General features: G+C 67.6%; 838 protein-coding genes, 5 tRNA genes and 6 pseudogenes (1 of these 849 only partly in view). 468 read left to right on the top strand and 381 right to left on the bottom strand.

The genetic code is table 11. The features are described from left to right. The first annotated feature begins 330 nt into the window (after positions 1-330). The 3 genes from AB0P21_RS19645 (at position 331) to AB0P21_RS19655 (ending at position 18909) form a co-directional block, all read left to right on the top strand. Positions 331-17940, top strand: a complete 17610-nt coding sequence (locus AB0P21_RS19645) for a hypothetical protein (protein WP_363698478.1) — start codon at positions 331-333, stop codon at positions 17938-17940. Between the two features lie 145 nt (positions 17941-18085). After that, positions 18086-18475, top strand: coding sequence for a hypothetical protein (locus tag AB0P21_RS19650; RefSeq protein ID WP_363698480.1), 390 nt, complete (start codon positions 18086-18088; stop codon positions 18473-18475). A gap of 65 nt (positions 18476-18540) precedes the next feature. After that, the gene (locus AB0P21_RS19655; RefSeq protein ID WP_363698482.1) at positions 18541-18909 is read left to right on the top strand and encodes a hypothetical protein; all 369 of its coding nucleotides are present in this window, start codon (positions 18541-18543) and stop codon (positions 18907-18909) included. Between the two features lie 27 nt (positions 18910-18936). Here the strand turns inward: AB0P21_RS19655 and AB0P21_RS19660 are convergent, their stop codons facing one another. The 4 genes from AB0P21_RS19660 to AB0P21_RS19675 form a co-directional block, all read right to left on the bottom strand. Further along, a complete protein-coding gene (locus AB0P21_RS19660; protein ID WP_363698484.1) occupies positions 18937-19641 on the bottom strand; it encodes a chitinase in 705 nt (234 codons plus the stop codon). A 122-nt stretch (positions 19642-19763) separates the two neighbouring features. After that, entirely contained in the window at positions 19764-21365 is a 1602-nt protein-coding gene (locus tag AB0P21_RS19665; protein WP_363698486.1) for an AMP-binding protein, read from the bottom strand. Continuing rightward, positions 21362-22621 carry an MFS transporter gene (locus AB0P21_RS19670; RefSeq protein ID WP_363698487.1) on the bottom strand — a complete coding sequence of 420 codons (1260 nt, stop codon included), beginning with the start codon at positions 22619-22621 and terminating at the stop codon, positions 21362-21364. The genes AB0P21_RS19665 and AB0P21_RS19670 overlap by 4 nt, the downstream gene beginning before the upstream one ends. A gap of 96 nt (positions 22622-22717) precedes the next feature. Further along, positions 22718-23437 (bottom strand): TetR/AcrR family transcriptional regulator, encoded by a 720-nt coding sequence (locus tag AB0P21_RS19675; protein ID WP_363698489.1) that lies wholly within the window; start codon positions 23435-23437, stop codon positions 22718-22720. A gap of 265 nt (positions 23438-23702) precedes the next feature. On the opposite strand from AB0P21_RS19675, the gene AB0P21_RS19680 reads away from it, so the two are divergent. Further along, a complete protein-coding gene (locus tag AB0P21_RS19680; protein WP_363698490.1) occupies positions 23703-24089 on the top strand; it encodes a hypothetical protein in 387 nt (128 codons plus the stop codon). Here the strand turns inward: AB0P21_RS19680 and AB0P21_RS19685 are convergent. Beyond that, positions 24086-25705, bottom strand: coding sequence for an ABC transporter ATP-binding protein (locus AB0P21_RS19685; RefSeq protein WP_363698492.1), 1620 nt, complete (start codon positions 25703-25705; stop codon positions 24086-24088). The two genes, AB0P21_RS19680 and AB0P21_RS19685, sit on opposite strands and share 4 nt — an antisense overlap. Before the next feature lie 164 nt (positions 25706-25869). Here AB0P21_RS19685 and AB0P21_RS19690 point away from each other — a divergent pair, with 164 nt between their 5' ends. Next, the gene (locus AB0P21_RS19690) at positions 25870-27249 is read left to right on the top strand and encodes an aminotransferase class V-fold PLP-dependent enzyme (RefSeq protein WP_363698493.1); all 1380 of its coding nucleotides are present in this window, start codon (positions 25870-25872) and stop codon (positions 27247-27249) included. A gap of 4 nt (positions 27250-27253) precedes the next feature. Here AB0P21_RS19690 and AB0P21_RS19695 read toward each other — a convergent pair whose 3' ends face one another. From AB0P21_RS19695 to AB0P21_RS19705, 3 genes are all read right to left on the bottom strand, one after another. Beyond that, entirely contained in the window at positions 27254-28033 is a 780-nt protein-coding gene (locus AB0P21_RS19695) for an alpha/beta fold hydrolase (protein WP_363698495.1), read from the bottom strand. Beyond that, positions 28030-35139 (bottom strand): SDR family NAD(P)-dependent oxidoreductase, encoded by a 7110-nt coding sequence (locus tag AB0P21_RS19700; protein WP_363698496.1) that lies wholly within the window; start codon positions 35137-35139, stop codon positions 28030-28032. The genes AB0P21_RS19695 and AB0P21_RS19700 overlap by 4 nt, the downstream gene beginning before the upstream one ends. Before the next feature lie 127 nt (positions 35140-35266). Beyond that, positions 35267-36622 carry an FAD-binding oxidoreductase gene (locus AB0P21_RS19705; protein WP_363698498.1) on the bottom strand — a complete coding sequence of 452 codons (1356 nt, stop codon included), beginning with the start codon at positions 36620-36622 and terminating at the stop codon, positions 35267-35269. Positions 36623-36801: 179 nt separating this feature from the next. Between AB0P21_RS19705 and AB0P21_RS19710 the strand changes: the two genes are divergently transcribed. From AB0P21_RS19710 to AB0P21_RS19725, 4 genes are all read left to right on the top strand, one after another. Continuing rightward, entirely contained in the window at positions 36802-37944 is a 1143-nt protein-coding gene (locus tag AB0P21_RS19710; RefSeq protein ID WP_363698500.1) for a S1 family peptidase, read from the top strand. Between the two features lie 67 nt (positions 37945-38011). Then, complete coding sequence (locus AB0P21_RS19715; RefSeq protein WP_363698501.1) at positions 38012-40342, top strand: hypothetical protein; 2331 nt, start codon at positions 38012-38014, stop codon at positions 40340-40342. Between the two features lie 37 nt (positions 40343-40379). Beyond that, positions 40380-43775: a helicase-related protein gene (locus tag AB0P21_RS19720; RefSeq protein WP_363698503.1), complete on the top strand. Its 3396-nt coding sequence runs from the start codon at positions 40380-40382 to the stop codon at positions 43773-43775. Positions 43776-43790: 15 nt separating this feature from the next. After that, positions 43791-45629: a hypothetical protein gene (locus AB0P21_RS19725; RefSeq protein ID WP_363698505.1), complete on the top strand. Its 1839-nt coding sequence runs from the start codon at positions 43791-43793 to the stop codon at positions 45627-45629. On the opposite strand, the gene AB0P21_RS19730 is transcribed toward AB0P21_RS19725, so the two are convergent. The 6 genes and pseudogenes from AB0P21_RS19730 to AB0P21_RS19755 form a co-directional block, all read right to left on the bottom strand. Continuing rightward, positions 45601-47802, bottom strand: coding sequence for an MBL fold metallo-hydrolase (locus AB0P21_RS19730; RefSeq protein WP_363698506.1), 2202 nt, complete (start codon positions 47800-47802; stop codon positions 45601-45603). The genes AB0P21_RS19725 and AB0P21_RS19730 overlap by 29 nt on opposite strands. Next, the gene (locus tag AB0P21_RS19735) at positions 47799-53870 is read right to left on the bottom strand and encodes an ATP-binding protein (RefSeq protein ID WP_363698507.1); all 6072 of its coding nucleotides are present in this window, start codon (positions 53868-53870) and stop codon (positions 47799-47801) included. The genes AB0P21_RS19730 and AB0P21_RS19735 overlap by 4 nt, the downstream gene beginning before the upstream one ends. A gap of 301 nt (positions 53871-54171) precedes the next feature. Next, positions 54172-55938 (bottom strand): ABC transporter substrate-binding protein, encoded by a 1767-nt coding sequence (locus AB0P21_RS19740; protein ID WP_363698509.1) that lies wholly within the window; start codon positions 55936-55938, stop codon positions 54172-54174. Positions 55939-56060: 122 nt separating this feature from the next. Beyond that, a complete protein-coding gene (locus tag AB0P21_RS19745; protein ID WP_363698511.1) occupies positions 56061-56366 on the bottom strand; it encodes a hypothetical protein in 306 nt (101 codons plus the stop codon). 190 nt (positions 56367-56556) lie between these two features. Then, a pseudogene (locus AB0P21_RS19750) lies at positions 56557-56688 on the bottom strand (non-oxidative hydroxyarylic acid decarboxylases subunit D); the annotation flags it as partial. A 753-nt stretch (positions 56689-57441) separates the two neighbouring features. Continuing rightward, entirely contained in the window at positions 57442-57774 is a 333-nt protein-coding gene (locus tag AB0P21_RS19755; protein ID WP_363698512.1) for a hypothetical protein, read from the bottom strand. Positions 57775-58036: 262 nt separating this feature from the next. Between AB0P21_RS19755 and AB0P21_RS19760 the strand changes: the two genes are divergently transcribed. The 4 genes from AB0P21_RS19760 to AB0P21_RS19775 all read left to right on the top strand — a co-directional run bounded on the left by AB0P21_RS19760 (position 58037) and on the right by AB0P21_RS19775 (position 60092). Further along, on the top strand, positions 58037-58894 hold the full coding sequence (locus AB0P21_RS19760; protein WP_363698514.1) for a helix-turn-helix transcriptional regulator: 858 nt from the start codon (positions 58037-58039) through the stop codon (positions 58892-58894). A gap of 123 nt (positions 58895-59017) precedes the next feature. Then, a complete protein-coding gene (locus AB0P21_RS19765) occupies positions 59018-59338 on the top strand; it encodes a hypothetical protein (protein WP_363698516.1) in 321 nt (106 codons plus the stop codon). Between the two features lie 95 nt (positions 59339-59433). Next, on the top strand, positions 59434-59781 hold the full coding sequence (locus tag AB0P21_RS19770) for a hypothetical protein (protein WP_363698518.1): 348 nt from the start codon (positions 59434-59436) through the stop codon (positions 59779-59781). Positions 59782-59951: 170 nt separating this feature from the next. Beyond that, positions 59952-60092: a hypothetical protein gene (locus AB0P21_RS19775; protein ID WP_363698519.1), complete on the top strand. Its 141-nt coding sequence runs from the start codon at positions 59952-59954 to the stop codon at positions 60090-60092. A gap of 407 nt (positions 60093-60499) precedes the next feature. On the opposite strand, the gene AB0P21_RS19780 is transcribed toward AB0P21_RS19775, so the two are convergent. After that, positions 60500-60874 carry a DoxX family protein gene (locus tag AB0P21_RS19780; RefSeq protein WP_363698520.1) on the bottom strand — a complete coding sequence of 125 codons (375 nt, stop codon included), beginning with the start codon at positions 60872-60874 and terminating at the stop codon, positions 60500-60502. Between the two features lie 165 nt (positions 60875-61039). Further along, complete coding sequence (locus AB0P21_RS19785; protein WP_363699474.1) at positions 61040-61564, bottom strand: response regulator transcription factor; 525 nt, start codon at positions 61562-61564, stop codon at positions 61040-61042. Positions 61565-62054: 490 nt separating this feature from the next. On the opposite strand from AB0P21_RS19785, the gene AB0P21_RS19790 reads away from it, so the two are divergent. Together AB0P21_RS19790 and AB0P21_RS19795 are read left to right on the top strand one after the other, a co-directional pair. Beyond that, positions 62055-65714: a hypothetical protein gene (locus AB0P21_RS19790; protein WP_363698521.1), complete on the top strand. Its 3660-nt coding sequence runs from the start codon at positions 62055-62057 to the stop codon at positions 65712-65714. Between the two features lie 261 nt (positions 65715-65975). Continuing rightward, positions 65976-66338 (top strand): hypothetical protein, encoded by a 363-nt coding sequence (locus AB0P21_RS19795; protein WP_363698523.1) that lies wholly within the window; start codon positions 65976-65978, stop codon positions 66336-66338. Positions 66339-66439: 101 nt separating this feature from the next. Here AB0P21_RS19795 and AB0P21_RS19800 read toward each other — a convergent pair whose 3' ends face one another. From AB0P21_RS19800 to AB0P21_RS19830, 7 genes and pseudogenes are all read right to left on the bottom strand, one after another. Continuing rightward, positions 66440-68542, bottom strand: coding sequence for an RNaseH domain-containing protein (locus AB0P21_RS19800; protein ID WP_363698525.1), 2103 nt, complete (start codon positions 68540-68542; stop codon positions 66440-66442). After that, positions 68523-69032: pseudogene (locus AB0P21_RS19805) on the bottom strand (DUF3962 domain-containing protein); the annotation flags it as partial. The pseudogene AB0P21_RS19805 and the gene AB0P21_RS19800, both read right to left, overlap by 20 nt. Position 69033: 1 nt before the next feature. Then, a complete protein-coding gene (locus tag AB0P21_RS19810; RefSeq protein WP_363698526.1) occupies positions 69034-72369 on the bottom strand; it encodes a hypothetical protein in 3336 nt (1111 codons plus the stop codon). Beyond that, on the bottom strand, positions 72366-73439 hold the full coding sequence (locus AB0P21_RS19815) for a hypothetical protein (protein WP_363698528.1): 1074 nt from the start codon (positions 73437-73439) through the stop codon (positions 72366-72368). The genes AB0P21_RS19810 and AB0P21_RS19815 overlap by 4 nt, the downstream gene beginning before the upstream one ends. Positions 73440-74334: 895 nt before the next feature. Further along, the gene (locus tag AB0P21_RS19820; RefSeq protein ID WP_363698530.1) at positions 74335-75684 is read right to left on the bottom strand and encodes a cytochrome P450; all 1350 of its coding nucleotides are present in this window, start codon (positions 75682-75684) and stop codon (positions 74335-74337) included. Between the two features lie 16 nt (positions 75685-75700). Beyond that, complete coding sequence (locus AB0P21_RS19825; RefSeq protein WP_363698532.1) at positions 75701-76738, bottom strand: hypothetical protein; 1038 nt, start codon at positions 76736-76738, stop codon at positions 75701-75703. A gap of 37 nt (positions 76739-76775) precedes the next feature. After that, complete coding sequence (locus tag AB0P21_RS19830) at positions 76776-78317, bottom strand: prenyltransferase/squalene oxidase repeat-containing protein (RefSeq protein ID WP_363698533.1); 1542 nt, start codon at positions 78315-78317, stop codon at positions 76776-76778. Positions 78318-78639: 322 nt separating this feature from the next. On the opposite strand from AB0P21_RS19830, the gene thpR reads away from it, so the two are divergent. The 5 genes from thpR (at position 78640) to AB0P21_RS19855 (ending at position 83399) form a co-directional block, all read left to right on the top strand. Next, entirely contained in the window at positions 78640-79203 is a 564-nt protein-coding gene (thpR, locus tag AB0P21_RS19835) for an RNA 2',3'-cyclic phosphodiesterase (RefSeq protein ID WP_363698534.1), read from the top strand. Between the two features lie 42 nt (positions 79204-79245). Then, on the top strand, positions 79246-80106 hold the full coding sequence (gene efeU / locus AB0P21_RS19840) for an iron uptake transporter permease EfeU (protein ID WP_363698535.1): 861 nt from the start codon (positions 79246-79248) through the stop codon (positions 80104-80106). Further along, positions 80103-81242 (top strand): iron uptake system protein EfeO, encoded by a 1140-nt coding sequence (efeO, locus tag AB0P21_RS19845; protein WP_363698536.1) that lies wholly within the window; start codon positions 80103-80105, stop codon positions 81240-81242. Before efeU ends, efeO begins: the two co-directional genes overlap by 4 nt. Continuing rightward, the gene (gene efeB / locus AB0P21_RS19850) at positions 81239-82507 is read left to right on the top strand and encodes an iron uptake transporter deferrochelatase/peroxidase subunit (RefSeq protein ID WP_363698538.1); all 1269 of its coding nucleotides are present in this window, start codon (positions 81239-81241) and stop codon (positions 82505-82507) included. Before efeO ends, efeB begins: the two co-directional genes overlap by 4 nt. A 67-nt stretch (positions 82508-82574) precedes the next feature. Continuing rightward, the gene (locus AB0P21_RS19855; protein ID WP_363698540.1) at positions 82575-83399 is read left to right on the top strand and encodes a hypothetical protein; all 825 of its coding nucleotides are present in this window, start codon (positions 82575-82577) and stop codon (positions 83397-83399) included. 53 nt (positions 83400-83452) lie between these two features. Here AB0P21_RS19855 and AB0P21_RS19860 read toward each other — a convergent pair whose 3' ends face one another. The 4 genes from AB0P21_RS19860 to AB0P21_RS19875 all read right to left on the bottom strand — a co-directional run bounded on the left by AB0P21_RS19860 (position 83453) and on the right by AB0P21_RS19875 (position 87882). Further along, positions 83453-84292: a carbohydrate ABC transporter permease gene (locus AB0P21_RS19860; protein ID WP_363698541.1), complete on the bottom strand. Its 840-nt coding sequence runs from the start codon at positions 84290-84292 to the stop codon at positions 83453-83455. Then, positions 84285-85265, bottom strand: a complete 981-nt coding sequence (locus AB0P21_RS19865; protein WP_363698543.1) for a sugar ABC transporter permease — start codon at positions 85263-85265, stop codon at positions 84285-84287. The genes AB0P21_RS19860 and AB0P21_RS19865 overlap by 8 nt, the downstream gene beginning before the upstream one ends. After that, on the bottom strand, positions 85265-86584 hold the full coding sequence (locus AB0P21_RS19870) for a sugar ABC transporter substrate-binding protein (RefSeq protein WP_363698545.1): 1320 nt from the start codon (positions 86582-86584) through the stop codon (positions 85265-85267). Before AB0P21_RS19870 ends, AB0P21_RS19865 begins: the two co-directional genes overlap by 1 nt. 215 nt (positions 86585-86799) lie before the next feature. Further along, a complete protein-coding gene (locus tag AB0P21_RS19875) occupies positions 86800-87882 on the bottom strand; it encodes a LacI family DNA-binding transcriptional regulator (protein ID WP_363698547.1) in 1083 nt (360 codons plus the stop codon). 44 nt (positions 87883-87926) lie between these two features. Here AB0P21_RS19875 and AB0P21_RS19880 point away from each other — a divergent pair, with 44 nt between their 5' ends. Together AB0P21_RS19880 and AB0P21_RS19885 are read left to right on the top strand one after the other, a co-directional pair. Next, the gene (locus AB0P21_RS19880; protein ID WP_363698549.1) at positions 87927-89504 is read left to right on the top strand and encodes an acyltransferase; all 1578 of its coding nucleotides are present in this window, start codon (positions 87927-87929) and stop codon (positions 89502-89504) included. Between the two features lie 87 nt (positions 89505-89591). Further along, the gene (locus AB0P21_RS19885; protein WP_363698550.1) at positions 89592-90725 is read left to right on the top strand and encodes a hypothetical protein; all 1134 of its coding nucleotides are present in this window, start codon (positions 89592-89594) and stop codon (positions 90723-90725) included. On the opposite strand, the gene AB0P21_RS19890 is transcribed toward AB0P21_RS19885, so the two are convergent. Continuing rightward, positions 90691-92001, bottom strand: a complete 1311-nt coding sequence (locus AB0P21_RS19890; protein ID WP_363698552.1) for an MFS transporter — start codon at positions 91999-92001, stop codon at positions 90691-90693. The genes AB0P21_RS19885 and AB0P21_RS19890 overlap by 35 nt on opposite strands. Next, on the bottom strand, positions 91998-92576 hold the full coding sequence (locus AB0P21_RS19895) for a helix-turn-helix domain-containing protein (protein ID WP_363698554.1): 579 nt from the start codon (positions 92574-92576) through the stop codon (positions 91998-92000). Before AB0P21_RS19895 ends, AB0P21_RS19890 begins: the two co-directional genes overlap by 4 nt. A 196-nt stretch (positions 92577-92772) precedes the next feature. Here AB0P21_RS19895 and AB0P21_RS19900 point away from each other — a divergent pair, with 196 nt between their 5' ends. Further along, on the top strand, positions 92773-93138 hold the full coding sequence (locus AB0P21_RS19900; protein WP_363698555.1) for a hypothetical protein: 366 nt from the start codon (positions 92773-92775) through the stop codon (positions 93136-93138). Here AB0P21_RS19900 and AB0P21_RS19905 read toward each other — a convergent pair. Next, positions 93131-94000, bottom strand: coding sequence for a LysR family transcriptional regulator (locus AB0P21_RS19905; RefSeq protein ID WP_363698557.1), 870 nt, complete (start codon positions 93998-94000; stop codon positions 93131-93133). The genes AB0P21_RS19900 and AB0P21_RS19905 overlap by 8 nt on opposite strands. 83 nt (positions 94001-94083) lie before the next feature. Here AB0P21_RS19905 and AB0P21_RS19910 point away from each other — a divergent pair, with 83 nt between their 5' ends. The 3 genes from AB0P21_RS19910 to AB0P21_RS19920 all read left to right on the top strand — a co-directional run bounded on the left by AB0P21_RS19910 (position 94084) and on the right by AB0P21_RS19920 (position 97804). Further along, entirely contained in the window at positions 94084-94971 is an 888-nt protein-coding gene (locus tag AB0P21_RS19910; RefSeq protein ID WP_363698559.1) for an EamA family transporter, read from the top strand. A gap of 314 nt (positions 94972-95285) precedes the next feature. Continuing rightward, the gene (locus tag AB0P21_RS19915; RefSeq protein WP_363698561.1) at positions 95286-96533 is read left to right on the top strand and encodes an SAM-dependent methyltransferase; all 1248 of its coding nucleotides are present in this window, start codon (positions 95286-95288) and stop codon (positions 96531-96533) included. Next, positions 96530-97804: a hypothetical protein gene (locus AB0P21_RS19920; RefSeq protein ID WP_363698562.1), complete on the top strand. Its 1275-nt coding sequence runs from the start codon at positions 96530-96532 to the stop codon at positions 97802-97804. Before AB0P21_RS19915 ends, AB0P21_RS19920 begins: the two co-directional genes overlap by 4 nt. 109 nt (positions 97805-97913) lie before the next feature. Here the strand turns inward: AB0P21_RS19920 and serC are convergent, their stop codons facing one another. Continuing rightward, the gene (gene serC / locus AB0P21_RS19925; RefSeq protein ID WP_363699475.1) at positions 97914-99041 is read right to left on the bottom strand and encodes a phosphoserine transaminase; all 1128 of its coding nucleotides are present in this window, start codon (positions 99039-99041) and stop codon (positions 97914-97916) included. Positions 99042-99208: 167 nt separating this feature from the next. Next, positions 99209-100321: a citrate synthase 2 gene (locus tag AB0P21_RS19930; RefSeq protein ID WP_363698564.1), complete on the bottom strand. Its 1113-nt coding sequence runs from the start codon at positions 100319-100321 to the stop codon at positions 99209-99211. A 103-nt stretch (positions 100322-100424) separates the two neighbouring features. Between AB0P21_RS19930 and AB0P21_RS19935 the strand changes: the two genes are divergently transcribed. From AB0P21_RS19935 to pdxH, 3 genes are read left to right on the top strand one after another with little or no spacing between them, the layout of a single operon-like run. After that, positions 100425-101009: a hypothetical protein gene (locus AB0P21_RS19935; RefSeq protein ID WP_363698565.1), complete on the top strand. Its 585-nt coding sequence runs from the start codon at positions 100425-100427 to the stop codon at positions 101007-101009. Positions 101010-101040: 31 nt separating this feature from the next. Next, a complete protein-coding gene (locus AB0P21_RS19940; RefSeq protein ID WP_363698566.1) occupies positions 101041-102930 on the top strand; it encodes a hypothetical protein in 1890 nt (629 codons plus the stop codon). 10 nt (positions 102931-102940) lie between these two features. Continuing rightward, on the top strand, positions 102941-103579 hold the full coding sequence (gene pdxH / locus AB0P21_RS19945; RefSeq protein ID WP_363698567.1) for a pyridoxamine 5'-phosphate oxidase: 639 nt from the start codon (positions 102941-102943) through the stop codon (positions 103577-103579). Between the two features lie 10 nt (positions 103580-103589). Here pdxH and AB0P21_RS19950 read toward each other — a convergent pair whose 3' ends face one another. Further along, positions 103590-105758, bottom strand: coding sequence for an MMPL family transporter (locus AB0P21_RS19950; protein ID WP_363698568.1), 2169 nt, complete (start codon positions 105756-105758; stop codon positions 103590-103592). Between the two features lie 115 nt (positions 105759-105873). Between AB0P21_RS19950 and AB0P21_RS19955 the strand changes: the two genes are divergently transcribed. The 4 genes from AB0P21_RS19955 (at position 105874) to AB0P21_RS19970 (ending at position 108772) form a co-directional block, all read left to right on the top strand. Continuing rightward, entirely contained in the window at positions 105874-106602 is a 729-nt protein-coding gene (locus AB0P21_RS19955; RefSeq protein WP_363698570.1) for a TetR/AcrR family transcriptional regulator, read from the top strand. A gap of 290 nt (positions 106603-106892) precedes the next feature. Next, positions 106893-107186 (top strand): hypothetical protein, encoded by a 294-nt coding sequence (locus AB0P21_RS19960; RefSeq protein ID WP_363698571.1) that lies wholly within the window; start codon positions 106893-106895, stop codon positions 107184-107186. Beyond that, positions 107186-108142, top strand: a complete 957-nt coding sequence (locus tag AB0P21_RS19965; protein ID WP_363698572.1) for an SPFH domain-containing protein — start codon at positions 107186-107188, stop codon at positions 108140-108142. Before AB0P21_RS19960 ends, AB0P21_RS19965 begins: the two co-directional genes overlap by 1 nt. 30 nt (positions 108143-108172) lie before the next feature. Then, entirely contained in the window at positions 108173-108772 is a 600-nt protein-coding gene (locus tag AB0P21_RS19970; RefSeq protein ID WP_363698574.1) for a CGNR zinc finger domain-containing protein, read from the top strand. Here AB0P21_RS19970 and AB0P21_RS19975 read toward each other — a convergent pair. Next, positions 108769-109494: a hypothetical protein gene (locus AB0P21_RS19975; protein WP_363698576.1), complete on the bottom strand. Its 726-nt coding sequence runs from the start codon at positions 109492-109494 to the stop codon at positions 108769-108771. The genes AB0P21_RS19970 and AB0P21_RS19975 overlap by 4 nt on opposite strands. 192 nt (positions 109495-109686) lie before the next feature. Between AB0P21_RS19975 and AB0P21_RS19980 the strand changes: the two genes are divergently transcribed. The 5 genes from AB0P21_RS19980 to AB0P21_RS20000 are packed head-to-tail and all read left to right on the top strand — an operon-like array spanning position 109687 to position 114231. Continuing rightward, entirely contained in the window at positions 109687-110328 is a 642-nt protein-coding gene (locus AB0P21_RS19980; protein WP_363698577.1) for a TetR family transcriptional regulator, read from the top strand. Between the two features lie 60 nt (positions 110329-110388). Then, positions 110389-111342, top strand: a complete 954-nt coding sequence (locus AB0P21_RS19985) for an ROK family protein (protein ID WP_363698579.1) — start codon at positions 110389-110391, stop codon at positions 111340-111342. After that, positions 111339-112469: an N-acetylglucosamine-6-phosphate deacetylase gene (gene nagA / locus AB0P21_RS19990; RefSeq protein ID WP_363698581.1), complete on the top strand. Its 1131-nt coding sequence runs from the start codon at positions 111339-111341 to the stop codon at positions 112467-112469. The genes AB0P21_RS19985 and nagA overlap by 4 nt, the downstream gene beginning before the upstream one ends. Beyond that, positions 112457-113377: a hexose kinase gene (locus AB0P21_RS19995; RefSeq protein WP_363698583.1), complete on the top strand. Its 921-nt coding sequence runs from the start codon at positions 112457-112459 to the stop codon at positions 113375-113377. The genes nagA and AB0P21_RS19995 overlap by 13 nt, the downstream gene beginning before the upstream one ends. 17 nt (positions 113378-113394) lie before the next feature. Beyond that, a complete protein-coding gene (locus AB0P21_RS20000; RefSeq protein WP_363698585.1) occupies positions 113395-114231 on the top strand; it encodes a class II fructose-bisphosphate aldolase in 837 nt (278 codons plus the stop codon). Between the two features lies 1 nt (position 114232). Here the strand turns inward: AB0P21_RS20000 and AB0P21_RS20005 are convergent, their stop codons facing one another. From AB0P21_RS20005 to AB0P21_RS20020, 4 genes are all read right to left on the bottom strand, one after another. After that, on the bottom strand, positions 114233-115279 hold the full coding sequence (locus tag AB0P21_RS20005) for an ABC transporter permease subunit (RefSeq protein WP_363698586.1): 1047 nt from the start codon (positions 115277-115279) through the stop codon (positions 114233-114235). Next, positions 115276-116169: an ABC transporter ATP-binding protein gene (locus AB0P21_RS20010; RefSeq protein WP_363698588.1), complete on the bottom strand. Its 894-nt coding sequence runs from the start codon at positions 116167-116169 to the stop codon at positions 115276-115278. Before AB0P21_RS20010 ends, AB0P21_RS20005 begins: the two co-directional genes overlap by 4 nt. After that, a complete protein-coding gene (locus AB0P21_RS20015; protein ID WP_363698590.1) occupies positions 116166-116558 on the bottom strand; it encodes a GntR family transcriptional regulator in 393 nt (130 codons plus the stop codon). The genes AB0P21_RS20010 and AB0P21_RS20015 overlap by 4 nt, the downstream gene beginning before the upstream one ends. Before the next feature lie 68 nt (positions 116559-116626). Then, entirely contained in the window at positions 116627-117889 is a 1263-nt protein-coding gene (locus tag AB0P21_RS20020) for a deoxyribodipyrimidine photo-lyase (RefSeq protein ID WP_363698592.1), read from the bottom strand. Between the two features lie 110 nt (positions 117890-117999). On the opposite strand from AB0P21_RS20020, the gene AB0P21_RS20025 reads away from it, so the two are divergent. From AB0P21_RS20025 to AB0P21_RS20040, 4 genes are all read left to right on the top strand, one after another. Then, positions 118000-118704 carry a metal-dependent transcriptional regulator gene (locus AB0P21_RS20025; protein ID WP_363698594.1) on the top strand — a complete coding sequence of 235 codons (705 nt, stop codon included), beginning with the start codon at positions 118000-118002 and terminating at the stop codon, positions 118702-118704. A gap of 74 nt (positions 118705-118778) precedes the next feature. Then, the gene (locus tag AB0P21_RS20030) at positions 118779-119552 is read left to right on the top strand and encodes a methyltransferase domain-containing protein (RefSeq protein WP_363698596.1); all 774 of its coding nucleotides are present in this window, start codon (positions 118779-118781) and stop codon (positions 119550-119552) included. A gap of 14 nt (positions 119553-119566) precedes the next feature. After that, complete coding sequence (pabB, locus tag AB0P21_RS20035; RefSeq protein ID WP_363698598.1) at positions 119567-120973, top strand: aminodeoxychorismate synthase component I; 1407 nt, start codon at positions 119567-119569, stop codon at positions 120971-120973. A gap of 13 nt (positions 120974-120986) precedes the next feature. Continuing rightward, positions 120987-121685 (top strand): aminotransferase class IV, encoded by a 699-nt coding sequence (locus tag AB0P21_RS20040; protein ID WP_363698600.1) that lies wholly within the window; start codon positions 120987-120989, stop codon positions 121683-121685. A gap of 6 nt (positions 121686-121691) precedes the next feature. Here AB0P21_RS20040 and AB0P21_RS20045 read toward each other — a convergent pair whose 3' ends face one another. Further along, positions 121692-122096, bottom strand: a complete 405-nt coding sequence (locus tag AB0P21_RS20045) for a VOC family protein (RefSeq protein ID WP_363698601.1) — start codon at positions 122094-122096, stop codon at positions 121692-121694. Positions 122097-122206: 110 nt separating this feature from the next. Here AB0P21_RS20045 and AB0P21_RS20050 point away from each other — a divergent pair, with 110 nt between their 5' ends. Genes AB0P21_RS20050 through AB0P21_RS20070 form a run of 5 tightly spaced genes read left to right on the top strand, consistent with a single transcriptional unit; the run spans position 122207 to position 125949 of the window. Further along, on the top strand, positions 122207-122569 hold the full coding sequence (locus AB0P21_RS20050; RefSeq protein WP_363698603.1) for a GntR family transcriptional regulator: 363 nt from the start codon (positions 122207-122209) through the stop codon (positions 122567-122569). Beyond that, a complete protein-coding gene (locus tag AB0P21_RS20055) occupies positions 122566-123480 on the top strand; it encodes an ABC transporter ATP-binding protein (protein ID WP_363698604.1) in 915 nt (304 codons plus the stop codon). Before AB0P21_RS20050 ends, AB0P21_RS20055 begins: the two co-directional genes overlap by 4 nt. Continuing rightward, positions 123477-124247, top strand: coding sequence for a hypothetical protein (locus AB0P21_RS20060; protein WP_363698605.1), 771 nt, complete (start codon positions 123477-123479; stop codon positions 124245-124247). Before AB0P21_RS20055 ends, AB0P21_RS20060 begins: the two co-directional genes overlap by 4 nt. A 41-nt stretch (positions 124248-124288) precedes the next feature. Continuing rightward, positions 124289-125224 carry an ABC transporter ATP-binding protein gene (locus AB0P21_RS20065; RefSeq protein WP_363698607.1) on the top strand — a complete coding sequence of 312 codons (936 nt, stop codon included), beginning with the start codon at positions 124289-124291 and terminating at the stop codon, positions 125222-125224. Beyond that, on the top strand, positions 125221-125949 hold the full coding sequence (locus AB0P21_RS20070) for an ABC transporter permease (RefSeq protein WP_363698609.1): 729 nt from the start codon (positions 125221-125223) through the stop codon (positions 125947-125949). The genes AB0P21_RS20065 and AB0P21_RS20070 overlap by 4 nt, the downstream gene beginning before the upstream one ends. Before the next feature lie 356 nt (positions 125950-126305). Here the strand turns inward: AB0P21_RS20070 and AB0P21_RS20075 are convergent, their stop codons facing one another. The 4 genes from AB0P21_RS20075 to AB0P21_RS20090 all read right to left on the bottom strand — a co-directional run bounded on the left by AB0P21_RS20075 (position 126306) and on the right by AB0P21_RS20090 (position 131701). Then, complete coding sequence (locus AB0P21_RS20075) at positions 126306-128933, bottom strand: glycogen debranching protein (RefSeq protein ID WP_363698611.1); 2628 nt, start codon at positions 128931-128933, stop codon at positions 126306-126308. A 40-nt stretch (positions 128934-128973) separates the two neighbouring features. After that, the gene (locus AB0P21_RS20080; RefSeq protein WP_363698612.1) at positions 128974-129987 is read right to left on the bottom strand and encodes a LacI family DNA-binding transcriptional regulator; all 1014 of its coding nucleotides are present in this window, start codon (positions 129985-129987) and stop codon (positions 128974-128976) included. A 154-nt stretch (positions 129988-130141) separates the two neighbouring features. Then, entirely contained in the window at positions 130142-130927 is a 786-nt protein-coding gene (locus tag AB0P21_RS20085) for an LLM class flavin-dependent oxidoreductase (RefSeq protein WP_363698614.1), read from the bottom strand. Between the two features lie 33 nt (positions 130928-130960). Then, the gene (locus tag AB0P21_RS20090; RefSeq protein ID WP_363698616.1) at positions 130961-131701 is read right to left on the bottom strand and encodes an SDR family oxidoreductase; all 741 of its coding nucleotides are present in this window, start codon (positions 131699-131701) and stop codon (positions 130961-130963) included. A 163-nt stretch (positions 131702-131864) separates the two neighbouring features. Here AB0P21_RS20090 and AB0P21_RS20095 point away from each other — a divergent pair, with 163 nt between their 5' ends. From AB0P21_RS20095 to AB0P21_RS20110, 4 genes are read left to right on the top strand one after another with little or no spacing between them, the layout of a single operon-like run. Further along, complete coding sequence (locus AB0P21_RS20095) at positions 131865-133325, top strand: AlkA N-terminal domain-containing protein (RefSeq protein ID WP_363698618.1); 1461 nt, start codon at positions 131865-131867, stop codon at positions 133323-133325. 1 nt (position 133326) lies between these two features. Then, complete coding sequence (locus tag AB0P21_RS20100) at positions 133327-133875, top strand: GNAT family N-acetyltransferase (RefSeq protein ID WP_363698619.1); 549 nt, start codon at positions 133327-133329, stop codon at positions 133873-133875. Beyond that, positions 133863-134363 (top strand): methylated-DNA--[protein]-cysteine S-methyltransferase, encoded by a 501-nt coding sequence (locus AB0P21_RS20105; protein ID WP_363698621.1) that lies wholly within the window; start codon positions 133863-133865, stop codon positions 134361-134363. Before AB0P21_RS20100 ends, AB0P21_RS20105 begins: the two co-directional genes overlap by 13 nt. 54 nt (positions 134364-134417) lie before the next feature. Continuing rightward, positions 134418-135023: a YdeI/OmpD-associated family protein gene (locus AB0P21_RS20110; protein WP_363698623.1), complete on the top strand. Its 606-nt coding sequence runs from the start codon at positions 134418-134420 to the stop codon at positions 135021-135023. 8 nt (positions 135024-135031) lie between these two features. Here AB0P21_RS20110 and AB0P21_RS20115 read toward each other — a convergent pair whose 3' ends face one another. Both AB0P21_RS20115 and AB0P21_RS20120 read right to left on the bottom strand, forming a co-directional pair. Beyond that, positions 135032-136258, bottom strand: a complete 1227-nt coding sequence (locus AB0P21_RS20115; RefSeq protein WP_363698625.1) for a cation:proton antiporter — start codon at positions 136256-136258, stop codon at positions 135032-135034. Between the two features lies 1 nt (position 136259). Beyond that, positions 136260-136736: a TrkA C-terminal domain-containing protein gene (locus tag AB0P21_RS20120; protein WP_363698626.1), complete on the bottom strand. Its 477-nt coding sequence runs from the start codon at positions 136734-136736 to the stop codon at positions 136260-136262. A 149-nt stretch (positions 136737-136885) separates the two neighbouring features. Between AB0P21_RS20120 and AB0P21_RS20125 the strand changes: the two genes are divergently transcribed. After that, positions 136886-137431, top strand: a complete 546-nt coding sequence (locus AB0P21_RS20125) for a PadR family transcriptional regulator (RefSeq protein WP_363698627.1) — start codon at positions 136886-136888, stop codon at positions 137429-137431. After that, entirely contained in the window at positions 137428-139461 is a 2034-nt protein-coding gene (locus AB0P21_RS20130) for an NADPH-dependent 2,4-dienoyl-CoA reductase (RefSeq protein ID WP_363698628.1), read from the top strand. Before AB0P21_RS20125 ends, AB0P21_RS20130 begins: the two co-directional genes overlap by 4 nt. A 1093-nt stretch (positions 139462-140554) precedes the next feature. Here the strand turns inward: AB0P21_RS20130 and AB0P21_RS20135 are convergent. Then, a complete protein-coding gene (locus AB0P21_RS20135) occupies positions 140555-142402 on the bottom strand; it encodes a DUF222 domain-containing protein (RefSeq protein WP_363698629.1) in 1848 nt (615 codons plus the stop codon). A 138-nt stretch (positions 142403-142540) separates the two neighbouring features. Here AB0P21_RS20135 and AB0P21_RS20140 point away from each other — a divergent pair, with 138 nt between their 5' ends. The 8 genes from AB0P21_RS20140 (at position 142541) to AB0P21_RS20175 (ending at position 152038) form a co-directional block, all read left to right on the top strand. Then, positions 142541-143173, top strand: a complete 633-nt coding sequence (locus tag AB0P21_RS20140) for an SAM-dependent methyltransferase (protein WP_363698630.1) — start codon at positions 142541-142543, stop codon at positions 143171-143173. Positions 143174-143233: 60 nt separating this feature from the next. Continuing rightward, a complete protein-coding gene (locus AB0P21_RS20145) occupies positions 143234-144058 on the top strand; it encodes an ABC transporter ATP-binding protein (RefSeq protein WP_363698631.1) in 825 nt (274 codons plus the stop codon). Between the two features lie 4 nt (positions 144059-144062). Then, complete coding sequence (locus tag AB0P21_RS20150; protein ID WP_363698632.1) at positions 144063-145043, top strand: iron-siderophore ABC transporter substrate-binding protein; 981 nt, start codon at positions 144063-144065, stop codon at positions 145041-145043. Next, the gene (locus AB0P21_RS20155; RefSeq protein ID WP_363698633.1) at positions 145040-147139 is read left to right on the top strand and encodes an iron ABC transporter permease; all 2100 of its coding nucleotides are present in this window, start codon (positions 145040-145042) and stop codon (positions 147137-147139) included. Before AB0P21_RS20150 ends, AB0P21_RS20155 begins: the two co-directional genes overlap by 4 nt. 172 nt (positions 147140-147311) lie before the next feature. Continuing rightward, on the top strand, positions 147312-148601 hold the full coding sequence (locus tag AB0P21_RS20160) for a metallophosphoesterase (protein ID WP_363698634.1): 1290 nt from the start codon (positions 147312-147314) through the stop codon (positions 148599-148601). Between the two features lie 74 nt (positions 148602-148675). Next, positions 148676-149845 (top strand): MFS transporter, encoded by a 1170-nt coding sequence (locus AB0P21_RS20165; protein WP_363698635.1) that lies wholly within the window; start codon positions 148676-148678, stop codon positions 149843-149845. Beyond that, complete coding sequence (locus tag AB0P21_RS20170) at positions 149842-150771, top strand: hypothetical protein (RefSeq protein ID WP_363698636.1); 930 nt, start codon at positions 149842-149844, stop codon at positions 150769-150771. The genes AB0P21_RS20165 and AB0P21_RS20170 overlap by 4 nt, the downstream gene beginning before the upstream one ends. A gap of 34 nt (positions 150772-150805) precedes the next feature. Next, positions 150806-152038, top strand: a complete 1233-nt coding sequence (locus AB0P21_RS20175) for a YibE/F family protein (RefSeq protein ID WP_363698637.1) — start codon at positions 150806-150808, stop codon at positions 152036-152038. Between the two features lie 811 nt (positions 152039-152849). Here the strand turns inward: AB0P21_RS20175 and AB0P21_RS20180 are convergent. Further along, the gene (locus AB0P21_RS20180; RefSeq protein ID WP_363698638.1) at positions 152850-153437 is read right to left on the bottom strand and encodes an HhH-GPD-type base excision DNA repair protein; all 588 of its coding nucleotides are present in this window, start codon (positions 153435-153437) and stop codon (positions 152850-152852) included. 82 nt (positions 153438-153519) lie between these two features. On the opposite strand from AB0P21_RS20180, the gene AB0P21_RS20185 reads away from it, so the two are divergent. Continuing rightward, positions 153520-153672 carry a hypothetical protein gene (locus AB0P21_RS20185; protein WP_363698639.1) on the top strand — a complete coding sequence of 51 codons (153 nt, stop codon included), beginning with the start codon at positions 153520-153522 and terminating at the stop codon, positions 153670-153672. A 157-nt stretch (positions 153673-153829) separates the two neighbouring features. Then, on the top strand, positions 153830-154420 hold the full coding sequence (locus tag AB0P21_RS20190) for a TIGR03086 family metal-binding protein (protein ID WP_363698640.1): 591 nt from the start codon (positions 153830-153832) through the stop codon (positions 154418-154420). Here the strand turns inward: AB0P21_RS20190 and AB0P21_RS20195 are convergent. Continuing rightward, positions 154417-155382, bottom strand: coding sequence for a DJ-1/PfpI family protein (locus AB0P21_RS20195; RefSeq protein ID WP_363698641.1), 966 nt, complete (start codon positions 155380-155382; stop codon positions 154417-154419). The genes AB0P21_RS20190 and AB0P21_RS20195 overlap by 4 nt on opposite strands. 117 nt (positions 155383-155499) lie before the next feature. Here AB0P21_RS20195 and AB0P21_RS20200 point away from each other — a divergent pair, with 117 nt between their 5' ends. Beyond that, entirely contained in the window at positions 155500-156129 is a 630-nt protein-coding gene (locus AB0P21_RS20200) for an HD domain-containing protein (RefSeq protein ID WP_363698642.1), read from the top strand. Here AB0P21_RS20200 and AB0P21_RS20205 read toward each other — a convergent pair. Continuing rightward, positions 156101-157306: an FAD-dependent monooxygenase gene (locus AB0P21_RS20205; protein WP_363698643.1), complete on the bottom strand. Its 1206-nt coding sequence runs from the start codon at positions 157304-157306 to the stop codon at positions 156101-156103. The two genes, AB0P21_RS20200 and AB0P21_RS20205, sit on opposite strands and share 29 nt — an antisense overlap. Positions 157307-157405: 99 nt before the next feature. Between AB0P21_RS20205 and AB0P21_RS20210 the strand changes: the two genes are divergently transcribed. From AB0P21_RS20210 to AB0P21_RS20250, 9 genes are all read left to right on the top strand, one after another. After that, on the top strand, positions 157406-158323 hold the full coding sequence (locus AB0P21_RS20210; RefSeq protein ID WP_363698644.1) for a GntR family transcriptional regulator: 918 nt from the start codon (positions 157406-157408) through the stop codon (positions 158321-158323). A 31-nt stretch (positions 158324-158354) separates the two neighbouring features. Beyond that, positions 158355-159236 (top strand): hypothetical protein, encoded by an 882-nt coding sequence (locus tag AB0P21_RS20215; RefSeq protein ID WP_363698645.1) that lies wholly within the window; start codon positions 158355-158357, stop codon positions 159234-159236. A 9-nt stretch (positions 159237-159245) separates the two neighbouring features. Then, positions 159246-159920 carry an SDR family NAD(P)-dependent oxidoreductase gene (locus AB0P21_RS20220; RefSeq protein ID WP_363698646.1) on the top strand — a complete coding sequence of 225 codons (675 nt, stop codon included), beginning with the start codon at positions 159246-159248 and terminating at the stop codon, positions 159918-159920. A 150-nt stretch (positions 159921-160070) separates the two neighbouring features. Beyond that, entirely contained in the window at positions 160071-161615 is a 1545-nt protein-coding gene (locus AB0P21_RS20225) for an LCP family protein (RefSeq protein ID WP_363698647.1), read from the top strand. A 94-nt stretch (positions 161616-161709) separates the two neighbouring features. After that, complete coding sequence (locus tag AB0P21_RS20230; RefSeq protein ID WP_363698648.1) at positions 161710-162087, top strand: YciI family protein; 378 nt, start codon at positions 161710-161712, stop codon at positions 162085-162087. Between the two features lie 57 nt (positions 162088-162144). Next, complete coding sequence (locus tag AB0P21_RS20235) at positions 162145-163413, top strand: RNA polymerase sigma factor (protein ID WP_363698649.1); 1269 nt, start codon at positions 162145-162147, stop codon at positions 163411-163413. Positions 163414-163509: 96 nt separating this feature from the next. Further along, complete coding sequence (locus AB0P21_RS20240) at positions 163510-164286, top strand: alpha/beta hydrolase (protein WP_363698650.1); 777 nt, start codon at positions 163510-163512, stop codon at positions 164284-164286. Then, positions 164283-165074 carry an alpha/beta hydrolase gene (locus AB0P21_RS20245; RefSeq protein WP_363698651.1) on the top strand — a complete coding sequence of 264 codons (792 nt, stop codon included), beginning with the start codon at positions 164283-164285 and terminating at the stop codon, positions 165072-165074. The genes AB0P21_RS20240 and AB0P21_RS20245 overlap by 4 nt, the downstream gene beginning before the upstream one ends. A 1-nt stretch (position 165075) precedes the next feature. Further along, complete coding sequence (locus AB0P21_RS20250; protein WP_363698652.1) at positions 165076-165522, top strand: YdeI/OmpD-associated family protein; 447 nt, start codon at positions 165076-165078, stop codon at positions 165520-165522. Positions 165523-165643: 121 nt separating this feature from the next. Here AB0P21_RS20250 and AB0P21_RS20255 read toward each other — a convergent pair whose 3' ends face one another. From AB0P21_RS20255 to AB0P21_RS20265, 3 genes are all read right to left on the bottom strand, one after another. Next, positions 165644-166273 carry a superoxide dismutase gene (locus AB0P21_RS20255; protein WP_363698653.1) on the bottom strand — a complete coding sequence of 210 codons (630 nt, stop codon included), beginning with the start codon at positions 166271-166273 and terminating at the stop codon, positions 165644-165646. Between the two features lie 236 nt (positions 166274-166509). Beyond that, positions 166510-167319 (bottom strand): alpha/beta hydrolase, encoded by an 810-nt coding sequence (locus tag AB0P21_RS20260; RefSeq protein WP_363698654.1) that lies wholly within the window; start codon positions 167317-167319, stop codon positions 166510-166512. Beyond that, entirely contained in the window at positions 167319-167897 is a 579-nt protein-coding gene (locus AB0P21_RS20265) for a dihydrofolate reductase family protein (protein ID WP_363698655.1), read from the bottom strand. Before AB0P21_RS20265 ends, AB0P21_RS20260 begins: the two co-directional genes overlap by 1 nt. A gap of 108 nt (positions 167898-168005) precedes the next feature. On the opposite strand from AB0P21_RS20265, the gene AB0P21_RS20270 reads away from it, so the two are divergent. Further along, positions 168006-168950, top strand: a complete 945-nt coding sequence (locus AB0P21_RS20270; RefSeq protein ID WP_363698656.1) for a LysR family transcriptional regulator — start codon at positions 168006-168008, stop codon at positions 168948-168950. On the opposite strand, the gene AB0P21_RS20275 is transcribed toward AB0P21_RS20270, so the two are convergent. After that, positions 168940-169905 (bottom strand): NADP-dependent oxidoreductase, encoded by a 966-nt coding sequence (locus AB0P21_RS20275; protein WP_363698657.1) that lies wholly within the window; start codon positions 169903-169905, stop codon positions 168940-168942. The two genes, AB0P21_RS20270 and AB0P21_RS20275, sit on opposite strands and share 11 nt — an antisense overlap. Before the next feature lie 84 nt (positions 169906-169989). On the opposite strand from AB0P21_RS20275, the gene AB0P21_RS20280 reads away from it, so the two are divergent. Both AB0P21_RS20280 and AB0P21_RS20285 read left to right on the top strand, forming a co-directional pair. Further along, complete coding sequence (locus tag AB0P21_RS20280) at positions 169990-170346, top strand: helix-turn-helix domain-containing protein (protein ID WP_363698658.1); 357 nt, start codon at positions 169990-169992, stop codon at positions 170344-170346. Positions 170347-170405: 59 nt separating this feature from the next. Further along, on the top strand, positions 170406-173393 hold the full coding sequence (locus AB0P21_RS20285; protein WP_363699476.1) for a glycine--tRNA ligase: 2988 nt from the start codon (positions 170406-170408) through the stop codon (positions 173391-173393). A gap of 51 nt (positions 173394-173444) precedes the next feature. On the opposite strand, the gene AB0P21_RS20290 is transcribed toward AB0P21_RS20285, so the two are convergent. Then, positions 173445-174800 carry a DUF2079 domain-containing protein gene (locus AB0P21_RS20290; protein ID WP_363698659.1) on the bottom strand — a complete coding sequence of 452 codons (1356 nt, stop codon included), beginning with the start codon at positions 174798-174800 and terminating at the stop codon, positions 173445-173447. A gap of 187 nt (positions 174801-174987) precedes the next feature. Between AB0P21_RS20290 and AB0P21_RS20295 the strand changes: the two genes are divergently transcribed. Beyond that, positions 174988-175662, top strand: coding sequence for a response regulator transcription factor (locus tag AB0P21_RS20295; RefSeq protein WP_363698660.1), 675 nt, complete (start codon positions 174988-174990; stop codon positions 175660-175662). Continuing rightward, positions 175655-177310, top strand: a complete 1656-nt coding sequence (locus AB0P21_RS20300) for a HAMP domain-containing sensor histidine kinase (protein ID WP_363698661.1) — start codon at positions 175655-175657, stop codon at positions 177308-177310. Before AB0P21_RS20295 ends, AB0P21_RS20300 begins: the two co-directional genes overlap by 8 nt. On the opposite strand, the gene AB0P21_RS20305 is transcribed toward AB0P21_RS20300, so the two are convergent. Both AB0P21_RS20305 and AB0P21_RS20310 read right to left on the bottom strand, forming a co-directional pair. Further along, on the bottom strand, positions 177259-178260 hold the full coding sequence (locus AB0P21_RS20305; protein ID WP_363698662.1) for a GDSL-type esterase/lipase family protein: 1002 nt from the start codon (positions 178258-178260) through the stop codon (positions 177259-177261). The genes AB0P21_RS20300 and AB0P21_RS20305 overlap by 52 nt on opposite strands. A gap of 31 nt (positions 178261-178291) precedes the next feature. Beyond that, a complete protein-coding gene (locus tag AB0P21_RS20310; RefSeq protein ID WP_363698663.1) occupies positions 178292-179167 on the bottom strand; it encodes an LLM class flavin-dependent oxidoreductase in 876 nt (291 codons plus the stop codon). A gap of 251 nt (positions 179168-179418) precedes the next feature. Here AB0P21_RS20310 and AB0P21_RS20315 point away from each other — a divergent pair, with 251 nt between their 5' ends. From AB0P21_RS20315 to AB0P21_RS20330, 4 genes are all read left to right on the top strand, one after another. Further along, a complete protein-coding gene (locus AB0P21_RS20315; RefSeq protein WP_363698664.1) occupies positions 179419-180417 on the top strand; it encodes a threonine/serine dehydratase in 999 nt (332 codons plus the stop codon). Positions 180418-180449: 32 nt separating this feature from the next. Next, positions 180450-182678 (top strand): aminotransferase class III-fold pyridoxal phosphate-dependent enzyme, encoded by a 2229-nt coding sequence (locus AB0P21_RS20320; RefSeq protein ID WP_363698665.1) that lies wholly within the window; start codon positions 180450-180452, stop codon positions 182676-182678. 4 nt (positions 182679-182682) lie between these two features. Continuing rightward, positions 182683-183591, top strand: a complete 909-nt coding sequence (locus AB0P21_RS20325; RefSeq protein WP_363698666.1) for a ribonuclease Z — start codon at positions 182683-182685, stop codon at positions 183589-183591. Between the two features lie 88 nt (positions 183592-183679). Beyond that, complete coding sequence (locus AB0P21_RS20330; protein ID WP_363698667.1) at positions 183680-184087, top strand: nitroreductase family deazaflavin-dependent oxidoreductase; 408 nt, start codon at positions 183680-183682, stop codon at positions 184085-184087. Positions 184088-184159: 72 nt separating this feature from the next. Here the strand turns inward: AB0P21_RS20330 and AB0P21_RS20335 are convergent, their stop codons facing one another. Continuing rightward, entirely contained in the window at positions 184160-185296 is a 1137-nt protein-coding gene (locus AB0P21_RS20335; protein ID WP_363698668.1) for an epoxide hydrolase family protein, read from the bottom strand. Positions 185297-185359: 63 nt separating this feature from the next. Here AB0P21_RS20335 and AB0P21_RS20340 point away from each other — a divergent pair, with 63 nt between their 5' ends. Further along, the gene (locus AB0P21_RS20340; RefSeq protein ID WP_363698669.1) at positions 185360-186301 is read left to right on the top strand and encodes a YafY family protein; all 942 of its coding nucleotides are present in this window, start codon (positions 185360-185362) and stop codon (positions 186299-186301) included. Here AB0P21_RS20340 and AB0P21_RS20345 read toward each other — a convergent pair. After that, on the bottom strand, positions 186279-187571 hold the full coding sequence (locus tag AB0P21_RS20345; RefSeq protein WP_363698670.1) for an FAD-binding oxidoreductase: 1293 nt from the start codon (positions 187569-187571) through the stop codon (positions 186279-186281). The genes AB0P21_RS20340 and AB0P21_RS20345 overlap by 23 nt on opposite strands. Before the next feature lie 46 nt (positions 187572-187617). Here AB0P21_RS20345 and AB0P21_RS20350 point away from each other — a divergent pair, with 46 nt between their 5' ends. The 9 genes from AB0P21_RS20350 (at position 187618) to AB0P21_RS20390 (ending at position 200713) form a co-directional block, all read left to right on the top strand. Further along, entirely contained in the window at positions 187618-189030 is a 1413-nt protein-coding gene (locus tag AB0P21_RS20350) for a PLP-dependent aminotransferase family protein (protein WP_363698671.1), read from the top strand. Between the two features lie 107 nt (positions 189031-189137). Beyond that, positions 189138-190532 carry a trypsin-like peptidase domain-containing protein gene (locus AB0P21_RS20355; RefSeq protein ID WP_363698672.1) on the top strand — a complete coding sequence of 465 codons (1395 nt, stop codon included), beginning with the start codon at positions 189138-189140 and terminating at the stop codon, positions 190530-190532. Between the two features lie 142 nt (positions 190533-190674). Then, positions 190675-192108: an MFS transporter gene (locus tag AB0P21_RS20360; protein ID WP_363698673.1), complete on the top strand. Its 1434-nt coding sequence runs from the start codon at positions 190675-190677 to the stop codon at positions 192106-192108. Continuing rightward, the gene (locus AB0P21_RS20365; RefSeq protein WP_363698674.1) at positions 192105-192653 is read left to right on the top strand and encodes a TetR family transcriptional regulator; all 549 of its coding nucleotides are present in this window, start codon (positions 192105-192107) and stop codon (positions 192651-192653) included. Before AB0P21_RS20360 ends, AB0P21_RS20365 begins: the two co-directional genes overlap by 4 nt. A 160-nt stretch (positions 192654-192813) precedes the next feature. Further along, positions 192814-196425: a methionine synthase gene (gene metH / locus AB0P21_RS20370; protein ID WP_363698675.1), complete on the top strand. Its 3612-nt coding sequence runs from the start codon at positions 192814-192816 to the stop codon at positions 196423-196425. A gap of 54 nt (positions 196426-196479) precedes the next feature. Further along, positions 196480-196956: a GNAT family N-acetyltransferase gene (locus AB0P21_RS20375; protein WP_363698676.1), complete on the top strand. Its 477-nt coding sequence runs from the start codon at positions 196480-196482 to the stop codon at positions 196954-196956. After that, positions 196957-199470 carry a LuxR C-terminal-related transcriptional regulator gene (locus tag AB0P21_RS20380; protein WP_363698677.1) on the top strand — a complete coding sequence of 838 codons (2514 nt, stop codon included), beginning with the start codon at positions 196957-196959 and terminating at the stop codon, positions 199468-199470. A gap of 113 nt (positions 199471-199583) precedes the next feature. Continuing rightward, positions 199584-199856 carry a DUF4242 domain-containing protein gene (locus AB0P21_RS20385; protein ID WP_363698678.1) on the top strand — a complete coding sequence of 91 codons (273 nt, stop codon included), beginning with the start codon at positions 199584-199586 and terminating at the stop codon, positions 199854-199856. Between the two features lie 89 nt (positions 199857-199945). Then, the gene (locus tag AB0P21_RS20390; RefSeq protein WP_363698679.1) at positions 199946-200713 is read left to right on the top strand and encodes a class I SAM-dependent methyltransferase; all 768 of its coding nucleotides are present in this window, start codon (positions 199946-199948) and stop codon (positions 200711-200713) included. On the opposite strand, the gene AB0P21_RS20395 is transcribed toward AB0P21_RS20390, so the two are convergent. Then, positions 200693-201232, bottom strand: coding sequence for a GNAT family N-acetyltransferase (locus AB0P21_RS20395; protein ID WP_363698680.1), 540 nt, complete (start codon positions 201230-201232; stop codon positions 200693-200695). The genes AB0P21_RS20390 and AB0P21_RS20395 overlap by 21 nt on opposite strands. Positions 201233-201320: 88 nt before the next feature. On the opposite strand from AB0P21_RS20395, the gene AB0P21_RS20400 reads away from it, so the two are divergent. After that, the gene (locus AB0P21_RS20400; protein WP_363698681.1) at positions 201321-201686 is read left to right on the top strand and encodes a YciI family protein; all 366 of its coding nucleotides are present in this window, start codon (positions 201321-201323) and stop codon (positions 201684-201686) included. On the opposite strand, the gene AB0P21_RS20405 is transcribed toward AB0P21_RS20400, so the two are convergent. Then, the gene (locus AB0P21_RS20405; RefSeq protein WP_363698682.1) at positions 201669-204008 is read right to left on the bottom strand and encodes a polysaccharide lyase 8 family protein; all 2340 of its coding nucleotides are present in this window, start codon (positions 204006-204008) and stop codon (positions 201669-201671) included. The genes AB0P21_RS20400 and AB0P21_RS20405 overlap by 18 nt on opposite strands. Before the next feature lie 113 nt (positions 204009-204121). Between AB0P21_RS20405 and AB0P21_RS20410 the strand changes: the two genes are divergently transcribed. Then, positions 204122-205189, top strand: coding sequence for a substrate-binding domain-containing protein (locus AB0P21_RS20410; RefSeq protein WP_363698683.1), 1068 nt, complete (start codon positions 204122-204124; stop codon positions 205187-205189). On the opposite strand, the gene AB0P21_RS20415 is transcribed toward AB0P21_RS20410, so the two are convergent. The 4 genes from AB0P21_RS20415 to AB0P21_RS20430 form a co-directional block, all read right to left on the bottom strand. After that, positions 205137-205676 (bottom strand): dihydrofolate reductase family protein, encoded by a 540-nt coding sequence (locus tag AB0P21_RS20415; protein ID WP_363698684.1) that lies wholly within the window; start codon positions 205674-205676, stop codon positions 205137-205139. The two genes, AB0P21_RS20410 and AB0P21_RS20415, sit on opposite strands and share 53 nt — an antisense overlap. Positions 205677-205731: 55 nt before the next feature. Next, positions 205732-206607 (bottom strand): hypothetical protein, encoded by an 876-nt coding sequence (locus AB0P21_RS20420; RefSeq protein ID WP_363698685.1) that lies wholly within the window; start codon positions 206605-206607, stop codon positions 205732-205734. Next, a complete protein-coding gene (locus tag AB0P21_RS20425; protein WP_363698686.1) occupies positions 206604-207176 on the bottom strand; it encodes a sigma-70 family RNA polymerase sigma factor in 573 nt (190 codons plus the stop codon). The genes AB0P21_RS20420 and AB0P21_RS20425 overlap by 4 nt, the downstream gene beginning before the upstream one ends. A gap of 108 nt (positions 207177-207284) precedes the next feature. Continuing rightward, a complete protein-coding gene (locus AB0P21_RS20430; protein WP_363698687.1) occupies positions 207285-208742 on the bottom strand; it encodes a chondroitinase-B domain-containing protein in 1458 nt (485 codons plus the stop codon). A 283-nt stretch (positions 208743-209025) separates the two neighbouring features. Here AB0P21_RS20430 and AB0P21_RS20435 point away from each other — a divergent pair, with 283 nt between their 5' ends. From AB0P21_RS20435 to AB0P21_RS20455, 5 genes are all read left to right on the top strand, one after another. Then, a complete protein-coding gene (locus AB0P21_RS20435) occupies positions 209026-209853 on the top strand; it encodes an SAM-dependent methyltransferase (protein ID WP_363698688.1) in 828 nt (275 codons plus the stop codon). A 160-nt stretch (positions 209854-210013) separates the two neighbouring features. After that, positions 210014-211012, top strand: coding sequence for a hypothetical protein (locus tag AB0P21_RS20440; RefSeq protein WP_363698689.1), 999 nt, complete (start codon positions 210014-210016; stop codon positions 211010-211012). 134 nt (positions 211013-211146) lie between these two features. Beyond that, positions 211147-214797 (top strand): CARDB domain-containing protein, encoded by a 3651-nt coding sequence (locus AB0P21_RS20445; RefSeq protein ID WP_363698690.1) that lies wholly within the window; start codon positions 211147-211149, stop codon positions 214795-214797. Positions 214798-214904: 107 nt separating this feature from the next. Further along, the gene (locus tag AB0P21_RS20450) at positions 214905-216071 is read left to right on the top strand and encodes an HIRAN domain-containing protein (protein ID WP_363698691.1); all 1167 of its coding nucleotides are present in this window, start codon (positions 214905-214907) and stop codon (positions 216069-216071) included. Between the two features lie 56 nt (positions 216072-216127). Next, positions 216128-216877 (top strand): SDR family oxidoreductase, encoded by a 750-nt coding sequence (locus AB0P21_RS20455; RefSeq protein ID WP_363698692.1) that lies wholly within the window; start codon positions 216128-216130, stop codon positions 216875-216877. A 1-nt stretch (position 216878) separates the two neighbouring features. On the opposite strand, the gene AB0P21_RS20460 is transcribed toward AB0P21_RS20455, so the two are convergent. Both AB0P21_RS20460 and AB0P21_RS20465 read right to left on the bottom strand, forming a co-directional pair. Continuing rightward, complete coding sequence (locus AB0P21_RS20460) at positions 216879-217157, bottom strand: hypothetical protein (protein ID WP_363698693.1); 279 nt, start codon at positions 217155-217157, stop codon at positions 216879-216881. 48 nt (positions 217158-217205) lie between these two features. Then, complete coding sequence (locus AB0P21_RS20465) at positions 217206-219875, bottom strand: AAA family ATPase (RefSeq protein ID WP_363698694.1); 2670 nt, start codon at positions 219873-219875, stop codon at positions 217206-217208. A 113-nt stretch (positions 219876-219988) separates the two neighbouring features. Here AB0P21_RS20465 and AB0P21_RS20470 point away from each other — a divergent pair, with 113 nt between their 5' ends. Next, entirely contained in the window at positions 219989-220927 is a 939-nt protein-coding gene (locus AB0P21_RS20470) for an alpha/beta hydrolase (RefSeq protein ID WP_363698695.1), read from the top strand. On the opposite strand, the gene AB0P21_RS20475 is transcribed toward AB0P21_RS20470, so the two are convergent. The 3 genes from AB0P21_RS20475 to AB0P21_RS20485 are packed head-to-tail and all read right to left on the bottom strand — an operon-like array spanning position 220917 to position 222868. Further along, the gene (locus tag AB0P21_RS20475; RefSeq protein WP_363698696.1) at positions 220917-221636 is read right to left on the bottom strand and encodes a DUF2993 domain-containing protein; all 720 of its coding nucleotides are present in this window, start codon (positions 221634-221636) and stop codon (positions 220917-220919) included. The genes AB0P21_RS20470 and AB0P21_RS20475 overlap by 11 nt on opposite strands. A gap of 24 nt (positions 221637-221660) precedes the next feature. Next, positions 221661-222149 carry a DUF1707 domain-containing protein gene (locus tag AB0P21_RS20480; RefSeq protein WP_363698697.1) on the bottom strand — a complete coding sequence of 163 codons (489 nt, stop codon included), beginning with the start codon at positions 222147-222149 and terminating at the stop codon, positions 221661-221663. After that, positions 222146-222868, bottom strand: coding sequence for a PadR family transcriptional regulator (locus AB0P21_RS20485; RefSeq protein WP_363698698.1), 723 nt, complete (start codon positions 222866-222868; stop codon positions 222146-222148). Before AB0P21_RS20485 ends, AB0P21_RS20480 begins: the two co-directional genes overlap by 4 nt. Positions 222869-223010: 142 nt before the next feature. On the opposite strand from AB0P21_RS20485, the gene AB0P21_RS20490 reads away from it, so the two are divergent. Beyond that, positions 223011-223337: a hypothetical protein gene (locus tag AB0P21_RS20490; protein WP_363698699.1), complete on the top strand. Its 327-nt coding sequence runs from the start codon at positions 223011-223013 to the stop codon at positions 223335-223337. 74 nt (positions 223338-223411) lie between these two features. Here AB0P21_RS20490 and AB0P21_RS20495 read toward each other — a convergent pair whose 3' ends face one another. Further along, complete coding sequence (locus AB0P21_RS20495) at positions 223412-223894, bottom strand: hypothetical protein (protein ID WP_363698700.1); 483 nt, start codon at positions 223892-223894, stop codon at positions 223412-223414. Between the two features lie 128 nt (positions 223895-224022). After that, positions 224023-224805 carry a hypothetical protein gene (locus AB0P21_RS20500; RefSeq protein WP_363698701.1) on the bottom strand — a complete coding sequence of 261 codons (783 nt, stop codon included), beginning with the start codon at positions 224803-224805 and terminating at the stop codon, positions 224023-224025. Between the two features lie 129 nt (positions 224806-224934). Here AB0P21_RS20500 and AB0P21_RS20505 point away from each other — a divergent pair, with 129 nt between their 5' ends. Then, on the top strand, positions 224935-225099 hold the full coding sequence (locus AB0P21_RS20505) for a hypothetical protein (RefSeq protein ID WP_363698702.1): 165 nt from the start codon (positions 224935-224937) through the stop codon (positions 225097-225099). 9 nt (positions 225100-225108) lie between these two features. Here AB0P21_RS20505 and smpB read toward each other — a convergent pair whose 3' ends face one another. Then, entirely contained in the window at positions 225109-225588 is a 480-nt protein-coding gene (smpB, locus tag AB0P21_RS20510; RefSeq protein WP_363698703.1) for an SsrA-binding protein SmpB, read from the bottom strand. Positions 225589-225845: 257 nt separating this feature from the next. Here smpB and AB0P21_RS20515 point away from each other — a divergent pair, with 257 nt between their 5' ends. The 4 genes from AB0P21_RS20515 (at position 225846) to AB0P21_RS20530 (ending at position 227994) form a co-directional block, all read left to right on the top strand. After that, entirely contained in the window at positions 225846-226016 is a 171-nt protein-coding gene (locus AB0P21_RS20515) for a hypothetical protein (protein WP_363698704.1), read from the top strand. A gap of 444 nt (positions 226017-226460) precedes the next feature. After that, complete coding sequence (locus AB0P21_RS20520; RefSeq protein WP_363698705.1) at positions 226461-226856, top strand: hypothetical protein; 396 nt, start codon at positions 226461-226463, stop codon at positions 226854-226856. Next, a complete protein-coding gene (locus tag AB0P21_RS20525) occupies positions 226853-227080 on the top strand; it encodes a hypothetical protein (RefSeq protein ID WP_363698706.1) in 228 nt (75 codons plus the stop codon). The genes AB0P21_RS20520 and AB0P21_RS20525 overlap by 4 nt, the downstream gene beginning before the upstream one ends. Beyond that, a complete protein-coding gene (locus tag AB0P21_RS20530) occupies positions 227077-227994 on the top strand; it encodes a bifunctional DNA primase/polymerase (protein WP_363698707.1) in 918 nt (305 codons plus the stop codon). The genes AB0P21_RS20525 and AB0P21_RS20530 overlap by 4 nt, the downstream gene beginning before the upstream one ends. 77 nt (positions 227995-228071) lie before the next feature. Here AB0P21_RS20530 and AB0P21_RS20535 read toward each other — a convergent pair whose 3' ends face one another. Further along, on the bottom strand, positions 228072-228362 hold the full coding sequence (locus AB0P21_RS20535) for a hypothetical protein (RefSeq protein ID WP_363698708.1): 291 nt from the start codon (positions 228360-228362) through the stop codon (positions 228072-228074). A 447-nt stretch (positions 228363-228809) separates the two neighbouring features. Next, a complete protein-coding gene (locus AB0P21_RS20540) occupies positions 228810-232004 on the bottom strand; it encodes an RHS repeat-associated core domain-containing protein (protein ID WP_363698709.1) in 3195 nt (1064 codons plus the stop codon). A 758-nt stretch (positions 232005-232762) separates the two neighbouring features. Between AB0P21_RS20540 and AB0P21_RS20545 the strand changes: the two genes are divergently transcribed. Further along, positions 232763-233131 (top strand): hypothetical protein, encoded by a 369-nt coding sequence (locus AB0P21_RS20545; RefSeq protein WP_363698710.1) that lies wholly within the window; start codon positions 232763-232765, stop codon positions 233129-233131. Positions 233132-233193: 62 nt separating this feature from the next. Here the strand turns inward: AB0P21_RS20545 and AB0P21_RS20550 are convergent, their stop codons facing one another. The 8 genes from AB0P21_RS20550 to AB0P21_RS20585 form a co-directional block, all read right to left on the bottom strand. Next, positions 233194-233562, bottom strand: coding sequence for a hypothetical protein (locus AB0P21_RS20550; protein ID WP_363698711.1), 369 nt, complete (start codon positions 233560-233562; stop codon positions 233194-233196). A 160-nt stretch (positions 233563-233722) separates the two neighbouring features. Then, positions 233723-233878 carry a hypothetical protein gene (locus tag AB0P21_RS20555; RefSeq protein ID WP_363698712.1) on the bottom strand — a complete coding sequence of 52 codons (156 nt, stop codon included), beginning with the start codon at positions 233876-233878 and terminating at the stop codon, positions 233723-233725. 693 nt (positions 233879-234571) lie between these two features. Then, positions 234572-234644 (bottom strand) — tRNA-Arg (locus AB0P21_RS20560). A 33-nt stretch (positions 234645-234677) separates the two neighbouring features. Further along, positions 234678-235877, bottom strand: a complete 1200-nt coding sequence (locus tag AB0P21_RS20565) for a hypothetical protein (RefSeq protein WP_363698713.1) — start codon at positions 235875-235877, stop codon at positions 234678-234680. Positions 235878-236077: 200 nt separating this feature from the next. Next, complete coding sequence (locus AB0P21_RS20570) at positions 236078-236683, bottom strand: META domain-containing protein (protein WP_363698714.1); 606 nt, start codon at positions 236681-236683, stop codon at positions 236078-236080. After that, on the bottom strand, positions 236680-237174 hold the full coding sequence (locus AB0P21_RS20575; RefSeq protein WP_363698715.1) for a SigE family RNA polymerase sigma factor: 495 nt from the start codon (positions 237172-237174) through the stop codon (positions 236680-236682). The genes AB0P21_RS20570 and AB0P21_RS20575 overlap by 4 nt, the downstream gene beginning before the upstream one ends. Positions 237175-237266: 92 nt before the next feature. Beyond that, entirely contained in the window at positions 237267-238631 is a 1365-nt protein-coding gene (locus AB0P21_RS20580) for an alpha/beta fold hydrolase (protein ID WP_363698716.1), read from the bottom strand. A gap of 161 nt (positions 238632-238792) precedes the next feature. Further along, the gene (locus AB0P21_RS20585) at positions 238793-239401 is read right to left on the bottom strand and encodes a hypothetical protein (protein ID WP_363698717.1); all 609 of its coding nucleotides are present in this window, start codon (positions 239399-239401) and stop codon (positions 238793-238795) included. A 274-nt stretch (positions 239402-239675) separates the two neighbouring features. Here AB0P21_RS20585 and AB0P21_RS20590 point away from each other — a divergent pair, with 274 nt between their 5' ends. The 4 genes and pseudogenes from AB0P21_RS20590 (at position 239676) to AB0P21_RS20605 (ending at position 242149) form a co-directional block, all read left to right on the top strand. After that, positions 239676-240356, top strand: coding sequence for a hypothetical protein (locus AB0P21_RS20590; protein WP_363698718.1), 681 nt, complete (start codon positions 239676-239678; stop codon positions 240354-240356). A 137-nt stretch (positions 240357-240493) separates the two neighbouring features. Beyond that, positions 240494-240631 (top strand): hypothetical protein, encoded by a 138-nt coding sequence (locus AB0P21_RS20595; protein ID WP_363698719.1) that lies wholly within the window; start codon positions 240494-240496, stop codon positions 240629-240631. Between the two features lie 590 nt (positions 240632-241221). Then, entirely contained in the window at positions 241222-241608 is a 387-nt protein-coding gene (locus AB0P21_RS20600) for a hypothetical protein (RefSeq protein ID WP_363698720.1), read from the top strand. A 61-nt stretch (positions 241609-241669) separates the two neighbouring features. Beyond that, positions 241670-242149, top strand: a pseudogene (locus tag AB0P21_RS20605) (GNAT family N-acetyltransferase). Between the two features lie 239 nt (positions 242150-242388). Here the strand turns inward: AB0P21_RS20605 and mscL are convergent. Beyond that, a complete protein-coding gene (mscL, locus tag AB0P21_RS20610) occupies positions 242389-242790 on the bottom strand; it encodes a large conductance mechanosensitive channel protein MscL (protein ID WP_363698721.1) in 402 nt (133 codons plus the stop codon). 196 nt (positions 242791-242986) lie between these two features. After that, the gene (locus AB0P21_RS20615) at positions 242987-243673 is read right to left on the bottom strand and encodes an SAF domain-containing protein (RefSeq protein WP_363698722.1); all 687 of its coding nucleotides are present in this window, start codon (positions 243671-243673) and stop codon (positions 242987-242989) included. Positions 243674-243711: 38 nt separating this feature from the next. Here AB0P21_RS20615 and AB0P21_RS20620 point away from each other — a divergent pair, with 38 nt between their 5' ends. Continuing rightward, the gene (locus AB0P21_RS20620; protein ID WP_363699488.1) at positions 243712-243993 is read left to right on the top strand and encodes a hypothetical protein; all 282 of its coding nucleotides are present in this window, start codon (positions 243712-243714) and stop codon (positions 243991-243993) included. 14 nt (positions 243994-244007) lie between these two features. On the opposite strand, the pseudogene AB0P21_RS20625 reads toward AB0P21_RS20620, so the two are convergent. After that, positions 244008-244148: pseudogene (locus tag AB0P21_RS20625) on the bottom strand (FmdB family zinc ribbon protein); the annotation flags it as partial. 274 nt (positions 244149-244422) lie between these two features. Here AB0P21_RS20625 and AB0P21_RS20630 point away from each other — a divergent pair. Next, complete coding sequence (locus AB0P21_RS20630) at positions 244423-246963, top strand: penicillin acylase family protein (RefSeq protein WP_363698723.1); 2541 nt, start codon at positions 244423-244425, stop codon at positions 246961-246963. Here the strand turns inward: AB0P21_RS20630 and AB0P21_RS20635 are convergent, their stop codons facing one another. From AB0P21_RS20635 to AB0P21_RS20645, 3 genes are all read right to left on the bottom strand, one after another. Further along, positions 246964-248040: a serine hydrolase domain-containing protein gene (locus tag AB0P21_RS20635; protein WP_363698724.1), complete on the bottom strand. Its 1077-nt coding sequence runs from the start codon at positions 248038-248040 to the stop codon at positions 246964-246966. After that, a complete protein-coding gene (locus AB0P21_RS20640; protein ID WP_363698725.1) occupies positions 248040-248984 on the bottom strand; it encodes a phosphotransferase in 945 nt (314 codons plus the stop codon). The genes AB0P21_RS20635 and AB0P21_RS20640 overlap by 1 nt, the downstream gene beginning before the upstream one ends. Before the next feature lie 74 nt (positions 248985-249058). After that, positions 249059-249622 (bottom strand): 5-formyltetrahydrofolate cyclo-ligase, encoded by a 564-nt coding sequence (locus AB0P21_RS20645; RefSeq protein WP_363698726.1) that lies wholly within the window; start codon positions 249620-249622, stop codon positions 249059-249061. A 235-nt stretch (positions 249623-249857) separates the two neighbouring features. On the opposite strand from AB0P21_RS20645, the gene AB0P21_RS20650 reads away from it, so the two are divergent. Next, complete coding sequence (locus tag AB0P21_RS20650) at positions 249858-251246, top strand: UTP--glucose-1-phosphate uridylyltransferase (RefSeq protein WP_363698727.1); 1389 nt, start codon at positions 249858-249860, stop codon at positions 251244-251246. Next, on the top strand, positions 251239-251709 hold the full coding sequence (locus tag AB0P21_RS20655) for a GNAT family N-acetyltransferase (protein WP_363698728.1): 471 nt from the start codon (positions 251239-251241) through the stop codon (positions 251707-251709). The genes AB0P21_RS20650 and AB0P21_RS20655 overlap by 8 nt, the downstream gene beginning before the upstream one ends. On the opposite strand, the gene AB0P21_RS20660 is transcribed toward AB0P21_RS20655, so the two are convergent. Next, complete coding sequence (locus tag AB0P21_RS20660) at positions 251669-252727, bottom strand: winged helix-turn-helix domain-containing protein (protein ID WP_363698729.1); 1059 nt, start codon at positions 252725-252727, stop codon at positions 251669-251671. The two genes, AB0P21_RS20655 and AB0P21_RS20660, sit on opposite strands and share 41 nt — an antisense overlap. A 128-nt stretch (positions 252728-252855) precedes the next feature. Here AB0P21_RS20660 and AB0P21_RS20665 point away from each other — a divergent pair, with 128 nt between their 5' ends. The 7 genes from AB0P21_RS20665 (at position 252856) to AB0P21_RS20695 (ending at position 258176) form a co-directional block, all read left to right on the top strand. Then, positions 252856-254256, top strand: a complete 1401-nt coding sequence (locus AB0P21_RS20665) for an alpha/beta fold hydrolase (protein WP_363698730.1) — start codon at positions 252856-252858, stop codon at positions 254254-254256. Between the two features lie 31 nt (positions 254257-254287). After that, positions 254288-255514, top strand: coding sequence for a gephyrin-like molybdotransferase Glp (glp, locus tag AB0P21_RS20670; RefSeq protein ID WP_363698731.1), 1227 nt, complete (start codon positions 254288-254290; stop codon positions 255512-255514). Beyond that, on the top strand, positions 255511-255993 hold the full coding sequence (gene moaC / locus AB0P21_RS20675) for a cyclic pyranopterin monophosphate synthase MoaC (RefSeq protein WP_363698732.1): 483 nt from the start codon (positions 255511-255513) through the stop codon (positions 255991-255993). The genes glp and moaC overlap by 4 nt, the downstream gene beginning before the upstream one ends. Then, positions 255990-256478, top strand: a complete 489-nt coding sequence (locus AB0P21_RS20680; RefSeq protein ID WP_363698733.1) for a MogA/MoaB family molybdenum cofactor biosynthesis protein — start codon at positions 255990-255992, stop codon at positions 256476-256478. The genes moaC and AB0P21_RS20680 overlap by 4 nt, the downstream gene beginning before the upstream one ends. Beyond that, positions 256478-257089 (top strand): GNAT family protein, encoded by a 612-nt coding sequence (locus AB0P21_RS20685; protein ID WP_363698734.1) that lies wholly within the window; start codon positions 256478-256480, stop codon positions 257087-257089. The genes AB0P21_RS20680 and AB0P21_RS20685 overlap by 1 nt, the downstream gene beginning before the upstream one ends. Before the next feature lie 98 nt (positions 257090-257187). Next, on the top strand, positions 257188-258033 hold the full coding sequence (locus AB0P21_RS20690; protein WP_363698735.1) for a hypothetical protein: 846 nt from the start codon (positions 257188-257190) through the stop codon (positions 258031-258033). Between the two features lie 67 nt (positions 258034-258100). After that, a tRNA-Ala gene (locus tag AB0P21_RS20695) sits at positions 258101-258176 on the top strand. Between the two features lie 913 nt (positions 258177-259089). On the opposite strand, the pseudogene AB0P21_RS20700 reads toward AB0P21_RS20695, so the two are convergent. The 17 genes and pseudogenes from AB0P21_RS20700 to AB0P21_RS20780 all read right to left on the bottom strand — a co-directional run. Continuing rightward, positions 259090-259986, bottom strand: a pseudogene (locus tag AB0P21_RS20700) (recombinase family protein); the annotation flags it as partial. A 34-nt stretch (positions 259987-260020) separates the two neighbouring features. Beyond that, complete coding sequence (locus AB0P21_RS20705) at positions 260021-261553, bottom strand: site-specific integrase (RefSeq protein ID WP_363698736.1); 1533 nt, start codon at positions 261551-261553, stop codon at positions 260021-260023. Beyond that, positions 261543-261797, bottom strand: a complete 255-nt coding sequence (locus AB0P21_RS20710) for a helix-turn-helix domain-containing protein (RefSeq protein WP_363698737.1) — start codon at positions 261795-261797, stop codon at positions 261543-261545. The genes AB0P21_RS20705 and AB0P21_RS20710 overlap by 11 nt, the downstream gene beginning before the upstream one ends. Then, positions 261787-262431 carry an ImmA/IrrE family metallo-endopeptidase gene (locus AB0P21_RS20715; protein ID WP_363698738.1) on the bottom strand — a complete coding sequence of 215 codons (645 nt, stop codon included), beginning with the start codon at positions 262429-262431 and terminating at the stop codon, positions 261787-261789. Before AB0P21_RS20715 ends, AB0P21_RS20710 begins: the two co-directional genes overlap by 11 nt. Positions 262432-262471: 40 nt before the next feature. Beyond that, complete coding sequence (locus AB0P21_RS20720; RefSeq protein ID WP_363698739.1) at positions 262472-262819, bottom strand: helix-turn-helix transcriptional regulator; 348 nt, start codon at positions 262817-262819, stop codon at positions 262472-262474. A gap of 267 nt (positions 262820-263086) precedes the next feature. Next, positions 263087-263425, bottom strand: a complete 339-nt coding sequence (locus AB0P21_RS20725) for a hypothetical protein (RefSeq protein WP_363698740.1) — start codon at positions 263423-263425, stop codon at positions 263087-263089. Positions 263426-263545: 120 nt separating this feature from the next. Further along, on the bottom strand, positions 263546-264364 hold the full coding sequence (locus AB0P21_RS20730; RefSeq protein ID WP_363698741.1) for an antirestriction protein ArdA: 819 nt from the start codon (positions 264362-264364) through the stop codon (positions 263546-263548). Positions 264365-264412: 48 nt separating this feature from the next. After that, positions 264413-265420 carry a site-specific DNA-methyltransferase gene (locus tag AB0P21_RS20735; RefSeq protein ID WP_363698742.1) on the bottom strand — a complete coding sequence of 336 codons (1008 nt, stop codon included), beginning with the start codon at positions 265418-265420 and terminating at the stop codon, positions 264413-264415. Beyond that, positions 265417-266373: a replication-relaxation family protein gene (locus AB0P21_RS20740; protein ID WP_363698743.1), complete on the bottom strand. Its 957-nt coding sequence runs from the start codon at positions 266371-266373 to the stop codon at positions 265417-265419. The genes AB0P21_RS20735 and AB0P21_RS20740 overlap by 4 nt, the downstream gene beginning before the upstream one ends. Further along, positions 266370-268517 carry a type IV secretory system conjugative DNA transfer family protein gene (locus tag AB0P21_RS20745; RefSeq protein ID WP_363698744.1) on the bottom strand — a complete coding sequence of 716 codons (2148 nt, stop codon included), beginning with the start codon at positions 268515-268517 and terminating at the stop codon, positions 266370-266372. The genes AB0P21_RS20740 and AB0P21_RS20745 overlap by 4 nt, the downstream gene beginning before the upstream one ends. Further along, positions 268510-268725, bottom strand: a complete 216-nt coding sequence (locus tag AB0P21_RS20750; RefSeq protein ID WP_363698745.1) for a hypothetical protein — start codon at positions 268723-268725, stop codon at positions 268510-268512. Before AB0P21_RS20750 ends, AB0P21_RS20745 begins: the two co-directional genes overlap by 8 nt. A 159-nt stretch (positions 268726-268884) precedes the next feature. After that, entirely contained in the window at positions 268885-269115 is a 231-nt protein-coding gene (locus tag AB0P21_RS20755; protein ID WP_363698746.1) for a hypothetical protein, read from the bottom strand. A gap of 76 nt (positions 269116-269191) precedes the next feature. After that, the gene (locus tag AB0P21_RS20760; protein WP_363698747.1) at positions 269192-269713 is read right to left on the bottom strand and encodes a hypothetical protein; all 522 of its coding nucleotides are present in this window, start codon (positions 269711-269713) and stop codon (positions 269192-269194) included. A gap of 170 nt (positions 269714-269883) precedes the next feature. Then, the gene (locus tag AB0P21_RS20765; RefSeq protein WP_363698748.1) at positions 269884-270948 is read right to left on the bottom strand and encodes a hypothetical protein; all 1065 of its coding nucleotides are present in this window, start codon (positions 270946-270948) and stop codon (positions 269884-269886) included. A 5-nt stretch (positions 270949-270953) separates the two neighbouring features. Further along, entirely contained in the window at positions 270954-271688 is a 735-nt protein-coding gene (locus AB0P21_RS20770) for a hypothetical protein (protein WP_363698749.1), read from the bottom strand. A 190-nt stretch (positions 271689-271878) separates the two neighbouring features. Next, entirely contained in the window at positions 271879-272031 is a 153-nt protein-coding gene (locus tag AB0P21_RS20775; RefSeq protein ID WP_363698750.1) for a hypothetical protein, read from the bottom strand. A gap of 419 nt (positions 272032-272450) precedes the next feature. Continuing rightward, on the bottom strand, positions 272451-272834 hold the full coding sequence (locus AB0P21_RS20780) for a hypothetical protein (RefSeq protein WP_363698751.1): 384 nt from the start codon (positions 272832-272834) through the stop codon (positions 272451-272453). Positions 272835-273229: 395 nt separating this feature from the next. Between AB0P21_RS20780 and AB0P21_RS20785 the strand changes: the two genes are divergently transcribed. From AB0P21_RS20785 to AB0P21_RS20820, 8 genes are all read left to right on the top strand, one after another. Further along, complete coding sequence (locus tag AB0P21_RS20785; protein ID WP_363698752.1) at positions 273230-274453, top strand: hypothetical protein; 1224 nt, start codon at positions 273230-273232, stop codon at positions 274451-274453. Then, on the top strand, positions 274441-276063 hold the full coding sequence (locus tag AB0P21_RS20790) for a hypothetical protein (protein WP_363698753.1): 1623 nt from the start codon (positions 274441-274443) through the stop codon (positions 276061-276063). Before AB0P21_RS20785 ends, AB0P21_RS20790 begins: the two co-directional genes overlap by 13 nt. A gap of 648 nt (positions 276064-276711) precedes the next feature. Then, positions 276712-277950 carry a hypothetical protein gene (locus AB0P21_RS20795; RefSeq protein WP_363698754.1) on the top strand — a complete coding sequence of 413 codons (1239 nt, stop codon included), beginning with the start codon at positions 276712-276714 and terminating at the stop codon, positions 277948-277950. A gap of 226 nt (positions 277951-278176) precedes the next feature. Further along, a complete protein-coding gene (locus AB0P21_RS20800) occupies positions 278177-278575 on the top strand; it encodes a hypothetical protein (protein ID WP_363698755.1) in 399 nt (132 codons plus the stop codon). A 72-nt stretch (positions 278576-278647) separates the two neighbouring features. Next, positions 278648-279148: a hypothetical protein gene (locus AB0P21_RS20805; RefSeq protein WP_363698756.1), complete on the top strand. Its 501-nt coding sequence runs from the start codon at positions 278648-278650 to the stop codon at positions 279146-279148. 64 nt (positions 279149-279212) lie between these two features. Beyond that, positions 279213-280526: a hypothetical protein gene (locus AB0P21_RS20810; RefSeq protein WP_363698757.1), complete on the top strand. Its 1314-nt coding sequence runs from the start codon at positions 279213-279215 to the stop codon at positions 280524-280526. Positions 280527-280649: 123 nt separating this feature from the next. Next, a complete protein-coding gene (locus AB0P21_RS20815; RefSeq protein WP_363699477.1) occupies positions 280650-280970 on the top strand; it encodes an Lsr2 family protein in 321 nt (106 codons plus the stop codon). Between the two features lie 17 nt (positions 280971-280987). Then, complete coding sequence (locus tag AB0P21_RS20820) at positions 280988-281638, top strand: DUF6615 family protein (protein WP_363698758.1); 651 nt, start codon at positions 280988-280990, stop codon at positions 281636-281638. Positions 281639-281909: 271 nt separating this feature from the next. On the opposite strand, the gene AB0P21_RS20825 is transcribed toward AB0P21_RS20820, so the two are convergent. The 3 genes from AB0P21_RS20825 to AB0P21_RS20835 form a co-directional block, all read right to left on the bottom strand. Continuing rightward, positions 281910-282839, bottom strand: a complete 930-nt coding sequence (locus AB0P21_RS20825; protein WP_363698759.1) for an EcsC family protein — start codon at positions 282837-282839, stop codon at positions 281910-281912. 344 nt (positions 282840-283183) lie between these two features. Then, positions 283184-284365: a Shedu immune nuclease family protein gene (locus AB0P21_RS20830; protein ID WP_363698760.1), complete on the bottom strand. Its 1182-nt coding sequence runs from the start codon at positions 284363-284365 to the stop codon at positions 283184-283186. 196 nt (positions 284366-284561) lie between these two features. Further along, positions 284562-285263 (bottom strand): PIN domain-containing protein, encoded by a 702-nt coding sequence (locus AB0P21_RS20835; protein ID WP_363698761.1) that lies wholly within the window; start codon positions 285261-285263, stop codon positions 284562-284564. 889 nt (positions 285264-286152) lie between these two features. On the opposite strand from AB0P21_RS20835, the gene AB0P21_RS20840 reads away from it, so the two are divergent. The 3 genes from AB0P21_RS20840 (at position 286153) to AB0P21_RS20850 (ending at position 288978) form a co-directional block, all read left to right on the top strand. After that, positions 286153-286479, top strand: a complete 327-nt coding sequence (locus AB0P21_RS20840; protein ID WP_363698762.1) for a Dabb family protein — start codon at positions 286153-286155, stop codon at positions 286477-286479. 35 nt (positions 286480-286514) lie between these two features. Continuing rightward, positions 286515-287630, top strand: coding sequence for an OB-fold nucleic acid binding domain-containing protein (locus AB0P21_RS20845; protein WP_363698763.1), 1116 nt, complete (start codon positions 286515-286517; stop codon positions 287628-287630). Between the two features lie 172 nt (positions 287631-287802). Then, positions 287803-288978 (top strand): L-tyrosine/L-tryptophan isonitrile synthase family protein, encoded by a 1176-nt coding sequence (locus tag AB0P21_RS20850; RefSeq protein ID WP_363698764.1) that lies wholly within the window; start codon positions 287803-287805, stop codon positions 288976-288978. 7 nt (positions 288979-288985) lie between these two features. On the opposite strand, the gene AB0P21_RS20855 is transcribed toward AB0P21_RS20850, so the two are convergent. The 7 genes from AB0P21_RS20855 to AB0P21_RS20885 form a co-directional block, all read right to left on the bottom strand. Then, positions 288986-289510 carry a hypothetical protein gene (locus tag AB0P21_RS20855; RefSeq protein WP_363698765.1) on the bottom strand — a complete coding sequence of 175 codons (525 nt, stop codon included), beginning with the start codon at positions 289508-289510 and terminating at the stop codon, positions 288986-288988. A 143-nt stretch (positions 289511-289653) separates the two neighbouring features. Continuing rightward, positions 289654-290112 (bottom strand): Imm1 family immunity protein, encoded by a 459-nt coding sequence (locus AB0P21_RS20860; RefSeq protein ID WP_363699478.1) that lies wholly within the window; start codon positions 290110-290112, stop codon positions 289654-289656. Beyond that, entirely contained in the window at positions 290112-291308 is a 1197-nt protein-coding gene (tgmC, locus tag AB0P21_RS20865; RefSeq protein ID WP_363698766.1) for an ATP-grasp peptide maturase system methyltransferase, read from the bottom strand. The genes AB0P21_RS20860 and tgmC overlap by 1 nt, the downstream gene beginning before the upstream one ends. Beyond that, entirely contained in the window at positions 291305-292282 is a 978-nt protein-coding gene (gene tgmB, locus AB0P21_RS20870) for an ATP-grasp ribosomal peptide maturase (RefSeq protein WP_363698767.1), read from the bottom strand. Before tgmB ends, tgmC begins: the two co-directional genes overlap by 4 nt. Then, complete coding sequence (tgmA, locus tag AB0P21_RS20875; RefSeq protein WP_363698768.1) at positions 292282-292554, bottom strand: putative ATP-grasp-modified RiPP; 273 nt, start codon at positions 292552-292554, stop codon at positions 292282-292284. Before tgmA ends, tgmB begins: the two co-directional genes overlap by 1 nt. Before the next feature lie 397 nt (positions 292555-292951). Beyond that, positions 292952-293287, bottom strand: coding sequence for a hypothetical protein (locus AB0P21_RS20880; RefSeq protein WP_363698769.1), 336 nt, complete (start codon positions 293285-293287; stop codon positions 292952-292954). 82 nt (positions 293288-293369) lie between these two features. Continuing rightward, a complete protein-coding gene (locus tag AB0P21_RS20885) occupies positions 293370-293558 on the bottom strand; it encodes a hypothetical protein (RefSeq protein WP_363698770.1) in 189 nt (62 codons plus the stop codon). A gap of 229 nt (positions 293559-293787) precedes the next feature. Here AB0P21_RS20885 and AB0P21_RS20890 point away from each other — a divergent pair, with 229 nt between their 5' ends. The 7 genes from AB0P21_RS20890 (at position 293788) to AB0P21_RS20920 (ending at position 303118) form a co-directional block, all read left to right on the top strand. Further along, positions 293788-295110 (top strand): helix-turn-helix transcriptional regulator, encoded by a 1323-nt coding sequence (locus AB0P21_RS20890; protein WP_363698771.1) that lies wholly within the window; start codon positions 293788-293790, stop codon positions 295108-295110. Positions 295111-295140: 30 nt separating this feature from the next. Then, positions 295141-295698, top strand: a complete 558-nt coding sequence (locus AB0P21_RS20895) for a GNAT family N-acetyltransferase (protein ID WP_363698772.1) — start codon at positions 295141-295143, stop codon at positions 295696-295698. A gap of 281 nt (positions 295699-295979) precedes the next feature. Then, complete coding sequence (locus AB0P21_RS20900) at positions 295980-297680, top strand: N-6 DNA methylase (RefSeq protein WP_363698773.1); 1701 nt, start codon at positions 295980-295982, stop codon at positions 297678-297680. After that, positions 297655-298536, top strand: a complete 882-nt coding sequence (locus AB0P21_RS20905; RefSeq protein ID WP_363698774.1) for a hypothetical protein — start codon at positions 297655-297657, stop codon at positions 298534-298536. The genes AB0P21_RS20900 and AB0P21_RS20905 overlap by 26 nt, the downstream gene beginning before the upstream one ends. A 153-nt stretch (positions 298537-298689) precedes the next feature. After that, positions 298690-301206, top strand: a complete 2517-nt coding sequence (locus AB0P21_RS20910) for an ATP-binding protein (RefSeq protein ID WP_363698775.1) — start codon at positions 298690-298692, stop codon at positions 301204-301206. Next, positions 301203-302375 carry a hypothetical protein gene (locus tag AB0P21_RS20915; RefSeq protein ID WP_363698776.1) on the top strand — a complete coding sequence of 391 codons (1173 nt, stop codon included), beginning with the start codon at positions 301203-301205 and terminating at the stop codon, positions 302373-302375. Before AB0P21_RS20910 ends, AB0P21_RS20915 begins: the two co-directional genes overlap by 4 nt. Continuing rightward, positions 302372-303118, top strand: a complete 747-nt coding sequence (locus AB0P21_RS20920) for a hypothetical protein (protein WP_363698777.1) — start codon at positions 302372-302374, stop codon at positions 303116-303118. Before AB0P21_RS20915 ends, AB0P21_RS20920 begins: the two co-directional genes overlap by 4 nt. 97 nt (positions 303119-303215) lie before the next feature. Here the strand turns inward: AB0P21_RS20920 and AB0P21_RS20925 are convergent, their stop codons facing one another. Then, entirely contained in the window at positions 303216-303548 is a 333-nt protein-coding gene (locus AB0P21_RS20925; protein WP_363698778.1) for a hypothetical protein, read from the bottom strand. 895 nt (positions 303549-304443) lie between these two features. Between AB0P21_RS20925 and AB0P21_RS20930 the strand changes: the two genes are divergently transcribed. The 12 genes from AB0P21_RS20930 (at position 304444) to AB0P21_RS20985 (ending at position 318325) form a co-directional block, all read left to right on the top strand. After that, a complete protein-coding gene (locus AB0P21_RS20930) occupies positions 304444-305196 on the top strand; it encodes a hypothetical protein (RefSeq protein ID WP_363698779.1) in 753 nt (250 codons plus the stop codon). A 725-nt stretch (positions 305197-305921) separates the two neighbouring features. Continuing rightward, positions 305922-306878 carry an alpha/beta hydrolase gene (locus AB0P21_RS20935; protein ID WP_363698780.1) on the top strand — a complete coding sequence of 319 codons (957 nt, stop codon included), beginning with the start codon at positions 305922-305924 and terminating at the stop codon, positions 306876-306878. A 259-nt stretch (positions 306879-307137) separates the two neighbouring features. Further along, positions 307138-307335: a hypothetical protein gene (locus AB0P21_RS20940; RefSeq protein WP_363698781.1), complete on the top strand. Its 198-nt coding sequence runs from the start codon at positions 307138-307140 to the stop codon at positions 307333-307335. A gap of 107 nt (positions 307336-307442) precedes the next feature. Next, a complete protein-coding gene (locus AB0P21_RS20945; protein ID WP_363698782.1) occupies positions 307443-307973 on the top strand; it encodes a hypothetical protein in 531 nt (176 codons plus the stop codon). Between the two features lie 81 nt (positions 307974-308054). Then, positions 308055-308324: a hypothetical protein gene (locus tag AB0P21_RS20950; RefSeq protein ID WP_363698783.1), complete on the top strand. Its 270-nt coding sequence runs from the start codon at positions 308055-308057 to the stop codon at positions 308322-308324. Positions 308325-308665: 341 nt separating this feature from the next. Continuing rightward, positions 308666-309694: a LuxR C-terminal-related transcriptional regulator gene (locus tag AB0P21_RS20955; RefSeq protein WP_363698784.1), complete on the top strand. Its 1029-nt coding sequence runs from the start codon at positions 308666-308668 to the stop codon at positions 309692-309694. A 170-nt stretch (positions 309695-309864) separates the two neighbouring features. After that, positions 309865-310995: a tetratricopeptide repeat protein gene (locus tag AB0P21_RS20960; RefSeq protein ID WP_363698785.1), complete on the top strand. Its 1131-nt coding sequence runs from the start codon at positions 309865-309867 to the stop codon at positions 310993-310995. A gap of 278 nt (positions 310996-311273) precedes the next feature. Beyond that, positions 311274-312680: a hypothetical protein gene (locus AB0P21_RS20965; protein ID WP_363698786.1), complete on the top strand. Its 1407-nt coding sequence runs from the start codon at positions 311274-311276 to the stop codon at positions 312678-312680. Next, on the top strand, positions 312677-314170 hold the full coding sequence (locus tag AB0P21_RS20970; RefSeq protein WP_363698787.1) for a hypothetical protein: 1494 nt from the start codon (positions 312677-312679) through the stop codon (positions 314168-314170). Before AB0P21_RS20965 ends, AB0P21_RS20970 begins: the two co-directional genes overlap by 4 nt. Further along, entirely contained in the window at positions 314167-315306 is a 1140-nt protein-coding gene (locus tag AB0P21_RS20975) for a CHAT domain-containing protein (RefSeq protein ID WP_363698788.1), read from the top strand. Before AB0P21_RS20970 ends, AB0P21_RS20975 begins: the two co-directional genes overlap by 4 nt. Beyond that, a complete protein-coding gene (locus AB0P21_RS20980; RefSeq protein ID WP_363698789.1) occupies positions 315299-317281 on the top strand; it encodes a hypothetical protein in 1983 nt (660 codons plus the stop codon). Before AB0P21_RS20975 ends, AB0P21_RS20980 begins: the two co-directional genes overlap by 8 nt. A 141-nt stretch (positions 317282-317422) precedes the next feature. Further along, positions 317423-318325, top strand: coding sequence for a hypothetical protein (locus tag AB0P21_RS20985; protein ID WP_363698790.1), 903 nt, complete (start codon positions 317423-317425; stop codon positions 318323-318325). Here the strand turns inward: AB0P21_RS20985 and AB0P21_RS20990 are convergent. After that, positions 318304-319251 (bottom strand): hypothetical protein, encoded by a 948-nt coding sequence (locus tag AB0P21_RS20990; protein WP_363698791.1) that lies wholly within the window; start codon positions 319249-319251, stop codon positions 318304-318306. The genes AB0P21_RS20985 and AB0P21_RS20990 overlap by 22 nt on opposite strands. Before the next feature lie 760 nt (positions 319252-320011). On the opposite strand from AB0P21_RS20990, the gene AB0P21_RS20995 reads away from it, so the two are divergent. From AB0P21_RS20995 to AB0P21_RS21005, 3 genes are all read left to right on the top strand, one after another. Then, on the top strand, positions 320012-320401 hold the full coding sequence (locus AB0P21_RS20995) for a hypothetical protein (RefSeq protein WP_363698792.1): 390 nt from the start codon (positions 320012-320014) through the stop codon (positions 320399-320401). Positions 320402-320485: 84 nt separating this feature from the next. Beyond that, on the top strand, positions 320486-321364 hold the full coding sequence (locus tag AB0P21_RS21000) for a hypothetical protein (protein ID WP_363698793.1): 879 nt from the start codon (positions 320486-320488) through the stop codon (positions 321362-321364). Between the two features lie 319 nt (positions 321365-321683). Then, positions 321684-322670 carry a LuxR C-terminal-related transcriptional regulator gene (locus AB0P21_RS21005; RefSeq protein WP_363698794.1) on the top strand — a complete coding sequence of 329 codons (987 nt, stop codon included), beginning with the start codon at positions 321684-321686 and terminating at the stop codon, positions 322668-322670. 1385 nt (positions 322671-324055) lie between these two features. Here the strand turns inward: AB0P21_RS21005 and AB0P21_RS21010 are convergent. Beyond that, positions 324056-324889: an alpha/beta hydrolase gene (locus AB0P21_RS21010; protein ID WP_363698795.1), complete on the bottom strand. Its 834-nt coding sequence runs from the start codon at positions 324887-324889 to the stop codon at positions 324056-324058. Positions 324890-324960: 71 nt separating this feature from the next. On the opposite strand from AB0P21_RS21010, the gene AB0P21_RS21015 reads away from it, so the two are divergent. Continuing rightward, positions 324961-325719: a TetR/AcrR family transcriptional regulator C-terminal domain-containing protein gene (locus AB0P21_RS21015; RefSeq protein ID WP_363698796.1), complete on the top strand. Its 759-nt coding sequence runs from the start codon at positions 324961-324963 to the stop codon at positions 325717-325719. Positions 325720-325878: 159 nt separating this feature from the next. On the opposite strand, the gene AB0P21_RS21020 is transcribed toward AB0P21_RS21015, so the two are convergent. Genes AB0P21_RS21020 through AB0P21_RS21035 form a run of 4 tightly spaced genes read right to left on the bottom strand, consistent with a single transcriptional unit; the run spans position 325879 to position 329259 of the window. Further along, positions 325879-326574, bottom strand: a complete 696-nt coding sequence (locus AB0P21_RS21020) for a pentapeptide repeat-containing protein (RefSeq protein WP_363698797.1) — start codon at positions 326572-326574, stop codon at positions 325879-325881. Between the two features lie 26 nt (positions 326575-326600). Next, positions 326601-328001, bottom strand: coding sequence for an ROK family protein (locus tag AB0P21_RS21025; RefSeq protein WP_363698798.1), 1401 nt, complete (start codon positions 327999-328001; stop codon positions 326601-326603). Positions 328002-328034: 33 nt separating this feature from the next. Continuing rightward, positions 328035-328730 carry a hypothetical protein gene (locus AB0P21_RS21030; protein ID WP_363698799.1) on the bottom strand — a complete coding sequence of 232 codons (696 nt, stop codon included), beginning with the start codon at positions 328728-328730 and terminating at the stop codon, positions 328035-328037. 1 nt (position 328731) lies between these two features. Continuing rightward, positions 328732-329259, bottom strand: a complete 528-nt coding sequence (locus AB0P21_RS21035; protein WP_363698800.1) for a SigE family RNA polymerase sigma factor — start codon at positions 329257-329259, stop codon at positions 328732-328734. A 77-nt stretch (positions 329260-329336) separates the two neighbouring features. Between AB0P21_RS21035 and AB0P21_RS21040 the strand changes: the two genes are divergently transcribed. The 17 genes from AB0P21_RS21040 to AB0P21_RS21120 all read left to right on the top strand — a co-directional run bounded on the left by AB0P21_RS21040 (position 329337) and on the right by AB0P21_RS21120 (position 348634). Then, positions 329337-330173, top strand: coding sequence for an alpha/beta hydrolase (locus AB0P21_RS21040; protein ID WP_363698801.1), 837 nt, complete (start codon positions 329337-329339; stop codon positions 330171-330173). Positions 330174-330277: 104 nt separating this feature from the next. Continuing rightward, positions 330278-331036, top strand: a complete 759-nt coding sequence (locus AB0P21_RS21045; protein WP_363698802.1) for a hypothetical protein — start codon at positions 330278-330280, stop codon at positions 331034-331036. Positions 331037-331079: 43 nt separating this feature from the next. Beyond that, on the top strand, positions 331080-331769 hold the full coding sequence (locus AB0P21_RS21050; RefSeq protein WP_363698803.1) for a YcnI family protein: 690 nt from the start codon (positions 331080-331082) through the stop codon (positions 331767-331769). A 2-nt stretch (positions 331770-331771) separates the two neighbouring features. Then, positions 331772-332281, top strand: coding sequence for a copper resistance CopC family protein (locus tag AB0P21_RS21055; protein WP_363698804.1), 510 nt, complete (start codon positions 331772-331774; stop codon positions 332279-332281). Then, positions 332278-333291, top strand: coding sequence for a CopD family protein (locus AB0P21_RS21060; protein WP_363698805.1), 1014 nt, complete (start codon positions 332278-332280; stop codon positions 333289-333291). Before AB0P21_RS21055 ends, AB0P21_RS21060 begins: the two co-directional genes overlap by 4 nt. A gap of 29 nt (positions 333292-333320) precedes the next feature. Next, entirely contained in the window at positions 333321-333815 is a 495-nt protein-coding gene (locus AB0P21_RS21065; protein ID WP_363698806.1) for a MarR family winged helix-turn-helix transcriptional regulator, read from the top strand. 109 nt (positions 333816-333924) lie between these two features. Then, the gene (locus AB0P21_RS21070; protein ID WP_363698807.1) at positions 333925-334488 is read left to right on the top strand and encodes an NAD(P)H-dependent oxidoreductase; all 564 of its coding nucleotides are present in this window, start codon (positions 333925-333927) and stop codon (positions 334486-334488) included. 91 nt (positions 334489-334579) lie between these two features. Then, complete coding sequence (locus tag AB0P21_RS21075) at positions 334580-336823, top strand: discoidin domain-containing protein (protein WP_363698808.1); 2244 nt, start codon at positions 334580-334582, stop codon at positions 336821-336823. Positions 336824-337016: 193 nt separating this feature from the next. Then, complete coding sequence (locus AB0P21_RS21080) at positions 337017-338555, top strand: ABC transporter substrate-binding protein (protein WP_363698809.1); 1539 nt, start codon at positions 337017-337019, stop codon at positions 338553-338555. Next, positions 338556-339494 carry an ABC transporter permease gene (locus tag AB0P21_RS21085; protein WP_363698810.1) on the top strand — a complete coding sequence of 313 codons (939 nt, stop codon included), beginning with the start codon at positions 338556-338558 and terminating at the stop codon, positions 339492-339494. Continuing rightward, positions 339491-340288 (top strand): ABC transporter permease subunit, encoded by a 798-nt coding sequence (locus AB0P21_RS21090; RefSeq protein WP_363698811.1) that lies wholly within the window; start codon positions 339491-339493, stop codon positions 340286-340288. Before AB0P21_RS21085 ends, AB0P21_RS21090 begins: the two co-directional genes overlap by 4 nt. Next, positions 340285-341835 (top strand): ATP-binding cassette domain-containing protein, encoded by a 1551-nt coding sequence (locus tag AB0P21_RS21095; RefSeq protein WP_363698812.1) that lies wholly within the window; start codon positions 340285-340287, stop codon positions 341833-341835. Before AB0P21_RS21090 ends, AB0P21_RS21095 begins: the two co-directional genes overlap by 4 nt. Further along, positions 341832-342878, top strand: coding sequence for a pyridoxal-phosphate dependent enzyme (locus tag AB0P21_RS21100; protein ID WP_363698813.1), 1047 nt, complete (start codon positions 341832-341834; stop codon positions 342876-342878). Before AB0P21_RS21095 ends, AB0P21_RS21100 begins: the two co-directional genes overlap by 4 nt. Positions 342879-342888: 10 nt before the next feature. Next, entirely contained in the window at positions 342889-343647 is a 759-nt protein-coding gene (locus tag AB0P21_RS21105; protein ID WP_363698814.1) for a phytanoyl-CoA dioxygenase family protein, read from the top strand. Continuing rightward, positions 343644-344462, top strand: coding sequence for a DUF364 domain-containing protein (locus tag AB0P21_RS21110; protein ID WP_363698815.1), 819 nt, complete (start codon positions 343644-343646; stop codon positions 344460-344462). The genes AB0P21_RS21105 and AB0P21_RS21110 overlap by 4 nt, the downstream gene beginning before the upstream one ends. After that, positions 344459-345673, top strand: coding sequence for an MFS transporter (locus AB0P21_RS21115; RefSeq protein ID WP_363698816.1), 1215 nt, complete (start codon positions 344459-344461; stop codon positions 345671-345673). The genes AB0P21_RS21110 and AB0P21_RS21115 overlap by 4 nt, the downstream gene beginning before the upstream one ends. 99 nt (positions 345674-345772) lie before the next feature. Beyond that, positions 345773-348634 carry a S8 family serine peptidase gene (locus tag AB0P21_RS21120; protein ID WP_363698817.1) on the top strand — a complete coding sequence of 954 codons (2862 nt, stop codon included), beginning with the start codon at positions 345773-345775 and terminating at the stop codon, positions 348632-348634. Positions 348635-348691: 57 nt separating this feature from the next. Here the strand turns inward: AB0P21_RS21120 and AB0P21_RS21125 are convergent, their stop codons facing one another. Further along, on the bottom strand, positions 348692-349174 hold the full coding sequence (locus AB0P21_RS21125) for a hypothetical protein (protein WP_363698818.1): 483 nt from the start codon (positions 349172-349174) through the stop codon (positions 348692-348694). A 161-nt stretch (positions 349175-349335) separates the two neighbouring features. On the opposite strand from AB0P21_RS21125, the gene AB0P21_RS21130 reads away from it, so the two are divergent. After that, the gene (locus tag AB0P21_RS21130) at positions 349336-350016 is read left to right on the top strand and encodes a DUF1707 domain-containing protein (RefSeq protein ID WP_363698819.1); all 681 of its coding nucleotides are present in this window, start codon (positions 349336-349338) and stop codon (positions 350014-350016) included. Between the two features lie 9 nt (positions 350017-350025). On the opposite strand, the gene AB0P21_RS21135 is transcribed toward AB0P21_RS21130, so the two are convergent. Together AB0P21_RS21135 and AB0P21_RS21140 are read right to left on the bottom strand one after the other, a co-directional pair. Next, the gene (locus AB0P21_RS21135; protein WP_363698820.1) at positions 350026-351465 is read right to left on the bottom strand and encodes an alpha-amylase family protein; all 1440 of its coding nucleotides are present in this window, start codon (positions 351463-351465) and stop codon (positions 350026-350028) included. A 95-nt stretch (positions 351466-351560) separates the two neighbouring features. Then, a complete protein-coding gene (locus AB0P21_RS21140) occupies positions 351561-353102 on the bottom strand; it encodes a phospholipid carrier-dependent glycosyltransferase (RefSeq protein WP_363699479.1) in 1542 nt (513 codons plus the stop codon). A 185-nt stretch (positions 353103-353287) separates the two neighbouring features. Here AB0P21_RS21140 and rsmI point away from each other — a divergent pair, with 185 nt between their 5' ends. Both rsmI and metG read left to right on the top strand, forming a co-directional pair. Beyond that, the gene (gene rsmI, locus AB0P21_RS21145) at positions 353288-354148 is read left to right on the top strand and encodes a 16S rRNA (cytidine(1402)-2'-O)-methyltransferase (RefSeq protein WP_363699480.1); all 861 of its coding nucleotides are present in this window, start codon (positions 353288-353290) and stop codon (positions 354146-354148) included. Between the two features lie 22 nt (positions 354149-354170). Beyond that, entirely contained in the window at positions 354171-355742 is a 1572-nt protein-coding gene (gene metG, locus AB0P21_RS21150; RefSeq protein ID WP_363698821.1) for a methionine--tRNA ligase, read from the top strand. On the opposite strand, the gene AB0P21_RS21155 is transcribed toward metG, so the two are convergent. After that, the gene (locus AB0P21_RS21155; protein ID WP_363698822.1) at positions 355739-357022 is read right to left on the bottom strand and encodes a LuxR C-terminal-related transcriptional regulator; all 1284 of its coding nucleotides are present in this window, start codon (positions 357020-357022) and stop codon (positions 355739-355741) included. The genes metG and AB0P21_RS21155 overlap by 4 nt on opposite strands. Before the next feature lie 152 nt (positions 357023-357174). Between AB0P21_RS21155 and AB0P21_RS21160 the strand changes: the two genes are divergently transcribed. The 10 genes from AB0P21_RS21160 (at position 357175) to AB0P21_RS21205 (ending at position 368017) form a co-directional block, all read left to right on the top strand. After that, complete coding sequence (locus AB0P21_RS21160; RefSeq protein ID WP_363698823.1) at positions 357175-358086, top strand: NADP-dependent oxidoreductase; 912 nt, start codon at positions 357175-357177, stop codon at positions 358084-358086. Positions 358087-358171: 85 nt separating this feature from the next. After that, complete coding sequence (locus AB0P21_RS21165) at positions 358172-358600, top strand: SRPBCC family protein (RefSeq protein ID WP_363698824.1); 429 nt, start codon at positions 358172-358174, stop codon at positions 358598-358600. A 27-nt stretch (positions 358601-358627) separates the two neighbouring features. Further along, a complete protein-coding gene (locus AB0P21_RS21170; protein ID WP_363698825.1) occupies positions 358628-360898 on the top strand; it encodes a hypothetical protein in 2271 nt (756 codons plus the stop codon). Between the two features lie 10 nt (positions 360899-360908). Continuing rightward, entirely contained in the window at positions 360909-361823 is a 915-nt protein-coding gene (locus tag AB0P21_RS21175) for a TatD family hydrolase (protein WP_363698826.1), read from the top strand. Next, positions 361817-362719 carry a hypothetical protein gene (locus AB0P21_RS21180; RefSeq protein WP_363698827.1) on the top strand — a complete coding sequence of 301 codons (903 nt, stop codon included), beginning with the start codon at positions 361817-361819 and terminating at the stop codon, positions 362717-362719. Before AB0P21_RS21175 ends, AB0P21_RS21180 begins: the two co-directional genes overlap by 7 nt. A gap of 12 nt (positions 362720-362731) precedes the next feature. Beyond that, positions 362732-363346, top strand: a complete 615-nt coding sequence (locus AB0P21_RS21185; RefSeq protein ID WP_363698828.1) for a nitroreductase family protein — start codon at positions 362732-362734, stop codon at positions 363344-363346. 220 nt (positions 363347-363566) lie between these two features. Beyond that, positions 363567-364691 carry a ubiquitin-like domain-containing protein gene (locus AB0P21_RS21190; protein WP_363698829.1) on the top strand — a complete coding sequence of 375 codons (1125 nt, stop codon included), beginning with the start codon at positions 363567-363569 and terminating at the stop codon, positions 364689-364691. Positions 364692-364778: 87 nt separating this feature from the next. Next, positions 364779-365597 (top strand): 16S rRNA (adenine(1518)-N(6)/adenine(1519)-N(6))-dimethyltransferase RsmA, encoded by an 819-nt coding sequence (rsmA, locus tag AB0P21_RS21195; protein ID WP_363698830.1) that lies wholly within the window; start codon positions 364779-364781, stop codon positions 365595-365597. Between the two features lie 9 nt (positions 365598-365606). Then, positions 365607-366533: a 4-(cytidine 5'-diphospho)-2-C-methyl-D-erythritol kinase gene (locus AB0P21_RS21200; protein ID WP_363698831.1), complete on the top strand. Its 927-nt coding sequence runs from the start codon at positions 365607-365609 to the stop codon at positions 366531-366533. Between the two features lie 116 nt (positions 366534-366649). Next, on the top strand, positions 366650-368017 hold the full coding sequence (locus AB0P21_RS21205; protein WP_363698832.1) for a DUF222 domain-containing protein: 1368 nt from the start codon (positions 366650-366652) through the stop codon (positions 368015-368017). Between the two features lie 169 nt (positions 368018-368186). Here the strand turns inward: AB0P21_RS21205 and AB0P21_RS21210 are convergent, their stop codons facing one another. Further along, positions 368187-371426: an NB-ARC domain-containing protein gene (locus AB0P21_RS21210; protein WP_363698833.1), complete on the bottom strand. Its 3240-nt coding sequence runs from the start codon at positions 371424-371426 to the stop codon at positions 368187-368189. 188 nt (positions 371427-371614) lie between these two features. On the opposite strand from AB0P21_RS21210, the gene AB0P21_RS21215 reads away from it, so the two are divergent. Both AB0P21_RS21215 and AB0P21_RS21220 read left to right on the top strand, forming a co-directional pair. After that, entirely contained in the window at positions 371615-373534 is a 1920-nt protein-coding gene (locus AB0P21_RS21215) for a translation factor GTPase family protein (RefSeq protein ID WP_363698834.1), read from the top strand. 50 nt (positions 373535-373584) lie between these two features. Then, complete coding sequence (locus AB0P21_RS21220; protein ID WP_363698835.1) at positions 373585-375405, top strand: ABC-F family ATP-binding cassette domain-containing protein; 1821 nt, start codon at positions 373585-373587, stop codon at positions 375403-375405. Between the two features lie 422 nt (positions 375406-375827). Here the strand turns inward: AB0P21_RS21220 and AB0P21_RS21225 are convergent, their stop codons facing one another. Then, the gene (locus tag AB0P21_RS21225) at positions 375828-376325 is read right to left on the bottom strand and encodes a MarR family transcriptional regulator (protein WP_363698836.1); all 498 of its coding nucleotides are present in this window, start codon (positions 376323-376325) and stop codon (positions 375828-375830) included. 96 nt (positions 376326-376421) lie between these two features. Between AB0P21_RS21225 and AB0P21_RS21230 the strand changes: the two genes are divergently transcribed. Beyond that, positions 376422-377207: a trans-aconitate 2-methyltransferase gene (locus tag AB0P21_RS21230; RefSeq protein ID WP_363698837.1), complete on the top strand. Its 786-nt coding sequence runs from the start codon at positions 376422-376424 to the stop codon at positions 377205-377207. Continuing rightward, positions 377207-377554, top strand: a complete 348-nt coding sequence (locus AB0P21_RS21235) for a VOC family protein (RefSeq protein WP_363698838.1) — start codon at positions 377207-377209, stop codon at positions 377552-377554. The genes AB0P21_RS21230 and AB0P21_RS21235 overlap by 1 nt, the downstream gene beginning before the upstream one ends. 13 nt (positions 377555-377567) lie before the next feature. Here the strand turns inward: AB0P21_RS21235 and AB0P21_RS21240 are convergent, their stop codons facing one another. The 6 genes from AB0P21_RS21240 to AB0P21_RS21265 all read right to left on the bottom strand — a co-directional run bounded on the left by AB0P21_RS21240 (position 377568) and on the right by AB0P21_RS21265 (position 384608). Further along, positions 377568-380027 (bottom strand): FtsX-like permease family protein, encoded by a 2460-nt coding sequence (locus AB0P21_RS21240; protein ID WP_363698839.1) that lies wholly within the window; start codon positions 380025-380027, stop codon positions 377568-377570. A gap of 2 nt (positions 380028-380029) precedes the next feature. Further along, on the bottom strand, positions 380030-380809 hold the full coding sequence (locus AB0P21_RS21245; protein ID WP_363698840.1) for an ABC transporter ATP-binding protein: 780 nt from the start codon (positions 380807-380809) through the stop codon (positions 380030-380032). Between the two features lie 140 nt (positions 380810-380949). Further along, positions 380950-381627, bottom strand: a complete 678-nt coding sequence (locus tag AB0P21_RS21250) for a response regulator transcription factor (RefSeq protein WP_363698841.1) — start codon at positions 381625-381627, stop codon at positions 380950-380952. Further along, complete coding sequence (locus AB0P21_RS21255) at positions 381624-382826, bottom strand: sensor histidine kinase (RefSeq protein ID WP_363698842.1); 1203 nt, start codon at positions 382824-382826, stop codon at positions 381624-381626. Before AB0P21_RS21255 ends, AB0P21_RS21250 begins: the two co-directional genes overlap by 4 nt. 75 nt (positions 382827-382901) lie before the next feature. Then, entirely contained in the window at positions 382902-383543 is a 642-nt protein-coding gene (locus AB0P21_RS21260) for a TetR/AcrR family transcriptional regulator (protein WP_363698843.1), read from the bottom strand. A gap of 75 nt (positions 383544-383618) precedes the next feature. Continuing rightward, entirely contained in the window at positions 383619-384608 is a 990-nt protein-coding gene (locus tag AB0P21_RS21265) for an acyl-CoA desaturase (RefSeq protein ID WP_363698844.1), read from the bottom strand. Between the two features lie 1021 nt (positions 384609-385629). Here AB0P21_RS21265 and AB0P21_RS21270 point away from each other — a divergent pair. Continuing rightward, entirely contained in the window at positions 385630-386271 is a 642-nt protein-coding gene (locus AB0P21_RS21270) for an HAD-IA family hydrolase (RefSeq protein ID WP_363698845.1), read from the top strand. Positions 386272-386286: 15 nt separating this feature from the next. On the opposite strand, the gene AB0P21_RS21275 is transcribed toward AB0P21_RS21270, so the two are convergent. Next, the gene (locus AB0P21_RS21275) at positions 386287-386472 is read right to left on the bottom strand and encodes a hypothetical protein (RefSeq protein ID WP_363698846.1); all 186 of its coding nucleotides are present in this window, start codon (positions 386470-386472) and stop codon (positions 386287-386289) included. A gap of 107 nt (positions 386473-386579) precedes the next feature. On the opposite strand from AB0P21_RS21275, the gene AB0P21_RS21280 reads away from it, so the two are divergent. Next, positions 386580-387083 (top strand): DinB family protein, encoded by a 504-nt coding sequence (locus AB0P21_RS21280; protein WP_363698847.1) that lies wholly within the window; start codon positions 386580-386582, stop codon positions 387081-387083. Between the two features lie 47 nt (positions 387084-387130). On the opposite strand, the gene AB0P21_RS21285 is transcribed toward AB0P21_RS21280, so the two are convergent. Together AB0P21_RS21285 and AB0P21_RS21290 are read right to left on the bottom strand one after the other, a co-directional pair. Next, a complete protein-coding gene (locus AB0P21_RS21285) occupies positions 387131-387451 on the bottom strand; it encodes a hypothetical protein (RefSeq protein WP_363698848.1) in 321 nt (106 codons plus the stop codon). A 10-nt stretch (positions 387452-387461) separates the two neighbouring features. Then, positions 387462-387713 carry a hypothetical protein gene (locus AB0P21_RS21290; RefSeq protein ID WP_363698849.1) on the bottom strand — a complete coding sequence of 84 codons (252 nt, stop codon included), beginning with the start codon at positions 387711-387713 and terminating at the stop codon, positions 387462-387464. A gap of 65 nt (positions 387714-387778) precedes the next feature. On the opposite strand from AB0P21_RS21290, the gene AB0P21_RS21295 reads away from it, so the two are divergent. The 4 genes from AB0P21_RS21295 (at position 387779) to AB0P21_RS21310 (ending at position 391879) form a co-directional block, all read left to right on the top strand. Beyond that, positions 387779-388009, top strand: coding sequence for a hypothetical protein (locus AB0P21_RS21295; protein ID WP_363698850.1), 231 nt, complete (start codon positions 387779-387781; stop codon positions 388007-388009). Between the two features lie 54 nt (positions 388010-388063). After that, complete coding sequence (locus AB0P21_RS21300; RefSeq protein ID WP_363698851.1) at positions 388064-389323, top strand: hypothetical protein; 1260 nt, start codon at positions 388064-388066, stop codon at positions 389321-389323. Positions 389324-389408: 85 nt separating this feature from the next. Continuing rightward, positions 389409-390884, top strand: coding sequence for a bifunctional UDP-N-acetylglucosamine diphosphorylase/glucosamine-1-phosphate N-acetyltransferase GlmU (gene glmU / locus AB0P21_RS21305; protein WP_363698852.1), 1476 nt, complete (start codon positions 389409-389411; stop codon positions 390882-390884). A 14-nt stretch (positions 390885-390898) separates the two neighbouring features. Further along, positions 390899-391879, top strand: a complete 981-nt coding sequence (locus tag AB0P21_RS21310; RefSeq protein WP_363698853.1) for a ribose-phosphate diphosphokinase — start codon at positions 390899-390901, stop codon at positions 391877-391879. On the opposite strand, the gene AB0P21_RS21315 is transcribed toward AB0P21_RS21310, so the two are convergent. Next, entirely contained in the window at positions 391876-392532 is a 657-nt protein-coding gene (locus AB0P21_RS21315; protein ID WP_363698854.1) for a hypothetical protein, read from the bottom strand. The two genes, AB0P21_RS21310 and AB0P21_RS21315, sit on opposite strands and share 4 nt — an antisense overlap. Before the next feature lie 158 nt (positions 392533-392690). On the opposite strand from AB0P21_RS21315, the gene AB0P21_RS21320 reads away from it, so the two are divergent. Genes AB0P21_RS21320 through AB0P21_RS21330 form a run of 3 tightly spaced genes read left to right on the top strand, consistent with a single transcriptional unit; the run spans position 392691 to position 396066 of the window. Continuing rightward, positions 392691-394658: a histidine kinase gene (locus AB0P21_RS21320; RefSeq protein WP_363698855.1), complete on the top strand. Its 1968-nt coding sequence runs from the start codon at positions 392691-392693 to the stop codon at positions 394656-394658. Further along, positions 394646-395287: a response regulator transcription factor gene (locus tag AB0P21_RS21325; protein ID WP_363698856.1), complete on the top strand. Its 642-nt coding sequence runs from the start codon at positions 394646-394648 to the stop codon at positions 395285-395287. The genes AB0P21_RS21320 and AB0P21_RS21325 overlap by 13 nt, the downstream gene beginning before the upstream one ends. Before the next feature lie 14 nt (positions 395288-395301). Next, positions 395302-396066, top strand: a complete 765-nt coding sequence (locus AB0P21_RS21330) for an NAD(P)-binding domain-containing protein (RefSeq protein WP_363698857.1) — start codon at positions 395302-395304, stop codon at positions 396064-396066. Between the two features lie 5 nt (positions 396067-396071). On the opposite strand, the gene AB0P21_RS21335 is transcribed toward AB0P21_RS21330, so the two are convergent. The 10 genes from AB0P21_RS21335 to AB0P21_RS21380 form a co-directional block, all read right to left on the bottom strand. Continuing rightward, entirely contained in the window at positions 396072-396737 is a 666-nt protein-coding gene (locus AB0P21_RS21335) for a PhzF family phenazine biosynthesis protein (protein WP_363698858.1), read from the bottom strand. Positions 396738-396742: 5 nt separating this feature from the next. Beyond that, a complete protein-coding gene (locus tag AB0P21_RS21340; RefSeq protein ID WP_363698859.1) occupies positions 396743-397408 on the bottom strand; it encodes a hypothetical protein in 666 nt (221 codons plus the stop codon). Between the two features lie 10 nt (positions 397409-397418). After that, positions 397419-398282 (bottom strand): cobalamin-binding protein, encoded by an 864-nt coding sequence (locus AB0P21_RS21345; RefSeq protein ID WP_363698860.1) that lies wholly within the window; start codon positions 398280-398282, stop codon positions 397419-397421. Between the two features lie 71 nt (positions 398283-398353). After that, on the bottom strand, positions 398354-398992 hold the full coding sequence (locus AB0P21_RS21350; RefSeq protein ID WP_363698861.1) for a choice-of-anchor M domain-containing protein: 639 nt from the start codon (positions 398990-398992) through the stop codon (positions 398354-398356). Beyond that, entirely contained in the window at positions 398989-399630 is a 642-nt protein-coding gene (locus AB0P21_RS21355; RefSeq protein WP_363698862.1) for a choice-of-anchor M domain-containing protein, read from the bottom strand. Before AB0P21_RS21355 ends, AB0P21_RS21350 begins: the two co-directional genes overlap by 4 nt. Positions 399631-399640: 10 nt before the next feature. Next, positions 399641-400510, bottom strand: coding sequence for an anchored repeat-type ABC transporter permease subunit (locus tag AB0P21_RS21360; protein ID WP_363698863.1), 870 nt, complete (start codon positions 400508-400510; stop codon positions 399641-399643). Continuing rightward, on the bottom strand, positions 400507-401253 hold the full coding sequence (locus AB0P21_RS21365) for an anchored repeat-type ABC transporter ATP-binding subunit (RefSeq protein WP_363698864.1): 747 nt from the start codon (positions 401251-401253) through the stop codon (positions 400507-400509). Before AB0P21_RS21365 ends, AB0P21_RS21360 begins: the two co-directional genes overlap by 4 nt. After that, positions 401250-402035 (bottom strand): choice-of-anchor M domain-containing protein, encoded by a 786-nt coding sequence (locus AB0P21_RS21370; RefSeq protein ID WP_363698865.1) that lies wholly within the window; start codon positions 402033-402035, stop codon positions 401250-401252. The genes AB0P21_RS21365 and AB0P21_RS21370 overlap by 4 nt, the downstream gene beginning before the upstream one ends. Beyond that, positions 402032-403648 (bottom strand): anchored repeat ABC transporter, substrate-binding protein, encoded by a 1617-nt coding sequence (locus AB0P21_RS21375; protein WP_363698866.1) that lies wholly within the window; start codon positions 403646-403648, stop codon positions 402032-402034. Before AB0P21_RS21375 ends, AB0P21_RS21370 begins: the two co-directional genes overlap by 4 nt. Beyond that, positions 403645-405939 (bottom strand): choice-of-anchor M domain-containing protein, encoded by a 2295-nt coding sequence (locus AB0P21_RS21380; RefSeq protein ID WP_363698867.1) that lies wholly within the window; start codon positions 405937-405939, stop codon positions 403645-403647. The genes AB0P21_RS21375 and AB0P21_RS21380 overlap by 4 nt, the downstream gene beginning before the upstream one ends. Before the next feature lie 340 nt (positions 405940-406279). On the opposite strand from AB0P21_RS21380, the gene AB0P21_RS21385 reads away from it, so the two are divergent. The 11 genes from AB0P21_RS21385 to AB0P21_RS21435 all read left to right on the top strand — a co-directional run bounded on the left by AB0P21_RS21385 (position 406280) and on the right by AB0P21_RS21435 (position 417685). Beyond that, positions 406280-406918, top strand: coding sequence for a 50S ribosomal protein L25/general stress protein Ctc (locus AB0P21_RS21385; RefSeq protein ID WP_363698868.1), 639 nt, complete (start codon positions 406280-406282; stop codon positions 406916-406918). Positions 406919-406961: 43 nt separating this feature from the next. Next, on the top strand, positions 406962-407537 hold the full coding sequence (gene pth, locus AB0P21_RS21390) for an aminoacyl-tRNA hydrolase (protein WP_363698869.1): 576 nt from the start codon (positions 406962-406964) through the stop codon (positions 407535-407537). Beyond that, a complete protein-coding gene (gene mfd / locus AB0P21_RS21395; RefSeq protein ID WP_363698870.1) occupies positions 407534-411166 on the top strand; it encodes a transcription-repair coupling factor in 3633 nt (1210 codons plus the stop codon). Before pth ends, mfd begins: the two co-directional genes overlap by 4 nt. Positions 411167-411189: 23 nt before the next feature. Further along, complete coding sequence (locus AB0P21_RS21400; RefSeq protein ID WP_363698871.1) at positions 411190-411885, top strand: hypothetical protein; 696 nt, start codon at positions 411190-411192, stop codon at positions 411883-411885. 4 nt (positions 411886-411889) lie between these two features. Next, the gene (locus AB0P21_RS21405) at positions 411890-412885 is read left to right on the top strand and encodes a MazG family protein (protein ID WP_363698872.1); all 996 of its coding nucleotides are present in this window, start codon (positions 411890-411892) and stop codon (positions 412883-412885) included. 42 nt (positions 412886-412927) lie between these two features. Further along, entirely contained in the window at positions 412928-413767 is an 840-nt protein-coding gene (locus AB0P21_RS21410; protein ID WP_363698873.1) for a phosphotransferase, read from the top strand. A 235-nt stretch (positions 413768-414002) separates the two neighbouring features. Then, the gene (locus AB0P21_RS21415) at positions 414003-414179 is read left to right on the top strand and encodes a hypothetical protein (RefSeq protein WP_363698874.1); all 177 of its coding nucleotides are present in this window, start codon (positions 414003-414005) and stop codon (positions 414177-414179) included. A 59-nt stretch (positions 414180-414238) separates the two neighbouring features. Further along, positions 414239-415519: a phosphopyruvate hydratase gene (eno, locus tag AB0P21_RS21420; RefSeq protein ID WP_270136634.1), complete on the top strand. Its 1281-nt coding sequence runs from the start codon at positions 414239-414241 to the stop codon at positions 415517-415519. Positions 415520-415714: 195 nt separating this feature from the next. Then, positions 415715-416152 carry a septum formation initiator family protein gene (locus AB0P21_RS21425; protein ID WP_363698875.1) on the top strand — a complete coding sequence of 146 codons (438 nt, stop codon included), beginning with the start codon at positions 415715-415717 and terminating at the stop codon, positions 416150-416152. After that, positions 416149-416646: a DUF501 domain-containing protein gene (locus tag AB0P21_RS21430; protein WP_363698876.1), complete on the top strand. Its 498-nt coding sequence runs from the start codon at positions 416149-416151 to the stop codon at positions 416644-416646. Before AB0P21_RS21425 ends, AB0P21_RS21430 begins: the two co-directional genes overlap by 4 nt. A 121-nt stretch (positions 416647-416767) precedes the next feature. Next, positions 416768-417685: a Ppx/GppA phosphatase family protein gene (locus AB0P21_RS21435; RefSeq protein WP_363699481.1), complete on the top strand. Its 918-nt coding sequence runs from the start codon at positions 416768-416770 to the stop codon at positions 417683-417685. On the opposite strand, the gene AB0P21_RS21440 is transcribed toward AB0P21_RS21435, so the two are convergent. Continuing rightward, entirely contained in the window at positions 417635-418414 is a 780-nt protein-coding gene (locus AB0P21_RS21440; protein ID WP_363698877.1) for a class I SAM-dependent methyltransferase, read from the bottom strand. The genes AB0P21_RS21435 and AB0P21_RS21440 overlap by 51 nt on opposite strands. Before the next feature lie 82 nt (positions 418415-418496). Here AB0P21_RS21440 and AB0P21_RS21445 point away from each other — a divergent pair, with 82 nt between their 5' ends. Beyond that, positions 418497-419327: a uracil-DNA glycosylase gene (locus AB0P21_RS21445; protein WP_363698878.1), complete on the top strand. Its 831-nt coding sequence runs from the start codon at positions 418497-418499 to the stop codon at positions 419325-419327. A 176-nt stretch (positions 419328-419503) separates the two neighbouring features. Next, a complete protein-coding gene (locus AB0P21_RS21450) occupies positions 419504-420811 on the top strand; it encodes an NAD(P)/FAD-dependent oxidoreductase (RefSeq protein ID WP_363698879.1) in 1308 nt (435 codons plus the stop codon). 4 nt (positions 420812-420815) lie between these two features. On the opposite strand, the gene AB0P21_RS21455 is transcribed toward AB0P21_RS21450, so the two are convergent. From AB0P21_RS21455 to AB0P21_RS21465, 3 genes are all read right to left on the bottom strand, one after another. Next, positions 420816-423164 carry a GH92 family glycosyl hydrolase gene (locus tag AB0P21_RS21455; protein ID WP_363698880.1) on the bottom strand — a complete coding sequence of 783 codons (2349 nt, stop codon included), beginning with the start codon at positions 423162-423164 and terminating at the stop codon, positions 420816-420818. A gap of 88 nt (positions 423165-423252) precedes the next feature. Beyond that, the gene (locus AB0P21_RS21460) at positions 423253-423918 is read right to left on the bottom strand and encodes a response regulator transcription factor (protein WP_363698881.1); all 666 of its coding nucleotides are present in this window, start codon (positions 423916-423918) and stop codon (positions 423253-423255) included. Next, the gene (locus AB0P21_RS21465) at positions 423915-425039 is read right to left on the bottom strand and encodes a histidine kinase (protein WP_363698882.1); all 1125 of its coding nucleotides are present in this window, start codon (positions 425037-425039) and stop codon (positions 423915-423917) included. Before AB0P21_RS21465 ends, AB0P21_RS21460 begins: the two co-directional genes overlap by 4 nt. A gap of 102 nt (positions 425040-425141) precedes the next feature. Between AB0P21_RS21465 and AB0P21_RS21470 the strand changes: the two genes are divergently transcribed. From AB0P21_RS21470 to AB0P21_RS21495, 6 genes are all read left to right on the top strand, one after another. Further along, positions 425142-425648, top strand: a complete 507-nt coding sequence (locus AB0P21_RS21470; protein ID WP_363698883.1) for an ACT domain-containing protein — start codon at positions 425142-425144, stop codon at positions 425646-425648. 8 nt (positions 425649-425656) lie between these two features. Continuing rightward, the gene (locus AB0P21_RS21475) at positions 425657-426220 is read left to right on the top strand and encodes a peptide deformylase (protein ID WP_363698884.1); all 564 of its coding nucleotides are present in this window, start codon (positions 425657-425659) and stop codon (positions 426218-426220) included. Between the two features lie 85 nt (positions 426221-426305). Then, a tRNA-Leu gene (locus tag AB0P21_RS21480) sits at positions 426306-426389 on the top strand. A gap of 200 nt (positions 426390-426589) precedes the next feature. Continuing rightward, on the top strand, positions 426590-427051 hold the full coding sequence (locus AB0P21_RS21485; protein ID WP_363698885.1) for a DUF402 domain-containing protein: 462 nt from the start codon (positions 426590-426592) through the stop codon (positions 427049-427051). Next, positions 427048-427587, top strand: coding sequence for a hypothetical protein (locus AB0P21_RS21490; RefSeq protein WP_363698886.1), 540 nt, complete (start codon positions 427048-427050; stop codon positions 427585-427587). Before AB0P21_RS21485 ends, AB0P21_RS21490 begins: the two co-directional genes overlap by 4 nt. 120 nt (positions 427588-427707) lie before the next feature. Then, the gene (locus AB0P21_RS21495; RefSeq protein WP_363698887.1) at positions 427708-429909 is read left to right on the top strand and encodes an MMPL family transporter; all 2202 of its coding nucleotides are present in this window, start codon (positions 427708-427710) and stop codon (positions 429907-429909) included. Positions 429910-429951: 42 nt separating this feature from the next. Here the strand turns inward: AB0P21_RS21495 and AB0P21_RS21500 are convergent, their stop codons facing one another. Then, positions 429952-430515 (bottom strand): TetR/AcrR family transcriptional regulator, encoded by a 564-nt coding sequence (locus AB0P21_RS21500; RefSeq protein ID WP_363698888.1) that lies wholly within the window; start codon positions 430513-430515, stop codon positions 429952-429954. 54 nt (positions 430516-430569) lie between these two features. Here AB0P21_RS21500 and AB0P21_RS21505 point away from each other — a divergent pair, with 54 nt between their 5' ends. Then, on the top strand, positions 430570-431541 hold the full coding sequence (locus AB0P21_RS21505) for an SDR family NAD(P)-dependent oxidoreductase (RefSeq protein WP_363698889.1): 972 nt from the start codon (positions 430570-430572) through the stop codon (positions 431539-431541). Between the two features lie 25 nt (positions 431542-431566). Then, complete coding sequence (locus tag AB0P21_RS21510; RefSeq protein ID WP_363698890.1) at positions 431567-431869, top strand: hypothetical protein; 303 nt, start codon at positions 431567-431569, stop codon at positions 431867-431869. A 7-nt stretch (positions 431870-431876) separates the two neighbouring features. Here AB0P21_RS21510 and AB0P21_RS21515 read toward each other — a convergent pair whose 3' ends face one another. Genes AB0P21_RS21515 through AB0P21_RS21525 form a run of 3 tightly spaced genes read right to left on the bottom strand, consistent with a single transcriptional unit; the run spans position 431877 to position 433315 of the window. After that, positions 431877-432320, bottom strand: coding sequence for a GNAT family N-acetyltransferase (locus AB0P21_RS21515; RefSeq protein WP_363698891.1), 444 nt, complete (start codon positions 432318-432320; stop codon positions 431877-431879). Between the two features lie 22 nt (positions 432321-432342). Beyond that, a complete protein-coding gene (locus AB0P21_RS21520; RefSeq protein WP_363698892.1) occupies positions 432343-432777 on the bottom strand; it encodes a DUF4440 domain-containing protein in 435 nt (144 codons plus the stop codon). Positions 432778-432796: 19 nt separating this feature from the next. Then, a complete protein-coding gene (locus AB0P21_RS21525; RefSeq protein WP_363698893.1) occupies positions 432797-433315 on the bottom strand; it encodes a DinB family protein in 519 nt (172 codons plus the stop codon). A 99-nt stretch (positions 433316-433414) separates the two neighbouring features. Here AB0P21_RS21525 and AB0P21_RS21530 point away from each other — a divergent pair, with 99 nt between their 5' ends. The 4 genes from AB0P21_RS21530 (at position 433415) to AB0P21_RS21545 (ending at position 436442) form a co-directional block, all read left to right on the top strand. Continuing rightward, positions 433415-434161, top strand: a complete 747-nt coding sequence (locus AB0P21_RS21530; protein WP_363698894.1) for a DUF4118 domain-containing protein — start codon at positions 433415-433417, stop codon at positions 434159-434161. A gap of 151 nt (positions 434162-434312) precedes the next feature. After that, on the top strand, positions 434313-434906 hold the full coding sequence (locus AB0P21_RS21535; protein WP_363698895.1) for a hypothetical protein: 594 nt from the start codon (positions 434313-434315) through the stop codon (positions 434904-434906). A 143-nt stretch (positions 434907-435049) separates the two neighbouring features. Next, positions 435050-435892, top strand: a complete 843-nt coding sequence (locus tag AB0P21_RS21540) for a Bax inhibitor-1/YccA family protein (RefSeq protein WP_363698896.1) — start codon at positions 435050-435052, stop codon at positions 435890-435892. 112 nt (positions 435893-436004) lie between these two features. After that, positions 436005-436442: a VOC family protein gene (locus tag AB0P21_RS21545; RefSeq protein ID WP_363698897.1), complete on the top strand. Its 438-nt coding sequence runs from the start codon at positions 436005-436007 to the stop codon at positions 436440-436442. 73 nt (positions 436443-436515) lie between these two features. On the opposite strand, the gene AB0P21_RS21550 is transcribed toward AB0P21_RS21545, so the two are convergent. Together AB0P21_RS21550 and AB0P21_RS21555 are read right to left on the bottom strand one after the other, a co-directional pair. Then, positions 436516-436746: a DUF4287 domain-containing protein gene (locus AB0P21_RS21550; protein ID WP_363698898.1), complete on the bottom strand. Its 231-nt coding sequence runs from the start codon at positions 436744-436746 to the stop codon at positions 436516-436518. 106 nt (positions 436747-436852) lie between these two features. After that, on the bottom strand, positions 436853-437896 hold the full coding sequence (locus AB0P21_RS21555; RefSeq protein ID WP_363698899.1) for an SGNH/GDSL hydrolase family protein: 1044 nt from the start codon (positions 437894-437896) through the stop codon (positions 436853-436855). A gap of 101 nt (positions 437897-437997) precedes the next feature. Between AB0P21_RS21555 and AB0P21_RS21560 the strand changes: the two genes are divergently transcribed. After that, positions 437998-439392: a cystathionine beta-synthase gene (locus AB0P21_RS21560; RefSeq protein ID WP_363698900.1), complete on the top strand. Its 1395-nt coding sequence runs from the start codon at positions 437998-438000 to the stop codon at positions 439390-439392. 498 nt (positions 439393-439890) lie between these two features. Here AB0P21_RS21560 and AB0P21_RS21565 read toward each other — a convergent pair whose 3' ends face one another. Beyond that, positions 439891-441348, bottom strand: coding sequence for an NAD(P)/FAD-dependent oxidoreductase (locus AB0P21_RS21565; RefSeq protein WP_363698901.1), 1458 nt, complete (start codon positions 441346-441348; stop codon positions 439891-439893). Between the two features lie 33 nt (positions 441349-441381). Further along, positions 441382-442629: a lactate racemase domain-containing protein gene (locus AB0P21_RS21570; protein ID WP_363698902.1), complete on the bottom strand. Its 1248-nt coding sequence runs from the start codon at positions 442627-442629 to the stop codon at positions 441382-441384. A 172-nt stretch (positions 442630-442801) separates the two neighbouring features. On the opposite strand from AB0P21_RS21570, the gene AB0P21_RS21575 reads away from it, so the two are divergent. The 3 genes from AB0P21_RS21575 to AB0P21_RS21585 all read left to right on the top strand — a co-directional run bounded on the left by AB0P21_RS21575 (position 442802) and on the right by AB0P21_RS21585 (position 446012). Next, a complete protein-coding gene (locus tag AB0P21_RS21575) occupies positions 442802-444190 on the top strand; it encodes an FAD-binding oxidoreductase (RefSeq protein WP_363698903.1) in 1389 nt (462 codons plus the stop codon). Between the two features lie 66 nt (positions 444191-444256). Next, entirely contained in the window at positions 444257-445276 is a 1020-nt protein-coding gene (locus AB0P21_RS21580; protein ID WP_363698904.1) for a LacI family DNA-binding transcriptional regulator, read from the top strand. Between the two features lie 88 nt (positions 445277-445364). Then, positions 445365-446012: a hypothetical protein gene (locus AB0P21_RS21585; RefSeq protein ID WP_363698905.1), complete on the top strand. Its 648-nt coding sequence runs from the start codon at positions 445365-445367 to the stop codon at positions 446010-446012. On the opposite strand, the gene AB0P21_RS21590 is transcribed toward AB0P21_RS21585, so the two are convergent. Beyond that, positions 446005-446757: a hypothetical protein gene (locus AB0P21_RS21590; RefSeq protein WP_363698906.1), complete on the bottom strand. Its 753-nt coding sequence runs from the start codon at positions 446755-446757 to the stop codon at positions 446005-446007. The two genes, AB0P21_RS21585 and AB0P21_RS21590, sit on opposite strands and share 8 nt — an antisense overlap. Before the next feature lie 55 nt (positions 446758-446812). Here AB0P21_RS21590 and AB0P21_RS21595 point away from each other — a divergent pair, with 55 nt between their 5' ends. Together AB0P21_RS21595 and AB0P21_RS21600 are read left to right on the top strand one after the other, a co-directional pair. Beyond that, positions 446813-448324, top strand: coding sequence for a phospholipase D-like domain-containing protein (locus AB0P21_RS21595; RefSeq protein ID WP_363698907.1), 1512 nt, complete (start codon positions 446813-446815; stop codon positions 448322-448324). Further along, positions 448324-449208 carry an aminoglycoside phosphotransferase family protein gene (locus AB0P21_RS21600; protein ID WP_363698908.1) on the top strand — a complete coding sequence of 295 codons (885 nt, stop codon included), beginning with the start codon at positions 448324-448326 and terminating at the stop codon, positions 449206-449208. Before AB0P21_RS21595 ends, AB0P21_RS21600 begins: the two co-directional genes overlap by 1 nt. A 1-nt stretch (position 449209) precedes the next feature. Here AB0P21_RS21600 and AB0P21_RS21605 read toward each other — a convergent pair whose 3' ends face one another. Continuing rightward, the gene (locus AB0P21_RS21605) at positions 449210-449923 is read right to left on the bottom strand and encodes a nucleotidyltransferase domain-containing protein (RefSeq protein ID WP_363698909.1); all 714 of its coding nucleotides are present in this window, start codon (positions 449921-449923) and stop codon (positions 449210-449212) included. 91 nt (positions 449924-450014) lie between these two features. Between AB0P21_RS21605 and AB0P21_RS21610 the strand changes: the two genes are divergently transcribed. Beyond that, the gene (locus AB0P21_RS21610; RefSeq protein ID WP_363698910.1) at positions 450015-452042 is read left to right on the top strand and encodes a copper-translocating P-type ATPase; all 2028 of its coding nucleotides are present in this window, start codon (positions 450015-450017) and stop codon (positions 452040-452042) included. A gap of 75 nt (positions 452043-452117) precedes the next feature. Here AB0P21_RS21610 and AB0P21_RS21615 read toward each other — a convergent pair whose 3' ends face one another. Both AB0P21_RS21615 and AB0P21_RS21620 read right to left on the bottom strand, forming a co-directional pair. Continuing rightward, on the bottom strand, positions 452118-452834 hold the full coding sequence (locus tag AB0P21_RS21615) for a DinB family protein (protein WP_363698911.1): 717 nt from the start codon (positions 452832-452834) through the stop codon (positions 452118-452120). Positions 452835-452878: 44 nt separating this feature from the next. Further along, positions 452879-453877, bottom strand: coding sequence for a zinc-dependent alcohol dehydrogenase family protein (locus AB0P21_RS21620; protein WP_363698912.1), 999 nt, complete (start codon positions 453875-453877; stop codon positions 452879-452881). A gap of 66 nt (positions 453878-453943) precedes the next feature. Here AB0P21_RS21620 and AB0P21_RS21625 point away from each other — a divergent pair, with 66 nt between their 5' ends. Next, on the top strand, positions 453944-454261 hold the full coding sequence (locus AB0P21_RS21625) for a helix-turn-helix transcriptional regulator (protein WP_363698913.1): 318 nt from the start codon (positions 453944-453946) through the stop codon (positions 454259-454261). Between the two features lie 111 nt (positions 454262-454372). Here AB0P21_RS21625 and AB0P21_RS21630 read toward each other — a convergent pair whose 3' ends face one another. Continuing rightward, the gene (locus AB0P21_RS21630) at positions 454373-457201 is read right to left on the bottom strand and encodes an ABC transporter substrate-binding protein (protein ID WP_363698914.1); all 2829 of its coding nucleotides are present in this window, start codon (positions 457199-457201) and stop codon (positions 454373-454375) included. A 177-nt stretch (positions 457202-457378) separates the two neighbouring features. After that, on the bottom strand, positions 457379-458239 hold the full coding sequence (locus tag AB0P21_RS21635; RefSeq protein WP_363698915.1) for an NAD(P)H-binding protein: 861 nt from the start codon (positions 458237-458239) through the stop codon (positions 457379-457381). 145 nt (positions 458240-458384) lie between these two features. On the opposite strand from AB0P21_RS21635, the gene AB0P21_RS21640 reads away from it, so the two are divergent. The 3 genes from AB0P21_RS21640 to AB0P21_RS21650 are packed head-to-tail and all read left to right on the top strand — an operon-like array spanning position 458385 to position 459883. Continuing rightward, positions 458385-458993 carry a histidine phosphatase family protein gene (locus AB0P21_RS21640; RefSeq protein WP_363698916.1) on the top strand — a complete coding sequence of 203 codons (609 nt, stop codon included), beginning with the start codon at positions 458385-458387 and terminating at the stop codon, positions 458991-458993. Beyond that, positions 458986-459318, top strand: coding sequence for a nucleoside triphosphate pyrophosphohydrolase (locus AB0P21_RS21645; RefSeq protein WP_363698917.1), 333 nt, complete (start codon positions 458986-458988; stop codon positions 459316-459318). Before AB0P21_RS21640 ends, AB0P21_RS21645 begins: the two co-directional genes overlap by 8 nt. Positions 459319-459370: 52 nt before the next feature. Further along, positions 459371-459883: a DinB family protein gene (locus AB0P21_RS21650; protein ID WP_363698918.1), complete on the top strand. Its 513-nt coding sequence runs from the start codon at positions 459371-459373 to the stop codon at positions 459881-459883. A gap of 169 nt (positions 459884-460052) precedes the next feature. Here the strand turns inward: AB0P21_RS21650 and AB0P21_RS21655 are convergent, their stop codons facing one another. After that, a complete protein-coding gene (locus tag AB0P21_RS21655; protein WP_363698919.1) occupies positions 460053-460964 on the bottom strand; it encodes a hypothetical protein in 912 nt (303 codons plus the stop codon). 225 nt (positions 460965-461189) lie between these two features. On the opposite strand from AB0P21_RS21655, the gene AB0P21_RS21660 reads away from it, so the two are divergent. After that, complete coding sequence (locus AB0P21_RS21660) at positions 461190-461366, top strand: hypothetical protein (protein WP_363698920.1); 177 nt, start codon at positions 461190-461192, stop codon at positions 461364-461366. Here AB0P21_RS21660 and AB0P21_RS21665 read toward each other — a convergent pair whose 3' ends face one another. Beyond that, complete coding sequence (locus AB0P21_RS21665) at positions 461367-462101, bottom strand: Type 1 glutamine amidotransferase-like domain-containing protein (RefSeq protein WP_363698921.1); 735 nt, start codon at positions 462099-462101, stop codon at positions 461367-461369. A gap of 105 nt (positions 462102-462206) precedes the next feature. Between AB0P21_RS21665 and AB0P21_RS21670 the strand changes: the two genes are divergently transcribed. Further along, complete coding sequence (locus tag AB0P21_RS21670) at positions 462207-462875, top strand: alpha/beta hydrolase (RefSeq protein WP_363698922.1); 669 nt, start codon at positions 462207-462209, stop codon at positions 462873-462875. A 47-nt stretch (positions 462876-462922) separates the two neighbouring features. On the opposite strand, the gene AB0P21_RS21675 is transcribed toward AB0P21_RS21670, so the two are convergent. Next, a complete protein-coding gene (locus tag AB0P21_RS21675; RefSeq protein WP_363698923.1) occupies positions 462923-463417 on the bottom strand; it encodes a hypothetical protein in 495 nt (164 codons plus the stop codon). 310 nt (positions 463418-463727) lie between these two features. On the opposite strand from AB0P21_RS21675, the gene AB0P21_RS21680 reads away from it, so the two are divergent. Both AB0P21_RS21680 and AB0P21_RS21685 read left to right on the top strand, forming a co-directional pair. Further along, the gene (locus AB0P21_RS21680; protein ID WP_363698924.1) at positions 463728-464489 is read left to right on the top strand and encodes a class I SAM-dependent methyltransferase; all 762 of its coding nucleotides are present in this window, start codon (positions 463728-463730) and stop codon (positions 464487-464489) included. Between the two features lie 34 nt (positions 464490-464523). Beyond that, the gene (locus tag AB0P21_RS21685) at positions 464524-465021 is read left to right on the top strand and encodes a hypothetical protein (protein WP_363698925.1); all 498 of its coding nucleotides are present in this window, start codon (positions 464524-464526) and stop codon (positions 465019-465021) included. Between the two features lie 392 nt (positions 465022-465413). Here the strand turns inward: AB0P21_RS21685 and msrA are convergent, their stop codons facing one another. After that, a complete protein-coding gene (gene msrA, locus AB0P21_RS21690) occupies positions 465414-466052 on the bottom strand; it encodes a peptide-methionine (S)-S-oxide reductase MsrA (RefSeq protein ID WP_363698926.1) in 639 nt (212 codons plus the stop codon). Positions 466053-466143: 91 nt separating this feature from the next. Next, the gene (locus AB0P21_RS21695) at positions 466144-467583 is read right to left on the bottom strand and encodes a PLP-dependent aminotransferase family protein (protein WP_363698927.1); all 1440 of its coding nucleotides are present in this window, start codon (positions 467581-467583) and stop codon (positions 466144-466146) included. A gap of 62 nt (positions 467584-467645) precedes the next feature. On the opposite strand from AB0P21_RS21695, the gene AB0P21_RS21700 reads away from it, so the two are divergent. Beyond that, positions 467646-468332 (top strand): hypothetical protein, encoded by a 687-nt coding sequence (locus AB0P21_RS21700; protein WP_363698928.1) that lies wholly within the window; start codon positions 467646-467648, stop codon positions 468330-468332. Between the two features lie 51 nt (positions 468333-468383). Here the strand turns inward: AB0P21_RS21700 and AB0P21_RS21705 are convergent, their stop codons facing one another. Both AB0P21_RS21705 and AB0P21_RS21710 read right to left on the bottom strand, forming a co-directional pair. Beyond that, complete coding sequence (locus AB0P21_RS21705; RefSeq protein WP_363698929.1) at positions 468384-469787, bottom strand: hypothetical protein; 1404 nt, start codon at positions 469785-469787, stop codon at positions 468384-468386. Next, positions 469787-470368: a hypothetical protein gene (locus tag AB0P21_RS21710; RefSeq protein ID WP_363698930.1), complete on the bottom strand. Its 582-nt coding sequence runs from the start codon at positions 470366-470368 to the stop codon at positions 469787-469789. Before AB0P21_RS21710 ends, AB0P21_RS21705 begins: the two co-directional genes overlap by 1 nt. Before the next feature lie 185 nt (positions 470369-470553). Between AB0P21_RS21710 and AB0P21_RS21715 the strand changes: the two genes are divergently transcribed. The 3 genes from AB0P21_RS21715 to AB0P21_RS21725 are packed head-to-tail and all read left to right on the top strand — an operon-like array spanning position 470554 to position 474365. After that, entirely contained in the window at positions 470554-471708 is a 1155-nt protein-coding gene (locus tag AB0P21_RS21715; RefSeq protein ID WP_363698931.1) for a cystathionine gamma-synthase, read from the top strand. After that, entirely contained in the window at positions 471705-473075 is a 1371-nt protein-coding gene (locus tag AB0P21_RS21720; RefSeq protein WP_363698932.1) for a glutamate mutase L, read from the top strand. Before AB0P21_RS21715 ends, AB0P21_RS21720 begins: the two co-directional genes overlap by 4 nt. A 33-nt stretch (positions 473076-473108) precedes the next feature. Further along, complete coding sequence (locus AB0P21_RS21725; RefSeq protein ID WP_363698933.1) at positions 473109-474365, top strand: AI-2E family transporter; 1257 nt, start codon at positions 473109-473111, stop codon at positions 474363-474365. 52 nt (positions 474366-474417) lie between these two features. Here the strand turns inward: AB0P21_RS21725 and AB0P21_RS21730 are convergent, their stop codons facing one another. Both AB0P21_RS21730 and AB0P21_RS21735 read right to left on the bottom strand, forming a co-directional pair. Then, positions 474418-476022, bottom strand: a complete 1605-nt coding sequence (locus AB0P21_RS21730; protein WP_363698934.1) for an MDR family MFS transporter — start codon at positions 476020-476022, stop codon at positions 474418-474420. Beyond that, a complete protein-coding gene (locus AB0P21_RS21735) occupies positions 476019-476561 on the bottom strand; it encodes a MarR family transcriptional regulator (protein ID WP_363698935.1) in 543 nt (180 codons plus the stop codon). The genes AB0P21_RS21730 and AB0P21_RS21735 overlap by 4 nt, the downstream gene beginning before the upstream one ends. A 162-nt stretch (positions 476562-476723) precedes the next feature. Between AB0P21_RS21735 and AB0P21_RS21740 the strand changes: the two genes are divergently transcribed. From AB0P21_RS21740 to AB0P21_RS21755, 4 genes are read left to right on the top strand one after another with little or no spacing between them, the layout of a single operon-like run. After that, positions 476724-477482: an SDR family oxidoreductase gene (locus AB0P21_RS21740; RefSeq protein ID WP_363698936.1), complete on the top strand. Its 759-nt coding sequence runs from the start codon at positions 476724-476726 to the stop codon at positions 477480-477482. A 56-nt stretch (positions 477483-477538) separates the two neighbouring features. Beyond that, positions 477539-478486 carry an ABC transporter ATP-binding protein gene (locus tag AB0P21_RS21745; RefSeq protein ID WP_363698937.1) on the top strand — a complete coding sequence of 316 codons (948 nt, stop codon included), beginning with the start codon at positions 477539-477541 and terminating at the stop codon, positions 478484-478486. Next, positions 478486-479268 (top strand): ABC transporter permease, encoded by a 783-nt coding sequence (locus AB0P21_RS21750; protein WP_363698938.1) that lies wholly within the window; start codon positions 478486-478488, stop codon positions 479266-479268. The genes AB0P21_RS21745 and AB0P21_RS21750 overlap by 1 nt, the downstream gene beginning before the upstream one ends. Next, the gene (locus tag AB0P21_RS21755; RefSeq protein WP_363698939.1) at positions 479268-480071 is read left to right on the top strand and encodes an ABC transporter permease; all 804 of its coding nucleotides are present in this window, start codon (positions 479268-479270) and stop codon (positions 480069-480071) included. The genes AB0P21_RS21750 and AB0P21_RS21755 overlap by 1 nt, the downstream gene beginning before the upstream one ends. A gap of 4 nt (positions 480072-480075) precedes the next feature. Here the strand turns inward: AB0P21_RS21755 and AB0P21_RS21760 are convergent, their stop codons facing one another. After that, a complete protein-coding gene (locus AB0P21_RS21760; RefSeq protein WP_363698940.1) occupies positions 480076-481284 on the bottom strand; it encodes an aminoglycoside phosphotransferase family protein in 1209 nt (402 codons plus the stop codon). Between the two features lie 171 nt (positions 481285-481455). Here AB0P21_RS21760 and AB0P21_RS21765 point away from each other — a divergent pair, with 171 nt between their 5' ends. The 6 genes from AB0P21_RS21765 to AB0P21_RS21790 all read left to right on the top strand — a co-directional run bounded on the left by AB0P21_RS21765 (position 481456) and on the right by AB0P21_RS21790 (position 487336). Further along, on the top strand, positions 481456-482268 hold the full coding sequence (locus AB0P21_RS21765; RefSeq protein ID WP_363698941.1) for a hypothetical protein: 813 nt from the start codon (positions 481456-481458) through the stop codon (positions 482266-482268). Positions 482269-482360: 92 nt separating this feature from the next. Beyond that, positions 482361-483074, top strand: coding sequence for a hypothetical protein (locus AB0P21_RS21770; RefSeq protein WP_363698942.1), 714 nt, complete (start codon positions 482361-482363; stop codon positions 483072-483074). Positions 483075-483101: 27 nt separating this feature from the next. Continuing rightward, positions 483102-484307, top strand: a complete 1206-nt coding sequence (ilvA, locus tag AB0P21_RS21775; RefSeq protein ID WP_363698943.1) for a threonine ammonia-lyase — start codon at positions 483102-483104, stop codon at positions 484305-484307. 10 nt (positions 484308-484317) lie between these two features. Further along, complete coding sequence (locus AB0P21_RS21780) at positions 484318-485658, top strand: extracellular solute-binding protein (RefSeq protein ID WP_363698944.1); 1341 nt, start codon at positions 484318-484320, stop codon at positions 485656-485658. Beyond that, positions 485655-486533, top strand: a complete 879-nt coding sequence (locus AB0P21_RS21785) for a sugar ABC transporter permease (RefSeq protein WP_363698945.1) — start codon at positions 485655-485657, stop codon at positions 486531-486533. Before AB0P21_RS21780 ends, AB0P21_RS21785 begins: the two co-directional genes overlap by 4 nt. Then, positions 486530-487336, top strand: a complete 807-nt coding sequence (locus tag AB0P21_RS21790) for a carbohydrate ABC transporter permease (protein WP_363698946.1) — start codon at positions 486530-486532, stop codon at positions 487334-487336. The genes AB0P21_RS21785 and AB0P21_RS21790 overlap by 4 nt, the downstream gene beginning before the upstream one ends. A gap of 9 nt (positions 487337-487345) precedes the next feature. Here AB0P21_RS21790 and AB0P21_RS21795 read toward each other — a convergent pair whose 3' ends face one another. Further along, a complete protein-coding gene (locus AB0P21_RS21795; protein WP_363698947.1) occupies positions 487346-487786 on the bottom strand; it encodes a MarR family transcriptional regulator in 441 nt (146 codons plus the stop codon). Positions 487787-487874: 88 nt separating this feature from the next. On the opposite strand from AB0P21_RS21795, the gene AB0P21_RS21800 reads away from it, so the two are divergent. Together AB0P21_RS21800 and AB0P21_RS21805 are read left to right on the top strand one after the other, a co-directional pair. Next, entirely contained in the window at positions 487875-489380 is a 1506-nt protein-coding gene (locus tag AB0P21_RS21800; RefSeq protein ID WP_363698948.1) for an MFS transporter, read from the top strand. Positions 489381-489528: 148 nt separating this feature from the next. Then, positions 489529-490620 (top strand): hypothetical protein, encoded by a 1092-nt coding sequence (locus AB0P21_RS21805; protein ID WP_363698949.1) that lies wholly within the window; start codon positions 489529-489531, stop codon positions 490618-490620. Here the strand turns inward: AB0P21_RS21805 and AB0P21_RS21810 are convergent. Next, complete coding sequence (locus AB0P21_RS21810) at positions 490607-491848, bottom strand: MFS transporter (protein ID WP_363698950.1); 1242 nt, start codon at positions 491846-491848, stop codon at positions 490607-490609. The two genes, AB0P21_RS21805 and AB0P21_RS21810, sit on opposite strands and share 14 nt — an antisense overlap. A gap of 160 nt (positions 491849-492008) precedes the next feature. Between AB0P21_RS21810 and AB0P21_RS21815 the strand changes: the two genes are divergently transcribed. Together AB0P21_RS21815 and AB0P21_RS21820 are read left to right on the top strand one after the other, a co-directional pair. Then, a complete protein-coding gene (locus tag AB0P21_RS21815) occupies positions 492009-493043 on the top strand; it encodes an ATP-binding cassette domain-containing protein (protein ID WP_363698951.1) in 1035 nt (344 codons plus the stop codon). Further along, positions 493040-493879, top strand: a complete 840-nt coding sequence (locus tag AB0P21_RS21820; RefSeq protein ID WP_363698952.1) for an ABC transporter permease — start codon at positions 493040-493042, stop codon at positions 493877-493879. The genes AB0P21_RS21815 and AB0P21_RS21820 overlap by 4 nt, the downstream gene beginning before the upstream one ends. A gap of 124 nt (positions 493880-494003) precedes the next feature. On the opposite strand, the gene greA is transcribed toward AB0P21_RS21820, so the two are convergent. Both greA and AB0P21_RS21830 read right to left on the bottom strand, forming a co-directional pair. Then, positions 494004-494516 (bottom strand): transcription elongation factor GreA, encoded by a 513-nt coding sequence (greA, locus tag AB0P21_RS21825; protein WP_363698953.1) that lies wholly within the window; start codon positions 494514-494516, stop codon positions 494004-494006. 186 nt (positions 494517-494702) lie between these two features. Next, positions 494703-495143 carry a DUF4307 domain-containing protein gene (locus AB0P21_RS21830; RefSeq protein ID WP_363698954.1) on the bottom strand — a complete coding sequence of 147 codons (441 nt, stop codon included), beginning with the start codon at positions 495141-495143 and terminating at the stop codon, positions 494703-494705. Between the two features lie 35 nt (positions 495144-495178). Between AB0P21_RS21830 and mca the strand changes: the two genes are divergently transcribed. The 6 genes from mca (at position 495179) to AB0P21_RS21860 (ending at position 503455) form a co-directional block, all read left to right on the top strand. Continuing rightward, positions 495179-496042 (top strand): mycothiol conjugate amidase Mca, encoded by an 864-nt coding sequence (mca, locus tag AB0P21_RS21835; RefSeq protein ID WP_363698955.1) that lies wholly within the window; start codon positions 495179-495181, stop codon positions 496040-496042. A gap of 40 nt (positions 496043-496082) precedes the next feature. Next, positions 496083-496427 (top strand): hypothetical protein, encoded by a 345-nt coding sequence (locus AB0P21_RS21840; protein WP_363698956.1) that lies wholly within the window; start codon positions 496083-496085, stop codon positions 496425-496427. Positions 496428-496604: 177 nt separating this feature from the next. Next, positions 496605-497633: a CopD family protein gene (locus AB0P21_RS21845; RefSeq protein ID WP_363698957.1), complete on the top strand. Its 1029-nt coding sequence runs from the start codon at positions 496605-496607 to the stop codon at positions 497631-497633. A gap of 9 nt (positions 497634-497642) precedes the next feature. Next, entirely contained in the window at positions 497643-499625 is a 1983-nt protein-coding gene (locus AB0P21_RS21850) for a thioredoxin domain-containing protein (protein ID WP_363698958.1), read from the top strand. Between the two features lie 224 nt (positions 499626-499849). After that, complete coding sequence (locus AB0P21_RS21855) at positions 499850-501916, top strand: M4 family metallopeptidase (protein ID WP_363698959.1); 2067 nt, start codon at positions 499850-499852, stop codon at positions 501914-501916. Between the two features lie 111 nt (positions 501917-502027). Further along, complete coding sequence (locus AB0P21_RS21860; RefSeq protein WP_363698960.1) at positions 502028-503455, top strand: M28 family metallopeptidase; 1428 nt, start codon at positions 502028-502030, stop codon at positions 503453-503455. Here the strand turns inward: AB0P21_RS21860 and AB0P21_RS21865 are convergent, their stop codons facing one another. Then, a complete protein-coding gene (locus AB0P21_RS21865; RefSeq protein WP_363698961.1) occupies positions 503456-503977 on the bottom strand; it encodes a hypothetical protein in 522 nt (173 codons plus the stop codon). A 44-nt stretch (positions 503978-504021) separates the two neighbouring features. On the opposite strand from AB0P21_RS21865, the gene AB0P21_RS21870 reads away from it, so the two are divergent. Further along, complete coding sequence (locus AB0P21_RS21870) at positions 504022-504495, top strand: nitroreductase/quinone reductase family protein (RefSeq protein WP_363698962.1); 474 nt, start codon at positions 504022-504024, stop codon at positions 504493-504495. On the opposite strand, the gene AB0P21_RS21875 is transcribed toward AB0P21_RS21870, so the two are convergent. Together AB0P21_RS21875 and AB0P21_RS21880 are read right to left on the bottom strand one after the other, a co-directional pair. Further along, positions 504488-505672 carry a phosphotransferase gene (locus AB0P21_RS21875; protein WP_363698963.1) on the bottom strand — a complete coding sequence of 395 codons (1185 nt, stop codon included), beginning with the start codon at positions 505670-505672 and terminating at the stop codon, positions 504488-504490. The genes AB0P21_RS21870 and AB0P21_RS21875 overlap by 8 nt on opposite strands. Before the next feature lie 65 nt (positions 505673-505737). Further along, entirely contained in the window at positions 505738-506445 is a 708-nt protein-coding gene (locus AB0P21_RS21880; protein ID WP_363698964.1) for a hemolysin III family protein, read from the bottom strand. Positions 506446-506666: 221 nt separating this feature from the next. Between AB0P21_RS21880 and AB0P21_RS21885 the strand changes: the two genes are divergently transcribed. The 4 genes from AB0P21_RS21885 (at position 506667) to AB0P21_RS21900 (ending at position 511755) form a co-directional block, all read left to right on the top strand. Further along, a complete protein-coding gene (locus AB0P21_RS21885) occupies positions 506667-507446 on the top strand; it encodes an isoprenyl transferase (RefSeq protein ID WP_363698965.1) in 780 nt (259 codons plus the stop codon). 1447 nt (positions 507447-508893) lie between these two features. Then, positions 508894-510231 carry a PhoH family protein gene (locus AB0P21_RS21890; protein WP_363698966.1) on the top strand — a complete coding sequence of 446 codons (1338 nt, stop codon included), beginning with the start codon at positions 508894-508896 and terminating at the stop codon, positions 510229-510231. Positions 510232-510390: 159 nt separating this feature from the next. Then, positions 510391-511089: a hypothetical protein gene (locus AB0P21_RS21895; RefSeq protein ID WP_363698967.1), complete on the top strand. Its 699-nt coding sequence runs from the start codon at positions 510391-510393 to the stop codon at positions 511087-511089. A gap of 6 nt (positions 511090-511095) precedes the next feature. Next, positions 511096-511755, top strand: coding sequence for a hypothetical protein (locus tag AB0P21_RS21900; protein WP_363698968.1), 660 nt, complete (start codon positions 511096-511098; stop codon positions 511753-511755). Here the strand turns inward: AB0P21_RS21900 and AB0P21_RS21905 are convergent. Further along, the gene (locus AB0P21_RS21905) at positions 511740-512153 is read right to left on the bottom strand and encodes a DUF3224 domain-containing protein (protein ID WP_363698969.1); all 414 of its coding nucleotides are present in this window, start codon (positions 512151-512153) and stop codon (positions 511740-511742) included. The genes AB0P21_RS21900 and AB0P21_RS21905 overlap by 16 nt on opposite strands. A gap of 79 nt (positions 512154-512232) precedes the next feature. Between AB0P21_RS21905 and AB0P21_RS21910 the strand changes: the two genes are divergently transcribed. The 3 genes from AB0P21_RS21910 to AB0P21_RS21920 all read left to right on the top strand — a co-directional run bounded on the left by AB0P21_RS21910 (position 512233) and on the right by AB0P21_RS21920 (position 515023). Continuing rightward, positions 512233-513663: a class II fumarate hydratase gene (locus tag AB0P21_RS21910; RefSeq protein WP_363698970.1), complete on the top strand. Its 1431-nt coding sequence runs from the start codon at positions 512233-512235 to the stop codon at positions 513661-513663. Continuing rightward, positions 513660-514349 carry a DUF402 domain-containing protein gene (locus AB0P21_RS21915; RefSeq protein ID WP_363698971.1) on the top strand — a complete coding sequence of 230 codons (690 nt, stop codon included), beginning with the start codon at positions 513660-513662 and terminating at the stop codon, positions 514347-514349. The genes AB0P21_RS21910 and AB0P21_RS21915 overlap by 4 nt, the downstream gene beginning before the upstream one ends. Positions 514350-514492: 143 nt before the next feature. Next, positions 514493-515023, top strand: coding sequence for a hypothetical protein (locus AB0P21_RS21920; RefSeq protein WP_363698972.1), 531 nt, complete (start codon positions 514493-514495; stop codon positions 515021-515023). Positions 515024-515035: 12 nt separating this feature from the next. Here AB0P21_RS21920 and AB0P21_RS21925 read toward each other — a convergent pair whose 3' ends face one another. Continuing rightward, the gene (locus tag AB0P21_RS21925) at positions 515036-515248 is read right to left on the bottom strand and encodes a hypothetical protein (RefSeq protein WP_363698973.1); all 213 of its coding nucleotides are present in this window, start codon (positions 515246-515248) and stop codon (positions 515036-515038) included. A gap of 18 nt (positions 515249-515266) precedes the next feature. After that, the gene (locus AB0P21_RS21930) at positions 515267-516937 is read right to left on the bottom strand and encodes a fumarate hydratase (RefSeq protein WP_363698974.1); all 1671 of its coding nucleotides are present in this window, start codon (positions 516935-516937) and stop codon (positions 515267-515269) included. 150 nt (positions 516938-517087) lie between these two features. Here AB0P21_RS21930 and AB0P21_RS21935 point away from each other — a divergent pair, with 150 nt between their 5' ends. After that, positions 517088-517810 (top strand): DUF1707 domain-containing protein, encoded by a 723-nt coding sequence (locus AB0P21_RS21935; RefSeq protein ID WP_363698975.1) that lies wholly within the window; start codon positions 517088-517090, stop codon positions 517808-517810. A 4-nt stretch (positions 517811-517814) separates the two neighbouring features. Here AB0P21_RS21935 and AB0P21_RS21940 read toward each other — a convergent pair whose 3' ends face one another. The 4 genes from AB0P21_RS21940 to glpX form a co-directional block, all read right to left on the bottom strand. Next, entirely contained in the window at positions 517815-518318 is a 504-nt protein-coding gene (locus AB0P21_RS21940) for a hypothetical protein (protein WP_363698976.1), read from the bottom strand. Between the two features lie 71 nt (positions 518319-518389). Then, complete coding sequence (locus AB0P21_RS21945) at positions 518390-518890, bottom strand: hypothetical protein (RefSeq protein WP_363698977.1); 501 nt, start codon at positions 518888-518890, stop codon at positions 518390-518392. Positions 518891-518893: 3 nt separating this feature from the next. Further along, positions 518894-519877, bottom strand: a complete 984-nt coding sequence (locus tag AB0P21_RS21950) for a carbohydrate kinase (RefSeq protein ID WP_363698978.1) — start codon at positions 519875-519877, stop codon at positions 518894-518896. Continuing rightward, positions 519874-520908 (bottom strand): class II fructose-bisphosphatase, encoded by a 1035-nt coding sequence (gene glpX / locus AB0P21_RS21955; RefSeq protein WP_363698979.1) that lies wholly within the window; start codon positions 520906-520908, stop codon positions 519874-519876. The genes AB0P21_RS21950 and glpX overlap by 4 nt, the downstream gene beginning before the upstream one ends. 62 nt (positions 520909-520970) lie before the next feature. On the opposite strand from glpX, the gene AB0P21_RS21960 reads away from it, so the two are divergent. Together AB0P21_RS21960 and AB0P21_RS21965 are read left to right on the top strand one after the other, a co-directional pair. Then, positions 520971-521600 (top strand): DUF4245 domain-containing protein, encoded by a 630-nt coding sequence (locus AB0P21_RS21960; protein WP_363698980.1) that lies wholly within the window; start codon positions 520971-520973, stop codon positions 521598-521600. Positions 521601-521722: 122 nt separating this feature from the next. Next, complete coding sequence (locus AB0P21_RS21965) at positions 521723-522397, top strand: nucleotidyltransferase family protein (protein WP_363698981.1); 675 nt, start codon at positions 521723-521725, stop codon at positions 522395-522397. Here the strand turns inward: AB0P21_RS21965 and AB0P21_RS21970 are convergent. Genes AB0P21_RS21970 through AB0P21_RS21980 form a run of 3 tightly spaced genes read right to left on the bottom strand, consistent with a single transcriptional unit; the run spans position 522394 to position 523897 of the window. Then, on the bottom strand, positions 522394-522951 hold the full coding sequence (locus AB0P21_RS21970) for a hypothetical protein (RefSeq protein WP_363698982.1): 558 nt from the start codon (positions 522949-522951) through the stop codon (positions 522394-522396). The genes AB0P21_RS21965 and AB0P21_RS21970 overlap by 4 nt on opposite strands. Before the next feature lie 26 nt (positions 522952-522977). Then, positions 522978-523298, bottom strand: coding sequence for a multidrug efflux SMR transporter (locus AB0P21_RS21975; protein WP_363698983.1), 321 nt, complete (start codon positions 523296-523298; stop codon positions 522978-522980). Then, on the bottom strand, positions 523298-523897 hold the full coding sequence (locus AB0P21_RS21980) for a flavodoxin family protein (RefSeq protein WP_363698984.1): 600 nt from the start codon (positions 523895-523897) through the stop codon (positions 523298-523300). Before AB0P21_RS21980 ends, AB0P21_RS21975 begins: the two co-directional genes overlap by 1 nt. A 41-nt stretch (positions 523898-523938) precedes the next feature. Here AB0P21_RS21980 and AB0P21_RS21985 point away from each other — a divergent pair, with 41 nt between their 5' ends. Beyond that, the gene (locus AB0P21_RS21985; RefSeq protein ID WP_363698985.1) at positions 523939-524565 is read left to right on the top strand and encodes a helix-turn-helix domain-containing protein; all 627 of its coding nucleotides are present in this window, start codon (positions 523939-523941) and stop codon (positions 524563-524565) included. Here AB0P21_RS21985 and AB0P21_RS21990 read toward each other — a convergent pair. Genes AB0P21_RS21990 through AB0P21_RS22000 form a run of 3 tightly spaced genes read right to left on the bottom strand, consistent with a single transcriptional unit; the run spans position 524562 to position 526566 of the window. Beyond that, the gene (locus AB0P21_RS21990; protein WP_363698986.1) at positions 524562-524789 is read right to left on the bottom strand and encodes an exodeoxyribonuclease VII small subunit; all 228 of its coding nucleotides are present in this window, start codon (positions 524787-524789) and stop codon (positions 524562-524564) included. The two genes, AB0P21_RS21985 and AB0P21_RS21990, sit on opposite strands and share 4 nt — an antisense overlap. A gap of 1 nt (position 524790) precedes the next feature. Then, complete coding sequence (gene xseA / locus AB0P21_RS21995) at positions 524791-526005, bottom strand: exodeoxyribonuclease VII large subunit (protein WP_363698987.1); 1215 nt, start codon at positions 526003-526005, stop codon at positions 524791-524793. Between the two features lie 9 nt (positions 526006-526014). Continuing rightward, the gene (locus tag AB0P21_RS22000; RefSeq protein ID WP_363698988.1) at positions 526015-526566 is read right to left on the bottom strand and encodes a TetR family transcriptional regulator; all 552 of its coding nucleotides are present in this window, start codon (positions 526564-526566) and stop codon (positions 526015-526017) included. A gap of 83 nt (positions 526567-526649) precedes the next feature. On the opposite strand from AB0P21_RS22000, the gene AB0P21_RS22005 reads away from it, so the two are divergent. Both AB0P21_RS22005 and AB0P21_RS22010 read left to right on the top strand, forming a co-directional pair. After that, entirely contained in the window at positions 526650-527270 is a 621-nt protein-coding gene (locus AB0P21_RS22005; protein ID WP_363698989.1) for a dihydrofolate reductase family protein, read from the top strand. Positions 527271-527473: 203 nt separating this feature from the next. Beyond that, positions 527474-528505, top strand: a complete 1032-nt coding sequence (locus AB0P21_RS22010; RefSeq protein WP_363698990.1) for a 4-hydroxy-3-methylbut-2-enyl diphosphate reductase — start codon at positions 527474-527476, stop codon at positions 528503-528505. Between the two features lie 26 nt (positions 528506-528531). On the opposite strand, the gene AB0P21_RS22015 is transcribed toward AB0P21_RS22010, so the two are convergent. From AB0P21_RS22015 to AB0P21_RS22025, 3 genes are all read right to left on the bottom strand, one after another. Then, complete coding sequence (locus AB0P21_RS22015) at positions 528532-529170, bottom strand: hypothetical protein (protein WP_363698991.1); 639 nt, start codon at positions 529168-529170, stop codon at positions 528532-528534. 3 nt (positions 529171-529173) lie between these two features. Then, positions 529174-529710, bottom strand: coding sequence for a SigE family RNA polymerase sigma factor (locus AB0P21_RS22020; RefSeq protein ID WP_363698992.1), 537 nt, complete (start codon positions 529708-529710; stop codon positions 529174-529176). Between the two features lie 76 nt (positions 529711-529786). After that, positions 529787-530164: a helix-turn-helix domain-containing protein gene (locus AB0P21_RS22025; protein ID WP_363698993.1), complete on the bottom strand. Its 378-nt coding sequence runs from the start codon at positions 530162-530164 to the stop codon at positions 529787-529789. A gap of 84 nt (positions 530165-530248) precedes the next feature. Between AB0P21_RS22025 and AB0P21_RS22030 the strand changes: the two genes are divergently transcribed. Continuing rightward, complete coding sequence (locus AB0P21_RS22030; RefSeq protein ID WP_363698994.1) at positions 530249-530857, top strand: NAD(P)H-binding protein; 609 nt, start codon at positions 530249-530251, stop codon at positions 530855-530857. Here the strand turns inward: AB0P21_RS22030 and AB0P21_RS22035 are convergent. Continuing rightward, a complete protein-coding gene (locus AB0P21_RS22035) occupies positions 530851-531966 on the bottom strand; it encodes an aromatic ring-hydroxylating dioxygenase subunit alpha (protein WP_363698995.1) in 1116 nt (371 codons plus the stop codon). The genes AB0P21_RS22030 and AB0P21_RS22035 overlap by 7 nt on opposite strands. A gap of 109 nt (positions 531967-532075) precedes the next feature. Further along, positions 532076-533266 carry a glycoside hydrolase family 64 protein gene (locus tag AB0P21_RS22040; RefSeq protein ID WP_363698996.1) on the bottom strand — a complete coding sequence of 397 codons (1191 nt, stop codon included), beginning with the start codon at positions 533264-533266 and terminating at the stop codon, positions 532076-532078. Positions 533267-533571: 305 nt separating this feature from the next. On the opposite strand from AB0P21_RS22040, the gene AB0P21_RS22045 reads away from it, so the two are divergent. Next, positions 533572-534660: an enolase C-terminal domain-like protein gene (locus AB0P21_RS22045; protein ID WP_363698997.1), complete on the top strand. Its 1089-nt coding sequence runs from the start codon at positions 533572-533574 to the stop codon at positions 534658-534660. A 12-nt stretch (positions 534661-534672) separates the two neighbouring features. Here AB0P21_RS22045 and AB0P21_RS22050 read toward each other — a convergent pair whose 3' ends face one another. The 4 genes from AB0P21_RS22050 to AB0P21_RS22065 form a co-directional block, all read right to left on the bottom strand. Continuing rightward, the gene (locus AB0P21_RS22050; RefSeq protein ID WP_363698998.1) at positions 534673-535899 is read right to left on the bottom strand and encodes a DNA recombination protein RmuC; all 1227 of its coding nucleotides are present in this window, start codon (positions 535897-535899) and stop codon (positions 534673-534675) included. Between the two features lie 62 nt (positions 535900-535961). After that, a complete protein-coding gene (locus AB0P21_RS22055) occupies positions 535962-537377 on the bottom strand; it encodes an MFS transporter (protein ID WP_363698999.1) in 1416 nt (471 codons plus the stop codon). A gap of 42 nt (positions 537378-537419) precedes the next feature. Further along, positions 537420-538211, bottom strand: coding sequence for a polysaccharide deacetylase family protein (locus AB0P21_RS22060; RefSeq protein WP_363699000.1), 792 nt, complete (start codon positions 538209-538211; stop codon positions 537420-537422). Next, entirely contained in the window at positions 538145-539179 is a 1035-nt protein-coding gene (locus AB0P21_RS22065; RefSeq protein WP_363699001.1) for a DUF817 domain-containing protein, read from the bottom strand. The genes AB0P21_RS22060 and AB0P21_RS22065 overlap by 67 nt, the downstream gene beginning before the upstream one ends. Positions 539180-539249: 70 nt before the next feature. Here AB0P21_RS22065 and AB0P21_RS22070 point away from each other — a divergent pair, with 70 nt between their 5' ends. Both AB0P21_RS22070 and ychF read left to right on the top strand, forming a co-directional pair. Beyond that, positions 539250-539771, top strand: coding sequence for a GNAT family N-acetyltransferase (locus AB0P21_RS22070; RefSeq protein ID WP_363699002.1), 522 nt, complete (start codon positions 539250-539252; stop codon positions 539769-539771). Positions 539772-539837: 66 nt separating this feature from the next. Next, on the top strand, positions 539838-540914 hold the full coding sequence (gene ychF / locus AB0P21_RS22075; RefSeq protein ID WP_363699003.1) for a redox-regulated ATPase YchF: 1077 nt from the start codon (positions 539838-539840) through the stop codon (positions 540912-540914). A gap of 57 nt (positions 540915-540971) precedes the next feature. Here ychF and AB0P21_RS22080 read toward each other — a convergent pair whose 3' ends face one another. Next, a complete protein-coding gene (locus AB0P21_RS22080; RefSeq protein ID WP_363699004.1) occupies positions 540972-541163 on the bottom strand; it encodes a hypothetical protein in 192 nt (63 codons plus the stop codon). Between the two features lie 169 nt (positions 541164-541332). Between AB0P21_RS22080 and AB0P21_RS22085 the strand changes: the two genes are divergently transcribed. The 4 genes from AB0P21_RS22085 to AB0P21_RS22100 all read left to right on the top strand — a co-directional run bounded on the left by AB0P21_RS22085 (position 541333) and on the right by AB0P21_RS22100 (position 544460). Beyond that, positions 541333-541980, top strand: a complete 648-nt coding sequence (locus AB0P21_RS22085; protein ID WP_363699005.1) for a hypothetical protein — start codon at positions 541333-541335, stop codon at positions 541978-541980. Further along, on the top strand, positions 541977-543221 hold the full coding sequence (locus tag AB0P21_RS22090) for a DUF6357 family protein (protein WP_363699006.1): 1245 nt from the start codon (positions 541977-541979) through the stop codon (positions 543219-543221). The genes AB0P21_RS22085 and AB0P21_RS22090 overlap by 4 nt, the downstream gene beginning before the upstream one ends. A gap of 12 nt (positions 543222-543233) precedes the next feature. Continuing rightward, a complete protein-coding gene (locus AB0P21_RS22095; protein WP_363699007.1) occupies positions 543234-543971 on the top strand; it encodes a class I SAM-dependent methyltransferase in 738 nt (245 codons plus the stop codon). Between the two features lie 129 nt (positions 543972-544100). Then, positions 544101-544460, top strand: coding sequence for a hypothetical protein (locus tag AB0P21_RS22100; protein ID WP_363699008.1), 360 nt, complete (start codon positions 544101-544103; stop codon positions 544458-544460). A 313-nt stretch (positions 544461-544773) separates the two neighbouring features. Here AB0P21_RS22100 and AB0P21_RS22105 read toward each other — a convergent pair whose 3' ends face one another. After that, positions 544774-545424 (bottom strand): LysE family translocator, encoded by a 651-nt coding sequence (locus tag AB0P21_RS22105; RefSeq protein WP_363699009.1) that lies wholly within the window; start codon positions 545422-545424, stop codon positions 544774-544776. 171 nt (positions 545425-545595) lie between these two features. Between AB0P21_RS22105 and AB0P21_RS22110 the strand changes: the two genes are divergently transcribed. Next, positions 545596-545775: a DUF5302 domain-containing protein gene (locus tag AB0P21_RS22110; protein WP_363699010.1), complete on the top strand. Its 180-nt coding sequence runs from the start codon at positions 545596-545598 to the stop codon at positions 545773-545775. A 187-nt stretch (positions 545776-545962) separates the two neighbouring features. Beyond that, positions 545963-546664, top strand: coding sequence for a GntR family transcriptional regulator (locus tag AB0P21_RS22115; protein ID WP_363699011.1), 702 nt, complete (start codon positions 545963-545965; stop codon positions 546662-546664). A gap of 241 nt (positions 546665-546905) precedes the next feature. Here AB0P21_RS22115 and AB0P21_RS22120 read toward each other — a convergent pair whose 3' ends face one another. Next, positions 546906-547076, bottom strand: coding sequence for a hypothetical protein (locus AB0P21_RS22120; RefSeq protein ID WP_363699012.1), 171 nt, complete (start codon positions 547074-547076; stop codon positions 546906-546908). A gap of 56 nt (positions 547077-547132) precedes the next feature. Here AB0P21_RS22120 and AB0P21_RS22125 point away from each other — a divergent pair, with 56 nt between their 5' ends. Genes AB0P21_RS22125 through AB0P21_RS22150 form a run of 6 tightly spaced genes read left to right on the top strand, consistent with a single transcriptional unit; the run spans position 547133 to position 552621 of the window. After that, positions 547133-548233, top strand: a complete 1101-nt coding sequence (locus AB0P21_RS22125; protein WP_363699013.1) for a TIGR03364 family FAD-dependent oxidoreductase — start codon at positions 547133-547135, stop codon at positions 548231-548233. Beyond that, positions 548230-548901 carry a phosphonatase-like hydrolase gene (locus AB0P21_RS22130; protein WP_363699014.1) on the top strand — a complete coding sequence of 224 codons (672 nt, stop codon included), beginning with the start codon at positions 548230-548232 and terminating at the stop codon, positions 548899-548901. Before AB0P21_RS22125 ends, AB0P21_RS22130 begins: the two co-directional genes overlap by 4 nt. A gap of 16 nt (positions 548902-548917) precedes the next feature. After that, a complete protein-coding gene (locus tag AB0P21_RS22135) occupies positions 548918-549949 on the top strand; it encodes a 2-aminoethylphosphonate ABC transporter substrate-binding protein (RefSeq protein WP_363699015.1) in 1032 nt (343 codons plus the stop codon). Then, the gene (locus AB0P21_RS22140; RefSeq protein WP_363699016.1) at positions 549946-550986 is read left to right on the top strand and encodes an ABC transporter ATP-binding protein; all 1041 of its coding nucleotides are present in this window, start codon (positions 549946-549948) and stop codon (positions 550984-550986) included. Before AB0P21_RS22135 ends, AB0P21_RS22140 begins: the two co-directional genes overlap by 4 nt. After that, complete coding sequence (locus AB0P21_RS22145) at positions 550986-551840, top strand: 2-aminoethylphosphonate ABC transporter permease subunit (protein ID WP_363699017.1); 855 nt, start codon at positions 550986-550988, stop codon at positions 551838-551840. The genes AB0P21_RS22140 and AB0P21_RS22145 overlap by 1 nt, the downstream gene beginning before the upstream one ends. Then, positions 551824-552621 carry an ABC transporter permease subunit gene (locus AB0P21_RS22150; RefSeq protein ID WP_363699018.1) on the top strand — a complete coding sequence of 266 codons (798 nt, stop codon included), beginning with the start codon at positions 551824-551826 and terminating at the stop codon, positions 552619-552621. The genes AB0P21_RS22145 and AB0P21_RS22150 overlap by 17 nt, the downstream gene beginning before the upstream one ends. Here AB0P21_RS22150 and AB0P21_RS22155 read toward each other — a convergent pair. Genes AB0P21_RS22155 through AB0P21_RS22170 form a run of 4 tightly spaced genes read right to left on the bottom strand, consistent with a single transcriptional unit; the run spans position 552581 to position 556550 of the window. Continuing rightward, entirely contained in the window at positions 552581-553018 is a 438-nt protein-coding gene (locus AB0P21_RS22155) for an SRPBCC domain-containing protein (protein WP_363699019.1), read from the bottom strand. The genes AB0P21_RS22150 and AB0P21_RS22155 overlap by 41 nt on opposite strands. After that, positions 553008-553328, bottom strand: coding sequence for a metalloregulator ArsR/SmtB family transcription factor (locus AB0P21_RS22160; RefSeq protein WP_363699020.1), 321 nt, complete (start codon positions 553326-553328; stop codon positions 553008-553010). Before AB0P21_RS22160 ends, AB0P21_RS22155 begins: the two co-directional genes overlap by 11 nt. Positions 553329-553369: 41 nt before the next feature. Then, complete coding sequence (locus AB0P21_RS22165) at positions 553370-555454, bottom strand: alpha/beta fold hydrolase (protein WP_363699021.1); 2085 nt, start codon at positions 555452-555454, stop codon at positions 553370-553372. A 28-nt stretch (positions 555455-555482) separates the two neighbouring features. After that, positions 555483-556550 carry a class I SAM-dependent methyltransferase gene (locus tag AB0P21_RS22170; RefSeq protein ID WP_363699022.1) on the bottom strand — a complete coding sequence of 356 codons (1068 nt, stop codon included), beginning with the start codon at positions 556548-556550 and terminating at the stop codon, positions 555483-555485. A 90-nt stretch (positions 556551-556640) separates the two neighbouring features. On the opposite strand from AB0P21_RS22170, the gene AB0P21_RS22175 reads away from it, so the two are divergent. From AB0P21_RS22175 to AB0P21_RS22190, 4 genes are all read left to right on the top strand, one after another. Next, positions 556641-559391 (top strand): AAA family ATPase, encoded by a 2751-nt coding sequence (locus tag AB0P21_RS22175; RefSeq protein WP_363699023.1) that lies wholly within the window; start codon positions 556641-556643, stop codon positions 559389-559391. 40 nt (positions 559392-559431) lie between these two features. After that, positions 559432-560382 (top strand): hypothetical protein, encoded by a 951-nt coding sequence (locus AB0P21_RS22180; protein ID WP_363699024.1) that lies wholly within the window; start codon positions 559432-559434, stop codon positions 560380-560382. 54 nt (positions 560383-560436) lie between these two features. Then, positions 560437-561066, top strand: a complete 630-nt coding sequence (locus tag AB0P21_RS22185) for a DedA family protein (RefSeq protein WP_363699025.1) — start codon at positions 560437-560439, stop codon at positions 561064-561066. Positions 561067-561156: 90 nt separating this feature from the next. Continuing rightward, positions 561157-562320 carry a hypothetical protein gene (locus AB0P21_RS22190; RefSeq protein ID WP_363699026.1) on the top strand — a complete coding sequence of 388 codons (1164 nt, stop codon included), beginning with the start codon at positions 561157-561159 and terminating at the stop codon, positions 562318-562320. On the opposite strand, the gene AB0P21_RS22195 is transcribed toward AB0P21_RS22190, so the two are convergent. The 8 genes from AB0P21_RS22195 to AB0P21_RS22230 all read right to left on the bottom strand — a co-directional run bounded on the left by AB0P21_RS22195 (position 562317) and on the right by AB0P21_RS22230 (position 570198). Further along, on the bottom strand, positions 562317-563144 hold the full coding sequence (locus AB0P21_RS22195; RefSeq protein ID WP_363699027.1) for an acyltransferase domain-containing protein: 828 nt from the start codon (positions 563142-563144) through the stop codon (positions 562317-562319). The genes AB0P21_RS22190 and AB0P21_RS22195 overlap by 4 nt on opposite strands. Before the next feature lie 63 nt (positions 563145-563207). Beyond that, on the bottom strand, positions 563208-563495 hold the full coding sequence (locus tag AB0P21_RS22200; RefSeq protein WP_363699028.1) for a 4a-hydroxytetrahydrobiopterin dehydratase: 288 nt from the start codon (positions 563493-563495) through the stop codon (positions 563208-563210). Positions 563496-563595: 100 nt separating this feature from the next. Beyond that, positions 563596-565572 (bottom strand): AarF/UbiB family protein, encoded by a 1977-nt coding sequence (locus tag AB0P21_RS22205; RefSeq protein ID WP_363699029.1) that lies wholly within the window; start codon positions 565570-565572, stop codon positions 563596-563598. Between the two features lie 147 nt (positions 565573-565719). Next, entirely contained in the window at positions 565720-566472 is a 753-nt protein-coding gene (locus AB0P21_RS22210; RefSeq protein ID WP_363699030.1) for a succinate dehydrogenase/fumarate reductase iron-sulfur subunit, read from the bottom strand. Then, positions 566469-568352: a fumarate reductase/succinate dehydrogenase flavoprotein subunit gene (locus tag AB0P21_RS22215; RefSeq protein ID WP_363699031.1), complete on the bottom strand. Its 1884-nt coding sequence runs from the start codon at positions 568350-568352 to the stop codon at positions 566469-566471. Before AB0P21_RS22215 ends, AB0P21_RS22210 begins: the two co-directional genes overlap by 4 nt. An 18-nt stretch (positions 568353-568370) precedes the next feature. After that, positions 568371-569171 carry a hypothetical protein gene (locus AB0P21_RS22220; RefSeq protein WP_363699032.1) on the bottom strand — a complete coding sequence of 267 codons (801 nt, stop codon included), beginning with the start codon at positions 569169-569171 and terminating at the stop codon, positions 568371-568373. Further along, positions 569171-569464: a hypothetical protein gene (locus tag AB0P21_RS22225; protein ID WP_363699033.1), complete on the bottom strand. Its 294-nt coding sequence runs from the start codon at positions 569462-569464 to the stop codon at positions 569171-569173. Before AB0P21_RS22225 ends, AB0P21_RS22220 begins: the two co-directional genes overlap by 1 nt. A gap of 107 nt (positions 569465-569571) precedes the next feature. After that, the gene (locus AB0P21_RS22230; RefSeq protein ID WP_363699034.1) at positions 569572-570198 is read right to left on the bottom strand and encodes a hypothetical protein; all 627 of its coding nucleotides are present in this window, start codon (positions 570196-570198) and stop codon (positions 569572-569574) included. A gap of 49 nt (positions 570199-570247) precedes the next feature. Between AB0P21_RS22230 and AB0P21_RS22235 the strand changes: the two genes are divergently transcribed. The 6 genes from AB0P21_RS22235 (at position 570248) to AB0P21_RS22260 (ending at position 576858) form a co-directional block, all read left to right on the top strand. After that, complete coding sequence (locus tag AB0P21_RS22235) at positions 570248-570631, top strand: (deoxy)nucleoside triphosphate pyrophosphohydrolase (RefSeq protein WP_363699035.1); 384 nt, start codon at positions 570248-570250, stop codon at positions 570629-570631. Positions 570632-570760: 129 nt separating this feature from the next. Beyond that, complete coding sequence (locus AB0P21_RS22240; protein WP_363699036.1) at positions 570761-571807, top strand: ABC transporter permease; 1047 nt, start codon at positions 570761-570763, stop codon at positions 571805-571807. A gap of 3 nt (positions 571808-571810) precedes the next feature. Beyond that, entirely contained in the window at positions 571811-572815 is a 1005-nt protein-coding gene (locus tag AB0P21_RS22245) for an ABC transporter permease (protein ID WP_363699037.1), read from the top strand. 17 nt (positions 572816-572832) lie between these two features. Next, a complete protein-coding gene (locus AB0P21_RS22250) occupies positions 572833-573903 on the top strand; it encodes an ABC transporter ATP-binding protein (protein WP_363699038.1) in 1071 nt (356 codons plus the stop codon). 28 nt (positions 573904-573931) lie between these two features. Next, positions 573932-574969 (top strand): dipeptide ABC transporter ATP-binding protein, encoded by a 1038-nt coding sequence (locus AB0P21_RS22255; protein WP_363699039.1) that lies wholly within the window; start codon positions 573932-573934, stop codon positions 574967-574969. 233 nt (positions 574970-575202) lie between these two features. Then, the gene (locus AB0P21_RS22260) at positions 575203-576858 is read left to right on the top strand and encodes an ABC transporter substrate-binding protein (protein ID WP_363699040.1); all 1656 of its coding nucleotides are present in this window, start codon (positions 575203-575205) and stop codon (positions 576856-576858) included. 72 nt (positions 576859-576930) lie between these two features. On the opposite strand, the gene AB0P21_RS22265 is transcribed toward AB0P21_RS22260, so the two are convergent. Beyond that, positions 576931-579291 carry a tetratricopeptide repeat protein gene (locus AB0P21_RS22265; protein ID WP_363699041.1) on the bottom strand — a complete coding sequence of 787 codons (2361 nt, stop codon included), beginning with the start codon at positions 579289-579291 and terminating at the stop codon, positions 576931-576933. A 118-nt stretch (positions 579292-579409) separates the two neighbouring features. Here AB0P21_RS22265 and AB0P21_RS22270 point away from each other — a divergent pair, with 118 nt between their 5' ends. The 5 genes from AB0P21_RS22270 (at position 579410) to AB0P21_RS22290 (ending at position 585762) form a co-directional block, all read left to right on the top strand. Continuing rightward, a complete protein-coding gene (locus tag AB0P21_RS22270) occupies positions 579410-579706 on the top strand; it encodes a LuxR C-terminal-related transcriptional regulator (protein ID WP_363699042.1) in 297 nt (98 codons plus the stop codon). A 71-nt stretch (positions 579707-579777) separates the two neighbouring features. Continuing rightward, positions 579778-580689 carry an N-acetyl-1-D-myo-inositol-2-amino-2-deoxy-alpha-D-glucopyranoside deacetylase gene (gene mshB / locus AB0P21_RS22275; RefSeq protein WP_363699043.1) on the top strand — a complete coding sequence of 304 codons (912 nt, stop codon included), beginning with the start codon at positions 579778-579780 and terminating at the stop codon, positions 580687-580689. Between the two features lie 45 nt (positions 580690-580734). Continuing rightward, the gene (locus AB0P21_RS22280) at positions 580735-583068 is read left to right on the top strand and encodes an NB-ARC domain-containing protein (RefSeq protein ID WP_363699044.1); all 2334 of its coding nucleotides are present in this window, start codon (positions 580735-580737) and stop codon (positions 583066-583068) included. A gap of 334 nt (positions 583069-583402) precedes the next feature. Continuing rightward, a complete protein-coding gene (locus tag AB0P21_RS22285) occupies positions 583403-583915 on the top strand; it encodes a flavin reductase family protein (RefSeq protein WP_363699045.1) in 513 nt (170 codons plus the stop codon). A gap of 65 nt (positions 583916-583980) precedes the next feature. Then, a complete protein-coding gene (locus tag AB0P21_RS22290) occupies positions 583981-585762 on the top strand; it encodes a VanW family protein (RefSeq protein ID WP_363699046.1) in 1782 nt (593 codons plus the stop codon). Positions 585763-585830: 68 nt separating this feature from the next. On the opposite strand, the gene AB0P21_RS22295 is transcribed toward AB0P21_RS22290, so the two are convergent. Beyond that, the gene (locus AB0P21_RS22295; RefSeq protein ID WP_363699047.1) at positions 585831-586262 is read right to left on the bottom strand and encodes a type II toxin-antitoxin system PemK/MazF family toxin; all 432 of its coding nucleotides are present in this window, start codon (positions 586260-586262) and stop codon (positions 585831-585833) included. Positions 586263-586271: 9 nt separating this feature from the next. Further along, positions 586272-587207 (bottom strand): GNAT family N-acetyltransferase, encoded by a 936-nt coding sequence (locus tag AB0P21_RS22300; protein WP_363699048.1) that lies wholly within the window; start codon positions 587205-587207, stop codon positions 586272-586274. A 130-nt stretch (positions 587208-587337) separates the two neighbouring features. Between AB0P21_RS22300 and fdxA the strand changes: the two genes are divergently transcribed. Further along, entirely contained in the window at positions 587338-587664 is a 327-nt protein-coding gene (gene fdxA / locus AB0P21_RS22305) for a ferredoxin (protein WP_020385626.1), read from the top strand. A 60-nt stretch (positions 587665-587724) separates the two neighbouring features. Here fdxA and AB0P21_RS22310 read toward each other — a convergent pair whose 3' ends face one another. Then, complete coding sequence (locus tag AB0P21_RS22310) at positions 587725-588702, bottom strand: hypothetical protein (RefSeq protein WP_363699049.1); 978 nt, start codon at positions 588700-588702, stop codon at positions 587725-587727. Between the two features lie 94 nt (positions 588703-588796). Then, complete coding sequence (dapD, locus tag AB0P21_RS22315) at positions 588797-589735, bottom strand: 2,3,4,5-tetrahydropyridine-2,6-dicarboxylate N-succinyltransferase (RefSeq protein ID WP_363699050.1); 939 nt, start codon at positions 589733-589735, stop codon at positions 588797-588799. 94 nt (positions 589736-589829) lie between these two features. On the opposite strand from dapD, the gene AB0P21_RS22320 reads away from it, so the two are divergent. Then, the gene (locus tag AB0P21_RS22320) at positions 589830-590687 is read left to right on the top strand and encodes a phosphotransferase (RefSeq protein WP_363699051.1); all 858 of its coding nucleotides are present in this window, start codon (positions 589830-589832) and stop codon (positions 590685-590687) included. Further along, positions 590684-591568 (top strand): NAD-dependent dehydratase, encoded by an 885-nt coding sequence (locus AB0P21_RS22325; protein WP_363699052.1) that lies wholly within the window; start codon positions 590684-590686, stop codon positions 591566-591568. The genes AB0P21_RS22320 and AB0P21_RS22325 overlap by 4 nt, the downstream gene beginning before the upstream one ends. Positions 591569-591573: 5 nt before the next feature. Here the strand turns inward: AB0P21_RS22325 and AB0P21_RS22330 are convergent, their stop codons facing one another. From AB0P21_RS22330 to AB0P21_RS22340, 3 genes are read right to left on the bottom strand one after another with little or no spacing between them, the layout of a single operon-like run. Continuing rightward, positions 591574-592572, bottom strand: coding sequence for a LacI family DNA-binding transcriptional regulator (locus AB0P21_RS22330; RefSeq protein WP_363699053.1), 999 nt, complete (start codon positions 592570-592572; stop codon positions 591574-591576). Positions 592573-592625: 53 nt separating this feature from the next. Continuing rightward, positions 592626-593585 (bottom strand): ribokinase, encoded by a 960-nt coding sequence (locus AB0P21_RS22335; RefSeq protein WP_363699054.1) that lies wholly within the window; start codon positions 593583-593585, stop codon positions 592626-592628. Continuing rightward, the gene (locus tag AB0P21_RS22340) at positions 593582-594226 is read right to left on the bottom strand and encodes an SIS domain-containing protein (RefSeq protein ID WP_363699055.1); all 645 of its coding nucleotides are present in this window, start codon (positions 594224-594226) and stop codon (positions 593582-593584) included. The genes AB0P21_RS22335 and AB0P21_RS22340 overlap by 4 nt, the downstream gene beginning before the upstream one ends. 196 nt (positions 594227-594422) lie before the next feature. Between AB0P21_RS22340 and AB0P21_RS22345 the strand changes: the two genes are divergently transcribed. Genes AB0P21_RS22345 through AB0P21_RS22360 form a run of 4 tightly spaced genes read left to right on the top strand, consistent with a single transcriptional unit; the run spans position 594423 to position 599598 of the window. After that, positions 594423-595769, top strand: coding sequence for a sugar ABC transporter substrate-binding protein (locus AB0P21_RS22345; protein WP_363699056.1), 1347 nt, complete (start codon positions 594423-594425; stop codon positions 595767-595769). After that, positions 595766-596725: a sugar ABC transporter permease gene (locus tag AB0P21_RS22350; RefSeq protein WP_363699057.1), complete on the top strand. Its 960-nt coding sequence runs from the start codon at positions 595766-595768 to the stop codon at positions 596723-596725. The genes AB0P21_RS22345 and AB0P21_RS22350 overlap by 4 nt, the downstream gene beginning before the upstream one ends. Continuing rightward, on the top strand, positions 596715-597512 hold the full coding sequence (locus AB0P21_RS22355; RefSeq protein ID WP_363699058.1) for a carbohydrate ABC transporter permease: 798 nt from the start codon (positions 596715-596717) through the stop codon (positions 597510-597512). Before AB0P21_RS22350 ends, AB0P21_RS22355 begins: the two co-directional genes overlap by 11 nt. Before the next feature lie 10 nt (positions 597513-597522). After that, on the top strand, positions 597523-599598 hold the full coding sequence (locus AB0P21_RS22360) for a DUF4185 domain-containing protein (protein ID WP_363699059.1): 2076 nt from the start codon (positions 597523-597525) through the stop codon (positions 599596-599598). Here AB0P21_RS22360 and AB0P21_RS22365 read toward each other — a convergent pair whose 3' ends face one another. After that, complete coding sequence (locus tag AB0P21_RS22365; protein WP_363699060.1) at positions 599599-599943, bottom strand: TraR/DksA family transcriptional regulator; 345 nt, start codon at positions 599941-599943, stop codon at positions 599599-599601. It lies immediately after the preceding gene. A 68-nt stretch (positions 599944-600011) separates the two neighbouring features. Here AB0P21_RS22365 and AB0P21_RS22370 point away from each other — a divergent pair, with 68 nt between their 5' ends. From AB0P21_RS22370 to AB0P21_RS22390, 5 genes are all read left to right on the top strand, one after another. Then, entirely contained in the window at positions 600012-600713 is a 702-nt protein-coding gene (locus AB0P21_RS22370) for a VOC family protein (protein WP_363699061.1), read from the top strand. Next, positions 600700-601761 carry a succinyl-diaminopimelate desuccinylase gene (gene dapE, locus AB0P21_RS22375; protein ID WP_363699062.1) on the top strand — a complete coding sequence of 354 codons (1062 nt, stop codon included), beginning with the start codon at positions 600700-600702 and terminating at the stop codon, positions 601759-601761. The genes AB0P21_RS22370 and dapE overlap by 14 nt, the downstream gene beginning before the upstream one ends. A gap of 53 nt (positions 601762-601814) precedes the next feature. Beyond that, a complete protein-coding gene (locus AB0P21_RS22380; protein ID WP_363699063.1) occupies positions 601815-602684 on the top strand; it encodes a TIGR00730 family Rossman fold protein in 870 nt (289 codons plus the stop codon). Positions 602685-602760: 76 nt separating this feature from the next. Beyond that, positions 602761-603789 carry a DivIVA domain-containing protein gene (locus tag AB0P21_RS22385; protein ID WP_363699482.1) on the top strand — a complete coding sequence of 343 codons (1029 nt, stop codon included), beginning with the start codon at positions 602761-602763 and terminating at the stop codon, positions 603787-603789. A gap of 45 nt (positions 603790-603834) precedes the next feature. Then, the gene (locus tag AB0P21_RS22390) at positions 603835-604395 is read left to right on the top strand and encodes a DNA-3-methyladenine glycosylase I (RefSeq protein WP_363699064.1); all 561 of its coding nucleotides are present in this window, start codon (positions 603835-603837) and stop codon (positions 604393-604395) included. Here AB0P21_RS22390 and AB0P21_RS22395 read toward each other — a convergent pair. Further along, positions 604392-605273, bottom strand: coding sequence for an MBL fold metallo-hydrolase (locus tag AB0P21_RS22395; protein WP_363699065.1), 882 nt, complete (start codon positions 605271-605273; stop codon positions 604392-604394). The two genes, AB0P21_RS22390 and AB0P21_RS22395, sit on opposite strands and share 4 nt — an antisense overlap. Positions 605274-605377: 104 nt before the next feature. Here AB0P21_RS22395 and AB0P21_RS22400 point away from each other — a divergent pair, with 104 nt between their 5' ends. Together AB0P21_RS22400 and snpA are read left to right on the top strand one after the other, a co-directional pair. Further along, complete coding sequence (locus AB0P21_RS22400; RefSeq protein ID WP_363699066.1) at positions 605378-606229, top strand: LysR substrate-binding domain-containing protein; 852 nt, start codon at positions 605378-605380, stop codon at positions 606227-606229. Positions 606230-606443: 214 nt separating this feature from the next. After that, entirely contained in the window at positions 606444-607109 is a 666-nt protein-coding gene (gene snpA, locus AB0P21_RS22405) for a snapalysin (RefSeq protein ID WP_363699067.1), read from the top strand. A 60-nt stretch (positions 607110-607169) separates the two neighbouring features. Here snpA and AB0P21_RS22410 read toward each other — a convergent pair whose 3' ends face one another. After that, positions 607170-607961: an enoyl-CoA hydratase-related protein gene (locus AB0P21_RS22410; protein WP_363699068.1), complete on the bottom strand. Its 792-nt coding sequence runs from the start codon at positions 607959-607961 to the stop codon at positions 607170-607172. 32 nt (positions 607962-607993) lie between these two features. After that, a complete protein-coding gene (locus AB0P21_RS22415) occupies positions 607994-608830 on the bottom strand; it encodes a PaaX family transcriptional regulator C-terminal domain-containing protein (RefSeq protein ID WP_363699069.1) in 837 nt (278 codons plus the stop codon). A gap of 184 nt (positions 608831-609014) precedes the next feature. Here AB0P21_RS22415 and AB0P21_RS22420 point away from each other — a divergent pair, with 184 nt between their 5' ends. Together AB0P21_RS22420 and AB0P21_RS22425 are read left to right on the top strand one after the other, a co-directional pair. Further along, a complete protein-coding gene (locus AB0P21_RS22420) occupies positions 609015-609182 on the top strand; it encodes a DUF3117 domain-containing protein (protein WP_012923066.1) in 168 nt (55 codons plus the stop codon). Between the two features lie 130 nt (positions 609183-609312). Continuing rightward, positions 609313-610833 (top strand): leucyl aminopeptidase family protein, encoded by a 1521-nt coding sequence (locus tag AB0P21_RS22425; RefSeq protein ID WP_363699070.1) that lies wholly within the window; start codon positions 609313-609315, stop codon positions 610831-610833. Positions 610834-610836: 3 nt separating this feature from the next. On the opposite strand, the gene AB0P21_RS22430 is transcribed toward AB0P21_RS22425, so the two are convergent. From AB0P21_RS22430 to AB0P21_RS22440, 3 genes are all read right to left on the bottom strand, one after another. Continuing rightward, positions 610837-612090: a hypothetical protein gene (locus AB0P21_RS22430; RefSeq protein WP_363699071.1), complete on the bottom strand. Its 1254-nt coding sequence runs from the start codon at positions 612088-612090 to the stop codon at positions 610837-610839. A 73-nt stretch (positions 612091-612163) separates the two neighbouring features. Next, positions 612164-613333: a glycogen synthase gene (gene glgA / locus AB0P21_RS22435; protein WP_363699072.1), complete on the bottom strand. Its 1170-nt coding sequence runs from the start codon at positions 613331-613333 to the stop codon at positions 612164-612166. 18 nt (positions 613334-613351) lie between these two features. Beyond that, positions 613352-613891: a GNAT family N-acetyltransferase gene (locus AB0P21_RS22440; RefSeq protein ID WP_363699073.1), complete on the bottom strand. Its 540-nt coding sequence runs from the start codon at positions 613889-613891 to the stop codon at positions 613352-613354. 65 nt (positions 613892-613956) lie between these two features. Here AB0P21_RS22440 and glgC point away from each other — a divergent pair, with 65 nt between their 5' ends. Genes glgC through AB0P21_RS22485 form a run of 9 tightly spaced genes read left to right on the top strand, consistent with a single transcriptional unit; the run spans position 613957 to position 623086 of the window. Then, positions 613957-615183, top strand: a complete 1227-nt coding sequence (glgC, locus tag AB0P21_RS22445) for a glucose-1-phosphate adenylyltransferase (protein ID WP_363699074.1) — start codon at positions 613957-613959, stop codon at positions 615181-615183. A gap of 29 nt (positions 615184-615212) precedes the next feature. Then, entirely contained in the window at positions 615213-616484 is a 1272-nt protein-coding gene (gene kynU, locus AB0P21_RS22450; RefSeq protein WP_363699075.1) for a kynureninase, read from the top strand. Beyond that, positions 616481-617800, top strand: coding sequence for an NAD(P)/FAD-dependent oxidoreductase (locus tag AB0P21_RS22455; RefSeq protein WP_363699076.1), 1320 nt, complete (start codon positions 616481-616483; stop codon positions 617798-617800). The genes kynU and AB0P21_RS22455 overlap by 4 nt, the downstream gene beginning before the upstream one ends. Positions 617801-617816: 16 nt before the next feature. Further along, on the top strand, positions 617817-619325 hold the full coding sequence (locus AB0P21_RS22460; RefSeq protein ID WP_363699077.1) for a 2-hydroxymuconic semialdehyde dehydrogenase: 1509 nt from the start codon (positions 617817-617819) through the stop codon (positions 619323-619325). Then, the gene (locus AB0P21_RS22465; RefSeq protein ID WP_363699078.1) at positions 619322-619738 is read left to right on the top strand and encodes a RidA family protein; all 417 of its coding nucleotides are present in this window, start codon (positions 619322-619324) and stop codon (positions 619736-619738) included. Before AB0P21_RS22460 ends, AB0P21_RS22465 begins: the two co-directional genes overlap by 4 nt. Before the next feature lie 7 nt (positions 619739-619745). Next, positions 619746-620264 carry a 3-hydroxyanthranilate 3,4-dioxygenase gene (locus tag AB0P21_RS22470; RefSeq protein WP_363699079.1) on the top strand — a complete coding sequence of 173 codons (519 nt, stop codon included), beginning with the start codon at positions 619746-619748 and terminating at the stop codon, positions 620262-620264. Beyond that, positions 620264-621271 carry an amidohydrolase family protein gene (locus AB0P21_RS22475; protein ID WP_363699080.1) on the top strand — a complete coding sequence of 336 codons (1008 nt, stop codon included), beginning with the start codon at positions 620264-620266 and terminating at the stop codon, positions 621269-621271. The genes AB0P21_RS22470 and AB0P21_RS22475 overlap by 1 nt, the downstream gene beginning before the upstream one ends. A 1-nt stretch (position 621272) precedes the next feature. After that, complete coding sequence (locus tag AB0P21_RS22480; protein ID WP_363699081.1) at positions 621273-622007, top strand: alpha/beta hydrolase; 735 nt, start codon at positions 621273-621275, stop codon at positions 622005-622007. Further along, positions 622004-623086: an aminotransferase class I/II-fold pyridoxal phosphate-dependent enzyme gene (locus AB0P21_RS22485; protein ID WP_363699082.1), complete on the top strand. Its 1083-nt coding sequence runs from the start codon at positions 622004-622006 to the stop codon at positions 623084-623086. The genes AB0P21_RS22480 and AB0P21_RS22485 overlap by 4 nt, the downstream gene beginning before the upstream one ends. On the opposite strand, the gene AB0P21_RS22490 is transcribed toward AB0P21_RS22485, so the two are convergent. Both AB0P21_RS22490 and AB0P21_RS22495 read right to left on the bottom strand, forming a co-directional pair. Next, positions 623073-623747 carry an O-methyltransferase gene (locus AB0P21_RS22490; protein WP_363699083.1) on the bottom strand — a complete coding sequence of 225 codons (675 nt, stop codon included), beginning with the start codon at positions 623745-623747 and terminating at the stop codon, positions 623073-623075. The two genes, AB0P21_RS22485 and AB0P21_RS22490, sit on opposite strands and share 14 nt — an antisense overlap. Before the next feature lie 194 nt (positions 623748-623941). Beyond that, positions 623942-624724, bottom strand: coding sequence for a DeoR/GlpR family DNA-binding transcription regulator (locus AB0P21_RS22495; RefSeq protein ID WP_363699084.1), 783 nt, complete (start codon positions 624722-624724; stop codon positions 623942-623944). A 101-nt stretch (positions 624725-624825) separates the two neighbouring features. On the opposite strand from AB0P21_RS22495, the gene AB0P21_RS22500 reads away from it, so the two are divergent. Together AB0P21_RS22500 and AB0P21_RS22505 are read left to right on the top strand one after the other, a co-directional pair. Beyond that, the gene (locus AB0P21_RS22500) at positions 624826-625725 is read left to right on the top strand and encodes an SIS domain-containing protein (protein WP_363699085.1); all 900 of its coding nucleotides are present in this window, start codon (positions 624826-624828) and stop codon (positions 625723-625725) included. 70 nt (positions 625726-625795) lie between these two features. Beyond that, on the top strand, positions 625796-626266 hold the full coding sequence (locus AB0P21_RS22505; RefSeq protein WP_363699086.1) for a polyketide cyclase: 471 nt from the start codon (positions 625796-625798) through the stop codon (positions 626264-626266). Here AB0P21_RS22505 and AB0P21_RS22510 read toward each other — a convergent pair. Both AB0P21_RS22510 and AB0P21_RS22515 read right to left on the bottom strand, forming a co-directional pair. Further along, positions 626202-626828: a GNAT family N-acetyltransferase gene (locus tag AB0P21_RS22510; RefSeq protein WP_363699087.1), complete on the bottom strand. Its 627-nt coding sequence runs from the start codon at positions 626826-626828 to the stop codon at positions 626202-626204. The genes AB0P21_RS22505 and AB0P21_RS22510 overlap by 65 nt on opposite strands. Continuing rightward, a complete protein-coding gene (locus tag AB0P21_RS22515) occupies positions 626806-627981 on the bottom strand; it encodes an MFS transporter (RefSeq protein ID WP_363699088.1) in 1176 nt (391 codons plus the stop codon). Before AB0P21_RS22515 ends, AB0P21_RS22510 begins: the two co-directional genes overlap by 23 nt. A gap of 71 nt (positions 627982-628052) precedes the next feature. Here AB0P21_RS22515 and AB0P21_RS22520 point away from each other — a divergent pair, with 71 nt between their 5' ends. From AB0P21_RS22520 to AB0P21_RS22550, 7 genes are all read left to right on the top strand, one after another. Beyond that, positions 628053-628592 (top strand): CGNR zinc finger domain-containing protein, encoded by a 540-nt coding sequence (locus AB0P21_RS22520; RefSeq protein ID WP_363699089.1) that lies wholly within the window; start codon positions 628053-628055, stop codon positions 628590-628592. A 36-nt stretch (positions 628593-628628) separates the two neighbouring features. Further along, a complete protein-coding gene (locus tag AB0P21_RS22525) occupies positions 628629-628850 on the top strand; it encodes a biotin/lipoyl-binding carrier protein (RefSeq protein ID WP_363699090.1) in 222 nt (73 codons plus the stop codon). A gap of 155 nt (positions 628851-629005) precedes the next feature. After that, positions 629006-629689, top strand: a complete 684-nt coding sequence (gene sigE, locus AB0P21_RS22530; protein ID WP_363699091.1) for an RNA polymerase sigma factor SigE — start codon at positions 629006-629008, stop codon at positions 629687-629689. Further along, positions 629686-630294, top strand: a complete 609-nt coding sequence (locus AB0P21_RS22535) for a zf-HC2 domain-containing protein (RefSeq protein WP_363699092.1) — start codon at positions 629686-629688, stop codon at positions 630292-630294. The genes sigE and AB0P21_RS22535 overlap by 4 nt, the downstream gene beginning before the upstream one ends. Before the next feature lie 3 nt (positions 630295-630297). Further along, entirely contained in the window at positions 630298-631371 is a 1074-nt protein-coding gene (locus AB0P21_RS22540; RefSeq protein ID WP_363699093.1) for a transcriptional regulator, read from the top strand. Between the two features lie 78 nt (positions 631372-631449). After that, positions 631450-633168: a trypsin-like peptidase domain-containing protein gene (locus AB0P21_RS22545; protein WP_363699094.1), complete on the top strand. Its 1719-nt coding sequence runs from the start codon at positions 631450-631452 to the stop codon at positions 633166-633168. 150 nt (positions 633169-633318) lie between these two features. Beyond that, positions 633319-633663: a sec-independent translocase gene (locus AB0P21_RS22550; protein ID WP_363699095.1), complete on the top strand. Its 345-nt coding sequence runs from the start codon at positions 633319-633321 to the stop codon at positions 633661-633663. A gap of 16 nt (positions 633664-633679) precedes the next feature. Here the strand turns inward: AB0P21_RS22550 and AB0P21_RS22555 are convergent, their stop codons facing one another. From AB0P21_RS22555 to AB0P21_RS22590, 8 genes are all read right to left on the bottom strand, one after another. Further along, the gene (locus AB0P21_RS22555) at positions 633680-634393 is read right to left on the bottom strand and encodes a MerR family transcriptional regulator (protein ID WP_363699096.1); all 714 of its coding nucleotides are present in this window, start codon (positions 634391-634393) and stop codon (positions 633680-633682) included. A 20-nt stretch (positions 634394-634413) separates the two neighbouring features. After that, positions 634414-635910, bottom strand: coding sequence for an alpha/beta hydrolase (locus tag AB0P21_RS22560; RefSeq protein ID WP_363699097.1), 1497 nt, complete (start codon positions 635908-635910; stop codon positions 634414-634416). Between the two features lie 97 nt (positions 635911-636007). Further along, positions 636008-637153: a P-loop NTPase gene (locus AB0P21_RS22565; protein ID WP_363699098.1), complete on the bottom strand. Its 1146-nt coding sequence runs from the start codon at positions 637151-637153 to the stop codon at positions 636008-636010. A 78-nt stretch (positions 637154-637231) separates the two neighbouring features. Then, the gene (locus AB0P21_RS22570; RefSeq protein ID WP_363699099.1) at positions 637232-637768 is read right to left on the bottom strand and encodes a DUF1003 domain-containing protein; all 537 of its coding nucleotides are present in this window, start codon (positions 637766-637768) and stop codon (positions 637232-637234) included. After that, a complete protein-coding gene (locus AB0P21_RS22575) occupies positions 637755-639023 on the bottom strand; it encodes a CBS domain-containing protein (protein ID WP_363699100.1) in 1269 nt (422 codons plus the stop codon). The genes AB0P21_RS22570 and AB0P21_RS22575 overlap by 14 nt, the downstream gene beginning before the upstream one ends. A 61-nt stretch (positions 639024-639084) precedes the next feature. Further along, complete coding sequence (locus tag AB0P21_RS22580; RefSeq protein ID WP_363699101.1) at positions 639085-639612, bottom strand: hypothetical protein; 528 nt, start codon at positions 639610-639612, stop codon at positions 639085-639087. A 12-nt stretch (positions 639613-639624) separates the two neighbouring features. Further along, on the bottom strand, positions 639625-640434 hold the full coding sequence (locus AB0P21_RS22585; protein WP_363699102.1) for a hypothetical protein: 810 nt from the start codon (positions 640432-640434) through the stop codon (positions 639625-639627). Next, entirely contained in the window at positions 640424-641380 is a 957-nt protein-coding gene (locus AB0P21_RS22590; protein ID WP_363699103.1) for a LuxR C-terminal-related transcriptional regulator, read from the bottom strand. Before AB0P21_RS22590 ends, AB0P21_RS22585 begins: the two co-directional genes overlap by 11 nt. A 150-nt stretch (positions 641381-641530) precedes the next feature. Between AB0P21_RS22590 and AB0P21_RS22595 the strand changes: the two genes are divergently transcribed. Then, positions 641531-642505 (top strand): CoA ester lyase, encoded by a 975-nt coding sequence (locus AB0P21_RS22595; protein WP_363699104.1) that lies wholly within the window; start codon positions 641531-641533, stop codon positions 642503-642505. A gap of 60 nt (positions 642506-642565) precedes the next feature. Here the strand turns inward: AB0P21_RS22595 and AB0P21_RS22600 are convergent, their stop codons facing one another. After that, on the bottom strand, positions 642566-643234 hold the full coding sequence (locus AB0P21_RS22600) for a peptidylprolyl isomerase (protein ID WP_363699105.1): 669 nt from the start codon (positions 643232-643234) through the stop codon (positions 642566-642568). 170 nt (positions 643235-643404) lie between these two features. On the opposite strand from AB0P21_RS22600, the gene AB0P21_RS22605 reads away from it, so the two are divergent. Together AB0P21_RS22605 and AB0P21_RS22610 are read left to right on the top strand one after the other, a co-directional pair. Further along, positions 643405-644973: a serine/threonine-protein kinase gene (locus AB0P21_RS22605; RefSeq protein WP_363699106.1), complete on the top strand. Its 1569-nt coding sequence runs from the start codon at positions 643405-643407 to the stop codon at positions 644971-644973. 162 nt (positions 644974-645135) lie between these two features. Further along, positions 645136-646326 (top strand): acyl-CoA dehydrogenase family protein, encoded by a 1191-nt coding sequence (locus tag AB0P21_RS22610; protein WP_363699107.1) that lies wholly within the window; start codon positions 645136-645138, stop codon positions 646324-646326. Here AB0P21_RS22610 and AB0P21_RS22615 read toward each other — a convergent pair. Next, positions 646323-647348: a winged helix-turn-helix domain-containing protein gene (locus tag AB0P21_RS22615; protein ID WP_363699108.1), complete on the bottom strand. Its 1026-nt coding sequence runs from the start codon at positions 647346-647348 to the stop codon at positions 646323-646325. The two genes, AB0P21_RS22610 and AB0P21_RS22615, sit on opposite strands and share 4 nt — an antisense overlap. A gap of 230 nt (positions 647349-647578) precedes the next feature. Continuing rightward, the gene (locus tag AB0P21_RS22620) at positions 647579-648685 is read right to left on the bottom strand and encodes a magnesium and cobalt transport protein CorA (RefSeq protein WP_363699109.1); all 1107 of its coding nucleotides are present in this window, start codon (positions 648683-648685) and stop codon (positions 647579-647581) included. A gap of 75 nt (positions 648686-648760) precedes the next feature. Between AB0P21_RS22620 and AB0P21_RS22625 the strand changes: the two genes are divergently transcribed. Next, positions 648761-649279, top strand: coding sequence for a general stress protein (locus AB0P21_RS22625; RefSeq protein WP_363699110.1), 519 nt, complete (start codon positions 648761-648763; stop codon positions 649277-649279). Here AB0P21_RS22625 and AB0P21_RS22630 read toward each other — a convergent pair. Continuing rightward, the gene (locus AB0P21_RS22630; RefSeq protein ID WP_363699111.1) at positions 649276-650286 is read right to left on the bottom strand and encodes a transcriptional regulator; all 1011 of its coding nucleotides are present in this window, start codon (positions 650284-650286) and stop codon (positions 649276-649278) included. The two genes, AB0P21_RS22625 and AB0P21_RS22630, sit on opposite strands and share 4 nt — an antisense overlap. 177 nt (positions 650287-650463) lie before the next feature. Here AB0P21_RS22630 and AB0P21_RS22635 point away from each other — a divergent pair, with 177 nt between their 5' ends. Further along, positions 650464-650967, top strand: a complete 504-nt coding sequence (locus tag AB0P21_RS22635) for a MaoC family dehydratase (protein ID WP_363699112.1) — start codon at positions 650464-650466, stop codon at positions 650965-650967. Positions 650968-650995: 28 nt separating this feature from the next. Here the strand turns inward: AB0P21_RS22635 and AB0P21_RS22640 are convergent, their stop codons facing one another. The 7 genes from AB0P21_RS22640 to AB0P21_RS22670 all read right to left on the bottom strand — a co-directional run bounded on the left by AB0P21_RS22640 (position 650996) and on the right by AB0P21_RS22670 (position 660998). Continuing rightward, positions 650996-653275, bottom strand: a complete 2280-nt coding sequence (locus AB0P21_RS22640) for a hypothetical protein (protein ID WP_363699113.1) — start codon at positions 653273-653275, stop codon at positions 650996-650998. A gap of 63 nt (positions 653276-653338) precedes the next feature. Beyond that, a complete protein-coding gene (locus AB0P21_RS22645; RefSeq protein ID WP_363699114.1) occupies positions 653339-655153 on the bottom strand; it encodes a xylan 1,4-beta-xylosidase in 1815 nt (604 codons plus the stop codon). Positions 655154-655168: 15 nt separating this feature from the next. Beyond that, entirely contained in the window at positions 655169-656785 is a 1617-nt protein-coding gene (locus tag AB0P21_RS22650; protein ID WP_363699115.1) for a glucoamylase family protein, read from the bottom strand. A 16-nt stretch (positions 656786-656801) separates the two neighbouring features. Next, positions 656802-657614: a carbohydrate ABC transporter permease gene (locus tag AB0P21_RS22655; RefSeq protein WP_363699116.1), complete on the bottom strand. Its 813-nt coding sequence runs from the start codon at positions 657612-657614 to the stop codon at positions 656802-656804. Further along, complete coding sequence (locus AB0P21_RS22660; protein WP_363699117.1) at positions 657614-658510, bottom strand: sugar ABC transporter permease; 897 nt, start codon at positions 658508-658510, stop codon at positions 657614-657616. Before AB0P21_RS22660 ends, AB0P21_RS22655 begins: the two co-directional genes overlap by 1 nt. A 6-nt stretch (positions 658511-658516) precedes the next feature. Beyond that, positions 658517-659809, bottom strand: coding sequence for a sugar ABC transporter substrate-binding protein (locus AB0P21_RS22665; protein ID WP_363699118.1), 1293 nt, complete (start codon positions 659807-659809; stop codon positions 658517-658519). Between the two features lie 13 nt (positions 659810-659822). Beyond that, a complete protein-coding gene (locus AB0P21_RS22670) occupies positions 659823-660998 on the bottom strand; it encodes a LacI family DNA-binding transcriptional regulator (RefSeq protein ID WP_363699119.1) in 1176 nt (391 codons plus the stop codon). A gap of 117 nt (positions 660999-661115) precedes the next feature. Between AB0P21_RS22670 and AB0P21_RS22675 the strand changes: the two genes are divergently transcribed. Both AB0P21_RS22675 and AB0P21_RS22680 read left to right on the top strand, forming a co-directional pair. Next, positions 661116-661703, top strand: coding sequence for a histidine phosphatase family protein (locus AB0P21_RS22675; RefSeq protein ID WP_363699120.1), 588 nt, complete (start codon positions 661116-661118; stop codon positions 661701-661703). A 16-nt stretch (positions 661704-661719) separates the two neighbouring features. Further along, complete coding sequence (locus AB0P21_RS22680; RefSeq protein ID WP_363699121.1) at positions 661720-662115, top strand: hypothetical protein; 396 nt, start codon at positions 661720-661722, stop codon at positions 662113-662115. Here AB0P21_RS22680 and AB0P21_RS22685 read toward each other — a convergent pair whose 3' ends face one another. Next, a complete protein-coding gene (locus AB0P21_RS22685; protein ID WP_363699122.1) occupies positions 662116-662520 on the bottom strand; it encodes an NUDIX hydrolase in 405 nt (134 codons plus the stop codon). 78 nt (positions 662521-662598) lie between these two features. On the opposite strand from AB0P21_RS22685, the gene AB0P21_RS22690 reads away from it, so the two are divergent. From AB0P21_RS22690 to AB0P21_RS22735, 10 genes are all read left to right on the top strand, one after another. After that, complete coding sequence (locus AB0P21_RS22690) at positions 662599-663483, top strand: PHP domain-containing protein (protein ID WP_363699123.1); 885 nt, start codon at positions 662599-662601, stop codon at positions 663481-663483. Continuing rightward, positions 663480-664097: a MarC family protein gene (locus AB0P21_RS22695; protein WP_363699124.1), complete on the top strand. Its 618-nt coding sequence runs from the start codon at positions 663480-663482 to the stop codon at positions 664095-664097. Before AB0P21_RS22690 ends, AB0P21_RS22695 begins: the two co-directional genes overlap by 4 nt. A 100-nt stretch (positions 664098-664197) precedes the next feature. Further along, positions 664198-664920 carry an alpha/beta hydrolase gene (locus AB0P21_RS22700; RefSeq protein ID WP_363699125.1) on the top strand — a complete coding sequence of 241 codons (723 nt, stop codon included), beginning with the start codon at positions 664198-664200 and terminating at the stop codon, positions 664918-664920. Then, entirely contained in the window at positions 664917-665795 is an 879-nt protein-coding gene (locus AB0P21_RS22705) for an alpha/beta hydrolase (protein WP_363699126.1), read from the top strand. The genes AB0P21_RS22700 and AB0P21_RS22705 overlap by 4 nt, the downstream gene beginning before the upstream one ends. Before the next feature lie 452 nt (positions 665796-666247). Continuing rightward, positions 666248-668035: a DUF222 domain-containing protein gene (locus AB0P21_RS22710; RefSeq protein WP_363699127.1), complete on the top strand. Its 1788-nt coding sequence runs from the start codon at positions 666248-666250 to the stop codon at positions 668033-668035. Between the two features lie 486 nt (positions 668036-668521). Beyond that, positions 668522-669361 (top strand): hypothetical protein, encoded by an 840-nt coding sequence (locus AB0P21_RS22715; protein WP_363699128.1) that lies wholly within the window; start codon positions 668522-668524, stop codon positions 669359-669361. After that, positions 669358-669669 (top strand): hypothetical protein, encoded by a 312-nt coding sequence (locus tag AB0P21_RS22720; protein WP_363699129.1) that lies wholly within the window; start codon positions 669358-669360, stop codon positions 669667-669669. Before AB0P21_RS22715 ends, AB0P21_RS22720 begins: the two co-directional genes overlap by 4 nt. A gap of 82 nt (positions 669670-669751) precedes the next feature. Beyond that, positions 669752-670063, top strand: coding sequence for a hypothetical protein (locus AB0P21_RS22725; RefSeq protein ID WP_363699130.1), 312 nt, complete (start codon positions 669752-669754; stop codon positions 670061-670063). 86 nt (positions 670064-670149) lie between these two features. Further along, positions 670150-670989: a hypothetical protein gene (locus AB0P21_RS22730; RefSeq protein ID WP_363699131.1), complete on the top strand. Its 840-nt coding sequence runs from the start codon at positions 670150-670152 to the stop codon at positions 670987-670989. Further along, positions 670986-671300 carry a hypothetical protein gene (locus tag AB0P21_RS22735; RefSeq protein ID WP_363699132.1) on the top strand — a complete coding sequence of 105 codons (315 nt, stop codon included), beginning with the start codon at positions 670986-670988 and terminating at the stop codon, positions 671298-671300. Before AB0P21_RS22730 ends, AB0P21_RS22735 begins: the two co-directional genes overlap by 4 nt. Here AB0P21_RS22735 and AB0P21_RS22740 read toward each other — a convergent pair. From AB0P21_RS22740 to AB0P21_RS22750, 3 genes are read right to left on the bottom strand one after another with little or no spacing between them, the layout of a single operon-like run. Continuing rightward, positions 671277-672242 carry an ATP-binding cassette domain-containing protein gene (locus AB0P21_RS22740; protein ID WP_363699133.1) on the bottom strand — a complete coding sequence of 322 codons (966 nt, stop codon included), beginning with the start codon at positions 672240-672242 and terminating at the stop codon, positions 671277-671279. The genes AB0P21_RS22735 and AB0P21_RS22740 overlap by 24 nt on opposite strands. A gap of 2 nt (positions 672243-672244) precedes the next feature. After that, the gene (locus AB0P21_RS22745) at positions 672245-673108 is read right to left on the bottom strand and encodes an ABC-2 family transporter protein (protein ID WP_363699134.1); all 864 of its coding nucleotides are present in this window, start codon (positions 673106-673108) and stop codon (positions 672245-672247) included. Beyond that, positions 673101-673898 (bottom strand): ABC-2 family transporter protein, encoded by a 798-nt coding sequence (locus AB0P21_RS22750; RefSeq protein WP_363699135.1) that lies wholly within the window; start codon positions 673896-673898, stop codon positions 673101-673103. The genes AB0P21_RS22745 and AB0P21_RS22750 overlap by 8 nt, the downstream gene beginning before the upstream one ends. Positions 673899-674250: 352 nt before the next feature. On the opposite strand from AB0P21_RS22750, the gene AB0P21_RS22755 reads away from it, so the two are divergent. Both AB0P21_RS22755 and AB0P21_RS22760 read left to right on the top strand, forming a co-directional pair. Beyond that, positions 674251-674769 carry a sigma-70 family RNA polymerase sigma factor gene (locus tag AB0P21_RS22755; protein ID WP_363699136.1) on the top strand — a complete coding sequence of 173 codons (519 nt, stop codon included), beginning with the start codon at positions 674251-674253 and terminating at the stop codon, positions 674767-674769. Then, complete coding sequence (locus AB0P21_RS22760; protein WP_363699137.1) at positions 674766-675851, top strand: hypothetical protein; 1086 nt, start codon at positions 674766-674768, stop codon at positions 675849-675851. Before AB0P21_RS22755 ends, AB0P21_RS22760 begins: the two co-directional genes overlap by 4 nt. 183 nt (positions 675852-676034) lie before the next feature. Here AB0P21_RS22760 and AB0P21_RS22765 read toward each other — a convergent pair whose 3' ends face one another. Then, positions 676035-677039, bottom strand: coding sequence for a winged helix-turn-helix domain-containing protein (locus AB0P21_RS22765; RefSeq protein ID WP_363699138.1), 1005 nt, complete (start codon positions 677037-677039; stop codon positions 676035-676037). Between the two features lie 138 nt (positions 677040-677177). Beyond that, positions 677178-678035, bottom strand: coding sequence for an alpha/beta hydrolase (locus AB0P21_RS22770; RefSeq protein ID WP_363699139.1), 858 nt, complete (start codon positions 678033-678035; stop codon positions 677178-677180). 67 nt (positions 678036-678102) lie between these two features. Between AB0P21_RS22770 and AB0P21_RS22775 the strand changes: the two genes are divergently transcribed. After that, positions 678103-678852 carry an AAA family ATPase gene (locus AB0P21_RS22775; RefSeq protein WP_363699140.1) on the top strand — a complete coding sequence of 250 codons (750 nt, stop codon included), beginning with the start codon at positions 678103-678105 and terminating at the stop codon, positions 678850-678852. Between the two features lie 3 nt (positions 678853-678855). On the opposite strand, the gene AB0P21_RS22780 is transcribed toward AB0P21_RS22775, so the two are convergent. Together AB0P21_RS22780 and AB0P21_RS22785 are read right to left on the bottom strand one after the other, a co-directional pair. Next, a complete protein-coding gene (locus AB0P21_RS22780; protein ID WP_363699141.1) occupies positions 678856-679866 on the bottom strand; it encodes a DUF4349 domain-containing protein in 1011 nt (336 codons plus the stop codon). A gap of 147 nt (positions 679867-680013) precedes the next feature. Continuing rightward, positions 680014-682326, bottom strand: a complete 2313-nt coding sequence (locus AB0P21_RS22785) for a DEAD/DEAH box helicase (RefSeq protein WP_363699142.1) — start codon at positions 682324-682326, stop codon at positions 680014-680016. A gap of 322 nt (positions 682327-682648) precedes the next feature. Between AB0P21_RS22785 and AB0P21_RS22790 the strand changes: the two genes are divergently transcribed. Next, positions 682649-683323, top strand: coding sequence for a ferritin-like fold-containing protein (locus AB0P21_RS22790; protein ID WP_270139021.1), 675 nt, complete (start codon positions 682649-682651; stop codon positions 683321-683323). 57 nt (positions 683324-683380) lie between these two features. Here the strand turns inward: AB0P21_RS22790 and AB0P21_RS22795 are convergent, their stop codons facing one another. The 6 genes from AB0P21_RS22795 to ligD (AB0P21_RS22820) all read right to left on the bottom strand — a co-directional run bounded on the left by AB0P21_RS22795 (position 683381) and on the right by ligD (AB0P21_RS22820) (position 686479). Beyond that, complete coding sequence (locus tag AB0P21_RS22795; protein WP_363699143.1) at positions 683381-683659, bottom strand: GlsB/YeaQ/YmgE family stress response membrane protein; 279 nt, start codon at positions 683657-683659, stop codon at positions 683381-683383. Between the two features lie 166 nt (positions 683660-683825). Continuing rightward, positions 683826-684092: a GlsB/YeaQ/YmgE family stress response membrane protein gene (locus tag AB0P21_RS22800; protein ID WP_363699144.1), complete on the bottom strand. Its 267-nt coding sequence runs from the start codon at positions 684090-684092 to the stop codon at positions 683826-683828. Positions 684093-684147: 55 nt separating this feature from the next. Further along, positions 684148-684375, bottom strand: coding sequence for a DUF3107 domain-containing protein (locus AB0P21_RS22805; RefSeq protein WP_363699145.1), 228 nt, complete (start codon positions 684373-684375; stop codon positions 684148-684150). Positions 684376-684487: 112 nt separating this feature from the next. Continuing rightward, a complete protein-coding gene (locus AB0P21_RS22810; protein ID WP_363699146.1) occupies positions 684488-684787 on the bottom strand; it encodes a hypothetical protein in 300 nt (99 codons plus the stop codon). A gap of 28 nt (positions 684788-684815) precedes the next feature. After that, on the bottom strand, positions 684816-685445 hold the full coding sequence (locus AB0P21_RS22815; RefSeq protein ID WP_363699147.1) for a TetR/AcrR family transcriptional regulator: 630 nt from the start codon (positions 685443-685445) through the stop codon (positions 684816-684818). Positions 685446-685552: 107 nt separating this feature from the next. Beyond that, positions 685553-686479, bottom strand: a complete 927-nt coding sequence (ligD, locus tag AB0P21_RS22820) for a non-homologous end-joining DNA ligase (protein ID WP_363699148.1) — start codon at positions 686477-686479, stop codon at positions 685553-685555. A gap of 18 nt (positions 686480-686497) precedes the next feature. On the opposite strand from ligD (AB0P21_RS22820), the gene AB0P21_RS22825 reads away from it, so the two are divergent. From AB0P21_RS22825 to moeZ, 3 genes are all read left to right on the top strand, one after another. After that, positions 686498-687415 carry an alpha/beta hydrolase gene (locus AB0P21_RS22825; protein ID WP_363699149.1) on the top strand — a complete coding sequence of 306 codons (918 nt, stop codon included), beginning with the start codon at positions 686498-686500 and terminating at the stop codon, positions 687413-687415. 156 nt (positions 687416-687571) lie between these two features. Then, on the top strand, positions 687572-690328 hold the full coding sequence (locus AB0P21_RS22830; RefSeq protein WP_363699150.1) for a Calx-beta domain-containing protein: 2757 nt from the start codon (positions 687572-687574) through the stop codon (positions 690326-690328). A 202-nt stretch (positions 690329-690530) separates the two neighbouring features. Continuing rightward, a complete protein-coding gene (gene moeZ, locus AB0P21_RS22835) occupies positions 690531-691706 on the top strand; it encodes an adenylyltransferase/sulfurtransferase MoeZ (protein ID WP_363699483.1) in 1176 nt (391 codons plus the stop codon). A gap of 60 nt (positions 691707-691766) precedes the next feature. On the opposite strand, the gene AB0P21_RS22840 is transcribed toward moeZ, so the two are convergent. The 3 genes from AB0P21_RS22840 to AB0P21_RS22850 are packed head-to-tail and all read right to left on the bottom strand — an operon-like array spanning position 691767 to position 694164. Continuing rightward, a complete protein-coding gene (locus tag AB0P21_RS22840) occupies positions 691767-692720 on the bottom strand; it encodes a GNAT family N-acetyltransferase (protein ID WP_363699151.1) in 954 nt (317 codons plus the stop codon). A 17-nt stretch (positions 692721-692737) separates the two neighbouring features. Beyond that, positions 692738-693541, bottom strand: coding sequence for a maleylpyruvate isomerase family mycothiol-dependent enzyme (locus tag AB0P21_RS22845; protein WP_363699152.1), 804 nt, complete (start codon positions 693539-693541; stop codon positions 692738-692740). Continuing rightward, positions 693538-694164: a TetR/AcrR family transcriptional regulator gene (locus AB0P21_RS22850; RefSeq protein ID WP_363699153.1), complete on the bottom strand. Its 627-nt coding sequence runs from the start codon at positions 694162-694164 to the stop codon at positions 693538-693540. The genes AB0P21_RS22845 and AB0P21_RS22850 overlap by 4 nt, the downstream gene beginning before the upstream one ends. Positions 694165-694250: 86 nt before the next feature. Between AB0P21_RS22850 and AB0P21_RS22855 the strand changes: the two genes are divergently transcribed. After that, positions 694251-694517, top strand: a complete 267-nt coding sequence (locus AB0P21_RS22855; protein WP_344115569.1) for a DUF2277 domain-containing protein — start codon at positions 694251-694253, stop codon at positions 694515-694517. 7 nt (positions 694518-694524) lie between these two features. Then, on the top strand, positions 694525-694872 hold the full coding sequence (locus tag AB0P21_RS22860) for a hypothetical protein (protein ID WP_363699154.1): 348 nt from the start codon (positions 694525-694527) through the stop codon (positions 694870-694872). Position 694873: 1 nt separating this feature from the next. Here AB0P21_RS22860 and AB0P21_RS22865 read toward each other — a convergent pair whose 3' ends face one another. Next, positions 694874-695890, bottom strand: coding sequence for a hypothetical protein (locus AB0P21_RS22865; protein WP_363699155.1), 1017 nt, complete (start codon positions 695888-695890; stop codon positions 694874-694876). Positions 695891-696012: 122 nt separating this feature from the next. On the opposite strand from AB0P21_RS22865, the gene AB0P21_RS22870 reads away from it, so the two are divergent. Next, positions 696013-696855: a TIGR03560 family F420-dependent LLM class oxidoreductase gene (locus tag AB0P21_RS22870; protein ID WP_363699156.1), complete on the top strand. Its 843-nt coding sequence runs from the start codon at positions 696013-696015 to the stop codon at positions 696853-696855. 227 nt (positions 696856-697082) lie between these two features. Beyond that, complete coding sequence (locus AB0P21_RS22875; RefSeq protein ID WP_363699157.1) at positions 697083-697379, top strand: MGMT family protein; 297 nt, start codon at positions 697083-697085, stop codon at positions 697377-697379. 24 nt (positions 697380-697403) lie between these two features. Here the strand turns inward: AB0P21_RS22875 and AB0P21_RS22880 are convergent, their stop codons facing one another. Beyond that, entirely contained in the window at positions 697404-698018 is a 615-nt protein-coding gene (locus AB0P21_RS22880) for a PIN domain-containing protein (protein ID WP_363699158.1), read from the bottom strand. 3 nt (positions 698019-698021) lie between these two features. Then, entirely contained in the window at positions 698022-698651 is a 630-nt protein-coding gene (locus tag AB0P21_RS22885; protein ID WP_363699159.1) for a helix-turn-helix domain-containing protein, read from the bottom strand. A gap of 120 nt (positions 698652-698771) precedes the next feature. Here AB0P21_RS22885 and AB0P21_RS22890 point away from each other — a divergent pair, with 120 nt between their 5' ends. The 4 genes from AB0P21_RS22890 to AB0P21_RS22905 all read left to right on the top strand — a co-directional run bounded on the left by AB0P21_RS22890 (position 698772) and on the right by AB0P21_RS22905 (position 706061). Continuing rightward, entirely contained in the window at positions 698772-699272 is a 501-nt protein-coding gene (locus tag AB0P21_RS22890) for a GNAT family N-acetyltransferase (protein ID WP_363699160.1), read from the top strand. Between the two features lie 98 nt (positions 699273-699370). Next, the gene (locus tag AB0P21_RS22895) at positions 699371-702595 is read left to right on the top strand and encodes an ATP-dependent DNA helicase (RefSeq protein WP_363699161.1); all 3225 of its coding nucleotides are present in this window, start codon (positions 699371-699373) and stop codon (positions 702593-702595) included. Further along, entirely contained in the window at positions 702595-702840 is a 246-nt protein-coding gene (locus AB0P21_RS22900) for a hypothetical protein (RefSeq protein ID WP_363699162.1), read from the top strand. Before AB0P21_RS22895 ends, AB0P21_RS22900 begins: the two co-directional genes overlap by 1 nt. After that, on the top strand, positions 702840-706061 hold the full coding sequence (locus AB0P21_RS22905) for an ATP-dependent DNA helicase (protein WP_363699163.1): 3222 nt from the start codon (positions 702840-702842) through the stop codon (positions 706059-706061). The genes AB0P21_RS22900 and AB0P21_RS22905 overlap by 1 nt, the downstream gene beginning before the upstream one ends. Positions 706062-706065: 4 nt before the next feature. On the opposite strand, the gene AB0P21_RS22910 is transcribed toward AB0P21_RS22905, so the two are convergent. Then, positions 706066-706611 (bottom strand): Uma2 family endonuclease, encoded by a 546-nt coding sequence (locus tag AB0P21_RS22910; protein ID WP_363699164.1) that lies wholly within the window; start codon positions 706609-706611, stop codon positions 706066-706068. Positions 706612-706711: 100 nt separating this feature from the next. Beyond that, positions 706712-707257, bottom strand: a complete 546-nt coding sequence (locus AB0P21_RS22915) for a Uma2 family endonuclease (protein WP_363699165.1) — start codon at positions 707255-707257, stop codon at positions 706712-706714. 161 nt (positions 707258-707418) lie between these two features. On the opposite strand from AB0P21_RS22915, the gene AB0P21_RS22920 reads away from it, so the two are divergent. Further along, positions 707419-708099: a GPP34 family phosphoprotein gene (locus tag AB0P21_RS22920; RefSeq protein ID WP_363699166.1), complete on the top strand. Its 681-nt coding sequence runs from the start codon at positions 707419-707421 to the stop codon at positions 708097-708099. 204 nt (positions 708100-708303) lie between these two features. Here the strand turns inward: AB0P21_RS22920 and AB0P21_RS22925 are convergent, their stop codons facing one another. After that, the gene (locus AB0P21_RS22925) at positions 708304-708849 is read right to left on the bottom strand and encodes a hypothetical protein (RefSeq protein WP_363699167.1); all 546 of its coding nucleotides are present in this window, start codon (positions 708847-708849) and stop codon (positions 708304-708306) included. Between the two features lie 20 nt (positions 708850-708869). After that, on the bottom strand, positions 708870-709583 hold the full coding sequence (gene deoD, locus AB0P21_RS22930) for a purine-nucleoside phosphorylase (RefSeq protein ID WP_343982980.1): 714 nt from the start codon (positions 709581-709583) through the stop codon (positions 708870-708872). Positions 709584-709626: 43 nt separating this feature from the next. On the opposite strand from deoD, the gene nudC reads away from it, so the two are divergent. After that, entirely contained in the window at positions 709627-710550 is a 924-nt protein-coding gene (gene nudC, locus AB0P21_RS22935; RefSeq protein ID WP_363699168.1) for an NAD(+) diphosphatase, read from the top strand. A gap of 122 nt (positions 710551-710672) precedes the next feature. Here the strand turns inward: nudC and AB0P21_RS22940 are convergent, their stop codons facing one another. After that, complete coding sequence (locus AB0P21_RS22940) at positions 710673-710912, bottom strand: mycoredoxin (protein WP_363699169.1); 240 nt, start codon at positions 710910-710912, stop codon at positions 710673-710675. Positions 710913-711024: 112 nt separating this feature from the next. Between AB0P21_RS22940 and AB0P21_RS22945 the strand changes: the two genes are divergently transcribed. From AB0P21_RS22945 to AB0P21_RS22960, 4 genes are all read left to right on the top strand, one after another. Then, entirely contained in the window at positions 711025-713145 is a 2121-nt protein-coding gene (locus AB0P21_RS22945; RefSeq protein WP_363699170.1) for an ATP-dependent DNA helicase UvrD2, read from the top strand. 386 nt (positions 713146-713531) lie between these two features. Further along, positions 713532-713726: a hypothetical protein gene (locus AB0P21_RS22950; protein WP_363699171.1), complete on the top strand. Its 195-nt coding sequence runs from the start codon at positions 713532-713534 to the stop codon at positions 713724-713726. 151 nt (positions 713727-713877) lie between these two features. Beyond that, positions 713878-714165, top strand: coding sequence for a WhiB family transcriptional regulator (locus AB0P21_RS22955; RefSeq protein ID WP_363699172.1), 288 nt, complete (start codon positions 713878-713880; stop codon positions 714163-714165). Positions 714166-714276: 111 nt separating this feature from the next. Continuing rightward, positions 714277-714417, top strand: a complete 141-nt coding sequence (locus AB0P21_RS22960) for a hypothetical protein (protein WP_363699173.1) — start codon at positions 714277-714279, stop codon at positions 714415-714417. A 210-nt stretch (positions 714418-714627) separates the two neighbouring features. Here the strand turns inward: AB0P21_RS22960 and AB0P21_RS22965 are convergent, their stop codons facing one another. Then, on the bottom strand, positions 714628-715167 hold the full coding sequence (locus AB0P21_RS22965; protein WP_363699174.1) for an NUDIX hydrolase: 540 nt from the start codon (positions 715165-715167) through the stop codon (positions 714628-714630). Positions 715168-715210: 43 nt separating this feature from the next. On the opposite strand from AB0P21_RS22965, the gene AB0P21_RS22970 reads away from it, so the two are divergent. Then, entirely contained in the window at positions 715211-715378 is a 168-nt protein-coding gene (locus AB0P21_RS22970) for a hypothetical protein (protein ID WP_363699175.1), read from the top strand. A gap of 3 nt (positions 715379-715381) precedes the next feature. Here AB0P21_RS22970 and AB0P21_RS22975 read toward each other — a convergent pair whose 3' ends face one another. Continuing rightward, positions 715382-716701 (bottom strand): AarF/ABC1/UbiB kinase family protein, encoded by a 1320-nt coding sequence (locus AB0P21_RS22975; RefSeq protein WP_363699176.1) that lies wholly within the window; start codon positions 716699-716701, stop codon positions 715382-715384. Between the two features lie 149 nt (positions 716702-716850). Beyond that, positions 716851-717009: a DUF5679 domain-containing protein gene (locus AB0P21_RS22980; RefSeq protein ID WP_012922897.1), complete on the bottom strand. Its 159-nt coding sequence runs from the start codon at positions 717007-717009 to the stop codon at positions 716851-716853. 506 nt (positions 717010-717515) lie between these two features. Between AB0P21_RS22980 and AB0P21_RS22985 the strand changes: the two genes are divergently transcribed. Next, the gene (locus AB0P21_RS22985) at positions 717516-718052 is read left to right on the top strand and encodes a M48 family metallopeptidase (RefSeq protein WP_363699177.1); all 537 of its coding nucleotides are present in this window, start codon (positions 717516-717518) and stop codon (positions 718050-718052) included. A 305-nt stretch (positions 718053-718357) separates the two neighbouring features. Further along, positions 718358-720553, top strand: a complete 2196-nt coding sequence (locus AB0P21_RS22990) for an MMPL family transporter (RefSeq protein WP_363699178.1) — start codon at positions 718358-718360, stop codon at positions 720551-720553. A 249-nt stretch (positions 720554-720802) separates the two neighbouring features. On the opposite strand, the gene AB0P21_RS22995 is transcribed toward AB0P21_RS22990, so the two are convergent. Next, positions 720803-723058 (bottom strand): FdhF/YdeP family oxidoreductase, encoded by a 2256-nt coding sequence (locus AB0P21_RS22995; RefSeq protein ID WP_363699179.1) that lies wholly within the window; start codon positions 723056-723058, stop codon positions 720803-720805. Positions 723059-723193: 135 nt separating this feature from the next. Here AB0P21_RS22995 and AB0P21_RS23000 point away from each other — a divergent pair, with 135 nt between their 5' ends. From AB0P21_RS23000 to AB0P21_RS23055, 12 genes are all read left to right on the top strand, one after another. After that, positions 723194-723928, top strand: a complete 735-nt coding sequence (locus tag AB0P21_RS23000; protein ID WP_363699180.1) for a 3-hydroxybutyrate dehydrogenase — start codon at positions 723194-723196, stop codon at positions 723926-723928. 61 nt (positions 723929-723989) lie between these two features. Continuing rightward, the gene (locus AB0P21_RS23005) at positions 723990-725318 is read left to right on the top strand and encodes an MFS transporter (protein WP_363699181.1); all 1329 of its coding nucleotides are present in this window, start codon (positions 723990-723992) and stop codon (positions 725316-725318) included. Between the two features lie 23 nt (positions 725319-725341). Continuing rightward, entirely contained in the window at positions 725342-727120 is a 1779-nt protein-coding gene (locus AB0P21_RS23010) for a helix-turn-helix domain-containing protein (RefSeq protein ID WP_363699182.1), read from the top strand. A gap of 254 nt (positions 727121-727374) precedes the next feature. Continuing rightward, positions 727375-727812 carry a prepilin-type N-terminal cleavage/methylation domain-containing protein gene (locus AB0P21_RS23015; protein WP_363699183.1) on the top strand — a complete coding sequence of 146 codons (438 nt, stop codon included), beginning with the start codon at positions 727375-727377 and terminating at the stop codon, positions 727810-727812. A gap of 245 nt (positions 727813-728057) precedes the next feature. Next, positions 728058-729152, top strand: a complete 1095-nt coding sequence (locus AB0P21_RS23020) for a PilT/PilU family type 4a pilus ATPase (RefSeq protein WP_363699184.1) — start codon at positions 728058-728060, stop codon at positions 729150-729152. Further along, positions 729149-730474, top strand: coding sequence for a GspE/PulE family protein (locus AB0P21_RS23025; RefSeq protein WP_363699185.1), 1326 nt, complete (start codon positions 729149-729151; stop codon positions 730472-730474). Before AB0P21_RS23020 ends, AB0P21_RS23025 begins: the two co-directional genes overlap by 4 nt. Further along, positions 730471-731676, top strand: coding sequence for a type II secretion system F family protein (locus tag AB0P21_RS23030; protein ID WP_363699186.1), 1206 nt, complete (start codon positions 730471-730473; stop codon positions 731674-731676). The genes AB0P21_RS23025 and AB0P21_RS23030 overlap by 4 nt, the downstream gene beginning before the upstream one ends. After that, positions 731676-732116, top strand: coding sequence for a type II secretion system protein (locus AB0P21_RS23035; protein WP_363699187.1), 441 nt, complete (start codon positions 731676-731678; stop codon positions 732114-732116). Before AB0P21_RS23030 ends, AB0P21_RS23035 begins: the two co-directional genes overlap by 1 nt. Further along, positions 732107-732739, top strand: coding sequence for a prepilin-type N-terminal cleavage/methylation domain-containing protein (locus tag AB0P21_RS23040; protein ID WP_363699188.1), 633 nt, complete (start codon positions 732107-732109; stop codon positions 732737-732739). The genes AB0P21_RS23035 and AB0P21_RS23040 overlap by 10 nt, the downstream gene beginning before the upstream one ends. Further along, positions 732736-734715 (top strand): hypothetical protein, encoded by a 1980-nt coding sequence (locus AB0P21_RS23045; protein ID WP_363699189.1) that lies wholly within the window; start codon positions 732736-732738, stop codon positions 734713-734715. Before AB0P21_RS23040 ends, AB0P21_RS23045 begins: the two co-directional genes overlap by 4 nt. A 53-nt stretch (positions 734716-734768) precedes the next feature. Beyond that, positions 734769-735407, top strand: a complete 639-nt coding sequence (locus AB0P21_RS23050) for a response regulator transcription factor (protein WP_363699190.1) — start codon at positions 734769-734771, stop codon at positions 735405-735407. A 70-nt stretch (positions 735408-735477) separates the two neighbouring features. Beyond that, positions 735478-736089 carry a DUF2064 domain-containing protein gene (locus AB0P21_RS23055; RefSeq protein WP_363699191.1) on the top strand — a complete coding sequence of 204 codons (612 nt, stop codon included), beginning with the start codon at positions 735478-735480 and terminating at the stop codon, positions 736087-736089. A 1369-nt stretch (positions 736090-737458) separates the two neighbouring features. On the opposite strand, the gene AB0P21_RS23060 is transcribed toward AB0P21_RS23055, so the two are convergent. Together AB0P21_RS23060 and AB0P21_RS23065 are read right to left on the bottom strand one after the other, a co-directional pair. Next, entirely contained in the window at positions 737459-737998 is a 540-nt protein-coding gene (locus AB0P21_RS23060; RefSeq protein WP_363699192.1) for an NUDIX domain-containing protein, read from the bottom strand. Continuing rightward, positions 737995-739305: a zinc-dependent metalloprotease gene (locus tag AB0P21_RS23065; RefSeq protein WP_363699193.1), complete on the bottom strand. Its 1311-nt coding sequence runs from the start codon at positions 739303-739305 to the stop codon at positions 737995-737997. Before AB0P21_RS23065 ends, AB0P21_RS23060 begins: the two co-directional genes overlap by 4 nt. Before the next feature lie 165 nt (positions 739306-739470). On the opposite strand from AB0P21_RS23065, the gene AB0P21_RS23070 reads away from it, so the two are divergent. From AB0P21_RS23070 to AB0P21_RS23095, 6 genes are all read left to right on the top strand, one after another. Further along, the gene (locus tag AB0P21_RS23070; protein WP_363699194.1) at positions 739471-739899 is read left to right on the top strand and encodes a molybdenum cofactor biosynthesis protein MoaE; all 429 of its coding nucleotides are present in this window, start codon (positions 739471-739473) and stop codon (positions 739897-739899) included. Positions 739900-739929: 30 nt separating this feature from the next. After that, a complete protein-coding gene (locus tag AB0P21_RS23075; protein WP_363699195.1) occupies positions 739930-740169 on the top strand; it encodes a hypothetical protein in 240 nt (79 codons plus the stop codon). Continuing rightward, positions 740166-741203: a PDZ domain-containing protein gene (locus AB0P21_RS23080; protein ID WP_363699196.1), complete on the top strand. Its 1038-nt coding sequence runs from the start codon at positions 740166-740168 to the stop codon at positions 741201-741203. The genes AB0P21_RS23075 and AB0P21_RS23080 overlap by 4 nt, the downstream gene beginning before the upstream one ends. Next, entirely contained in the window at positions 741191-741799 is a 609-nt protein-coding gene (locus AB0P21_RS23085) for a PPA1309 family protein (protein ID WP_363699197.1), read from the top strand. The genes AB0P21_RS23080 and AB0P21_RS23085 overlap by 13 nt, the downstream gene beginning before the upstream one ends. Next, positions 741796-744756 (top strand): UPF0182 family protein, encoded by a 2961-nt coding sequence (locus AB0P21_RS23090; RefSeq protein WP_363699198.1) that lies wholly within the window; start codon positions 741796-741798, stop codon positions 744754-744756. The genes AB0P21_RS23085 and AB0P21_RS23090 overlap by 4 nt, the downstream gene beginning before the upstream one ends. A 158-nt stretch (positions 744757-744914) precedes the next feature. Beyond that, positions 744915-745511 carry a hypothetical protein gene (locus tag AB0P21_RS23095; RefSeq protein WP_363699199.1) on the top strand — a complete coding sequence of 199 codons (597 nt, stop codon included), beginning with the start codon at positions 744915-744917 and terminating at the stop codon, positions 745509-745511. Positions 745512-745582: 71 nt separating this feature from the next. Here AB0P21_RS23095 and AB0P21_RS23100 read toward each other — a convergent pair whose 3' ends face one another. After that, complete coding sequence (locus AB0P21_RS23100; protein ID WP_363699200.1) at positions 745583-746602, bottom strand: hypothetical protein; 1020 nt, start codon at positions 746600-746602, stop codon at positions 745583-745585. Positions 746603-746765: 163 nt separating this feature from the next. Then, positions 746766-747719 carry a GNAT family N-acetyltransferase gene (locus AB0P21_RS23105; RefSeq protein ID WP_363699201.1) on the bottom strand — a complete coding sequence of 318 codons (954 nt, stop codon included), beginning with the start codon at positions 747717-747719 and terminating at the stop codon, positions 746766-746768. A gap of 117 nt (positions 747720-747836) precedes the next feature. Between AB0P21_RS23105 and AB0P21_RS23110 the strand changes: the two genes are divergently transcribed. The 7 genes from AB0P21_RS23110 to dapB all read left to right on the top strand — a co-directional run bounded on the left by AB0P21_RS23110 (position 747837) and on the right by dapB (position 752936). Next, positions 747837-747913 (top strand) — tRNA-Met (locus AB0P21_RS23110). Positions 747914-748089: 176 nt separating this feature from the next. Beyond that, positions 748090-748166: transfer RNA gene (locus tag AB0P21_RS23115), tRNA-Met, on the top strand. A 247-nt stretch (positions 748167-748413) separates the two neighbouring features. Further along, on the top strand, positions 748414-749862 hold the full coding sequence (gene tcuA, locus AB0P21_RS23120; RefSeq protein WP_363699202.1) for an FAD-dependent tricarballylate dehydrogenase TcuA: 1449 nt from the start codon (positions 748414-748416) through the stop codon (positions 749860-749862). 127 nt (positions 749863-749989) lie between these two features. After that, complete coding sequence (locus AB0P21_RS23125) at positions 749990-751390, top strand: SidA/IucD/PvdA family monooxygenase (protein ID WP_363699203.1); 1401 nt, start codon at positions 749990-749992, stop codon at positions 751388-751390. After that, the gene (locus tag AB0P21_RS23130) at positions 751390-751656 is read left to right on the top strand and encodes an MbtH family protein (RefSeq protein ID WP_363699204.1); all 267 of its coding nucleotides are present in this window, start codon (positions 751390-751392) and stop codon (positions 751654-751656) included. Before AB0P21_RS23125 ends, AB0P21_RS23130 begins: the two co-directional genes overlap by 1 nt. 71 nt (positions 751657-751727) lie before the next feature. Next, positions 751728-752141, top strand: a complete 414-nt coding sequence (gene panD / locus AB0P21_RS23135) for an aspartate 1-decarboxylase (protein WP_363699205.1) — start codon at positions 751728-751730, stop codon at positions 752139-752141. A 48-nt stretch (positions 752142-752189) separates the two neighbouring features. Then, a complete protein-coding gene (dapB, locus tag AB0P21_RS23140) occupies positions 752190-752936 on the top strand; it encodes a 4-hydroxy-tetrahydrodipicolinate reductase (protein WP_363699206.1) in 747 nt (248 codons plus the stop codon). Here the strand turns inward: dapB and AB0P21_RS23145 are convergent. Then, complete coding sequence (locus AB0P21_RS23145; protein WP_363699207.1) at positions 752822-753604, bottom strand: 4'-phosphopantetheinyl transferase superfamily protein; 783 nt, start codon at positions 753602-753604, stop codon at positions 752822-752824. The genes dapB and AB0P21_RS23145 overlap by 115 nt on opposite strands. A gap of 75 nt (positions 753605-753679) precedes the next feature. Between AB0P21_RS23145 and AB0P21_RS23150 the strand changes: the two genes are divergently transcribed. Then, on the top strand, positions 753680-755305 hold the full coding sequence (locus AB0P21_RS23150) for an AMP-binding protein (protein WP_363699208.1): 1626 nt from the start codon (positions 753680-753682) through the stop codon (positions 755303-755305). A 3-nt stretch (positions 755306-755308) separates the two neighbouring features. Further along, positions 755309-756529 carry an FAD-dependent monooxygenase gene (locus AB0P21_RS23155; RefSeq protein ID WP_363699209.1) on the top strand — a complete coding sequence of 407 codons (1221 nt, stop codon included), beginning with the start codon at positions 755309-755311 and terminating at the stop codon, positions 756527-756529. Here the strand turns inward: AB0P21_RS23155 and AB0P21_RS23160 are convergent, their stop codons facing one another. After that, positions 756530-765988 (bottom strand): amino acid adenylation domain-containing protein, encoded by a 9459-nt coding sequence (locus AB0P21_RS23160; RefSeq protein WP_363699210.1) that lies wholly within the window; start codon positions 765986-765988, stop codon positions 756530-756532. A gap of 342 nt (positions 765989-766330) precedes the next feature. On the opposite strand from AB0P21_RS23160, the gene AB0P21_RS23165 reads away from it, so the two are divergent. From AB0P21_RS23165 to AB0P21_RS23180, 4 genes are read left to right on the top strand one after another with little or no spacing between them, the layout of a single operon-like run. After that, positions 766331-767917: an ABC transporter ATP-binding protein gene (locus AB0P21_RS23165; protein ID WP_363699211.1), complete on the top strand. Its 1587-nt coding sequence runs from the start codon at positions 766331-766333 to the stop codon at positions 767915-767917. Continuing rightward, positions 767914-769677, top strand: coding sequence for an ABC transporter ATP-binding protein (locus AB0P21_RS23170; protein WP_363699212.1), 1764 nt, complete (start codon positions 767914-767916; stop codon positions 769675-769677). The genes AB0P21_RS23165 and AB0P21_RS23170 overlap by 4 nt, the downstream gene beginning before the upstream one ends. Continuing rightward, positions 769674-770528: a class I SAM-dependent methyltransferase gene (locus tag AB0P21_RS23175; protein ID WP_363699213.1), complete on the top strand. Its 855-nt coding sequence runs from the start codon at positions 769674-769676 to the stop codon at positions 770526-770528. Before AB0P21_RS23170 ends, AB0P21_RS23175 begins: the two co-directional genes overlap by 4 nt. Positions 770529-770583: 55 nt before the next feature. Next, positions 770584-770835: a phosphopantetheine-binding protein gene (locus AB0P21_RS23180; protein ID WP_363699214.1), complete on the top strand. Its 252-nt coding sequence runs from the start codon at positions 770584-770586 to the stop codon at positions 770833-770835. A gap of 47 nt (positions 770836-770882) precedes the next feature. Here AB0P21_RS23180 and AB0P21_RS23185 read toward each other — a convergent pair whose 3' ends face one another. The 6 genes from AB0P21_RS23185 to AB0P21_RS23210 all read right to left on the bottom strand — a co-directional run bounded on the left by AB0P21_RS23185 (position 770883) and on the right by AB0P21_RS23210 (position 784172). Continuing rightward, complete coding sequence (locus tag AB0P21_RS23185) at positions 770883-772733, bottom strand: siderophore-interacting protein (protein WP_363699215.1); 1851 nt, start codon at positions 772731-772733, stop codon at positions 770883-770885. A 53-nt stretch (positions 772734-772786) separates the two neighbouring features. Next, positions 772787-780184, bottom strand: coding sequence for an amino acid adenylation domain-containing protein (locus tag AB0P21_RS23190; RefSeq protein ID WP_363699216.1), 7398 nt, complete (start codon positions 780182-780184; stop codon positions 772787-772789). Positions 780185-780194: 10 nt separating this feature from the next. Then, positions 780195-780992: an ABC transporter ATP-binding protein gene (locus AB0P21_RS23195; protein WP_363699484.1), complete on the bottom strand. Its 798-nt coding sequence runs from the start codon at positions 780990-780992 to the stop codon at positions 780195-780197. 83 nt (positions 780993-781075) lie between these two features. Beyond that, complete coding sequence (locus tag AB0P21_RS23200; RefSeq protein WP_363699217.1) at positions 781076-782143, bottom strand: iron chelate uptake ABC transporter family permease subunit; 1068 nt, start codon at positions 782141-782143, stop codon at positions 781076-781078. Then, positions 782140-783186, bottom strand: coding sequence for an iron chelate uptake ABC transporter family permease subunit (locus tag AB0P21_RS23205; RefSeq protein ID WP_363699218.1), 1047 nt, complete (start codon positions 783184-783186; stop codon positions 782140-782142). Before AB0P21_RS23205 ends, AB0P21_RS23200 begins: the two co-directional genes overlap by 4 nt. Then, a complete protein-coding gene (locus AB0P21_RS23210) occupies positions 783183-784172 on the bottom strand; it encodes an ABC transporter substrate-binding protein (RefSeq protein ID WP_363699219.1) in 990 nt (329 codons plus the stop codon). The genes AB0P21_RS23205 and AB0P21_RS23210 overlap by 4 nt, the downstream gene beginning before the upstream one ends. Positions 784173-784439: 267 nt before the next feature. On the opposite strand from AB0P21_RS23210, the gene AB0P21_RS23215 reads away from it, so the two are divergent. Then, on the top strand, positions 784440-784736 hold the full coding sequence (locus tag AB0P21_RS23215) for a hypothetical protein (protein WP_363699220.1): 297 nt from the start codon (positions 784440-784442) through the stop codon (positions 784734-784736). A gap of 32 nt (positions 784737-784768) precedes the next feature. Here AB0P21_RS23215 and AB0P21_RS23220 read toward each other — a convergent pair whose 3' ends face one another. Continuing rightward, complete coding sequence (locus AB0P21_RS23220) at positions 784769-785299, bottom strand: hypothetical protein (RefSeq protein WP_363699221.1); 531 nt, start codon at positions 785297-785299, stop codon at positions 784769-784771. Positions 785300-785359: 60 nt separating this feature from the next. Further along, the gene (locus AB0P21_RS23225; protein WP_363699222.1) at positions 785360-785758 is read right to left on the bottom strand and encodes a PPOX class F420-dependent oxidoreductase; all 399 of its coding nucleotides are present in this window, start codon (positions 785756-785758) and stop codon (positions 785360-785362) included. Between the two features lie 121 nt (positions 785759-785879). On the opposite strand from AB0P21_RS23225, the gene AB0P21_RS23230 reads away from it, so the two are divergent. The 3 genes from AB0P21_RS23230 to AB0P21_RS23240 are packed head-to-tail and all read left to right on the top strand — an operon-like array spanning position 785880 to position 787480. Continuing rightward, positions 785880-786167, top strand: a complete 288-nt coding sequence (locus AB0P21_RS23230) for a YggT family protein (RefSeq protein WP_363699223.1) — start codon at positions 785880-785882, stop codon at positions 786165-786167. Between the two features lie 33 nt (positions 786168-786200). Further along, entirely contained in the window at positions 786201-786686 is a 486-nt protein-coding gene (locus AB0P21_RS23235; RefSeq protein ID WP_363699224.1) for a VOC family protein, read from the top strand. 5 nt (positions 786687-786691) lie between these two features. Further along, positions 786692-787480: a MerR family transcriptional regulator gene (locus AB0P21_RS23240; protein WP_363699225.1), complete on the top strand. Its 789-nt coding sequence runs from the start codon at positions 786692-786694 to the stop codon at positions 787478-787480. On the opposite strand, the gene AB0P21_RS23245 is transcribed toward AB0P21_RS23240, so the two are convergent. After that, positions 787463-788257, bottom strand: a complete 795-nt coding sequence (locus tag AB0P21_RS23245; protein ID WP_363699226.1) for an endonuclease/exonuclease/phosphatase family protein — start codon at positions 788255-788257, stop codon at positions 787463-787465. The genes AB0P21_RS23240 and AB0P21_RS23245 overlap by 18 nt on opposite strands. A gap of 131 nt (positions 788258-788388) precedes the next feature. Between AB0P21_RS23245 and AB0P21_RS23250 the strand changes: the two genes are divergently transcribed. From AB0P21_RS23250 to AB0P21_RS23265, 4 genes are all read left to right on the top strand, one after another. After that, positions 788389-788562 (top strand): hypothetical protein, encoded by a 174-nt coding sequence (locus AB0P21_RS23250; RefSeq protein ID WP_363699227.1) that lies wholly within the window; start codon positions 788389-788391, stop codon positions 788560-788562. A gap of 690 nt (positions 788563-789252) precedes the next feature. Then, the gene (locus AB0P21_RS23255) at positions 789253-789678 is read left to right on the top strand and encodes an SgcJ/EcaC family oxidoreductase (protein ID WP_363699228.1); all 426 of its coding nucleotides are present in this window, start codon (positions 789253-789255) and stop codon (positions 789676-789678) included. Between the two features lie 160 nt (positions 789679-789838). Next, entirely contained in the window at positions 789839-790354 is a 516-nt protein-coding gene (locus AB0P21_RS23260; RefSeq protein ID WP_363699229.1) for an excalibur calcium-binding domain-containing protein, read from the top strand. Positions 790355-790359: 5 nt separating this feature from the next. Then, complete coding sequence (locus AB0P21_RS23265; RefSeq protein WP_363699230.1) at positions 790360-791025, top strand: hypothetical protein; 666 nt, start codon at positions 790360-790362, stop codon at positions 791023-791025. Between the two features lie 60 nt (positions 791026-791085). Here AB0P21_RS23265 and AB0P21_RS23270 read toward each other — a convergent pair whose 3' ends face one another. From AB0P21_RS23270 to AB0P21_RS23295, 6 genes are all read right to left on the bottom strand, one after another. Next, a complete protein-coding gene (locus AB0P21_RS23270) occupies positions 791086-791412 on the bottom strand; it encodes a putative quinol monooxygenase (RefSeq protein WP_363699231.1) in 327 nt (108 codons plus the stop codon). A gap of 94 nt (positions 791413-791506) precedes the next feature. Continuing rightward, positions 791507-792394 (bottom strand): MurR/RpiR family transcriptional regulator, encoded by an 888-nt coding sequence (locus AB0P21_RS23275; protein ID WP_363699232.1) that lies wholly within the window; start codon positions 792392-792394, stop codon positions 791507-791509. Positions 792395-792418: 24 nt separating this feature from the next. Further along, entirely contained in the window at positions 792419-792820 is a 402-nt protein-coding gene (locus tag AB0P21_RS23280; RefSeq protein ID WP_363699233.1) for a hypothetical protein, read from the bottom strand. 24 nt (positions 792821-792844) lie between these two features. Continuing rightward, on the bottom strand, positions 792845-793039 hold the full coding sequence (locus AB0P21_RS23285) for a hypothetical protein (RefSeq protein ID WP_363699234.1): 195 nt from the start codon (positions 793037-793039) through the stop codon (positions 792845-792847). Between the two features lie 324 nt (positions 793040-793363). Continuing rightward, entirely contained in the window at positions 793364-794140 is a 777-nt protein-coding gene (locus tag AB0P21_RS23290; RefSeq protein ID WP_363699235.1) for an ABC transporter permease, read from the bottom strand. Between the two features lie 11 nt (positions 794141-794151). After that, positions 794152-795066 (bottom strand): ATP-binding cassette domain-containing protein, encoded by a 915-nt coding sequence (locus AB0P21_RS23295; protein WP_363699236.1) that lies wholly within the window; start codon positions 795064-795066, stop codon positions 794152-794154. Positions 795067-795148: 82 nt separating this feature from the next. Between AB0P21_RS23295 and AB0P21_RS23300 the strand changes: the two genes are divergently transcribed. Continuing rightward, positions 795149-795889 (top strand): TetR/AcrR family transcriptional regulator, encoded by a 741-nt coding sequence (locus AB0P21_RS23300; protein ID WP_363699485.1) that lies wholly within the window; start codon positions 795149-795151, stop codon positions 795887-795889. Positions 795890-795899: 10 nt separating this feature from the next. Here the strand turns inward: AB0P21_RS23300 and AB0P21_RS23305 are convergent, their stop codons facing one another. The 9 genes from AB0P21_RS23305 to AB0P21_RS23345 form a co-directional block, all read right to left on the bottom strand. Beyond that, positions 795900-796529: a nucleoside/nucleotide kinase family protein gene (locus tag AB0P21_RS23305; protein WP_363699237.1), complete on the bottom strand. Its 630-nt coding sequence runs from the start codon at positions 796527-796529 to the stop codon at positions 795900-795902. Further along, positions 796520-797146 (bottom strand): urease accessory protein UreD, encoded by a 627-nt coding sequence (locus AB0P21_RS23310; protein ID WP_363699238.1) that lies wholly within the window; start codon positions 797144-797146, stop codon positions 796520-796522. Before AB0P21_RS23310 ends, AB0P21_RS23305 begins: the two co-directional genes overlap by 10 nt. Before the next feature lie 190 nt (positions 797147-797336). Continuing rightward, complete coding sequence (gene ureG / locus AB0P21_RS23315) at positions 797337-798053, bottom strand: urease accessory protein UreG (protein WP_363699239.1); 717 nt, start codon at positions 798051-798053, stop codon at positions 797337-797339. Beyond that, positions 798046-798720, bottom strand: a complete 675-nt coding sequence (locus AB0P21_RS23320; RefSeq protein WP_363699240.1) for an urease accessory UreF family protein — start codon at positions 798718-798720, stop codon at positions 798046-798048. The genes ureG and AB0P21_RS23320 overlap by 8 nt, the downstream gene beginning before the upstream one ends. 23 nt (positions 798721-798743) lie before the next feature. Continuing rightward, a complete protein-coding gene (locus AB0P21_RS23325) occupies positions 798744-800447 on the bottom strand; it encodes an urease subunit alpha (RefSeq protein WP_363699241.1) in 1704 nt (567 codons plus the stop codon). Continuing rightward, entirely contained in the window at positions 800440-800748 is a 309-nt protein-coding gene (gene ureB, locus AB0P21_RS23330; RefSeq protein WP_363699242.1) for an urease subunit beta, read from the bottom strand. Before ureB ends, AB0P21_RS23325 begins: the two co-directional genes overlap by 8 nt. Positions 800749-800757: 9 nt before the next feature. Then, positions 800758-801060, bottom strand: coding sequence for an urease subunit gamma (locus AB0P21_RS23335; RefSeq protein ID WP_363699243.1), 303 nt, complete (start codon positions 801058-801060; stop codon positions 800758-800760). Beyond that, positions 801057-802709, bottom strand: coding sequence for a hypothetical protein (locus AB0P21_RS23340; protein WP_363699244.1), 1653 nt, complete (start codon positions 802707-802709; stop codon positions 801057-801059). Before AB0P21_RS23340 ends, AB0P21_RS23335 begins: the two co-directional genes overlap by 4 nt. A gap of 150 nt (positions 802710-802859) precedes the next feature. Then, on the bottom strand, positions 802860-803270 hold the full coding sequence (locus AB0P21_RS23345; RefSeq protein WP_363699245.1) for a MarR family transcriptional regulator: 411 nt from the start codon (positions 803268-803270) through the stop codon (positions 802860-802862). 99 nt (positions 803271-803369) lie between these two features. Between AB0P21_RS23345 and AB0P21_RS23350 the strand changes: the two genes are divergently transcribed. After that, positions 803370-804431, top strand: coding sequence for a substrate-binding domain-containing protein (locus AB0P21_RS23350; protein ID WP_363699246.1), 1062 nt, complete (start codon positions 803370-803372; stop codon positions 804429-804431). A 41-nt stretch (positions 804432-804472) separates the two neighbouring features. Next, complete coding sequence (locus AB0P21_RS23355) at positions 804473-804847, top strand: hypothetical protein (protein WP_363699247.1); 375 nt, start codon at positions 804473-804475, stop codon at positions 804845-804847. Positions 804848-804866: 19 nt separating this feature from the next. Here the strand turns inward: AB0P21_RS23355 and AB0P21_RS23360 are convergent, their stop codons facing one another. Next, a complete protein-coding gene (locus AB0P21_RS23360) occupies positions 804867-806240 on the bottom strand; it encodes an FAD-dependent monooxygenase (protein WP_363699248.1) in 1374 nt (457 codons plus the stop codon). 91 nt (positions 806241-806331) lie between these two features. Here AB0P21_RS23360 and AB0P21_RS23365 point away from each other — a divergent pair, with 91 nt between their 5' ends. Further along, the gene (locus AB0P21_RS23365) at positions 806332-806931 is read left to right on the top strand and encodes a TetR/AcrR family transcriptional regulator (protein ID WP_363699249.1); all 600 of its coding nucleotides are present in this window, start codon (positions 806332-806334) and stop codon (positions 806929-806931) included. Then, on the top strand, positions 806931-807539 hold the full coding sequence (locus tag AB0P21_RS23370; RefSeq protein ID WP_363699250.1) for a hypothetical protein: 609 nt from the start codon (positions 806931-806933) through the stop codon (positions 807537-807539). Before AB0P21_RS23365 ends, AB0P21_RS23370 begins: the two co-directional genes overlap by 1 nt. Here AB0P21_RS23370 and ligD (AB0P21_RS23375) read toward each other — a convergent pair. Then, positions 807536-808516, bottom strand: a complete 981-nt coding sequence (gene ligD / locus AB0P21_RS23375) for a non-homologous end-joining DNA ligase (protein ID WP_363699251.1) — start codon at positions 808514-808516, stop codon at positions 807536-807538. The genes AB0P21_RS23370 and ligD (AB0P21_RS23375) overlap by 4 nt on opposite strands. Before the next feature lie 176 nt (positions 808517-808692). Here ligD (AB0P21_RS23375) and AB0P21_RS23380 point away from each other — a divergent pair, with 176 nt between their 5' ends. Next, complete coding sequence (locus tag AB0P21_RS23380; protein ID WP_363699252.1) at positions 808693-809022, top strand: hypothetical protein; 330 nt, start codon at positions 808693-808695, stop codon at positions 809020-809022. 50 nt (positions 809023-809072) lie between these two features. Here the strand turns inward: AB0P21_RS23380 and AB0P21_RS23385 are convergent, their stop codons facing one another. After that, positions 809073-810182 (bottom strand): branched-chain amino acid aminotransferase, encoded by a 1110-nt coding sequence (locus AB0P21_RS23385; protein ID WP_363699253.1) that lies wholly within the window; start codon positions 810180-810182, stop codon positions 809073-809075. A gap of 37 nt (positions 810183-810219) precedes the next feature. Beyond that, positions 810220-811479 (bottom strand): helix-turn-helix transcriptional regulator, encoded by a 1260-nt coding sequence (locus AB0P21_RS23390; RefSeq protein WP_363699254.1) that lies wholly within the window; start codon positions 811477-811479, stop codon positions 810220-810222. Positions 811480-811713: 234 nt separating this feature from the next. On the opposite strand from AB0P21_RS23390, the gene AB0P21_RS23395 reads away from it, so the two are divergent. The 4 genes from AB0P21_RS23395 to AB0P21_RS23410 all read left to right on the top strand — a co-directional run bounded on the left by AB0P21_RS23395 (position 811714) and on the right by AB0P21_RS23410 (position 817231). Then, entirely contained in the window at positions 811714-812154 is a 441-nt protein-coding gene (locus tag AB0P21_RS23395) for a hypothetical protein (RefSeq protein ID WP_363699255.1), read from the top strand. A gap of 112 nt (positions 812155-812266) precedes the next feature. Then, the gene (locus AB0P21_RS23400; RefSeq protein WP_363699256.1) at positions 812267-814048 is read left to right on the top strand and encodes a glycoside hydrolase family 18 protein; all 1782 of its coding nucleotides are present in this window, start codon (positions 812267-812269) and stop codon (positions 814046-814048) included. A 55-nt stretch (positions 814049-814103) separates the two neighbouring features. Then, positions 814104-815765 carry an FAD-dependent oxidoreductase gene (locus AB0P21_RS23405; RefSeq protein ID WP_363699257.1) on the top strand — a complete coding sequence of 554 codons (1662 nt, stop codon included), beginning with the start codon at positions 814104-814106 and terminating at the stop codon, positions 815763-815765. Continuing rightward, positions 815765-817231, top strand: a complete 1467-nt coding sequence (locus AB0P21_RS23410) for an ATP-binding protein (protein WP_363699258.1) — start codon at positions 815765-815767, stop codon at positions 817229-817231. The genes AB0P21_RS23405 and AB0P21_RS23410 overlap by 1 nt, the downstream gene beginning before the upstream one ends. 6 nt (positions 817232-817237) lie before the next feature. On the opposite strand, the gene AB0P21_RS23415 is transcribed toward AB0P21_RS23410, so the two are convergent. The 10 genes from AB0P21_RS23415 to AB0P21_RS23460 form a co-directional block, all read right to left on the bottom strand. Beyond that, positions 817238-817660 carry a VOC family protein gene (locus AB0P21_RS23415; protein WP_363699259.1) on the bottom strand — a complete coding sequence of 141 codons (423 nt, stop codon included), beginning with the start codon at positions 817658-817660 and terminating at the stop codon, positions 817238-817240. Positions 817661-817720: 60 nt separating this feature from the next. Further along, positions 817721-818032 carry a hypothetical protein gene (locus tag AB0P21_RS23420; protein WP_363699260.1) on the bottom strand — a complete coding sequence of 104 codons (312 nt, stop codon included), beginning with the start codon at positions 818030-818032 and terminating at the stop codon, positions 817721-817723. A 12-nt stretch (positions 818033-818044) separates the two neighbouring features. Further along, the gene (locus AB0P21_RS23425) at positions 818045-818356 is read right to left on the bottom strand and encodes a hypothetical protein (protein ID WP_363699261.1); all 312 of its coding nucleotides are present in this window, start codon (positions 818354-818356) and stop codon (positions 818045-818047) included. Beyond that, entirely contained in the window at positions 818353-819198 is an 846-nt protein-coding gene (locus tag AB0P21_RS23430; protein ID WP_363699262.1) for a hypothetical protein, read from the bottom strand. The genes AB0P21_RS23425 and AB0P21_RS23430 overlap by 4 nt, the downstream gene beginning before the upstream one ends. A gap of 60 nt (positions 819199-819258) precedes the next feature. Further along, on the bottom strand, positions 819259-820206 hold the full coding sequence (locus tag AB0P21_RS23435) for a sugar kinase (protein ID WP_363699263.1): 948 nt from the start codon (positions 820204-820206) through the stop codon (positions 819259-819261). A gap of 56 nt (positions 820207-820262) precedes the next feature. Further along, complete coding sequence (locus tag AB0P21_RS23440) at positions 820263-820886, bottom strand: bifunctional 4-hydroxy-2-oxoglutarate aldolase/2-dehydro-3-deoxy-phosphogluconate aldolase (protein ID WP_363699264.1); 624 nt, start codon at positions 820884-820886, stop codon at positions 820263-820265. Positions 820887-820891: 5 nt separating this feature from the next. Next, on the bottom strand, positions 820892-821779 hold the full coding sequence (locus AB0P21_RS23445) for a hypothetical protein (RefSeq protein ID WP_363699265.1): 888 nt from the start codon (positions 821777-821779) through the stop codon (positions 820892-820894). Continuing rightward, complete coding sequence (gene dgoD, locus AB0P21_RS23450) at positions 821773-822918, bottom strand: galactonate dehydratase (protein ID WP_363699266.1); 1146 nt, start codon at positions 822916-822918, stop codon at positions 821773-821775. Before dgoD ends, AB0P21_RS23445 begins: the two co-directional genes overlap by 7 nt. After that, positions 822915-823658: a FadR/GntR family transcriptional regulator gene (locus tag AB0P21_RS23455; RefSeq protein ID WP_363699267.1), complete on the bottom strand. Its 744-nt coding sequence runs from the start codon at positions 823656-823658 to the stop codon at positions 822915-822917. Before AB0P21_RS23455 ends, dgoD begins: the two co-directional genes overlap by 4 nt. A 106-nt stretch (positions 823659-823764) precedes the next feature. Then, the gene (locus tag AB0P21_RS23460) at positions 823765-824487 is read right to left on the bottom strand and encodes an SDR family oxidoreductase (RefSeq protein WP_363699268.1); all 723 of its coding nucleotides are present in this window, start codon (positions 824485-824487) and stop codon (positions 823765-823767) included. A 175-nt stretch (positions 824488-824662) separates the two neighbouring features. On the opposite strand from AB0P21_RS23460, the gene AB0P21_RS23465 reads away from it, so the two are divergent. Beyond that, positions 824663-825952 (top strand): extracellular solute-binding protein, encoded by a 1290-nt coding sequence (locus AB0P21_RS23465; RefSeq protein WP_363699269.1) that lies wholly within the window; start codon positions 824663-824665, stop codon positions 825950-825952. A 36-nt stretch (positions 825953-825988) separates the two neighbouring features. Here the strand turns inward: AB0P21_RS23465 and AB0P21_RS23470 are convergent, their stop codons facing one another. Next, positions 825989-827185 carry a transposase gene (locus tag AB0P21_RS23470; RefSeq protein ID WP_363699270.1) on the bottom strand — a complete coding sequence of 399 codons (1197 nt, stop codon included), beginning with the start codon at positions 827183-827185 and terminating at the stop codon, positions 825989-825991. A gap of 182 nt (positions 827186-827367) precedes the next feature. Between AB0P21_RS23470 and AB0P21_RS23475 the strand changes: the two genes are divergently transcribed. From AB0P21_RS23475 to AB0P21_RS23490, 4 genes are read left to right on the top strand one after another with little or no spacing between them, the layout of a single operon-like run. After that, the gene (locus AB0P21_RS23475; RefSeq protein WP_363699271.1) at positions 827368-828198 is read left to right on the top strand and encodes a sugar ABC transporter permease; all 831 of its coding nucleotides are present in this window, start codon (positions 827368-827370) and stop codon (positions 828196-828198) included. Beyond that, positions 828195-829016, top strand: coding sequence for a carbohydrate ABC transporter permease (locus AB0P21_RS23480; RefSeq protein WP_363699272.1), 822 nt, complete (start codon positions 828195-828197; stop codon positions 829014-829016). The genes AB0P21_RS23475 and AB0P21_RS23480 overlap by 4 nt, the downstream gene beginning before the upstream one ends. Then, complete coding sequence (locus tag AB0P21_RS23485; protein WP_363699273.1) at positions 829013-831085, top strand: alpha-galactosidase; 2073 nt, start codon at positions 829013-829015, stop codon at positions 831083-831085. The genes AB0P21_RS23480 and AB0P21_RS23485 overlap by 4 nt, the downstream gene beginning before the upstream one ends. A 10-nt stretch (positions 831086-831095) precedes the next feature. After that, entirely contained in the window at positions 831096-833180 is a 2085-nt protein-coding gene (locus AB0P21_RS23490) for an NPCBM/NEW2 domain-containing protein (protein ID WP_363699274.1), read from the top strand. A gap of 50 nt (positions 833181-833230) precedes the next feature. Here the strand turns inward: AB0P21_RS23490 and AB0P21_RS23495 are convergent, their stop codons facing one another. Continuing rightward, the gene (locus tag AB0P21_RS23495) at positions 833231-833602 is read right to left on the bottom strand and encodes a VOC family protein (protein WP_363699275.1); all 372 of its coding nucleotides are present in this window, start codon (positions 833600-833602) and stop codon (positions 833231-833233) included. 63 nt (positions 833603-833665) lie between these two features. On the opposite strand from AB0P21_RS23495, the gene AB0P21_RS23500 reads away from it, so the two are divergent. Next, positions 833666-834649, top strand: coding sequence for a WYL domain-containing protein (locus AB0P21_RS23500; RefSeq protein WP_363699276.1), 984 nt, complete (start codon positions 833666-833668; stop codon positions 834647-834649). Here AB0P21_RS23500 and AB0P21_RS23505 read toward each other — a convergent pair. After that, positions 834628-836607 carry a cellulase family glycosylhydrolase gene (locus AB0P21_RS23505; RefSeq protein ID WP_363699277.1) on the bottom strand — a complete coding sequence of 660 codons (1980 nt, stop codon included), beginning with the start codon at positions 836605-836607 and terminating at the stop codon, positions 834628-834630. The two genes, AB0P21_RS23500 and AB0P21_RS23505, sit on opposite strands and share 22 nt — an antisense overlap. 254 nt (positions 836608-836861) lie before the next feature. Here AB0P21_RS23505 and AB0P21_RS23510 point away from each other — a divergent pair, with 254 nt between their 5' ends. Genes AB0P21_RS23510 through AB0P21_RS23520 form a run of 3 tightly spaced genes read left to right on the top strand, consistent with a single transcriptional unit; the run spans position 836862 to position 839384 of the window. After that, positions 836862-838061 carry a hypothetical protein gene (locus tag AB0P21_RS23510; protein WP_363699278.1) on the top strand — a complete coding sequence of 400 codons (1200 nt, stop codon included), beginning with the start codon at positions 836862-836864 and terminating at the stop codon, positions 838059-838061. Positions 838062-838075: 14 nt separating this feature from the next. Continuing rightward, positions 838076-838933, top strand: a complete 858-nt coding sequence (locus tag AB0P21_RS23515; protein WP_363699279.1) for a hypothetical protein — start codon at positions 838076-838078, stop codon at positions 838931-838933. After that, complete coding sequence (locus AB0P21_RS23520; RefSeq protein ID WP_363699280.1) at positions 838911-839384, top strand: hypothetical protein; 474 nt, start codon at positions 838911-838913, stop codon at positions 839382-839384. Before AB0P21_RS23515 ends, AB0P21_RS23520 begins: the two co-directional genes overlap by 23 nt. A gap of 2 nt (positions 839385-839386) precedes the next feature. Here AB0P21_RS23520 and AB0P21_RS23525 read toward each other — a convergent pair whose 3' ends face one another. The 7 genes from AB0P21_RS23525 to AB0P21_RS23555 form a co-directional block, all read right to left on the bottom strand. After that, entirely contained in the window at positions 839387-840811 is a 1425-nt protein-coding gene (locus AB0P21_RS23525) for a GH1 family beta-glucosidase (RefSeq protein WP_363699281.1), read from the bottom strand. Positions 840812-840881: 70 nt separating this feature from the next. Next, positions 840882-841886 (bottom strand): ABC transporter ATP-binding protein, encoded by a 1005-nt coding sequence (locus AB0P21_RS23530; protein WP_363699282.1) that lies wholly within the window; start codon positions 841884-841886, stop codon positions 840882-840884. Beyond that, positions 841883-842926 (bottom strand): ABC transporter permease, encoded by a 1044-nt coding sequence (locus tag AB0P21_RS23535; protein WP_363699283.1) that lies wholly within the window; start codon positions 842924-842926, stop codon positions 841883-841885. Before AB0P21_RS23535 ends, AB0P21_RS23530 begins: the two co-directional genes overlap by 4 nt. Before the next feature lie 3 nt (positions 842927-842929). Then, positions 842930-843910, bottom strand: coding sequence for an ABC transporter permease (locus AB0P21_RS23540; protein ID WP_363699284.1), 981 nt, complete (start codon positions 843908-843910; stop codon positions 842930-842932). Further along, entirely contained in the window at positions 843907-844974 is a 1068-nt protein-coding gene (locus AB0P21_RS23545; protein ID WP_363699285.1) for an ABC transporter ATP-binding protein, read from the bottom strand. The genes AB0P21_RS23540 and AB0P21_RS23545 overlap by 4 nt, the downstream gene beginning before the upstream one ends. A gap of 80 nt (positions 844975-845054) precedes the next feature. Beyond that, entirely contained in the window at positions 845055-846734 is a 1680-nt protein-coding gene (locus AB0P21_RS23550) for an ABC transporter substrate-binding protein (protein WP_363699286.1), read from the bottom strand. Positions 846735-846975: 241 nt separating this feature from the next. Next, positions 846976-848001, bottom strand: a complete 1026-nt coding sequence (locus tag AB0P21_RS23555) for a LacI family DNA-binding transcriptional regulator (RefSeq protein ID WP_363699287.1) — start codon at positions 847999-848001, stop codon at positions 846976-846978. Between the two features lie 298 nt (positions 848002-848299). Between AB0P21_RS23555 and AB0P21_RS23560 the strand changes: the two genes are divergently transcribed. Further along, on the top strand, positions 848300-849535 hold the full coding sequence (locus AB0P21_RS23560; RefSeq protein WP_363699288.1) for an ROK family protein: 1236 nt from the start codon (positions 848300-848302) through the stop codon (positions 849533-849535). Positions 849536-849661: 126 nt separating this feature from the next. Continuing rightward, positions 849662-851005, top strand: coding sequence for a GH1 family beta-glucosidase (locus AB0P21_RS23565; RefSeq protein WP_363699289.1), 1344 nt, complete (start codon positions 849662-849664; stop codon positions 851003-851005). Positions 851006-851070: 65 nt separating this feature from the next. Here AB0P21_RS23565 and AB0P21_RS23570 read toward each other — a convergent pair whose 3' ends face one another. Next, positions 851071-852342: a family 16 glycosylhydrolase gene (locus tag AB0P21_RS23570; RefSeq protein ID WP_363699290.1), complete on the bottom strand. Its 1272-nt coding sequence runs from the start codon at positions 852340-852342 to the stop codon at positions 851071-851073. Between the two features lie 289 nt (positions 852343-852631). On the opposite strand from AB0P21_RS23570, the gene AB0P21_RS23575 reads away from it, so the two are divergent. The 3 genes from AB0P21_RS23575 to AB0P21_RS23585 all read left to right on the top strand — a co-directional run bounded on the left by AB0P21_RS23575 (position 852632) and on the right by AB0P21_RS23585 (position 855838). Further along, the gene (locus AB0P21_RS23575; RefSeq protein ID WP_363699291.1) at positions 852632-854539 is read left to right on the top strand and encodes a ricin-type beta-trefoil lectin domain protein; all 1908 of its coding nucleotides are present in this window, start codon (positions 852632-852634) and stop codon (positions 854537-854539) included. Between the two features lie 123 nt (positions 854540-854662). Continuing rightward, complete coding sequence (locus AB0P21_RS23580; RefSeq protein WP_363699292.1) at positions 854663-855484, top strand: MerR family transcriptional regulator; 822 nt, start codon at positions 854663-854665, stop codon at positions 855482-855484. A gap of 3 nt (positions 855485-855487) precedes the next feature. Beyond that, positions 855488-855838, top strand: coding sequence for a VOC family protein (locus AB0P21_RS23585; RefSeq protein ID WP_363699293.1), 351 nt, complete (start codon positions 855488-855490; stop codon positions 855836-855838). 18 nt (positions 855839-855856) lie between these two features. Here the strand turns inward: AB0P21_RS23585 and AB0P21_RS23590 are convergent, their stop codons facing one another. From AB0P21_RS23590 to AB0P21_RS23605, 4 genes are all read right to left on the bottom strand, one after another. Then, entirely contained in the window at positions 855857-856618 is a 762-nt protein-coding gene (locus tag AB0P21_RS23590; RefSeq protein WP_363699294.1) for a hypothetical protein, read from the bottom strand. Further along, the gene (locus AB0P21_RS23595; RefSeq protein WP_363699295.1) at positions 856618-856923 is read right to left on the bottom strand and encodes a metalloregulator ArsR/SmtB family transcription factor; all 306 of its coding nucleotides are present in this window, start codon (positions 856921-856923) and stop codon (positions 856618-856620) included. The genes AB0P21_RS23590 and AB0P21_RS23595 overlap by 1 nt, the downstream gene beginning before the upstream one ends. A gap of 223 nt (positions 856924-857146) precedes the next feature. Then, a complete protein-coding gene (locus tag AB0P21_RS23600) occupies positions 857147-857866 on the bottom strand; it encodes a response regulator transcription factor (protein WP_363699296.1) in 720 nt (239 codons plus the stop codon). Further along, positions 857857-859194 carry a histidine kinase gene (locus AB0P21_RS23605; protein WP_363699297.1) on the bottom strand — a complete coding sequence of 446 codons (1338 nt, stop codon included), beginning with the start codon at positions 859192-859194 and terminating at the stop codon, positions 857857-857859. Before AB0P21_RS23605 ends, AB0P21_RS23600 begins: the two co-directional genes overlap by 10 nt. Before the next feature lie 132 nt (positions 859195-859326). Here AB0P21_RS23605 and AB0P21_RS23610 point away from each other — a divergent pair, with 132 nt between their 5' ends. Both AB0P21_RS23610 and AB0P21_RS23615 read left to right on the top strand, forming a co-directional pair. Continuing rightward, positions 859327-860007, top strand: a complete 681-nt coding sequence (locus AB0P21_RS23610; RefSeq protein WP_363699298.1) for a DedA family protein — start codon at positions 859327-859329, stop codon at positions 860005-860007. Between the two features lie 59 nt (positions 860008-860066). After that, entirely contained in the window at positions 860067-860681 is a 615-nt protein-coding gene (locus AB0P21_RS23615) for an NAD(P)H-dependent oxidoreductase (protein WP_363699299.1), read from the top strand. Between the two features lie 258 nt (positions 860682-860939). On the opposite strand, the gene AB0P21_RS23620 is transcribed toward AB0P21_RS23615, so the two are convergent. From AB0P21_RS23620 to AB0P21_RS23675, 12 genes and pseudogenes are all read right to left on the bottom strand, one after another. Next, a complete protein-coding gene (locus tag AB0P21_RS23620) occupies positions 860940-863444 on the bottom strand; it encodes an FtsX-like permease family protein (protein ID WP_363699300.1) in 2505 nt (834 codons plus the stop codon). 194 nt (positions 863445-863638) lie between these two features. Next, positions 863639-864409 (bottom strand): annotated as a pseudogene (locus AB0P21_RS23625) (ABC transporter ATP-binding protein); the annotation flags it as partial. A gap of 95 nt (positions 864410-864504) precedes the next feature. Beyond that, positions 864505-865683 (bottom strand): hypothetical protein, encoded by a 1179-nt coding sequence (locus tag AB0P21_RS23630; RefSeq protein WP_363699301.1) that lies wholly within the window; start codon positions 865681-865683, stop codon positions 864505-864507. Next, a complete protein-coding gene (locus AB0P21_RS23635; RefSeq protein ID WP_363699302.1) occupies positions 865680-866717 on the bottom strand; it encodes a hypothetical protein in 1038 nt (345 codons plus the stop codon). The genes AB0P21_RS23630 and AB0P21_RS23635 overlap by 4 nt, the downstream gene beginning before the upstream one ends. Then, complete coding sequence (locus AB0P21_RS23640; RefSeq protein WP_363699303.1) at positions 866714-867610, bottom strand: aminoglycoside phosphotransferase family protein; 897 nt, start codon at positions 867608-867610, stop codon at positions 866714-866716. The genes AB0P21_RS23635 and AB0P21_RS23640 overlap by 4 nt, the downstream gene beginning before the upstream one ends. After that, a complete protein-coding gene (locus AB0P21_RS23645) occupies positions 867607-868557 on the bottom strand; it encodes a Gfo/Idh/MocA family oxidoreductase (protein ID WP_363699304.1) in 951 nt (316 codons plus the stop codon). Before AB0P21_RS23645 ends, AB0P21_RS23640 begins: the two co-directional genes overlap by 4 nt. Then, a complete protein-coding gene (locus AB0P21_RS23650) occupies positions 868547-869785 on the bottom strand; it encodes a hypothetical protein (RefSeq protein WP_363699305.1) in 1239 nt (412 codons plus the stop codon). The genes AB0P21_RS23645 and AB0P21_RS23650 overlap by 11 nt, the downstream gene beginning before the upstream one ends. A gap of 26 nt (positions 869786-869811) precedes the next feature. Further along, positions 869812-870066 carry a phosphopantetheine-binding protein gene (locus AB0P21_RS23655; protein WP_363699306.1) on the bottom strand — a complete coding sequence of 85 codons (255 nt, stop codon included), beginning with the start codon at positions 870064-870066 and terminating at the stop codon, positions 869812-869814. Position 870067: 1 nt separating this feature from the next. Then, complete coding sequence (locus AB0P21_RS23660) at positions 870068-871219, bottom strand: radical SAM protein (RefSeq protein ID WP_363699307.1); 1152 nt, start codon at positions 871217-871219, stop codon at positions 870068-870070. A 34-nt stretch (positions 871220-871253) separates the two neighbouring features. Further along, positions 871254-872537 (bottom strand): MFS transporter, encoded by a 1284-nt coding sequence (locus tag AB0P21_RS23665; RefSeq protein ID WP_363699308.1) that lies wholly within the window; start codon positions 872535-872537, stop codon positions 871254-871256. A 193-nt stretch (positions 872538-872730) separates the two neighbouring features. Then, on the bottom strand, positions 872731-872958 hold the full coding sequence (locus AB0P21_RS23670; RefSeq protein WP_363699309.1) for a hypothetical protein: 228 nt from the start codon (positions 872956-872958) through the stop codon (positions 872731-872733). 42 nt (positions 872959-873000) lie between these two features. Then, positions 873001-873612, bottom strand: coding sequence for a TetR/AcrR family transcriptional regulator (locus AB0P21_RS23675; RefSeq protein ID WP_363699310.1), 612 nt, complete (start codon positions 873610-873612; stop codon positions 873001-873003). A 108-nt stretch (positions 873613-873720) separates the two neighbouring features. Here AB0P21_RS23675 and AB0P21_RS23680 point away from each other — a divergent pair, with 108 nt between their 5' ends. The 4 genes from AB0P21_RS23680 to AB0P21_RS23695 all read left to right on the top strand — a co-directional run bounded on the left by AB0P21_RS23680 (position 873721) and on the right by AB0P21_RS23695 (position 878097). Then, positions 873721-874737, top strand: coding sequence for a hypothetical protein (locus tag AB0P21_RS23680; RefSeq protein WP_363699311.1), 1017 nt, complete (start codon positions 873721-873723; stop codon positions 874735-874737). A gap of 180 nt (positions 874738-874917) precedes the next feature. Continuing rightward, positions 874918-876312, top strand: a complete 1395-nt coding sequence (locus AB0P21_RS23685; protein WP_363699312.1) for an extracellular solute-binding protein — start codon at positions 874918-874920, stop codon at positions 876310-876312. Positions 876313-876337: 25 nt separating this feature from the next. Further along, complete coding sequence (locus AB0P21_RS23690) at positions 876338-877273, top strand: sugar ABC transporter permease (protein WP_363699313.1); 936 nt, start codon at positions 876338-876340, stop codon at positions 877271-877273. Continuing rightward, positions 877270-878097: a carbohydrate ABC transporter permease gene (locus AB0P21_RS23695; RefSeq protein WP_363699314.1), complete on the top strand. Its 828-nt coding sequence runs from the start codon at positions 877270-877272 to the stop codon at positions 878095-878097. Before AB0P21_RS23690 ends, AB0P21_RS23695 begins: the two co-directional genes overlap by 4 nt. Here AB0P21_RS23695 and AB0P21_RS23700 read toward each other — a convergent pair. Continuing rightward, positions 878094-878723 carry a hypothetical protein gene (locus AB0P21_RS23700; protein ID WP_363699315.1) on the bottom strand — a complete coding sequence of 210 codons (630 nt, stop codon included), beginning with the start codon at positions 878721-878723 and terminating at the stop codon, positions 878094-878096. The two genes, AB0P21_RS23695 and AB0P21_RS23700, sit on opposite strands and share 4 nt — an antisense overlap. A gap of 29 nt (positions 878724-878752) precedes the next feature. Between AB0P21_RS23700 and AB0P21_RS23705 the strand changes: the two genes are divergently transcribed. From AB0P21_RS23705 to AB0P21_RS23720, 4 genes are all read left to right on the top strand, one after another. Then, positions 878753-880042: a pitrilysin family protein gene (locus AB0P21_RS23705; RefSeq protein ID WP_363699316.1), complete on the top strand. Its 1290-nt coding sequence runs from the start codon at positions 878753-878755 to the stop codon at positions 880040-880042. Continuing rightward, positions 880039-881391, top strand: coding sequence for a pitrilysin family protein (locus tag AB0P21_RS23710; protein ID WP_363699317.1), 1353 nt, complete (start codon positions 880039-880041; stop codon positions 881389-881391). The genes AB0P21_RS23705 and AB0P21_RS23710 overlap by 4 nt, the downstream gene beginning before the upstream one ends. 19 nt (positions 881392-881410) lie before the next feature. Then, positions 881411-881821 carry a DUF4190 domain-containing protein gene (locus AB0P21_RS23715; protein ID WP_363699318.1) on the top strand — a complete coding sequence of 137 codons (411 nt, stop codon included), beginning with the start codon at positions 881411-881413 and terminating at the stop codon, positions 881819-881821. Positions 881822-881950: 129 nt separating this feature from the next. Next, positions 881951-883660 (top strand): S8 family serine peptidase, encoded by a 1710-nt coding sequence (locus tag AB0P21_RS23720; protein WP_363699319.1) that lies wholly within the window; start codon positions 881951-881953, stop codon positions 883658-883660. A 49-nt stretch (positions 883661-883709) separates the two neighbouring features. Here AB0P21_RS23720 and AB0P21_RS23725 read toward each other — a convergent pair whose 3' ends face one another. Continuing rightward, positions 883710-884402: a hypothetical protein gene (locus tag AB0P21_RS23725; protein ID WP_363699320.1), complete on the bottom strand. Its 693-nt coding sequence runs from the start codon at positions 884400-884402 to the stop codon at positions 883710-883712. A 38-nt stretch (positions 884403-884440) separates the two neighbouring features. After that, the gene (locus AB0P21_RS23730) at positions 884441-884866 is read right to left on the bottom strand and encodes a CBS domain-containing protein (protein ID WP_363699321.1); all 426 of its coding nucleotides are present in this window, start codon (positions 884864-884866) and stop codon (positions 884441-884443) included. Positions 884867-884951: 85 nt separating this feature from the next. On the opposite strand from AB0P21_RS23730, the gene AB0P21_RS23735 reads away from it, so the two are divergent. Next, a complete protein-coding gene (locus AB0P21_RS23735; protein ID WP_363699322.1) occupies positions 884952-886175 on the top strand; it encodes an MFS transporter in 1224 nt (407 codons plus the stop codon). On the opposite strand, the gene AB0P21_RS23740 is transcribed toward AB0P21_RS23735, so the two are convergent. Together AB0P21_RS23740 and hisN are read right to left on the bottom strand one after the other, a co-directional pair. Continuing rightward, the gene (locus AB0P21_RS23740; RefSeq protein ID WP_363699323.1) at positions 886172-886975 is read right to left on the bottom strand and encodes an SAM-dependent methyltransferase; all 804 of its coding nucleotides are present in this window, start codon (positions 886973-886975) and stop codon (positions 886172-886174) included. The genes AB0P21_RS23735 and AB0P21_RS23740 overlap by 4 nt on opposite strands. Positions 886976-887026: 51 nt before the next feature. Then, positions 887027-887809 (bottom strand): histidinol-phosphatase, encoded by a 783-nt coding sequence (hisN, locus tag AB0P21_RS23745; RefSeq protein ID WP_363699324.1) that lies wholly within the window; start codon positions 887807-887809, stop codon positions 887027-887029. A gap of 120 nt (positions 887810-887929) precedes the next feature. On the opposite strand from hisN, the gene AB0P21_RS23750 reads away from it, so the two are divergent. Beyond that, positions 887930-888424, top strand: a complete 495-nt coding sequence (locus AB0P21_RS23750) for a DUF2231 domain-containing protein (RefSeq protein ID WP_363699325.1) — start codon at positions 887930-887932, stop codon at positions 888422-888424. Between the two features lie 3 nt (positions 888425-888427). Here AB0P21_RS23750 and rsgA read toward each other — a convergent pair whose 3' ends face one another. The 10 genes from rsgA to AB0P21_RS23800 form a co-directional block, all read right to left on the bottom strand. Then, positions 888428-889420: a ribosome small subunit-dependent GTPase A gene (rsgA, locus tag AB0P21_RS23755; RefSeq protein ID WP_363699326.1), complete on the bottom strand. Its 993-nt coding sequence runs from the start codon at positions 889418-889420 to the stop codon at positions 888428-888430. Further along, complete coding sequence (gene aroA, locus AB0P21_RS23760) at positions 889420-890691, bottom strand: 3-phosphoshikimate 1-carboxyvinyltransferase (protein ID WP_363699327.1); 1272 nt, start codon at positions 890689-890691, stop codon at positions 889420-889422. The genes rsgA and aroA overlap by 1 nt, the downstream gene beginning before the upstream one ends. 121 nt (positions 890692-890812) lie before the next feature. Then, positions 890813-891403, bottom strand: coding sequence for a DoxX family protein (locus AB0P21_RS23765; RefSeq protein WP_363699328.1), 591 nt, complete (start codon positions 891401-891403; stop codon positions 890813-890815). A 68-nt stretch (positions 891404-891471) separates the two neighbouring features. Then, the gene (locus tag AB0P21_RS23770) at positions 891472-892197 is read right to left on the bottom strand and encodes a DsbA family oxidoreductase (protein WP_363699329.1); all 726 of its coding nucleotides are present in this window, start codon (positions 892195-892197) and stop codon (positions 891472-891474) included. 85 nt (positions 892198-892282) lie between these two features. Next, positions 892283-893077: an alpha/beta hydrolase gene (locus AB0P21_RS23775; RefSeq protein WP_363699330.1), complete on the bottom strand. Its 795-nt coding sequence runs from the start codon at positions 893075-893077 to the stop codon at positions 892283-892285. A gap of 48 nt (positions 893078-893125) precedes the next feature. Next, positions 893126-893833, bottom strand: a complete 708-nt coding sequence (locus AB0P21_RS23780; protein WP_363699331.1) for an alpha/beta hydrolase — start codon at positions 893831-893833, stop codon at positions 893126-893128. Positions 893834-893970: 137 nt separating this feature from the next. Further along, complete coding sequence (locus tag AB0P21_RS23785) at positions 893971-896625, bottom strand: AAA family ATPase (protein WP_363699332.1); 2655 nt, start codon at positions 896623-896625, stop codon at positions 893971-893973. Between the two features lie 23 nt (positions 896626-896648). Further along, on the bottom strand, positions 896649-897923 hold the full coding sequence (locus AB0P21_RS23790; RefSeq protein WP_363699333.1) for an ArgE/DapE family deacylase: 1275 nt from the start codon (positions 897921-897923) through the stop codon (positions 896649-896651). 39 nt (positions 897924-897962) lie between these two features. Next, complete coding sequence (gene aspS, locus AB0P21_RS23795) at positions 897963-899252, bottom strand: aspartate--tRNA(Asn) ligase (RefSeq protein ID WP_363699334.1); 1290 nt, start codon at positions 899250-899252, stop codon at positions 897963-897965. 271 nt (positions 899253-899523) lie between these two features. Continuing rightward, positions 899524-901779 carry a sigma-70 family RNA polymerase sigma factor gene (locus tag AB0P21_RS23800; RefSeq protein WP_363699335.1) on the bottom strand — a complete coding sequence of 752 codons (2256 nt, stop codon included), beginning with the start codon at positions 901777-901779 and terminating at the stop codon, positions 899524-899526. 238 nt (positions 901780-902017) lie between these two features. On the opposite strand from AB0P21_RS23800, the gene AB0P21_RS23805 reads away from it, so the two are divergent. From AB0P21_RS23805 to rsrA, 5 genes are all read left to right on the top strand, one after another. Next, positions 902018-902833: a hypothetical protein gene (locus tag AB0P21_RS23805; protein ID WP_363699336.1), complete on the top strand. Its 816-nt coding sequence runs from the start codon at positions 902018-902020 to the stop codon at positions 902831-902833. Positions 902834-902962: 129 nt separating this feature from the next. After that, the gene (locus tag AB0P21_RS23810) at positions 902963-903763 is read left to right on the top strand and encodes an SOS response-associated peptidase (protein ID WP_363699337.1); all 801 of its coding nucleotides are present in this window, start codon (positions 902963-902965) and stop codon (positions 903761-903763) included. 51 nt (positions 903764-903814) lie between these two features. After that, positions 903815-904447 (top strand): alpha/beta family hydrolase, encoded by a 633-nt coding sequence (locus AB0P21_RS23815; protein ID WP_363699338.1) that lies wholly within the window; start codon positions 903815-903817, stop codon positions 904445-904447. A 118-nt stretch (positions 904448-904565) separates the two neighbouring features. Then, complete coding sequence (locus AB0P21_RS23820) at positions 904566-905207, top strand: sigma-70 family RNA polymerase sigma factor (protein ID WP_363699339.1); 642 nt, start codon at positions 904566-904568, stop codon at positions 905205-905207. Continuing rightward, a complete protein-coding gene (gene rsrA / locus AB0P21_RS23825; protein WP_363699340.1) occupies positions 905204-905491 on the top strand; it encodes a mycothiol system anti-sigma-R factor in 288 nt (95 codons plus the stop codon). The genes AB0P21_RS23820 and rsrA overlap by 4 nt, the downstream gene beginning before the upstream one ends. Positions 905492-905548: 57 nt before the next feature. On the opposite strand, the gene AB0P21_RS23830 is transcribed toward rsrA, so the two are convergent. Continuing rightward, on the bottom strand, positions 905549-907963 hold the full coding sequence (locus AB0P21_RS23830) for a helix-turn-helix domain-containing protein (protein WP_363699341.1): 2415 nt from the start codon (positions 907961-907963) through the stop codon (positions 905549-905551). Between the two features lie 2 nt (positions 907964-907965). Further along, the gene (locus AB0P21_RS23835) at positions 907966-910374 is read right to left on the bottom strand and encodes an NB-ARC domain-containing protein (protein WP_363699342.1); all 2409 of its coding nucleotides are present in this window, start codon (positions 910372-910374) and stop codon (positions 907966-907968) included. 685 nt (positions 910375-911059) lie between these two features. Between AB0P21_RS23835 and AB0P21_RS23840 the strand changes: the two genes are divergently transcribed. Continuing rightward, entirely contained in the window at positions 911060-912406 is a 1347-nt protein-coding gene (locus AB0P21_RS23840) for an HD-GYP domain-containing protein (protein WP_363699343.1), read from the top strand. A 53-nt stretch (positions 912407-912459) separates the two neighbouring features. Next, on the top strand, positions 912460-913686 hold the full coding sequence (locus tag AB0P21_RS23845) for an HD domain-containing phosphohydrolase (protein WP_363699344.1): 1227 nt from the start codon (positions 912460-912462) through the stop codon (positions 913684-913686). On the opposite strand, the gene AB0P21_RS23850 is transcribed toward AB0P21_RS23845, so the two are convergent. From AB0P21_RS23850 to AB0P21_RS23860, 3 genes are all read right to left on the bottom strand, one after another. Continuing rightward, a complete protein-coding gene (locus AB0P21_RS23850) occupies positions 913648-914229 on the bottom strand; it encodes a DUF5317 domain-containing protein (RefSeq protein WP_363699345.1) in 582 nt (193 codons plus the stop codon). The genes AB0P21_RS23845 and AB0P21_RS23850 overlap by 39 nt on opposite strands. Before the next feature lie 78 nt (positions 914230-914307). Further along, positions 914308-915963, bottom strand: coding sequence for a monocarboxylate uptake permease MctP (gene mctP, locus AB0P21_RS23855; protein ID WP_363699346.1), 1656 nt, complete (start codon positions 915961-915963; stop codon positions 914308-914310). Continuing rightward, positions 915960-916232, bottom strand: a complete 273-nt coding sequence (locus AB0P21_RS23860; RefSeq protein WP_363699347.1) for a DUF3311 domain-containing protein — start codon at positions 916230-916232, stop codon at positions 915960-915962. Before AB0P21_RS23860 ends, mctP begins: the two co-directional genes overlap by 4 nt. An 80-nt stretch (positions 916233-916312) precedes the next feature. On the opposite strand from AB0P21_RS23860, the gene AB0P21_RS23865 reads away from it, so the two are divergent. Further along, complete coding sequence (locus AB0P21_RS23865) at positions 916313-917380, top strand: endonuclease/exonuclease/phosphatase family protein (RefSeq protein WP_363699348.1); 1068 nt, start codon at positions 916313-916315, stop codon at positions 917378-917380. Positions 917381-917410: 30 nt separating this feature from the next. After that, positions 917411-920218 (top strand): AAA family ATPase, encoded by a 2808-nt coding sequence (locus AB0P21_RS23870; RefSeq protein WP_363699349.1) that lies wholly within the window; start codon positions 917411-917413, stop codon positions 920216-920218. 4 nt (positions 920219-920222) lie between these two features. Here AB0P21_RS23870 and AB0P21_RS23875 read toward each other — a convergent pair whose 3' ends face one another. Continuing rightward, entirely contained in the window at positions 920223-921383 is a 1161-nt protein-coding gene (locus AB0P21_RS23875) for an Ig-like domain-containing protein (RefSeq protein ID WP_363699350.1), read from the bottom strand. 140 nt (positions 921384-921523) lie between these two features. Further along, a complete protein-coding gene (locus AB0P21_RS23880; RefSeq protein ID WP_363699351.1) occupies positions 921524-922420 on the bottom strand; it encodes a DUF2785 domain-containing protein in 897 nt (298 codons plus the stop codon). Between the two features lie 139 nt (positions 922421-922559). On the opposite strand from AB0P21_RS23880, the gene AB0P21_RS23885 reads away from it, so the two are divergent. Further along, positions 922560-922746 carry the beginning of a histidine kinase N-terminal domain-containing protein gene (locus tag AB0P21_RS23885; RefSeq protein ID WP_363699352.1) on the top strand. It continues 1289 nt past the right edge of the window, so the window shows 187 of its 1476 coding nt (coding positions 1-187); its start codon is at positions 922560-922562; the stop codon falls past the right edge of the window.

The raw sequence follows: 922746 nt of genomic DNA on the forward strand, positions 1-922746 counted from the left end.
GCGCGGTCGTACGGGGGTGTGTTGTGGACGCGGTTGGTGTTGCCGGTGAGTTCGGATGAGTTGCGGGTGTTGGGGTTTGTGGGGGCGTTGCGGGTGGGGGTGTGGGAGCGGGGGGTGTGGGGGCTGCACCGGTTCGGTGTGGTGGGTTTGGCGGGGTTTGTGGGGCGGGGTGGGTCGGCGGCGGCGTATACGCCGGATCGTTCGGGGGTGGGTGGCCGGGCGGGGGTGTTCCGGTGGACCGGGTCGAGGGATTTTTCGGATTTGGTGTTGCCGGGTGTGGGGGTGCGGGGTGGTGGGTCGTTGGGGGTGGGGTTCGGTTTGGCGCGGGGGATGGAGGATGTGCTGGAGTTCGGGCCGGCTGGTGGGGTCCAGGTCCGCGCAGACCTGCTGACCGATCAGCTCACCAGCGGTTTCCAGGCAGCACGCGCAGTGGAGAACTTGCTCGAGGTGACGCCGGTCGGGGTGCAGGTCCGGGAGTCGATGATCAGCCTCGGCCACGGCTTCCAGGCAGCCCGCGGGATGGAGGACCTGCTCGAGTTCGGCGCCACCGGGAAGCTTCAGTTGCGTGCGTCCGCGCTGACCGGGACGCCGGGCCCGGCCACGGTGGTGCCTTCTGCGCCTGCTATGCCTGTGGTTGTTCCAGGTCTGACCGATCAGCTCACCAGCGGGTTCCAGGCAGCACGCGGCATGGAGGACCTGCTCGAGTTCGGCACTATCGGGCAGCTCCAACTCCGCGCCAACGCACTCACCACAGCGCCCGAGATCGGCACCACAGGACTCGTCCGGGGTACCCCGATCCCCGACAGCCGGATCAGCGCGGCTCCGACCGAGTACGTCAGTGCCGGAGGTGTTCACCTCCCCTCGGTATCTACACCTCTGCGGCAAGACGCACCGAACGTCGTGAGCTCACCGGCGCCGAGCGTCGTGAGCTCACCGGCGCCGAACGTCGTCAGCACGCCTGCGCCGAGCGCGGTGGGCGCGCCGCATACGCCGATGCCGGCTGCTCCGTCGCAGCAGGTTTCGGCATCGTCTCTGGTGCTGCCCGCCGAGGCACACAGCCCTGCGACTTCGCAGGTCAAGATCACTCCGCTGCAGAGCGAGCCGGCACCAGTTGTCGATCACCTGGTCGCCCGGACACAGGACACGCCCGGCCCGATCGCATCCCAGGACTTGCCCCAACTTCCTGCTCTGGCAGGGGTTCCAGCCGCTCCGGCGATTCAGCTGACGGCCACGCCGGTTGCGGTCCGCGGGTCAGCCATCTCACCACCGACCACTGTGGCGCAGTTCATGGATCACTCGGCGGCAGTCGTCCTGGGTCTCGTCGGCGCGCAGATATCGCGCTGGAACAAGTCGGTCCTCCCGTCGGAGGGCGGGTCGTACGCCGGCTACAACAACACTCTGGAGCTGGGCCGTACGACAGTACTCACGCCGCTCGACCAGTTCTTCGCCGGCAAACCGGTCAGCCGGGCAGCTCTGCGCCTGGCGCTGGAGACGAAGCTTCACGAGGACCTGCATCTGCTGGCGAAGCGGGACGCCGACCCTGCCGTCGACGAGGCGGCGTACCGGGCCGACCGTGCGGTCGAGAACATCGAGGAGGCTTTCACCGCGACCGGCGCGGTCGAGTTGCACAACGACGTGGTGGCCGGCATCGGCCTGGCCGGGCGTCTGCCGGATGTCGAGCCGGGGACGGCGGGAGACCTCTATCCCGCGCTGGTCCGGGCGACCCGAAGCTTCGTCACCGAGGTCGAGACAGCGACCGGCATCCCGGGCCGTACGGTGCTGAACCGGCTGAACGGCGTCGGCGCCGCCGGCAAGTTTCCCGAACTCGCCGAAGCCGTCTTCGAGGCGAGGAGTCTGGGCGCGGCCGTGCCGGCCAGCCTGCACCAGATCGCCAAAGCCGATCTCGACAACGCGGCCCGGATCGAAGTCGCCAACTGGCACCTGCTCACCGACTCGACTGCCGAAGCCGCCGGTACGTCCCTGGCTCACAAGCTTCTGACCACTGCCGATTCCCTGGCCGTCAGAGGTCCCGCCCGGGTGATCGAGCTACCCGAACCAGTCCCGGGGACGGCCGGAGTGAGGGGGTACCGGGCACCGGGGCCGGCCGGACTGGACGACGGGATCATCGAGAGAGCCGCACAGGTGAACCTGGTTGCCAGTGGTTCACAGCCGCTACCGGCGGCGGCACTCGCCCATCCACGCTTCACCCCTGCGGTCGGAGCAATCGTCCGGCGGATCAGCAGATTGTCCGGGCGACCTCAGGCGGAGCTCATGACGGAGATCGCGGCCGGGGCGGGCGGAAAGCTCACCGTCATGGTGGAGCAGTTCGTCCAGGCGAGCGGACTGTCCCGGTCGCTGCCGCCGGGGCGACGAGCGCAGGTCACGGCAGAACTCGAGAACGACTTACGGTGCTTCTTCGACGATCTGTCGACGCTGACGGGACCCGGAATCGCCGAGAGGTCGAGGCGGCACGGGATCGAGGCCGCGAACCGGCTGGAGGGCACGGCCGAGGCCCTGGCGATCTCGCCGGAGAGCACGACCTTCACAGTGCAGGATTTCGGGGATCACGCGACGCGCCAAGCGAGTCTGCCGTCTCTCGATCCCCTCGGGCAGTTGCTGGTCAGAGCACCGCAGATCGCGGTCAGCTTGTCTCAGGCAACCGCCTCGCGCTGGACCGGTGTGCTGCACGAACGTGCGGCGGGAAAGTCGGCAGGACTCGACAACGGGGTGCTCGAACTCTCGCTGGAGGTGACGAGCGTACTGCGCCGCTTGCTGACGTCGGCGCAGCCCAACGCCGGACAGCACTTCCGGAACGCCGTGCTGGAGTTCCTGCACGCGCTTGGCCACCTACTGATGAACTCGTCGTTCGACCGTGCGGCAGCCGAACTCGCGCTGCGGGTCTCCGACCGTGTCCTACACGACGGGATCCACCAATCCTGGGCGCTCGCCTACCTTGACGACTTCTTGCGGGAGCTGTTCGGGGCAGCGCTGCCCCGAAGGGTCCTCACGACCCAGTCGGTCGACAGATTCCCGAAGCACACCGCCGCCTTGCGTCCGTTGGTGGCCCGGCTGGCGGAGCTGACAGACCAGACTCCACGAGAGGTCCTCGCGCGGCTGGTCGGTGTCGACCGGAGCGGCAAGTGGGGAGCGATCGGTCAGCTGGTCCTGTCCAGAACCAACCTGGCGCCCGGGTTCCAGTTCGGTCTCCGCACCAGGGCCAGGCAATGGATCGCCGACCAGGTCCGGGCGCCCTTCGACGAATTCGGCGAGCGGCCGACCTACGCTCAGGCCGCCGACATCGGCCGGCGCGCTGTCATCGCGGTCGACTCCTCGATGAGAGCTCTGAGCCAGGACTGGCAGTTCCTCCGCGAGGATCTCGCGATGCCTGATGCCGGTCCGGCGGCGCCCGCGCCGCGGACCGTCGAGGAAAGTGAGGTGCTGCCGTTCGCGCCTCGTGACTTCAGGGCCGTGCCGGCGGACGGGCCTCTGGACGAGTTCCTGGAGCGGTCCGCGCGGGTCGCGCAGGATCTGGTCGGTGCTGAGGTCTCGCGCTGGAACCGGAGGATCCTGCCGTCCAGTGGACGATCGACCGCGGCCTACAGCCGCACTCTGTACCTTGATCGCGCGACGGTGCTGACGCCGTTGCAGCGGTACTTCGCGGGCGAACCGGTCAGCCGTGCCGCTCTCCGGCTGGCGCTGGAGACGAAGCTTCACGAGGACCTGCACTTCCTGGCGAAACGCGACTCCGATCCCGCCGCGGACGCAACGGCCTACCGGGCCGATCGTGCGGTACAGACCATCGAGGAGGCGTTCACCGCAACTGGCGCGATCATGATGCACGACGAGTTGATTGCCGGAGTCGGGTTGGCCGGCCGGTTGCCGCACGCCGAGCCGGGCACGGCGGGCCGGCTGTATCCGGCCTTGGCCCGTGTGACACAGACGTTCGCGGCCGAGTTCGAGAAGGCCACCGGGGTGCCGGGCCGCACCCTGGTGAATCGTCTGAACGGCGTCGGTGCCGCCGGCAAGTTTCCGGAGCTCGCCGCGGCCGTGTTCGACGCAACGAAGCTGTCGCAACGAGTTCCTGTTCAGCTCCATCAGATCGCCAGGGCAGAACTGGACAACGTGGCCCGGACGGAGCTGAGTAGTTGGCACCTCCACGAGCCCGGCGACGCGATGGCGGCCGGACGATCATCCGCGAACAAACTGTTGTCCACGGCCGAGGACATTGCCTCCAGGGGCGTGGCCCGAATCGTCGAGCTCCACCAGCCGATACCAGGAGTGACGAACACCACCGGGTACGAGGCGCCATTGTCCAGCAGTGCCTCGTCGTTGTCGGTAGGTATTCCTGAAGACGCCAAGGTGACGACGTATCCACGGGAGTTGGTGGAGAGTCCCGGGAACGACGGGCCGCTCACGTTCGACCGGATAGTGCTGCGCGGCATGCAGGCACTGCGGCAGTCGACCGGCTCGCCCGAGAGCCTCTGGAACAACGAACTGATCGAGTGGCCGGGCATCGGTTCGCAGGACTGGCTGCAGCACGGACCACTGAGGGTCGACCGGGATCGCGTGTCCGGCCCGCTGCGCAAGCTCTTCCCCGACGACGGCTCGGGTCCGCGGATCGGTGAAGTGACCCAGCTGGAGTACCGCTACGCGCTGCAGGAACTGATCCAGCGGATGCTGCCGCTGATGGGCCGGCCGTCGGCTGGACAGCTCGGATCCGACTTGTCGAGGCCTGGCCTGGAGAAGCTGAGCACGGGGGTGATCGACGCTTTCACCAGGTACTTCGCCGCGGACTTCGTGCGGTCCGTCGGCCTGCCGCCATTGGACCCGCAACTCGATGCGGCGCTGGCCGACCGGCTCGACCGATCCGCGGTCGACGCGGTGGTCGGCTTGGTCAACGGTCTGGTCGCGGCGTCCGATCGGTCGGCGGCCGACGTACTGATGAAACTGGGCAGTGCGCACGGCCCCGCAGCGAAGTTGTCGGAACTGGCGCAGTTGCACCTGGATCTGTACGGCATCGGCGCCTTGGTGCCGGCTGCCGACCTGCGACGGATCAAGCTGCAGGCCGAGTCCTGGCTGCTGATCATGTTCCACGATCTGACGGAGATGGCTCCGGAACGCTCCATCAGCGCGGCCAACGGCCTGGGCTGGTTGACGGGCGAGTTCCTGCTCGGCATGGTGCAGCGGTTGGCCCAGCGGACAGTCGACGCCCGGACCCGGACGGACTGGCAGTCACTGGATCTCTACCAGGAGACCGATCTTCGAGAGCTCGCGGCGAGCGGCACCCAGCTCACGAGGTTCCAGCAGTTGATGGACGACGCACCGAGGATCGCCGCGGAGCTGATCGGTTACGGCGCCCGGTCGACGGCGTCCGGGACGTTCCGGGAGATCCACGGGACAGGATTGTCGGCCTCGAACTCGAACGGTTCGCTGGACTTCGACGCGGAGGCGGTGACGCTCCCGTTGAGGCGGCTGGTCGAAGCCGTCCCCTCGGGGCAGCACTCGGAGCAGTTGATCGTCCAGGGGGCCGGGGCGATCAAGATCCTGCTGCACGAACACATCCATCGGCTGACGAGGAGTCCTGGGGACACCAGTGCGGAGGCGGAACTCGCCATGCGCACCGCCGGGACCAGCAAGCTCGTCGAAGGGCTCACAGAACTCGCGGCCGGTCGGCACCGCACGGAGTTCGCCCGCCGGCTCGGTCTACTGGATCGGGTCCCGGAACTCGCCCACGTCGAGGTCCCCCTCAGCTACCAGGAACACCTACCGGCGGTGCAGGCTGTTGTCGGTTATCTGGCCTCCTTGCGAGGCACGCCCTACGAGCAGTTGCTCGACTACCTGAACGCCCCGTCGATCGGCTACAAGTGGCAGGCGTTGGGACACCTGGCCTTCGATCAGGCCGGACTGGCAGCCCGCATCCCAGGAGCGCTCCACCCGATGGCTCATGAGGCGATCGGTGAGCAGGTCCGCGCGGTCTTCGCCGGCCAGGCAGGTCGCGAAGTCGACGAGCAGCGACGCTCTGCAGCGGCTGTTGGACAGGCAGCCGCTCGCGCCCTGGACCAGACGCTCTACCGGATCGCGGCGAACCCGGCCGATCCGGCTGCCTGGACGCCCGATGTCGGTATGGCGGCGCCTGCGCCGCGGACTGTCGGGGACGGTGAGGTGCTGTCGTTCGCGCCTCGTGACTTCGGGGCCTTGCCGGCGCAGGGGCCTCTGGACGAGTTTCTGGAGCGGTCCGCGCAGGTGGCGCAGGATCTGGTGGGTGCTGAGGTCTCGCGCTGGAACCGGAAGATCCTGCCGTCCAGCGGACGATCGACCGCGGCTTACAGCCGCACTCTGTACCTTGATCGCGCGTCGGTGCTGACGCCGTTCGCGCGGTACTTCGCGGGCGAGCCGGTCAGCGGTGCCGAGCTCCGGCTGGCACTGGAGACAAAGCTTCACGAGGACCTGCATTTCCTGGCCAGGCGCGACGCGGATCCGGCCGCCGACCGAGCGGCGTACGAAGGCGACACAGCGGCCAGAAACCTCGAGGAGGCCTTCACCGCGACGGGTGCGGTGAGGTTGCAGGACGAACTGGTGGCCGGACTGCGGATGACGGATCAGCTCCCGTCGGCCGAGCCGGGGACGGCGGGCAGGCTCTATCCGGCACTGGTACGGGCGACACAGGCGTTCCTGGGCGAGTTCGAGAGGATGACCGGTGTACCGGCAAGGGTGCTGGTCAGCCGGCTGAACAGTGTCAGCGCGGCCGGAAAGTTCGACGAGCTCGCCGAGGTCGTGTTCGAGCACCGTCCACTGCTCGGGCAGATCGCCACCGGGCTCCGGCAGAGCGCGAAGAGTGCTCTGGCCGGCACCACGCGGGCCGAGCTGAGCAGCTGGCAGCAGGTCGGAGTGGCTGACTCCGTCGCGGCGGGCCTTTCGCTGGCGCGGGCGCTGAACGAGACTCTGCGCGGCGTCGAGGGACTGCCGGGTCAGGGTTTGCCGATCCCTCGGTTGTCGCTGCCCGGCATCGACGACGTGCTGTCCGTCGGACGTGGGCCCGGCGATGGTTTCGGCGCACCTGCCGGTCGTCCGGCCTCCTTCGACGATCTGCTGGTGCGGTCGAAGGGCGCGCTGGAGGAGATGCTGCCGGGAGCCCAGCGGTTCTGGGACGGACAGCAACCTCTGAACCTCGACGGGGAGAAGGTCGCCGGGCCGCTGCGTGCGGTGATCGCCGCAGGCGGGGATCCGGGGCTCGGAGGGGTCGCGGCGCCGGCGTACCGGCATGCTGTGCTGGAGTTCATGCGTGAGGTACTGCGGTACGTCGGTGCCCCGGGCACGAATCGGGTCGCGGATGTCGCGGCGTACCAGCAGGCCGAGCTCGCTGTGCTGGACGACGGGATCCGTGATGCCCTGACCTGGCAGGGGCTTGACGAGTTCCTGCGGCTGACGGGTTTGCCACCGGTCGTGCCGAGCATTCTGGACCGAGCTGTCACCGCGGCGGATCTGTTCCCACCTGTTCCGTACGAAGGCGTGGGCCGGGTCCTGAAGACTCTGGCGCGTGCTCTGAACCGACCGTACGCGGAGTTGGTGACGGGGTTGGCAGCACTGGGCACGGCAGAGAAGTTGCCTGCCCTGGTGAGGTTGTTCGTCGATCTGCCAGGACTACGGGCGGCGGTGGGCCCGATGGGGATCTACCGGCTCAAGCCGCAGGTCGAGGCGTGGCTGCGAAACCTGCTGCGAGACCTGGCGGCACTGACCGGCCCGGAGACGGCGGTACGGGCCGAGCGGCGAGCGATTACCTCGGCGTTTTACCTGCTGCAGACGATCGAGTCGGCGAAGAACGGCCGGGGCGAGCCGATCTTCCGGCAGACCGACCTGAACCAGTCGATGACGCAGGGGACGGTCACCCCCTTCGAGCAGTTGCTGCTCGATGCGCGGAGCGTCGCGATGGACCTCTTCACGGCGTCCGGGTCCTCGTGGTCGTTGGTACTGCGCGAGGCCAACCTCAAGACCTTGGTGGGGAAGTTCGAATACGACAGTGCACTGTTGATGACCTTCCAGCACTCCAGGCCACTGCGCCGTTTGGCTGAACTCGGCCCTGGTCAGGTCATGGGTAGCAACAAAGAGCTGACTGCCGTCCTGGACGGTGCTGACACGCTCCTGCACGAGCTCAGTCATTCGTTCGTCAAGCACCCCGTCGATCGGGTCGCCGACGAGTTGGCAGATGGGGACAAAGCAACGCTGGCCTGGGGGGAAGGACTCGTCACGGCCGCGACCAAGGCGTTCCGGCTGGAGTTCCTGCGCCGGTTGCCCGGTGTGTGGGAGCGGGTGCCGGGGATCGATCGGCTCGAGTTGAACGACAGCTACCCGAACTACGTGCCCGCGGTGGAAGTGGTGGTCGACTGGATCGCCGGGTTGCACCGGGTGCCGCGGGAGACGGTGCTGGGCCGGTTGAACGGACACTCGACCTCCCGGATGTGGTGGGCGCTGGGGAACGAGGTGCTCGAGGCGAGCGATCTGTCCAAGGTCGTGCCGGCGATCTCGCACGAGGCTGCCCGAACGGCGATCGCCGAACGGGTACGGCTGGTCTTCGCCAAGGTGTCCACGATCAAGGAGGGCGGTAGCGCCGAGGAGTTGGCGGTCACCGAGAAATTGTCGGCCGCCGAGGGAGCGGCAGCCGTCCGCGAACTCAAGTCGGTCGTCGAACTGATCGGATCGACCCCTTACCAACCGCAGCTCTGGGCGGCGAGTACGCCCTCCGAAGATCTGGAGATGGTGGACGCTGGTCTGGCCGCCCCGGCACCGGCAGGAGATCGCGAGGTACTGCCCTTCGAACCGCGTGACTTCTCGCTGGTGCCGGCGAGCAGCCCGTTGGACGAGTTCCTGCAGCGGTCGTCGGACGTTGCCCGGGATCTCGTCAAGGCACAGGGTTCGCGCTGGAACCGCCGGATCCGTCCGGCGGACGGAGGTTCGCTGGCCGGGTACGACGCAACGTTGGTCCTGGACCGGGCGTCGGTGCTGACGCCGTTGGAGCGGTACTTCGACGGCAAGGCGGTGAGCGGTGCCGAGCTGCGGCTGGCGCTGGAGACGAAGCTTCACGAGGACCTGCACTTCCTGGCGAAGCTGGACTCCGACGCCACCGCGGACGCGGCGGCGTACCGGGGTGATTGGGCGGTGCGGAACTTCGAAGAGGCCTGGACCGCCGCCGGTGCGGTGATGCTGCACGACGAGCTGGTGGCCGGTACCGGCCTGGCTGGGAGGTTGCCAGGATCTGAGCCGGGTGGTGCGGGAGAGCTCTATCCGTCGCTGGTGCGCGCGACGCAGGCTTTCGTTGCCGAGTTCGGGAAGGCCACCGGCCTGCAGGGTCGTGCGCTGGTGAACCGGCTCAACGGAGTCGGCGCGGCTGCCAAGTTCACCGAGTTCGTCGACGCGGTGTTCGAAGCGAGGGGGCTGGCCAAGCAGTCACCGCTAGGACTGCAGCAGGTCGAGAAGGCCGGGCTCCAGAACTCCGCGCGGATCCAGGTGAGCAACTGGCATCTTCTGAACGAGGGCACCGCTGGAGCGGCGGGCGCCTCGCTGGCCAGGGCGATGCTGTCGTCCGCTGTCGATCGGGTTCATCAGCCGGTGCCGGTAAACCAGAACGCCGGTGGCTACCAGGCACCTGGCAGCGATGGTGGTTCACCGTTGTCGCTGGGTGTTCCCGATGATGCGCGGGTGACGTGGTACCCCGAAAGGATGGTGCGTGACCCAGGAGCGGGGACGCCGTCGACGTTCGACGATCTTGTACTGCGGGGAATGCGGACCCTGCAGGGGCAGACTCGGGCGGCCGGCACCAACTGGAGCCGGGAACTCGTCGAGTGGCCCGGGATCGGGTCGCAGGACTGGGTCCGGTCGGGACGGGAGTTGGCGCTGGACCCGGAGGCATCTAGTGTGCTTCGGCAGATCTTCCCTGCCGACGGCTCAGGTCCACTGGTCGGCGCGGTGAGTCGCAGCGATTATCGAATGGCCGTTCACCAGCTGATTTTCAGCATGCTCCCGTTGATGGGCCGGGCCGCCGCGGTGGAGCCGGTGACACAGGCCGGTGCGAAAACGCTGGAATCGGGAGTGCTGGACGGCTGGCTTGCTGCGCGGGCCGATGAGTTCCTGCAGTCGCTGGGCCTGCCCGGCCTCAGTCCGGCCTACAACCGCTTGCAGCGGCCTGGTTTCGCCAAGGCAGCGGTCGCGGCTGTCGACGTCCTGCTCGCCAGGTTGAGTTCGATCAATCGCAGGACCGTGCCGGATCTGCGGTCCGAGCTGACCGGCGCTTTCGGGCCGGCGGGGAAGTCGGCCGCACTGGCTCAGTTGTATCTGGACGCCACGAGCCTCTCGGCCGCGATACCTGCCGTGGCCCGGGACCGCCTGAAGGCACAGTTCGAGTCGTGGATCCTGACGCTCTTCCGGGGCCTGGAAACCATGCCGGGGTCGGCGGACGTCAGACCACGCGCCATGGCGCGGGCCAACGGTACGTCGGACCGTCTGATCAAGATGGCGGCGGAGCTGGACGCCCGGTTACGGGTGGACCCGTCGCCTGACTGGAACACGCTCGCCCTGTATCGGGAGATGGATCTGTACGCGTTGCGAACACAGGGCCAGCTGGACGAGCTCGGCCGGCTCTTGCTGGATCTTTCGGACCGCACACTCCGGATCTGTCGCGCTGTCCGATCGCGCTGGAACGGGCGGGTGCGGGAAACCACCCACGGTGCGACGCTCGTGGACTGGGACGGCGCGATCGACATCGACCAGCTCTCCGTGCTGAAGTCCCTCCGTGAGTTGCTCCACGGCGGTGACGCCCCGTCGGCCTACCAGGGAGAGGTCAGGCTGAACGGGGTGAAGGCCGCGGTGCACGAGTTCCTGCATCACACGACGAACGACGCCGAGGACCTCGGGACGGAGCAAATCGCCTACCAGAACGCGGCGACGGCAAACTTCGAGGAAGGGATCACGGAAGCGGCAGCCATCTACTGCACGCCCGCGATCGTGCAGACGCTCCCTCAGATTCGGGACCGGTTGCCTCGGCGCTTCGACCCCACGACGGTCAGTGGTTACCACCATCTCGTCCTGGCAGTGGTTCCGGTCATCAAGTACGTCGCCGACCTGAGCGCGACCTCGTTGCAACGGGCGATGACCGAGTTCGCCGGCCACTCCTTCGGCAGCAAGTGGACAGCTCTGGGCGATTCGGTGTTCTCCGGGGAGGGTCTGCAGAGCGTCGTACCGGCAGAGTTCCACGACCTGGCCAAGCAGAGGATCATCGAACAGGTGCGGGTCGAGTTCGCTCAGTTGAAGACCGGGAAGTTGACCTGGGACGAGATGGGTGTGGCTGTCCCGGCCGGCCAAGCCGCAGGTGCTCGAGCGGTGCGCAACCTCGAGCAGGTCGTGATGGACATCAAGGCGACTCCGGGTGACCCGACCGGTTGGCACTCGCCACAGGTCCCGGCCGCGCCGAACGACCTCGTGCCGACCGCAACAGGGAGACAGAACTACCCGGCATCGTCACCAGCGTCCATGACCGATTCGGACTCCGTACCGCCCGACTACGCACGGGACTTCGGGCCGCGGATCAATCGCGCGGCAGACGCCGCGCCACCGGCGAGTCTGGACGAGCTGCTGGAGGCCTCGGACGAGATCGTCCGTCAGCTCACCAAGGCGGGAGACTCGCGCTGGAACCGGAAGGTCCGGGCCACGGACGGGCCGTCGAGCGCCGACTGGGACGGGACGATGTTCCTGAACCGCACGCGAGTTCTGGTCCCGCTGCACGGGCTGTACCAGAGGGGTGGAATCGACCCACTGACGGCTGCCGAGCTGGGTGCGCTGGAGGAGTTGCGGCACGAGTTGACGCACTTCCTGCGCCGGTACGGCGACGAATCGGCCGGTGACCAGAAGGCTTTCAAGGATCGCGTGATCGAGGATCTCGAAGAAGGTTTCACCCAGGCCGGAACCGTTGCTCATGGCACCGGGTTCCTGGATCGGACCGGACTGCTCGGCCGCTACCAGGGGGGACCTCTGGCCCGGATCGCCTACGAGACCGTGGCCCGGATCGCACTGTCGTTCAGCGAGGAGTTCGGGCTGCTCACCGGCCGGTCGGGCAGCTGGCTGCTCGATCACGTGAACGGGCGCGGCGCGGCCGAGAAGTTGCCGGCTCTGGTCGACGCGGTCTTCGATGCCGCCGGGCTGGGCACCGCGCTGCCGGCCGCGATGCATCGGCAAGCAAGGGTCAGGATCGAGGCCGACCTTCGGGGTTCGATGTTCGCCTGGGGTGAGATCGCCCCGGACCTCGCGCCCCGGGCGGGTCGGAGCATGGTCCGCGACGCGTTCGCGGTGGCTGCCCGGCAGCTCCCGCCGGCGCCACCCCAGCGGCTGATCGGTGCTGCCCGTCCACCGACGACGTCGGTTGAGCAGTCTGTTGTGGTCCGGATCACCAGATTCGGCGCCCAGCGAACCGTTGAGGATCCGCCGCTGACGGATTTCGACCGGTTCGTCGAGAACTCGGAGGGCCTCGTCCTGGCGCTGACCGATGCCGACCGGTCGACCTGGAACCAGGTACTGCACGACACGATCGGCGTTGGGAAAATTACTGGCGTCTCACACTGGAACGGGACGCTGGAACTCGATCTGCACGCCGCCACGGCTCCGTTGCGGACACTCCTGGATGCGCCGGAAGCGCTGGCCACGGCGATCGCGACGCGCGGCCTCGACTCGTACGTCGTCACTGTGCGCAACGCTTTGACGATCGTGCTGCACGAGCGGGTGCACTCCTCGAATCCGGCTGCTACCGACGCACGCGCCGAGCAGCGCGCGATGGCGAAGCCGGCCGGCCGCTCACTCGTGGAAGGACTGACCGAGGCGTTCGCCAAGCAGCAACTCGATGCCTTCATTGCTGCTTCCGGTCTGGCCGACCGGTTGCCGGCGATCGCGCACGGGGAGAGCGGCAGTACGGCGTACCCGACGGCGACCCTCGCGGCCCGCAGTTTGGCGAACCGACTGGGTCAACTGACCGGCCAGACCGAGATCGAGGTCCTGACAGACCTGGCCAGACAGGACTTCGCCACCACCTGGCCGACGGCCGTCCGCAAGTTGTTCGACGCGACCGGCGCGACCCACGCAGTGTCTCCCAGCCTGCTCCGGCCGGCCCTGGCCGGAGTCGAACGCAAGATGCGCTCGACCTTCCGCCAGGTCGAGGACCTGGAGTCGGTGTCCGCCCTCGCGAAGGCCTCGGCGATCGGGATCCGCACGATCGACGCGGGTCTGGAGGCCATCGCTCGCTTCGTTCGGCATCCCCACCTGCGCGCGACCCTGCACTGGCTCAGCCTGCCGACCGACCGATTGTGGAGTCGTCACCTCAGCCCGCTGCCGCCCCAGACCCACGGCACCGCCGGCCCGAGCTCACCGGTGGTGATCCACCAGGCGCCGCACGGCATCCGGCCGCCGGCGACGTTGGACGAGCTCTTCGACCGCTCCGCACAGCTTGCCCGCGGGCTGGCCGGTGGAGAGCGAACTCTCTGGTCCCGTAAGCCCGTGACCTTGCTCGACGATCTCGCTCACGCCGATGCCGAGGCGCTCGCCGACGGATCGATCGCCATGAAGGCGCACAAGATCGAGGTACTACGGGAGCTGCTCCGACCGAGTCCGGCCGGCGTTCGCCACGACTCCGCCGCCGTCCTGCAGATGCGTTCCACCGTCCGGGACCTTCTCCATGAGCAGTTCCACCTGATCAGAGCCGCTGACGATGTGACCGTCACCGACCTGGATCGCGACCTGTCCGATCTGTCCCTGGAGGAAGGAATCACCGAGCGCGCCGCGCTCGCCTCGCTGGACGAGTGCATCAGTGGGCTCGCTCTGAACCGGCTCGTCCCCGACCTCGCGGGGGGCGCGGTACCGGCTAGGTACGAGCGCTATCAGGCCGCTCTCACGGTCTTCACCGATCGTCTCGGAGCGTACGCCGGGATGAGCGGTCCAGAGGTTGTCGCCCGTCTGAACCGGGAGAGTGTGGCCCGTAAATGGCAGGTGATCGCAGATCTGGTGTTCGCGGCGTCCGGACTCGACGGCGTCGTCGGACCCGGATTGCACGCCGCGGTGAAGAGCCTGATCGTGCAGAAGGCCCGGGTACCGCTCCGAACTCTTGGTGGTTTGCCGGGTACCGCCTCGTCGCTCCCGCTGGCAGGACCCTTGGGGGAGCAGGCCTGGCGTGAGATCAGTCAGACCGTCGACCGGGTTCGAGCACATCCGCACCGGGTGCCGATCGGGCACGCCGCGATGAACAGGGTCCGCAGGCTGTCCGACGTGTTCGCCGGGCGATCGGAGCACAGCGGGCTGGATCAGCCTTCCGGGCACGTGACGGACGGTGACATCGAGGTGCTCCACTGGTCGCGGCTGGAGCTCGGCGATCTGAACCCCGCGGAACTGCCTCGGCCGCAGAATCTCGCCCAGTTGCTGGTGCGGACCGCGGTGGTGGTTCGACGGCGGATCGGCGCAGGGCACAGCGAGTGGAACGGAACCGTCTTCGAAACCCGGAACGGCCCCCGTGGGCGGTTCGGGTGTGGTGGCGACCATCCCCCGGAGACCCCCTGCGACTCCCAGACGTTGCTGCTCGACCGAGCAGATGTGATCAGTCATCTGAGCACCTTGCTGGCTCGCGCGCCTGGCGCGGCGGTGACGCTGGAGCAGGCTCAGGCGATGATCACGCTGATTCACGAACTCCTGCATTCGATGAGTCTGCGTGGTCAGGACTGGGCGACCGAACACGGATCCGCACGGGCCGTGGAGGTCAAGGCGCTGGAGGAGGGTGCCGCCGAGTTGGGTGCGGCGGACATGTGGCGGTCCGTCCTGGCAGATCTCGGGCTCGGTGCCGATGATGTTCCCGGCCTGGCAGGGGCTCGGTACCATTTGAAGTACGTCGGCGCCGTCAGGGAGGTCGTGAACGCGCTGTCGACTCCGCGAGCCGGCCTGAGCCCTTCCTCGATCCTGGCTGAGCTGAATGCGGTCGTACCGTCGCAGAAATGGCCGAAGGTGGCGGAGCTGTGGCTCCGCTCCAAGGACCTCCCGCAGAGCACGTCTGTGGCCGAGGCGGCGGCCGCCGAGCGCGAGCTCCGGACGACGTTCAGAGAGTTGGCGCCTCTCGGGGTCAACGATGTGTCCGGCGGGGCGACCGTGGGCCTGCGCGCGCTGGCGCGGGTCTCCGAGCGGATGCGATTGATGTACCTGGGGACGAGCGGTGGTCAACCAGCTGCACCTCCGCTGCTGCCGGTAGGGCCTGCACTGCCTGAGGCGGGCGGGAGTAGCGCAGTAGCCGCTTCGTCGCAGTTCGTGTTCCCGCCGTACTCGACTCAGCAGTTGTCGCATCGTTGGCCTCTTGTCGATTTTCTGACGTTGGGGGCGCAGGCCATCCGGCGGGTCGTCGATACGGCGTTGCTCGAGCAGGCCAACGGCCGGGCCACGGAACATTCGGTGCTGGAGCCGCCCGCGTCCCTTCCCCTGCTGAATGCTTTCGTCAGTGAGATCCAGCATCTGATGGCCTTGCGCGCTCCGGCCTGGTCGCAGGAGACCGACGTCGCGGTGATCGCGCTCCAGGACGGCGCGGAGGAGTTGCAAGCGGTGTTCTCGTGGCGCCGGGCGTTGGCCGGGATCGAAGAGGACAGCGAGGTTCTGAGGGCGATGACGCCGACCAGGTCGGCTCAGCCGAAGTACGCGGCCGCGGTGGCAGCCCTGGTCAGGACTCTGGCCGGCCTGGGCAGAACCTCTGACGGCGAGGTCCTGGCTGAACTCACCCGGCTGCCGGCATCGCAGAAGTGGGCGCGGGCCGTCGAGCTGTGGTTCGGCTACAGCGGTCTGTCCGAGCGGCTCCCGGCTGACGACGCACAGGTCGCCAGGGCGCTCGTGGAGCAGGAAATACGTGAGGTGTTCCGCGGTCTGGAAGCCCTGCCCATGGACGATGTTCGCGGCGCTGTAGAGGTCACCAGGCAGGCTTTCCGGGCAGGCTCGGGCCGGATGCGCCAGATCAGCGATTCCAGTGGGGAAGGGTGGCAGATCCATCCACCAGCCGTGTCGGACCTGGAGGTGGCCGGATGGCCGGCCGGGGCGAATCAACCGGATCCGGACTGGTTCACCTCAGGCATGCCCCGGCTCCTCACGGATACGGGCGGCAGTAGCGAAACAGTGCTCGGTCGAAGGATTCTGCGGTTTCCGGACGAGTACCCGGCACAACTACCTCGCCCGCGTACGCTCGATGAGCTTCTCGGTCTGCTCGCGGAGGCAACGCGGCGTGAGGTCGACGCGGAGCACTCTCGCTGGAACAAGACCCTGGTCACGATCAGGGGTGGGGCGCTGGGCCGGGCCAACTGGGATCACAGCGTGAGTTTTGATCTCGACCGGACGCTCACTCCCTTGGGCACACTGCTGGCGGTGCCACCTGGCGGTGGTCTGAGTCAGCAGGCCGTCCAAGCCGTGATCACTGCTGTCCACGAGTTCCTGCACCTGATGGGACAACGTGGTCACAACTGGGAGATCGAGCGGATCGCCGTGCAGGACCAGGCGGTGAACGCTCTCGCAGAGGGCGCGGCGGAACTCGGTGCGGTGGGAGTGTGGAAGCAGGTGCTGCGACAGATCCAGCTCGGGACGCCAGAGCTGGACGCGATCGCACCGGTCGTGACGGCCCAGCCGAAGTACGTCGGTGCCGTCGCCAAGCTGGCGAGAACCCTGGCCGGGCTGGGCAGGATCTCGGAAGCAGAGGTCATCGCGGAGCTCAACCGGGTCGCACCGTCGGCGAAGTGGCGGCGGGTCGTGGACTTGCTGTTCCACCACAGTGGACTTTACGGCCGGCTTCCGGCTGCCGAAGTACCGGCGGCCAAGGCTTTGGTCGAGGGAGATCTGCGCCTGGTCCTCCGGGATCTCAACGCTGTGCATGCTGGTGACGGTCCGGGCGGGGCTGCCGTCGCCCGGCGCGCGATCCCGGCGGCTTCAGCCCGCATGTACTGGCTCGACGCTGCCGCGGCTGGTGGTCAGCGAATCGATTCACCGCTGGCGTTGCGGAGTACCGGAGGAACGGCCGCACAAGTCGAAGTTGCTGTGCCTGGGGCGTTCAGGTGGACGTTCTTCGACCTTCCACGGCAGTACCCGGAGCACCTGCCCGCGCCGTCGACCTTCAAGGGCCTGATGCTGCAGTCGATCGAGGTGGCGAGGCGCTTGGCGGGTGCTGACACCTGGCACTGGGACGGATGGTTGGTGGAGACCACCGCGGTCAGGGCGTTCGCAGCCTGGGGCGGCACGTTGGTTCTCGGAGAGAGCATCACCGGCCCGTTGCGCTCGTTCTTCGAGCCGGCGCCGACGTTCTGCTCGGCCGCCCTGCAGATGGCCGCTCTCGAGCATCTGCTGCACGAATTGACGCACCTGTTGGCGACGAAAGGAGGTAATCGGCAGATTGACCGGATCCATTGGAACAGTGTCCATCGACTGCTCGAGGAAGGACTGACCCAGTGGTGGGCACAGGAGATGGTCGAGTCGTTCGCTGCCGCGCTGCAGCTGCAGCTGCGGGTACCTGGTCTCCTTCAAATGACTCCGGTCTCCAACGCGTACCCGGAGTTCGTCGACGCGGCCAGAGTGCTGGTGAGGGTGCTCGCCGCGCTGAACAAAGTTCAACCAAGCGAGGTGGGTGCTTTCCTCAACCAGTTCGGCTCGACGGCCAAGTGGCGGGCACTTGTCGAGCTGCTGTTCGCGGGGACCGGGATCCCGGCCATGGGCCGGATTCCACGGCTCGAAGAGGCCAAAGCCGAAGTCGTCGAACACCTGCAACAGGTCTACGGCGCAGCGCTGGTCAACGGGGAACTACCGAGAGGCACAGGTCGGCAGACCAGCGTGACAGCTCTGAGCTCGGCGGTGGAATTGATGCGATCGATCGAGTGGCAGGCCGCGGGCGCACCTTCGACGAGTTGATCCATCCCGTGTCACCGGAGATTCGGGTACCAGCTACCTGCTGTTCGCACGTTGCTCGCAGGTGAGCCACCCGGCGCGGTGAATCTCTCCAATGGTCAGTAGATCTTCTGACCATTGGAGAGATTTCGTGGAAGGACATCCCGAGATGGGCACGAAGAAGACCAGAATCACCGCCGCCGTGTTGGCCGCCGGAACGGTCGTCAGTCTGACGGTCACCTCCGAAGCGTCCGCGGCGCCCCGGCAGGTCAACTGCAAGGACTCCAGCTCCGTCCGGATCTACACCGAGGACTTCGGCTCGTTCTGTTTCCAGGGCGAGGAGAACGTCATCAACACGATCAAGCTGCCGGACGGCTCGATCCGCGGTGTCACCGGCGTCTTCGGCGGGAAGTGGGAGGGAGGGCTGTCAGTGGATCCCCACGACGGCACGGGCCGTTGGCAACTGGTGGCTTATTCGGCCGGCCGGATGATCACGGTACTCGAGCCGGCCCGCGGCGGTGACGTCCGGACCATCACCTTCCGGATGCCGCGGCGATAACCGAAAGTTTTACCAGTTGGGCGTGAAGTCTTCCCAAAGGTAAGAATCTGAGTAGAGTCGCGGCCATGGGGAGAACCAGAGTGGGGATCGGTTCGGCGGACGCTCTGAGCAGGTACGGGCTGGCCAATCTGCTGCGGGCCCGGGGCGACTTGGTGCTCCTGCTCGATGTCGACCTGCCGCAGGCGCAGGTGCTGGTCGTCGCGCAACTCCGCTTCGATCGGGCCGAGCTCGCGCGGTACCGCGCTCTTCTTGAGAATCCGGCCGCGCCGGTGGTTCTGGTCGCGGGTCCGATCCAACCTCAGGAACAGGTGGCTGCCGTCCAGGACGGTGTGGTCGCCTTCTTGGCTCGCGCCGATCTCACCGCCCGGCAGATCCATGAGGCCGTCCAGGCCGCGAGTGCCACCCAGCCCACCCTCATCCAAGCAGCCGGCTGACACTCCGGCTGCTTGGGTGGCGGGAACTCAACAGGTCAGGTTGCGGCCCGGGGACACGTGCAGGATGTGGGCGAAGCGTTTGAAGGCTTCGACGCGGTGTTGCATCGCCGCCGGGTTGCCACCGTCGCATTCCGGGTAGTTGATCGCTCGGATGGTGCCACCGAACCCTGCCCGGGAAAGCATTGCCTGGTGTGAGGTCAGCTTGGCGCCTCCCTTCTGCGTCATCCAGTACCAGACAGCGGTGGTCCAGGCGACGGCCGGATCGGTCTCGACCAGTTCAGGGTGGTTGAGCAGGTCCTTGCCGATGGCGTCGCCGGCGTTCTTGTAGTTGAAGTTCCAGCTCAGCATGATCGGGCCGCGACCGTGGTACGCCGTCGGCCCGGCCGGACAGCCGTAGCTCTGGGTCCGGTCGCAGAAGACCGGCCAGCTGGCCGGGTTCTGGTTGATCAGGTACCGCAGTTGGCCCGACTCGTGGTCGACCTGTGCCAGGAAGGCCGCGATCTCCCGCTTCTGGGTGCTCCTGGAACCGGTGTTGGCGAACCGGGGATAGGTTCGCAGGACGTCGACCAGTCCCTGGTAGGTGTAGAAAGGCAGGCGGTTCGGGAACATCTGCTCGAACTGCGCCTCGGTCAACGGCAGGTCCGGCCGATGGTGAGCCTCGGCGACCGGCGACGGCAAGAAGATCAGGGCGGCCAACGCAGCCGACGTGATCGCGGTGATGAGTCTGCGCACGAGGTGACTCCTCTGCTGGGTGGGGGCGGGTACCGGTGGAGTATTACCGCGACGAGCCCGGTCCAGGCAAAGAAACTGTGGTGCATCCGCAGGGGTGGTCCGCAATCTCCGCCGGTCCCGGCCTAGCTCCGATCGTGTAGGGCCTGCCGGTCGATCTTGCCGACGGCGGTGAGCGGCAGCCGGCCTATCCAGATCACCTGGGCAGGCCATCGGTCATCTGCGACTCCCAGCCGGTCGAGATGTTCGCACACCGCGCCGAAAGACAGCTGAGCGTGGACGGCGACCAGATATGCTCTCGTGCCGACCACCGCAGCCTGCTCGATGGCCGAGTGTGACCCGAGCAAGGACTCCAGTTCGAGGGCACTGTCGTGTCGACTGCCGTCCTGGATCCTGCCCTCGATGCTGAGCCAGTTGCCATCAGCATCGACGTCGAGGCGCGCGAGGTCACCGGTCCGGTAGAAGCCGCTGCTGGTGAAGGCCCGCTGGTTGTGGTCAGGCGCATCGAAGTAACCGCGCAACGTATAGGGCCCACGGCAACAAAGTTCACCGGCGACACCAGGTTCGACCTCGTCTTCGGTGTCAGGCACCAGAACACGGATCTCGTCGAGCGGCGAGAGTGCCGTTCCGACGGTCCGGGCACGTCGTTCGGCCGGTGCGTCGACCGGAGTCACGGTGCACAGGCCTTCACCCATCCCGAACAGCTGTCCCGCCCAGATTCCCAGGTCGGTCAGCCGGTCGAAGACGGGGCGCGGCACCTTACCGCCGGACAGCACCACCTGACGCAGCGTCCCAGCCACCTTGAGGAACTCGTCACGGGTCACCCATCCGAAAGCCGGCGGGCCGATCACGGTCGAGGTGACCCGCAACTCGACCACCAGCTCGGTCGTACGCTCCGGGTCGTCGACCGGGTTCACCTCCGCGAGCACCAGGCAACCGCCGACGCTGTGCACCGCGTGCAGTCCGCACACGATGCCGGCGTTGTGAACGAGCGGCAGCAGATGGGCCGCTCGTTCGAGTTCACTCCAGCCGAGCCGTTCGGCATAGGCGGCCGAGTTGTACCAGTACTCCGCCTGCAGCCGGGGGATGATCTTGGGAAGCCCCGTGGTCCCGCCGGACAGCTGGAACACGGCGATGTCGGTCGGTCCAAGCCTCGCCTGTACGTCGGCCACCGCCGCTCGAGCCTCTCGCGCTCCGAGCGGCGGGCCGAGGCCGGCGAGGCACACCCCCTCACCGTCGGTCGGCTGCTCCAGCATCCAGGTGTACACCAGGGTGGGAACTGCCGCCTGCACCTGCGCGGCGAACTCGACATAGTCGAACTCGTCATGGCGGCCAGGGATCACATGACCGATCGCGCCGGTCCGGGCCGCGATGCTCTGGATGACCTCGTGACGGTGCTGAAGCAGAGTGCACACCGGGCGCAGACCCGCCTTGAGCAGGCCGTACCAGGTGACCACGGTCGCGATGGAGTTGCCTGCCTGCAGGATGACCGCACCACCGGCCGGTACGCCGGTGGCCAGCAGTCCTGCCGCGAGTTGGTCCGATCGCAGCTCCAGTTCGGCGTAGCTGATCGATCCCTGCGGGGTATCGACCGCCGGCCGGTGCGGAAACCTGCCCGCGACCCGGCTGAACTGTTCGGCGATGGTGTGCCGCTCCCACAGCCCACTCGCCAGATAGCTTGCCGCCAGCTCGTCCGGATAGGGGACCGACCGGTCGTCGTTCGTCAAGGCTGCAACGCTTCTCGGTGTTCGATCAGTTGTTGCGGTGAACGCTCCGATCGCGGCACGAGTCCGGTGACGGCCGCACCGAGAACCGCAGGGAGGGCGAACGCGATGAACTGCCAGGAGACGTCGAAGTCGGTGGCCAGCATGGCGCCGTACGTCGGGCCGAGGATGCCGCCGACCCGGCCGACGCTCAACGCGACTCCCAGCGCAGCTGTCCGCAGTTCCTGCGGATAGTGATCACCGATGTAGATGTTGATCAGGATCTGGGTTCCGGTGGTTCCCAGCCCGGCGATCGCCACCAGCACAACGACGACGGCCGTCGGTGGCTGGAGGGCCAGTAAGGAGAAGGACCCGGCCGCTGCCAGGAAAGCCGTCACAGTGACCGGTTTGAAGCCGATTTGGTCGGCGATCGGGCAGGCGATCAGCGCGCCCACACCGGCGCCGATGTTGAGGACGAGTAGGAAGGCCAGCGACGACGACAGGCCGTAGCCGGCTTTGATCATCAAGATCGGCAGGAATGCGGCGGCGCCGACGATGATCAGCAGGCAGAAGAAGACCGAAGCGCAGAAGAGCAGCGTCGCGGCCAGGTATCGCCGGCCGAAGAGCGACCGTGCGAGTGAGGCGAGGGTCGCCGTCGGTGGACTGTCGGCTTCGGCGAGATCCAGGCGCGGCGCCGACCTGGGCAGATACCACCACAGGACGGGCAGGACAACCAGTCCCGCGACCGCACCGATGACGAACATCGGCCGGAATCCGTGGCTGGGAACGATCCAGGAACCGAGCAGACCCGCGAGACATCCGCCGACCGCGACTCCCGCAAGGCCGATCGCCCCGTTCAGCCCACGCCGGTGAGCAGGGGAGTGGTCGATGACCATCGCGGCTGCTGTCGGCATCAGGCAGCCGGCTCCGACACCGACCAGGAACCGGTACAGGCCCAGTTGGTCCTGGGTGGCGGCGGTGGCGCAAAGCCCCATGCTCACAGAAAACAGCGCCACACTGCTGGTGACGAGCGTACGGCGTCCGACCCGATGGCTCAGCAGTGCGGCAGCCAGCGCACCGAACAGCATGCCGAGCACGGCCAGTGATCCGATATGGCCGGCTTGTGCGGCGGTCAGTCGCCACTCGGGGTCCCGGATCAGCGACGGTACGACAGTGCCGTACATGACCAGGTCGTAGCCCTCGAGTACCACCGGTACGAAGGTCAGGGCGATGACCACCTGGGACGTCGGACCGGCGACGGTGCGGGAGGAGACAGACATGGCGGCGTACCTCCACTGAACCCGAACAGTGTGATGTACGTCATGCTAGAACTCACCCGACAGAAATGTCCATGTTTCAACGGTGTCGTCGATCGCTTACCGAAAGTCGTGATTTCCAGCATTTCTCACGAAAATTTCGAGGTGATCGATCTCTGCTCGCAGCCGGTCGATCGCGCCCACCGGACCGTTCTCCGGCCGAACCCGATCGGGGGTGGCCAGCAGTGCGGCGGCTGCCATTTCCGTCAGTGTCGTCGTCATGATGTCGACGTTCGTCCCCGGCTGGAACCACCACGCGACCGAGGTGCACAATCCGAACAAGCTCAATGCCGCGGTCGTCGGGTCCAGTGGCCGGAACTCCCCGGCTGTGACTCCGTCTCTGATCACCAGTTCGAAGGCGGCCAGAACCGCCTGCCGCCAGGCGATGCGTTGCCGGGCCACCTGCTCCGGAAGTTCGGCTCCCGGTCCGACCAGCAGCCGGAACCGGTCGGGATCGGCCGCGACCGTGCCGGCCGAATGAGTCACCAGCCGGCGAAGTCGTGAAACAGCCGACCCGTCGTCTCCGGCGATCGCCGCGAGCTCGGCGCCCGCTGTTGCCGTGACCTCGAGGATCAGCGTCACCAGCAACTCGTTCTTGCTTTTCACGTAGTGGTAGAGCGCCGGCCGACTGATTCCGACAGCTGTCGCGATGTCCTGCAGTGAAGTGCCGCCGATCCCCTGCGCGGCGAACAACCGCGCGGCACAGTCACGGATCTCCCGCTCGACCAGACCCCGGCGACGGCCGCCCAGTACGCGTCTGCGCTCGACGTCTCCGTCCATTTCCGCAGTATCGAACGAGCGCGGTGCCCGGACAATTCCCGGGCACGGACTCTGTGGTGCTTCCACAGGTGCGGCGGCATCGATCCCTCTGGGTGCGCCGTAGGGTTTCGCCGCAGCTCGCCGAACCGTCCAATGACATTGTCCGCACCGAGGATGCTGCGGAGGCAGACTCGATATGCTGCGGCGGCGCCGCAGCGTTTCTGTCTCCCGCCACTCGCCAACCGCTTCGATGGTGACGGTCAGGCCGTCAACCTTTGGAGTACCCATGCGTGCACGTCTCACCGCCGTCCTGCTTGCGATGGTTGCCATCGTCGGACTCGGTCTACCCGCGACGGCTGCGACGACCGCGACCGAGATGGTCCGGGTCGACGGCTGGTTCTGTGACAACCAGACCAGTAGCTACCTCCAGGTCTGGAGCAAGCAGTACCAGGAAGGCCGCAAGCCGATCTGCTACGGGTTGGTCGGCGGCGGCGCGCCCGCCCAACTCGACGTGAGGATCTGGGAGGTCACCAGGATCAACTCAGGAATCTTCAAGGCCCGCGCCTGGACCAGTGGCGGATCGATCGCCTGCGATCTGCCTCAGCGTGCGGACAGCCCACGCTGGTGGAACGACAACCCCCGGACCATCTGGAAGCTGGAGATTCGGCGCTAGTTCCCGGTCCGCCGATCGAGTACTGCCCAGGCGAGCGCCAGGCAGGCCACAGCGAAGGCGGCGAGGACACCGCAGCCGATCCAGACCGGATGCGAGAAGCTGCCCCCGTACGACGCCAGCAGGGGTGGGCCGAGTGAAGAAGCTCCGGTCGCCCAGAGCTTCTCCAGGCCGATCCCGCTGCCCAGTGCTTCGAACGCCCACCTGTTCGTCATCGCGAAACTGACCAGCTGACCAGGTAAAGCCATTTCCGGGACGGGGACGAAGGCGCCGGAGAACAGCACCTGGGGAAAGCAGATCAGCGGCAGCAACAACGTGGCCTGCCCGGGTTCCGAGACCAGCGCGGAAGCGAGCAGACCGACCGCCAGCGCGGCGGCCGAGGAGAGCAGCGAGGTCGCGAAGAGTTCGCCGTAGACGCTGAAACTTGCCGACGGCAACCGATCGAGAGCACGGAGTACGCCGAGCAGCGCGGCGTCGGCGAGAGCGAGCACAGGCAGCAGCAGGGTGAGTTTGGACAGTAGATACGAACCGAGTCGCAGGACGGACAGCCGCTCGCGGCGTACGATCGCCAGCTCGGTCACGATCTGGAGCAGGCCGTAGGTCAGGCCGAAGAAGAAGCTGCCGAAGGCGATCCAGAACAGGATCATCGCGCTGGTACCGGGACTCGGCGCGGCCGGATCGAACGCCCCGGCCCGGAACAGGACGGCGAACATCGCCACGATCATCAGCGGAGACCCGGCCATCACCGCCACCGCCAGCCGGTCGTGGCGCAGGATCTCCGCGCTGCGGTGAGTCAGCAGCAGCCATTGCCGCAGCACTCCAAGTCGTTGGCCACCCTCTGGCCAGGGTGGCCCGACAGGAATCTCGTCCGGCACCGATGGCGAAGCAGGGGTGCGGACGCCGTCGGCAATCGCGGCATAGACCTCGTCGACGGTCGCGGCTCCGAAAGCATCGGTCAGCCCTGCCGCGGATCCGTCGTAAGCAAGCCGGCCGTCCGGAGACAGGAACAGGACCCTGTCGCTTCTGACCAGATCCGCTGGGCTGTGGGTGGTGAGGACGACGGTGGTCCCCCGAGTGGTGAGCGCACGGAGCGTACGCATCAGACCGGCTGCGGTGGAGGGATCCAGACCTGAGGTCGGTTCGTCGAGCAGCAGCACGGTTGGTGCGGTCAGCAACTCGACGGCGATGCTGGCCCGTTTGCGTTCCCCGCCGCTGAGTGCACCCACTCGTACTGCGGCTCGCTCGCTCAGGCCGAGGACGTCGAGGACATCGGCGACCAGTTGATCGATCACCACCCGCGGCGTCACGGCCGGCAGCCGCAACCTGGCCGCGTAGGTGAGGGTCCGGGCGAGCGGCAGTGCGTGGTGAATGATGTCGTCCTGCGGCACGAATCCGAAGTCCGGGCCGAGCCGGCCGGGTCGACGGCCGTCGTGACGGACACTGCCGCTGGTCGGTTGCCGGACACCGGCGAGAGTCTGGAGCAAGAGCGTCTTACCGGCCCCACTGCAGCCGGCGATCACCGTCACGTCCGCCGGATGGATGCGCAAGGTCAGATCGGTCAGAACCTGCCGGCCACCACGGAGCCGCAGGCCCAGGGCCGTCATCGTGAGAACAGTCATCGAGAGCTCCTTCGCAGCTCGCCCGAGCTGATTGTCGATCCGAAAGTTCACTGGTTCTTACCAGTATTTCCTCACCGATTGCACTCTGTCGGTCGACGGCGATATCTTCCCTGTGAGTGCTGCCGAAACCAGGAATCACTGTCATTGACAAGGAAGTTCACTCCATGCCCGAGACAACGATTCTGGCCGATTTACGTCACGGCGAGTTCGGATTTCTCGACGGCACCGGACAGGTCTATCTGGACTACACCGGGGCAGCACTCGCACCGCGGTCACTGGTGCAGGCCGCTGCCGACCGGATCATCGACGGATACTTCGGCAATCCTCATTCGGAGAGCCCGGCGGCGGCCGCCTCCGATCGACTGGTCGCGAGCGCGCGGACAGCCGTTCTGCATCACTTTCACGCGGACCCGGCCGAGTACGCGGTGATCTTCACTCCCAATGCCACCGGGGCGATGCGCGTCGTCGGCGAAGCCTATCCTTTCGGCCACGGCGCGGGGCTGGTGCTGACGGCCGACAACCACAACTCCGTCAACGGTCTGCGGGAGTTCGCCCGTGGTCGCGGCGCGCAGACGACGTACATCACCTTCTCCGACAGTGATCTGAGGTTCTCCGACGACGCCGTCGGTGAGACGCTGCGCAGGGGTGGCGGTGGATTGTTCGCCTACCCGGCCCAGAGCAACTTCACCGGAGTGCAGCATTCGCTCGGCTGGATCGAGATGGCTCACCAGCACGGGTACGACGTGCTCCTGGACGCGGCGGCTTTCGTTCCCACGAACGAGCTCGACCTCAGCGTCGTGCACCCCGAATTCGTCGCGGTCAGCTGGTACAAGGTTTTCGGCTACCCCACCGGCCTCGGTTGCCTGATCGCCCGGCGGGACGCCCTCGACCGTCTGGACCGTCCATGGTTCGCGGGCGGCACCATCCATGTGGTCAGCGCCCAGGCGCAGTGGCACCAGATGGCCGACGACGAGACCGCCTTCGAGGACGGGACCCTCAACTTCCTCGGCATCCCCAGTGTCGAGGACGGTCTGGACTGGATCACCAAGATCGGCTTGGAGGCCGTCCATGATCATGTCGCAGGTCTGACCGGCCTGCTGCTCGACGGTCTGCTGGCCTCGGCGCATTCCAACGGACAGCCGATGGTGCGGATCTACGGACCGCGGGACGCCCACCGCCGTGGCGGCACCATCGCACTGAATCTGCTCGATCCGGCCGGCCGGATCGTGGACGAGCGGATCGTGAGCCGGGACAGCGCGGCCCACTCGATCTCCCTGCGGACCGGATGTTTCTGCAATCCGGGAGCAGGCGAGCAGGCGTTCGCGATCGCCACGCCCGACCTGATCGGCGCGGCGGGGAGCGGCCGAGGGACCATTGACGACTACCTGGAACGGCTGCGGCTGCCATCCGGTGGCGCTGTCCGGGTCTCGGTGGGGATCGCGACCAATGCCGCCGATGTACGGGCGCTCCTCGATTTCCTGTGCCGGACCTATCGCGACCAGGAGCCATCGATCGAGGGACTGCCGCCACGCCTGCGCTGCTGAGCTCTCAACCCTTCCAGTTGCGCCACGCCGCCAGCAGATCAGCGGTGAGCGCGCGGAGTACTTCGGGCAAGTTGGCCGTGAGGTATTGGTGGTCGCCGGCGAACACGCGCACTGCCGGGGCCAGCGTGGTGTGCTTGCCCCAGGCATCCAGTGAGTCGAGTGGGACCAGCGGGTCGTCACTGCCACCGAAGACACTGATCGGGAGGGCGAGGGGAGGCTCGTCGCGATAGACGTGCTGCAGGCTGGCGATGGTGTCCGCCAGCAGTGGGAGGTAGAGTCCCTGCACCAACTGTGGGTCCGGGGCGCCTGATATCGGTGGCAGGTCAAGGATGGTCAGTAGCGGTGCGATCCCTGAGGTCAGACTGCCCACTGCGTGATGCCGGGGCAGCTCCAGCCAAGGGGCAGGCGTGGCGGACACCATCAGTAGGGCCGGGCCCGCGCCCAGTTCGCGCAGCGCCCTCGCGGTCTCGAAAGCCAGCAGACCGCCGAAGCTGTGACCGGCCAGTGCATAGAGTTCGTCGCCTCGGTCGCGCGCGTCCGCAGTGATCAACGAAGCGATCCACCCGGCCATCTGTCGAATTCCGAGCAGGGCGGGTTCGTCGGTCCGCCGGCCTCGTCCTGGCAGATCGACCGCGACGACGTCGATCATCGCCGGCAGACCGGTCGACCAGCTCGCGAAGTACTCCGGTCCGCTGGCGGCCGGGGGAAAGCAGTACAGCCGCCCTCTGGCTTCGGGATGGCTTGTCAGTGCAGTCAGCTGGATCGCACCGACAGCCGGTTTCATTTTCCTCCCCGCAACCGGGTCAACAGCCTCGGCACCAACTGGTCCACGCCGGCGCTGTTCACCAGTTCCACCGACGGGATGACACAGTCCAACTGTCGCTGCAGAACAACGCTCAGCTCGGTGGCCATCAGCGAGTCGAGTCCCAGCTGGTCGAACCGCTGATCCGGCGCGATCCGCTCGGCTGTGGTCTGGAGTACGCCGGCCAACGCTTGGCGCAGTACGTCGGCAACGAGTCCCTGGGCCTCGGCATCCGTAGCACACCGCAGTCGTCCGGTCAGGTCGTCGTCCACAGCGGCACTTGCCGATCCGGCGCCGACAACGCGGCTGAACCGTGGCGCTGTCACCGTCGTCACCGATCGGGAGACAACCGTCCAGTCCATCGAGCCCACGGCCACCACCTCGACATCAGCCCGATCGAGCAGCTCACCCAGCGCGCGCAGGCCGTCGGCGGCCGTGAGCGCCCCGTAACCGCCACGCCGTAGCACCTCCGTGCCGCCGGTGCGATGGACATAGCCGGTGTCGCTGATCGCCCCCCACTGAACCGCGAGCCCTGGAAGGCCCACGGCTCGTCGTTGCCGCACGATCGCCTCGGCGGCCAGGTTCGCGGCGGCGTACGAACTCTGCGTGAGATAACCCACCAGGGCCGAGATCGAGCTGTAGACGACGAAGAAGTCGAGGGCGCGATCTCTGCTGGCGAGGTCGAGTTCGGCGGCGCCGGTCAGTTTGGGAGCGACCACGGACCGGACCCGCGGATCGGTCAGCTTCGGGATCGCCTCGTCGTCCACCAGCATCGGCGCATGGATGATGCCACGGAGCGGATGTCCGGTCCTGTCGATGGCCGCGACCAGGCGGCGGACCTGAGCGGGCTCACCGATGTCCACCTGGTACGCCGTCGCGGTCGCGCCGCGGCCGGTGAGATCCGCCAGTACTCCGGAGGCCTCCGGATGATCCTCGCCGCGGCGTGACGCCAGCGCTAGATGACGGGCTCCGGCCGCGGCCAGCCATGATGCCGTCGCGGCACCGAAACCGCCGAGACCGCCGACGACCAGGTAGGTGCCGTCGGCATCCAGTCGGGGTGGTTGCGCAGGGAATTCGATGGGTAGCGGCTCGCCTGGATCACAGCTGATCACGACCTTGCCGATGTGACGGGAGGTGCGTAGTACTGTCATCGCCTCGGACAGCTGGGCTGCCGGATAGACCGAATAGGGGAGCGGCCGGTAGGAGCCGTCCTCGATCCGCTGGGTCAGCTCGGTGGCGAGGCGGGCGCCGCGAGCCGATTCGAGCAGGCGAGTGATGTCGACACCGAAGTACGAGAGGTCGCCGTTGAACGGACGCAGCGGCAGGGAATGACCGGCCAGCATGTCCCGTTTGCCCAGCTCGACGAATCGGCCCTGAGGAGCAAGCAGTTCGAGGGCGCGGGTCGCGGATTCTCCGGCCACCGAGTTCAGCACGATATCGACACCGCGGTCACCGGTGATCTCGCGGACCTGATCGGCGAACAGAAGGCCACGAGAGTCGAGGACGTGCTGGTAGCCGAGTTGCCGGAGCAGGTCCCGCTTGGCGGGCGTACCCGCGGTGGCAATCACCGTTGCTCCGACCAGGTCGGCGTAGCGCAGCGCGGCGAAGCCGATCCCGCCGGTCGCACCTTGGATCAGCACAGTCTCACCAGCTCGGAGACCAGCCAGCCAGTCGAGTCCGTAGTGCACGGTGGCGAAATTGATCAACAGCGTCGTTGCGGCTTCGAACGAGAGGTCCGGTGGGATGGGGAGCACGTGCCGCGCGTGGACAGACAGGTGGGAGGCCAGGCTGCCGGGCCGGCCGGTCATCACCCGGTCGCCGACCGCCACTGAGGTGACATCTGAGCCGACCGCGGTCACGACTCCGGCGCATTCCGGGCCGAGCAGCGGCATCCGCGTCCCGGGTGTCTCGGCCATCGGCGGCACCAGCCCTTGAGCTACGGCGACATCGCGATAGGCGAGTCCGCAGGCGCGGACCTCGATCACCACCTCGTCAGCAGCAGGCGCCGGCAACTCCATCGCTGTCCAGGCGAGGCGGTAGTTGACTCCGGACTCCGCGACTTCGAGCCGGTAAGGCTGGTCGCCGGCCGTCAGCAGTCTGGTCTCGGTGGCCGGCAGATCGACGACCCGGGGAACGAACCTGCCCTGCGGGGTGAGCACCACCTCGTCCTCGTCGGTCTCGCTGAGGAGTTCAGTCACCAATTGCTCGACCGACGTGGTGCTGATCCGGCGTACCGGATAGACTGGGTTCTCGGTCGTGAGGGTACGCGCCAAGGCCCAAGCGGCTGCGCTGAACGGATCGTCGGGTACGGGGGTGAGGCCCTCGCCGCTCGTGACCAGCCAGGTCCGGATCCGGGTGCCGGCCGGGAGGCCGTAGCACGACTTCGCGAAACCGCGGAGTTCGGCCGCCAGATCGACCACCGACTCGGTGTCGCCTCGCCCGAAGGGCATCAGTACGACGTTCAGGCCGTCGGTGAACTCTCCCGACTCGGTGCGGACATTCATCCCGGCCGCTCGCAGGGCAGCTACCGTGGACTCGGCCAACGGATGCCCGCCAAGCACGGCGAAGTCTCGGCGGCTCGCGCCCTCGGTGGTGGCGGCGGTGTCACCGGTCGTTGCCAACAGCAATGAGCAGAGGTCGGCGGTAGGCAGTTGGACGATGTCGGTGAAGCCGCTGGATGCCAGGAGGTCCGGCCAGCTCTCCCGGGGCAGCACCGGCGTACTGCGGCCGGTGAACGTCCATGCCGAATCCAGCAACCCGTAGCCGGCCAGGAACATGTCGAGGTCGTGCTGCTCGATCGCCAGCAGCCGTCCGCCGGGCGCGAGCAGCTGGGATACTGCGCCGAGGCTTGCAGTCAGGTCTGCGGTGGCATGCAGAACGTTGGCCGCGACAACCAGATCGAAGCACCCGGTTTCCTCGATCGGCGCGTTCAGGTCGAGGGTCCGGTACTCCACGAAGTCGTAACGAGCGAATCGCTGGGCAGCGGTCGGCAGGAACGCCGCCGACACGTCGGTGAAGGCGTAAGTCGTTCTTTCAGGAGGAAGCACCGGCAGCAGCCAGGCTGTCGTCGAGCCGGTTCCCGCACCGACTTCGAGCACTCGAAGGGGCCGGTCGGCGGGCCACTGCTCGACCACTGCGGCCAGCACATCCCGCGCAGACCGGTTGACCGACTGCCACAACGCCGACGTGAGGTAATTCTGCTCGGCCAGCCGGTCCGAGTCGGCGAACAACAGATCCATCGCGTCGACCTCACCGGTGAGGATCTCAGCCAACTGTGTACCGCAGCGCATCACCATCCGCAGCTCCGCGGCCTGCCCGGGCCACCGATCCAGCAACTCCGCCTGCGACGGGGGATCGTCGACCGACAGACGATCGGCGAGGCCGGTCAGCATCGCCAGCAGCGGGTGGCGTTCAGCCGGTACGCCGGTGAGCGGTCCGATCTTGTCCAGGGCCTGGGTCACGTACCGCGCCACGAGTTGTTTCGCCTCGGTGAGAAAGGTTCCGTACCTCGCCTCGTCGAAGTCATGTTTGACCCGGGCAACCAAGTCGTGGCTGGAGACCGGCACGGGAGGATAACTTGCCCCCGGCAACGGTGCGGCGCGCAGAACGGTGTGCTGACGCAGGACCTTCGTCGATGCGGCTGCCTCGAACCGCTGGAACCGTACGCCGGTCAGCTCCAGCCGGACCGTGCCGTCGGGATCGGTCAGGACGAGATCGAACACGGCGTACCGGGCGGAGCTCACCTTCGGCCGGATGAAGACGAGACCTCGGGTGGCCGGCGAACCCCACCAGCGAACCGATTCGATCGATTCCGGCAGGAAGCTCTGAGCGCCCCACAGGTCAGCGACCAGGGGAAGATTGGCCTGAAGCCCGAGATCCACCAGGGCCGGATGCGCCAGGTAGCCGTCGAGCACGGCACTGGTCTCGTACTCCGCGAGCGCCCCATCGTCGGTCAGGCTGAGTCGTCGCAGGCCGCGGAAAGTGTCGCCGTACCTGAATCCGGCGCGTTCGAAGGTCTGGTAGATCTGCTCTCGATCACGGAACGGCGTGACCGGTACGTCGGCCGATGCGGAGGGTGGCCCGGACGACAGGGATCGCACGCGGCAGGTCGCGTGCTCCTGCCAGACCTGCTGGCCGCCGGATCTGGACGCGATCCGGAGCCGGCCGTTCGCGCCCACACTGGTCTGCAGGGTCACCTCCATCGCCGGGTCGTCCCACGGCAGGACCAGAGCTCCCGGCAACGTCAGGTCGGTGATCTCGATCGGCCCCTCGAACTGCTCCCGTCCGGCCGCCAGGGCCAGTTCCAGATACGCGGTCGCCGGTACGACGATCGCGCCGCCGACCTCGTGGTCGCCCAGCCAGCCGTGTCGCGCCGGCTCGATCGAGGTGGACCAGGTCGGCTCCACGCAGGGCAGCCGGCTGCCCAGCAGAGGGTGGACCGGCCTTGAGTTCCCACGATCACGGGTCCACCAGTCCGGTGTGCCGTTGAAGTGCCGTTCGTGCTGCCAGGGATAGGCGGGCAAGGAGACGACGCGGCCTGGTTCGGGGAACCACTGGGTCCAGTTCGCGACCTCGGAAGCGGCCAGGACAGCCGCGCAGGTGTTGCTCAGGGCATCGGCTCCCGTCTCGCCCAAGGTGAGGGTCGGGACGATCTGGGCGCCGCTCTGGCGGCGGATGTAGCCGGTCAACACCGGCCGTGGCCCGATCTCGACGACCAGGTCGCAGCCCAGTTCGGCGACCGCTGGGCCGAACAAGACGGGTTCCCTGACATTGCGCCACCAGTACGACGACCCTAGTTCCTCGCCGTCGATCGACCGGCCGGTGACTGTCGAGATCATCGGGATTGTCGTCGGGCGGGCGGCCAGGCCGGCCAGGCCTGTAGCCAACGAAACCTCCAGGCCATCCATCGCTTTGGTGTGGAAGGCGTAATCGAGATCTAGCTGCCGGAAGAAGACACTCTGCTCGAGCAACTCGTCGCCCAGCGCGCAGAGAGCGGTCTCGTCGCCTGCGACGGTCACGTCGGCCGGACCATTGATCGCGGCAATCTCCAGCTGGTCGCCGTACTTCGCGATTGCTTCCTCGGCCTCCGCGGAACTCAGGCCGACAGCCGCCATCCGGCCGCGACCGGCCGTGGTTGCCTGGGCCTTGCTGCGTTCGACGATCACCCGGCAAGCTGCCGGCAGATCGAGCGCACCGGCAGCGTACGCCGCCGCGACCTCGCCCACCGAGTGACCGACCACCATCGACGGCTGAATCCCGCGAGACGCCAGGATGGCGGTGATCCCCACCTGCACTGCGAACAGCAGTGGCTGTGCTACCTCTGTGAGGTGGAGTGGCCTGGTCGGTTGCTCGAGTTCGGCCAGTACCGACCAGCCCAGCGGGTCACGCAGCTCTGCATCGACCTTGCCCACCACCTCGGCAAACGACCGATCGCTGACCAGCAGGTCGGAGCCCATGCCCAGCCACTGCGAGCCGTTGCCGGAGTACGCGAAGGCGATCGGTCCCTCGGCCATCGATCGCCGGGCGGTTCCGACGGTCGCACCTCCGACCACGATCTCGTCCAGCTTCGTCGCGGCCTCCGCCGCGTCGTTGGCCAGGACAACGATCCGCTCCCGATGATGCCCCCGCCGTACGCACGCCGTGTGGGCCAGGTCGTAATAGGAATGAGTACTGTCGCCGAGCATTCGCGCCGCGTGACCGGCCGTTGCCGTCAGCGCTTCTTCGGTGGTGGCGGACACCAGGAACGGCAGGAGTCGTCGTGGGGTGACGGTTGGCTGCCGCGATGGTGCCGCGCGAAGAGCGGCATGGGCGATCGCACCGCCGAAGCCGAACGAGTTGATGCCGACGATCGGCCGGTCGGCGGCCAGCTCGACGGACTCCAGCGCGGGGGCCAGGCCAAGGGCGTCGAAGTCGATCGCGGGGTTCAGCGGGCTGGCGTGCACGGTCGGCGGGATCGAGCCGTGTTCGAGGATCAGGACACACTTCACCAGGCCGGCCATCCCGGCGCCGGCTTCCAGATGTCCGAGATTCGACTTGATCGAGCCGATCGGCAGCGGCGTACCGGCGTACTGGCCGATGGCCCGTCCGAGAGCGAGGCACTCGGCGGGATCGCCGGCCGGCGTGCCGGTCCCGTGCGCCTCGACGTAGCCGACCTTGGCCGGATCGATGCCGGCCCGCGCGTGCACGCGGCGGACGAGTTCCTCCTGCGCGTCGGCGTTCGGCATCGACAGTCCGGCGGTCCGGCCGTCGGAGCCGGCGCCAGTGGCAAGGATGACGGCACGGACCCGGTCGCCGTCGGCGAGCGCGTCAGCGAGTCGTTTGAGGACGACCACGCCACCGCCCTCGGAGCGCACGTAGCCGTCGGCGGCGGCCGAGAAAGTGTGGCAGTGACCGGTCGGCGACAGCATGGACGCCTTGGCGAAGCCGACGAAGTCCGCTGGGTTGAGCAGTACGTTGACGCCGGCCGCGAGGGTGATCCGGCTGCCGCCCGTGCGCAGTTGCTCACAGGCCTGGTGCAGGGCGGTGAGCGACGAGGCACACGCGGTGTCGATCGCCATCGACGGGCCGTGCAGATCGAAAAGATGGGAGATCCTGTTCGCGGTGTTGGAGGCGACCACGCCGATCATCGTGTGGCTGGTGATCGACTCGGGGTGGCCGAGCTGCAGCGTCGAGTAGTCCTGGCTGCTCACGCCCGCGTAGACGCCGGTGTCGGAGCCGGCCAGCAGGGCTGGATCCAGGCCCGCGTCATCGAGCGCCTCCTGGGTCAGCTCCAGCAGCAGTCGCTGTTGTGGATCCATTCTGCTGGCCTCGCGAGGAGAAATACCGAAGAATCCGGCGTCGAATCCCTCCACGTCATCGAGAAAGCCACCTGCCACGGTGTAGGTCTTTCCTGGCCGGCGCGGGTCAGGATCAAGGTACTGAGCTGCGTCGAAGCGGCTCTCGGGCGCATCGGTCACCAGATCCCGGCCGGCGGTCAGTGCCGTCCACAACTGTTCGGGGGAGGTCAGGCCACCCGGCAGTCTGCATCCGTACCCGATGATCGCGATGCCGTCCTCGTCGCTGCTCCGGGGGTGCTGGGAGTCAGCCATGACATTACCCTCCATCAATTGTTGCCTTTATCAAGCCCGATCAGTGCCGGACGTGTCAAGGAAACCCGAAGAATCATGGCTACCCGACCCCGGAATTAGAGTGAGAATCGCCTGACGGCGACAGTCGTCAGGCCGGGAGAATGTTGTGGTTCAGGTGGAAGACATTGGCCGGGTCGTACTTGCCCTTGACCTCGGCCAGGCGGAGGTAGTTGCCCTCGCCGTAGGCGGTGCGAATGCGGTCCGGCCCTTCGTCGCCGATCAGGTTCAGATAGACGGAGCCGGTGGCCCAGGGAGCCAGATCGGTACAGACGCCGCGAGCCCAGGACTTCACCTGCTCGTCGTCGCGCGGGTCGGTCCACTGTCCGAACGGGTGGACCACCCAAGCCGCGTGGCGATGCGGAAGTGGCCACTCGTCCGCACTCCGAGCGACAGCTCCGCCCCAGGGAATGGTGAGTTGCTGCGACGTCGACGGAGAAGGCATCTCGTCCGCGCGGGCGCAGTACCGGCTGATCGCATCGTCGGGGAAGGCGCTGAGATGCTCCGCGGACCAGTAGTTGCGGAAGCCGGCCGGGGTGTCCAGGGCGGACTGGATCGCGGCGTACGGAAGTTCGGCCACCATCGTCGCCTCCGGTGCGAGCTCGAACATCGGGGCGAAGAGGTCGCGGGTCTCGGCCTCCGATCCGGCATGGACGGCCGAGGCGACGACAAGTCGTTTTCCCTGCAGGTGCGGGGGAACGAAGGGCTCGGGCGGTCCGGTCAGGAACAGGACTCCACCACCGAGCTCCTCGGGGACGCCGTCGTCGAACAGGTCGCGATAGGTCCGGAGGACCTCGTCTCCCGCGACAGCCGGCCAGAACAGCATGGCCAGGGTCATCGTCGCGACCGGGCGTAGCCTGAAGGTGAGCGCGGTGGCGACACCGAAGTTGCCGCCACCACCGTGCAAGGCCCAGAACAGCTCGCTGTGGCTGGTCTCGTCGGCGGTCACCGATCGGCCGTCCGCGGTGATCAGGTCGACCGACACCAGAGCGTCGCAGGCGAACCCGTGTTTGCGTTCCAGCCAGCCCGAGCCGCCCCCCAGCGTCAGGCCGGCTACTCCAGTGGTCGAAACCCTGCCGCCAGTGGTTGCGAGCCCGTAGCGCTGTCCGGCTGTGTCCAGGTCGGCCCAGGTGGCACCTCCCGAGACGCGGGCGAGCCGGTTCTCCTGATCGATCTCGACTCCCCGCATCATCCGCAGATCGATCACCAGGCCGCCGTCGCTGACCGCTGCCCCGGAGACTCCGTGCCCGCCACCGCGCACGGCAACCTCCAGTCCCTCGGCCACTCCGTACCTCAGAGCGGCAGCGACGTCGTCCGGTGACGAGCACTGCGCTATCAGGCCGGGCCTCTTGTCGACCATCGAGTTGTAGACCACCCGTGCCTGGTCGTACGACGCAGTACCCGGTCGAAGAATCGACCCACCGAAATCACTCAGATCATCGGACATGACCGGCCGCCCTTCTCGGAGATCTCAACGATACGTCGAGATTCCTGCGGCTCGCGAGCGGTCGCCAGGCAACGCGACGGGCTGTTGCGGCCCGACCTCAGGATCGGAGTCATTTCATGTTTCGGGCGGGCCCAAAACCTTAGGTTTTCCTCGAGTTGTCCAGTGAGGAGAAGTGGAAGATGACGTCAAGAGCAATGATAGGGCTGGCCTCGGTATTGTTGCTGGGGTTTTTCGTCAGTAGCTCGGAGCGACCCGCGACGGCGGTGCCGACGGTCGAGACCAGCCGGGATGCTGCCTTCTCGGCAAGATCGGGGGCGCTGGCGGCGGCTCTCGGGCTGACGCCCGAGCAGGCGCGGACGCGGTTGAGAGCCGAGTCCGCAGCGACCGGCCTGAATGGGATGGCGGTCAAGGCAGCCGGGGAATCACTGGCCGAATCCTGGTTCGATGCCGGACGCGAAAAGCTCGTCGTGGGGGTGACGACCGAGAAGGCGGCCAGGGCAGTCCGGGCGATCGGTGCGGATGCCGTCATCGTCCCTGCAACCAGGCAAGAGCTCGACTCCCGCATGGCAACGATCGACGCCTTGGCCGCCAAGTCCGTACCGGCTGCTGTACGAAGCTGGTACGCCGATGCGAAAACCGGCCGGGTGGTGATCGAGGTCGTTCGCGGGCAGCGCACTGGGGTTGACGCGTTTGTCGCCGGCGCGGCGAGAGGCGGCCCGGTCGACGTACGGGAGGTGGCGGAGTCGCCTGCCGGGCCTGCCGCGGCAGGCGTCGTCGGTGGAGATCAGATCCGGATCGGAAACGCGGGCTGCAGCATCGGCTTCTCGGTCCAGGGCGGCTTCGTCACCGCGGGTCACTGCACTCGTCCAGGCGGCCAGGTCGTCGGCTGGGACGGATCGGCGATGGGTGTGGTCCGCGGTTCGTCGTACCCGGGCAACGACTACGGCTGGGTGCAGACCGGCTACGGCTGGTGGACGACGCCGGTCGTGGGCGGCTGGGGGCAGGTCCCCGACACTTTGGTCCGGGGTTCCGCCGATGCTCCGGTGGGCGTATCGACCTGCAAGAGCGGCTACCGGACTCACTGGACCTGCGGAGTGATCCAGCAGAAGAACGTCTCGGTCAGCGTGGCCGGCGGCAGGGTCGACGGGCTCACCCGAACGAACGTCTGCATCCAGCCAGGGGATTCCGGCGGATCAGTGATCTCCGGGGACCAGGCTCAAGGAGTCGTCAGCCTCTACGCCACCAACGGACCCTGCGTGTCCTGGTTCCAGCCGGTGAACGAGATCCTCTCGGCGTACGGCCTCCGCCTGCAGCTCACCTGACGCGACTGCACGTGAACGCTGGCCGGTCGTAGCCGGCATTCCCTTCAGAATGACGTAACGTGACGCCATGGTGGGGATGGCCGACGCTGTACTGCGGGAGGACCTTCGGACGCGCTCGCCGGATGGAGCCGTGGTCTCCTATCTGCCCACGCTGCTCGACCTCGAACTTCTCCGGATGGCTGATGCCGCCATCGCGACCGGAGTTCCGCTGGGCATCGTCTTTCCACTGCACGCCCCGGACGCCGCCCTGATGCTGGCCACGACGTCGGTGGTCGGCGCGGTGCTGCAGCACCGCGGTCTCGACGTACAGGTGGCGGTCGCGGCCAAGCACGTCGCGAACCCCAGCTACGACCGTCTTCACCTCCGTGATCTGCGGATAGCTGATTTCGTCTCCCGGGCCAGAGTGCTCGCCGACGGGACCGTCAAGGTCGTCCGCGAGTCGGCCGCCGGAAAGGGCCGCCTGTATCTGACCGGAGAGCTTGACCGCTTGGCCGCACTGCTGCCTTCCCTGGATGCCGTCGTGGCCGACCAGTCGGGAACGACGCCGGATGGCCTGGCGGCTTTGCTGGGGCAGAAGCCGGCGGCTCTGTATCTCACGAGAAGCCCCCTCGATCCCAACCTGGACCTTCTTCGCAGGCAAGGAGGGGCGGTCTGGGGAATGGACTCCAGCCTCCCCAACGGCTCCGATCGTCCGTCGCCGATGGCCTCCGCGCAGTTGCTGGCGGCCTCGGCCTCTGCGCCGATCACGATCACCGCACCCGAACAGTCCGGCCCGTACGACCACAGTTTGACGTCACTGTGGCGCGCCCTCGGCGCTTTGCTCGGTGCCTCGTCGGAGACTTCGCAACTTTCCTCGCTGGGTCGCCGGGCCGACGCCGGTGCGATCCGGTGGGCCTGGAGCATGTTCCATGTCGCCGCTGCCCTGCCGATCGATTCCAGCCGGTACGACGAGGTGGCGCGGGCCAATCCCTACCTGCCGACCTCACGGCTGGGCGAGGCCGCGGCCGTCGCTCTGGAGTTCGCCCGCGCGGCGACCGCCGGCCGGCGAGAAGCCTGGTACGAGGTCGCGAGAGCCTTCGACGATCTTGTCCGGCAGCCTTCGGTGAAACAATCCGCGCTGATCGGCTGGGTCGCCGAGCGGGTGAGCGCTGGACAACAGGGCGCTGTCGTAGCCCGTGGCGAGACAATGGCGGGCGCGATCCGGACCGCACTCGCGGAGTCGCCCGAAGTGCCTGATGGCTGCGGCCAGTTCGTGCGGGTGATCACCTTTGCCCAACTCCCGGCGGTGGCCGCACAAACGCCGTTGGAACTATGCCTCACCGGCGCAGTTCCCCGGTGGGCAGCTGGTCTGCTCGCCGCTCCTCCGGGTGCGGGGCTGACGGTGATTGCCGGTGGTCCGGAGGAAGCAGCGAGGGTACGGCGTGCCGTGATCAGCGCGCGTGAGGCGTTGCAGGAGATCCGTCGAGAGACCGTGACCGTCACGGCCACCCGGCTCGGGGTGGAGCCACTCATCGAGTTTCGGCCCACCGAGCCGGAGGTCGGGTTGACCCGGTACGACGTACCGCTCGATGCCATGGACAACAATCCCTGGGAACCGTTCAGTGGAGACGTCGATCAACTGGTGATCGGGCTGCTCGGTGAGGTGACCGAACGCCCGCACCTGGCCGGTGGTGAGAGCGCGCAAGGTGTTGCCGACGCGATCGCTGTCCACCTGGAGAACGACACGGTCATCTTGCTGGCACCCAACAGCCTGGTGACCCGACGCCGGCGTGAGCGGCTGGCCAACGTCGCCGCGAAGTCGATCGCAGCCGGCGACATCCTGCTGCTGGTCGATCGCGAGGCCCGCGCCGATCTGCTCGGATCGGTGCTGGCCCGCCTTGCGGAAACCACCGCCTATTCGACGCTGCTGTTGCTGATCACCTTCTGGCACGAACGGATCGGGCTGGCTCGCGGTGGTGACCGGACCTACGCCGACATTCTCGACCGGATGGCCGGTACGGCGATCACCTCGGACTCGACGATCGGGACCTGGATCCGGGGCGAGGTCGGCGGACCGGCGGACAAGGCGGATATCGAGCGGGTCGCCACCGCGATCGGTGACGACGTCCTGGCGGCTCAGGCGACGCAGGTCGGATGGGCTCTGACGACGCTGCATCGTGTCCATCGCAAGCTGGGCAGGTGGCTCGCGGCCCAGCTCGACGGCGCCAAGACCACGCCGGGCGACGCGACGGTCGACGCCGCGCTGGGCGTTCACGTGGCCGACCTCCTGGATGCGGTCACCTCGTGGCGAGTGGTCGAGGTGGAGGCGGACCGGTACGAGGTCGGCCCTGCCCTGCTTGGTTCGATCCTGTCCAGAACGGATCTGGACGATCCCCTGGTCCGGAGAAGGAGTGGCTGACTTGTCCCTGCCAGATTCATTGCCAACAGCACCTTCCGTGCAACATCTGCACGCCCTGCTCGGCGTACTGGCCGACCATGTCGTCGATCGAGCCACCGGCGCGACCCTCGAGCCGGGCCGCCGTCTGTCCAACGACTTGCAGAGCCGGCTATGGCTGGGGATGCTCGCACCCGAGGCCCAGTTGACGGCCGACGCCCTGCGAGGGAACACTTTGTCCGGCAAGCTTGTGCCCGCAGCCCAGGGCTTCACCTTTCGCGTGGCCGCCTTGCCGGCGTCGCTGCGGCTCACGGTCGATGCTGCCGTCTACGTTCCCTTGCACCCCACGGTGACCGAACAACGTGAGGCCGCCACTGGAGTACCGGACGAAGATCCCGACGCACCGGTGCCCCAACACACCCAGCAGGGGTACCCACTCACCGTGGTGTGGGCCAAGACCGCCATCGAACCGGTGACCATCGAGTTCACCGTCGACGCGACCACACCGCGACGGGTGCGGATCGCCGAGACCGAACTGGCGGCCGCGCTCCGGCGCGCGTTGATCCCGCCGCCGGGATCGCAACGGCTCCGCCCCCGGCGGGTGATCAGGCCGGCCGGGATGCTGCCCCGGGACTCCGATCTTATCGACGAGGTCACCTGGGACCTGTACGCCGCGATGAACCTGGTCAGCCCCGCCGACCTCCAGCCGCCGGAGCTTCGGGCCGCGCTGGATATCGAGGTGGTCCCGAGCATCGATGCGGGCACCGAGATCCTGATCAGCGTCGTCAACACCACCGCGGTGAGCACCGCGCAACTCTTCGACGGCCACAACGCTTACGACCCGGCGAGCATCGACCTGCGTCTGTACGAAGTGAAGCTGTCCGCCGAGACGACCGCGGAACTCGCGCCGTACGAGCTGGAACAGGTCGCGAAGTCCTACCGGTACGACCGGATGGTCCCGGCCTTCGGGATCGCCTGCCCGGTCAAGGTCACGCGGTCAGGTGACGATTCGGCCACGCTTCGGATCGAGACCGCGAACGCCGCCGGGCAGGAGACCGGGCGTGTCCATCCCCGGGCCTGGCTCGAGTTGCCGGGCGCTGTGCCGCGCGTCATCGACACGTCGTTCGAGTCGTTGGTCAGCGATCCGGTGATAGCTGTCGACGGGCTGGTCAGGGCTCACCAGGCCTGGGTGGACCACCATTGGAGTCCGGTCCAGCTGGACCGGTTGCAAGCAGAGTTCGGGTGGGACGCGGCAGCCCGCGCGGAGGCCGATGCCGGTGCCGAGGCGGCTCGGCGCGAGGTCGAGTGGGTCGCTGCCGGACTTGAGTTGCTGCGCACGGACCAGGATGTACGCGATGCTTTCGTGTTGGCCAATCGGGCGATGGCCGCCGTTGCGGGCTCGGCGTACACCGCCTGGCGGCCGTTCCAGATCGCGTGGATCGTCGGCTGCCTGCCGGGAATGGTCGACCCCGCCACTCATCGCGACGTCGACATCGTCTGGTTCGCGACCGGTGGTGGCAAATCCGAGGCCTACCTGGGATTGATGGCGACGACGCTGTTCTACGGCAGACTGACCGGCGTCACCGCTGGAACGCAGGTCTGGGCTCGATTCCCGTTGCGCCTGCTGGCGCTGCAGCAGACCGAGCGCTTCGCCGCCGTGGTCTGCCAAGCTGAGCTGGTACGACGTGGTGACCAGCGAATCCGGTTCGGCGAATCCTTCGGTCTGGGGTATTACGTCGGTGGCGGCAACACCCCCAACCAGCTGTACGAACCAGGCGACAGGTACTACCGAGGCCTGGATCCCTACGCTCCCGAGACAGCCGAACGGTGCCGGATCCTCGAATCCTGCCCGGTCTGCGATCGGCCCCTGTCAGTTGCTTTCGACAAGGAATCCTGGACGATGCAGCACAGCTGTATCGGGATCGATTGCCCGCTGCGCGGTGTTCTTCCCTTCTGGGGCATCGATGACGAGATCTACCGCCACGCGCCGTCGGTGCTGGTGGGAACGGTCGACAAACTCGCCCTGATCAGCCAGAACAAGAAGTTCCGGATCCTGCTCGGACGGCCCGAAGGCCAGTGCCCGCAGCACGGCTACACCGTCGACCGGGAGAACAGTGTCCGGCGAGCACGGTGTTTCGTCGGCGGCTGCTCCGCCACCCCCGGTCAGGTACCGGCGGGGTTCGGCCACATCCGGCTCGAGATCGCCGATGAGCTGCACTTGCTCGAGGAGAGTCTGGGCGCCCTGGACGGGATGTACGAAACCCTTCTGCAGGGAATCTCCGAGGCTCTGGGCAATGCCCCGCTTCAGGTGGTCGGAGCGACGGCCACCATCGAGGGTTACCAGAACCAGGTGCGCCAGCTCTATCAGCGGCCCGGCCGGCGGTTCCCCGTCAACGGTCCGACCGTCAACGAGAGTTTCTGGGCGGTGACCCGGCCGGACGACCCACTCCGGAGCTATCTCGGCGTCCGCCCCCGCGGCGTCACCATGGTCAACGCGACCTGCGACATCGCGGTCGCGCACGCGTCCTGGCTCCAGCAGTTGCGCGATGATCCGGCCAGGGTGCTGACCAGAGCCGGTCTCGACCCTGAGGATCCCGACGTCCTCACCTCTGCCGCTGCAGCATGGCAGGACCTGTACGAAGTGATGGTTGCCTACTGTCTGCGCAACGAGGACCTGACGTCGTTCACCCGCGACAGCGATGTCCAGGATCTGCTCGCCAAAGACGTGAATCTGGCCACTATCAACGGTGACGCCTCACCAGCACATGTCCGGGACGCGGTCCGCCGGCTGACGAACCCGCCGGCCGATGCCGAGGACCGGGTCCGGATCATCGCTGCCACCCGGGCGATCGGCCACGGGTTCGACGTGGCCAGGCTCGGCCTGATGGTCGTGATGGGAACGCCCACCCAGGCAGCCGAGCTGATCCAGGCGTCCGCACGGGTCGGCAGACGGTGGCCGGGTCTTGTCGTCAACGTGATCAACCCGACCAGGGACCGCGACGCGAGTGTTCACCGGTACTACGCCGACTGGATCCGCTTCCTGGACCGGCTGGTGCACAAGGTTCCGGTGAACAGGGAGTCGCTTCCGGTACTGCGGCGGGTGCTGTCCGGCGGCCTGATGGCCTGGGTCCTGCAGGTTCACGACGCGTCCTGGCGGTCCGCCGCGACCGGGCGGAAGTCGTTGGCCGGGTCGGTGGAGTTCGCCGCTGCCGTCAACTCCGGTTTCTTCGATCGGCAGGTACTGATCGACGATCTGCGCGCCGGGTTCGGCATCTCACCCGATGAGCCCCGACACCAACTGCACCGTGCGGCGATCGACGAGTGGGTCGACCGGGAACTGCTGACACTGCCGATGGAAGCGAGAGCCGGCCAAAAGCTGGCTGCCCTGCTGCATCCCTCGGTTCCCCGGTCGTTGCGGGATCTCGAGGAATCCGTCCAGGTCTTCGGCACCGTCTAGGAGAGGGCGTCCACGATGACGACAGTGGAGATGGACCGTACCAACATCCAGGTGCTGTGGCGGCATCTGCCAGAGCAGCCGTTCAACTGGCAGGGGATCGCCTCGGTGATCGGCCGGCCGCCGCGGCAGGTGTCGGTCCTCGATGTCCACGAGGACTGGGTGGCGCCGATGCTGCACCGGCTGATCGAGCCGTTCGCTCTGGCTGCCGTACCCGGCTCAGGCGCAGGACTGGGGCTCGACATCATCGAGCACCGCGCCTTCGAGCTGGTGAAGGCCGAGAGCGGCCAGGCCGAGCGGTTCCCGAACACCTATCTGTGCCGTACCTGCGACAGTTTCCGCCGGGTTCAGCTGACGGACCCACCGCCGGGTTGTGCAGGGCACGGACCGATGAAGCAGCTGTCGTACGTCGAGGTCCACAACTGCGGTCACCTGGCGGAGTTGCAGGCTCCCCGCTGCGTCAGGAACTGTGGTGCGGCGATGAGGCTGTGCAACACCGACCGGTTCCGGACCGGCAAGTGGTTCTGGCTGTGTTCGGGGTGCCGGCAACGTTCGCGGATGCCGGTCGCGCGTCGGTGCCAAAGCTGTAGTGCGGGGAACGTCCAGGTCATTCGGGTGCCGAAGAGCTCGGCGTACTATCCGCAGCAGATCACGGTCCTGAATCCGCCGACTCGCACACAGTACGACGCCGTGTCGCACGACAGTGTGTACGCGGCAGCGATCGCACAGGCGCTCGAGGTGTTGCCTCCCGGCCTGGACGAGTTGTCGGCGGCGGGACAGGCGCCGCAGGATCCCGACGACACCGTCCGTCAGATGGCCGCCAAGCTCCAGATCACTGCGGACAACCCACTCTTCGAGGCGATGCTGACCCAGGCACGGGTGACCACCGGCCGAAGCCAGGCGTGGCGAGAGGAGGTCGACGCGCTGGAGTTGGACGGGGAGCGACTGGCCGCGCTGGGTGAGGAATGCAGGCAGCTGTCTCTCGCCCTGGACGCGGGCCGACTCACCGCCGGCGAGCTCCTGACGGGTGCTGCCGGCGACTCCGAACTGGTTGCGCGGTACCGGGGTTACCAGGAGTTGTTCGACCGGCACGGGATCTCCGACATCACCCTGCTGCGAGAGCTTCCGGTCGCGTTCGTGGTGGCGGGCTACACCCGGGGTTCCGATCGCGCGGTCTCCTCGACGCCGCGCGGTGACGCGATCGCGACCACTTTCAAGTTCTTCGAGCAAGGACGATCGAGCCGGTTTCCGATGTACGGGATCCGGACCGAGACCGAGGGACTGCTGGTCCGCCTCGACCCGCTGCGGGTGGTCGAGTGGCTTGTTGCCTCCGGCATCGTTGCCGATCCTGGGCCGAGCAGCGCGGCGGCGGCCCGGCGGTGGCTGTTCAGAGCCATCGATCCGGTGACGAGCATCTTCGATCCGCCGGACAACCAGATCAGCAAGGCGGTGCTGGCTCTGACCCACTCGGTGTCGCACCGGTTCATGAAGGCGCTGGCGGCCCGTTGCGGCCTCAACGTCGACTCGCTGGCGGAGTACCTGTTCCCGTCGAACACCGCTTTCCTGATCTACGCCAACACCCGCAGCGAGTTCATCCTCGGTGGGCTCGAGCACGTCTTCCGGTTCGACCTGGCCGACGCCATGGACGAGTTGGCGGCCGAGACCCGGTGTGTCTTCGACCCGCCCTGCCGTGAGGCCGGTGGCGGTGCCTGTGCAGCCTGCCTGTACGTGTTCGAGGCCACCTGCTGCCGCTTCAACACTGTGCTCGACCGCAATACGCTGTTCGGCTCGATCCCGCCGCCGCCCGGCGCCGAGAACCCCGCTGTGATCAGTTGGCAGGCATTCTGGCCTCGGTGACCTCACCTGCCTGCCAGACCTCCGTGGCCGGGACCGGTCGATGACCACGCTGCAGCAGTTTGCCGGCCAGCCCTTGCTGCTTGGCGGCCTCGCCGTGGACCAGCATCAGCCGTCCGGGACGCAGCCGGTCGGCGATGCTCACCAGTTCGGGTTCGTTGGCGTGGGCGCCCAGATGGAAGCTGTCGACCCTCGCCAGCACCTCGACGTCGTCCGGAGCTCCGTACCGGTTCGGAAGGGAGAACCTGCCGCCTCGTCCGCTGGGTCCGGCCAGCTCGAGCAACCGGCCACCTGGCGACTGAGGGTCCTGGTAGCCGACCAGCAGCAGCGCTGATCGGGAATCCGGCAGCACCCGTTGCGCCCAGGTGACCGCTGGGCCGGAGCTCAGCATGCCGGAGGTGGCGATCACGACACCCGTCTTCAGGCGGATCTTCTCGTCGATCGTCTTGCCGCGCTCGACCGCACGGACATTGCCGCCGAAGATCCGCAGCGGACCGCCCTTGGGACCGTCGTACCGTTCGTAGGTCTCGGTGATGTCGCGAGCAAGACCGTCGACCAGCACCTCGACATCCGGCAGGTACTCCGCGCAGATCAGGGCGACCTCCTGCGCCCGGCCCAGGGCGAAGGACGGTACCAGCGCGATCCCGCCCGCATCGAGAGTCGCGGTGACGGACCGGACGAAGTCCTTGACGACCTGCTGTCGCGGGTCGGCGCCTCGCTGCCCGGCGTACGTCGATTCCAGCAGAACAAGGTCGGCTGCGTGGGCGGAGGCGATCGGCTTGAAACCACCAACCGTCGCCTGGCCCGTGGTCGACACGTCACCAGTGACGACTACTCGTCGCTCGCCCGCGGTCACGACCACGCCCGCTGCCCCGACGATATGACCGGCGTCGAACAGCTCAATGGTCAAGGCGCCGACCTGCCGGGCGCGGTCGCAGGCGACCGGGTCGAGGCGATCTAGCGCGGCGTAGACGTCAGCCTGCGAGTACGGCGGCAGCGCGCCGCCCTGCCAGCGGCCGGTACCGACCTGGTCTTTCATCACCTTCGCGGAATCGTTCCACATGGTGGCGAGCAGATCGCAGGTCGCGGTGGTGGCAAGCACCGGGACCCGTGGCTGTTTGGCGAGGACGGCCGGCACCCAGCCGCCATGGTCGTTGTGCGCGTGGGTGACGACGATCGCGTCGATGGGACCGGCCAAGGCACGCTCGATTCCCGGTGGAGCCATCGACTGCTCGTCGACACCGGACGGCCTGGTGCCGCAGTCGATCAAGATCCTGGTGCCGCCGGCCGTGACCAGCACACAGGAACCGCCCACCTCGGCTCCGCCGCCGAGGACGTCGACCGTCAGCTGGAGCTCGGTGAACGCCTCCAGCCGGGGCGGCTGCGCGACTGCGCTCAGCAGCCGTGGCAGCCACTCAGCGACGCCTGCCAGGGCTGCTGGATCAAGGGCGCCGGTCAGGGATCGCAGGGCGGCTTCGCGAACCGCGATGGAGATCGGTGACTCGGGTTCCTGTTCATCCCGGGGGGTCTGCACGACATCGTGATCATCCACGCGCGGAGTCAGCACATCAGCCAGTAGTTGGGCGGCGACTGGGAGCTCAGTCAGCGACGATCGCAACGACGCCAGTTGCTGCTCGGTCGCCACCAACCTGGCCCTGGCCGTCTCGAGCTCCGACTGAAGGTCGGCGTTGAGATCGAACTGCCGTTCACGATCCAGCTCTGCCGCGTCCGCGCGGGACAGGGCCTTGTCGCGCTGGCCTTTGATCCGGCTGATCCGCTCTTGTTCCCGGTTGACTGTTCGCTCTTCAGCAGTAGGCCGCGCGGCCCTGCGATCTGTCCGGCGGGCATTGCGGGCCTGTGTCTTCGCCTGGTCGAGGAGCTTGCGGATCTTCCGGGCAGCGGCGCCCGCGGTCTGCGGATCGGCGTCGATCAGCTGTGCCGCCAGCTCGCCGTCCGGGTGCGACTCGTCGATCCGCAGATCCGTGCGCAGGTGTTTGCGGAGCGGCGCATACCCCTCGATGATCTCGAGCACCCGGTGCGCGCTGTGGGTGGTCAGCCGGTCGTCCAGCCCCGGTGCGCCGCGCTCGTCGGCCAACTCGAAAGCACTGAGCAGTACTGCGGTCACCGGCGTCGGAAGCAGGCCGACCGCAAGGGTGCTCTCGAATCCGGTCGTCATGCCCCGACCCCGATCCCGTCGACGACCCGGTGGGCCACGGTCAGCACCGGCTCGGTGGTCACCAGGTCGGCGTCACCGTCCACCGGCAGGATCGCCCCGACGATCTCCAGTGCGCGGAGCACGTCGGCGACCGAGTCGAGTCCGGCCTGCGTCACCAACGCCGTCACTTCCGGGTCTTCGCTGATCAGATCGGCGAGGTCGTCCCGTCGGGTCGGGTCGTTGTCGGCGAGAATCGCGGCGGCGGCGAACACCGCGGCCAGAGCGGTCGACACCTGGGTGTCAGCGCCGAGTCCGCACTTGACGACCAGATCCTTGGCGCCGGCTGGATCACCGAGGTGCTCTCGCAGTCGGGTCAGACCTTGCACCGGGGACAACGGGCGCCCGTCCGTGAGGCCGTTGAGGACGAACTCGACCAGCGTCGGCCACCCGCCGGTCGCCGCCAGCAGGTCATCGCGCTCGTCGCTGGTGCTGAAGGTGGCGTTGCTCTCGTCGCACCACAGCGCGATCCCTGGTTTGTCGACTCTCCCCAGAGCGACCAGCTGATCGTCTTCGTGCAGCCAGGAAGGCAGGGCGTTGGGGGTGAGCACGACGACCAGAATCAAGCCCTTCCTCGTCGCCGCGTGCGCATCCCGGGTCGCCTTCAGGACGGTGGCAGCCTGGGCCGCTGTGGCTTCGTGCAGGTTGACCAGCAGCATGGTCGGCCGGCTGATTCGTCCTGCGGCCGACAGCATGCTCTCCGCCGTACCGGCCGCGACCGACTGCACGTCGTAAGCACCTGCCCGGCCACGGTCGTGGTACTTCTGCAGGAAGACCGAGGTGCGGTCCGCGCCCAGGGCCGCTGTGCCCACGATCAGGTGGGTGGCTCCGGCCTTCTTGAACAGCTGCCCGACCTGGCGAGTGGTCAAAGGGGAGTGCAGACTGGTGTCGGGGATCGGCTCGCGGTACGAACCCGCGTCCAGCGAGGACGGCAGGGTCAGCCTGTTCTCGGCGTCGTAGAGAACCTCCGCAATGTCGTCGGCGGTTCCCAGCAGACGCAGTACGTACGGCGTACGCATCCGGTAGCGGCCGTTGTCCAAGGTCAGCAGCCCGAGATCGCGGCACTCGGTGACCAGGCCGTGCAGATAGTCGATCGGCAGATCGGCGAAACCTGTCGGCCAGTACTGCCGGCACTCGTCGGCCAGATCGGCCAGCCGGAGACCCTCGTCGATGCCGTGCTCGTGCGCGGCCAGAGCGATCGCGTGCACGATGACCTGGTAGCGGTGATCCAGGTTGAGCGTCAACGCGTACTTGGTCCGGAAGAGGTCGGCCAGTTCCTGGTTGTCGAGCACTCTGCTGATGTCCTCGTCGGAGACCGGTTGGGGTGGTCCCGATCCGACCTCGCGCTGGATGAGATCCTCGATCAACGCGCGCCCGAACAGTTGCAGCAGCGACGGAACGCTGTTGGTGGCCGCCAGAATCCGGGCGGTCTGGGCCGGCGCCTCCTCGAAGGTGAATCCCATCGCCGCCATCGGCCGGGTGATCAGGTCCTGCGCCGCCTGGGCGCGGAGCGGACCGACGACGATCGGCTCACCCAGGTGGGCCAACGGCTGATTGGACAGCGAGCTGAACCGGGAGGTCCGGTGCAGGCCGGCGAAGACGAACTTGACCCGGTGATCCTTCTGCTCCATCAGGCGCTTACAGGCCCCGACGTTGTCGAAGGCGTTGTCCACCGCGTCGGCCTGCAGGAAGTTGTCGGCTTCGTCGAGCAGGATCAGCAGGCTGCGATCGGAATCCTCTTCCAGCCAGTCGCTGATGGTCCGGATCACCGACTCGGCGGTGGCCGAGCCGGGATCGACGGGGCTGTGCCCGATCTCCGCGCTCCGCATCTCGGCCGCGACCTGGGGCCAGATGTCCTCCGGGTTGCGGTCGGCTCCCTCTCTGCGGATGTCGACCAGGAACGCTCTGCGGTTGCTGCCGTTGTCGAAGGTCCTCCGGGCGGCGCGCAGGAGGGCCGACTTGCCGAGCTGGCGGCCGCCCGAGACGAACGAGGATCCCTGCAGGTTGCGAACCTCCCGCAGTTCGTCGACCCGGCCGTAGAACATCTCCGGCGGAGTGTCTCCGGGGGATTCCCAGTAAGGACTCGCGGCCGTGAAGGGCAGCGTCACGAACGCCAGGGTCGACCGTGACGGATCGGGCTGACAGACCAGGTACGCCAGTACGGCCGCGTCGACCACGACCGCGATCGGATTGGGGCGGCCCCGCGCGGCGGTCGCCAGCATCCGTCGCTGCTGGCTACTCAGCGTTCCGGCCAGATAGAGCACCAGGACGGTGTTCTCCCGCCCGTCCAGCCAGTCGAGGATGGTGGCCGGCGAGACGGCCTTCCAGACCAGCAGGATCTGCAACGAGTCGTTGCCCGGTCCGCCGACGTGCGAGCCGAGAGCGGGAGTCATCGCCTTGCGGGCACCGTCGAGGGAACGGACACGGCCGAAGCGCCGATCGTCCAACGGCTTGTCCAACTCGCAGTCGCCCTGGAACTCCAACCCCAAGGCGCCGAGAATCGAGCGGATCGCCGACGTGGTGTGAGCTGCCTTGCTCTTTCCACCACGCCCTGTCTCGGCCACCGCCTTCCAGGCGCCCAGCGCGATCTCCGCGGTCGACCGGCCGGTGGCGGTGTCCTGGGCGGGGTCGCGTTCGGCGATCGAGAACAGTTGCTGGACCGCCTCGCTGGCCGGCGCGCGGCCGGCAAAGGTGGTGCGCAGATCCTCCAGGATGCGTGGGTTCGCGCAGACCAGGTCAGGAACGGCAGGGAAGAAACGCTGGAGATGGTAGTCGTCAGCCCGCTCGGTCGGCATGTCCTGCTCGCTGGCCAGCCGCTCCAGATACTCCTCGGCGCCGGTGACGTCGCCGCGCTCGATGATGGCCAGGAGCTTGTCGCGGTGCAGTGCGACCCTTGGATCCTCCTTGGCCTTGACCTCGATTCGTTCCCTCTCCTGGTCGACCAGGTTGCTGCGGTGCTTGTCCACCAACGCGGCGGTCGCGGCGATGGTGGCCCGGATGGTGGCGAAGTCCCGCCTCCCCGGCTGGCGGAGTGACTCGAGGTCGGCCAGCAGGGTGGACCAGACGGACTCGGGAAGAGTCTCGTCACGCCTACGGGAGTTGACGTTGTCGAACGCGGCCTTGAGCTCGGCTTCGACCGTCGTCTGAGTCGTGCTGACGTCCGCTTCCCGCTGGACCAGCAACAGGCTTCCGATCTCGGGATGACTGCGTTGCGCCTCGGCGACGACCACCTCGGTGAGATCGTGCTCGTTGCGACCGGACCGGATCTGGTACAGCTCGTCCAACTCGGCCCGGCGGCGGCCGGCCAACAGAACTGCGGAGTTTTGCTCCAGGCTGCCTCGATCGGTAGGTCCGCCGACCGATTCCATCAACTGCAGCGTGCGCGGCTCCAATGCCAGGTCCAGGGTCAGCAGCTCGCTGCGGACGGCCCAGGCCCTCGACGGCTCCTTCCCGGTCGGTGGCCGTCCCTCGATCGCGGCAAAGGTGTCCGAGAGCATCCGCCCGGCCGCGACGACCGAGGCCGCGGCGTACCGGCCCTCCGACGTGGTCTCGTCGCACTCGGCCTCGAGCCGGCTGATGTCGTCGTCCACCCTGCCACGCAGGTTTGCCAGGGTCGATCTGAGTTTTTCCAGCGGCCGCTGGCTCCAGCCGTCCGTTCTGGACTGCTCGTGCAGATCGGCGGCCGCGGTGGCCGAGGCGGCCCAGCTGCCCGCGATGGTCAGCACCTCGTCCATGCGCTTGATCAGCGTCTGCCGTGCACCCGCCTCGATCCGGCGGGCTCTGAACCTGTCCGACGACACCATGGTGTAGGTGTCGTCGATCAGCCGGTCCGCGGTCCGGCGCAGTTCGACGATCGTGGTCTGTACCTGGCGGGCGGTCAACGCGTCGTTCGCGATCACGGCGGTCAGCAGCGTGCCGAGCACGCCCTCGGCCGACATCCAGCGCTTGTAGACGTTGTTGGCCGGGGCGTATTTGACCGACCGCTGCGGTGCGACCGCGAACAGGTCCTCGGCCGCACGGACGGCGTCCTGGACGTTGGCCAATGCCTGCTGCTCTGCCTCCAGCCGTTCACCGCGATCCGTCACGGCGATGGCGCCGTTCAGCGAAGCGGTCGCCAGCTCGGAACCGAACTCCTTGAGACCCGGGTAGTCGTCGACCCGGCGCGCGAGTTCGAGCAGCACCTGAGCAGCAGCGGAGGCGGGTGCCAGGATCGAGACCCGAGCGGCTGCGGCCCAGGCGAGCAGTTGTCCCGACTGATCACTGCTCAGTGCATCGCGGGTGATCAGCGGCTGGTCTTCGGCGAACGCAGAGGCGAGGTCACCGGTCGGCGAGGTGAGGTAGGCCTGATAGGCAGCCAGACGCCGGGCCGCGGCGTGCGCCGGCGTGCGGTGCAGCAGACTCGCCAACCCGAACCGTCGCGCGCTCAGCAACTGAGTCTCAGCTCGGTGGAGTACCTCGTGGTCGTCCGCCGAATCCTCGGGTGGATCGGCGACATCACTTGAATCCTCGTGACGGCCGGCGCCGATGTCGTCCTTGCTTCGCTCTGCCTCGGGCCGCGAACCCCGCACGAACCGGTCGAAATCCTCCAGGTCGAAGTCGTCGGCCGTGCTCGCCCCCAGGCCTTCGTCGACACTGGTCGCGGTGTCGGTTTCCGGGTGGTCGTCGCGCCCGCCACTGAGCTCGCCGCCGGCAAGCTCGCTGCCGGAATCCGGTCCGTCGGCCGCGGCTGGAGCTACGTCCGTGGCATCGTTGTCACCCGACGAGCCGGAGGCGATCTCCGCTGCCTGCGGGGCCAGCTGCAGATGCCCGTAGTGCGCGGCGTCGATGAGCCGGTGGGTCTCCGGCGGCAGTCCCTCCCGGATGACTTCCAGCAAGGTGGTGATCGTTGCGAAGTCCGTACCTCCGGCAGGATTTCGGCCGATCTCCGCAAGTTCGGCCAGAGCGGCCAGCCCCGCAACGATCTCGGCCGGACCGTCGCCGGCGAGTGCCGTCTGCGCGAGCGCGCGGACCTGTTCCATTTGTCCACCGAGCTGATCCGGCGCGGTCGCTGTGACCAGGGCCTCGATTCGCCAGAGCTCCGCCGCTTCGGTTTCCAGAGCGTCGAGTGCGGAGGCGATGCCGTCGGCACTCGACTCGACCGATGACTGTGTCACCACGGAGAGCCGATCGCACAGATCGTGAACACGCCGGACGAAGTCCGTGAGCAGCTCCGTCTCCGTGAGCTCCGGCGCCTCTCCGGCCTCCAGCAGTTCGGTCACCCGCGCCGCCGCAGCCGCCGTCTCTTCCCAGTCCAACGTGTCGGCATCCAGGCGCAGAACCTGCAGATCGTCCTCGGAATCCACGGCTTCCGGCTCCTTCGATTCCGTCGTGACAACCTGGACCAGGTCGTCGAACGAACGCACGGCGATCGGCAGGTCTTCCTGCTCCTCCCGCAGTGACCGGTACGCCGCCTCAACCTCGCCGTCCTCGAAGGCGAGCAGGGAGACTGCGGGCAGCCAGTCCGGTGAGCTCAACGCGACGACGAACAGTGCATGAGCGTGGCTGACTGCCGGAAACCGGGCGAGCTTGCCCATCGCCTGACAGAGCACCGGATTGGACGCCGCGAACGCTGCGACCTCGTCGAGACCACCCGTGAGGAGCCGGGTCCACTGCGCACGGTCCAGCCCGGGGCCTTCGAAGGACCGAACGAAGCCTGAGACCAGGTGAATGGCAATGGTGGGTGTGCCTTGGTTCTGCAGCATGCTCAGAAGGGCCGAAGCCATCCCGCGATTCAGCTTCCGGGTCGATCGCGGGAGGCGAAGCACGAACTTCAGCTCGTTCTGAGAATCACGCGGTGCCCTGAGCAACAGCGTGAACACCTCTTCAGGGGTGGTCTTCGCGAACACCTCCGCGATCCGCTCCTTCAGGACCGCGTCGAGTTCGGCCGACCTGGCCGGCCACGTCGTGATCGGCGAAGAGGCTGCGGCCTCGGCCAGTCGTTGATCGGCCGGCCGGCCGGACCGGGAACGATGTCGGCCGCCTCGTGAACTCATGCCACCCCCGCCACTGCAGATACCGATCGCGTCCCGAATTGCTGATTCACAGAAGATTCCCCCACCATGCCGATGTCATCGTTCACTCGTCGCATAGTGTTACAGGGGATTTGCCCGAAGGGAACGTGTCGCGCCGTGTCGTCGGTCCGACAGGCGTAGTTTTCCCTTCTGTGGAAGAGTTTTCGCGCTTCAAGAATCCAAGAAGGCGAGTGGCGGGATTACCAGGTCCACCGGAAGATGGTTACCAACAGCTACAACAAACGGGGTGGGGTGGCAGTTGGCTGCCACCCCACCCCACGGTTTACGGCTGCTTCAGGTACAGCGAGGTGAACTCGGGTAGTCCCTGGGTCACGTCGTTGACGGCGTGGCCGATGTTCTTGCCGACCGGATAGGCGGCGGCGAAGTAGTAGAGCGGGACCGACGGCAGGTAGTCCTGCATGATCAACTTGTCGACCTTGCCCCACTCCTTGACCTGCTGGTCCGGGCTGAGGGCCGCGACGCGGTCGATCTCGGCGTCCAGCTTGGCGTCCTGCAGTTGGCCCTGGCTGTTGTCCAGTGCGATCGCGCCGGACTTGTAGAGCACCGGGAACCAGCTACTGCCGGCCGGCCAGTCGGAGCACCAGTTGGCCGGAGTCTTGCCGATGTTGACCGGCGCGTTCTGTTCGCCGTTCAACTTGCGGATCTTGGCCTTCGGTACGCCGACGGACCTGACCCTGAAGCCTGCCTTGGTGAAGGCAGCCGAGCGCAGCTGGTTCAGCTGGGTCGAGATCGGGTCGTCGTTGGAGAAGTACCAGCTGAGCTGGAAGTTCTCCTTCCCGAGATCCTTCAGCTTGCTCTTGACCTGTTCTGCGATCGAAGGGTCCTGAGCGCCCCTGCCGGTGCCGTTCAGACCGGGAAGCTCGTACTTCTCGTACCCGGGAACAGCCGGCGGCAGGTAGGTCGAGGCCGGGATCGCCGTGTCGGGTGTCAGGCCGGCGATCTTCCGGGCGTCGTCGTGCGGATAGGCCTGGGCGATCAGCCTGCGTACCTCGAGATCGATCTTGCGGCTGTCCATCGGCCAGGTGGCGAGGCAGGGTGAGTAACCCTTGACGATCTGGCTCGGGTCCTTGACCTCCGGCAACAGGCTGGCGTCGAGATTGGTGTAGTTCAGCGCGTTGGCGTCGACACCGGCGCTGGCCAGTACCTGGCGCTGCGCCTTGATCGTGTCCAGGGCGAACCTGAAGTTGAAGCCGTCGACGTACTGGTGCCGCACCGGGTCGGTGTTCGGGTCCCAGTGCTGGTTCCTGGCCAGCGTCAGCTCCGAACCCGGAGTCAGCGACACCACCTTGTACGGACCGGTGGACTTCGGGCGGAGCTCGTACTCCTTCTTGGTGTCCGCCGCTTTCGGGATCGGTGTGAACATCGGGAACGAGGCGTAGAACGGCAGGTCGTCGAACCTCTTCGCCAGGTGGATGATCAACGTCTTCTCGTCCGGAGTCTCGACGCCGGCGTAGTTGTCCCCGCCTGCGGCGTACGGGCCTCGGTAGGTGTCGCCGTCCTTGAAGTACTCCAGCTGGTAGACCGGGCCGTCGTCGTAGAGTTCGTGCGCGAAGGAGCGCTTGATGGCGTAGGCGTAGTCGGCGGCCTTGACCGGTGTGCCGTCGTCGTACTTGATGCCCTGCTTGAGTTTGAAGGTCCAGGTGAGACCGTCGACGGACTTGGTGCCCAGGTCGTCGGCCAGGTCCGGTACCAGGATCGGGTTGCCGGTCTTCTCGTCCAGCTTGAACTGGGTCAGGGCCCGGAAGTACAGGCGCTCGATCTGGGTACCGTCGACGTAGTACGTCTCGGTCGGGTCGAAGGTGTCGACAGCCACATCGGACAGCACGGTGATGATGCCGCCCTTCTTCGCGCCGGCGACCTCGGGCGCTGGTCCTCGGGCAGTCGCGTCGAGTGCCTTCACCTGCGCTGTGCCCGCGTCGCCGCCGCTACCGTTCCCGGGCCGGCGCAGACTGTTCCCCGAAGGGCTCCCGCAGGCGACGCCGGCCAGCATGACCGTCACCGCGACCGCGGTGATCCGTTTCCACTGCATTGTCCTGACTCTCCCTCTGTGGTGATCCCGCGCCAGCCTGCCGGACCGGTCGGCGCTCGGCCAGTACCGCATCCAGCAATGCCGCACAATCGTTACCGGAATCACAACAATCAATGGTGGAATCAGAACGCCATCATCTGTGAGTATTTTTCGACAATAGTGTCGAGAGCTCCGGCGGATTCGGGATACAGCCGGAGAAAGCGGAGGAGCTCACCGCGCAGTTCGGCCTCGATCGTCGACGCCCAGCCCGGATCGGCGACGACCAGGGCCCTGGCGCCGTTGAGATCCGAGTGCAGTTCCAGCTGGAGCTTGACACTGGCCGGCCGTAGCAACGGGACGAGATCTCGCCGGAGCGGTTCCCAGGCTCCGGTCGGCATCGAGGCGACCAGGACCTCGGCGCCGCGGACGGCCAGTACGTCCATAGTCATCACATCTCCTCGTCAGCAGCGTCCTGACGCGATTCTGCGGGAATGCTGGGACAATCGGCTGTGAACCTGTGGTGCACCACCACACAGTTCGCTCCCCGGACACGGAAAGGAATCGCTGGATGGACCCGCAGACGATGGTAATGGCGTTCCGGCTGTTGACACCGGTACGTCACTGGCGATTCTCGAGCGGTCAGGTCAGATCGGCCGCTGAGCTGATCTCCACAGCGGTCACCCGGATGGGTTGCGGGTCTTCGGTCGACCGCCACACGTACAAGCAGCTGGGACAGCGACGGATCGTCCGGGCATCGTCCACCGGCGCCTGCCCTGCAACGTCCGTTGAAGTGGGCGACCGTGTCGTCGATCAGAATGACGATCTTGCAGTAGCCCACTCCGTGCGGCAACGTCAGCGTGTGCAGGCTGACCACCTGCGCGAGGCGGCCGCGCGGGGCTTGACCGAGACGACGTGGCCACCAGCCCGTCGGTGTACATCGCATTCACTGCTTGAACTTCCGGGAAGCTCTCGACCAGTTGCTCGTTGATCGGCAGACAGGTTTTGAGGGCGACCAGATAGTCCATCTCGGTCCAGGGACGCCCAGCTTGATCGCCTCGTCCACCGTGCGGACCGGGTACTTGTCGTCAGGATCGGCAGCCAGTCCCGTTCCGGCCGACAGGTGAACGATCAGCGCCAGTGATCGGAACCGCTCCGGGGCGTCGGCTCCGTTGTCGCCGATCGCACCGACCACCGTGTTCAGGCCCTCGACCGTCGCGATCTGACCGTCCGAGACGGAGTGGTCGAGTGGAACGATCGGATAGCGATCACGCCCGAAGGGTCGCGGCCAGTCCCGGTTTGCGGGTCAGGTCGGCGGCAACTACGTCAGGCCGGTTGTTCGTGGTTGCATCATCACTGCGCACGTGGTTCCCGGAATCGGGGCGTGATCGGCGGACGAAAATTCCGGACAATTAGCGAGGTATCAGAAAGAATCATCGATCTTCAGCCGAAATACGGAGAGTAATTTCTGGGCGGGCGACCGGATCTGCCGCGCGCCGGCGCGCGGCAGATCCCTGGGGCCGGCTGTCAGCAGTGGTCGACGACAGGCTGCGGGTAGATCAGGCTCGCGGACATGTAGCCGGCCTTGAGGGTGTCGTAGTTGACGGTCCAGAACCAGCGGTTGGTCCCGTTGGCCCAGCCGCCGTCCTTCCAGCAGGTCAGCCAGATCGTCGTACCGCCGCTGACGGTTCCGGTGACTCCGCAGGAGACGTCGGCGCAGGAACGCTGGTTGCCGCCGTACGGGACTCGTCCCCAGCCACCGGCGTCGACCTTGGCGTCGGCCTGGGTCGCGGGGGTGACAAGAAGCGCGGTGGCAGCCACCAGCGACAGTGCGGCAAGACGCCTGGTGATGATGTTCATGATTCCTCGATTCGACGGGAGGGCGGTCACCCTCGGTTGATCTCCTGCTGCTGAGCGTCGCAATTCGTGGAACGATGAGACAGGCGACCAGGTCTCGATCCGTGCCCGCGACTTGGTCCTAGACCTGCTGACCGGGGAGGCAGATGTGCAGGCTGCACCGTTGTCGGAAAGCACACTTCGGGTGCTGAGGGAGGCCGATCGGCGGTTACGGGGAATCCGTCGTGGCGACAGGCCGAGCGTCTACCGGATCTGCCGGATCTCGATGACGGCCCTGGCGCCCATTGACGCCTTCTACATCGCGCTGATCCGGCACGACACGACCACGGTGTTTCCGTACACCTTCGACCGTGGCGAGTACGTCGATCCCGATATTGTGCCGTACCGCCCCGGAGGACTGACGCACTGGATCAAAGCGAGCAAGAAGACCTACCGATGGTCGGACGACAGCGGTGCGCTGCTGAACCGGGGAGTGCCCTTCGGAGCGGATGCGGACGTCTCCCGAGATGCCCTCGTCACGCCGTTGGTCGACCCGGACACCGGTGACGTGATCGGCTTGATGTCCGTGCAGAGCTACACGCAGGAGCTCTTCACCGCAGAGCACGAGTTCGCGCTCGAATGGCTCGCGCTGGCGGCGATGCTGACCATCGCCCGGGACGAGCAGGACCGTGACCGGACCGGGCTGTACTCGGTGTTCCCGGATGTGGACACCGCGGCCATCGCTGATCTGGCTGACCTGGTGAGCCACGTCTGGGTGCACCTGGGCGACATCCGAGCCGCGATCGTCGACCTGGCCGGGCGACCCGAGATCACCGGTACGCCGTCGCTGAGTTGCGAGGTGACCCGGCTCGCCGTGCTGTGCGAGAACCTGCTGATCGAGACCGCCGACGCGAGGCGGTCTGCCGACCAGCCGGACGGTTCAGGCCGGCCGACCCTGACGCCGCGGGAGGAGGAGATCGTCCAGTTGATCGCCCAGGACCGGTCGAACCGGGAGATCGCCGGGTCGCTGCATCTTTCGGAGAAGACGGTCAAGGCTCACGTCACCAGCATTCTGCGCAAGTTCAATGCCACTCAACGATCCGCGGTGGCCTGGCAGGTCCGCACCTGGGGTGCCGGCTCGTGAATCGCGCGCATGATCAGTCGATCGGGACGACTGTGGCCGGCCACAGTATTGCCGGGTATCCATCCGCCGCACGGCTAGCCTGAAACGGCAGCATTCTCACCTCCGACGGACGGGATTGTGGACATGGGAAACTGGAAGAAGGTCCTGGTCGGGCTGGCGGCCGGCGTCGCCATCGCCGCAAGTGGATCGACCCTGCCCACGACGGCGGCCGCGCAGCCCGCCGAAGAGACAACGACAGCCGATGGTGATGGCGGTGGTGGTGGCTCGACCGGTTTGTTCAAAGTCGGCACCTTTCGCGCTCGCTCCACCGCCCAGGCGAACATGGCCGATTGCATGGTCGTGAACGCCGCCGGCGTCAGGTTCGGCTGGTGGCAGAAGGCCTACTGTTTCGACCATCCTGGAAGCGCCGACCCCGAAGTGGAGCTGTGGCGAGAAGGGCAGTAGACGCCACCAGATCCTGTGGTGCCTCCGCAGTGCGCGGGCAGATACTCGTTCGGATAATTACCGACAGGAATCGCCTCGAACATCTGGAGTGATCGATGATCGTCAAAGTGTTCCGGACTGCCGCTATCGGCGTGGCAACCCTCGTGCTGGCCGTCGCCGGTACCGGGATCGCGGCCGCCACCCAACGTCACTACGACGACGAGAGCTGCGCCGCCAACAGCCACTACTTCAAGGTGTGGTCGAAGGACAAGCCTTTCTATCCGCTGTGCTTCAAGTACAAGGGCTGGCTGAAGGTCAACATCTACAAAGTTACGAAAATCGAGCCGCAAGATTACAGCGGACACTTGTACACCTCGACCGGACGAAGGATCGACTTCATCCCTCATGTGCCGATGCCAATGAGTACGACCGACAACTGGGTTACGGAGGTCGCGCTGAACTGACCTCGTCGTACGACGGGAGCCGAAGCTTTATTCTCTCTACGGCCTGGAAATTCTGAACCAGCGATGTTCGGGATTCACTATAATTCATTGGCGAATACAGAGCGTGATTTCCTCACGTTGGTTTCGAAGGTTCCGTAAACCCGATTGCGGTGCCTGACGAGGTGCACTTCATGACGCCATCGAAGCTACCCCGGGTGCTGATCACCGACATCGCCGATGTTGATCCTCCGCCGTACTTCTTCCGGATCGGCAGGCAGGACGGCTACGACCTGATCCGGTTTGCCCAGCGGCCTTCACCGACCCCACTCTGAGCCGGCGTCTGTCCAATCTGCCTGGTGAACCGAGCTTCTCCCCGATCGTCAGACTGCCAGCAACGTTGCTTTTCACTCTCGCTCCTCCTGACCACGGGCCGATCCGGAGGCTCGCATCACCGGACTTCGTGTGAAAGCGAGGGCGGCCCGACGCGGATTCGTGGTCAGGACGGTCGAGGACGGACGCCTACATTCCGGCACTCCCTCGCGTTACCACTTCGGATTCGGCGTCCATCACTGCCTCGGTGCCGCGCAGGCTAGGCTGGAGATGGTCGAGGCTCTCAACGGCCTCGCGAACAGGATGCCGGGCCTGCGACTGGCCGCTGCGGATGCGCTGACCTGGTATGAAGGTGTTCTGGTTCGCCGCCCCACCAGGCTGCCGGTCAGTTGGTGAGCGCCGGCGGCTCCTAGTCCTGGTCGATCGACCAGGTGCCGTTGCCGAGGAAACAGATCAAGAGGAATGCCAGGCAGAACAGTGCTTCGCTTTCACCGCCGTTCTGAATCGGTAGCAGGGCGTTCACATGTTGGCCCGCGACGTAGGTGTAGGCGGCCCAGCCCGCACACAGCAGAGCGGCGTACCGGGTGCCGAGGCCGATCATCACCAGAGATCCACCGAAGAACTGGATTCCTACGATCCACCCGGTCGGCCAGTCGAAGAGACCGACTCCAGTGCTCTCGAGAACGCCGCGTAGCGAAACGGCGCCGTGGCTGGCGAGCAGGAAGCCCACCATGATTCGGTAGATGGCAATCATCTCCCGCTGCCAGCACTCCAGCACCCTCATGCCACCCCCTGACTGTCGATCCATTCTCTGGCCACTGACCGATGTGGGAGACGCACTGAGTGAGGTGGGCCGAAATCCTGTGGACGACCCACAGGATCACGAGTCGAGGCTTCGGCCATCGACCGAACAACCAGCCGGTAGCCGGCGATCAGATCCAGCCGGCGATCAGATCCAGCCGGAGACCTGAGCCTTACGGATGGCTTCGATCCGGCTTCTCGCGCCGGTCTTCGTGAGAACACGTGACAGGTAGTTGCGAATGGTCCCGGCGCTCAGGCACATGATGCGGGCTACCTCCTGCACGGTCGCACCAGTGTCGATCAGTTTCAGCACCTGACGCTCGCGGTCGGTCAATGGGCTGTCACTGGCCCGGAGCGCCACCAGGGCGAGGCTCCCGTCGAAGACCGGTTGTCCGTCGGCGACCTTGCGGACGGCGTCAGCAAGGTCGTCGGACGAAACATCGGTGGCGATCACTCCGACGGTCTGTGACTGCTTCGCCAGTGACAACGACAGAGAGAGGGCCCCCGCGTCTTCTCGGTGGACCAGCAAGAGCACCGGCTGGCCGGTGAGCTGATCGCACAGCTGCGACACTTCGATGTCGTCGGCCAGCAGAGGGTCCAGAAGCACCACGACGCCTGGATTCCCGGCAGTGACAGCCAGTACCTGGTCAGTGCATTCGTACCCCGCGAGCACGGTCAAATCTGGTTCTTTGTCGAGCACTGCGGCCAGCCCCTCGCGAAGCAGCTTGCCACGATGCCCGATAACAACTCGGATCACCATTAGGCCCCCCTGGCGGATCGAACGTCGACTACGGCGCGGTCTCCTGTCCTGAACCGCTTCGATCTCGATGGTTCGGTGACGGTCAGTCTTCCCGGCGATTCTCGCTGTGTCATCAGTAGGGAGTTGGCCTCGCTCCACAGGTTTCCGGCCTCCTCCACAGATTTCCGCTCGTCATCGCGTGAGGTGTTGACAGGCAGCAGTTCACTGACCGTTCAAAGGTGCTGTGGTCGGCCGCAGCATCTCTGAACTGTTACCTGCGGTGTGTCCAGGCTGCGATGGCAGGTGTTCTGACCCCTGACGGACAGGATTGTGAAATGGAACTGGCAGAAGGTCGCCTTTCACACCAGCGGGCCGCCCGATGTGGCGGTCCGCACCTGTCGGTCGGTCTCAGTAGGATCCACGCATGTTCAGACGCGATAAGCAGGGTGCGGAAACAGGGAGGCAGGAGCGGTCGGAGCCGACGCTCCTTCCGCTGACGTCGTCGTTCGATCAAGAGCAGCACGGTTCGTACGTGACCCACCTGGAGGCCGCTCTCGAGGATTCGAGTCTTCGGAACATCGCGCTGACGGGTAACTACGGAATCGGCAAGTCGAGCATTCTCGATGAGGTTCGCAGGAAGCGCCGGGACAAGACCCTGAACCTGTCCCTGTCCACGTTGGGAGATGTGCCGCCGGAGCCGGAGCCTGCCGCGCCGGCAGCGGAGCCGATGCCGTTGACCAACCGAATCCAGAAGGAAATCGTCAAGCAGTTGCTCTATCGGGAACTCCCGACCCGGGTCCCGCACTCCCGGTACCGCCGGCTGGGAAAGTTCCGCTTCGGCCACGAGTGGGTTGTCACCACGGTGTTCGTCGCCACCGTCGGCATCCTGCTGATCTTGCTGGGTCTGATGCCGCCTGTGCTCGGCTCCAAGTCCGTCCACTGGCTGATCAGTGGAATCGGGTACGCGGCAGTGGTGCTGCTGGCCAGCACCCTGCTGACCTGGGGCCGGATGGCGCTCAGCTCGCGCTGGTCGATCGACAAGTTCTCGGCCGCCGGTACGTCGGTGTCGCTGGCCAGGTCCGAGACCTACTTCGACAAGTACCTGGACGAGATCGTCTACTTCTTCGAGGTGACCACGACCGATGTGGTGATCTTCGAGGACATCGACCGGTTCGACGACCCGCGGATCTTCGAAACCCTGCGTGAGCTGAACACCTTGCTCAACGGCACCAAACAACTCGAGGACCAGCCGATCAGGTTCGTCTACGCCATTAAGGACAGCATCTTCGAACAAATCGGACGCGCAGTATCGATCGAGCAGGGCGCGGACGCCGCTGACGCCGAGCTCGCCCGTGCGAACCGCACCAAGTTCTTCGACCTGGTCATTCCGGTGATCCCGTTCATCACCCACCGCAGCGCCCGGGATCTGATGGCAAGGACCTTCGAACCGACCGGAGTCAGCACAAAGCTGATCGATCTGGTCGGCAAGCACCTGACGGACATGCGGTTGATCAAGAACATCTACAACGAGTTCATGGTCTTCTCCGGCCGCCTGCTGGGGACGACGGACGGGATGCCCGGGCTCACCGCGGACGCCCTGCTGGCGATGGTCGTCTACAAGAACATCCACCTGTCCGACTTCGAACAGATCAGCCGGGGCAAGAGCAAGCTCGACGAGCTGTACCGGCTGAGTCGGCAAGCGGTGCGTGAGACGATCGACCGCCTCGAGCTGAGGGTCCTGGAGATCGACAAGGCGCTGAGGCTCGGCGAGAGCGAGGACAAGCGCGCCCAACAGCTTGGCATCGCGTTGCAGGCTTACCTCGACCGGGTGGCTCGCCACTGGAATCCCAGGTACGTTCTGGTGGATGTTCGGCTGGACGGGCGGGCATTTGCAGTAGGTGAGTGGGGGAGTCCGGAGTTCTGGCAGCTCCTGACCTCACCCGGCACTCCTGTGGGCGCGACGATCGGCTATCAGGGACAGCCTCAGAACAACATCAAGTGCAGTGTGGAAGACCTGCGGGAAGCGCTCGGCGACGATCTGGATGCAGAAGCCTGGGCCGTACACGATCGGGAAAAGCTCAGCAGTGAACAGGACGAGGCTAGGCAGTTGATCGAGTTCGTTCGGTACGCCGACCTGGCGGGTCTCTGCACCCGGCCGCAAGTGACGGTGGAGATGGAGGGCGAGAACCATCCGTTCGAGCATGCCGTCGAGGTGACCTGCGCCTCACGGCTCGCGGCCGAACTCGTCCGGGCCGGCTACCTCGACCGCAACTTCACTTTGTACGTGTCGCAGTACTACGGCGTTCGGGTGAGCGCGGCCGTGACGAACTACATCGTCCACAACGTGCAGCCGGGCATCATCGACATGCACTACGTGTTCGGAGGCGCCGGCGACATCGAGGCTCTTCTCGAGGAGCGTGGCAAGGGATTTCTCGACGAGCCCAGCGCCTACAACATCGCTGTGGTCGACCATCTTGCCGCCCGCGCGGACCAGCGGCTACAGCCGATCCTGACCAGGCTGGCCCGGTTCGGAGATCAGGAGCGAGGTTTCCTCGACGCCTACCTGCAGGGCGGTGAGCACACCGAAGCGTTCGTGGAGCAGCTCGCCGGCTCGTGGCCTGGTGCCTACGTCTATCTGGCCAGAGATGCCGAGGTGACGGACGAGCGCCGCATAGCTCTGTTGTCGGCGGCTTTGCTGGGCGGTAGCGAACACGTCGACTACGAGTTCGCCGACGAGTTTGCGCAGGTGGTCGGGGAGAGCGCCGGGCAGATGCAGACCTTGACCGGACTGCTGGACGCCGGCACGGCAGCGCGAGTCGTGTCCGTACTGCGACGTGCAGCGCTGCGGTTCGATGATCTGTCGCTCCTCGCGCCGGTTCTGCGGCAGTTGGCTGTAGAACACAACTTGTACGTCTTCTCTGTCGAGAACCTGCGGGCGGCCATGGGCGGCACCGGGAGTCTTGCACTCGATCGAGTCCGCGCGACCAGCCTTCCTGCTTACCAAAGATGCCTCGATTGCCTCGACCGCTACGTCAGCCTGATCAAGACCGACTCCGGCACGCCCAACTCGGTCGAGGACCCGGCCGAGTTCACCTCGATCCTGAAAGAGCTCGACGGGTACGGCAGCGCCGGTTCGAGAGAGCTGGTCGTCCAGTGGGCATCGCCCGCCTGCCTGGTCATGTCGGTCTCAGTCGTTCCAGCCGACGCCTGGCGGCCGTTGGCCAGACACCATCGGCTGCTTGCCAGCTTCGAGAACGTCAAGGCCTACTTGGAGCATTTCGACGAGGTGGACCCAGATCTCGCCGTCCTGATCACCATGGCGGGGACTATCGTCGACAGTGAGGCGGCTTCGGACACAGACAAGAACATGGTTGCTCTGTTCCTTCTCAATGCTCACGAAACCTTGCCCTATGCCAGTATTCGGGTGGCTGCGGTGTACAGCCTCAACCTGGAGTCCTGCCTCGACCCGATACTCATCACGCCGGAACCAGGCCCGCTACTCGGCCTCCTCCTCAAGTTTCGCCTGGTCTCCGACGAAGTCGAGACCTTCTCTCGCTTCGCCGACGCCGGCTGGCCGGCGATCGAGGCGGGGATCGACTGTTCCAGTAAGTTCGCCTCGTTCGTCTCACCCGAGCTGATCGGCGAGAGCCTACTGGCAGAGCTGTTCGGCAGTCTCCTGATAGATGAACAGCTCAAGCATCAGATCCTCTCTGAACTTGAGGACTACGCCCCGTCCGGCCAAGCGGAAGGGCTCCTCGCCGCAGCACGCTTTGCCCGCAACACCTCTGCCGTGCTGACCGCCGGCCAGTTGCGACTGATGGCGGGCGCCGGCGCTCCTGCTGATCTTCTGATCCCGCTGCTGGTGGCGGCTGAGCAGTCCCTGACTGACGCTGACCTCAGCGTCGTTCTGGGCGCCTTCCCGGAGCCGTACCGACGACTGGCCGGGTCGGGCGGCGAGAACTTCAGTGTCCCCAACAACGAGGAGCACAGCCAGTTGCTCCGCCGCCTCAGGCAGCAAGGTGTGGTCAAGGACTATCGGAAGAAGCGCCTCGATCCAGGCCAACTGAACGTCACCATGCCGTGATCGGCCGGTACGGCCTGCCGTACGCCGTGCGCTTGTGCAGGCCTCTTGTTTGTTGCTCCACCACAGGGACGCGACGAATCGCCTCCTCTGCCTCGACTGTGCTTCGAGTACGAAGGATGGCGGTTCTGGACCGAGTACGAAGCGGCTGGGGCGATGGTAACTGTGGATCGACCACAGGTCTCTTCCGCCTGCCGCAGCAGGCGTGATTCATTTGTCTCAGGCAACGATAATCAATCGGGTCCCGAGTCAAGGAGTCAACAGATGTTTCGCCTCCGCCAGTTGTTCGTTCCGCTTCTTGCCGTCGCCGCCACGGCCGCCGTGGCACCAGTGGCTACGGCGGCCACTCCGCTGCACCAAGTCAAGGACGATTCCTACTGTCAGCGCTCGACGTCCGTGATCAAGGTGTGGACCACGGACTACCGTGAGGGCAGGGTTCCTGTGTGCTTCGCCGGCGACACCAAGAGTGCTCTTCGGCTCAAGATCGACGAGGTCTACAAGGTGTACGCGGGGCGGGACGTGACCGTCCTCGACAACTACGGCACAGTCTTCGACGTTCGAGCCAAGGAGACCCGTGACTTCGGCAGTTATCCGGTCACGCTGGTCAAGATCACCCTCAACGGATGATCGTCGGCCGGATCGTCGTTGGCCGTTGACGACGATCCGACCGCTCAATGCGACGGGAGTGCACAGCCCCCGACGAGCACTCGGTCTGGTCGCGGCCGGCCTTAGGTCTCCGGATTCTCTCCGCTGGCCTCCGAGTCGCCGGTGGCGCTGACCCTCGTCGGTATCAGGTACTCCTCGATCTGGCCGGCCAGATGCAGCGGCCACGGCAGGATGGTGGTGTCGCGCGCATACGGTGCGGCGTCGCGAAGCTCGTGGGTAAGGGCCGCCCAGTGCTCCGGCCGATCACCGTCCTGCAAGCCGGCGACGAACAGTTCGATCAGCTGAGGGTTCCATACCCGGGCTTTCGGCTTCGGGACGGTCGGCTTTCCTTTGTGCTCTGACGGGACGAGCTTCGACACGCCCATCAGCGCGCCGGACTGCGTGCTGGGCTTGCCGCTGGTGCTACCGAAGACTCGATGTCTCAGCAGTTGCCAGAGTCCCTTCGGCTGTCCGCTGCCGTCCTCGTTGACGCCGAAACACTGGGGTGTCTCACCGCCGCTCGAGCCGCGGACGCGCACGTGCCGGAGTCCGGGGATCACGCTGATCGGCTCGGCTTCCTCGGTGCCGTACGAGATGGTGTCGAGACCGATACGGGTGTTGGCCAGCATTCCCCAGACACTCCGCAGATTCTGGGCATGCGTCAGGAGCAGCAAATCCGGGTACGCCGCGGTGGCCTCGGCGATGGTCTCCTTGATGAATCGCAGCACGTCTTCCGTACCGCATTTGAGTTCAGCGTTGACATGGAGCCTGCCGATGTCGACAAGCCCCTGGTGCAAGGGCTCCCAGTCGATCTGCGGCGCTCGAACCTGAACGTGCCGACCGGTCGGGTCGATCAGGACGGCGACGGGAACCTGTCGCCTGAGCCCGTAGAGCTGGGTCTTGTTCTTCCTGATCATCCACAAGGCGAGTAGCGCCGGCTGTCGAGTCAGCGTTCCGGCCTCCGGGGCAGGAAGCGGTGCCGGCCGGACACCGAGGTGGCGGAAGAGTTCGTCGACCGCCGCGGCGAAGCGTTCCCGGTTCGCGTCCGAGATGCTGCCGTCGGCGCGGATGCGGCCCGGCTTCGTCGGTGGCTTCACCGGGTTGACGAACTGGCTCAGCCTGCCGGTCCGGACCAGGCCGTGCCGGATGGCGAACTTCGGATCGCCGCCTCGCTTGGAGGTCTGGTACGCCTCGGCCGGGGCGATCTCGACGAGTGTGGCCGTCGGGTGCCCGGCGGCGCCGAGACTGTCAACGATGTGGTCGACGCGTTGGTCGACCGCTGCCTGTTTCGTTCGGCTCTTCACCCGGTCGAGATCGGCGGCGATGTCCGGACGGGTCAGCTTGCGAAGTCCGACGGTGATAGGCCCGAGATCGATCAGCGTCTCGGTGTCATCGAGATCGCCGGCCTCCGGAAGGTCCACTCCGAGTCGAGCAGACAGTCTTTCCAGTGCGTAGCCGGTGGCTTCGCTGGTGTCCGTCAGCAGTTCGAAGGTCACCCGAGGCCCCAGCACCTCGCTGAGGTGCTGCGCTGGAATGGCCTCGTTGTTGATCCCGCCAAGCCCCTTGTAGACGACCGTCTTCTCACGGGGAAGCGGCGCTGCCAGCTCCAGGTGTGGATCGAGTTCGGCGGCGACCCACCTGACCAGCGGTTCGCGATCCGCGAGCGAGAGGCCGGCGCTCACTTTCTCCTTGTGCAACATCCCGGTCTGGTAGACAAGTGCCGCCGCGTCGCCGACTCCCTGTAGATAGTCGAGAGGTTTGTCGGCCAGTTGTTGTGGATCAGGCAGCCGGTTCAGGCAGCCCAGTTCGCGGAGGACTTCGGCGAGGTCGTCGTCCCATTGTGCCGGGTAGGTCATCGTGCCGTCTTCGCCCCTGACTCTGGTCGCCTTGATCTTGGCGATGCCGAAGTGCCGCGACTCCCCGGCCTCGGTCAGATAGGGAAGGGTCGGCGCGATATACACGGAGTGGGCGTGCGCCAGGGACAGCTTGGGACGCACAGGAACCCAGCGGCGGACACCGAAGGAGAGGTAGACCAGAACCTCGTTGCTGGTGGGCAGGGTCTGGCTGGTGACTCCGATCCTGACAGAGAAGGGGGGTTTGATCCTCGATCCGCTCGGGTGGCCAGGAGATGAGCTCGGCGCCGGTTTCCGTCGGGCAGCGAAGAAAGCGCAGGTTGTTATGGGCACAGTGTGCGTCCGGTCGGGAGAGCGTGGTCGCGATATCCATCGGCAGCAGCCGCATGGACCTTTTGATCTGCTCCGGATTCGTGAGGTCGATGATGGACGGCGACCAGCTGATGTCGGCGGCGCGCAGTTGTGACAGCGTTTGTGCGATCTGCTCCGGCGTTGCCTTCTGCGCCCGCACCCACGCGGCGACGATGTTGAAGATCGCGGCCGGATTGACGTCGCGGTGGGCGAGCAGCCAGTCCTGATCATCGTCTCCGTTCCCGGCGTACTCCAGCGTCACGACGCAGTCCGGGACGAGGGCGGTGATCGCGGCGTTCAGCGGTCTGATCGGGATGCTGACGACCTCACCTCCCCGTTTGGCCGCCGCGAGTCGCCGCAGCGGCGCCTTCCAGCGGCCGGGGAATCGCATCAGGTGGTAACCGCGCTCGATCGGCGCGGCGGGGTTGAGGCGCATCACGGTGACTGCGAGTTCGTCGTACCGAGGTGCCATGTCAGCGGTCTCCCATGGTGGTCAGTGCCTGGTACAGCGGCGCGTAGAGCGCTTGGACCAGATAGCGGTCGGTGTCGGTGCTGGAACTGTGGAAATAGGGAGCGAGGACGCTCTGCATGCCGTGCAGCAGGCTGGTGCTCGCGTCGTCGAGATCGCCGGTGCGCAGGGCCGTGTTCGGTGCGAACGCCGCGTCGCAGAAGTAGATCTTCGCGGCTTGACCACCCCGGAGAAGCCGACCGACGACCTGCCAGATGGTGACGAGCTGGGTCCAGGCGACCCGGCCCCGTTCGTCGTCGCCGAGCTGGCTGTACGCGACCAGGGCGTGCAGAAGCCGCCGCCATTGGCGTTGAGCGGCGCGCCGGCGTCTTCTGCCCGAGCGGACCAGTCGTTCGTGCTCCGGCCAGCTGTCGTCGACGTGCTGGGGGCGCAACTGTTCGAGGGCGTACTGGTTGACGCGTTGGGTGACGTAGGACAGATCCTTCGGGCGCGGATGGGGGCGGACGAGGAAGAACGCGGCGCCGATGGCCGCGACACCGTCGGTATTGAGGATGTTGTGCCCGCGCTCCACCGCCAGGATCGGTGCCACCAGCAACCATGCCGAGTCCGTGCCGAAGTCGGAAACATCGGTTCGGCGGAGCAACGGGCCGTCATCCCAGCCGGTCTCCAGCTCGTCGTCGGGGATGAGGCAGCGCACTTGCCCCTGCCATGAGGACTTTTGACGCAGCAGCTCGTCGAACACCGCGCGAGCCTCTCGATAGCTGCCGACGAGGAGCAGGATTTTGCGACGCCCGTCCGGCAGACTGTCGCGTTCCCGCTCGAGCCGGTTGGGTCGGCCGGGTCCTGGTCCCGGTCGGGTCAGGGCCGCGACCATCTGCTGCAGTGCCGTGATACGGGCCGCGCCGTAACGGCCGGAGACCCAGATGGGCGTGCTTCGCTCACCGGTGTGCTGGATGTCCAGGGTGAAGGTCGTCTCGGAGATCGCGGCGAGCTTGTCGGGCGGTGGGCTGAGGATCGCCCCCACCGGAACGTCGATGTGGTAGCGCGGCGAGGTACCGGCCCAGCTCGTCCCGGACAGCAGCAACACCTGTGGTCCCGGCCCGTCCGCGGCGAACAGATCGGGCAGTCCGACCAGCAGGGCGCGGCCAACTCCGGCGTACCGGAAGAAGCGCAACTCGCCCAGCTCCCCTTCGCGTGACCTGGTCTCGTCCTCGACGTACTGGAAGCCGAGCACGTTGCCCATCGGCGACTCGGGGACCGTAACTGCGAGGTCGCTCGGCGGCCGCCGGGCCTCGGTCGGCAGTGCGTCGTGCATGTCGAGCTCGCTCGCGACCTGCGGCCAGATGGCAAGCATCAGGTTGAGCCGGTCCGCGACCACGGCGACCGCGATCGCCAGCTCGAGCCGCCAGACGGTCCAGTCGACCGTGGACGGCGAGATCCTCCGGCCCTCCACAAGTTCCTGCGCGCCCAGGTCGGTCAGCCATTGCCGGACTGCCTGCTCTCGCACGTCTTCCTCGGTGATGGACAGTGCAGATTCGGCCAGTTGGGTAAGACCGCTCGCGACCTCACCGGACGAGTTGGAGGGGTCGTCGATGAACAGGTCGAACTGCTCGCGCAGCCGGAGATACAGCGGGTCGCTGTCCCAACCGGGCTTGGGCTTGCCGCCGGTTGGCCGACCGTAGCCGGCCCAGTCCTGGGCAAGGTCGTCGAACAGCCCCCAGGCCGTGAAGTAGTCAGGATCCATCCAGCGCAGTACCGGCTTGCCGGCCCGCGATCGGTCGCGCTGAAGTAGCTGGTAGATGACGTCGGCCGCGGTCCGGGCGTGATTGAGTGCGAGCGTGAAGCGACGCACCTGGTGCGAACGGACCTGGGCGCGACCTGCTGACCGCAGCTTCTCGCTGACGCGCTCATTGAGCTCGTCGATCCAGGCCTCTTCGCTGGGACCGAGCAGGACCTGGGCGCCGGCGAACATCTCGTCGAGATTCGCCTGCACCTGATCCGCCTCGTCGACCACCACGAGATCACTTCTTCGCCAGGCGGCCTCGAGGTAGCGCATGCTGTCGCTGGACAGCGGTCCCGGAACCTGGGTGTGGACGAGGCTCCATGGAGTGGCGATCCAGACGTTCGCGGTCACGAGCTGCCGTGATGCTTCGTGCCGTTGACACCCGAACCACAGGGGGCAGGTTCGTCGTGGCTTGTCGCGCCAGCCGTCCACCGGGGCGGCCGGATCTGTGGCGATGAGATGCTGGCACGGGGCTTCTCTGATCTCAAGCGGCTGTGGGCCGCCAAGGACGGCGTCCAGGGCACAGGCCGTGCTGACGAGCTCGAAGCCGAAGGGGCGAGTCGGAACCACGCGCCCCGGTGGGGGCGGCTGCAGACGATGTAGACGCTCGGCGTGGCGTTTCCGGTTCTGTCCCATCACCGGGGCCGCGCTCACCTCGTCGTACCCGGACAGCTCGTGTGCCATTCGCATCGCGGCGGAGTTGTCGCCCACCACGATGGTCACGCGGCGGCTGTGCTGCGCGGCCCAGACAGCCAGCACCATCACCAGCGTGCTCTTGCCCACGCTCACCAGTCCGACGAGATGGAGGACCCGGTTGACGCGCAGAACGTCGGACTCGCTGAAGGTGTCGTCGGATCCGCGCACCTGCAGGGTGACGTCGCGCATTCGCTCGGCCCAGTGATTGTTCGGTCGGCCGGCTCGCTGGTCGGCGTCGTCCATCCGGGCCGCCGTCGCCACCAGTTCCGGCCACGGGACCTCCACAGGCCCTCTACTGCGTACCGGCAACTGATGCCGTGCCGGGATCGGAGTCTGGGGCAGATCGTCAGGAATGGTGATCCCACTGCCTCTGGCCGTGGAGCTCATCCGGTACGAGCCCTGCTCTGCGAACCTCACCTCGGTCTCCGAGAAGGGCAACGGCTCGGTGAGCAACTGCTCGTACCGCTGCCACCGATCGGTGGCCACCCTGCAGGGTCGGTCGACGGGTCTTGCGAGGTCGTCGAGCGAGTAACCACGGATCTCCGCGGGCACAGAGAGGTACGAGCGAAGCGTCGCCTCCCAGGCGTACGGTCGCTGTGTCCGCCACAAGATCGCGCGGGCGTTCGCCAACCGTACGTGAGCGTCCGAGGGCACCTCCTCCACCGCGTCCCATGCCGCCCGGTAACCGTCGAGAAGTGCAGGCACACCTTCGGCTGATTGCCCTTTGGCAACTGAGCTCAGTAGGTACAGGCAGAGCTCGGTGTCCATCAGTTGGGTCGCGCTCGGCTGGTCCGAGGCCGGACGGTAGTGGCCGTGGAGCTCCTGGCGAAACCACGCACGGGCGGCGCGGATCTGCCTCATCGCTCGGTCTCCGTGCGACGACGCACCGCATCGAGGAACTGGTCCTCGGACACGGCGACGAGCCGTTGACCGCTGCGCAGCGGCGGGCAGGCCTTTCGCAGCCGGTCGAGGTAGCGGCGTTGAGCTCTGATCTGCTCTCGCGCTATCACGATGAAGGCTCGCTCGGCTTCCGCTGGTGGGACAAAAGGACGATCCCGTAGCCGGCGGGCAAGCCGGATCGGGTTCCGCCAGGCCTTGACGTCGACGACCCAGGGGCGTTCGGAGAAGGCCGCGAGATCGTAGGTGTCGAAATCGGGCCACAGCGCCGTCTCGACGCCGAGCTCGGTGAGTGCTTGAGCGATCCGGAGCTCGGCCCGGCCCGGTCCCGCGATGAACGTTCTCAGCTCGCGTCGCAGCCACAACACCCCCTCAGCGGCGCGATGGTCAGGGCCTTCGGCGCTCGGGTCCGGGCAGGAATCGTCGACACAGGTCCACGTTCGGTCGTCGTCGAGTGGTAGCCGAAGTCCCAGGCAGCCACCGCAGGTACGCACGATGCCGTCGGCGATCGCTTCCGGCGGCGCATCGGCGTAGGCGCGCCGGACCTCGCCGGCGAGCAGCGCCAGGTGTGGCTCGGCCAGCATGGCATCGATTTCAATAGACGTTATCGACGGGCGGCTGATCAGCAGTCGACGGAACGCCACGTAGGACTCCGGAGCGTCGTGGGCCCGAGATTTGTCCAGTACCGCGTGCATCAACTCTGTCTCGCGCAGCTCTGCTTCGACGTCACCACGGAGTCTGCCCAGCTCTTCGCAGGCGATGGAGGGGCGCCCGGAGGTCAGCAGTGACTCGTCGGGATCGAGCTCGGCATCCTCAAGATCCAGGGGCCACTCCTCGAACGGCGTGTGCGCCAACTGGAGCAGGTCGACGACGCTCGGCGGCGGGGCCACGCGCTGGTGCCAGGACAGCAATGTCAGGCGATCCAGGGCCAGCTGAAGATTCGCGGGATAGGGGAGCCGGAAGGGGGAGCCGCTGGTGAGGCGCTCGGCGTACTCGATGATTCCGGATGCGAGCTGTGCCATGGTGATGCGCACATCAGGCAGCCAGTCAGGCGACTGCGAAGTAGTGGTCATGCTGTTGCTCTCTGTGAGGCCTCGATCGTACGGCCACCATTGTTGAGCAGGCCACCGACAGTTTCCGTCCACCGCATTTCTGGAGGCTTCCCGCCGCCTGCCGGGCATTGTTGGGATGCGATGTCGATCGCATCGAAGATCTGCGCAGCGGGGTGTGACGGTGGAAACGTCCTGGTCGCCGTGCTGATTCCCAGACCCGAGACGTGCGAGGGACTCTGGTGGACAGCCCGCTCGCGCGCACGTCGTCGTGGGCTTCGAGCTCAACGGGATCCACGTCCGAGAATGATCTCACGCCGTGGACCGGTCATTCCTTGCGTATTCGTGCCGGAGGCGGCTGGCAGGCAATGACCGTTGAATGACAGTCGCTGACAGGCGGCCGTCAATACACAGGCGTATCGCGCACGTTTGTTACGTATCAGTCGTTGTTCCAGACACTCGACATGGTGCCGCTGATCCAGCAATCATGGGCAGCAGGAGCCGGACTTCGCGGCCGGCTCCCGCCCGGTCCTCTTAGGCTGGAAACATCAGGCCGGTCGTGGTGATGCCTTCAACTCGAAGGCCGCGCTTCGCGGGTCCGGCGGCAAGTCGATCAGCATTGATGCGACCACTGACCACCTTCATGGACCCGCATCTCGAGCCCGCAACGCGGTGACCGTCAATGAGTTGCTCACGTGGTCGACAGTGTGATCGGCAGGGACGCGGTAGCCCGGCTCAGTTATAGCGTGAGATCCTGGAGCGCTTGGTTGGCCTAGTCGTCGTGCCGGTTGTGCACGACTACTTCGCCTTCGGAGACCATCGCTTCCTGGTGCAGGAACTCGTCGACTCCAACCCGCTGCAGAGATTGATTGGTATGCACTCAACCAGTAGTTGATGCTCTTTGATCCGGTTGCCGTGCGGTGAGCCGGAGTTTCAGGTTTCGTGGTCGCAGGACGAAGGCGGCCGTGACGCTTGCGTCGGAGACGAGCGTGAAGTCCCAGCGTGCGGCGATCGTGGCCAACGCGAGGGTGGCTTCGGTCACCCCGAAGGTGTCTCCGATGCATTTGCGGGCGCCTGCTCCGAAGGGGATGAAGGCATTGCGCGGCGGCCGCCGGTCGGAAGACCACCGATCGGGGTCGAACACCTCCGGATCGGGATACAGGTCGGGGTGGTGGTGGATCAGATAGGGGCTGTAGAGGACAGTCGTCCCGGCCTGGGTCGGTTGGCCGCCCACGACGCAATCGGTCGTCGCGGTGCGGGTGAGCAGCCAGACCGGCGGATAGAGACGCAGCGTCTCCGTGATGATGTTGCGGGTCAGCAAGAGGGCGGGGAGATCGGCGAGGGTCACCTGCTCGCCATTGAGGGTGGTGTGGAGTTCTTGCCGCAACCTTTCGGCGATCTGCGGATGTTTCACCAGCAGGCTCATGGCCCAGGCCAGGAGTGACGCCGTCGTGTCGGTCCCGGCCACCAGGAAAGTGATCACCTGATTCTCGATCTCCTCGTCGGTCAGCAACTGGTCGTCGTTGCCTTCGGGTCGTTCGAGCAGGATCGACAGCAGATCAGAGTGTGTTCCCGATGCGGAGCGCCGGGCGGCGATGATGCCGGCGACGGTGGTTCTGAGGCGTAGCCGGGCGAGGTGGTACTGGCGGTTGCCGAAGAACGGGAGCCGAGCGAGCGGAACTGGCATCAGCGCGCGTTTGAAGGTGCCGGTCAGAACGGTGTCGGAATCCCGCATGGTTGGTTCCAGTGCGGCGGCCGGCAGGGCATCGGTGAACATCGTCGTGATCAGGACGCGAGAGGTGATCTCCAGCATCTCCTGCATGACGTCGATGGTCTGTCCGGTCCGCCACGCGGAGATCGCGGCATTGATCTGGCCGGTCATCACCCGGGCTTGAGTATCGAGGAGTCGGGAATGGAACGCCGGTTGGGTCAGCCGCCGGATTCGGCGGTGCTCCGCGTGCGGGCAGGTTCCCAGCCCGTTGCCGGTGACCTCCCGCACCCGGTCGAAGATCGCCCCACCTTTGTCGAAGGTCCGGTCGTCGACCAGTAGTTCGTGGGTAGTTTCGGCGCTGCAGGCGATCAGCACCCTGATGGGACCGAACTTCACCCACGCGAGATCGCCCTGGCTGGGCAAGGACCGGAGGAAGTCGAGCGGATCACGCCCGAGAGACAGAAGATGGCCGAGCAGCGGCCGCGCCTTCGGGGCAATGGGAACAGGATGAGCAGGCATTGGTACTCCAAGAGCATCAAGGGCGGGGATCGTACTGCCACCACCATGCGATCGACGGGATGGTCAGCGGCTTCCCGCCGAAACCCAGCGCATCTGTTGTGGGTCTGGGGAGGACGTGGCGGCCGGACGAGTCGAGGTAGAGGTATCTGGGGCAATCTCGTTGCCACAGCACCGAGCCGTTCCAGTAGTTGTCGAGCGCGGAGACGAACAGTGCCAGGTCGGCGGGCGCGTCGCGCAGGATGTCGGCGCGCAGGCGTAGATAGAGACCGGCGGTGCTGTTCAGGATGCCGGCGGCCTCGGTCAGGGCCTGGCCGACCGTCAGGTCATGTTCGGTCGCCAGGACGTGGACCAGGTTCTCGGTCTTCCCGGGGAGCGTCAGTTCCTTCTCCTTGGGGAAGGAGAAGATGTCGTTCTCGCCGGCGGTCAGGAACGCCGCCATCTCGAAGAGAGCCCGGACCCGACGGTCGCTGGAGAGGGCGGGATGGTTTCGTGAGCAGGCCACGGTGACCGCGAGCATGGGGAAGACCAAGGCGCCGCCGGACACTATCCGGGTGGACACGTAGGCGCTGAGGTCCTCGGACAGACCGACGTCGGCGAGCACCACCCGGCGTAGTTCGGTGCGGAGGTAGCCGAGGACGAGTTCGGTGAACGCCTCACCGGTGTTCGGGCTCGTGGCAGCTTCCAGCCGGAGGCGTATGTCGCGCAGAGCCTTCCCGTAGCGGTCGGTGGAGTCGAGCTGGTACTCGGTGATCTCCACGGCCCGCTGCAGCATGGCGTTAGCTGTGGCGTGCTCACCGGGCCTGCCCGCGATCGGCCGGTCGTCGCAGTACTCGTCGTCCCAGGCGAACACCCAGGTCAAGAAGTCGGCCAGACACTGAAGCCGGTCCGTCGGGCCGGTGGGTACTTGCATCGCCGCCAGCAGACCGGTGTTGATTCCCTCGATCCGCTTGCGCTGCTTGTCATCCCAGAAAAGCTGGAATCTGTTGAGAAAGCTGACCGTCTCCCTCTGGATCTTCTGCGCGTCCGGGTGCGCGGCGAAGAGAGGAAAAGGCACGAAAAGCGGTGGGAGAACAGCGACGGGGTCCAGCATGTCAGTGAGTTCTTTCCATGCGGTGTGCGAGATGGCCGTGCGCCAGCAGGGCGAAGACATCGGCCAAGACCGGGATGGTGAAGATGAACGGGCGGGGGCCGATGGAGTCTGGGATAGTTTCGATCCTTCCGTTCGGGCGTTGTTTGTCCAGCAGGAACTCGAGGCCGCGCAGGGCCGGCCGGTGATCTGTCTGGCGGGTCAACGCGATCAAGGCGTAGGAAGTGCTCAGCGCATCACTGGGTTCGCCGGGTTGCTGGCCCCACCCGCCGTCGGCATTCTGCGAATCCAGGACGGCTCGCAGGGCGTGCCGGAGCATGCGACGTGCGGGCTGCGTGCCGGTGTCGCGAAGTGCCTGACCGGCGAGGACAACCCGAAAGAGGGTGTGCAGCCGGCTGGCGCTCCAATCCGGATCGAATCCGCCGCCGGCGTGCTGGCGAATGGCCAGAAACTCCAGGCTCTCGATGATGAGGTCGTGGTGCTGGGGTGCCTGGATGGTCAGCGCGTTGATTGCCGCCGCGGTCATGCAGGCTTCGGAGGGAGAGCCGGCGACATAGGTAGGAAAACCGCCGTCAGGTCCGCGCACGCCGCGCAGTGCGGTGAGTCCTTGATCCAGGACAGGTTGCTGGACGCCAACGGCGTACAGGAACTCCAGCGCCACGGAGGTGTCATCGACGTCGGTCAGTGAGGCGCGGTCGTTGACCGACCAGCCTCCGTTGGGTTGTTGCCGGGACAGGAGATAGGAGGTGAGTGGTCGGAGTTGATCACGTGAGGCGCCCGATGCATGCAGGGCGACGCCGGCGGTCGCGGTGGACCAGGTGTCGGTGTCGGTGACGAACGGCATACCGCCGTCTGCTCGCTGGTGCGGGAGAAGCTTCTTGACGCCCTCCGCCACCACCAGCCCCATTCCGGCCGATGGAGCGAGCGCATGCAGCACAGACAGGTGGATCAGGATGTTCCCCTCCCAGATCCACGGCTCGTTCTGAGTGGACAGGAGCAGCGCGCTGTCGGTGTCGCGAATCAGGTGTCTGCGGCCGAGGGCATCGAGAATGATGAGTTTCAACGCGGTGACCTGGACGGCCGCCCAGGGATGCAGTCCGGTCGTGTTGAACGCGGCGAGGTCGAGATTCGCACCCGGCGTGGTACCGAACAACGCCAGAATCGCGTCGATCATGACGCGCTTGCGCGTCGAGGTGAAGTCAGGCACCTGTTCCAGGAAGCTCGTGGTGAGTTTCTCTGTGGTTCGACTCTGATGTCGGCCGAGCGCTGCGGACGCGAGCAAGCTGTCCATGGGGTCAGGCCGTGAAACGCTCAAGTAGCGTTCCAGTCCGCTTTTGAAGAGTGGCTCGATTCCGAGGCGCGCCACCAGCCTGCACGCCAGAGCCGACTCCAGGACCCGGCTGTGACAGGGATCGCGGATCGCCCCCGAAGCATCGAGGCGGTCCAGAACTCTGGAACGTAGTCTCGTCGTCATCTCGGGCAGTTCGGCTGGAAACGCTGTGCGCGGCCACGGAGCGATTCCCTGAGGGAGATCGATGACCCTCATCGCCGGGCTCCGTGAACACGGGCCGCAACGCGCTCGCCCGGACTGCGATGATCCATGTCTTGCTCCTTCACGAAGCCGTGGCGATTCTCCAGAATGTAAGAGGAGTCCGATGGTGAAAAGCACACCCGGCCATGAACGGAGAAAATCTGTGGTACCTCCGCAGTACAGCGGCCATAGCGTCACGTCGATCGGACGGTGGCTCCGTCACCGCTCCGTCGAGTGGTGGCAAAGGACGAGAACCGGTGGGAAACGACCCCGGTCCTGGCAGGTGCCGTCGGGCCGGTCGTCCAATCGAGTGGACACCGGGTCATAAGCTCGAAGGATGCGACTTTTTGTGGCGATCACGCCGCCGGTGGAGGTTGTCGAGCATCTGAGCGAGTTCGTGGAGCCCCGCCGGGCCCACCAGGACGAGGACATCCGGTGGTCGGCGGACGAGAACTGGCACATCACCCTGGCGTTCCTGGGCGACGTGCCGGAGTACAAGACCGATGAGCTGGCGGAGCGGCTGGAGGCGGCGGCCGCGCGGCAGAAACCGTTCGATCTGCGGCTCGGAGGATCCGGAGCCTTCCCGAGCGTGGCGGACGCGCGGGTTCTCTACACCGGCGTCCGGGACGAGTCGGACGCGTTGCCGCACCTGGCGATGACGACCCGGTCGGCGGCGAACAAGTCGGGCGTGACCGTGGACGGACGGAAGTTCACCCCGCACCTGACCCTGGCGCGGACCCGGCAGCCGATGGACGTGGTGCGCTGGGTCCGGGTTTTCGACACCTACGAAGGGCCGTCCTGGACAGCGGAAAGTATCGAGTTGGTCTCATCGCGTCTCGGTGAAGGCCCGAGCCATGGTGCGGCGTACGACACAGTGGGCGAATGGGATTTCTTAGGTTAACCTTCGGAAGGTTAGCCGTACCTAATACCTGGAGTCCCCGCCATGCTCGCCAACTACCTGATCGGTCTTCGCGAAGGCCTCGAGGCGTCGTTGGTGGTCAGCATCCTCGCCACCTTCCTGGTGAAGTCGGGACACCGTGACCGGCTGAAACTGGTCTGGATCGGAGTCGGCGCCGCGATCGCCACCGCGGTGGCCGGCTGGGCGCTGCTCCAGTTCATCACCTCGCTGACGGCCAGGTCGTTCACCACCCAGGAGACGATCGGCGGGGTGATGTCGATCATCGCGGTCGGCTTCGTCACCTGGATGATCTTCTGGATGCGCAAGGCGTCCCGCAGTATCGCCAAGGAGCTGCGCGAGCGGATGGGGCAGGCGCTCGAGATGGGCAGCCGGGCCGTCGTCCTGCTGGCCTTCCTGGCGGTCTTCCGGGAGGGCATCGAGACCGCCTTCATCGTCTACGCCTCGGCGGCGACCGCGACCACCGCGACCCCCTTCATCGGGGTGCTGCTCGGGCTCGCGACCGCTGTCGTGCTCGGCTTCGCGATCTACCGCGGCGCGGTGAAGATCAACCTCGCGGTGTTCTTCAAGTGGACCGGCGCGCTGCTGATCCTGGTCGCGGCCGGCATCTTCGCCTACGGCTTCCACGACCTGCAGGAGGCGAACATCCTGCCCGGCCTGCAGACGCTGGCCTTCGACATCTCGCACGTGATCCCGCCCGACAGCTGGTACGGCGTACTGCTCAAGGGCATCTTCAACTTCAACCCGGCCCCGACGGTGATCGAGTCGATCGCCTGGCTGGCGTATCTCGTCCCGGTGCTGGTGCTCTACTTCCAGCCGATCAGGTCGACACCCGTGGTGGCCGGCCAAGCAGGACCCATCTCAACCCGTCCAGGAGACAGCTCATGACCACCACCACGGCCCGCCGGGCCACCGCCCTCGGCGCAGTACTGCTGCTGGCCGGCCTGACCGGCTGTGCGGACGACAAGCCGGCCGCCTCCGACGACGGCACCGGTCCGGTCGCGGTCAAGGCGACCGACACCGAGTGCGGGCTGAGCCGCAAGGACGTCAAGTCCGGCACCAGCACCTTCTCGGTCTCCAACGGCGGCAGCAAGGTGACCGAGTTCTACGTGTACGCCGAGGGCGACCGGGTGATGGGCGAGGTCGAGAACATCGGCCCCGGGCTCAAGCGCGACCTGATCGTGGAGCTGCCGACCGGCAAGTACCAGGCGGTCTGCAAGCCCGGCATGATCGGCGACGGCATCCGCGGCGACCTCAACGTCACCGGTGAGGCGGCCGCCCAGATCGACGAGGACGCCGCGCTCAAGCAGGCCACCGAGAGCTACCAGCGCTACGTGAACTCGCAGTCGGTCGCGCTGGAGCAGAAGACCACCGAGTTCGTCACCGCGGTCAAGGCCGGCGACGTGGCCAAGGCCAAGGAGCTGTTCCCGATCTCGCGGACCTACTGGGAGCGGATCGAGCCGGTCGCGGAGTCGTTCGGCGACCTGGACCCGAAGATCGACGCCCGCGTCAACGACGTCGAGCCCGGCACGGAGTGGACCGGCTACCACCGGATCGAGCAGGCCCTGTGGGAGAAGAACTCCACCGCCGGGATGGCGAAGTACGCCGACCTGCTGCTGGCCGACGTGAAGACCGTGGTCGCCAAGGCCAAGGTCGTCAAGCTCAACCCGCTGCAGTTGGCCAACGGCGCCAAGGAACTGCTCGACGAGGTCGCCACCGGCAAGATCACCGGTGAGGAGGACCGCTACTCGCACACCGACCTGTGGGACTTCCAGGCCAACGTGCAGGGCTCGCAGGCCGCGATCCAGGCGCTCCGCCCGGCGCTGCAGCAGCGCGACCCCGCCCTGGTCACCACGCTGGACACGAACTTCAAGGCAGTCCTCACCGCGCTGGACAAGTACCGCGACGGCGACGGCTTCAAGCCCTACACCGCCACCGACGCCGAGAAGAAGGAACTCGGCGCGGTCGTGGACGCGCTGGCCGAGCCGGTCAGCAAGGTCGCCGGAGTGATCGCGAAGAAATGACCGACCGTCCGAAAGGCGTCTCCCGTCGCGGCCTGTTCGGCGCGGCGGGCGCTGCCGTGGTCACCGGCGTCGCCGGGTACGCCGCCCACTCCGCGCTGGCCGGCGAGGAGTCGGTGGCCGCCGACAACTCCGGCCCGGTCGAGTTCCACGGCGACCACCAGGCCGGCATCGTCACCCCCGCGCAGGACCGGCTGCACTTCGCCACCTTCGACGTCACCACCACCAAGCGCGACGCCGTCATCTCCTTGCTGAAGGAGTGGACCGCCGCGGCCGCCCTGATGACGGCCGGCCGCGACATCGGCCAGTACGGCGCCGTGAACGGGCCGGGCGAGGCGCCGCCCGAGGACACCGGCGAGGCGGTCGGCCTGCCGCCGGCCAAGCTCACCCTCACCATCGGCTTCGGCCCGAGCTTCTTTGTCGATGCCAAGGGCAACGATCGGTTCGGGTTGAAGGGCAGGCGCCCGGCCGCCCTGGTCGACCTGCCGCACTTCATCGGCGACACCCTGGACCCGAACCGCTGTGGCGGCGACATCGCCATCCAGGCCTGCTCGGACGACCCGCAGGTCGCCGTCCACGCGATCCGCAACCTGGCCCGGATCGGCTTCGGCACCACGGTGGTGCGCTACTCGCAGCTCGGCTTCGGCCGGACCTCGTCCACCAGCAGGGCGCAGACCACCCCGCGCAACCTGTTCGGCTTCAAGGACGGCACGAACAACCTCAAGCTGGAGGACACCGCGAAGCTCGAGGAGCAGCTCTGGGTGCAGCCCGAGGACGGCCCGGACTGGATGGTCGGCGGCTCGTACCTGGTGTCGCGCCGGATCCGGATGACGATCGAGATCTGGGACCGGACCTCGCTCGGCGAGCAGGAGCAGATCATCGGCCGCGGCAAGGGCACCGGCGCCCCGCTGGGCAAGGCCGACGAGTTCGACCCGATCGACTTCGAGGCCAAGGGCGCCGACGGCGAGCCGAAGCTGAAGCTCGACGCGCACGTCCGGCTCGCGCACCCGCAGTTCAACAAGGGCGCCGAACTGCTGCGCCGCGGCTACAACTTCGTCGACGGCTCGGACGGCCTCGGCCGGCTCGACGCCGGGCTGTTCTTCCTGGCCTACCAGCGCGATCCGCGCAAGCAGTTCATCCCGATCCAGCAGCAGCTGTCCCGCTCGGACACGATGAACGAGTACATCCGGCACGTCGGCTCCGGCGTCTTCGCCTGCCCGGCCGGCGTCAAGGCAGGCTCCTACTGGGGCGAGAAACTTTTCAGTTAGCCACCAATCGGTTCGAGCACCGTCGAACTGACCGCTGATGAGCCGGGGCGATCGATACGGTCGCCCCGTGGCCAACTACCAACCATCTCCCCAGTACCCGCAGTACCAGCAGTACCCGCCGCCTCCGCCGCAGCGCGGCAACAAGACCTTCACGATCGTGTTCTGCGTCGTGGTGGCGCTGATCGTGGTGGGCGGCGGGGCGTTCATCGTCAGCCGTTTCACCGGCGGCTCCGGCGACGCCGCCGGAACGACCGCGCCGTCGGCGAGCCAGGCCACCGATGACGCCTCGGACCGGCCGAGCGAGGCACCCAGCACCGGCGGCAGCCCGAGCTCCCAGCCTCAGGCGAGTTCCCAGCCGAGTACGCAGCCCAGCCGGCCGGCCTCGAACCCGTCAGCCACCGCGCCGGCCTGTCGCGGGTGCATGCCCGGTCTCAGCACGAACCGGCTCACCAAGCGGCTCCAGGCGAAGGGCTTCGTCTGCAAGTACGACCGCATCCTCGGGATGAGCTGTGAGAAGGGCAAGCTGGAGGTCAGGCTCCGGACCGTCTACAAGCAGACCGACCTGATCGAGAGCATCGACGTCGGCGGCCGCGCGACCGGCAGCGGGAACTACCCGCAGGGCCCGAGTGAGGCGCACGCGTCTCTGCAGGCAGGCCTGGCGGGAGTGCTGCCGCTGTTCATCAGCGACGCGGCGGTGCGGCAGCAGATCGTCACGTTCGCTGCCAAGAACACCGCTCACGCGGCGACCGGACCCAGCGCGGTCCGCGAGGCCAAGGTCGGTGGCTACCGCCTGTCCTGTCACGGAATCAGCGGCGCCACTGTCGGCAAGAACGGCCGGAGCTCCTCCAGCTACTCCACCTCGATCGACATCTCCAGCTCGGCGGACTACTGAGCAGCTGAGGTCCTGCCCGCGACAACAGGCTCGGGCAGGACCTCAAGCCAGTGTTACTTCACCGCTCCCGCAGTCACCCCGGCCACGAAGTGACGCTGGGCGAGCAGGAAGCCGATGACCACCGGGATGCTGACCACCAACGCGGCGGCCATGATCTGGTTCCAGTAGACGTTGGTCTGCGTGGAGTACTGCCGCAGACCGACCGACAAGGTGCGGTTGGCCTCGGTGGTCATCACCGAGGCGAACAACACTTCTCCCCAGGCCGTCATGAACGAGTAGATCGCCACCGCGATCACCCCCGGCCGGGCGGCCGGCAGGACGACCCGGAACAGCGCGCCCATCGGGCCGCACCCGTCGACCAGCGCGGCCTCGTCGAGCTCGCGCGGGATGCTGTCGAAGTACCCGGCGAGCATCCAGATCGAGAACGGCAGGCTGAAGGTCAGGTAGGTGATGATCAGCCCGAGCCGGGTGCCGACCAGCTGCAGCCCGGTGGAGTTGTTGATGTTCACGAAGATCAGGAACAGCGGCAGCAGGAACAGCACGCCCGGGAACATCTGCGTCGACAGCACCGTGGTGGTGAAGACGGTCCGGCCGCGGAACCTGAACCGCGACACCGCGAACGCCGCCAGGATCGCGATCGCGACCGAGCAGAGCGTCGCGACCACCGAGACGATGGTGGAGTTGACGAAGTACCGGGCCAGCGGCACCGTCTTCCACATGTCGAAGAACGGGTCGAGGGTGATGGTCGACGGCCACCAGGTGAAGGCGCCCTGGACATCGCTCAGCGGTTTCAGCGACGAGGTCACCATCACGTAGAGCGGGACCAGCACGAACAGTCCCAGGACGATCAGGACGACGGCCCGGTAGGCCTTGAATCCCTTGGTGTCACGCACGACGCGACCTCCTCCCGGTGATGATCAGATAGGCGCCGGTGACGATCATCAGGAAGATCAGCAGCAGCACGGACATCGCCGCACCGGAGCCGAAGTTCCAGGTCAGGAACGACGCGTTGTAGATGTGGAAGGTGATCAGGTCACCGGCGGGTGGTTGCGCGTTGCCGAACAGCACGTACGGCGTGTTGAAGTCGCTGAACGTCCAGAGGAACAACACCAGCACGAGCACCAGGTTGACCGGCCGCAACGACGGCAGCGTGATGTTGCGCCACTGCCGGATCGCCCCGGCGCCGTCCACCGCGGCCGCCTCGTAGACGTCGCGCGGGATGCTCTGCAGCCCGGCCATCAGGGTCAGGAACGCGAACGGCCAGAGCTTCCAGACCGCGACCGTGATCAGCGAGACGAGCGCGTTGCTGCCGATCAGCCAGAACGGCCGGTCGGAGGTGAGGCCGAGGTTGTCGACGATCACGTGGTTCACCGCGCCGGTGTCGCGCTGCAGCATGAAGTTCCAGGTCAGGATGCCGGCGTACGCGGGGAGTGCGTACGGCACCAGGAACAGGGTCCGGACCACGCTGCGGCCGCGGAACGGCGGCTGCAGGGCGACCGCGGCGGCCATCCCGAGCACCCAGGCGAGCGCCAGCGTGATCAGCGAGAAGGCGACCGTCACGCCGAAGGACTTCAGCAGGCCCTCGCCGACCGCGTTGTGGAAGTCGACGGCGACCCGGTAGTTGTTGAACCCGGCCCACGGCGCGGCCGACCAGTTCGCGATGAAGAACTTGGTCAGCTTGACGAAGCTCATCCAGATGCCGACCAGCATCGGGATGATGTGGATCAGCAGCTCCAGCAGTACTGCGGGCGCGAGCAGCAGGTAGGGGAGTTTCCGGCTCAGCCCCGGCCGGCGGTCGAGCCCCCGCTTCCCCGGCCGCTTGGCAGCGACCGGGGAGGCAGGGGCCGTTTCGGTGGCGACTGACATCAGCTACTGGCCGCCACTTGGTCCTGAGCCGTCTGGAGGGCCGTCTTGATCTCGTCGGCGCTGACCGTGCCGCCGGTGGCGATCTTGGCGAACAGGCTGTTCATCGCCTTGCCGACGGTGCTCTCGAACTGGTCCTCGGCCGGCACCAGCGGCAGCGGCTTGGACTTGGTGTTGTAGACGTCGGAGAAGGTCGCTGCCTCGGCGGCGTCGGTGGTGAACACCGGCTTGGCGTCCTTGAGCACCGGGAGCGAGGAGAACGGCTTGCCCAGCGTGGTCTGGGTCTCGGCGCTCGTCATGTAGTTGACGAACTTCAGCGCCGCGTCCTTGTTCTTGGTGTTCTTGAAGATCGACAGGTTGATCCCGGCCACGTGGCTGGCCACCGGTGCGGCGGCGTTGGACGGCGCGGGGAACGGCACCACGCCGTACTCGCCGGCCTTCATGCCGTTGGCAACGATCGAGGAGTCGGCGTTGTTCTGGTTGATCACCATCGCCACCTTCTTGGTGGCGAAGTCGTTCACCGACTTGGTGCCGTTGTCGTACTGCGCGTTCGACGGGTTGGCGACCTTGTCCTTCTGCATCAGGTCGAGGTACCGCAGCACACCCTGCACGTTGCCGTCACTGGTGAAGGTCGGCTTGCCGTCCTTGTCGAACCAGTCCGCGCCGTTCTGGGCGCCGTTGATGAAGGCGAAGTGCACGTTCTCGGTGTAGCTGCCGGCGGCCAGCGCCATCCCCCAGGTCTTCTTGGCGGGGTCGGTCAGCTTCTGCGCGGCGCTGACCATCTCCTCCCAGGTCTTCGGCGGCTGCAGGCCGGCCGCGGCGAACATCGCCTTGTTGTAGTACAGGCCGTAGGCCAGACCGTACAGCGGCACCGAGGTCGGGTCGGTGCCTTCCTTGCCGCCGGTCGCCAGAGCCGTCGGCACGAACTTGTCCTTGCCCCCGATCGCGTCCATCGCGGCGCCGTCGAACGGCAGGAACGCCTCGGTCGCCTGCAGCGAGGCCGCCCAGGTGTTGCCGATGTTGACCACGTCCGGGCCCTGGCCCGAGGTGGTGGCGGTCTGGATCCGGGTCTGCAGGTCGTTCCAGCCGATCACCTCCAGCTTGACCTTGATCCCGGTGTCCGCGGTGAACTTCTCCAGGACCGGGGTCAGCACCTGCTTGTCGTTGTCCAGGCTGGTGCCCTGGTTGCTGGCCCAGTAGGTCAGCGTCTGGTCTCCACCGCTACCGCCGGCCGAATCACCAGAGTCGCTGCCACCACACGCGACCAGGCTGATTCCCAAGGCGGACACCGCTGCTGCGGCTACAAGCGAACGCAGTCTCACGTCGGACTCCCTCGTCCATCGAGCCTCCGGCAGGAGAGCGGAGGCAGGTGCGGCCCATAGTGGCCTAACCGGTTAAGTATCGGAACCCTAACCGGTTCAGTTTCGACCTCTTCGTTACTTCACCGTGACCGGGAGCCGAGTGTGATGCAGATTACTTGCGCAATATGTCGCTGCTTGCACACAACTGCGCAAGATCTCGTTACGGCTGTTGAGCCTCAGCGAGTACTGCGAGGTGCCGCGGCGGACGAATCCCGCACGTGCAGCACGCCGGCCGGGGTCTCCCAGTGCAGTCCGGACTCGCCGGCCGCGATCCGGAAGAGCAGGTCGGCAGCCATCCGGCCGCGTTCCATGTTCTGCTGGTCGACCGCCGTGATCCCGGGCAGCGCCAGCTCGCACAGCGGCGAGTCGTCCCAGGCAATGATCGACAACTCGTCCGGTACTGCGGTGCCGACCTCCACCGCCACCCGCAAGGCGGCGACGGCCATCAGGTCGTTGCCCAGCACCAACGCGGTCGGCCGGTTCTCGCTCGCCAGCACTCGTCGGGTCAGCGCAGCGCCGTCCTCGTACCGGTAGCTGCCCTCGTAGTGGGTGACCCGGATGCCGCGCTTCTCGGCGTGCTCCTTGAGCAGCTTCACCCGCAACTGCTCGTGCACGAAGGTGAACGAGCCGCTGACGTGGGCGATCTCGGTGTGTCCCAGCTCCACCAGGTGGTCGACCATCAGGTGCACGGTCTGTTCCGGTGAGCTGATCAGCCGGCCGACTCCGTCATCCGGGGCGTTCGAGCTGACCACGACGCACGGGACGCCGAGCTCCTTGAGCACCGGGATCCGGGGGTCGTCGTCGTGCTCGTCGAACAGGATGAACCCGTCGACGCGGCCCTGCCGGCTCCAGCGGCGCAGTACGTCGAGATCCTGGCCCTGTTCGCCGGTGAGGCGGAGCAGCAGCGACGAGTCGACCTCGTTCAGGTACTGCTCGATGCCGACCAGGGTGCGCATGTAGAACGCCTCGGTCGAGATCAGCGCCGGGTCGCGGGCGATCACGATGCCGATCGTCCGGGTCCGGCTCGCGGACAGCGCGACGGCGGCCGAGTTCGGGTGGAAGCCCAGCTCGGCGGCCAGGCTGAGTACCCGCTGCCGGGTCTCGGCGCTGACGCCGGAGCGGCCGTTCAGGGCGTAGGAGACCGAGGCCTTGGAGATGTCGAGGCGGCGCGCCAGGTCACTGATCGTGACGCGCTGACTCCGGCGTCCGCCGCTACTGGTGACTTCTCCGTCCGCGATCTCGTCGCTCCCTCCCCGCATGGGCCGAACGTTAGCAGCGTGCCGATTGTGGATAGCGTTATCCCATGACGTCGCCTGAGTCACGTCCTGTCACCCGCCGCCTCGACTTCCTGCCCTGGGAGTACGCCGGGGGCGCCTCGGAGCCCGAGCGCCAACGCCAAGCCGAGCGGCAATCGGAGCTGGCCGGCTCGGCGCAGCTCGCCGCCGACGCCTTCATCGCGGAGAGCGCCGCGGTCTTCTGCGACGTGCTGCGACTGGGGGAACGCTCGTACATCGGAGCGCACGCCTACGTCACCGGCGAGGTACTGGTCGGCGCGCACTCGACGATCAACCCGTTCGCGGTCGTCCGTGGCCGGATCACCCTCGGTGACGGCGTCCGGATCGGCGCCCACACCTCGCTGCTCGCCTTCAATCACGGCACTGCCTCGGATCAGCCGATCTACCAGCAGCCGCACACGTCGCTGGGTATCACCGTCGGCGACGACGTCTGGATCGGCTCCAACGCGCTGATCCTGGACGGCGTCACGGTCGGCTCGCACAGCATCATCGGGGCCGGCGCGGTGGTGACGAAGGACGTCGAGGAGTGGGCGGTGGTCGCCGGTAATCCCGCCCGCAAGCTCCGCGACCGGCGCGAAAAACAACCACTTAAAGTTCTTTCCGAGAGGGCAGCTGTGTTTGCTCGTGTGGCCCGTGAGCAAGCTGATGACGTACTCGCCAGATGCTTCGACGGCGAGCGCTTCAGGGATCGCCCCGGCCTCGGAAGCGAACCGATCCGCCCTTGGTGCGACGCCATCGAGATCGCCGACCTGCTCCTTCGCCGTACCCCGTCCGGTCACTCGGCCGACGACCTGATCAACCGGCTGCGCGCGGCCGAACTCTCCGTCCTCGACGGCCCTGGCAGCTACCACATCCTCTGTGCCGGTTACGCCCTCCAACTCCTCGACAGTGGCTTCGAGCAACCAATCCCGCTCCCGGTGTCCACCGACCGCTACGACATGTTGCCCTGGGCAAGGAATGCCTGGAGTGCGGGCTCGGCGATCGACTCGGTCGGCACGGCGATCGCCTGGAACCTCAAGCACCACAGCGATTCCAGTCACCTGTTCGAACTCTTCGGCTGGCTGACCGCCCGTGCCGACCCGAAGACAGGGATGTGGGGCCGGCCGCACCCCGACGACGGCTGGCTGCAGGTCGTCAACGGTTTCTACCGCCTGACCCGCGGCACTTACGCGCAGTACGGACTGCCGTTGCCGTACCCCGAAGCAGCGATCCGCACCGTCCTCGCCCACGCGCAGGACCGGCGCGTCTTCACCGGCGACGGCTTCAACGCCTGCAACGTGCTCGACGTCATCCACCCGCTCTGGCTGGCCGGCCAGCAGACCGACTTCGGTCGCGCGGAAGGCCGCCGCTGGGCCGAGCGGACACTCGACGCGATCCTCGGCCGCTGGGTCGACGGCGCCGGTTTCGCGTTCGCCCCCGACGGCACCGACGACCGGGCGATTCCCGGGTTGCAGGGCACCGAGATGTGGCTGGCCATCATCTGGCTGCTGACCGACTACCTGGGCTTCTCCGACGTACTCGGCTACCGCCCCCGCGGAGTACACCGGCCCGAGCCGCTGATCGCAGTACCGAATGCCCTAACCTGACCCCGTGGACCCCCGGACCCGACGACTCGTCACCTCTGTCGTACTAGCGGCGCTGGTCGCGATCGTGGTGATCGCGGCCCTGGCGAAATGATCGGCGACGGCAGCGAGCGGTCGTCGTACCTGCTGCGCGCCGGGCTGGTCCGCAACGTGCGCACCGGCGAGCACCTGACCACCTTCGTGGTGTCGGGCGTCTCGACCGTGTTGATCACCCGGCTGATCCTGGGGCTGAGCGGCTACCCGCAGATCGGCGGCAAGGGGCTGCACATCGCGCACGTCCTGCCGGGCGGGCTGCTGATGCTGCTGGCGATCTACCTGCTGCTCTCGTACGTCGGCCCGGTGGTGCGGCCGGCGGCGGCGCTGGTCGGCGGCGTCGGCTTCGGGCTGTTCATCGACGAGGTCGGCAAGTTCGTCACCTCGGACAACAACTACTTCTACCAACCCGCCGCGGCGATCGTGTACGTCGTGTTCGTGCTGATCGTGCTCGGCTCCCGGTTCGTCAGCAATCGGCGGCCGCTCGACGAGCGGGAGCAGTTGGCGAACGTGGTCGACGATGCCGTCGAGGGTGTCGCCGGTGGGTTGTCACGGCGGCGACGGGCCCAGGCCTCCGCACAGCTGCGGGGAGTCGGCCCTGACGTCGTCGGGCGCTCGGAGGCGCGGGCACTGCTGGCCGCCTGTCCTGCGGACGAGGTCGAGCTGGCCGCGCCCATCGATGTCGCCTGGCAGAAGCTGCACCGGGGCTTCGACCGGCTGGCGACGAACCCGCACGCGCCGACGGTGGCGGTCGTCGTACTGGCGGTGCAGGCGGTCGGCTCGCCGGCGATCGCGGCTGGGATCCGGCTGTACGAGGGGCGGCTGCTGACGGAACTGCCGGTCTTGGCGGTGGCTGCCGGGAGCTTGCTGTCGGCAACGTTCACGGTCCGGGGCTGGTTGCGGTTGCGGGCTGGTGACCGGGCCCGGGCGGTGCGGTTGTTCGAGCTCGCGGTGCTGGTGTCGCTGCTGGTGAACCAGGTGTTCCAGTTCGCCGAGACGCAGTTCGCCGCTGTGGGCGGGCTGACGCTCGACCTGGTGCTGCTGGGCCTGCTCCGTGCTGAGAGCGACCGGCTGCAGCGGGAGGCAGCCCGGACTACTCCTCCTGTTCAGGTGAAGCTGCCGAAACTACCGCCAGACCCCGACAGTCCGCCGTTCCCTACGGATCCAGGAGATCCTGTTCAGCCTTCTTAGCCGTTGGGTGGCCGCCCCAGTCCTCGTGGCGCCCGAACAGGATCGGGGCGAGAGTAGCCGCCAGGTAGAGACCCGCGGCGATCAGGAAGGTCGAGGCGAGGCCGAAGCCGGCAATGGTCGCGCCCGCCAGTACGCCGCCCAGCGGGATGCCGGCCCAGCCGATCGACTCGGCCAGTGAGCCGACCCGGCCGAGCATGGGCCGCGGTACTCGCTCGATGAACAGGGCGCCGAGCACCGGGTTGATGAAGCCGCCACCGATGCCGCCGACGGCGAACGTCACCAGCACTACCCAGAACGGGACGTCAAGCGCGAGTACCAGGAAGCGTGGCGCCCCGGCGATCAGGAAGCTCAGGATGAAGGCGACCCGGCGCGGGATGCGTTCGCCGATCGCCGCGGCGACCAGGGCGAAGGCAGTGGCGGTGATGAAGAAGGCGGTCAGTACCAGACCGGTCTCGCCGGGGCCGTAGCCGTGGGTGCGCATCCAGACCGGGATGAGGACCGCGGTGGCGGCCGCGTCGATCAGGTTGGTCACCGAGATCATCAGGACCAGCGGCATCATCAGCTTGTCCTTGCGGAGGAACTGCCAGCCCTCTCGGAGCCGCTGGACGTAGCTGCCCTCCTCCTTGATCTCTGCCGCTGATTTCGTACCGGCCCGGCGATGTGGGGCCCAGGTGACGAACAGCGCGGCGCAGACCGCGAACGAAGCCGCGTCGATCCAGAGCGCGTTGACCTCACCCAGCAAGGCGATCAGGCCGCCGGCGAGACCGAAGGCGAGGAACCCGGCCAGCCGCTCGGTAGTGCTCTCCAAGCCGGTCACTCGCTCCAGCGGGACCCGGGCCGCTTCCGCGATGTCGGGGACGAGAGTGCCCTTCGCCGCGTCGCCGGGGCCACGCAGTGCGCCGGCTACTCCGACCAGTCCCAGGAGCAGTGGGAAGGAGAGGAGGTGCAACGTGTGGAGGAGGGGGATGAGCGCAACTACTAGGGCGCTCGCCGTGTCGGCGACGATGCTGATCCGGCGCGGGCCGATCCGGTCGATCAGGGGACCGCCGAAGGCCTTGCTGAGGACCAGGGGCAGCATCTCCGCGAGTGAGACCAGACCGGTCTTGGTGGGGGAGCCGGTGCTGACCAGGACGAACCAGGGGATGGCGATCGCGCTGACCCGGGTGCCGCAGACCGAGACGACGTTGGCGACCAGGAACGCGATCAGCGGCGCGCGGTTCGGAGTACTGGGTGGTGGTGTGTCCACTGCGGGCTGCGGCGCGAGGGTGGCGGTCACCGGGTCTCCCTGGGAAAGGCCTGGATCTGGACGGACACCTGCTCGGCGCCGTCGGGAAGCGGCTGGGTGAGGTCGCTGCTGTACTTGTCGAAGACGGCCTGGATCTCGGTCAGCATCGACTTGAGCTCGGCCGGCCTGAGGTGGAACAGGTAGTCGGACAGCAGGCTGGCGTCGACCCACTCCGGTGACTGGGTCTGCAGTTCGTCGATCGCCCGGAACATGCTCTCCGCGTAGACCTGGCCAACGCCGTGCAGGAAGCCCATCGTCAGCTCGGGCTCGCTCTCGAGCAGCTCGGCGGTGTCGAACGACGTGCCCAGGTGGGCGGCCTTCCACCAGCGGTCCCGGGCGTTGCCGCGCTCGTCGTCCTCCTCGACCAGACCGGCGTCGGCGAGCTGCCGCAGGTGGTAGCTGGTGGCGCCGGTGTTGACGCCCAGCCGGGCGGCGAGGGTGGTCGCCGTGGCAGGCCCGTACAAGCGCAGCAGCCCGAGCATCCGGTTGCGCATCGGGTGGGACAGCGCCCGCAGCGCCGCGCCACGGAGCTGCACGGTCGGGTGCTGGTTCGGCTGGTCGGTCATGCCGCTCAGGTTACGACCGCAAAGCTCGTTTGCAAAGAGTCTTTGCAAACGAGCTTTGCGATCGGGTTGTCCACAGGCGGGAAATCTCTGCTCGATCGGCCTGCGGATCGCGGCATCTTCTCTGGTGAGAACCACCGAAGGGCACGGACGCGGCCACCCCGGCCGGGCGGCCCGTCAACACCGAAGGAGAGTGACCATGGTCCGGGTGATGCTCGAGGACGCCGACTACTGCGACGTCCCGTCCGACCTGATGACGTTCGACGACGGCGTGATCGTCTTCTGGCGCGACGGCGAGGAGGTCGGCCGGCACCGCCAGATCCGCATCCGCGCCCTCGAACTGCCCGCGGCGCGCTCCTATGGGCGCAAGGTCGAGGAGGCCCGCAAGACCTATCCCAATGCCTTCCGGCTCTGGACCAAGGAGCAGGAGGAGCAACTCACCGACCTGTTCAACAACGGTGCAGGCAAGGACGAGCTGGTCGCCGCACTGGGCCGCCAACCCGGTGGCATCGAGACCCGCCTCCGTGCCCTCAACCTGCTCAGTGAGGACGAAAAGCTCACCTGACCGACGCGGCCAGCCGCTCGAGTACGGCGCGCAGGGGTGGCCAGCGGTCACGGCCACGGCGGGTCAGTGCGTACGCGCGCAGGCTGACCCGAGGTTCGCGTAGCGGGAGCACGGTGACGCCCGGGTGGGTTGGCCGGTTGAGCGGCAGCAGGGCCACCCCGTGCTGGGCGACGATGAGGTCGTCGACGAGCTCGAGGGAGTCGATGCGATGGGCGATGGTCGGCGTGAAGCCGGACATCGACGACAGGATGCGCAGGACCTCCTCGTCGGCGGTGTGGCGGGAGTTCACGATCCACGGGTGGGCGGCGTACGCGCTGAGTTCCCGGCCGGTCCCGCCTGCGGGCACGCCGAGACCCCAGGGGGACTCCCACAGCTCGACGACCTGATGCTCGCTGCGCCAGGAAGCGGGAGCCAGGTTGTAGTCATAGGTGAGAACCAGGTCCACGTCGTCGCGCGACAGCAGATCCACGGCCTCGGGCGGCTCGTACTCGGAGATCCGGACTTCGACGCCGGGACAAGTGGCGGAGAGGTCGTCGATCGCAGGCAGCAGGGATCGCCGGATGGCGCTGGCGAAGCCGGCCACCCGCACTACGCCGTGGGGCTCGGCTGCTGGGTCGAGGTCGACCCGGGCGGCTTCGATGGCGGCGAGGATGGTGACGGCATGCTCGGCCAGCCGGGCACCGGCCGGTGTGAGGCGCACCCGGCGGCCGTGCGGTTCGACGAGGGCCGTGCCGGCATCGCGGGCGAGGGCGGCGATGCCCTGGGAAACAGTGGAGGTGGTGGTGCCCAGTTCGGCTGCCACCTCGTGCATGGAGCCGAGCCTGGACAGTTCGAGAAGCAGCCGGAGCCGACGGACGTCCACCCCGCCATTGTGTTGGTTTTATGAATGGTATGTCCATCAATCTCACGTGGACGCGAACGGTCCGGATTTCGTTCACTGGAGGTATGACGAGTTCTCCCGCCCGTACCGGCGCCTCGATGGCAATGGCGTCGATGATCTGCGTCCAGTTCGGCCTGGCCGCCTCGATCGGTCTGATCGACCAGGTCGGAGCCGGTGGCGCGGCCTGGTTGCGGTTGTTCTGGGCGGGTGTCCTGTTCCTGGTCATCGTCCGGCCGCGGCGGTCGACTTTCAGCCGGCAGACGCTGCGGGTGGGGGCCGCCCTCGGGGTGGTCACCGCCGGGGTCACGATGCTGTTCATGGCGGCGGTGGACCGACTACCGCTGGGGACGGCCAGCGCCTTGGAGTTCCTCGGCCCGCTGGGCGTGGCTGTCGCGCGCGGCCGCGGTTGGGCCCGGGTCTGGGCGCTGGTGGCAGCCGGAGGTGTCGTATGCCTGACTCAACCGTGGGCGGGACGAGCCGATCCGATCGGGGTCGCGTTCGCGCTGGCGGCGGCCGCGTGCTGGGCGGCCTACATCTTGCTCACTCAGAAGGTCGGCGACTCGGTGAGCGGCATCGCCGGTCTGGCGATCTCGATGCCCGTTGCTGCCGTCGTCGCCACCATCGTCGCTGGGCCAGGCGTGTTCGGACGCCTGACCCCGGAACTGCTGCTCGTGGGACTCGGCCTTGCCGTTCTGCTGCCGGTGGTCCCCTTTGTCCTGGAGTTGCTGGCTCTGCGTCGCTTGACCGCCGGAGCGTTCGGCACGCTGATGGCCCTGGAGCCGGCCTTCGCCCTCGCCATCGGCTTCCTGGTACTGCACCAGGCACCCAACCTGCTCGCCATGGCGGGGATCGGCCTGGTCGTCGCCGCCGGAATCGGCGCCGAACGCGGCGACTCCCGCCGCCGTTCAGCCCCGGCCGCCCAACACCACAGCCAGGTCTCGGCCACGGCCTGACTCTGTTCAGCGGGGCACGACTCTTCCCGGCCGGGCACCGCTGGCCGACTTAAGCGCGGGTCAGCGTGCTTTCGACTTTCCCCGGCCGGGCACCGCTGGCCGACCTGGGCGCGGGTCGGCGTGACCCTTCGACTCTCTCCGGCCAGGCACGTTCGACGTCTCCCTGGCGGCATGCTCGACGTCCTCTCGGTGAGACGGGGGTGACGTCCTCGGCTGGGCTGCTCGACGCTGTGGTGACCGTCCGTCCGGCCAGTGGGGCTCTCGGTCGCGAGACCGCTTTGTGATCTGGTGGAGGGGTCGGCGACAATGGCGCGATGCGGGCTGAGCAGGAAGCAGATGAGCGGGCGGATGTCGCGGGCGAGGAGTCTGTCGCGCGGGCCGCGGTTCGGGCTGCGTTGCTGGAGCCCAGTGGGCTGGTCAGGGCCGTCGGATCAGGGCGGCGGCGCGGCGCGGACGCACCGCAGTACCAGCGGGTCGAGTTGCGGTACGTCGACCTGAAGGGGCTGCGGCATCTCCAGGTCACCGAGTACGACGAGCGTCAGGCGCACACCCGCAACGCGGGGGTCGCGACCGCCGACACGGTGGTCGACGAGCTGCTCGGTACGCCGTACGGGAACTGGCATGTCGAGACGACCACCGAGACCCTGCGCCTGCGGTACACCAAAAAGGGCAAGTCGCTGCTGCATCGCCAGGCCGAGCAGCACGAGCAGCAGACCTCGCACGACCGGACCAAGCAGCGGGCGCTCGATCCCGCCGCGCCGTTCCTGATCGAGCTGGGGATCAGCGACCACGCCGGCCGGGTGAAGCCGTCGCGGCAGTCGAAGTACAAGCAGATCGACGAGTTCTGCAAGCTGTTGCTGCCGGCCCTGGACGACGCGTTGTCGGCGGGCCGGATCGCGACCGGGCGCCCGCTGCAGGTGGTCGACCTCGGTTGCGGCAACGCCTACCTCACCCTCGCGGCGTACCACCTGCTGACCGCGGCCGGGCACGACGTGCGGATGACGGGGATCGATCGCACCCCGGCGGCGCGCGAGCGGAACACGAAGCGGGTCGCGGCGCTCGGCTGGCAGGACGGGTTCCGGTTCGTCGACGCGAACATCGCCGACGCGGAGCTCGAGGTCCAACCGGATGTCGTGCTCGCGCTGCATGCCTGCGACACCGCCACCGACGATGCGCTGGCCCGCGCGGTCGGCTGGGACGCTCCGCTGATCCTGGCAGCTCCGTGTTGTCACCATGACATCCAAAAACAGCTCAAGAACGTCGAACCACCGGCGCCTTACGCGCTTCTCACCAGATATGGCATCGTTCGTGAGCGGTTCGCCGACGTTCTGACGGACTCGCTCAGAGCAGCGGTGCTCCGACAGGTCGGCTACCGGGTAGAGGTGGTGCAGTTCGTGGACAGTGAGCACACGCCGCGCAACCTGCTGCTCCGCGCTGCCCGGACAGGCGCCGCAGCCGGCCCAGAGGTGCGGGCCGAGTACGAGGCGTTGACCGGGGAGTGGCACGTCACGCCGCATCTCGCGACGCTGGTCCTGGCCCCCGACCGCGAGGCGGTGCTTTGAGCTTGCTGCGCAACGCCCTGACCCTGACCGCCGTGACCCTGCTCAGCTTGGCAGGCGCCGCCGCACCAGCCGGTGCCGCCGACACCACCAGTACTACGCCGCGCTCAGCTGACACAGCAGTCGCCGGCACCGCCGCCACCACGCCGCGCACGAGCGGCTCGGCAGTCGCCGGCGCCCTCGGCGCCGCGCCGCGTACAGGCGGCTCAGCAGTCGCCGGCGCCTTGGCCGCCGCGCCCCGAGCGGGCAACTCGGCAGCGGCCGATCCGACCCCCGGGGCGCCCAAGAAGCTGTTCTCGATCGACGACCCGCGGGTGGACGAGTCCTCCGGGCTGGCCAAGAGCGCGAAGTACGACAGCATCTGGTGGACGGTGAACGACTCCGGTGACACCGCCCGGGTGTTCGGCGTCGACAAGACCGGCAAGGTCCGGATCCAGCTGAAGTTCAAGGCGCCGGTCAAGGACGTCGAGGCGATCGGGGTCGACCGCGACGGCACCATCTATATCGCCGACATCGGCGACAACAACCGCAGCCGGGACACCATCGAGGTCTACACGATCCCCGAGCCGAGCGCGCTCGAGGACGACGACGACGTCAAGTTCCACCGCTACGACTTCGAGTACCCCGACGGTCCGCACGACGCCGAGACGCTGCTGATCGAGCCGGAGACCAAGCGGCTGTACTTCGTCACCAAGGTCAAGACCAAGCCCGGAGCGTTCTACGCGGCGCCCGCGACGGCGTCCCGCGAGGGCACCAACAAGCTGACCAAGCTGGCCGACGTACCGGCCGGGCCGTACGGGTTCACCGACGGCACCTTCATGCCGGACGGCAAGACCGTCGTACTGCGCACCTACATCGACGTCGCCACCATGACGTGGGGAGATACTCCCGCCCTGGTCGCACGAGCCGGTACTCCGGTGGCGCAAGGCGAGTCGGTCGCGGTCGGGCCGCTGGGCACCGACATCCTGGTCGGCAGCGAAGGCAAGAGCTCGCCCGTCTACCAGATGGCCGCGCCCGCCAAACCGACCGCCGCGAAGCCACCTGCCGCTTCCAATCCGGTGACCCCGAAACCAGCGGCCAACGCCAGCACCGACCCGAAGAAGAGCCACAGCCTGCGCTGGATCGTCATCGGCGCTGCCCTGCTCGCGCTGATCATCACCTTCGTCACCTTCCCGGCCGGCCGCCGCGAACGCCTCGACCGGATGGCCGAGAACGCCCGCCTCACCGGCCAACCCCCACCCAATCCCCACGGCCGCCGCCGCTCCAACGCCTGACGGCTGCCAGCACTCGCCTGCGCCCCGTGCGGCGGTGAAGGGCGACCTACCAACACAGAACAGCCGCCGATTCCAGCGGAATCGGCGGCTGTTTGCTGTCTACCTCAGATCAGCGGAGCTTCTCGACCGTGTAGTCGATCGCCTGGGTGAGCTTCTCGACGTCGTCCGGGTCGACCGCCGGGAACATCGCCACCCGCAGCTGGTTGCGACCGAGCTTGCGATACGGCTCCGTGTCCACGATCCCGTTCGCGCGCAGCACCTTGGCGACCGCGGCAGCGTCGATCGAGTCGTCCAGGTCGATGGTGCCGATCACCAGCGAGCGCGCGTCGGGGTCCTCGACGTACGGGGTGGCGTAGTCGGACTTCTCGGCCCAGGTGTAGAGCCGGTTGCTGGAGTCGGTGGTGCGGCCGACGCTCCACTCCAGCCCGCCCTGGTTGTTGATCCAATCGGTCTGCTCGGCCATCAGGAACAGCGTGGACAGCGACGGCGTGTTGTAGGTCTGGTTCTTGCTGGAGTTGTCGACCGCGGTCGCGAGGTCCAGGAAGGCAGGGATCCAGCGGCCGGAAGCCGTGATCTCCTCGACCCGGGCCAGCGCGGCCGGCGACAGCAGCGCGATCCACAGACCGCCGTCGGCGGCGAAGCACTTCTGCGGCGCGAAGTAGTAGACGTCGACCTCGTTGATGTCGACCGGCAGGCCGCCGGCGCCCGAGGTGGCGTCGATCGCGATCAGCGAGCCCTCGTCGGCGCCTTCGACCCGCTTGATCGGGGCCATCACGCCGGTGGAGGTCTCGTTGTGCGGCCAGGCGTAGACGTCGACGCCGGCCTCGGCGACCGCGGCCGGACGGGTGCCCGGGTCGGACTTGATCACGGTCGGCTCACCCAGGTGCGGGGCGAGCTTCGCGGCCTGGGCGAACTTGGACGAGAACTCGCCGAAGCTCAGGTGCTGGCTCTTCTCCCGGATCAGGCCGAAGGTCGCGATGTCCCAGAACGCGGTCGAGCCGCCGTTGCCGAGCACCACCTGATAGCCGTCGGGCAGCTGGAACAGGTCGGAGACACCCTGCTGGACGCGGGCGACCAGGTTCTTGACCGGGGCCTGCCGGTGCGAGGTACCGAGCAGCTTGGCGCCTTCAGTGGCCAGGGCCGCGAGGGCCTCCGGGCGCACCTTGGACGGACCGGCACCGAAGCGGCCGTCGACGGGCTTGAGCTCTGCGGGGATTGTGATGTCGCTGGTCACCAGCGTGTTCCCTTCGTCGTCTGCTGAAGATCTCGCCGACGACGCTGTCAGCACTCAACAGTGTTCCACATCGCCGGCCACCGCCCGCCGCGGGTCTCAACAGACGCAAACGAGCCGCCGGCACAAGCTTCGTACCAGCGGCTCGCTTGCAATGCATTACTTGAGGTTGCTCAGGCCCACTTCTCGTTCCAGCCCTCGATCTCGGTCGCCGGGCGGGACGCCGGCCCGGAGTAGATCGCGGATGGCCGGATCAGCCGCCCGGTGCGCTTCTGCTCCAGCACGTGCGCGCTCCAGCCCGCGGTCCGGGCGCAGGTGAACATCGAGGTGAACATCGGCGGCGGGACCTCGGCGAAGTCCAGCACGATCGCGGCCCAGAACTCGACGTTGGTCTCCAGCACCCGGTCCGGCCGGCGCTCGCGCAGCTCGGTCAGCGCGGCCTGCTCCAGCGCCTGGGCGACCTCGTACCGCGGGGCGTCCAGCTCCTGCGCCGTACGCCGAAGCACCCGCGCCCGGGGGTCCTCGGCCCGGTACACGCGGTGCCCGAAGCCCATCAGGCGCTCGCCGGCGTCCAGCAGCCCCTTCACGTACGAGCGCGCGTCGCCGCTCTTCTCGACGCCCTCGATCATCGTCAGCACCCGGGCCGGCGCGCCACCGTGCAGCGGACCGGACATCGCGCCGACGGCACCCGACAGGGCCGCCGCGACATCGGCGCCGGTGGAGGCGATCACCCGGGCGGTGAAGGTGGACGCGTTCATGCCGTGCTCGGCGGCGGAGGTCCAGTAGGCGTCGACCGCCTTGACGTGCTTGGGGTCGGGCTCGCCGCGCCAGCGGATCATGAACCGTTCGGTGATCGTGCTGGCCTTGTCCACCTCACGCTGCGGCACCATCGGCTGCCCGGTACCGCGAGCTGCCTGGGCGACGTACGACAGCGCCATCACGGCCGCGCGGGACAGGTCGTCGCGCGCCTGGACGTCGTCGATGTCGTAGAGCTGGCGCAGACCCCAGGCCGGGGCGAGCATGGCCAGCGCGGACTGGACGTCGACCCGGACATCACCAGTGTGCACGGGGAGCGGGAACGGCTCAGCAGGCGGCAGGCCCGGGGTGAAGGCGCCGTCGACGAGCAGACCCCAGACGTTCTCGAACGGCACCCGGCCGACCAGATCCTCGATGTCCACGCCGCGGTAGCGAAGCGCCGAACCTTCCTTGTCCGGTTCGGCGATCTGGGTGTCGAAGGCGACGACGCCCTCGAGGCCGTGCTGAACTTCGGTCTTGGGATCTGACATACCCTGCTGACTCCTTTGTCCGACGTAGGCGCTCAGGCAGCATAGTTCTCCGCCTCGCCACACGGACAGATCTGTGACCGGTTCGGCGATTACGCTCGATCGCATGGCTGGTAAAACGAATGTCCCGCTCGGCGTCGTGATCGGTCTGGTCTCCGGCTGGCTCGCGACCATGGTGGTGTCGCACGCCGGGAGCAGGTTGCTGCGCCGGACCATGGTCTTCGACGACGACCTGACCGGAAGCCTGCCCTGGGTGGTGCTGATCCTGGCGGTGGCGGCCGGGCTCGGCCTGTTGCTGTCGATCCGGACGATCGCCGGTGGGGCTCTGGTCGGCGCAGGGCTGCTGCTGACGGCCGTCTCGCTCGCGATCCAGTTGCTGCCGATCCGGCAGGCGGTCGATCTCACCAAGATCTTCGAGGTCCCGGGCACGCGGTACCGGGGCTATATCGCTTGGGACGGCTCGATCCTGTTCATCGGCACGCTCCTGCTGGTGCTCGGCATCTCCCGGGTGCTCTCCGACGGCAAGGCCGGCCGGTCCCGCGCCCAGGACTCGTTGCCCTACGGGCAGTACTCCACCCAGCACCCCGCTCAGCACCCAGCCCAGCAGTCGCCGCAGTACCCGACCCAGTACCCCGCGCAGCAGCCGCCGCAGTACCCCGGGCAGACCTTCCCGAGCCGCCCGCCGGAATAACTTTCCCGGCCCTGGCCGCATCTGGCAGGGCATGGAAACAGTTGTCGCCTACGCCTTCGACCGCTTCGCCGGTCCGGAGCGGGCAGCGGCCGGGGTACGGCGCGTCGAGGCGTACTACGGCGAGCTCTGGGAAGGACAAGCCAGACGCGACGGCTGCGACGCCGGAACCGTCGGCCTGCACAACTGGAGCCGCCGAGAGCCCAGCAACCGCTGGCCTGCCTGGCGTGACGACGACCAGCTCTGTGTCGCCAGCCTGTACGTTCCGCTCGGCTACCAGTCGATCGTCGGCGACCTGGCGCCGCAGCGGGCCGCCACGCCACTAGCGCGAGCAGTGCTCACATCCCCGGCTCGCATGCTGGAGCTGGCTCCTCCCTTCATGCTCTCGGTGCTCAACCCAGCCGACGAACGACTGGACCTCTTCACCGACTCGATAGGCCTCGGTAGACTCTTCCAACTCCGTACTGCGGACGGCTGGGTGTGGAGCAATCGCCCAGTCGCCGCCTGCCTCTTCGCTGATGTCCCCGTCGCCGCCGCGAGCAGGGGTTGGCAGTACGCCGCCGGCTGCGGCTGGTTCATGGGCGACACCACCCCGTACGACCGGGTGCTGACAGTGCCCGGCGCCACTCGCATCGTGATCGAGGGCCGTCGCAACCGGCGTACCGTCTCCAAGATCGATGCCACCAGCATCTGGTCGGGTCCCAGTGCCGGGGAGTTGTCGCCACGGCTGGTCGAGGAGACCGCGGAGGACCTGCGAGGGATAGCCCGCTCGGTGAGCAAGCTGTGGCCCGGTACTCCGACCGTGGATCTCAGCGGGGGCAGGGATTCGCGGGTAGTTGCCGCTGCGTTCCTGTCAGCCGGAGTAGACCTTAAGCTCAACAGCTACGACGCAGTACCGGGGGAGCTGGCGGTAGCAGAGCAGTTGGTGGAAGCCCTTCCCTACAAGGTGGATCACGCCATCACCCGCCGCGCGGCAGCCAAGCCGGTGCCTACGCCTGAGGTGGTCGCCCGGATCAGACGCTGGCACCGGTACGGCGAAGGCCTGCGTCCGGCCAGCTACCTGTTCCACAACCCGCCGGACGGCCTGGCCGGTGTCTCGCACCTGGTGATCGGCGGCGCCGGCAGCGAGGTCGCCCACGGCCACTTCTACCCACGGGACGTGCTGGCGCTCGACCAGCACTCACTGGAGACGAAGCTCGCGGCCTTCACCGAACGGCTGCAGGCGAGGCTCGTCCCCGCCAGCGGCCCATCGTCGGTAGCCAAGGACGCAGTGACGGAACAGATCCAGCGAGTGTTCCGCGAGGCGATCCAAGGCGGCCTCGAGAACGCCAAAATGCTCGACTACTTCTACGTGGTTGAGCGGCTCCGGCGCTGGGGGACCGCAGGCGAGCGGACCGGGGTGGTCTCGCCGCTGCTCATCCCCGCCTTCATCCGAGGCGCGTTCTCGCTGACCGCGCCGCAGCGGTTGGGCAACGAGCTGCACCGGGCCCTCATCAAGGAGCTGGTACCGCAGTGGGCCGACCTCCCGTTCTTCACACCGCAGCCAGCCGGACCCCGCAAAGCACCACAGGTCAAACGACTCGGCGAGGCCCCAGACCGCGACCTGATCGCCCAACTACTCAAAGCGGACACCTCCGGAGACTTCGACCCCGCAGCGATCCAGCACCTCTGGAAGTCATCCCTGGCAGGCCACACGACCGCAGCCGATGAACTGCCCCTGCACCAGCTCCTCTGGCGAGCAGTCTTCGACGACCACCTCGCCGAGGTCAACCAGCACATCACCCAGCCGGCACCCACCCCTGCCCCGAGACCGATACCCCGCCAGAGCCCCCTGCCGACCCGCCTCCGCCGCAACCCGACCGTACGACGCCTGGCCCGCACCACCGCCTGGCGCGCTGTCCGGAGGAGGTTGCGGTCCTACTAGGCTCAGTCCCGTGGACCTTGGAGAGATGCGGGAGACGTACGGCCTGGGCGAGTTGCTCGAGGATCAGGTGAACGCCGATCCGGTGCAGCAGTTCGGGGTCTGGCTGGCCCAGGCGACCGAGGCCGGTCTGCACGAGCCCAACGCGATGGTGCTCGCCACGGTCGACGCCGACGGCAAGCCCTCGGCGCGGACCGTGCTGCTGAAGGGCCTCGACGAGCGCGGCCTCGTCTTCTACACCAACCAGCAGTCCCGCAAGGCCGACGACCTGGCCGCCAACCCGGCCTGCGCGCTCGTCTTCCCGTGGCACGCGATGGAGCGCCAGGTCCGGGTCGAGGGCGTCGCGAGCAAGCTGCCGACCGACGAGGTCGACGCGTACTTCGCCTCCCGCCCGCGTGGTTCCCAGCTCGGCGCTTGGGCCTCCCAGCAGAGCCAGCCGGTGGACTCCCGCGAGGAGCTCGACCTGCAGTACTCGTCGTACGAGCGGCAGTGGCCGGAGGGCACCGAGATCTCCACCCCCTACTTCTGGGGCGGCTACCGGATCGAGCCGGTGGCGTTCGAGTTCTGGCAGGGCCGCACCGGGCGTCTCCACGACCGCCTGCAGTACAAGCGGTCGGGAGACATCTGGCAACTGCAGCGCCTGCAGCCCTAGCGCTGCAGCGCTAGGCCCGGGTCAGCTCACGGTCCTCGACCGGCTCCTCCACGGCAGGCCCGGTCTCCCGGAAGCCGTGCCGCTCCCACCACTTGGCCAGCGGCGCGGGAGCCCACCAGTTGGCGCGACCGAGCAACCGCATCGTGGCCGGCACCAGCAGCGCGCGGACCACGGTCGCGTCGATGGCGATCGCGATCACCAGGCCGATCCCGATCATCTTCACGAACACGATCCCCGAGGTGGCGAACGCGCCCACCACGATGATCAGCAGCAGCGCGGCGCTGGTGATGATCCCGCCGGTGCGCTGCAGGCCGAGCGCGACCGCCTGGCTGTTGTCGCCGGTGCGGTCGTACTCCTCCCGGATCCGGCTGAGCAGGAACACCTCGTAGTCCATCGACAGCCCGAACAGCACCGCGAACAGCAGCACCGGGTTGGTCGCGTCGAGGAATCCGGCCGGTGTGAAGTCGAGCAGCCCCGACAGGTGGCCGTCCTGGAAGATCCACACCATCGCGCCGAACGAGGCCGACAGCGACAGCACGTTCATCAGCAACGCCTTGGCCGGCAACACCACGGAGCCGAAGGCAACGAACAGCAGGATGAACGTCACCAGGATGATGAACCCGGCCATCCACGGCACCCGCTCCCGCAGTACCTGCAGCAGATCGACCAGCGCAGCGGTGTCACCACCGGCCTCGACGGTCACCCCGGCCGGCGGCTGGATCGCGCGTACGCCGGTAACCACATCCCTGGCCGGCAGCTCCTGCGACGTGTAGTTCGTGTGGACCACGACCGACGCGACACCATCCTTGAAGCCACCGACATGCACCTCGGCAACATCCTTCACCTGCCGAAGCTCAGCAAGATAAGGCGTCAGTGCCTCGGGCGACGAGGTCCGAGCCGAGATCAGTACGTCGGAACCGCCCGCCCCCGCGAAGTCGCTCTGCAGCACCTCGGTGACCGTGCGGCTGTCGGCGCCGGAGGGGAGGGCCCGATGGTCCACACCACCCAACTGCGCCTGCAGGAAGGGGATGCCGAGGACGAGCAGCAGCGGGACCAGGACGACGACGTACCGGATCGGGCGGCGCATCACGCTGTGCGCGAGCTTGTACCAAGCGCCGTGCTCACTGGACCCGAGACCGCCGCCGCGCTTCAGGAACGGAAGCCGCAAGCTGTTGACCCGATGGCCCAGCACGGCCAGCAGAGCAGGCAGCGCGGTCAGCGCGGCGATCATCGCGACCAGCACCGCGGCCGCGCCGCCGTACGCCATCGAGCGCAGGAACATCACCGGGAACAGCACCAGGCTGGAGATCGCGACCCCGACGGTGACCCCGGAGAACGCCACGGTCCGGCCGGCCGTGCTCATCGTCACCGACAGGGCGGTCTCGACATCGTTGCCTAGTGCAAGTTGTTCGCGGAACCGGGTGACGATGAACAGCGCGTAGTCGATCGCCAGCCCGAGGCCGATCATCGTGACGATGTTGATCGAGAAGACCGAGACGTCGGTGAAGGTGGTCAGCGCGCGCAGTACGACGAAGGCCCCGAGGATCGCCAGCGCGCCGACGAACAACGGCAGGCTGGCCGCGACCAGACCACCGAAGACCACCACCAGCAGGACCAGCACGATCGGCAGTGAGATCGACTCGGCCTGGACGATGTCGTGCTCGGTCTGGGTGTTCACCTCGTCGAAGACGGCCACCTCGCCGCCGACCTTCACGTCCAGCCCGGCCGGTGCGGTCCTGACCTGCGAGGCGATCTGGTGGAAGGTTGCCAGCCGCTCCTCGGGATCGGCCCCCGCCAGCGTCAGTACGGCGTACGTCGAGTGCTGGTCCTTGGAGACGAAAGCGGGCGACTTGGTGCTCCAGAACGTCGCCGTGCGAAGCACCTCGCCGGCCGGCAGCCCGCTCAGGTGTCCCTCGACGCTCTGCCGGAAGTCCGGATCGGCGGTGGTCTGCGAATCGCTGCGGTAGAGCACGATCACGTCGGTGCCGGTCCGCCCGACGGTCTGCTCGATCGTCCGGACCGCGCGGTACGCCTCGGTGTCCGGCGCCTCGAAGCCGCCGTTCGCGAGCGAGCCGAAGACGCCGGTGCCCCAGGCGAGGGCGGCGGCCACGAAGACGCCGGTCAGCGCCAGCACCAGGCGGCGCCGCCGGTAGGTGAATCTGCCGAGTGTCTCGAACACGTGGGCCCTCCCGCGGGCGGTACATTGAACAGTGGTCGCTGAAGTGAACACCGTTAACAGTTAACGGTGTAAACTTTAAGCTGCTCTAGGGTCTGCCTGTCAAGGAGAGGAACCTGTGGATCTGACAACGGGGGAGACCAGGCGGGACCGGCAACGGGCCGCCACGGTCGCCGAGATCAAGGCCGCGGCGCGCAAGCTGCTGGTCGAGGGCGGCGTGTCCGCCGTCGGCCTGCGCGCGGTCGCCCGCGAACTCGGCCTCAGCGCCCCCGCGCTCTACCGGTACTTCGGCAGCCACGAGGACCTGATCTCCACCCTGGTCGCCGACCTGTACGACGAACTCACCGACTTCCTGATCGCATTGCGCGACGGCGACCCGGCCGCCGAGCTCGGCGACAAGCTGTTCCTGGTGGCCGGCGGACTGCGCGACTGGGCCCTCGGTCATCCGGCCGAGTTCGGACTGCTCTTCGGCGCACCCGTGCCCAACCCGGACGCCGACGACCACGACCTGACGCCTGGTCACCAGGCGGCGATGCGGTTCGGGGCGGTCTTCAAGGACCTGGTCGCGGAGGTCTACCGGCAGCGGCCGTTCCCGCATCCGTCCGACGAGCAGCTCGGACCGGAGCTGATCGCGCAGCTGTGCCAGAAGTCGGACTTCTTCGACGGGATGCCGCCCGGCGCCGTCTACCTGTCGCTGACCTACTGGACGCGGCTCTACGGGCTGATCTGCATGGAGGTCTTCGGGCAGTTGCACTGGGCGCTCACCGACGCCGGCGCCTATTTCCAGGCGCAGCTGTTCGAGATCGGCGAGGCGCTCGGGCTCGACTGCCCACTGCCTGGGCAATAAAAAAGACCCGCAGGCACTTCCTGGGACACGACCGGGTGGTCGAACCAAGGGTCAGGCAGACTTTCCTGACTACCTGCGGGCCCGGTGACTGGCGTCGTACTGGCTAGCCACATGCCCACCACTGAAAAAGTGGCCGACGGGACTCAGCCCGCCATCACCTCACGAGTCCGATTGCAATTCATGCGTTGGACCACCTCCCTTCGCGTGTACTCAGAACCTACGTCGCGACAACCACCCGTTCAACCGGTTTTCGCCGACAGATGAACGCGGCCGTGTGGTCCAATCCGGTCATGGTCTTCAGGCTCGGATTACCCGTCCTCATCATGCTGGCCGGAACCGTCTGGTTCGCCTGGTCGTCGTATCGCCGGGCTGCCCTCGCCGAGCAGACCGTGGCCGAGCTGAACAGCGAAACCAAAGCGCTGCTGCAGGAGGTCCGGTCGCTCGAGAAGGCGGTCGCGGCTGCGGAGCAGGGGCTGCGTACGCTCAGCTCGCATCCGTCGGTACCGCGCGACGTCGCGCTCACCGCCGATCTGACACTCGCCGACATCCGGCGACTCACCGAACGCAAGGAGCTCGAGGGCTGATGGCCAAGCTGGGGAACGCGACCGCGATCAAGACCGCCGGGGGCGGCGCCAAGGGCAAAGTGATCGGCATCGCGATCGCGATCGTCGTGCTGGTGATCATCTTGTTCAACATCTTCAACTTCGCCAGCACCGACGCGAACAAGATCGGCCTGCACTACGGCGGCGGTGTGATCGAGGACAAGAAGTTCAAGTCGATCATCACGCCCGGCTCGACGAACAAGATGATCGGCCCCGGCGACACCGTCTACGCCTACCCGATCGACCAGCGGTCGTACATCATCGGCGGCGCCGGCGCGGACACCGAGAACGCCGACGAGGTCACCGTGGTCAGCAAGGACAACGTCCGGCTCGGCGTCCGGGTCCAGGTGTACTTCACGCTGAACCGGGACAAGGCCGTGATCCAGTCCTTCCACGAGCGGATCGGGCTGAAGACCGAGGCCTACGAGGACCGCGGCTGGAACGCCATGCTGCAGTCCTACTTCCGGCCGCAGATCGACCGCGCGCTGGCCGCCGTCGGCACCAACTACAACTGGGCCGAGCTCTACAACAACGAGGCCAAGAAGGCGGCCTTCCAGACCGCCGCGGCCAAGGAGTTCACCCGGCTGCTGCCGGCCGCCGTCGGCGGCGACTACTTCTGCGGCCCGTCCTACAACGGCTCCAACGGCTGCGGCGAGCTGTCCTTCACGATCCAGAAGCCGACCCCGCTGGACAAGGGCATCATCGACGGGCTGGAGGCCAAGCAGCGCGCCGACCTGGCCCGGCAGGCCCAGGTGCAGAAGAACGAGCAGGTCAACGTCGAACTGCAGTCGGTCAAGCAGCAGGTCGCGATGCTCGGGGCGAACGGCTACCTGCTGAAATCCGCGATCGAATCGGGCAAGATCCAGTTCATGGTGATCCCGCAGAACGGCAACGTGAGCATCCCGGTCCCGACCCCGGCCACGACCACCCCGCGCTGACCGTTGTCCGCGCTCTCGTCCCATCTCGAGTTGGTCCAGGGCGTCGTGCTGCCCAAACCGGTCGGCGCCGATCCGGTCCTGGACTTCCTCAACACCCGGTCCGAGTTCGACGGCCGCGGCCCGGCGGCCAGCGAGTGGCTCACGTCGTACGAGGCGTTCGTGATCTGGAACGGGTACGTCGGGCTGCTCTCCGACGCGAGCGTCTTCCGGCTGATCGAGCAGGCCTCGGGCCGGCCGACGGACGCCACCCGTCGGCTGGACGCGGCCAAGGAGTTCCGAGCCGACCTGTACGACGTACTGACAGATGAGGCGGCCACCGGTTCGTTCGACGCAGTCGCGCGTGCGGTGGCCCGTGCCACCGCACGCCGGCAGCTCAGCGCAGTACCGGCTGAGGGGATCGGGGTCCGGGCCTCCTGGGAGCTCCCGGAAGACCTGGGCCTGCCGCTGGACCAGCTGGCGCTACTGGCCTCGGAGCTGCTCACCGGCACTGCCAGAGACCACATCCGGCTCTGCCCCGGTGACAACTGCGGCTGGTTGTTCCTGGATCCCAGGGGGCGCCGCCGCTGGTGCTCGATGGCCACCTGCGGCAACCGGGCCAAGGTGCGCGCCCATGCGGCCCGTGCTCGCTAGTTGAAGTCAGCTGGGTCGACCAGGATCCAGGTGTGCTTGGCGCGGGCCAGCACTCGGCCGTCGGAGTCGTAGAGGGTGCTGGCGGTGTGGGTCTTGCGGCCGTCCTCGGACAGCACCCGGCCCATCACCACGCAGGGCTCGCCGGGTTGCGGGCGGGCATCGATGGAGGCCGACATCTGGCCGAGCACCGATGGGCGGCCTTCCAGGTCGATCGCCCAGCCACCCGGGCAGTCGAGGGCAGACCAGAGGAAGACCGGGTCGATCAGTCCGTCAGCGGCAGCCAGGTTCGCGGCCGGCAGCCAGATACACGCCGTCCGGCCATCACCTAGCGGGCCCGGCTTCAGCTGCAGTCCCTCGGCGTTCTCGGGACCGCAGACGAAGCAGCCGGGGAAGGGGTGATCGGCCAGCCCCCTGTACTGCGCCTCCGCTGCCAGCGCCTCCTCTGGAGCAACCCCGTCGACAGTGCAATCAGCCAAGGCGTCCGCGTCCACCGGAACCGCTTCGGCGACGACACCGGCCGCGCTGGTCAGCTTGGCGCCGGTCGACTCGACCAGCAGTTCCAGGTCGGTCTCCATCGGCGGCGGCACCAGCAGACGCACCCGCGGGACTGTGTCCGCGGTGGTCACCGCTGCCAGCGCAGTACCGACGAGACCTGCGACATAACCACCATTGCCTGACTGAGCCGGGCCCCGGAAGCGCGGCGAAATCCGCGTGGATGTCATGACGAAGGACCCTAGTCCCCGCTGTTTGCGCGCCGGATAGCGGGGATTCCCGTGATTTCTGAGGTTCTTTTCAGATTTACTGCTCCGAGCACTCTCATTCAAACGTCCGTTTGAACTATGCTGACTCCAGGCTACGGCGCGTGAGCAGGTGGGGTGCCTGAGCGAGCAGTGGCCGGGGGGAAGGAGAACTCTGTGGAAACACCCGTGGAATCAACCCGGGAAAGGCTGCTCAACATCGCCGAGCAGAGGTTCGGCGAGGGTGGTTACGAAGGAACCTCGCTGCGCGCGATCACTGTCGCCGCGGCCGCAAATATCGCCGCGGTGAACTATCACTTCGGCTCGAAGGAAGCGCTGCTGCGCGCGGCGGTGGCGCGCGCGATGGCGCCGGTCAACACCGAGCGCCGGCGTCGGCTGGACCAGCTGGAGGCCAAGGGGGATCCGTCCGCGGAGCAACTCATCCGGGCCTTCATCGAGCCCGGCCTCGACCTGGTGCTGCGCCGCGGCGAGCGCGGTCCGGTGGTGGCCCGGTTCATCGGCCGGGTCGCGTTCGACCCGAGCCAGCGGATCCGCGAGCTGTACGCGGCCGAGTCCGATCCGGTCGAGGCGCGGTACCTGGCCGCGCTGCAGATCGCGTTGCCCCGGGCGGCGCCGGAGTCGGTGGCGTTCGGCTATGTGAACATGCTCGGACTGCTGGCGCTGCACCAGTCGCAAGCACTGACCAGGGCGCCGGGTCTTGAGCCCGCCGACATCGACGGCGGTGAGGATCCGGGCAAGCTGGCGGAGAATCTGATCGCTTTCCTGGTCGCCGCTTTCGACCGGGGGCTGCGCGCCTGACTGTCCAAAAACTGCTCACGGATGTTCGAACTGGCAGGTAACGCTGCATAATGGCGCTCCGTGGACCCCTGTGAAGTCGTGGTTGCCGTCGATCTCGGTGGAACCCGGATGAAATGCGGCCTGGTCGCCGCCGACGGTGCCGTGCTGCACCGGGAGACCAGGCCGACTCCTCGTGCCGCTGGGGCCCGCGCAGTGCTCGACGCCCTGCTCGAAACCGTGGTGGAGCTGGCTCAGAAGGCCGCTGCCGACGGTCACCGCGTGCGCGCGGTGGGCGTCGTCGTACCGGGCATCATCAACGCCGAGACCGGCACGGTCGTCGCGGAGAACCTGGCCTGGTCCGGTACGCCGGTCCTGGCCGAGTTGCAGGCCGCGATCGGACCCGGCCAGCAGGTCCTGCTGGCCCACGACGTGCGCGCGGGTGGTTACGCGGAGCTCCGGCAAGGAGCACTGACCGGTACGACGAACTCGCTCTTCCTCCCGCTCGGCACCGGCATCGCCGCCGCGATGGTCGTCGACGGCTCGCTGGTCAGCGGCGACGGCTACGCAGGCGAACTCGGCCACACCAGGTTCATCCACGGCAGCGCCGCCGAGCAGTGCGCCTGCGGCCAGTGGGGCTGCCTGGAAACAGTCGCCTCGGCCGCCGCCCTCGCCCGCCGGTACGCCGTACGCACGGGTCGCGTGGTCGACGGAGCGCGCGAGGTGCTCGAGTTGCTGGCACAAGGCGATGCCGACGCCGCGGTGGTCTGGCGCGAGGCACTGGCCGCGCTCGTCGATGCGCTGGTCCTCTACACCACCCTGGTCGCGCCCACCCGGATCGCGATCGGCGGCGGCCTGGTCGGGGCCGGCGAGACCCTGCTGGCGCCGCTGCGCGAAGGTGTTCACGCCCGACTGACCTTCCAGCGCGAGCCGGAGATCGTGGCCGCTGTCCTGGGCGAGGAGGCCGGCATGCTCGGCGCCGCCCTGATGGCCTGGGATCGCGTGACTGCTGACGAGAGCGGAGACGAAACGCAATGACGACGTATCGGGTGGCCCGGCTGGTCACCCCGGACGATGTCCTCGAGAACGCCTGGCTGCAGGTGGTCGACGGTGACATCCACTCGTTCGGCCGGCGCTCCGAGGGGATGCCCGCGGACGGCAAGCGCCCGGAGGACCTCGGCGCGGTGACCGTGGTGCCCGGGTTCGTCGACATCCACACGCACGGCGGTGGCGGTTCGACGTACTCGACGACCGATCCCGAGGAGGCGCGCAAGGTCGCGGCCTTCCACGCCAAACACGGCACCACCACGACGATGGCCAGCCTGGTCACTGGACCGCTGGACGAGCTGGTCTCGCAGACGGCCTGTCTGGCCGACCTGGTCACCGACGGCGTGATCGCCGGTGTGCACCTGGAAGGGCCGTTCCTGTCCGCCGCCCGGTGTGGGGCGCACGAGCCGACGCTGCTGCGCGACCCGGTCGAGGGCGACGTGGCCAAGGTGCTCAGCGAAGCGGTGAAGATGGTGACGATCGCGCCGGAGCTGCCGAGCGGCCTGAACGCGATTCGCCAGGTCGTCGACGCCGGGGCGGTCGCGGCGCTCGGGCACACCGACGCGACGTACGAGCAGATGATCGAGGGCGCCGACGCCGGCGCGACGGTGGCGACCCACTTGTTCAACGGGATGCGGCCGTTCCACCACCGCGATCCCGGTCCGGTCGGCGCCGCGCTGAACGACCCGCGGCTGCTGCTCGAAGTGATCAACGACGGCATGCACCTGGATCCGCAGGTGGTCCGGGTCGCGCTCGCCGCGGCCGGGGTGAACCGGATCGCGCTGATCACCGACGCGATGGTCGCCACCGGGATGCCCAACGGGCGCTACCAGCTGGGCAGTCTCGAGGTGGACGTGAAGGACGGTCTGGCGACGCTGGCCGAGCCGCCCCACTCGATTGCTGGCAGCACCTTGACGATGGATGTTGCCTACCGCAACGCGGTGAAGGCCGGGGTCTCCCTGGTCGACGCTTCGCGGATGGCCTCCACCACCCCCGCCGAGGCGTTCGGCTGGTACACCGTCGGCGGGATCGAGACCGGCAAGCGGGCCGACCTGGTCCTGCTGGACGAGGATTACCAGGTCCAGAAGGTGATGCGGGCCGGCTCATGGCTGGACTGATCGGGACCGTCACCCTCAATCTGGCGCTCGACGTCACGTACGGCGTCGACGAGCTGGTGGTCGGTGGCAGTCACCGCGTCGGCGAGGTGCGCCAGCGCGCGGGCGGCAAGGGCATCAACGTGGCCCGGGTCGCCGCGACCCTCGGGCACCAGGTGCTCGCGCTCGGCTTCGTCGGGGGCCTGACCGGCGAGCTCGTGGCCGAGGAGCTCTTCGACGCTGGACTGACCGCGTTGCTCACGCCGATCAACGGCGAGACCCGGCGAACCGTTGCCATCGTCAACGGTATCGACGGCGACGCGACGATCTTCAACGAGGCCGGGCCCGAGGTGTCGGCCGACGAGTGGCGAGCCTTCCACGACCGGCTGCCGTGGTCGAAGCTGGGTGTGCTGGCTTGTTCGGGCAGCCTGCCGCCCGGTCTGCCCGCTGATGCCTATGCAGAGTTGGCCATCCAGGCCCGGCAGCACGACGTACTGTCGGTGATCGATGTCGGTGGCGACGCGTTGGTGGCAGCCGCGAAAGCCGGCGCCATCGTCCGCTCCAACTCTGCCGAGCTTCGCGAAGCGCTGGGGGATCTCAGTGTCGAAGAGGGCGCCCGGCAACTGGTGAGCGCCGGCGCGACCGCTGCCGTGATTACCGACGGCGCTCGCGGAATGGTTGCTGCCAGCAACAATGGAATCTGGCGCGCGCTGCCGGTCGAGCGGGTCGCGGGCAACCCGACCGGCGCCGGAGATGCCTGTACTGCGGTCGTCGCGGCCGCTGTCGCCGGCTCGGCCGAGCCCGACTGGCCCGAGGTGCTCAAGTCTGCCGTGGCGGCCTCGGCTGCCGCCGTCCTCACCCCGGTTGCCGGGGACATCGATCTCGAGGCCTATCGACGCTGGCAGCCGCTGGTCGTCGTCCAGAGCCTCTAACCACAAGGGAGTTCGCTATGCCGCTGGTTTCCGGAGCCGAGGTCGTGCTGGGTGCCGCCAAGGACGGCCGTGGGGTCGGCGCGTTCAACGTGATCCAGCTGGAGCACGCGACCGCGCTGATCGCCGGGGCCGAGCAGCTCGGTGCGCCGGTGATCCTGCAGATCAGCGAGAACGCGGTGAAGTACCACGGCGCGCTGAAGCCGATCGCCGTCGCCACCCTGGCCGCCGCGGCCGCCTCCTCGGTGCCGGTGGTCGTGCACCTCGACCACGCGATGGACCGCGACCTGGTCACCGAGGCGGTCCAGCTCGGCTTCACCTCGGTGATGTACGACGCGTCGAAGCTCGACTACGCCGACAACGTGGCGGCCACCACCGAGGTGACCAACTTCTGCCACGACCACGGTGTCTTCGTCGAGGCGGAGATCGGCGAGGTCGGCGGCAAGGACGGCGTGCATGCTCCCGGCGCCCGGACCCGCCCGGACGAGGCACTCGCCTTCGCCGAGGCGACCGGCGTGGACGCGCTCGCCGTCGCGGTCGGCTCGTCGCACGCGATGACCGAGCGGACCGCCGAGCTCGACTTCGCGCTGATCAGCGCGCTGCGCGACGCAGTACCGGTGCCGCTGGTGCTGCACGGCTCGTCCGGTGTCGCGGATGCCGACCTGACCCGGGCGGTCGAGGCCGGCATGACGAAGGTCAACATCGCCACCCACCTCAACAACGTCTTCACCGCCACGGTCCGCCAGGTGCTGACCGACCAGCCGAACCTGGTCGACACCCGCAAGTACCTCGGCCCCGCCCGAACTGCGGTCGCGACCGAGGTAGCTCGCCTGCTGAGCTTGCTGAAGGCGGTCTGAACTAACTCAGGTCACGCCTGATCCGCCAGAAGCAGAAGCCGGTCAGTCCTGCCGCCAGCAGCAGGAACAGGCCGAACTCGCGCCACTGCAGATCCCAGAACCTGTTGGCGGGCTGGTACTTGATCAGTTGCCGGTAGCCATCATCCGCGAGCCGCTGGAAGCAGCTGCTCATCGGTGGCCGGGGTGTGGTCTCCTGCGCGTTCGGCGGTGGTGGGCCGCACTCCGCGATATAGCTCGGCAGCGTCTTCTGTACTACGCCGGCGGAGTTCACCGTGTGCTCGGACAGCTTCCAGTTGCCCTCGCCCTCGAGTTTCGCCTCGAGCTGCAGCACGACCGGGTCCTCCTCCGGCCCGGACAGCTGCAGTCCTCGCATGTTCTCGGCCGTCACGATCACGTTGGCCTCGGCCGGCGTCATCAGGTGTGGCCGGAGCAGCATCGGTGACAGCACCTCGACGGCGATCACGGCGGCCAGGGTGATGGCGATCGCCACCACGCTGCGGCGGACGACGAGGCCGACGGCGACGCCCAAGGCGAACGCGAAAGCCGCATAGCCGATCGGCACGATGCCACGGGCGCCGAAGACCGGGGGCAGAAGCCTTGGGATGTTGAAGATGCCGGCGGCCTGACCGGTGCCGATCGCGTCGTCGATCGGGTCGGACCACCAGGTCACCGCGAGGCTGAGCAGACCGGTGACCACGATCGCGCCGAGGCCGGTGACGGCGAGCTTGGTGACCAGCCAGCGGGTCCGGGTGATGCTCTGGTTCCAGACCAGCCGGTGGGTGCCGGCCTCCAGTTCCCGCGCGATCAGGGGTGCGCCCCAGAAGGCGCCGATCACCGGCGGAGCGGCGTACAGGAGGACCTGGCCGACGGTGTAGAGGTAGGTGTTGATCCGGTCGAACTGGATCTGCTTGAGGAAGCCGCCGGCGTACTGCTGGTAGTCGTCGGCCAGACCGGGGCCGGTGACGGTCAGGAAGACCGTCAGGATCGCGACGGCGACGATGAGCACCAACGCCTGCAGGCGGAACTGCCGCCAGGTGAGCCAGATCATCGCTGGACCTCCAGCAGGTGCCGGTTGCTGTTCTGGGGTGCTGAGGAAGAACGGCCCATGTAGGCGAGCACGACGTCCTCGAGGGTGAGCTGCGAGACCGTCCAGGCCGGATCGAGGATCGGCTCGTCGGTGCGGACCAGGAAGGTGGACTGGCGATCGGTGTGGCTGGCGGAGATCACGTGCTGGTTCTGCGGCATCGACTTCTCCTCCCGGCGCGGGCCGACCAGGCGGTAGTGGGTGGCGAGCAGGGTGTCGATGTCACCGCTGATCTGCACCCGCGAGTCGACCAGCACGATCAGGTAGTCACAGGACCGCTCGACGTCCGAGACCAGGTGCGAGGAGAGGATGACGCTCAACTCCTGCTCGGTGACGGCGGCCATCAGGTCCTGCAGGAACTCACGCCGGGCCAGCGGATCCAGCGCCGCGACGGGTTCGTCGAGGATCAGCAGCTCGGGCCGTTTGGCGATGCCGAGGGTCAGGGCGAGCTGCGCGCGCTGACCGCCGGACAGCTTGCCGGCCCGCTGCTTCGGATCGAGCCCGAGGCTCTGGATCCGTGCCTGGGCCAGCGTTTCGTCCCAGCCTGGGTTGAGCCGCGCGCCCAGCTTGAGGTGGTCGGCAATGCTCAGTCGCGGGTACGTCGGGGTGTCCTGGGCAACGAACCCGACCTTGGCCAGCTGCTGTCCGCCAACCGGCGCATCGAGTACTTCGATACTCCCGGCGGTCGGTGTCAGCAGCCCGACGGCCAGGTTCAGCAAGGTGCTCTTACCGGCGCCGTTCGGGCCGACCAGCCCGACCACGCGACCGGCCGGGACGTCCAGTGTGCAGTCGGTCAGCGCCCAGCGGCGGCCGTACTTCTTGCCCAATCCCTGGGCTCGGAGGGCGGTGCTCACGCTATGTTCTCCTGAGCACCGGCCCGAAACGTGGCCTGGAACAACGCCTCGATGCTCTCGTCGTCCAAGCCGGCTTTCCTTGCCTTGGACAACCACAGCTGCAGGTCCCGGCGGAGCGGGGCGTGAGCGGCCAGGCTGTGGTCGGCCAGCGTCCGGGTGACGAACGTGCCGCGGCCCGGCCGGGCGGCGACCAGGTCCTCGTGCTCCAGCTCGCGATACGCCTTCAGCACGGTGTTCGGGTTGATCGCCAGCTGCCCGACCACGTCCTTCACGGTCGGCAGCTGATCACCCTCCCGCAACAACCCCAGCCGCAGCGCGTTCTTCACCTGCTGAACGATCTGCTGGTACGGCGACACCCCCGAGCGCCCGTCCAGATGGAACTCGATCATCCTCAACCCCATTCATCTAGTTAACTAGTACAATACCCAGATGGGGGTTGAGGTCAAGAGATCAGGACTCAGCGGATCGCGTCGTACCTCCGCAGCGCCTCGAGCCGGGCCTCGGCATGGTCCACGATCGGCTCGGGGTACTCCGGCGTGCCGAACTCCGGCACCCAGCGCCGCACGTACTCACCGGCCGGGTCGAACTTCTTCTCCTGGGTGGCCGGATTGAAGACCCGGAAGTACGGCGAGGCGTCGGCGCCGCAGCCCGCGACCCATTGCCAGTTCAGCGAGTTCGACGCCAGATCGCCGTCCTCCAGCTGCTGCATGAACCAGCGCGCGCCGTACTTCCAGTGCACATGAAGGTCCTTGACCAGGAAGGAAGCCACGATCATCCGCACCCGGTTGTGCATGAACCCGGTCGCGGCCAGCTCCCGCATGCCCGCGTCGACGATCGGATAGCCGGTCTTTCCTGCACACCAAGCCTCGAAGGCGTCACCCGGCTCGTCGTACTCCATCTTCGCGAACTCCGGCCGCAGCGGCTTCCAGGCGGCCTCCGGGTTGCGCGCCAGCAGATCCGCGCAGAACTCCCGCCAGGCCAGCTCGCGCCGGTACCCCTCGGCGCCCTTGCTCCGCTTGTGGGCAAGGTCGGAAAGCATCGTCCGCGGATGGATCTCGCCGTACTTCAACGGCACCGACATCCGCGAGGTCGCGTCCAGATCCGGCCGGTCCCGCACTTCGCCGTACTCCGAGACGTCCTCGAGGTACCGCTCCCACTGCTTGCGCGCCGCGTCCTCGCCGGCAACCGCATCACTGGCAGGAAGCTTCTCGCTCTTGGCCTTCACCCACTCGACCTTGCTCGGGGCATCTACCGGCCCCCGCCAGCCGTGCTCCAGCCAGGTCCGGAAGTACGGCGTGAACACCGAGTACGGCCGGTCCTGCTGGGTCAGCACCCGCCCGGGCGCGATGGCGTACGGCGAGCCGGTGGTGACCAGTGGACACTCGAGCGCCTCCTCGACCGCGGCGTCCCGGCGCTGCCCGTAAGGCCCGTAATCCTTGGAAATATGGACACTCACGGCCTCCACCTCGGCCGCCACCGCTGGTACGACGTCCGCCGGATCGCCATGCCGGACGACGAGCCGGCCGCCGATCGCGTCGGACAGACTCCGCAACGACGCGACCAGATGATCCCGCCGCGGTGTCCCCGCTTTGTCCCACAACCTGGGGTCGAGCACGAACAGCGCGAGCACGTTGCCGTCGCCCGCCGTGACCGCGTCCAGCAGCGCTGGATTGTCACTCAACCGAAGATCCCGCCGGAACCACATCACCGCAGTAGCCATTCGCCAATCCTGGCTCACGAACAAGTTTTCCCGGCACTCAACGACACGCTGAGACAGGATTCGAACACACGATTGGGTAAGGCTTGCCTCAGTAGGTGAGAATGGATGTCGTGAGCGAGCTGATCGATACCACTGAGATGTACCTGCGGACCGTCTACGAGCTGGAAGAAGAAGGCATCCTGCCGCTGCGCGCGCGGATCGCCGAGCGGCTCCACCAATCAGGACCGACGGTCAGTCAGACGGTGGCCCGGATGGAACGTGACGGTCTCGTCACGGTCGAGGGGGACCGGCATCTCGAACTCACCGAGGTCGGCCGGATGCAGGCCACCCGGGTGATGCGCAAGCACCGGCTGGCCGAGCGGCTGCTGGTCGACGTGATCGGGCTGGAGTGGGAGGACGTGCACGCCGAGGCCTGCCGCTGGGAGCACGTGATGAGCGACGCGGTCGAGCTGCGGCTGCTGAAGATCCTCGACAACCCGACCGAGTCGCCGTACGGCAACCCGATCCCGGGCCTGGAGGAGCTGCTCAAGGACGGTCACGCGACCGCGATCGGCGACTTCCGCAGCGGCGTCGAGCCGCTCGACAAGGTGCTCGACCACGCCACCGGCGACTCCGTCCGGGTGCTGGTCCGGCGGATCGCCGAGCCGATGCAGACCGACGACGACGCGATGTCGGTCCTGCGCCGCGCGGGCGCGCTGCCCGGCCGCGAGGTCGACGCGATGCTGGACGCGGAAGGTGTCCTGGTGGGCAGCCGCGAGGCCGGCGGCGTGATCAGCGACGAGATCGCCGGGCACATCTTCGTCAGCCTGGTTTAAGTCTCAGCCAAGAATCCGCACGCACAGCGCCGGATGATGTACTGAGGGTGTTCAGGCAGTAACGTCTGTCCGCGATGCCTGAGAACGATATCGACTGGCCGGGTTACCTGCGGGAGTTCCACACCGCGGCCCCGGGCAGCACTGAAGCCCTGCTGTCACGTGCGGTGGCCGGGGACCACACGCCCTACCGCTGGCTGGTCCGCGCGGTCTCCGGCGAGGCGCGACGCGTCCTCGACCTGGCCTGTGGCAACGGCCCGGTCGCCCGCGAGCTGTACGGGCGGTGGGTGGTCGGCGTCGACAACAACGCCGCCCAACTGGCCGGCGCGCCCGGCCCGAAGGTCCAGGCGGACGCGCTGCACCTGCCGTTCGCCAACGAGGCCTTCGACGTCGTCACCTGCTCGATCGGCCTGGCGGTGCTCCAGCCGCTGCCCGCCGTACTGGCCGAAGCAGCCCGCGTACTGCGTCGCGGCGGCGTCCTGGCCGCCATCGTGCCCGCGGTGCGGCCACTGCGCCGCAGCGATCTGCGCACGATCACCAGCCTGACCACCCGGCTGCGCTCGACCCCGCAGTTCCCGGCCGGCGGCGAGATCAAGGACCTGAAGGACCAGCTGCGGTTGGCCGGGTTCGACGTGATGGAGAGCCAGCGCGAGCGCTACGCGTACACCGTGCGCACCCTGGACGACGCCCGGATCCTGGTCGGCGCGCTCTACCTGCCCGGTACGTCGGACGCCCGGCGCGAGTCCGCCGCGGTCTGGCTGTCCGAACGCGCCGAAACCAAGGACGGTCTCCAGGTGGCGATCCCGGTCCGCCGCATTACGGCCATGCGCACCAAGGTGGCGCTGCACTAGGTACCGTTCATGCTGTGTCTGCTCTGACGTGGTCCGTGCGCGCGCTCGATCATGCGCTCGGCGGCGAGCAGATCTACCGCGAACTGCTCGCGGACGAGCCGGCCGCCTTCTGGCTCGACGGCAGCCTGACCGACCAGCACTCGCGCCGCGTCTCGGTCCTCGGGACGTCGACCGGCCCTGACGCTGAGGTGATTGTCCGGGACGTCGCCGACGGGGATGTCTTCGCGGAGTTGCAGCAGCGGTTGAGCGCGCGGTCGGCGCAGCTGGACGGAGTACCGGCTGAGCTGGGGGAGGTCTTCAGTGGCGGTTATGTCGGGTACTTCGGTTATGAATTGAAGGCCCTCACGGGTGGTGTCGCGGCCCATGCCGCGCCGACTCCGGACGCGTTGTGGATGTGGGCCAACCGGTTCGTCGTGATCGACCACGACGAGCACCGCACGCTGCTCGTCGCCGTCCATGCTCCGGGTGATCCGGCAGCGAGTGCCTGGCTGGATCGTGCCGAGTCTGCCGCCGCCAGCTGGTACATGGGCTGGCGCGAGGCACCGCCGATCGCCATGCTCGACCTCGAGGCGCACCTGGAGCAGGACCGCGCCACCTACTTGGCCGGGATCGACGCCTGCATGGCGGCACTCGAGGCCGGCGAGACGTACGAGGTCTGCCTGACCAACCGGGTTCGGCTGCCGGCCGTCGAGGACCCGTTCGAGTTCTACCTGTGGCAACGCCAGAGCAACCCCGCGCCGTACTCGGCCTACCTAGCGGTCAAGCACAGTCTCGCGGTCAAGCACAGCGTCCGGTACGGCGACCTGGCGGTTGCAAGCTCCTCGCCCGAGCGGTTCCTGACCGTGGACGGCGACGGCTGGGCCGAATGCCGGCCGATCAAGGGCACCGCGCCGCGCTCCGCCGATCCGGCGCAGGACCAGCTCGTCGCGAAGGCGCTCGCCGAGGACGAGAAGACCCGCGCCGAGAACCTGATGATCGTCGACCTGATCCGCAACGACCTCGGCCGGGTCAGCCGGCCGGGCAGCGTGCAGGTCCCGCAACTGATGGCGGTCGAGAGCTATGAGACCGTGCACCAACTCGTCACCACGGTCCGCGGGCAGCTGCGCGCCGGGGTGGACGCGCTCGACGCGGTCCGTGCCTGCTTCCCGCCGGGGTCGATGACGGGGGCGCCGAAGATCCGCACGATGGAGCTGCTCGACCAGCTCGAGCAATCCGCGCGCGGGGTCTACTCGGGGGCGCTCGGTTACCTGACGGTGGACGGCCGGGCCGACCTGAGCGTGGTGATCAGGACCGCGGTGATGACGGGGGAGCAGACCGTGGTCGGGGCCGGTGGGGCGATCGTGCTCGACTCGGACCCGGTCGCGGAGTACGACGAGATGGTGCTCAAGGCAACAGCAACGATCCAGGGGCGGACGGCATGACAGGGGTGGCGGCATGACTTCACTGCAGGTGGCGGATTCCTTCTTGGTGGCCAACGGCCAAGTGCGCGGTCTCGACCTGCACCGGCTGCGGTTCACCTCGTCGTGTTCGGCGCTGGGGGTCGAGGCGGGGGCGTACTTCGACGACCAGGTCCGGCGGCTGCCCGGCTTCGGCCGCTGGTTCCCCCGCTTCGAACTCGATGCCGAAGGCAAGCTCTCCGTGCAGCTCCGGCCCGCCCCGCCGCAGGGCGGCCGGATCCGGGTCGTCCTGCACGACGGCCCCGACCCGCGCACCCAGCCGCTGGTCAAGGGCCCTGACCTGGACGCCCTGGGGGAGCTGAAAGCCCAAGCAAACAAGGACTTCGGTGCCCATGAGGTCCTTCTCGCCGATCCCGACGGCGTGATCGTCGAAGCGGCGTACTCCGCTGTCCTCTGGTGGGAGGACGACACTCTCTGTGTCCCGCCCGCGGACCGTGCCTATCTGTCCTCGGTCACCGCCGAGCTGGTCCGCGGAATCGCTGCCACCGAGGAGGTCGAAGTCGCCGAACGCGCCCGGACCGCCGCCGACCTGGCGGACACCGAGGTCTGGCTGGTCAACGCGCTGCACGGCATCCGCCCGGTCGAGGCGTGGAACCACGACCCGATCGACCCGCTGCCGTTCACCCGCTCCAAGGCCTGGCAGCAAACCCTGCTGGAGTCCGCCACCACCCTCTGAGGCGCGCTACTCGCCCAGTTCGGTGAAGAGGGTCAGCTGGACCCCGCCGGGACCTTCGAGCCGGGCGTTCAGCGAGTCCCACGGCGTACGGGTCGGCTCGGCGATCACTTCGGCTCCCGCGGCCGCCAATCGGGTGGTCGCCTCGGCCGAGTCGTCGACCTCGAAGGCGACCCGGAACTTGCCGGCCACCCGGCGCCCGACCTCGACCCGGTCGATGTACTCGGCCTGGTTCCGGTCCGCGATCTCCAGCGTCGCCCGGCCGGCGTCGAGGATCATCACCCGGCCGTCGTCGGACTCGTAGTTCTCGCTCTGGCTCAGCCCGAGGACATCGCGGTAGAAGGCGACCGCCTCGTCGTAGTTGTCGACCGTCACCACCAGCCGCAGTTGCCGTACGCCGTCCGCCACAGTCACTCCCTCGATCCGGTCCCGCTGGAACTTTGCGATTGCACGGTACCCAACGCCGGTGCTACGGTTCATTAGTCAAGTAATGAACCTACGAACCTCAGGGCGGAGGGAGCACGGTGTTCGACGATCGCAGTCCGATCTACCTCCAGATCGCGGAGCAGATCAAGAACGACATCGTCACGGGCGCCCTCGCCGAGGACGAGCAGGTCATGTCGACCAACCAGTACGCCGCGTTCTACCGGATCAACCCGGCCACCGCTGCCAAGGGCTTCGCCCAGCTGGTCGACGAGGGCGTGCTCTACAAGAAGCGCGGGATCGGCATGTTCGTCAGCCCGAACGCCCGCGACCTGCTGCGCAGCGGCCGCCGCGACTCGTTCTTCGCCGAGGTGGTGGATCCGATGATCCGCGAGGCCCGCGCAATCGGCGTACCGCTGACCGAGATCGTCCAGCACATCCAGAAGGAGGGTGACCAGCAATGACCGGCGGCCTGGGAGTGAGCACCGAGAACCTGAGCGTCAGGTTCGGCGGCGTACCGGCGCTGGACCGTCTGGACCTGCGGCTCGCGCCGGACAAGATCCACGGCCTGCTGGGCCGCAACGGCTCCGGCAAGAGCACACTGGCCGCTGTCCTGGCCGGCTTCCGGCAGCCCGACGAAGGGCGCGTGCTGATCGACGGCGGCGACCTCGGGACCGGGCTCTCGCCGTACGAGGATGCCGTCGTGACCAGCCGGATCTGCCTGATCCGCGAGTCGGGCGACCTGGTCGACTCCGCGCCGGTCAAGCAGGCGCTCGCGCTGGCCCGCAGTCTGCGGCCGTACTGGGACGACGACCTGGCCGGCGAACTGCTGGACAAGTTCGAGGTGCCGACCCGCAAGAAGGTGCAGAAGCTGTCCCGCGGCAAGAAGTCGGCGCTCGGCGTCGTGCTGGGACTGGCCAGCCGCGCGCCGCTGACCATCTTCGACGAGAGCTACCTCGGGATGGACGTCCCGTCCCGCACTCTGTTCTACGACGCGCTGCTGGCCGACTACACCGAAGTACCGCGGACGATCGTGCTGTCCACTCACCTGGTCAGCGAGGTCAGCGCGCTGCTCGAAGAGGTGGTCATCCTCGACAACGGCAAGCTGGTCACCCAGTCGCCGGTCGACTCGCTGCGCGGTCGCGGCGCCTCGATCGTCGGCCCGGCCGCGGCGGTCGACGAACTGACCACCGGCCTGACCGTGCTCGCCGAGCAACGCCTCGGCGGCACCAAGTCGGTCACCGTGCTGGGCGATCTGGACGACGCGCTGCTGGCGAAGGCGCACTCGGCCGGCCTGGAGATCGGCCCGGTCGGCCTGCAGGACCTCTTCGTCCATCTGACCGGTACGACGCGCCCGAAGGAGAGCACCCGATGAGCACCCAGACCGCACCGCGGACCGCGACCCTGCCGGGCTCGGTCACCGCGGCCGGCCGGCTGAAGCAGGTGGTGATCGCGATGGCCATCGGGCTGCGGCCGATGATCGTCGGCTACTGGCTGGTGATGACGGTGTCGTTCCTGATCGGTGGGCTGATCTCGCAGCTGATCGGCGGCGGTCTCGACCACAGTATCTGGGACTACGGCACCCAGTCGCCGAAGTACTTCTCGTCCGCCATCGGCATCACCCTGACGCCGGCGATCTTCTCGCTGATGATCGCGCACGGCGTCACCCGGCGGATGTTCGCGGTGGCCGGCAGCATCATCCTGGTCGGCGCCGCGACCGCGACCGCGACGATCTGGGTGCTGGCCTACCAGATCGAGCACGTCGCCTACGACTGGGCCGGACTGACCCAGGCGCTGAACAATCCGCACCTGTTCACCAAGACCTCGCAGGTCGGGCTCATCTTCACCGAGTTCTTCCTGCTGATCCTCGCGCACGAGGCCGCCGGCTGGCTGATCGGTATCGGCTTCTACCGGTTCGGTTTCTGGAAAGGACTGCTGCTGCTGCCGCTCGGTCTCGTACCGGCCGCCGCCGCGGAGTTCCTGCTGGTCGCCCAGTGGCTCGCCGAGGCACTGCGCAGTACCGGCTATCACCGTCCACCACTGGCGATCGGCGTACCGGGAGTGCTCGCGGTCAGCGCGCTCGGCCTGTACTTCGGTTACCGGCTGCTCCGCCCGATGGCGCTCAAACCCGCCAAGGGCTGACCCCACAATCCAACCCCTGCAGTAGTTAGGGAGGCTCCGCCATGCCCGAAAACCTGGACGACGATCTGGTCGTCGTCAACCATCTCCGCAAGACCTACGGCGCGACTGTTGCCGTTGACAACGTTTCGCTGACCGTCCGCGAGGGCGAGATCTTCGGCATCCTCGGTCCCAACGGGGCCGGCAAGACCACCACGGTCGAGTCGATCGCCGGACTCCGTACGCCGGACGGCGGGACCGTCCGGGTCGCCGGGCTCAACCCGCACAAACGGCGGACCGAGATCACCTCGCTGATCGGCGTCCAGCTGCAGGCGAGCGAGTTGCCGGAGCGGATCAAGGCCCGCGAGGCGCTCGAGCTGTACGCGTCGTTCTACCCGAACCCGGCCGACCCGGCGGAGCTGCTCGAGCGGCTCGGGCTGACCAAGGTGCGGGACACCGCGTTCGCCAAGCTGTCCGGCGGGCAGAAGCAGCGGTTGTCGATCGCGCTCGCGCTGATCGGCAACCCGAAGATCGCCATCCTCGACGAGCTGACCACCGGGCTCGACCCGCAGGCGCGGCGGGACACCTGGGAGCTGGTCAAGCAGATCCGCGACTCGGGCGTCACCATCATCCTGGTCACGCACTTCATGGAGGAGGCGGAGTACCTCTGCGACCGGATCGCCATCATCGACGGCGGCCGGGTGGTCGCGCTGGACACCCCCGCCGGGCTGGTCGCCGCCGCCCGCGCGGAGCAGCAGATCAGCTTCCGGGTGCCCGGCACGCTGGACGAGGCGGTCCTGAAAGCCTTGCCAGCAGTCACTTCCGTACTCCGCGACGGTGAACGTTTCGTTGTCACTGGCAACGACGACCTGCTGGTCGAGGTGGTCACCGAACTGGCCGGCCGCGGCCAGGCGCCCCGCGACCTGCACACCGAACAGACGACCTTGGACGACGCATTCCTCGCTTTGGCGGGCCGGAACTTCGAAGGAGCGGACCGATGAGCCAGACACTGACCCTGACCAGGATCGAGAGCAAGCTGTTCGTGCGGGAGTGGGCGAGTCTGTTCTTCGTCTTCGTGCTGCCGGTCGGCCTGCTGACGATCTTCTCGCTGATGGACGACGGCAGCGGCTCGAGCGACGGCGTACCGGCCAGCTTCCTGCCCACGATGGCGATCGGGATCGGGATCGGCATCCTCGGGATGGCGACGCTGCCGATGATCCTGGCGGGCTACCGGGAGAAGGGAATCCTGCGCCGGATGTCGACCACCCCGGTCCGCCCGGTCAAGCTGCTGGTCGCGCAACTGCTGCTGCACCTCGCCGCGGGCATCGTGGTGATCGCCCTGATCCTCGGACTGGGCACCCTCGTCTTCGACGCGGCCCTGCCCAGCGCGCCGCTGCCGTTCGTGATTTCCGCCCTGCTCTACACCGTCGCCGAGCTCTCGATCGGTGTCCTGATCGCGGGCCTGGTCTCGACCGCGAAGGGTGCCAGCATCGTCGGCAACATCCTGTTCTTCCCGAGCATGTTCTTCGCCGGCGTCTGGACCCCGGGCGACCTGATGCCGCACGCGCTGCGCTGGGTCCGCGACATCACGCCGATGGGCGCCGGCATGACCAGCATGCAAGACGCCTGGTCGGGCCACTGGCCGGGAGTCGAACACGTCGCCGCGCTGCTCGCCGTCACCGTCGCCTGCGTCGCACTGGCGGCCCGGTTCTTTCGCTGGGAATGAAGGTTATGCACAGGGGGTGTGTATAACATCGAACCTTTCTGTGGATGGTCGGGTACTCACTGTGGACGACACGCGGCAGGTGGCAGATTCGCCGAATCTCTTTGTCAGAAAGGGTTGTGTGCGCACCGACCGGGGAGGTAGAAATGTCGACACGCTGCTTCTTCGGGAGCGGCGGGTCGGGCGGGAAACCGAGTGCCCTCGCAGTGGGGATCCCCACTGAGGTATGACCGGTGACGGGGTCTGCCGGCTCCTTTGGTCCCGTTCGGGAGGCTGGAGACGTCACTATCCTTCAGCTATACGTAGGCCCCTCCGACTCATACTCGGAGGGGCCCGCGTTCTGTCAGGCCCGCGTTCTGTCAGGAGAGGGTGACCCGCAGCGTCGAGTGCGAGCCGCGAGCCGCCACCCGCACCTCGATACCCCGCGCTGTCGTCACCAGCTCGTACTGCGCCGCGCGACCGTCGAGCGTGACCGCCCGAACCTTCGAGCCGGTCGGCAGGACTGCACCCACAGTGACGGCTGCGTGCAGGCCTTTACTGCTCACGTCAGTCCGATATTCCTTGCCTGCAACGGATGCGGACACGTTCACCGCGCCGCGACCGAGGCGAATGTTGCTACCAGCCACCTTCTGCTGGCCGCCCGGGACCTGCGGAACGACGGAGACCTTCCCGTGCCCCAGGTCCGGGTCGACGCCCAGCTGCTGATGCACGACCGGCCACAGCACGCCGTACGTGCCCCAGACCTGCATCGCCATCGAGCGGTCGGTGAACGGCCGGTCGATGTTCGCGGGGGAGTCCGGCGACGGCGCGATCTCCGGCATCCCGCCCGGCGTCTCCCAGACCCTCGGGTCGAGCTGGATCCGGGCGTTGCCGGTGGTGTACACCTGCTGCTGGTTCCTGCCCAGCCGTCCGAAGTTGCCCTCAGCAACTGCCATGATCGAGGTGTTCAGTGAGAAGATGCTGCGCTCGCTCTTCACCGCCGAGACCACTGAGTCGCAACTGGCGCCGGGGTTGCCCGCGGCATCGGAGGTGGGGCCGGTACCGGTGTGGAAGAGCCCGAACTCTCCTGTGTAACAAGCCTTCTCACGCTGGTCGAGTGCGATCTTGGCGTGCTCGGCCGAGGCCAGGGGAGCGGTCGGCTGACCCGGACGGACCAGCTCGGCCTCCATCGGGGTGACGCCGGTCCAGTGCCGCTGGAAGATCGGCGTGTTGTCGTTCGCCGGATCGGCCACGTCGTCGACCGAGTCGGCGTACCCGAAGGCCTGGCTGACCCACCACTGGGTCTCGAAGCGCCGCTCGAGGTCGGTCGCCTTCGCCGTGGCCCACCGCTGGGTCGCCCGGTCATGACGCGAGCCGGCCAGATCGGCGAGATCGCGCAGCCCGCGGGCGAGGTACACGGTGCTGTCGAGCTTCTCCGAGCCCATCCCGCTGCGCTCGACGTTCGCGAGTCCTTCGAGCCAGCCGTCGCCGTCCTGGTCCAGCTCGCGGTAGACGTACTTGAGGTTGCGCACGCTGAAGTCGTACATCTCGTCGCGGAACCGGTCGTCGCCGGTCCAGCGCCACAGCAGCGCGACGATACTGGGGAACTTGACCGTCTCGTCGGTGTTGCCTGCGCTGGTGTTCGAACCGAAGTACACGTCGCCGGTCGGCGTCACTTCGTGCGCGACCTTGCCGCTGCGGTCGTTGAGGAGGTCGCTCACGTCACGTAAGGCGCGTAGGTGCGCCTTCACTGTGTCGAACTGACCGGCCGCGACAGCGGCGTACGAGGTGTACTCGCCGTCGGTGGCGAACAGCCACGGGTAGTCGGGGAAGCCGGCGCCGAACCAGCGCGCGACCTCGACGGTGCCACTCGGCGCGGGGTACGACTTGCCTTCGTTGACGTCGCGGATCTGCAGGTTGCGCGCCTCCTGGACGGAGTCGGCGAGATTCTGCTTGCTCCACTCGACGCTCTGCTGCAGCAGCCGGTCACCAGGCAGGTCCACTGCGGACAGGTCGTTGATCGCGGCCCGGATCTTCTTCTTTGCCTGCAGCAACTTCGCGGGGTTGCCGATGGCCCGCTGGTACTCGCGCTGTGCGGCGGCCTGGCCCTGGTCCGAACCGGCGACGGCGAACCACACGGTCGTCGTGCGGCCCGGCTTGAGGTCGACGTTGTAGGTGAGGCGTCCGCCGGTGCCCTTGCCGAAGGCGGAGTCGTCGCAGTGCGCGGGCGCAGTACCGTCGGCCGGGCAGATGACGGCTGGGTCCTGTGGGCCGCGGTGGTTGGCGCCGAGCGCGTGACCGGTCGGCTTGAGGTTCGAGCCGACGATCGCGTTGTAGTCGTGCGCCGCGGCGTTGGGCACTGGCGGGGTGCCCTGATCGCGGAACCGCAGGGTGCCGCCGGCGTACGAACCGCTGTCAGGCAGGTTGGTCTGACCGGCGTTCGGTGTGGTGCCGCCCCACGGATACGACGGCATCAGCTCCGAGTGCGCGTCGACATCGAGCTTCACGGTCTTCGCCTTGCTGGACTTCAAGGTCAGCCCGACCACGGTCGCCCGGACGCCGTCCGGCACGAAGTCGGTCCGCTCCACGCTCACGTCACTCGGATAGCTGATCCGCTGGTACCCGTGCCCACTCGTGTACTTCGCCGCGGCCACGTCCTTCCCGAGCCACGCGCCGTCCACCCCGAACCAGATCCCGTCCAACAGCTTCAACGGCGGCGTCCAGATGCCGCCCATCTCGCCGCGGGTATGCCACCCGGTCGCCGGATACAACCCGGTCTCGTCACCCATCGCATAAGCCCGATCGCCGACCACCAAGGATCGCCGATCAGCTAACCGCTGCGACTCGGACAGTTCGTGTTCGCTGGGGGTGTGACCAGCGGTGGCGAGGGAGGGGATCCCGCTGATCGCGAGGACCGTGGCTGCTGCGAGGAGACCACCAGCACCGGCGTACCGGCGCCTGGTTCGTCTCCTCGGCCTGCTGTTTCGTCCGACCGGGCGGGGTGTCATGACGCTTCCTCCTTCTGGCGGTGTCAACGCACCGCCGGCATCAGCCGGGGGCCGAGCTGCCCCTGACGATCAGTTCGGGTTGCAGAAGTCGTTCCGTCGGCCCGGCCGGGGCCGTCGCGGTGAGGATGTCGATCAACTCGGTGGCGATCTGGTCCATCGGCTGCCGGATGCTGGTCAGCGCCGGCGAGACCACCGAGGCCAGCGGCGAGTCGTCGAACCCGGTGACGGCGACGTCGACTCCCGCCGTGAGCCGGCGCCGGCTGAGCTCCCGCAACGCGCCGAGCGCGAGAATGTCGCTGATGGCAACAATCGCGTCGATCCCGGGATCCGCGTCGAGCAGCTCCGCGGTAGCGCGAGCGCCGGCGTCGATGGTGTCTTCCTGGCAGTGAAACGCCAGCTCCCGGCCACTGGGCAGTCCAAGCTCCTGGCAACCGCGCTGCCACCCGGTCAACCGATCCTCGGCCAGCCCGGATGCCTCCGGCCAACTCAGGAAGGCAATCCGCCGCCGCCCGGTCTCCTGCAGATGCCGTACGGCGGCAGCGCACCCAGCAGCACCGTCGACATCAACCCAGGGCCCCGGCTGCGTGGACTCCTTCCAGACCCGCCCGAACGACACGAACGGCACCTGCTGCTCCTTCAGCCACCCGTGCCGCGGGTCATGGGTCTCGGTCTGCGAAAGCACGAACCCGTCGACCAGTCGCCGCGCGTGCAGGTCTTCGTAGACCGGCATGCCCTCGACCCCGACCGGTGCCGTGAACAACAAGATGTGCCGGCCGCTGCTCTCCGCCGAGGCGCACAACGAGTGCAGGAACTGGTCCATCACCAGATGCGCCTGACCGTTCGGCCAGCTCGGCACGCAGTACCCGATCAGTTCGACCGCGCTCGTCCGCAGGCTGCGGGCGTTACGATTGGGGCGGTAGTTGAGCAGCTGGATCGACCGCGTCACCCGCTGCAGTGTGTCGGGCCGTAGTCGGTGAGGCGCATTCAGCGCGTTGGAGACGGTCTGCACCGAAACCTCCGCATGAGCGGCAACCTGCTTGAGGGTAGCCACCATCCACCTCCCAGTTTCCCCAGAGACTGGCATTTTAACGTTCAAACGCTCTCGCAGTCTCACCCTGAACCCCTGCCATGTCAACGGGTGGCGGCCCGGCCGAGGCAGATCGTCAGGCGATCCCGATCCGGATCGCCGGTTGCTCCGGGGCGGCCGTTCAGCTGATTCGCGGCGGCCCGGCGCGCAATATCTCCTGCGCCTCAGCCACCGGCCCAGGCGCGATCCACCGCCCCCACCAGGTGGCGCCCGCCTCGGCGAACGCAGCCGGATCACCACCCTTCGCCTTGAACTCCAACGCCCCGCCCTGCCGCTCGGCAAGAAGCTCCCGAACATCGTCCGGCGTCATCTCCTGCGGGGCGATAGTCGGACCCTTGTAGGCACAACTGCCATCCCACCGAAGGATCCGCCGTCGCACCGACGGCACGAGAAAGTTGCCACCCACCCAGATCGGGATACGCGGCCGCTGCACCGGCCGAGCCGTCAGTTGAGCCCCGTCCAGTCGATAGTGCTGACCGGCGTAGTGAACCGGCTCCCCGCTCCACAGCGCATCGATGATCTCCAGCGACTCGTCAAGCTTCTCGGCCAGCACCCGTGGAGCACCGGCGACAAACGGATCCCCGGGATCGCCGATCCCCACCCCGAGAATCAGCCGGCCACCGGACAGGTGATCCAGCGCAACAGCCTCGGCCGCGAGCTGCCACGGATGCCGGCGGGGGACCGGCGTGACCGTCGTACCAAGCCTGATGGTCGACGTCGCACACGCCATCGCCGCCAAACAGACCCACGGCTCGTACGTCGGCTCCGCAGCGTCCCCCTGGTAGACGAGGTAGTCCTCCAGGAACACCCCGTCCCACCCGCAGTCCTCCGCCATCCGCGCCAGCTCAGCCAGCCCGCGCGGATCCCGCCCCGCCCCCACCGCCCCGAACGTCACCGAGAATCGCATCCCACCAAGCTAGGCGCCCCCGCCGACAAACTGTCAGGCCGCGTGACCTCCGTCGACGGTCAACTCACTGCCGGTGATATAAGCCCCACCCGGCCCCGCCAGATAGACCACCGCCGCCGCAACCTCCTCAACCGTCCCGAACCGCCCCAGCGCCAGAAACTCCCGCTGCGCCTCGGCAAACGGCCCGTCCGCCGGATTCATCGCCGTGTCAACCGGCCCCGGCTGCACCACATTCGACGTGATCCCACGCCCACCGAGATCCCGCGCCAACCCCTTGCTCATCCCCACCACAGCCGACTTGCTCATCGCATACAAGCTCATCCCCGCTCCCGCGTTCCGCTCGGCGATCGTGCTGCCGAGGTGAATCATCCGTCCACCGTCAGCCAGTACGCCGGCCGCGGCCCGCGCCGCGACGTACGGACCACGCACGTTGATCGCCAGCACCCGCTCGATCTCCTCGAGCGTGACCTCGCCGATCATCCCCATCGTCCCGACCCCCGCGTTGTTGACGAAGATGTCGAGCCCACCAAGTACTTCGTACGCCCGACTCACCGCCGCGTTGACCGCGACCGCATCAGCCGCATCCGCCTCGATCGCAAACCCCCGCCGCCCAGCAGTCTCGATCTGCTTGACCACCGCTGCCGCATCCTCCGGCGAGCTGTTGTAGGTCACGGCAACATCGGCCCCCTGTGCGGCCAACGCAACCGCCACCGCCGCACCGATCCCGCGGCTGCCGCCGGTCACCAGTGCCTTCTTTCCTGCCAACTCACTCATCGCGTCCTCTTCACAGGTTGTCCTTCAGTGCTTCAAGTTCAGCCGCCGGGCGCGGCAAAGGCTGGCGAGAATCGGCCGCCGGATCCTCAGGTCGCAATTCCGCTAGCGCGCCTTGACCCGACCAGGGATGCTGGAGCACGTGTACGAATGTGTCGAGCGGTGCGTGCGAGCGGTCCAGTCGAAGGACGCGCGGTTCGACGGGTGGTTCTTCACCGCCGTGCTGACCACCAAGATCTACTGCCGCCCGAGCTGCCCGGTGGTGCCGCCCAAGGTCAAGAACATGCGGTTCTACCCGAGTGCTGCCGCGGCGCAGCAGGCCGGCTTCCGCGCCTGCAAGCGCTGCCGGCCGGATGCCAGCCCCGGGTCGCCGGAGTGGAACGACCGCGCTGACCTGGTCGCCCGCGCGATGCGGCTGATCGGCGACGGCGTGGTGGATCGCGACGGCGTACCGGGCCTCGCGACTCAGCTCGGGTACAGCGTTCGCCAGGTGCAGCGGCAACTGCAGGCCGAGCTCGGAGCCGGCCCGCTTGCTCTCGCTCGCGCGCAGCGAGCCCAGACCGCGCGGCTGCTGATCGAGACCAGCTCGCTGCAGATGGCCGATATCGCTTTCGCGGCTGGGTTCTCCAGCGTGCGGACCTTCAACGAGACGGTCCAGGAGGTCTTCGCGCTCTCACCAAGCGAACTGCGGACGAAGGCCAAGCTGGGCGACACACCCAGTGCGCCGGGCACCATCTCGCTGCGCCTCCCGTTTCGCCAGCCGTTGATGCCGGACAACCTGTTCGGGCACCTGATCGCGACCGGCGTACCGGGAGTGGAGGAGTGGCGTGGTGGCGACTATCGCCGCACACTCCGGCTGCCGCACGGCCACGGCGTCGTCGCCCTCCGGCCGATGCCCGACCACATCGCTTGCCAACTCTCGCTCACCGACCAGCGCGACCTGGCGATCGCGATCAGCCGCTGCCGCCGGATGCTCGACCTCGACGCCGATCCGGTCGCGGTTGACGATCAGCTCCGCACCGATCCGATCCTCGCGCCGCTGGTCGACAAGGCGCCGGGGCGGCGGGTGCCGCACACGGTGGACGGCGAGGAGTTCGCAGTACGGGCGGTGCTCGGGCAGCAGGTGTCGACGGCTGCCGCGCGGACTCACGCGAGCCGGCTCGTGCAGGCTTATGGCGATCCGATCGACGATCCGGGTGGCGGGCTGACGCACTTGTTCCCGCGGATGGAGGCGTTGGCCGAGCTCGATCCCGAGACGCTCGCGTTCCCGAAGTCCCGGCGTACGACGCTGATGACGTTGGTCGCCACGCTTGCGGCCGGGGAGATCGACCTCGGCGCCGGCGCCGACTGGGATCGCGCCCGCGAGCAGTTGGCGGCCTTGCCGGGTATCGGCCCGTGGACCGTCGAGTCGATCGCGATGCGCGCGTTGGGTGACCCGGATGCCTTTGTGGCCAGCGATCTGGGCATCCGGTACGCCGCCCGGGATCTCGGGTTGCCCGAGGCCCCCAAAGCATTGATCGAGCACGCGCGAGCGTGGCGGCCGTGGCGCGCGTACGCCGTGCAGTACCTCTGGGCGACCGGAAACCATGCCGTCAACACGATTCCTCCTGTCGAGAATGCGGAGTGAGATGTCCCAGCTGACCACCGAACGCCTGCTGTTGCGTCCGCCGACCGATGATGACCGAGCGCCGATCGCCGCGATGAACGCCGATCCAGCGGTGATGGAACACTTCCCGGCGCCGTTCACCCGGGCCGAGAGCGACGCGATGATCGACCGGATCACCGCGATGATCGAGCTGCGCGGCTTCGGGTTCTGGGTGGCCGAGGTCCGTGAGACCGGGCAGGTGATCGGCTTCGTCGGACTGTCGGTGCCGACCTTCGAGGCGCCGTTCCTGCCTGGCGTCGAGATCGGCTGGCGGCTGACGAAAGATGCCTGGGGCAACGGCTATGCGACCGAAGGCGCCCGGGCCGCGCTGGCGCACGCGTTCGGTCCGCTCGAGCTGGACGAGGTGCTGTCGTTCACCGCGACGACCAACAAGCCGTCCCAGCGGGTGATGGAGCGGATCGGGATGACGCACGACGAGGCCGGCGACTTCGACCACCCGCGACTGCCCGACGGGCACCGGTTGCAGCGGCACGTGCTGTACCGGATCAGTCGCGCGCAATGGGAGGCCTGATCGTGGCGCATGCGGTGATCGAGAGCCCGATCGGTGTGCTGACGCTCGTGGCGGCGGACACGGGGGAGTTGGCCGGGCTCTACATGGAGCAGCAGCGGCATCGCCCGGCGCAGGAGATCTTCGGGCTGCGCGACGACTCGATCCTGCCGGAGGTCGGGCAGCAGTTGAAGGAGTACTTCGCCGGCGAGCGCACCGTCTTCGACGTACCGCTGAAGCTGAGCGGGACGCCGTTCCAGCAGCGCGTCTGGGCGGCCCTGCAGGACATCCCGTACGGCGAAGTGACGACGTACGGCGGCCTCGCGGCCACCCTCGGGCTGGTGCCGGGCGCCTCCCGGGCGGTCGGACTGGCGAACGGGAAGAACCCGGTCAGCATCATCGTGCCGTGTCACCGGGTGATCGGCTCGACGGGCAGCCTCACCGGGTACGGCGGCGGCCTCGATCGCAAGCAGCGACTGCTCGACCACGAGCGGGCCGACGTACTGTTCTGACTTCTTGAGGAAAGTGCTCAGAGGATGAGCACTTATCGGGCGCATGCTGTCGGTATGAGCACAGAGACGAAGGTCAAGCAGGTGGTCACCGACGACGAGGCGTTCGCGCCGGCGAGTGTCGAGGAGTGGCGCGCGTGGTTGGCGCAGTACGGGCGGACCGAGCGGTCGGTGTGGGTCGTCGTCCAGCGCAACGGCGGCGGGATCGGCCTGGCGGAGGCGGTTGAGCATGCGCTGTGCTTCGGCTGGATCGACAGCAAGACGCTGCGCCGCGACGACTCCAGCACCTATCAGACCTTCACGCCGCGCAACCCGCGCAGTACCTGGAGCCAGGTCAACCGCGATCGCGTCGAGCGCCTCCTCGCCGCCGGGCTGATGGAGGCTCCCGGCCAAGAGCTGATCGACCTGGCGAAGCGCACCGGGACCTGGGACTGCCTGGCCGAGGCCCAGAACGGCGTGATCCCTGCCGATCTCCAGTCGGAGCTCGACCGCGACGAGAAGGCGGCTGGGTACTTCGCCGCCTTCCCGCCGTCCTCCAAGCGCCGGATCCTCGAGTGGATCGCTCTGGCCAAACGCCCCGAGACTCGCGCCGGCCGGATCGCCCAGACCGTCACCCTCGCCGCGATCAACCAGCGAGCCAACCACCCCGAGCTGCCGCGCTGACGAGGCTATTACTTGGTGCTGTTGGCAGGGTCGTCCAGCCGCTCCTGCAGCGGCGGAACCTGCACGGTCGCCTCCGGCTTCTTGCGCAGGTTGATGAGCTTGCGAGCAACCGGCTCGGTGAAGCGAGCAGTCATCGGCCCGAGGATCACCAGGATCAGCACGTACGCCGTCGCCAACGGCCCAAGCCGCGGCTCGACCCCAACGGCCAGCCCCGCGATCACGATCGAGAACTCACCACGCGCCACCAACGTGCCGCCGGCCCGCCAGCGACCAGCCGACTTCACGCCCGCCTTGCGCGCGGCGTACCAACCGGTGGCGATCTTCGTCAGCGCCGTCACGACCGCCAGCGCCAACGCGATCCCCAGCACCGGCGGGATCTCGGCCGGGTCGGTGCTCAGCCCGAAGAACACGAAAAACACCGCGGCGAACAGATCCCGCAGCGGGCTCAGCAGACTGCGAGCACCCTTCGCGACCTCGCCCGACAGCGCGATGCCGACCAGGAACGCGCCGACCGCGGCCGACACCTGCAGCTGCTGCGCGATTCCCGCGACGAGCAGGGTCAGCCCGAGTACTACGAGCAGCAGCATCTCCGGGTTGTCCGAGGAGACGGCCCGGCTGATCACCCGTCCGTAGCGCAGTGCGATGAACAGCACGATGCTCACCGTGCCCAGTGAGATCAGCAGCGTCACACTGCCGCCGGCCAGCCCGACGCCGGCCAGCAGCGCGGTCAGGATCGGCAGATAGACCGCCATCGAGAGGTCCTCGAGCACCAGGATCCCGAGCACGATCGGCGTCTCGCGATTACCCAGCCGGCCGAGGTCGCCGACCACTTTCGCGATCACGCCCGATGACGAGATCCAGGTGACACCGGCCAGCGCGACCGCCGCGACCGGTCCCCAGCCGAGCAGCAGCGCGCAGGCCGCACCGGGCAACGCGTTGAGCAGGAAGTCGACCACGCCGGACAGGTACTGCGTCTTCAGCGTGCCGACCAGATCGGCCGCCGTGTACTCGAGGCCGAGCAGCAACAGCAGCAGGATGACGCCGATCTCGGCGCCGGTGGCAACAAACTCTTCAGACGCGTCCAAGGGCAACAGTCCGCCGTGCCCGAAGGCGAGACCGGCCAGCAGGTACAGGGGAATCGGCGAGAAGCCGACCCGTCCGGCGATCCGGCCGAGGATGCCGAGGGCAAGCAGCACGCCGCCGAGCTCGATCAGCAGAGCGGTCAGGTCGTGCATCTCAGCCTCCCGTGATCAGTTCGGCGACGGCGTCGACGCCCTCGCGGGTGCCGACCACAACGATCGTGTCGCCGATCGCGAACCGGAAGTCCGGTGCCGGCGACGGCACCGCCCCGGTCCGGCGCAGCACCGCGACGATCGACGCGCCGGTCCGGCTGCGGGCCTGGGTGTCGCCGAGCGTGCGGCCGGAGTACGGGGAACGGCTGGTGATCGGGATCTGCTCGGTGACCAGGTCGATCTCGATGTCGCTGTGCAGCGGCTCGATCGGCGCCGGGATCAGCAGCTGCCCGAGCGCGCTGGCCTCGGCCGGGTCGAGCGGCACACTGCCCAGGCAACTGTCGTCGTCCTCGGGATCGTGGAACCCCAGGAAGCGCCGGCCGTCCGTGTGCACCACCAGCGAGACGTGCTTGCCGCCGTCGGTGGTGAGATCGTACCGGGTGCCGATCCCTGGCAACGTCGTCCTGGTCGGGTGGTCCATGAAAATCTTCGCTCCCCGCAATAGATGGCGTCTGCAACCATTATCGCTCATCCGGCCAACTGGTTGGACCGGCCAATCGTCGGTGGACCGAGTGTGAGGTGGCTTGCAATCGGGTGCAGTGCAACTAGTTGCATAGGTATGGTCTGCATATGGCCCTCGAACACGCGATCCTGGTCTCGCTGACCGAGCGCGCCGGATCCGGCTACGAGCTGGCCCGGCGGTTCGATCGCTCGATCGGCTACTTCTGGCCCGCGACCCACCAGCAGATCTACCGCGTACTGCGCCGGATGGGCGAGGCCGGCTGGCTCACTCACACCGACATCGCGCAGGACGGCCGTCCCGACAAGAAGGTCTACGAGGTGTCGACTGCCGGGCGCGACGAGCTCACCCGCTGGCTCGCCGAACCCGTCGACCCGGCGATCCTCCGCGACGGGCTGGGTGTGAAGCTGCGCGGCGCCTCCCTGGGTGACGAGGCCGCAGTACTGCGAGAAGTCGAGCGTCATCGGGCCGAGCACGCGACCCGGCTGGAGGTCTATCGCGGCATCCAGAGCCGCGACTTCCCCAAGCCGGATTCGCTGAACGGCCGCGAACTCCACCAGTACCTAGTACTCCGCGGCGGCGTCCGCGCGGAGGAGTCCTTCGTGGCCTGGTGCGACGAAGTCATTCAGGCGATGCGATCGGAGCGCACCTCATGAGCGAGATTGGCGAACGAACAAGCGGCACCGTCGAGTACCCGAACCTGCTGACCCCGCTCGACCTCGGCCACGTCACCCTGAAGAACCGGGTGATCATGGGCTCGATGCACACCGGTCTCGAGGACCGCGCCAAGGACCTGCCCAAGCTCGCCGCGTACTTCGCCGAGCGGGCCCGCGGTGGCGTCGGCCTGATCGTCACCGGCGGCTACGCCCCGAACCGGACCGGCTGGCTGACCCCCTTCGGCTCGAAGCTGACCACGCGCCGCGAGGCCCGCGGACACCGTGTCGTCACCGATGCGGTGCATGCCGAAGGCGGACTGATCGCGCTGCAGATCCTGCACGCGGGCCGGTACGCGTACCACCCGTTCAGCGTCTCGGCGTCGGCGCTGAAGGCTCCGATCAACCCGTTCAAGCCGCGGGCGCTGTCGGATCGCGGGGTGCGGCGGCAGATCGCAGCGTACGTCGACTGTGCCGCGCTGGCGCAAGAAGGCGGGTACGACGGGGTCGAGGTGATGGGCTCCGAGGGCTATTTCATCAACCAGTTCCTTGCCGAGCGCACCAACAAGCGCCGCGACCGCTGGGGCGGCAGCGCCTCGAACCGGCGGCGCCTCGCTGTCGAGATCGTCCGCGGCATCCGGGACCGCGTCGGCCCCGACTTCCTGATCATCTACCGCCTCTCGATGGCGGACCTGGTCGAGGGCGGCCAGGACTGGGACGAGGTCATTGCGCTGGGCAAGGAGATCGAGGCGGCCGGCGCATCGATCATCAACACCGGAATCGGCTGGCACGAAGCGCGGGTGCCGACCATCGTGACCTCGGTACCGCGGGCGGCGTTCACGTCGATCACGGCGTCGTTCCGCCCGCACGTCTCGATCCCGGTCGTCACCTCCAACCGGATCAACCTGCCGCAGGTCGGCGAAGAGGTCCTGGCCCGCGGCGACGCCGACCTGATCAGCATGGCGCGCCCCTTCCTGGCCGACCCCGAGTGGGTGCTCAAGGCAACCACTTCCCGGTCTGACGAGATCAACGTCTGCATCGCCTGCAACCAGGCCTGCTTGGATCACGTCTTCGCGAAACGCAAGGCCAGCTGCATGGTCAACCCCCGCGCCGCCCGCGAAACCGAACTCGTGCTGCTGCCAACCCGCCGTACCCGCCGAATCGCCGTCGTCGGCGCCGGCCCCGCCGGCCTCTCCGCCGCAGTCACAGCAGCCGAACGCGGCCACGACGTCGAACTCTTCGAAGCGGACAACGAGATCGGCGGCCAGTTCGGCATCGCCCGCCGGATCCCCGGCAAGGAAGAGTTCGCCGAAACCATCCGCTACTACGAACGCCGCCTCGAACTCACCGGAGTCAAACTCCACCTGGGCCACCGCGCCGTCGCCACCGACCTGGAAGACTTCGACGAGGTCATCGTCGCGACAGGTGTCGTCCCCCGCATCCCGTCCATCCCCGGCATCGACCACGAAAAGGTCCTGTCCTACGTCGACGTAGTCCGCCACGGCCGCCCGGTCGGCAAGTCGGTAGCAGTCATCGGCGCCGGCGGCATTGGCGTCGACGTCAGCGAATTCATCACCACGATCGACTCTCCCACCCTCGACCTCGCTGCCTGGAAAGCCGAATGGGGCGTCACCGATCCGATGCTGTCTCCTGGTGCCCTCACCAAGCCCCAACCGGAACCGTCGCCTCGCAAGGTGTTCCTGCTCCAACGCAAGCCTGGCAAAATCGGCGCCGGCCTCGGAAAGACCACCGGCTGGGTGCATCGCGCCGCGTTGAAAAACAAGCAGGTCGAGTTGCTGACGTCGGTCAACTACGAACGCATCGACGACGAGGGCCTGCACATCAGTTTCGGCCCGAAGCATGAAAAGCCGCGGCTGCTGGCCGTCGACACGATCATCGTCTGCGCCGGCCAGGAGTCGGTCCGAACCTTGGCGACCCCTGCTGCGCATTTGATCGGCGGCGCCCACCTCGCCACCGAACTGGACGCCAAACGAGCTATCTCCCAAGGCACCGAACTAGCCGCCAGGCTTTAGGGAGCGCCAAGAACTTCATGAGATTGAGTGCCGGGTGCCGGGTGCCAGGTGCCGGGTGCGGGGTGCCGGGGGTTGGGTTGGGGTTGGCGCGTAAGGGGTCGCGGGTGTGAGGTGAAGCAGCTTCGCTCGGGCGGCGATTCGGTGGCGTCGGGCGGGGCAGTTGAGGACAGTCAGGCTGGTCGCCGGCGCATCGCCAGCATGTGCAGCCGAAGCCGGTCGACACTGACCGATGCCTAGGCCGATAAGCTGCGCGATCGGGCGTCGCGCGCCTGTGAGGTAGACGCTTGAGGGCGGCCTATTCGAGGGGGCCGCGTGGTGGATCCGAACGTTGGTGGCCTGGCGGTGATGACGGCAGCTCACCTGGCGGATCTCGGTGTGGAATCGAAAGACGGTAGGAATCTGTCGCCCGCAGTCCTGCAGGGGGCGTGACCGCTGGGGGACCGGCAGCCTCTCGGTGCAGACATGACCGCCGTCACCACCTGCGCCACGCCCAACGCATCACCCGAGCTTGTCGAGCCGGCTGCCCGACCGACCGCCACCGTGGTGATCGCCGCCGCGCTGCAGACGATGGACCGTTCTGCGGCTGCGGGAGCGGCAGCGGCAGTGGTAGCGCCTGCGGCAGCGGTACCGGCAGCGCCTGCGACAGCGGCAGTGCCTGCAGTACCGGCAATGCCTTCAGTACCGGCAGCGCCTGCGACAGCGGCAGTGCCTGCGGCTCGGAGACGGTGGACAGGTTACGAGCCTGGCGATCACGGACGCAATGGATTTGGACCCGGCGCTGCGTCATCCGGGGCTGAGTCGGCGTACCGGACATTTACTGAGCAGGTGCATGGTGCAGGTCTAGCTAACTGCTCGCGATCAAACAGTGCCGATGGGTTCAGCGCTTTGCCACGCCCCTCACGCACCACCTTGAGCGAAGCGACGGCAGGGCGGCGATTCAGATCAGTCGTCAGCAGCAGGTAGTACTCGTTAACCCTCGGGTGACAGCTAGATCGCGGGCTCATCCAACTAGCTAGGTTCGGGCCGGACGAGCCCGGTGGCCGCGTTGGCCTCAGGCTACGCGTGAAGATTCAGCTCTGATGGCGGGGAGAGATCAGGCAGTGTCGGGCCATGGGTCGTAGGTGGCTGCTTCTTCGGGGGTGATCCAGGTGACGTCGTTGGTGTGCGGCCAGCGGCGGGTAGGCGTTGGTGTGGGTGGTGCAGGGTCAGTGCCGGTGATGTCGCATGGGTCTGAGGCAACGTCGGCGGTGGTGCAAGGTGTCGGATCGGTACCGGCGGTGGTGGACAGCACTGGTTCGGTACCGGCGGTGGTGGATGGGGTTGGTTCGGTACCGGCGGTGGTGGATGGGGTTGGTTCGGTACCGGCGGTGGTGGATGGGGTTGGTTCGGTACCGGCGGTGGTGGATGGGGCTGGTTCGGTACCGGCGGTGGTGCACGGTGCCGGATTGGTACCAGCGGTGGTGCACGGTGCCGGATTGGTACCAGCGGTGGTGCACGGTGCCGGATCGGCGCCAGTTGTGGTGGGTGAAGGGCTGGTGGCATTGGCCGCCGCGTCCTCAGGTGAGTGGCAGATAGCTGCGGCTGTGGTTGTGGTGGTCGGCTTTGGGGGTGGTGGGCAGGTGTCAGCGTCTGTCGCCGCGAGAGGTGCGGGGGCGGCAGGGCTGGGCGTGGCTGGTTTTCGGTGTCTGCCCGGCGGACGGTTCGCCCAGGCGGGTGGGGTGACCTGGACCTGGTCGTCTTCGATGGTGACTGTCCAGTGGCCCTGGTGCAGGGAGGTGTGGTCGACGCGGCAGAGCAGGACCATGTTCGCGAGGCTGGTGTCGCCGCCTTCGGCCCAGCTGGTGACGTGGTGGGCGTCGCAGTAGATCGGTGGGGCGTGGCAGACCACGCAGCCTCGGTCGCGGACGTTGAGTGCGTTGCGGATGGCCGGGGTGACGAGGCGGTTTTCGCGGCCGACGTCGAGGAGCTGCCCGGCGGAGCCCAGCACGATGGGGATGATGCCTGCGTCGCAGGCCAGGCGGCGGACCGCAGCGGCGGAGAGGCCGTCGCCGAACGCGAGGGCGCCGGTGGCGTGCTGGCCGGCTTCGAGCAGGTCGTTGAGGTCGATCGTGACGGTGATGTGGGGTTTGATGCCGCCGCGGGCTGGGAGGTCGCCGGTGTTGAGGGCGATGGTCAGGGCGTCCATCAACGCGTCGGCTTGGCGTTTTCCGCGGGACCTCGGGTCGGGGTCGCCGTCGTCGGTGTTGTGGGGTTTCGCGCCGGTCTGGAGGACTGTTTCCAGGGCTTCGGCGTTCTCGGCGGCGTAGAAGCCGCCGAAGCGGAGGCCGCCGTCGTCGGTCTTCTTGGTCCAGAGTTCTTCGCGGCGCCGGGCGGCGTCTTCTCGGGGTTCGGGGCCGTCGGTGTCGAGGAGGTTGCGAACCTGGACGCCGAGTGTGCGCAGACCCGAGGGTGAGAGGTGCTCGCTGGCTTCGACCATGCGGAGTTCGGCTTCGGCGAGGTCTTCGACCGCGACGTTGGCTCGGGCCGGGATCTTGTCCAGAGCGGAAACGATCGCTTCGGCTTGCCCCATGTGCAGAACCACCGCGCTCTCGCCGCTGTCGCTGTCTCCGCAGTCGCCATCGATGGGGGCGTCGCCGCCGTCATCGTCGCCGGTGGTGCGGTCGAGGCACGAGGTGGCGAGCGCGGCCGCGACGGCCGGGTATTTGTGGAGGCGGGTTGCGAAGTGGACGCGGCGGTGGGCTTCGGTGGGGTCGAGCCTGTACCGGTGGGTGATGAGCCGGGCGGTGTCGTGGGCGCCAACTTCGGCGGCGTAGCCGATCTGGTCGAGGCGGTTGAGGATATGGGCCTGGCGGGCTTTGAGTTCCTCGAGTTCTTCGTGCAGGGCGTCGTAGGCGGTCAGCAGTTCGCTGCCGCTCATCAACACCACCGCTCGGTCGTTCATACCTCAAAGGCTAGATGATTCCACCGACAAACACCGAGCCAGTTTTCCCTTATCCACAAGAGGAAACGTCACATCGGAAGATCCAGAAAAAGCTGTAGGCGATGGTAACGAAGCAAGCGAGCGCCTAGGGTCGGAGAGGTGACGGAGACAAACTGGGTCGAGTGGCATGACGCCTACGAGCGGCCGGGGTCGGGGCTGGCGGATCGACTTGCTGCGGTCCGCGCGCAGATCAACCGTTGGCTGGATGAGACCGAATCAAAACCAGTGAAGGTGATCAGCGCATGTGCTGGTGACGGGCGGGATCTGCTTGGAGTATTGGCCAGGCGCGATGATGCAGAGCGGGTCACAGCACTCCTGGTCGAGTACGACGCAGGACTGGCTGCTCGTGCGTGGGAGGCTGCCGAAGCGCTGCCGGCGCATATCGAGGTCAGGCAGGCTGATGCGGCGCAGAGTGAGGTCTATACCGACGCGGTTCCGGCTGATCTGGTGTTGCTGTGTGGGATTTTCGGCAATGTGAGTGATGCCGATGTTCGCAAGACCATCGAGGCGGCGCCTCAGCTCTGCGCGGCAGGGGCCGAGGTGGTCTGGACTCGGCATCGTGACGAGCCTGACCTGACGCCGGCGATTCGTGCGTGGTTCGCGGAAGCGGGGTTCGAAGAGGTGGCGTTTGTCGCGCCGGAGGCAGAACTGTGGTCGGTGGGGGTGCATCGCTTGGTGGCAGAACCCCAACCACATGAGACCGGCGGGCACTGGTTCACCTTTACCAGGTAGTCGTTCAGCTACTGGTCGTGAGGCTGACATGATCGGTTAGGTGAGGCTATCCTTCGTGCCATGCAGGAGTCTGTGGGGCTGACCGGGGTCGAGCTGTGTCTCGGATATCACGGCAAGCAGGTGGTGGACGGTGCGTCGCTGGAGATCGCGGCGGCCGGCGTCACTGCGTTGGTGGGGCCCAACGGCAGTGGGAAGTCGACGCTGCTGCGGGCGCTGGCTCGGCTGCACAGGCCGGATGCGGGGGAGATCAGCTTTCCCGATGGGGAGTCCGCGCTCAGCCTGTCCTCGAAGGACTTCGCGCGTAGGGTGACGCTGCTCTCGCAGTCCCGGCCTACTCCGAACGGTGTGAGTGTGCGGGATGTCGTCGGCTACGGCCGGCACCCGTACCGCGGGCGCTGGCGGCACGACGATTCTGATGGCAATCGTGCGATCAACCACGCGATGGATGTCACCGGGGTTACCTCGATGGCCGAGCGGGCTGTCGACGAGTTGTCCGGTGGGGAGCTTCAGCGGGTCTGGCTGGCTACCTGTCTGGCGCAGGACACCGGGGTTCTGCTGCTCGACGAGCCGACCACGTTCCTGGATCTGCGGTATCAGATCGAGATCCTCGATCTGATGCGCGATCTCGCCGACGACCACGGGGTTGCCGTCGGCGTCGTGCTGCACGACCTGAACCAGGCCGCTGCCGTCGCGGACCGGATCGCGTTGCTCGACCGGGGCCGGATCCGCGCGACCGGTACGCCGGCCGAAGTACTGCGGGCCGACGCGTTGTCCGAGACCTACGGGATCCGGATCGAGGTCAGTACCGATCCGTCGACCGGGCTGGTCAGCACCCAACCCGTGGGCAAGCACCTGCAACGACCCACCTTTCGAAACACCAACTGAGGTCATGATGAAGAGAGTCACCGCACTTGCCGCCGCCGCACTGGCCCTGGTGCTGACCGCCTGCGGCAGCAGCGAGAACGTCACCCCGGAGGCGAACAGCAGCTCGGCCGCCGCGCAGCCCGTCTCCGTCACCGACGCGCGGAACAAGAAGATCGACCTGAAGGCACCTGCCACCAAGGTCGTCGGCCTCGAGTGGGGTGTGATCGAGAACGTGATCACCCTCGGCGTGATGCCGGTCGGGGTCGCCGATGTCAAGGGCTACACCGCCTGGGTCTCGGCCGAGAAGCTCGACTCGTCGGTCAAGGACGTCGGTACCCGCGGTGAGTCCAGCGTGGACGCGATCGTTGCCCTCAACCCCGATCTGATCATCACCACCACCGACGAGTCGGCCGCCACCATCGCGCAACTGGAGAAGGCCGCGCCGGTACTGGTGGTCCGCGGCGCGGATGCGAAGAACGCGATCCCGCAGATGCGGAAGAACTTCGAGCTGATCGGCCAGGCGCTCGGTAAGTCCGACCAGGCCACGACGGTGCTCGCCGACTTCGACAAGAAGATTGCCGACGGCAAGCAGAAGATCGCCGACGCCGGCAAGGCCGGTACGGCGTACACGATGGCCGACGGGTACAAGGAGGGCAGCACGATCTCGATCCGGATGTTCACCTCCGGCTCGCTGCTCGGCGCGGTCGCCGACGAGCTCGGCATGAAGAACGCCTGGACCGCGGCCGGCGACCCGGACTACGGCCTGGCGCAGACCGACATCGAGGGCCTGACCAAGCTGAAGGACGGCGAGTTCCTCTACATCGCCAACAAGGACGACGGCGGTGACGTGTTCGGCGGCGACCTGGCCAAGAACGCGATCTGGAAGAACCTGCCGTTCGTGAAGAGCGGCAACGTGCACCGGCTGGCCGACGGGATCTGGATGTTCGGCGGACCGAAGTCGACCGAGCAGTTCATCGACGCGACGGTGCAGGCAGTCACCTCTTGACCCAGCTGACCGCCCAGCGGCCCGACGACCTCGCCACCGCGCCCCTGGAGCCCGTACGCCGGGTGCGCGTGGCGGGGGTGTTCGTCATCGCGGGAATCGCGGTGGTGCTGCTGGCGGCGGTCCACCTGACCCAGGGCACGTCCTCGGTACACGCCCTGGACCTGCTCAAGCTGGTGATCGGCCAGGGCACGGACAACTCCGCGAACGTGTTGATCGCGTCGCGGCTGCCCAGGCTGCTGGCCGGAGTACTGGTCGGGGTCGCGTTGGGCTTTGCCGGTGCCGGCCTGCAGTCGCTCGCCCGGAACCCGCTGGCCTCGCCGGACACGCTCGGTGTCAACGCCGGCGCCTATCTCGCGGTGGTGACGTTCGCGGCCTTTGGGATCACCCTCCCGACCCTGCCGGCGGGCGGCGTCGCGTTTATCGGCGGACTGGCGGCCGCAGTACTGGTCCTGGGGTTGTCGGCCGGTGGTACGGCCGGGCCGACCAGGTTGATCCTTGCCGGCTCGGCGGTCGCGATGGCGTTGGCCGGGTTGACCACGCTGCTGATGTTGCTCTACCAGCAGGAGACGGTCCGCACGTTCGCCTGGGGAGCGGGCACGTTGGTCCAGACCGACCTGGTCGCGGTCAAGCAGATGGCACCGATCGTTGCCCTCGGCATTCTCGCCGCGATGCTGCTGGCACCCAAGCTGGACATCCTTGCCCTCGGCGACGACACGGCCTCCGTGCTGGGTGTCCGAGTACGCCGTACGCGCGTGTGGATCACGCTGGTCACAGTCATGTTGTCGGCCGCGGCAGTCACGGTCGCCGGCCCAGTGGGCTTCGTCGGGCTCGTCGCGCCGGTGCTCGTCCGGCTGATCGCTCCGCTCGTCCCCGGGTTGATGCGGCATCGGGTACTGCTGCCGCTCTCGGGTGTCTCGGGCATCCTCGTCGTCCTGGCCTCGGATGTCGTCCTCCGGGCCATCCTCGGTGCTCAAGCCGGCGTCGAGATCCCGACCGGCATCATGACCATGCTGGTCGGCGCGATCGTGCTCGTCTGGCTGGCCCGCCGGTTCCGCGACTCCGGTCCGAGCCGGCAGCAGGCCGGGGGGACGGGCGCCGGGCTGCGGAGCCTGCGCACGTTCTGGATCGTCACCATCTCGCTGGTGGTTCTGCTGGCCGGCGCGCTCGTGTTCGCGATGCTCGCGGGGGACGCCTTCCTGCGAACCGGGGACATCGCCAACTGGGTGAATGGCCGGTCCGGCCGCGCGATCACCTTTGTCCTGGACACGCGCTTCCCGCGGGTGTTGTCGGCCGTCCTCTGTGGAGCGGCGCTCGCGATCGCCGGCGCCACCGTGCAGGCCGTCTGCCGCAACCCGCTGGCGGAGCCGGGCATCCTCGGCATCGAAGGCGGTGCCGGGGTCGGCGCCATCGTTGTCCTGATGGTGGTGCCGACGGCTGGGATCTGGCTGCTGTCCGGCGTCGCCGCCGCGGCCGCACTGGCCACCTTCGCGCTGGTCTATCTGGTCTCCTGGAGGGGTGGGCTCAGTTCGGACCGGCTGGTGCTGATCGGGGTCGGCGTCTCGTCGGCGACGACCGCGGTCATCACCTTCGTGATCGTCTACACCAACCCGTGGAACGTCAGCCTGGCGATGACGTGGCTGTCCGGCAGCACGTACGGCCGCACCTTGCCGCAGTTGATCCCGGTTGCCATCGCGCTGGTGGTCCTGACCCCGGTGATCGTGCTGGCGCGCCGTGAGCTGGACCTGCTCGCGCTGGACGACGACGTTCCGCGGATCCTCGGCGTACGGCTGGAGCGCACCCGGCTGATCGCCCTGGCCGGAGCAGCGCTGATGACGGCCGCCGCGGTCTCGGCGATCGGGGTGGTGGGCTTCGTCGGCCTGGTCGCTCCGCACGCTGCCCGCGCGCTCGTGGGTGGACGGCATGCGCGTTTGCTGCCCGTCGCGGCGCTGCTGGGCGCAGTACTGGTGAGTGTGGCGGACAGTCTCGGCCGGACGCTGCTGGCTCCCGCGCAGATCCCCGCCGGTCTGCTGACCGCGATGATCGGCGCCCCGTACTTCGTCTACCTGCTCTGGCGGACCCGGGCCGTAAGACTCTGAGCCGTAAAACGCTGAGCCCGTAAAACTCTGAACGGTCCGCCAGAAGGCGTTTTCCGTTGCCTGCTTCACGCGGTGTTCATTCACTGAACATCGCCTGGTGTTTTCCGGGGTGGTTGCTGATTGTGCTCAGGCCGCTACTTTGCTGTCACCCCTAACGCCCGAGGTGGACATCATGCGCGTGCTGAAAACTCCGTCCCGTCGTACCGCGATCGCGGCCCTGGTCACCGGCACCCTGCTGGCCGGAGCGCTGGCGGTCGTCGCCACCAACTCGTCAGACGATGCGCGGCCGGTTGCTGCTGCCGTCCCAGCGACGCAGGACACCATCGTTCCTGGCGAGCAGCTCCAACTTGCCGAGACCGGCGCCAAGACAGTGGCGATCGACACCGTCGCCGCCGCGAAGGGTGGCGCGACGCAGCAGGTCTGCGCCGCACCCGGTGACGAGTGGATCCGAATCCGCTTCAAGGAACTGACCCTGGTCGGCAAGGACACCGTCACGCTCACCGGCTCGCGCGGCGGCAGTTACACGCTCAAGGCAACCAACTGGCAAGGAAAGTCCTTCTACACCAGGTCTTTCCAGGGCAACTGTGTGAGCGTGCAGCCCAACTTCGCGGCCGCCAGCAGTTATCGCGTCGATGCCTACCAGGCCGGGATCCTGGCGACCGTCACCGTGGCTGCCGCCGGCGACATCTGCGGCTCGGCATGCAACCAGACCCGGCCGCTGGTGGAGAGCATGAACCCGGCCGCGGTGATCACCGCCGGCGACAACGCCTACGAGAGCGGGACGTTGACGGAGTACAACAACAGCTACAACCCGCAGTGGGGTGTCTTCAAGAGCAAGACCTTCCCGACACCGGGCAACCACGAGTACAACACCTCGAACGCCAAAGGGTACTTCGACTACTTCAACGGCGTCGGCCAGAACACCGGCCGGGCCGGCGAACGCGGCAAGGGCTACTACAGCTTCGACGTCGGCGACTGGCACTTCGTCGCGCTGAACTCGAACATCTCCAAGTCGGCGAGCAGCACTCAGGTCCAGTGGCTGCGTGCCGATCTCGCGGCGAGCACCAAGCCCTGTACCGCGGCGTACTGGCACCACTCGCGCTTCGCGGCCGGCAACTACGGTGACAACACGTCGATGCAGCCGTTCTTCCAGGCGCTCTACGACTACCACGCCGACCTGGTGGTCAGCGGGCACGACCACAACTACATCCGGTTCGCGCCGTCGAAGCCCGACGGCACCAAGGACGCGGCGAACGGCGTACGGCAGCTGCTGATCGGCACCGGCGGACGCGCGCTGTACGGCGCCGGCGGTACGACGAGGGCGACGATCGAGAAGAAGGAGTACAGCACCTTCGGGGTCGGCAAGCTCACCCTGACGGCCACCGGCTACACGGCCGCCTTCGTCCCAGTCGCCGGCCGGACCTTCACCGACTCGGTCCAGGGCACCTGCCACGCCAAGTGATGTACCTCTCGAGCACGCGAGCAGCAGACACCGCTCGCACGACGACTTCACTGGCCGGTGTTCAGCCGCGGAGGGTGTCCGGAACTGTCATCGCGCTCGGGTTGGTGAGCCTGGTGACGGATGCCTCCGCGGAGATGGTGACGGCGATCCTGCCGCTCTACCTGATGTACGGCCTCGGTCTCGGCTTCCTCCAGCTCGGCGCACTCGACGCGCTCTACACCGGCGCGACCGCGGTGCTCCGGCTGGCAGGCGGCCACCTGGCCGATCGCCTCGGACGGCCGAAGGCGGTAGCAATAGCCGGTTACGGACTCTCTGCCCTGACGAAGCTCGGACTACCAGCAGTCGGCGGATCACTGGCCGGCCTGAGCTCGGTGATCGCCGTCGACCGAGCAGGCAAAGGCATCCGTACCGCGCCGCGCGACGCGCTCATCTCGCTGTCCACCCCGGTGGAGGACCTCGGTCGCGCGTTCGGCGTGCACCGGGCCCTCGACACGGCAGGCGCGCTGCTCGGCCCGTTGCTCGGGTTCGCGATCATCGCGGCGATCCCGGGCAGCTACGACGTCGTGTTCAGTACCAGCTTCTGCCTGGCGGCGATCGGTGTGCTGATCCTCGTCTTCTTCGTCACCCAACCGCGCACGCTGGTCAGCAAGGCCGCTGTCAGCGTGCGCGCCGGGCTGGCCGCGGCGACGGCGCCGGAGCTGCGGCGGTTGATCATCGCCGCGGGGCTGCTCGGTCTCGTCACGGTCGGCGATATGTTCCTGTACTTCTCGGTGCAGCGCACGGCCGGTCTCCCACCTGCCGTGCTTCCGCTGCTGCCACTCGGTACTGCGTTGACGTTCATGCTGGCCGCGATCCCGTTCGGACGGCTGGCTGACCGGATCGGCCGGTGGAAGCTGTTCCTCGTCGGCCACGGGCTGCTGCTGGGCGCGTATCTGCTGATCGCCGCCGATGCCGAAGGCCGAGTTGTGGCGGCCGCGGTGTTGTTGCTGCACGGGCTGTTCTATGCGGCGAGTGATGGCGTGCTGATGGCGTACGCCGGTCCGCTGATCCCGGCGTCGTTGCGGGCGACCGGGATGGCGGTGGTCCAGACTGCGCAGGCTGTCGCGAGGGCGGCAGGTGCGTTGGCGTTCGGCGCGATGGCCGCGTGGGTGCAGCCGGGGGCGACGTTCGGCTTGTTCGCCATCGCGCTCGCAGCGGCGATCGGCGTGGGTGCTTGGCTGGGTCGACCGGAGGCGGCGCGATGAATCGGGGAAGAATCGTTGCCGGGGTCACCTTGATCGCCGTAGTTGTTGCTGCGGGCATCGGCTATCTGGGATGGCGGGTCGCGACGACCCAGGAAGCATCCGCGCAGAGTGGAGTGCAGCTCGATCGCGCGGGTTCGATGCTGTACGTCGAGCCGGCGACCAACAGAGTCCGGCAGACTGTGAACGGTGCCGTGATCGGCTCGGGTCCGGTGTGTCAGCGGGTCTACGCTGCCGGCGGCACGATGGCCTGCCTGCGCGCGACCGCCGTACCGATGGCCTCCGAGGTCGACCTCATCGACACCACCGGCAAGGTCCGCAAAACCCTGCAACTGTGGGGGAATCCGAGTCGGGTCCGAGTCTCACCGTCGGGAGATCTCGCGGCCTGGACCGTCTTCCGGCAGGGCGACAGCTACCTGATGGCCGGCGCGTTCTCCACCACGGCCGGCATCTACGACCTCCGGAGCGGTACGCACTACGGCTCACTCGAGGACTTCACCGCGTACGTCGATGGCGCGCCGTACAAGTCGGCGGATGTGAACTACTGGGGCGTCACCTTCGCCGCCGGCGACACGACCTTCTACGCGACGATGGCGTCGAAGGGCAAGACCTGGCTGATGCGCGGCGACCTGCGCACCAAACGCCTGACGGCGCTCCGGACCAACGTCGAGTGCCCGTCGCTCTCGCCGGACGGTACCCGGATCGCCTACAAGTTCCGCGACGGCAAGAAGTGGCGTCTCCACGTGCTCACGCTGGCCGGCAACCAGGACGTCGCGTTGGCCGAGACCAGTCACATCGACGACCAAGCTGCCTGGCTCGACGACAAGACGGTTGCTTACGGCAAGCAGGCGGAGGTGTTCGCAGTACCGGCTGATGGGAGCGGGCAACCCCGCAAACTGGTCGCTGGTTCGTCACCGGCGGCCTGGTAGCCCGGTGGGACATCACCACGGTCCCGTCGGGCGAGTGGCGCGGCGGACCCGGTTGCTGGTGCTCGGTTGTCTGCTGCCGTTGCTGGGGCTGACGATCGTGCTGTTGGTTGCCTTGCGCCCCGACGGTGAGATCAAGGTCGACGCCTTGCAGAGCGCGAAGGCCAGGGGAGTGGTGACGGCGGTTGTGCCGTGCCCGCTGGCGCCGGACGAGTGCGACCGGGCGACGGTGAAGCTGACCGATGGGGTCGGCGCCGGTTCGGTGGTGACTGCCCGTGCGGTCAAGCATCCGCTGGTGCCGCGGGTGGAGAGTGGGCAGCGGATCCTGCTCGGAGTCGTGGAGGGTGCCGACCCGGAGGACCGTTACCTGTATGTCGATCAGGATCGGAGTCGCCCGCTGTTGCTGCTCGCGGGGCTGTTCGCGCTCGCGGTGATCGCGCTGTCGCGCTGGCGTGGAGTCGCGGCGCTCGGGGCGTTGGCGGTGACGGCTGTGGTGCTGACGCAGTTCGTGCTGCCGGCCATCTTGTCGGGCTCGGATCCCTTGCTGGTGGCGGTTGTCGGCGGTACGGCGATCATGGTGCTCGCGTTGTATCTCACGCACGGGATCAGCGTGCACACCTCGGTGGCGCTGCTCGGCACGATCGGCGCGTTGATGCTGACGGCTGTGCTGGGGGAGGTGTTCCTGCGGCTGACCCGGATCAGCGGGCTCAGCTCGGAAGGCGCGTCCGAGGTCGCGTCGTACGTGCCTGGGGTGGATCTGAAGGGGCTGCTGATCGCGGGGCTGGTGATCGGGGCGCTCGGCGTACTGGACGATGTCGCGATCACGCAGACGGCGGTGGTGTGGGAGTTGTCCGCTGCCAAGCCGTCGGCGACGCGGCGGGAGTTGTTCGGGGCGGGGCTGCGGGTGGGGCGTGCGCATGTGGCGGCGGTAGTGAACACGTTGGTGCTGGCGTACGCCGGGGCTGCGTTGCCGATGCTGATGTTGTTCAGCATCAGCGGGGTGCCGGAGAGCTACGTGCTGTCGACCGAGCGGGTGGCGATCGAGGTGGTGCGGGCGCTGGTCGGCGGGCTGGGGATTGTGGCCGCAGTACCGATCACTACGGCGTTGGCGGCCGCAGTACTAGAACCAGTCCCAGGCGAGGGCATGGATGCCGGGGGCGGGGTCGAGGACGGCGTAGGCGGCAGTGTGGCTGGCACCGACGGTGAGGTCGGTGACGGTGGCGGTGTCGGTGATCGAGGGGCGGTAGCTGCGGCAGACCCGGGCCGGTAGGACCGACGGGGCGAACGAGACCTGCATGGAGAAGTCGCGCATCGACTGCTGCACGCGCTGGCTGTGCATGGAGTCGGGGAGGCTGGTGCGGACCTTGTAGTGCAGTACTGCGAGCTCGTCCTTGCGTAGTGGGCGGTCGAGGAGCAGTTCGAAGGTGGTGAAGCCGGTCGGCTCGTCCTGGCGTTGGCGGCCGACACGGCAGCCGCGGGTGCTGGTGATGTCCAGCGGGTCCGCAGTACCGGCGTCGCTGCGGACGGCCACGATCAGGCGGTCCACGTCGTCGATGGCGGCGCGGGCGACCAGGTGGTAGCTGATCGACTCGAGTTGCTGGTGGGCGTCAACACTCAGGTGCAGATGCAGGCCTAGACGCACAACCTGGTGGAACGCGTCGAGGCTGCTGCCCATCCGCTCCAGTGCTCGCGCCAGGCCGTCGGGGCGTGCCCACTCTTGGTCCGGCCGGAGTGCGCCCGGCTTCTGGACCAGCCAGCGGCCGCGTGGTCGCGGCGGACCGAGCAGCGCGGCGAGGGCGTTGGGGGCGAGGCCGAGGATCTCCTCGATAGCGGTGAGCGCCCTGAGCGACTCAGGTCGCGCGGGCTGGTTGTGGCCGTGCTGCCAGTAGCTGAGCGCGGTCTTGCTGACCGGCGTACCGCGTTCCTTGAGCTTGAACTGCAACCGCTCGAGGCTCAGCCCGCTCTCCCGCACCGCGAGCCGGAGCGCCAGGCTGAACGGCCCGCAGTGCAGCGCCTCCGCCAATCGCACGCCGTCGACCTGGGCGGACTCGCGGGCGGCGGGCATGCACCGAGTGTGCTGGTCAGCCGACCAGGTTGTCCTGTTTGTCGCGTTTCGCCGCCTTCTGCGCCTTCTTCCACTCGCGCACCTTGGCCAGCGACTCCGGACCGTCGATGTCGGCCACCGAGCGCGGTACGTCGTCGCCGAACTTGCCGGCCGCCTCCCGCCAGCCCTCCGGCGCGACCCCCTGGGTCTTGGCCAGGATGGCGACGAAGATCTTCGCCTTCTCCTCGCCGTACCCCGGGAGCGCGTGCAGCCGGCGGTACAGCTCGGCGCCGGTGTCGACGCCCTTCCAGAGGTTGGCCGCCTTGCCGCGGTACTCGTCGGTCAGCACCACGCAGACCTGGTGGATCCGCTTGCCCATCGAGCCGGGGAAGCGGTGGATCGACGGCTTCTCGGAGCAGACGGCGACGAACTCCTCGACGTCCATCGCGGCGATCTTCTTCGCGTCCAGGTGGCCGAGCCGCTCCTTGAGCTTGGCCGGGCCGCCGAACGCCCACTCCATCGGTACCTGCTGATCCAGCAGCATGCCGAGCAGCAGGGCGGTACCGTCCTTGTTGAGCAGACCGTCAGCGGCCTTGTCACCTGTGATGTAGAGCGTCCCGGGCATGCGCTCAGGCTACTGGTTCCGCCGGATCAGGCACACTGGGAGTCCGGCGCCGGACGAACCGGCGCGACCGGAGGGGAACACCATGTCGCCTGAGCCCGAGGACTTCCGCAAGCTGCCTGACCCGGTCCGCCTCGAGGACACCGTGGTGCTGGTTCCGGGGAGCGCGCCGAGCGACCCCGAGGGCGGCCGCAACGTCGCGCAGGACCACGCCGTGGGAGTCCGCGAGACGCAGTAAGTGCTTTCCGTACTCCGTCCGCGCCGGCTGACCCCGGCGGACGTCGTACCGGCTGCGGGTTAACCCCTGCGACTGGGCTGATCCGCGCCGAAACGCGGGCGTGCGCCGGGGTACCGGCCTATGCTCAGCGAGGGCAGGGCGACGTGGAGGAGAGCGGATGGACATCCGGGATCTGGACCGGCGAGCCGGAGCGTTACTCGGCGAGGTGGTCATGCAGGTGCGCACCGAGCAGCTGTGGTTCCCCACCCCTTGCCCGGACTGGACGGTCCGCGGGCTGCTGCGGCATCTGGTGAGCGAGAACGAGGGGTTCGCCGCGGCGGCGATCAACGGCTCGGCGCCGGTGCAGACGTGGACCGGCGGGCGGCTCGGTGACAACCCGGCTGGTGCCTATCGCCGCTCCAACGTGCGGGTGGCCGAAGCATTCGCCGACGGTGGGCTGCTGGACCAGCCGATGGAGGTGCGGGAGTTCGGTACCTTCCCGCGGCGGGTCGCGCTGACCTTCCGGCAACTGGACTGCGTGGTGCATGCGTGGGATCTGGCGCGGGCGATCGACGCGCCGTACGACCCACCGCGCGACATGGTCGAGATGGCACTGACGCTGGCCCGGCGGATCCCTGACACCGACGGGACGCGGGGGCCGGGTGCTGCGTTCGAGCGCAGTGTGAAGGTGCCTGGCGAGGCTTCCGATCTGGCCACGCTGTTGAGTCTCCTGGGTCGTAACCCTGACTGGATTTCTCCGCTCGACTAGGTGGGGCCGACCCCCGTCGTACGGAACCGCGCCCGGTAGCTCCCCGGCGTCGTGTTCAGCACCCGGCCAAAAGCCCGCCGCAACGTCTCGGCCGTTCCCAGCCCCACCCGCCGGGCAACAACATCCAGCGGATCATCAGTTGCCTCCAGCAACACCTGGGCAGCTTCCACCCGGACCTTCTCCACGAACCGCGCGGGCGTCGTGCCGACCTCGTCGTGGAACAACCGAGTCAGATGCCGGCCGCTCACCCCGGCCAGCGACGCCAACGACTCAAGGCTGTGGTCGCCCGCAGGATCAGAGGTGATCGCGTCCAGCACCTTCCGGATCAGCTCGTGCTTGGCCTGCCCGGCGCTCAACCGCACGCTGAACTGCGACTGACCACCTGGCCGCTGCAAGAAGACCACCAACTGCTTGGCCACCATCCGCGCGGTCTCCGCGCCGAGATCCTTCTCGACCAGTGCGAGTGCGAGGTCGATGCCTGAGCTCACGCCGGCGGAGGTGATGACCGGGCCGTCCTGGACGAAGATCGCGTCTCGATCGACCGTCACCGAGGGGAAGCGCGCGGCGAGTTGGTCAGCGAGTTCCCAGTGGGTGGTGGCTCGGCGGCCGTCCAGTAGGCCGGCCGCAGCCAGGGCGAAGGCGCCGGCGCACACTGACGCAGTACGGGTGGATTGGGTGGACAAGCGGCGGATCTGGTCGAGTAGGGCGGCGTCGCTGATGGTGTGTAGCCAGTTAGGACCGCCCGGTACTACGAGAGTCGCGCCGCGGGCGTCTGCTGTTGCCAGGCTCAGGTCGACGCCGAGGCGGGTGCCCGTGTTCGCCACTACGTCGCGGCCGTCGGGTGAGGCCAGGCGGGAGCGGTAGTCGCCGCCCTGTTCGTTGGCGACGGCGAAGACCTCCAGCGGGCCGGTCACGTCGAGGAGGCGTACTCCGTCGTAGACGACCACCAGGATCTCGGGCACCTCTCGAGTATGCGGGGTGGTGTCCGGATCGGAGGGAGACCGGTCCGGAACGCGAGCACCGCCGACGCGTCCTGCGCGCGAGGCTTGCCTCACAAGCAACTGGGAGGAACACAGAAAATGGCCGGCATCGCAGGCATCGAGATCCCGGACAGCAAACTCGCTCAGGAAGCGACCGAGCTGGTCCGTGACGTCACCGACGACTTGGTCTACGACCACTCGCGCCGGGTCTTCCTGTTCGGCTCGCTGAACGGGCGGGAGCTGAAGTACGACCCGGAGCTGCTCTACGTGGGCGCCATGTTCCACGATCTCGGGCTGACCGCCGGGTACCGCGAATCGCAGCAGCGGTTCGAGATCGACGGGGCCGATGCGGCTGCCGACTTCCTGCGTAGCCAGGGGATCGGCGACGACGAGGCGCAGCTGGTCTGGACCGCGATCGCGTTGCACACCACGCCGGAGATTCCGCAGCACCTCGCGCCGGAGATCGCGTTGGTGACCGCGGGAGTGGAGGCCGACGTACTCGGGCTCGGGCTCGATCGGATCTCCGCTGATGAGCGGGCGGCGATCGTCGCGGCGCATCCCCGGCCCGACTTCAAGAACCGGATCCTGCACGCGTTCACCGAGGGCATCAAGCATCGGCCGGCGACCACCTTCGGCACTGTGAAGGCTGATGTGCTCGATCGGTTCGTGCCCGGGTTCGAGCGCACCAACTTCGTCGATGTCATCCTCGATTCGTCGTGGCCCGAGTGAGGTAGGGCTTGAGAGTGATGGCATCGGGCCGGGTGGCAGCGAGTTTGGCCAGTACGCCGCTCAGCAGGCGCGACGTCATCAGCCGGGTCGACGCGTCGCGCAGCCGGATGCCGGTGGCGGTCATCGGCATCGCGGCTTTGACTCCGCCCGGTGGGAGCTCCATCCGCTGGTCGACGTACGCCTGCAGCTCCCCCTGGTACGCCGGGAACGCGCGGGTGTAGTCGCCGTTGTGCGCCGCGAGTTCGCCGGCCAGGACGTAGGCGCCGACGAGGGCCAGCGCAGTACCGTGGCCGGCCAGTGGTGAGCCGCAGTACCCGGCGTCGCCCAGCAGGACGATCCGGCCGCGGGACCACTCCGGTACGACGACGCGGCTGGTGGTGTCGAAGTAGAAGTCGTCCGCATCACGCATCGCCGCCAGCAGGTACTGCGTATGCCAGCCGACGCCCGCGAACACCTTGGCCAGCAAGTCTTTCTGGTCGGCCTGGCTGAGTCGGGGGAGCAGGGGAGACCTGAAGCTGAGCAAGGCTTTCGCGTACTGCGGATCGTGGTCGGGGCGGAGTCCGACCCAGCGGCCGCCGGGAGCGGAGTGGATCTTCATCCAGCCGTCGAGCGCCTCGGGGGCCTTGACGGTGAAGAACGAGCCGTAGCCGCCGAGGTGTTCGACGTACTGCGCCTCCGGGCCGAACGCGAGCCTGCGGACCCGCGAGTGCACGCCGTCGGCGCCGACGACCAGGTCGAAGCGGCGCTCGGTGCCGCTGGCGAAGACCGCGGTGACGCCGGTTTCGTCCTGCGTTAGTTGGGTGATCGAGTCGCCGTAGACGTACTCGATGCCGGTCGAGGTGGCGTCGAGCAGGATCTGCGACAGGTCGCCGCGGAGGATCTCGATCTCGGCGACCGGGCCGCCGCCGTCCAGGAACTCGGCGGGGAAGGCCGCAGTACGACGTCCGTCGGCGCGCACGTAGGCCATCCCGCGTTCGTGCATCCGGCAGTCGAGGATCTGCGGCAGCAGGCCCATCCGCTCGACCACCTCGCGGGCGATGCCGCGGATGTCGACGGTCTGGCCGCCGGGGCGCGGGCTGTCGGCCAGCTCGACGACGGTGGGCTGGAAGCCGGCCTGGTGCAGCCAGTAGGCGAGGGCGGGACCGGCGATCCCGGCGCCGGAGATGAGGACCTTCATGGTGGTTCCTTCCGTCGAGGTAGTGCACGTACGGTGTATACGTGACAGCGTCACAGCTGTCCGGGTGTCTCGCCCGAGTGCACTAGGTCGGAGGATCGGATGGCAGCGCCGTACCAGGAGATCGCAGCGGAGATTCGCCGCCTGATCGCTGCTGGTGAGCTCAAGCCGGGGGATCGGGTCCCGTCGACACGTGCACTAGTACGCGAGTACGGCGTTGCGATGGCGACCGCCACCAAGGTGCTCGCCACGCTCCAGCAGGAGGGTGTGGTTCACGCTCGTCCGGGCGTCGGCACAGTTGTGGGGCGGAAGCCTGGTTCTGCTGTCTCCTCGGCTGCGAGCGTGCTCAGTCGGGAGCAGGTGGTGCGGACTGCGATGGCGGTGGCTGACGGCGAGGGGCTCGCGGCGTTGTCCATGCGGCGGGTGGCGACCGAGCTCGGGGTCTCGACGATGGCGCTCTATCGCTATGTCGGCGGCAAAGAGGCGTTGGTGCTGCAGATGGTGGATGCGGCGATCGGGGACTTCCCGTTACCGGCGCAGCGGCCGGGGAGTTGGCGGGCCGGGATCGAGGCGGCGGCGCGGCAGCAGTGGGCGGCGTACCGGGCTCATCTGTGGCTGGCGAGCGCGGTCAGCATCGGGCGGCCACAGGTGTTGCCGAATCTGCTGCCCCACACCGACGCCGTACTGCGTGCTGTGGCGGGCTTCGGCGTCGACGCCAGTACGTCGATGTATGCCGCGATCACCGTCTTCGGATACGTGCGTGGGGTCGCGCTCAACCTGGAGACCGAGGCGCAGGCCGAGCAGGACACTGGACTGACAGCGGACGAGTGGGCCGAGCACCAGGCCGGGCGGCTGGCGACGCTGATCGCGGAGCAGGATCTGGCCGGGTTCCGCGCGCTGGCGGAGCCGGACGGGTTCGAGTTCGACTTCGACCTGGACCAGTTGTTCGAGTTCGGGCTCGGAATCGTGCTCGACGGGCTGGCCGTGAAACTCCAACGGCAGCGTGCGCCGCTACGCTGAGTATCGGCAGTTCATCTGACAGGGAGGTGCGATGGGCCCGGAACCGGTGTTCGCGCCGAACGTGCCGGCCGAGGTTCGCCGGCTGTTCGAGCGGAAACCCGAGCTGTTCGTGCCCGCGAGCCACCCGAAACCGAAGCGGCAGACCTCCTGGTCGACCGAACCGGCCGCGACCTTCGGCTCGTTGCTGGTCTGGCTCGCGGTCTGTGTCGGCGGCTGGATCCTCGCGCTGATCGTCTTCGCCGTCACGATGCCGACGGCCGTCGCCGCGTGGGCGGCGCTCGTCCTCGCGGTGGTCGCGGTCGTCACCACCGGCGCGGTCGGCGTCAGCTCCGCGGTCGAGAACCGCAGCCAGAAAGCGGTCCGGCTGCACCACGGGCAGTACCTGCTGGCCGAGGACTTCGACGAGGAGTCCGGCCGGCTGCTGGCCCGGGCCCAGCGCGCCGTCAAATCGGTGCTTGAGGCAACAGTTACGCGGCGCGGGCTGCTCGACGACGTACAGAACGAGCTGGTCCTGCCCGAGCAGCTCTGGGACATCGGCCAGGTGCTGCGCGAGCAGTCCGTACTCCGCGCGCGGCAGCGCGACGTCGCTCGCGGCATGGCCACGGCCGAGCTGGATGCCGTCCTCGGTCCGCAGCGGCGCGCGCTGACCCGGTCGGTGGACGCGATCAAACGCAAGGTCGAGCTGCTGGAGCGGTACGCCGATCGGGTCCGCTCGGCCGATGCCGCGTTGCGTGCCGAGGCGGCGCTGGAAGACGGCGACCGCTACATCGAGTTGCTCGCCCGCACGGAGCCGGTGGGGGACACCTCGGTGGTCCAAGGCTTCGCCGACGAGGCGGCGCTGCTGAAGGACACGTTCTCCCGCAGTATCACCGCGGCGCGGGACGCCGGCCGTACGCTCGCTCTCCCGGACTAGGGTTCGGGTATGACTGGAACAGTGGTTGTTGCCGGAGGCACCGGTGGACTCGGCGGAGCGGTGACGGCGGAGTTCCTCGCGGCCGGCTGGCGTGTCGTCGTACCGGGGCGGTCGGAGAAGTCGCTGGCCGAGCTCGGCACCGCCTCGGGGCTGCACACGCTCGTCGTCGATCTCGCTGATCCGGCCGGCGCTGCCGACGTTGCCCGGGTGGCAGCTGCGGACGAGAGCGCGCCGGTGCGGGCGCTGGTGAACCTGGTCGGCGGGTTCGCCTCCGGCAAGCGGGTGCACGAGACGCCGATCGAGGAGTTCGAGTCCCAGCTCGCGCTCAACCTGCGGCCGACGTACCTGGTCACCCAGGCGATCCTGCCGCTGCTGATCGCCGCCGGTGGTGGCTCGATCACCTGTACGTCGAGCGGCTCGGCGGTCAAGCCGTTCTCGGGGGCAGCCGGCTACATCACCGCCAAGGCCGGGGTGCTGGCGTTCGTCGACGCGCTCGCGGTCGAGTACGCGAAGGACCAGATCCGGGTGAACGCCATCCTGCCCGGCACCATCGACACCCCCGCGAACCGGCGCGCGATGCCGGACGCGGACACCGCCAAGTGGACCTCGCCCGCCCAGATCGCGACCGTACTCCGTCTGCTCACCGAGACCCCAGGCGTGACCGGAGCGCACCTGCCAGTTTGACCGCTGAGGTAAACCAACCGGTCCTCCGCGGCGTCTGATAGGTGTGCGGCCTGGGTACCTGCCTGGGAAACCATCCTTGTGTCCCCTGCGTCCGACCCGGATGCTGGAGGAGCAAGTACTGGGGAGACTGCGAGCCGGGGGGCGGTGCGGGTGGCGGACGACGACGCGAGTCGGCGGGATCGACAGGCGGCTGAGCGGATCGCTCGGCGGGCCAGGACGGTACCGCGTTCGCTGGGCCTGACCTTGCTGAGCGCGCTGCTGCCCGGGCTCGGGCTGATCATCGGCGGGCGCAAGCGGCTGGGCACGTTCGTGCTGACGCTGACGGTCGGCTTGATCGCGCTCGGTGTCTACGTCGGGCTGACCCGCCGCGACGAGGTGCTGGCCGCTGCCGTCGTACCGAGCCGGCTGCTGGTCACCAGTGTGGTGATCGGCGCCATCGCGCTGGCCTGGATCGTGGTGATCGTCGGCTCGCACAGGTTGTTGCGTCCGGCAACGGCCGCGCCGGGTGGCCGGGCCGTCGGCGCGCTGCTGGTCGGGATGCTCTGCTTCGCGATCGCCGCACCCACCGCGATCGCCGTCCAGAGCGTGCTCGCGCAGCGTGACCTGGTCGAGAACGTGTTCGTCGCGCAGAGCGAGAGCAAGAGCGCGACCCGGCCGAAGATCGTCAACGTGAAGGACCCGTGGGAGAACCGGCCGCGGCTCAACCTGCTGCTGCTCGGCGGTGACGACGCCAAGGACCGGATCGGCGTCCGGACCGACACCGTGATCGTGGCCAGTATCGACACGAAGACCGGTGACACCTCGCTGATCTCGATGCCGCGCCAGCTCACCTTCATGCCGTTCCCGAAGGACTCGCCGCTGCACCGGTTCTACCCGAACGGCTTCGGCAAGGAAGGCCTCAGCCTCGAAGGCCGGCTGGAGTGGATGCTGACCGCGATGTACCAGAACATCCCGGAGGCGCACCCCGGCATCCTCGGCCCGTCCGACAACGAGGGCGCCGACGTGGTCAAGCAGTCGGTCGGCGAGGCGGTCGGCCTGAAGATCGACTACTACCTGCAGGTCAACCTGCAGGGCTTCTCCCAGCTGGTCCAGGCACTCGGTGGCATTACCGTGAACGTGAACGAGCGGGTCGCGATGGGCGGTGTCAGCAGCTCGAACCGCCCGCCGGACGAGTGGATCGAGCCCGGCCCGAACCAGCACCTCGATGGCCGGCACGCGCTCTGGTTCGCCCGCGGCCGGTACGGCGCCGACGACGACCAGCGCCAGATCCGGCAGCGCTGCGCGATCAAGGGCCTGGTCGACTCGGCCGACCCGCGCACCCTGGTGACGAAGTACCAGGCGATCGCGAAGGCAGGCAAGAACCTGCTCCGCACCGACATCCCGCAAGAGTTGCTGCCCGCGCTGATCCAGCTGGCGATGAAGGTCAAGTCGGGCACCGTCGCGAACATCTCGCTCGACGTCTCGAAGCTGAAGCTCAAGTACCTGCACCCCGACTACGAGGGCCTGCGGGAGACGGTCGCCGCCGCGCTGGAGCCGAAGCCGGAGCAGCCGGTCATCTCGACCCCGCCGAGCACGCCGTCCACCAAGAGCCCGAAGACGCTGCTACGACCCGGCACCGGCAAGACCGCGCCGCCCCCCACCGAAGACCTCGAAGACGCCTGCGCCTACCACCCGGAAACCGACCAACCCGGCTGACCGCTGAAACTCGTCGTGAGGTGGGTGTCGATCTTGGGGTGACCCGGTCGACGTGAGATCAAAGGGTCGACACCACGACGAGGGAGTTATCGCGATGCGTTACATGATCATCAACAAGGCCGATGCCGACACCGAGGCCGGGCGGATGGTGAGCCAGCAGGTCGGCGAGGCGGTCGGCAAGGTCGTCGATGACCTGTCGAAGGCGGGGGTGCTGCTGTTCGCCGAGGGCGTGCACCGGAGTTCGCTGGGGGCCCGGGTGAAGGTGGCCCAGGGCAAGCGGACCGTCACTGATGGTCCGTTCGCGGAGACCAAGGAGCTGATCGGGGGGATCATCGTGGTCGATGTCCGCTCCCGGGACGAGGCGGTCGAGTGGGCGGGGCGGCTGGCGGAGGCGCTGGATGCCGAGGTCGAGGTGCGGCGGGTGGTCGAGGAAGCCGACTTCGCTCCTGATGCAGGAGTGTTCCAGAGCTGATTCGTTCCTGGACCGCGTCGCTTGCCGTTGAGGACGGCGTGCTGTTCTATCGGTCGGGTGACTGTTACGGACACGCACGGGGCGATCGACGCGGTCTGGCGGATCGAGTCCGCCCGGATCATTGCCGGGGTCGCGCGGATCGTGCGGGATGTCGGGTTGGCCGAGGAGCTGGCTCAGGACGCGTTGGTGGCTGCGTTGGAGCAGTGGCCGGAGTCGGGGGTGCCGAACAATCCCGGCGCCTGGCTGATGGCGATCGCCAAGCGGCGGGCCATCGATCTGATCCGGCGCAAGGAGACCTACCAGCGCAAGCTCGCCGAGATGGGGCATGAGCTGGAGATCGGAAGCAACGGAGTCGAGGACAGCGTCGAAGACAGCGTCGAGGCGATTCTCGAGGACACCATCGAGGACGATCTGCTCCGGCTCGTGTTCACCGCCTGCCACCCGGTGCTGACCACCGACGCACGGGTGTCGCTGACACTGCGGTTGCTCGGCGGGTTGAAGACCGACGAGATCGCCCGCGCGTTCCTGGCGCCCGAGGCGACCATCGCACAGCGGATCGTGCGGGCCAAGCGCAACCTGGCCAAGGCCGAAGTCGAGTTCGAAGTACCGACCGGGGACGATCTGATCGCGCGGCTCTCCTCGGTGCTGGAGGTCATCTACCTGATCTACAACGAGGGGTACTCCGCGACCGCCGGCGATGACTGGATGCGTCCGGCGCTGTGCAACGAGGCGCTCCGGCTCGGCCGGTTGCTCGCCGAGCTGATGCCGGCCGAGCCTGAGGTGCACGGCCTGCTGGCGCTGATGGAGATCCAGGCCTCCCGCGCCAACGCCCGGGTTGGCCCGAACGGCGAGCCCGTGCTGCTGCTCGACCAGGACCGTCGCCGCTGGGATCGCCTGCTCATTCGCCGCGGTCTCGAGGGCCTGGACCGCGCCTGGGCGATCGAAGCCAGCCCAGGCCCGTACCTGCTCCAGGCTGCCATCGCTGCCTGTCACGCTCGGGCCGCCGAGGCCGATGACACCGACTGGGCGCGCATCGCCGGCCTGTACGCCGTACTGGCGCAGGTGGTCCCGTCGCCCGTGGTCGAGCTCAACCGCGCGGTCGCGATCTCGATGGCGTTCGGCCCCGACCGTGGGCTGGTCGCCGTGGACGCGCTGGCCGAGGAGCCGACGCTGAAGGACTACCACCTGCTGCCGAGCGTGCGGGGCGACCTGCTGTTCAAGCTCGGCCGGCTCGACGAGGCCCGCGCGGAGTTCGAGAAGGCGGCCGGATTGACCCGCAACGAGCGTGAGCGAGCCTTCCTGCTGGACCGGGCCGCAGCCTGCTAGAAAGTATTTTCGCGGCGCCTGTCGATCCGGGCCGAGGTGGTTCGACGCAGCGGTGAGGCCAGATGAAAGGCATCGGCCGTTGTGAAGGAGCTCATCATGGACCACGTCATCTCAGCCGACGGTACGTCGATCGCCTACGACCGGCTCGGTGACGGCCCGGCCGTCATCCTGGTCTGCGGCGGCTCGGTCGACCGGATGTCCAACGCGCCGCTGGCCGCGCTGCTGGCGGAGTACTACACCGTCTACAACTACGACCGGCGCGGTCGTGGTGACAGCGGCGACGCCGAGGTTTATGCGATCGAGCGCGAGTTCGAGGACCTGGACGCGATGTTCGCCGTCGCGGGTGGGTCGGCCCACCTCTACGGCACGTCGTCGGGCGCCGCGCTGGCTCTGCTCGCGACCGCGGCCGGCCGGCCCGTGAACCGGCTGGCGCTTTGGGAGCCGCCGTACTTTCTCGACGGCGCCGAGGGACGCCCGGTGCCCGACACCGCGTCGATCTACCGCGCCTTCGTCGCCGAGGGGCGGCGGGACAAGGCCGCGGAGTACTTCATGGCCGAGGTGGTCCGGCTGCCCGCGGAGTTCGTCGCGCAGGCGAAGGCCTCGCCGTGGTGGCCGGTGCAGGAGGCGATCGCACACACGCTCGCGTACGACGCGACGGTGATGGGCAGCTACGACGTACCGGTCGAGGAGATCAAGGCGATCCACCAGCCGACCCGGGTGCTGACCGGTAGCGTCGCCTGGCCGTGGATGGCCGACAGCAACAAGGTGGTGGCCGAGCTGCTGGAGGACGGCAGCCACGTCGTACTGGCCGAGCAGCAGCACAATGTCGACCCCGCAGTACTGGCTCCCGCGCTGAAGGAGTTCTGGGCATGAACACCGTGGTGTCGAAGGATGGAACGACCATCACGTACGACCGGTCCGGCGAGGGCCCGGCGGTGGTTCTGGTCGACGGGGCGCTCTGCAGCCGCGCGCAGGGACCGCTGCCCGAGCTGGCCACGCTGCTGGCCGCTGGGTTCACGGTCTACCACTACGACCGGCGCGGGCGGGGTGACAGCGGCGACGCACCGGAGTACGAGGTGGAGCGGGAGATCGAGGACCTGGCCGCGGTGATCGAGGCGGCCGGCGGCTCGGCGTACGTGTACGGCACGTCGTCGGGGGCGGCACTCGCGTTGCGGGCCGCCGCGGCGGGGCTGCCGATCACCAAGCTGGCCGTGTTCGAGGCGCCGTTCGTGGTCGACGACAGCCGCAAGCCGATCCCGCGCACCTGGGTCGCCGACCTGCAGGCGTTGGCGGACCGGCCGGGCGACCAGATCAAGTACTTCATGACCAAGGGGATCGGGCTGCCCGGGTTCGTCGTCATGATGATGCGGCTGATGCCGGCCTGGAAGGGGATGAAGGCGGTCGCCCACACCCTCCCGTACGACGCCGCGACGCTCGGCGGCAACGCCTTCGGTCAGCCGCTCGACGCCTCACAGTGGGCCGGGCTGGAGCAGCCGGTGCTCGTCGTCGGCGGCGGGAAGAGCCCGGCCTGGATGCGGACCTCGGTGCGGGCGGTCGCGGGCGCGGTACCGGGGGCTGTGCACCGGGAGATTCCGGGCCAGAATCACATGATCAAGGCAGCGGCGATCGCGCCGGTGCTGACCGAGTTCTTCGGGGGTTGAGATGCGGTTCACGACGAAGCTGGAAGGCACGACCAAGACCGGGATCGAGATTCCGGTGGAGGTGATCGAGGCACTCGGCAAGGGCAAGAAGCCGGCCGTGGTGCTGACCGTGAACGGCTACACCTATCGCACCACGGTGGCCGTGATGGGCGGGCGCTACCTGGTGCCGCTGAGCGCGGCGCATCGGGAGGCGTCGGGGATGGCCGCAGGTGATGAGCTCGAGGTCGAGATCGCCCTCGACGAGCAGCCGCGGGAGGTCACCGTACCGGCGGACTTCGCGGCGGCGCTGGATGCGGAGCCGAAGGCGCGGGCGTTCTTCGACGGTCTGTCGTACACCCAGCGCAGGTGGTTCGTGCTCGGGATCGAGGAGGCGAAGAAGCCGGAGACCCGGGCGAACCGGATCGTCAAGGCGGTGGAGCGGCTGGCCTCCGGCCGCGGCCAGCGCTGACCCGCAGCCGACCGACGCTCGGTGCCGGCGCCGCTCAGTGCCGGTCCGCGTCGGTGCCGGACCGTGGTCCGAAGAACCTCTGGCCTGGGAGCCGCGGGTTCTTCGGACGGTACGGCGTGGATCAGGCGACGGTGATCAGGCCACCGGCGTTCGAGCGGGCCGCGTCGAAGCGCGCCTGGGCGTCGGCCCAGTTGACGACGTTCCACCAGGCCTTGACGTAGTCCGGCTTCACGTTCTTGTACTGCAGGTAGAAGGCGTGCTCCCACATGTCCAGCATCACGATCGGGATCTGCCCGGCGGGCAGGTTGCCCTGCTGGTCGTAGAGCTGGTGGATGAGCAGCTGGCCCTGCAGCGCGTCCCAGCCCAGAATGGCCCAGCCGGACCCCTGGATGGTGGTCGCGGCGGCGGTGAAGTGGGCCTGGAAGGCGTCGAACGAGCCGAACGACTCGTCCAGCGCGGCGGCCAGTTCGCCGTCCGGCTTGTCGCCGCCGTCCGGGGAGAGGTTCTTCCAGAAGATGGAGTGGTTGACGTGGCCGCCGAGGTTGAAGGCGAGCGTCTTCTCCAGGCCGACGATCGAACCGAAGTCACCGCTCTCGCGGGCCGCGGCCAGCTTCTCCAGGGTGTCGTTCAGGCCGTTGACGTAGGTCTGGTGGTGCTTGGAGTGGTGCAGCTCCATGATCTCGCCCGCGATGCTCGGCGCCAGTGCGCCGTAGTCGTAGCCGAGGTCCGGAAGCGTGTACTTCGTGGTCAACTCTGCTCCTTCGTCAGGGCCCTCGTGAGGGCCGTTCTGCTGCGAGATCCTCCGCCGGTCGGTTCCGCAGGTGCCCGTTTCGGCACCCGGCCAACCAACCGTCCGAGATCTACCTTGAAACTTCAACCAGTGTTGAGGTCAAGTGGGCACCTCGAACCGGTCCGGTGCTCCCTAGTCTGCCCCGTCGCCGGACCGGTCCCTAGGCCGCCTCGCAACAGTTCACCCTGTGGTCGCCCTCACCTCCCGGTCAGTACCGCGCGCAGTACCGGCTCGAAGGCGGCCGGATCCTCCACGAAGCCCGTGTGGCCGCCGGGAAAACGGGTCGGGGTGACGCTCAGACCGGTGGCCAGCGCGGTCGAGGTGCGCTCGCAGAGCTGATCGGCCGAGGCGTCGCCGATCCCGACCACGATGTGGACCGGACCGTTCCGCAAGGCGCCGAGGTCGGGCTGCCAGCTGACACTCAGCCCCATCTCGTGGGTGAAGAAGAACCGCTCGTCCGCGGCCGCCTGGGCCTCTTGCTCACCGGTGAAGACGGCCTCGAACACCTCGGGCGGCATCTGCAGGTTCGACAGCGCCAGGAACTTCCGCCAGGCGCCGACCCGGTCGCCGGCCAGGTAGGTCGCGCGCAGCTCGGCCGACAGCGCGAACTGCTCGGCCCGGTCGTCGAGCAGGTGGAGCAACGGCGGTTCGTGGGCGATCACCGTGCTGACCGCGTCGGGATGGTGCTGGGCGAGCGCGAGCACACTGACCGCGCCGCCGCTGGAGCCGAAGGCGATGGCGGGGCCGGCGCCGACCTGCTTGATCAGCGCGGCCAGGTCGCCGGCTCGCAGCGCCGGGGTCGAGTCCTGGTCGGGGTTGTCGAGCGGGCTGCGGTTGATGCCGCGGGGGTCGGTGGTCAGGACGGTGTGGTCGGTGGCGAGCAGGTCGGCCAGCGGCGCGAACGAGTCGGCGTCCATCGGGGCGCCGGCCAGGACGACGAGCGGGCCGGAGCCGCGCAGTTCGTAGTACAGGCGGGCGTCGTCGACGTCGAGGGTCAAGGCGGTCATCAGTTGCTCCCAAGGGTGTAAACGAGGCCTACGCGGCCGTCGGACAGTTGCTGTACTTCGCTCAACTCGAGCCGGCGACGGGTCGGCTCGGTGAAGAGCGGCAGGCCCGGTCCGGTGATCAGCGGGTAGACGATCAGCCGGAGTTCGTCGACCAGGCCGGCCTCGATGCAGTCGGCGGTGATCTGCGCGCCGCCCATCAGGTAGATGTCCTGGCCCGGCTCCTGCTTGAGCGCGGCCAGGTCGTCGAGGCTGCGAAGGAAACTCGTCTTCGGCCACTGGGCCGTGGTGAGGGTGCTGGACAGCACGTAGTGCGGCGTCCGTGCCGCGAAGCGGGCCCACTCGACCTCGGCCGGCGTCGCCTGCCCGCTGCCGAGGGTCTCGGGCTTGTCCGACTCGTTCTGCACCGAGGTCCAGTACAGCTCGTAGTTCGGGTACATCCGGCCGCCCAGCACGCAGGCGTCGATTCGGGACGTCAGGCCGTACTCGTCGGCCCAGGACTCGACCCAGTCCGCGTAGCCCTCGGGGCCTTCGATCTTGCCGTCGATCGAGATCTTCATCGCGGCGATCAGTTTGCGCATTGTTTCCTCCAGAAATCGTCTGCTGCTTCGACCATGCGGCAGAGCGGGCCCTGGACTCCAACACCTGTTTGAGGGCTATTCACACCTCTGGCGTGTTAATAAGGAGTCATGCCCGACGACCTGGAGATCCGCGCGCTGCGGTACTTCGTCGTGGTGGCGGAAGAGTTGCACTTCAGCCGCGCCGCCCAGCGACTGTTCATCGCGCAGCAGGCGTTGAGTCGCGACATCCGCCGGCTGGAGGATCGGCTCGGGGTCCGGCTCCTCGACCGGACCACCCGCCGGGTCGAGCTCACACCGTCGGGGCAGCGGCTGCTCACCAGGGCCCGCGAGCTGCTGAGCCTGCACGATCTGACCGTGCACGAGCTGCGCGGGTTCGCCCCGTCGATGACGGTCGACGTCGTCGGCCCGGGCCTGACTCCGTCGCTCGTGCTGGCGGGTGCTCGCCGCAACTCGCCTGAGCTGGAGTTCTTCGTCCGGTTCCACACCGGCACTGAGGCCGCCGTACCGCTGCTGCAGGCCGAGCGGCTCGACGTCACCTTCGGCCGGCATCCCGGTCCGGCCGAAGGGCTGCGCCAGCGAGTCGTCCGGTACGAACCGCTGGCCGTCCTGATCCCCGAGGGCAACCCGCTCGCCGAGCTGCCGGAGATCCGCCTGCAGGAGCTGAAGGGGACCGGATTGTGTTACCGGGCAGGCAATCACGCGACCCCGGCCTGGGATCAGGCGGTGCTGCAACTGCTCGCGCCGTGGGGTGTCGACCGGACGCTCGCGCATCCGCACGTCGAGGGCGGCGCCGACGAACTCGCGCAGCACATCCGCGACCGGAGTTCGCCGATCCTGACGATGAGCACCCAGCCGCCGGTGCCAGGCGCCGTACTGCGGCCCGTGGTGGACCCGGTGGTCCTGTTCCCGTGGGCGATGATCTGGCGAGCCGACCTCGCTCACCCCGCGCTGGATGCGCTCAACGCAGCAGTCGACGAGCTCACGGCGGGCAACTGGCTCTCGATCCCCGACGGCGCCTGGCTCCCCGAACCCGAGGCCTCTGCTAGACGGTGACGTCCAGCACCAGCTTGCCCTGCGTGCGCCCGCTCTCCATCCGGCGATGAGCCTCGGCTGCCTCGGCGAGTGGAAAGACCTGCTCGACCTCCACCTGTACTTCGCCATGCTGGACCAGCACCGCGATCTCGCCGAGCGCGTGCCCATCAGGCTCGACCAGGAACGGCCGCACTCGCACCCCAGCCTCGGCGGCCTTGGCCAGCAGCTCAGGCGAAGTACCAGACGGTACTGCGACCAACAGCCCGCCCGGCTTGAGCACCTTGATCGACTGGTCGAGTGTGGTCTCGCTGCCGATCAGGTCGACCACCAGGTCGAGCTCGCCGGTCGCCGTCTCGACGTCGGTGGTCTGGTAGTCGATCACCTCATCGGCGCCGAGGCTCAGAAGCCAGTCGTGCTTGCCCTTGCTGGCAGTCCCGATCACGTGCGCACCAAGGGTTTTCGCGAACTGCACCGCCAGATGTCCGACCCCACCGGCCGCCGCGTGGATGAGCACACGCTGACCCGGCTGGAGGTTCGCGGCCGCGGTGAGAATCTGCCAGGCCGTCAAGCCGGCGAGGGGAAGTGCCGCCGCCTCGGCATGACTGAGGGTGGCCGGCTTCTTGGCGAACTGCCGCGCCGGCGCGGTCACGTACTCGGCGTACGCCGAAGCTGCGCGCGGGAACCACGGCATCCCGTAGACCTCGTCGCCGACCTCCAGTGTGTGGACGCCGAACCCGACCTCCTCGACCACCCCGGACACGTCCCAACCGAGGATGAACGGCGGCGCGCCCAGTACGCCCTGCATACCGCCGCCCTCGCGGCTCTTGTAGTCGACCGGGTTCACGCCGGCCGCGTGGACGCGGACCAGGACCTCGGTCGGCAGCGGCGCGGGGCGCTCGATCTCGACGATCCGCAGGACCTCCGGCCCGCCCAGTTCCTGCTGGCTGACTGCTCGCATGGTGTTCGTTTCGCTCATGGTCGGGACGCTATCTTTGCGCCCCTACTTTCCCGCAAGGGCTGCTACTATCTTTCGGGAAGTGACCAGCTCAGAAGGGTAATCATGACGGCCACCTGCTCGACCGGAGTCCACGACAAACACGATGTGTACCTGGCCCAGTGTCCCTGCCGTGACGTGCTCGACCTGCTCGCCAACAAGTGGGCTGCGCTGGCGATCGGCGCCCTGGAGGACGGCCCGGTCCGGTTCGGCGAGCTCCAGCGCCGATTACAGGGCATCAGCCCCAAGGTGCTGACCAGCACGCTGCGGCGGCTGGAGGACGGCGGCTTCCTCGATCGCGAGATCTACGCCGAGGTCCCGCTCCGGGTCGAGTACTCCCTGACGGACCTCGGCCGCAGCGTCTCCACCCCGCTCGGCGCCCTCCGCACCTGGGTAGAAACACACCTGCACGAGATCTCATAGACTGCGGCCTTCGATCCCCCGAATTTCGACCGAACCTGAGGAAGTTGTTCGTGCTCACCATGCAGGACGCGCTGCTCGCGCTGACGAAGTACTGGACCGACCGGGGTTGCATGGTCGTGCAGCCGTTCAACACCGAAGTGGGGGCCGGCACGCTGAACCCGGCCACCATCCTGCGAGTGCTCGGTCCCGAGCCGTGGCGGGTCGCGTACGTCGAGCCCTCGGTGCGCCCCGACGACGCCCGGTACGGCGAGAACCCGAACCGGCTGCAGACGCACACCCAGTTCCAGGTCGTGCTCAAGCCGGACCCGGGCAACCCGCAGGAGCTGTTCCTGTCCAGCCTCGAGGCGCTCGGCATCGACATCGACGCGCACGACGTCCGGTTCGTCGAGGACAACTGGGCCAACCCCGCGACCGGCTCCTGGGGACTGGGCTGGGAGGTCTGGCTGGACGGGCTGGAGATCACCCAGTTCACCTACTTCCAGCAGGCCGGCGGGATGACGCTGGACCCGGTGTCGGTGGAGATCACCTACGGCATCGAGCGGATCATGATGGCGCTGCAGGGCGTCTCGCACTTCAAGGACATCGCCTACGCGCCCGGCATCTCGTACGGCGAGGCGTTCGGCCAGGCGGAGTACGAGATGAGCCGCTACTACCTGGACGACGCCGACGTCGACAGCCAGAAGCGGCTCTTCGAGGAGTACGCCAACGAGGCCCGCCGGATGCTCGACCTGCGGCTGCCGGTCCCGGCGCACGTCTACGTGCTGCGCTGCTCGCACACCTTCAACGTGCTCGACGCCCGCGGCGCGGTCAGTACGACGGAACGCGCCAAGGCGTTCGGCCGGATGCGCACGCTGGCCCGCGAGGTCGCCACCCTGTGGGCCGACCGACGGACCGAGCTCGAGCACCCGCTGGGCGTCGCCGAACTGCCGGCCGCCGTCCCGGCGCCGACCGAGTTCCCGACGATGACCAGCACCCGCCAGCTGCTCTTCGAGATCGGCACCGAGGAGATGCCGCCGTCGGAGGTCACCAAGACCGCCGAAGCGGTGCGCAAGGCCCTCACCGAGAAGCTCGCCGCGACCCGCCTCGGGCACGGCGAGGTCACCACCTACGCCACCCCGCGCCGGGTGGTCGCGTTCGTGGCCGCGGTGCAGGCCGGTGAGCCGGATGCCGAGAAGGTCTCCCGCGGTCCGAAGAAGGCTGCCGCATTCGATGCCGAGGGCAACCTTACGAAGGCCGCCGCCGGGTTCGCCCGGGGTCAGAAGGTCGACCCGAGCGAGCTGCACGACCTGGTCGTCGACGGCGTCGAGTACGTCGCGGTGACCAAGCCCGACCCGGGTCGCGGCGCCGCCGAGGTGCTCAGCGGCGTGCTGGCCGAGATCGTCACCGGGCTGCGCTCCGACAAGAACATGCGGTGGAACGACGCGAAGCTGTCCTTCACCCGGCCGGTCCGCTGGCTGGTCGCGCTGCTCGGTGACCAGGTCGTGCCGGTCTCGGTGTCGTCGCTGGCCGCCGGCCGGGTGACCCGGGTGCACCGCACCGCGGCCCAGCCGACCGTGGAGATCGCGGCGGCCGAGGGCTACCTCGACCTGCTCCGGATCCACGGCATCGAGGCCGACCCGGCCAAGCGCCGCGCGACCATCATCGAGGCGTCCGAGCGGCTGGCCGCCGAGGTCACCGGCAGTGTCGACTTCGCGGGCGAGTCCGCGCTGCTCGACCAGATCGTCAACCTGGTCGAGGAGCCGACCGCGATCCTCGGCAACTTCTCGGCCGACTACCTGGACCTGCCGCCGCAGATCCTCACCACGGTGATGCGCAAGCACCAGCGGTACCTGCCGGTCCGCGGCGCCGACGGCGAGCTGCTCCCGCACTTCGTTGCCGTGGCCAACGGTTCGGTCAACGAGGCGACCGTGCGCAACGGCAACGAGGGCGTCCTGCGCGCGCGGTACGAGGACGCCGCCTTCTTCTGGCGGGCCGACCTGCAGAGCACGCCCGAGGCGATGAAGGAGGGGCTGGACAAGCTCGCCTTCGAGGAGCGGCTCGGATCGATGGCACAGCGCGCCAACCGGATCGCGGCGGTTGCTCTGTCGCTGGCCTCGACGGTGAAGCTGTCGGGCGACGACCTGGTGGCCCTGCAGCGCGCTGCCGAGCTGGCGAAGTTCGACCTCGGCTCGCAGATGGTGGTCGAGCTGACCAGCCTGGCCGGCACGATGGCGCGCGAGTACGCCCGCCGCAGTGGCGAGACCGAGGCCGTCGCTCAGGCGCTCTTCGACATGGAGCTGCCGCGCTCCGCCGGCGACCCGCTCCCGTCGACCACGCCAGGTGCCTTGCTGGCACTGGCCGACCGCTTCGACCTGCTGGCCGGGTTGTTCGCGATCGGCGCGAAGCCGACCGGAAGCTCGGACCCGTTCGCGCTGCGCCGCGCTGCCGCTGGTGTGGTGGCGATCCTGCGCGAGCACCCCGAACTGCGGGCGATCACGTTGTCGACCGGACTCGCTGCGGCAGCGGAGCAGATCGGTGCCCAGGGCATCGAGGTACCCGAGGCAGCGCTGACCGACGTAGCCGAGTTCACCATCCGGCGGTACGAGCAGCAGCTGGTCGACCGCGGCGACGATCACCTCCAGGTCGCCGCCGTGCTGCCGCTGGCCGAGGCGCCGGCCACGGCCGACGAGACGCTGGCTGAGCTGCAGCGTCAGGTCAAGAACGACGGTTTCGCCGACCTGGTCGCAGTACTGCAGCGGGTACGCCGAATCGTCCCGGCCGACGTGGTCGCGGAGTACGACGCCACCAAGCTGACCGAGCCGGCCGAGCTGGTGCTGCACGAGGCCGTGCAGAAGGTCGGCACCGCGCCGACCGGCCTTGGCGAGTTCGTGGTCGCGACCGAGGTGCTGGTCGAGCCGATCACCAACTTCTTCGAGGAGATCCTGGTGATGGCCGAGGACCCGGAGGTCAAGGCGGCCCGGCTCGGGCTGCTCGCCACCATCCGCGATCTCGCCGTACCGGTGCTCGACTGGCAGGCGCTCGGCACCAGCCTCACCAAGGAAAACTGACCGAACGCGCCCGCCGTTCCGCGGCGGGCGCGTTCGCGGTGGTGCCGGGGTTCAGCGATGTGTGGGGACGTCGGGGGCCCGGTGGTGGACCAGGACCAGCTCACCTTCCTGGGCGATCACTTCGCCGTTGCGGTGCCAGGCCCGGTAGTCGGGGTCGGAGGCCGGCGCGAAGGTCCACTCGGTGTTGCGGTGGGCCTTGAGCAGGTAGACGTCGGTTCTCGACGTCAGGTGCGGGGCGATGCTGTCGGTGGTGCTGACGGTGGTGTTGTCGGGGATCAGAGCTGCCAGCCGATCGGCGGTCGCGGTGAACTCCCGGCGGTGCCCTGGACCGTCGGCGGCCGATGACTGGGCGAACAACGCCAGGCAGGTCGTGGCCAGAGCGCCGATGACTGCTCGTCTGATCCAGAGCCCGCCGCGACCGGCCATCCGCGGCCGGAGGAGTGCCAGCGAGTGCACCAAGGCGCAGAACAGCACTGGCATCAGTACTGCGTCGTAGTGGAACGAAGGGATCCAGTACAGGTTGTAGGTGCTGCCCAGTCGCCACGCGAGCGTCGGCAGCAGCAGCACCAGCAGCGGCGATCTCAGCGCGAGAAACAGAGTCGGCAGCAGCAGAAGCAGCACCAGGTGCAGCTTGCCCGGGTCGAAGACCTGCCCGGCGAACACGGGGTCCGGCGGCTTCAGGCCGCCTCTGCCGAGGTACCGGTAGTTGCCGTAGGCGCTGAAGGCCGGGATGACCACGAAGACCGCCAGCAGCGAGGCAATGGTGCCTCCGGCAACCGTGAGCAAGCCGAGCCGGCGCGTCTCCCGGCGGAGTACGAGCAGCAACCCCAAGGCCGCCAGGGTCAGCCCGAGATCCTCTTTGACGAGCACCAGCACCGAGGCGATCGCGACAGCGAGTCCAGGCCGGCCGGAGAGGTACTCGGTCAGGGCGAAGGCGATCAGCGGTACGGCGAACGCGATCTCGTGGAAGTCGAAGGTGATCGCGTTGAGCAGCCCCCAGGACAGCCCGTAACAGGCGCCGAGCACCAGCCCGCTCGTGGTCCCGAGCACCGTGCACGCCAGCCGGGCGACCGGGAAGACGGAAACCGCCAGCAGTAACGCCTGCGCCACCAGCAGGGTCTCGGCCTGCGGGAAGAGCCGGTAGAACGGCGCCAGTACCGCCAGGATCGGGTGGAAGTGGTCGCCGAGCAGGATCAGGTCGGGATCGCGAACGGTCGAAACCGGCAGCCGGCCCTCCGAGTAGCTGCGGACCGCCTGGTCGAAGATGCCCAGATCGAAGCCGCCGGAGCGGTAGGACCAATGCCGCAGCAGCGCGAACCAGGTGTAGAGCACGGCGAAACCGGTAGCCAGTGCGGCGGCCGGCCACGGCGTGGCGGGCCGGCCAGCGATCGGGACGAGCGAACGCATCGAGAATCCCCCAGGAGTCGGAAGCAGCGGGCTTCGACCACCGGTCCGGGGCACGGACCCGGCGGCCGAGGCCCCGTCGCCGGGAAGCCTGCGAGGTCGGGGCCCAAGGCAACCTGAAGAAGACTGAAGAACCCTTCAGCCTGAAGCGTTCTTCAGGTTGCCCCCGGACCGGTGCCATCCTGAGGCGGTGCGCATCCTGGTGGTGGAGGACGAGCGACGGCTCGCCGCGGCGGTGAAATGGGGCCTGGAGTCCCATGGCTTCGTCGTCGACGTCGCGCACACCGGGATCGACGGACTCTGGGCGGCCGAGGAGAACGACTACGCCGCGATCATCCTGGACGTGATGCTGCCCGGCCTGAACGGCTTCAAGGTCTGCGAGACGCTCCGGCGGGCCGGCGACACCACGCCGATCATGATGCTGACCGCGAAGGACGGCGAGTACGACGAGGCCGAGGGGCTCGACACCGGCGCCGACGACTACCTGACCAAGCCGTTCTCGTACGTCGTCCTGGTGGCTCGGCTGCGCGCGTTGCTGCGGCGTGGCGGTGCACCACCGGCGCCGTTGGAGGTGGGCGATCTGGTCCTCGACCCGGCCGCCCGCAGTTGCCGGCGCGGCGACGCGGCGATCGAACTGACGGCGCGTGAGTTCGCGGTACTGGAGTGTCTGGCGCGGCGGCGGGATGTCGTGGTGACGAAGCGGGAGATCCTCGAACAGGTCTGGGACGCCAACTACGACGGCGAGGTCAACGTGGTCGAGGTGCACGTGAGCGCGCTGCGCCGCAAGATCGACCAGCCCTTCGACCGGCAGAGTCTGCAGACGGTGCGCGGCATGGGGTATCGGCTGACCGGCCGCAATGTCTGAGCGTCGCCGGTTCGTGCCGCGCGCGCTCTCGACAGCCGCCCGCGTCACCCTGGTCGCGGGCCTGCTGAGCGCTGCTCTGGCAGCGGGCTTCGCCTTCTGGATCCGCAACGAGATCTATGCCACCCGTTACCAGGTGAGCGACCAGGAGGCCGAGGACGTTCTGCTCGACCTGCAGAACGCTGCGGAGGTCCAGCACAGCGTCCGGTGGATGGTGCTGCGCGGAAGCCGTGACCTGCCGTCGTTCCAGGTGGTGGACAGCGACGGCTGGATCGCCCATACGAGCGACAGCCTGAAAGGCTTCAGCGGCCACGGGCCGATCGTCGCACCGCCTGCGCGCGGTACCGACACGTCGGCGTACGACCTGTCGGTGGTGCTCGGCAGCTATGACAACGCCCTCGACGCCTGCAACCAGGAAACCGGCCTGGACGAGGCGTCGTGCGACGACGATCGGCGGCTCGCGGGGCGGCGGCTGAAGGTCCGGCAGCTCGTCTTGCCGATGCACCAGATCTATGTCAGCGACGAGATCAGGCTGGACCGCAAGGTGGCGATCTCGGTCGTCGTGTCTCCGCTCGAGGCCGAGGACGCGGTGGCCTCGCTGGACGAGGTACTCCTGCCGGCCATGCCCGCCGCGGTTCTGCTGATCATGTTCGGCGCGTACTTCGGAACGCGGCTCGCGTTGCGGCCGGTCGAGCGGATCCGGGCACAGGCGGCGGCGATCGGGGAGCGGAATCTGCACGAGCGGGTGCCGGTGCCGCCCACCCATGACGTGGTCTCGCGGCTGGCGGTGACGCTGAACGAGACGCTCGACCGGCTGGACAAGGCGGCTGACCGGCAGCGCGGATTCATCGCCGACGCCGCGCACGAGCTGCGGAGCCCGATCGCCAGTCTGCGCGCGACCCTGGAGGTCGCGACCGAACACACCAGCCGAGCGGACTGGCCGGTCGTCGGCGCTTCGGCCGCCGACGACACCCGCCGGCTGCAGGAACTGGCCAACGACCTGCTCCTGGTCGCCCGTCTCGACGCGGGCGAGGAGCCGACCCGGACCCGCGTCGATCTCGCCGAGCTGGTCCGCCGGCATCTCGGTCGACGGCTCAGCGATGACGGTCCGCGGCTGGAGGTGGAGGCGGTCGAGTCAGCCGAGGTGTCAGGTGATGAGCGCCAGCTGGACCGGTTGCTCAGGAACCTGGTCGACAACGCCATCCGTCACGCCGAGCTCGCTGTCACGGTCCGGGTCACGCTCACCCGATCACCGCAGGACCGGTCCCGCCGCCCGGACGATCGGTCCGGTCGTCCGGGCGCGACCGGGCAGGTGGTGGTGCACGTCGATGACGACGGCCCGGGAATCCCTGAGACTGCTCGCGAGCAGGTGTTCGAGCGCTTCATCCGCCTGGACGAAGCAAGAAGCCGAGACGCCGGAGGGGTCGGCCTGGGTCTCGCGATCGCCCGCGAGATCGCGGTACGGCATGGCGGCTTTCTGGTCGTCGGTGACTCGCCTGCGGGCGGCGCGCGGCTGACGATCACTCTCGATGCGGCGGGCCCCACAACAAAGCAGAGTGCGGGTGAGTCTGTGGTGGAGCGGCCCGGGGATAGGCAGTTTCAGAGTGGGAGGGTGAGCAGCGGGGCCAGCCGGTCGGCGATCAGGCGGTAGCCGTCGGGGCCGGGGTGGAGGTCGTCGGCGTACAGGGCTTGGGCTTCTTCGGTGCTGAGGACGGTGCGGCCGTCGATCACCTGGAGGTCGGGATCGCCGAGGGTGCGGGCGCCGAGCTCGACGCAGCCGCGGATGTCGTCGAGGGTGAGGCCGACGGCGTTCGGTTTGCCTTCGATGTTCGGTGCGGGCAGCGGGGTGATGACGACGATCGGCGTGTGCGGGTGGCCGTCCCGCACGGTCGAGATGAACGCCTCGACCTGACCCGGCAAGGTCCGGCCGCTGAACGTCTCGCCGCCGTAGATGTTGATTCCCAGACACAGCGAGATCAGCCGCGCGGGCGTGTCCCGGATCGTCCGCGCCGCGATCGGATCGAGATGACACTCACCCCCGAATCCGAGCGCCACCAGATCCCACCCGTGCCGCCGGGCCACCAACGCGGGCCAGGTCTCGGACGGCCCGTAAGCCCCTGTGCACTGCGTGATCGAGCTGCCGTACGTGATCCATCGTGGTCCGATCGGCGGCAACCCGTCGGCCTCCCCGTCGAAGGAAACCTCCCGGACGCCGATCGCGCCTCCTTGCGGCAACCAGATCTCCAGCTCCACTGACCGGCCAGGCAGCTCGACTGTGATCACCTGCTCGCCCGCCTCGACCGGGCACCGCTGGTGCAGCTCCCCGTCGACCAGGAAGTCGACCGGCGCGATCTCGTCGTAGACGTCCAGCGCGGCCCGGATCTCCAAGCTCACCGACGATGCCGCAGTACGCCACGCAGCCCGTACTCCGGCCGGCGTCGCCGCGCGCGACCACAGCCGATGGCCAGGTCGATCGGGCCGGCCGAGCCAGTCGTGCAGCTCGAAGGGTTGCTCGCGCGGGTCCAGCCGCCAGAACGTCAGCCAGCCGTCCGCGTCCACGGCGCGATGCCGATAGCCGGTCCAGAGCGCGTCACTGCCCACGGCGTACCCCCTCGTCTCCCGATCACTGTGGTCAATGATGCAGCAACGGTTTGACCTCCTCGCCGAGGAAGCGAGCGAAGGCGTCGAGATCCGGTTCGTCGGCGCAGGGCTGAACCGAGATGCCGGTGACGCCGGCGGACGCGAGTTCGAGAATCCGGCCGGCAATCGCGCGGGCGTCACCCACCGCGCCGACATCAGCCCCACCGGGCATCCCGTAGGTGCCCAGTTCAGCGTCGACCCGGGCACGAGCCTCCGGGCCGGTCGCGACAATCAGACTCGCCAGCACCTCATGCCCTGAGGCAGAGGAGGCCGCGGCGAGGGTGGTGGCGGTCGACTCCCTGGTCTTCTCGACGTCCAGGCCGAGAGCGAGCAAGGTGCCGGTACCGAGCTCGCCCGCCGCGGCAAGCGAGCGAGGGCCGGCGGCGCCGATCAGCAGCGGTGGGGGCTGCAGCGGTGGATAGTCCAGCTGGATCTTGTCCAGGTTCACGTACTTCCCTGCGACGGAGACCTGCTCGCCGTCCAGCAGTTGCCGCAGCGCGGTGGCGAACTCCCGCAGCAAGGTGAGCGGCGCATCAACCTGTACTCCGGCCTGCGCCATCCACGGCTGGACGCCGTGCCCGATACCGCCGACGAACCGTCCGGGGAAGAGGCGGTCGATGGTCGCGAGCTCCATCGCCGCCTGCGCGACCGAGCGCAGTGGCACCGGTAGCAGCGCGATCCCCACCCGCACCCGCTCGGTGGCAGCCAAGGCGGCCACCGCGCTGGCGACAGCGCTCTCCTTGAAGCAGTCCTCCGACACCCAGAAGTCGTCGAGTCCGGCAGCCTCGGCCGAGCGGGCGACCGCCCGGACCGACTCCGGCGGCAACGACGGCGAGAACACGAGTCCGAGTCGCAACGCAACAGTCATCACCCCATCGTCACCGACGCCACCGACAGGTTCACGCGATGGCGTTGCGTGACGGTGCGCGACCGCAGGATGTCGCGCCTGCGAGGAGTGCCACGGTGTCCGACGATTCAGGGTCGGCCGGCAGCGGCAGCAGCTAGCCTGGCGAGGACGGCAACCCGGTCGGCCACGCGCAACGCGGAGCACGCACACCGCACGCTAGGCGGCGTCGGGCGGACCGGCGACCGGCGGATCAGCGGGCAGAGGAGATCAGGATGACCGAGGCGTTCACCCAGGCACCGACCCCGGCAGAGATCGCGGCCAGGTCGGAGCAGGTCGCGCCGCAATTGCGGCGGCAGTTGCCGCCCACGCCGCTGGTCAGGTTCGGGGCGTTCAGCGACGAGCTGGGGGCGGAGGTGCTGGTGAAGTGTGAGCATCTGCAGCGCACCGGGTCGTTCAAGGCCCGCGGGGCGATGGCGAAGATCCTCACCCTGACCGACGAGCAGCGTGCACGCGGGGTGGTGACGGCGTCGACGGGGAACCACGGTCTCGGCGTCGGCAACGCGCTGGCGATGCTCGGCGGGCGCGGCATCGTCTACCTGCCGGAGAACGCGTCGCCCAGCAAGGTGGCGGCGCTGCGGCGGCTCGGGCTGGAGATCCGGGCCGAGGGCACCGACTCCGGAGTACTGGAGCCGAAGGCACGCGCGTACGCCGCTGAGCACGATCTGACCTATGTATCGCCGTACAACGACCCGGACATCGTGGCCGGCCAGGGCACGATCGGGCTGGAGATTCTCGAGCAGCTGGCCGGTGAGCGGCTCGACGCGGTGGTGGTTGCGGTCGGCGGCGGTGGGCTGGTCAGTGGGGTTGCGGCGACACTCAAGAAGCACCTGCCGGGGATCACGGTGTACGGCGCGTCGCCGGCCCGGGACGCGGCGATGGCGGTGTCGGTCGAGGCCGGTGAGATCACCCAGATCGACGGGCAGGAGACGCTCTCCGACGGTACTGCGGGCAGCGTGGAGCCTGGATCCATCACCTTCGAGCTGTGCCGGCAACTGGTCGACGACTGGGTCCTGGGTGGCGAGCAGGAGATCAGCGATGCGCTGCGGATGGTGATCGACACCGAGCACCAGTTGATCGAAGGATCGGCTGCGATGGCGTTCGCGGCGACCCGCGCTCGCAAGGCCGAGTTGGCGGGGAAGCGGGTCGCGGTGGTGTCCTGCGGTGGCAACATCTCCGCGAGCACGCTGGTCCGGGCGCTCGGCCCGCTGTGAACCAGACGGCGAGTCTGGGTGAGGATCCACCGGTGGTCGACGCGTCGACGCTGGTGGAGCTCGTGCGGGCGCAGTACGGGATCTCGGTCGAGCTGGAGTTGTTGCGGAGTGAGCGGGATCTGAACTTTCTGGCGGTCGCCGAGGGTGGGCGGCAGTTGGTGGTGAAGGTGTCGAACTCCGGTGACGATCTGGCCCAGGTCGAGATGGAGAACGCGGCGATGCGGCAGGTCGCGGCGGTTGATCCGGGGCTGCCGGTGCCGCAGCTCATCGAGACGGTGAACGGTTCGCCGGTGGTGGAGCTGACCGCGGCTGACGGGCGGGTGCATCAGGTGCGGGTGATCACGGTGATCCCGGGAGAGGTCGGGGACCTCGCGGTGTTGCCGGGGTGGTTCGCGGGGGAGTTCGGTGCGGTCTGCGCGCGGCTGGCCAAGGCGATGCAGGGGTTCGGCCATCCGGCGGCGAATCGGCAGCTGGACTGGGATCCTCGACTCGTCACGGCCCTGCGGCCTTGTGTGCAAGCTGTTCCCGACCCGGGTCGGCGAGCACCGTTGGAGAGGTTGCTGGATCGCTTCGATGGGTTGCTAGAGGCAACTAAAGGGCTGCCGGCCTTCGTGCTGCACGGTGACGTCACCTTGAGCAACGTGCTGCTGGGGGCCGACGGGATCTCCGGAGTGATCGACTTCGGCGACGTCCACCACACCGCGCGGGTCGCGGATCTCGCGATCAGCCTGACGTCGTTGCTGCGTGAGTCGGCCGATCCGTGGCGGGACGCGGGACGCTTCCTCGACGGCTACCAGCGGAACATCCCGCTCGAGCCGGAGGAGGTCGAACTGATCGGTGAGCTGGTGCTGGCTCGCTGTGCCGCGAGCGTGCTGATCTCGGCCTGGCGGGCGCCGTTGTATCCGGACAACGAGGAGTACCTCACCAGTCTGGTCGCGGGGAGCTGGCAGGTGCTCGATCTGTGGGCTGAGTTGCCTGCCGAGGTGTTGGCAGGGAAATTTCACCGATTGGCGGGGACATCGCGCGTCCGCTCCGCCCAGCAAGCAGACGCGACGCTGGCCGAGCGGCGGAGTACGGCGTTGGGTGGTGACTTGTCGCCGTTGTTCTATCGCGAGCCGCTGCAGGTGGTGAAGGCCGTTGGTCCATGGGTGTACACGGCTGACGGCCAGCGCTATCTCGATGCCTACAACAACGTTCCGGTGGTCGGGCATGCTCATCCCGCTGTGGTGCAAGCGATCTCGCGGCAGGCCGCCGTGCTGAACATCAACTCGCGCTACCTGCATCCGAACGCGATCGAGCTCGCCGAGCGGCTGACCGCGACAATGCCCGACGGCCTCGACACTTGCGTCTTCGTCAACTCCGGTAGCGAGGCCAACGACTTGGCCTGGCGGATGGCGAAGCTCGTCACCGGTCGATCCGGTGCCGTGATGGCCGATCTCGCGTACCACGGCGTGAGTGACGCGACCGCTGCCTGGTCGACCAACACCTATCCGCCGTCGGAGCGACCCGAGCATGTCGCAATCTTCGAGGCACCGACAGGAACGGACGGACGTGACACCGCCGTCTACGAGGTCAGGACTGCTGCGGCGGAGCTGCGAGCGCATGGGCATGACCTCGCGTTGCTGGCCGTCGACAGTGTGTTCAGCAGCGCGGGCATCCTCACGCCCTCCGGCGAGTTCATGCGCGGGTTGCAGGACGAGGCACGGGCCGAAGGCGGGTTGTTCCTGGCCGACGAGGTGCAAGCGGGCTTCGGCCGCGGTGGCCGCAACCTCTGGCGGTTCAGCGATTTCGGTCTCACCCCGGACTTCGTCACGCTCGGCAAGCCGATGGGCAACGGGCATCCGATCGCCGCGCTGATCACCCGGCGCGAGCTCGCCGAGCAGTTCGCCGAGGTGGACGAGTTCTTCAGCACGTTCGCCGGCAACCCGGTCTCCTGCGTCGCCGCGCTGACCGTGCTCGACGTGATCGAGCAGACCGGTCTGGTCGCGCGGTCGGGTGCGGTCGGCGCCCAACTCGCGGCCGGGATCGCGGCGCTGGTGCCGGCAGACGTTCAGGTCCGCGGACAAGGGCTGATGGTCGGCGTCGACTTCTCCACCAAACCCGGTACTGCGAACGCCACCGCTGAGCGGCTCCGCGAGTACGGCGTACTGGTCGGGACAACCGGCCCGGGCGGCGACGTGCTGAAGGTCCGGCCGCCACTGATCTGGGAGACCGAGCACGTCGACTGTTTCCTGGTGGCCTTCCGCAAAGCATTAGCCTGACGAAGTGCGAGAACTAGTTGTACTGGGCACCAGTAGTCAGGTGGCCTCGCGGGAGCGGAACCAGAACGGCTACTTCCTGCGCTGGGACTCCGAGGGCTTCCTGTTCGATCCGGGCGAGGGCACCCAGCGCCAGATGCTGTACGCCGGTGTCCCGGCGACCGCGATCACCCGGCTCTGCGTCACGCACTTCCATGGCGACCACTGCCTCGGCGTACCGGGGGTGATTCAACGGCTGAGTCTCGACGATGTGCAGCATCCCGTCCACGCGCACTATCCGCAGTCCGGGCAGGAGTACTTCACCCGGCTCCGGTACGCCGCGTCGTTCTACGAGCGGGCCGAGCTGCGTGAGGAACCGATCGAGGAGGACGGGCTGCTCTCGGTCGGGACCTTCGGGCAGCTTTGGGCCAGGCGTCTGGAGCACCCGGTCGAGTCCTTCGGCTACCAGTTGATCGAGCCTGATGGCAGACGGATGCTCCCGGAAGAACTCAGCCGGTACGGCGTCAGCGGGCCGGACGTGGGGCGCCTGCAACAGGCCGGTTCGCTGGTCGTCGACGGCCGGACGGTCACCGTCGAGCAGGTCAGCGAGCCGCGGCCGGGGCAGCGGTTCGCGTTCGTGATGGACACCCGGTTGTGCGACGGCGTTTTCCGGCTCGCCGACCAGGCCGACCTGCTGGTGATCGAGTCGACGTACCTGTCGACGGAGGCCGAGCTGGCCCGGAACTTCGGGCACCTGACCGCCCGCCAGGCGGCTCGCGTCGCCCAGGAGTGCGGGGTGCGCAAGCTGGTGCTGACGCACTTCTCCCAGCGCTACACCGACCTCTCGCTCTTCCACGCAGAGGCCGCCGCGGAGTTCGACGGCGAGATCGTGGTCGCCACCGACCTGGCCCGGACCCCGGTGCCGACCCGCCGCTGACCGACCCTCACACCCCGTTGTCCGGCGGGAACAATGGGTACTGGATATTGGTTCTAGGTTTTATTACCCGCGTTAGCAAGGAGACCGCATGCTGTACGGAGCTGAACACGTCGAGCGCTACGAGGCCACCGACGGTGTCGAGGGATACGACTGGGGCGACCACGGCGCCCACATCCTGATCCTCACCACGATCGGCCGGAAGTCCGGCGAGGAGCGCAAGAACCCGCTGATCTTCCGCGAGGTCGACGGCGGCTACGCGATCGTGTCCTCCAAGGGCGGCGCGCCGCAGGACCCGGACTGGCACTTCAACCTGGTCGCCGACCCGAACGTGAAGGTCCAGATCCTGGCCGACAAGTTCGCCGCGAAGGCCCGGATCGCCTCCGACGAGGAGCGCGCGACGATCTGGCCGAAGATGGTCGAGATCTGGCCCGACTACGACGAGTACACGAAGAAGACCGACCGGGAGATCCCGATCGTCATCCTCGAGCGCCAGTAGTCGCAGCACGACTTCCAGGACCGCCGCCCGCACCCCTCGGTGCCGGCGGCGGTCCTGCGTTGCAGCGGCGTCCTACCGCAGGTCGCGGAAGAACTCGCGGATGTCGGTGGTGAGCAACTCGGGCTCCTCCATCGCCGCGAAGTGACCGCCGCGGTCGACGTCGGTCCAGCGGGTGATGGTGTTCGCCTCCTCGCAGTACTTGCGGATGCAGACGTCGTGGGCGAAGGCGATCACGCCGGTCGGTACGCCGGAGTTGGCCGGCTTCTCGCCCCAGGACGCCTGCGCGTAGCCGACGTACGCCGCCGAGCTCGCGGTGCCGGTCAGCCAGTAGAGCATCACGTTGGTGAGCAGCCGGTCCCGGTCGATGATCGCGTCGGGCACCGTCGTCCGCGGGTAGGTCCACTCGCGGAACTTGTCCATGATCCAGGCCAGCTGCCCGACCGGTGAGTCGGTCAGCCCGTAGCCGATCGCCTGCGGGCGGGTCGACTGGATCGCGATGTAGCCGAACTCCTCCCGCCCGAAGGCCGCGATCCGGGCCATCCGGTCCTGCTCCAGCGGAGTCAGGGTGGCGAGCTCCTCGTCGGACATCTGCATCGGCGGCAGGTTGGGCCCGCCGTTCGTGTGGACGCCGACGACGTGGTCGGGCGCGGACCGGGCGACCTCTGGCGAGACCGCTCCACCGATGTCACCACCCTGTACGCCGTACCGCTCGTAGCCGAGTTCGGCCATCAGCTTGGCCCAGGTCCGGCCGATCTTCGCCCTGGTCCAGCCGGATTCGCTGACCGGTCCCGAGAACCCGAAGCCGGGCAGCGAGGGAATCACCAGGTGGAAGGCGTCGGCCGCGTCACCGCCGTGCGCCGCGGGGTCGGTCAGCGGGCCGATGAGGTCCAGGAACTCGGCGACCGAGCCCGGCCAGCCGTGCGTCAGGACCAACGGCAGCGCGTCCGGGTTGGGCGACTTCACGTGCAGGAAGTGGATGTTCTGACCGTCGATCTCGGTCGTGAACTGCGGGTACGCGTTGAGCTGCTTCTCCGCGGTACGCCAGTCGTACTCCGTGCGCCAGTACTCGACCAGCTCACTCAGCCAGCTGACCGGTACGCCGGTGTCCCAGCCGTCACCGGGCAGCGCCGCGGGCAGCCGGCTGTGGTCCAGCCGGTACTGGAGGTCGTCGAGCTGACTCTGCGGGATGTCGATGCTGAAAGGCTTCATGACTGCGACTCTTCCACCCAGTTAGGTCAGCTTCTGTCCTAGCGAACTGGCAGACTTCCGAGCATGTTGGAAACCTCGGCGCGACTCCTCAAGCTGCTCTCCTTGTTGCAGTCCCCGCGCGACTGGAGCGGTACTGCGCTGGCCGACGAGTTGGGCGTCGGCATCCGGACGGTCCGGCGCGACGTCGACAAGCTCCGCAACCTCGGCTATCCGGTCGACGCCGTGCCGGGGGTGGCCGGCTACCGGCTCGGAGCGGGAGCCTCGCTGCCACCGCTGCTGCTGGACGACGAGGAGGCGGTCGCGGTCGCGATCGGCCTGCGTGCGGCGGCGACCGGGAGCGTGGAAGGTATCGAGGAGTCGTCGGTCCGGGCGCTCACCAAGCTCGAACAGGTCTTGCCGTCCCGACTGCGTCATCGGGTGCGGCTGTTGCAGTCGGTCGCCGTGACGCCGACGATCGGCGCTTCGGTGTCACCCGAGGTGGTGATGGCAGTTGCGACGGCCAGCCGCGATCACCAACGACTCCGGTTCGACTACCGCAGCCACGACGGCACCTCCACAGTCCGTACTACGGAACCGCATCGCCTCGTCCACACCGGACGACGGTGGTACCTGGTCGCGTGGGACCTGGACCGCGAAGACTGGCGCACGTTTCGCCTCGACCGCCTGGAGCCGCGGATCCCGACCGGCCCGCGGTTCACGCCGCGGGAAGCGCCGGAGCTGGCCGCGACGACCAGGGGTGTCGCCTCGGGCGGTTATCGCTATCAGGCTCGGTTCATCCTGCAGGCCCCGGCGGAGGTGATGGCCGACCGGATCGCCACCACTGTCGGCACCATCGAGCCGATCGACGAGGTGAGCTGCGCGCTCTCGACCGGGGCGAACTCGCTGGACGAGCTCGCTCTCCACATGGGCATGCTCGGCGTCGATTTCACGGTGGAGTCCCCGCCTGAACTGATCGACCGCATTCGGGTGCTCACCGATCGGCTCAGCGCGAGCCTGCCGGCTTGATGTTCTGGTTCAGGTGGAAGACGTTGCCTTGATCCCAGACGGTCTTCAGGGTGGTCAGCCGGTCTAGCTTGGCGGGCGGGAAGGCACGGTTGATCTTCTCGCCGTTCAGGGTGTTCAGGTAGGCGCCGCCGGAGTACTCGTCGAGCGTCGCTGCGTAGGCCCGGAGGGTGGCGATCTTCTCGGCGTCGTCGGCCGGGTCCTCCCAGCGGGTCGCGGTGACGAACTCGAAGAGGGTGTCCCGATGACTGAACGCGGCGTCCTCGTCCGGTACGTCGGCGATCGCGCCGCCGTACGCCTGCAGACTCGCGCCGACGCCAGGGTTGCGGAGGAGAGCGCGAATCGCGTTGTCCGGCAGGGCTTTGAAGTAGTGGCCCTTCCAGTAGCGGCGGAAGCGGTGGCCCTGGATGCTGTCGTCCCGGCTCTGCAGGGTCAGGTAGGACAGCTCCTCGACGCTCTCGCTGGTCGCGGTGCCGAAGGCCCGGAAGGCGGCGAGCAGCTCGTCCGGGTTGCCGGGGGCGCCGACCCAGACGAAGCCGACGGTGACCTGGTCGGCGGTGATGTGCGCGGTGAAGGTCGCCTGCCGCGGGGCAGTGGTGTTCAGGTCGCGCCAGGCGCGGAGTACGGGGAAGGCTTCGGCGGTGGGGTAGGTGAACTCGGCGACGAGCGCGCGGGTGCCGATCTGGTGCAGGCGGAACTCGAACTCGGTGACGATGCCGAAGTTGCCGCCGCCACCGCGCAGGCCCCAGAACAGCTGCGGGTTCTCGGTCGCGGAGGCGGTGACCACCTCGCCCTCGGCCGTCACCAGCTCGTACGACAGGACGTTGTCGCAGGCCAGGCCGTACTGCCGGGCCAACCAGCCCATGCCGCCGCCCAGTGTGAGGCCGCCGACGCCGGTGTGCGAGACGTTGCCCGCGGTCGTGGCCAGGCCGTACTGCTGCGCCGCGCGGTCGAGTTCGCCGAGCAGTGCGCCGCCCTGGACCCGGGCCGTGCGGTTGACGGCGTCGACCTCGACCCTGCCCATCGGGGTCAGGTCGATCATCAGGCCGCCCTCGGGCACGGCGAGACCGGCGATGTTGTGGCCGCCGCAGCGGACCGCGATCTCCAGGTCGTGGTCGCGGGCGTAGCGGACGGCGGCGGCGACGTCCGCGGTACTGCGGCAGCGCGCGATCGCGGCCGGCCGGCGGTCGACCATCGCGTTCCAGACCTCGCGGGCGTCGTCGTACCCGGTGTCGCCGGGGTGCAGCAGAGTCAGCGTCTCGGTGGTAGTCATGGCACCACCCTGACAGCGAACCGGTACTCGGATAAGGTCCAATTCCATGAGCCGATCCAGGTCCAATTCAGGTGCTGGTGAGCTGCTGGTCGTGCTCGACCGGAACAGCTCCGCGCCGCTGCATCAGCAGCTGGAGAGCGGGATCCGGGAGCGGATCCGGCAGGGGTTGCTGGCCGCGGACACCGCGTTGCCGGCGACGCGGGCGCTCGCCGCCGACCTCGGGCTGTCGCGAGGTGTGGTGGTGGAGGCGTATCAGCAACTGGTGGCTGAGGGATACCTGGTCAGCAGGGCTGGTGGGTATACCCAGGTCGCGCCGGGAGCCGCTCGGATTCCTCAACAGGGCAAGGCGAAAGCGGCTGCTGGTGGTCCGCCGCGCATCGACTTTCGCTACAGCCGGCCCGATGTCACGCAGTTTCCGCGGGCCGCGTGGTTGCGGTCGGTCCGGAAGGTGCTGAACGAGATGCCGCACCGGTCGCTGGCCTATCTCGAGGGGCAAGGTGCGCTGGAGTTGCGGGAGGCGTTGGCGGACTACCTCAACCGGGTTCGCGGTACGTCGGCGCGGGCCGAGAACATGCTGATCTGCAACGGATTCGCGCAGGGATCGCGGTTGCTGGTGCAGGTGCTCGCCGCGGCAGGGTATCGCCGGCTGGCGGTCGAGGACCCGTCGGATGACGAGTTGCGGGCTGTCGCTGCGGCGGCTGGGTTGGAGACGATCGGCGTACCGGTGCTGGAGTCCGGGCTGGACGTGGAGGCGCTGGAGCGGTCGGGGGCGGACGTCGTACTGGTGACGGCGGCGCATCAGTTCCCGACCGGGGCGGTGACGTCGGCGCAGACTCGGGCGGCGCTGGTCGAGTGGGCGACTCGGCGGGAGGCGTTGATCATCGAGGACGACTACGACGCGGAGTACCGGTACGACCGGGAGCCGATCGGGGCGCTGCAGGGGTTGGCGCCGGATCGGGTCGCTTATGCCGGGACGGCGAGCAAGACGTTGGCGCCGGGGCTGCGGTTGGGGTGGCTGATCCTGCCGGAGCGTCTGGTTGAACCGATGGCCGCGGCGAAGTTCGCTGATGATCGGGGCTCGCCGGTGCTCGACCAGTTGACCTTCGCTGACTTCGTGACGAGGGGTGAGTTCGATCGGCACCTGCGTCGGATGCGGCCGCGATATCGGCAGTTGCGGGACACCTTGATCCGGTGTTTGGCCGAGAAGACGCCTGACCTGCGGCCGGTCGGGGTCTCGGCGGGGCTGCACGTGCTGACCTGGTTGCCGGCTGACCTGAGCGAGCGGGACGTGATGCAGGCCGCGCGTGATCGCGGGCTCGGGGTTTATGGGCTCAAGCCTTACTGGGGACAGAACGCCGGTCCTGAAGGTCTGGTTTTCGGCTACGGCAGTCTGACCGAGGCGGCCGTTGTCGAGGGCATCGATTTGCTCGCGGAGGCCATCGCTGCCGTCCGGAGGTAGGTGGGCGGAACATTCTCAGCTGATTCATCGGTTCAGCCGATGGAGTTCTCAGACTGCCGAGGTCTACTCGATGTCAGGCAGGTACAGGGCTGAGGAGGCAACGGGACATGAGCAGCACCGAAGGACAGCAGGGGCCGACACCACCTTCGGGGAATCCGCAGGCGGGGCAGGGGTATCCGCAGCAGGTGTGGGTTCCCCAGTATCCGCAGTACGGGCAGCAGTACGGGCCGCCGGCGTACGGGCCGCAGTGGGGGCCGGGGGCGCAGCCGGCGCCGAAGCGGAAGAAGCGGCTGCCGATGGTGATCGGCGCGATGGGGCTGGCGGCAGTGCTCGCCGCCGGATCGGTTGCCTGGGGCATCGATCAGCAGTCGGGCGCGAACAGCAGCTCCACGCTGGCGCAGGTGCTGACACCGTCGGCGGTGGCGGACAAGGTGTCGCCCGGGCTGGTGAACATCAACACCGTGCTGGGTTATCAGGGCGCGCAGGCCGCCGGGACCGGGATCGTGCTGACGTCGGACGGCGAGATCCTGACCAACCACCACGTGATCGCCGGGGCGACGGAGATCTCGGTCACCGCGGTGGGGAACGGGAAGACGTACACGGCGAGCGTGGTCGGCTACGACGCCGAGCACGACATCGCGGTGCTGAAGCTCAAGGACGCCTCCGGGCTGGAGACGGCGAAGATCGGCGACTCGTCGACGGTGAAGGTCGGCGATCAGGTGGTCGGGATCGGGAACGCGGGCGGCAAGGGCGGCACGCCGAGCTTCGCGCCGGGCACGGTGACGGCGCTGGACCAGGCGATCACGGCGACCGACGAGTCCGGGGCGAATCCTGAGGATCTGAAGGGGCTGATCCAGACGGATGCCAACATCCAGCCGGGCGACTCCGGTGGCGCGTTGGCGAACTCGGCCGGCGAGGTGGTTGGGGTTGATACCGCTGGTGGGTCCAGTAATCCTGGGCAGGGTGCTGGGCGGCAGACGGGGTACAACCCGAATGTCAACAACAGTTCGACGCCCAGTACCGCGATCGCTGCGTTGACCGCGTTCGGTGATGGACCCGGCTCTGGTGACGGCTACAGCCAGGGGGACGGACAGGGCCAGGAGCAAGGTCAGGGGCAGAGCGACGAGCAGACTGCCACCGGGTACGCCGTACCGATCAACCAGGCCATGGACATCGTCGAGCAGATCGACTCGGGCAAGGAGTCTGCCGACGTGCACATCGGTGGCTCGCCGCTGCTCGGGGTGTCGATTCTCTCCAACGCCAACGGGACGGCCGGCGCCGTGGTCAACGATGTGATCGCCGACGGTAAGGCCGACGAGGCAGGGATGCAGGCCGGTGACACGATCACCAGCTTCGGTGGCGAGCAGGTCACCTCTCCGGAGGCGCTCTCGACGCTGCTCGACCAGCACCACCCCGGTGACAAGGTGTCCGTCTCCTGGACCGACCAGGCCGGTGAGCAGCACACCAAGACGATCGAACTCGTCAACGGTCCGGTTCGCTGACCCGAACCACCCCGATCGGGTCCGCGCGCTCACCCTCCCAGAGCGCCGGGCCCGATCGCTGTCTGTGGCCGGCACAGCGGGAATGGACACCTGAGCGGGAGGGGTGAACAATTGTTTACCCTAGGCGGGTGAGGATCCTGAGTTGACCGTCCGTCCCGCCGCTCATCCCCGTCTGGTGCTGGCCGTGCTCGCCTCGTGCGGAGTGCTCGTCGCCGTCATGCAGACCCTCGTCGTGCCGCTGCTGCCGTCGCTGCCCGGCCTGACCCACAGCAAGCCGGCCGATGTCAGCTGGCTGGTCACTGTGACCCTGCTGGCCGGCGCGGTCTTCACTCCGCTGCTCGGCCGGGCCGGTGACATGTACGGCAAGCGCCGGGTGCTGATCATCGCGTTGGCGTCGATGGTGCTGGGATCTCTGCTCTGCGCCATCAGCTCGGACCTGCCGGTGCTGATCGCCGGGCGGGCCTTCCAGGGCGCGGCGGTGGCAGTGGTTCCGCTCGGCATCAGCATCCTGCGCGACGAGTTGCCGCCCGACCGGGTCATCCCGTCGATCGCGATGATGAGCTCGACCCTGGGTGTCGGGGCCGCGTTCGGGATCCCGGCGGCCACGCTGGTGGTGCAGTACGCGAACTGGCACACGATGTTCTGGATCTGCCTCGTGCTCGGCCTGCTCAACATCGCGGCCGTGCTGCTGGTGGTGCCCGAGTCGGCGTTGCGCAGCAGTGGGCGGTTCGATGTACCGGGGGCGCTGGGGTTGAGCGCCTTCCTCGTCTGCCTGCTGCTGGCCGTGTCGAAGGGGAGCGCGTGGGGTTGGACCTCACCCGCGACCGTCGGTTTGTTCGTCGGCGCTGCCGTGATCGTGCCGCTGTGGGGTGCGTACGAGTTGCGCAGTACTGCGCCGTTGGTGGATCTGCGGGTGTCGGCCCGCCCGGCGGTGCTCTTCACCAACCTCGCTGCGCTGCTGATCGGCTTCGCCTTCTACGCGAACTCACTCGCCACCGCGCAACTCGTGCAGGAGCCCACGTCGACCGGCTACGGACTGAACGCGTCGATCGTGGTCAGCGGGTTGTGCCTGCTGCCGGGTGGCGTCGCGATGGTGCTGTTCTCGCCGATCTCGGCCCGGATCTCGAGGTCCCGCGGGCCGCGGTTCACCCTCGTCACCGGGGCCGGCCTGATGACGCTCGGGTACGTCGTCCGGCTGTTCACCAGCGAGAACCTGGTCGCGATCGTGGCCGGCGCGACCGTGGTGGCGGCCGGCACCGCCGTGGCGTATTCGGCACTGCCCGCCCTGATCATGCATGCTGTGCCGGTGACCGAAACGGCCGCGGCGAACGGACTCAACACCTTGATGCGCACGATCGGCCAGGCGATCTGCAGCGCGATCGTCGTGACCGTGCTGACCAATGTGGTCGCGACCAGCGCGGGCGTCACCGCGCCGACCCTGCGCGCCTACCTGATCGTGTTCGTGATCGCGGGTCTCTGCGCGCTGGTCGCGGTCGTGTTGACACTGCTGATCCCGTCCCCGCGCGCGATCCCGGCCCGGCATCCCGAGCTGGCCGAGGCAGGCCGTACGACGTGACCGACGCCAGCCGCCCCGCCATCGTCAAAGCCGCCCGCCGAGCCTTCGCCCGGCAGCCCTACGACGCCGTCACGCTGCGCGGAATCGCTGCCGAGGCAGGAGTCAGCGCCTCGCTGATCGTCAAGCACTTCGGTGGCAAGGAAGCGCTGTTCGACCACGTCGCCGACTTCAGCGACGCCGCCGAACTGTTGCTGTCGGCACCGGATTCCGAGCTCGGCCGGCACGCGGTCGAGACGCTGATCCGCTGGCGCCGCGAGACCGAGACCGACCTGCTGCTCCGGGTCGTCTTCGCGATCGGCGTCGGCGACGAGCGCAAGCTGATGCGCGAACGCTTCCACGACCAGGTACTCCGTGCCTTCGCCGACCGCCTGACCGGTGAGCGGACCGCAGTACGGGCCGAGTTGATCGTGGCCCAGTTGCTCGGTCTCGGCGCCGCCCTCGCCGTCGGCAAGGAGGGGCCGACCGCCACGGCGGACCCGGCCCTGATCGCGGAGCTCTACGGCCCCGGAATCCAGGCCCTTGTCATCTCAACTAATGGGACGTAATCTCATTAGTTGGTCAGGGATTCTGATTCGCCCGGTGCGATCAGTAGCATTGCGGTCCAGGTCGAGAGGCGCTGCGACGGGCCCGGAGAGGGTTCGCCACGCTCGGTCTGGAACGACCGAGTAAGGGCGCCTCCGGAGACTCTTCTGGAGGTGGCCGAAGGTGACGGATCGTCTGACCGAGCTGCGTACCCTGCTGGACCAGCGGGTGGCGGTGCTGGACGGCGCCTGGGGAACGATGCTGCAGGGCGCGAACCTGTCGCCCGAGGACTACCGGGGCGATCGCTTCGCGGATCACACCCATGACGTGACCGGCGACCCGGACCTGCTCAACCTGATGCGCCCGGACGTGATCCTCGACGTCCACCGGCAGTACCTCGAGGCCGGCGCCGACATCACCACCACCAACACCTTCACCGCGACCAGCATCGGCCAGGCCGACTACGGCCTGCAGTCGCTGGTGCGGGAGATGAACCTCGAGGGCGCCCGGCTGGCCCGGCAGGCCGCGGACGAGTTCGGCGGCCGGTTCGTGGCCGGCTCGATCGGCCCGCTGAACGTCACCCTGTCGCTGTCGCCGCGGGTGGAGGACCCGGCGTACCGGGCGGTGACGTTCGAGCAGGTCCGCGACACCTACGCCGAGCAGATCTCCGCGCTGGCCGAGGGCGGCGTCGACCTGCTGCTGATCGAGACGATCTTCGACACCCTGAACTGCAAGGCCGCGATCGCCGCCGCCCGCGAGGTGGCGCCCGAGCTGCCGCTGTGGATCTCGGTGACGATCGTCGACCTGTCCGGCCGGACGCTGTCCGGGCAGACCGTCGAGGCGTTCTGGAGCTCGGTCGAGCACGCGAAACCGCTGGTGGTCGGGGTGAACTGCGCGCTCGGCGCCGCCGAGGCGCGTCCGCACGTGGCCGACCTGTCCAGGTTCGCCGACACCTACGTCGCCTCGCACCCGAACGCGGGGCTGCCGAACGCCTTCGGCGGGTACGACGAGACGCCGGACCAGACCGCCGGGATGCTCGGTGAGTTCGCCGAGGCCGGCCTGGTCAACATCGTCGGCGGCTGCTGCGGGACGACGCCGGCCCACATCGCGCAGATCGCCAAGGCGGTGCGGGGGACGAAACCGCGCGAGGTCGTTGCGCCGTACGAGCAGACCCGGTTCAGCGGGCTGGAGCCGTTCTCGATCGGGCCGGACACCGGGTTCGTGATGATCGGCGAGCGCACCAACGTGACCGGGTCGGCCCGGTTCCGCCGGCTGATCGAGTCCGACAACCACCAGGCCGCGGTCGACGTGGCGCTGGAGCAGGTCCGCGGCGGCGCGAACCTGCTGGACGTGAACATGGACGCCGACCTGCTCGACTCCGAGCAGGCGATGACCACCTTCCTCAACCTGGTCGCCACCGAGCCCGAGGTGGCCCGGATCCCGATCATGATCGACAGCTCGAAGTGGTCGGTGCTGGAGGCCGGGCTGAAATGCGTGCAGGGCAAGGGCGTGGTCAACTCGATCAGCCTGAAGGAGGGCGAGGAGGAGTTCCTCGAACGCGCCCAGCGGATCCGCGACTACGGCGCCGGCGCGGTGGTGATGGCCTTCGACGAGCAGGGCCAGGCCGACACCGTCGAGCGCAAGGTGTCGATCTGCGGCCGGGCCTACGACCTGCTCACGCAGCAGATCGGCTTCCCGCCCGAGGACATCATCTTCGACCCGAACGTGCTGGCGGTCGCCACCGGCATGTCCGAGCACAACGGCTACGCCAAGAACTTCATCGACGCGCTGCCGCTGATCAAACAGCGCTGTCCGGGCGTCCACATCAGCGGCGGCATCTCGAACCTGTCGTTCTCGTTCCGCGGCAACGACATCGTCCGCGAAGCGATGCACTCCTCGTTCCTCTACCACGCCGGCCAGGTCGGCCTGGACATGGGAATCGTCAACGCCGGCCAGCTCGCGGTCTACCAGGACATCCCGCCGGACCTGCTGGAGCTGGTCGAGGACGTCATCTTCGACCGGCGCGACGACGCCACCGACCGGCTGGTCGCCTTCGCCGAGAACGTGAAGGGCAAGGGCACCCAGCGCGAGGTCGATCTGAGCTGGCGCGAGGGCACCGTGGAGGAGCGGCTCTCGCACGCGCTCGTGCACGGCATCGTGGACTTCATCGAGGACGACACCGAGGAGGCCCGGCTGACCCGCAAGCGGCCGCTCGAGGTGATCGAGGGCCCGCTGATGGACGGGATGAAGATCGTCGGCGACCTGTTCGGCGCGGGCAAGATGTTCCTGCCGCAGGTGGTGAAGAGCGCCCGGGTGATGAAGCGCTCGGTCGCCTACCTGGAGCCGTTCATGGAGGCCGAGAAGGAACTGGCCCGCCAGGAGGGCCGGCTGGAGGACGTCCGCGGCCAGGGCAAGGTGGTGCTCGCCACCGTCAAGGGCGACGTGCACGACATCGGCAAGAACATCGTCGGCGTGGTGCTGGGCTGCAACAACTACGAGGTGATCGACCTCGGCGTGATGGTGCCGGCGGCGAAGATCCTCGACACGGCCATTGCCGAGGGCGCCGATGTGGTCGGGCTGTCCGGGCTGATCACGCCGTCGCTGGACGAGATGGTCGCGGTCGCGGCCGAGATGGATCGGCGCGGGCTCAAACTTCCTTTGCTGGTGGGCGGTGCGACCACCTCCAAGCAACACACGGCGGTCCGGATCGCACCGGCGTACGAGAACACCACGGTGCACGTGCTGGACGCGTCCCGGGTGGTCGGGGTGGTCTCCGACCTGCTCGACGACGACCGCGCCGAAGTGCTTGCCGTCAGCAACCGTGCGGCCCAGGAGGTGCTGCGCGAGCAGCACGCGAACAAGCAGCGCAAGCCGATGCTGTCGATCGAGGCGGCCCGGGCCAACCGGGAGGTCGTCGACTACGGCGAGATCCCGGTGCCCGAGTTCATCGGACTGCGCCGGGTGTCACCCGATCTGGAGACGCTGCGGGCGATGGTGGACTGGCAGTTCCTGTTCCTGGCCTGGGAGCTGAAGGGCAAGTATCCGGCGATCCTGGAGCAGCCGGTCGCACGTGAGTTGTTCGACGACGCGAACACGATGCTCGACCAGATCATCGCCGAGAAGTCCTTCACCGCCGACGGCGCTTACGCGTACTGGCGCGCGCACGGCGAGAGGGACGACATCATCCTCGACGACCTCGGCGCGTCGTTCCCGATGCTGCGGCAGCAGACCGAGAAGCCGGCCGGCCGGGAGAACCGCTGCCTGGCGGACTACATCGCCCCGAAGGGCGACCACCTCGGTGGCTTCGCGGTGGCGATCCACGGCGCCGAGGAGCTGGCCGCGAGGTACGAGGCGGAGCAGGACGACTACAAGGCGATCATGGTGAAGGCGCTCGCCGACCGGCTGGCCGAGGCGTTCGCCGAGTGGATCCACCTGGAGGCGCGCAAGGGCTGGTTCGAGCCGGATGCCGAGCCGCTGCTGGCTGATCTGCACGCGGAGCGGTTCCGCGGGATCCGGCCGGCGCTGGGGTATCCGGCGAGCCCGGATCACAGCGAGAAGCAGCTGCTGTTCGAGCTGCTCGAGGCGGACAAGCTGGGGCTGGCGCTGACGGAGTCGTTCGCGATGACGCCGGCCGCGGCGGTCAGCGGGCTGATCTTCGCGAGCCCGGAGGCGAAGTACTTCAGCGTCGGGCGGGTCAACAAGGATCAGATCACCGACTACGCGGAGCGGCGCGGAATGCCGCTGGCGGAGATCGAGCGCTGGCTGCGGCCGAACCTGGCCTATGACCCGGACTGATCGTCTGGATCTAAAGCTGGAGCCGGTCGGCGTTCCTCGTTCTACAGTGACGGGATGAGTGTCACGCTGCGGGCCGCGAGGGCGGCTGATGCGGATGCCGTCGCCGCCATCTGGTACTCCGGGTGGGGCGACGGGCATCTGGGGAACGTGCCGGACGAGCTGGTGGCGATCCGGACCAAGGCGTCGTTCTGGGATCGGGTGCCGGGGCGGATCGGGGACACCACAGTCGCTGTCGCCGGGGTCGAGGTGGCCGGGTTTGTGATGGTCGTCGGTGACGAGGTCGAGCAGGTCTACGTCTCGGGTGAGCATCGCGGGTCGGGCATCGCCGGCACGCTGATCGCGGAGGCCGAGCGGCAGGTCAAGGCCAACGGGTACGACGAGGCCTGGCTCGCGGTGGCGACCGGCAACGCTCGTGCCCGGCGGTTCTACGAGCGCAGCGGCTGGGCGGACGGCGGTGCGTTCGACTACCCCGCGAGCACGGATGACGGGCCCATCCCGGTGCCCTGTCATCGGTACACCAAGCAGGTCTGAGTGCTCGAGCGCGAGGCCCTGTTGGCGACGCTGCGGGAGATCGAGCCCGGGGCGATGGTGTTCGTCGCGGGTGAGGCCGGGATCGGCAAGACCTCGCTGGTCAGGGCCTACTGCGCCGACCAGCCAGTGGTTCGGTACGGCTTCTGCGACGCCCTCGGTACGCCGCGCGCACTCGGCCCGCTGCACGACATCGCGCGCACAAGCCGCGAGCCGGCGGGCGCTGCACTGGCCGACCTGCTGGCAACAGGAGCAGACCGGCACACGCTGTTCACCGCGTTCCTCGACCTGTTGGCGTCAGGCCCGTCCGTGACGGTGGTGGAAGACGCGCACTGGGCAGACGAGGCCACCCTCGATCTGCTGCTGTTCATCGGCCGCCGCATCGATGAGTTGCCCGCGCTTGTCGTGGTCACCTACCGCTCGGAGGAGGTCGGCCGCGACCATCCGCTGCGCCGCGTCCTGGGTGACCTGGCCACCGCTCGCCCCGTACGCCGGTTGCAGGTGCCTGCGCTATCTCCAGCAGCGGTGGCAGCGCTGGCTGAGCCACTTGAGCTGGATGCTCATCAGCTGTTCGCAGTGACGGGCGGCAACCCGTTCTTTGTCACCGAGGCGCTTAGTGCGCCCGGGGAGGAGCTACCGGCCACCGTGCGGGACGCAGTACTGGCTAGGGCGGCTCGGTTGAGTGCTGCGGCTCGGGCGGCGCTGGATGTCGTCTCGCTGGTGCCGGACCGGGCAGAGGTCGCGCTGGTAGCCGGCAGTGGGCTGGAGGAGTGCGTCGAGTTGGGAATGTTGTTGCTGGACGGGCAGACCGTGCGGTTCCGGCATGAGCTGGCCAGACGGGCGATCGAGTCCGACGTACCGGTTGTGCGGTTGGCTGTCCTGCATGGGCAGGTGTTGGACTACCTGGCGAGTGTCGATGACGTGGACCCGGCGCGGCTGTCGTACCACGCAGAGGCGGCGGGGGATCGTGCTGCGGCTCTGAAGTGGGCGCCACAAGCGGGGAAGCTGGCTGCGGAGGTCGGTGCCTATCGGCAGGCTGCGGAGCACTACGCCCGGGCACTACGGCATGTGAGTGGAGCACCGGAGGAGGTGCAGGCAGAGCTGTGGGAGGGCAAGGCCGAGGCGAGTGACAACAGTGGAGACCTGTTGGCGGCAACGGAGGCGTGGGGCCGCGCTGCCGAGCTCTGGAGCGGGCTGGGCGACGTCGACAGGCAGGGAGCGGTGATGGCTCGCTGCTCACACGTGCTGTGGAAGGCAGGCCGCAATACCGAGGCCCATGCGATGGCACGAGAGGCGGTAGCGCTGGTCGAAGCCGGCCCTCCGGGCCCCGGCCTCGCGACTGCGTACGCAGCTGTGGCCAGGCTGCTCATGCTCGGCCGGGACATGCCGGGAGCGATCACCCTGGGCACCCGGGCAGCGGAGTACGCCGAACGCTTCGGTGACATGCAGACGCTCGGACGCGCGCTCAACGCGGTCGGCAGCGCGCACTGGCTGACCGACCCCGAGCGGGCGACCGAACTGCTGCTGGCGAGCCTCGACGCCGCCGGGAGAGCCGAGGACCAAGCGGGTGCGGCGCTGGCGATGACAAACCTGGGTTCGGGAGCCGGTGAGGTGCGTCGGTACGCCGTGGCCGACGAGTGGCTCGCAGCGGCCGTCGACTGGTGTGCGGCTCGGGACCTGGATGCGTCGGCAGCGTATGCGAGGGCGTGGCAGGCGCGGAGTGCGTTCGAGCAGGGGCAGTGGTCAGTGGCGGCCGCCAAGGCCGGTGAGGTGCTGACTGTGCACTCGCAGCACGTGCCGTCGCACATAGTTGCCAACACCGTGCTCGGGCGGCTGCGGTCCCGGCGGGGTGATCCGGACCCGGAGACGCCGTTGCAGCGTGGGTGGGAGCTCGCAGTACAGACAGGGGATTTGCAGCGGTTGTGGCCGGCTGCTGCGGCGCGGGCGGAGAGTGCCTGGTTGCTGGGGACTCCGGAGCTGATCGAAGAGTTGGTTGCTGAGACCTATGAGCAGGCCTTGGCGCTGAAGCATCCGTGGGCGGTGGGGGAGTTGGCCTACTGGCTGCAGGTAGGTGGTGTCGAGACGGAGCTGCCGGAGTACGTCGCTCGGCCATATCTGACTGGGGACGGGTGGCGCGAGCTGGGCTGTCCGTACGAAGCGGCGCTGGCGGCGGCGGACAGTGACGATGCCGAGCGGCAGGTGAACGGGCTGTTCGAGCTTCAGCAGTTGGGCGCTTGGCCGGCGGCGGAGATCGTGGCGCGACGCCTGCGCCAGAACGGTGTCCAGCGGTTGCCACGGCGACCACGCGGTACGACGCGGGAGAACCCGGCGCACCTGACCGACCGCGAGACCGAAGTACTGGCGTTGCTGGCCGAGGATCTGCGCAACGTGGACATCGGGGCCCGGCTGCACATCTCGCCGAAGACGGTCGATCACCACGTGTCGTCGATCCTCGGCAAGCTCGGGGTCTCGTCCCGGCAGGCAGCGGCAGAGTGGGTTCGCCGCGCAGCAAGATAGGGAGTTTGCCGGGCGAACATAGGGAGCAGCTCCCGATGGCCGGGCGGGCGCTGAGCGGCAGAGTTCTTCGTGGGAGGCGAACGGCGCCTCCGGACTCACGAAAGGCACTACTGATGAACCGCTACCTGGTGGAGCGCACCTTTCCCGAAGGCCTCACCGTCCCGACCGACGACCGCGGCGCCAAGACCTGCCTGAACGTTGTCGACGGCAACGCGCGGCACGACGTCACCTGGGTGCACTCCTACGTGTCCCCGGACCACAAGTCGACCTACTGCATCTACGACGGCCCGTCGCCGGAGGCGATCCGGCAGGCCGCCGAGACCAACGGGCTGCCGGTCACCAAGATCACCGAGGTCCGGGTTCTGGACCCGTACTTCTACCACTGACGCTCGCACCGGGATCGCCACCCTGACCCTCGCGGCGGGGTGGCTGCCTGGTGCTGGCTGTGGCGCGGTCCGGCGCTTATCGTGCGGGGATGAGCGAGTGGGCGCAGGGGGAGATCTACGAGTCGTACGTCGGCCGGTGGAGCCGGCTGGTCGCGGCGCAGTTCGTCGGTTGGCTCGATCAGCCGGCCGGGCTGCGGTGGCTGGACGTCGGCTGCGGCACGGGGGCCCTGACCAGCACGATTCTCGCGGCGGCGGCGCCGGCCGAAGTGGTCGGCGTGGATCCGTCGGAGGGGTTCGTCGGGTACGCGCGGGGCGCGGTACGGGATGCTCGGGCGCGGTTCGAGGTGCGGTCGGCCGCGGAGCTGACCGACGAGACGTTCGACGTCGTGGTCGCCGGGCTGGCGCTGAACTTCATCCCCGACCGGGTGGACGCTCTGCGCAAGATGCGCGCGGCCGGCTCGACGGTGGCGGTCTACGTCTGGGACTACGCCGAGGGCATGCAGTTGATGAAGTACTTCTGGGAGGCGGCGGGGCACGTCCGGCCGCAGGACCGGGATCGCGACGAAGGCCAGACCTTCCCGTTCTGCAATCCGGCCGGTCTCGAAGGGCTCTTCGCGGAGGCCGGATTCAGCGCCGTCGAGACGGGCGCGATCGTCGTACCGACCGTGTTCGACTCCTTCGACGACTACTGGACGCCGTTCCTCGGCGGGCAAGGTGTTGCGCCTGCGTATCTGCGCAGCCTCGATCCCGACGCCCAGCAGGCGATCCGCGCGCTGGTCGAGGCGCGGTTGCCGATCGGCCCGGACGGATCGATCGCGCTCACTGCCCGGGCCTGGTCAGCGCGCGGTACGAGCTGATCGCCAGGCGCTCTGCAGCAGACCGAAGAGCAGGTCGTCGGTCCACTCGTTCTTGAACCAGGTGTTCTGCGGCCGGAACCCCTCCTGCTGGAAGCCGAGCCGCTCCAGCAAGCGGGCCGACGCGGTGTTCCGGGCGTCGCACTCGGCCGAGACGCGGTGCAGGTCGCGCTCGGTGAAGAGGTGTTCGAGCAGTCCGCTGACCGCCTCGGTCGCAAACCCCTTGCCCTGGTACGCCGGCGCCAGGGTGTAGCCGAGGTCGGCCTGCATCAGGTTGTCGAAGGTGTTCAGCCCGATGTCCCCGATCAGCCGGCCGTCCAGGTCGATCGCGTACTGGAACCAGCCCGCCTGCAAGGGATCCCCGCTCGCGAACTCGGCCACCGTGGTCCGCGCCTGGTCGAGGCTGAAGGGTGCCTCCCAGGACTGGTACTGCGCGACCTCGGGGACCGACCGGTACGCCGAGAAGGCCTCCGCGTCCTCGGGCCGGAAGCGACGGATCTCCAGACGTGCGGTCGTGATCATCAAGCCAGTATCGCGATGTCAAGAAATGGTTTTCGGCTGCGTCCTTGCAGTGAGGGCCGCAGCGAGTGGCCGGCGACGGAGGTGGGCGATGAGGTACTTGCTGATCCTGCAGGTGAGCGCGGCAGTGCTGGAGGGGTTGACCACCGAGCAGCGGGCGACGGTCGCCGCGGGCCACCTGGAGTTCCAGCGGATCGCTGCGGAGGCGGGGGAATTGATCAGTACGGAGGCGCTGGCCGGTCCGGCGGCCGGCATGGTGATCAGTCAGGGGGTGGTTTCCGCTGGGCTGTTCCGGGAGGCCGCTGCGTTCATGGGCGGGTACTACCTGGTCGATGTGGAAGGTCGAGAGCGGGCGGTCGAGCTCGCCGAGCTGCTGCCTGACAGCAGGATCGACGGGCTCGCGGTGGAGATCCGCCCGGTGATGTGTGGCTCTGGTGGGTCAGAAACGCAGGGTTAGGTGGTGGGTGGCACCGGCTGAACCGCTGACGTCGACAGTGACCTTGGTACTGCGCCGGGTGCGCACGCTGGTGACAGTCGGGTCGGCACTGGCCACGCGCAGGCCCGGTAGGAACACGGTCAGCTCGACGGTGGTCGCGAGCTGGGTCGGGTCGGAGACAGCCAGGTCCAGCTCCCGCCCGCGGATCCGGCGGATCACCGAGCACGGCGTCTGCGCCTGCAGCTCCGCGACTCGGTCGGCCTGCCAGAAGTTGGCCAGCGTCAGACCGAGGGGCACACTCAGTACTGCTTGAGCGGAGGCGGTGTTCCGGAGTACGAGCAGACCAGGCGCTTTGGCGAGCTGCTTGGTGCGGGCTGCCGTCGCGCCCGGCGCCAGCAGATAGCTGTACGCCGCTCCGCTGGGGTCGACGCCGTGATCCAGCCACATGGTCAGGTAGCGGCGAGTGATCGCGTCAGCCGGGCCGCCGGTGTTGATGTCACGCCAGGACCCGCTGCGTGCCTCCCGGCGGAGCTGCAGATCGCAGCCGCTGGGGAACACATAGCCGCCGACGCCGTCCAGGTGAGCCCAGCGAGCATTGCCGACCGTCGCTGAGTCGCCCAGCGTGGGAACGCGTCTGACGCCGTCCACGGTAAACGCGTTGGTGCCGTCGCTGTGCAGGTTGCGATTCTCGATCACCGTCTCCACCGGGTAGCCGCTGCTGCCCGTGATGCCTGCGCCCAGCGCGACGACGTACTCGTCGAGGCAGAACCAGGACTTGCGGGCGCGAAGTGGCGAGACCGGACCCTCCAGGTCTTGGCCGACTGCCGCGTAGCCGTCGAGAGTGCTGCCGCCGACCCAGGTCGCTGTCGGCGGCCGGGCGGCGCCCCACTCGCCTCCTGCCTTCGGGGGCAACGGGAGCTTGTCCACTGTGATGCCGGGGAGTCGGGTGCGGTCGACAGTCGGCCAGAAGGCGTCGGCGTACTGGCCGTTGTCCTTGTCGTACAGGTAGGTCATGCCGGAGCCGCTGTGGTAGCCCTGCTCGTTCTCGCCGTTGCCGGACTCGTAGTACGCGATCCGGCGGCTGGCCATCGAGATCGAGTACGCCCAGCCAGAGCGACGGTGTACTGCGCGGTCCATGCTCGCGAACAGCGTGTGGCCGTCACGCTCGGGGGCAGGCGTCACGCCATGCAGTGACTTCACCAGGGTCACCCGCGGGATTGTTGCCCCTGACAACATGTTGCCGAAGGTGTCGCGCTGCAGCCAGCCGGCCACGGCGGATCGCCACTGGACCGCGAGCGCGGTGTCGACACCCTGCGCCAACCGCAGGATCGCCTCGGCCGCGGTGTAGCCGTCGGTGTGGTCGGAGGCGTTGTAGCGAGACACAGCACGGCCGCGCACGAAGTCCATCATCCGCGCGTCGTGGACGACGGGCAGGTAGGCCTTCGCGACCGAGTCGAACAGGATCTGCCGCTTCGGGTCGGTGACCTGCCAGGGTGAATTCGCCAACAGGGCAAGGAGTTTGCCGATCCCGCTCAGCAGGACGTGCCCGTAGGTACCGGTGTAGGCGACCCAGGTGTGCTGGACGAACGAGCCGTCGCGGTAGAAGCCGTCGCCGGTCGTCACGTACTGCCAGGTATCGCTCAGGCCGTCGCGGGCGTGGGTCAGTTTGGCTTCGTCGTCGGTGACGAGGGCGCGCACGATGATCGCCTGGCAGAGGTCGACCCGGTTCGCGCCGGTGGACACGATGCTGCGTGCGGGCGGGAACATCCGGTAGGGGTCGGGGACGAAGTGGTCGATGGCCGCGCAGTACCGCTCACGGGCGGCAGGCGCCAGTTCGGCGTACAGGAGGATGAGGGTGTTGGCGAGCGGGCGGGTGGCGCCGATCTCCCACGACCACCAGTTGCCGAACTCGACGGTGCCGGGTTTGTAGATCAGCTGGTACATCGACTCCAGAGCGGCCTGCAGGTCGGCCAGCAACGCCGGGTCCGAGTGGTACGCCGAACCGGGGGTGGCCCAGGCAGTTGCCAGCTGCTCCAGCCGGACGTAGGTGTTGGCGACCGACGGGTCGGCGGTCAGCGGGTAGTCGGTGAAGACGACCTTGCGCGTGGTCGAGCGGTCGAGTTTGGCGAGTGACTCGGTGACCCCGGTGTCGAGCCGCGTCAGCGCGGCGGCGTAGTCGGGATCGGCGGGGTCGAGGGCGGTGCCGCCGGTGAGATCGGCGGCCCACTTGGCGCGCAGCGCGGCGAAGTCGGCCGGTGCGGCGAACGCGGTGGTGGGGCTCGGGAAGTGCATCGCCGCGACGGTGGCGGTGCTCGCGGCCAGGAAGGTACGGCGTTTCAGCATGGCGGGGTTCCTTCAGAGAGCGGATCTGAGGACTGCTGTTCGGACGAGTTTGTGGCAAGTCATTCCTTAATTCAAGAGATTCATACTTATGAATTTCCGAGTAGAGTCGCTGGATGAGCGCGTCGGAGGCCGGGCGGGGGCAGAAAGCCCGCCATCTCGCCGGGGAGCTGCGGCGGGGGATCGCCGAGCTGCGCTGGCCGGGAGGCAAGCTGCCGACCGAGCAGCAACTGGCCAATGAGCAGGGGGTCAGTCTCAACACCGTGCGCCGGGCGGTCGACCTGCTGGTGCAGGACGGTCTGGTCTACCGGCGGCAGGGCTCGGGGATGTACATCGCGAGCAACGAGACCGGTCCGCTGATCGGCGTCGCCGTACCGTCGATGACGTACTACTACCCGCGCATCATCGTCGGGATCGAGCGGGAGCTGGCCAAGCAGGGCGCGCAGATGCTGTTGCGGAGTACGGAGTGGGACTCGGCCGAGGAACGGCTGGCGGTCGACGGGCTGATCGGCGCCGGCGCGGCGGGGTTGATCCTCGCGCCGGACGGGCCGTCAGGGCTCGCGGAGCTGGAGGACCTGGAGTTGCCGATCGTGCTGATCGAGCGTGGACTGGAGGATCCCGCGACCCTGCACGAGTTCGTCGGCACCAATCACGCGGCGGGTGCCCGCGCGGCGCTCAAGCACCTGCGCGGGCTCGGTCATACCCGGATCGCCTACCTGGAACGCAGCAGCCCGCACACCGCGCCGCAGGTAAGAGCGGGGCTCGGCGACGTGCCGGTGTTGAGTGAGACCCGTGATCGCTGGACCAGCGCCGGTGCCGACGAGTTCCTCGACAAGTTGCTGCAGCACCAGGCCACGGCTGTGCTCTGCTTCGCCGATCGGGAGGCGACGCTGCTGCTCAACGCGGCGCTTGCCCGCGGCATCGACGTACCGGGGGAGTTGTCGGTGATCAGCTACGACGACGAGGTCGCCGACCTGTCCGAAGTACCGCTGACCGCTGTTTCCCCTGCGAAACTTGAGGTTGGACGCGTCGCGGTCGAGCTGCTGCGGGCGCGCCTGGCCGAGCCGGACGCGCCTCGCCGGCAGATCTCGCTGGTACCGCGGTTGGTCGTCCGCGAGTCGACCGGGCCGGTCAGACCACCCGGAACCACAGGTTCGTTGCCATCGGCGCCGAAGTCGCGCTGATCCGTTCGAGGCCGACGGTGTGGCCGCCCGGGTGGTCGAAGAGTCGGGTGCCGTCGCCCAGCAGCACCGGGGCGATCAGCGTCAGCACCTCGTCGAGCTCGCCCGCCTCCAGGCACTGCCGGGCGATGTCGGCGCCGAGCACGTTCACGTACTTGTCACCGGCGGCGCCCTTCGCCTGGGCCAGCGCGCTCGCGAAGTCGTCGACGAAGTACTCGTCGGCGGGCGAGCTGTCCGGGACCCGATGAGTGACGATGTACTGCGGACCTTCCCACCCGCCGCCGAACGCCTTGCCCTCACCCTCGGCGCCCTTGTTCGGGTCGTCGCCGTCGTAGGTGCGGCGGCCGACCAGCAGCGACCCGATCTGGTCGATCAGCGCTGAGACCTCCGGGTTGGGACCGAAGTACCGCGTCATCCAGCTCATGTCGCCGCCGGGGCCCGCGATGTAGCCGTCGAGCGACATCGTCACCGAGTAGAGCACCTTCGCCATGGTTCCTCCTGTTGGCTCGTTCGTTCGTCGTTGGGACGAGCGAGCCCGGAAAAACTCATCGCGGCCGCAGGTAGTTCCAGACGCTGCTCTTCTTACAGGTCTTCGGGTCGGGGGACGGGTTGTCGCTCATCCACGCGACCAGCTTGCCGTTCGGATCGATGTAGCAGGCGTTGCGGCGGGCGTGGAACTCGCCGTCGGTCCGTGGGCTGGTGTAGACGAGCTTGCCGGTGGCGTCGTAGCCACGGACCACGACCGGGATGGCGGTCGAGGCCGAGTGCGGGCCACGGACCCGGACGTACGGGACCGGGGCGTAGAAGTACCCGTGCCGGAGCACCACCTCCATCGCCGGGCGGGTGCCGACAGTGATGGTGATCCGGGTGATCGACTTGGCGTAGGCGCCGCCGCCGATCATCCGGTTCTCCACCGGCCGGTACATCACCTGGTTCTCGCCGGACGGATAGGCCTGCCGCACCTTGCCGGTGGAGTCGATGCCGCAGCTGATCCAGCCCATCATCTTCGTGTGCACCACGACCCAGACGGGCGTGTAGGTGTTGCTCTTCGCATGCGGGAAGCTGAAGCCGTCGAGTACTTCGAACGGCTCGGACCGGCCCGCCCGCGCCGGAATCGGGAACTGCATCTTGTCTGCGCAGGCCTTGCCGAAGCGTGCCTTGTCGGCGGCGTCGAGCGGCTCGACGTCCGTCTGCTTCTTGACCGGGCCGTTCACCGGGAGGCCGCGACGCTCGTCCCGCAGTACCGGGATGCCGACGGCGAGGCCGGTGGTCAGCGCGAGCACCGCGGCGGCGGCGACCAGCGAAACGATCCGGCGGCGCGGCGCGCCCTGGTGGGACTCGTGCCCGACGATGGCGATCAGCTCGTCGCGCTGCCGCTCGCGGGTGGACGGGCGGAGGTCGTGTTCGGGTGGTGTGTTCATGACTGGTTCTCCACGGCCGAGAGGGGAGTGAGTTCGCGTAGGTGTTTGCGGGCCCGGGAAAGGCGGGACTTGACGGTGCCGATCGGGATGCCGAGGGCCACCGCTGCCGCTTGCTGGTCGAGGCCGGCCCAGACGCAGAGCTCGACGATCTCCTGCTCGTGCCTGGGAAGTTTGCGCAGCGCCTTCCGGGCCTGGCTGATCTGCTGGTCGTCGTCCAGCCGGCCGGCCACCTCGTCCGCGTGGTCACGTTCGTGGGTGACCAGCACGTGCGCGGCGGCGAGGGCCCGCCGGTAACGGGCTTTGGAGCGCCACTCGTTGCGGACGGTGTAGTCCGCGGTGCGGAGCAGCCACGGCAGCGCGGAATCCCGGTCGAGCTCGACCTCCTCCCGGCGCCGCCAGGCGTGCAGGAACACGGCCGAGGTGAGGTCCTCGGCGTCGCTCCAGGACGCGGTCCGGCGGTAGAGGAAGTTGTAGATCGCCCGGGCATGCCGGTCGTAGAGCTGCGCGAAGGCCTCCGCGTCGCCCTCGCCGGCCCGGGCCCACAGCGCCCGATCGGTACTCACTGCCATCGTCTGCACACCCCCTCTGTGTCGGGCCGGCCGAAAAGGTTCCCGCTCACCACGTCGAACAGCTCCCGACCCTAAACGGGGTCGGGAGCTGTTCGGCGGGCCTACTTCTCAGGCGGACTTCGGGCCTACGTCGGTGGGGGTGAGGGGGCGGTTGGTGGGAGCGGTCGTGCTGTATTCGTCGGCGCCCACATCTGCCTTGCCGGAGCGCGGGTTGCCGTCCACGTCGCGGGTGACCGTGGAGTACGTCTTGCTGGCAGCGTTGATGGCCGGGCTGCCGGACGTCAGCCGCCGTACGCCGTCAGCGCCGATCGCCAGCAGCGGGTCCCGCCGGGTGAAGCCCGACGCGGGGAGGTTGCCGTTGGCGGCCGCGCCCCACAGCAGGTTGCCCGACCATGCGATGCCCTGCTGGTACGGCATGTTGACCAGCTGACGTCCCGAGTCGCCCACCAGGAGGTTGTCGGAGATCGTGCAGCCTAGCGGCGGCAGCGTGCGCATTGTCTCGCCGGCAATCGCTGTACCGCAGGAGAGCACGGTGTTGAGCGCGATCGTCACCCGGTCCGGAGCGTCGTTGCCCTTCCGGCTCTCCGGCGAGTCCGACGGCTTGTCGTCGCGCACCGAGCCGCTGCCGAGCGTGATCCCGGTGCCGGAGACCTTCTCCACATAGTTGTTCACCACCAGGTGGTCGTTGCCGTAGATCCGGATCCCGTTGCTGCCCGACAGGACGAAGTTGCCCTCGACCCGCGAGCGGCTGCCGTGCCGCAGGACGATCCCGCCGAGGCTGTCGCGGACCGTGTTGTCCCGGATCGTGTTGCTGCAGGACTTGACCGAGATCGCCTCCGGGTCGCCGTTGGCGCGCTCGAACAGGTTCTGCTCGACGATCGCGCCGGCATCGCTCAACGACCGGCCGCTGAGGCCGAGCCGGATCGGCTCGCCGCCGTTGCTGCCGGTGAAGCTGTGGTCGGAGAAGTAGTTGCGCAGGATGTGCACCCCGCGCGACATCCCGGACGAGCCCGGTCCCTCGACGCACATGAAGACGCCCAGCGTCGACTTGCCGTGGAAGTGGTTGCGGTCCACCTTCGAGTACTCCGCCCGCACCATCAGCCAGTTCACGCCGCTGAGATCGGCGAGCTGGAAGTCGTTGCGGCTCAGCCGGAGGTGGTTGCAGCTGGTGGTCAGGTCGATCATCGTGCTCTGCCGGAACCGGAACCCGCTGACCGTCACCCAGGACGAGTTCGCGAAGGTGAAGCCCTGGCTCCCGGTCAGCGTGACGCCGCCGACCGACTCGGCCTGGATGACGATCGAGGCGCTCGAGTTGCCGTTCTTGCCCGAGATCGCGATCGGCCGGCCGGACGGTACGGCGTACGTGCCGTTGGCCAGTACCACCGTGCTGCCGGGCTGGGCGGCGGCGATCTCCTGTCGCAACTGGTCCAGCGTCGCAGCCCGTACTGCGCGCGCTCGGGTGAAGATCGGCGGCCGGGTGGCGGGTGCCGCGTCGGCCAGGCCGGGCAGGGTGGCGGCGAGGCCGGCGCCCAGCGCAGTACTGGTGAGAAAAGTCCTTCTGTCCATGGTGTCCTCCGGTCGGGGCGGTGATCCGGGTGTCACTCGGTGCGGCCGTCGGATGGCCGGCCGGTGGCTCAGTCTGGGGTGCGTCAGGCGACTCCGGCAAGCGCTTGCCGGAGTGTCGGGACCGGATGTCCCGTGGGCCGGAACCTGGTTCCAGCAAGGTTCCGTGGGGCAGGAGTGGGGCAGCTTCGGGGCAGATCGCGGATGAGAGCGCGCTCGCGGTCTACGGAGCGTTTCGCTGCGCTAACCTCCGGTAATTGCGATTTTCGGATTACGGGCGGTGGAGATGGACGAGGGGGCTGACGGCGGGCGCGAGATCGCGCCGGACGTCGACATGCAGCACCCGAGCGATGCTCGGGTGTACGACCTCCTGCTGGGTGGCAAGGACAACTTCGAGGCGGACCGGCAACTGGTCCACCAGGTCCTCACGGTGGCGCCCGAGCTGCCCGAGGCGCTGCAGGCGAACCGGCGCTGGCTGGCCGAGGTGGTCGAGCGGCTGCTCCGCGAGGCGGCCGTGCTCCAGTTCCTCGACCTCGGCTCCGGGCTGCCGACCGCGGACAACACGCACGAGATCGCGGCCCGGGTGAGCCCGAAGGCGACCGTCGTCTATCTCGACAAGGATCCGACCGTGATCCGCCATGGGCAGGCGCTGCTCGCCGACGACCGGCGCAGCTTCTTCGCCGCCGGCGACCTGACCGATCCGGCCGCGGTGCTGGCCGATCCGATCGTCACCGGCGCGCTGGACCTGAGCTGTCCGGTCGCGGTGCTCCAGTGCCTGGTGCTGCACCACATCCGGGAGACCAAGGTCGCCCGGCAGATCGTCGACGGCTATCTGGAGGCGCTGCCCTCGGGGTCCTACCTGGCGATCACGCACCCGTGCAACCCACGCGACGGCAGCCGGCAGGCGGAGTTCGCGACCGAGGTGGAGGAGAAGCTCCGGGTCGGCTTCCGGGGCGTCACCTTCCGGACGCCGGCCGAGATCGCCTCGCTGTTCGAAGGTCTCGAGTTGCTCGAGCCGGGTCTGGTCAGCCTCGGCGAGTGGTGGCCGTCCCCGGCGGCTGAGCTCGGTGGGGCAAGCCGGCTCATCCTGGCCGGCCTGGCGCGCAAGCCCTGATCAAATAGCTGGCGGATCGTCCCTGCGTCCGTCGATGATGGCCGTATGTCTGCTGAGAAGGCTGCTGCCGCTTACTGATCCACGTTCCTTCGCGTGATCCACGACCTGGCTTCGCGCCGGGTCCCTCAAGCGCGCAGTTCTGCCTTACTCAGGGAGCCCCATGCAGTCGCGTCCCCTCGAGATCGCGTGTGACGAGTCCGGGTTCACCGGCACCAACATGCTCGATCCCGACTTCGAACTCATCACCCACGTCGGCCTCTGCCTCGACCACGCGACAGCGGCCGAGTACGTCGCCCTGATCCACCAACGCTTCCGCCGGTACTCGGCCACGGAGTACAAGTCCGGTCAGCTGCTCCGCAACCGCCTGGCGGTCGAGTGGCTGCTCGGCACGCTGGCCGGCCGGGCGACCGTGCACCTGACCGACAAGACCTACTTCACCGTGACCCGGCTGGTCGACCTGCTGATCGGCGATCCGTCGTACGCCGCCGGCACCAGCCTCGCGCTTGACCTGCGCCCGGTCGCCAACACCCTGCACCGGACCGGCCCAGTCGTCTTCGGTACTGCGAAGTGGCGCGACTTCCTCGCCGCTTTCGTCGGCATGATGAGGCACAAGCGCTACCGCGGTATCGACGGCCCTTACGTCGGTCACTTCCTGAAGAGTCTCGACGGCCTGCGCTCGGACCGCCTCGATCCGATCCTCGGCGAGCTCCGCGACGCCCGGCCGCAACTGTTCCGCGTGCTCACCGAACTCCAGGACGACCGCTCACCTGTCCCACCGCCGCTCGAACCGTTGATCCCCGCGCTGTTCGAGACCGCCCGCCTGTGGACGGCCGACGGGTCGACGATCACGATGCTGCACGACGAGCAGAGTGCGCTGACTCCGCATCGGGTCGCGCGGGTGCAAGACCTGCTCCGCTCGGTGTCGCCGGCCCCGGAACCCCTGCTGGGCTTGACCATGCTCGACTCGCGCACGGATCCCCGGATCCAGCTGGCGGATCTCCTGGCCGGGGTCGCCCGCCAGCTGGCGACCGCGGAGCTGCGCCGCCGGGCGGATCCCAGGCTGACCGCCCTGCTCCGTCCCTACCTGGCATCCACCTCGCTGTGGTCGGACCAAGCGAGCTGGCATCGGTTAACCGGTTCGTTGGTCTCGAACCGTTGACGAACCGGGAACGGCCCTGCAACCTTTGGCTACCGTCTCGCAAAAAGCTTGCAGAAGTCGCGCAAGTTACAAAGAGTGCTCTGCAGGTTTGAGGCGGCGGTTAGGTCCACCGTCCCCCCGCCCTTAGGACACTCATGAAACAAATACAGCAGCCGGGTTCGCGGCAGCGTTCCCGCCCGCGCCTGGTCGCAGGCCTGCTCGGCGGCCTGCTGACCGCCGCCCTGATCGTCACCGGCCTGGTGCCGACCGCCGCCTCCGCCGCCGTCACGGCGGTGCTGACCAAGACTCTGTCCGCGAACAGTTCGCTGGGGGAGTACCCGGTCGGCAACGCCGGTGACGGCAACCAGAACACCTACTGGGAGACCACCAACAACGCCTTCCCGCAGTGGATCCGCGCGGACCTCGGCAGCTCCAAGACGGTCGACCGGGTGGTGCTCAAGCTCCCCGCCGCCTGGGGCGCGCGCACCCAGACGCTCGCCGTCCAGACCAGCACCAACGGCACCTCGTACGCCGATGTGGTGGCGAGCGCCGGCTACAACTTCGCGCCCGCGAACAACAACACGGTCACCATCACCTTCGCGGCGGCGACCGCTCGCTACGTCCGGCTGAACATCACCGGGAACACCGGTTGGGCGGCCGGCCAGCTGTCCGAATTCGAGCTCTACGGCCCGGACACCGGCGGCGACACCCAGGCCCCGACCGTGCCCGGCAGCCTCGCGCTGACCGAGCCCGCCGCGGGTCAGATCCGGCTCGCGTGGACGGCCTCGACGGACAACGTCGGAGTCACCGGCTACACGGTCTACCGCAACAACACGGCCGTCACGACGGTCGCCGGCAACGTGCTGACCTTCACCGAGTCGCAGCCCGCCACCGCCACCGTCGAGTACTCCGTCCGTGCCCGCGACGCGGCCGGCAACGAGTCCGGTGACAGCAACCGGGTCCGCCGCAACGGCCAGGGCGGCGGCTCCAACCTCGCCAACGGCAAGCCGATCGAGGCCTCGTCGACGATCCACACCTTCGTCGCCACCAACGCCAACGACAACAACACCGCGACGTACTGGGAGTCCAACGGCCTCCCGGCCACGCTGACCGTCAAGCTCGGCTCCAACGCCGAACTCAGCACGGTGGTCGTCAAGCTCAACCCCGACCAGGCCTGGGGCGCGCGGACGCAGAGCATCGAGGTGCTTGGCCGCGACCAGAGCAGCGCCAACTTCACCACCCTGAAGGCGCGCGCCGACTACAACTTCAACCCGGCCTCGGGCAACACGGTCGAGATCCCGATCGCCGGCCGCGCGACCGACGTACGGCTGCAGTTCTTCAGCAACACCGGTGCACCCGGCGGCCAGGTCGCCGAGTTCCAGGTGCTCGGCACCCCGGCGCCGAACCCGGACCTGGTCGTCACGGCGACAACCTGGACCCCGTCCGCGCCGAGTGAGACCAGCCCGATCACGCTCTCCGCGACCGTCCAGAACATCGGTTCGGCCGCGTCCGGCGCGACCACGGCGAACTTCAACCTCGGCGGCATCGTGGTCGGTACCGCGAACGTCGGAGCTCTCGCGGCCGGCGCCTCGGCCACCGTCTCGGTGAACGCCGGAACGCGGGCCGAAGGCACCTACAGCGTGACCACCACGGTCGACCCGACCAACACGATCGTCGAGCAGAACGACGCCAACAACACCTTCACCGCACCTACGCAACTGGTGATTGCGCAGGCTCCCGGACCCGACCTGCAGGTCACGGGCATCACCTCCAACCCGCCGAACCCAGCGGTCGGAGCTCCGGTCACCTTCACCGTCGCGGTCAACAACCGCGGTACCGCCTCAGCAGCAGCCAGTACGACGCGGCTGACGGTCGGCAGCACCACCCTGACTGGCGCGACCGGCGCCATCGCGGCCGGCGCGACGGCCACTGTCGCCATCAGCGGTAGCTGGACCGCCACCAACGGTGGAGCCACCTTGACTGCGACGGCCGACTCGGCCAACGCCGTCACCGAGACGAACGAAACCAACAACACGCTGGCCCGCTCGATCGTGGTCGGCCGTGGCGCGGCGGTCCCGTACGTCTCCTACGAGGCAGAGGCCGCCAACTACCAGGGCACGTTGCTGACCGCCGACGCGCTGCGGACCTTCGGTCACACCAACTTCGCGACCGAGTCCTCCGGCCGCTCGTCGGTGCGGCTGAACAACCAGGGCCAGTTCGTCGAGTTCACCTCGACCAACCAGTCCAACTCGATCGTCGTCCGCAACTCGATCCCGGACTCGGCCAACGGCCAGGGCCAGGAGGCGACGATCAGCCTCTACATCAACGGCACCTTCTCCCGGAAGCTCACCTTGTCGTCGCGGTTCAGCTGGCTCTACGGCAACAGCGACGGTCCCGAGGCGCTGACGAACACCCCCGGTGGCGACGCGCGCCGGCTGTTCGACGAGTCGAACGCGCTGCTGGCCCAGTCCTACCCGGCCGGCACGAAGTTCAAGTTGCAGCGCGACGCGGGTGACTCGGCGTCGTTCTACGTCATCGACTCGATCGACCTCGAGCAGGTGGCGCCGGCGCTGAGCCAGCCCGCGGGCTGCACCAGCATCACGCAGTACGGGGCGGTCTCCGGTGACGGCATCGACGACGCCGACGCCATCCAGCGCGCGGTCACCGCGGACCAGAACGGCACCATCAGCTGTGTCTGGATCCCGGCCGGCCAGTGGCGGCAGGAGAAGAAGATCCTCACCGACGACCCGCTGAACCGGGGTCAGTTCAACCAGGTCGGGATCAGCAACGTCACCATCCGTGGCGCGGGCATGTGGCACTCGCAGCTCTACTCCACGATCGAGCCGCAGAACGCGGGCGGCATCAACCACCCGCACGAGGGCAACTTCGGCTTCGACATCGACAAGAACACGGTGATCTCCGACATCGCGATCTTCGGCTCCGGCCGGATCCGCGGCGGTGACGGCAACGCCGAGGGCGGCGTCGGCCTGAACGGCCGGTTCGGCACCGGCACCAAGATCACCAACGTCTGGATCGAGCACGCCAACGTCGGGGTCTGGGGGGGTCGCGACTACGACAACATCCAGGAACTGTGGGGACCGGCCGACGGCCTGGAGTTCAGCGGGATGCGGATCCGCAACACCTACGCGGACGGCATCAACCTGAGCAACGGGTCGCGCAATTCCAAGGTCTTCAACTCGTCCTTCCGCACCACCGGGGACGACGCCCTGGCGGTCTGGTCGAACAAGTACGTGAAGGACCAGTCGGTCGACATCGGCCACGACAACGCCTTCACCAACAACACCATCCAGCTGCCCTGGCGCGCCAACGGCATCGCCATCTACGGCGGCTACGGCAACAAGATCGAGAACAACCTGATCTACGACACGATGAACTACCCCGGCATCATGCTGGCGACCGACCACGACCCGCTGCCGTTCTCCGGCACGACGCTGATCGCGAACAACGGGCTCTACCGCTGCGGTGGAGCGTTCTGGAACGAGGACCAGGAGTTCGGCGCGATCACTCTGTTCCCGTCCAACCTGCCGATCCCCGGCGTCACCATCCGCGACACCGAGATCGTCGACTCCACCTACGACGGCATCCAGTTCAAGACCGGCGGCGGCGTGATGCCCGACGTCCGGATCACCAACGTCCGGATCGACAAGTCGAACAACGGCTCCGGCATCCTCGCCATGGGCGGCGCCCGCGGCAACGCGATCCTGAGCAACGTCACGGTCACCAACTCCCGCGACGGCGACATCGTCAAGGAACCCGGCTCGAGCTTCACCTTCACGGGCCAGTAGCAACCAACCGTCCGGCCCCGGCACACCAGCCGGGGCCGGAGGGTTTACCCCGGCATCCGCACGCACTACGTTGACCCACCTCAAGCACGACGAGGGGGAGCGGGACGATGGGGCTGATCGATCGTTTGTTGGGGCGGCGGGCACCGGAAAGCGTGCCCGCCGCGAAGGTACGACCTACCCGCACGCATCAACTGTCGGGCGACGAGGATCTCGAGGTCGTCGGGGAAATCAACTACCAGGCCGCGCTCTGGGCGAGTTGTGGCGGCACCAGCCCGGACCGTGTTCGCCATCGGATCACCGCCGTGCTGGTTCCCGAGCCCGAGAACATCCATGACCAGAACGCGATCGCGGTCTACATCGACAACCGCGTCGTCGGCTATCTGGATCGGCAGACCGCCGCCGTCTACTGCCCAGCGGTCAACAGGTTGATGGCCGAGCACGACGCGTGGATCGCGCTGGAAGGCGTCATCGTCGGGGGCGGCCTGCGGGCGGATGGGCCGGGGCGGCTCGGTGTGTGGCTCGACCATGATCCCGTCCAGTTCGGCGGGCAACCGCCAGGTCGCGGCACCCTGCGAGCCCGAACGCCCGCGGCAGCGACGATGCGTACCGGCTTCAGCGAGGCCTGGCTGACCGATGCCGAGGACGACTCCTACGACCTGTCCTGGTACGACGAACTGCCGGATGGCGATCGCGCCGCGATCGCGATGCTGAGGGAACTCCTCGCGGTTGATCCGGACCCGATCGACCGGCACTTTCAGTTCGCCGAACTCGAGACCCGGCTCTATCGATGCCGGGACCTGTACGAATCCGCGCTCGACGAGTTCGACCAGGCCTGCCGGCAGCACGATGCGGAGATGGAAGTCATCTGCCAGGCGTTCCGGGCCAAGTGGGACAAGGTGCCGCTGCTGGAGACCTATCGGCAGATGGCGATCCGGCAGCAGAAGAAGAAGGACTGGCAAGCCTGTCTGGAGTGGGCCGATCGAGGCTTGAGCCTGTACGGCGCTGATGCCGCACGTGAGGATGCGGTCGAGGACCTTCTCAAGCGGCGCAACCGTGCTGAGCAGAAGTTGGCAGTCGTTCAGCGGGCGAAGCCGGCGAAGGCTCCGGTGCCAACTGCTGTCGTCGGTCAGCCTGCGCCGGCAGTTGCCGCTGTCCTGGGAGCCGGCTCAGCGGAGTTCGAGGTGCTCGTCTGCGTCGACTGTGGATCGAGCTTCGAGCGGTTGCGCGTCCGCGGCCGGAAACCTCGCCTCTGCCCAGGATGCCGCGCCCAGTGATCTTGCTGCCGGTGGTGTCCCGGAGGATGAGGGCAACAACGGTGAAGGGATGACGGGTGAAGGTTTGCATTGTCACCGGTGGCGGCGGTGTCCGGATCGGTGGTGGGATCTGTCGTGCGCTGGGTTCGAAGGGCTGGACCGTAGTGGTCGCGGACCAGGATCTGGCGGCGGCCACGGCGGTGGCTGACGAAGTACAAGCGGCGGGTGGGGTCGCGGTGGCTCGGGGTCTCGAGGTCACTGATGGTGAGTCGGTGCGCGAGTTGGTGGCTTCGGTGGTGGCGGAGTTCGGGCGGATCGACGGGCTGGTGAACAGCGCTGGGGTCGGGTCGCGGGGGCCTGGGGCCGGGGCGAGTCCGGAGGAGTTCGATCGGGTGCATGCGATCAACTACCGCGGGCCGTGGAGCTGCATCAAAGAGGTGCTGCCGGTGATGCTCGAAGGTGGTGGCGGCAGCATCGTCAACATCGGGTCGGTGCATGCGGCAGGAGCGGCCGAGACCTTCACCCTGTACGCCGGGACGAAGGCGGCGCTGGCCGCGTTGACCCGGGGTACTGCGCGGGACTACGGGCGGCAGGGGATTCGCTGCAACATCGTGCACCCTGGGGCAGTCGAGAGTCGGGGCAACGAGCACCTGCTCGACGAGTTCGTCGCCAGCCGGCAGATGCTGCCGAACGCCGTCGAGGCGAGCGACATCGGGAACGCGGTGGCCTTCCTGCTGTCGGCCGAGGCGCGGGCGATCACCGGCGTCGAGTTGTACGTCGACGCCGGCACCACCGCGATGCTGTTCTCCAACGGCTTGGCCGATTGACTCAGCGGGTGTAGCTGCGGGCCACGTCGATCCCGACGACGGTGGGCGTACCGGCCGGCTCGGGGCCGAGCGCCTTGGCCAGCGCCGGGCCGAGACGCTCGGTGAAGAAACGGTCGGCGTGGTCCTTCGACTCCCACAGCATGACGATCCGCAGGCCGTCCGGCGCCGCTCCGGCGTACCGGGCCTGCAGGCCGTCGGGCTCGGCGCCGAGGTTGTCCATCACCCGGTCGAACTGGTCGATCGAGTCGTACGGCGGAGTGGCGATCGCGATCCATTGCATGACTGGCTCCTCTGCTCGGGCGACCGGTTCCCGGCCACACGAATGACGCTAGGAGCCGGCCGGCGACCGCGAATCCGCCGAATCACTCATGCGGGTACTCAACTGCTCCCGCGTCGCCCAGGCGGCGATCTGGCTGCGGGTGGTGAAGCCGAGCTTGGTGAGGATGTGCTGGACGTGGTTCTGCGCGGTGCGCTCGGACAGGACCAGCCGGGTGGCGATCTGCCGGTTGGTCAGGCCGTCGGCGACCAGTACGGCGACCTCCGTCTCTCGCGCGCTCAACCCGGTCTGCGTTGCCGGCTGGCTGAGATAGGCCGTCATCCCCAGCGACCGAGCCAGCCGTACTGCGTCCTGCGCGTGCGACTCGGCCTGCGCGCGATCGCCAGGCTGGTTGCGATCGCCTAGCGCCCGGGCCAAGTGGTACTGCGCTTCGGCGACGAACCCGGTCGCCCCCGCCCGGTCAGCTCGCTGGACTGCAGTGGTCAGGTCCTCGATCGCCTGGTCCAGCCGACCGAGTACTGCGGCACCGCGGCCCAGAGTCAGCTCGACTGGACCCATGTAAGCCACCCCGGCGCCGATCGCGTGCTCACCTCGGTACGGCTCCAGGCGGCTTAGGAGCTCCTGGAGATCGTCATGCCGACCTATGCCGGCGCAGGCGAGTGCGGCGTACACATAGCCGGGCAGGACGAAGAAGGCTGGCAGTGACCAGCTCTCCAGCGGCCCTGCCCGCCGGTACGACGCAGCGGCCTCGTCGACGAGGCCAAGGCAGGTCTGGAGGTAGGCCCGGGACAGGTGCGCCATGGTCGCGAAGCGGGGCGGTGGCTCGAAGGCCTGCTTGACGAGCTCGCTGCTGACCCCGACGTGCCCGGCCAGGGCTGCCTGCAGGGCGAAATGCGCGCCGTTGGCAGGTGCTGGCTCGATCACTCGCATCCGCTCGAATCCGCGTCGGCCGAGAGCAGCGGCTTCGGCGTACCGGCCTCGGGCCTGGGCGACGCAGGCGGCGACGCGATCGTGGTGCCAGGCGCTGACCGGGCCGCCGACCCGGTCGACGGCGACCTTGAGCGCGGGCAGTTCCTCGGCTGCGGCGGCGAGGCTGCCGCTCTCGATCAGGGCGTCGAGGCGCCAGAGCTCGCCCCACATCGCGGAGCGCGGACTGCCGGTACGTCGGGCGAGTGCGAGCATCTCGGTGGCCAGCGCCAGCCGCTCGGCGCGACCTGCCGGGCCCGGGCAAGCCTCCTGTCTGGCATGGAGCGCATCCGCCAGAGCTTGGTCGTCTTCTGTCCGACGGGCCAGTTCGAGTGCTTCCCGGCTGAGGCTGTCGACCCGGACCTGATCACCGTCGTAGAAGGCGAGATGACTGCGCTGGGCCAGCAACCTCGCTCGCGTCGCATCGCTGACTGCCTCGGTCATCGCCTCCTCGCAGAGCCGCTTGGCGGTGGTGTTGATGCCTGGATCCGGAACGGCTTCCAGGATCAACGCTGCCTCGGCCTTCTGTTCGGGACTCTGCGCGGCCGCTGCTGCCTCGACCGCGGCCTTGACGCAGGTCTGCAGATCACCGGCCAGGTAGGCCGCGCGGCCCAGTGAAACTTGCCTAGCGCAACGTTCTGCGGGTGCTGTCGGTGCGATGGCTGCCGCGGCTTGGTAGAGCCGCACGCCTTCCTCGTAGGCAAGTCGCCGGACGGCTTCGTCGGCAGCCAGTATCAACCACCTTTGCGCCGTCGCGCCTTCGCCGTACGGCGCGAGCTGGGTCCAGTGCCGGGCGATCTCCGCAAGATGCTCGGTCGGGTCGTCGGCGTGCTGATGCGCCAGCGCCTCGGCGACCTTGCGATGCAGGGCGGCGCGTTCCGTAGTACTGAGTGAGGCTGCCACCGCGTCGCGGGTGAGTGCATGGGTGAAGCGGCCGAGTTGGTCCAGGAAGCCGAATGCGACGGCTTCGTCGACCAGCGGGAGGCAGTGCTCGACTTCAACTTTCAGTACTGCGGCCACTGTGGCTAGCTGGAACTCCCGGCCGACGATCGCTGCTGCTTGTACCAGTCGGCGGCAGTCTGGAGTGGCTCGTTCGAGTCTGCTGCCGACGATGTCCAGCACGGACCTGGGTGGGTGGTCGGGGCGCCAGGAGCCGTCGGCGATGGCGCGCGCTATCTCGGTCACGAACAGCGGGTTGCCGCCGGTGACCTGGAAGATGTGGTCGAGCTGCTCTGATGTTGCTGTTGGCAACTGTTCGCGGACGGCGTCGAGGTCGAGGCGTTGCAGCTCGAGGCGTTCTGCTTGGTGGAGTTCGGCAGGTAGGCGAGTGCTGCCGGGTTCGTTGGGGCGGGAGGTTGCTACGACCAGGACCCGGTAGTGGGTGAGTTGGCTCGCCAGATGACGTAGTACCGCCAGGGAGGACTCGTCGGCGCGGTGGATGTCGTCCAGCAGGATCACCAGGCCTTGCGGGCCGGCGGCTGCGGCGATGGCTGCGGTGACGGCTTCGTACAGGCGGTAGCGGTCGCCGGTCGCCTCTGTGGTCAGTACGTCGTCGGCCTGCAGGCCGCGTAGTACCTGGCGCCACGGCCAGTAGGCGGGTGCACCCTCGTCCTCGACGCAGCGGCCCCACACCACCGTCGCACCCGCTGCCAGCGCGCTCCCCGCGAACTCCTGGGCCAGTCGAGTCTTCCCGATCCCCGCCTCGCCGCTGCAGAGCACTACCGGCCCCGACCGGCCTGTGCCTGACTCAGCCACTCGCGCAGCGCGGCGAGCTCCCGCCTCCGTCCCACAATCCCCATTCGCTCAGCATCACCCCTGCTGCGGTGGTTCGGAAGGCGGCAGGCGGTTGCATCGGTCAGACTTGGCCGGTGAAACGCTTCCTACGGCGGGCTCTGCTCGTGATCGTCGTGTGCTGGCTGGTCGTCACGGCGGGTTCGCTGGGGTACAACGCCTTCACCGGCGGTACGGCGGCGCCTCCACCGGGGTTGAAGTACGTGCAGGCGGGTGACGTCAACACGCGGTACGAGACCTGGGGGACCACCGGTACGCCGGTGGTGCTGGTGCACGGCTCGGTGGAGTCGGTGGGCACCTGGTCGCGGCTGGTGCCGCTGCTGGCGGGGCATCGGGTCTACGCGTACGACATCACGGGGTACGGGTACAGCGAGCGCAAGGCGCCGTACTCCGTCGAGCACCTCGCGGCGCAACTGCTGGGGTTCCTGGACGCCATGCATCTTGGTGGCCCCGGGCAACCACGGCCGATGCTGGTCGGACACTCGCTCGGCGCCGGGATCGCGGCTGAGGCGACGCTGGAGGCGCCTGGGCGGATCGGTGGGCTGATGTTCCTCGACGGGGACGGGCTGCCGCTGCCTGACGAGGGTGGATCGTGGGTGCAGAACCTGGTGGTTCCGCCGTACCGGACGACGCTGTTCCGGATGGCGCTCGGCTCCGACTGGCTGATCAAGCGGATCTACAAGGAGACCTGTGGGCCGAGTTGCCCGGCGCCGGTGGTCGACGAGTGGGTCCGGCCGTTCCGGCAGCCGGGGGCCGAGAAGGCGGTGTGGGAGATGACGGGCGGGATTCCCGCAGTACCGGCTGAGCGGTTGGCGTTGTTGCGCGACGTACGGGTTCCTGCGTCAGTTGTGTTCGGCGAGTACGACACGCAGGGCGGCAACGCGGTGGAGACGGCGACCCGCGTCGGCGCGCCGGCCGCCACGATCATCCCCGGCACCAATCACCTGACGCCGATCTCCAACCCGGTCGAGGTCGCGGCGGCCATCGAGACGTTGGCCAAGCGCGTCAGAGCTTGAGATCCGCGGCGGTCGCGGTGAGGACGAGGGTCTGACCCTCGACGCTGATCCGCTGCAACTGTGCCTTGAACGGCAACTCCGGTACGGCGATGCCGCGGGCGAGCGCGGAGCTGACCAGACTGCGGAGCCGCTCCGGAATGTTGTCCAGGACGGACCGGTCGACCACGAAACCGATCTTGCCGTTGACGGGGACGGGCTGGATCGCGGCGGAGGCGTCCAGGCCTCGCACGGTCACCCGCGCGATCAGTTTCCCGTCGACGATCTGGAACTTCAGCGCGTCGATCCCGCGCGGGTTGGTGGTCAGCTTGAGCAGACCGGCCGGGGCGAGGCGGAGGTTGAGATCGGCCTTCTCCACCGTGACGACCGCGCTGCGGTCACCGGTCAGCGCCTGCCGCGGTACGTGGATGTTGTGCATCTCCACGGTCAGGTTCTCGGCCGGGATGTTCTCGATGGTGGGCTCGCGCATGGTCAACGTGACCTTCTCGAACTCACTCCGGGCCACCTGCGGCAGGAATCCGAAGCCGCCGATCTCCACCGACGTGTCAGCCGCGCGGACGTCGTACTGCGCTGCTTCGACGGCCGCCGACGTCGCCAGCCGGTCCTCGGCCAGCGACTCGCCGACCCGGTCGGCCGCGATGCCGAGGCCGACCAGGATCAGCAAGATGACGATCAGCGCGCGCAGCGCCCGGCGCGGTTTCCTGGAGCTCATCTGGCAGAGCCTAGCCAGGTGCTCCTAGCGGCGTTGGTGCCCCGGTCCCTGCCAGCGGCGGTGCCGGATCGGGCCGCTGAGGATGGCGAACCAGAACATCATCCACAGCAGCCAGGGCGCGGTCAGCACCACGGAGGTGACGACGAGGCCGACCATCATGATCGGCAGGATCCAGACGAACCGGGGCGGGGGACCGCCCCTGGCGACGCGACCGGCTCCCTGTCGTTGATACCGCGCTGGATGCCGGTCTGGATGCCGCCCTTGCGCCCACGGCGCCCGGCCCGGTGGCCAGGCTGCCTGGCTCAGCTGCGTTTCCGTGTCGGGGAGATCCGCGAACAGGAGCTCGACCTCATCGGCGTACCGGGCCTTGGTGGCCTGGTCGCTGCGCTCCTCGAACTCGTCCTGGGTCAGCCGGCCGGCCACGAAATGCTCGCCTAGTAAGGAGACGGCCTGGTCGCGTTCGGCGTCACCGATCCGCAGCGACGTACTTCGGAGCGGTAGCTGGTCGTTCATGAGTCGGCCCGGCCGGCTTCGTTCTCGGTGTCGTCATCGTCGGCCAGGATCGTGTAGAGCGTGCGGCGCAAGGTGATCACGGCCTCGCGAGCCTTCGCCTGCTGCTCGGGCGACCCGGCGGCCATGATCTGCCACATCGCGGTCGCGACCTGCCCGAGGATCGGTTTGAGCCCGTTCTCGTCGTCGTCCTGAGCGGTCATCGCCTCCCACGGCGCCGACATCTCGTCGGCGTGCGCGGTGACGTAGGCCCGGCCCTCGTCGGTCAGCGTGAACGTCCGCCGTCCACTGGCCGCGTCCGCCGTCACCAGCCCCTCGTCCTCGAGCTGCTGCAAGGTCGGATAAATCGAACCAGGGCTGGGCTTCCAGGCGCCGCCGCTGCGTTCCACCACTTCCTGGATGATCTGGTACCCGTTCATCGGCTGCTCCGCGAGCACCGCGAGAATCGCCGCCCGGATGTCACCCCGCCGAGCCTTCGGCGCGCGGAAGTTCCTTCCACCGGCCCACGGCGGCCCGCCGAACCCCCAGGCCCCGAACGGCCCCTGCCCACCCGGACCTCTCTGCCCACCTGGCCCGCCGAACGGATGCCCGCCGTGCTGGAACCCGCGCGCACCCTTCCGCCCGGTCATCGCCGCCCGCAACTCTTCCTTCAACTGCTCGAATCCGGTGCAGTCGAACCGCCCGAACCCCTGCCATCCACCCGCGTACGCCGAACCAGTCATCCCAACCACTCCTCACCGAGCCATCACGATAATCCAACGATATATCGCGAACGCTCGCCACCCAAGGCCCCGCTGTTTTGGATCAGCTTGTTACGCTGGGTGATTCCCTCCTAGCCACCAATGACTGAAGGGTTCTCCCCGCATGGGCATCTTCGACCAGCTCAAAGACAAAGCCACCGAGCTTCTCTCCGGCGCCTCCGAGAAGGTCTCCGAGGCCACCGGCATCGACCTGTCCGGCGCCACCGACAAACTCGCCGAAACCACCGGCGTAGACCTCGGCAACGTCACCGACCAGGCCACCGAAGCCACCGACGGCCTCGCCGAAACCGCCCAGGGCCACGCCGACGCCGCCCAGGACCACGCCAACGCCTTCGGCGACCAGGTCACCGAAACTACCGGCGTCGACCTCCCCACCGAGGGCCTCACCGACCAGGCAACCGAAAAGTTCGGCGAAGCCACCGGCCGCTGATTCCGACGTAGCTGAACGGGAGCATCCCCTGGTTTTCGGGCATGCTCCCGCCTTCAGCCAGCGCAACCATCCGCTCAGGCGGAAGAGATCGAAAGCTCGGTAACTCCGCGCTCGCGCAAGGCCTCGACCACCCGGTCACTGGCTGCGAACTCCCAGAACTGAACACCGTTGGAGAAGCGGAGATCGTGGCTCTCATCGCCGTCCAGCACGGCGAGGCCGACGAACTCGCCCAGCGGGCTGCCATCTCCAGCCACCACGTCGACCGGGAACGTCCGGAACCCCGTCGCGCCGATCTCCTCGAGCACTCGCACGAACCGCAGCGAAGCGATCTTCGCGAAGTCCCCCGTGGTCCAGATCAGATCACCGACCCGCTGCCCACGACCAGTGCGCTTGAAGCGCGGCGTGAACCCGAGCCGGTCCACTTCACCGTCGGCGACCAGTTCGCTGACCAGCCCACCAGACCGGTGCCGCCACGGACCGAGAGACGGCATACCGGGATGGTCCGGCACCACCCACAAGTCCCGCCCGGTCGACCGCGCCTGCAGCAAATAGGTCATCTTCGTCCCCAGTGGCCTCGTGCTTCGGGCTCGGAATTCATCAAGTGAAGCTACAAGACAGACAGAGTCACCTCACCTGGTGCGGCTGGATCAGCTTGTGGGCGGGGCGATTCGTTCGATCGCTCGGACTACGACCTGGCGGTGTGTTGGGTGCCAGATGTCGCGGTCCTCGTAGGACAGGCGTACGTCGGGGAGCCGTCGCGGATGCAGTCGAGTAGGGCCGGCTCGGCCAGGTCTTTGGCCGACCACTCATAGAGCTGTTGGAGTCTGGGGCGGATCAGGCCGTAGTCCAGGAGTTGGCCGAGGTGGCGTTCGTCGGCGACGTACTCGGTGACCTCTCCATCTAACGGGTAGCGGTCGGGGAGCACTCGAGAGAGTGAGACGAAGACGCCTGGGATCCAGAGTCGGGGGTCGCCGAGCAGCGGGCCCAGCGGGGCGAGGCGGCCGAGGGCGAGGCGCGGTGCGGTGACTAGGGCATGCGCGTAGAGCACTCGCAGCAGTACGACGTTCAGGAAGAATCTCTCGGGGCGGTTCTCCGCCTCCGCCAGCCCACGACTTTCGAGGTACGCCGAGACGATGCTGGCGTTGTGGGCGCGGTACCACGTGAGCGCGGTTGGATCCCCGACGAACGCCATCCACAGCACCACGCTGTGCGCCGATGGTTCGCCGCCCAGCCCGCCGCTCCGCGCGACCGCCTCGCAGCCGTCGCGGAGCAAGCGTTCATTGACCGCGCGCCACCACGGGCTCCCCGGCAGCTCAGCGTCCAACGGGGCAAGCACCCCACGCCTGATCTGCCACCGCACGAAGCTCATCGCCGACCGCCGAAACGGCAGATGCTGCGGCGCCCACCCGGTCGGTCCGCGGTAGGTCCGGCCGATCAGTTCCAGTCGAGCCTGCGGTCGATCCCGCACCTCCGCAACCTGTCGCTCCGCCCACTCCACCGCCGAAAGCCCAGCCTCCACGCCCCGATCATCAGCCATCCCCAGCCAACTGTCGATCGCTTCCCCGGCCCGGTGAAACGCGCTGATAGAAAACATGCCATGACCTATCGGTTCACCGCCTGCGTAGCCGGTGCGGATGTCGACCCGGATGGCGGCCTGACCGAGGCAGGTCCAGTTGAGGACGTCACCCGCTTCCGCGAGGTCCTCACCCAGATCCTCGCCTACGTCCGCGCCGACGCACGCCAACTCCGCGTCGCCCTCTGAACCGCAGCGTCAGTCCGGCCGCCCCTTGCGCCGGCGGCTGACTGCCCGCTCGACCTCGCGGGTCGCCTCGCGCTCCGCCAGCGCGTGCCGTTTGTCCCACGTCTTCTTGCCGCGCGCGAGAGCGATCTCCACCTTCGCCCGACCGTCCTTGAAGTAGAGCGTCAGCGGGACGATCGTCAACGCACCCTCGTTGACCTTGCGCTCGATCTTGTCGATCTCCGCCCGGTGCAGCAGCAACTTCCGCTTCCGCCGCGACCCGTCGTTGAACCACCGAGCCTGCGCGTACTGCGGAATGTGTACCGCGTGCAGCCAGAGCTCCCGGTTCTCGACCTGGGCGAACCCGCCGATCAGCGACGCCCGCCCGGCCCGCAGCGCCTTGACCTCCATGCCCTGCAACACGATCCCCGCCTCCCAGGTCTCACCCAGGTGGTAGTCATGAGCAGCCTTGCGGTTCCGCGCGATCACAGGATCGGTCTCGGGCTTCTTCACACCTTGATTCTCTCCCACCTGCGGGTACGAGAAGATTCTGCCTGTGGACGCTGATCAGATCACCGCGGCGTTGGACGACATTTTCGACCACGCACTCGTCTTCCACGGTTACCCGCGCGGTCCGTGCTATCAACAACGACCAGCGGCCCGGCGACGGAGCCGAGTTCATCACCCACGTACTTGCGACCGTCGCGGCGAACCTCGGCGGCACATCGGCCGTGGTCAGTGCACGCTCCGGGTCGTGGGAAGCCTCAGGCGTGACCGGTCTGCTACACAGCACCGTCGGTGAAGACGACGACTACCTGTTGACCTACCGCACCGAACCGATCGAGATCGTGGCCAGCAGCCTCTACGAGCTCGACGACCTCGGACTGCACGAAACCTACCGAAGCCAGTCTGAATCACATCGGGCAGCTGCTGTTCGGTGACCGCTGGACACCGAACCGCGACCGACTGACCCTGGATCAACTCGCCCAGCTCGACGAGGTACACGACCACCTGTCCGAACTGGAGCAACGCGACCGGACCGAGTACGAGAGCCGTTTCACCGCCGTTGTGCAGGCGCGGTGGGAGCATCTGCGCGCCGGCGAACCGTGGCGCTACCCCCAGCGGCTCCAGGTGTCGGTTCAGTTCGTTCCCGATAGTGCCGAGGATCGTGCCTTGACCGAAGGCTGGGGCGACGGCGTGGCCAGCCAGCTCTACCAGCACGCCCGCGAGAACACGCAGTTGCCTGGAAGCGATACCAAGCCGGACTGGTCACGTGGCTTCTCCGACCGTCTCCTGTCCGGTGGTCACTGGCCGCACCTGCGCGTCCCCGGACTCGCCCACTACGCCATCCCTGACACCGGCGACAACCCGAGGAGCCGACCCGTATGGAGACCAACACACCTGGCGAGGTTGCCGCGCCCTACGTCAGCACCTGCCGTGGCTGTGGCAGCGAGTGGCCGTGTGCACTGGGCAGCACCTGGGCGGCTGGGCACGAGCCGACCCCGATCCCGCCTGGCACGGTGTTGACGACCGTCGAGCACGTGACGACCCTGATCGAATGGACCCTGAGCGGCAGCGCTGTCGCGGTGGTGATCGACCGGCATGCGACGCCGTGGCTGCTGTTCGGGAACGAGGCCGGCGGCCAGTACGCCGTCACCGTCGAGTGCCCCGACGACGGTGTTCCGCCGTCCTACGACGCCGGTTCACTGGCCGTCGATCGTGGCCCGTTGCTGCTGCTGTTCAACGGCGACCTCGCTGCCATCTCGGGGGTGGACCGGTGACGATCAAGCTTCGACTGTCGGGAGAACCCGGTGAGATCGCGAGCCTGTTCGCGTTCCTGGATGAGCACTACGAGGTGGCCGGCGGCAACCGCACCTACCCGAACCGTGGTTCGTTCGGTGTCCGGGCCTACGCCGAGCTGCGCGAACACGACGACACCGACGAGGCGCCGCAGCGGGTCCGGTCAGAGCGAGTCCACCCCATCCGCAAGGAGGTCGAGCCGTGAACGCTTCTGTGCGTCGTCGACGGTCCCCGCGGCCGGTGACCGATCCTGTCCGCCAGTGGCTCAGCCGGGCCGCGCACTGGCACGCGAACCGGGGACTCAAGGTGTTCCCGTTGGTGCCAGGCCGGAAAGTGCCCGCGGCCGGCGTCGACCCGGAAGCCGCCGCGACGACCAACCACCGCACGATCGCCAGGTTATGGAAACAGGCCCCGTACAACATCGGCATCGCCACCGGCCCGTCCGGTCTGCTGGTCGTCGACCTGGACCTGCCCAAGCACGACGATGATGTGCCGCCAGTGGAGTGGGGGACTCGAGGAGCGGCAACCGGTGCCGAGGTGCTCGCGTTGATCGCGGCCGAGCACCGAGCGACTGTGCTGGCCACCTACACCGTGCAGACCGGCTCGGGCGGCCAACATCTGTACTTCCGGCAGCCCGCCGACCGGGAGCTGCCCAACAGTGCGGGGCGGATCGGATGGAAGATCGACACCCGAGGCCACGGTGGGTACGTCGTCGGCGCGGGATCGGTGATCGGCCACCGGCGCTACACCGCGACCGGCACCCTGCCCCCGCAGGACGTACCCGGCTGGATCACAGCCCTGCTTACCGCACCCGAACCGGTCGGCCCAGACCGCGCACCAGGCCCGGTGCAGCGCCACACCGACGCCTACGCGATGGCCGCGTTAACTGGTGAGCTCGACAAACTGCTGGCCGCCACAGAAGGTCGCCGCAACGATGCGCTGAACTCTGCTGCGTTCGTGCTCGGGACGCTGGTCGGTGCCGACATGCTCGACGAAGCCAGCACCCGCGACGAGTTGATCTCAGCGGCCGGCCGGATCGGACTGCCCAGGACCGAAGCCGAACGCACCATCACCTCAGGGCTGACCGCAGGAGCACACAACCCACGCGCACGACGCTGACTCCACTTACAACACCATGAAGGGGTCTGAGGCAGCCACACACGCTGCCTGAAACCCTTCTGCTGTCTGCGGAAGGGTCAGCCCGCCCACGGGCGTTGATGGACATCGGACGGCACCGACTTCAGGTACTTCTCCAGCCACCGCAGGCGCGTCGTTTCGATCGGCTGTGACGCGCCTGGCCGGAGCCGCTCCGGACGCCACCCCGAGGTCGCCCGCTCGAACTCGCGGTTCGCGAAGACCTCGACCAGAGGGATGCCGAATCCGAGATCGGACGCGGTCCGGTCGGCCAGCCGGTCGACCCACGACGACAGCGACTCCAGTGGGCCGGGCTGGGGGTGCAACGGCCACCTGGTCGGTGGTGCCGTCACGCGAGCTCCCGCTCGAACAGGCGTAGGTGCTCGGCCGGCCCCGCGTAGGTGGCGAGCTGCAGGGGTGGTCTGGTTGATCGGCACCTGGACTCGCTAGCGTTACTAGGGAGCAGTTGCTGTTGCTCTACCCCCATCCGAGCCACCGGAGGGGGCGCTGATGACCTCGCTACGTACCTGCACTAGCAGACAAGCGGCCCGCCAGAAATGATCTGGCAGACCGCTCCGCTTGCACTGACGTTAGAACTCGACCGAATTTTACTCCGCCGTCAATCCTTACGTGCAGTAGAAATCAAGAGAATAATTCCTGGTCCAGCAGCGAGTGCCGCAGCTATCGACAATAGTGTTGCTTGTCCTTGCGGAATATCGAATTTACCCATGAGGGCTCCAAAGGCAGCGAATCCAACAAGGATGCACGCCAATGCCGACGCCCGAATTGTTTTTGAGATTTTATACCCTCGATCCAATGGCGTAAGTGAGTCCACCAGCAAATCCACCCGCTACAGCATATGGGAAGGCCGCAGTAGCCAGCGCACCGCACCCCGCGACGATGCCAGCTGGTCCCCCGCCAATGCCGCCGATTGCGCCAGCACCGCACGCGAGCCCCTCAATGGTGACGGCGATACCACCCCCCACTCTACCGATGTCGTCGAAAAAATCGCCGATGTCGTCATCTTCATCGTCTTCGCTGTCGCGGCCAGTGGGGTCAACGTAATTGCGTGGGTTGCCCGAAGCGTACGCATAGCGGCTGGCGGCGTCGGGCTGAAGTAGTTGGCTGAGTGGGTCTTGGGCGGTCCAGTTTCCGGTGGCGGTGTCGTGGAAGCGGACGCCGTGCTTGAGCCAGCCGGTTTGCTCGTCGAGTAGTCCCCAGGTGTAGCGGAACGGGTTCGCGGTCGCTGAGGTGCCGGTCGCCGCGAGTTGCTTACCGGCCGGGTCGTAGGTGTAGCTGGCTGAGATCGCGCCTGCGTTGGTGACAAGCCCGACCGGCGAGCCCTGGTTGTCGAGGACGTAGTAGTCGCTGGCTCCTCCGGAGCGGTGCAGCGCGATGGGTGAACCGGTGGGGTCGTAGTCGATGTAGCTAGTCTGGCCGTTCTTGGTGAACGACTGCACCGTCGGGACCCCGTTGCGGTCGCTGCGGCCGTAGACGTAGCTGGTGCTGTTGCTGCCGGTGGTGGTGGAGACGAGCTCGTTCTGATCGTTGCCACCCCAGCTATAGGTGCTCGAGCTGGACCCGTTGGTGCGGGTGATGGTCTGGCCGGCGGCGTTGTAGGTGAACGTTCCTTGGGTCGGGTCTGCGGTCCGGTTCCCGGCTGCGTCGTGGGTGTAGCCGGTGTTGGAGATCTGGTTGCCGGCGTTATAGGTCAGCGTCTGCGTGGTGGCGCCGTCGACCTTAGTGGTGAGCCGGTTTCCGGCCTTGTCGTAGGTGTAGGCGTAGTCGTGACCGCCGTAGTTCGACACGGCGGTGAGCCGGTTCGACGTGTCGTAGGCGTAGGTCGACAGGGCTGCGTTGAGGTTGTTGGTCGACCAGCGGATCACGCCGGTGTCGGTCGCGGCCGATGCGGACGGGCATGCCTGGCCCGACACGTAGGGTGAGTAGCAGAATCCGGTGTCGAACGTCTTCGTGGCGTCGTTGGAGGCGCGCGAGGTCCAGGTGCGCGAGATCCGGCCGGACTTGTCGAAGAAGGTCTTGGTGTGGGCCGCGAAGGTCGTGTGGGCGGTGTTGGTGTTGAACCAGGTGTCGGTCCGCTTGCCGTTGTCGTCGTAGGCGAACGCGGTCTTCTGGCCGTTCGCCGCCGTCATCTCGGTAACCTGGTTCGCGGTGTCGTAGGTGTAGCCGACAGTGCCGCGGCCGTCGGTGAGGCTGGTCAGGTTCCCGGCCTTGTCGTAGCTGTAGCCCAGCGTCCCGCCGCCGGAGGTCGCAGTCCGGGACGCGATCCGGTTCTGGCCGTCGTAGGTGAACGTCGTGGTACCGGAGGCATCACTGCGGGTCAGCACGTTCCCGGCGCCGTCATAGGTGAACGCGACGTCAGGGGTGGTGTCGGAGTACAGGATCGTCTTGATCCGGTCGGCGCGGTCGTAGACGTAGGTGGTCTTCAGGCCACGGCCATCGCGGACCGCCTGCAGCCGCCCGAACCCGTCGTAGGCGATCACGATCGCGGCCAGGCTCGACCCGGTCGGTGGAGTGATCCCGGTGACCTGATGGTCGACGTTTTGACCGTAGTCGGTGATGTTGTTCCGCGGGTCGGTGGAGGTGTCCAGCGTCCCGTCCGGGTTGTAGGCGACCGTTGAGGTCGTGGTGGCCGAAGAGTTGGCTGCGGTGAGCTGGTTGCCGGCGCCGTCGTAGGTGAACAGCCTGTTGCTGCCGTTCTTGTCCTTGCCGCCGGACGGCAGGTACTTTCCCGCGCCGCTGTTGGCGTAGGCCGCGGTCGAGGTCGCACCGGTCGGCGATGCGACGCTGGTCAGGGACTCGCCGCCGTTGACGGCTGGGTCGTGCCCGAACGTGGTGACGCTGCCGGCGCCGTTGGTCGAGGTCGCGACATCGCTGAACGGCGTGAAGGTTTTCGAACGGCCTCTCCCGAGCGGGTCGACCGCCGCGGTCACCAATTCCTGGGCGTTCAACGTGTACTGGGTTTCCGGGCCACCTGATGGGCTGGCCGCGGTGTTGTTCGGGTCGGCGACGTTGGTCTCGTTCGCGGAGTAGTAAGTGAACCGGGTCGCGGCGCCACCGGCCGGGTTTTCCTGGGTCACCTTCTTCACCCGGTGGGAGGAGTCGTAGACGATCGCGGTCTGCTTGCCGTTGCCGTTGGTGATCAGGTTCAAATCACCGGTGGTGGCGTCGTACCCGAACTGGGTGGTCTTCGCCGTCGGGTCGGTGATCTTGGTCAGCTTCCCGGCGGTGTAGGTGTAGCCGACGCTGCGTGGGGTGCCGTCGTCGCCGGCCTGCGCGATCGTGACCAGGCTGCCTGACCAGGTGAAGTTCGCTGTCTTCGCACCCGTGCCGCCGCGGGTGGACACGACCTTGGACAGCTTGTTCGAGGTGTAGGTGAACGTCGAGATCTGACCGTTGCGGTCCTTGATCGACAGCAACGTCCCAGACGAGTTGAACGTCGACACCGTGTTGCTCGAGTGATCGGTGACTGTCCAGCCCGACGCGGTCTTTACCATCGCAACCTTGAACCCCGCCGGCGGCGTGTACGTCGTGGACGTCAATGGCTGGAACAGACCCTCGCGACCCTCAGGCGCCAGGAAGAGGACGGAGTTGTCGGTGTTCAGGATCAGCTTGGTGTCCTGACCCAGGCGCATCGCCCAGCCGGCGCCCGCAGATCCCGACGGCAAGGCCGCACCAGCCGCCAGCCGCAGGCTGTTGTAGGTCAGCCCGAGCTGTAGATCGCCCTGGATCCCCGGCAGCGCCAGATCGCTGGTGGTGACCAGCAGATTGCCGGTGCCGACGTCTACCGACGCTGACACCTTGTCGGAAATCGAGAACGGGATCCGAGTCGCCGACGGCCGAGGCCCGGTTAGTTGTGCGGTAAGGACTGCGGTCGTTCCGGCCTGCGCCGGCAACACCGCCAATCCGGTGGAGAACAGCAGGAGTGCTGCGGCGGCTGAACCAGCCGCGCGGCGTTTGGACATGCGAGCGGACATGCAGAAGTACCCCCATAGCTGATGAATGCATCTCCGATTCATGGCCCCCGAGGCCCGGAGATGACCAACAAACTGCCACGGCCAAGTACCCACGAAGAAGGCCCAAACCTGTGCTGCCAGCTGCAGCAACCTGCAAGTTTCCGACACGCTCCAGCGGTGGACCGTAAGAGCTCAGGCCAGTACTACGCAACAAGAAATCGCCCATTGGGGTAACTACCAGCCCTTGTCGTCGCCGGGGCCGCCGCTGCTAAGGCTCAGTGGAAGCGCCAGAGTCGCTACGAAATTCAGTGCCGCGCGGCCCGGATCACTGGACGTCGGGCCTGCAGCGCGGCAGTCCAAGGGCATGCAGTAGACAAGGGCGCCGGGCCGATCGAATCGCAGGGCAGCGATGATGTCGAACGGCCCGACGGAAGCCAAGGAAGTATCTGGATTGAGGTTCCGGTCTCCTGTACCTGCGGGTTCGGCCACCGTAACGATGAGGCGAAGAACTGCGGGCGGAAATAGGTCTTGGAGCTCATCAAGGAGAGCACATGACAGGTATCCAGGTACGTGGCGGGAACGCCTCGTTGGCTGACCTTGAGGCCGCTGGGAGCCTCCGAGCCAACGCAGCCAACCGTCTCACAATTGTGCGGGCAAGGGCTGAAAAGTGGTTGGGCGGGCTCACAGCCCTTACCGGCTTGCTCACAACCGCGATCGTCATCAAAGGGCCCGAGTCTGCGACTGATCTACCTATTGCGTGGCGAGTAGCAGTTGGCCTCATGATTTCGCTAGCCCTCACCGGACTCGTGGTCGGTGTATTTAAGGCCTACCAGAGTGCTTACGGGTCGCCTGCTGCGCTGGTAGAGATTCCGGAACAGCCGATCAGCACTCTGGCACGACGGCTCGACAAGGTGCGCGACGCGGCTGCCAACGCGGCGATGCGGGGGTTGGCGACTGCCGTGGTTTCCACGGTGCTCGCCGTTGCTCTCCTGGCGGCCGTGTCCGTGCTCACCTGGTTCGCCCCGTCCGAGCCATCGCCCGACAAGTCAGTCTGCCTCACCTTCGAGAACAAGTTGGTGGCGAAGATACCCGGCGACAACGTCTCGGTTAGTACATTGGCAACCGGTGCCGCGGTGTCACCCTGCTAGTAGGCGTCGGCCTGACCTCCGCAAGTACCACAGAGACCCGGGCCTAGCCCGGCGCATAATCATCAAGACTGGCTCAAAGAATTCCACGGCGACTTCGACCTGAACACAAAGGACCGCTTGCCCATCCACTTTGAAGACCAGTTGGTGCAGTTAACTGACCACCACAACCAGGGCAGCGCCATCAGCACCTCGGACAGGCCGACGAACCGCAGCCAACGGCGCATCCGCAACGGCGCGGGCGGGCTGGTGACGGTGGACGGCACTGAGGTGATGACTGCCACCGGTTGCTGTCGGCGGCGCACCGGGGGAGCGGTCTGCGCGACCGGTTGCAATTGCCAGCCTGGGTTGTGGCTGGGCAGCTGAGGATCGAAGACGGGCGGCGGTGCCGGAATGGCCGAGCCGTGCTGATCGTTGCTAGAAGCCCCATTCATTCCGGGACACTAACCAGCAATCGTGCAGGGCCAGTGCTTTTGCAGCTTCCTGCAACCCTGCACGTGCAGGGCCGAGACGACGAAGAGGCCTCAACGCGCCGTGTACAGCGTGCGTGAGACCTCTATCGTTCTGCGGCGCTGGTCGAGGGAGTTGGTTTGATCACTGCGCCTGCGCGAATCCCGACTGCGGTACGCCGAGGCGCGGGACCGGGCCGCCGGCGCGTGCCCAGTCGAAGGTGTCCCGGACACCCTCCAAGTAGCCCGGTCGCGGCGGCAGGCTGTCGGTCTTGAAGCCGCCCGGATACAGCCCGAACATCTGCTGTGTCTCGTCCCGTAAGCGGCGAATCGAGTCAGGGTTCGCGCGGCCGGTTGGGATGCCCGATGGCGGGTTGAACGGTGGATACTCCGGGCCGAGCCGGTCCGCAGCCGCTGCCAGCCACCACGACCAGCCACGACACGACAGCGCCGAGGAACAGTCCCACGCTGATCCGCATCGTCGCGCGGGACAACCCATCGGCACCGTCCGGCCATCGCGCCGATGTGCCGGTCCGGTGGCGGTCTCCCCGTCGCCCACCAGCAAGGACCACCGGCCGATGTTCCTGTCCCCTGCCATTCTCACGATTCGTCACAGCGCGCCCCTCCGGCCTCGATGCCCATCCTCATACGGCATAGGCCGTGAGCGTTAGACGAGACAAAGTAGTAGACCGGAGGCAACGCAGTCGGGGAAGGAGCCAGGCGGTATCGAGGCCTGTTCGTACTCGACCGGTGATAGCCGGCATTATCACTGGATCGCCGGCCGCTGGTGGCCCCGTGCGCCTGACACGCGCGGCGGGGCAGACCAGCGCAAACTCATCGTTATCACCGAGACGAACTGTCCGATCGCGCCTGGAAACTCAACCGCCGCAGTCCTCATTAGGCGACATTAATTCACTGCAATTCATGTCACGAGGAGTGTTCCGGTCGGGGCTGGTCAGGGCCAAGAGTGACCCTGACCAGCATGTTTGTCTTGTGCCCCCGGCAGGATTCGAACCTGCGGCACATGGTTTAGGAAACCATTGCTCTATCCCCTGAGCTACGGGGGCGCACGTGTGGACCGGGGGTAAGCGTAGCGGACGTCAGCCGGTGATTGCGGTGACGCCCAGGTGGCCGGCGATGGAGGCGTAGCGTTCGGCGTACAGGGTGATGCAGTTGGAGCCTGTGCAGCCGCCGCCGGCGAAGGCGAGGCCGCGGATGGTGGCGCCGCCGGAGGCCGCGGTGGTGTAGATCGGGCCGCCGGAGTCGCCGCCGCGGATGGCGATCGCGTTGCCGCGGGTGGCGCGGATGACGTAGGTGGTGCAGCCGTCGGTGTCGCAGTACTTGGCGCTCAGGGACTTGACGGTCAGGCGGCACATCGACGTGCTCTTGTAGCCGGACTGGCAGATGAACGAGCCGAGGGCCGGGTCGCCGGCGGCCTTGACCGTGCGGGTGTCCACCGAGTCGCCGGGACCGTCGGTCCACATCTTCGCGCCGTACGAGCTGCCGGTCAGCAGGGACTGGTCGTAGTCGGGGTAGTTGGTGCGGACCGTCGTGGTGCCGTAGTAGTGGGCGCCTGACGTCCAGACCGTGCCGACGCCGCCGCAGTGGCCGGCGGTGACCGAGCCGCGTTGACCGTTCGACTTCTTCTTGACGGAGAAGCCGGCAGTACAGGTCTTGGTGGCCGACTTCACCATCGCGGCGCCCCAGTGGCCGCCGGTCGGGCTGTCGCTGACCCGCGAGGTCCGCTGCAGGCTGCCGGGGGTCGCCTGGACACCTGCCAACGATTCCAGTGCTGCTACCGAAGCGGCCGACGTGGTGGCCTGGTCGTACTCGACGAGGATGTCCTCGGAGGCCGGGTCCAGGTCCGCGCTGTACGTCGTCTTGGTCGCGTCGGTCCAGGAGCGCGCGCCGATCCGGTTCCAGGCTTCGGCGATGGAGCGCGCGGAGCGGCAGCTGCGCTCGAGGCCGAGCATCTTCTGGCCGGCGGCCGGCACGTTCTGGGCGACGGCGGCCTGGTACTTCTTCTCGTCGACCACCGAGTCGTCCACCACGACCTTGTAGCCGGTCTCGGGGGAGCCGAGGACGCCGACGATGCCCTGGCTGAGCCCGAACGGAAGTCCCGACGTGGGACGCCCGGACGCGTCGAGCGGCTCGATCGTCCGTACTGCGTTCGTCACGCCCTCGCTGATCGCCTGGCCGAGCGGCCGCGGGTCCTTCGACGAGACGGGCTGCGACAGCCGGGCCGCATCCGACGAGGTCGTCGTCGGGTCGGCGTGGTTGCAGACAGTGGCCTTCGTCACAGCCGTCGACGCTGTGGATGCAGCTGTCGACGGCAATGCCGAAACCGAGATCACAGCCAGTGACGCTGAGCAAAGAGCGAGCAGCGGGACGGTAGCTGAGAGTCGCACAAAGCTCCCCAATCGGTGGACGGCCTCCGTGAATCGTCCGGTCAGGGACTGCTCATAGTCAATAGGTGATCACGGTCCGCAAGCAAATTTGACTACCGTGCGCGAACGTATCTCGCAACTTCTTGCCCGTCGCCGGCGTAGAAGGTGAGGTTCTTCTGGTCGCTCTCGATCCGCTTGGTCGACTGCAGCACGGCCGTGTGCGGGACGTTGTCGCAGCCGACCTGGCGTTGGCCGTTCGACGTACTGGTGAACTCGCCGCGCTGGCCGATCGAGTAGGTCCCGCTGAGCGAGTTGCAGCCGTCGGAGCCAGTCCAGGTGCCGTTGGGGTTGAAGGTGATGATCGGGTCGTCGGGGCGAGCCGCTTTGAGCGCGGTGAAGCCGCTGAGCTTCACCGGGCGCCAACTGCCGGCCACTGTCTCGGCAGTGGCGGCCGGAGCCTTGGCGGCGGTGGAGACGGCGGATGCTGGACCGTTCGCGGCCGGCTCCGGGGTCGGCTGCGACGCGCTGTGCAGGCCGAAGCCGACGGCGGCGATCACGGCCACCGCGGCGGCCGCAGTACCGGAGATCAGCCAGGTCCGTCGCTGGGCTTGGTGGGCGCCGGTGGTGGCCCGGTCGGCCAGGTCAGCGGCCAGTGGGACGGAAGCTGCGGCGCGCTCGAATGTGGCGCGCAGATTTTCCTCTAACTCTGTCTTGCTCACGACAACCTCTCATCAACACGGTGGGACTGCCTCGTCTTGCGGAGCGATGCGAGGGCCCTGCTGGCCGTCGCCCGGACCGAAGACGGTTTGATGCCGAGCAGGTCGGCGATCGTCCGGTCGTCCATGTCCTGGTAGTAGCGCAGCACCATGACGACCCTTTCCCGGGCCGACAACGTGGCGAGGGCTCGCCAGAGCTCGTCGGAGTTCACGATGTCCGTGGCCGGATCCGGCACCGTGCGATCGGTGTCGAGCTCGGCCGCCGGGGCCTCGGTGAAGGACCGGCGACGCGTCATCGACAGGTAGGAATTGATCAGGATCCGGCGGACGTAGTGATGCGGATCGTCGGCCCGCTGCACCTTGCGCCAGGACCGGAACGCCTGCATCAGCGCGATCTGGGCCAGATCCTCGGCCCGCTGGTAGTCGCCGGAGACGGTGAAACCGAGGCGCACCAGTTCCTGCCCGCGCGCGGACGCGTACTCCTCGAACTCCACTCGCAACTCCCCAACTGGGCGTACAACACCTCACATCTATTAGACGCACTGAGCTACTCAGGGTGCTGCAGAGATTCACGCACAGTTCGATCTCACCCCAGCAAGAACGCTCGGACCTCGTTCCGCCCCATGGGATCCTGCCGGCTGCTCTGTACGCCGTGCCCGCTCCCCGGTACGACGACCAGCGTCGCCTGCCGAGCGTGCGCCTTCTCCCAGTCGGCCCACTCGGGCGGGCAGAACAGGTCGTTGCCGCCGTGCAGCAGGAGCGTGCGGGGGAGCAGCTCCTGACTTGCCGGGTACGCCGATGCGCGGGTGGCCGGCCACAGGCGGCAGCCCTCGATCATCAGCTGATTCCGTGCTGTTCGTACGTCGTACGGGTGCAGCCGTGTTGGGCTCAACGCGCTGACAGCCTTCTCAAGGGGTGCTGAGCGGGCTGCGGGCGGCGCGGCGGAGGTTCCCCACGGGAATCGGAGGTCCGAGCAGAGAGTGACCAGGTGGAGGCCCGCGGAGAGTTCGTCGAAGCCGAGGCCCTTGCTGCTCGTCTCCTGGAACAGCTCCTTCAGCCCGGCCGTGTCGCCGGTCCTCGCCTTGCTGAGCATCATGGGGATGCCCTTGAGCGTCGGATTGACCGAGTTGAGGCTCAGGATCGACAGCGACTCCATCAGGCTGGTCCCGTTCAGCGGGGCGCCGTCCAGCTCGCCGTGCTGCACCAGCCAGGCCAGGTCAGCCACCGGGTCCGTCGTACAGGCTGGGTCGCGGCGGCAGTTGCCGGCAAGGATCTTGCCGGTCGCTGCCATCAGGTCGACTCCGAACGGGTCTATCCCGCCATGCGGCACCACAGAGTCGAGGACGAGCGACTGCACATGGTCCGGGTACTTGAGCCCGTACTGCGCCGCCGTGAAGCTCCCGTACGACGTACCGTCCAGCGTCAGGCGCTCCTGCTTGAGTAACTGCCGCAGCAGTTCGATGTCTTCCACTGTGTCGGGAGTGCCATAGAAGTCGCGGCTGGAGCCGAGCCGATCAGCACACGCCTGTACTGCGTCAGCTGGTGGCGTCAGGAAGTCTGAGCCGCCTACAGCCGCTTGCAGCTCGGGACAGTTGATGCCACTGCTCCCCGTGCCGCGTTGGTCGTACATGACGAGCCGGTACTCACGTAGTACGGCCGGGTCCAGGTAGGTGCGAACTCTGGCGAGTAGCGGCACGCCGGGTTGGCCGGGGCCGCCGGTGAGCATCAGGAGTACGCCGCGAGGTGCGTCGGCGTTGTCGGCCACAGCGACTGCCAGGTCGAGGGTCTTGCCGGACGGCTGACTGTGGTCCAGGGGGACGCGCAACGTCGTACAGGTGAAGCCTGCGACGCCGCCGCAGTCGCCTGATGGCTGCTGTGCGGCTGGGGTCGAGCAGGCAGTCGTGATGAGTAGTAGGACGGCGCCGAGCCGGGCGTAGCGCAGTACTCGCATCCCGGCCCTTCCTGTCGGCAGTTGCCGAACAGGGTGCAGCTATCGCTCGGGTGGTGGCAAGGGCCAGCCACCCACCTTGCGGGTCGACTCCAGAGGTGACCCGCAAGGCGGGCGGGGTGACCCCGGCCCGGACGGCTTCGGGGGGCACGTCCGGGGCAGGGTCAGCGCAGGCCGAGCGCCTTCACCAGCTCGGGAGAAACCTGCCGCGGCGAAGCCAGCTCGCCGGGCTTGCCCTGTCCTTCCAGGGAGGTGGCCACCAGTTGGCGGCAACCGAACGCCTCGGCGGTGTACGAGAGCACGCCGCGGTCGTTGTCGGTGAACCGCAGAACGTAGGTCGGGCCCAGTTCCTTGGTGCACATGTTCGGCTTGTTGGTCACCGGCTTCGCGGCGTTGACCAGCGCGAACAGATCGGTCGCCTGCTGGGCGGTCCGCTTGGTGGTGACGGTGGCGTAGTCCTCGCCGCTGGCCTGCGCGTCGTACTGGCAGATCGTCACGCTGACCGGCTGGAACAGGGACTTGGCAGCCCCTTTGCCCCAGACGGCTTTGCCGACGGCCGCGCGGACGGCGGTGATGGTCTCCGGGCAGTCCATGCTCGGCTTGCCGCTGGGTGTCGCGGCGGGCGTGCTGGGCGTTGCGCTCGGGGTGGTCGGCGTCTGGCTGGGCTGGGCGCCGGCGCCGCTGGAGTCCTCGTTACCGCAGGCGGCGGTAAATCCGAGCACTGTCACGACGAGCGTCGCCCCGATGAAGCCCCGTGTCCTTGATGCACTCACGACTCGGTCCTTCCGGGTTGGGCAAGCACCCATCATGGTCGAGGAGGATCTCACTGGTCGTGGCAGAACTGTCACGGCCCGGCCTCTATCTGGTCACGAGGCCGATCGAGTGCCAAAAGCAGCAGTTCTGTAATACCTGCGGCCTGTTCGGTCCGGCGGGATGGGATGATCTGGCGGCGGCCGCAGTGACCGGCAGTTAGCTCGGTGACATGCAGTTGCGGTGATCGGTTGCAATGCACAGGTACAGGTGTGATGACGCGGCGGGAGGACGGACGTGGGCAGGAAGAAGGACGCGGCGGAGCTCGACCGTCGCCAGCGCGAGGAGTGGGAACTCGGCCAGAGCTGGGCCCGCTGGCTGATCGGCGGCAACCAGCCGCAACCGCTCACGCTCTACGGAATCGTCCTGGAACAAGGCGAAACCGCCTACCTGCAGACACCCGCGCTCTACTCCCGCCTGTACGCCGGCAGCGGCGCCTACCGCACCAGCGGCGGCCTGTTCATCGGCAAACCAGGCATGGTGCTCGGCATGATGGCAGCGAACGCGGCGGTCAACGCGAGCCGCAAATCCGCCGCCCGCCGCAACGCGCAGGTGATGTGGCGCGACATGCAGCAAGTCCCGACGATCGCGACCAACTACCGCCTGATGTGCCACCTACCCGGCCGCGGCTGGCTGAGCTTCTATTACAACGCGGTCCAGGAGTTCTACCCCGACCCGGCCAACTGGACGATGACCTTCGGCTTCCAGAACGCCGAACCACTGCGCCTCGGCGGCCTCGCCACACCAACCCTGTCCGTGCTCGCGGCCTGGTGCGTGCTGGGCGACCGCTGGCAACAGGAGCCAGGCATCGCCCCGCTGGTCCAGGCCGCGACTGCACCGGTTATCCAGCCAGGCGAGCCGCAAGCCCAACTGGAGAGCCGGCAGAAGAACCTGCCGCGAATCCCAGGCCAGGACTGACACCCGAATCCCGGGCTCGGTCTGACTCCCGGATCCTGAGCCAGGACTCTCGCCCGGATCCTGGGCCAGGACTGAAGCCGGTCCCTTCCGCCCGTCCTGCAACCAGGCCCGCTACCCGGTCCTTGTAACCTGGACGCATGACGAGCCCGTACGAAGACGACGAGCCGCTGCTGCCGGAACAGACCAGCGACGACGACCCGCGATCCTGGGGCGAACGCGACTCCGACCGCGATGACGACGAGCGCATCCTGCGCGAGGTCCCGCCCCACCACTGACAGACCGCGAACGTGCCTGTCTGCGAACCCGACGGTTTGCGAACCAGAGTGCCCGCAAGGCTGCCTGCCTGCGAACCCGCCAGTCGCTGTGCACCACGGAGGCCGCCTCGATCGGCCAGCATCCGTCGGTGCTGGTCGCGGACCCGACTGCCTGGTGAATCCGGTCTGCCGATGTGCGTGAAGTTCCGAAAGCCTGCGGACTGCTGATGACCACGGTCTTCCTGGTCCACGGTGGGTTGTGGGAACCGATGAACGCGGAGCGCTTCTGGCGTACCCCGGGCATCGTCGCCGGGCTGGAAGCCCGGGGCCTCAACGTCCTCGCGCCCGATCGTCCCTCGCACGCGACCAGTTGGGCCGAAGAAGTCGCCGCACTGAGCAAGCTCCTTCCTGGCGCCGGACCTTCGCCTGGACCCGGGACTTCGCTTGGACCCAGGAGTTCGGCTGGCCCCGGAGCCTCGCCCGGACCCGGGACTTCGCCTGGACCCGGGACGTTGTCTGTACCCGGAGCTTCGCCTCGACCCGGAACTCCGCCCGGGCGCGACACCTCGGGTGAGGCGGTTGTTCTGGTCGGCGCCTCCAACGGATGTGCGGTGGCTGTCCGGCTGGCGATCGCCTACCCGCAGCTCGTGAAACGGCTCGTACTGGCGTGGCCCGCGACAGGTGGCGACCCGCTGGTGGACGAGCGGAATCGGGCACGGCTGATCTCGCAGGGCGCATCGGAGGCCGTGGCTGACGGTTTGCTGGCTGCGGAGACTCTGCGTGGCGCGAGAGACGACCAGCTTGCTGGCCTGGATGTCCCGGTAGCCGTGCTGCCATCGGTACCGGAGAATCCTGTCCATCAAAGGAAGACGGTCGATTCCCTGCTGAAGCTGATCCCGGAATGCCGCGAACTACCCGGCTGCCCGGAACCGCCTCATCCGAACTTCCCATCCCATCAGGCCAAACTGGTCGAGTCTTTCGCCGCTTTCGCGCTGTGATCCGATCGAACGGCTTTCCTCGTACTGGGTTGGAGCGGTCTGGTCGGGAAGGGAGTTTCTGATGGAGCTGCGGTCATTCGAGAGTGAGTACACGGCCCTCGTGGCCGGCTGGGCGAGCTCTGCCCAGGAGGTGTCGCTGCTGACCGGTCGAGACGAGTACCCCTTCCCGAGCGAGCTCCGCACCAGTTGGCGCGCGATCGCCGACGACATCCAGTCCTACCTGTACTTCGACGGCGAAACCCCGATCGGATACGGCGAACTCTGGCTGGACGACGAGGAAGACGAGGTCGAACTGGCCCGCTTCATCGTCGCCCCGAACCTCCGCGGCTAAGGTCTCGGCACCGCTTTCGTCCGAGCCCTTCTCGCGCCCGCTCTCTCAGCCGGGTACTCCGACATCTTTCTGCGCGTCCGCCCTGAGAACACCCGCGCCGTCCACACCTACCTGCGAGTCGGCTTCCACCCCGTCGACGAAGCCCTCGCCGCGAAATGGAACGAACCTCAGCCCGTCAACTACACCTGGCTCCAGTACCCGACCACCTAGCAACACCCAACAACCAACATCCGCAATTGCAGGACCCCTGCCCGCCACCCGCCAACTGGTGCCTGCGACCTGGCTAGCTAGACCATCACACACATCTCCGTCCCGCACATGCTGCATCTTCAGGCAGGTGGTGAGAGGGCGACGAAGGAGCCCGGAGCCTGGAGCCCGGGGGTGGGGGAGCGAGTGTGACGACGGAGGTCGGCGGGGGCGGTTGCCCCCGCCGAAGAAGACGGTTGGTACTACGGGCGGGCGCGGAGGGAGTCGCGGATCTCGATCAGGAGTTCCTGGTCCATGGTGAGCGGCTCGGGCTCTTCCTCGGGGGTGCCGGCCTTGGCGGCGCGGCGGTCCTGGATCTTCTTCATCGGGACGACGAGGACGAAGTAGACGACCAGGGCGGTGAGGAAGAAGACCACGAAGGCGTTGATGATCGCGCCGAAGTCGACCTTCGACGCGGCGTTGCCCTTGACGATGTAGAAGGCCAGGCCGTCGACGTTGCTGCCGCCGAGCGAGGCGATCAGGGGTGAGACCAGGTTGTCGACGACGGTCTTCACCACGGTGGCGAAGGCGGTGCCGATCACGACCGCGATGGCCAGGTCGAGAACGTTGCCTCGCATTAGAAACTTCTTGAAGCCCTCGATCATTGCAATGCCTCCACGATGCGGGGCCCGGGCGGACCCTCGGCTGGGGTTACCGCAAAACCGTAGGTCGCCGAGAGCCGGTTGGCGAGGTACCGCGCCGCAGGGCTACGGATCGCCACCTTGGCTGTTCGATACGTGACCATCGCCGGGGGTGCGGTGAGCGTTGGAGGGCTCCGGCTCGGTGTCAGCAGTTGGGGGATCAGCTTGTGTCGGGGGTCAGTGCGAAGCTGATTCGGGTGTTCGCGGTGGCTTGGGCGATTCTGCCGATGACGTCGCGATCTGCGGCTATGACGATCAAGGCGCCTGACGAGCCGGTCATGGATGCTTTCGACGTTGGCAGCGCGAGCACGCGGACCGCGTCGGCCAGGACGATCGCGGCGTCGCCAGCGGTGTCGGGTGTGCCGGCGGTGCCGGGCGTACCGGCGGTGCCGGTGGCTCCGGGTGTGCTGGGCATGCCGGTTGCGGCGTACAGGTCTATTCGGTCGCCGACCTGGAGGAGGGTGGTGAGGTCGGCGTCGTCTATGCGTAGGGGATAGGCGAGTTGGCCAGCCGGTAGCGCCGCTGGGGTTAGGAAGCGGGCGTCGGTTAGGGGCTCGCCGGAGCGCACTGGGCCGGCGAGGATGCGGTGGGCGACGTTGCTGCCTGGCTGGAGGGCGCCGGCGGGGACGACCGCAGCGGGTAGTCGCACTGTGCGGAGGTCGCGGGGCGACGGGGGTGAGCCGCCGGGGAGGTCTCGGGCGGCGGCCAGCACGGCCACGTTGGGTGGGGGTGGCGGGGAGAGGGCGGTCATGCCGCAGTAGACGGCTGCCGCCGCGGACACCCCGGCGAGTAGGCGGCGGTGCCGGCGGACGGCTTTCAGCAGGTCACGAAGTGGAGGTCGGCTCATGCCAGAGAAAGTACGAGCCTTTCGGTGGCGTTCCCTTGTTGTCCACAAGGGAATCCAGAAGAAATCAGGCGGCGCTGGTTTTGCTGCCCGACGACCCGGACGAAGACCCCGAAGAGCCGGACGAACCCGAGGAGCCGGACGAGGACGACCCGGACGACGGCGACCCGGAGGAAGAAGATCCAGAGGAGGAAGATCCAGACGAGGAGTCCGACTTCGGGGTGGACGACGAGGACGAGTCCGACGACGAGGAGGTCGAGGACGATGACTCGTTCTTCGCGGGCACCGTGCTGCTCTTCGAGTCGCGGCTGTCGGTGCGGTAGAAGCCCGAGCCCTTGAAGACGACGCCGACCGCGTTGAAGACCTTGCGCAGGGCGCCCTCGCAGTTCGGGCAGACCGTCAGTGCATCGTCGGTGAAGCTTTGCCGGACCTCGAGTGAGTTACCACACTCGGTGCACAGGTACTGGTACGTCGGCACGTGATTCCCCTTCGATGGCCGCTGGCACTCCTACTACTCGACTGCTAATAATGCGTCACGGCCCCGAAGTATTCCAACTTCAGGCGCGGCAGTCCGGTCTGGACCGGACTGAGCCGGACCAAGAAGCTCCGGCAGGAAGTCGCTGGACCGAGGGCGATCCGCGGCCCGCTGACCAGGCGTCTGGCCCGTGAACGGTGCTGAATCCGTCCAGGTTGTCCACAGCTCCGTGGGCGCAGCATTTGGGGTGGGCGTCCGCATTCTCTAAGTTTGGTCCGTGCGTCGCCTGCTGCGTGTCATCATCCTGTCCGGAATCGTGCTCGCCACCTTGCTCCTGGTGGTGGCCGGGACCGGAATTTTCGTCGTCCGCCACTCCTTCCCCGACTACGACGGCACGGTCGCGCTGACCGGCCTGGACGCGGACGTGGAGGTGGTCCGCGACGGCAACGGCATTCCGCAGATCTATGCCGACCAACCGGGTGACCTGTTCGCCGCTCAGGGTTACGTCCACGCCCAGGACCGCTTCTTCGAGATGGACTTCCGCCGCCACGTCACGGCCGGCCGGCTGGCCGAGCTGTTCGGCAAGGACGCCCTGGAGACGGACAAGTTCGTCCGTACCCTCGGCTGGCGCCGGGTCGCGGAGAAGGAGCTCGGCCTGCTCACGCCGACCACCCGGGCCTACCTGGACGACTACGCGCGTGGCGTCAACGCCTACTTGAGCACGCACGCCGGCTCCGGCCTCAGTCTCGAGTACGCCGTGCTGTCGCTCCAAGGTCCCGACTACCGCCCGGAGCCGTGGACCGCCGCCGACTCGCTGGCCTGGCTCAAGGCGATGGCGTGGGACCTCGGCGGCAACATGAACGACGAGATCACCCGCACCAAGCTGGCCGCGAAGTACCCGGTCTCCAACATCGCCAGCCTGTACCCGGACTACCCGTACGACCGCAACGAGCCGATCATCGCGACCGCCGCGCTGACCAAGGGCGGCACTTTCACCACCGCGCCGGTCGAGACCGAAGCGCGGCGCGGGATGCTGACGCAGGGGCTGCTCAAGTCGCTCGACACCGTCGACAAGGTCGCCAAGGGCCTGCCGCAGTTGCTCGGTCGCGGTGACGGCATCGGCTCGAACGCCTGGGTCGTCTCCGGTGACCACACCACCACCGGCAAGCCGCTGCTGGCCAACGATCCGCACCTCGGCGCGACCATGCCGGGGATCTGGAGTCAGGTCGGCCTGCACTGCAAGAACGTCAGCACCCGTTGCCCGTACGACGTGTCCGGGTTCAGCTTCTCCGGTCTGCCGGGCGTGGTGATCGGCCACAACGCCGCGATCTCCTGGGGGTTCACCAACCTCGACCCTGACGTGATGGACCTCTACCTGGAGAAGTTCAGCGGTCCTGACGCCGTCATATACGACAACAAGGTCCGCGCGCTGTCCAAGCGTGAGGAGACGTTCAAGGTGGCCGGCCAGGAAGAGGTGGAGAAGATCGTCGTCCGGGAGTCCCGGCACGGTCCGATCATCTCCGACGTCGGTGACGACGAGCGTGAGACCGGTGAACTGGCGGCGAAGCGCCTGGACACCTCCGAGGCGTTCGGGGTCGCCCTGCAATGGACGGCGCTGACCCCCGGCCGGACCGCGGACGCGCTGTTCGCGATCAACCGGGCGCAGACCTGGAAGGCCTTCCGCGCGGCCGCCGCGCAGTTCGAGGTCCCCTCGCAGAACCTCGTGTACGCCGACCGCGAGGGCCACATCGGCTACCAAGCGCCCGGTCAGGTCCCGATCCGCAACGCTGGTGACGGCGACTGGCCGGTCCCGGGCTGGGACTCGCGATACCACTGGAAGGGCTACATCCCCTTCGAGGCGATGCCGACCGAGGCCGACCCGGACGACGGCATCATCGTCACGGCGAACCAGGCGGTCGTCCCGAAGACCTACCCGTACCACCTGACCGATGACTGGGACTACGGCTACCGGTCGCAGCAGATCCTCGACCGGATCCGTGCGGCGGGCAAGCTCGACGCGAACTCGATGGCATCCATCCAGCTCGACACCAAGAACCGCAACGCCGAGACGCTGGTTCCGTACCTGCTGCAGGTGCAGATCAGCGACGAGTTCGACCGGCAAGGGCAGGACACCCTGCGGAACTGGGACTTCACCCAGCCCGCAGACTCGGCCGCCGCGGCGTACTTCAACGTCGTCTGGCGCAACCTGCTCGAGCTGACCTTCCACGACCAGCTTCCGGAGGGCACCTGGCCGGACGGCGGATCGCGCTGGTTCGAGGTGATGCGCAAGATCATCATGCAGCCGAACAGCGGCTGGTGGGACAACCTCGCGACCACGCAGCGGGAGAGTCGCGACGACATCCTGCGCGAGGCGATGGTGAACGCCCGGGCCGAGATCACCACCAAGATGGCCCGCGATCCCGGGAGCTGGCAGTGGGGCCGGCTGCACAAGCTGACCCTGACGAACCAGACCCTCGGCAAGTCGGGCATCGGCGTGGTGGACAAGCTGTTCAACCGCGGCCCGTTCGAACTGGGCGGCGGCTCATCGCTGGTCAACGCGACCTCGTGGGACGCCTCGGAGGGGTACGCGGTGACCGCGACGCCGTCGATGCGGATGGTGGTCGACCTGTCCGACTACGACAAGTCGCGCTGGATCAACCTGACCGGCGTCTCCGGGCACGCGTTCTCGTCCAACTACACCGACCAGACCGACCTGTGGGTACGCGGCGAGACCCTGCCGTGGGCCTTCACCCGTGGCGCGGTCGAGGCGAGCCGTGAGCACACGCTCACGTTCACCAAGCCGGACAAAGAGAACTAGCTAGAAGGCTTCTTCGAAGGCGGCGAAGAGCTCGGGCGGCCAGGTCCAGATCGCTCGCTGGGTCAGCAGCAGAACGGTGCTCTGCTGATCCAGCGCGGTCGACCAGAGCGTTCCCAGGCCACCGGCCCAGCCGACCCGCCCGCCACCGACCGACATCCCGAACCCCCAGCCGACGCCCTCTTGCATGAAGCCGGTCGCGCTTGCCGCGGCGCTCTGCTCGGCGGTCAGCTGATCGGTGGTCATCTCCCGCACCGCGTCGGCCGAGAGAACCCCACCTCCACCGGACAGCAGCATTCGGGCAAAGGCATTGAAGTCGTCCGCTGTCGAGACCAGCCCGCCACTCCCGGTCGGGAACGTGGGCGGCACCAGCCACTGACTCTCGGCGGCGGTGTCGTACTCGTCATCTCCGAGGTACGCCGTCGTCAGCCGCGCGGCGTCCAGCGCCGTGAACCCGGTGTCCTTCATCCCCAACGGCGCGAAAAGCCGCTCGTTAAGGAACTCCCCGAGTGGCTGACCACTCGCCCGCGCAATCAGTACTCCGACCAGATCCGAGCTGGTCCCGTACTGCCACCGCTCACCCGGCTGGTACTGCAGCGGCAACGTGCCAAGCCTTCGCATCCACTCATCGGGATCCAGCGGCGTCCGAGGCTTGGGCGGCCCGAAAGTCCGCAGTTCCAGCTCCTCTTCGCGGGCCCGAAGCGCCGGGTTGTCCGACTCGCCGAGCCCGAGTCGGAACGTCAGCAGATCCCGCAGGGTAACCGCCCGGACAGCGGTGACCACGTCATCAAGCGGACCATCGGGACGACGCAGTACGGGCTGTGAGGCGAGCTCGGGGAGCAGGTCGGTGACCGGCTGGTCGAGCGTCAACCGCCCCGAGTCGACCAGGACCATCGTGGCCGCGGCCACGATCGGCTTGGTGAACGACGCGATCCGGAACAAGCTGTCCCGCTGCATCGGCGCACCGCTGAAAGCGAGATTGCCGACCACGTCCACCCGCGTCTCCGCGCCTCGGCTGACCAGCGCGACAGCGCCGGCCAGCACCCCGCTTTCGACGTACGAGGTGAGTTGCTTGAGCATCAGCCCAGGCCTCCTGCGAACGGCATCGTTCGCCAGAGTTCGATCGACGGCTTCAGGCCTTCGGCCAAAGCAGGCAGCGCCGGGAGCAGCGGAAGACAGATGATCAGTTGCAGCATCCGGGCCGTGTTCGCCACCCCGACCAGCCGCTCGTCGATTCCTGGCCGGCCCAGTGCAGCAGCGGTCTCGTTGTAGACCTGCACATGCGTCGGATCGAGCATCGCCATGTCCCACTCGACCGGGCCGAGCGTGGCGTCCTCGAAGTCGGACCACAGGGTCGGACCGCCGACCGTCGGGATCACGTTGTAGTACGGCGCATCGCCATGGATCGGCTGGATCCGAGCCCCCGGAAAGGCGGCCTCGAACCCGGCGCGACTCATCAACACCGGCTCGAGCACCTCCCACTCCCGCCGAACCCGATCCAGGTCCTCCGCGGTCAGCAGCTCGGTGTCCGCCGACAACTCCTCCAACCCAGCCGGTACTGCGGAAGTCACCGGAGAGAGCCACGGCAACTCCCCGGGATACTCAGCCAGTACTGCGTGCAGCCGCGCCGCGGAGGCGGTCCCGGCCAGGAAATCGGGTTCCACCGACTTGTCCTGCTCGACGTACTGCCACAACGTCATCGAGAACCCATCACGCTGCACCGGCTCGAGCGGCACCAACGGGCTGGGCGCGACCACGGGATGCCCCTGCTCGACGAGCCATTGCGCCACGTCGAGTTCGGTCTGCTGGCGTCGCGCCTCGACCGCCAGATCCTGCAGCGGCTTCGGCAGCACGACCGGGATGCGGGCCACGACCGGGGCCGGCTTCAGGTGCACGACCACCGAGAAGACGTCGTACAGGACCGTCGGGTCGGTGACGGTCAGGCCGAGATCGCGTGCGGCGGCAGCGGCGGCCGCGACTGCTTGGTCGGTACGGGCGGCCAGGGTCTCCACGTTCCAGGTCATCGCGCCATCCTGCCAGCGCGCCGACCGAGTCAGCAGGTCATTTACGGCCAGCCAGCCCAGTACAGCCCGGTCAATCAGCCGGGCGACAGCTGAACCAGCCGAGTCGGGGTCAGCGCCGCCTGGACCGGCTGGTCGTGCGGATCAGCCGGGAGCGAATCGACGATCTCCGAGTCGTGCACGACGGCCCAGACCGGCGTACCGGGGGAGACGCGGGCGAGCGCGCGATCGTACGAACCGCCGCCGCGCCCCAGCCGTACTCCGTGCCGGTCGACCGCGAGTGCCGGGCAGATCACCAGTTCCGCGGCGGCGATCGCCTCGGCGCCGAGGTCCACGGGTGGCTCCGACAGCCCGAGCCGCCCGGGCACAAGGTCGGCCGCGCCCGGAGCGACACCCCAGCCGAGGTCGTTGTCGGCGTACAGGACCGGCAGGAGCACCTCGCGACCGGAGGCGAGCAGCCAGTCGATCAGCGGGCCGGTCTGCGGTTCGGTGCCCATCGAGACGTAGACCGCGATCGTCCGCGCGTCGACCACCTCGGCTTGGTCCCGCGCGACCGCGAGCAGTCCAGGTCCGGACAAGACAGCGGATTGCTGCCGAGCGGCCAACAGTTCTTGGCGAGCGACCGCCTTCGAGGAGAACACAGCGTGATCCTAGGGACAGCGAGTGACGCACCTAACGTCACGGGTCCCCAACCTGCCCTAGTGCGCCGTGTCGGAAGTTTGGTTGCGCTACCGGCGCCCAGGCACGCACCTCGCGGCAGCGGAGGGACAGCCACGATGGAAAAACATCGAGGCTGTCCCTCCGCCACCGCGAGGCACGCACCTGAACACCGCTATCGCTAACCCAACTTCCGACACGGCGCACTAGTGTTGGGACATGAGCGAGGCAGGTCTTCAGCAGGCACAGGAGAAGATGCGCGCGGCGGGCGTCGCCGACGTCGCGATCACGGTCTTCTCGCACTACTACCGGTTGTTCGAGTCGGGCCAGCAGGGCACGATCCGCGAGGACGAGATCGAGCCGGTGGGCGAGCTGCCGCACCTGGAGCACCTCGATCCGGATCGCGAGTCGCAGCGGGCCGCGCTCGCGACCACGGTGGTGATCAAGCTCAACGGCGGCCTCGGCACGTCGATGGGCGTGACCGGGCCGAAGTCGGCGCTGCCGGTCAAGGACGGGCTGACCTTCCTCGACATCATCGCGCGGCAGATCCTGGCCACCCGGCAGGAGTACGACGTACCGCTGCCGCTGATCCTGATGAACTCGTTCCGCACCAGGGACGAGTCGCTGGCGATCCTCGGCGAGTACGCCGACCTGCCGGTGGACGGCATCCCGCTCGACTTCCAGCAGAACATGGAGCCGAAGCTGCTGGCCGACGACCTCACGCCGGCCGAGTGGCCCGCCGACCCCGAGCTGGCCTGGTGCCCGCCCGGCCACGGCGACCTGTTCACCGCGCTGGTCGCGTCCGGCACCCTCGACGCGTTGCGGGAGAAGGGTTTCCGGCACGCGTTCATCTCCAACGCAGACAATCTCGGCGCCACCCCGGACGGCCGGATCGCCGCCTGGATGGCCGAGCACGACGTCCCGTTCGGGATGGAGGTGTGCCGCCGGACCAGGTCGGACCGCAAGGGCGGTCACGTCGCGGTTCGCAAGTCCGACGGCCGGCTGATCCTGCGCGACAGCGCCCAGGTGCACCCCGACGACACGCAGCACTTCCAGGACACCAGCCTGCACAAGACCTTCAACACGAACAACCTGTGGATCGACCTCGACCGGCTGGCCGAGCTGATGGCCGGTCACGACGGGGTGCTCGGGCTGCCGATCATCATCAACCGCAAGACCGTCGACCCGGCCGACTCCTCCTCGCCGAAGGTGATCCAGCTGGAGACCGCGATGGGGACCGCGATCGAGACCTTCGAGGGGTCGCAGGCGGTGATCGTGGACCGGACCAGGTTCAAGCCGGTGAAGACCACCAACGACCTGCTCGTACTGCGCTCCGACGTCTACGACCTGAGCGAGTCCGGCGACCTGACCACCAACCACGACGGCGACGAGCCGTACGTCGATCTCGACCCGGACCACTTCAAGATCCTGGCCGACTTCGAGCAGCACTTCCCGGCCGGGCCGCCGTCGCTGCTGCGGGCCGACCGGTTCGAGGTCCGCGGTGACGTTGCCTTCGGCAAGGATGTGGTGGTGCTCGGCGAGGTCGAGGTGGAGGCGCCGGCCGGGGAACGGCGGGAGATCCCCGACGGGACCGAGCTCCGTGGATGATGTCTGGATCCGGCCGCTGGAGCCGTACGACACGGACGAGGCCGCAGGAGTTTGGTGGCGCTCCCGCCATGCTGTGGGTTCGCAGCTGCCACCGGCGATCCACTCTGAGGCGCAGGTGCGCGGCTGGTTCGCCGAGGTGCTGCTACCGGACGGGCAGAGCTGGGTAGCGATGGACGACGGCCGGATCGTCGCCGTGCTGACGCTGGACGGTGACGACCTGGACCAGCTGTACGTCGAACCGGAGCTGGCCGGCCAGGGCGTCGGGTCGACACTGGTCGACCTGGCCAAGGACCTACGGCCGGGCGGACTCGCGCTGTGGACCTTCCAGAGCAACACCCGGGCCCAGGAGTTCTACCGGCGGCACGGCTTCACCGAGGTACGGCGTACCGACGGCGCCGACAACGAGGAGCACGCGCCGGACGTCAGGATGGTGTGGGGCCGGCATCCCGAAGCGGCGTCGTGAGTGCCTCGCCTGCGGGTGTCCTGGCGTAGTACACCTCGCGGCCGTGGCGGCCGCGGTCGACGAGACCGCTGCTGTGCAGTCGGCCCAGGTGGTACGACACCGTCGCCTTGGACAGTCCGAGGCGAACAGCCAGGCTGTGGCCCGGCTGAGGAACCTCCAGTGCGGCGATCAGGCGATGCCGAGTGCCCAGTCCTTCGGAGGGGCTCTCCTTCGGTGCCCTGCCCGTGGCGTGAGGTCCGCTGATGACCCCACGGCCGCGGCAGGGGTAGCCGATCAGCAGGTTGTCTCCGGAGATGATCACTGCCCGACCTCGCTCGATCAGGGTCGACGGCGCCAGGACGATGCGGTGGTGGAGCCTGGTCAGGTCGAGTTCGAGCGGGGACTCGAGCTGTGCCGCCCTGCCGTCCCACGCCTCGCCGTCGACAAGCTCGAGCGCCGCTGAGGACATGCCGGCCGACCTCACCAGGTGCAGCCGATGCATCACGTCGGTCTCGGTCACTGACCGGATCACCGGCCAGGTGGGCGCCAGGACCACCTCCCACACCTCTGCCAGAGCTTGCTGGGCAGCGTCCAGCAGTGGGCCGCTCTGCCCGGCCCAGGCAGCCGCGACAAGCTCGCTCGGAGCCTTACGCCACCTGTCCGCGACAGCCGGTACTACGCCCATTCGGTCGGCGAAGACCTCGTCGACCGGGCCGAGCCGGTAGGTGAGGCGCAACTGTGCACGCAGGTCCGCGAGCGGAGTAGCGGCGAGGGCAGCCAGCTCGAACTCCGTACTGGGCCGGTACTGGTCGGTGAGTGGGAGCAGGAAGTCCGGTATCGAGTGCGTCGAGGGATCGATCAGGTCGAGCAGTAGCGTGCGGCTGCCGGGTGAGACCTGCGCCCAGCGCCGCGGTAGCCAGGCCGGAGGCTGGTGCGGACGCTGCTGGATCCGGATCACCGCCTCGGTGACGTGCATCAGCGGAGACACCGTGAAGCGCAGCGTGGACAACTGCTGGTCGTTCAGCCCGAGCCGGATCATCTCAGTCCTCCCGCGGCCCATCATCACAGCCGCGTGGGTCCGTCAACGAGAGTTCGAAAGTCTCGAATGAATAGCGGCCCGAGGTGTCGGCGGGGTGAGGTGTGGCACCGACCGGTTGGGAGCCCACGATGCGCCGAACTCGCAGATCAGTCCTGCTGACGACCACTCTGATCGCCGGCCTGCTGGGCGGGAGCTCGGCCCAGGCCGAAGTCGCCACCACCACCGAGGCCTCGGGTGGCAGTCCTGGCGCCGGGTGGACCGGACTCAGCCCGTGCGCGCAACCAGAGCTCACCGCCTACCTCTGCGGCGAGCTGACGGTCCGCCTGGATCGCGGAGACCGGCGCAGCAAGACTCTCGACCTGCCGGTCCTGGTGGCCGGCAACCCCCAGGCGCGGCGCACCATGCTGATGCTCACCGGCGGCCCCGGCCAGCCGGGCCCGGTCCTCGCGCCGCGTGTCCTTCGGGCGTTCGAGGGCATCAAGAACGACTACCGCATCGTGATGCTCGACCAGCGGGGGACAGGCGCGAACGCGCTGAACTGCCCGGAGCTGCAGAGCGAGCGGGGCGGCAGCGACCTGCGGGTGCCGAGCAGGGCCGCAGTACTGGCGTGTGCAGCGACTCTGGGAGCCGACCGCGAGCACTACGCGACGACAGACTCCATCGCCGACTTCGAGGACCTACGGCGGGCACTCAAGGTCGACAAGTGGGCTGTGAACGGTGTGTCCTACGGCACGTACACAGCTCAGCGCTACGCCGCCGCGCACCGGAGCAGAGTCAGCCACCTGGTCCTCGACTCGGTCGTACCGGTCGACGCGTTCCGTGGCGAACTGGTGGAGACCTTCGGCGAGCACGCACGAGTACTGCGTGACGTCTGCGCCGCCCCGGGCCGCAACTGTCCCGGCGATCCGGCTGCCGACCTGGCCTCGGTGCTCCGCCAGAAGCCGTCCCTCGGGCCGCAGATGCTGGAGGTGATCACCATGATGAGCTACGTCGATCCGGTGCGTTTCCTCTATGCCCCGGAGGCGCTGCATGCCGCAGCAGGCGGGGACGACACCCGGCTGCGGGACCTGATGGCACTGGTCGACCAGATCACGCCGGCCCCGGCTACGCAGTACAGCCAGGGAATCCAGGCGGCGACCCTCTGTCTGGATCTGGACTTCCCCTGGGGTGGTGCCCAGTCCGCTGAGCGCAGCAGGGCCCGCAAGGCCGACCGGGCGGTCAGGAGGTTGACCCCCGAGCAGCTGTGGCCGTTCAACGCCGCAGCGGCACGCAGCAACGGCCAGATGGTGATGTGCGAGAACTGGCCCAAGGTCAGGGATCCGGAGGTGCACCAGCTCTCCCTGCGAGGTGTCAACGCGTTGTTGCTGCACGGCGAGCGCGATCTCGGTACGCCGTTGGTGTGGGCGCGCGAGGCGCACCGGGACATCCCGGGATCGCGGCTGGTCGTCGTACCCGACGGTGGTCATTCGCTGCAGGTTGGCGACGCCGCCACCGTCCGGGAGACCGTCACGGACTTCCTCCTGCGCTGACGCAACTTGCTCAACGACTAGAGTCCTCTGGGTGAGACGGAGCGTTGACGAACATCTGGAAGCAGTACTCGGCAGGGTGCGGCCGCTGCCGCCGTTCGAGCAGCCGCTGATGGAGGCGCTCGGGCTGGTGCTCTGCGAGGACGTTGTCTCCGCAGTGAGCCTCCCTGGCTTCGACAACTCGGCCATGGACGGGTACGCCGTACAGGCGGCCGACCTGGCGGGGGCGTCCCAGGAGAACCCGATCGTGCTGCCTGTGGTCGGCGAGATCGCCGCTGGGCGGAGTGAGCCGATCGTGGTGACTCCGGGGACCTGTGTGCGGATCATGACGGGTGCACCGATGCCCCGCGGCGCCGACAGCATCGTGCCGGTCGAGTGGACCGACGGCGGAGCTGCCCGGGTCCAGATCGTGCGGGAGCCGGCGCTGGGAGCCTCTGTACGCCGGGCCGGCGAGGACCTGCAGGCCGGCGACAAGGTGATGAACAGCGACACCGTGCTGGGGCCGCGGCAGATCGCAGTACTGGCGGCAGTTGGTCGGGCGCGTGTGTCAGTGCGCCCGCGGCCGCGAGTAGTAGTCGTCTCCACCGGGGCTGAGCTCCGTGAGCCGGGCACCCGGCTGGGCGACGGGCAGATCTACGACTCGAACAGCTACACGCTCGCCGCGGCCGCCCGGCAGGCCGGGGCCGTCGTGTACCGGGTGGGCATCGTCGACGACGACCCGAAGAAGATCATGGACACGCTGTCGGACCAGTTGGTCCGCGCTGACCTGGTGATCACCTCCGGCGGCGTCAGCAAGGGTGTGTACGACGTGGTCAAGGAGGTGCTGACCAAGCTCGGCACCATCGACTTCCCCGAGGTCGCCATGCAGCCCGGCAAGCCGCAGGGCTTCGGGGTGATGGGCGACGACGAGGTGCCGATCTTCACGCTGCCCGGCAACCCGGTGTCGGCGTACGTGTCGTTCGAGGTGTTCGTCCGGCCCGCGCTGCGCAAGCTGATGGGGGCGATGCCGTACCGCCGACCGACGGTTCAGGGCGTCGTACTGGACGGGTTCTCGTCGCCTGCTGGGCGGCGACAGTTCGTCCGGGCCGCGGCCACCTCCGGCGACGAGGGGTGGATGGCCAGTACAGTCGGCGGCCACGGCTCGCACCTGCTGGGTGGGTTGAGCCGTTCGAACGCGCTGATCGTGGTGCCTGAGGATGTCACCGCTGTCCGGGCCGGCGATCAGGCCGAGCTCTGGCTGCTGGACGAGGAGACCGGATGACGGAACCTGCCGGGGGGCTGACCCACGTGGACGCCACCGGTGCCGCCCGGATGGTCGACGTCTCGGAGAAGTCGGCCGGCGCCCGGCGGGCCGTTGCCTCAGGCAAGGTGTTTGTCTCGGCCGAGGTGGTCGCGGCGCTGCGTGGCGAGGGCGTGCCGAAGGGTGACGCGCTGGCCGTCGCGCGGATCGCCGGGATCATGGGTGCCAAGCGGACTCCCGACCTGGTGCCGCTGTGCCACCCGATCGCCATCACCGGGGCCAAGGTCGAGCTGGAGGTGGCCGACGACGCAGTACTGATCGCTGCCACCGTCAAGACGACCGACCGGACCGGCGTGGAGATGGAGGCGCTGACCGCTGTCGCAGTGGCCGGGCTGACCGTCATCGACATGGTGAAGGCACTCGATCCGGCGGCTGTGCTGTCCGACGTACGGGTGGAGCTGAAAGAAGGCGGCAAGACCGGGCATTGGGAGCGGCCGTGAGGGCTCTGGTCGTCAGCATCTCCAACCGGGCTGTTGCAGGTGTCTATGAGGACACCACTGGTCCACTGATCGCCGAGCGACTTGCTACCTGGGGCTTCAGTGTCGACGGGCCGCAGGTGGTGCCCGACGGCGCTCCTGTCGGCGAGGCGCTGGTCGCGGCCGTCGCAGCGGAGTACGAGGTTGTGGTGACGACAGGTGGCACCGGGATCTCGCCTACCGACGAGACACCCGAGCGCACGCGAGCAGTGCTCGACACGGAGATCCCTGGCATCGCCGAGGCCATCAGGGCCTACGGGATCGCGCAGGGCGTGCCTACTGCTGCGCTGTCGCGAGGCCTGGCCGGGTTGGCCGGCAAGACAGTGATCGTGAACCTGCCGGGCTCCAGGGGTGGGGTCAAGGACGGTCTGGTCGTACTAGAGCCGTTGCTGCGGCATGCGGTCGACCAGGTGCGCGGCGGCGACCACACCCGGACGGATCTGGACTGATGGCTGTCGTGCACTGGCCCGTGGAACTCCAACACGGGCAGGTAGGGCTGAGACCCCTCAAGGCCACCGACGGCCCCGAGTGGAGCGCTGCTCGCCAGCGGAACATCAGCTGGCTCCGTCCGTGGGATGCGACCCAGCCGCCCGGTGCCGAAGACGGCGCTCGCACCTTCCGGGCGATGGCGCGGGACTGGAACCGGCAGGCGCGGTACGGGCGCATGCTGCCCTTCGTCATCACGTACGCCGGTGCTGCGGGTCCCAAGGCCAAGCGGCCGCTGGTCGGGCAGTTGACGGTCTCCGGGATCACCTACGGCTCAGCGCGCTGGGCGAACCTCGGCTACTGGGTCGACGAGCAGTACGCCGGCCGCGGCATCGTGCCGGCCGCAGTCGCGCTGGCTGCGGACCACTGCTGGTTCACACTCGGGCTGCACCGCCTCGAGGTCGCGATCCGCCCCGAGAACAAGGCGAGTCTGCGCGTGGTGGAGAAGCTGGGCTTCCGCTACGAAGGCGACCGGCCGCGCTTCCTGCACATCGACGGCGAGTGGCGCGACCATCGCATCTTCGCCCTGAACGCCGAGGAAGTCGGGCCCGGGCTGGTAGCACGTTTGCCCTGATCACGCTGCGTGCTTATTCACACCAGTCACACGAGTCTTCTTGCGACACACCGGCGCACGTACCGGACCTGACCCGCCCGGGGTCTTAGCGTCGTCGCATGGGGACGACAGGGCTTATCTACGTGGCGATCGTCGTCGCGTGGGCTGCCTACCTCGTCCCGATGCTCTTGAAGCGCAACGACGAGGCGAGTACGCGCCGCTCGGCGGAGAAGTACTCGTCGTCGGCTGCGCGCGTGCTGTCGCGGCAGTCCGACGTACAGGCCCGGTCGCGGTACGTCGTCCGGCCGCCGGGCTCGCCGGGCGCGGCCACGGACACGGCGCTGCTACAGGAAGGCGCTGAGGATCTGTCGCCGCCTGAGCGATACGTCCCGAACCGAGCCCGCCGGGTGGCCGCTATGCGCCGCCGGCGGGTGCTGTCGATCCTGACCCTTTCACTGTTGACAGTGGTGGCGCTGGCGAGCTTCCAGATGCTGGCCTGGTGGACGCTGGCGGTGCCGACGTCGCTGATCGTCAGCTTCGTCGTACTGACTCGCGTGCAGCTTCGCCGGCAGGCCCGCGAGCGGTCGGCGCTTGCCGCCCAGCGTCGCGTCCAGGCCGAGTCGCAGCACGACCGCGGCCCGGCGACCGCGCCGTCGCAGGCTCCTGAGGACCACGAGCTGACGATCGAGGTGAAGCTCCCGGAGACCACCCCGGAGCCCGTCGCCCCGAAGAAGCCCGAGCCGCGCACCGACGGCCTGTGGGACCCGGTACCGGTCACGCTGCCGACGTACGTGATGAAGGAGAAGGCCCCCGACCGGACGGTCCGCACGATCAGCCTGTCCGGCCCCGAGGTCTTCTCCTCGGCCCGCACCGCCGACCCCGAGCCGGAGGCCGCTCCCGTCGTACCGGAGCCCGCTCCCGCGCCCGTCGAAGAGCCGGAAATCCGCCGGGCGGTGGGCGACTAGCCCCAGTTTCAGACACCGGCCGATCGCGTGTTAGAGTTTCGCGGTCGCAAGGAACAAGCGACAACCTGGGGCTGTGGCGCAGTTGGTAGCGCGTCTCGTTCGCAATGAGAAGGCCAGGGGTTCGAATCCCCTCAGCTCCACCAGGCGGTACTTATTAGAACAACCGGCGAGATCATCGCCGGAGAGTAAGACCCGCAGACGATGGTTCGACGCAGATTGGCCGTTCCCGGCGACGGGGGCGGCCATTTTGGCGTCTGGGGCGGTTTCAGGGGTCGGGATGGCGCCCGGTCCATCCGGGGCGGTTTGGCCGGTGTGGACGGCGTGTAGGGCCGCGAACGGTTGGCGCAGTTCGTGCCCCGTGACCTCGTCTTCATCAAGGTAGAGCCGGTGAAAGATCGCCTGGTTGAGTAGCCGCTTCTGGTCGTCGTTGCAGCGGCGGTAGAGCGCCTGTGGATCTTCAAGCAGGGTCAGACTGAGTTCGATCAGACGGGCGTCGTCGGTGAGGTCGGGGACTTCCTCGCCGAGACGGTCTCTGAGATGGATGCGTTCGCGTTCGATGCCGCGGAGCCTCTCCTTGATTTTCGTCTGCGGCATGCTGTTGTCGGCAGCCATTTCGATCAGGTTGTCTTCCTTCGTGTCGAGGGTTTTGAGCTCGGATTGAAGCTGCTGCTTGAGCAGGCGGGCCGACCGCTGGTGATTCGAGAGAGCGGCAGCGACATGGGATCGGGTCTGCTCGATGAACTGCCGGCTGAATCGCACGGCGCTGTAGACCTGCTCTACGGCTTCCTCGACGCGCATCGTATTGATGTGCGGCAGGGTGCACTCGCTGGTGCGCTTGTTCACGCAGAAGAAGTATTGGTAGGTGTTGCCGCGCGAGTTCGTGGTGTGTTGGATGACGAGTCGCTGCTCCACCTGGCGTCGGTGGCAAGGGCCGCAGTAGATCGAGCCCTTGAGCTGGTGATGATGGGTGCGTCGCCGCTCGCCAGCCATCGAGCGGGAGTCGGCGATGACCTGCACTCGCTCGAACAGATCCTCATCAATGAGGGCTTTGTGACGACCTTCGATCCATTCGCCCTTATATGTAACGAACCCGAGGTAGTAGCGGTCGCGCAACATCTTGGACAGCTTGTTGATCGAGACCTGCTGACTCGGAGTCTTCCGGGTTGCCCGGGTCCGCAGTCCTCGGTCGTACAGTTCGTCTGAGAGGTCGGCCAACGTGTAGTCGCCGGTCGCGTACAGCTCGAAGGCGATCCTGATGAGAGGTGCACGGACCGGGTCAAACGCCACGGTACGGATCTGGCGGAACTCGAACTGGTCGATGACGTTCAGGTAGCCGAGAGGCGCGAGGCCGATGGTCCCACCGTTCTTGGCCTTCTGACCCATCTTGTACGAGATGTCAGCGCCTGACTCCTTCGACTGATACTCATTGAAGGTGGCAAGTATGCCGTGCATGAGCTGCCCGACAGGCGTGTCATCGATAGCCTCAGTGGCGGAGATTACGGATACGCCGCGCTTCCGAAGACCAGCCATGACAATCGCATCGTCGTAGCGGTTGCGAGCCATGCGGTTGAGCTTGTAAAAGATGATGATGTCCACGTCTTTGCGCTCGCGGACGCGGGCCAGCATCTGCTGGAACACGACCCGCTTACTCATCTCTGTCGCCGACTTACCCGGCTCGACATACTCATCGATGATGACAAGATCCTGCTGTTCGGCTCTGCGGTAGCAGGCCTGGCGCTGCGCCGGCAGAGAGATGCCTTCGGGGTCGTAGTCGGTATCGACCTGATCCTTCGTAGAGACTCGCAAGTAGATGACAGCCCGTCGTCCGACCAAGGACTCATCGGCCTCGACCGTCTGACCGGTGCTCACATCAAATGCCTGAACCTCGAAGTCGAGACTCTGGGATTGCAAGAAGTACCGATCGTCAGGCGTCGGCAAGTAGGGGCTGTTCATGGTGATCTCCGGTGGTGGTGTGGCTGACTGGGAGTTAGTTCATGTGTGGTGGGCCGTTCGATGGTGGAAGTAGGTTGAATGGGAATGACAACACTCGTAGGAGGTCGAGATCTGCTGCGCGAAGCAACTTGAGGACGTCCAACTGACCCGCGGGAGGCACGAATCGGAGCTGTGGATAATTCGGATCGGTGCAGCTATTTACTGCCGCAGCGTGACCTAGAATTTGAGCGTAAGCACGTGCGCGTAGCTGCTGCTTAACAGATTGGGGGAGACTGCTCAAAGTGCGAGCGAGGTCGCTTTTAAGCAGGGTGTCCCGGGTTCGAGCCCCGGTGGACCCTCCAGAGGTGAGCGGCGCGAAATTCGTGCCTTCACCTGCGGATAAATCATCAACTGCAGCCAATTTGCCTAGCAGCAGTGGCTGCTCGTTACTGCCAAACAGCTCACGTTCAGCTCTGCCGAGTGCTTCTGTCTGCCCCTCGATGTCGGCGTGCTGATAGAGTTGCTGTGTAGTGGTCACGTGGGCGTGGCCAAGTATTAGCTGCGCATCTCGCACGGGGACTTTGAGGTTCTTGAGAATTGTTGCGGCGGTGTGCCTGGTGTGATGCACGCTGATGTGGCGCAACCCAGCTCGCTTGCGGACGTCTTGAAACTCTCGGTAGAACCGTGATGGCTCAACTGGTGTGCCAGCACTACTCAGGAAAACGAGTCCTGTGCTGTCTGAAAGCCTGGCCAAAGCAGTCACAGCATCGCCGCCGCTTCTCTGTACGGCGAGTGCGGCAAGGGCGTCACGGATGACGTGTGTCAAGGGAAGGTCGCGTTGCCCCGCTGATGTCTTGACGGGTCCCACTTGGATGCCGCTGTCGAAGCGTTGGAGTTGCTGCCGGATGTGTATGCGGTTGTTTGTAAAATCGACGTCGCACCAGCGGAGTCCGAGGACCTCGCCTCGGCGCATGCCATACAAGGTGAGCATGGCGAATCCGGGGAACCAGCGATGGCTGCGGGCCTCGATGAGGAACCGTGCTGCCTCCGCGATGGTCCATGGAGCGATGGGTTTCCGTTCCCACGCGGGGATCTCTACGAGTTTGGCGACGTTGCGCAGAAGAAGTTCTTCGCGCTCTGCTCGGCTGAGAGCAGCTCGGAGCACGCCCCTGATCTGTTGCACCGATCGGGCGGAGCGTCCACGTTTCAGTTCGTCGTTGAGATAGCGCTGTACGTCCTGAACTGTAAGTGCGGTGAGGCGGGTCAAACCGAACGCCGGCCGCAGATGCAGGCGGACGACGGTCTCATACAGCTCGATAGTTCGTGGGCGGTTCTTGGCCCGGACGACGTCTGCTAGCCAGTAGTCGAGATAGCTCCCGACCGTCCATGTCTTGTCTGGGCTGCGCACGCCCTTCTGCGCGTGCGCCAGTCTTGCCGTCAGCTTCTCGTGTACCTGCTGCCGCGTTTTCCCGTACACATAACTGCGTTTGCGTCGTCCGCTGGTTGTGTCGACATAGAGAGCCCCAACCCACAGGCCGTCGGCGCGCTTGTAGATCGAGCCTTCGCCGTTAGCGTTTCTAGAGGCCATGCCCACCTCCTTCGGATCGGAGGTCAGCAACGAAGGCGATGAGGTCTTCTGTCGGAACCAGCCTGCGCCGTCCAATCTGCACGGTCTTGAGGCGTCGCTTGTTGATGAGCTGGTAGAGCGCCCAGCGGCTGATGCGAAGCGCATCAGATGCTTCAGTGACGGTGAGCAGCAGCGACGAACCGTCGAGGGGTAGGCCATCGTTCGCACGTTGCTCGGGTGGGATCGTCGAGGTATCACGATCCATCACGGACAAGCTCCGGGTATTTCGGCTTAAGTTGTCGGCCGTAGTTGACGAAGGTACGCACTGGCTGGGTGAACTGGTCGTGGACTGTCCGAAGACCAGTTTGAAGAAGGCGTACAGACACGGCAGCTACTGACGCCTCGAAGTGGTTCGCGAGGCACAGCGGAGTTTGAAGACCGTTGCCCCATGCCGCCTTGAGGTGTCTGCGCGGGAGCAGAACACAGCCTGCGAAGTAGTCGGCGGCTGCCTCTGCCTGCTGCTCTGGTGAACGGATACGGTCGCCGGTGTAGAGCTTGTCTGTCTGTCCGTGGTCGATGATGTGCTTGAACTCATGCATGAGGGTGAATCGCTGACGCCGGTGACTCTCGCCCCTATTCAGAGTAATGACCCACTCTTTGCCGCTCCAGTAGCTGATACCACTGGTCGGCAGAGGCTTGTATACCACCTTTATGCGCGGTAAGTCGCCGACGATCTCTGTCGGGACCGGCCCTTGTGTGATATCGAATAGCTCAAGCAATCGGTTTGCCTGGAGTTCTGCAATACGCTCGGCTTCGCCGAACGTCACGTTCCGATGAGGAATCACCGATCGGAGAGTCCTAAGGATGCTTGGCTGCTTGATTTTCTGTTGGTGTTCCATGATTGAACCCTCCTTTCGGTTAGTTGATGGTTGAGAGGTGCTAGCCTTCGTCCTCTCCGTTCGATGGACCGCGTGGATCATGTCCGTACGGCTTGGTGATTTGCTCGAAGACTCCTTCGAGGATGGCTCTGTCCTTCTCTGGGATATTGCTGTACTTTGTGCGGAGGTAGTAGTTGAAGCTTGGGAGCTCCTTCTCGGGGACAAGGCCGGCGCAGACATAGAAGTCCGTAACGGGGATGTCGAGTACCTTTGCAATTGCAGCGAGGCTGTCGCCTCGGGGGGATGAGATTCGTCCTGCCTCTATGCGCGTGATGGTCGCAGGGTCGATATCCGCCCGTCTGGCTACCTCTGTCGCTGTGAGGTGCAACTCTTGGCGACGCTCCTTCATGCGTCTTGCGAGTGTTTGTGCGTGCATTTGATCCATATAGGTTCACCTTCCTTAATTGTTTCCGTGTTCTATTATCTGCCGTATGGTGAATCAATTCAACGGCATTGGAAGTTTCTACAACAAAGATCGATGACCGCAGGAAAGCCTGGCCTGCTTTATGTTCCTGGGATCATTGGGTGGGAGGCGGGCGCGTAGGCGCTCCTGCCTCCCACCCGTAGGGGTGTCCCGCTCAACCGCTAGGGAGCGGGACGGATGGACCGAGGAGCGTTAGCTCGTCGGTGGGGACGACTCGGCGGCCTTCTTGGCTGTCGTCGTCTTCTTGGCCATGGGAGCGGCTGTCTGGGTCTCAGACCCAAACAGCGATTGAATCGCTTCCCGTTGTTCGGCGGCTTCACGCTCGATCTCCTCGAGCGCCCTGGCAACCCGAGCCTTGAAGTCTGGCTCGGCCTGCTTCTGCTCGACGTACGTCCGGAGTCCCCGGACGCAGGCATCCCGCAGGGAGATGCCGTCCAGCTTTGCCACCATGGCGGCCTGGGAGTGGAGCCCGTTAGGCAGCTGGACCCCGATGGTCTTGTAGCTGCCGGGCGGGCCGGTGACCTCGCTCATGGCGAGTTACCTCCTCGGTGTTGGTGCAGCCGGCCATCCCTGTTTGGGATGACGGGACGGCTGCACGGCACCGACGAGAGTCGGTTTCCGTTTCGAGTTGTCAAAGTGCGCAATGGCGGGCTAAACCCGACCGTTGAACACCCAGACCCCGCCGGGATGATCGGCAAAGCGCACCTCGCCGCTGGTCTCCATCTCGTGCACCATGTGCTCAAGGTCGATGCGGACGACGTCGCGGAGCCAGTCCGGTAGCTTCTCCAGCTCGTCCTCGCCGTTCAGCTCATCGACGATGTGCTGGGCGTAGGCCTCCCGGTTCTCGTAATCGCCGAAGTAGGCCGTTTCGAAGCGTTCGAGCGTGAAGATGTCGCGGGTGTCGCTGATCTCCGCCCACGCGGAGAAGGCGAGGCCGTGTTCGGTGATGCCCTTGCCGAGGGCACAGACGACGTCCAGTGACTCGTACTCTGAAAGCGTGATCTGGCCGAAGCCGTCCTGGTCGTGGATCGCCCACTCTTCGGCGGCTTCTCCGGTCCAGTGGGCGTGCAAAGACCGGGTGAGGATCTTGCGGATGTCGGCCTGAATTTCCTCGAGGTCCTGACTGGCGTCGATCCAGTCGCCTATGTCGTGGCCTTCGTTGTAGTCGACGAGGGAGCGGACGTAGATGCGTGGGCGGATGCGTCTGTCGGCCTCGTTCTGTTCGGGATCGCCGGCCAGGAGAGCGTCCCGACGATCTTGGAGCATCTGTTCGTGCTCGATGAGGCCTTGGGCATCTTCTTCATTGAGGCCGTAGCTGACGTACCGTTCCAGCTTCTCGCGGTTGACGCGCCGCTCTTCAGCTGCCGCAGTGCGGGCGGTCTCGATTTCAGCTTGCTTCTCGGGGTCGTCAGTGCCGTAGCTGTTGACAGCTTCAGGGTTTGGTTGTGATGGGGGTAGGTGTTCACTCATGTCACCTCCTTTCGTGGTTAGTCGGTTGGGGCGCGGGAGAGCTGGCCGTCATGCGGCCGTGCTCTCCGAGGATCGCCGGGCAGTGTCGATCCGGTCAGTCGCAAGCTGCGCGAAGTCCGGATTGAGTTCAATGCCCAGCCAGTCCCGGCCGTGCTTCTCAGCAGCGACGGCAGTTGTCCCGGCGCCCATGAAGGGATCAAGGACTATTGCTGGTTCGCTCGGTGATTCACACGTACACGTCGCCAGCAACGTTCCGCGGATCGCCGTCGCCCCGAGGCGTCGCGTCACTCGTTGGTGTGGTTTGAAGCAGTTGGAGCAACGAGCTTCCGGACTGCCGGCAAGGATGGCCCGTTCGGCTAGTCGCTCTGGGAACGTCGCAAAGTGTGCTCCGCGATACGTCGACGTTGGCAGTTGCCAGACGTCCCCGGGGTTCTTGCCGAGCGGATGCCCGACAATGCCACGTTGCTTCATGGACACCAATCCACGGATGTTGTCCGTCGAGCGCGCCCGCCACTCTTGCGGGATCGAATCCCTTGCCGACGCTTGCGGGGTGCTGGGTTTGCTGGTGTGCGGAATCCGAATCGCGTCCAGGTCGAAGAAGTACTTTCGCTGTTTGGTGAGTAGGAACACGACTTCGTACGTGGTCGTCAGCCGATCGGGAACGCTGCTCGGCATTGGGTTGGTTTTGCTCCAGATGATCTGGTTGCGCACCAACCAGCCGTCTGCCGCAAGGGCTGCTGAGAGTCGCGCCGGCCCCAGAAGCAAACTCTTCCTCGGTGAGCCTTCCCGTTCGTGGATCGAGTAGCGGTCCGCCACGTTCAGCCAGAAGGTGCCCGTTGGAGTGAGAACTCTTCGGACTTCGGCGGCCACCGCGGTGAGGTTGCTTACCCATTCTTGGATGCTCGACTCCTGTCCGAGTTGGCCGCCAACTCCGTAGTTCCTCAACTGGTAGTACGGCGGCGATGTCAGCACCATGTCTACCGATTCCGATGGCAGGAGGCGAAGCTGATCCAAGGCGTCGCCGACGAAGATGGTGTTTCGGAGAGGCTTGTTCATGCGGCACCCCCGATCACGGTTTCGACTAGCTGATCAGTCGTGATTACCCGGAACAGGTCCTTATCGAGACGAGCAACGCGGACCGCCTCGGCCAGTTTGTTCGCCCTGGCCCTGTTGGGCACAACCCAGAGGATGCGAGGGAAAACATCGTGAGCATCTTGTTCGATGCCGCTACGGCGGTAGTCCTCGTACAACTGGCACTTGCGGACAACGGTAGGCGGGTGTTCGCTGCCGAGATCGACTTCGAGGAACCAGTGGTCTTCGAAGTCGCCTTGAGCGGTCACGACAGCGAGATCTGGGCGAATCAGCCTTCGCGTGCCGCCGGCGCGTGGGAAGTATCTCCAACTTCCAGGTTCGACTTGGACGGTGACAAGTTCGAGGTCACTTGTACGTGTCGCTCTGACCAGCGCTATATGAGTGTCTGCGACAGCGAGTGTGTGTTCGAGGAGTCGGACAGAGGGTTCGCGCTGACGACGCCGTGTCCCGTTGCCAAGGTCGATTTGTAGGAGTCGATCACCGGCAGGTGCGAGTTGCCAGACGTAGCTACTCGATCCGGCGTGGACCCCGCCGACGCGGCGATCCAAGTGGTTGATCAACTGGAGTGCATCGAGTCGTTTCAGGACTCGGTTGGTGCTGCGGGTGGCGGCCAGCGCCGAGCCATGTCCGGTGAAGTGCAGCTGCTCGACGTGCTTTGAGGTGAGCAGTCGATGAGTCGAGATCGATTTCAAAATTTCCAGATCACGAGTACTGATGCTGCTCTGGAGACTGGCGAGGATACGTCGGCCGGTTCGCTTGTTGGGGCGGGTGGCGGGTAGGAGGTCACTGGAAGTGGATGAACTATTCCCGACCACTAATGAGCGGTTCGTCGGTCCTGACCTGCGAGGTTCCGTCTCGTTCGGTGAGGCGGTTCGACGGTCGATCGGACGGTCTCTTCCTTCCTGAGGCACGCTCATGCCGACCTCCTTTTGCGGCCACTCTGACCGCTTCCGTCGGCTGGACCAGCTCCGGTTTGGGCAAGTTCTGCCAGATCCTGTTCGACGTCATCCAGCGTTCGGCCGAACTGCTCGCGGCTGCGCTTGATCAGGACATCCGGGTCGTGGATCGCTGGTGAGAGCGGGAAGGTGCGGCCCGCCGCGTACGGCGTGGTCTGCCCGTCCTTGGTGGCGAGGCTGGCGTAGACGTTGAACGCTGGGAGGGCGGTCAGATCTTCCGCCGTGATCTCGGCGTGCCCCTTGGCGAGGAGCGTTGCGTCATCGTGTGCGAGGTTGAACAGAATTCGGGAACGAACGTTTCCCAGGAAGCCGGCACGAAGACCAGGTGAGAGCTGACCAACGTACTGATGTGCCATGACGAACCCCGCTCCCATTCCGCGGGCCTGGGCTAGTGCGTCGGCAAGGTCTGTGGGCATCGCGATGTAGTCCTGGACCTCGTCGATGACGGCGAGGATTGGTGGACGTTGGCTTTGTGGCAAAGCGACCCGACGTTGGATGGCGTGCCACAGTTCGGCGACTATCAACGATCCTGTCAGCCGTGCGGCCTCGGCTCCGATGACTTGCTTCCGGAGGGGGACAAGCAAGATCTTGTTGCCGGACAAGACCTCGTTCATCGTGATGCGCGGTTTGCGTTGCCCAACGACAGCCCGGAGCCCGGGGTTGATGAGGAGCGGCCGCAGCTTGTTCTGAAGCGGCGCGATGACGTTCGCACGGTTCTCATCCGACATCGCCTCGTACCACTCCCAAAACGGCCCGAGGGCGATTGGATCGGCTGCGGCAACTCGGCGGACAATGGAGCGTCGAAAGCCGGTGTTAGTGAGGAGCAGCGGCACCATGGCAAGGCTCGCGTCGCCTCGTCGTGCCAGAGTGAGGAGGGCTGCGTGCAGAATGTCTTGACTGCGGACGCCCAGCGAGTCTCCGTAGAGGGAGCGGAACACGCTCAGCAGACCTTCGACCCGGCTCTCCGGTGATCCGGTACCGACCAAGGGATTCAAGCCGAGGGGAGCTTCGCTAGTCGGGTCGAGTATGACGATGTCGTCCCATCTGCGGTGCGGCGTTCTCGCGAGAATGTCGAGAACCAGGTCGCCCTTTGGCTCGATGACAACGACACCGCGACCGGCTTGGATATTTTGCAAAACAATGGAGCTTAAAAGGGTTGATTTGCCTGTTCCGTTGGGGCCCAATACCCAGGTGTGACGAAGCGACGCACCGACGTCTAGCCCAATGGCTCGCGTATGTCCCGGAGCAGTTGCTTCGGCCACGACAAGATCAGGCGTCGCTGAAAGAAGGTCGGATGGAGGTAGGAGCCGAGGGTGGATTCCTGGCACGCCGGGTAGATCGGAGTCTCCCATCGGCCACGCAGTCAGTCCGAGAACTTCTGAACTATTGAGGGCCATCGGCCACCACCAGGGGCTTGATGCGGCGTTGAGTCGGCGTGCTCGATCCGGCACAAGCCGCAGGTGTGTACCTGGTGCATCGAGAGTTCGTGCAGCAGTCAGGAGACCGGCCATCAGGGAGCGGCGACGCTGCGGTGAGGCGGCGTTGACGCCGAAACGGATCACGCAGTCGAAGCCGGATTCGCTCTCCTTGACGCGCTGGGCGCTGCGGCCCTCGGTATCCGACCGATGTGCCGGCGTGGTGCCGAAGATCCCAGCCGAATGTGATGTTGGCCGAGTCGGGATCACGCGAGCGGCCTTGCGAGGACCGAGCACAATCTGAATCACGGCGTGTTCGGTGCCGAAGACGCGATGCAGAGCAGCTAGAAGAGCGCGGGTTGACGGTTCCGGATCGCCGGTGCGAAGTGCCCTTGTACGGCTGCTGATCCGTAGTGCTGCGGCGTGCGTGACCTCAGGTCGGTAGACGTCGTCAGTTGTGATCTGCGTCCCGCGGATGGTCTGCTTCACCATGGCGGTGACAGAGCTTTCGGTCCTGCGTGGGACACCGAGTAGGTACTGCGTCGTCAGACAGGAGCGGACCTCCAGGACGAGCCGCGGGTTACGAGGATCACCGCTCCACAGGCGAAGAAGTTCGAGGACGGTGCTTGGGGCAACGGGGCGCTGAAAGTGGAGCTGTATCCAGATGAGTTCGTCGAGGTCTCTAGTCATCGGCGGTGTCCCGCGCTTTCGTGTTCGCCGGCGGCGCCGTCTTGGCGCTGGCGTCCGCTTCGGCCTCTGCTTCGGCTTGTGCCAGAGCCAGCTCTGCCAGAGCGCGGCCGAGCTTCTGCATGTCGGGTTTCTCGCGCCGGACGGCGCGCACTGAGATCCGTCGTTCGGGTCTGCGGGCCTTGCTGCTTCGCTTTTGGTTCTTGTTCATATGTCCCTCCTTTCCGTGATGAATTCGTGTGTTGCCTGTCTAGTTATAAATGCACGAATTCATCACGGCAATGGACTTCGCGGATTCCACAACACCGAAACGAACGTCACTCACTCTGGCAATTGGTTTGCGGATTTATGCAAGTTTCGTGTTGTGCGATTACCAACGGGATTGACGCCACCGAATGATGAGTACGACGACCCACAGCAGGATGCCGAGGATCACGCCACCGATGAGCCACGGCATGATCGGCCGCAGGAAAGTGACAGCTACGTTGAGCAGGATCGAGGTGGCGAAGAGGACGAGACTGCCGCGCCACAGCCACTGAAGCGGACTGGAGACGGGATCTTTCTTTTCGTTCATGGGATTGAGGTCCTTGGTGTCGGGCATGGCCGAGCCATTGCCGGTTCCGGGGGAGTCCTCACGACGTCCCGTACGGAGCGCTGTAAGGACGTACTACGGATGGTTAGATCGGCCGAGACCCCGGCCGATGGGCGACGAGGCTGGCGAAGATGGCACGCGCCACCGTCCCGGGTGGATCGGTGTAGGCCGCCTTGGTGATCTGAACCCGTTCGTCCAGCAAGCCGTCGATCTGCGTGCCACCGAGAACCACGGCATGTATGTCACCGGGGAAGGTAGCGATGTCGGTGAGCACCTGGTCGATGTCGTTATCGAACAAGCAAAAGTCGCTCAGAATGCAGAGAGTGGCGTTGTGTTGGGCGTAGGTCTCAGCCAGCGTGGTCGCCGCACGCAGCGACGGGCCGAGGTTGCTGTGGCCCCGGGCATCGGGTGGAACCAGAAGCCCACCTTGGAGTCGCTTGAGACCGGCTCTCGTTAGCGGAACTGGGGCGACATCTCCACTGGTTGGTGTATCGAAGTGGATGACCGCTCCGAGCTCGTGCTTGCCACCGCGCCGGGCGACAGCTTCAAACGCTCGGCGCGATTCTTCGTATCTGCCCGAGATGGGATCTGCGCCAACAGGCCCCATGACCGAACCCGAATCGTCTGCTAGGACGATCAGGAGTGTCGGCTCCTTAGATGGCCGGCCGGGGTTTCCGAGGGAGTAGCTGATCGGATTCCTCCGGACCCGCTTACTGGGTCCGGAGGTCCACCGCAGCTCGGCTCGAGGAAGCTTGCCCCTGAGGAGTTCTGCACGGATCACTTGCGATCACCGCGCAGACGCCGCCCTGTACTGGACGGTTTGCGTCCCACACCATGTCCGGCCACGCCGGGGTTCTTGCTGAGGGCAAGTTTTGAGAGAGCGACCAGGTACCACTTGGCGGCCTCGCCGCGGTGGGAGTGCTCGTCCCGTAGCGACTTGGCCATCTCAATCGCCTCGGCATGGCGGACGAACACCGGAGAGGCGGCGAGTTTGTTGTAGTTGGCAATCGCCTTCTTGAGACTGCGTTCCAGTGAGGCCAACAGATCAGCGACGTCATCGGCGTAGCTGTAGGTGGAGACGAAGGAGCCGAGCGCCGTGGCTGCGGCCATCCCGCCGAAGGCGATTCCCGACGCCATGCCCTCCACCGACAGCCTCAAGCTGACGATGCCCATCGCGATGATGACCACGACGGCGACGCTGATGAAGCCAACCATCTTCATGATGGAAACGCCGGCCTCCATGCCGCCGAATAGATGTCGGTAGCGCGCCTCGTCTTCACTGAGGCTGTCGGGGTCTCGTCGTCGTTGACGAGACATCCGGAGATCCTTGAGGTCAGCACCGGCTTGACCGCTGGCAACTCCGGCGAAGCCGACTGCCAGCGCCTGTCCGAAGGCGACGATGGGGTATTCGCCAAGGCTGATCGCCGCGCCGAGGATTCCGGCAGTATCTCCAAGTGCGAGAACGACGAGGCCGACGATGTACCGGTACCAGGCGGAGCGATCCCGTCTGGTCAGCACCTTCAATGTGTCAGTCGCGTGTTCGTAGCGAGCCTCTGCCTTGTCGATGCTTGTTCGGCCTCGTTCGAGGAGCGCCTTCTTTGCGTCCACCTGAACCGCGAGTCCCGCAGCTTTGGCCTGATGGGGCCGGACTTCGGCCTCACCCCGAGCAGCAGCCAATTCCTGCTGTTCGCTGCCGTGAGACTTGTACTTCTGCTCGACCCAGTACTCAGAAACATCGCTAGGTTGAGCGACGGCCGAGGCCTGGTCGATCTGTTGCATGTTCTCGTTGTCGGCCTCATCCCGAGCTTGTTGCCAACCGTCGTACTTCGGATCGCTAGCCATAGGGATCACCGACCCGTCGTGTAGTCGGTGACGACGGTGCAGCGGTCCGCTGCGCTACGACGACAAACTTCCTGCCAGTAGGCAACGAGGCTGTTGGTCAAAGCCGAGGACGGAACCCCGCCGGCCACCACCTTGCCAACACCAGCAACAGTTACTGATGCGCCCTTGAGCGGTGGGACGATGACGCGCTTCGCAACCTCGCGGGAATCGGCCACTGCGATCGGCGTGGTGATGCGCGGGCCAATCGTCTGAAGCCCGTCTGTCAGGAGGATGAGGTTCAGCTGGTAGCTGGACCCCAGTTGCTGCTGATACTCGGACGCCAACCGGAGCTGACCGAGGATGTCACTGTGAGCGGGCGAGATCTTCTTGATCGCTGCCGGATAGTTGGCTGACGCCTGCTCGGAGACGTCGTGTACGACCTTCTCCACGCGCCGCAAACGCGCGTTCTCAGTTGCGCCGGGGAGCGACAGTTCTCCGTCGTACAGGGCCACGGTTGCGGCACTGGTCGCGCTGAAGACCGTCACCGCCAGGTGACCGCCGCAAATGGCGGTGTGCCGGATCGTGTCTTCAATGACACCGAGTCGCTCGGTGCCGACGTCGGGCAGCCTTCCGCTACCACTGACGTCCATGTTGATGAGAGCCGCGATCTTGATATCCGCGGGGCAGGTCTTCTTGATCTCCTTGGCGCGGGCAAGATCGCCCGTGCCTGTCGGAGCAGGCCCACAGCTGGTGAGGGCCATAGTGAGGCACGCGAGGAGTACGCCTGCGGCGAAGTGACGCAGGCGTACAGTAAGTCGGGCCACGAGGGTGTTCCCTTCCATCTTTGATCGGGTGAGTAGGTAGCGGATTCGTGGAAGGGAGTGGTCCGAGCGCCAACTCGAACCACTCCCGTTAGAACCTCAAAGGGTGAGGCTGTTCCTGCGTCGCAAATTAGCCGCGGATGAGTGCGAGCAGGCTTGCGACGAACGTGCTGAGTGCGCCGAGAAGCGCGATGCACGCCAGTAGCCGACGCTCTGCACGGTGCAGCCGGCGATCTTCGGCCTTCTGCTTCTTGCTGTATTTGCGTCGCTTCCGATGGCTCATGCGTGTCTCCTTTCATCTTTGATCGGGTGAGTAGGTAATGAATCCGTGAAGAGGATGGGTAAGCGCCAACTCCTCCATCCCCAAGTAAGCGACCATCCTGTAGCCGCGGTCGCTAGAGAACTCTGGAAGCGGACCTTCGATTCACTATTGAGTTCTCAAAGTTCGAGCAGGTGTCGGCTTGGGTGAAGACGCTGCCGACCCTTGGGTGCTGCGAGAGAGGCGATGCCCTCTGAGCGAGGACTCTCCGGCGGATTCGCCGATAGACAGAACATCACCACGACCCACCGTCTATCGACGAAGACCGCGAACTTCAGAGACCGGGTGCATGACAAAAGCCCAGGTCAGAGCCTGGTTCCTCGAACTTTTGGGAGAACTTCGGGCGGGTTTCGACACGCCTCCGAGGCGGGGCAGCCGGAGTGCTAGCGGGGCGCTCGGGGCGACTGATCGTCAGACGACGGAATCTCAGACGGGTGCTCGGCCCGCTCACGCGGGTCCGGGTAGCCGAAGTGCTCCTCGAACGTGACGCCGTCTAGACCCATGCCGCGGTTGTAGGTTGCGACTGCCCGGATCTCCTCAGGCGTTGGGTTTTCAGGATCTGTTGCGTAGGTCTCGATTTCCGCCCTCAGGCCAGGCGGGAGCATGCCGCGTTGGTAGGTCCGCAGCGACTCGAATTCCTCCATCTCTTCGGGAGATGGAAAGCGATACTCGCCGTCCAGGGCAGTACCGACGGCCAGAACTTCAGGAGCGTCTGAATTTTGATCCGCAGTTACTTCTTCGTGGGGTATTGGGTGTTGCTCTGACATATATAGCTCTGCATTTAGTTATAACATGCAGGTAACAATTTGTCGACAAAGGGGAGCAATTAGCCTATGCTCTAACCCTTTAAGTCATCAACCAGGGGTGGGCTGTAGTGGTTGAAGATATGGGGGAGTTTCGCAGGGTCCTTGCGGATTGTCTGGAGTACCTGGCGAAGCATCAGGGTGCTCAGCGATCCAACCTGCATCAATTGCTTGAAGGGCGATTGAGCCCACTCGCTGACGCTCTCGGAGTCCCAGTGACCCGGGGCGCCGATGAGGCAAGGCGATCTCTCGGCGCAGCGCTGTCTGGGGTGGTCGGTCAGCTTGAACGACTGGAGAGCAATGAGCCTCTAACCCCTGAGCAGAAGCGACGACGCTACCGACTCTGCGTCGCTGTCACCTTGAACATCTTCAATGAGCCTGCGATCCGGACGATGCAACTTGAGCAGCGGCGCGCGTGGCTGGAGAAGCATCCGGATCGCACCTTGCGAACCAAGGTCAGCAGGGCGCGCGAAGAGTGGCCGCTGGCTGTGAATCAGATGGTTGACGTCATCGCTCAGCAATACATGGCGACGAATCCGGGTGAACTGGAGCGTGTGGGTAAGGCTATAGCTCAATCGCCCGCACCGCCGGTGTCCGGCGATCCCATCCAGCCCGCAGACGAGTTGAACGCGCCGAGTGGTCAAGATCGTCCGAACCGCCGGCCGATGTTCTGGCGAAGGCACCCGCTCCTCACGACGACGGGAATCGTGGTCGTCTGCACAGCACTTGCCGTCGGAGTGCCCACGGTGATCGACAACTTCAGCTCTGACCCCGGCGCTGCTGCTACTGGCGATCAAGGATCCGGTGACTGGATTCGGTCGACCACTACCGCAATAGGCAGTCTCGGAGGTGGGCTGGGAATCGCGTACGCCAGCGACCAGTCCGATCACGCTAAGACGGTTGCTGCCGAGCTCACGAAGATCACCGAGAGCGTCAGAAGCAACAAGACCGCCGCGGGTGTGTACGAGAAAGAGCAGAACGTTGCTTTGCGCGAAATTAAACAGGGAGGGGCCTACATGCTTCGCGGTATGGCGATCGATATCGAAGTCGAGGGCCTTGCTGATAGTGAGATCACCATTTACGACGTTGTCGTGAGGCCTGCCAGTAAGCCAGTCCCGCTCGGGACAGCGATGGTCCTCTACAACAGCGGCGGCGGCGACACGCCGCGAATCATGAAGTTCAACATGGATACTGATCGGCCCATCGCAAGGCAGGATGTGAAAGGCTCGGATGAGCCCGGCCCGCCCTTCTTCGAGGTAGAGCGCATCGGCCTTCCAAAGGGACATAAAGAATCGCTGCTAATGTACTTTCGTCCGACGAGTGTCGCGTCCGAGTTCGACATCTCGATCCTCTATGAGGTCAATGGAAAGAAGTATGTGGAGAAGGTCGATCTGGAAGGGCATCCCTTCCGTATTGCGCCGGTCGCGTGCCCGCTGAACATGCATGATGTTGTGAGCGCGTCGGAAGAGGCCAAAAAGATTGCGGCCAAGGAGTATGAGCACGCCTATAATTTCGGCTACGGTCCCGAGGGTGGCACGGTAGTGAGCCCCAAGAAATTTAGGGAGCTCCGATGCGAATTCTAAACCTTGCTGAATATCGGCGGGTCGTGGCGCTTATTGGTACAATCAGCGTTGGAGCGGTTGGCGTATCCTGTTCTAAGGCGCAGGATCATCCATCTGTGACAGAGCCGCTCAGGTATTCATATTTCACGAAATCTGATCTCGTCGTGATGGACGGAACTCGAGAGGTGGCCAGGCAGAAAGTCGCCTACATGAAAGATTATCGCGGCGCCGTCTGGACGCTGGATACGAAATATGTAGCTGCTGTCATTGATCCGAAACAGGGAACAATCGAACCAAGCGCGCGAAAATTGCTGGTGATTGATGCAACGAATGGTGAAAGCCGTGAGCTTGCCTGTCCAAGTTGTAGCTCGCTCGCGCCTATCGGGGGTAGCCAACTTGTTGCCATGGTGGATAATCAAGATGGTCCCGACTCCGTTTTTCGCTTCGACCTGAATGAGACACGCGCGCCGGTACGCTTATCTTTGAGCCTCCCCGCTAAGCAAAGCTCGCTCAGTTACCCCGTATTTGTGTCCGGTGTGGATGGTGCAGCGCTCCTTACTGGGTTGGATGGAGATGGGCACACCGCCTACTATCAGTATAAGCCGGATGGTTCAGCTATTCCCGTCGGATCGGAAAGCTTTGTCGATGTTCAATATAGAAGCTTTGAAGGCGGAGCTGTTACGCGTACGTCGGATGGACAAGTTCACTTCGCTGGAGCCGAAGGGCAACGATTGTCACCAGATGCTTGCGCCTCGGCAGGAGTTGTAACTCTCGGATCTTTCGGTAAGTCAGATCCGATTTTCACTGATATGTCTGTCATAAACCCGGCGAAGCATACTGCCGGAGTTGATTCAATGGTCGGAACCATTGATCTCTGGTGGGAGCGGAACGGCGAGTTACATGCGGTGATCTGGTCGGCTACATGTGACGACAAGCTAAAAGAGTCGTCGAAGCCGGCGGAGTGGCGTCTCGCTGGCAGTCGATGGATAAAGCTGTCACCTTCCCCTGTGCTAGCTGCACGTCCAGTCGGGTCGGGCAGAGTGATGCTGGTTAACGACTCGCCCGATGAAGATGCGGCGAGTGTGAAACTGGAGGTGGACGGCAAGGTGACCGTGGTCGCCCAGGACGCGCGGGTACTGTCCGCGCCCCCAGTAGCGTCGGTCGACCATCTAGGTATTAGCGAGGCGGATCAGCCGTCTTCACCGAGCACCACAGGTCCCCTTGCGGGGTCGGCGTTTGTAGGAGAGTGGTTCGTCCACGGCGGGAGTCTGACGATCCGAGCGGATGGGACGGCGACACAGTCGCATAGGTACGGATCGTGTACAAGCAGCAAATCTGACTGCTATGTGGAATCCACACTAGATATGCAGCTTTCAACGGATAAGAAGATAGCGACCGGAGTGGTTAGATCCATGAGAGTCGTGACGTACGGTGAAAATTCCCAGACGATACCTGTGGCGGCGCCAAAATGGGAGTTTGACCCGCCGCCAAATAGTGTGGGACAAACATATAGGTACCAATTTGTCGCGATAAATATTATAAAAGATCTTAATCAGCCGTCCGAAGCGACCCAGCCGTTTTGGTGCAACGCGACCAATCCTCCGCTGAACAATGGTCCGTGTGGTGCCTGAGGATGTTAACCGGTGTCCTGCCCGAGAGGTCGATCCGGAGAGGCTGCGGACTACTCACCACGGGGGTCCGGGTAGCCGAAGTGCTCCTCGAACGTGACGCCATCTAATCCCATATCGCGGTTATAGGTTTCGACCGCTCTAATTTCCTCGGGTGTCGGGCTTTTAGGATCGCGTGCATACGTCTCGATATGGGCCCTAGTGCCTGGAGTCTGCATGTCGCGCTGAAATGTTCGAAGGGACTCGAACTCCTCCAACTCTTCTGCGGTTGGATAGCGAGTCTCGGGAACTTCTGGTTGTTTATCCGAACTTGAGGATTCTTGTGCAGTTGGGTGTTGCTCTGACATATATAGCTCTGCATTTAGTTATAACATGCAGGTAACAATTAGTCGACAAATTATTTGGACTGCTCTATGCTCAAGCCTTTGAGTCGTCAACCAGGGGTGGGCCGTAGTGGTTGAAGATATGGGGGATTTGCGCAGGGTCCTTGCAGATTGTCTGGAGTACCTGGCGAAGCGCGAGGGTGTCCAGCGGCCTAACCTGCATCAATCGCTTCAAGGCCGGCTTCGACCTCTGGCTGATGCTCTTGGGGTTCCACCGGCCCGCGGCGCTGACGAGGCAACGCGGTCTCTCGTTGAGGCGCTAACTGGAGTGGTCAAGCGGCTTGAGCGGCCGGAGAGCAACGAGGACCTGACTCCCGACCAGAAGCGGCGGCGCTACCAGTACAGCGTGGCTGTCAGCCTGAACATCCTCGATCAGCCGCTGCTTCGGACGATGCACCTCGAACAGCGGCGAGAGTGGTTAGAGAAGCACCCAGACCGCACGTTGCAGACGAGGGCCAGTCGGGCGCGAGCGGAGTGGCCGCTGGCGATCAAACAGATGGCCGAGATCATCCTTCAGCAGTACATAGCAGCGAACCCGGGTGAGCTGGAGACGGCGGTTGCGGGTCTAGTCCAATCGCCTGCCCTACCCGATCTGCGTGGCATTGATCAGGAGCGAGCTGAAGCACTAGCGGCGAGTGGTGGTGCTGAGCAAAATCAGGAACAAGTGAGAGGCTCCGTTGAAGGGCCGCCGTCATGGCGCAAGCGGCGCGTGCTGTATCCGGTTGTGGCGCTTGCGATTGCAGCTGTGACCGCCACCGGAGTGAACATCATCGGCGGCGATCACGACTCCGGTGATCCGTCGTCGGCTTCAACAAAGGGGACGATTAGCCCCTCAAACTGCCAGAGCGGGTTCTGTGTTGCCCGCGAGTGGCCTCGCATCCGTGGATGCGATGGCGGCACTCAGGTGGCCATGAGTCCCGGTGGGCGAGACTTCACCTCGTTCCCAGCGGAGACAGAAGACATCCGACCGGCAGTGGCTAACGCAGACGGCGGGGGATCTTGGCGGCGCGGTCATCTGTACATGGTTATGTCGAGCGTAGATGGTGAGCCAGTCACGATCATGAACATGGTCCAGCATAGAGATCCAACGCGCCTGCCTGCGCCGGCTTGGGTCTACAAGCCGACCGGCGACTGCGGTGATACCTACTCGCGCGTCTACCAGCTCGATCTGGACGAGGACTCCTTGATTGACCTCGGATTGAACGGCAATCCCCAGGGCAAGGACGGTGACGAGGCTGTAGTAGCGGAACCACTTGGGCCAGCGTTCACTGTGACGGACCAGCATCCAGCGCTCATCCGCGTAGACGCACTTAGTTGCAAGGACAATTATTCCTGGACGCTTGACATCACATTTGTCCGCGACGGTGTCACAGGCACTCGCATAATCGGTCCATATCGCTCCATGGGCAAGGCTGAGAACACAGAGCTACACCAAGACGACCCGTACACCGGCAAGCTTTCCGGAGGCGTCACGCGGTTTACATCGAAGCCGACCGACAAGTGTTAGGGCGGCAACTCGCGAGATTTTGCATCGAAGGGGGCTCAATATGAAGCGTTTTCGAATCGCTATAACTGGTGCTACCTGTGCGCTCATGGTCCTGGTGGGTTGCAGCGAGAGCGAGCCGCGGGCCGTGGAGCATCCCGAGGCAAGGCCATCGATCACATCGGCGTCTGCGAGGGCCACAACCTCACCTAGTCCAGCCCTCTCGACTCCACCTCGTCCGGCCGGGCCGATGCTGATCGATGACCGAGGTAAGCCAGTCGCGAATCCTGCACTCGTCAAACGGGTTTATGACTTGTTGGAGAAGGGTGATGTTGATGCCCTTCTCGCATACGGGAAAGACGATTCGTTGTGGGACTACTGGGGCGTGCCGGACATGCTGCGTCAGCCTGACATTCGCGCGAGGATTATGCGGTCAATGACGGCTCATCCTAGCTGCGTCGAGGGCTGCACATACCCTGGATTCGTTGATACCGGATGGGACACGCCTGTTGCGATAGCGGACGGCAAGTTGCTCGGTATTACTCCTGAGACTGTGCCGCATCCCGAGAAGATCACGCCCGTCTACACCAGCAGTTTCGCGGGCTGTGAATGCACTTGGCTGGGGCCGACCGCCCCAGGTAAGCACTGAGTTAGTGGGCCAACGTCTCATGTCATTGGGAACCGTCTTATGAAAATGAGGCGCGGAATCGGTGCAGCGTTGATGCTATTCGCTCTCGTCCTCGCTGAAGCGTCGTGCTCGGCTCCGTCAGGTTCGCAGCCTCCCACTCCGGCCGCATCGGCACAAGAGCCGTCTGTTGCGGGATCGCCTTTTGTTGGTGAGTGGTCCCATCATCACACCAACCTGACGATTCGCGGCGATGGAACTGCCACAATGATTGGCCGTTGGGACGATTGCCCGGCAGACAAGCCTTGCTTCCTCGAGTACACCTTGCAGGCACATCTGACGAAAGACAAGAAGGCTTTGGTAGCAAGGGTGTCAGCCTTTCGTCTCGTCGTGTATGAAAACTCCGGGAAAGTGGTCCCGATGGCAACACCGGACTGGGGCGCTAGCGGGCCACCAAATGATGTCATCGGCACAACTTACAACCTGATATTCGCAGGACCGAATCTTCTGCACGATACAATTCTGGCCAATGAAGGGCTGGATTACTGGTGCAACGTCAAGACCTCTTTAAAGGGGCGGAGTCTGTGCGGCGGGTGAGCAGTGGCATCGCTGTTGAGCGTCAGCGGTGGACGGAGGTCTCACGCTCTGACAACATGACTCCATGGAAGATGACGGGGTGATTGGGGACCAGCTCGTCGCCTTTGCCGATAAAGCTCCACTCTTGATCGCAAAGGCGCGAAAGTTGCAGAGCGACGATCCGGGCGCAGCCGCCGCAGTTGATGAACTTCGTGTGGAGTACATGCGGTGGTACTCCGAGGCGATCAACTTGCTCGACGGCACACTGCGCGAGAGGTTTCGAGCCGAGTTCGAAGGATCTGATGACTCGCCTCGTGTGGAGGCGTTTTTGGGAAACCCTCAGACTCGCACCGTGCATGGATGGTTCCGGTCGGCCGAGTCAACTTTTGTGAAGCCTGTCGAACGGCAAGTCCACACCCTTCGCGAGATGGCCGGCGCACTCCGGTCGCCGCTGGAGCCAGAGGCCTCGCGCAGTCAGCGTAAAACCCGTCGAAATGCCCTTCTCCTCGGAGCGTTGGCTGCCGTAGTTGCGCTGCTTGTTGCCGGGATAAACCTCGCAGTTCGGCAAGGCTCTGGATCGTCGGCTGGTCCTCCGACAGTCAGTGAATCTCCTGAGATTTCGTCCGACGATAAGTCTCTCAGTTTGACGAACTACGGACTCGGTAGCCTCAATGGAGGGTTGGGTTTGGCATATCCTATTGACAAGATGTCACATATGCGTACCGCCGCTCAGCAATTGATCCAGACGAAGGTGCTCGCATTCGAGGATATGACTGACTTCGCGATGCGAGAAGTTGAAGGAGGTGCGTACATCCTTAATGGCCTAATGCTTGAAATGGGTCTCGAAGGCAGAAATGATCGTGAAGTAACCGTCTATGACATTCGCACTATCCCGGTTAGTAAGAACGTGCCTCTTGGCGCTGCCTTTATACTGCGCGGGGCTGGCGGCGGCGATACTCCAGAAATCGTCAACTTCAACATGGATAATCCGGCGCCAATCGCCCGTGGTGGAGCTGTAGCCGGAATAGATGGGACGGCGTCACCGTTCTTCACGACGAACCGAATCAGCCTGGCGAAAGGGCAGAAAGAGACGCTATCATTGTGGTTCGCAGCGCGATCCTACGCATCTGAATTCTTTGTAGATATCGCCTTCGAGGTAGCTGGTAAGAAGTATATAAAACGTCTCGATCTGAACGGTCAGCCGTTCCGCGTCGCACCTCTTTCTTGTGCGATGAAGCGCGAAACCCTTGGCCTCGGCGATGGATACGACCCGGATCTCAGCTCGAAGCGGTACGGGGCTTTACTTCAGCTTGTGAACGATGGAAGCACTAGGCCGAGTCTTCGGGAGCGCGATCCGAACGGCTTTGCAACTGCAGGATGTGACACGTGGTATTGGTGAGTCCGAGTACCGGGCTGCGCTGGAACGTCAGTCGATCTCGCCCGGGATGGGGCTGTTGTTTCCCTCGGAATCACGAGGCTACGATGAGAAGAAGAACGATCGGGAGGAAGAATGTCTCAAAGGATGGAAGTCCGGTTATCCGACGATCTCACTGGACAAGACATCCCTGAAGGTAGAGGCGAGACCATCGCCTTCGCCCTCGACGGTCAGATGTATGAGATCGACCTCACCAACAAGAACGCCGGGGTGCTTCGGAAGGCTCTTTCACCGTACGTCGAGGCTGGCCGGCGCGTCAGAACTTCCCGAGGGGCGAAGGTCCGACGGACACAGGTTGGCCCTGACGCCACCACTCTGAGGGAGTGGGCGCGAGCCAACGGGTATCAAGTCAGCGACCGAGGCCGCGTCTCGATGCAAATCCGCCAGGCGTTCGACGCCGCCAGCTGATCGCACCGGGGGATTGCATGAGCACGTCGCTGTTCGAGTTCGTGCTGAACAACGCTGCTGCCATGACGCGAGAGCGTATCGTCCGTGACCGTCTCTTGGGCCTTGATCCCCACGAAGAAACGTTGACTCAGAACCTAACGTCCCAGATCATCGGCGGCGTCGCGCCTGGTTCGCTCCCGGTTGCGATGAAGGAGATCGATCGACGCAGCGAGTCCCGGCTTTATGGCGCAGATCTGGCGCTGTGGATCCGCGGCCGCTCTGGCAAACTGGCCGGTCTTCATCTGCAGGCAAAGCGTCAGTATCCGGATGACACCTATCGCAAGCTGGGCTACAAACCCGAGAAAGCCAAGAGGCGCCAGATCGACCAGCTCGTTGTTGGTGCGCGTGCTACCGGCGCCGGCGCAGGCTACATCTTCTACAACGGGCTCACTGAGTCCCAGCCGGGCGGCTCGGCCTGCTGCCTGGCTGACTACTCGCCCACGAGAAACGGCGTCACCCTGACGACGGTCCATCATGTCGAACGGTGCATCGATGAAAATCCGAGGGAGACGCCCCGGCAGATGATCGAGGATGACTGTAACCCGCTCGGCTGTCTAGCGCGATGCGTTGGCCAGACGCCTCCACACAAGGAGGATGACCTCGCCGAAGCGATGCGTTCGTGGTACTAGACGCAAGGCGGCGCACCGGCGATGAATCTGGTTGGTGTGAGGTCTGCGCCGCCGTACTTGTCGAGCCTGCTTATCCAGCTTGGCATGGTGACCGAGGATGAGCAGCCCTTCACCGACGAACCTCTCCAGCCGGAGCTCTCGACAGGCTTTGACCGCGACCGCCGTGTCTCCCAAATTGCGCTCATAGACGCTGCCACTGTGTGAACTGTCGCCTGGGCAACCTTCACGCACCTCATGGGCCGGGCTCGAAATGGTGCATTGGCCTCTCGGATCAGGGAGTCTCGGCTGAGTTCCGGAGGTTCGGAGGCATCGGGAGAGCATACTTCTCCGACAGAAGGCTCGTCTGTGCGTACAGGGCGGCCTGCTTAGCCACATCACCGAGAACGTAGGCGTTGGTTCCCGCGCCGGCTACTACCGCGACAACGGGCATGAACTTCGTGGCCTTCTCGACCGGCACACGCTGACCGTTGGCGAACTGCTTGAGCAGCTTCTCGACCGCCGCCATCAGACGATGGTCTTCACGAAGCTTCTTGCTCCAGTTCTTGCGACCAAGGCCGGCGTTGAAGGCCGATGATGCTTCGCGGACGGCGAGGGTCTTCGGTGCTTGCTCCTTGTACGCGCGCAGCACCATCCGATCGATGAGGTGCCGCTGATCAGGATCCATTGCGTCAAAGCCGTAGGCGTACGCCACGCGAGTCGCGATGGCCGTACTGAGCACCTGCATGACTACGACATCGAGCGTGATCGCCGTGACGCCGCCGGCAACCGGCACGAGTGCAAGCACGCCGAGAGCGCCGCCCTCGGCAGCTCCGGCAGTCCGCCACTGAAGCACTATCCGACGAGTGATCTCGTCGAGGTCCTTGAGATCAAGTGCTTGCAGGTCCGCCAGGGTCGACACCTCGCGTCCCTTCGCACGGTGGTGCGCCAGGACCTTCTCCGGGTCCATGAGTTCGGCCGTCCAGTCGGTGACCAGCTCAAGCAAGTGAACGGCACCTTTGAGCGCTGGAATCAGGGCGCTGTCGAGCGTGGCTCCGGTAGCGTCCTTAACTGGCTGAGGTGTCACCTCGCTGATCTTTCGCCCGGCCTTCGCGGTCACGTCGCGCGCCGATGCTCCGGCCACATTGATCGCTGATCGCGCCTTCGGCGGGAGGAGAGCGCTGGGCTCAGATTCTTCGCCCAGTGTGCTTGCAGTTCTGTCCATCGCTTGCGCTCGTAGTCCGACATCTCCTGCGGCAGATCCCCCTGGCGGCTCACCACGAAGACGGTAGGGGAATGCAGCTATATGTCAAGAGTATTTCCGCCTCGGCCACACCCTGCTGCTATCAAGCCGGTCAAGGAACTGTGCATCTCCCTCGACCGAAGCTGTGCCGTTGGCCGGTGCTGTAACCGCGCGCCACAGCGGGAGCAGTACCCTTGCGACCTCTTGGTCAACCTCCCCGGCGTGGTCGACGCAAACAGACCCCGGATAGTAACGACACCGCATCGGCTGCCCCCTCCCCTCCGACTAACTGTCGGTCAGCGAGGCCGGAGCGTTTCACGACTGAGCTACTGCGCCTGGTCCTCGGCTTCGGACAGCAACCACTCGGCGCGAGCGAGCAGCTCGTCGAAGGTCAGAATATCCGGCTCGTAGAGGTTGCGGCGGTACAGCTCAAACGAGCGCTGCTTCTCGTCGATGACATTGCCGTTGCCACTGAGCAGCTGGCCGAGATGGCCGACGATCAGGAACGAGCGCGGGCGGATGAGGTAGGTGTCCGTGCCGAGGTTCCCGCCCTCAGCATCCTTGTCAGCGAACTTGTCTGAGAGTTGCTGCACCGCGCGATAGACGGTCTGTTGGACCTGGGTGACTCCACCGGCCAGTTCCTTGCTCGGCGCCCAGCATCCCGGACGGTAATCCCTGGTGTCGAGGAGGGCTGTCCGGTGGTGCTTGATCTCGGCGAACACCATGGACCGGATGACACCTGTTGTCCGGAGCATCCCGTCGGCACGTTTACCTGGGCCGGCGACGGAGTGACCGGCAACTACCTGCTCTAGGCGATCGTCATCCCACGAGGTCAACAACTGACCGGCCAGGCCGATACCGAGTACCCAAGGGTTCCGCTCGAGGAACTGTTGCCAGACCTTTTCCGGTCCGCCAACGCGTTCGGCCTCGGCGTCGAATCGGTCGTCTTCGTCCAGCAGCATGCGGAAGTTCGCAAGCTCCTCGCGGCGGTGGGCCAGCGCGATGACGTCGCGCGCCGAGGAGTCGTTCTGGATGAGTTGAGTCAGCTGCCCGCGCTCCTGGCGGTACAACTCCTCAATCCCATGCGGATCTTCGATAACGGCCCGCAGGATGTCGTCATCGACGACAGTCCGGTCGTCACCCTCGATCGGGACCTGGTCCAGCAGCTTGATGGTGTTGATGAAGCGGCCTGTCTGGTCGCGGTTGAGCTTGAGGATCGTCTCCAGTTTCGCGACCGACCGAGTGGTCTTGACCTTCTGGACCACCATCTGACGGACGACGCCTTGCTCGCGTGCCAGCATCAGTCGGACTTGGGTGCGGGCACTCTCGGACAACGTGACTACCTCCCACTCGAACTCGCCCACATCGAGCGGCTCCTCATCGAACACTTTGTTGACGTACCGCGCAGGCTGTCCGAAGTCTCGCGAGGTATCGAACCGCAGCGGGAAGCTCCGACCGATGTAGGTGCGAGTCGTCAGACGGGCCAACGCAAAGTCGGCATCGCTCATCCGCTCGTCTGGGTCGCTGAATGGATCACTCACCTGGGTGCACACCTTCGTCTGCCTCACGGTCCGAGCGCTGAACGTCCCCCCAGGTGTACGGTTCAGCGTTCAGACACACTACTCTCCGTCGATGCGAGGTACGCCAAATGTAGTGGCGTGTCGGCCACTGTGACGCAGGGTGAAGAAAGCCGGGTCCTGGCGATCAGGTCCGTGGCGGTTCCTCCGCTGAGCGGGGAGTGTCGAGTTTGACGACATCCAGACCAGCCGTTCGCGCGCGAGTCGACTGGCTGGTGTCGAAGGTGATGAACTTGATGGTGCGTCCGGCGAGCGTCTGGATGGCTTGTGCGCGATCAACGATCTCGTCGTCGTTGATGGGCAGCCGACTATGCCCCGGAGGATCCAGTACCAGCTCAATCGTCACCGCGCCCCGCGGTGATTCTCCGTCTTCCCTCGGGGATCGGTCGGCTTCGTGCAGTCGGCCTTCCAAGCCACCGACGCCGAGAACGCGGTCGATCACGGCCAAGGTGTAGCCGGCCCGCCAACGCTTGTGCGGCTTTCCGCTTCGCTTCAGACTGTCGAGCTCATCGATCACCACGATCGGTAGCACAAGATGCACCGGCTCGTCCCAGGCCTTCGTCAGAGCCGAAAGATCCAACGCTTCGAGCTTCTGTTCGTGCTCGCAGAAGAGGGTCGTATCAGCGACTACGAAGCGGCCGGGACGCATCCATCGATCGACGAGTTTAGCGAGTTCGCGAATCTCATCTTCGAACATCAGTACGCGTTCGTCGACCTCAGTCGTGAGCAGCCTGCCTTTTGGATCACCCGTTTCCATAGGCAACATGGTTTGCAGCGCCCAGTAGCGCCTGGTCAGAATTAGGCGATCGAGATCCGCCGCGCTAATCATGGAGCGGAGCATGCGCGTTGACTGGTTCGCCCAATCGATATAGGCGTCGTACTGAGATCGGATTGTGTGACCAGCTGATCGGGTGTTCTGGAGGCCAGCGCAGGTCGCGTTGAGCGTCTCAAGCAGACGCTTTCGATCCGTGCCAGGAAGTACTCTACTTAGCATCGCCCGATGCTGGTCTAGAACCACAGTACGCGCAAGTGCCGCGCGCTCTCATAGTGCACCTGTATGCCCAGTTTTGCGTCGGCCGGCCAGAATCCGTGCTCACGGCGGGCTCAGTGAGCGCGCCCGGTGTCTCTTTCTGCATCCTCGGCCCGCTTAGCTCTGGTGGCTGCAGACGGCAGATCGATGTAGGTGGCGCGCCGGACGCGCTACTTCAAGGCTCCCGCAGTTTCCTAGGCTTCGACAACTACATTTTCGTCGCCTGTGGATAACGCGGTGACCGATGCTCGACCTTAAACAGAGCCGCTACCAGCGCGGGCGAGGGACCTTCGCTCGGTCTGATCCGAGATCGACCAGCGGACGCCTTCGGGTGACTCTTTCCACTCGAACGAACCTGTCCTGATCCGTCGCCGTCGATGCGCCCCTGATGGCCTGACGTGACTGCTTGATCCTGACCTCGGAGTCGGCTGGCCAGCTCTCGTCGTTCTGGATGAGCTGAGTCAACTGCCCACGCTCCTGGCGGTATGCCTCCTGAACGCCGTGCGCCGCACGCGGACGAGGAGCGGGTGAAGGCTGGTCTAGCCATTGACCACAGCACGAAAAGCCTTGATGCTTAAGATCCTCCTATGGGGGGTTCGATCATGGAGGCAATTCGGGTTGGCCAACCTAGAACCTTCAATCGTACACAAATGATTTATAATAGTGTTGAGGAAGGTGCTTCGAGAAGATGGTAGAAAGACTGGATAGGCCCATCAGTGGACACGCTGTTCACATCGCGATCTACAAGTGGAAAGATGACGCGCCTATCGATCGCCTTGAAGAGGCGATGGATAAACTCCGCGGAATGGCTGATGATGTTCCTGGTATGCGCCTCATAACCTGGGGGCGGAATACCAATAAATGGGCCGAGGGGTTCACTCACGCGATCTTGATTCTTGGCGACGACGAGACCGCTATCGAGCAGTATCGTGCCCACCCATTGCACAAGGATGTCGCTGAATTCATCGATCTATGGGAAGGGTTTGGTGTGGGGGTCGACTTCAAGAAAGACTGAGAGTTCCGCGCGCCTTACGTTGGGGGGACCAGGTAGTGGGCGTCGAAGTAACGCTAGCTCGCGATGCTCGAATACATCACGAGCTATATCCTGATACCGATCTGAGCGTAGTGCTGCATGGACGCATCACAAATGCATATCGACGCTCCAACAAGGTCCGATTCTTCACGGTCAGAGACGTTAGTGAATCAATCCAGATCCTCCTTGATCGGTCTACCGTCGAAGAAGTGGTCTGGAATGCATTCGAAGGGTTGGAAATCGGAGTAGGTGTTGAGGTCAGAGGTAGGGTCGGACGGTCGAATAACGGCAAGATTTCCGTTTTCCCGACTCATGCGCCGGTCCGCCTCGCTCCATTAGGCCTACGGGAACTCCTGGCTGACGAATACAGCGGAGTAGGCACTCAGATGCTATTGAGCCGCCTAGAGAATCGCTGTAGGAGGTACTTAGAAACTCAGGGCTACATTGAATTGACGGCAAGGTACCTTTCAAGCTCTTGGCCTGAGGGGGGCCTGCAGGCGCTGAACGTAATCTTTCCAGGTCAAAGTCGTGTGCCCTTCTTCCTTGCAGTCAGTCCCGTGCCGCAGCTGCTTCGCGCCATTCTGGCAGTTGGACAGAGCGACTTCTTCACTATCTCTAGAACTTTTGCCACGAACTTTATAGCGACCCAGAACGGTGCGGAATCCGTGATGGCTGGGGCCATCCTTCTAGGGAAATCGGTCGACGACGCGAGTGATGTCGCGCTGCCTCTCGTCAAGGAACTATTACTGCACTACGAAACGGGCATGGAACCTGAACTCCGAGAGGAGTGGGAGGTTCCGCATACTGTCTCCGTCTCGAGTTCGCTGGATCGCGTAGAAGCCCGAGCGGGGCTGCATATCCATTTCGCCAGAGGATTGCAGGGCATCCGCGGCCCTGGCGACTTTCCGGTTACGGATGCATTTCAGATTCACTGGCGAGACGAGCTGGTTCTATCGGAAGGCTACTCAATGGGTTTAGGACGGGGCCTGTTCGCAACGACCTTGGTCCTCTATATTGAGAGGTTTCTGCCATTGCTGCGGGCTCAAGATAATCGACGAATTCGCGACTTGGTTCACCCCGGAACTCACGAGGAACAACATAGTGATAGTCCCGCCGGCAGCGAAGAGAACTGAGCTGGAGCTCCTCGTAGAAGGAGCCGACTCGAAACCTGCAGGTCTAGTGTCCAGCGTTGAGACTGCCTTCGACTCGCAGTCAGGTTTGATGTACTTGGCCCGGAGATATGAATTTTCGGCGGACTACGAGATCCCGACGGATATGCCCTCGACTGAGTGGATTCTCGCCACATTGGCCAACTTCGTGCGCGGCGAGTTCGGACCTGGGCGCGATACGGCAGTGCACATTCCCGCTCCGCCACGACCGATATACGCGAGTCCTGTTTCGATTCAGTGGGAAGACGTTGCTCTGCAATACCTGTCGTCATGCGAAAGAGAATTGGTTTTCAGCGGCTATGCGAGTGCCGTTGCGCGAAACTCGGGAGAAGAAACGCTGGCGCGTTTACACTCTTTACTCACTCATCCCATGCTGGGCAACGCCGCGAATGGAAGAAACGTTCCGTTAGATGTGTTTTCAGATAACCTTCGAGATAAAATTGATCAGAATGAGAGATTGCTGTTCGTCTTCCCTGGCTTCCCGTTCAAAGATCAGAATGACTTTCGGACACTAGGCGGCCCGACGGATTTCGACTTAGCGGAGATCGCCCTTCTGATACGTCTCCACACCCTCTCGGTGGCGATCTATCAGACGTATCATATGGGCGCAGACTGGCTGATATTGACCGATGGATCAGCCTTTAGCGATGCTTTGCGAGTTAGTGAGAGCGAGACCAGGGACTATCAGGAACGGCTGCGTACTTTGCGGAATACTCTTGATATTGGGCGCGCGGTATCGTTCGTGAACTTCTGGGATCTCCGTCGATTCGTCGATCAGCCAGAAGGCTACTGGCATCGACTGCTTGCCCATGTCTTTGATACTTTGAGTTTGGGTATTCTCGACCAGGACGCGGCGGTTGACCCTCTCGCAGTTTTGACGCGAGGCATGAAGCGAAATGTCAACCTCAAGGATCTCAGAGGAGATACATCTTGGGAAGACTGGTGGAACGTATTGCATTCTTCCCGAGACCATGCGGGTGCTGGTCAAGTTGATCTGTGGGACGAAGTGGACCGTGTCTGTCGCGAGTCTGCTATAAAGTACGCAGCCTTCAATCTAGCCTCCAAATGGGTCGATTTGGAGCGCCACACCTTCCCGACATCGATCCGCGCCACGATTCACGCCAAGCGCGGGCAATTAGCGGTACCGAAGATTGGTTCAGAATTTCCTTGGAATGGAACGGCCTTCATCAACGACGAGCGAGTTGGTGTGAGGTCGGTGTCTTGCCGGCCTCTTCATGAGCTGGCAGCGCAGGGCATCCCAATCGTTCCCTACAGGGATGAGACCGGAAGGATCTTGTTCGTGTCCCATTAGAAGACCCTCAGAAAGGATGGAGAGGTTTGGCTGTCTCGACAGTCGCTTTGCTAGTAAACGGCGTTCCGCTACGTCCGCGTACTTCCGTCGCCGTGATGTCTCGAAGCTTGGTTGCAGCATCATATACTCGCTCATATTGAGCAGGGCTCAAATTCGGAGTATTCAACGCTATGGTGGATTGGATCGCGTCGACTAACGAGAAGTATGCCGCGCGGGCCTGGTCAGTGAGCAGGAGGCCGCCTGTCTGGAAATACCATTCGTCCAGGTTGGTTAGCGTTGTCGCCATCGCAGCCGTGGTGAGATCTTGGTCTTCAGGTGTCTTTCGAATCTGCTGGGTACGGGCCCACAATGCTTGGTAGATCGCCAAACGCTGTTTGTACTTCTCGCCTTCAAAGGCAGCTGTTACGGTCATACGCGCAGTGCGCCAGGTAACCAATGAGCTGATGACTGCGCCAATCACTACTCCGATGAGAGCGAAGATTGGTGCTGAGGTGCTGGCGCTACTGACTACTAAACTTTCCGTAATCATCACGGGCGGATCCTCTCGGCGGCGAGCGCGAGGTGGTGCGACGACTGTGTCCTGGACAACGGGCGACGCATCCAATGCTTTCTACAAAGCATACACCGCTGGACATGCTGGAGCGGGCTTTTGCTGCGGGGGCTCCTGGTGATCTTTCACGTCGTCCACTGAACTGACGCGGGCCGGTCGCCGCCGCTTTCGAGGAATTCATTGACAGCCGTCCGTATTTCCTTCAAAGGCAGTTCAAAATTTCGAGGGAACTCACGTTCGTTGCCCATGAATTGGTATACCTCTACTCCTCCTGCAGAATTCCCTCCACAAGTCAGAAATACCCCATCCTCGCCGGTATAGCGGAGGCCTCCTGTGTCGCCCGGATGGACCTTGACTGCTAATTGGAGCTCGTGATCCGGAACGCCCGCCCTGTTGAGTCGGCCCTTTATGTAGATGCTGGCGATCGAGTTGTTGGCAGAGTGCGCTAGATTCTCGATTAGACGCATGATGTCTGTTGCGCTCGTGATCACGAACGGTCTGGCTCCGTGAGTTCGATCAAAATATGCTTCAGCTACAGGGAACGTGTCATTCCCGCCATCCGTTTGCGGGTTTATCCCATACATTAGTGGAGCTCTGACGGTGACGGCAATCTCCAAGTCGTCGGACTACGGTGAAACCGGACGACCTGTGCCTGAGGGGTCACCGAGACTTGGAACTGCTCGATCGGGGGTTCTCCTGCTTCGGACCAGTCAGTCAGCGCAGCTTCAACAGCATCCCAAAATTTCTGGGGCCCACCTTGCTGGACCGCCCACGCCCCAGGTTTGCCTGTGAACGCGGCGTAGGAGCCGTCGGGTTGAATGATTACGTGATCCGGCTTGTCGTCGTCGGAACCGAGTTGTAGGTACTGCGCCTCTGGTATCGCTAGTTGGGCAACTAGCTGGGCTGGCCCGTAGGTAGCGACTGCATCCGGACCGACTGAGGTCGGACGCGGGATCGATCCGTCAGCAAGGTCGGGAATGACCGCCGGTTCTGGGTAGTGCGCCCTGGAAGGCATGAAGCTGACATACCCGGGCAGGAACTGTCCCTCGGCTGTCCCGTCGCCGGTAACGGTCAATTTGACCAGTCCTGTTCCACCGAGCCATCCGGACAGTGTCACGAGGATGATCGTGCCCGGCTTGGACTGCGCTAGCCACGTCTGCGGCACGTACCTGAAGGAACACGTCGCGATGATGCGGTCGTATGGTGCTCCGCCCGATAAACCTTTCTCCCCGTCTCCGAGGATCAAGTGGGGGCGATAGCCGGCGCGGGCGAGAGCCTGCTGTGCCCGGTCGGCAACCTCCGAATCGAACTCGACGGACGTGATGTTGTCAGCACCAAGGCGATGGCAGCCGAGGGCGGTTGAGTAGCCGGTGCCAGTGCCAATCTCCAGCACCCGATCGCCGTCCTCGACCTCGAGGTCCTCCCACATCCGCACGACGAGACTCGGCATCGTCGACGACGAAGTGGGATTGCCTTCGACAAGCCCGGTGACGTCAGACGGCGTCGTCTTGCCGTCGAGCTGGGTGACCTGGGACGCGTCCTGGTAGGCAAGTGCGAGCCATCGATCGGGAGTCGACAGATCAGCGCTGGTTGGATCCCAAAGCGTCGGCCCACTGGCGGGGTCGACGCGAACGAAGAACTCCGGGATGAACTCGTGCCGCGGGACACCCTCGACGGCCTCGCGCCACCCCGGTGTGCGAATGTGACCGTCGAGCTCCAGGCGCACCGCGAGTTGGTGACGTAAGCCCGAGGCATGTCTGGCTACTTCGTCCGGCGTCACAGTGTTCCCTCCAGCGCATCTGCAAAGGCTTGTGTCATTGGCAATCCGGTGGGTGGCTGCATCCACGCCCATTGCCCGTTTGGGTTGCACTCCAGGAAGTATGGCGTCCCGTCACCACTCACCCCGAAGTCGAAGCACCCAAACGTGAGGCCAAACCGGCGCAGGTACTCCTTCAGCTTCGCCATCAACGATCTGGGAAGGTCGACTGCCTGATACGTCAAGGTGTCGTAGTCGGAGCGCCAGTCCAGCCTCTCGTCGGACGACTCGATCTGTACGCAGAACACGCGGTCGCCAACGACGGTGACGCGCAGATCTGCCACTTTGCCGACGACTTCCGCTTGGAAAATGTGTGCGGTGCCGGCCACCGTCTCATCAAGGTCTTCCGGCTCGACGCGCTGCGTCCACATTGCCTGGGGTCGCCCGTCTCGCATCAGCGCGGTTACCCGCAAGGGCTTGTAGATGACAGGCGAGTGCTTACGAGCGAACGTCCGAGCTGCATCAGGATCGGACGTGATCAATGTCGGGGGCACAGCGAAGCCAAGCTCTGCAGCGACGGTGAGCTGACTCGGTTTGTACTCCGCTGCCCAGTTGCGGTGAGGGTGGTTGACGTAGCGACATCCTGGCAGGCTCGCCAACACTCCGCCGAGGCCTTCGCGTGCTTGGACCTTGGCGAACTCGGCATCTTGGTCGTCGAGCCCTGGGAACTTGTGCGGGGTGGGGCGACGCCAGTAGATAGAGCCGACTTCCGCGAACTCAATCGTGCGGCTCGGCGTGGCCAGCTGTCCGCGCCACTGTCCGCTCTCCACATCCAAGCACGCTGACATCGAGACGTCGTGCGGGAAGTCGCCCGGATTGACCCGGGCGACTTCACACGTGCCGCGCCGGTTCAGCTCAGCGATCACGAGATCCGCGGTGACGTCATCCGCTCCAGTGACTACGAGGACCACTGGCTGGTTACCGGCAGCGGCGGACATCAGTCGCGGTCGCTGTCGTATCCGTTGTCGCTGTCCGGAGCCGGACCGCCGCCACCATCCTGACCAGTTGCCGTACGCGGGTTGGTGGTGGTGCCCGACCCGTGCTTCGGAGATGCCATCAGCGGGATGATCTCGGCGCCGCCGGCATCCTTGAAGCGGCCCAGTTGGGTCGCCGGATCGACATCGACCTCGACGTAGTCGAGCTGAGCGGTCTCCGCGAAGTCACTCGCACGATTGAGACCCCACGGCCTGATCGATTTCGTAGTAGTCAAGAACCTCACTCCTTCGGTCGGTAGCGCAGTTGATGTATCGCTCCGTGTCGAACTGACACGGTGCGCGTTGGGGCTGCGCGCCGTCCCTCGGCAGGCGCATTCGACGAGGGACGGCTGCGGGTTAGGCCCTATCCATCTCTCATCGGGACTGCAATCCCGGTCGTCGAGGCGGAATGGCCACTCCCGAAGTGGTCAGCTTCCGGGAGGTTGGAGCGGCTGGCGCAGAGCAGTCTCGTCCCCTGTCCCGCGCCAGCCGGTTTGTGAGATCTGCGGCCGAGCCCTCCACAGGGGAGGGGAAGGCTCGGCCGCAGACCGCCAGTGACAGAACCGGTAGGTGTGCAGCGATCTTCTGCACGTGAGGGGCTGAGGACGACGACTCCCCACCGGTTCCGCCAGATCATGGGGTGGAGCTCGCAACCACGACCCGAGCGCCTGTTGCCCGCTCGAAGGTGTCCTTGACATCGTGGGCGATGGCCAGGGCAGCAAAGTGCAGTCGACTCGGGATGACCACCGTGGTCACCTCGTAGCGGTTGACTGCCGCGATGAGTGCTTCGAATGCTGCCGGCGTCGTCTCGGTCTCCTCGGTGTAGATGGTGCCCATCGCGAAGCCTTCGACCCGAGCGAAGTCCTCAAGCTGGGACCTGATGTCGGCCAGTTCGCCGTCAGTCATGAGCAGGTGCTTCAGGATGTAGCCGAGGAGGAGCGGGCGTGTGTAGTCGACTTCGCCGCTCAACGCTCCTCGTCCATCCACTGCCGGAACTTGGCGACTAGACGCGCCCAGAGTCGGTCCCACCAAGGGCGGCGACGCTGGCCTTTCACGAGAGGTCAGCATCTGCCACCGCTGGCTCGATAGTCACCCGCAGGCTGGCAAAGCGTCGCGTCATGGCGGCCTGGTACCGCATCGCCGTCTCCGGCTCAGCGGTGTACTCCGCGATGACGTGTTCGCCGAACCAGACGCGAACGCAGCGGTCGGTTGGGAGTGGAGCTTCGGCGAGCGTGGTCATTCGCCACGCACCTCCCGAACAATGTCGCGGATGATGAACACGTACAACGTGGCCGCAACAAGCGCCAGGATCCAGATAGGTGCGGTCATGATCCGACAGCTCCCCTGTAGGTTGGTTGATCACGGACGGTGATGCCGTGTTTCACCTTGCCCGTCACGATGCGTGTCATGGAAGATGCGGAGTGTCCGATGAGTGTCCATGGACACTCGGACACGGCGAGAGGACTCAGATGGACGGGGAGACGTTCGGCGCGGGATTGAAATTCTGGCGCGCCAAACGCGGTCTTTCCCTGCGTCGATTGGCTGATCTCGCCCACTACAGCAAGTCGCAGATCTCCGACCTCGAGCGCGGCGTCCGCGCCCCTCGCCCTGAGATGGCTGATCATCTGGATAGGGTGTTAGAGGCCGAAGGTGAGCTTCGCGCATTGGCGGATCTAGTACCGCCTCCGAGCGCCGAGCCGCCCTTGTTGGATGCGCGCAGTTACACCGCTCTTGCGGTACAACTGCTGGCAGCCGAAGGAGACGCTGACATGCTTGATCGCCGCCAATTTCTTGGCCTCGGAAGTGCAACCTCACTCGGCGCCATTGCGCCGAGCCTCGCGTTAGAAGCGACCCGCCATGGACTCGCTCTCGGGCTCGCTGAGGAGCGAGCCGATACCGCTGCCGATGAGTGGCGCGAGATCGTCTGGGAGTACGGCTACAGCTACATCAGCATGCCGCCGCAGGAACTCCTGCAATCGCTGATGGTGGACATGCTCGGCCTGCAAGTTGCCCTGGAGCGCGGTAGCCGATCCGCTTCGTTGAACGAACTGCGACAGTATGGCGCCACGCTCGCATCCCTAATGGCCATGACGATCGCCAACGTCGGCGACGTTCGCCAGGCACGCCGCTGGTGGCGTACCGCTCGCAACCTCGCCGAAGAGTCCGGCGACCCGAGCACGATCATGTGGATCCGCGGCCGTGAGGTCGTCCGTGGGCTGTATGAAGCACGACCAACCGCGGCGATTCTGCAGATGATCGAGCAGGCCGAGTCGTTCGCCAACGGCTCCACTCCCACCGATCGTGCCGAGCTCATGTCCGGCAAAGCCCAGACGCTCGCCCTGGCCGGCCGCCGGGCCGAAGCCGAAGCGGCGCTCCACGAAGTGCGCGCGATCTACGACAGCCTGCCTCCCGAGACGATCGACAATCGGGACTCGATCTACGGGTGGCCGGAGGATCGACTTCGGTTCACCGAAAGCTACGTCTTCACGTACCTCGGGGACGCGAACGAAGCGACGGCTGCGCAGGACCGAGCGATCAAGGCGTATCCGACGAAGTACCGGCGCGGTCCAGCACAGATCGAACTTCAGCGGGCACTGTGGATGGTCAACACGGGCGACGTTGCTACGGGGGTTCAGCATGCGTCCGCTGCGCTCCAAAGCCTACCAAGCAAGGATCAGATCCGCCCGATCGTTGCCCTCGCCAAGGAAGTACTCGGAGCTGTCCCGGCGCCGCAGATTTCGAAGCCCGTTGTTGTCGAGTTCCGTGAGTGCCTTGAGCTCACCGCAGGTTGATCCGCCTTCAAGAGGGGTAGTCAGAGCGGCATGAGCGACCTTGACCAGCTAACCATCGAGCGGCACGACGCAACCTCGACACTGGAACTGCGGGACGACATCTTGCCGGTGTATGCCGCTTCGCACGACGACCAGATGCACGATCCGTGGTTCCACCCAGACCACTTCTGGGAGCGTCTAGTCGAGCTATATCTCCCCGGCCGTGATTTCGAGCTGGTCGCAGGCCGAATCGCCGGCGTTGTTGTGGGCTATGCGTTCGGTAGTCCGCGAGATCAGCACGGCACCATCTGGGGCGACCTTCACTCGACCCGCCCAGAGTGGGATCTCCCGGCGGAGCCGGTTCCGATGTATATGTTCCGCGAGTTCGCGACTCACCCGGACCATCAGAGGCAGGGCGTCGGCCGTCGGGTTCATGACGTACTGCTCCAAGGACGACCTGAACCGGTCGCTGAGCTGCTTGTGCGCAAGGACAACGTTCCCGCCCAGGCGGCTTACCGGGCATGGGGTTGGGTGCAGCTAGGAGAGAAGCGGCCGTTTCCGGACTCTCCAATATTCGACCGGTTGGTCTTGCAGTTGCGACGCGCCTAGTGCAGCAGCCGGGGGCTGAGCTCGGATTTAGGTGCGTCAACGGCCAGAAGCACACGATGTAGTGACGTCTGCGCACCAATCGCCGGCTCCACGGTGAGCTCATGATCGACTCGGCGCGAGAGTGAATTCATGGAACCCGCTCTTCGAACTACCGGTCTGGTGGCCAGGGTAGAAGGCGGTCACTTTGTGTCACATGTTCGAGTTCGTCCCGCGCGGTGATCTCGCAGAACACGTGTTCGACTACGCTGGACTCCCAAGTTGCACCCTTGTAGTCTTGCGGCGTGCCTACGCCGCAAGACTCTCTCAAGCTACGCCGAGAGCGCGGCGCCTTCTTTACTCCGGAGCCCATTGCCGAGCATCTAGCCGCATGGGCGGTACGGGACAACCCAGAAGCGAAGGTGCTAGATCCCACGTGTGGCGAGGCAGTTTTCTTGCTTGCTGCTGGGCGAAAGCTGAGAGAAGCAGGTTGTCAGAGCTCGGATCTAGATGAACGTCTCTATGGAGTCGACATCCACGATGCCTCGCTCGCTTCTGCGACCAAGCTGCTCGAGGATGACGGGTCGGATGCCCACCTACTAGTCGATGACTTCTTCTCGGTGCCCACGCCCGATCAGCTAGGTGCACCTCTTCCTTACATGGACGCGATCGTAGGCAACCCGCCCTTCGTTCGCTACCAGCAGCATGTCGGTATGGCCCGCAAGCGCTCCGTCGCCGCTGCGCTGAAGCAAGGTGTGCGACTGAATGGCCTTGCGTCCTCATGGGCATCTCTGCTCGTGCACTCCTGTGCCTTCCTCAAGCCAGAGGGCCGGCTCGCCATGGTGCTGCCAGCTGAACTGCTGACGGTCAACTATGCGGAGCCTGTCCGTACCTGGCTGCGTCGACGCTTTGAGAAGGTTCACCTGGTCATCATCGAGCGCCTGCAGTTCGCTGACGCGCTTGAGAAGGTTGTGCTTGTCCTTGCCGAAGGCTCGGGCGGATGCGAAGCATTTTCGCTATATCACGTTGAGGACGCTGACGATCTCCTCACGATCGATCCTTACAGCAACTGGTCAGTCATGCCCGCTGCTGAAGGCAAGTGGACTGATCTGCTCTTGCCGAACAGGCAACGCCAACTGTTCCGATCGGTGGTCTCCGAGCACTTTCAGCCACTTCGTGACTACGGGACGACCGAGCTAGGCATAGTCACCGGCGCCAATAGCTTCTTCGCGATCTCCGAGGCCACGCGCCTGCATCATGGGATCGAGGATGATCAGGTTGTCCGGATCAGCCCTCCTGGAACGCGGCATCTCCGCGGTGCATCCTTTAGTCGTCAGCAGTGGGAAGAGCTGCGAGATGCTGGAGAGCGTGTCTGGCTTCTACGTCCAGACGCGGACGATCGTCGGCCGGGGCTGATGGCGTATGTCGCCTCGGGAGAGAAGGACGGGGTTCACGAGGCATATAAGTGCCAGATTCGTGACCCGTGGTGGAGGCCTCCATATGTAGAGCCGCCAGATCTGTTTTTCACCTACATGAGTCACCGCTACCCGCGGTTGATCGCAAACGCCGCGCGTGCGACCTTCCTCAACTCGATGCACGGTGTCCGGCTCAAGCCAGAGCATCGCAAGGTTGCTGGAGCGGCTCTTCCGTTACTGTGCTTGAACAGCGTCACGATGCTAGGCGCCGAGCTCTTCGGGCGCTCCTATGGCGGCGGCATCCTCAAGATGGAGCCTCGTGAAGCAGCCATCTTGCCTATGCCAAGCCCATCCGTCCTTGAGAAAGCTTGGGCCGAGCTCAAACCACATAAGGAGTCGCTTTACCGGCAGCTCCGCGATGGGCGTTGGTCGGACGTAGTGAAGCGAGTCGATGCGGCAGTGCTCGGAACGGGAGCTGGGCTAGAGGCGGGGGATATCGCTAGCATGCTCGAAGCTGCGCGGAGCCTCCGTGTGCGCCGAGTGGGCCGTGAGGAGACAGACGACAGTGCCGGTGAGCGAGGATCCGATTGACCAGCGACGCGTTGAGGACCTGGTAGGGCATCCATCCGACAAGTATCAAGCGCTGGTCGACCTCATCCAGGACAACGTCGTCAAGCGGTTCAGCGATATCGATAATGAGTTCTTAGACTTCCTCTGGTGTCTTGATTCGTATCGCATGGCGCAGGTCGTGCCGCGGGGGATGGGGAAGGCTACTGACTCGCCCGCGCGCCGTCTTGAAGGCGTTTATCGTGGCAAGGGTAATTCGTTCTCGTCTGTAATGACGCTCATACTGAGCAACAAGACAACGAGCCAACTTGCGTCACGAAACAATATTCAGGGCTACTCGCAGACGCACCAGATCGATATCGCGTGGCCGGCTCGCGACACAGTCCCTCTGGTAGATCCATATGTATGCGCTGAAGCGAAGCTGACGGGTGCGCCGCCCTTTCCGGGGAACGAGAACGGTCGCGGAGCAATGAGTGACTGGTCGAACCGCCGTAAGGAGCTAAAGTTTCAAGCAACAGACCTGAAGCTCTATCGACACATGGCAGAGAGGTCGCGCATCGAGCACTGGGATATCTGGCGTCGTCAAGCCCTGCCGTACGTCTACTCGCTCTGGGCAGCTCGCCTGAGGGATGGCGACGACGTCACCAAGATGGTCGAAGAGGCTCGCGTTCTTGCAGATACCTATTCCGATGGTGTTGGAATCTATGCGTTCAAGCTGAATAAGGCCAGCGATGGGTATGAGTCAGCTGCATTGTCGCGGGGTGTCTCGGACCGGGTCACTAGCCTTGATTCGGTTCTCGAGCTCATTGCTGCGCGTATACGTCAGATCATGACGGAGCACGGCGACCGAGTGCCGGACCCGGTTAAGCTCCAGAGCTGATACGAAGACAAATCGATCGCTTGGAGGCGTCGTGGCCCACCACCGGTCGGGCGTGTCTGGCCGACTGAGATGGCCGTGCCCGGAAGTAATCTGCCTTCGGATTAGGTCAGGTAGCTTCCACGTTTCGGGGATCAGACCGCCTATGGTGATGGTGTGACCGACGACAAGCAACCGGCTTTCACAGTCGACACTGGGCTGTTCCGCCAGCTAGGCGAGCTGCTGGTAGGGCGTGACGCAACGGCACTAGTGGAACTGATCAAGAACTCCTATGACGCGGATGCGACCTCGGTTCTTGTCTCTGGCCAGTACCTCGACGATCAAAGACGTGCGGTGTTGAAGGTGGTCGACGACGGTGTTGGTATGACATCCGCCCAGTTTCGACGCGGATTCCTTACGCTAGCCGCGCGTAGCAAGACCGCAGGAGACAGGCGGAGCCCCATCTACCAGCGGCGCTTCACTGGCGAGAAGGGTGTTGGCAGGCTTGCCGCGCATAAGCTGGCGAGCCATGTAGCGATAAGTAGCGTTGCGGGAATGGTGGGAAGCTCTACAGCGGCAGGCCTCCGCCAGGGCAATGAAGACTTGGATGCCGATGAGCTGATTGAGCTTCTTCGCGGCGGCCGCACCACCCTAGTCAAAGCAGAAATTGACTGGGATGTAATAGAACGTGTAGAGACCCTCGACAAGATCAAGAACGGGCTCTCAGTATCGGTCAGTTTGTTGTCGCGAATGCGCACCACTGGAACTACGTTAGCCCTAAGTCGACTGAGGCATAGCTGGACCTCTGATGACCGTCAAGAATTGGTGCGGCAACTCAACAACTTTGAGTCGCCTACGTTGTTCTCCGGACCCCTGCCGGCCGCCGTGCGTCAAGGAAAGCTGCTTTTCTTGAAGCCGACTGTGCGTGACAGCAAGCGAGCCGATCCAGGATTCGAGTTGCGCCTCGAGGATGAGTTCGCGCTGGGGCAAGAATATTGGCCGCAAGTCGAGCGTAATGTCGAGTGGGTGATGGAAATGAGTGCCCAGCGAGGAAAAGACATTCAGTATTCGCTTGCGCCCACGAAAAATGGTAAAGCTAAGAATCCATTCGGGCGCCGCATTGCGGTGTCGGGGCCGCATCCATCCCCTGATACCGGCCCCTTCTTTGATAGCAGGATCTATCTAAGATCAGGATCAGATCCGACCATTGACGACACCTGGGGAAATTACAATAGCGGCATTCGGGTCTATCTCGAGGGGTTCCGTGTTCTCCCATACGGTGAATATGGTAACGACTGGTTGCACTTGGATCGTGATGCAGTCCGACGAGCCGGAAGATTCGAGTTGGATCCTCTTCTGGCTGGACCCGAAGACGATCTCCACGCCATGCGCGACCTCAAATCGCGGGATGTAAGCCTCCGTTTTCAGCCGAACCGCAACTATTTTGGCGCCGTGTTTCTGACCGACGCTGGATCAGCCGGTCTGCGGACGCTCGTCAATCGCGAGGGGTTCGTACCTGACGAAACATATGAACGACTAGTCAAAGTGGTCCGTGGTGGGGTCGACGTACTCCAGCGTGCTTGGGCATTAGCAGGTATCGAACTGAAGACCCAGCTTGCGGCTGAAGCGCGACGAGAGCGGATCGATGTGCTTGCGCTGCGTCCTGGTCGCGAGGAGACCGATGATTCGCGCAACCAGCCATCGACATCAGTCGTGACTCTACCCACCGAGCTAGTAACGACTGCGAGCGAAGATGACGACTCGGAAGACCCCGGTGACGAGAATTGGAGTGACGTCACAGCTGCGACGTCTCCCCGGCCTGGATCTGCTGCGCGACTGCTAAGAGAGCTGGCCGAACTCCGTCGTGTCCTGGATCTGCCGCCGCGGTCGACTGGGGCGGATGCAGCAACCGGTGGAGCAGTTCCGCCCGCGCTAGTTGGCGTGGACGCGGCACTCACGGCAGTTGAGGAAGCCGCCGATTCACTCATTGGCGATGCGAGTCTTCTTCGCGTCTTAGCCACCCTAGGCACGCAACTCTCGGCATTCTCGCACGAGATTTCCCAACTGGTGCCGGCTGTGGTTGCCGTGGAGAGAATTCTAGAGCCGAAGACCGGTCAGCGCGCGCCACGGGAGGTAGTTCGGGCGCGTGGCCCTATCTCGGACATCAGACGCGCCCTTGAGCGCCAAGCCTCGTATCTGGGTGACGTCGCAAGCTCTGAGGCACGCCGCCGCCGTAGCAGACAGCGGCTGCGCGAACGGGTGGATGTGGCGTTCCGCGGGCTGTTCGGTAGCGCAGCTGCGCTAGATATTGAGCTTGTCAATGAGGTACCCGAACGGTTGAGAACTCCGCCGATATTCAAATCTGAGCTGCAAGGAATCTTGACCAATTTGCTTACGAACGCGATCAAGGCTGCCGGTCAGGATGGGCAAGTTCAAGTTGATGCGAGCGAGAATTCTTCGGGGATGCATTTAGTTGTGCAGAACACCGGCGCTAGTGTGGACCCAACTGAGGCTGAGGGCTGGTTCGTACCGTATGCCAGCAGTTCGGTGGCCGTCGATCCGGTGTTGGGGCAGGGGATGGGATTGGGGCTTCCTATCACACGGGATCTAGTGTCAGAGTATGGCGGTACTGTGCGCTTCGTGGAGCCAGGGGATGGCTTTGCCACTGCTATTGAGGTCGTGATTCCAGAGTGAGTATCGAGGAACAGGTTCCCCGTGTTCTATTTGTGGATGATGGTGATTTGACGGAGACGTCCGTAACCGAAGAAGCTCTTGGGGTTAGCAGCCTTCAGACGCGAATTCGTCATCCCGAGGAGGTCAACGCTACTGACCTCGGGTGGGCCGACCTGGTGGTGGTCGACTATTTTCTCGAGGATTGGCAGGAACGCGATGCGGCGGCGAGCGCTGCGCGGGCACCTATGAACGGCCTCGCCGTCGCAGCGACATTGCGAAGCTCGCTCCTTCCGTCACTAAGGGCTCGTCGAGAATATAAAGAGCTGCCGGTGCGGCCTGTAGCTTTCGCGCTTTGGTCTGGCAATCTGGCGGAAGCTTCGTTCGGGCTGCCGGAAGTCGTCTTACCGCATGTCTTCTCGCGTGAGAACAACCTGGAGTGGGCGTTTCGACGTCAGGACCTCCTTAGCGGTGAAGGAGATAATCTCCTCGCGCTTGCCCGCGCAGTTGCCACACTTCCGGAGGTGTGGTCGAGCCGCGAAGGGGAATCGGCAGGGCAGCTTTGGCGTCTTCTCGGCCTTCGAAGCGATGGGAACGATTGGTCGCACCAAGCGGAGACCGATGTTCTCGATTGCCGTCCACCGCTACATGAGTTGGGTGAAAGGTCGCGCGGATTGGTCCTCCTGCGGTGGCTGTTGCACCGAATATTTCCGTATCCTTGTTTCTTGATGGATGAGCGTCAATTATGTGTTCGGCTCCGTGTTGAAAGCCTGCCCGAGGACGGCTCAGACGGTGATGGCTTGCGACCTGCGCTCGTGCCGTACGAATACACAGGAACGCTTGCGGGGTTCGGCGGCAAGCGCTGGTGGCGCGCGGGGGTTGAAGAGTGGCTCTTTCAGCAGACCGAAGGGGCCGCTGGCGACTCCCGCGCTGTTGCGGAGTTGGCGAAGGACTTGGGAGCTAAGACTGAGCGAGAGTGGCTTCGTCCGGTAATTGTAATCACAGAGGATTTAGCCCGTGCTGACGGTCTAGTTGAGGTTGAGCAGTCTGTCAGGGTGCGCCCAGACGACTGGCCCCCATATGCTGACGATGCTTTCGCCCGTATAGAAGACGTTACTCGGCACTCGACGCTAATGGCGTTAGTAAACCCGGCGGACAGGTATCTTATTTCCCCTGAAACGACGGACGAATGAGTCTGATATTCAAGGTCGCTGAACTGCGAAATGAGATTCAAGCGTTTCGGAATCTAGCACGGGATTTTATTGCGCCTGGAGCGGATGGGGTGCTGAGTCAGGCGCAGGCCGATCTTGAGAATATCGCCAGGCGGAGCGGTGGGATGATTGCCTGGTGCATCAGGCCGGCGTATGCGTTTCGCACCGCGCTCAGCGATGGAGAGTATATGCCAGGAAAGAAGAAAGGTGGGGAGAAGATACATGCGGAAATAACGTTCATTTGGGAAATAGAGCCGGTCAGAAAGAAGGGCGGAAAGCAAGCGTTGGAGGTCCGCCTGGTCGGCAAGGCGAGCACCATGGTTCGCCTCATTTCTGGAGGTCCGGAAACTGCCAGTCCGGAAGAACTAGCTATGTGGCGCATGGAAGTGGCGGACGACAATTCGCCCGGTTCATACTTCCATGTTCAGGTTCTAGGCCGCGAAGAGTCCGCGCCTTTCCCCAGTGCAATTGACGTGCCGCGTTTGCCTAGCGTGCTGATGTCTCCCTTTGCGTGCATGGAGTTCGCGCTAGCTGAGCTGTTTCAGGAAAGGTGGGCCAAGCATGCTGCCGAGGGGACCAGTGAAACGCTAGCGTGGCGCGCGATTCAGGGGCCGCGACATGATAAGCAATTGGCCTGGCATGCAGAGCAGATCAAGAGTAATTCGGGCTCACCCTGGGCGGCATGGAAGGCCGCTAAGCCTCCTGAGGATCTGTTTAACCGCTAGTCAGTGCGGAACTCACCCTTTGTGTGACCTCTAATAGTTACTTCGGGGGGAGCAGTCGGCAGTAGCGTGCTTCTGGTTATGGGCACGGTTGCAGGTCTTACCATCCAGAGCGTGCGTAGCCTTGATCACCAAGTAGCAGGGTGGTTGCGGTTTGCAAGGCGAGTAATGCATCGGCTTGCGCAACCTCGTCGATGGCTTCCTCGTGCTGAAGGTCGGGTGCCGCCCGTGTGCGCTCTATTGCTCGTAGGGTCAGCGAGTCGGGTTCCAACGGCGGCTTAAAGTGCGCCGATACCTTTCGAATCTGGTTGATCTCATCAAGTGCGTCACGCAGTGGCTGTTCAATCAATCCCCGCGCGAATGCCTCTTTGACTAACGGGCCCAGCCCCCAATAGCGCCACCCGCTCGGGAGGTCGTCTTCGAAAGTGAGCATGCAGCCTGCGAGTGCTCTCTCACACGCAGCGTGTGAACATAGCAAGGACCCCAAGGGGAAGCCTTCGACGTAGCTACGCTGAGCTTGGCGAAATAGCCACGCTGTCTCTATACCCCCGGGCACCAGCCAGCCCGAGCCGGAATCGTAAGACTCTTGCATGTCCTTGACTTGCTGCCAGCGATGAGCGCGAAGCCGTCGCGTTTGACGATCGCGGAGAAACAGCGCGACTGTCCGGGTGTCCGACGACTCGTGTGCTTGCTCTGAGAGCCAGGTCTCAAGACGGTAGGCGAGCGAGAGCGGATGCAGATCGTCGAAGTGGAGCTCTGGCTGCTGTACCACGCTCTGCGGTCCGTCGGGATCTTGATGACTCACTTAGCAAGGTTAGACGAATTGATAGGCGGTTGTCCGCCGACTAAGCCTGCTACTGGCTGTGCAGCGTTTTCTTCAGTGTGGCGGGTCAACGCCCGTAAGCTGTTTCGCATCTGTACTCCAGCTCGCTGGAGAGCTTCCTCCTCTGTAGAGCATCGTCGCTCGTCTGATTTCAGCTTCGGTCATCCTCGGATAGCGAACCTTGGCGCCGGCCCCGCGCGGAGAATCTTGATGACGCTCTTCTTGCTCAGGCAGAAGAGCGCGCCGATCGACTCCGACGATCCGCCGGCCATGATCTTGCTATTGAGCCGTCATCTAGCTTGTGTACACGTGGACGACGCTCGGCAGGATTGACGGGACTGCGCGAGCTTCCGGAGCCTGTCTAACAGGGGCGGAGCATGGTTCGAGTATCGGGACATAAGATCCAGGGATCCGCGACGCTGCGAAGCGTAGACCGGGGGAGAGCCGTGTCTGGCTGGGTCTCTCAGACGGCAAAGTGTCGGTTGCCGTCGCTACAGTTGAAACCGTGACTTCCGATGAGCTGGACCCTGCTTTGGTGTGGCAGCCGATGATGGTCGGGCTGCCGGCCGGTACGCACCTCACGGCTGGCGGTTCCAGTCCGCTGGCACGTTCTGACGACACGAACCAGTTAGTGACGCACGCGACGCTTGGTGGACCCATCAAGGAAGAGGAAGACGACTCCGACCTGCTCAAGGTGGCTGCTGGCGTCGCGCTGGGGGTCTTGCTAACCATCGGTGCATACAAGGCGGCCCCGCACGTCAAGTCCTGGTGGAGGGAACTCCGGGCGAAGAAGGCCACACTCTCAGGAGCGGCAGAAGCTGCCGACGAGGTCAACTCGTCTGGCGTGGCCACGGTGAGCGTTGCCGCTTTCGCGTCGGAGGTGGATATAGCAGTCGAAGAGCAATTGACGATGATGGGCAGCACGGAGGCGCAACGACGCGTCCTTGAAATCCTGCTCGCGGCAGCCGCCATCGCTGACAACATGAGAGCACTGTCGAAAGCTCGACTCGAGGACGGCGCGTCTGCGGAGTTACAGAGCGCTCTGGAGAAGCTCACAGTTCCTCAGGTCACGGACAGCCTCAACCGGATGCTTGGGACGAAGGGCACCCTGCTCGACGGGGAGGCGCAGGCTGAGTTCATGAGGATTTTCGGCGGTGGTTGCGCCGTCGAGGGCCAGTACGTGCCGCTGCGAAACGCCAGGGTGAGGAACGCTCTCCGTTTGCTTCCGACTCTGGAGCCCCAGGCGCTGGCGAGGTAGCTCCTGCCATCTTGCAGCCCTCCGCCGGGATGTCCCAGTAGATGGCCGGGGATGCTGTTCGGAGTGCGCCATGAGACCAGATTGCGCAGAGCATCGACCTAAAGAGATCTAGGCTCCTTGGCTGTTCCTGATCCGCACGCCATGTTTCCGGAGCGTTGCGATGACCGTCGTTCCGTTGAAGCCCAGCCGGTCACCGATCCGTGCCGACGACCACCCCGCTCCGTAGAGTCGTGTGGCTTCGGTGACCTGGTCTGGAGTCAGGCTCTTCGGTCGCATCGCGACCCCTTCGCGCCGCAGGATCAGCCCAGCGGTATCCGGGTGGATGCCGAACTCTGCGGCTAGCTTCCGTAGGTTTGCGCCATTCGTGTAGCCGGCGATCAACTGAGCAGTCTGCTCGGCATTGAGCTGTTTGGCTGTCCGAGGTCTCTTCCGCGGCAGATCCGCTGGCTTAGGAGTCGAGGACGGCTTCGGGAGCTGTTTGACGAGCCGCTCTAGGTCTCTGACCTGCGCGTTTGTGTTGTAATACGCCCCCCGCAGGTCCACCAGGCGACTGGGCGATCCATGTTCACGGAAAGCGTGAACGGGGTCGCCTGTTTGTTTTGTGCGTCGCTTTGCTCCGCGGGCGGGGGCTTTGCCACCCGCACCCCCTTGGCTGGGGTTGATGTGGGCGGTTGGCTGGATGTACCGGTCATCAGGTGGCCGGTACTGGTACTTAGCTTGCGGGCATGAACTCACTGACATCTTCCTCCTTTCCTGAGCCCATCTTGATTGCCGTCAATGGCGTGGAGTTGGAGGTCTTCGAAGCTGGTCGAGAGAACGCCGGGAAGCCTGTGGTGCTCTGTCATGGTTGGCCGGATCTGGCGTTCACCTGGCGTCATCAGGTGCCTGCGCTTGTTGCTGCGGGGTACCACGTCATCGCGCCCAACCAGCGCGGCTATGGCAACTCTTCTCGGCCGGCTGAGGTTGCGGCGTACGACGTCGCGCAGTTGGCCGGCGATCTCGTCGCGCTGCTCGATCACTACGGGTACGAGGATGCGACCTTCATCGGGCATGACTGGGGCGCGATGGTCGTGTGGAGTCTCGCCTTGCTGCATCCGGCGCGGGTGAACAAGGTGATCTGCCTGAGCCTGCCGTACCCGGTGCGCGGGGAGGTGCCCTGGATCGAGTTCATGGAGGCGGTGCTTGGTAGTGACTTCTACTTCGTGCACTTCAACCGGCAGCCTGGGGTGGCCGACGCGGTGTTCGACGAGAATCCGGGGCAGTTCCTTCGCAACCTGTACCGCAAAAACGAGCCTCTCCGGGAGCCGCAGCCGGGGATGGTGATGATTGAGATCGCCCGAACGGAGACTCCTCTCGGAGAGCCGCTGCTGAGCGACTCTGACCTGGCCGTCTATGTCAGTGCCTTCGAGAAGTCTGGGTTCACCGGCGGCATCAACTGGTATCGGAACCTCGACCGCAACTGGCACCTGCTCGCCGACGTCGACCCGATCGTGCACCAGCCGGCCCTGATGATCTACGGCGACCGCGACACCGTGGCCCAGGCCGAGAACCTCGCAGAGTTCGTGCCTGGCGTCGAAGAGGTGCACCTCGACAGCGGGCACTGGGTCCAGCAGGAGCAGCCCGAAGAGACGACCCGCGCGATCCTGGAATGGCTTGCCCGCCACAACGCTGCTCCTGCCTGAGGCCAGCAGTTTGCTGGTACTGCGCAAGCGACCTGCGCGCCTGGCGTCGCCACCCCAGGAGACAACCAAGGTGGATCAGCTTGCATCGCCGGCAACCAGGCTCAGGGTCGTCAGTCTTGTCCGTCAGTGGGTGGGCAGAGACGACGGGCGCTTCAGGGTGGAGATTTGGAGGGGGAGTTCAAGCGATGCTCCGGTGGGAGCGTCAGCTGATGAACACCAATCGAACCGCCGATACCAACATCATTTCTAGGGAAGTCGCATGTCCAATACGGAACGCTACGCAAAAGCAATCAAGAGCTGTGAAGAGCAACTCCAAAAGCTTCACGCCCAACTGGAGGAAGCCAATGCGATGCCCGTTGGCGTCGCAAGGGAATACGTCATCAATAATCTGCGATCAGAAATATCCACCGTTGAAGATGAGCGCGAGACGTTTCAGTGGGCGCTCAGTCAAGAGTAGTTAGCTTGAAATTGTGGATTGAGTCATTTTCAGTGTGCATTAGATACATGTAGTTCGGCCGTTTTGTGAGTCAAATGCCATGGCAAGGTCGTTGGGGAGGGCGTGGTATGGGGATATTTGGATCGAACGAGGAGTTGAATCTATCGGAGCCTGGGGTTCTGGTCATACCGACCCTGGTCTCGGATTGCGTGCCCGATGTTTGCTCCGAGTTCATTTCGTGGGCAACAGGCGGAATTGATGAGCGGGCAGCGCAGCAAGTTGTTGCTGCAGTGGAGAAACTCAAAGGTTCCAATGGATGGCTTCCGCTCGATTCTCTGAGGGAAATCGGGATCATGGATTTCAAGAATGGTCCGCTGACGTTCCTGAAGGGGATGACGGTCGGGGACTATCCACTGATGGGCGTCTGGGCGTCATATGGAACACGCGGGAAGGATCAGCGGCAAATCCGGACCACGGTTGAGCGCCTGCTCCGCACGCAGGGGCACGCCGCCGCCGCAACTTGGGCCTTGATCGCGCGCCCGAACGCAAGACTGGATTTGGACTTCCTTGGGAGTCAGTTGCGTGAGTCATGGCACAGCAACGTTAGCTATGTTCGCAACAAGGATTTCGTGAAATCTTTCACGAAATGGAAGATTTGATGCTCCAATGAGGCGTAGCCAAATATATGTGTCGGCTCTTTCTCGACCTCGGTGGTCAACTGATCGAAAGGATGCAAGTCAATGGACGAGCGGGAACGCGCTGGGATCGTAAGGAAAGCGTATCGCGTATCGAATCTCTCGAAAAATGATATGCATGAACTGAAAATTATCGTGCGGACGGGACTGCAGCCGTTTTCGAACGATCTGAAGAATATTATGGCTCGCGCCGCAAGCGACGATGATGCAGCGTTGCTCAAGGCTGCATTGCAGGGTGAGTCGAGCATGTCGCCCAATGAAAGATTTCGGCTCAATGAGGCGATTACGAAGCGGGGTAAGAGGGTCCCGGGCTAAAGGTGCTATTCGAGTCCGGCGATCGCGTCCCTCTGAAGTCGTTGTTCGCCCTATTTCGGACTCTGCGCCCGGTGCGGGTTGTCGTCTACCAGGACCGCCGAGAGCAGGCAGATCACGCACACACCTGCTCGTCGGCGGATGGAAGAGGTGATGGTTGCGTCAGGCGGAGACTGGCTTGAAGGTCATGGGTCGTCGTGAGGATCCGCCGCTGTTCCGTCCGAAAGAGGTGGGCCTCAGCTAGTGACGATGCGGCATCGATGCCAGTAGGTTGGCTGCTCTCTGTAACGGTGCGGTGGGTTGTGGCGATGTGACTGAGGGGAGTGGCCTCGGCCGGGGTTGAGATGACTGAGTTCGACGGGGGAAGTCGCATGCATCCGCGGGTGCTCGAGGTGGGCGCGGAGACGGCGGCGATCTTGTCCGAGGCGCATCGGAAGATCGGTGTGTTGCCGGGTGGGGATCATTACCGCCGGTACGACCTGGTGCGGAATGTGATGGCGGGGATCACCAGTGTCGACGCGTTTTATGTAGGTTTGTTTCAAGGGGCTACCCGGATTCGGTTGCCTTATTGTTATGACGGGGACAAGTACGACCTGCCGGAGACGCATACGTTCGCGCCCAACGGGCCGACTGCCTGGGTATTTCGGGAGCAGCGGACTTATCGCTACCGGATGGACGGTGGCAAGGTGGTTCGGGCCGGGCTTTCGTTCGGGGATCCGCGCAAGTTGTCCGCCGATGTGGTCACCGTGCCGTTGTTCCGGTTGCCGGAGGCGCGGCGGGAGATCTTCGGGGTGGTCTCGATGCACTCCTACCAGGCCGGGGTGTACGGCGACGAGGAGGTTGCCGCGTTCGAGTGGCTGGCTGAGGTGCTGGCCCGGGCGTTGAACCGGGACTGGGAGGACGACCGGATCGTCAGCCTGCTGCCGGGGGCCGAGGGGGCCGGGGCGGTGGTGCCGCTGACGGCTGAGAATGTGGTGGATTACGTGGTGGAGCGGCTGGATCGGCTCCGGGGGCAGCTCGCGGAGACCGGCGAGAAGCTGACCGCGGGAGAGCTCGGTACGGCGGCTGCCGCGGGTGCGCTCGACGAGCTCGGGCACGAGTGCGGGAGCTTCCAGGCCGACCTGACCGAGATGCTGCTGCGGGTCGACGACGAGCCGACCCGGCGCTTCCGGGCGCTGACCGATCGCGAGCAGGCGGTCGCCGTACTGCTCGCAGACGGGCGCAGCAACCCCGAGATCGCCGACCGGCTGACCATCTCCGCCGAAACGGTGAAATCGCATCTGGCGAAGATCCGGGAGAAGTACGCGATGACCGAGCGTTCGCAGCTCGCCGACGACATTTCCCGGCATTTGGGCAGGATGTCGGACAAGTAATCAGAAAACCTATCCGCCGGCACCCGACCGGCCGCGTCAGCATGCCCGGATATTTCGCCACTCACCCGCCAGGTGAGAGTCGCGCTATTCGATTTCACCCGCAGGGGGATAGTGCTGGTGCAGCACTCTGCGTGACGCTCGTTCCGAGGAATTGATTCGGGGGATGAGCTGTGGGATCGACGATCGGAACAGAGTTGGGTACGACGTTCTCAGCGATCGCGCCGCTCGGCCAAACGCAGTACGTGGACCTCTACCAGGTCCTGCAGGTCTCGGCGACGGCCGACATGGAGGCGGTCCGATCCGCCGTCGCCAAGCAGCGGCACCTGTGGGTCAAGCGGCAGACGAGTGCCGACCCAGGTCGCCGGACCGAGGCCGAGGCTCGGGTCCGCGACATCGACCGGGCTGAGCAGGTGCTGCTGGACCTGTCGTCCCGCGCGGCCTTCGACCGGGAGCGCAACGCCCACCGACCGTCCGACGCAGACAACCCCGGCGCCGCGCACTACGCGACCAGGGGAGCTATCGACGCCGAGGCCTGGTTCCTCCGAGCCCACTCGTCGTTCCTGCTCGGCAACGTCAGCGATGCCGGCCACGAGTTCACCGAGGCGATCCGGTTGCGTCCCGACTCTGCGCTCTACCACTACGGCTTCGCGGAGGCCCTTGCCGCGCAGGAGAAGTGGAGGGAGGCACTGGTCGAGTACGAGCACGCACTGCGGCTCGACCCGGGCAACCCGGAGTACCGGACGTCGATCGCGGTCGCCTGCCTGCAGGACGAGAAGGCAGACCGCGCGGTCGAGCTCATGGAGGCGCTGATCACCGAGTTTCCGGAGACCGAGGTGTACGAGTACTACCTCGGGATCGCGCTGCACGACAACGCGCTCGACGCGCTCGGCCAGATCAAGCCGTTCGCCTACACCGGCCGGATGGCCGATTCAGGCGGCTACTCGGTGGTGTCCGAGGCACAGGCCGACTGGCTCGAACGGCAGGCCGGCCGGATCCAGGCGCTGCGGTGCAAGGACCCCGAGATCCGCCGGACGGCCGAACACCTGATGGAGTTGGCGACCGACGCCCGCAACGTGCGCTGGAACCTGGAGGGCAGTGGCCCCTGGGTCGGCGCGTTCGTGCTGTTCGGCGTACTCCCGTTCCTCGGCGGTCTCAGCGTCAGCGCCGGCGCGGTCATCTTCGGCCTGATCGTCGGCGGCCTGATCGCGGCGCTCTTCACCAGCACCCGGCGCGCGCCGGTCTGGAAGCACAAGCTGACCGCGCTGACCGAGACCGGCCGCCTGCTGTACCCCGGGATCTGACCGGGATGGCAGCGACCGCAGTTCTCAGGCCGGCCCTACCAAGCTCCCCGCGGCCAACCGCGGGTGTGGATGAAGGCAACACCAGGGAGGGAGTCAATCCGTGTGCTGGGTGCCGTTCGGCATGACCTCGACGGACGTTTGATGTTGTAGCAGGGGGGATGGGGAGCAGTACCGAACGACAGAACGAGCGCGGCGTCCAGGTGGGCGTCGCGCTCGTTCCGTTCCTGTCCGTCGGTAAGTCGTAAGAGCCGGCTGTCAGTGAATGGTGGGGGGAGCAGATGAACCAGGACGCCACTGTGCACAGCCTGGTCGAGACCGCGTTGAGCGGAGCCGAGTGGGACGAGCTCTTCCGCCGCGGCTCCGGCAGCCAGCGCAGCGACGTGCTCAAACATGTCGCCGGGCGGATCGTCCGCGGCCGCTGGGATGTGCCGTCGGAGACAGTCCCCGGCTACCGGGAGCGCTTGCCGGCGGAAACGGCGGAAGCCGCGCAGAGGCTGATCGAGCGACTGCTGCCGACCATTCGGGAGGCCGTCCACCTGCAGAAGAAGGTGGTGGCGATGGCGATGGAGTCGGTCCAGGAGTTCGGCCTCAAAGCCACCGCGGCTGAGCTGAGCGAGCCGAGCTGCTCCGCGGTCGGTACTGCGTACGCTCAGGATCCACCCGAACCGTTGGACCCCGGCACGCTGGGCCGGGAGATCGGCATCGCTTGGCGGGATCGGCCTGTCGGTTTGGGCAAGAGGGCGTTTGTGGACAGCTGGCGCGAGTTCTACCAGCAGGAGTGGGCGCAGTACGGAACTCGTTCCCTGGTTGAGTTTCCACCGTCCGCGATCGGACTGGGACGCGACGAGGCGCCGCCCTTCGACGCTCGGGTCAACGAGAACTCGTGGCTGCTCGGCACCGATCGCAGCGTCTGGGGCCGGTACCGGCTGCACTTCCTGACCTCGGCGCGATCCTGCTCGTCGGCTCGCCCGGCATCGGAACGGTTCGCCCACACCGCGGATGCCTGCGCCACTGAGGAGATCAGCCGGACCTGCCGCGGCTACGGCCTGACCGCGCACCGGCATCGTGTTGCCCTGCGCAGCATCTCGGCCGCTCCCGTCGAGGCCGGACCAGCTGCTCTATCCCGGTCGATCAGAGCCTGGAAACTGTGGATGGAGTCGGTCCACCAAGTCTCGGACGACGCGGTTGTGGACGGGGAGTTGGCCGCGGCAGCAGCCGCGAAGATCACCCTCTGGTTCCGCTACTCCAGCCCCGCCCGGGAGCTGGTCAAGAAACACGGCCCGCCGGACCCGTACGTCGATCTGATCTCCCGCGCACTAGTACGCAAGCTCTGGATGGGTCTGCACTGTCTGGAACGAGAGCACCTGCCACCGGCGTCCTCCGACCAGCTCAACCCGTTGCTGTTCGCCGCGCTGGACAAGGCCGTTCCCGAAGCCGTCATGAAGTGGCTCACCGAGGCCTCACCGGAAGCACCGTCGGAAGCCCGGATCAACGCCACCACCCCGCTCCTGCTCAGCAACCCGAGCCTGGTCGATCGGCTGTGGCGGGATCCCACGACTGAGATCCTGGACGAGTACGCCGACCTGGCCCGCGCCCGGTACGGCGTCGCCTGGACCGACCACGTCCTCGACCGGCAAGAACTGAAGGATCTGATCGAGCAGCACCCGAAGTCGGAGGACGAATGAGTACCGAGCCTGACGCCGCCGGCGGTATCGAGGTCCGCACCGAACCGGACGGCAGCATCGTCATCGGACCGGAGCCGGCCGGCGCCGCGGGGCTGGTCTTCATTGCTCTGACCGGGAGTCTGCTGGCTGTCGATCCGATGTCGCCGCATGGTCCCGGACAGCTCCGGATCAGCGATCCGTCCCAGCTGTCGGCGGTCGAGGCCCTCTACGGCACCGAGGTCGCGGCAGCGGTGGCTACCGCGGACGAAGCACCGGTTCGCCTTCCGCTGGTGGAGTCGCCGGATCGCGAGGCGCTGGTACGGCTCGGCGTACTGCGCTGGCTGGCCGACCGTTGCCCGGTCGCGCTGGACCGGCCGCTGCTGATCGTCGAGGAGAACCTGCTGACCACACGGCTCAGCGCGCTGCTCGATAACGAGCACAACCGAACCGACGCGCTGCTCGACTGGGCTCCGACCATCCTGGAGTGGGCGTGGCTGGCCCGGCGTACCGGGTCGGAGTTTCGGCAGGCGGACGCAGTACCGGCGCTTGTGGTGGCGGCGCTTCGCGAGATCGAGGCGCAGTTGCCGCCTGGCGCGGACCGGCTGGAGGACATCCGGCACGAGGCGGAGTTGCTGGAAGCGCAGGCTGCCTTCGAGTTGCCGGCGGTGGATGCGGACGCTGCCTGGGCGGTGATCGGGGAGCTCAGTCCGCAGGGCGCGCCCGTGATGGGCAAGGACGACGCGCTCACGCACCGGGGGTGGGGACCGGTCGACTGGGACCGTACGCCGCCGGCGGCGACCTCACGCACCGAGGATGCCGTCTCCTGGCGGCTTGTCCCGCAAGCCGGTGGGGATCTGCTCACCGTTGTGGTCAAGGCCTTTCCGTCGTCGCCACACGCTGAGCTTCTCGTCGTACCGGATGCTTTGGCGTTGCCGTCGACCGCGTTGCAGGCGACGCTGTACCTGTCGTCCTGGCCGTTGCCGCTCGCTGTCGTGGAGTTGCTGCTGCGGCCCGAGAACGGGGCGTTGATGGGTTCACACCGGCTCGATCCGGTGATCGTGGAGAAGATCAGGAGCTCCGAAGGCTCGGGGTTGTCCGTCGAGGTCCAGGTGCGGGGAGTTCCGCGGCCGCCGCGTACGGGTACTGACGCCAGGCGTGCGGCAGCGGTTCGCTGGGCGACTCGCGGGCTGTGTTCGCTCCGCCTGGCTTCGGTCGCCCCGGCTGGTGTCCGAGATGAATTGACCATCACCGGTTGCGAAGCGCTCGCCTCGGCCGCCCGCCGCTACAGCGAGCTCCCAGATGGCCTTGGGGCAGCCGCCGCCGCGCAGTGCACCGCGTTGATCCCTGCTACCCAAGAAGATCGGCAGTACTGGACCCCTGAAGACGTAGAGGACGAAGTAGACCTCGGACTGGACGGGAGAGATCCGGTCGACGGCAGCGCGCGGGCGACGGTCGCCGAGATCTGGTACGCCGCCGCGGCGCCGCTCGCGCCCCGCCCGGAGGAGCGGTGACCCGCCAGTCGGTGTGGCGCCTGACCCTCGAGCCGATGGGCGTCCACGTCGCCTGGTCGCTGCTGCACACGGACGGCACGGCTCCCGCGACCGCGGTCGGCGGCGGGGTCATGCGGGACACCCACGATGCGGCGGCGTCGGCCTTCGCCATCGCCCCGCAGCGATCGGCAGACGGGCAACTCGACCTGCACAGGAACATCCTGGTGGATCCGATCCAGGAACGGGCGGCGGCGACGCTGCTCGGAGCGAGGCTGCTGCCACCCGCGCTGCGCGACGGCTTGCTCGAGCCTGGTCGGCACCAGGTGCAGATCGCCGCCAGAGGCTGGCTGGCGAACGTGCCCTGGGAGGCGGTGACGGTCGACGACCGGAGCAACACCAGGCTGATCGAGAGCGCGCTGCTGGTTAGTGCGATGTCACCGGGGATCGCGGTGACGAGAGCCAGATCGGCGCCACCGGTCGACTGCTCCCTGCCAGGGCTGGCGATCGTGGATGCAGGTCCCGCGGAGGACAGCGTGACGGGGGAGTCAGCCATCTATCCGGGGAGGCTGCCGCCAGAGCTGGTGGGCGGAGGCGGCCTGACGGCCGGCGAGGTGGTTGCCCCAGGCAAATACTCGATGAGTGCTGCGGCGGCCGGGAAGGCGCTGGCCGGTCAAGCCTGGTCGCGGTTGCTGTACCTCGGCCACGTCACGGCCGGCCGGCCGGAGGAACCGGCTGCGGCGGCGCTGGTGTTCCAGCGTCACGGCATCCGGGATCCGCTCACCGCCGGTATGTGGCTGGCGGATCCTGCTCGCTGGCCGGCCCCGGCGCGGGTCGCGCTGATCGGGTGCGGCAGCGACGATGCCAGGTTCACCGAGGCGAGTGGGTTACCGGTGGCCGCGATCAACGCGGGCGCGCAGCTGGTCACCTGCACCCGGTGGACGTTGCCGTCCGACCGCTTGCAGGCCGCGGGACTGCCCGCCACCCAGTTGGCTCTCGCCGTACATCGTGCTCATCGGTCCGAGAGTCCGATCACGACGCTGCGGGAGTGGCAACTGGGCAGGCTCCAAGCCTGGAAGGCCGATCCGGCTCCGGAGGCGTCACCGTTGTACTGGGCGGCGCTGACCAGCTACCTCGCCTCTGGTGGCGACCGTGGCTGACATGCCGCCGCCGGAGGCCGTGACCCTCAGCTCCTTGGAGGAGTTGCTGGTGCGCTTCGAAGCAGGTCTGATCGGTGGTGAGGACGTGCTGCCAACGATCCGCGGGATGGTCGCGGTGGCGGGCCAGTCCGCCGATCCGGCCCGTTGGCGCGACGCGCTGGCGGACGAACTCCGGAGCTACCTGAGTGACCTGTGGCCCGACGACGACACCGAGCCGCCGCCGATGACGAAGCCGTGCCTGGACGCGGTCTGCGAGTTCGTCCTCGCCATGCCCTGCCCTGAGCTCGCCTGGGTTCTGCTGGTCAGGATGGACCCCGACAGCATCGGACCGGAGCAGGTGATCGCGGACATGTCCGCCCTGCTGGCGTTGGGGGATGGTGTCGACGCGGAGGTCCGGGCAGAGGCGCTGATAGCCAGGGCGGATGCCGAACGCGAGCGAGGCAACGCCTCGGCCGGTATCGAGGACCGGGTCGAGGCCTACAGCCTGACGGAGGATCCGCAGTTACGGATCGGCTGCGCCCTCGACCTGGTGGTCGCGCTGGGCGAGTCCGACGAGGTACTCGGTACTGCGGAGTGGGCCTGGCGGGCCGGCCTGTTGCTGGAGGAACACGAGCCGGACGGGGATCCGGAGCTGTGGTGGGAGGTCATCCTGGCGCTGGCCACGGCAGCTGACCACCTGCACGCGATCGACGGTCCGATCGAGCAGATCCGGCTGCTGATGGACCGGATTCTGTCCAGGCCGAACTGGTGGCCGGACGATGTGAGCGGTACCGATCTCGAGGTACTCGCTGCCAGTGCCGCCAACCAGGACAACGATCTGCCCGGAGCGCTCGACCATCTCGGCAAAGCGCGGCTGTACTGGGACGGCGCCTCCGAGTCGGTCCAGGCCGAGTGGCATCTGACCCGCGGCGAGACCGGAGTACTGGCTGGTGATCTGATCGCGGTCGAATCGGCCGCGCGCAGTGCCGAACCATGGATCAGGCAGGCGGGGGACGAGGAGCAACGGCGACGGTTCGAGACCCTGATCCGCTGGGCGACCGGAGTCACCGGCGACCCGGAGCACGGTCTGGCCGACGATCCCGTGAAAGTCGTCAACGAGATGGTTCTGCGGATGCGGACCGGCGTGATCGATGCCGGTGAGCTCGAGCTGCTCGACCGGACCATCGCGGAGTGCGACCGGGTCACCCAAGGGCATCTGATCGTCGGGATGAACGCCATGCGGGCGATGGTCTTCGGCGGCCTCAAGCGGCTGGACGAGGCGCAGCAGGCGCTGGCCGAAGCGTACGAGGCGTTCCAGTGGTTGCAGGAGGCCAAGCCTGGTGGGTATCCGCAGGCGCTGGTGGCGAACCTGGAGATGTCGGCGGCGCTGGTGGAGTTCGCCTCGGGTCGTCCGGTCGAATCGGTCCAGATCATCGAGGCGAGCTGGCGTGGCAGCCGGGCAGCCGGTTCGTTGGCGGCGACAACAGTTGCGGCTACTGCGGCGGCATTCCTTCTTCTCAAGGTCTTGCGGCGACCGCAGGCCGCTATCGAAGCCGCAGTGGTCGCGGTGACTGCCAGCCAGGAGCTTCGCTTTGCCAGAGTCGACAGTGGGGATCGCCTCGCCTTCGCCGGCATGCATGCCGAGGCGCATCAGTGGGCGATCGAGGCTGCGGAGGAGTTGCAGGATCCCTACCTGATGGCCGAGCTTCTCGAAGTACTGCGGGCGCAGGCGATGCCGCATGTGTCGGCCGGGCGTGAGACGGCCGGCGGTCCACTCGGATCCCTGCTCGGCGCGATGCTCGTCGCCGATGAGTCACGCGACGGCGCATCAGCGAAGGCGCCGGATGCCGCTGGGACGCAGTCGCCAGGAGTGGAGTTGTCGCCGCCGCCACTGATCCTGATGCCGTGGGGAGCGGTGGCGCTGGCCCGCTGGCTGAGCTACCCGCCGGACGTTCACCGGTACTCCGGCCGGCTCGATCTCGGTCCGGTCTGCTGACTGGTCCAGACCTGACAGATAGTTGACAGTTCTCCCGATCTTCTCGGTCCTGCGGGGCCTCGCCAGAACCATGGAACCACCAACCGCTCGGAGGGGGGCGGCGGCCATTGCGGCCATGGTTCGCATGAGGGGGTAGTGGGGATGTCAGCAGTTGATCCTCGGTTGGCCGAGCTGGTCTGGTACGGGACCGCCAAGCTCCGGCGTCGAGCGCACGTGCTGGTCGGGCAGGCGCAGTGCCCGACCCGGGGGGTGCCGTACTCAGGGACCGGAGGCAACGTTCACCAACTGTGCCGGGACGTGGGCTGTCTCGGGATCATGCACGAGGTCTACGCCCGGGCGATCCAGCGGCTGGGGGACCGGCGGGAGGCGATGTCGCCGATCAAGGACCGGCTCGGCTACGCCCGCACGATCGTCTCGTCGCAGGTCGCCGACTACGAACGCGACGGCCGGGTACGACGGGGGTTGCCGGCCAAGCCGACCCGCAACGACGGCATCGCGGCACGGATCAACGGCGCGCTCGACGAACGCGCTGCGGACGATCGCGAGCGGCACTGGCTCCGGATGCTGTTCCGGATGATGCGGGGCTATGCGTGCCGCGACGATCGGCGCAGCGCTGTCTGGCCGGTCGACGTCTGGGCCGGTGAGAAGAGCACGGTCGACGGCGTACTGCGGGTCGTCGGTGCGACCACGACCCGGGCCGAACTGTCCGCCGACATCCACCTGGTGCTGGTCACCGCCGAGCAGGTGGCCGGGCGGAGGTGGGTGGACGACTTCATCCGCCATCCGCTGCTGACGTTCGCAGTACCGCTGACCGAGGACCACCAGCGTGAGCTGGCCGCTCCCACGGTCGACCCGGCTGACGTGGTCGCGGTGGCGGCGCTGCGGACTCGTTTCCGATCGCTGATGCAGGAGGGAGCATCAGCGCAGGAGGCGCTGGACCGATCGGCTGACGAAGTACTGGGCCACCGGGCCGAGTGCGACGTGTGCGAGGTCCTCGACGACCTGCTGGCGCCGGAGGGGGATCAGGACCAGCCGATTCCGTAGGCGAGGCCCTGACGGACGGTCGGCCAGTCTGCGGCGATCGTCCGTCCGGTCCCGAGGTCGAGCAGGTTGTTGGTCGGCACGCCGTCCTCGATCGACAGCGGCGGTACTCCGTCGTACCGCCAGACCTCGTCGACCTTCGTCTCGGGGTCGAAGGTGACACTGGCGTGGAAGGAGCGGGTCCGGCGGACCGCGACCAGGGCGTTGTACGGCCGGATGAACTCGTGCGACGGCATCGTGACGGTCAGGCCGACCCGGTGCGTGTCCAGCGCCTTGAACGTCTGCGGCAGATGGATCGTGAGCTGCCAGCAACTGGGGGAGAACCGGTTCACCTCGACCAGTTCGCAGCCTTCGGTCGGCTCGACGGTGAGGTCGTCGCCGGCCGGCGTACCGGCGCTGTGCGGGACGCTGAACGACTCGCACAGGTACCTGACGTTGTCATGGGTGAACTTGATGTCGCGGATCCCGGTGAAGCTCGGCCGGTCCCCGATCACGGCGTGCGACTCGAGCTTGTCGACGTACCAGCCCTTGGTGGCGAAGGGATTGCGGTCGTCGCTGACCCGCGCGCGTCGCTCCAGCACCTGCGCGACCGCCCGGTTCGCCTCAGCCAGCCGACGGCTCATCGTGCGGGTGCCACGGTCCATCGACAGCCCCAGCCGGGCCAGCCGGTCGGTCAGCAGCGGCGAGGTGTCGTCGACGCCGAGACCGGCCCTGAAGACCCTGGCCAGGTCGGTCGGCAGCACCTGCGCGGCCGAGACCAGCGAGGCCTTGATGACGCTGCGGCTCTCGGCCTCGTCGGGCTCGTTGTCGCCGTAGATCAGTTCCCGCAGCGTCGGGCCGAGCTTGGCGCCGACGGTGGGCGCGTGGATGCCGCGTCCTCGGTGCAGGTCGTCCAATTCGCTGGTCAGGAGATCGACTCTGGAGCTCACAAATCTTCACCTCGGTCCGGTAGCGCGCTGGTCAACGGTGGGGGACCTCCCCGAACCGTATCGCTCCCGGCCGCGAGGCGCTCGTTCTGACCGCCCGCCCCCAGCTCCCGATCGGGATCGGTTCGCCGTGCGACTACGGCGTTCCGAGGGAGGTGAGGACGATGGTTTGGCACTGTTTCAGCTTCAGCTGGTTCGGTTTCCAGTCCTGGGGCACCTGCTGAGACCACTCCCAGCAACCAACCGGCCGGCGGCCCCTCGGGTCCGCCGGCCGGGCCTGCGTTCGCCCCGAATCGCCCTCCCACCTGGGAATACTTCGGGGTCTCATCCCTGGGGTGAGGGTGCCGGGGGTAAAGATCATTCGGCGGGGGATGGGCGGGGAGTGCGGAGAGTGACAAAGTGGGCTTCGGGGGGATGGAAGGGACCGATGGGTCAGGTTGTCTGGTGGTTGCCTGTTCTGGTGGGGGCACTGGGGATAGGTGTGCTGGACGGTCTGAGTTGGTCTCGGAGTTGTGGGCGTGGGTGGTGGAGGACGGTGTGACCGGGGAGCGCAGGGCTCCACGTTTGGGGATGCGTCGCAAGGGCCGGGTCAGCTCAACCAGGTGGTGAGCTCGAGTCGGTCGATCAGTCGGGGTGTACGGGGCGGTACACCTGGCCAGATCGCGCATCTACCGGTTGCACAGGGTTCCCACCATCCGCGCCCACGCAGTATTTCGGGAGGGGAGCGCGGGTGGGCTCGGGAGAGGCTGTTCGGGAAGTCGTGGTGATCGATCCTGTTGATCTGGAAGAGATCCGGGAGACCGCTCGGCGGGCTGGGGCGGAGATGGCCGAGGTACCGCCGTTTCGGGGGATCGAGACGGTGATGACGAGCTTGCTGGTGGTCGGGGATGCCGCCGCGGTCGGGGTGGTGCAGGACGAGGTCGAGCGGCGTCGCGGTGGGCTGGTGTTCGATCTGCGGGTGGGGGCGATTCGGCCGATCCACCGGAGCCGGGCGCTGCGGCAGGGTGAGTTGAAGGTGGTCGCGGTCGACGGGGTGGTTCGGATCGAGCGGTGTGATAGTGAGGTGATCGCCGCGCTCACTCGGCTGGCGTCCGGTCGTGGGGAGAAAACGGTCGCGATGGTGAATGAGGCTGCGGTGAGTCTGGTTCGGTGAGCTGCGGCTTGGGTTGGTCCTGTTCGGTGAGTCGAGGTCGGTGAGCCGGGGTCGGTGAGCTGGGTTTGGTGAGACAGTCGAGGTGTGAGCCTCGTCGAGATCGCCTGCGACGAGTCCGGCTATGAGGGCGAGAAGCTGGTCGGCGGGGTCACCGATGTCTTCGCGCATGCGGCGATCGCGCTGGATCGAGAGACTGCCGCCGGGTGTGTGGCGGAGTTGCGGGAGCGCATCAGGTCGCCCGCCACGGAGTACAAGGCCAACCATGTACTCCGGTCGAAGCACCGGCCGGTCCTGCTGTGGCTGCTCGGTTCGAGTGGACCGCTGCTCGGGCAGGCGCAGGTGCAGTTGATCGACAAGGCCTATTTCCTGGTCTCGCAACTGACCGGGCAGTTGGCCGATGAGCCGGCCGACGACCTCTACCGGGCGGGGCGCGGTACCGGCGGGTGGAACGAATTTCTGGAAGCGGGGAACGACCTGCTGCGGGCGGGGGAGAACGCCGAGGTCTTCTACTCGGCGCTCGACCGGCTGGAGTACGAGGACCCGACGGTCAAGGCGCTGAAGAAGTCGAGGCCGCGGGCCGAAGCGTTGATCCTGGCGGAGCCGCCGGTGATCTCGCCGCTCGATCCGTTGATGCGGGCGATCGCTCGGGCGGTCGAGTACTGGGGTGAGCGGAGCCGGTGGGTCGCGATCGCGCACGATCGGCAGACGACGCTGTCGCCCGAACGCATCGCCCAACTCCAGGCCGGTACTGCGCTGGCGCGGCTGGAGTTGGTGCATTCGTTCACCGATCCGCGGATCCAGGTCGCGGATTTCCTGGCCGGGGTGGCTCGCAAGATCGCCTCCGATCAACTCAAGGGTGACGACGACGCGGAGCTGACGGCGCTGATTCGGCCGTATGTCGATCCGCGGTCGACCTGGGGTGACCTGGCCAGCTGGCAGCGGCTGACCGGGTCCGGCTCCTGACGGATCGCGGTCGAGCTGGGGTGATCTGGCCAGCTGGCAGCGGCTGACCGGGTCCGGCGCCTGACAGAACGCGGTGGTCAACAGCTGCTCGACTGCTCGGCGGGAGTTCGACGAGGAGACGGATCTGTTGACCGATTCCCCTTGGCAACCGAGCGTGACGGCGGGCATAGTGCTCCGCAGACAGCAGCGCCGGCTCAGTACAGGCATCAGCACTGACTTCAGGTTCGACAGGAGTGCTGACTTAGAGTTGACCTCAGAGCTGGCAATCGAGCCGACGGTTCGAGCCGATCGTTCGAGCCGACAGGGGGAATCGCGGCCGGTGGAAGCGGACAGGCCTGCACCGTTGCGGGTGGATGCCGAGACGGCGATCATCCTGCGCGAGGCGTACCACAAGATCGAGTCGCTGTATCGGGGCGATCACTACGGGTTGTACGACTACGTCCGGGCGGTGGCCGGCAAGATCGCCACCGTCGACAGCTTCTACGTCGGCTTCCTGCACGGCTCGAACCGGGTCCGCTACCCGTACGGCTACGACTCCGGCCGGTACGACGACCCCGCGACGCACATCTTCGGCCCGAACGGTCAGACCGCCTGGTTGCTCAAGCAGCGGCAGACCTACCGGTTCGCGTACGACAACGGCGCGGTCCTGCACGCGGGAGTGCCCACCGGGGACCTCACCAGGGAGTCGCAGGACGCGGTGACGGTGCCGATCTTCCGGCCGGCCAAGAACGGGCCCGACCAGCTGTTCGGCATGTTGTCGATGCACAGCTACACGCCGAACACCTATGACGACAACGCGGTCCGGGCGTTCGAGTGGTTGTGCGGGATGGTCGAGCGGGTGCTCACCCGCGAAGACGAGGACAAGGACGCGCTGCGCCGGCTGCCGGCCGGTGACGACAGCCCGAACCTGCTCACCTCCGATCACGTGATGGAGTACATCGGTCAACGGATCGCCGGACTGCGCGAGATCGCGGTCGAGGCGATGGACGAACCCTCAGCAGTCGACTCCCCGGTCCAGGAACACCTGCGCCGCCTGATCCGGGCCACCGAGGTGATGCAGTCGGAGCTGATGGAGATGATGCTCGAAACCGACGACGGCCCCGAACAACGCTTCACCGCCCTCACCAAGGCCCAGCAAGGCGTCGCGGTACTACTGGTCGACGGTCTCGAGAACGACCAACTCGCAGCTGAACTAGGCATCAGCCTCAACACGGTCAAGACCCACCTCAGCGCAATCCTCCGCAAGTACGGCATGGCAAACCGAGCCCAGGTAGCCGACGACGTCCGCAAGTACCTCGCCCGCTAGCCGGGAGCCGAGAGCGGCTAGCTCGCAAGTACCTTGCCCGTTTGCCCGTTTGCCCGCTTGCCCGCTTGCCCGCTTGCACCTGACCGCTAACCGCTGGCGCGCGAGTCGCTTGCCGCTAGCCGCTGGCGCTGGCGCTGGCCCGAACAGCTCAGTACAAGCCGCTAGCCCGCTGACCAGCTGCCTGAAACCCCGAGCAGGATGCAGGCTCAGGTGGTCCTGCGCAGCGGCCGGGATCGCGCTCGGCGGGTCGAGCGGTTGCCGGACATCTTGGTGATGCCGGCCGCCAGCACCAGGAATGTCTAGGAGTTGATGGACCGCCTGACCAGCCGGGAGCCGAGAGCCGCCGGACGAGAGCCGGGCCAGCCGCGAGCTGCTAGCCGCCGGCCGCGAGCCCCGACCGGGCGCCGGAGCCGCCAGCCGGGAGTGGCCAACCGCCGCCAGCCGAGAGCCGCCAGCTGCGAGCCGCCGGCTGCGAGCTGCGACCGGGAGCCGGGAGTCGCCGGTCGAGAGCCGGGTCGGCCGCGAGTCGCTGGCTGGGTGCCGCGAGCCGTCAGCCGGGGGGTAGCCAGCCGGGAGCTGCGAGCCGTCGCCAACTGCCAGCCGCCAGTGCTAGCCGCTAGCCGCGAGTCGCCGCGAGCCAGGAACCGGGGAGCCGGGAGTAGCCAGCCCGCCGGTCGGAGCCACCGGCCGGGAGCCGCGAGCAGCGAGCAGCGAACGGCGAACAGCGACTCGCCGGACGAGAGCCGCCAGTCACCAGTCGCCGACCGCGAGCCGGGTGCGGCGAGCTGTCAGCCGGGAGCTGCGCGCCGCCGCCAGCCGCCAGTCGCCAGCCGCCAGCCGCTGAGCCGTTGAGCAGCCGACCAACTGCCTGAAAACCCGAGCAAGATGCAGCTGCAGGTGGTCCTGCGCGGCGGCCGGGATCGCGCGCGGCGGCCGAGCGCGTGCTGGACATCTTGGTGATTCCGGCTGTCAGCACCACGAACGTCTAGGAGTTGACGGAACGCCTGACTGGCCGCGAGTCGAGAGTCGCCGGACGAGAGCCGGGCCGGCCGCGAGTCGCTGGCCGGGTGCCGCGAGCCGTCAGCCGGGAGCGGCCAGCCGGAAGCTGCGAGCCGCCGCCAGCCGCGAGCCGAGCCGCTAGCCGCGATCGAGGTCTGGGAGCCGGGAGCAGCAGGCTGCCAGCCGGAGCCTCCAGCTACCAGGCTGGAGCACTAGCCGTGAGCCGCTGGCCCGTTGAGCAGCTGACTAGCTGCCCGAGAACCCGAGCAGGATGCAGGCGGAGGTGGTCTTGCGTGGCGCAGTACTTGGCGTCAGGCGCCGCGGCTGGCGACTTGATGGGCTCGGGGGAGTCGCCCGGCGAGGGTCAGGCTCCGGGGCGGCGGGGCTCAGGCGCCGAGTTGTTTGGCTAGCCAGGGTTCAACGATGGGGAGGATTCGGGCGGCTTGCATGGCTTGCATGTGGTCGAGGCCGTCGAGTAGGTGCACGGTCCAGCCCAGTTGCTCGAGGACTACCTGGTTGGCGGTGAGGGGGGTGCCGATGCTGACCAGGGTGTTGCCCCAGCGTTCGCCGTAGCGGATGTTGTCGGCGCTGCCGGCGATGCAGAGGCGGGGGATGGTGAGGTCTGCCTGGATCGAGCGGTCGTCGAAACCCTTCAGGGCTTGGTAGAGAGTCATGAACTGCTGGGTCTGGTCCTTGCTCAGGGCAATCTCTGCGTTGTCCCAGTCGCCGGGCTCGACCTTCTCGGGCTCCGGCTGGTCTGGCTCGGAACGGTTGGTCTCGGCTTGGATTGCTTCGGTGTGGGTTGCCTCGGTGACGGCGAGCATTGCGTCGTACGGGCCGTCCAGTGGTGGGTAGCCGCCCATCGCCAGGGCGGTCAGCCGGTTGGTGCGGATCGCTAGTTGGAGACCGGCCATGCCGAGCCAGCTGTAGCCGTAGTACGCGAAGGTGTCGGCGCCGGCGGCATCCGCGATGGCGAGGAAGTCTGCGACGAGCGTATCCGGGGTGAGGGTGTCCGGCTTGGGGTTGGCTTGGAGGAAGCCCTCGTAGTCGAACGCGATCACCCGGAAGCGGCGGCTGAAGCCCGCGACCAGGGTGTGGCCGAGCGCCGGGTCGGCGCCCCAGGCGCGCATCTGATCGGTGGCCGGGCCCTCGACGGGGGCGGCCGGATTGACCGGCAGCAAGAGATTTGGGCCTTCGCCGTGTACTTCGAAGTCCACCATCGGGAAACTCCTTACGATGTATAGTGAGCGACGACGCAACGGTAACAGTTTACGGCGTAAGGAGTAAATCGATGGCGGTGCAGACCGGTCAGGGTGACCCGGGGCGGACGCTGGCGCTGCTGTGGGGCAAGGTCGCGACCCCGAAGCGTGGGCCGCGGCACGCCATCGGTTCCGACGAGGTGATCGCCGCGGCGGTGGGGATCGCGGACGCGGACGGGCTGGAAGCGGTCACTATGCGGGCCGTGGGCAACGAGCTCGGCCGGACGGCGATGTCGCTCTACACCTATGTGCTCAGCCGCGACGTGATGGTCGATCTGATGTACGACAGCGTCCACGCGGAGGTTGGCGAGGTGAAGAGCGGGGCGAGTTGGCAGAAGGCGATCACGCGCTGGTGTGTCCAGCTACGGGAGCTGTATCTGCGGCATCCGTGGTTGCTCGATGTCTCGTCGGCGAGGCCGGTGCTCGGTCCGCGCGAGCAGGAGGTGCTGGAGTCGCTGTTGCGGATCCTGGCGACCGCAAGCCTGCCGCTGAAGGATCGGCCGGCGGCGACGAGTGCTCTGTTCAGTGTCGTGCGCGGGGCCGCACGCCAAGCTGTCGAGGCGAGGAGCGCGGTGACCGAGGCGGATGCGGAGTGGTGGGCCGCTCGGGGGCAGGCTCTGGCTGAGGCTGCCCCGGACTTCGCTGAGCGCTTCCCTGAGTCGACGGCGATCGCCGCTCAACAACGGAAGGGCGGTGGTCAACCCTGGATCCGTGCCGCTGATCAGGCGTTCACCGGCGCGGTTGGCCTGCTCGTCGACGGGATTGGTCAACGTGTCGCGGTTAAGGGTTGAAACTGAGCCTCAGGATCCGGGGTGGTCGTCTGGGTCGTTGAGGGGATTGCTCGAGGTGTCGCGGTTAGGGGGTGAGACTGAGCCTCAGGATTCGGGGTGGTCGTCTGGGTCGTTGAGGGGATTGCTCGACGTGTCGCGGTTAGGGGCTGAGACTGAGCCTCAGGACGCGGCGTGGTCGTCCGGGTCGCCGAGGGTGATGCCCAGTGCTGTCGCCATCGCGACGGTGACGGCGAGCGTGTCGATTGGGGAGGAGTTGGCGATGGTGGCGCCGGCCAGGCTGCCGATGCCGCGCGTGCCGTCCCAGGTGCAGTCGACGAAGACGGCGCCGGTCGCGGATACCTGCGAGAACTCGACGCCGGTCAGGTCGCAGCGGCGGAAGACGGTGCCGCTCAGATCGGCCGAGACGAAGTCGGCGCCTTGTAACCGGCAGTCGGTGAACTCGACCTTCACGAACTTCGCGAACCGGAACGACGCGAAGTCGAGCACCGTGTCCCGTAGCGTCACGTGCTGCAGGTTCAGGCCGGGCCCGGCGAACCCGGTCAGCCGTGACGACGTGATCGATAGCCGGGTGCCGGACGCGTCGGCCCAGCGCGCGTTCGCGAGATCGCAGTGGTCGAGCTCGAGGTCGACCAGGATCAGCTTCTCCAGCTCCGAGCCGCCCAGGTTGACCCTGGTCAGCCGGCAGCCGCTGAGCTCGACGTGTTCGGCGAACAGCCCGCCGAGGTTCTGGTCGGTCAGCTCCAGGTCGGTGAGCCGGTCCTCGTCACCCACTTCGTCCGCGGTCAGCGCCCGCTCCTCAAGCTGCGTGCGCAGGCGAGGGGTGGCGATCTTGGTGGCGGCTTTGCGAGGAGGCATGTCCGCCACCGTAGCGACCGCCTCCGTCAGTTTTCGGTCGCGGTACTCCGGAGGTAGTGCTCTGCCGCCCCGATCAGGGCCGAGTGCTCGGTGTCGGCCGTCGCGCTGACCGGGAACGGGAACACCTCGGCGACCACGTCGAATGCGCCGGAGATCGACCCGCCGAGCACGACCCGGGTGGCGCCGAAGCGTTCGAGCCATGGCACCAATGCGTCGGACAGGACCTGGAACGCGCCGACCAGGGCGCTCTTGGCGGCCGCGTCGCCTGCACGAGCTGCCTCGGCGATCTCCTTCACCCCGGTACTCCGGGCAGGCGGCGCGCTGAGCGCATGCTCCGTCGACCCGGCGCTCCGGGCAAGTGGCGCGTCGAGCGCACCCGCCGTCGATCCGGTACTCCGGGTAGGCGGCGCGCCGAGCGCATGCTCCGTCGACCCGGCGCTCCGGGCAAGTGGCGCGCCGAGCGCGCCCGCCGATGACCCGGTGCTGTGGGCAGTCGGCGCGCCGAGCGCATTCTCCGTTGCCCCGGTATCGTGCGCCTGCGGTGTGCCGAGCACATGCTTCGTTGCCCCGGTATCGTGCGCCTGCGGTGTGCCGAGCGCGTCCTTCGTTGCCCCGGTATCGTGCGCCTGCGGTGTGCCGAGCGCGTCCTCCGTCGCCCCGGAATCACGCGCCGACGGCGTGCCGAGAACCTCCCCGGTGTCACGTGCTGGCGGTGTGCCGAGGGCATCGTCGGTGTCGCGTGCTGGCGGTGTGCCGAGGGCATCGTCGGTGTCGCGTGCTGGCGGTGTGCCGAGCGCATCGTCGGTGTCGCGTGCTGGCGGCGAGCCGAGCGCATCCCCGGCATCACCCGCCGGCGCCGCGGCGAGCGCTTTGTCGTACCGGCGGAGGATCGCCCGGGCCGAGATCCACTCCTCGATCGGCTTGCCGTCGAACGTTGTCTGGTACAGCTCGCCGCCCGGTGGCACCGAGTCGCCGGTCCGGACTACGCGGCCGTCGGCCAGGAAGGCTGAGCCGATGCCGGTGCCGATCGTGATGCCGACGCACCGATCGAGGCCGCGTAGCTCGCCTGCGGACCACTCGCCGACGGTGAACGCTTCGGCGTCGTTCATGAAGACGACCTGGTCGAGCCCGAGCTCATCGCGCAGGCGCTGGCCGAGGTCCTGACCGTAGAGCGAGGCGAACTTGTCCAGTTTGTACCAGGCGACGCCGGCCTCGAAGTCGAACGGGCCGGGCAGCGCCACCGCCAGTCCCTTTGCCAAGGGCAACTTCTTGGCGGCGGCGCACAGCTCGCCGACGATGGAGTCGGCCGAGGCCTTCGAATCCAGCCCGGCGCGATAGACGCCCTCCACCTGGCCGGTCGACGGCGTGACCATCGCCGCCGTCACGTGGCTGCCACCGATCTCCAGTACAGGTATCCCCGAGTTCATGGGGCCCATCATTCCCGACGGGCGGCTCCCAGCTCAGCGTTGGGCCACGACGCGCTGCGGTTGCCCGGCGAACTTGAACCTGATGACAGCGCCGGGGAGTGGGCCGGGCCACGGAGTCTGCTCGACCCGTCGGTAGGCGAAGAAGCCGCCCTTGACGGTGGCGATGCCGACGTGGCCGTCCGTGGTCTCGACGGTGACGCGCAGGTCGGGGCTTTTCGGAGTTCTGCCGAAGGCCGTGGTGACGCTGCCGGGCTCCTGCAGCCCTCGGCCGACGGCGGCGGACTTCCGGAGTACGAGCGTGGCCTCGCCGTCTCTCGGGATCACCGAGTCCTTGGCTCCGCCGCCCCACTCCGTCGTGCAGTAGGCGATGGTCGAGGGATCCCCGGGTGCGTGGCGCACGGACGATGTTCCGTAGGTGTCCTGGACCAACACGATCACTGGCCAGGCCCAGGCAGTCAGGCCGTTGCCGTCCTGGTCGCTGCACAGTCCGCTGCTGCCCTCCGGTGCGGCTGAGGCCGGGGGAGCGGCGGGAGAGGGGTGGTCGGTGCTGCCGAGGGCAAACATGGTGCCGGTGGCAACCACGGCGACCGATGCGGCGGTGGCGACGACCGCCAGCAGCCGACGGTTGCGAGTTTGCCGGCGACCGGTCGCGACCAGGTGGCCGACGTCCGGGGTGAAGGCCTGCCGTTCGGTTGCCTCGTGCATCAGGTCTTTCAGTTGACGGGTCATCTCAGCCTCCTAGCCCGGCGAAGTCGGAGAGGTCGGCGAGCGCTGGATCGAGGCGGAGCTTCTGCAGCGCTCGCAGGGTCTGGCTCTTGACGGTTCCGGTGCTGCAGCCGAGTGCCTCCGCGGTCTCGTCGACGGACAGCTCGTCGAAGTACCGCAGTACGACGCAGGCCCGCTGGCGGGGTGGGAGCTCGGCGAGTAACTGGATGATCAGCAGCCGGTTCTCCAGTACGCCGACCGGATCCGCCGGATCGGGGGTGGCGGTGAAGTAGGTCTCGCCGCCGACCAGTTCGGAGCTGGACCGGCGCCGGAGCCCGTCCAGCGTGGTCGAGACCACCACCTTGCGGGCATACGCGCCGATCGCGCCTTTGCGTTGCAGCCGCGGCCAGCTCCGGTACAGCTTGAGCAGCGCCTCCTGGGTCGCGTCCTCAGCTCGCCGCCAGTCCCCACACAGCAGGTACGCCGTATTGCAGAGCCCGTTGGCGTGATGGGTCACGAAGTCGACGTACTCGCGCTCGGCCTCGCTCTTCACACCTGTCCCTCCCTGGATGTCAGGCTACAAACGTGCCGACCGCCAGATCGGTTGCCTGAATCCGGCAAACTGGCCGCATGTCTGAACTGATCGTCGACGGTGTGAAGGTCAGCTACCACGTCGCCGGCTCCGGCCCGGTCTGCCTGGTCCACTCCGGCGGCCCTGGTATCCACTACGACTACCTGCGGATGCCGGAGCTCGAGCGGCACCTGACGATGGTCTACCTCGAGCCGGTCGGGACGGGAGCGTCCGACCTGCTGCCCGACGGCGACTACAGCATGGAGAAGTACGCGTACTTCGCGGACCAGGTGGCTCAGCACCTGGGCGAGGAGAAGGTCTTCTTCCTCGGTCACTCCCACGGCGGGTTCGTCGCGTTGCAGTTCGCGCTGGACTATCCCGACCGGCTGCGCGGCGTGATCGTCTACGACGGGATGGCGTTCAACGGTCAGGAGCTCGGCGAGGAGGCGTTCCGGCAGATCGAGGCGTACGTCGCTCGCCGGCCGGCGGGGGATCCGGTCGCGGCGCAGGTGCTGGCGGCCTGGCAGGAGGAGACGCCGGAGGACAAGGCGAGTCAGGTCGACGCGCTCCAGCGGCTGCTGCCGGTCTACTTCAAGGACTTCGAGGAGATCGCGCCGCGGCTGGCCGACTGGTTCCCGCTGGTCGACATCACCATCGACCCGAACCGGCAGCCGTCGGCGTGGGACGTTCGTGAGCGGCTGGGCGAGATCGCCGTACCGGTGCTGGTGATCGTGGGTGCCTACGACTTCATCTGCGGTGAGAAGTGGGCGCGGCAGTTGCACGATGGGATCAAGGGGTCTGAGTTGGTCGTCCTGGGCGATTCGGGGCACTTCGGGCACTTGGAGGAGCCGGAGGCGTTTTTCGGCGCCGTACTGCGTTTTGCCGCGGCACACTGAGACGGGATCCCGCTGGGGCCCGCTGATCCGTAGAGTTGTCTCGAGCGCGGCCCGCCCACCGACGGTCACGCTGCCTTCACTGCCGATGACGAGGGTGACCGGAGTTGCGTGCCGAGACGAGTGCGACGTCCGCCGTCGCGACGCTGAGCGTCGCGGTCGCGGTGGTCGGCCACGTCCTGGTCGGCGGCTCGGCCTCGGTCGCGGCGGTTCCGCAGCTTGTGGTGTTGGGGGCGATTGCTTGGTCGCTCGGTGAGCACCTGACGGGTCGGCGTTGGCTGACTGTCGCCGGGTTGGCGGCGCTTCAACTGGTCACCCATCTGACGCTGGATGCGAGCCACAGGCCAGTCGTCGCACCAGCGGCTGCACCGCATCCGGCGATGGACGCCGCATCGATGGGCCACAGCTCGGCGCACGAGATGACGGCAATGGACCACGCCGCGATGGGCCACACCGGCGTCAACCACGCCGCGATGGGTCATGCCGGCGTTGACCACGCCGCGATGGGCCACGCCGGCATGGCAACGCCGATGCCGGAGCCCCTGGCCGGTGCCGCCCCGGCGGCGGCCGAGCCGGCAGCGTCGATGCACGGTGGGTTTGCTGACGCAGTGAGCATGTCGGCCGCGCACCTCTTCGTCTTACTCGCCGGCGTCCTGCTGATCGGCAGCACCCACCGCTGGGTCCAACGCGTACTACGAATCCTCTCTCGCCTAGTCCCGCAGCTGCCAGCAGCAGCGGTCACCATCCCGGGGGTGCGCGCAGCGCTGCCCGGCGTACCGGAGCAGCCGCGGCTCACCCAGCGCTGGCTGACCTCGAGCGTGTCGCGGCGTGGGCCGCCGGCGTACGGAGTGCTTGCAGCTCTGTAGTGATCCGCCCCCACACCGTATGCCCCAGAGAGGGTTCAAAGTCATGTCCAAGAAGCTCGTACTGCGTGCTGCCGCGATTGCCGCGGCCACTGCGCTCGTCCTGGTAGGCGGCGTCAATTCGGCCTCCGCCCACGTCACTGTCTCGTCGCCGGATGCCAAGCCGGGCGGCTACGCCAAGCTGGTGTTCCGGGTGCCGACCGAGTCCGACACCGCCAGCACCACCAAGCTGTCCGTCTCGCTGCCCAAGGACTACCCGTTCGCCCACGTCGGCGCGCAGGTGAAGGGCGGCTGGAAGGTCGTCAAGACCACCGAGAAGCTGCCGAAGGAGGTCAAGGTCGGCGACGTCACGCTGACCGAGGCGATCACAACTGTCACCTGGACCGCCGAGGGCAGCGGCGTACCGGCGAACGACTTCGACGAGTTCGCCCTGTCGGTCGGCAAGCTGCCCGAGGGAGTCGACTCGCTCAGCTTCCCCGCGGTGCAGACCTACAGCGACGGCAAGGTGGTCAAGTGGGAGCAGGTGGCCAAGGACGCCGCCGACAAGCCGGAGCACCCGGCCCCGGCGCTGAAGCTGTCCACGGCGATCGCCCCGGTGGCGGCGACCACTGACACCGACAAGGGTGGTTCGTCGGACACCCTGGCCCGGGTGCTCGGCGGGGCCGGGCTGCTGCTCGGCCTGGTCGGGCTCGGCCTCGGTCTGCGGGCCGGCCGGACGCGGAAGGTCACGCCGTAATCGTGCGCCGCTTTTCCGGATTGCTGGTGGCGTCGCTGCTCGTCCTGGTGGTTTCCACCGGGACGGCGGCGGCGCACGCCAAACTCGAGTCCATGACCCCGGCCGACGGTTCGACGTCGGCCGCCCCGCCGACCCAGGTGGTGCTGACCTTCAACGAACCGGTCGGCAGCACCGGCGCCGAGGTCCAGGTCAAGTCGCCGAAGGGCACCAACGTCTCCACCGGTGAGATCAAGGTGATCGACAAGACCGTCACCCAGCCGGTCGACGGCCTGGTCGATGTCGGCCGGTACACCGTCGACGCCCGGATCGTGTCGGCCGACGGCCACCCGATCACCGTCACCGCCAGCTTCACGATCACCCACGCCGGTCATGCCGCGACGCCTGCTGTCGCAGCACCTCCGACCAAGGACAGCAGCTCGAACGTCGTCGTGATCGTCGCGATGGCGCTCGTGATGCTGGTCGTCGTCGCCTTGGCTGTCGTCATCGTCCGTCGCCGTCCTGCGCCTCAATGACGGTCGACACGGCTCCCCGGGTATCGGGGAAGGTCCTGGCCGCCGGGGTCGTCGCCGCCGGTTTCGTGGTCCTGCTCGTGGCATTGCTCGCCGCGGGTGGAGCCCCGAAGCCGCTACCCGCCGGCCTGCAAGGAGCCGGTACGCCGGTCTCCTGGGCCGTCCCCGTACTACGCCTGCTCGCTGACCTCGCCGCGATCGCCACCGGTGGCGCGGTGCTGGCAGCAGCCTGGCTACTTCCACAATCTGACGGAAAGCTCGCAAAACAAGGGCTTCGAGCCTGTCAGGATGCGGCAGTAGCGGCTGGGGCGTGGGCGGTGGCCGCCATCGGCGGGTTGCTGGCCAGCGCTTCAGTGATCCTCGGCGTGCCAATGTCGCAGTTGGCCGCGCGAGCCGGGGATGCCGGGGGAGTCAACCAGGTCAGGGCTCTGGCGGTCTCAGCGCTGCTGACGGCCGTGCTGGCGGTGGTGTTGTCCGGCGCTCGTACGGTCGCGACCGCGCGGATTGCGTTGGTGTTGACCGCAGCAGCGTTGACCGCGCCGTTGCTGACCGGCCACGGAGCGATCGAGCGGACGGCGTTCTGGTCCGTGCTCGCCACCTCGTCGCTGGTCATCCACGTCTTCTGCGCAACCGCCTGGATCGGCGGCCTCGGATCACTGATCAGGTACGGCCGCGACCAGCTCCCCGCGATCGAGAAATTCAGCCGCCTGGCCTTCGGCTGCGCGATCGCGATCGGCCTGACCGGCCTGCTCACCGCCGAGATCCACCTCGGCGGCCGCGAGGACGGCCTCGGCCTGATCACCCAATGGGTCACCACCGGGTACGGCGCTCTGGTCTTCGCCAAGGCGGTCGCGTTCACCCTCCTGGTCTGGATCGGATGGCGTCATCGCCAGTCGACCCTGCCCGCCCTCGCCGCCAACGAACCGGGTGCCTTCTGGCGGCTGGCCGGTGTCGAGCTCCTGGTGATGGCCGGCACGGTCGGCCTCGCCGTGGCGCTCTCGCGCACCCCGTGACATGTCAACAGAGCACGTAAGATGGGCAGATGACCGAGACGCGATGGCTGGATGCGCGGGAGGCGCATCTGTGGCAGTCGTATCGTGACGCCTACCAAGAGCTGACCACGGCGCTCGAGGGGCGGCTGATCCGCAACTCCGGCTTGTCCGGCGCCGACTACGCGCTGCTGCATCCGGTGTCCAGCTCGGAGAACGGCGTACTGCGGACCCGCGACCTCGGCCGGTCGATCGGCTGGGAGCGGAGCCGGTTGTCGCACCAGGTGAGCCGGATGGAGAAGCGCGGCCTGGTGGTGCGCGAGGAGTGCGAGTCGGACGCCCGTGGCTCGATGGTCCGGTTGACCGACGCCGGCCGGGCCGCGATCGAGGCGGCGGCGCCGGATCACGTCGACGCGGTCCGCACCCACTTCCTGGAGAAGCTGACCCGCGAGGAGCAGGAGCAGCTCACCAAGATGCTCGACCGGGTCCTCGCCGACCTGCCGAGCCGGGACCTCTGCCGCGAAGACGGCACCACCCCACCCTGCTGACAGCAGCCGTTCCACCCGAGTGACCCACCTCATAGGTTGATGCGTCATCTAAATCTGCTACTTTTGGTGATGCGTCACCAAACATGACCCCCTCTGCGTTAGGAAGAACATGCCCAAGATCGCGATCATCCTCGGCAGCACCCGGCCGGGCCGCAACGGCGAGGCCGTGGCCAACTGGGTCCTGGACATCGCCAAGCAGCGCAGCGACGCCGAGTTCGAACTGGTCGACATCGCGGAGTACAAGCTGCCGCATCTCGACGAGGCGGTCCCGCCGTCGATGGGCCAGTACACCCAGCCGCACACGCTGGCCTGGGCCGAGAAGATCGGCTCCTTCGACGGCTACGTGTTCGTCACGCCGGAGTACAACCACTCCACCTCGGGCGCGCTGAAGAACGCCATCGACTTCCTCTTCGCGGAGTGGAACGACAAGGCGGCCGGCTTCGTCAGCTACGGCGCCGTCGGCGGCGCCCGCGCGGTCGAGCACCTGCGGTTGGTGATGGGCGAGCTGAAGGTCGCCGACGTCCGCAACCAGGTCACCCTGTCGCTGGCCACCGACTTCAAGAACTACTCCGAGTTCACCCCGGCGGAGTACCAGGAGGGCGCGCTCGGCACCGTCCTGGACCAGGTCATCTCCTGGAGCAACGCGCTGGCCACGGTCCGCGCCGCCGCCTGACGGTGTCAGTGAGCTTCGACCTGCGTTGAAAGGGCTTGTCCACCCGTTCCGGCCGCTGCCACCGTGGCATCGGCCGGAAGGAGTGGTCCCGATGCGCGGGTTCGAGATGCTGGTACTGGTGGCGGCTCTCGTGGTGGCAGCCGCACTGCCACTGGCGGGTTCGAGTGACGCCGAGGCGGACGCCGCTCAGGAGCGAGCGGCCACGCCGGTCAACCTGGCGATCGGGAAGGCGATCACGGCCACCGACAGCCTGAAGAACTTCGAGGCCCGCAAAGCGATCGACGGCAACAGCTCCACCTACTGGGCGGCCGCCGACGGGCGCAAACCGAAGACGCTCGAGGTCGACCTCGGCAGCGCGTACGCCGTCACCGGGGTCGAGCAGAACTTCAAGGACGTCGACACCCACTCGTTCCTGATCGAGGCGAGCACCAACCGGACCAGCTGGACGAGGCTGCTCGACAAGACGACCGGAGCCCGCGGCCAGACCTTCAGCCAGGGTGTCAGCGGCAACTATCGCTATGTGCGCCTGACCGTCACCGGCTCGGCCTCGAACTTCTGGGCCGGAAGCACCGAATTCGCGATCTACGGTATCGATCCGCAGCCCCGCAACCTGGCCCGCGGAGTCTCAGCGACGTCCTCGTCCCACGGACCGGGGTACGAGCCGTTCAAAGCGGTGGACGGCGACGGTACGTCGTACTGGGGTGCGGAGGTCTCGGGGATGCCGCAGTGGCTGATGCTCGATCTGGGCAGCAGTATCGCGGTGGACCGGATCGAGCAGTCGTTCGTCGACAACGACACCTGGACCTTCAAGATCGAGGGCTCGCAGGACAAGACGAACTGGCAACTGTTGCTGGACGAGACCGACGGCGTGGTCGGCCGGGTCTTCAGCAAGGTTCTCTCCGGCAACTACCGGTACCTCAAGCTGACCGTGCTCGGCAGCGCGGCCGGGCACTGGGCCTGTTCGCAGGAGTTGAAGGTGTTCGGCACCGGCGAGCCGGTCACCACCAAGTGGTGGGAGAGCCGCTCCGGGGTGATGCGGTTCTATCCGGTCTGGCAGCAGCTTCGGCTGGACGCGATCACCGCGCAGCTGGACACCTTGAAGAGTCAGGGGTTCCGGGCGATCGAGCTGTCGCCGGTCTCCGACGGCAACAAGGATCTGTGGGCCGGGCTGCCGGTGATGAACCTGTACCAGGTGGACCCCGACATCGGCACCATGCAGGACTTCGAGGAGTTGCTGCAGGCCGCGCACGCGAGGGGGATGAAGGTCATCATCTTCACCAACCCCGGCTATGCGTCGATCGATTCGCCGTACTTCCAGAAGGCGCAGGACGACTTCCGCGCCAACGTCCAGAGCGTCGAACGCTCGTGGTTCGACCTGCGCAAGCAGCCGGGGGCGTACCCCGAGTTGTGGCACTACAGCGCCCGGGCGCAGGGCTACTACTGGGGCACCTGGGATGCCAAGGCGCCGTCGTTCAACTACTCGAGCCAGGCCTGGCTCGACGAGGCCCGCAAGTACCTGCGGTTCTGGATGGACAAGGGGGTCGACGGTATCGCGCTGGACGCGCCGAACGTCTATCACACGACCACGGTGGCGAAGAACAACTACGCGATCACCGACGTACTGCGCAACTACGACACCTTCATGAACGGCGAGGGGGTGCGCGAGCCGCAGTACATCTACGACTGGCACTACAACAGCCTGCAGGACTACACCATCACCCAGTGGGCCGAGCCGCCGAACCCGGGCAGCAGCGCGATCCTCAGCGCCATCGACAGCGGCAACCCCAGTGGCCTGGAGAACACTCTCAAGAACTACCGCGACCTGATGGTGAACGCCGGCGGCGTCACCCAGACCGCGCCGAACTGGGGGCGGACCAACTACCCGGTCGACCGGCGGCTGCTGGAGATCGCCACGATGACGTCGATGGGCACCTTCTTCTACCTGCACAACGACTACTACACGATCCTCCCGCACGAACAGCAGATCCCGAACTGGCCGGCGGACCAGCGCGAGACCCTCTACAAACTGATCCGGGCCCAGAACAGTTCACCCGCCCTCGCGCCACTCGGTCTCCGGGTCAAGCTGCCGACCAGCAACGACCAGAAGTACTACGCCTACAAGCGGACCAGCAAGGACGGTACGGCGAAGGCGCTGGTGCTGCTCAACTTCCAGAGCACCCCGCAGACCGTCTCGGTCGACCTCACCGGCACCGGCATCGCGCTTGGTCAGACGCCGACCGATCTGGTCGAAGGAACTGCCGGCCCGGCGATCACCGGCGCCACGTATCAGGTCCAGCTCCCGGCGTTCGGGTTCAAGCTGCTGAGCGTGCAATAGCGGAGGTGACTCCCAGTACTCGGAGTTCGTCGGCGGTGACACGCCGTCACGGGCGACGCTCGGGCGGGCTGTGCCGGAAGAATGATGAGCGTCGTTCAGATGCGCCTGAATTTGACAACTATTTTCATTAACGGCAGGATTCGAGCCGGCGACCACTCCTCGTCGGAGCCCTCTCACCGTGAAGGAAATACGGATGTCCGATGCTCTGAACAGACGGGGATTCCTCGGGTTCGCTGGCGCGCTGAGCCTGGCCGCGGTGACCGGTTGCGGTGCCGACGGGACCGGTGGTGCCACGGCCGCGCCGAAGGCAGGTGGCCGGTTGCGCGCGGTCTTCGCCGGCGGTGGCGCCAAGGAGGTGATCGACCCGCACGTGCAGAGCCTGTTCGTCGACATCGCCCGGCACAAGGCGATCTACGAGAAGCTCGTCGAGCTGGGTCCCGACCTGAAACCGTTGCCACGGCTGGCCGAGAAGTGGGAGCCGGACGCGCAGGCGGCGACCTGGCGGTTCACCCTGCGGGACGCGACCTTCCACGACGGCAAGAAGCTGACCAGCGAGGACGTGCTCTACAGCCTGGCCCGGATCGCCGACCCGAACACCCCCGAACGCGTCGCCCAGTCCTCGCTCGCCGCGCTCGATCTGAAGCGCTGCAAGGCGATCGATCCGCGCACGGTCGAGCTGGTGCTGACCGCCCCGAACGCCGAGTTCCCCGCGTTGCTGGCCGGGATCGGCACCCAGATCGTTCGCAACGGGTTCAAGGACCCGACCAAGCCGATCGGCACCGGCGCCTTCAAGTTCGTCTCCTTCGAGGCCGGCCGCTCGCTGGTCGCCAGCCGGTACGACGAGTACTGGGACGGCGCGGCGAAGCTCGAGGAACTGCAGATCCTGTCCGCCGACGCCGAGGCGCGCGCCAACGCAGTACAGGGCGGACAGGCGGAGTACGCGAACGACATGACCGCGACCTTCGCCCGGACGGCCGAGGCGGGCAAGACGGTCAAGATCGTCGCGGCCAAGGGCAGCACCACCCACGCGTTCGTGATGAAGCTCGACCAGGCACCGTTCGACAACCCCGACGTCCGGCTCGCGTTCAAGCTGCTCGCGGACCGGCAGCGGCTGGTCGACGTGGTCTTCGCCGGCCGCGGGGTGGTCGGGAACGACCTGTTCGGCAAGGGTTTCCAGTACTACCCGGCCGACCTGCCGCAACGTGAGCGCAACCTCGACGAGGCCAAGGCGCTGCTGAAGAAGGCCGGCCTGCTGAACAAGGAGGTGGAGATCTTCACCTCCGACGCCTCGGCCGGTTTCGTCGAGGCGGCCACGCTGTTCGCCGAGCAGGTCGGCGAGGCCGGGGTGAAGCTCAAGGTGACCACCGGCAGCGCCCAGACGTATGCCAAAGACCTGCTCACCAAGGGCGCGATCGGCAGTCACCGCTCCGGCGCGATGCCGATCCCGCAGTACATCACCGATCGGCTGCTCTCGACGTCGCCGTTCAACGTGACGCACTGGCGGCAGCCGGCCTTCGACGCCGACTTCGCCGCGGCCCAGGTGCAGACCGACGAAGCAGCCCGTACGACGAAGTACGGCGAACTGCAGAAGACGTTGCGGGACACCGGCGGCATCATCGCCTGGGGGCACCCGGACTTCCTGGTCGCGGTCTCGGCCAAGGTGCAAGGGGTGCAGGCGGTGCCGCCGAACACCTTGGACTCGGGCCGGTTCGACAAGGTGTGGCTGGCCTGAATGCGGTCCTATGCTGCCCAGCGGGCCGCATTGGCGATCGTCCAGCTGGCTGTGCTGTCGGTCCTCGTCTTCCTGCTGACGGCGTTGCTGCCGGGCGATGCCGCCGACATGCGGTTCACCGAGACGCTGACACCTGAGCAGGTGGCCCGGCTGCGCGAGCAGCTCGGGCTGGACCAGCCTGCGCTGGAGCGGTTCACGCACTGGTTCGGCAACGTGCTGACCGGCGATCTCGGGACGTCGCTGATCAGCGGCGGGCCGGTGCTCGACATCGTCAAGGCGTCGGTCGGGGCAACGTTGGTGCTCACCGTTGCCACGCTGGCCGTGGTCGTGCCGCTGGCGGTTGCCCTTGGCATCTTGATGGGGACTCGCGAGAACGGCCGGCTGGATCGGGCCATCACCTCGATCACGCTGGCGTTGAGTGCGATCCCGGACTTCGTGATCGCGGTCGTGCTGGTCGCGTTGTTCTCGCTGAAGCTGGGCTGGTTGCCGGCCACGTGGGTTGGCGGCTCGCTGCTGGCGAGTCCGGTGCTGCTGGTGCTTCCGGTGACGGTGTTGCTCGGTCGCACGGTGTGTCTGCTGTCCCGGCAGGTGCGGGCGGGGACGATCAATGCGTTGCACGCGGACTACGTCGTACAGGCTCGGCGGCTTGGAGTGCCGCGACGACGGGTGCTGCTCCGGCACGTGTTGCCGAACGCGGCAGTGCCCGGCGTACAGGAGTTGGCTCGGACCGGGGACACCTTGCTGGGCGGGGTTCTGGTGGTCGAGGCGATCTTCGCGATCCCCGGGTTTGCGACGGCGTTGGTCGACGGGGTCGAGACGCGGGACGTGCCTGTCGTCCAAGGCCTGACTCTGGTGCTCGCCGTCGCCGCGTTGCTGATCAACCTCGGCGCTGACCTGGTCTGCAACCGCCTGGTACCGCGGACGGAGCTGCTGCGATGAGAGCCCGTACGCCGCTCGCCATCTCCGCGTTGCTGGTCCTGATCCCCTTGCTGCTGGCGGTTTTCGGCCCGCTGATCACGCTCGACGTGAAGCCCGGCCTGCCGTACGACGGCAGCGGGCTGCTCGGCACCGACGGCCTCGGCCGCGATGTGCTCAGCCTGTTGCTGGCCGGCGGCCGGTCGGCCCTCGGGATGGCGCTGGGCGCGGTCGTGCTGGCCTACCTCATCGGCGGGCTGATCGGTCTCGTCGCGGCCTCGACCCTGCACCGCTGGGTCGACGAGTTGCTGATCCGGCCTCTCGACGTACTCCTGCCGCTGCCCTCCCTGCTGGTGATCAGCGTGGTCGCCGTCGGCTGGCGTGCCTCGCCGCTCGCGATCACGCTGGCGGTTGCCATGGTCAACGTCCCGACCGTCGCCCGGCTGGTCCGCGCTGCGGCTTTGGATGCCGCGAGCGGACCGGTGGTCGAGGCGTTGCGGATGCAGCGCGAGAGCTGGGTCGGCATCCATCTCGGGTACGTCGGTCGCGCGGTGCTCGGGCCCGTTGCCGCCGACATCGGCACCCGGATCACGCTCGCCGTCTTCCTGGTTGCCTCAGTTAACTTCCTCGGACTCGGCCTGAGCCCGACCGCTCCGGACTGGGCGGTCAGCGTCTCGCGCAACCGCGAGGGGTTGCTGCTGCAGCCGTGGGCGGTGCTCGCGCCGGCGGTGCTGCTGGTCTCGTTCACCCTCGGCTTCAACCTGCTGGCCGACCGTCTGGTCCACCGCACCAGGCGTCTCGCCGAGGTCAAGCGATGAAGCCACTGGTCAGAGTCACCGGGTTGGCGGCGGTCGCAGGCGAGTCGATCCTCGTCGACGGGGTCGACTTCGAGGTCTGGCCCGGTCAGGTGACGGCGCTGGTCGGCGCCTCGGGCTCCGGCAAGACGACCTCTGCGCTGGCCCTCCTCGGCGAACACGGCAACAGCGTCACGCTGAGCGGCCACGTCGAGGTCGACGGACAGCTGGTTGTCGACAGCAACGGCGTGACGGCCGCTGTGTCGCAGGTGCGAGGCCGCGTGGTCGCCTACATGCCGCAGCATCCGGGCAGCGCGCTCAACCCCGCCCGACGGATCGGCGCGGGACTCACCGAGCTGGCCAAGCTCCATCACCCCGGCACGCCAGGCGTCGTACCGGAGGCGCTCAGGGCTGCTCAACTCCCGGCTGACAGAGCCACGCTGCGACGCTTCCCGCACCAATTCTCCGGCGGGCAGCGACAACGGATCGCCCTCGCCCAGGCCCTCACCTGTCGTCCCAAGGTGCTGGTCCTGGATGAGCCGAGCACCGGACTTGACTCGATCACCCGACTCCAGTTGGTCGGCGAGCTGCAGGAGCTCGCGCAGGCCGGGCTGGGCATCTTGTTGCTCAGTCACGATCTCGACCTCGTCCGCGCGTTGGCTGACCAGGTCGTCGTCCTCGACGCGGGCCGGGTGGTGAGCGATGTTCTTCCAACCGCAACACAGCTGACCAGCCGGCCGGGAACCCGTAGTACGGGTGAGCCGTTGCTCCAGGCAATGAACATCTCCGCGTCGCTGCGGGCCCGCGACCGGATCCTGCAGGAGGTCGATCTCGCCGTGCCGTCCGGAGGTTGCGTCGGCGTCGTCGGCCGCTCTGGCAGCGGCAAGACCACGCTGGCCCGCTGCCTGGCCGGCCTGCACGAGCGAATGACCGGCCGCCTCACCCTGGCCGGCGAAGACCTCCCCGTACTGCGCAAGCGCTCACTCGACCAGAACCGTCGAGTCCAGTACGTCTGGCAGGAGGTCCGCGGCTCCTTCGACGAACGCCGATTGGTCGACGACCAAGTAGCCCGTACTGCGGTACGCCTTCGCGGCCTCCCACCGGCCGAAGCCAAACAGGAAGCCGTGGCAACCCTCGCCAGGCTGGGCGTCTCCGCGATGGTCGCGGCCAGACCGCCGAGCCAGCTGTCCGGGGGAGAGCTCCAACGCGCGGCTCTCGCAAGGGCGTTGCTGGCGCGACCCGACGTACTGGTCTGCGACGAGATCACCACCGCACTGGACGAGCGAGGTACGGCCCTCGTCGTCGAGTTGCTGAACGAACTCAAGGACCAGGGCACCGCGCTGATCTGGATCAGCCACGATCTCGGCCTGGTGGCCGCGGTCTCCGACCACGTCCTGGTGCTCGACGCCGGCCGCGTTGTCGAACAGGGGCCACCGGCAACTGTGATGAGGCAGCCGGCCACCGAGCTGACCCAGCGGCTGGTGCAGGCCGCCCTGATCGGCCACGTCCCCCACGATTCTCCGCCCGTGCTGACCGGTAGTGCCGACACGAGGAGCGACCCGCACCGATGAGACAACTCCACGATCACCTGGCGGAGGCGATCAAGGACCCGGACCCGATCCGCGTCGGCGACGACCTGATCTGCCTACGGTTCGAAACGATGAAGGTGTACTCCGCCCTCGGCGCCGTCCGGCACCTGCTGGAGACGGGCGCGGTGCGGCAGGGCGACACCCTGATCGACAGCTCCAGCGGGATCTACGCCCACGCGCTCGCGCTGGCCTGCCACCGGTACGGGATGAAATGCCACATCGTCGGCTCGACCACCGTCGACCGGACGCTGAAGATCCAGCTGGAGATCCTCGGCGCGACCGTCGAGCAGGTCCCGTCGTCGAACAACCTGCAACTGGACCAGAACCTGCGGGTCCGCCGGATCGGCGAGATCCTGCGCGACCACCCGACGTACCACTGGATGCAGCAGTACCACGACGACATCCACTACCTCGGGTACGGCGCGATCGCGGACCTGGTCGCCGACCTGGTGCCGTCCGGGCCGCTGTGCCTGGTCGGGGGAGTCGGCACGGGAGCGTCGACCGGCGCCATCGCGCAGTACCTGCGGGACCGCGGCCGGGATGTGAACCTGGTCGGCGTCCAGCCGTTCGGCAGCATCACCTTCGGCGCCGGGCACACCCAGGACCCCGAGATGATCATCGCCGGGATCGGCAGCTCGATCGAGTTCCGCAACGTGCGGCACGAGCTCTACGACCGGCTGCACTGGGTCTCCTTCGACTACGCGATGTCGGCCGCCGTCGACCTGCTGCGGACCAGTGGCGTCTTCGCCGGCCTGTCCGCGGGAGCGGCGTACCTGTCCGCACTGTGGGAGCACAACTGTGACAGCAGCCGCACCCACGTCTTCCTGGCCGCCGACACCGGCACCCGGTACGTCGAGTCCGCTTTTTCCCGGTACGCCGAGGCGCGGCCGATGGACACCATGCGGCCGCGCGAGATCGACTCGCTGGAGGAGCTGGCCGTTCCCTGGTCGGCGATGTCCTGGGATCGCCGCGAATCGGCGTGGGCGGAGCGCCGCGAGTTCCCATCTGCGACCCCGTCGCATTAACATGCTGACCATGACCAGCGGCTACCTGGTGTTACCGGAGTTGTTCTCGGCAACGGAAATCGCTCGGCTGCGAGACGCGGCCGAGCAGGTGCACGCGTCGGTCGTCGCCGCGGCGGAGGCCGGTGAGACAGCGGTGACGGTCTGGCCGGACGGGCACCGGCTGGAGGAGATCCGCGGTACGACGATCCACTGGGAGCCGGACGCGCCGGGCAAGGCCGTTCGCAGCCTGGCGCCGGTCGCCCACCTGCATCCGGCGCTGGACGCGCTGTGGACCGAGCCGCGGCTCACGTCGCCGATGGAGTCGTTGATCGGGGCAACGGTTGCTCCGTTCGTGTCGAAGCTGAACTTCAAGCGGGCCGGCGTCGGGTCGGAGTTCGCCTGGCACCAGGACTTCCCGTACTGGTACTGCTGCGCGGGCGACGCGGCGTACGACATCGCCACGGCAATCGTGATGCTGGACGACAACACCGTCGAGAACGGTGCGATGACGTTGATTCCGGGCAGTCAGGACGACGGGCCGGCGCGGCGCGATCCGCTCGAACCGACCGGTCTGCTCGTTGACCCGCTGACCGTCGACGAGTCGCGAGCGGTGACCGTGACGGCGCCGGCCGGGTCGGTGCTGATCTTCCCGGGGCTGATGGTGCACCGGTCGGCGCCGAACCGGACCGCCTCCGACCGCCGGTCCTTGCTGTTCTGCTTCCAGCCCGCTGGTCGCCCCGAGTTGTCCGCCCTGACCTATCACGCCGAAAGGCTGGCTGATCTGCCATGACGACCTCCGTCGCCGCCCTCACCGCCGCAGTACTCGCTGGTGAGCACGGACCCGCCCCGACAGACATCAACGTCATCAGCGCTTTCTGGCTCCACAACACGACCCGGCTGCCTGGCGCTGACGTCACCTATCGCAACTACTACGTGCTGCTGCGAGTCGGCGAGGTCTTCGGCGCGTGCGCCTTCGAGGAAGGCGAGGTCGACCCGGCGTACTGCGCCGACGCCTCCGGCCTGCCGCTGTCCGACTTGCTTGCCGATGGCCCCTTACCGGTGCGGATCGCCGCTCTGGATGCCTACCTCGCTGCCGTCGAGCCGCACCACCTGTCAGCTCAGGCCGAGGAAGTCATCCTCCCCGCCGGTACTCCGGATGTTCGCGCCCGAGCCCGCGATGCGGCGGTGGCCGGACTCCTGGAGGTGACCCCGGGATCCAAGGTCGCCCTGATCGGCGTGGTCAACCCGCTGGTCGACGCGATTACCGCGTTGGGCGGCACCTGCCTCCCCTGTGACTTCAACCTCCGCGAGACGGCCTCCGGGCTGCCGGTTTCCCGCGACATGACGCAGGTTGTTGATGCCGCGGACGCCGTCGTGGCCACCGGAATGACGTTGAGCAACGGGAGTTTCGACGTCCTGCTCGATCGTTGCCTGCAGCAATCGAAGCCGCTGGCCGTCTATGCTCAGACCGGCAGCGCCGTCGCCCGTGCCTTCCTCGGCGCCGGGGTGACCGCGCTCTCCGCCGAGCCGTTCCCCTTCTCCCAGTTCAGCGCCCGCCCGACCTCCCTGTACCGCTACCGCAAGAACGGACCCGAAACCCCGTGACCACCACCACCCCTGTCCGCAGTACCGGAGAAGTGCCAGGCGACTGGAAGATGGTCAAGCGGTTGTGGCCGTTCCTGCTCGCCTCGACCGTCAGCCTGATCCCGTTCACCGTCTTCGGCATGTACCTGGTGCCGATCGCGGCGGCAGCGGACGGAAGCGTCGCCGAGATCGGCGGACTGCGAGGACTCGGAGGACTCGCAGCCCTCATCGTCGGCATCGCTTTGGCCCCGCTGATCGACCGGTTCGCCCGCGAGTTGGTCGCGGCCGGCGGCCTGGCCCTGCTCGGCATCTCCGCCGCGCTCGGTGCCATCGGCAACGTCTTCGCGCTGGCCTCGTTCTGTCTGCTGATCGGCGCCTCGACCTCGATCCTCGGCCCGTCGATCGGCGCCGCGGCAGCAGATCGGTTCAACTCACCCGCCGCCGCGGGGCGAGCAGCCACGCTGGTCTCCGCGACCACCTCGATGATGGCCATGCTGGCCGCGCCGGTGCTCGCAGTACCGGGGCTGTTCTGGGGGTGGCGAGGCAACTTGATCGCTGCCTCGGTCATCTCGCTGACCCTCTCGGCCGCCTTCTTCTGGCGCGGCTGGGGCCGGAAGTCGCCCCTCAAGACCAGCCAACGCGTCAGCTACTTCGCGACCTACCGCGCCCTGGCCCGCATCCCCGGCGCCCTCCCACTGCTGGGTGTGGCCATGCTGAGAACAGCCGCCTTCATGGGTTACCTCGCCTACCTGGCAGCGTTCTACGACGAGAAGTTCGACCTTGCACCGGGCTGGTTCGCCCTGGTCTGGTCCCTCAGCGGCGCCTCGTTCTTCCTCGGCAACCTCTTCGCCGGCCGCTATCTCGCCGCCGAGCGCACCTTCCTGACTCCCGAGAAGACCCTGCTCGCCGGACTCCTGATCGCGTTGGTTGCCGTATCGACCTTCTACTTCACCCCGAGCCTCCCGGTCACCCTGTTGCTGACCTCCCTGATGGGCGCCGCCCACGCGACCGTCGCGGCCTGCGTGACAACCCTCCTGGTACGCCGCAGTGGCGAGCTCCGCGGCTCCGCCCTCAGCGTCAACGCCGCCGGGATGAGCATGGGCACCTTCCTCGGCGCCGCAGCGGGCGGCGCGGGCCTCGGTCTCGGCGGCTATCCGGGCCTGGCGATGATTTTCGGCGGCATCACCTTGGTCGGCGTCCTGCTGGCCCTCCGGATCCGCTCGGCCGACTGAGCCTGGTTGCAGCTTTTGACATGAATCCGACCAGAGGTCCGGTCCGCAGCTCTGGCATACTCCGGCTCCTTGTCACTCTGAAGACCCTGGGGGGGTCCTGTGTCCTTCCGTCCTGCCCATCTGCTCCGCTTGGGCATTCCTGCCGCTCTGGTCGCGGCCACGCTGGTCACGCTGACCGGCTCGTCCAGCACCGCGGCACCCGGCCCGTACCGGCCGAAGTTCAACTCCCACCCGACGGCCAAGCCCGAGTTCGAGCCGAACGCGGTGATGGTGAAGTTCAAGGCCAAGGTGAGTGCGTCGGCTCGCAGCGCGACCGCCTCGAGGCTCAGGACCGTGGCGGAGCCCGCCGTCTCCGGCGACGTGGTCAAGCTGACCGGTACGGCGTCCGCGGAGGAGTTGCTGACGAAGGCCAAGGCGGATCCGGCCATCGAGCTGGCGTCGCTGAACTATGTGCGCACGGCCACCGCCGCGCCCAACGACGAGTTCTACGGCACTGACCAGGCTGGATATCTGTCGACGGTTCGGGTTCCGCAGGCCTGGGACCTGGCCAAGACCACCGGCACGCTGAAGATCGCGGTCCTGGACACCGGTGTCGACGCAGGCCACCCGGACCTGGTCGGCCACCTGCTGCCCGGCTTCAACGCCACCTCGCCGAACCGCGGACCGATCGACGGGCACGGCCACGGCACGATGACGCTCGGCATCATCGCCGCGGCGGCCAACAACACCGTGGGGGTCGCGGGAGTCGGCTGGAACGCGAAGGCGATGCCGGTCAAGGTGCTCGCCGACGACGGTCGCGGCTACGACGTCGACGTTGCCGAAGGCATCGACTGGGCGGTCAAGCAGGGCGCCAAGGTGATCAACATGTCACTCGGCTCACCCGACTACAACGAGGTGCTGGCCGCCAGCGTCGCGCGGGCGGTCGCCGCCGGAGTGGTTGTTATCGCTGCCGCAGGTAACGACGGCAGCGACGCCCCGAACTACCCCGCGGCCTATCCCGGAGTCATCGCGGTCGGCGCGACCACCGCCAACGGCGTACTGACGAGCTTCAGCAACTTCGGTGACCACGTCGACATCGCGGCGCCGGGCGTGGACATCCTCAGCACCGGGCCGCGCGCGCTCACCCCGAGCGGCTACCTGCCGTACTGGTACTGCACCGGGACGTCGTGCTCCGCGCCGATCGTCGCGGGCGTCGCGGCAATGGTGAAGACCAAATGGCCTGCCTTCACGCCGGCCCAGGTCGAGCAGCGGCTCAAGATTCTCTCGCGCGACGCCGGCCCGCGCGGCACCGATCCGTACTACGGCGCCGGCATCCTCGACGCGTACGCCGCCCTCGGCGGCAAGACCACGAGTGACTTCGCGGGCGGCGGAGCCGACGGCAACGACCAGCCGGCCCGCGCGACCAAGGTTGGCCTCGGGAGCTCGACGGGGACCATCAACACCGAAGGCGACGTGGACTGGTACGCCGTCGACTCGGCCGCCGACCGCTATCTGCGCGTCTCGGTGACCGGTCCGACCTTCAACGAGGAGATCAGCGCGACGAACGTCGGCCCGTGGTTCAACGTCTACAACGCGGCGCTGAACCCGCTGGGCTACAACTACAACCCCTACCCGAAGCCGGACAAGAACAACAAGCCGATCTGGGGCCCGCTGACCACGACCGCCGAGGTCAAGGCCTACGCCGGGCTGACGTACATCGCCGTGCGCAACACCAACGGCTCGCGCGACAGCCGGCCGTACACCTTGTCGATCGCCGAGGCCACGAAGGAATCGGCGGTGGCGCGGCACTGGTACCCGGTCAGGGACATCCAGCCGGCTGACCTCTCGTCGACTGCGACCGCGGCGACCACGCCGTCGGTGACGTTCGCCCGTCCGGTGACCACCTCGTCGGTGACCGCCGACACGGTCAGGCTGCTGAACGGCAAGACCGGCGCCGTGGTGCCTGCGGAGGTCGACTTCGACGCCGCGACGCTCACCGCCACCCTCAAGCCGGCAGCTCCGTTGACCGAGGCAACGGCGTACAAGGTCTCGGTCAACGGTGTGCAGGAAGCGGACGGTCGACCGCTGACGCCGATCCGGAGCACCTTCAGCACCGTCGACCTGGCGCCGCAGAAGCTCACCACCTTCACCGCCAGCGGCGCCTACCTGGCCGCGAACATCTCCTGGACGATCCCGGCGACGCCGGACCTCGACCAGGTGATCATCCGCAAGAACGTCGGCGGCAAGGCCCCGACGTTGACCACCGGCACGCTCGTCTACGCGGGCACCGGGTCGTCGGTCAAGGCGACCGGCCTCGCGGCGGCGACGACGTACACGTTCGCCGGCTGGGTGAAGGACCGCGGCGGCAACGTCAGCCCGATCTCGGCGAAGGCCGTGAACGGGGTCAGGTCGGGGATCAGCACCACCGCGACGGCGATCAACTACGGCGGCACGATCACCCTCAAGGGCAGCGTGCTGCGGATCGACAACAAGGCGTTCGCGGGTCTGCCGGTCCAGCTGTACGGCCGGGCCAAGAACGTCGCGGCGCTCAAGCTGATCGCGAACCTGACCACCAGCTCGACCGGTGCGGTCAACTACGCCGTCAAGCCGGCCACGTCGTCGGTCTACACGATGGTCTTCGTCGGCAACGCCGACCTGATGGGCACGCGGACCGCGGATCTCACCGTCACCGTCGCGCCGACCGTCTCGTCGGTGCTCGCCCCGACCGCCATCAAGCTGGGCAAGTCGACAAAGCTCTCCGGGTACGTCGCTCCGGCGCACTCCGGCAGGCCGGTCCAGCTGCAGGCCTACTCGGCCAAGACCTGGAAGACCATCGCCTCGGTCAAGCTGAGTGCCTCGGGCGCCTACGCCTTCGGCATCAAGCCGGCCGCTCGCGGCAGCTTCGCGTACCGGGTGCTGTTCACCGCGGACGCGGACCACGCCCAGGCGCTCAGCCCGCAACGGATCGTCAAGGTCAGTTAGCCGGCACCAACTGAAACGAGCCCCGGCCAAGGCCGGGGCTCGTTCGTCTGCTGTAGGTCAGATCGCCCGCTTCTCCGCGAGCACTCCCTCGAGCCAGCGCGCGAAGCCCGGCATGTCCTTGATGGCCGACTGGTCGATGCTGAGTTCCTTGGCCGATTGGTCTTTCGGCAGGATCGGGACCCGCTTCTGACCCAGTCCACCGCTCACCAGCCCGACCTTGCGGACCTCGGCCCAGCGCAGGAACCGGTTGCGGCCCATCCGGATGCCGTCCGGGCCGACCGTGAGCATCGGGTAGTGGGTGAGGATCCGCCAGCCGTACCAGGCCGTGCCGCCGACGGCCAGCGCCAGGAACAGCACCAGGAAGACCTGCCGGATGCTGCCTTCGGTGGAGTCCGAGGTGAGGGCGCGGAGCCCCTGCAGGATCACCAGCAGCCAGATCACGCCGAGCAGCTTCAGCACCCAGCGGGGCCGGGTCGTGAACACGACCTGGCCGTTCGTCTCGAGCTCCTCCGACCAGTCGGCCTGCGACCGCTCGCCCATCACTGCCACGCTGTCTCCCAGCTCTCGCACGGTGTCGGGGCAACTCTAGGTGGGCCGGGGTCGGGGGATACCCCGGCGCGGCCCTGGGGATCGGCAGGCGGACCCCGGAATCGGGGAAATCGCGTTCCAGGGAACCGCGGTCGGGGATATCGTTCGGGGTTATGGACAACCTGCCCGAGCCCCAGAATCCGCATGCGCACCTGCGCGCCTCCGACACGGATCGCGACCAGGTCGTCGAGGTACTGCGGGACGCGCTGATGGCCGGCCGGCTGACGCAGGACGAGCACTCCGAGCGGCTGGAGCAGACGCTGCAGGCCAGGACGCTCGGCGAGCTCGAGCCGATCACCCAGGACCTCGCCGTACCGGGGCAGACGTTCAAGCCGGCTGCCGCCGCCGCACCCTCGAACAGCCCGGTCCCGATCGAGTTGGCGGCCAACCCGGCCGACAGCTTCGACAAGATGATCGGCATCTTCGGCGGCGGCGAGCGCACCGGCCGCTGGCGGGTGAAGCGGCGGACCAACGCGTTCTGCCTGTTCGGCGGCTACGACCTGGACATGACCGACGCGGTCTTCGAGAGCCGTGAGGTGACGATCTGGGCGATCGCGATCTTCGGCGGGATCGACATCACCGTGCCGGACAGTGTCGAGGTGCGCAACGAGGGCATCGGCATCATGGGTGGCTTCGCCGCCCGCGGCGGCGCCACCCCTGACCCGAACGCTCCCGTCGTGATCGTCAAAGGCCTGGCGCTGTTCGGCGGCGTCGGCGGTCAGACCAGCTCGAAGCGCCACAAGAAGCGCTTCCGCGACCAGGGCAACCACGGCGGCCACGGTCAGCTGCACTGACCCCTCAGCTCAGCTGACCTTCGCGCCGATGTGCAGTGCGACCCCGTCCCGGGCCGCCACAGTGGCCTGGAACCAGCCACCGCTGTCGACGGTGTAGACCGGCCCGGAACACGACCCGGCGGTGAAGTCACCGTGGAAGACATCGCAGTACCGGCCGGCCGGTAGCGCGCTCTGATAGCTCCGGCCGCTGACCGCCGACGTCTCGTCGTTCAGGATCAGATAGCCCTTGGAGCCGCGGCCGAAGGCGATCGCGTCGTTCCCGTTGTCCCACCAGTTCACGACACCGGTACCGCGGACCGCGTTGTGGAAGCCGACCAGGTTGGCGATCACCTGCCAGCGCTGTTCGCAGCGCCAGCGGTTGCTGAAGCAGGTGGTGTCCGTGGTCCGGCCGGCCGAGGTCGACGGCGGGCCCTGGTCGTTCGAGCTGTACTCGTAGCTCGACATCACCTTCGGCGTCCCGTAGGTCCAGGCGAGCATGAACGCGTTCGCCAGCGCGTACCGCGCGTTGTCGCGGAAGGTGAGGACGTCGGGACCGCGCTGGGTGTCGTGGTTGTCGGTGAAGACGACGGCGCGATCCGAGGCCAGCGGTGAGCCGAACGTCCGCAGGAAGGCGAGCTTCTCGTGGTTGAAGATCTTCGCCAGGTCCTTGCCGTAGCGGAACTCCAGCACGTCGCCGTTGCCGGTGTACTCGTCCGGGGTGATCGGTTCGCCCGGACCGAAGATCACCTCCTGGTACAGGTAGGCCGGCTTGGTCAGGCGGCTCTTGATCGCGGCGATGTCGGCGGCCGGCATGTGCTTGGCGGCATCGAGCCGAAAGCCGTCGACGCCGATCGACAGCAGGTCGTTGAGGTAACCGGCGATCCGGTCCCGGACGTACGTGGCCCCGGTGTCCAGATCGGCCAGGTCGACCAGCTCGCAGTTCTGCACCTCGTACCGGTCGGTGTAGTTGGCGATGTCGTCGTTGCCGTTCCGCCCGCAGTGGTGGAAGTCCTGGGTCTGGTAGACGCCGGGGTAGTTGTAGTGCGAGTACGACGATCCCGCGCTGCCGGTACCCGTGCTGCTGCCGCCCGTCATGTGGTTGATGACGGAGTCCACGTAGACCTTCACCCCGGCGGCGTGGCAGGCGCTGACCATGCTGGTGAAAGCGGCCCGGGTGCCGCGCCGGGTGTCATCCAGCCGGTAGCTCACCGGTTGGTAGTCCTGCCACCACGGATAACCGTTGCCGGGCAGCACGACATGCTCCTGCGGCGGTGAGACCTGGACGCCGCCGTAGCCGCGCGGCCCCAGGAACTGCGTGCACTCCCGGCCCACCGACGACCAGTTCCACTCGAAGAGCTGGACGATCACGTCCCGTGTGCCCGGCGGCGCGGCGGTCGCGGGTGTCTCAGCGGCGGGTTGGAGAAAAGAGCCGAGCAGGACCATCGGCACCAGCAGGCGCAGTCGACGCATGGTGAACCCTTCGGAGCGGATCGGGGCGGTCCGCCGAATCATCCACCAAATCGTCACCGAGAGACAGGGCTGGGTCTCACAGCGTCACCGATTGCTCAGATCCAGGACTTGAACCACATGCGGTTCAGCCACTCCGGGTGTGGCATCACCTGGTCGGTCAGGATCGGCCAGATGTAGGCGAAGTTCAGCACCACCAGCACGACGAAGGCGCCGACCACCGCGCTGCCGACCAGGCGGCGCGGGGTGGACGACTGCAGCGCCTGCTTGGCCGGGCCGAGGATCTTGCCGAGCACCAGCGAGACCGCCATCACCGTGAACGGGATCATCGTGACGGCGTAGAAGAAGAAGATCGGCCGGTCGTCGAAGAAGAACCACGGCAGCCAGCAGGTCAGGAACCCGACCACCGGTACGCCGAACCGCCAGTCGCGCTGGGCGATCCAGTAGATCAGCGCGGCGATCAGCGCGAGCGCGCCGGCCCACCACAGCAGCGGCGTACCGACGGCGGAGATCACCGACAGACAGTTCGTGCCGGCCTTCGCGGTGCAGCCGCTGGTACCGGGCTTGATGTCGTTGACCGCGTCGAAGCCGATCGGGCGGGCCACCACCACCCAGCCGGCCGGGTGCGAGGAGTACGGGTGGGTGGCCTTCTTGATGTAGTCGCCGGTGTGGAAGGCCAGCACTTCCTGGTGGTAGTGGATCAGCGACCGGAAGTCGTCCGGGACCACCTTCATCACGCCCTGCGCCGGGTTCTTCGAGGCGTAGTCGTGGTCGTAGGCGTTGTCGTGCAGCAGCCAGCCGGTCCAGGTGGCGGTGTAGGTGATACCCGCCACCAGCACGATGCTGACGAAGGCGGGGATGCCGTCGACGAAGACGGACTTGATCAGCGGGCGCTTGGCGCCGAGCGCGCGGCGGGCGCCCAGGTCCCAGGCGAAGACCAGGATGCCGAAGCCGGCCATCACCCAGACCGCCGACCACTTGGTGCCGAGCGCCAGGCCGAAGCAGACACCGGCGGCGAGCCGCCACGGGCGGAGCAGCAGCCAGCGGCCGATCTTGCGGCTGCCGTCGCGGTGCTCGAGGGAGTCCGCGTGCCGGCGGCGGGTCCAGTCCCGGTCGGCGACCAGGCAGGAGACGGCGGCGACCAGCCAGAAGGCCAGGAAGATGTCGAGCAGCGCGACCCGGGACATCACGAAGTGCAGACCGTCGACGGCCAGCAGCAGCCCGGCGATACAGCCGATCAGTGTCGAGCGCGACATCCGGCGGACCGTCCGGATGACCAGCAGCACGGTCAGGGTGCCGAACAGGGCCGGCATGAACCGCCAGCCGAAGGTGTTCATCCCGAACAGCTGCTCGCCGGCCGCGATCATCCACTTGCCGACCTCGGGGTGCACGGTCAGGCTCGGGGTGTCCTTGAAGACGTCCAGGTTGCCGGCCAGGATCGCCTTGTCGGCGGCGCCCTCGGGCTTGTCGATGAACTGCAGCGCATAGCCGTGCTTGAGCAGCGAGTAGGCGTCCTTGGCGTAGTACGTCTCGTCGAAGACGAACTTCACCGGGTTGCCGAGGTTCCAGAACCGCAGGATCGCCGCGAACGCGGTGATCGCCAGGGTGGCGATCCAGCCGCCCTCGAACTCCTTCGGCATCGGCGGGTAGAGCCGGTCCCTGAGCGGGGGCAGCCGTCTCCCGAGGACGTCCCGCCCCAGCGTCTCGCGCGCCTCAGCGTCCGCCTCGGGGCCGTCGGCCGGCTTCGCGGTGTCGTCATCGATCACGGCAGTCACGCTGGCCATCGTACGGAGCCTGCGGTGCGACCGCCTCCCGGGCTGCGATGATGGCGCGTGTGACCGGGCGATTGGTGTTGGTGGGGACTCCTATTGGCGACTTCTCGGACGCGTCGCCGCGGTTGCGGCGGGTGCTGGCCGAGGTCGACGTGGTGGCGGCGGAGGACACCAGGCGGCTGAAGCGGCTGACGAGTGAGCTGGGGATCGTCGTCAGCGGGCGGGTGCTGAGTTTCTTCGAGGGCAACGAACGGCAGCGGACCGACGAACTGGTGGCCCTGCTGCTCGAGGGGCAGACGGTCGCGATCGTGACCGACGCGGGGATGCCGAGCGTGTCGGACCCGGGGTACCGGCTGGTGGCGGCGGCGATCGAGGCGGGGATCGCGGTCACGGCGGCGCCGGGGCCTTCCGCAGTACTGACCGCGTTGGCGTTGAGCGGGCTGCCGGTGGACCGGTTCACGTTCGAGGGGTTCCTGCCGCGCAAGTCGGGGGAGCGGACCAAGCGGTTCACCGAGCTGGCCCGGGAGCAGCGGACGATGATCTTCTTCGAGGCGCCGCACCGGCTGGCCGCCTCGCTGAAGGATCTTGCCGAGGCGCTGGGCAAGGATCGCCGTACTGCGGTCTGCCGCGAGCTCACCAAGACGTACGAGGAGATCAAGCGCGGTACCGCCGCCGAGCTGGCCGAGTGGGCCGAGGACGGAGTCCGCGGCGAGATCACCATCGTGGTGGCCGGCGCCGACCCGTCGGACCGCGAGTTGGGCCCCGACGAGCTGGCCGCGGAGGTGGCCGCCGACGAGGAGGCCGGTACGCCGCGTAAGCAGGCGATCTCGGATGTCGCCAAGCGGTTCGGCGTACCGAAAAGGACCGTGTACGACGCCGTGCTCGCCGCCCGAGACCCTGGTAAGACCAGCTAGCCCGTAGCACTACCCTTTAGGCATGTCCGAGAAGGCCTTTTACGTCACCACCCCGATCTACTACGTCACGGCTCCGCCGCACATCGGCAGCGCCTACACGACCGTGGCCGGGGACGTCCTGACCCGTTGGCACGCCCAGCGGGGCGAGCGCAAGTGGTACCTGACCGGTACCGACGAGCACGGCGAGAAGGTGATGCGCAGCGCTCAGGCGCAGGGCATGACCCCGCAGGAGTGGACGGACAAGCTGGTCGAGGAGGCCTGGAAGCCGGCCTGGGTCGACGTCGACATCGACTACGACGACTTCATCCGGACCACCGAGAAGCGGCACACCGAGCGGGTCCGGGACTTCTGGCAGACGCTCTACGACAAGGGCGACGTCTACAAGGGCGAGTACGAGGGCCTGTACTGCGTCGGCTGTGAGGAGTTCAAGCTCCCGGCCGACATCAGGACCGACGAGGACGGCACCCAGCGGTGCATGATCCACGGCACCGAGCTGGAGACGGTCTCGGAGACCAACTACTTCTTCCGGCTGTCCGCGTACGCCGACAAGCTGATCGAGCTGTACGAGTCGCAGCCCGACTTCGTCGCGCCGTCCAGCGCGCGCAACGAGGTCATCTCGTTCGTGAAGCAGGGCCTGCAGGACCTGTCGATCACCCGCTCGACCTTCGACTGGGGCATCCCGGTCCCGTGGGACGAGGACCACGTCCTCTACGTCTGGATCGACGCGCTGCTCAACTACGTCACCGCCGCGGGCTACGGCACCGACCCGGAGCGCTTCGAGGAGCTCTGGCCGGTCGACGTGCACCTGGTCGGCAAGGACATCCTCCGGTTCCACGCGGTGATCTGGCCGGCCATGCTGATGGCCGCCGGCGTCGCCGTACCGAAGCAGGTCTTCGCGCACGGCTGGCTGCTGGTCGGCGGCGAGAAGATGAGCAAGTCGAAGCTGACCGCGATCGCGCCGAAGGAGATCACCGACCACTTCGGCTCGGACGCCTTCCGCTACTACTTCCTGCGCACGATCCAGTTCGGCTCCGACGGCTCCTTCTCCTGGGAGCACCTGAACGCCGTCTACACCTCGGAGCTGGCGAACGGCCTGGGTAACCTGGCCAGCCGGATCGCGGCGATGGTGAACAAGTACTTCGACGGCGAACTGCCCGAGCCTTCGGATCACGGCCCCGCCGAGCAGGCGCTGGCCGACAAGCTGGCCGAGGCCGCCACCGCGGCCGACAAGGCGATGGACAGCCTGGCGTTCCACGACGCGCTGGCCGCGATCAACGACCTGGTCGGCGCGGTCAACGGCTACGTCTCCGAGCAGGAGCCGTGGAAGGTCGCCAAGGACGAATCGCAGCAGGCCCGCCTGGCCACCATCCTCTACACCTCGGCCGAGGTACTGCGCGCTGTCGCGGTCCTGCACAACCCGACGATGCCGAAGACCGCCGCCAAGCTCTGGACCCTGCTCGGCGCCGAAGCCAAGCTCGGCCCGCTCGCGGACCAGCGAATCCAGGACTCCGGCACCTGGGGCCAGCTCCCGGCCGGCTCGGTCCTGGTCAAGGGCGACTCCCTGTTCCCGCGCCTCGCGGAGCCGGACGCCTAAAGCGCGACCGAATGGAAGAGAGCTGCCGCTTCGCCGCGGGAGCTCACTTCCAGTTTGGTGAGGATGTTGGCGACGTGGAACTTCACCGTGGATTCGCTGATGTGCAGGTTGTCGGCGATGGTGCGGTTGCGGTGGCCCTGGGCGAGGTGTTCCAGTACTTCGAGTTCGCGGTCGCCCAGGCCGGCCATCGGGTCGGAGGTGGCCGGGCTGGGGGTCTTGGGCTCGACCGGAAGGTTGAGTTTGACGGTCAGGCCCCAGCCGGGGACGGCGTCGATGTCCAGGTGGCCGTGCTGGAGGTGAAGGCGTTCGGCGAGTTGGCCCAGTTCCAGGTCGTCGTCCAGCCGGCCGGGGCCGTCGTCGCGGATGGTGGCCTGGAGGCCGCCGTCGACGAGTTGCCAGCCGACCCGGATCCGGCGGACGCCGTCCTGGCGGAGCATCGCCAGGACGACCGCGCGGACCGCGACCCGGGCGGTGTGGGCGAGCGCGGCGGGCAGCAGATTATCGTTGCTGGGGGCATCTAGTTCGAGCTGGACCGCGTCGTGGCGCAGGAGCGATCTGAGTGACTCGGCCAAGCGCTGGAAGGCGCGGCCGAGCGGCTCCTCGCCGGAGTCGGCGCGGTCGCGGCGGGAGTCGGCGCGCAGATCGATGAGCGCGTTCAGGGCCACGTCGACCGCGGTGGCGCGAGCGGTCGCATCGTCGAGGCGGCCGTTACGCATTACGCCGAGAAGGGTGGCGAACGCGGCTGCGTGGGCTTCGCTCAGCTCCGCGATCGCGGTGGATCGGGCCATCGCGACCGCGCGGGACTGGGCGAGCACGGTCGGCGCGGCCTCCTGAGTGAGCCGGTACATGTGCGCGGTGGCCAGGTCCCAGAGCGATTGCGCGTACTCCGCGGCGGCCGGCGCGACGGGCGCGTCGTCGTACAGGACGAGGACCAGCACAGAGCCGCGAGCGGTCAGGTCGCTGGAGACGGCCAGCACCGGGTACTCGTCGGCGTCGATCCGGAAGCGGCCTTGCCAGGGGCGGCCGGCAGTTACGTAGCCGATCAATGGAGCCAGGTCGGCGCCGGTGATCGCCTTGGCGAGTTGGGCGTCGCCCGTCGAGGTCAGCGGCGTGGCCGCGCACTGGGTCGACAACTGCGCCGCGACCCGATGCGGGATCTGCTCGGCCAGCGCGGCGGACAGGTGCTCGATCGTGTCCCCGGGCTTGCCCTGGACGATCTGGATCGCGGTCGCGAGGGTCGCCGCGGTGACGCGATCGGGCTCCAGCGTGATGGCATCCATACCTTCAGCGTACGGCGGTTGACGCGTCCACCTGACTGTCCTTTCGGCCGGTGGACAACTGTCCACAAGGACGGCCGGGAATGTCTCGGCACTGGCCATGCTTGAACCCTCAAGAGATTGACTTGAAGCGTCAACTAATTTGGAGGATAGCGATGCGAGCGATCGTGTTCGAGCAGTTCGGTGGCCCTGAGGTGCTGCAGGTCCAGCAGGTCGACGAGCCGCACGCGGGGCCGGGCCAGCTCCGGATCGCGGTCAAGGCGGCCGCGGTCAACCCGCTCGACTTCAAGATCCGGAACGGCTGGTTCGAGGCGTTCATGCCCACCACGTTCCCGGCCGTACCGGGATCCGAGGTGGCCGGTGTGGTCGATGAGGTCGGTGCAGGCGTGACCGAGTTCGCCGTCGGCGACGAGGTGGTCGGCTGGGCGCAAGGCGGCTCGTACGCCGATTACGCGATCGCCGGTTTGGTCGTCAAGAAGCCCGCCGACGTCTCCTGGGAGCAGGCCGTCGCGCTCCCGATCGCCGGTGAGACCGCCGCCCGCGTACTGCGTGAGCTCGGCGTCAAGGAAGGCGAGACGCTGCTTCTGCACGGCGCCGCCGGTGGTGTCGGCTCGGTCGCCATCCAGCTCGCGGTCGCGCTCGGCGTCACCGTGATCGGTACGGCGTCCGAGGCCAACCACGACTTCGTCCGCTCGCTCGGCGCGATCCCGATCCTGTACGGCGAAGGCCTGGTCGACCGGGTCAAGGCCGTCGCGCCGCAGGGCGTGGACGCAGTGTTCGACTCGGCCGGTCAGGGCGCGCTGCCCGACTCGATCGAGCTGCGCGGCGGGACCGACCGGGTCATCACCATCGCCGACATGGGTGCCGCCGACCTTGGCGTGACGTTCTCGATGGAGAGCTCGTCGCCCGAGGTCACCACGGCCGGCCTGATCGAGCAGCTGCAGCTCGCCGCCGACGGCAAGCTCACACTGACCGTGGCCAAGACCTTCGGCCTCGAGGACGCCCGGACCGCGCAGGAGATCAGCGAGACCGGCCACATCCGGGGCAAGCTCGTCCTGCTGCCCTGACTCTCGCGGTGACGCCTTTCTACAAGACCGTACGGCGGCGACGTCGTACGGTCTTGGGGAAGCGAACCGATGGGAGCTGGAGATCATGGCCGACTACCTGGCCACCGCCGAGACCGAGATCAGCGCGTCGCCCGAGCAGGTCTGGCAGGTGCTGACCGATCCGGAGCAGATCAAGAAGTTCATGTTCGGCGCCGACGTCGAGACCGACTGGCAGCCGGGCAGCTCGATCACCTGGCAGGGCGAGTACGAGGGCAAGAAGTACACCGACAAGGGTGAGATCCTCGCGGTGCAGAAGGGCCGGCTGCTCAAGCTGACCCACTACAGCCCGCTGGGCGGGCAGCCCGACGTACCGGAGAACTACCACACGCTCACCTACGAGCTGGCTCCGAGCGACAGCGGCACGCGACTGACGTTGAGTCAGGACAACAACGCCAGCCAGGAGGAGGCCGACCATTCGGCCGGCATATGGGAGATGCTCGTCAAGGGTGTGAAAGAGGCGGCCGAGCGCGGCTAGCCCTGGGCCACCCGTCATCATTACCGGATGACGGGGACGATTCCGACAGTGACCACGCGATCACGGCCTGGCATCAGGCTGCTCGCGTGGTGGCTGATCGTGCCGGTCAGCGCCGTCCTGCTGCTGGTCCGGATCGGCGACTCGACCGGTGAGAGCGTCCGCTGGATTCTCACCTGGTTGATCGCCGTACTGCTGCCCGGCACGCTGCTGTGGCGCGCCCTGGCCGGCGGCCGATCCCTGACCCAGGACCTCGGCTTCGGCGCGGTCCTCGGCCTCGGCTGGCAGTTGGCAGTCTGGGCAGTCTGTACTGCGCTCGGCGTCCCGCTGCTCCAATGGGCCTTCGTTGCCGTCCTGCTGGTGGTCTTCTGGACCAACAAGACGCTCCGCCCGCACCTCGGCTGGCGAGGTACCAGTCCGGCGCCGCCGCGCTGGTGGCACGTCCTACTGGTGGCCAGCCTGCTGGCCGCGATGGTCCGGACAGTGGTCGTGCTGCTGCGCCCTGTCCCGCTGCCGCCGATCCCGGCGACCCGCCACCAGGACATCTGGTACCAGCTGGGTCTGGTCCAGCAGTTGCTTGACGACGTGACGCCTGCCGATCCATGGGTGCTCGGCGAGCCACTGATCTATCACTGGTTCGCGACTGCCTCGATGGCCAGCGGCTCGGTGATGGCTGACGCGCGGCCGCCGCAGGTGCTCATCCACCTGTGGCCGCTGACCATGCTGCTCACCCTGGTGCTGGTCGGCTGGGCTGCGGGGGAGTTGCTCAGCGAACGGGCCTGGGCTGCGCCGCTGGCTGGTGTGCTCGCCGGAGTACTGCCGGGGGCTATTCAGTTGGTCGACACCCCTACCGCCAACATGTCGGCGGCGCAGGTGGTGCAGGGGCCGACCGGGACGATGGCAGCGGTCGTGATGCTGGGGTTGGTCGGGCCGACCGTCTTGATCCTGCGACGCCAGGCGGGGCCCGGAGTCTGGGCCGCGATGGTGCTGATGCTCGCGCTGGCGACCGGGACGAAACCGACGTTGCTGCCGATCATGCTGGTCGGCTGTCTGTTCGCCGGCGGATTCGCGTGGGTCGCCGAGCGTCGGGCGCCGTGGCGGATCGCGGCGCTGGCCGGGACCGCAGCGGCCTTCCTCATTGCTTCGTCGTTCGCCTTGACTGGAAGCACGGGTGGCAGCCGGTTCCAGTTCCTTGCGGCGCTTCGGGTGCAGCCGTACTACCAGGCCGTTACTGGGGACAAGACGTTCCCCGCGACGGGGAACTGGGTGGTGCCGTCGTTGGAGCACGGCAATGCGCGGATGATCCTGTTCGCGGTCGTGTTGGTGGCCTATTACTTACTGGTGAACGCTGCCCGGTTGCTCACGCTGTTCGGGCTGAGGACCCGCGATCCGGCGTACTGGTGGATCAGTGGCTGCGTCGCGGCGGGGACCGGCGTGACGCTGGTGTTCTCGCACACGGGCTATTCGGAGTACCACTTCCTCGGGGCGATCCTGGCGCTCGGGATGGTCGGAGCTGTCTCCGTCGCGGTCAACTTCGCCGGACAGACGAAGGCCCGGGAGTTGGTCGTCGTGGCTGTCGCCGGGCTGGGTACTGCGGTTGCGCTCTATCTTTTCTGGCCTACCGACACCGAGACACACACGGTGGCGCGGGCAGCCGCGGGGTTGCTGGCGCCGTTCGGGGTGCTGGCCGCGGTCGGGGCTCTGGTGATTCTTGGGGTCAACAGGACCAGGCAGGTCGCGTCTGTCGTCGTACAGGTGATCGTGCTGACGGTGGCCGCGAGCCTGCCGGTCCAGTTCGTGGTGATCGGGGACGCGCTTCGTGATGCCACCAAGCCGTTGCCGGTCCCGAACATCGAGTGGCGGACCTACCTGACCCGGGAAGAGCAGAGCGCGATGCTCTGGCTGAGCACGCACCTCGAGCCCAATGATGTGGCCGTCAGCAACGTGTTTTGCATGCCTGGGCCGTACCGGCCAGGTTGCCCGGACGACGCGTATTGGATGTCCGGGCTGAGCGGCGTACAGATGTGGATGGGCGGCTGGGCCTATGCGCCGGCCAACCTGGCGGCCACGGATCACCAGCGCAGCTTCCTGCTCCAGCAGTCGCCCTGGCCGGATCGGGTGCTGGACAGCCGGATCGCGGTCGAGAAGCCGTCCGAGCAGCACCTGGCGAAACTGTCCGGCGACATCGGCATCACCTTGGTCATCGGTGACCTGCGGGCCGGCCCGGTCTCGCCGAAGCTCGATCAGCTCGCCGACCTGGTGTATCGCAACCAGGACATCAGGATTTATCGCCTCCGATAACCTGTTCCCTATGTCTACCGACGGTGTGGAGGTCGAACGCCCGACGCGGGAACGTGCTGCGATTGGCGAGGACGGCCGGTCCCGCGACCGCAGCCGGCCCGCGGTACCGGATCCGTTGCCGATGAGCGTGGTCGACGCGCACTGCCATCTGGACATCGCCGACGGCGAGGACGGCAACTGGCTGGCCGCCGCCGAGGCGATCAAGCTGGCCGGCTCGGTCGGGGTCACCCGGATCGTCCAGGTCGGCTGCGATCTGCCCGGCGCGGTGTGGGCCGTCGAGGCAGCCGAGCAGTACCCGAACCTGATCGCGGGCATCGCCCTGCACCCGAACGAGGCACCGAAGCTGCACGCCGCCGGCGAGCTCGACAACGCGCTGGCCGAGATCGAGCGGCTGGCCACCTCGTCCGCCAAGGTCCGGGTGATCGGCGAGACCGGGCTGGACTACTTCCGTACCGGCGAGGACGGCCGGGCCGCGCAGCACGCGTCGTTCGCCGCGCACATCGAGCTGGCCAAGCGGCTCGACAAGACGCTGATGATCCACGACCGGGACGCGCACGACGACATCCTGAAGATCCTGGACCGCGAAGGCGTCCCGGACCGGCTGGTGATGCACTGCTTCTCCGGGGACACCGAGTTCGCCCGGGAGTGCGTCAACCGGGGCGCCTTCCTGAGCTTCGCCGGGGTGATCACGTTCAAGAACGCCCAGTCGCTGCGGGACGCGCTGGCCGTGACCCCGCTCGACCGGGTGCTGGTCGAGACCGACGCGCCGTACCTGACGCCGATGCCGCACCGGGGGCAGCCGAACGCGTCGTACCTGATCCCGCACACGGTCCGGAAGATGGCCGGAGTGCTGAACATCTCCGTCGCCGAGCTGTGCCAGGCGCTGACCGACAACTCCGACCGCGCCTTCGGTGGTTCGTGGTAACTGTCCTCACCGACTCCGACATCGCCGAGCGGCTCGACCCGCGCTCGGCGGTCGGCTGGATGCGCGAGGCGCTGCTGGCGGCGCACCGCGGTGAGCTGCACACGCCGCCGCGGGTCAGTACCGAGCTGGGTGACGGGCGGCTGGTGTTCACCACCGGCGCGCTGGCGGGGGAGTGGTACGGGTACCGCTCGTACGACTCGTTCGCAGCCTCGCCCGGCGCGCAGGTGGTGGTCGTGCACGATCACGCGACCGGAGTCGTCCGTGGTGTTGCCGTCGGCAATGAACTGGGCCCGCGCCGGGTCGGCGCGATCGGCGCGGTCGCGGTCGACGCGCTGGCTCCCCGGACCGCGTCGACGCTCGGCATCGTGGGCACCGGGGTTCAGGCGTGGAACCAGCTGTGGGCGATCTCGGTGGTCCGCCCGCTGACCTCGGTGACGGTGTTCAGCCGGGATCTGGGGCGCCGGAATGCTTTTGCTGCAAGGGTTTCCAGTGAGTTGGGGCTGCCCGTGGTCGCCGCGTCGTCGGCTCGCGAGGCGGTCGAGGGCAAGGCGCTCGTGGTGCTCGCGACGAACAGCCCGGTGCCGGTGATCGACGCCTCGTGGATCGCGCCGGGTAGCTACGTGACGACGCTCGGGCCGAAGCAGTTCGGGCGCGCGGAGTTCGGGCCGGACCTGGTGGCCCGTGCGGACGTCGCCGTGACGGACTCGGTCGCCCAGACCACGGCGTACGATCCGCCCTTCGTACTGACCGGCACCGTGCAGCACGACCGGTTGACGAGTCTGGGCGCGGTGCTGGCCGGGGATGCGCCGGCGCCGACGGCGGGGCAGACGGTGGTGTTCTGCTCGGTCGGGCTGGCCGGGACCGAGACGTACCTGCTGGCCAAGTTGCTGGGCTGATAAACAGGCTCCATGGAGTTCAGTGAGGTCGTCCGCCGTCGTCGCATGATCCGCAACTACGACCCGGACCGGCCGGTGCCCGCGGAGCTCCGCGAGCGGATCCTGGAGAACGGTCTCCGGGCGCCGTCGGGCGGGTTCAGCCAGGGCTGGGCGTTCCTGACCCTGGAAGGCGCCGATCGGGACCGGTACTGGGGGATCGCGGCCGCGAATCCGGACCCGAAGTATGTGGAGTGGATCACAGGGCTGCGGCGGGCGCCGCTGCTGATCTTCGCCTTCGCGCACAAGGACGCGTACCTCGACCGGTACACCGAGCCGGACAAGGGCTGGACCGACCGCGACGAGAAGCACTGGACCGCGCCGTACTGGTACATCGACACCGGGATGGCGGCCCTGCTGATGTTGCAGACAGTGGTCGACGAAGGCTTGGCTGCTTGCCTTTTCGGGCCGCCGGCGGACAAGATCGGGCAGCTCAAGGAGGAGTTCGGAGTACCGGCCGGGTTCGACCCGATCGGGGTCATCTCGATCGGCTACCGGGCCCCCGACAAGAGGTCGCCATCGCTCAGGCGCGGGCGTCGCAGTACTGCGGAAGTAGTGCATCGCGGGCACTGGGGCCGTCACGACGTGTAAGTGTCCCGTTACACCTATTGACGCCACGCCGACCAGGGGATTGGCGCTTCGGCTACTTCTTCGTTACTGTCTCGTGACGTTGGCCGGGATCGGGGAAGATTCCGGGTGGCACGCCCCTCGGCGGTAGACCGTGGTTTCCGGAGCCCCTGTGCCCGGCATGCGCGGCCTGGTGCCAGTGCCGCTCGCCCCCGTGCTCGGGTAGCTCTACCTGGGAGCGTTAGTGCGTAAGTCCATCATCGCGGCCGTGGGCGCCACGGCTGTGTTCGCCGTCGTGGGCGGCTCCGTGGCCTATGCGACCAAGAGCAAGACCGTCAGCCTGTCCGTCGATGGCCAGGTGCAGAAGGTTCACACCTTCGGCTCCACCGTCGCGGACGCCCTGAAGGCGGAGAAGATCACCGTCTCCGAGCGGGACGTGGTCGCCCCCTCACTGGATGCCAAGCTGCAGGACGGGCAGGAGATCGCGGTGCAGTACGGCCGCCAGCTCACCGTCAACGCGGATGGCTCGAAGAAGACTTTCTGGACCACGGCGGACGACCTCACCGAGGCCATGACCGACCTGGGCCTGCGGTACGAAGGCGCGGTCTTCTCCACCAGCCGGAGCGCCCCGATCGGGCGTGAGGGCCTGGAGCTGACCGTTCGCACCCCGAAGACCCTGCAGATCGTCCGGCTGGGCAAGGCCGTCGCGGTCAAGTCGATGGCGACGACCGTGGGCGAGGCGCTGACCAGCGCCAAGATCCCGTTCGACGCCGACGACCGGATCGTCCCGGCCGCCGCCACGGTGCTGAAGCCGGGCAGCCTGACCAAGGTCGTCGTGATCAAGGTCGACACCCGCACGGTCACCGAGAAGCAGGCGATCGCCTTCGCGAAGAAGGAGACCAAGGACGCCAAGCTGACCGAGGGCGAGACCAAGACGACCGCCAAGGGCGTCGCGGGCTCCAAGACGGTCAAGTACCTGGTGACCTACCTGGACGGCAAGCTGTCCAGCAAGAAGCTGGTCTCCAGCGACATCACCACGAAGCCGGTCGACGAGCTCGTCACGGTCGGCACCAAGCCGAAGCCGGAAGAGCCTGTCGCCGACACTGAAGAGCCCCCGGCCAGCGGCAACGCCGGCGCCTGGGACCGGATCGCCCAGTGCGAGTCGGGCGGCAACTGGAAGGCCAACACCGGCAACGGGTACTACGGCGGCCTGCAGTTCGGCACCGGCACCTGGAAGGCCTACGGCGGCGGTGCCTACGCCCCGAACGCTCACCAGGCGTCCAAGGCGCAGCAGATCGCGATCGCCGAAAAGGTGCGCGCGGCCCGCGGTAGCTACGCTGACTGGCCCGTCTGCGGCAAGAAGGCTTGATTCCGATCCTTCTCTGCAAGACTGGCGCACGTGACCAGCGCTGATTCATCCACTTCCGCCGGACCGAGACTTCTCGGTCCGGCGGAAGTGCGTTCACTGGCTGCCAGGCTCGGGGTCCGCCCGACCAAGCAGCGCGGCCAGAACTTCGTCATCGACCCGAACACGGTCCGCCGGATCGTCCGCGCCGCTGAGCTGTCCTCGGCCGGCGAGACGGTACTGGAGGTGGGCCCGGGGCTCGGCTCGCTGACGCTGGCCTTGCTTGCCGAGGGCCACCGAGTCACCGCGGTCGAGATCGACTCGGTACTGGCGGGAGCCCTGCCGGCCACCATCGCGGAGTACGCGCCGAACCAGGCCGACGCGCTGACCGTCGTCGAGGCGGACGCAATGACGGTCGTAGCGGATCAGATCGGCTCACCGGACGCCTGTGTGGCCAACCTGCCCTACAACGTCGCAGTACCGGTCCTGCTGCATCTCCTGTCGATCTCACCGTCGCTGCGGCACGGCCTGGTGATGGTCCAGTCCGAGGTGGCCGACCGTCTCGCAGCGCCGCCCGGCTCCCGCACGTACGGCATCCCGTCCGCCAAGGCCGCCTGGTACGCCGACGTACGCCGCGCCGGCCCGATCGGCCGAAACGTCTTTTGGCCCGCGCCGAACGTGGACTCCGGACTCGTTGCCTTCACCCGCCATGACCCGCCAGCGACCGCCGCGTCGCGGCAAGAGGTCTTCGCCGTGATCGACGCGGCGTTCTCGCAACGCCGCAAGACCGTCCGCTCCGCCCTGGCCCGCTGGATGCCGGACCGCGAGCGCCTGGACGCCGCCCTGGCGGCCGCTGGGGTCGACCCGTCGCTGCGCGGCGAAATGCTCGGTATCGAGGAGTTCGCCGCCATCGCGGGCGCAGGGCATTAGCCTGTGGCCGTGTCAGCTCATCAGGTCACGGTCCGGGCGCCGGCCAAGATCAATCTCGGTCTGTCCGTCGGCCCACCGCGCCCGGACGGCTTCCACCCGCTCGCGACCGTCTACCAGGCCGTTGCCCTGTACGACGATGTGACCGCGACCCTGCGAGACGACCCGGACATCACCGTCGAGGTGCTCGGCGACTTCGCCGCCGACGTCCCGACCGACAGCACCAATCTCGCCGTCCGCGCTGCCCGGACGCTGCAGTCGGAGTACGACGTCGAAGAAGGTGTCGATCTCGTCATCCGCAAGACCATCCCGGTCGCCGGCGGCATGGCCGGCGGCTCGACCGACGCCGCCGCCACTCTCGTCGCCTGTAACCGCCTGTGGGGCCTGGGCCTCGCGCAGTCCGAGCTGGAACGCATTGCCGCCGATCTGGGTAGCGACGTCCCGTTCTGCCTGGTCGGCCACACGGCTCTCGGCCGAGGCCGCGGCGAACAGGTCACCGAGGTGATGTCCCGCGGCACCTTCCACTGGGTCTTCGCTATCGCCGATGGCGGGCTGTCGACTCCTGCTGTCTTCAAGGAACTGGACCGCCTCCGCCCGGTGCGTCGAGTCGAGCCGCCCGAGGTCCACCCGGAGTTGCTGACTGCCTTGGTCTCCGGCCGTCCGCCCGCTCTTGCTGTTGCCCTGAGCAATGACCTGCAGGCTGCTGCGCTTTCTTTGCGTCCTGAGCTGGCTGCCACTTTGCAGTTCGGCCTTGACCAGGGTGCGCTTGCTGCGATGATCTCGGGGTCTGGCCCAACTTGCTTGTTTCTTGCGGCTGACAGCCGGCAGGCTGTGGATCTTGCTGTGGAGCTTGCTGAATCCGGCCTGTGTCGGATGGTCCGCCAGGCAGAGGGTCCGGTGCCGGGGGCTCGGATTCTGCCTACTGTGATCCCGCGCTAGTACGTTCCATCGCGATTGTGGATAACTCGTCCACAATCCGCCACTAGCGAAATCCCTTATCCACAAGGGATTTCCGCCCCCGAAAACTGTCGGCGGCATCACCTAGAGTTGTCGGCATGGAGATCGAGCAGCTACCCCCGCCGTGCCGACTGAGCGACAGCGACCTGCTGTCCCGCGTCGACACAGTGACCGCTGCCCGGTCCGCACTCGACACCTGGTGCTGGCAGGCCGCGGCCGAGCTGGAGACCCGCAAACTCGCCAAGGAACTCGGCGCCAAGGACACCGTCGAGCTCCTCTCATCGCGGCATCGCCGCAACGCTCGCGAACTACGCCGAGACCTGAAGCTGGTCATGGCGCTCCCGAAGTACGAGGCGGTCGCTGCCGCGCTCACCGCCACTTCGGCACCTTTGAGTGCCGCCCACGCCAAAGTCATCATCGCGACTCTGGAGAAGGCCCCGGCCTCGGCGCCTGTTGACGGACTGCGGGTGGCCGAGGAGCAGCTGGTAGAGGTCGCAGCGATGCTGACCCCGGACGAGCTGCATGATTTCGGCCTCCAGGTCCTGGCCCGCTTGGACACCGACGGCCCTGAACCTGCCGACAAGGACCCGTACGAGGAAGAGTTCCTGCGACTGAAGCCGGTCGAGGGCGGCATGAAGCTGACCGGCTTCCTGGCCGACGACCATGCCGAGCACCTGAAGACCGCCGTCCACAAACTGGCCAAACCTCACAAAACGGTTGATGGCGAGCGTGACCCCCGATCGCTGGAGAAGCGGCACGCCGATGCCCTCGTCACGATCCTGGACATCGCCACCGGCGCCACCGCCACCGCTGGCGTCCCAGGCGTCCCCCACCTGACAGTGACGATCGACTTCGCCGACCTACAGTCCGCCACCGCCCACAAAGTCGGCGAACTCGTCTTCGGCCCCAACCTGTCCGCCTCCGCCGTCCGCCTCCTGGCCTGCGACGCGAAGGTCCTCCCCATCGTCCTGGGCTCCAGTTCCCAGCCACTAGACGTCGGCACCGAGGTCCGCTTCGTCACCGGCCCGATCCGCTGGGCCCTGATCAAGCGAGACAAAGGCTGCGTGATCTGCCACGCACCCCCGTCGAACTGCCACGCCCACCACATCGTCCACTGGGCCGACGGCGGCCCCACCGCAATCACCAACCTCGTCCTCCTGTGCGGCGCCCACCACAACGCCGTCCACCACGGCCACTGGACCGTCACCATCACCAACGGCACCGTCACCGTGACCCGCCCAGCCTGGTCCGAACCCACGCGAACTAATCCCACCGAACTAATCCAGGAAACTCTGAACCGTCACGCGACACCGCCAACCGGCCCCGACCCAGGCGGCGAACATCCCGGACAACCACGCCCGCAGTCAGGACCATCACCCGCCGACGGCCTGTCCTGGCTCACTCCCGAATCAGTCGCCGATCTCGACCCCTGGGGCGAGTCCGGCACGCCATCGGCCGGCCCGTAAACCCCACCGCACCACGGCCCCGGCCGCACCACCGCTCAAAGCGCCCCTCGAACCAGACGGACGCCTAACAGCCACGCCCTCCAACCGAACCCGCGAACCCGTCGGCAAAAGACACCCGAGCCCAGGGACCCCACGCGACCTGGAAACGAGCTGGCGGCCGGGGCAGCACCTACCCGCGAGCCAACTCCAGATGCTCCAGAATCAGCAACCGCCGATGACCGTCGTCGTACTGCACAGCAATCGCCAGCGCCTCCTCATGATGCGCGATCGCCGCACTGCGATCGCCCGTCAACCGAAAGGTGACCCCAAGCTCATCCAACGCTTCAGCCAGCCCAAGTTGATCGTTGAGGGCTTTGAAGTTCGCCGCCGACTGACGCAGATGATCGAAGGCCGCAGCGAAGTCACCAGCCTGGCGATACGCCAGACCCGAGCCGAACAAGGCGATAGCGAGATGATGCCCCGACCCTTGCTCCGTGCTGATCGCGATGCTCGTGTCGTACGCCGACCGCTGGGCTGCCGTTCTGCCCAGCTTTCCCTCAGCGTTCCCGATGCTGATGTAGGCCAGCGCCTCGCCGAGCGGATCCTCGCTCTTGCGGTAGAGCGTGATGGCGCGCTCACCGCACTCGATGCCCTGCTCGAAGTCGCCGATCAGGTCGAGGATGTGGCTCAGGTTCGCCAGCGCCATCGCGGCGCCGCGGTAGTCCTCCAGGTCCTCGAAGAGCGTGAGACTACGACGCAGTTCGGCCACGGCATCAGCCGTGTCCCCCGACCCAGCCTTGGCCAGATCGTGAAGAACCAGCCCAAGATCGCTGCGCAGAAACCCCTCGGCAGCAGGATCGTCCCCGGCCACCTCGAGCGCGGTCCGGTAGGCCCGCAGCGCATCCAGCCAGTGACCGCGGGTCGCGTAAAAGGTGTGCAAACTGATCGCCAGCCGCAGTACCGACACGGCAGGCACCCCAGGAGTCCGCGCGGCCTGAGGAATCAACGCCAGCAAATGCGCCCGCTGCCCATCCAACCAAGCCAGCGCCCCCGCCAAATCTCCAAACACCGGCCCGTCGGACGCCGTCCCGTCGGGCATCGGACCGCCAATCCCCGTGCGGGCGAACGCCGGATCGCCGGACGCCGGTTGGGTGTACGTCGGCCCGCCAGGTGCCAGTCCGCCGGATGCCGGACCGCTGGGAGTCGGTCCGCCAGGCTCCGATCTTTCAGACTCCGGGCGGGTGAGCATCGGTCCGCCGGACTCCGGTGCACCGGATGCCGGATCATCGTCGAGCATCGGTCCGCCAGACACCGGTCGAGCGGGTGCCGGTCCGCCGGATGCCGGATCGTCGAGCGTCGGTTCGCCAGGCACCGGTTGGGTGGACGCTGGATCGCGGGGCGCTGCTTGGGTGAGCGTAGGTTCGTCGAGCACTGGTTGGGTGAGCGTCGGTTCGCCGAGCGCTGGTTCGCCGGGTGCCGCGCCGCCGCCTGCGATCGGATGTGCCTTGAACCAAGGCAGCCGACTGGCCGTCGGGTGACACAGCTCGACTGCTCGCCAGCCGATCGCGGCGTGGAGGTCAACGATTCGCGTGATCGCTGCCGCGCGGTCGGCGGCGCTGACCTGGGCCTGGGCCCGCTCTCTCGCGTACATCCGGAGCAGGTCGTGCAGCCGGTATCGCCGCGGCGCCAGCGACTCGACAAGATGCAGGTTGCACAGGTCTTCCAGCGCATCGGTGGCCGTGCGCTCGTCGCAGTTCAGCAGCTTGGCCGCGACCTCGACGGACAGATCAGGACCATCCGGTACGCCGAACAGCGCGAACGCCGCGACAGCACGTTGCTCGCGGGCGCTCTCGCCGCGGTCCAGGTCTTCGATCGAGACGTCGAAGCTGGTTCGTACGCCGATCTCGTGGTCCTCGAGTTGGTCGAGGCGGCGTCGTTCGTCTCGCAACAGATTGGCCAGGTGGCTCAGCGGCCAGTGGGGTCTGGCGGCGAGTCGGCCGGCCGCGATCTTCAGCGCGAGTGGCAGCAGGCCGCAGGAGGCCAGGATCGACTGCGCGGCGGTTGGTTCGTGCGCGACGCGGGTCTCGCCGACGATCGTCCGGAGCAGCCCGAGACCCTCCGACGCGGACAGCAGCCCCAGCCGCAGGATCCGCGCGATGGGCATCCCGGTCAGGTCGTACCGGCTGGTGATGATGACGGCTGACCGACCGGTGCCCGGCAACAGGTGCTCGACGTGGGCGGCATCGCGGGCGTTGTCGAGCAGGATCAGCGCCCGTCGATTAGCCAGTAGGGTCCGCAGCCGGGCCGCCGCCTCATCCACCCGCAGCGGGACGTCCGGACCCGACAGGCCGAAGGCGCGGAGCAGAGAGTCCAGTGCGTCCAGCGGTGAGACGGGCTCGCCGGCACCGTAGCCGCGCAGATCCAAGTACACCTGGCCGTCCGGGAAGTCCTCAGCCGCCGCGTGCGCCGCATGCACGGCCAGGGCGGTCTTGCCCACCCCGCCCATCCCAGTAACCGCCATCACCACCACACCAGCTCGGCCAGTCGTCGGTACTCCGGCTCCGCCGGTCGCTGGTACACCGGTTCTGCCAGCCGGTGCCACACCGGATCCGCTGGTCGTCGGCACGTCAGCTCGGCCAGACACTGGTACGCCGGTTCCGCCGGTTGTCGCTGCGCCGGTTCGACCGGTCGCCGCCCCGACGGGTCCGCCAGTTACGGGCACGTCGGCTCCACCTGTCGCCGCCACGTCGGTCGCCGCTGTGCCGTTTCCGCCAGGCGCTGCCATGCCGGGGCCGCTGGTCGCCGGTACGTCAGGTCCGCCGGTCGCCGATACGCCGATTCCATCACTTGCCGCCACGCCGGTCGCCGCTGCATCGGCTCCGCCTGTCGCCGCCGTACCGGCCTCGCCTGCCGCCGTTGTGCCGGGTTCGCTCGTCGCCGCTACGCCGGGTCCGTCAGTCACCGCTACGCCGGCTCCGTCAGTCACCGCCACGCCGGATCCGCCGGTCGCCGCTGCGGCAGTCACCGCCACAGCGGCTCCGCCCGTCAGCGCTTCCCGCAGTACTGCGAGGTCTGCCGCTCGGCCGGTGAAGCTCGCGTCCAGCAGCGGCAACTGCCTGGGAACAGCAGGCCCAGCAGCCGGAGGCCGAGCGTCCAGCTGAGCGCGCGGACCCAGCCGCGCTGACTCTGGAGACGAAAGCGAAGAGTCACCACCACGCCGCCGGGCGGCACCGGCGAAGATCTTCCGCTCATCCGCAGACAGCCCGAGCGTATAGGCGAGGGTGTCGACCGTCGCCTGGCGTGGGTAGCGGCGGACGCCGCGTTCGAGGGCGCCGATGGCGGCCAGGCTGAGGCCGGACTTGGCGGCCAGTTGTTCCTGGGTCAACCGGGCCGCCTTGCGGTGCCGGTGGAGCAGCGTCGCGAAATCCATTCGCCGTCCTCTCCGGAAAACTCGGTCGCCAACCCCTCACCTGAAGGTTATCGTCGCAAGCAATCAGGTCCGCGGCAGCGACGACGCCGCAGCGACGACGAAGCAGCGACGAACAAGGGAGCCCCAGATGCGCCGGGTATCGGTCCACGCCATCACTCCTGATCGCTGCGACGCACCCGCGAGGACCTTTGAAGACCCTGACGATGGGCATTTTGGCGCATGTCGACGCCGGTAAGACCAGCCTGACCGAACGCCTGCTGTACGCCGCGGGCGTGATCGACCACGTCGGCCGGGTGGACGACGGCAGTACCCGCACCGACTCGATGGACCTGGAGCGCCGGCGCGGTATCACGATCCGCTCCGCCGTGGTCTCGTTCGAGCTGGGCGACCTGACCGTCAACCTGATCGACACCCCTGGCCACTCCGACTTCATCGCCGAGGTCGAGCGCGCATTGTCGGTGCTCGACGGCGCCGTGCTGGTGATCTCGGCGGTCGAGGGCGTCCAGGTGCAGACCCGGCTGCTGATGCGCACGCTCACCCGGCTGCGCATCCCGACGCTGCTGTTCGTGAACAAGATCGACCGGATGGGCGCCCGGTACGACGAACTGCTGGCCGACATCGCCCGCCTGCTCACCTCGACCGCGGTGCCGATGGGCGCAGTCGCCGACCTCGGCACCCGTACGGCGCAGTACCAACAATTTCCCCTGCAAAACAAGGCGATGGCCGAGCTGCTGGCCGAGGGCAACGACAACTTCCTGGCCGGCTATCTCGACGACACACTCAAACCAAGCGACTACCGCAGCGAGCTCGCCGACCAGGTACGCCGTACCCGCGTGCACCCCGTGTACTTCGGCTCGGCGATGACCGGCGAAGGCGTGCCCGACCTGATCGACGGCATCCGCGACTGGTTGCCGCAAGCAATCAACAACCCGGCCGACCCGCTCCGCGCGACGGTGTTCAAGGTGGAACGCGGCTCGGCGGGGGAGAAGATCGCCTCGGCCAGGGTCTTCGCCGGGCAGCTGCAGGCGCGGCAGACCGTCAGCGTGCACAGCGGCAGTACGCAGTACGAGGTGAAGCCGACGGCGCTGCGCGTCTTCGAGCGGGGCGGCACCCGACCTGTCGACCACGCCGAGGCGGGAAGGATCGTCGCTCTGCGCGGGCTCAAGCAAGTGCAGATCGGCGACCAACTCGGTACGCCGAGCGGCCCCGGGGCGCATCTCTTCGCGCCGCCGACGCTGGAGACGGCCGTCCTGGCCGCGGATCGGGTCAAGCTCTTCCAGGCACTGCAGCAGCTCGCCGAGCAGGATCCGCTGATCCGGGTCCGCAAGAACGCGTTCGGCCAGATCTCGGTGAACCTGTACGGCGAGGTGCAGAAGGAGGTGATCGCATCGCTGCTCGAAGACGAGTACGGACTCGCGGTCACCTTCAGCGAGACCACGCCGATCCACATCGAGCGCCCGGTCGGCACCGGTACGGCGAGCCGCGAGATCGGCGAACCCGGCAACCCATGGTGCGCGGCGGCCGGCTTCCGCGTCTCGCCGGCTCCGGTCGGCACCGGGATCGACTACCGATTGGAGGTGGAGCTCGGTGGGCTCCCGAGAGCGTTCCACACCGCGATCGAGGAGACGGTACGGCAGGCGCTGCAGCAGGGCCTGTACGGCTGGGAGGTGCTGGAATGCCGGATCGACCTGATCCGGACGGGCTACGACTCCGTCATGACCACAGCGGCCGACTTCCGGCGTCTGGTGCCGCTGGTGCTCATGCAGGCGCTGCAGGAGGCGGACACCCGGGTGTACGAGCCGGTCAACAGCTTCGAGCTGGAGCTGCCGCCGGACGCGGTCTCACCTGTCATCGCCAAGCTCGCCGAGGCGGGCGCGACGCTGGAAGGCACCGACGTCGCGCCGGAGCGGACGACCTTGACCGGTCTGATCCCCGCCGGGCGCGTGCATGCCTTCGAGGCCCAGCTGCCCGGTCTCACTCACGGTGAGGGAGTCCTACTGGCTGCCTTCAGCGGCTACCGGACGGTCCCCGGGCGCCCACCGACCCGTGCCCGGACCGATGGCAACCCGTTGAACCACGGGGAGTACCTGCTGCATCTGAATCAGTAGCGACAGCCGTGGTCGGCCTGCTGGATCAGCTGAACTAAACTGGAGAGGATATGGCCGCCTCTCCTGCACCCAACCTCGTCAATCTCGAAGCCGTCTCCAAAGGCTTCGGAACCCGCACCTTGCTCGACAAGGTGACTCTCGGCATCGGCCGGGGCGAACGGATCGGGGTGGTCGGACGCAACGGAGACGGGAAGTCGACGCTGCTGCGGCTGCTCGCCCGGGAGGAGACGCCCGACGACGGGCGGATCACCCACAACCGCGACCTGCGGCTCGGCTTCCTCGGGCAGGTGGACAGCCTGGATCCCGAGCTGACCGTCGCCCAGGCCGTCCTCGGCGATGTCGAGACCTACACCTGGGCGGCCGATCCGCGCGCCCGGGACGTGATGGAGCAGCTGCTCGGCGGCGTCGACCACGAAGCGCTGGTCGGCACCCTCAGCGGTGGTGAGCGCCGGCGCGCGTCGCTGGCGCACCTGCTGATGACCGAGGTCGACCTGCTGATCCTCGACGAGCCCACCAACCACCTCGACATCGAGGCGGTCAACTGGCTCGCGCAGCACGTCGTCGACCGGGCCGGCGCGCTCCTCGTCGTCACCCACGACCGGTGGTTCCTGGACGAGGTCTGCAACGAGACCTGGGAGGTCCAGGGCGGCAAGGTCAACTCGTACGACGGCGGCTACGCGTCGTACGTGCTGGCCAAGGCCGAGCGGTCCCGCAACGAGGCCGTGGTCGAGGGCAAGCGGCAGAACCTGGTCAAGAAGGAGCTCGCCTGGCTGCGCCGCGGAGCACCCGCGCGGACCGCGAAGCCGAAGTTCCGGATCGAGGCCGCCAACCTGCTGATCGCGAACGAGCCGGAGCCGCGCGACAAGCTCGCGCTGGCCAAGCTCGCCACCTCGCGGCTCGGCAAGGATGTCTTCGACGCCGAGGACGTCACGCTCAGCTTCGGCGACCGGGTGATGCTCAACCACGTCACCTTCCGGGTCGGCCCGGCGGACCGGATCGGACTGCTCGGCCCGAACGGCGCCGGCAAGACCACCTTCCTCAAGGTGCTCACCGGCCTGCTGCCGCCGGACACCGGCAAGGTCAAGCAGGGCAAGACGGTCAAGATCGCCAACCTCTCCCAGACGCTGGAGGATCTCGACGGCACGGTGACGGTACTCGCGCACATCACCGGCATCCGCCGGGTCGCGGCGCTGGCCGCGGGCGTCGGCGAGATGAACTCGTCCCAGCTGCTGGAGCGGTTCGGCTTCACCGGCGACAAGCTGACCACCCGGATCAACGACCTGTCCGGTGGCGAGCGCCGCCGGCTGCAGCTGCTCCGGATCCTGCTCGACGAGCCGAACGTGCTGATCCTCGACGAGCCGACCAACGACCTGGACGTCGAGACGCTGACCGTGCTCGAGGACTTCCTCGACAACTGGCCGGGCGTCGTCGTGATCGTCACTCACGACCGGTACTTCCTGGAGCGGGTCAGCGACATGGTCTACACGATCCTGGGCGACGGCGACGTCCGGCACCTGCCGCGTGGGGTCGACCAGTACCTCGAGGAGCTGAAGGGCGGTCCGGTGGCCCGCCGGACCACTGCGCCCGCGAGCGGTACGCCGACGCCGGCTTCCGTGGCGGCAGCCTCGTCCGCGGCCGCCGAGACCCCGGTGGACGCGGCAGCGGCCCGGGCGGCGAAGAAGGAGCTCAACAAGATCGAGCGGCAGCTGTCCAAGCTGACCTTCAACGAGGCGAAGCTGCACGACCAGCTGGCGGCGAACGCGAGCAACTACGAGCGGCTGTCGGAGCTGGACACCGAGCTGCGCAAGCTGACCGAAGAACGCGCCAAGCTGGAATCGGCCTGGCTGGAAGCGGCCGAGCAGACCGATTAGGTCAGTACATTCCCGGGCGACCGGAGAAATGTATACATGATCAAATCCGGCCGGGAACTGAAGCGCGGCACACCCTCCTATCCCCTGTGATTGGGAGGGTATGCCGCGCCTACCGGGTGAGCGGGCCCGTACCGGTCAGGTTGTCCGAGCCCCGAGCCCCGGACACCACCGACCGGCTTCGGCGAACCACCTCTTGCCGCCGAAGACACCGATTTCTCGAACGCTGTGTAGTCACGTGACCACCGATGGTGAGGAGACTAGTTCGACCGGTCACTCAGTGTCGATAGTGGTGGACTACAGCAATCTCTCGATCTCGTTGCAACTAGCAACGATCGTCGCCCACATAAAGTGACGGGTCGTCTTTTCGGATTATTCCGGCACAATTCCGGCGGGTAACTTGCCGGCTCCGCGGGAATGCGGGATCAGTGCTTTTCCTGGTCGAACGGGCCGACCAGTTCGCGCAGTACGCGGGCGATCTTGGCCTGGTCGCGCTCGCTGATCGAGCCGAGCAGGTCGCGCTCGTGGGCGAGCAGGTCGGCCATCGCGGCGTCGACCGAGTCGCGGCCGGCGTCGGTCAGCTGGACGATCACGCCACGGCGGTCCGCCGGGTCCGGCAGCCGCTCGACCAGCCCGCGAGCGGTCAGCCGGTCGACGCGGTTCGTCATCGTCCCCGAGGTCACCAGGGTCTCCTTGAGCAACCGTCCGGGGGAGAGCTGGTACGGCTTGCCGGCCCGGCGCAGCGCGGCCAGTACGTCGAACTCCCAGGACTCCAGCCCGTGCGTCTCAAATGCCTGGCTGCGCGCGCGATCGAGGTGCCGGGCCAGCCGGCTGACCCGCGACAGCACCTCCATCGGCGCCACGTCGAGATCAGGCCGCTCCCGGCGCCAGGCCTCGATCAGCCGGTCGACCTCGTCTCTCATGGGTCGAGACTATGTCATCAAGACTCTTGACATCAAGACAACCTGGCGGCGTAAAGTATCTCGACATCAAGAGATCTACTCGCGAGAGGCTCCCGCATGCGCACCTCACCGGTCTGGAACCCCCAGCAGTACAGCAAGTACGCCGACGAACGCGGCCGCCCCTTCGCCGACCTCGTCGCCCGCATCCGGGCGGACGAGCCCTCCACCGTCTTCGACCTCGGCTGTGGACCGGGGAACCTGACCGCCACGCTGCTCGATCGGTGGCCGACAGCAACTGTTCGGGGTGTCGACAGCTCGCAGGAGATGATCGACGAGGCCCAGCCGCTCTCCACCGAGCGGCTGAGCTTCGAGGTGGGCGATCTGCGGGAGTGGACCGCCGAGCCCGAGTCGGTGGATGTGATCGTCACCAACGCGACCCTGCAGTGGATCCCCGAGCAGCTCGATCTGCTGCCCGGATTCGTGCGGGCGCTCAAGCCGGGCGGCTGGCTCGCGATCCAGATCCCGGGCAACGGCAACGCGCCGTCGCACGCGATCCTGCGAGAACTGGCGGCGACCGACCCGTACGCCGAGTTCGCGAAGGACAAGTCGCTCCGCCCGGATGTGCCGGCTCCCGCCGAGTACGTCGCCGCGCTCAGCGCCGAGGGGTGCACGGTCGACGCCTGGGAGACGACGTACAGCCACATCTTGCAAGGCGAGAACGCCGTACTGGAGTGGGTCAAGGGGACCGGTGCCCGGCCGGTACTGCAGTCGTTGTCCGACGAGCTGCGTGAGCGGTTCGAAGCGGAGTACGGGGCTCGGCTCGATGTCGCCTATCCGCGGCAGGGGTTCGGCACCGTGCTGCCGTTCCGAAGGATCTTCGCGGTCGCTCAGAAGGGCAGCTGATGAGACTCGATCACGTGCAGGTGTCCTGCCCGCCCGGCGGTGAAGAGGTCGCTCGCGCCTTCTACCGCGACACGCTCGGGATGACCGAGCTGAAGAAGCCGCCGCTCCTTGCGGCTCGCGGCGGCTGCTGGTTCAAGGACGGCGAGGCCGAGGTGCACGTCGGCGTCGAGGAAGACTTCAGCCCGGCGCTGAAGGCGCATCCCGCGCTGGCCGTCGACGATCTCGACGCGCTGGCCGAAACCCTGCAGGCCAACGGATATCCGGTCAAGTGGGACAACGAGACGATCCCGGGCCGCCGGCGGTTTCACACTGCCGACGGCCACGGGAATCGGATCGAGATCGTCTGATCCAACCCAGCAGCTACTCGGTGGCCAGCGCTCCGGCCGGTGCGACCTTCGCGGCGCGCCGGGCCGGCAGCACCGAGGCGAGCAGTCCGGCGACCGCCGCGACCAGCGCGATCGTGACCAGCAGCCGGCCCGGTACGGCGTACTGCAGCGGCCCGTCGATCTGGCCACCCATCAGCGCCGCCGTCCCGGTCCAGCCGTAGATCAGGCCGAGCCCGATCCCCAGCCCCGCCGCGACGAGTGCCATCAGCAACGACTCGACCGCGAGCATGCCGCGCAGCTGGCGCCGGGTCAGCCCCATCGCCCGGAGCAGGGCGTTCTCCCGGGTCCGCTCCAGCACCGACAGGCTGAGCGTGTTGCCGACCCCGACCAGCGCGATCAGCACCGAGACCCCGAGTAGCCCGACCGCGACGAGCAGCAGGATGTCGAACACCTTGGTGTAGAAGCTCCGCTCCGGCAGGCCGCCGGAGATGTTCAGCTCCTTCACCGTCGGCAGCGACTGCTTGAGGTCGTCCATCACCTTCGGGCCGTCGGCCTTCGGGTCGGAGGCGAGCCAGAAGCCGCTGACCGCCGCGTTCGGGACCAGCTTCTGCAGATCGGTCGAGGTGACCGTGATCGGGTCGAGCCCGAGCGCGTGGACGACCTTGAACGCGACCTTCTGCTTGCCCGACACGATGGTGACGGTCTGCCCGTCCTTCACGTTCAGCGAGTACATCGTGTTGGAGTCGAGCAGCGCCGTACCGGGCTGCAGCTGGTTGACCAGTACCGGGTTGTGGATCACCGAGGCGGCCGAGGCCTTGTCGATCCCGGTCAGCTCCAGGCTGGTCTCGCCGGACTTCACGGTCGCGCCGAGCACCGGGACGACCTGGGTGATGCCCTTGATGTCCTGGAGCTGCTTGCCGGCGGTGGCCGGCAGCTTCTCGCCGAACGCCTGGACCGTGACGTCGACCGGGTACTGCTTGTCCATGGTGACGTCGAATGTCTTGCGGACCGAGGCGATCCCGACACAGGTCAGGCTGATTAGGGTGACACCGATCAGCAGCGCCGAGGTGGTGGCCGCGGTACGCCGCGGGTTGCGGACCGAGTTGGCGACGGCGATCCGCGCGGGAACCCCGCCGGCCCGCGCCGGCAGCGCCCCCAGCAGCTTGACCAAGGCAGGTACCAGGAGTGAGCCGACGGCCAGGATTCCGAGGAAGGAGATCACGCCGCCCGGAACGCCCATCATCACCTGATGCGACTGTGCGCCCTTGGCCAGCAGCAGGCCGCCACCGACCAGCAGCAGGAAGCCGAGCATCAACCGCAGAACACCGGCGGTGGACTTCGCCACGGGTGCCGCGTCCGGCCGGAGTGCAGCCAACGGAGCGACCCGGGTCGCCCGCCGAGCCGGTACGACGGCCGCGACGATGGTCACGATCGTGCCGAGCAGCAGCGGGATGAAGACCGACCCGAGGCCGAGGTGCAGATCGACCGGCGGCAGCCCCCAGTCGAAGGTCCGGGCCAGCGTCAGGGCGAGCGCGGACAGCGCCACCCCGAAGACCACACCGATGCCGGAGGCAACCAGTCCGACGACGGTCGCCTCGGCCAGCACCGAGGAGAAGACCTGCCGGCGGGACGCGCCGACGCAGCGCAGCAGCGCCATCTCTCGGGTCCGCTGGGCGATCACGATGGTGAAGGTGTTGGCGATCACCAGGCAGGCGACGAACAGCGCGATCACGGCGAACATCCCGAACACGCCCCCGAGGACGTCGATGCCGTTGGTGATCTCCTTGACCTCGTGGTCGATCCAGCCGTCGCCGGTGAAGATCTCCAGGCCCGGGCGGACCGCGCTGGTGATCGCCGCGGTCAACGCGGCCTGGCTGACGCCGGGAGCGGCAGCGACCTTGAGCTGGTCGATGTAGCCGTCCGGCTGGAAGGAATTCAGGGCCTCCGGGGTGGCGACCGCGTTGCCGCCGCCGATCGAGGTGCTGTCGTCGACCAGACCGACCACCTTCACCGCGAAGCTCTTGCCGTCCCAGCTGGACAGCTTGAGGTCCTGACCGACCGCGACCTTGTACTTCTCGGCCGTCTTGGCCGGCAGCGCGATCTCGTTCTTGGCCTCCGGCAACTTCCCGGCGGTGGTGGTCGGACCTGCGATCTTCGAGGTGTCGTAGCGGGCGTCGATACCGAGGTTGTCGGGGCGGACCTGGCCGGCCCACTGCACCTGCAGGTACGCCGAGGTCACGACGACCACCGAGGCGGCCTGCGGCAGCTTCCTGATCGCGGCCTCGTCCTTGGCGGTCACCGACTCACCGTTGGACCGGACCACCGCGTCGACCCCGGCGTTCTGCTTGCCGATCGTCTCGTCGATGCCGTGGGTGGCCGACGAGTGCGCGGTCATCGCCAGGGTGCCGAAACCGACCCCCAGCACGATCGCCAGGCAGGCGGCGACCAGGCGGCCCAGGTGGGCGCGCAGCGAGGACAGAATTGAGCGTCGCACGGTCAGGCTCCCAGCTGGCGCAGGGCGTTCAGGACCGACTCCGGCGTCGGGTCGGTGAGCTCACCGGCGAGCTTGCCATCGGCAAGCATCACGACGCGGTCGGCGTACGACGCCGCCAGCGGGTCGTGGGTCACCATCACCACGGTCTGACCGAACTCGCGGACCGAGCGGCGCAGGAAGCCGAGCACCTCGGCGCCGGAGCGCGAGTCCAGGTTGCCGGTCGGCTCGTCGGCGAAGACCACCTCGGGCCGGCCGACCAGGGCGCGGGCCACCGCGACGCGCTGCTGCTGACCGCCGGACAGCTCCGACGGACGGTGGGTCAGCCGGTCCTGCAGCCCGAGGACGTCGATCAGGGTGGTCATCCACTGCTGGTCGGGCTTGCGGCCGCCGAGCTCCAGCGGGAGCAGGATGTTGTCCTTGGCGGACAGCATCGGCAGCAGGTTGAAGGACTGGAAGACGAAGCCGATCCGGTCCCGCCTGATCTTCGTCAGCGCGGCGTCCGGCAGCTGGGTCAGCTCGGTCTCGCCGAGCAGCACCTGACCCGAGGTCGGGGTGTCCAGCCCGGCCAGGCAGTGCATCAGGGTCGACTTGCCGGAGCCCGACGGCCCCATGATCGCGGTGAACCGGCCGACGCCGAAGTCGACGGAGACCCCGTCGAGCGCGGCCACCGCAGTGTCGCCCTGACCGTAGACCTTGCGTAGTTCGTGGGCGCGAATCGCAGTACGGGCGGCAGCGTCCTGCGGCAAGCGGCCGAGCGCGAGCTCGCCGGTCTGGATCGTCATCGTTCTCCTCGAAGTGCCGGGGGCGAGACGTTCTCGCCCACACTCCAGAAGTTAGTGACTCCCGACCCCGAAAGAGTCGGACCAGGGAATGGACCCCGCGTACGACCTGGGTCGTACTTTTCCCTGCCCGGTCAGCTATTTCAGCTGCTGGGCTTGACGATTCCGGTCTCGTAGCCGAGCACGACCAGGGCGACCCGGTCGCGCAGGCCGGTCTTGGCCAGGATCCGGCCGATGTGCGTCTTCACCGTTGCCTCGGACAACGTGAAGAGCTGGGCGATCTCGGTGTTCGACAGGCCGCGGGCGACCTCGGCGAAGACCTCGAGCTCGCGGGCGGTCAGGTCGGCCAGGTCGGGGCGCTCCCGCTCCTCGTCCGGCAGTGAGCCGGCGAAGTGCTCGAGCAGGCGGCGCGTAGTACTGGGGGAGACGACCGCGTCGCCGGAGTGCACCTGGCGGATCGCGTTGAGCAGATCGGCCGGCGGGGTGTTCTTGAGCAGGAAGCCGGCCGCGCCGGCCTTGATCGCGGCGAACGCGTACTCGTCCAGGTCGAAGGTGGTCAGCACGATCACCCTGGGGGCCGTCGGCCACGACTGGAGCTGCCGGGTCGCCTCGACGCCGTCCAGGCGCGGCATCCGGACATCCATCAGTACGACGTCGCTGCCGGTCACCCGGAGCTTTTCCAGCGCCTCGCCGCCGTCACCGGCCTGGCCGACCACCCGCATGTCCGGCTGCGAGTCCACCAGCATGGTGAAGCCGGCCCGGACGAGTTCCTGGTCGTCCACCAGGAAGACGCGGATGGTGGTGCCGTCGTCGTCGGTCACTGAGAAACTCCTCCAGCTGGCAGGTTGTACGGCAGCTTGGCGATCACCTCGTAACCACCGCCCGCCTTCGGTCCGGCGTTCACCGTACCGCCGGAGATGGAGGCTCGTTGCCGCATCCCGACCAGCCCGTGCCCCGGGTCGTGGCTGGGGGCAACGCCGCCGCCACGGCCGTCGTCGGTGACCACCACGGTCAGCATCTCGCGCCCGAAGTCGAGATGGACGGAGGTGTGCGCTCCCGGCCCGGCGTGTTTCAGCGTGTTGGTCAGCCCCTCCTGCACGATCCGGTACGTCGTCAGCCCCAGCAGCGCGGGCAGGTCGCGGGACGTGCCGGTCACCTCGTAGTCGACCGTCAGCCCGGCCTGGCGCACGTTCTCGACCAGCTCGGGCAGCGACGAGATACCGGGCTGCGGGCGTGGCTGGTCCGGATCGAGCTCCGGCTGGGTGTCCTGTTTCAGCAGACCGAGCATCTTGCGCATCTCGGTCAGCGAGGCGCGACCGGTGTCACCGATGGTGGCGAGCGCCTTCTTGGCCTGCTCGGGCGACGCGTCCGCGGCGTACAGGCCGCCGTCGGCCTGGACGATCATGATCGACAGGCCGTGCGCGACGACGTCGTGGATCTCGCGGGCGATCCGGGTCCGTTCGTTGGAGACGGCGAGCTTGGACTCGCGATCGCGGTCCCGCTCCGCCTGGATGGCGCGTTCTTCGAGCTGGGCGACGTACAGGCCTCTGGTGCGGCGGCGCTCGCCGAAGGCCCAGACGCCGAACACCAGCGCGCCGAGGGCGACCATCATGGTGATCTGCTGGCGCCAGTCCGAGCTGCTCCAGTACCGCGCGGTCGCCATCAGCACGCCGAGACCGCCGATGCCGAGCGCGATCCGGCTGAACCTGACCTCGCCGTACACGGAGATCGCGTAGAGCGCGATCAGCAGGCCGACGTTGCCGGGCTGCAACTGGGCGCCGGCCAGCCATTGCAGGACGGCGACGCCGGAGACGGTGAAGAAGACCAGCTCGGGATGGCTGCGGCGCCAGACCAGCGGCACCAGCATGCCGAAGCCGACCAGGCCGCCGAACTCCTCCTGGGCGAGTCCGAGCAGTCCCAAGATCACTGTCAGTCCGCCCGCGAGCAACAGGTCGAACGCCTTGCTGCTCGCGGGGATCTGCCGCCGGGGCGCCAGGATCCCGGACATGGTCCCCGTCATGCGGCCAGGCTACGGCGAATTTCGCGCCGTTTGGTCATGCCAGGGGCGGATGTCGTCGTGCTACCCAGGTCTCAGTTACTTGTGCGGCCGGGTGGACAGCGTCGGCTTGGTCTCGAGGCCGGACAGCCCGTTCCAGGCCAGGTTGACCAGGTGGGCGGCGACATCGGTCTTCTTCGGCCGGCGGACGTCGAGCCACCACTGACCGGTCAGCGCGACCATGCCGACCAGCATCTGCGCGTACATCGGGGCGAACTTCGGGTCCAGGCCGCGGCGCTTGAACTCCTCGGCCAGGATGTGCTCGACCCGGGTGCCGACGTCGCTCAGGATCGAGATGAACGACCCGGTGGACGAGCCGACCGGCGAGTCGCGGACCAGGATCCGGAAGCCGTCCGACGAGCTCTCGATGTAGTCCAGCAGGGCGAGCGCGGCCTGCTCGACCAGCTCGTGCGCGCGGCCGGCGGTCAGGCTGGCCGTGACGGTGTCGAGCAGTTTGCGGACCTCGCGATCCACCACTACGGCGTACAGGCCCTCTTTGCCGCCGAAGTGCTCGTACACGACCGGCTTGGAGACCTCGGACCTGGCCGCGATCTCCTCCACGGAGGTCGCCTCGTAGCCTTTCTCGGCGAACAGGCCACGGGCGACGACGATGAGCTGCTCACGCCGCTCGGCACTGGTCATCCGGACCCGGGTCGTACGGCGCGGCTTCGGTTCAGTCACTTCGGGATCACGTCAGCATCATGCCGTAGATGGGGTGTACGGAGTGGGAGATTACGGGGTGGGGCTACGGCCCGCTCAGGCCGCCACCTGGTCGGCGGCGGTGACCCGGCGCGCTTCGAGCCGTTCCTTGACCGGCCAGCGGACGTCGCTGACCCAGCCCAGCCGCTCGAAGAACCAGATGGTGCGCGCCGACGTGTCGAGCTGACCACGCAGTACGCCGTGCCGCGCGCAGGTCGGGTCGGAGTGGTGCAGGTTGTGCCAGGACTCGCCCTGGCTGAGGATCGCCAGCCACCAGACGTTGCCCGACCGGTCGCGGCTCTTGAACGGCCGGTCGCCGATCGTGTGGCAGATCGAGTTGATCGACCAGGTGACGTGGTGCAGCAGCGCGATCCGGACCAGGCTGGCCCAGAAGAACGCGGTCAGCGCGCCCTCGATCGACCACGACCACAGTCCGCCGATGACGGCCGGCGCGAACAGCGAGCCGAGCACCAGGAACGGGAACATCCGGGACACCTTGACGATGTCGCGGTCCTTCAGCAGATCCGGCGCGTACTGCCGCTGCGGGGTCTGCTCGGTGTCGAACAGCCAGCCGATGTGCGCGTGCAGGAACCCCTTGGTCAGCGCGCCGAGACTGGTGCCGTACTTCCACGGGCTGTGCGGGTCGCCCTCCCGGTCGGAGAACTTGTGGTGCTTGCGGTGGTCGGCCACCCAGCGCACCACCGGCCCCTCGATCGCGAGCGACCCGGCGATCGCCAGCGCGTACTTCAGCGGCCGGTTCGGCTTGAAGGACTTGTGCGTGAAGTACCGGTGGAACCCGATCGAGATGCCGTGCCCGGAGATCGTGTAGAAGACCACCGCGATCACGATGTCGCGCCAGCTGAGGAAACCGCCCCAGGCGATCGGTACCGCTGCCAGCACCGCCAGGAAGGGGATCCCGATGAACAGCGCCAGCGCCAGCTGTTCCCAGAAGCCCTTCTGCTCACCGCCCCGGGTCCCGTGGTCGGTGTCGAACTCGCCAGCCTGCCGGGCGCCGGTGGGCGCCTCCGGTGCCGTAACTGGAGTCATCGTTTTCCCTCGTGGTGGAGGACGGCTTTACCTACGCAACCGTAACCTACGGCCCCGTAGGTAAGGAACCCCTTCGCGTGTCACCCACCCCCTCATGGCAGACTGTTCCGGCGTACACGCGATCCCCCGTGGGGTAATCGGCAGCCCGCGAGACTTTGAATCTCGAAGATCTGGATCGAAACCAGGCGGGGGAGCAACGCATGGCCCCAGGTCAGGGGGTTCTCTGACCTGGGGCTTCTTCGTGCCTGGGGGTGTTTCCCCACCCGTGCTCGGGTGTCGGCTTGAGCGTTGGGCCCACCCAAACCCGCGGGGGCTGGTGTGGGTGGGTGAGGTGGCTCGTGGCGGGTTGGAGCGGCGCGTCCTTGGGTGTCTTCACGAGAGCCAGGAGTATTTGCATTCTGCGGGGCCCCGCGATTCCGGGGTGGCGAGGCAAATTCGGCCGGCATAGGTCGGAGGGTGTGCGTCTTGCGCAGGGAGATCGACTCTTGACCTTCTCTGGCGTCTCATCGCGCTCGGGCCTGCCTCGCTAGCATCGCTTCGTGGCAGCGACTGCGTCTGGGGTGTTTCGGCGGACTGCGATCGAGCGGGCGGATCAGCGGGTTTCTTGGGAGCGGACGGATCGGGCGTTCTTCTCGAGTGGAGCGTGCCATGTGCTGGCTTGGACTTGCAGGGATTTCTATCCTGGGCAGAGGATCGAGCTGGCGGCGATGTATTTGGGGGACTTCGAGCATCCGCTGCACACGTATGCGAGGTGGGGGTCGTGGGCATTTGATGCTTCGGGGTGGAATCTTGAGTCCGAGGTTCTGCAGGTGAACAGCGACTTCGAGGGGCTGCCTGTTCGTGAGGTGGAGACGATCGGGAGTGAGCTCCGGGAGTTCTGTGAGGAGCATGTGCATCGGCAGCCGCATCAGTACTGGGTGGATCCGACAGAGCGCGCACGCGCTTATGTGGGTCGATACGAGCCGCCGTGGGTCTAGACGCGCGGAGTGTGGATTCGCCTGCTGGGGAAGGGGTTTTGGGAGTGAAGAAGTACATTCTCTTTGATCATGACGGTGTGTTGGTGGATACCGAGTTCTGGTATTACAAGGCCGGAGAACGTGCCTTGGCGGAGGTTGGTCTGACGCTGGACAAGGATCAGTATCTGCGGGACATGAAGGATGGTTTGGGGACTTGGGCTCAAGCCAAAGCCGCCGGCGTTGCCGAGCATGTCATCGCCGGATGTCGCGAGGTTCGGGATGGCTACTACCAGGAGTATCTGAGGACCGAGGCCATCGAGATCGAGGGCGTGGTCGAGGTTCTTATGGAGCTTTCGAAGTACGTCCGGATGGGCATCGTGACGACTGCGAAGCGGGTGGATTTCGAGGTCATCCACGAGAAGCGTCAGATCTTGCAGTTCATGGATTTCGTGCTTGTTCGCGAGGATTACGAGCTCAGCAAGCCGCACCCGGAGCCGTATCTGACCGGCTTGAAGCGGTTTGGGGCCACGAAGGAAGAGACGCTGGTGGTGGAGGACTCTTCCAGAGGGCTGAAGTCAGCCGTGGCGGCTGGTATCGAGTGTGCTGTTGTCTACAATGACTTCACGAGGACTCAGGACTTTTCGCAGGCCAGCTATCCGATCGAGACTTTGATGGATTTGAAGGGCTTGATCCTTCAGGCAATCTGATCGCGAGCTTTGTTGCTAATTCTTGGTTCGCCGTTGCTCGGCGCGGCGAAGGCCGGGAGCGGAGATGGCTGCGACCGTCAGCAGTAGAAGGCCGATCACCAGGTTTCGGGTGTTGACGTCGATCATCGCGTCCACGATGAGAAGTGCTGAGAGCACCGTGATCACCGCGATGAGTGCCTGGTTGATCAAAGTCCTGGGCATGGCAGGAATCTAGCTGCTGCTTCATGTGCATCGGTAGGTGTTCGATCAGGATGCTTCGCCCAGAAACTCCGTGGCGGAAGGTCCCTCGCATCCGTAGGGTTGCCGGAATGTCGACGTGGGGCACGCCTGAGCGGGTTGAGCCGCCGATCGATCCGGTTGATGAGCGGGCGGCGCTCGACGATCGGCTGGAGTTTCACCGGGCGACGTTGCTGGTGAAGTGTGGTGGGCTGACGCCGGAGCAACTGGCGCTGCGGTCGGTGCCGCCGTCGAGGCTCTCGTTGCTGGGTCTGGTGCGGCATCTGTCGGGGGTCGAGGCCTGGTTTCATGCGTACGACGGTCAGCCGGATCATCAGTACTTCTGGGACTACGTGCCAGGGGCGCAGGGCAGCTCCGAGGTGGACGTCACGCGGGCTGACGACGATCTGGCGAGCTACCAGGCGAGTGTGGAGCGGTCGCGGGAGGCCGTGGCTGGGCTCAGTCTCGACGCGGCCAGTCCGGGTGAGGACTACACGTTGCGGTGGATCTATCTGCACATGATCGAGGAGTACGCCCGCCACAACGGGCATGCGGATTTTCTCCGTGAGTGCATCGACGGCGCCACGGGGGAATAGCTCCGATCACGTGACGGCGCCGAGCCTCGGTTGTTCAAGATTGGGCGCTAAGGCGTCGCGTCAGCTTGGATCAACTGGCTGGCGAAGACCGTGAACTCCGATCGGCCGTCGTCAGTTGACACACCCCAAGGCGTGAGGGTCGAGATGGTGACCAGGTCCTGATCAACGGTCAGGACTTCGCAGGTCAACTCGGCGGCAACCGGGAACGGCGCATCCCGCATCAGCTCAACCGAGCTGTCGAAGACCGGCGGCTTGTCGAAGACGCTCCACAGCTGCCCGTCCGCATCGGTGAAGGTGACCTCGATCCAGCCGGGGAACGGTTCGTCGCTGACCCAGCGAACGGCTTCGCACCTGAGCATTGACTGCACAGACAGCCCCTCAGTCGTCGATGTCACGGAAGGCGTCGACGGCTCGTTCGCGGAGCATGTCGAGTTGGACGGTGAGGATGCCGATGACCTCCTCGACGTTCATGCCCTCGGTTTCGCGGAAGGCCCAGCTGGGGTGGCCCTCGGCGTCCAGGCACTTGACCAGGACGACGCCTTCCAGTGCGGTCCAGCCGGGGAGGAGGGGCGGGACGCGGAAACCGTCGCCGAGCACCTGGGCGAGCGGTTCTCCGTACTCAGTCGACATACCTTGGATTCTCGCAGGAGAACGCGGACGGCGTACTGCGCCGGAACTCGAACTGGAGTTGATGGATGTCTGAAGCGGTGGTCGAGCTCGAGGTCGACGGGCAGGTGTTCGAGGTGCGGTACCGGGCGGACGGGTCCGGGCACTACGACTTCGATTGGCTGAACGGGCCGAACCCGGGCTACGGGTTCAGCTCGAAGTCCGCGGGTGATGCTGAGCCCAGGTCGCAGGCTGAGCTGGAGGAGGCGATCCGCAACTTCCTCAAGCAGGTCGACCCGGTCACGGGGTACATCGAGTAGTAGTAGGGGTGGGGCAAAGCATCAGGTCGGCGTGAATGGTGTGACGATGGGGGCGTGCGTGGGTTGCGAGAGGCTTTGACGCCGGTCGGCGCGGCGGTTGTCGTGGTGGCGGGGTTGTGGTTGGCGATCTCGCCGGCGGCGAGCACTGTGCGGTTGACCAGTGAGGCGACGCGTGGGGTGACGTTGCAGAGCATGCGGCCGAGTGCGACCGGGGAGGTTGATCCGAAGCTGGGTAATGCGGTGGATGCGAGTCTGGCTCGGCGTGGGGTGGCTGTGCGGACGGGCAATCTGGCGTTGTTTCTGCAGGATGTGGCGCCGGCGTTGCGGCCCAGGCAGACCCAGCTCTTCAGCAACCTCAAGGCTGTTGGGGTGAGCGTGACGTATCGGCGCGCCGAGCCTTGGATGAACGCCCGCAGTGAAGGAGCTCAGGCCGGTACCTTTCGCGTCAGCATGCGGTATGTCCTGCGCGGGAGCCGGCTCGATCAGGCTGCCACGGACGTCGGTTACAGCTACGCCTTCAACAAGGGCAAGCTCTGGATGACCTCGGATCGCGCGCTCGACCAGGCGATCGGTTCCAATCGGCAGCCGTGGGATTTCGGGCCCATCGCGGTACTGCGCAGGGTCAACGTTGTTGTGATCGTCAACCAGGGGCAGTTGCCGAAGGCCCAGCGTCTCGCCGACGAGACGGTCGCGTCGGCGAAGCGCGTGCGCAAGATCTGGCCTGGTCAACTACAGACAGTTCCGTACGTCGTCGCGCTGCGCGAGCCGCAGGTGTTGACCGAGATCCCGGCCAGGCAGCCTGGGCTCGAGCCGATTCAGGTGCGCGCGATGCAGAGCCCTGGCATCGGGTCGATTCAGCCGGCCGGTGGGTGGGTGGTTGTCCGGGGCAACGCGCCGACGCCGCCGCAGATGACGCACGCTCTCATGCATCTTCTGCCGGTCAGACTCGGTGATGGGGCCCCGGAGTGGCTGGCCGAGGGGATGGCGCAGTACGCCGGGAATCTGGTGCTTCCGGCCGCTGAAAGGGCCAAGAAGCGAGCGACGCTCACCAAGGAGCAGCGGAGGCAACTCACGAGCCTCCCCAGCATCAATAACAGCACCACCGAACACCTCTCACCAGCCGCCGCCGACACCGTCAGCTGGCTGGCGGTCGAGCAGTTGATCGCTAAAGCCGGAGTGAAACCGGTCACGGAGTTCTACCGTCAAGTCGCCCGTCGCGGGTACAACGACGCGGCCAGGGAGCGTCTGATGCAGCAGTACACCGGCCTGACCAGTGCGCGGCTGGTGGAGTCCGTGCGAGGGTCCGCCGGTTGAGCCAGTAGGCTTGCTAAGGCACCGTTTCGAGTGTCCGTGACAGTTGTTCCAGCCGAACTCGCCGGGAACTCGAGGAGAAGACCGCGTGACTTCCCATCGTCCTGCCTCCGTCATCATCATGGCCGCCGGGCAGGGGACCCGAATGAAATCCGCGCTCCCCAAGGTGCTGCACGAGATCGGCGGGCGCAGCCTCGTCGGCCACGCTGTGGTCACCGCCCGGGCGCTCTCCCCGGAGCACCTGGTCGTGGTGGTCGGCACCGGCCGCGAGCTGGTCGAGGCCCACCTGGCCGAGGTCGACTCAGGCGTACGGACCGCCGTCCAGGAGCAGCAGTTGGGCACCGGCGACGCAGTACGGTCCGGCCTGACCGCAGTACCGGCCGACTTCGACGGGGCCGTCATCGTCACGTCGGGTGACGTTCCGCTGCTCGAGGCGGAGACGCTCAAGGAACTGGTCGCCGAGCACGAGCGCAGCGGCAACGCGGTCACCGTGCTGAGCGCGCGGGTGCCCGACCCGACCGGCTACGGCCGGATCATCCCGGGTGACGACGGCAGCGTCGCGGGCATCGTCGAGCACAAGGACGCGACCCCGGCGCAGCGCGAGATCGACGAGATCAACGCCGGTATCTACGCCTTCGACGCGGCCACCCTGCGCGACGGCCTGACCCGGATCACCACCGACAACGCGCAGGGCGAGCTGTACCTGACCGACGTGCTGGCGATCGCCAAGAGCGACGGCAAGCGGGTCGGCGCGTACGTCACCGAGGACGCGATGCAGACCGAGGGCGTGAACGACCGGGTCCAGCTGGCCACCCTGCGCGCCGAGCTGAACCGCCGGACCCTCGACGGCCTGATGCGCGCCGGCGTCACCGTGGTCGACCCGAACACCACCTGGGTCGACTCCACCGTCACCCTCGACCGCGACGTCACGCTGCTGCCGAACACGCAGCTGCACGGCGGCACCACGGTCGCCACCGGCGCCGTGATCGGCCCGGACACCACGCTGACCGACATCGAGGTCGGCGAGGGCGCCACCATCATCCGCACCCACGGCTTCGGCGCGGTGATCGGCGCCCAGGCCACGGTCGGCCCGTTCGCCTATCTGCGGCCCGGTACGACGCTCGGCGTCAAGGGCAAGATCGGCACCTTCGTCGAGACCAAGAACGCGGCCATCGCCGACGGCGCGAAGGTCCCGCACCTGACGTACGCCGGGGACGCCACGATCGGCGAGGGCGCGAACATCGGCGCCGGCACGATCTTCGCCAACTACGACGGCGTCAACAAGTTCCACTCCACCATCGGCAAGTACTCGTTCGTCGGCAGCAATTCGGTGCTGATCGCGCCGGCCGACATCGCCGACGGCGCCTACATCGCGGCCGGCAGCGCGATCGACGCACCGGTCGGGCCGGGCGAGATCGCGGTCGCCCGCGGCCGCCAGCGCAACATCAAGGGTTGGGTCGCGCGCAAGCGGGCCGGGACGAAGACGGCCAAGGCCGCCGGAGCAGCACTCGACGCAGCTGATGCGTCGAGTGGCTCACAGAGCGACACTGGCGAGAAGGCGTAACGGGAGGCATGTCCATGAGCGGGATGAAACGGACCACCGAGAAGAACCTGATGGTGTTCTCCGGCCGGGCGCACCCCGCCCTGGCGGAGTCCGTCGCGGAGGAGCTGGGCGCCGGCCTGGTGCCGACCTCGGCCTACGACTTCGCCAACGGCGAGATCTACGTCCGGTACGAGGAGTCGGTCCGCGGCTCGGACGCCTTCGTGATCCAGAGCCACACCGCCCCGATCAACCAGTGGATCATGGAGCAGCTGATCATGATCGACGCGCTGAAGCGGGCGTCGGCCAAGCGGATCACCGTGGTGCTGCCGTTCTACGGCTACGCCCGGCAGGACAAGAAGCACCGCGGCCGGGAGCCGATCTCGGCCCGGCTGATGGCCGACCTGTTCAAGACCGCCGGCGCGAACCGGCTGATCTGCGTCGACCTGCACACCTCGCAGATCCAGGGCTTCTTCGACGGCCCGGTGGACCACCTGATGGCGCTGCCGATCCTGTCCGACTACGTCCGGGAGAAGTACGGCGAGCAGCAGCTGGCCGTGGTCTCGCCGGACGCCGGCCGGATCAAGGTCGCCGAGCAGTGGTCGGCCCGGCTGAACAACGCGCCGCTGGCCTTCATCCACAAGACCCGCGACATCGACCGGCCGAACGAGACCGTCGCCAACCGGGTGGTCGGCGAGGTCAAGGGCCGGGTCTGCATCCTGGTCGACGACATGATCGACACCGGCGGCACCATCTGCAAGGCCGCCGACGCCCTGATGGCCGACGGCGCCGCCGGGGTGGTGATCGCCGCCACCCACGCGATTCTGTCCGGTCCGGCCGTTGACCGGTTGAAGAACTGCCAGGCCAGCGAGGTGATCGTCACCAACACGCTGCCGATCGCCAAGGAGAGCGAGTTCGACAAGCTCACCACGCTGACCATCGCGCCGCTGATCAGCCAGGCCATCCGCGAGGTCTTCGAGGACGGCTCGGTCACCAAACTCTTCGACGGCCGCGCCTAGGCAGCCCGGCGCCACGCGTAGTACGCCGTACCGAGGCTCGCCGCAGTCATCGGTACGGCGGTGAGCAACCCCGCCACCCCGTTACCCGGTACGACGAACGTCGCGACGATGGTCAGCCACAGCACCGGGATCCAGCGCGGCACGGCGCCCGATCGCCACAGCCCGACCGCCTGGATAACGGTGCCCAAGGCAACGAGTAGCGCACCGGGGATCATCACCCCGAAGACGTGCGCCGAGTCGTCGTTGACCCGCTCGATCACCGACGGGTCGACCCCGGCCGCCGTGGCGAAGTAGTACGCGGCTGCCCAGCCCGCCGCGCCGACGGCGTACAGGGCGGCGCCGATCCACATGATGATGCCGCCGACGGTCGCCCAGGCGGCACCGCGAGCGCGGACCAGCAGGACGGTCAGCAATGCCTGGGCGGGCACGTTGACGATCAGATTCACGGCAAGGGCTGTCAGCAGCCCCCACCACAGCGCGCGGTGCGGCTGGATGTCGGCGTACGCGTAGGTCTCGCCGCCGGCGGCCGGTTGGGGCCAGAGCAACCCACCCGGTACGGCGGCCACGCCGGTCACCGCGAGCGCGACGGCGACATAGCCGACCCGCCGCCGGGTCAGCGAGCTGGTACTGCGGACAAGTGTTTCGGTGGACATCAGATACCCCCTGATCGAGCTGGTTCGACCTCATCAGGGAACCGCCGCCGGCCCCGCGAGCGCATCGGAGCGGACGCGGAGATGGATCTCCGTGCTGACCCGGAGCCGCAACGCACGATCCGGATCTACCCTGACGGAAGGGGACGGGAGGGGACATTATGCGGAGGCAGCGAGGAGCGACGCTCTGCGCCTTCCTGCTCGCGGTGGCGATGGCCGCGGGCAGCGGCTGGTTGCTGCTGAGCTATTCCGTCGGGCAGCACACCGTGCGGAACTTCGCCACGCTCGGTACAGCCGGTACTGCGATCGCCGTCCTCGGCTTGGTGATCAGCCGCAAGGTCCCCGGCAACCTGATCGGCCTGCTCCTGACCTGGGCCGGCGCGATCACGACGTACTTGGCGACCCGCTACGTGTACTACGCCGTGGTGGTCGCCGATCCGGGCAAGCTTCCGCTCGACAACCGGGTCGTGGCGCTGCTCGACGAGAGTGGTTGGTGGCTGTTCATCGCCGTCGCGCTGGTCCTGCTGCACTTCCCTGATGGCCGGGTGCCGAGCAAACGCTGGCGGCTGATCCCCATCGTGCTTCTTGCTCTCGGCCTGGCCCAACAAGCCTTCGGTGCCGTCGCGACGATCCCGTTCCCACCGCCGCTCGAGCAACTGGCTCGCCCCTTCGGCAGGCCGCCGCTCCCGATCCGCGTGCTCAGCGAGGTGATCTTCGCGCTGATGCTCGGGCTCCTGCTGGCGGTGGGCATCTCCCTCTTCACCCGGTTCCGACGCTCCACCGGACGGGTCCGGGCACAGCTGAAGTGGCTCTCACTGGCCGGTCTGGCGGTCGTCGTCTACCCGTTCGTCTGTCTCACCGAGCTCCTGGTCGCAGGCAAGACCGGCGCGATCTCCACGGCCTTTGGTATCGCCACCCTGATCGCGCTGCCCGCGTCAGTGGCCGTCGCCATGCTCCGCCACGACCTGTACGACGTCGACCGGGTGATCGCGGACACGGTCAGCTACGCCATCGTCATGATCGTCCTCCTCGGCACGTACGCCGTGACGGCGCTGACGCTGGGACTCTTCCTGGGCAAGGAATCCGCCCCAGCCGCAGCCGCCGCGACGGCCACCTGCGCGCTTCTTCTCGCACCTCTCCGTGCCAGGCTGCAGCGCCTGGTCGATCGACGCCTCTATCCACCTCGCCGGGCCGCGATGCTCGCGATCGAGGATCTCCAGCGCCGAATCCACACCGAACACGCGCAACCGGAAGAACTGGAGAAGTCCCTGCGAACAGCTCTGCGCGATCCCACTCTCCGGGTCGGCCTGCTGGTCCCGGGCGCATCTGGGTTCGTCGACGCCCAAGGCAGCCCGGTGGAGGTCAGCGGCGGCGTACCGGTGATGCTCGGCGGAGTGCAGATCGGGTTGCTTGCCGGGGCCGGCGGGTCCGCAGTACTGAAGGCTGTCGCAACGGGCGCGGCGAGTCTGGTCGAGGTGACCAGGTTGCGGGCCGAGCTGGCCGGAGCGCTGCGTGAGGTGGAGGCGAGTCGTGCGCGGCTCGTCCAGGCGGGCGACGAGGAACGGCGGCGGCTGGAGCGAGACCTGCACGATGGCGCTCAGCAGCGGCTGGTGGCGCTCGGGATGGCGATGCGGCTGGCGCAGCGTCACCTCGACGACGGCACGGTCGACGTCAACGGGCTGCTCGACCAAGGCGTGGCCGAGCTCGCGACGGCGATCGCCGAGCTCCGGCAGATCGCCCATGGGCTGCGGCCGACCAGCCTGGACGACGGGTTGCACGCGGCGTTGGCGGCGATCACCCAAACGCTGCCGATCCCGGTTCAGCTGCACATCGGGCCTGGTGAGCTGCCGGACGACCTGGCAACGACGGCGTACTTCGTGGCGGCCGAGGCGGTCACCAACGCCGCGAAGTACTCGCGTGCGACCGCGATCGCAGTACGGGTGGCGCAGTCGGCGGCCGATGTCAGGATCCGTGTCGAGGACGACGGTTGCGGTGGCGCGACGCCGCGGCCCGGCTCGGGGTTGAGCGGCCTGGTCGACCGGGTCGCCGCGGTCGGCGGCTCGTTGTCGATGCACAGCCCCGCCGGACGCGGTACGACGATCGAGGCGGTGCTGCCGTGCGGATCGTGATCGGGGAGGATTCGGCGCTGTTTCGCGAAGGGCTCGCGCGGCTGCTGATCGATGCCGGGCACGAGGTGGTCGGCCGCGCCGGCGATGCCGTGACCCTGCTGACGGTGGTGGCGGAGACCGAGCCCGACCTGGCGGTGATCGATGTTCGGATGCCGCCGGACCTGACCGATGACGGTGCCCGGGCCGCGCGCCGCCTGCGGACGGAGTACCCGCAACTGGGGATCGTGCTGCTCTCGCAGCATGTCGAGACGCGGCACTCGGTCGAGCTGGTCAGCTCGGGCGGCTTCGGGTATCTGCTGAAGGACAGGGTGCTGGACGTCGAACAGTTCCTGGACGCGCTGACCAGGGTCGCGGCGGGCGGCTCGGCGCTCGATCCCGAGGTGGTCGGCCGGCTGCTCGGCCGCCCGGACCGCCTGGCCACGCTGACACCGCGCGAACGCGAGGTGCTGGCGCTGATGGCCGAAGGCTGCACGAACGTGGGCATCGGCCGCCGGCTGTGGCTCAACGAGCGCACGGTCGAGACGCACGTCGGCAGCATCATGGCCAAACTCGGCCTGATCTCGAACCCCGAGGACCACCGCCGCGTGCTCGCCGTACTGGCCTATCTTGGTCAGCACCAGCCCTCCTAGGATCGGATGCCCAGATGCGGATCGCCGTCTTCCACCCCGGCGCGATGGGATCACAGCTCGCCCGCCAACTGGTTGCCGCGGGCCACGAGGTTCACTGGGTGCCGGAGGGGCGTAGTACGGCGACTGTGGAGCGGGCCGAGGCGGCCGGCTTGATCGGTACTCCGTTCGCCGACGCGGTTGGTGCTGCCTCGGTGGTGCTGTGTTCCTGTGCTCCGCAGGGTGCCGTCGACATCGCTCGATCGGTGGGAGCTGCTGGGTTTGCCGGGCTCTACATCGAGGCGAATCCACTGTCCCCGAAGTCGCTGGCCGCGGCGCAGGATGCTTTGCCTGAGGCAACTTTCGTCGATGCTGGCGTAGTGGGACCGCCGCCGGTTGGTGGGACGAGTCCGACGCATCTGATGTTGTCTGGGTCGGCGGCTCAGGAGGCAGCCGAGTTGTGGGCGGGGACTGCTGCTACGCCGATGGTTGTCGGGGATGCGGTGGGTGCTGCCAGTGCGGCCAAGTCTGCTTATGCCCTTTACAACAAGGGCAAGGCGGCGCTCGCGGTGCTGGCGTTCGAGCTGGCTGAGAAGCATGGAGTAACGGAGGCACTGGTGGCGCAGCAGATCCGGCAGGACGGGGGATCGTTGAAGGACCCGGGGTTGCCGGAGGGTCTGCGGAGCGTGGCATGGCGGTGGGGGCCGGAGTTCGATGAGCTGGGGGAGACGCTGGATGCGGTAGGGCTTGAGGGAGACGCGGCCAGGGGACTGCGTGAGGTCTGGACGAGATTGAGTCGGTGAGTTTGTCAGTCGACAACCACGCGGCCGCCTACCTCGGCGTACCCGGGAGGACCGGGCTGAGCGAGCACGACTGAACCAGCACCATGGTGAATAGTCAGCCGCCGTCCGAGCGCCGCAGCCAGCCGCATCGACGCGGACCCGCACGCCTCGTCCTCGACAATCCCGAAGCGCCGAGCGAACACCCGCACCCGCGCCACCCCAGCAGCCTCGTCTTCCCATGCCCACAGCTGAGTCGCGTCCTGCTCCGGCACCAACGGGCCAGTCAAAGCATCGACAGCCGAAGCGGACTCCAGCCGCTCATGCCACCAAGGCGGCGTAGAAGCCAACGGCCCACGTACCCACACGTCGTCCACGTCCTGCCAGGTAGGCACCTCGCCCGCCGGCACCCGCAGTACGTCGGGCGCCTTGCCCAGCTCGCGATGCAGGATCCAGGCAGCGCCGACCGCAGGATGACCGGCGAAAGGCAACTCCGTCGCCGGCGTGAAGATCTGGAACGACGCCCGCTCGAGATCATCGAAAAAGATCGTCTCCGCGTACCCGAGCTCGGCCGCCAGCTCCTGCCGCGCCTGGGATCCGGGCACAGCACCACCATCCAGTACGACGCCGAGCTGGTTGCCATAACGCCCAGCCTGGTCGGCAAACACCCGCAGTACCTGCACCTCAGCAGTCATGCCATTCAGTAAACAGGCTGCCCGTACTCGCGCAGGACCGAGGGTGGAATCAGATCGACCAACCGGATCATCGCGTCGAGGCGCGCCTGGACGTCGCCGATGGCGAAGCGCCCGGTTCCCCATGAGACCAAAGTGCTGCCACTCAGCTGCCACTCCAAGGCGGGGTTGAACAGCATCCACTCCATCACCCGCGGATCCAGCACGGCAGCGGCGTACCGGTTGTCGCCACAGTTGATCCGGAACGCGTCGTTGAAAGCGCTGTTCCCCAACTCCAGCTGATGTGTGCCGAAGAACCGGCTGGTCCGCGAGCGCTGGGTCAGCTCCAAAGGCGGCAGCGCGACCGGCAGTGCGAGTGCGACCAGATGGACCTCGTTGGTGGAGGTGCTGTCCCCGCTGGTCGTCGTGTAGGTGTAGTCCAAGATGTGGATCCCATGCCCGCGATACTGACCGGCGTACATCACCACGGGCCTGCCCCGGAAGAACACCGACGCAGCGATCTCCATCAGCATCGGGCTGGGCGGGACCACCTGCCACCCGAGCTGCGCCGCCTCCCGATTGCGGAGCTGGAGCGCCTTCTGCCGACGAACCGACCACCAGATGCCGCCGCCGATGATCAGCGCGAACAGCACTCCAGCGAGAACGATGAAAGGTACGAGCGCAGCAGAGGTCACCAGCGAGAATCTAACGCAGCCGCCGAGCCACTGACGGGTCGACAGGGCCGTCGTGCAACAACCCGGCGAGCGCCTCAACCCCGTCCACGAGTCGCGGACCGGGCCGGGCAAAGCACCCGTTCGCATCCACAGCCCACACCGGTACTGCGCTGGGCAGCGACCCCTGGTCGAGCAAATCCTGGGTGAGCGCGCTCGCCCCGTCGAGATCGAAGCCGCAGGGCGCCGAGACGATCACCTCGGGCCGAGCCGCCTCGATCGCCGGCCAGGTGGTGCGCACCGACCGCAACCCCGTCGTACCGAGCACGTTCGCGCCACCGGCGTACTCGACCATCTCCGGGACCCAGTGCCCGGGAGCGAACGGCGGGTCGGTCCACTCCAGCAGCATCACCCGCGTACTGCCCTGGATCCGGACCTTCGCCAGGCGTTTGCGCAGCTCCTCGACCAGGTCGCCGGCCGGGTGGCCGATCGCCTCGCCGATCAGCTCGATCGAGGTGAACACCTCGTCCAGGTCGTGCGGGTCGGTGGTCACCACCTCGGCCTGGCATCCGAGGTACGACAGGGCTTCCTCGACGTCGTCCAGGTCGATCGCGCAGACGGCGCAGAGGTCCTGGGTGATGACGAGATCAGGGTTGAGCTCGCGCAGTGCATCGCGGTCGAGCTTGTAGAGGTCCTCACCGGCGGCGACGCGTTCGCGCACCGCGGTGTCGATCTGGGCGGGGGTGAGGCCCTCGGGAAGGCTGGTGGTGGAGACGATCCGGCGCTGCCGGGCCTCGCTCGGGTAGTCGCACTCGAAGGTCACCCCGAGGACGCCGTCGCCGGCCCCGAGAGCGAAGCAGATCTCGGTGGCCGACGGCAGCAAGGAGACGATCCTCATGACAAAACCCTACGACGAACAGCCGTTGGGTGCCGGGGAGGTGCGGCGCCACACCTCCCCGGCGGACCTGGTTACGGCTGGACGGTGAAGGTGTAGGTCTTCTGACCAGTGGTCACCGCGGCGCCGGCGGCCGTAGTACCGGTGGCTTCGAAGACGACGGTGTAGGTGCCGGCTGCTTCGAAGGCCCAGTTGGCGTGGGCGTGCGTGTTGACGGCGAACGCCCGGGTGTCCGGGAGCCCGTTACCGCTGTCGAACCAGACGGTCGGCGTACCGAGTGAGCTGGTGGTGTAGACACTCACATCAGCCGGTCCGGAGACCGACACCAGCTTCACGTTGACGCTGTTGCTCTGCAGCGCGCCGCTCGGCACGCCCTCGGTGTTGAAGCCCGGCCAGACGATGGTGCTGGCCTGCGTCTGCGGCAGGATCCAGACCGGTGAGCCCGCAGTACCGAGGAACGAGTACGACGAACCCGACGGCACCGTGGTCTTGCTGGCCGACACGGCATTCAGTACGACGTCCGCCGGGTTGCGGTCGACGTTCGGCGTGACCGTGCCGTCGCGCAGGTCGAGCGTCAGCGCGGAGCCGGTCCAGTCGACGTCGATCGCGTCCACGTGCCCTGCGGAGATGGTGGTGAGGGCGTGGGCCGGGAGGACCTGGAGCATCGTGATCAGGGCTGCGGTGGCAGCGCCTGCAAGTACGCGGCCCTTCACTGGTTCACCTTGAAGGTGTAGGTGGCGACACCCGAGACCTTCTGGTTGCTGGCGGCAAGGGTGCCGCTGACCTTGACCTTCACCTTGTACGTACCGGCCGCCTCGAACGCCCAGTTGGCGTGCAGGTGACCGCCGGCCGAGGTGTTGATCCGGTCCGGCAGCCCGTTGCCGCTGTCGACCAGGACGGTCGGCGCGCCGAACGCGTCGGTGGTGAAGATGCTCAGGTCGGCCGGGCCGGCGACTGCAAGGACATCGAGCTTCAGCGCGTCGTTCTTGAAGACACCGGGCTGGATCTCCTCGGCGCCGATCCCGGGCCAGAGCAGCGCCGGGTCCTGCACCTGCGGCAGCACCCAGGCGCGGCCGCCCGGCGTACCGAGGAAGCTGTACTGCGGGTCGGCCGGTACGGCGATCTCCGAACCGGGCTTGGCGGTCAGGACGACCTCGGAGGGCGCGTACTCGGCGGCGTGCTCCTCGTCGTGGACGTGCAGGTCGAAGGCGCCGTCCTCGAAGGCGATGCCGATCACGTCGACGTGACCTTGGTCGAGCACGACCTTCGGGGTGGCATCGGCCGGCAGGGCCAGGCCGGACAACGCGAGCACTGCCACGGCGGGCAGCGCGACGCGGTTGATTGTGCGCATGACTTTCCTTTCAGACTCGGGCAGGGAGTACAGCCGCTGCAGGGGAACTGCGGCGGTGGCTGAGGAGGCCGTGCCGGGGCGCGAACACCCAGCAGGCGACGAAGACGGCGGTCGCCGTCAGCACGATCAAGCCGCCGGCGGCGAGGTTGAACGCGTAGGACAGATAGAGCCCGACCAGGCCGGAGAAGGCGCCGATCAGCGGCGCGATCAGCATCATCGCGCCGATCCGGTCGGTCAGCAGCCGGGCGCAGGCGGCCGGCGTGATCAGCAGCGCGAGGACCAGGATGTTGCCGACCGCCTGGATCGAGATGACGATCGCGATCGTCACCATCGCGTACAGGGCCATGTCCAGCCAGAAGATCGGCAGGCCGACCGAGCGGGCCGTCTCGCGGTCGAGCCCGACGGTGACGAACTCCTTGTGCAGCGCGCCGCTGACCAGCAGCAGGAACGCGCCGGCGACCGCGACCGTGACGACGTCGCCGTCGCTGATGCCGAGCACCGAGCCGAACAGGAACGACTCCAGCGATCCGCCGTACCCGGGCGCGGTGCTCATCACCACGATGCCGAGGCCGAACGCGGCCGCGAAGAAGACCCCGATCACGGTGTCCTCCTTGAGCCGCCTGTTCTGCGAGAAGACGGCGACGGACAGCGCGGTGATCAGCCCGGCGACGATGCCGCCGACGACCAGGCTGGTGTGCAGCACGAAGGCGATCGCGATCCCGGGGAAGACCGCGTGCGCCACCGCGTCGCCGATGAACGCCATCCCGCGGAGCGCGACGTGGCTGCCGATCACCCCGCAGACGACGCCGGACATCAGCACGACCAGGAACGCGCGCTGCATGAACACGTGCTGCCACGGCTCGGTGAAGAACTCGATCATCGGGTCACCCCGAGGTTGTGCAGCAGCTGCTCGGACCGGGCGACACCGAAGGCGCGCAACCAGACGGCGGGATCCCGCAGTTGCTCGGGCGGGCCGTCGGCGATCACCGTCTCGTTGAGCAGGCACAGCCGGCTGCAGGTGTCGGCCGCGGCCGGGAGGTCGTGCGTGGTCATCAGGATCGCGGTGCCTTCGCTGGTCAACGTGCGGAACAGCCGGGTGAGGATCTCCTGCGTCGGTACGTCGAGCCCGGTGAACGGCTCGTCCAGGAGCAGCAGCGCTGGTCGCAGGGCCAGTGCTCTCGCGACCAGTACTCGCTGGCGCTGACCGCCGGAGAGTTCGCCGATGGGGCGGCGGTGGAGCTCGGTCAGGTCGACTCGCTCCAGTGCTTCGTCGACAGCTGCTTTGTCGTCGGCGTTCGGTCGGCGCAGCCAGCCAATGCGATGGGTGCGGCCGGTCATGGCCGCAGTACGGACGTCGACGGGGTAGTCCCAGACGAACTCGTGGCGCTGCGGGACGTAGCCGATGCTGCCGCGTGCTTCGCGGGGTGTTTGGTTGTCGATGGTGATCAGGCCGTCGCTGATCGGCAGGAGGCCGAGGAGCGAACGGAGGAGGGTGGTCTTGCCGGCGCCGTTGGGTCCGATCAGGCCGACGTGCTCGCCGGCGGCGACGGTGAGGTCGACGTCGTGGAGCACGAGTCGCCCGCCGAGCTCGACGGCGACGCCTTCAACTTGCAGCACGCTCATGCGGCAACCCGCCGACGGCGTACGACGAAGAGCCCACCGACCACCATGGTCAGCAGACCGCCTCCGCCCGCAATCCACAACCACGAAATGTTCTGGCTGTTTTCTTCTGTAGTGACTGTTTTTTGTTGGAAGGCGTCACGGGGGTTGCCCGGACCGGCGTACAGGCGAAGGGGCCGGCGATCGGTGACGGTGGTGCCGTCGGTGAGCTTGCTGGTCATCGCGATGTCGAGCACGTAGGTGCCTGGGTTTGAGAAGGTCCAGTTGCCGTGGACGTGCGTGTTGACGTCGATGCCCGTCTCCTGCGGGAACGGCTTTCGACTGTCGAACACCGGCGCCGGCTTGCCGAAGTCCGAGTTGAGGAACAACGTGAAGGTGCCTGGCCCGTCGACCCCGTTGAGCGACCAGCTGACCTCGCGATCGACCCGCTTCGCGACCTCGGGCTCCTGGGTGTTCCAGCCCGGCCAGACCACGCCGGCTTGCTGCACCTGCGGGATCACCCAGACCTTCGCGCCCGCCGCACCGAGGAAGGAATAGGCCGGATCGGCAGGCACCGCGAGTTGCGCTTTGTCCGTCGCTTGGACAACCACGTTCTCCAGCGGCCGCCAGACCACCGGATCGCTGGTGTCGTCACGCAACTGGATCGTCCATTTGCCGTCCACGAACCGCGGGCCGAGATCGACATGCCCGTCGGCGATCACCACCTGCTCGGTCGGCGGCGCCGGGGCAACCGTCGTCGGAATAATTGCTGTTGGCAACAGAAGTGCGATGTGCAGCAGGCTCATTTCTTCTCCCCCAGACAGAGCAGCAGCTCGTCGGCGTTGTGCCGCATCATCGCGACGTAGGACCGGGCGTGGTCGTCGAACGAATCGCCGTAGATCGAGCAGACCCGCACCCCGCGGTCGTGCGCGACCTGGGTCAGCACGGACGCGCGCTGCGCCAGGTTCGGCTCGGTGAAGACGGCCGGCACCTTGAGGTTCTGGATCGTCTCGGACAACTTGCGGACCTGGTCGACACTCGGCTCCTGCGCCGGATTCGGCACCACGAACCCGGCCACCTTCATCCCGTACGCCGACGCCAGATAGCCGAACGCGTCATGCGTGGTGATCAACTGCCGCCGATCAACCGGAATCTTCGCCAACTGCGCCCGGACGTAGCCGTCCAGCTCGTCGAGCTCGCGCAGATACACCTTCGTGTTGTCTTGATAGACCTGTTGACCATCTGGATCAACATTGATCAACGTGTCGCGAATCAACTGCACATAGGCTTTCGCGTTGGCGACGTCCTCCCACAGATGCGGATCGATCTCCCCGTGCACATGCTTCCCGAGCACCGCTTGTGGCAGTTGGTGGATCTGGGTTCCTGGTTGGCCGAGGAAGCTGAACCGCGGGTCGTCGGGCACGGTCTCCAACGCTTTGCCGGGTACGTCGATCACCACCCGCCCAGCCGGCACGGCGGTCTGCCCCGGAGTGGCGCTGGTGGCAGGTACGCCGGGCTGCGACTCGCTGGGATGCGGCGCAGCGGACTGCCGCGACTGCCCGGCGCGCTGCGTGTCGGAGTACGCGTAGACCTGGCCGGTGTCGAGGTCGACGGTGAGGTCGGTGTGGCCGGCGTCGAGGACTGTCGGCTTGCCCCCGTCGGCCGGCGGGACCTGGTGTGGTTCGACTCCGACGGCGAAGGTGAAGGTGCCTTGGCCGAGTGGTTGCAGCGGTTTGCCGCCGCCGTTGTCGAGCTTGCCTTCGAGCGTGAGGTGGTAGACGCCGGGCTTGGTGAACGCCCAGTTGAGATGTGTATGAGCGGCGGGCGGCAGCATCGTACTGTCGGCAAGATTGGTCGAGTCGAAGTACCGGTCGGGCTGGCCGAGCGATTCGGTCAGGTAGGCGATCAGCTTGCCTGGGCCGTCGATCTTGGTGGCGGTGAGCCGAACGGACGACGTACGGGTCGCGCCGCGCGCCTTGCCCGAACCGCGCACCCGGAGCCCCAGCCAGAGAACGTCGAGCCCGATGTCCTCCACCAACGGGATCACATGCGCGCCGTACGACTCGGCAGCCTCGGCCAGCGACACGTTGGGCGCGTCCTTCGGCGCGTTCGCGTCGATCGTCTTGATCAACGACTGCGGTTCGAGCAACAGGTGATTGGTGAACGTGACGTCCGACTTCGCCACCCGCTTGGCGTCCTTCGGCGTCGGCTCGTAGGAATGCGGATCCCCACCAGCCGGCACCAGCGAACTAGCCTCCACCCGCTCCCCACCAACCCGCTGCACCAGATCAGCCAGAATCTCGGTGGTACTGACGACATTGACCTTGCCGCTAGCACTCCCTGAGCTGTCTGCACATCCACCAGCAGCCAGTACGACGAACGCAACCGCCGCGCCCCCCAACCGCCTGCCGCGCCTCACGCCTCACTCCGGCGACGACGAGTAGCAACCAGCGCCACAACCCCAGCAACAACCAAGGCGGCTCCACCAGCGACCCAGCCAGGCCCAACCTCAGCCCCCGTAGACGCCAACTTGCAACCACCCGCCGCCGGAGCCCCAGCCAGCAACACCTCACCCGACCGCGCGCTAGCCACCGAAGCCCCCGCCTCAGCCACCGAGCCCGCAGCCCCAGCCACCGCCGCGTCAAGCACGCCAAGGCCTTGGCGACCTGCGAGAACCGAGGTGGGCGAGGCTCCAGCGCCCGAGCCCGCCGCCCCAGCCACCGCTGCGTCAAGCACACCAATGCTCTGGCTGTCTGTACTGGCCGAGGTGCGCGAGACTCCAGCGCCCGAGCCCGCGGCCCCAGCCACCGCTGCGTCCAGCACGCCGGCGCTTTGGCTGCCTGCCTTGACTGCTGTGCGCGAGGCTTCTGCAGGTACAACTCCTGCGCCACTCGCCCCGTGGCTAGCAGCCGGGTGTGCACCACCGGGCGCATTGGCGGTCGTGGCGACAGCGAAGGTGAGAGTTGAGGTGGTGCTGGAGCGGGCACCACCAGTGAGAACAGCTGTATGAGTGAAAGTTGCTCGATAGATGCCTGGCTTGCTGAATGACCAGTTCCCGTGGGCGTGAGTGCCGAGCGGGATCTTGTAGGTGTCCGGCAAACCATCGGCGCTGTTGAAGATGATCTTCGGCTGACCGAAGGAGTCGAACTCGAAGACGGCGATCGCGCCGGGGCCGGTGACGCGGTCCAGGCGCCAGTCGACTGGGGTGGAGAGTTTGCTGGCGGTGAGTTCTTCGGTGTTCCAGCCGAGCCAGATGACGCCGTCCTTCTGGGTTTGGGGGATCTGCCAGAGAGGTGAGCCGGTCGGGCCTAGGAAGGCGAAGGCGCCGCCGGGGGCGTGGGTGGCGGAGGCTGCGGTGAGGTTGATGGTGACTTTGGCGGGGTCGCGCCAGATGGGAGTGCCGGGTTTGGTGCCGTCTTTCACGCGGGAGGTGAGGTTGCCGTTTTCCAGGCGTACTGCGTAGTCGGCGTGGCCGGTCGAGAGGGTTGTCTGGGTTGGGTTGGCCGGGTTGTTGGGGGAGGTGGTGGCGCCGGGGGAGTTTGTGGTGCTGGGGGAGCTGGTGGTGCTGCCGGGTGGGGTGGAGGCGGTGGAGTTGTTGCTTGGTGGGGTGTTGGTGGTGATGCAGGGCGGGAGGTTGGTGGGGTTGCTGTTTGAGTCGTTGTCGGAGGACGGGCGGGGTGGTTGGTGGTCGGTCGAGGTGGGGGCTGGGGATGGGGGCGTCGGGGGTTGGGTCGGCGCAGGGGGAGTGGTGGACGGCGGCGCGGTTGGGGTGGGCTTCGGCGGGGTTGTGGGGGGAGTGGCCGGGGGTGTGGTGGGAGGTGTGCCGGGGGGAGTACCAGGCGGGGTTCCGGGTGGAGTGGTGGGCGGAGTGCCAGGAGGTGTGCCCGGCGGAGTACCAGGCGGTGTCGCGGACGGAGTGCCAGGCGGAGTACCAGGCGGTGTCGCGGACGGAGTGCCAGGCGGAGTGCCAGGCGGTGTCACGGGAGGCGTTCCCGGCGGTGTCGTCGGGGGACTGCCAGGTGGCCCCGAGTAGGCGCCAACCACAAACGTGTAGGTCACCGGCCCAGAACTCAGCAGCTGGCCGGCAACACTTCTCGCCGTGGCCTCGAAGGTCAGCTGGTACGTCCCCAACTGGGAGAACGACCAGTTGGCATGCACATGCCGCCCCACCGCCTGATGCACCGTCCGCAGCGCCGGATCAGCCGTGCTGAACAACCGCTCCACAGACCCGGTGAACTCGTTGTAGTTGAAGAACACCTCAACGTGCCCAGGTCCGCGAGCATCGAGCAACGTCAGGTCGACCGCATCACCGGCAAGCACCCCAGGAGCGATGGTTTCCGTGTCCCAACCCGGCCAGATCAGTTCCGGATCCTGCGACTCCGGCGCGATCCAGACCGGATCACCCGGCCTGCCCAGGAAAGCGAAAGCCGGCAAGTCGGGGAGTTCCACGCGCGCCGACGCCTTGTCCTCGAGGTTGAAGATCAGCCCGGCCGGGTCCGCCTCGCGATAGTCGCCCAGCCCGATCCGGCTGCTCAGGCGCAGTGCGGATCCGTCGTACGTCGTGTGCAGAGCATCGGTATGGACCGCCCGCAGCACCTCGGGGGACACCTCGCCGTACGAGCGCGACGGCAGCAGGAGCAGGCAGAAAGCGACGGCGGCGGTCAACGGGACGAGGAGGACAGCGCGGAGGCGGGAGTGGGTGGCGGTCACCGGAGGAACTTAACTGATCTGACAATCATTTTCAGTAAGCCGGACGAAAACTCCCCCGGGTGACGCGGGAAAGTCATCACGATCCAGCGGGAAGAAAGTCACCCCCAGAACGGATTTCCTGTCTGGGCAAAACCGTGGGTAAACTGTTTTGGTTGCCTCGGCGAGGGACGCCCCCCGGATACAGCCACGCTCACCCGTGACCTGTCGGGAGCGGCTCCGTGATCGACGCGGTGGTTCGTTGCCTGACGCCTTTCCGGGAGTCAAGACGTGCCCGCTGAGGCCAGCAGCTTGCAAGACCACCGACATAACACCACCGCAACGCACTTGAGGAGTTCATCTCGTGGCCGAGGTCAAGATCCAAGCCGAGTCGCGCACGGAGTTCGGCAAGGGTGCTGCCCGCCGTATCCGCCGGGACCACAAGGTGCCCGCCGTTCTGTACGGCCACGGCACGGACCCGGTGCACATCACGCTGCCTGGGCACGACACCATGCTGGCGCTGAAGACCGCCAACGCCCTGCTGCTGATCGAGGTCGAGGGTGCGGAGAGCCTGCTCGCACTGCCGAAGCAGGTCCAGCGCGACCCGATCCGCAACACCATCGAGCACGTCGACCTGGTCATCGTGAAGCGCGGTGAGAAGGTCCAGGTCGAGATCGCCGTTCACGTCGAGGGCGACGCGGTCTCCGAGACCCTCGTGGTGCTGGAGAACGCAACCATCCTGGTCGAGGCCGAGGCGACCCACATCCCCGACGGCGTTACCGTCTCCGTCGAGGGCCTCGAGGCCGGCGCCCAGATCCACGCGTCCGACCTGAAGCTCCCGGCCGGTACGACGCTGGCCGTCGAGCCGGACACCCTGGTCGTCAACGTGACCGCTGCTCAGACTGCCGAGCAGGCCGAGGCCGAGCTGGCCGACGCCGAGGCCGAGGCCGGCATCGAGCGCGACGAGCCCGAGGCTGCCGAGCCGGCCGCCGCCGAGGCGTAAGCAGCTCGCAGTACAACAGCTTCAACAGGAAGGGCCGGGATTCGTGGCGGACGACGTGTGGTTGGTCGTCGGGCTGGGGAATCCCGGCCCTTCCTATGCCAAGACCCGGCACAACGTCGGCCAGATGGTCGCCGACGAACTGGTCTCCCGGGTCGGCGGCAGCTTCAAGCAGCACAAGCAGGCCAAGGCCGAGGTGGTGGAGGCCCGGATCAGCGGGATCCGCACCATCGTGGCCAAGCCCCGCTCGTACATGAACGAGTCCGGCGGCCCGGTCTCCGGCCTGCTGAAGTTCTTCAAGGTCGAGCCCAAGTCGCTGATCGTGCTGCACGACGAGCTGGACATCGACTTCGGCGTCCTGCGGGCCAAGTACGGCGGTGGCGACAACGGCCACAACGGGCTCAAGTCGATCCGGAAGTCGATTGGCACCGGCGACTACTATCGAGTTCGCGTCGGCGTCGGGCGACCGCCCGGCCGGCAGAGTCCAGCAGATTTCGTGCTGAACGAGTTCTCCTCAACCGAACGCAAGGACCTCCCGTTCGCGGTCGATCGCACGGCCGACGCGGTGGAGTCCCTGATGACGGATGGCCTGGAAGTAACGCAAGGACGGTTCAACTCGTGAAACTGGCCGGCCTGGTCGACACCCTGATCACCGATCCGGTAGTGGCCGAGGCTGTTCGCGACGCCCGCAACGACGGGGTCACGACGCTCGACCTGAGCGCTCCCGGGCCGGTCCGCCCGGTGCTGATGGCCGCCATCGCGGCGGCCCGCGGCGCGGATCGGCCGGTGCTGGCCGTGACGGCGACCTTCCGCGAGGCCGAGGAGCTGACCGAGGCGCTGCAGTGCATGGTCGAGCCCAGCACGGTCGCCTACTACCCGGCCTGGGAGACGCTCCCGCACGAGCGCCTGTCGCCGCGTTCCGACACGGTCGGCCGCCGCCTCGCGGTACTGCGCAGGCTCGCGCACCCCGATCCGTCCGACGAGACCACCGGCCCGATCAAGATCCTGGTCGCCCCGGTCCGCTCCGTCCTGCAGCCGCAGGTGGCCGGGCTCGCCGATCTCCGGCCGGTCCAGCTGCACGTCGGTGACTCGGTCGAGCTGGCGGACGTCACCGAGCGGCTGTCGGCGGCGGCGTACAACCGGGTCGACCTAGTCGAGCGACGCGGTGAGTTCGCCGTCCGCGGTGGCATCATCGACGTCTTCCCGCCGACCGAGGAGCACCCGCTGCGGGTCGACTTCTTCGGAGACGACGTGGAGGAGATCCGGTACTTCGCAGTCGCCGACCAGCGGTCCCTGGAGATCGCCACGCACGGCCTGTGGGCCCCGCCCTGCCGCGAGCTGCTGCTGACCGACGAGGTCCGCGCGCGCGCCGCAGTACTGGCCAAGGAGCACCCGGAGCTGTCCGAGCTGTTCGAGAAGCTCGCCGAAGGCCACGCGGTCGAGGGGATGGAGTCGCTCGCGCCCGTCCTCGTCGACGACATGGAGCTGCTGGTCGACCTGATGCCCGCCGGCACCCACGTGATCGTCAGCGACCCCGAGCGGGTCCGGGCGCGGGCGCACGACCTGGTCGCGACCAGCCAGGAGTTCCTGGAGGCGTCCTGGGCGGCTGCCGCGGGTGGTGGCGACGCGCCGATCGACCTGGGCGCCGCGGCGTACATGTCGCTGGCCGATGTCAGGTCACACGCCCTGGCCAAGGGCCTTGCCTGGTGGAGCATGTCGCCGTTCGCGGCGGCTCCGACCGATGTGCCGGAGGACCTGCGCGACTCGATGGGCGCCCGCGTCTCCATCGACATCGACGCCGAGGCGGGCGCGGTGCGCAGCCGTGCGATCGCGGTCCACGAGGTCGACCCGTACCGCGGCGAAACCGCTGCTGCCGTTGAGGATGTGCGTGCCTGGCTGCGTGACGGCTGGCGGATCGTGTGTGTCACCGAGGGACACGGTCCGGCGCAACGCCTGGCCGAGGTGTTCTCCGAGGCGGAGCTGCCCGCGCGGACCGTCGACAGCATCGACGAGATCCCGCCGACCGGTGTCGTGCAGATCTCCCAGGGACAGCTCGAACGCGGATTCATTGCCGAAGGCATCAAGTTCGCGGTACTGACCGAGAACGACCTGGCCGGTCAGCGCTCGGCCGCCGAAAGGCGTTCCCAGCAACGGATGCCGAGCCGGCGCAAGAAGACGGTCGACCCACTTGAGCTGGCGCCCGGCGACTACGTCGTGCACGAACAGCACGGCGTCGGCCGGTACGCCGAGATGCTGCAGCGCACCGTCGGGACCGGCACCCAGAAGGCCACCCGCGAGTACATCGTGATCGAGTTCGCGCCGAGCAAGCGCGGCCAACCGGGCGACCGGCTGTACGTGCCGACCGACCAGCTCGACCAGGTCACCCGGTACGTCGGCGGCGAGCAGCCCACCCTCGACAAGATGGGCGGCGGCGACTGGGCCAAGCGCAAGGGCCGGGCCCGCCGCGCGGTCCGCCAGATCGCCGGCGAGCTGATCAAGCTGTACGCCGCGCGCCAGGCGACCAAGGGGCACGCCTTCGCCAAGGACACGCCCTGGCAGCGCGAGCTGGAGGACGCGTTCCCGTTCGTCGAGACGCCCGACCAGCTGGCCACCATCGACGACGTCAAGCACGACATGGAACGCGTCACGCCGATGGACCGGATCGTCTGTGGCGACGTCGGCTACGGCAAGACCGAGATCGCCGTCCGGGCCGCGTTCAAGGCGGTGCAGGACGGCAAGCAGGTCGCGATCCTGGTGCCGACCACGCTGCTGGTCCAGCAGCACTACGCGACCTTCGCCGAGCGGTACGCCGCGTTCCCGGTCAACGTCTCGCCGCTGTCGCGGTTCCAGACCGAGAAGGAGTCCAAGGCGACCCTGGACGGCCTGGCCGACGGGTCGGTGGACGTCGTGATCGGCACCCACCGGCTGCTCGGCGGCGAGGTCGCGTTCAAGGATCTCGGGCTGGTCGTGGTCGACGAGGAGCAGCGCTTCGGCGTCGAGCACAAGGAGCAGCTCAAGCAGCTCCGGACCGCGGTGGACGTGCTGACGATGTCCGCGACGCCGATCCCGCGGACGCTGGAGATGTCGATCACCGGCATTCGCGAGATGTCCACCATCGCCACTCCGCCGGAGGAACGGCACCCGGTACTGACCTTCGTCGGCGCCTACGAAGAGGGCCAGGTGACCGCCGCGATCCGGCGCGAGCTGCTCCGCGAGGGCCAGGTCTTCTTCGTCCACAACCGGGTCAACACGATCGAGAAGGCCGCCGCCCGGATCCGCCAACTGGTCCCCGAGGCGCGCGTCACGGTCGCCCACGGCCAGATGCCCGAGCACCAGCTCGAGCAGGTCATCCAGGGTTTCTGGGAGAAGGAGTCCGACGTCATCGTCTGTACGACGATCGTCGAGTCCGGGATCGACATCTCGAACGCGAACACGCTGATCGTCGAGCGCTCCGACCTGCTCGGCCTGTCCCAGCTGCACCAGCTGCGGGGCCGGGTCGGCCGAGGCCGCGAGCGGGCCTACGCGTACTTCTTCTTCCCGCCGGAGAAGCCGCTCACCGAGACCGCGCACGACCGGCTGGCCACCATCGCGCAGCACGCCGACCTCGGGGCCGGCATGCAGGTCGCGATGAAGGACCTGGAGATCCGCGGCGCCGGCAACCTGCTCGGTGGCGAGCAGTCCGGCCACATCGCCGACGTCGGGTTCGACCTGTACGTCCGGCTGGTCGGCGAGGCGGTCGCGGAGTACCGGGGTGACACCCAGGCCGAGGAGCCCGAGGTCAAGATCGAGCTGCCGATCGACGCGCACCTTCCGCACGACTACGTACCGTCACAGCGGCTGCGGCTGGAGATGTACCAGCGGCTCGCCGCAGTACGGGACGAGGCCGGCATCGCCGAACTGGTCGAGGAGCTGCACGACCGGTACGGCGACATCCCGCAGCCGGTGCTGAACCTGATCGAGGTGGCGAAGTTCCGCAACCACGCCCGCCGGGCGGGTCTGCACGACGTCACTCTGCAGGGCAATCTGATCAGGTTCGGGCCGGTCGACCTGGCCGATTCGAAGGTGCTGCGGCTGAACAGGCTGTACCCGAAGAGTCTGGTGAAGGCGCAACTGCGTACGATCCTGGTGCCGAGACCTGTGACCCGTCCGGTCGCCGGTCAGCCGCTCCGTGACCAGGAGTTGCTGCAGTGGTGCGCCAGACTGATCGACGACGTGATCGCCGAACCGGTCGGAGCGTCGGCAAAACCATGAACTGGACCATGCGAGGAGATTCGGTGAGCACAACGCGTCGGCTGCGGACGGCCAAGGTGCAGGTAGTGAGCGCGGCCCTGGCCTCGGTGCTGCTGCTCGGCGGGTGCGCCGCCGGCACCCACCCGGGTGCCGCGGCATCGGTCGGTGGCGAGGAGATCAGCGTCGGCGACGTGGACAAGTCCACCGACGCGATCCAGGCCGCGATCGGCGGCGGGCAGGTCACGCCGACCGTCGTACTGGGGCTGCTGGTCGACAACGTGCTGGCCGGCCAGGTCCAGGAGCAGCGCTCGATCACCGTCACCGAGGCCGAGATCGACCAGGCCTCGAAGGTGGTCTTCGACCCGCAGGTGTACGAGAAGTTCGTCGCCGACCCGGTCACCAAGGACTTCCTGCGCAACTCCGCCCGCGCCCTGGTGGCCCGGATCAAGCTGGCCGGCGGCAGCGGCTCGGTCAAGGACCCGCAGGCGCCGACCCAGAACACGGCCGGCACCAAGCTGGTCGAAGAGGCGGCGAAGAACATCTCCGTCGACGTCGCCCCGCGCTACGGCAAGTGGGACGGCAGCAAGATCGCCAACGGCGAGAAGGGCGAGGACACCGGCTCCCTGTCGGTCCTGTCCGACCAGACCAAGGCGGCCAAGCCCACGGCCCCGAACCAGCAGCAGGAGCAGCCCCCGGCCGAGCAGCAGCCCGAGCAGCCGCCGGCCGAGCCGCAGGGCTGATCCTTTGCCGGGTTCGATCAAGGTTGTTCTCACCAGTCCACGGGTCGCGCCCGGGTTGCTGACCCGGGCCGGCTGGCAGGTCTTCGCCGACGCCGACCACATCGGCGCGTCGGCGGGACCTGAGCGCCCCGACGTCCAGGCGCTGATCGGCTCCGGACTGGTCGTGCAGCACATCGACGGTGACGTCGGTGAGCAGTGGACGTGGCTGACCTCCGCTGCCGCCACCGGCTCCCAGGTCGCCTGGCTGGTCGGCGAGGACGGCGAGCCCGCTCTGCTGCGGGTGATCGCGGACTCGTTGAGCCGCGATGCGAAGCCGGAGTACGAGGTCGAGATCGTGCACGGCTCGTACGACGTACCGGGGGCGCGGCTGATCGACCTCGTGCGCGTGATGGACCGGCTCCGCCGCAACTGTCCGTGGGACCAGGAGCAGACGCACCACAGCCTCGCGCGGTACCTGCTCGAAGAGACCTACGAGACGCTCGAGGCGATCGACTCAGGCGACTACGTGCACCTGCGCGAGGAGCTGGGCGATCTGTTGCTGCAGGTCGCCTTCCACGCCCGGATCGCCGAGGAGATCGACCCCGACGACGACGGCTTCTCCATCGACGACGTCGCCGGCGGTCTGGTCGAGAAGCTCGTCCGCCGTCACCCGCACGTCTTCGCCGACGTCACCGCGGCGGACTCCGCGGCCGTCGAGGCGAACTGGGAGACCATCAAGGCCGCCGAGAAGCAACGCACCTCGGTCTTGGAAGGCATCCCGCTGGCGCTGCCGGCGCTCGCGCTGGCCGACAAGGTCCTGGGCCGTGCCGCCAAGGTTCTTCCGGCCGACGTCGCCGCTACCGAACCCTCAGCCGCGTCCTCCCCGGAGGACGAGCGCATCGGCGCCGAACTGCTCGAGCTCGTCCGGCAAGCTCGCGCCCTCGGCGTCGACCCCGAGCAGGCCCTCCGTGCCGCGACGCATCGCCTGGCTGACGACGTACGAGCTGCCGAAGCCCGGTAATCCCTTCGACACTCGCCGTGGCCGCCTGACAAGGTGGGCGGCGTGGAGCTCACCGAGGTACTGGCGCAGCGCTGGGGTCTGCAGGTCGAGCATCTCGAGGTGCTCGACGGTGGGATGAACTCGAAGACCTGGCTGGTCGACTCCAAGCTGGTCGCGAAGGCCGTCAAGCGCGGTGACACCGCCTTCGAGCCCGGCCTCGAACTCGCTCTGCGCCTCTCCCACGAAGGCCTGACCACCGGCGCCCCGACACCAAGCAGCGCGGGACGCCTGGCAGAGCCTTGGGGTGACCTGCAGGTCGCACTGCTGGACTTCGTTGACGGCACCCCGCTGACTGGCACGCCGGAAGACCAGCGCTCGATCGGTACGACGCTCGCCCGGGTGCACGCGATCTCCGAGGCGCCCGCTGGTGACGTGGAGGAGTGGTTCGGGCTGGTCACCGGGCTCGCGGCGTACTTCGACCTTGAACCCTGGATCCGTCCTGCCGTCGAGAGCGCCCTGGCCGCTGTCCGAGACCTCGGTCCCCTGACCTGGGCCGGCCTGCACGGCGACCCGGCACCAGAAGCCTTCTTCCGCCGGCGCAACGGGGAGATCGCCTTGATCGACTGGGGCAGCTTCATGACCGCGCCGCTGCTCTACGACGTCGCCTCAGCCGTCATGTACGCCGGCACGCCCACCCACTTGGTCCCCGCCTACCTGGCCGCGCGCCCCGAGTTGACCGACGAGATCACCGTCGGCCTCCCGGCGTTCGAGCGGTTCCGCTACGCCATCCAAGCCGCGTACTTCGCCTGGCGCGTCTCCACCGACGAGCGGACCGGCCTGACCACCGACGACGGCAACCAGGTCGGCCTCGGGCACGCACGTGACTGGTTCAGCTCACACTGACCCTCGCCTCGACCTCGGCCCAGTCGGCGGACGGCTGACGGAACGGCTGATCTCGAGGTCACGGCGCTCACGAGCAACTCGAGCGCAGTCTGCCCGACGCCGGGGTCGAGTGGTCCGTCGCGGTACCCGCCGCAACCGCCCGCAGGACAATCGGCTCGACACCCTGCGCACCTTGCTGACACGCTTCGTCTCGTGAGCCAGACGGATTCAGCCGGGACGCCGTACCCACGTGCACTTGGCGCCGGCCCGAAACAGCCACGTAGGAAGGCGATCCAAGGTCGACGTCCTGCTCGGCATCGACCCAGAAAAGCTCGGACAACCCGTTTTCGAAGCCCCGAACGGCGTTCTGCTGGTCCGCGAGGTGCCGCCGGAAGCGATCGCCCAGGTGCTGAAGGCCGACGCGGTCCACTGACCTGTCTGGTCTGGCCGCTAGGCTCAGGGCTGACATCAGGTGTGAACAAGGGAGTAGATGTGGCCACCATCGAGGCCGTCGGCGCCCGCGAGATTCTTGACTCGCGCGGTAACCCCACTGTCGAGGTCGAGGTTCTCCTCGACGACGACACCGTATCCCGGGCGGCTGTGCCGTCGGGAGCTTCCACCGGCCAGTTCGAGGCCGTCGAGCTGCGTGACGGGGACAAGTCCCGTTACGGCGGCAAGGGTGTCCAGAAGGCCATCACGGCCATCCTGGAGGACATCGACAAGGAGATCGTCGGCTACGACGTCCACGAGCAGCGGCTGATCGACCAGGCGCTGATCGACCTGGACGGTACGCCGAACAAGTCCAAGCTGGGCGCGAACGCCATTCTCGGCGTCAGCCTGGCCGTGGCCAAGGCCGCCGCCGAGAGCGCCGGCCTGGACCTGTACCGCTACGTCGGCGGGCCGAACGCGCACGTGCTGCCGGTGCCGATGATGAACATCCTCAACGGCGGCTCGCACGCGGACAGCAATGTCGACGTGCAGGAGTTCATGATCGCCCCGATCGGCGCGTCGACGTACTCCGACGCCCTGATGCAGGGTGCGACCGTCTACCACGCGCTGAAGGCCGTGCTGAAGGAGAAGGGCCTGTCCACCGGCCTCGGCGACGAGGGCGGCTTCGCGCCGAACCTGCCGAGCAACCGCGACGCCCTGGACCTGATCCTGGTCGCGATCGAGCGGGCCGGCTTCAAGCCGGGCGAGGACATCGCGCTGGCGATGGACGTGGCGGCGAGCGAGTTCCACACCGACGGCGTCTACGCCTTCGAGGGCGGCAAGAAGTCGTCCGACGAGATGATCGCGTACTACGCCGACCTGGTCGCGTCGTACCCGATCGTGTCGATCGAGGACCCGCTGAACGAGGAGGACTGGGAGGGCTGGAAGAACCTCAGCGCCCAGCTCGGCGACAAGATCCAGGTGGTCGGCGACGACCTGTTCGTCACCCAGGTCGAGCGGCTGCAGCGCGGCATCGACGAGAAGGCCGCGAACGCCCTGCTGGTCAAGGTGAACCAGATCGGCTCGCTGACCGAGACCCTGGACGCCGTCGACCTGGCGCACCGCAACGGCTTCGCCTGCATGATGAGCCACCGCTCCGGCGAGACCGAGGACACCACGATCGCCGACCTCGCGGTGGCGACCAACTGCGGCCAGATCAAGTCCGGCGCCCCGGCCCGGTCCGACCGTACGGCGAAGTACAACCAGCTGCTCCGGATCGAGGAGGAGCTCGACGACGCGGCCCGGTACGCCGGTCGTTCGGCCTTCCCCCGATTCAAGGGCTGACCGACGTAAGCTGCTGAGATGTCCTCCCGCCGGGATTCAGGTGCGCGCCCAGGCTCGCGACCGACGAGTCGTAGCCAGTCGCGCCCACCTGCCCGCCGGGACGGCAACCAGCCGCCCAAACGTCGTACGACGGGAACCCCGCCGGGTCCGCCACGGACCCGGGGTTCCCGTAACCTCACCGGCCGGGCAGCCGTCGTGCTGCTCGTGCTCGGTGCGTTGATCGTGTCGTACGCGCAGAGCCTGCGGGTCTGGTTCGACCAGCACCAGCAGATCAGCACGCTGCAACAGGAGATCCGGGACCGGGAGAAGCGCGTCGACCAGCTCGACGACGAGATCTCCCGCTGGAACGACGACGCCTACGTCAAGGCGCAGGCCCGGCAACGGCTCGGCTGGGTGATGCCGGGCGAGATCGGGTACCGGGTGATCGGCGCGGACGGCAAGCCCGTCGGCGCCCCGCCGGAGCCGGCCGGCCCGGTCGACCCGAAGGCCGACGAGCCGCCGGCGCCGACCTGGTACACGAAGCTCTGGGGCAGTGTGGAGGGGGCGGGCAAACCGCCGCAGCCGGTCAAACCGACCGCCCCGAAGACGACCCCCAAACCAGTTCTGACCGCACCACCGAAGGGCAGCAGGTGAGCTCCACACCCGAGGCGGTGTCGGCCGAGGACGTCACGGCCGTCAGCGCGCAACTCGGCCGTCCCGCCCGCGGGATCGTCTCGATCGCGCACCGCTGCAAGTGCGGCCGGCCCGACGTGGTCGAGACCGAGCCGCGGTTGCCGGACGGTACGCCGTTCCCGACCACGTTCTACCTGACCTGCCCGCGTCTCGCTTCCGCGATCGGCACGCTCGAGGCGGAGGGCGTGATGAAGGAGATGACGGACCGGCTGGGCGAGGACGAGGAGCTGGCTGAGCGGTATCGCGCGGCGCACGAGGATTATCTGCGCCGCCGCGAGCTGCTGGGCGACGTACCGGAGATCGCGGGGATCAGCGCCGGCGGGATGCCGACGCGGGTCAAGTGCCTGCATGTGTTGGTAGGGCACTCGCTGGCCGCCGGACCTGGTGTGAACCCGCTGGGCGACGAGGCTCTTGCGATGCTCCCCGACTGGTCCCGCCGAGGCCCTTGTGTCTGACCACCCAACAGGCGACGACTCCCGAACCGCCGCCACGCCTGACAGCCCTGCGTCCAACCAGCCAAGCGCCAACCAGGCGCCTGACAGCACCACGCCTGACAGCCCCGCGTCCGGCCAGCCAGTGCGGGTGGCGGCGATCGACTGTGGCACCAACTCGATCCGGCTGCTGATCGCCGACTACGCCGACGGTCAGCTCACCGAGGTCGACCGCCAGATGCGCGTCGTCCGCCTCGGCCAGGGCGTCGACTCCACCGGGTCCTTCGCCGCCGACGCCCTCCTCCGCACCTTCGAGGCCTGTGGCGAGTACGCCGAGATCATCCGCGCCGCCAACGTCGACCGGATCCGCTTCATCGCCACCTCCGCGGCGCGCGACGTCAGCAACCGCGACGAGTTCCTCGCCGGCGTCTCCGATCGACTGGGTGTCGAGCCCGACATCATCTCCGGCGACGAAGAAGCCACCTTGAGCTTCCAAGGCACGACCTCGGGCCTGGCAGCCCTCGAGATCCCCGGCCCGTACCTCGTGGCCGACATCGGCGGCGGCTCCACCGAACTGGTGCTAGGCGACGCCAACGGCGTACTGGCGGCCGAATCCCTCGACATGGGATCGGTCCGGATGACCGAGCGCCACATCCACTCCGACCCCGCGACGGTCGAGGAGATGGCCGCAGCCACCAAGGACGTCGACGAATTGCTCGACTCGACCAAGGTCCCGCTGGACCAGGCGCGCTGCCTGATCGGCGTCGCCGGGACGGTCACGACGGTGGCCGCGGTCGCGCTCAAGCTGACCGAGTACGACCCCGGCGTGATCCACCACGCGCGGATCGAGGCGGCCGAGCTGCTCGACACCACCTCGTGGCTGATGGGCTCGACCCGGATGGCGCGCGCCGAAGTACCGGCGATCCACCCCGGCCGGGTGGACGTGATCGGCGCCGGCGCGCTGATCCTGCAGCGGTTGCACGACCGGCTCGACTACGACGGGGTGCTGGTCTCAGAGCACGACATCCTCGACGGGGTCGCGCTGGCGCTTGGTCGCCAGTAACGCGAAGCTGTTGGGCAGCCGGCCCTGCCAGGCGGCTGCCTGGACTCCACCGTGCCGCCAGAACGGCTCGGCGTACTCCGCCAGCACCTCGATCGCGAGTCCTGCTCGGACCACCGCCGTGACGATCTGACCAAGCGTCCACTGCCACTCCCGCGCTCCGTCGGCCGGGAAGCTGTCGTTGACGTGCGACTCAGCGAAGTAGCTGCGATCCGCCCGGATCCGCGGCTCGTCCTCGTCCCACGACCACAACGGCACCGCCGGGTGCCCTTCGTAGACGAACAACTGCCCACCCAGCTTCAGCAGCCTGGCAACCTCCACCGCCCACGCGTCGAGATCCCGCATCCAGATGAGCGCGCCTTTACCGGTGTAGACGAGATCGGCCGCACGATCCCTGATCGGCACCACAGGCACCTCACCGACGACGTACTGCGCCCCGACCCCAAGCTCCCTAGCCCGCTGCTGAGCCGCGGTCGCTGCCGTCACGCTGTAGTCGACCCCAACCACCAGCGAAGCCCCAGCAGCCAGCAGCGAGACATCATCCACCCCATGCCCGCTCTGCAGATGCACGACCACAGGCCGCCGCTCCAGCACCGGCCCAAGCAACTCCAGCTCCTGCGGGAGAAGCGCTTCCCGCCGCGCCGCCTCAGCCAGCAGTACGCCGTACTCCCGCACATGCTTCTCGGAAGCCCTCTCCCAAACCACCCGATTAGCCGCAACCTCATCATCCACAGGCTTCCTCCACCCACCCGATGATGTCCCGCCAAGGCAGCCGCCTGCCACCGGTTTCCACCCGCGGCATTAACCTGGCTGGATGCGACTGCCGCACCCGTTGACGGGGGAGCTGTTCGAGAGTCCGGTGCCGCCGGGTACGGGCTGGCCTGAGGACCCGGCGGCACGCAGTACTCCGGTCGCGCACGACGCGGCCGATGTGATCGAGCTCGCGCAGACGGACGACCTGGCGGAACTCGACGCCAGGGTGTCGGTGTGTTTTGCCTGCACCCGCCTGGTGGAGTGGCGCGAAGAAGTTGCTATAGGCAAGCGAAAGTCCTTTGCCGATCAGCCGTACTGGGGTCGGCCGATCGCCGGCTGGGGAGATCCTGCGCCAAGAATCCTGATCGCAGGGCTCGCGCCGGCCGCGAACGGCGGCAACCGGACCGGGCGGGTCTTCACCGGCGACCGGTCAGGCGACTGGTTGTTCGCATCGCTCTACCGGGTCGGCCTGGCCTCGCAGCCGACCAGCGAGCACGCCGGCGACGGGCTGCGGCTCATCGGCGCCCGCATGATGGCGGCCGTGCGCTGCGCCCCACCGGCCAACAAGCCGACTCCCGCGGAGCGCGACACCTGTGCTCCCTGGTTCCATCGCGAGCTGGAGCTCGTGCTGCCCTCGACCCGGGCGATCGTCTGTCTCGGCAAGTTCGGCTTCGACGTGCTGCTCAACGCGTTGCAGGCGGTCGGCGGCGAGGTCGCCCGGCCGCGTCCGAAATTCGGCCACGCCGTCGAGTACGCCGTACCGGGTCCGTACGGCGAGGTCACCGTGCTCGGCTGCTTCCATCCGAGCCAGCAGAACACCTTCACCGGCAAACTCACCGAGGCGATGACGGATGCGGTGCTGACCCGAGCGAAAACCATCGCGGGGCTGTAACCGGTTTTACCTAGGCCGAGGCGCGCGCAGGCGGCAGAGTAGGGGAACGGAGCTCCCTCCAGCGAGGGATTCCGGTGGCTGAGATCACCCGGCAGAGGGTTTGTGAAAGTTTTCACGAGCCCGCTATGCTGAAGTGGGACATGAAGTTGGAGCACCACTCAGGGAGAGTGAAGGCAATGGCAGCCCAGGTACCGCACATCCTCGTCGTCGGAGGCGGTTACGTCGGGATGTACACCGCTTACGGCCTGCGGAAGGCCGCCCGCCGGGGCAAGATCAGGGTCACTGTGGTCGACCCACGCTCGGTGATGACCTACCAGCCGTTCCTGCCCGAAGCGGCAGCCGGCTCGGTGGAGCCGCGGCACGTCGTGGTGCCGCTGCGCAAGACTCTCAAGGGCTGCCGCGTGGTCACCGGCCGGGTGACCGGTATCGACCACGAGCGCAAGGTCGCCAAGGTGATGCCCGAGGAGGGCCCCGACTACGAGCTGGCCTACGACCAGGTGGTGATCGCGATCGGCTCGATCGCCCGGACGCTGCCGATCCCGGGGCTGGCCGAGGAGGCCACCGGGTTCAAGAACGTCGAGGAAGCGATCGCACTGCGCAACAAGGTGCTGGACCGCCTCGACGTCGCCTCCTCGCAGCCCGACCCGGCGCTGCGCAAGGCCGCGCTGACCTTCGTCTTCGTCGGCGGCGGGTACGCCGGGATCGAGGCGTTCGCCGAGCTGGAGGACATGGCCCGCTACGCCACCCGGTACTACGACAACATCACGCCCGACGACATGCGCTGGGTGCTGGTCGAGGCGACCAACCGGATCCTGCCCGAGGTCGGCCCCGAGCTGGGGCAGTACACGGTCGAGCAGCTGCGCAAGCGCAAGATGGACATCAAGCTGGAGACCCGGCTGGAGTCCTGTGAGAAGGGCCGCGTCGTGCTCAGTGACGGCGAGGAGTTCGACGCCGACACGATCGTCTGGACAGCCGGCGTGAAGGCCAATCCGGCGCTCGCCCAGACCGGCTTCCCGCTGGACGAGCGCGGCCGGGTCAAGTGCCTGGCCAACCTGCGGATCGAGGGGGTCAACGACGCCTGGTCCGCCGGTGACAACGCCGCCGTACCGGACCTCACCTCCGAGACCGGCGCGTACTGCGCCCCGAACGCGCAGCACGCCGTCCGGCAGGCCAACCGGCTCGCGGCGAACATTCTCCGGACGGTGGACGGGGAAGCGCCGCAGGACTACAAGCACAAGTACGTCGGCTCGGTCGCCAGCCTCGGTCTGCACAAGGGTGTCGCCCAGCTGTACGGCGTGAAGATCAAGGGCTGGCCGGCCTGGTTCCTGCACCGGACCTACCACGTGTCCCGGGTCCCCACCTTCAACCGCAAGGCCCGGGTGATCCTGGACTGGACCCTCGCGCTGTTCTTCCGGCGCGAGGTCACCAGCCTCGGCAGCCTGCAGACGGCCGACCAGGAGTTCCGCCGGGCGACCGGCAGCTAGCTCCTCAGTGGTCGACGGGAGCGGTGCCCCAGGTCGTGGGTGCCGCTCCCAGCTTCACGGTGATCCGGCCGCCGTTGGTAATGAACGACTCCGGCAGCCAGGACTCGGTGCGTGGCTTGCCGTTGAGCGTCAGCGCTTCGACGTACTGGTTGGCGTCGGACGTCTCCGGCGCCTCGACGGTCAGCCGTACGCCGTTGCTTCTCTTGAGCTCGACCTTCGGGAACAGCGGGCTGCCGATGAGCAGCTCGGCCCGGCCAGGCGTCTGCGGGAAGATCCCGATCGCGGCGAAGACGTACCAGGCTGAAAGCGTCCCCAGGTCGTCGTTCCCCGGCAACCCCGACGGGCCGGTGCCGTAGACCGTGTCGACGATCTCGCGCGTCGTCGCCTGCGTCTTCCAGGCCACGCCGAGCCCGTTGTAGAGCCACGGCGTGTGCAGCCCGGGCTCGTTGGTCGGGTCGTACCGCAGCGCGCTGCCTCCCTTGACCGCCCAGTTCCCGGCGTCATCGTGGAAGAACCCGTCCAGCCTGGAGATGACGTTGCCGCCCATCGCCGCGCCCAGCCCGCTGACGTCCTGCGGCACCATCCACGTGTACGTCGCACTGGAACCCTGTGCGAACCCGACATCGGTCGACGGGGTGAAGCCAGGCTGCCAAGTCCCATCGGCCTTCCTCGCGCGCTGGTAGCCCACGGCCGGGTCGAAGGTGTTCTTCCACCACTTGCCGCGGTCAGCCAGGTCGGCCGTCGGCTTCCCGAGCCGCGATCCCCACTGTGCCAAGGAGAAGTCGGCCAGCGAGTTCTCCAGCGTCTCGGCGGCGCCACCCCAGCAGTGGCAGGCATCCTGCGGCGCATAGTGCTTGGCCAGGTAGGTGTTCAGCGCAGGTCGTTGCCCAGTGCATTGCCCTGGACAACCACCATCGAGCTCCGCCTCGGCGTTCTGGACGGTTGCCTGCCGCACCAAAGAGTCATAGGCGCCGACGGCATCGAAGTTGTCGACGCCCATCGCGGCGAAGGTCGCCAGCGTCGGTGCCGCCGGGTCGCCCGTCATCACGTGCGTCGCGCCGTTGTTGTGCAGCCAGCGGTCCCAGATCCCCTTGTTCTGTTGGGCGAACTGGTACATCGACTGCGCGAAGTCACCCGCGACGTCCGGCTTCAGCAACGCGAGCAGCTGGATGTGTGCCCGGTACTGGTCCCACCCGGAGAAGGTCCCGTACTGCGCTCGCTGTCCGGCCGCGAGTTCGTGGATCTGCTGGTCGGTGCCGAGGTACTTGCCGTCGACATCGTTGAAGATGTTCGGTTGCAGCATCGCGTGGTACAGCGCGGTGTAGAAGGTGGTCCGCTGCGCGTCGCTGCCGCCGTGGATGCGGATGTTCTGCAGTTCGTTCTTCCAGTCCCGGTAGCCGTCGTTGGCGATCCGGTTCACGGTCGCGTCCGGGCGCACTTCGGTGGCCAGGTTCTGCTCGGCGCCTTGCGCGCTGACGTACGAGATGCCGATCCGCATCCGGACCTTGGCGCCGGGGGCGAAACTGACGTAGCCGCCGGAGCCCTTGCCGGCCCGGTCCGCGCCGGTCGCGTAGCCCTCGCCGCCGGTGGTCTGGGTGCCGCCCGGCGTGATGGTGCTGTTCTTCCAGGTGCCGGTGGCAACGACCGGCTGGTCGAAGGAGGCAGTGAAGTAGAGGCGATAGTAGGTCTTGCGGTTGTTAGTCCCGCCGTTCGCGCGCCGGCCGCAGAACGCGCCGGTGAGGACCGAGCCGGTCACCTTGCGGTTGGCCGCGTCGATGCTGACCTCGGCGTCCTCGCTGCCGTTGAGCGAGTTCGACGTACGGAAGAGCAGGTTGGGCTGTCCCTTGGCCGGGAAGCCGAAGTCGCCGACGCCCGCGCGGGTCGTAACGGCCAGGTCGGATTTCACGCCGTTCGCCAGCGTCACGGTGTAGCGGCCCGGCTTCGCGACCTCCTGCGCGTGGCTGAAGTCGCTCGCGTACTTCGCGTCCTTGGTGTCCGCGGTCGGTGAGGTGTCCACCGCGCCGACGTACGGGAGAATCGGGATGTCGCCGGCCGCGCCCGGGTTGCAGCCGGCGCCGTTGACATGGGTGAGGCTGAAGCCGCGGACCCGCGTCGCGTCGTACTGGTAGCCGTTGGCCGCGCCGGTGCTGGTCTGGTCGCCGCGGGTGCTGGTCGGGCTCCACGAGATCATCCCGAACGGGCGAACGGCGCCCGGCCAGGTGTTGCCGTCGCGGGCGGAGCCGATCAGCGGGTCGACGTACGCGGCCGGGTCTGCCACCACCGGGTCCACCGCCTGCGCTGGTAGGGCGGGGAGCAGCAGGGCCAGAACGAGACCACCGACGAGTGCGCGCATGCCTGAGCCTTCCGAGGGGCGGGCGGAACCACTAGAGGCTAATGCGGATGAGCCCAGAGTGGTATGCGTGCGGGTGAAGGCTTGGTGATCAGCGGGTGTCGTCCAGCAGTCCCGCGTCGTGGACCAGCAGGGCGATCTGGACCCGGTTGTTCATGTCGAGCTTGGTCAGGATGCGGGAGACGTGCGTCTTCACGGTCGGGATGCTGAGGTAGAGAGCGGCGCTGATCTCGGCGTTCGACTTGCCCTCGCCGACGGCCACGGCGATGTCGCGTTCGCGGTCGTTGAGGGTGCTGAGCCGGTCACTCGCCTTGCTTTTGCGCTGGTCCTGGCCGGACGAGGCGACCCGGGTGATGAGGCGCTTGGTGACGGCGGGGGAGAGGACCGGCTGGCCGCCGGCGATTCGGCGCACCGACTCGACGATCTCGGCGGGCGGGGTGTCCTTGAGGATGAAGCCGGCGGCGCCCGCGCGGAGCGCGCGGAGTACGTGCTCGTCGGCGTCGAAGGTGGTCAGGATGACCACCTCGGGTGCGCCCGGGCGGCGGCGTACGGCTTCGGTGGCGGTCAGGCCGTCCATGTTCGGCATCCGGATGTCCATCAGCACGACGTCGGGGGAGAGCCGGTCGATCAGACTCTGTACGCCGGAGCCGTCGCTGGCCTCGCCGACCACGCGGATGTCCGTCGCGCCACCGAGCATCAGTTGCAGCCCGGCCCGCAGCAGCGGGTCGTCGTCCACGATCAGCACCCGAATGGTCATGCGGGCCACGGTAGCCAAGCGGCGAGCCGGAATTCGCCTTCGGGGGTCCGGCCGTGCTCGAGTCGCCCGTCGACCAGCTGGGCGCGTTCGCTCAGCCCGATCAGGCCCTGGCCGTCGCCGCGCCGCGACTGGCCGGCGGGATTGTGCAGCTCGACGGTCAGGCCGTTGCCCGCCGCACCGACCACCTTGACCCGGACCGGCTCGCCCGGCGCGTGCTTGAGCGCGTTCGTCAGGCCCTCCTGGACGATCCGGTACGCCGTCCGGCCGACATGCTCGGGGAGGTTGCCGGGAGCATCGAGCTCCAGCTCGACCGGGAGGCCGGCCTGGCGGGAGTCCTCGACCAGCGCGGGGAGGTCCGCGAAGCTTGGCTGAGGCAACTCGCCGACCGGCGCACGTAGTACGCCGATCACCTCTCTGAGGTCCTGGAGCGCCTGGTGGGCGCTGGCCCGGATGATCTCGGCGGCGCTGGCGACCTCCTGGGTGCTGGCGTCGGGGCGATAGGCCAGGGCGCCGGCGTGCACGCTGAGCAGCGACAGACGGTGGCCGAGTACGTCGTGCATCTCGCGAGCGATCTCCTCGCGGGCACGCAGCTGTCCTCGCTCGGCCTGCAGCAGGGCCATCGCCTCGGCTCGGTCTGCTCTGTCGCGCAGCGTCTGCAGCAGCTGGCGACGGGAGCGCAGGTAGAGGCCCCAGCCGGCCAGCGCGCAGTAGATCAGCAGGGCCCAGAGAATGGTCTCGTGCAGCGGCTCGGCCTTGTTGCGGACCTGGGTGTAGATCATCAGGCTGACCAGGTTGATGCCGAAGACCACCAGCGTGGTCCGGAACGACCGGTAGATCGCGACCGTGAGGATGAGCATCAGGGTCGCGCCGGCGGCCGCGTCGGAGAAGGTCGAGATCACCGCCGCGACGATCGCCAGCTGGACCGGCGCCTGCCGCCGGAACCACAGGGTCAGGCTCAACCCCATCCCGAGGATGAAGTCGGCGTCGAGCAGCCAGCCGGGGATCGGGTCCTTGTTGCCGGCGTCGTACGCGACGATGCTGATCAGGATCGCGATGGCGAAGCTGAGACAGTCGACCACCCAGTCGCGCGCGCTGCGTCGAGGTCCATCGGAGCCGGCCATGGGTCGAATCTAGCCACTGATCGCGGCCGATGGTGGGTGTTGTGAGCGTCCGGATACCGAAGTCGGATCAGGTCGAGACTTTGGTCCGGGTAGGTTTTCGCCATGAGTCAGCTCGCAGTCACCGTCATCGGCCCGGACCGCCCGGGCATCATCGCCGACGTCACCGAGGCCCTCGCCCAGACCGGCGTCAACCTCGAGGACTCCACGATGACGCTCCTGCGCGGTCATTTCGCGATGATGATCGTCTGCAGTGGTTCTTTCCCCGAGGTCCGCGAGGCGCTGGAACCATTGCGCGGCGAATTGGTCATCACCGTCCGTGAGATGGGCCCCGAACAGGCCCACGCCCCGATCGGCGCGCCCTTCCTGTTGAGCGTCCACGGCGCTGACCGCCCCGGGATCGTGGCCGCGGTCACCCGGATGATCGCCAGCGTCGGCGGCACGATCACCGACCAGACCACCCGCCTGAGCGGCGCCCTGTACGTCCTGACCGCCGAGGTCGAGCTGCCCGCCGGTGCTGAGCTGGGCATGTTGCAGCGTGCCCTCGAGATCACCGCCGAGGAGCTCGGAGTAGGCGTCACGCTGCGCCCGGCCGAGAGCGATGATCTGTGAACTCCCCCGTGACCGCCCATCTGAACCAGACCCTGGCCAGCTGGAGCCCCGCGCAGCTCGGCGTTGCCGGCGACGTGCTGGAGGTCGTCCGCGCGCCGCATCCGGTGCTGGCGACTGAGGGTGCTGTGGTCGACCCGCTTGATCCTGTGATGGTCGCTCTCGCCGCTGACCTCGTCGCGACTATGCGTGTCTCACCCGGCTGCGTCGGGCTCGCTGCGCCTCAGGTGGGGATTGCGGCGCAGATGTTCGCTCTGGACGTCACCGGGCATCCGAAGACTCGCACTTGCCACGGGGTGTTTGTGCTCTGCAACGCGGTGATCGTCGAGTCCTCGCGCCAGGAGAAGGCGCGGGAGGGGTGCATGTCTGTGCCCGACCTGACCGGCGACGTCAAACGAGCCACGCGGCTCACCGTCACCGGCGTACTGCCTGGGACTTCGGAAGAGCTGACGCTTACTACGGATGCCTTCGAGGCCCGAGCTCTTCAGCACGAGATCGACCACTGCTCAGGGGCTTTGTTCTTGGACCGAGTGGCGGGTGCCCATGCGATCTATCCCCGCAAGGTCTATCTGTAGCTAGGACAGGCCGAATCCGCCCTCTCAGGCGCTTACCCTGTGTCCGAGACCAGGATCTACTTGTAAGGTGCTCCTCTGGTCGCAGGCCCGGGTGGCGGAACGGCAGACGCAGCGAGCTTAAACCTCGCAGCCGAAAGGCATACGGGTTCGAATCCCGTCCCGGGCACCAGATGGACCTCGTACCCTGGCTCGATGTTCTTTGCTTCGGGGCGGTCGGTGGTTCGGCGGGATGTTCATCGGAACGGGATGATTGCCGCGGTGGAGAGTGCGCGGGTTGTGCGGGATGACGCGGAGGCGTTGGTCACCTGGATTGCGGCTGGGTCGGACTGCATGTTGCGGGGGACTCGGGACGGGGCGTCGATTCGGAAGATGTCGTTGGTGGAGCGGGATCGGACGCCGTCGATGTTGTGGCCGCGGAGCTGGGAAGGGCGGCATGTGCTGATTCGTACCGCGCCTGGGGCCGATCATTCGGTGTGGTGGTTCTTCGATCTGGAGCTGCGGTTCGAGGGGTGGTACGTGAATCTGGAATCGCCGGTACGTCGTTGGTCGGCGGGGTTCGACGTTCTCGATCATGCGCTGGACATCGTGGTCGAGCCTGATCGGAGTTGGTCCTGGAAGGACGAGGACGAGTTGGCGGAGCGGGTCGGGCATCCGGCGTACTGGACGGCGGGGGAGGCGGATCGGATTCGTGGTGCCGGGGAGCGTGTTATCCGGGACATCGAGGCGGGGCGGTTTCCGTTTGATGGTCGGTTTACGGATTTCCGGCCTGACCCGGGGTGGGCGCCGGCTGAGTTGCCGCCGTACTGGGATGCCGAGGTGGCGTCGTGGTGAGCGAGGATTTCGCGATCTTCTTGAATGGTGGGTTTGGCGCTGGGAAGTCATCCACGCTTGACCATGTGGGGGATCTGCTTGCTGAGGCGGGCAGGCCCTTCAGCTTGATGGACGTCGATTGGTTCCACCGCTCTTGGCCGCCGGCCGATCCGGACAATTCCGTGATCGAGGCGCAGAACATCGCGGCTGTGTGGAAGGGGTATCGGTCCGCAGGGCCGCGTCAGTTGGTCATGTCGGGGGTGATCTCGACCGTCGATGCCCGGGAACGCTACGCGGCGGCGGTCGGGCTTCGGCTTCGCATGGTTCGGCTCACCGCTGATGCGGAGACCATCAGGCGGCGCTTGCGGGGACGCTACAGCGCGAGTCAGGGAGCGGCTCTGGAGTGGCACCTGGAGCGTTGTGACGAGTTGGCGGCTCGTCTCGAGGCGGCGGAGCTGGATGAGCTTGTCGTCGACACCAGCGGGTTGAAGCCGCATGAGGTGGCTGGGCGTGTCCTGCGTCATTTCGGTTTGCCGGCGGGCTCGGCTGCTGGCTGACGGTCGCCGTTCGGGGGGAACTGCAAGGAGAACGTGCGCGCAGCGAGACCTGCAAGGAAGGTGGGGTCCTGCACAGTGGGGTCGGTCATTGTCCGGCGTCAGCCTGTTCGAAGGATTTCTATGGCCACCCTGCTGTATCGGATCGGTCGGGCGGCATTCCTGCGCCGTAAGACATTTATCGCGGGATGGTTGCTCGTCCTGGTGGTGCTCGGCGGTCTGGCGGGGGCGTTCGGGAAGTCTGCGAATGCGCCGTTGACGATTCCTGGGGTGGAGTCGGTGGAGGCGGCCAGTTTGCTGCAGGGGCGGTTCCCGCAGAGCGGTGCCGGCGGGGCCAGTACGCGGATCATTTATGCGGCGTCCAAGGGGGCGAAGGTCACTGATGCTGCCAACAAGGTGGCGATCGAGAAGTCGGTGAAGGCCGCGGGGCAAGCCGGTGGAGTGGTGGGGGTGGCTGATCCGTTCCTGACCAAGTCGGTGTCTGCCGACGGGACCATTGCCTACGCGACTGTTGCCTACAAGGGTGCGGTGACCGAGATCTCCGATGGGGATCGCGAGGAGTTGCTTGCTTCGGGCAAGGTGGCTGAGGCCGCCGGGTTGCAGGTCGAGTTCGGTGGGGATGCGACTGTTGCCGCGTCGGAGTCGTCGGCGACCGAGGCGCTCGGCATCTTGATCGCGCTGATCGTGTTGGCGATCACCTTTGGGTCGTTGCTGGCTGCGGGGTTGCCGTTGCTCACGGCACTCTTCAGTGTCGGGGTCGGCATGGCGGGTGTGCTGACGTTGTCGTCGGTGGTCGAGTTGACCAGTACTGCGCCGATTCTCGGGCTGATGCTGGGGTTGGCCGTCGGGATCGACTATGCGCTGTTCATCAGCGTTCGGCACAAGGAGAATCTCGCGACTGGCCTGGAGCCACGCGAGGCCGCGGCGCGGGCTGTGGCTACTGCTGGAAGTGCGGTTGTTTTTGCCGGTGCCACGGTGATGATCGCCCTGGCAGGGCTCGCGGTCGTTGGGATTCCGTTCCTCACGACCATGGGTTTGGTTGCCGCGGGCATGGTTGCTGTCGCAGTACTGGTGTCGCTGACGCTCGTACCGGCGTTCCTCGGGCTTGCCGGTGCGCGGTTCTCGCGTTGGCCGGTACCCGGGCTGCGGAAGCGTCAGGCGGAGCTCGCGACCAAGACTCCTGCGGGTGCGCGGTGGGCCACGAGGATCACCAAGCATCCGTTGCCCGTACTGCTCATCGCGATCATCGGTACCGGCGTACTCGCAGTGCCGGTGGTTGACCTCGAGCTGGGCCTGCCGAGCGACGAGACCTTGTCGACCGAGACCACTCAGCGTCGTGCGTACGACCTGCTGGCGAAGGGATTCGGCCCGGGGTTCAACGGGCCTCTCACGGTCATCGTGGACGGCGCCAACGCGAAGGCCGGTACGAATCTCCAGCAGACCGCCGACGCGATCGGCAAGAAGATCGCCGCGCTTCCTGACGTCGCGGCGGTGACTCCGGCCGCCGTCAACGAGGCAGGCGATACGGCGATCGTGTCCGCGATTCCGAAGAGCGGTCCGGCCACCACCGAGACCAAGGAGCTGGTCAGCCGGATTCGTGATCTGCGCCCGGCGACCGTCGCCGAGACCGGTGCCACCATCCTGATCACCGGTACTACGGCGATCGGGGTCGACCTGTCGGAGAAGCTCGCCGATGCGCTGCCGATCTTCCTCGTGGTGGTGATCGGGCTCTCGCTGATCCTGCTGACCATCGCGTTCCGGTCGATCCTGGTACCGCTGAAGGCGACCCTCGGATTCCTGCTCAGCCTGGGCGCGACGTTCGGCGCTCTGGTCGCGGTCTTCCAGTGGGGATGGTTCGCAAGCCTGATCGGCCTCGACCAGACCGGGCCGATCATCAGCTTCCTGCCGATTCTGCTGGTCGGGCTGCTGTTCGGTCTGGCGATGGACTACGAGGTGTTCCTGGTCAGCCGGATGCGTGAGGACTTCACGCATGGCGCTGAGCCGACCGAGGCTGTCATCGGTGGATTCCGGCATGGAGCGCGAGTTGTCACTGCCGCGGCGCTCATCATGGCGTCCGTCTTCGCCGGCTTCGTGCTCGGCAACGACCCGACGATCAAGAGCATCGGCTTCGCGCTGGCGTTCGGAGTACTGATTGATGCGTTCGTCATTCGGATGACGGTGGTGCCGGCTGTGATGACGCTGCTCGGTCGGCGGGCTTGGTGGATGCCGCGTTGGCTGGACCGGGTTCTGCCGAAGGTCGATATCGAGGGGGAGAACCTCAAGACTGCCGCAGCCACCGAGCCGGTGCGCGAGCCGGTTGGCTGACCGGCTAGCGGGTCAGCGCAGAGCGGGCCCGTGCAGAGCGGGTCAGAGCAGCAGGAGCTCCACAGCAATCTCCAGGCGCTCCAGGTAGGCGGCCCGGGTGTCCGTTTGGTGTTTGATGCCGATCGAGGTGCTGATCAGCGTCTGGGTGATGCGAGTCGCGGACTCGGGTGGCGAGTCCGCGGCGATCGCGGCCGTGACCAGCTCCTCGAAGCGTCGCGGAGTGGTTTCGACGACAGCCCCGAGCAACGTGGGGTTGTCCTCGATCAGTACTGCGACATCGCGGGTCAGCGGGCCGACGTACCGGCCGGCCCATCGGTCGAAGGCCTCGACGATGCGCCGGGAAAGTGGTCGGCCGGGGGCGGCCAGGATCTGTTCGATCGCCGCGATGTCCTGCTCCAGGGCCTGCGTGACCGCGGCGCGGAAGAGGGATTCCTTGGACGCGAAGAGGAAGTAAAGGCCGGGACGGGAGATGTCGGCGGCTCGCGCGATCTCCTCCATCGAGGTCTTCCGGTAGCCGAAGCGGGCGAACGTGGTCAGCGCTGACTCCAGTACTGCGGCCCGCCGGTCCTGGTCGCCGGTGGTTGCTGAGGTCGGGTCGGCCGTCATGGAGTCAGAGTAGACGAACTAGACAGTTTGTGCCTAACTTGTATAGTCGATTCCATGAGTGGATCCGAGCTGATCACGACTCCTTTCACGGCCGCCAGTACTGCGGACGAGGTGCTCGACGGCGTTGACCTGACCGGCGTCCGGGCGATCGTCACGGGGAGTTCGTCGGGGCTGGGCATCGAGACCGCGCGAGCGCTGACCGCCGCCGGCGCGGAGGTGGCGCTCGCAGTACGGGACCTGGCCGCGGGTCGCGCCGTCGCGGAGACCATCGCGAAATCGACGGGAGCGGTCGCGCCTCGGGTGCTGCAGTTGGATCTCGCCGACCTGGCCAGCGTGCGGCGGTTTGTCGCGTCGTGGGACGAGCCGCTGCAGCTGTTGATCAACAACGCGGGTCTGGTCACCGGCGGGCTGGAGCGTACCGGCGAGGGGTGGGAGTTGCAGTTCGCCACCAACCACCTCGGGCACTTCGCGCTCGCCGAGGGGCTGCATGACGCGTTGGCCCGTGGTGCGTCCGAGCGCGGCGGGGCGCGGATCGTGGCGCTCAGCTCGACGGCGCATATGCGCGCCGGCGTCGACTTCGACGATCTCCAGTTCGAGCGCCGTGACTACGATCCACAGCTCGCCTATGCCCAGTCGAAGACGGCGAACTCGCTGTTCGCGGTCGAGGCCTCGCGGCGCTGGGCGGCCGACGGCATCGTCGCGAACGCGGTCAATCCGGGCGGCGTAGTCACTGGGTTGCAGCGGAACTTCACGCCGTGGCAGCGGGCGTCGCTGGACGCGGCCGAGGCGGCCGGAGCCTTTACCTACAAGACGATCGAGCAAGGCGCGGCGACCACGATCGTCGCCGCTGTCGCGCCGCAGTTCGCGCGGACCGGGGGGCATTATCTCGACGACTGCCGCGAGGCGTACGTCGTACCGAATGATGCTGATCTCGTCCAGCATCCCCATGGGGTGAAGGAGTGGGCACTCGATCCGGCGGCGGCCGAACGCCTCTGGACCGTGTCGGCGGAACTGCTTCACGCCTGAACCGCTGGAGTGCCAAACTGAGGCGGTGGAGGACCAGCAGCCCGAGCCGCCGCCCGCCGCCAATCGGCTTGGCGTCGCGGGGGTTCTGCGTGAGCTGCTCGATCTCAACACGATCTTCGACTCGGACCGGCCGGGACGGCTTCGCTGGTGGTTCGTCCGGATGGTCTTCTTCGGCCTCGGCAGTGGGGCTGGGTGGTTCATCTGGCGGCTCGTCGACGCCGAGTCCGCGAATGACCGTGCGTTGTGGGAGCGACTGGCCACCAATGTGTATTTCTGGGTCGGACTGATCGCCACCGGCATCTATGCGTTGCATGACCGCCGCAAGTGAGGCCTGGCTAGGTGGTGAGGCGCGGGTCGGCGGTGCGGCGCATGAGGCGTGAGTTGCCGACCTGGTCGGTGAAGCCCCAGCGGCGGTAGAACGGGATGAGGTCTGGCTGGCAGACCAGCTCGATGCTCCGTACGCCGGTCAGGCGCGGGTCCTCGACGATGGCGTCCATGAGGGTGGCGCCCAGGCCTTGTGCTCGGAGGTTGTTGTCGACGATTACGTCGAGGACCATCGCGAGGTAGGTGTAGTCGGTGAGGACTCTGGCGAACCCGGCGAGGCGGTTGGTGGGTGTGTGAATGAGGGCGAGGACAAGGTCTGACTCGCGGAGCATCCGGGTTACGTCGTCGGTGGTTCGGTCGGACATCCACCAGGCTGAGGCGAACAGCTCCATCAGGTGCGGAAGGTGGTCGGCCTCGACTGTTTCCTGTACTGCGTACTCCGGGTGCCCTGTCATCACTCCATCGTCGCCGCAATACCTACAGGCGGAGACCTGGTCGGGCGTCGTCCCAGGCTGCGGCGGAGATTCGCCAGCCGTTCGTAGTACGGATGAACTGGATGGTTTTCACCCCGCGCCCGATGAAGGCGACGCCGTTCTGGACGCCTTCCTTGGCGTAGCTACCCCACCAGTGGGCGATGTCTCCGAAGATGTCGATGCGGCCCTCGACCGGCCATTCGCTGAAGCTGACCAGGGTGCCGCCCTCGAGGAGTTCCTGGCGTGGGGCGATGAACTCCTCGACGCTGTAGATGGCGGGCTCCTCGCCGAGGGTGCGGACGATGACGGCTTCGGGGAGGAGGAGCTTCCGCAGTACGTCGAGGCGCTCGGTGGTTCCGTCGCCGGAGGTGAAGGACTCGAAGAACGCCTCCACGATCACCTCGAGCTCGGCGCGGTCGGCGGCGGTCGGGTCGGTCATGGGTCTGATCGTAGATGTATTACTCGCCCGTGGAGCCGTCTGTTGACTCTCGGAGGAGGTCCAGATGGCCGAGGTGGCGGGAGGTTTCCTCGATCAGGTGGGTGAGGGCGTAGCGGAGGTTGAAGGTCATGCCGTCGCCGACGGCCACATCGTCGAGAGAGGAGGCAGCGGCGGTGATCGACCGGGAGCGGGCGCATTCTGCCTGGTAGGCGGCGACCAGCGCGGGCAGCGTGTCGGAGTCGGTGAGCGTGAAGTTGCCGTGGGGGTTGTCGTCGGTCCAAGGCCAGTCGATGTCCTGGCCGGCGAAGTCGATGGCGAACCAGAAGCGTTCGACGCCGGTCAGGTGCTTCACCAGGCCGGCGGGGGTCAGCGCAGAGGCCGGTACTGCGTTGGCGAAAGCCTGGGCAGAGGTCAGGCCGGCCACCTTGTTCACCACGGAGTCGCGGAGGTAGTCGAGCATCCCGGTCAGCGTCTCGCGTTCGCCGGCGGACTCGGGCGGGCGGACTCGGTCGACGGGGTGAACCTGGTCTGATGGCACGGCGACAGGCTAATGGCGGCCGCAGGAAATCGCGGCGAGTTTGTCAGAGTCCGGTGAGAAGCGTTGGAATGTCGGGGCTCGGGGCGTATCAATGGAGAGGTGGAGAGTTACCGGAATCCGGTGCTGACGGCGGCGGTGTTCGCGCCCTTGATCGTTGCGGCGGGGCTGGTGCCGTTCAGGCACAGCTTCGACAATGCCAATGCCGCTCTCTTGCTGGTGCTGGTGATCGTGGCGGTCGCCTCGTTCGGGATCCGGCCTGCGGGGGTGATCGCGGCGGTGTCGAGTGCGGTGTGGTTCGACTTCTTCCTGACCGTGCCGTTCAACCGGTTGACGATCGAGAACCGGGACGACATCGAGGCGACCGTCCTGCTGGTGGTGATCGGGGCCGCGGTCACCGAGATCGCGATCTGGGGCCGGCGGCAACAAGCCCGGGCGAGTCGGCAGGGCGGGTATCTGGCCGGGGTGATGACGACCTCGCAGGCGATCGCCAAGGGCGGGTCATCGGGGGAGGTGATCGACCAGGTGCGGACCGAGCTGACCGCCGTACTGCGGATCGACGGCTGCAGGTTCCTTGCCGGGGGCAAGCGTGAGCATGCGCCGCAGCTGAACGCGGACGGATCGGTGACGCGGCGGGACCGGGTCGTCAAGGTCGAGCGGGACGGGTTGCCGACGGACTCCGAGATCGAGTTGGTGGTCCAGCACGCCGGGGTGGTGCGCGGCCGGTTCCTGCTGACGGCGGCGAGCCGGATCGCGCGGCCTGATCTCGAGCAGCGCCTGGTCGCCGTCGCGCTGGCGGACCAGGTCGGCGCGGCGCTGGCGTCGCAGGAGAGCAGCCCCATGAAGTAACCCTGTGCTGGCCTGCGGGAAGAACTGCATCCTGGGTGGCCACCGGTCCCGGCGTCGTACTTGCCCATACAGGTACGACGCCGTGCCGCGTCCGGCTGCCGGAACCTGCAGTTTCTGGCGCGGCGGCCACGGAGTACGCCATCATGCGCGGATGAGTCAGCAACAGATCGTCGCCAAGGTGGGGGAGCTGGCGGAACGGGTCGGCTATCCGGTCCCGACCGTCAACTGGGTCCCCGCAGTGGCCGGGCAGCACAGCATTCTGTTGCAGGACGACGGCCGGACGCTCGTGGTGCACGATCGCGTCGACGACGAGTACTCCGAGCAGGAGCGGGAGCTGCTGATCGCCCAGGAACTCATCCAGGCGCGACTGGGTGGTCCACGGCAGCGCAGGTGGATCAAAACGGCCGAGTCGGGCGTAGGTGGAGGCGCGGGGGTCGTCGCTGCGCTGCTGATCCGGCAGGAGGTGAGTTCGACCTGGCTGGCGTGCCTGCTGGCACTGGGTTGCGCCTATGTCTTCTGGACGGCCTTCCATGCGGTGCTCGGTGCCACCTGGACACGGTTATTCACCCGCCGAGCCGACCGGGCGTTGGCCGACGTCATCGGCCGGGACCGGGTCGTGGCCTGGCTGCGGGCGATCGCGGACAACCCGTCGAAACCCAGTGCCGTAGTACAGGCCCGATGGATTCTCGACGGTGCACCACCCCGCGCCGCAGAGCGGCTGCGGATGTTTGGGGAGAAACCCTGAAACGGTTGGGTTGTGCAACCTGTTGTCCCGAAGGGATCTCGCTTGGGGAACAGCTGGGTGATCCTCAGGCGTTGTTAAGGGTGGGCCCGTAGTATCACGTTACGACCCACAGCGGGTCGACAGTGGGTCATCAGGAGGATGACATGCAGAGCAGTAACCCGGTCCTGAACCGGTCGAGTGCATTTGCGCCTGGCCAAGGCCAGGCCTATCCCGGGGCCGCTCCGTACGGTCAGCCGGGTCCTTACGGTCAGCCCGGTCAGTACGGCGGGTCCGGTATGCCGCCCCAGGACTACCGCCAGGGAGCGCCCGCCAACAGCCGTCCGATGACGTTGGACGACGTCATCGTCAAGACCAGCATCACGCTGGCTGTCGTGGTCGCCGCCGCGGCTGTCTCGTGGACGATGGTGCCCGAGCGGCTGGTGACGCCGGTGTTCCTGGCCGGTGCGCTGCTGGCGTTCGCGATCGCGATGGTGTTGTCGTTCTCGCGCAAGGTCAACCCGGTACTGGTGATGGTGTACGCCGCGGCCGAGGGTGCGTTCCTCGGGATCGGCAGCAAGTTCATCGCCAACTGGGTCGGTGACCCGGGCATCGTCGTGCAGGCCGTACTGGCCACGATGGTGACCGCCGGCCTGACGCTGGCGACGTACAAGTACTTCAACATCAAGGTCACCCCCCGCTTCACCCGGATCGTCGTGGTCGCGACGATGGGCTTCGCGGGAGTGCTGCTGATCAACTTCGTGCTCAGTCTGTTCGGAATCGGTACCGGGATCTCCGGGATGGGCCCGTTGGGTCTGCTGTTCGCCGTACTCGGCGCCGGCCTCGCGGTCTTCAACCTGATCCTCGACTTCGACATGATCGAGCAGGGCGTCCGTGCGGGAGCTCCGCAGAACGAGGCGTGGCGGGCCGCGTTCGGCCTGACCGTCACCTTGGTCTGGCTGTACTGGAACCTGCTGCGGATCCTCGCGATCCTTCGCGGTGGCGACTGAGCAGAGCAGTTGCCGGCTAGCTGACTAACCGAGGCCCGGTTCCTTCAGGTGGAGGAGCCGGGCCTTTGTCATGCCCGGAAAACTGTCGGCGCCGGCTGCGAGGGTGGACGGCATGACGACACGATGGACGATGACGGTCGACTGCACGGATCCGGCCGTGGTGGCGCGGTTCTGGAGCATCGCGCTGCGGTACGTCGAAGCCGATCCGCCCCGAGGGTGGGACAGTTGGGAGAGCTGGCTGGTGGACCAAGGCGTGCCCGAGGACGAGTGGAACGACGGAGCGAGTCTGTCCGACCCGGACGGCGTGCTGCCGTCGATCTCGTTCCTGAAGGTGCCCGAACCGCGCACGACCAAGAACCGACTGCACCTCGATCTCCAGGTCAGCGGCGGGCGCGACAAGCCTGCGGAGCAACGCGAAACGGCCATCCGGCAAGAGGCGGAACGGCTCATCGAGGCCGGCGCGACCGTGGTCCATGAGGCGACGCAGGACGGCGTACTCGACCACCTGTGGATGGCCGATCCCGAAGGCAACGACTTCTGTGTGGTCTAGCAGAACAGCGAGGACCTGCCCCTCCACCTGAAAGGGCAGGTCCTCGGAAACAAGTCTTCTCCTGTTCGGCTCGTCAGCCCATTCGCCTGTGCGCTTTGACCAGGTCGTATTCGTGCACGATGGCTGTGGCGTGCCCGTGAGCGAGGGCGTACTCGCTGGAAAGCCACCGCACCCTGTCATCGAAGCGCAGGAACGACGGTCCGTCGTTCATCAACCTGAACCACTCGGTCATTTCACGTCCGGTGCACCGGGGCACCTTCTCCACCAGACGCTGGTGCGTCTCCTCGGAGTGGTTCAAGCCCATCTTCGCCTCCCGTTTGATCGGGGTTCTCGCGTAGTCATTCGACTGTGCATCAGGAAAACGTTGCGTGCAAGACCTTCTTCATGAAAGTCATCGCTCAGCGGACGCGCTATTTCCCAACAGGCACAGCGCCCGTGGCATCGGGGCTGCCTTCCTGCACCTGGTCCTCGTCGACGCGCTCCACCTCGACCTCGGGATGCCGGCGGCGATGACGCAGCTGCGCCCAGCGCCCGCGCGGACCACGGTCGTTCCCGGCGACCTTGGCGGCAGCCACCTCGGTACCGGCGGTACGAACCGCTTGTACTGCGGCCTCCGCGATCGGCAGCACGGCCTCGCCGCGGAACGACTCCGGGTGCACGAACGACTCCGGGCCGACTCCGACCGATGCCGCCACCGAAGGCAACAGGGCGGCCGCGGCAGCGGCGTACCCGGTGACCGAGGGGTGGAAGTTGTCCGGGCCCCACATCGACGGGTTGGTGCGGAAGGCCTCGCTGAGCAGTGAGCCCATCGACACCGTGCGGCCACCGGCCTCGACCACGCTGATGGTCTGCGCGGCCGCGAGTCGCTGGCTCCACGACCGGGCCACCTGCCGCAGCGGCGGCATGATCGGCCGGACGACGCCGAGGTCCGGGCAGGTGCCGACGACGACCTCGCAGTTGGCGGCGCGCAACCGACGGACGGCCTGGTCGAGCAGCCGGACCGAGGTCGACGGCGGCACCTGCGCCTTCACGTCGTTGACGCCGATCAGGATGGCCGCCACATGCGGGCCGGCCAGCAGAGCGTTGTCGACCTGGCCGGCCAGGTCGATCGACTTGGCCCCCGTTCGCGACACGTCGATGAGCCGGACCGGACGCTTCGCCAGCTCGGCCAGACCGCAGGCGAGCAGTACGCCGGGGGTCTGGTCGGGCGAGGAGGTGCCGTATCCGGCCGCGCTGGAGTCGCCGATCATCGCGAGCGTGATCGGCCGACCTGGGTACCGGCCGTACAGGCCGTCGCCCTTGGCCGGGTGAGCCTTCATCGGGCCGATCAGGTGCTTGGCGTACCGCGCTTCCGCGGTCAGCACGCCGTACAGCGTCGCACCGATCAGTCCGAGTCCCCCGCCACCGAAGGCTGCGGCCTGGGCCAGTTTCTTGGCGGCCCGGGCTTTTGTCATACGCCCAGGATTACACGCTGTGACGTGGGCGCAAGTGAAAATCCGAATCGACGCGCTGAGTGTGACCGACTGTGCAACCAGTGATGTCGCTGCAGGCCCAGATGTCCCATACAGTGAGATTCGTGCGCTATGTGAACTCACTCCTGGACCTGGTCGGCAACACGCCGCTCGTACGCCTCTCGAAGACCACCGACGGCGCCAAGCCGCTGGTGCTCGCGAAGGTCGAGTACTTCAACCCCGGCGGGTCCGTGAAGGACCGGATCGCCGTCCGGATGATCGAGGCCGCCGAGGCCTCCGGCGAGCTGAAGCCGGGCGGCACGATCGTCGAGCCGACCTCCGGCAACACCGGTGTCGGGCTGGCGATGGTGGCCCAGTCGAAGGGCTACCAGTGCGTCTTCGTCTGCCCGGACAAGGTCAGCGAGGACAAGCGCAACGTGCTCAAGGCGTACGGCGCCGAGGTGGTGGTCTGCCCGACCGCGGTCGCGCCGGAGCACCCGGACTCGTACTACAACGTCTCCGACCGGTTGGTCCGCGAGATCGAGGGCGCCTGGAAGCCCAACCAGTACGCCAACGTGAACAACCCGATCTCGCACTACGAGTCGACCGGCCCCGAGCTGTGGGAGCAGACCGAAGGCAAGATCACCCACTTCGTCGCGGGCGTCGGCACCGGCGGCACGATCAGCGGCACCGGCAAGTACCTCAAGGAGGTCTCCGGCGGCCGGGTGCAGATCATCGGCGCGGACCCGGAGGGTTCGGTGTACTCCGGCGGCAGCGGCCGGCCGTACCTGGTCGAGGGCGTCGGCGAGGACTTCTGGCCGGAGACCTACGACCGCGACATCTGCGACCGGATCATCGAGGTCTCCGACGCCGACTCGTTCGCGGTGACGCGGCGGCTGGCGCGGGAAGAGGCGATGCTGGTCGGCGGGTCCGCCGGGATGGCGGCCGCGGCGGCCATCCGGCTGGCCAAGGAGCTCGACGACCCGGACGCGGTGATCGTCGTCCTGCTGCCGGACGGCGGGCGGGGTTACCTGACCAAGGTGTTCAACGACGAGTGGCTGGCGCAGTACGGGTTCCTGGCGCACGAGCGGCAGGGCGCGACGCTGCGCGAGGTGCTGGCGCGCAAGGACGGCAGCCTGCCCGGGCTGGTGCACACCCACCCGCACGAGACGATCGCCGAGGCGGTCGAGATCCTGCGCGAGTACGGCGTATCGCAGATGCCCGTGGTGCGGGCGGAGCCGCCGGTCATGGCGGCCGAGGTGGCCGGTTCGGTGTCGGAGCGGACCCTGATGGACGCCCTGTACTCCGGCAAGGCGCGGCTCGCCGACATCGTCGAGCTGCACATGGACGAGGCGCTGCCGTCACTGGGCGCGGGCGAGTCGGTCACCAAGGCGGTCGAGCTGCTGGAAGGCCGGGACGCTTTGATGGTGCTGGACGACGGCAAGCCGGTCGGCGTGCTGACCCGGCAGGACCTGCTGGGTCACCTGTCCGTCGGCTAGCGGTCCACCAGGGTGGGGACGATGGCGATCAGGACCGTGAGGAGTACGCCGAACACGATCGCTGCTGACCCGAGAATCTGAAGGATTTCCATACCTCCAGGTTGCTCGTTCGCAGCCTTCGATCCATCGGTCCCAGGACCGGTCCTGCTGTCCGCCCGGGGTAGCAGAACCCCCTGCAGCACTCATACTTTTGTTGCCTGAAGCAATAAGAAGAACGCCGGCGCCGGCTGCCCGTGGGGGACAGCCGGCGTCGGCGTTCTCAGTGCGTGGGGAGTGCGGTCCCAGGTCAGCGGTCGACGACCGTGGGGATGATGGCGATCAGGGCGGTGATCACTACACCGCCGAGGATGACGACTGTGCTGAGGATCTGGAGGAGGTTCATGGGTACAAGAATCCTCCGCGCAGGCTGGGAAAGCGTCGGCCCAAAGACCTGTCTTCTTCTCCACCCATAGTCGTACGCTGACCCTGAGTGACTCCTCCTCAAGTAGTCAGGGTCGGCTAGTGGGTGAGCACGAAGTCGGCCGGGTCGAGGCGGCGGGTGCGGCGCCAGTACGACGTGGTGAAGGCGGGCCAGCTGGTCGAGTTGCGGCCTTGGGCGTCGAGGTACCAGTTGGTGCAGCCGGTCTCCCAGACGGTGTTGCCGAGGTCGTCCTGGGTCTGCCGGACGAACCGCTCCTGGGCGTCCTCGCGGACCTCGATCTCCTTCGCGTCGCGGCGCCGGAGCAGGTCGAGGGCCTGCATCACGTAGCGGACCTGCGACTCGATCATGAACACCATCGACGAGTGCGCGAGCCAGGTGTTCGGGCCGGCCAGCAGGAACAGGTTCGGGAAGCCGGACACGGTGATCCCGAGGTGGGCGCCGATGCCGTTCTGCTTCCAGGCGTCGGCCAGGTCGACGCCGTCGCGGCCGAGGATGCCCATCCGGGTCAGGTTGGCGAACACCTCGAAGCCGGTGCCGAGCACGATCGTGTCGCACTCCCGCTCGACCCCGTCGGCGGCGACCACGCCGGTCGGTGTGACCCGGGTGATCCCGCTGGTGATCACGTCGACATTGTCGCGGGTCAGCGCCGGGTAGTACTCGTTCGAAAGGAGGACCCGCTTGCAGCCGATCTGGTAGTCCGGCGTCAGCTTGGCACGTAGTACCGGGTCGGTGATCTGCTTGTGGAGATGGCGTTTGGCCTGGAGCTCGAGCCCCTTCATCAGCTTCGGGTTGCCGGCGAAACCGAGGCCGCGTCCCTCCAGCCCCCAGTAGATGACGTCGCGGATCGCCCGCTGCCCGGCCGGGAAGCGGGCGTGCAGAGCGCGTTCGGCCCGGCCGATCGCGCGATCCGGCTTCGGCGTGACCCACGGCGCGGTCCGCTGGTAGAGGTCCAGGTGCGCGGCCTGTTCGGCCACCGGTGGCACGAACTGGATCGCCGAGGCGCCCGTCCCGACGACGGCCACCCGGCGCCCGGTCAGGTCGTGCTCGTGATCCCACTCGGCCGAGTGGAAGACCTTGCCGGTGAAGGAATCGAGGCCGGGCAGGTCGGGGAAGTTGGGCTTGTACAGACCGCCGACGCCGGTCACCAGTGCCTGGGTGCGCAGCGTCTCGGTGCCGTTGACCGTGACCGTCCAGTGCCCGCTCGCTTCGTCGTACGCCGCTTCGGTGACGTCGGCGCCGTACCGGATCTTGTCCGCGATCCCGTACTTCGCGGCGCAGTGCTCGAGATAGCCGAGGATCTCGTCCCAGGGCGCGAACATCCGGGTCCAGTGCGGGTTCTGCTCGAACGAGAACGAGTACAGGTACGACGGGACGTCGCACGCGCAGCCGGGATAGGTGTTGTCCCGCCAGGTACCGCCGAGCCGGTCGGCCTGCTCCAGGATGACGAAGTTCTCGCAGCCGGCCTGGCGGAGTTTGATCCCCATGCAGATCCCCGCGAACCCCGACCCGACGACAGCGACCTCGACCGTTTCCATAGCAGAGGAGGTTACCGACCAGTTCGGTCGCTGTCAGTCCCTGCGCAGCCGATGCAGGATCTCGCCGGCATTGGGCAGCACCAAGGTCTCCGGATCCTCCTCGTACTGCGTGAGGTCGAACCCCGCCGGATCCAGATAGCCCAGGTTCGCGCCCCGGACGATCTCCTCCGGGATGCCCGTCGCCAGCGTGACGTCGACCCGGCAGCGCTCGCCCTCGACCGGGTCCCAGGTGCCGGCGCCGCGGAGGTGGGTCGAGTGAGCCAGCACGCCCCAGTGCATCGACCGGAACTGCTCCCACTGGCCGAGGAAGTAGTCGCGGCAGTGGTACCCGATCTGCTCGATCTCCGGATGCATCGCGGCGATCTGGGTGATGTGCGGCGCGTAGATGATCACCTCGCCGCCGTCGGCCACGATCGGCTCGACCTTGTAGAAGCCCTTGGCCGCGGTCCAGATGTCCTGGTAGCGAGATGGCATCAGCGAGACGACCCGGCGTACCGGGCGGTCGAGGTAGCGGACGTGGGTCTCGGCGGAGACTGCCGCGGCTGCCTGCCAGGACGATTGGGTGTCGCCGAAAGCCACGGCGTGCAAGGCGTTCGTGCCTGACTGGGCGACGACGCTGAGGGCGAGCTTCTCGGCCGGGATGAGGGCGGCGGCTTCGTTGATGAGCGCGCGGACGGGCGTGATGCCCGGTGTGCCGATGATGCCGGCACTCGTGATCAGGGCGCCGAGCCAGTGCGAGAGGTCGATGACTTCCTGGCCGGCCACGCCCGGGAAGAAGTACTTGTTGCCGCCCGAGAAGCCGACCACTTCGTGCGGGAAGACCGGGCCGACGACGAGAGCGACGTCGTGCTCGACGACCGCGCGGTTGAGGCGGATCGGGACGGCCTCGTGCAGCAGGCCGTTGGAGATCTCGCCGACCCGGTCGGCGCTGATGGTGCCGAGATCGGCGAAGGTCTCCTCCTTCCACCACTCGTGGTTGAGCACGTCGTACTCGCCGCCGAGGTGGGTGGCCAGCTCGGCGGCCGACATCTCGGCATGGGTGCCGAGGGCAACGAGTACGGTGAGCCGGGAGACCTTGCCGGTCAGCGCGCCGTGCACCGCGCGCAGCAGCAGCGGCAGCGGGCAGCTGCGAGTGGCGTCCGGGACGATCACACAGACGCTGCGGCCGTCGAGGTTCGCGCCGGCAAGCTGCTGGTGGATGAAGGCGATGACTTCCTCGTCGGCCAGGACCTGCCCGGCCCCGCCCAGGACGGCGGCACTCTGCGCATCGGTGACGGTCATACCCGAAGCCTAATGGTAAGCGGTTGCCGAGGCTGCCTGGTCCGGTTCGTGGTCTCCAACGGTAGTTGCCCAGGGACCCTTGGTAGGGAGGGGTTTCGAGGCGTTGACCGGGCTGGTGGGCTGAAGCAGCATCAGGCGTGTTGCTGGGGAGTGGCGATTCGAGGGGGAGTCGATGTCTCACACGAGTGAGCGGCCGCCGGGGGCGCATCGGGGCCGGCCGGACGGGTTCGGTGGCGTGGTGCTGCGGCCGGGCGATCCGTCGTACGACGAGGCGCGGTCGGTCTTCAACGCGATGATCGACAAGCGGCCGCGGCTGATCGCGCAGTGCGAGTCGGCGGCCGATGTCGCCGCCGCGGTCCGGTACGGCGTCCAGGAAGGGCTGGAGATCGCGGTCCGCAGCGGCGGGCACGGGGTGGCCGGCTCGGGGGTGAGCGAGGGCGGCATCGTCATCGACCTGCGCAAGATGAGGTCGGTGCAGATCGATCCGGACGCCAGGCTCGCGCGAGTTGCCGGCGGCGCCGTCTGGGCCGACCTTGATGGAGCCTGTCAGCAGTACTGGATGGCAACGACCGGCGGCCGGGTCTCGACCACCGGAGTCGCGGGCCTGACGCTCGGCGGCGGATCCGGCTGGCTGGAACGCAAGTTCGGCCTGGCCTGCGACAGCTTGGTGTCGGTCGAGTTGATCACCGCCGACGGGCAACTGGTGATCGCCGACGAGACCAGGAACAGGGAGCTGTTCTGGGCGCTGCACGGCGGTGGCGGCAACTTCGGGGTGGCGACGTCGCTGACGTTCAAGCTGCGGCCGCTCACCTCGATGACGGTGATCAAGCTGCTCTGGCCGGCCGATGCCGGCCCGGATGTCATCCGCCGCTACCGGGACCTGATCGAGGCGGGTGCGCCGGAGGAGTTGGGTGGCGGCGTGGCCTTCATGACCGGTTCACCCGGCGAGCCGGTGCCGCTGCATCTGCAAGGGGAGCGGGTGATCGGTGCGTCCGCGCTGTATGCGGGGACCGAGCAGGAGGCGCGGGCGGCGTTCGCCCCGATGTTCGAGCTCGGACCGGAGGGCGTGCAGGTCAGCGAGGCGCCGTACGCCGCGATCCAGTCGTCGGTGGACGATCCGCCGGGGTTCCGCAACTACTGGTCGGCCGAGCATCTCAACGAGCTGCCGGACGAGGCGATCAAGGCGTTCTGCGGCCGCGCGGCCGAGATGCCGCATCCGTCGCCGTCGCAGCAGGTGCTGATGCCGTGGGGTGGCGCGGTGGCCCGCAACGCCGGCAAATGGCCGTTGCCGCACCGTACCGCGGCGTGGGTGGCGCACCCGTTCGGGATGTGGGCCGACGAGGGCGACGATCACCGCGGGATCGAGTGGGCCCGCGGTGTGTGCGCGGATCTGAAGCCCTGGTCGACCGGTGCGATCTACCTGAACTTCATCGGCGACGAAGGAGCTGACCGGGTGGTGGCCGGCTTCGGCAAGGAGAACTACGACCGGCTTGCCCGGGTCAAGGCCGAGATCGACCCGGGCAACGTGTTCCGGCTGAATCAGAACATCCGGCCCGCCTAGCCGGTCCTGGCGATCGCGCCGGAACACCGGCGGGTACGGCGCCTGCGGATTAGCTAGGGTGAGCAGATGGCAAGAGCGCCCCGGCAGGCCGATATCGCCGCAGCTGCGGGGGTTTCGCAGACGACGGTTTCGCTGGTCCTGTCGGGCAATACCGAGGGTCTGCGGCTGGCCGATTCGACCCGGCAACGGGTGTTGCAGGCGGCCGAGCAGCTCGGCTATGTGCCGGACCCGGTCGCGACCCGGCTCGCGCAGGCGCGCAACCACATGATCGGGGTCTACGCGTTCGCAGCGGCGTTCCCGACCGCCGTGGACGGGTTCTACTACCCGATCCTGGCGGGGATCGAGGAGGAGGCGGCCGCGCTCGGGCAGGACCTGATCCTGTTCACCGGCACCGGCGGACTGGATGCGCGGGCGGACGACAAGACCGCGATCCGGCGGACCAGGATCGCCGACGGTTGCCTGTTCTTCGGCCGGCACGTGCCGGAGGAGCCGATCGACTGGCTGCTCGGCGGCGGCTTCCCGCTCGTGTACGTCGGCCGGCGCGACGAGCTGGACGGCCGGATCCCCTTCGTCGGCGTGGACTACGTCGCCGCCTCGGCCGCGATCGTCGAGCGGCTGGTGGCGGCGGGGCACCGCGAGATCCGCTACCTGCGCTCCACGGACGACGCGTTGTCGTCCTCCGATCGCGAGCAGGGTGTGCTCGACGCACTGGGAGCGGCCGGTCTGGCGGCCGGAGACTTCGTAGTACGAGCTGTTGACGCCGAGGTCGACGGGTTGGTCGAGCGTTGGCGCGGCGAGGGTGTGACGGCCATCGTCGTGGAGGAGACCGACACCGGCTCGCTCAGCGCCGCGCTGCTGGCCGCGGTGAAGAACATCCGGGTGCCGGAGGAGCTGTCGATCGCCGTACTCGGGCAGCCGAAGGATCACCCGGAGGTCAGCGGCTTCGAGGTACCGCGCCGCGAGCTCGGCCGGCATGCGGTCCGGCTGCTCGTCCAGCAGATCACCTCCTCGGGGGCTGCGGAGCAACTCCTCCTCGATTGCGTCCCTGTCCCCGGATCCACCATCGGCCCAGTGGTCACGGAGTGATTACTTCGGCTGCGGGGCACCAACCAACCGCAGCCCGGCGGGGTCTCACCGGTCGTTGAAAGCGTTGAGAACAATCGGTGGGGGAGAAATGAACAAGCTGGGTAAGGGCCGCAAGATCGCGGTGGCGGGGATGCTGGCACTCGGGCTGGGTGGCGTTGCTCTTGGCAACGTTCCGGCCGCGAACGCGGGGGTCGGGCTGGCGCCGGCGACGCACATGATCAAGGTCAGCGAGGTCAAGCAGGCGGACCCGAAGGTGCCGTGGTCGGTGCAGATCAACTCGGGTCAGCTGCAGCCCACGTACTGCGGGGTGGGGTCGACCGAGGGCAAGGGTGTCACGAAGCGGTTCGCTCGCGCGTACACCGACGACATGGCCAGCTACGGCCGGCAGCACGTGACGGAGTACGCGACCGTCGCCGCGGCCAACGCGGCGCACACCACGATCGTCCGGACCATCCTGAGCTGCACGGCGAGCAAGCCGGCGCCGACGCACGCTCGCAAGATCACCGAGAACCGCGTGGTCAAGGGTGCGGCCGGGGCCACTCGGGTGATCCGCTGGTACGACTACCCGAAGCCGAACGACCCGGGCAGCGAGGCAGGCGGCTTCCCGTACGCGGTCACGGTCAAGGGCAAGGTCGTCTCGGTGCTGGCCTTCAGCGGCTACGGCCCGGGAATGGCGGCGCCGAACTTCGACAAGCTGGCCCGCACGGCAGCCACGAAGCTGCCGAAGATCAACTGATCAGCTGCGCCGACCTGGTCCGGCGGGACCACTGGAGTCCCGCTAGGACCAGGTAGGCGACTGCGCCGACGGGAGCGATCCAGAGTTGGTAGAAGGGGAACTGGCCGGCTGCGACGGTCAGGACGAAGATGACGGTGAAGGTGCCGAGGCCGATGACCGTGCCACGGCGGCGGGAATCGCGAACTGTGCTTGGTAGGGGACCTTGCTCGCGATCGATCGCCGCCGCGACGGCTGACAGCGCGATCGCGGTGGTGACGGCCATCACCAGCGCCCCGGGTGGGCCGGCCAGGACGGCGGCGAGGACGTTGGCGCCGGAGTACACGGCGAGGATGAGCAGGGTGAGTCCGCCGCCTATGCCCAGGTGGCGGAGTTGCCGTGAGCGGAGATCGACCGCTTCGGCCGATCGGAGGAGGCCGGGGGGACCGGTCAGGCGGCGTACGACGTAGTACAGGCCGATCAGGGTCAGGGCGACGGTCAGCGCGCAGATGATGGTCAGCACAATCGACCGGGTCGTCGAGATGAACTGGTGGGTCTCGCCGGTGCGGTAGACACAGGCGGCCCGGGGCGGCAACCAGTGCTCGGCGACCCGTGCCAGATCCGCGTCCACCAGCGGGAACGCCTCGAGGCAGTCGCGATCCGGGTCGTACCAGCTCGGCATCGAGGCGGACACCGCCAGACTCCAGCCCAGCATCGTCAACAGCCCGACCGTGAGCACCCAGCCCGCTCGTCGCCTCACCAGCTCCACGCGTTCCACCCTCTCATCCGGTGGGATCGGGCCGGTTGGGTACATGCTGGTTCTGATGAGCGACTGGTTCCTGACCTCGGCGGAGCGCGGCAACCCGGCGACCGACCTCGACCGTGCGTGGTCGAGCGGCAACGCGGTGCGGATGCTCGTGCACGGAGCCGTCTACTTCCAGCGCCTGTACGACGAACTGTGCGCGCTCACGCCCGGCGATCGGGTCTACTTCACCGACTGGCGTGGCGATGCCGACGAGCGGCTGTTCGAGAACGGGCCGTCGATCGGCGAGGTGCTCTGCGACCTGGCCCGCAACGGCGTCGAGGTCCGCGGACTGCTCTGGCGATCGCACTCGGATCACGTGCAGTTCAACGCCCAGCAGAACCAGCGGCTCGGGACCGAGCTCAACGAGGCCGGCGGCGAGGTGCTGCTCGACCAGCGGGTCCGGCGGCTGGCGTCGCATCACCAGAAGCTGTTCGTGATCCGGCATCGGGACGACCCGGCCAAGGACGTCGCGTACGTGGGTGGGATCGACCTGAGTCACCAGCGCCGCGACGACGCCGAGCATCTGGGCGACCCGCAGCAGGCGCCGATGGATCCGCGGTACGGCGACCGCACGCCGTGGCACGACGCGATGCTGGAGCTGCGCGGGCCGGTGGTCGCGGATGTGCTGCACACCTTCGTCGAGCGCTGGGACGATCCGCATCCGCTGGACCGGCGTACGCCGTACCGGATGATGGTGCAGCGGAAGGCCGACATGCCTCGGCATCCGTCCGACCTGCCGGAGGATTTCCCGGATCCGCCAGAGGCGGGGCGGCACGCAGTACAGGTGTTGCGGACGTTCGGGCACAAGCATCCGCCGTTCCGGTTCGCGCCGAAGGGCGAGTACAGCGTGGCGCGGGGGTATCGGAAGGCGTTCGAGCGGGCGCAGCGGTTGATCTATGTCGAGGACCAGTACTTGTGGTCGGGAGTGGTTGCCGAGGGCCTCTGTCAGGCGTTGGAGCGGGCGCCGGAACTGCGGGTGATCGCGGTGGTGCCGCGGTATCCGGATGCCGATGGAAGGTTCAGCGGTCCGCCGGCGCGGTACGGGCAGCTGCAGGCGTTGGAGATGCTGCGATCTGTGGCGCCCGAGCGGGTTGGTGTCTACAACTTGGAGAATGCGGCGGGGACACCGATCTATGTGCACGCGAAGGTGTGCGTGGTGGACGACGAGTGGTTCACGTGTGGTTCGGACAATTTCAATCGGCGGTCCTGGACCAACGACAGTGAGTTGACCTGTGCGGTGGTCGGGGACGGGCTGGCGCGGTCGGTGCGGGCCGAACTGTGGTCGGAGCACCTGGGTGGCGAGCCGAAGCTCGATCCGGTGGAGGGCTTCGAGCAGTGGAAGGCGACTGCGGAGGCGCTGGACTCGTGGCATGCAGGTGGCGAGGTCGGGCCGCGGCCGGCTGGGCAGATCCGGCGGCATGATCCGGTGCCGGTGGGGCGGTTGGCTCGGCTGTGGGCGCGGCCTGTTTACGACCACATTTACGATCCCGATGGCCGACCGTGGCGGATGCGCAGGGAGAACTCTTTCTGATGGGCAAGATGCATGCGGACGAGGCTTTGATCGACGACGAGCTCGTACTGCGGTTGGTGGCGGAGCAGTTTCCGCAGTGGGCCGGGCTGGCGGTCGAGGAGATTCCGTCCAGCGGGACGGTGAATGCGATGTATCGGCTGGGGGCGTCGTTGACCGTGCGGTTGCCGCGGATCGCGGGCGGGGTGGCGGATATCGAGAAGGAGTTCGCGTGGTTACCGCGGCTGGCGCCGTTGCTGCCGGTGCGGATTCCTTCGCCGGTGGGGCTCGGTCAGCCGGGGGAGGGGTATCCGTGGGCGTGGTCGGTGCAGGAGTGGATCGAGGGGTCGATCGCGGTCGCTGGGTCGGTGCGGGAGCCGGTTGGGCTGGCTGAGGATCTCGCTGGGTTTGTGCGGGCTGTGCGGGCCATTGGGTTGCCGGGTGCGCCGACGGCGTACCGGGGTGGGGCTTTGGGGTCGCAGGATGCGGAGACGCGGGCGGCGCTTGGGTTGTTGGAAGGTGCTATCGACACTGGGGCGGCTTTGGCTGCTTGGGAGTCCGCCTTGGGCGCTGAGGCTGGTGTGCCGGTTTGGGTGCATGGAGATTTGATGCCTTCCAACCTGTTGCTTGATGGGGGTCGGTTGGCGGCGGTGATCGACTTCGCGACTGCTGGGGTGGGGGATCCTGCCTGCGATCTCATCCCGGCCTGGAACTTGCTGCCTGCCGAGGCGCGTTCGGTCTTCCGCGCTGCGCTCGAGGTCGATGACGACGCCTGGAATCGCGGTCGTGGGCGGGCGCTCTCGATGGCGCTCATCCAGCTTCCGTACTACCGCGACACCAATCCGGGGATCGCGGCCAATGCGCAGTACGTCATCGATGAGGTGCTCGCGGACTTCCGCGCTGCCTGAATCAGTCGCCTGAGAGCTGGAAGCCTGCGAAGAGGCGTCCGCCGTACGGGGTGAGGATGGTGTCGGCGTTGGCGATCAGCGCTTCTGGTTTGCCGTTGCAGGCTTCGCGCAAAGCGGCGGGGAGTGCTGTCGCGTAGGCGGTGCCGTGGGTTGTGTCGTAGCTGGCGAGTTCGCGCAGGATGCCTTTGCCGGTGCCGGTCCAGTGGTTGGCGCCGGTCAGCAGCAGGTTGGCTGCCTCTTGCCAGAGCGGCGCAGCCACGGCGGTCCGTACGTCGTTGCTGTCGGCACCGATCAGGTCTTCGAGGAGGTCGGTGATCCGGTATCTCAGCATCGCGAGGTCGTGGGGTGTGAGGGGCGGTGGGCCGGCTTGGAGTTCAGCCTGGCCTTGTTGCTGGAGGCGGAGGCCGGAACCGTCGGTGTCGAACAGCACGATCGTCTCGCCGACCAGGCGCATCATCGATGGCTGGCGGCGTTGGCGGTCCTTCTCGCAGTACTCGGCGAGGGAGTCCTCGGTGTGGACGAAGAGCTCGACCGGCCAGTCGGCGTACTGGAGGGATTCACGGAGCGGGGCGGGCTTGCCGGGGAGCAGGATCGTGATGTCGAGATCGGAGGTCGAGGTGGCGGTGCCGCGGGCGACGCTGCCGCCCAGCCAGGCGGCGCGCGCCTGTGGGTATCTCTCCTCGACGAGCTTGCGGGCGGTCTCGGCTGCATCCATCGGTGAATTCTGTCAGGTCGGCTGGGAATGGCCTCGGGGTTTTCTGGGTTGATACCCCGTGGGGGTATCATTGTCTTTGATGGAGGTCGGGATGGACCACTCTGGGCACGGGGATCATGCGGCGCAGTTCAAGGACCGGTTCTGGGTGAGCCTGGGGTTGGCGGCGCCGGTGGTGTTCTTCAGCGAGATGTTCGCGGATCTGCTCGGGTACCGGCCGCCGGAGTTCGCCGGCTCGGGGCTGATCGCGCCGGTCGTCGGCACGGTGATCTTCCTGTACGGCGGCCGGCCGTTCCTGCTCGGCGGCTGGAGTGAGGCCAGATCGCGCCGCCCCGGGATGATGCTGCTGATCTCGATGGCGATCACCGTCGCCTTCGTCGCGTCCTGGGTGACCACGCTCGGCCTCGGCGGCTTCGACCTGGACTTCTGGTGGGAGCTCGCGCTGCTGATCGTGATCATGCTGCTCGGTCACTGGCTGGAGATGCGCGCGCTCGGCGCCGCTTCCGGTGCGCTGGATGCCCTCGCCGCGCTGCTGCCGGACACGGCCGAGAAGGTTATGCCTGACGGGGTCGTTGAGGTTGCCCTGGGCAATTTGTCTGAAGGTGACGTCGTACTGGTCCGCTCTGGTGGACGCGTGCCTGCGGATGGCCGCGTGGTCGACGGTGAGGCCGAGGTCGACGAGTCGATGATCACCGGTGAGTCCCGCCCGGTACTCCGCTCCGTTGGCGACCAAGTCGTCGCTGGCACGGTCGCTACGGACAGCGCTGTGCGGGTGGAGATCACTGCTGTCGGCGAAAACACTGCTCTGGCTGGGATCCAGCGGCTGGTCGCTGAGGCTGCGGCTTCGTCCTCGCGTGCTCAGGCTTTGGCTGATCGTGCTGCCGCGTTCCTCTTCTACTTCGCTTCTGGGGCGGGGGTGGTGACCTTTGTGGTCTGGAGTTTGCTGGGGAAGCTGGATGAGGCGGTGACGAGGACTGTCACTGTGCTGGTGATTGCTTGCCCGCATGCGCTGGGGTTGGCGATTCCGTTGGTGATTGCGATCTCGACGGAGCGGGCGGCTAGGGCTGGGGTGTTGGTGAAGGATCGGCTGGCGTTGGAGCGGATGCGGACGGTTGAGGTGGTGCTGTTCGACAAGACGGGGACGTTGACGAAGGGGGAGCCTGTTGTTACTGGGGTCGCTGCGGTTTCGGGCTCGGCTTCGGCTTCGGCTTCGGTGAAGGATGCGGAGTTGCTGGCGATCGCGGCGGCTGTTGAGGCGGACAGTGAACACCCGCTGGCGAAGGCGATCGTGCGCGCCGCCGCTGAGGTTGCTGATGGTGCGGTTGCTGGTGCGCGAACCTTGCGGGCGTCCGGCTTCAAGTCGCTGACCGGGCGTGGTGTTGAGGCGTTGGTTGACGGCGCTCGGGTGTCCGTCGGCGGGCCTGCTCTGCTGCGTGAGTCCGGAGTACAGGTTCCTGAGGAGTTGGCGAGCACGATCCAGGAGTGGAAGGACCGCGGTGCCGCAGTACTGCAGGTGGTGCGGGAAGGCGAAGTACTGGGTGCGATCGCGCTGGAGGACGAGATCAGGCACGAGTCGCGGCAGGCGGTGGATGCCCTCCATCAGCGTGGCGTGAAGGTCGCGATGATTACCGGGGATGCGCATCAGGTCGCCGAGGCGGTGGCGACGGAGTTGGGCATCGACGAGGTGTTCGCCGAGGTGCTTCCGCATGACAAGGACGCGAAGGTCGCCGAACTCCATGCCCGCGGGCTCCGGGTCGCGATGGTCGGTGACGGTGTGAACGACGCGCCCGCGCTGGCCCGCGCCGAGGTCGGCATCGCGATCGGCGCGGGGACGGACGTGGCGATCGAATCGGCCGGCGTGGTACTGGCGGCCGACGATCCGCGCGCGGTGTTGTCGGTGATCGACCTGTCGAAGGCGAGCTACCGCAAGATGTGGCAGAACCTGGTCTGGGCCACCGGCTACAACGTGATCGCAGTCCCGCTGGCAGCCGGTGTCCTCGCCTTCGCCGGCATCGTGCTGTCACCCGCCGCGGCCGCAGTGCTGATGTCCCTGTCGACGATCGTCGTAGCACTCAACGCCCAACTGCTTCGCCGTCTCGACCTGTCACCCGACCGCCTGTAGCCCGACCGCCTGTAGCCCGACCGACTGTCGGCCCGCTCGTCTGTCATTCGACTGCCGGGCGGGCCAGTCGCGTGGTCAGCGCTTCTCCAGGACGGCGAGGTCGCGTTCGGCGTACAGGCGGTGGCAGTACTCCTCGTTCAGCACGACGAGCAGGCATTCGCGGACCGGGTAGCTGATCGGGCGCGGCCAGCCGGGGGTGTCGGTGATCGGCGTGGTGTCGCTGTTCAGCTGCTCGTCCGTGAGCTCGGCGAGGTAGTCGCGGACGCCCGCGAACCGATCGTTGCGGAGCGCAAGAGCCTCGTCCAGCGAAGGGCGCGCGCCGCGGTCGCGGGGGATGCCGGGGGTGTCCTGCATCTGGTCCCACGGGAGTTCGAGCGGATGCCACGGGGACGGGTCGCCGAGGATCGCGCGGCGGATCCAGGCATCGGTGGCGAAGGGGAGGTGCCGCAGGGTCTCGATGAACGACCACTCGCCGTCGACGCTCTCGTGCAGGAGCTCGGCCGGCAGGGCTCGCGCGCGATCGACGGTGCCGGCCCATCGCTCGTCGAGCAGCTCCCAGGCGGCGCGGAAGCCGGCCGGATCAGCGGGGCGCATCTTGATCCGGTCGGGGTCCCGCCGGTCGAGCTCGGCCTCGATCAGCGGCCCGATCTCGACACCGTTGATCGTCACGTTCTCGATGTCGCCGGTGATCTCCACGTCGGACAACCACGCGCCTGGTAGCTGAACGCGTTGCAGGACGAAGCTGCTCAGCCGAACGTCCTCGTACACCGGTGCAGTGGTTTGCTCAGTCATGTCCGGCACGCTAGAACACGACCCGGACAGTTTCCGTCCGCGAATCAGCGCGATGTGGTGACGACGATCTTGCCGAAGTGGGTGTTGGACTCGAGGTGCTGGTGGGCCTCGACGATGTCGGCCAGGTCGAAGACGCGATCGACGACCGGCCGGAAGGCGCCCGTCTCCAGGCCCTTGCTGACGAAGGCGGTCGCGCGCCGCAGCCGCTCCGGCGTACGGATGACCTCGCCGACGGTGAAGGTGCGGAGGTTGAGCGCAGGCATCCCCAGCTCGAATCCCGGGAACGGCGTCGGCTGCCCACTCGCGCCGCCCCAGACCAGCAGCGTCCCGCTGGGAGCGACTGCGCGGGCCAGGTCGACGATGCCGGGGCCGGCGACAGCATCGAACACGTACTCCGCGCCGCGTCCGCCGGTCAGCGCGAGGATGCGGCCCGCCACGTCGTCCTCATCGGAGACGATCACCTCGGCGGCGCCCTCGTCGATCAGCCGCTGCCGCTTCGCCGAGGTGCGGGTGATGGCGATCGGCGTCGCGCCCAGCCGGTTCGCGGTGTGGATCGCGGCCAGCCCGACGCTGCTCGAGGCCGCGTTGATCACCACCGTGTCCGCGGCACGTACACCGGTGATCTCGACCATCGCGCCGTACGCCGTGAGGTACGGCATCCAGACCGCTGCACCCGACACGGCGTCGACCGACTCGTGGCGGGGGACCAGCGAGGTGACCGGCGCGAGCGCGCGTTCGGAGTACTGGGGGTAGTCGTTCTGGGAGAAGTTCGGGATGACGCTGACCAGTTGACCGACCGTGAAGCCGGTGACATCCGGACCGAGCGCCTCGATCACGCCGGCGCTCTCGTTCCCGAGCCCGGCCGGGAACTGCTTGACCGGGTAGATGTACTGCGCGCTGCGGAACAGCATGTCGGCGCGGTTCACCCCGATCGCGTCGACCCGGATCAGCACCTCGCCCGGCCCCGGCTCCCCGGGCTCGAGCTCCTCGAGCCGCAGTACGTCGGGTCCACCTGTTTCCTGGAATCGCACGGTCTTCGCCATACGGCTAACTGAACCGGAGAAGTATGATCGCTGTCAAACTATGATCGGTGTCATACTATGGCTGCCATGGCCCGTACGCTGCATCACCCCGAGCCGGCCGACTTCGAACTCCAGCAGGTCCTGGAGGCGCTGGTCGACCCGGTCCGCCGAAGCATCGTCCAGCAACTCGACGCGGCCGGCTTCGACGTGAAATGCGGAGACTTCGAGATCGCGGTCCACAAGTCGACAGCCACCCACCACTTCAAGGTCCTCCGCGAGGCCGGCCTGATCCGCCAGTACTACGTCGGCACCTCCCGCTTCAACGCCCTCCGTCGCGACGACCTGGACCAGGTCTTTCCGGGGTTGCTGACGGCTCTCACGGCGCCCGAGGCATCAGTCCGGTAGCTGGGTTGCTCGTCGCAGCGTGGGTCATATCTATCCACGCGCTGCCCCGCAGCTATCTCGGGCGGGCACAACGCTCCAGCCCGACTCGCGAGTACGGGTGGGGCGAACAGCTCAGTCGAACGGACACCAGGCTTCAGTACCGGCCTCGTTCGGCCCGCCACAAACCAGATTGGCGGCCGGCACAGGCTGGCCGTTCCGGAAGGTGACAATCGTGACCGGCTTGTTCAGCGGCACGCGACGCCCGATCGTGCCGCCGAAGTCGATTCGGCCGGTGACGCCTTGGTACGCGCGCCTGCTGGCACCCGCATCCGTCACCGACTGCAGCGCGGTCCACACCGTTCCGCCGTTGATCGCAACCCGGTCGCGACGCAAGTAGCTGACTGCCAGCACCACCGTGTACGCCGCGTCGTAGTTCAGCGCCGCGTGTCCGTCCAGGGTTCGCCCGCGGGCGCTCTTCTCGTACGGGAAGAGGTTGTTGAGTTGCTCGTAGAAGTCGCTCGCGACCGGTGGCGGGTCCTTCGACAGTTCGGGTGCGAGCGCGAGCGACAGGTACTGGAACGGCACCGACTTGTTGGCGCCGCTGGCGGTCCGGTCGGCGATGTACGTCGTGACGTCGTCGCCGGCCAGCACGTACGGCGGTTGGTTGCGGCAGTGGTCGGCCACGCCGGTGATGAAAGCCGGAAAGTCGACCAGCCCGCGGGCGGCGTACAGGACGACTCCGCCAGCGTCGCAGGCAGCGCTGCCCGCAGTACCGGCGTCCATGGTGTCGGGTTGTCGGCCGCCAGGGGTGAACGACTCGACCTGGACCGGGACGCCGCGCTCGGTCAGGCTCGTCTTGAGGTCGGCCGCCAGGTTCTGGCTGTAGGTGTCGGTCGGGTCGTCGGACTTGTAGATCGTCGCCTTGCGCGCCAACGGTCGGCCGAACGGGTCTTTGCCCTTGGCAAGCAGTCGGGAGACGTGCGCGGCGGCGACCTTCGCCTCGCGGGAGTTCTGCGGGCTGACCTGGAAGTAGAGCTTGCTGACGTCGACCATGGTGTCGGCCGTCAATGTCGCGGCGACGGTCGGCAGCCCGACGCCGGCCAGCGCGCGGATCGTGGTGGCGGTCGACTGGCGGCTCTGCACCATCCCGACGACGGCGACGATGCTCGGGTCGGCCGCGGCCATCCGGCCGAGCTGCTTGGCGACTCGCTCGCCCTGTCGCAGTTGGGGTCCGGCGTTCGCGATCAGGATGCGGAGCAGCGGCTCGTAGGCTTGCGCCGGCTTGTTGAGTTGCACCGCTTGAGCGACGGCGATCCCGGCCAGTTGCTCACGCTCGGCCGTCATCACGCTGTCGCTCGAACCCTGCGCGGCGGCAGAGGACATGAAGACCAGCGTGATCAGCGGTCGATCCGGTTGCGCCTTGCTCAGCGCAACGGTCTGCTGGTTGTTCGCATGGATCGTGGTCCGTACTTCGTCGAAAGCGCGGCCGGGGAGCAGCAGTTCGTTGCTGCCGTCGGTGACGCCGATACACGTCCCGTCGATCCGGCTGACCGAGGTGGTGGCCGGCTCCACGCCGAGCCAGGTGAAGCCGTCTCCACAGTGGCGGTAGTTGTCGGCGAACCCGAATCCGGCGTACCCGCCGAAACTCACGCCCAGTACGACGAACGCGATCAGCGCGCCACCACGCCGGGTGCGCCACCACGAGCGCGGTACGCGATGGAGGTACTTCGGTGTGGAGTTGGTGACCGGAACTGCGGCCTTGGCAGACGTGGGCTTGGTAGTGCCTGTTGCCTTCGCCTTGACCTTCTTCTTCAGACCGGACAAGGCGCCGTCGGGCCGCCGTGCGGGTTGGCCGATCGTGATGGCGATCAGCCAGGCCTCGATCTCGCGCTGCCGGCTCCGGCCCTCCATCCGCTTGCGCCAGATGCCGAGCAGGGTCTGCTTCTCCTCGCCTGCTTCGGAGACGACCGCGTCGGGCTGCGGGGGATTGGCCAGCGGGGGCACGCGATTGCTGGTCGTGATCAGCAGCAGTGGATCGAAGATGCGCAGGTCGTTGCGCACCTCGGCGACCATCCGGACCAGGGTGTAGCCGCCGTTGCTCCGGCTGATCCGGCCGAGCAGGACGGTCGGGAAGGTGGTGTGGTACCGGCGGATCCAGCCCGCGCCGCGGAAATCGTCGCGGAGGTCCTCGAGCAGCGCGTTCACCATCAGCCGGGCGACCTGCTCGGCCTTCTCGCCGGTCCATTGGTGTTTGCTGAGCCGGACTCCCAGCTCGAAGAAGAGGGCATCGTTGCCAGGTGAGACGTCGGTCTGCTTCAGGAACCAGCGGTAGGTGCGGCCGATGCCAGGAATCTTGCCGCTGTGTCTGGCCCAGAAGTAGAGCGGCAGCAGCAGGATCCAGAGCAGTCGGCCCCAGACCGGCAGCTCGGTCGCGATGTCACCGGCCTTGGTGCCGCCGTGGCTGGCGCGGGTGACGGCCCGCTGGTACAGCAGATCACGCAGCATCCGCCGCTTCTCGCTGACGTCGCGGGCGTCGAGCTCCTGGTCCATCAGCCAGGTGAGCAGCCAGAACCTCGGGAAGCGGTACGAGCCGGCTGGGCCGGCGCTCAATCCGTTCGCGATCTCGGCGAGCCGCTCCTGCAGCATCAGGACATCGTCGGCCTCCAGCTCCGCCAGTACGGCGTCGGCCGGCGGCTGGACCTTCTCGGCCGGCCGGACGGTCATCGTGTAGGGCACCTGTGGCTTGCCGTCCAGCGATCTTAGGCGCGCGGCGATCGCCTCGACCAAATCCTCCGCGGCGCGCGGGTCCGGCTGATCGGAGTCCGGGCTCTCGGACGCCACGACGCAACCGAGCATCGGTGGTGTGTCCTCGTACCGGCAGCGGCGGCGGGGACGCGCGTACAGCTCGTCCACCGCCTCGATCAGCTTGCCGAACCCCTCGACCGCCTCGAAATCCTGCACCCAGCCCCCTAGGCTCGCCTCACGACCGTGGTCACTCCCCGCCACGTGCCGTGAGCGGGGAGCGTACCCAACGTTGCCGGAACGACACCTCTTCGTCGCCCGATGACTACACTCTGCCACCCGCCACCGACATTTTCGGTCTCGTCGTTCGGCCTGGGATGTGCTGGCAGGTAGCGGTCAGCTGAAGTCGAGGCGGTGGTCGGCGACCCATTGGCGGTAGGGGAGAGGAGCGCGGCCGAGGGCAGTCTGTACTGCGTTGGTCGCGGGTGAGCCGCCGGCTGCGGCGTCGCGGATGAAGGCGAGGATCGCGTCGGGCTGGGAGTCACCACCGCGGCTGTCACTGCCAGCTCCTGGGGTTGCTCCGCCGCCGAAGACCTTGCGGGCCTCGGCTTCGGTCAGTTCCTGGATCTGCGGCTGGCAACCAACCGCTTCCGCGATGAGGGCGACCCGCTCGGCTTGGCTCAGGAGTTCGCCACCGGTGAGCATCCCGGCCGCCACCTCGGGGTCAACCGCATGGGTCAACGCTGCAACGGAAACAGCCGCGATGTCGTGCTCGTGAATCGGCGCAGTACGGGCCTGCGGATAGACCAGCTTGACGGGCTCGCGAACATCCCAGCGCAGATCGTTGGTCGCCAGCACGAGCGGCCGGATCGGAATCCACGGCAGGTCAGCACGCGAGAAAGCCTCCTCGACCTCCCGGTGCTCCTCCGCGATCGCGTTCCCCGCGGCTGATTCCAGCAACACACTGCCCGAGGACAACTGCACGACCAGCTCGAGTTTCGCTTTCTCCAGAACGCTGATCACCGCACTCACCTGATCCGGCGCAGGTGCGTACAGAAATACCTTCCGTACGCCGGTCAGAGCTCGCGCGAAGCTGTCCGGGTCAGCCAGATCAGCCGTGACGACCTCGACCTCCGCCGGAAACTCGTCGCCAACAGTACGCCGTACCGAAGCTCGCACTGTCTGGCCAGCAGCGAGCAGCTGGTCAACGACAGAACGTCCGACATTCCCGCGGGCGCCAACAACAAGCGTCGTCATATTTCCTCCAGGCACGTGGGTCCATGACCCATCCATGCGCCTGCGAGCCGTGATCGGCGGAGGGAGCGTTCCGACGCTGCACTCCCTCTGGGGAAGAGAATACCCGATCCTTTGAGACACTCGAAGGCGAGCTGAGGAGGATGGAATGTCTGCTACCCGCTACCTGTACGTCGCCCGCCACGGTGAGGCGTTGCCGGACCAGAGTGGGCTGACGGAGAAGGGCCAACGGCAGGCGAAGCTGCTGTCCCGGCGGCTGCGGGACGTGCCGTTCACCGCGTTCCACCACAGCCCGCTGGCGCGCGCAGTACAGACTGCGGGGTTGCTCGAGCTCGAAGTCGAACCAGAGGCGTCAGAGGCCGCAGGCGATTACATCCCTGCGGTGCCGACCCGCGACGAGTTGCCGCCTGACTCCGCGGACAACCTGCTCAGCATGGTCGAGCAGTTCACGCCCGCCGAGCTGCAGGCGGGTCCCGAGCTTGCCCGCCAGGCGCTGGACCTCTTCACCGGGGTAGTCGATGGCTCCGAGGACCGTCACGAGCTGCTCGTCACCCACAACTTCCTGATCGGCTTCCTGGTCAGCCACGCGCTAGGCGCCCCCGGCTGGCGCTGGCTTACCCTCAACCACTGCAACGCCGCCCTGACCGTACTCCGCTACGCGCCGGGCCGGCCGCCGTCACTCGTTGTCTACAACGACATGCGCCACCTCTCCTCAGACCTCCGCTGGACCGGCTTCCCGGCTGCGTTCCGTGTCTGAGCCCGAAGCAGTTGCTGACAGCAAGCTGGTCAGAGACCTGATCCCCGACCTCGTCCGCGCCAACGGCGAAGTACCGGTCACCTACCAGGCCGACTCTGCGGAGTACCGGCATCGGCTCCGCGACAAGCTCCTCGAAGAAGTCGACGAGTTCCTCACCGCTGATCCGGCGGGTGCGATCGAGGAGCTGGCCGACGTGCTGGAAGTCGTCTACGCCCTGGCAGCCGACCTCGGAACCGACCAGTCGACCCTCGACCGGATCCGCCACACCAAAGCCGCCGAACGAGGCGCGTTCGCCGATCGAGTCGTCTGGCAGGGCGTGCGATGAAGTCGGCGAGTAGAGGTCACAAACTGGCCGCTACTGGTTTTAGAGTGGAGGCATGACGACGACAGAGCGGGCTGACATCCTCGATTTCCTGGCCAAGCACCGGTACTTCCTGCGGCACACCGCGGAGGGGCTGACCGACGAGCAGGCCAACACGCGCAGTACCGTCAGCGCGTTGACGGTCGGCGGGTTGATCAAGCACGTCAGCGAGGTCGAGCAGCACTGGGCCGACTTCGCGCGGACCGGCGGTGGGGAAGAGACGCCTGCGGAGGTCGAGTTCACGCCGGAGCAGATCGCCAAGTGGGAGAACCAGTTCCGCCTCGCCGAGGGCGAGACGCTGGCCGGCGTACTGGCGCAGTACGAGAAGGTCGCTGCCGCCACCGACGAGCTGGTGCGGACACTCGATCTGGACACGGCGTACGAGCTGCCCGCCGCGCCGTGGCAGCCGCCGGGTGTCTTCTGGACAGTCCGCCGCGTCTTCTTGCACATTACCGCCGAAACCGCCCAGCATGCCGGTCACGCCGACATCATCCGTGAGTCCATCGACGGCCAGAAGACCATGGGCTGACCGGCCAGTCGAGAGACTCCCTGTCCGTCAGTTCCCCTGGTAAGCAGCAGGCAGCCGCCCGGCGGTCAAGGACTGAGAACAACTGTGAGCCACCGTCGTCGACAACCATGGCACCGCAGGACTTCATTTCCTGGGTCCGTCGGCGCACCAAGTAGTCATCGGCCCCAGGTCACTCGCCGATCAGTTCGTTCATGGTGCGGGACGCGGCGGTGGCGCCGTTGAAAACCGCTGGGACCTTGCCGTACGACGTGATCGCGGTGGCCGTGCCGTTCGCCTTGGTGAAGTGGTACTGGTAGCCGGAGTCGGTGTTGTTGTCGATGCCGACCACGACCGAGTTGCCGTCCCAGCCGCAGTGTTCGACGTGCAGGGACTCGAAGGACGACCAGCCGGACTTGCGGATCAGCTTGACGACCGGCTTCGCTTTCGCGGAAACCGGGATGTGGATCGTGTAGAGGGCGCCGGCGGTCGTGGTCATCAGCAGCGTGTCGTACGTTGCTGTCTCGCTGATCACGGCCATCGTCTTGAAGCTCTTGAATCCACCGAACGAGCCGAATGCCTTGTAGCCGGCGCCGTTCGCCGCGTAGCGATACAGGTTGCCGTTGTTGTTCAGGCCGTACAGATACGCGTGCTGCGGCCCCGGGTAGGTGTGGCGCGAGGTGGCGATGGACTTGAAACTCAGCCAGCCGGTACCCAGCTTGGTGGTTGTCGTCGTCCGTATGGTGCCGGTGAAGGTCGTGTGCCGGTAGAGGTTCGCGCCCTGGAGGAGCAAGCCGTAGGAGTACTGCGTACCGCTGCGGCTCTGCGTGATGTACCAGGTCGTCATCGAGCGGTTGGGCACGAAGGTGCCGAGCCCGTAGCTGTCGGTCAGCCTCGGCGGCTTGCCGGCGGTGGTTTCGATCTCGGCGACGAAGTTCGCGGCATCTGGCCAGATGATCCTGTTGACGCACGGGACGGCAGCGGCCTGTGCTGTCGAAGTCGATGACGAGTTCGGCCGGACCGCGGCGAGCGCCGGCCCGGGTGCGGCGGTCGCCGCGAACAGGCTGATGGCAACCATCGTCAGGGCGAGACGTTGCAACTTCATCAAGTGATCCCTCCGGGGAACTTCGTCTCGGCCACCCCGAGGTCGAGCAGACGATAACGCGGCCCGCCGACAAGGTCCTCAACAATTGCCACTTTGTGCAACGGCAGCCCGTCGGGGCCGGGAGAGAACTGGGGCTGCCCCACCCGCAACCTCTGTCCGTCAGGTTGGTGAGAGCTGGTCGCCGCCCGGTGACATCAGCCTGAGAGCAACTGCCAAGGGGGAACGATGGCCCAGATCTGGATCGATTCCAAGACCCACTGGAAGGCGTCGGGCAAGGTTCAGCCGGACGGCAGCATGACCGGTGCCACGGTCATCGACAACCACGGCACCGACCGGACCCGCGGCGTGACGTTCAAGTCCAAGCAGGACTTCATCTCCTGGATCAAACAGCGCACCAAGTGATCAGGGCTGGAACAGTTTCCACTGGCCCTCGGAGACGACCTGGACGTTGCCGTCGACGACGGTGATGGCGGTCTCGTCGTCGATCGCGTACGTCGGCGCGGGGATGTGCGCCGCCCACTTCTCCGCGTTGGCGAACGACGCGTCGAGGTGGTGCGGGTGCTCCAGGTGAGGGATGACGGCGAAGTCGACCAGCCCCGCTCCCTGGCCGGTGACGAGGATTCTGTCGACGTCGCCCTCGGGGGTCGAGAAGACGACGTCCTCCGACTTCAGCGGTTCGTCGGCGCCGCGGGGAGGTTCGGTGTAGGTCTCGACGAAAGTGGAGGTCGCGGCGATGGCTCCGGCGCTCGTTCCCACGTAGACAGCCTCGGGGCGCAGCGTCGGCAGCAGGTCGGTCAGGCCGGACTTCCGCATCCAGTTGGCGAGGAACAGTGGGTCGCCGCCCCACACCAGCAGCGCGTCGGCGTCGCGGACCATTGGCACCCAGGCGTCTTCCTCGATACTTGGCAGCACCGACAGCTCCAGGATCCCCAGCGACTTCCACCCCAACCCGGCCAGCAGTGACGAACGCTCGCCGTTGATCGCCTGGTACGCCCCGAAGGCCCCGCCGGAGAAGGGGTAGATGGCAGTGGGAATGAAGAGTGCGGTGGACTCGGCGATGGGCTTGCCCAGCAGCTCGACCAGCGCATCGCGGATGCTGTCGTTGGTGATCCCGCTCGAGGTGAGAAGAGTTTTCACGTTCGTGCCTTTCTGGGTCGGACCGCGTCCGGGTGGCCTCTTGTCTGTACTACGAACGCTGCACCCATGATCCGACAGCACGCTGCCGGGATTTAGCATGCCGGGGTGAAATTCGTGATGGTGCCGGGTGGCTGGCAGGGTGGATGGGTGTTCGACTCGGTGGCCGCCGAGCTGCGCCACAACGGGCATCAGGTCGAGGCGGTGAGTCTGGCCGGGCTCGAGTTGGACGGCCCGGCCGACCTGGAGAGTCCGCCGAACCTCGATACCCATATCGAGCAGGTGGCCGAGCTCATCGGCCGTACCGACGACGGAGCGCCCATCGCGCTGTGCGGCCACAGCTATGCCGGGCTGGTGATCGCCGGCGTCGCGGATCGGCTCGGTGATCGCCTGGAACACCTTGTCTTCATCGATGCCTATGTCCCGGACGACGGCGACTCGTGCTGGTCGCTGACCAGCGACGCGTTCCGCGAGTTGTTCATCGCGGGCTCCCGCAGCGACGGACGATGGGTCGCAGTACCGGATGGACTCGACCCGCGCGCTCGGCCGCACCCGCTGCCTAGCTTCGTCCAATCGATCAGGCTGCGTGACAACCCGGAGTACGGGTTCAGGCGGACGTACGTCAGCGGGGGTGCGTGGCCGGGCAGCCCGTTCGTGGCCTTGTCCGAGCGACTTCGCGACGACCCTGATTGGCGGGTTCACGAGATTGCGGTCGGGCACAATATCGCTCGCCGAGATCCGCTCGGTCTCGCGGCTGTTCTCGCCGCACTGGCATAAAGCGGATGAGGCGCCCGCCGCTACCCGGGCACCTCACCCGCGGAATGTCAGCTGTATTTGCTCATTCCCCAGTATTGCCCTGGAAGGTCGGCGCACGGCTTCCAGCGCAGTTTGTAGCTACCGCCGCCGGCCGGCTCGTTCGTCACCATGCTGAGGCAGTTGCTGCGGTGAGCGACGCTGTCGAAGTAGTAGTTCTTCCCGGGCGACGCCCGCAGGTAGAACGTCTGGCTGGTCAGTCCGGCGCACGGGCTCTGCCCGATGTAGCCGTTGCTGTCGGTCTGCAGGCAGGTGCCGGTGGCCGAGTTGTAGAAGAAGATCACGTGCACGTTGTTGGCCTCGATCCGCTGGATCCCGACCCGGAACGTCTGCCAGATGCTCGGCGACGTGTACAGGTTGCACGGGAAGGCCCGCGGCCCGTAGTCCGACGAGTCGAGGCAGAGCGCGTTGCTCAAATTCCCGACCGGCCAGGAGGAGATCCGGTAGTACCCCAGATAGCCGACCTCGGCTTGGGCGTGCAGGGACCCGGAGAATAGGCTGAGCACAGCCAGTAATCCGACCACGAACGTTCTTCTGACAGCATTTCGAGCGCGCATCATTGCTCCACAGGTAGCTCGGGGATGGCGGGGCGGCCGCTCACGCCGGTACTGCGGAAATTGCAACCTGGCGGGTCGGGAAAGGCAATGAATTCCATCTCGATGGAAACGGGTTAATTGCTTCTGGCAGCTTGCTGACATGCCCAGGTTCATGCATTCTTTTGCGGTAAATTGGAGGGTTGGACGTGTGTCGTGGGTGGAGGTCCGGCCCGGGTAAATGAGAGGCGCTGGGGGCCTGGGTGGTGTCAGGATGCTTGGCATGATCGCGCGCGCATTGAGCTTCGGGGCAGTGGCAGAGGCGTACGAACGGTTCCGGCTGGGGTATCCGGAGGAGGTCCTCGAGTTGGTGACGGCGTACGCCGGTGAGCCGATCGGGACCGCCCTCGAGATCGGTGCTGGGACGGGCAAGGCGACACGCCTGTTCGCGCAGAGAGGGATCGCTGTCACGGCGACCGAGCCGGATGCGGCGATGCTTGCGGAGCTACGCAAACACCTGCCTTCGGACGTCACGACTGTGCAGGGTGCCTTCGAGGATCTGCCGCTGGATTCGTCGTACGACCTCGTCTACTCGGCTGCCGCGCTGCACTGGACCAACCCTGAGGGCCGGTGGGAGCGGATGGCCGCGCTTGTCCGGCCGGGTGGGGTGTTTGCTTCGTTCGGAGTACCGGTTCAGCTGGCCGACCCGGCGCTTCAGGAAGCCGCGCGGGTGGCGCGTGCGCCGTACTTGGGGGACGACGGGGTTCCGTCGCCTGACGGTAGGGCTGCGGATCTGCCGATGCAGTGGCCTGGCACGGAGTTGCAGCAGGTGGAGTGGTTCGGCGATGTCCGACAGGCGGTGATCGAACGGCGCTTGATGGTTAGCGCTGTGGATTATGTGGGACAGCTCTCGACGGTTTCGGCTTATGTGATGTTGGAGCCGGCTGATCGTGACGAGGTGTTTCGGCGGACGGTTGAGGCGTTGCCGGAGACGGTGGAGCTCAACGCGGAGATCCATGTCCATCTGGCTCGGCGCGAGCGTTAGCTCGACGTCTGTCTTGTTCTCCTAGAATCGCCTTATGTACAAGGTGGAACGCGACAGGGCCAAGCGGATGCGATGGCCTCGGCGGCTGCCGGAGGTACCGAGCAGAGTCTGGTCGGACGACGAGTGGCAGCGGCTGCAGCGTGGGTATCAGGCCGGCGCGATGGAAGAGAAGTGGAACGTCTTCACCGAAGGCCGGACCGTTTTCTGCCACCGAAGCTGGACCGGCATGGGGTACTTCGAGGTGACCTTCGCACCGGTCGAGAGTGGTGGCTGGCGCATGGTGGAGGGAAAGGTGGCGCGGGACCGGCTTGAGTTCTTCAAGCGATTGCTGTCCCGTCGCCGCCGTGATTCCGATGCCTTCGACTTGGTCCTGCTCGAGCTGGTGCTCAGCGCGATCGTGCTCGGCGAGCCGGCGCGGGAGCTTCGGGAGAAGTTGGATGAGCTGGTTCGCAGGCAGGAGCCAGACCCTGACAGCATCCCGGCGGGGTATGTGGAGCACATCTTCCTCGGGTCGCGGTCGGAGGAAGAGTAGAGCGCCACGATGGGGCTTGTGGACCGGCTAGCTGGGGAGTTTTCTCGGTGCCGGTGCTGCTTTGGCGGTGGTCCTGACGCTGCCTGCGCGACGCGATTCGAAACGCATCGCGTCTGGCTGCCTGGAGTTCGGGCGGGCTCGAGACCTCGGCCAGGGGCTGCGAGTACGGGTGAGGCGAGACGTCAGCCCCATGCGATGCGGGGTTGATCCGCGCCACGCAGGTCCGCTATTGGTTTGGGTGGGCACAACGCTCCGGCCCGGGCTGCGAGTTCGGGTGGGGAAACACGCAGGCCCCACGAGATGCGGAGTGAATCCGCATCGCGCAGGGCCGCGACCAGCCGGGGTGGGCTCAACGCTTCAGCCCGGGTTGTGAGTACGGGTGGGGCGAACTGCTAGGCCGGGAACCGTGCGCCGGTGTTGCTGTGGCAGCGGTAGCCGTTGGGGTTCTTGGCGAGGTACTGCTGGTGGTAGCCCTCGGCGTAGTAGAACGTGGTGGCGGGGGCGATCTCGGTGGTGATGTCGCCGTAGCCGAGGGGCTTGATGACGGGGGCGTAGAGGTCTCGGGTGCGCTCGGCTTCGGCCTTTTGGGCGTCGGTCGTGTAGTAGATGGCCGAGCGGTACTGGGAGCCCATGTCGTTGCCCTGGCGCATGCCCTGGGTCGGGTCGTGGGTTTCCCAGAAGACCTTGAGGAGGTCGGTGAAGGTGGTTTTGGCCGGGTCGTAGACGACGCGGACCGCCTCGGTCTGGCCGGTGCGGCCGGAGCAGACCTCTTCGTACGTCGGGTTGGGGGTGTAGCCGCCGGCGTAGCCGACTGCGGTGGTGTAGACCCCTGGCAGCTGCCAGAAGATCTCTTCGGTGCCCCAGAAGCAGCCCGTGCCGAACCAGACTTCCTCGAAGCCGGTGGGGGCGGGTGCGGTCTGCGGCGTACCGAGCACGATGTTGTCCGCCGGTACGGCGAAGGTGGGCTCGGGCCGGCCCGGCAGGGCGGCGTCCGGCTCGACCAGGGCTGACTTTGACTTGAAGAACGACATCTCACGCCTCTCGCAGAGTGACTCTCATAGTCTCTCAACGCACCCCTAGGAGTGAACCTTCCCCCAGTCGATTACGGGACGTTTACGTCAACTAGGCGATCATCGCGGCGGTACGCCGTACCGGCGGGCCTGCCGTCAGCGACTCGTACGACGACGCCAGCCGGTCGACGGCGTCACGCAGAGTGTCCGGTTCGAGCGTGTAGGGCACGCGCAGGAACGACTCCAACCCGCCGTCGGGGGAGAAGCGTGACCCGGCCACCACCAGTACTCCGTTCCGCTGGGCCACCCCGACCAGGCTCGATCCGACCGGTTCGGGCAGTTCGCACCACATCGACAAGCCGCCGCCGGGCAACTCGAATCGCCAGGACGGCAGCGCAGTACGGAGTGCGGACGCGAGGGTGTCTCGGCGCAGGGCCAGCGCGGTCCGGCGCTCAGCCAGTACGGGACCGCGTGAGCGCAGCAGCCGGGTCACGACCAGTTGCTCGAGGACCGGTGCGCCCAGGTCGAGCGAGGCGCGCGCGTCGAGGATGCGGGAGACCAGAGCCTCCGGCGCGCGCAGCCAGCCGATCCGCAGGCCGCCCCAGAACGACTTGCTGACCGTGCCGATCGTGATCACGCCCCGCGGATCGAAGAGCGCGAACGGCGGCGGCATCTCCTGCCCGTCCAGCGACAGCTCGAACAGCGTCTCGTCGATGATCGCCGTCGTCCGGGCGCGAGCGAACGCGATCGCCAGCCGCTGCCGGTCGTCGGCCGGCATCAACCGGCCGGTCGGATTCTGGAAGTCGACCACCATCCAGGCGGCCCGCGGCGACGACTGTCGAATCGTTGCCTCTAGCAAGGGAAGGTCCCAGCCGTGCGGGCTCATCGGGACGGCGACGACGCGGCAGCCGCTGCGCCGGATCGCGTCGACGGAGTTCGGGTGGGTCGGGCTCTCGGTCAGCACCCGGTCGCCGATCTGCGTCATCGCGCGGACCGCGATCGAGGTCGCGGCGAGCGCGCCGGCGGTGACGATGATCTGATCCGCTGTGGTCGGCAACCCGCGGAGCCGGTACGCCGCGGCGATCTCCTCCCGCAGCTCCGGCAGCCCCTGCGGGTGATAGCCAGGCGTGGCCAGGTGTCGCGGCAGGTCTTCGAGGGCCTCACTCACCGCGCTGCTGATCCCCGGTACGGCAGGCGACGCCGCGCAGGTGAAGTCGTACAGGCCCTCGGTGTCGATCCCCGGCGCGTGGTGGCGGCCGAGCTCCGGCTCGACCTTCGACGGCAGCGAGGTGATGCTGCCCGATCCGCGCTTGCTGGTCAGGTAGCCGCGATCGCGCAGTTCGCGGTACGCCGAAGCGACGGTGGTGCGGCTGACGCCCAGCGAGTCGGTCAGTTCGCGCTCGGACGGCACCCGGGCGCCCGGCATGATTCGGCCGTCCGCGATCAGCAGTCGTAGCCGCTCCGCGAGACTCCGGTACGCCGGTCCGGAGTCGTCGGCCCAGCTGCCGAGGAGGCCGGCGAGAGTGCTGGCGGGGAGCTGTTGCGCTGTCATGCAGTCCACTATTACCCAATTGGCTATCGAAGACCAGGCCAGTCAGGCGCAAACTGGAGCTTGTGACCGCCACTTCCGCAGCGCCTGCCAAGAACCCGCGTGGCCGCCAGCTAGCCGCTCTGAATCCGCTCGAGCAGCTCAAAGCCGGGCATCTCCCGCGCCGACTGGTCCAGCTCTACCTCGGCCTGATCCTGTACGGCGTATCGATGGGGCTGATGGTCCAGGGCAACCTCGGGCTCGATCCCTGGGACGTGCTGCACTCCGGTATCACCGAGCACGTGAACCTCAGCTTCGGCACGGTCGCGATCATCGTGAGCTTCCTGGTGTTGCTGGCCTGGATCCCGCTGAAGCAGTGGCCTGGGCTGGGCACGATCAGCAACGCCATCGTGATCGGGTTGGTCGTCGACCTGACGATCGCGCTGGTGGATCGGCCGGATGCGCTGTGGGTGCGGATCGTCTTCATGACCGCCGGGATCGTGGTGAACGCGCTGGCGGGTGCGATGTACATCGGCGCTCAGCTCGGGCCTGGGCCGCGGGACGGGATGATGACCGGCTTGGTACGGCGTACTGGGCGGAGTGTGCGGTTGGTGCGCACGAGTATCGAGGTCACCGTGCTGGCGGTGGGGTGGCTGCTCGGTGGGGTGGTCGGGATCGGGACTGTTGCTTATGCGCTCGCGATCGGGCCGCTCGTGCATGTGCTGTTGCCGTTGTTCACCGTGAGGCTGGAGCTTGGCGAAGCTCGTAAATGAGGCCGCGGATGCCGGACCAGGGGGCCCGGCATCCGCGCAGTACCGGCGGAACTAGCGTTCTTTGGTGTCTGTTTGGCGGTGGCTGGTGTGGGACTTGGGTTTCGCGTCTGCCCGGTGGCTGGTGGGTTTGCCGTTGGCTACCGCGCCGTTGGCTCCTGCGATGCCGGCGAAGGCCTTGGCTGCGTCGCCGTTGGTGCGGGGAGCTTTGCTGGCGGTCACTGCTGAGTTGTTGAGCTGGGCGACGGTGGCGGCTTGCTGGGCGGGGCTTTGGTTGGACAGCGTTTGGTGGAACTGCTTCACCGCTTGCAGGCGCTGGCGCAGGTTGAGTCCTTGCTGGGCGGGGGATTGGTTTTGGCCGGCCTGGTGGTTGGCGCCGGCGCGGTGCTTGCCGGGGCCTTGGCGGAGAGCTTGGTAGCTGGCAGCAAGCTGCTCGGCGCGGCCCTGTTGACGGTGCCGGCCGCCGCTGCGTCCCTGCGACTGCTCCCGGTGTCGGCCCGGCGCTTGCTGCACCTGCCCCGGAACTTGCTGCACCTGCCCCGGAGCCTGTGAGACCTGCCCCGGAGTCCGCGGCACCTGCGGCGGCTGCTGCGGAGTCCGCGACGTCTGCCCCGGGGTCTGCTGAGCCGGTTGAGGTTGAGCGCCTGAGGGTTGAGCGCTTTCGCGGGCTTGCTGGGCTTGGGCTGCTTCGGCAGGAGACATCTGCGGGCGCGGCGGTGCGGCTTGCACCGGCACCTGCCGGACGTTGTGCACCGCCGGATCGAGCCCGCCTGTTGTAGCTCGCTGCCGTTGCTCGCCCTGGCCAGGCGAAACAGCCTCGGCCCGCCCCGGGGACTGCTGACTCAACTGCGCCTGAGCCTGGGCCCGCGGCGCGGACTGCAACTGCTGCTGGAAGCGCGCCTGCGCCTGGTACGGCGTCTGCCGCCCCTCCGGACGGAAAGTCTCCTGCATAGCCGCCTGCGAGAGATTCTGCAGATCGGCCTTGGTGATCCGCGACCTCCCGATGCTCTCGCGGATCGCCGGGTCCATCCGTTTGACGTCCTTGGCCGCCTGCGAATACGCGGCCTTCAGCGTCGCCGTGCCCTGACGAGTACTCCGCCACCGCGAGACCCGGTTCGCAACCTGGCGGATCGGGTTGCGGTTGCGGACGACCGACTGGTCGGCCGCCATCGCCTGCGCGGTCGCGCGCCCGCTGAGCTCGCGTGAGTAGCCGCGTTGCCGCGGGTCGTAGGCGCCGGTGATGTGCGCCTCGGCGAGTGACTGCAAATCGGCCTTGGTCAGGTTGGCCCGGCCGATCCGCTCACGGACCGCCGGGTCCATTCGCTTGGCGTCCCGCGCGGCCTGTGCGTACATGCCCTTGAGCGTCGCCGTGCCGCGGCGCGTGTTGCGCCAGCGCGAGACGCGAGCCGCCATCTCCCGGAACGGACGGGTGACCCGGTTGCCTGAGGGCTCGCTCATTAGTCGATGTAGACCGAGTAGTTGACCCCGACCGCGGTCGTCAGCGGGTCTTTGGTCGGCCGGTTGCTGTACAGCTGGTACTGCGCGCCAGGCCGCAGCCACACCGCCAGGTGCCGCCTCCCGGCGCCGGCGCCCTCTTCCCATTCGTCATCGAAGGCTGGGTTGCTGTCGTCACCGACATAGTCCGGCTGTCCCCAGTACTGCGTCGCCAACGCCAGGTGCTCCGGCCAATGCGCGTCCAGCCCCGCCTCGGCGGCCTGGAGGTCGTCCGGCCCGATCTCGTACGCCGACCAGCCGCTGTTCGGGCAGTCCGCGAAGGCCAGCCCGTTGAACACGATCATCGTGCTGCCGCGCGGGGTGGTGAACCCCCAGGACGCCATCTCGCCGCCGATCACCTCGCCGGTCTCGAGTGGCCACGGCTTCCAGTTGGTTGCCGCCATCACCCGGTGCACCAGCGCGCGGACGACCGCCTCGCCGGCGTCGTCGTCGTCCGGTCCGGCGATCACCGTCCAGTCGCCGATCTCGGCCAGGTCGGCCATCGCCAGCGCGTCCTCGTCCAGCGACCTGTCCTGCGTCTTCATCCGCGCCGCCTCCGCAAACACTCGAACTCCGGGCTGCAAAGATTAGTGGACGGGCGGTCCCTCCCGCCGGTTCCGATCGGCCGCCTGTGGACAACTATTGGTTGCCGCAGGCGTGGGATAGGGCTTGCCGTACCGCCGGTGAGACTGTATTGGGGACTTCCCGGCGCAGGGCCTACGCTTGCTCGGTGAACTCTGAACACCACTACGGCTTCGAGACGCTCGCCATCCACGCCGGGAACGAGCCCGACCCGACCACCGGCGCGGTGGTACCGCCGATCTACGCGACCAGCACCTATAAGCAGGACGGTGTCGGCGGGCTGCGCAACGGCTACGAGTACTCCCGGTCGGCCAACCCGACCCGGACCGCGCTGGAGGAGTGTTTCGCGGCGATCGAGGCCGGCACCCGCGGCTTCGCGTTCGCCAGCGGGCTGGCCGCCGAGGACACCCTGATCCGCTCGCTGTGCGTGCCGGGCGACCACGTGGTCTTCCCCGACGACGCGTACGGCGGCACCTTCCGGCTGTTCGCCAAGGTGCTCGGGAACTGGGGCGTCGAGATGACCCCGGCCGCGGTCACCAGCCCGGAGGCGATCCGGGCCGCGATCCGGCCGGGCAAGACCAAGGTGGTCTGGCTGGAGACGCCGACCAACCCGCTGCTGAACGTCGCCGACATCGCGATCGTCGCGCAGCTCGCGCACGACGCCGGCGCGCTGCTGGTGGTCGACAACACCTTCGCCTCGCCGTACCTGCAGCAGCCGCTGGAGCTCGGTGCCGACGTGGTCGTGCACTCGACCACGAAGTACATGGGCGGGCACTCCGACGTGATCGGCGGCGCGCTGGTCGTCCGCGACGCGGAGCTGGCCGAGAAGATCGCCTTCCACCAGAACGCGATCGGCGCCATCGCCAGCCCGTTCGACTCCTTCCTGGTCCTGCGCGGCATCAAGACGCTGGGCGTCCGGATGGACCGGCACAGCGACAACGCGGAGAAGGTCGTCGAGTTCCTGCAGCGGCACAAGAGCGTCAGCTCGGTGCTGTACCCGGGCGTCGAGGGCCACCCCGGTCACGAGACGGCCGCCAAGCAGATGAAGCGGTACGGCGGCATCGTGTCGTTCCGGGTCACCGGCGGTCTGGAGCAGGCGCTCGACATCTGCAACAAGGCCGAGGTCTTCACCCTGGGCGAGTCGCTCGGCGGTGTCGAGTCGCTGATCGAGCACCCGGGCAAGATGACCCACGCGTCGGTCGCCGGGACCCCGCTGGAGGTGCCGGCCGACCTGATCCGGCTCAGCGTCGGGATCGAGACCATCGACGACCTGCTGCAGGACCTCGACCGTTCGATGGCGTGAGCCTGTGGGTGGCGGTCGACTTCGGGTCGACCTTCACTAAGGCGATCGCGGTGGACGCCGGCTCGGGTGACCTGGTCGCCCGGGCCGAACACCGCACCACCGTCGACAGTGACGTGATGGACGGCTGGCATGCCTGCCGTACTGCGTTGCTGTCGGCGGACGCCGGCGTCGCCCGGGCCGAGGTGCTCGCCTGCTCGAGTGCAGGTGGCGGCCTCAGGATCGGTGTCGTCGGCAACGAAGAGCTGGTCACCGCGGAAGCGGGCCGGCGGGTCGCGCTGTCCAGCGGCGGCCGCGTGGTTGCCGTGGTCAACGGTGGGCTGACGGCAACGTCCTTGAAGGCGTTGCGGGCCGAGCGCCCGGATGTGGTGCTGCTGCTCGGCGGCACCGACGGCGGCAACTCGGCGGTGATCACCAACGCGGCCGCGGTGCTGGCGAAGTACAAGTGGCGCCGGCCGGTGGTTGTCGCGGGCAACGTCGAGGCGCAGGCCGAGATCCGCGGATTGTTGTCGGCGGCAAGTGTTCCGCATGTGGTCGCCGCGAACGTGGTGCCGGAGATCGGGGTGTTCGCGCCGGATGGTGCGCGGGCCGCGATCCGGGAGATGTTCCTGGCGCATGTGATCGGCGGGAAGAACCTGTCGCGTGATCCCGGGTTTGCGGCGATGGTCAGGGCGGCGACGCCGGACGTCGTACTGCGTGGGGTCGAGGTGCTCGCCACGTTGCACGGAGACGTCGCGGTGGTCGACATCGGCGGCGCGACGACCGACGTGCACTCGGTGATCGAGCTAGACCCGGAGGACGCGAACTTGGGCCGCGAGGTGGTGGCGACTCATCCGGTGACGAGGACCGTCGAGGGTGATCTCGGGATGCGCTGGAGCGCAGTACCGGTTGTGAGTGCTGGTGTCGAGGCCGGATTGCTGGACGCCGGTACTCCGCTCGAAGCTGCAGCCGCGCGCCGGCATGAGGACCCCGCGTTTCTTCCCAGCGACACCCAAGAGGCGTCGTACGACGAGACGTTGGCGCGGGTCGCCGCGACGGTGGCGCTCCGGCGGCATGCGGGGCGGCAGCGCGTGGTCTTCGGTCCGGGTGGGCGGGTGATCGAGCGGTCCGGGAAGGATCTGCGCGAGGTCGATCTGCTGGTCGGGTCCGGGGGAGTGCTGCGGCACAACGGTCCGGAGGTCGCGGCGCGGATCCTTGGCGGGATCTCTGCCGGTGCCCAGGAAGAGGGCTGGCTGGTACCGACTGCGGCTCGGACATGTGTCGATTCCGACTATGTCTTGGCGGGCGTCGGACTACTTGCCGAGCTTGATCCAAAGGCCGCCGCAGGACTGGCCGCCCATATTCATGGAACCGCCAAACCCGGGCACTAGTCTCAAGAAGGACTTTGAGACCCCGGAGGTGTCATGAGCAAGCCGGACGACTCGGCTGATGTGCCCGAGGTTGGGCGAGATGAAGAGAGTCCGGTCGCGGACAACTCCGCTGCCGAGGGTGTGAGCGACACCGTCGTACCGTCCGATGACCAGCACCTGTTGGCGGCGTCCAGCAAGGGGACTGTTGACCTCGGCGTGACGCCAGGCATGCAGATCGCGAGTGCGTGGGCCTGGCGGTTCCTGGTGATCGTCGCGGCCGTGCTGGTGATCGCCTACGGCATGCGGTACCTGTCCGAGGTCGTCGTCCCGGTGACCGTCGGGATCCTGCTGACCGCGCTGCTGGTCCCGGTCACCAACGCGCTGCAGAAGATCAAGCTGCCGCGCGGTCCCGCGGCCGGCATCACGGTGATCGGCACGATCGCGGTGATCGCCGGGCTGCTGACGCTGGTCGGTACGCAGATCGCGAGTCAGTTCGACAAGCTGTCGGCGCAGGTCGGCGAGGGCGTGCAGCAGTTGCGCGACCTGCTCCGGATCAACTTCGGGCTGACCGAGAAGGACATCACCGACTCGCTCGACAAGCTTCGCGAGAGCGTGATGAACGGCGGTGGGCTCGGCCAGCGGGCCGCCGAGGTCGGAACCACGGCGACGCACGCGGTGGCCGGGTTGTTCATCGCGCTGTTCTGCCTGTTCTTCTTCCTGTACCAGGGCCCGCAGATCTGGGCCTGGGTGGTCCGGCTGTTCCCGCGGCACGCGCGCGAGAAGGCGGACTCGTCCGGTCGCAAGGCGTGGGTCTCGCTGACCGCGTTCGTCCGGGCGACCATCATCGTGGCCGCGGTCGACGCGATCGGCATCTCGCTCGGCGCCGCGATCCTCGGCCTGCCACTGGTCAGCGCGATCGGCATCCTGGTCTTCGTCGGCGCCTTCGTGCCGGTGGTCGGCGCGCTGGTGAGCGGCTGCGTCGCAGTACTGGTCGCACTGGTCGCCAAGGGCCCGATCGTCGCGATCATCATGCTGGCGGTCGTCATCGGCGTGCAGCAGCTGGAGGCACACGTCCTTCAGCCGTTCCTGCTGGGCCGCGCCGTCAGCGTTCACCCGCTCGCGGTCATCCTCGCGATCGCCGCCGGTGTTGTGGTCGCAGGCATCGTCGGCGCACTGCTGGCGGTCCCGACCGCCGCCGTCCTCAACACCATCGTCAACCACCTGGCCGGCAACGACGTCGACCCGGAACCACCGCGTCCGATTCCCCGCAGACGTCCACCGTCAGCAAAGCAGGACCAGCCCACAGCATGAAAACAGCCGCCCCCGGGGAGTCCCCGGGGGCGGCTGTCTTGCTACGGGTAGATCAGTGCATCGCGGCGGCGGCCGAGGCTTCGAGGTTTTCGTCCTCGGGCTTCTTGTCGCCGTCGTTGCGGCCGGCTAGGCGCTGCTCCGGGGTGATGATGGCGAGCACCAGGGCGATCGCCAGGAAGGGCAGCGAGACCAGGAAGACGTCGTCCATCGCGTTGACCAGGCCGTTCAGGGCCCAGCCCTTCATCGGCTGCTGCAGGCTGTGCAGGACGGGCACGCTGTTGGCGGCCTTGACCAGGCCGTCGATCACGCCCTGCGTCGCGCTCGGGACGATGTCCTTCAGGTGCACCTCCAGCCGGCTGGTCAGCACCGCTCCGTAGACGGCCGTGCCGATCGCGCCGCCCATCGAGCGGAAGAAGGTCATCGTCGAGGTCGCGGTGCCCATGTGCTGCCGGGGCACGCTGTTCTGGGCGGCGGTGACGGTGATCTGCATCGACAGGCCCAGGCCGGAGCCCATCACGAACATGTAGATCGCCAGCTGCCAGTACGGCGTGGTCATGCTGATCGTGGACAGCATCACCATCGCGATGCCGACCAGGACCGCGGAGATGATCGGGTAGATCTTGTACCGGCCGGTCTTGCTCATCAGCTGGCCGCTCGGGATCGAGGCGCTGAAGATGCCCATGATCATCGGCAGCAGGGCCAGGCCCGACCGGGTCGGGGACATGTCCTTGACCGCCTGCAGGTAGAGCGGCAGGAAGATCAGCGCGCCGAACATCGCGAAGCCGAGCAGGAACGCGAAGCCCGCGTAGCCGGAGAAGATCCGGCCCTTGAACAGGTCCATCGGGATGATCGGCTCGGCGACCCGGAGCTCGACCAGGACGAAGGCGACGGCGAGGACGACCGCGCCGATCAGCAGCGCGAGGGTGGTGCCGTTGCCCCAGCCGTTGGTCGGGCCGGACCAGGAGACCGCCAGCAGCAGCGCGGTGACAGCACCGGTGACGATGGCGGCACCCAGGTAGTCGATCTTGTGGCTGCGCTTCACGTGCGGGAGCTTCAGGACGGCGGCGACCACGCCGAGGGCGACCAGGCCGATCGGCAGGTTGATCCAGAAGATCCAGCGCCAGCCGGGACCGTCGGTGAGCACGCCGCCGAGCAGCGGGCCGGCCACCGAGGACAGACCGAAGACGGCGCCGAAGTACCCCATGTACTTACCGCGCTCACGCGGCGGGATGACGTCGCCGATGGTGGCGAAGGCCAGCGACATCAGACCGCCGGCGCCCAGACCCTGGACGGCGCGGAAGCCGATCAGCATCTCGATGTTCTGCGCCAGGGCCGACAGGACCGAACCGGCCAGGAAGGTGACGATCGCCGCGATGAACAGCGGGCGGCGGCCGTACAGGTCGGAGATCTTGCCCCACAACGGAGTGGAGGCGGTCGAGGTCAGCAGGTAGGCGGTGACCACCCAGGACAGCTTGTCCAGGCTGTTGAACTCGCTGACGATCTGCGGCAGCGCCGTACCGACGATGCTCTGGTCGAGTGCGGCCAGGAACATGCCGGCCATCAGGCCGCCCAGGATCACCAGGATCTGCTTGTGGGACAGGTAACCAGGCGCGGTGGCGCCGCCGCCGTCGGCGACGGCGGGCTCTGTGGTGCTCATGCGTTGTTCTCCACGTTCTCTGTGTCTTGGGGGCGAGCGGCCTCGGCGGCCAGGGCCCAGCCCTTGTCGGCCCAGGCCTTTCCGCCGTCACGCTCGTCGACGAGGTTGATGACGCCTTCGGCGAACCGGGTCATCAACTTCTCGAAGGTCTCGATGTCGGTGTGGGACCAGCCGTCCATCGCCTGGGACAACAGCCCCATCCGGCGCTTGGCGGAGGCTTCCCACTCGCCGATGCCTTGCTCGGTCAACTCGACCCGGAAGGCCCGGCCGTCGTCGGGGTCGGGGGAGCGGCGGACCAGGCCCGCCTGCTCGAGCGACCGGACGTGCCGGCTGGCGGTGGAGGCGTCGATCTCCATCTTGGCCGCCAGGTCGGACAGCCGCAGTGCCCCGTTGCACCGCAGCACGAACAGCACCAGGTGGGCGCTGTGGTCGATCGTGTCGCCGGGCTGCTTCGACTTCAGCCGGCGGCCGATCCGGGTGAAAGCGTGCAGAACGCCCTCCACCGGCGTCTGCGGCACCCATCCCTCATTTACATGCATGGTGCAAGCATATACATAGTTGCGTGATGCACGCAAATGAGTTTCCGCCTGCTGCTTGGTCACGGCAAGTGATTAACCTGCCGTCATCGCGCGGTCACGCAGCGCTCACCGGTGAGAATGGCGGGCATCGGGCGAGAAGGCGACAAGGCGTGGAGGAGCAGCATGCAGCGAGTGGCAGTGGTGACCGGTGGCGGTTCCGGGCTCGGGCGGGAGATGGCTCTGGCGCTCGCGGCAGCCGGGTTCCAGGTCACGGTGACCGGGCGGACCGAGGCGAAGCTCCGCGAGACGGCCGAGGCCGCGGCCGGGGTGGCTGCTGTCGGTGGTGCGGGCGTGGGGGAGGTGCGTACCGCAGTACTGGATGTGGTGGATGGTGCGGCTGTCGCTGCGTTCTTCGGGTCGCTGGAGCGGATCGATCTGCTGGTGAACAACGCGGGGACCGGGGCGCCGGCGGCCGCAGTACAGGAAGTCAGTGAGGAGGATTGGCGGCGGGTTGTCGATACCAATCTGACTGGGTCGTTCCTGTGCGCGCAGGCTGCCTTCGCGTTGATGTTGCGGCAGGAGCCGTCGGGTGGGCGGATCATCAACAACGGGTCGATCTCGGCGCAGGTGCCGCGGCCGCAGTCTGTTGCCTACACGGCGTCGAAGCATGCGGTGAGTGGGTTGACCAAGGCACTGGAGCTCGAGGGGCGGGCGCACGGGATCACTTGCGGGCAGATCGACATCGGCAACGCCGCCACCTCGATGACGGCCAAGATGGGCGCCGGGGTGCTGCAGCCGGACGGGTCGACCGCGGTCGAGCCGACCTTCGACCCGAAGGTGGTGGCCGACTTCGTGGTGCGGATCGCGCAGTTGCCGACGGACGTTGCTGTGCCGCATCTGACCGTGATGGCCGCGGGGATGCCGTACGCCGGTCGCGGCTGATCCGCCGGTCCCAAAACGACAAGAGGTTTGTCGGTGGAGCGGTCTAGGGTCGGAGGGTGGAGGAAACGCGGGAGTCGCTGGTGCGGGCGCGAGGGTTGCGGAAGTCCTACGGGGACTTCGAGGCCGTCGCGGGGATCGACCTGGATGTCTGGAAGGGGGAGGCGTTCGGGTTCCTCGGGCCCAACGGCGCCGGCAAGTCGTCGACGATGCGGATGATCGGCGCGGTCTCGCCGGTCAGCGGCGGCGAGCTGCGGATCCTCGGCCACGACCCGGCCACCGACGGACCGGCGATCAGGGCCCGGCTCGGCGTCTGCCCGCAGGACGACACCCTCGACATGGAGCTGTCCGTCCACGAGAACCTGACCGTCTACGGCCGGTACTTCGGGCTGAGTCGCGCCGAGTGCCGGGAGCGGGCCGACGAGCTGCTCGAGTTCGTCGCGCTGACCGAGAAGGCGAAGGTCAAGGTCGACGACCTGTCGGGTGGCATGAAGCGCCGGCTGACGATCGCGCGGTCGCTGGTGAGCAAGCCCGACCTGCTGCTGCTCGACGAGCCGACCACCGGGCTGGACCCGCAGGCGCGGCACCTGCTCTGGGACAAGCTGTTCCGGCTCAAGCAGGCTGGGGTCACCCTGATCATCACCACGCACTACATGGACGAGGCCGAGCAGCTGTGCGACCGGCTGGTGGTGATGGATGCCGGCACGATCGCGGCCGAGGGGTCACCGGCCGAGCTGATCCGGGACTACTCGACCCGCGAGGTGACCGAGCTGCGGTTCGGGCCCGAGGTGATGAGCGCGGACCACGACGCGCTGGCCGGCAAGGTGGAGGATCTCGCGCAGCGGATCGAAGTACTGCCGGACCGGTTGCTGCTCTACACCGATGACGGGGAGCGCACGGTCGCGGCCGTGCACGAGCGTGGGTTGCAGCCGGCCGCAGTACTGGTTCGGCGGTCGACGTTGGAGGACGTGTTCCTCCGGCTGACCGGGCGGACGCTGGTCGACTGATGACCGTCGTCCTGGAGAACGGCCGCCGCCAGTTCGACTACTGGCTGACGGTCTACAAGCGCACCTGGAAGGGCAGCCTGGTCAGCAGCTTCCTGCTGCCGCTGCTCTACCTGGCCGCGATGGGGATCGGACTCGGTTCGTTCGTCGACGACAACGGGACCGGCGCGCTCGGCGGCGTCAGCTACCTGCAGTTCATCGCGCCGGGGCTGCTCGCCTCGACCGCGTTGCAGATCGCGGTCGGCGAGTCGACGTACCCGGTGATGGGCGGGATCAAGTGGCAGAAGTTCTACTTCTCGATGATCGCCACCCCGCTGCGACCGGCCGACGTGATGTACGGGCAGTTGGTCTTCATCGCCTTCCGGGTCTTCACCACCTGTCTGGTGTTCCTGGCGGTGATCGCGGCGTTCGGTGGTCTCGGCTCGGCCTGGGGTCTGCTGGCGCTGCCGGTCGCGCTGCTCACCGGGATGGCGGCCTCCGCGCCGGTCTGCGCGGTGGCGACCCGGCTGGAGAACGACAGCGGCTTCGCGATGATCTTCCGGTTCGGGGTGGTCCCGGCGTTCCTCTTCTCCGGCGCCTTCTTCCCGGTCTCGCAGCTGCCGAACTGGATCGAGTGGCTCGCCTACCTGAGCCCGTTGTGGCACGGCGTCGAGCTGTCGCGTGACCTCAGCCTCGGCACCGTCGAGCTGCTGCCGGCCGTCGGCAACCTGGCCTATCTGACGGCGTGGTTCGCCGTCGGCACCTGGCTCGCGGTCCGCGGCCTGACCCGGAGGTTGATCAGCTGATGGCCACCCTGACCGCCCGCGTGCTCCCGGTGCCGATCCGGCCCGGCAACGGCCGCACCCTGGTCGAGCGCAACTTCCTGGTCTACCGCCGGTCCTGGATCGTCTTCGTCTCCGGCTTCTTCGAGCCGGTCTTCTACCTGCTCTCGATCGGCATCGGGGTCGCCCAGCTGGTCGGCGACTTCACCCTGTCCGACGGCAGCACGATCGGGTACGCCGCGTTCGTCGCGCCCGCGATGCTGGCCAGCTCGGCGATGAACGGCGCGATCTTCGACTCGACGTACAACATCTTCTTCCGGATGAAGTACGCCAAGCTCTACGACTCGATGCTGGCCACCCCGCTGCGGCCCTGGGACGTGGCGACCGGCGAGGTGACCTGGGCGTTGCTGCGGGGCGCCTGCTACTCGGCGATGTTCATCCTGGTGATGCTCGTGCTGGGACTGGTCGACTCCTGGTGGGCGCTGCTCGCGCTGCCGGCGGCGGTGCTGATCGGCTACGCGTTCGCCGGTGCGGGGATGGCGCTGACCACCTTCATGCGCAGCTGGCAGGACTTCGAGTTCGTCTCGCTGGCGACGATGCCGATGTTCCTGTTCTCGGCCACCTTCTACCCGATCGAGACCTACCCGGGCTACATCCGCTGGCTGGTCGAGATCACCCCGCTCTACCAGGGCGTCGCGCTGGAGCGCGCCCTCACCACCGGTCACGTCAGCTGGACGTTGCTGATCAACGCGGTGTACCTGGTGGCGATGGGCACGGCCGGCATGTACGTCGCCTCCCGCCGACTCGGCAAGCTCCTGCTCAAGTAGGGCCTCAAGTAGAGATGAGTCCGCGGAGCCACCAGACGGCGCCGCGGACCATCGCATCGGCGCTCGGCCCGGTCAGGTGATCGGGCAGGTAGAGCGACGTCATCAGCTGGTGCAGCAGGCCGACCTTCTGTGCGAGCTCCAGTGCCCGGCGCAGGTCGGCCGGCGAGGCGTAGTCCTCCCACTCGGCGAGGTAGGCGTCGGTCACCCGCGGATCGGTGGACAACGGCGACCGCTTCTCGATGAAGGTGACCAGGTCGAGAAAGGGATGCGACACCGCCGCGTCGGTCCAGTCGAAGGCCAGCACCTGACCGTCCCGGACCGCGAGATTGCGCGGATGCAGATCGCCGTGCAGCAAAGTCTCAGGTACGCCGATCGCGGTCAGCTCGATGATTGCCTCACGCAACTGTTTTGCCCGGCGCGACAGCTTCCTCCGCTCGCTCGGCTCCAGCCGATCGGTCGCCGGATTGGGCCCGAGCAGCTGGTCGATGGCGTCGTCCAGCACCGCGAGCCGCCGATCGACGCAGCTGAGCGAGAACAGCTGCTCCGTCTGCCCCACGAAGCCACGCTGCAGCCGGGCATGACCACGCAACGCCTCGGTCCAGACCGAGATGTCGGACTCCTGCGCCAGCAACCGGCCGAGATCGGGCAGCAGCATCCAGGCGCGCTGCTCGTCGATCGCGATCGGTACGGGAACCTCACCCGGCCGGGCCTCCGACAGGCGCTGCAACAACAGCGGCTCGTGCGCGAAGAGCAGCGGCAAGGCGTCGGCGCGGACCGGCCGGATCGTGCTCGAATGCGCGAGCGCCTTGAAGTACACGTCTCCCGTGGCGGTCGGACAGCGCAGTACGTTCGACAGTCCCCACGACCGCACCTGCTCCGGTACTCCGGTCCGCGGGGTGCCCGCCGTCCCGAGCTGCTCATCGATCCACGGCAGCGCCTCGGCGTACCAGCCCGGTCTGGTCCAGGCCGGGGTCACCGGGGAGCCGACCGGCCGGGCGAGCTGCGCCCGGGCGAGTCCGACCAGGGGATGGTCGAAGGACGAGACCCACCGAGCATCGGCAGGAACCGAGCCGACGGCGACCATCAGGTAGGACACCTCGCCGGGGCGGTAGTCGAGGCAGCTCAGCACGCACGCCTCGATCCCCAGTTGCTCTCGCAACGCGCGCACCGGGACCTCGACATCGGGGAACCAGAAGTCGTCCGCGACCGACATCCGGGGAAGCCCAGAAGGCAACACCAGAAGGGTTTCATCGTCCGGACAAACCAGCACGGCCGTGACTCTCACAGCACCTCCCGTCACTCCCCGCAGCGTAGAGGATGAACGTTGGGTAGCCCACTGGTTTCGATGCTGTCATTGGCCCATCCGGTCTATACCTTGGTCCCCGTGCCTGTGTTCGCCGCCTTCAAAGCCCTTGCCACTCGCAATCAACGCCCACTGGAAGTCATCGACACCACCCCTCGCAAGCGCCGGATGCCGGCCGGCCACCGGCAGTGGATCGAGGACTCGATGGGCTGGCTGCTCGAGGAGTTCGGTCCCGACCTCCTGAACCAGCCGATCCTGCAGCCGGCCGACCTGATCCCGGCCGGCTACGACGGCAGCGCCGACGCCGCCCGGGCGCTGTTCGCCCAGGTCTGTGCCCGGATGGCCGTCGACGCCGAGACCATCGACCTGCGGTTCGACCTGAACGAGCTCAGCGAGCAACTCCCTGCCGACCTGCTCGAGCAGGGGCCGACCGACCAGCACCTGCACGAGCTGGTCCAAGGTCAGTTCGGGCTCTGGCGCCGGAGCGCCGACCGCAACCTGATCCGGGTCTCCGCGAGCCTGCTCGAACAACCCGAGGTGCTCGTCGCGGTCCTCGCACACGAGGTCGGCCACGAGGTGCTGCTCGGCTCGGGCCGGCTGGCCACCTACCGGATCGACCAGGAAGCCCTGATCGACCTCTTCGCGGTCTACGCCGGCTTCGGCATCTTCATGGCCAACGCCGCCCACCACTCCATCCCGGACGGCGACGAGGGTCGCCGGGTCGCGCGCTTCTACCTGCGCGAGCACGCCCTGTCCGACTCCCTCGCGTACTACGCGCTGCTGCGCAGCGAGCGGGCGTTGCCGGCCTGGCAGCAGCAGCTCGACTGGTCGGTGCGGATCCGGACCATCTCGCGGCTGCACAAACTCAAGGAAGCGGCCCAAGCCAGTAACTGAACGGTCACCAGCTGCAACCGATCGGCCGCCGGGTGCGTCCGACCAGCATGTTCAGAGCTCTCAGGGCGCGTCTCAAAGGCCAGATGGCCTTGGTGGAGCAACTGAAAGCACCGCTGGAGGAGCTGCCCGGCGGCCAGGACCAGTGGATCCAGGACTCGATGGACTGGTTCATCGAACAGTTCGGCCGCGAGGTGCTGACCCGTCCGATCGCGTTGCCGTCGACCTTCGTACCGGCTGGGTACGACGGGTCGGAGGCTGCGGCGCGCTCGCTGTTCGAGCAGGTTCGCGCGTGGATGGGCGTACCGGAGTGCGGGCTGGGGGTGCGGTTCGATCTGGACGAGACCGCGCCCAAGCACACGATGGCCGGCGCGATCAGGCTGCGGTTCGGGCTGTGGGTGCCTGGCCAGGGTGGGAACACCGTCCACTGCAGCGCGCGGCTGCTCGGCGAGCCGACGGTGCTGGTCGCGAACTTCGCGCACGAGATCGGCCACGAGCTGCTGATCGGCGCCGGCCGGATCAGCAGCAGCCGGCCCGACCAGGAGTCGCTGACCGATCTGCTCGCGGTCTTCCAGGGCTTCGGAATCTTCATCGCCAACGCGTCCTTCGGCACGGTGCCCGGCGGTGAGCGCGCCGCCCGGATGGGGATGTTCTACCTGCGCGAACGCGCGCTGACCGATGCCCTCGCGTACTACGCCCACCTGCGCGGCACCGGCCCGGTCCCGCCCTGGGAGGACGAGCTCGACTGGCCGGTTCGGGTCGGCCTGGGCGCACGGCTGCAGAAGCTCCAGGAAATGAACTCTCCCTGAGGCTCGCCCGCCTTTAGTGTGGACAAGGTGAGCATCACTGCGGCTGAGATTGCCCGGGCAGCGGATCTGCTGCACGACGTGGTCGCGCCGACCCCGCTGGAGTACTCGCGGTGGTTGAGCGATCTCGTCGGCGGCGACGTGTTCCTCAAGTGCGAGAACCTGCAGCGGACCGGGTCGTTCAAGCTACGCGGCGCCTACGTCCGGATGGCGCGGCTGACCAAGAAGGAACGCGCGCTCGGCGTGGTCGCGGCCAGCGCCGGCAACCACGCGCAAGGAGTCGCGCTCGCGGCGCAGCTGCTCGGGATCAAGGCGACCGTGTTCATGCCGCACGGCGCGCCGATCCCGAAGGAGAAGGCGACCCGCGCGTACGGCGCGGAGATCCGGTTCGTCGGCACCTCGATCGACGACTGCCTGACGGCGGCTCGCGCGTTCGAGGCGGAGACCGGCGCGATCCTGATCCACCCGTTCGACCACCGTGACATCGTCGCCGGGCAGGCGACCACCGGGCTGGAGATCGTCGAGCAGTGCCCGCAGGTCCGGACTGTCGTCGTACCGGTCGGGGGTGGCGGCCTGATCGCCGGGATCGCGCTCGCGATGCAGCGCGACATGATGCCGATCGAGGTGGTCGGCGTCCAGGCGAAGGGCGCAGCGGCGTACCCGGCCTCGCTGGACGCGGGCGAGCCGGTGCAGCTGGGCCGGATGGCGACGATGGCCGACGGGATCGCGGTCGGGTTGCCGGGCCAGGTCCCGTTCGCGGCGATCCAGCAGCATGTCAGCGAGGTCCGCGCGGTGGACGAGAACTCGTTGTCGAAGGCACTGTTGCTGATCCTCGAACGGGCCAAGTTGGTGGTCGAACCGGCCGGCGCGGCGGCTGTTGCCGCAGTACTGGACGAGCCGAAGCGGTTCAAGGCGCCGGTCGTCGTGGTCCTGTCGGGTGGCAACATCGACCCGCTGCTGCTGATGCGGGTGATCCGGCACGGTATGGCGGCAGCAGGCCGGTACCTGTCGCTGCGGGTCCGCATCCCCGACACCCCAGGTGGGCTGGCGACCTTGCTGGCCCGGCTCGCCGAGGTGGACGCCAACATCATCGAGGTACTGCACGAACGCATCTCGGAAACGCTCAATCTCGACGAGGTCGAGGTCGCGCTGCAGCTCGAGACCCGGGGTGAGGACCACCGCGAACGGGTATTGGCGGGTCTGAGCACCCATGGGTACACGTACATCTTGAACTGAGGAGTCTCCCGTGAAGGTCGTCGCTTTAGCAGCCACCGCAGCTTTGTTGCTCACGGCAGCCTGTACGCCGGGCTCCGACACCCCGGGTGGCGGCGCGAGCGCGCCGAGCTCGGTGAAGACCGACGCGGCCGCCCTCGGCGACGTCTCGCTGACCGTCTGGGACCAGGAGGTGCGTGGCGGACAGGCGGCGCAGATGGCCGAGCTGAACAAGCAGTTCCAGGCGAAGTACCCGAACATCAAGCTCAAGCGGGTCTCCCGGTCCTTCGACGACCTGAAGACGACGTTGCGGCTGGCGCTGTCCGGCAACGACGCGCCGGACATCGTCCAGGCGAACAACGGGCGCTCGGACATGGGTGAGTTCGTCAAGGCCGGGCAGTTGGTGCCGCTGGACAAGTGGGCCGAGGCCTACAACTGGAAGAGCCGGTACCCGGCGTCGGTGCTGCAGTACTCGCGGTACTCCGCGGACGGCAAGACCTTCGGCGAGGGCGATCTGTACGGCATGCCGCAGGTCGGCGAGGTCGTCGGCATCTACTACAACAAGACCAAGCTCAGCGCGCTCGGGCTGGAGCCGCCGAAGACCTGGGCGGACTTCGAGAACGCGCTCGGCAAGGCCAAGGCGGCGGGGGAGTTGCCGATGCAGTTCGGCAACCTCGACAAGTGGCCGGCCATCCACGTCTTCGGCACGGTGCAGGACAAGAACGTCCCGGCCCAGCAGATCACCACCCTCGCCTTCGGGCGGCCGGGGGCTTCGTGGAAGACGACGGAGAACACGAAGGCCGCCGAGACGTTGGTGTCGTGGGTGGACAAGGGCTACTTCAACCAGGGCTTCAACGGGCAGGGCTACGACCCGGCCTGGCAGGACTTCGGGAAGGGCAAGGGCGTCTTCCTGATCGCCGGCACCTGGTTGCAGGCCGATCTGCAGAAGGCGCTCGGCGACAAGGTCGGCTTCATGCTGCCGCCAGGTGCCTCCGCGGACGAGAAGCCGGTGGTGACCGGTGGCACCGGGCTGCCGTTCGCCGTCACCAACAAGGCGAAGAACCCGGACGCGGCCGCGGCGTACCTCAACTTCATCACCAGCGCCGACGCGATGAAGGTGCTGACCGGCACCGGAAACCTGCCGATCGCCGACACCTCCGCGCAGCAGGCGCCGGCCGGGCTTGCGGCCGACATCTTCGGCGCCTTCGGTACCGCGGTCGGCAAGGAGGGCCTGGTCCCGTACCTCGACTACGCGACGCCGACCATGTATGACACGCTCGGCGCCGCGCTGCAGGACCTGCTGGCCAAGAAGGCGACACCGCAGCAGTTCATCGACAAGCTCGAGGCCGACTACAGCAAGTTCGCCGGCAAGTGAGCTCACCTCCTGGCGAGCCGCGCAAGATCGGCTACCTCTACATCCTGCCGGCGCTGCTCGTCTACGGAGCCTTCCTGCTCTATCCGCTCGGCCGGGCCGTGCACCTGTCGCTGTTCGAGTGGGACGGCATCACGCTCGGGAAGTTCGTTGGCCTGAGCAACTATGCGGATGTCGTGGCTGACGCCGGGTTGCGGGCGGCCTTCGGGCATGCGCTGGTGCTGATCGTCTTCTACTCGGTGCTGCCGGTGGTGATCGGGCTGGGGCTGGCGTCGGTACTGCAGCGGGCGCGGGTGCGTGGGTTGGGGTTCTTCCGGACGGTGGTGTTCCTGCCGCAGGTGGTCGCGATGGTGGTCGTCGCTGTTTCGTGGCGACAGATCTATGCGCCGGACGGGCCGTTGAACGGCGTACTGCGTGCTGTCGGGCTCGACTCGCTGGCTCGGGCGTGGTTGGGGGACTACACGTTCGCCTTGCCAGCGGTCGGGGTGATCGGGACGTGGTTCGAGACCGGGCTGGTGACCGTGTTGCTGCTGGCGGGGATGGCGCGGATTCCGCGGGAGCGGTACGAGGCCGCGCGGCTGGACGGCGCTGGTGCTGTTGCCGAGTTCTTCGCGGTGGTGCTGCCGGCGGTCCGGGGTGAGATCGCGGTCGCGGTGACGTTGACGGTGATCGCGGCGTTGCGGACCTTCGACCTGGTCTACGTGACGACGAGTGGGGGACCGGGTACGTCGACCAGCGTTCCGTCGTACGAGGTGTACCACCGGGCCTTCGAGCTCGGGCAGGTCGGCTCGGCGGCGGCGATCGGGGTGTGCCTGACGGTGCTGATCTTCGTCATCACGCTGGGCGTCAACCGGCTGGCGGACCGGAGTACGGCGTGAGGGCGCCGCTGGCCGAGCGGATCGGCCACTATCTGCTGCTGACCGTCTTCGGGTTGTTCGCGCTCGGGCCGATCGTGACGATCCTGGTCTCGGCGCTCGGACCGGACGACGGCGGCAGCGGATCGAGCGGCCTCGGAAACTTCAGCAAGGCCTGGGAGATCGGGCACTTCGGCGGCTACCTGCGGACCAGTGTGCTGGTCTCGGTCTCCGTCGTGGTGGTCAGCGTGCTGCTGTCGATCCTGAGCGGCTACGCGTTCGGCACGATGCGGTTCCGCGGCGCCGGGGTGCTGTTCTACCTGTTCCTGCTCGGGATCATGATGCCGACCGAGGCGATCATCGTCCCGCTGTACTTCGACCTGCGCACCCTCGGGCTGACCGACACGTTCTGGGCGATCGCGCTGCCGCAGGTCGCCCAATCTGTTGCCTTTGGCACCTTTTGGATGCGGGCCTACTTCCGGTCGTCCAGCCGGGCGCTGGTGGAGGCGGCGCGGCTCGACGGGGCCGGGCACTGGCGGACGTTGTGGGCGGTGCTCGTGCCGCCCGCCCGGCCGGCGCTGGTGACGCTGATCGTGCTGGTCTTCATGTGGACGTGGAACGAGTTCCTGATCCCGCTGGTGATGGCGACCAGCGAGTCGTTGCGGACGGCGCCGTTGGGATTGGCGTTCTTCTCCGGGCAGTACACGTCCGGGTACACGTTGCTCGCGGCCGGCGCCGTGATCGTGGGGATGCCGGTGGTGCTGGTCTACGCGTTCCTGCAGCGCCACTTCATCGCGGGGATGCTGGAGGGCGCAGTACGGGAGTAGATGGAGGGCCTACGGCTCGCAGGTCTTGAGCAGGGGAGCGTGCAGGCGCTCGGCGAGCACGCGGCGCTGGGTCGGCGCGGCCTCGGTCTGCTTGCTGAGGCCCTCGTCGGTGAGCCGGACGTTGATCGCGCGCCGGTCCTCGGTGCACATGTGCCGCTCGACCAGGCCGGCGGTCTCCAGCCGGCCGATCACGCGGGAGAGCGCGCTCTGACTCAGGTGGACCGACTTGGCGATCGTCTGGACCTTCGCGGACTGCTCGGGGAGCTCGGCGAGGCGCTCGAGGACCTCGTACTCGCTCATGCCGAGGCCGTGCTGCTGCAGCTCGCGATCGAGGGCGCAGCTCAGGTCGGCGTGACGAGCCAGCAGCTCGCGCCAGGCGCGGACATCGGCACTGATCTCACCAGCAGCACCGATTTCACCGAGGTCGGCGCTGACCTTCGTCTCGGTCATGAGCGCGACGTTATCATGCATGCGCATTCAATGCAAACGCAATTAATGCCTAGACATTAGATGCAAGTGCATGCAAAGCTCTCTCCTCGTGACACACACACCAACGCACACCACCACCGCACCGGCCGGCCTGACCTGGGACGCGCGCCTCTGGGGCGCCCTCCTCGTGGTCTGCGGCGTGATCTTCCTCGACGGCCTGGACGTCTCCATGGTCGGCATGTCGCTGCCGTCCATCGGCGCCGACCTCGGCGTCTCGCTGTCCTCGCTGCAGTGGGTCGTCACCGGATACGTCCTCGGCTACGGCGGCTTCCTGCTGCTCGGCGGCCGCGCGGCCGACCTGCTCGGCCGCCGCCGCGTCTTCCTGATCGCGCTGGCCGCCTTCGCCGTGGTCTCGATGCTGAGCTCCCTGGCCACCAACCCCGAACTGCTCATCGCCGCGCGGTTCGTGAAGGGCATCGCCGCCGCGTTCACCGCGCCGGCCGCGCTCTCGATCATCACCACCACCTTCCACGAGGGGCCGGATCGCAACCGCGCCCTGAGCATCTTCACCACCTGCGCCGCCAGCGGCTTCTCGATGGGCCTGATCCTCGGCGGCCTGCTGACCGAGGTCGGCTGGCGCTGGACCTTCCTGATGCCCGGCCCGGTCGCGCTGATCGTGCTGCTGTTCGCGATCAAGCTGATCCCGAACAGCCCGCGCGACGAGACCGCCGGCGGGTACGACGTACCGGGTGCCGTCACGGTCACGGCCGGCATGTTGTCGCTGGTCTTCGCCGTCGTCGGCGCCGAAGGGGCCGGCTGGGCGTCGCTGCGGACGATCGGGCTGTTCGTGCTCGCCGCCGTCCTGCTGGCGTCGTTCGTCGCGATCGAACTCAAGACCAGGCACCCGCTGGTCCGGCTCGGCATCTTCCGCCAGGCCAACCTGCGGCGCGCGAACCTCGGCATCATGACGGTCTTCGGCGCGTACGTCGCCTTCCAGTTCATCGGCACGCTCTACCTGCAGAACCTGCTCGGCTGGTCGTCCTTCGAGACCGCGCTCGGCTTCCTGCCGGCCGGCCTGCTGGTCGCCTTCCTGTCGCCGAACGCCGGCAAGGTGGCCGACCGGATCGGCACCGAGCGGATGTTCGCGATCGGGATGGCGCTGTTCGTGGCCGGCTACGCGCTGTTCCTGCGGATCGGGCCGACCTCGGACTACGTCGGCACCATCCTGCCGACCATCGTGCTGATCGGTCTCGGCTTCGCGATCACCTTCCCGGCGCTGAACATGCAGGCCACCAACGGGGTCGACGACAACGAGCAGGGGCTCGCGTCGGGGCTGTTCAACACCTCCAGCCAGGTCGGCGGCGCGATCGTGCTGGCCGTCACCACCGCGGTGATCGGCAGCCAGTCGCACGGCGTCACGGCGCCGAGCGGGATGTTGTCGGCGTACAAGCCGGCGCTGGTGGTCGTCACCGGGATCACCATCCTCGGGTTGCTGATCGGGTTGTCCGGGCTGCGTGGTCTTGGTGCCCGGCGGGCGGCCGAGGCGCGTGAGCTGGCCGAGCTCGAGGCGGTGCAGAAAGAACTGGCGGCGGAGGAGATGACTCCGGTCGCCTGAACCACATATGAAAGGTGCGGGTCACGGGCTACTCCGCCGTGACCCGCACTGTTTTTTGGGGCGGGTTTGGGGTCGCTCAGGGGTCGGGCGGGGGAGTTCGGGGCGATCCCCGATTGGTTTCGACCCGTCCGGGTGCTGGACTGGGGGCATGAGCGATCAGAGCAAGCAGAGCGACTACGACCGTCAGGTCAAAACCATCCTCGACCGAGTCGCCGCCGGCCACCTGTCCGCCGCCGAAGCCGCGACGCTGATCGCTGCCCTTCCCAGCAGCTCGGAAGCGCCCGCTGAGCCTGCTGATTCGGCGCCCTCAGCGTCTGTTTGGGCGGATGCTGTCGATTCCCCGAGCCCGGGTGCTTGGCCGGGCACCAGTTCCGGTGAAACTGCTGGTACTGCGCCGGCGGCGAAGCATGCTGCGAGCAACGGTGAAGGCAGTGTGGTGGACGATGCTGCCGTCGTACCGGAGGCGGTTGCTGCTCCTGAGCCGACGCTTGCTCCTGCGCCTGAGCCGCCGCTCGCTCCTGAGCCGCCTGCACCTGCTCCTCAGTCGACGCCGGCGCCTGCTGCTGAGCCGGTGCTCGAGCAGGAGACGCTGCACAGCGACCTCGTGGTGCCTTCCGGGGTACGCCGGGTGACCATCCGCGCGATCGGCCGCCGCGTGCGCCTGGTCGGCGAGCCTGCCGTCACCGGTGTCGCCGTGGACGGCCCGCACGTGATCAAGCGGGACGGCGACACCCTCGCGATCAACAGCGAAGGCGACATGGGCGTCTCGATCGACGGCCTCAACCTGCTGCGCAACCCGACCGACCTGAAGTCGCACGTCAACGGTCTCGCGAAGGAGTTGTGGATCCGGGTCAACCCGATGCTCCAGGTGGAGATCGAGGTGACCGGTGGCAGCGTCACCGCCGAGCGCCTTCCCGGGCTGTCGAGGGTCCGCGTCACCGCCGGTACTGCGAAGGTCACCGACGTCGACGGCCCGATCGACGTGCTCGTCCAGGCCGGTACGGCGACGCTCGACGCCCAGATCACCAAGGGGCGGTCGCGGGTCAGGGTCGAGTCCGGGTCTGCCAACGTCACGCTGCGCCGCGGCTCCGACGTACGGGTGCACACCGAGGCACAGCTCGGGCGCGTCTCCTGGACCGGCGCGGTCTCCGGCCAGTCCAAGGATGTGGAGATCGGCCGCGGTCGCGCCGCCCTCGACGTCGAGGTGCTGGTGGGAAGCGCGCAAATCACTTCTGACTGACCTCTGGAATTGTCTGGAGGGTTCTGAGCGGGGAGAAGAAGAGCCAGGCGGTGCCGAGCAGGGTGGCGAAGCCGGCTAGCAGGAGAGTGGGGCGGAGGCCGATCGCGGTGGCGGTCAGGCCTCCGAGCAGGCTGCCAATGGGCGCCGCGCCCCAGCTGACGAAGCTCATCGTGGCGCTCACCCGGCCTTGCAGGTCGGGTGGGCAGAGGCGTTGGCGGGTGCTGATCGCCACGATGTAGCTGACGATGATGCAGATCGCGGCCAGCAGCGTCGATCCGACGTACCAGGCGAGTCCCCAACCAGGCGTGGTCAGCCCTTGCAGGGTGAAGGCCACCCCGATCCCCACCGACGCGAGCAGGAGCGCTCGCGCGTCACCCAGCCAGCTGCTCAGCCGCTCGGTGAACCACGAGGCCGCCGGCGCGCCCAGCAACCCGATCATGCTGAGCAGGCCGATCGTGCTGGGCGACAGATGGATCTCCCGGACCAGGAACACGATCATCACCGCCGAACCGGCCGCCTGGAAGAGCATCGTCGTGGTCTGGTTCAGCGCGATCGGCCGCAGCAGGGGATGGCGGAACACGTAGCGCAGGCCCTCGCCGATCTCCCGGCGCAGGTTCGGCCGGTCCGCCGGCGCCGGACGCGGTTCCGGCGTACGGATCGAGCGGAGCCACAACGCCGACCAGAGGAACCCGACCGCGTTGAGCCCGAGAGTGACGGCCGCGCTCAACCACTGGACCAGGAAGCCGCCCGCACCCGCTCCGACGACGGCCGCCACCGAGTGGTTGGCAGCCAGCTTGGCGTTGCCCGGGAGGAGCTGCTCCGTGGCAAGCAGCCGTGGCGGGTAGGAGCTATGGGCTACGTCGAACAGCACGGTCAGGACTCCAGCAGCCGCCAGTACGACGTACAGCTGCGTGAGAGTCAGTACTCCGAACCAGGCGGCCACCGGGATCGAGCCGAACAGCACAGCCCTGCCCACGTCGGCCGCGATCAGCACCGGGAGGCAGCGCACCCGGTCGACCCAGGCACCGGCGAACAGTCCGAGCAGTAGCCAGGCAGCCGTCTCGCAGGTGCGCAGGAGGGAGACCTGCAGCGTGGAGGCGTTCAGGGTGAGGACGGCGAGCAGGGGAGCGGCCATCATGCCGAGGCGGCTGCCGAGCTGGCTCAGCAGGTCCGCGATCCAGAGGCGGCGGAAGTCGGGGTGGCTGAGGATGCCGGGACCGGTCGTCATGCAGCAGACCGTAGAACGCAGACTTGAGCCTTGTCGACTCAATGTCAAGAAAGTTGAGCGTCCTTGGCTCAACTCAGAAAGCCGGTTTAACCGCTCGAAATCTGTCGGCGGGGTCCGCCAGGATGATGATCTGCATCACATCCTGGAAGGAGCGGCTGCGATGGCGGCAATCGAGGCGACCGGCCTCGTCAAGACATTCAAAGCGCGGAAGAACACGGTCCGGGCACTCGACGGGATCGACCTGGAGGTCCCCGAAGGCACCGTGCTCGGGTTGCTGGGGCCGAACGGCGCGGGCAAGACGACCGCCGTCCGGGTGCTCACCACGCTGATGCGGCCGGATGCCGGCAGCGCGCGGGTGCTCGGGCACGACGTGGTGAAGGAGGCCGACACCGTGCGCGGGCTGGTCGGGCTCTCGGGGCAGTACGCGGCGGTCGACGAACTGCTGACCGGCCGGGAGAACCTCTGGATGTTCGGCCGGCTCTACCGGCTCAGCAGCCAGCAGGCCAGCGCGCGGGCCGAGGAGTTGCTCGACATCTTCGACCTGACCGAGGCGGCCGACCGGACGCTGAAGACGTACTCCGGTGGCATGCGGCGCCGGCTCGACCTGGCCGGTTCGCTGATCGCGCATCCCAAGGTGCTGTTCCTCGACGAGCCGACCACCGGGCTCGACCCGCGCAGCCGGCTCGACCTGTGGAAGATCATTCGCGACCGGGTCAGCGAAGGCGTGACGATCCTGCTCACCACGCAGTACCTGGAGGAGGCCGACGAGCTGGCCGACAGCATCGTGGTGGTCGACCACGGTTCGGTGATCGCCCGCGGTACCGCGGACGAGCTCAAGGCGAAGGTCGGCGGCGAGCGGATCGAGGTCGTCCTGCACGACCCGGACGAGACCTACCGGGCGCTCGAGCTGCTGACCGCGGCGCTGGAGATCAGCGATCCGGAGGCGACCACGCTCGACAAGCACAGCAAGCGGGTGACGCTGCCGGCGCCGGGCGGCTCCGAGGCGCTGGTCGGGGTGATCCGCACGCTCGACGGGGCCGGCATCCGGATCGCCGACATCGGGCTGCGCCGGCCGACGCTGGACGACGTGTTCCTCAGCCTGACCGGGCACGCGACCGACAACCCCGACACGGTCACCGACGAGTCCGCCGGACAGGCCGGGCAGAAGGCCGGACAGAAGAAGGTGAAGGCATGAGCACGACCGGTACGCCGGCGAAGGTGAGCCCGTTCGGCCGGGCGCTGTCGGACGCGGGGGTGCTGGCCTGGCGCAGCCTGAAGCGGATCCCGCGGACGCCCGACATGCTGATCTACGCGACCATCCAGCCGATCATGTTCGTGCTGCTGTTCGCGTACGTCTTCGGCAACGCGATCCCGATCCCGGGCTTCCCCGGCGCCCGGGCCTATCGCGAGTTCCTGATGTCCGGGATCTTCGCCCAGACGATGGCGTTCGCGGTCGCCTCGGCGAGTGTCGGGCTGGCCGACGACATGTCGAAGGGCCTGATCGACCGGTTCCGGTCGCTGCCGATGGCGCGGTCCGGGGTGATCGCCGGGCGGGTGATCGGCGATGTCGTGTTCAACGCGTTCGTGATGCTGGTGATGGTGATCTGCGGGTTCATCGTCGGCTGGCGCTGGCACAACGGCTTCGGCAACGCGCTGGCGGCGTTCGCGATCCTGCTGCTGTTCGCCTTCGCCATGCTGTGGGTGGGTGCGCTCATCGGCCTGTCGGTGGGTGGGCCCGAGGTGGCGGCCTCGGCCGGGCTGATCTGGCTGTTCCCGTTGACGTTCCTCTCGAACGCCTTCGTTCCCACGCCCAACCTGCCCAGCGGCCTGCAACCGGTCGCCGAGTGGAACCCGATCTCGTCGATCGTGGCCGCTTGCCGGCATCTCTTCGGCAATCCGAGCCCGTTCGCCAGCCCTGACGGATTTCCCGCCCAGCATCCGGTCTGGCTGTCGCTGATCTGGTGCGCGGTCATCATCGGCGTCTTCGCGCCGCTGGCTGTCAACAAGTACCGGCGGGCGACCGGCCGCTGACCGCCTGGCCACTGGCCGCTGACCCCCGCGGCGAGCTGCCGAGGATCGGCGCGCTGGCCGCTGACTGAAACAACAAAGCACCCCGGGCCCCATCGGTCCCGGGGTGCTTCAGCTGTCGTGGGGGTCAGCCCTTGAACGGCACCGCGGCGACGATCTCCACCGTGACCGGCTTGCCGTTGGGCGCCTCGTAGGTCGCCTTCTCGCCCTTCTTCTTGCCCAGGATCGCCGAGCCGAGCGGGGACTGCGGCGAGTAGACGTCGATGTCCACCGAGGAGTCCAGCGCCAGCAGCTCGCGGGAGCCGAGCAGGAACGTCTCGACGTCGTCGTCACCGGCGAACTTGATCGAGACCTTCATCCCGGGCTCGACCTTGCCGCCGGCCTTCGGGGTCTCACCGACGCGGGCGCGGCGCAGGATGTCCTCGAGCTGCCGGATCCGCGCCTCCATCTTGCCCTGCTCGTCCTTGGCGGCGTGGTAGCCGCCGTTCTCCTTCAGGTCACCCTCGTCGCGGGCGTCGCTGATCCGCTGGGTGATCTCGGTCCGGCCGGCGCCCTTGAGCTCGTCGAGCTCGGACTTCAGCTGGTCGTAGCCATCCTGTGTCAGCCAGACAACGCTGTCCTCATCGATCTTCTGCGTCATTGGGCTGCTCCTTTGTCGATGGGATGGGTGAAAATACAACAGGGCCGCCGTCGTCGACGGCGACCAATCCACCGAGCGTAGCAAGACAGCGCTCAGAACCCCACAGTTCTTCGCCGCCTCAAACACTTGGCAAACGATTACCGCCGCCGCGAAGGCAACCGTTTACCTCGGGCCGAAGTGGGTAGCTCAGTTCGGCCGGTGCGCGTCCGCCGTCGTACAGCCGACCAGGATCACGGCCGTCGCGGCGCGCTGCGTCGTCAGCGTCGTGTCGACCGACTGCTGCCGCGGCGAATCCGCCGCCACCGTGACGGTGATCTCGCCGACGATGGAGAAGTCCGCGGCCTTGGCCTGCACCCGGCACTGGGCTTCGACCGACTTGGTCCGGTCAACCTGGATGGTCGCGGTCGCCGAGGTGGACGAGACGATCTTGTAGCCGAGCAGCCGGGAGGCGACCGGCGGGTTCGCCGAGACGGAGGCGGCCCAGAACAGCCAGACCAACGCGACGAGCGCGAGCACGCCGACGATGCCGAACACCAGCGGTCTGCGGCTGCGCCCGGTCCGTCCGTAGCGGGCATCCAGAGCAGCGCTCCGGCCGTCGGTCCGGACGGCAGATTGTGGGTCGGTCACTGGTTCTCCTCGGGCTTGAAGCACCATTGTCTCTTGTGACCGAAGATCTCCGTCTGCTGCATGTCCATGCTCACCCCGACGACGAGTCCAGCAAGGGCGCCGCGTCGACCGCCCGGTACGTCGCCGACGGCGTCGACGTGATGGTCGCCACCTGTACCGGCGGGGAGCGCGGCTCGATCCTGAACCCGAAGATGGATCGGCCCGACGTGCTGGCCAACATCACCGAGATCCGCCGCCGCGAGATGGACGCGGCCCGCGAGATCCTCGGCATCCGGCAGGAATGGCTCGGCTGGATCGACTCGGGCTTCCCCGAGGGCGACCCGCTGCCGCCGCTGCCGGAGGGCTGCTTCGCCTCGCTCAAGGTGGAGGACGCGGCCGCGCCGCTGGTGAAGCTGATCCGCGAGTTCCGGCCGCAGGTCGTCACGACGTACGACGAGAACGGCGGCTACCCGCACCCCGATCACGTGATGTGCCACCAGATCACGGTGGCGGCGTTCGAGGCGGCCGGCGACCCGGACGCGTACCCGGAGCTCGGTACGCCGTACCAGCCGTTGAAGCTCTACTACCACCACACCTTCCACCGCGAGCGGATGAAGGCGCTGCACGACGCGATGATCGCCCGCGGCCTGGAGTCGCCGTACGCCGACCGGCTGGCGGACTGGAAGCCGGACCCGGAGAACGAGAAGCGGATCACCACCCGGGTCGAGTGCGCCGAGTACTTCGGGCTGCGCGATCGCGCGTTGCTCGCGCACGCCACCCAGATCGACCCGGACGGCGCGTGGTTCGCCGTACCGCTGGAGGTGCACCAGCAGGCGTGGCCGACCGAGGACTACGAACTGGCCCGCACCCTGGTGGAGTCCGAACTGCCGGAGGACGACCTCTTCGCGGGGTTGCGCTGAGGGCGGGATCGGACGGTGAGACACTGGGACGGTGACTCCGATGACCCAGCTTCTGAGCATCAGCCTGCCGACGGCCGAGATCGATCCGAACACGGTGAAGCCCGGCTGGGTGGCGCTGCTGATCGTGCTCGGGCTCGGTGCCGCCACGTTCTTCCTGTGGCGCAACATGGCCAAGCAGCTGAAGCGGATCGATTTCGACCCGGACGCTGGTGCTCGCGACCGAGCACCCTCCGACGTCCCGCCGCCCAGCTCAGCGGCCCCGGTTGGCGCTGCCGGGCCGACGGCGACGGCTGAACCGGCCGAGGCGGCCAAGGCCGACGCGGGCCAGGCCGACGCAGGCAGGGCCGACGTAGGCAGCGCCGACGTGAGCCAGGCCGACAAGTAGCCGCTCGGCAAGTTGATGCCCCAGGCAACGGGTAGCGCCGGGGGATTGCCCAAAGTCACGCTCTGGCAACCGTTTGCGCCGGTCGGGTCACGAGATGGTGTCGTGCGGGGACTCTGTTAGATAGCTCACCTATAGTGTGCGCGTGTCCATCCATGGTGCCGAGGGCGGGAACGCTCTGTGAGCGCGACCCGCGCCGCCCGGCACCGCATGCCCGGCCGTCTGGTCGCGGGTGGTGCGAGTGCTGTCCTGGTCGCGGCGGTGGCGATGGTGATCGCCCTGTTCGCCGCCGACAGCGAACCGCATTCGGGTGACGACGGACTGGCCGGAGTGGGCACCCTCACCGAGTGGCTGCTGCCCCTGTCCCGCCTGCTCTCCACGATGGCGACGGTCGGTTGCGCCGGCGCGCTGCTGGCGGCCGTGGTCCTGCTGCGGACCGACGGCGGTCCGCTCGGTCTGCAGGGCCGGCGTGCGGTCCGCGACGCCAGCAACTCCGCGATCATCTGGGCCGTTGCCGCCTTCGCCGGCGCGGTCCTGACCGCCGCCGTCATGCTCAGCACCCCGGTCGACCTGCTCCGCCTCCGCCTTGACGACGCCCTCGGCGTACCCGAAGTGAAGGCCTTGCTGATCACCGGCATCCTCGTTACTGCGTTGGCGATCGGCGTCCGCCGGGTCGAGACAGCCTCTGCCGCCGGCCTCGGTGTGCTGGTCGCGGTCGCCGCCCTCATCCCACCCGCGGTGACCGCCTTCCCCCGCGACGAGTCGTACGTCGTACTCGCGGGTGCTGCCCTTGTCATCCACGTGATCGCGGCGACCAGCTGGGTCGGCGGCCTGGCCGGTCTGGTCCGCTACGGCCGAGCCAGCCGCGGTGGCCTACCGCTCGTCCTCGAACGCTTCAGCCAGGTCGCGCTCGCGTCCTCCATCGCAGTACTGCTGAGCGGCCTGATCAGCGCGGCCGGCCGCCTCGCCGCGAAGGGCGGCGGCTTCGGCGCGATCCCCGACGTCCTCACCTCAGACGCGTACGGCGGCCTGCTGCTCGCTAAGACCGTCGCGTTCGTCGTGCTCATCATCGGCGGCTGGTTCCACCGCAGGCATGCCATCGGCGACCTCTCCAACCGCGGCCACCGCTTCTGGCAACTGGTCGCCGGCGAACTCATCATCATGGCCATCGCGATAGGCCTCTCGGTAGCGCTGTCCCAGACCACCTAACGTGGGGCCATGGCCTCCAATGAGCTCGGCAAGTCCACTTCTCCCTACCTGAGGCAGCACGCGGACAACCCCGTGCACTGGCGGGAGTGGTCCGCGGAGGTGTTCGCGGAGGCTCGCGAGCGGGACGTGCCGGTGTTCCTGTCGGTCGGGTACTCCGCCTGTCACTGGTGTCACGTGATGGCGCACGAGTCGTTCGAGGACGAGGCGACAGCGGCTTATCTCAACGAGAACTTCGTCTGCGTCAAGGTCGATCGCGAGGAGCGGCCGGATGTGGACGCGATCTACATGCAGGCGACGGTCGCGATGACCGGGCAGGGTGGCTGGCCGATGTCGGTGTTCCTGACGCCGGCGGCGGAGCCGTTCTTCTGCGGGACGTACTTCCCGGCCGAGCCGCGGCACGGGATGGCGACCTTCCGGCAGGTGCTGGAGTCGCTGGTCAACGCTTGGCGGACCAAGCGCGAGGACATCGACAAGGTGGGCCGTTCGGTGGTCGACCAGCTCGGGGCGCGGGCGGCGGTGGTGGACGGCGCGCTGGACGAGGCGACGCTGGCGAAGGCCGTCGACCTGCTGAAGGTGGACTTCGATCCGGTCGACGCCGGGTTCGGGCGGGCGCCGAAGTTCCCGCCGTCGATGGTGCTCGACTTCCTGCTTCGCCATCACCGCAGGACCGGCTCGGCCGAGGCCCTCGCGATGGTCGCCGAGACCTGCGAGCGGATGGCCCGCGGCGGCATGTACGACCAGCTGGCCGGCGGCTTCGCGCGGTACAGCGTCGACGGGCAGTGGGTGATCCCGCACTTCGAGAAGATGCTCTACGACAACGCGCTGCTGCTCGACGTCTACACGCACTGGTGGGCGATCACCGAGGAGCCGCTCGCGCGCCGGATCGCGACCGAGACCGCCGACTTCCTGCTCGCCGAGCTGCGCACCCCCGAGGGCGGCTTCGCCTCCGCGCTCGATGCCGACACCGAGGGTGAAGAAGGCCTGTACTACGTCTGGTCACCCGACGAGATGCGCAGCTTGCTCGGTGATGACGACGCCGCCTGGGTGATCGAGCTCTGCGACATCACCGGCACCTTCGAGCACGGCACGTCCGTCCTCCAGCTCCGTCGCGACCCGGATGACCCGGCTCGCTGGCACCAGATCCAGTCCGTACTGCGAGCAGCTCGCGCGACCCGCACCTACCCGGGCCGCGACGACAAAGTGGTTGCCGCGTGGAACGGTCTCGCGATCACCGCACTTGCGCGCACGGGCGTCGTACTGGGCCGGCCGGAGTACGTCGAGGCAGCGGTCGCCGCGGCCGAATTGGTCCGGCAGGTCCATCTGGACCAGGCCGGAATCCTGCGCCGTACGTCGCGCGACGGCGTGGTCGGCGGCGCGCACGGCGTACTGGAGGACTACGCCGCCTATGCCCAGGCCTGCCTCACGTTGCTGGGGGTCACCGGCAACGAGGCATGGCTCGAGCTGGCCCAAACCCTGCTGGACCGGGTACTCGACCAGTTTGTTGCCGATGGCACCTTCTTCGACACCGCCGGGGACGCCGAGGCGCTGGTCTGGCGGCCTCAGGACGCCACCGACAACGCCAGCCCGGCCGGTGTGTCGCTCGCGGCCGAGGCGTTCAGCACGCTGGCCTCGGTGACCGGATCGGCCCGCTACGAGGCCGCCGCGGAGCAAGCACTGCAGTTGTCCGCGGCAATTGCCGCGCGCGCCCCGCGGTTCGCCGGCCGGGCATTGGCGGTGGCCGAAACAATTGCCACCGGCCCCCTGGAGATCGCCATTGCCGGTGAATCCACGGAGTTGCTCGCGGTGGCGCTGAAGGACGCGCCCTGGGGGACCGCGATCGCCAGTGGTCTGCCTGGGTCAAACGTTCCACTGCTGGCCGGACGGGCCTTGGTGGCAGGCAAGCCGGCCGCCTTCGTGTGTCGGAAGTTCACCTGCCGGTTGCCGGTGGTGTTGCCGGAAGACCTTCGCAGTGAGTTGACGCAGCCGCGTTGACAACCTGCGTCAGTGCGGGTTTTCCCTGCCATTTCGGCAGAATCGCTTGACTCTTTCCCGAACCAGGGACAGAGTCCTCCCTCAGTCGGGTGTAACAGAACTCGCATGTACTGACACACAGTGTCACAAGTGAGCAGTGGCACTGATGCGCCAGAACATCCGGCGTCCCCAATTGAATTGGTCGCTGCGCCCAAACAGCGACCACACCGTGAGGAGATGTTGTCTTGAAACGACTGACATCAGCAGGGGCGGTGGTCATCGTCGCTGCTGCGGGGTTGGCAATGTCGCCCGCAGGAGCCGCCAACCGTACGGCCCCGCTTCCGGCATCCGGCTTCAACCAGCCGGCCGCCGTCCAGGCCGAACAAGCGCTGACCGCGCAGACGGCCGCAGCTCTCGGTTTGGCCGGCGGTGAGGTGCTCAAGGTCCGCGACGTCGTCAAGGACGCGAACGGCACCGAGCACGTGCGGTACGACCGCACCTTCAACGGCCTCAAGGTGGTGGGTGGTGACCTGATCGTCGAGCGCAAGAGCGACGCGATCACCGGCGTCATCTACAACCGCGGCGCCAAGGCGGTCGGGATCTCCTCGACCAAGCCGACGCTGTCGCAGGCCGCGGCCCTGGCCAAGGGCGCGAAGGCGGCCGAGTTCAAGGCCACCAGCAACAAGGGGACGCTGGTCGTCTTCGTCACCCCCGCCAAGACGCCGGTGCTGGCCTACGAGGTCGTCACCTCGGGCATCAAGGCCGACCAGACGCCGTCGGTGCTGCACTCCTTCATCGACGCCAAGACCGGGGTGATCCTGGACTCCGACGACGAGGTCAAGACCGGTACCGGTAACTCGATGTACTCCGGCACCGTCACGATCGGGACGTCCGGCTCGTCCGGCAACTACTCGATGACCGACACCAGCCGTGGTGGCAACTGGACCACGGACCTGAACAACGCCACGTCGGGCAACGGCACCACCTTCACCGACCCGGACGACACCTGGGGCAGCGGCACCACCGCGAACCGCCAGACCGCCGGTGTCGACGCTCACTTCGGCACCCAGCTGACCTGGGACTACTACAAGAACGTCCACGGCCGTAACGGCATCTTCAACAACGGCCAGGGCTCGCGGTCCCGCGTGCACTACGGCAACGCGTACGTGAACGCGTTCTGGGACGGCACCCAGATGACGTACGGCGACGGCTCCGGCAACGCCCGGCCGCTGACCGCCATCGACGTGGCCGGCCACGAGATGAGCCACGGTGTCACCGAGGCGACCGCCAACCTGAACTACTCCGGCGACGCGGGCGGCCTGAACGAGGCCACCTCCGACATCTTCGGCACCGCGGTGGAGTTCTCGGCGAACAACGCGAACGACCCGGGTGACTACCTCATCGGCGAGAAGATCAACATCAACGGCAACGGCACGCCGCTGCGCTACATGGACAAGCCGTCCAAGGACGGTGCCAGCAAGGACTGCTGGACGACCAGCACCGGTGGGCTCGACCCGCACTACTCCTCCGGCCCGCTGAACCACTGGTTCTACCTGGCCTCCGAGGGCACCGGCTCCAAGGTCATCGGCGGCGTCACCCACAGCAGCACCGCCTGCGACGGGGCGACCATCGCCGGTGTCGGCCGCGACGTGGCTGCCAAGGTCTGGTACCAGACCCTGAGCACCAAGCTGACGTCCGGCAGCACCTACAAGGACGCCCGTGAAGGCGCCATCACCGTTGCCAAGACGCTGTACGGCGCCAACTCGGCCCAGTGCCTCGGCATCCAGGCCGCGTTCAACGGCATCACCGTCCCGGCCGGCGCCGCCACCTGTGGCACCGTCGTCCCGCCGACCGGTTCCGAGCGGCTGCTGAACATCGGCTTCGAGTCCGGTGCGGTCAACTGGACCGGCACCGCCGGTGTCGTCACCAACAGCGCCAGCAAGCCGGCTCGTAGCGGCTCCTGGAAGGCCTGGCTCGGCGGCAAGGGCGTCACCGCCACTGCCAACGTCGGCCAGTCCGTCGCCATCCCGGCCGGTGCCAGCTCCGCCCAGCTGTCCTTCTGGCTGCGGATCGACACCAACGAGACCACCACCTCGACGGCGTACGACAAGCTCCAGGTGCAGATCGTGGACGGTTCCACCACGACCACCCTGGCGACGTACTCCAACCTCAACAAGAACACGACCTACACGCAGAAGACCTTCAACGTCGGCGCCTACGCCGGCAAGACGGTCACGGTCAGGTTCCTGGAGAACGAGGACGTCTCGCTGCAGACCAGCTTCGTCGTCGACGACACGTCGCTGATCGGCTAGTCACCACCTGATCTGTCCCGCTGTGAACAGTCCGGGGCGTACGGCCCGCCCGGCCGTGCGCCCCGGCTGCTTTTTGTGAGCCCCTTCTTTGTAAGGCAAAAGGGAGTCCCCATGCTCAAGTCCCCCCTGTACGGCGTACTCGGCACCGCCCTGGTCGCCACCGCCGTCCTCGTCCCCGGCAGCGGCGCCCAGGCCGCCCAGACCGTCGTCTCGCCCGACATCTCGGTCACCAACACCAAGGCGCACCTGGACCAGTTCCAGTCGATCGCCACCGCCAACAGCGGCAACCGGGCGGCCGGCCGGCCCGGGTACCTCGCCTCGGCCAACTGGGTGAAGTCCAAGCTCGACGCGGCCGGCTACACCACCGTGCTGCAGTCGTTCTCCACCTCCGCCGGTACGACGTACAACGTGATCGCGGAGTGGCCGTACGGCGACGCCAACCACGTCGTGATGGCCGGCTCGCACCTGGACAGCGTCAGCTCCGGGCCCGGTATCAACGACAACGGCACCGGCAGTGCGGGAGTCCTGGAGACCGCACTGGCCTACGCCGCCAGCGGCCAGGTCGCCAAGAACAGGCTGCGCTTCGGCTTCTGGGGCGCCGAGGAGCTGGGCCTGCTCGGCTCGAAGTACTACGTCAACAACCTGCCCGCCGCCGAGCGGACCAAGATCGAGCTCTACCTGAACTTCGACATGATCGCCTCGCCGAACCCGGGCTACTTCGTCTACGACGACAACCCGGCCGGCAACGGCGCGCGTGACGACCTCACCACCTACTTCACCGGCAAGAGCATCCAGACCGAGTACATCGACGTCCAGGGCCGCTCCGACCACGCGGCGTTCCGCTCGCTCGGGATCCCGACCGCCGGCACGTTCTCCGGCGCGGAAGGCACCAAGACCTCCGCGCAGGCGACCAAGTGGGGTGGCACGGCGGGTGCGGCGTACGACGCCTGCTACCACCGCTCCTGCGACACCATCAGCAACATCAACCTGACCTCGCTGGACCGCCAGATCGACGCGATCGGTCACATGATCTGGAACTACGCCCAGAAGGACTACGGCCCGGTGACGCCGCCGACCGGCACCAACCTGCTGCAGAACCCCGGCTTCGAGTCGGGCGCGGTGAACTGGACCGGCACCAGCGGCGTGATCACCAACAGCAGCTCGAAGCCTGCCCGGACCGGTAGCTACAAGGCGTGGCTGCAGGGCAACGGCAGCACGAGCACCGAGAACCTCGGTCAGTCGGTGGCCATCCCGGCCTCGTCGACCGCCGCGGCGCTGTCGTTGTGGATCCGGATCGACACCGCCGAGACCACCACCTCGACCGTCTACGACACGGTCAAGGTGCAGGTGGTCGACGGCTCGACGACCACCACGCTGGCGACGTACTCGAACCTGAACAAGTCGACGGCGTACGTGCAGAAGACGCTCAACCTGCTGCCCTACAAGGGCAAGACGGTCACCATCAAGTTCCTCGGCCAGGAGGACTCGTCGCTGCAGACGAGCTTCGTGATCGACGACGTGGCGGCGACCGCCAGCTAGTTACACCGGTTTGCAGAGGTTGCCGGGCTTGGTGGCTTCGGTGAGCAGCGTGCCCACCGGAGTCACCAACGGCTTGAGCTTCGGGTCCTCCAGCCGGGCCAGCCCGGCGCCGGACGAGACCGCGATGATCATGTCGTCGGGGTGCCGGACGCTCGGCTTGGTGACGCCCACCGAGACCCAGTCGACCTGCTTCGCGGCTTCGGTCAGCGTGCCCAGGAAGCCGGTCTCCAGCTTGCAGCGGCTCGGCGGCTTGCCCATCTGGGTGACGTTCACGACGCCGTCGGCGCCGACGACGAGCTGGTCGTTGAACCCCGCGAAACCGCCTGTCCTGCTGACGGTCAAGGGCAGTCCGGCGCCGCCCGGCGTGGCGGTCGGCGTACTGGTGATCGGAGTGCTGGTCGTTGGGGAGGTGGGGCCGGGAACGGACGGGCTGCTGCCCGCCCCGGGATCGGATTCGTCACCACACCCGGTAAGGACCAGGCCGGCGGCGGCTACCAGTACTGCGAACCGAATGCTTCTCATACCCACCTGCATACCCGCCTTCAGGGTGACGGCAGACTTCGTGCATGGGCTGGTACACGAATGTCATCCGCTCGTTAGGGCATCGGCGCTGGTTCGCCGTTGCCGGTCGCACTCTGGTACCCATCGATCGCTGGCTGCAACGGCGCACCGGTGGCCGGGTGACGATCCTCGGCCGTTCGGCCTTGCCCACTTTGCTTCTGACTACTCAGGGTCGCAAATCCGGGCTGCCTCGGACCGTACCGTTGATCTATGCGCCGGACGGCGACAGCTTCGTCGTCACCGCGTCGAACTGGGGGCAGGAGAAGCACCCCGCGTGGTCGGGCAATCTGCTCGCCGCCAGTGCCGCGACGGTCGCCTTGCCGGGTGGCCGGAAGATCGGGGTCCACGCAGTACTGGCTGAAGGCGCGGAGCGGGATCGGGTCTGGCCACTCGTCACCGAGGTCTGGCCCGCTTACGACACGTACGTCGAACGCACCGGCGGCCGGGCGATCCGGGTTTTCGTCCTGACGCCTAGCTGATCTTCGAGACCAGGTCGACCAGGACGCGGGTCAGTCGCACCCGCTGCTCGAAGAGCTCGAGACCGCACTCGGTGGTCTTGCCGAGTTGTTCGAGCGGCAGAGCGGTGAAGGCCGACCGTGCGAGCAGTGAGCCGAGGTAGCCGTACAGCACATCGTCCTCGGACACAGTCATGCCCTCCTCGGCCACGCCGTCCAAGAACGCGGCCAGGATCGCCCGGTGGATCGTCGGCAACTCCTCTGGCGCGAGCTCGCCCGCATGGGCCAGGCCGACCAGCAACTGGCCGAGGTCGAACCCGATCGCCTGGGGACAGTCGAAGCCCCAGTCGATCACGACGAACTCGTCCGGTTTGTCCTTCGGAACCAGCAGGTTCTGCGGACTCGCGTCGCCGTGCTGATACGTCTGCGGCAACCCATCCAGCCGATCCAGTACTACGGGCAGCCGGTCTGCCAGCGCGAGTAGTTCGTCCCGGAGACCGTGGTCGCCGGTCGAGCGGATCGCCTCGGCCAGCAGCGGGTGTTGCCAGGTCTGCTCGTCGGCGAGCATCGGGACGGCAGTGGTCAGCACGCGACCCTGCGCGTAGTACCGCAGCGCGATGCCAGGGGTCTCGACCTCGGGGCGGGGGAGCAGCGGCTCGACCAGGTGCTGCTGCCGCCGGGCGGACAACCGGCCGAGCAGGTTCGCCGCGTGCTCGAACCGCCCGAGTGGCCAGCAGCCCGGTGCCTGGTCGACGTTTTCCATCCACAGCGTCGCGCGGTCGTCGTCGTACTCGTCGAGCCGGTAGATCGTCGGCAGCCGGAGCCCGTCCGGCAGCAGCGTCGCGAGAGTGCCGCGGTGGACCGCGAGCTCGAGCCGCCAGGGCAGGTTGTCGACGAAGTGCTGCCGGAAGGGCTCAGGGATCAGGTGCAGCAACGGCCAGTGCCGCGGGGACTGCAGCTTCTTGACGAAGGCGGACCACTCGACGGTCTCACCCGACGACAGCTCGGCGGTGCCGAGGACGCGAAGCAGCGCCGCCGTGCTCGGGGTACCGATCTCGTAGTCGAAGACCTTGACCCGGGCTGTCCTGGGCACAGCGTCGGGCCGGCCGGTGGCCTCGCGGACCAGCGCGGTGAGGGTTTGCTCGTCAGGCGTGTCCCGGCCGAGATCGGCCAGCCCGGCGCTGACGGTGGTGCTGTTCATGATGGCCCCCCGGCGATCGGTTTCTACTCCGATCATGCGGGAGGATCTTCAGCTGGTCTTCAGATTTACACCGCGTGGTAGGTGGCGATACTGACCGCTACGTAGTGGCAGATGAAGGCGGCCACCGTGCAGGCGTGGAAGATCTCGTGGAAGCCGAACCACCGCGGGGACGGGTTCGGCCGCTTGGTGCCGTAAATGACCGCGCCGATCGAGTAGAGCCCGCCGCCGATCGCGAGCAGGGTGACCACGGCCGCGCCGCCCAGGCGGTAGAAGTCGCCCATCCAGAAGACGGCGACCCAGCCCAGGGCCAGGTAGATCGGGGTGTAGAGCCAGCGCGGCGCACCCACCCAGAAGATCCGGAACAGGATGCCGATCAGGGCACCGCCCCAGGCCAGGCTGAGCAGCAGGATCCGGTCGTTGCCGCGCAGCAGCACCACCCCCAGCGGGGTGTAGGTGCCGGCGATCAGCAGGAAGATGTTGCTGTGGTCGAGCCGGCGCAGGATCGCCTCGCCGGTCGCGCCCCAGTAGAACCGGTGGTAGAGGCCGGAGATCCCGAACAGCATCATCGAGCCCAGCGTGTAGACCGCAGCGGCCCACCGGCCGCTGCTGGTCGGGGCCAGGCAGATCAGCACGATGCCGGCCGCGGTCGCGAGCGGGAAGGTGCCGGTGTGCAGCCAGCCGCGCAGCTTCGGCTTCAGCTTGTCGGCCAGGTGCTGGCCGTGCTCGGGAGAGGCAGCGCCGGTCGGGGTGCCGGTCGCGGATTCGGCCGTCATCGCCATCCTCTCGTACGCGTAGCGGAGACCTACGCAACCGTAACCTACGCAGTCGTAGGTCGAAGGGGCCAGAAGGATGAAATGTAGGCGAGATCACCGGCGGGAACAGCCTCCCCGGAGTGTCCGATGCGCGAACCGGGGGAAAAGTTCGATCACTCTACGAGACCGGGAAACTGGGCTAGCCTCAGAAGTCGGAGAGCTTCTGAGGAGAGCACCTGCTGATGCGGACACCTGGCAAGGCCAAGCTGCGCGATGCGGTTTACGGGCTGTACGAGCGCCGGCTGGCGCGCACCCTGTCGCCGGATCGAATGCCGCGCCACGTCGGGGTGATCATCGACGGGAACCGCCGCTGGGCCCGGGCGGCCGGTGACCCGGTCTCGCGCGGCCACGAGGCCGGCGCCACCAAGATCACCGAGTTCCTGCACTGGTGCGACGAGGTCGGCGTCAAGGTGGTCACCGTCTGGATGCTCTCCACCGACAACCTGACCCGGCCCACCGACGAGCTCGAGCCGCTGCTGCGGATCATCGAGTCGACGGTCGAGGAGCTGACGGCGATCGGCCAGTGGCGGATCCACCCGGTCGGCGCGCTCGACCTGTTGCCCGGCGCCACCGCCGAGGTGCTGAAGGCCGCCGAGACCGCCACCCAGAACGTCGACGGCATGCTGGTCAACGTCGCGGTCGGGTACGGCGGCCGCCGGGAGCTGGCCGATGCCGTCCGGTCGCTGCTGCTCGAAGAGGCCGCCAAGGGCATCTCGATCGAGGAGCTGGCCGAGCGGGTCGACGTCGAGCACATCGCCGAGCACCTCTACACCAAGGGCCAGCCGGATCCGGACCTGGTGATCAGGACGTCTGGGGAGCAGCGGCTGGGCGGCTTCCTGTTGTGGCAGAGCGCGCTGAGCGAGTTCTACTTCTGCGAGGCGCTCTGGCCGGACTTCCGGCACGTCGACTTCCTTCGGGCGATCCGGAGCTATGCGCAGCGGGAGCGTCGCTTCGGGACGTGAGTACTGCGAGCGCAGGCGCCGTCGGGGCACCGCGGCCGCAGCGGCGGCACGTAGTACGGCGGCGGAGGTAGTAGGCGTAGGTGGCGGCACCCAGTGCTGCGCCCCAGACGACCCAGAGGGTGCCGGGCATCGCCAGGCCCCACTCGGAGCCGACGTTGTCGCCGGGCAGCCGGATGTTCATCAGGCCGGCCGGGATCAGCACCACGGCGACGATCGAGGCCGGGATGATCGCCAGCCGGGGCGGCACCGGTTGGCCGGCCTTGAACCAGATCCAGCGGGGGTAGACCTCGCCCCAGCGGTGCACCAGCCCGTGCGTGAGGATGCTGCCGCCGACGCCCAGCAGGGCCATCGCGAGACCTACTTCGAGCATGCCGGGCGTGTGGACCATCATCTGGTGGAACTCGTCGGTGATGCCCAATGGCCAGCCGAAGTACCAAGCGACCCGGGTGAACTCGTAGGGGATGTTGGAGACCACAGCGATCAGCACTGCGCGGCGGCCCCACCTAAGGGCGCCTGCTGGGGTCTGCCAGGCCCTGAGCGGCCTGTGGTCGCGTCCGCAGCTGCTGCAGGCCTGACGGCGCCTTCGGTGATAGCTGACGGCCGTGGCGGCCCACAGGAGGCCGCCGACGAAGATGATCAGGATGTTGATGCGGTGCCAGTAGAGGATCTCGCCGACGCCGCCCTGGGCTCCTGGGACGCCGGTGAAGGCGAAGACCAGCAGCGCGGGGGAGATCGCCAGCATGGCCAGCGGGGTGTAGTCAGGGATCAGCAAGGCCAGTAGGACCGCCATGGCCACGGCGTACGGGAGCAGGTAGCGGGTGGTCCTGAGGGTCATCAGCAAGGCGATCACTGCGCCCAGCAGGCCGAGCACGGCCATCACTGGCGCGACCACGCCGACCGGTGCGCCCTCCAGCACCGAGGCGGTCCGGTGGTCGCCGTCGACCGGCGCGAACGGGTATCCGGCGCCGCCCGTGGACCAGTAGATCCCCAGCACGCCGTAGGTCAGCGACCAGAGGCTGGTGGCGTAACCGAGGGTGTTTTTCAGCATGCTCCCAGCGTGCGGCGGCGGACCGGCGTACCGGCTCCCTCGGTGGGGTGAGCGGCGTCCCCCGATGGACGGAAACACGTAACAAGCCGTTAACTCGGTGGCCGGGCGTGTCGGGCTGCGGGGTTCGCAGGACAGACCTACAGTCCTTAGTGACGGTCGGAGGGGAAGCCGGCTGTTCGGGAGGCCCGATCAGATGAGACTTCATTGCTCGCCGGTAGCCCCATGAGGCGCCGAACGGAGTGCCCGAGACCCACGGTCTCGTCCTCACTGATTTCCGGTTCCGTGCGCCTTGCGGGACGGAGGGGGTCTGCACCAGACCTCCGGGTCCGGACCCGGTCCAACACCTAACCACTGGTGGGCCGGGCGTGGTGCACGCTGCGGTCCGAGAGGACGTGCGACATGGCTGCCACCCACGCCAAGGCGTCAACCCCCTCATCCACGCCGGACCAGCGCACTTTTGTGCTGGACACCTCGGTCCTGCTGTCGGATCCGCACGCGATGGTGCGCTTCGACGAGCACGAGGTCGTCATCCCGGTTGTCGTAGTCACCGAACTGGAGGCCAAACGGCATCACCCCGAGCTCGGCTACTTCGCCCGCACCGCGTTGCGGGTGATGGACGAGCTCAGGATCAAGCACGGACGGTTGGACGCCCCCCTGCCAGTGGGGGAGAAGGGTGGAACACTCCGGGTCGAGCTCAATCACACCGACCCCGAGGGGTTGCCGGCCGGTTTCCGGCTCGGTGACAACGACAGCCGCATCCTCGCGGTGGCCTGCAACTTCCAGGCCGAGGGCCGCAACGTCACCTTGGTCTCCAAGGACCTGCCGATGCGGGTGAAGGCCTCGGCCTGCGGCCTGGACGCCGAGGAGTACCGCGCCGAGCTGGCGCTGGAGTCGTCCGGCTGGACCGGGATGGACGAGCTGGAGGTGCCGACCAGCGACGTCGACAGCCTGTACGAGGACGGCGTGCTGGACATCCCCGAGGGCCGGGACTTCCCCACCCACACCGGGCTGGTGCTGCTGTCCGAGCGCGGCAGCGCGCTCGGCCGGGTGATGCCGGACAAGCGGATCAGGCTGGTCCGCGGCGACCGGGAGGCGTTCGGGCTGCGCGGCCGGTCGGCCGAGCAGCGGGTCGCACTGGATCTGCTGCTGGACCCGGACGTCGGGATCATCTCGCTCGGCGGCCGCGCGGGCACCGGCAAGTCGGCGCTCGCGCTGTGCGCCGGGCTGGAAGCGGTGATGGAGCGCCGGCAGCACAAGAAGGTGGTGGTCTTCCGGCCGCTGTTCGCGGTCGGCGGCCAGGAGCTCGGCTACCTGCCCGGCTCGGAGTCCGAGAAGATGGCGCCCTGGGCGCAGGCGGTGCACGACACGCTCGGCGCGCTGACCAGTGCCGACGTGATCGACGAGGTGATGGACCGCGGCATGCTCGAGGTGATGCCGCTGACCCACATCCGCGGCCGGTCGCTGCACGACGCGTTCGTGATCGTCGACGAGGCCCAGTCGCTGGAGCGCAACGTGCTGCTCACGGTGCTGTCCCGGATCGGCGCGAACTCGCGGGTGGTGCTGACCCACGACGTCGCCCAGCGCGACAACCTGCGGGTCGGCCGGCACGACGGCGTCGTCGCGGTGGTCGAGAAGCTGAAGGGTCACCCACTGTTCGCCCACGTCACGCTGACCCGGTCGGAGCGTTCGCCGATCGCCGCGCTGGTCACCGAAATGCTGGAGGACGTGCAGCTGTAGCAGCCTCTGTAAGACAGAAATAAAGATTTCGCGGTACCCGGTGCGGCCACACGCCATGTGGCCGCACCGTTCATTGTGACGTTGTTGTGATCACGCTCTGATTAGGCCAGAGTATGTTCCTGTTGCAGCCGACGGGGGTCGGGTAACTCGGAAGGACAGATGAAAGCGAAGCGTTCCGTCGCGATCCTCGCAGTCAGCGGGATCGTCGTCGTCTCGGTAGTCGCAGGTCTCGACCTCTTCAACTCCCCTGGCAGCAACGCCGCGTCCGACCCGGTCTCCGGCCGGGCCGAGATGGCCGTGCTGAACAGCGAGCGCGCGCAGGCGGCCAAGTCGCCGAAGCCGAAGCCGAAGACGGCGGCCGAGCAGGCCCAGGAAGTGATCCAGCTCCGCAACCAGATCGAGGCCGTCGACGCCGAGCGCAAGGCCGCGCAGGACGCGTCCGATCTGCGGCAGAAGGCGAAGAACACCGCCCTGGCCCGCTACAAGGCGCTGCAGAAGACCGAGCGGAGCTCCCGCGAGGAGCGCGCCAGCCGCGACGCCGAGCGGAAGAAGTTCGAGGGCACCCCCAAGCAGATCGCCAAGAACCTGCTCGGCGACCACGGCTGGGGAGCCAGTCAGTTCAGCTGCCTGGAGAGCCTGTGGAACAAGGAGTCCCGTTGGCGGGTCGACGCGGACAACCCGTCGTCCAGCGCCTACGGCATCCCGCAGGCGCTGCCGGGCAACCGGATGGCGGCGTACGGCAAGGACTGGCGGACCAACCCGGTCGTCCAGATCCAGTGGGGTCTGGACTACATCGAGAACCGGCACGGCTCGCCGTGCGGCGCCTGGTCGCACTCCAAGGCCAAGGGCTGGTACTGACGACCGTTGAGCGAGCTGGCGAGGGCGGTCAGCGAGCGGGGTGAGCTCCTACTGCGACGCCGCGATGACGGGGCCGTCGAGCTGCGGGTCAACGGCGTGTTCGTGATGGACGACGTGGAGACGTCGAGTGAGGAACTGCTCGCGTCGGCCGCCCTTGATCTCGTACCGCGGCCGCGGCGGGTGCTGGTGGGCGGGCTCGGGCTCGGCTACACCGTCCGGGCGCTGCTCGCCGACGAGCGGGTGGAGTCGGTGCTGGTCGCGGAGATCGAGCCGGCGGTGGTGCGGTGGATGAAGGACGGGCTGGTGCCGTCGGTGCTCGGGGATCCTCGGGTGCACGTCACGATCGGCGACGTGCGCGACGTCGTACTGGGTCAGGAGGCGGGCAGCCTGGACGGGTTGCTGCTGGATGTGGACAACGGGCCGGACTTCCTTGTCTACAACGATAATTCGTTGATCTATCAGACAGATTTCCTGGCCGAGTGCCGGCGGCGGCTCGCCGCGGGCGGCGTACTGACGGTGTGGTCGTCGTCAGCCTCGGCCGCGCTGGAGTCGGCGATCCGCGGGGCGTTCGGGGCATGCGCCGTCCGGCCCGTTCCCGTGCGACTGCAGGGACGGGCCGAGACGTACTACGTCTATCAGGGCAGCGTCTCTCAGGGCAGTTCGTAGTCCACCGTCAGGCGCGGGCCCTGGTCGTCGTGCTCGTAGACGACCGTTCCGGTGAGACCGGCCAGGTCGCCGTCGGCCGCGACGATCTTGCCGGGCGACGAGGTCTGGTCGGCGCTCGCGCCGTGCACGATCACGAAGGTGCCCGCGCGGCCGGCCAGCGTGCCGGAGAAGCGCTCGACCGCCGTGTACGCCGCGGGGCCCTGGCCGGTGCCGACCATCAGCAGCTCGGCGGAGCTGGTGCCTTCGAGACCGGCGCCTTGCTCGGCCAGGTCCGCGCCTTCCAGCTTGGAGCCGGTGAAGGTCTTGCCGACAGCGGCGCGGCCCAGGGTGAGATCGCCTGACTCGTCATAGGTCGACTGGTCCCATTTGGTGATCTCGAAAGCCTGCGTGAAGCGCATGGGTGTCCCCTCGTGTGGTGTTGTCCACAACGGTTCTATCAGTCCCGGCGGACAGTGCGGATCGACGTACTCTGCAGGTATGGGAGACAACGTGGAATTCAGGATCGAGCACGACACGATGGGCGAGGTGTCGGTGCCGCGGGACGCGCTGTGGCGCGCCCAGACCCAGCGCGCGGTGGAGAACTTCCCGATCTCCGGCCAACCGCTGGCGCCGGCCCTCGTCCACGCGCTGGCTCAGATCAAGGCCTCGGCCGCGGTGGTGAACGCCGAGCTCGGGGTGCTGGACCAGAAGCTTGCCGACGGCATCGTCGCGGCCGCCGACCGGGTCAGCGCGGGCGAGTTCGACGCGGAGTTCCCGATCGACGTGTTCCAGACCGGCTCGGGCACCTCGACGAACATGAACGTGAACGAGGTGCTTGCTACTCTCGCGACCCGAGCGCTGGACGCCGAGGTGCACCCGAACGATCACGTCAACGCGAGCCAGTCGAGCAACGACACCTTCCCGTCGGCGATCCACGTCGCCGCGACGTCCGGTGTCGTGCAGGACCTGTTGCCGGCGCTGGAGCACCTGGTGCAATCGCTGTCGGCGAAGGGCACTGAGTTCGCCACTGTGGTGAAGTCGGGGCGCACGCATCTGATGGACGCGACGCCGGTGACGTTGGGGCAAGAGTTCAACGGGTACGCAGCGCAGATCAGCCGGGGTGCCGATCGGGTGCGCGCGACGCTGCCGCGGGTGACCGAGCTGCCGTTGGGCGGGACGGCGGTGGGGACGGGGATCAACACGCCGCCCGGCTTCGCGGGCAAGGTGATCACCGAGCTGAACCGGCGGACCGGGTTGGAGCTGAGCGAGGCGGCGGATCACTTCGAGGCGCAAGGCGCCCGCGATGCCCTGGTGGAGCTGTCGGGGCAGCTGAAGACGATCGCGGTCAGCCTGACGAAGATCTGCAACGACCTGCGCTGGATGGGCTCGGGGCCGCGCGCCGGGCTGGGCGAGATCGCCCTGCCCGACCTGCAACCGGGGTCGAGCATCATGCCGGGCAAGGTGAACCCGGTGATCTGCGAGGCGACCCTGATGGTGGCCGCGCAGGTGATCGGCAACGACACCACCATCACGGTGGCCGGCGCCGGCGGCAACTTCGAGCTGAACGTGATGCTTCCGGTGATCGCCCGCAACCTGCTGGAGTCGATCCAGCTGCTCGGCAACGCGTCCCGGCTGCTCGCCGACCGCTGCGTCGACGGCATCACCGCGAACGTCGAGCACGCCCGCGCGCTGGCCGAGTCGTCGCCGTCGATCGTCACCCCGCTGAACAAGTACATCGGCTACGAGAACGCCGCCAAGGTGGCGAAGAGCGCGCTCAAGCAGGGCAAGTCGATCCGCGAGGTCGTGATCGAGAACGGCCACGTCAGCCAGGGCGACCTGACCGAGGAGCAGCTCGACGCGGCCCTCGACCTGCTGTCGATGACCCGTCCGGCGGCCCCGGCTGATCCGGCCGCGTCGGCGGACTCGTGACGGCCGACGCGACGACCGGGCTGGCCGTGCACTGGGAGCCCGGGACGACCATCGAGTGGATCTACGAAGGTGCGGGGCAGTTCAGCGAGTTCCCGAACGTGCGGCCGATGACCGTGGTCCGCGACGACGAGGACGGCCTGGTCGCCTGGCTCGCGCCCGGTACTCCGCTGATCAAACCCGTGCTGGTCGACGGTCGCGAGACCCGGCACGCCGGCCCGCAAGGGATGCACACCGAGGACCGGGTGCTCAAGCTCGACATCTGGCACGGCACCGGCATCCTCAAGGTCGCCCCGACCGGCAAGCCCTGGTCGATCTGGCACTTCTGGGCCGCCGACGAGACCTTCCTCGGCTGGTACGTGAACCTCGAGTCCGAGCACCGCCGCGACATCGAGGCCCGCCGCACCAGCTCGATGGACTACGTCCTGGACCTGTGGATCCACCCGGACCGCCGCATCGACTGGAAAGACGAGGACGAACTGGAAGGCGCCGTCGCGACCGGCCGCTTCACCCAGGCAGAGGCCGACCGGATCATCGCCGACGCGCACACCGCAGTACGCGAGATCGAGGCCTGGGGCTCGCCCTTCACCGACAACTGGAAGGACTGGCGTCCGGACCCGCACCTCCGCTTGCCGGAAGCCCCTACCGGCTACGCCGTCGCTCACATCGCGGAGGAGCTCCTTGGCTGATATTCGCTGAGCTCTGCCCAAGCCCGGAGCCTCTTGCCCTGACCAGACCGAGAGGTTCTGGCTTGGTCATGGGCGGAAGCTTCCAGCCAGGCAGCGCCGAGAGGTTCTGGCTTGGCGGGCCTGGGAGCTTCTAGCCTGGGGTGATGGCGATGATGGACACCGGGTGCCGGGGGTTGCTGATCAACGGCGGCGGGGGAGCCGGCAAAACGGCTACCGGACAGGCGATCGGCAGGATCCTCACCGGCCGGTCGCTCCCGACCGCGGTGATCGACCTGGACACGCTCTCGCAGTACGGGCCGACGCCGCCACACCAGCCCGGCTTCCACGACCGCCTACGCGTGCAGAACCTCACCAAGGTCTGGGCGACCTACCGCGCCGCCGGCGCCCGCTTCGTGGTCGTCAGCGGCGTGATCGGCACCACCGAGCTCCGCCAGGCCTTCGCCGGTTGTCTGACCGGCTGCGACGTGCAAATGGTCAGGCTGGTCACCTCGCCCGAGCTGGTCGAGAGCCGCACCCGAGGTCTCACCCGAGGACCGGACTGGGATCTCCGGCAAGCCCTGGCGGAGTACGACGAACTCCCGCGGATCGAGGACTTCGCCGTACCGAACGATCGCCCGCTCCCACAGGTGGCCACCGAGATCCTGCTGGCCGCAGGCTGGATCACCAACCCGTGAGCGACTTGTCAGTTAGCCGGAAAAGGCCAGACCGTGGTCCTGCAGTGCGGCTTCGAGGATGCGGACGGCTCTGGGTCCTACGCCGTGCATCGCCAACAGGTCAGCACGGGTAAGTGTGGCGACCTGGGCGAGGGTGGTGATCCCGGCCAGCAGCAAGGCGCTGTTGGCCGGGCGGCCGATCGGTGGCAGGTCGCCGATCTGGGCGGGGGTGTCGCGGGTGCTCATCGCAGTACCGGCTGTGGGTCAGCTGCGGGGGCGGGTGGTGAGGGGGACCGGCTTGCGGGTGTCGGTGAAGAAGTCGTTGCCCTTGTCGTCGACCACGACGAAGGCGGGGAAGTCCTCGACCTCGATCTTCCAGACGGCCTCCATCCCCAGTTCGGCGTACTCGATCACGTCGACGGACTTGATGCAGTCCTGGGCGAGGCGGGCCGCGGGGCCGCCGATCGAGCCGAGGTAGAAGCCGCCGTGTTCCTTGCAGGCGGCCGTCACCTTGGCCGAGCGGTTGCCCTTGGCAAGCATTACGAAGGAGCCGCCGGCCGCCTGGAACTGGTCGACGTACGCATCCATCCGGCCGGCCGTGGTCGGGCCGAAGGAGCCTGACGCGTAGCCCTCGGGCGTCTTGGCGGGGCCGGCGTAGTACACGGCGTGGTCCTTCAGGTACTGCGGCATCGGCTCGCCGGCGTCGAGGCGCTCCTTGATCTTGGCGTGCGCGATGTCGCGCGCCACCACCAGCGGGCCGCTCAGCGACAGCCGCGTCTTGACCGGCAGCTTCGACAGCTCGGTGCGGATCTCCGCCATCGGCCGGTTCAGGTCGATCCGGACCACCTCGGCGTCATCCGACAAATGCTCGTCGGTGGTGTCCGGCAGGAATCGGGCCGGGTCGCGCTCGAGCTGCTCCAGGAAGACCCCCTCCGGGGTGATCTTGGCCAGCGCCTGCCGGTCCGCCGAGCAGGACACCGCGATCGCGACCGGGCAGGACGCGCCGTGCCGCGGCAGCCGGATCACCCGGACGTCGTGGCAGAAGTACTTGCCGCCGAACTGCGCGCCGATGCCGAAGTCCTGGGTCAGCTGGAAGACCTTCTCCTCCAGTTCCACGTCGCGGAACCCGTTGCCCAGCGGCGATCCCGTCGTCGGCAACGCGTCCAGGTAGTGCGCCGACGCGTACTTCGCCGTCTTCAGCGCGTACTCCGCGGACGTCCCGCCGACCACGATCGCCAGGTGGTACGGCGGGCAGGCCGCGGTCCCGAGCGAGCGGATCTTCTCGTCCAGGAACTTCATCATCCCGTCCGGGTTCAGCACCGCCTTGGTCTCCTGGAACAGGAACGACTTGTTCGCCGAGCCGCCGCCCTTGGCCATGAACAGGAACTTGTACGCCGGATCCGCCGCGGCCGAGCCAGGCGTCGAGTACAGCTCGATCTGGGCCGGCAGGTTGGAGCCGGTGTTCTTCTCGTCCCACATCGTCAGCGGCGCCATCTGCGAGTAGCGCAGGTTGAGCTTGGTGTACGCGTCGTACACGCCCCGGCTGATCCACTCCTCGTCGACCGCGCCGGTCAGCACGCCCTCGGACTTCTTGCCCATCACGATCGCCGTACCGGTGTCCTGGCACATCGGCAGCACGCCGCCGGCCGAGATGTTCGCGTTCTTCAGCAGGTCGAGCGCGACGAACCGGTCGTTCCCGGACGCCTCCGGGTCGTCGATGATGCGGCGCAGTTGCGTGAGGTGCGCAGTACGGAGGTAGTGCGAGATGTCGTGCATCGCCTCGGCGGTGAGCTGCTGCAGCACCTCGGGCTCCACCTGCAGGAAGGTGCGCCCACCCGCGGTGAACGTGCTCACTCCCTCGGTGGTGAGGAGCCGGTACTCCGTGGCGTCGGCGCCCAGCGGGAGCAGTTCGGAGTAGTTGAAGTCGGCGGACACCGGGCGTACCTCCAGGCGAGTGGTCTCAGAACCCCACCAGCCTAGTTCCGTCTCCCTGACGCCGCCTCGCCCGGGTGCGTGCCGACCTCAGGGAGGATCCGGGGTTATTCCTTATCGGCGGTTGGCCGGGTCCGGACGTAGAGTTTTGGTGTGGCCCAAGACGACGTACCGCAGCCGAACCGCCCGCAGGACACGCCGCGCCCGGACAGCAGTCCCGCGCCGGCCGCCCAGCCGACCGGCGACGAGCTGGCGCTGCGCAGACGGGTGTCGGACTACGAGCGCGAACAGGTCGCCGACGTACTGCGCGACGCCGCGGGCGAGGGCCGGCTCAGCTACACCGAGCTGGAGGACCGGCTGGAGACGCTGTACTCCGCCAAGACCTACGGCGAGCTGGTCGAGATCGCCGCCGACCTCCCGAACGGCCCGACCGCGCCGAGCGCCGCAGCCGGCCTGCCGCCGCAGCACCAGCCGGGTCCGGGCATGACGGTGCACGCGCCGACGCCGGTCATCAACGTCTTCCTGTCCGACCAGAAGCGTCTCGGCGCCTGGGTCGCGCCGCAACGCCAGGAGGTCAACGCGGTCCTCGGCGACGTAACGCTGGACTACACCGAGGCGCACGTCCCGTACGACGAGATCTACATCGACGTGAAGTCGATCCTCGCCGACGTGAAGATCCGGGTCCCGCAGAACGCGATCGTGCACCTGGACAGCAACCCGATCCTCGGCTCGGTCTCCGAACAGAACGGGATCGGCGGCGCCGTCGACGCGACCGGCGCCCCGGTCAAGGTCTTCCACATCCGCGGCACCGCGATCCTCGGCGAGATCAAGGTCAAACGAGGCCCCCGTCTCAGCAAACGCCTCGGCCTCAGCTGAGCTCTCAGCCTGCGTGGAGTTGCCGTACCCGGGTCTGCTCCAGCCACCTCAGGAAGGCATCCAGGTCCTTCACATTGTTGTCCCGGATGGTGACCGGCGATGCACTCGGATCGATCGGCACCAGCACCACCTCCCGGCTGATCGACTGCCGAGCCCGTACGACGATGGTGGACACCTCCCGCCACCCGATCCGCCGAGCACCCCGACCGGCGCTGACCCCTTCGGAGTCGACCACCACCATCGGCCGCCCGGTGATCAACTGCCAAACGCTGAACCCGGCAACCCCGACAAGCGCCGCCCCGGCCGCCGCACCGAGCACGTTCCACTCGATCGCACCCCAGCTCCCGCCCGCCCGCTGATAGGTGACGAACAGCGCCACCGCCCCGACCACTACCGTAATCGACAACTGGAACACCACCCCACGCCACCGCTGCGGGAACACCACCTGCCCCGTCCGCCGGAACTCCGCATCCCAGACCTCCGGCCCCGCCTCACCCATCCCAGCCATGCGTTCCCCCACATCCCAGGCAATCGCACAACTGTAGATGCCGGGGAGGCCGCCTGGCGGTGCGCGGCGACCTACGCGTCGGTAGGCCGGGGCTGGTTGGTGTGGAGGGTGCGGAGCCAGGTGGCGAGGTCAGCCAGTTCGAGGACGTTGTCCTGGGAGATGCCGAAGGGGGACAGGCGGTGGCGGTCGATCGGCTGGATCTGGATGGTGCGGCCGCCCGGGGGACCGGAAGGGTCGTCGATGCGGGCGATCTGGTGCCATGCGTAGCCGTGTTTGCCGTTCTTGCCGACGCGGATGCCGGCCTGGTCGACGGTGACCATCGGGCGGCGGGTGATGAGTTGCCAGGCGGTCATCGCGACGATGAAGGCGAAGGCCGCGAGCGACGTCACCCGTAGTACGCCGAACAGGCCGTCCATCTCGTCGTCGCGGATGTGGGCGATGAGCGACCAGAGCGAGTTGCCCAGCAGGACGGCGCCGATGGCGGCGCGGATCCACAGCCGCTTGCGGCGTTGGGGGAACACCACCTGGCCGGACGACTCGAGCTCGGCCGACCAGGCGTCCGCGGTGCTCACGGATCAGCCCCAGGTCGCGGTGTGCTCGGCAGCGGTGGGCGGGTCGGCGCCGTGCCGGGTGCAGGTGATGGCGGCGGCCTTGACCGCGTAGTCGACGACATCGCGCAGGGCTTGCTCGTCCAGCCCGGCAAGCCGTACCGCGCCCAGCAACCCGCGTGCCTGCAGGCCCGCGATGAGTGCGGACATGAACGAGTCACCGGCGCCGACCGTGTCGATCACCTTGATCGCCGGCGCGGTCACCTCGACGCGTGCGTCCCGGCTGACGCCGATCGCGCCTTCGCCACCACGGGTGATGACCACGCACTTGGTCCGCTCGACAGTGAGCAGTTCGGCCGCGATGTCGTCCGGCGACAACCCGGGCCGCAGGAACTCACAGTCCTCGTCGCTCAGCTTCACCAGGTCGGCGGACGCCGCAAGCTCCCGTACTGCGGCCCAGGTGCTGACCGGGTCGGGGGTGATCGTCGGGCGCGCGTTCGGGTCGAGGGTCACCGTGACGGGCTGATCGGCGAGCGACGCGAGGAAGGTCCGAATCGCAGCGGCGCCCGGCTCGAGCACGGTGGCGATCGAACCGGTGTGTACTGCGGGGCTGCCGCGTCGCAGCGAGAGCTTCGGCGGCTCCCAGGTGATGTCGAACTGGTACGACGCAACGCCGGCGGCGTCGAGCGTGGCGGTCGCAGTACTGGTCCGGAAGCTCGGGTCGACCGAACCGGGCGACAGCTGGACGCCGTTGCCGAACAGGTGCGCGCCGAGCTGGTCGCCGTACGGGTCGGTGCCGAAGCGGGTGACGAGTTCGGTCGGCAGGCCGAGCCGGGCCAGACCGACCGCGACGTTGGCCGGCGAGCCGCCAGGAGTCGCCTTGCTGCCGTTCTTCCCGTTCCGGCCTGAGCCTGAGCCCGCGCCAGAGCCTGAGCCCGCGCCGCCGTTGCCGGTGCCGCTGGAGACGATGTCCACGAGCGCCTCGCCGATCACGAGGACGGGTGCGGTCATCGGGCGTGCTCGAAGTCGATCGCGGAGTACGCGCGCAGCTTGGACAGCTGGTGCTCGCTCTCGATACTGCGGATCGTGCCGCTGCGCGAGCGCATCACCAGCGAGTGGGTACGGGCGATCGAGCTGCGGTAGCGGACGCCGCGGAGCAGCTCGCCGTCGGTGATGCCGGTCGCGACGAAGAAGCAGTCGTCCCCGCTGACCAGGTCGTCGGTGGACAGCACCCGGTCGAGGTCGTGACCGGCGTCGATCGCCTTCTGCCGCTCGTCGTCGTCCTTCGGCCAGAGCCGGCCCTGGATCATGCCGCCCATGCACTTCATCGCGCAGGCCGCGATGATGCCCTCCGGCGTACCGCCGATGCCGATCAGCATGTCCAGGCCGGTGTCCGGCCGGGCCGCCTCGACCGCGCCGGCCACGTCGCCGTCGCTGATGAACTTGATCCGCGCGCCGGTGGCCCGGATCTGCGCGGCCAGGTCGTCGTGCCGCGGCCGGTCGAGCAGTACGACGGTGACGTCGTCGACCGACGAGCCCTTCGCCTTGGCGACCAGCCGGATGTTCTCGGCGACGGGCAGCCGGATGTCGACCACGTCGGCGGCCTCGGGGCCGACCACGAGCTTCTCCATGTAGAACACGGCGGACGGGTCGTACATGGTGTTGCGCGGCGCCACCGCCATCACGGCGATGCCGTTGGCCATCCCCTTGGCGACCAGCGTCGTACCGTCGACCGGGTCGACCGCGACGTCGCACTCGGGGCCGTCGCCGGAGCCGACCCGCTCGCCGTTGTAGAGCATCGGGGCGTTGTCCTTCTCGCCCTCGCCGATCACCACCACGCCGTTCATGCCGACGGTGCCGATCAGGGTGCGCATCGCGTTCACGGCCGCGCCGTCGGCGCCGTTCTTGTCGCCCCGGCCGACCCACCGTCCTGCCGCCATCGCGGCTGCCTCGGTGACCCGGACCAGCTCCAGGGCCAGGTTGCGGTCGGGGGCGTGCTCGTCGACCTCGAGATGGGCAGGGGGAGTGGACGGGTCGTTCATGCCACGGATCGTAGCCAACGACCGGTGTCGGACAGTTGGCGGTCTCGGGGGACACTGGTCACATGAGCTCGACGAGTGAGGGGCCGACGACGGAGCTGACGGCCGAGCAGAAGCGGGTCGCGGCCGAGCGGGCCCAGGACCGCGCCGAGGCGCTGGCCTACCGTGCGCAGAACAAGATCGACCGGGCCAAGGCACGCACCCTGACCAACATGGTCTGGGCGCTGCTGGCCTGTTTCATCGTGGTCGCGTTCCTGATGGTGGTCACCTGGCGGCCGAAGTCGGAGAAGGTCCGCGCGGTCGAGTACACCGCGCAGCTCGAGGACGCCCGCAAGGCCGCCTCCTGGATCCGCGGGCCGGAGCCGATGCCGGCCGGCTGGACGGCCACCAGTGTGCAATTCCGCGCACCCCAGCAAAGCCCGATCACCTGGCATCTGGGAATTGTCACCGACCAGAAGAAATATGTCGGGCTGGAGCAGTCCAACGTGACGAGCCGGGGATTTCAGGCCGACGAACTCGGCAAGACCGCCGACGACGGCACCTCGACCGTGGCAGGCGTGGTCTGGCAGCGTAAAACCCTGCTGGACCGGGACAACGAACACGCCCTGGTGTTGATCGGCTCCGGGGTCACCACGATCGTCACCGGAAATGCCGGATATCAGGCGCTTGAAACGTTTGCTGCGACCCTGCGCTGAATTCCGGAAACTTATTCAGCCGTTGACACGGTGACTCCCCGCACGTTCCAATCGACAGATTGGCCACGACGAGGGAGCCTGAGATGAATCGCGTCATCAGCGGGCTCGGGGATTGATGCGGCGTGTTCGTCACCGGACTGGTGCTGGCCGCTGAAGGGTCGCCGCAACTCGGCGTACCCCGGCAGTTGCTCGCCTATCAGGGCGACACCCTGCTGGGCGCTTCGCTGGAGATCGCGCGCGACTGCGGCTTCGACCAGCTGATCGTGACGCTCGGGACGGCCTCCGAGCAGGTCCGCGAACGCGTTGACCTGGACGGCGCGCGGGTGGTCGAGTCGCCGCACGCCGACACCGGGAGCTCGTCGATCGTGCCTGCGCTGGACGTGGTCGATCGGCGTACGGACGGCATTGTGGTGATGCTCGGGGACCAGCCGGGAGTGACATCGGCCACTGTCTGGTCGCTCGTCGCGGAGGTCGCCGGGCCGTCGACGCCGATCGGGGTGAGCCGCTACGAGAACGGCCGGGGCAACCCGTGCTGGTTCGGGCGGGAGCTGTTCGGCGAGCTGCGGCAGTTGCGGCACGACCAGGACATCTGGGGTGTGATCGACACCGGCCGGCATCCGGTCACCGATGTAGATGCCGTGGGCAACGTTCCGCTGCGGGTGGAGAGCTGGGGCGACTACGAGTCCCTGGTCGCGCAACCCAACGCTGTCGATGTCGAGACCCCGGTCGTCCCGCCGGCCTCGGTTCCCACCCGAGGCCGGATCACCCGCCGCAGCTTCCGCCGCCGCCGGGTCTAGGACTCCGGCTTCACCTGACCGAAGACCTCGGACGCCGCGGCGTCCAGGGCCGCGCGTACGGCGTCGTTCCATTCGCTCTGTTGCGCCAGGCGCTCGAGCAATTCGCCTTTCAGTCGCCACGGGACCGGCCCGGAGATGTCGAGCAAGCGCCGCAGTCGCTGGTCCGGCGCGTCGGTAACCAACTTTCGCCAGCAGTCCTCCACCTCAGCAGCCGACTCCAGCGGGCCACACCACAGCCAGTACGCCATCGGTCTGGCCAGCCGATCGTCCGGATCGTCGAGCAGCGACCGGACCTCCGTCCAGAACGCCTCGTCGTGCGGCTCGAACCCGACGTACATCAGGACGGCGAAGCACGGCATCGCGCGGTAGAGCTCGAAGCCGAGCGCGGCGTCGCCGGCGAACAGGTCGGACAGCTCATGCGGTACGTCGGCCTGGTCGGCCGGCCAGTCGTCGCCTCGGCCCCGGCCGCTCGTCGATGCGGTCGCCCAGGCGGTCTCGCAGGTCCGCCGGAACAGTTCCGCGTCGACGTGAGCGGTGAGCTCTTCGATCGTCACCGGTCACACGATCCACCAGGGTGGGTTCACTCTCCGCCGACGAGCCGGAGGCCGACCACGCCCGCGACGATCAGGGCGATGCAGGCGACTCTTGGAGCTGTGACTGGTTCACCGAAGAAGATGATGCCGAGGGTGACGACGCCGAGTGAGCCGAGACCGGTCCAGACGGCGTACGCGGTACCGACCGGAAGTCGGTCGAGGGTCTTGGCCAGCAGTACGACGGAGATCACGCCGAAGACGAGTACGCCGGCCGTCGGCCAGAACCGGCTGAACCCGTCGCTCGGTTTGAGGCTGAGTGCGAACGCGATCTCGAACCCGGCCGCCGCGATCAGCACCAGCCACGCCATCAGGCGGCCAGCGAACCGCGCTGGTGGCGCAAGGTGACGGTCGCGACCCGGGCGCCGAGCGCGGCGGCGGTGCGCAGGTCGGTCTCCGGCGGTGCCTTCTCCGCGGACAGGTCGGCGTCGGACTGCGCCATCGCGCCCAGCCAGCTGCCGAGCCGGTTGAGGTCCTCGATGCTCGCGGTCGTGTCGGCCCAGCCGGGGTAGAGGTCCAGGCCGACCCAGATCATCCCGTGCTGCGCGGCGAGCACCGCCATGTCGACCAGGCTGTTCAGCTTGTCGCCGGACATCGCCTTGGAGTTGGTGAATCCCGCGGCGATCTTGTCCCGCCAGGCCAGGTTGTCGGCCCAGGCGCCGACGCTGGCCTCGGCGAACGCCTTGAAGACCGCGCTCGGGCTGCCCATGTAGGTCGGCGCGCCGAAGATGATCGCGTCGGCGGCCTTGAGGCGCTGCCAGGTGTCATCGGTCAGCTCGTCCAGCGAGACCAGCTCGGCGACAGCCCCCGGTACTGCGTCCGCGCCCGCCGCGACGGCCTCGGCCTGGCGCGCGGTGTGGCCCTGGCCGGAGTGATACGCGACCGCGATCCGGACGGATGTGTTGCTCATGGTGTTTCCTCCCACGTCGTTTGCGGACTACAGTCCGTCTTGTGAACGACGATACCGGACCGCAGTCCGCTTCGCAACGGAACCTGCCCGTCCTGGGTGAACCACGCCCGGAACGCGCCGACGCACGCCGCAACCGGCTGAAGGTGCTGGAGGCGGCCGAACGGCTGTTCGCCGAGCAAGGCGTGAAGAACGTGTCGCTGGACGCGATCGCCGCCGCGGCAGGTGTCGGCAAAGGCACGGTCTTCCGCCGCTTCGGCGACCGCGCCGGCCTCGCGGTCGCGCTTCTCGACGAGCGCGAGGTAGAACTCCAGACGAAACTCCTGAGCGGCCCCCCGCCGCTAGGCCCCGGTGCTCCTGCGATCGACCGAGTGAACGCGTTCCTGACGGCGTACACGGAGCTGCTGGATCGCCATGTCGCACTCTTCGCCGACAGCGAGAACGCCTCGGACGGCGCGCGGTACCGCATCGGCTCGTACCGCCTCTGGCACCGGCACGTCGCCATGCTGGTCGAAGAGTCGCGCCCCGACCTGGACGCCGACTATACGGCCCACTTCCTCCTGGCGCCGCTCGCCGCCGACCTCCATCAGGCGCTGCGCACCGAAGGCTTCTCCCTGAAGCGCATGCAGGCGGGGGTAGTTGCCGCCGCTACCGCGCTGTTAACGCTTTAGGAGTTGGTTTTTTCTTCCTGGGCGGCTTCGGTGAGGCGTTGGCGGGCGCCGTCGAGCCATTGCTGGCAGGTGGTGGCGAGTTGTTCGCCGCGTTCCCAGAGGGCGAGGGATTCTTCGAGGGTGGTGCCGCCGGCTTCGAGCTTGCGGACTACCTCGACGAGTTCTTCGCGGGCCTGCTCGTAGGACAGTTCGGGGCGGGCTGGGGCGTCGGCCTTTTTGGGCATTTCAGTTCAGTTCCTTAACTTCGACGTCGAAGCGGCCGTCGGTGACGCGCGCGTTCAGGGTGTCGCCGGGGGATACCTGGGCCAGTTCACGGATCGCGGTGCCGTCGGCGAGTTGGAGGACGGAGTAGCCGCGCTCGAGGGTTGCTTTGGGGGACAGGGCGCGCACGCTGGCGAGGCGGTGGGCGAGGTCGTCGCCGGCGCGGTCAAGGCGGTGGGTCAGGGTACGGCGGCTGCGGTCGACCAGGGCGGTGATCTCGTCGGAGCGGCGCTGCAGGTCGGTGGTCGGCGCGGCCAGGGACGGGCGGCTGCGGATCGCGGCGAGGGCGTGCTCCTCGCGGTCCAGCCAGCTGCGGATCGCTCGCCAGCCGCGTTCGCGGAGCAGGCGTACGCCGTCGAGCTCCTCGCGGACGTCCGGGACGATCCGCTTGGCGGCGTCGGTCGGGGTCGAGGCGCGCAGGTCGGCGACCAGGTCGAGCAGCGGCGAATCAGGCTCGTGGCCGATCGCGCTGACGATCGGCGTACTGGCCTTGGAGACCGCGCGGATCAGGCCTTCGTCGGAGAACGGCAGCAGGTCTTCGAGTGAGCCGCCGCCGCGCGCGATCACGATCACCTCGACGTCCTCGTCAGCGTCCAGTCGGCGCAGTGCCGTCATCACCTCACCGGCCGCGGCCGGGCCCTGGACCGACGCGTACTCGACCCGGAACGCGACCGCCGGCCAGCGGCGCTTCGCGTTCTCCAGTACGTCGCGCTCGGCGGCCGAGTCGCGGCCGCAGATCAGGCCGATCGTGTGCGGCAGGAACGGCAGCTTCTTCTTCCGGTACGACTCGAACAGCCCTTCGGCGGCGAGCAGTTGCTTCAGTCGCTCGATCCGGGCCAGCAGCTCGCCGATCCCGACGTGCCGGATCTCGCTCACCGCGAGCGCGAGGGTGCCGCGCTTGGCGAAGAAGTTGGGCTTCGCGTTCACCACGACCCGGGCGCCGTCGGTGACCGGTGGATCCACCGAGTCGAAGATCCGCCGGTTGCAGGTGAAGCGCAGCGAGATGTCGGCGTCGGTGTCGCGCAGCGTGCCGAAGACGGTCGTCATCCCGCGCCCCGCCGAGACGTCCGTCAACTGCCCCTCGACCCAGACGGCGCCGAGCTGATTGATCCAGCCGGCAATGCCGTTCGCAATCGTGCGAACGGCTGCGGGCGCATCCGGCGAGGTCTCCAATGCCACCCGGTGACTCTACGTCGCCCGACCGACAATCCCCGCAACCCTCTCGATCAGGTCGTCGATCTGGGGGCCGAGGACGTCGGGGAGGGTGAGGTGTTCGAGCATCAGGCCGCCGATGGCGAAGTACAGGAGGAGTGGGTCGCCGGGGAGGCCGGCTTGGTGGTGGAGGCGGATGTTCTCTTCGAGGTTGGCTCGGACGCGTTGGGTGAGGGCTTCCTGGAGGGCCGGGCGGCGGGTGGCTTCGAGGCGTAGTTCGAGGAGGGCGAGGTAGCTGACGCGGTCCTCGGTGAGGCGGCGTCGGAGGAGGCGGAGGAGGGCGGTCAGGAACTCGGGGGATGGGGGCTGGTCGAGGTCGGCCGGGTTGGGGCCGACTCGGTCGTGGATGCGCAGGCCGGCCTGGGTGAGGAGGTCGTCGCGGTTGGTGAAGTAGTTCGACGCCGTTCCGTTCGGTACGCCGGCCGCGAGGTCGACAGAGCGGAAGGTGAGTCCGCGGGCGCCCTCGGCGGCCAGTACTTCGATGGCCGCGTCGACCAGTGCCGTCCGCCGTTCGGGGTTGCTCCGCATTGCTCGCTCCAGCGCATCGAGGTTGAAACCACTACAGCCAGAGTACTATGTTCGGAGTGGTTAGCAATCGAGGAGGAGAGCAGATGCGCGAACTGACCTACTTCACGGCCGTCACGCTGGACGGGTTCGTCGCCGGCCCGTCGGGTGGCGACCCGACCGACGTCAGCCCGGGCGGGTTCTTCCTGTCGCAGGGCGACCACTCCAAGCCGCTGCTCACGGCGTACCCCGAGACTTTGCCGGGCAGCGTTCGCGAATTGCTCGGTCTCGACGCGGAGAACAAGGTGTTCGACACCGTGCTGATGGGTCGCAAGACCTGGGAGGTCGGGCTGAGTCACGGTACGCCGAACCCCTACCCGCGCCTCCGCAGTTACGTCTTCTCGCGCAGCCGGTCGGCCGGGCCTGATCCGAGTGTCGAGTTCGTCGCCACCGACCCGCTGGAGAAGGTCCGCAAACTCAAGCAGGCGGACGGTCTGGGCATCTGGCTGTGTGGCGGCGGCCACCTCGCGCAGACGCTCTGGCCGGAGATCGACCGGCTGGTGGTGAAGGTGAATCCGGTCGTCATCGGTGCCGGGGTGCGACTGCTCGACGGCGGCGGCTTCGAGGCCCGCAAGCTGGAGTTGATCGACCATCAGGTCTATCGCAGCGGCGTCGCCGTACTGACCTATAAACCCTTTGCGTCAAGGGCTGACGGCGCGCAGACTTGAGGAAGTTGAACACCTCCTGAAGGGGAGTCGCCCGGATAGGGCGGGCGAGTCCCTAGTGCTTGCTGTTGGCAACAAGCCGGCCGATCGGCTGATCCGGACCCTCGGTCGATCGGCCGGTGCCTGCGCGAGGTTGCTCACACCTCGAGTGACGGCGGGCGTGATCTGGGCCACGGCGGGCGGGGTGTTCAGCTACGCCCCGTACGATGGGGGTCGTGACTGCCCAGCCTGAGACCTCCGGAAATCCGACCGCGTTGAAGACGAAGCGGGTGCTGCTCGCGGCGCCGCGAGGCTACTGCGCCGGTGTGGACCGGGCCGTGGTGGCGGTCGAGAAGGCGCTCGACCTGTACGGGCCGCCGGTCTACGTGCGCAAGGAGATCGTGCACAACAAGCACGTCGTCCAGACGCTGCAGGCGCGCGGCGCGATCTTCGTCGACGAGACCGACGAGGTGCCCGAGGGCGAGACGGTGATCTTCTCCGCCCACGGTGTCGCGCCGGTGGTGCACCAGGAGGCGGCTGCCCGGCAGCTCAAGACGATCGACGCGACCTGCCCGCTGGTCACCAAGGTGCACCACGAGGCGAGGCGGTTCGCCGCCGTCGACTTCGACATCCTGCTGATCGGCCACGACGGCCACGAGGAAGTCATCGGCACCGCCGGCGAGGCGCCCGAGCACGTGCACCTGGTCGACGGTCCGGGCGACGTGCCGAACATCGAGGTCCGCGACCCGGAGAAGGTGGTCTGGCTGTCCCAGACCACGCTCTCGGTGGACGAGACGATGGAGACCGTACGCCGGTTGCGCGAACGCTTCCCGAAGCTGCAGAACCCGCCGAGCGACGACATCTGCTACGCCACCCAGAACCGGCAGGTCGCGGTCAAGAAGATGGCCCCCGAGGTCGACCTGATGATCGTGGTCGGCTCCCGCAACTCGTCCAACTCGGTCCGCCTGGTCGAGGTCGCTCTCGAGCACGGCGCCCGGGCCGGCCACTTGGTCGACTACGCCAAGGAGATCGACGAGGCCTGGCTGGCGGGTGTCGAGACCGTCGGCGTCACCAGCGGTGCCAGCGTGCCGGAGCTGCTGGTGCGCGACGTGCTGAGCTGGCTGGCCGAGCGTGGCTACGGCGAGGTGCAGGAGGTCACCACGGCGGAGGAGAGCCTGGTGTTCTCGCTGCCGAAGGAGCTTCGGACCGACCTGAAGGCCGCCGGGATGGCGACCACAGGCACCTCCGACCACGCCTGACAGGCATCTCCGACCACGCTTGACGGTTAGCGCACCACGATCTTCGCGGTCTTGGTGGCGGTGAACTGGCCGGTCCGGCCGCCGCAGAACGAGATCTTGTAGCTGAACGTGTAGGTCCCGGCCTTGGCGTAGGTGTGTGGATCGAGCGGCGAGTAGGTCTGTTTGCCGGTCTTGCGGGTCTTGGCGCCCTGGCAGGTGATCGCGCCGCCGTCGGAACCGCCCGGCATGCTGCCGTCGCCGAAGTCGTAGTCGGACCCCAGGCCGAGGTCGACGATGCCCACATTGGTGGGCAACTGCTTGAGGTCGTCGGCCCCGAGCGGCACCAGGACGGTGCCGTTCACCGTCACCTTCATGTTCAGCACCCGCCCCTTGAGGGTCGGGACCAGGGTGATCGCCACGCCGGGTTTGGGCGGTGCGGGGACGCTCGGCGACGCGACGGTGACCGTCGGGGTGTTGGCGATCGGCGGGCTGGAGTCGATCTCGGTCAGGTTGCTCGCGACCAGTGCCACGGTGACGACCGCGGCAGCCGCGACCAGGGCAACACCCGCGGTACGGCGGCGGCGTACGGTCCGGACCCGGGCGAACACGGCCTGACTCGGTACTGCGGTCGGCGGCGGCGGATCGGCTACCAACTGCTGGAAGCGGTCCTTGAGTTCATCGGTCATCGGTCAGCCCTCCTTGCGAGCCGGGCGGTCAGGGGAGGTGGAGATCAGCGGGTCGGTGAAGAGCTTGTGCTCGCGCAGCCTGGCCAGGCCGCGGGAGACGTTGCTCTTCACGGTGCCGGTCGAGCAGCCCATGATCTGGGCGATCTCGGCTTCGGGGAGGTCCTCGAAGTACCGCAGTACCAGCGTCGCTCGGGTACGCCGGGGGAGCGTGGCGAGCGCCCGCAGCAACAGGTCACGGTCGTCGACGGTGCCGAACTCCGACGGCGAGGCCGGTTCGGGCAGTACCTCGGTGGGGGTCTCGCCCTTCCACTTGCGGCGCCACCACTGACTGCTCGTGTTCACCATCGTGGTGCGGGTGTAGGACTCCAGCGCAGCGCTGTTGAGCAGCGACTTGCGGTGGAACCACACCTTCGTCAGTGAAGCCTGGACCAGGTCCTCGGCCAGATGCCACTCGCCGGTGAGCAGGTAGCCGAACCTCTGCAGGGCGGTGAACCGCCCGTCGACGAAGGCGGCGAACTCCGCGTCCAACCCTGGATCCATCGGTCTCCCCCAGTGAGCGTTTTCGTACTCGGTCAGCAGTGTGATGACCCAGTGGGGGCGAAAGGTTGAGTCGTGATCAGGCGGTGTTGAGGTCGTAATCGTTCTGCGCGGCGGAGATGGCCGGCAGGTGCTGCTCGGCCCAGTCGCTGACCGCTTGGATCGGCTTGATCAGTGACTCGCCCATCGGGGTCAGGGTGTAGACGACCCGGGGCGGTACTTCGGCGAAGATCTCCCGGCTGATCAGCCCGTCGCGCTCGAGCCGGCGCAGTGTCTGGGTGAGCACCTTGGGCGCGACCCGGCCGATGCCGTCGCGCAGCGCGGTGAACCGCAGCGGGCCGTCGCTGAGCAGCAGGATGGCGAGCACGGTCCACTTGTCGCCGATCCGGTCCAGGATCAGCCGGGTCGGGCAGTCGGGATCGAAGAGATCGCCGCGCTCTTCCGCATTGGTAACCACCAGGTACTTATAGCACGTTGAAGTAGCCAGTTACCAATGGATACTGTCGGGCTCGTCGAGTCCACTGACTGAGGAGAAGCTGCTGTGAAGATCGCGATCTACGGTGCGAGCGGGATGATCGGGAGCCGGGTTGCCGCCGAGGCGGTACGCCGGGGACACGAGGTGGTCGGGATCACCCGGTCCGGTGGCGAACTGCCGGACGGAGTACGGGCGGTGGTCGGCAGCGCGAACGATGCTGTCGCGGTGAAGGAGGTCGCGGCGTCGGCCGACGTCGTGGTCTCCGCGATGGGACCGAGCCGGACCGGTGGTGACCCGCAGGAGTTCGTCGAGGCGGTCGGCAACCTGATCGCGGCGGTGGGTGGAGCGCGGCTGGTGGTGGTCGGTGGCGCCGGCAGTCTGGTTGCCGACGGCAAGCGATTGGTGGACTCGCCGGAGTTTCCGGAGGTCTACAAGGCTGAGGCGCTGACCTTGTCGGCGGTGCTGGAGACCTTACGCGCGACTGGGGCGTCCCTCGACTGGACCTACTTGTCGCCGGCGCCGGTGATCGCGCCCGGTGAGCGGACCGGCGTCTTCAAGCTCGGCCTCGATGAGGTGGTGGGTGGGGAGATCTCCGCCGAGGACTACGCCGTGGCTCTGCTCGACGAGATCGAGAAGCCTGCGCACCGGCGCCGTCGGTTCACTTTGGCTTACTGAGTCAAGTTTTTGCCCAGGTAACCCCGGGCGATCATCGTCACCCAGTCGTAGACGGCGTCCTCGGCCGGGGCGAGCGGGCCGGGCCGGAAATGCGGGGACTCGGCGCCGCGCTGAACCGATTCGCAGGCGGACCAGTCCTCGCGGTTGGTGATGTCCCAGAACTCGACGGCGTAGCCGGGGTCCTCGACCTCGGCCGGGAAGTACCAGGAGCACTCGATCGCCGTCAGGCCCGGAGTACGGGGCTCGAGGCGGTGTGTCATCACGTAGTCGGGGTGCAGGGAGATCAGCAGGTTGGGGAACAGGCCGACGTAGTTCACGGTCCGTGGATCCACGCCAGGCAACGGGATTCCGTGCGACTTGCCGTCGAGGGACATCGTCTCGGCGTCGGGCCGGAGGTCCATCAGACCGCCGACCCAGGCGCCGGGCAGGTTCCAGTTGTCGCCGGAGGTCGGCGGCGAGACCTTGCACAGCTCCGGGTGGATGAGCGGGCAGTGGTAGCACTCGTGGTAGTTCTCCACGATCGTCTTCCAGTTCGACGCGACGTCGTAGCTGTGCCGCGCTTTGAGGGTCAGTGCCTCAGGCCGGTACGGCGCGACGAGGTCCGCCAGCCCGCCGACGTGCTCGCTGAAGGGCGGCGCGGTACCGAGGGCGTTGACGAAGAGCCAGCCCTGCCACACCTCGGCCGGCAACTCGGTCAGCCCGTACGGCGTGGGGTCGAACGTGTCGCCCATGCGTGGTGCGGCTTTGACCGCTCCGCTCAGTTCGTACGACCAGCCGTGGTACGGGCAGACGATCGCCCGGTGCCGGCTGGAATCGCCTTGCTGCAGGAGTTCGTGGCCACGGTGCCTGCAGGTGTTGGCGAAGGCGCGGGGGCGGTCGCCGAAGGTCAGCAGGGTTTGTACGTCGCCGACGGTCGTGGCGCGATACGTAGTACCGGCTGCTAGCTCGTCTGCCCGGCCGAGGCAGGTCCAGGTGCCGGCGAAGAAGTTGCGGCGCTCCCAGGCCAGTACTGCGGGGTCCGTGTAGGCGGCTTGGGGCAGCATCACCGATTCGCCGTGGGGGCGGAGCGAGGCGGCCAGGGCAGCGGGGTCGACCGGAGCGTTCGCCATCTGCCCACTATCGGCCGTGGGGGAGTGGAGGACAAGGAACACCCCGGGTCCGCGCGCGGGCAGCGACGGGGGACCCGGGGTGTGGTCTAGCAGGTTGTTCTGGCGTCTGTCAGCTGAACGGGTCGAGCGTGATGAACGCCTGCTGCGGGTTGCCGTCGTGGACGAGGGCCTCGTGGGCGCCGACGTCGTCGAAGGCGAAGCCGTACGCCTTGCCGTCCACCATCTGCGCGTGGATCAGCTTGGAGTAGTGGTTGGTGACGCTGTCCTTGTAGAAGTTGGCGTTGTTCGGGTCGGGCTGGTTCGGGTTGGTGAGCAGCGTCGACCGGTTGAAGCCGGCGCACAGGGTGCGCGAGATCGGGCCGCGGACCAGGTCGTTCGGGGCGTCGAGCAGACCGGCGCAGCCGAAGATGCTGGTCGCGTTGGGCTTCTGGAACGAGGTGACCACGGCGCCGGAGCTGTTGGTGAAGTTCATGACGTTGCCGGAGACACGGCCGAAGTACTTGGTGTTCGGCTGGTTGCCGAACGGCTGCACGGTCAGCGTCTGCGAGCTGTACTTCGACCAGACCCGGTTGATGTAGTCGTCCATGATGTTGCCCGGCAGGGCGCCGGTCTCGACGGCGTACAGCGGCGCGAGCGCGCGCAGCGGGGCGCCGTTGGGCCCGTTCTGGATCAGGTTCGCCCAGCCACCGGGCTGGTTGCGGAGTCCGTTGAAGAAGGCGTTCAGGCCGCCCGGCTTGAGATGCCCGGTGGTCAGGGTGTTGCCGTTGCCCTGCTTCACGCCGACGGCGTACGGGACCGAGACCATGTCGACCTGGGTGCTGTTGATCCACAGACCGGAGTCGTTCAGCGTGTACTCGGTCCAGCTGAACTGGATGTTGCGGTTGGGGTCGCTCGGGTTCTGCACCGCGGGCTGCACCAGACCGCCGGTGGTCAGCTTGAAGACCAGCTTCTGGCCGTAGGAGAAGTAGACCCGGCCGGAGAACTTCGGCATCTGGATCGTCTTCGACTGCCCGTTGGCCGGACCGGCGATCGAGGCGTCCGGCGCCGGGGTCGGCGGGTTGCCGCCGGCCGGCCAGGCGTGGAAGGTGCCGTTCGCGTCGGCCCAGCCCTGCTGGCCGGTCTGCAGGTTGGTGCCAAGGTTGTAGATGTAGACCGCGTCACCACGGCCGGAGCTGTTGGAGATGGTCAGCGGAATGGTGGCCGGTACGGCGTTGGCCGGCATCGCGACCGTCGCGACCAGACCGGCAGCGACGACGCTTGCTGCGGCCAGGGCCGCCAGCAGTTTGTTTTTGATGTGCACAAGTCCTCCTCAGGTTTGTCCCGGGCGAGAGAAGGCGGAGCACCGAACAACCACAAGTGGGACTGCTTCACCAGCGCAGTCACCGCCGGGGGCGGGCGGTACCCACTGCTCATCCGACGGGGACGGTGGATCATCGGATGAGTGAGAGCGCTCTCATACTTGGAGGTGTGGTCGTGCATGTCAACACTTGGTAGCTGGCGGGTTTCCGACGGTTGATATGTCGGGTCGTCCCAGCGGGTGGATGATCAGCGGCCGATCGCCTCGGCGGGGTTTCTGGCGAGGCGCGGGTGGCTATTAGTCCGGACATGAGTCTCGAGCGGGAGTTTGTCCGGAGCGTGGAGTTCTCGACTGTTCGGAGCCGGTATCCGCGGGTGGTGGGGCGGAATGCGCGGCTGGGGAGCCACGGGAGCGGTGGTGAGGACCGGATCGTGGTGGTCCGGACCGACTCCGGGAAGGTCGGCTGGGGGCTGGCCGATGGTGAGGTCGTGGCTGAAGACGTGGTCGGGCGGGCCGTGGGGGAGTTGATCGATCCGGCCGTGGGGGTGCTGGATGAGTCGCTGCGGGGGCTGGACTTCGCGTTGCATGACCTGGTGGGGCAGATCGAGGATGTGCCGGTTCACGCGTTGCTGGGTGGGCTCGGGCGGACGACGGTGCCGGCGTACGACGGGGCTGTCTACTTCGCTGATCTCGATCCGGATGACGGGCCGCGTGGAGTTGCCGCAGTACTGGCTGACTGCGCCGCTGATGACGCCGCGGGGTACCGCGCGTTCAAGCTGAAGATCGGGCGAGGGAATCGGTGGATGCCGCGGGCTGCTGGTGATGCCCGGGACATCGAGGTGACGCGGGCTGTCCGGGAGGCGTATCCGGAGCATCGGATTCTGGTGGATGCCAATGACGGGTATGACTGCGATGGCTTCATCGAGTATCTGCGGGCGGTCGAGGACTGCGAGCTGTACTGGGTGGAGGAGCCGTTCCTCGACGACGCGGATGATCTGGCGCGGTTGCGGAAGCACTTGAATGCGGTGGGCTCGGCGACGCTGATCGCTGAGGGTGAGAGCGATCCTCAGCTGGACTCGTTGCTGGAGATCGCGGGGCGTGGGGACATCGATGTGCTGCTGATGGATGTCGTGTCTTTTGGGCTGACGAGTTGGCGGGCTGTGATGCCGCGGATCGCGGAGCTCGGCGCGCATGCTTCGCCGCATGCTTGGGGGCTGCCGCTGAAGACTTTGTACGCCGCTCAGCTGGCGGCTGGGCTGGGGTGTGTGGAAACGGTTGAGGGCGTGCCGGGGGAGACGCTCGGGGTGGATGCCAGTGGGTATGTGTGGAAGGACGGCGAGCTGACGGTGTCGGATCGGCCGGGATTCGGGTTGCCGCTCGAAGGGGTGTCTGGCTGAGCAGGGGACCTGTCAGCCGGTTTGGGAATCCAGGCCCGGAAGCGCCGGTGGCTCGCGGTGGGTTCTGTCGATGGTCGGACCAGGCAGCCACCGATGGGTGTCCGGAGTGTCGTCCTCCACCGCCAAGAACTCCGGCGCGGTGAGCGGCCGGGCAGACGCCTCGATCGACTCCATCGCGGTGAGCTCGGCCTCTGTGACGTGCAGGTCGCGGAGTTTGCGGGCGGTGGTGAAGACGCGGCGTTCGAAGGAGCCGACGGTGCTGTTGTAGGCGTCGACGGCTGAGGTGAGGGAGCGGCCGACCTTGTTGAGGTGGTCGCCCATGGTGCCGAGGCGTTCGTAGAGTTCGCGGCCGAGCTCGAAGACCTGTTGGGCCGATTCGGTCAGGGCTGACTGGTTCCAGGCGTAGGCGGCGGCACGCAGGGTGGCGATCAGCGTGGTCGGCGTCGCCAGGATGACGCGGCGTTCGGCGGCGTATTCGAGCAGGACCGGCTCGACGTCCAGGGCCGCGGACAGGAACGACTCTCCGGGCACGAAGAGGATGACGAACTCCGGTGTGGAGGGCAGCCGGGACCAGTAGGCCTTCGCGGAGAGTTGGTCGACGTGGGTGCGGAGATGCCGGGCGTGGGCGCGCAGCCGCTCCTCGCGGAAGTCGGCGTCGTCACTCTCGGCGGCCTCCAGGAAGGCGGCCAGGGGCACCTTCGAGTCCACGACGAGGTTCTTGCCCTCGGCAAGGCGCACCACCATGTCGGGGCGCAGCAGGCCGTCGTCGCCCATGGTCGAGGTCTGCTCGGTGAAGTCGCAGTGCGCGACCATGCCGGCCAGCTCGACCGTACGCCGAAGGTGCAGCTCACCCCAGCGTCCTCGCACCTGCGGCTTCCGCAGCGCGGTCGACAGTGACGCCGTCTCGCGACGCAGCGCCTCGCCACTCATCCGTACTTCGTTCACCTGTTGATGCAGCTGGCTCTGCCAGGCGGCACGGCCCTTCTCCAATTGGTTGAGCTCGGCATGCAACCGGTCGAGCGCCTCCTTGACCACCGCTTGCCCGGACATCTGTTGCCCGACCGTCGTCCGCTCCTGGGTCAGCTCGACGACCCGGTCCTCGGCCGCGTCACGCTCAGCGGTGATGCGCGCGAGCGAAGCGCCGTCCCGCCCGCGGGACCAGAGCACGCCGAACACCCAGCCGAGCCCGAGCCCGACCAGCAAGAACACCAAGAGCAACAGAACCGCGGTACCGGACATGTCACAGACAGTCGCAGACCCCGCCGACATTTTCTGAACGACAAGCCCAGTACCGCGAAACCTCAGCGTGTGAGCTGCGGCTCTTCGGTGCGCTGGGCAACGCGGGACCGGGTGATTCGCCAGGCGGGGAACGCCCCGGCCAGGGCCGCCACAGCGAAGACATAGAGCAACAAACGGGCCGAGGAGAGCACGGACGGTTCGCCCAATTTGACCAGTACGCCGGCCAGCGCCGCGCTGAAGGCGCTCGCCATCAGGAAGACGGTATTGATCCCAGCCGAGGCCTTGGACGCCTCTTCCTCATCCTCGACACTGCCGAAGGCCGCAACGGCCAGATGGGGGAAGGCGATGCCGATCCCAGCGCCCGCGGCGAACAAGGTGAGGAACCACAGCACCACGACAAGAGCAGACGGCGCCGACTGCTGCAGTACGGCGTACGCGGCCAGGCCGAGCGCCAGCAACGTAGGGCCGCCTACGATCAGGCGACGTACGACGGCGGGGCGGTCGGTGCTCGCGCTGACGGTCTGGCTCAGCGACCAGCCGAGCGACAGCGCCGCGCCGAGGAAGCCGGCCAGCAGCGGCGACAGGCCGCCCAACTCCTGACCGAAGAGCGGGATGAACGCCTCGGTTCCGATGCCGAAGGCAAGGACTCCGACGGTGAGATAGACCCATTTCAGAGACGTGCCGCGCACGAAGGTGACCCGCGGCAGGACAGCGGCCTTGGCCGTCCGCTCATGCAGAACGAACACCGCGCCCAACGCCAGCCCGACCAGCAGCACGACCGCGGTGGCGACACCGGCGGGCACGATGCTCGCGACGCTGACCATCGCGACGGCCGCCGTCAGCAGGACCAACGAGATCCCCGGTACTGCGGAACTGGACGCCGCCCGCTCGGTCCGCGGAATCACCCGCACCACGACAACCATCAGTACTGCGGCCAGCCCGACGAGCAGCCCGAAAGCCGGCCGCCACACTCCGAACTGCCCGAACACTCCACCGGCCGACGGCCCCACCAGGTTGCCGACGCCCCACATCGCCGAGACGAGCGCAGCGCCTTTGGCCCACAGCCGCTCGGGCAACGACCGCTGGATGAGCGCGTAGCCGAGTCCCGCGAGCAGCCCGCCGCCGAAACCCTGGACGGCGCGACCGGCCAGGAACACCCCGATCCCCGGACTCGCCGCCGCGATCAGTGAGCCGAGGCCGAACAGCCCGAAGGCGAGCAGATAGGCGACCAGCGAGCCACGGGTGGTGAGGATCCGGCTGACCAGCATCGAACTGATCACCGAGGCGACCAGGAAGGCGGTCATCGTCCAGGCGTAGAAGCCGGTACCGCCGATGTCACCGACGATGGTCGGCAGCAGGCTGGTGGTGAGGTAGACGTTGCTCGCCTCCATCAGCACTCCGCCGGCCAGCACCACCGCCACCGGGGCGTAGCTGCGGCCGAGGAGTTCGCGCCAGGTGCCGTACGTCGTGGTCTCCATGCCCTGGACTGTAAAACTTCAAGTTGACTTGAGGGCAACCCGTCAGCAGGCCATCGCGGCGAAGGTGTAGCCCTGGCCCTTGAGGATCCGCAGCGCCTTGTCCAGCGCCGCCACGGTCTGGGCCCGCTCGCCGCCGCCGTCGTGCATCAGGATGATGTTGCGCCTGCGGGCGTGGGCGAGGATGTTGTTGACGATCGCCTGGGTGCCCGGCCGGGCCCAGTCGCGGGGATCGACGTCCCACAGCACCTGGACCATGCCGGCCGCCTTGATGTCGGCGCGAACCTTCGGGTTCGAGGCGCCGTACGGCGGGCGGAAGCACTTCGACACCGGACCGTCGAAGATCTCGTGGTGCCGCTTCTGCGGCGTGATCGCGGTCAGCTGCGGGTGCGAGATCGAGTGGCTGCCGATGGTGTTGCCTGCAGCAAGGATCTGTTCACGTAGCCCGGGATGCGCGGCCTGCATGGTGCCGAGCTGGAAGAAGGTTGCGTGGGCGCCGTACTTCGCCAGTACCTGCAGGATCTTGGGCGTCCAGACCGGGTCCGGGCCGTCGTCGAAGCTGAAGAACAGCACCTTCTTGTTACCGGCCGAGGCGGCCAGGGTCGGGTCGCCGGCCGGGGTGCGTGGCTTCCCGGTCTCCGGGCTGCCCGAGTTGGTGGGCGTCGGCGTCGGGGTCGGCGTCTCGCTCGGCACGGAGGACGGCGGAGCGCCGTTCGGTCCGGACGCGGAGGCCGGCTTGGGCTGGTTGGTGTGCCCCAGCGCCAAGGCGATCAGCGAGCCCACGACCAGGGCGGCGGCGACACCGGTACCGATGACGGCGGCAAGCTTTCGGGACATGATGCTCCCTTGCAGATCAGGCGGATGTTCCCCAGAAACGCTCCCCCTGAAGGAGCTTTGCTGCTTTCAGTAGATGAGACGCCTTGGGTCCTGACCTGGTTGGCACAGCTGTGTTGCGGGGAGATCTCAGTCGCTCTCGGAGTCGCGACGGTGGCCGGCGTACCGCGGTGGTAGAGCCTGCCCTCCAGCGACTTGACGCTCGCGACCAGGACGAAACTCATGCTGACCAGCAGCGCCCAGGCGCCGAACTTCGCCGGGTGCACGAGCTGCCAGACGCTGACCTGGTCGGGGTAGTTCCAGGCGTCCAGGAAGGTGCCGAAGTTCTCCGCGATCCAGAGGAAGAAGCCGATCAGCGCGAACGAGAGGGCCAGCGGCATCCGGTACCGCTGGGTGCCGACGGTGTAGAAGACCCACGTGCGCCGCAGTACGAGGAGGAGAGCCAGGGCGATCGGGATGCGCAGGTCGGCGATCCAGTGGTGGGTGAAGAAGTTCGCATAGATCAGTACCGCGAGCAGCGTGGTGAGGATCGGGCGGTAGCCGCTGACACGCAGGTCGAAGCGGCGCCAGGCTTGGCAGATGTAGCTGCCGACAGCGGCGTACATGAAGCCCGCGAAGAGCGGAACGCCGCCGAACTTCGTCACCGCGTCACCGGGGTACTGCCAGGAGCCGACCTGGACCTTGAAGAGTTCCAGGCCGAGACCGATCAGGTGGAAGCCGAAGATGACCGCGATCTCGCGCCAGGTCTCCAGGCCGGCCAGCCAGAACCCGAGGGTGAGCAGCAGGCAGTAGATGAGCAGCGCGTCGTACCGGGGGATCGGCAGGGCGACGTACTTCGAGATCGCCAGCCCGGCGAAGAGGGCGGCGGGGAAGAGGCAGGAGACGAGTTGGGTCAGTCCGAAGCGCAGGAACTGCGAGCAGGCGAACACGAAGCGTGATGGCTGACTGGGGTGAATTCTCCAACTGGTCACAGATAGGAGACGTCGCTTGCTCCGCGTGGGTTGGGACGGATAGATCACTCCCAACGGAGGAGGTGCCGCGATGGATCCGAGAGTGGTCTACGAGACGGACCGGTTGATCGTGCGCGACTGGGCCGACACCGATGGTGACCGGGTGTTCGACATCTACCGCCGCTGGGAGGTGTCGCGCTGGCTCGGCGCGGACCCGCGGGTGATGGCGGACCGGGACGCGGCGTCGCGGACGATCGAGCGCTGGAACAAGCGCAACGAGCATCCTTTGCACGGGATCTGGGCGGTCGAGGAGAAGGCGTCCGGCACGATCGCGGGGACCGTACTGCTGGTGCCGTTGCCGGAGGGGCCTGCTTCCGCGGGTGAGGTCGAGGTGGGCTGGCACTTCCATCCCGACGCGTGGGGGCGCGGCCTGGCGACCGAGGCGGCGCGTGGGGCGATCGCGCGCGGGTTCAAGGCGGGACTCGGTGAGATCTACGCGGTGGTCCGGCCGGACAACGGGCCCTCGCTCGCGGTGTGCCGCCGGCTGGGGATGCAGCCGCTCGGGCTGACCAGTCGCTGGTACGACGCGGAGCTGGAGTCGTTCGTGATCTGAGTCGGGCATGTTTTAGGGCGGGCGTGATTTAGGTCGGGTGGGCCACGCCGCGTAGTCTTGCTGCCCGTGGCACTCTCCATCGGAATCGTCGGGCTCCCCAATGCGGGCAAGTCCACGCTCTTCAACGCGCTGACCAAGAACAACGTGCTCGCGGCGAACTACCCGTTCGCGACGATCGAGCCCAACGTCGGGGTGGTCGGCGTACCGGACGCGCGGCTGGGCAAGCTCGCCGAACTCTTCGGATCGGCCAAGCAGTTGCCGGCCACCGTGCAGTTCGTCGACATCGCCGGCATCGTCCGGGGCGCGTCGGAGGGCGAGGGGCTGGGCAACAAGTTCCTCAGCCACATCCGCGAGGGTGACGCGATCTGCCAGGTGACCCGGGTCTTCCGCGACGACGACGTCACCCACGTCGACGGCAAGGTGAACCCCGCCGACGACATCTCCACCATCCAGACCGAGCTGATCCTGGCCGACCTGCAGACCGTCGAGAAGGCGATCCCGCGGCTGGAGAAGGAAGCCCGGCTGAAGAAGGAGGGCGTCGCCGTCCTGGAGTCGGTGCGCGAGGCGCAGAAGCACCTCGAGGCCGGTACGCCGATCATCGCCACCAACGTCGACCGGGACGCGATCCGCGAACTGATGCTGATGACGGCCAAGCCGTACATCTTCGTCTTCAACTGCGACGCCGACGAGCTCGCCGACGAGGAGCTCAAGCAGGGCATGCGCGATCTGGTCGCCCCCGCCGAGGCGATCTTCCTGGACGCCAAGTTCGAGGCCGAACTGGTCGAGCTCGGCGACGAGGACGAGGCCCGCGAGATGCTCAACGAGATGGGCGTCGAGGAGCCCGGCCTGGACGTCCTCGCCCGGGTCGGCTTCGAAACCCTCGGCCTGCAGACCTACCTGACCGCAGGCCCGAAGGAATCCCGCGCCTGGACGATCAAGAAGGGCGCCACCGCTCCTGAGGCGGCCGGTGTCATCCACACCGACTTCCAGCGGGGCTTCATCAAGGCCGAGATCGTGTCCTTCGATGATTTGATGGAGGCCGGCTCGATGGCGTCCGCGAAGTCGGCGGGCAAGGTGCGGATCGAAGGCAAGGACTACGTGATGGCCGACGGCGACGTGGTGGAGTTCCGCTTCAACGTCTAGGCACACTGCCTCCACCGTCTCAAGGACACCGCCGCCGGCCGCCCGGCCGGAGGCGTTCTAGATGTGTGTGGGGGTCGAGTTCTGGCCCAGGATCACGCCCGCGGCGAGCGCGGCCATGCCGGTGGTGCCCATGAGAGCCAGCGCCCGGGCACCGACCTTGCTGTTGTTCTTGGGGAGTGTGACCGGGCCGAGTGGGTCCGTGGCCTTGGTGTCTGTGAGGTTCTGCTCGAGGTTCTTGTCGTCAGGCATGCCGACACCCTCGCAACAGGCGAAGGTGCAGGCAAGGCGGACCCGTCTCTATTGCACGTATTGACAGTGATGGTGTGGTTCTTGGCTCTCCTGGATCGAGCGGCTGGAGTGTCCGTGGGCGGCGATAGGCTGCTGCGGCAGGGACTTCACACTCGAACGAAGGACGCAGATGGCTCGCCCTTACAAACCCGGACCGAAGCAGTTCGTCTTCGGGGCGGGTGATGGCAACGACCAACGGGTCACCGTCGGAGATGCTCAGGAAGCCTATGTGGCGTTCTCTGAGTTCTTTCGGGGCCAGGACGCCGACACCGTCACGATCGACGACGAGCCGGCGGGGCAGCGGTTGGTGTTGATGCGGGGTCAGGGGATGATCGCCCGGAGCAAGGGGGCGGACCAGACGGAGTACCTGAAGGTCGATCGGCCCAATCGCTATACGCCGAGTGCGATGTTGTTCTTCGAGAACGGGCACGGCGGTCTCGACCGTTTCGGGCAGTGGCTGTCGAACCTCGCGGATCTCGACGCATCGCCGGAGGAACGTGGTGCCTTGCGGGCCGCCACGTTCACGACCGAGGCGGCGGCGATCGGTGAGGTCGGCCGGATCTGGGCGGATTCGGGGATCGTCGATCCGAGTGACCAGTGGTGCGTCTTCTTCGACTCGCACGGGGTCGACGACGATCGGGCTGAGCGGGCTGAACTCATTGTGCTGATTGAGTTTCTTGGTCTTGAACGAGGCGACGCTCCGGCCGGGGCGGCCGACGGTGAGATCTGGGTGCGGCTGGACCCGCGGCTCGACGCTGAGCTCGAACGGTGGTCATGAGCGAGGTCGTGTTCGCGCGCGAGAACGGGTGGTTCCCGCGGGTGGTGCGCGACGACGGCGTACTGCGAATCGAGCTCGGCGCCGGGGCCGATGCCAACCACGATCCTCGGACCTTCTCGTTTCCGATCGACGAAACGCATCATGCTGTGATCCGGGACGAGCTGAAGCGGCACCTGCTCTTGTGGAGTGCGATCCTGCCGCTGTGCGACGCCGCCGGGACTCGGGGCGCGTTGGACGAGGATGCTGCCGTCACGCTGCTGGATCCGATTCTCTTTAGTGCGCCTGCAGATGTCGAGGCGTTGTTCCAGCGCATCCGGTGGGACCGGAGCCGGCTGATTGCTCATGGCGCCGACATCGAGCTACTTGATCGTGGGCAGATCTGGGGCGCGCTGCGTTCGGCGACAGAGACGGCTGACTGGCCGCGAGTTCAGAAGCATCAAGCCGACCGTCGACGTACTCAGCGCGGCGTGACGCTGGCTCCGCTCGACGCCGCGATCCTGAAGTTCACCGGGCAGTACCTGCATGGCGCGACGATCCCGAAACGTCGCCCGGACGAGGTTGATCCCGCGCTGTTGCCCGCCGTACTGCGAGTGATCGCGACCGCGGAGCGAGCGTCTGCCGGGATGCGGATCAGCCGCGATCCGCGCCGCGGAGTACGCGCCACGAGCAAGCAGGACTGGGAGCGGCTCAAGGCGGCGGTCGACGCGGCTGTGCGGTCGGCATACCCCGAGCTCGTCGAAGACGCGGTGGCCACGGTGAGCTTCTTGATGTGCTCGGAAGCCGCGGAGCGGGCGAAGAGCGTGCCGTTGGAGGACGGCGACGAGTTCGCGGGCTCTCGTAGTACGAAATTGATCTTCACCGACGACAAAGAAGTCGCGGAGACGTGGTCTCCGGGCGGTTCGCGCTCCGCGGCCACTGAGTTCTGGGAGTTTGTCGGCCGTCGTTCCGCTGGGGACAACGAGGTGTTCACCATCGAGGACGAGCAGTTGGGCGAGGGCCTTCAGGTTCATTTCTACGCGGACTCGATTGCCCGGATCACGACGGTCGCGCCAGGCGTCGGCGGGGCGGAGCCGGAGTACCGGGTCGAGTACGGGCTGGTTGACGGGCTTGATGGGTATCGGACTTTGGTGCGGGCCTTTGTCAGCGGCGGCTGCGCTGCGCTTGATCCGTACGGTCCCTGGATGACGGATGTGGCTGAGTTCGAGCGCGCACGCCGGCAACGCGACGCTCGGAAGTCCTAGGGGGTCGCGAGTATGCCTGATGCTTTGTTCGATCATCCGCGGTTGGCGGGGTTGTATGACCCGTTGGAGGCTGGGCGGCCTGATCTTGAGGCTTATGCGGCGATGACGGTGGAGTTCGGGGCTTCGCGGGTTCTTGATGTGGGGTGTGGGACTGGGGTTTTCGCGTTGCTGCTGGCTGAGCGCGGGCTGGATGTGGTGGGGGTGGATCCGGCGTTGGCGTCGTTGGAGGTGGCGCGGGGGAAGCCTGGGGCTGAGCGGGTGCGGTGGGTGCATGGGGATGCTGAGGCGTTGCCGCCCTTGCAGGTAGACCTGGCGGTGATGACGGGGAATGTGGCGCAAATTTTTGTGGAGGATGCCGACTGGGCGAGGACGTTGGCCGCCGTACGGCGTGCGTTGGTGCCGGGTGGGCGGTTTGTTTTTGAGACCAGGGATGCTGCGCGCGAGGCGTGGTTGGGGTGGACCAGGGAGCAGACCTACAAGCGCGTTGAGTTGCCTGGGGTTGGGGTGGTGGAGTGCTGGACAGATCTGGTGGACGTCGAGTTGCCGCTGGTGACGTTTCAGGCGACTTATGTGTTTGCCGAGGACGGGGCGACGTTGGTGTCGGAGTCGACGTTGCGGTTCCGGTCTCGGGGTGAGGTTGAAGAGTCGTTGAGGCTGGCCGGGTTCGTGGTTGACGAAGTACGGGATGCGCCGGATCGGCCGGGGCTCGAGTTCGTGTTTGTCGCGAGGCGGACGGACGCGTGGGGTTAGGCGCGGCCAGGGGGTTTCGGTGGAGGCGGCTGCGCGGAGTGATTCGAGCAGGTTGCATCCGGGGTAGCCCTGGTAAGTGGCGTAAGTCCCCGAGCGCCAGTAGCAGGTCCAGTAGCTGACGACTCGGCGTTGCGCGCGGTCGAAGTACTCGGGGTTGGCTCTGATGAACTCGCCGTACTCGAGGTGGTGCACGCTGCTGGGTACGTCGAGGTCGGGCAGGGCTTGCTGGATCGCGATCAGGATCGACGGCAGGTACTCGCCGATGATTTCGAGCATGAACGGGATGACCCACGGTTCGGTCGAAGCTGCTACCTGTTTGACGTGCCGTTCGCGGACATAGCCGTCGTGGTGGCGGGTGTACAGGCAGTGGAGGATGACGAGTTGCCGCGGTGTGAGTCGCCGTACCGCGTCTTCAGGCGGTTCGGGACTGTAGACGCGGGAGAGAACGGCGACTGTCTCACCCTGTACTACGACCGTGCACGAGGTTGAGGTTGGCGTGGAGGACTCGGGCATGATCGAGGTCACGGCTTCGACGTCCGCTGACAGCGCTGCTGGGAACGCACTCGCCAGCATGCCCTGGTTCTGCATGCTGTTGAGGGTAGGCGGTTGCCGGCTCACGTAGGTGGAGCGGCCAGGGTGCCGGGCAGGGGAATGGATCACCGGCACCCTGACCTGTCAGGGGGAGGTGGGGCCGGAGCTTCGTACCGGGTGGGACTGCCGCGCTGGTGGGGCTGTCTGGTGGTGCCGGTTGGTCCTTGGCCTCTGGTGTCAAGAATACGTTGCAAGGCAAGGGGACCTGGGGTTATGGGGCGGCTGCCGGGGCCGTGCGATCGGTGGCGAGTTTTACGGCGAAGACGGCCAGCGCCGTACCGGTGAGGTAGCGGTGGATGCGGGACCAGCGGGGTTTGCGGGTGAAGAAGACTGCGACCGAGCCGGCGGTGATGACGAAGATCGCGTTCACGCCGACGCCGACGATCAGTTGGGACAGGCCGAGGAGCAGGCTCTGGGTGCCGACGTGGCCGCGGGACGGGTCGACGAACTGGGGGAGCAGTGAGATGTAGAGGATCGCGATCTTCGGGTTGAGCAGGCAGGTGAGCAGGCCCATGCCGAAGAGTTTGCGGTGGCTGTCGGGGGTGAGCTCGGTGGGGGTGAAGGCGGAGCTGCCGCTGGGGCGGAGGGCGTTCCAGGCGAGCCAGAGCAGGTACGCCGCGCCGGCGAATTTGAGGGTCAGGTAGATCTCGGGGACCAGTGCGAAGAGGGTCGCCAGGCCGGCGGAGGCGGCGAGTAGGTAGAAGAGGAAGCCGACGCCGACGCCGGCCAGGGAGATGAGGCCGGCTCGGCGGCCTTGGGTGACCGAGCGGGAGACCAGGTAGATCATGTTCGGGCCGGGGATGACCACCAGGCCGAGCTCGATCAGCGCGATGCCGAGCAGTGCTTCTGTGCTGACCACCATGACGGTTTCCCCTCGCAGACGTCGTTGCCTCGGCGAAGCTAACAGGCGCCGTACCGGGGCTGGAGGCATTTTTCTGGGGGTGAGACGGGCCCCGCCGATAATGGGTGGCGCAGGGCCAGTCACAATTGGTTAGCTAGAGCCTGAATGCCTGACGGTTTGTAAGGAGACGGTATGAGCGATCAGCCCAGCGAGCCGGCCAAGGACGATCTGCAGAAGAAGTTCCGCGAGGCGCTTGCCAAGAAGAACCAGACCCACGAGTCGCACCCCGGGAGCGGGCCGCGGCACGAGGGTGTCGGCGAGGCGCACAACGACAAGCAGAAGCGCCAGTTCCGGCGCAAGTCCGGCAGCTGATTTCCGCCGCCCATCCATTCACCTCGAGCCCCGGGTTGCCGCCCGGGGCTCTAGCTTTTCCCAGGTACTGCGTGCGCTCCGGGGCGTTTCCCGGTACTGCGTGCGCTCCGGGCGTTTCCCCGTACTGCGTGCGCTCCGCGGCGTCCGTAGTACGGGCAGCCGGGCAGGTGTCGGCTATCGTCGGGCGGTGAGCGTGCCGCTGCATTTTGCTGTCAAGACCCGGCTGATCGAGTTGCTCGAGCGGCTCGGCGAAGGTGCCGCGTTGCCGCCGGAGCGGACGCTGGCCGCGGAGTTCGGGGTTTCGCGATGGACCATGCGGCAGGCGATCCGGGAGTTGGTCGCGGACGGGCGGTTGCGGGCGCGGCAGGGGCAGGGGACCTTCGTGGCGACGCCGAAGCTGATCCAGCCGCTGGCTTTGGTGAGCTATACGGAGGCGTTGCGGGCGCAGGGGCAGACGCCTGGGCGTGAGGTGGTCGCGTTCGAGGAGATCGTGGCGGAGGAGTTGCTGGCTTCTCAGTTGGGGATCGCTGTTGGTGATCCGGTGCATCGGTTGGAGCGGGTGTTGCTCGCCGATGGTCAGCCGATCGGGTTGGAGACGACGTACCTGTCGGTGGCGCGGTTTCCGACGTTGCGTGAGGTGCTCGAGCCGGAGGGGTCGCTGTATCGGTGCCTGACCGATGAGCTCGGGGTGCGGTTCGGTGAGGGCGAGGAGGTGGTGGAGACGGTGATCGCCTCGCCGCGGGAGGCGGAGTTGTTGCGGGCTACGCAGTCGTTGCCGATGTTGTTGTTGCATCGGACGAGTCGGGATGTTGATGGGCGGGCGATTGAGTCTGTGCGGTCGTTGTATCGGGGGGATCGGGTGGGGTTTCGGGCGACGCTTCGGCCTTAGTTGGTGGTGCGTGGGGTGGGTGCTGTGGGCTCTTGGGTGGGTTGGTGTGGGCTCAGTGGCGGCGGGTGGGTTGTTTGAGGTTCTCGCTGCTGCGCCGCTGAAGTTGGTGGGCGGGGCGCCGCGGTGGTGGCTGGTGATGGGGTTCTGCGGTGGGGCGAGGCGCTGCGGTGGGCGGTGCGCCGGTCGGGTGGGCTCGTGACGCTTGGCGTCACCTCGGGCTTTGGGTGGGGTTGGCGTGGGCTCAGTGGCGGCGGGCGGGTTGTTTGGGGTTCTCGCCGCTGCGCCGCTGGAGTTGGTGGGTGAGCGACGCGGTGGTGGCTGGTGGCGGGGTGCTGGGCTGCGGTGGTGAGCGAGGCGCTGCGGTGGGTGGTGCGGCGGTTGGGTAGGCGCCGAGGGTTTGCTGGGGGTTCATCTGCTGGTTCCTGCATGTGTTGGCGTGGGTAATTGGTCCGGACCAATCTGCTCGGTATGCGGATTGTGGTCGTGGGTGGCGGAGTCTTGGGGACGTTTCATGCCTGGGAGGGGGTGAGGCGGGGGTATGACGTGGTGCAGCTTGAGCGGGAGCTCGAGGGGCGGGGCGCTAGCGTGCGGAACTTTGGGCTGGTGTGGGTCAGTGGGCGGGCCGCGGGGGTTGAGCTGGAGACGGCGGTGCGGGCTCGGGAGTTGTGGGGGCGGGTTCCGGGGGTTGGGGTTCGGGCGGCTGGGTCGTTGACGGTTTGCCGTAGTGAGGATGAGTTGGCGGTGGCGAAGGAGGCCGCGGCCGGGGGTGATGCGGGGGCCAGGGGATTTCGGGTGCTCGATGAAAGCGAAGTTCGGGCGAAGAATCCGGCGTTGCGGGGGGAGATGCTGGGGGCGTTGTGGTGTGAGCGGGATGCGATTGTCGAGCCGCGCAAGGTGTTGCGGGAGTTGCGGGCCGAGCTGGAGAGGTCGGGGCGGTACCAGTTCTTGCCGGGGCGCGAGGTGCGTGAGGTTGGGACGAGTGAGGTGCGGGACGATCACGGGGAGATCCATGCTGCTGATGAGATCTTCTTGTGCACGGGTGCGTGGCACGGTGGGTTGATTCGGGAGTTGGCCGGGGAGTTGCCGGTGCGCAGGGTTCGGTTGCAGATGATGCAGACTGCGCCGCTGGGCGAGGAGTTGACCACGGCCGTGGCTGATGCGGACAGCTTCCGGTACTACCCGGCGTACCAGGGGGCGGCGCTCGACACCCTGAAGCAGACGCCGCAGGCAACTGTTGCCGCTGACAACGCTATGCAGTTGCTGATGGTTCAGCGGGCCGATGGTGGGTTGACGATCGGGGACACGCACGAGTACGCCGAGCCGTTCGGGTTCGATGTACAGAGCGATCCCTATGACTATCTGAAGACCGCAGTGGAGAGTCTGCTCGGGCGCGAGTTGCCGACCGTCGTACGCCGCTGGGCCGGCGTCTACTCGCAGTCGACGGAAGGCGAGGTCGTCGTACGGCGAAGTGTCGCGCCCAACGTCACGCTGGTCACCGGTCCGGGTGGGCGGGGGATGACGATGGCGCCCGCGATCGCCGAGACCAGCTTCCAGGAGGCCGGACTGTGATCCAGGTGGTAGTACTCGACATGGCCGGTACGACGGTCGCCGACGACGGTCTCGTCGAACAAGCCTTCACTCAAGCGATCGGTGCTCAGGGCATCGAGTCGGGATCGAAGCGGTACGACGAGATGCTGCGCCACGTCCGCGCGACGATGGGCGAGTCGAAGATCACCGTCTTCCGGCATCTGCTCGGCAACGACGAAGCGGCCGCGCAGCAAGCCAACCAGGCCTTCGAGACCGCCTACGGAACGCTGGTCGACGAAGGTCACTGCGAGCCGATTGAGGGTGCCGAGGAGACGATCCGCGAGCTGCAAGGCCACGGGATCAAGGTCTGCCTGACCACAGGTTTCTCCGAGACGACGCAGCAGCGGATCATCGCCGCGCTCGGCTGGAAGAACCTTGCCGATCTCACCCTCTGTCCGGCGCAGGCGGGTCGCGGAAGGCCGTACCCGGACCTGGTCCTCAAAGCCCTGCTCGACTTGCAAGCCGATGCCGTGGGCAACGTGGCCGTGGCCGGCGACACCGCGTACGACATGACCACGGGGATCCGGGCCGGCGCCGGGATCGTCGCTGGGGTCCTCACCGGGGCCCATGGCAATGATCAGCTCGTTGCCGCAGGCGCCACGCACGTTCTCGAGTCGGTCCGGGATCTGCCCGGACTGCTCAACCACTAACCAGACGGAGTATCCGATGTTCCGCTCGCGTGTCATCACCGGTCTGCTCGCCGGTGCCCTGCTCAGCTCGCTGGTCGCCTGCGGTGGGACCGGCGCGGCCTCCACTACCAGCACGAAGACTGTCACCGTCTACAGCGCGGACGGCCTGGCCGACTGGTACAAGACCCGGTTCGAAGCATTTACTCAGCAGACCGGCATCAAGGTCCAGTTGGTCGAGGCCGGCTCGGGCGAGGTCGTCTCCCGGTTGCAGAAAGAGAAGTCGAACCCGCAGGCCGACGTCGCCATCACCCTGCCGCCGTTCATCCAGAAGGCCTCCGCCGACAAGCTGCTCCAGGACTTCCAGGTGCCTGGCAGCGACCAGGTCAAGGGACCGAAGGCCGCCGACTACGTGTCCGTGATCGACAACTACCTGAGCTTCATCGTCAACCCGGCGAAGACCGCGCAGCCGAAGACGTTCGACGAGTTGCTCGACGCGCGGTTCAAGGGCAAGGTCCAGTACTCGACACCGGGCCAAGCAGGCGACGGTACTGCGGTCCTGTTGTTGCTGCAGCATCTCCTCGGCAAGCAGGGCGCGCTCGACTACCTGAAGAAGCTCGAGGCGAACAACGTCGGCCCGTCGGCGTCGACCGGGAAGCTGCAGCCGAAGGTGAGCAAGGGCGAGATCTTCGTTGCCAACGGCGACGTCCAGATGAATCTGACCTCGATCGCGAACGACAAGTCGGCCTTCCAGCTGTTCTTCCCGGCGACGGCGGACGGCAAGCGCAGTACGGTCGCGCTGCCTTATGTGATGGGACTCGGCGCGGGCGCGCCGAACAAGGACGGCGGGGAGAAGCTGATGACCTATCTGCTCTCGCCCGAGGCGCAGCAGACCGTCTCCGGCGACGCGTTCGGGATTCCCGCCCGGTCGGACGTGAAGCCGGCCGACGCGAACTTCCAGTCGGTGCAGAAGGCAACGGCCGGGGTGGAGATCTGGCAGCCGGACTGGACCAAGGTGCTGGCCGACCTCGACGCCGATGTTGCCGCGTACAACAAGGCCGTGCGGGGATGACCGTCCGGCTCGAGGACGTGACCGTGCGGTTCGGTCGGACTGTCGCGCTGGAAGGGCTCGATCTGACAGTCGCGGCCGGTGAGACAGTCGCTTTGCTCGGGCCGTCGGGCTCGGGCAAGTCGACGGCACTCAAGGCGGTCGCGGGATTCGTCCGGCCGAGTCGCGGCCGGATCTGGCTGGCCGGCGCGGACGTCACCGACGTACCGCCGGCCAAACGGGGGATCGGCGTGGTGGTCCAGCAGTACGCGTTGTTCCCGCATCTGCGGGTTGCCGACAACGTCGCGTTCGGGCTGCGGGCTGCCCGGAAGTCGCGGGCCGAGGTCACGCGTCGGGTCGACGAGATGCTCGAGATGGTGGGGATGGCGAAGTACGCGCGCCGCTATCCGCGCGAGTTGTCCGGTGGGCAGCAGCAACGGGTCGCGATCGCGCGGGCGCTGGCCATCCAGCCGCCGGTGTTGTTGCTGGACGAGCCGCTGGCCGCGTTGGATGCGCAGCTGCGGGCGGACATGCTGGGGGAGCTGCAGAAGCTTCGGCGCGAAGTACCGGATGTGGCGATCATCTATGTCACGCATGACCAGTCCGAGGCGCTAGCGCTGGCTGATCGGATCGCCGTGATGCGGGATGCTCGACTTGTCGACATTGCGCCGGCCGCTGAGTTGTACTCCGCGCCGCCGTCGGCGTTCACTGCCTCGTTTCTGGGTGGGGCCAATCTGTTGCCGGTCGAGGTGGACGGCGAAGGGATTCGCCTTGCGGGGCAGACGTTGGAGGGTCTCAGCGCGGGCGGTCGGAACGGGGAGGAGCTGCTGCTCTGTATCCGCCCGCACGCGGTGAAGCTGGGCGAGGGGTGGCCGGGGCAACTGCTGGCGGCGCAGTGGAGGGGTGCTTCCAGCCGGTTGACGTGCGCGATCGACGGGCTGCCCGGTGTGCAGGTGCAGGTCGACGTACCGGCTGAGGGGCGGTTGCCGGCGGTGGGAGCGAAAGTGTCGCTCGAGCTCCCGGTCGAGGCCTGCACGCTGGTCGCCGCGGAGAAGCGCTGATGGCGGTCGAGGCGCTGGGCGCGCCGATTGCCTTGGGCAACCAAAACCCTCACCGGAAGATCAGCCGGACCGTCTGGTTGCTGCCGCCGTTGCTGGTGCTTGCGGGGCTGGTCGTCTATCCGCTGCTACTGGTCGCGGGGGAGTCTTTCACCGGCGGTTTCGAGACCTGGCGAGAGGTGGTCGGGTCGGCGGAGTTCCGCGACGCGTTGGTGCGGACGATCCAGATCGCGGTCTGCTCGACGATCGGCTGTCTGCTGGTCGGGACGTTCCTTGCTGTGGTGATCAGCTTCGTGCCGTTCCCCGGGGCCCGGGTGATCGCCGGGCTGGTCGACGCGATGCTGGCGCTGCCGTCGTTCCTGGTCGCGTTGTCGTTCACCTTCATCTACGGATCCGCGGGCGTGCTGGGTGCCCTGGTCGGCAACAGTGGGTTCCTGACCACGCCATGGGCGGTGATCCTCGCGGAGATCACCTTCTACACGCCGTTCGTGATGCGGCCGCTGCTCGGCGCGATGGCGCAGATTCCGCGCGTTCAGCTCGATGTGGCCGCGAGTCTCGGCGGCGGTCCCTGGCGAGTACTACGCCAGGTCGTGCTGCCCGAGGTCAAGCCGGCTCTCGCGGCCGGTGGCGGCCTGACGTTGCTGCTGACCCTCAACGAGTTCGGCATCGTGCTCTTCCTTGGTGCGCGGGACACCACCACGCTGCCGATGCTCGTGCACACCAAGGGCATCGTGATGTTCGACTACCCGGGAGCGTGCGTGATCGCCGTCGTCCAGGTGCTGCTGTCGATCGGCCTGTACGTCGCTCTGCGGGCGGCCCTCGCGAGGCAAGGAGGCCGCCGTGCTGCTCTGGACTAAACCCGCCAAGCTCGTCACCTGGGTGGCTTTCGCGCTGGTCTTCGGCGTACTCGTCCTGGCGCCTTTCATCGTGGTTGCCGCGGCTGCCTTCGCCGGCAGTTGGAACGGCGTCCTCCCGTCCGACCCGACTGCCTCGCATCTCACCGAAGCTCTGGCGGGTGACGAGTTGGCGTCGTTGACGGTGAGTCTGCAGACAGCGTTCCTCGGTGGGCTGCTTGCTGTTGCCCTCGGCACCTGGGCTGCGCTCGCTGCGCAGAGCGCGCCGAAACCGTTGGCCCGATTGGCCGATGCGCTGCATCACCTGCCGATCGCAGTACCGTCGGTGGTGGTCGGCCTCAGCCTGCTCGTTGCCTTCTCGCGGCAACCGGTGCTGCTCAACGGCACCAAGTGGATCGTGGTGATCGCCCATCTCGTCCTGATGGTTGCCTTCAGCTATGGAACGGTTGCCGCCGCGCTGCAACGAACCGACACCGCGTACGCCGAGGTCGCCGCTTCCCTCGGCGCGTCACCGGCCCGGGTGCTGTGGCAGATCCGGTTGCCGATGTTGCGGCCGGCCATCGTGTCGGCCGCGAGTCTGTCGATCGCGTTGTCGATGGGCGAGGTCGGGGCGACGATCATGGTCTATCCGGCGTCGTGGCGAACGTTGCCGGTGAGCGTGTTCGCGTTGACCGATCGCGGCCAGACGTTCACCGCGGCCGCCGAGTCTCTCGTCCTGCTTGCTGTGACGGTCGTGCTGGTGATCACGCTGGATCGACTGCGAGGCCGGTCGGTGGAGCGCTGAGCAGTTCGGCCAGGCGGTTGAGCTCGAGCTCCCAGCCCTCCTGGTGGCCGGTGGCGTCCTCTGGGCTGCTCAGCCCGGTGTGGGTGAGCAGCAGCCGGGTGCCGTCCGCAACCTCGGTCAACTCGACCCGGACCTGCGAAGGGCCACCCTCGTGGTCCCACTGCCAGCTGAACCCGAGCGCCTTCGGTGGGTCGACCTCGGTGTAGGTGCCGCGGGCAACGTACGGGCCCATGGTGACGACGTACTCGCCGCCGACCCGGACGTCGGCATCGACCTTCAGGTCCAGCGCCGGGTTGGGGCAGTACCAGCGGACGAGCAGCGCGGGTCGGGTCCAGGCGTCGTACACGCGGTCGATCGTTGCCTTCAGCACGCGTTCGATCCGGACGTCATTGCTCATCGTCGTCACTCTCCAAGAGGGTTTCCAGCCGGTCGATCGCGCTGTTCCAGTACGCCGTCAGGTCACCGAGCCAGGTCTGTACTTCGCCCAGCGCGGTGGGCTGCAAACTGCAGACGACCGACCGACCGTGTTTGCGGCGGGTCACCAGGCCCGCGTCGACCAGGATGCCGACGTGCTTGGTCATCGCGGGCGGGGTGATGGTGTGCGGCCTGGTCAGTTGGCTCATCGTGGCCGAGCCCCGGCTGAGTTGCTGCACGATCGCCAGCCGCGTCGGATCCGCGAGGGCGGCGAAGGTGGTGACCAGAGGCATACACGACACTTCACCAGTTGGTGAAGTGTCGTGTCAAGCGGTCAGAGCAGTTGGTTCAGCAGAGCCGCCGCACGGGAAGCGCCGTCGGTAGGAACGGCGAGGTAGTCGGTCGGTTGGGTCAGCTGTTTGGCGATCGCCTCGGCGAGCAGGTGTGGGTCGCACGCCTCGGAGTATGCGAGATGGTGGCCGGCGTTGTGGCGCTCGAGGCGGGCACGGACGTGGAAGTTCTGCTCGAAATGGTGCTGGAGCGGAATGTAGATGAAGGGGACGCGGAGGGCGGTCAGCTCCATGCAGGTAGTGAGACCGCCCTGGGTGATGGCGAGATCGGCGACCGCCAGGTGCTGGTCGAGGTCAGGCAGGTAGCCATGCACGGTGACGCCTTGTGTGGTTGGTAGTTCGCCGGGGTCGATGCGCGGGCCGGTGACGAAGACGAACTCCAGCCCAGAGACCAGCCGACGAGCCAACGGGACAGCGTCAAGCACCCGGCGCAGAAGATTGGCGCCGACGGCTGAGCCGCCGACGCTGACCACACACAGCAACTGGTCAGCGGTGTAGCCGAGCCGTTCACGGGAGAGCGGAGTCGACGGAGAGCCGGTGACGTAACCGGTGAAGGTGTAGTTGTCGACGGTCCAGTCGCGGATCGACGGGAGCCCAGGGCCGAACGTGGCGGTGGTGACGTCAGCCGGGTCGCCGACGAAGAGCGAGTGATCGCGCAGCCGTGGGTAGCGAGCGCGGTGTTCGAGCATTTCCGCGTTGTAGTCGGCGGTCAGTGAAGCCTCGGCCGCGCCGCCGTCGGGCATCGGGAGCCAGCCGACGAAGTCGGTCAGCCAGGCATAGCCGAAGTGTTTGAGCTCCGGGTTCTCATGCAGGAAGTAGTCCACCTCCCAGGCCTCGTCGGCGATCACCAGGTCGTAGTGCTGGTCGTCCAGCAGGTCGGCGAAGGTGAGGAAGTTCGCGACCAGGAGCTGATCCATCCGGCGGATCGCCTGGAACGCGTGCAGGTCGTGCTCCTCGGCCTCGAACTCGACATGCGCCGACTCGTTCACCAGCCAGGACGAGGCCGGGTGCACGGTCTCGCCGGCATCCGCCAGGACCCGGGTGACGGGATGCTGCGCGAGCCAGTCGACCTGCAGGTCCGGTCGGAGCAGGCGCAGCTCGCGGGCGATCGCCAGGTCGCGCTTGGCGTGCCCGAGGCCTATCGGTGACGACAGGTAGAGGGCTCGCCGCGGCCGGTTCAAGGCGCGCGTCCAAGTACGCCGTACGGGCTGGGGTGCGACCCGGTCGACGAACGACTTGAGTAGCCGGTTGAACACCACCGGGTCGCGGGCGTGCGGCGCATGACCGCCACCCTCGATGGTGACGAGCGAACCCCGGTACAGGTCCGCCAGCCGCTGCCCCTCCGCCAGCGGCCGTACTGCGTCGTCCGAGCCGTGTACGACGAGCACCGGGCACTCCACCGGAGGTAGTCGAGGGCTGGCGGCCTGGCGAGCCGCCTCGGTGTCCACTAGTCGCTCCGGGCCGATCTCACGTCCCCAGCCGATCGCATCCTCGATCTGCTTGGTCGAGTGCGGCTCGGTGAACAACTGCCCGAAGAAGAACTGGAGGAAGTCTTCGTAGCCGCCCTCCTGCCAGTAGTAGCGGTTGTACTTCGCCCAGCCCTCGTTGGAGTCCTGCCGGTCGCCCCACAACCCCCTGGGCTCCGGGACGAGCCCGGGCGCGCTTCCGACACACACCACGCCCAGTACCCGCGTGGGCTGCTCAGCTGCGAGCTGCAACGCCCACGGGCATCCGCGCGAGAAGCCCACCACCACACACGTCTCGACCCCCACCGCATCCAGTACTGCGGCCGCATCGGCCACGTACTGCGGCTCGGCATACGCGGCAGCACCAACCGGCTTACTGGACGCACCGGAGCCACGCCCGTCGAAGGTGATCACCCGGAAGTGCTTGGCCAGGTACGGCACCTGGGCCTTCCACACACGCGACGGCACGATCGACCAGGTCGGCAGCAGCAGCACTGTGGCCGCGTCGGCCGTCGGGCCGTCCCATACCTGGTAGACGGTCGTCACCCCGTCCCGCTCGACCGATCCCCCCTGGTCGGCCGGTCGAGCGGGACGTTCCTTCATCAGCCCTTCCCCCATGTCTCGCACTGTCTCAGGGCCGGACCTCGAAGACCAGGTTGAACGGCGTCTCGGCGGCCGTGCGGAACCGGGTGAAGCCGGCTGCCGTGGTGACGTCCTTGATCCGCGCCGGACCGGCCTGCGTCCCCAGTGCCAGGCCGACGTCCTGTGACAGCGAGGCCGGAGTACAGAGCAGGGTGGAGAAGCCGTAGTACGCACGGCCGACCGGGTTGAGGTTGTCCTCCACACGGTCGCCGGCCATCGGCTCGACGACCATCCAGGTGCCGTCGGGCTTCAGGGACTCGCGCACCCGCTTGGCGGCTCCCACCGGGTCGCCCATGTCGTGCAGGGCGTCGAAGGTGGTCACCAGGTCATAGCCACTCCCGCTGTACTGCGTAGCCGACGCGACCTCGAACGTCACGCGATCCGCGACCCCTGCCTCGGCAGCGCGTTGCCGGGCGATCTCGATCGACTCCGGGTGGTAGTCGGAGCCGGTGAAGGTCGACTGCGGGAACGCCTGGGCCATCAGGATCGTCGAGGCGCCGTGGCCGCAGCCGATGTCGGCGACCTTGGCGCCGGTCCCCAGCTTCTGTACGACGTCGTCGAGGGCAGGCAGCCAGCCGGCCACCAGGTTCGCGTTGTAGCCGGGGCGGAAGAAGCGCTCGCACCCCAGGTGCACGTCGGAGTTGTGCTCGTGCCAACCGATCCCCGCGCCGCTCCGGGCCGCCTCGATGGTCTCGGTGGTGTGCTGCACGGTGCCGAGAGCGATCTGGAAGAAGCCGGGCAGGAACGCCGGGCTGCTCTCGTCGGTGAGCGCTACTGCCTGCTCGGGTGGCAGCCGGTACTTGCCGTTCGCCCCGTCGTACTCGACGAAGCCGCCGGCGGCCTGGGCGTTGAGCCACTCACGCGTGTAATGCTCGCTGGTGCTGGTGAGCTCCGCCAGCTCGGCCGGGGTGACCGGGCCGGCGTCGGCCAGCGCGCGGTAGTAGCCGAGCCGGTCGCCCATCACCACCAGCGCGGCGTTCAGCGTGGCGCCCACCTCGCCGACGGCCTGGCCGACGAACGCCATCAGTTTGTCCATGTCGATCGCAACTGTTGTCATCTCAGTTCCCTCCCTGGATCTGTACGCCGAACCTAGGAGCGGGGCTGGGGTGCTCGCATCAGGTGACCCACCTGGTGTGTACTGCCAGACATGCTGATCGGGCGGGACACCGAGCGGCAGGCGATCGAACGACTGGTCGCGGGGGCGCGGGTGGGATCCAGCGGAGTACTCCTGATCACCGGGGAGCCAGGGATCGGGAAGACGGCTCTCGTGACGGAGACGGCGACGCTTGCCGCGGGGCTGCGCGTGCTGCGCGCGCGGGGGACGGCAGCCGAGCGGGACATTCCGTTCGCCGCTCTCCATCAACTACTTCGCCCGGCCCTGGGGGAGTTGGAGCGGATTCCTGCTCCGCAGCGGGCCGCGCTGGCTGCTGCGCTGGCGCTGGAGGTGCCTCAGCCGCCGCAGGTCCGGGAAGGTGGGGTGGTGGCGGCCGGGCTCAGCTCGGAGGAGCGGTTCGCGGTGGGGGCCGCGACCTTGAGTCTGGTCTGCCGGTTCGCGGAGCGGGCGCCGCTGGCGGTGCTGGTGGACGACGCGCACCTGCTGGATCTGCCGTCGGCCGAGGCGATCTTGTTCGCGGCGCGGCGGTTGGTGGCTGATCCGATCGTGCTGGTGATCGCGGCTCGGGCGGGAGAAGCGCATCCGTTGGCGCAGGCGGATCTGCCGGAGTTGCGGCTCAGTGGGGTCGGGCTGGTGGCGGCGCAGGAGTTGGTGGCCGGGCTGCCGGTGGATCTGGTGGCGAGTCTGCATCGCACGGTGGCGGGGAACCCGTTGGCGCTCATCGAGTTGGCTCGGGATCCCGAGCAGCTGCAGCGGGTACCGCCCGGCGTACCGGTGCCTGTGCCGGCTCTGCTTGCAGAAGCCTTTGCAGCAAGGGCAAACAAGCTCAGTAGCGAGGCGCAGACCGCGCTGCTCATCGCCTCGGTGGATGACGGTGAGTTGGGAGTAGTAGCTCTCGCCTGCGCTGAGCTGGAGGTAGACGTCGCAGTACTGGCTGAAGGTGAGCAGGCCAATCTGGTGCAGCTCAAAGACGGCCGGGTCGAGTTCAGGCACCCACTGGTCCGCTCGGCCATCTATGCGAACGCAGAACCCGCTCACCGACGTGCAGTGCATCTAGCAGTGGCCAATGCGGTGCAGGACGACGACCGTCGAGCATGGCATCTCTCCGAGACAGTCCTCGGCACAGACGACGCAGTAGCGGCTGCCCTGGAGCTAGCGGGCGACCATGCCGTCGACAGAGGAGCACACGCGGTCGCTGCTACTGCCTTCGAACGCTCCGCCCGCCTAACCAGTACTACGGGCGCTCGCGCGCTGCGGCTGGTCGCGGCCGGTCAGGCGGCCTGGTACGCCGGACTGGCCGAGCGAGCCGACACCCTGCTCAACGAGGCCCTCACCCTCGACCCACCCCAGCAAGTCCGCACTCATGCTGACGAGCTCCGCGGTGACATTGCCGTCAAGTGCGGCTCACCGGTCCGCGCCCGGGACATCCTGGTCGCCGCAGCGGCCGAAGCCACCGACCCGGAGGTGGCGGTCGGCCTGCTCGCCGACGTGGTCTACACCTGCTTCCGGCTCGGCGATGCCGCCACAGCGCTGCAGGCTGCAGCCGACCTGACCGAGTTGCTACAGGTGGTCGACCGCTCAGGCGCCCGCATCATCGGCCTGCTGGCCAGTGGTGTCTCCAAGGTGCTCGCTGGGCGCGGTGGCACCGAGGAGATTCGCCAAGCCATCGCACTGGCGCCGTCTGCCGCTCTGGATCGCGACCGGCGCCGGCAGGTCTGGATGATGATCGCCCCGATGTTCCTGCGCGAGACCGGTACCGGCAGAGCCCTGATCGAACAGACGGTGCGCGAGCGCCGCGACCAGGTGGCGGTCGGAGTACTGCCGGCTGTGCTGTTCCTGCTGGCCCGCGACGACGCCACTACCGATCGGTGGGCCGATGCGGCCGCGTCGTACGACGAGGGGGTGCGGCTGAGCCGGGAGACGGGGCAGACGACCGAACTCGCGATCAGCCTGGCGGGCTCGGCGTGGCTGTTGGCCCACCAAGGGCGTGAGCAGGAGTGTCTGGCGAGCGTCGCTGAGGCGATGGAGATCTCTGAGGAACGGCAGATCTATCTGGGGTTGCTCTGGTCGCTGTTCGCGCTGGGGGATCTCGCGCTGGGCAAGGGAGATCCGCAGGCCGCACTACCGCAGTACGAGAGGTTGGTTGAGCAGTTGGCCTCGCTGGGGGTGCTGGATCCGGACCTGTCGCCGGTACCGGAGTTGGTTGAGGTCTACCTACGGCTGGGACGGGCCGACGACGCCGCGGTGGCTGCGCGGGCGTTCGCAGTACGGGCGGGAGAGAAGGGGCAGCCGTGGGCGCAGGCACGAGCGGCTAGAGCGCTGGGACTGGTCGACGAGGACGAGCAGCAGTTCCTGCAGGCGTTGGAGTGGCACGCGGGGACACTGGATGTCTTCGAGACTGCGCGGACGAGGCTGGTCTACGGCGCCTGGCTGCGACGAGCACGACGGCGAGTGGACGCCCGGGAGCAGTTGCGCCAAGCAGTAGCCGCCTTCGACCAGCTAGGAGCAGCAGGCTGGGCAGACCAGGCAGCAGGCGAGTTGAAGGCGACAGGGGAAACAGCACGCCGCCGGGAGCCCAGTACTGCGGACGACCTGACCCCGCAGGAGCGACAGATCGCACTGCTCCTCGCCGACGGGCAGAGCATCCGCAGCGTCGCCGCCCGGCTCTTCCTGAGCCCCAAGACCGTCGAGTACCACCTCCGCAAGGTCTACACGAAGCTCGGCATCCACTCCCGCCCCGAGCTCGCCGAAATCCTGGAGAAGTCTGGTCCTGACCGCGCGTAAATCGCAGGCCGTCCGGTAGCCGTCGTGGGAGGGTCCGTCTGTGGATGCTTCGACCTGGACCTCTGACGAGTGGCTCGCCGGTACACGGGACTGGCTGGACGAGCAGCTGGCCGCGGTCGGCATCAAGCGGACCGGTGAGCTGACTCAGCCGCGGGTGCGGACCTGGGGGACCGTACTGCGGGCCGACACGACCGCGGGGCCGGTGTGGTTGAAGGCGCCTGGGCAGGCGACCGCGTTCGAAGTACCGCTCTACGGCCTGCTTGCGGCGGCCGCACCGCGGTGGGTGCTCGACCCGATCGCCATTGACGTCCAGCGCGGGTTGCTGCTGCTCCCGGACGGCGGGCCGACGCTGCGCGAGGAGCTGGGGGACGGGGATCTGTCGGAGGCTATGACGCGTGTGCTGCCGCAGTACGCGGAACTGCAGATCGAGCTGACGCCGCATGTGGACTATCTGCTGGTGGCCGGTGTGACCGACATGCGGCCGGCAGTGATGCCGCAGCGGCTGGAGGAGGCGCTGGAGGCGACCAGTGGGTACAGCGACGAGGAGGCGCACAAGTGGGTGGCCGCGCAGCGTTCGGAGTACGCCGCTCGCTGTGCTGACCTGCCGGACCGGGTCAGCCTCGATCACAACGACCTGCACACCAACAACATCCTCGGGCGGCCCGACGCTCCGGTGCGCTTCTACGACTGGGGTGACAGCGTGCTCGCGCACCCGTTCAGCAGCATGCTGGTCGCGCTGTCCTCCCTGAGCCAGCATCTCGGGGTCGCTCCCGACGACCCGCTCGTACTCCGCCCGCGCGATGCGTATCTGGAGGTGTTCGGGGACCCGGCAGAGCTGCGCGCCGAGCTCGAGCTGGCGTGCTGGATCGGCAAGGTCGCGCGGGCTCTGGTCTGGCAGCGCGCGCTGGACGGCGACCCCGGCGAGTTCGCCCGGGCGCCACTGGAAACTCTGTGGTCCCTAAGGATGAATTCCTGGGAGTTCCCCGCCTGAGGTGCGTTGCATGGATTCGGCCGCGGTTGACAGCGGATGGCATGCTGGCTTGCGATGACTGACTTGATGGAAGCCGCCCGGCACGTCCTCGAGGTCGCCATGGCTTCCCACTGGCTGATCCTGGTGCTGTTCCTGGCCGCCACCATCGACGCCGTCTTCCCGGTCGTGCCGAGCGAGGGCCTGGTCGTCACCGCGGGGATGGCGGCCGCGGCCGGCCACCAGAACCTGCTGCTGGTGATCGTGGCCGCGATGGTCGGCTCGATCATCGGCGAGTCGGTCTGCTACTTCCTCGGCCGTGGCTCCGGTCCCGCGCTGCATCGCTGGATGAAGCGGCAGGAGCGGCGGCAACGGATGTTCGAGTGGGTCTCCAAGGCGCTGCACACGCGCGGCGGGCTGATCCTGATGACGGTGCGCTACATCCCGGGCGCGCGGATGGTCGCGACGCTGACCGCGGGCGCGACGGCGTACTCGTTCCGCAAGTTCATCCTGTTCACCGCGGCCGGCGTGGCCGTCGCGTACACGTACGTCGCGCTGCTCGGCTACCTGGGCGGTGACGCGTTCGCGCACGACTCGCTCAAGGCGCTGGCGTTCAGCCTCAGCCTGGCCTTCACCATCGGACTGGTGATCGAGACGTCCCGCCGGATCATGCTGCGGCGGCGCGGAGCCAAGGTCACAGCCGGGTAACGATCAATCGTTCGCTTTCCGCGCGAACGCGTGTCCTGGTCCAACCAGGGTGGATCCCCATGCGTCAGTAGAGGTGTGGTGAGGCCTGGGGTGCTTCGTTTGCTGACCTGTTCCGCTGTGGTGGCGGCGCTGGTCGGCGGCTGTGCTGATGTGCCGCTCGACGGGGCTGCCGGCCAGCCGGGGGCGCCTGGCACTGCGGCGTCCCAGACTCCGAGTCGGACGCCGAGCAAGACCCCTAGTGCGACACCCAGTGCGACGCCGGAACCGTCGGCCACGCTCACCCCCGGGGTGAAGCCGCCCAGCGCCGCGCCGGTGACCCGCAGCTTCCCGGCCAAGCTGAAGAACGGCAAGCCGCCGCTGTTCGTGGTGATCTCCTTCGACGGCGCCGGTGACCTGACCCTGTGGTCGCAGTGGCGGTCACTGGCCAAGCAGGTCGATGCCCGGATGACGTTCTTCCTCTCCGGCCCGTACCTGTACCCGCAGGAGCGCCGTACCGACTACAAGCCGCCGTACAAGAAGCCTGGCGCGTCGGACATCGGCTGGGGTGACACCGACAAGGTGCTGCGGCGGGCCGTCGTACTGCGGCAGGCGATCGCCGAGGGGCACGAGATCGGCACGCACGCCAACGGCCACTTCTGCGGCAAGGACGGCATCGCCCGCTGGACCGGAGCGCAGTGGGCCGGTGAGCTGAACGCCTTCGACCTGATGGTCCGGACCGGCCCGGCACTCGCCGCAGGCAAAGCGCTGGCGCCGCCGTTCGACCCGGGCACGGTGATGGGGATGCGGACGCCGTGCCTGGAGGGGAACCGGCCGGCGTACCGGGCGGTGATGAAGCAGCGCGGGATGCTCTACGACGCATCCGAGCCCGGCTACATCGCATGGCCGAAGAAGGAAGACGGGCTGTGGAACTTCCCGCTGCAGTCGGTGCAGCTGGCGGGGACGCACAAGAACACGCTGACCATGGACTACAACCTCTGGTACGCCCAGACGGAGGCACACGAGGCTCCGGCCGCGCATGCGCCCGCACTGAAGGCACAGGTGCTCGCCACCTACCGGATGGCGCTGGCGCGCTCCCGAAACGGCGGCAACCCGCCACTGTTCCTCGGCAACCACTTCAACCGCTGGAACAACAGCGTGTACTCCGATGCGCTCACCAGCTTCGTGAAGGAGACCTGCACGCAGGCGGACGTCCGCTGCGTATCCAATGTCGAACTGGTCAGCTGGCTGACGAAGTACGGCGTACCGGGTCGTTAGAGCTTGAGGTAGCCGTAGCCGTTCTGCCAGGTGCCGCCGGCCTTGATCCGCTCGACCACCAGCCGCTCGAGCCTGGTGTTCTGGGCGAACTCGTCCAGCCGGCCGAGGTCGCGGCTGCGGAAGGTGAAGAAGATCGCGTCCACCTGCGAGTCCCGCGGGCTGCTGTACGGCGTGAAGCGGCGGCCGAAGCGGACCGTGTTGGACTCCGGCGGCAGGTGGTCCAGCAGGTAGGGGTCGAGCAGCCAGGACCCGAGCGTGGCCGTCTTCACCGGGTACTCCGGGAAGTACCGCGGGAAGAACTCACGAGCCTGGTCGAGGCTCTGGTCGACCGCTTCGGGCGTGATCGGCCCGGTCTCCGGGATGTGGAGGCCGATCACCCACTCGCCGGGCTCGGTGCCGGGCACCGGCCGGTCAGCAGGCACCTGGTGCAGCAGGTACTGCAGCCGGCCGAGGGCGTAGATCAGGCCGGTCCAGTGGATCGACATCCACCAGTGCGTGCCCAGCCCGTACTCACCGTAGGTCCGGCGGTGCACGTCCAGCTGCTGCCCGAGGTCGGCGAGCGTCGCCCAGCTGACCTCGTCGCTGATCCCGCGCTCGGCGTGGTACCGCCGGATGTCCGGCAGCGTCAGCAGGTAGGCCGCGACCGAGTTCCGGGGATCCTCGGGCAGCTCGAGGCCGTCGCCTTCACCGCGAAAGGTGCCGATCGCGGCGCGGAGCTGCCCGGCGAACTTCTCCACCACTGCCTGGTCGGCGGCGAATCCCTCAGCCGCCTCCCGATCAGCATCGGTGAAACCCAGCAGGCGGTACTCCTCAACGGTGGTCACGCATCCAACCGTAGTCGTTGGATAGTTACCGGTCCTCCGGATTGTCCGGAACCGCGAGCGGGTTCAGGCCGCCGCGGTGTCGATGTGGCGGGCCAGCACCAGGTCGTCGTCGGTCAGGCCGCCGGCGTCGTGGTTGGTGACCCGGAAGGTGATGGTGGTGTAGCGGATGTCGATGTCGGGGTGGTGGTTCATCGACTCGGCCAGCTGGGCGACCGTCGCGACCAGCCGGATGCCGTCCAGGAACGTCTCCTTCTGGACGCTGCGCACCAGCGTGTTCTCCACGACCTTCCACTCCGGCAGGTGGTCGCGCAACGCGGCGTCGATCTGGTCATCGGTCAGCAGCTCAGACATGGCTGCCACTCTAGTGGTACTGGCACCAGCCCAGTGACCGCCAGAAGGTCAACCGGTGTTCCTGCTCGTGATCGACCGGCGCGACCTTGCCGGGCCGTTGTCAGGCGCGGGAGCGGCTGTCGGGGAGGCGGAAGATGAGGACCAGGACGCGGAGTACGAGGACCGCGCAGATGACGAGCAGGTTGTAGGCGAAGAGCTGGTAGAGGCTGACGGCGTCGGTGACCTTCGGGCCGCCGGGTGTGCCGAGGAGGAGGACGGCCATCAGGCCTGCGGTGGCGCCGAGGATGGCGAGCAGGGTCTGGTGGAGGAGGCCGGTGATGTGGCGGCGGTCGCGTTCGTCGGCGAACAGGCGGACGTTGAGGCCGAGCCGGCCGCTCTCCGCGGCGGCTGCGATCCGGTCGATCCGGCGGGGGAGTCGGCGGAGCATCGGGAGCAGGGTGGCGAGCTCTTCGGTCGCAGTACGGCGGAGGGCGTCGGGGGCGAGCCGGTCGGTGACGTGGGCGGCGGCGAACGAGCGGGAGGCGGCGACCAGGTCGAAGGCGGGGAAGATCCGCGAGATCGTGCCTTCGACGGTCGCGAGGGCGCGGAAGACCGCGGCGACCTCGGGCGGGACGCCGAGTTCGTGCGAGGTGATGATCTTGAACAGGTCGTTGAACATCGCCGGTCCGAGCTGGGCGCCGGCAGCCAGGTGCCGTGCCATGAACTGGCCGACGGCGCGCTCCAGGCTCTGCTCGTCGATCACGTCGGGGCGGTAGACGATCTCCAGCAGGGCGTCGGTCGCGGCGACCGGATCGCCGTGGTCGACGGCGAGCAGGAACCGTTGCAGTGCCTCGCGGGTGGAGGGGTCGAGCCGGCCGACCGAGCCGAGGTCGAGCATGCCGATCCGGCCGTCGGTCAGCAGCATGAAGTTGCCCGGGTGCGGGTCGGCATGGAAGACGCCGTCGATCGCGACCTGGCCGAGCAGGCACTCGAAGAGGACCTTGGCCAGCCGGGCGGCGTCGAGGCCGCGGTCGGCGATCGACTGCGCGGCGTTGCCGAGACCGATGCCGTCGAGGCGCTGCATGGTGAGCACGCGGCCGGTGGAGAGCTTCGGATACAGCGTCGGTACGACGACATCGCGGTTACCCAGGACGGACTTGCCGGCCGCGACGCTGGCCATGTTGCCCGCCTCGACGGTGAAGTCGAGCTCCTCCCGCATCGCGTCGGCGAACCCGGTCGCGAGTGAGCGCACGCCCATCGACCGGCCCCAGTCGGTGTTCCGCTCGAGCAGCCGGGCGAGCCGCCGGACGATGTCGAGATCGCGGTCGACGACGGAGGCGATGCCGGGTCGCTGGACCTTGACGACGACGGGTACGCCGTCCAGCGTCGCGGCGTACACCTGAGCTACTGAGGCCGCGGCGAGCGGCTCGGTGGTGAAGTCGGCGAACACCTGGTGCGGCGGGGCGCCGAGCTCCTCGGTGAGCACTGCCTCGATCTGCGGCCAGGGCGCGGGGGAGACCTGATCCTGCAGCCGGCTGAGCTCCAGCGCGACGGAGGCAGGAATCACGTCGCTGCGGGTGGAGAGCACCTGGCCGAGTTTGACGAAGGTGACCCCCGCTTCGTCGAGCGCGAGGCGGAGTGAACGGGCGAGATCGGCTTGCCCGGCGGCGTTCTCGTGACCGGGCCGGCGACGACCACGGAGGTAGGGGCCGAGGCCGTGCTTGAGGGCGATCCGGAGAATCTGCAGGTACCGCCGGGTGCGCGCGATCCGCCCACTCAGGTAACGCCGCAGATCCCGTGCCCTGGGCAACGATCCCGTCGGCACCAGCGCCTCGGCGAGCACCAGGAAGATCAGCCCGGTGAGCGTCGAGCACAAGGTCGCCAACCCCAGCAACGCGAACGCCGCGCCGTTGGACCCCGTCCACGGCAACGGCCCCGCCAGCGCACTCATCAACGGCGTGAACATCGCCAGCGTCAACGCGGCGCCGACCGCCATCCGCCCCAACCCGAACCGCACCCCGAGCAACCGCTGCGAGATCGGCACGAACAACACCATGAACACACCGATATTGATCAACCCGACCAGCACCACATCCATCCCCGCACCCTAGGCGGCCAACCCGCCGGCCCACCTCACCCACGCGGGGGACCTGCCTCCCCCGACAGAAGAACAGAGCAACAGACAAGGAACAAGGCGAAAGCCGCCCCCGCGCTGCGGTGGGGACGGCTTTCGGAGTGCTGATGGTCAGGACGGGCGGCGGCGGATCTTGTTGCCCAGCCAGACGATCGGGTCGTACTTGCGATCGGCGACGCGTTCCTTCATCGGGATGAGGGCGTTGTCGGTGATCTTGATGTGCTCGGGGCACACCTCGGTGCAGCACTTGGTGATGTTGCAGAAGCCCAGGCCGTGCTGGTCCTGCGCGTCGTGCTGACGGTCGGCGGCGTCCAGCGGGTGCATGTCCAGCTCGGCGATCCGCATCAGGAACCGGGGGCCCGAGAAGGACTCCTTGTTCTCCTCGTGGTCGCGGATCACGTGGCAGGTGTCCTGGCACAGGAAGCACTCGATGCACTTGCGGAACTCCTGCGAGCGCTCCACGTCGACCTGCTGCATCCGGTACTCGCCCGGCTTCAGGTCGGCCGGCGGCGTGAACGCCTTGACCTCGCGGGCCTTGACGTAGTTGAACGACACGTCGGTGACCAGGTCCCGGATCACCGGGAAGGTGCGCATCGGCGTGACCGTGACGACCTCGTCCTCTTCGAACGTGTTCATCCGGCACATGCACATCAGCTTCGGCTTGCCGTTGATCTCGGCGCTGCAGGAGCCGCACTTGCCGGCCTTGCAGTTCCAGCGGACGGCCAGGTCGGGTGCCTGGGTGCCCTGCAGCCGGTGGATGACGTCGAGGACGACCTCGCCCTCGTTCACCTCGACCTCGTAGTCCTTGAGGTCACCGCCCTCGGCATCCCCGCGCCAGACCCGGAACTTGCCCTTGTAACTCATACCGGCAGCTCCTCTTCGGTGAGGTACTTCTTCAGCTCGTCCACTTCGAACAGCTCCAGCAGGTCTTCGCGCATCGGGATCTGCGCCTTGCGGACCACCTGCACGGTGCCGTCGCCACCCTGCTCCTGCGAGCAGACCAGCAGCACCTTGCGCCAGTCGGCGTTCATCCCCGGGAAGTCGTCGCGGGTGTGGCCGCCGCGCGACTCCTCCCGCTCCAGCGCCGCCTTCGCGACACACTCCGACACGGTCAGCATGTTGCGCAGGTCGAGCGCGAGGTGCCAGCCCGGGTTGAACTGCCGGTGCCCCTCGACCGTCATCTTCGCGATCCGGCCGCGGAACTCGGCCAGCTTCGCCAGCGCCTGCTCCATCTCCTCGGCCTTGCGGATGATGCCGACCAGGTCGTTCATCGACTGCTGCAGTTCCTGGTGGATCGTGTACGGGTTCTCGCCGCCCTCGAGCTCGAACGGCGCCAGCGCGTCGGCGGCCGCCGCGGTGACGTCGGCCTCGGCGACCTTCGGCCGGTCCGCGCCGAGCGACTCGACGTACATCGCCGCGCCGCTGCCGGCCCGCCGCCCGAAGACGAGCAGGTCGGACAGCGAGTTGCCGCCCAGCCGGTTCGACCCGTGCATGCCACCGGCAACCTCACCGGCCGCGAACAGACCCGGTACGACGGACGAAGCGGTGTCCGGATCGACCTCGACGCCACCCATCACGTAGTGACAGGTCGGCCCGACCTCCATCGGCTCGGCCGTGATGTCGACGTCGGCCAGCTCCTTGAACTGGTGGTGCATCGACGGCAGCCGGCGCTTGATCTCCTCGGCCGGGAGCCGCGACGACACGTCGAGGAAGACGCCGCCGTGCGGAGTACCGCGACCGGCCTTGACCTCGGAGTTGATCGCCCGGGCGACCTCGTCCCGCGGCAGCAGCTCCGGGGGACGCCGGTTGTTGTCGGCGTCCTTGTACCAGCGGTCGGCCTCTTCCTCGGTCTCCGCGTACTGCGCCCGGAACACGTCCGGCACGTACTCGAACATGAACCGCTTGCCCTCGGAGTTCTTCAGCACCCCACCGTCACCGCGGACCGACTCGGTGACCAGGATGCCCTTCACCGACGGCGGCCAGACCATGCCGGTCGGGTGGAACTGGATGAACTCCATGTTGATCAGCGTCGCGCCGGCCCGCATCGCGAGGGCGTGACCGTCGCCGGTGTACTCCCACGAGTTCGAGGTGACCTTGAACGACTTGCCGACGCCGCCGGTGGCCAGGACGACCGCCGGGGTGTCGAACAAGATGAAGCGGCCCGACTCACGCCAGTACCCGAAGGCGCCGGAGATCGCGTCGCCGTCCTTGAGCAGTTCGGTGACGGTGCACTCGGCGTACACCTTGAGGTTGGCCTCGTAGTCGCCGGTGGCCTCGAAGTCCTCCTGCTGCAGCGAGACGATCTTCTGCTGCAGGGTGCGGATCAGCTCCAGCCCGGTGCGGTCGCCGACGTGCGCGAGCCGCGGGTAGGTGTGGCCGCCGAAGTTGCGCTGGCTGATCTTGCCGTCCGGCGTCCGGTCGAACAGGGCGCCGTAGGTCTCCAGCTCCCAGACCCGGTCGGGGGCCTCCTGCGCGTGCAGTTCGGCCATCCGCCAGTTGTTCAGGAACTTCCCGCCGCGCATCGTGTCGCGGTAGTGGGTCTGCCAGTTGTCGTTGGAGTTCGCGTTGCCCATCGCCGCCGCGCAGCCGCCCTCGGCCATCACGGTGTGCGCCTTGCCGAACAGCGACTTGCACACGATCGCGGTGCGCTTACCCTGCTCGCGGGCCTCGATCGCCGCCCGCAGGCCGGCGCCGCCGGCGCCGATCACGACGACGTCGTATTGGTGTCGTTCAAGCTCAGTCATAGGTGACAAACGTCCGTATCAGTTGAAGAAGCGCAGATCGGAGAACCAGCCCGCCGACAGCGACATGATGTACGCGTCGGTCAGGATCACGGTGAACAACGACACCATCGCGAAGGTGCCGTGCTTCGGGTTCAGCTTGGACACGAAGGTCCAGTACCGGTAGCGCAGCGGGTGCTTGGAGAAGTTCTTCAGCCGGCCGCCGACGATGTGCCGGCAGGCGTGGCAGGACAGCGTGTACAGCCACAGCGCGACCAGGTTGACCCAGATGATCAGCGTGCCCAGGCCGATGCCGAAGCCACCGTCCTTGCCGTGGAAGGCCAGTACCCCGTCGTAGACGTTGAGCACACCGAAGACCAGCGCGCCGTAGAAGAAGTAGCGGTGCAGGTTCAGCGCGGTCAGCGGGAACTTGCGCTCGCCGTTGTACTTCTTGTGCGGCTCCGGTACCGCGCAGGCGGCCGGTGCGAGCAGCAACGAACGCCAGCCCGCCTTGCGGTAGTAGTAGCAGGTGCCGCGGAAGCCGGCCAGCACCGCGAAGGTGATGATGCTGAACGGAATGACCCGCGGGAACTCGCCGAACCAGGTGCCCAGGTGGCTGGACCCCTCGACGCAGGACGCCGTGATGCAGGGCGAGTAGAGCGGCGTGAGGTAGTGAAAGTCGTCGACCCAGTACCACTTGTTCATGAAGATCCGCACCGTCGCGTAGACGATGAAGAAGCCCAGGATCACCCCGATCCGCAGCGGCGCCAGCCACCACCGATCGGTGCGGAGAGTCTTCTGCTTGATCTGTGCGCGGCCCGGCGCGCTCGTTCCGGACGCCATCAGGGAGCGCGCCGGTCAGGTGCGCCGAAGCCTTCGTGCTCCGCGTCGGTCCACATGGACGCGTCGTATTCCACGTCGGGGATCTCCTCGAGTTCCTCCGGAACAGGTCCGGGTCTGTGATGCGGGTCGGGCGGGCCGAGCTCGGCCAGATCGTCGCTCAGCCGGGCCACGTCCGACACCAATCGGCGAACGCCGAGGGTGTCACCGTACTCCTGGCTCAGTTTTCCGACGCTGCCATGAAGCGCTTCGAGAGCGCGTTGCACCGCTGCCACGGTGCTGTTGCCGTCACCCATGCCGACTCCAGTGATGGATTTGTCGCTGTAAGTATGGGCACACTTTGCCCCCGCGCGGCGCACAACGGAAGACCTCTCGGTACGGCGTGTTTCTAGTTAGGGCTACCTCAGTTGCCGATGGCGCTCGGGTGGAGTAAAGGGGCAAATCCGGCCTTCAGGACAAGGAGATTCGCCGGCGGGGTCAGTACTTCGACCTCGCGCAACCCGGCCGGCCGGGCCGGTGTGTCGTATCCCTCCCACGACCAGCCGAGCACCTTCCCGGCCAGCACGAGGGCCGGTCTGCCGTCGCAACGGATCATCGCGCCGTCCGGGAGTTCGGCCAGGTCGGCGATCGTCGTACGTTGCCGGCGAGTCCTCGGCTCGACCCGCTCGAGATGCAGTTGGGCATCCATCGCGGTGGCCCGCGGGCGCTCGGACAGGCCGCGCCCGGCGGCCCACGCACCGGCGTACAGGAGGTAGTCGCAGCGGCGGCAGTAGGCGCAGGGGCGATGCCCGGCGGCCAGCGCCACGGCCTCGTCGAAGAAGAACAGTGCGGTCCAGCGTCCGGGTGGCATCGGTTCCCGTTGGACGCCCTTCCAGTCCAGGACGCAGCAGATCCACGCCTTCGATCGCCAGCGGGTGACGCCCAGCGTCCGGTCCGGATGGTGCAGCGACCCGCGGTTGCCCATCAGCAGCCCGCGGCCGCGGTCGGCCACGATCTCCTGCGTCGGCAGCACTCTGTTCTGTAGCGGCACGGCACCATCTTCACTGTCGGCGCCGACAGTTCTGACACAGTGCGGCGTCATGAGTGAGCAGCAGATCGTCGTCGGCGTAGCCGTCATCCGCGCGGGTCAGGTCCTCGCCGCGCTGCGCCCCGGGCCGGACGGTGGCTGGGAGTTCCCCGGCGGCAAGGTCGAACCAGGGGAGACCGACGAGCAGGCCGCCGTCCGTGAGTTGCGCGAGGAGCTGGGACTGGAGATCGAACCGGGGAGCTCGCTCGGTCTCGACCAGCCCGTCAACGAGAAATATGTACTGCGCGTGTACGTCGCGTCACTGCTGGTCGGCGAGCCCGTACTGCGTGAACACATCGCCGTCCGATGGGTCTCGGCGGCGGAACTGACGCAGCTCGATTGGCTGCCGGCCGACCGGCCGTTCTTGCCCTTATTACGTGAGGTTTTCGGTGCGTAATTCGATCCGTCACGATTCCGTGACATCGACGCCAGCCCAGTGGCGTCCACACTGCGAGATCCGTAGGGTTCCCGGCAACTCGACCGTCGGGATCCGACGGTGCGAACAAGGGGAAGGTAGGCAACAGCGATGACGCTGGGGGTTTCCGAAGACCTGTCTCCAGACGGTGGTCTTCCGGCCGACGGATTGGCCGAGACAACTGAGGCCAAACAGATCGAGGGCCGGTCCCTGGGGCAGATCGCCTGGGCCCGGCTGAAGAAGGACAAGATCGCGGTGATCAGCGCGATCGTCATTCTGTTGATCATCGTGGTGGCGGTCTTCGCGCCGTTGATCGTGAAGCTGAACGGCTTCCCGCCGGACCAGTTCAACAAGCTCAACGAAGACGGTCAGCCGTTGCTGAATACGCGCGACGGCGGAATCCCGATCGGCGGCCTGTGGGGCAGTGGCACCAGCGCCGAGCACTGGTTCGGCGTCGAGCCGCAGAACGGCCGCGACGTCTTCTCCCGGCTGGTCTACGGCACCCGGGTCTCGCTGCTCGTCGCCCTCGGCGGCACCCTGATCGCGATCGTGCTCGGCACCGTGATCGGGATGGTGGCCGGCTACTTCGGCGGCTGGGTCGACACCCTGCTCAGCCGGCTGATGGACATCATGCTGAGCTTCCCGTCGCTGCTGTTCATCATGGCGCTGACGCCGGTGGTCGCCGACCGCGGTCAGGACCTGCTGGGCATCCCCGACGACAACAAGCTTCGACTAGGCGTGCTGATGTTCGTGCTCGGCTTCTTCGGCTGGGCATATCTGGCCCGGATCGTGCGCGGCCAGACGCTCTCGCTGCGGGAGCGCGAGTTCGTCGAGGCCGCCCGGTCGCTCGGCGCCGGACCGGCGTACGTGATCTTCAAGCAGATCCTGCCGAACCTGATCCCGACGCTGCTCGTCTACACGACGCTGCTGATCCCCGGCAACATCACTGCGGAGGCGGCGCTGTCCTTCCTCGGTGTCGGCATCAAGGAGCCGACCTCCTCGTGGGGCCGGATGATCTCCGACGCGTCGGACTGGATCGAGAGCAACCCGCTCTACCTGTTCTTCCCGGGGCTCGCCCTGTTCATCACCGTGCTGGCGTTCAACCTGCTCGGTGACTCCGTGCGCGACGCCCTCGACCCGCGTGCCGGGAGGAGCTGACCCATGGGCCGCTATCTGATTCGCCGGCTGCTGCAGACCCTGGTCATCCTCTGGGTGATCAGCGCCATCACCTTCTTCCTGTTCTGGATCACGCCGGCCAACCCCGCGCTGCTGATCTGCGGCAAGAACTGCAACACCGAGACGATCGCGACGGTGAACGCGACGTACGGGTTCGACGACCCGCTGATCGTCCAGTACGGCACCTACATGAAGGGGCTGGTCAGCCCCGGTGGCCGTGAGATCGGCTCCGAGGGCAACGAGCGCAACTGCCCGTGGCCGTGCTTCGGCGAGTCGTACCAGAACGGCATCCCGGTCTGGGACTCGATCTCCGACGCCTTCCCGGCGACCTTCTGGCTCGCCTCCGGCGCCGCGATCATCTGGCTGATCTTCGGCGTGATGCTCGGTCTGCTGGCGGCCCTGCGCAAGGGCAAGGCCGTCGACAAGCTGAGCGTCGGGCTGGCGCTGTTCGGCGTCTCGTTCCCGACCATCGTGTTCGGCTATCTGCTGTTGTTCCTGTTCATCGTCAAACTCAAGTGGATCCCGTTCCCGGACACGGCCAACGCGGCCCTGTTCACCGTGGGTCCACTGAAGTGGCTGCAGTTCTACATCCTGCCGTGGATCACGCTGGCGCTGGTCTACGCGGCGCTGTACACCCGGATCACCCGGGCCAACATGATCGACACGATGAACGAGGACTACATCCGGACCGCCCGGGCCAAGGGCCTCGGCGAGGGCACCGTGATCTTCAAGCACGGACTGCGTTCGGCGCTGACCCCGATCGTGACCATCTTCGGTCTCGACCTCGGTGGTCTGCTCGGCGGCGCGGTGATCACCGAACAGATCTTCAGCATCACCGGCCTGGGCAAGTTCTCGATCGACTCGGTGCTGGGCAACGACCTGCCCGCGATCATGGGCGTCGTGCTGTTCGCCGCCATCTTCGTCGTGGTCGCCAACGTGATCGTCGACATCCTGTACGCCTTCATCGACCCGCGCGTGCGGTTGTCCTAGACCCGACGAGGAGACAAGTGACCGAGTCTGTGACAACCACAGCAAGTGCGGACCGTAGTACCGGCAAGCCGTTCCTGGAGCTGAAGGACCTGCAGGTGCACTTCCCGACCGATGACGGTCTGGTGAAGGCAGTGAACGGACTGAGCTTCAGCCTGGAACGCGGCAAGACCCTCGGCATCGTGGGTGAGTCGGGCTCCGGTAAGAGCGTGTCCAGCCTGGCGATCATGGGGCTGCACAAGGGCAGCCGGGCCCAGGTGTCCGGCGAGATCTGGCTGGACGGCGCCGAGCTGGTGGGCATGTCCGTGCCGGAGATCCGCCGGCTGCGCGGCCAGCAGGTGGCGATGATCTTCCAGGACCCGCTGTCGGCGATGCACCCGTTCTACCGGGTCGGCGACCAGCTGGTCGAGGCGTACCGGGTGCACAACCAGGTGACCAAGGCGGTCGCCAAGAAGCGCGCGATCGACCTGCTCGACCGGGTCGGCATCCCGTCGCCGGACAAGCGGTTCTTCGACTACCCGCACCAGTTCTCCGGCGGTATGCGGCAGCGCGCGATGATCGCGATGGCGCTGATGTGCGACCCGCAGTTGCTGATCGCGGACGAGCCGACCACCGCCCTGGACGTCACCGTCCAGGCGCAGATCCTGGACCTGATGCAGGATCTGCAGAAGGAGTTCAACTCCGCGATCGTGATCATCACCCACGACCTCGGAGTGGTCGCTCAGATGGCCCAGGACGTGGTCGTCATGTACGGCGGCCGGGTGGTCGAGTCGGGTCCCGTCCGGGACATCTTCTACCGGCCCGAGATGCCCTACACCTGGGGTCTGCTGGGCTCGATCCCGCGGGTCAACCGCGGTGGCGATCACCGGCTCAAGTCGATCCGGGGTACGCCGCCGTCGCTGATCAACCTGCCCAAGGGGTGCCCGTTCCAGCCGCGCTGCGACTACCAGCAGCACGTCGACGGCAACGTCTGCGTCGACGAGGTTCCGCAGTTGCTGCAGATCGGCGCGGAAGAGCATCGAGTGCGCTGCCACATCGAGTCCGCGAAGCGGCGCGAGATCTTCACCGAGCAGATCAAGCCGGCCCTGTGATGGCGAACCGCAAGAACGAGGAGCGATCGTGAGTACGTCGACGTCGGCCGAGCAGGTCGTCAGCGCGGAGCAGGGCGAGCCGCTGCTCGAGGTCAAGGGACTGCAGCGCTATTTCCCGGTCACCCGGGGCATCGTCTTCCAGAAGCAGACCGGCGCGGTCAAGGCGGTCGACGGGATCGACCTGACCATCCGGACCGGCGAGACGCTCGGCGTGGTCGGCGAGTCGGGCTGTGGCAAGACCACCACGGGCCGGCTGGTGACCAGGCTGGACGAGCCGACCGGTGGCACCATCCGGTTCGAGGGCAACGACATCAGCCATCTGAGCCGGCAGCGGATGCGGCCGTTCCGGCGTGAGATCCAGATGATCTTCCAGGACCCGTTCTCGTCGCTGAACCCGCGGCAGACGATCGGCACCATCATCGCGGCGCCGTTCGAGATCCAGAAGGTGGACAGCGACGGCGGCACCAAGAAGGCCGTCCAGGCGCTGATGGAGCGGGTCGGGCTGAACCCCGAGCACTACAACCGCTACCCGCACGAGTTCTCCGGCGGCCAGCGGCAGCGGATCGGGGTCGCCCGGGCGCTCGCGCTGCGGCCGAAGCTGATCGTCTGCGACGAGCCGGTGTCGGCCCTGGACGTGTCGATCCAGGCCCAGATCGTGAACCTGCTGGAGGACCTGCAGGACGAGTTCAACCTCGCCTACATGTTCATCGCCCACGACCTGTCGGTGATCCGGCACATCTCCGATCGCGTGGCCGTGATGTACCTCGGCAAGGTGGTCGAGATCGCAGACCGTGACGAGCTGTACAACCATGCCCGGCACCCCTACACGCACGCGCTGCTGTCGGCGGTCCCCGAAGCGGACCCCGACGCGCTGGCGCACCGGGAGCGGATCCGGCTCACCGGTGACGTGCCGAGCCCCCTGAATCCTCCGTCGGGTTGCCGATTCCGGACCCGATGCTGGAAAGCGGAAGACATCTGCGCCGAACAGGAACCACCGTTGGTGCAGATCGGTGCCCCGGGTCACCAGGCGGCCTGCCACTTCCCGGAGGAGCGCGACGTGATCTGAAAACTACACAGGGTAGCTGAAAGATCTAGCGATGGCATTGAAGCAATCACGATCTGGTCACCGAGCGGAATGCTCGTTGCGCCACTTGTGAATCCGTGAGTTGATGACCGCGAATTGACGTCAAGTGACCTACCGGCCGCCGCGACCCGGCGTGGAACGTCATGACAAGGAAGGAACTACTGGCTATGAAGTATGCCAAACGAGTAGGACAGGTAGTTGCCGCAGGAGTCTCCGTGACCCTGCTGGCGACCGCTTGCGGTGGCGGCAGCGATGACGCCGGCACGAAGACTACTGAAGGCACGGCCGGGGCCAAGGGGGGCACCGTCACCGTTTACCACGTCAATGATGTAGAGCACCTGGACCCGGGACGTAACTTCGTCACCGACTCCGGCATGATCGGCAAGCTGATCACCCGGACGCTGACCGAGTACCGCTACGACGCCAAGGCGAAGAAGACGGTCCTGGAGAACGACCTGGCGGCCAGCTACGAGAGCTCGCCGGACTTCAAGACCTGGACCTTCAAGCTGAAGGACGGGATCAAGTACGAGGACGGCACGCCGATCGTCGCCGCTGACATCAAGTACGGCGCCGAGCGTTCCTTCGCCGCGGACATGGCCGAGGGTGCGCCGTACGCCAAGCAGTACCTGGACTGCCCGGGCTACAAGGGCCCGTACGTCGCCGGCAACAACGGCGGCAAGGGCTGCACCGCGATCGAGGTGCCGGACGAGAAGACCGTCGTCCTCAAGCTGAACCAGCCGGTCACCACCTTCGAGGGTGCGGCCAGCATGAAGATCTGGTCGCCGGTGCCGAAGGCCAAGGACACCAAGACCGCGTACGACAACAAGCCGGTCTCCTCCGGCCCGTACAAGATCGAGTCCTACACCCGCAAGAAGCAGCTGGTGCTGGTCCGCAACGACCAGTGGGACCAGAAGACGGACACCCTGCGCACCGCGCAGCCGGACAAGTTCATCTTCAAGTTCGGTGACGCCGAGGCGACCGTCGACCAGCGGCTGTTCGCCGACGGCGCGGCCGACAAGAGCTCGGTGAGCTTCGCCGGTGTCCAGCCGGAGAACATCGCCAAGACGAACCAGGCCAACGTCAAGGACCGGGTGATCGAGTCCACCGACCTGTGCCGCCGCTACATCGCCTTCAACCAGCAGAAGCCGCTGCTGAAGAACCAGAAGCTGCGTGAGGCCCTGTACTACGGCCTCGACCGCACCAGCTACCGCGACGGCCGTGGTGGCGAGCGGCTGGCAGCAGTCGTCGACTCGGTCATCCCGCAGGACCTGGAAGGCTACAAGCCGGAGGAGACCTTCAAGGCTCCGCCGGAAGGCGACAAGGAGAAGGCCAAGGCGCTGCTGACCGAGGCCGGCTACAAGGGCGAGAAGCTCGTCCTCGGCACCGCTGACTCGGGTCTGGCCGTCAAGGCGGCCGAGGCCGCTCAGGCGTCCTGGAAGGCGATCGGCGTCAACATCGACATCCGCAAGATCCCGGGCGACAACTACTACTCGACCCAGCAGCAGGACAACTCCGCGACCGACCTGATCACCGCGGGCTGGTGCCCGGACTGGGCGTCGCTGGCGACCGTCGTGCCGCCGGTTCTCGGACCGGACACCACCGCGACGAACAAGGCCGCGCAGAACAACTACGGCCGCAGCCAGGCCGGCTGGGACAAGCTGGCCGAGCTGAACAAGGAGACCGACAAGGCCAAGCTCACCTCCGGCCTGTCCGACGTCTACGCCGAGATCATGAAGACGGCGCCGCTGGTGCCGACCGTTCAGGACCTCAACGTCTACGTCGTCGGCTCGAACATCGACAACGCGGTGGCCGACCCGAACTCGGGTGGTCTGCCGGACCTCACCCAGATCGCGCTGAAGAAGGCGAACTGATCGAGGTAGCACCTTCGCCGTAGTCAGGTGAAAGAAGGGCGGTTCCCCTCGGGGAGCCGCCCTTCTGCTGTGTCAGGTGGACCGGAGGAGCTGCTCCAGCGCCGCGGCGCCGTGCGCGTTGTGCTGCTCGTGGATGGACAGCGCGATCCGCCACTCCCGCCTTGCCTCCGGCAGCTTGCCTTCGGCCCGGTGCACCTCGCCGAGGCTCTTGCGGATGTCCGCCTCGACCAGCCAGTCGCCGTGCTGGCCGGCGATCGCCAGGCCCTCGCTCTGGGCGGCGATCGCTTCGGCGTACCGGCCTTCGGCCATCCGGAGCCGGCCCAGTTCGTTCAGTACCTCGGCCTGCGGGATCGATGCCCCGGCGGTCCGGTACAGGATCAGACTCTCGCGCAGCGCGTTGCCGGCCACCTCGAACTCGCCGGCCTCCCGGTAGGCGACGCCCACGTTCTGCGCGATCATGCCGCGGTACTTCTCCAGTCCCGGCTCGTCCAGGATCTGCATCGCCTCGGCGAAGTGCCGCTCGGCCGACTGGGGCATCCCGGTCTTCAGGTAGAGCATGCCGAGGGCAAGGCAGGCCCAGGCGGCGCGGGGAGGGATGCCGAGTCGCAGGCCGATCTCGCGAGCGCGTTCGGCGTACGGGATGCCGTCGTTGGTACGGCCGGTGCGTTCCAGCACATGGCTCAGGCTGCTCAGGCAGAGCGCTTGCAGGTTGCCGTCGCCGGAAGCCTCGGCTGTGTCGACTGCCTGTCTTAGGGGAGCCACGGCCTGCTCGTACTGCCCCAGCTCGGCGTGGGCCGCGCCCAGGTCATGCAGGACGAGTCCCTCCGCGACGCGGTCGGGGCCACCGCTGACCAGACGCAGGATGGCCTCGTTGACCTGCAGCCACTCCAGCCAGGCCCGGCGACTCGTGTAGTACGCGTTGAGCCCGATGGCCAGCTGTACTGCGAGGCCAGGCTGGTCCGCGACCGCCCGCTGGACGGTGCCGACGAGAGTGGTCCGCTCGTTGTCCAGCCAGGCGAGGACATGCTCCTGCTCGGCCAGGTCCTGAGCGCCGTCGAGCCACTCCTTGTCGAGCCAGGCCTCCCGGGTCACCCCGTGGCCGGCGTACTCGCTGGCCTTCCAGACGACAGCGGAGACCCGCTTGATCCACCTAGTAGTGGCGGCAGCCTTGTCGGGTTCAGTCAGCATCTGCTCGGCCAGCTCCCGTGCAGCCACTCGCACGAGGTCATGCAACCTGTACCGGCTGGGACTGGGCGTCGTGAGCAGGTGTACGTCCACCAGCCGCTCCAGTACTACGGCAGCCTCCGGCTCGGGGCTGTCGGACAGTGCGGCGGCCAGTGCCGACGTGAGCTCGACAGAGTCCGACAGCCCGAGCAGCGCGAACATAGTGACGGCCTGTACGTCGACAGGATCGTCGCTGCCCGCCAGCTGCTCGATCGACAGCACCAGCGTCGCCCGTACTCCGGAGTCGTCCAGCTGCAACTCGTCCAGTCGGCGACGGCCGTCGGCAAGTCGCTCGGCCAGGTGGGCCACCGGCCAGGTCGGGCGGGACGCCAGCCGGGCACCGGCCATCCGGATCGCCAGCGGCAGGCCGCCGCACTGCCGGACCACCTCGGCACAGTCGTCCTCCGGGGCATCCGGGCGCTCCGAGATGCGGCGGAGCATCTCGATCGACTCCTCCAGCGGCGGCTCGCCCAGTGGGAACTGGCGGCCGGCCAGTCCGGCCATGCTCCGCCGGCTGGTCACGATGACCGCGCAGCCGCCGGACCCGGGCAGCAGCGGCTCGATCTGCTCCTTGTCGGAGGCGTTGTCGAGCAGCAGCACGAGGCGGCGGCTGGCGAGCGAAGTACGGAAGCGAGAGGTTGCTGCCGCGAGGTCTGCGGGCGGGGTCTCGCCCAGGTCCTCCAGTAGATAGGTCAGGGCGTCCAGCGGCTCCAGTGGCGGGCCGATGCCGAAGCCGCGCAGGTCGAGGTACAGCTGGCCGTCCGGGAAGTGCTCGGCGAGCTGGTGAGCTGTGTGGATGGCCAGAGTGGTCTTGCCGATGCCGCCCATGCCTGTGATGGCTGTCACACTGACGCCCTTGGCAGTGGTCAGGTGCTTGGTCAGCAGCTCCATCTCACGGACCCGGCCGGTGAAGTCGCCACTGGCGAACGGCAGCTGTCTGGGGGAGGCCGGTGATGCCGGTTTGGCCTTGGCCTTGTCGGTCCGGCCCCGGCGGGACGCTGCGGCGGCCAGCGAGGCTGTCTGGTCGGGATCCAAGTGGAGTGCCTCGGCCAGGGCTTCGACGGTGCTCAGCTGGGGGTAGCGCCGGGTGCCGCGCTCGAGGGTGCTGATCGCCTGCACGCTGACGCCGGAGCCTGCCGACAGCTCGTCCTGGGTCAGCCCGGCGGCGGTCCGATGGCGACGGAGCAGGGCAGCGAACTGCGATTCCACCCCGTACACCTCCACCGATCGTCACTTTTGTATGGGTGAACTGTATGGGTTGTACCTGGTGAGCCGGTCTGGACCAGTCGAGAATTGAACCTGCAAGACGACTGGGGAGGGGATGAGGATGTCGGTTTACCAGGCTGTACCTGCGGTCAGACGTGAGGACTTCGCGCCGGAGGTGGTGTGCGAGGTCTACGAGCTGGGATCGCGCCGCGCGACGCCGGGGGCGGCGAAGGAGCTGACCAGCCGCCAGGTCACCATCGGCCGGCTGATGGCGACCGGGGCGAAGGACGCCGCGATCGCGCGGCAGCTCGGACTGTCGCTGCGGACCGTCCGGGCCGAGATCAGCGCGCTGATCGCCGGGCTCGGCGCCAGGTCGCGGTTCCAGGCGGGCTGCTTGCTGGTGCGTCGCTTCGGCTGAGCCGGCCGGAGCGCCCCGGCGCCTGAAAAGGCGCCGGGATTCTGTCCGACGGCCCACGTAGGGTTGGGGCCATGACCGAGCTTCCTGACCGCCGCCTGCTGCTGGTTCACGCGCATCCGGACGACGAGACGATCAACAACGGCGCGACGATGGCGCGGTACGTCGCCGAGGGTGCCCTGGTCACCCTGATCACCTGCACCCTGGGTGAGGAGGGCGAGGTGCTGGTGCCGGAGCTGGAGCACCTGGCCAGCGACCAGACCGACGGGCTGGGCAAGCACCGGATCGGCGAGCTGGCCGCCGCGATGGACGAGCTGGGCGTCACCGACCACCGCTTCCTCGGCGGCCCGGGCAAGTACCGCGACACCGGGATGATCTACAACGACGAGGGCAACGCCGCCGTCCCGCTGGAGACCCGGCCGGACAGCTTCTGGGACGCCGACCTGCTGGCCGCGGCCAACGACCTGGTCCCGGTGATCCGGGAGGTCAAGCCGCAGGTGCTGATCACCTACGACGAGTTCGGCAACTACGGCCACCCGGACCACATCAAGGCCCACCGCGTCGCTACCTACGCCGCCGCGCTGGCCGCCGCCCGGTCGTACCGCGAGGACCTCGGTGAGCCCTGGGACATCGCGAAGATCTACTGGCCGACGATGGCCGAGTCGTCGATGCGGGAGAGCCTGCGCCGGCTCCGCGAGGCCGGCGACAGCACCACCTTCGAGGGAATGGACCCCGAGGGCCCGATGCCGCCGATGATCACCCCCGACCACCTGGTCGACTGCGTGATCTCCGCCGAGGGCTTCCTCGACCGCAAGATGAACGCGATGAAGGCGCACGCCACCCAGATCACCGTCGACGGCCCGTTCTTCGCCCTGTCGAACAACAACGGCCTGGAGATCTGGGGCAGCGAGTCCTACCGCCTGGTCAAGGGCACCCCGGCCCCCGGCCCCGACGGCGTGGAAACCGACCTCTTCGCAGGCCTCTGAGCTAGCTCGGAACCGCCCCGACCGGGCGGGTCTACGATCGTCGGCATGACGTTTGCCCCGGCGTTCGGTGTGTTGCTGCGCGGCTTCCGGCGGGAGGCCGCGCTCACCCAGGAAGCACTGGCCGAGCGAGCCGGGCTGAGCGTCGAGGCGATCCGCGTCCTCGAGGCCGGCCGGCGGCGCCACCCGCGACCGTCGACCATCAAACAGCTGGTGGCGGCGCTCGGACTGTCCGAGGCCGACCTGTCGCGGCTGGAGGAGGCCGCGCGGCGACGCCAGGCGGCCTCGCACGACCTGCCCGCCGACATCGACGACTTCTCCGGCCGGACCGCTGAGCTTCGGCAACTTGTCGACGCCTTGGGGCGCGAAGCTCCGGCCGTCGCGCTGGTGTCTGTCGCGGGGATGGGCGGCGTCGGCAAGACCACGCTTGCGGTCCACGGCGCGAGGTTGCTGGCCGACGACTTTCCGGACGGCTTCCTGTACGTCAGTCTCGGGGGTCACGGCGGCGGGCGGCCGGCTGAGCCGCTCGAGCTGCTCCAGCGACTGCTCCGGGCGCTCGGCGTCCAGGAGAGTCAGATTCCTCGCGAGGTGGCCGAGGCTGCCGCGCGGTACCGATCGGCGCTGGCCGGCCGGAAGCTGCTCGTGCTGCTCGACGACGCGGCCAGCAGCGATCAGGTCGCTCCGCTGATCCCCGGCACGAGTGGATCGGCTGTGCTGATCACCAGTCGAAAGCAGCTGACCGGGGTGGCTGGTCTGCGGCAGCTGCGTCTCGATGTGCTGTCGGATCAGGAGGCGCTGGAGCTTTTTGCCGCAGTACTCGGGGAGGGGCGGGTCGAGGAGGAGCGGGAGGCGGCGCTGGCGGTGGCTCGGTTGTGCGGTCACCTTCCGCTGGCTCTGCGGATCGCCGCGGGGTCTCTGTCAGGACAGCCCGACAAGAAGTTCAGGCGGCTGGCCGACGAGCTCGAAAGCTCCCGGGCGAAGGTCCTGTCGGCCGATGGCGGTGGTGTCCGGGCGAGCATCGACCTGTCGCTGCGAGCCTTGGCCGCCGATCCGCGGACGGTCGCACGGACCGCCGCCGCGGTGTTCCCGATCGTAGCCCTGCTAGGCGTCGACGATTTCGCACTGCGGACCGCGGCCGCGGCCTTGGACCTGCCGATCGACGAGGTCGAGGATGCGCTGGAGCACCTGGTGGACGTCAGCTTGCTGGAGACGCCGCAACTGCACCGCTACCGGATGCACGATCTGGTCCGGGAGATCGGCCGGGAGAAGACCCGGAGCTCTGATCGCGAGGCCGTGAGCGGCAGGGTGCTCGACCACTACCTCGCGCTGGGGTGGCGGATCGAGGAGACGAGCGGCATGGGGGCGATGTCCGATGCGTGGCGGGACCCCCGGTGGTCGATCTCCGTCAAGGACCTCGATCTGGAAACGGCGACCGACCTGCTCGATGCGGACCGCGCCAACTGTGTGGCCGCCGTTCGGGCCGCGGCCGGTGGATCTCCGGCCGAGCGTCTCGCGGTGGTCCGGATCGCCGCGGGCATCAACGACTTCGGCCAGACCCGGAAACGGTGGAGCGAGTGGCGGGCGATCCTGGAGGCCGCGGCCGGTGTCGTCGGGCAGTTCGACGATCCGGTCAGCAGCGGGATGATCCATTTCGACCTCGGTCTGGTCTGTAACGAGCTGGAGGAGTTCGAGCAGGGCGTCGAGTACCTGACCCAGGCAGCCCGTTCCGCCCGGGAGATGGGGGAGCAGGGCTTCGAGGTGACCGCCCTGGTGAACCTCGGCCACGCGCTCGAACGGGCGAACCGGCTGCCCGAGGCCCGCGCCGTGGCCCAGCAGGTGCAGGACCATCGGCCGGACGAGCGGATCGCGTCCTGGATCGAGCTGATCCTGGGCATGGCCGCGGGCAAGGAGCAGGACCTGGCGGGCCAGCGAGCCGCCTTCGAACGCTCGCTGGAGCTGTATCGGGCGGCCGGCGCGCCGCCAGGCAACCTGGCGATGCGCTATCGCATCATCGGCGAGTCACTGGCCGAGGCCGGGCAGGACGGCGACGCGGAGGCGTCGTACCGCGAGGCGCTGTCCCGCTACCGCGAACTGGACGACCAGCTCAACGTCGCCGCGGTGCTCGAACGACTCGGGGCCACGCTGGTCAGCGCCGGCAGCCTCGACGAGGCCGAAGCTGTGCTGTCGGAGGCCCTCCTGCTCGCGCAGGAGCAGGCGCAGTGGGATTGCGAGGCACGCATCCAGGTCGCCCTCGGCAACCGCCTCAGTGCCTTGGGCCGGAAGGCCGAGGCAGCCGACGCGTGGCGGCGAGCACTTGGCATCTACGAGTACCACGGCGCCGCCGCAACCGAAGACGTCCGGTTGCTGCTTGACCGGGCGTGACTATCATCTGCCGACATGGCTGACTTCGGTGAGTTGCTCCGGAGGTACCGGTCGTCGGCGGGGCTGACCCAGGAGCAGTTGCCGAGAGGTCGGAGCACGGACTCTGGGACCGGGAGGCCAACATCCGACTCCGGCGTGGGCGTACCTGGCAAGCAACGGGCCGGGGCGACCAAACCCGCGAGGACTGGCTTACTGCGCTGCAGCTGTACGAGGCGCACGGATCGCCGCTCGCGGACGACGTACGCGGACTCCTGGCCGGGTTGCCGGCTGAGCAGTGACCGGTCCCACACGCGGGGTTGAGGCGTCAACCAGCTGGGGGACTTAGGCTGCTGGGGTGACGGAACCCGGCGGCAGTATCGACTCCGGAGACTTCCGTACTGCGCTGGGCCGGTTCGCGTCCGGGATCACGATCATGAGTACGTCGCAGGACGGGATCGCGCACGCGATGACCGCCAACGCGTTCACCTCCGTCTCGCTGGACCCGCCGTTGGTGCTGGTCTGTGTGGATCACGGGGTCCGGATGCACGACGCGGTACTGGACTGTGGGTTCTGGGCGGTGTCGGTGCTGTCCGACAGTCATCGGGAGCTCGCGACGCGGTTCGCCAAGTCGGGGCGGGACCTCTACGGGCAGTTCGACGGGGTCGCCACCCAGCCTGGTCCGAAGACCGGGTGCCCGGTGATCGAGGGAGCGCTCTCATGGCTGGAGTGCCGGACCTGGGCGACCTATCCGGGCGGTGACCACACGATCGTTGTCGGTGAGGTTCTGAGCCTTGGTGAAGGGCAGCTGGATGACCCTGCCGCACTGATCTACTACGAGGGCCAGTACAGGGCACTCGGGGGCAGATAAGTCTGCCCTGTCCTGTAGTCTGTGCCGTTGCTGTTATCTGGTCTCGAGCAGGAGGACTCTGTCCGGTGGGGAGAAACAAGCTCGCGGGGATCATTGCCGCGGCGGGGTTCGGGGTGCTCGTGGTCGCCTACGGCGCGGCGTTCGCGCTGACCGGCGACAAGGTCCCGGGGGATACGACCGTACTGGGGATTCCCCTCGGCGGTCTGTCGGAGGACGACGCGAAGGCGAAGCTGCAGGCCGGTCTGAAGGATCGCCTGCTGCTGCCGATCAACGTCAAGGCCGGCCAGACGACGTACCAGGTGAAGCCGGCTGACGCGGGCCTGACGCTCGATGTCGACGCCACCGTCGCCGAGGCGGGCGCGGGGCGCAGCCTCAACCCGGCCCGGATCCTGCGCGCGATGACCGGCGGGGACGCGATCGAGCCGGTGGTCGGCAAGGACGAGGCCAAGCTGAAGGCGGCCATCGACAAGCTGGCCGCGCAGGTGAACCGGCCGGCCACCGAGGGCACCATCACCTTCGTCAAGGCCAAGGCCGTCCAGCACCCGTCGGCCGACGGGCTGCAACTGGACAACGAGAAGGCCACCGAGACGGTGCTGTCCGGCTTCCCGTCGGACGGCAACCCCAAGGACCTGCAGGTCAGCGTGACCAAGCCGAAGGCCGGCAGCGAGGCCATCGACAAGGCGATGACCGAGTACGCCGTGCCCGCGATGTCCGGCCCGGTCCGGCTGACCGTCGGCGACAAGAAGGCCGATCTGCAGCCCGAGGAGCTCGCTCCCGCGCTCACCCTGGTCGCCAAGGACGGCGGTTTCACGCCGAGCCTGAACGCCAAGCTGCTCGAGCCGCTGTTCGCCGAGCGGTTCAAGACCCTCGAGACGCTGCCGAAGGACGCCACCATCGGCGTCGTGGCCGGCAAGGTCAAGGTCATCCCCGCCGTCGACGGCATGGTGGTCGCCCGCGACAAGGTGGTGCCGGCGATCCTCGCGATCCTGCCGAAGCCGTCCGGTCAGCGCACCGCCGCGGTCGGCCTGGCGCACACCAAGGCCGCCGTCACCACCGAGGCCGCCGCGGCGCTGGGGATCAAGGAGGTGATGGGGGAGTCCACCACCCACTTCCCCTACGCCGAGTACCGCAACGTCAACATCGGCACCGCCGCCCGCAAGATCGACGGCACCCTGCTGAAGGCGGGCGAGACGTTCAGCCTGAACAAGATCGTCGGCGAGCGGACCCGCGAGAACGGCTTCACCGACGGCAACATCATCAGCGGCGGCAAGTTCGTCCTGGACCTCGGCGGCGGCGTCTCGCAGTCGGCGACCACCACCTTCAACGCGGCCTTCTTCGCCGGCCTGAAGGACGTCGAGCACAAGGCCCACAGCGTCTACATCGACCGCTACCCGATCGGCCGCGAGGCGACCGTGGCCTGGCCGTCGGTCGACCTGAAGTTCCTCAACGACTCCGGCCACGGGATCTACGTGCAGACCCTCTTCACCGCGGCCAAGCCCGGCGGTCAGGGCACCCTGACGGTGAAGATCTGGGGCACCAAGGTCTGGGACATCACCGCGGGCAAGTCCGAGAAGACCAACTTCCGCAGCCCGGGCCTGGTCTACGACACCGCCGCGAACTGCCGGCCGCAGGCGCCGACCGCCGGTTTCGACATCAAGATCTACCGGTACTTCGCGAAGAACGGTGCCCGGGTCAAGACCGAGTCCTTCACCACGAACTACAACGCGGCCGACACCATCAAGTGCGGCCCGAAGCCGGGCACCACGCCGCCGCCGGGGACGGAGACCACGCCTCCGGGCGCGGGCAAGCCGACGCCGCCGGTCGGCACTCCCCGGCCGCCGAGCTGAGCCTCGCCGCCGAGCTGAATCTCAGAGCCAACGACTGAGGGCCGTCCCCTGCTGGGGGCGGCCCTTTGTCATGCCCGGTGCAGCTCGTGCAGCTGCGCCGCGACCTGGTTGAAGATCTCCTCGCCGATCACAGCGCCCTCCCGCCGGACGGCGGCCGGGTCGATCCGCAGTACGCGATCCAGCCGTACTTCGCTGTTGCGGCCTTCCTTGTCCCAGGGGCCGCCGCCGATGTCGAACCAGACCCGGCCCCAGCGGGCCTCGTCGGCCGCGTCGCGGTCGTGGTCCTTGCTGGTCAGGATCAGCGCCAGCAGCAACGGCCCGTCCGAGCCGACGACCAGCACCGGCCGGTCCTTGCCGCGGGTGTGGTCCTCCTCGAACGGCACCCAGGTCCAGACCACCTCGCCCGGATCGGCGACCCCGTCGTCGGGGTGCGGGGTGTACTCGACCCGCACCGTGCCCTCGTAGTCACCCGCGTACGCCGGTCGCTCCAACTCAGCCATGGGCCGAGACTACCGACTCCCGGCAGTGAGATAGCGGTAGCGATAGGCAACGGCGTACCCGAGGTTCTGGTAGGTCGTCAGGGCCGGCAGGTTGGACGAGACGACCTCCAGGTAGGTCCGGCGGCCGCCCTCCTGTCCAGACCAGCGTGCAAGGCCCTGCACGAGGGCTGTGCCGAGCCCACGCCGCCGGTACGCCGGATCGACCCTCACCGCGTCCACACCCAGCCAGTGGCCCGTCATGGCGCCGCGGGCGACTGCCACAACCTTGCCGTCCAGCTCCACCGCGGCGAAGGCGGTCTTGGGAGCACCCTCCATCACAGTGGGCGCCACAGCCGGGGGAGTGCCCTCGAAGGCCGTCCCGTACCAACCGGCGTCCGGCTTGTCACTGACACTCACCTCGTACTGCGGTACGCCGTTCACCAGGTCCAGCGTCGTGTGCAGGACGAACACGTCGGCCTCCTCCGGCCGGGCGTCCACCCAACCGAGCTGCTCGAACTCCTGCACGACAGGACTCTCCAGCCGAACCAGGGCCAGCGGGGGAAGCCCCCGCTCGGCGTAGAACACCTCAGCCCGCTTCAGCGCCTCCGAGACAGGCATCTCGGGGTCACCGGCGGGCAGTAGCGAATTGGCTCGTCCCGTCCAGCCTGCAGAGGCCCGCAGCAGCCACTGGCCGACGTGTGCGGTCTCCACGGCGGGGCGCCCCAGGGCGGTGGTGAGGAAGAGTTGCTCGACGTCCACCGGCCGCAGCGGCATCGGGGGAATCTGCTTGGCTGCTGAGACGTCCTCCACGCGGACCTCGTACGGCGTACTGTCGGAGTGCCGGACCACCAGCGAACTCGCGTCGTACGACTGCAACACCCCGATCACATCGGTCAGTTGGCCGCCCGGAAGCCGGTGGCGGACCACGACACGGTGGCCGATATCACGGGCACTGAGGCCTGACACGATGCGGACTCCTGGCAGAGTGGGGCGGGTACTACCGTGATACTAGGTAGCGCCACCACCATATGAGCATCGGGAACACCGCACCGCAGCACCCAGTCCGCTGCGCCTGCTGGCTATAGGAGGAGTACCAGTGACCTACGTCATCGCGCAGCCGTGTGTTGACCTCAAGGACCTCGCCTGCGTCGAGGAGTGTCCGGTCGACTGCATCTACGAGGGCAACCGGATGCTTTACATCCACCCCGACGAGTGTGTCGACTGTGGAGCTTGTGAGCCGGTCTGCCCGGTGGAAGCCATCTACTACGAAGACGACACCCCGGAGCAGTGGAAGGACTACTACACCGCCAACGTCGACTTCTTCAACGACCTCGGCTCGCCCGGCGGCGCGTCCAAGATGGGCAAGATCGACAAGGATCACGCCTTCATCGCGGCGCTGCCCCCGCAGGAGCACGACGAGTAAGGCTGTTCAGCACCGGACACCGCAGTACGCCGAGCAGGGCGTACTGCGGTGTTTCGCGTTCTACTGGTCGATCACGTCGACGTGGACGTGGTCCAGGTGCCGGAGCGTGTCCTTGTTCCCGGCCCGGTCCGGCGCCGTGTAGTCGCGCCAGCCGTTGTCCGACTTGCCGCCGGCGGTCCAGATCTTGTCGCTGAAGATGACGGTCCGGATGCCCAGGTGGTCGGCGCGGGCGACCAGGTACTGCGCGATCGCCCAGCCCTTGACCGTGTTCGGCACCGAGATCGGCTTGACGAAGATGTCCACCGCCCGGCCCTCGTAGTGCGCCGAACCCTCCATGTGCCCGCTCTTCACGCCGCCCGGCTGGTAGCCGCCGGTCGAGAGCTTGCCGAAGGTGGCGGCCACGTCCTTGCGGACCGCCTCGGCGCGCGGGGTCAGCCCGTTCTTGCCCATCGTCTCGGCCGGCAGCGACTCGGTGTTGACCGTGCAACTGAAGGCGGCCTTGGTCTGGCCGGTCAAGGCGGAGGCCAGCACGCGGGCGTCCGCCTCGTGGTCGGCGTACGCGTTGGGGAAGGCGCTGCGCTGGACCTTGTCGGCCGCGACGGTCACTGCGAGCGTCTGGTAGTTCCGGACCTTCACCAGCGCGTCGTAGAACTTCCCGGCCGCGTAGTGCGGGTCCTGGACCTGGGTGACCGTGCCCCAGCCCTGTGACGGCCGCTGCTGGAACAGGCCGAGCGAGTCCCGGTCCCCGTGCGCCAGGTTGCGCAGCCCGGACTCCTGGTACGCCGTCGCCAAGGCGATCGTCGCCGCCCGCGCCGGCAGCCCACGCCGTACGGCGACGCCCACGATGATCGCCGCCGACTCGGCCTGCTCCAGATCCAGTACTACGGACCCGCCGCTGACCGTGGCCTCGCACTGCTCGCGTGGTGGCAGCAGCGGCCCGAACTCCTTGCCGCTGATCCAGTGGATCCCGGCCCCGACGGCAAGCGCCAGCGCCCCCACTGCACCAATTGCGACCAGGGCGCCACGGTTCATCGGCATACCCGATCCAACGTGCGGGCCCGGCGTCGGGGTTCCTGGAAGTAGGTCACGTTCTGTATGACGTGCGACCGCTCGGCTTGGTTGGCGTGATTCGTCACGCGTTGGCGTGCAGTGCCTCGTTGAGGGTGATGCCCTCACCCTTGCGGGGCCGGGCCTCGACCGCGCCGGTGACGGAGTTGCGCAGGTACAGCAGGCCGGGCTGGCCGGACAGGTCGCGCGCCTTCACCACGGTGCCGTCGGGCAGCGTGACCTTGGTGCCGGCGGTCACGTACAGCCCCGCCTCGACCACGCAGTCGTCGCCGAGCGAGATGCCGGTGCCGCCGTTCGCGCCGAGCAGGCAGCGCTTGCCGATCGAGACGACGGTCTTGCCGCCGCCGGACAGGGTGCCCATGATCGAGGCGCCCGCGCCGATGTCGCTGCCGTCGTCGACCACGACGCCGGCCACGATCCGGCCCTCGACCATCGAGGTCCCGAGGGTGCCGGCGTTGAAGTTCACGAAGCCCTCGTGCATGACGGTGGTGCCCGCGGCCAGGTGCGCGCCGAGCCGGACCCGGTCGGCGTCGCCGATCCGGACGCCGGACGGGACGACGTAGTCGGTCATCCGCGGGAACTTGTCGACACTCGTCACCGACAGGTGCAGCCCGGCGGCGCGGGCGCGCAGCCGGACGTTCTCGATCTCGTCGACCGGGACCGGGCCGTGCGAGGTCCACGCGTTGTTCGGCAGGGCGGCGAAAATGCCGTCCAGGTTGAGGCCGTGCGGGCGGACCAGCCGGTGCGACAGCAGGTGCAGCCGCAGGTAGGCGTCGGCGGTGCCGTCGGGGGCCTGGTCGAGGGTGATCGCGGCCTGCACGACGGTACGGCGTACCTGGCGGAGGTCGTCGTTGCCCTCGGCAGCGATCAGCTCGGCCGGCGCCTTCGCGTCAGCGGGCGCCTCGCCCAGCTCGGGGGCCGGGTACCAGACGTCGAGCACAGTGCCCGAGGTGGTGACGGTGGCGAGGCCGAAGCCCCAGGCGCGCGTGGCGGTCTCAGTCATACCCCAAAGCCTGCCAGACGCCGGAAAACCAGCGGCGGGGGGTTGCCGGGGCGTGGTCTACTGGTCGCCGCCCTCGTCAGGAAGGATTCTTTCCATGCTTCCCGTCTGGCTCGATCCGATCGCTGAGCCTGTCCTCGCGGCCACGCAAGCGCCGGACGTCGGTGAGCTCAAAGGCGAAGTACTGCGGGAGTGGGGATCGTCGGAGGTCTGGCGGCTCTCGTACGGCCTGCGCAGCGTGATCGTGAAGCGGGGCAGCGATGCGCAGACGAGTGAGGGTTCGGCGTACGAGCGGTTCGTGGTGCCGTTGAACTTGCCGGCGCCGCGGCTGATCCATTCCTCGACCACGGATGACGCGGTGTTGCTGGTGCTGGCCGATGTCGGGCTGGTGAATCTGGAGCAGGAGCCGACGGCGGAGGGTTTCCTCGCGGCGGCGTCGTTGCTGGCCGAGGTGCGATCCAAGCCGGTGGACGCGGCCAGCGAGTTCACCTCGTCGCACTTGCTCGATCTGGTACTGCGAAGTCCGGCCGACGCCGATCTCACGGCGCGACTCGAGTCACTGGTCAGCGCGGTCGACGCTTTGCACGAGGAGACGCCGGCCCGAGTCGTCCACGGCGACTACGTGCCGAAGAACCTGGTCACCGACGGCACTCGCTGGACCATCGTCGACTGGCCGTTGGCATATGTCGCTCCGCACCTCAGCGATCTCTACACCCTGGCTCGCGATGCCGTTGCTGTCGGCCACCAATCCGAGCCGATCGTTGCCCGCTACATAGATGCCTCGGGCGCCGATCCCGAGCTGGTACGCCGTCAGCTGGCGCTCGGCGGAGTCGCCTTCACTCTGCGTGCGCTGACCTGGATCGTCGAGGAAGGCAGCCAGACGGTCCCTTCCTCCAGCGAATGGATCGCGCCCCTACTGACCGAGCTGGACGACCTCGCGAAGGATCTCGCATGAGACTGCTCGTCCTCGGCGGCACCAAGAACCTCGGCCGCCACCTGGTCGAAGCAGCACTCACGGCCGGCCACCACGTCACGCTCTTCAACCGCGGCCAGACCAACCCGGACCTCTTCCCTGAGGCCGATCACCTCATCGGCGAGCGTTCCGCGCCTGCCGCCGCGCTGTCGACGGGGGAGTGGGACGCGGTCATCGACATGTCCGGCTTCCTGGTCCAGGACATCCGCCTGAGCCTCGAACTCCTGCGTGACCGCGTCGGCCACTACACCTTCATGTCGACGATCGGTGTCTACGCCGACAGGACAACACCCGGGATGACCGAGGACGCGGCCCTGCTGGCCTGGCCCGACGGCGCCCCCGAAGACAAGTTCTCGATGGACCTCTACGGTTGCTCGAAAGCCCGCGCCGAAGCGCTACTCACCGAAACCTTCGGCGACCGAGGCAGCGCAGTACGCTCCGGCTTCGTCGTCGGCCCCTACAACCCCGACTTCGGCAACTGGGGCGAGGCACTGGCCACCGGCAAGACGATGGAGTGCGCCGCCGCACCTGACCATCCCATCCAGTACCTCGACGCCCGCGACCTCGCCACCTTCCTGCTCCGCCTGACCACCGAGGGCCGAGGCGGCGCTTACAACGCAGTCAGCGATTCCCGGCCAATCTCCGAGCTCGCCGAGGCGTGGCGTTCCGTAGTACCGGGTAGTCCGCCGATCAACTGGCACCCCACCGAAGACCGCTTCCACCTCTTCGACAAAGGCACCTTCCAACTGGACAACACCAAAGCCCTCACCGCCGGCCTCACTGTTCGACCAGCCAAGGAGTCAGCCCAGGCCTGCGTCGACTGGATCCGCGCCGGCAACACCCCACCACCCCCACCGCACTAGCAGAGCTATTTTTTGGGGGCTGAGGTGGCTCGGATGTGGAGTTCGGTGCGGAGGGTGACCGTGGACGGTGGGCGGCCGGGGGAGGCGATGCGGTCTTTGAGGAGGAGGCCGGCGGTGCGGCCGAGTTCGTAGGTGGGTTGGGCGACGGTGGTGAGGGACGGGACCACCAGGTCGGCCCAGGGGAGGTCGTCGAAGCCGACCACGGCGATGTCGTCGGGGGCGCGGAGGCCGCGTTTGGCCAGGCATTCGAGGGCGCCGACGGTCATCAGGTTGTTGGCGACGAAGAGGGCTTCGGGGGGTTCGGGCTGGTCGAGCAGGCTCTCCATGGCTGCGAAGCCGCCGGCTTCGCGGAAGTCGGCGTGCCGGACCAGGTCCTTGTCGAAGCGGATTCCGGCGCCGCGGAGGGCGGCGCGGTAGCCGGCCAGCCGGTCCATCGCGGTGCTGACCCGGCGCGGGCCGGTGATGCACGCGATCCGGGTGTAGCCGCCGTCGATCAGGTGGTTCACGCCCTCGGCCGCGCCGTGCTCGTTGTCGACCAGGACGGTGTCGGCCTCGACGCCCTCGACCCGGCGGTCGATCAGCACCATCGGGGTCTTCGCGCCGTCGAGCAGCTGGACGCCCTCGGCGCTCGAGGTCGGGGAGATCACCACGCCGGCCATCTGGTCGGTCAGCACCGCCGACGCGTACGCCGCCTCCTTGGCCGGGTCCTCGTCGGAGTTGCACAGCACGACGTGGTAGCCCTCGGTCTGCGCGACGTCCTCCAGGCCGCGGACCAGCGAGGTGAAGAACGGGTTCTCGATGTCGGAGATGACGACGGCCCACAGGTTGGTGCTCGCGCGGCGCAGGTTGCGGGCCACGCCGTTCGGCCGGTAGCCGAGCTCCGCGACGGCCGCGCGGACCTTCTCGGACAGCTCGGGGTCCACGTTCCGGCGGCCGCTGAGCACCCGCGACACGGTGGCCGGCGATACGCCAGATCTACGCGCGACGTCGTAGATCGTCGTCATTTCGTGCTCCTAGCTGCCGGGTGAAAGGCACCAGGATCTCACGAGTCCGCAGGTCAGACGGGATACGGTGACGATTCCGCCGGCTGTGCGGCGAGCAGCGCCCGGGCCGCCGATCGGTCCGGGCACGAGGTCGCCGCACCATTCATCGTTGTAGACAGCGCCCCCGCGGCATTGGCCAGCCGTACTGCGTCCGCCAGCGCCGCGCCGTCGGCCAACGACGCCGCCAGCGTCCCGCAGAACGCGTCACCCGCGCCGACGGTGTCGACCGTCGCCACCGAATGAGCCGCCACCCGCTCTTCCAATCCGTTCACAGGATCCAGCACGTATGCCCCGCGTCCGCCGAGCGTGATCACGCAACCGCGCAGCTCCCACTCATCAGCCAACCGTCGCGCGATCACCGGCAGTTGGCTCTCGTCACCACAGTCGAGACCGGTCAGCGCCGCGGCCTCCACCTCGTTCGGCACCAAGATGTCGACGAAGGCGGCAAGCGACGGATCGACCGGACCAGCCGGCGCCGGGGTGAGGATCGTGGTCACTCCCGCGGCCGACGCCAACTGAAGCGCAGTGCGGCTCGCCTCCACCGGCAACTCGAGCTGCACACTGAGCACCGCGCACGAGGTCAGCACTGAAGCAGCCGCCTCGACATCGGCCGGCGTGATCGCTGAGTTCGCCCGCGCCACGATGATGATCGAGTTGCTCCCATCCGGCAGCACCAGCGGCAGCCCCACCCCGGTACCGAGCGACGGATGCTGCAGCACCCAGTCGGTGTCCACCCCGTCGCCCTTGAGCAGTTGCAGGAACTCCTCGCCGTACCGGTCGTCGCCGATCATCCCGACGATCGCGGTACGCGCCCCCATCCGCGCCGCGGCGACGGCCTGGTTGACTCCCTTGCCGCCAAGGAACTCCGCGAAGCCGGTGCCGTGCAGAGTCTCACCAGGCAACGGCCGCCGCTCGGCGCTGGCCACCAGGTCCTTCATGAACGACCCCAGCACGCACACGTCGTACTGCGTCATGCGTCCTCCCCGGCGCCGAGCAGCCTGCGGCCGAGCGCGCCGGACGGATGGAACCGGGCGAAGTCGTGATGCGTGAACTCCCGCAGTACGACGAGAGCGCAGGCCAGCGCGTCGCCCATCACCAATGCGGCGGTGGTCGACGCGGTCGGCGCGAGATTCAGCGGATCCGCCTCGCGCAGCACCATCGTGTCGAGCGTGTACGTCGCCAGCCCGGCCAGCGTGGACTCCTCGGCCCCCGTCATCGCGATCACCGGGATCCCGCGATCGTGCAGCATCCGCGCGAACGCGCACACCTCAGCGGTCTCGCCCGACGCCGACAACGCCAGCACCAGGTCGCGCGACGTGACCGCGCCAGAGTCACCGTGCAATGCGTCGCCGGCGTGGATGAACGTCGCGGGGGTGCCCGTACTCGCCAGCGTGGCAGCGATCTTGCGGCCCACCAGCCCGGACTTGCCGAGCCCGGTGACGACCAGATGCCCCTCGCAGGCAGCGACCGCGGTCAGCACGTCGAGGAACACCCCGTCGAGCCGGTCGGCCAGCGCCGAGACGGCGGCGGCCTCGGTCTCGATCGCGCTCCGGGCCGCGGCCAGGCCACGGGTGACCAGATCGCGCGGCAACTCCACAGGCGTCGTACCTGGCATCCTCGACCCGCTTTCCGGTCCAGAGTCAGAAATCGATTTCCGAAGACTAGGCAGGACGGCGTGGACGTGTCAACGGCTGCATCCTGTTCTAGACAAGCGATCCCGGCCGACCCGGCCAGATCCGGCGGTCACGAAACCTTGACCACCTCGGCCTGCGGTCATAGATTGCGGGAAATCGATTGCCCAAGGAGTCCCGATGCCCGCATCCTCCCCAGGACCTCTGCTCAGCCGCCGGACGGTGCTCGGCGCGCTGGCCGCGTCGGCCGCGGCCGGGCCGTTGCTGACCGCGTGCGGCGGTGACGACGCCGGCGGTGACGGCAAAGAGATGTCGTTCTGGAACTTCTACGGCCCCTCCGACGACAACGGCCCGCAGAGCAAGTGGTTCGTCGCGCTGGCCGAGCAGTGGAACAAGAACAACGACGTCAAGGTCAAGCTGCGCTACATCCCCGGCAAGGACTACCTCAGCGGTACGACGCTGCAGACCGCCTTCCAGTCCGGGCAGGGCCCCGACATCTTCCTGATCAGCCCCGGCGACTTCCTGCGCTACTACAACGGCGGCGTGCTGCAGGACCTGTCCAGCAATCTGTCGGAGGAGACGAAGGCCGACTACCTGCCCGGCCTGCTGGATGCGCGCAGCGTCGACGGCAAGACCTACGGCCTGCCGATGGAGATCGAACCGCTCGCCTTGTACTACAGCGAAACCGCCTTCGAGAAGGCCGGGCTGTCCGAGGCCGACCTGCCCAAGACCTGGGACCAGACACTCGCCGTCGCGCAGAAGCTGACCGGCAAGGACCGGTACGGCGTGATGTTCGAGACGCTGCCCGGCTACTACCAGAACTTCACCTGGTACCCGTTCCTCTGGCAGGGCGACGGCACGCCGATCAAGGACGGCAAGGCGGCCTTCGACTCGCCGGCGGCCGTCCAGGCGCTGAAGTTCTGGCAGGACACCATCAAGAACAAGGTCGCGCCGCGCAAGGCCCTCGGCGACGGCGGCGGCGATGTCGTCTCCAACCTCGGCTCGGGCGCCACCGCGATGCAGCAGAGCGGCATCTGGGCGGTGGCCGACCTGCGCGGCAAGGCGAAGAACTTCAAGTACGGCGTGATCCCGCACCCCACCCCCGACGGCGGCAAACCGGCCACCGATCTCGGCGGCTGGGCGTTCGTGGCCAACTCGAAGGGCAAGAACCCCGAGGCGGCGGCGAAGTTCATCGCCTGGGCGCTCGGCTCGACCGATGCCGAGGGCGTCGAGCGGCAGCGGCAGTGGAACACGGTGGTGAAGACGAACGTGCCGCCGCGCAAGTCGGTGCAGACCGCCGCGGATGCCAAAGGCGCGTTCGCCGACGGGGCGCTGAAGAAGTTCGTCAGCGAGATCGCGCCGACCGGCAAGCCCGAACCGCGGTTCCCGCCGGAGGTCTACCAGCCGATCGCCGACGCGATCCAGGCCTGCCAGCTGAACGGCTCCGATCCCGGCAAGGCGGCGGCCGACGCGGCGCAGAAGATCGACACCTTCCTGAAGACCTACCAGGGCGCGCCCATCACATGACGGCGACCACCAGCGCAGCACCGTCCAAGCCGGCCGCGAAGACGCGGGCGGCGCGGGAGAAGGTGCCGATGACGAAGAAGCGGCGCGAGGCGCTGGCGGCGTACGCGTTCCTCGCGCCGGACGTGATCGGCCTGCTGGTCTTCGTCGCGGTGCCGATGGTGCTCGCCTTCGGGGTCGCGTTCTTCAAGGTCGATGGCTTCGGCAACTACCGGTACGTCGGCCTGGGCAACTACCGCCTGATGGCCGGCGACGACCAACTGCTGGCTTCGCTCAAGATCACCGGGATCTACGTCGTCACGTTCGTGCCGATCGTGTTCGTGGTCAGCCTGGCGTTGGCGATGCTGGTCCGCAACCACTTCCGCGGTATCGGCTGGGTCCGGTCGGCGTTCTTCCTGCCGAACGTAGTCAGCCTGGTGGTGGTCGGTCTGATCTGGCAGTTCCTGCTGGTCGACAAACGCGGCGCGCTGTCCAAGCTGCTGGCGCCGCTCGGGCTGGGCGACGTGTCCTTCCTCGGCACCCCGTCGCTTGCTCTGGGCACCTATGTGGTGATCTCGGTATGGTTCCTGATGGGCTACCTGATGCTGGTCTTCCTGGCCGGCCTCAAGGACGTCCCGCAGGAGCTGGAGGACGCGGCGCAGATCGACGGCGCGAGCGCGTGGCAGCGGTTCCAGTACGTGATCTGGCCGTTGCTGCGGCCGACCAGCTTCTTCGTCGTGGTGAACTCGACCATCGGCGCGGTGACCGGCCTGCAGGCGTTCGACCTGGTCTACGTGCTGACCAAGGGCGGCCCGGCGCGGGCGACCAGCACGGTGGTGCTCTACATCTACGAGCAGGCGTTCACCTTCAACAACCTGGGGTACGCCGCGGCGCTGACCACCGTGGTCGTCGGGCTGCTCATTCTCTGTACCGGCGTGATGTTCGCCTTCACCCGAGGAGGCCGGTTCGATGAGGACTAGGTTCTTTCCCGTCCTGGCTCACGTGCTGGCGATCCTCGCTGTCGCGCCGCTGCTCTGGGTGCTGATCAGCGTGCTGAAGCCGGCCGAGGACGTGTTCTCGTTCGGCTGGCCGTCGACCTGGACGTTCGACAACCTGCAGTACGTGCTGCTGAAGATTCCGCTGCCGCGGTTCCTGCTGAACAGCGCGATCGTTTCGGTGGTCGTCACTGTCGTGGCACTGTTCTTCCACTCGATGGCGGCCTACGCGCTGGCCCGGTTGCGGTTCCCCGGGCGCGGGATCATCTTCTCCGGCATCATGTCGACGCTGCTCGTCTCGCTGCCGGTGATCCTGGTCCCGCTCTTCCTGGTGGCCAAACAACTCGGCCTGCTCGACAGCTACGCGGGGCTGATCGTGCCGAGCATCTTCCATGCCTTCGGCATCTTCCTGCTCCGGCAGTACTACCTGAACATCCCGCGCGAGCTGGAAGAGGCGGCCGACCTGGACGGCTGCGGCTACTGGCGCCGGTACTGGAGTGTGATCCTGCCGCTCAGCCGCCCGATCCTGGCGAGCCTGTCGGTGCTGTTCTTCCTGGCCAACTGGAACGCGTTCCTCTGGCCGCTGACGATCACCCGCAACCCCGACCTGCGGGTGATCCAGCTCGGCATCTCCGGCATGCAAGGCCAGTACGCCTCGGCGTGGAACCTGATCCTCGCCGCCGCGGTGATCGCCGCGATCCCGACGGTGGTCGTCTTCGTGGCCGGTCAGAAGCGCCTGGTCGACGCGATGAAGACAACAGGCCTCAAATAAGGAGCAAGTCATGAAGCGCACCGCCCTGCTCGCAGTACTGCCGCTGGTACTCGGCTCGGCGGCGATGTTGACCCAGTCGTCCGTCGGCTCTCCCACTCCACCGGTGCTGCCGAGTACTGCGATCGGCACGGCGACTGTCGAGACCAAGGGCATCCCGAGTCCGAGCGACGGCGACCTGTGGCCGTCCTGCTGGGCGCGGAACGGCAACCTGTACGCTGCCAACGGCGACGGCAAGGGTTTCAGTCTCGACCAGGAGTTCGCCGACATCGCGGTGAGCGAGATCAAGGGTGACCAGCCGGGCAGCCTGTCCGGTACGACGGTCGCGCGGGCCGATCAGGTCGGGCCGATCTGGAGTGGGGCCGGCTACAACCGTAAGCCGACGGGTCTGGTCTGCGTCGGCGACACCTTGTACCTCGCCGTGCAGGATCTGGCGCTCGACTTCAACGACGTACCGGCGGCGACGATCCTCAAGTCGACCGATCACGGGCGGACCTGGAGCTGGGACCGGCGCAAGCCGATGTTCGCCGACCACGTGTTCACGACGATCTGGTTCGCCGACTTCGGGCGGGGTGGGGCGGCGGCGCCGGACGGCTACGTCTATGCCTACGGGCTGGACGGGAACTGGCGGGACTCCTTCGACGACACGGTGGCGGATCCGCAGAGCGTCTTCCTGGCCCGCGTGCCCAAAGCCAAGGTGCAGGACCGGAAGGCCTGGGAGTTCTTTGCTGGCAACAACGATCGCGGACGGCCGCAGTGGTCGCGGAAGGTGGCTGACCGACAGCCCGTGCTGACCGATCAGCGGCGGCTCTATCCGCAGACCTACGGCACCAACGCGAGCAACCTGAGTGTGATCAGCCAGGGCGGAGTGACGTATCTGCCGCAGCAGAAGCGCTATGTCTACACGTCGTGGACGGAGTACACCTTCGAGTTCTACGAGGCGGCCACGCCGTGGGGACCGTGGAAGCACTTCCTGAGCAAGGACTTCGGCGGATATCCCTGGTCGACCTCGAAGTACGGCGGGTACGGCGTGACCATCCCGTCGAAGTTCGTCCAGCCGGACGGCCGGACGATGTACCTGCAGGCGAACGTGTGCCCGTGCGGGGGCGGCGGGATCGGTACGTCGGTCTACAACTTCAACCTGCGCAAGCTCGTCCTCACGCCGTCGTCACCGGCGCCCGCGACCGACCTGCCGTCCTCGGAGGTCAACCTGGCGGCGCCGTCGACAGGTGCCGTGGCGATCGCCAAGTCGTCGCGGTCCGGCAGCCTGGCAACGCTCAACGACGCAACGACGACCGGCAGCGAGGACGACTTCGACGACGAGGTGAAGGGCGCCTCCTGGTGGGGCTACACCTGGCCGGCCAGGCATCGCGTCAACCGGGTGGATTTCACCTCCGGCGCAGTGTCCGCGCAGTGTGGGTGGTTCACCGGGCGGCCGCGGGTGCAGGTGAAGAAGGACGGTGCTTGGGTCGAGGTCGGCTCGCAGTCGGTGACGCCGGCCTATCCGGGTGATGCGTCAGCGGGTGCGAACACGACGTACCAGCTGACCTTCCCGGCGGTCGAGACCGACGGGGTGCGCGTGATCGGGCTGCCGGGTGGAACACGCAGCTTCACGTCGGTGTCGGAGGTGGCGGTCCGGTACGCCGTACAGCTGGCTGACGGCGGCTTCGAGGCGACGGGTAGCGGTAAGCCTGCCTGGGTGTTCGAGGGGACCGCGGCGAATGGGGTCGATCGTGGGCTCGGGTTCGCGCATTCAGGGGCCAACAACGGATGGATCAGGACGTCGGGCACGGGGTGGAGCGCGCTGACTCAGAAGGTTCCGGTCACACCGGGCACGCAGTACAGGTTCGGGGCTTGGATCAACGCGTCGGCGAATCTCCCTGTAGCGGCTGGGCGGTTCGGGGTGCGGTTGGGTGCCGAGGGCAGTCAGGTGCTGGGAGAGAAAACCTTTGGTGCCTCTAGCGGCTACGTCCACCAGGAGGTCACCGTGACTGTTCCGGCGGGGGTTCACGAGGTGACTGTCTACGCCGGGTTCACGGCTCCTGGGGTGGACACCTTCATCCAGGTGGACGATTTCACGGTCGACTGATCAGGTGGCGCAGTCGATGCAGGTCCGGGCGGTCGGCCGGGCCAGCAGGCGACCGGTCGCGATCGGCCGGCCGCAGACGGCGCAGCTCCCGTAGTCGCCGGAGTCCAGCCGCTCGAGCGCGCTGTCGAGGTCGGCGAGGTGCTGATGGGCGTCCTCGAGAAAGGTCGTCGTCTGGGACCGCTCGAACGCGATCGTCGACCCCTCCGGATCGTGCTCGTCATCGGTCGCGACCAGCCGCGAGGCCTCCATGATCGTCTCCAGATCCGCGGTCAACGCGACGATCCGCTCCGCCGTACCGGTTCGGTCGGCGGACAGTGCGGCGCGAAGCTCCGGATCCGGTGTCACAGGTCTGATGCTCCCATGGGCCCGGCTGCTACCCGGTCTTGTCGGTCCAGACCTCTAGCCTTTGAGGTATGAGTCTGGGGCGCTTCAAGGATCTGTGTGTCGATGTCGTGTCTCCGAGCGTGATGACGTCGTTCTGGGGGCAGTTGCTCGGGCTGACGTCGCCTGCCGACAACCCTGAGGTGCTGCTCGGTGACCGGCCGGAGAAGACGATCTGGATCAACCGGGTGGCTGAGCCGCGGACGGTGAAGCAGCGGGTTCACCTGGATCTGCACGCCCGGTCGATCGAGGCGCTCGAGCGGCGTGGGGCGAGGGTGCTGAGCCCGAGCAGTGCGCAGCAGCACTGGGCGGTGATGGCCGATCCCGAGGGCGGCGAGTTCTGCGCGTTCGTGCGCGAGCAGCTGCCGGAGTACCGGTTGATGGAGTTGGTGGTCGACTCGGCCGACCCGGAGGCGCAGGCGCGCTGGTGGGCCGGGGTGGTCGGTGGCGAGGTCGGGCACGAGCCGGGCAAGCCGTGGTACTGGCTGGAGAACGTGCCCGGGATGCCGTTCAGGTACTGGGTCTTCACCCCGGTGCCGGAGCCGAAAACGGTGAAGAACCGGATCCACTGGGACATCACCGCCGACGACCTCGACGGCGTGCTGGCCGCGGGTGCGAGACTGCTGCGGCCCAAGGACGACACGATCGGCTGGCACGTCTGCGCCGATCCCGAGGGCAACGAGTTCTGCGTGTTCCTACCCCCAGTTGCTGAGGATTCCGATGGCGAAGCTTGATCTGTCCCTGTCCGGCCCCGACCTGTGTACCGCGCTGGTCGACGTCTCCTCGGTCAGCGGGACCGAGCAGGAGCTCGCCGACGCGGTCGAGGCGGCGCTGTCGGCGTACCCGCATCTGACCGTCAGCCGGCACGGCAACACCGTGGTCGCCCGGACCGAGCTGGGGCGGGCCGAGCGGATCGTCATCGCGGGGCACCTGGACACCGTGCCGCTGAACGACAACCTTCCTTCCCGGCGTGCGGACGGGCTGATCCACGGGCTCGGCGCCTGCGACATGAAGGGCGGCGTCGCGGTCGGGCTGCGGCTGGCGGCGACGCTGACCGAGCCGAACCGCGACATCACCTACGTCTTCTACGACTGCGAAGAGGTCGACGCCGAGCTCAACGGGCTGTTCAAGCTGACCAAGTCCGACCCCGAGCTGCTGCAGGGCGTGTTCGCGGTCGTGATGGAGCCGTCCAACGCGGTCGTCGAGGCGGGCTGCCAGGGGACGATGCGGGTCGACGTCACCACCCGGGGTGAGCGGGCGCACTCGGCCCGGTCCTGGATGGGCAAGAACGCGATCCACGCGGCCGGCGAGATCCTCGACCGGCTGGCGGCGTACGAGCCGCGGCGGGTGCCGATCGACGGGCTGGAGTACCGCGAGGGGCTGAACGCGGTCGCGATCAGCGGCGGGGTCGCGGGCAACGTCGTACCGGATCTGTGTGTGGTGTCGGTGAACTATCGGTTCGCGCCGAGCCGGTCCGAGGCAGAGGCCGAAGCGCATGTCCGGGAGGTGTTCGCGGGGTATGACGTGGTGGTGACCGACTCGTCCCCGGGCGGCTTGCCGGGGCTGGAGCGGCCGGCCGCGGCCGCGTTCCTGCAGGTGGTCGGCGGCGAGCCGAAGCCGAAGTTCGGCTGGACCGATGTCGCGCGGTTCACGCTGCTCGGCGTACCGGCGGTGAACTACGGGCCGGGCGATCCGCTGCTGGCGCACAAGCAGGAGGAGTACGTGCCCGAGGCGGAGATCGAGCAGTGTGAACAGCGGCTGAGGAGTTGGTTGACGGCGTGAGGCGCGCCCGGTTTCGGCGGGTCCTGACTGGCCCGCCGCACTAACCTGGGGGTATGGAAGAACCATCGAGCACCCCTGACCGTTCGCAGGGCTCGCAGCAGCGAGGGCCCATCGTGATGCGCCGCAACCAGGTGCAGCAGTCGACCTCCGAGCAGCGGCTGCTGGACAGCCGCGGCCCGTCGGACTGGGTGCACACCGACCCCTGGCGGGTGCTGCGGATCCAGTCGGAGTTCATCGAGGGCTTCGGCATGCTGGCCGAGCTCGGGCCCGCGATCAGCGTCTTCGGGTCGGCGCGGACCAAGCCGGACGATCCGATGTACGCCGCGGCCGAGCAGTTCGGCCGCAAGCTGGTCGCCGCCGGGTACGCCGTCATCACCGGTGGCGGGCCGGGCGTGATGGAGGCCGCGAACAAGGGCGCCTCCGAGGCGGACGGGGTGTCGGTCGGGCTCGGCATCGAGCTGCCCTTCGAGAACGGCCTGAACGAGTGGGTCGACATCGGGATGAACTTCCGCTACTTCTTCACCCGCAAGACGATGTTCGTGAAGTACGCCCAGGGGTTCGTGGTGATGCCGGGCGGGTTCGGCACCCTGGACGAGCTGTTCGAGGCGCTCACCCTGGCGCAGACCCGCAAGGTGACGTCGTTCCCGGTGGTGCTGTTCGGCACGTCGTACTGGAGCGGGCTGGCCGACTGGCTGCGCGAGACGATGCTTGCCGACGGCAAGATCTCGCCGGCGGACCTGGACATGTTCACGATCACCGACGACGTGGACGAGGCGATCAGCTACATCGTGAAGGCCGGCGAGCTGGCCGACGCGGCGGCCGAGGAAGCTGCCGCGGCGGCTGCCCGGGACGTCGCCGAGGCGGACAGTCCGGAGGCCCGGGAGCGGCGCGAGGTGCGCCGGCTGGGCTCGGACGGGAGCTGAAACTGCCTCTTGACAACCGGCGACCGGCCCGTGGTTGTGCGGGGTTGTCCGTCGGCATGGCACGATCGGTCCCGTGATGTGGTTCTTCGGGCTGATTGTCGTGCTCCTGATCGGGGCTGTTGCCGTCGTTGCGTCGGGACGGTGGGGTGCGATGGCCCCGGCGTACGACGACCGGCCGGATCTGACGGTGCCGGCGCGGCAAGCGCTCACCGCCGCTGACCTGGAGACGGCCCGCTTCGGCGTCGGCCTGCGCGGGTACCGGATGGACGAGGTCGACACCCTGCTCGAACGGGTCGGCCGCGAGGTGGCCGAACGCGACCGCCGGATCGCCGATCTGGAGCGCGCCGTCGGGCCGATCATCCACGGGCCGGAGGGCGCTGGGTTCACCGCCCGGGCGGACTTCCAGGCGGCCGACTTCGACGACACGGGGTACAACCAGCCGATCCTGGTCGGTGGAGACTTCCCTGCCCAGGAGGCGGAGGCCTCGAAGGTTGCTGAGGTGGCTGAGCCGGTCGTGGAGACGACCGCCGAGGCACCTGCGGCACCGGAGTCTGCTCCCGCACCGGAGACAACTCCCGCACCGGCGGCACTTCCCGCACCCGAGGCAGCTCCCGCACCGGAGGCACTTCCCGCGCCGGAGGCATCTGCTGCGCCGAGGGAGGCCGCTGCGCTGGAGGAAGCCTCTGAGGTAGAGGAGGCCGAAGAGGTCGAGGCTGACGACTGGTTCGACGAGCCCGTGCCGGCTGCTCCGGTGGACGATCGGCCGCAGGGGCCGGTGCCGTTGCCGCCGATGCTGCAGGAACTCGTCCACACGCACACCGAGGACGAGCCGGAAGCTGCTCCGTGGTTCGAGGCCAAGGAGCCGCCGCCGGACCACACCGGCACCTTCCAGGCGATCACCCCGGACACCGACCTGGACGACCTCGACGCAGACACCTCCCGCGACGACACCTCCCGCGAAGACGCTGCCCGCGACGATGCCGCCCGGGACGACGCCCTTGGCGGCGCCGGCGCTGACGACGCAGAGGCGCTGGACAGCGACGGCCAGCCGCGCGGCCGGCACAGCGCGGCACCCGACGTGAGCTCCGTCCAGCGCCCCACCTGATGACCTGCCACGCCGCAAGCATGTCCCGCCGCACCGGAGCACCCGATGACCGCCGCTGAGCCCGACGGCCAGATCCGCTGCAGCTGGGCGACCTCGGCCCCGGAGTACATCGCGTACCACGACGACGAGTGGGGCAAGGAGATCCGCGACGACCGCGGCCTCTACGAGCGGCTGACCCTGGAAGGCTTCCAGTCCGGCCTGTCCTGGATCACCATCCTGCGCAAGCGGGAGAACTTCCGGAAAGCCTTCGACCACTTCGACCCCGAGCGAGTCGCGCAGTACGGCGAGGACGACTTCGACCGCCTGATGGCCGACCCCGGCATCGTCCGCAACCGGCTCAAGGTCAACGCCACCATCACCAACGCCCGCGCCCTGCTGGAGCTGGCCCCCGGCGAGCTGACCGACCTGCTCTGGTCCTTCCAGCCCGCCAAGCACAAAGCCCCGAAGACGATGGCCGACGTCCCCGCCACCACACCGGAGTCGGTCGCGATGTCCAAGGCCCTGAAGAAGAAGGGTTTCGTCTTCATCGGCCCCACCACCGCCTACGCCCTGATGCAGGCGACCGGCATCGTCAACGACCACCTCGCCAACTGCATCGCCCGCTAACCGGCCGGGTGCTCCGAACACAGGCACCGGACGCCGTTGTCGATCCAGTCCCGCCCGGCCCACTCGGGATGGCGCCGCAGCATCACCTCGGTGACCTCGGCGACGATCGTCTCCTCGTCAGCAGCGGAGTCGCGGCGCAGCCAGGTCTCGTCCCGGAGCAGCTCCAGATAGTCCCGAGTGTCGCTCAGCAACTCCGGACCGCCAACCCCACCATGCCCCGGTACGACGACCCGCGGCGCCTCGGCGGCCAGCCGCTCCATCACCGCCAGCCAGTCGATCCCCGACACATCGACGTCGTACGGCGGGAACCAGGGAAAGATCGCGAACTGCCCCGCCTCCACCAGATCACCCGTGAACAGCACATCGTCGACCCGGATGACCTGATCACCCTTGCTGTGGCCGCGCCCAGTCGCCTGCAACTCGACCACCCGCCCACCGAGATCCAGCGAGTACGCCGACGCATAGACGAGATCCGGCTGAGGCAGCTCGACCCCCTCCAGCTCCCGCGCCACCGTCTCGCCCAGCCCGCGGAACATCTCGAGGTACCCCGGCCCCTTCGTCACCAGATCGTCGGCCTGCGCCTGGTTGACCAGGTACGACGCCTCGCCGGCAAACGTTCGCGCGCCGAACGCGTGCTCGGGGTGGAAGTGCGACGTGGTCAGGTAGAGGCGACGGCCCGCGGCGTACTCGACGGCGAACTCCAGCACCCGGGCAGCGTTCCGCGGACCCATCCCGGTGTCGACGACCAGGACCGCCTCCCGGCCGCCGATCACGCCGATGTTGGGCACCAACTGCACGTCGTGGTTGGGGATCACGACCAGGTCGGGGGCGATCTCCACCGCACCCGCGACCTCGACGACCGGTTCTGCTATCTCCATCAAGAGGACTCCCTTTCGTGTCTCGTCCAGTCCAGCGCGGGGGAGTCGCCTGCGTCCAAGTCCGATCCGGTCGGCCCGATACCGCCCGGGTATCGTCGCTGGTGATGGAGCTGCGGACGCTGACCTATTTCGTCGCCGTCGCCGAGGAACTGCACTTCGGCCGGGCCGCGGCGCGGTTGACGATGACCCAGCCACCGCTGAGCCGGGCGATCAAGCAACTCGAGTCCGACCTCGGCGCGATCCTGCTGACCCGCTCGCCGGCAGGCGTCGCGCTCACCCCCGCAGGCACCGCCCTGTACGACGAAGCGCGCCTGCTGCTCAAGCAGGTCGACCAGCTGAGGTCCCGCGTCGCCATCGCGGCCGGAGCCGACACCATCACCATCGGCACCCTCGCCAACAGCGTCGAACTCGCCGGCCCGGACCTGATCGCCGCCTTCCGGGAGCAGCACCCCGGCATCACCGTGCGGATCCACGAAGCCGACTTCACCGACCCGACCATCGGCCTGCGCACCGGCCTGGTCGACGTCGCCCTGACCCGCGCACCCTTCGACGACACCGGCATCGCCACCCAGGTCCTGCGCTCCGACCCCGTCGCCGTCGTACTGCGCACCGACGACCCACTGGCCGATCGTGACTCCCTGACCCTGGCCGACCTCGAGGACCGCCCGTGGTTCCAGCTCCCCGAAGGCGCTGACCCGCTCTGGCGTGCCTACTGGAGCGGTTCGCGCACCGATCGTGAGGGTCCGGTCGTGCGAACCGTGCACGAGTGCATCCAGTCAGTCCTTTGGAACGGCACCGTCGGCATCACCCCGATCCCGCACGAGCTGCCGTCCGGCCTGACCTCCGTGCGGCTGCGGGACATGCCACCCAGCCATCTCGTCCTGGCCTGGTCCAGCGCGAACCGCACGCCGCCGATCCGTTCGCTGGCCCGGATCGCCGCCGCCCTCTACCGCTGACCCGCCAACCGCCGGCCACTGCAGCCTGTAAGCGGTCTCAAACGCCGGGTTACCCGGTGGATTTTCACGATCAACCGAGGGTACGTGCAGGAATACCCTCGGTTATTTCCCGGCGTACTGCGGAAAACCCGGCCTCTTGATATCACTGCGGAATCAGACGCGTTCGGTAGTCCGCCGATCGCTCTCCGCCCCGAGATCTGAATGAGGCCCGCCCATGCTTCAACGCAAGATCCTGTCCTCCCTGGCCGTCCTGGCCACCGCCGCCCTCGGCGCCACCGCCTTCGCCGCCGTCCCGGCCGCCGCCGCGCCCGCCCCCGAGCGCGCCGAGGCCACCACGGTGTCGTCGTACGCCGGTTCGCCGGCCGAGGCCGCGGCCAACAAGGCGTTCTACGACGCGGTGATGAAGTCCGCGCTGGCCAAGCAGGCCGCGAGCGGCAACAAGCTCGCCGCGGTCACCGTCCGGTACCGGGTCAACGCGCCGAACTTCGCCAGCCAGATCGCCCAGTCGACGTCGATCTGGAACTCCTCCGTCTCCAACGTGAAGCTGCAGGCGACCACCGGCGCGTACGACTTCTACTACACGCAGGGCAACGACTCCCGCGGTTCGTACGCGTCGACCAACGGCCACGGCCGGGGCTACATCTTCATCGACTTCGCCCAGTCGCAGCAGTACAACAAGACCCGGATCGTCGCCCACGAGACCGGTCACGTGCTCGGCCTGCCGGACCACTACTCCGGTCCGTGCTCCGAGCTGATGTCCGGTGGCGGCCCCGGCACCTCGTGCCAGAACGCCAACCCGAACGCGGCCGAGCGCAGCCGGGTCAACCAGCTGTGGGCCAACGGCAAGACCGGTCTGAGCACCTTCCAGACCATTCGCTGACCCCACGCAAACACTGCGGCCCCGGAACCGGTCAGGGTTCCGGGGCCGCAGTCTGTGCTCCTACCGGCCGTTGAAGCTGGGCTTCTCCTTCGCGACGAAGGAGGCCACCGCGTTGTTGTGGTCCTCGGTCCCGCCGGTCAGCTGCATCTTGCCTGCCTCGAACACCAGCGCCTCGGCCAGCGTGTGCGTCGCGGAGTACGCCAAGGACTGCCGGATCGACCCGTACGCCAGCGTCGGCCCGCTCGCCAGCCGCGTCGCCAGCTCGTTGGTGGCGGTGGCGAGCTCATCGGCCGGCACGACGGAACTGGCCAACCCGAGAGTCAACGCCTCCGCCGCCGGAACCGTGCGCGGGAAGTAGAGCAGCTCGGTGGCGCGGGCCTGGCCGACCAGCCGGGGGAGCGTCCACGAGATGCCGGTGTCGCAGGACAGCGCGATCCCGGCGAAGGCCAGGTTGAAGCCGGCCGTCTCGGCGACGATCCGGAAGTCGCAGGCGAACGCCAGCGACGCGCCGGCGCCGGCGGCGACCCCGTTCACCGCGGCGATCACCGGCTTCGGCATCTCGGCCAGCGCCAGCGCCATCGGGGCGAAGTGGTCAGGGACGGTGCTCCACAGCGCGTCCAGATCGTTGGCCTGGAGCAACTGGATGTGTTCCTTGAGGTCCTGGCCGACGCAGAACGCGCGCCCGGTCCCGGTCAGCACGACACACCGGACCGCGTCGTCCTCGGCCGCGGCCTGGATGGCGTCCCGCAGCGCCACCTTGGTGGCCGTGTCGAGCGAGTTCATCGCGTCCGGGCGGTTCAGGGTGATCGTGGCGACGCCCGCGGTCACGTCGTACGCGACAGAGTCACTCATTGTTGCTCGCTCCCAACACTCGGTGAAAACAGTCAGTGAACAGTCAGGCAGTTGTCCACGAAACGCCCGGCCGCGTGGCCCAACCGGGTGGCGTGGAAATCGAAGAACGCGGCGGCCCGGGTGCCGGCCCAGTCAGCCGGCAGCAGCTCGGCCGGCAACCCCGGATCGAGGAATAGGAACTTGCGCCACTCGTGCACGAGCTCCGACCGTACTGCGAACGCCTGCTCGTCGGTGACCTCGTCACCGGCGCTGTCGGCCAGCGGCTTGGCCTGGGTCAGCCAGGCGTCGTACGAGGCGCCGAGCGCGTCGAGCTTCCAGACCCGGCGGGCGAACTCGGCCGCGTCGTCCTCGACCGGCGCCCGGAACCGGTCCGCGGAGATGCCTTCCTGGCCGAGGATCTGGTCCACCTCGGCGTCGTTGCGCAGTCCGACCCAGGCCGCGTCGGACAGCGGAGCCCAACCCAGGAAGGCGAGTTGGCCCGCCAGTTGGTCGCGGCGGCGGGCGTTCGGCACCTCGCGCAGGATGCCCAGATGCCAGTGCCCGTCCCAGCTCGGCTCGCCGCTCCGGCCGGTCGCCGGGGCCTCGCCGGCGTCGTTGCCGTCGGCGCCGGAACCGGTCCGGTAGATCCGGACGGCGGCGTCGTCGAGGCGGCGACGCGCCCGGGAGGTGAGGCCGTAACCAGGTTGTCCGTCGATCCGGACCGGCTCCAGCCAGCCCTGCCGGACCATCCGCGAGACGGCGGTCCGGACGGCCGGAGGATGCACGCCCAGCGGGGCAAGCAGCCGCACCAGGGCAGCCACCGGCGCCTGCGCGCCGCGGGCGCGCAGGTGGTCGCCGTAGAGGTCGAAGAGGGCTGAACGAGCGTGCACGAGACCTGAGTCTGCCGTATGGTGCACGGCTCTGGCCCGGGATCGGGGATAATGGGTGCAGATACACACTTTGCGATGCGCGCCGACGGCGCATCACCGCACGGGCGCCGGCGACGGAAGGCCTGTGCGGTGTCGTCGCTCAACACCGAAGAGGGCAGTATCCAATGAGGGAAGGGGTGCGCGCATGGCGGCGATGAAGCCGCGGACGGGCGATGGTCCGCTCGAGGTCACCAAGGAGGGCCGGGGCATCGTGATGCGGGTTCCGCTCGAGGGCGGCGGTCGGCTCGTCGTCGAGCTGAACGCCGATGAGGCGACCGAGCTGGGGAACGCGCTCAAAGCCGTTGTCGGCTGATCCGATCCTCGGGGCGCTCCTCCGAGTGCCCTCGTAACAACTCCACGACCCCGGTGGGTGCCGTTTCCGGCACCGGCCGGGGTCGTTACGGTTGTCTCCACACCCTTTGACCCGAAAGTGAGGACGTCAGGTGGCTCGCCGCAGCAGCGCCCGCAACATCTTCCCGACTCTGCCTGCTGTCGTCTGGCAGCCCGGACTCCCCGTGCACGGCTCGCAGACCTGGGTGATCGTGGTCGGCGAGGCGGGACTGCCGGTGGCCGCCAAGGAGGCCGGCGAACGGCTCGGCGTCGACCTGGACCGGTTGCTGGAGGTGCAGCGCGACACCGGCTTCAGCCCGGCGGCGGGCGCGACCGCGGCGTACCCGTTGCTGACCGGCGAGGTCGCCGAGGTGCTGCTGGTCGGCGCCGGTGACGGCACTCCGCCGGAGCTGCGACACGCCGGAGCGGCGATCGCGCGGTTCGGCCGCGGCAAGGCAGAGCTCACCACTGTCGTTGCTGAGGGCATCGACGACGAGGGGTTGCAGGCGTTCGCCGAGGGTGTCGCGCTGGGATCGTTCAGCTTCACCCGCAAGACGGTCGACACCGGCAAGCCGGTGGTCGAGCGGATCGTGCTGACCGACGGGACCGCCCTGGACCGGGCCGCCCCGCTGGAGCGCGGCCTGGTGATCGGCCGGACCGGCTGGCTGGCGCGCGAGCTCGCCACCACCCCCTCGAACGAGAAGGACCCGGCCTGGCTGGCTGCCCGCGCCACCGAGCTGGCAGGCAAGACCGGCCTGGAGGTCAAGGTCTGGGACGAGAAGCAACTGGCGGCCGACGGCTTCGGCGGCATCCTCGCGGTCGGTCAGGGGTCGACCCGGCCGCCGCGGTTCATCCGCCTCGACTACGTCCCGGCCGGCGCCACCAAGGACACGCCGTACGTCGTACTGGTCGGCAAGGGCATCACCTACGACACCGGCGGCCTGTCGCTGAAGCCGCGCGAGGGCATGGTGTCGATGAAGCGCGACATGACCGGCGGCGGCTCGGTGATCGCCACCATGGCGGCGCTGCGCGAGCTGGGTGTGCAGGTCAAGGTGACCGGGCTGATCTGCTCGGCGGAGAACATGCCGTCGGGCACGGCGTACCGGCCGGACGATGTGATCCGGCACTACGGCGGCCGCACCACCGAGGTCAAGAACACCGACGCCGAGGGCCGGCTGGTGCTCGCCGATGGCCTCGCCTACGCCGTGAACGAGCTGAAGCCGGACGCGATCGTCGACATCGCCACCCTGACCGGCGCGATCAAGGTGTCGCTCGGCTCGATGCTGTACGGCGGACTGTTCGCCACCGACGACGGCCTCGCCGAGCAGTTGACCGGCGCGGGTGAGGTGTCGGGCGAGCGGTTGTGGCGGATGCCGCTGCCGGACGTCTACACCGACCTGATCTCGACCCCGATCGCCGACTCGGTGAACAGCTCGAAGGGGCCGGGCTCGATCACGGCCGCGCTGTTCCTGAAGGCGTTCGCCGGCGGCCTGCCGTGGGCGCACCTCGACCTGTCCAGCATCGCCGAGTCGCCGCGGGACGAGTTCGAGTACTCCCTCGGCGCCACCGGCGCCGGCGCCCGCCTGCTCACCACCTGGCTCGCGGGCGAAGCGCCGACCGCAGGGATCGGCTGACGGTCAGCCCCAGCGGCTGAACGATCCGACGATCTGCGGGAACGCCGCGAAGGCGGTGCCGAAATGGTCGACCGCGCCCATCGAGTGGATCGTCACCCGCGCGCCGGGGCCGGTGAGGGCGGCTGCGCAGACGTCGGCGTTGGCCGGGACGACGTCGGTGTCGGCGGTGCCGGTGTAGAGGTGGACGGGGGTCTTCGGGGTCCAGTCGCAGATCCGGTCCGCTGCGGTCAACGCCTTGAGGTAGGCACCCGACGGGTGCTTCAGCTTGGCCAGGAACTGCGGAGTGAACAGCTTCCCGGGACTGTCCGGGAGGCCGGCCACGATCTCCTCGTAGCTGTGGCTGCCGTCGAACAGGCCCTCGACGGTGCCGGCGTACGGCGGCTGGAACGCGTCGCGCGGGGCGTCGTACAGGCCGACTGTGCGGTTCCACGCAGTGGCGAAGTAAGCCAGGTAGAACGTGGCGGTGGCGGGCGCGAGGCGGCCGTCGAAGGCGGCGGGGAGTTCGGTACCGGCCAGGTCGTACGGGCCGGCGACGGCGTGCAGGGCGCCGAGGCGGAAGCGGCCGACCTCGCCGCGCTGGAGGGCGCGACCGAGGCCGAGGCTCGCACGGCCGCCCTGCGAGAAGCCGGTGACGAGGACGTCGCGGTTCAGGACGACGCCGTGCCGGGCCGCGAAGGAATTTGCCGCGAGCAACAGGTCGGCCGAGGCGCTGGTCTCGGTCCGGGTGTCGATGTAGGGGTGCCCGCCCGGGCCGAGTCCGAGACCGAGGTAGTCGGGGGCGAGACCGGCCAGCCCCGCACCGGCGAACAGCGCGGTGACGAGCCCGTCGTTGTCGGTGGGGTCGACCGACGGCGCGTAGGCCTTCGTGGCCATGGTTCCGTGCAGGTACTCCGCGGCGGTCAGCGCGCCACGTTTGCCGGTTGGCAGGACGACGAGTCCGCTGGCGGTGGTCGGGCGGCCGATGGGGTCGATCGTGCGGTAGACCAGCCGGTACGCCGTGACGCCGTACCTCGCGGCGGGGGCTCCCTCGAAGCCGGCGGCGGCCGCGGCGGCATCCAGTTCACTGGCGGTCAACTGAGCAGTGGGGACCGCGGAGACGAGCGCGCCGCGGAGTACGTGCGACGAGGAGACCGCGGCTGCGGCGAGCCCTGGCTGGGCGGCTGGTAGCGGAGCGGCGGCGAAGGCGGACAGGGGAGCGGCGACGAGCGCGGCGGTGGCGAGGACGGCGGCGACGGTTCTGACGAGGCGAGAAGTCATACCTCAAGCCAACCGTCGCCGCTCCGTCCTCACGAGGGCTTTCGGCCCCCGATCGCTGGTAGACCTAGGCCCACTAAACCAGCGATCGGTAGAGCTCGACGGTCCGGTCGGCGACCGCGTCCCAGCCGAACTCCGAGATGGCCCTGGCACGGCCGGCCTTGCCCATGGCCTCGGCCCGGGCGGGGTCGGCGACCAGCGCGTTGATGCCTTCGGCGAGCTGGCGTTCGAAGGTGGTGGGATCGTTCTCGTCGTACGGGACCAGCGTGCCGGTGACACCGTCGACCACGACGTCCGGGATGCCGCCGACCGCGCTGGCGACGACGGCGGTCTCGCAGGCCATCGCCTCCAGGTTGACGATGCCGAGCGGCTCGTAGACGGACGGGCAGCAGAAGGCCAGCGCGTGCGTGAGGACCTGCCGGACCTCCTCGCGCTGCATCATCTCCGAGACGACGAAGACACCGTCACGAGTGGCCTTCAGCTCCTCGATCAGCGCGTCGGTCTCGGCCTTCAGCTCAGGGGTGTCGGCGGCACCGGCCAGCAGCACGAGCTGCACCGACGGGTCCAGCTGCAGCCCGGCGCGGAGCAGATGCGGGACGCCCTTCTGGCGGGTGATCCGGCCGACGAACGTCACGTACGGTCGGCTCAGGTCGACGCCGAGGCGATCGAGCACGCTCGTCGAGGGATCCGGGTGGTAGAAGTCAGCATCGATGCCGTTGGTGATGATGTGGACCTTGGCCGGGTCGATCGCCGGGTAGCTGGCGAGGATGTCCTGCCGGGTGGAGTTGCTGACCGCGACCACGGCATCAGCAGCCTCGTACGCCGTCCGCTCGGCCCAGCTCGACAACCTGTACCCACCGCCCAACTGCTCGGCCTTCCACGGCCGCAGCGGCTCCAGCGAGTGCGCGGTCACCACGTGCGGCACGTCGTACAGGAGCTTGGCCCAGTGGCCGGCCATGTTCGCGTACCAGGTGTGCGAGTGCACCAGCTCGGCGCTGCCGACGGCCGCCGTGATGGTCAGGTCGGTGGACAGGATCCGCAGCGCCGAGTTCGCGTGCTGGATCCGCGCGTCGTCCTCGGAGTGCGCGATCGCACCGGCCCGGGGCTCACCCATGCAGTGCACCTCGACCTCGACCTGACCTCGTTGACGCAGTTTGCGTAACTCGCGGACCAGGAAGTCCACATGCACCCCCGCCCCGCCGTACACGTCGGGTGGGAACTCCCGGGTCAGGATCGCGATCTTCATGCCCCGACCATAACCACCTCACGACATTCGTGTCGCGACCCAGAAGCGCAGTTTTCCGTGCCGTTCGTCCTCCTGTTCGCCACCGGCGGCCAGGATCACTTTGCGGGACGCCTCGTTGTCCGCGTCGCAGGTGACCAGGGCCGGGTCGATGCCGAGCCGGGCGGCGATCGGCAGCGACTGGTGCAGCATCTGGGTGGCGTGGCCGCGGCGCCGCGCCGACGGGCGGACGAAGTACCCGATGTGGCCGCCGAGCTCCTCCAGCGCCGGGGTCAGGCTGTGCCGGATGGAGAGCCGGCCGAGCCAGTCGGTGCCGTCGTCGACGAACCAGAGCATCGTCTGGTGCACCAGGTCGGGCGGCGTCGGCACGCTCTCGTCGGCGTCCGCGCGGATCGCCTCGACCATCCGGGCGAACTCCATCGGGTCCTCGGCCTGCTGCCGGTTCCAGGCCTGATGGAAGCCGTGCGCGCCCATCCATCGCTCCTCGCGGGCATCCAGCTCGTCCCAAGCCTGCAGGAAGGAACGGTGAACAACAGTGGTGGGTTCGACAAGCATCGGCATAGGCCCAGTGTCGCGACACTCTCAAGCGTCTTATGCAAAGGGGCATCGGAAGCTAAGGTGCGGACATGGCTAAGGCACCGAAAATTCTGGGAATCGTGCTGGCCGGTGGCGAGGGGAAGCGGCTGATGCCGCTCACGGCGGACCGGGCCAAACCGGCCGTGCCGTTCGGGGGCAGTTACCGGCTGATCGACTTCGTGCTGTCCAACCTGGTGAACGCGGGCATCCGCAGTCTGTGCGTGCTGACGCAGTACAAGTCGCACTCGCTGGACCGGCACGTCACCATCACCTGGCGGATGTCGACCTTCCTCGGCAACTACGTCACCTGCGTCCCGGCCCAGCAGCGGCTCGGCCCGCAGTGGTACCAGGGCAGCGCGGACGCGATCTACCAGTCGATGAACCTGATCAACGACGCGAAACCCGACATCATCGTCGTGTTCGGCGCCGACCACGTGTACCGGATGGACGCCTCCCAGATGGTCCAGGCGCACATCGAGCGCGGCAACGGCGTGACCGTGGCCGGGATCCGGGTGCCGCGGGCCGAGGCGTCGGAGTTCGGCGTGATCAAGACCGCCGAGGACGGCTTCGGGATCGCCGAGTTCCTGGAGAAGCCGGCCGACCCGCCCGGGCTGCCGGACTCGCCGGACGAGACCTTCGCCTCGATGGGCAACTACGTGTTCAGCGCCGACGTCCTGGTGGAGGCGCTGCGCAAGGACGCCGCCAACCCGGCGTCGCGGCACGACATGGGCGGCGACATCGTCCCGATGCTGGTTGCCGAGGGCAAGGCCGGGGTCTACGACTTCCAGGACAACGACGTACCGGGCGCGCTCGACCGGGACCGCTCGTACTGGCGCGACGTCGGTTCGCTCGACTCGTACCACGAGGCGCACATGGACCTGGTCTCGATCCAGCCGGTCTTCAACCTCTACAACTCCGACTGGCCGATCTTCACCTCGCACCCGCAGCTGCCGGGCGCGAAGTTCACCGACAACGCGACCGTCGGCGAGTCGATCGTCTGCGCCGGCTCGATCATCTCCGGCGCGACCGTGGACCACTCGGTGCTCGGCGCCAACGTGATCGTCAGCGCCGGCGCGAACATCAAGAACGCCGTCATCATGGACAACTGCAAGATCGGCGCCAACGCGGTGCTGAAGAACGTCATCCTGGACAAGAACGTGATCGTGCCGGACGGCGCCGAGGTCGGCGTCGACCTGGACCGCGACCGCGAACGCGGCTACACGGTCAGCAAAGGTGGCGTGACAGCGGTCGGGAAAGACACGGTCATCGAGCTGTGAGCCAGGGCTGGACGAGGCCGGACTGGATCGTGAACCCGACCGGGGCCGAGGCGGCCGCGGTCGAGCTCGACGAGGCCGATCCCGGTCGGCGGGAGTTGTTCGACATCCCGCCGGTCGACTCCGGGGGCTTTCCGGAGGTCGCGTACTTCGCCGGCAACTCGCTCGGGCTGCGGCCGAAGGTGACCCGGGTGGAGCTGATCGAGGACCTGGACTCCTGGGGACAGTGGGGAGTCGAGGGGCATCTGGATGCTGCCCGGCCCTGGCTGTCGTACCACTCGCTGCTGACCGGCCCGGCAGCGCGGCTGGTCGGCGGCCTGGAGACCGAGACCGTGGTGATGAACTCGCTCACGGTCAACCTGCACCTGCTGATGGTGTCGTTCTACCGGCCGGACGCGGACCGCTTCAAGATCGTCATCGAGGACTCGGCCTTCCCGTCGGACAGCTACGCCGTCCGCTCGCAAGTCCGCTTCCACGGCTACTCGCCCGATGACGCGGTGGTGCGCCTGACACCGCGACCAGGTGAGGACGTACTGCGTACCGAGGACGTCGTCGCCGCGATCGGTCCTGACGTGGCGCTGGTGCTGCTCGGCGGCGTCAACTACCTGACCGGCCAGCTGATGGACATCCCGGCGATCACGACGGCCGGTCATGCGGCCGGCGCCGTGGTCGGGTGGGATCTCGCGCACGCGGTCGGCAACGTGCCGTTGTCGCTGCACGACTGGGACGTGGACTTCGCGGCGTGGTGCTCGTACAAGTACCTGAACTCCGGGCCGGGCTCGCTGGCCGGTGCGTTCGTGCACGAGCGGCACCTGGCCGGTTCGCTGCCGCGCTTCGAGGGGTGGTGGAGCACCGAGGAGGCGTCGCGGTTCGAGATGGCGCCCGAGGCGCGCCCGCCGGCCTCCGCCGATGCCTGGCAGGTGTCGAATCCGCCGATCTTCTCGATGAGCCCGGTCCGCACCTCGCTGGAGATTTTCGACCAGGTCGGCATCTCCGTACTGCGCGAGCGCAGTCTGCGGCTCACGGCGTACCTGGAGAAGCTGCTGGCTCCGGTTGTCGCGACGCGGCCCTTGCAGCTGATCACGCCGAGCGACCCCGTCCGCCGCGGTGCGCAACTCTCGCTGCGGATCGGCGGGATGCGAGCCGGCGAGCTGGCCCGCGTACTGCGCTTCGAGCACGGCGTGATCGCCGATGCCCGCGAGCCCGACGTACTGCGGCTGGCGCCCGTGCCGCTCTATTCGATGTACCACGATTGCTGGCGCGCTGCGGAAGCGCTGGCCGAAGCAGTTCCGGAGAATGCATGACTGAGCGTGTCGCCATCGTCGGAGCCGGCCTGGCAGGAAGCCTGCTCGGGTGTTACCTGGCACGACGAGGGCTGTCGGTCACCTTGTACGAGCGTCGCTCCGACCCGCGGGTCGGGCAGCCCGAGCGGGGGCGGTCGATCAACCTGGCGATCTCCGAGCGTGGGCTGGACGCGTTGCGGCGGATCGGGCTGGTCGACCAGGTGATGGCCGACGCGTTGCCGATGAAGGGCCGGATGATCCATCCGGTCGAGGGACCGCTGGACTTCCAGCAGTACAGCGCATCAGGGGAGCGGGCGATCAACTCGATCAGCCGCGGGACGCTGAACAACGCGCTGCTCGACGCAGCCTCCGCGGCTCCTGGGGTGACGGTGTTCTTCGAGCATCGGCTGCTGGAGCTGGACTCTGCTTCCGGGGCGATGGTCTTCGAGACGCCTGAGGGCAAGGTGGAGGCGACGGCGGACGTAGTACTGGGGGCTGATGGGGCTGGGTCCGCAGTACGGGAGCAGTTGCTGGCCGAGGGTGCTGTGCGGGACGACGTCGACTTCCTGGACTACGGGTACAAGGAGTTGAGTATCCCCGCTGTGGGTGGGGATTTTGCGATGGATCCCGGGTCGTTGCACATCTGGCCGCGCGGCACGTCGATGATGATCGCGCTGCCGAACCCCGATTTCTCCTTCACCTGCACGCTGTTCTGGCCGGCCGGCAGTTTCGATGCCCTGAGCAACCGGGAGTCGATCGAGCAGCACTTCGCCGAGCACTACCCCGATCTGTTGCCGCTGGCACCGTCCTTGGTGGACGACTACCTGCACAACCCGGTCGGCGTGCTGGGCACCGTGCACACCCAACCCTGGCAGGCGCATGGCCGGACCGCGCTGATCGGCGACGCCGCGCACGCGATCGTGCCGTTCTACGGGCAGGGTGCCAACTGCGCCTTCGAGGACGTCGTCGAGCTCGACCGGTGCCTGTCCGACACCGGCGGCTCGTGGGCCCGCGCGCTGCCGCTGTACGAGCACCGCCGCAAGGCGAACACCGAAGCGATCGCCGAGATGGCTCTGAACAACTTCATCGAGATGCGCGACAAGGTCGCCTCCCCGGTCTTCCGGCTGACCAAGCGAATCGAGCACGCACTGGAACGGGCCTTCCCCGGCCGCTACGTCTCTCGCTACGAGCTGGTCTCCTTCTCCACCACCCCGTACGCCGAAGTCCAGCAACGCGTCCACCGCCAGCACCAGTACCTCGCGGCCGCCGTGCTCCTGGCCGCGGCTGTCCTGACGACCGCCACCCGAATCGCCCGCTCCGCCGGACGACGCCGATGAACGCGGGGTGGGCATCGTGAGTGCGGAGCTGTGGCAGCCGGGTCTGCTGACCGGGCAGCCTGCGACGGTCGGCTTGCTGAGGAACTTCGTCAACGGATCCTTCGTCGAGGGCGGCTCGACCTTCGCGAAGATCAGCCCGGTAACCGGCGAGCAGATCTTCGATGTCGCTGAGGCCGACGCCTCGGTGGTGGACGCCGCCGTCACCGCCGCCCGGAACGCTCTCACTGGACCTTGGGGGCAGATGGGGGAGCAAGGCCGAGCGGTGGTCCTCCGGCGGGTCGCTGATGAGCTGGAGCGGCGCTTCGACGATCTGGTGGCCGCCGAGGTGGGCGACACCGGCAAGTCGATCAGCCAGGCGCGGACCCTCGACATCCCGCGCGGCGCGGCCAACTTCCGGTCCTTCGCCGACTTCGCGACCACCGCCTCCACCGAGTCCTTCACCACCGTGCTCGCCGATGGTCGACGGGCGCTCAACTACGCCGTCCGCAAGCCGGTCGGCGTGGTCGCGATCATCGTCCCCTGGAATCTCCCACTCCTGCTGCTCACCTGGAAGGTCGCGCCGGCCCTTGCCTGCGGCAACACCGTGGTGGTGAAGCCGTCGGAGGAGACGCCGGCCTCGGCCACCGTGCTCGCCGAGGTGATGGCAGCGGCCGGCGTACCAGAAGGTGTCTTCAACCTGGTGCACGGCTTCGGCCCGTCCTCGGCCGGCGAGTTCCTCACCCAGCACCCGGGCGTCGACGCGATCACCTTCACCGGCGAATCAGCCACCGGTACTGCGATCGCCAAGGTGGCCGCCGATGGGGTGAAGGCGGTCTCCTTCGAGCTGGGTGGCAAGAACGCCGGCCTGGTCTTCGCCGATGCCGATTTGGACGCGGCGGTCGAAGGCTCCGTCCGCTCGGTCTTCACGAACGGCGGCCAGGTCTGCCTCTGCACCGAACGCCTGTACGTCGAACGCCCGATCTTCGACGAGTTCTGCACTCGGCTGGCCGCTCGGGCCGCCGAACTCACCTTCGGCTGGCCGTCCGACGAGGCCACGGTGAACATGCCGCTGATCTCCAAGACCCACCGCGACAAGGTCCTCTCGTACTACGACCTGGCCCGCTCCGAGGGTGCCGAAGTACTCGCCGGTGGTGGGGTGCCGTCCTTCGGCGACGCCCGCGACAACGGTTGCTATGTGCAACCGACCGTGGTGACCGGTCTGCCGCCGACGGCCCGGACCAATACCGAGGAGATCTTCGGCCCGATCTGCCACGTCGCGCCGTTCGACACCGAGGCCGAGGCGTTCGCGCTGGCCAACGACAGCCAGTACGGGCTCGCGGCAACGGTTTGGACCCGGGACGTCGGCCGCGCGCACCGGGCCGGCGCGGCGCTCGACGTGGGGATCGTCTGGGTGAACACCTGGTTCCTCCGCGACCTGCGCACGCCGTTCGGCGGCACGAAGCTGTCCGGCATCGGCCGCGAGGGCGGCAACCACTCGTTGCACTTCTACTCCGAACTCACCAACGTCTGTGTGGAGCTGTCATGACCGAAGCGAAGCTGGTCGAAGGCAAGGCGACGCCGCGGGGCAAGTTCCCGCACGTGAAGGTGGCGAACGGCTTCGCCTACGTGTCCGGGACGTCGAGCCGGCTGCCGGACAACACGATCGCGGGCGCGTCGGTGGACGAGTTCGGGACCACGACGCTGGACATCCGGGTGCAGACGCGCGCGGTACTGGAGAACATCCGGGACATCCTGGCCGCGGTCGGCGCCGGGCTGGACGACCTGGTCAGCGTCACGACGTACCTGGTGTCGATGAACGACTTCGGTGGGTACAACGAGGTGTACGGCGAGTTCTTCGACTCGTCGGGGCCGGCCCGGACGACGGTCGCGGTCCACCAGTTGCCGCACCCGCAGCTACTGATCGAGATCCAAGCAGTCGCGGCCGTACAGGAGAGGTGATCCGGAGATGGCGAACCTGGAGTCGACGAACTTCCCCGAGTGGGTCGAGCAGAACAAGCACCTGCTGAAACCGCCGGTGGGCAACAAGCAGATGTTCCCGACCGGCGACGACTTCATCACCATGGTGGTCGGCGGCCCGAACCAGCGCACCGACTTCCACGTCGATCCGTACGAGGAGTTCTTCTACCAGATCAAGGGCACCATGCACGTCGACGTGATGACGGACGACGGCCCGGCCCGGGTGGACATCAACGAGGGCGAGATGTGGGTGCTGCCGCGCAACATGCCGCACTCCCCACAGCGCGACGCGGACTCGATCGGCCTGGTGATCGAGCGAGTCCGCGAACAGGGCACCCTGGAGAAGTTCCGCTGGTACTGCGCCAACTGCCACGCCGTCGTCCACGAGGTCGAGCTCCAGGTCACCGACATCGTCGAAGACCTGCCGCCGGTCTTCAAAGCCTTCTACGAAAGCGAACCAGCCCGCACCTGCCCGTCCTGCGGCACCCTCCACCCAGGCAAGGCCTGATGCCGCACAGCGTTGACGTTCACACCCACCTCGTCCCCAAGGGCTGGCCCGACCTCGGAAAGGCTTGTGGGGGAGACGACTGGCCGTGGTTGCGGATCGACTCCGAGCGGGCGGCGATGATCATGATCGGCGAGACCGAGTTCCGCCCGGTGGGTGCGCAGGCGTGGGATCCGGCCACCCGGCGTGCGGATATGGATGCCGATGGCATCGATCTGCAGGTGGTCTCGCCGACGCCGGTGTTCTTCGCCTACGAGCGGCCGGCCGACCAGGCGATCAAGGTGGCCAGGATCTTCAACGACCTGACCCTGGAGACGCTTGCCGGGGACAACAGACTGGTGCCGTTCTGTCAGGTGCCGTTGCAGGATCCGGATGCCGCCTGCGCGGAGCTGGATCGGTGCATGGCGGCGGGCCACGCCGGGGTCGAGATCGGCAACCACGTCGGCGACAAGGATCTCGACGACGCCGGGATCGTTGCCTTTCTCAAACATTGTGCGGAGGTCGGCGCCCCGGTGCTGGTGCATCCGTGGGACATGCCGGGCGGTCCGCGGCTCGACCGGTGGATGGCGCGCTGGCTGACCGGGATGCCTGCGGAGACCCACCTTTCGCTGCTGGCGATGATTCTCGGCGGCGCCTTCGACGAGCTGCCCGAGTCACTGCGGATCTGCTTTGCCCACGGGGGTGGCAGTTTCGCCTTCTGGCTGGGCCGGGTGGAGAACGCCTGGCAGCGCCGCGGTGACGTAGTACGGGGGAAGTCTCAGCATCCGCCCAGTCACTATCTCGGCCGCTTCTCCGTCGACACCGTCGTGTTCGAGCAACCAGCGTTGCGGTTGCTGGTCGACACCCTCGGCGAGGACCAGGTGATGGTCGGCAGTGACTACCCGTATCCGTTGGGTGAGCGACCCGTCGGAGACGTCGTACGGCGGGCCGACTGGCTCTCGGCCGATCAGCAGGTCAAGCTGCTGTCCAAGAACGCCCTTCGATTCTTGGGACCCAACTGGGAGGTCTGAAATGTCAGAGGACCGCTCCGTCCTCAGCCGCGAGGCGAGAGATCCGGACGAAGAGCTGCAGTACGGCAGGTACCCGGAGCAGATGCTGGACGTCTGGCACGCGGAGCAGGGCCGGCCGGCGATCGTCTTCCTGCACGGCGGGTTCTGGCGCCCGGAGTACGACCGGATGCACGCCCGGCCGCTCGGCGAGGCCCTGGCCGACGAGGGCTGGCCGGTCGCGTCGATCGACTACCGGCGTGAGCCCGGCAACCCCGACTCGACCGCCGACGACGTCCGCGACGCGCTCGGCAAGCTCGAAGACCTGATGGACCTGCGCGCCGGGTTCGTGCTCGTCGGTCACTCCGCCGGCGGCCAGCTGGCTCTGTGGGCGGCGTCGACGTTCAACCCGATCCGGCTGAAGGGTGTGGTCGCGCTGGCGCCGGTCGCCGACCTGCTGATGGCCGACCAGCTCGAGCTGGACAAGACCGCAGTACAGGACTTCCTCGGCGGCGGAGTACGCAACGACCTCGATCCGACCCACCTGCCGGCCCCGATCATGCCGGTCTCGATCGTGCACGGCACCGCCGACGCCCGGGTGCCGATCGCCCTGTCCGAGTCGTACGTCGCCGCGCACCCGACCGCGCGGCTCGTCCCGGTCGAGGGCGCGGGCCACTTCGACCTGATCGACCCGCTGAGCAACGCCTGGACCCACGTGACCACCGAGATCGCGAGATACGCCGGCTGGGCGCAGGAGTGACGGCAGGCTTCATCGACCTCGGTACTGCGGAGAACCACCTCCTCTTCGACCTGCTGGAACCGAAGCTCAACGCGCCACGAGTGATCACGGCGGCCGACACCCACTACCAGGACTCCGCCGGCTCACCGTCCTTCCGTGCCGCCGTGGCACCCTTCCTGAGCCGCCTCTGGCAGGCCGAGGTCGACGCCGACGACCTGGTGGTCCTGTCGGGCACCGGCGTCGCCATGGAGACCCTCGCCTTCGCCCTGTGTGAGCCGGGCGACGGCATCGTCGTACCGACGCCCTACTTCTCCGGCTTGGACGGCGAGCTGGCCGGCCGCTCACGGGCCCGCATCATCCCCGCACCCGACGTATCGGCCGAGGCGCTGGACCACGCGATCCGCAGCAACCACAACGTCCGGGCGATCGCCCTGGTCTCCCCGAACAACCCGCTGGGACAGGTGTACGACGAGTGCACGCTGCAGGCAGTAGCTCGGGTCGCGGTCGAGCACGACCTGCACCTGATCGCCGACGAGGTCTATGCGGGCTCCGTCCACACCGGCGAGTTCGTCAGTACTGCGCGAGCCGTCCCCTCCGACCGGCTGCACATCACCTGGGGCTTCGCCAAGGACTTCGGCCTCAGCGGCTACAAGGTCGGCGTCCTGCACACCCGCAACGCCGAGGTCCGAGACGCCGTACAGGCCCAGTCCCGGCTGGCCAACGCCTCCAGCGACACCCAGGCGCTGCTGCGGGACCTGCTGTTGGACACCGCCTGGCTCGAGCAGTTCCAAACAGAAGCGCGCAACCGCCTGCGTACGGCGTACGAGCAGACCACTGCGGCCCTGACCGCTGCTGGCATCTCTTACCTACCAGCCGCCGCAGGACTCTTCCTCTACCTGGACCTCACCGGTCATGCCGCCACCTTCGAAGCAGAAGCCGCACTGACCCAGCGCCTGCGCACCGAAGCCCGCATCAACCTCGCCCCGGGCGCGAGCTTCCACAGCACGACACCTGGCTACTACCGCCTCTGCTTCGCCACCGATGCCTCCCTCGTTCGGGAAGCCATCGACCGCCTGGCCGCCGAGCTTAAGCGCGCTTGACGGCGGCCAGCAGGCCGTCACTGGTGGGGAGCAGCGCCGAGGTCAGGTCGTCGTTGTCCCGGATCGCGCGGATCAGGTCGCGGACAGCGGTCGTCTCGGGGTCGCGGTGGGACGGTTCGGCGACCCGGCCGCGGAGCAGGGCGTTGTCGAAGACGACGACACCGCCTGGCCGCAGCAGCCGCAGGGCCTCGTGCAGGTACGCCGTGTACTCGCGCTTGTCGGCATCGCAGAAGACCAGGTCGTAGTGGCCGTCGGTGAGCCGGGTGACGACGTCCAGCCCGGCGCCTGCGATCAGGCGGAACCGGTTGGACGGTACGCCGGCGTCCAGGAAGGTCTTGCGGGCCAGCCGCTGGTTCTCGGCGTCGAGGTCGACCGTGGTCAGGGTGCCGTCGGTGCGCATCCCGCGCAGCAGCGCCAGGCCGGAGACGCCGGTCCCGGTGCCGATCTCGACGACCGCCTTGGCGCCCACCGCGGCGGCCAGCAGGCTCAGCGCGGAGGCCGCGCCGGGGCCGATCGGGGCGATGCCACTGTCCTCGGCGCTCGCCCGTGCACCCGTGACGACCTCGTCCTCACCGGTGTAGTCCTCGGCGTAGGCCCAGGACGTGGGGTCGATGCCCGTGGCGATGATGCCCTCCCTGATCGATGGCGCTGCGGTACTCATCCTGTGGTCGTTCTGAGGCGAAGCCTAGCGTCCCGGGGTCTCCGGACCGCGCCTCCCGCGCTCGACCGAGTGCCTTGTCCACGCTTATGTTGCGCACTCTTGCTCGTAACTTGTAGACCCGAGCACATATGATCGTGTTGACTAGGCAGAGATCACCTGGCGAACGACCCGGCGAAGGAGGTGCGGACCGAATGTCAGGAGCGGATGACGTCGATCCCGGCTTCCTTGAAGATGGACAGCTGCGACTCGTCGGCCTGCGCGTCGGTGACCAGGGTGTCGATCTCGCTCAGCTCGCAGATCCGGGCGAAGGCCCGCTGGCCGAGCTTGCTGGAGTCGGCCACCACGACCACCTTGGCGGCCCGGCTGACGATCAGCTGGTTGATGTTCGCCTCGCCCTCGTGGTGGGCGGTGGCGCCGGTCTCGTCGATCCCGTCGACGCCGATGAAGGCGATGTCCAGCGACAGGTCGGCCAGGATCCGGTGCGACAGCGGGCCGATCATCTCGTACGACTGCGGCCGGGCCACGCCGCCGGTCAGCACCATCTTGACGTGCGGCCGGACGATCAGCTCGTTGGCGATGTTCAGCGCGTTGGTGACGAGGGTGAAGGCCGGCTCGCCGTGCTCGGCCGACAGTTCCGGCCGGGTCGCCAGCGTCCGCGCCACCTCGGAGATCGTGGTGCCGCCGTTCATGCCGATCACCATGCCGCGACGGACCAGGGTGGCCGCGGCCTGCGCGATCCGCTGCTTCTCCGACGCGAAACGCGCAGTCTTGTAGCGCAGCGGCAGGTCGTAGGAGACCGCGTTGGCCACCGCGCCGCCGCGGGTACGGGTCAGAAGTTGCTGTTTTCCCAGGTGGTCCAGGTCGCGCCGGATGGTCGCCGCGGAGACGTGCAACTGCACCGCGAGCTCGTCGACATCGATCGCGCCCTTCTCGGCCAGCGCCTCGAGCAACGTATTCAGGCGTTCATAACGCTTCACCTGGGCGTCCTCCTTCACACAATCGGTCAGCCGGACGGCTGCCGGTTGGCACCATTCGATCACGTTCGAGCAGTTTCGACCATTACATCTCCGGAGACGACATGACCGACAAGCCCCTTTTGGCCGATACGCCCTTCGTGAGCACTGAGATCGCCACTCAGCCCGAGCTGTGGCGGCAGGTGTCCACCGGTTTCGCGCAGTACGGTGGCGCACTGCCCAAGGCCGGCCTCCGCGTCGCGGCTGTCGGTTGCGGCACGTCCTGGTTCATGGCGATGACGTACGCCGCCCTGCGCGAGGACCTTGGCCAGGGCCTGACCGACGCGTTCGCCGGATCGGAGTTCCCGGCGGGCCGCGAGTACGACGCGGTGCTGGTGATCAGCCGGTCCGGGACCACCACCGAGGTGCTCGACCTGATCCGCACCACCGAGCTGCCGACGATCGCGATCACCGCGACGCCCGGCTCACCGATCGTCGAGCTGGCCGACCACACCATCATGCTGGACTTCGCCGACGAGCAGTCCGTCGTCCAAACCAGGTTCGCCACTACAACGTTGGCGCTGCTGCGGGCCTCCCTCGGCCAGGACCTGACCCAGGCCGCCGCGGACGCCGAGATCGCGCTCACGATCGACGTCGAGGAGCTGGCGAAGCTGGAGCAGGTCACCTACCTGGGCACCCGCTGGACCATCGGCCTGGCGCACGAGGCCGGCCTGAAGCAGCGCGAAGCCGCCTCCGCCTGGACCGAGGCCTACCCGGCGATGGACTACCGGCACGGCCCGATCGCCATCGCGCAGCCCGGCCGCGGCGTCTGGATCTTCGGCGAACCGCCGGCCGACCTGGTCGACGACGTCACCGCGACCGGCGCGACGATCATCCACCACGCCGAACTCGACCCACTGGCCTCCCTGGTGGTGGCCCAGCGAGTGGCGGTCGCCAAGGCGCTCGCCCTCGGCCTCAACCCCGACCAGCCGCGCAGCCTGAGCCGCTCGGTCATCCTCGCCTAGGCTGCCGCCGCGCGTCGCCGGCCAGTGACCTGGCGGCCGGCGCGCTGACGGCTGCTGGCATCCTCGGTGGATGACCAACGACGAGCGGTTCGAAGTACGACGCCTGATCGCTGCCACCCCCGCGGAGATCTTCGGCGTACTGCGGGAGCCGCGCGGCCACGTCGCGATCGACAGCTCCGGCATGCTCCAGTCGGCCGACGGCGAGACGGTCGGCCAGGTCGGCGACGAGTTCGTCGTGCACATGGACCGCGAGGCGCTCAACGACCTGCCGATGGGCAAGTACGACGTCACGGTGATCATCACCCGGTTCGTCGAGGACGCCGAGCTCGAGTGGACCATCTCCGGCACGATCCAGCCGCCGATCAAGCACCTCTACGGCTACCAGCTGGAAGCCCGCGACGGCGGCACCCTGGTCACGTCGTACTACGACTGGAGCCAGATCGAGGACCGCTACCGGGGCAAGGTCAACTTCCCGATCATCCCCGAGGCCGGTCTCCGCGCGACGCTGGGCATCCTGGCGCGCACAGTCGAGCAGCGGTGACCGGAGACACCAGCTCCCACCCCAGTCGGCTGTAGAGCGCTCGACCGTCAGCCGTAGCCACCAGTAGTCCGGTACGAGCGCCCGCCGCCTGACTCAACGCCCGCATGACGGTGGTTCCGAGCCCCCGACGCTGGTGATCGGGCTCGGTCACCACCTGATCGATCACCGCGTAGTCACCTGTGACGGCCGCCTTCCCCCGCGCCGCCGGCTCGCCACGCTGACTCACGAGCACGTCGACAACGCTGCCCGCTCGCGTCACCTGCAGCTCGTACTCCGGCCCGCAGGTCGCCGGCTCGGCGGTCAGCTGGGTGGTCATCAAATACTCGGTCGGCTGCACCTGCCACCGCTCGTCGAGCTCGACGACGGCCGGGTCGGCGCAGATCTTCAGCCAGGTGTCAGGGGTCGTCAGCCGGGCGGCCAGGTCTGGTGCCGGTGCGGGAAGCACATAGCGCGCGATATGCCCCGGCAGACCGACCTCGATGCGCCAACCTTCAGGCACCTCAACTGGCGCAGCCGTACGGCGAACAGTCGCCCAACCCTCAGCCCACGCTTTGACCAGCATGTGCCACCACCTTTGTGCTGTAACCGAGAGCTGAGGCTGCGAGCAGTCCCACAGCTATCAGTAGTAGTGCGGTGTGCGTGCCCACCTTGGGGACCAGCAGCCCGGCACCCGCCTGTCCGAGTGCAGCAGCGCCTACGCGCAGGCTGGCTGCAGTTGTGCTCACTCGACCCTGCAGTTCCAGCGGGCTGTACACCTGACGAGCAGCAAACATCGCCGGCAGCATCGGCCCCTCCAGCAGACCAGTAGCCGTCGCCAGCACCAGCAGCACGACAAAGCTGCCTGCCAGCGGCCACGCGGTGAAGGCGAGCCCATAGGCAGCCACAGACACCATCACCACGTACTCCGGCCGCCAGCGGGTCTGGAAGCCACCCAGAAGAAGAGCTGTGGTGACACTGCCCAGCTCCAGAGCCGTCCAGAGGTAGCCAGCCGCCGAGCGAGGCATGCCAAGCGACGCCATGTGCAGCGGCAGCGTGATCAGCAGCATGCCGGTCACGCCCATCAGCAGAGTCGTGGTGACCGTCGAGGCCCGCAGGCGCGGAGTACGGGCTAGGTGGGTCAGCCCGGCTGCGACCGACGCCAGGAAGGGCTCCTGCGATCCGCGGGCGGCAGGGAGAGCGGGGAGACGAGCGATAGCCAGGATGCTGAGCGTCGCCGTCACAGCGATCACCACAGCCGCGGCCTCCACCGAAACGACCGCGGCGATCGTGGCAGCCGCCGCTGGCCCAGTGATCGTGGCCGCACCAAAGCTGGCCGCCTCCAGCGAGTTGGCGCGGGGGAGCCGGTCACCAGGAACCAGGCTCGGCAACATGCTGGTGAACCCACCACTGACCAGCGGCAGCGTCGTACCGGCGACTGCCGCAAGCACCGGCGTCACCCAGTGCGCGCTGTGTCCGACCACAGCCAGCATGGCGACCATGACCCCGCCCAGCACCGCCTGGTTCACCGCAAGCGCAGTACGCCGGTACGCCGTCCGGTCGAGCCAGGCGCCGAGCAATGGGCCCGTCACGATCGCCGGAAGCGCATAGGCGGCTCCCGTCACGCCTGCTAGCGCAGCGCTGTCGGTGCGCTCCAGCACGAGCAGGACGAGCGTGAAGGCGACCATCTCGTCCCCGACCCGCGCGAGCGTCGCGGCAATCAGGTAGCGCGCCAGCATCTCCGGCCTCCTTCGGTAACGCATAAGGGATAGTTACGCGTTACGTTAACAAAGCCGTTACGCTAGGGCGAGTGGAGAGCCTGACGACCCCCGACCGGATGATCCGGATCGCCGTGGACCTGGTGAACACCAAGTCCCGCACCCCGGAGCAGCTGACGTCGCCGGCCGCGCTGGAGCAGTTCCTGCACGACCACGGCGAGCCGGTGGTGACGGTCGACGAGGGCGACCTGGCGGCGGTGATGGCAGTGCGCGAGCGCATCCGGCCGATCTTCCACGCCGAGCCCCGTGAGGCGGCCGGCATTCTCAACGACCTGCTCGCGGAGTACGCAGTACGGCCCTATCTGTCGGATCACGACGGATCGCCGTGGCACCTGCACGTGGCCAAGCCCGAGGCGACCTGGGCGGAGTGGCTGGCCGCCGGAGCGGCGCTCGGGCTCGCCGGGTTCGCTGCCGGCCATGGGTTCGAGGCGATCGACACCTGCGCCGCGCCCGACTGCGAGCGGGTCTTCGTCAACGCGGCCGAGCGCCGCCCCCGCCGGTTCTGTACGCCGACCTGCTCCAGCCGCACCCGGGTCGCGCTGCACCGAGCGCGCCGCAACCAAGAGAACTAGGATCACTGCGAAGACCCCGGCAACCGAGGAGAGCGCGTGAGTCACACCGTGGTGGCAGAGCTGGTGGCGAGCGTGCAGTCGATCATCGCCAAGGCGGGGGACACCGTCGGGCCGGAGGACACCCTCGTCATCCTGGAGTCGATGAAGATGGAGATCCCGGTGCTCGCCGAGGTGGCCGGCACGATCACCGAGCTGCGGGTCTCCGAGGGCGAGGTCGTCCGCGACGGCGACCCCATCGCGGTCATCGAAGAGAAGTAACGCTCAACCTTCATGACCGCTCAGGCGTCTTCCTTGATGAGAACCACCGAGGCCGGGAACTTCCCGTTCGCGGAGGCCGTTGTCCCGTCGTACTGGCATCCCAGGGTCGAACCAGGGTGTACCCGACGTGCGAAGAGGACGGTGAACGCGGCACCATGGTGTTCTCACTCGTTGCCGAGCGGACCCAGGGAGGCGTTGTCGTGAAGCCGATCGACACCTCCGTGGCGCCCGCCCCGAGCACCCCGCAGCTCCGGCCGGAGGCCGAGGCGCTGCCGTCCTGGGACGAGATCGTCCGGGCCCACTCGGCCCGCGTCTACCGGCTCGCCTACCGCCTGACCGGCAACAAGCACGACGCCGAGGACCTGACCCAGGAGGTCTTCGTCCGGGTCTTCCGGTCGCTGTCGTCGTACACGCCGGGCACCTTCGAGGGCTGGCTCTACCGGATCACCACCAACCTGTTCCTGGACGGCGCCCGCCGCAAGCAGCGGATCCGCTTCGACGGCCTGCCGGACGACGCGCACGACCGGTTGCCGTCCAAGGGTTCCGGCCCGGCCGAGAAGCTCGACCAGGACCTGTTCGACCACGACGTGCAGTACGCGCTGGCCGCGCTGCCGGAGGACTTCCGGGCGGCCGTGGTGCTCTGCGACATCGAGGGCATGACCTACGACGAGATCGCCGACGTGCTGGATGTGAAGCTCGGCACCGTCCGCAGCCGGATCCACCGAGGCCGCTCGATGCTGCGCAAGCACCTCGAGCACCGTGCGCCCCGGGCCGGCCAGACCCGTATCAGTGGCCCGTCCGCCGACGGGCCCGACCTTGCCGGAGGTGGCGACCGGTGACCCTGCAACATCCCTTGGAGAAGCTGAGCGCTGTCGTCGACGGAGAGCTGGACCACGACTCCCGCGACAAGGTGCTGAGCCACCTGGTCGGCTGCGACAGTTGCCGCACCGAGGTGGAGGCGCAGCGCCGGCTCAAGGCCCGGCTGGCCGCCACGGCCGCCCCGGAGCCCTCACTGGACCTGATGCAGCGCCTGATGGGCGTCTCGTCGTTCTCGCCGGAGCTGCGCGAGGAGATCCGCCCGGTGCTCACGCCGGCCTTCACGCTCAGCCCGCAACGCTCGGCGTTCCCGGCAGCCCGGACCGACGCGACTCGGCCGGGCACCCGGACGCCGACCCGCAGCCGCCGGCGTACCGGCGTACTGGGTGCGGCGGGGTCTGCTGCCGCCATGGCCTCACTACTCGGTACTGCGTTCGTCCTGGGTGACCCGGCGCGGTCGGAGCAGCCCCCTGGGCTGCAGCCACCGGTGTCGAGCATCACGGCCGACCGTGCGGCGGCCAACAGCGCCGGGTTCGCGGACCCGGTGGCCCTGATGAACTCCTTCAACGGGTCTGGATACGCGGGGCTCAGCCCGACGCTGCAGCCGGTGGCGTTGACGGGTCGCTGACCGGTGAGCCTGTCCCGGCTCGCCGTCCTGGTCGGCACCGCGCTGATCGGCTTCGGCCTGCCCCTGCCCGCTGTGGCCACGCCTGCGCCTGCCGCGCAGCGTGAAGACAACCCGTCCGCCGTCGCCTGGCTCGAACGCGCCGCGGCGGCGCCGGACCACGTGTCGTTCCACGGCACCCAGATCATCACCTCGTGGGGGCCGCAGGGCTCCAGCTCGGCCATGCTCGACATCGTCCACGCCGCGTCCCAGGGGTCGGAGATCAGCGTGGTCGGCTCGGCTGCCTCGGCGGGCGCCAAGGCGTTCGTGCAGCGCGCCAACCACGCCGCGGGGCCGACCGTCGACGGTGGACCGCTCGCGTTGCTCGAGGCGACGTACCAGCTGGTCTACAAGTGCTGCACGGACACGATCGGGCGGCCCGCAGTACTGATCGAGGCGCTGCGCGGCGACCAGACGGTGGCGGCGCGGTTCTGGATCGATCAGTCGACCGGGCTGCTGCTGCAGCGGCAGCTGTTCAGCGACGACGGCAGGACGATGGTCCGGGCGACGGTCTTCACCGACCTGGAGATCGAGGGATCCGAGTTCATCGGCCACCTGCCGCCGATGGCCCCGGGCACCGTCGAGTCGGTCGGGATGAGCAACGTCGACGGGCTGCGCTCCCAGGGCTGGACCTGCTCGCCGTCGCTGCCGGCGTCGCTGCAGCTCTTCGACGTCCACCAGGACCAGGCGACCAAGTCACTGCAGTTCTCGTACTCCGACGGTCTCTTCAACGTCTCGCTCTTCGAACAGCGCGGCGAGCTCGACCCGGCCGCGGTGGCGGGCTACACGGCCACCACCACGGCCGAGGGCGCCCCGATCTACCAGCGCTACGGGATGCCGTCGTACGTCGTTTGGTCGTCCGGCGGGATCGTCTACACGCTCGTCGGCGACCTCCCGTTCGAGACCCTCGGGAAGGTGGTGGCGGCCTTCCCGCACACCCCGCCGCCGAAGGTGACCGCCGTGCAGCGGACCGGTACCGGACTGGCCAAAATCGCGTCGTGGCTCACTCCGATGGGTGCGCTCTCCCACAAGCTGGGATAATCAATTCTGGAAGCACCTCCCGGCACCCCGGCGCAGGCGCTCCCGACCCCAAGATGACGACGACGTGAGGCGGACACCGTGAGCTGGGATGACGCCGAGCCGACCCCCGGAACCCCGCAGACCCCTGCGCCCCGGGACGCCACCCAAGAGAACCCCACAGCAGGCACCGCAGCCGGTAGCGCCGAGTCCACGCCAAACACCGGCGCCACGCCCGGCGGCCCGGCCGGCTCCGCCACGCCAGACACCGGCTCCACGCCCGGCGCCTCCGGCGGGCCTGGCAGCCCCGCCGAGCCGGCCACGCACGCCACGTCTGCTGCCGACCCCACCCGGCCTAACCCCACTGCGTCAAGCGGACAGCCCGGCAACCCTGCGCCTGACTCGGCCACAGAATCAACGCTGGTCGGCGCAGCCTCGGCTCTCACAGCACCTCTGCCAGTGACACCCGCAGTACCGCCATTCGCCCCGGCGCCACCAGCAGCCACCGCTCTGGGTTACGGAGCAGGCGCAGCACCCCTCCCCACCCCGGCAAGCAGCAGCTCGGCGTACCAGCAGAGCACCGGCCGCTCCACCACCCAGCGCAGCTTCGGCCAGCCCAACCCGCAGGAGCCGGCCTTCCGCCCCGCGTACCCCGGGCAAGCCTGGCCGACCCAGCAGCCGACGTACGTCCCGCCCCCGCCGCCCGACTGGCACCAGCAGCAGGCTCGCGCCTACACGCCGTCTCCGCCGGAGAAGCGCAACAAGGTGATCGGCCTCGCCGCCATCGTCGCCCTGGTCGTCGGCCTGATCGCAGGCGGAGGCGCGGCGGCCGCAGTAGTCGCCCTCGACCGCAACGGCGTCGTCGACGACGAGTCCGGCCCGGCGATCGGCCAAGGCACCGACCCGAAGATCAAGACCGGCTCGGTCTCCGCCGTCGCCCAGACCCTGCTGCCGAGCGTCGTCCAGCTCAAGGTCGAAGGCTCCGACGACTCCAACGCGACCGGCTCCGGCTTCGTGATCGACGGCTCCGGGCACATCCTGACCAACAACCACGTCGTCTCGGCCGCCGCGACCGGCGGCTCGATCCAGGTGGTGACGCAGCAGGGCAAGGTCTCCACCGCCCGGCTGGTCGGCCGCTCACCGGCGTACGACCTGGCGGTGGTCCAGGTGGTCGGGCTGGAGGCGCCGTCGGTGCAGTTCGGCGAGTCCGCGAAGGCGATCGTCGGGCAGGACGTGGTGGCGATCGGCTCGCCGCTCGGCCTGGCCGGCACGGTCACCTCCGGCATCGTCTCGGCCAAGAACCGCCCGGTCACCGCCGGCGGCGAGGGCGAGATCTCCTACATCAACGCCCTGCAGACCGACGCGGCGATCAACCCCGGCAACTCGGGCGGCCCGCTGGTCGACATGGACGCGCACGTGATCGGCGTGAACTCCGCGATCGCCACCGTCCGCGGCGCCGAACCGGGCTCCAGCGGCAACATCGGGCTCGGGTTCGCGATCCCGATCGACCAGGCCCGGCGGACCGCGCAGCAGATCATCGCCTCCGGCCAGGCGTCGTACCCGGTGATCGGCGCCAACGTGGACATGCAGTTCGAGGGCGGCGCCCGGGTCAGCGAGGTGATCCCGAACGGCGCGGCGCAGCGAGCCGGATTACGGACCGGTGACGTGATCGTCAAGATCAACAGCCAGCCGGTCGACACCGCCGAGGCGCTGATCGTGGCGATCCGCACCCACCGGCCGGGGGAGAGCGTCCGGCTCGACTTCGAACGCGGCGGCAAACCACGCACGGCGACCATCAAACTCGACCAGAAGACCGGCTGACCCCGCGCAGGACCGGCTGACCCCGCGCCGGACGAGTTGGCCCCGCGCGGGACGATTGACCTCGAGCCGTAAGGCCGACCCGCGCGGGCCGGTGACCATTCGCGGGCTACGCTGTCCGCGGCGCAAGGCGATGATCGGAGAGGGTGGGGCATGTTCAACATCGGACCGCTCGAGATAGCGGTGATCGCGATCGTGGCGATCCTCGTGTTCGGCCCCGACCGGCTCCCGGAGTTCGCCCGTACCGCCGCCCAGCTGCTCCGGCAGGTCCGGGGGATGGTCACCAAGGCGCAGTCCGACCTCCGCGAGGAGCTCGGCCCGGAGTTCGCCGACCTCGACGTCCGCGACCTCAACCCGCGCAGCTTCGTCCGCAAACACCTGCTCGACGGCATCGATGACGACTTCGACGACAAGCCGGTGTCGAACTCGATGGACTCGATGACGCCGCAGCGGCTGCCGGCCGGGGTGCGCGCTCCGTTCGATCCCGAGGCAACCTAGTACTTCGCCCGCTTGGTCAGCGGCCCCGCCCCGCCCGGACCATCTCGAGCACGTCCAGCTGAGCCGGGTTGTACAGATCCTCCATCGCCAACCCGATCGTCCGCGCCACCTCCCGCGCCCCACCCGGCGCCGACTCCCGCGCATCCCTCAGCTCCGGATACTTCAACCGGACCTCATCGAAATGCGCCCGCAACCGCTCAGCCAGCTCCCGCCGAGTGACCTCATCAGCCTCGGCATCCAGCCGGTCGAACTCGCCCACCGACTCGTCCGGCCTGTACTCCGTCACGAACCGCCGCCAAGTCTCGATCCCGGCAGGGCTCAGCAATCTGCTCTGTACCACCAGCAGCGCCCGATCGGTCGCCGACATCTCCCCGGCCGACGCCCAGGCCGCCGGCAGGTCGGTGGGTGAAGCGTTTTCGAGTATCAGCGCCAGCTCCTGCCGTGCCCGCTGCAGCCGTTCGATGCCGGCGGCGAGTTCGAGGTCGAGCAGGCGCAGGGTCTCCTCGGGGTACGGCGCGGCGTCGCCCATCTCCGCGATCTGCGCCAGCGGTACGCCGAGCTCGGTGAGGCGGCGGATGCGGAGCAGGCTGGTGAGATGGGCGACGCCGTAGTGCTTGTAGCCGTTGGTGCCGCGTTCAGGCTCCTCCAGCAGGCCGAGCTTGTGGTAGTGCCGGACCGTCTTCACGGTCGTGCCGGCCAGCTCGGCCAGCTGACGAGTACTCCACGCCACCGGTTTGTCCCAACGTCGAACTACGAAGCCTTGCAGAACACATCTTTCCTGGGCAAGACGCCGTCGACGAGGTACGCCGTGGCCACGTTCGTCACACAGGCGTTGGTCGAGTAGACGTAGGCGCCGTGGCCGCCGGCGTCGACGCTGACCAGCCGGCTGCGGTCGCCGAAGGCCTTGCGCAGCTGGACCGCGCCGACGTGCGGAGTGGCGGGGTCGCGCAGGTTCTGCAGCAGGAGCACGTTCTTCGGCCCCTGATCGGTGATCTTCGCCGGCAGTTCACGAGGTTGGTTGTGCCAGAAGGCGCACGGCATGATGTTCGCCCCGGCGGCGCCGTACAGCGGGTAGGCCTTCCGGTCGGCCGCGACGTCGCGCTGATAGGTGGCCAGGTCCCTCGGCCACACCGAGTCGTTGCAGGTCACCGCCAGGTAGGCCGAGAAGAAGTTGTCGTACTGCGAATTGCCGGCCGCCGCGACCGCGAGCGCCCGCCGTACGCCGGCTGCGTCGCCGATGGCGAGGGACTGCCAGAACTGCGCCGCCTGCGGGAACTGGGCATCGCTGTAGAGCGAGCCGAAGACGAAGCCCCGGAACTCGACCCCGGTGATCGTTTCGACCGGCGCCTTGTCCAGCCGGCCCGCGAAGGCGACGAAGTTGCGGCGTACCTCGGCAACTGTCCGGCCCAGCCCGTACGCGGTGTGCCTGGCCGCGATGAACTCGGCGAGGTCCGGGAAGCGCAGTTCGAAGCCGATGCCGAACCTCCGCTGGCTGGCCCGATCGAGCACCGGACCGCCGGAGACGCTGTCCAGGATCACCCGGTCGGTGCGCTGCGGGAACAGCGACGCGTACGTCGCACCCAGCGACGTCCCGTAGGAGCCGCCGAAATAGTTGAGCTTCTCCTCGCCGAGTGCAGCGCGGATGGTGTCCATGTCCCGCGCGGCATCGGCCGTCGAGATGTGCTGGAGCAGCTTCTTGTCGTCATGGGCGGCGCACTGGTCGGCGACCGCCTTGGCGATCTTCGCCTGCGCGGCGACATCAGCCGCGTCCACGGCGTACGGCGGGACGTTGCCGGTCTTGGTGTACGCCTGGTCCTCGGTGAAGCCGCAACTGACCGGTGACGAGTGGCCGACCCCGCGCGGATCCATCCCGATCAGGTCGTACCGCTCGGCGACGCCGGCCGGCAGCCCGAACGACATCAGCTCGGCCGGCATCGACAACCCTGCCCCGCCGGGCCCGCCGGGATTGGTCATCAGGATCCCGCGCCGCGCCGACCCGGTACTGGCCAGTCGCGAGATCATGATGTCGATGGTGGCGCCGCCCGGCCGCGCGTAGTCCAACGGCACCGGCACCTTGGCGCACTGCGGCACCGTGGCCGGGTACTTCGCGGTCACGTCCGCCGGACAGTTGCCCCAGGCAACCTTCGGACCCACCTCGCCGGCGGCGCTGTTCGCCGCCGCCGGGGTCAACATCCCACCGACCGCGACCAGCACCAACCCGAATCCCGCTACCTGTCCCCGTCTCATCCTGTCGCCCGTCTTCTCGTCTGTTCGAACTACTGACGAGAAGCACTCAAATCTGTGCCCTTGGGGCACAGTCAAACCGGGCTACCCAAGGTGGCGGTTACCGACCAGCGGGCGACAACCCCAGCTGACGACCGAGCAACCCACGAGGCTTGCCGCCCAGCCGATCAGCGATCTGACCAAGCACCATCGCGGCCGGTGTCTCCGGATCAGCCTTCACCAGCGGCTCCCCGATATCCCCACCCGACCGCAACCGCTCATCCAGCGGAACCTCACCCAGCAACGGGATCTCGTACCCCAACCGCTTGGACAAGGTCGCCGCAACCCGCGCCCCGCCGCCCGAGCCGAAGATCTCGATCCGGTGCGAAGGCCCGCAGTGCGGGCAGGGCAGGAAGGACATGTTCTCGATCACGCCGGCCACCCGCTGGTGGACCATCTGCGCCATCGTGCCGGCCCGCTCGGCCACCTCGGCGGCGGCCTCCTGCGGGGTGGTGACCACGATGACCTCGGCGCTGGTCAGCCGCTGGCCGACCGAGATCGCGATGTCGCCGGTGCCGGGCGGCAGGTCGAGCAGGAGGACGTCGAGGTCGCCCCAGTAGACGTCGGCGAGCATCTGCACCAGGGCACGGTCCAGGATCGGGCCGCGCCAGGCGACCACCTGGTCGCGCTTGGGCTTCAGCATGCCGATCGAGATCACCTTCACGCCGTGCGCGGGCACCGGCATGATCATGTCGTCCACAGCGGTCGGCCGCTCGTCGGCGACACCGAACATCGCGGGGATCGAGTGGCCGTAGATGTCGGCATCCAGGACGCCGACCGACAACCCCTTGGCCGCCATCGCGACCGCCAAGTTCACCGTCACCGACGACTTGCCGACGCCGCCCTTGCCGGACGCGATCGCGAACACCTTGGTCAGCGAGTCGGCCCGGGCGAACGGGATCTCCTTCTCCGCCACGCCGCCGCGCAACTGCGTCTGCAGGGCCGCGCGCTGCTCGGCGGACATCACGCCGAGCTCGATCTCCACCCCGGTGACGCCTTCGAGGGCGCTGACGGCCGCATTGGTGTCGCGGCGCAGGGTGTCCTTCATCGGGCAGCCCGCGACGGTCAGCAGGATCTTCACCGCGACCACACCGTCGGTCCGCACCACGACGGATTCGACCATGCCCAGTTCGGTGATCGGTTTCTTGATCTCGGGGTCAATCACGCCACCGAGTGCGACGGTCACCTGATCTGCAGTTGGGGCCATGTCACCAGGCTACGTGCTGGGCACCAGCCGCCCGACCCCAGTCCACTGTGACGTCCACCCTGCAAGGCAAGGCTTACCTCAGACCCGGTCGTCCTCGCGATCCTTGAGCTCCAGGTCGGCCAGCAGCGAGCGCAGTTCGGACCGCAGGAAGTCACGGGTGGCGACCTCGCCGACCGACATCCGCAGCGCGGCCATCTCGCGGGCCAGGAACTCCATGTCGGCCCGGGTCCGCGCGTCCACGTCGCGATCGCGCTCGTACTGGACCCGGTCCCGGGCCTCCTGCCGGTTCTGCGCGAGCAGGATCAGCGGCGCCGCGTAGGACGCCTGCAGGCTCAACGCCAACGTCAGAAAGATGAACGGGTACTGGTCCCAGCGCATCTGCTCCGGCGCGAAAATGTTCCACAGCACCCAGAACACGATCGTGGCGGTCATGTAGACCAGGAACTGCCCGGTGCCGAGGAACCGCGCGATCCGCTCCGACAGCCGGCCGAACGCGTCCGCGTCGTATGCGCGGCGGCGCACGATCGTCCGGCGCAGCTCGCGCGGGATGTCCAGCCGCGCAGGGGTCGATCGGGTCAGCCGGCGGTCGTCGCTGCTGCGGTCATCGCGGGGCATGGCCGTCCGCCTCTCGCTGATTGGGTTCGCGCCAGTCGTCGGGGAGCAGATGGTCCAGTACGTCGTCGACGGTGACCGCGCCGAGCAGCCGGCCCTCTTCGTCCAGCACGGGTGCCGCGACCAGGTTGTAGGTGGCGAGGTACTTGCTGACCGCATGCAGGCTGTCGTCCGGCCGGAGCCCGTCGAGGTCGGTGTCGAGGACCCCGGAGACCAGCGCGGACGGCGGTTCGCGCAGCAACCGTTGGATATGGCCGATACCGATGAAGCGACCGGTCGGGGTCTCCAGCGGCGGCCGGCAGACATAGATCATCGCGGCCAGTGCCGGGCTCAGCTCGGCGTTGCGGACGTGCGCCAAAGCATCGGCCACCGTGGCATCGGCAGGCAGGATCACCGGCTCCGACGTCATCAGCCCACCAGCGGTCCGCTCCTCGTAGGTGAGCAGCCGGCGGACGTCCTCGGCCTCGTCGGGCTCCATCAACGTCAGCAGCGCCTCGGCCGTCTCGGTCGGCAGTTCGGCGATCAGGTCGGCCGCGTCGTCGGGCGACATCTCCTCGAGCACGTCCGCGGCCCGCTCGGTGTCCAGGCCGGCCAGGATCTCCACCTGGACGTCCTCCGGCAGCTCCTCCAGTACGTCGGCCAGCCGCTCGTCGTCCAGCGCGGCGGCGATCTCCTTGCGCCGCTTCGGCGACAACTCGTGCAGCACACCGGCCAGGTCGGCCGGCTTCATCGACTCGAAGGCGGCCAGGATGTGCGTCGCGCCCTGCCCCTCCTCGACCTGCGCGAAGCCGCTCACCTCGGCCCAGTCGAGCACGTGGGACTGCCCCCGGCGCCGCCGGAACCGTTTCCCGCCCTCGGTGACGGCCACCTTCGAGAGCACCCAGTCGCGGGTCCGCCACTGCTCCATCGCCAGGTCGAACACGGTCGCCTCGGTGCCGGACTCGCGGATCGTCACCGTCCGGTCCAGCAGCTCGCCGATCACCAGCACCTCGGTACTGCGCTGCTCGAACCGGCGCATGTTCACCAGCCCGGTGGTGATCACGTGGCCGACGTCCACCGAGGTGACCCGGGTCATCGGCAGGAAGATCCGGCGCCGGGTGAACACCTCGACCACCAGCCCGAGCACCCGCGGCGGCTGCGTCCCCTGCCGGAGCATGACGATGACGTCACGGACCTTGCCGACCTGGTCCCCGTTCGGGTCGTACACGGGAAGACCAGCCAGCCGGGCCACGTAGACGCGCGAAGGAGGGCCGCTCATAACTCGAAGGCTAATGCCCCCAGCAGCCTCTCCCCGCCCGGGACATGGCCCGGGACATGACTCAGGTGAGCTTCGGCCTGCGTTTGGACCGCCGGTGCAGCGTGATCGGCCGCTTGCCGCGGGTGGTGGCAGGACTCCCGACAGGAGTCCCTAGTCGCAGGCTGCCGTCGAATCGCCCGACAGCCTCGGTGATCTCACCAGTGGGCTCCAGTACGAGCAGGTCGGCCTCTACCCGCCACCGGTCGAGCTGAGTGTCCAGCCCTTCCGCGTTGAGCCGCTCAGTACGCAGTACGAGCGCGGCAGCCGTCCACTCCTCGCTACCAGGCTCCAGCCGCCGAACAGTGGCCTTCCACCCCGCCAAACGGTTGGTAGCAGGCTTAGCCGGTACTACGACCTCAGCGGACCCCGCCTCAGCCAGCCCCGGCAGCGGCTGCTCGGCACTCCCCGCCCGATCAGCCAGTACGACGTACGCCCCGTCCACTGTGGCGAACCAGGCCGGTGCGGGCCGGCCGCCGTTCCAGGACAACCAGACGAGCCCGGCCTTCTTCATCACCCCGGCGATCTCCGCAACAGCCTCGTCAGTCGTCACCTGGACAGGGTGTCACAGGTCGCGCATGGCGGCCTGGACTCCAGCCTGGAAGCGAGTGTGCGCGCCCAGGTCCTGCAGCATCGCCGCAAGCTTGCGCTGAGCCGTTCGCGGGCTGACGCCGAGCTCCTTGGCAATCGCCTGGTCCGAGAGCCCCGACAGCAGCAGCGATGTCAGCAGCCGTGCCTCCGCCTGCTCATCGGGCACTGCGGGCAGCGAGCGCTCCCACAGCCGCTCGAAGAGCTGCTTGTAGGCGTCGAGCAGTCCACACGGCTGCAGGATGACTGCCCGGTCCTCCTCCAGCAGTACCAGCGCCAGGCGGTCGTCGAGCAGATAGAGCTCCAGTGGCAGCACAGGCACCACCCGGGCATCCGCAGGAGGATCAGCTGGCACTGCCGCGGCCTCATAGATGGTCCGGCACTGAGCCAGCAGCTCCACAGGAGGTTGCGGCGATCGAATCAACCGGCGGACCTCGGACCGAGCCGCCTGCTGGATCTGGACGATCCGCTGCCGCACAGCCGCCGCCCCGCCCACGTACTCGAGCAGAGTCGGCGTCGGCCGGGTCAAATGATTGCGGTAGGCAACTTTCAGGGCGGAGATGTGCTCGCGGGCTTCCCGCAGGCTTCGCTCCCGGTTTGCCAGCAGCACCTCCAGCGCGATGTCCGGGGCCACCGCGACGTGGCGGCCGCCGATCAGTGTCGCCAGACCCTTCTCCACCAGCGCGGCCAGCACGTCGTCGGCCGCCACTGGCTCCCGCCCGACCAGAGCCCGGTACGCCGACTGCTCGGCCGGTGTCAGCCCGAGCACGGAGAGGTCATCCTTCATGGGGTTCCAGCCATCCGCGCAGTACGGCCTCGTAGCCGGCCTGGAACCTGGTGTCGGCTCCCAGCCGCTGACGCATCCGGTCGATCCGGGCACGCACACTGCGCTCGGTCCAGCCCAGCTGCACGGCAGTCTCGCTGTCGGTGAGGCCTGACATCAGCAGGGCCAGCAGGTCCCGCTCTTGGTCGGTAGGACCATCGGCGCTCCCCGTCTGCCCGGCGTACGTCGCCAGGGGGATCGCCCGGCTCCAGAGTTGCTCGAAGAGCACCTGCAAGGCGGCTACCAGCGTCGGGTCGTGGATCAGCAGCCCAGCGGAGTACTCGGTGGCGCTGATGTCGATCGGGACGAACGCCATCGGCCCGTCGGTCAGCAGCAGCTTCAGCGGTACGTCGCCGACCCTGGCCTGCTCGCCGTCGTTGACCCCGCTGACCCGGGCCGCGAGCCGCCCCGGCCGGTCCACCGAGCGGGTGCGGTCGTAGAGGATCCGGATGCCGACCTCCGCCGTCAGCTGCTCCAGCTCCTCCTGGTCCACCCGGGTCGGGTCGGTCATGAACGGGGGAGCATCCGAGAAGCACACCTCGGCCTTGGCGCTGCGGATCAGCCGCTCGATCCCGGCGGCGATCGCCGCCTCGCCGCGGAGTACCTCGATCAGCTCGGGCGGCTCGGCCCGCGCGGTACCGGTGTGGAACTGGGTGGCGAGCAGCACTGTCTCCTGCCGCGCCTTGGCCAGCTCGAGCTCCTGGTCCCGGACCAGCAGCTCCAGGGCGACGTCCGGCGGGAGCACCAGGTAGCGCGGTGGCTCGGAGGGCATCAGGGTGATCAGGCCGAGCTCGACCAGCCGCCGAGCGGCCGCCGGGTCACTCAGCTCGGCCTCGGTCACCGGCCGCCGCGACACCAGATCTTCATAGAGGTCCTGCTCGGCGCGAGTCAGACCAAGAGGCTCCAGCACACCACCATCCTCACCCACGGCCGGGTCGTTCGGTCGCGGTGACTCCCGCCACATCGCCGACTGGCGTGAGCGATGTCACCGGCCGCGGCGCCGCCAGTTCGCCGTACGCTGCGAGTGACTGACGGGTAACCGCGACCTTAGGATGCTGCGATGGCTGACGAGACCACCACCGGCAAGGCCCTCCGGAGCAGGCGTTCGTGCCTGGCGACCCCCGGGTCCAACCCGCGGTTCCTGGAGAAGGCCAAGGGGCTGGACGCCGACCAGGTGTTCCTCGACCTGGAGGACTCGGTCGCGCCGATCGCCAAGGTGGACGCGCGCAAGAACATCGTCGCCGCGCTGAACGAGGGCGGCTGGGGCGGCAAGACCCGGGTGGTCCGGGTGAACGACTGGACCACCCAGTGGACCTACGCCGACGTGATCGAGGTGGTCGGCGGGGCCGGCGCCAACCTGGACTGCATCATGCTGCCGAAGGTGCAGACCGCCGAGCAGGTGGTCGCGCTCGACCTGCTGCTGACCCAACTGGAGAAGGTGCACGGGCTGGAGCAGGGCCGGCTCGGGATCGAGGCGCAGATCGAGAACGCGCTCGGCCTGACCAACGTGAACGCGATCGCGGCCGCCTCGCCGCGGGTCGAGACGATCATCTTCGGCCCGGCCGACTTCATGGCCTCGATCAACATGAAGTCGCTGGTGGTGGGGGAGCAGCCGCCCGGCTACGACGTCGGCGACGCGTACCACTACATCCTGATGCAGATCCTGATGGCGGCCCGCGCCTACGGCAAGCAGGCGATCGACGGCCCGTACCTGCAGATCAAGGAGGTCGACGGCTTCCGCCGGGTGGCCGGCCGGTCGGCGGCGCTCGGCTTCGACGGCAAGTGGGTGCTGCACCCCGACCAGATCGCCGCCGCGAACGAGGTCTACTCGCCGCGGCAGGAGGACTACGACCACTCCGAGAACATCCTGGACGCCTACGACCACTTCACCTCGGCCGCCGGCGGCGCCCGCGGCGCGGTGATGCTCGGCGACGAGATGATCGACGAGGCGTCCCGCAAGATGGCGCTCGTCATCTCCGCCAAGGGCCGCGCGGCCAACATGACCCGGACGAACGTCTGGAAGCCGGAGAGCTGAGCCGGACGCCACCCCGAGGCCGGCCCGGAGTCGGGCCGGCCGGGGCGTCAGAACCGGGGATCAGCCCAGCGTCAGCACCTTGAGGATGCGGATCGGCCGGACCGGCGGGCCGTCCAGGTCGGGGTCGGCGATACCGGCCTTGACCATCCGGTCGAAGGTGGACATCCCGTAGATCACGTGCCCGAGCACGGTGTAGTCCGGCGGGATGTTGGCGAACGAGTGCACCACGAAGAACTCACTGCCGTTGGTCCCCGGCCCCTGGTTGCCCATGGCAACGGTTCCGCGCGGGTAGGTCTCCTTGCCGGTCACCTCGTCGGGGAACTTGTACCCCGGTCCGCCCTCCTCCTGGCGGTAGATGTCACCGCACTGCAGGACGCCGAGCCGGGCCGAGTTGGTCAGCCGGAAGCACTGGGTCCAGTCGTAGAACCGGCTCTTGGTCAGGTGCACGAAGTTCGACACCCCGCACGGCGCGTTGGCGCGGTCCATCCGGACCACGAACGGCCCGTAGTTGGTCACGAAGTACACGTCGACGGTGCCCTTCGCGAGCGCCGTCGCCTTCGGCACGGTGACCGGTTTGGCGGCCGGGTTCTCCGGGGTCGGCGTGAACTCGCACCGCACGGTCGGCGGTCGGTGTCCAGCCGGTACGGCGGGCGCCGCGCCCGCGCTGGTCGAGGTGAGGGTCGCGGCGGCGAGGCCTGCGGCAACCACGAAACAGAGTCTGCGCAACATGCTCGTCAACCTAGTCCTGACATGACAGCGCTGTCACTGGAAAGCGCGGCGTCGTGGGCCGAACGTTCGGTCCAGGTCAAAGGTTGGCCGGGTGTTCCGCCACGACTCGCTCTCACCGGAGCGGACGCCTAGGGTAGGGCGGCGATACGGCTGACAGTGAGGTGTTGGGTGTGAACGGCGAGGTACTCGCGGGGCGCTATCGGTTGCTGACCCCCTTGGGGAACGGCGGCGCGGGCGAGGTGTGGCGGGCCGAGGACGCGGTCCTGGCCCGGCAGGTGGCGGTGAAACTGCTGCGCCGGCTGGACGGCGATCAGATGGACGCCCTCGACCGGTTCCGCACCGAGGCCCAGGCGGCCGCTCGGCTGACCCATCCGAACGTGGTCGCGACGTACGACGTCGGTACCGCGAACGGCCAGGTGTTCCTGGTGATGGAGCTCGTCAACGGCCCCGACCTGGCCCAGTTGCTGCGCACCAAGGGGCTGCCGCCGGACCGGTTCGTCGCCGACATCGCGTCGCAGGGCGCCCGCGCGCTGGACGCGGCCCACGCGGCCGGGATCGTGCACCGCGACGTCAAGCCGGGCAACCTGCTGCTGGCACCCGACGGCACGCTCAAGATGACCGACTTCGGCATCGCCCAGGCCACTGGCGTCGACGGCGCCACCGGGCCGGTGCTGCTCGGCACTGCGGCCTACGTCTCCCCGGAGCAGGTCCGCGGCGAGCGCGCGACGCCCGCCAGCGACTGGTACGCCCTTGGCTGCGTTCTGTACGAGTTGCTCGAAGGCACCACCCCCTTCGTCGGCCCGGACGTCATGGACGTCATGCACCAGCACCTCGACGCCGCACCGCTTCCCGTACGCCGTACTGAGGGTGCCCCGGGTCTCGACGCCCTGGTCATGCAGTTGCTCTCCAAGGACCCGGCCGCGCGCCCGTCCTCGGCCGTTGGGGTCAGCAGCTACCTGAACTCACCCGCGCCACAAGCCCCGGATAGCAGCAGCACCCGCGTGTTGCTGCTTCCCCCTGCAGCAGTAAGCGATATCAAGCCGGAGGCAATTGTCGCCGGCAATGCTGCGGCTGCGGCCAGCATTCTTCCTGCCAGGGCGTTCCGGGACGACGAGCACGTGGTGGCGCCGAAGCGGCGGTTCCCGTTTGCCAAGACGCTGGTGGGGGTCGGCGTGGTGCTGGCCGGCGTGCTGATCGCCGGGCTACTGCGGGAAGGCGTCAAGCCCGAGCCGACCGCGCAGGGCCCGGCGCCGGTGGTGACGCCGTCCGCCAGCGTGAAGCCGGTCTCCAAGCCCAAGCCGACTCCTACGCCGACCAAGACGCCCAGCAAGAAGCCGACGCCGAAGAAGACCCCCAGCAAGAAGCCGTCGGCGCCGCAGAACGGTACGGCGGCCTCGCTGCGGTCGCTGGCGAAGCTGGTGCGGGAGCACAAGCAGGAGCACGCCGAGCGGACGGTTCGCGAGGCGGCCAAGGATCTGGAGCAGGCGGCGAAGGCCTCCGACGAGGGTGACGCAGGGCAGGCCTGGCGGCAGTACCAGCAGGCCAGGCAGCGGTTGCTGATCGCCCAGCAGCAGGGGCGGTGGCAGTCGACTCCGCAGATCTCGGCAATGTTCGCGGGGGTCGGTGCCAAGCTGCAGGCCGATCTCGCCGCCGGTGACGGCGACGGCAACGACGAGGGCGACGGCGAGGACGGCGACACCAACGGCGACAACAACGGCAACGGCTGGAACCGCAACTAGTTGAGAAGCGGCTGTGGCCACCGGCGCAACGGCGGACGGGCGTGAGTCAGGCGACGGTGTCGGCGTGGCCGGTGTCACAGCGGGTGTCGGGTGCGACCGCGATGCTGGGAGCCGCGATACTCACGGGTAAGTAGCCGTGGGCCGACGGAAGGAGCGCCGCTGATGAGCAGGTTGCAGCAGACCGAGGGACTCACCGACATCCAGGAAGAGATCCTGAAGACGGTCCGGGCCTTCGTCGAGTCCGAGATCCTGCCGGTCGCCACCGAGCTGGAGCACAAGGACGAGTACCCGACGAAGATCGTCGAGGGGCTCAAGGAGCTCGGTCTGTTCGGGCTGATGATCCCCGAGGAGTACGGCGGGCTGGGCGAGTCGCTGCTCACCTACGCGCTCTGCGTCGAGGAGATCGCCCGCGGCTGGATGAGCGTCTCCGGCATCATCAACACGCACTTCATCGTCGCCTACATGCTGCTGCAGCACGGCACCGACGAGCAGAAGCAGAAGTACCTGCCCCGGATGGCCACCGGCGACGTCCGCGGCGCCTTCTCGATGTCCGAGCCGGGGTGCGGCTCCGACGTCGCCGCGATCAAGACCAAGGCCGTCAAGGACGGTGACAGCTACACCGTCAACGGCCAGAAGATGTGGCTGACCAACGGCGGCTCGTCCAACCTGGTCGCGGTGCTGGTCAAGACCGACGAGGGGTCCGACTCGGTCTACAAGAACATGACCACCTTCCTGGTCGAGAAGGAGCCGGGCTTCGGCGAGGTCGACCAGGGCCTGACCGTGCCGGGCAAGATCGAGAAGATGGGTTACAAGGGCGTCGACACCACTGAGCTGATCTTCGACGGCTACCGGATCGGGGCCGACCAGATCCTCGGCGGCGTACCGGGCAAGGGTTTCTACCAGATGATGGACGGCGTCGAGGTCGGCCGGGTGAACGTGGCCGCCCGCGGCTGCGGCGTGGCCCGGCGCGCGTTCGAGCTCGGCATCTCCTACGCCCAGCAGCGCGAGACGTTCGGCAAGAAGATCGCCGAGCACCAGGCCGTGTTGTTCCGGCTGGCCGACATGGCGGTCAAGGTCGAGGCCGCGCACGAGCTGATGGTGAAGGCGGCCCGGAAGAAGGACGCCGGGTCCCGCAACGACTTCGAGGCCGGCGTCGCGAAGTACCTGGCCAGTGAGTACTGCTCACAGGTGGTCGAGGACTCGTTCCGGATCCACGGCGGCTACGGGTTCTCCAAGGAGTACGAGATCGAGCGGCTGTACCGCGAGGCGCCGATGCTGCTGATCGGCGAGGGCACGGCCGACATCCAGCGGATGATCATCGGCCGCCGCCTCCTGGAGGACTACAAGCTCTAGCTGGCCGCTGCCGCCGTCCGGCCGATCGGACGGAGGCTGCCGGAGCCGTGGCCGGACAGCAGCCAGATCCCGAGCTGGGTGACCTCGTGCCGCACGGACGCGCCGGCCCGCCGGGTGGTGATCAGCCCTGCCTCGCGCAGCACGGTCGCCTGGTGGCTGGCCGCGGCGGGGGAGATCTTGCAGCGGCGCGCCAGCTCGGTCGTCGTACACCCGGACACAGTTGCCTCCAGGGCCGCGGCCCGGGTGGAGCCGAGCAGCGAGCCGAGCACGTCCGACGCCTCGGTGGTGTCGACCGACGACGAGCGCAGGATGCCGGGCGCGTGCTGGATCGGGTAGACCAGGATCGGCTTCAGTCCCGGGTCGCGCAGCTTGGTCGGCACCTGCCAGCAGAAGGCTGATGGCTGCAGCTCGATGCCACGGCCGTCCAGGTAGAGGTCGCGGTCGTTCATGTCCAGTACCTGCAGCACCGGCGCCACCCAGCGAACTCGTGGGTGCAGCGTCGACAGCAGCCGGTCCACGCCGTGCTGGGCCAGCGCCTCGCCGCGATGGGCGTGGTCGGCCGAGACGTGGGTGCCGATCGACTTCCAGTACGGCGCGATCGCGGCATCGTGGTACGACCTGATCGCCCGGCCGAGCCGGTTCAGCGAGCCGCGGTCGCCCTGGGCCAGCTCGCGGGTCCACGGCGAGACCGGCCGGTACTTGCTCAGCAACTCCAGTTGGCTGCGGAGCTGCGGCTGCGGCGTCGAGAGCATCATCTCCAGCCCGGTCTCGAAGTCCGGCGCGGACTCGGCCGGGGTGAGGAAGTCCGGCGAGTAGCCCTTCGGTGGGGTCAGCTCGAGCAGCAGCCGCATCTGGTCCGGCGACACCTTGGTCCGGACCGAGCGGCGCCAGTCCTCGAAGATCAGCCGGCCGTCGGACTGCTGCAGCATGTGCAGGCTGAGCAGGATCTCCCACGACGGCGCCGGTTTGGTCGAAACGGTCGTTCGCGCGAGATCGCGTGGAGTGAAGTGAATGCGAAGCACAGAAGCCCTCCCAGATCCTCGGCGCACGACATCCCCCGATGCCGTCGGTCGCACAATGTGGCGGATCGCTGACCGAACGCGACAGGCCGATTGAATCAGGTCCGTTCTAGACCACACAACCGGTTAGGTCACACTGCGCCCGGGCAGTGGCGGCCATGGCAAGAGGTTGCCAGCTGACCACTGAGGCGGTATTGGCGGTCACTGAGTGACATCCAGGGGCCGGGACGGTGTCAGAGCCACCGGTTCCGCTTGAACAAGAGGTACAAAACGCTGCACGCGGTCAGCATCAGGGCCAGTACCGCGTAGTACCCGTACTTCCAGGTGGTCTCGGGCATGTTGTCGAAGTTCATCCCGTAGACGCCGGCGATCAGGGTCGGGACGGCGAGGATCGCCACCCAGGCCGAGATCCGGCGCATGTCGTCGTTCTCCGAGACCTGCACCTGGGCCAGCCCGGCCTGCAGGATCGAGCTGAGCAGCTCGTCGAAGGACACCACCTGCTCCTTCACCCGCAGCAGGTGGTCGTCGACGTCGCGGAAGTAGTTGCGGATGTCGTCGCCGATCAGCGGATGCCGCAGCGTCGACAGCGCGCGCATCGGCCCGGTCAGCGGAGCTACAGCTCGCTTCAACTCCAGCACTTCCCGCTTGAGCTGGTAGACCCGGTCGATGTTGCGCCAGCCACGCGGGCTGAACATCTCGATCTCGATCAGGTCGATATCGGCCTGTACTGCGTCCGCCACCGCCAGGTAGCTGTCCACCACATGGTCGGCGATCGCGTGCAGCACTCCACCCGGGCCGGCCGCCAGTCGCTCGGGCTCGGTTTCCAGGTGCTGCCGCAGACCGGTCAGCTCGCCGTGGTCGCCGTGCCGGACGGTGATCACGAAGCCGGGACCGCAGAACACCATCACCTCACCGGACTCCACCACCTCGCTGGTGGCGGTCAGGTCGCCGTGCGGGACGTACCGGACGGTCTTCAGGACGGCGAACAGCGTCTCGCCGTATCGCTCCAGTTTCGGCCGCTGGTGGGCCTCGGCGGCATCCTCCAGCGCCAGCTTGTGCAGCCCGAACTCGCTGCCGATCACGGCCAGCTGGTGGACGCTGGGCTCGAACAGGCCGATCCAGACGAAGCCGTCGCCGCGTCTGGCCCGGGTGAGCGCGTCGACGTACGAGCCGGAGCGGTGGTCGCGGCGGCCGTCGCGGTAGTAGGCCCAGTCGATCAGGGCGCCGTCCAGCTTGCCGCTGCCGACCAGATCCAGCGGTGCGGGATCGCCCGGGGGACGCCTCGCGAAGACACGTCCTACCCGGCGTGTCGCGCTCAAGTCCCACCTTCGCCCGGTCATCGACGCGAGGCTATCAATGTGCCGTCACCAGCCGTCGGCAATGATGGAGTTGGAAGCAAGCGGAGAGGAACGACGATGACCACGCAGGGCATGGGTTCGATAGACCCCCGGCCGACCGGCCTGACGATCGGGACCTACGACACCTACCGGGAGGCGCAGCGAGCGGTCGACTACCTCTCGGACGAGAAGTTCCCGGTCGAGCACACCACCATCGTCGGCAACAACCTGCGTCAGGTGGAGAAGATCACCGGCCGGCTGACCTGGGGCCGGGCGATCACCGCGGGCCTGGCCAGCGGCGCCTGGTTCGGTCTGTTCGTGGGGGTGCTGCTCGGGTTGTTCACCAGCGCCGACGGCGGTTGGCTGGCCGCCCTGATCACCGGCGTGGTGCTGGGCGCGATCTTCGGGATGGCGTTCGCAGCGATCGGCTACGCGCAGTCGGCCGGCCGTCGCGACTTCACCTCGCGCACCGCGGTGGTGGCGACGACGTACGACGTACTGTGCGACTTCAAGTTCGCTGAAGAGGCCCGCAACCACCTGGCCAAGCTGGCCCTCAAGGGCGAGGTTGCCCCGCGCCTCCCGGAGCAGTCGAACTAGGCGCGAGGCTGGGCGGCGTCCCCCGACCAGGGGTCGGTGCCCTCCAGCAGTGCGTGTCCCAAGGTGGTCGCCCGGTGGATCACCGACTTTCCCTGCCGCTGCGACACGATCAGCCCCGCGTCCCGCAGTACTGCGGTCTGGTGGCTGGCCGTTGCGAGGGTGATGTCGCAGGACCGCGCGAGCTGGGTCGTGCTCGAGCCGCCAACGGTCAGCGCGAGCACGGTCGCCCGGGTCCGGCCGACCAGGGCGGCGAGCTGCTCCTGGGTGTCAACGCCCGACCGTTCCTTGTGGGTCAGCCCGGTGGCGTGCTTGATCGGGAACACGAGCACCGGCGGTAGCTCGCCGTCCGCCAGCTTCGTCGGCGCCTGCCAGCAGAAGTACGACGGCTGCAGCCGCAGGCCGCGGCCGTTCAGCTTCATCTCGTCGTCGGGGAAGGCCGCGATCTCCAGCACCTGGCCCTGCCACCGTGCCTGCGGGTGGATGCCCTCCAGCATCGACGCGACGCCACCAGTGGTCAGCTGCTGCATCCGATGCCGGGTATCCGCCTGTACTGCGGCCCGCAGCGACGGCCAGTACGCCGCCAGCGCCTGGTGATGGTAGACGCGGACCGAGTGGCCGAGCCGGTGCAGGGTCTCCGGCCGCGCCTCGGAGAGCTGCCGCACCCAAGTGGCCGCAGTACGCCGGGCGGACAACCGGGAGAGGTCGGCACGGACCTGCTGACGCGGCGCCGACAGCATCAGGTCGACAGCGTCACCGAACTCGCTGGACCGGGCGGTCGGCGTCAGGAAGTCGGGGGAGTAGCCCACCGGCGGGGCGAGCGCGGCCAGCGGTCCCACGGTCTCCCGCGGCAGCCGCCGGCGCATGCGCTGCCGCCAGGCGCCGTACGCCAGCGGGCCGTCCTCGACCTGCAGCATGTGCAGGCTGAGCAGCACCTCCCACAGCGGGTCCGGCTCGGCGGCGATCGTCGTACGGGCGAAATCCTCGGCGGTGAAGTGAATCCGCAGCATGACTGTCCTTCCCACTCCCGATCCACGCTGGACCGGGCCCAGTGACCCCAGGGCACCAGGGAAACAGCCGCCCCTTACCGATCGCTCACCTCCGGGTGACGTTTCTCTCCAGGTCCCTCCGCGGGGGTCGATCTAGGGCAGCATTGGAGCCGGGAGAGGTCACCGGAAGGAGCAGGTATGCAGTTCGGCCGCAGTTACGAGGAGTTCGAGATCGGTGCCGTCTACAAGCACTGGCCCGGCAAGACGGTCACCGAGTCCGACGACCACCTGTTCTGCCTGCTCACCATGAACCACCACCCGCTGCACCTGGACCTCAACTACGCCGAACAGACCACCCAGTTCGGCAAGAACGTTGTGGTTGGCAACTACATCTACTCGATCCTGCTCGGCATGTCGGTGCCGGACGTGAGCGGCAAGGCGATCGCCAATCTTGAGGTCGAGTCGCTGCGGCACATCGCCCCGACCTTCCACGGCGACACCATCTACGGCGAGACCGTCGTACTGGACAAGTGGGAGTCCAAGTCCAAGGACGACCGCGGTGTGGTCTACGTGGAGACCAAGGGCTACAAGCAGGACGGCACCGTCGTCTGCCTGTTCAAACGCAAGGTGATGGTCCCGAAGAACTCCTATCTGGAGGCACGCGGCGGCGACCAGCCGGGCCGGCCGACCCCGACAGCATGACCCGCCCGGTCTCGAACCTCGACCAGCCCTAGCGGCGGTCGACTCGTTTCAACGCGTACGGCGCCGCGGTGGCCTCGCTGACTGTGAAGTAGCCGGAGCCATCCGCGGCGTACTCGATGGATTCGCCCTGGCCCTCGGACGTGTCGGTGAGGTCGACCCGCGTCCCGGTCAGGGCGGATTCGAACGAGCCGCCGGGCGTGCCGCGGTACTCGTAGACCTTGCGGTAGGTGCGGACCAGGAAACGGTTCGAGGCCGGGTGGATCGAGGCCGCGGTCAGCTGGGCATAGTTGATGTCGCCGGCCAGCGTCGGGAGGGTCAGGGTCGCGACCTTGGTCAGCAGGCTGGAGGTGCCCGGCGCCGGTAGCGGGTTGGGGAACTTGTAGACGTCGCTGATCCCCGACTCGGCCTTGGTGATCACGTAGATGTCGCCGGTGACCGGATGCACCAGCAGGGCCTCTGCGTTCTTGGGGCCGCCGGGCATCGTGTACGGGAAGTAGTCGCCGGTCAGGGTGCCGCTGGTCTCGCCGGCGGCCAGGTCGGGCTCCTTGACCCGGACGACCGAGCTGGTGCCGTTGGGCTTGGGGATGTCGCGGGCGGTGCCGATGTCACCGGCGAAGAAACAGGTGCCGGCCGGGCACGGTCCGGTCGCGATGTCCTCCCAGTCGAAGACGTTCGGGATGGTGACGGTGTACTTGCCGACCACCTGGGCCGTGCCGGTGTTGACCGCGACCATGGTCTGGCGGTCCTTCTCGCTGTGCAGGTACTGCACGTTGGGGTTGATCCGGCTGGCCGCCAGACCCGACGGCTGGTAGAGCACGGACTGCGCGATCGCGGTGTTCTTGCTGCCGTCCGGGTTGAGCCCGTCCCACAGGTTGCCGACCGTCACCGGCGCCGAGGCGTAGGTGTCGGCCACCTGGACGGCAGCGGCCGGGCGAAGCGTGACGGCCTGGGTCAGGTTGCTGGCTGCCACTGCGGAGCTGCCGGTCCACACAGGCTGGTCACCGGCCAAGCCGAGCTGGCTGACGGCGACGTTGTATCCGATACCGGTCGATGACGACGCGAGACAGCCGTCCAGTACTTCGGTGAAGCCCGGCGGCGGAGTCACCGACGAGGCGGGGCAAGGATTCGCCGTGGTCACCTGCGTGCCGAACCACACGCCGTACTCGCCGTCGACCGCTGTGGTCAGGAACGGCAGGGTGAAGGTCGCCGACGACGAGTTGTACTGCCCGTCGCGATCGTCCACCGGCCGGGCGGTGTCGACCCCGCTGAACGCGGAGAGGCTGCCCGACAGGTAGAGCGCCGTGCTGAAGCCGAACGAGTAGCTGGCCGGCTCGGAGCTGGTGGCGACCCGGCTGAAGATCCAGTTGTGCAGCGAGTACGACGTCTGCTTCTCGTTCACCAGCGTCCAGCCTGCCGGTGCGGTGATCGTCGCGGTGACGCTGTTGCGGTTCGTGACCCGGGCCAGCAGGACGTCACCGGCGACCGTGCCGGCGGGCTTGGTCAGCGCCAGCGAGGTCACGTTGTTGGCATTCGCCGACGTGGTGGCGCGATGCGCGATCGGCGCGCCCGCCGGGCGGAGTGCGAGCGACTGGGTGATGTTGGTGTTGGCGAACGGCGAGCTGCCCGTCCAGGCCGGTTGTGCGAGCGGCGTGCCCAGCTGGCTGTACGCCGCGTCGTACAGGAGGCCGTTGGCGGGGGAGATCAGGCAGTCCTCCCGCGCCTCGGTGAAGCCGGCCGGCTGCGTGATGCCTGGACTCGGGCAAGCGCTGCCGCTCCAGAGCTGGACGCCGAACCACACCGCCAGAGCGTTCCCGCTCGCGACGGTCACCGGCTTCCCGGTGAAGGTCCCGGTGTTGCCGTTCACCAGGGCGTCGATGGTGTCGACCGGCCGAAGGTTGTCGACGCCGCTGAAGGCCGAGATCGTGCCCGCCATCCGGTACGCCGCGCTGAGCGTGAACGTGTACGACGCGGGCTCGGCCGCACCGGCGACGCGGGTGAAGACCCAGGACTTCAACAGCCCGGCGCTGGCCTTCACGTTCGCCTGCGTCCAGCCGGCCGGCGGCGTCAAGGTGGTGGCCACGTTGTCCCGGTTGGCGACCTGCGCGACCAGCACGTCACCGGCCACCGTGCCGGCCGGCTTGGCCAGTGCCAGCGACGTACCGGGAGTGGTGATCCCGCCCGACGTCGTACTGCGGTGGGCGATGCCCGGGGCCGCCTGAACGGAGGCCGAGGCACCGGACTGCGGGACCACCAGACCGGAGGCCGTCAACGCCAGCGCAAGGAACATCTTCAGTGACCGGGGCAGCATGGAGTTATCTCACCACAACTTTCTGCTACCCAGGCCGGTGAACAGGTTCCGGTTCTCAGATATTCACCGGCCGGCCGGTCGCCATTCCAGCAGCACCGCGGACGGCATCAGCAGGCTGATCGTCACCGTGGAGTTTTCGGACTGCACCGACTCGGTTGTCAGCGCGCTCCGTTCCGCGAGCGCCGCCCACTCCTCGGCGCGCGGCCAGTCGCCGATCCCGAGCTCGGTGGCGACCTCGACCAGGTCACCGCTACCGGCCGCGAGGGTGGTTGCCGTGACCTCCCAACCCGGATCGACGCCGGGCACCGCGACGGTGACCGTCCGCGCGAGCTCAGGCGCGCCGTCCGCCTTCGACTGATCCAGCGTCAGGTTCCACACCAGTACGGCGACCCGGTCGCGGTCGCGCGACGCCCACGCCTCCACCAGACTCCCGCCGCCGTCGCCCTCGAAGGCGATCGGCAGCTCGACCGGCCCGAGCCGACTCAGCAGTGACATCGCGTGGAAGCGTGGTTTCGCCAACCCGCCAACGGTTTGCAGCCCGAACCCACCGTGCAGCAACCGCGGCGGACGGCCGAGCTCCTCGAAGTGGTCCGACGCAACCCAGTAGGCGAGCGCGTCCACCCGCCCGGCCGCCGACCGCATCCCGCGCAGCAGGAACACCCCGGAGAACACCGAGTCGTTGATCGGGTTGAAGTGCCTCGGCGTCACACCCCACTCGGTCCACAGGATCCGCGCCGCGCTGAACCCATGTCGATCCAGCGACGCCTGCACGTCGAGCGGCGGACTCCCATAGGTGTGCGTCGTCACGAAGTCCACCGGCGACCCGGTCGAGGCGGCGTGCGCGAGCAGATCGTCCACCCATCCGGCCGCTGCCGACGACGGCCCACCGACGGCCAGCCGCTCGTCCACCGACTTCACGGCGGCCGCGCTCACGTCGTACAGGTGCATCCACTCGGCCTTGGTGCCGGACCAGAACACCTCGAGGTTCGCCTCGTTCCAGACCTCGAAGTCCCAGCCCAGGACTTCGTCCAGCCCGTACCGCTCGACCAGATGCGCGACCAGTTCGCGCACCAGGTCGTGCCACCGCTCGTACGACTTCGGCGGCGAGATGATCGCGCCGTACTCGAAGACCGTCTTCGTCGGATCAGCGGCGAGGTCGCGGGGCATGAACCCCAACTCGACCACCGGCCGCAATCCGAGCCCGAGCAGCTTGTCGTAGATCGCGTCGACCACACCGAAGTCGTACGCCGGTACGCCGTCCACCTCGGTGTAGACCCGAGTGTCGTCATGAAAGATCGCATGCGCCCGCACGGTCCGGACACCAATCTCGTCACGCATCCGACGCAACGCCTGCTCCAGCTCGGCGCCGATCTCGCGACCGCCGGTCAGGTCCTTGCAGAGCAGCTGACTGAGCCGCTCACTGCCCACCATCGGTACCCACGGCCGGGGCAGATCGGTGCCCTCGGCAAGAGCATCCACGGTCAGCCGGACAGCAGGAACGTTGCCGTCATCAACCAACGGCGTCGCCTCCACCGACGCGCCCGGCCGCCCGTGCACGGTCACCTCGGGCACACTAGCCACCGCATACCTGTACGTCGTACCGGCGGTGCAGGTCGTGTCGACGTACGGCGGCGCGGGCACCGACAAGATGTCGCCGCTGTGATGGTCCACCGGCTCGAGCGACGAGTCGTCCAGTCCGCGCAGGATCACATAGCCGACGGCACCCGCCACCGGCGACCAGTCCACCGTCACCTGCCCGACCCCGCCCACCGCCGTCACGCTCGTGGGCGGGTCCAGGTCAGGCAGCTCGACCGCGCGGGTCTCGTCGCTGCGGAGGGCGATCCGCTCGTCCCAGTCAGCTTTCGCGTTGCTCTGCATACTCAAGGGCTCCCACTACTCCAGTCCGGACGAGAACTGCTCCATCGCGATCACCGGCCGGATGCCCCGCTCGGCCCGCCGGTCGGCGAAGTTCCGGCGGATCAGGTCGTTGCCGAAGACATTGCCGATGGCACCCATCACCATGGCCTGGTCCAGCGCGAGATAGCGCTTGGCGATCAGCCCCGACTTCACCGCGACCGCGTCGTAGAAGCCGCCGGCGCCGTACGCGTGCAGCTCCTTCTCGATCTTGCTCAGGTTCGCGATCGCCTGCCGGGGCGCGTAGCTCATGGCCAGGAAGGCCGCGTGCGGCGTGACCACGCCGTCGCCGTACGTCGGGTTCGGGTTGGCGCCGTCGCGGCAGCCCTCGAAACCGCCGTCGTAGTTCGTGCCTTCCAGGTCGGACGGATAGCCACCGGGATCCATCCCGATCGGCTCGACGCCGTAGACGGCGTATCCGCCCTTCGGGTTCGACGCGGGGGAGAAGCCCCAGTAGCCGTACTTCGCCTCGAGCAGCCCGTGCTCGATCTGCGCCCGGACGGTCAGCGGGTGGTTGATCCCCCAACTGCGCGGCGCCCACTTCGCTTCGGGCACGAACAGGTCAGGCATCAGCGACTCGAACATGTCGCCACCCCAGGACGGGACCAGCCGCATGCCGCGGTACGAGTAGGTGCCCTCGTAGACGTCGAGCCCGAGATAGGTGCGGTGCACACCCTTGGGGCGCTGCTCCACCCAGGACCAGTCGCAGGAGTCCGGGAAGGTTCGGTAGGTGGCGAAGTACTGCGTGTGCGGCACCTGGCCGAGCGCGAAGCCGATGTAGCCGGCGATCCGGGCCTCGGTGTTGAGGGTGTCGTAGTGGAACTTGCGGTAGTAGACGTCCGGACCGGTACCGGCGTGGTTGCCCTTGTCGGTTTCCTCGTCGGGCGGCGACGTCTCGAAGAATCCACCGCGCATCAGCCCGCCGGGCCGGGCAGCGGGGTTGTAGTAGTAGGCGAAGTTCATCTTGTTCAGCAGCGAGTCGGCCAGCCGGCGGACCCGCGGCTCGGCGTTGCGGACCACCATCAGGGCCGCGGCGAACCAGCCGTTGTCCACGCTGGAGACGAACGGCGTGATCTGCTTGGTGCCGTCGGGGTCGACGGTGAGCACCTCGCCGGTCGCTTCGTCGTACCAGTTGAAGTACATCCCGCTCGGCTCGTGGTGGTCGACGCGCGACATCGTCGTGAGCGTCTGGGTGAGCCGCCGGACCGACTCGTGCGGCGAGATGATGCCGAGCTCGCGGGCGACCACGACGCTCCACAGGTAGCCGCCGATGTTGGTCGGCGAGGTGTACTTGCTGCGCACCGGGCTGCTGACCGAGGCGCCGATGTTGTCGGCGGGCAGGCCGGTCGTCTCGTCGGTCATCGCGACCAGGCTGCGCCAGGTGTCCCGGGCCCAGCGGCCGACCAGCGCGCGGTCGTGGCGACTCGGGTGCCAGTTGCCCTTGAGCAGGGCGCCGGGATCCCGGCCGGCGGCGCCTTGCAGACCGGCGGCGCCCTGCGGACCGGCGTACGAGCTGGTGGTGAGGCCGGCGGAGCCGGCCAGTGCGGCACCGCCGGTGGCGGCCAGGAGCGTGCGTCGGCTGATGTTGGCGGTCATCGGAGCCTCCAGAGAGTTATTTGATGCCGGTGATGGCGATGCCCTTGGTGACATGGCGCTGGAAGGCCAGGAAGATCACCAGCACGGGTACTACGACGACGACCGCGCCGGCCATCAGCAGGCCGAAGTTCTGCGCGTTCTGTCCGGTCGAGTACAGCGCCAGGGCGACAGGAAGGGTGTACTTCTCCTCGGTCTGGGCGACCACGAGCGGCCACAGGAAGTTGTTCCAGGAGCCGAGGAAGGTGAGGATCCCGAGGGTGGCCAGGGCCGGCCTGGTCAACGGGAGCATGATCCGGGCGAAGATACCGAGCTCGCTGCTGCCGTCCACCCGGGCGGCATCCATCAGGTCGTCGGGCAGGCCCTGGAAGAACTGCCGCATCAGGAAGACCCCGAACGGCGAGACCAGGAACGGCAGGATCAGGCCGGGATAGGTGTTGGCCAGCCCGGCGTTGGTGACGAGGACGAACAGCGGGACGAAGGTGACCACGCCGGGGATCATCAGGGTGCCCAGCACCACGACGAAGAGCGCGTTGCGGCCGTGGAAGTTCAGCTTCGCCAGCGCGTAGCCGACCATCGAGCAGAACAACAGGTTGCCCGCCGTCACCGCGAGGGCGACCACGGTCGAGTTGACGAAGTACCGGGGGAAGTTGGCCTTGCTGAACAGGTCGTCGTAGTTCTGCGTGGTCGGTGCCTCCGGCAACCAGGTCGGTGGGACCCGGAGCAGCTCGCCCTGGGTCTTGAAGCTGCCGAGCAGCATCCACAGGAACGGCGCGGCGACCGCGATCAGGCCGAGGACGGCGATCAGGTAGATCCACCAGGTGCGGCGCATCACTTCTCCCTCAGCAGCCGGAACTGGATGAAGGTGACCACGGCGATCACCACGAACAGCAGGTAGCTCATCGCGGTCGCGACCCCGTAGTTGCCGAAGCCGAACTGCTGGTAGGTGTACATCGACACCGACACCGTGCTGTTCAGCGGACCACCCTGGGTCATCACGAACGGCTCCTCGAAGAACTGCAGGTAGCCGATCCCGGTGGTCACGCTGGTGAACAGGACGGTTGGCCGCAGCAACGGCAGGATCAGGTACCGGAACCGTTGCCACGAGCCCGCACCGTCCAGCTGGCCGGCCTCCTCGACGGTAGCCGGGATGCCCTGCAGACCGGCCAGGAAGATGATCATCGCCGAGCCGAAGTTGCGCCAGACGGCCATCATGATCAGCGACGGCATCGCCCAGGTCTTCGAGGCGAGCCAGTTCGGCCCGTCGATCCCGACCCAGGACAGCACCGTGTTCAGCAGCCCGGCGTCCGGCGACAGCACGAACCGCCAGATCACCGCGATGGCGACGATCGAGGTGATCACCGGCAGGTAGTAGCCGACCTTGAACAGACTCTGGAACCGCTTGACGCCGCGATCCAGCAGCAACGCCGCGGCGAGCGCGAGGCCGAGCGTCAACGGGACGCCGACCAGGACGAAGTACGCGGTGTTGAGCGCGGCCTTGCGAAACGTCTCGTCCGACAGCGCCTTGACGTAGTTGTCGAAGCCGACGCCGTTCACCGCGAAGGGTGTCCGGAGGTCGCGTTGCTTCAGGTCGGTGAAGCTCATCCCGAGCGACCCGAGCACCGGCCCGGCGGTGAACGCCAGAAAGAGCAGTACGAAGGGCAGGGTCAGGATCCAGGCGGCGGCGGTCTGCCGCCCCCTGGAGCCTCTGACTGCGACTGAACTCATCAGCGATCAGCTACCGGTGCCGATCGACGCGGCCTTGGTCTGGATCGCCTTCGCGGTGTCGGCCGGCGACTGCCCGGACTTCGCCATCTTCTCCACCTCGGCGTCGAACGCGGTCGCGACCTGCTCCCAGTTCACGATCGCCGGCGGCGCCTTGGCGTCCTCCAACTGCTTGCCGAACACCGGCAGCAGCGGGTCACTCGCGATACTCGGGTCCTCCCACGCGCTCTTCACCGCCGGCAGGTCGGTCGACAACTTGAACCACTGCGCCTGCGTCTTGGCGTCGGACAGCCACTTCACCAGCTTCCAGGCACTGTCCTTGTTCTTGCCGTTCTTGAACACCACGAAGTTGCTGCCACCTACGAACGACGTCGCCGTCTTGTTCTTCGGCAACTGGAAGACCCCGATGTTCGCCTTCATCGCGTCCCCACCGAGCTTGGCCACCGAGCCGGCCATCCACGGACCGGAGATGAACATCGGCACCTGACCGCTGACGAACTGCGCCTCGGTCTGGTTCGGCGGCAGGTCGCTGCCGGCCAGCTTGTCGGTGAAGAAGCTCTGGTAGTACTTCAGCCCCTCCTGCATCTCCGGGGTGTCGAAGGTGAACTCCTTCTGGTCGTCCCCGGTGATCGCCGCACCCGCGGACCAGGCGAACGGCATCACCGTCTGCCACGACCCGGTACCGCCCGGCTGCAGATTGATCCCGTACTTCGCACCGGCCTTCTCCTGCATCGCCTTGGCCATCGCCTTCAGCCCGTCCCAGTCGGTCGGGGGAGTGGTGATGCCGGCCTTGGCGGCCAGGTCCTTGCGGTAGTAGACCAGCCGCGTCTCGACGTACCAGGGCACGCCGTAGCTGGTGCCGCCGACCTTGGTGGTCTCGTTGGCGCCCTCGAAGAAGCCCGCGGTGTCGATGTTGCCCGGCGTCGGGTCGAGCGCGTCCAGGTCGGCGAACTCACCCATCCAGGTGGTGCCGACCATCGCGGCGTCCGGCGTCGTCTGCGCGGTGATCGCGGTGGTGAACTTGCTGTGCGCGGCGTCCCACGGGATCGGGGTGACCTTCACCTTGACGCCCGGGTTGGCCGCCTCGAAGGCAGCGGTCAGCTTGGGCAGGTTCTCCCCTTCGGTGCCCATCGCCCAGACGGTCAGTTCGCCGGTGGCGGGACCGTCCCCGACACTGGTCGTTGCCTTGGGCCCGGAATCCGCGGTCTCGGCCGAGCGGCCGCAACCGGTCAACGCGAGCGCGGTCGCCGTGAGTGCCGCACCGCCGATCACCAGTCGGCGGCGGGTGGTCTGGGTGAACATCAGTTGTTTCTCCTCAACCGGTTGATCGTGCTGCTTGTCTTTCCCCCGGTGCCGTGCCGCAACTACCGCGCAGCACGAGTTCGGTCCCCAGTACGTCGTTCCGCCCCCGGGTGCGTTCTCCGGTGATCCGCTCGGCCAGCCGCTGCGCCGCCAACCGGCCCAACTCGGCCATCGGCTGGCGGACCGTCGTCAGCCCCGGGGACACGTAGCGAGCGGCCATCACGTCGTCCCAGCCGGTCACCACTACGTCGTCGGGTACGTCGATGCCGCCTTCTCCCAAGGTCTTCAGGATCGCCAGCGCCAACTCGTCATTGGCGCAGACCAAAGCGTCCGGCCCTGGGCCTCGCCCTCGCTCTGGTGCCGGCCCTCGCTCTGACGCCGCCCCTCGCTCTCGCCCTGGCCCTGTCCCTGCGGACCTGCGCAGCTCGCCTCCTGCCGCACCGCGGCCGGCCCCAACGGCTCCGCGGGCTCCATCGGCTTCAGCCAGGAGCGAGGTCGCGAAGGCCGCACCCGCCTCTTCCGTGAGCGGCACTCGCTCCGGCTCCGGCACATCCAACCCCCGGGCGCGCAGCGCCGCCGAGAAACCTGCATAGCGCTCGGACACGTCGTACGAGCTGGCGGGATCACCAACGAACAGCAGTCGGGTGCGCCCATGGTCGAGCAGCCGTGCCGTGAGCTGTTCAGCACTCGATGCGCTCTCCGTGCGGACCGAATCACACCCCGGCACCGGCGGATGCGCGACCAGCACCACCGGCACATTCGCCCGCCGCAGCCCCTGTACCGCCGGCAGATCCAGCGCGTTGCCGTGCACAACAATCCCGTCCACCCGCCCAGCCAGATCGCGCAGGCTCCGCGCCGGATCAGGATTGCCGTGGGTGACAGTCAAAATCACGCTCTGACCGTGCTCACCGGCCCACCGCTCGTACCCCATCAGCAGATCCCCGTAGAACGGACCGGCCAGATCGGGCAGCACCAGCCCGTGTGCCTCGTGACGCTGCACCGCGAGACTCCGGGCGGCGCGCAGCGGTACGTAGTTCAGCTCGTGCGCCGCATGGTCGACCCGCGCCCGAGCCTTCGCCGATACCGGCCCGGTCCCTTGCAGGACACGCGAAACCGTCGCGATCGACAGCTTCGCCAGCGCCGCGACGTCGTAGATCGTCGCGGGCCTGCCGGTCGGTCCGGACGCCATCGCTCGGTCTCCTCCAGGTCAAAGTGGAAGCGCTTACAGTTTTCGACCTTGCCTTGGCTGGCGCTGGTTGGTCAAGGGCTCGGCCCGGTTGGATCGCTCTTCTGCGACGATGTCGTGGTGACCACACACGCAGAGTCAACGGAGCGGAAGGACCGGCTCTGGCTGGTTCGCCACGGTGAGACCGAGTGGAGCAAGTCGGGTAAACACACGTCGACCACCGACCTCCCGCTGACCGCTGAGGGTGAGCGGATCGCGTCCTCGCTCAAGGAACGGCTGGCGGCCCAGGAGTTCGACCTGGTGCTGACCAGCCCGCGGCAGCGCGCCCGGCGTACGGCGGAACTCGCGGGCTTCGCGCAGGCCGAGGTCGATGACGACCTGGTCGAGTGGAACTACGGCGACTACGAGGGCATCACCACCGCGGAGATCCGCAAGACCGTACCCGGCTGGACGGTCTGGGCCGATCCCGTACCCAACGGAGAAACCCCGGCCGAGGTCGCCACCCGGCTGGACCGCGTCAACACCCGGATCGCCGCCGTCGACGGCGACGTCCTGGTCTTCGGCCACTCGCACGCCCTCCGCGCCCTGACCGCCCGCTGGCTCGAACTCGACGTCACCGAAGGTCGCCACTTCGTCCTCAACACCGCCACGGTCTCGGTGCTCGGCTGGGACCGCGGCTCCCCGGCCATCCACCAGTGGAACGCCTGACCGTCACACTGGAGGAATGCGCCACAAGCTGCTCACCTGCGTCGCGCTGACGCTCGTGCTGGCGGCGTGTACGAGCACTCTCGACTGCAAACCCTGCCTTGGAACTGGGTACATCGACATCAGGCCCGTCCGTGCGGGCAGCACCGGCACCCGGATCTGCTTCGACGGCCAGTGCGGCGCGCTGCAGCCGATACCGACGGAGAAGGCCGGACTCGATGAGTCGGTCTCTTTCGGATCGGAGATCTACGACGCCTCGAGCATCACGCTGGAGCTCTACAACGGAAAACAGTTCCTCAAGTCGTACACCGGCCAGATCGATGTCAAGCGGCCCAAGCCCCGGAAAGACTGCAGCTCGTGCGGCTCGATCCGCTTGGCCCCGGCGGACGACAACACGCTGGTACGAGTGAACTAGCTACCCTGGCAGTGCGTTCCACTGCGCCAACGTCGACGCGAGCAACGTCGTCGTCGGCAGATTCTCGAACTCCTCGCGACTCACGAACCGCGCATTCAGCGCATCGTCACCCGCCACCAGTGTGCCACCGACCGACTCCGCCTGGTAGTCACGAATCACATAGAGCCGCCCGTTCGGCGCATCCCGCTCGACCTCGCCGACCAGCTCCCCGACTGCGACCTCGAGCCCGGTCTCCTCGGCAACTTCCCGCGCCACCGCGGCCGGATCGTCCTCGCCCGGCTCGACCCGCCCACCAGGCAACGACCACAGCCCGCGACCGGGTTCGTTGGCCCGCTGGACGACCAGCAGCCGGTGCTGTTCGTCGTACACGAGAGCGCCGACACAGTCGACCCGCTGCTGTTCCATGGGGAAAACCATAGGCCCGCCGCCCGGCCCGATAGCATCAGCGCTGACAGTTGTCCAGAGAAGGGATCCCGATCACTCGTGCGCATCGACCTGCACACCCATTCGAACCGCTCGGACGGCACCGACCCGGTCGACGTCCTGATCGCGCACGCGAAGCGGGACGGCCTGGATGTGATCGCGCTCACCGATCACGACACGGCCGACGGCTGGGGCGAGGGGCGTCGGGCCGCCGAGGACCTCGGGATCGGCTTCGTGCCGGGGATCGAGATCTCCTGCAAGCTGAACGGCATCAGCGTGCACCTGCTCGGGTACCTGCCCGATCCGTCGTACCAGCCGCTGGCTCGCGAGCTGGCCACCGTCCGTGAGGGCCGTACCGACCGGCTGCCGTCGATCGTGGCCCGGCTCAACAACCTGGGCGTCGCGCTGACCGTCGACGAAGTACTGGCGCAGGCGACCGGTACGCCGTCCGTCGGCCGCCCGCACGTCGCCGACGCGCTGGTCGCCAACGGCACGGTCGCCAACCGGAGTGAGGCGTTCGACCGGTTCCTGGCCGACGGGCGGCCGGGACACGTGTCGCACTACGCGATCGACCCGGGGCGCGCGATCGACCTGGTCCGCGGCGCCGGCGGCGTACCGGTGATCGCGCATCCGTGGGGCCGGTCCAGTCACAAGGTGATGACCGCCGAGATGATCGCGTCCCTGGTCGACGAGCACGGCCTGGCCGGGATCGAGGTCGACCACCAGGACCACTCGCCCGAGTCCCGTACCGCGCTGCGCGCGATCGCCCAGGACCTGGGCATCATCGCCACCGGCTCGAGCGACCACCACGGGATCGGCAAGATCGACCACGAGCTGGGTGTGAACACGACGGACCCGGAGCAGTTCCAGCGGATCCTCGACGTCGCCAAGGCGAACGCGTCCACCGCGGTGGATGTGACGGTTCCAGAGGCGTACCTGCCGTGAACGAGATCATCAACCTCTCCCTGCTCAGCTCGGTCTTCGTCACGCTGTTCGTGATCATGGACCCGCCCGGCACCGTGCCGGTCTTCATCTCGCTGACCGCCGGGCAGTCGCGCGCAGTACGGAAGAAGGCTGCCTGGCAGGCGGTCCTGGTCGCCTTCGGCGTGATCGTGGCGTTCGCCGCCTTCGGTCAGCAGATCCTTAGTCACCTGGGGATCTCTCTGCCCGCCCTGCAATGCGCGGGCGGCTTGCTCCTGCTGCTGATCGCTCTGCAGTTGCTGACCGACACCGCCGAGGACCCGGTCCAGACCAAGAACGTGAACATCGCCTTCGTCCCGCTCGGCACCCCGCTGCTGGCCGGTCCCGGCGCGATCGTCGCCACCATGGTGTTCGTCCAGCAGGCCGACGGGAAACTGCCGGACGTGGTGGCGATCTCGGTCGGCATCGTGCTGATCCACCTGGTGATGTGGCTGACGCTGCGCTTCTCCGGGCTGATCATGCGGGTGCTGGGGGAGAACGGCGTTCTGCTCGTCACCCGGATCGCGGGTCTGCTGCTGAGCGCGATCGCCGTCCAGTTGGTGGCGGACGCGGTGACGGACTTCATCAAGGCGGGTTAGTTCCCGCCTGGTACGCCCGGCTGGTTCATGCCAGCCGGATGTGCGCGCCGTACCAGCGTCGGTCAGCAGTCTGTAGTCACCACATCAGAGGGGCGACTACATGTTCACCAAGACTGCCGGCCGGGTGCCTGTCCCCGGCGCGACCCTGTACTACGAAGTGACCGGCCGCGGCGGCCCGGTCCTGCTGCTGATCGCCGGGGGAGGCACTGATGCGGCGATCTTCGACGGCATCGTGCCGCAGTTGGCAGCGCAGTACACGGTCGTCTGCTACGACCCACGCGGCAATTCCCGCAGCCCGTACGACGACGCCCCGGCCGACGAGAGCGTGAGCATGGCCGCCGAGGACGCGTTGGCCGTGCTCGACGCGATCGGCTGCGACGTACCGGCGTACGTCTTCGGCAGCAGCACCGGCGCCATCACCGCGATGGAACTCCTGGTCCGCCACCCCGACCGGATCCGCCTGCTGATCGCCCACGAACCGCCGGCCATCGAACTGTTGCCGGATGCAACGTCAGCGCGCGCGTTCTTCCACGAGTTCCCCGAACGAATGGAAGCCAACGACGAAATCTTCTCCACCCACAAGCTACTGCCCTTCACCAGCTACATCCCCGACGTAGCTGCCTTGGTCGCCCTGGAAGACAAATTCGTCCCAGCGGTCGGCAGCGAATCATCCAAGATCCTCCCCGCCGAACCGATCCTCGCCCTCGCCGATCGCGTCGGCTGGGACGTCATCGCCTTCCCCGGCGGCCACGGCGGCTACGCCAGCCACCCCTTCGAGTTCGCCACCCTGCTCCACCGCGTCCTGACGGGAGCCCTCCGATGACCACCCGAACCCTGAACCAGCTCCCCGTCCCCGGCGCCACCCTCCACTACGAGGTCACCGGCTCCGGCCCCATGCTCCTCCTGATCCCCGACGGCGACAGCGACGCCGGTGCCTTCGACGACATCACCGCGCACCTGTCCACGGCGTACACCGTCGTCGCCTACGACCCCCGAGGCAACTCAAGAAGCCCTTACATTCCAGCCGTTCCGGACAACCCAACCCCCGCCGCCACCCCGGCCTCGCTTACCGACGACCCGGTGGCCACCTCCACCGCCGACGCCCTGGCCCTGATCGACCTACTCTCCCCAACCGCCCCAGCCTTCGTCTTCGGCACCGGAACCGGCGCCATCACCGGCCTCGACCTAATCACCCACCACCCCAGCAGAGTCCGCCTCCTGGTAGCCCACGAACCCCCTTGCATCGAACTCCTCCCCACCCCCACCGACGCCCGAGCCTTCTTCGAAGACGTCCACGCCACCAACCTCCGAGAAGGCCCCGAAACAGCCCAACTCCTCTACGCCGGCGGCACCGGCCTCTCCGAAGACCCCCTCCCCAACCCCGAAGACCTCCGCCCCGAATACAAAGAACTCCAGTCCCGCACCAGCAAAAACACCGAAACCTACTTCGCCCACAAACTCCTCCCCTTCATCACCTACACCCCCAACCTCCCGGCACTCCTCCCACACGCCACCAAAATCATCCCCGCCGCCGGCCAACAAGCCCCCAACCACCTCCCAGCCCTCCCGATCTTCACCCTCGCCACCCACCTCGGCTGGCCAGTAGTCACCTTCCCCGGCGCCCACCCCGGCTACCTCAGCCACCCCACCCCTTTCGCCACCCTCCTAACCCAAGTCCTGGAAGCCGAACTCACCTGACCCACCCACCAGCCCAAGCCCAAGAGCAAGAGCAAGCCCAAGAGGATAGATCCTCGAGCTGAGCCGGGCGACCAGAGTGACTACCGGCTTGGTCGATGCAAGGGTGCACCCACGGACTCACGGACCACGGGGCTAGCCGGTGCACTATCGCCTTTGACGTCAGCCCGCTCAGGGCCGACGGCGAGCGACTGGGGCTGGTCGCTAAACGCGTCGCAGGGCGGTCGCCACCGGGGTGGCATCGACCAGGGTCGATCAGCGGTTCGCTAGACAAGATCGCCAGCGTCGTTGTCGAGAACAACTATCGGCGCACCGCCCACCGGAGACGCCTCGTTCGCGCCGAGCTGCCAAACAGTCTACTGATTTTCCGGGTTAGCCCGATGTGATGTTTCCTCTTTGTGGATAAGGGGAAACTCGGCCGATTTCTGTCGGTCGGATCGTCTAGCCTTTGAGGTATGGACGACCGTGCGGTGGTGTTGATGAGCGGCAGCGAACTGCTGTCCGCCTACGACGCCCTGCACGAAGAACTCGAGGAACTCAAAGCCCGCCAGGCCCACATCCTCAACCGCCTCGACCAGCTCGGCTACGCCGCCGAAGTCGGCGCCCACGACACCGCCCGGCTGCTGACCCACCGATACAGGCTCGATCCCACCGAGGCCCACCGCCGCGTCCACTTCGCAACCAGGCTCCACAAGTACCCGGTCGTCGCCGCCGCGCTCGCCACCCCCTACCTCGACCGCACCACCGACGACGATGACAGCGACGCCCCCATCGACGGCGACTGCGGAGACAGCGACAGCGGCGAGAGCGCAGTGGTGCTGCACATGGGTCAGGCCGAAGCCATCGTGTCCGCCCTCGACAAAATCCCCGCCCGAGCCAATGTCGCCGTCGAAGACCTCGCCGAAGCCGAACTCCGCATGGTCGAAGCCGGCGAACACCTGTCACCGTCCGGTCTGCGGACACTGGGTGTCCAGGTCCGCAACCTTCTCGACACCGACGGCCCCGAACCCCGAGAAGACGCCGCCCGGCGCCGCGAAGAGGTCTGGACCAAGAAAACCGACGACGGCGGCATCCGCTTCGGCGGCTTCTACGCCGCCGAGAACGCCGAAGCCCTGGAAACAGTCCTCCAGGCCGGTGCGAAGCCGCACAACACCGACGACGGGGACCCGGACCCGCGGTCTCGCGGGAAGCGTCAGGCTGATGCGTTGATGGACGCCATGACCATCGCCCTCAACTCCGGCGACCTGCCGGCCCGCGGCGGCATCAAACCCCACATCACCGTCACCATCGCCCTGAAGGATCTGCTCGAGGCCGGCAAGCACGCCACCGGCGATCTGGCCTTCGGCGACGGGTTGTCGGCGGCCGCGGTCCGTCGTCTGGCCTGTGATGCCGGGATCATCCCCATCGTGTTGGGCTCCGCCGGCCAGCCTCTCGATGTCGGCCGTGAGCATCGCTTGGTCACCCCTGCGATCCGCAATGCGTTGAATGTCCGTGATCGAGGCTGCGTGGTCTGCCACGCCCCACCGATCTACTGCGACGCCCACCACGTCGTCAGCTGGGCCGAAGGCGGCGACACCAGCCTCTCCAACATGGTCCTGCTCTGCCGCGTCGACCACACCTCGCTGCACCAGGGCCACTGGACGGTCGCGATCGAGGACGATCAGGTGAAGGTCACTCCACCTGCCTGGGCGAACCGCCCTTCCGGTAGGCATCGAAAACCACCCTCGCTCAGCCCTGCTGCCCCCGCACCTCTCGCGGCGACAGACGCTGACACCTGCACGCCACCTGCAAAGCCGACCACCACCACAAGCCATCACTCACGTGCGGACGCGACAGCAAACGCCACCGAGCCTTCACCCACCACCAACGCCGACCCAGCCCGATTGGCCACAACCGGTACCGACCCAGCGCCGCCCGCCACTGCTGGTACCGACCCAGCGCCGTCCACCACTGCTGGTACCGACCCAGCGCCGTTCACGACCGTGGGTACCGACTCATCGCCGTCCACCACTGCTGGTACCGACCCAGCCCGACGCACCACCACCGGTGCCGACCCAGCGCCGTCCACGATCACCACTACTGACCCACCACCACCCACACCAGCGCCCACCCGCCGCCGGTCGCACACCAACGACAGCACCTGGATTACTCCTGAAGAGGTTGCGGCCTTGAACCCATGGCCTGACCTCGGTGTAGCTCAAGACCACACGGAGGGCGGCGAACCATTGGCCCGACCCGCCTGAGCCGCTCGCCCCGGCGAGGAGGCGAACACCCCAGCAGTTCGACCACGCCTCGCGCGTCCGGAGTGGTCGGAGCTCCCGGAGAGGTTGGCCACCGTGTGGGCGGCCGCGTGACTTCCGGCAATCCGCATGGTGCGGCTGTACGGCGGCATCAGGACCAGTGGATCGTCAGACGTCGAGGCGCGTCGGGATAGAGTCACCGACCTCCTGAGGCACGAGCTGTCCGGCCGAGCCCCCGTGGCGATCGCCGCCGATGGACGCCTCCTCATCAGCAAATCGAATCCGCACCAGCCCAAGCTGCAGCCGCTACTACGCGGCGCCAGCCCAAGCTGCAGCCGCTACTACGCGGCAAGGAGAGCAGTGTCAGCTTTGCTCACGATCACCACCACCCCTCACCCCCGACCGAGTTATCCACAGATTCGGATTGACGCCCCACGGGCGGTTGCTGGCTCCCTACGGTTGGAGGACCGAAATCGACAGGGGGACCAGATGCCGCCGACCGGCCTCAGCGACGTACTCGAGACCAGTGATTTGCTTGCCGCGTTCAAGCGGCATGGTGAGGTCGAGTGGGGCGACGATCTCCCGTCGGCGGCAGAGATCGCGCGGTTGTACGGCGTACCGGCTGCGGTCCGCAGTCTCGAGTTGCTGCAGCACACGGTCGGAACTGAGCCGCGCGTCACGGCGGAGTTTCTGAAGGCGCTGCCTTCGTCCGGGGCGCCTTATCACCTTGCCTCGAGGATCAAGTCGGCTCATTCCCTGGCCCGGAAACTTGCTGATCGGCCCCGCAAAGGCCGGTTGGGGAAGCCGCCGGAGGACATCCTGCGGTACACCGTGCTGACGCAGGTTCCTGAGATGCTGGTTGTGGCGGCCCGGCATACGCTCGATGAGTTGGTTCGAGCCGGGTGGCAGGTCAGGTCAGCGATGCACTCCTACACGGAAGGCTCGCGGTACAAGGGGATTCACGCTCTACTACAGACAGGATCCGATGATCGGGTCGAGGTGCAGTTCCACTCGGTCGCCTCGGTGCGGGTCAAGGAGCTGACCACCCCGTACTACGAAATCGAGCGCAGCGCCCGGGCGTCTCCGGACGAACGAACTGCGGCGCGGCGGGAGTGCATCCGGCTGTCCGCCACCCTGGTGCAGCCGCAGGGCCTCGCCGGGCTGACCGAGCTGGGTGGGCAGCCGGTCAAGGTCAACAATTACAGTGATTCCCGCACCGGAGCAGGCGCGAAAGCTCCGGTGGCAGGGCAAGGTCGGAGTCAGCGTCAGGGTCACCAAGCTGCGGAACAGCCGGTGGCAAAGATCACCAAGGATGGGATCAATCGATGAAGCTCTTTCTGCTCAAGGAAGACGACGAGCCCGTGTGGGTGGCGGCGTTGGCGCACGAGACGATGTACGGCTATGTCCCCAACACCGGCAAGTTCCACGACAACAATGCCTTGCGCAACGATTACTACATGGAGCGCGACTTCAGCTACCAGCCGATCGGCAGCGCTGAAGCGCGCAGGCTGATCGACGAGGTGCTGACCCCGTTCGACGAAGACGACTACGCCGACGTACTGGCCGAGTGGCGTGCCGATCCCAAACCCCTCGAGGCGGCCGAGGTTCTCTCCATGGCAGCCGGCTTCAACCCCTGACCGGGTTGTCCGCGGATTCTGATGTCGCCCCGCGGTCGGGTGGCGCGTTGACCTCCCGAGTAAGAACTGGAGTGATGCAGCGATGAAGCTCTACTTGGTGAAAGAACGCGATCGGTCGGTCTGGGTGGCTGCGCTGGCCAACGAGGTGATGTACAGCTACGTGCCGAACACCGGCAAGTTTCACGACAACCTTGCCCTGCGCAACGACTTCTACATGGAACGCCATTTCTCCTACGACGAGATCGGGAGCGCCGAGGCCCGCAGGCTGATCGACGACGGACTGGGCCGGCTGGACGAGGCCGCGTATGCCGAAGCCCTCGTCGGGTGGCGTGCCGATCCGAAACCGCTCGATCCAGCCGAGGTGTTGTCGATGGCAGCCGGCTTCAACCCCTGAAGAGTTGTCCACAGATTCGGAATCGGGCCCCACGGGAGTGTTTCTGCTGACTACGGTCGGAGTATCGATCGAGGCAGGAGGAACAGATGGCGCCCGCCGGAGAAGGCTTGGCAGGTCTGCCAGAGCCAGGGGAGTTGCATGTGCGGATGTCGGTGCTCCGGATGCTCGACTGGGGTGATCCGATTCCTTCGAAGAAGGCGATCGCCGAGGAGTTCGGTGTGGTGGCGACGACGCGAAGCCTGGCCTTGCTGGCCGAGGTCGCTGCAGTGGAACGGGCCGTGACCGAGGAGCTTGTTGCCGCAGTACGGCCAGGGATTGTTGCCTATCAGCTGGAGTCGAGGGTGAAGTCGCCGCAGTCTCTTGCCCGCAAACTCAGTACCGTCAATGCCTATCGGGCGAAGCAGACAACGCCTGAGGATCTGCTGCGGTACACAGTGGTGGCGCCAGAGCCGGATGATCTGGTCGAGGCGGCCGGCGACACCGTGGAAGCGCTCCGGTCAGGCGGGTGGGATGCGGAGGCGGCGCATCACTCGTACGTCGACGGGAGCAGGTACAAGGGACTGCATGCCTTCCTGCGGGCTCACGGCATGTTGGTCGAACTGCAGGTCCACTCACGGGAGTCGATCGACATCAAGACGCAGACGACCTTGTTGTACGAGATCGAGCGCGATCCGCGGCAGGACAAGGAAACACGGGCTGGAGCGCGTGCGCAGTGTGTCGCTCTCTCGGATGGGATGCGCCAACCTGTGGGGATCGAGAGGCTCAGTGAGCTCGGCGGCGTACCGATGGCAGTGAGAAGCTACGGTAGGTCGAGCAGAGCGCCCGCGCCTCGGCCTGAGACCGGGACGCAGCGCCCGGCCGAAGCCGGTCCGGCAGCCTCACAGCGGGTGACAAACCTCGAGCACCGAAAGGGGAGGTCGCGATGACACGACTCTTCCTGGTCAGTGAAGCCGGCCAGCAGGTATGGGTGGCCGCGTTGATCGACGAAGACATCTGGACCTATGTGGCCAACACCGGGCGCTTCCATCGCAACGCGGGGCTGCGGCACGACTTCTTTGTGCTGAACGAGCTGGAGTACGCCGAGATCGGGTTGTCGGAGGCTCGCCGGCTGATCGCTGCCGGCCTCGGGACGTTGACGGAGGAGTGGCAGTCGGACGCGCTGGACGCCTGGCAGCAGGATCCCCAGGCGTTGACCACCGAGGACGTCTTCGCCTCACACATCGCTGACCTTGCCTGAGTCGGCGTACAGGCGGGCGATGACGGATTCGATGCTCGGGTCCGAGATCGACAAATCGACCAGCGGATAAGACGCAGCGATCTGGGCGACCAACGGTGCGGCGCTCGTGGTCGGTGGGAAGCTGAGATGCTGGCGCGGGCCTTCGGTTTTGGTGACTGTGGTGCCGGGGATGTCGATGGGTGGCAGAGAGGTCGCCAGGTCGACGATCAGGGTGCGGGGTGCTGACTGGCTGGCGCGGAGGCCGGTGAGGGTGCCGTCGTAGATCTGGTGGCCGTGGTCGATGACCATCACGCGGGAGCAGAGGGCTTCGATGTCGTCGAGGTCGTGGGTGGTGAGGATGATCGTGGTGCCGCGGTCCTTGTTGACCTGGGCAAGGAACTCGCGGAGACGGGCCTTGCTGATGATGTCCAGGCCGATGGTGGGTTCGTCCAGGTAGACGATCTCGGGGTCGTGCAGGAGGGCGGCGGCGATGTCGCCGCGCATTCGCTGGCCGAGGGAGAGTTGGCGGACGGGGACGTCCAGCAGGGAGCCCAGGTCGAGGAGTTCCACGAAGGTGGCCAGGTTTTCCAGGTGCCGGGCTCGCGGTACGCGGTACAGCTTCTGCAGGACGGCGAAGGAGTCGCGCAGCGGCAGGTCCCACCACAGCGTGGTGCGCTGGCCGAAGACGACGCCGATCCGGTTCGCCAGTTTGAGGCGGTTGCGGGACGGGTCGACGCCGACCACCCGGATCGAGCCGCCGGTCGGGACCAGGATGCCGGTGAGCATCTTGATCGTGGTCGACTTGCCGGCGCCGTTCGGGCCGATGTAGCCCATCACCTCGCCGGGCTCGACGGTGAAGGACAAGCCGTCGACCGCGCGCACCTCCCGCCGGGTACGGCGCAGGCCGATCCGGCCCCGCACGGTGAAGGCGCGGGACACGTTCTCGAGTTCGATCACGGACACAGCTAGCTCCCTGTACTGCGGTAGCGACGGAGCCCGCCTCGCCAGGCCAGGGCCGCCAGCGCGAGCATCGCGACGGCGACCACCGGGGCGAGCAGGCCGATCCAGGACGGCAGCCCCAGTGGGGCGGGTTTGCCCAGCACGTAGAGCACCGGGTAGTAGTTGACGAAGGCAAGCGGTACGACGAAGGTGACGGCCCGGACCACGTCCTTGCCGAAGACCATCAGCGGGTACTGCGTCAGCTGCTGCCCGCCGTAGGTGAACGAGTTGCTCAGCTCGGCCGAGTCGATCGAGATGAACTGGAACGCGGCGCCGAGCACGAAGATCGCTGCGAAGATCGCCGTCCCGCTGACCAGCGAGACCGCGAGAACGATGCCCTTGGCAACCGTCCAGTCGACCTCGGTCCGCGGCACCGCGACGGCCAGCACCAGCGCGGCCTGCAGCGGCCGGCCGATCCGGCGCAGCACGAAGTCGTTCGCCACCGCCTGGACGAACGCGGGGGTCGGCCGCACCAGCCAGACGTCGAGCTCGCCGGACCGGATGTGCTGCCCGACCCGGTCGAGGGAGCCGGTCAGCAGGTTCGCCAGCCCGAGCGTCATCGACGCGGTGCCGTAGAGCATCGCCATCTCACCCAGGCTGAAGCCGCCGAACGACCTGATGTGACTGAACATCAGGAACACCGCGGCGAAATCGGTCCCGGTGATCAGCACCCCGGTCAGCAGACTCAGCGCGAACGACAGCGGATAGGCCAGCCCCGACCGCATCCACATCATCACCAGCATCCAGTACTGCGCCGGCCAACCAGCCGCAGTCCGCAAACCGCCCCGCAAACCACTCCGCGAACCATCCCGCAGATCAGACTCAGCCACCCGCGATCACCACCCGACGCGTCGCGAGGTACGTCGCCAGCCACCCGGCCAGCGCAAGCACCAGCACCCACCCCAACTGGAACCCCAACGCGGCGCTGATCCCACCCGGATTGCGCCCGAGCCAGACATCGATCGGCACCTGCAGCGTCGCCGCCCACGGCGTGGCCCGAGCCACCTCGCCGATCCACCCGGGGAACAGCACCAGCGGCAGCGTCGACCCGGAGAAGAACAGCGACAACGCCATCGCCAGGTTCTCCATCCCGCGCGAGTCGGTGATCCAGAACCCCGACAACGCCACCAGGTACCGAACCCCGAAGCTGACCGTGATCCCGAGGACGATCGCCACCACAACCGCCAGCCACTGCCGCACCGACGACGGAAACCGCAGATCGAACACCAACGCCCCGACCAGCAGCGGAGCGCCACCCCGCACCAGCAGCTGAAAGGCAGCGCGCCCGGCGTCGATCGAGAGCCACCACAGCATCAGGTGAGCCGGCCGGTACAGGTCGACCGCGATCTCACCGGTCCGGACCCGATCGCCGAGCTCAGTGGTGGTGCTCGCGCCGAAGATCCCCACTGGCAGCAGCAGGCCCTGCTGCAGCCAGACGAAGGTGAGCGCGTCGGACACGTCGTACCCGCCGAGGCCGGGGCGCGCGTCCCACAGCGTCAGGTAGACGCCGCAGAAGATGAAGCCGAACACCGTGTTGGTGAAGGCGCCGGACCAGGTGGCGATCCGGTACGTCGAGAACCGGCGGAACGACCGCGCCGCGATCGCCCAGTACACGCCCATCACGAACCTCCTTCGGAGCACTGGAGTGGTGTCCGAAACAGGGCTAGCGGCACGCAGAACCGCCCCCGTTCCGGAACGGCCGGGGGGTTCGGACACCACTGTGGCGGCAGGCGAAAGCCATGCCGTTGTCAAGGGAAGGAATCGGACAGTACGCGCGCCCGCGACGCACCGTCAACTCGTTTCCGGCTGCACAGGACCGCCGCCACCTGCCAGGCTGGAGCAGAGACGAGGCTGTGTCAGGACCGTGATGGTCCGGGCCGCGCCAGGCCATGACTTGGCGTGACGGCTCTCGTTGACTTGCCGGAGGGCCCAACCGGATCAGCGTTCGCGGGGTAGACAAGGTATGCCGACGATGACGGAAGACCCGGTGCCGGCCAAGCATCCGTCGGCCGGTCCACCGGCCGACAGCAGCGGCTTCGTCGACTGGGTGCGCCCTCATCTGCCGGCGATGGCCAGACTGGCCGCGCGCCTCGCGGTCGGTGCCGATCGCGACGACATCGTCCAGGAGGCCCTCACCCGGGCCTGGCTGAAACGCGACCAGTACGACGGATCGCGCGGCGCGGCCTCCTCCTGGCTGCTCGCGATCACCGCGGACCAAGCCCGCAAGGCGGTCCGGAAGCTGCGCCCGGTCGCGGAGCTCGCCGATCACGACGAGCCGGTACTCCGGCCCGACGTCGAGCGCCGGGTCGACGTCGACCAGGCGCTCGGTGAGCTGTCGCCCCGGCAGCGCCTCGCGGTCGACTGCTTCTACTTCGCCGACCTGTCGATCGCCGACACCGCGGCCGTGATGGATTGCTCCGAGGGCACCGTCAAATCCACTCTTTCCGACGCGCGGGCCCGCCTGCGCTCCTTGCTGGAGGTCAGCGAATGAACCCGACCGACAAGGTCGACGACCTGCTGGCGAAGGCCGGCGCCCAGTGGCGCGCGAGCCAACCGTCGGCGCCGGAGCCGGACCTCGACCGGATCACCGGCGGCAGCGGCAAGCAGCAGAAGCGTCGCTGGCTGGTCCCTACCCTGGCGGCGGCGAGCGTCGCCGCGATCGCCGTCGCCGCTCTGACCGTGCTGCCGGACAACTCGGACAACAACGAACCAGCCGTCGCCCCGCCGGCCAACAGCTCACCGACCCCGCAGCTCGCCGAAGGCAGCGCCCGGGTGGGTAAGCCGAGTGCTCAGGATCTGCTGGTGAGTAACGGCGACAAGGTCGAGGTCAATGGTCAGGTCATCGCCGCGCCCGGCCAGGACCCGGTCTACTGCCAGGTGCTCGTCAGGGCCGCGCCGGCGAGTGAGTCGACGTCCGCGGAGCCCGCGCCGAACTGCGGCACCCGGGGTATCAAGCTGATCGGGTTCGACCCGGCCAAGATCACCGATCCGCAGACCATCCAGGGGGTCCGCGTCGGCAACGCCCGCATCGTCGGAATCTGGAAGGACAGGACCATCACGGTCGAGGAGCAGACGCCGTACCAGCAGCCGCCGGGCTGGGCCCCGGACGCGCTGGCCTGTCCCGCGCCGCCCGGTGGCTGGAAGTCGAAGCCGAGCAACTTCTCGACCACGCAGGTGCAGAACTTCCTCAAGGCCAACGAGGGCGTGATCTCCGGGACCCGGCTGAAGTACCCCGCCGGGCAGAGCCGGACAGCGCCGGTGGTGATCGCGGTCGGCGTCGCGAAGGGCGATCTGGACGCCTTCCGGGCCAGGTTCGAGAAGATCTTCACCGGCAACCTGTGCGTCTTTCAGGGCAAGGTCAGCCTGACCGAGAACAACCTGCTGACCGATCGGATCAGCGACGTGATGGGCAGCCAGAACGATCTCGACATCTCCTCCGGCGGTGGCCAGGGGCCGGACGACGGCACCTCCACGATCAGCTTGCTGGTGGTCAACCAGAAGGTGCTGGACGCCTTCACCCCGATCGGGCTGGAGAAGCTGACCTTCGAGCCCGAGGTGAAACCGATCCGCTGACCTCCCCGGGCCGAGGGCAACAACGCAGACAACAACATCTCAGCGGTGACCTCGCCGCTGGGTATCTTTCGAACCGGGCTGATCACAGCCCTGGCGCTGACCATCGCCAGGCCTGTTGCACCAGGCCGGCGATTTGAAGACGCGCCGGGCAGCAGCTCCCATTCTGCCCGGCGCGTCGTTATCTCAGCTCAACAGATCCACCAGCGCATCGCCGCGCGGAGTCCGCTGGATCCGGACCTCGCGGCCGGCCCGCTGACGCAGTACCAGACCTGCCGCGGCCAGTTGGGTGCAGTGGTACGTCGCTGTGCTCGGGCCCGCGTCCAGGTGATCGGCCAGGCCGCCCATGCTGCTGGGGCGGTTCAGAGCGCGCAGGATCGAGGCGCGGATCGGCCCGATCAACAGGGTCAGGCTGTCGGTCGCCTCTGGTGTGCTGGTGCCCAGCCGACTCAAGCCCGGTACGGGGTAGCCGAGCCAGGCCTGCTCGGGCTCATCGAGGTTGAACACCGAGGCCGTCGCGCCGGAGACAAGCGGGACCAGCACAACCGGCCGCTCGGCCAACTCCACGCGGTACGGGTGCCGGTCGGACAGGTAGAGCGTCTCGGCGTCGTACCGGACCCGGTTGCTCAGGCTCGCGAACAGGACGTCCAAGCCGCCAGTGACAGCGGCGGCACCGATTCGCTCGGTCTCGCGCGCCCGGAGTGCGGTGGACTGCTGCCAGATCGGTGCGTACGCCTGCCAGGCTGCGGACAACACCCGGACGTACAGGCTCAGCCATCGCCGCGGTTGCCGGAGTGCGCTCTGCCAGGGCTGCGGTACGTCGCCCTCCCCGAGTTGGTCGACGCCTTCACTCAGCTCGTCGGGGGAGACATCGGCGACCTGGGCGAGCTGGTCCTTGACCGGAGCGCCGTCGATGCCTAGTGGCGTCAGACAGCTCGGAAGCAGCGCCCGGGTGCGGTCGAACATCGGGATCACGGCCTGCGCCGCGTCGACCGGCAATTCGCGCCGGATACTCCTGATCCAGTCCGGCGAGATGCCCTGCCGTGGACCGCCGAGGGCGTCCACCACCAGCGAGACCAGACTGGCCATCGGCGCCGGCGCCACCGAGATCCGGACCTGGTCCAGCCTGCCCAGGACGAGTTCGCTGTGCGCCGGACTGCGGGTCGGCGGTGAGATCACCTCCGCGGTCATGACGTTCCCCACCAACAGCTTCGCTCGGACATCCACTGTCCCTCCGCTCGGCCAACTTGGACTAGACCAAAATAGGTCGGCCGGAGGGCCAGCGCACGGAACATTCAGTTCTGATGGAAACCCTTGCCTGTCGGCGCCCTACTGTCGGTGGAAGAAATCCACCAGCAACCGGGCAGTGGCGGCCGGCTGCTCGATCGCGGGGGAGTGGGCGGCGTCCGGCACGATCTGCGCCCGTACGCCGAGCCGCTCGGCCATCTCGTTCTGGACCGGCAACGGCCAGCCGTCATCGGATTCGCCGTACAGGACCTGGGACCGGACCCCGGTCGCGGCCAGCTTCTCGGTCCGGTCGTCGGCGTCGATCAGCCGCCGGGTGATGGCCGCGAGCCCGGCCGGAGTGTTCCCGGTGAACCGCTTGCGCAGGAAGGCCGCGACATCATCGGCCGGTACGACGTACCGCGGGTTCTTGCGGTCGTGCTCCAGCTTGAGGTCGTAGACCTGCTCGATCGGCAGGTTCTCCAGCCCGTACGCGAGCATCTGCAGCCCCTGCAGTTTCTCCTCGTCGCCGAAGGCCTGCGGGCCCGAGCAGAGCAAGGTGATCGTCGAGAACAGACTCGGGTCGATCAGCACCGCTTCGCGCGCGACAAGTCCGCCGAACGAATGCCCGACCAACTGGCTGTAGCCGCCCAGCGCCTGGCTCATCGCGACCACGTCGGCACCGAACTCGGCCAGCGTGTACGCCGACGGGTCATCCGGTCCCGGAGTCTCGAACTGGCCGCGCTGATCGACCGCAACAGCGATCCAGCCGTACCGGGCCAAGTGGTCTACCAGCGGAGTGAAGTCCTCCTTGCTGCCGGTCCAGCCGGGGACCAGCAGCACCGTGCCCAGCGGCGTACCGATGTCCGGTTTCGCCTGCAGGGTGGCGAAGTTGCCACGATCGGTCTCCAGCGTCGCGGGGTGAACCCCGTCGGGCAGCGTCAGCGTGCGCGGCGTACTCACGCGTCCACGGTATCGGGTCCGGGGATCGGGTACGGGCCGCCGTTCCGCGGTGCGGCACAATGGCCGGGTGCCCCGGACCCTTGCAGTCGCCAACCAGAAGGGTGGCGTGGCCAAGACGACCACGGTGGCCTCACTCGGCGCCGCGCTGGCCGAGCTCGGGCAGCGCGTGCTGCTGGTCGATCTGGACCCCCAAGCCTGCTTGACGTTCTCGGTCGGCCTCGACCCCGAGGACCTGGACAAGTCGATCCATCACGTCCTGCTCGGCGGGGTGAAGGCGCGGGACGTGATCGTGCCGTCCGACGAAGGTCCCGACCTGTTGCCGGCCACCATCGAGCTGGCCACGGCCGAAGTACGGCTGGCCGCCGAGAGCAACCCCCAGCACCTGGTCCGTACTGCGCTGCGCCCGGTCGAGGCGGCGTACGACTGGATCCTGATCGACTGCCCGCCGACCCTCGGACTGCTGACCGTGAACGGCCTCTCGGCGGCGACCGATGTGCTGATTCCCTTGCAGTGCGAGACTCTCGCGCATCGCGGGGTCGGCCAGTTGCTGGACACGATCCACGACGTGCAGCGGCTGACCAACCCGGGCCTCGCCGTACTGGGAGTGCTGCCGACCCTGTACGACGGCCGCACGACCCACGCGCGAGCGGTGCTGGACACGATCGCCGAGACCTACGCGCTCACCGTGCTGGCCCCGGCGATCCCGAAGTCCATCCGGTTCGCCGAGGCGCCCGCGATCGGGCAGACGATCCTCACCACCTCGCCCCGCTCGGCAGGCGCGAAGGCCTACCGAGCCGTGGCGACGTCGCTGCTCTGAGCCTCAGCTCTTGCTGTCCGGATGCTGCGGGTACGGCGGGGCGCCGGCCGGCATCCCGGCGGGAGCCACCACCTGCGGCGCGTTGCGGCGCAGGCGAGCGCGGAAGCGCCAGAGCGGGTAGCCGATCAGGGCCAGCGCGATCAGGAACGGCAGCAGCGCGCCGAACGCGGTGGCCAGCGCCGAGAAGGTCTTGCTGAAGGCGTCCCAGCCGCCGCGCAGACCGGCCAGGAAGCCCTTGTCGTCGGTCTGCTTCTCCACCTCGACGACCTTGCCCTTCTCCGCCAGGGTCAGCCGCAGCGTCGCCAGTTCGGTCTGCAGGGAAAGGTTCTTCTGCTTCGCCAGCAGCGCCTCGAGGTCGGCCTCGCGCCGGGTCAGCTCGCTCTCCACCGAGACGATCTCGCCGATCGAGTTCGCCTTCGCCATCAGCGCGCGCATCCGCTCCAGGCTGGCCTTCTGCGAGTTGATCCGGCTGCCGACGTCGACCACCTGCTCGGTCACGTCGCTGGACTCCTGGTGGATCGAGGTGCGCTTGCCGAGCGCCGAGAGCTTCTCGATCGCGTCCTCGTACGCCGCGGTCGGCACCTTGAGCACCAGGTCGGCCTGGGTGATCCGGCCGTCGGTGTTGCTGGTGGTGTCCTCGGACGCGACCTGACCCTGCAGGCTGGTGACCACGCCGATCGCCTTCTGCCGCTGGCCGCTGACGTTCTCGCCGTCGACCTCGACGCTGAGCGAGCCGGTCTTGATGATGGCCCGGGCGATCGACGGCTGGGTCGCCGGCGCCGCCTTGCCGTCCGACCCGGTCTTGCCTGCCGAACCGGTAGTGCCTTCCGAACCGGTCTTGCCCGCCGAACCGGTGCTGCTCTGCGGCCCCGCGTTCTCGCTGCCCTGCTCGGGCGCCGCGGCGGCGTCGCCGGCCGTGCTCTTGCTGTCGCCGCTCGCGCCGCAACCGGACAGCAGTACGGCCGCGGTCAGGAAAACTCCTGCAACCGCGGCCGATAGGCGCATCCTCGTCATCGCCACACCCTTCCTCCCACGATGGTCCCCGTCGCAGCTAGGACGGGCCGGGGGAGGGCGGGCGTTGCGGTCCGGCGGTCACTGTTCAGGCACGGGGAGGCGACGAACTGGTCTCGCCTCCGACAGTGACGCGCCGGTTACCGATCGTTACTCCGGCGAGGTGAAGGTCGGCACGACGACACCCGCCGCGCTCTTCTTCACCGGAGCCTTCTTCACTGCCTTCTTGGCCGTCGTCTTCTTCGGGGCCGGCTCGGCACCCTTGACGTCGGCGCCGTTCACGTCGGCAGCAGGCTTGTCGGCCGCCACCTTCTTGACGGCGGTCTTCTTCGCGGCGGTCTTCTTGGCCGCCGCCTTCTTCTTGGCCACCGGCCGCTCGGCCTCCGCAGCCTCGACCGGTACTACGGCCGCCGGCGCCTCGGCCACTGCCACCAAGTCGTCAGCCGGCTTGCCGGCCGTCTTCTTGGCAGCCCGCTTCCGAGCAGGAGCCTTCTTCACCGGCGCCTCTTCGGCAACAGCCTCAGCTACAGCCGCCTCAGGCGAAGCCTGCTTGACCACAGCCTTCTCAACCGGAGCTGCCGCCTCGGTCGTGCCTTCCACCGCACGACGCCGACTACGCGTCCGCTTGGCCGGTGCCTCGCCTGCGTCAACCGCACCAGCGCTCGACGCTGTCTCGGCCTTGGCCGCGGCCAGAGCCTCGGCCGCAACCTCGCTCGCCTTGGGAGCCGGAGTCTCAGCCGCGCTCGCCGCACGAGCCGGAGCCTCAGTCGCACTCGCTTGGGCAGAGCCCTCGGTCGCGCGACGCCGACTACGTGTCCGCTTCGCCGGCGCCTCGGTGTCAGCCGCGGCCTGCGCCGGAGCCTCCACCGCAGCCGATGCCGAAACCGAAGCCGCCGCAACCACAGCCGCCTCGCCCGCGACCGGAGCCTCGGACGCACTGACCTCAGCGGTCTGCGCGGCAGCTGCATCGGCACCGCGACGACGGCGGTTCCGCGAGCGTGGCTTGCGCTCCGACGTGCCCTCGCCGGCCGGAGCCGACTCGGTGCTCGCCGGTACTACGGTCTTCGCCGTCACATCAGCATCGGACTTGTGCTCCTGCTGACCCGACTTCTGCTCGGTCGCCTCGCCACCCTCGAGCGGCTGCCCCGCGCGCAACCGGCGACGGTTGCGGTTCGGCCGCTTGCGGGCCGGACGGTCGCTGGTGCTGCCTTCGCCTTCGGTCCGCTTCGGCTCGTCGTGGGTGCGCGGGGCCCGGTTGCGGTCCTGCTCACCACGACGGCCCGACGACTTGTCGCGCGACGGACGCTCGGTCCGCTCCTGCCGCTCGGCAGGCTCACGCGGCGGCTTGATCCGGCCCTTGGCCTCGGTCGGGATGCCGAGGTCGTGGTACAGCTCGGGCGACGTGGAGTAGATCTCCTGCGGCTCGTCGTACGGCAGGTCGAGCGCCTTGTTGATCGTCTTCCAGCGGACCAGGTCCGCCCAGTCGACGAAGGTGACGGCGATGCCGCTCGCGCCGGCCCGGCCGGTCCGGCCGATCCGGTGGACGTAGGCCTTCTCGTCCTCGGGGCAGGTGTTGTTGATGACGTGCGTGACGCCCTCGACATCGATACCCCGGGCGGCGACGTCGGTACAGATCAGTACGTCGACCTTGTCGCCGCGGAACCGGTCCAGCGCCCGCTCGCGGGCCTGCTGGTTGAGGTCACCGTGGATCGCGGCGGCCTTGAAGCCGCGGTCGATCAGGTCGTCGGTGAGCCGGGACGCCTCGCGCTTGGTCCGGCAGAAAATCATCACCCGGCCGCGGTCGTCGGCCTGCAGGATCCGGGCCACCACCTCGGGCTTGTCCAGATCGTGCGCCCGGTAGACGAACTGCGCCGTGGTCGGCACCATCTGCGAGTCGTCGTGCGACTCGGCCCGGATGTTCAGCGGGTGCCGCATGTGGGTGCGGGCCAGGCCGATCACGGCCGACGGCATGGTTGCCGAGAACAACATCGTCTGGCGCAGCTCGGGGGTCTTGCGCAGGATCCGCTCGACGTCGGGCAGGAAGCCCAGGTCCAGCATCTCGTCGGCCTCGTCAAGGACGAGCACCTTGATGTGGCTCAGGTCGAGCACGCCGCGGTTGGCCAGGTCGAGCAGCCGGCCCGGGGTGCCGACGACCACGTCGACACCGGCCTTCAGCGCGTCGAGCTGCGGGTCGTAGGCGACGCCGCCGTAGATGGTGAGGATCCGGACCGTGCGCACGGTCGACGCGGTCACCAGGTCCTTCGCGACCTGGATGGTCAGCTCACGGGTCGGGGTGACGACCAGCGCCTGCGGCTTGCCGGGCGCGGCCAGCTGCTCGTAGTCGGCTTCACCGGGGGAGATGGTGCGCTGCAGCAGCGGGATGCCGAAGCCGAGGGTCTTGCCGGTACCGGTGCGGGCCTGACCGATCAGGTCGGTGCCCAGCAGCGCGACGGGGAGCGTCATCTCCTGGATCGGGAACGGCTCTTTGATGTTGACGCGATCGAGTGCGTCGCAGATCTCGGGCAGGACGCCGAGCTCTCGGAAGGTGGTCAGGCTAATCGCCTCTCACATGCTTGTACGGACGTTGCATCAGGTGGCCGGGTGGGCGTGGAATGCCCTACTTTTCACGGCGCGGGACACTGTGCAAGCGGCTCGCACCAGCTGCCCATCTGGGCGCGTCACCGGCGAAACACGGTCCAGTGTAGCCGGAATACCCGCCACGGCCGCTTCGCTGGTTTTGCACCCCGCGCGCTGCCGGACAGATAGTGTGCGCAACATGACCGAGATGACGGCCTTTGATGATCCCGCCTACCGGGCCGCGGCGGTGGATCTGCTGGGAGTTCTGGCGTACGGCGAACTGACCGCGTTCGAGCGGATCGCCGAGGACGCCAAGCTCGCCCCGACCCTGAACGACAAGGCCCAGCTGGCCCAGCTGGCGACCACCGAGTTCGGCCACTTCGTGCAGCTGCGGGACCGGCTGGTCACCCTCGGGGTGGACCCGATGGAGGCGATGCAGCCGTTCGTCACGCCGCTGGACGCCTTCCACGACCACACCGCCCCGTCGGACTGGCTGGAGGGCCTGGTCAAGGCGTACGTCGGCGACGGTCTGGCGAACGACTTCTACCGCGAGGTCGCGGCGTACGTCGACGCCGAGACCCGGGCGCTGGTGCTGGAGGTGTTCGCCGACTCCGGTCAGGCCGAGTTCGTGGTGGACCGGGTCCGGGCCGCGATCGAGGAGGACCCGAAGCTGGGTGGCCGGCTCGCGCTGTGGGGACGCCGCCTGGTGGGCGAGGCCCTCAGCCAGGCCCAGCGGATCGCCGCCGACCGTGACCCGCTCGCCGCCCTGCTGGCCGGCAGCGTCGACCGTCCCGGTCTCGACCTGGCCGCCATCGGCCGGATGTTCACCCGGCTGACCGAGGCGCACACCGCCCGGATGACGGCGCTCGGCCTGCAGGCCTGAAACGCAGAGCGGCCGCCTGCCCCGACTGGGGTGGCGGCCGCTGCGCTGGTACTGCGATCAGGCTCGTGCCCTGCCGCTGTTCCGCGACGAGATGATCGCCACCACGACCGCGGCGCAGGCGATCTGGATCACGTACTGGATCCAGTCCGGCCCAGGGGTGTCCTTGACGCCGGCGAAGTGCGCGATCAGGCCGCCGATGAAGGCGCCGATACCACCGCCGAGGATGGTCCAGCCGAGGCTGATGTTCTGCTTGCCGGGAAGTACGAGTCGCGCGAGCGGCCCGAAGATCACTCCCGCGATGAGGCTGACGATGATCATCCAGACCCAGTAACCCACGGTGTTCCTCCTTTGGAGTGCGTACTTTCATCGTCCTCCCGGCGCTCCGGCCGGACGAGTCCGACTCGCCGTCCGTGACCGGATGTTCACCGGGTGGCAGTGAACAGGCCCGGACATGCCGAACCGGCCGTCCCCCGAAGGTGACGGCCGGTGCGAGTTCGAGCTGTTACCGGGCTCTCGACTTCCCGGTGACCGAGGCCGCGACGACGACCAGAACGGCCGCGACGATGATGCTGATGATCCAGCGGATCCAGTCGATCCCCTTCGTGGCGTCGACGCCCAGAGCGGCGGCCAGGTAGTAGCCGATCAGAACGCCTCCGACACCGCACACCACGGTGAGCCAGAGCGGGATGTTGTCCCGGTTACCCGGGGCGACGAACTTCCCCAGCAGGCCGATGATGATGCCTGCGACGATCACTCCAATGATTTCCATGCGGCACTGGTTACCGCTGTCCGGAAGTCGTAAACGTGCGCCGCCCGGACCGAGATCAGATCGCGCCGAAACCGACCTTGCGGATCGAGACCTCGCCGATCTCCACGTACGCCAGCCGGTCGGCCGGGATCAGCACCTTGCGGCCCTTCTCGTCCGTCAACTGCAGGAGATTGGACTTGCCGGCGAGTGCGTCCGCGACGGCCTTCTCGACCTCTTCGGGGCTCTGCTCACTCTCGAGCACCAACTCGCGATTGGCGTGCTGTACGCCGATCTTGACCTCCACGAAACCCTCCCGGGCACGTTCCGACCGGCGGCTCTCGCCGGTACCCGATTCGAGCCTATCCGCTGCGGCCCCCGGGTTCTCACCCGTCCGCCCACAGCAGAACCCCGGCGCGTCAGCGGCGACCGCGCACAGCCCGTACTGCGGACGCGACCAAGCTGCCCCCGAGCGCGGGTGCCGCGAACAACCAGAGCCAGAGCCAGATCGGCCCACCGCGCGGCATGGCGAGGATGGTGAAGACGAGCTGGGCGACGAACAACGGGCCGGCCAGGATCAGGGCGCCGAAGCCGACGGCGACCCGTGCCTCCCACACCATCTGCGGGTCGGTGGGCGTCGCAGTACCGGCGACGACGTAAGCCGCCACAGCCGCGACGACGACACCCAACGCGAGCGCGATGAGCCCGGTGATCGGCATCAGGCAGCCTCCGGCCGCTCGGGCGCGGTCAGCCTTCGGTGCGCGGGAAGCCGCGGATGCCGCGCCAGGCGAGGTTGGCGACCAGGTCCGCGGCTTGCTGCTGCATCAGGGTCGGGTTGTCCGAGGCCAGCCAGTACCGTGCGCTCACCTGGGCCATCCCGACCAGGCTGACCGCGAGCACCATCGACTGCTCCTTGCTCAGGCCGGCGTCGGTGCTGATCACCTCGGAGCAGGCCTCGGCGCAGGCGTGGGTGACCCGGTCGACCCGCTCGCGGACGGCGGGCTCGTTGGTCAGGTCGGACTCGAAGACCAGCCGGAACGCGCCCTGGGCGTTGGCGACGTAGTCGTAGAAGGCGTGGATCGTCGCGCCGACCCGCTCCTTGTTGTCCTCGGTCGAGCGCAGCGCGTCCCGGACCGAGGCGACGATCGCCTCGCAGGAGGTGTCCAGCAGGGCCAGGTAGAGCTCCAACTTGCCGGGGAAGTGCTGGTAGAGCACCGGCTTCGAGACGCCGGCGCGGTCGGCGATGTCGTCCATCGCGGCGGCGTGGTAGCCGTTCGCGACGAAGACTTCCTGGGCCGCCTCGAGCAGTTGCGCGCGGCGGGCCAGCCGCGGCAGGCGGCTGCCTCTCTTGGGCGCAGTCTCCGGTGTCGTCGACACGTCGGGCTCCTTCGATGGTGCGGCTCGGGAGCGGCAACCCCCGGGTACTTGAATCCGAATCCTACCCAGCGGTGTGTCCCGCCAGTAGCTTCGGCACCCGGTGATGCTTACCCGGGCAACGGCTGGGGGTCGTCGTACAGGCCGTCGAGCACGTCGCCGTATTCGTCGATCCGGGCCAGTACGTCGGCCGGCAGGAAGGTCAGGTCGGCCGCCTCGGTGGCGCCGGCCACCTCGTCCCAGTCGATCGGGGTGGAGACCCGCGGCTCCTCGGCGCCGCGCAGCGAGTACGGCGCCAGCGTGGTCTTCGCGCTGGCGTTCTGGCTCCAGTCGATGAACACCTTGCCCGGCCGCAGGGCCTTGGTCATGTTCGCCGTGACGTTCTCCGGCAATGCCTCGGCGAGCTGCTCGGCGAGTTGCTTGGCGAAGGCGCTGGTGGCGCGGGACGAGGCCGGCTCGATCGGCACGTACAGGTGCATGCCCTTGTTGCCGGAGGTCTTGGGCCAGCCCTCGAGACCGAAGTGGTTCAGCAGTTCGCGCAGGGCCAGCGCGACGTCGCAGCACTCGACGATCGTCGTACCGGGGCCCGGGTCGAGGTCGAAGACGATCAGGTCGGCCATCGGCGTCTTGCCCTGGTCCGACGGCCCGATCCGCCACTGCGGGACGTGCAGCTCGAGCGCGGCCAGGTTGGCGAGCCAGACCACGGTCTGGATGTCGTCGGCGATCACGAAGTCCGCCTCGTCCCGGCCGGTCGAGCTGCCGGGGGTCGGCAGCGTCACGGTGCGGACCCAGTCCGGCGTACCGCGGGGTGCGTTCTTCTCGAAGAAGTACGACGCCGAGGTGCCGTCCGGCCAGCGTTTGCGGGTCAGCGGCCGGTCCGACAGGTGCGGGAGCAGCAGCGGCGCGACCTGCAGGTAGTAGTCGATCACCTCGGCCTTCGTGAAGCCCGTCTCCGGGTACAGCACCTTGTCGAGGTTGGTGAGCTTCATCAGCTGCCCATCGACCTCGGTAGTGAGTTGCTTCGGTCCGGCCGCCATGCGTCCTACCATGCACTAATGGAGAGTTACGCGGCAGTAACCGGCGCTGGGGCGTCGCAGGGAGCGCAGGAATGGCCTGCACGCACCGTGCCGGTCTCAGGGGTGGACTTGCTGGTCAGAGACGTGCCGGGCGCGGACAAGAGCCTCCCGCCCGCGCTCTACGTGCACGGTCTGGGCGGGTCCTCGCTGAACTGGACGACTCTCGGTCTGCTGCTGAACGACACCGTGCGCGGGATCGCGCCCGACCTGCCGGGCTTCGGCCAGACCCCGCCGGTGACGGGTATGGGCGGGATCAGCGAGCAGGCCGACCTGCTCGGCGAGCTGATGGACCGGGAGTTCGACGAGCCGGTGCATCTGTTCGGCAACTCGATGGGCGGCGCGGCCGCGGTCGCACTCGCGGCGCGGCGACCGGACCACGTGGCCTCGCTGACCCTGGTCTCGCCGGCACTGCCACATCCCCGGATCTCCGCCAGCGCGCTCTGGTTCACCGCCGTCTCCACGCCACGGCTCGGCCCGGCGGTGCTGGAGCGGACCCGGCGGATCCCGTTCGAGCGGCGGCTGAAGGCCTCGCTCTCGGTCATCTTCGGCGAGCCACGGCTGCTGCCACCGGAGGTCCTCGAGGCCTACGAGGCCGAGCTTCGCGCTCGCGACACCCAGACCTGGGGACCGCAGGCCACTTTGGAAGGCGCCCGCAGCATCCTCTCCTCCCAGTTCGCCCCGCCGCGACGGTCTTTGTGGGCCGATGCGGCCAAGGTCCGTTGTCCCGTCCTGCTCGTGTACGGCGGACGCGACCGGCTGGTGGACGCGCGGATCCGGTTGAAGGCGCAGCAGGCGTTCCCCGACGCCCGGCTGCTCTACCTGCCGAGGTCGGGCCACGTCGCCCAGATGGAGCACCCGCAGGAAGTCGAACGTGGCTTCAGGCAACTGATCCGCTAGCAGCTCCGCCCCCTCCCGCGGTACCGACCTCAGTAGGCAATCGGCGCGCCGAGGTCATCCCACGGGATGATCCTGCGAGCATTTCGTCGCCCAGGACAACGAACCGCCCGGCTCCGGAGTCAGGCAGGTGATCTGTCTGCTGACGAAAGGACCGCTGTGCGGGTATTCGGAAGAGCGGGGCTGGCGCTCGCGCTGCTCGGTGGAGCGCTGCTGACCCCGACGGGCCAGGCGCAGGCCGCGCCGCCCGAGCCATCAGTTGCTCAGGGCAATAAATGGGTGGTCGAGCCGGTGGCCGGCGGCTACCGGGTCACACTCCGGCTGGACGAGCCGGCGCCGATGCGGGACGCGCTGCCGCTGATCGCGGCGGACGGCGTACCGGTCGGGGTGGCGAAGCAGTCGCCGGACCGGCGCAGCGTCTCGCTGGTGACGCCCGACCCGTCGTTGCTGAAGGCAAAAGACGTCCAGCTGGTCTGGTCGGGCGATCTGGGCCGGAGCAAGGGCAAGCAGGGCAAGAGCCTTGTCGGTGGCGCGACCACCGACAAGGAATGGCTGAAGGCGCCGCTGGGCGCGCCGCTGGCGGTCGATCCCGGCGCGGCGGGCAAATACGCGGTCGACACGGCGGAGTACAACCTGGGCGACCAAGCTGTCTTCCTGCCCGGTCTCGGCCAGAAGTCAGAGGTCGTCGGCAAGGTCTATTCGCCGCGCGCGGCGGTTGGCGCGCGACCGTTGGTCGTCTTCCTGCACGGCCGGCACTCGGTCTGTTACGGCGATGCCACCGAGCAGCCGACCGTGCCGTGGCCGTGCGCCAAGGGTGAGAAGCCGATTCCGAGCTACAAGGGGTACGACGGCGCAGCGAACGCGCTCGCGAGCAACGGCTACCAGGTCGTCTCGATCAGCGCGAACGCCGTCAACGCGTTCGACGGCGGTGTCTACGACCAGGGCGCGCAAGCCCGGGCCGAGCTGATCCTCGACCACCTGGCGCTGTGGAAGAAGTGGTCCACCACCGGCGGCGGCCCGTTCGGCAGCAAGTTCGTCGGCAAGGTCGACCTGCAGAACGTCGGCCTGATGGGCCACTCCCGCGGCGGCGAGGGCGTTGCCCGGGCCGCGGTCCTGAACGCCGATCGCGGTGGTCAGTACGGGATCCGCGCGGTACTGCCGCTCGCCCCGACCGACTTCGCCCGGGCGACGGTGCCGGGGGTCGCGATGAGCGTGATCCTGCCGTACTGCGACGGTGACGTCTCCGACCTGCAGGGCCAGAAGTTCTACGACGACACCCGGTACTCCGTGACCGGTGACGCCGCGCCCCGCTCGACCGTCACGGTGCTGGGCGCGAACCACAACTTCTTCAACACCGAGTGGACTCCGGGCCAGTCGGTCGCGCCGTCGAACGACGACTGGTACGACGAGAACGAGCAGGCCGCCCCGTGCGGCGCGAAGTACGCGGGCCGGTTGACGGCGAAGGAGCAGCAAGCCGTCGGTACGGCGTACGTGGCCGGCTTCTTCCGGCTGCAACTCGGGGGCGAGACCAAGCTGCTCCCGCTGCTCGACGGGTCGAACGCGCACCCGGCCTCGACCGGCAAGGCCGTAGTACGGGTGGTCTCGCAGGCGCCGGAAGCGACTCGGCGGGACGTGAACCGGCTGGACCAGGCACTGCCGGCCGGCGCGGTCACCGGCAAGGCGAAGGCGACCGTGTGCGCCGGTTACACCCAGGCGGCGAAGGCTGCTGCCAAGACGGCGACCTGCCTGACCTCGGACGGCGGCGACTCGCCGCACTGGATCGAGTCGTACCTCGCCCCGCACACGCCGACCACGGCGGTCACGAAGCTCACGTGGACCGGCCAGGGCGCAGTACGGATCAATCTGGGGGCGCTGCAGCGCGACGTCCGCAAGTACTCGGCACTGACGTTCCGGGCGACCCCCGACCCGACGGGTGCGCCCAAGACGGACCTGACCGTCCGGGTGATCGACGGAAAGGGCCACGCGGCCGCAGTACCGGTGTCGGCGGTCAGCGACGCGCTGCTGCGGATGCCCGGCGCTGCCGGCATGGGGCTGCCGAAGAACCTGTTGCGCACGGTCCGGATCCCGACCAGTTCGCTGAAGGGGATCAACCTGCGTGATGTCCGGGCGATCGAGCTGGTCACCGACAAGGCCGCGACCGGTGCGGTGTTCGTCAGTGACCTGGCGTTCTCGACCCCGGGGCTGGGCAAGTCGGCGCCGTCGAAGCTGACCCGGGTGTCGGCCACCGACGTCGGCAAGTTCAAGGAGGGCAACTCGGGCACCCAGATCGCCGACTTCTGGGTGACGCTGTCGCGGCCGAGCCCGCGACCGGTCCGGGTGTACGCCGAGTCCACCAGCGACAGCCTGACGGTCGGCTCGGTCTTCAAGGAGCTGGTCTTCAAGCCGGGTCAGACCAAGCAGAAGGTCAGCGTGCCGATCACCGGGAACACCCGGGACAGCTACGACACCGTCTTCAGCCTGGTGCTGTCGGTGCCGCACGACGCGCTGCTCGGCAAGTCGTTCGGCAACGGCGAGGTGGTCGACGACGACCCGACCCCGATCCTGACCGTCGGGAACCCGACCGCGGCCGAGAACGCGAAGACGCTGAAGTTCCCGCTGAAGCTGTCGGCACCGAGCGACAAGTACATCTGGCTCGGCGGCCAGCTGAAGGACGGCACCGCCGTGATCCGCAAGGACTACGCGACACCGGACGACGACGGCACCAGCAACCCGCCGGACCGCGGTACCTACGGCCAGCTCCAGGCGGGGGAGACGACGGGCTCGATCGACGTCACCGTGGTCGACGACAAGGTCAAGGAGCCGACTGAGACCTTCACTCTCAACCTGACCGAAGGCGACGGCACCGACTACAAGCTGCCGGCCACCCTCACCGGGACCATCACCGACAACGACTGACCCTCGGGGTCTGACCGGACGGCGTCCGCCACCTCCCAGGTGGGCGCCGTCCTTCGTTTTGAGACAGCAGGTCCGCGATGCGGACCCGGCGGGCCTGCCCTGGAGTGGTGCGGGAACATGGGGGAGGGACAGTTGGTTGAAAGCTTGCAGTCCCGCGAAGTTTCCCGCTGACGAGGAGTGTTCCGTGCCACAGCTGCCACCGCTGGTCGAACCGGCCGACGAGCTGACCATCGACGAGGTCCGCCGCTATTCCCGGCACCTGATCATTCCCGAGGTCGGGATGGCCGGCCAGAAGCGGCTGAAGAACGCCAAGGTGCTGGTGATCGGCGCCGGCGGTCTGGGCAGCCCGGCGCTGCTCTACCTGGCCGCGGCCGGGGTCGGCACGCTCGGCATCGTCGAGTTCGACACCGTCGACGAGTCCAACCTGCAGCGCCAGATCATCCACGGCCAGTCCGACGTCGGCAAGTCCAAGGCGCAGTCGGCCAAGGAGTCGATCCTCGAGACCAACCCGAACACCAACGTGGTGCTGCACGAGGTCCGCCTCGACAACGACAACGTGTTCGAGATCTTCGAGCAGTACGACCTGATCGTCGACGGCACCGACAACTTCGCCACCCGGTACCTGGTCAACGACGCCGCGGTGCTGCTGGGCAAGCCCTACGTCTGGGGCTCGATCTTCCGCTTCGACGGTCAGATCAGCGTCTTCTGGGCCGAGCACGGTCCCTGCTACCGCTGCCTGTACCCCGAGCCGCCGCCGCCGGGCATGGTCCCGTCCTGCGCCGAGGGCGGCGTGCTGGGCGTGCTCTGCGCGTCGGTCGGCGCCGCTCAGGTGACCGAGGCGATCAAGCTGCTGACCGGGATCGGCGACGTCTCGCTGGGCCGGCTGAACATCTACGAGGCGCTCGACCTGAACTGGCGCGCGCTGAAGGTCCGCAAGGACCCGAACTGCGCGATCTGCGGCGAGAACCCGACCGTCACCGAACTGGTCGACTACGACGCCTTCTGCGGCGCGATCACCGAGGAGGCGGCCGACGCGGCCGTCGGCTCGACCATCTCGGTGAAGACGCTGAGCGAGTGGATCAAGCTCAAGGACAACGGCGAGAAGGACTTCCAGCTGATCGACGTCCGGGAGCCGAACGAGTACGAGATCAACCGGATCCCCGGCTCGGTGCTGATCCCGAAGGCCGACTTCCAGACCGGGGTCGCGCTGGAGAAGCTGCCGCAGGACAAGCAGCTGGTCTTCCACTGCAAGTCCGGCGTCCGCTCCGCCGAGGTGCTGGCGATCGCGAAGGCCGCCGGCTTCTCCAACGCCGTGCACGTCGGTGGCGGCGTGGTGGCCTGGGTCGACCAGATCGACCCGTCGCAGCCCGCTTACTGAGTCGCTTGTGAAGCCCTGCCCGCCGCCGTACTCCGGTCCGCGGGCAGGGCTTCCTGCGTTCTAGAGAGTCGGCAGCCGCCGGTCCCAGCTGTCGGCGATCTCGACCGTGCGCATCCCGACGGACTCGTAAAGGCCGAGAGCCGGGGTCGGATTGCTCGTGTCGACGTGCAGGATGGTGCCGACCCGGCCAGCCGCTGCGTCGGTGGCGAACGCGTGCCGCAGCAGGTACTTCGCCAGCCCGAGACCGCGAGCCTCGGCGCGGACGCCCAGCCGGCCGACGTACCCGCAGTTCTCCGTCTCGACGAAGCTGTCGTTGCGATCGCTCGCCGCGAGGACCTGACCGTCGCGCTCGACCAGCGTCAGTTGCGACCAGTCGAAGAACGGGCTCTGCTCGTGCGACTCCAGCCATTCGCCGTACGGCGGAAGCTCCGCGCTGTCCTGCCCCTCGAAGGCGGCCGTCAGCGCCTCATGGGTTGCCCGCCGAGCGGATTCGTCGTACGCGCCGACGTGCACCTTCGTGCCGGCCGGTGGTTCCGGCAGGGACAGCGGCGCCGAGTGATCGATCCGCAGCTGCAGGAACGAGGTTGCGAACTCGAAGCCCGCGGCGCTGACCACGTCACGCAGCTCCTCGTCCGCACGGAACAAGCCGACCTGGACGGTCACCTCAGGATTGCCCTTCTCGCCAGAGGCTGCTCGCGCTCGCTCGGTGCCGGTCGCGAGCAGCCAGCCGGCGATCGCCGGATCAGCCGTGATCACACTCAACTGGACGAATCGGCGATCGCCGCTGAGCAGCACGAACCCGAAGCCGGCCACCTCGCCCGCGCCGTCCAGCACCAGCCAGCCGTCCTGCTCCGGAGTGAACGTCGACGCGCCCAGCGCCTCCTGGATCTCCGCCATCGTGACGACCGGCCGGCCGAGCACCCGGGTGAAGTACTCCACCGCGAGCCGCAGGATCGCTTCCGCGTCGGACAGTTGCGGTGGACGGACCGTGAGACCGGCAGCAAGTTCAGTCATCCCGCCATAATGCTGTGTCAGAAGGGCATCCGGCAGCCGGCGACGGCCTCGGCGCCGAGCGGATCCCCGTCGACGAGTACGACGGTGGGCTGGTCATCGCGCCCGGACACCGTTCGCATGTAGCCGATCGCGTCGGTGCTGACGGCGGCGATCGGGTCTCCCTCGCCGAGTTGGTAGGTGCCGCCGCCTGGGCCGGTGAGGGTCAGCACCACCGGCGTACCGGGCCAGAACGTGCCGCCCACGAGGTCGAGCATCACCTGCGCGATCAGCTCACCGGCGTACGGGCCGGGGTCGAACTCGCGGCCGAGTGCCCGGCAGACGTCGTCGCGATGCATCCACAGGTCGCGGGCCAGCAGGATGTGCTGGACGTAGCCGAGGCTGATCTTGTCGAAGCCGGGCATGCCCTCCACCTTGATCTGCAACCGGTGGATCGGGGCCGGGGTGCGGCTGATGATCTTCGTCGCCCGGCCCCAGAGCTTGTCGAAGCGCTCGCGGAGGACGGCTTCCGGCGTACCGCGGTGGTCGTCGGCCTGGATCAGCATGTGCGCGTCCAGCAAGCCGACCTGTGGATAGACGCGGCGGGCGCGGCGGTCCCGGAGCGGGAACAACCAAGGCTTGTTGACGTCCTCGGCCTGACCGCAGAGGTGGCCGACGACATCGGCGACGTCCCACTCGGTGCAGACCGTCGGCCGCTTCCAGTCGGGACCGTCGATGGTGGTCATCAGGTCGTGCCAGGCCGTCAGTTCGGCATCGCGGTGCCGCCGGGCGGTGCCGCGGTCGGCGCGGGCGATCTCCCGCGCGGGTATGGCTGTGGTGGTCATCTCTTCTTCCCCCTGTAGCGCTGGTAGAACATCTCGATCACGATCGGCATCAACTGCGTGAAGCGGCCGGTCTCGAAGGCCGCCTGTGGTTCGTTCGCCAGCTGCTGGGACAGCACGCCGGCGGTTATCGCCGTGAAGAGCGCGATGCCTTCGTCGCTGGTCGCGTCCTGGTGAAGCCGGCCGCCGTCGACCTCCTGCTGGAGACAGAGCTTCAGATCGTCGATGGCGTCGACGGCCGGCGCGAAGGCCTCGGCGGAGGGCTCGAAGCCGGGAACCGTGCGCCAGAAGAGCAACTGGCTCAGCACCTGGTTCGCCATGCACCAGCGGCTGAACGCGGTGATCGCCAGCTCCAGCTGATCCTCCGGAGCCGCATCGACCGTCGCCACCCGCTGCGCGTCCCGGAACCCCTCCGCGCCGCGGCGGAAGAGGGCGTCGTAGATCGCCAGCTTGGACGGGAAGTACTGGTAGAGCGACGGCGGCTGCATGCCGAGTTGCCGGGCCACCGCGGACAGGCTCAGCGCCGCGACGCCCTCGGTCTCCATCAGCGCGATGGAGACGTCCAGGATCTCGTCGATGGTCTGCTGCCGACGGCGGCTGCGGCGGTCCAGGCCTGCTGTGCTCATAGCCTGAGGAAAACCTAATTCCCATAGGGGAGTCAATAGCTCGTAGACCTTGAAAGAGTGTCCCCACTGGCACGTACTGTTTTCGTATGTGCAGAAACATCACTGTTCTTCGTGGACTTGAGCCGGCGGCGACCTCGGAAGAGATCTACGCGGCGGCGTTGCAGTACGTGCGCAAGGTGACCGGTGTCGGCTCGCTCAGCGCGACCACCCGGGGGCCGATCGAGCGCGCCGCCGCCGAGGTCGCCAAGATCACCGAGGCGTTGCTGGAGGAGATGCCGGACCGGCGGGTGCCGCCGCAAACGGTGCCGCCGCTGCGGCGGCCCGAAGTACGGGCTCGGCTCGGCCTGGACTGACGGCTCCGTGGGGGGAGCGGCCGACTGGCGCCGGCGGGCGCTGGTCTTCGGGCTGATCGTGGTCGGGGTGGTGCTGGCGCTGACCTGCGTCAACGCCGGCGCCGAACTGGACCGCCGGCGCCGCTCCACCTGCGACGCGACTCTCAGCTTGCCGGTGAGTGCCTACGTGCTGGTTGTTGTCGGCTTGCTGGTTGGTCTGGCCGCGCTGTTCTTGCTGGCCCGTTGGTTCGGTGCGGAGCGGCAGGTGATCGTCGTCGTGCTGTTCGCGACAGCTGTTTCGGGCGTTGTCTTCGAGATCTTCGCGCTGCTCAGTGCCGTCCATGGGCCGGGTGCGCCGGTTTGCCGCGGCGCGTGAGTCAGCCTGCGATTTGTGGCAGGAAGGCGGCCAGAGCGCTGATCAGCAGCGGGGCCAGGACGCTCAGGGCGGTCAGTGGATTGCGCAGGATCGACAGGTCGAGATGCAGGAGCGTCTCCAGTCGCGCGCGGTCCTCGGCCCATTCCGCGGTCGGCCTGCCGTCGGCCGGGAGCGGGCAGCCGTGCTCGACCAGCTCCTGCGCGCGGGCACGCCAGGAGGCGGCGAGCGGCAGGGTGATGATCGACAGCGCGAGCGCGAAGAAAGCGCCGTACAGCAGGACGTTCGCGGGCGGGAACTCGTCGGAGCGATCGGGATGCGCCGCGACGAAGGCGCCCCGAAGCGCGCCTGAGGTCGCGACGGCGGCGACCACGCCGACGGTGAAGGCGCCGACGCAGACGAGCAGCAGTTGCCACAGTTGCAGGAGCCGCTCGACGGCACGCCGGAAGTGCACCGTCTCGCCGGGCTCGTCCTGGAGCGCGGCGGCGTACTCGTCGATCGGTGCTTGCGGGCGACGCGTCACCGCCTTGCCCAGATCGCGGCACTCGGCGTGCGCGAGCCAGACGACAGTGAGCCAGGGGACGCTGGCGAGCATGCCGCCGATCAGCACTGTCGTCGTCCGGAGACTGAGGTTCTGCACTGGTAGATCCGGGCCGGTTGCCGGCGAGATCAGCCGGTACGCCGCCAGCGCGATCGCTCCCATCGCCGCGCTCAGCAGGTAGCGCCTGCGTCGGCTTGGCGCCGCCTCGATGCCCCAACGGCCAGGGTGTTGGAGCACCCGGGTCGCCTGCACGCCGAGCACCAGGAAGGTGACCAGCGCGGCGCTGGCGATCCCCCGCCAGACGGTCCACGGCACGCTGCCGGTGAACTGGTCGCTGGCCTTGGTGCCGTTGGAATCGGCCAGGCCGAGCAGGGCGGCGAAGCCGAACAACAGTGCCAACAAGAGCCCGCTGCGAACCGGCGGCGGAATCCGCAGCCAGAACGTCTCCTCGGCGATCACCCGCGCCCCTCGCTCAGCCACCTGGTCCTCCTCCCGCCGCTGTGCACTTCGCAGTCTTCCGTCCGGCCGCCGATCTCGCTGTCCGGCTGCGCGTGCCCTGGGGTAGGTTGCGACTGGGAAACCCCTTACCGAGGAGGCGGCGGATGCGGTTCGCGATCAAGACCAGGCCCGAGCACACCAGCTGGCAGCAACTGCGGGACGTGTGGATCGCGGCCGACGAGTACGACGTCTTCGAGTCGGCCTGGCACTGGGACCACTTCTACCCGCTGAGCGGCGACATGGCCGGCCCGAACCTCGAAGCCTGGACCACCCTGGCCGCGCTGTCCCAGGCGACCAAGCGGATCCGGGTCGGCTGCCAGGTCACCGGCATGATCTACCGCCACCCGGCCGTCCTCGCCAACATGGCCGCGACCACCGACATCATCTCCGGCGGCCGCCTCGAGCTCGGCATCGGCGCCGGCTGGAACCAGATGGAATGCGACGCCTACGGCATCGAACTCCCACCGCTGAAGGAACGCTTCGACCGCTTCGACGAAGGCACCGAGGCCCTGATCGCCCTGCTCACCCAGCAGGTCGCCAACTTCGACGGCCAGTACGTCAAACTCACCGACGCGTACTGCGAGCCGAAACCCGTCCAGACCCCGCACCCACCCATCACCATCGGCGGCAAAGGCCCCAAACGCACCCTCCGCGCCGTCGCCCGCTGGGCCCAGCACTGGAACGTGATCGTCCCCAGCCCCGAGGAGTGGAAGCCCCTCAAGGACATCCTGGTCGGCCACTGCGAAACCCTCGACCGCGACGTCTCCGAGATCACCTGCTCGGTCAACGTCCGCATCGACCCCGACCAACCGCTCGCGCAAGCCATCGACTCGGCGCTCGCCAGCGCAGCGGCGTACGAGGAAGCGGGGGTGGATCTGGTGGTCCTCAACCTGCCTTTGGACGCACCACCCACCATCCTCGAACCCCTGGCCAAAGCCCTCGCATAAGGCTCAAAGAGCAACAGACAAGAGCAACAGACAGTGCCCGCCGCCGCGGTGGTGAGGAAGGTGCCGGCGGCGCAGGCGCTGCCTGGCGGGCCAGACCTGCTGTTCTCAGGACGAGGCGGGCACCCAGTCGCTCACCACATCTGTTGGATGTCTGTGGGCTACCGACCCAAATGGAGCCATCGCCAACTGCTACACAATCTGTCGGCCCGCCCGGATAACGTAGGGCTGTGGATCGGGAGGAGTACGTGGAGGCCGTGCTGGTGGCGGTCGAGTCGATTCCGCCAGGCAGCGTGGCGACGTACGGCGACATCGCCGCGTACGTCGGCCAAGGCGGCCCGCGGCAGGTCGGTGCGATCATGCGCGAGTACGGCGGCGGCGTCCCCTGGTGGCGCGTCATCCGCGCCAGCGGCGTCCCCGCCGACGAGGTAGGCGACACCCAACTCGAACTCCTCCGCGGCGACGGCGTCCGCGTGACCAACGGCAAAGTCAACCTCCGCCAGAACCGCTGGGACCCAGAGGAGTAGCAAAGGTCGAGCAGACCTAGCGAGTCAACTGGCGCATTCCGCGAGGATCCTGCCCAGCTTGTCGCCGAACTCGGGGATATGACGTCCCTTCGCCATCTGCTCCGCGAGTTCCGCGCTCGTCTTCCTTGGCTGCTTCAACCGGTCCGACATCCCCTCCACCGCGTCCACGACCTGGTCGGGAACCGCCGCCAGCAGTTCCAGCAGGAACCGGTCGGGCGAGACGACTGCCAGCCCTCGCGGCACGGAGACCGGTGGGAAATCGCGGGCGTTGTCCGTCACCAGATGCGTGGCCTTCGCGCCGAGCGCGACAGCCAGCACATGCCGGTCCTTGTCGTCACAGCTGAGCTCCGGTACCAACGGCACCCATGTCTCACTGGCCTGGCAGGCATCAGGAAATGCGCGGGCCATCTGCTCGAGCGTGTACGCCGCTGAGGCGGTCGCGGCCTCCTCAGACACTCCGGAGCGATCCTTCAGCAGGCGCACCGTGTTGCGCAGGACTTCGTCGAGGATCTCGTCTTGCCAGACCGGACGGAACGCAGACTCGTGGGCGCAGGAGAGCAGCACGTCCCGCAGGCCGGCCGGTATCAGCACGCACGCATCCAGGACGCCTACCGGGCGGTCCGGGCGCGGTATCGCCATCGGTCAGAAGTCCCCGTCGACGTAGCCGTCGTCAGGTGCCAGTGCGGTCAGCGCCTGCTCGCGCTCCAGCCGCTGACCTCGTTCGTAGGCCAGAACGTCTGACAGCAGGAAACGGTGGCGATTCCCGACCAGCCGGTGAGCGATCCGGCCCTCACGGGCGAGCTTCACGACGTACGGCCGCGACACGTTGAGCAGATCAGCGGCTTCCTGGCTGGTGAGCTCGGTGGTTCGCTGATCACTGACAAGTTGGCCATCCGGACAGGCGTCGAGCGTGGCGATTAGCAGGCGCATCGTGTCCAGGGACTCGCAGGCCACCGTCACGCTGCGCTTGCCCAGGTCGATCGTGACCTTGAGACCTTGTTTGGTGACGAGGTCCCGGAGGGGGGCCTGGCTCGACGGGGCAACCGGCCTCACCATGTCGGCTTCGTGAAGCGTGCCGCGTCCTCGGGAGGGCGTCCCATGTCTCGGTCGCCGCATCGGCTTCTTGCGGAGTTTGGCGGCCGCTGCGGACTTACCTGCGGCCGACTTCGGCGTACCGGACGCAGCGGCTTTGATCCTCGTCGGCTGATCACCGGCCAGTACGTGCTTACGGCCTGCCGCGCCCGTGGTCCTGATGCCCTTGCTGACGTCCATGAGTCAACTCCTCTCACCCAGAGTCTATCCGAATCAATCGAAACAGCCGAACCATCCGAATTCTTCCAGCTTTCGGGAAACCAAGTAGCACTGTCGGTGATCACTGGCACACTGCAGGGCGTGGCAGTCGAGGAGTGGTTCGTAGAAGTGGCCGGAGTACACACAGTCGAGTCGCAGGAGCTTTTGCGGGAGTACTACGTAGACGTGGCCGACCGGTACTACCAGTTCCACCAAGGTCGCCCCGCGACGACGGAGGAGATCGAGTCCGGGCTGGCTGGTGCGCCGAGTGATGATCTGGCGCCGCCGACCGGGGTCTTCCTGCTCGGCATGTACGACGGGAAGCCGGCCGCCTGTGCCGGGCTCCGGTTGCAACCCAACCGCACCGCCGAGCTGGCTCGGCTCTACGTAAAGCCTTCGGTCCGCGGTACTGGCGGCGGCGCCGCGATCCTGGCCGCCATCGACCGCACCGCTCGTGCGCTCGGCGCTGCCCGGATCCTGCTCGACACCCGCCTCGATCTCACCGAGGCGCGAGCGCTCTACCTGAAGCACGGGTACCTCGAAAGCGAACCGCACAAGGAAGACGAGTACGCCGAAGTCTTCTACTCCAAGGTCCTCAGCTGACCTACGCAGTACTCCGCAGGTGTCCGGATGCTGGGAGGGATTCGGGGGCGCGGCGGGTGTCGTCGGAGATTGTCGGCGGGGTCTGATGGGATAGGGAGATGGTCAGCAGAACGGGTTCCAGGTATCGCTTGGTGCGAGGTGACGGGCACGAAGCCCGCGTCACCGAGGCGCCGGTGCTGGACGCTGATCAGCAGTCGGTGGTGGATCATCCCGGCGGCCCGTTGCTGGTGCTCGCCGGGCCGGGGACGGGCAAGACGACGACCCTGGTCGAGGCGGTCGTCGATCGGGTCGGCAATCGCGGGCTGAGCCCTGACCAGGTGCTCGTGCTGACCTTCGGGCGCAAGGCCGCGACCGAGCTGCGCGACCGGATCACCGCGCGGCTCGGCCGGACGACGCGGGTGATGCCGTCGATGACGTTCCACTCGTTCTGCTACGCGTTGCTGCGCCGGTTCACCCCGGCCGACGCGTTCGACGTACCGCTGCGGCTTCCGTCCGGCCCCGAGCAGACCCTGCGACTGAGCGAGTCGCTCGGCGGCAGTCGCGAGGTCGGCGTGACCAAGTGGCCGTCGAGCCTGCATCCCGCGCTCAAGACCCGCGGCTTCACCGAGGAGGTGCAGGCCGTCATCGGCAAGGCGCGCCAGCTAGGCCTCGACCCGGAGGACCTGTCCGCGATCGGGCACTCGGCGAGCCGGCCGGAGTGGATCGCGGTCGGCGACTTCTTCGAGGAGTACCTGCAGATCCTCGACCACGAGCAGGTGCTGGACTACTCCGAACTGATCCATCGCGCGGTCATCCTGGCCCAGCAACCGCACGTCCAGGCCAGGCTGCGGGACGAGTTCAAGGCCGTCTTCGTCGACGAGTACCAGGACACCGACCCCGGCCAGACCAAGCTGCTGCAGGCGATCGCCGGCGACGGCCGCGACCTGGTCGTGGTCGGCGACCCGGACCAGTCCATCTACACGTTCCGCGGCGCCGACGTCCGCGGCCTGCTCCGTTTCACCGACGAGTTCCGTACTGCGGACGGCGCCGAGGCAGCCCAGATCGCGCTCGCGACGACCCGCCGGTTCGGGTCGACGCTGCAACGCGTCTCCCGCAACGTGGTCAACCGCCTCGGCGTCCCCGGCACCCTCGATCGCGACACCTTCGACCGGTTCCGCAATCCCGACGCGAGCTCCTGCGTCTACGGCCCCGGCAAGGTCGAGGCCAACCTGTACTCGACCAGCGGCGCCGAGCTGGAGCACATCGCCGACATCCTCCGCCGCGCGCACGTGCAAGACGGCGTCGGCTGGCACGAGATGGCGGTGCTGGTCAGGTCCGGCAGCTGGTCGATCCCGCCGCTGCGTCGCGCGCTCGCCGCGGCCGGCATCCCGGTCGACGTCGCCGGCGACGAGTTGCCGTTGTCCCGCGAGCCTGCCGTGCGGCCGATGCTGCTGGCGTTGCGAGCCGTCGCTGATCCGGTGACGCTGACCGTCGACGTAGTACGGGCTTTGGCGTTGTCCCCGCTGGGCGCGATGGACGCCGGGCAACTCCGCCGACTCGCCCGCGTACTGCGTAAGCGCGATCGCGAGGCCGCGGGTGGTCAGCGGCTGCCGCGATCGTCCGACGACCTGCTCCGCGAGGCGTTGATGAACCCGCTGCTGCTGGACGAGCAGGCCTCGCCGGCCGAGGCGCGGTTCGTCGCCCTCGGCGAGAGGTTGCTCAAGGCAAGGAATATCGTGACCGCGGGAGCGGCGCCCGACGAGGTGATGTGGTCGCTGTGGTCGGAGTCGCCGTGGCTGCGCCGGCTCCGCGGCCAGGCGAACAGCGGCGGCGAGGTCGCCCGGACGGCGAACCGTGACCTCGACTCGCTCTGCTCGCTGTTCGACGCGGCCAGCCGGGCCGAGGAGCAGATCGGCTTCAAGGGTGTGTCGACGTTCCTGGCCGAGCTGGAGGCGTTGGACATCGCGGCCGACAACCGGTTCGACGCGACGTACCGCGAGGCCGGGGTGCAGCTGATGACCGCGCACCGGTCGAAGGGACTGCAGTGGCGGCTGGTCGTGGTGGCGAGTGTGCAAGAGGGGCCATGGCCCGACCTGCGTCGGCGCGGCTCGCTGCTGGAGCCGGACCGGTTGGGGCCGGACGGTCTGGTCGAGCCGCTGTCGGCGGGCGCTTTGCTGGCCGAGGAGAGGCGGCTGTTCTATGTCGCGATCACCAGAGCCCGCGAGCGGTTGATCGTCACCGCAGTACAGGCGCCTGAGGCTGACGGCGATCAGCCCTCGCGCTTGCTTGCCGAGCTGGACATTCCTTTGAAGCTGGTCGCGGGAAGGCCGCGTCGGCCGCTGTCACTGCACGGTCTGGTCGCCGACCTTCGGTGCGTACTGGCCGATCCGGCGTCGTCGCCTGCCCTGAAGCGGGTCGCAGCGGATCGCCTGGCGCACCTGGCCGACGCCGTCGACGACCGGGAGTACGCGCTGGTCCCGACGGCCGATCCGCAACGCTGGTGGGGTGTGCGCGAGCGGACCAAGTCGGAGCGCCCGATCACGGATCCCGAGCTGCCGGTGCCGTTGTCCGGCAGCGCACTGACAACGATCGTCGACTGCCCGCTGCGCTGGTTCCTGCAGCGTCGCGCGGGCGGCGAGACACCGAGTACTTCGGCGATCGGCTTCGGCATGGTGCTGCACACGCTGGCCGACGCGGTCGCGACCGGGACGCTGCCGCCCGAGATCGACGAGCTGAACGGCTGGCTCGACAAGGTGTGGACGCAGCTCGAGTTCGAGTCCTCATGGATCTCCGATCGCGAGCGGGTCGAGGCGGAACTGGCGCTGCGGCGGTTCGTCGCATGGCACAAGGGCCGGCCGGACCGGACGCTGCTCGGCACCGAGGTGGAGTTCGACGTACTGCTGCCGGACGAGGAGAAGCCCGCGGTCCGGGTGAAGGGCCGGATGGACCGGCTGGAACAGGACGGCGACGGCGGCATCCGGGTGATCGACCTGAAGACCGGCCGCAACGTGCCGACCAAGCCGGCGCTCGAGCGGCACGTCCAGCTGGCGATCTACCAGCGCGCGATCGAGTCCCGGCAGATGAAGAAGCTCGGCGAGGAGCCCCGCAGCGGCGGCGCCGAGCTGGTCCAGTTGCGGCACGACGACATCGGCCTCCCGAAGGTCCAGGGCCAGGCCCCGCTGGAGCCCGACGAGGACGGCCGCACCTGGCTGGACGAAGCCGTCGAGGACGCCGAGGCGATGGTCCGCTCCGAGGAGTTCATCGCCAAACGCAACCCCGGCTGCGACCGCTGTGACGTCCGCGGCCTGTGCCCCATCCAGCCCGAAGGCCGGGAGATCGTCTGATGCCCACCACCCAGCCCCCACCCGCCGTCTCAGCTGATGCGGTTGTTTCTGTAACCCCAGCCCTCGCCTTGCCGACCAGCAATGGGTTTGCCGACTCAACAGAGCCGGCCACCAACGGTCAGCTCACCTCGGCACCCACCCCGGCGCGTACGAAAACCGGCGCCGGCGTCTGCGGAGTAGGCAACGGCGGCTCCGGCCTGGTCGGCTTCCTGGTCAGCGGCGGCGGCTGGGGAAGAGGTCTGTAATGCGCGCCAAACTGGAAACAACAGCCGACCTCTGCGACCTCCTCGGCATCCCCTTCAGCGACCAGCAACTCCAAGCAATCACCGCACCCCTGGCACCAGGCGTCATCGTCGCCGGCGCAGGATCCGGCAAGACGACCGCGATGGCAGCCCGTGTCGTCTGGCTGATCTGCACCGGCCAGGTGCAACCAGAAGAAGTTCTCGGCCTCACCTTCACCAAGAAGGCTGCCAACGAGCTCGACGTCAAGATCCGCGAGGACCTCACCAAAGCCGGGGTGCTCGGCTCGACCCTGCCGAAGGACCAGCACCCGATCCTCGCCGCGCATCTGCGTAGCAACGTCCCCAACTGGGAGCCCGAAGAGCCCGGCGAGCCGGTAGTTTCGACGTACCACGCCTTCGCCGGCACGCTGATCTCCGAGCACGGGCTGCGACTCGGCCTCGAGCCCGACGTCCGGGTGCTCGCCGACGCGACCAGGTTCCAGCTCGCCGGACGCGTCGTGCGCAAGTCCAACGGGCCGATCCGATTCGCGTCCCACCACGTGCCGACCCTGGTCAACAGCCTGCTGTCGCTCGACGGTGAGCTCGCTGACCACCTGCTGGGCGCCAACGAAGTACGGGCTCATGACGAGGCTGTGCGAGCCGAGGTCGCCGCCGCGCGCAAGCAGACGGTCGAGGTGAAGAAGCTCGCCGAGACCGCGTTGAAGCGGGGCGAGATCCTGCAACTCGTGCAGGAGTACCAGGCCTACAAGGTCGAGCGGGGCGTCGTCGACTTCGCAGACCAGATGGCGCTCGGCGCGCGGCTGGCCGAGGAGTGCCCGGAAGTCGCCGTGATCGAGCGAGCGCGGTACAAGGTCGTGCTGCTCGACGAGTACCAGGACACCTCGGTCTCGCAGCGGCGGATGCTGACCGCCCTGTTCGGCGAGCACGGCCACCCGGTGACGGCGGTCGGCGACCCCTGCCAGGCGATCTACGGCTGGCGGGGCGCCTCGGTCGCCAACCTCGACGAGTTCCCCGAACACTTCAAGAACGCAGACGGTACTTCGGCCCATCGCTACGTCCTCAGCATCAACCGGCGCTGCGGCAGCAGGATCCTCGCGGCCGCCAACCAGCACGCCGCCGAGCTGTACGAGCAGCACCCCGGCGTCATCCCGCTGGAGGCGCCGCCCGAGGCACCCGAGGGCGCGATCACGGTCGGGCTCTTCGAGACGCGTTCGCAGGAGATCGAGTGGGTCGCGGACGCGATCGTCGCCGCCCACAAGACCCCGAACCGCCGATGGAAGGACATCGGCATCCTGATGCGCACCAACGTCGACCTGAGCGCGGTGCACGAGGCGCTGATCTCCCGCAAGGTCCCGGTCGAGGTGGTCGGCCTCGGCGGACTGCTCGCGCTGCCCGAGGTCGTGGATGTCGTCGCCACTCTGCAAGCGGTCAACGACCTGACCGCGAACGCCGCGATGCTGCGCATCCTGACCGGCCCGCGGTACCGGATCGGTCACCGCGATCTTGCCTTGCTCGCCAACCGTTCCCGCTCGCTCGCCGATGCCGGTGATCGGCCGGCCGCCGACGATCTCGTCGCGGCGCTCGACGCCGCGGTGGCCGGGATGGACTCGACCGAGGTCATCTCGCTGGCCGAGGCCGTCGACGATCCAGGCCCGACAGGTTGGGGTTATTCGCCGGAGGCGCTCGAGCGGTTCAAGGAGCTGTCGACCGAGCTGCGGGACCTGCGCGCGCACGCGAGTGAGCCGCTGCTCGACCTGGTCCGCCGGGTGATCAGCACGATCGGCCTCGACGTCGAGCTGACCGCGACCCCGGATCACGTCGACTCCGGCCGGCGCGATCACCTGGCCGCGTTCTTGGATGCCGTCGGCAACTTTGTCTCGACCGAGTCGAGTGGGTCGCTGGACGGGTTGCTGGCTTATCTGGCGGCCGAAGAGGAGTACGCGGCCGGCCTCGACCTCGCAGTACCGAGTGAGGCGGATTCGGTGAAGCTGCTGACCACGCACCGGTCGAAGGGGCTTGAGTGGCCTGTCGTGTTCGTGCCGACCCTGGTGAACAAGGTGTTCCCGTCGGACCGCGGCCGCGACAAGTGGACTACCAACGCGAAGGTGCTGCCGTGGCCGCTGCGCGGTGACGCCGACACGCTGCCCACCTTCCACGACCTGTCGAACGCCGGGCTGAAGGCCTTCGCCGACGAGTGCAAGGAGGTCAACTCGCTGGAGGAGAGGCGACTCGGGTACGTCGCCTTCACCCGGGCGAAGGAGATCCTGGTCGCGACCGGGCATTGGTGGGGGCCGACGCAGAAGCGCCCGCGCGGGCCTTCGTCGTACTTGGAGATGCTGAAGAAGCACGCGGGGGAGCGGGTCATCGCCTGGGCGGAGCAACCCGAGGTCGACGCGGAGAACCCGGAGCTCGCCGAGCAGAAGCTCGCACCCTGGCCGGCGCCGTACGACGAAGCGGGGTACCAGCGCCGGCTCGAATCGGTCGCGCTGGTGGAGCTGTCGCGCACGGAAGGCCCGTCGCAGGACGCCGAGGACTCGCTGCTGCTGGACGAGCAGGCGACCGTCGCGCGCTGGGACTCCGAGCTGGAACGCTTGTTGTCAGAGGCAAGGGAAAGCCGCAGCCGGAAGGCGTACGACGTGGAGCTGCCGTCCTCGCTGTCGGCGACCCAGGTGATGCGGCTGGCGAAGGACCCGGACGGCCTGGCCGCCGACCTGGCCCGCCCGATGCCGCGCAAACCCAACCGGGCGGCCCGCTTCGGCACCCGCTTCCACGCCTGGGTGGAGAGCTACTTCGGCCAGCAGTTCCTGCTGGACCCCGACGACCTCCCGGGAGCGGCCGACGAGGGCATCGTCGACGACACCGACCTGACCGAACTGATGGACGCCTTCCGGGTCGGCCCGTACGGCGAGCAGATGCCGTACGAGATCGAGGCGCCGTTCGCCCTCGCGATCGGCGGCCGGATGGTCCGCGGCCGGATCGACGCCGTCTACCAGGTGATCCGCCCCGACGGCTCCCGCGGCTACGACGTCATCGACTGGAAAACCAGCCGCAGCGAAACCGCCGACCCCCTCCAGCTGGCCATCTACCGAGTCGCCTGGGCCGAACTCCTCGGCATCCCGGTCACCCAAGTCGGCGCCGCCTTCTACTACGTCCGCACCGGCGACGTAGTACACCCCGAAAACCTGCCCGACCGCACCGAACTGATCACCCTCCTGAACAACTGACCAACTACCCGATCAGCTCCGCAGGCACGATCCGCACGGCAAAAGGCAACTCGGTCTCGAAGACCTCGTCCCCCTTCACCACAGCCCGCTCGACGTACCGCCCGTCCTCCAGCTCCAGCACGGTCAGCACCTCAACCTCAGGATCGAAGATCCAGTACGAGGCGACGCCTGCTTCCTGGTAGAGGTTTCGCTTGAGGACCAGGTCCTTGGACCGGGTCGCGGGCGAGAGGATCTCCACGGCGAGCAGCAAGGGAAGGGTGAGCGCCTGCGGTCCGGCGTCGGCGCGGCTCGCGACCATGACATCAGGCTGTAGGGAGCTGGAAGAAGTGGGCCTGTAGTCCATCGGTGCCTCGAGGACCCGGAACTGCGGCGGACACACCCGGCGCAGCGCGTAGTGAATCTCGCCGGCTGCCATCTGATGGAGCAGGCTGGGCGACGGGGTCACCAGATAGATCCCGTCGACGAGTTCGTACTGACTGCCGTCGTCCGGTAGCGCGTCGAGATCGGCCAGCGTGAAGGTGTTCGGCTCGATGTGCTGCACGAGTTCCATGGTGCCTCCTTCGGTGTCACGTGACCAGCATGGTGCCTGCCAGTCGGTCGCCGGGGCCGTTCTGGCGATCTGCCCTCGACTGCCCGGGTGCTGCCCCGGCTCATCCCATCAGCGCGGACGGGGTGAGCCTGACAGCGAACGGCTGCATGGTGGTGAAGACCTCTTCGCCTTGGATCACCGCCTCGCAGACATAGTGCCCGTCCTCCAGCTGCAGCACCGTGAGCTCCTGGGCTGCCGGATCCACCAACCAGTACGACGGAATCCCATGCGCGGCGTACAGCTCGCGTTTCGTCACGACGTCGGTCGCTCGGGTGGTGGGGGAGAGCACCTCGACAGCCAGTACTGCGTGCTGCACGTAGACCGGGCCTGCCTCGGCCCGCGACGTGACGAGGATGTCGGGGCGCAGCGAGTGGCGAAGCGTCGGGCGGAAGTCGAGCGAGTCGACGGAGACCAGCAGGTCCGAGGGGCACGCTTGTTTCAGCAGCACCATCAGAGCGACCACCGCCGCTTGGTGGGCGGGTGGTTGGACGCCGGTGACCACCATCCGGCCGTCGATCACCTCGTAGCGCCGGCTGTCCGGCGCGCGTCCAGCGGTCGGAGGAGTGGCGGGTGTCGCGGCCAGGAGATTCGCAAGTTCTTCGATCACCCGACCAAGCATCGCGGAGTTCCGCCGAACGCCGCGGAAGTTATCCACAGCCGACGCCCTCGACTGCGCCTGCCAGCACCAGATAACAGTCTTGCGGCGGACCCACGAGATCGTTCGCGCGGTGGATGCCGGTACAGCCGGCGGAGTCATAAGTTGAAAGCATGTTGATCGCAGAGGACCTCACGTTGCTCCTGTACGACGACGAGAGCGGCAAGCCGATCGCCGGGTCGCCCGGGATCGACTATGCACTCGGGGGCGCCGTGCTGATCGAACTGACGCTGCTGGGCAAGGTGGACATCGCCGGGCCGGGTGAGCAGGTCAAAGAGGGCCGGCTGAAGGTGCTGGACACGACGCCGACCGGGGACGCGCTGCTGGACGAGCGGCTCGCGTTCCTGGCGGGGAAGCCGGGCTCGAAGCCGAAGGACCTGATGGCGAAGCTGTCGAAGAAGCTGCGCGACCAGTTGCTCGTCAGGCTGGCGGAGCGCGGCGTGCTCGAAGCCGACAAGGGCAAGGTGCTGGGGCTGTTCCCGGTCACCCGCTGGCCGGCCAAGGACGCCCGGCACGAGGCGGAGGTCCGTACCGCGCTGGAGAACGTGCTGAAGCTCGGCACCCAGCCCGACGAACGCACAGCCTCGCTGATCGCCTTGCTGAGCGCCCTGAACGTCGTCCCGAAGATCGTCACCGACGCGGTCGACAAGAAGGCGCTCAAGCGGCGCGCGAAGGAGATCGCGGAGTCCGACTGGGCGGCCAGCGCGGTCCGCAAGGCAGTCCAGGAGATGCAGGCCGCCATCACGGCGTCCATCGTCGTAGCCAGCTCCGCAGGCGCCGCCGGCAGCTCCTGAACCAGCACGCCGCGCCCGCCGCCGCGCGGCGCGGCGGCTAGCCGCACGCGCTAGCCGCACGCGCTAGCCGCACGCGCTAGCCGCACGCGCTAGCCGCACGCGCTAGCCGCACGCGCTAGCCGCACGCGCTAGCCGCGCGCGCCGCGCCCCAACTAACTAGCCGCCGTGTGCCCGAAGGGCGCACGGCGGCTAGTTGCGGTTCTACTACTCCGCCTGGCAGTTCACCTTGCAGAGCTTGTCCTCCAGCGTCAGATGAGCGCCCGGCTCCTCGGTGTCGACCTCCGTCGACCAGCCGACCTGCCAGTCACCGGCGGTCAACACCGCCGGCGCCTTGCCGCCGAGCTTCCCGAACCAGTCGGTGATCTCCGTGCGCGGGTTGATGTGCGCCACCTCAAGCACCTGCGGCAGCTTCGCCGCGATGTCCGCAGTAGCGGCCTCGATCGGCCCCATGGCGTGCAGCGACACCACCGGCGGCCGCGGGTGCGTCCCAGTCAGCACCCACACCGACACCTTGCCCGCAGTACAGATCGCGTACGAGCTCTCGGCGCCGCACTTGTAGCCGGCACCGGTCAGCCCGGTCACCACCTGGGCTCCAGTGATATCCGGCAGTACGGCGTCCGCCGAGGATTTCGTGCCGGCCGGTTCCCCGGAAGCAGCGCCACCAGGAGCCTCACTCGACTTGGGGGCGTCCGCCTTCTTGTCGGAGGAACCAGAGCAGGCCGAAGTACCTAGGAGCAGGGCAGTGCTCACCAGTACGACGGCGACCCGCTTCAGACCGGCACCTCGATCGCCGCGTCGAGGGCGATCGTGATCATCTCGGAGAAGGTGGTCTGCCGTTCCTCCGCAGACGTCTCCTCCTTGGTGATCAGGTGGTCCGACACCGTCATGATGCCGAGCGCCCGGCGGCCGAACTTGGCAGCCAGCGTGTAGAGCGCCGCGGCCTCCATCTCGATCCCCAGTACGCCGTACTCCGCCGTGCGCGACACCAGGTCGGGCCGGTCGTTGTAGAACAGGTCGCCGGAGAACACCTGGCCGACATGCACGTTCAGCCCGGCCGCCTCGGCGGCGTCCACCGCGGCGCGCAGCAGCTTGTAGTCGGCGGTCGGCGCGTAGTCGATGCCGTGGAAGCGCAGCCGGTTCATCTGCGAGTCGGTGCTGGCCGACATCGCCACGATCACGTCGCGGACCCGGACGGCCTCGGTCAGCGCGCCGCAGGTGCCGACCCGGATCAGGGTCTGGACGTCGTACTCGGCGAACAGCTCGTTGGCGTAGATCGAGGCCGACGCCTGACCCATGCCGGACCCCTGCACGGAGATCCGCTCACCCTTGTAGGTGCCGGTGAATCCGAACATGTTCCGGATCTCGGTGTAGCAGGTGACGTCGGACAGGTAGGTCTCGGCGATCCACTTTGCCCTCAGTGGATCCCCGGGAAAGAGCACGCGGGGCGCGATCTGTCCCTTCTCGGCGGCGATGTGAATACTCATGCCGGGATGCTCTCATGGGTGCCCGGCGAGATACGTTGAAGCCGTGGCCTATTCGATCGTTCCTGGTTCCCTGTCACTGTCCCGCTCCGTCCTGGACCGCGCCGCCGACCGACGGCGGGACGCCGAGTGGCTGGAGAAGGCCTGGGCCGCTGCGGACACCCAGGTGGCGCTCGTGACGGCCGACAAGCTGGCAGTGACCGCAGATCGTACTGCGCTCCGCCTGGTTCCGCCCGCCGCGGCGCCTGACGGCATCCGGATCTTCCTGGGCATCGACTGGGCAGAGGGGGCTGGACAGACGGCCGACGGGCGCGCAGTGTTCGCAGTACTGGTCCCTGGTGAGCCTGACGAGTCGTACGCCGGGCTGCGCGAGGTCGGCGGGATCCTGAACGACCGGGAGGCCGGGATAGCGGTCAACGTGGTCGGACTGGCCAACTGGCACGCAGTACACACCCACTGCGCCAACTGCGGAGAGCACACCGAGGTGGCCGACGCAGGTCACGTGCGGCACTGCCCGAACTGCGGGCTCAACCACTTCCCCCGCAGCGACCCGGCGATCATCGTGCTCGTCACCGACGACCAGGACCGGGCACTGCTGGGCCGCAACGAGGCCTGGCCGGAGGGGCGCTATTCGACGCTCGCCGGGTTCGTCGAGCCGGGCGAGTCGCTGGAGGCCGCAGTACGCCGGGAGGTCTTCGAGGAGACCGGCGTAGTGGTCGGCCAGGAGATCGAGTACGCCGGCAGCCAGCCCTGGCCGCTCCCGTCCAGCCTGATGCTCGGCTTCTACGCCAAGGCCATCGGCTACGCGATCAACGTCGACCAGGACGAGATCGCCGAGGCCAAGTGGTTCAGCCGGGAGGACCTGGCCGCCCTGGTCGAGGCCGGCACGATGGCCCTGCCCGGCAACATCTCGATCTCGCGCCGCCTGATCGAAGGCTGGTACGGCAAGGAGCTCACCGGCAGCTGGTAGCGCCGACCTCAACCACCAGTGCGCGCGGCTCCTCCCACTCCTCGCAGTAACCTCAGCCCCCACGACGCAAAGACGCGGCGCCCGCCCCGAGGGGCGCGGCGCCGCGTACGTAGTACTGAGTCCTAGGCGACGAGCTTGTCGGTGATCTGGGCGATCGACGGGTTCGTCATCGCGGTGCCGTCGGGGAAGACGATGGTCGGCACCGTCTGGTTGCCGTTGTTGACCTTCTCGACGATCTTCGCCGCGTCCGGGACCTGCTCGATGTCGACCTCGGTGAACTCGATCCCGGCCCGCTTCAGCTGCCCCTTCAGGCGGTGGCAGTAACCACACCAGGGTGTCGAGTACATCGTGAATGCCGCCATCGTGGCTCGCTCCGTCTCTGCGTGGGGACGGGCGCCGGAAAACTGTCCGGGCGCCCGCATAAGGTGGCTCTACCTTGTTACTGAACCCCATCGGTCGGAGTGCTGTTCCCGCATGTCTCAGTCCGTGAGCAACATCACGCAGGCCGTTCTGGGCCGGTCCGCAGACGAGCTGCTCGAGGCTCTCGACCCCGAGCAGCGAGCCGTCGCGACCGCTCTGCACGGCCCGGTCGTGGTGATGGCGGGAGCGGGCACCGGCAAGACCCGCGCGATCACCCACCGGATCGCGTACGGCGTCCGGACCGGCACCTATGACCCAGCTCGCGTGCTGGCGGTCACCTTCACCCAGCGCGCCGCGGGTGAGATGCGCGGCCGGCTCGCCCAGCTCGGGACGAACGGCGTCCAGGCGCGGACCTTCCACTCGGCCGCGCTCCGGCAGGCGCGGTACTTCTGGCCCAAGGTGTTCGGCGGTGAGCTGCCGCCGATCATCGACCGCAAGTTCCCGCTGCTGACCGAGGCCGCCAACCGCTGCCGGGTCCGGGTCGACACCCCGGCGCTGCGCGACCTGGCCGGCGAGGTCGAGTGGGCGAAGGTGAGCAACGTCCGCCCCGACGACTACGCGAAGCTGGCGCCGCAGTCGGCCAGGGCGCTCGCCGCCTTCGATCCGGCCACGATCGCCCGCGTCTTCGCGGCGTACGAGGACGTGAAGCTCGAGCGCGGCCGGATCGACCTGGAGGACGTGCTGCTCTGCGCCGTCGCCCTGCTCGCCGAGGACGAGCGGGTGGCAGCGGAGATCCGCCGGCAGTACCGGACCTTCGTGGTGGACGAGTACCAGGACGTCAGCCCGCTGCAGCAGAGCCTGCTCGACCTGTGGCTCGGCGGCCGCGAGGACGTCTGCGTGGTCGGCGACCCTGCCCAGACCATCTACTCCTGGGCCGGCGCCGACCCGGCCAACCTGGTCCACTTCGCCCAGCGCCACCCCACCGCCCAGGTGATCAAGCTGGTCCGCGACTACCGCTCGACCCCGCAGATCGTCGAGGTCGCCAACAAGGTGCTCGACGCGGCCGGCTCGTCCGGTCTGCCCGGCCGGGTCACGCTCCGGTCGCAACGCGAGCCCGGCCCGGCGCCGACGTACCGGGAGTACTCCGACGAGATCAACGAGGCCGACGCGGTCGCACGAGCCGTCTCCCGCCTCAACGACGCCGGTACCGCGCTGCGCGACATGGCGATCCTGTTCCGCACCAACGCCCAGTCGGCGAACTTCGAGCAGGCCCTCGCCGAGCGCAAGATCCCGGCGATGCTCAAGGGCGCCGAGCGGTTCTTCGAGCGCGCCGAGATCCGGCAGGCCGCAGTACTGCTGCGTGGCCAGGCCAAAGCCGGTGACACCGGGGGAGAGCTGCTCGACACCGTCCGCGCGGTTCTCGGCGGCGCGGGCTGGAAGGAGGAGCCGCCGTCCGGCACCGGAGCGGTCCGGGACCGTTGGGAGTCGCTGAGCGCACTGGTCACGATGGCCTCGGACTTCTCGGCCGCCCACCCGGAGGCCGGAATCGTGGAGCTGATGGCCGAGCTCGACCGGCGCGCCTCGATCCAGCACGCGCCGCTGGCCGAGGGCGTCACGCTGGCGACGCTGCACGCGGCCAAGGGCCTGGAGTGGGGCTGTGTGTTCATCGTCGGCGCCCACGAGGGCACGCTGCCGATCACCTTCGCCCAGACTCCGGAGCAGGTGGAGGAGGAGCGGCGGCTCTTCTATGTCGGCGTCACCCGCGCCAAGGACCAGCTCGCGGTCAGCTGGTCGACCTCCCGCTCACCCGGCGGCCGCGCCAGCCGTGGACCGACCCGCTTCCTCGACCCGATCGGCGTCCGTTCGCCCCGATCCACTGAGCGGGAGCCGGCCCCGCGCGCCCGGACGCCACGCACCGAGCGGTCGGACCTGCCGATCCCGAAGTGCCGGGTCTGCGGCCGCGGCCTGACCGACCCGGCGCCCCGCAAGCTCGGCCGCTGCGAGGACTGCCCGTCGACGATGGACCAGGCCCTGTACGACGCCCTGTTCGAGTGGCGCGCCGACAAGGCCGCCGAGGAGTCGATGCCGGCCTTCGTCATCTTCACCGACGCGACCCTGACCGCGATCGCGGAGGCCCGCCCGATGGACGAGCGCGAGCTGCTGCGGATCGCCGGCATCGGCCGGACCAAGCTGATGAAGTACGGCGAATCGGTGCTCAACATCTGCACCCGCTGACGCTTCAGCCCTCAACTACCGGTGGGTTGCGTTGCAGCAAGTGGAAAAGCCGTTGCAGCGTTGACGGTCCGGGGCCCACACTCGGTGGAAGGTTTTCTGCTGGTGGCAGACGACGGACGCGATCCTGGCAACTAGATGTCAGGGGCAACGAATCCGGAGGGTGTCACCGAAGCGCCGGAGCGTGCTGGATCCGGCCGGCCGGAGGCAAGTTTCCGCTCACCAGGCGGCAACTTCCGGCCAACTTCAGAAACCTGCGATAAATAGTTTGCGGCCGCCAGCGAGGTCAGCGTACTGTTCTTTCTGCGGTCGAAAGCCGGCCGAAAACTTCAAACCACAGCGATGAGCTTGCCGCTCACTTCGCCACAACGAGAGGAGGTGCCTGGGAAATGGTCAACATCACGATGAAGCCGAACGGCGTCAGCGCCGCGCAGCCGTGCGCCCCGATCCAGGGCGCCTTCTCGCGTCTGCACGTCGAGACCGTTGTGGTCCTCGCCAATGTCACGGCCCAGATCAAGGGCGGAGCTGTCGGCGATGTGAAGTACGGCGGTCAGGGTTCTCGAGCATGGAGTCCACCGGTCTGACATACAGTCAGCCGGCACCTCCAAGGCCGCGGAACCCTAACCAAAGGGTCCCGCGGCCCTTTTGTTTGTCCGCAGAGTTTGGCGGCCACCAACCGGTGGGCCGTCGAAGACAGCAAGAGAACAGCAAGACAGTCACTAGGAGGTGACCGGAATGAGCGTTAGCTTCCTCGATGCCTTCAACGAGGTTGCAACGTCGCAGGACCTGCCCTGTCGGTCCTACGCGCCAGAACTCTTCTTCGCCGAATCGCCGGCGGACGTCGAGTACGCAAAGTCTCTGTGCAGTACCTGCCCACTGGTGAACGAGTGCCTGGCCGGAGCGCTCGAGCGTTCCGAGCCGTGGGGAGTTTGGGGCGGCCAGCTGTTCGTCCAGGGCGTGGTGGTCGCTCGCAAGCGGCCCCGTGGGCGTCCACGCAAGTGCGACACCGTCACCGCAGCCTGACGACCTAACCCACCCGAATCGAGACTCGGATCCATGAAAACCCAGACTTCACCCAGGAGAGTTGAAATGTATTTACTTCAAGAAGATCTCGCTCGTGCTCATTGTCGTTCCATGCTGAACGACGCCGAGCAGAACCGGCGCTTCCGTCTGGCGGGCCAGCTCGCCAAGGCGCAGAAGCAGGCCGAACGGGCCACCCGGCGCGCGGAGAGGGCCAGTGCAAAGGCACGCCTCACCCTCGCCCGGCTGGTCTGATCCACCCCGGCTCTCAGCCACCGGCCGCCCCCGCGAGGGGCCGGCCGGCCTGAGCCGAAAACCTGGCTGACGCGGTAGGAGCCGATCTCCGACACACCGCCGAGGCCATGCAGAGCAACGACCGACAGCCCGGACCAGGGGGCCGTCGCTACCGGTCGAAGCGGAACACCCCGAGAGGCGGCATCTAGCGGATGCCGCCTCTCGGCACGTTCAGCCGAGGCCGAGTAACTCTTGTAGAAGCGCCTGTTGCAGACCGACCAGCGTGATGCCGCTGACGATCTCCTGCCGCTGGATCATCGCCGGTACGTCGCCCAGCGGGATCCACTCGATCCGGTCGGACTCGTTCTGCTCGGTCGGCTCCCCGATCCGGGTCGCAGTACGGGCCCGGAAGACGTGGTGGGCCGAATCCATGATCCCGGCCGCCGGTTCGGAGTACACGAGCTCTCGCAACTCACCCGGGCGCCAGCCGGTCTCCTCCTCGACCTCGCGAGCGGCCGCCTCCGCCGGTGACTCGCCCGGCTCGATCAACCCCATCGGCAGCTCCCAGGCCCAGCGGTCGGTCAGGAACCGGTGCCGCCACATCAGCAGCACCCGGCCCTCGCCGTCGGTGACGACCGCCGCCGCGACGTGCTTCAGCCGGACCGCGTGATAGTCGATCCGCTGCCCGTCCGGCTGCTCGACATCGAGCCGGCGCACGCTCAGCCACGCGTTGCCCCAGGCCTCGGTCTCCTCGTGAACAAGCCACTGCATGACCGAGAGCCTATCGAGAGCTCAGGGGTGCAGAATTGTCCTCATGACCAACCCGAGCTGCGCGTTGTGCGGCACGCAAGCACCGACCGAGGACCTGCCCCTGACCTGGGTGACCTCGCTGGAGAACGGCCGCAAGCTGCTGTACTGCGATCGCTGCGCCCGCGAGCACGTCCGCAGTATCGAGGGGAAGCTCGACAGCGCCTGGTGGTGAGACCTAGGCGTCGGCGTCGACGAAGCCGGGCAGGAACTCCTCCAGTACCGACCGGAACGGCGCCTCGGCCTCCAGCTGGGACAGCACCGCGATGCCGCCGATCCAGACCCGGTGGATCAGCAGGTACGACGGGGGCAGGTTGATCTTGAGCCCCATCGTGGCGTTCGGCGAGCGGAAGTCGCTGGTCCGGTTGGCCTGCGCCCGCATCCACTCCCGGCTGAACTGGAACGAGTCCGCGCGAGCCGGCTCGGCGAACGGCGCCAGGTAGTCCATCAGCTGGTCGGGGTCGATCTCCATCCGCGGCTTGATGAAGCCCTCCGCGCGCAACCCCTCGAGTACTGCGTTGCCGTCGCCCTGCAGCGAGATGTGCAGCAGCCGGCCCATCGCCGGCGGCAGGCCGTCGGGCAGCCGCGCGCAGAGGCCGAAGTCGACCACGCCGAGCCGGCCGTCGGGCATCACCCGGAAGTTGCCCGGGTGCGGATCGGAGTGCAGCAGCCCGGCCAGCAGTGGACCGCTGAACATGAACCGGACGTACTTGAGGCCGATCTCGTCGCGCTCCTGCTGGCTGCCCTCGGTGATCACCTTCGACAGCGGCTTGCCCTCGATCCACTCCGACACGATCACGGTGGGGGAGTGCTTGATGACCCGCGGCACGACGAACTCGGGGTGGTCCTTGAAGGCGTCGGCGTACTGCTGCTGGGCCTGCGCCTCGCGGTCGTAGTCGAGCTCCTCGCCGATCCGCTCCTGCAGCTCGGCGACCAGCGGCTTCATGTCGATGCCCGGGATCAGCGCCCCGAAGGTCCGGCCGAAGCGGCCGAGTTGCTTGAGGTCGGCCCGCAGCGCCTCGGCGGCGCCGGGGTACTGGAGCTTCACCGCGACCTCGCGGCCGTCCTTGAGGATGCCGCGGTGCACTTGGCCGATCGACGCCGCAGCGGCCGGCAGGTCGTTGAACTCCTGGAACCGGTCGCGCCAGCGCTTGCCCAGCTCGCGGGACAGGATCTTGTCGACGGTCTCGGCCGGCATCGGCGGAGCGGAGTCCTGCAGCTTGGTCAGCGTCGCCCGGTACGGCGCCGCGAGTTCCTCGGGCATCGCCGACTCCATCAGGCTCAGCATCTGCCCGAACTTCATCGCGCCGCCCTTGAGCTCACCCAGGACGGAGAACAGCTGGTCCGCGGTCCGGCGCTGGAACTCGGCCGCCACCGCTTCGGCCGGGGCGCCGCCGATCCGCTTGCCGAGCCCGACGGTCGCGCGACCGGCAGCACCGAGCGGAAGACTGGCCAGCTTCGCCGTACGGCTCAGCGCTTTGCGGGGGAGGTCGGACACATCCCCATTCTGTCCGGTCACCCAAGCGGAGACACGGTGGGGCCTCCGCGAGTCTGATCACAAGTGTTTCGGAATACGTTCGCTTGCCAACGACACAGGGGCGGTGGCGGGATCCGGAGATCGCACCACCGCCCCTACGACTTGGTGCGTCAGGCCTTGCCGAGGATCCGGTTCAGGTTCGTACCGCACTCGGGGCACTTGGCCTTGGCCATGCGCGTGCCCTTGTCGTTGACCTTGACCTCGCCGTCGGCGGTGCGCTTGGCCTTGCACTTGACGCAGTAGAACTCGCCGCTCCAGGTCTCTGCCATGAGGGCCCTCTCCTTGCTTGATACCAGCCGGGGCATGTGCCCGGCCGTCGTGGATGCTTTCGGCAGACCGTCCTGCCGTAGGCCGTTCGGCCCAATCGGGATTCACCCTACGGCAGGAAAACCAGCGCTCAAGCCCAGCTGCCGCTCCGCGTGCCGCCTGGAAATCGGTTTCCATGGTGATGCCTGACGAGGAACAGACTCCCGGTTGTCCGCCTTCGGAACCACTCGGCTTCCCCTCCGAGAGGCCCCGGAGACGGTCCGGGAGTCTGCTGGATCCGACGCTAGGAGACCGCTGGTGCGTTGACAAGTCCAGGTTGTCCACGCCTGTGGATAAACCTGTGGGCAAGCTGTGGGACGCGCCGCGCGGCGCTGTGGACGAGCGGGGGAACAGGATGTGAACAAACTCTGTCCACGGATTCCCCAACAGGCGTCTGACCTGCGGAAACGTCGATCCACAACCTGTGCACAGAAGAAAGTCGGGGGAATCAGGCGGTACCGTCTGAGTCATGGCCGACTCTCCACCGCGCCCGATCCCGCCGTACGTGGACATCCGCCGCAGCAAGCGGCGCAAGCGGACCGTCAGCGCCTACCGGGACGGCGAGCGGGTGATCGTCTTGATGCCCGACCGGCTGTCCGCCACCGAGGAGGCGCGCTGGGTCGAAACCATGCTCCAACGGCTCGAGAAGCAGCGCAGCAGGTCTCGCGTGTCGGACGAAAAATTGTTGGCCAGAGCACACGATCTCGCGTGTCGCCACCTCCCCGAAGTGCCCGAACCTGCGTCGGTCCGGTGGGTTTCGAACCAGAATCGACGGTGGGGATCCTGTACTCCGGCCGACCGGTCGATCCGGTTGTCGACCCGTTTGCAGTCGATGCCGGCCTGGGTGGTGGACTACGTACTGGTCCACGAACTGGCTCATCTGGTCGAGCCGTCGCACAACGCGGCGTTCTGGGAGCTGGTCCACCGCTACCCCAAGGCCGAGCGCGCCGAGGGGTACTTGGAGGGCATCTCCGCTGCCTCGACGCTGGAGCCCGAGGAGTTCTGAGCCTCGGGGACATCCCCAGGGTGCGGCCGGGGTGCGGCGGGTCGCCGGCGGGGCGTAGTACGGGGGGACGACACGCTCCGTGCTGGTTACCGGTGAGTTCCGTCAGGTGGAACGTTGGCTTTCGCACCTAGTTCTGTGGTGTCCCCCAAGGGTGGGGTGGGGCTGGCCCCAGGGTGCACTCGGTGGCTTCCTGCATGGTGGCGGATCCCTTCCTTGACGAAGGCTGAGACCCGTAGCCAGCAGTCGGCGTCGGGCCGGGCTGGGAGGGTGCGTCCAGAGGCGGGCGCAGAGGGGTAGGAACCACCATGTCCACTGCCAGGGGACAACTCACGGTGCGGGCCGCACGCTGGAGTGCCACCCATCCATGGCGGGCGATCGCCATGTGGGTGGTCGTAGTCGTGGCGTGTTTCGCGCTCGGCAACATGACCGGGACCAAGGAGTCGAGCAACGAGGGCGACATCGGCGAGGTGACCCGGGCCGACAACATCGTCAAGTCCGGCAACTTCCCCGATCACGACGTGGAGAGCGTGCTGATCACGCCGAAGTCGGGGACCCTCGACCAGGCCGAAGCGAACAAGGTCGCCGGTGTGGTGACTGAGCGGATGCGCGCCCTCGGTGGGGTCGCGGAGGTCGCCCAGCCCATCCTGTCGCCGAAGAAGGACGCGCTGATCGTCCGCGTCACGCTGAAGGACGGCGACGGCGACGACCGGGTCCAGCCGCTGCTCGACACCACCGCGAAGGTCCAGCAGGACTACCCGGGGTTGCGGGTCGAGGAGGTCGGCGGCGAGTCGATCGACAAGGCGCTGAGCGAGACGCTCGGCGAGGACTTCAAGCGGGCCGAGATCTTCAGCCTGCCGGTGACGCTGATCATCCTGCTGCTCGCGTTCGGCGCGCTGATCGCGGCCGCCGTGCCGCTGGTGCTCGCGCTGTCAGCGGTGGCCGCGGCAATCGGCCTCTCGGCGGCAGCGTCGCAGTTGGTGCCCGCGGTCGACGCGGTCAACAGCGTGATCCTGCTGATCGGGATGGCGGTCGGCGTCGACTACTCACTCTTCTACCTCCGCCGCGAACGCGAGGAACGCGCCAAGGGCCGCGGTCACGTCGACGCGGTCGAGATCGCCGCGGCGACCTCCGGACACGCGGTGGTGGTCTCCGGTACTGCGGTGATCATCTCGATGGCCGGCCTGTTCCTGGCCCGCGACGCGGTGTTCTCCTCCTTCGCGGTCGGCTCGATCCTCGTGGTCGCCGTCGCGGTGGTCGGCTCGCTGACCGTGCTGCCCGCGATCCTGGCCAAGCTCGGCCGCTGGGTGGACCGCCCGCGGATCCCGCTGGTCTGGCGCCTGACGGCCAACAAGACGAACCCGCGTCTCTGGCCGACGCTGCTCAAGCCGGCTCTCAAGCACCCGATCGCCACGCTGCTCGTCTCGGTCACGTTGCTGCTCGCGATCGCGTCGCCCGCACTGGGGATGACGCTGAAGTTCCCGGGCACGGAGGACCTGCCGCGCGACACCGCGGTGATGAAGGCGTACGACCGGCTGACCGCGGCCTTCCCGAGCACCGGCACTGCGCACGAGGTCGCAGTACGGGCGCCGGCTGGGCAGCAGGCCGCAGTACAGGCTGCGTTTGCTGAGCTGTCGAAGCGGATCCAGTCGGACAAGCTGTTCGCCCAGGACGGGTTGGAGGAGCCGAAGATCTCGCAGGACGGCCGAGTGGCGGTGTTCGAGGTCGCCACGCCGTACGAGGGTGGCAGTCAGCAGGCGCGTGACTCGCTGACCAAGCTGCGCAAGGAGCTGATGCCGCAGACCTTCGGCAAGGTGCAGGGCGCGGAGTACGCGGTCGGCGGGTTCGTCGCGGCCGATGTCGACTACGCCGCCCACACCCGCTCGAAGCTGCCGCTGGTGATCGGCTTCGTGCTGCTGCTGACGATGATCGTGATGATGGTGACGTTCCGCTCGGTCGTCGTCGCGGTCACCGCGATCGGCCTCAACCTGCTCAGCGCGGGTGCGGCGTACGGGGTGGTCACGGCGGTCTTCCAGAACACCTGGGCCGAAGGCCTCCTCGACTTCCGCTCCAACGGAGCCGTCGTCTCCTGGCTCCCGCTGTTCCTCTTCGTCGTCCTGTTCGGTTTGTCGATGGACTACCACGTCTTCGTGGTCAGCCGAATCCGCGAAGCGGTACTCCGAGGCGTCCCGACCAAGCAGGCAGTTGCCGAAGGCATCACCGGCTCAGCCGGCGTGGTCACCAGCGCCGCAGCCGTCATGATCGGCGTCTTCGCGGTCTTCGCCACCTTGTCGACGCTCGACATGAAGCAGCTGGGCGTCGGTCTCGCGGTCGCCATCCTGATCGACGCCACCATCATCCGCGCGGTCGTCCTGCCTTCCATCATGACGCTGCTCGGCGACGCCAACTGGTGGGCCCCGAAGTGGCTCCGCCCGAAGCCGGCCAAGCACGCTGCCCCGGCAGCCGCGCCGGAGGAAGAGCGGGAACTGACCCCCGTCGGCTGATCTCTCCAACAACAAGCGCCCCGCCCGGTAGACCACCGAGCGGGGCGCTTGCATAGAGCAACAGACAAGAGCAACGGACAAGAGCAACAGACAGTGCCTCCGTCGGCGCCGGGCCGCTGTGGCTGCCGGAGGTGACGGGGATGGTGCCTGGCTGAGGCGACGGGCAGAGCGCGAGCGGCGTGGGGTTCTGCAGGTGGTGCCAGCCAACCGCCTACAGGTGGGGCAGACGGTTGACTCGACTACTGATCCTCAGATCACCGGCTCCAGCCGCACGGTCAGGCCCTTGGCTACTGGGGTGTTGCTGCCTTTGGCCAGGTCGTCAGCCGACATCAGGACGTTGGTTTCCGGGTAGTACGCCGCGACGCAGCCGCGGGCGGTCGGGTAGGAGACCAAGCGGAAGCCGTCGGCGCGGCGTTCTACGCCGGCGAATTCGCTGATGATGTTGACGCGTTGGCCGTCCTTCAACCCCAGGGCCGCAAGGTCATCCGGGTTGACGAAGACGACCTCGCGGGTGCCGTGGACGCCTCGGTAGCGGTCTTCCAGGCCGTAGATCGTGGTGTTGAACTGGTCGTGGCTGCGCATCGTCTGCAACAGCAGTCGGCCGGGTTCGGTCGGGAGCCAAGACAGATCGTTGGTGCTGAACTGCGCCCGGGCGTCCGAGGTTTTGAACTCGCGCTTGTCGCGGGCCGCGTGGGCGAGCAGGAAGCCGCCGGTTGCCTGCAGGCGCTGCTCGAAGTTCTCGTAGCCGTCGCAGACTCGGCCGATCCGCTGCCGGATCAGGCTGTAGTCGTCGGCGAAGTCCGACCACGGGATCTGACCGACTGACGGGACCACCAGTGAGGCGATGCCGCAGACGATCGCGACCTCCGACTTCAACTCCGGTGCGGGTGGCGTCAAATTGCCGGTCGACAGGTGCACGGCACCCTGCGAGTCCTCCACCGTCACCGACTGCGGGCCGTGTGGCGTGTGGTCGTGGTCGGTGCGGCCGAGGGTCGGCAGGATCAGTGCCTCTCGTCCGACCACGACGTGCGACTTGTTCAGTTTCGTCGACACGTGCACGGTCAGGTCGCAGCGCCGCAACCCCTCGTGTACTACGTCGGTGTCCGGCGTAGCCATCGCGAAGTTCCCACCCATCGCGAAGAACACCCGTACTGCGCCCTCCCGCAACCGGTGCACCGTCTCGGCCGCATCGACCCCGTGCTCGCGTGGCGAGGTGAACGAGAACTCGTGATCCAGCCGATCCAGGAATGCCTCGGGCATCTTCTCCCAGATCCCCATGCTGCGGTCGCCCTGCACGTTCGAGTGCCCGCGCACCGGGCACGGTCCGGCCCCCAGCTTGCCGATATTTCCCTGCAGCAGCAGGACGTTCACGATCTCGGTGATGGTGGCAACGGCCTCGCGATGCTGGGTCAGCCCCATCGCCCAGCAGATCACCGTCGCCTTGGACTTGAGGAAGCGCGCCGTGAACTCCTCGATCTCCGCCCGCGTCAGCCCCGTCGCCAGCTCGACCGCGGCCCAGTCCAGCTCCGCGTTGTGCTTGGCGTAAGCCTCGTAGCCACTCGTGTGGTCGGTGATGAACGCCTGGTCCAGCACCGTCCCCGGCGACGCCGCCTCGGCCTGCAGCAACAAGTGGCCGACGGCAAGGAACAGCGCCTGGTCGCCACCGATCCGGATCTGCAGGTGCTGATCGGCCAGCTCCGTGCCCTTGCCGACCCAGCCCGATGGCCGCTGCGGGTTCTTGAAGTTCATCAGCCCGGGCTCGGGCAGCGGGTTCACCGAGACGATGTCGCCGCCGTTCTTCTTCGCGATCTCCAGATGGCTGAGCATCCGCGGCGCGTTGGTGCCCGGGTTCTGCCCGACCACGACGATCAGCTCGGCCTCTTCGAGCATGTCCAGCGTGACCGCGCCCTTACCGCTGCCGATCACCCGCGTCAGCGCGGTACCGGAGGACTCGTGGCACATGTTGGAGCAGTCGGGCAGGTTGTTCGTGCCGTAGGCGCGGACGAAGGTCTGGTACAGGAAGGCGGCCTCGTTGCTGGTCCGCCCGGAGGTGTAGAACACCGCCTCATCGGGGTCGCCGAGCGCCTTCAGGTGTCGGGCAACCACCTGGAAGGCCTCTTCCCAGCCGACCGGCTCGTAGTGCGTCGCGCCCGCGCGCAGCAGCATCGGCTCGGTGATCCGCCCGAGCTTCCCGAGCTCGAACTCGGAGATCTTCTGCAGGTCGTCGACCGAGTGCTCGGCGAAGAAGGCCCGCGGCACCCGCTTCCGGGTCGCCTCCCAGGCGACCGCCTTGGCGCCGTTCTCGCAGAACTCCGCCGCGTGCTTGCGCTTGCTGTCCGGGTCCGGCCAGGCGCAGGACGGGCAGTCGAAACCGCGATCCTGGTTCATCTTCAAGAAAACCTTGCCGGTCCGCGCCGGTCCCATCTCCCGCAAACCGAACTTGAACGACGAGAGCACGGCAGGGACGCCGGCGGCCTTCTTCTTCGGCTGTTCGATGTCGACCATGGTTCAACTGTAAATCGTCCAGTCGTCACGGGCATGTCCGAGCGCCTGGGTGGCGCCCGGACCCACGTACTGCGCCCGCGGTGTGTGACCTCACCCCATAGTGCGCGGCGAGGCTGATTTCTAGAGTCCTGAGCCATGGAGACCCGTCGAGCCCTCGTCACCGGCGCCGCGTCCGGCATCGGCGCGGCCTGCGCCCACCGCCTCGCGGCCGACGGCGTCCAGGTGGTCGCGGTCGACCAGGACGCCGCCGGCCTGACCGACCTCAAGGCGCTCGGCATCGAGACGCTGGCCGCCGACCTGACCGACCTGGACGGCCTGAAGGACCTGCCCACCGACATCGACATCCTGGTCAACAACGCCGGCATCCAGCACGTCGCCCCGGTCGAGGAGTTCCCGCCCGAACGCTTCGGCTACCTCCTGCGACTGATGCTCGAATCACCGTTCAACCTGATCCGCCAGACGCTGCCGCACATGTACCGCCGCGGCTGGGGCCGGGTGGTCAACATCTCCTCGGTGCACGGCCTCCGGGCCAGCCCGTACAAGGCGGCGTACGTCGCCGCCAAGCACGGCCTCGAAGGTCTCAGCAAAGTGGTCGCGCTCGAGGGCGCGCCGCACGGCGTCACCAGCAACTGCGTCAACCCGGCCTACGTCCGGACCCCGCTGGTCACCGCCCAGCTCGCGGACCAAGCCCTGATCCACGACCTGACCGAAGCCGAGGTGCTCGACCAGGTGCTGCTCGAACCGGTCGCCGTGAAGCGGCTGATCGAGCCGGCCGAGGTCGCCGAGCTGGTCGCCCTGCTCTGTGGCCCGGCCTCGGCCTCGCTCACCGGCAGCTCGCTCGTCCTCGACGGCGGCTGGACCGCCCACTGACGGCGGCGGCTGGACCGCCCACTGAACCGCGGCTCGACCGCCCACTACCAAGGAGCCCGCCATGGCAACATCCACCGGACCAACGAGGACGAGGACCCCGATCGCGCGGGTCGTCGGCGCCAGCCTGATCGGCACCACGGTCGAGTGGTACGACTTCTTCCTGTACGGCGTCGCCGCGTCCGTCGTGTTCGGCGACCTGTTCTTCCCCAAGGGCGAGCAGCTCACCGGCACCCTGCTCAGCTTCGCCACCTTCGCCGTCGGCTTCTTCGCCCGGCCGATCGGCGGCATCGTCTTCGGCCACTTCGGTGACCGGCTGGGCCGCAAGAACCTGCTGGTGCTGTCGCTGCTGATGATGGGTACGGCGACCTTCGCGATCGGCCTGCTGCCGACCTACGCGCAGGTCGGCGCGCTGGCACCGATCCTGCTGACCGTACTGCGCCTGGTCCAGGGCTTCGCGCTCGGCGGCGAGTGGGGTGGCGCCGTCCTGATCGTGTCGGAACACGGTGATCCCCAGCGCCGAGGCTTCTGGTCGTCGTGGCCGCAGGCCGGTGCGCCGGCCGGTCAGCTGATCGCGAACGGCGTACTGGCCGGTCTCGCCGCCTTCCAGAGCGACGCGGCGTTCGACAAGTGGGGCTGGCGGATCCCGTTCCTGCTCTCCGCGGTGCTGGTCCTGGTCGGGCTGTGGGTCCGGTTGCGGATCGAGGAGTCGCCACTGTTCCGCGACGCCCAGGCCAAGCAGGCCGAGCGGGCCAGGCAGTCCGAGGGGTCGGCCGACAAGTTGCCGTTCGTCGAGGTGATCACGAAGTACCCGCGGGAGGTGCTGACCGCGATGGGCGCCCGGATGGCGGAGAACGTCAGCTACTACATCTTCACCATCGTGATCGCGACGTACGCCAAGGAGCAGCTCAAGCTGGACAAGTCGTTCGCGCTGAACGCCGTGCTGATCGCCGCCGCCGTGCACTTCTGCGCGATCCCGCTCTGGGGCGCGCTGTCGGACCGGATCGGCCGCAAGCCGGTCTACCTGTTCGGCGCGGTCGGGGTCGGCGTCTGGGGCTTCGTCTTCATCGCCCTGGTGGACACCAAGAACTTCGGGCTCGCGCTCCTCGCCGTCACCGTCGGCCTGGTCCTGCACGGCGCGATGTACGGGCCGCAGGCATCCTTCTTCACCGAACTGTTCGGCACCAGGGTCCGGTACTCCGGGGTCTCGGTCGGCTACCAGCTGGCCTCCATCTTCGCCGGCGGCCTGGCCCCCTTCATCGCCGTCGCGCTGCTGAAGGCCTACGACTCCGGCTTCGCGATCTCGGTCTACGTGGGGATCTGCTCGGTGATCTCGATCATCGCGGTGCTCAGCTACGGCGAGACCCGGCAGCGCGACCTCTCCACGCTCTGACCGGGCGGTGACATGATCCGCTGATGGAGGAGCTACTGCGACTGCTGGCCGAGGACGCACCAGGCAGCGAGCTCGCGCGGGCGGCCGGGTCGAACCAGGCCGCCCGCGACCTCGCGCTCCGGATCCGCGCCGGGATGGACGCGAGCAAGAAGCGCGAGACCGAGCTGTCCGCTCTGGTCGACGTCGCCCGCGAACTCGCGTCGGCGCGTGATCCCGGCCGGGTCCTGGACACCATCGTGCACCGCGCCCGCACCTTGATCGGTACCGACGTCGCCTACCTCACCCTGTACGACGCCGCCCGCGGCGACACCTTCATGCGGGCCACCGACGGGTCGATCTCGGCCGCCTTCCAGCAGTTGCGCGTGCCGCTCGGTGCCGGGCTGGGCGGTCTGGTCGCGGAGACCTACAAGCCGTACTGGACGGCGGACTATCCCGGCGACCACCGGTTCAGGCACACCGGGCCGATCGACCACGCGGTCGGCGAGGAAGGGCTGGTCGCGATCTGCGGTACCCCACTGATCGTGGACGGCGCGTTCGTCGGCGTGCTGTTCGCCTCCAACCGCACCCGCCGGCCGTTCAGCCGCGAAGAGGTCTCGCTGCTCGGCTCGCTCGCCACCCTCGCGGCCGTGACGCTGGTCCAGGTCCGCGCCGCCGCCGAGACAGCCGCTGCCCTGGATCAGGTTTCGGCCGCCCACGCCGGCGTCGAGCACGCCGCCGCGGCCCATGACCGGTTCGCCGAGATCGTCCTGTCCGGTGGCGACGTCGACGCCATCGCGGCAGCACTGGCCGAGCTGCTCGACGTCTGCGTCGTCCTGGTAGATGCCCTGGGCAACCGTCTTGCCACGGCCGGCGCCGAGGGTGGAGCAGACCTGCCGGACCACGCGGCGAGCGGCGATGACCTGTCCGACACCGGACGCCTGACCCGTAGCGGCGACTGCTGGGTGGTAGCGGCAGTGGCCAAGGGTGAGCGGCTCGGCGCGCTGGTGATCGGCGGCGCGAAGGAGCTCACCGCGGCCGATCAGCGAATCGTCGAGCGGGCAGCAGTGGTGACAGCCCTGGTGCTGCTGTTCCGCCGCCGGGCCGCTGAGCAGGCAGAACGCGCGCAGGCAGACCTCCTTGGTGACGCGCTCACTGGCTCACAGGCTCTGACGGACAGGTTCCGGCTGCTGGGCAAGAAGGAACTGCCGCAGCAGGTCGTGGTTGCCGTCTGCCGCGGCGACCACACCGGAGTACTGGCGAGGCTGGCGGCGCCTCTGGAGGAGCGGCTGGCACTGTCGGGCGGCTATGGCGGCCACTTGGTGCTGCTGCTGGATCTGCGTGACGCAGAGGCCGGTGCTCGACAGTTGGCCGACGTAGCACGGCGTACCGGCGTGACGATCGCAGTGACCGGCCCTGCTGCTTGGGGAGAGGCGCTGGTCGCCGCACACCAGCAGGCAAGCCGACTGGTCACCACGATGCTCCGGCTGGGCCGAAACGCCCAGGCGGCGACGCCCAACGACCTCGGGGTCGCAGGGCTGGTGGGCGCCACCGAGGTGGACATCCATGCCCACATCAACCACCTGCTGGGCGCAGTACTCCGCTACGACCAGGAGCGTGGCACCGATCTCGCAGGCACCCTCACGGCGTACTTCGATGCAGGTCAGAGCCCGACCCGGGCGGCGACGGCCCTGCACATCCATCCCAACACCGTCCAGCAGCGCCTCGACCGCATCACCGCGCTGATCGGCGAAGGCTGGCAGCAACCCGACCGGGCCCTCGACGTCCAGGTCGCGCTCCGTCTGCTGCGCGCCACGACTGACTGAACACGTCGGTCGTTCAGCCGACAGCTGTCGGCCGTTCGGGCCGTAACCTCGGGCCGTTCACCCGCTGTGACACGGGCCTCGCAGAGACGATTGTTTGACGCGGCAGCAAAGCGTCAGCTGGGGGAAATGAGCGCCGGGCTCCGCGCGCCGGGTTCAGGGGTCGACCCGCGGTACGCCGGCCGCTCAGTCGTGCGCTGCCGCGCCTGCAAGACCCGATCTCCGTCGCCTGCCGGAGCATCTGCAAAGGAAGCACCATGAACGACCGCCTTCGGGCCACCATCCTGGCCGCCCGAACCGTCCACCATGCCTCGAACCAGCCATCGACCCGCCGAGTCCACCGCCGCGCCAACGCGCCGGCTCCGCGGAAGAAGAACGAGTCCGGCTTCACCCTGATCGAACTGCTGATCGTGATCGTCATCCTCGGCGTGCTGTCCGGGATCGTCGTGTTCGCCGTCAGCGGGATCCAGGACCGTGGCAACGCTGCCGCCTGCAAGACCGACAAGAAGACCACGCTGGTCGCCGTCGAGGCGTACTACGCCAAGAACGGCGCCTACCCGCCCGCCGGGGACGCCGGCTGGCTCGAGCTCACCGTCGGCGTCAACCAGTTGCTCCGCGAACGGCCGTCCGGCACCGGCTACACCATCACGCTCGGCGTCGGTGGCCTGGTCACCGCGACGGGCGCCTGCACCTGATCGATTCCCGCCCCTCACCGCGCTCCTCACAGCGCGGCCGTGAGCGGACCGGCTCGGAGGAGGGCCGGTCCGCCCGCTGGGGGGAGTACCGCAGTACCGCCTGAGCGCTGTCCGAGCAGCGCCGACCGAGTTCACCCAAGCAGGCGACCCGGCCCGTCGTTCCGAGTCGCCTTCGGTGTACCGGCTGTCCTCGCAGCCGGTACGCCAACTCGGCGGGCGGTCCCGATCGATCCGGAAGGGGTTCGATGAAAGTTCCCGCGCCTGGCGGCAGGGTGGACCTGCTGCTCGAAGAACTCTGGAACGCCGGCGGCACCGACCTACTGCTGACAGTGGGGATGGCGCCGCAGTTGCGCGTCCACGGCGTACTGCGGCCGGTCGCCGACCGCACCACGCTGACCCGTACCGACACCGACACGCTGCTCGCCGAGATGCTCAATCCGCATCGCGCGAACGTGCACCAGACCACCTACGAGCAGGACTTCTCCTTCTCCTGGCGGCAGAACGCGCGGATCCGGGCCAATGCCTTCACCCAGCGCGGCGACACCGCGATCGCGCTGCGGATCATCCCGCGCAGCATCCCGACGGTGAACGAACTCGGCCTGCCGGAGATCGTCGGCAAGTTCGCGCAGCTGCACCAGGGCCTGGTCCTGGTCACCGGGCCGACCGGTTCGGGCAAGTCGACCACGCTCGCCTCGATCATCCACCAGATCAACACCGACCGGGCCTGCCACATCATCACCATCGAGGACCCGATCGAGTACGTGCACGAACACCGCCGCTCGGCGGTCAACCAGCGCGAGGTGGGCAGCGACACGGCATCGTTCCCAGATGCCCTCCGCGCGGCGCTGCGGGAGGATCCCGACGTGCTGCTGGTCGGTGAGATGCGTGACCTGGAATCGATTCGCTTCGCGCTCACCATCGCCGAGACCGGCCACCTGGTCTTCGCCACCCTGCACACCAACGACACCGCGCAGTCGCTGGCCCGGATCATCGACGTCTTCCCGGCCGAGCAGCAGTCCCAGGTCCGGGTCCAGCTGAGCGCCGCGATCAGCGGGGTCGTGTACCAACGGCTGGTACCGCGGACCAGCGGCGGCCTGGTCGCCGCCTTCGAGGTGATGGTGGCCAACGCCGGGATCCGCAACCTGATCAAGGAAGGCAAGACGCACCAGCTGCGCAACGCCCTGGTCACCGGGCGCCGCGAGGGCATGATCACCCTCGAGCAGTCGCTGTCGGCGCTGCTCCAGGCCGGCGAGATCAGTTACGCCGATGCCGTCTCGCGCTGCGCGCATCCCAAGGAACTCGAAGTCCGGCCGAGGACAGGAGCGAGTAGCAGACCATGAGACATCGCGGACGGGGAACCGCGCCACTGGCGCAGCAGGCCGCAGACCCAGACATCCCAGCCCAGAGTGCTCTGGCCGGGATCGGAGAACGCGTCAAAGCGTTCCAGGACAAGCACTTCACGCCGGACGAGGTCGCCGTCGAGAACCAGGACGCTCCGGTCGTCCAGGTGGTCCAGCTGATCATCACCCAAGGACTGCGCGACCGCGCCTCGGACATTCACATCGAACCGCACGGCGAGCAGGTCCGGGTCCGGTTCCGCGTCGACGGCGCGCTGCGGGACAAGATCGAGCTGCCGGCGGCGATGGGGCCGGCCGTGGTGAGCCGGATCAAGGTGCTCGCCGGTCTCAACATCGTCGAGCGGCGCCGCTCCCAGGATGGTCAGATCCGGATGCAGGTCGAGGACCGCGACGTCGACATCCGGGTCTCGAGTACCGCGGTGGTCGGTGGCGAGAAAGTCGTTCTGCGATTGCTCGACAAGAGCCGGCCGCTGTTCCGGCTGGAGCAGCTCGGGATGCCGCCCGACCTGGCCGAGCGCTACGCGGCGCTGCTGCGTACGCCGTACGGGATGGTCATCTGCGCCGGGCCGACGGGCAGCGGCAAGACGACCACGCTGTACGGGTCGCTGAGCGAGATCGACAGTCCCGAGCGCAACATCATGACGATCGAGGACCCGGTCGAGTACTCCTATGCCTCGATCAACCAGATCCAGATCAACGAGGCGGCCGGGATCACCTTCGCCAGCGGGCTGAAGGCGATTCTGCGGCAGGACCCGGACGTGATCCTGGTCGGCGAGATGCGGGACGCCGAGACCGCCCGGATCGCGGTCCAGTCCGCGCTGACCGGGCACTTCGTGCTGTCGTCGGTGCACGCGACCGACACCGCGACGGCGCTGCACCGGCTGCTGGACATGGGGATCGAGACGTTCCTGGTCGCGTCCTCGGTGAGTGCGGTGATCTCGCAACGACTGATCCGGCGCAACTGCCTGAACTGCCGCGAGTACTACGTGCCGCCCGCGACCGAGGTCGCCTTCCTGCGTAGTACCGGGGTTTCGCTGCCGCTGGCCGGGCTGGTCCGGGGCGCCGGGTGCGAGCAGTGCGCCGGCACCGGGTACCTCGAACGGACCGGGGTGTACGAGCTGATGCCGGTCACCGACGCGATCCGCGAGCTGGTGGTGGAGCACGCGCCGCTCGCCGAGATCCGCAAAACCGCCTGCTATGAAGGGATGCGGACCCTGCAGGAGGAGGGTGCGCGGCTGGTCCAGGCCGGCATCACCACGGTCGCCGAGGTCGTCCGCTCGATCTACACGGTCGGCGCCCGATGACGCGGTACGGGTACGTCGCGCTGGAGCCCGGCGGCAAGACCAAACGCGGTACGACGCGTGCCGACACCCGCGAGGACGCCGAGTCGACGCTGGCCGCGCGCGAGCTGCGCAACATCCGGGTGACCGAGAAGCCCGGGCTGCTGAAGATGGAGCTCACCGCCAAGCGGGTCAAGCGCGAGGAGGTGATGCACCTGACCAGGCAGCTCGGCGCGTTCGTCCAGGCCGGGATGCCGTTGACCGAGTCCGTCCACAGTCTCGGCCGGGAGTCGGACAACATGACGGTCCGGCGGATGATGTACGAGGTCGAGGACGGCTTGCGCGACGGCGAGAAGCTGTCGGACTGCTTCGACCGGCACCCGCGGATCTTCCCGGAGTACTACCGCGGGATCCTGCGCTCGGCCGAGCTGAGCGGCCGGCTCGACACGGTGCTGGCCCAGCTCGCGCGCTACCTCGAACGCGATCTGGAGGCGCGCCGGAGGATCAAACAAGCCTTGATCTATCCCAGCGTGGTCGCCGGGATGTCGCTGGTGACGATGGTGGTGCTGGCCGGGTTCGTGCTGCCGCGGTTCAAGGAGTTCTTCAACAGCCTGGGCGCCGAACTGCCGCTGCCGACCCGGATCCTGCTGGGGGTCACCGATTTCCTCACCCAGTGGTGGTGGGCGCTGATGATCTTCACCGGACTGCTGATTTTGTTGCTCGTCTATCTGCTGAGTACGAAGCCAGGACGCTATCTGCGGGATCGGTTGTTCCTCGCCTTGCCGGTGATCGGCGGGACGGTTCGCTATGCGTTGGTGGAGCGGTTCTGCCGCATCCTCGCCTCGATGGTCGCCGCGGGAGTGCAGCTGCCGCAGGCTCTGCGGATCGCCACCGGGTCGCTGCCCAACCGGGTGTTCCGGCGCGCGCTGGCCGGTGTGATGACGGCGATGCTGGCCGGCGAGGGGCTGGCTCGGCCACTTGCTGCGACTGGATTGTTCCCGGGCACGGCCGCGCAGATGCTGCAGGTGGGGGAGGACACGGGCACGCTGGATCGGCAGCTGGAGGTCACGGCGCAGTACTACGAGGGCGAGCTCGACTACAAGCTGAAGAAGCTGATCGGGTTGTTCGAGCCCGCGGTGATCATCGTGATGGGCGCCGTGGTCGGGTTCGTCGCGATCGCCCTGGTGTCGGCGATGTACGGCGTCTTCCGTCAGGTCCAGAGCTGATGCGCGAACGCGGCGAGAGCCTGCTCGAACTGGTGGTCGCCATCTCGCTGATGGGGGTGGCGATCGTCGCGGTGATATCCGGGCTGACCACCACGGTTCTGCTGTCGGATGTCCAGCGCAAGGAGGCAACGGCGAGCACCACGGTCCGCAACTACGCCTCGGCGCTCCAGCAGTTTGTTGCTAGCGGCCACTATGTCGCCTGTGCCGGCAGCGGGACGTACGTCGTACCGGGGTTCACACCGCCGGCCGGGTTCACAGCCCGAGTGGTGGCGGGGTCGATGAAGTACTGGACCGGGGCGCTGTGGTTGCCGCTGTGCCTGCCGGACCGGGGGCTGCAGAAGCTGCGGGTCTCGGTGGAGAGCACGGACGGACGCGCCTCGGAGTACCTGGACATCGTGCTCCGCAAGCCCTGTGGGATCGAGGATCCGCCGTGCTCCTGAAACGTGACGAACGGGGCTTCACGTTGATCGAGGTGCTGATCACGATCGCCCTGATGGGCGTGGTGTCGCTGGCGCTGTCCGACTTGGTGATCAACGCGCTCAAGCAGATGAGCGCCACCTCGGACCGGCTCGACCTGTCCCAGGACGAGCAGCTCGGCGCGGTCTACTTCGCCCGCGACATCGCGGCCTTCGGGCTGCGGGACTACGGCGCGGCGGTCGGCGGGGGTTCCTTGCCGTTCAAGCCGTCGCTCCAGCTGGACGCTGCCGACGACGCCGGCGGCACGAGCTGTGGGCCGTTGCCGGTCTCGGCCTTGCGTCTGCTCTCGGACGACTGGGACATCAGCGTCACCCCGCCAGTACGCCGTACCGCTGTGGTCGCGTACTACCTCAAGCCCGTCGACGGGGTGCTCGAGCTGCACCGAGCGAGGTGTGTCGGTTCGAGTACCCCGTCGTCGGATGTCCGGCTGTCGGGGAACGTGAAGCCCGGCAGCGTGTCCGTCAGTTGTTCTACGCCGTGTACCGCGGTGGTCGCGCCACTGTCGGTGACCCTGCGGTACCAGGCGACGAAGCCGTCCAGTGGCGACCACGAGATCATTCTGAGCGGCCTGCGGAGGCAATCATGAGGAGGCGTGGCGAGGAGGGGTCGTCACTGCTCATGGTGCTCGTAGTGATCACCGTGGTCGCCCTGGCGTTGTCTGCGCTGCTGACCAGGTCGGACGCGGCGCAGAAGGTCACCAAGACGCTGCGGGAGGAGGCGGCAGCGTCGTACACGGCGGACGGCGCCATGCAGGCAGCGATCAACAACCTGCGCAACAGCTCGTACAACGGCGAACCAGGACAGCGCTGCTTCGGCCTGTCGGACACCTTGTCGCTGGTGGCCTTCGACGGCCTGAACCCGGTAGCGGTGAAGTGCCAGCCGGACCCGAAGCAGGTCATCGTGCAGTGCGAGACCACTGCCGACTGCAACCGCCCGGACAACGCCATCCTCGCCCTCAGCACCATCCCGGGCGAGACGGCGATCTCCGTGAACCAACCTGCCGCGTCGACCTTCCGGGTCCACGGCAAGGTCTTCGCCAACTCGTCCATCGATGTGAGCGCTGGCAGTTTGTCGGCTTCGGGGAGCTTGTCTGCTCGGGGCCTCTGCTCAGGGGAGGTCTTGGTGCCGCTCTGCGGCCTCGGCGGTACTCCGCAGTCCGACCCGGCCTACCTGCCGGCTATTGCCACTGTCCCGACCTACCGCTCGCTGCCCGCCTGTACTACGCCCAATTCGGTAGTCCCTTTCACTCCCGGCTACTACGACGACGCTGACGGACTCTCCGCGATGATGAGCGGCACCAGCCCATGCCGCAACAGCACCTGGTGGTTCAAGCCTGGGACGTACTACTTCGACTTCCACAACACCAGCAACCCGCTACTGGCCGGCACGAACACGTGGACCGTCGACACCGGCACGCTGGTAGCCGGCACGCCTGTTAATGCGGCTGGTGCTGTGATCGCCGCACCTGCAGTGCCTGCTGTTGTGCCGGGGGCCTGCGCCAGCCCGCTCGGTGGATCGTCTGGCGGCGTGCAGTTCATCTTCGGCGGCACCAGTCGCCTCGCGGTGGAGTCCGGGAAAGCAGAGCTCTGTGGCAGCTACTCCGCCAGCAAGCCGCCTATTGCTGCTTACGGGCTCACCAGCGGCTCCGAGACAGTCAGCAGCGAGGTGCTGCGGCCGACAGCGGTTTCGCTGCTCAGCAAGTTCGGTCTGTCGGCGACACCTGGTCGGCTGGGCACAGTGGACGGTCAAGCGGCCAGTTGGAAGAGCACGGTGGCTGATGACTCCGCTGGCCTCACTTTGAGCGGCTACAACCAGGCAGGCGCGATCCCGGTCGGGTCAGTGCTCGAATCGGCCGAGTTGAAGGTCACGCATCGGCACAGCGACCCGCTGACCAGCGACAAGCTTGATGTGTCGGTCGATGTCGGGCCGGGGGCGCCGCTGGTCGCATCGGTGACCGGGCGGCCAGGCGGACCGGCGTACGGGGTGACAACGATTCCATTGGATGCCGCCCGAACGGGCTCGTTGGCTCGCGCGATCTACGGCGGCACGTTCACGGGAGCGACGATCTCGCTCACCGCGGGCCTGGTGAGCAAGGACGACACCGAAGACATCGATGCCATTCGCATCGAGCTCAGCTACCGCGAACCCGCGCTCCGCAAGGGAAGCGGGTGTGTTGTGGAAGGCCCTTACCCGGCGAACGGCTGCGCGCTGATCTCCGGAGATGTCGTCGTCGACGGCACCGTCTACGCGCCGGAAGCGGCGCTGGAGCTGGCTGTTCCGGGCGGAAGTCGTCCGATTGTCGAAGCTGGTGTGGTGATTCGTGCTTTGCGGGTTTCGATAACGGGAAGTCTCACCGGTGTGGCGATCGATCTGCCGGACGTTTCACCCGGGTTCACCTTCGGGCTGCATCTGTCCGTCTACCTCTGCCCCGGCGCGCTGGTCTGCGTGCCGAGCGGAAGACCGGCGCTGCAGGCCAAGATCGGCCTGGTCGACGCCGATCCGGCGTCACCCGCCGCCGGCCGGCGAAAAGTCACCGTCCTCGGTTGGTGGCGACCCGGCTGATGACGGTGCTGACGCGTTCGTGGGTGCATTCGGTGGTCGGGGGAGACGGAACAATGGGCGAGCTGATCAAAGTCGTGGTGGTGGACGGCCACACCCTGGTCAGGTTCGGCCTGACCGGACTCGTCGGGCAGGAGCCGGACCTGGAGATCGTCGGCGACACAGGTCTCGGCGCCGAGGCACCGGCGATCGTGGCGACCAGCAAGCCGCACGTCGTAGTACTGGATGCGGTGCTGCCGGACCTGGATGGTCTGCAGGTGGCCCGCGAGCTCCGCAAGCAGTATGTCGACCTGGGCATCGTCCTGCTCGCGTCGGACGGTCGCGACGACGTTCTGTTCCAAGCGCTCGAGTCAGGGGTCTCTGCCTTCGTCACCAACACTGCGCCGACCGAGGAGATCCTTGCTGCTATCCGGCACGCCGCAGTCGCCGCTACTAGCTTCACTGCGACAGGCTTGGCTCCTGCAATGGCCAGACGAGACCTGCCGACCGCCCCGCCGCTCCTGAGCCCGCGTGAGGCCGAGGTGCTGTCGCTGCTCGGCCAGGGGCTGTCTGTCCGTGCCATCGCGGCCCGTCTCTGCGTCAGCCTGTCGACGGCCAAGACCTACGTCGCCCGCCTGTACGAGAAGCTCGAAGCCTCCAACCGCGCCCAGGCGATCATGACCGCGATGAGGCTGGGCCTGCTGAAGTCCTCGTAATTCCCAGGAGCGCTACCCTCGGCCAGGTGCTGACCCAGACCCCGCGCTCCCACGACAAGGCTCCCGCTCTGTGAATGACCGTCGCGTAGTAGTACTAGTCGTCCCCGCCACCAGCACCTGGGCGCCGCCCGGTCGCACTGCCGGTCCCTGGCGACTTGCCTTGGCGGAGGACACGTACGAAGTACTGGCGTCTCTTGATCGAGTCGACGTCGCAGTGGCTGTCGCTGGGGGAGACGAGGCCTCGCTAGCCGAGGTGGCGGCTCTGACCTGGCCTGGCACGTCTGTCTACTCCGTCGATCCGGCGCGCCCGGTGCTCGATGCGGTCGAGCAGGCCGGCCCTGCTGCGGCGGTTGTCGCCGTCAGCCACGACGTACCGGATCTGCCTGGTCTCCTGATTGGCAAGCTGTTCCGCGCCCTGGGCTCAGCCGACCTGGCCGTCACTCCCGCCGAAGACGGCACCCTGGCCGCCATCGGCATCAAGCTCCCGATCGCCGGCTGGGTGGCAGACTCCGTCCTCACCTTCGACACTGCCCTGGCGGACCTGGAGTCGCTCAAACCCCGTCGCCACGCCATCGCCCTGGGCCCCGGCTGGCACCGTCTGCGATCGAACGCTGACCTTGCGCGACTGGACCCCGGCCTCGAAGGCTGGGATGCCACCCGAGCCCAACTTCGAGGTGCTTGAGCCGTCACCTTCTCGCCGCTGGCTCGTTTCATCAAGCAGCGGGGACATGGGGGAAACGCACGGGGACCTAGTGGCCGTCGTCGCAACCGATCTGCCGGTGCCGTTCAGGGGCGGTCTACCGGCAGTCCGGGGAAGGGGGGAGCGACGACGGCCGCCAATCGTGTGCGGGCCGACCTACAGGGACCGGCCCGCACACCCCTGCATGTAGCACCACCCACCTCGACGATCATCCGCTGGCGACCGGCTCGTGACGCTGGGCGTCACCTCGCGGGCTCTGGATGCAAGCGGAGCAGCACTGCTTCGAACGGGACCCGAGCTGCTCGTCACCGCCTCGAGCAACTCGCGTCAGTCGTCCCGGTAGACCTGGCGCGCGAGGGCTCGTGACGCTGGGCGTCACCTCGCAGGCTCCGGGTGCAAGCGGAGCACCACTGCTTCGAACGGGACCCGAGCTGCTCGTCACCACCTTGAGCAACTGGCGACAGCCGTCCCGGCGGGCCTGCCGCGCGAGGGCTCGTGACGCTGGGCGTCACCTCGCAGGCTCCGGATGCAAGCGGAGCAGGCAGCGCGGAGAACAGCCCCGCTCGTGTCGCCACCGCGGACAGCTGATGCCTGCGCCACCTTAGGCAGCTCAGAACGAGTAGCGCCTCACACAGCCTCAGCCGCGGCAGCCTCGTGACACTTCGCGTCGCCTCGGCGTTCAAGGCAGGCGATGCCGCCAGGCAAGCAGGTGGGTAGCTGCCGGCCAAGGCTCGTGACGCTGCGCGTCACCTCGCCAGCTCCAGATGCAAGCGGGGCACGTTCTGCCGCGAACAGACTCCGTGCTGCTCGCCGCCGCCCAGGCAGTTCAAGCCAAGCGGCGCCCCACACAGACCAGCCGTGCGCTGGCCTCGTGACGCTGCGCGTCACCTCGGCAGTTCAAGGCAAGCGGTGCTGCCAGACACGCAGGTGAGTGGCCACCGGCGAGGGCTCGTGACGCTGCTCGTCACCTCGCGAGCTCCACATGTAAGCGGAGCCCCACTGCATCGAACGGTCCCTCTTGAGCTGCTCGCCACCACCTTGTGCAGGTAGCGACAGCTGCCCCGGCAGGCCCGCCGCGCGAGGGCTCGTGACGCTTCGCGTCACCTCGCCAGCTCCAGATGCAAGCGGGGCCACCCAGTCGCGAACAAAGCAGGTAACACGCGGGCGGTCTTCACTGTCTCCACGTCACCTCAGCGGCGACGTCTGGGGCAGATCGCGGTCATCCGTGCACAACGGCGGGCAGTAGTCCCATCACCGCGGCTGCCGCCCACCTGTCGCAGCCTGAGTCAGTATTGTTCCCGCGACTACTGCCTGTCGTTGTGCTCGCCCGGAGCAGCAGCTGACGCGAGGATCAGGCCTGCGGATATACCCGCTTCACCAGGTCAGCGACAGAGTGGTCGACCCCGCCCGGCAGCTCCCCGGCGTCGAACCAAGCCAGGTCATGCGACTCCTCGCTGACCACATACTCAGTGCCCGCCGCAGCCGTCACCCGGAACTGCACGTCGAGGTGAAACACCCCCCGGCACCCACCCGCAGTGAGCTCATGCCGCGACAACTGCAGCGGCTCGGGATCAATCACCAGCCCACGCAGCCCAGATTCCTCCGAAGCCTCTCGCAGCGCAGCGCCGGACAGTGTCAGGTCGCCTGGCTCGCAGTGGCCGCCTAGTTGTAGCCATCGGTTGACGACGCCGTGCAGAGTCAGCAGGACCCGGGGTGCAGCAGGGTCGACTACGAGGGCGCTCGCGGTCAGGTGTTCCGGCCGTGAGCTGCGCCGCATCCCGTCCTCGTGGGAGGCGAGGTACTTGAGGTAGTGCTCCCGAAGCTCCGCCTGCTCAGGGTCAGGCGGAGTCCAGCGGGTCAGTACTTCGGTGGCGTCTTCGTGCAGCGTCACTTCTCAGAAGGGCCCGGCTCAGAAGGACCCGGCTCAGAAGGACCCGGGTCCTCGTCCAGGAAGTCGCTGATGTCGATGTCGGCCATCTCCCCGGTGTGCTGGGCGAAGCCGATCGGGTCGTCCAGATCAGTGGCGCTCGGCAGCAGATCCGGGTGCGACCAGAGCTCGTCGCGCCCATCCACCCCCCGCGCATCCCGTACTGCGGCCCACAGGTTCGCCGCATCCCGCAGCCGCCGGGGCCGCAGCGTCAGGCCGACCAGGGTCGCGAAGGTCTGCTCTGCCGGGCCACCAGCCGCGCGGCGGCGGCGTACGGTCTCAGCAAGCTGTACTGCGGACGGCATCCGATCCTTGGTCGCCTCACGCACGACATCGTCGACCCAACCCTCGACCAGCGCGAGCGCCGTCTCCAGCCGGACCAGTGCCGCCTTCTGTGCCTCGGAGTCCTCCGGCTCGAACAGGCCGCCCGCGAGGGCCTCCTGCATCGCCTCCGGGTTCTGCGGGTCGATCTCGGACATCGCCCGCTCGATCTTCCCGCTGTCGACCTCGATCCCGGCCGCGTAGTCCGCAACAGCGGCGAACAGGTGCTGCCGCAGCCACGGCACCCCGGCGAACAGCCGCTGGTGCGCGCACTCGCGCAGTGCGAGGTACAGCCGGACGTCCTCGTCGGTGAGGCCCAGCCCCTCGGCGAACTTCGCCACGTTGTCCGGGATCAGCACGGCCTGACCGGCCGGCCCTAGCGGCAGACCGATGTCGGAGGAGCTGACGACCTCGCCGGCCAGTTCACCCAGCGCCTGCCCGACCTGGGCGCCGAAGATCGAGCCGCCGAGCTGGCGCAGCATTCCACCCATCGGACCGGCCAGTTGCGCCGCCTCGGCCGGCAGCGCGCCGCCCATGGCTCCCGCGACGTGCTCGGCGACCGGGTCGACGACCGTCTTCCAGACCGGCAGGGTGTTCTCCACCCACTCCGCCCGGCTCCAGGCCGCTGACGTGGCGGATGCCTCCGGCAGGGTGGTCGCGGGGTCGAGCCAGTGCTCTGCCAGCCGTACTGCGTCCGCGACCCGCTCGTTGTCGGTCGGGGTGACCGAGCGGTCGCCGGCCGCGGAGACGGTCTTGCGGGCGATGTCCTTGGCCAGGTCCCAGTTCACCGGCTTGCCGTCGCCGCCGCCGCTGAGCAGCTGCTGGACCTGCGCGAAGATCGCGTTCAGGTCCATGCCGTCGGCACCACCAGGGCCGGCCGCGCCGGAGAACTGCTGGAACATGGCCTCGAACGGAGTTCCCTTGAACGGGTTGTCCGGTTCGTCGCTCATCGGAGTGGGCCTTCCTGTGCTGTGCCTGTGCTGGCGCGTACTACTCCAACGTACTGGTTCCCCGGCTCCGTTCCTCCACAGGCGAACGCATTACCGTGGTCACAGCGCGGCGCCGCTGGCGCGATCGTGTAGACAGTAGGTGCGCGCAGAGAGTAAGGGACCATCATGACCGAGGCGATCAGGCTGCTGGACATCCGCGAGACCGCGTTGTCCAGCGACGAGGTGCTGGCCGCGATCGCCGACCCGAGCGCCGGCGGTACGACGTTCTTCATCGGCACCGTCCGCAACCACGACCACGACCGTCCGGTCGACGAGTTGCGCTACGAGGCGCACCCGGAGGCGCTCAAACACCTGCGGGCCGTGGCCGAGCGGGTCTGCGAGCAACACCCCGCCGTGACCGCCCTGGCGGCCGTGCACCGCACCGGCGTACTGGTGATCGGGGACGCCGCCGTGATCGTCGCGGTGGCCGCCGCGCACCGCGATGTCGCCTTCGCCGCCTGCCGTCAGCTGATCGACGACCTCAAGGCGGAGGTCCCGATTTGGAAACACCAGCACTTCACCGACGGTGCGAGCGAGTGGGTCGGCGCTTGTTGACCCGTACTCTGGGCGCATGAAGGTGGCCGGATGAAGGTCTTGGCGTGGCTGGCGTTCCCGCTGGTCGCCACCGCCCTGGCGATGTGCTGGGCTGCGTGGCGCGGGCGGACCCGCGGTCCCCGCCGGTCCGGTGGTGCCTTCGCGTCGGTGGAGGAGTTCCGCCGCTTCACCGAAGCGGTGGCCGCGCCCGGCCCCCGATCCACCCCTGAGCCGCGCCGCGGGCTGCGTGGGCTCTTCCGGAAACTCAAGATCGCAGGGCAGGGTTCGTGACACGTCGTACCGCCACGCTGGTCACCTCGATCGTCGTGCTCGTCATCACGCTCGGGCTCGTCACCGTCTTCCCGGTGCCGTTCGTCTCGTTCAGCCCGGGGCCGGTGAAGAACACCCTGGGCGAGTCGAAGGGCAAGCCGGTGATCGAGATCTCCGGCCACGCGACCTTCCCGACCACCGGGGAGCTGGACCTGACCACCGTCAGCGTCACCTCGCCCGACCGTGAGCTGACCCTGCCGCAGGCGATGCGCAACTGGCTCGACCCGCACCACGACCTGTTCCCGCGCGACATCATCTACCCGCCGGAGCAGAGCGCCGACGAGGTCGAGCAGCAGAACACCGCGGAGATGACCGGCTCGCAGGACAGCGCCGTCGCGGCCGCGCTGCAAGAGGCCAAGGTGCCGTACAAGCCGAAGGTCTCGACGGTCTCCAAGGGCAGCCCCTCCGACGGCAAGCTCAAGCCCGGCGACATCGTGCTGAAGGTCGACGGGGTCACCCCGACCCAGGTCCCGCAGGTCGGCGAGCTGGTCCGCAAGCACAAGATCGGCGACCCGGTCACCTTCCTGATCAGCCGCGGCGGCAAGGAGCAGACCGTCGTACTGAAGCCTGCCGCCACCCCTGGCGACGAGAAGCGCCCGATGGTCGGCATCACGATCGGCGTCGACTCGCCGGTCAAGGTGACGGTCAACCTCGGCCAGGACATCGGCGGCCCGAGCGCCGGTACCGCGTTCGCGATCGCCATCTACGACAAGCTGACCGACGGCGACCTGCTGGCCGGCAAGCACGTGGCCGGCACCGGCACCATCGACGCGCTCGGCCAGGTCGGCGCGATCGGCGGCATCCAGCAGAAGATCGCCGGCGCGAAGAACGACGGCGCGACCGTCTTCCTGGTCCCCGGACCGAACTGCGAAGCCGCCCTGCACGCCGGCGTCGACGGCATCCGCCTGGTGAAGATCACCACCCTGCACGAGGCGATCGAAGCATTGAAAGCACTGGCCAGTGGAACTGGAGACGTCCCGGCATGCACGAAGTAGGACCTGACAACAAGTACTCCGACGCGCTCGGCCAGGCGGTGATCGAGATCGAGCGGCACGTCAGCAGCGCGGGCTGGGACCAGCCCGCGCAGTTGTTCGCGCTGGTCCCGACCGAGGACCTGCTGGCCGCCGAGCCGCAACTGGCCGCCGAGCTGGGCGCCGACGACGCGTCCCAGCCGCTCACGCCGGTCGCCCAGGGCGAGCTGCCCGGCGGCATGGACGACGAGCACCTGGCCGAGGCGCTGGCCCGGATCGAGTGGCCGGACGCGGTGAGCGGTTGCGCCGTCGCGGTCGAGCGGATCGTGCTGCCGGCCGCGTCCGAGAGCGGCGCGGACACTGACGCCGAACTGGCCCGGCTGGCCGGCAGCGATCCACGCCGGCACGAAGTACGGATGGTGGCCGCGGTCCTGCGGGACGGGGACCGGTTCGGCGCCGTCAGGTTGCGCACCCACGACGAGGACAGCGCGGTACTCACCGGCGTCGACTTGGTCCCTACGCTTTGCCAAGTACTGTCATTGACATTCGAGCCAACGACTGCGGGCAGTCCTGGTTCAGTGCTCGGCGGTACGAGTGACAACGAGGAGAAGCAGCCATGAGTGACGGCGTCTACGACATGCCGGAGGAGCCGAGGCGGTCGCGGCGTACGCCCGGCCAGCGCCCGCGGGCTCTGCTACCCACGATCGCCACCCTGATCGTGCTGCTCATCCTGTTCAGCGTCTTCACCGACGTCTGGACCCAGCGGCTCTGGTACCGGTCGGTCGATCTCGGCTCGGTCTTCAGCACGGTGATCGGCACCCGCGTGCTGCTCTTCGTCGTGGTCGGCCTGCTGATGGCAGCGGCCGTGGTGGCCAACGTGATCGTCGCGTTCCGCACCCGGCCACGGGTCGCGCTGGCGCCGTCGCCCAGCCCGGGCTTCGAGCGGTACGGCGACATGCTGCAGCAACGCGGCAAGATCGCGGTCGGTGTGCTGGCGACGCTGATGCTCGTCTTCGGCGGCTCGGCCGCGTCGGGGGAGTGGAAGGTCTTCCTGGCCTGGCGCAACCGCAGCCCGTTCGGGGTCACCGACAAGCACTTCAACAAGGACATCGCGTTCTTCGTCTTCGACTACCCGTGGCTGCGCGTGCTGCTCGGCTTCGGCTACTCGATCGTGCTGCTGTCCCTGGTCGCGGCCATCATCACCCACTACCTGTACGGCGGTTTCCGCCCGTCGGCGAAGGGGCAGAAGGCCTCCGGCGCCGCGCAGGTGCAGTTCTCCGTGCTGCTCGGTCTGCTGGTCCTGCTCAAGGCGTTCAGCTACTGGCTCGACCGGTACGGCCTAGCCACCTCTGACAGCAGGCTCTTCACCGGTATCTCTTACACCGGCGACAACGCGGTCTTGCCCAGCAAGGAGATCCTGGCGGTGATCGCCGTGATCTGCGCCGGCCTCTTCTTCGCGAACGTGGTCCGTAAGACCTGGCTGCTGCCAGGTGTCGGCACCGTCGTACTGGTTCTGTCGGCCATCCTGCTCGGCGCGCTCTGGCCGGCGGCTCTGCAGCAGCTGCGGGTCCGCCCGAGCGAGCCGGTGAAGGAAGCGTCGTACATCACCAAGAACATCGAGGCGACCCGGCAGGCCTACGGTCTGGAGAAGACCAAGGTCATCAACTACGAGGCGAAGACGCAGGCCTCGCCGGACCAGCTGGTCCAGGACGCCGGCGTGCTGCCGGGCATCCGGCTGATCGACCCGAGCGTGGTCGGCCCGACCTTCGAGCAGTTGCAGCAGGTCCGTGGCTTCTACTCGTTCCCGACCGACCTCGACGTCGACCGGTACAAGATCGGCAACGAGACCCGCGACACCGTGATCGCGGTCCGCGAGGTCGAGATCGACCGGCTGCCGGCCGGTCAGCGGAACTGGAACAACGACCACACCGTCTACACCCACGGTTACGGCGTCGTCGCCGCCAACGGCAACCAGCGCGCCTCCGACGGAACGCCGGTGTGGTCCGAGAAGGACCTGCCGCCGGAGGGCGACCTGGGTGACTACGAGCCGCGGATCTACTTCGGCGAGCAGTCCCCGGACTACTCGATCGTCGGTGGCGCGAAGGGCAGTGGAGCGGTCGAGCTGGACACGCCGGAAGGCCAGGACGGCGGCCCGCCCACGCTGAACACGTACGCCGGCAAGGGCGGCGTGCCGATCGGTTCGTTCGGCAACAGGTTGCTCTACGCCACCAAGTTCCGGGACGCGAACCTGCTGCTGTCCAGCCGGGTGAACAACGACTCGAAGATCCTCTACGACCGCAACCCGCGGGAGCGGGTCGAGAAGGCCGCACCGTGGCTGACCCCGGACGGCGACCCGTACCCGGCCATCGTCGACGGCCAGGTGGTCTGGATCGTCGACGGTTACACCACCTCGGCGAACTACCCGTACTCGCAGAAGGTCGCGCTCGACGACAGCACCCGGGACACCACCACGGGCCGCGGTACGGTCGCGCAGCAGCCGAGCGAGGAGATCAACTACATCCGCAACTCGGTCAAGGCCGTCGTGAACGCGTTCGACGGCTCGGTCGACCTGTACGCGTGGGACGAGAGCGACCCGCTGCTGAAGACCTGGATGAAGGCCTTCCCGAACACGGTCAAGCCGCGCTCGGACATCTCGCCCGCGCTGATGTCGCACCTGCGCTACCCCGAGGACATGTTCAAGGTGCAGCGCGACCTGCTCGCGAAGTACCACGTGACCGACTCGACCACCTGGTACCAGAACAGCGACCTGTGGCGCGTCCCGGCCGACCCGACCGTCACCGCGGGCAGCGGTGGCGACTCGCAGACGCCGGACCAGCCGCCGTTCTACCTGTCGCTGCGGATGCCGGACCAGAAGGACACCACCTTCTCGCTGACCTCGGTCTACGTGCCGAACGCGCAGCGGGAGAACCTGACCGGCTTCCTAGCGGTCGATGCCGAGGCCTCGTCGCCGGACTACGGCCAGTTCCGGATCCTCAAGTTGCCGGGCAACGTGCAGATCCCAGGACCGGGGCAGGTCTCGAACAAGTTCCAGACCGACGAGAGCATCAGACAGGCGCTGCTCCCGATCAACCAACCGACCAGCGGCGCGAGAGCCCAGTTCGGCAACCTGCTGACGCTGCCCCTGGGAGGCGGTCTGCTCTACGTGCAGCCGGTCTACTCAGTGCGGACCAGCGGGCCCGGTAGCTACCCAGTACTGCGGTACGTCCTGGTCGGCTTCGGCGATCGAGTCGCCTACGGCACGACGCTGAAGGAGGCCCTGGGCAAGGTCTTCAACACCGACGTCGACACCGGCGAGAAGCCGCCGGGCACCGACCCGACCACGCCACCTTCGACCACGAACCAGACGGTCAAGCAGGCGCTCGCAGAAGCCCAGACCGCCTACGCGGCCGCCCAGGCAGCCCTCACCAAGGGAAACCTGGCCGAGTACCAGAGCCAGGTCACCAAGATGAAGAACGCCATCGACCGGGCAGTTGCCGCCGGCTCAGCAACACCGACGACGCCGACGACAACCCCATCCCCGACACCTACCAGCCCACCGACTTCCCCAACGGGCTAAGAGTTTCTTGACTGCGGGCGGTGACACCACTGGTGTCACCGCCCGCAGCTTTTCCACAGCAGAAAAACCCACCTCAGAAAACCCGGAAACCTGCTGCACCTTCTCTGGCAAGGAACAACTTCACCCGGCACCCGGGTGCATCGCCTGAGGAGACAACCATGTCGTGTTCTTCGTCCTGGTCCGCAGTCCGCCCCGCCACCCGCCGTATCGTGATTGGCGGCGCGCTCACCGCGCTGGCGGCACCAGCCGTCCTGGGGATGCTGCCGACCGCCGCAGCGGCAGCCCCCGCTCCAGCAGCAACGTCCGGTCTGCACCGGACGTCCCCATCGACCCAGCAGAGGGCGTGCACCTTGGACGGATTCGCCATCGACCACCTGCCCGGCGGCATCGGCTCGCCGAGCGACTTCGAGTTCGAGTGGGAGGACGTGGTCTTCCACAGCCGGGTCTGGGAGACCGGCCCTGACCCGGAGGGAGCGACCAAGGTCGACCTGACGGTCAAGACGATCCGGGGCGAGAAGGTGATCGACCTCGAGACCCTGCGGACCTTCCTGACGGAGTACCACGAGAAGGACCCGGAGAGCTGGGAGCTGACCGCCGTCGATGTCGCCGGGTACGGCGGCTATCGCACTGACGATCAGGTGTTCTTCTTCATCTCACCCGGCCTCGCCGCGGAGGTGTCGCTCGACCGCGAGCGGTTCAGCGAGGAAGACCTGCTGACCACGGCCATGGGCTTCCACCCGGAGGACTCCGCCTGACCTGGCGCGGGGCCCACGCCGAAGGGTTCTCGGTGTGGGCCCCGGCCGGTGGCTCGGTCAGCGTGCTGTGCTCAGAGGATCGAGTTCGCGCTGACGGTGAAGCCCGTGTTGACGGCTGCTCCGGCGTTCGTGAAGCAGTTGACGTCCCGCACGATCAGGTCCGGACCCGAGGTGCTGTTGGTCCAGAACGTGTTGAGCCCACAGAAGTTCGAGTTCGATCCGTAGGCGGTCACCTGCACCGTGTTCTGGGTGAAGGCGATTCTCGGGAAGATCACCATCGACAGGCCGAGACCGGCCGGCGTGATCGTGTTCGCCCCGAGGCCGAGGACCGAGTTCATGTTGGTGCTCGGCGGTCCGGCCGGCGGCTGGTTCAGGAAGAAGCCGAAGTACTTCGGCGGGATGGCAGCGCCGTACAGCGAGGCCTTGTACTGGTAGGTCAGCGTGAAGCGTGTGTTCAGCAAGGCGCCGGCCGCGTCGAAGCACAGCACGCGTACGTCCTGACCGGCACCGCTCGAGGCCCAGCCGCGGACCTTGCAGCGTGCTCCTTGCTGCGGGTTGACGGCAGTGGCCTGCAGGCTGCCGTCAAGGGTTCCGCCGGCTACCAGCCCGGGGAACTTCACCTGCCACTGCCCGACACCGAGCGGGGTCGAGGTGTTCGGGGCGCCGGCCGAGTTGTACTGGCTGACAAGTGCCCCGTTCGGCTGCGAGTCGACATACCCGAACAGGCCGGGTGCCGGGCCGCCGGACGCACTGACGAAGAACGCGCTGAAGCTCGTCACGTCGAGGGCGCCACCGGCGCGGTAGCAGCGGATGTTGACGATCTCATCGGGACCGGACTGGAACCAGTTCTCGGCCTGGCACCAGTGCGGCGCGTTGTTGATGGCCGTGACATGCACGACCCCACCGGGCGCACCCTGGCCCGGGAACTTGAGCTGGTACCGGCCGACCCCGATCGGGATGACGGTGCTCGGCGCCGGCCAGGTGCCGGTCGGGACGACGGTGCTGGTCGACTGGTTCCACAGCACCCAGGCCTTGCGGTCGGGTACGGCGGCGTTCGCGGGCTGGATCACTGTGAGGGCCGCCGCCAGCATCAACAGACATGCTAGGAGGCGGACAAGCAAAGACGGTCGTGGCATCGGATTCCCCCCTTTAAGGAACTTTCCTCAGGAATAATTACTGGGGGAATGCAAGCATGCGCGCTCAGCGATTGGCAATAGCTCACTGTAATGCCGTGTGTACAGAGCGTTTGATTGATCAATGCCCGACGAGACGATGCAAACGATGGAATGTCTGCGCGAATCCGAGCCGCGGCCAGGCCCGGGACGACAGCAGGTTCGTCACCCGCCAATCCGTCACCACGGAGGTGTACCCGGCTTCAGCCGACCAGTTGAGCACCGCCTCGCCGAGCGCCCGCCCGGCCCCTGATCCGCGGGCCTCGGGAAACACCGCCGCGAAGGCGAGGAAGCCCGCATTGTCCGGCCGGGCGAGCCCGCCGTGCGCGCTGGACTTCTCCAGTGAGCACCCGATCGCCGACCCGATCACCTTGCCGTTGCGCTCGGCAACAAAGGTGGTGTAGTCCGGATCGTCGATCGATTCTTCCCAATCCGCCAGGGTTTCTTCGAGGGTCGGTACTTCGCCGGCGCTGAATGTCGGCGCCAATCCTTGATGCTGCGGCAGTATTAGATCCAACTCGGCCAACAACTGAATATCGCCACGGTCCGCACGGCGCACAATCAATCCCGGTCGCTGGGGGATTGGTTCAGCCGGCGCCGGCCGCACGGCATGGGCATGCTGCGACCCAAAACCCAACCGGAACCAGGCATCCAGCAGTTCGACATCATCAGGCACCACCACGTACTGCGCTGTCTGCCCGTCCGCCACCCACTTGGTTGCCGCGACGGCGTACAGGTCCCGGATCTTCTCCGCGACCCGCACGGCCTGCCCTGCCTGCTCGACCCAGATGTTGGTGCCCCACACCGGTGAAGATTTAGGGGCCCCAAGCAAATATCCGGTGACCTCCTCGCCCTCGACCAGCACGGTCCCGGACGCGCCCTCGGTCTCCCATGCGGCAGTGACCTCCGCCAAAGCCACCTGCGGATCCTCGTACTCAGCAGGCAACAACGGATGCCGCCCCCGATGCCCCGCGTGCCGCTCAGCCAGCAACCGCGCAGCGCTTACCAGATCAGCCGTCTCGAACGGCCGCACCACCCCATCAGCCATCCCCAAAAGCTACGCCGCCGCACCCTTCGCGCGACACGGTTTTTCCTTGCCCAGGCTCGATTTGGACCCTGGGCGCAGATCGCCTAAGCTGATCACGCAAGGCGGCGCGGGGTGGAGCAGCTCGGTAGCTCGCTGGGCTCATAACCCAGAGGTCATAGGTTCAAATCCTATCCCCGCTACCACTGAAGGCCCTCGGACCAGGCAGATGCCCGGTCCGAGGGCCTTCGTCATGTGCGCCGCACCTCCCACCCAGTGCGCAGGTGGCGATGCGCGCCTCCCCGATCGTGGCGATGCGCGCCGGTGAATGGATTTGGTTACGCAGTGGCCATCACCTAGACTTCTGGTTGTACGAAAGCGGCGCGGGGTGGAGCAGCTCGGTAGCTCGCTGGGCTCATAACCCAGAGGTCGCAGGTTCAAATCCTGCCCCCGCTACCAAGGAAGGCCCTCCGGCCAGGCGAAAGCCCGGTCGGAGGGCCTTCGTCATTCGCGCCTCCATTCGCGCCCCCAACCGCGCCCCCAACCGCGCCCCCAGGACCACCTCTCGGTCGAGTCCTCAATTGAGTGGCAGTGGTCCAGAACACACGACGATCCAATTAGGTAAGGCTAAGCTAATGGCCGCAGCCTGAGCGGCAACCAGTCAGCTTGGTTGCCGAGGAGAGTCGTGATCGGTGGGGAAGTGGACATGCGCGATCCGGACGTTGTGGTGGTGGGCGGCGGAAACGCCGGGTACTGCGCAGCTCATGCGGCGGCCGAGCGTGGGCGACGCGTAGTACTGCTGGAGAAGGCGCCGCGGGCGCAGGCCGGCGGGAACAGCTACTACACGCTGGGTTCGACCCGGATGGTGCACGACGGGCTCGACGACCTGCTCGAGGTCCTCGAGCCTGACGAGCGGCACGCGCGTACTGAGGTCCCGCCGTACTCGGCGGCTGAGTTCCTGGCCGACCTGGAGCGGGTCACCGAGGGGCGAGGTGACAAAGAACTTGCCGAGGCCGTCGTCGAAGGATCGCGTGACGCTGTCCGCTGGCTGCATACCTTGGGACTGCGATTCCAGCTGATGTACGACCGGCAGGCTCACGAGCATCCCGACGGGACCTTCCTGTTCTGGGGCGGATCGCACGTGTCCAACCTCGACGGAGGTCCCGGGCTGATGGCGGTCCATGAGCAGATCGCCTCACGACTCGGGATCGAGGTGCGCTACGACTGCGCGGTCACCGGGCTGATCACCGATGGTGGTTCGGTTGTTGGTGTTTGGATGGGCGATGAGGAGCTTCGGGCGGAGTCGGTGGTGATCGCCAGCGGCGGTTTCCAGGCGAACCCGCAATGGCGTCAGCGCTACCTGGGAGACGGCTGGCAGCACGCGAAGGTGCGCGGTACGCCGTACAACACCGGTGACCTGATCAGCGCGGCGCTGGAGATCGGTGCGGATCGTGGCGGCGACTGGTCGACCTGCCACAGCGTTCCGTGGGACGCGTCGTTTCCCGAGAACGAGAGCAATCGCGCCTTGACTAACCGGCTCAGCCGGTACGGCTATCCGCTCGGCATCGTCGTCAATCGCCGGGGTGAACGGTTCCTCGACGAAGGCGCGGACTTTCGCAACTACACGTACGCGAAGTACGGCAAGGTGATCCTCGAACAGCCGGACTCGGTGGCGTTCCAGGTGTTCGATGCGAAGTCGCACTCGTTGCTGACGGCGTACGAGTACGAGATGCCCGGCATCATCCCGCTGGTCGCCGACAGCGTCGAAGAGCTTGCCGTGGCCATGAAGGTCGAGGTCGACGGATTCGTGCGAACGGTCCGGGAGTTCAACTCGTCGATCGACACCAGTCGTCCACTCGATCCGACGATCAAGGACGGCCGCCGCGCAGCGGTGCAGCCCGTCAAGAGCAACTGGGCCTCGGCGGTCGAGGCGCCGCCGTACCACGCGTATCCGGTGACCTGTGGAATCAGCTTCACCTTCGGTGGCCTGCGCGGTGACGTCGACGGCCGGGTGCTCGATCGGTCGGGTGAGTCCATCCCTGGGCTCTTCGCGTGCGGTGAAACGCTCGGCGGGCTCTTCAGCGGCAACTATCCGACAGGTGCCGGGCTGACCGCGGGAATGGTGATCGGGCGCCGTGCGGGCTCGCTCGCCTGAGCGTGTGATCTACGTCAACTGAAGTTAGCCTTACCTAAGTTGTGATGCTATTGTCATCGCTCGATGAGGGATGGCCGGTCGTCGCGCCGATCGTTCGCGACCTGTGGCACAAGGGGCCGATAACCGGATGACGATGGATGAGTTGATCGAGGGCGGTGCTCCTCGTCCCGTGCTGGGAGACCGTTCCGGCGGTGAGGTCGACGTTCTCGGGATCGGTTTCGGGCCGTCGAATCTGAGCCTGGCGATCGCGATCGAGGAGTTCAACGATCGCCGTCCGGCCGGCCGGCCGCTGACCGCGAGGTTCGTCGACGTCCGGCCGCAGTTCGGCTGGCACGACGGCATGCTGCTGCCGGGCACGACCATGCAGATCAGTTTCCTGAAGGACCTGGTCTCGCTGCGGACCCCGACCAGTCCGTTCACGTTCCTGAACTATCTGCAGGAGAACGGGCGGCTGTCCGACTTCATCAATCTCAAGACGTTCTTTTCGACCCGCCGTGAGTTCCATGGCTACCTGAGCTGGGCCGCGAGCCGGATCGCCATTCCGGTCACCTACGGCACGCGGGCGACCAGGATCGACTGGAGTGGTGGAAGATTCCAGGTCGCGCTCGAGTCCGTGGCCGATGCCTCGGTGGTGACCACGGTCGCGGCCCGCAACGTCGTGATCGGCTCCGGGATCCAGCCGGTATTGCCGGCCGGGATCGTGCCGGGCGCCCGGGTGTTCCACAATCATCAGCTGCTGCACAAGCTCGCCGAGTTGCCCTCGCGGCCGCATGGCCGTTTCCTCGTCGTCGGGTCCGGGCAAAGCGCGGCGGAGGTCGCTGCGTATCTGCACGATTCGTATCCCGACGCGGAGGTGCATGCGTCCTTCCGCCGGTTCGGCTACACCCCGTCCGATGACACGCCGTACGCCAACCGCATCTTCGATCCGGAGGCGGTCGACGAGTTCTACACAGCGCCGCCGGAGCTCAAGCAGCGGTTGCTGGACTACCACTGGCCGACCAACTACTCCGCCGTCGACGCCGACCTGATCAGGGACCTCTACCGGCGTGAGTACGACGAAAGCACGCGGGGCGTGCGCCGGCTGGTCGTGCACAAGGTCACCGGGATCGAGCAGTTGAGCGAGGGGTCCGACGGAGTCACCGCGACGATCCGCGACCTGGGAGACCGGGGCAGCACCACGCTCGAGGTCGACGCTGCCGTCTTCGCCACCGGGTTCCGCCCCGCTGACGCTCGCAGCATGCTCGGGCCGAGCATCGACGCGTCGTCCTCGTTCGAGGGGGATCTCCCGATCGTCGAGCGTGACTACCGGCTGCGGCTGCCCAGCGTTCCCGAACGGATCTTCCTCAACGGCGGGGTCCAGCACAGTCACGGGCTGACCTCGTCGCTGCTGTCCAACGTCGCGGTCCGCGCCGCCGACATCCTGCGCGCGATCACCGACGAGCTGCCTGGATCCGAGCCCGATCACCCCGCCACCCAGCACCGATTGCCTGCCGCGATCCGGACCGACGCCCGACAGGAGCAGCACTGATGGCCCAGAACCCGTTCGACGACGACAACGGCACGTTCTACGCGCTGATCAACCACGAGGAGCAGCACTCGTTGTGGCCGACGTTCAAGCCGGTCCCGGCCGGATGGACCATCGCGTACGGCGAACCCGGCGGCAGCCCGCGCCAGGAGGTCCTCGACTGGATCGACGGGCACTGGACCGACATCCGCCCGAAGTCGTTGCGCGATCACATCGCCCAGTACGAGACGGACCAGGCCGCCGGCAGCTCCGATGCCGCCCTTGCCTGACCAGGCACCCCCGAACAGCACCGACTGATCTCGTAGTACCCACCCCTGCACAACTCTTGAAGGAGCCGGACATGCTTCGCGAAGTCCTGGGCGGAAAAATCCACCGCGCCACTGTCACCCAGGCCGACCTGCATTACGTGGGTTCGCTGACACTCGACGTAGACCTCGCGCGGGCCGCGGGCCTGATCGAGGGGGAGAAGGTCCAGGTCGTCGACATCACCAACGGCGCCCGGCTCGAGACCTACATCATCAACGGGCCGGCCGGCGGCGGCGACATCTGCATCAACGGCGCGGCGGCACACCTGATCCACCCGGGCGACCTGGTGATCATCATGTCCTTCCTGCTGGCCGACGATTCCGAGCTGGTCGGCTACCAGCCCAAGGTCGTGCACGTCGACGCCACCAACCGCATTATTGCCTTGGGCAACGACCTCGCCGAGCCGGTGCCCGGGGCGGAAGAACAGCTCTCTTCTCGCCTGGGGTGAGACTCGCGACACTGGAGCCGGGCGATCAACTTAGGATAGGCTATCCATATGACTCGAATTGCTGTGGTGGGGGCCCGCGGGCGGATGGGCGTGGCGTCGGTCCGCGCCATTGAGGCCAGCTCCGATCTGACCGTGGTGGCCGAGATCGACGTCAACGACGACGTGCAGGACATCGTCGACCAGAACGCCGATGTCGTGCTCGTGTTCTCGCCGCCGGACGTTGCCCACGAGCAGGTCCAGTGGTGCATCAAGCAGGGATTCCACGTGGTGGTCGGGTCCTCCGGTTTCGACGAGCAGTCGGTGGAGCAGATCCGCGCCGCGCTGGTCGACCACACGGACGTCAACGTCTTCGTGGTGCCGAACTTCTCGGTCGGCGCGGTGCTGATGACCAAGTTCGCCACCCAGGCCGCCCCGTACTTCGAGTCCGTCGAGATCATCGAGATGCATCACCCGGGCAAGGTGGACGCGCCGTCGGGAACGGCGCAGCACACGGCCGAACTGATCGGTCGCGCTCGCGCCGCCGCGGGGTGCGCCCCGTCACCCGATGCCACCTACCTCGACCCCCAGGGCGTGCGCGGCGGGCGGATCGAGGGGGTCAGCGTTCACGCGGTGCGCGTCCGTGGGTTCATGTCGTCGCAAGAGGTGCTGTTCGGCGTCGACGGCGAGATCCTCAGGCTGCGCTACGACTCCGTGACGCGCGAGTCCCTGATGCCTGGTGTGCTCACCTCGCTCCGCGCCGTACCGACGCTCACCGGAGTGACCGTCGGTCTCGACGCCGTACTGAACCTGGGCTGACCGAGGCCGCTGTCAGCACGTGGCGGCCGACGACTGACCATCGGCCGTCGAAGCGGGCGATCGCAGTACCGGAGACGAGTGGTCCGGGCACCAGCAGGTGTCCGGTGAAGGTCCCGTGGTCGGGGTCGATGACGAGTTCGCAGTCGGTGAAGTCCAGCCAGGCCCTGCGTCAGCGGGTACCACGTCTTATAGATGCTCTCCTTGGCGCTGAACAACACCCGTCCCCAGTGGATCGCGGGGTGCAGCGCCGCGAGCCGGTTCAGCATCTGCATCTCGCCGGCGACGGTGACGCCCTTGTCGACTCCCTCGGGGAGCGGCTGGTGGACTTCTGCGTCGATGCCGACCGAGGCGATCCGCGGTGAGTTCGTGACTGCCGCGGCGCGATACCCGTCGCAGTGCGTGAGGCTGCCCACCACTCCGTCGGGCCAGAGGGGTTCGCGGCTCTTCCCCGCCAAGATCGGCGCGGCCGGATATCCAAGCCGCGACAACGCCTGCCGGGCGCAGTGGCGGGCTGTCGCGAACTCCGCCTGGCGTACCGGTACGGCGCGCGCGATCGCCGCGAACTCCTGCGGCAGCAGCGTAGTGAGGGGTACGTCGCTGGTCCGCTCCTCGACCTCGACATCGTCCGGCAACAGCGCCGCGAGCCCGGTTCGGCTGATCGGATCCACCCCCGCTGATCGTGGAAGTTGTTAGGGTAGCCTACCCTTTACAGGCTGGGAGACGGCCGCCTCGAAGGGAAATCAATGAGCATCGAACCGCTGACCCTTGACGGGGTCGTTCCGTTTCCGCCGGAGACGGCGGCCGAGTACCTCGCCGAGGGACACTGGCGCGATCAGACGCTGCCAGAGCTGCTGTTCGCCACCGCGGAGCGCAGTCCGGACAAGCTCGCTGTCATCGACCGCAAGGCCGAGTTGACCTACGCGCAGCTCACGGACGAGGTACTGCGCCTCGCGGCCGGCCTGCAGGAGCTCGGGCTGAACCGTGGCGACCGCGTGGTGGTTCACCTGCCCAACATCTACGAGTACATCGCCTTCGTCTTCGCCTTGTGGGAGATCGGGGCGGTTCCGGTCGTCGCTCCCGTCGCGCACCGTCGTGCCGAGATCGAGTACTTCATCGAGATCGCCGAGGCGCGGGCCTACATCACCGTCGACTCGGACAGCGGCACCGATCTCGCCGCGATGGCCGCCGATCTGAAGCAGCGCTGGCCCCAGCTGGAGCACACCGTAGTACTCGACCGTAATGGCGGTGGCGCCGAGTACGAGGCACTGCAGTCGAAGGGATCGCTCGAGCACACCCGGCGGTGCAGCCCGCAGGACGTCGCGCTGTTGCAGATGTCGGGCGGCACGACAGGCGTTCCGAAGCTGATGCCGCACACGCACCAGACGTACGGCTACGCACTGCGCAGAAGCGTCGGCGAACGAGGCATCACCGAGCGCACCGTGCACCTGCTGGTGATCCCGATCTGCCACAGCATGTCGACGCGGTCGCCCGGCTTCCTCGGTGCGTTCAGCGTGGGCGCCACCATCGTGATCGCCCCGAACGGCAGCCCCGACACGGCGTTCCCGCTGATCGAGAAGCACGGGGTGACCCGCGTTTCGCTGGTCCCGCCGATCCTGCTGGCGTGGCTGAACTCCTCGCTGCGCAAGTCCTACGACCTGTCCAGCCTGAAGGTGCTCATGTGCGGCGGCGCGAAGCTGGTCGAAGCGGTGGCGAGCCGGGTCGAGCCGGAGTTCGGCGTACAGCTGTCGCAGAGCTTCGGGATGGGGGAGGGCCTGGTGGTCAGCAATCCCGCGGACGTCGATCGGGCCACCAGCGTGCGATACCAGGGCCGGCCGGCCTCGGCAGCCGATGAGATCCAGGTCATCGACGACGAGGGGAACGAGGTGCCACCTGGTGCGCCTGGTCACCTGCTGACCCGCGGACCGTCGGTGATCCGTGGCTACTACCGCAACCCCGAGCAGAACGCGCTGGCCTTCACCAGCGACGGTTTCTACCGCACCGGTGACATCGTCGAGCGGGACGAGCGCGGATTCATCCGGGTGGTGGGTCGGTCGAAGGACCAGATCAACCGCGGTGGCGAGAAGATCGCGCCCGAGGAGCTGGAGAACGCGCTGCTCACGCACGCCGGCGTGCACAACGTCTCCGTCGTCGGCGTCGATGACGACGTGCTCGGCGAGCGGGTCAAGGCGTACCTGATTCCCCGGTCGCCGGACAGCGCGGCCGAGCTCACCTTGGGCAAGCTGCGCCAGTTCCTGCGCGACAAGGGCCTCGCCACGTTCAAGCTGCCCGATGTGGTGGAGGTCGTCGACGAGTTCCCGTACACCGCGGTCGGCAAGGTCAGCAAGCGGCTGCAGCGCGAGCTGAACTAGGTGATGGCGACCGAGAGCACACGTGTCCTGATCGCGGGCGCAGGCCCCGTCGGCATGGTCTGCGCGCTGGCGCTGAACCGGCGGGGCATCCCGGTGACCGTCTTCGAGTCCGAGCCGGCGCCGGTGAAGGACCAGCGCGCGGCGACCATCCATCCGAGCACGCTGGAGATGCTCGACGACCTGGGTGTCACCGAGAAGATCCGGGCGGACAGCCTGCTGTCGAGCACCTATCGCTTCCACGACCGGCCGACCGGAGAGGTCGTGGCCGAGTTCGATCTCGGCCGGCTAGGGAACGAGCTCCGGTTCCCGTATGTGCTGCAGTACGAGCAGTACAAGCTGACCGCAGCCATCGCCGCGGAGTACGCGAACGGGTCCGACTTCGACGTGCGGTTCTCCCACACGCTGACCGGTCTGACCGAGACCGCGAACGGCGTCGAGGTGGAGTACACCTCACCCGCGGGCACGGAACGGATGCCGTCGACCTATGTCGTCGGCTGCGACGGTGGCCGCTCGACGGTGCGCAAGCTGGCCGGGATCGAGTTCGAGGGGTTCACCTATCCGGAGCGGTTCATCAAGATCGCGACCAGCTTCGACCTCAAAACCGTCAGGCCGGAGTTGTCGCTGCGCAACTACTTCTCCGACCCCCATGAGTGGGCCAACGTGTTCAAGGTGCGCGGCGAATCACCCGAGGGGCTCTGGCGGGTGATCCTGCCGATCGGGGCTGACGAGGACGACGCCACCGCGTTGTCGCCGGCGCGCGTCGAGCAGCGGCTGCAGAAGTTCCTGCCGAAGGCCGGCTCGTACCACGTCGAGTACCGCGACGTGTACGGAGTCAATCAGCGCGTGGCCGCGACCTTCCGCAAGGGCCGCATCCTGCTCGCCGGCGACAGCGCGCACGTCAACAACCCGATCGGCGGGATGGGCATGAACGGCGGCATCCATGACGCCATCAACCTGACCGAGAAGCTCACGAAGGTGATCGCCGGTGAGGCCGGCGACGAGCTGCTCGACCTCTACAGCCGCCAGCGTCGCCATGCCGCGGTGAACTACGTGCAGGCCCAGACGATCGCCAACAAGCGGCTGCTGGAGGAACGTGATCCCGAAGTACGGCGCCAGAAGTTCAGCGAACTACGCCGTACCGCGGAGAATCACGACACCGCTCGTGCCTACATGCGCCGCGCGGCCCTCTTCGACAGCCTGCAGGACGCGGCCGCCATCACCTGATCACTGCTCCAGCAGATTCGTCAGCAGTGGGCCCCATTTCGGGAGGCCCGAGTCGGGCTCGACGATGGACTGGTGGTCCTCGCCTTCGGCAACGAAGAAGGAGTAGTTGGTCAGGTGAACATCCCAGCCCAGGGCGTCCTCACGACCGAGCTCTGCCACTCGGGACGTATGAGTCGCGGCGGACGCGATCACGAGCGCCTCGATGTCGAGACTGCCTCGCGTCGGAGCAGACATCATGACATCACAACGACGTCCGGCCGTCTCGACAGCCTTCAACTGTTTCAGATCGGCGAGTAACTCGTTGAACGCCTCCGTACCGAAGGCCTTCCGCATCTCTTCGCGCATCGACTCTCCATACCCCTGTCGCACATTCCCGATGACAGGCATGGCATCCACGATCACCAGGATTTCGACGCGCTCCCCTCGGGAGAGGAGTTGGCGTGCCACGGCGAACATGATGTGCGCACCGTAGGACCAACCCAGCAGTTCGTACGATCCAGTCGGTTGCAGCCCTTGGATGATGTCGGCATAGGTGGAGGAAAGGTCTTCGAGGTCATCGAACTCGATATCCAAGCCGGCGACCGCCGGATCATCGACTCCGACCAGCCCCACACCGTTCGGCAGGTACTTCGACAGGTCCGAGTACACGGATGAGCCGCCGAACTGCGCGTGCGCGCAGAACAGGTTGCGGCCGTTCAGCGATGGCGCGAATCGGGTCACGATCGTGCTGATATCGCCGTCGGGATCTGCATCCGGGTGCAGCTTCTGATCGACGACCGAGCTCAGCTCGCCGATCGTCGAAGCGGTGATCACGTCCCTCATCGCGGTGGCCACCGGGAAGGTGCGATTCATCTTCGAGGCGAGTCGCATCGCCGCGAGCGAGTGCCCGCCGAGCCGGAAGAAGTCGCTGGCAGCACCCAGTGGCAGTTCCTCGGGGAGATCGAGCACCTCACGGAAGATCGCGGCCAGCGCCAACTCCGTCGCCGACTCGAGTGCCCGGCCGGCGCCGACTGCGGACGCGGCTACGTCAGCCGCCGGCAACGCCCGGCGATCCAGCTTCCCGGTCGGGGTGAGGGGGAAGGAGTCCACCACCACCAGGGCTGCCGGGACCATGTAGTCAGGCAGGAACTTGGCCAGATGGTTACGTAGCGACTCGCTGATGTCGAGGTCCGCGGTGGTGCTGTAGTACGCCGCCAACTGCGGCCCGGTGGAATGCTCGAAGGCGACCACCTCGGCGCGCGTGATCCCGGGGAATCCCTGTACTACGTCGCGGATCTCGTCCGGTTCGATCCGGTAACCGCGAATCTTGATCTGCTCGTCGGCGCGACCGAGGTAGTCGATCATCCCGTCGTCGTTCCAGCGGGCCAGATCTCCGGTGCGGTACATCCGCTCCGCCGGCTCCCATGGGCAGGCGACGAAACGTTCGGCGGTCAGCGCTGATTGGCCCCAGTACCCTCGCACAGTACCGTCGCCGGCGAGGTACAGCTCGCCCGCGACGCCGGGCAGGGCAGGCTCCAGGTTCTCGTCGAGGATGTACGCCCGGGTGTTGAAGATCGGCGTACCGACACTCGACGTGGTGCTGTCGGCCAGATCGGCACCGAGGGCGTTGATCGTGTACTCGGTGGGGCCGTAGAGGTTGTACGACTCGACTCCGGGGGCGCCGCGCAGTTGCTGCCACAGCCGGTCGGGGACGGCCTCGCCGCCGAGGGAGACGAAGACGACCCCGGGCGCATCCGAGGACACGGATCGGCCGGCCGGCCGGTCCCGCTCGAGCAGCCCTTCCTCGACCAGCAGTTGCCCGTAGGACGGGGTCACATCGAACCCGTCCATGCACACCTCGTCGTAGTGAGCCAGCAGTTGCTGGTGGTCGCGCCGCATCTCCTCGTCGATGACGTGGACCTCGTGCCCGTTCAGTAGCCAGAACAGCTGCTCCCACGATGCATCGAAGGAGAAGGACGTCGTGTGCGCGATCTTCATCCGGCGGCCGCGCTGGTGGTCCACCACCCGATCGAAGATCTTCTCGACGTGGTTGAAGTACATGTTCGTCAGGCCGCGATAGCCGACGGCGACGCCCTTGGGCCGCCCGGTGGTTCCCGAGGTGAAGATGATGTACGCCAGGTTGTCGAGCGAGATCTGCCCGCCTCGTTCCGCTGCCGTGATCGGACCCGCGGCGATCCGCGCGAGCCGATCCACCGTCGGCGCGGAGTCCAGGTTGACCACCTTGCCGACGGCGCCGGTGAGTCGATCCACGTCGCGGTCGGTCACCAGCGTGACGGTCGGTTCGGCGACCTCGATCATGTAGCTGATGCGCTCGTCCGGCAGTTCACTGTCCACCGGGACGTACGCCGCTCCGATGGCGAACACGGCGAACATCGCGATGACCGTCCGCTCGTCGCGCGGCAGCAGCAGCGCGATCCGATGCTCCGGGCGCACGCCCTCCTCAAGGAGAAGGCGGGCATAGCGATTCACCTCGGCGTGGAACTCCGCGAAGGTGAACTGACGCTCTCCGGCGACCAGCGCCGTCTCCGATCCGGACAGCTGCACCTGCCGGTCCAGCAACTCGGCGACCGTGACCGGTTCGATCTCGCGGACGAGATCAGCGGCAATCCCTGTGTGCGGGTCGGTCTCGTCCGGCAACAGGGCGGACAACGTGCCAACGGGCTCGTCCAGCCGGCGAGTGAGAGAAACGAGCACCTGGGCGTAGCGCTTGAGCAACAGCTCCGCGGCCGAGGCCTCGAAAACGTCCCGTCGGTAGGACAGACGCACGTGTACGGTCGCCGCTCCGTCGCGTTCTTCCGGGTCGACCGCGAACGTCACCGGGTAGTGCGTTGCGTCGTCGACCTTCGCGCCGACTACCTGCAACCCGGCTGTCTCCTGCCCATCGGCCTTGCCGAGCGGCACGTTCTGCACCACGAACAGCGTGTCGAACAGAACAGGAACGCCTGCATTGGTCTGGATCTGGGTCAGTGCGGCCTGCGGATGGTCGATGACGAGCAACTGCTCGGACTGGACCCGGGCGAGCAGCTGCCGATTCGTTTCGAACGGAGGCAGATTGACCCGCATCGGGACCGTGTTGAACAGCAGCCCGATGATCCGGTCGGCGTCGGGCAACGCCGGCGGCCGTCCGGAAACAGTGTTGCCGAAGACCACGTCATTGCTGCCGGTGAGCCGGCTGAGCGCGATCCCCCAGGCGGTCTGCAGCAAGGTGCCTGTCGTGACCTGGGCATCGCGTGCGGCACGGAACACCATCGCGGCCTCTGCCGGGCTGAGATCGAGGTGGAGTTCGCCGGTCTCGCCCTGTGCGTCACCGACGTCGACGAAGTCCGGGCACAGCAACGTCGGGCCGGCCAGCTCAGCGAGGTAGCCGTCCCAGGCGCGATAGGCGGCATCGGGATCCTGCTCGTCGACCCAGTCCAGGTAGGAGCGGAAGGGCACCGGCCGGACCCGATCGACGTACCCGTCATCGGCGTAGATGCTGAGGATCTCGGCGAGGATCGAGTTGATGGACCAGCCGTCCAGCAGGATGTGCTCGAAACTCATCACCATCGTCCAGGTCCGGTGATCGTGTTCGAGCAGGGTGAAGCGGATCAGCGGCGGGGTCTCGAAGTCGAACGGCTCACCTCGCTCGGCCGCCAGGAACTGCTCCACCTCGACCCCGCGGTCCTTCCACTCCTCCAGTCGGATGACCCGCACCGGAACCTCGACACCGGCCGGGATCACCTGCACGTCCCCGGGCGGGACGAACGCCGCCTGGAGGTTGGGGTGCCTCGTCATCGCACTGGCGATGGAAGCCGTCATTCGCCCGGGATCGAGCTCTCCCTTGATCTGCCGGGTGATCTGCGAGACGTAGGTGTTGTGGTCGTCGGACTCCTGGGACCGGAGCAGGTGGTAGAACAAGCCGCGTTGCAACGGGGCCAGCGGCAGGATCTGGGCGTCGTACCCGTAGCGGGCCCGGATGGATTCTTCTTCGGCGGGCGTCAACGTGACGCGGTCGGCGCGACGCAGTGTGAAGGCGTCTCGACGCTCGTGGCCGGCCGCCGGGATTCCGGCTCCGCCGAGCTCTTCGGTGATGGCGGCGGCGAGCGCCTCCGTGTCGACATCGACAGTCGGCGCCGACTCCACCCAAACGCGGACGACGCAATCGTCGGGCGCACTACCCCCGACGAGGACGTGGATGCCGAGTCCGTCGTCCGGTACGCCGACCCTCGCGGCAGGCCCAGTGACCAACTTCGCCTGGCTACGGAACACGCCCACGCGGATCCGTGGCAGCGGAACATCATCGAAGAAGCGGCTGAAGCGGGGGTGCCAGGCCAGCGCGGCGTACTCCGCTGCTCGCTCCGAGCTCAGTCCGGTGACCTCATCGTCAAGCAGCACAGGGAATCTGCGCGTTCGCAGGGGGCCGTCGGACTCGTAGAGCTCGACGAGCAGGTCTCCTTCGGCGACCCCGGCCAAGGCCTTGGCCACGGCTGTCAGCACAACGGACTGCAGGGAGGTCTCGGCGGAGGCCGCTTGACCGGTCGTGACACTGAACGCTTCCGAAGCGGCCGAGCCGTCGCGCTGCCGCAGTACGGTCGCGGTCGCATCAGCGAGCTGATCGACCCAGTCCTCCCAGAACGGATCGTCGAGGACAGCCGTCAACTCGTCGTCGCTGTAGCCAGCCGCGGTCCGGGGAGACGCGGCGACGACCATCGGAATGCTTGCCTGATAGGCGGTGACCAATTCGGTGAGCTTCGCCCGGACTGCATCCAGCAGCTCAGGATTGCTGGTCTCGGCGACCAGTTCGCCGGCGCCGGTGTCGCGGATCGCCAAGCGCAAGGCGATACCTGCACCCGACAAGGCGTGACTGACGTGATCGATCGCAGCCCGCCAGAGCGGAGCCACGCTGATGTCGAAGTCCTCGAGCGGCAACTGGAAGCGGCGATTGTCACGGACGTCGTCAGCAGCTGCGGTCTGGCCCTCGCCGCCGGCCCGGACGATCTGGGCGAGTTGCTTGACCGTCAATTCCGGGTACTGCGAACCGAGCACCAGGAAGCGGGCCGTGTTCCGCAACAAGCGTGCGGTGGTCTCCGCGGAGAACAACTCGCGGGCCGCGTTCAGGTTCATGCCGAACGCACCGCTGTCGAGTCTCTCGATACTCGACACGAGGTCGAACAGCGCGGGCTGCGAGGCCAGCGGGCCGGCCGCGGTGGTCGAGGCGTAGTTGGTGAGCGGTGGCGCCGTACCGAGATCTCCACCGCGGTCCACGTAGGCGGCCATCACCTGGAACAGCGGACTGATCCCGACCCGCCGCGGCGGGTTCACCGCCTCGACGACGTGCTCGAACGGAACGAGTTTGTGGTCAGCGGCTTCCAGCATGCGATCGCGGCAACTGAGCAGCGTCCGCGCGAAGCCGGCTTGGGCGTCGATATCGGCGCGCACCACGACGGTGTTCACGAAGTAGCCGATCAGGTCCTGCAGCTCGGGCTGGTCGCGCAGACTGGCCGGGGTGCCGACCGGGACGGTTTCGCCTGACCCTTCGTCCCAGAGCGTCAGCGAGAAGGCCGCGATCAACGCCTGAAGGGGTGTCGCCTTGTGCTCGAACAGCAGTTCGTCGACCGTGGCTGTCTCGTCGCTGGTGAGCGACGTGGTCGCAGGCCGGATGGTTCGCTCTTCGGACCCGTCACGGGACTGGTCGAGAGGCAGGACGGTCTCCGTCGGGAGATCCGACAGCAGGTCTTGCCAGTACTCCAGATCCGATCGATAACGGGACTCCGGGTCTTTGCGATCGCCCAGCACCTCGCGCTGCCAGACCGCGAAATCGGCGTACTGCGTCGGCAAGGCCGCGAGCTCGGTGGAGTTGCCGGTCGCCGCTTCGAGATAGAACTTGTTCAGCTCGTGAACGAGGATCCCGAAAGAATCCGCGTCGGTCACGATGTGATGCCCGTAGGCGACCAGCACATCGCCGTCGAAATGGCGCAGCAGATGGAACTTCAGCCCGAACTCGGAGGTGAAGTCGAGGGGCAGCGCGGCAACCTCGGCGATCTTGTCGTCGAGCGATTCAGGACCGACGTGCTCCACCTGCAGCACCAAGGTGTCGTCGTCGGGTGCCGGACAGATGACCTGGCGCAGCGATGAGGTGTCCTCGTCCGGCACCAGGATCGTGCGCAGGATCTCGTGCCGGGCGACAGTACGGCGTACCGCCGACTCCAATGCGTCCAGGTCGAGCTGCTCGCCTGCTTGCAGCACGATCTCGGTCCGGTAGATCGGACGCCCGGCGATCTGCTCGGTGAACCACAGTGCCTGCTGTCCGTAGGAGACGGGCAGGACGGTGGGGCGTGGCAGGTCGCCGATCCGGGTCTCGGTTGTCCCGACGGTAGCGGTGGTGTTGTCGGCGAGGTGAGCGAGTTCGCTGATCCGGGGGTGGTCGAAGACGTCGCGCAGCGTCAACGCCGTGCCGAGCAGTGCGTTGGCGCGGGCGACGACTCGTGCGGCGAGTAGTGAGTGTCCGCCGAGACGGAAGAAGTCGCTGTCGACGCCCAGCTCGGTGTTGTCGGCGAGGCGCAGTACGTCGCGGAAGATGCCGGCCAGGGCGACTTCGCTGTCGGTCTCCGGCGACCGGCCGCTGGTCGTGCCTGCGGCCAGGTCTGGCTGCGGCAGCGCGTGGCGATCCAGCTTGCCGTTCGCTGTGACCGGGAAGCCGTCCAGGCGGGTGAACGTGGTGGGGACCATGTACTCCGGCAGCGACTGGGCGAGATGCTCGCGCAGTACGTCGAACAACAAGGCGTCCTCGGTGCCGGGCGTGGTGACGTAGGCGGCGAGATACTTTCCGCCGGCCGGGTGGTCGAAGGTGGCGATGGCTGCACCCGTGACCTGCGGGTGCTGTTCGAGGACGGCGCGGATCTCGGCAGGCTCGATCCGGTAGCCGCGGATCTTCACCTGGTCGTCGCTGCGGCCGAGGTACTCCAGCTGTCCTTGGGTGTTCCAGCGAACGACGTCGCCGGTGCGGTACAGCCGAGCGCCTTCGTCGCTGAACGGATCGGCGACGAAACGGTCGGCGGTCAGGCCTGCACGGGCGACGTAGCCGTCGGCGAGCTGCACCCCGCCGAGGTAGAGCTCACCTGCGACACCGACCGGTACCGGACGCAACCAGGCATCGAGGACGCGCGCCGTGGTGTTCGCGACCGGGCCACCGATCGAGGTGTTCTTGGTGTCGGTGATGACGGCTGTGGTGCCGTCGCCTGTGACCTCGGTGGAGCCGTAGAAGTTGTGGAGTTCTGCTTGTGGAGCAGCGGTTTGCATGCTGTTCGCGGTGCTCTGAGTGAGAGTTTCACCGGAAGAGATCCAGTACCGGATCGACGCCAGCGCTGTGGATGCGTCGTCGTGGCGGACGAGGACGTCGGCCAGGCTGGGCACGGTCAGCAGGTGGGTGACACGGTGCCGGGCGATGGTGCCCAGCAGAGCGGCTGGGTCTTGGGCGGTTGCTGCCGTCACGATGACGGTTCGGGTGCCGGCGAGCATCGGCCCGAACAGCTCGGTCATCGCGTCGACGAAGCCCAGGCCGCTCTTCGACAGCGCCACGTCGTCTTGCGTGTAGTCCAGTACTCGTTGGCCCCAGGCGAGCCGGTTCACGAGCGCGCGATGCGTGACGGCAACGCCCTTCGGGACACCGGTTGTTCCGGACGTGAAGATCACCACGGCAGCGTCGAGAACGTTCAACGGCCGCGCCAGCACAGGGGCAGTTCTCTCGCCAGTGGCCAAGCGCTGCTGTACGTCGTGGTCGTCGATCCGGAGTGCATGTGTTTCCGCGGTGTCGTGGTCGGTGATCACCACGACGGGTGCGGCGTCGTCGAGGATGTGCTTGATGCGTTCGGCGGGGTATCCCGGATCGATCGGCACGTACGCCGCTCCGGCGCGCATCACCCCGGCCAGCGCCACCACCAGGTCGACCGACCGCGTCATGGCGACCGCGACCCGGTCTCCAACTCGCACGCCCTGATCGATCAACAGCCGAGCCAGCGCGTTCACCCGCGCATCGAACTCGCCATAGGTCAGCTCGGTGCCGTCCTCGGTGACGAGCGCCACCAGGTCGGGACCGGCCTGCACCCGGTCGCGCACCAATTCGTCCACCGTCACCGGTGCAACCTCGAGCGCCTCGCCGCGCACCCACGAAGAATCCGGACCATCAGCAGTGGGGGTGAATCCGCGGCTCAGTTCGTGCAGGGTCTGCGTCGGGGAACCGTCGAGGGCAGCGTTGAGAAAGTCGCTGAACTGCTGGGCGTGCAGGAGTGGATCGCTGGTGTCGGAGCCTGCGGAGATCTCCAGCCGGATGCCGGTCTCCGGGTTGCGGTAGATCGCCAGGTCGAGTGATCCGACCGGGCCGGTGCTGATCGTTTCGGGGACCGCGACGATGTCGCCCAGGCGCGGTACCGATTCGAACAGCCTGATGTTGATCGTCGGCAGGGTGAGATAGGACGCCTGGCTGCCCGGCCAGGAACGGGCGATCTGGTGATCCTCGACCGTGGTGTGACGCCGCGACGTCTTCAACTGGTCCGCGACAACCTCGAGGACGTCGGCGAAGGGTTGGTACGGGCTGATCTCGGCGACCACCGGAACCGCTCTCGAGATCGCGCTGGGCGTTCTCAGCGACTCGCGGTCGTCGCGCAGCATCTGCGGAACCCGGACCGCGACGTAGTCACGGCTGTCGACCAGAGCGGTGTAGACGCCCCACAAGGCGATCAGGGAATCGGTCCAGGAAACTCGCGCGGTACGAGCGAACTGCTGAACCCTCGAATAGGTGTCGTCGGCTGTCGGGACGACTACTGGTCGCGATGACGAGACGAAGACCTCGGAGAGGTCCTCCGTGGTCTCGTGGCCGGCAGTCTCGATCGCGAGGATGCCGTTCCAGTACGCGACGCTTTCAGCGCTGTGCTCGATGGTGCCTGCGACGTTTTCCAGACTTCCGAACCAGCGGTCCGGGACCGGATCGCCTGCGTGGGTTGCGGAGTAGACCTCTGCGACGCGGCGGATGAAGAGGGAAATACTGTAGCCGTCGACGAGCAGGATGTTGGTGACCAGGATCCAGGCCCAGGTCCCGTCATCGCGACGGACCAGCGTTGAAGACGTCGTCGGCTCCCCAGCGGCAGCCGGTGCTGCGGTGAGTCGTTCGCGGGCCATCACCCGGATCTGGTCGTCGCCCTGGCCCGCATCCACGATCTCTGTCGGCAGTGTCGTGGCCGCGTCGACGTACTGAAAAGGGACCCCGTCGTCGTCGCCGAAACGGACCCGCAGCGCGTCGGTCTCCGAGAAGGCAGTACTCACCGAGGACGCGAACACGGCCGGATCGATCGGGCCCTGCAGCCACAGCAGCTGCCCCGCGCAGAACACCGAGGACTCCGGAGCGAGTCTCCGTGCCACCCAGTTGCCCCGCTGGCTCGCAGTCAGTTCCACACGATCAAAAGCCGTCAACGGAAGCACACCCACTTCTCTTGAGACCAGGTCGAGCTGACCGAGGCACGGATCACTGCAACAGTAATGAAGGGTAGGCTAACCTTGCAACGTGCTGATCCCCACCCCGCCGCCCTCTCGAGGAGAAGCTCCCATCGGGTCCGACCTCCGCCCTGCCACGCCTGCTTGTCACCTCGACATCCTGGGCACGCACCGAGGGCGGCCATGACGAGCGCCTCGCACGCCGACCCGTCCGGGTTGGGTCGCGGGCCTCTGAATCGTCGGTTACCTGTGCTCTGGCAGGCGCCCATCGATCCGCCTGAGGTCCGGCCATTCGAGGCCGACGCGGGGACCACGGCCGGTCGATTCCTGGCGCGCGTGATCCTTTCCCTACGCCGGATCACCGTCCCCGCAGCGCTGGCAGCGACCGTATGGCAGGTGGGCGAGGCGGCGGTTCCGGTGGTGATGGGCGTCGCGATCGACCGGGCGCTGGCAACCGGGGATGCGGGGCAACTGGTGCTGTGGATCGGCGCACTGGTGGCCTTGTACGTCGTTTTGACCGTGGCGGCGAAGTTCGCGACCGTGCTGACCGCGTATGCGGTGCAGTTGCTGCAGCACCGCCTCCGAAGCACCCTCTCGACCGGCGTACTGCATCCGGCGGGTGGCACTGCCCACGCGCCGGACGGAGGAGTCGTCTCGGTGATGACCAACGACGTCGGGCGCCTGGCCAACGGGGTTCAGCTCGTGATCATGCCGATCGCGAGGGTCGTGACCATCGGCTTCATCGCCGTTTCACTGTTGACGACGCACTGGCTGCTCGGGCTCGCGGTGTTGGTGGGGGCGCCGGTGGCCGTGTGGTTGATGGGTCTGCTCAGCGAGCGGCTGTCCCGCGACACCCGCGAGTACCAGGGACTGCTGGCCACCACGGTCGGACTGGCCACGGATGTCGTCGCCGGGTATCGGGTGGTCAAGGGGATCCGCGCCGAGACCGAGGCGACCAGGAGGTACCGGCAGGCAAGCCAGGAGACACTCGTCGGCGCCAAGCGCAACGCGGGCCTACTGGGCAGGTTTCTGATGGGCTCCGGTGTGGTCACCGGCGTCTTCGTCGCAGCGGTGATGGGGCTGGCCGGCTGGTTCGCCGTGGATGGGCAGCTGAGTATCGGCGAGCTGATCGCCGCCGTCGGCCTCGCTCAGGCGCTGCTGCCGCAGATCCAGTCGATCGCCAACGACTCCATTCCCAACCTCGCCGGAGCCCGCGCCTCGTCCGCGCGTGTCCTCGAGGTATTGAAGACCGACGTCACCGTTGCGCCCGAGCCTGACGACGCGACCCGGCAAGAGCTTCCGCAGCTGCCGGTGCTGGAGGTTTCCACACCCAGCAGGACGATTCGGGTGGAGCCGGGCGAGCTCGTGGGAGTGCGCGCCGACGATCTGACTGCCGCCCGACTCGCGGAGGTGTTGCTGGATCCGCGCCGACGTGGCGGTGAGGTGGCGGTGCAGTTGGACGGGATCGCTGCGGGGGAGTTGACCGCGCACGAGTACCGCTCCCGGGTCACCTTCACACCGCACCGGGTGATGTTGTTCAGCGGAACGATCCGCGACAACCTCATCGCCACCGCGGCCGCACCCGAGCTGGTGACAGCCGCGGTGCGGGCTGCGGCCTGCGACGACTTCGCTGCTGATCTCGACCTCTCGGTCGGCGAGGACGGCAACCGCCTCTCCGGCGGCCAGCTTCAGCGACTTGCGCTGGCCCGTGCCCTGGCGAGCGATGCGCCGGTGCTCGTGCTGCACGACCCGACCACAGCGGTCGACTCGGTCACCGAGCACACGATCGCCGAGCGGTTGCGCGACGTCCGCGCGAGCCGCTCGACTCTGCTGATCACTTCGTCTCCCGCGTTGCTGGCCGGCTGCGACCGCGTCGTCAACCTGCTCGAAGACGCACCGATGCCCGTAAGGACGATGACGTGAGCGGCACCTCCGCAGCAACCGAGCACGCGCTACCGGTTGCCGGCGGCAAGGAAACGGCCAGGGAGGTCTGGCGACTCAGCCGCGGGCATCGGCTCCGGCTCGCGGCGGTCGGAGCGCTGGGGATCGTCAGCACCGCCGTCAACGTGATCCCGCCGGTGATCGTCGGGTTCCTCGTCGACCGGGTACAAGCTGGTACCGCCGACCTCGGCACCGTGCTGACGGTCACGGCCGTGATGGCACTCTCGGCAATTCTCGGCGCGGCCGGTACTGCGGTGACGATCGTGCTGGCCACCCGCGTCTACCACACCATCCTCGCCGCGCTGCGCGAACAGCTGGTGAGCCGCGCGATGACGCTCCCGCAGCACCTCGTCGAACGTGCCGGCACCGGAGACCTGATCTCCAGGACCAGCGACGACGTCACCGCCGTAGCCGATGCCGCCCCCGCGGTGATTCCCGCGCTCACCGTCACCGCGTTCACCATCGTCGTGTCGCTGGGCGGGCTTGCTGCGCTGGAATGGCCGTACGCCGCAGCCTTTGCCGTCGTACTGCCGATCTACGTGCTCGTCATGCGCTGGTACCTCCGCATCGGCCCACGGATCTACGGCGCCGAACGTGCGGCGATGAGCGCCCGGGCACAGCAGATCCTCGAGTCCCAGCGTGGCTACGCCACCGTGCTCGGGCTCGGGCTCACCGAGCAACGGCACCGCAGCGTGATGGCTGCGTCTTGGGGCGTCGCTGTCTGGACGCTGCGCGCGCGCACCGTGCAAGGCATGCTCAGCATCCGCCTGAACCTCGGCGAGTGTCTCAGCCTGGCCACCGTCCTCGTCGTCGGCTTCGTCCTGATCGAGGCGGACGCCTCCACTGTCGGTGCCGCCACCGCCGCGATGCTGCTCGTCCTGCGTCTGCTCGGACCGATCAACGAGCTGGTGTTCGTCGTCGACGATCTCCAGTCGGCGCTGGCGTCGCTCAGTCGCATGATCGGCGTCGCCACCATTCCTGAAGAAGCGAGCGAACCGGCAGCTGCAGCGAACAAGGACATCGCCGTACGGCTCAACGACGTCGCGTTCAGCTATGGCGACGGTCCTCGCCTGTTCGACAACCTCACCCTCGACATCCCCACCGGTCAGCGCATCGCTGTGGTCGGCGCCTCCGGGGCCGGGAAGACGACGCTGGCCGCCGTCATCGCGGGTATCCATCTGTCCGACGCCGGGACGGTGGCCCAGCCCGGCCGTACTACGTTGATCACTCAAGAGACACACGTCTTCGCCGGCACTCTGCGGGACAACCTCACGCTTGCCGCCCCCGACGCCACCGACCACGACATCCACGCAGCGTTGGACGCCACCGGTGCAGCCGGTCTGCTCGACCTGCTGCCGGACAATCTCGACACGATGATCGGCACCGGCGGACATCCGCTCACCGATGCCCAAGCGCAACAGCTCGCCCTCGCCCGGCTACTCCTCGCTGATCCCGAACTGGCGATCCTCGACGAGGCCACCGCCGAGGCAGGCTCAACCCATGCAGGGTTGCTGGACCGCGCCGCCGACGCAGCTTTGCGTGGGCGCACCGGATTGGTGATCGCGCATCGCCTGTCCCAGGCCGCGACCTGTGACCGGGTCGTCGTGATGGAGCACGGCCGGATCATCGAGAGCGGAACGCATGACGACCTGGTCGCTGCCGGTGGCGTGTACGGCGGGCTGTGGAGCGCGTGGGAGGCCGGACGGGGCATGAACAACAAACTAGGGAGGACTGGCTCATGACGGGAAACGTTGTCGGCACGCCGGACAACACGGCGGTGCGGACCGCGTTGTGGCGCGCCTTGCACACACAGGTGGACGAGCCGCCGTACGTCCTGGAGGACGTGGTGGGCGCCCAACTGGCGGGCGAGGAGGACTGGCGCGAGCGCGGAGACATGGTGCCCGCCGCTTCACGAGGCAAGCGCGGCACGGTGGTCGGCCGGGCGCGGTTGACCGAGGACCTGGTGGCCGAGGCAGCGGGCCGCGGCGTGGATCAGTACGTGATTCTGGGCGCAGGCCTGGATTCGTACGCCCAGCGTCATCCCGAGGCGGGCTCGACGATGACCGTCTTCGAGATCGACCAGCCGGAGACGCAGGCCTGGAAGCGGAGCCGGTTGATCGAGCTCGGCTACGACGTACCGGACTGGCTGCGGTTGGTCCCGGTCGATTTCGAAGCGAACGACGACTGGTGGGATCGCTTGCAGGCGGCGGGATTCGACACCTCGCGTCCCGCGATGGTGTCCTGGCTGGGGGTCACCATGTACCTGACCGAACAGGCCACGGCGGCGACCCTCAAGCAGGTGGCGAGTCTGCCGGCCGGCTCCTCGCTGATCCTCACGTTCTTCCGTCATCTGGAGGACCTCGCGCCCGAGGACGTACAGATTCGGCGAGCCTCCAGGGAGGGCGCCCGCCGGTCCGGTACGCCGTTCATCGGCTTCTACACTCCCGGCCAGATCAGCGAGCTGGTGCGGCAGGCAGGCTTCGCGGACGCCGAACACGTCTCGGCGGCCGGCCTGGCCGAGCGCTACTTCGCGGGCCGGACCGACGGCCTGCGGCCGTACAGCGGCGAGGAAGTACTGATCGCCACCGTGTGACACAGCGGACTGCAACTACCGAAAAAACAAGGCAAGCAATGAATGAGGAGTTCTGATGAGCCTGAGCACCCAGCAACTGATCGCCGACGTCGCCGACGTGCTGTACCTCGAACCCGCGGCGATCGACTACGAGTTGAGCCTCCGCGATCAGGGGATGGACTCGGTGCGGCTGATGGATCTGGTCGAGCGCTGGCGCACCGCGGGAGTGGACGGGATCGACTTCATCACCCTGGCCGAGGACTCGCGGCTGGGTCACTGGATCGAGGTCATGGAGAAGCTCCAAGCCGGTGAAGAAGTGGCTTCCTGACCCCTGCGGCAGCTGGGTAGTGCGGTCGCGAAGACCGCACTACACCTTCACGGTGCCAGTACTCGCAGCGTGTTGCCCCACCCGACGAGCGACGTCGAGACCACGGTCAGTCCGGCGTCGGCAATGACGGCGTCGAGTTCTGCCTCGGTGCGGTAGCCGGCGCCGTGCAGCGTCAACTGCATGAGGTCGCGCTCCGCGTCGTGTTCGTCCAGGTCCTCGGGATCGAAGGTGTCCTCGACCAACAACACCCGGCCACCGGCACTCAGGCTCGCAGCGGCCTGCTGAAGGATGAGCCTCGCCTCCGCGTCGCGATGCTGCCCGAGCGTGTCGATGATCAGTACTGCGTCCGCAGGCTCGCTCTTCTCGAACACCGACTGCTCGGCGATCCGGATCCGGTCACGCCTGCTCGCATCCGCGATGCTGACCGCAAGGTCCCCGCGGAACCACTCCGCCGCGGTCGGGAGCGCCACGATGGTCACCCTGACGTCCGAATGCCCAGCAGTGAGGTAGTCCGCGTGGACTCCCGCGCCAGGTGCGTGGACAACCACCTCGCGCACGCCCTCGAGCACGGGCGAGTTGGCGAGCGGGTCGGCAAGCACCTGCGCGAACCGGGACTTGTTCTCCAGGCGTTTGTGCTCGAAGGCCGCATCGCCGCGGAGGGAGTCCCAGTCGCTGCCGGTCACCGACTCCAGTACCGGACGGTCGTCGCGGACCGCCGCTTCGAGGCCGAAGAAGGCCTGCGACATCCGGGACTCGACCCCGCCGGACGTGAGGTGATCGAGAACGGACTCGTCGGTCAGGAACTCGCCGGTCTCACTGAGCTTGTACTCGTCGCCGACCTGTTCCAGGAGCTCGATCGCCTGCAGGTACCGCAGGAACTTCGCCAGCGAGCGTTCTTTCGTGCCGGTGTGCTGAGCAAGCGCGGGGAGGGTACGCACTCCGCGGCTGATGCAGTCGGCGATCCCGAGATTCGCGGCCGTCCGGATGGCCAGCGGCGGGAGCAACTCGGACAGCTCGTGGAACTTCTCGAAGGCCTCGTCGTTGCGCTCGAGGTCCGGCATGGCGGGGTCCTCGTCCGACGCCACCACTTCGGCGCGCCGCCAGTATCCGGTGAAGTCGATGTCGGACTTGTCGACGCCTCGTTCCTCGATCAGATACCGCCGCAGATCACGGACCACGGCCTGTTCGCCGGCGAGCCAAGCGAACATCGAGCCTTCTCGCCGGCCGGCCTCGCGCACTGCCTGCAACAGCAACGGCTCGGCGCCCGCAGGCTGTCCGTTCCGCACGATCCAGGTCACCTGGACGCCGGGGCGTACTGGCAGCTCGATCCGGTGCGACTCCTCAGCGACCTCGATGTAGACCTCGGCCTGTACTTCGTCCGGCAATTCGGCGAGCAGCCGGTCGATCGCCGGGACGGCCGTGTCGTCACCGACGACGAGGAACCAGTCGTAACCATCAGGCCGTCCGCTCGAAACCGACGGTCCGCCGACGTGCAGCCGATCGCCGGGCTCGGCCCGGTACGCCCACGTGGTGGCAACACCCACACCGTGTTTGACGAAGTCGATGTCGAGCTCGCGAGCCTCCGAGTTGTAGCGCCGTACCGTGTAGACGCGCCACAGGGCAGGCGGATCGGCCGGCCACCGGTACTTGCCGTCCTTGTAGACCGGGACCACCGGTTCGCTTTCGCCGGGGTACGGGAAGATCAGCCGGACACTGTCGTCGAAACCGTCGCTGGCGAACTCGGGGAACGCGACACCGTCGCTTCCGGTGAACGCTCCCAGCTGATCACCGGTCAGCGTCACCCGGCGCATCCCGGGAGTGACGTCGACGACCCGCGCCACCTCCAGCTCCCGCAGGACGATGGTGTGTACGACGGTAGGGCGGACGCGGCGCGGCACAGCGACTCCTCATCGAGCAGGTGTCAGAGGGCAAAACCTTAGCATTGCCTAACCTAATGAAGTTCGGCTGTGAGAGCCTCTCGCAGCTCGGTGACCACCTTCTCCGCGAAGCCGAGGAGAGTGATCGTGGTCGTGTCCGGGGCGAGGTGGTAGCGGATCACCGCGCGGTACAGCTGCTCGTTGCCCTCTGGGGTCGGCGATCCGCTGTCGGGCTCGTAGACCCGCGTGAGGATGACGGCGGGGGAGGGCGACCGGCGCAGGGCTCTGCGTCCTGCCTTGTTGTGGTAACGCAGCAGGGCCAGCTCGGCGGTTCTGGTCGGCTCGGCCTCGTCGAGAGCGATGGCAGTGGTCGCGGTGAACGGACCGACCTGCATCGGCTGGTCGTCGGGAGTCAGCGGGACCTCTACGTCGATCAGTGGTGCGATTCCTGTTGAGTGGAGGGCGTTGCGGATCGCCTTGATGACAACGTCTTCTGCAAGGGAGCTGTCCCAGCGGACGACGGAGACGGTGGCAGCAGCGAAGGCGGGATCGTCGATCGTCTGGGTTCGGGCGAGGAGGCCCTTCCAGTGATCGAGGCCGTCCGTAGCGACCGCGTCGCCGGCTGCCTCGATGGCTTCGAGCGCAGGGACGAGCGCTGGTGGGCGGGACACTTCTGCTCCGCCAACCACGGACTGCTTAAGTGCCTCGGCCAGCCGGTGCAGGGAGGCTCGGTCGACGGTTCCCGCGTGGACGGCCAGCACCGCAACCGTCTGTTCGGGGTTGTGCGCGAGGGCAGCCGGGCGGCCGGCCGAGAGATCGATGAGATCGACGGCGGCGGACCTGATTGCGTCAACGTCGCTGTTGGTCTCCACGGTCTGGGGTTGGACTGTCTCCGCAGGCAGGAGATAGGTGAACCAGAGCCGCCGGCTGGTGGCGTCAACTGACAGGCGAAGCGCGTCGGTGGTGGCGACGAGTGAGTGGAAAGCCGAGGTGATCGATCCACTCTTCGACTGTGCGGGCAAGCTGATGAGCTCGGTGAAGACGTACTCATCGGGTGCCGTGTCCGCCTCGCGTAAGCGCTCCAGGGCTGCAGAGGTCGGGACCAGCACCGGCTCGGCCGAGATTGCGTCGTCCGTTGCCGGCGCAAGCAGCGCAGCGAGGGCGCCGACAGTACGCCGTACGAATACGTCGGAGAGTTTGAACGTCAGGTGGTGCTCACGACCGTAGGCAACGAGTCGTGCCGCCGAGATGCTGTCGCCGCCGATGCGGAAGAAGTCGCTGTCCACGCCGAGGTCGGTGTCGTCGCCGAGGTGGAGTACGGCGCGGAAGATGCCGGCGAGGGCGATCTCGGTGTCGGTCTCCGGTGGCCGGCCACCCGCTGCACCTGCCACCAGGTCCGGTTGCGGCAGCGCGCGACGATCGAGCTTTCCGTTCGCGGTGACCGGGAATTCGTCCAGGCGCAGGAAGGTCGCGGGCACCATGTAGTCCGGCAGCGACTGGGCGAGATGCTCACGCAGTACGTCGAACAGCACTGCGTCGTCGGCGTGCGCGCTGCTTGCCGTGGTCACGTAGGCCGCGAGGTACTGGCCGCCGGCCGGGTGATCCAAGGTGACGATGGCGGCGCCCGATACCGCTGGGTGCTGTTCGAGGACCGCGCGGATCTCGCCGGGCTCGATCCGGTAGCCGCGGATCTTCACCTGGTCGTCGCTGCGGCCGAGGTACTCCAGTTTCCCTTGGGAGTTCCACTGCACGACATCGCCGGTGCGATACAACCGCGCGCCGTCGTCGCTGAACGGATCAGCCACAAAGCGGCCCGCGGTCAAGCCCGCGCGCGCCACGTAGCCGTCTGCGAGTTGCACTCCACCCAGATAGAGCTCACCTGCCACGCCGACCGGTACTGGACGCAACCAGGCATCGAGAACCCGCGTCGTCGTGTTCGTGACCGGAGCACCGATCGGCACTCCCGCCGCATCGACGAGCTCTGCCTGAACCACCGGGTGAGCGGTCACATCCACGGCCGCTTCGGTCGGTCCGTAGAGGTTGTGCAGTTCCGCGTTCTCGAACAGCGCAACGGCACCGGCCGCGGGTGCCACGGGGAGTGCCTCGCCGGAGCAGAACACTCGTCGTACCGAAGCGACCGACGTCCGGGCCGGGTCCGAGGTGAGGAAGGCCTGCAGCATCGACGGCACGAAGTGGGTGACCGTCACTGCGCGACGGTCGATCACTTCCAGCAGGTACTGCGGGTCCTTGTGCCCGCCGTCCTGCGCCACGATCACCGCTGCGCCGGTCACCAGTGGCAGGAAGAACTCCCACACCGACACGTCGAATGTGAACGGGGTCTTCAGCAGCACCCGGTCTGCCGCACCGATCCGGTAGTCGTCACGCATCCACCGCAGCCGGTTGACGATTGCCTGGTGGTTGACCTGAACGCCTTTGGGGCGCCCGGTGGTGCCGGAGGTGAAGATCACGTACGCCGCATCCGTCGGGAGCAGCGGACGCGAGAACTGCGGTGCGTCGACCACGCCGGCCGCGAGGTGTTGCTGCACGAGTTCGTCGTCGATGAGCAGCGTGTGCACCGGATGCTCAGCGAGCACGTGCTGATGAACCTCGGCGGTGTTCCGGTCTGTGATCACCGCACGTAGTGTGGCGTCGGCGAGGATGTGCTTGACGCGGTCGGCGGGATAGTCGGGATCGATCGGCACGTACGCCGCCCCGGCCCGGATCACTCCGGCCAAGGCGACCACCAGTTCGGCCGAGCGCGGCATGGCGACCGCGACCCGATCCCCAACGCGTACGCCGTTCGCGACGAGCAGGTGGGCGAGAGCGTTGACCCGGGCATCGAAGTCGCGGTAGGTCAGTTCGGTGCCGTCATCGGCGATGACCGCGGCCTCGTCCGGGCTCGCCGCGGCCTGCCGGCGTACCAGGTCATCGAGTGTCGTCGCGGGAATCTCGAGCGTCTCACCGCGTGACCAGGTAGCGAGTTGCTGCAACTCCGGTGCGAGCAACATGTCCAGCTCGCCGACCCGGGCCTCCGGATCAGCAGCGATTGCCTTCAGCACCGAGTTGAAGACGGCAACGAACCGCTCGGCAGTCGCGGCATCGAACAGCTCGGTCGCGTAGGCGAGTTTCCCGCTCAGCTCGTCGAGCGAATCGAAGAGGTCGAGATCGAGATCGGTCTTGACCGCGCCGACCGCCGCGGGAGCTGGCGTCGTCGTGACGTTCCCGAGCTGCAGGCCCGCGCGGTGGCTGTCGATGACGCGGTGGGTGAGCATGATCTGGAAGAGGGGATTGCGGCCGACGGATCGCTCGGTGCCCAGCGCCCGGGTGATTTCCTCGAAGGGCGCGGCCTGGTGCTCGAACCCGCCGAGGACCGTGCGTTTGGTGTTCTGCAGAACGTCGGCGATCGAGTCGCCGGGGTGGAACCGGTGGCGGATCGGCAGGGTGTTCACGAAGTACCCGACCAGGTCTTCCAGGCCGTCCTCGGTGCGGCCTCCGACTGGCGAGCCGATCACCACGTCCGCACCGGCGCCCAGCGCCGAGACGGTCAACGCGGTCGCGGCCTGGAGCGTCATGAACATGGACACGCCCTGCTCAGCCGCAGCCTGTCGCAGACCGGTCGCCACCTGGGGGTCGACGGTGAACCGTAGATCCGCGCCGCGATGGGTCGGCGCTACCGGCCGGGCCCTGTCCGGCGTGATCGCGGACTCCTCGGGCACATCCGCGAGGACGTCGCGCCAATAGGCCAGGTGCTGGGAAAGCAGCGAACCCGAATCCGACGCCGAACCCAGTACGTCGCGTTGCCAGATCGCGTAGTCCGCGTACTGCGCCCGCAGGGGCAGCCATGCCGGCTCCTGCCCTGCGGCCCGTGCCTGATAAGCGGTCGACAGGTCGCCCAGCAACGACGGGAACGACCATTCGTCCACTGCGTGGTGATGTACGGCGACCACCAGGACCGAGTCGTCGCCGCCGGTGCGGAGCAGCGCGACCCGGATCGGGAGGTCGGCCGCGAGCTCGAACCCGGCCTGCACCACCGCGCTCACTCGCGCATCCACGTTCGTGACGTCCTCGACGAGCAACGAGAGCCGGTCGGCCGCTTCCTTTGCTGGAACGACGACCTGGGTGAGCGTGCCGTTTTGCTCCACCAAGAGCGTGCGCAGTGCCTCGTGACGAGAAACCACGTCCCGGACCGCCGTGATCAGAACATCGGGGTCCAGCTCGCCGTGCAAACGCAGTACCACCGGGACGACGTACCGCCCACCAGGACCGCCCAGCTGATCGATCAGCCAGAGGGCTTGTTGTCCGTAAGAGACGGGGAGCACGGCGGGGCGTGGTAGGTCACCGACGCGCGTTCGGGGTTCCGCGGTGGTAGCGGCGGTGGTGTCGGCGAGGTGGGCGAGGTCGCTGATGCGGGGGTGGTCGAAGACGTCCCGGAGTGTCAGCGTGGTGTCGAGTAACGCGTTGGCTCGGGCGACGACTCGGGTCGCTAGCAGTGAGTGTCCGCCGAGGCGGAAGAAGTCGGTGTCCACGCCGAGGTCGGTGTCCTCGGCGAGGTGGAGTACGTCGCGGAAGATGCCGGCCAGGGTGATCTCGCTGGCGGTCTCGGGCGGCCTGCCGTTGGTTGTGCCGGTGGCGAGGTCTGGTTGCGGCAGCGCGTGGCGGTCGAGTTTCCCGTTGGGGGTAACGGGAAATCTGTCCAGGCGCATGAAGGTTGTGGGGACCATGTACTCCGGCAGCGATCGCGCGAGGTGCTCGCGCAGGGTGTCGAACAGCGCCGGATCCTCAGTGCTGGTCGTGGTCACGTAGGCGGCGAGATATTTGCCGCCGGCCGGGTGATCCACAGCGGCGATCGCCGCTCCTGATACGTCCGGGTGTTGTTCGAGGACGGCGCGGATCTCGGCGGGCTCGATCCGGTGTCCGCGGATCTTCACCTGGTCGTCGCTGCGGCCGAGGTACTCCAGCTGTCCTTGGGGGTTCCATCGCACGACATCGCCGGTGCGGTACAGCCGTGCGCCGTTGTCGCTGAACGGGTCGGCGACGAAACGGTCAGCTGTCAGGCCCGCGCGGCCTACGTATCCGTCGGCGAGCTGTACTCCGCCTAGGTAGAGCTCTCCTGTCACTCCGACCGGTACCGGACGCAGCCACGCGTCGAGAACACGTGCCGTGGTGTTCGCTACCGGAGCACCGATCGGGGTGTTGTCGGTGATGACGACCGCAGTAGCGTCGCCGGTGACCTCGGTGGAGCCGTAGAAGTTGTGCAGTTCTGCTTGTGGTGCAGCGATTCGCATGGTGTTCGCGGTGCTCTGGGTGAGGGCTTCACCAGACGAGATCCAGTACCGAACCGAGGCCAATGCTGCGATGACGTCATCGTGGCGGACCAGGACGTCGGCGAGGCTGGGCACGGTCAGCAGGTGGGTGACGCGGTGCCGGGCGATGGTTTCGAGCAGACCGGCTGGGTCCTGGGCGGTTTCTGTGGGGACGACGACGGTTCGGGTGCCGGCGATCATCGGCCCGAACAGTTCGGTCACGGCATCGACAAAACCGACGCCGCTCTTCGACAACGCCACATCGTCCGGCTGGTAGCCCAGCACTCGTTGGCCCCAGGCGAGGCGGTTTGCGAGTGCGCGGTGCGTGACGGCGACGCCCTTCGGGATGCCGGTCGTTCCTGACGTGAAGAGCACGACAGCGGCGTCGAGGTCGTTCAATGGCCGGGCCAGCGCCGGGGCAGCGTTCTCGCCAGTGGCCAAGCGCTGCTGTACTTCGTGGTCGTCGATGCGGAGTACTGCGGCTTCGCCCAGCGCGTGTTTGTGGGTGTCCGCGGTGTGGTGGTCGGCGATCACCATCGCGGGTACGGCGTCGTTGAGGATGTGCTTGATGCGTTCGGCGGGGTAGCCCGGATCGATCGGCACGTACGCCGCTCCGGCGCGCATCACGGCGGCAAGTACCACGACCAGGTCGACCGAGCGCGTCATGGCGACCGCGACCCGGCCCCCGACCTGCACGCCGTGCTCGACGAGGAGGTGGGCCAATGCGTTCACTCGCGCGTCGAACTCGCCGTACGTCAGTTCGGTGCCGTCATCAGCGGCGGTGATCGCAACCAGCTCGGGGCTCGCCGCTACCTGTCGGCGTACCAGCTCGTCAACGGTTGCTCCGGGGACATCGAGTGCTTCGCCCTGCGCCCATGACGCGTCCATGCCGTCGGTGTCCGGTGTGAATCCGGCACTCAGTTCGTGCAGGGTCTGGGCGGGGGAGCCGTCGAGGACGGCGTTGAGGAAGCGGGTGAATTGCTGGGCATGCAGGTGCGGGGCGCTGGTGCCGGAGCCTGCGGAGAGTTCTAGCCGGATGCCGGTCTCTGTGCTGCGGTAGATGGCGAGGTCGAGTGATCCGACCGGGCCGGTGCTGATCGTTTCGGGGATCGCGGCGATGTCGCCGAGGCGCGGTGTCGAGTCGAAGAGTCTGATGTTGATCGTCGGGAGGGCGAGATAAGCGGCTTGGCCGCTCGGCCAGGCGCGGGTGATCTGGTGATCTTCGACGGTGGTGTGGCGTCGAGAGGTTTTCAGCTGGTTGGCAACGACTTCGAGGACGTCAGCGAAAGCGTCGTACGGGCTGATCTCGGTGGCGACCGGGATTGCCCGGGAGATCGCGCTGGGTGTCTTCAGTGATTCGCGGTCGTCGCGCAGCATCTGCGGAACCCGGACGGCGACGTAGTCACGGTTGTCGGCGAGAGCGGTATAGACGCCCCATAAGGCGATCAGGGAATCGGTCCAGGAGACCCGCGCGGTACGAGCGAACTGCTGGACCTTCGAATAAGTGTCGTCGGCTGTGGGGACGACTACTGGTCGCGATGAGGAGACGAAGGCGCCGGAGAGGTCCTCTGCATTCTCGGGGCCGGCGGTGTCGATCGCGAGGATGCCGTTCCAGTACGCGACGCTTTCAGCGCTGTGCTGGGCGGTGTCTGCGACGTTTTCCAGACTTCCGAACCAGCGGTCCGGGACCGGATCGCCTGCCTGGGTTGCGGAGTAGACCTCTGCGACGCGGCGGATGAAGAGAGAGATGCTGTAGCCGTCGACGAGCAGGATGTTGGTGACCAGGATCCAGGCCCAGGTCCCGTTGTTGCGGCGGATCAGGGTCGAGGACGTCGTCGGCTCCGCAGCGATGGCCGGTGCTCCGGTGAGCTGTTCTTGGGCCATCGTCCGGATCTGGTCGTCGTCATGGCCCGCATCGACGATCTCTGTCGGCAGTGTCGTCGTGGGGTCGACGTACTGGAAAGGGACGCCGTCATCGTCACCGAAACGGACCCGCAGTGCGTCGGTCTCCGAGAAGGCAGTACTCACCGAGGACGCGAACGTGGCTGGATCGATCGGGCCGTCCAGCCAGAGCAGTTGGCCCGCACAGAACACCGAAGACTCAGGGGCGAGCCTCCGTGCCACCCAGTTACCTCGCTGGCTCGCAGTCAACTCCACGCGCACACCCACTTCTCTCGAGTCATCGCGGTTCGGTGGTGGGCGCCGCCGACGGGCGCTCCCGGCCCAAGGGCACGACCGACGGGGTACCGGCGACCGGATCCGGTACGACGAGGCAGCGCAGTCCGAAGACCTCGTGCACGAGGTCGGCGGTCACGATCTCGGCCGGCGGGCCTTCGGCGACGATGTGGCCGTCCTTCATGGCGATCAGGTGGGTGCCGTAGCGGGCGGCCTGGTTGAGGTCGTGCAGTACGGCGACCAAGGTGTGGCCGACGTAATGCAGGTCGGTGAAAAGCTCCATCAGCTCGATCTGATGGGTGATGTCGAGGAAGGTGGTCGGCTCGTCGAGCAGCATGATGTCGGTGTGCTGCGCAAGCGCCATCGCCACCCAGACCCGCTGGCGCTGACCACCCGACAACTCGTCCACCAGCCGGCCGGACAGGTCGGTGACCGCGGTCTGGTCCATCGCCCGTACTACGGCCTGCTCGTCGGCCTCCGTCCACTGCCGGGCGAATCCCTGATGCGGATAGCGGCCTCGGGCCACCAGGTCGGCCACGGTGATGCCGTCCGGAGCGATGGAGCTCTGCGGCAACAGCCCGACCCGCCGCGCCACCTCCTTGGTCTTGAAGGAGTTGATGTCGGCGCCATCGAGAACGACCTGCCCGGCCGACGGTTTCAGCAGCCGGGACAGGCCGCGGAGCAGGGTCGACTTGCCGCACGCGTTCGGGCCCACGATCACGGTGAACGACTCGTCGGGGATCGCCACCGAGAGTTCCCGGGAGATGACGCGCTTGTCGTAGCCGATCGTCGCCGATTCCACGTGGAGCCGTGAGCCGCTGGCGGCCGGAGTCGACGTGGATGCGTCTCCCGTTGCCGCCAGATCGTTGCTGCTGAGGTGGGTGCTCAAAGACGTCTCCTGGCTTCGGTGATCAGCAGCCAGCCGAGGTACCCACCGCCGAGGATGACGGTGATGATGCCGACCGGCAACGGCGTGGGGGCGACGTGCTGGGCGATGTAGTCCGCCGCCAGACAGAGCAACGCGCCGACCAGGGCGGCGGGAGCGAGGGTGATCCCCGCGCTGCGGGTGAGCCGGCGTCCGATCTGCGGCGCGACCAGCGAGATGAACGCGATCGGGCCCGACGCGGCGGTGACCGTCGCGGTCAACGCCACCCCCAGCACGATCAGCCCGAGACGAGCCACCGAGACCCGCACTCCCTGGGCAGCGGCCGCGTCGTCACCCAGCTCGAGTTGCCGCATCGGCCGGCTCGACATCGCTGCCAGCAGCAGGAGTACGGCGATGCAGGCGCCGCCGATGGCGACCTGGTTCCAGGAGACGCCGTTGAGTGACCCGGCACCCCAGGTCGCGGCGGCCATCGCCTGATCCAGATCGGCCTTGAGGATCAGCCAGGTGTTGATCGAGCCGAGCATCGACGAGATGCCGATGCCCACGATGATCAGGCGGAACCCCTGCACACCTCGCCGGTAGGCGAGCAGGTACACGGCGACGGCAGTCGCGATTCCGCCGATCAGCGCGCCGCCGACCAGCTGCCAATAGGTGCCGTTGACAACCAAGATCACGATCAGCGCGCCGGTGTAGGAGCCCTGGGAGAAGCCGATGATGCCGGGGTCGGCGAGCGGGTTGCGCAGCGTCGACTGGAAGACCGCTCCGCTCACCCCCAGCGCGGCGCCGAACACCAGCGCCGCCACCACGCGGGGCAGCCGCCACTCGACCACAATGTCGTGGACGAGGCCGGTGGTTCCACCGGTCAGCGCCGAGACCACCTGTCCCGGGCTGAGCTGGTACGAGCCGGTCATCAGCGCGAGCACCGCCGTACCGGCGACCGCCAGCGTGAGGACCGCGCAGATGATGACCGAGCGCCATTCGAGCCGTACTGCGAAGCGTCGGTGCCGCAGTACCAGGACCTGTCGCCCGAAGTCCACGCGCGGATCGAGTCCACTCCGTACGCTCACAGCCCACTCGCCTTCTTCTGCCGTACCAGCGCGATCAGCACCGGGGCGCCGACGAAGGCGGTGACGATGCCCACGGGGATTTCGCCCGGCCGCATCACGACCCGCCCGAGAATGTCGGAGGCCAGCAGCAGACTCGGAGCCAGCAGCACGCTGTAGGCGAAGATCCAGCGCTGGTGCGGGCCGACGATCCAGCGCGCGACGTGCGGGACCATCAGCCCGACGAAGCCGATCGGCCCGGCGATCGCGGTGGCGCCGCCGGCCAGCAGGGTCAGCGCGATGATCGCGAGGATCCGGGTACGGACCAGCTGGACGCCTTGCGCGACGGCCAGTTCGTCACCGAGGGCCATCGCGTTGAGCGGGCCCGACACCGCGAAGGCCAGCAGGAGCCCGACCGCGAAGAACGGCAGGATCGGCCACACCAGGTCGAGCGGACGGCTCACGATCGAACCGGCGTTCCAGGACCGCATCGCGTCGAAGGCGTCCGGGTTGGTCAGCTCGAGGGCCGAACCAGCGCCACCGAGCACCGCGCCGACACAGACCCCGGCGAGCACCATCATCACCGGCGACTGGCCGCGCCGGGTCGACCCGAGAGCGAGCACCATCAAGGTGACGATCAGCGCTCCGGCGAAGGCGAACCACATGTAGCTCTGGATGTCGCGGACGCCGAGCAGCCCGACGGCGACCGTCACGGCGAAGGAGGCGCCCGCGTTCACGCCGAGGATGCCCGGATCGGCCAGTGGATTGCGGCTGAGCGCCTGGATCAACGCCCCGGCGACCCCCAGCGCCGTACCCACGACCAGCCCGACGATGGTGCGCGGCAACCGGAAGTCCCGGATCGCGTACTGATCGATGTCGTCCGACGGATGGAACAGGGCATCCCACACCACCGTGGGAGTGATGGCTGTCGACCCGATCATCACGCTCGCCACCAGCAACGCCAGCAGCACCACGAGCGCGATGACCAGGCCGATCAGACGACGACGCGATCCGGACACCTTCACGGTGCCCGGATCGGCGGGTCGGCGCAGGGTGAGAGCAGTCACTTCTTGGCGGGAAGAGTGGCCAGAGCCTTGTCGAGCGAGTCCAGGTAGCGCAGGACGGCGCCGTACGAGTTGTTACCGGGGCAGAAGACGCCGAGCGCACGACCGGACGTCACGGCCGGCAGCGCCTTCCAGGTGTTGGTGGCGACGACCGGCGCGAAGACCTGGGTCGGCTGGCCCGCGGCGTCGGCGGGATAGGTGATCACGTCGTACTGCGAAAGCTTCGTGAGCTGCTCGAACGGCAGGGACGCGTAGGCCAGCGGGTCCTTGCCGGCGGGCGCCTTGGGGAAGTTCAGGCCGACGTCGTCCTGGGCGATCTCGACGCAGCCGATGTCGCCGATGACGTAGGTCCCGGGATCGGAGTTCGAGTAGCGGTCGAGGTTGACGAACTTGGTGCTCTTGATCACGTCGGCGTAGGTCTGCTTCATCTTGGCGACGTTGCCCTCGAAGTCCCCCTTCTGCCGGTTCAGCGCGTCCTTCACGTTGCCGGCGTCGGCGAGCCCCTCGGCGAGTGCCTTCCACTCGGTGTCGAGGCCCCAGAAGACGGTCGGGGCGATCGTGGTGAGCTGCTTCTCGATCTTCTTGAACTCGGTGTCGGGAATCTGGACCAGGATGAGGTCCGGCTTCAGGCCGGCCACCTTCTCCAGGTCCACCTCGTCGCCGAGGTTCGTGGCCTTCTTGAACGTTGCCTGCTGCTCCTGCGGCAACAAGGCGAGCTCGGAGTCGGCCACCCCGGTGACGCCCACCGGCTGGCCACCCATGTCGATGAACGGCAGGTCGGTGTTGCCGATCGTGACGACCCGCTGCGGGGCGCCGGGGACCTGGATGGCGCCGTTGCCGGCGGTGACGGTGTGGGTCTCGGCGGCGGCATCGGCCGTCTTGTCGCCGGCCTTGTCGTCGCCGCTGCCGCAGGCGGTGAGGACGAGCGTGAGGCTCAGGACCGTGGCGGTCAGGGCTGCGCCGCGCCGTCTCAGGGGTGTCGTGGTCATGGGTTCGCTCTTCCTCTACGTCTTCGTCACCGGTGATCAGGCCGCGCTCCAACGACGCGGAGACCCTCGGGCATATTAGGCAACCCTTACCTAAAAAGCCAGCCACGACCACCCGTCGAACAACGAAGGCCCGGGCCATCGGGCCCGGGCCTTCCTCGATCTGCTGAAGCAACTCCCCAAACCGGCCGCGCCGATCCGGCTGGACCGTGCGACACCCCGGAGTACAGACTCGGACGTTGCCATCCGCCCCCATCATCAGGAGCTCGAATGATCCGCAAAGCCGCGTGCACTCTGGTCGGCCTGGCCTCCCTCGCGGGATCGCTGGTCGCCTTCTCCGCCCCCGCCTCGGCGGCGGGCTGTCACTACCGGATCGTCTGGAACGTGGCCGGCGTCTACAACTCCCCGCAGCAGAACCCGAACTACCTGATCAAGACCAAGCAGCGTGGGGACATCGTCGGCGACTACTGCACCTACACCATCAACGATGGCTACTACTGGAACATCGTTGCCCTCGGTGGCGGCGGTGTCGGCTACATGCGTGCGGACTCGATGGTTCGCGTCTGATCACTCAGCCGTGCGCTTGAGGTTGCGCGCAGTCAGCAGCGGCGGTTCCACGCGGTGACGTGGTGGTCGTAGATGTAGTCGAAGACCTTCACGTTGACCGGCCCGTTGTAGAAGTAGTCGCGCCAGTAGAAGCCGCCGTTGGGATCCGGCGTGTACACGCCCCACCGAGCACAGGCGCCGGCGCCGACGTAGAAACCGTCGGTGTCGGCCCAGTAGACCTTGGAGCGCTGCCCCTTCTGCAGGATCCGCGAGTAGCCCTCGCCCCAGCTGTGGATGATGCCGAACGGGATGCCGTCGTAGTTCGGGTTGTAGATGACGCCGCAGAGGATCCCGCCGACCTTGCACTCGTCCTGCACATCGCGCGGTGCGGGACGGGCGGCGGCATCGGTGGTCTCGACCCTCACGTACCCGGGCTGCACCGGCCCGGGAGTGCCTACCGGTTGTCCAGGGGTGCTCTCGTCGCCGGGGACCGGAGCGGCGAGGGCGGGTGTACTCAGACCGGCTGCCAACAGGGCAGCAGCAGCCATGATCAGGCGACTGGAACGCAGAATGTTGGTCGTCATGCCGACAGCGTGCAGTGAGCGAAGCATCTCGGTCCGTGATGGCAGCAACCTGCCATCAGCTCACCAGGGTGCGTGGATGACCTTGTCGACCGTGATGGTCAGCACCACCCGCACCTGGTCCCGCCCGCCGTACCACGCGTACGGCGCGCCGCTGTACTTCTGCGCGAGCTTCTCGATCCCCTCAGCCCCGCCGTCGCTCGTGATCCCGGTGACCCGCCCGCGAACCGAGTAGTAGCGCGAGGTGTCGTCCGGATCGGTGATGCTGACCGACACCCGTGGGTCGAGCTCGACGTTCTTGAGTTTGCGGTAGCCCTCGACGGTGTTGATCACGATGTGCTCGCCGTCGGTGTCGACCCAGGTCTGGGTGAGGTGCGGTGACCCGTCGGGCATCGTGGTCGCGATGAAGCACGGGCTCGGCTGGTAGGGCAGTTCGAGCAGGCCCTGCGGGATCTCGGTCACGCTGTCGACTGTACTGACCGCTCGCACGGCGCCTGATAGTCGGCTAAGAACTTGGCGATTCGGACATTTGCGGCCTGCTTGCTTCGTTGATACTGGCAAGACGCAACAGAGGGAGTCACATATGAGCCTGCTTGCTGCACTGGTCGGGTACGCGTTGACGGCCTTCATCCTGGTCCTGATCGTGCGGATGGTGCTGGACTGGATCGGCGTGGCCGGCGGGAGGTCCGACGGGGTCGCGAAGGCGCGGGCGTTCATGCACAAATTGACCGAGCCGGTGCTCGAGCCGGTACGGCGCCGGATCAAGCCGATCCGGGCCGGTGGGATCGCCTTCGACCTGGCCTTCACGCTGGTCTTCTTCGCGGCGCTGATCCTCCGCTCGGTCGCCTTCGGGGTGGCGTCCTCGGTTTGACCCTGACGCGACGTGAGGGTCGGTACTGGTCCCATGAACGAATTGATGGGACCAGTACCGCTGCCGGCCCTCGACGCGGTGGCGCCCGACATCTATCGCGGGTACTACGGCATGCCGATGTTCGTGATCGTCCCGACGCCCGAGCTGGAGGCGTCGAAGGACTTCTGGATCCACGGCCTCGGCTTCATCGACCTCTTCTCGGTCCCCGGACAGCTGGTTCACCTCCGGCGCTGGGCCTTCCAGGACGTACTGCTGGTACCAGCTGAGGAGCTTGCCGAGCCGGCGTCGATGAGTGTGAGTTTCGCCTGCGTGCCCAGCCAGATCGACGACCTCAGGACGCGGTGCGAGGAGTTGCGGCAAGGTTCGACCACCGAACCACGCGTGATGCCGTGGAACTCGCTCGAGCTGACGATCACCACGCCGGAGAACACCCGGGTGGTGATGACAGCGGCCCGCCCGCTCGACCCGGACAGCGCCGAGGCGGCCAATCTCCGGGCGATGGGGATCGACGTACCGTAGTACGGGTGAACGAGGATCTGACCGTCGGGCGGACCGCCGATCTCGTCGGTGTCAGCGTCCGGACGCTGCACCACTGGGACGCGATCGGACTCGTCCGCCCGAGCGGCCGGACCCGCTCGGACTACCGCGTGTACTCCGCTGCCGACGTCGCGCGCCTCCACCAGGTCCTCGTCTACCGCGAGCTCGGCTTCCCGCTGGCCGAGATCGGCAAGCTCCTCGACGATCCGGCCGTGGACGCGCCCAGCCATCTCCGCCGCCAGCGAGCCGAGCTCACCGAGCGCATCAACCACCTGCAGGCGATGGTGTCCTCGGTCGATCGGATGCTCAAGGCAACAACCTCCGGGATCCAGCTGTCGCCCGCCGAGCAGATCGAGATCTTCGGCACCAGTTGGCGCCCCGAGTGGATCGACGAAGCCGAGAGCCGCTGGGGCGACACCACCGCGTGGGCGCAGTACGCCGAACGCACCTCAGCTCTCGCGCCGGCCGATTGGAGCAACATCGCGGCCAAGACAACAGCGCTGGAAGCCGACCTGACCGCCGCCATGAGTGCCGGCCTCACCCCAGGTTCGCCAAACGCCAACGCCCTGGCCGAACGCCACCGCACCCTCCTCACCACGTACTTCGACTGCACCCACTCCATGCACGCCTGCATCGCCCGCAGCTACACCGACGACCCCCGCTACGCCGAGTACTACGAACAGACCGCCCCCGGCCTGTCCACCTGGCTCCGCGACACCATCTTCGCCAACGCCGAAGCCCACGGAATCGACCCCACCTCAGCCGTCTGGGAGTGACCTCACCAGCCGCCCCTGCAACCCGAGATGGTCGGAGACATAACCAACCGGCGCCACCTCGTTGGGAAAGAGCACCTCAGCGTCGTCCGCAGTCAGCCCGGCTGTCAGCAGGAAGTCGATGCACTGCGACCGCATCCCCGCCGGCAGATAAGCCGAGTGAAACGTCGGCGGACACTCCCCGCCGAACACATCGGCCAACCCCGTCGTGGCCAGGAACTCCTCGACCAACGCCTTGTGCCGCGGAATGTTGAAGTCCCCCGTCACCACAACAGGGGAGGGCAACCCCGCGACCAACTGCGCGAGCGCCGCGAACTGCGCCCGATGAATCGGATGGAACCGATTGTCCGCCGCCCAACTCCCGTCGGTGTTGGCCAGCAGATGCACATTGACGACAGCGACTCCGTCCACCCGACTGACCAACGCGCCCTTCAAGAACCCTCGCCACCGCAACGCCCATTCCGTACGACGCGGTGCCGGCAATCGCTTGTACAGAACGGATTCCACCGGCATTCGCGAGAACGTCACCACTCCACCAGCCGGCCCGATCGCGGACCGCCTATAGGTGGCTCGAAACGACGGCATCGCCTTGACGAGCAGCCGCAAGTGGTAGTAGGTCAGTACCTCCTGAAGGTTGACGACCTGCGCCGCCGAGGCCTCGAAGGCGGCACCGATCACGGCGTACCGCGCAGCCAGCCGCGACCCCCGGATCGGCATCCCCCGGGTGTTGAGCGAGGCGACGACAATCTGTCCGTTGTGCCCATCCGGAGTCGATCGCATGCGTCCGATCCTCATTCCTTTTCGTCATGATCGCGACCCCTTGCGCGCGCCTTCCGGCGGCAGTTAGATGAGCGCCTCTCGCTTAGCACGCGAGCCCCTGCCCGCCCGTCCCAACGCCAGGAGAACCACACATGTTCGCCATCATCGCCGCCGTCATCTTCGGGCTAGCGCTCATCCTCGACTGGGCCGACGCCACGGTCAGCGACGCGTTCACCCCGCAGACCCTCCTGATGGCCGGCCTGCTCTGCATCGCCCTCCACCTCGCCGGCGTCGGCGCCTCCAGCAAGTGGGGCCGTCGCCGCTGATCAGTCGCGCGGCTATCGGGACATCGCTCAGGTCTACTTGGCCTGGGCGATGTTTTTGTCTGCGGCTATCAGGGGGCGCCGGGGGTGTCGCCCCACCCGTACTCGCGTTGCGGGCTGGAGCGGCGTGCCCACCCGAGCCGGTTGCGGCGCGGCGTGTTTGCTGATGACCCTCGTGTCGCGTGGTCGGTTGCGGTCGGCTTGGTTGTGCTGCTGCTAGGTCCGTCCGGGGGTGTCGCCCCACCCGTACTCGCGTTGCGGGCTAGAGCGGCGTGCCCACCCCGAGCCCGTTGCGGCGCGGCGTGATTGCTGATGACCCTCGTTTCGCGTGGTCGCAGATCGACCTCATGTCGCGCGGCTGGTTGCGACCGGGCTGTCCTGCTATTGCGGGGCTCGTCGCCTTCCGCGACATCCGAGGTGGAAGCGCAGGTTCCGCACGCCTCGACAACCCCCAACTCGTCTCCAGCAACGTCACCGAAGGCGCCGAGCCGGAGGCAGCACAACTGCGCCGACCACCAACTAGCCCCGCGACACGAGCATCATCCCCGCAGCCACCCGACCCCGCCACAAGCTCGGGTGGGCACGCCGCTCCGGCCCGCAACGCGAGTACGGGTGGGGCGAAACTCCAAACAAACACTCCCCGGCACCAACTCCCTTGACCTCAAGCAAAGTTGAACTACCAAGCTGCTCACCATGGACATCACCGGTCAGATCCCCAGCACAGCCGACGTAGACGCGATCCTCGCCCTGGTAGCGACAGTGGAAGAAGCGCAAAGCAAAGAAGACGCCGACGCCTTCCTGGCGCTCTTCCGCGAAGACGCGGTGTGGGTGACGGGCCACGGCAAGCGGCTCTACGGTCGCGACACCATCGCCGAGTTCACCCGGCGCGTGCTGCCCGGCGCGACGAAGGACTCCTACGCGACATACACCCCAGACCACCTCCTCTTCGTCCGCCAAGACATCGCGGTCGTCAACGTCAACCAGAGGTACGCGCTCCGCCCCGGATCCACCACCGAACTCCCGGTGGAAACCGGCAGCCCCGTCTACTTCCTCGCCAAAGAAGCCGGCGAATGGCAGATCGCCGCAGCCCAGAACACCGTCGTCGTACCGGAGCCCTGAATCGCGCTAGGTAACGAAACAGGGACGACTGGCCAGTAGATCGCCGTGAACCATCGCGGAGAGTGATGAACCACTGGTAGGCATGGGGTCGCTCGGACCGTGGGGGCCCGAGCGACGACGACGCCGTCCCGGGGGGAACCGAGGGCGGCTTGGGGGAACAGTGAACAGAAACCGTGCTGCCCTGAAAGCCTGCGCCGCACTCATCGCGGCCGGCTTCCTGGCAACAGGCTGCGGCGCCACCACCGACTCCGGTACGGCGGCATCGCAGACCACCGTCACCACCACGGTGACCACCGAAACAAGCACCGAACCAAGCCCTGAACCAACTACCGAACCCACCGTCACGCCGACCGCGGCCCCGTCCCGGCCGGTAGGCCTGGTATCGATCCCACCCGCCAAGAAGCCGATCGCCAAACCACCGGTGAAGAAGCCGGTCATCAAGCTCACCACCAAGCCGAAGCCCAAGGTGTCGATCAAGCCAACGATCAAGCCCAAGCCGAAGCCGAAACCATCCACCAAGCCCAAGCCGAAACCCACCACAGAACCCAAGCCCGAGGTCTACTACGCCAACTGCTCCGAGGTCCGAGCCGCCGGCGCCGCCCCGATCCACCGCGGCGAACCCGGCTACTCGTCCAAACTGGACCGGGACGGCGACGGTGTCGCCTGCGAGAACTGATCGCGATGAGCAATCGTGAGCGGATACTGCAGGCGTTGCGGGGGAGCAGCAGGCCGTTGGATGACGATGAGCTTGCCGAGGCGACCGGGATTCATCTGCGGCAGACCGTCAACCAGATCTGCCGCGAACTGCAGGCCGCTGGTCAGATCGTTCGGGTTCCGGGGGAGCACGGGAAGATCGTGAACTCGATCGCGCCGGGGGCGGAGGTCGAGGAGCCGGCGGTTGTTGAGGCGGCGCATGATGCGGGGAGTTCGTTCGAGCAGCGGGCTGCGGCGGGGCGGATGCTGGAGGCGCTCGGGCGGCGGCTGGGCGTGACACTTCGGCCGACCAGGATCGTGCATCCCAGTGGTGCGAAGGTCGAGATCAACGGGGCCGATGCCGAGCAGACGGTGCTGGTGGAGTGCTGGGCGCATCAGGGGCCGGCCAAGGTGGCGCAGAAGTACAAGCTGGTCAATGACGCGGTCAAGCTGCACTGGATCGCGCAGTCGCTGCCGCCGCGGCCTCGGCGGCTCATCCTTTGTGTGTGCGACGAGGCCGCGGTCAAGCACCTGAGGGGCAACTCGTGGCAGGGGCACGCGATTGCCGACCTCGGGGTCGGGCTCGAGGTGGTTCAGCTGCCCGATGAGTTCGTCGCGGCGATTCTGGAGGCACAGAAGCGCCAGTACCGCTGACCCGGCTCGGCGGTGCTGACTCGACACAGCACCGCTGACCGGGCCTTGGAAGAAGCGACCTCAGGATTTAACAGCCAGCTCGCCCAGCTCGGACCACTCCGACTGATCGAGCTTGAAGTTCACGATCCGCGGCGTCTCCACCAGATGCGGCGGCAGCGTGGTCTGCGCGGTCTTGAAGTGTGCGGAGTTCACGTGCGCCCCCGCGGCGTCGTCGTCCGCGAAGGCCTCGACCAGGACGTACTCCGTCGGGTCGTCGACGCTGCGGGACCAGTCGAACCACAGGCAGCCGGCCTCGGCGCGGGTCGCGGCGGTGAACTCCGCGGTGATGGCCGGCCAGTTGTCGGCGTCGTCGGCCTGGACCTTGAACTTGGCGGTGATGAAGATCATCGGGAGCGCTCCGGGAGTTGAGAGGGACAGGTCAGGGTCGATGCTATCGGCGGTTCCGGGACGCCGGATGTGTCAATTCGAGACACCTGCGGCGTCAGAAGCCCAGCTGCTGGCGCAAGGTCTCCAGGGTGTGCGCCGATTCCAGCGTGTACTCCGGATCGGCGGCCGCGACCGCCTGCGCGAGGGCGTCGGTGGTGACGATGATGGTGAGCACCTCCGCGGTGATGCCGGTGACGGTGTTGGGGACGTGGATCGCGACGGTGACGTCGTCGGCCAGTCGCTCGGCGACGTGTTGCTCGCTCAGCAAAATGATCCCGGCGCCGACCGCGCGGGCCCGGTCGATCACCACCTCGGCGTCGATCACGAGCCGGCCGGGCGCGATCACGATCACGACGTCGTCGCGTTCGATCGCCAACAGGTCGTCGGCCAGCCGGAAGCCGGCCGTCTGGATGCAGCGGCTGCGCCGGCCGAGCCGCCGCAGCTTCAGGGTCAGGTGTTCGGCGGCGACATAGTTCGCACCAAAGCCATAGGTCGTGATCTCGCGCGCGTTGAGCATCAGCCGGACGGCCTCCTGGAAGGAGTCCATCCCCAGGTGCGCGTTCAGGAGCTCGATCCGTTCGATCGTCTCGGCGATCACCCGGTCCCAGACGTGCTTGGGGTCGCCGCCGGTCGACTCGATCCGGCTGCGCAGCCGCTCCTCGCGCTGACCCGTGGTGAACGGCGCCGCGACCAGGTCCTTCAGCTCAGCCAGTCCGGCGTACCCGAGTGCCTGCAGTGTCCGGATAACGGTCGCGTTGCTGGTCTTGCTCGCCACCCCGAGTTCCTGGGCCGACAGGTAGAGCAGCCGCTCAGGCGTGCTTTCGGACAGCGAGCGGCAGACCGAGCGGGCGGCCGGCGTGAACTCGTCCCAGTGATCGCGGATGCGGGCGCGGAGCTCGACGATGGCCGGATTGCGTGGAGTTCCCGTTGCGCCATCGGTCATCTGCGTATCTTCGCACCGCTGCGTTCAGTCGGAGTTGATCCAGGACCAGGTGCTGGTGGTGGCGGCGACACCGGCCTGCTGGAACCAGGTGAGCACGGACTGCTGATTGGCCTGAAGCGGCTGGCCGTCGCCGAGTTGGCCCTGCTCGATCAGGAGCCGGAACGCGCTGATCAGCCGGTGTTCGGGGGAGCCGCTCGACGTCGGTGCGTAGGCGTCGGCGAGAAGTGGCAGGGCGGCGTACGGGGCGTGGACGCTGTAGCCGTACTCGCGGCCAGGGTCGTCGCCGAGCGGTCCGTAATCGTAGAACTCGGTGAAGGTGACGGCCTGGTCGCCGCGGTCCGGTTCGATGGCGACGGTCAGCGTGAACAGACAGCCGTTCCGCTCCCGGTGGACCTTCAGCAACGTCTCCCGCACAGCGTCAGCCATGCCGCGAAACTAACCCACGAGGGATCAGGCGGCGAGTTGCTGGACTTGTCTGCGCGCCCACACCGCGCGGCGCAGTTTGGCCTTGTCGGGGTACCCGGCGGCTTTGCCGATCAGGTAGACGTCGTGGCTGCGCATGTTGACCATGGCGGCGACGTACCAGACCGGGTTTCCCTCGGCCAGCATGGTGACGATCATCTGGTGTGCGCTGTTCTCGGACATGCCGACCCTCTCCTTGATCCGGTTCCTGCTCTTACTGGTACGTCGGATCAAGGTGGGCGATTTCGACAGCTACGGCGAAGAAACTTTCGCGTCCGTAAGGCCTTGGTAAAAACGAATGCCCCGGTCGATGACCGGGGCATTCGTCCGTGCGGGTCCCGGGGGGAGTGGGACCTCCACACGTTGGGGGGACCTCGAATTTATCCCCCAATAGGGGTCACGGTCGCAGTGTCGCGGCGATTCTTAACACGTCGTCCGCTGAGCGGTTCGAACCCTGCGCCCAACGGTCGCCCCAGGGGTTGCGCAAACGCCCAATTTGTTGAGGTCTCATTGACTTGTCCGGTGCCGGTAGAGCACGCTCGCGAGTGTTGTGGAGAAGACCAGCAGACCACCGCACCAGGTTAACGCGACCCAGCCGTTCGTGCCGAGCGGAGTACCGGTCAGGAAGCTGCGGACGGCTTCGATCACCGGCGTGATCGGCTGGTGCCGGCTGATCGGTTGCAGGAATCCCGGCATTGTCTCGGTCCGGACGAAAGCGCTGCTGAGATAGGGCAGGAACAACATGAAGAAGCTCAGCGCGCTGGCCGATTCGACCGACTTGGCGATCACGCCGAGCGCCGCGGCCAGCCAGGACATGGCGATCACATAGAGCAGCAACAGGCTGATCGCGGCGACCCATTCGGCCGGCCCGGCATTCGGCCGGAAGCCCATCGCGAGGGCGGCGAGAACGACGATCGCGGTGGAGGCCGCATTGCGCGCCACACTCGCCGCGACATGGCCGGTGAGTACTGCGAAACCGCGGATCGGGAGCGACCGCAATCGGTCGATCATCCCGGTGGTCATGTCGTCGGCGACGGCCATCGCGGTGCTCGCGGCGCCGTACCCGGTGGTCAGCAACAGGATGCCCGGCACGACATAGTTGACGTACTGCGTACCGGTGTCGATCGCGCCGCCGAAAACGTAGACGAACAACGCCATCATCAGCAACGGCAACAGCATCGACACGAACACCGTGTCGACGTTGCGCCGGCTCAACCGGACGCTCCGGCCGATCATCGTCGCGACATCGCTGACGGCGGCGCCGATTCCCTGGTGGGTCGTCATCTGTGGAGCTCCTAGGCGGTCAGCGTGAGAAAGACGTCGTCGAGGGTCGGGCGATGCGAGGACACCCGCTCCGGCTGCAGGTTGTGATCGCGCAGTGCATCGAGCACTTGATGGAGATGGCCGGCGCTACCGTCCGACGGCAGGTTGAGCAGCGGACCGGAAACCAGTCCGCCCTCCCCGGCTGCTTCCAGCAGTGCGGCTGCTTTGAGTGCGGACGGTTCATCAGCGAAGTACAGCTCGATGCGCTCGCCGCCGACTTGGGCCTTGAGGTTGTCGGCCGTCCCCGAAGCAGTGACCCGGCCGTCGTCGATCAGCACGATCCGGTCGGCGAGCCGGTCCGCCTCCTCGAGGTACTGCGTGGTCAGCACGATCGTCGTCCCGTCACGCACGAGCTCGCCGATCGCATCCCACATCGTCAGCCGGCTGGCGGGATCGAGCCCGGTGGTCGGCTCGTCGAGGAAGATCACCCGCGGCCGGGCGATCAAACTCATGGCGAGATCCAAGCGACGCATCATGCCGCCCGAATATGTCTTGGCCCGTCGCCGCATCGCCGCGGTCAGCTCGAATCGCTCGAGCAACTCGTCCGCGCGCCGGGTCGCGACAGTCCGGCCGAGATGCATCAGCCGGCCGACCATGACGAGGTTCTCCCGGCCGGTCTGGTTGTCGTCGACCGCGGTGTTCTGCCCGGTCAGGCTGATCACCCCGCGAACCTCGGTGGGCTCGCGGACCACGTCGTACCCGGCGATCGTCGCCGTACCGGCGGTCGGGCGGCTGAGCGTGGTCAGGATCCGCACGATGGTGGTCTTGCCGGCGCCGTTCGGGCCGAGCAGGGCGAGCACGGACCCTTCTTCCACGTCGAGGTCGATGCCTCGGAGTACCTCGGTGCGCCCGTACGACTTCCGCAGGCCGCTGGCTTGGACGATCATCACGCTCCCCTTTACTGCGTATGAGCTACGCTAATTAGCGTAGCAGGTACGCAGTACGGGTTTCTAGACTGAGACGGTGGAGATGAGCGAGCAGCCTGAACTGCCGGCCGACGTCGCGCTGATGTGGGGTCTCGGCGACGTCACGAAGCGCGGGCCGAAGCCGTCGCTGTCGATCGGCGACATCACTTCTGCCGCGATCGAGCTCGCCGATGCAGAGGGGCTGGCGGCGGTCTCGATGGCCCGCGTCGCCGAGCGGCTCGGTAACTCGACGATGGCGCTCTACCGGCATGTGAAGAGCAAGGACGACCTGCTCACCTTGATGACGGACGCGGCGCTCGAGCGGCCCGAGCCGTTGCCCGAGGATGTCGATTGGCGTACCGGCCTGACCTTCTGGGCGAACGGCGTACTGACCGCGGTACGCCGCCACCGCTGGTACGCGAAGCTCCCGATCTCGGGTCCGCCGGCTGGTCCGAACAACCTGGCCTGGTTCGACTCGGCGCTCGGCGCGCTGAAGGACACCGGCCTGAGCGAGGAGGGCAAGGTCGGCGTCGTGATGGGCCTGATGACGTATGTGCAGGGTGAGATCCGGCTGAGCCTCGACCTGGCGAGCGGCTTCGTCGAGAACCCGGAGGCCTTCACCCGGTACGGCGCGACGCTGGCGCGCGTCGTCGATCCGCAGCAGCTGCCGGCCTTGGCTCAGGTGATGGCGGCCGGTGTCTTCGACGAGGTCACGAGCTTCGACGAAGCGGACGAAGCTGACTTCGACTTCGGTCTGCAGCTCTACCTGGACGGCGTGGCCGGCTTCATCGACCGAACCTCCTGATCTGTCCTGGTCAGCTCAGGGTGATGATCGCGTCGGCGGCCGGCTTGGTGGCGGCGATCAGTTTGGCGTTCACCTCGTCGGAACCGAAGGCCCGCTCGTGTGCTTCCTCGGGGGAGCGGCCGAACAGTTGGTGCCTGGCTTCCAAGCGCTGATGCCTGAGGTCGTCGTCGAGGTCGACGTACCAACACTCGTCGAGCAGTGCGCGACCGGTTGCCCATGGCACCTGATCGAACAGCAGATAGTTGCCTTCGGTCACCACCAACGTCGTCTCCGGCGGAACCGCGATGCTGGCAGCGATGGAGTCCTCGATCGACCGATCGAACCGCGGCGCCCAGATTGTCTCGTCCGCTGATTCCTTAAGCCGCTTGAGCAATGCAACGAACCCGAACCCGTCGAACGTCTGCGGCGCACCCTTCACCGCAGCCAGCCCCAGCTCCTCGAGCGCTGACTGCGCCAGGTGATACCCGTCCATCGGAACCAGCGCCACCTGGTGGCCCTCGGCAACTAGTTGCGTCACCAGCTGATCGGCGTACGTCGACTTGCCGGCCGCCGGCGCTCCGGTGATCCCGAGGATCGCGCGATCCCCTCGAGTCGCGAGCTCGACGGCTCGCCGCAAGGCGCTCTCTCGATTCAGCTGCACCCGGAGATCTTGTCAGCCTCGAGGAGCCCTGCCCAGCTTTGCGCAAGATCACTTTCGTGCTGCGCGCCTACCAGTCGCCGTAGTACGGAGCCCGATCCTTCCAGTTGCAAGACGCCGGCAGTTGGGTCAATCGGCGACTTCGCCTCCGGCAGCCGGCGTCCGAGGGTGGTGATCGAGTCGAGGCAGCGCGCAGTACCGAGGATTGCCCAGCCCTCCCGCGCACCTGGCGTCAGATCGAGGTCTTCCGCGAGAAGAAGCTCTCCATCCAGCCAGGCTCGTTGCGACGAACACAACGTGCCGCCCACCTCGCCATGGCGTCCGAGAACGAGCGACTCCCGGATAGCCGCCGAACACCCCGCCTCCATCACCACTTCCATGGATCTCGTGACATCTGCTCCCTCAGCCACGACAAACGGCTCACCATGCCACGTGAGCTGCGCACCTTCAGTCAGCGCGACCGTCACATCCCACCGCGCCGATCCACCCCGCATCGCGTACGCAACCGTCCCTGCGGTCTCGACGATGTCCAGCCGCACCGGACCTTTGACCACAACTTGAATCTCGACGTGGTCCCCAGCGAGCAACAAGGCCGAGGCCGCGATCAGTGCGATCCGCACGACGCCATCCGCTGCCGGTAACCGCCGCGGCGACAGCAGCCCGGTCCTCAGCAGTACCCGATCGCGCACAGGATCGGCAACAACTTCGATCCGCGTAACCCCCGCACCCACAGCCGCCGGTGCACGCACACCCGCACCCGCCGCCGGATCAGCGGTCGCCGCCGACCGACTCGCAAGCTCTGTCATCTGCTCAGTGCGTGTGAGCATGAGTATGCGAGATGAGCTCCCCGTTCTCACCAACATGTGAATGCGGAGCCATCGGCCCAGGATCCACCGGCGTGTGCGACCCGCTCCGCACCACCGCCGTCATCGCGAGCACCCACTCCTTCAACCGACCTACCGACTCCAGGTCCGTCCGCGACAACGCCAGCACAGGCTTCCCGCCCCGCGCAGCCTCCGCATCCGCGACCATCCGCGGCACATCGACCCCGACGTACGGCGCAAGGTCGGTCTTGTTGACCACCAGCAAGTCGGCCCGCGCGATCCCCGGCCCGCCTTTGCGCGCGACGTCCCCGCCACCCGCGACGTCGAGCACGAAGATCTGCGCATCGACGAGAGCGGGGGAGAAGGTCGCCGTCAGGTTGTCGCCACCGGACTCGACCAGGACCACGTCGAGCGGAGCGAAGTCGCGTTCCAGATCCTCGACGGCGATCAGATTCGGCGTCACGTCGTCGCGGATCGCCGTATGCGGGCACGCGCCGGTCTCAACAGCGCGGATCCGCTCGGGATCGAGTACGCCGGCCGCGCGCAACAATCGCGCGTCCTCATCGGTGTAGATGTCGTTGGTGATCACCCCCAACTGGAGCTCGGAGGACAGCTCGCGGCAGACCATCGCGATCAGCGAACTCTTCCCGGTACCGACCGGGCCGGCGATTCCGAGCCTGAACGAACGGCTGGTTTTAGGCATGAAACAACCTCATTCTCTCGACGGCATGAGCCTGAGCGAACACATCGACCAGTGGAGCGCCGTACGCCGGTATCTCGGCGGGCGTCGTCGTCCGGCTGACCGCTTGGACGAGTTCTTCGATCTCTGGATGAAGCCTCAGCAACCAGCTCGCTGCGTCGGCCGGGTCCACTGGCAGTAGCTTGAGTGACGCGGCCACCACGCTCTGCGCGTCGTCGTACCCGATCAGCCGGGCGGTCTGCTCGGCCGACAACCCGGTCACCGCCGCGACGACTCCGACCACAACAGGTCGCGCGATCTCCGCATCAGCCTTGAGGAACTCGGTGGTCCCGGGCCAGACCCGAGCGGCGAGGCGCAGGTAGGCGCGTCCTTGCCGTCGAGAGGCTGCCCGCAGCGCCTGGCTCGGAGTACGGGCTGCCCATGCGGCCTCGGCTTCCTCAACGCTTTGGCCTTCGAGGGCGAGTTGCCGGGCCACCACCGCCGTCGCGGCCTCGACTCGAACGATCGTCCGCAACCGATCCGACGCATAGCTCGCCACATCACTCAGCCGCGCGCCGTCGGCTCCCAGGCCGGCCCGCACCGCAGGCTCCAATCCCGCCGACTGCGTGTGCCCACCCGTCGGCAACCGGGCATCAGCCAGCATCATCGCCACCAGTTCAGGCGAAGACATTCTGTTCATTTCGGAGCTGTCCATCAGAAGAGGTTGTAGAGCTGGGCGAGGGGAAGTTCGGTGGCGGGCGACGGTTCGATCAGCTCGCCGTCGACCTTGATCGCGAACGTCTCCGGATCGATGTCGATTCGCGGCAACGCGTCGTTGTTCTTCATCTGCGCCTTCCCGACCTCGCGCGTCGGCCGGACAGCTTCAAGCCTTCGTCTAAGCCTTAGACGATCGGTAAGACCATCGTCGAGGGCGGCGGGGGAGACGAACGAGATCGACAGATCCGCGCCGATCGCGTCGCCGAACGCGGGCCGCATCAGTGCCGGTTGCGGCGTCGGGATCGACGCGTTCGGATCGCCGAGCGCCGCCCAGGCGATCGCCCCGCCCTTGATCACCAGCCGCGGCCGCACCCCGAAGTACGACGGGTCCCAGAGCACGAGATCGGCCAGCTTGCCGACCTCGACCGACCCCACCACGTGATCGATGCCATGGGCAACGGCCGGGTTGATGGTGTACTTCGCGACGTACCGCCGGGCGCGTTCGTTGTCGGCCGGGAGACTGCTGCCGAGCGAACCGCGGCGCGCCTTCATCACGTGCGCCACCTGCCAGGTGCGGGTGATGACCTCGCCGATCCGGCCCATCGCCTGCGCGTCCGACGACGTCACTGACAACGCGCCGAGGTCGTGCAGGATGTCCTCGGCCGCGATCGTGGTCGCGCGGATCCGTGACTCGGCGAACGCCAGATCCTCCGGTACGTCGGGGCTCAGGTGATGGCACACCATCAGCATGTCGAGATGCTCGGCGACGGTGTTGACCGTGTGCGGCAGGGTCGGGTTGGTCGATCCCGGGATCACGTGCGGGTGGCTGGCGATCGAGAGGATGTCCGGCGCATGCCCGCCGCCGGCGCCTTCGACGTGGAACGCGTGGATCGACCGGCCGGCGATCGCGTTCAGGGTTGACTCGACGAACCCGGCTTCGTTCAAACTGTCCGCGTGCAGCGCGACCTGCAACCCCCACGCGTCGGCCGCCTTCAACGCGGTATCGATCGCCGCGGGCGTGGAACCCCAATCCTCATGCACCTTGTACCCGGCCGCGCCGGCAAGCGCCTGCTCAGCCAACGCCTCCGCGCTGACCGTGTTTCCCTTGCCGAGCAGCAAAACGTTGAGCGGCAGCGCGTCGAGACTCCGATGCATCTGCGCCAGATGCCAGGCGCCCGGCGTGACAGTGGTCGCCTTCGACCCCTCACTCGGCCCGGTCCCACCACCCACAATCGTGGTGATCCCCGTCGCCGACGCCTCATGCAGCTGCGACGGCGACAGCAGATGCACATGCGAGTCGATCGCCCCGGCTGTCAGAATCCGCCCCTCGCCGGCAATCACATCCGTCGAAGGCCCGATCCGAAGCTCCGGATGCACACCATCCGCGATATCCGGATTCCCGGCCCGCCCCAGCGCGACGATCCGCCCGTTCCGGATCCCCACATCCGCGCGCACGATCCCCCACCAGTCGAGCACGAGCACGTTCGTGATCACCGTGTCAGGCGAACCCTCACCCCGCGTCGCCGTCCCCTGCGCCATCGACTCCCGAATCGACTTCCCCCCACCGAAGATCGCCTCCTCACCACCAACGGTGAGGTCCTCTTCCACCTCAATCCACAAGTCGGTATCCGCGAGACGAACCTGGTCACCCTTGGTCGGCCCATAGAGCGCCGCATACGCAGCCCGAGAGACCTCAACCATCGTTCTTCACCTGGATCCCAGGCACCAGCCGACGGCCGGCCAGCGCGACGGCCACAACCTCGCGTGATGCTCCCGGTTCGAAGCGTTGGGAGGTGCCGGAGGGGATGTCGAGGCGGAAGCCCTGCGCGGCTTCGCGGTTGAAGGCGAGAGCGGTGTTGGCGTCCGGGAGGTGCAGGTGGGAGCCAATCTGGACCGGGCGGTCGCCGGTGTTGACGATCACCAGCGTCAACTTCTCGCGACCAGCATTCAGTTCAATAGTTCCTTCGACGACGCGGACTGCGCCAGGACCGGTTTTGTTCATCACAATCCTTTAAATGATCGGGTTGTGGATGGTGACGAGCTTGCGGCCATCCGGGAAGGTCGCTTCCACCTGGACGTCTTCCAGCAGTTCAGCGACGCCGTCCATCACCTGCTCTCGGGTCAGCACCGTGCGGCCCTCGTTCATCAGGTCCGCGACCAGGGCACCCTCGCGGGCGCGTTCGATCACCCAGGTGCTGAGCAGGGCGACGGATTCGGGGTGGTTGAGCTGGACTCCCCGGGCCAGGCGGTCGCGGGCGACCATCCCGGCCACGGAGAGTAGCAGCTTCTCGATTTCGGAGGGAGTGAAGTTCACGCTTGTGCCGCCAGTACGTGGTCGGCGACCTTGTCGGTGCTGAGGCAGAGCGAGCACACGTACGCGTCGTGTGTTTCGCAAGCGGTCATGTCAGGCCGTTCGTAGTCCTGCCGACACACATGACAAGCCAGTACTTCGCCCGACGGGTTGCCGTGTTCGTCGTACATCGGCAGGTCGATCCCGTCGCTCGTACGGCGTAAGTAGTACTTCCCGCGCGTCGCGATCGCCAGCAGCGGTGGCAGGACGAGCGCCAGGACGATCGCCACCAACGGCGAGTACGGCTTGATCGCGGAGCCGAGACCGCCGAAGAACACCAGGATCGAGACGCCGGCGGCGACCGCCATCGACCCGAACCCGACCGGGTTCACGGCATAGAGCATGCCGCGACGGAACTCCGGCTGCTTCGGCGACAGCTTCAGCAGGTACTTGTTGAAGACGATGTCGGAGGCGACCACCACGATCCACGCCATCCCGCAGTTCGCGTAGAAGCCGAGGATGGTGTTGAGGAAGTCGAACATGTTGGCTTCCATCAGCACCAGGGCGATCACCAGGTTGAAGGCGACGAAGACGATCCGGCCGGGGTAGTGCTTGGTCAGCCGGGTGTAGGAGTTCGTCCAGGCGAGCGAACCGGAGTACGCGTTCGTCACGTTGATCTTCACCTGGCTGATCACCACCAGGACGACGGCCAGCGTCATCGCGAGCCAGCCGGGCAGGAAGCCGCGGTAGATCTCGAGGAACTGGTGCACCGGTTCGTTGGCGACCGAGGCGCCGTCGGTCAGGTTGGCGATCAGGTAGACGGCCAGGAACAGCCCGATCACCTGCTTGATCGCGCCGAAGATCACCCAACCCGGGCCGGCCAGCAGCAGATGGGTCCACCAGCGGCGTGAGTTCTCCGGCGTCTTCGGCGGCATGAAACGCAGGTAGTCGATCTGCTCCGCGATCTGCGCGATCAGCGACAGGCAGACTCCGGCGGCGAGCAGCATCGAGCCGACGTCGGTGGCGCCCTTGCCCTCCTCGCCCTGGTAGTCGAAGAACGACGACACCGAGTCCGGGTGCGAGACGACCAGGTAGACGAACGGCAGCACCATCAGCAGCAGCCACAGCGGCGTGGTCCACACCTGCAGCGTGGACAGTACTTTCATGCCGTAGATCACCAGCGGAAAGATGATCAGCGTCGAGACCGCGTACCCGAGCGCCAACGGGATGTGCAGACCCAGTTTCAGGCCTTGGGCCATGATCGAGCCCTCGAGCGCGAAGAAGATGAACGTGAAGGACGCGAAGATCACGTTCGTCACCACCGACCCGTAGTACCCGAAACCGCTGCCGCGGGTGATCAGGTCGAGGTCGATGTTGTACCGCGCGGCGTAGTACGCGAGGGGGAGTCCGGTCGCGAAGATGACGACGGCGAAGATCCCGATGCCCCACAGGGCGTTCGTGGTGCCGTAGGAGATGCCGATGTTCGCGCCGATGGCGAAGTCGGCCAGGTACGCGATCCCGCCGAGGGCGGAGACGGCGACGACGCCGGTCGACCATTTGCGGTAGGACCGCGGCGCGAACCGCAGCGTGTAGTCCTCGAGCGTTTCGCGGGTGGCGGTGGTGGGTTCCGACGGGGGTGCAGTGCGGTGGTCGAGCGAGGGTTCAACGGTCATGGCGAACTCCTGCGGCACCTTCGGGCGGGTAGGTGCAGGGGTCCGGCGACGCTGCCGGAACTGATGCACCCGAATGGAAGGAACCTAGGAACGCCGCGTTACGCAGGTGTTTCCGAATGGCTAAGGTCGTGTATTTCCATCTGGAAGCAACTAGAGCGAGCGCTGAAGTTGCCGCAGTCCGCCCGCGAGACCCTGCAGACGGTCGTCGCCGAGGTCGGCCGCGATGGTCGCCTCGATCCGCCGTTCCTCCGCGCGCAGACGCTCGGCGACCGTGGTGCCGACCGGGGACAGCGCGGTGACGACGCGACGCCGGTCGGTGGAGTGGATCCGGCGGATGACCAGACCGCGCTCGACCAGTTTGTCGACGTGCCGGGTGAGGCTCGCGTTCGGCAGTACCGCGTTCGCCGCGAGGCTGGACATCGGCAGGCCGGGCTCGTCCGACAGCGCCGACATCACCCGCCACTGCTCCAGCGACAGGTCGAACTGGGCCAGGATCGGCAGCAACTGTTGCTCGATCCGGCGTTCGGCCTGCTTCAGCAGCAGGAGCAGACTGGCGGTCATCAGCTCTCCCCGTGTCTCACGTTCTGGTGAATATAGCTCAGCACTCGGAGTACCGAGCAGGACTGAGCGAGACTGGTCCCGAGAGCGAGGAGGCAGGGCGTGCGCGAGCTGTTGTCGATCGCGTTCGTGGTGCCGTTGCAGGGGCCGACCGGCATCTACGGTCCGTCCTGCCTGGCCTGCGCCGAGCTGGCGGTCGAGCAACTCAACGCCGGCCGCGGTATCGCCGGCCGCCAGGTCGAGCTGGTCCAGGTCGACGCGGGCAGGCCGCCCGAGCTCGTGGCCGAGGAAGTCGGGCGACTTGTCGACAACGGCCGCGTCGACGCCGTCGCGGGCTGGCACATCTCTGCCGTTCGGGTCGCGATCACCCGGCGGATCGGCGGCCGGGTCGTCTATGCGTTCGCCGCGATGCACGAGGGCGGCGACGACACCCCCGGTGTCTTCATGCTCGGCGAGCGCCCGGTCAATCAGTTGCTCCCGGCAACACACTGGATGCGCCGGCAGCACGGCGTACGCCGCTGGTCCGTGGTCGGCAACGACTACGTCTACCCGCGGGTGACCGCCTCGACCACGATCAAAGCCTTGCATCACTCAGGATCCTCAGTGGTCCGGACCGATTTCGTTCCGCTCGGCACGGCGGACTTCAGCACTGTGATTCAAGACCTGAAACAAGCCGAGGTCGACGGCGTGATCATGCTGCTGATGGGCCAGGACGCCGTCCAATTCAACCGGCAGTTCGCCCGAGCCGGCCTCAGCGAGCGCCTCCTCCGGCTCAGCCCGGCCATCGAGGAGAACACGCTGCTGGCCGGCGGAGCCTCGGCAAACAAGGGTTTGTATGCCGCCGCCGCGTACTTCGACGGCCTCGCCACCACCGAGAGCGGCGACTTCGCCCGCGACTACTACGCCCACTTCGGCGCCTGGGCCCCGCCTCTCAACGCCATCGGCGAGTCCTGTTACGAAGCCGTTCGTTTCCTTGCCAGGCTGGGCGAGATGGCCGGTTCGGTCGCCGTCGACGCCGTCTCCGCCCTGCCGACCGGCCACTTCTACGACAGTCCCCGCGGTCTGCTGCGCCTCGACGGCAACCTGATCGACCAGGATGTCTACCTGGCTTCGGCAAACGGCCTCGAATTCACCGTCGAAGACCAGATCGCCAGAACGGGCTGAACCATCTACACAGCGTCAGATCTCCGCTACTGTCGATCGTCATGCTGCAAGCACTCGCCAACTTGCTCATCCCCGCGCCAGAGTTCGCCCTTCGCCGGAACAAGCTGCACGGTGACGAGATCATCCTGCACGGACAACCCTTCATCGAGGACGACGGTGAATGGCTCGAACGCAGTGTCGTAGAAGGGCTGCTGCGCGATCCCAGCGTCCAGCCGGTACTGATCGGCCGGTTCGAGGACCGTGGAATCGGCACCCATCGGTTCGACGGCCGCAGCCGGGTCTGGCGGCACTTCGTGCTGGCCAACTACATCCAGGACGACGGGTATCCGCCCGGTGGCGCCGACACCTGCCTGGTCGCCTACCGCTGGACCGCGCCGACCGGCAAAGCCCTGCTGGTCTTCGAACTCGACTGCTGAGCGGGAGAGAAGAACCGGTTCAGCCGAGGTAGCCGTCCGGGCGGATCAGGAACTCGTCACCGTCCTCCGCGTGGTAGTAGGCGAAGGCCTCGGGGGAGGTGTAGGCGCCGGGCTCCGGGGCGCGGGTGATGGTGACGGCGTGGGGGTGAGCGGTCGTAGTACTGGGGGTGAAGCGGAGCAGGGTGTCGTGGGGTCCGCGATAGAGCTCGAACAGCCGAGTTTTGTTGCCGTCGGCATCGAGTAGAGGTGAGTCGGGAGCGCGGTCGCCGGTGGTCAGTGCGGCGGTGGCGTCGGGGGAGCGGTAGCTGATGTCGAGCTGGCGGGTGTCCTCGCCGCGATCGAGTGCGGTTTCGTCGCCGTCGAGGTGCTTTTGCATCAGGTCTTCGCTGAGACCCAGCACGCGCGCCGCGTTCGTGCGCCGCTCGGACTCGTACGTCGCCAGCACCACTTCGCGCCCGTCGGCCAGCTTCCAGCCGAGGTTGTACGCATCCTGTACTCCGGTGTTGAGTCCCTGGCCGCCGGTCGGTGGGTGGACATGCGCCGCATCGCCTGCGAGGAAGACCCGGCCGACCCGGAACCGTTCGGCCAGCCGGATGTTCGGGCGCCAGACCGTCGACCAGGTCAGGTCGCGGAGCTTGGCGACGCCCTCGCCGGCGTACTTGTCGACCAGTCCCTGCAGAGTTTCAAGGCTTGGTTCAAGGTCGCGATCTCCGAGCGGCGCGCCGAACTGGAACTGGTCGCCGCCCGACAGCGGCGTCATCACGATGCCTTCCATCGGGTTGTCCGGACCGGCGAACCAGTACCCGTACTCGTGATCCAGCCCGTCGGCCGAGACATCGCCGAGCAGCATCCGGAACGAGTCGTCGGTGGTTCCCTCGAAGGCGATCCCGAGCTGCTTGCGGACCGCGCTCTTGCCGCCGTCGGCCCCGACGAGGTACTCCGCCTCGACCTTCTCGCCGGTGGAGAGTTCGGCGATCACGCGCTCGTCGTCCTGGCTGAAGCTGACCAGTGCGGTACTTAGTTCAACGCCTACACCGAAATCGGAGAGTCGGTTGCGAAGGATCGCTTCGGTCCGGGACTGACCGAGCATCTGGCCGTTCGGGTACGGCCGGTCGGGAGTCGGGTCGACCAGCTCGCCCATCCGCCGCTCACCGACGGGCTGCCCGCCGATCAGGATCTTCAGCAGCGGCGACGGGATGCCCTGAGTGAGCACCTGGTCGAGCACGCCGAGGTCCTCGAAGACCTCCAGGGTCCGCGGCTGGAGCCCGTCGCCGCGCGAGCCCTGGAAGAACTCGTCGGCCTTGTCGATCACCCGGACCGCGATGTCGCGGCGGGCCAGCTCGATGGCGAGGGTGAGACCGGTCGGCCCGGCGCCGGCAATCAGAACAGTCATGGTGGTTCCTCGTTTTGATGAATTGTGATTCACTGAATTTAGATTCACTATGAAGGTGACTAGGGTTCGATGTCAAGAAGGAGGTGTTCGGGTGACGACCACACGCAAGGAACAGGCGGCCGGGACCGAGGCGGCGCTGAAGCTGGCGGCGCGCGAGGTGTTCGCCGAGCGCGGCTACCTGAACACCAAGATCACCGACATCACGGCGGCGGCCGGTCGCGCGACGGGGTCCTTCTACAACCACTTCGCGGGCAAGGAAGAGCTGCTCGAGGCGCTACTGGTCGACATGCTCGCCGCGGCGGATGGCGCAGTACTGGCTGATCAGGCGCACGACGCCGACTTCAGCCGGATCGAGTCGGTGCGCTGGCACGTCACCGCGTTCTGGCGGTTCTACCAGTCGCATCTGCCGGAGATGATCGCCCTGAAGCAGGCGGCGATGGTCGACCCGGTGCTCGGGCAGCGGCTGCAGCGGATCATGGCGGACGACGACTCCCACATGATCACCCACCTGTCCTACCTGCCCTCACCGCAGCCGGACCCGCTGCTCCAGATCTCGGCGATGAACTCACTGCTCGAAGGCTTCGCCTACACCTGGCTGGTCGTCAACCCACCCGCCGGCCGCACCATCACCGACGAGGCGGCGATCGATCTCCTCACCAACCTCCTCCACCATGGATTGGCGGGCCGCTGATGAACGACCTTCCCCCGGTCACCACGCACGAGTGGACGCACCTGCCCGACGCCGACCACATCGCCGCGATCCGCGCCGACGCCGCCCGGTACTCGCGCGGCGGCCTCGCCCACCTCGTTTTGGAGGTCGTCGCCTACCCGGTCGACGAAGCAGAGTCCGGTACGACGAATCGCGTGCTGGTCACCCTGCACGGCGACGGCTCGATCTCGGTCGAGGACAACGGCCGCGGTACCAACGTCTTCTTCGACGAGACCGGCCGGCCGATGGTCAAACCGATCATGGCGACCCGAGACGTCCGGTTCTTCGACAACCCTGCAGCGGAGCAACTCCCCGACGGACTGCCGCGCACGGGTCTGTCGGTCGTTGCTGCCTTGAGCACTTGGCTGATCCACGAGAACCGCCGGCTCGACGGAGCGTGGACTCGCCGCTACAACCACGGCCTCCCCGAGAGCGAGCTGACCGAGGTCGACGCGGGGGCGCACACCGGTACGGTCGTGCACTTCCAGCCCGACCCCGAGGTCTTCGGCGGTCAGGTGTTGACCGTGGAAAAGCTGCGCCCGCTGCTGGAGAGATTCAGCACCGAAGCGCACATAGAACTCCGTACCTAGTCCTCCGGCGGTGGCGGTTCCTCGGCGCCTTCGGCCTCGTCGCGGGCTGCCCACTCCAGCAGGGTGTCCAGCGAGTACGGGTTGTCGTCGATGGCGGCGTGCAGGTCGCCCAGCTCGGCGAAGCGGGCCGGGACCGTCTCGATGGTGAACGCCTTCGGGTCGACGGTGTCGATCTCGTCCCAGTGGATCGGGGTCGAGACGGTGCCCTCGGGGTTGCCGCGGACGGAGTACGCGCTGGCGATCGTGTGGTCGCGGGCGTTCTGGTTGTAGTCGACGAAGAGCTTCTTCGGGTCGCGGTCCTTGCGCCACCAGGTGGTGGTGACGTCGTCGGGGGCGCGCCGCTCGACCTCCCGGGCGAAGGCGAGCGCGGCCCGGCGTACGTCGGAGAAGCCGTGCTCGGGCTTGATCCGGACGTAGATGTGGATGCCGGAGCCACCGGAAGTCTTCGGATAACCGGTCGCCCCCAGATCATCCAGTACTGCGTGCGCCACGTGCGCGACCGTGCGGACCCGGTCGAACGGGCAGTCCGGCATCGGGTCGAGGTCGATCCGCCACTCGTCGGGCTTCTCGGTGTCGGCGCGACGGGAGTTCCAGGGGTGGAACTCGACCGTCGACATCTGCACCGCCCAGGCAACGTGCGCGAGCTCGGTGACACACAGCTCGTCGGCGGTCCGGTTGTAGCGCGGGAACGTGACCTGGACGGTCTCCATCCAGTCCGGCGCGCCGTTCGGCAGGCGCTTCTGGTGAACCTTGTCGCCGGACACGCCGGACGGGAACCGGTGCAGCATGCACGGCCGCTCCCGCAGCGCGCGGACGATCCCGTCGCCGACGGACAGGTAGTAGTTCACCAGGTCGAGCTTCGTCTCCCCGCGGGCAGGGAAGTAGACGCGGTCCGGATTGGAGATCCGCACCGTGCGCTCGCCGACCTCCAACTCCACCGCGGGGGTCTTGCTCTTGGCTGCCTTGGACTCCGCCATACAGTCAACCTAACCGCCGCGACCGACAACAAACAGCATCATCGGCGCGATGGGTGTCGGGCGGCGCGAGCCGCTACCGCGAGAGTGAGTGGCCGTCTGGTACACCGGTCGAGCCGGGCACCCCGCATGATCATCGGTAAGAACATTCGATCCTGATCCTCCTAGAGAGTCCCAACATGGCGCAGCTCATCGTCGAGATCCACGTTCCGCTGGTCGACACCGGCGTGCGATCGCCCGACAATCCCGACTACGCCTATGGCTGGATCTTCGAGGTGGAGGAGTACCTCGCGAGCCACGAGGACGGCGGCGGGTTCGAGGTGTACGACGACGGCGAGGAGAGCGGCAACGCGTACCTGTTCTTCCTGACCGGCGCTGACGAGCGGACGCTGCTGTCGGTGGCCAGGGATGTGGCCCGGCGTCCGGGGATGCCGAAGGGCGCCTACGCGATCGTCACGGACGACGAGGCCGAGGAGACAGGCGTCGGCCAGCGGGCGCCGCTGTCGTAGTACTAGTGAAGCCGCCGCACCCGCCAAGTGGCAGGTGCGGCGTAGCGACGTCAGGCGAGGCGGGTCAGCCAGTTGTGGGTGTCCGGGGTGCGGCCGTGTTGCAGGTCGAGCAGGGACTTGCGCAGGGTGGCGGTGACCGGGCCCACGCCGTGGTTGGTGGTGTGGTCGCCGATGACCACCTCGCCGCCGTCCCAGGCCAGGCGACCGATGGGGGTGATCACTGCGGCGGTGCCGGAGGCGAAGACCTCGGTGATCTCGCCGGACCGTACGCCGTCCCGCCAGTCGTCGGCGGAGATGCGGCGCTCCTCCACCTCGTGGCCGAGGTCTGCGGCCAGCTCCAGCACCGAGGCGCGGGTGACGCCCTCCAGGATTGAGCCGGACAGCTCGGGAGTGGCGATGCGGCCGTCGGAGTACACGAAGAAGAGGTTCATGCTGCCGCTCTCCTCGATCCAGCGGCGCTCCACTGCATCCAGGTAGGCGACCTGGTCGCAGCCGTTGGCTACTGCCTCGGCGAGAGCCGCGAGACTGGCTGCATAGTTGCCGCCGCACTTGGCTGCTCCCGTGCCACCTGGGGTCGCGCGGATCGAAGTACTGGACAGCCAGATGGAGACCGGCTTGGGGCCGGTGTCGAAGTACGCGCCGGCAGGTGAGGCGATGACGCCGAACAGGACCTCGTGTGCCGGCCGCACGCTCAGCGCTGCCTCGGTGGCGATCATGTACGGCCGGAGGTACAGGCTGGTCTCGCCACTGCCCGCCGGCGGCACCCAGACCTCGTCCACAGTCACCAGTGCGCGCAGCGCCGCGACGAACGCGTCTGTCGGCACCTCTGGCAGTGCAAGCCGTTGGGCGCTGCGCTGGAACCGGGCCGCGTTGACCTCCGGCCGGAACGCCCAGACCGAGCCGTCCTCGTGCCGGTAGGCCTTCAGCCCTTCGAAGATCTCCTGCGCGTAGTGCAGCACCGCTGCCGCCGGACTGACCTTCAGCGGCGCGTAGGCCGTCACCTTCGAGTCATGCCAGCCGCGCTCGGTAGTCCATGAGGCGAGCACCATGTGGTCGGTGAAGGACTGGCCGAAGCCAGGCTTCGCCAGCACCGCGGCGCGGGCCTCAGCTGTCGCCGGGGCGGCGTGAAGCTCGACCGGGAAATCCCATGCGTCTGTCAATGTCGCTACCTGATTCTCACCTGTCACTTTGATCACGCTACCCCTGCTCCCGGCCGGAACCCGACCCACTGCTCACAGTGCGGTTGTCGAAGGGCCTGCGCCTCAGCAGCGCCTGGTAGTCCCACACGGCGGCCCGGCCCTGCTCATCACCCCGTACTGCGGCGAGCACGTGGCCGGCCGCGTCGTACAGGTGATGGGTGTGCCACTGGTCGGGCAGCTCCACCAGTACCCGCATTGCGACTGCCAGTCCGGCTGCGACGTCTCGATCCATCACCAGACAGTGCGCGAACACCAGCTCCAACTCGGCACGCTCGGCGGTCTCGGAGCGGCAAGAGGCCAGGGCCTGGTCGAGAGCCAGATAGGCGCCGAGAGTGTCGCCCAGAGCTGCGCACACTCGGCCCTCGACTGCATGGGTCTCGAAGTCCGCCCACTCGAAGGGGGAGTCGCTCACCGCCGAGCGACCGGACAGGTTGACCGTCACGGCCTGGAGCTCCCGCACGACCTGCCTCGCCTGGGCAGCCTCGCCCTGCGCAGCCAGCACTCGGGCACGTGCAGCGAGAGCGCACGCCACGTCGGCCGGCCGCTCAGCCAGCACCAGTGCGTCGTCTGCGAGCTCGAGAAGCCTGGGGAGGGGGCGGTGCTCGGCCAATCCGCTGGTCGCCTCCCAGCTGCGGGCCAGGCTGGCGATCCGGCGCTCAGCCGAGCCATCCGCGGTCGCACGAGCCGTGCGCCACCAGCGCTCGGCCGCACGGAGCCGACCGAGCTCGGCGAGCGTCAAGGCGATCAACACCGCCAGCTCGGCTGCCGGTACAGCCAGAGTGGCCGAACCGGCTGCGGCGCCGGTCCGCAACAACTGCAGGTCGGCGGTGAGCTCGGGCAGTCGCTCAGCCGGTGGAGTCTTGGCGAACTCGTGGGCATGACTGGTCGCCACCGCCCGCCACTCCGCCACCTCCCGCCCCGGCCCGAAAGACCCGGCCAGCTCGTGCCGAACCGCCTCCAGTGACTCCACCCCGGCGGCCGGTACTTCTGGTCTCGGGCCGGCGACCGTCGCTCCGTCGGGCGCAGCTGGTGGGCGGGTCTGCTGGTAGGCGGTCGACAACGCCGGGCTGGTGCCCAGCTCCCGGTCGCACAGGACGGCGAGATGGGCCGAGCCCGGGCGCCGGCCGCGCTCGACCTGGGACAGGTAGCTGTGGTCGTAGCCCACTCGGGTGGCAAGCTGCCGCAAGCTCAGGGCGGCTGCCTGCCGGGACCGCCTCAACTGCACGCCGAACGTCGGCTCGAACGCTGTCTCGGCCACAGGATCCTCCCCTGATCGAGCTGCCGGGCCGGCCGGCCCACTGGTCACGCCTGGTGGTTGCGGTGCGTAGCGAGAACATACAAGGCCCTACCGACAGAACCCGCCGCGGCGACGCCCGAAGCTCAACCCTGCAAGGGCTATAGGCGTCCTGCGAGCTGTGGTGGCTGTGGGCTGTTCGGGCAGCCCACAGCTCACACCTGGTGACCACACCCCCTCACCGGCCAGCCTTGGACCATGAACACCCCGCAGCCAGAGCCAAGGCTCTTCCACCTGGTCCGGCCGGCCTGCGCCGCTCCGGTCGCCGAGGGAGTCGAGTGGTCCGACCGCACGGTGACGCTGCGCTGGCGGGGGCAATGGCCGGCGACGTCGGTCTGGGAGGGTGGTGTCGCCGCGGTACTGGAGGTGCACGGCCGCAACGGCGCCACTGAGCTGCGCTGGCTCCCCGCGACACCACCATCACCCCGTACGCCGGCCGAGCCCGCTCCACCGGCCACCGGTACTCCGGCCGGGTCTGCTGCGCCGCCAGTCGCCGGTACTGCGACTGAGCCGCCTGCGTCGGTCGCCGGCGCCACGGATTGGCAAGCGCTCAGTGGGTTGCGGCTGGCAGCACCAGGGTTGGACGGGAGATGCGTCAGTTGCGGGCGCGTCTGGCCGTGCCTGAGTTGTGGGCCGTGACGACCGGCGACGGCGGGTTTCCCACAGCGGCGGGGATCCGACAGGGCGATGCCTTGACGGCGAGTTTTGAAAGCTCTCTACTTAATCCACCCTCACCGCTGGAGGTCCGCCCATGCGTTCACGGTGTTCTGCCGCCCTACTCGGCTTCCTGCTGGTCGTCGCCGGCCTGGTCGGGGTCACCCAGACCGCCCAGGCGGCCAACCTGCTGACCAACCCCGGGTTCGAGGCGGGGTCGCTGAGCGGCTGGAGCTGCTCCGGCGGTTCGGTGATCACCAGCCCGACGCACTCAGGTGGCTTCGCGCTCAACGGGGCAGTGTCGGGTTCCGACTTCGCCCAGTGCAGCCAGACGGTGGCGGTGCAGCCCAGTACGGCGTACACGCTGTCGGCCTGGGTGCGCGGGTCCTACGTCTACCTGGGCGTCACCGGCGGTGCCTCCACCTGGACGCCCTCGGCAGGTGGCTACACGCAGCTGACAGTCGCCTTCACGAGTGGTGCGAGCCAGACGTCGGCACAGATCTACCTGCACGGCTGGTACGGCCAACCGGCGTACCAGGCTGATGACGTCAACCTGGATGGCCCTGGCGGGACACCGCCGACCGGTGGAGCTCCCGGCGTACCGGGGACCCCATCAGTAACCGGTACTACGAACAGCGCGATCTCCCTCAGCTGGCCGGCCTCCACCGGCACAGTCACGGGCTACCGCGTCTACGAGGGCTCCAGCGTGGCCAAGACAGTCACCGGCACCTCCACCACTATCGACGGACTAGGCGCCTGTACGAGTCGCAGCTACACAGTCGCGGCGTACAACAGCAACGGTGAGTCGGCCAAGAGCGCAGCAACCTCCGGTACTACGTCAGGCTGCACCAGCACAGGTCTGCCGAAGCACGCCCTGATCGGCTACAACCACGCGAGCTTCGCCAACGGCTCGGGGTACGTCCGGATGGCCGACATCCCGGCCGCCTGGAACATCATCAACCTCTCCTTCGGCGAGCCGACCTCGGTGACGTCCGGCGACATCCGCTTCAACCGCTGCCCGGTCGCCGAGTGCCCGAACGTGGAGAGTGACGCCGAGTTCCTGGCCGCGATCAAGGCGAAGCAGGCCCAGGGCAAGAAGGTGCTGATCTCGATCGGCGGCCAGAACGGCCAGGTCCAGCTCGCCAGCACGGCGGCCCGGGACGCGTTCGTGAGCTCGATCAGCGCGATCATCGACCGCTGGGGCCTCGACGGCCTGGACATCGACTTCGAGGGTCACTCGCTCTACCTCAACCCCAACGACACCGACTTCCGCAACCCGACGACGCCGGTGATCGTGAACCTGATCAGCGCGGTGAAGACGCTGAAGGCGAAGTACGGGGCGAAGTTCGTGCTGACGATGGCGCCGGAGACCTTCTTCGTCCAGATCGGCTACCAGTTCTACGGCCCGGGCACGAACGGCGGCGACAACCGGCGCGGTTCGTACCTGCCGGTGATCCACGCGCTCCGCGACACCCTCACCGTGCTGCACGTCCAGGACTACAACTCGGGTCCCGTGATGGGGCTCGACAACCAGTACCACACGATGGGCGGCGCCGATTTCCACATCGCGATGACCGACATGATCAAGGCCGGCTTCCCGGTCGGGACCACCGGCCAGACCTTCCCCGGGCTCCGCGAGGACCAGATCGCCTTCGGGGTCCCGGCGGCCACCAGCGCAGGTAACGGCTACACCGCCCCGGCAGCCGTCCACCAGGCGCTCGACTGTCTGGTGAAGGGCCAGAACTGCGGCGGCTACACACTGCGCGGCGGCGCTTCGCCGGCGTTCCGCGGCTTGATGACCTGGTCGATCAACTGGGACAAGTACTACAACTGGGAGTTCCAGAACGCCCACGCGCCGTACCTCGCAGCCCTCCCCTAGTAAGCCTGTGGATGAACAGCGCCCGGAATTCTCCGGGCGCTGGTATTACTGAGTCATGCCAACGTCTACATCCCGCCCGGTGATCCTGACCGTGGACGACGACCCGGGGGTCTCCCGGTCGATCGCCCGCGACCTGCGCCGCCGGTACGCCGAGGAGAACCGGATCGTCCGGGCCGAATCCCCGGATCAAGCCCTTGAAGCGCTCAAGGAGCTCAAGCTGCGCGGCGAGCCGGTCGCGCTGCTGCTCGCGGACTACCGGATGCCCGGCATGTCCGGGATCGAGTTCCTCGAAGCGGCGATGGACCTGTTCCCGCTGGCCCGGCGGGTGCTGCTGACGGCGTACGCCGACACGGACGCCGCGATCCAGGCGATCAACGTGGTCGATCTGGACCACTACCTGCTGAAGCCGTGGAACCCGCCGGAGGAGAAGCTGTACCCGGTGGTCGACTCGATGCTCGAGCTGTGGAAATCGATCCCGGAGACGCCCGTCGACGAGACGCGGGTGATCGGGCATCGCTGGTCGGCGCCGTCGTTCACCGCGCGCGACTTCCTGGCCCGCAACGCCGTGCCGTACCGCTGGATGGGTGTGGACGACGAGGAGAGCCAACGGCTGCTCGCAGCGGCCGACATCGACGGTACGACGCTGCCGGTGGTCATCACCGCCGACGGCACGGTGCTCGTCGCGCCGTCGGAGGCCGAGCTGGCCGACAAGGTCGGACTGTCGACTCACCCTGCCGAGGACTTCTACGACCTCGTGGTGGTCGGCGGCGGCCCTGCTGGCCTCGGCGCTGCCGTCTACGGCGCCAGCGAAGGACTGCGGACCGTGCTGGTCGAGCAGGTCGCGACTGGTGGCCAGGCAGGTCAATCGAGCCGCATCGAGAACTACCTGGGCTTCCCGGACGGTGTGTCCGGAGCGCAACTGACCGACCGCGCCCGGCGGCAGGCGATCCGCTTCGGTGCCGAGCTGCTGACTGCGCGCGAGGTGGTCAAGCTGGAGAACACCGGCTCCGCCCGGCGGCTGCAGTTCTCCGACGGCAGCCAGATCGCCGCGCACTCGGTGATCCTGGCGACCGGTGTCTCGTACCGGACCCTCGAAGCGCCGGGCGTGGACGATCTTTCCGGTCGCGGCATCTTCTACGGCTCGGCCACCACCGAGGGCCCGAGCTGCGCCGGCCAGGACGTCTACATCATCGGCGGCGCGAACTCCGCCGGTCAGGCCGCGGTCTATTTCTCCCGGCATGCGAAACGCGTGCATATGCTGGTAAGAGGTCCCTCGCTCGAGGCGACCATGTCGTCGTATCTGATCGATCAGATCGGCGCCATCGACAACATCGAGGTGCACACCTGTACGCAGGTGGTGTCCTGCAAGGGTTCTGATCACTTGGAGTGCGTGACGCTGACGAACAGCGTGACCGGGGAGAGCTGGGAGGTGGACACGGAGTGGATGTTCGTGTTCATCGGCGCGGCGCCCCGGACGGACTGGCTGCCGGGTGACCTGTTGCGCGACGAGCGGGGATTCGTGCTGACCGGACCGGACCTGCGCGGGCGGCCGCCGGGCTGGGCGCTGGACCGCGACCCGTACCACCTGGAGACGAGCATGCCGGGCGTCTTCGCGGCGGGCGACGTCCGGGCCGAGTCGGTCAAGCGGGTGGCCTCCGCGGTCGGCGACGGAGCGATGGCCGTGACCTTGGTGCACCGATACCTGGAGATGCTCTGATGACCGAGTCTGTTTCCTCGACCGGCGAACCGCGCCGGAGCACGCGTGACGAGCTGCGCACGCTCTTCCTGTTCGAGTCGCTGACCGACGAGCAGCTCGACTGGCTGGTCCGCGAGGGCGAGGTGCAAGCGGTCGCTGAGGGGCGGGTCTTCCAGGAGGGTGACGAGGCGACCTGCTGCTACATCCTGATGTCCGGCGGGCTGCGGATGTGCAAGCTGCTGCAGGGCGAAGAGGTCGAGATCAACCGCAGCAGTCAGCGAGGCGTGTACGCCGGCGCGTTCAACGCGTTCTTCGGCGCGGACGACCGCAAGGGCTACACCTCCTCGATGTACGTGCTGGAGCCGTCGGAGTTCTTCGTCGTCGACGCGGCCGCGATGGCGACCATGATGAACGCCTGGTTCCCGATGGCGGTGCACCTGATCGAGGGTTTCGTGATGGGAGCGCGCCGGACCAACGAGACGATCGGGCAACGCGAGCGGTTGCTTGCCCTCGGCTCCTTGTCGGCCGGTCTCACGCACGAGCTCAACAACCCTGCCGCGGCAGCGGTCCGGGCCGCGGCGACGCTGCGGCAACGGGTCGCCGGAATGCGGTCGAAGCTCGGGATGCTTGCCGACGGCACCCTCGACGCGACCAAGCTGCACAAGATCGTCGAGATCCAGGAGGACGCGGTCGAGCGGGTCGCGAAGGCCCGCGAGCTGTCACCGATGGAGTTGAGCGACGCCGAGGACTCGCTGTCGGACTGGCTGGACGACAACGACGTGCGCAACAGCTGGGACGTCGCGCCGGTACTGGCCGCGGTCGGGCTGGACGTGCCGTGGATGGAAGACGTGCTGACCGCCGTCGGACCGGAGTACCTGGAAGGGGCGGTTCGCTGGCTGATGTACACCATCGACACCGAGTCGCTGATGAACGAGATCGACGACTCGGTGACCCGGATCTCGACCCTGGTCGGGGCCGCCAAGCAGTACTCGCAGATCGACCGGGCGCCGTACCAGATCGTCGACCTGCGCGAGCTGCTGAAGTCGACGATGGTGATGATGTCGGGCAAGTTCGAGGGCCTGACGATCGTGAAGGAACTGGACCCGGACCTGCCCCCGATCCCGGCGTACGCGGCGGAGCTGAACCAGGTCTGGACCAACGTGATCGACAACGCGGTCTCCGCGATGAACGGCTCGGGCACGCTGACGATCCGAACCCGGCGCGACGGTGCCTACGCGGTGGTCGAGATCGGCGACACCGGACCGGGGATCCCCGACGACATCAAGACGCGGATCTTCGAGCCGTTCTTCACCACCAAGCCGATCGGCGAAGGCACCGGTCTCGGGCTGGACATCTCCTGGCGGATCGTGGTGAAGAAGCACCATGGTGACCTGCGGGTCGAGTCGAAGCCGGGCGAGACGTGGTTCAAGATCGTGCTGCCGATCAACCCCGAGGCGGAAATCCAAGCCCAGGCGGACTTGATCTAGGGGTCTTTAAGGCTTGCCGACCAGTAGACAGAACGGGTGGCCGGCTGGGTCCGCGAGGACGTAGAGCGGCTCGTCTTCTTCCTCGGCGCGATCGAGCAAGATGGTCGCGCCGAGGCCTACTGCCCTGCGCTTGTGCCGCTCGAGCTCGTCCTTCGACGACACGGCGAAGTCGAGATGCAACTGCATCGGTATCTCCTGCTCGGGCCAGGTGGACCGGGGGAGCCCGCTGACCTGCTGGAAGGCAAGCTTCCGCCGGCCGCTGCTGTCGACCAGCACCAACCAGTCGGCATTGTCCTCGATGTCCTGAGCGTCCTGCGGTTCGTCCCCGGGGCGGTACTGAAGGCCCAGCAGCTCGCGGTAGAACTCGGCGAGCCCGCGGGCGTCGGTCGTGTCCAGCGCGGTGTGCATCAGTTCGGGGTAGCTCGCCATGAGGTTCATCCTGCGAGCAGTGCGGCCGCTCCGTCCACCCATCGCCCCAACGGACTGCTTCTACGGGGTGGTCCCAGCCACCGCCGCAAACACGTCCCCAGGAGTCATCGGTCGCGGATCGCTACGCCACATGGCCAGCGCGTCAGCTCTCACGGACTCGTCCAACTGCCCAACCCCTGCAGCGATCAACGCCTTCGCCCGGGTGATGTCGATCTCTTCGTACTCGAAATCGAAGTCCATGTAGTAGTCGTTGCGCAGGGCATTGTTGTCATGAAAGAACCCGGTGTTGCCGACATAGCTGTAGAGATGCTCGTGAGCCAACGCAGCAACCCAAACCAGCCGCTCGCCGTCCTTGACCAGAAAGAGTCTCATCTGCGGAGCACCTCAGGGGGTGAGGCCGGCGACGGCGGCGAAGACGTCGTTCGGGGACAAGGGGCGTGGGTCCGAGCGCCAGTTTGCCAGGGCTTCGGCGTGGGTGGTCTCGTCAGCTTGGCCGATGCCTTCGGCGATCAGGGACTTGGCTTGGGTGATGTCGATTTCCTCGTAGCTGAAGCGGTTGTCGATGTAGAAGTCGTTGCGTAGGGCATTGTTGTCGTGGAAGAAGCCGGTGTTCTGGACATAGCCGTACATGTTCTCGTGGGCCAGTGCGGCGACCCACAGACGACGGTCGCCTTTGGTGACGAGGTAGAGCTTCATCTGCTGGTCCCATCGACTTGGCGGCCTGCCAGTCTGTAGGCCGGGTGGGGTGGTGCTTGGGTGTGAGGCTTGATCCTCGCAGGCTGCGGCGGTTCCTCGCGGCGAGAATCACCGAAGGTGTTCACCTCGACCGGTTGTCCGCCGAGAGTACGCAGTACTGCGATGCCCGGTGGAGGCTCCAGCGAGTCCGACAGCTTGATGCAGAGCGCCCGTGCGGCGGACCGCTGCGCCGGACTCGCGTCTGCGCTCCGCTCGATCTCGTACGGCGTTGTCGTGGCCTCCTTCACCCTCGCGGATTCGGCTGAGTGGAACTGCACCTCCACGACTCCACCCGAGGGTAGTTGGAAGCCAACGTGGATCCCCTTGTAGCGGCTGCCTTCGGTGTACGAGTGCATCGCCGCGATCGGTTGCCAGCCGGCATCGCGGAGTCGGTCGACGGTCTGTTGCGTCTCGGCGACCAGTTGCCGCGGCGAATCGGTGAGCATCGTGTATCGGAGGATGTCGTCCGGTTCCTCGTCGTCCAGCGTCGCCAGCCGGTCGGAGTACTTGCGGGCTAGTGATTGCGGCGACTTCACCCTTGATTCCAGCTTGTAGCTGCTGCTGTCGTCGGACAAGGCTGCTACGAAGTCGTCAGTAGCCGCTCGCTCGCTGGCTACTCGCTCTTGTAACGCCTGCAGCGTCAACCGCGTCGCCTCCGCGCCGAACTCGTCGAGCAGTTGAGCCTTGGTCGGCACTCGGTTTCCCCAGTTGAGCGGGTGAGTGCGGGCTAGGGCGGAGTGCAGGTCGGCCGGCTCAGGGAGGTTGCGCAGGTCTGTGGGGTCGGAGCCTCCCGTCGTACTCATCCCTCAACGGTAGGGATTCCCCGAGGTGCTGTGGGGTGGATTCTGGGAGCTGTGGATAAGTCAGCGGAGGGCGGTGCCGTGGGTGTGGGTGAGGAGGGTCAGGTCTTCGCGGGTGGGGAGGGATTCCCAGTCGCCGTGGGCGCCTACGCAGAAGGCGCCGGAGGTGGTGGCGCGGGTGAGGCGGGCTTCGGTGGGGAGGTTGTCGAGAGTAGCGGAGAGATAGCCGGAGACGAAGGCGTCGCCGGCGCCGATGGAGTCGACGACTGATACCTGGAGAGCGGGTTGGTGGGTGGTGCCTTTGGTGGTGTGGGTCCAGGCGCCTTTGCTGCCGGCGGTGATGACAACCTCGGTCGCGGTGCCGGTGAGGAGGTCGACGATCGGGTCTGGGGCGTCGGTGAGAATGTCGAGCTCGTCGTCGGAGGCGAAGATGGTGGTGAGGTGGGGGAGGAGTTCGCGGAGTACTGCGGCTGCTTCGGTGCGGGGCCAGAGGCGGGCGCGGTAGTTGATGTCCAGCGAGACCTGGATGCCTGCAGAAGAAGCAGCCTGTACTGCGGCGTGGGTCGCGGCGCGGGCTGTCTCGGAGAGGGCCGGGGTGATGCCGGTGACGTGGAGGATGCGCGGGAGGTCGGCGGGGGATGCGCCGATGAGGGCGGCTACGCATTCTGCGGCGGTGAGGGTGGAGCCTGCTGAGCCTTGGCGGTGGTAGCTGACTCGGGTGATGTCGTGGGCTGGCTGGTCGAAGGCGATGAAGCCGGTGAAGGAGTCGTCGGTGAAGCGTAGGTGGCGGGTGTCGACGTTTTCGGCGCGGAGGGTGCGTTGGATCAGGCGGCCTGGTTCGTCGTTGCCTACGGCACCTAGCCAGGCGGCGGTGTGGCCCAAGCGGGCCAGGCCGATCGCTACGTTGCTTTCAGAGCCTGCTACTGACAGGTGGACGTCGCCGCCTAGTCGTAGGGGGCGGGGAGAGCGCAGGGAGACCATCGCTTCGCCGAAGGTGAGTACGTCAGGCATCGGAACTCCTTGAGGGTGCCGCCTCAGCTTGGGTGCCCGGGCTGAGGGATGCGCGGCTAGGCATCGGCTACTGACTGCAGGAAGCTGGCGGCGCGGGCTGCCAGTTCTGTTTGGGAGCCGCCGGTGCCTGCGTCGCCGAGGAGGGGGGAGCCGAGGCCTACTGCGAGGGCGCCTGACTGGAGGTACTGCGGGGCGGTGGTGACGTCGACGCCGCCTACTGCGATCAGGGGTGCGTTCGGGAGGGGAGCGCGGAGTTCGCGGAAGTAGCCGGGGCCGTGGAGTTTGGCGGGGAAGACCTTCACTGCCAGCGCGCCCAGGTCCAGGGCGGTGATGATTTCAGTCGGGGTGAGCGCGCCGCACAGCAGAGGTAGGCCGAGCGTGATGCTGCGGTGGGCGCCGCGGGTGATGGCCGGCGTGACGACGAAGTCGGCTCGGGCGGCGGCGACCTCCTCCGCCTGGACCTTGGTGATGACAGTCCCGGCACCGATCAGTACCGACGAGTCGAACTCCGTGCGTGCCTGGGCGATCGCCTCGGCGGCGCCGGGTGTGGTCAGCGAGACCTCGAGGATGGTGATTCCCGCGGTCACCAGCGTGCGGATGCACTCCAGGGCCCGGTCGGGGCCGTCCGCCCGGATGATCGCCAGTACCTTGCGTTCGGTGAGGTCCGCTAGCAGCACCACTTGGTTTACTCCTTGGGTGAAGACGTGACGGCGGAGATGACGAGTCGCCAGGTCAGCTCGCCCGATGCCGGTACCACGGCTGCGTCGTCCGGGCCGGCTTCGGCCAATCCGAAGACTCGGCCGAGCATCGGCTCTACCCCGAGACTTCGGTACGGCGCGTCGGCGGGATAGCCGCCCAGGTTTCGCCAGAGTGCCGTCGAGACAGGTTGCCCAGGGCAACTCAAGGTGAACGTCAGGATGGATGAGCGGTCGACGACGGATGTCGTTGGGCAGTCGATGAGGACCGCGCCGATCGCAGTACCGTCGGTCGGGCCGTAGACGTCGAGCGCTAGCTCCGACCAGGGGCCGCTCTCGGTCCAATCGGAGCCGTCCTGTGGGTACAAGCGGCCCACCGTGTCGGCAGGCACGTCGACGACAGCGCCTACCTCGCAGTCGAGCAGGGCATGGGCGGCCCAGATGAAGCGGTAGCCGGGGGTGGCGATCAGTCGGTAGTCGACCCAGATCGCGCCTTCGATGCCGACCTCGGCGGGAGTTTCGCCGCCGTTAAAGCGGCGGAGGAGGACGGCCTCGCCGTACGGGATGACGTCCCAGTCGTCGTCCTCGTCGAGTGAGCCCCAGGGCTGGTTCCAGAGGCCGCCGTGGTCGGGTTCGCCGCGGACGGTCGGGAAGCACTCGTCCAGGCCTCCGACGTCGAGATACGTCGTGAATCCTTCGCGTGAGCCGGCGACCAGACCGGGGCCGGACCATAGCCATTCGCGTCCGCCGAGGACCAGAGAGGTCCAGCGGCCGCCGTCGTCCAGGTCGACAACGACTTCATTCGTCGGCAACTCGGTCGGCAGGTCAGTGGGCTGCTCGTCCGCGGGCAGCTCGTCCGGGGGCAGTTCGGTCACCATTCCGCGAAGGATCCGTCCTCGTGTGTCCACACCGGATTGCGCCAGGCGTGGCCCTTCTTGTCCGCCGACCGTACCGCGGCCTCGTCCACCGTGACTCCCAGGCCAGGCAGCGGATTCCACTCCGCGTGGCCGTTCACCCAGGTGAACGGCGTCGGGTCGGTCACGTACGACGTGAGGTCGCTGTCCACGTTGTAATGGATCCCGCGACTCTGCTCCTGGATCAGGAAATTAGGCGTGGCGAAAGACACCTGCAGGCTCGCCGCCAGCGAGATCGGACCCAGCGGGCAGTGCGGCGCCAGCAGCGCCCCATGCGTCTCAGCCAGTACTGCGATCCGCCGCAACTCCGAGATGCCCCCGGCATGCGACACATCGGGCTGGACGACCGCGACCCCGGCCTCGAGGGCAGGCATGAATTCAGAGCGCTGGTAAAGCCGCTCACCAAGGGCAACCGGAACGGTCGACGCCTCGACCACCGACGCCAGGTGATGCAGATGCTCCGGCAGTACCGGCTCCTCGACGAAGAGTGGATGCAACGGCTCGACCGCGTGCAGGATCCGCCGCGCGCCAGCGACCCCGACCCGCCCGTGCAGGTCGATCGCCACATCCCGCGAGTCGCCCAGTACCGTCCGGGCAGCCTCCAGCCGCGCGACGATCGAGTTGATCTCGGCCAGCGAAGGTGACGGCTGGATGCGGCCGCTCGCGTTCATCTTCACCGCGGTCATCCCGGCCGCGACCTGCGCCGCGACCTGGTCGGCGATCTCGGCCGGCTCATCGCCACCGACCCACGCGTAGACCCTCGCGCGATCCCGCACCCGGCCGCCGAGCAGCGACGCGACGGGAGCGCCGTACACCTTGCCGGCGATGTCCCACAGCGCATGGTCGATCCCGGCAAGAGCACTGCTCAGCACCGGGCCGCCGCGATAGAAGCCGCCCTTGGCCAGGATCTGCCAATGCCGCTCGATCTGCAGGGGATCCTGGCCGATCAGGTACTCCGAGAGCACCTCGATCGCGGTCCGCACCAGTTCGGCGCGGCCCTCGACCACCGGCTCGCCCCAGCCGACGACGCCGTCGCTGGTCTCGATCCGGCAGAACAGCCACCGTGGTGCGACGAGGAAGGTCTCGATCCGCTCGATCTTCATTTGCGGCCCCGGCCGGACGACTTGCGGACCGCGGACAGGTCCTCGGCGGCCTTGGCCAGCAGTTCGCGCATCGCCAACTCGGCTCCCTCCGGGTCATGAGCCCGTACTGCGTCGACCACCCGCGCGTGGCTCGGGATGGGATCGTCGGACGGCTTGACCTTGTGCACCAGCCGGTCGCGGCCGGCCAGGCCGGTCTCGATGACGACCTCCATCTTGGTCAGCAACTCGTTGCCGGTGGCAGCGAGCAGGGCCTTGTGGAACGCGACATCCGCCTCGGCGGCGTCGAGGTCGTTGGTTGCCGACGACATCGCTTCGAGGGCAGCATCGAGCAGATCGATCTGCGCGTCGGAGGCCCGTACTGCGGCCAGCCGGGCGGCCGCCGGTTCGACGATTCCGCGGACCTCGTGGAGTTCCTCGAGCAGTTCCGGCCGGACATCGTCGTCGTCGAAGTGCCAGCGGATCATGTCGGCGTCGAGCAGGTTCCAGTCCGACCGGGGCCGGACGAACGTGCCGCGCTTCTGGCGCGCGTCGACGAGACCCTTCGCGGTCAGCACCTTGAGCGCCTCGCGGACCGCGGTCAGGCTGACCCCGAGATCTGCCTGCAGATCGGGCACGTTGATCGTCGACCCCTCGGGGATCTGCCCCGACAGGATGCGCTGCGCCATCACCTCGACGATCTGCCCGTGCAACCCGCGCTGCCCAGCCAGCCCCCGAGACATCCCACGCTGAATCCCCGTCATGCTGCTCTCCCCATCCCGCCGAACTCGCGCATCACGCCGGACTCCACACCCAAGTCTGCCTGTACGACTGGCAGGCCCGACTCCACTGCTTTCTTCAGACCTTTTCTCACGCTGAGTCCTTCGCCGCGGACCAGCCGCCGTCGACCAGCAGTTCCGCCGCGGTGATGAAGGATGCCTCCTCGGACAGCAGAAACGCCACTGCCTGAGCAACCTCGTCCGGGCGACCGAGCCGCCCGACCGCCGTGGCCTGTGCGCTCTGCGCCTTTCCCTCGGCGCTGACACGATCCCATGCCGCGGTGTCGACCGGTCCCGGCAGCACGGTGTTGACCCGAATCGACCCGCCGTACTCGACCCCGAGTTGCCGGCCCAACGCGACCAGCGCGCCCTTCGTCGCGGCGTACGCCGAATGGCCGGGGATGCCGGCGACAGCGTGCACCGACGAGACCAGTACGACGGCGCCGCGGCGCTCGGCCAAGTCCTGATACAAGGCCTGGAATCCGAGGAAAGTCGCGGTCAGGTTCACGTCGAGCTGGCGTTGCCAGGAGGCTGCTGGCAACTCGTGGGCCGGCCGGACGTCGATCGTGTACGCGTTGCTGACGAAGCCGTCGATCGATCCAAGTTCGTCGCGCCCACGAGACGAGACCTCGGCCCAGGTGTCGGGGGAGGAGACATCGCCGACGACGCTCAGCGCGCGGCGCGGGAGTTCCTTGCAGGGATGCAGATCCACCTGCACGACCGAGGCGCCCTCGAACAGCAGTCGCTGCACGCAGGCAGCGCCGATCCCGGTCGCGGCGCCGGTCACCACGATCACCCGCTCAGCCAGCCGCACCAGAAGCCTCCAGACACGCCAAAGATCTCTTCAACGATGAACGACCACCAGTTGACCGTGAGCGAGCGACCACGTCAAGCGATTTCATCGTAATTTACGAATTAATATTGACACGTCCAGGTGACCGGCTGCAAGATCCTCCGCAGAACGAACCACTCAATCGACTGGAGTAGTCATGGCGGGTCTGGCAGCTGATCGGCGGACGTTCCTCAAGGGGCTCGGAGCACTCGGAGCCGCGGCTCTGGTGCCGGGTTGCGCCACCTCGACCCCGACGCCGGGCGCAGGCTCCAGTACAGGGGCCACCGGCAACCTTTCGCTGCAGTCCAACCTCTCGGCCGAACAGGCGAAGGGGGCGATGGAGAAACTCGTTGCGGCGTACAACAAGACCGGTGGCAGCACGGTCAAGCTCAACACCGTTGCCTCGGAGATCTTCCGCACCCAGCTCCCGACGTACCTGACCTCGGCGAATCCGCCGGACGTCTACACCTGGTACGCCGGTTCGGTCGCGGACTCGTACGCGAAGAAGGATCTGCTGCTCGACATCTCCAGCGTCTGGGAGACGATGGGCAACTACCCCGAGTCGATGAAGACGCTGTCGACCAGCAGCAACGGGCAGAAGATCTTCGTGCCGACCAGCTACTACTGGTGGGGCATGTTCTACCGCAAGTCGAACTTCGCCAAGTGGGGCGTGACGCCGCCGAAGACCTGGGACGAGTTCCTTGCCGTCTGCAAGAAGATCCAGGCCCAGGGCGTGCCGCCGATCGGCATCGGTCTCGGCGACACTCCCTGGGTCGCGTCGGCCTGGTTCGACTACCTGAACATCCGGATCAACGGCGCGCCGTTCCACCGCGACCTGCTGGCCGGCCGCGGCCGCTTCGACGACCCGAAGGTCAAGGCCGTCTTCACCAAGTGGCAGGAAGCCCTCCCGTACTTCGACCCGAAGGGCAAGTCGTTCCCCTTCCAGGAGGCGACCTCCGCGCTGCTCGGCGGCAAGACCGGGATGTTCCTGATCGGCACCTTCTTCGCAGACTCGGCGCCGAAGGACGCGCTGGACGACATCGACTTCTTCCAGTTCCCGATCATCGACCCCGCCGTACCGGTCGCCGAAGAGGCCCCGACCGACGGCTACTTCGCCTCGAAGAAGGCCAAGGACCCCGAAGGTGTGAAGAAGTTCCTCACCTGGCTGGCCACCCCCGAGGCGCAGAACATCTACGTCGAGAGCTCCTCCGGCACCGCGATCCCCGCGAACCCGGACGGGAAGTCGGCCGACACTGCCTTGGTCAAGAAGGGCAAAGCGATGATCGAAGGCGCGAAGGAACTCACCCAGTTCTTCAACCGCGACTCCAGCGACGCCCTCCAGCCCACTGCCGACGCGGCCTTGACCAAGTTCCTCGACAAGCCCGACCAGCTCGACAAGATCCTCAAGGACTGGCAGGCGGCAGCCGAGAAAGTCTTCAAAGTTTGACGTCCTCCCCGCCATGAAGAACAGGGATTCCAACGACTACCTGGAGGTAGCGAGTTGAGGTTCACGCTTCGGCGAGACCGGTGCTGGCGTCCCTCGGCGTGCGCTGACGGCCCGTCCGGCCGCGATGTTGACTGCTCCGTTCACATCCGCGTTCGCCTGATGTCCGCAGGCCACGCACCGGAAAACCGCTTGGCTCTTACGGTTCTCCGGTGCGCGATGCCGGCAGACGCTGCAGGTCTGCGAGGTAAATGCCGGATCGACTCTTTCGACTCGCCCCGGCGCCTTCTGCTCGACGCGCTGGGCGAGCGACCCCCAACCGTTGGCGAGGATGCCACGATGGAGACCGGCTTTGGCGCGTCGGCGGTTCGGCAGATATCCGCCCGGTCGTTGGGGATCGGGTCGGGGTTTCGGCCGCTTGGTCATCTGGGCAATGCGCAGATCCTCCAGACGAATGATGTCGAACCGTCGAGCGAGATCAGTACTCGTCTTCTCGACCCAGTCCTTGCGGCGGTCAGCCTCTCGTGCGTGAAGTCTGGCGATGGCAGCCCGTACTCGCCGACGGCGGTTGGAGTTGCGGCGGCAGCGGGACAAGCGGCGTTGCAGATGCTTCAGTCGTCGCCGTTCTGCCCCGGACAGCCCGGGGCAGAACAGAAGTTCGCCGGTGGACAGCGCAGCCGACACTGCCACACCGCGGTCCACGCCGACGACCGATCCCGTGCCAGGAGCGGGAATCGCCGTCGGAATCGCGGCGAACGCGATGTGCCAGCGCCCGACGCGGTCACAAGTGACGCGGTACGACTTCGCTTCCGGTACGGCGCGGGACAGCCGGAAACGTACCCAGCCGATCTTCGGCACCTTCACCGCGGCCCACTTCCGGTTCAGGTCGACGATCCGGGAAGCCTGCGGGCCGACGATGCGGAAACCCTCGCGCCGTCCGGCTTTGCGCCAGCTCGGCCGTCGGTGACTTCCTCTGAAAAAGTTCTTGACTGCTTCGTCGAAGTCCCGCAGAGCCTGCTGCTGCACGGTCTGCGAGCCGGCCCGAAGCCATTCGAACTCGGCTCGTGCCTCGGTCAATTGCCGGCTCTTCTCCGTATAGCCCGGTGTCAGGCCCTTGTCGGCGGTCCACATCAACCACTGCTCGACGGCCAGGTTCCAGACGTATCGGGCCTGCCTGCAGTGCTCCCGCAATCCAGCTTGCTGCACGGGAGTCGGGTACATCCGGAAGCGGGACATGTACCGAACCCAATCAGCCGGCACCGACAGTTCTTGGTTCCCGAAGGGAGACGAATCAGGTGACAAGCACCGTGGCCGATACGGCGCCACCAGCAAGTCGTACCGACCGGGAAACAGAGCCCCCGGCCAGTCGGCGACGGCGTGGTGATGCGCGGCGAGTGTCGCCGTTGATTTTGGCGTTTGTGTTCGTTCCGTTCGCGGTTGAGGCGGTGTGGGTGTTCTGGCCGGCGCTGCAGGGGTTCTGGCTGGCGTTGACGGACTGGGACGGGTTGTCGGCGCCGAGGTTTGTTGGGTTGGGCAACTTTCAGGAGATGGTGTCGGATCCGATCTTTCGGACGGCGCTGAAGAACACGGCGATCTGGCTGGTGCTGTTCGGTGGCGTCAGCACGATCGGTGGGTTCGGGATGGCGATGCTGTTGCAGAAGGAGCGGCGCGGGGTCGCGATCTACCGTGCTGCGCTCTTCACGCCGGTGGTGTTTTCGCTGGTGGTCACCGCGTTGATCTGGCGGGTGTTCTATCAGCCGGACGGGCTGGTCGATTCCGTACTGCGTGGTGTCGGTTTGGGGGACTTCGTCAGGCCGTGGCTGGCTGACCCCGATACCGCCTTGTACGCCGTGATCATTCCTGCGTTGTGGCGGCAGATCGGGTACGTGATGGTGCTCTATCTGGCTGGGCTGAAGGCCGTCGATCCCGCGCTGTACGAAGCGGCTCGGGTGGATGGGGCGTCGGCCTGGCAGCGCACGCGGTACGTGACGATTCCGCAGTTGAAGGGTGTCAACTCGGTGGTGTTGTCGGTGATCGTGATCGACTCGCTGCGGTCGTTCGACATCGTCTGGTCGATGACCAAGGGCGGGCCGTACCACTCGTCGGAGCTGCTCAGCACCTATATGTACTCGACCGCGTTCCAGTCCACTCAGCTCGGTTATGCGTCCGCGATCGCGGTGGTCATCTTCGTCCTCGCGTTGGCCGTCATCCTCGGCTATCTGATCCGTGCCTTCCGGGAGGAGTCATGACCAAGTTCAGGACTTCTGGTTATCACGTGGCGATGAGCCTGGTGTCGTTCCTGTGGATCGCGCCGATCCTGTGGGTGGTGGTGATCTCGTTCCGCAGCTTCGACGACATCGCGACGAACGGGCTCGGGGCGCTGCCGCATTCGTTCACCTTCTCGACGTACGTGTCGGCCTGGCAGGACGCGGACGAGTTCAGGGCTTTGATCAACTCGCTGGTGGTGACGATCCCGGCGGTGGTCCTGAGCCTCGGGCTCGCGTCGATCGCGGCGTACGGGCTGGCGCGGTACAGCATCCCGTTCCGGCGGACGGTGTTGTTGCTGATGTTGATGGGCAACCTGCTGCCGCCGCAGATCCTGCTGATCCCGATCTCGCGGTTCGTGGAGCTGACCGGGTACTACGACACGCTGTACGCGCTGATCGCCGTGCATGTCGGGTTCGGGTTGGGGTTCTACACGTTCGTGCTGCACGGGTTCATGCGCGACCTGCCGCGGGAGATCCAGGAGGCGGCGACGATCGACGGGGCCGGGCCGGGGCGGATCTACTCCAGTGTGATTCTGCCGCTCACGCGGCCGGCGTTGGCGGCGCTCGGTGCGTTGTCGTTCACCTGGATCTTCAACGATCTGCTGTGGTCGATCACGGTGATCCGCTCGGGGGAGAAGATGCCGGTCACGCCGGCTTTGCTGGGGTTGCAGGGGTTGTTCGTCTCGTCGTGGAACGTGATCGCGGCCGGTACGGTGATCGCGGCGATTCCTACGCTCGCGGTGTTCCTGAGGTTTCAGAAGCACTTCGTCTCCGGGCTGGCGATCGGAGCGGTCAAGTGAGTCGTCGGTGGACGTTGCGTGGGGCAACCACGGCGTATGTGGTGGAGGTGCCGTCGCATGGGCTGTGGGCGGCGTTGGTTGCTTGGGGGCCGCAGGCGGTGGCTGATGGGCCGTCGGTGGTTGCTCCGGTGGGCACTGAGCACTTCATTCCTCGCGCGGATGTAGAGCCGGTGGAGTACGGGGCGAAGGGGGTCCGCTACACCAGCACACCTGAGCTGGTGGTGACGGGCCCGGATGGCTCCGACGAACTACGACCTGTGTTTGCCGCAGCCGGCGGCACAGCCGCAGGCGACCCGGCGGTCCCCGAGCCGGCCGCCCCCGAGCCCGCCGCCGGAGGCGGCGGGTCGCTTGACCTGACGTTTGTTGACGAAGTGCGAGCCGTGCGAGTGGTGCTGCACTACCGGGTGCCTGCTGGGCTTGACGTGGTCGAGCGGTGGGTGACTGTCTCCAACGACGGGGACGAGGAGCTGCGGCTGCAGGAGCATGCGTCGGCTGGGTTTGTGGTGCCTACCAGTGGTGGTGCGGTGGTGAACTACCTCTGGGGTGAATGGAACAGCGAGTTCCGGCAGGGGAGTGTCGAGCTGCGCCGCGGGCGGTTCACGATCGACAGCAGGCAGGGGATCACTGGGCATTCCTACTCGCCGTTCTTGTCGGTGGGAGAGTCGTCCGGGGATGCGTGGGGCGTGCAGTTGGCCTGGTCCGGGTCCTGGGAGATGAGTGCGGAGGTCGATACGACCGGGCAGACCAGGATTCGGGCGGGGCGGTTGGCGTCGAGTCTGGGGTTGGGGCTCGGGGCAGGGGAGAGCTGGGTCTCGCCGGTTGCGGTGGGGGGATTCAGCAGCGAGGGGTTGGACGGGCTGGCTCGGGTGTTCCACGAGTACCAGCGGAGTCTTTCGCGAGGGCTTCCGGCGAAGGTGTTGTACAACTCCTGGTTCGCGACCGAGTTCGAGGTGCGGGCTTCGCAGCAGCTCGAGTTGGCGAAGCGGGCTGTGCGGGCCGGCGTCGAGACCTTTGTGGTCGACGACGGGTGGTTTGTCGGGCGGTCGGATGACACCGGCGGGCTGGGCGACTGGGAGGTTGATCCGGTGGCCTTTCCCGATGGGCTCGAGGCTTTTGTCGAAGAGCTGAAGGAAATGGGGCTCGGGTTCGGGTTGTGGGTGGAGCCGGAGTCGGTGAGCCCGAAGTCGGCGCTTGCGGCCGAGCATCCGGAGTGGATCCTGCAGACGCCCGGTCGCGAACCGCTGGCGATCCGGAACCAGTTGCTGCTGGATCTGAGTCGCGATGATGTCGCCGACTGGATCTGGCAGACGCTCGACCGGCTGCTTTCGTCGTACGAGATCAGCTATCTGAAGTGGGATGCCAACCGGCCGCGGCTGGACGGTGGCGATCAGCGGCGTGATCTCGACGGCAAGGTGGTGGCGAACCTGTACAGGATTCTGGATCGGCTTCGCGCGGAGCATCCGCAGGTGTACGTCGAAGGATGCGCTGGGGGTGGCGCCCGGGTCGATCTCGGGATGGCTGCTCGGGTCGACACGCTGTGGCCGAGCGACAACACCGCGCCGCTGGATCGGCTGAAGATCCAGCGTGGCTTCCTGAGTGGGTACTCGCAGCATTTGATGAGTTCGTGGGTGACCGATGCCGAAGGCACCCATGACGGACGGGAGCGGTCGCTCGACTTCCGCTTCCACGTGGCGATGGCCGGCGGGCTGGGGATCGGCGCCGATCTGTCGCGGTGGTCCGACGACCAGTTGGCGACGGCGGCTCGCCACGTCGCGCAGTACCAGGAGATCAGAGATGTGGTTGCCAACGGCAAGGTGTATCAGCTTGCCGAAGGCACGCAGTACGTCGGCGCGGAGCGGTCGGTGGTGTTCCTGTGGAACGTCGGCGACGGCAACGTCCGTGGCACCTTGCCGACGCGACCTCGCGCGATCCCGCTGGTGCAGCTGGATCCCGCCAAGAACTACCGGGTGGGAACTGAGGTCTACCCGGGCAGCTATCTGCTGCAGGTCGGCGTCCCGTGGGACGACTCGACCGACTCGCACTGTCTAGTCATCACCCCGTCCAGCTAAGGATGAAGACGTGAAACGACTGTCCGCCCTGCTCGGTGGCGTGGTCGCTGCGGTCCTGGTGACCGCGTCGATCGCAGCCCCGGCGTCCGCAACTCCCGCTCCGCAGCCGACGCCGACCACCCAACAACAACCCCTGATCAGCCCTACGCCGTACATGGGGTGGAACACCTACTACGGCCTCGCGGGTGACTTCACCGAGACGAGCCTGCGCTCGGTCGCAGACTCGATCGTGAATCGTGGTCTGAAGAAGGCCGGCTACGACATCGTCTGGCTCGACGGCGGCTGGCAGGCCGACCAGTCGCGCAGTGCGGCCGGCGACCTGGTGCCGCACCCGGACAAGTTCCCGAACGGCCTCAAGCCGCTCGTCGACTACATCCACAGCAAAGGTCTGAAGGCCGGCATCTACACCGACGCCGGGCCGTACATCCCCGGCAAGTGCGGGCTGGGCAGCGGCGGCTACTACCAGCGCGACGCCGACCAGTTCGCCGCGTGGGGATTCGACGCGGTCAAGGTCGACTACCTCTGCGGGATCGCGGCCGACCTGGACCCGAAGACCGTGTTCACCGAGTTCGCCCAGGCGCTGCGCAACAACGCGAGCAACCGGCCGATGATCTTCAACCTCTGCAACCCGGTCACCTCGCCCGACTGGGGCAACTATCCCGAGTCGCAGCAGTCGATCTTCTCCTGGTCGTACGCGCCGGCCATCGCGCAGTCCTGGCGTACCTACACCGACGTCGGCTTCCAAGGCGACATCAAGTTCAAAGATGTCCTGCGCAACTACGACGCGAACGCCAAGCACCCCGAGGTCGTCAGACCGGGCGCGTTCGGCGACCCCGATTACCTGGCCCCCGAGCTCGGCATGTCCGATGAGGAGTTCCGCACCCAGTTGACCCTGTGGTCGGTCGCGGCTGCGCCGCTGGTCATCGGCAGCGACATCCGCAAGCTCAGCGCCACCACGATAGGCATGCTGACCGACCCCGACGTCATCGCGATCAACCAGGACCGCGCCGCCGTGCAGGCGGTCCGGGTCGGCGCGGCCGGTACGACGGAGACCTGGGTCAAGCGTCTGGCCGACGGCAGCCGTGCTGTCGTTCTGCTCAACCGTGGTGACAGCGCGAAGACTCTCACCACGACGGCCTCGGCAGTAGGTCTGCGCGGCGCGCGGTTCACGCTGAAGAACGCCTGGACCAACGCCACCACCGAGAGCGCCGGCACCATCAGTGCCGCAGTACCGGCGCACGGTACTGCGTTGTTCCGGGTCGGGCCGGCTCGCGGTCTGCCGGGTGTTCCGCATGTGACCGCGGGGATTCCGCAGGTCACGCAGGTCGGCACTCAGGTGCTGCCCGAGGGCGCTGCTCCGGTTGTTGCCGGCGGCGACGAGCTGCGGGCAGAGGTTGTCGTGCGCAACGATGGGCTGCTGCCGGTCTTCAAGCCGGCTGTCGCGCTGACCGCTGCTACCGGTTGGACGGTTACTCCGGTCGGTAAGGCTCCGTTGCTGTTGGCACCGGGTCAGAAGGTCACGTTGGCCTTCAAGGTGAAGCTGCCGGTGACGGCGCCGGCCGGGAACGCGACGCTCGCCGCGACTACGCAGTACGAGGCGATCGGGTATGGGCGGCAGAAGCAGGTGACCGTCTCGCCGTTGGTGATCGCACCGGTTCCGCCGGACGGTACGGCGGCGCTGTCGCACCACCCGTGGATCACCGCGACCAGCGGCTGGATGTCGCCGACGATCGACGAGAGTGTCGGCGGCGGCTCGCCGATCAGCCTGGTGAGCCAGACCTATCCGACCGGTATCGGGGTGGCGTCGCCGTCCCTGGTCCGGTACTACGTCGGCCAGCAGTGCACCAAGTTCACCGCGACGGTCGGCATCGACGACGCGGTGCGCAATGTCGGGCCGGAGGGCGGTACGGCGACCTTCCAGATGGTCGGCGACGGCAAGGTGCTGTTCGACTCCGGGGTCGTCGGTCGTGATGACCCGAAGCCGGTCGAGGTGGATCTCACCGGAGTCCACGTGCTCGACCTGGTGGTCGGCGACGCGGGCGACGGTGGCTACAACGACCGTGCCGACTGGGCGGTACCGACTGCGATCTGCTGAACAACCCAGAGTGAAGCAGGGGCAGGCCGCTGAGGCGGTCTGCCCCTGCTTCAGTTGGGCGGGGTGAAGAGGTTGACCAGGTTGCCGTCGGGGTCGCGGAGGAGCATGGAGCGATTGCCCCATGGCATGGTGGTCGGCTGCTGGACGAACTCCAGCTCGCTCAGCCGGGCGAACTCGGCGTCTACGTCGGGCACCTGGAACTCCAGGAACGCGGAGTGGTTAGCGGCTGCCCGGACGACGTCGGCGCCGTACAGCTGCGTGGTGAGGGCGCTGCTCGAGATCGCGAGAGTGCCTGCGCTGGTGGCGAACTCGGCGAAGATCGGGGCGGGTCGCGTCGCGGTGAGCCCGGTGACGTGCTCGTAGAAGGCGGTCAGGCGGTCGACGTCGTCGGTGACGATGCGGACTGAGGCGAAAGTTGTCATGCGTCCGACGCTAGAACCAATACCGGACAAGATCCGCCCGGTATTTGTGAGAATCTTGGAAGCATGACGAGACCGACCTCGCGGGTGCTGGCGCTGCTGGAGTTGCTCCAGGGTGGCGGGACGCGGCGCGTCGGGGACCTGGCGGAGCGGCTCGGGGTCGACGAGCGGACGGTCCGGCGGTACGTCGAGCACTTGGTCGAGCTGGAGATTCCGGTGCGGTCGGTGCGTGGACGGTACGGCGGGTATCGGCTGGCGCCGGGGTATCGGATGCCGCCGTTGATGCTGACCGATGACGAGGCGGTCGCGATGGCGATCGGGCTGGTGGTCGGGCGGCGGGCCGGGTTGGTGCCTGAATCAGCGGCGACGGAGAGCGCGTTGGCGAAACTCCGGCGGGTGTTGCCGGCGAGATTGGGTGATCGGTTGGGGGCGTTGCTGGCTACGTCTTCGTTCACTGCTCCGCCGCGCGCTGCGACGGATGCTGACGCCGGGGTTCTGCTGACTGTGGCCGAGGCGGCGCGCGATCGGTTGGGGGTGGAGATCGCGTACGTCGATCGGAGTGGGCGACGTAGTACTCGGTCGATCGCGCCTGATGGGGTGGTTGGGCACGCGGGGCGCTGGTACGTCGTTACCGCTGACCGCACGTTTCGGTTGGATCGGATCGCTTCGGCCAGGTTGTCGGTGGCTGTGACGGAGCAGGTGCCGGTGCGCGACCCGGCGGGTGCGGTGTTGGAGTCGTTGGCGAAGGCACCGTGGGCGCATGGGGTGTCGGTGCGGGTGGAGGGGACGGTGGAGGACGTCCAACGGCGGTTGCCGCTCGGGCTGGCCGTCGTCACGCCGCTGGAGAATGAGGTAAGGGTCGAGTTCAGGGCTGAGCGGTTGGATTGGGTGCCGGCGCTGTTGGCTGGGCTGGATCGGCCGTTCGTGATCGAGGAGCCGGCCGAACTGCGGCGCCAGGTGGCCGGTCTGGCGAGCAGACTGGCCACCTGGGCCGAGCGTCAGGACAACGAGCGTCAGGGCAACGGGCGTCAGGGCAACGACCGGCAGTAGAGCGCGTCCGGGGTGCCGGCAGAGCCGATCCGGGTGGTGAAGGCGATACCGGCGGCGTACTCCGAATCAGCGCACTGGCCCTTGTAGTTGCCGGAGGCAAACTCTCCGCCGTTCGACGATGGGCGGTTGTCGCCGCGATCGAACCAGACGGTTCTGCCGTTGCCGGCGAGAGCTTCGGTGGCGCGAGCGCAGAGAGCCGACGACACGCGGGCCCCGCGGATGCTGTAGCCGATCAGGAACTGCCCAGGAGCGCACTGGAGCTTGGTGTAGCCGGAGGCCCAGTCGGGGGAGACATAGCGCTGGTCCTTCACAACCTCGTAGCCACTACCCCAGGTCGCTCCACCTGACCGGCAAAGGCCGCGGTTGCCGGTGTGACTGAGCCCGATCAGCCGGGTGCCATCGGGACATGCGGCCTTGCGGGCGCCCGAGTCCCAATCACCCGCGGCACGCATCCGGAGTGACTGGACGAAGTCGCCGCGATCCGGGCTCAGCATCTTCCAGTACGCCGACGGCGCTACCTGCCCGGTCCTGCTCGGCGCGGCCATCAACCGGCTCCACGCCGCGGCACGCCAGTCGTCGCCGTCGTACAGGCCCATGCGGTGACCGGTGGAATCCCAATGCAGCAAAGCCCAGCCGTTGCCGGTCCGATTGGCGTGCCAGCCGACCAACGGCCAATAGGCGAAGTCGGCATCGGTACGGATCAACTGGTCGACGAAGTTGCTGAACCAGGCGCGTGGCTTCGCGCCGGTCTCCTCCCGGCCGCCGACGCCGAACTCGCTGATCCACACCGGCGCGGTGAAGTGCCCGTCCTCCCCGGTGACGAAGAACGCCTGCCGGTTGAGTTCGCTGATCAAGTCCGCCGGACTCAGGTCCTGGTAGCGGGGATCGGTGGTCTCGCCGGTCCCGGTCGCGCCGCTGTGACGAGGTCCGGCGTAGCCGTAGAAGTGAGCGGAGTACACGAGCTTGTTGGAGGCAACCAACGTGTGGGACAGCCGCCGGGCCGGTTCCAGGGTCGGGCGTTCGTGCGGGAAACCGTCGACCGGGATGCCGGTCCAGTTGATGCCCTCGACAACGATCAGCAGGTTCGGGTTCGCCTCGGTGAGGATCCGGTCGCCGAGTCGCTGGGTGGCGGCGAACCAGTCGTGTACGCCGCCGAGTCCCCAGTTCGGGTCGTCCAGGATATCCCGGCGTACTTCGTTGTAGAGGTCGGCGCCGACCACGCGCGGGTTCGCTTTGTAGCGGTTGACCATGAAGAGCCAGTCGCTCTCCCAGGTCTGGTCGGACTGGCTCTTGTTCCAGCGTTCGTTGCCGTCGACACCGCAGCACCAGCGGGTGGTGTTCGTGTGGTTGTTGAGGATCACCGCGAAGCCCGCGGCGGTGAGATCCTGTACTACGACGTCGTACACCTGGAGCGGCGTCTTGCCACGAAGACCAGGGTTGGCGGCAACCGATGCGTCGCTGACCGGACGGGTGTCGTGCACCATCTCGTTGGAGAACGGCAGCCGCACGCTGTTCAGCCCGAGCTCGGCGAAGCCGCTGATGATCTGGCCGATCGGGGCCCGGTCGAGGCCGAGCGGCATCCGGCCGCCGTTCTCGCCGGCGTGGTGGTTGGCGTTGTCCTCGGTGTCCCCGGAGCCGTTCCAGGTTCCGCTGGCGCCGTGCCAGTTGCCCGACTTCAACCGGAATCTGTTGCCGTTGGCATCGACTATCCAGCGGCCGCGGGTACTCAGCGGCGGGGTCCAGTCGGCGGCCGGCGCAGCCTGGTACGGCGCTGCCGCGGCCGAGGTGGTTGCGCCGACGAGCGAGGCGGTGGCCGGCCTTGCGTCGACGGTGGTCGGCGTTGCATCGGCGGGCATCAAGGCTGTCGCCGGAAGGGTCAGCAGTACGGCGGCTGTGGCCGCTCGGAGGATTCCGCGCATGGTCACCTGTCCCCAGATCGGGTGCTGTCGGATCGCCATGATGGCGGATCCACAGCACCCGGGAACAGGTTTCGGCGCCACGAATTCGGGGGACCGCCGGCCCGCGGTACGAGGTGGTGGTCGGTGACTTCGCGGGAACACCGACCACCACTGCCCTCCATTTGATCAGATCTCCGACGTCTTGGGCAGGCCGGGGCTTTCCGGCGGCCGACAATTGTCGTTGTCCGTCCGGTGGCGACGAGAGCATCTTGGACCAGCAGAGCAGCTCGCCGAGGGGAAGGACCAGTGACGTCATGAGTTCTGTTGGCGCAGTGATCGCGGTCGAGGGGTCGATCACTGCCGGCGACGAGAGACGCCGACGGATGACCAAGGAACTGGTACGACGGGCCGAGGGGTTCCTGCTGGCCTTCCAGGCGGTGGGACTGTTCACCACCAGCTACACGGACAAGCTCACGCCCGAAGGCGAACACCTGCTGTACGCCGTCGCTGTCGCGCACGTGATCGCGGCGGTGGTCGCGTTCTTTCGCGGTGGGCCCTTCTACCACGGTGGATTCTGGATGTGGACGTGGATCGGCGTCGCGCTGCTGATGCCGATGGTGATGGCCGGCCTGCTGCCGATCGGCGACTACGGCGCGTACCAGGGCTGTGTCCAGCTGTGCGGCTATCCCGTTCCACCGATCATGTTCCTGGCGTTCTTCCCCTGGCTCGGGGCCCGGGACAGCCTCCGGTCGCTGCTCGGTCTCGGGGTGGTCGCGCTGATCACCTTTGTGCCGCTGGCGCTGATGGTGGCGATGTACCAGACGCTCAGCCGCGACAACACGCAGGCGTGGCTCAACTCGGTGGTGGCGAGCCTGACGGCGTACTTCGGCGGCTTGATCTTCGGCGCCATCTGCCGGTCGGCCGCGCAGGCCCAGCGCGATGCCCAGGTGGTCGCGTACGGCGAACTGTTCGACCTGCTGCACGACAACGTGCAGACCTCGTTGCAGGTCGCGTCGGCGCTGTCCGTCAGAGGTGACACAGCAGGGATCGAGCGGCAGCTCGGCAACCTGATGGACTCGGTGCAGTCGGAGCGGGAGCGGCTGTCCGTCGCCCAGAAGACCGTGTCGCTGGCGCAGCTGATCAGTTCGAACATCGCCCAGGTGGAAGGACTGTTCGACCAGGTTGCGGTCCCGGCGGTCGGTGGGCTGACGCTGCGTCAGCCGGTCGGCCTGTTCGTGAACGGGGCGCTGGGGGCCCTGATGAAGAACGTGGTGGTGCACGCCCGGGCCACCGAGCTCGGCCTCGCGGCGCGGGTGATCGATCGGAGGTTGCTGGTGATCGAGGTACGCGACAACGGGATCGGTTTCGATCCCGAGGTGATCGAGGACGCCCGGCACAGCCTGCACCGGCTGCGGAACCGGGCCCGGGCCTTGGACGGGGATCTGGAGCGGTACGACGCGATGGCGGCCAGCACCCGGATCAGGTTCTGGCTACCACTCCACGACGACCGCTGAGAGGCAGGGCACCGGTGAAGGTACTGCTGGTCGACGACGACGCGAACCACGTCGACATGGTGATCGACCGGATGAGGCAGGAACGCCGGGGGATCGAGGTGCGCTACGTTGCCAACCCCGCGGAGGCCCGGCAGGCGCTCGACAGTTCGGAGTACGACGTCGCCGTGGTCGATCTGCTCTACCGCGAGCTGAAGGAGCAGTACCGGAGCCGGATCGCGGCCGGGGATGTTTCGCTGACCGGTGACAGCACGTTCCTCGTCAGCGGTCTGCAGACGCTGGCCGACGTGAAGGAGCGTGGCCGCCGACCAGGGGCCGTCGCCAGACGGCCCGGGGTGGTGGTCTGGACGAGCATGGAGGACAACCGGGCCTTGCACGTGCGCTACGCCTATCAGGAACTGGCCGTCCGCGTGTACTGCGCCAAGGCGGCGCGCTCGCCGTCGCGACAGAGTGCGGTGGGCAACCTGCTGATCGCCATCGATGCCGCCGAGCAGGGCAGCAGCCATGACGACTCGCTCACCAAGCCGTTTCTGCCCGACGGTGGGCCGACCGTCGGCGAGGTCTTCTTCGCCTCGGCGATCGGGCGGGGTGTCTGGCGCGCCTTGGCGCTGGGCTTCAAGGGGGAGAAGGCGGTCGCGGGCCAGCTCGGCATCGACTACCGGATCGCCAACGAGGTGACTCAGCTGCGAGGGCAGCTCAGTGCGCTCGATCCGGGCGTCGGCTCAGAAGGCGCGCACCTGGCCACGCTGGTCGCGTATGCCCAGGCCAACTGGGAGTTCTTCCTGGACGACACCGTGATGCGGCAGTACCCGCCGACCGGGTACCAGCGGGAGCGGAACGGGGTGCGACGACGTGTCCGGAAACCCGGTCGATGACGAACTGCGCAGGCGCTACGCCCTCGCCAGCGCCGAGCGCGCGACTCGGCGGCGACGCCGGAGAGTGCTGACTGCGGTCGCCGTGTCAGTCGTGGTCCTGCTCGGCGTCTTCCTGTTCGTGCGGGTGGTGACCAGGGTGCCGCGCCAGGTCACCGGAACGGTGCGCTGCATGTCGGGCGCGCAGGTGCAGGGGATCTGGGTCAAGGAGGCCAGAGGGCTGGGTGGCTTCGTGGATCCGAAGCGGGATCCCGCCGACCCCTCGACCGCGCGGTACGTCCGCGAACTCCGCGGCAGCCGGACGTACGGCGTCAACGTCGGCTGCGGCGGCACCTGGAAGAAGTGGGAGGTGGAGTCCCGCTCGAAGTTCGTGAGCGGGACCTCCCACCGGTTCGAGTGCCACGACCAGGCCGGGGACCCACTGTTCAGACAGTGCGTCCCGGCCGGCCGGTGAACTCAGGCGGAGCGGTGGTTCTGGACGACCTCTTTCAGGTACAGCGCGCTCTGCTTCGGGGTGCGGACCTGGGTGTCGTAGTCGACCCGGACGATGCCGAAGCGCTTCTCGTAGCCGTAGGCCCACTCGAAGTTGTCCATCAGCGACCAGGCCAGGTAGCCGCGGATGTCGGCGCCTTGCTGAATCGCCTCGGCGACTGCGGCCAGGTGGGTCGCGAAGTACGCCGTACGGCCCTCGTCGGCGACGTAGCCGTTCTCGTCGGGGGTGTCGTCGAAGGCGGCGCCGTTCTCGGTGATCACCATCGGCAGTCCGGGGTACTCCCGGCTGATGCCGACCAGCAGATCGGTGAAGCCCTCCGGGACGATCTCCCAGTCCATCGCCGTCCGCGGCCGGTTCAGCGGCAGGCTGCGGATGATCGGCAGGCCGTCGTCGCCGACGGTCTTGCCGTCCTCGGCGAAGCCGGTGAACTGCTGGCTGAAGTAGTAGTTGATGCCCAGCACGTCGATCGGCGCCGAGATGGTCGCCAGATCGCCTTCCTGGACAGGGATCTCGATACCCTCGGCCGCCAGGTCGGCGACCACGTCGGCCGGGTAGCGGCCGTAGACGAGCGGGTCGAGGTAGAGCCGGCGGCCCATCCCGTCGGCGCGGCGAGCCGCCTCGAGGTCGGGGTGCTGGTCACTGGCCGGGTACGCCGTTGCCGCGTTCAACGTGATGCCGATGTCGAGCTTGCGGGGCGCCGCCTCGCGCATCCGCTCGGTCGCCAGACCGTGGCCGAGCAGCAGGTGGTGCACAGCGGCGACAGCGGCCGGGTACTCCTTGCGGCCGGGCGCGTGCGCGCCGTACGCGTAACCGAGCATCGCCGAGCACCACGGCTCGTTCAGCGTGGTCCAGGTGTTCACCCGGTCGTTCAGCGCGTCGAAGACCAGCATCGAGTAGTCCGCGAACCGGTACGCCGTGTCGCGAACCGGCCAGCCGCCCGCGTCCTCCAGCTCCTGCGGCAGGTCCCAGTGGTAGAGGGTCACCCACGGGTCGATGCCCTGGGCAAGCAGCTCGTCGACCAGCCGGTCGTAGAAGGCGATCCCGGCCGGGTTGATACCGCCCTTGCCGCCGGGCTGGACCCGCGGCCAGGAGACCGAGAACCGGTAGGTGTCCAGACCGAGTTCCTTGATCAGGGCAACGTCCTGCGGCATCCGGGTGTAGTGCTCACAGGCGATGTCGCCGTTGTCGCCGTTGGCGATCGCGCCGGGCACCTGGCAGTAGGTGTCCCAGATCGACGGGGTCCGGCCGTCGGCGTCGATGGAGCCCTCGATCTGGTACGCCGAGGTCGCGACACCCCAACGGAAACCCGGCGGCAGGCTGGAGATCAGCTCCTGCTCGGCCGCCGGGGCGGTGAACACGGTGGAGGTGGGGACTGCGGTGGGGTTCATAGCTGGGCGTACGGCGCGCGCCGGTGGGCGGGCGCCGTACTGGCTCCCTTCGGGGTTTGTGGTGGGGAGATCAGCCGACAGGAACGCGGCCGGGCAGCCAGCAGGCGACCTCGCGGTTCGGGTCGTTCCTGGCCTCGGGGACGCCGAGGACGGGGATCTCCGTCGAGCAGCGGTCGAACGCGTGCGGGCAGCGCGGGTGGAACGCGCAGCCGGACGGCATCCCGCGCAGGTCGGGCGGGGAACCAGGGATCCCGGCCAGCTCCTTGCGCGGGCCCCGCAGTGCGGGGAAGGACTTGAGCAGGCCTTCGCTGTACGGGTGCAGGGAGTCCTTGTAGAGGTCGGCCGACTTGGCCTGCTCGACGATCCGCCCGCCGTACATGATCGCGATCCGGTCCGAGAACTCGACCAGCAGCGACAGGTCGTGGGTGATGAACAGCACCGAGAAGTCCAGCCGCTCGCGCAGCTCGACCAACTGGGCCAGGATCTGCCGCTGCATCACCACGTCCAGCGCGGTGGTCGGCTCGTCCATGATGACGACCTGCGGCTCGAGCACCAGCGCCATCCCGATCATCACCCGCTGCCGCATACCGCCGGACAGCTGGTGCGGGTAGGCGTCCATCCGGTCCGCGGAGATGCCGACCAGCTTGAGCATCTCCTTGGCCCGGGCCAGCCGGGCCTCCTGGGACAGCTGCGGCTCGTGCGCGCGGATCACGTCGAGCATCTGGGTGGAGACCTTGTGCACCGGGTTGAGTGAGTTCATCGCGCCCTGGAACACGATCGAGGTCTCGGCCCAGCGGAACGCCCGCAGCTCGGAGTTGCTCAGCGCCATCACGTCGTACGGGTCGCCGCCGGGCGGGTGGTAGATCACCGAACCGCCGCTGATCACGCCGGGCGGCGGGAGCAGCCGGGTGATGCCGTACGCCAGCGTCGACTTGCCGCTGCCGGACTCGCCGGCCAGGCCGAGCACCTCACCGCGGTGCAGGGTCAGGGTGACGTCGCGGACCGCCTGGACGGACTGGTCGCCGAGGCCGTAGTCGACGTTGAAGTCCTTGATCTCGAGAACAGGAGCCTTCATGCCGCGCCCTTCGCTTCCTTGGTCTTGCGAACGACCGGAGTGACCGGGGCGTCCTTGCTCTGGGTGTTCAGCACCGGGGTGAAGCCGACCCGCATCTTCACGGTCCGGCCGTCGGTGGTCTTCACCTTGGTGTGGCCGGCGCTGCGCAGCCGCGGGCTGACGAACTCGTCGATGCCGAAGTTGATCAGCGACAGCGCCGTACCGAGGACCGCGATCGCGAGACCGGCCGGGACGAACCACCACCAGGCGCCCTGGGCCAGTGCCTGCTGGCTCTGCGCCCAGAACAGGATGGTGCCCCAGTTCCACTCGGAGATGGTCGAGATGCCGATGAAGGCCAGGGTGATCTCGGACATGATCGCGAAGATCACCGTGCCGACGAAGCCGGAGGCGATGATCGCGGTCAGGTTCGGCAGGATCTCGACGGTGATGATCCGCCAGGTGCTCTCCCCGGTGGCCCGGGCGGCCTCGACGTAGTCGCGCCGTCGCAACGAGAGGGTCTGCGCCCGGAGTACCCGGGCACCCCAGGCCCAGGACGTCAATCCGATGACCAAGGCAACCATCAGGTCACCGGCGCCGGGGATGGTGGAGGCGACGATGATGATCAGCGGCAGCGCCGGGATGACCAGGAAGACGTTCGACAGCGCGGACAGGGTCTCGTCCGCGGCGCCGCCGAGGAAGCCGGAGCTGACCCCGATCAGGACCGACAGCGCGGTCGCGATCACGCCGGCCAGCAGGCCGACGAACATCACGCCGCGGGTGCCGACCAGCACCTGGCTGAAGATGTCCTGGCCGAGGTGGGTGGTGCCGAACCAGTGCTTGCCGGACGGCGGCTGGATCAGGTCGCTGCTGCGGGCCGACGGGTCGAACGGCGCGATCCACGGTCCGATGATCGCGATCAGGCAGAAGAAGCCGAGCACGACCAGGCCGGTCGCGGCCTTGCCGTTGGCAACGAAGCGGAGCCGCTGGCGCTTGGCCGGAGCCGCGGCGGAGACCGGGCCCTCGGGAGTGACCGCGGTGACGGTACTGGCTGGTGCGGACATCGGTCAGCCCTCCTTGCGGGTACGGGGATCGAGGAGCAGGTAGGCGACGTCCGCGATCAGGTTCGCGACCAGCACCGACATCGTGATCACCAGGAAGATGCCCTGCAACAGCGGATAGTCCTTGGAGCCGACGGCCTGGAACAGGTTGTAGCCGATCCCGGGGTAGGAGAAGACGATCTCCACCAGCAGGGTGCCGCCGACGATGAAGCCCAGCGACAGGGCGAACCCGGACACGTTCGGCAGCAGCGCGTTGCGGGCGGCGTAGCTGACCATCACCCGGCGCTCGGACAGGCCCTTGGCGTGCGCGACGGTGATGTAGTCCTCCGACGCGACGGTGACCATCATGTTGCGCATGCTGAGGATCCAGCCGCTGACCGAGGAGATCAGGATGGTCAACGCCGGCAGCAGGCTGTGCTGGATCGCGCTGCCGATGAACTCGCCGTTCCAGGACGGCACCAGGCCGGGCTCGTAACCGCCGGACGACGGGAAGAAGCTGCCGCTGCCGGCCAGCAGGGTGATCGCCAGCAGGCCGAGCCAGAAGTACGGGATCGACGAGATGAACGTTGTCACCGGCAACAGGCCGTCCAGCCAGGAGCCGCGCCGCCAGCCGGCCAGGACGCCGAGACCGGTGCCGAGCAGGAAGCTGATCACGGTGGTGATGCCGACCAGCGCGATGGTCCACGGCAGCGACTGGGTCAGGATCTGCGAGACCGGCGCCGGGAAGAAGGTGAACGACGTACCGAGGTCGCCGCGGAAGACCTGCAGCCAGTAGTCGCGGTACTGCTCCAGCATGCTGGAGTCCTTGTCCAGACCGAACAGGACGTACAGCGACTTGACCGCCTCGGTGCTGATGTTGCCCTGCTGCTTGTTGATCAGCGAGGTGACCGGGTCGCCCGGGATCATCCGGGGGATGAAGAAGTTGATGGTGATCGCGGCCCACGCGGTGAACAGGTAGAACGCGATCCGCTGCAGCAGGAACTTCACTGGGCGGCCCCTTCCTCGTAGAGCCAGCAAGCGGCCCAGTGTTCGCCTTCGCCGGAGACGACCGGGAGCTCGAAACGGGGCGGCAGTTCGGTGGTGCACTTCGGCATCGCGTGGACGCAGCGCGGGTGGAACCGGCAGCCGGTGGGCGGGGCGATCAGGCTCGGCGGCTCACCGCCGGCCTCGTCCTCGGGCGCGTCCTTCGCGTCGCCGACCCGGTCGAGGCGGTCGGGGTCCGGCGCGCTCTCGATCAGCAGCCGGGTGTACGGGTGCGCCGGGTTCTGGGTCAGGGTCTCCGAGTCGCCGCCCTCGACCATCCGGCCGGCGTACATCACCAGGGTCTCGTCGGCGAAGTACCGGGCCGAGGCGATGTCGTGGGTGATGTAGAGGATGGCGAGATTGAGGCGTTCCTTCAGGTCCCGCAGCAGGTTCAGGACGCCGAGCCGGATCGAGACGTCGAGCATCGAGACCGGCTCGTCGGCCAGCAGCACCTCGGGGTTGGCGCCGAGCGCCCGGGCGATCGACACCCGCTGGCGCTGGCCGCCGGACAGTTCGTGCGGGAACTTGTCCAGGTAGCGCTCCGGCGGGGTGAGCTGCACGCGCAGCAGCAGGGCGTTCAGGTTCTGCTCGAGCTCGGCGGAGCCGTTGCCGGCCCGGCCGTGGATCTTCAGCGCCCGGGTCAGGTGGTACCGCACGGTGTGGACCGGGTTCAGGGAGGCGAACGGGTCCTGGAAGATCATCTGGACCTGGCGGCAGTAGGCCCGGAAGCCACGGCCACCGCGGACGGTGATCGACTCGCCGTGCAGCTTGATGTCGCCGTCGGTGCGGGAGTACAGCTGGGCCATCAACCGGGCCACGGTGGACTTGCCCGAGCCGGATTCGCCGACCAGCGCGGTGACCCGGCCCCGGCGGAGCGTCAGCTGGATGTCGTCCACCGCGTGCACGGCTTTGCGCTCCTTGGAGAACAGGTCGCGCAGGCTCCGCCGTACGGGGAAGTGTTTGGTGAGGCCTTCGGCCTCGAGGACCACGTCGCCCGTGGTCGAGGGCTCTGTCTCGGTCGCCGTCATGACGTTCTCGATACTCCTAGCTAGATCGCGGCACCGCGGCCGGGATCCCCAGGTGGTGGGATCCCGGCCGCGGCGATTCCTTAGGCGCCCGCGGGCTTCAGGTTCAGGACGATCTGGAGTGCGTTCTGCTGCGTCGGCTGGGCCGGCGCGTACTGGTTCGACTCGTCCGGCCAGCCGGTCCAGTTCTTGGTGCTGTACAGACCACCGACGTTGGACGCCGAGGTCGGGATGACCGGCATCTGCTCGACCATGATCTTCTGCAGCGTGTTCAGCGCCGTACTGCGCGCCGTCTCGTCCGAGGCGGTGGCGTACTCGTCCAGCGCCTTGGTCGCCTCCGGCGAGTTGAAGCGGCCGTAGTTGCCGCTCACGCCGCCCTTGCCGACCGGCTTGAGGATCTTGCCGTCCATGATGTTCTGGTAGATGTCGAACGGCGTCGCGCCACCGTTGGTCCAGTGCATCGCGGCGTCGAAGTCACCCTCGTCCATCTTCTTGAACCAGGCGTCCTGGTTCGCCTTCTCGACGGTGGCCTTGATCCCGATCGTGGACAGGTTGTCCTTGATGATCTCGAGGTCGGTGATGTAGTCCGACCAGCCGGCCGGGTTGGTCAGCGTGATCGTGATCGGCTTGCCGGTCTTGTCCTTCAGGACGTCGCCCTCGAGCTTGTAGCCGGCGGCGGCCAGGTCGGACTTGGCGCCCTCGACGTCGACCGAGTGCTTCTTGTCCTTGTACTCCGGGGCGATGAACGAGTCACCGGCCGGGGTCGGGATGCCCGTGATCGACTCGACCTTCGGGTAGAAGTAGCCGGCCTCACCCTGCATGAAGATGTCGTCGCGGCTGATCACCTTGTCCATCGCCCGGCGCAGCGCCGGGTCGTCGAACGGCTTGCGGGTGGTGTTGATCCACAGGCCGTGGATGCCGAGGTTGGCCGGGAACCAGAGCTTGTGGTTCTTCTCGTCCTTGGACTGGTAGACCGCCTTCACGTTCGGGACGAAGACGAAGCTCCACTCCGAGGCGCCGTTGGCCAGCGCGGTGGTCTGCGCGTTGTTGTCGTTGTACGAGGTGTAGCGCAGTTCCTTGACCTTCGGCAGGTCCTGCCAGTACGCGTCGCGGACCTCCAGCGTGGTGGTCTGCGGGGTGAACGACTTGACCTTGTACGGGCCGGTGCCGATCGGGTTCTTCAGGGTGTCCTTGCTCGGGTCCTTGAGCGCGGACCACTGCGCCTTCGGGATCACGAAGACGGTCAGCACCTTGTTCTGGTTGGTGAACTGCGACTTGGTGAAGGTCAGGTCGACCTTGTTCCCGGACGCGGTGATGGTGCCGTACGGGATGGCGTCCTGGTTCAGGCCCTCGTTGTCCTTGCGGATCTGGAACGAGTACGCCACGTCGTCGGCGGTCATCGGCGAGCCGTCGGCGAACTTCACACCGTCGCGGATGGTGAGCGACAGCTTGGTGAAGTTGTCGGCCCACTTCCACTCGGTGGCCAGCCACGGCTTGCCCTGCTCGGCGGGCTTGATGCCGTTGATCATCACGAGCGGCTCGTAGATCATCCAGCGGTAACCCAGTGAGGCACCCGACGAGGAGCCGAGGAAGGGGTTGTGGTTCTCGGTCTGCGGACCGTTCGGCATGCCGACGTTCAGGACCGTGGCGGTGCCGGCGGTACCGGCGGTTTCCTTCTTGGCATCCCCGTTACTACAGGCAGCCAGTGTGACTGCCGCGAGCACGCCCGTAAGGGCTAGCGCGACTGAGCGTCGAGCTCGCATCGTTCCTCCTGTGTTTCGTCCAACTGGTTGGCGGATGACTGTCGAATGACTGTCGGGTGGAGCCTGGGGGGCCTACGCATCGTGCCGTGAAAGCGCTCTCATGTGAATATCGGCGGCGCTAACAGATCGGTATCGGTGCTGATCCGATGCTGATCGGTGACCAACATCTGATCGGTGATCAAGTCTTCTCACCGGCGGCGGGGCGGGGGCAGCCACCCCGCCGCCGGAGCTTGGCGGCGGACTACCGAGCCACCGGGTGGCGGGCGGTCACGGGGGCGGTTGAGCTGCGCACGATGAGGGTCGTGGGCAGCACTTGGGGCTCCTCCGGCATCGGACTGCCGCCGAAGTAGCCCATCAGCATCCGGGCCGCCGCCTGGCCCATCTGACGCATCGGCTGGTGCACCGTGGTCAGTGGCGGTTCGGTGTGCTGGGCGTAGGGGATGTCGTCGAAACCGACCACCGACACGTCGTTCGGCACGTTCCGCCCGGTCTCCCGGACGGCCTGGATGGCGCCGCCGGCGGACAGGTCGTTGTGCGCGAAGATCGCGTCGAACCGGAGTCCGGCGTCGAGTGCCTGCTGGACGCCTTTGCGGCCGCAGTCGTGGGTGAAGTCGCCTTCGAAGACGAGCCGTGGGTCGAGCTCGATACCGGCCGCCGCGTAGGTGTCGCGGAAACCGTCCAGGCGTTCCTGGGTACAGCCGAACCAGTCCACGCCGGTGATCACCAGCGGCTGGTGCCGGCCGAGCTCCAGCAGGTGCTGGGCCGCGGCCGCGCCACCGGCGCGGTTGGTGGTGGCGACGGACGGGAAAACAGGTTGCTTGGCCCGGTCGTCGATCAGTACGACGGGCAGGCCGCGCGAGTGCAGTTGCTCGATGTAGGCGAGGGTGCCTTCCGGCTCGATCACCAGCAGGCCGTCGAAGGACTGCGCCGAGACCTGGGAGGCGAACTGCTGCATGGACTCCTCACCCCGGTTGCAGGTGAACAGCAGCAGGCCGTAGCCCTCGGACTCGACCACGTCGACGGCGCCCTGCAGGACCTCGCCCATCCAGGGCCAGGTCAGCGAGGGGACCAGCATCCCGACGATCCGGGTGCGGCCGCGGGCCAGGCCGACAGCGCGGGCGCTCGGTACGTAGCCGAGCTCGGCGATCACCTGGCGGACCCGCTCGGCGGTGCGCAGGTCGAGCTCGCCCTTGCCGTTCAGGACCCGGGAAACGGTGGTCTTGCTGACTCCCGCACGGGCGGCGACGTCGGCGATGGTGATCGACACTTCAGCTCCCCTCGGGCGGTTGGGGTGAATGTTGCCGCGACGTGTCCGGAATGTTCGGAACCGGTTTCGGAAGCGGTTCCGTAGAGTGAAGCCGAGTGAGTCAGCTCACGTCAATCACGGTGCGATAACGAATCAGGACTAAGTTCACGATTTGTAAGAAGTCCATCGTTGTCCACAGGTTGCTCCGGCCCGAGCCCTTCCGGAGGCCCGCTGGTGCATGATGGACTCCTCCGGCGAGGTATCGATTTCAGCCGCCGGACGACTACTTGCCGAGGCTCTCGAGGGTGGACCGCAAACAATGGATGTACGCCGGACCACGGTGCGCGACATGCGCCGGTCCAACCGCTCCGTGCTGCTGACGAGCATCTACCGCGACGGCCCGCTCAGCCGCTTCGAGCTGGGTCACGAGACGTCGCTGAGCGCCGCGAGCGTGAGCAACCTGGTCGGCGAGCTGCTCGACGAAGGCGTGGTCGAGGAAGCCGGCTCGGTCGAGTCCGACGGTGGCCGGCCGCGGGTCCTGCTCCGGGTCGCTCCGGACTTCGGGTACGTCGTCGGCGCCGAGGTCGGCGAGACCCGGGTCCGGGTCGAGCTGTTCGATTTGGCGATGAACGTGCTCGCCACCGCGGTCTACCCGATCGAGACCCCGAAACCGGCTCCTGAGCTGGCCGTGAAATACGTGCTGACCGGCCTGCGCGAGGTGCTCGACACGGCGCGGATCGCGCCGGACCGGGTGCTCGGTCTCGGAGTCGCAGTGGCCGGAGTTGTCGAAGGCCCGGCGGATGCCGTCGTCCACGCGCAGACGCTGGGCTGGGACGGGGTGCCGTTCGGTGCGCTGCTCGCTGCCAAGACGGACATTCCGGTCCAGGTCGACAACGGGGCTAATGCGCTGGGTCAGGCGGAGATGTGGTTCGGCGCTGGTCGGGGAGCGACCGATGCCGTGGTCGCGCTGGTCGGCTCCGGGGTCGGCGCTGCGCTGGTCACTGGTGGCTCCAGCTACCGCGGCACCCGCAGCAGCGCGGGGGAGTGGGGCCACACGACGATCATGTACGGCGGCCGCCTCTGCCGCTGTGGTGCTGAAGGGTGCTTGGAGGCGTACGTCGGGGCTGAGGGTGTGCTCGAGCGCTTTCGGTCGGCCGGTGGTCGATTCGCTACTGCTGCTGGTGACGAGGAAGCGGTCTTCAACGAGCTGCTCGACGGGGTCGGTACTTCGGAGATCGCGGCCAAGGTCGTCGAGGACACGATCGGCTATCTGGGTGCTGGTTTCGCCAACCTGGTAAACCTTTTCAACCCGGAGCGGATCGTGCTGGGTGGTTGGGCCGGGTTGCTGCTGGGCGAGCGGTATCTGCCGCAGTTGCGCGAGGCGGTCGGCCGGCATGCGCTGCGGCAGCCGTACGCGCAGGTGTCGATCGAGTTGTGTGAGCTGGGGCGGGACGCGGTGGCGATGGGGGCGGCTACTTTGCCGATCCTGCGGTTGCTTCGGGATGGTGGGTCGACCACGCGGGGGCCGCGGAAGGTTGCCGCGCGGGTTCGGTGACCGGGGCGGGGCCTACGTTCTGGAGGCGCAGATCCGCGTGGTTCCGGAACCTCGGTCTGCTATTCCGAGTTCAAGACTTCAACTATGCTGTGAAAAAACCCGCCTACTACCCCTTGGGGGTCACCGATGGTCGAGCTGTCACCGCTCCGGCAGGACTTCGTCTGGGGTACCGCTACGTCGGCGTACCAGATCGAAGGCGCGATCGATGCCGACGGCCGGTTGCCGTCGATCTGGGACACGTTCTCCCGGGTCCCGGGTGCGATCGACAACGGGGACAACGGTGATGTCGCGTGCGACTCGTACCACCGCTGGCCCGAGGATCTCGCGCTGCTGAAGCAGCTCGGCGTCGACGCGTACCGGTTCTCGATCGCCTGGCCGCGGGTGATCCCGACCGGGTCCGGCGCGGTCAACGAGGCCGGCCTGGCGTACTACGAGCGCATGGTCGACGATTTGCTTGCCAACGGCATCAAGCCCTATGTCACCTTGTACCACTGGGATCTGCCGCAGGCGCTGCAGGATCTCGGCGGCTGGGACAACCGGGAGACGGCGTACCGGTTCGCCGAGTACGCGGCCGTGGTCGGCGCCCGGCTGGGCGATCGGGTCACCGACTGGGTGACCTTGAACGAGCCGCTGTGCTCGGCCTGGATCGGTCACTGGGAGGGGCGGATGGCGCCCGGTACCAAGGATCCGGCGACCGCGGTGCGGGTGTCGTACAACCTGATGCTGGCGCACGGGCTCGGCGTCGCGGCGTTGCGTGAGTCGGCGCCGAAGCCGCCGTCGGTCGGTCTGGTCGTCAACCTGAGTGGGATCGAGCCGGCCTCGACCGCTGCCGCCGACATCCGCGCCGCGCAGATCGCCGACGGGCACATCAACCGGTGGTGGCTGGATCCGCTGTTCGGCCGCGGGTTCCCGGCGGACATGGTCGACGTGTACGGCGTCGAGCTGCCCGAGCAGCCGGGGGACGCCGCGATCATCGCGGCGCCGACCGATTTCGTCGGGCTGAACTACTACTTCCGGCAGATCGTCAAGGCCGACGAATCCGTTCCGGTGCTGGGATTCAGCCAGGTGCCGGGCCCGAACGCCGAGCACACCATGCTCGACTGGGAAGTCCACCCGGCTGGGCTGGAGGAGCTGATCCTGCGGCTGGCCAAGGAGTACGGCGCGGAGAAGATCTACATCACCGAGAACGGGTCAGCCTGGGTGGATCAGCCCGACGCCGAGTTCAATGTCGACGACGTGGATCGAACCGCCTACCTGGAAGGGCATCTGGCCGCCTGCGTCCGCGCGGTCGAGCAGGGCGCCCCGCTGGCCGGCTACTTCGCCTGGTCGCTGATGGACAACTTCGAGTGGGCCTACGGTTACGCGCCGCGGTTCGGGCTGTCGTACGTCGACTACCCGACCGGCAAGCGGGTGATGAAGACCAGCGGCAAGACCTACACCAAGCTGATCGAGACCCACCGTCAGCCGTGAGATAACGCAACGAAAGAAGGGCCCCTACCTCGGGATGAGGTAGGGGCCCTTCTGTTCAGGAATTGTTACAAGGTCCACTTCTGGGCGGTCGCGCCGTTGCAGGGCCAGATCTGCAGCCGGTTGCCGTTGGCGGTGTTGCCCGACGGGAGATCCAGGCACTTGCCGGACTGCGGATTCACGAACGTCTGCGATCCGGTGTAGTTCCACTGCTGGGCCGGATTGCCGCTGCAGTTGGCGATCTGGAGCTTGGTGCCGTCGGCGGTTCCACCGCCGGCGATGTCCAGGCACTTGCCGAGGGCGCGGACCGTGCCGTCACCGGGCCGGCTCCACTGCTGGGCGCCGGTGCCGTTGCAGTCCCAGATCTGGACCGGCGTGCCGTCGTTCGGGTTGGCGCCGGCGACGTCCATGCACTTGCCGAGCGCCTTGACCGCGCCGTTGTTGCCGCCGCCTCCGCTGGTGAGGCTGTTGACGCGGACGTAGTCGACGACCATCGACTGCGGCATCACCGTGCTGCCGTCGGGGTAGCCGGGCCAGTAGCCGCCGACCGCCACGTTCATGATCATGAAGAACGGGTGGTCGAACACCCACGGGTCGCCGCCGAGGTCGGCCGGCGTCTTGCGGGCGTACTGGACGCCGTCGACGTACCAGGTGACGGAGTTGGGCTCCCAGTCGACGGTGAAGGTGTGGAAGGCGTCGCTGAACACCTGGCCGCCGGGCAGCGTGTACCGCGAACTGATGCCCTCGGCCGCGGAGTAGCCGGGGCCGTGCAGGGTGCCGTAGGCGTTGGTCGGCTCCTTGCCGATGTGCTCCATGATGTCGATCTCGCCGATGTTCGGCCAGCCGCCGTTGCCGGTGCCGAGCATCCAGAAGGCCGGCCAGATGCCTTGGGTGCGCGGCAGCTTCATCCGCGCCTCGTACCGGCCGTAGGTCTGGGTGAAGGTCTGCGCGGTGAGCAGCCGGGCCGAGGTGTACTCGCAGGTGCCGTAGTGGCACTGGAAGCCGCCGCTCTCACGACGTGCCGTGATCACCAGGTTGCCGGCACCGTCCTTGGCGGCGTTGCGGGTGCTGTTGGTGTAGTACTGGCGCTCGTTGTTACCCCAGCCGGAGCCGCCGATGTCGTAGCGCCACTTGCTCGCGTCGGGAGCCTGGCCGTTCGGGCCGTCGAAGTTGTCCTCCCAGATGACCGGCCCGACCGCGTTCACCGCGGCTGGTGCGGCAGCGGTCCCGGCGGCCGACGTACCGGCTGTCGCGGGGGCTTGGAGGACGGCGGTGCCGACCAGGGCGGCGCCTGCTGCGAGCAGGGCTGCGGTCCGGAATCGGGGACGCGGAAGTCTCATGCGTGCCTCATTTCTCGCGCGGCCGGAACCAGCGGAACCGGCCGTTGGGGGGCGGGGGCGGACTGTCGCGAGACAGGGAATCGCTGGGTGGCAGCTTGCTGTGAGAACGCTCTCAGGTCAAGACCACACATAAATATAAGACGTGAAAAAAGTGTCGGTGTGACGTTGACAGTGTGTTGCACGGATGGTTATCTCGTGCTGACCACCAGTTGCGGCGCGGGCAGACGCCGCCACCTCGGGGTTACCGCCCACCCCTGAGAAAGCCCTTGAGCAAAAGGGAGATCCGCCCATGTCCTCGAACGGGACCCCACGCCGCGGTCTGTTCCAGCGCCGCCGCCGTCTCCTGCCGGCACTGTCCGGCCTCGCCGCCCTGTCCGTGATCGCGACCGGCTTCAGCATCAGCAACCCCGAACCGGCCCATGCGGCCGGCGAGCAGGTCAACGTCTGGCTGACCACCACGAACGACTCGGGTGGCCGCAACGTGACCCGCGGCCTGCAGCAGCAGGCGCCGGTCAACTTCGGCCCGGCCGGCGGTTCGGCCAACCAGACCACCACGGTCAACGAGAACACGACGTACCAGTCCTTCGAGGGCGGTGGCGCGTCGTTCACGGACTCGGCCGCCTGGTTGCTGAACAGCAGCAACACGATCTCCGCCGCTACCCGCAACCAGGTGATGAAGGACCTGTTCGACCCGGTCAACGGGATCGGCCTGGCCTTCACCCGCAACCCGATGGGCGCCTCCGACCTGGCCCGGTTCAACTACTCCTACGACGACACCTGCTGCGACCTGAACAACTTCAGCATCGCCCACGACCTGACCGACGTGGTGCCGCTGACCAAACAGGCCAAGCAGCTGAACCCGGCGCTGAAGGTCAAGGGCGCGCCGTGGAGCGCGCCGGCCTGGATGAAGGACAACAACAAGTTCACCAACCGGGGCTGGCTGAAGGCCGAGTACTACCCGATGTACGCGCAGTACTTCGTCAAGTACGTCCAGCAGAACGAGGCCCAGGGCAACCACATCGACTACGTCTCGGTGCAGAACGAGCCGACCTGCTGCGGCACCGACGACACCGGCTACGCGTCGATGAACTGGAACGGCGCCGGCCTGCTGAACTTCACCAAGAACCACCTGTTCCCGGCGTTCCGGGCGGCCGGCATCACCACCAAGGTGATGGTGCTGGACTACAACTGGGGCAACTACAACGACCTCGGTTCGGTCCCGCTCGCCGACGCCGGTCTGCGCAACGACCCGCTGTTCGGCGGTATCGCCTGGCACGGCTACGGCGGCGACGTGAACCTGCAGACCACCGTGCACAACCAGTACCCGGCCGTGAACCACTACATGACCGAGCACTCGGGCGGTACCTGGATCGCGAACCAGCAGGTCGAGGACATGAACAACCTGATCGACTACACCCGGAACTGGAGCAAGTCCTGGGTCAAGTGGAGCCTCGGCCAGGACCAGAACATGCTGCCGTTCGTCGGCGCCGGCTGCAACGTCTGCACCGGGCTGGTCACCATCCAGCGCGGCGGCGCGCGGGCCGGCCAGGTGGACAAGACGGTCGAGTACTACACGATGGGTCACCTGACGAAGTTCGTGAAGCCGGGCGCGCTGCGGATCGACTCGTCCGCGAACTCGTCGGTCAAGAACGTCGCCTGGAAGAACCCCGACGGCTCGAAGTCGCTGATCGCCTTCAACACCACCGGCGGCAACCAGTCGGTCCGGGTGAACTGGGGTGGCCAGTCGTTCACCTACACGCTGCCGACCAAGACCTCGGCGACCTTCACCTGGAACGGTACCCAGAGTGGCGGCGGCGGTGGCACCACCGGTCAGATCACCGGCCTGGCCGGTAAGTGCATCGACGTAGCGGCCGCGAACAGCGCGGACGGTACTGCGGTGAACCTGTACGACTGCAACGGCAGCAACGCGCAGCAGTGGACCCGCCCTGGTGACGGCACCCTCCGCGCGCTCGGCAAGTGCCTCGACGTCTCCGGCGGCTCGACCGCCAACGGCGCGCAGACCCAACTGTGGACCTGCAACGGCAGTGCCGCTCAACAGTGGAACTACGCGAACAACGACCTGGTGAATCCACAGGCGAACAAGTGTCTCGATGTCACCGGCAACAACTCTGCCAACGCCACTCGACTGCAGATCTGGACTTGCGGCGGCACCGCGAACCAGAAGTGGACTGTCTGACCATCCATTGACGGGGTGTCCGCACGGGGACACCTGCAACCCGACCGCCACCGCGCCCCCGGTGGCGGTCGCGTTGCGTACGGGCCTTGACTCTCCGGTAGGCGGAGGGTGGAGGGTTACCCCATGACGGCGTCAGTCACCATCGGTGAGTTCTCCAGGCTCACGCACCTGAGCGTGAAGACCTTGCACCACTACCACGAGATCGGGTTGCTGGCCCCGGCGCGGATCGACGCGTCCTCGGGGTACCGGCGGTACGCGACCACGCAGGTCCCGGTCGCGCAGCTGATCCGGCGGCTCCGGGATCTGCAGATGCCGCTCGCCCAGGTGCGATCCGTGGTCGAGGCACCGGACGTCCAGACGCGTGACCAGACGTTGCGGCTGCATCTGGATCAGATGGAGCGTGAGCTGGCGCAGACCCGTGAGGTGGTCGCGTCACTGCGGTCGATGCTCACCCTGCCGGACTGCGACTTCACGGTCGAGTACCGGTTCGTGCCGGCTTTTCGCGCGTACGCCGTCACGGACCGCGTCGACCGCAACGAGATCGATGCCTGGTGCGGGTCGACCTTCGGGCTGCTCGGCGAGATCGCCGGCCGGCACGGGATCACGGCCACCGCCGGCGCGACGTACGGGGACGAGTTCTTCACCGAGGACATCGGTGAGGTGGTCGGGTTCCTGCCGGTCGCGCCGGACCAGCCGGCGATCGACCGGGTCGAACTGGTCGACCTGCCGGCGAGCTTCTTCGCGATCACCCGGCACGAGGGGTCGTTCACCGACTTCGATCGCACCTACGGCGCGCTCGGCAGCCACGTCGCGGAGTACTGCGAGGTGGCCCCCGGGCCGATCCGTGAGCTGTACCTGGTCGGACCCGGCGACGGGGCCGACGAGAGCGAGTTCCGTACCGAGATCTGCTGGCCGATCCAGCGGATCCCCATCCCGAAAGGCTGAATCATGTCCATCATCTTCGAGCAGGTCGCCATCGACTGCACCAACGCCGTCGAGCTGGCCGGCTTCTGGGCCGGCGTGCTGAACACCAAGGTCGATGCTGACGGCAACGAATTCTTCGCGACCGTGAACAAGGGCGGCGAAGGGCTCGCGCTGATGTTCATCCAGGTCCCCGAGCCGAAGACGGCGAAGAACCGGCTGCACCTCGACTTCGGTACCGCGGACTGGGCCGCCGAGGTCGACCGGATCGTCGGGCTCGGCGCCAAGCGGGTCGACGAGCACAACGAGTACGGCACGCACTGGATCACGCTGGCCGACCCCGAGGGCAATGTGTTCGATCTGGCTGAACTGCACTGATTGTTAGTGGGCTGACGGTCAGATCGGCTGGTAGCGGCGGCCGTCCTCGGTGATGGCCTCGCCGTCGTCGACCAGTTCGTCGAAGAGCTCGCGGGCCTTGGCCGTCGGCCAGCGGAAGGCGCGAGCCAGGTCCACCGGGGCGGCGTCCAGCATGGTGTCGAGGTACTGGCGGGCCACCTCGCGATGATCGGTGCCGCCGCCGACGTCGAACTGCTCGCAGGTGAGCGTGAGGAGCGCCGCCGGCCAGCCGTTGCTCTGCTCCTCGACACCTGCCGTGGTCACGAGCAGGTTCTTCTGGAGTTCGCCGATCGCGCGCTGGTACTTGTTCTTGTCGCCGAGCAGCGCGCGGAGAGTGGCACTCGACAGTGGCTCGACGGCTAGCGCCGCGGCCAGCTCGTGGGCTGCAGGGGACAGTTCGAGGCGTTCGTGGTCGTCCAGTTCGCCGTCGCCGGGGTAGAGGGCGGCGAGCAGGGCGGGGGAGAGGAAGGTGCCGCGGCCACCGAGGAACGCGCCGTACCAGGCGAGGCCCTGGCGGGGCAGTTCGTCCTTCCAGCCCCACACCTTCGACTCGTTTTCGCCCATGCCGTCGCCGAACGGCTCGTCGTCCTCATCGGCGACGGCCTCCCAGAGTGAGGGGCCGATCGGCTTCGGGGCGGGGAAGAGCAGGGCGAACCCGACGTCGTGGACGAACTTGCCGGCCCGGTCCACGGACCCGACGCGGCGGCCGCAGACCCACCAGCGGCGGGCGCGTTGCTCGGCGGTCTTCAGCTCAGTGGTCATCAAGGCATCTTGTCGAGGTGGGCCTCGAGGGCGTCGAGGCGGTCGCGCCAGAGGTCCCGGTAGGGCTCCAGCCAGGTGTCGAGCTCGAGCAGCGGCGCCGGGCGAAGCCGGTACCAGCGGCGCTGGGCGTCCTGGCGGACCTCCACCAGGCCGGCGTCGCGCAGTACTTTCAGGTGTTTGGAGACGGCGGGCTGGCTCAGCTCGAGCGCGTCGACCAGGTCGCCCACCGGGCGCTCGCCGGTCCGGAGCAGGTCGAGGATCTGCCGCCGCCGAGGCTCGGCCAGCACCTCGAACGTAGTTGCCATACCAGGAATATAACCCGGTCGGGCCGAGGCTTAGGAGTTGGTGATGGTGCGCAGTGAGGTCAACGCGCGGCGGAGCTTGGCTGCCTGGGTGGGGAGGAGATTCGCCGGCCTGTTGCCGAGGTGCTGTTGCTGCTCAGCGGTCGACGGGTAGTGGGTGGCCGGTGCATGGTGGTTTGAGGCGTGCGGTGGGTTCAGGCGCGCGGTGGGCTGTGCGCCGTAGTGCTCAGGTGCCGAGGTAGCGGAGGATGGCGAGGACCCGGCGGCTGTAGCCGGAGACGTGGTTGAGCTCGAACTTGTCGAAGATCGAGTTGATGTGTTTTTCGACCGCGCTCTGGGAGACGAAGAGCTGGTCGGCGATGGTCGCGTTGACCTGGCCCTCGGCCATCGCGGCGAGGACATCGTGTTCGCGCGGGGTCAGCCGGCTGAGCGGGTCGGTGTGGGTGGTGCGGGCCAGGAGTTGGCGGATCATCTCGGGATCGAACGCGACACCGCCGCTGCCGACCCGCTCCAGAGCGTGCAGAAACTCCTCGACCCGCATCACCCGATCCTTCAGCAAGTAGCCGACGCGGTCCTGACCAGAGGTGATCAGCTCGGTCGCATAAGCCTTCTCGACGTACTGCGACAACACGAGGACGCCGATCGACGGCCACCGCTGCCGGATGGTCAGAGCCGCCCGGATGCCTTCGTCGGTGTGCGTCGGTGGCATCCGGACGTCGATCACCACAACATCGGGTAAGCCGCCGTCGCCGTCACCGTCGCCACCGCCGCCACCGCCACCGCCGCCGCCAACGTCACCGCTGTCGCCTGCTTGACAGGACTCGAGCGCGGAGAGCAGGGCGTCGGCGTCGCCGACCGAGGCGAGGATCTGATGGCCCTCCTCCAGTAGGACGCGGTCCAGGCCGGCGCGGAGTAGAACGTGGTCTTCGGCGAGCATCACCCGCATGGCAGCTCCGCTGTGATGACCGTCGGGCCACCGACGGGACTGTCGATGGTGAAGAGGCCGTCGCCTGCGGCGACTCGGCCGGCCAACCCGGACAGGCCCCGCCCGGCTGGGTCGGCTCCCCCGTGACCGTTGTCGGTGATGACAACGGTCAACCGGCGCGACCACAGCATTTTGTCTTGGCCCGCTGCCTCCGACGGACCTGCGGCCGAGGAGCCCGCGGCCGACGAGCTCGCTGCCGACGAGCCTGCGTCCGAGGGGACTGGTGTCGACGAGCCTGTGGCCGACAAGCTGGCGACCGATGGGCCCGTGACCGGGCTGGGGTCGCCGTGCTGGACCAGGCGGATCTCGAGCTTGTCGGCACCGGAGTGCTTCGCGGCGTTGGTGACCGCCTCGGAGACGACGAAGTACGCGACAGTCTCGACCGCGACCGGTGGTCGCACGGGCAGGTCGTAGTGCAGGGTGACGGGAATGCTCGACCGCTCGGCCAGTACGGCGATGACGTCGCGCAGGCCGAGCTGGTCGAGCACCGTGGGGTAGACCCGCCAAGCGACCTCGCGCAGATCGGCCAGGGCTTGCTCCGACGCCTCGTGGGCCTGCTGGATCAGCTCCGAGGCTTGTCCTGGGTCCTTGGCTCGTCGAGCCCGGCTGAGGAGCAGACCGAGAGCAACCAGTCGCTGTTGTACGCCGTCGTGCAGGTCGCGCTCGATCCGGCGACGCTCATCGTTCACCACCTCGACCACCTCGGCCCGGCTGAGGGTCAGCTCTGAGACCCGGCGGGCGAGCAGTTCCTCGGCCGACGGCGCGAGATGGTGCCGCGCGAGCCTGGCATCCAGCACCGGGACACCGATGATGCCCATCACGTTCAGGTAGAGCAGCAGCAGGCCAGGCAGTGAGACCGCCGCCAGCGACTGGAGACTGACTCCGCCGCCGTCGTCCTCGATGAAGGCCCAGTGGCCACCGGTGAGCCAGGCCGAGATCATCGAGCCCGCCACCACCAGGCCGAGCAGGAGGAGGAGCAGCACGAAGCCACCGAGCATGCCGACCGGCCAGCGTCTGACGATGTAGCGGAAGGCGGCTCGGTCGGAGTACGGGCCGAGCGAGGAGAGTTGGTGAAAGCGGGCCAGCCGTCGCTGCTCCAGCATCGCGAGTTGCCGAGCGCAACGATGGACGAACCCGACCACGTGCGGGCGTGAGCGGGGCACCGCGATCACCGGGAGCAGACCGATCGCGGACAGGACCAGGAAGCCGAGCTCGACCCAGGCCAGCAGCGCACCGAGCACGACCCCCACCAGGGCCGTCCCCGCTCGCGCCGTCAGCCGATTCCGCATGTGGGCAAGGTTAGTGGGCACAGGGTTGGTGCGGACTGTGGTTTTCCACAGTTCTGTACTGTGGAAGAGCCGAGGAAACACGACGGTCGACCGCAGGGTGCGCGAGGTGCTCGCGGACCTAGCGTCGACGCCATGACCCCGACGAACCAGGTGATGATGAGCGCGCTGGCGCAGGCAACTCAAGAACCGACCGGTGGGATCGCCGGCTGGGCCATCGACATGATGGAGAAGCTGGGCGCTCCGGGCGCCGGCCTCGCGGTGGCGCTGGAGAATCTGTTCCCGCCGCTGCCGAGCGAGGTGATCCTGCCGCTGGCGGGCTTCGCGGCGAATCGTGGTGACATCGGGCTGATCAGCGCGATCATCTTCACCACGCTCGGCTCGGTGGTCGGCGCGCTGGCTCTGTACGGCGTGGGCGCCGTGCTCGGCCGGAAGCGAACGCGATCGCTGCTCGGCCGGTTGCCGCTGGTCAAGCTGGAGGACGTCGACAAGGCGGAGGACTGGTTCAACCGGCACGGCGCCAAGGCGGTGCTGATCGGCCGGCTGGTGCCCGTCGTGCGCAGCATGATCTCGGTCCCGGCCGGGGTGGAGCGGATGTCGATGCCGCTGTTCCTCGCGTTGACGGCGCTCGGCAGCGGGATCTGGAACACGGCGCTGATCGTCGCGGGCTACGCGCTGGGCGAGAAGTGGCACGCAGTGGAGTCGTCGGTCGGCGTGCTGCAGTACGTTGTACTGGCTGCCGCGGTGGGGGCGGTGGCGTGGTTCGTGGTTGTCAAGATCAGGGCCAGAAGTTCAGCAGGTGAGAAAGTCAAGTAGCAAGCTCGACTTTGGCTACGCTCGAGACCTCACTTCCGAACCCCAGGAGTTGCGTCCCGATGCCTTCCATCGCCTTCGAGCCGAGGCTCGTGCCCGATCCGCCGGTCTGGCCGCAATCCGTCGTCACCGTGGTGGGCAATCCCAAAGCGGGCTCCCGGACGGCGGCCGCCGCGGCTTCGGTGGCTGAGCTGCTTGCCTCGGAGCTCGGTACGCCGTACCGGATCGACGAGCTGGTCGACCTGGTGACCTTCGCGCCGGCGATCTTCCAGGGTGAGGACGCGGTCGAGGCACAGCGGGAGGCGTTGGAGAGTGCCGTCGAATTGGTCTCGTCGGCGTCGGTGATCGTGTTGGCTACTCCGGTTTACAAGGGGAGCTATACGGGGTTGCTGAAGAGCTTTCTTGATGTGCTGCCGCATCAGGCGCTGGCCGGGTCGGTGGTGGTGCCGGTGACTGTGTCGGCGGCGCCCAGTCACAAGTTGCTGGCTGATCTGCATCTGCGGCCGGTGCTGGCTGAGCTGGGTGCGAGTGTGCCGACGCCGCCGGTTGCTTTGGAGGAGAAGGATTTCGAGGATCTGCAGCTGCCGGTGTCGGCTTGGCTGAGGAAGCACGCGAGCTTGGTGCAGGCGACGACGATCGCGCTACAGCCGGTGGCTGAGCCGACGCCTGCTCAGTAGAGACCTGGTAAGTAGGTGGGGTGGGGAATAGCTCTGGGGTCTTCGGCCAGGTGGTGCCTTGGCTGAAGACCCCAGTTCTTCGTGCGTGCGGTAGGAGGCGAGCCGCGCTCGGGCACCCACGCGACGGAGGAGCGGTAGTTGCGAACGGGTGGGTGGGAGCGACCAGAGCCGGGAGCGGCGGAGGAGCGGACGGGCGGCGGAGGAGCGGACGGGCGGCGGAGGAGCGGACGGGCGGCGGGCGCGCGGGGGAAGGTTGGGTCAGTCGGCGCGGGCGGCGGCTTCGGCGGGGCGGGTGGCCAGGGACTTGGTGGCGGGGATGAGGGTGGAGAGCATGGTGAGGGCGAAGGCGATGGCGATGATGACCAGGTAGATCCAGAACGGTCCGGTGGGCATGGCCGAGGTGGAGACTGCGGATGCGTAGGGGAGCAGGGTGGCCAGGGCTACCAGGGTGCCGAGGATGATGCCTGCTAGCGCGACCAGTACGCCTTCAGTGGTGAGCATTCGGAGTACTTGGCCTCGGGTCGAGCCGGTCAGGCGTTGTAGGCCGAACTCTCGGCGGCGGCGGACTGTTGACGAGGCCAAGGTGTTGACGACCGAGACTGCGGTGTAGGCGATCAGCATGCCGACGAGCAGGTAGTTGATCCACGCTTGGGTCTGTAGGTCCTCGCCGTTGCCGGCGATCAGAGCTTCTCGATCAGCGACCTGTACGCCGGGAGTCGCCGCCGCCAGGTTGGCGAGTGCGGGCCCGATCGAGGCGCCTGGTTCGGCGCGTACCAGGATCTGCGGGGCCAAGCGATTGGCGGTGTGGGCGGCGACCAGTTCGGCAGGGAGCACGATGCTCTCGTAGCCGGGTTCGGCCGCGAACGTCGCGATGACGCGCAGCTCGACCGGAGTGCCGTCGCCGAGTGTCATCTTGATCGACGTACCGACACCGCGGTCGATCTTCTCCACTACCCGATCAGGTAGGGCGACCGTGTTGCCGGTCAGGCCTTCGAGTGAGCCCGAGGTCAGCCGCACTGGCGCAGTACCGTCGGCGTCTTGGGGTGAGACGCCTTGGAGCAAGGCGCCGTCTTCGTCGAAGGGGGCGTGCCGTGGTTCGTCGATGACGCCGAGGCTGGTGACGTACTCCGAGGCGCTCGCGACGCCGGGCAGCGCTTGCACCTTGGGGAGCAGTGATGGTGAGAGACCTGCTGCAGTCGAGACCAGTACTGCGTCGGCGCGCAGCTCCTTGGTGAACGCCTTCGCGGAGGCGTCGACGTTGGTGGTCTGCATGTAGATGTTGGCGGTGGCGATCCCGACGGCCAGCATGACCGGCATCACCGCGGACGACATCGCCACGGATCGCGCTGTCACGTTGCGGATCGCGAGCCGGCCGTTCACCCGGGTGACGGCGTACAGGGGCCAGCGGATGATCGCCAGGATGGCCTTGGTGGCCAGCGGTCCGAGCGCGGCGATGCCGATCGCCCAGCAGAGCACGGCGGGGCCGGCGGTCGCGCCCGCCAGCGGGCCGGACATCACGGTGGCGGTCACGACCATCAGGGCGACTCCGCCGCCGACGAAGAGGACACCTGTGATGGTTCGTGCCCAGCTGAACCACTTGGTCTGCAGCGAGGCCTCGACCAACGCCTCGACCGGGCGGATCTTCGCCGATCGACGACCCGCCATCAACGCGGCGCCGATGGCGGCCAGTACTGCGGCGCCCGCGCCGGCCGCGAACGGGATCAGACCTTGATAAAACGTCACGTCAGGGGAGGCGACACCGTTCGACGACAGGTTGTCGAAGAGGAAGCGGCCGAGCAGGGCGCCGGGAATGACGCCGACGAGGACGGCGGGCAGGGAGACCAGCATGGCTTCGCCGAGGATCATCCGGCGGACCTGGCCGGGCGTCGTGCCGATGCTGCGCAGCAGGGCGAACTCGCGCTGGCGCTGCTGGGCGGAGAGGGCCAGCGTCGAGGCGACCACGAACATCATCGTCATCGCGGCGATTCCGCCGAACGAGCCGGCGACCGAGATCAGCGTGACCTTCTTGACCGCCGCGTCGGTGTGTTCGACCTCGCCGCGGTCGAGGCCGGCCAGGGCGGAGACGTCGGACGTTGCCTCGATCTTCTTCTTGAGCGCCTTCAGGTCGGTGCCGGGGGCAACTAGTACGCCGAGGGCGGCGGACTGGCCTGGGCGGTTGGCGAAGCGGGTTGCCTCTTGGGTGGAGAAGAAGGTGTGGCCGGCCGGGCCGGAGGCGATGCCGCTGACGGTGAAGGGGGTCTGCTGGCCACCGACCAGCAGGTTCACCTTGCCGCCTGGCTTCGCGTTGAGTTGGGTGGCGGTGGTTTCGTCGAGTACGACGTCGCCGGCGCGGGGTGCGGTGCCGGAGATGAGGTTGAAGGGGGCCAGTGGTGCGGATTCCCAGTTGTGGCCTTCGCCTTTGGTGAAGCCTTGGTTCAAGGCTATCGGGGCGGGGAAGGTCAGGTCGGGGATGACGTCGGTGACGCCTTCCAGGGAGCGGAGCTGGGTGGCGACGGAGTCAGGAACGCCGACCTGCTCGGTGAGGCGGGTGGCGTCTTCCTCACCGGGGCGGAGGTGGGTGAGCTTGCCGGTGACCACGATCGGGGCGGCGGCGAGACGCTCGGGGGCGACGTTGGAGCGGATGCCGGTCTCCATCAGGCCGCCGCAGGCGAGCACGATCGAGGTGCCGAAGACGACGGCGACGAAGGTCGCGAGGAAGCCGCTCTTGCGGTAGCGCAGGGTGCGGACAGCGAGGCGCATCATCGGGTGACCGGCCCGGCGGTGAGGAGCCCGTCGGCGGTCCCGGCGGTCCCGGCGGGGTAGCCGGAGCGGGCTGCCTGAGCCGCGTGAGCCGCGTGAGCCGCGCGAGCCGGGTCAGCCGGGTCAGCCGGGTCAGCCGGGTCAGCCGCGTGAGCCGCGTGAGCCGCGTGAGCCGCGTGAGCCGCGTGAGCCGCGTGAGCCGCGCGGGCGGCTCGGGCGCCGAGGTGGGTCAGGCGGTCGGCTACCTGTTCGGCGGTGGGGTTGTTGAGGCTGCCGGCCAGGATGCCGTCGGCGAGGAAGACCACCCGGTCGGCGTACGACGCTGCGACCGGGTCGTGGGTCACCATGACGACCGTCTGGCCCTGGGTGCGGACAGGTTCGCGGAGCAGGTCGAGGACGTCGGCGGCGGTTTGGGTGTCCAGGGCGCCGGTCGGTTCGTCGGCGAAGATCACTGCGGGGCGGGCGACCAGGGCGCGGGCGATTGCGACGCGCTGCTGCTGGCCGCCGGAGAGTTCGCCGGGGCGGCTCTTGTGCTTGCCGCCGAGGCCGACGCGGTCCAGTACCTCGCGGACGGCAGCCTTGTTGGTGCGGCGGCCGTCGAGCTCCTGAGGGAGGGTGACGTTCTGCCAGACCGTCAGGGCCGGCAGCAGGTTGAACGATTGGAAGACGAAGCCGATCCGCTCCCGGCGGAGCTCGGTGAGCTGGCGCTCGTTCAGGCCGGCCAGCGGTACGTCGTCGATCGCGACTGTGCCGGAGGTGGGCCGGTCGAGTCCTGCCGCGCAGTGCAGGAAGGTGCTCTTGCCGGAGCCCGAGGGGCCCATCACGGCGGTGAAGGTGCCCCGGGCGAAGCTGATGCTGACGCCGTCCAACGCGGTGACGGCGTTGCCACCCTTGCCGTAGACCCGGCGTACGTCGTGCAGCACGACCGAGTCGTTCGACCTGGTGAACTGTTCCTGCTTGCGCCTCATGGCTGAACCCCTCGTAGCTGTCCCTGCTGACGGGAATGACGCTACGGAGACGCGGCGGCTGTCCCCAGGGAGTTGGGGAGCCTCAGGGGGTGGTGCTAGCTCCCCTCTTCCCGGAGAAGGTAGTCGCGGAAGCCTGCCTGCACCTGCTGGACCAGTGGGTCGGTCCAGTCGGTGCCGTCGGCACTGAAGTGGCCTGTCAGTACGCCGTCCGTTCTCGTCCGCACCCGGATCGCCAGGGCGTCGGCGAGGCCGGTGTCCTTCGGCCCGGCTGCTGCGGCGACCTCTGCTTTCACCGTGCCGAAGGTAAAGCCTGCTGGCCATTGCTGCGGGACGTACTCGAAGAAAGGCGTCCGCTGCGGGTTGTTGACCGTCTCGTAGATCTCCGAGTCCGGGTAGCGCGAGTAGCGGCTGCAGCCGACTACTGCATCCCGCATCGCGGCTACGTCGGCGTCTAGGGAGCCCGTGCCGCGGGGGATCGCCAGGTAGGAGGGGACGAGGCAAGGGCCGAGCAGGTGCTGCCAGGCGGGGCGGTCGCGCTTGCCAAACAGAGTGGTGAACAGCAACGTGTCGCCCGCGCCGACGTGCGGCTCCATCCCGTGGGCGAGGGCGGCAAGGTAGGTGACAAGCGGCGTACTGCGGTGACGCCGGGTCAGGTCCTCGACTTGGGAGACTTCAGCGGCGCTCAGTAGGTCGTCTCGGAAGACCAGGGGTTGGCCGGAGCCGTTGCTGGGTTGTGAGGAGACCTTGGCGTCCCTCACTCGCGAGTGCCACCAGTCGGCGGCTACGGCGCGAGTACGGCGTACGTGCTCCGCCTCTGCTGCGGAGTAGTCCCTGTACTGCGCTACTGGTGGCGCGAGCGACTCCCCGGCGAGAGCGGCGGTGTAGAGAGCCGACAGCTCGCTGACTGTCTCCCAGAGGGTCGCGGGGTCAGACACCATGTGGTGCAGGTGCAGCGCGAGTCGGTTGCCTGCCAGGCGCAGCCGGACCGGGCGGTCGAGGTCTACCGGTGAGTGCGAGCCGACCTCGTCGACTACCTCCAGTGCCGAGCGGGGCTTGGGGTGGACGAGTTGGAGGCGGTCGTCGAGCACCTCTGTGCGTAGTACCTCGTGGCGTTGCTGCAGTTGGTGAAAGGCGTCAGCTAGTACGTCGGGGCGTAGGTCGCCGTCCAGGGACAGCACTGTGTTCATGGTGAACCACGGGCCCTTGGCGAAGCCGGGACGGCGCTCATCCATCTCCAGCGCGAACGTCTGCCACAGCGAGGTCGGGTAGTTCACAGCAGCGCCTGGGAGTAGTCGGGGACGTCGGCGGCGACCAGTGCTTCGTGCAGGTCCTCCAGCACCTCGACGGCGAACCCCTTCTGCTGCCACTGCTCGAACGAGATCCCGAAGCCCAGTTCGATCCACAGGTCGGCATTGCGCTGCTCATGCGGGCCGAAAGGTTCCAGCAGCACTGTCGGCGTCGCGGACCACAGGGAGTCGAGCAGTGTGCCACCGCCTGGCTTGCTGACTGTCGCCAGCGCCTGTCGGCACAGGTCGAAGGAGCCGTGGTGCCCGGTGCGCTGGTGGAAAGCGGTCGGGCGGCCGGCGAGCACCTCACCGAAGGGCGGGTAGCCGTCGTCGAGCCACGGATGCCACTCGGGGTCGATCATGAAGTAGCGCACGCCGTCGGTGGAGAGGTCCCGGTCTTCATAGGCGACCATGTCCAACTCGAAGCCTGCCTGGAGCAGGTCGCCCACTCGCTCGCGGTACGTGCCCATGCCCCAGCCGCCGCCGTGTACGAGTAGCCGCTGGTCTCTGTCGCGCCAGGGGACTGGTTGGTCGCGGCTGACGGGGATGCTGCAGGGGATGGTCAGGTTGTCGGCGTCTGCCAGCCAGATGTGCTGCACAGGCAGGGAAGTCGGCCCGGCCTTGTCGAACGAGGGCGACTGCACCGAGTCCACGTGACACACATCAACAGGCACTTCGCCGTACTGCGCTGCGTACTGCTCGACCAGCGGGAGCCAGAAGCCGGAGAAGACGACGAACCGGGTCACCTGTCGCTCGTGCCAGCTGTCGAGCAGTGCGGCGACAGCGGCCTCCTCGGTGGAGATCGAAGCGTCGCGGGCGAGCTGCTGCCCGGCCAGGGCGATCCGGAAGTTGCGGTGGAACGCCTGCTTGGAGCGGGCCGTGGTGGCGAGGGTCTCGGGTGGCATCAGGCGCTCGAGCACCGAGACGTGCGCGGCAGCGCCTTGCTCCTTGAGCCGGTCGGCCAGCAGCAGCCCGGGGACGTGGACGCCGAGGGCGACGCCAGAGGTCAGGACCTCGATCACAGTCGATCCAGCTCTTTGGTCAGGTGCCGAAGGATCAGTTTCACCATCGCCTCGTGATCCGGACCTTCGTACCGGCGAGGGGTGCCCTCGATCAGCATGATCAGGTAGAGGTAGATCCGGTACAGCGACAGCGTCTCGCCGGGCTCCAGGTCGCCGTAGCCGGCCAAGAGCTCGGGATCGATGGAAGTGCTGAACAAGGTCAGCGAGACGAACTCGGCGACCGGGTCGCCCCAGAACGCGCGCTCGCCGTCGACCAGGCCGGTGATCCGGCCGTCCTCGACCAGGATGTTGCCGTCCCAGAGGTCGAAGTGGATCAGCCGTGGCGTCTTGACCTCGTCCAGCAGTTCGAAGCGTTCGAGGACCAGTTGACGGATCTGCTCGGGCGGGCGGGGCAGCTTGACGGCGAACCTGCTGGCGTCGGCGAGGACGTCGTCGATCATCGACAGGAAGGCGGCGCTCCAGGTCGGGACCAATCCCTTCTGGGGATAGCCGAATCCTGCACCGGTCACCTCGTGCAGGGTCGCGACGATGCCGCCGAGCTCGCGCCGCAGGGTGGCTCGTTCGGGGCCGGACACGCCTTGCATCGTCGTGCCGGGCAGCGCCGTCATCAGGAGATGGTCGGCGCCGGTGTGCACGACCTCGGGGACCGGGGCCTTGCCGCGGGCTGCTTGGTAGAAGAGGGACTCGGTGTGAATCAAGTCCTGTTCGTAGGTCAGAACCGGTGCCGTGGGGTCGGGGGAGACCTTGAGGACGAGGTCGGCGCCGATCCGGTAGACGGTGTTGAAGGTGCCCTCGGTGAGTTCGGTGATCTCCAGGCCGCTGCCGGCGTCGATGCCGGCCTCTTTCAGGAGTTCGATCACGGCGTGGTCATCGAGCCGGCGCTTGCTGCTCATCCGTTCTCCTTGCGGCGTCGGGCGTCGGCGTAGATCTCGTCCATCAGGATGATCCGCGGGACGGCGGCCGCCAGGTCGTCGGTGGTGCTGTCGAGGATCCGGGCCAGCTGGCGTTCGTAGTACGCGACCGCCGGGAAGCCGATCACCTGCCGGTCGCCCTCGGTGGGGGTGACGATCAGGTTGAGCGGGACCGCGCCGGCGACCGGGCGGAGGAAGTTCCTCAGCTTGACCGTCGCGCGCTCGAAGGTGAAGACGTGGTCCGAGACATGCTGCGGGCCGACCTCGGCGGTCAGGGTCGCCTCGACGCCGGTGGCCCAGCGCAACTTCGCCTCGAACGAGCGGTCCACTCCATTGGGGCCGTCGAACTCCGAGTGGCCCTCGGCGGTGACCGGGTCCAGGCCGATGGTTGCCTGGACGGCCTGCAGCCAGTAACTCGCCGCATCGAAGAAGATGCCGCCGCCGAGCTCCGGCTGGTCGCGGTACCCGCCCGGTGCGGGGACCGCGAAGGTCACCCGGGTGGTGGCCGTGAGCAACGGGCCGTACGGCTCCTCGTGGATGAAGTCGTGGACGGTCTGCTGCCACGGATGGCCGATCGTCGCGACTGCCTCGAACACCTTCACATCCGTTGCGGCGAAGGAGAGTTCGGCCGCCTCGTCGGCGGTCAGGCACAGCGGTTTCTCGACGATCACGTGCTTGCCGGCGACCGCGGCGCGGACCGCCCAGCGGTGGTGGGCGGAGTTGTGCAGGGAGATGTAGACGGCGTCGATCTCCGGATCGGCCAGCAGGGCCGAATAGGTCTCGTGCACGACCGGAATGTCGTGCTTGGTGGCGTACTCCTTGGCGCGGACGGGATCGCTCGCGGCGACTGCGTGCACGCCGGCCCCCTGGTCGAGCAGGGTGCGTTCGGCGATCCCGGTGGCTCCGATCAAGCCGATCTCAAGCGGCATCGGTCATCCCTCGTGGTGTCAGGCCGGCCGAGATCACTTCGGTCAGCAGGCGTTGCCGCCACCGGTGGATCTCACCGGCAGCGCAGAAAATGGCGACGTGGACGCGGCCGCCGGGTGCCGCCAGGGTGCTCCCGTTGAGCACCGTGACGCCGGGGCGGGCGTTGCCGTCGTACCGGATGTTGCTGAAGGCATCGAGTAGGTCGTGGACGGTCCGGCCGGGATCGAGGTTGAGCTCCAGCTGCCAGAGGTGGCCGGTCAGGCCGTGGCGCTGGGCCTGGCGATCGAGGCGGATGGCGAGCAGGCCGAGTGATTGGCGGGCGTTGATCTCCAGGACCGGGACGACGGTACCGTCGTCGAGCAGCATCGAGTCGATGCCGACCGGACCCCAGTAGCCCGCGTCGGTGAGGGCCGGCATCACCTCGGCGAGGGTTTCGGCGTACCAGCCTTCGTCGATCAGCGCCGGGGTGGCAGGGCTGGAGCCGAAGTGCCGGAAGCCGCGGTTCGTCATCTGCTGGATGCCGAGGAACTCCCAGTCTCCGCCTCGGTCGAGGTGGAAGTGGCCGGAGAAGTCGTGCTGCTTGGCGAACTTCTCCTGGACGACGAGCTCGACCCGCTGACCGGCATCGACCTGGCGACGGAGTACTCGCTCGATCGCCTTGAGGATGCCGGGGGTGGGAACCTCGAGCAGCGAGCGGCCGGAGACGCCGTACGGGTCTTTGATCAGAGCCTTGAAATCAGTCGTGACGACGGCATCGACCAGGTCGTCGACGGTGTGCACGAGCCGGCCGGCGCCGGGCAGGCCGAGCCGCCGGACCAGCTCGTTGGACCAGGACTTGGAGTTGACCTGGGCAACTACTTCCGGAGTTGGCAGCTGTTGTTCCGCCAGCGTCCAGGTCTCCGGCAGTACGGCGTACGGCGCGATCCGGGCGCCGCGGATCGCGTTCATCACCCGCTGATCGGCCAGCACGTGCCGCTCGACCGGTCCTGGTCCGGGGTCGCCCAGCGCCAGGTGGTCGAACTGCGTGCCGAAGGCGGCGGCGAGCCCTTCGCGGACCGCCGCCGCCATCGGTCGTCGGGTGATCAGCAGGTCGCCCGGGTCGCAGAAGCCGGCCAGCAGTTCGTCCATCGCGTCGACGGCGGGGTCGCTGCTTCCGCCGCTGATCGCCGGGAGTGCGGCCAGGTCGGCCGGACGCCACCAGGACTCGGCGTCGAACGTTCCCAGCCGCACTACCCGTGCTGGTGCTGATCCGGCCGTCATTGCACCGGTGCGGCCAGCCGGGCGACGAAGCTGCTGAACTGGCGGACGGAGCGGAGGTCGTCGAGCTGCAGGTTGGGGTAGTCGAGTTCGAGGTTGAACTCGTCCTCGATCGCCAGCAGGAAGGTGATGGTCTGCAGCGAGTCCAGCCCGTACTGCTCGACCAGGTCGGCCTCCGACCCGATCTCCTCGGCGGTGACGCCGTTGTCCAGCACCCTGGCCAGCACGACCTTGACGCGTTCTTCGATCTCCACCTCAGACTCCGTTCAGATAAAGGAGAATGCACTTCGAGCAGACCGGCATCATGCCGTTCTCGGACATGATCCGGCGGACCTCCTTGAACGAGTGGCTCTGCCACAACTCGTCCACCGACTGGTCGTACAGGTTGCCGACCACGAACTCCGGGAAGAACTTGCAGGAACTGACCGCGCCGTCGGCGTGCACCTCCATCCGGTTCGAGACCGCGAGGCACTTGCTGCGGTGCTGGGCCGGCCGCGACGTACCGAGGATGAAGTCGGTGACCTCGTCGTCCTCGAGCTGCGGCTGGTAGCGCAGCCGCACGTTCCAGGCCCGCGACGCCAGCCGGGTCATCGAGTCGCGCAGCGCCGGCAGTTGGTCGGCGGGCAGCTGGTAGGTGTAGCTGTGCCAGGTCGGCTTCTTGGTGTCGGTGCTCGGCTTCAGCCAGGCGAACGACTGGTCGTACAGCCGGTCCATCGACTCGGCGACCTCAGGGCTGATGTACCAGGGGAACTGGAAGTAGACGGTGTTGACGCCGAGCTCCTCGGCCCACTCCATGAACTCGTACATCTTGTGCACGGTGACGTGGCTGACCATGCAGGACAGCGACAGCTCGCCGTCCCACTCGCCCTTGCGCTTGAGGTCCAGCATCAGCTGGATGTTCTCCATCGTGCGCTTGAAGGTGCCGCGGCCGCGCAGCGCCTCGTGGTCCTCGCCCAGACCGTCCAGGCTGACCAGCAGGTTGAGGTTCTCGCCGATCTTCAGCAGGTCGTCGAGCTTGCGCTTGAACAGCAGGCCGTTGGTGCACATGTTGACGGTCCGCGGATACTTCACCAGCAGGTCCGCGACCTGGTCGAACTTGGTGTGCATCAGCGGTTCGCCGCCCCAGAGGAACAGCTTCGAGCGGACCGGCGCGGTCGTGCGCAGTACGTCCTCGATCACCTCCAGGTCGAGCTCAGTCTTCTGCTTCTGGGCGCTGAAGTCGCGGAAGAAGCCCTGCTCGTTCCACTGGTAGCAGTGCGTGCAGCGCAGGTTGCAGCGATAGGTCAGCTGCAGGCTGACCTCCTGTGGCAGCGGCGCCGCGTAGCTGGGGTCCAGCAGCAGGTTCTTGCGGGCCTTCGAGCGGATGGACACGGTGTGTTTGATGTCCGCGAACTCTTTGCTGTTCAAGGTTCGCGTCGTAGTGGGGCGCATACGATCTCCCTCAGATGTGGCTGGTTCTCCCGATCGACAGCACGCTGGCTCCGGCGATCACACCTCCCGTCGCGAGGACGAGGACGAGTCCGGTGGACGTGCCCAGGTGATCGCCCAGTACGCCGCCCGCCAGGCCGCCGGTGATGGCGCCGAGCGGGACGGTGGACGAGGTCAGGGTGCGAGCGGTCGCGTGCACACTGCTCTGCAACGCGAGTGGGGTCAGGTCCTGGCGGATGCTGGTGGTGAGGACGTTCCAGACCGGCGACCAGATCGAGGCGCAGACCCGGATCACCACCAGGACGACAGCGGGGGCGAAGAGCAGGCAGAGCGGGATCGCCAGCCAGAACACGCCTTCCAGGCCGGTCAGCAGCAGGGTGCGCCTGGCGCCGATCCGGGCGACCAGGCGGTTGGCGGCGAACGCGCCGAGCAGACCGCCGATCGAGCCGGCGGCGATCAGCAGTCCGCCTTGCAGACTGGACAGGCCGAGTACGCGGTACGCGAAGAGCAGCAGCACCGCGTCGACCATGCCGGTGCCGAAGCTGCGCGCGGCGGCGCCGAGTACCAGGGGTTTCAGTACCTGGTGGTCCATCACGAACCGAAAGCCGACGACTATCCGCTGCACCATCGCCTGCGGCGATGGTGCAGCACGGGATGGGGATGCGCCGGGTTCCGCTGCGCTTCGCTCGCGGGGTGGGATGGCGCTGGGCTCGGTGGTCCGAATTCTGGTGCGGGCGAGGGCTGAGGCCAGGAAGGGGAGCGCGCTGAGGAGCAGACCGACGTACGGGCCGGTGGTTTTGAGGGCCAGGCCGGCCAGGGCGGGGCCGATCAGTTTGGACAGGCTGTCGGAGGACTGGAGGTTGGCGTTGGCGCCGACCAGACCGCCCGGTGGGACCACGACCGGCAGGTAGGACTGACCGGCGATGTCCACGAAGACCGTCGCGATGCCGGCGACTGCTACGACGATCAGGAGCTGGGGGATGGTGACCCAGCCCGCGAGCGCGGCCAGCGGGACGGTGGCGAAGACGGCGAAGCGCATCAGCTCGCCGGTGATCATCACCTTGCGGCGGGGGATGTGGGTGAGCGCGGCGCCGGCGACCAGGCCGAGGGTCGGGTAGGCCAGCCAGCCGATCGCGGACAGCACGCCGACCTCGGCGCTGGACGCGTTCAGGGTCAGGATGGCGATGCTCGGTACGGCGAAACCGGTCAACCGGTCGCCGACGAAGCTCGCCGTCTGACTACCCCAGTACCAGCGGAAGTCCGCTCCGGGCGGAGCTGTCCCGACGCTCGTACGCATCGCACCTCCGACTCCCCAGCGCCGTTGCGTGCTGCCTGATCTGACCGTGCGCTACCTGAAATGTCGCTTAGTTCAAGGTCTGAAATAAGCGGCTCGGCACAACCTAACCGGGTAAGTCCCGAGTCTCAAGCCCTCCGTCACAACTCGATCGCGGACAGTCGCGAAGTGGTAGAAGCCTTCAGTTTTCGCCGGGTCAGAGATCCTCGGGTGATCCGATCGGCTTCTTGTGCTCCTGCTGGACCTGGATCTCGAGGTGCGACTCGGCGGCGGTCGGGCGGAACATCTGGTCGAACGGGCCCATCATCGAGACGCCGATGCCACGCCGTCGTGCGCGGGCCGCGGCGCGCCAGAGCAGCCAGAGGAAGCCGGCCACCACGGCCAGGCTGAGCAGCAGGATCCAGATGTCGTCGATCGGGCTCACCTCCACTCGAAGGACGTGGAGAGGGTGGCGATCGTTCCCCGGCTAGCTGCGGGCGTTCGGTGCTGAGAGCAGCGCGGCAAGGCCGGCTGAGTAGCTGGCGGGAGTGACGTCGCCCAGCAGCAGGCGCTGGAGCAGGAAGCCGGGGATCATGCCGAAGAGGACCTGGGCCACCTGCTCTGGGTCTGCTTCGCGGTCGATCGTGCCGTCGGCCTGGCCTCGTCTGGCGACGGCGGCGAAGTGCCCGCGCAACATCCGGTACTTCGAGGAAGCGGTCGCCATGATCGCGTCGTTGTGCAGCGCCTCGGCCCAGGCCTGGATGGCGACTCTCGTCATGTCGCCGCCCGGCCGCGCGGCGATCTCGAGGATGTGGTCCAGGGTCGCCCGCAGCGCGGCGGCGGGGGAGAGCGGCGCCTCGCTCGCCAGGATGCCCTGGAAGAGCTCGTCGACCGAGCTCAGCACCTCGTCGGCGATCGCCGCGACGATGTCGTCCTTGCTCTTGAAGTAGCCGTAGACCGCGCCGGCCGACAGTCCGGACTGGCTGATCACGTCGGCCATCGTCGTCTTGTGGAAGCCCTGCCGCCCGACGCAGGTGCGTGCCGCCGCCAGGATCTCGAGGCGGCGGTTCGCGCGGTGTTCGTCGGTGACCTTGGGCATACCGAGAACATAAAACGAATGTCCGTTCTTGACAACTTCGGCAGCACCCGTCACGCTCGGAATCGATAAAGAACGATCATTCGGTTTTTGAGAAGGAGCTGACCAGAGATGTCCACGGACCCGGACCAAGCCGTCGTCGAGGAACGCCGTCGTCCGCCGGTGCCGGCGGTCGTCGTGCTGCTGACCGCGGTGCTGACCGTACTGCTGATCGCGTTCGCCTGGCCGTCCGCGCGCTCGGCGCCGCGGGATGTTCCGCTGGCCGTCGCTGGTCCGGCCCAGGCGGTCGCGCAGGTGCAGGGCGCTCTCGAGCAGGCGATGCCCGGCGCCTTCGAGATCACCGCGGTGAACGATCGGGCGGCGGCGGTCGACGCGATCGAGAACCGTGATGTGTACGGCGCGATCGTGCTCGATCAGACGGCTCCGGAGGTCCTCACGGCCTCGGCGGGCGGCCCGGCCATCGCGCAGATCCTGACGCAGCTATCGAGCAAGCTCGCAGCCGAGAGCCCGCAGTTGAAGGTGACCGACGTAGTACCGCTGCCCGCGGATGATCCGCGGGGTGCAGGGCTTGCCGGCGGCGCGTTGCCGCTGGTCCTCGGAGGGATCGCTGCCGCCGCGATGCTGACCCAGCTGGTGCAGGGTGGCGGCCGGCGGATGGCCGGGGCGATCACGTTCGCGGTCACCGGAGCGCTCGCGCTGGCCGCGGTCCTGCAGTTCTGGCTCGGCTCGCTCGAGGGCAACTACCTCGCCAACGCCGGCGTGATCGCGATGTCGATCGGCGCGATCTCGCTCACCCTGCTCGGGTTGGAGTGGCTGTTCGGCGCGGTCGGGCTCGGCCTGGGCGCGGCGACGATGATGCTGCTCGGCAACCCGCTCTCCGGTATGATGAGCGCTCCCGAGATGCTGCCCAGCGGCTGGGGAACACTCGGCCAACTGCTGCCACCAGGAGCCGCCGGTACTGCGCTCCGCTCGGTGAGCTTCTTCGACGGCGCCGGTTCGGCCCAGTCGTTCCTGGTGCTTGCTTGCTGGCTCGCCTTCGGTCTCGTGCTCTGTGGAATCGGCGCGACCCGCAGCCGCGGCGCGCGCGTCGTACAGGCTCGTCGGGAGGCGTCGGCCGTTACCGTCTGACACATGACGGCGCGGTGACCGGATCGTTACGGGCCGGTCTCCGCGCAACGGCGTCACGGCGGCGACAACGTTGTCTCTCAACCATTGACTTCATTGGTCTGGGCCTCCTACGGTCACGGAAAGCCCAGGGGGTTTGAGCGGTGGTACCGGGATGACAACGATTGCCCGAAGGTGGACGTGATGGCCATGAAAAACGGTTTCAAGCGAGCGGGTGCACTAGCCGTCGGCGCGCTCCTGCTGGGGGTCTCGGCCTGCAGCCAGGGATCGACGACCAAGACGCCGGACGCGGGCGGCGGGCAGAGCGCCGGCCCGGCGAACATCAAGATCGCCTACCAGCAATGGGGGCCCGGCACGGTGATGAAGACCTTCCTCACCGGCGCCAAGACCGAGTACGAGGCCGCGAACCCCGGCTCGAAGGTCGAGATCCTGCCGATCGTGGCGAGTGAGAACGACTACTACACCAAGCTCCAGCTGATGATGCGCTCGCCGAACACCGCGCCGGACATCGTCTACGAGGACACCTTCCTGATCAACTCCGACATCACCGCGGGGTACCTGAAGCCGCTCGACGACTACATCAAGGACTGGGGTGACTGGAACCAGTTCGAGGACACCGCCAAGGGCGCCGCGAAGGGCCAGGACGGCAAGACCTACGGCATTCCGGACGGCACCGACACGCGTGCGCTCTGGTACAACAAGCAGCTCTTCAAGCAGGCCGGGCTGCCGGAGGACTGGCAGCCGAAGACCTGGGACGACGTGCTGACCACCGCGCGGACGCTCAAGTCGAAGCTGCCCGGCGTGGTACCGCTGAACGTGTACTCCGGTAAGCCGATGGGCGAGGCCTCGGCCATGCAGGGCTTCGAGATGCTGCTCTACGGCACCAAGGACCCGCTGTACAACTTCGACCAGAAGAAGTGGGTCGTCGGCAGCCAGGGCTTCAAGGACTCGCTGAACTTCATCAAGACCATCTACACCGAGGGCCTGGCCCCCACGCCGAAGCAGGCGCTGGACCCGAACATGGGCAGCAAGGTCGGCACCGAACTGCTGCCGAACAACAAGCTGGCGATCGCGCTGGACGGCTCGTGGGTCTACAGCAACTGGCTGAAGACCGGCGCGAAGCCGTGGCCGCAGTGGTCCGAGGTGCTCGGCCAGGCCGCGATGCCGTCGCAGGACGGCAGCGGCAAGGGCAAGGTCAGCCTGTCCGGTGGCTGGACCTGGGCGATCCCGGCCAAGTCGAAGGCTCCGGACGCGGCCTGGAAGTTCATCCAGTCGCTGCAGACGCAGAAGAACGCGACCAAGTACGCGACCGACGGCGCGCAGATCGCCGTCCGCAAGGACGTCGCGCAGGACGCCGGGTACAAGTCGTCGTCGAAGAGCACCCAGTTCTTCACCGACCTCGTCTCGGTGACGGTGTACCGCCCGGCGCTGCCGGAGTACCCGAAGGTCTCCAACGAGATCATCACCGCGATGGAAGCCGTGATGACCGGTCAGTCGTCGCCCGAGGAGGCCGCCAAGAACTACGACGAGGCGGTCGAGGGCATCGTCGGCAAGGACAAGACGACCGCCGGTCAGTAAGCGGAGCGATCGAAGGGATTCCCCTGTGACGACTACTGCTCCCGCCGTGCCCGTTCCGACCGGCAGCAAGCCTGCCGGCCGGAGCGGGCCACCGCGCGGCGCCAAAGCCGTGAAGATGTTGCCGTTGGCACCGGCCATCGGGCTGATGCTGGTCTTCCTGGCCGGCCCGATCCTGTACTGCGTCTACGCCGCGTTCACCAACATGGCGCTGACCGGGACCGGTGCGGCCAACGTCGAGTTCATCGGGCTGGACAACTTCCGCAAGGCGTTCGGCAGCAGCGCCTTCACCAACTCGATCTGGCTCACCCTGGTCTTCACGCTGATCTCGGCGATCATCGGCCAGAACTCGCTCGGCCTCGGCCTGGCGCTGCTGATGCGCCGCTCCACGAAGTACGTGCGGAACTTCGTCGGTACCGCGGTGATCGGCGCCTGGGTGCTGCCCGAGGTGGTGGCGGCGTACCTGCTCAGTGCGTTCTTCAACGAAGAGGGCACCCTGAACGTGATCCTGCACAAGGTCGGGCTGCCCGGGCAGGACTGGTTGTACGCGGCACCGATCATCGCGGTGTCGCTGGCCAACATCTGGCGCGGTACGGCGTTCTCGATGCTGGTCTACTCGGCGGCGTTGAGCGAGGTGCCGAAGGAGATCGAGGAGTCGGCCGAGATGGACGGCGCCGCCGGTGTCCGCCGGCTCGTCTACGTGACGCTGCCGATGATCAGCCGCGCGATCATGACCAACCTGATGCTGATCACGCTGCAGACGCTGAGCGTGTTCGGGCTGATCTTCGCGATGACCCGCGGTGGGCCCGGGACCAAGAGCCAGACGCTGCCGCTGTACATGTACGAGCAGGCGTTCAGCTTCTCCCAGATCGGCTACGGCACCGCGATCGCGCTGGTGATGCTCGCCATCGGCGCGGTGTTCTCACTGATCTACCTACGTGGACTGAACTCGGAGGCCGCATGATCGCCCGGGACCGGGTCAGCAAGCTGACCGCGAACCTCATCCTGCTGGCCCTCGGCATCCTGTTCGTCCTCCCGTTGCTGTGGGTGCTGTTCGCCTCGGTCAACCGGACGGCGGGGCTGCGGGTCGAGCTGCCGACCAGCCCGACCTTCGCCAACTTCAAGGCGGTGCTGAACACCGACACGACGTACCGGCCGGTCCTGAACGGGATCGTGCTGTGCGGCGGGTCGGCGATCCTGACGATGATCTGCGCCGTGCTGGCGGCGTATCCCCTGTCCCGGTTCAAGACGAAGTTCAACCGGCCGTTCCTGCTGACCGTGTTGTTCTGCACCGGCTTGCCGATCACCGCGGTGATGGTGCCGGTCTACGGGTTGTTCGTCCAGCTCAACCTGGTGGACACCCTCGGCGGCACGATCATGTTCATGGCGACCTCGTCGCTGCCGTTCGCGATCTGGCTGACCAAGACGTTCATGGACGGGGTGCCGATCTCGCTGGAGGAGGCGGCCTGGGTGGACGGCGCCAGCAACATGCAGGCGCTCTACCGGATCGTGCTGCCGCTGATGTGGCCGGGGATCGCGGTGGTGCTGATCTTCACCTTCATCGGGATGTGGGGGAACTTCTTCGTCCCCTTCATGCTGCTGCTCTCGCCTGAGCGGCTGCCCGCCTCGGTGAGCATCTTCACCTTCTTCGGCCAGTACGGCGAACCGAACTACGGCCAGCTGGCGGCGTACTCGCTGATCTACACGATGCCGGTGCTGCTGCTCTACCTGCTGCTGAGCCGGAAGCTCGGCGGCGCGTTCGCGCTGGGTGGCGCGATCAAGGGTTAGTTCCCAGCCAACGATTCGCAGATCTCCCACGCCGCGTGGCGGAGGAGGTCTGCGTTTTCGTTGCTGAGGCCTTTGATCGGTACCGCGAGGTCGCTCGGGTCGACGTGCAGCAGGGTGATGAGGAAGACGCAGGCAGTCAGGTAGGTGCCTGCCAGGGCGGGGTGGGAGTTGTCGGCGTCGTGCAGAGCCGGCGCTGAGTGGGTCGTTTGAAAGTGCTGCCAGATCAGGCCGGCGGGGATCAGGGTCGCGCCCAGCTCGGCGGCGATGGTGGCGTAGGCGGTGGTGAGCGGGGCCTGCGGCTGGTTCTTGCGTGACCAGGTCATGTAGAGCGCGGTGCTGGCGCCGGTCTCGGTGATCGCGGTGTGGAAGTCGCGGACGTTCTCGTGGAAGCGGGCCGGGTTCTTCCCCGGGAGAGTGCTCTGTTCCTGCAGCACAACGGTGTCGTAGTTGCCAGTGGCAAGCTCGGTGAGGGCTTTGCCGGCGTTCAGGTGCTGGCGCAGGGAGGCGCCGCCGGCCGAGATCAGCCGGTGCTCGACGGTGATGCCGCGCTCGGCGGCGAGAGTGGCCAGCAGGCCGGGCAGGTTGTTGCGCGCCGTGAAGCTGTTGCCGACGAACAGGAGCCGCATCGGTTCAGCATGGCACGTAGGGTGGTTCCATGCCGCTGAACTATCCGCTTGCTGAGCAGACGTTGGACAACGGTCTGCGGGTCATCGTCAGTTCCGACCGGAACGTCCCGATCGTGTCGGTGAACCTCTGGTACGACGTGGGGTCGCGGCACGAGCCGCCCGGTCTGACCGGGTTCGCGCACCTGTTCGAGCACCTGATGTTCCAGGGATCGCGCAACGTCGAGTCGGGGCAGCACTTCTCGCTGCTGGAGGCGGTCGGGGCCAGCCTGAACGCGAGCACCTTCTTCGACCGGACGAACTACTTCGAGTCGCTGCCCAGCGGCGGCCTGGAGCTGGCGCTCTGGCTCGAGGCGGACCGGATGGGCTACCTGCTCGACGCGGTCAACCTGGAGAACCTCGACAACCAGCGCGACGTGGTGAAGGAGGAGAAGCGGCAGAGCTACGACAACCGCCCGTACGGCGACTCGTACGAGCGGCTGGTCCGGCTGCTGTTCCCCGAAGGCCACCCGTACGCGCACATGACGATCGGCTCGATGGCCGATCTCGACGCGGCCGCCGTCGAGGACGTGCACGCGTTCTTCCGCAAGTACTACGGCCCGAACAACGCCGTCCTGACGATCGTCGGTGACGTCGCCGAAGAGGACGCCTTCGACGCCGCCAAGCGGTACTTCGGGCATCTGCCGGCGATCCCGACGCCGCCGCCCGCACCGGACGGCACGCTCGGGCCGCTGGAGGGGGTGTTCCGCGACGACGTCGTCGCGGACGTCCCGTCCGACCTGATCACGATGATGTTCCGGCTGCCCGTCGACGGGACGCCGGAGCTGGACGCCGCGGCGCTCGCGCTCGACGTGCTGGCTGGTGGGCAGAGTGGGCGGCTCAACCGCCGGCTGGTGCGCGACGAGCAGATCGCGCAGTCGGTGTCGGGTGGCGCGCTGCCGTTGATCGGTGGGGTCTCGTTCGGGACGCTGACCGGGATCGCGTCGGACGGAGTCGAGCTGCAGCAGGTCGAGGACGCGCTGGCCGAGGAGGTCGAGAAGCTCGCTGCTGACGGAGTCACGGCCGATGAGCTGGAGACTGTCAAGGCACAGGCCGAGCGGGACTGGCTGGAGCAGCTCGCCACTTGTGGTGGGCGGGCCGATGAGATCTCGCATCACGCGCTGTTGTTCGGTGACCCGAACAGGATCAACACCAGGATCGACGAGATCCGCGCGGTGACGGCGGACGAAGTACAGGCAGCGGCTGCCAAGTGGATCCGCGCCGAAGCTCGGGTGCAGGTCACGTACCGCCGTCAGACAGAAGCAGCAGGGGAGCAGGAATGAGCAGCCAGGCCTTGACCACACCGCCCGCCGTTGCGCCGCCGCGGCCGTGGCAGTTCCCGGTCGCGACCACCACGACCACCCGAACCGGTACTCCGGTGCACGTGTTCGACCGCCCGGGGCAGTACGTCGCCACCGTGCGCGTCACCGTCGCCATGCCGCTGGCCGTCGAGCCGCGGGAGCTCGAGGGTGTCGCGACGATCATGTCCCGCACGCTCGACGAGGGCACCGAGCTGAAGTCGGCCAACGAGTTCGCCGCGGCGCTCGAGCGGCACGGCGCGGCGTACGGGGTGGATGTCAGCTCCGACGCGTTGCACGTGGAGATCTCGGTCCCGACCTCGCAGCTCGCTCCGGCGGTCAAGCTGCTCGCCGAGGCGATCACCCGGCCGGCCTTCAACTCAGCCGATGTCGGCCGGCACGTGACGATCCGGCTCGGCGAGATCAACCAGGAGCGCGCGAACGCGGGGTACCGCGCCCGCGAGGCCTTCGCGGCGAACCTGTTCGATCCGTCGTCGCGCCGGTCCCGCCCCACCGCCGGTACGCCGGACACGATCCGGCCGCTGACCAATGTCCAGGTCGCCGAGTTCTATCGGGCGAACATCGGACCGGCCCGGGCGCAGATCCTGTTCGCGGGTGACGCCACTGGTGTCGACGTGGCCGCGATCGTCGACGAGGCGTTCGGTGACTGGGCCTCGGACGCCGGCGCAGCGATCGAGACCCCCGAGCCGCTCTACATCGCAGGCGACAAGCTGGTGCTCGTGGACCGGCCCGGCTCGGTCCAGAGCCAGCTGCTGATCGGCTGCCCCGGACCGGATCGCCGCGAAGACATCTGGGGCGCGGCCGCGGTCGCCAACCACGTTGTCGGCGGCACCATCACCTCCCGGGTCGACACCGTCCTGCGCGAGGAGAAGGGCTACACCTACGGCACCCGCACCAGCTTCAACGCGCCTCGCAAGGGCGGCACCTTCAGCCTGGGCGGCGCGGTCCGCACCGAGGTGACCGGTGCCGCGATCGCCGACGCGCTGAAGATCCTCCGCGAGGCCCGCGACGGTCTGACCGCGCGCGAGGTGCAGGAGGCGCAGGACAGCCTGATCCGGACGGCCCCGCTGCGCTACGAGCAGGCCGATTCGATCGCGCAGCAGGTCGGCAGCAACATCGCCGTCGGCGTACCGCTCGACTTCGCCGACACCTACCTGGCCCAGATCGCCGCGACCACCGCCGAGTCGGCCACCGAGGCCTATCGCCGGTACGTCGGAACCAACGGGCTGCTGGTGGTCGTCGTAGGTGAGGCGAAGGACGTTCGCTCCCAGCTCACCGAGCTCGGGCTCGGCGACCTCACCGAGCTGAGCTGACCACAGAGGAGCAGTAGGTATGTCGTTCGACGAGCGGCCCCAGGACATCCCACCGCGGGACAGTACGCCGCAGGACCTCCCGGCGCAGTACGGGCAACAGGGCCCCGCGCCCACGCAGTACCAGTTGCAGCCCGGCTACGGGTATCCGCAGCCGGCGTACGGCGTGCGGCGAGACAACAGCAGCGCGACACTCGCGATGGTGCTGGGGCTGCTCGGACTGGCGACCATGTTCGTCGTGCTGTCGCCGATCGCCTGGTGGAAGGGCAACCAGGCACTCGCTGAGATCGACGCGCAACCCGGTGTGTACAGCAACCGGGGGATGGCGGTGGCGGGCCAGATCATGGGCATCATCGGCACCGTGCTGATGGTGCTGGGGATTCTGGCCGTCGGCGCCATCTTTTTCTTCGCGCTGGTCGCCACCAGCAGCTGACCGGACCGATCCGGTCATTCGTTTGCTTGTCACTTCTGACAACGTCGGTCTCTCCTCGACCTCTGGTGGTCAGGCCCGGGCACGCTTAGCGTGGCCGGGTCAGACTCACTTCAGGGAGGGGATCCACTCGTGAGAGACGTCCGTAGATCGTTGTGCGCGGCCACTGGCGCGATCGCGCTACTGGCCGGCGCGCTGGCCGTTCCGGTCACCGCCGGCGCCGGTACGACGGCGGTTGCCGGGGGCACCACGGAGTACCTGGTGCTGGTGAAGGCGGGGGCCGACCACGCCCAGGCACTGGCCGCGGTCCAGGCCGCCGGGGGATCGGTGGTCAAGGAGAACACGAACCTGGGCACCATCACCGTCCGGGCCGCCGACTCCGGGTTCGTCACCCGGATGTCCAAGTCACCCGCCGTCGACGGCACCGCCCGGGCCCGGCCGATCGGTCAGTTGCCGCAGGCATCGCCGAACAAGGTCGAGCAGGAGCACCTCGGTGCCGTTGCCAAGGGCAAGAGTGCCGCGAAGAAGGCGGCCAAGAACAAGACCGCCGACCCGCTGGACGCGCAGCTGTGGGGCCTGCGGATGATCCGGGCCGACCTGGCGCACGCCAAGCACCCGGGCAAGAAGGTGGTCAAGGTCGGCGTGCTGGACTCCGGCATCGACGCCCGCAACCCCGACATCGCGCCGAACTTCGACTGGAACCTGTCCCGCAACTTCGCGGCCGACCTGCCCGAGATCGACGGGCCGTGCGAGTTCCGCGGCTGTGTCGACCCGGTCGGCTGGGACGACTCCGGCCACGGCACCCACGTGGCCGGCACGATCGGCGCCGCGCTGAACGGCTTCGGGGTCTCCGGGGTCGCGCCGAACGTGTCGCTGGTCGAGATCCGCGGCGGCCAGGACAGCGGCTTCGTCTTCCTCGGCCCGGTGCTGGACGCGCTCACCTACGCCGGTGACGTCGGCCTGGACGTGGTCAACATGTCCTTCTACATCGACCCGTGGCTGTACAACTGCGTCGCCAACCCGGCCGACAGCCCGGAGGCGCAGGCCGAGCAGCGCGCCACCATCGCGGCCGTCAACCGGGCCCTGAACTACGCGCACAAGAAGGGCGTCACGCTGGTCGGGTCGCTCGGCAACAACCACGAGGACCTGGGCAAGCCGCGGACCGACATCTCCAGCCCCGACTTCGGCGACGTTCCGGCGTACCCGCGGCCGATCGACAACGCGACCTGTGTCGACCTGCCGGTCGAGGGCCCGCACGTGATCGGCGTCTCGGCGCTCGGCCCGTCGGGCAAGAAGTCGGACTACTCCAACTACGGCACCGAGCAGATCGACGTGGCGGCGCCGGGTGGCTGGTTCCGCGACTACTTCGGTACTCCGGACCACCGGGTCAACGAGAACCTGATCCTGTCCACCTACCCGGTGAACAAGCTGCAGGTGCTCGGGCTGGTCGACGCGGCCGGCGCGATCACCGAGGCCGGCGTGGCGGGCGGCGTACAGAAGCAGTGTGCGGCCGGTGTCACGGACTACACCAAGTGCGGTTACTACAACTGGCTGCAGGGCACGTCGATGGCGTCGCCGCACACGGCCGGTGTGGCCGCGCTGATCGTCAGCGAGTACGGCAAGAAGGGATCGCACAACTCGTTCGGCCTGGCGCCGGACAAGGTGCGGCAGATCCTGCTGGACAGCGCGCAGAAGCGTGCCTGCCCGACGCCGCGCCTGCAGACCTACGTGAACGAGGGACGCCCGGCGGAGTTCGACGCGCTCTGTGAGGGGCCGCGGACGTTCAACGGGTTCTACGGCCACGGCATCATCGATGCCTACGCGGCAGTGACTCGCTACTGAGTTGATCGAGTGATGGGCCCGGCACCTCCAAGTGCCGGGCCCGTTTTCGTTACTGCGGAGTCAACAGGCAGGTGGCGCCGTGGTCGCCGAGCGCCCAGCCGGCCTCGCTCGGATGCAGGAAGAAGACGTCCGACGGGGTCGCGGCCGGCTGCTTCGAGGCGGTGAACCGGGTGGTGCAGCCCTTCTCGGCATCGGCCTGGACCGAGGCGAGCCCGGGCCAGTCGCCGGCCGGGAGATCGAAGACGGCGAACACCTTGCCGCCGTTGGGACCGTCACAGGGCTTGACCGTGATGCCCTTGACCTCACCCTCCTTGAGCTCCGTCACGCAGTCGCCGACCCGGAGCTTGTCGGGCCGGGTGATCTGGGTGGCGGTGACCTGTCCGGAGGCGTCGCGGTCGGGCTCGTCGTCACCGAAGACCACCGCGGCGCCGATGGCGGCGATACAGAGCGTGCCGATCACCAGACCGGCGATCGCGAACCCCTTGCCGCGCTGGTTGTTCAGCGGGATCTTGTTGAGCGCGACGATGCACATCACGGCGCCGATCACGAAACCGCCGACCAGGCTGACGACGAAGCCGAAGACGGCGAGGTTGCTGGTCCCGCCGGAGCCGGTGTGGTGGGGCAGCTCGTTCGTCCCCGGGTACTGCGGGTAGGCCGGATAGGCCGGGGGCGCGCCGTACCCCGGCGGGTTGGTGCCCGCCGGGGGTTTTTGTGGCTGCTGGTGGGGTGGTGTCGGCTCCATGGACGGAATCTAGACCGGCCAGGGAGCAGCGGCCTGGCTCAGCCGGAGATGTAGTTGGAGAGTTGTTCGCGTTCGAACTCGAGCTCGCCGATCCGGGTCTTGACCACGTCGCCGATGCTGACGATGCCGGTCAGGGCGCCGTCGACGACCACCGGGACGTGCCGGATCCTGCGGTCCGTCATCAGCCGCATCAAGTGGTCGACGAGGTCGTCCGGTCCGCAGGTGTGCACCTGCTCGGTCATGATCGCGCTGACCCGGACGTCGCCGGCCTCCGGCGTGCCGTGCAGCAGCCGGACCACGTCCCGCTCGGAGACGATGCCGTTCACCGCGCTCCCGTCGCCGCTGACCACTACCGCGCCCACGTTGTGCTCGGCCAGGAGCGCGAGGAGTTCGGTGACGGTGGCTTCTGGGGAGATGGTGACGACCTGGTTGCCTTTGCCGCGCAGTACGTCGTTGATCTTCACGGAGCCTCCTGGTGATGGTTCGGAGCCCAATACCCAAAGGTAGCGAATGAAACCAGTGAACGGCAGGTCTGGCACAATACAGACAGTGACCTGGCGCGAGGATCTGGCCGTACTGCGCCATCGAGATGTCCGCATCTTCATCAGTGCCCGTTTCGTCTCGATGCTCGGGTCGTCGATCGCCCCGATCGCGCTCGTCTTCGCCGTGCTGGACGTCTCCGACGCCGCCAGCGCGGTCGGCATCGTGCTGGCTGCCCGGAGCATCCCGAACGTGGTGTTCCTGCTGGTCGGCGGCGTCATCTCCGACCGGCTGCCGCGCAAACTGGTGCTGATCGTGGCCAACTCGGTCAGCGCGCTGACCCAGGCGCTGGCGGCGATCCTGGTGCTGTCCGGGCACGCGACGATCTGGCAGCTGGCCGCGATCGAGGCGGTGAACGGCATCGCCTCCGCCTTCGTGCTGCCGGCCACGGTGGGGATCCTGCCGTCGATCCTGGACCGGTCCGAGCTGCCGCAGGCGAACGCGGTCTCCGGGTTCGCCCGGTCGATCGCGCTGATCGGCGGTGGCGCGGTGGCGGGTGTGATCGTCGGCGTGACCTCGCCCGGCGTCGGGCTGGCCGTCGACGCGCTGGCGTTCGGCCTGGCGGCGTACCTGCTGTCGCTGCTGAGGATCCCGCGGATCGAGAGGTCGGACACTTCGATGCTGCACGACCTGCGGGTCGGCTGGACCGAGTTCGTGTCCCGGCAGTGGGTCTGGACCGTCGTGGCGGGCTTCCTGGTGCTGAACATGGTCTTCACCGCCTGCAACCAGACCCTCGGACCGGTGATCGCCGACGACACCTTCGGCCGGGTCGGCTGGGGTGTGGTGAGCGCGTTCTTCGGGGCCGGATTGATTGCCGGGGGCATCGTGATGATCCGGCTCAAGCCGCGGTTCCCGGTCCGGATCGGGATGTTCGGGATGCTGGCGATCGTGCCGATGTACCTGGTGCTGGCGCTGGCGCCGTACACGGCCGCGGTGGCCGGGGCGGCGTTCGTCTGCGGGCTCGGCTTCGAGCTGTTCGGGATCGGCTGGGAGACCGCGCTCGGTCAGCACATCCCGCTCGACAAGCTGTCGCGGGTCTCGTCGTACGACATGATCGGGTCGTACATCGCAGGACCGGTCGGGCAGCTGTCGGTCGGCTATCTGGCCGCGGTGACGAGCGCGAAGGCCGTCGAACTGTACGGCGCCGCCCTGCACTTCGTGGTGGTGATCGCCGTACTCCTGGTCCCCTCGGTGTGGCGGCTGCAGCGCCACGACACCGCGGAACCCGCCTAGGGCTTGACGGCCAGGGCGGTCGCGATCAGCCGGGACCAGTCGCTGAGGTCGTCGACCGGCTGCTCCGGGCGCCACTCGATCGACGGCACGATGCCCGGCTCGACCACGGTCAGGCCGTCGCCGAACAGGGCCAGGATCTCGTCGTCGGTGCGCCAGCGGCCGCGGCCGAGCGAGCCCTGCAGCACCTCTTGCATCTCGGCGCTGCGCGGGTCGTTCTCACTGCGGAAGTGGCTGATGAAGAAGTAACTGCCGGACGGCACCCGGTCGTACCAGAACCGGACGATCGCGGCCGGGTCCTCGTCGTCGTTCAGGTGGTGCAGCACCGCGCTCATGATCACCGCGACCGGTTTGCCGAAGTCGATCAGGGCGTTGGTCTCGGGGCTGTCGAAGATCTTCTTCGGCTCCCGCAGGTCGGCCTGGAAGACGGCGGTGTTCTCGTTCTCGGCGAGCAGCGCGCGGCCGTGCGCGAGCACCACCGGGTCGTTGTCGACGTACACGACCTTGGTCTCGGGCGCGTACCGCTGCGCGACCTGGTGCACGTTGTCGGCCGTCGGCAGACCGCTGCCCAGATCGATGAACTGCCGCACCTTGGTGGTCCGGACGATCTCCCGGACCGCGCGGATCAGGGCGCCACGGTTGTCGAAGGCGATCGCCTGCGACCCGGGCAGGCCGGTGATGAACTTGTCCCCGAGCGCCCGGTCGACGGCGAAGTTGTCCTTGCCGCCGAGCAGGTAGTCGTAGGTCCGCGCGATACTCGGCTTGGTCGTGTCGACGCCGGGGATCACCAGGCCTTCACCCATGACGATCTGTCCTTCCGATACGGCTGGTCCGACAGAGGCTACTTTAGGCGATCAGCCCTTGAGCCGTTCGAGCACCTCGGCGTGCAGGCGGCCGTTGGTGGCCACGGCGTTCGGCCCGTTCGGGCCGGGCGTGCCGTCCACCGCGGTGAACTTGCCGCCCGCCTCGTCGACGATGATCGACAGCGCGGCCATGTCGTAGAGGTTGAGCTCGGGCTCGGCCGCGATGTCGACAGCGCCTTCCGCGACCAGCATGTACGACCAGAAGTCGCCGTACGCGCGGGTCCGCCAGGCCGAGTCCATCAACCCGGCGAACTGGTCCTTGCGGCCGAGTTTGTCCCAGCCCTTCAGCGACGAGTACGACATCGATGCGTCCTCGATGGTGGCGACATCGCTGACCCGGCAGGGCTGCGCGGACATCAGCGCGCGGCCGGTCCAGGCGCCGTCGCCGTACGACGCCCACCAGCGGCGGCCGAGCGCGGGCGCGGATACGACCCCGACCACGACCTGGTCCTCGATCATCAGGCTGATCAGGGTGGCCCAGACCGGGACGCCGCGGATGTAGTTCTTGGTGCCGTCGATCGGGTCGACCACCCAGCGCCGGATGCCCCAGCCGGTGGTGCCCTCCTCCTCGCCGACGAACGCGTCCCGCGGCCGGGCCCGGCTGAGCGTCTTGCGCATCACGTCCTCGACCTTGCGGTCGGACTCGCTCACCGGGGTGAGGTCCGGCTTGGTCGCCACATGCAGGTCGAGCGCCTTGTAGCGGTCCATCGTGGTCGAGTCGGCGTCGTCGGCCAGGATGTGGGCGAGCCGCAAGTCGTCGGTGTGCGAGGGCATGAGCCGAAGGCTAGCCTGCGCCGGGCCAAGGTTGCGGGTCGGTCTCGGCTCCGTTGAACCATTTGAGGTGGTTGAACGTGCAGCTAGTGTCAGAACACATCGACCTTGCTGGAGGCGTCAATGTTCGAGCGCGTCGGGGATCTTCCGCTGCACGTCCTGGTGATCCACCTGACCGTGTTGCTGCTACCGGTCGCCGCGCTCACCGCGATCGTCTTCGCCCTGGTGCCCAAGTGGCGCTGGCTGCTGCGCTGGCCGACGCTGCTGCTCGGGCTCGGGGCGGTTGTCTGCGCGTTCGTGGCGAAGGAGAGTGGTGAGGCGTTCGTCGCCGCCATTCCGCAACTGCAGCCGCTGGTGAAGGTCCACCAGGACCGCGGCGATCTGCTGTTCCTGTTCGTGCTGGTCTTCGCCGTGGTGGCGATCGCGGCGTTCCTGCTGCTCGGCGGGCCGTCCGCGCTGGCCAGCGGAAAGGGTGCCAAGGCAACCAAGAGCCGGCCGCTGGAGCTGGTCGTGAGTGCGGCGATCGTAGTGGTCGGAGTACTGGTGATCGTCCAGACCATCCGCACCGGTGACGCCGGCGCGAAGGCTGTCTGGGACGGCCAGCTCCCGCCGAAATAAGTTCTAGGAAGTCTCCAGGTCGCGGCCCTCGCGGCTGGCCAGCAGGCGGCGGAACGACGCAACCCGTTCGGGGTCGACCCGGCCGGCCTCGACCGCCTCGTCCAGCGCGCAGTTCGGCTCGACCTCGGAGTGCGTGCAGCCACGCGGGCAGTCGCGTGTCTCGTCGGCCAGGTCGCCGAACGCGTGGATCAGCTGATCGGGCTGGACGTGCGCCAACCCGAACGACCGGATGCCCGGCGTGTCCACGATCCAGCCGCCGTCGGGCAGCCGGAGCAGCAGCGCGCTGGTCGACGTGTGCCGGCCGCGGCCGGTGTTGTCGTTGACCACGCCGATCGCGCGGTTCGTGCCGGGCACCAACGCGTTGACCAGCGTCGACTTACCGACGCCGGAGTGGCCGACCATCATGCTGGTCCGGTCGCGGAGCTGCTCGGACAGTTCGCTCAGATCGCCGTTGTGCTGGGTGGCGACGGACTCGACGCCGAGCGGCCGGTAGATCGAGAGCAGGTGATCCGGGTCGGCCAGGTCGGTCTTGGTCAGGCAGAGCAGCGGCCGCATGCCCGCGTCGTACGCCGCGACCAGGAACCGGTCGATCAGCCGGGTGCGCGGCTCGGGGTTGGCCACCGAGACGACGATGACGAGCTGGTCGGCGTTGGCGACCAACGGGCGCTCGACCGGGTCGTCGTCATCGGCGGACCGGCGCAGCAGCGTCTTGCGGGGGAGCACCTCGACGATCCGGGCCAGCGTGTCCTTGTCACCGGTGGCGTCGCCGTCGAGCTTGACCAGGTCGCCGACGATGACGCCCTTGCGGCCCAGCTGGCGCGCCTTCATCGCCGTGACCACGCGGTCGGATTCGCCCACCCAACAGGTGTAGCGGCCGCGGTCGCGGGTGATCACGAACCCGATCACCGCGTCGTCGTAGGTCGGACGGTCCTTGGTCCGCGGCCGGGTGTGACGCTTCGGCCGGTCGTACTTGGATTCCTCGTCGTACTTCGACATCAGCTCACCAGCGCCGACCACAGCTCGGGGAACTCCGGCAAGGTCTTCGCCGTCGTCGCGATGTTCTCGATCTCCAGACCGGGCAGCACCAGGCCGAGTACTGCGGCCGCGTGCGCCATCCGGTGATCGTGATACGTGCCGAAAAGCCCTGTCTGCAAGGGTTTCGGGCGGATCTCCAGGCCGTCGGCGGTCTGGTTCACATCGCCGCCGAGCGCGTTGAACTCGGTCTCCAGCGCGGCCAGCCGGTCGGTCTCGTGGTTGCGCAGATGCGCGATCCCGCGCAGGTACGACGGTCCGTCGGCGAGCGTCGCGATCGCGGCGAGCACCGGGGTGAGCTCGCCGACCTGGCTCAGGTCGAGGTCGACGCCGTTGATCCGGCCGCCGCCGCGAACAGTCAGGCTGTCGCCGTCCAGGGTCACGTCGGCACCGAAGCGGGTGAAGATGTCGGGCAGTTGGCCACCGGGCTGGGTGGTCTCGGCCGGCCAGCCGGTCACGGTCACCTCGCCGCCGGTGACGATCGCGGCGGCCAGGAACGGCGCCGCGTTGGACAGGTCGGGCTCGATCGCGGTGTCCAGCGCACGGATCGGGCCGGGGGCAACGGTCCAGCGGTTCGGCTCGGAGTCGTCGACCTGGACGCCACGCTCGCGCAGCATCGCGACGGACATGTCGAGATGCGGCTGGGACGGGACCGGCTTGCCGTCGTGCAGGATGTCGACGCCTTCGTCGTACCGGGCGCCGGCCAGCAGCAGCGCGGAGACGAACTGGCTCGACCCGGAGGCGTCCAGGGTGACCTTGCCGCCGCGCACCGAGCCGGTGCCACTCACGGAGTACGGCATCCGGCCGGTGCCCTGGTCGTCGATCTGGACGCCGAGGGTGCGCAGCGCGCCGAGGATGATGTGCATCGGGCGCTCGCGGGCGTAGAGGTCGCCGTCGAAGGCGATCTCGCCGTCGGCCAGCGCGGCCACCGGCGGGACGAAGCGCATCACGGTGCCGGCCAGGCCGCAGTCGACACTCGCCGGGCCTTTGAGGGAGCCGGGCGTCACGGTGACCAGGCCGTCCTGCTCGCTGATTCCGACGCCGAGGGAGACGAGGGCGGAGCGCATCAAGGTGGTGTCCCGGGCTGCCAGCAACCCGGACAGGGTGGAGGGACCGTCGGCGATCGCGGCGAGCACGAGGGCTCGGTTGCTGATCGACTTCGACCCTGGAACGGTCACCCGTCCACTGACCGCGCCCGTGGCCGACGGTGCCGGCCAGCCTTGCTGCCCTGCCATCTCGCTCCCTGCCATTTTGCTCCCAGATCTGCGTGTTCTGCCGACCACGAGCCTAGGGCATGCGGCTGAGGGCCAGATCCAGTGAATTCGGATCCGGCCCTCGGAGCGTGCGGGGGAGCGGTCAGCTGAAGGGGAGCTCGGCCTTGGCGACGCGGGCTGCCAGCTTGGCCTCGCGCTTCGCGGTCCGGGCGAACTGCTTCGTCTCCCGCTTGGCGAGCTTGGCGCCACGCTTGGTCTCGCGCTTGACGGCCTTCGCGCCGTGGGTGGTCCGCCAGGCGACGCCCGGCTTGCCCTCGGTGTCGACGGCCGCGAGCAGCAGGCCGCCCATGATGCCGAGGTTCTTCAGGAACTGGATCTTCTGGGCCGACTTGGCCGCCTTGTCGGTCTCCTGCCAGAACGAGTGCCCGGCCAGCGTGGTCGGGACCAGCGAGCCGGCCAGCAGGACCGCGCCGAGGCGGCGGCCCTTGCCGGAGGCGAGCGCGAGGCCGCCGAGCACCTGGGCGGCGCCGTTGAGGCGGACCAGGTTCACGGTGCTCTCCGGGATCCGGTCGCCGACCTGCGGCGGGGCCACCTTCTGGATCAGCGGAACGAACCGGTCCGCGACCGGCTGCGCCTTCGCGACATGCGGCTCTGGGTTCCGGAGCGCCTGCGCACCCTGAACGACGAAGATGGCGGACAGCAAGGGCCTGGCCAGTGCACGCACGACAGTCATGTCTCCTTCTTACCTGGTCCGGCAATGCCGGTGGGGCAGCAGGTGCCCCGCGCGTCTTGTACCCAGCCTCAAATCGCGCAGCCGTCGGGTCCGCAGGCGGCGTCGTCGGTGGTCCCAGAGGCTGTGATCAGGGTCACCGGGGAGCGCTCGGCGTTGGCCCGCCGGATCGCCTCCTGGAACACCTCGACCGGCTGGGCGCCGCTGACGCCGTACTTCTGGTCGATCACGAAGAACGGCACCCCGTTCGCGCCGTACGCGAGAGCCTGGGCCTGGTCGGCGGCCACGTCGTCCGCGTACGCCGTACCGGCGAGCACCTCGGCGACCTGGTCCTCCGGCAGCCCGGTCTCGACCGCGAGCTCGGTCAGCGTCGCATGGTCACCGACCGGGAGTCCGTCGATGAAATAGGCCTTGAGGAAACGCTCCTTGAGCCGGTCCTGGGTGTCGGCCGGTACGCCGCCGGCCTCGGCGAGCTCGAGCGCGAGGTGCAGGACGCGGTGGGCGTCCAGGGTGTTCGCGGCCTTGGCGTTCTCGAGGTGGAAGTCGAGCCCGGCCGCTGCGGCGGTCCGGGTCACCTGCGCGTTGGCCTGCTCGCCCCACTCGCGGCCGCGGCCGTACTTCTCGCCGAGCCGGAGGGCCAGGTCACGCGGGTCGTCGTTGGTGGACGACGGGTCGAGCTGGAAGCTGTGCCAGACGATCTCGGGCTGCTCGCCGGTCGCGGTCAGCGCCGCTTCCAGGTTCCGCTTGCCGATGTAGCAGAACGGGCAGACGACGTCGGACCAGATATCGATGCGCATGACGATCAACAACTGCCGGCTCAAGGGGTGTATTCCCCAAGAGCGCGCAGCCCCGGAGGGTGCGCGCTCTTGGGCTGGAAGGTGGTCAGCGGGTGGTGGCGGCCTGCTCGATCAGCTTGGTGACCGGGGTGGGCTCGGAGATCATCACCAGGTGCGAGGCGCCCTGGACCTTGACGATCTTGGCGCCGGCGCGCTGGGCCATCCACAGTTCGGCGGCCGGAGCGATGGCGCGATCCTTGGTCGGGACGATCGCGTACTTCGGCAGCGCGGCCGGGGCGGACTTGAGGATCTTCTCGGTGAAGACCGCCGCGGCGACCGGGCGCTGGGAGGCGCCGAGGAGTGACTGCTCGCGGCGCGGCAGGTCGTCGGCGAAGACGGTCCGGAACGACTCGGGCCGCATCACCAGATCGGCGCCACCGGCGTACGTGATCAGGTTGGTGGTGTCGGGGCCGATCTCGCTGCCCGGGTACTTCGCGTTGAGGTCGCCGAGGGTCTCGCCGGCCTGCGGGACGAAGGCTCCGACGTACACGAGGGCCTTGATGTCCGGGGTGGAGGCGAGCTGGGTGATGATCGCTCCGCCGTACGAGTGGCCGACCAGGACCTTCGGGCCGGAGATGCCGGCCAGTACGCCGGTTAGGTAGGCGCTGTCGCTGGCGACGCCGCGCAGCGGGTTGGCCGGGACGACGACCTGATAGCCGTCGCGCTGGAGCTTCTTGGTGACCTCGTTCCAGCTGGAGCCGTCGGCGAACGCGCCGTGGACCAGGACGATGGTCGGCTTGGGGGTCGGGTGCTGGTCGGTGGTCGCGGTGGCGGCGGTGGCGCCGGTGGCCAGCAGGGCGACGCTGGCGGCGATGACGAGGGCGCGGCGAACGGGGTTCATAGTGCTGTCTCCTGATTGTTTAAGGCTTGGTTTTAGGTGGGGGGACGGTCAGAGCGCGGAGGCGATGAAGTCGGCGACGGCCTTCGGCTGGGAGACCGAGACGGCGTGCGAGGCGTCGATCTCGAGCGTGGTGCCGCCGGCCCGCTTGGCCATCAGGCGCTCGCCGTCGGGGTGGATGGCCTGGTCGCCGGTGGCGATCAGGAAGTGGGTCGGCAGCCGCTTCCAGCTCGCTGCACCGGCCGGCTCGCCGAACGCGGCGGCGGCGACCGGGCGCTGCGAGCGGCCCATCACGTCGGCCTGGGCGTCGGGCACGTCGGCGGCGAACAGTGCGTGGAACTTGTCGGTGGCGATGCTCAGCCAGACCTCTTCGCCGCCGTCCGCGGTCGGCAGGGTGTGCGGGGCGAGGCCGGCGCCGAAGTCGGTGGCCGGGAAGCTCTCGTTCAGGCCGCCGAGGGTCTCGCCCTCGTCGGGGGCGAAGGCCGCGATGTAGACCAGGCCGGTGACGTTGTCGGCCTCGTTGGCCGCGGCGGTGATGACCGCGCCGCCGTACGAGTGGCCGACCAGGACGACCGGGCCGTCGATCTCGCGGACCTGAGCGGCGAGCCGGCTGCCGTCGCGGGCGGCGCCGCTCAACTCGTTGGCCGGTGCCAGTGCGGAGATGCCGCGGGCGGTCAGGTCGGCGACGACCTCGTTCCAGCTCGACGCGTCGGCGAAGGCGCCGTGGACCAGGACGACGGTGGGGGTCTGCTCGCTCATTTTGGTTCCTCGTTCTCTTCCGGTGGGGTTTTCCAGCACCGCAATAGAACCTCGGAAGGATGAGCCGCCGAATCGACCGAACAGCGGAACTCCAGTGGGTGCTCCCAGGCGGTCAGGTCACCTGGTGCACCCGAATCTCATGCGTTTGGGGGAGAGGCGAAGCGTTCCAGCACCAGGCGGGTCAGCTGGACCCGCGAATTCACCCCGAGCTTGCCGAACGCGGCCCTCAGGTGGGTGCCGACGGTGCTCGCCGACAGCACCAGCTCGTCGGCTGCCGATCGGTTGGTGTGGCCCTCGGCGACCAGGAGGGCGACTCGGCGTTCCATCGGAGTCAGTGCTTCCCAGCCGGACTCTGGACGATGCTGTACGGCGGCCCACTTGCGTCGGCGTACGCCGGCGGCCTGGAGAGTCGCCTGTACCCGGGCGGCGGGGGCGGTAGCGCCGAGTTGGGTGAGTTTGTCGAGTGCTCGCTCCAGGGCGGCGACGCCGGTGGCTCGGTCGCCGGTCTCGAGCTCGGCTCGGCCGAACAGTTCGTGGGCGCGCGCGACCAGCAGTTTGCGGGGTGAGTCGCCGAGCAGGTCGACCACGGCGGCCAGCTTGGCCCGAGCCGCACCGGCTGCTGTCTCTTGGTTAGCTGTTGCCTGGTGCAACTGATTGTGGGCTGCGACGAGTTGTGCGGCGGCTTGGAAGGTGACGGTTGGAGTGGCGTTGGCTTGTTCGGTGAGCAGCTGCGCGGCGTGGTCTGCCGTCTTCAGGTTGGTGGTGCTGGTGGCGGCCATGATCAGCAGGTCGTGGCGTTCGGGGTAGTCGAGCGGGGTGTCGAGGAGGCGGGCGGCTGCGGTGGAGTCGCCGTCGGCCACCGCCAGCAGGGCCCGGATCTGGTCGTCGGGGGCTTGCTCACGTGCCTCGGTGAGGCGGCCCTTGAGGAGAGCGATCAGGGCCAGGATCTGGCGAGCGGTGGGTTCTGCGGAGGAGTCGAAGACCTCGGTGCTCCAGCGGATGCAGGCGTTGGCGGCTTCGGCTGCCGCGGAAAGGTTGCCGGTGGCAAGTTCCAGCCGGGCACGGAGGACGGAGAGTTGGGGTGCGAGCCAGGAGTCGCTGGTGCCGAGGAGTTCTTTCAGCCGGTCGAGTGCGCCGGCGAGATCGTCGGCCTGCGCCTGGCAGAACAGCTCGGCGAGCTCGATGTGGATGGCCGGGTGGCTGCCGACCTGCTCGCCGGCGGCCGACCGTGCCTCGCGGTACAGGTCGCGCGCCTCGGCGTACCGGCCGGCCTGCTGTGCCCGCTCGGCTGCTGCTAGGTGCTGGATGCCCGCGGCGACTGGGTCGCTGCTCTCGAAGGGGTCCTCGCGCTGAGCTAGGACCCGATACGCCTGGAGCCGTTCGGTGAGTGGTGCAGAGGTCCCGGGGATGTCCAGTTCGCTCGAGTCCAGCCGGCCAGTCGCCCACAGGTGCGGCAGTAGTCGGAGCACGATCGACGCTCGCAGGTCAGGCGACACCGGCCCGCGATAGAGCGCAGTACCGCCGAGCAGGTCGGCCGCGAAGGCTTCGGCCTGCTTGAACTGCCTGGCGACGAGCAGGATGGCGATGACATCCTCACCGACCTCACCGCGGAACTCGTCGTCTACAAGGGTTAGTTCAAAGGTCTGCTGGATCACGTTGAGCGCGGTGATCGACATCGTCGCGAGCAGATCCTTGGCGGCGGCCCTGAGCGTGTTGATGGCCGCGACGTCCCCAACCGCAGCAGTGGCCAGGATGTGCGGCGCCGCTGCCGACGGCCCTCGGCCGCTCGCGAGCAGTTGATCCGCGATCGCCCGATGCAGCGCACGCTGAGCCGACGGCGGCACCTCAGCCAGTACTGCGGCCCGCAGCAGTTCATGCCTGAAACTCAGGGTCGAGCTCCCATCGGCCAGCAGCCCCGAGCGAATCGCCTCGTCCAGTGGCCCGGCCAGCTTCGCGATCGACTCACCCATCAGCGCGGCGACATCTTCCAGCTGGAACTCACTGCCGAACACCGCAGCCGTGCGCAGCAACGCCTGACAGAGCTCCGAAGTACTGCTCACCCGTCGGCGTACGCCCTCCACCAGGCCGTCAGGCAGGTCAGTGACGTAGAGCCCGGCCACCAGCTGCTCTGCCAGGAACGGAACCCCCTGTACTCCGCTCAAGCGAACCGACAGCGCCGGATCGATCGGAGCACCCAGCCGGTCTGCTGCCAACTCCAGTACGGCTTCGGTGCTCAGCGGAGCCAGCTGGATCGCGTGGATCGGCAACTGGTCCCGGATCGCGTCGACGACCTGGTCGGGCATCGCGCCGGGCGCGGGGCGAGTCGCGAGGACCCACATCACCTTCGCCAGACTCAGCCGCGCGATGACGACGCGCAGTACGAAGTTGGTCAGTGGGTCGGCCCACTGCGCGTCGTCGAGCACGATCAGCGCCGGTACGCCGTCCAAGCGCTTGCCGATGAGGTCAGCCAGCCGCTCACCCAGCCACAGGGGCTGGCCGTTGAGGGCTGCGAGCTCCAGGAAGTGTTCGGTGCTGATGAGCGGCTCGGGACCGCTCCGGAGGGCAGGGGCGAGTGAGGCGAGTGGGCTGAGCTCATCCGTCTGGTGGGCGGCTGCTTGGGCTACTAGCAGGCCGTGCCGCTCCGCCTGCTCCACTAGGGCTCGGATCAGGGCTGACTTGCCGATGCCTGGTTCGCCGGTCACTACGGTCAGGGAGGCAGTGCCGCCCTCCGCCGCGCGCATGGTCGCCAGCAGTTGGCCCAGCTCGGCTGAGCGTCCCCGCAGCGGTTCCATGAAGCAATTTCTACCACCCAGCGCTAGCTACAACGGCGGACAGCAAGCAGAGCGTAGGCGCGGGCGCAGTGGAGAACCTCTGCCAGCGAAACGTGCTCGTCGGCAGCGTGGGCGTAGCGGACGTCGCCGGGACCGTACTGGAGCGTGGGGATTCCGGCAGCGGCGTACTGGCGCAGGTCGGACCCATACGGCCCACCAATCACCTCCGGTACTCCAGGAGCCCCCGCAGCCGTTGCCGCCTGCAAGGTGTCGTCCAGCAGCGGATCGCCCTCCGGTAGCAGTCCGGACGCGAACACCCCACCCGGCCAGGTGATCTTCGCCGGGTGCTCCCGCAGCCACTCGTCGGCGGCACAGGCCTCGGCTACTGCCTGCTCGAAGGCTTGCCGGGCCTCATCGACCGCCTCGCCCAGGCGTACGCCGTACCGGCCCTCTGCGATGAGCAGGTCAGGGACAGTGCTCGCCCAGTCGCCCGCCTGGACGGTGCCGACCGACAGGGGGTTGGCGAGGTCCAGGTGCTTGAGCAGTGGGTGCGGGTCGCGGTTGCGCGCGATCTCCAGCGCTACCAGCGCCTGCTGGATCACGGCGAACTTGTCGATCGCGCTGACGCCCCGGGTGCGAGTTGAGCCGTGGGTGGCGAGGCCGGGGACCTCCAGCCGGAAGGTGAGTGAGCCGGCGTTGGCCGGGATGACGCCGCGGGCGGTCGGTTCGGCGATCAGGCAGGCCTCGCCGCTGTGGCCGCGCTTGAGCGTGCCGAACGCGCCCAACCCGCCGTCCTCCTCGCCTACGACGGTATGGACGGCAACGGGCTTCCGCAGGGTCACGCCGGCGGCAGTGATCGCGGCGACGGCGCCGATGACGGCCGCCACCCCGCCCTTCATGTCGCAGGTGCCGCGGCCGTACATGATGCCGTCGCTCACTCGCGCGGAGAACGGATCGCCGTCCGGCCACGCTGCCAGGTCGCCGACCGGTACGACGTCGACGTGGCCGTTGAGGATCAGTCCCGGCGTACCGCCGCCTGGTGTCACCCCGACACAGCCCCACGCGTCGGCCCGTTCGACCTCCCAGCCGGGGAAGTCCAGGTCGCCGGTGATCGCGGGCAGGTCGAACTGCCAGTGGTCGACCTCCAGGCCGGCCTCGCGGAGGCGTCCGGCGACCCAGCCCTGGATCTCGTTCTCGGTCGGGGTCCCGTCGACGCTCGGGATCTGCACCAGCTCCCGGAGATCCGCCACGATCCGCGCGTCGTCCACGGCTGCCAGCACGTCCCGCTCGACCTCACTCAGCATGCCGACATCATCCATCAGCCGGCTGCCGAGTGAGGCGAGCGATCCGTCACAACCTCAGGGCGTGAGCCGGTGCAGGTCGCGCGGGAACAAGGTGACCTCGCGAACGTTCTCGGCCCCGGTCAGCCGCGCGACGAAGCGTTCCAGACCGATCGCGAACCCGCCGTGCGGCGGCATCCCGTGCTTGAACGTCTGCAAGTACGACCGGTACTCCGGTGCGTCGGCCGACTCACCGCGCGCCGCGAGCGCCGCCACGTAGTCGCTGTAGCGGTGCAGCCGCTGGCCGCCGGTGACCAGCTCGACTCCCTTGAACAGAAGGTCGAACGAGTTGGACCAGCGCGGGTCCGACGGCTGCGGATTGGTGTAGAACGGCCGCTTGACCATCGGATACCCCTCCACCGCGACGAACTCGCTGCCGTGCTCGCGCAGCGCCCACTCGCCGATCGCGCGTTCGTCGGCGGGGGCGAGGTCGGGCTCGTCGGGGTTGGCGCCGGCCAGCTTCAGCGCCTCGCTGAAGTGCAGGACGGGAACCTCGGTGGGGATCTCCGGCAAGGTGACGCCGAGCCGCTCCAGCGCGGTACCGGCTCGGTCGCCGACTGACCGGAGCATGTCGGCGAGGACGTTACGCAGTACGGCCAGGACGTCGCGGTGGTCGGAGATGAAGCCGAGCTCCGCGTCGAGCGAGACGTACTCGGCCAGGTGCCGGACCGTGTCATGCGGCTCGGCCCGGAACACCGGACCGACCTCGTAGACACGCTCGAAGACGCCGACCATCGTCTGCTTGTAGAACTGCGGCGACTGGGCCAGGTACGCCGGGCCACCGAAGTAGTCCAGAGCGAAGACGTTGGCGCCCGACTCGGTCGCAGTACCGACGATCTTCGGGGTCTGGATCTCGGTGAAGCCCTGCTTGTCGAGCGAGCTGCGGTAGCCGTGCAGAGCGGCCGCCGCGACCTCCCAGTTGGCGCGGATCGCCGGGTGGCGCAGGGCGACCGGAGCGTTGTCCAGTACTACGGGCAGCCCGGCGCTGACCGATGGACGCCACAGCTCGATCGGTGGCGTCTCGGCCGGCTCGGTCAGCGGCTCGATGACGGGGTCGACGATCTCGGCCCCACCCGGCGCCTGTGGGTTGGCGGCGACCGTGCCGGTCACCTGGACGACAGTCTCCTCGCCCAGTTCGTCCAGCTGGGCTTGGGTTTCCGGCGTCTTGACGACGATCTGGCTCAGGCCGGAGCGGTCCCGTAGTACCAGGAAACTGACGGCCGCCAGCCGTCGTCTTCGATGGATCCAGCCGGCCACCGTGACGGTCTGGCCTACTGCTGAGGGGATCTCGTGGTTGAGAATGCGCATCGCTGTTGTTCACCTCCGTTGGTTATCTCGAACCCCGGAGGTGTGGGCGAAGGGGAATCTCGCGGTGCCACCACACCTTCACCGGCGCACCTTCGGGAGGTGCTCCGGCCTCTTGCCGTGCATTCGCTCAGGAGTGTCTTCGCGACCGCCCCGCGCATCGCCTTCCCAGCTACCGGCGACTCTCTCCTGCGTGGGGGTGATGGTTGTTACTTGGTTCCGTCACCACGAACGTGTTCAGGGTAGTGCGCTGCCCGGGGCCGGGCCAAACCGATTACCGCTTGGTCTTCCCCGGCGGAATCCCAGCAGTGTCGGTGTCATGCCGCCCGACCGTGCTCGCCGTCACCGTGATCGTGTTCGACGCGCCTGACCCCGGCCACGCCGCCCACTCGGAGTTGAGCGGCCGGGTGTAGTTGTTCGTCGTACAGGTCGCGCGGCGGACGTCGGTGGAGCGGGAGCAGGTCCAGCCCTTGTTGAAGTAGGAGACCAGGGACAGGTTGCGGCCCCAGGAGATCTCCAGGGTGACCCGGCCGGTGGTGCCGCCGATGGTGAGGAAGCGGTTGTAGACGAACGGGTTCGGGTCGTGGTGCGGGTCAGGGGTGACGATCGTCAGCAGCGACTCGTCCGACTGCGGGCCGGGCAGCGTCTCGGAGTCAGTGTCGTACAGCAGGCCCGCGGTCGCCGCTACGGAGTACGCAGCAGCACGATCCGGTACTGCGAACTCGGCGTACAGCGGAGCAGGCCGGGCCGGGTTGGTCGCGGTGCAGGTGCGGCTGGCGGGGGTGCACTTCCAGCCAGTGGGGTTGCCCGTGAGCGGCCAGGAGAGCGCTGCGCCGTACTGGAGCTTCACCGTGACGCTGGTCCGGGTGCCGGGGGCAACGGTGATGGTGCGCAGGTACGTGTCCGGGGAGGTCTTGGTGGTGCTCAGCTTGAGCAGGTTTTCGTCGAGGCGCGGCTGCGGCGGGGGGACCGGCGCGGCCAGGGTCTCGGAGTCGTCGTCGTACAGGCGGCCGCTCTTGGCCGAGACGGTGAACGTGCGTTGGGCCGCCGTGCCGCCGCTCGGGTCGGCGAAGGACACCGGCAGGGTAGAGGGTGCCGCCGGGTCGGTAGCCGTGCAGCTGCCGCTCGCTTGAGAGCAGCTCCAGCCGGCCGGGCTGCCGCTCAACGGCCACTTCAGGGACGAGCCGTACTTGATGCCGATCGTCACCGGCTTCGCGTTACCGGCCGGCACCTTGATCTTGATCAGCCACGTCGGGTTCGCCGCGGCCTCCTCGACTGCCTCGGCGCGGGTGGCAGGCCCGTACGGCGCGCGCCCGCCCGGCGCTCCGCCACCGGTCGGGGCGCTGATCGTCAGCAGCCCCTCGTCGAGGATCGGGGTGGTCGGCTCCGGCGGCGTCGGGGTGGGGACGGTCGGCGTCGGCCGGGTCGGCTCGCTGGTCGGCTCAGTCGGCGCGGTCGTCGGGTCCGGCGCAGTGGTCGGCGGGACCACCGGGGGCTTCACCGGCGGCGGTTTGACTACCGGCGGCTTCACGGGAGGCTTCACCGGCGGATTGACCGGTGGCTGTGTCGGCTGCTGCGTCGGGGGCTTGTCGATCGCTGCCGGGGGAGTCTCGTTGCCGGTGAGAGCCATTGCGGCGATCACTGCTACGACGGCGACCACGACAGCGCCTCCGCCGACAGCGACCCGGGTGCTGTTCTCGGTGACCTTCTGCCAGCCGGTGACCAGGAAGCCGGCGATGCCGACCTTGACCCCGGAGGCGGCGGCCAGGTAGCCGAGGCCCGCAGTACCGAGCAGTGCCGGAGCCAGCAGGGCAGGCAGCGCGCTGTTGACCTCGACGAGCTCCAGGTAGACCGCGGTGCACTTGGCGCAGTCGTCCAGGTGCTCGCGGACGTTCTTGTTCTCCCGCTTGGTGAGGCCGCCGCGCACGTAGGCGCCCAGGCGCTCGGTGGTCCAGCGGCAGCGGTCACCGGCGACGTCGGCCAGGTGCTGCTGCAGGTATGCCTGCCGCAGTCCCTCGCGGGCGCGGTAGGCAAGGGCGGAGACGCCGTTGGCGGTCAGGCCGAGCAGGGGAGCGATGGCGGCGGGCTTCTCGCCCTCCACCTCGGTGTGCCACAGGACGGCCTGCCAGCGCTCGGGCAGCGAGGCGAAGGCCTTGGCCGCCGCGCCGCTCTCGAAGCCGGTCACGCTCGGGTCGTCGAACCCCTGCGGCTCCCGCTCGTACGCCGCGATGTCGTCGGTGGTCTGCACCTTGCGGCCGGACCTGATCCGGTCGACGTGCACCCGGCGGACGGTGGTCAGCAGGTACGCGCGGAAGGAGATGTCCGGGCCGCCGCCGTTGCGGAGGGCATCGAGCACCTTCGCGAAGGCGTCGCTGGCCAGGTCGTCGGCGTCGTTGGCCGGCACCAGCTGGCGGGCCATCCGCTCGGCGGCCTGGTGGTGGCGGCCGAACAGCTCGCCGTACGCCTCGAGGTCGCCGTTGCGGACGCGCGCGATCAGCTCCGCGTCACTGGGTCCTTCCGGCGTCTCCACTCGACTTCCCCCTGGGTTTGTCACTACATCGTCACCGGCTGTCACGTCGTTGCCGGGATCAAGGTTCCCATGAGGGACGGATCGGCGCACCTAAACATGACGACGGCGGCAGCTGTGAGGTTACGCGAAAAAAGATTCCGAAATCCGCGTCATGAACCGGCCGGCCGGGTGTCTCACCTCCAGAACGACGCTTCCGGCCACCCGGTCGGGAGACGAAGGGACCACCCGAGGAGGGGACATGTCGCTGTTCGCGGACATCCGCCGACGGCTCGACCTACGTCCCAGCCGGTCCCTGAACCTGGCGGGGTCGCTCGCCCGGGACCGGCCGGAGGCGTCGTCTGCTGAGCAACCGTGCGGAAGGAGGGAGCCGCACGGCACTGCTGGCATCGACCGCAGCGCTTACCTGGCAATCGCCGAAGCTCTGCAAGACGGTGCCGATGTGGTGCCCGCGAGCGACGAGGTCGGACGCCGATTGGCCGAAGACGGAGTCTCGCTGCTCGAGGCACTGGATGGGCTGGGTGCGCTGTACCGCTCGATCGCCGGGGGCGAGCCGGCCTTCGACGCGGTACGCGCACTCAGTTCCAGCTGGGCCGAGGCATCACTCATCTATCTGCACTCGCTGTCGTGCGAGGACCCGCTGACCGGGCTGTCCAGCCTGGCGCACCTGCGGTCCCGGCTCGGCGAGATCTACCGGGAGGCCGATCTCCGTGGAACATCCGTACCGGCGACGCACGCACTGGTGGTGGTCGAGCCGCTCTACCCGGCAGGCATCACGCCCCTTGAACGCGAGCTCCGGCTCATCGACGTCGCGGAGTGCCTCCGGATCGTGTTCGCGGGCGGCGACGTACTGGGCCGCCTCGGCGCACGCCGCGCGGCGGCGCTCGTCGATCGCGACCCGAACCTGCCGGACCAGGTCGAGACGGTCCGAGCGCTGATCACCCAGTGGCGGCTGGACACCGACGAGCCGCAACTGGCCCGGGTGTGGATCGAAGGACTGCCCGCGGCCGAGCAGTGGGGCGGCCGCGTACTGGACGAACTGGCAAGACCCGCATAGGACCTGCGTCCGGCCGCCGACAGGGGGACGACCGGACGCATCGAGCCGACGGCGGATCGCCTGTCACGGGGTAGGCGATCCGTCGTCGCTGTCCTGAAAAGTGTCCGTCGTGGTGGCTAGGCTGCAGCTATGTGTGGGAGATACGCATCGAGCCGGGATCCTGCTGATCTGGTCGTCGAGTTCGAGATCGACGCGGGCAACGTGAAGGAGTCCGTGCAGGAGCTGCCGGACAACTACAACGTCGCGCCGACCGACGAGGTGATCGCCGTCGTCGAGCGCAAGAACCGGGACGCCCCGGACGAGACGATCCGCAAGCTGACCACCGTCAAGTGGGGGCTGGTGCCGTCCTGGGCCAAGGACACCTCGATCGGCAGCCGGCTGATCAACGCCCGGATGGAGACCGTCGCGGAGAAGCCGGCCTTCAAGAAGGCGTTCGCCGTCCGCCGCTGCATCCTGCCGGCCGACGGGTACTACGAGTGGTACACGGCCGAGGAGAAGGTCAACGGCAAGCCGGTCAAGCAGCCGTACTTCATCCGCCCGGCCGACGGCGGCGTGCTCGCGATGGCCGGCCTCTACGAGATCTGGCGCAACAAGGCCGTCGCCGACGCCGACCGCGACGACGCCTGGCTGTGGACCTGCACCGTCCTCACCACCACGTCCACCGACGACCTCGGCCGGATCCACGACCGGATGCCACTGCTGGTCGAGCCCGACCGCTACAACGCCTGGCTCGACCCGCTCTCCTCCGACCCCGACGAGCTGCTCGACCTCCTGGTCCCCGCCGCGCCCGGCCGCCTGGAGGCCTACGCGGTCTCCAAGGCCGTCAGCTCGGTCAAGAACAACGGCCCCCACCTGGTCGACCCGCTCCCCCCGGACGGCACCGACCCGATCGACAAGCCGGAGGAGCCGGAGGAGATCACGCTGTTCTGAGAGAAACCCGAGGTGGCGCGGTGGGGCGGCCGGGAATGACAGGATGGGGCCGTGACCGACGAACGGATTGTGGCGACGCCGCACGGTGAGGCTCGGATCGTGGCTTATCGGGCGCGGCGGCCGGTGGCGACGCTGGCGCTCGGTCATGGGGCCGGTGGCGGGATCGAGGCCGGGGATCTGGCCGCGCTGGCGGCCCGGTTGCCGAAGCAGGACATGAACGTGTTCCTGATCGAGCAGCCGTGGCGGCGGGCCGGGAAGAAGCTGGCGCCGGCGCCGAAGGTGCTCGACGAGGCGTGGATCGCGATCATCGGGCAGTTGCGGATCAGGACGCCGCTGGTGCTGGGCGGGCGGAGCGCGGGGGCCCGGGTGGCCTGCCGGACCGCGGCGGGGCTGGGCGCTTCCGGCGTACTGGCGTTGTCGTTTCCGTTGCATCCGCCGGGCCGGCCGGAGAAGTCGCGGGTGGACGAGCTGCAGACCTCGCGGCTGCCGACGTTCGTCGTACAGGGGGAGCGGGATCCGTTCGGTACGCCGGAGGAGTTTCCGCCGCTGACCGAGATGGCAGTGGTGCCGGACGGCGACCACTCGTTCAAGGTGCCGAAGCGGGCCGAGCTGACCCAGGACGAGAGTTTCGACCTGCTGGTCGAAGCTGTGTTCGAGTGGGTCACCCGGGAGATCTCGGGCTGAACCACCCCGGCCGGGCGGCGGGAATTACCACGCGGCCGGGCGTGTTGTGATGAGCATGATGGCGACGAGTCTGGCTCCTGCGCGAAAGACTGCGAAGACCCCGGTATTCTCGATCACGATGCCGACTCCCACGACCACCGAGACACCCGAGCAGCGGACCGAGCGCTTCGAGCGCGAGGCGCTGCCTTTCCTCGACCAGATGTACGCCGCGGCGATGCGGATGACGCGGAACCCGGCCGACGCCGAGGACCTCGTCCAGGACACCTTCGCGAAGGCGTACAGCTCCTTCCACCAGTTCACGCCGGGCACCAACCTGAAGGCGTGGCTGTACCGGATCCTGACCAACACCTTCATCAACGGGTACCGCAAGCGGCAGCGTCAGCCCACGCAGTCGCCGACCGAGGAGATCGAGGACTGGCAGCTCACCGCCGCCGAGTCGCACACTCCCGGCGGGCTGAAGTCGGCCGAGGCGGTCGCGCTGGAGCACCTGCCCGACTCCGACGTGAAGTCGGCGCTGCAGTCGATCCCGGAGGACTTCCGGCTGGCCGTGTACCTGGCCGATGTCGAGGGGTTTGCCTACAAGGAGATCGCCGACATCATGGGGACGCCGGTCGGCACCGTGATGTCACGGCTGCACCGTGGCCGGCGCCAGTTGCGTGAGCTGCTGGCCGACTACGCCCGGGAGCGGGGCCTGATCCCCGCGCTAGACGATGCGCCGGCGGACGGATCCGCGGCGGCTGCCGAGGAGGAGAAGTCGTGAGCTGCGGCGAGGACCACGACGTGGACTGCAGCGAGATCCTGGAACGTGTGTACGTCTTCATCGACAACGAGCTCGAGGACGCCACCACCGACGAGATCCGCCAGCACCTCGAAGAGTGCGCACCCTGTCTCGACCAGTACGACATCGAGCGCTGCGTGAAGAAGCTGGTGCACCGCTCCTGCGGCGACGAGCAGGCCCCGGACGCGCTGCGGCAGCGGATCCTGCTCCGGCTGACCCAGATCCGGATCGAGACGACAACCACCACCATCGTCTCCACCGACTGACCACAGCTCCAAGCATCGAGGCTCGCCGGACAGCTGTCCGGCGAGTCTCGCTCGCTTTCAGGCCTCGGTCTGGTGCTCGGCGAGCAACTGCGAGGCGGCGGCCTCGTCGTTCGGGAAGCCGCTCTGCAGCACGGCTGAGGCCTGCCGCCAAGCGCTGGTGGCCGCGGCCAGGTCTCCGGTGGCGGCACAGATCTTGCCCAGCACGATCAGCAACAGCCCTTCCCGCTGGTGATTGCCGTAGGCACGCGCCAGCCGCAGCCCGGCCTCCGCCTGCTCAGCCGCAGCGGAGTGGTCGCCGACCGCCAAGTAGGTGATCGCCAGTTGCTGCAGACTCTCGGCCTGGGCGACGCCGTCCTTGAGCAGCCCGAAGCCGTCGATGCTTCGGCTCAGCATCAGACCTGCCTCCGCGGTGCTGCCGGCCTCCAGATAGGCCTGCCCGACGATCTGCTGACGCTTCGCCAGTGACCGTGGATTGCCGGACTGCTCCGCCAGTACGAGGCTGAGGTCGAACGACTCCCGGGCCAGCTCCAGCTCGCCACGCCTGCTGTGCAGCCGGCCCATCGCCAGATAGCTGATCCCGACCACGCTCTGGTCGCCGATCCGCTGGCTCAGCGCCAACGCCTCCTCGGCGCACACCAGCGCTTCGTCCAGCTCACCCAGCAGCTCCAGGACGTAGCTCAGCGACGTACAGCAGCGAGCTTGCCCTGCCAGGTCGGAAGTGGCCCGGAACAGCGTCAGGCTCGCGCGCAGGTGCGCGAGCGAGGTGACCAGGTCGCCGCGCTCGGCATCGGGGATGGCCAGGTCGTGCTCGAGCCACGCGGCCAGCCGGTCGTAGCCGAGCTCGATGGCGATCTGCCGCCCGGTCCGGTCGATCGTGCGCATCTCGATCCAGCGCGATCTGACCTCGACGTACCCGAAGAGCGCCAGCGCGAGCTCGGGGACGAACTCGCGCAGCCCGGGCGTCCCGCTGACCTGTGCGACGAGCCCGAGAATGTTGCCTCGCTCATGGTCGAGGAGGGTCAGCGCGGTGGGCGCGTCAGGCAACTCGGGCAGCGCGCGTGCGGGCGGTGTCGCGAGCCCGAGCCGGCGACTGTCTGGATGGGTGAGTTGCTGGCTTCGCCAGGCCACGCCGAGGTAGTACTGCAGGACGCGCGCCAGGGCGTCGGTCCGGGCTCCTTCGGACAAGGTCTGCCCAGCGCGCTCGCGGGCGAAGGTGCGGATCAGGTCGTGCATCCTGTACCGCCCCGGCAGCGCGGAGGACAGCAGATTGAGATCGACGAGTCGCTCGAGGATCCGCTCGGCGGTGTCCTCGGAGACGTCGAGCAGCTGGGCAGCAGTCACCGCGCCCAGGTCAGCGCCGTCCGGCAGACCGAGCAGCGCCAGCGCGTCCGCGGCCTGCCGGTCGAGCTTTTGGTTGCTGCTGGCAAGGAATTCAGCGGTGCCGGCGATATTGGCCCGTACGCCGGACTCGCCGGTCCCGAACTCGTCCAGCCGCCGGTGCTCGTCACGCAACTGGCTGACCATGTGCTCGATCGGCCAGCTCGGCCGCGCGGCCAGCCGGGCGCCGATCAGCCGGACCGCGAGCGGCAGCCGGCCGGTCAACTTGGCGATCGACCGAGCCGCGGCGCTCTCGCTGCCCACCCGATCGTGGCCGGCAATGGTGGCCAGCAACTCGACCGAGTCGGCCTCCGACAACGGCGTCAGAGCGATCTGCCGGAAGCCCGGCAAGGTGGTCAGGGCCCGCCGGCTGGTCGCGATCACGGCCGATCCAGGTGCTCCCGGCAACAACGGCAACACCTGGGCCGCGCTGTTCGCATTGTCGAGCAGGATGAGGACTCGCTGCCCGGCCAGCCGGGATCGATACACGCCGGCCAGTTCGTTGATGCCCGAGGGGACCGTCCGGTCGTCATCGAGGCCGAGCGATCGGATCAGCTGACTGAGCGCCTCGACCGGCGTGAGCGGAGTACCGGGGCCGTAACCGCGCAGGTCGACGTACAGCTGGCCGTCGGGAAAGCTGTCGCCGACCAAGTGGGCGACATGCACGGCCAACGCGGTCTTGCCGACCCCGCCCATGCCGGTCACCGCAGCCAATTGAACCCGCTCCGGCGGCTCGCCCGTGGGCCGGAAGACCTCCACAAGGTCACCAACCTCGGCGGCCCGCCCGGTGAAGTCAGACAAGGTCGGCGGGAGCTGACGCGGCAGCACCCGAGCCTGCTCCACCGGTGCCGCCACCGGCTCAGCCACTGGACGCCGAGGCGCCTTGGCAGCCAGCAAAAACTCGCCGACCGCCTTGCCATCAAGCTCCAACGCCCCCGCCAGCGCCTCGATCGTCTCGGCCCGAGGCCGCCGCCGCGTCCCACGCTCGAGCAAGCTGATCGCCTGCTCACTCAACCCAGACTTCTCCGCCAGCCCGGCCTGGGTCAGCCCGGCCTCGACCCGGTACTTCCGAAGCAACTCGGCCAGCGTCTCCACGATCAGCTGTCACCGCCGACCGTCGGCTGGGCAAGCTGCTGTCTACGCAGCTCGGCGGCCTCTGAGGTGGCACCTTCCGCTTCGAGGATCGTGATCGCCTCAAGGCGGGTGTGGCGGGCGGCGGATGGCTTCGCGGTGGCGTCCTGGACGGTAGCCAACACGGCGAGCAGCAACGCCTTGCGATGGTTGTCGCTGTGCAGATCTGTGAGTCGGAGGCCCTCGCGGGTATGCCGCTCCGCCTCGCTGTAACTGCCGCGGGCTAGTTCAACTTGGGCGAAATGCTGACGGCTCTCGGCCAAACCGACCAAGTCGTGGATCTTGGTGTAGAGGTCGAGCGCGGCAGTCAAATGTCCGATTCCGGGGCCGTAAGCTCCCTTGTCGAGATAGCTGGAGGCCGCGACCCGATGACGTCGCGCGATCATGCGGACGTTGCCGGCCGACTCGGCCAGTTCGAGGCTGAACCGGAAAGCCGCTGCCGCATCCGTGCTTCGCCCGACCCGGTTGTAAAGCACTCCGAGTGCCAGCTGACTGGTTCCGAGCGCGTTCAGCTCGGCTGACTGCTCAGCCAGCTTCAAGCCGCGCTCGCCCCACTCGATCGCCTCATCCAGACGATCCAGACGCTCGCAGACGTGGCTCAGCGAGGAGCAGCATCGGGCCAGTCCGGCGTTGTCCTGTACGGCCTCGAAATGGTCCAGCGACCGCAGCAGCCGAAGGCGGCCTTGCGCCATGTGTCCCAGTTCGATATCCGGGACCGCGCGGTCGTGCTCAAGCCAACCCCAGGTGACGTGATCGGCTGCTGATGGTCCCGATGACAGCGCCAGGTCAAGAATGGCCCTCATGCGTGGCCAGTACGCGCGCATCTCCAGATAGCCGAACAGACCGAGTGCCAGCGACGGGCCGAACCGGCTCGCCATCGCCGGCTGGGCCGCTGCCTTTTTGTAGAGGTCGAGGATCGAGTCGTACTCCGCATCGAACCAGGCCGGCGTCTCGATCAGGTCGGTGAAGACCGGGACCCCGGTGAGAACGAGCTCTTCGGTTGGTTGCCGTGGACTCCACGGATGAGTGACTCGTTGTGCCTGCCACGCGGCAGCTGTGTAGTACTGCAGGCCCCGCTCGATGGCCGCCGTGCGCTCGGCTGCACGCTCGTCGCTCGAGAGGCGTTCGTCGGCGTAGGTCCGGAGCAGGTCGTGCAGGTGGTACCGCAGCGGGCCGATCGAGTCGAGCAGGTTTAGGTCGACGAGGCGTTCGAGCAACCTCTCCGTCGTCTCCACGTCCTTATCCAGCAGCCGGGCGACCAAGGACACCGAGATCTCGGGTCCGTCCGCGAGGCTCAGCAGATCGAAGGCGGCGGCGGCCTCGTGGTCCGCGGTGTCGGGACTGTCGAGAAGCTCGTTCAACGAGGCGGCGAAGGTGGCCCGGACGCCGGACTGGTCGACGCCGAGCTCGTTCAGCCGCCGGCGCTCGTCCTGGAGCTGTTCCACGAAGTGCCGCAGCCGCCAGCCAGGACGGGCGTTCATCCGGGCGCCGATCAGCCGGAGCGCCAGCGGAAGACCGCCCGTCAGCTCCGACAGCTCCTGGGCGGAGGCTTCGTCGGAGCGCACCCGGTCGTCGCCGGCGACGCTCGCCAGCAGGCGCAGGGATTCGGCGGCGGTGAAGGTCGACAGCCGAACGATCCGGCTGCCTGGCAAGGTGGCCAGGAAGCGGCGGCTGGTGATGATCGCCGCCGATCCGTTGTCACCGGGCAGCAGTGGAGTCACCTGTTCGACCGAGCTCGCGTCGTCGAGCAGGACGAGCATCCGTCGCCCGGCCATCCGGGAGCGGTACAGCCTGGCCATCTCGTCGGTCCCGTCGGGGATCGCGTCATGCCGTACGCCGAGAGACCGCAGGAGTTGCCCGAGCGCCTCGGCGCTGGTCAGCGCGTTGCCGGGGTCGTAGCCGCGTAATGCGACATAGAGCTGCCCATCCGGGAAGCGGTCCGCGGTGAGGTGCCCGGCGTGCACGGCCAATGCGGTCTTACCGACCCCGCCCATCCCGGTGATCACCAGCCGGACACCGACGGATCCGGCGCTTTCGAGTGCCTCCAGCACCCTTTTCAGCTCACCCTCCCGGGCGGTGAAATCGGCCACCGTCTGGGGCAGTTCCCACGGACGCGGCTGAGAATGCGCGATCGGCGGGCGCGCCGACTCGATCGGTGTTTTGACCGCGGCGAAGAATTCCTCTTCCGCGTCAGGTGTCAGCTTCAGAGCCGCGCTGAGTGCCTGCAGGGTCTCCGCGCGCGGGCGCCGTCTGGTGCCACGCTCCAGCAGGCTGATCGCCTGCTCGCTGAGACCCGCGAGCTCGGCCAGCCCGGTCTGGGTCAACTCGGCAGCGAGCCGGTGCCGGCGCAGCAGATCGCCGAAGGCAACCGTCACCCGAACCACCTCCCCGTCACCGAACCGAGCGAACGCACGCGATGCGTCCGCTCGCTAACTGTAGGGAAGATCGCCGACAGTGCGCCTTCGGTTATCCACAGTCGAGACGTTCCAGGTCGGATCGTCAATCGGCCGGGCCGATCAGCTATAGCGGTTCATAACAATCGGTGCAGGGTACGTAACAAAGTATTCATGTCGAATAGCGGGGAGTATCCGGAGTGGAACACTGAGTATACGAAACCAGTGTGGTCAAAGGTCTTGTTGTGACATGTGACCAAACTGCAAAGACCCCGGTTTTCACCGGGGTCCTCGCTGTACGTAGTTGCCTGACTCAGGCGTTGGGACGCTTGCCGTGGTTAGCGGCCTTCTTCTTACGTGCGCGACGCTTGCGGCCGGTCTTGCCCATCTGAAAGCCTCCTTGTAACAACTGCAAAGAGTCACAGTCTCTCATACCACGATGGTGTGCTCGCTACAGTGCGGCGGGTCACGGTCTGGCTTACAGTGTTTCGGCGCGACACGGACGAGCGAAAATAAACTCAAGAGTCAGCGATGCGCTGTCGATGCCCCCCTGCTCCCGCCCACGCGGGATTCGAGACTACGCCGCTGGTCGGAGGTGACTATGATGCTTGGCGACAGCTGGGATTGGTGAGCTTTGGCGCAGCGGGAGGCTTGAGGTGACGCCCCAGTGAGAGCATCACTGCTACGAGCCGCGGTGGCTGCCATCGCCGCTTCAGCGTTGACCATTCTGGTCGTTTCGCTGACGCGGATCACTTACGGCCCGACCGTCCTGACACTGTGTCTGTTGATGCTTCTCGGTGGAGCGCTGCGGTTTCGTGTGTTGCCGAATCACCCGGCGGTACTCGATTCCATCGCGCTCGTCGCAGTCTTCGTGATCGCCGGGCCCTGGTATGCGGTGGCTGTCTCTGTCTTCGGCTATCTGCCACAACTCAGACAGCCGTCCCCCATGGTGAAGCGGATCTTCAACCCTTCGTACCGCGTTCTGGCCGCAGCCGGCGGTGGTTTGGCCTATACGGCGGTCGGCGCGCCGGTCGGGACCGAGATTCTCGATCAGGTCCCGTTGACCTTCGCGGCGGCCTTGGCGGCGACGGCCGGCCATCAACTAGCCAACGCTCTGCTGGTCAGTTTGATTCTGTGGATCGAGGGCCAGGTTCGGGTCGTGGACTTCCTCCGGTCCGTGATCGCCCCGACCTTCCTGCCGATGCTCGGGTACAGCGCACTGGGCGTCCTGCTGGCAGTGATGTGGATCGGTGGTCTCGGCATTGTCGCGTGCTTGCTGGTCCTGGTCCCTCTGCTCGTCGTTCGCTGGGCGTTGTCGCAGTACCAGGCCGAGCGGGCCGCACAGGCCGCCACGATGCGGGCCTTCATCCAGGTGATCGAGACGAAGGATCTGTACACCCGGGGTCACTCCGAGCGGGTCAGTATCGGAGTCGGGATGCTGGGCAAGCACCTTCAGTTGTCCGAGGATCGCCAGAACGCGCTCGAGCATGCGGGGCTGTTGCATGATGTCGGCAAGGTGGGAGTACCGACCAGCATCATCCGCAAGCCGGGCAAGCTGGACGACTCCGAGATGGACGCGATCAGGCTGCACCCGGCGCGTGGCGTCGAGTTGATCGGCAACATCCCCTTTCTCGAAGAGGTCAAGTCCGCGGTACTGCACCATCACGAGAAGTACGACGGCTCGGGCTACCCGGCAGGGCTCAGCGGCACCAACATCCCGTACTTCGCCCGGATCATCGGCATCGTCGACGCGTTCGACTGCCTCACCTCGACCAGGTCCTACCGGCCTGCGCGGAGCGTCGAGGAGACGCTGGCCATCCTGATCCAGGATCGGCGCACACACTTCGACCCCGAACTGGTGGACGCCTTCGTCGATGTGATCGAGACCTCCGGCTGGACGGCCGCCGCCGACCAGCCGGCGCCCGATGACAAGATCCAGGTCAGCATCGACCACGACGATCTGAGTCTTGGTACGGGCGGCGGGGCGTCAGGGTCGGCTGCGGGGCCCGCGTGATCCTTCTGGGCGAAGCGGATTCCTCGGAGTCCCGTCGACTGAGCAGCGGGGTGGTGATCGTTGCAGCAGGTGGCTGCCTCGGCGCCGTCGCCCTGGTCATGACCTCTCGTCGGGGGCTGACCGAGTGGCCGTTCGCGCTCACCTTCGCTCTCTTGATCGCGATCGGCGAGATGGTGCAGTTCCGGGTGGATCGCAGTCGTAACCGTGCCCCCATCGCCACCAGCGCCGCTCTGGCCTACGTGATGTTGCGGGGGCCGGCCCTCCATGTTCCCCCTGACGTTGCCCAGATCATCGCGGTGACGGGGGTGGCCACTTTGGCCGGAATCGTGCCCAGGGCCGTGGCCGGACTCGGCTGGGACCTGGTGATCTCCAGTCGGCGGGTGCTCTCGGTGGGCTGTGCGGCTGTGGTCTTCGCTGTCCTCACCCCGCACAAGTTCTTCTGGAACGGTTCATGGACCCATGCGTTGCCGCTGGCGGGCACCATGCTGCTGGCTGTGCTGTCCGCCGGTCTGATGGACGCTCTGGTGGGGGCGGGGCAGGCGACCGAGCGGCTGAATCGACCGTTCCCCGCTGCCCTGCGCGACGAGCTCAGTGTGATGGGCCGGATTGGCATGGCCATGGGAATCAGCGGGATGCTGCTCGCCGCTGGGACCTCGTTGATCGGGTTGTGGGCACCACCCCTGGTGATCGTGCCGCTCTTGCTGACCCAGTTCGCGTTCCGGCGGTTCGCTTCGGCGCAGCGGACCTATCGGACCACGGTGCGATCGATGGCTCGGAGTACGGAGATCGCGGGGTTCAGCAGTCCGGGGCAGAACGCGCGGACAGCGAGCCTTGCGGTGGCGATCGGCAATGATCTCGGGTTGACCCCGCCGCGGATGGAGGCGCTGGAGTACGCCGCGTTGCTGTCGGGGGTCGGGCAGTTGGCGTTGGCGGATCCGAGTCCGGGTGGGGCGTCGTTGCTGCGGAGTCGGGAGGAGCGGCAGCAGGCGGCGGAGATCGGGGCTTCGATCATCGAGCGGTCCGGGGTGCTGGACCACGTGGCGGAGATCGTGCGGCACTCCAACGACCCGTACCGGCAGGGGCGGGCCAACAATCCCGATATCCCGGTCGAGAGTGGGATCGTCAACGTGGCGCTGGCCTACGAGCAGCTCGTGGGTGAGGGGACCGGGCAGACGCCGGGCAAGGCGATGGAGAACATCGGGCTGGGGATCGGCGCGGAGTACGACCCGGTCGTGGTGGAGTCACTGCGCCGGGTGATCGGCCGCGGGTTCCGCTTCTAGGTCTTCCCAGCTGGGCGGTGGCTGGACCGGGATGTGGCCGGCGCCGCCCATTCCGGCGTACAGGAGGAGGCCGGCGCCGGCGGCGATCAGTACGTCGCCAGGGCTGACGGCCTGACCTAGGCCGGGCAGCGCAACCGGTACGACGTCACCGAGCCAGGGGAGTCGCGTCGTGGCGTCGGCGAGCTCATGCCTTGGGTCCTCGGCGAAGCCGGTGATACCGGCGCGAGCGAGCGTGGCCAGCGAGACCGGCATGGCGCCGTTTAGAGCCACCACCAAGGCGTTGCAGGCGAATCCGAGGGCCAGCAGGGCAACCCCGGGCCGCCTCAGGTTGAGACGCAGGAAGACGCCGATGCAGAGGGCGGAGCCGATCAGGCCCACCGGGTAGGCGATTCCGCCGGTGAGAGAGCCCAGGACCTGCCCTGTGGCCGCTGCGGCCAGCCAGTGCAGCCCGGCCAGGGTGTTGTCCGCCAGGTCCGTCAGATGCCCGCCGGTGAGCAGTGCCGCCACCGCGGCGAGGAACATGACGAGCAGAACCAACAGCATCCTGGTGATTCTGCCCGTCATGAACCGTCAAATCAGCAAACCCGACTCCTGAGCGTGTCGGATCAGCTACTTTCCGTACTACGCCCTGGCGGGCTTCGCGTCGCCTTCGTCCAGCAGCTCCGGCAGGTCCTTCACACCCGGGTCGCCCGCATCCGCGAGGTAGTCCGTCGGGTGGGTGGTGTCCACGCCGTCCGGCACCTTGAGCGCCCGGAAGAGCAGCGTCAGGGCGACGGTGATGACCAGGTTGATCGCGATCGCGGTCAGCCCGATGTAGGCCTGCGTCTGCGTGAACGGGATGTTCGCCAGCGAACCGCCGAAGTGCTTCTTGGTCGCCGGGTTCACCACGTTGTACGCCGAGATGGTGCCGAACACCATCGCGACCGCCCAGCCGGCCAGCAGCGCCCAGCGGTGGAACCACCGGGTGAACAGGCCGACCACGATCGCCGGGAAGGTCTGCAGGATCCAGATCCCGCCCAGCAACTGCAGGTTGAGCGAGATCGTCTTGTCCATCCCCAGCACGAAGATCAGCGCGCCGAACTTCACCAGCAGCGAGGCCAGCTTGGAGACCTTGGCCTCCTGCGCCGGGGTGGCGTCCTTCTTGAGGAAGTCGCGGTAGATGTTGCGGGTGAACAGGTTCGCCGCCGCGATCGACATGATCGCGGCCGGAACCAGCGCGCCGACCGCGATCGCCGCGAAGGCGATGCCGGCGAACCAGGCCGGGAACTCCTGGTCGAACAGCCGCGGGATCGCCAGCTGCGGGTTCGGCTTGCCGTCCAGGCCGGTGATGTTCACGTTGGCCTTGATCGCCATGAAGCCGAGCAGCGCGAGCAGTCCGAGCAACAGCGAGTAGGCCGGCAGGATCGCCGCGTTACGCCGTACGACGTTGCGGTTCTTGGTGGACAGCACCGCGGTGACCGAGTGCGGGTACATGAACAGCGCCATCGCCGAACCGAGCGCGAGCGTCATGTACGCCGAGTACCCGGTCTCGCCCGGGATCAGGGCGCCGGTCGGCTTGCCGGTGGCCGGGTTCGGCTTGGCGAACTTCTCCTGGGCCGCGCCGAAGATCGCGTCCCAGCCGCCGAGCGCGTGCGGCAGGTAGATGATCGCGACCGCGATCACCAGGTAGATCAGGCCGTCCTTGACGAACGCGATCATGGCCGGCGCGCGCAGCCCCGACGAGTACGTGTACGCCGCGAGCACCGCGAACGCGATCAGCAGCGGCAGGTCCTTGGCCAGCAGGTTGCTGCCGCCCAGGCCCATCGTCTCGAAGACCGCCTGCATGCCGACCAGCTGCAGCGCGATGTAGGGCATCGTCGCCAGGATGCCGGTGACGGCCACCGCCAGCGACAGGCCCCGGCTGCCGTAGCGGCCGCCGACGAAGTCCGCCGGGGTCACGTAGCCGTTGCGGTGCGCGACCGACCAGAGCCGGGACATGAAGACGAAGATGATCGGGTAGACCACGATCGTGTACGGCACCGCGAAGAAGCCGCTGATCGCGCCGGTGGCGTACATCGCGGCCGGTACGGCGACGAACGTGTACGCCGTGTAGAGGTCGCCGCCGAGCAGGAACCAGGTGATGAAGGTGCCGAAGCCCCGGCCGCCCAGACCCCACTCGTCCAGGCTGTCCAGTTCACCGGTCCGCCGCCAGCGGGCCGCCATGAAGCCCATCACCGTGACCGCGACGAAGATCACGATGACGATGATCAGCTGGATCCAGTCGACCTTGGTGTTCACCGGTTGCCCTCTTTCCTGCTGGACCCGGCGTCGAGCCCGGACTCGGCCCGTCGCTTACGCTCCTCCCGCATCACCAGCTGGTACGAGATGCTCACCGTGATCGCGGAGATGAAGACCCACAGCAGCTGGTACCAGTAGAAGAACGGAAAACCCCATAACCGGGGTTCGTCCCGGGCATAGGTGGAGACTAGAAGCGGGACGACCACGGAGACCGCCAGCAGTATGCCGGCGATCCAGTAGCCGGGTCTGACCGCGGCAAGTTTGGACACAGCAACCTCCTCAGGACACAGGCGCGCGGGTGAACGTTACAGCTCGCCCACGCACAGCGACTAGACCTACAGGGCGGGTTATGGATACCGATGCGGCGTGGAACCTCCGGCGAGTCCTGCTGTCCGTGGTGTTCCTGCTGGTCGTTGCCCTGCCGCTGTATCCCGAGCTGTTCGGGCTGGACGAGGTCACCCCGTTCACCCAGCTGGTGTCCTTCCGGCCGCAGTTGCTGGTGCTCGTCCTGGTCCTCGGCCTGGTGATGCTGCTGCGCTGGAACTGGCGGATCGCGGCCGGCCTGGTGATCCTGCTGGCCCTCACCGGCGGCGCCCTGGTCTCCCCGCGCCACCTGTCCAAACCCAACCCGCCACCGGCCAGTACGAAGGTGCTGACGGTGATGGTCGCCAACGTGCTGGGCGGCGGCGCCGACGCGGGCGAGGTGGCCAAGCTGATCAGCACCCACAAGCCCGACATCGTCTCGTTGCCCGAAGCCCAGGTCGACGTCCGGCAGGAGATCCAGGCGCACCTGCAGGGCCCGAAGTACAACGGCTACACCCAGCAGGCCAACGCGGCCGTCGAGAGCGCCACCAGCGTGCTGGTCTCCGCGGACCTCGGTAACGTCCAGTTCAGCTCGGAGAAGCTCAACACCGGCCAGGTCAGTGCCGAGCAACCCAGTACGCCGAAACCCGGCGCCGGCGACCCGGGCGCCGAAACGATCGGCCCGGTCCAGCAGACCACCACGCAGTTCGGCCACGTCATCATCACCGGTGGCGGCCTCGGCAAGCTCCGGGTGATCGCGTACCACGGTTACCCGCCGCTGCCGCGGGACGTGACGATCTGGAAGCAGGACCTCGGGGTGCTGAAGGACTGGTGCTCGGCCGGCCCGCAGACGATCCTGGCGGGCGATTTCAACGCGACCACGGATCACGCCGACTTCCGGGACGCGCTGGGCCGCAACTGCAAGAGCATCGCGCCGACGGTCGGCGCCGGGCTCCAGGGCACCTGGCCGGCGGATCGGCCGGCCCTGTTCCGCACCCAGATCGACCATGTGGTCGTCACCGACGGACTGGTCCCGGGCAAGTTCAAGACGTACGAGGTGGAGGGGTCCGACCACCGCGCCGTGATCGCGACGGTCGCCGTACCGAAGCAGTAGATTCGAGGATCGAGCTACCTGGGGGGCGCCTTGATCCTGGAACGCGAGCGGGAACTCGCTGTCCTGTCCGGCCTCGTCTCGGCGGCCGCTGCCGGTGCCGGCGGGATCGCCGCGGTGGTGGCGCCCGCAGGGATGGGCAAGACGACACTGCTCGCCTCGGTTCGGGCAGAGGCTGAGCAAGCCGGTTTCGTCGCCCTGTCCGCGCAGGGCTCGCAGTTCGAGCGTGAGTTCTCCTTCGGCCTGGCCCGCCAGCTCTTCGAGTCAGTGGTCCGGGGGACAGACCTATTGGACGGGGCGGCCGGGCAGGCCGGCGCAGTACTGGGTGTGCCCGACGTACCAGAGCGCGGTGACTTCGCGATCCTGCACGGCCTGTACTGGCTCACTGCGAACCTCTGTCAGCAAGGGCCCCTGCTGCTGTGCCTGGACGATCTCCAGTGGTCCGACGCCGCCTCCCTCCGGTTCGTGGCCCACCTGCTGTCCCGAGTCCGCGACCTGCCTCTCCTGGTCGTCATCGCCTCCCGGCCGGAAGAGCCGAACGCTGACCTGCGGCTGATTCGGCAACTCGTCGCAGACCCCCGCTGTGTGCAGCTCCAGCCGGCAGCGCTCGGTGAGACCGCAGTGGGCGGCCTACTGCCGGCAGAACTCGGTACTCCGGAGCCAGAGTTCGTGCGGGCCTGCCAGACGGCAACCGGCGGCAACCCCTTCCTCATCGGCGAACTGGGCCGCGCACTGCTTAATGCTGGGCTGGAGCCGGTCGGCGCCAACGCTGGTCGCGTCGAGGCGGTCGGTGGTGCGGCACTGGTCAAGCTGGCCTCGCAGCGGCTGACCCATTTGTCACCGGAGGCAGTCGTCTTCGCCAGGGCGATGTCGCTGCTCGAGGACCGCTCCGACCTGGCAGTAGTGATCGAGGTGGCCGGCCTGACGCTGCCGTCGGCCACGGCCGCGATGACCGAGCTGGAGCAGGCCGACATCCTGCGCCCTGGCTCGGAAGGCCCGCTCACCCAGGGCTCTGTCGCCTTTGCGCACCCGTTGATGCGGGCCGTCGTGTACGAGTCGCTGACGGCCGGAGACCGGATCGCCGGCCACGCCAGGGCTGCCGAGGTACTGACCGCGCACGGCAGCGAGCCGGAGAAGGTCGCCGGGCACCTGCTGCTGATCCCGACCCGCAACGACCCAGCCGCCGGCCAGGTACTGCGTCGCGCCGCGGCTGACGCGCTGCGCCGCGGCTCGCCGGCCAGCGCCACGGCGTACCTGGATCGTTGTCTGGCCGAGCCACTCGCGGACGACGTCCGGCTTGCGTTGCTGGTCGAGCTGGGCACGATCACCCAGCAGTCGGACATGAGCGCCTCGGCCGGCTATCTCCAGCAGGCGGCGAACCTGGCGGTCGCAGCAGAGGACCGGCTGCGGATCGCCGACATGTACGCACGCGCTCTGCACTTCACCGGCCGCAACACCGAGGCCGTCGAGGTCTGCCGTACTGCGCGGGAGCTGCCCGGGGTGAGTCATGACTACGAGCGGCGACTCGACGCCCAGCTGCTGGTGCTGGCGATCTCCGACATGTCGATCGCGAACCGTGCGGCCGAGCTGGACTCCGCGCGGGCGATCGCTCCCGATGCCACGGTCGGGAGCCGGCTCGTCGACGGCGTCATCGCGGTCGCCGACGCGTTCGACAACCGGCCCCGGGCGACCGTGGTCGAGCGGGCCTCCCGGTCCTTGCTCGACCTCGACATCCGGACCGCCGCGACCGGTCTGGAGATCTACCTGTCCGGCTGCATCGCCTTGTTCATGGCGGATGCGGACGAGGGGATGACGGTGCTCGACCGTTGGGTCACGCAGGCCTACGACCACGGCTCGACGGTGTTCATGTCCTACGCCAAGGCCGCTCGCGGGATCGGCTGGTTCTGGCGGGGAGCGCTGGCCGAGGCGGCCGCCGATGCGTTGGAGGCACTGGAGATCGGCGAGGCGAACGGTACCGACGTACGGGCTGCGGCGGCGGGCTGTCTGGCGAACGCTCTGGTTGCCCAAGGCCACTTGGAAGAGGCTGCTGCGGCGCTGGACCGGTCCGGGTACGACCCGGCTGAGGCGCAGGCGGGCTTCCTCTACACCTTGATCGAGAGCCATGCCGGGCTGGCACTGGCGCGAGGCGACAACGCGAAGGCAGCCGAGCTGGCCAGGCTTTGCGGCGAGCGCTATGCGGGCAGTGGGGGAGTCAACCCGTCGCGGGTGCAGTGGCGATCGCATCTGGCGACCGCGTTGCATGCTGCCGGTCAGGTGGAGGAGGCGCGGGAGATTGCTCAGGAGGAGGTTCGGCTGGCCCGGGTGTGGGGAGCTCCGCGGACGCTGGGCCGGTCGTTGCGGGTGGCCGGGCTGATCGACGGGGACCTCGAGTTGCTGCAGGAATCCGTTGCTGTGCTGGCGGATTCGCCCGCCCGGTTGGAGTATGCGACCTCGCTGGTCGACCTCGGCGCTGCGCTGCGCCGAGCGGGACAGCGAGTTGCCTGCCGGCCGTTGCTGAGCAGCGGGATCGACCTGGCCGAGGTCTGCGGGGCTGCTCCGCTGGCTCGCCGCGGGCGGCAGGAGCTTCGGAGTACGGGGGTCAAAGCACGCCGTACTGCGGTCGCCGGGGTCGGAGCGTTGACGCCGAGCGAGGCACGAGTGGTCGAGCTGGCCACGGCCGGGCGGTCGAACCGGGACATCGCCCAGGCGTTGTTCGTGACCGCCAAGACGGTCGAGGTGCACCTGACCAACTCGTACCGCAAGCTCGGCGTGAGCGGCCGCCGGGAGTTGATGGCACGCACAACAGCCCCCGAACCAGGTCCGGGGGCTGTCACGCGGTGACCGGTCAGTCGACGTGGATCGTCACGGTCGCGATGTTGGTGGTGCTCTCGGCGCTCTTACCGGTGTCGTAGCGGTACCGGAAGGTGTCCGTGCCGTGGAAGCCCGGGTTCGGCGTGTAGGTCAGCGCGCCGGTGCCGAAGTCCATTTCCAGCGTGCCGTTCGGCGGGGCGTAGCCCTGCTGGATCCAGTTGTAGCCCTTGAGATCGGCGGACGGGAAGACATCGTTCGCGCTGACGCCGTTCTCCGCGTCGACGGTCAGGGTGGTGCCGGACATCACCGTGTAGGAGTCGTCGACGGCCGTGGCCGGCGGGACGATCTGGACCGGGACCAGGGCGGTCCAGGCCGGGTCGCTCGGGTTGACCCGGGAGCCGAAGCGGTCCTTCACCCAGACCTCGACCACCAGCGTGCCGACGTAGTTCTTGTCCAGCGGAGTGACCGAGATCCAGCCGTCCGCACTGATGCTCGCCGTACCCCGGCCGTACTGGACCGTTGCCACGACCTGCGCTCCGGTGCCGTTGGCGACCTTGCAGCGAACGTCCTCGAGCCACCAGTTGGAGACACCCTTGAGGATGTGGTTGGTGTTCGGGGTGGTGCAGCTCGGGGCCGTCACCGGCACTGCCTCATAGGTGCCGCAGTGCATCTCCCGGTAGTCCACTTTGCAGTGCGTGTAGGGCACACCGGCGCTGTTCTTGGTGGGCTCGGCCAGCGTCGGCCGGTTGGCCACGGTGTAGACGTCCTCGTCGGTCCGGCCGTCGTGGCGGCTGTAGACCCACGGAGCAGGCGCCGGGCACAGGGCGATCCAGCCGGCCACGTGCGGCGGCGGGTTCCAGGTCACCTTGCAGCCGCTGTGGCCCGGGATCGTCATGTTCGGCGTCTTGTTGCCCTGGGCGAAGAAGATGTAGCCGCCGTCGTCCATCCGGTCGTAGAAGGTGAAGGTGCCGGCCGGCCGCATCGGATCCGGCTTGATCGAGCTGCCGATGCTGCCGACCGGACCGAGCCCGCCGGTGTTGATGACGATCAGCTCGCCGTACAAGCAGCCGCCGCCGTCATCCGGCCGGCAGATCGCCGGCTTGGCGCTCGCGGTGGTCGTCATCGCCACCGAGAACGCCGCCATCACGAAGACCGCTGCCAGCAGCGCCCTGATCATCCTCGTCGTTGTCCGCATCTGCGGGAATCCCCTCACGTTGTTGACCTGGTGGCCGGAGGATTTGTCCGGCTGGTGTGAGGTCAACAGTAGGAATTTGGCGAGGGGGTGGCATTGGGGAAACCCCTAGTCCTTGGGGGCTAGGGGTTCGGGAGGAGAAGCTACTTACCCGGGCGGTAGATGTAGGGCTGAGACCCACGAACAGCCTCGGTCAGCATCAGCAGCATGTCGGCCCGTGCCTCGATCGGCCGCCCGAAGAGCTCGTCGTCCCCAGGAATCGGGAAGCCCTTCACCCCGATCGCCAGCTGACTCAGCAACACGTGCAGCACGCTCCGGGCATTGAACACGTTCGGAGTAGGCCACTCCGGCAGCGTCTCGTGCATCAACGGCTGCTGCGCCGCGGTCGCCGCGACCGGCTTCAGCCACCGCTCCAGCTCATCGCTGGTCAGCATGTTCCGGTGCAGGATCGTCATCACCGCATGCGCGACCCGGTCGTGCTCCTCGTGCACCCACCGGTACTGCGTCTCCTTGACGATCCGGTCGGCCAGCACGTCGAGCAGCGCCCGCAGTACGCCGGCGTCGCAGTGGCGCGAGCGGGCCAGCGCGCCGATCGCATCGGCGCCATGGGCAACGGCATGCGCCCAGCCGCAGTCGGCGACGTACCCGCGCAGGTCGCGTTCGCGCAGCAGCCAGGTGGCCAGCCGGTCGCCCCAGCGCATCACCACCTCGTCGTGGACCAGGAACTCGGCGTTGTCGCGGTGGATCACCTCCGCCAGGGTCAGCGCGGTGAAGGAGCGCCGGAACACCGTGTCGGTGCCGTCCTCCCCGAGACCGTAGGCCAGACCAGCGCAGAGACCGTCACCGAAGCCAGGCAGCAGATCGTCGTAGACCCCACGCTCCAGCCAGGTGGCCAGGGTCGGGTAGGCCAGCGCGTCCCGCACCTGCGGGTTGGTGCTGGCGAGACCGCGGACGAGCTCCTCGGTGAGGTCGGGCAGCGCACGGTCGTGCGGTACCGCGTAGTCCGCGGCCATCACGTCCTGCCAGTACGTCGACTCCACCGATGCATCCTTTCACTTGGACCTGCTCAATCAACACCCATCCACCCCCGCCTGTCGAGCCTGCCCAGGCAGGACCACGGCAACCACCTCGTACCCAGCCAGTCCAGACCCAGCCACCACATGCCCTAGGCTCAGCTCCGTGCCGTCCCTGACCGATGTCGCGCGGAACCACACGACGCTGGACCAGGCGGACCTGGACCGGCTGCAGCTGCTGGTGTCCGACTGGCAGATGCTTGCCGACCTGTCCTTCGCCGACCTGGTGCTCTGGCTGCCGGACACCGAGGGGCTCGGCTTCTGGGCCGGAGCGCAGATGCGCCCGACCACCG

Source organism: Kribbella sp. NPDC056861, from assembly GCF_040687575.1.
GTDB lineage: Bacteria > Actinomycetota > Actinomycetes > Propionibacteriales > Kribbellaceae > Kribbella.

Bases quoted from the DNA above. Each gene is read 5' to 3' on its own strand.
- AB0P21_RS19645 (WP_363698478.1), top strand. From the start codon at position 331: ATGGAGGATGTGCTGGAGTTCGGGCCGGCTGGTGGGGTCCAGGTCCGC.
- AB0P21_RS19650 (WP_363698480.1), top strand. From the start codon at position 18,086: ATGGGCACGAAGAAGACCAGAATCACCGCCGCCGTGTTGGCCGCCGGA.
- AB0P21_RS19655 (WP_363698482.1), top strand. From the start codon at position 18,541: ATGGGGAGAACCAGAGTGGGGATCGGTTCGGCGGACGCTCTGAGCAGG.
- AB0P21_RS19670 (WP_363698487.1), bottom strand. From the start codon at position 22,621: ATGTCTGTCTCCTCCCGCACCGTCGCCGGTCCGACGTCCCAGGTGGTC.
- AB0P21_RS19675 (WP_363698489.1), bottom strand. From the start codon at position 23,437: ATGGACGGAGACGTCGAGCGCAGACGCGTACTGGGCGGCCGTCGCCGG.
- AB0P21_RS19680 (WP_363698490.1), top strand. From the start codon at position 23,703: ATGCGTGCACGTCTCACCGCCGTCCTGCTTGCGATGGTTGCCATCGTC.
- AB0P21_RS19685 (WP_363698492.1), bottom strand. From the start codon at position 25,705: ATGACTGTTCTCACGATGACGGCCCTGGGCCTGCGGCTCCGTGGTGGC.
- AB0P21_RS19690 (WP_363698493.1), top strand. From the start codon at position 25,870: ATGCCCGAGACAACGATTCTGGCCGATTTACGTCACGGCGAGTTCGGA.
- AB0P21_RS19695 (WP_363698495.1), bottom strand. From the start codon at position 28,033: ATGAAACCGGCTGTCGGTGCGATCCAGCTGACTGCACTGACAAGCCAT.
- AB0P21_RS19700 (WP_363698496.1), bottom strand. From the start codon at position 35,139: ATGGCTGACTCCCAGCACCCCCGGAGCAGCGACGAGGACGGCATCGCG.
- AB0P21_RS19705 (WP_363698498.1), bottom strand. From the start codon at position 36,622: ATGTCCGATGATCTGAGTGATTTCGGTGGGTCGATTCTTCGACCGGGT.
- AB0P21_RS19710 (WP_363698500.1), top strand. From the start codon at position 36,802: ATGACGTCAAGAGCAATGATAGGGCTGGCCTCGGTATTGTTGCTGGGG.
- AB0P21_RS19715 (WP_363698501.1), top strand. From the start codon at position 38,012: ATGGTGGGGATGGCCGACGCTGTACTGCGGGAGGACCTTCGGACGCGC.
- AB0P21_RS19725 (WP_363698505.1), top strand. From the start codon at position 43,791: ATGACGACAGTGGAGATGGACCGTACCAACATCCAGGTGCTGTGGCGG.
- AB0P21_RS19730 (WP_363698506.1), bottom strand. From the start codon at position 47,802: ATGACGACCGGATTCGAGAGCACCCTTGCGGTCGGCCTGCTTCCGACG.
- AB0P21_RS19735 (WP_363698507.1), bottom strand. From the start codon at position 53,870: ATGAGTTCACGAGGCGGCCGACATCGTTCCCGGTCCGGCCGGCCGGCC.
- AB0P21_RS19740 (WP_363698509.1), bottom strand. From the start codon at position 55,938: ATGCAGTGGAAACGGATCACCGCGGTCGCGGTGACGGTCATGCTGGCC.
- AB0P21_RS19745 (WP_363698511.1), bottom strand. From the start codon at position 56,366: ATGACTATGGACGTACTGGCCGTCCGCGGCGCCGAGGTCCTGGTCGCC.
- AB0P21_RS19755 (WP_363698512.1), bottom strand. From the start codon at position 57,774: ATGAACATCATCACCAGGCGTCTTGCCGCACTGTCGCTGGTGGCTGCC.
- AB0P21_RS19760 (WP_363698514.1), top strand. From the start codon at position 58,037: ATGACGGCCCTGGCGCCCATTGACGCCTTCTACATCGCGCTGATCCGG.
- AB0P21_RS19765 (WP_363698516.1), top strand. From the start codon at position 59,018: ATGGGAAACTGGAAGAAGGTCCTGGTCGGGCTGGCGGCCGGCGTCGCC.
- AB0P21_RS19770 (WP_363698518.1), top strand. From the start codon at position 59,434: ATGATCGTCAAAGTGTTCCGGACTGCCGCTATCGGCGTGGCAACCCTC.
- AB0P21_RS19775 (WP_363698519.1), top strand. From the start codon at position 59,952: ATGACGCCATCGAAGCTACCCCGGGTGCTGATCACCGACATCGCCGAT.
- AB0P21_RS19780 (WP_363698520.1), bottom strand. From the start codon at position 60,874: ATGAGGGTGCTGGAGTGCTGGCAGCGGGAGATGATTGCCATCTACCGA.
- AB0P21_RS19790 (WP_363698521.1), top strand. From the start codon at position 62,055: ATGTTCAGACGCGATAAGCAGGGTGCGGAAACAGGGAGGCAGGAGCGG.
- AB0P21_RS19795 (WP_363698523.1), top strand. From the start codon at position 65,976: ATGTTTCGCCTCCGCCAGTTGTTCGTTCCGCTTCTTGCCGTCGCCGCC.
- AB0P21_RS19810 (WP_363698526.1), bottom strand. From the start codon at position 72,369: ATGAGGCAGATCCGCGCCGCCCGTGCGTGGTTTCGCCAGGAGCTCCAC.
- AB0P21_RS19820 (WP_363698530.1), bottom strand. From the start codon at position 75,684: ATGCCTGCTCATCCTGTTCCCATTGCCCCGAAGGCGCGGCCGCTGCTC.
- AB0P21_RS19830 (WP_363698533.1), bottom strand. From the start codon at position 78,317: ATGAGGGTCATCGATCTCCCTCAGGGAATCGCTCCGTGGCCGCGCACA.
- thpR (WP_363698534.1), top strand. From the start codon at position 78,640: ATGCGACTTTTTGTGGCGATCACGCCGCCGGTGGAGGTTGTCGAGCAT.
- efeU (WP_363698535.1), top strand. From the start codon at position 79,246: ATGCTCGCCAACTACCTGATCGGTCTTCGCGAAGGCCTCGAGGCGTCG.
- efeO (WP_363698536.1), top strand. From the start codon at position 80,103: ATGACCACCACCACGGCCCGCCGGGCCACCGCCCTCGGCGCAGTACTG.
- efeB (WP_363698538.1), top strand. From the start codon at position 81,239: ATGACCGACCGTCCGAAAGGCGTCTCCCGTCGCGGCCTGTTCGGCGCG.
- AB0P21_RS19865 (WP_363698543.1), bottom strand. From the start codon at position 85,265: ATGTCAGTCGCCACCGAAACGGCCCCTGCCTCCCCGGTCGCTGCCAAG.
- AB0P21_RS19875 (WP_363698547.1), bottom strand. From the start codon at position 87,882: ATGCGGGGAGGGAGCGACGAGATCGCGGACGGAGAAGTCACCAGTAGC.
- AB0P21_RS19880 (WP_363698549.1), top strand. From the start codon at position 87,927: ATGACGTCGCCTGAGTCACGTCCTGTCACCCGCCGCCTCGACTTCCTG.
- AB0P21_RS19885 (WP_363698550.1), top strand. From the start codon at position 89,592: ATGATCGGCGACGGCAGCGAGCGGTCGTCGTACCTGCTGCGCGCCGGG.
- AB0P21_RS19895 (WP_363698554.1), bottom strand. From the start codon at position 92,576: ATGACCGACCAGCCGAACCAGCACCCGACCGTGCAGCTCCGTGGCGCG.
- AB0P21_RS19900 (WP_363698555.1), top strand. From the start codon at position 92,773: ATGGTCCGGGTGATGCTCGAGGACGCCGACTACTGCGACGTCCCGTCC.
- AB0P21_RS19910 (WP_363698559.1), top strand. From the start codon at position 94,084: ATGACGAGTTCTCCCGCCCGTACCGGCGCCTCGATGGCAATGGCGTCG.
- AB0P21_RS19915 (WP_363698561.1), top strand. From the start codon at position 95,286: ATGCGGGCTGAGCAGGAAGCAGATGAGCGGGCGGATGTCGCGGGCGAG.
- AB0P21_RS19930 (WP_363698564.1), bottom strand. From the start codon at position 100,321: ATGTCAGATCCCAAGACCGAAGTTCAGCACGGCCTCGAGGGCGTCGTC.
- AB0P21_RS19935 (WP_363698565.1), top strand. From the start codon at position 100,425: ATGGCTGGTAAAACGAATGTCCCGCTCGGCGTCGTGATCGGTCTGGTC.
- AB0P21_RS19940 (WP_363698566.1), top strand. From the start codon at position 101,041: ATGGAAACAGTTGTCGCCTACGCCTTCGACCGCTTCGCCGGTCCGGAG.
- AB0P21_RS19960 (WP_363698571.1), top strand. From the start codon at position 106,893: ATGGTCTTCAGGCTCGGATTACCCGTCCTCATCATGCTGGCCGGAACC.
- AB0P21_RS19965 (WP_363698572.1), top strand. From the start codon at position 107,186: ATGGCCAAGCTGGGGAACGCGACCGCGATCAAGACCGCCGGGGGCGGC.
- AB0P21_RS19975 (WP_363698576.1), bottom strand. From the start codon at position 109,494: ATGACATCCACGCGGATTTCGCCGCGCTTCCGGGGCCCGGCTCAGTCA.
- nagA (WP_363698581.1), top strand. From the start codon at position 111,339: ATGACGACGTATCGGGTGGCCCGGCTGGTCACCCCGGACGATGTCCTC.
- AB0P21_RS19995 (WP_363698583.1), top strand. From the start codon at position 112,457: ATGGCTGGACTGATCGGGACCGTCACCCTCAATCTGGCGCTCGACGTC.
- AB0P21_RS20000 (WP_363698585.1), top strand. From the start codon at position 113,395: ATGCCGCTGGTTTCCGGAGCCGAGGTCGTGCTGGGTGCCGCCAAGGAC.
- AB0P21_RS20005 (WP_363698586.1), bottom strand. From the start codon at position 115,279: ATGATCTGGCTCACCTGGCGGCAGTTCCGCCTGCAGGCGTTGGTGCTC.
- AB0P21_RS20015 (WP_363698590.1), bottom strand. From the start codon at position 116,558: ATGATCGAGTTCCATCTGGACGGGCGCTCGGGGGTGTCGCCGTACCAG.
- AB0P21_RS20020 (WP_363698592.1), bottom strand. From the start codon at position 117,889: ATGGCTACTGCGGTGATGTGGTTCCGGCGGGATCTTCGGTTGAGTGAC.
- AB0P21_RS20030 (WP_363698596.1), top strand. From the start codon at position 118,779: ATGCCTGAGAACGATATCGACTGGCCGGGTTACCTGCGGGAGTTCCAC.
- AB0P21_RS20040 (WP_363698600.1), top strand. From the start codon at position 120,987: ATGACTTCACTGCAGGTGGCGGATTCCTTCTTGGTGGCCAACGGCCAA.
- AB0P21_RS20055 (WP_363698604.1), top strand. From the start codon at position 122,566: ATGACCGGCGGCCTGGGAGTGAGCACCGAGAACCTGAGCGTCAGGTTC.
- AB0P21_RS20060 (WP_363698605.1), top strand. From the start codon at position 123,477: ATGAGCACCCAGACCGCACCGCGGACCGCGACCCTGCCGGGCTCGGTC.
- AB0P21_RS20065 (WP_363698607.1), top strand. From the start codon at position 124,289: ATGCCCGAAAACCTGGACGACGATCTGGTCGTCGTCAACCATCTCCGC.
- AB0P21_RS20070 (WP_363698609.1), top strand. From the start codon at position 125,221: ATGAGCCAGACACTGACCCTGACCAGGATCGAGAGCAAGCTGTTCGTG.
- AB0P21_RS20075 (WP_363698611.1), bottom strand. From the start codon at position 128,933: ATGACACCCCGCCCGGTCGGACGAAACAGCAGGCCGAGGAGACGAACC.
- AB0P21_RS20080 (WP_363698612.1), bottom strand. From the start codon at position 129,987: ATGGTGGCTACCCTCAAGCAGGTTGCCGCTCATGCGGAGGTTTCGGTG.
- AB0P21_RS20085 (WP_363698614.1), bottom strand. From the start codon at position 130,927: ATGCGATTCTCGGTGACGTTCGGGGCGGTGGGGGCGGGGCGGGATCCG.
- AB0P21_RS20090 (WP_363698616.1), bottom strand. From the start codon at position 131,701: ATGAGTGAGTTGGCAGGAAAGAAGGCACTGGTGACCGGCGGCAGCCGC.
- AB0P21_RS20100 (WP_363698619.1), top strand. From the start codon at position 133,327: ATGTCCCAGCTGACCACCGAACGCCTGCTGTTGCGTCCGCCGACCGAT.
- AB0P21_RS20105 (WP_363698621.1), top strand. From the start codon at position 133,863: ATGGGAGGCCTGATCGTGGCGCATGCGGTGATCGAGAGCCCGATCGGT.
- AB0P21_RS20110 (WP_363698623.1), top strand. From the start codon at position 134,418: ATGAGCACAGAGACGAAGGTCAAGCAGGTGGTCACCGACGACGAGGCG.
- AB0P21_RS20115 (WP_363698625.1), bottom strand. From the start codon at position 136,258: ATGCACGACCTGACCGCTCTGCTGATCGAGCTCGGCGGCGTGCTGCTT.
- AB0P21_RS20120 (WP_363698626.1), bottom strand. From the start codon at position 136,736: ATGGACCACCCGACCAGGACGACGTTGCCAGGGATCGGCACCCGGTAC.
- AB0P21_RS20125 (WP_363698627.1), top strand. From the start codon at position 136,886: ATGGCCCTCGAACACGCGATCCTGGTCTCGCTGACCGAGCGCGCCGGA.
- AB0P21_RS20130 (WP_363698628.1), top strand. From the start codon at position 137,428: ATGAGCGAGATTGGCGAACGAACAAGCGGCACCGTCGAGTACCCGAAC.
- AB0P21_RS20135 (WP_363698629.1), bottom strand. From the start codon at position 142,402: ATGAACGACCGAGCGGTGGTGTTGATGAGCGGCAGCGAACTGCTGACC.
- AB0P21_RS20145 (WP_363698631.1), top strand. From the start codon at position 143,234: ATGCAGGAGTCTGTGGGGCTGACCGGGGTCGAGCTGTGTCTCGGATAT.
- AB0P21_RS20150 (WP_363698632.1), top strand. From the start codon at position 144,063: ATGATGAAGAGAGTCACCGCACTTGCCGCCGCCGCACTGGCCCTGGTG.
- AB0P21_RS20160 (WP_363698634.1), top strand. From the start codon at position 147,312: ATGCGCGTGCTGAAAACTCCGTCCCGTCGTACCGCGATCGCGGCCCTG.
- AB0P21_RS20170 (WP_363698636.1), top strand. From the start codon at position 149,842: ATGAATCGGGGAAGAATCGTTGCCGGGGTCACCTTGATCGCCGTAGTT.
- AB0P21_RS20180 (WP_363698638.1), bottom strand. From the start codon at position 153,437: ATGCCCGGGACGCTCTACATCACAGGTGACAAGGCCGCTGACGGTCTG.
- AB0P21_RS20185 (WP_363698639.1), top strand. From the start codon at position 153,520: ATGTCGCCTGAGCCCGAGGACTTCCGCAAGCTGCCTGACCCGGTCCGC.
- AB0P21_RS20190 (WP_363698640.1), top strand. From the start codon at position 153,830: ATGGACATCCGGGATCTGGACCGGCGAGCCGGAGCGTTACTCGGCGAG.
- AB0P21_RS20200 (WP_363698642.1), top strand. From the start codon at position 155,500: ATGGCCGGCATCGCAGGCATCGAGATCCCGGACAGCAAACTCGCTCAG.
- AB0P21_RS20205 (WP_363698643.1), bottom strand. From the start codon at position 157,306: ATGAAGGTCCTCATCTCCGGCGCCGGGATCGCCGGTCCCGCCCTCGCC.
- AB0P21_RS20210 (WP_363698644.1), top strand. From the start codon at position 157,406: ATGGCAGCGCCGTACCAGGAGATCGCAGCGGAGATTCGCCGCCTGATC.
- AB0P21_RS20215 (WP_363698645.1), top strand. From the start codon at position 158,355: ATGGGCCCGGAACCGGTGTTCGCGCCGAACGTGCCGGCCGAGGTTCGC.
- AB0P21_RS20220 (WP_363698646.1), top strand. From the start codon at position 159,246: ATGACTGGAACAGTGGTTGTTGCCGGAGGCACCGGTGGACTCGGCGGA.
- AB0P21_RS20230 (WP_363698648.1), top strand. From the start codon at position 161,710: ATGCGTTACATGATCATCAACAAGGCCGATGCCGACACCGAGGCCGGG.
- AB0P21_RS20240 (WP_363698650.1), top strand. From the start codon at position 163,510: ATGGACCACGTCATCTCAGCCGACGGTACGTCGATCGCCTACGACCGG.
- AB0P21_RS20245 (WP_363698651.1), top strand. From the start codon at position 164,283: ATGAACACCGTGGTGTCGAAGGATGGAACGACCATCACGTACGACCGG.
- AB0P21_RS20250 (WP_363698652.1), top strand. From the start codon at position 165,076: ATGCGGTTCACGACGAAGCTGGAAGGCACGACCAAGACCGGGATCGAG.
- AB0P21_RS20260 (WP_363698654.1), bottom strand. From the start codon at position 167,319: ATGACCGCCTTGACCCTCGACGTCGACGACGCCCGCCTGTACTACGAA.
- AB0P21_RS20265 (WP_363698655.1), bottom strand. From the start codon at position 167,897: ATGCGCAAACTGATCGCCGCGATGAAGATCTCGATCGACGGCAAGATC.
- AB0P21_RS20270 (WP_363698656.1), top strand. From the start codon at position 168,006: ATGCCCGACGACCTGGAGATCCGCGCGCTGCGGTACTTCGTCGTGGTG.
- AB0P21_RS20275 (WP_363698657.1), bottom strand. From the start codon at position 169,905: ATGAGCGAAACGAACACCATGCGAGCAGTCAGCCAGCAGGAACTGGGC.
- AB0P21_RS20280 (WP_363698658.1), top strand. From the start codon at position 169,990: ATGACGGCCACCTGCTCGACCGGAGTCCACGACAAACACGATGTGTAC.
- AB0P21_RS20285 (WP_363699476.1), top strand. From the start codon at position 170,406: ATGCAGGACGCGCTGCTCGCGCTGACGAAGTACTGGACCGACCGGGGT.
- AB0P21_RS20290 (WP_363698659.1), bottom strand. From the start codon at position 174,800: ATGCGTTCGCTCGTCCCGATCGCTGGCCGGCCCGCCACGCCGTGGCCG.
- AB0P21_RS20300 (WP_363698661.1), top strand. From the start codon at position 175,655: ATGTCTGAGCGTCGCCGGTTCGTGCCGCGCGCGCTCTCGACAGCCGCC.
- AB0P21_RS20310 (WP_363698663.1), bottom strand. From the start codon at position 179,167: ATGACTGTTGCGTTGCGACTCGGACTCGTGTTCTCGCCGTCGTTGCCG.
- AB0P21_RS20315 (WP_363698664.1), top strand. From the start codon at position 179,419: ATGACCGAGGCGTTCACCCAGGCACCGACCCCGGCAGAGATCGCGGCC.
- AB0P21_RS20330 (WP_363698667.1), top strand. From the start codon at position 183,680: ATGCTGTACGGAGCTGAACACGTCGAGCGCTACGAGGCCACCGACGGT.
- AB0P21_RS20335 (WP_363698668.1), bottom strand. From the start codon at position 185,296: ATGAAGCCTTTCAGCATCGACATCCCGCAGAGTCAGCTCGACGACCTC.
- AB0P21_RS20340 (WP_363698669.1), top strand. From the start codon at position 185,360: ATGTTGGAAACCTCGGCGCGACTCCTCAAGCTGCTCTCCTTGTTGCAG.
- AB0P21_RS20345 (WP_363698670.1), bottom strand. From the start codon at position 187,571: ATGACTACCACCGAGACGCTGACTCTGCTGCACCCCGGCGACACCGGG.
- AB0P21_RS20350 (WP_363698671.1), top strand. From the start codon at position 187,618: ATGAGCCGATCCAGGTCCAATTCAGGTGCTGGTGAGCTGCTGGTCGTG.
- AB0P21_RS20355 (WP_363698672.1), top strand. From the start codon at position 189,138: ATGAGCAGCACCGAAGGACAGCAGGGGCCGACACCACCTTCGGGGAAT.
- AB0P21_RS20375 (WP_363698676.1), top strand. From the start codon at position 196,480: ATGAGTGTCACGCTGCGGGCCGCGAGGGCGGCTGATGCGGATGCCGTC.
- AB0P21_RS20385 (WP_363698678.1), top strand. From the start codon at position 199,584: ATGAACCGCTACCTGGTGGAGCGCACCTTTCCCGAAGGCCTCACCGTC.
- AB0P21_RS20390 (WP_363698679.1), top strand. From the start codon at position 199,946: ATGAGCGAGTGGGCGCAGGGGGAGATCTACGAGTCGTACGTCGGCCGG.
- AB0P21_RS20395 (WP_363698680.1), bottom strand. From the start codon at position 201,232: ATGATCACGACCGCACGTCTGGAGATCCGTCGCTTCCGGCCCGAGGAC.
- AB0P21_RS20400 (WP_363698681.1), top strand. From the start codon at position 201,321: ATGAGGTACTTGCTGATCCTGCAGGTGAGCGCGGCAGTGCTGGAGGGG.
- AB0P21_RS20405 (WP_363698682.1), bottom strand. From the start codon at position 204,008: ATGCTGAAACGCCGTACCTTCCTGGCCGCGAGCACCGCCACCGTCGCG.
- AB0P21_RS20410 (WP_363698683.1), top strand. From the start codon at position 204,122: ATGAGCGCGTCGGAGGCCGGGCGGGGGCAGAAAGCCCGCCATCTCGCC.
- AB0P21_RS20415 (WP_363698684.1), bottom strand. From the start codon at position 205,676: ATGGCGAAGGTGCTCTACTCGGTGACGATGTCGCTCGACGGCTACATC.
- AB0P21_RS20420 (WP_363698685.1), bottom strand. From the start codon at position 206,607: ATGAACACACCACCCGAACACGACCTCCGCCCGTCCACCCGCGAGCGG.
- AB0P21_RS20425 (WP_363698686.1), bottom strand. From the start codon at position 207,176: ATGGCAGTGAGTACCGATCGGGCGCTGTGGGCCCGGGCCGGCGAGGGC.
- AB0P21_RS20430 (WP_363698687.1), bottom strand. From the start codon at position 208,742: ATGGACAGAAGGACTTTTCTCACCAGTACTGCGCTGGGCGCCGGCCTC.
- AB0P21_RS20435 (WP_363698688.1), top strand. From the start codon at position 209,026: ATGGACGAGGGGGCTGACGGCGGGCGCGAGATCGCGCCGGACGTCGAC.
- AB0P21_RS20440 (WP_363698689.1), top strand. From the start codon at position 210,014: ATGCAGTCGCGTCCCCTCGAGATCGCGTGTGACGAGTCCGGGTTCACC.
- AB0P21_RS20445 (WP_363698690.1), top strand. From the start codon at position 211,147: ATGAAACAAATACAGCAGCCGGGTTCGCGGCAGCGTTCCCGCCCGCGC.
- AB0P21_RS20450 (WP_363698691.1), top strand. From the start codon at position 214,905: ATGGGGCTGATCGATCGTTTGTTGGGGCGGCGGGCACCGGAAAGCGTG.
- AB0P21_RS20460 (WP_363698693.1), bottom strand. From the start codon at position 217,157: ATGCAATGGATCGCGATCGCCACTCCGCCGTACGACTCGATCGACCAG.
- AB0P21_RS20475 (WP_363698696.1), bottom strand. From the start codon at position 221,636: ATGAGCTCCAGGAAACCGCGCCGGGCGCTGCGCGCGCTGATCGTCATC.
- AB0P21_RS20480 (WP_363698697.1), bottom strand. From the start codon at position 222,149: ATGAACGACCAGCTACCGCTCCGAAGTACGTCGCTGCGGATCGGTGAC.
- AB0P21_RS20485 (WP_363698698.1), bottom strand. From the start codon at position 222,868: ATGACTGGTTCGGCGTACGCGGGTGGATGGCAGGGGTTCGGGCGGTTC.
- AB0P21_RS20490 (WP_363698699.1), top strand. From the start codon at position 223,011: ATGGGCATCTTCGACCAGCTCAAAGACAAAGCCACCGAGCTTCTCTCC.
- AB0P21_RS20495 (WP_363698700.1), bottom strand. From the start codon at position 223,894: ATGACCTATTTGCTGCAGGCGCGGTCGACCGGGCGGGACTTGTGGGTG.
- AB0P21_RS20505 (WP_363698702.1), top strand. From the start codon at position 224,935: ATGACCTATCGGTTCACCGCCTGCGTAGCCGGTGCGGATGTCGACCCG.
- AB0P21_RS20520 (WP_363698705.1), top strand. From the start codon at position 226,461: ATGGAGACCAACACACCTGGCGAGGTTGCCGCGCCCTACGTCAGCACC.
- AB0P21_RS20540 (WP_363698709.1), bottom strand. From the start codon at position 232,004: ATGTCCGCTCGCATGTCCAAACGCCGCGCGGCTGGTTCAGCCGCCGCA.
- AB0P21_RS20545 (WP_363698710.1), top strand. From the start codon at position 232,763: ATGATTTCGCTAGCCCTCACCGGACTCGTGGTCGGTGTATTTAAGGCC.
- AB0P21_RS20550 (WP_363698711.1), bottom strand. From the start codon at position 233,562: ATGAATGGGGCTTCTAGCAACGATCAGCACGGCTCGGCCATTCCGGCA.
- AB0P21_RS20555 (WP_363698712.1), bottom strand. From the start codon at position 233,878: ATGTTCGGGCTGTATCCGGGCGGCTTCAAGACCGACAGCCTGCCGCCG.
- AB0P21_RS20580 (WP_363698716.1), bottom strand. From the start codon at position 238,631: ATGCGAGTACTGCGCTACGCCCGGCTCGGCGCCGTCCTACTACTCATC.
- AB0P21_RS20595 (WP_363698719.1), top strand. From the start codon at position 240,494: ATGACGAGCCCGTACGAAGACGACGAGCCGCTGCTGCCGGAACAGACC.
- mscL (WP_363698721.1), bottom strand. From the start codon at position 242,790: ATGATCGAGGGCTTCAAGAAGTTTCTAATGCGAGGCAACGTTCTCGAC.
- AB0P21_RS20615 (WP_363698722.1), bottom strand. From the start codon at position 243,673: ATGAGCCGACCTCCACTTCGTGACCTGCTGAAAGCCGTCCGCCGGCAC.
- AB0P21_RS20635 (WP_363698724.1), bottom strand. From the start codon at position 248,040: ATGCTCAAGCAACTCACCTCGTACGTCGAAAGCGGGGTGCTGGCCGGC.
- AB0P21_RS20640 (WP_363698725.1), bottom strand. From the start codon at position 248,984: ATGACCTGGAACGTGGAGACCCTGGCCGCCCGTACCGACCAAGCAGTC.
- AB0P21_RS20650 (WP_363698727.1), top strand. From the start codon at position 249,858: ATGAGCGAGGCAGGTCTTCAGCAGGCACAGGAGAAGATGCGCGCGGCG.
- AB0P21_RS20660 (WP_363698729.1), bottom strand. From the start codon at position 252,727: ATGATCCGGCTCGGGCTGAACGACCAGCAGTTGTCCACGCTGCGCTTC.
- AB0P21_RS20665 (WP_363698730.1), top strand. From the start codon at position 252,856: ATGCGCCGAACTCGCAGATCAGTCCTGCTGACGACCACTCTGATCGCC.
- moaC (WP_363698732.1), top strand. From the start codon at position 255,511: ATGACGGAACCTGCCGGGGGGCTGACCCACGTGGACGCCACCGGTGCC.
- AB0P21_RS20685 (WP_363698734.1), top strand. From the start codon at position 256,478: ATGGCTGTCGTGCACTGGCCCGTGGAACTCCAACACGGGCAGGTAGGG.
- AB0P21_RS20690 (WP_363698735.1), top strand. From the start codon at position 257,188: ATGGGGACGACAGGGCTTATCTACGTGGCGATCGTCGTCGCGTGGGCT.
- AB0P21_RS20705 (WP_363698736.1), bottom strand. From the start codon at position 261,553: ATGGCCTCTAGAAACGCTAACGGCGAAGGCTCGATCTACAAGCGCGCC.
- AB0P21_RS20710 (WP_363698737.1), bottom strand. From the start codon at position 261,797: ATGGATCGTGATACCTCGACGATCCCACCCGAGCAACGTGCGAACGAT.
- AB0P21_RS20715 (WP_363698738.1), bottom strand. From the start codon at position 262,431: ATGGAACACCAACAGAAAATCAAGCAGCCAAGCATCCTTAGGACTCTC.
- AB0P21_RS20720 (WP_363698739.1), bottom strand. From the start codon at position 262,819: ATGAAGGAGCGTCGCCAAGAGTTGCACCTCACAGCGACAGAGGTAGCC.
- AB0P21_RS20725 (WP_363698740.1), bottom strand. From the start codon at position 263,425: ATGAGCGAGGTCACCGGCCCGCCCGGCAGCTACAAGACCATCGGGGTC.
- AB0P21_RS20730 (WP_363698741.1), bottom strand. From the start codon at position 264,364: ATGAGTGAACACCTACCCCCATCACAACCAAACCCTGAAGCTGTCAAC.
- AB0P21_RS20735 (WP_363698742.1), bottom strand. From the start codon at position 265,420: ATGAACAAGCCTCTCCGAAACACCATCTTCGTCGGCGACGCCTTGGAT.
- AB0P21_RS20740 (WP_363698743.1), bottom strand. From the start codon at position 266,373: ATGAGCGTGCCTCAGGAAGGAAGAGACCGTCCGATCGACCGTCGAACC.
- AB0P21_RS20745 (WP_363698744.1), bottom strand. From the start codon at position 268,517: ATGACTAGAGACCTCGACGAACTCATCTGGATACAGCTCCACTTTCAG.
- AB0P21_RS20750 (WP_363698745.1), bottom strand. From the start codon at position 268,725: ATGAACAAGAACCAAAAGCGAAGCAGCAAGGCCCGCAGACCCGAACGA.
- AB0P21_RS20755 (WP_363698746.1), bottom strand. From the start codon at position 269,115: ATGCCCGACACCAAGGACCTCAATCCCATGAACGAAAAGAAAGATCCC.
- AB0P21_RS20760 (WP_363698747.1), bottom strand. From the start codon at position 269,713: ATGGGGCCTGTTGGCGCAGATCCCATCTCGGGCAGATACGAAGAATCG.
- AB0P21_RS20765 (WP_363698748.1), bottom strand. From the start codon at position 270,948: ATGGCTAGCGATCCGAAGTACGACGGTTGGCAACAAGCTCGGGATGAG.
- AB0P21_RS20770 (WP_363698749.1), bottom strand. From the start codon at position 271,688: ATGGCCCTCACCAGCTGTGGGCCTGCTCCGACAGGCACGGGCGATCTT.
- AB0P21_RS20775 (WP_363698750.1), bottom strand. From the start codon at position 272,031: ATGAGCCATCGGAAGCGACGCAAATACAGCAAGAAGCAGAAGGCCGAA.
- AB0P21_RS20780 (WP_363698751.1), bottom strand. From the start codon at position 272,834: ATGTCAGAGCAACACCCAATACCCCACGAAGAAGTAACTGCGGATCAA.
- AB0P21_RS20790 (WP_363698753.1), top strand. From the start codon at position 274,441: ATGCGAATTCTAAACCTTGCTGAATATCGGCGGGTCGTGGCGCTTATT.
- AB0P21_RS20800 (WP_363698755.1), top strand. From the start codon at position 278,177: ATGCTGATCGATGACCGAGGTAAGCCAGTCGCGAATCCTGCACTCGTC.
- AB0P21_RS20805 (WP_363698756.1), top strand. From the start codon at position 278,648: ATGCTATTCGCTCTCGTCCTCGCTGAAGCGTCGTGCTCGGCTCCGTCA.
- AB0P21_RS20810 (WP_363698757.1), top strand. From the start codon at position 279,213: ATGGAAGATGACGGGGTGATTGGGGACCAGCTCGTCGCCTTTGCCGAT.
- AB0P21_RS20815 (WP_363699477.1), top strand. From the start codon at position 280,650: ATGGAAGTCCGGTTATCCGACGATCTCACTGGACAAGACATCCCTGAA.
- AB0P21_RS20820 (WP_363698758.1), top strand. From the start codon at position 280,988: ATGAGCACGTCGCTGTTCGAGTTCGTGCTGAACAACGCTGCTGCCATG.
- AB0P21_RS20825 (WP_363698759.1), bottom strand. From the start codon at position 282,839: ATGGACAGAACTGCAAGCACACTGGGCGAAGAATCTGAGCCCAGCGCT.
- AB0P21_RS20830 (WP_363698760.1), bottom strand. From the start codon at position 284,365: ATGAGCGATGCCGACTTTGCGTTGGCCCGTCTGACGACTCGCACCTAC.
- AB0P21_RS20835 (WP_363698761.1), bottom strand. From the start codon at position 285,263: ATGATTAGCGCGGCGGATCTCGATCGCCTAATTCTGACCAGGCGCTAC.
- AB0P21_RS20840 (WP_363698762.1), top strand. From the start codon at position 286,153: ATGGTAGAAAGACTGGATAGGCCCATCAGTGGACACGCTGTTCACATC.
- AB0P21_RS20860 (WP_363699478.1), bottom strand. From the start codon at position 290,112: ATGTATGGGATAAACCCGCAAACGGATGGCGGGAATGACACGTTCCCT.
- tgmB (WP_363698767.1), bottom strand. From the start codon at position 292,282: ATGTCCGCCGCTGCCGGTAACCAGCCAGTGGTCCTCGTAGTCACTGGA.
- AB0P21_RS20885 (WP_363698770.1), bottom strand. From the start codon at position 293,558: ATGACCACGCTCGCCGAAGCTCCACTCCCAACCGACCGCTGCGTTCGC.
- AB0P21_RS20890 (WP_363698771.1), top strand. From the start codon at position 293,788: ATGGACGGGGAGACGTTCGGCGCGGGATTGAAATTCTGGCGCGCCAAA.
- AB0P21_RS20895 (WP_363698772.1), top strand. From the start codon at position 295,141: ATGAGCGACCTTGACCAGCTAACCATCGAGCGGCACGACGCAACCTCG.
- AB0P21_RS20920 (WP_363698777.1), top strand. From the start codon at position 302,372: ATGAGTCTGATATTCAAGGTCGCTGAACTGCGAAATGAGATTCAAGCG.
- AB0P21_RS20925 (WP_363698778.1), bottom strand. From the start codon at position 303,548: ATGCTCACTTTCGAAGACGACCTCCCGAGCGGGTGGCGCTATTGGGGG.
- AB0P21_RS20935 (WP_363698780.1), top strand. From the start codon at position 305,922: ATGAACTCACTGACATCTTCCTCCTTTCCTGAGCCCATCTTGATTGCC.
- AB0P21_RS20940 (WP_363698781.1), top strand. From the start codon at position 307,138: ATGTCCAATACGGAACGCTACGCAAAAGCAATCAAGAGCTGTGAAGAG.
- AB0P21_RS20945 (WP_363698782.1), top strand. From the start codon at position 307,443: ATGGGGATATTTGGATCGAACGAGGAGTTGAATCTATCGGAGCCTGGG.
- AB0P21_RS20950 (WP_363698783.1), top strand. From the start codon at position 308,055: ATGGACGAGCGGGAACGCGCTGGGATCGTAAGGAAAGCGTATCGCGTA.
- AB0P21_RS20955 (WP_363698784.1), top strand. From the start codon at position 308,666: ATGACTGAGTTCGACGGGGGAAGTCGCATGCATCCGCGGGTGCTCGAG.
- AB0P21_RS20965 (WP_363698786.1), top strand. From the start codon at position 311,274: ATGAACCAGGACGCCACTGTGCACAGCCTGGTCGAGACCGCGTTGAGC.
- AB0P21_RS20970 (WP_363698787.1), top strand. From the start codon at position 312,677: ATGAGTACCGAGCCTGACGCCGCCGGCGGTATCGAGGTCCGCACCGAA.
- AB0P21_RS20985 (WP_363698790.1), top strand. From the start codon at position 317,423: ATGTCAGCAGTTGATCCTCGGTTGGCCGAGCTGGTCTGGTACGGGACC.
- AB0P21_RS21010 (WP_363698795.1), bottom strand. From the start codon at position 324,889: ATGGTGGACTTCGAAGTACACGGCGAAGGCCCAAATCTCTTGCTGCCG.
- AB0P21_RS21015 (WP_363698796.1), top strand. From the start codon at position 324,961: ATGGCGGTGCAGACCGGTCAGGGTGACCCGGGGCGGACGCTGGCGCTG.
- AB0P21_RS21020 (WP_363698797.1), bottom strand. From the start codon at position 326,574: ATGCCTCCTCGCAAAGCCGCCACCAAGATCGCCACCCCTCGCCTGCGC.
- AB0P21_RS21025 (WP_363698798.1), bottom strand. From the start codon at position 328,001: ATGAACTCGGGGATACCTGTACTGGAGATCGGTGGCAGCCACGTGACG.
- AB0P21_RS21030 (WP_363698799.1), bottom strand. From the start codon at position 328,730: ATGACCCGTCAACTGAAAGACCTGATGCACGAGGCAACCGAACGGCAG.
- AB0P21_RS21040 (WP_363698801.1), top strand. From the start codon at position 329,337: ATGTCTGAACTGATCGTCGACGGTGTGAAGGTCAGCTACCACGTCGCC.
- AB0P21_RS21050 (WP_363698803.1), top strand. From the start codon at position 331,080: ATGTCCAAGAAGCTCGTACTGCGTGCTGCCGCGATTGCCGCGGCCACT.
- AB0P21_RS21060 (WP_363698805.1), top strand. From the start codon at position 332,278: ATGACGGTCGACACGGCTCCCCGGGTATCGGGGAAGGTCCTGGCCGCC.
- AB0P21_RS21065 (WP_363698806.1), top strand. From the start codon at position 333,321: ATGACCGAGACGCGATGGCTGGATGCGCGGGAGGCGCATCTGTGGCAG.
- AB0P21_RS21070 (WP_363698807.1), top strand. From the start codon at position 333,925: ATGCCCAAGATCGCGATCATCCTCGGCAGCACCCGGCCGGGCCGCAAC.
- AB0P21_RS21075 (WP_363698808.1), top strand. From the start codon at position 334,580: ATGCGCGGGTTCGAGATGCTGGTACTGGTGGCGGCTCTCGTGGTGGCA.
- AB0P21_RS21080 (WP_363698809.1), top strand. From the start codon at position 337,017: ATGTCCGATGCTCTGAACAGACGGGGATTCCTCGGGTTCGCTGGCGCG.
- AB0P21_RS21085 (WP_363698810.1), top strand. From the start codon at position 338,556: ATGCGGTCCTATGCTGCCCAGCGGGCCGCATTGGCGATCGTCCAGCTG.
- AB0P21_RS21090 (WP_363698811.1), top strand. From the start codon at position 339,491: ATGAGAGCCCGTACGCCGCTCGCCATCTCCGCGTTGCTGGTCCTGATC.
- AB0P21_RS21095 (WP_363698812.1), top strand. From the start codon at position 340,285: ATGAAGCCACTGGTCAGAGTCACCGGGTTGGCGGCGGTCGCAGGCGAG.
- AB0P21_RS21100 (WP_363698813.1), top strand. From the start codon at position 341,832: ATGAGACAACTCCACGATCACCTGGCGGAGGCGATCAAGGACCCGGAC.
- AB0P21_RS21105 (WP_363698814.1), top strand. From the start codon at position 342,889: ATGACCAGCGGCTACCTGGTGTTACCGGAGTTGTTCTCGGCAACGGAA.
- AB0P21_RS21110 (WP_363698815.1), top strand. From the start codon at position 343,644: ATGACGACCTCCGTCGCCGCCCTCACCGCCGCAGTACTCGCTGGTGAG.
- AB0P21_RS21125 (WP_363698818.1), bottom strand. From the start codon at position 349,174: ATGGGCGAGCGGTCGCAGGCCGACTGGTCGGAGGAGCTCGAGACGAAC.
- AB0P21_RS21130 (WP_363698819.1), top strand. From the start codon at position 349,336: ATGGACAACCTGCCCGAGCCCCAGAATCCGCATGCGCACCTGCGCGCC.
- AB0P21_RS21135 (WP_363698820.1), bottom strand. From the start codon at position 351,465: ATGCGTCGACTGCGCCTGCTGGTGCCGATGGTCCTGCTCGGCTCTTTT.
- AB0P21_RS21140 (WP_363699479.1), bottom strand. From the start codon at position 353,102: ATGCCGAAGGAGTTCGAGGGCGGCTGGATCGCCACCCTGGCGATCACC.
- rsmI (WP_363699480.1), top strand. From the start codon at position 353,288: ATGGCGCGTGTGACCGGGCGATTGGTGTTGGTGGGGACTCCTATTGGC.
- metG (WP_363698821.1), top strand. From the start codon at position 354,171: ATGTCCGAGAAGGCCTTTTACGTCACCACCCCGATCTACTACGTCACG.
- AB0P21_RS21155 (WP_363698822.1), bottom strand. From the start codon at position 357,022: ATGGATGCCATCACGCTGGAGCCCGATCGCGTCACCGCGGCGACCCTC.
- AB0P21_RS21160 (WP_363698823.1), top strand. From the start codon at position 357,175: ATGCGAGCGATCGTGTTCGAGCAGTTCGGTGGCCCTGAGGTGCTGCAG.
- AB0P21_RS21165 (WP_363698824.1), top strand. From the start codon at position 358,172: ATGGCCGACTACCTGGCCACCGCCGAGACCGAGATCAGCGCGTCGCCC.
- AB0P21_RS21170 (WP_363698825.1), top strand. From the start codon at position 358,628: ATGACGGGGACGATTCCGACAGTGACCACGCGATCACGGCCTGGCATC.
- AB0P21_RS21175 (WP_363698826.1), top strand. From the start codon at position 360,909: ATGTCTACCGACGGTGTGGAGGTCGAACGCCCGACGCGGGAACGTGCT.
- AB0P21_RS21185 (WP_363698828.1), top strand. From the start codon at position 362,732: ATGGAGTTCAGTGAGGTCGTCCGCCGTCGTCGCATGATCCGCAACTAC.
- AB0P21_RS21205 (WP_363698832.1), top strand. From the start codon at position 366,650: ATGGAGATCGAGCAGCTACCCCCGCCGTGCCGACTGAGCGACAGCGAC.
- AB0P21_RS21210 (WP_363698833.1), bottom strand. From the start codon at position 371,426: ATGGATTTCGCGACGCTGCTCCACCGGCACCGCAAGGCGGCCCGGTTG.
- AB0P21_RS21220 (WP_363698835.1), top strand. From the start codon at position 373,585: ATGGCCGCCTCTCCTGCACCCAACCTCGTCAATCTCGAAGCCGTCTCC.
- AB0P21_RS21225 (WP_363698836.1), bottom strand. From the start codon at position 376,325: ATGAGAGACGAGGTCGACCGGCTGATCGAGGCCTGGCGCCGGGAGCGG.
- AB0P21_RS21230 (WP_363698837.1), top strand. From the start codon at position 376,422: ATGCGCACCTCACCGGTCTGGAACCCCCAGCAGTACAGCAAGTACGCC.
- AB0P21_RS21235 (WP_363698838.1), top strand. From the start codon at position 377,207: ATGAGACTCGATCACGTGCAGGTGTCCTGCCCGCCCGGCGGTGAAGAG.
- AB0P21_RS21245 (WP_363698840.1), bottom strand. From the start codon at position 380,809: ATGACGATCCAGACCGGCGAGCTCGCGCTCGGCCGCTTGCCGCAGGAC.
- AB0P21_RS21255 (WP_363698842.1), bottom strand. From the start codon at position 382,826: ATGACGGGGACCATGTCCGGGATCCTGGCGCCCCGGCGGCAGATCCCC.
- AB0P21_RS21265 (WP_363698844.1), bottom strand. From the start codon at position 384,608: ATGACTCCAGTTACGGCACCGGAGGCGCCCACCGGCGCCCGGCAGGCT.
- AB0P21_RS21275 (WP_363698846.1), bottom strand. From the start codon at position 386,472: ATGCCCAGGACTTTGATCAACCAGGCACTCATCGCGGTGATCACGGTG.
- AB0P21_RS21280 (WP_363698847.1), top strand. From the start codon at position 386,580: ATGTCGACGTGGGGCACGCCTGAGCGGGTTGAGCCGCCGATCGATCCG.
- AB0P21_RS21290 (WP_363698849.1), bottom strand. From the start codon at position 387,713: ATGTCGACTGAGTACGGAGAACCGCTCGCCCAGGTGCTCGGCGACGGT.
- AB0P21_RS21295 (WP_363698850.1), top strand. From the start codon at position 387,779: ATGTCTGAAGCGGTGGTCGAGCTCGAGGTCGACGGGCAGGTGTTCGAG.
- AB0P21_RS21310 (WP_363698853.1), top strand. From the start codon at position 390,899: ATGAGCGGGATGAAACGGACCACCGAGAAGAACCTGATGGTGTTCTCC.
- AB0P21_RS21315 (WP_363698854.1), bottom strand. From the start codon at position 392,532: ATGTCCACCGAAACACTTGTCCGCAGTACCAGCTCGCTGACCCGGCGG.
- AB0P21_RS21320 (WP_363698855.1), top strand. From the start codon at position 392,691: ATGCGGAGGCAGCGAGGAGCGACGCTCTGCGCCTTCCTGCTCGCGGTG.
- AB0P21_RS21330 (WP_363698857.1), top strand. From the start codon at position 395,302: ATGCGGATCGCCGTCTTCCACCCCGGCGCGATGGGATCACAGCTCGCC.
- AB0P21_RS21335 (WP_363698858.1), bottom strand. From the start codon at position 396,737: ATGACTGCTGAGGTGCAGGTACTGCGGGTGTTTGCCGACCAGGCTGGG.
- AB0P21_RS21345 (WP_363698860.1), bottom strand. From the start codon at position 398,282: ATGAGGATCGTCTCCTTGCTGCCGTCGGCCACCGAGATCTGCTTCGCT.
- AB0P21_RS21355 (WP_363698862.1), bottom strand. From the start codon at position 399,630: ATGCGCACAATCAACCGCGTCGCGCTGCCCGCCGTGGCAGTGCTCGCG.
- AB0P21_RS21360 (WP_363698863.1), bottom strand. From the start codon at position 400,510: ATGATCGAGTTCTTCACCGAGCCGTGGCAGCACGTGTTCATGCAGCGC.
- AB0P21_RS21365 (WP_363698864.1), bottom strand. From the start codon at position 401,253: ATGAGCGTGCTGCAAGTTGAAGGCGTCGCCGTCGAGCTCGGCGGGCGA.
- AB0P21_RS21370 (WP_363698865.1), bottom strand. From the start codon at position 402,035: ATGAGCCTGCTGCACATCGCACTTCTGTTGCCAACAGCAATTATTCCG.
- AB0P21_RS21445 (WP_363698878.1), top strand. From the start codon at position 418,497: ATGCGACTGCCGCACCCGTTGACGGGGGAGCTGTTCGAGAGTCCGGTG.
- AB0P21_RS21450 (WP_363698879.1), top strand. From the start codon at position 419,504: ATGGCAGCCCAGGTACCGCACATCCTCGTCGTCGGAGGCGGTTACGTC.
- AB0P21_RS21455 (WP_363698880.1), bottom strand. From the start codon at position 423,164: ATGCGCGCACTCGTCGGTGGTCTCGTTCTGGCCCTGCTGCTCCCCGCC.
- AB0P21_RS21460 (WP_363698881.1), bottom strand. From the start codon at position 423,918: ATGACCATTCGGGTGCTGATCGTGGACGACGACCCGCTGCTGCGGGCC.
- AB0P21_RS21465 (WP_363698882.1), bottom strand. From the start codon at position 425,039: ATGGCCGGCTCCGATGGACCTCGACGCAGCGCGCGCGACTGGGTGGTC.
- AB0P21_RS21470 (WP_363698883.1), top strand. From the start codon at position 425,142: ATGAGTCAGCTCGCAGTCACCGTCATCGGCCCGGACCGCCCGGGCATC.
- AB0P21_RS21485 (WP_363698885.1), top strand. From the start codon at position 426,590: ATGTCGTTGGTGGAGCGGGATCGGACGCCGTCGATGTTGTGGCCGCGG.
- AB0P21_RS21495 (WP_363698887.1), top strand. From the start codon at position 427,708: ATGGCCACCCTGCTGTATCGGATCGGTCGGGCGGCATTCCTGCGCCGT.
- AB0P21_RS21500 (WP_363698888.1), bottom strand. From the start codon at position 430,515: ATGACGGCCGACCCGACCTCAGCAACCACCGGCGACCAGGACCGGCGG.
- AB0P21_RS21505 (WP_363698889.1), top strand. From the start codon at position 430,570: ATGAGTGGATCCGAGCTGATCACGACTCCTTTCACGGCCGCCAGTACT.
- AB0P21_RS21515 (WP_363698891.1), bottom strand. From the start codon at position 432,320: ATGACAGGGCACCCGGAGTACGCAGTACAGGAAACAGTCGAGGCCGAC.
- AB0P21_RS21520 (WP_363698892.1), bottom strand. From the start codon at position 432,777: ATGACCGACCCGACCGCCGCCGACCGCGCCGAGCTCGAGGTGATCGTG.
- AB0P21_RS21535 (WP_363698895.1), top strand. From the start codon at position 434,313: ATGAGTCAGCAACAGATCGTCGCCAAGGTGGGGGAGCTGGCGGAACGG.
- AB0P21_RS21540 (WP_363698896.1), top strand. From the start codon at position 435,050: ATGCAGAGCAGTAACCCGGTCCTGAACCGGTCGAGTGCATTTGCGCCT.
- AB0P21_RS21545 (WP_363698897.1), top strand. From the start codon at position 436,005: ATGACGACACGATGGACGATGACGGTCGACTGCACGGATCCGGCCGTG.
- AB0P21_RS21550 (WP_363698898.1), bottom strand. From the start codon at position 436,746: ATGGGCTTGAACCACTCCGAGGAGACGCACCAGCGTCTGGTGGAGAAG.
- AB0P21_RS21555 (WP_363698899.1), bottom strand. From the start codon at position 437,896: ATGACAAAAGCCCGGGCCGCCAAGAAACTGGCCCAGGCCGCAGCCTTC.
- AB0P21_RS21560 (WP_363698900.1), top strand. From the start codon at position 437,998: ATGTCCCATACAGTGAGATTCGTGCGCTATGTGAACTCACTCCTGGAC.
- AB0P21_RS21565 (WP_363698901.1), bottom strand. From the start codon at position 441,348: ATGGAAACGGTCGAGGTCGCTGTCGTCGGGTCGGGGTTCGCGGGGATC.
- AB0P21_RS21570 (WP_363698902.1), bottom strand. From the start codon at position 442,629: ATGACCGTCACCGATGCGCAGAGTGCCGCCGTCCTGGGCGGGGCCGGG.
- AB0P21_RS21575 (WP_363698903.1), top strand. From the start codon at position 442,802: ATGTCTCACACGAGTGAGCGGCCGCCGGGGGCGCATCGGGGCCGGCCG.
- AB0P21_RS21580 (WP_363698904.1), top strand. From the start codon at position 444,257: ATGGCAAGAGCGCCCCGGCAGGCCGATATCGCCGCAGCTGCGGGGGTT.
- AB0P21_RS21585 (WP_363698905.1), top strand. From the start codon at position 445,365: ATGAACAAGCTGGGTAAGGGCCGCAAGATCGCGGTGGCGGGGATGCTG.
- AB0P21_RS21595 (WP_363698907.1), top strand. From the start codon at position 446,813: ATGAGCGACTGGTTCCTGACCTCGGCGGAGCGCGGCAACCCGGCGACC.
- AB0P21_RS21600 (WP_363698908.1), top strand. From the start codon at position 448,324: ATGGGCAAGATGCATGCGGACGAGGCTTTGATCGACGACGAGCTCGTA.
- AB0P21_RS21605 (WP_363698909.1), bottom strand. From the start codon at position 449,923: ATGGATGCAGCCGAGACCGCCCGCAAGCTCGTCGAGGAGAGATACCCA.
- AB0P21_RS21610 (WP_363698910.1), top strand. From the start codon at position 450,015: ATGGACCACTCTGGGCACGGGGATCATGCGGCGCAGTTCAAGGACCGG.
- AB0P21_RS21615 (WP_363698911.1), bottom strand. From the start codon at position 452,834: ATGACTGAGCAAACCACTGCACCGGTGTACGAGGACGTTCGGCTGAGC.
- AB0P21_RS21620 (WP_363698912.1), bottom strand. From the start codon at position 453,877: ATGGCGAAGACCGTGCGATTCCAGGAAACAGGTGGACCCGACGTACTG.
- AB0P21_RS21625 (WP_363698913.1), top strand. From the start codon at position 453,944: ATGGCCCGTACGCTGCATCACCCCGAGCCGGCCGACTTCGAACTCCAG.
- AB0P21_RS21635 (WP_363698915.1), bottom strand. From the start codon at position 458,239: ATGACGACGCTTGTTGTTGGCGCCCGCGGGAATGTCGGACGTTCTGTC.
- AB0P21_RS21640 (WP_363698916.1), top strand. From the start codon at position 458,385: ATGTCTGCTACCCGCTACCTGTACGTCGCCCGCCACGGTGAGGCGTTG.
- AB0P21_RS21650 (WP_363698918.1), top strand. From the start codon at position 459,371: ATGACGACGACAGAGCGGGCTGACATCCTCGATTTCCTGGCCAAGCAC.
- AB0P21_RS21655 (WP_363698919.1), bottom strand. From the start codon at position 460,964: ATGAAGTTGCAACGTCTCGCCCTGACGATGGTTGCCATCAGCCTGTTC.
- AB0P21_RS21660 (WP_363698920.1), top strand. From the start codon at position 461,190: ATGGCCCAGATCTGGATCGATTCCAAGACCCACTGGAAGGCGTCGGGC.
- AB0P21_RS21680 (WP_363698924.1), top strand. From the start codon at position 463,728: ATGATCGCGCGCGCATTGAGCTTCGGGGCAGTGGCAGAGGCGTACGAA.
- AB0P21_RS21685 (WP_363698925.1), top strand. From the start codon at position 464,524: ATGTACAAGGTGGAACGCGACAGGGCCAAGCGGATGCGATGGCCTCGG.
- msrA (WP_363698926.1), bottom strand. From the start codon at position 466,052: ATGTCGTTCTTCAAGTCAAAGTCAGCCCTGGTCGAGCCGGACGCCGCC.
- AB0P21_RS21695 (WP_363698927.1), bottom strand. From the start codon at position 467,583: ATGACAGCGCAACAGCTCCCCGCCAGCACTCTCGCCGGCCTCCTCGGC.
- AB0P21_RS21705 (WP_363698929.1), bottom strand. From the start codon at position 469,787: ATGAGCGAGCCCTCAGGCAACCGGGTCACCCGTCCGTTCCGGGAGATG.
- AB0P21_RS21710 (WP_363698930.1), bottom strand. From the start codon at position 470,368: ATGAAGACGCAGGACAGGTCGCTGGACGAGGACGCGCTGGCGATGGCC.
- AB0P21_RS21725 (WP_363698933.1), top strand. From the start codon at position 473,109: ATGAGCAAGCCGGACGACTCGGCTGATGTGCCCGAGGTTGGGCGAGAT.
- AB0P21_RS21730 (WP_363698934.1), bottom strand. From the start codon at position 476,022: ATGAGCACCACAGAGCCCGCCGTCGCCGACGGCGGCGGCGCCACCGCG.
- AB0P21_RS21735 (WP_363698935.1), bottom strand. From the start codon at position 476,561: ATGCATGTAAATGAGGGATGGGTGCCGCAGACGCCGGTGGAGGGCGTT.
- AB0P21_RS21740 (WP_363698936.1), top strand. From the start codon at position 476,724: ATGCAGCGAGTGGCAGTGGTGACCGGTGGCGGTTCCGGGCTCGGGCGG.
- AB0P21_RS21750 (WP_363698938.1), top strand. From the start codon at position 478,486: ATGACCGTCGTCCTGGAGAACGGCCGCCGCCAGTTCGACTACTGGCTG.
- AB0P21_RS21755 (WP_363698939.1), top strand. From the start codon at position 479,268: ATGGCCACCCTGACCGCCCGCGTGCTCCCGGTGCCGATCCGGCCCGGC.
- AB0P21_RS21760 (WP_363698940.1), bottom strand. From the start codon at position 481,284: ATGTCGGTCGCGGACGACTTCTGGTTCCCCGATGTCGAGGTCCCGGTG.
- AB0P21_RS21795 (WP_363698947.1), bottom strand. From the start codon at position 487,786: ATGACCGAGACGAAGGTCAGCGCCGACCTCGGTGAAATCGGTGCTGCT.
- AB0P21_RS21805 (WP_363698949.1), top strand. From the start codon at position 489,529: ATGAGCGATCAGAGCAAGCAGAGCGACTACGACCGTCAGGTCAAAACC.
- AB0P21_RS21810 (WP_363698950.1), bottom strand. From the start codon at position 491,848: ATGACGACCGGTCCCGGCATCCTCAGCCACCCCGACTTCCGCCGCCTC.
- AB0P21_RS21815 (WP_363698951.1), top strand. From the start codon at position 492,009: ATGGCGGCAATCGAGGCGACCGGCCTCGTCAAGACATTCAAAGCGCGG.
- AB0P21_RS21820 (WP_363698952.1), top strand. From the start codon at position 493,040: ATGAGCACGACCGGTACGCCGGCGAAGGTGAGCCCGTTCGGCCGGGCG.
- greA (WP_363698953.1), bottom strand. From the start codon at position 494,516: ATGACGCAGAAGATCGATGAGGACAGCGTTGTCTGGCTGACACAGGAT.
- AB0P21_RS21840 (WP_363698956.1), top strand. From the start codon at position 496,083: ATGACCCAGCTTCTGAGCATCAGCCTGCCGACGGCCGAGATCGATCCG.
- AB0P21_RS21850 (WP_363698958.1), top strand. From the start codon at position 497,643: ATGGCCTCCAATGAGCTCGGCAAGTCCACTTCTCCCTACCTGAGGCAG.
- AB0P21_RS21860 (WP_363698960.1), top strand. From the start codon at position 502,028: ATGCTCAAGTCCCCCCTGTACGGCGTACTCGGCACCGCCCTGGTCGCC.
- AB0P21_RS21865 (WP_363698961.1), bottom strand. From the start codon at position 503,977: ATGAGAAGCATTCGGTTCGCAGTACTGGTAGCCGCCGCCGGCCTGGTC.
- AB0P21_RS21870 (WP_363698962.1), top strand. From the start codon at position 504,022: ATGGGCTGGTACACGAATGTCATCCGCTCGTTAGGGCATCGGCGCTGG.
- AB0P21_RS21875 (WP_363698963.1), bottom strand. From the start codon at position 505,672: ATGAACAGCACCACCGTCAGCGCCGGGCTGGCCGATCTCGGCCGGGAC.
- AB0P21_RS21880 (WP_363698964.1), bottom strand. From the start codon at position 506,445: ATGACGGCCGAATCCGCGACCGGCACCCCGACCGGCGCTGCCTCTCCC.
- AB0P21_RS21885 (WP_363698965.1), top strand. From the start codon at position 506,667: ATGCGGACACCTGGCAAGGCCAAGCTGCGCGATGCGGTTTACGGGCTG.
- AB0P21_RS21890 (WP_363698966.1), top strand. From the start codon at position 508,894: ATGGCTGCCACCCACGCCAAGGCGTCAACCCCCTCATCCACGCCGGAC.
- AB0P21_RS21895 (WP_363698967.1), top strand. From the start codon at position 510,391: ATGAAAGCGAAGCGTTCCGTCGCGATCCTCGCAGTCAGCGGGATCGTC.
- AB0P21_RS21905 (WP_363698969.1), bottom strand. From the start codon at position 512,153: ATGCGCTTCACGCAGGCTTTCGAGATCACCAAATGGGACCAGTCGACC.
- AB0P21_RS21910 (WP_363698970.1), top strand. From the start codon at position 512,233: ATGGGAGACAACGTGGAATTCAGGATCGAGCACGACACGATGGGCGAG.
- AB0P21_RS21920 (WP_363698972.1), top strand. From the start codon at position 514,493: ATGGCGATGATGGACACCGGGTGCCGGGGGTTGCTGATCAACGGCGGC.
- AB0P21_RS21925 (WP_363698973.1), bottom strand. From the start codon at position 515,248: ATGAGCACCCGCGACACCCCCGCCCAGATCGGCGACCTGCCACCGATC.
- AB0P21_RS21940 (WP_363698976.1), bottom strand. From the start codon at position 518,318: ATGGCTGGGATGGGTGAGGCGGGGCCGGAGGTCTGGGATGCGGAGTTC.
- AB0P21_RS21950 (WP_363698978.1), bottom strand. From the start codon at position 519,877: ATGACCGCACCCGTCCTCGTGATCGGCGAGGCGCTCGTGGACATCGTC.
- glpX (WP_363698979.1), bottom strand. From the start codon at position 520,908: ATGAACGACCCGTCCACTCCCCCTGCCCATCTCGAGGTCGACGAGCAC.
- AB0P21_RS21960 (WP_363698980.1), top strand. From the start codon at position 520,971: ATGAGCTCGACGAGTGAGGGGCCGACGACGGAGCTGACGGCCGAGCAG.
- AB0P21_RS21975 (WP_363698983.1), bottom strand. From the start codon at position 523,298: ATGGCGTGGCTGGTGCTGATCGCGGCGGCCGGGTTCGAGATCGCGTTC.
- AB0P21_RS21980 (WP_363698984.1), bottom strand. From the start codon at position 523,897: ATGAGCAACACATCCGTCCGGATCGCGGTCGCGTATCACTCCGGCCAG.
- AB0P21_RS21990 (WP_363698986.1), bottom strand. From the start codon at position 524,789: ATGCCCAAAAAGGCCGACGCCCCAGCCCGCCCCGAACTGTCCTACGAG.
- AB0P21_RS22000 (WP_363698988.1), bottom strand. From the start codon at position 526,566: ATGCGGAGCAACCCCGAACGGCGGACGGCACTGGTCGACGCGGCCATC.
- AB0P21_RS22005 (WP_363698989.1), top strand. From the start codon at position 526,650: ATGCGCGAACTGACCTACTTCACGGCCGTCACGCTGGACGGGTTCGTC.
- AB0P21_RS22010 (WP_363698990.1), top strand. From the start codon at position 527,474: ATGGGGGTCGTGACTGCCCAGCCTGAGACCTCCGGAAATCCGACCGCG.
- AB0P21_RS22015 (WP_363698991.1), bottom strand. From the start codon at position 529,170: ATGACCGATGAACTCAAGGACCGCTTCCAGCAGTTGGTAGCCGATCCG.
- AB0P21_RS22020 (WP_363698992.1), bottom strand. From the start codon at position 529,710: ATGGATCCAGGGTTGGACGCGGAGTTCGCCGCCTTCGTCGACGGGCGG.
- AB0P21_RS22035 (WP_363698995.1), bottom strand. From the start codon at position 531,966: ATGGCGAACGCTCCGGTCGACCCCGCTGCCCTGGCCGCCTCGCTCCGC.
- AB0P21_RS22045 (WP_363698997.1), top strand. From the start codon at position 533,572: ATGAGTCTCGAGCGGGAGTTTGTCCGGAGCGTGGAGTTCTCGACTGTT.
- AB0P21_RS22050 (WP_363698998.1), bottom strand. From the start codon at position 535,899: ATGTCCGGTACCGCGGTTCTGTTGCTCTTGGTGTTCTTGCTGGTCGGG.
- AB0P21_RS22055 (WP_363698999.1), bottom strand. From the start codon at position 537,377: ATGGAGACCACGACGTACGGCACCTGGCGCGAACTCCTCGGCCGCAGC.
- AB0P21_RS22060 (WP_363699000.1), bottom strand. From the start codon at position 538,211: ATGTCCCGAAAGCTTGCCGCCGTCATCGGTACCGGTGTCGCCGCCGCC.
- AB0P21_RS22070 (WP_363699002.1), top strand. From the start codon at position 539,250: ATGGATCCGAGAGTGGTCTACGAGACGGACCGGTTGATCGTGCGCGAC.
- AB0P21_RS22080 (WP_363699004.1), bottom strand. From the start codon at position 541,163: ATGCCTGACGACAAGAACCTCGAGCAGAACCTCACAGACACCAAGGCC.
- AB0P21_RS22085 (WP_363699005.1), top strand. From the start codon at position 541,333: ATGGCTCGCCCTTACAAACCCGGACCGAAGCAGTTCGTCTTCGGGGCG.
- AB0P21_RS22090 (WP_363699006.1), top strand. From the start codon at position 541,977: ATGAGCGAGGTCGTGTTCGCGCGCGAGAACGGGTGGTTCCCGCGGGTG.
- AB0P21_RS22095 (WP_363699007.1), top strand. From the start codon at position 543,234: ATGCCTGATGCTTTGTTCGATCATCCGCGGTTGGCGGGGTTGTATGAC.
- AB0P21_RS22105 (WP_363699009.1), bottom strand. From the start codon at position 545,424: ATGGTGGTCAGCACAGAAGCACTGCTCGGCATCGCGCTGATCGAGCTC.
- AB0P21_RS22110 (WP_363699010.1), top strand. From the start codon at position 545,596: ATGAGCGATCAGCCCAGCGAGCCGGCCAAGGACGATCTGCAGAAGAAG.
- AB0P21_RS22120 (WP_363699012.1), bottom strand. From the start codon at position 547,076: ATGAACCCCCAGCAAACCCTCGGCGCCTACCCAACCGCCGCACCACCC.
- AB0P21_RS22125 (WP_363699013.1), top strand. From the start codon at position 547,133: ATGCGGATTGTGGTCGTGGGTGGCGGAGTCTTGGGGACGTTTCATGCC.
- AB0P21_RS22135 (WP_363699015.1), top strand. From the start codon at position 548,918: ATGTTCCGCTCGCGTGTCATCACCGGTCTGCTCGCCGGTGCCCTGCTC.
- AB0P21_RS22140 (WP_363699016.1), top strand. From the start codon at position 549,946: ATGACCGTCCGGCTCGAGGACGTGACCGTGCGGTTCGGTCGGACTGTC.
- AB0P21_RS22145 (WP_363699017.1), top strand. From the start codon at position 550,986: ATGGCGGTCGAGGCGCTGGGCGCGCCGATTGCCTTGGGCAACCAAAAC.
- AB0P21_RS22155 (WP_363699019.1), bottom strand. From the start codon at position 553,018: ATGAGCAATGACGTCCGGATCGAACGCGTGCTGAAGGCAACGATCGAC.
- AB0P21_RS22160 (WP_363699020.1), bottom strand. From the start codon at position 553,328: ATGCCTCTGGTCACCACCTTCGCCGCCCTCGCGGATCCGACGCGGCTG.
- AB0P21_RS22165 (WP_363699021.1), bottom strand. From the start codon at position 555,454: ATGAAGGAACGTCCCGCTCGACCGGCCGACCAGGGGGGATCGGTCGAG.
- AB0P21_RS22170 (WP_363699022.1), bottom strand. From the start codon at position 556,550: ATGACAACAGTTGCGATCGACATGGACAAACTGATGGCGTTCGTCGGC.
- AB0P21_RS22175 (WP_363699023.1), top strand. From the start codon at position 556,641: ATGCTGATCGGGCGGGACACCGAGCGGCAGGCGATCGAACGACTGGTC.
- AB0P21_RS22185 (WP_363699025.1), top strand. From the start codon at position 560,437: ATGACTGACTTGATGGAAGCCGCCCGGCACGTCCTCGAGGTCGCCATG.
- AB0P21_RS22200 (WP_363699028.1), bottom strand. From the start codon at position 563,495: ATGTCTGAGCTGCTGACCGATGACCAGATCGACGCCGCGTTGCGCGAC.
- AB0P21_RS22205 (WP_363699029.1), bottom strand. From the start codon at position 565,572: ATGGATGTGGTGCTGGTCGGGTTGATCAATATCGGTGTGTTCATGGTG.
- AB0P21_RS22210 (WP_363699030.1), bottom strand. From the start codon at position 566,472: ATGAGTTACAAGGGCAAGTTCCGGGTCTGGCGCGGGGATGCCGAGGGC.
- AB0P21_RS22215 (WP_363699031.1), bottom strand. From the start codon at position 568,352: ATGACTGAGCTTGAACGACACCAATACGACGTCGTCGTGATCGGCGCC.
- AB0P21_RS22220 (WP_363699032.1), bottom strand. From the start codon at position 569,171: ATGGCGTCCGGAACGAGCGCGCCGGGCCGCGCACAGATCAAGCAGAAG.
- AB0P21_RS22225 (WP_363699033.1), bottom strand. From the start codon at position 569,464: ATGGGTGACGGCAACAGCACCGTGGCAGCGGTGCAACGCGCTCTCGAA.
- AB0P21_RS22235 (WP_363699035.1), top strand. From the start codon at position 570,248: ATGAGTGAGCAGCAGATCGTCGTCGGCGTAGCCGTCATCCGCGCGGGT.
- AB0P21_RS22240 (WP_363699036.1), top strand. From the start codon at position 570,761: ATGACGCTGGGGGTTTCCGAAGACCTGTCTCCAGACGGTGGTCTTCCG.
- AB0P21_RS22245 (WP_363699037.1), top strand. From the start codon at position 571,811: ATGGGCCGCTATCTGATTCGCCGGCTGCTGCAGACCCTGGTCATCCTC.
- AB0P21_RS22270 (WP_363699042.1), top strand. From the start codon at position 579,410: ATGTCGGTTTACCAGGCTGTACCTGCGGTCAGACGTGAGGACTTCGCG.
- mshB (WP_363699043.1), top strand. From the start codon at position 579,778: ATGACCGAGCTTCCTGACCGCCGCCTGCTGCTGGTTCACGCGCATCCG.
- AB0P21_RS22280 (WP_363699044.1), top strand. From the start codon at position 580,735: ATGACGTTTGCCCCGGCGTTCGGTGTGTTGCTGCGCGGCTTCCGGCGG.
- AB0P21_RS22295 (WP_363699047.1), bottom strand. From the start codon at position 586,262: ATGGCTGAGTTGGAGCGACCGGCGTACGCGGGTGACTACGAGGGCACG.
- AB0P21_RS22310 (WP_363699049.1), bottom strand. From the start codon at position 588,702: ATGCCGATGAACCGTGGCGCCCTGGTCGCAATTGGTGCAGTGGGGGCG.
- dapD (WP_363699050.1), bottom strand. From the start codon at position 589,735: ATGACTGAGACCGCCACGCGCGCCTGGGGCTTCGGCCTCGCCACCGTC.
- AB0P21_RS22320 (WP_363699051.1), top strand. From the start codon at position 589,830: ATGCTTCCCGTCTGGCTCGATCCGATCGCTGAGCCTGTCCTCGCGGCC.
- AB0P21_RS22325 (WP_363699052.1), top strand. From the start codon at position 590,684: ATGAGACTGCTCGTCCTCGGCGGCACCAAGAACCTCGGCCGCCACCTG.
- AB0P21_RS22330 (WP_363699053.1), bottom strand. From the start codon at position 592,572: ATGACGACGATCTACGACGTCGCGCGTAGATCTGGCGTATCGCCGGCC.
- AB0P21_RS22335 (WP_363699054.1), bottom strand. From the start codon at position 593,585: ATGACGCAGTACGACGTGTGCGTGCTGGGGTCGTTCATGAAGGACCTG.
- AB0P21_RS22340 (WP_363699055.1), bottom strand. From the start codon at position 594,226: ATGCCAGGTACGACGCCTGTGGAGTTGCCGCGCGATCTGGTCACCCGT.
- AB0P21_RS22345 (WP_363699056.1), top strand. From the start codon at position 594,423: ATGCCCGCATCCTCCCCAGGACCTCTGCTCAGCCGCCGGACGGTGCTC.
- AB0P21_RS22350 (WP_363699057.1), top strand. From the start codon at position 595,766: ATGACGGCGACCACCAGCGCAGCACCGTCCAAGCCGGCCGCGAAGACG.
- AB0P21_RS22355 (WP_363699058.1), top strand. From the start codon at position 596,715: ATGAGGACTAGGTTCTTTCCCGTCCTGGCTCACGTGCTGGCGATCCTC.
- AB0P21_RS22360 (WP_363699059.1), top strand. From the start codon at position 597,523: ATGAAGCGCACCGCCCTGCTCGCAGTACTGCCGCTGGTACTCGGCTCG.
- AB0P21_RS22370 (WP_363699061.1), top strand. From the start codon at position 600,012: ATGAGTCTGGGGCGCTTCAAGGATCTGTGTGTCGATGTCGTGTCTCCG.
- dapE (WP_363699062.1), top strand. From the start codon at position 600,700: ATGGCGAAGCTTGATCTGTCCCTGTCCGGCCCCGACCTGTGTACCGCG.
- AB0P21_RS22380 (WP_363699063.1), top strand. From the start codon at position 601,815: ATGGAAGAACCATCGAGCACCCCTGACCGTTCGCAGGGCTCGCAGCAG.
- AB0P21_RS22385 (WP_363699482.1), top strand. From the start codon at position 602,761: ATGTGGTTCTTCGGGCTGATTGTCGTGCTCCTGATCGGGGCTGTTGCC.
- AB0P21_RS22390 (WP_363699064.1), top strand. From the start codon at position 603,835: ATGACCGCCGCTGAGCCCGACGGCCAGATCCGCTGCAGCTGGGCGACC.
- AB0P21_RS22395 (WP_363699065.1), bottom strand. From the start codon at position 605,273: ATGGAGATAGCAGAACCGGTCGTCGAGGTCGCGGGTGCGGTGGAGATC.
- AB0P21_RS22400 (WP_363699066.1), top strand. From the start codon at position 605,378: ATGGAGCTGCGGACGCTGACCTATTTCGTCGCCGTCGCCGAGGAACTG.
- snpA (WP_363699067.1), top strand. From the start codon at position 606,444: ATGCTTCAACGCAAGATCCTGTCCTCCCTGGCCGTCCTGGCCACCGCC.
- AB0P21_RS22410 (WP_363699068.1), bottom strand. From the start codon at position 607,961: ATGAGTGACTCTGTCGCGTACGACGTGACCGCGGGCGTCGCCACGATC.
- AB0P21_RS22420 (WP_012923066.1), top strand. From the start codon at position 609,015: ATGGCGGCGATGAAGCCGCGGACGGGCGATGGTCCGCTCGAGGTCACC.
- AB0P21_RS22430 (WP_363699071.1), bottom strand. From the start codon at position 612,090: ATGACTTCTCGCCTCGTCAGAACCGTCGCCGCCGTCCTCGCCACCGCC.
- glgA (WP_363699072.1), bottom strand. From the start codon at position 613,333: ATGAAGATCGCGATCCTGACCCGGGAGTTCCCACCCGACGTGTACGGC.
- AB0P21_RS22440 (WP_363699073.1), bottom strand. From the start codon at position 613,891: ATGCCGATGCTTGTCGAACCCACCACTGTTGTTCACCGTTCCTTCCTG.
- glgC (WP_363699074.1), top strand. From the start codon at position 613,957: ATGGCTAAGGCACCGAAAATTCTGGGAATCGTGCTGGCCGGTGGCGAG.
- AB0P21_RS22455 (WP_363699076.1), top strand. From the start codon at position 616,481: ATGACTGAGCGTGTCGCCATCGTCGGAGCCGGCCTGGCAGGAAGCCTG.
- AB0P21_RS22465 (WP_363699078.1), top strand. From the start codon at position 619,322: ATGACCGAAGCGAAGCTGGTCGAAGGCAAGGCGACGCCGCGGGGCAAG.
- AB0P21_RS22470 (WP_363699079.1), top strand. From the start codon at position 619,746: ATGGCGAACCTGGAGTCGACGAACTTCCCCGAGTGGGTCGAGCAGAAC.
- AB0P21_RS22475 (WP_363699080.1), top strand. From the start codon at position 620,264: ATGCCGCACAGCGTTGACGTTCACACCCACCTCGTCCCCAAGGGCTGG.
- AB0P21_RS22480 (WP_363699081.1), top strand. From the start codon at position 621,273: ATGTCAGAGGACCGCTCCGTCCTCAGCCGCGAGGCGAGAGATCCGGAC.
- AB0P21_RS22490 (WP_363699083.1), bottom strand. From the start codon at position 623,747: ATGAGTACCGCAGCGCCATCGATCAGGGAGGGCATCATCGCCACGGGC.
- AB0P21_RS22500 (WP_363699085.1), top strand. From the start codon at position 624,826: ATGACCGACAAGCCCCTTTTGGCCGATACGCCCTTCGTGAGCACTGAG.
- AB0P21_RS22505 (WP_363699086.1), top strand. From the start codon at position 625,796: ATGACCAACGACGAGCGGTTCGAAGTACGACGCCTGATCGCTGCCACC.
- AB0P21_RS22510 (WP_363699087.1), bottom strand. From the start codon at position 626,828: ATGCTGGTCAAAGCGTGGGCTGAGGGTTGGGCGACTGTTCGCCGTACG.
- AB0P21_RS22515 (WP_363699088.1), bottom strand. From the start codon at position 627,981: ATGCTGGCGCGCTACCTGATTGCCGCGACGCTCGCGCGGGTCGGGGAC.
- sigE (WP_363699091.1), top strand. From the start codon at position 629,006: ATGGTGTTCTCACTCGTTGCCGAGCGGACCCAGGGAGGCGTTGTCGTG.
- AB0P21_RS22550 (WP_363699095.1), top strand. From the start codon at position 633,319: ATGTTCAACATCGGACCGCTCGAGATAGCGGTGATCGCGATCGTGGCG.
- AB0P21_RS22560 (WP_363699097.1), bottom strand. From the start codon at position 635,910: ATGAGACGGGGACAGGTAGCGGGATTCGGGTTGGTGCTGGTCGCGGTC.
- AB0P21_RS22565 (WP_363699098.1), bottom strand. From the start codon at position 637,153: ATGGCCCCAACTGCAGATCAGGTGACCGTCGCACTCGGTGGCGTGATT.
- AB0P21_RS22570 (WP_363699099.1), bottom strand. From the start codon at position 637,768: ATGCCCCGCGATGACCGCAGCAGCGACGACCGCCGGCTGACCCGATCG.
- AB0P21_RS22575 (WP_363699100.1), bottom strand. From the start codon at position 639,023: ATGAGCGGCCCTCCTTCGCGCGTCTACGTGGCCCGGCTGGCTGGTCTT.
- AB0P21_RS22585 (WP_363699102.1), bottom strand. From the start codon at position 640,434: ATGAAGGATGACCTCTCCGTGCTCGGGCTGACACCGGCCGAGCAGTCG.
- AB0P21_RS22595 (WP_363699104.1), top strand. From the start codon at position 641,531: ATGGCTGACGAGACCACCACCGGCAAGGCCCTCCGGAGCAGGCGTTCG.
- AB0P21_RS22600 (WP_363699105.1), bottom strand. From the start codon at position 643,234: ATGTTGCGCAGACTCTGTTTCGTGGTTGCCGCAGGCCTCGCCGCCGCG.
- AB0P21_RS22610 (WP_363699107.1), top strand. From the start codon at position 645,136: ATGAGCAGGTTGCAGCAGACCGAGGGACTCACCGACATCCAGGAAGAG.
- AB0P21_RS22620 (WP_363699109.1), bottom strand. From the start codon at position 648,685: ATGACCGGGCGAAGGTGGGACTTGAGCGCGACACGCCGGGTAGGACGT.
- AB0P21_RS22625 (WP_363699110.1), top strand. From the start codon at position 648,761: ATGACCACGCAGGGCATGGGTTCGATAGACCCCCGGCCGACCGGCCTG.
- AB0P21_RS22630 (WP_363699111.1), bottom strand. From the start codon at position 650,286: ATGCTGCGGATTCACTTCACCGCCGAGGATTTCGCCCGTACGACGATC.
- AB0P21_RS22635 (WP_363699112.1), top strand. From the start codon at position 650,464: ATGCAGTTCGGCCGCAGTTACGAGGAGTTCGAGATCGGTGCCGTCTAC.
- AB0P21_RS22640 (WP_363699113.1), bottom strand. From the start codon at position 653,275: ATGCTGCCCCGGTCACTGAAGATGTTCCTTGCGCTGGCGTTGACGGCC.
- AB0P21_RS22645 (WP_363699114.1), bottom strand. From the start codon at position 655,153: ATGCAGAGCAACGCGAAAGCTGACTGGGACGAGCGGATCGCCCTCCGC.
- AB0P21_RS22650 (WP_363699115.1), bottom strand. From the start codon at position 656,785: ATGACCGCCAACATCAGCCGACGCACGCTCCTGGCCGCCACCGGCGGT.
- AB0P21_RS22655 (WP_363699116.1), bottom strand. From the start codon at position 657,614: ATGCGCCGCACCTGGTGGATCTACCTGATCGCCGTCCTCGGCCTGATC.
- AB0P21_RS22660 (WP_363699117.1), bottom strand. From the start codon at position 658,510: ATGAGTTCAGTCGCAGTCAGAGGCTCCAGGGGGCGGCAGACCGCCGCC.
- AB0P21_RS22665 (WP_363699118.1), bottom strand. From the start codon at position 659,809: ATGTTCACCCAGACCACCCGCCGCCGACTGGTGATCGGCGGTGCGGCA.
- AB0P21_RS22670 (WP_363699119.1), bottom strand. From the start codon at position 660,998: ATGGCGTCCGGACCGACCGGCAGGCCCGCGACGATCTACGACGTCGCG.
- AB0P21_RS22680 (WP_363699121.1), top strand. From the start codon at position 661,720: ATGCGCCACAAGCTGCTCACCTGCGTCGCGCTGACGCTCGTGCTGGCG.
- AB0P21_RS22685 (WP_363699122.1), bottom strand. From the start codon at position 662,520: ATGGAACAGCAGCGGGTCGACTGTGTCGGCGCTCTCGTGTACGACGAA.
- AB0P21_RS22700 (WP_363699125.1), top strand. From the start codon at position 664,198: ATGTTCACCAAGACTGCCGGCCGGGTGCCTGTCCCCGGCGCGACCCTG.
- AB0P21_RS22705 (WP_363699126.1), top strand. From the start codon at position 664,917: ATGACCACCCGAACCCTGAACCAGCTCCCCGTCCCCGGCGCCACCCTC.
- AB0P21_RS22710 (WP_363699127.1), top strand. From the start codon at position 666,248: ATGGACGACCGTGCGGTGGTGTTGATGAGCGGCAGCGAACTGCTGTCC.
- AB0P21_RS22715 (WP_363699128.1), top strand. From the start codon at position 668,522: ATGCCGCCGACCGGCCTCAGCGACGTACTCGAGACCAGTGATTTGCTT.
- AB0P21_RS22720 (WP_363699129.1), top strand. From the start codon at position 669,358: ATGAAGCTCTTTCTGCTCAAGGAAGACGACGAGCCCGTGTGGGTGGCG.
- AB0P21_RS22725 (WP_363699130.1), top strand. From the start codon at position 669,752: ATGAAGCTCTACTTGGTGAAAGAACGCGATCGGTCGGTCTGGGTGGCT.
- AB0P21_RS22730 (WP_363699131.1), top strand. From the start codon at position 670,150: ATGGCGCCCGCCGGAGAAGGCTTGGCAGGTCTGCCAGAGCCAGGGGAG.
- AB0P21_RS22735 (WP_363699132.1), top strand. From the start codon at position 670,986: ATGACACGACTCTTCCTGGTCAGTGAAGCCGGCCAGCAGGTATGGGTG.
- AB0P21_RS22750 (WP_363699135.1), bottom strand. From the start codon at position 673,898: ATGGGCGTGTACTGGGCGATCGCGGCGCGGTCGTTCCGCCGGTTCTCG.
- AB0P21_RS22755 (WP_363699136.1), top strand. From the start codon at position 674,251: ATGACGGAAGACCCGGTGCCGGCCAAGCATCCGTCGGCCGGTCCACCG.
- AB0P21_RS22760 (WP_363699137.1), top strand. From the start codon at position 674,766: ATGAACCCGACCGACAAGGTCGACGACCTGCTGGCGAAGGCCGGCGCC.
- AB0P21_RS22765 (WP_363699138.1), bottom strand. From the start codon at position 677,039: ATGACCGCGGAGGTGATCTCACCGCCGACCCGCAGTCCGGCGCACAGC.
- AB0P21_RS22780 (WP_363699141.1), bottom strand. From the start codon at position 679,866: ATGACGAGGATGCGCCTATCGGCCGCGGTTGCAGGAGTTTTCCTGACC.
- AB0P21_RS22785 (WP_363699142.1), bottom strand. From the start codon at position 682,326: ATGACGCTCCCCGTCGCGCTGCTGGGCACCGACCTGATCGGTCAGGCC.
- AB0P21_RS22790 (WP_270139021.1), top strand. From the start codon at position 682,649: ATGACGGCCTTTGATGATCCCGCCTACCGGGCCGCGGCGGTGGATCTG.
- AB0P21_RS22800 (WP_363699144.1), bottom strand. From the start codon at position 684,092: ATGGAAATCATTGGAGTGATCGTCGCAGGCATCATCATCGGCCTGCTG.
- AB0P21_RS22810 (WP_363699146.1), bottom strand. From the start codon at position 684,787: ATGCCGATCACCGGGCTCATCGCGCTCGCGTTGGGTGTCGTCGTCGCG.
- ligD (WP_363699148.1), bottom strand. From the start codon at position 686,479: ATGGCGGCCGGACCGAAGCAACTCACTACCGAGGTCGATGGGCAGCTG.
- AB0P21_RS22825 (WP_363699149.1), top strand. From the start codon at position 686,498: ATGGAGAGTTACGCGGCAGTAACCGGCGCTGGGGCGTCGCAGGGAGCG.
- AB0P21_RS22840 (WP_363699151.1), bottom strand. From the start codon at position 692,720: ATGACTGAACTTGCTGCCGGTCTCACGGTCCGTCCACCGCAACTGTCC.
- AB0P21_RS22845 (WP_363699152.1), bottom strand. From the start codon at position 693,541: ATGACCACCACAGCCATACCCGCGCGGGAGATCGCCCGCGCCGACCGC.
- AB0P21_RS22850 (WP_363699153.1), bottom strand. From the start codon at position 694,164: ATGAGCACAGCAGGCCTGGACCGCCGCAGCCGCCGTCGGCAGCAGACC.
- AB0P21_RS22855 (WP_344115569.1), top strand. From the start codon at position 694,251: ATGTGCAGAAACATCACTGTTCTTCGTGGACTTGAGCCGGCGGCGACC.
- AB0P21_RS22870 (WP_363699156.1), top strand. From the start codon at position 696,013: ATGCGGTTCGCGATCAAGACCAGGCCCGAGCACACCAGCTGGCAGCAA.
- AB0P21_RS22880 (WP_363699158.1), bottom strand. From the start codon at position 698,018: ATGGCGATACCGCGCCCGGACCGCCCGGTAGGCGTCCTGGATGCGTGC.
- AB0P21_RS22885 (WP_363699159.1), bottom strand. From the start codon at position 698,651: ATGGACGTCAGCAAGGGCATCAGGACCACGGGCGCGGCAGGCCGTAAG.
- AB0P21_RS22895 (WP_363699161.1), top strand. From the start codon at position 699,371: ATGGTCAGCAGAACGGGTTCCAGGTATCGCTTGGTGCGAGGTGACGGG.
- AB0P21_RS22900 (WP_363699162.1), top strand. From the start codon at position 702,595: ATGCCCACCACCCAGCCCCCACCCGCCGTCTCAGCTGATGCGGTTGTT.
- AB0P21_RS22905 (WP_363699163.1), top strand. From the start codon at position 702,840: ATGCGCGCCAAACTGGAAACAACAGCCGACCTCTGCGACCTCCTCGGC.
- AB0P21_RS22910 (WP_363699164.1), bottom strand. From the start codon at position 706,611: ATGGAACTCGTGCAGCACATCGAGCCGAACACCTTCACGCTGGCCGAT.
- AB0P21_RS22920 (WP_363699166.1), top strand. From the start codon at position 707,419: ATGTTGATCGCAGAGGACCTCACGTTGCTCCTGTACGACGACGAGAGC.
- deoD (WP_343982980.1), bottom strand. From the start codon at position 709,583: ATGAGTATTCACATCGCCGCCGAGAAGGGACAGATCGCGCCCCGCGTG.
- AB0P21_RS22940 (WP_363699169.1), bottom strand. From the start codon at position 710,912: ATGGCGGCATTCACGATGTACTCGACACCCTGGTGTGGTTACTGCCAC.
- AB0P21_RS22945 (WP_363699170.1), top strand. From the start codon at position 711,025: ATGTCTCAGTCCGTGAGCAACATCACGCAGGCCGTTCTGGGCCGGTCC.
- AB0P21_RS22950 (WP_363699171.1), top strand. From the start codon at position 713,532: ATGGTCAACATCACGATGAAGCCGAACGGCGTCAGCGCCGCGCAGCCG.
- AB0P21_RS22955 (WP_363699172.1), top strand. From the start codon at position 713,878: ATGAGCGTTAGCTTCCTCGATGCCTTCAACGAGGTTGCAACGTCGCAG.
- AB0P21_RS22960 (WP_363699173.1), top strand. From the start codon at position 714,277: ATGCTGAACGACGCCGAGCAGAACCGGCGCTTCCGTCTGGCGGGCCAG.
- AB0P21_RS22965 (WP_363699174.1), bottom strand. From the start codon at position 715,167: ATGCAGTGGCTTGTTCACGAGGAGACCGAGGCCTGGGGCAACGCGTGG.
- AB0P21_RS22970 (WP_363699175.1), top strand. From the start codon at position 715,211: ATGACCAACCCGAGCTGCGCGTTGTGCGGCACGCAAGCACCGACCGAG.
- AB0P21_RS22980 (WP_012922897.1), bottom strand. From the start codon at position 717,009: ATGGCAGAGACCTGGAGCGGCGAGTTCTACTGCGTCAAGTGCAAGGCC.
- AB0P21_RS22985 (WP_363699177.1), top strand. From the start codon at position 717,516: ATGGCCGACTCTCCACCGCGCCCGATCCCGCCGTACGTGGACATCCGC.
- AB0P21_RS22990 (WP_363699178.1), top strand. From the start codon at position 718,358: ATGTCCACTGCCAGGGGACAACTCACGGTGCGGGCCGCACGCTGGAGT.
- AB0P21_RS22995 (WP_363699179.1), bottom strand. From the start codon at position 723,058: ATGGTCGACATCGAACAGCCGAAGAAGAAGGCCGCCGGCGTCCCTGCC.
- AB0P21_RS23000 (WP_363699180.1), top strand. From the start codon at position 723,194: ATGGAGACCCGTCGAGCCCTCGTCACCGGCGCCGCGTCCGGCATCGGC.
- AB0P21_RS23005 (WP_363699181.1), top strand. From the start codon at position 723,990: ATGGCAACATCCACCGGACCAACGAGGACGAGGACCCCGATCGCGCGG.
- AB0P21_RS23010 (WP_363699182.1), top strand. From the start codon at position 725,342: ATGGAGGAGCTACTGCGACTGCTGGCCGAGGACGCACCAGGCAGCGAG.
- AB0P21_RS23015 (WP_363699183.1), top strand. From the start codon at position 727,375: ATGAACGACCGCCTTCGGGCCACCATCCTGGCCGCCCGAACCGTCCAC.
- AB0P21_RS23020 (WP_363699184.1), top strand. From the start codon at position 728,058: ATGAAAGTTCCCGCGCCTGGCGGCAGGGTGGACCTGCTGCTCGAAGAA.
- AB0P21_RS23025 (WP_363699185.1), top strand. From the start codon at position 729,149: ATGAGACATCGCGGACGGGGAACCGCGCCACTGGCGCAGCAGGCCGCA.
- AB0P21_RS23030 (WP_363699186.1), top strand. From the start codon at position 730,471: ATGACGCGGTACGGGTACGTCGCGCTGGAGCCCGGCGGCAAGACCAAA.
- AB0P21_RS23035 (WP_363699187.1), top strand. From the start codon at position 731,676: ATGCGCGAACGCGGCGAGAGCCTGCTCGAACTGGTGGTCGCCATCTCG.
- AB0P21_RS23045 (WP_363699189.1), top strand. From the start codon at position 732,736: ATGAGGAGGCGTGGCGAGGAGGGGTCGTCACTGCTCATGGTGCTCGTA.
- AB0P21_RS23050 (WP_363699190.1), top strand. From the start codon at position 734,769: ATGGGCGAGCTGATCAAAGTCGTGGTGGTGGACGGCCACACCCTGGTC.
- AB0P21_RS23065 (WP_363699193.1), bottom strand. From the start codon at position 739,305: ATGAGCGACGAACCGGACAACCCGTTCAAGGGAACTCCGTTCGAGGCC.
- AB0P21_RS23070 (WP_363699194.1), top strand. From the start codon at position 739,471: ATGACCGAGGCGATCAGGCTGCTGGACATCCGCGAGACCGCGTTGTCC.
- AB0P21_RS23075 (WP_363699195.1), top strand. From the start codon at position 739,930: ATGAAGGTCTTGGCGTGGCTGGCGTTCCCGCTGGTCGCCACCGCCCTG.
- AB0P21_RS23085 (WP_363699197.1), top strand. From the start codon at position 741,191: ATGCACGAAGTAGGACCTGACAACAAGTACTCCGACGCGCTCGGCCAG.
- AB0P21_RS23090 (WP_363699198.1), top strand. From the start codon at position 741,796: ATGAGTGACGGCGTCTACGACATGCCGGAGGAGCCGAGGCGGTCGCGG.
- AB0P21_RS23095 (WP_363699199.1), top strand. From the start codon at position 744,915: ATGTCGTGTTCTTCGTCCTGGTCCGCAGTCCGCCCCGCCACCCGCCGT.
- AB0P21_RS23100 (WP_363699200.1), bottom strand. From the start codon at position 746,602: ATGCTGGCGGCGGCCCTCACAGTGATCCAGCCCGCGAACGCCGCCGTA.
- tcuA (WP_363699202.1), top strand. From the start codon at position 748,414: ATGCGCGATCCGGACGTTGTGGTGGTGGGCGGCGGAAACGCCGGGTAC.
- AB0P21_RS23125 (WP_363699203.1), top strand. From the start codon at position 749,990: ATGACGATGGATGAGTTGATCGAGGGCGGTGCTCCTCGTCCCGTGCTG.
- AB0P21_RS23130 (WP_363699204.1), top strand. From the start codon at position 751,390: ATGGCCCAGAACCCGTTCGACGACGACAACGGCACGTTCTACGCGCTG.
- panD (WP_363699205.1), top strand. From the start codon at position 751,728: ATGCTTCGCGAAGTCCTGGGCGGAAAAATCCACCGCGCCACTGTCACC.
- dapB (WP_363699206.1), top strand. From the start codon at position 752,190: ATGACTCGAATTGCTGTGGTGGGGGCCCGCGGGCGGATGGGCGTGGCG.
- AB0P21_RS23150 (WP_363699208.1), top strand. From the start codon at position 753,680: ATGAGCATCGAACCGCTGACCCTTGACGGGGTCGTTCCGTTTCCGCCG.
- AB0P21_RS23155 (WP_363699209.1), top strand. From the start codon at position 755,309: ATGGCGACCGAGAGCACACGTGTCCTGATCGCGGGCGCAGGCCCCGTC.
- AB0P21_RS23175 (WP_363699213.1), top strand. From the start codon at position 769,674: ATGACGGGAAACGTTGTCGGCACGCCGGACAACACGGCGGTGCGGACC.
- AB0P21_RS23180 (WP_363699214.1), top strand. From the start codon at position 770,584: ATGAGCCTGAGCACCCAGCAACTGATCGCCGACGTCGCCGACGTGCTG.
- AB0P21_RS23210 (WP_363699219.1), bottom strand. From the start codon at position 784,172: ATGACCACGACACCCCTGAGACGGCGCGGCGCAGCCCTGACCGCCACG.
- AB0P21_RS23215 (WP_363699220.1), top strand. From the start codon at position 784,440: ATGATCCGCAAAGCCGCGTGCACTCTGGTCGGCCTGGCCTCCCTCGCG.
- AB0P21_RS23220 (WP_363699221.1), bottom strand. From the start codon at position 785,299: ATGACGACCAACATTCTGCGTTCCAGTCGCCTGATCATGGCTGCTGCT.
- AB0P21_RS23230 (WP_363699223.1), top strand. From the start codon at position 785,880: ATGAGCCTGCTTGCTGCACTGGTCGGGTACGCGTTGACGGCCTTCATC.
- AB0P21_RS23235 (WP_363699224.1), top strand. From the start codon at position 786,201: ATGAACGAATTGATGGGACCAGTACCGCTGCCGGCCCTCGACGCGGTG.
- AB0P21_RS23245 (WP_363699226.1), bottom strand. From the start codon at position 788,257: ATGCGATCGACTCCGGATGGGCACAACGGACAGATTGTCGTCGCCTCG.
- AB0P21_RS23250 (WP_363699227.1), top strand. From the start codon at position 788,389: ATGTTCGCCATCATCGCCGCCGTCATCTTCGGGCTAGCGCTCATCCTC.
- AB0P21_RS23255 (WP_363699228.1), top strand. From the start codon at position 789,253: ATGGACATCACCGGTCAGATCCCCAGCACAGCCGACGTAGACGCGATC.
- AB0P21_RS23265 (WP_363699230.1), top strand. From the start codon at position 790,360: ATGAGCAATCGTGAGCGGATACTGCAGGCGTTGCGGGGGAGCAGCAGG.
- AB0P21_RS23270 (WP_363699231.1), bottom strand. From the start codon at position 791,412: ATGATCTTCATCACCGCCAAGTTCAAGGTCCAGGCCGACGACGCCGAC.
- AB0P21_RS23275 (WP_363699232.1), bottom strand. From the start codon at position 792,394: ATGACCGATGGCGCAACGGGAACTCCACGCAATCCGGCCATCGTCGAG.
- AB0P21_RS23280 (WP_363699233.1), bottom strand. From the start codon at position 792,820: ATGGCTGACGCTGTGCGGGAGACGTTGCTGAAGGTCCACCGGGAGCGG.
- AB0P21_RS23285 (WP_363699234.1), bottom strand. From the start codon at position 793,039: ATGTCCGAGAACAGCGCACACCAGATGATCGTCACCATGCTGGCCGAG.
- AB0P21_RS23290 (WP_363699235.1), bottom strand. From the start codon at position 794,140: ATGACGACCCACCAGGGAATCGGCGCCGCCGTCAGCGATGTCGCGACG.
- AB0P21_RS23295 (WP_363699236.1), bottom strand. From the start codon at position 795,066: ATGATCGTCCAAGCCAGCGGCCTGCGGAAGTCGTACGGGCGCACCGAG.
- AB0P21_RS23300 (WP_363699485.1), top strand. From the start codon at position 795,149: ATGAGCGAGCAGCCTGAACTGCCGGCCGACGTCGCGCTGATGTGGGGT.
- ureG (WP_363699239.1), bottom strand. From the start codon at position 798,053: ATGCCTAAAACCAGCCGTTCGTTCAGGCTCGGAATCGCCGGCCCGGTC.
- AB0P21_RS23320 (WP_363699240.1), bottom strand. From the start codon at position 798,720: ATGTCTTCGCCTGAACTGGTGGCGATGATGCTGGCTGATGCCCGGTTG.
- AB0P21_RS23325 (WP_363699241.1), bottom strand. From the start codon at position 800,447: ATGGTTGAGGTCTCTCGGGCTGCGTATGCGGCGCTCTATGGGCCGACC.
- ureB (WP_363699242.1), bottom strand. From the start codon at position 800,748: ATGAACAAAACCGGTCCTGGCGCAGTCCGCGTCGTCGAAGGAACTATT.
- AB0P21_RS23340 (WP_363699244.1), bottom strand. From the start codon at position 802,709: ATGACCGTTGAACCCTCGCTCGACCACCGCACTGCACCCCCGTCGGAA.
- AB0P21_RS23345 (WP_363699245.1), bottom strand. From the start codon at position 803,270: ATGACCGCCAGTCTGCTCCTGCTGCTGAAGCAGGCCGAACGCCGGATC.
- AB0P21_RS23355 (WP_363699247.1), top strand. From the start codon at position 804,473: ATGCTGCAAGCACTCGCCAACTTGCTCATCCCCGCGCCAGAGTTCGCC.
- AB0P21_RS23360 (WP_363699248.1), bottom strand. From the start codon at position 806,240: ATGACTGTTCTGATTGCCGGCGCCGGGCCGACCGGTCTCACCCTCGCC.
- AB0P21_RS23370 (WP_363699250.1), top strand. From the start codon at position 806,931: ATGAACGACCTTCCCCCGGTCACCACGCACGAGTGGACGCACCTGCCC.
- ligD (WP_363699251.1), bottom strand. From the start codon at position 808,516: ATGGCGGAGTCCAAGGCAGCCAAGAGCAAGACCCCCGCGGTGGAGTTG.
- AB0P21_RS23380 (WP_363699252.1), top strand. From the start codon at position 808,693: ATGGCGCAGCTCATCGTCGAGATCCACGTTCCGCTGGTCGACACCGGC.
- AB0P21_RS23395 (WP_363699255.1), top strand. From the start codon at position 811,714: ATGAACACCCCGCAGCCAGAGCCAAGGCTCTTCCACCTGGTCCGGCCG.
- AB0P21_RS23400 (WP_363699256.1), top strand. From the start codon at position 812,267: ATGCGTTCACGGTGTTCTGCCGCCCTACTCGGCTTCCTGCTGGTCGTC.
- AB0P21_RS23405 (WP_363699257.1), top strand. From the start codon at position 814,104: ATGCCAACGTCTACATCCCGCCCGGTGATCCTGACCGTGGACGACGAC.
- AB0P21_RS23410 (WP_363699258.1), top strand. From the start codon at position 815,765: ATGACCGAGTCTGTTTCCTCGACCGGCGAACCGCGCCGGAGCACGCGT.
- AB0P21_RS23415 (WP_363699259.1), bottom strand. From the start codon at position 817,660: ATGGCGAGCTACCCCGAACTGATGCACACCGCGCTGGACACGACCGAC.
- AB0P21_RS23420 (WP_363699260.1), bottom strand. From the start codon at position 818,032: ATGAGACTCTTTCTGGTCAAGGACGGCGAGCGGCTGGTTTGGGTTGCT.
- AB0P21_RS23425 (WP_363699261.1), bottom strand. From the start codon at position 818,356: ATGAAGCTCTACCTCGTCACCAAAGGCGACCGTCGTCTGTGGGTCGCC.
- AB0P21_RS23430 (WP_363699262.1), bottom strand. From the start codon at position 819,198: ATGAGTACGACGGGAGGCTCCGACCCCACAGACCTGCGCAACCTCCCT.
- AB0P21_RS23435 (WP_363699263.1), bottom strand. From the start codon at position 820,206: ATGCCTGACGTACTCACCTTCGGCGAAGCGATGGTCTCCCTGCGCTCT.
- AB0P21_RS23445 (WP_363699265.1), bottom strand. From the start codon at position 821,779: ATGGTGACCGAACTGCCCCCGGACGAGCTGCCCGCGGACGAGCAGCCC.
- dgoD (WP_363699266.1), bottom strand. From the start codon at position 822,918: ATGAAGATCGAGCGGATCGAGACCTTCCTCGTCGCACCACGGTGGCTG.
- AB0P21_RS23455 (WP_363699267.1), bottom strand. From the start codon at position 823,658: ATGACGGGGATTCAGCGTGGGATGTCTCGGGGGCTGGCTGGGCAGCGC.
- AB0P21_RS23465 (WP_363699269.1), top strand. From the start codon at position 824,663: ATGGCGGGTCTGGCAGCTGATCGGCGGACGTTCCTCAAGGGGCTCGGA.
- AB0P21_RS23470 (WP_363699270.1), bottom strand. From the start codon at position 827,185: ATGTCCCGCTTCCGGATGTACCCGACTCCCGTGCAGCAAGCTGGATTG.
- AB0P21_RS23480 (WP_363699272.1), top strand. From the start codon at position 828,195: ATGACCAAGTTCAGGACTTCTGGTTATCACGTGGCGATGAGCCTGGTG.
- AB0P21_RS23495 (WP_363699275.1), bottom strand. From the start codon at position 833,602: ATGACAACTTTCGCCTCAGTCCGCATCGTCACCGACGACGTCGACCGC.
- AB0P21_RS23500 (WP_363699276.1), top strand. From the start codon at position 833,666: ATGACGAGACCGACCTCGCGGGTGCTGGCGCTGCTGGAGTTGCTCCAG.
- AB0P21_RS23505 (WP_363699277.1), bottom strand. From the start codon at position 836,607: ATGGCGATCCGACAGCACCCGATCTGGGGACAGGTGACCATGCGCGGA.
- AB0P21_RS23510 (WP_363699278.1), top strand. From the start codon at position 836,862: ATGAGTTCTGTTGGCGCAGTGATCGCGGTCGAGGGGTCGATCACTGCC.
- AB0P21_RS23525 (WP_363699281.1), bottom strand. From the start codon at position 840,811: ATGAACCCCACCGCAGTCCCCACCTCCACCGTGTTCACCGCCCCGGCG.
- AB0P21_RS23530 (WP_363699282.1), bottom strand. From the start codon at position 841,886: ATGAAGGCTCCTGTTCTCGAGATCAAGGACTTCAACGTCGACTACGGC.
- AB0P21_RS23535 (WP_363699283.1), bottom strand. From the start codon at position 842,926: ATGTCCGCACCAGCCAGTACCGTCACCGCGGTCACTCCCGAGGGCCCG.
- AB0P21_RS23545 (WP_363699285.1), bottom strand. From the start codon at position 844,974: ATGACGGCGACCGAGACAGAGCCCTCGACCACGGGCGACGTGGTCCTC.
- AB0P21_RS23550 (WP_363699286.1), bottom strand. From the start codon at position 846,734: ATGCGAGCTCGACGCTCAGTCGCGCTAGCCCTTACGGGCGTGCTCGCG.
- AB0P21_RS23560 (WP_363699288.1), top strand. From the start codon at position 848,300: ATGGATGTACGCCGGACCACGGTGCGCGACATGCGCCGGTCCAACCGC.
- AB0P21_RS23565 (WP_363699289.1), top strand. From the start codon at position 849,662: ATGGTCGAGCTGTCACCGCTCCGGCAGGACTTCGTCTGGGGTACCGCT.
- AB0P21_RS23570 (WP_363699290.1), bottom strand. From the start codon at position 852,342: ATGAGACTTCCGCGTCCCCGATTCCGGACCGCAGCCCTGCTCGCAGCA.
- AB0P21_RS23575 (WP_363699291.1), top strand. From the start codon at position 852,632: ATGTCCTCGAACGGGACCCCACGCCGCGGTCTGTTCCAGCGCCGCCGC.
- AB0P21_RS23580 (WP_363699292.1), top strand. From the start codon at position 854,663: ATGACGGCGTCAGTCACCATCGGTGAGTTCTCCAGGCTCACGCACCTG.
- AB0P21_RS23585 (WP_363699293.1), top strand. From the start codon at position 855,488: ATGTCCATCATCTTCGAGCAGGTCGCCATCGACTGCACCAACGCCGTC.
- AB0P21_RS23590 (WP_363699294.1), bottom strand. From the start codon at position 856,618: ATGACCACTGAGCTGAAGACCGCCGAGCAACGCGCCCGCCGCTGGTGG.
- AB0P21_RS23595 (WP_363699295.1), bottom strand. From the start codon at position 856,923: ATGGCAACTACGTTCGAGGTGCTGGCCGAGCCTCGGCGGCGGCAGATC.
- AB0P21_RS23600 (WP_363699296.1), bottom strand. From the start codon at position 857,866: ATGCGGGTGATGCTCGCCGAAGACCACGTTCTACTCCGCGCCGGCCTG.
- AB0P21_RS23605 (WP_363699297.1), bottom strand. From the start codon at position 859,194: ATGCGGAATCGGCTGACGGCGCGAGCGGGGACGGCCCTGGTGGGGGTC.
- AB0P21_RS23610 (WP_363699298.1), top strand. From the start codon at position 859,327: ATGACCCCGACGAACCAGGTGATGATGAGCGCGCTGGCGCAGGCAACT.
- AB0P21_RS23615 (WP_363699299.1), top strand. From the start codon at position 860,067: ATGCCTTCCATCGCCTTCGAGCCGAGGCTCGTGCCCGATCCGCCGGTC.
- AB0P21_RS23620 (WP_363699300.1), bottom strand. From the start codon at position 863,444: ATGATGCGCCTCGCTGTCCGCACCCTGCGCTACCGCAAGAGCGGCTTC.
- AB0P21_RS23640 (WP_363699303.1), bottom strand. From the start codon at position 867,610: ATGAGCAGCAAGCGCCGGCTCGATGACCACGCCGTGATCGAACTCCTG.
- AB0P21_RS23645 (WP_363699304.1), bottom strand. From the start codon at position 868,557: ATGCCGCTTGAGATCGGCTTGATCGGAGCCACCGGGATCGCCGAACGC.
- AB0P21_RS23665 (WP_363699308.1), bottom strand. From the start codon at position 872,537: ATGCGTACGAGCGTCGGGACAGCTCCGCCCGGAGCGGACTTCCGCTGG.
- AB0P21_RS23675 (WP_363699310.1), bottom strand. From the start codon at position 873,612: ATGCCCAAGGTCACCGACGAACACCGCGCGAACCGCCGCCTCGAGATC.
- AB0P21_RS23680 (WP_363699311.1), top strand. From the start codon at position 873,721: ATGTCCACGGACCCGGACCAAGCCGTCGTCGAGGAACGCCGTCGTCCG.
- AB0P21_RS23685 (WP_363699312.1), top strand. From the start codon at position 874,918: ATGGCCATGAAAAACGGTTTCAAGCGAGCGGGTGCACTAGCCGTCGGC.
- AB0P21_RS23695 (WP_363699314.1), top strand. From the start codon at position 877,270: ATGATCGCCCGGGACCGGGTCAGCAAGCTGACCGCGAACCTCATCCTG.
- AB0P21_RS23700 (WP_363699315.1), bottom strand. From the start codon at position 878,723: ATGCGGCTCCTGTTCGTCGGCAACAGCTTCACGGCGCGCAACAACCTG.
- AB0P21_RS23705 (WP_363699316.1), top strand. From the start codon at position 878,753: ATGCCGCTGAACTATCCGCTTGCTGAGCAGACGTTGGACAACGGTCTG.
- AB0P21_RS23710 (WP_363699317.1), top strand. From the start codon at position 880,039: ATGAGCAGCCAGGCCTTGACCACACCGCCCGCCGTTGCGCCGCCGCGG.
- AB0P21_RS23715 (WP_363699318.1), top strand. From the start codon at position 881,411: ATGTCGTTCGACGAGCGGCCCCAGGACATCCCACCGCGGGACAGTACG.
- AB0P21_RS23725 (WP_363699320.1), bottom strand. From the start codon at position 884,402: ATGGAGCCGACACCACCCCACCAGCAGCCACAAAAACCCCCGGCGGGC.
- AB0P21_RS23740 (WP_363699323.1), bottom strand. From the start codon at position 886,975: ATGGGTGAAGGCCTGGTGATCCCCGGCGTCGACACGACCAAGCCGAGT.
- hisN (WP_363699324.1), bottom strand. From the start codon at position 887,809: ATGCCCTCGCACACCGACGACTTGCGGCTCGCCCACATCCTGGCCGAC.
- AB0P21_RS23750 (WP_363699325.1), top strand. From the start codon at position 887,930: ATGTTCGAGCGCGTCGGGGATCTTCCGCTGCACGTCCTGGTGATCCAC.
- rsgA (WP_363699326.1), bottom strand. From the start codon at position 889,420: ATGTCGAAGTACGACGAGGAATCCAAGTACGACCGGCCGAAGCGTCAC.
- aroA (WP_363699327.1), bottom strand. From the start codon at position 890,691: ATGGCAGGGCAGCAAGGCTGGCCGGCACCGTCGGCCACGGGCGCGGTC.
- AB0P21_RS23765 (WP_363699328.1), bottom strand. From the start codon at position 891,403: ATGACTGTCGTGCGTGCACTGGCCAGGCCCTTGCTGTCCGCCATCTTC.
- AB0P21_RS23770 (WP_363699329.1), bottom strand. From the start codon at position 892,197: ATGCGCATCGATATCTGGTCCGACGTCGTCTGCCCGTTCTGCTACATC.
- AB0P21_RS23775 (WP_363699330.1), bottom strand. From the start codon at position 893,077: ATGAACCCCGTTCGCCGCGCCCTCGTCATCGCCGCCAGCGTCGCCCTG.
- AB0P21_RS23780 (WP_363699331.1), bottom strand. From the start codon at position 893,833: ATGAGCGAGCAGACCCCCACCGTCGTCCTGGTCCACGGCGCCTTCGCC.
- AB0P21_RS23785 (WP_363699332.1), bottom strand. From the start codon at position 896,625: ATGGAACCGCTGCGGGGACGCTCAGCCGAGCTGGGCCAACTGCTGGCG.
- AB0P21_RS23790 (WP_363699333.1), bottom strand. From the start codon at position 897,923: ATGGATGATGTCGGCATGCTGAGTGAGGTCGAGCGGGACGTGCTGGCA.
- aspS (WP_363699334.1), bottom strand. From the start codon at position 899,252: ATGCGCATTCTCAACCACGAGATCCCCTCAGCAGTAGGCCAGACCGTC.
- AB0P21_RS23805 (WP_363699336.1), top strand. From the start codon at position 902,018: ATGTCGCTGTTCGCGGACATCCGCCGACGGCTCGACCTACGTCCCAGC.
- AB0P21_RS23810 (WP_363699337.1), top strand. From the start codon at position 902,963: ATGTGTGGGAGATACGCATCGAGCCGGGATCCTGCTGATCTGGTCGTC.
- AB0P21_RS23820 (WP_363699339.1), top strand. From the start codon at position 904,566: ATGCCGACTCCCACGACCACCGAGACACCCGAGCAGCGGACCGAGCGC.
- AB0P21_RS23850 (WP_363699345.1), bottom strand. From the start codon at position 914,229: ATGCTGTTGGTTCTGCTCGTCATGTTCCTCGCCGCGGTGGCGGCACTG.
- AB0P21_RS23865 (WP_363699348.1), top strand. From the start codon at position 916,313: ATGGATACCGATGCGGCGTGGAACCTCCGGCGAGTCCTGCTGTCCGTG.
- AB0P21_RS23875 (WP_363699350.1), bottom strand. From the start codon at position 921,383: ATGCGGACAACGACGAGGATGATCAGGGCGCTGCTGGCAGCGGTCTTC.